The 867,617-nt window shown below is 71.9% G+C and carries 737 protein-coding genes, 1 tRNA gene, 40 pseudogenes and 4 riboswitches (1 of these 782 only partly in view); of the genes and pseudogenes, 389 read left to right on the top strand and 389 right to left on the bottom strand.

Features of this window, described 5'->3' with window-relative positions:
* Positions 1-134: 134 nt before the first annotated feature.
* Positions 135-2,834, bottom strand: coding sequence for an ATP-binding cassette domain-containing protein (locus ACFY6U_RS09790; RefSeq protein WP_390036385.1), 2,700 nt, complete (start codon positions 2,832-2,834; stop codon positions 135-137).
* 133 nt (positions 2,835-2,967) lie between these two features.
* Between ACFY6U_RS09790 and ACFY6U_RS09785 the strand changes: the two genes are divergently transcribed.
* From ACFY6U_RS09785 to ACFY6U_RS09770, 4 genes are read left to right on the top strand one after another with little or no spacing between them, the layout of a single operon-like run.
* The gene (locus ACFY6U_RS09785; RefSeq protein WP_390036383.1) at positions 2,968-4,209 is read left to right on the top strand and encodes an ABC transporter substrate-binding protein; all 1,242 of its coding nucleotides are present in this window, start codon (positions 2,968-2,970) and stop codon (positions 4,207-4,209) included.
* Positions 4,210-4,225: 16 nt separating this feature from the next.
* The gene (locus tag ACFY6U_RS09780; RefSeq protein ID WP_390036381.1) at positions 4,226-4,948 is read left to right on the top strand and encodes an ABC transporter ATP-binding protein; all 723 of its coding nucleotides are present in this window, start codon (positions 4,226-4,228) and stop codon (positions 4,946-4,948) included.
* Positions 4,949-4,958: 10 nt separating this feature from the next.
* Positions 4,959-6,302 (top strand): hypothetical protein, encoded by a 1,344-nt coding sequence (locus ACFY6U_RS09775; RefSeq protein ID WP_390036379.1) that lies wholly within the window; start codon positions 4,959-4,961, stop codon positions 6,300-6,302.
* Positions 6,299-7,699: an acyl-CoA reductase gene (locus tag ACFY6U_RS09770; RefSeq protein ID WP_390036377.1), complete on the top strand. Its 1,401-nt coding sequence runs from the start codon at positions 6,299-6,301 to the stop codon at positions 7,697-7,699. Before ACFY6U_RS09775 ends, ACFY6U_RS09770 begins: the two co-directional genes overlap by 4 nt.
* A gap of 503 nt (positions 7,700-8,202) precedes the next feature.
* Here ACFY6U_RS09770 and ACFY6U_RS09765 read toward each other — a convergent pair.
* On the bottom strand, positions 8,203-8,844 hold the full coding sequence (locus ACFY6U_RS09765) for a hypothetical protein (RefSeq protein WP_390036376.1): 642 nt from the start codon (positions 8,842-8,844) through the stop codon (positions 8,203-8,205).
* A 658-nt stretch (positions 8,845-9,502) separates the two neighbouring features.
* Between ACFY6U_RS09765 and tap the strand changes: the two are divergent.
* Positions 9,503-11,177 (top strand): annotated as a pseudogene (gene tap / locus ACFY6U_RS09760) (telomere-associated protein Tap); the annotation flags it as partial.
* A gap of 9 nt (positions 11,178-11,186) precedes the next feature.
* Entirely contained in the window at positions 11,187-11,744 is a 558-nt protein-coding gene (tpg, locus tag ACFY6U_RS09755) for a telomere-protecting terminal protein Tpg (protein WP_390036374.1), read from the top strand.
* A gap of 92 nt (positions 11,745-11,836) precedes the next feature.
* Here tpg and ACFY6U_RS09750 read toward each other — a convergent pair whose 3' ends face one another.
* From ACFY6U_RS09750 to ACFY6U_RS09740, 3 genes are all read right to left on the bottom strand, one after another.
* Positions 11,837-12,895 carry a hypothetical protein gene (locus ACFY6U_RS09750; protein ID WP_390036372.1) on the bottom strand — a complete coding sequence of 353 codons (1,059 nt, stop codon included), beginning with the start codon at positions 12,893-12,895 and terminating at the stop codon, positions 11,837-11,839.
* Positions 12,896-13,158: 263 nt separating this feature from the next.
* The gene (locus ACFY6U_RS09745; RefSeq protein ID WP_390036370.1) at positions 13,159-14,163 is read right to left on the bottom strand and encodes a hypothetical protein; all 1,005 of its coding nucleotides are present in this window, start codon (positions 14,161-14,163) and stop codon (positions 13,159-13,161) included.
* Positions 14,164-14,345: 182 nt separating this feature from the next.
* Positions 14,346-15,620, bottom strand: coding sequence for an endonuclease domain-containing protein (locus ACFY6U_RS09740; RefSeq protein WP_390036368.1), 1,275 nt, complete (start codon positions 15,618-15,620; stop codon positions 14,346-14,348).
* A 273-nt stretch (positions 15,621-15,893) separates the two neighbouring features.
* Between ACFY6U_RS09740 and ACFY6U_RS09735 the strand changes: the two genes are divergently transcribed.
* The 4 genes from ACFY6U_RS09735 to ACFY6U_RS09720 are packed head-to-tail and all read left to right on the top strand — an operon-like array spanning position 15,894 to position 21,357.
* Complete coding sequence (locus ACFY6U_RS09735) at positions 15,894-17,192, top strand: serine hydrolase domain-containing protein (RefSeq protein WP_390036367.1); 1,299 nt, start codon at positions 15,894-15,896, stop codon at positions 17,190-17,192.
* A 53-nt stretch (positions 17,193-17,245) separates the two neighbouring features.
* The gene (locus ACFY6U_RS09730) at positions 17,246-19,453 is read left to right on the top strand and encodes an MMPL family transporter (RefSeq protein WP_390036365.1); all 2,208 of its coding nucleotides are present in this window, start codon (positions 17,246-17,248) and stop codon (positions 19,451-19,453) included.
* Positions 19,454-19,463: 10 nt separating this feature from the next.
* Positions 19,464-20,696: a sensor histidine kinase gene (locus tag ACFY6U_RS09725; protein ID WP_390036363.1), complete on the top strand. Its 1,233-nt coding sequence runs from the start codon at positions 19,464-19,466 to the stop codon at positions 20,694-20,696.
* Positions 20,689-21,357: a response regulator gene (locus tag ACFY6U_RS09720; RefSeq protein WP_390036361.1), complete on the top strand. Its 669-nt coding sequence runs from the start codon at positions 20,689-20,691 to the stop codon at positions 21,355-21,357. Before ACFY6U_RS09725 ends, ACFY6U_RS09720 begins: the two co-directional genes overlap by 8 nt.
* 516 nt (positions 21,358-21,873) lie before the next feature.
* On the opposite strand, the gene ACFY6U_RS09715 is transcribed toward ACFY6U_RS09720, so the two are convergent.
* From ACFY6U_RS09715 to ACFY6U_RS09690, 6 genes and pseudogenes are all read right to left on the bottom strand, one after another.
* Positions 21,874-22,122 carry a recombinase family protein gene (locus tag ACFY6U_RS09715; RefSeq protein WP_390036359.1) on the bottom strand — a complete coding sequence of 83 codons (249 nt, stop codon included), beginning with the start codon at positions 22,120-22,122 and terminating at the stop codon, positions 21,874-21,876.
* Between the two features lie 44 nt (positions 22,123-22,166).
* Entirely contained in the window at positions 22,167-22,364 is a 198-nt protein-coding gene (locus ACFY6U_RS09710) for a hypothetical protein (protein ID WP_390036357.1), read from the bottom strand.
* Between the two features lie 319 nt (positions 22,365-22,683).
* Entirely contained in the window at positions 22,684-23,703 is a 1,020-nt protein-coding gene (locus ACFY6U_RS09705; protein WP_390036355.1) for an NADPH:quinone reductase, read from the bottom strand.
* Between the two features lie 107 nt (positions 23,704-23,810).
* Positions 23,811-24,704, bottom strand: coding sequence for an aldo/keto reductase (locus ACFY6U_RS09700; RefSeq protein ID WP_390036353.1), 894 nt, complete (start codon positions 24,702-24,704; stop codon positions 23,811-23,813).
* Positions 24,701-25,258 carry a TetR/AcrR family transcriptional regulator gene (locus ACFY6U_RS09695; protein WP_390036351.1) on the bottom strand — a complete coding sequence of 186 codons (558 nt, stop codon included), beginning with the start codon at positions 25,256-25,258 and terminating at the stop codon, positions 24,701-24,703. The genes ACFY6U_RS09700 and ACFY6U_RS09695 overlap by 4 nt, the downstream gene beginning before the upstream one ends.
* A 142-nt stretch (positions 25,259-25,400) precedes the next feature.
* Positions 25,401-25,909: pseudogene (locus ACFY6U_RS09690) on the bottom strand (IS5 family transposase); the annotation flags it as partial.
* A 177-nt stretch (positions 25,910-26,086) separates the two neighbouring features.
* Between ACFY6U_RS09690 and ACFY6U_RS09685 the strand changes: the two are divergent.
* Positions 26,087-26,507 (top strand): annotated as a pseudogene (locus ACFY6U_RS09685) (aldo/keto reductase); the annotation flags it as partial.
* 6 nt (positions 26,508-26,513) lie between these two features.
* On the opposite strand, the gene ACFY6U_RS09680 reads toward ACFY6U_RS09685, so the two are convergent.
* The 8 genes from ACFY6U_RS09680 to ACFY6U_RS09645 form a co-directional block, all read right to left on the bottom strand.
* Positions 26,514-26,717, bottom strand: a complete 204-nt coding sequence (locus ACFY6U_RS09680; protein ID WP_390036349.1) for a hypothetical protein — start codon at positions 26,715-26,717, stop codon at positions 26,514-26,516.
* A gap of 460 nt (positions 26,718-27,177) precedes the next feature.
* On the bottom strand, positions 27,178-28,143 hold the full coding sequence (locus ACFY6U_RS09675; RefSeq protein ID WP_390036347.1) for a pirin family protein: 966 nt from the start codon (positions 28,141-28,143) through the stop codon (positions 27,178-27,180).
* Positions 28,144-28,184: 41 nt separating this feature from the next.
* The gene (locus ACFY6U_RS09670) at positions 28,185-29,687 is read right to left on the bottom strand and encodes a serine/threonine-protein kinase (protein WP_390036345.1); all 1,503 of its coding nucleotides are present in this window, start codon (positions 29,685-29,687) and stop codon (positions 28,185-28,187) included.
* A gap of 223 nt (positions 29,688-29,910) precedes the next feature.
* Positions 29,911-31,641 (bottom strand): RICIN domain-containing protein, encoded by a 1,731-nt coding sequence (locus ACFY6U_RS09665; RefSeq protein ID WP_390036343.1) that lies wholly within the window; start codon positions 31,639-31,641, stop codon positions 29,911-29,913.
* Between the two features lie 30 nt (positions 31,642-31,671).
* The gene (locus tag ACFY6U_RS09660; protein ID WP_390036565.1) at positions 31,672-32,433 is read right to left on the bottom strand and encodes a carbohydrate ABC transporter permease; all 762 of its coding nucleotides are present in this window, start codon (positions 32,431-32,433) and stop codon (positions 31,672-31,674) included.
* A gap of 44 nt (positions 32,434-32,477) precedes the next feature.
* Positions 32,478-33,437: a carbohydrate ABC transporter permease gene (locus tag ACFY6U_RS09655; protein WP_390036341.1), complete on the bottom strand. Its 960-nt coding sequence runs from the start codon at positions 33,435-33,437 to the stop codon at positions 32,478-32,480.
* Positions 33,438-33,444: 7 nt separating this feature from the next.
* Entirely contained in the window at positions 33,445-34,659 is a 1,215-nt protein-coding gene (locus ACFY6U_RS09650) for an extracellular solute-binding protein (protein WP_390036339.1), read from the bottom strand.
* A gap of 58 nt (positions 34,660-34,717) precedes the next feature.
* The gene (locus ACFY6U_RS09645) at positions 34,718-36,637 is read right to left on the bottom strand and encodes a glycoside hydrolase family 127 protein (RefSeq protein WP_390036337.1); all 1,920 of its coding nucleotides are present in this window, start codon (positions 36,635-36,637) and stop codon (positions 34,718-34,720) included.
* A gap of 289 nt (positions 36,638-36,926) precedes the next feature.
* On the opposite strand from ACFY6U_RS09645, the gene ACFY6U_RS09640 reads away from it, so the two are divergent.
* Complete coding sequence (locus ACFY6U_RS09640) at positions 36,927-37,949, top strand: LacI family DNA-binding transcriptional regulator (RefSeq protein WP_390036335.1); 1,023 nt, start codon at positions 36,927-36,929, stop codon at positions 37,947-37,949.
* 123 nt (positions 37,950-38,072) lie between these two features.
* Positions 38,073-40,385 carry an MFS transporter gene (locus ACFY6U_RS09635; protein WP_390036333.1) on the top strand — a complete coding sequence of 771 codons (2,313 nt, stop codon included), beginning with the start codon at positions 38,073-38,075 and terminating at the stop codon, positions 40,383-40,385.
* A gap of 87 nt (positions 40,386-40,472) precedes the next feature.
* Here ACFY6U_RS09635 and ACFY6U_RS09630 read toward each other — a convergent pair whose 3' ends face one another.
* Genes ACFY6U_RS09630 through ACFY6U_RS09605 form a run of 6 tightly spaced genes read right to left on the bottom strand, consistent with a single transcriptional unit; the run spans position 40,473 to position 46,094 of the window.
* Positions 40,473-41,177 carry a GntR family transcriptional regulator gene (locus tag ACFY6U_RS09630; RefSeq protein ID WP_390036331.1) on the bottom strand — a complete coding sequence of 235 codons (705 nt, stop codon included), beginning with the start codon at positions 41,175-41,177 and terminating at the stop codon, positions 40,473-40,475.
* Positions 41,178-41,207: 30 nt separating this feature from the next.
* A complete protein-coding gene (locus tag ACFY6U_RS09625) occupies positions 41,208-42,209 on the bottom strand; it encodes a proline racemase family protein (RefSeq protein ID WP_390036329.1) in 1,002 nt (333 codons plus the stop codon).
* Positions 42,210-42,261: 52 nt separating this feature from the next.
* Positions 42,262-43,158, bottom strand: a complete 897-nt coding sequence (locus ACFY6U_RS09620; RefSeq protein WP_390036327.1) for a dihydrodipicolinate synthase family protein — start codon at positions 43,156-43,158, stop codon at positions 42,262-42,264.
* Positions 43,158-44,654, bottom strand: coding sequence for an FAD-dependent oxidoreductase (locus ACFY6U_RS09615; protein WP_390036325.1), 1,497 nt, complete (start codon positions 44,652-44,654; stop codon positions 43,158-43,160). Before ACFY6U_RS09615 ends, ACFY6U_RS09620 begins: the two co-directional genes overlap by 1 nt.
* Positions 44,647-44,946, bottom strand: coding sequence for a (2Fe-2S)-binding protein (locus ACFY6U_RS09610; RefSeq protein ID WP_390036323.1), 300 nt, complete (start codon positions 44,944-44,946; stop codon positions 44,647-44,649). The genes ACFY6U_RS09615 and ACFY6U_RS09610 overlap by 8 nt, the downstream gene beginning before the upstream one ends.
* Positions 44,943-46,094, bottom strand: a complete 1,152-nt coding sequence (locus tag ACFY6U_RS09605) for an NAD(P)/FAD-dependent oxidoreductase (RefSeq protein WP_390036321.1) — start codon at positions 46,092-46,094, stop codon at positions 44,943-44,945. The genes ACFY6U_RS09610 and ACFY6U_RS09605 overlap by 4 nt, the downstream gene beginning before the upstream one ends.
* A gap of 275 nt (positions 46,095-46,369) precedes the next feature.
* Between ACFY6U_RS09605 and ACFY6U_RS09600 the strand changes: the two genes are divergently transcribed.
* On the top strand, positions 46,370-46,735 hold the full coding sequence (locus ACFY6U_RS09600; protein WP_390036319.1) for a cupin domain-containing protein: 366 nt from the start codon (positions 46,370-46,372) through the stop codon (positions 46,733-46,735).
* Positions 46,736-46,784: 49 nt separating this feature from the next.
* On the opposite strand, the gene ACFY6U_RS09595 is transcribed toward ACFY6U_RS09600, so the two are convergent.
* The gene (locus ACFY6U_RS09595) at positions 46,785-48,188 is read right to left on the bottom strand and encodes a VWA domain-containing protein (RefSeq protein WP_390036317.1); all 1,404 of its coding nucleotides are present in this window, start codon (positions 48,186-48,188) and stop codon (positions 46,785-46,787) included.
* Positions 48,185-49,042, bottom strand: a complete 858-nt coding sequence (locus ACFY6U_RS09590; RefSeq protein ID WP_093506490.1) for a MoxR family ATPase — start codon at positions 49,040-49,042, stop codon at positions 48,185-48,187. Before ACFY6U_RS09590 ends, ACFY6U_RS09595 begins: the two co-directional genes overlap by 4 nt.
* A 140-nt stretch (positions 49,043-49,182) precedes the next feature.
* Here ACFY6U_RS09590 and ACFY6U_RS09585 point away from each other — a divergent pair, with 140 nt between their 5' ends.
* From ACFY6U_RS09585 to ACFY6U_RS09565, 5 genes are read left to right on the top strand one after another with little or no spacing between them, the layout of a single operon-like run.
* A complete protein-coding gene (locus ACFY6U_RS09585) occupies positions 49,183-49,755 on the top strand; it encodes a TetR/AcrR family transcriptional regulator (protein WP_390036315.1) in 573 nt (190 codons plus the stop codon).
* 59 nt (positions 49,756-49,814) lie between these two features.
* Entirely contained in the window at positions 49,815-50,495 is a 681-nt protein-coding gene (locus ACFY6U_RS09580) for an ABC transporter permease (RefSeq protein ID WP_390036313.1), read from the top strand.
* Entirely contained in the window at positions 50,492-51,163 is a 672-nt protein-coding gene (locus ACFY6U_RS09575; RefSeq protein WP_390036311.1) for an ABC transporter permease, read from the top strand. The genes ACFY6U_RS09580 and ACFY6U_RS09575 overlap by 4 nt, the downstream gene beginning before the upstream one ends.
* Positions 51,142-52,098: an ABC transporter substrate-binding protein gene (locus ACFY6U_RS09570; RefSeq protein WP_390036309.1), complete on the top strand. Its 957-nt coding sequence runs from the start codon at positions 51,142-51,144 to the stop codon at positions 52,096-52,098. Before ACFY6U_RS09575 ends, ACFY6U_RS09570 begins: the two co-directional genes overlap by 22 nt.
* Before the next feature lie 41 nt (positions 52,099-52,139).
* The gene (locus tag ACFY6U_RS09565) at positions 52,140-52,736 is read left to right on the top strand and encodes a hypothetical protein (RefSeq protein WP_390036307.1); all 597 of its coding nucleotides are present in this window, start codon (positions 52,140-52,142) and stop codon (positions 52,734-52,736) included.
* Between the two features lie 20 nt (positions 52,737-52,756).
* Here the strand turns inward: ACFY6U_RS09565 and ACFY6U_RS09560 are convergent, their stop codons facing one another.
* The 7 genes from ACFY6U_RS09560 to rhaI form a co-directional block, all read right to left on the bottom strand.
* Positions 52,757-53,911: an ABC transporter ATP-binding protein gene (locus tag ACFY6U_RS09560; RefSeq protein ID WP_390036305.1), complete on the bottom strand. Its 1,155-nt coding sequence runs from the start codon at positions 53,909-53,911 to the stop codon at positions 52,757-52,759.
* Between the two features lie 22 nt (positions 53,912-53,933).
* Entirely contained in the window at positions 53,934-54,602 is a 669-nt protein-coding gene (locus ACFY6U_RS09555; protein ID WP_390036303.1) for a lactate utilization protein C, read from the bottom strand.
* The gene (locus ACFY6U_RS09550; protein WP_390036301.1) at positions 54,599-56,077 is read right to left on the bottom strand and encodes a LutB/LldF family L-lactate oxidation iron-sulfur protein; all 1,479 of its coding nucleotides are present in this window, start codon (positions 56,075-56,077) and stop codon (positions 54,599-54,601) included. Before ACFY6U_RS09550 ends, ACFY6U_RS09555 begins: the two co-directional genes overlap by 4 nt.
* On the bottom strand, positions 56,074-56,829 hold the full coding sequence (locus ACFY6U_RS09545; RefSeq protein ID WP_390036297.1) for a (Fe-S)-binding protein: 756 nt from the start codon (positions 56,827-56,829) through the stop codon (positions 56,074-56,076). The genes ACFY6U_RS09550 and ACFY6U_RS09545 overlap by 4 nt, the downstream gene beginning before the upstream one ends.
* A 120-nt stretch (positions 56,830-56,949) precedes the next feature.
* Positions 56,950-58,395 (bottom strand): rhamnulokinase family protein, encoded by a 1,446-nt coding sequence (locus tag ACFY6U_RS09540; RefSeq protein WP_390036295.1) that lies wholly within the window; start codon positions 58,393-58,395, stop codon positions 56,950-56,952.
* Complete coding sequence (locus tag ACFY6U_RS09535) at positions 58,392-60,431, bottom strand: bifunctional aldolase/short-chain dehydrogenase (RefSeq protein ID WP_390036293.1); 2,040 nt, start codon at positions 60,429-60,431, stop codon at positions 58,392-58,394. The genes ACFY6U_RS09540 and ACFY6U_RS09535 overlap by 4 nt, the downstream gene beginning before the upstream one ends.
* A 138-nt stretch (positions 60,432-60,569) precedes the next feature.
* On the bottom strand, positions 60,570-61,730 hold the full coding sequence (rhaI, locus tag ACFY6U_RS09530; RefSeq protein ID WP_390036291.1) for an L-rhamnose isomerase: 1,161 nt from the start codon (positions 61,728-61,730) through the stop codon (positions 60,570-60,572).
* Positions 61,731-61,997: 267 nt separating this feature from the next.
* Between rhaI and ACFY6U_RS09525 the strand changes: the two genes are divergently transcribed.
* The 9 genes from ACFY6U_RS09525 to sigJ all read left to right on the top strand — a co-directional run bounded on the left by ACFY6U_RS09525 (position 61,998) and on the right by sigJ (position 71,997).
* Positions 61,998-63,515: a sugar ABC transporter ATP-binding protein gene (locus ACFY6U_RS09525; RefSeq protein ID WP_390036290.1), complete on the top strand. Its 1,518-nt coding sequence runs from the start codon at positions 61,998-62,000 to the stop codon at positions 63,513-63,515.
* A complete protein-coding gene (locus ACFY6U_RS09520) occupies positions 63,512-64,552 on the top strand; it encodes an ABC transporter permease (RefSeq protein WP_390036288.1) in 1,041 nt (346 codons plus the stop codon). The genes ACFY6U_RS09525 and ACFY6U_RS09520 overlap by 4 nt, the downstream gene beginning before the upstream one ends.
* On the top strand, positions 64,545-65,522 hold the full coding sequence (locus ACFY6U_RS09515) for an ABC transporter permease (RefSeq protein ID WP_390036286.1): 978 nt from the start codon (positions 64,545-64,547) through the stop codon (positions 65,520-65,522). The genes ACFY6U_RS09520 and ACFY6U_RS09515 overlap by 8 nt, the downstream gene beginning before the upstream one ends.
* A 115-nt stretch (positions 65,523-65,637) precedes the next feature.
* On the top strand, positions 65,638-66,720 hold the full coding sequence (gene rhaS, locus ACFY6U_RS09510) for a rhamnose ABC transporter substrate-binding protein (protein WP_351486650.1): 1,083 nt from the start codon (positions 65,638-65,640) through the stop codon (positions 66,718-66,720).
* A gap of 16 nt (positions 66,721-66,736) precedes the next feature.
* Positions 66,737-67,057 (top strand): L-rhamnose mutarotase, encoded by a 321-nt coding sequence (locus ACFY6U_RS09505; RefSeq protein ID WP_351486648.1) that lies wholly within the window; start codon positions 66,737-66,739, stop codon positions 67,055-67,057.
* A 19-nt stretch (positions 67,058-67,076) separates the two neighbouring features.
* A complete protein-coding gene (locus ACFY6U_RS09500) occupies positions 67,077-68,501 on the top strand; it encodes a BNR repeat-containing protein (RefSeq protein ID WP_390036283.1) in 1,425 nt (474 codons plus the stop codon).
* 100 nt (positions 68,502-68,601) lie between these two features.
* Complete coding sequence (locus tag ACFY6U_RS09495) at positions 68,602-69,627, top strand: LacI family DNA-binding transcriptional regulator (RefSeq protein ID WP_351486645.1); 1,026 nt, start codon at positions 68,602-68,604, stop codon at positions 69,625-69,627.
* A gap of 97 nt (positions 69,628-69,724) precedes the next feature.
* Positions 69,725-71,026, top strand: coding sequence for an alpha/beta fold hydrolase (locus tag ACFY6U_RS09490; RefSeq protein ID WP_390036281.1), 1,302 nt, complete (start codon positions 69,725-69,727; stop codon positions 71,024-71,026).
* A gap of 71 nt (positions 71,027-71,097) precedes the next feature.
* The gene (sigJ, locus tag ACFY6U_RS09485; protein ID WP_390036279.1) at positions 71,098-71,997 is read left to right on the top strand and encodes an RNA polymerase sigma factor SigJ; all 900 of its coding nucleotides are present in this window, start codon (positions 71,098-71,100) and stop codon (positions 71,995-71,997) included.
* Positions 71,998-72,004: 7 nt separating this feature from the next.
* Here the strand turns inward: sigJ and ACFY6U_RS09480 are convergent, their stop codons facing one another.
* Complete coding sequence (locus tag ACFY6U_RS09480; protein ID WP_390036277.1) at positions 72,005-72,199, bottom strand: DUF5999 family protein; 195 nt, start codon at positions 72,197-72,199, stop codon at positions 72,005-72,007.
* A gap of 128 nt (positions 72,200-72,327) precedes the next feature.
* Positions 72,328-73,410: an aldo/keto reductase gene (locus tag ACFY6U_RS09475; RefSeq protein ID WP_390036275.1), complete on the bottom strand. Its 1,083-nt coding sequence runs from the start codon at positions 73,408-73,410 to the stop codon at positions 72,328-72,330.
* 160 nt (positions 73,411-73,570) lie between these two features.
* Between ACFY6U_RS09475 and ACFY6U_RS09470 the strand changes: the two genes are divergently transcribed.
* Both ACFY6U_RS09470 and ACFY6U_RS09465 read left to right on the top strand, forming a co-directional pair.
* Positions 73,571-74,485 carry an AraC family transcriptional regulator N-terminal domain-containing protein gene (locus tag ACFY6U_RS09470; protein WP_390036273.1) on the top strand — a complete coding sequence of 305 codons (915 nt, stop codon included), beginning with the start codon at positions 73,571-73,573 and terminating at the stop codon, positions 74,483-74,485.
* 9 nt (positions 74,486-74,494) lie between these two features.
* Positions 74,495-75,331 carry a pentapeptide repeat-containing protein gene (locus ACFY6U_RS09465; RefSeq protein ID WP_390036271.1) on the top strand — a complete coding sequence of 279 codons (837 nt, stop codon included), beginning with the start codon at positions 74,495-74,497 and terminating at the stop codon, positions 75,329-75,331.
* Here ACFY6U_RS09465 and ACFY6U_RS09460 read toward each other — a convergent pair.
* Positions 75,287-76,822 (bottom strand): cytochrome P450, encoded by a 1,536-nt coding sequence (locus ACFY6U_RS09460; protein ID WP_390036269.1) that lies wholly within the window; start codon positions 76,820-76,822, stop codon positions 75,287-75,289. The two genes, ACFY6U_RS09465 and ACFY6U_RS09460, sit on opposite strands and share 45 nt — an antisense overlap.
* 107 nt (positions 76,823-76,929) lie before the next feature.
* Here ACFY6U_RS09460 and ACFY6U_RS09455 point away from each other — a divergent pair, with 107 nt between their 5' ends.
* Together ACFY6U_RS09455 and ACFY6U_RS09450 are read left to right on the top strand one after the other, a co-directional pair.
* Entirely contained in the window at positions 76,930-77,535 is a 606-nt protein-coding gene (locus ACFY6U_RS09455) for a TetR/AcrR family transcriptional regulator (RefSeq protein ID WP_390036267.1), read from the top strand.
* Between the two features lie 111 nt (positions 77,536-77,646).
* Entirely contained in the window at positions 77,647-78,378 is a 732-nt protein-coding gene (locus ACFY6U_RS09450; RefSeq protein WP_390036265.1) for a DUF2470 domain-containing protein, read from the top strand.
* Here the strand turns inward: ACFY6U_RS09450 and ACFY6U_RS09445 are convergent.
* The 3 genes from ACFY6U_RS09445 to ACFY6U_RS09435 all read right to left on the bottom strand — a co-directional run bounded on the left by ACFY6U_RS09445 (position 78,346) and on the right by ACFY6U_RS09435 (position 81,986).
* Positions 78,346-79,548: a lactonase family protein gene (locus ACFY6U_RS09445; RefSeq protein ID WP_390036263.1), complete on the bottom strand. Its 1,203-nt coding sequence runs from the start codon at positions 79,546-79,548 to the stop codon at positions 78,346-78,348. The genes ACFY6U_RS09450 and ACFY6U_RS09445 overlap by 33 nt on opposite strands.
* Before the next feature lie 105 nt (positions 79,549-79,653).
* Entirely contained in the window at positions 79,654-80,709 is a 1,056-nt protein-coding gene (locus ACFY6U_RS09440) for a hypothetical protein (RefSeq protein WP_390036261.1), read from the bottom strand.
* A complete protein-coding gene (locus tag ACFY6U_RS09435; protein WP_390036259.1) occupies positions 80,706-81,986 on the bottom strand; it encodes an aromatic acid exporter family protein in 1,281 nt (426 codons plus the stop codon). Before ACFY6U_RS09435 ends, ACFY6U_RS09440 begins: the two co-directional genes overlap by 4 nt.
* A gap of 197 nt (positions 81,987-82,183) precedes the next feature.
* On the opposite strand from ACFY6U_RS09435, the gene ACFY6U_RS09430 reads away from it, so the two are divergent.
* Complete coding sequence (locus ACFY6U_RS09430; RefSeq protein ID WP_390036257.1) at positions 82,184-82,582, top strand: DUF3592 domain-containing protein; 399 nt, start codon at positions 82,184-82,186, stop codon at positions 82,580-82,582.
* A gap of 83 nt (positions 82,583-82,665) precedes the next feature.
* Positions 82,666-83,574, top strand: coding sequence for a DUF3626 domain-containing protein (locus ACFY6U_RS09425; protein ID WP_390036255.1), 909 nt, complete (start codon positions 82,666-82,668; stop codon positions 83,572-83,574).
* Here the strand turns inward: ACFY6U_RS09425 and ACFY6U_RS09420 are convergent.
* Positions 83,529-83,678 (bottom strand): annotated as a pseudogene (locus ACFY6U_RS09420) (diguanylate cyclase); the annotation flags it as partial. The gene ACFY6U_RS09425 and the pseudogene ACFY6U_RS09420 sit on opposite strands and share 46 nt — an antisense overlap.
* A 188-nt stretch (positions 83,679-83,866) precedes the next feature.
* Here ACFY6U_RS09420 and ACFY6U_RS09415 point away from each other — a divergent pair.
* From ACFY6U_RS09415 to nrfD, 7 genes and pseudogenes are all read left to right on the top strand, one after another.
* A pseudogene (locus ACFY6U_RS09415) lies at positions 83,867-84,316 on the top strand (cytochrome P450); the annotation flags it as partial.
* An 82-nt stretch (positions 84,317-84,398) separates the two neighbouring features.
* Positions 84,399-85,472: pseudogene (locus ACFY6U_RS09410) on the top strand (reductase); the annotation flags it as partial.
* 226 nt (positions 85,473-85,698) lie between these two features.
* On the top strand, positions 85,699-86,988 hold the full coding sequence (locus ACFY6U_RS09405; RefSeq protein ID WP_390036253.1) for an ROK family protein: 1,290 nt from the start codon (positions 85,699-85,701) through the stop codon (positions 86,986-86,988).
* A gap of 112 nt (positions 86,989-87,100) precedes the next feature.
* A complete protein-coding gene (locus ACFY6U_RS09400; protein ID WP_390036251.1) occupies positions 87,101-87,322 on the top strand; it encodes a hypothetical protein in 222 nt (73 codons plus the stop codon).
* A 25-nt stretch (positions 87,323-87,347) separates the two neighbouring features.
* Positions 87,348-90,593 carry a formate dehydrogenase gene (fdh, locus tag ACFY6U_RS09395; protein WP_390036249.1) on the top strand — a complete coding sequence of 1,082 codons (3,246 nt, stop codon included), beginning with the start codon at positions 87,348-87,350 and terminating at the stop codon, positions 90,591-90,593.
* The gene (locus ACFY6U_RS09390) at positions 90,590-91,423 is read left to right on the top strand and encodes a 4Fe-4S dicluster domain-containing protein (protein ID WP_390036247.1); all 834 of its coding nucleotides are present in this window, start codon (positions 90,590-90,592) and stop codon (positions 91,421-91,423) included. The genes fdh and ACFY6U_RS09390 overlap by 4 nt, the downstream gene beginning before the upstream one ends.
* A complete protein-coding gene (gene nrfD, locus ACFY6U_RS09385; protein WP_390036245.1) occupies positions 91,420-92,394 on the top strand; it encodes an NrfD/PsrC family molybdoenzyme membrane anchor subunit in 975 nt (324 codons plus the stop codon). Before ACFY6U_RS09390 ends, nrfD begins: the two co-directional genes overlap by 4 nt.
* Positions 92,395-92,432: 38 nt before the next feature.
* On the opposite strand, the gene ACFY6U_RS09380 is transcribed toward nrfD, so the two are convergent.
* From ACFY6U_RS09380 to ACFY6U_RS09370, 3 genes are all read right to left on the bottom strand, one after another.
* On the bottom strand, positions 92,433-93,395 hold the full coding sequence (locus ACFY6U_RS09380) for an SDR family NAD(P)-dependent oxidoreductase (protein WP_390036243.1): 963 nt from the start codon (positions 93,393-93,395) through the stop codon (positions 92,433-92,435).
* 304 nt (positions 93,396-93,699) lie between these two features.
* The gene (locus ACFY6U_RS09375) at positions 93,700-94,362 is read right to left on the bottom strand and encodes an HAD family hydrolase (RefSeq protein WP_390036241.1); all 663 of its coding nucleotides are present in this window, start codon (positions 94,360-94,362) and stop codon (positions 93,700-93,702) included.
* A 48-nt stretch (positions 94,363-94,410) separates the two neighbouring features.
* Complete coding sequence (locus tag ACFY6U_RS09370; RefSeq protein ID WP_390036239.1) at positions 94,411-95,448, bottom strand: PHP domain-containing protein; 1,038 nt, start codon at positions 95,446-95,448, stop codon at positions 94,411-94,413.
* Between the two features lie 67 nt (positions 95,449-95,515).
* Between ACFY6U_RS09370 and ACFY6U_RS09365 the strand changes: the two genes are divergently transcribed.
* On the top strand, positions 95,516-95,773 hold the full coding sequence (locus ACFY6U_RS09365) for a hypothetical protein (RefSeq protein WP_351486610.1): 258 nt from the start codon (positions 95,516-95,518) through the stop codon (positions 95,771-95,773).
* A 16-nt stretch (positions 95,774-95,789) separates the two neighbouring features.
* On the opposite strand, the gene ACFY6U_RS09360 is transcribed toward ACFY6U_RS09365, so the two are convergent.
* Positions 95,790-97,034: a ricin-type beta-trefoil lectin domain protein gene (locus ACFY6U_RS09360; RefSeq protein WP_390036237.1), complete on the bottom strand. Its 1,245-nt coding sequence runs from the start codon at positions 97,032-97,034 to the stop codon at positions 95,790-95,792.
* A 167-nt stretch (positions 97,035-97,201) separates the two neighbouring features.
* A complete protein-coding gene (locus ACFY6U_RS09355) occupies positions 97,202-97,798 on the bottom strand; it encodes a VanZ family protein (protein ID WP_390036563.1) in 597 nt (198 codons plus the stop codon).
* A 537-nt stretch (positions 97,799-98,335) separates the two neighbouring features.
* On the opposite strand from ACFY6U_RS09355, the gene ACFY6U_RS09350 reads away from it, so the two are divergent.
* Genes ACFY6U_RS09350 through ACFY6U_RS09325 form a run of 6 tightly spaced genes read left to right on the top strand, consistent with a single transcriptional unit; the run spans position 98,336 to position 102,081 of the window.
* Positions 98,336-98,518 carry a hypothetical protein gene (locus ACFY6U_RS09350; protein ID WP_390036235.1) on the top strand — a complete coding sequence of 61 codons (183 nt, stop codon included), beginning with the start codon at positions 98,336-98,338 and terminating at the stop codon, positions 98,516-98,518.
* Positions 98,515-98,967, top strand: coding sequence for a monovalent cation/H+ antiporter complex subunit F (locus tag ACFY6U_RS09345; protein WP_390036233.1), 453 nt, complete (start codon positions 98,515-98,517; stop codon positions 98,965-98,967). The genes ACFY6U_RS09350 and ACFY6U_RS09345 overlap by 4 nt, the downstream gene beginning before the upstream one ends.
* Positions 98,960-99,214: a hydrogenase subunit MbhD domain-containing protein gene (locus ACFY6U_RS09340; protein WP_360241351.1), complete on the top strand. Its 255-nt coding sequence runs from the start codon at positions 98,960-98,962 to the stop codon at positions 99,212-99,214. Before ACFY6U_RS09345 ends, ACFY6U_RS09340 begins: the two co-directional genes overlap by 8 nt.
* Positions 99,211-99,951 carry an MnhB domain-containing protein gene (locus ACFY6U_RS09335; protein WP_390036231.1) on the top strand — a complete coding sequence of 247 codons (741 nt, stop codon included), beginning with the start codon at positions 99,211-99,213 and terminating at the stop codon, positions 99,949-99,951. Before ACFY6U_RS09340 ends, ACFY6U_RS09335 begins: the two co-directional genes overlap by 4 nt.
* 22 nt (positions 99,952-99,973) lie before the next feature.
* The gene (locus ACFY6U_RS09330; protein ID WP_390036561.1) at positions 99,974-100,321 is read left to right on the top strand and encodes a sodium:proton antiporter; all 348 of its coding nucleotides are present in this window, start codon (positions 99,974-99,976) and stop codon (positions 100,319-100,321) included.
* Entirely contained in the window at positions 100,321-102,081 is a 1,761-nt protein-coding gene (locus ACFY6U_RS09325) for a complex I subunit 5 family protein (RefSeq protein WP_390036229.1), read from the top strand. Before ACFY6U_RS09330 ends, ACFY6U_RS09325 begins: the two co-directional genes overlap by 1 nt.
* Before the next feature lie 14 nt (positions 102,082-102,095).
* On the opposite strand, the gene ACFY6U_RS09320 is transcribed toward ACFY6U_RS09325, so the two are convergent.
* Both ACFY6U_RS09320 and ACFY6U_RS09315 read right to left on the bottom strand, forming a co-directional pair.
* Complete coding sequence (locus ACFY6U_RS09320; protein WP_390036227.1) at positions 102,096-102,800, bottom strand: DUF4230 domain-containing protein; 705 nt, start codon at positions 102,798-102,800, stop codon at positions 102,096-102,098.
* Positions 102,801-102,985: 185 nt separating this feature from the next.
* On the bottom strand, positions 102,986-103,798 hold the full coding sequence (locus tag ACFY6U_RS09315) for a helix-turn-helix transcriptional regulator (protein WP_390036225.1): 813 nt from the start codon (positions 103,796-103,798) through the stop codon (positions 102,986-102,988).
* 77 nt (positions 103,799-103,875) lie between these two features.
* On the opposite strand from ACFY6U_RS09315, the gene ACFY6U_RS09310 reads away from it, so the two are divergent.
* The 3 genes from ACFY6U_RS09310 (at position 103,876) to tuf (ending at position 106,867) form a co-directional block, all read left to right on the top strand.
* On the top strand, positions 103,876-104,592 hold the full coding sequence (locus ACFY6U_RS09310) for an SDR family oxidoreductase (protein ID WP_390036223.1): 717 nt from the start codon (positions 103,876-103,878) through the stop codon (positions 104,590-104,592).
* A gap of 59 nt (positions 104,593-104,651) precedes the next feature.
* Positions 104,652-105,608: a ribose-phosphate diphosphokinase gene (locus ACFY6U_RS09305; RefSeq protein WP_390036221.1), complete on the top strand. Its 957-nt coding sequence runs from the start codon at positions 104,652-104,654 to the stop codon at positions 105,606-105,608.
* Positions 105,609-105,673: 65 nt separating this feature from the next.
* Positions 105,674-106,867: an elongation factor Tu gene (gene tuf / locus ACFY6U_RS09300; protein ID WP_390036219.1), complete on the top strand. Its 1,194-nt coding sequence runs from the start codon at positions 105,674-105,676 to the stop codon at positions 106,865-106,867.
* A gap of 20 nt (positions 106,868-106,887) precedes the next feature.
* Here tuf and ACFY6U_RS09295 read toward each other — a convergent pair whose 3' ends face one another.
* Together ACFY6U_RS09295 and ACFY6U_RS09290 are read right to left on the bottom strand one after the other, a co-directional pair.
* Complete coding sequence (locus ACFY6U_RS09295) at positions 106,888-107,280, bottom strand: anti-sigma factor antagonist (RefSeq protein ID WP_351486589.1); 393 nt, start codon at positions 107,278-107,280, stop codon at positions 106,888-106,890.
* Positions 107,281-107,504: 224 nt separating this feature from the next.
* On the bottom strand, positions 107,505-107,933 hold the full coding sequence (locus tag ACFY6U_RS09290) for a MarR family winged helix-turn-helix transcriptional regulator (protein WP_390036217.1): 429 nt from the start codon (positions 107,931-107,933) through the stop codon (positions 107,505-107,507).
* A 104-nt stretch (positions 107,934-108,037) separates the two neighbouring features.
* Here ACFY6U_RS09290 and ACFY6U_RS09285 point away from each other — a divergent pair, with 104 nt between their 5' ends.
* Together ACFY6U_RS09285 and ACFY6U_RS09280 are read left to right on the top strand one after the other, a co-directional pair.
* The gene (locus tag ACFY6U_RS09285) at positions 108,038-109,495 is read left to right on the top strand and encodes an aldehyde dehydrogenase family protein (RefSeq protein WP_390036215.1); all 1,458 of its coding nucleotides are present in this window, start codon (positions 108,038-108,040) and stop codon (positions 109,493-109,495) included.
* Between the two features lie 25 nt (positions 109,496-109,520).
* The gene (locus ACFY6U_RS09280) at positions 109,521-110,627 is read left to right on the top strand and encodes an NAD(P)-dependent alcohol dehydrogenase (protein WP_390036213.1); all 1,107 of its coding nucleotides are present in this window, start codon (positions 109,521-109,523) and stop codon (positions 110,625-110,627) included.
* A gap of 7 nt (positions 110,628-110,634) precedes the next feature.
* Here ACFY6U_RS09280 and ACFY6U_RS09275 read toward each other — a convergent pair whose 3' ends face one another.
* Positions 110,635-111,585: an NADP-dependent oxidoreductase gene (locus tag ACFY6U_RS09275; protein ID WP_390036211.1), complete on the bottom strand. Its 951-nt coding sequence runs from the start codon at positions 111,583-111,585 to the stop codon at positions 110,635-110,637.
* Between the two features lie 157 nt (positions 111,586-111,742).
* On the opposite strand from ACFY6U_RS09275, the gene ACFY6U_RS09270 reads away from it, so the two are divergent.
* Positions 111,743-112,591, top strand: a complete 849-nt coding sequence (locus ACFY6U_RS09270; RefSeq protein ID WP_390036209.1) for a hypothetical protein — start codon at positions 111,743-111,745, stop codon at positions 112,589-112,591.
* Positions 112,592-112,595: 4 nt separating this feature from the next.
* On the opposite strand, the gene ACFY6U_RS09265 is transcribed toward ACFY6U_RS09270, so the two are convergent.
* Both ACFY6U_RS09265 and ACFY6U_RS09260 read right to left on the bottom strand, forming a co-directional pair.
* Positions 112,596-113,162 carry a TetR family transcriptional regulator gene (locus tag ACFY6U_RS09265; protein ID WP_351486579.1) on the bottom strand — a complete coding sequence of 189 codons (567 nt, stop codon included), beginning with the start codon at positions 113,160-113,162 and terminating at the stop codon, positions 112,596-112,598.
* Complete coding sequence (locus ACFY6U_RS09260; RefSeq protein ID WP_390036207.1) at positions 113,159-113,521, bottom strand: DUF1304 domain-containing protein; 363 nt, start codon at positions 113,519-113,521, stop codon at positions 113,159-113,161. The genes ACFY6U_RS09265 and ACFY6U_RS09260 overlap by 4 nt, the downstream gene beginning before the upstream one ends.
* 348 nt (positions 113,522-113,869) lie before the next feature.
* Between ACFY6U_RS09260 and ACFY6U_RS09255 the strand changes: the two genes are divergently transcribed.
* Genes ACFY6U_RS09255 through ACFY6U_RS09235 form a run of 5 tightly spaced genes read left to right on the top strand, consistent with a single transcriptional unit; the run spans position 113,870 to position 118,307 of the window.
* Positions 113,870-115,690, top strand: a complete 1,821-nt coding sequence (locus tag ACFY6U_RS09255) for a sensor histidine kinase (RefSeq protein ID WP_390036205.1) — start codon at positions 113,870-113,872, stop codon at positions 115,688-115,690.
* Between the two features lie 5 nt (positions 115,691-115,695).
* A complete protein-coding gene (locus tag ACFY6U_RS09250; protein ID WP_046733906.1) occupies positions 115,696-116,106 on the top strand; it encodes a roadblock/LC7 domain-containing protein in 411 nt (136 codons plus the stop codon).
* Positions 116,103-116,474: a DUF742 domain-containing protein gene (locus tag ACFY6U_RS09245; RefSeq protein ID WP_089103419.1), complete on the top strand. Its 372-nt coding sequence runs from the start codon at positions 116,103-116,105 to the stop codon at positions 116,472-116,474. Before ACFY6U_RS09250 ends, ACFY6U_RS09245 begins: the two co-directional genes overlap by 4 nt.
* Complete coding sequence (locus ACFY6U_RS09240; RefSeq protein ID WP_351486576.1) at positions 116,455-117,060, top strand: ATP/GTP-binding protein; 606 nt, start codon at positions 116,455-116,457, stop codon at positions 117,058-117,060. Before ACFY6U_RS09245 ends, ACFY6U_RS09240 begins: the two co-directional genes overlap by 20 nt.
* Positions 117,057-118,307, top strand: coding sequence for a cytochrome P450 (locus tag ACFY6U_RS09235; protein ID WP_390036202.1), 1,251 nt, complete (start codon positions 117,057-117,059; stop codon positions 118,305-118,307). Before ACFY6U_RS09240 ends, ACFY6U_RS09235 begins: the two co-directional genes overlap by 4 nt.
* A 57-nt stretch (positions 118,308-118,364) precedes the next feature.
* Here the strand turns inward: ACFY6U_RS09235 and ACFY6U_RS09230 are convergent, their stop codons facing one another.
* The 3 genes from ACFY6U_RS09230 to ACFY6U_RS09220 form a co-directional block, all read right to left on the bottom strand.
* Positions 118,365-120,095 carry a hypothetical protein gene (locus ACFY6U_RS09230; protein WP_390036200.1) on the bottom strand — a complete coding sequence of 577 codons (1,731 nt, stop codon included), beginning with the start codon at positions 120,093-120,095 and terminating at the stop codon, positions 118,365-118,367.
* Positions 120,096-120,710: 615 nt separating this feature from the next.
* Positions 120,711-122,351, bottom strand: coding sequence for an amidohydrolase (locus tag ACFY6U_RS09225; protein ID WP_390036198.1), 1,641 nt, complete (start codon positions 122,349-122,351; stop codon positions 120,711-120,713).
* A 12-nt stretch (positions 122,352-122,363) separates the two neighbouring features.
* The gene (locus ACFY6U_RS09220; RefSeq protein ID WP_390036196.1) at positions 122,364-123,857 is read right to left on the bottom strand and encodes an APC family permease; all 1,494 of its coding nucleotides are present in this window, start codon (positions 123,855-123,857) and stop codon (positions 122,364-122,366) included.
* Positions 123,858-123,985: 128 nt separating this feature from the next.
* On the opposite strand from ACFY6U_RS09220, the gene ACFY6U_RS09215 reads away from it, so the two are divergent.
* Both ACFY6U_RS09215 and ACFY6U_RS09210 read left to right on the top strand, forming a co-directional pair.
* Complete coding sequence (locus tag ACFY6U_RS09215; protein WP_390036194.1) at positions 123,986-124,714, top strand: TetR/AcrR family transcriptional regulator; 729 nt, start codon at positions 123,986-123,988, stop codon at positions 124,712-124,714.
* Between the two features lie 53 nt (positions 124,715-124,767).
* A complete protein-coding gene (locus ACFY6U_RS09210) occupies positions 124,768-125,160 on the top strand; it encodes a VOC family protein (protein WP_390036192.1) in 393 nt (130 codons plus the stop codon).
* 5 nt (positions 125,161-125,165) lie between these two features.
* Here the strand turns inward: ACFY6U_RS09210 and ACFY6U_RS09205 are convergent, their stop codons facing one another.
* A complete protein-coding gene (locus ACFY6U_RS09205) occupies positions 125,166-125,471 on the bottom strand; it encodes a DUF4235 domain-containing protein (RefSeq protein ID WP_351486562.1) in 306 nt (101 codons plus the stop codon).
* A 16-nt stretch (positions 125,472-125,487) separates the two neighbouring features.
* Complete coding sequence (locus tag ACFY6U_RS09200) at positions 125,488-126,504, bottom strand: glutathione S-transferase family protein (RefSeq protein ID WP_390036190.1); 1,017 nt, start codon at positions 126,502-126,504, stop codon at positions 125,488-125,490.
* Positions 126,505-126,806: 302 nt separating this feature from the next.
* Between ACFY6U_RS09200 and ACFY6U_RS09195 the strand changes: the two genes are divergently transcribed.
* Complete coding sequence (locus ACFY6U_RS09195; RefSeq protein WP_390036188.1) at positions 126,807-127,724, top strand: cation diffusion facilitator family transporter; 918 nt, start codon at positions 126,807-126,809, stop codon at positions 127,722-127,724.
* A 164-nt stretch (positions 127,725-127,888) separates the two neighbouring features.
* On the opposite strand, the gene ACFY6U_RS09190 is transcribed toward ACFY6U_RS09195, so the two are convergent.
* Together ACFY6U_RS09190 and ACFY6U_RS09185 are read right to left on the bottom strand one after the other, a co-directional pair.
* Complete coding sequence (locus ACFY6U_RS09190; RefSeq protein ID WP_390036186.1) at positions 127,889-128,329, bottom strand: nitroreductase family deazaflavin-dependent oxidoreductase; 441 nt, start codon at positions 128,327-128,329, stop codon at positions 127,889-127,891.
* Positions 128,330-128,461: 132 nt separating this feature from the next.
* The gene (locus ACFY6U_RS09185; protein ID WP_390036184.1) at positions 128,462-129,085 is read right to left on the bottom strand and encodes a LysE family transporter; all 624 of its coding nucleotides are present in this window, start codon (positions 129,083-129,085) and stop codon (positions 128,462-128,464) included.
* 293 nt (positions 129,086-129,378) lie between these two features.
* On the opposite strand from ACFY6U_RS09185, the gene ACFY6U_RS09180 reads away from it, so the two are divergent.
* Positions 129,379-130,620: a cytochrome P450 gene (locus tag ACFY6U_RS09180; protein WP_390036182.1), complete on the top strand. Its 1,242-nt coding sequence runs from the start codon at positions 129,379-129,381 to the stop codon at positions 130,618-130,620.
* 12 nt (positions 130,621-130,632) lie between these two features.
* Entirely contained in the window at positions 130,633-130,833 is a 201-nt protein-coding gene (locus ACFY6U_RS09175; protein WP_390036180.1) for a ferredoxin, read from the top strand.
* On the opposite strand, the gene ACFY6U_RS09170 is transcribed toward ACFY6U_RS09175, so the two are convergent.
* Both ACFY6U_RS09170 and ACFY6U_RS09165 read right to left on the bottom strand, forming a co-directional pair.
* Positions 130,830-131,456 (bottom strand): sigma factor-like helix-turn-helix DNA-binding protein, encoded by a 627-nt coding sequence (locus ACFY6U_RS09170; protein WP_390036178.1) that lies wholly within the window; start codon positions 131,454-131,456, stop codon positions 130,830-130,832. The genes ACFY6U_RS09175 and ACFY6U_RS09170 overlap by 4 nt on opposite strands.
* Positions 131,457-131,528: 72 nt before the next feature.
* The gene (locus tag ACFY6U_RS09165; protein ID WP_390036176.1) at positions 131,529-132,080 is read right to left on the bottom strand and encodes a TetR/AcrR family transcriptional regulator; all 552 of its coding nucleotides are present in this window, start codon (positions 132,078-132,080) and stop codon (positions 131,529-131,531) included.
* An 88-nt stretch (positions 132,081-132,168) separates the two neighbouring features.
* Here ACFY6U_RS09165 and ACFY6U_RS09160 point away from each other — a divergent pair, with 88 nt between their 5' ends.
* The 3 genes from ACFY6U_RS09160 (at position 132,169) to ACFY6U_RS09150 (ending at position 134,246) form a co-directional block, all read left to right on the top strand.
* Positions 132,169-132,627 (top strand): DUF1348 family protein, encoded by a 459-nt coding sequence (locus ACFY6U_RS09160; protein WP_390036174.1) that lies wholly within the window; start codon positions 132,169-132,171, stop codon positions 132,625-132,627.
* A 21-nt stretch (positions 132,628-132,648) separates the two neighbouring features.
* On the top strand, positions 132,649-133,182 hold the full coding sequence (locus tag ACFY6U_RS09155; RefSeq protein ID WP_390036172.1) for a flavoprotein: 534 nt from the start codon (positions 132,649-132,651) through the stop codon (positions 133,180-133,182).
* Between the two features lie 95 nt (positions 133,183-133,277).
* Positions 133,278-134,246, top strand: coding sequence for an aldo/keto reductase (locus tag ACFY6U_RS09150; protein WP_390036170.1), 969 nt, complete (start codon positions 133,278-133,280; stop codon positions 134,244-134,246).
* A gap of 97 nt (positions 134,247-134,343) precedes the next feature.
* On the opposite strand, the gene ACFY6U_RS09145 is transcribed toward ACFY6U_RS09150, so the two are convergent.
* On the bottom strand, positions 134,344-135,126 hold the full coding sequence (locus ACFY6U_RS09145; protein WP_390036168.1) for a phytanoyl-CoA dioxygenase family protein: 783 nt from the start codon (positions 135,124-135,126) through the stop codon (positions 134,344-134,346).
* Between the two features lie 69 nt (positions 135,127-135,195).
* Here ACFY6U_RS09145 and ACFY6U_RS09140 point away from each other — a divergent pair, with 69 nt between their 5' ends.
* Together ACFY6U_RS09140 and ACFY6U_RS09135 are read left to right on the top strand one after the other, a co-directional pair.
* The gene (locus tag ACFY6U_RS09140) at positions 135,196-136,092 is read left to right on the top strand and encodes a helix-turn-helix domain-containing protein (protein WP_390036167.1); all 897 of its coding nucleotides are present in this window, start codon (positions 135,196-135,198) and stop codon (positions 136,090-136,092) included.
* 414 nt (positions 136,093-136,506) lie between these two features.
* Complete coding sequence (locus ACFY6U_RS09135) at positions 136,507-138,369, top strand: RICIN domain-containing protein (protein ID WP_390036165.1); 1,863 nt, start codon at positions 136,507-136,509, stop codon at positions 138,367-138,369.
* 12 nt (positions 138,370-138,381) lie between these two features.
* On the opposite strand, the gene ACFY6U_RS09130 is transcribed toward ACFY6U_RS09135, so the two are convergent.
* The 5 genes from ACFY6U_RS09130 to ACFY6U_RS09110 form a co-directional block, all read right to left on the bottom strand.
* Positions 138,382-138,870: a universal stress protein gene (locus tag ACFY6U_RS09130; protein WP_390036164.1), complete on the bottom strand. Its 489-nt coding sequence runs from the start codon at positions 138,868-138,870 to the stop codon at positions 138,382-138,384.
* Between the two features lie 173 nt (positions 138,871-139,043).
* A complete protein-coding gene (locus tag ACFY6U_RS09125) occupies positions 139,044-140,303 on the bottom strand; it encodes an arsenic transporter (protein ID WP_390036559.1) in 1,260 nt (419 codons plus the stop codon).
* Positions 140,304-140,372: 69 nt separating this feature from the next.
* Positions 140,373-141,629 carry a hypothetical protein gene (locus tag ACFY6U_RS09120; protein ID WP_390036162.1) on the bottom strand — a complete coding sequence of 419 codons (1,257 nt, stop codon included), beginning with the start codon at positions 141,627-141,629 and terminating at the stop codon, positions 140,373-140,375.
* A 191-nt stretch (positions 141,630-141,820) separates the two neighbouring features.
* The gene (locus ACFY6U_RS09115) at positions 141,821-142,525 is read right to left on the bottom strand and encodes a DUF4232 domain-containing protein (protein WP_390036161.1); all 705 of its coding nucleotides are present in this window, start codon (positions 142,523-142,525) and stop codon (positions 141,821-141,823) included.
* 127 nt (positions 142,526-142,652) lie between these two features.
* Positions 142,653-144,050 (bottom strand): serine/threonine-protein kinase, encoded by a 1,398-nt coding sequence (locus ACFY6U_RS09110; protein WP_390036159.1) that lies wholly within the window; start codon positions 144,048-144,050, stop codon positions 142,653-142,655.
* Positions 144,051-144,096: 46 nt separating this feature from the next.
* On the opposite strand from ACFY6U_RS09110, the gene ACFY6U_RS09105 reads away from it, so the two are divergent.
* The 3 genes from ACFY6U_RS09105 (at position 144,097) to helR (ending at position 148,473) form a co-directional block, all read left to right on the top strand.
* Positions 144,097-144,645, top strand: coding sequence for a sigma-70 family RNA polymerase sigma factor (locus ACFY6U_RS09105; RefSeq protein ID WP_351486530.1), 549 nt, complete (start codon positions 144,097-144,099; stop codon positions 144,643-144,645).
* Between the two features lie 168 nt (positions 144,646-144,813).
* Complete coding sequence (locus ACFY6U_RS09100) at positions 144,814-146,013, top strand: glycosyltransferase (protein ID WP_390036157.1); 1,200 nt, start codon at positions 144,814-144,816, stop codon at positions 146,011-146,013.
* Between the two features lie 288 nt (positions 146,014-146,301).
* A complete protein-coding gene (gene helR / locus ACFY6U_RS09095) occupies positions 146,302-148,473 on the top strand; it encodes an RNA polymerase recycling motor ATPase HelR (RefSeq protein ID WP_390036155.1) in 2,172 nt (723 codons plus the stop codon).
* Between the two features lie 104 nt (positions 148,474-148,577).
* Here helR and ACFY6U_RS09090 read toward each other — a convergent pair whose 3' ends face one another.
* Positions 148,578-150,053: a PucR family transcriptional regulator gene (locus ACFY6U_RS09090; RefSeq protein ID WP_390036154.1), complete on the bottom strand. Its 1,476-nt coding sequence runs from the start codon at positions 150,051-150,053 to the stop codon at positions 148,578-148,580.
* Between the two features lie 152 nt (positions 150,054-150,205).
* Here ACFY6U_RS09090 and speB point away from each other — a divergent pair, with 152 nt between their 5' ends.
* From speB to ACFY6U_RS09070, 4 genes are read left to right on the top strand one after another with little or no spacing between them, the layout of a single operon-like run.
* A complete protein-coding gene (gene speB / locus ACFY6U_RS09085) occupies positions 150,206-151,174 on the top strand; it encodes an agmatinase (RefSeq protein WP_351486526.1) in 969 nt (322 codons plus the stop codon).
* Entirely contained in the window at positions 151,171-152,739 is a 1,569-nt protein-coding gene (locus ACFY6U_RS09080; protein ID WP_390036151.1) for a purine-cytosine permease family protein, read from the top strand. The genes speB and ACFY6U_RS09080 overlap by 4 nt, the downstream gene beginning before the upstream one ends.
* A gap of 5 nt (positions 152,740-152,744) precedes the next feature.
* On the top strand, positions 152,745-153,398 hold the full coding sequence (locus tag ACFY6U_RS09075; RefSeq protein ID WP_390036149.1) for a cyclase family protein: 654 nt from the start codon (positions 152,745-152,747) through the stop codon (positions 153,396-153,398).
* Positions 153,395-153,790 carry a nuclear transport factor 2 family protein gene (locus tag ACFY6U_RS09070; protein WP_390036147.1) on the top strand — a complete coding sequence of 132 codons (396 nt, stop codon included), beginning with the start codon at positions 153,395-153,397 and terminating at the stop codon, positions 153,788-153,790. The genes ACFY6U_RS09075 and ACFY6U_RS09070 overlap by 4 nt, the downstream gene beginning before the upstream one ends.
* Positions 153,791-153,918: 128 nt before the next feature.
* On the opposite strand, the gene ACFY6U_RS09065 is transcribed toward ACFY6U_RS09070, so the two are convergent.
* Entirely contained in the window at positions 153,919-156,303 is a 2,385-nt protein-coding gene (locus tag ACFY6U_RS09065; RefSeq protein ID WP_390036145.1) for a SpoIIE family protein phosphatase, read from the bottom strand.
* 272 nt (positions 156,304-156,575) lie between these two features.
* On the opposite strand from ACFY6U_RS09065, the gene ACFY6U_RS09060 reads away from it, so the two are divergent.
* The 4 genes from ACFY6U_RS09060 (at position 156,576) to ACFY6U_RS09045 (ending at position 162,538) form a co-directional block, all read left to right on the top strand.
* A complete protein-coding gene (locus ACFY6U_RS09060) occupies positions 156,576-159,677 on the top strand; it encodes a glycoside hydrolase family 2 TIM barrel-domain containing protein (protein WP_390036143.1) in 3,102 nt (1,033 codons plus the stop codon).
* A gap of 122 nt (positions 159,678-159,799) precedes the next feature.
* Positions 159,800-160,042, top strand: coding sequence for a hypothetical protein (locus ACFY6U_RS09055; protein ID WP_351486516.1), 243 nt, complete (start codon positions 159,800-159,802; stop codon positions 160,040-160,042).
* A 3-nt stretch (positions 160,043-160,045) separates the two neighbouring features.
* On the top strand, positions 160,046-160,423 hold the full coding sequence (locus ACFY6U_RS09050; protein ID WP_390036141.1) for a toxin Doc: 378 nt from the start codon (positions 160,046-160,048) through the stop codon (positions 160,421-160,423).
* A gap of 477 nt (positions 160,424-160,900) precedes the next feature.
* Entirely contained in the window at positions 160,901-162,538 is a 1,638-nt protein-coding gene (locus ACFY6U_RS09045; RefSeq protein WP_390036139.1) for an RICIN domain-containing protein, read from the top strand.
* Between the two features lie 120 nt (positions 162,539-162,658).
* On the opposite strand, the gene ACFY6U_RS09040 is transcribed toward ACFY6U_RS09045, so the two are convergent.
* Complete coding sequence (locus ACFY6U_RS09040) at positions 162,659-163,189, bottom strand: hypothetical protein (RefSeq protein ID WP_351501985.1); 531 nt, start codon at positions 163,187-163,189, stop codon at positions 162,659-162,661.
* 323 nt (positions 163,190-163,512) lie between these two features.
* On the opposite strand from ACFY6U_RS09040, the gene ACFY6U_RS09035 reads away from it, so the two are divergent.
* Positions 163,513-163,935, top strand: a complete 423-nt coding sequence (locus tag ACFY6U_RS09035; protein ID WP_390036137.1) for a subtilase-type protease inhibitor — start codon at positions 163,513-163,515, stop codon at positions 163,933-163,935.
* A 134-nt stretch (positions 163,936-164,069) separates the two neighbouring features.
* Here ACFY6U_RS09035 and ACFY6U_RS09030 read toward each other — a convergent pair whose 3' ends face one another.
* A complete protein-coding gene (locus ACFY6U_RS09030) occupies positions 164,070-164,453 on the bottom strand; it encodes an STAS domain-containing protein (RefSeq protein WP_390036135.1) in 384 nt (127 codons plus the stop codon).
* Between the two features lie 286 nt (positions 164,454-164,739).
* Entirely contained in the window at positions 164,740-166,242 is a 1,503-nt protein-coding gene (locus ACFY6U_RS09025; protein ID WP_390036133.1) for an MFS transporter, read from the bottom strand.
* A 198-nt stretch (positions 166,243-166,440) separates the two neighbouring features.
* On the opposite strand from ACFY6U_RS09025, the gene ACFY6U_RS09020 reads away from it, so the two are divergent.
* A complete protein-coding gene (locus tag ACFY6U_RS09020) occupies positions 166,441-166,800 on the top strand; it encodes an ArsR/SmtB family transcription factor (RefSeq protein ID WP_390036131.1) in 360 nt (119 codons plus the stop codon).
* 5 nt (positions 166,801-166,805) lie between these two features.
* Positions 166,806-167,330 (top strand): SRPBCC family protein, encoded by a 525-nt coding sequence (locus ACFY6U_RS09015; RefSeq protein ID WP_390036129.1) that lies wholly within the window; start codon positions 166,806-166,808, stop codon positions 167,328-167,330.
* 4 nt (positions 167,331-167,334) lie between these two features.
* On the opposite strand, the gene ACFY6U_RS09010 is transcribed toward ACFY6U_RS09015, so the two are convergent.
* The 5 genes from ACFY6U_RS09010 to ACFY6U_RS08990 all read right to left on the bottom strand — a co-directional run bounded on the left by ACFY6U_RS09010 (position 167,335) and on the right by ACFY6U_RS08990 (position 174,445).
* Entirely contained in the window at positions 167,335-170,151 is a 2,817-nt protein-coding gene (locus tag ACFY6U_RS09010) for an NHLP bacteriocin export ABC transporter permease/ATPase subunit (RefSeq protein WP_390036127.1), read from the bottom strand.
* A gap of 1 nt (position 170,152) precedes the next feature.
* Positions 170,153-172,375, bottom strand: a complete 2,223-nt coding sequence (locus ACFY6U_RS09005; RefSeq protein WP_390036125.1) for an NHLP family bacteriocin export ABC transporter peptidase/permease/ATPase subunit — start codon at positions 172,373-172,375, stop codon at positions 170,153-170,155.
* Complete coding sequence (locus ACFY6U_RS09000) at positions 172,372-173,178, bottom strand: HlyD family efflux transporter periplasmic adaptor subunit (RefSeq protein ID WP_390036123.1); 807 nt, start codon at positions 173,176-173,178, stop codon at positions 172,372-172,374. The genes ACFY6U_RS09005 and ACFY6U_RS09000 overlap by 4 nt, the downstream gene beginning before the upstream one ends.
* Positions 173,179-173,303: 125 nt before the next feature.
* Positions 173,304-173,519 (bottom strand): type A2 lantipeptide, encoded by a 216-nt coding sequence (locus tag ACFY6U_RS08995; RefSeq protein ID WP_293991413.1) that lies wholly within the window; start codon positions 173,517-173,519, stop codon positions 173,304-173,306.
* A gap of 512 nt (positions 173,520-174,031) precedes the next feature.
* Positions 174,032-174,445: a PaaI family thioesterase gene (locus tag ACFY6U_RS08990; protein ID WP_390036121.1), complete on the bottom strand. Its 414-nt coding sequence runs from the start codon at positions 174,443-174,445 to the stop codon at positions 174,032-174,034.
* Positions 174,446-174,652: 207 nt separating this feature from the next.
* Between ACFY6U_RS08990 and ACFY6U_RS08985 the strand changes: the two genes are divergently transcribed.
* Entirely contained in the window at positions 174,653-176,059 is a 1,407-nt protein-coding gene (locus ACFY6U_RS08985; protein ID WP_390036119.1) for a S1 family peptidase, read from the top strand.
* Positions 176,060-176,162: 103 nt separating this feature from the next.
* Here the strand turns inward: ACFY6U_RS08985 and ACFY6U_RS08980 are convergent, their stop codons facing one another.
* Entirely contained in the window at positions 176,163-178,319 is a 2,157-nt protein-coding gene (locus ACFY6U_RS08980; protein ID WP_390036558.1) for a PP2C family protein-serine/threonine phosphatase, read from the bottom strand.
* 318 nt (positions 178,320-178,637) lie between these two features.
* Between ACFY6U_RS08980 and ACFY6U_RS08975 the strand changes: the two genes are divergently transcribed.
* Positions 178,638-179,246, top strand: a complete 609-nt coding sequence (locus ACFY6U_RS08975; RefSeq protein WP_390036118.1) for a LuxR C-terminal-related transcriptional regulator — start codon at positions 178,638-178,640, stop codon at positions 179,244-179,246.
* 46 nt (positions 179,247-179,292) lie between these two features.
* Here the strand turns inward: ACFY6U_RS08975 and ACFY6U_RS08970 are convergent, their stop codons facing one another.
* From ACFY6U_RS08970 to lanKC, 4 genes are all read right to left on the bottom strand, one after another.
* Positions 179,293-180,960: an ATP-binding cassette domain-containing protein gene (locus ACFY6U_RS08970; RefSeq protein WP_390036116.1), complete on the bottom strand. Its 1,668-nt coding sequence runs from the start codon at positions 180,958-180,960 to the stop codon at positions 179,293-179,295.
* Entirely contained in the window at positions 180,957-182,663 is a 1,707-nt protein-coding gene (locus ACFY6U_RS08965) for an ABC transporter ATP-binding protein (RefSeq protein ID WP_390036114.1), read from the bottom strand. The genes ACFY6U_RS08970 and ACFY6U_RS08965 overlap by 4 nt, the downstream gene beginning before the upstream one ends.
* A 99-nt stretch (positions 182,664-182,762) precedes the next feature.
* A complete protein-coding gene (locus ACFY6U_RS08960) occupies positions 182,763-182,879 on the bottom strand; it encodes a SapB/AmfS family lanthipeptide (RefSeq protein ID WP_093506696.1) in 117 nt (38 codons plus the stop codon).
* 88 nt (positions 182,880-182,967) lie between these two features.
* Positions 182,968-185,529 carry a class III lanthionine synthetase LanKC gene (gene lanKC, locus ACFY6U_RS08955; RefSeq protein ID WP_390036111.1) on the bottom strand — a complete coding sequence of 854 codons (2,562 nt, stop codon included), beginning with the start codon at positions 185,527-185,529 and terminating at the stop codon, positions 182,968-182,970.
* 197 nt (positions 185,530-185,726) lie between these two features.
* On the opposite strand from lanKC, the gene ACFY6U_RS08950 reads away from it, so the two are divergent.
* From ACFY6U_RS08950 to rfbD, 5 genes are all read left to right on the top strand, one after another.
* A complete protein-coding gene (locus tag ACFY6U_RS08950; RefSeq protein ID WP_390036109.1) occupies positions 185,727-188,174 on the top strand; it encodes a SpoIIE family protein phosphatase in 2,448 nt (815 codons plus the stop codon).
* 53 nt (positions 188,175-188,227) lie between these two features.
* Positions 188,228-188,506: a hypothetical protein gene (locus ACFY6U_RS08945; protein ID WP_390036107.1), complete on the top strand. Its 279-nt coding sequence runs from the start codon at positions 188,228-188,230 to the stop codon at positions 188,504-188,506.
* Positions 188,507-188,644: 138 nt separating this feature from the next.
* On the top strand, positions 188,645-189,712 hold the full coding sequence (locus tag ACFY6U_RS08940; protein ID WP_390036105.1) for a glucose-1-phosphate thymidylyltransferase: 1,068 nt from the start codon (positions 188,645-188,647) through the stop codon (positions 189,710-189,712).
* Positions 189,709-190,707 (top strand): dTDP-glucose 4,6-dehydratase, encoded by a 999-nt coding sequence (gene rfbB / locus ACFY6U_RS08935; RefSeq protein WP_390036103.1) that lies wholly within the window; start codon positions 189,709-189,711, stop codon positions 190,705-190,707. The genes ACFY6U_RS08940 and rfbB overlap by 4 nt, the downstream gene beginning before the upstream one ends.
* Positions 190,707-191,588, top strand: coding sequence for a dTDP-4-dehydrorhamnose reductase (gene rfbD / locus ACFY6U_RS08930; protein ID WP_390036101.1), 882 nt, complete (start codon positions 190,707-190,709; stop codon positions 191,586-191,588). The genes rfbB and rfbD overlap by 1 nt, the downstream gene beginning before the upstream one ends.
* Positions 191,589-191,722: 134 nt before the next feature.
* Here rfbD and ACFY6U_RS08925 read toward each other — a convergent pair whose 3' ends face one another.
* Genes ACFY6U_RS08925 through ACFY6U_RS08915 form a run of 3 tightly spaced genes read right to left on the bottom strand, consistent with a single transcriptional unit; the run spans position 191,723 to position 194,162 of the window.
* Positions 191,723-192,307: a hydrolase gene (locus ACFY6U_RS08925; RefSeq protein ID WP_390036099.1), complete on the bottom strand. Its 585-nt coding sequence runs from the start codon at positions 192,305-192,307 to the stop codon at positions 191,723-191,725.
* Between the two features lie 8 nt (positions 192,308-192,315).
* Positions 192,316-193,728, bottom strand: a complete 1,413-nt coding sequence (locus tag ACFY6U_RS08920; RefSeq protein WP_390036097.1) for an MFS transporter — start codon at positions 193,726-193,728, stop codon at positions 192,316-192,318.
* Positions 193,725-194,162: a MarR family transcriptional regulator gene (locus tag ACFY6U_RS08915; protein ID WP_351496810.1), complete on the bottom strand. Its 438-nt coding sequence runs from the start codon at positions 194,160-194,162 to the stop codon at positions 193,725-193,727. The genes ACFY6U_RS08920 and ACFY6U_RS08915 overlap by 4 nt, the downstream gene beginning before the upstream one ends.
* Positions 194,163-194,271: 109 nt before the next feature.
* On the opposite strand from ACFY6U_RS08915, the gene ACFY6U_RS08910 reads away from it, so the two are divergent.
* Entirely contained in the window at positions 194,272-194,772 is a 501-nt protein-coding gene (locus ACFY6U_RS08910; protein ID WP_390036095.1) for a metallophosphoesterase family protein, read from the top strand.
* Between the two features lie 165 nt (positions 194,773-194,937).
* On the top strand, positions 194,938-195,618 hold the full coding sequence (locus ACFY6U_RS08905; RefSeq protein ID WP_390036093.1) for an MFS transporter: 681 nt from the start codon (positions 194,938-194,940) through the stop codon (positions 195,616-195,618).
* Here ACFY6U_RS08905 and ACFY6U_RS08900 read toward each other — a convergent pair.
* The 7 genes from ACFY6U_RS08900 to ACFY6U_RS08870 are packed head-to-tail and all read right to left on the bottom strand — an operon-like array spanning position 195,583 to position 203,217.
* On the bottom strand, positions 195,583-196,200 hold the full coding sequence (locus tag ACFY6U_RS08900; RefSeq protein WP_390036091.1) for an SRPBCC family protein: 618 nt from the start codon (positions 196,198-196,200) through the stop codon (positions 195,583-195,585). The two genes, ACFY6U_RS08905 and ACFY6U_RS08900, sit on opposite strands and share 36 nt — an antisense overlap.
* Positions 196,201-196,219: 19 nt before the next feature.
* Positions 196,220-197,326 carry an XdhC family protein gene (locus ACFY6U_RS08895; protein WP_390036556.1) on the bottom strand — a complete coding sequence of 369 codons (1,107 nt, stop codon included), beginning with the start codon at positions 197,324-197,326 and terminating at the stop codon, positions 196,220-196,222.
* Entirely contained in the window at positions 197,319-198,503 is a 1,185-nt protein-coding gene (locus ACFY6U_RS08890; protein ID WP_390036089.1) for a VWA domain-containing protein, read from the bottom strand. Before ACFY6U_RS08890 ends, ACFY6U_RS08895 begins: the two co-directional genes overlap by 8 nt.
* A gap of 6 nt (positions 198,504-198,509) precedes the next feature.
* Positions 198,510-199,385 carry an AAA family ATPase gene (locus ACFY6U_RS08885; protein ID WP_390036087.1) on the bottom strand — a complete coding sequence of 292 codons (876 nt, stop codon included), beginning with the start codon at positions 199,383-199,385 and terminating at the stop codon, positions 198,510-198,512.
* Positions 199,386-199,400: 15 nt separating this feature from the next.
* Complete coding sequence (locus ACFY6U_RS08880) at positions 199,401-200,255, bottom strand: FAD binding domain-containing protein (RefSeq protein ID WP_390036085.1); 855 nt, start codon at positions 200,253-200,255, stop codon at positions 199,401-199,403.
* Positions 200,252-202,738 (bottom strand): xanthine dehydrogenase family protein molybdopterin-binding subunit, encoded by a 2,487-nt coding sequence (locus ACFY6U_RS08875; protein ID WP_390036083.1) that lies wholly within the window; start codon positions 202,736-202,738, stop codon positions 200,252-200,254. The genes ACFY6U_RS08880 and ACFY6U_RS08875 overlap by 4 nt, the downstream gene beginning before the upstream one ends.
* The gene (locus tag ACFY6U_RS08870) at positions 202,735-203,217 is read right to left on the bottom strand and encodes a (2Fe-2S)-binding protein (protein ID WP_390036081.1); all 483 of its coding nucleotides are present in this window, start codon (positions 203,215-203,217) and stop codon (positions 202,735-202,737) included. The genes ACFY6U_RS08875 and ACFY6U_RS08870 overlap by 4 nt, the downstream gene beginning before the upstream one ends.
* 253 nt (positions 203,218-203,470) lie before the next feature.
* Here ACFY6U_RS08870 and ACFY6U_RS08865 point away from each other — a divergent pair, with 253 nt between their 5' ends.
* Together ACFY6U_RS08865 and ACFY6U_RS08860 are read left to right on the top strand one after the other, a co-directional pair.
* Positions 203,471-205,456 (top strand): GTP-binding protein, encoded by a 1,986-nt coding sequence (locus ACFY6U_RS08865; RefSeq protein ID WP_390036079.1) that lies wholly within the window; start codon positions 203,471-203,473, stop codon positions 205,454-205,456.
* Positions 205,457-205,523: 67 nt separating this feature from the next.
* Entirely contained in the window at positions 205,524-207,380 is a 1,857-nt protein-coding gene (locus ACFY6U_RS08860; RefSeq protein ID WP_390036077.1) for a cellulase family glycosylhydrolase, read from the top strand.
* 57 nt (positions 207,381-207,437) lie between these two features.
* On the opposite strand, the gene ACFY6U_RS08855 is transcribed toward ACFY6U_RS08860, so the two are convergent.
* Complete coding sequence (locus ACFY6U_RS08855; protein ID WP_390036075.1) at positions 207,438-208,685, bottom strand: YncE family protein; 1,248 nt, start codon at positions 208,683-208,685, stop codon at positions 207,438-207,440.
* Positions 208,686-208,858: 173 nt separating this feature from the next.
* Between ACFY6U_RS08855 and ACFY6U_RS08850 the strand changes: the two genes are divergently transcribed.
* Entirely contained in the window at positions 208,859-209,518 is a 660-nt protein-coding gene (locus ACFY6U_RS08850; RefSeq protein ID WP_390036073.1) for a TetR/AcrR family transcriptional regulator, read from the top strand.
* Positions 209,519-209,902: 384 nt separating this feature from the next.
* Entirely contained in the window at positions 209,903-211,882 is a 1,980-nt protein-coding gene (locus ACFY6U_RS08845; protein WP_390036071.1) for a ricin-type beta-trefoil lectin domain protein, read from the top strand.
* 77 nt (positions 211,883-211,959) lie between these two features.
* On the opposite strand, the gene ACFY6U_RS08840 is transcribed toward ACFY6U_RS08845, so the two are convergent.
* Both ACFY6U_RS08840 and ctaD (ACFY6U_RS08835) read right to left on the bottom strand, forming a co-directional pair.
* Entirely contained in the window at positions 211,960-212,295 is a 336-nt protein-coding gene (locus ACFY6U_RS08840) for a hypothetical protein (protein WP_390036069.1), read from the bottom strand.
* Positions 212,292-213,890, bottom strand: coding sequence for a cytochrome c oxidase subunit I (ctaD, locus tag ACFY6U_RS08835; RefSeq protein WP_390036067.1), 1,599 nt, complete (start codon positions 213,888-213,890; stop codon positions 212,292-212,294). The genes ACFY6U_RS08840 and ctaD (ACFY6U_RS08835) overlap by 4 nt, the downstream gene beginning before the upstream one ends.
* Positions 213,891-213,995: 105 nt before the next feature.
* Between ctaD (ACFY6U_RS08835) and ACFY6U_RS08830 the strand changes: the two genes are divergently transcribed.
* Both ACFY6U_RS08830 and ACFY6U_RS08825 read left to right on the top strand, forming a co-directional pair.
* The gene (locus ACFY6U_RS08830) at positions 213,996-214,538 is read left to right on the top strand and encodes an RNA polymerase sigma factor (RefSeq protein WP_390036066.1); all 543 of its coding nucleotides are present in this window, start codon (positions 213,996-213,998) and stop codon (positions 214,536-214,538) included.
* A complete protein-coding gene (locus tag ACFY6U_RS08825; protein ID WP_390036064.1) occupies positions 214,531-215,499 on the top strand; it encodes a CU044_5270 family protein in 969 nt (322 codons plus the stop codon). Before ACFY6U_RS08830 ends, ACFY6U_RS08825 begins: the two co-directional genes overlap by 8 nt.
* A 3-nt stretch (positions 215,500-215,502) precedes the next feature.
* Here ACFY6U_RS08825 and ACFY6U_RS08820 read toward each other — a convergent pair whose 3' ends face one another.
* Positions 215,503-216,351 carry a bifunctional 5,10-methylenetetrahydrofolate dehydrogenase/5,10-methenyltetrahydrofolate cyclohydrolase gene (locus ACFY6U_RS08820; RefSeq protein WP_390036062.1) on the bottom strand — a complete coding sequence of 283 codons (849 nt, stop codon included), beginning with the start codon at positions 216,349-216,351 and terminating at the stop codon, positions 215,503-215,505.
* 24 nt (positions 216,352-216,375) lie between these two features.
* Positions 216,376-216,458, bottom strand: a riboswitch (ZMP/ZTP riboswitch).
* A 172-nt stretch (positions 216,459-216,630) separates the two neighbouring features.
* A complete protein-coding gene (locus ACFY6U_RS08815; protein ID WP_390036060.1) occupies positions 216,631-216,999 on the bottom strand; it encodes a nuclear transport factor 2 family protein in 369 nt (122 codons plus the stop codon).
* A gap of 172 nt (positions 217,000-217,171) precedes the next feature.
* On the opposite strand from ACFY6U_RS08815, the gene ACFY6U_RS08810 reads away from it, so the two are divergent.
* On the top strand, positions 217,172-217,468 hold the full coding sequence (locus tag ACFY6U_RS08810; RefSeq protein ID WP_390036059.1) for a hypothetical protein: 297 nt from the start codon (positions 217,172-217,174) through the stop codon (positions 217,466-217,468).
* 71 nt (positions 217,469-217,539) lie between these two features.
* Here the strand turns inward: ACFY6U_RS08810 and ACFY6U_RS08805 are convergent, their stop codons facing one another.
* Both ACFY6U_RS08805 and ACFY6U_RS08800 read right to left on the bottom strand, forming a co-directional pair.
* On the bottom strand, positions 217,540-219,261 hold the full coding sequence (locus ACFY6U_RS08805) for an ABC transporter ATP-binding protein (protein WP_390036057.1): 1,722 nt from the start codon (positions 219,259-219,261) through the stop codon (positions 217,540-217,542).
* A gap of 126 nt (positions 219,262-219,387) precedes the next feature.
* Positions 219,388-219,969, bottom strand: coding sequence for a rhodanese-like domain-containing protein (locus ACFY6U_RS08800; RefSeq protein WP_390036054.1), 582 nt, complete (start codon positions 219,967-219,969; stop codon positions 219,388-219,390).
* A 99-nt stretch (positions 219,970-220,068) separates the two neighbouring features.
* Between ACFY6U_RS08800 and ACFY6U_RS08795 the strand changes: the two genes are divergently transcribed.
* Positions 220,069-220,356 carry a metal-sensitive transcriptional regulator gene (locus tag ACFY6U_RS08795; RefSeq protein WP_293991319.1) on the top strand — a complete coding sequence of 96 codons (288 nt, stop codon included), beginning with the start codon at positions 220,069-220,071 and terminating at the stop codon, positions 220,354-220,356.
* 133 nt (positions 220,357-220,489) lie between these two features.
* Here the strand turns inward: ACFY6U_RS08795 and ACFY6U_RS08790 are convergent, their stop codons facing one another.
* Both ACFY6U_RS08790 and ACFY6U_RS08785 read right to left on the bottom strand, forming a co-directional pair.
* Positions 220,490-221,239, bottom strand: coding sequence for a sulfite exporter TauE/SafE family protein (locus ACFY6U_RS08790; RefSeq protein WP_390036052.1), 750 nt, complete (start codon positions 221,237-221,239; stop codon positions 220,490-220,492).
* The gene (locus ACFY6U_RS08785) at positions 221,236-222,903 is read right to left on the bottom strand and encodes a rhodanese-like domain-containing protein (protein ID WP_390036050.1); all 1,668 of its coding nucleotides are present in this window, start codon (positions 222,901-222,903) and stop codon (positions 221,236-221,238) included. The genes ACFY6U_RS08790 and ACFY6U_RS08785 overlap by 4 nt, the downstream gene beginning before the upstream one ends.
* A 218-nt stretch (positions 222,904-223,121) precedes the next feature.
* Between ACFY6U_RS08785 and ACFY6U_RS08780 the strand changes: the two genes are divergently transcribed.
* Together ACFY6U_RS08780 and ACFY6U_RS08775 are read left to right on the top strand one after the other, a co-directional pair.
* Entirely contained in the window at positions 223,122-224,210 is a 1,089-nt protein-coding gene (locus ACFY6U_RS08780; RefSeq protein WP_390036048.1) for an S-(hydroxymethyl)mycothiol dehydrogenase, read from the top strand.
* The gene (locus ACFY6U_RS08775) at positions 224,210-224,839 is read left to right on the top strand and encodes an MBL fold metallo-hydrolase (protein WP_351496758.1); all 630 of its coding nucleotides are present in this window, start codon (positions 224,210-224,212) and stop codon (positions 224,837-224,839) included. Before ACFY6U_RS08780 ends, ACFY6U_RS08775 begins: the two co-directional genes overlap by 1 nt.
* 79 nt (positions 224,840-224,918) lie before the next feature.
* Here the strand turns inward: ACFY6U_RS08775 and ACFY6U_RS08770 are convergent, their stop codons facing one another.
* Entirely contained in the window at positions 224,919-225,455 is a 537-nt protein-coding gene (locus tag ACFY6U_RS08770) for a hypothetical protein (RefSeq protein ID WP_390036046.1), read from the bottom strand.
* A gap of 50 nt (positions 225,456-225,505) precedes the next feature.
* On the opposite strand from ACFY6U_RS08770, the gene ACFY6U_RS08765 reads away from it, so the two are divergent.
* The gene (locus ACFY6U_RS08765) at positions 225,506-226,324 is read left to right on the top strand and encodes an SDR family NAD(P)-dependent oxidoreductase (protein WP_390036044.1); all 819 of its coding nucleotides are present in this window, start codon (positions 225,506-225,508) and stop codon (positions 226,322-226,324) included.
* Here ACFY6U_RS08765 and ACFY6U_RS08760 read toward each other — a convergent pair.
* The gene (locus ACFY6U_RS08760; protein WP_390036043.1) at positions 226,310-227,704 is read right to left on the bottom strand and encodes a pyridoxal phosphate-dependent decarboxylase family protein; all 1,395 of its coding nucleotides are present in this window, start codon (positions 227,702-227,704) and stop codon (positions 226,310-226,312) included. The two genes, ACFY6U_RS08765 and ACFY6U_RS08760, sit on opposite strands and share 15 nt — an antisense overlap.
* A gap of 194 nt (positions 227,705-227,898) precedes the next feature.
* Here ACFY6U_RS08760 and ACFY6U_RS08755 point away from each other — a divergent pair, with 194 nt between their 5' ends.
* Positions 227,899-228,594 (top strand): L,D-transpeptidase family protein, encoded by a 696-nt coding sequence (locus ACFY6U_RS08755; RefSeq protein ID WP_390036041.1) that lies wholly within the window; start codon positions 227,899-227,901, stop codon positions 228,592-228,594.
* 29 nt (positions 228,595-228,623) lie between these two features.
* Here the strand turns inward: ACFY6U_RS08755 and ACFY6U_RS08750 are convergent, their stop codons facing one another.
* Positions 228,624-229,823, bottom strand: a complete 1,200-nt coding sequence (locus ACFY6U_RS08750; protein WP_390036039.1) for a Gfo/Idh/MocA family protein — start codon at positions 229,821-229,823, stop codon at positions 228,624-228,626.
* A 140-nt stretch (positions 229,824-229,963) separates the two neighbouring features.
* Here ACFY6U_RS08750 and ACFY6U_RS08745 point away from each other — a divergent pair, with 140 nt between their 5' ends.
* Positions 229,964-231,112 carry an ROK family protein gene (locus ACFY6U_RS08745; protein ID WP_390036037.1) on the top strand — a complete coding sequence of 383 codons (1,149 nt, stop codon included), beginning with the start codon at positions 229,964-229,966 and terminating at the stop codon, positions 231,110-231,112.
* Between the two features lie 153 nt (positions 231,113-231,265).
* Complete coding sequence (locus ACFY6U_RS08740) at positions 231,266-231,421, top strand: hypothetical protein (RefSeq protein ID WP_351500593.1); 156 nt, start codon at positions 231,266-231,268, stop codon at positions 231,419-231,421.
* Between the two features lie 97 nt (positions 231,422-231,518).
* Here the strand turns inward: ACFY6U_RS08740 and ACFY6U_RS08735 are convergent, their stop codons facing one another.
* The gene (locus ACFY6U_RS08735) at positions 231,519-232,895 is read right to left on the bottom strand and encodes a S1 family peptidase (RefSeq protein ID WP_390036035.1); all 1,377 of its coding nucleotides are present in this window, start codon (positions 232,893-232,895) and stop codon (positions 231,519-231,521) included.
* A 189-nt stretch (positions 232,896-233,084) separates the two neighbouring features.
* Between ACFY6U_RS08735 and ACFY6U_RS08730 the strand changes: the two genes are divergently transcribed.
* From ACFY6U_RS08730 to ACFY6U_RS08720, 3 genes are all read left to right on the top strand, one after another.
* Positions 233,085-234,257: a MalY/PatB family protein gene (locus ACFY6U_RS08730; protein ID WP_390036033.1), complete on the top strand. Its 1,173-nt coding sequence runs from the start codon at positions 233,085-233,087 to the stop codon at positions 234,255-234,257.
* 31 nt (positions 234,258-234,288) lie between these two features.
* Positions 234,289-235,047: a type 1 glutamine amidotransferase domain-containing protein gene (locus ACFY6U_RS08725; RefSeq protein WP_390036031.1), complete on the top strand. Its 759-nt coding sequence runs from the start codon at positions 234,289-234,291 to the stop codon at positions 235,045-235,047.
* A 126-nt stretch (positions 235,048-235,173) separates the two neighbouring features.
* A complete protein-coding gene (locus ACFY6U_RS08720) occupies positions 235,174-235,569 on the top strand; it encodes a PPOX class F420-dependent oxidoreductase (protein ID WP_351500572.1) in 396 nt (131 codons plus the stop codon).
* Between the two features lie 33 nt (positions 235,570-235,602).
* Here ACFY6U_RS08720 and ACFY6U_RS08715 read toward each other — a convergent pair whose 3' ends face one another.
* The 4 genes from ACFY6U_RS08715 to ACFY6U_RS08700 all read right to left on the bottom strand — a co-directional run bounded on the left by ACFY6U_RS08715 (position 235,603) and on the right by ACFY6U_RS08700 (position 240,363).
* Positions 235,603-238,371 carry a hypothetical protein gene (locus tag ACFY6U_RS08715; protein WP_390036029.1) on the bottom strand — a complete coding sequence of 923 codons (2,769 nt, stop codon included), beginning with the start codon at positions 238,369-238,371 and terminating at the stop codon, positions 235,603-235,605.
* A 229-nt stretch (positions 238,372-238,600) separates the two neighbouring features.
* Positions 238,601-238,987 (bottom strand): DUF4440 domain-containing protein, encoded by a 387-nt coding sequence (locus ACFY6U_RS08710; RefSeq protein WP_390036027.1) that lies wholly within the window; start codon positions 238,985-238,987, stop codon positions 238,601-238,603.
* 52 nt (positions 238,988-239,039) lie between these two features.
* Entirely contained in the window at positions 239,040-239,459 is a 420-nt protein-coding gene (locus tag ACFY6U_RS08705) for a Zn-ribbon domain-containing OB-fold protein (RefSeq protein ID WP_390036554.1), read from the bottom strand.
* A gap of 160 nt (positions 239,460-239,619) precedes the next feature.
* A complete protein-coding gene (locus ACFY6U_RS08700) occupies positions 239,620-240,363 on the bottom strand; it encodes a TetR family transcriptional regulator (protein ID WP_390036025.1) in 744 nt (247 codons plus the stop codon).
* 186 nt (positions 240,364-240,549) lie between these two features.
* Between ACFY6U_RS08700 and ACFY6U_RS08695 the strand changes: the two genes are divergently transcribed.
* Positions 240,550-241,326, top strand: coding sequence for a peptidoglycan-binding protein (locus tag ACFY6U_RS08695; RefSeq protein WP_390036023.1), 777 nt, complete (start codon positions 240,550-240,552; stop codon positions 241,324-241,326).
* A 16-nt stretch (positions 241,327-241,342) separates the two neighbouring features.
* Here the strand turns inward: ACFY6U_RS08695 and ACFY6U_RS08690 are convergent, their stop codons facing one another.
* From ACFY6U_RS08690 to ACFY6U_RS08665, 6 genes are all read right to left on the bottom strand, one after another.
* Positions 241,343-243,700, bottom strand: coding sequence for a SpoIIE family protein phosphatase (locus ACFY6U_RS08690; RefSeq protein ID WP_390036021.1), 2,358 nt, complete (start codon positions 243,698-243,700; stop codon positions 241,343-241,345).
* 84 nt (positions 243,701-243,784) lie between these two features.
* The gene (locus ACFY6U_RS08685; protein WP_351500585.1) at positions 243,785-244,168 is read right to left on the bottom strand and encodes a hypothetical protein; all 384 of its coding nucleotides are present in this window, start codon (positions 244,166-244,168) and stop codon (positions 243,785-243,787) included.
* A 410-nt stretch (positions 244,169-244,578) separates the two neighbouring features.
* Positions 244,579-245,502: a MurR/RpiR family transcriptional regulator gene (locus tag ACFY6U_RS08680; RefSeq protein ID WP_093506790.1), complete on the bottom strand. Its 924-nt coding sequence runs from the start codon at positions 245,500-245,502 to the stop codon at positions 244,579-244,581.
* 178 nt (positions 245,503-245,680) lie between these two features.
* On the bottom strand, positions 245,681-247,378 hold the full coding sequence (locus ACFY6U_RS08675) for an ArnT family glycosyltransferase (protein ID WP_390036552.1): 1,698 nt from the start codon (positions 247,376-247,378) through the stop codon (positions 245,681-245,683).
* Between the two features lie 91 nt (positions 247,379-247,469).
* Positions 247,470-249,401 carry a phosphatase PAP2 family protein gene (locus ACFY6U_RS08670; protein ID WP_390036019.1) on the bottom strand — a complete coding sequence of 644 codons (1,932 nt, stop codon included), beginning with the start codon at positions 249,399-249,401 and terminating at the stop codon, positions 247,470-247,472.
* A gap of 276 nt (positions 249,402-249,677) precedes the next feature.
* Positions 249,678-250,556: a BadF/BadG/BcrA/BcrD ATPase family protein gene (locus ACFY6U_RS08665; protein ID WP_390036017.1), complete on the bottom strand. Its 879-nt coding sequence runs from the start codon at positions 250,554-250,556 to the stop codon at positions 249,678-249,680.
* 520 nt (positions 250,557-251,076) lie between these two features.
* Between ACFY6U_RS08665 and ACFY6U_RS08660 the strand changes: the two genes are divergently transcribed.
* From ACFY6U_RS08660 to ACFY6U_RS08630, 7 genes are all read left to right on the top strand, one after another.
* Positions 251,077-252,210, top strand: a complete 1,134-nt coding sequence (locus ACFY6U_RS08660) for an ROK family transcriptional regulator (protein ID WP_390036015.1) — start codon at positions 251,077-251,079, stop codon at positions 252,208-252,210.
* A gap of 276 nt (positions 252,211-252,486) precedes the next feature.
* Entirely contained in the window at positions 252,487-253,809 is a 1,323-nt protein-coding gene (locus ACFY6U_RS08655) for an extracellular solute-binding protein (RefSeq protein ID WP_390036013.1), read from the top strand.
* 123 nt (positions 253,810-253,932) lie between these two features.
* The gene (locus ACFY6U_RS08650) at positions 253,933-254,847 is read left to right on the top strand and encodes a carbohydrate ABC transporter permease (protein WP_390036011.1); all 915 of its coding nucleotides are present in this window, start codon (positions 253,933-253,935) and stop codon (positions 254,845-254,847) included.
* On the top strand, positions 254,844-255,746 hold the full coding sequence (locus tag ACFY6U_RS08645; RefSeq protein ID WP_390036009.1) for a carbohydrate ABC transporter permease: 903 nt from the start codon (positions 254,844-254,846) through the stop codon (positions 255,744-255,746). The genes ACFY6U_RS08650 and ACFY6U_RS08645 overlap by 4 nt, the downstream gene beginning before the upstream one ends.
* A gap of 2 nt (positions 255,747-255,748) precedes the next feature.
* A complete protein-coding gene (locus tag ACFY6U_RS08640; protein ID WP_390036007.1) occupies positions 255,749-257,455 on the top strand; it encodes a hypothetical protein in 1,707 nt (568 codons plus the stop codon).
* A gap of 66 nt (positions 257,456-257,521) precedes the next feature.
* Entirely contained in the window at positions 257,522-259,342 is a 1,821-nt protein-coding gene (locus ACFY6U_RS08635; RefSeq protein ID WP_390036005.1) for a hypothetical protein, read from the top strand.
* An 82-nt stretch (positions 259,343-259,424) separates the two neighbouring features.
* A complete protein-coding gene (locus ACFY6U_RS08630; protein WP_390036003.1) occupies positions 259,425-259,991 on the top strand; it encodes a dihydrofolate reductase family protein in 567 nt (188 codons plus the stop codon).
* A gap of 49 nt (positions 259,992-260,040) precedes the next feature.
* On the opposite strand, the gene ACFY6U_RS08625 is transcribed toward ACFY6U_RS08630, so the two are convergent.
* Positions 260,041-260,736 (bottom strand): nucleoside/nucleotide kinase family protein, encoded by a 696-nt coding sequence (locus ACFY6U_RS08625; RefSeq protein WP_390036001.1) that lies wholly within the window; start codon positions 260,734-260,736, stop codon positions 260,041-260,043.
* 77 nt (positions 260,737-260,813) lie between these two features.
* Here ACFY6U_RS08625 and ACFY6U_RS08620 point away from each other — a divergent pair, with 77 nt between their 5' ends.
* Together ACFY6U_RS08620 and ACFY6U_RS08615 are read left to right on the top strand one after the other, a co-directional pair.
* A complete protein-coding gene (locus ACFY6U_RS08620) occupies positions 260,814-261,548 on the top strand; it encodes a beta-phosphoglucomutase family hydrolase (protein WP_390035999.1) in 735 nt (244 codons plus the stop codon).
* Entirely contained in the window at positions 261,545-263,890 is a 2,346-nt protein-coding gene (locus ACFY6U_RS08615; protein WP_390035997.1) for a glycoside hydrolase family 65 protein, read from the top strand. The genes ACFY6U_RS08620 and ACFY6U_RS08615 overlap by 4 nt, the downstream gene beginning before the upstream one ends.
* Positions 263,891-264,046: 156 nt before the next feature.
* Here ACFY6U_RS08615 and ACFY6U_RS08610 read toward each other — a convergent pair whose 3' ends face one another.
* A complete protein-coding gene (locus ACFY6U_RS08610; RefSeq protein ID WP_390035995.1) occupies positions 264,047-264,931 on the bottom strand; it encodes a M56 family metallopeptidase in 885 nt (294 codons plus the stop codon).
* The gene (locus ACFY6U_RS08605) at positions 264,928-265,311 is read right to left on the bottom strand and encodes a BlaI/MecI/CopY family transcriptional regulator (RefSeq protein WP_294007099.1); all 384 of its coding nucleotides are present in this window, start codon (positions 265,309-265,311) and stop codon (positions 264,928-264,930) included. The genes ACFY6U_RS08610 and ACFY6U_RS08605 overlap by 4 nt, the downstream gene beginning before the upstream one ends.
* Before the next feature lie 145 nt (positions 265,312-265,456).
* Here ACFY6U_RS08605 and ACFY6U_RS08600 point away from each other — a divergent pair, with 145 nt between their 5' ends.
* A complete protein-coding gene (locus ACFY6U_RS08600; protein WP_390035993.1) occupies positions 265,457-266,404 on the top strand; it encodes a YbhN family protein in 948 nt (315 codons plus the stop codon).
* A gap of 73 nt (positions 266,405-266,477) precedes the next feature.
* Positions 266,478-267,332 carry a proteasome subunit beta gene (gene prcB, locus ACFY6U_RS08595; protein ID WP_390035991.1) on the top strand — a complete coding sequence of 285 codons (855 nt, stop codon included), beginning with the start codon at positions 266,478-266,480 and terminating at the stop codon, positions 267,330-267,332.
* A gap of 1 nt (position 267,333) precedes the next feature.
* Here the strand turns inward: prcB and ACFY6U_RS08590 are convergent, their stop codons facing one another.
* Positions 267,334-268,017: a phosphatase PAP2 family protein gene (locus tag ACFY6U_RS08590; RefSeq protein ID WP_390035989.1), complete on the bottom strand. Its 684-nt coding sequence runs from the start codon at positions 268,015-268,017 to the stop codon at positions 267,334-267,336.
* Positions 268,018-268,289: 272 nt separating this feature from the next.
* Here ACFY6U_RS08590 and efeU point away from each other — a divergent pair, with 272 nt between their 5' ends.
* The 3 genes from efeU (at position 268,290) to ACFY6U_RS08575 (ending at position 273,021) form a co-directional block, all read left to right on the top strand.
* Complete coding sequence (efeU, locus tag ACFY6U_RS08585; protein WP_390035987.1) at positions 268,290-270,398, top strand: iron uptake transporter permease EfeU; 2,109 nt, start codon at positions 268,290-268,292, stop codon at positions 270,396-270,398.
* Between the two features lie 47 nt (positions 270,399-270,445).
* Positions 270,446-271,717 (top strand): iron uptake transporter deferrochelatase/peroxidase subunit, encoded by a 1,272-nt coding sequence (efeB, locus tag ACFY6U_RS08580; RefSeq protein ID WP_390035985.1) that lies wholly within the window; start codon positions 270,446-270,448, stop codon positions 271,715-271,717.
* A 140-nt stretch (positions 271,718-271,857) separates the two neighbouring features.
* Positions 271,858-273,021, top strand: a complete 1,164-nt coding sequence (locus ACFY6U_RS08575) for a HoxN/HupN/NixA family nickel/cobalt transporter (protein ID WP_390035983.1) — start codon at positions 271,858-271,860, stop codon at positions 273,019-273,021.
* 99 nt (positions 273,022-273,120) lie between these two features.
* Here ACFY6U_RS08575 and ACFY6U_RS08570 read toward each other — a convergent pair whose 3' ends face one another.
* The 4 genes from ACFY6U_RS08570 to ACFY6U_RS08555 form a co-directional block, all read right to left on the bottom strand.
* Complete coding sequence (locus ACFY6U_RS08570; RefSeq protein WP_390035981.1) at positions 273,121-274,080, bottom strand: hypothetical protein; 960 nt, start codon at positions 274,078-274,080, stop codon at positions 273,121-273,123.
* Between the two features lie 12 nt (positions 274,081-274,092).
* Positions 274,093-275,565, bottom strand: coding sequence for an APC family permease (locus ACFY6U_RS08565; protein ID WP_390035979.1), 1,473 nt, complete (start codon positions 275,563-275,565; stop codon positions 274,093-274,095).
* 294 nt (positions 275,566-275,859) lie between these two features.
* Positions 275,860-277,263: a Si-specific NAD(P)(+) transhydrogenase gene (gene sthA, locus ACFY6U_RS08560; RefSeq protein WP_390035977.1), complete on the bottom strand. Its 1,404-nt coding sequence runs from the start codon at positions 277,261-277,263 to the stop codon at positions 275,860-275,862.
* 118 nt (positions 277,264-277,381) lie between these two features.
* Positions 277,382-277,588, bottom strand: coding sequence for a hypothetical protein (locus ACFY6U_RS08555; RefSeq protein ID WP_351498364.1), 207 nt, complete (start codon positions 277,586-277,588; stop codon positions 277,382-277,384).
* A 150-nt stretch (positions 277,589-277,738) separates the two neighbouring features.
* On the opposite strand from ACFY6U_RS08555, the gene ACFY6U_RS08550 reads away from it, so the two are divergent.
* Entirely contained in the window at positions 277,739-279,574 is a 1,836-nt protein-coding gene (locus ACFY6U_RS08550; protein ID WP_390035975.1) for a glycoside hydrolase family 15 protein, read from the top strand.
* 3 nt (positions 279,575-279,577) lie between these two features.
* Here ACFY6U_RS08550 and ACFY6U_RS08545 read toward each other — a convergent pair whose 3' ends face one another.
* The 6 genes from ACFY6U_RS08545 to ACFY6U_RS08520 all read right to left on the bottom strand — a co-directional run bounded on the left by ACFY6U_RS08545 (position 279,578) and on the right by ACFY6U_RS08520 (position 288,888).
* On the bottom strand, positions 279,578-282,325 hold the full coding sequence (locus tag ACFY6U_RS08545) for a SpoIIE family protein phosphatase (RefSeq protein WP_390035973.1): 2,748 nt from the start codon (positions 282,323-282,325) through the stop codon (positions 279,578-279,580).
* An 81-nt stretch (positions 282,326-282,406) separates the two neighbouring features.
* On the bottom strand, positions 282,407-284,914 hold the full coding sequence (locus ACFY6U_RS08540) for a SpoIIE family protein phosphatase (RefSeq protein ID WP_390035971.1): 2,508 nt from the start codon (positions 284,912-284,914) through the stop codon (positions 282,407-282,409).
* Between the two features lie 121 nt (positions 284,915-285,035).
* The gene (locus tag ACFY6U_RS08535; protein WP_390035969.1) at positions 285,036-285,722 is read right to left on the bottom strand and encodes a 2-phosphosulfolactate phosphatase; all 687 of its coding nucleotides are present in this window, start codon (positions 285,720-285,722) and stop codon (positions 285,036-285,038) included.
* A 21-nt stretch (positions 285,723-285,743) separates the two neighbouring features.
* The gene (locus ACFY6U_RS08530; RefSeq protein ID WP_390035967.1) at positions 285,744-286,028 is read right to left on the bottom strand and encodes a YkvA family protein; all 285 of its coding nucleotides are present in this window, start codon (positions 286,026-286,028) and stop codon (positions 285,744-285,746) included.
* 40 nt (positions 286,029-286,068) lie between these two features.
* Complete coding sequence (locus tag ACFY6U_RS08525) at positions 286,069-287,220, bottom strand: hypothetical protein (RefSeq protein ID WP_390035966.1); 1,152 nt, start codon at positions 287,218-287,220, stop codon at positions 286,069-286,071.
* Between the two features lie 303 nt (positions 287,221-287,523).
* Positions 287,524-288,888: an FAD-dependent oxidoreductase gene (locus tag ACFY6U_RS08520; RefSeq protein WP_390035964.1), complete on the bottom strand. Its 1,365-nt coding sequence runs from the start codon at positions 288,886-288,888 to the stop codon at positions 287,524-287,526.
* Between the two features lie 247 nt (positions 288,889-289,135).
* Between ACFY6U_RS08520 and ACFY6U_RS08515 the strand changes: the two genes are divergently transcribed.
* The gene (locus ACFY6U_RS08515; RefSeq protein WP_390035962.1) at positions 289,136-290,194 is read left to right on the top strand and encodes an NAD-dependent epimerase/dehydratase family protein; all 1,059 of its coding nucleotides are present in this window, start codon (positions 289,136-289,138) and stop codon (positions 290,192-290,194) included.
* A gap of 24 nt (positions 290,195-290,218) precedes the next feature.
* Here ACFY6U_RS08515 and ACFY6U_RS08510 read toward each other — a convergent pair whose 3' ends face one another.
* Positions 290,219-292,537, bottom strand: a complete 2,319-nt coding sequence (locus tag ACFY6U_RS08510; protein ID WP_390035960.1) for an NlpC/P60 family protein — start codon at positions 292,535-292,537, stop codon at positions 290,219-290,221.
* 10 nt (positions 292,538-292,547) lie between these two features.
* A riboswitch (cyclic di-AMP (ydaO/yuaA leader) is annotated at positions 292,548-292,723 on the bottom strand.
* Between the two features lie 405 nt (positions 292,724-293,128).
* Here ACFY6U_RS08510 and ACFY6U_RS08505 point away from each other — a divergent pair.
* From ACFY6U_RS08505 to ACFY6U_RS08485, 5 genes are all read left to right on the top strand, one after another.
* Positions 293,129-295,087 carry a DUF1996 domain-containing protein gene (locus tag ACFY6U_RS08505; RefSeq protein ID WP_390036550.1) on the top strand — a complete coding sequence of 653 codons (1,959 nt, stop codon included), beginning with the start codon at positions 293,129-293,131 and terminating at the stop codon, positions 295,085-295,087.
* Positions 295,088-295,337: 250 nt separating this feature from the next.
* A complete protein-coding gene (locus ACFY6U_RS08500; RefSeq protein WP_390035958.1) occupies positions 295,338-296,654 on the top strand; it encodes a lipase family protein in 1,317 nt (438 codons plus the stop codon).
* A gap of 95 nt (positions 296,655-296,749) precedes the next feature.
* A complete protein-coding gene (locus ACFY6U_RS08495; RefSeq protein ID WP_390035956.1) occupies positions 296,750-297,208 on the top strand; it encodes a flavodoxin family protein in 459 nt (152 codons plus the stop codon).
* A 101-nt stretch (positions 297,209-297,309) separates the two neighbouring features.
* Positions 297,310-299,445 (top strand): hypothetical protein, encoded by a 2,136-nt coding sequence (locus ACFY6U_RS08490; protein ID WP_390035954.1) that lies wholly within the window; start codon positions 297,310-297,312, stop codon positions 299,443-299,445.
* Between the two features lie 31 nt (positions 299,446-299,476).
* On the top strand, positions 299,477-299,728 hold the full coding sequence (locus tag ACFY6U_RS08485; RefSeq protein ID WP_390035952.1) for a hypothetical protein: 252 nt from the start codon (positions 299,477-299,479) through the stop codon (positions 299,726-299,728).
* 151 nt (positions 299,729-299,879) lie between these two features.
* Here ACFY6U_RS08485 and ACFY6U_RS08480 read toward each other — a convergent pair whose 3' ends face one another.
* A complete protein-coding gene (locus ACFY6U_RS08480; protein WP_390035950.1) occupies positions 299,880-300,554 on the bottom strand; it encodes an ATP-binding protein in 675 nt (224 codons plus the stop codon).
* 326 nt (positions 300,555-300,880) lie between these two features.
* On the opposite strand from ACFY6U_RS08480, the gene ACFY6U_RS08475 reads away from it, so the two are divergent.
* The 3 genes from ACFY6U_RS08475 to ACFY6U_RS08465 all read left to right on the top strand — a co-directional run bounded on the left by ACFY6U_RS08475 (position 300,881) and on the right by ACFY6U_RS08465 (position 302,930).
* Positions 300,881-301,756, top strand: coding sequence for a helix-turn-helix domain-containing protein (locus ACFY6U_RS08475; RefSeq protein ID WP_390035948.1), 876 nt, complete (start codon positions 300,881-300,883; stop codon positions 301,754-301,756).
* Position 301,757: 1 nt separating this feature from the next.
* Entirely contained in the window at positions 301,758-301,994 is a 237-nt protein-coding gene (locus ACFY6U_RS08470; RefSeq protein WP_177233215.1) for a DUF397 domain-containing protein, read from the top strand.
* A 120-nt stretch (positions 301,995-302,114) separates the two neighbouring features.
* A complete protein-coding gene (locus ACFY6U_RS08465; protein WP_390035946.1) occupies positions 302,115-302,930 on the top strand; it encodes an SAM-dependent methyltransferase in 816 nt (271 codons plus the stop codon).
* A 168-nt stretch (positions 302,931-303,098) separates the two neighbouring features.
* Here ACFY6U_RS08465 and ACFY6U_RS08460 read toward each other — a convergent pair whose 3' ends face one another.
* Complete coding sequence (locus ACFY6U_RS08460; RefSeq protein ID WP_390035944.1) at positions 303,099-303,884, bottom strand: NPP1 family protein; 786 nt, start codon at positions 303,882-303,884, stop codon at positions 303,099-303,101.
* Between the two features lie 233 nt (positions 303,885-304,117).
* Between ACFY6U_RS08460 and ACFY6U_RS08455 the strand changes: the two genes are divergently transcribed.
* Positions 304,118-305,767: a carboxylesterase/lipase family protein gene (locus ACFY6U_RS08455; protein WP_390035942.1), complete on the top strand. Its 1,650-nt coding sequence runs from the start codon at positions 304,118-304,120 to the stop codon at positions 305,765-305,767.
* Positions 305,768-305,773: 6 nt separating this feature from the next.
* On the opposite strand, the gene ACFY6U_RS08450 is transcribed toward ACFY6U_RS08455, so the two are convergent.
* Both ACFY6U_RS08450 and ACFY6U_RS08445 read right to left on the bottom strand, forming a co-directional pair.
* Positions 305,774-306,943 (bottom strand): PP2C family protein-serine/threonine phosphatase, encoded by a 1,170-nt coding sequence (locus ACFY6U_RS08450; protein ID WP_390035940.1) that lies wholly within the window; start codon positions 306,941-306,943, stop codon positions 305,774-305,776.
* A gap of 92 nt (positions 306,944-307,035) precedes the next feature.
* A complete protein-coding gene (locus ACFY6U_RS08445; RefSeq protein ID WP_390035938.1) occupies positions 307,036-308,025 on the bottom strand; it encodes an aldo/keto reductase in 990 nt (329 codons plus the stop codon).
* A gap of 148 nt (positions 308,026-308,173) precedes the next feature.
* On the opposite strand from ACFY6U_RS08445, the gene ACFY6U_RS08440 reads away from it, so the two are divergent.
* The gene (locus ACFY6U_RS08440) at positions 308,174-308,971 is read left to right on the top strand and encodes a LysR family transcriptional regulator (RefSeq protein ID WP_390035936.1); all 798 of its coding nucleotides are present in this window, start codon (positions 308,174-308,176) and stop codon (positions 308,969-308,971) included.
* A 101-nt stretch (positions 308,972-309,072) separates the two neighbouring features.
* Here ACFY6U_RS08440 and ACFY6U_RS08435 read toward each other — a convergent pair whose 3' ends face one another.
* The 7 genes from ACFY6U_RS08435 to bla form a co-directional block, all read right to left on the bottom strand.
* Positions 309,073-310,299 (bottom strand): cytochrome P450, encoded by a 1,227-nt coding sequence (locus ACFY6U_RS08435; RefSeq protein WP_390035934.1) that lies wholly within the window; start codon positions 310,297-310,299, stop codon positions 309,073-309,075.
* 80 nt (positions 310,300-310,379) lie between these two features.
* Positions 310,380-311,588, bottom strand: coding sequence for a cytochrome P450 (locus ACFY6U_RS08430; RefSeq protein ID WP_390035932.1), 1,209 nt, complete (start codon positions 311,586-311,588; stop codon positions 310,380-310,382).
* A complete protein-coding gene (locus ACFY6U_RS08425; protein ID WP_390035930.1) occupies positions 311,585-312,211 on the bottom strand; it encodes an ATP/GTP-binding protein in 627 nt (208 codons plus the stop codon). The genes ACFY6U_RS08430 and ACFY6U_RS08425 overlap by 4 nt, the downstream gene beginning before the upstream one ends.
* Complete coding sequence (locus ACFY6U_RS08420; protein ID WP_390035928.1) at positions 312,192-312,539, bottom strand: DUF742 domain-containing protein; 348 nt, start codon at positions 312,537-312,539, stop codon at positions 312,192-312,194. Before ACFY6U_RS08420 ends, ACFY6U_RS08425 begins: the two co-directional genes overlap by 20 nt.
* The gene (locus tag ACFY6U_RS08415) at positions 312,536-312,943 is read right to left on the bottom strand and encodes a roadblock/LC7 domain-containing protein (protein WP_093506900.1); all 408 of its coding nucleotides are present in this window, start codon (positions 312,941-312,943) and stop codon (positions 312,536-312,538) included. Before ACFY6U_RS08415 ends, ACFY6U_RS08420 begins: the two co-directional genes overlap by 4 nt.
* The gene (locus ACFY6U_RS08410; protein WP_390035926.1) at positions 312,940-314,511 is read right to left on the bottom strand and encodes an ATP-binding protein; all 1,572 of its coding nucleotides are present in this window, start codon (positions 314,509-314,511) and stop codon (positions 312,940-312,942) included. Before ACFY6U_RS08410 ends, ACFY6U_RS08415 begins: the two co-directional genes overlap by 4 nt.
* A 180-nt stretch (positions 314,512-314,691) precedes the next feature.
* A complete protein-coding gene (bla, locus tag ACFY6U_RS08405) occupies positions 314,692-315,567 on the bottom strand; it encodes a class A beta-lactamase (protein WP_390035924.1) in 876 nt (291 codons plus the stop codon).
* A 220-nt stretch (positions 315,568-315,787) separates the two neighbouring features.
* Here bla and ACFY6U_RS08400 point away from each other — a divergent pair, with 220 nt between their 5' ends.
* On the top strand, positions 315,788-316,597 hold the full coding sequence (locus ACFY6U_RS08400) for a hypothetical protein (protein WP_390035922.1): 810 nt from the start codon (positions 315,788-315,790) through the stop codon (positions 316,595-316,597).
* A 192-nt stretch (positions 316,598-316,789) separates the two neighbouring features.
* The gene (locus tag ACFY6U_RS08395) at positions 316,790-320,164 is read left to right on the top strand and encodes a pyruvate carboxylase (RefSeq protein WP_390035921.1); all 3,375 of its coding nucleotides are present in this window, start codon (positions 316,790-316,792) and stop codon (positions 320,162-320,164) included.
* Positions 320,165-320,218: 54 nt separating this feature from the next.
* Here the strand turns inward: ACFY6U_RS08395 and ACFY6U_RS08390 are convergent, their stop codons facing one another.
* The 6 genes from ACFY6U_RS08390 to ACFY6U_RS08365 all read right to left on the bottom strand — a co-directional run bounded on the left by ACFY6U_RS08390 (position 320,219) and on the right by ACFY6U_RS08365 (position 325,719).
* Positions 320,219-321,193, bottom strand: coding sequence for an SMP-30/gluconolactonase/LRE family protein (locus ACFY6U_RS08390; protein ID WP_390035919.1), 975 nt, complete (start codon positions 321,191-321,193; stop codon positions 320,219-320,221).
* A gap of 163 nt (positions 321,194-321,356) precedes the next feature.
* Positions 321,357-321,812 carry a hypothetical protein gene (locus tag ACFY6U_RS08385; RefSeq protein ID WP_390035917.1) on the bottom strand — a complete coding sequence of 152 codons (456 nt, stop codon included), beginning with the start codon at positions 321,810-321,812 and terminating at the stop codon, positions 321,357-321,359.
* A gap of 41 nt (positions 321,813-321,853) precedes the next feature.
* Positions 321,854-322,651, bottom strand: a complete 798-nt coding sequence (locus ACFY6U_RS08380; RefSeq protein WP_390035915.1) for a DUF4389 domain-containing protein — start codon at positions 322,649-322,651, stop codon at positions 321,854-321,856.
* Between the two features lie 85 nt (positions 322,652-322,736).
* The gene (locus tag ACFY6U_RS08375; protein WP_390035914.1) at positions 322,737-323,513 is read right to left on the bottom strand and encodes a polysaccharide lyase family 7 protein; all 777 of its coding nucleotides are present in this window, start codon (positions 323,511-323,513) and stop codon (positions 322,737-322,739) included.
* A gap of 131 nt (positions 323,514-323,644) precedes the next feature.
* A complete protein-coding gene (locus tag ACFY6U_RS08370) occupies positions 323,645-324,859 on the bottom strand; it encodes a carbohydrate-binding protein (RefSeq protein WP_390035912.1) in 1,215 nt (404 codons plus the stop codon).
* 116 nt (positions 324,860-324,975) lie between these two features.
* Complete coding sequence (locus ACFY6U_RS08365; RefSeq protein WP_390035910.1) at positions 324,976-325,719, bottom strand: YqjF family protein; 744 nt, start codon at positions 325,717-325,719, stop codon at positions 324,976-324,978.
* A gap of 616 nt (positions 325,720-326,335) precedes the next feature.
* On the opposite strand from ACFY6U_RS08365, the gene ACFY6U_RS08360 reads away from it, so the two are divergent.
* The 3 genes from ACFY6U_RS08360 to ACFY6U_RS08350 all read left to right on the top strand — a co-directional run bounded on the left by ACFY6U_RS08360 (position 326,336) and on the right by ACFY6U_RS08350 (position 329,496).
* The gene (locus tag ACFY6U_RS08360; protein ID WP_390035908.1) at positions 326,336-327,439 is read left to right on the top strand and encodes a GNAT family N-acetyltransferase; all 1,104 of its coding nucleotides are present in this window, start codon (positions 326,336-326,338) and stop codon (positions 327,437-327,439) included.
* Positions 327,440-327,580: 141 nt separating this feature from the next.
* Positions 327,581-328,408, top strand: coding sequence for a PP2C family protein-serine/threonine phosphatase (locus ACFY6U_RS08355; protein ID WP_390035906.1), 828 nt, complete (start codon positions 327,581-327,583; stop codon positions 328,406-328,408).
* Positions 328,409-328,494: 86 nt separating this feature from the next.
* Positions 328,495-329,496, top strand: a complete 1,002-nt coding sequence (locus ACFY6U_RS08350; RefSeq protein WP_390035904.1) for an MASE1 domain-containing protein — start codon at positions 328,495-328,497, stop codon at positions 329,494-329,496.
* A gap of 58 nt (positions 329,497-329,554) precedes the next feature.
* Here ACFY6U_RS08350 and ACFY6U_RS08345 read toward each other — a convergent pair whose 3' ends face one another.
* On the bottom strand, positions 329,555-330,046 hold the full coding sequence (locus ACFY6U_RS08345) for a peptidylprolyl isomerase (protein WP_390035902.1): 492 nt from the start codon (positions 330,044-330,046) through the stop codon (positions 329,555-329,557).
* 79 nt (positions 330,047-330,125) lie between these two features.
* Positions 330,126-330,671 carry an RBBP9/YdeN family alpha/beta hydrolase gene (locus ACFY6U_RS08340; protein WP_390035900.1) on the bottom strand — a complete coding sequence of 182 codons (546 nt, stop codon included), beginning with the start codon at positions 330,669-330,671 and terminating at the stop codon, positions 330,126-330,128.
* Between the two features lie 123 nt (positions 330,672-330,794).
* Here ACFY6U_RS08340 and ACFY6U_RS08335 point away from each other — a divergent pair, with 123 nt between their 5' ends.
* The gene (locus tag ACFY6U_RS08335; RefSeq protein ID WP_390035898.1) at positions 330,795-331,238 is read left to right on the top strand and encodes an Lrp/AsnC family transcriptional regulator; all 444 of its coding nucleotides are present in this window, start codon (positions 330,795-330,797) and stop codon (positions 331,236-331,238) included.
* A gap of 10 nt (positions 331,239-331,248) precedes the next feature.
* Here ACFY6U_RS08335 and ACFY6U_RS08330 read toward each other — a convergent pair whose 3' ends face one another.
* Positions 331,249-332,169 (bottom strand): SGNH/GDSL hydrolase family protein, encoded by a 921-nt coding sequence (locus tag ACFY6U_RS08330; protein ID WP_390035896.1) that lies wholly within the window; start codon positions 332,167-332,169, stop codon positions 331,249-331,251.
* 285 nt (positions 332,170-332,454) lie between these two features.
* Here ACFY6U_RS08330 and ACFY6U_RS08325 point away from each other — a divergent pair, with 285 nt between their 5' ends.
* Together ACFY6U_RS08325 and ACFY6U_RS08320 are read left to right on the top strand one after the other, a co-directional pair.
* Positions 332,455-333,156, top strand: a complete 702-nt coding sequence (locus ACFY6U_RS08325; RefSeq protein WP_390035894.1) for an SDR family oxidoreductase — start codon at positions 332,455-332,457, stop codon at positions 333,154-333,156.
* 178 nt (positions 333,157-333,334) lie between these two features.
* Positions 333,335-335,470, top strand: a complete 2,136-nt coding sequence (locus ACFY6U_RS08320; protein ID WP_390035892.1) for a discoidin domain-containing protein — start codon at positions 333,335-333,337, stop codon at positions 335,468-335,470.
* Positions 335,471-335,605: 135 nt separating this feature from the next.
* Here the strand turns inward: ACFY6U_RS08320 and ACFY6U_RS08315 are convergent, their stop codons facing one another.
* From ACFY6U_RS08315 to ACFY6U_RS08295, 5 genes are all read right to left on the bottom strand, one after another.
* Entirely contained in the window at positions 335,606-336,727 is a 1,122-nt protein-coding gene (locus ACFY6U_RS08315) for an acyltransferase family protein (RefSeq protein WP_390035890.1), read from the bottom strand.
* A 350-nt stretch (positions 336,728-337,077) separates the two neighbouring features.
* On the bottom strand, positions 337,078-337,551 hold the full coding sequence (locus tag ACFY6U_RS08310) for a hypothetical protein (protein WP_390035888.1): 474 nt from the start codon (positions 337,549-337,551) through the stop codon (positions 337,078-337,080).
* Positions 337,535-338,026 carry an RNA polymerase sigma factor gene (locus ACFY6U_RS08305; RefSeq protein WP_351499761.1) on the bottom strand — a complete coding sequence of 164 codons (492 nt, stop codon included), beginning with the start codon at positions 338,024-338,026 and terminating at the stop codon, positions 337,535-337,537. The genes ACFY6U_RS08310 and ACFY6U_RS08305 overlap by 17 nt, the downstream gene beginning before the upstream one ends.
* Positions 338,027-338,125: 99 nt before the next feature.
* Positions 338,126-338,758 (bottom strand): class F sortase, encoded by a 633-nt coding sequence (locus tag ACFY6U_RS08300; protein WP_390035886.1) that lies wholly within the window; start codon positions 338,756-338,758, stop codon positions 338,126-338,128.
* On the bottom strand, positions 338,755-339,117 hold the full coding sequence (locus ACFY6U_RS08295) for a sortase-dependent protein (protein ID WP_390035884.1): 363 nt from the start codon (positions 339,115-339,117) through the stop codon (positions 338,755-338,757). Before ACFY6U_RS08295 ends, ACFY6U_RS08300 begins: the two co-directional genes overlap by 4 nt.
* 220 nt (positions 339,118-339,337) lie before the next feature.
* Here ACFY6U_RS08295 and ACFY6U_RS08290 point away from each other — a divergent pair, with 220 nt between their 5' ends.
* From ACFY6U_RS08290 to ACFY6U_RS08270, 5 genes are all read left to right on the top strand, one after another.
* Positions 339,338-339,775: a Fur family transcriptional regulator gene (locus ACFY6U_RS08290; protein ID WP_351714790.1), complete on the top strand. Its 438-nt coding sequence runs from the start codon at positions 339,338-339,340 to the stop codon at positions 339,773-339,775.
* Positions 339,776-339,811: 36 nt separating this feature from the next.
* Complete coding sequence (katG, locus tag ACFY6U_RS08285; RefSeq protein WP_390035882.1) at positions 339,812-341,998, top strand: catalase/peroxidase HPI; 2,187 nt, start codon at positions 339,812-339,814, stop codon at positions 341,996-341,998.
* Positions 341,999-342,222: 224 nt separating this feature from the next.
* The gene (locus ACFY6U_RS08280; RefSeq protein WP_390035880.1) at positions 342,223-343,935 is read left to right on the top strand and encodes a PHP domain-containing protein; all 1,713 of its coding nucleotides are present in this window, start codon (positions 342,223-342,225) and stop codon (positions 343,933-343,935) included.
* A complete protein-coding gene (locus ACFY6U_RS08275) occupies positions 343,932-344,537 on the top strand; it encodes a hypothetical protein (RefSeq protein WP_390035878.1) in 606 nt (201 codons plus the stop codon). Before ACFY6U_RS08280 ends, ACFY6U_RS08275 begins: the two co-directional genes overlap by 4 nt.
* Positions 344,538-344,692: 155 nt before the next feature.
* Positions 344,693-346,531, top strand: a complete 1,839-nt coding sequence (locus tag ACFY6U_RS08270) for a M1 family aminopeptidase (protein WP_390035876.1) — start codon at positions 344,693-344,695, stop codon at positions 346,529-346,531.
* Between the two features lie 71 nt (positions 346,532-346,602).
* Here ACFY6U_RS08270 and ACFY6U_RS08265 read toward each other — a convergent pair whose 3' ends face one another.
* From ACFY6U_RS08265 to ACFY6U_RS08245, 5 genes and pseudogenes are all read right to left on the bottom strand, one after another.
* Positions 346,603-348,972 (bottom strand): SpoIIE family protein phosphatase, encoded by a 2,370-nt coding sequence (locus ACFY6U_RS08265; RefSeq protein WP_390036548.1) that lies wholly within the window; start codon positions 348,970-348,972, stop codon positions 346,603-346,605.
* 237 nt (positions 348,973-349,209) lie between these two features.
* A pseudogene (locus ACFY6U_RS08260) lies at positions 349,210-350,075 on the bottom strand (multicopper oxidase family protein); the annotation flags it as partial.
* A 216-nt stretch (positions 350,076-350,291) separates the two neighbouring features.
* Positions 350,292-352,097 carry a phospholipase C gene (locus ACFY6U_RS08255; protein WP_390035874.1) on the bottom strand — a complete coding sequence of 602 codons (1,806 nt, stop codon included), beginning with the start codon at positions 352,095-352,097 and terminating at the stop codon, positions 350,292-350,294.
* 213 nt (positions 352,098-352,310) lie between these two features.
* Positions 352,311-353,546: an iron uptake transporter deferrochelatase/peroxidase subunit gene (efeB, locus tag ACFY6U_RS08250; RefSeq protein WP_390035872.1), complete on the bottom strand. Its 1,236-nt coding sequence runs from the start codon at positions 353,544-353,546 to the stop codon at positions 352,311-352,313.
* Positions 353,543-354,739: an EfeM/EfeO family lipoprotein gene (locus ACFY6U_RS08245; RefSeq protein ID WP_390035870.1), complete on the bottom strand. Its 1,197-nt coding sequence runs from the start codon at positions 354,737-354,739 to the stop codon at positions 353,543-353,545. Before ACFY6U_RS08245 ends, efeB (ACFY6U_RS08250) begins: the two co-directional genes overlap by 4 nt.
* Before the next feature lie 84 nt (positions 354,740-354,823).
* Between ACFY6U_RS08245 and ACFY6U_RS08240 the strand changes: the two genes are divergently transcribed.
* From ACFY6U_RS08240 to pgm, 5 genes are all read left to right on the top strand, one after another.
* Positions 354,824-355,021: a hypothetical protein gene (locus ACFY6U_RS08240; protein ID WP_390035868.1), complete on the top strand. Its 198-nt coding sequence runs from the start codon at positions 354,824-354,826 to the stop codon at positions 355,019-355,021.
* 151 nt (positions 355,022-355,172) lie between these two features.
* On the top strand, positions 355,173-356,279 hold the full coding sequence (locus ACFY6U_RS08235) for an enoyl-CoA hydratase/isomerase family protein (RefSeq protein WP_390035866.1): 1,107 nt from the start codon (positions 355,173-355,175) through the stop codon (positions 356,277-356,279).
* Between the two features lie 16 nt (positions 356,280-356,295).
* Positions 356,296-356,437: riboswitch (cobalamin riboswitch) on the top strand.
* Between the two features lie 36 nt (positions 356,438-356,473).
* A complete protein-coding gene (locus ACFY6U_RS08230; protein WP_293990680.1) occupies positions 356,474-356,695 on the top strand; it encodes a CbtB-domain containing protein in 222 nt (73 codons plus the stop codon).
* Between the two features lie 22 nt (positions 356,696-356,717).
* Positions 356,718-357,473: a CbtA family protein gene (locus ACFY6U_RS08225; RefSeq protein ID WP_390035864.1), complete on the top strand. Its 756-nt coding sequence runs from the start codon at positions 356,718-356,720 to the stop codon at positions 357,471-357,473.
* Positions 357,474-357,744: 271 nt separating this feature from the next.
* A complete protein-coding gene (pgm, locus tag ACFY6U_RS08220) occupies positions 357,745-359,385 on the top strand; it encodes a phosphoglucomutase (alpha-D-glucose-1,6-bisphosphate-dependent) (protein ID WP_390035862.1) in 1,641 nt (546 codons plus the stop codon).
* A 27-nt stretch (positions 359,386-359,412) separates the two neighbouring features.
* On the opposite strand, the gene ACFY6U_RS08215 is transcribed toward pgm, so the two are convergent.
* Positions 359,413-362,739, bottom strand: coding sequence for a BTAD domain-containing putative transcriptional regulator (locus tag ACFY6U_RS08215; RefSeq protein ID WP_390035860.1), 3,327 nt, complete (start codon positions 362,737-362,739; stop codon positions 359,413-359,415).
* Between the two features lie 184 nt (positions 362,740-362,923).
* Between ACFY6U_RS08215 and ACFY6U_RS08210 the strand changes: the two genes are divergently transcribed.
* Together ACFY6U_RS08210 and ACFY6U_RS08205 are read left to right on the top strand one after the other, a co-directional pair.
* A complete protein-coding gene (locus ACFY6U_RS08210) occupies positions 362,924-363,616 on the top strand; it encodes a hemerythrin domain-containing protein (protein WP_390035858.1) in 693 nt (230 codons plus the stop codon).
* Between the two features lie 2 nt (positions 363,617-363,618).
* Complete coding sequence (locus tag ACFY6U_RS08205) at positions 363,619-364,533, top strand: pyridoxamine 5'-phosphate oxidase family protein (protein ID WP_390035857.1); 915 nt, start codon at positions 363,619-363,621, stop codon at positions 364,531-364,533.
* Here ACFY6U_RS08205 and ACFY6U_RS08200 read toward each other — a convergent pair.
* From ACFY6U_RS08200 to ACFY6U_RS08175, 6 genes are all read right to left on the bottom strand, one after another.
* A complete protein-coding gene (locus ACFY6U_RS08200; protein ID WP_390035855.1) occupies positions 364,499-366,031 on the bottom strand; it encodes an alpha/beta hydrolase in 1,533 nt (510 codons plus the stop codon). The genes ACFY6U_RS08205 and ACFY6U_RS08200 overlap by 35 nt on opposite strands.
* Entirely contained in the window at positions 366,028-367,194 is a 1,167-nt protein-coding gene (locus ACFY6U_RS08195) for a serine hydrolase domain-containing protein (RefSeq protein ID WP_390035854.1), read from the bottom strand. The genes ACFY6U_RS08200 and ACFY6U_RS08195 overlap by 4 nt, the downstream gene beginning before the upstream one ends.
* A 222-nt stretch (positions 367,195-367,416) precedes the next feature.
* A complete protein-coding gene (locus ACFY6U_RS08190) occupies positions 367,417-368,703 on the bottom strand; it encodes an RNA polymerase sigma factor (protein ID WP_390035852.1) in 1,287 nt (428 codons plus the stop codon).
* Positions 368,700-369,041, bottom strand: coding sequence for a YciI family protein (locus ACFY6U_RS08185; protein ID WP_390035850.1), 342 nt, complete (start codon positions 369,039-369,041; stop codon positions 368,700-368,702). Before ACFY6U_RS08185 ends, ACFY6U_RS08190 begins: the two co-directional genes overlap by 4 nt.
* Positions 369,038-369,772, bottom strand: coding sequence for a nuclear transport factor 2 family protein (locus tag ACFY6U_RS08180; protein ID WP_390035848.1), 735 nt, complete (start codon positions 369,770-369,772; stop codon positions 369,038-369,040). Before ACFY6U_RS08180 ends, ACFY6U_RS08185 begins: the two co-directional genes overlap by 4 nt.
* A gap of 95 nt (positions 369,773-369,867) precedes the next feature.
* A complete protein-coding gene (locus ACFY6U_RS08175; RefSeq protein WP_390035846.1) occupies positions 369,868-371,214 on the bottom strand; it encodes an FAD-binding protein in 1,347 nt (448 codons plus the stop codon).
* A 181-nt stretch (positions 371,215-371,395) separates the two neighbouring features.
* Between ACFY6U_RS08175 and ACFY6U_RS08170 the strand changes: the two are divergent.
* The 8 genes and pseudogenes from ACFY6U_RS08170 (at position 371,396) to hypE (ending at position 380,628) form a co-directional block, all read left to right on the top strand.
* A pseudogene (locus tag ACFY6U_RS08170) lies at positions 371,396-372,649 on the top strand (acyltransferase family protein).
* Positions 372,650-372,669: 20 nt separating this feature from the next.
* On the top strand, positions 372,670-374,340 hold the full coding sequence (locus tag ACFY6U_RS08165) for an enoyl-CoA hydratase-related protein (protein WP_390035844.1): 1,671 nt from the start codon (positions 372,670-372,672) through the stop codon (positions 374,338-374,340).
* On the top strand, positions 374,337-374,918 hold the full coding sequence (locus tag ACFY6U_RS08160) for a hydrogenase maturation protease (RefSeq protein ID WP_390035842.1): 582 nt from the start codon (positions 374,337-374,339) through the stop codon (positions 374,916-374,918). The genes ACFY6U_RS08165 and ACFY6U_RS08160 overlap by 4 nt, the downstream gene beginning before the upstream one ends.
* Positions 374,919-375,058: 140 nt before the next feature.
* A complete protein-coding gene (gene hypB / locus ACFY6U_RS08155; protein WP_390035840.1) occupies positions 375,059-375,781 on the top strand; it encodes a hydrogenase nickel incorporation protein HypB in 723 nt (240 codons plus the stop codon).
* Complete coding sequence (hypF, locus tag ACFY6U_RS08150) at positions 375,778-378,141, top strand: carbamoyltransferase HypF (protein ID WP_390035838.1); 2,364 nt, start codon at positions 375,778-375,780, stop codon at positions 378,139-378,141. The genes hypB and hypF overlap by 4 nt, the downstream gene beginning before the upstream one ends.
* A gap of 3 nt (positions 378,142-378,144) precedes the next feature.
* Positions 378,145-378,447, top strand: coding sequence for a HypC/HybG/HupF family hydrogenase formation chaperone (locus tag ACFY6U_RS08145; protein WP_390035836.1), 303 nt, complete (start codon positions 378,145-378,147; stop codon positions 378,445-378,447).
* Positions 378,444-379,571 (top strand): hydrogenase formation protein HypD, encoded by a 1,128-nt coding sequence (gene hypD, locus ACFY6U_RS08140; RefSeq protein WP_390035834.1) that lies wholly within the window; start codon positions 378,444-378,446, stop codon positions 379,569-379,571. The genes ACFY6U_RS08145 and hypD overlap by 4 nt, the downstream gene beginning before the upstream one ends.
* 67 nt (positions 379,572-379,638) lie before the next feature.
* Positions 379,639-380,628: a hydrogenase expression/formation protein HypE gene (gene hypE / locus ACFY6U_RS08135; RefSeq protein WP_390036546.1), complete on the top strand. Its 990-nt coding sequence runs from the start codon at positions 379,639-379,641 to the stop codon at positions 380,626-380,628.
* Positions 380,629-380,693: 65 nt separating this feature from the next.
* Here hypE and hypA read toward each other — a convergent pair whose 3' ends face one another.
* The 10 genes from hypA to ACFY6U_RS08085 form a co-directional block, all read right to left on the bottom strand.
* Complete coding sequence (gene hypA, locus ACFY6U_RS08130; RefSeq protein ID WP_390035833.1) at positions 380,694-381,032, bottom strand: hydrogenase maturation nickel metallochaperone HypA; 339 nt, start codon at positions 381,030-381,032, stop codon at positions 380,694-380,696.
* Positions 381,033-381,039: 7 nt separating this feature from the next.
* On the bottom strand, positions 381,040-381,216 hold the full coding sequence (locus tag ACFY6U_RS08125) for a hypothetical protein (protein ID WP_390035831.1): 177 nt from the start codon (positions 381,214-381,216) through the stop codon (positions 381,040-381,042).
* A gap of 34 nt (positions 381,217-381,250) precedes the next feature.
* Complete coding sequence (locus ACFY6U_RS08120; protein ID WP_093506980.1) at positions 381,251-381,457, bottom strand: hypothetical protein; 207 nt, start codon at positions 381,455-381,457, stop codon at positions 381,251-381,253.
* 53 nt (positions 381,458-381,510) lie between these two features.
* The gene (locus ACFY6U_RS08115) at positions 381,511-382,131 is read right to left on the bottom strand and encodes a DUF5947 family protein (RefSeq protein WP_390035829.1); all 621 of its coding nucleotides are present in this window, start codon (positions 382,129-382,131) and stop codon (positions 381,511-381,513) included.
* The gene (locus ACFY6U_RS08110) at positions 382,128-382,673 is read right to left on the bottom strand and encodes a NifU family protein (protein WP_390035827.1); all 546 of its coding nucleotides are present in this window, start codon (positions 382,671-382,673) and stop codon (positions 382,128-382,130) included. The genes ACFY6U_RS08115 and ACFY6U_RS08110 overlap by 4 nt, the downstream gene beginning before the upstream one ends.
* Positions 382,666-384,456 (bottom strand): nickel-dependent hydrogenase large subunit, encoded by a 1,791-nt coding sequence (locus ACFY6U_RS08105; RefSeq protein ID WP_390035825.1) that lies wholly within the window; start codon positions 384,454-384,456, stop codon positions 382,666-382,668. The genes ACFY6U_RS08110 and ACFY6U_RS08105 overlap by 8 nt, the downstream gene beginning before the upstream one ends.
* A 58-nt stretch (positions 384,457-384,514) precedes the next feature.
* On the bottom strand, positions 384,515-385,606 hold the full coding sequence (locus tag ACFY6U_RS08100; protein ID WP_390035823.1) for a hydrogenase expression protein HypE: 1,092 nt from the start codon (positions 385,604-385,606) through the stop codon (positions 384,515-384,517).
* Positions 385,607-385,609: 3 nt separating this feature from the next.
* Complete coding sequence (locus tag ACFY6U_RS08095) at positions 385,610-387,109, bottom strand: hypothetical protein (protein WP_390035821.1); 1,500 nt, start codon at positions 387,107-387,109, stop codon at positions 385,610-385,612.
* 355 nt (positions 387,110-387,464) lie between these two features.
* A complete protein-coding gene (locus ACFY6U_RS08090; RefSeq protein ID WP_390035820.1) occupies positions 387,465-388,289 on the bottom strand; it encodes a maleylpyruvate isomerase family mycothiol-dependent enzyme in 825 nt (274 codons plus the stop codon).
* Positions 388,290-388,359: 70 nt separating this feature from the next.
* Positions 388,360-388,848, bottom strand: coding sequence for a TetR/AcrR family transcriptional regulator (locus ACFY6U_RS08085; protein ID WP_390036544.1), 489 nt, complete (start codon positions 388,846-388,848; stop codon positions 388,360-388,362).
* 186 nt (positions 388,849-389,034) lie between these two features.
* Between ACFY6U_RS08085 and ACFY6U_RS08080 the strand changes: the two are divergent.
* Positions 389,035-389,503 (top strand): annotated as a pseudogene (locus ACFY6U_RS08080) (aldehyde dehydrogenase family protein); the annotation flags it as partial.
* Here the strand turns inward: ACFY6U_RS08080 and ACFY6U_RS08075 are convergent.
* Positions 389,503-389,757: pseudogene (locus ACFY6U_RS08075) on the bottom strand (alcohol dehydrogenase catalytic domain-containing protein); the annotation flags it as partial. The pseudogenes ACFY6U_RS08080 and ACFY6U_RS08075 sit on opposite strands and share 1 nt — an antisense overlap.
* A gap of 589 nt (positions 389,758-390,346) precedes the next feature.
* Here ACFY6U_RS08075 and ACFY6U_RS08070 point away from each other — a divergent pair.
* Positions 390,347-391,246, top strand: a complete 900-nt coding sequence (locus tag ACFY6U_RS08070) for a helix-turn-helix transcriptional regulator (RefSeq protein WP_390035818.1) — start codon at positions 390,347-390,349, stop codon at positions 391,244-391,246.
* A gap of 56 nt (positions 391,247-391,302) precedes the next feature.
* On the opposite strand, the gene ACFY6U_RS08065 is transcribed toward ACFY6U_RS08070, so the two are convergent.
* Positions 391,303-392,190 (bottom strand): helix-turn-helix transcriptional regulator, encoded by an 888-nt coding sequence (locus ACFY6U_RS08065; protein ID WP_390035816.1) that lies wholly within the window; start codon positions 392,188-392,190, stop codon positions 391,303-391,305.
* A gap of 236 nt (positions 392,191-392,426) precedes the next feature.
* Here ACFY6U_RS08065 and ACFY6U_RS08060 point away from each other — a divergent pair, with 236 nt between their 5' ends.
* The 8 genes and pseudogenes from ACFY6U_RS08060 to ACFY6U_RS08025 all read left to right on the top strand — a co-directional run bounded on the left by ACFY6U_RS08060 (position 392,427) and on the right by ACFY6U_RS08025 (position 398,616).
* Positions 392,427-393,443 carry a zinc-dependent alcohol dehydrogenase family protein gene (locus ACFY6U_RS08060; protein ID WP_390035814.1) on the top strand — a complete coding sequence of 339 codons (1,017 nt, stop codon included), beginning with the start codon at positions 392,427-392,429 and terminating at the stop codon, positions 393,441-393,443.
* Positions 393,444-393,461: 18 nt separating this feature from the next.
* Positions 393,462-393,782: a carboxymuconolactone decarboxylase family protein gene (locus tag ACFY6U_RS08055; protein WP_390035812.1), complete on the top strand. Its 321-nt coding sequence runs from the start codon at positions 393,462-393,464 to the stop codon at positions 393,780-393,782.
* 47 nt (positions 393,783-393,829) lie between these two features.
* Positions 393,830-394,243 (top strand): cupin domain-containing protein, encoded by a 414-nt coding sequence (locus ACFY6U_RS08050; protein WP_390035810.1) that lies wholly within the window; start codon positions 393,830-393,832, stop codon positions 394,241-394,243.
* A 299-nt stretch (positions 394,244-394,542) separates the two neighbouring features.
* On the top strand, positions 394,543-395,526 hold the full coding sequence (locus ACFY6U_RS08045; protein ID WP_390035808.1) for a helix-turn-helix transcriptional regulator: 984 nt from the start codon (positions 394,543-394,545) through the stop codon (positions 395,524-395,526).
* Between the two features lie 136 nt (positions 395,527-395,662).
* Positions 395,663-396,199 carry an EVE domain-containing protein gene (locus ACFY6U_RS08040; RefSeq protein WP_390035806.1) on the top strand — a complete coding sequence of 179 codons (537 nt, stop codon included), beginning with the start codon at positions 395,663-395,665 and terminating at the stop codon, positions 396,197-396,199.
* 176 nt (positions 396,200-396,375) lie between these two features.
* Positions 396,376-396,914, top strand: a pseudogene (locus tag ACFY6U_RS08035) (excinuclease ABC subunit A); the annotation flags it as partial.
* 225 nt (positions 396,915-397,139) lie between these two features.
* Positions 397,140-397,478 (top strand): annotated as a pseudogene (locus tag ACFY6U_RS08030) (sigma factor-like helix-turn-helix DNA-binding protein); the annotation flags it as partial.
* Between the two features lie 133 nt (positions 397,479-397,611).
* The gene (locus ACFY6U_RS08025) at positions 397,612-398,616 is read left to right on the top strand and encodes a 2-dehydropantoate 2-reductase (RefSeq protein WP_390035804.1); all 1,005 of its coding nucleotides are present in this window, start codon (positions 397,612-397,614) and stop codon (positions 398,614-398,616) included.
* Between the two features lie 32 nt (positions 398,617-398,648).
* Here ACFY6U_RS08025 and ACFY6U_RS08020 read toward each other — a convergent pair.
* Positions 398,649-398,974, bottom strand: a pseudogene (locus ACFY6U_RS08020) (molybdenum metabolism regulator); the annotation flags it as partial.
* Between the two features lie 217 nt (positions 398,975-399,191).
* Here ACFY6U_RS08020 and ACFY6U_RS08015 point away from each other — a divergent pair.
* The 4 genes from ACFY6U_RS08015 to ACFY6U_RS08000 all read left to right on the top strand — a co-directional run bounded on the left by ACFY6U_RS08015 (position 399,192) and on the right by ACFY6U_RS08000 (position 403,352).
* Entirely contained in the window at positions 399,192-400,358 is a 1,167-nt protein-coding gene (locus tag ACFY6U_RS08015) for a sensor histidine kinase (RefSeq protein ID WP_390035802.1), read from the top strand.
* On the top strand, positions 400,358-401,017 hold the full coding sequence (locus tag ACFY6U_RS08010) for a response regulator (RefSeq protein WP_390035800.1): 660 nt from the start codon (positions 400,358-400,360) through the stop codon (positions 401,015-401,017). Before ACFY6U_RS08015 ends, ACFY6U_RS08010 begins: the two co-directional genes overlap by 1 nt.
* A gap of 123 nt (positions 401,018-401,140) precedes the next feature.
* Entirely contained in the window at positions 401,141-401,779 is a 639-nt protein-coding gene (locus tag ACFY6U_RS08005; protein ID WP_390035799.1) for a GPP34 family phosphoprotein, read from the top strand.
* A 16-nt stretch (positions 401,780-401,795) separates the two neighbouring features.
* Positions 401,796-403,352, top strand: a complete 1,557-nt coding sequence (locus tag ACFY6U_RS08000; protein ID WP_390035797.1) for a carboxylesterase/lipase family protein — start codon at positions 401,796-401,798, stop codon at positions 403,350-403,352.
* Between the two features lie 79 nt (positions 403,353-403,431).
* On the opposite strand, the gene ACFY6U_RS07995 is transcribed toward ACFY6U_RS08000, so the two are convergent.
* From ACFY6U_RS07995 to ACFY6U_RS07975, 5 genes are all read right to left on the bottom strand, one after another.
* Positions 403,432-404,640, bottom strand: coding sequence for an ABC transporter substrate-binding protein (locus ACFY6U_RS07995; RefSeq protein WP_390035795.1), 1,209 nt, complete (start codon positions 404,638-404,640; stop codon positions 403,432-403,434).
* Between the two features lie 88 nt (positions 404,641-404,728).
* Positions 404,729-407,308, bottom strand: a complete 2,580-nt coding sequence (locus ACFY6U_RS07990) for an ATP-binding cassette domain-containing protein (RefSeq protein ID WP_390035793.1) — start codon at positions 407,306-407,308, stop codon at positions 404,729-404,731.
* A gap of 12 nt (positions 407,309-407,320) precedes the next feature.
* A complete protein-coding gene (locus ACFY6U_RS07985; RefSeq protein WP_390035791.1) occupies positions 407,321-408,190 on the bottom strand; it encodes a branched-chain amino acid ABC transporter permease in 870 nt (289 codons plus the stop codon).
* 166 nt (positions 408,191-408,356) lie between these two features.
* Complete coding sequence (locus ACFY6U_RS07980; RefSeq protein ID WP_390035789.1) at positions 408,357-409,727, bottom strand: FAD-dependent oxidoreductase; 1,371 nt, start codon at positions 409,725-409,727, stop codon at positions 408,357-408,359.
* Positions 409,728-409,882: 155 nt separating this feature from the next.
* A complete protein-coding gene (locus ACFY6U_RS07975; RefSeq protein WP_390035787.1) occupies positions 409,883-410,950 on the bottom strand; it encodes an alcohol dehydrogenase catalytic domain-containing protein in 1,068 nt (355 codons plus the stop codon).
* Between the two features lie 69 nt (positions 410,951-411,019).
* On the opposite strand from ACFY6U_RS07975, the gene ACFY6U_RS07970 reads away from it, so the two are divergent.
* From ACFY6U_RS07970 to ACFY6U_RS07890, 17 genes are all read left to right on the top strand, one after another.
* Positions 411,020-411,826 carry an SDR family NAD(P)-dependent oxidoreductase gene (locus ACFY6U_RS07970; RefSeq protein ID WP_390035785.1) on the top strand — a complete coding sequence of 269 codons (807 nt, stop codon included), beginning with the start codon at positions 411,020-411,022 and terminating at the stop codon, positions 411,824-411,826.
* 11 nt (positions 411,827-411,837) lie between these two features.
* Complete coding sequence (locus ACFY6U_RS07965) at positions 411,838-412,971, top strand: acyl-CoA dehydrogenase family protein (RefSeq protein ID WP_390035783.1); 1,134 nt, start codon at positions 411,838-411,840, stop codon at positions 412,969-412,971.
* Positions 412,972-413,062: 91 nt separating this feature from the next.
* Positions 413,063-413,851, top strand: coding sequence for an enoyl-CoA hydratase/isomerase family protein (locus ACFY6U_RS07960; protein ID WP_351492692.1), 789 nt, complete (start codon positions 413,063-413,065; stop codon positions 413,849-413,851).
* The gene (locus ACFY6U_RS07955; RefSeq protein WP_390035780.1) at positions 413,836-414,207 is read left to right on the top strand and encodes a Zn-ribbon domain-containing OB-fold protein; all 372 of its coding nucleotides are present in this window, start codon (positions 413,836-413,838) and stop codon (positions 414,205-414,207) included. Before ACFY6U_RS07960 ends, ACFY6U_RS07955 begins: the two co-directional genes overlap by 16 nt.
* Positions 414,204-415,352 carry a thiolase family protein gene (locus ACFY6U_RS07950; protein WP_390035778.1) on the top strand — a complete coding sequence of 383 codons (1,149 nt, stop codon included), beginning with the start codon at positions 414,204-414,206 and terminating at the stop codon, positions 415,350-415,352. Before ACFY6U_RS07955 ends, ACFY6U_RS07950 begins: the two co-directional genes overlap by 4 nt.
* A 31-nt stretch (positions 415,353-415,383) precedes the next feature.
* Entirely contained in the window at positions 415,384-416,595 is a 1,212-nt protein-coding gene (locus ACFY6U_RS07945; RefSeq protein ID WP_390035776.1) for an acyl-CoA dehydrogenase family protein, read from the top strand.
* Entirely contained in the window at positions 416,592-417,581 is a 990-nt protein-coding gene (locus tag ACFY6U_RS07940) for a phosphotransferase family protein (RefSeq protein WP_390035774.1), read from the top strand. The genes ACFY6U_RS07945 and ACFY6U_RS07940 overlap by 4 nt, the downstream gene beginning before the upstream one ends.
* A gap of 12 nt (positions 417,582-417,593) precedes the next feature.
* Positions 417,594-418,808, top strand: a complete 1,215-nt coding sequence (locus tag ACFY6U_RS07935; RefSeq protein ID WP_351492702.1) for an acyl-CoA dehydrogenase family protein — start codon at positions 417,594-417,596, stop codon at positions 418,806-418,808.
* A complete protein-coding gene (locus ACFY6U_RS07930) occupies positions 418,805-419,611 on the top strand; it encodes an SDR family oxidoreductase (protein ID WP_390035772.1) in 807 nt (268 codons plus the stop codon). Before ACFY6U_RS07935 ends, ACFY6U_RS07930 begins: the two co-directional genes overlap by 4 nt.
* Complete coding sequence (locus ACFY6U_RS07925) at positions 419,608-420,378, top strand: SDR family NAD(P)-dependent oxidoreductase (RefSeq protein ID WP_390035770.1); 771 nt, start codon at positions 419,608-419,610, stop codon at positions 420,376-420,378. The genes ACFY6U_RS07930 and ACFY6U_RS07925 overlap by 4 nt, the downstream gene beginning before the upstream one ends.
* A complete protein-coding gene (locus tag ACFY6U_RS07920) occupies positions 420,375-421,163 on the top strand; it encodes an enoyl-CoA hydratase/isomerase family protein (RefSeq protein WP_390035768.1) in 789 nt (262 codons plus the stop codon). Before ACFY6U_RS07925 ends, ACFY6U_RS07920 begins: the two co-directional genes overlap by 4 nt.
* A 116-nt stretch (positions 421,164-421,279) precedes the next feature.
* The gene (locus ACFY6U_RS07915; RefSeq protein WP_351492711.1) at positions 421,280-421,906 is read left to right on the top strand and encodes a TetR/AcrR family transcriptional regulator; all 627 of its coding nucleotides are present in this window, start codon (positions 421,280-421,282) and stop codon (positions 421,904-421,906) included.
* A 114-nt stretch (positions 421,907-422,020) separates the two neighbouring features.
* Positions 422,021-422,371 (top strand): nuclear transport factor 2 family protein, encoded by a 351-nt coding sequence (locus ACFY6U_RS07910; protein WP_390035766.1) that lies wholly within the window; start codon positions 422,021-422,023, stop codon positions 422,369-422,371.
* A complete protein-coding gene (locus ACFY6U_RS07905) occupies positions 422,368-422,751 on the top strand; it encodes a nuclear transport factor 2 family protein (RefSeq protein ID WP_390035764.1) in 384 nt (127 codons plus the stop codon). Before ACFY6U_RS07910 ends, ACFY6U_RS07905 begins: the two co-directional genes overlap by 4 nt.
* An 18-nt stretch (positions 422,752-422,769) precedes the next feature.
* Positions 422,770-423,090 carry an EthD family reductase gene (locus tag ACFY6U_RS07900; protein ID WP_390035762.1) on the top strand — a complete coding sequence of 107 codons (321 nt, stop codon included), beginning with the start codon at positions 422,770-422,772 and terminating at the stop codon, positions 423,088-423,090.
* Positions 423,091-423,153: 63 nt separating this feature from the next.
* Positions 423,154-424,704 (top strand): class I adenylate-forming enzyme family protein, encoded by a 1,551-nt coding sequence (locus tag ACFY6U_RS07895; protein ID WP_390035760.1) that lies wholly within the window; start codon positions 423,154-423,156, stop codon positions 424,702-424,704.
* A complete protein-coding gene (locus ACFY6U_RS07890; RefSeq protein WP_390035758.1) occupies positions 424,701-425,780 on the top strand; it encodes an MBL fold metallo-hydrolase in 1,080 nt (359 codons plus the stop codon). Before ACFY6U_RS07895 ends, ACFY6U_RS07890 begins: the two co-directional genes overlap by 4 nt.
* Positions 425,781-425,917: 137 nt before the next feature.
* Here the strand turns inward: ACFY6U_RS07890 and ACFY6U_RS07885 are convergent, their stop codons facing one another.
* The 9 genes from ACFY6U_RS07885 to ACFY6U_RS07845 form a co-directional block, all read right to left on the bottom strand.
* Complete coding sequence (locus ACFY6U_RS07885) at positions 425,918-426,667, bottom strand: SDR family NAD(P)-dependent oxidoreductase (RefSeq protein WP_390036542.1); 750 nt, start codon at positions 426,665-426,667, stop codon at positions 425,918-425,920.
* A 16-nt stretch (positions 426,668-426,683) separates the two neighbouring features.
* Positions 426,684-427,487, bottom strand: a complete 804-nt coding sequence (locus ACFY6U_RS07880) for an SDR family NAD(P)-dependent oxidoreductase (RefSeq protein WP_390035756.1) — start codon at positions 427,485-427,487, stop codon at positions 426,684-426,686.
* A 113-nt stretch (positions 427,488-427,600) separates the two neighbouring features.
* Positions 427,601-428,380 carry a polysaccharide deacetylase family protein gene (locus ACFY6U_RS07875; RefSeq protein ID WP_390035755.1) on the bottom strand — a complete coding sequence of 260 codons (780 nt, stop codon included), beginning with the start codon at positions 428,378-428,380 and terminating at the stop codon, positions 427,601-427,603.
* 30 nt (positions 428,381-428,410) lie between these two features.
* Positions 428,411-429,547: an acyltransferase family protein gene (locus tag ACFY6U_RS07870; RefSeq protein ID WP_390035753.1), complete on the bottom strand. Its 1,137-nt coding sequence runs from the start codon at positions 429,545-429,547 to the stop codon at positions 428,411-428,413.
* A 200-nt stretch (positions 429,548-429,747) separates the two neighbouring features.
* Positions 429,748-430,704: a transporter gene (locus ACFY6U_RS07865; RefSeq protein ID WP_390035751.1), complete on the bottom strand. Its 957-nt coding sequence runs from the start codon at positions 430,702-430,704 to the stop codon at positions 429,748-429,750.
* Positions 430,701-431,615 carry an ATP-binding cassette domain-containing protein gene (locus tag ACFY6U_RS07860; RefSeq protein ID WP_390035749.1) on the bottom strand — a complete coding sequence of 305 codons (915 nt, stop codon included), beginning with the start codon at positions 431,613-431,615 and terminating at the stop codon, positions 430,701-430,703. Before ACFY6U_RS07860 ends, ACFY6U_RS07865 begins: the two co-directional genes overlap by 4 nt.
* Positions 431,612-432,043, bottom strand: a complete 432-nt coding sequence (locus tag ACFY6U_RS07855; RefSeq protein ID WP_390035747.1) for a GntR family transcriptional regulator — start codon at positions 432,041-432,043, stop codon at positions 431,612-431,614. Before ACFY6U_RS07855 ends, ACFY6U_RS07860 begins: the two co-directional genes overlap by 4 nt.
* A gap of 147 nt (positions 432,044-432,190) precedes the next feature.
* Positions 432,191-432,799, bottom strand: coding sequence for a flavin reductase family protein (locus ACFY6U_RS07850; protein WP_390035745.1), 609 nt, complete (start codon positions 432,797-432,799; stop codon positions 432,191-432,193).
* 62 nt (positions 432,800-432,861) lie between these two features.
* Entirely contained in the window at positions 432,862-433,338 is a 477-nt protein-coding gene (locus tag ACFY6U_RS07845) for a MarR family winged helix-turn-helix transcriptional regulator (RefSeq protein WP_390035743.1), read from the bottom strand.
* A 197-nt stretch (positions 433,339-433,535) separates the two neighbouring features.
* On the opposite strand from ACFY6U_RS07845, the gene ACFY6U_RS07840 reads away from it, so the two are divergent.
* The 4 genes from ACFY6U_RS07840 (at position 433,536) to ACFY6U_RS07825 (ending at position 437,761) form a co-directional block, all read left to right on the top strand.
* Positions 433,536-434,501, top strand: a complete 966-nt coding sequence (locus ACFY6U_RS07840; protein WP_390035741.1) for an ABC transporter permease — start codon at positions 433,536-433,538, stop codon at positions 434,499-434,501.
* A 67-nt stretch (positions 434,502-434,568) separates the two neighbouring features.
* Positions 434,569-435,924 carry an NAD(P)/FAD-dependent oxidoreductase gene (locus ACFY6U_RS07835; protein ID WP_390035739.1) on the top strand — a complete coding sequence of 452 codons (1,356 nt, stop codon included), beginning with the start codon at positions 434,569-434,571 and terminating at the stop codon, positions 435,922-435,924.
* A gap of 14 nt (positions 435,925-435,938) precedes the next feature.
* Positions 435,939-436,280, top strand: a complete 342-nt coding sequence (locus ACFY6U_RS07830) for a hypothetical protein (protein ID WP_390035737.1) — start codon at positions 435,939-435,941, stop codon at positions 436,278-436,280.
* 545 nt (positions 436,281-436,825) lie between these two features.
* Entirely contained in the window at positions 436,826-437,761 is a 936-nt protein-coding gene (locus ACFY6U_RS07825; RefSeq protein WP_390035735.1) for an RNA polymerase sigma-70 factor, read from the top strand.
* A gap of 19 nt (positions 437,762-437,780) precedes the next feature.
* On the opposite strand, the gene ACFY6U_RS07820 is transcribed toward ACFY6U_RS07825, so the two are convergent.
* The 3 genes from ACFY6U_RS07820 to ACFY6U_RS07810 all read right to left on the bottom strand — a co-directional run bounded on the left by ACFY6U_RS07820 (position 437,781) and on the right by ACFY6U_RS07810 (position 441,739).
* The gene (locus tag ACFY6U_RS07820) at positions 437,781-438,662 is read right to left on the bottom strand and encodes an ABC transporter substrate-binding protein (protein ID WP_390035733.1); all 882 of its coding nucleotides are present in this window, start codon (positions 438,660-438,662) and stop codon (positions 437,781-437,783) included.
* A 65-nt stretch (positions 438,663-438,727) separates the two neighbouring features.
* Entirely contained in the window at positions 438,728-439,483 is a 756-nt protein-coding gene (locus ACFY6U_RS07815) for an SDR family NAD(P)-dependent oxidoreductase (protein ID WP_390035731.1), read from the bottom strand.
* Between the two features lie 72 nt (positions 439,484-439,555).
* On the bottom strand, positions 439,556-441,739 hold the full coding sequence (locus tag ACFY6U_RS07810) for a SpoIIE family protein phosphatase (RefSeq protein ID WP_390035729.1): 2,184 nt from the start codon (positions 441,737-441,739) through the stop codon (positions 439,556-439,558).
* A gap of 230 nt (positions 441,740-441,969) precedes the next feature.
* Between ACFY6U_RS07810 and ACFY6U_RS07805 the strand changes: the two genes are divergently transcribed.
* From ACFY6U_RS07805 to ACFY6U_RS07795, 3 genes are all read left to right on the top strand, one after another.
* A complete protein-coding gene (locus tag ACFY6U_RS07805) occupies positions 441,970-444,531 on the top strand; it encodes a SpoIIE family protein phosphatase (protein WP_390035727.1) in 2,562 nt (853 codons plus the stop codon).
* Between the two features lie 182 nt (positions 444,532-444,713).
* Positions 444,714-445,085, top strand: coding sequence for a cupin domain-containing protein (locus tag ACFY6U_RS07800; RefSeq protein ID WP_390036540.1), 372 nt, complete (start codon positions 444,714-444,716; stop codon positions 445,083-445,085).
* An 85-nt stretch (positions 445,086-445,170) separates the two neighbouring features.
* Positions 445,171-448,023 (top strand): AAA family ATPase, encoded by a 2,853-nt coding sequence (locus ACFY6U_RS07795; RefSeq protein WP_390035725.1) that lies wholly within the window; start codon positions 445,171-445,173, stop codon positions 448,021-448,023.
* A 49-nt stretch (positions 448,024-448,072) separates the two neighbouring features.
* Here the strand turns inward: ACFY6U_RS07795 and ACFY6U_RS07790 are convergent, their stop codons facing one another.
* The 9 genes from ACFY6U_RS07790 to ACFY6U_RS07750 all read right to left on the bottom strand — a co-directional run bounded on the left by ACFY6U_RS07790 (position 448,073) and on the right by ACFY6U_RS07750 (position 456,755).
* Positions 448,073-449,278, bottom strand: a complete 1,206-nt coding sequence (locus ACFY6U_RS07790) for an acyl-CoA dehydrogenase family protein (protein WP_390035723.1) — start codon at positions 449,276-449,278, stop codon at positions 448,073-448,075.
* A gap of 29 nt (positions 449,279-449,307) precedes the next feature.
* Positions 449,308-449,931 (bottom strand): DUF5134 domain-containing protein, encoded by a 624-nt coding sequence (locus ACFY6U_RS07785; protein WP_390035721.1) that lies wholly within the window; start codon positions 449,929-449,931, stop codon positions 449,308-449,310.
* A 70-nt stretch (positions 449,932-450,001) separates the two neighbouring features.
* Positions 450,002-450,412 (bottom strand): cupin domain-containing protein, encoded by a 411-nt coding sequence (locus tag ACFY6U_RS07780; RefSeq protein WP_390035719.1) that lies wholly within the window; start codon positions 450,410-450,412, stop codon positions 450,002-450,004.
* A gap of 178 nt (positions 450,413-450,590) precedes the next feature.
* Positions 450,591-451,220 carry an HAD family hydrolase gene (locus ACFY6U_RS07775; RefSeq protein WP_390035717.1) on the bottom strand — a complete coding sequence of 210 codons (630 nt, stop codon included), beginning with the start codon at positions 451,218-451,220 and terminating at the stop codon, positions 450,591-450,593.
* Positions 451,221-451,293: 73 nt separating this feature from the next.
* On the bottom strand, positions 451,294-452,919 hold the full coding sequence (locus ACFY6U_RS07770; protein WP_390035715.1) for a cytochrome bc complex cytochrome b subunit: 1,626 nt from the start codon (positions 452,917-452,919) through the stop codon (positions 451,294-451,296).
* A 160-nt stretch (positions 452,920-453,079) separates the two neighbouring features.
* Positions 453,080-453,409, bottom strand: coding sequence for a WhiB family transcriptional regulator (locus ACFY6U_RS07765; protein WP_390035713.1), 330 nt, complete (start codon positions 453,407-453,409; stop codon positions 453,080-453,082).
* A 77-nt stretch (positions 453,410-453,486) separates the two neighbouring features.
* Entirely contained in the window at positions 453,487-455,190 is a 1,704-nt protein-coding gene (locus tag ACFY6U_RS07760) for an FAD-binding oxidoreductase (protein ID WP_390035711.1), read from the bottom strand.
* On the bottom strand, positions 455,187-455,924 hold the full coding sequence (locus ACFY6U_RS07755; protein ID WP_390035709.1) for a lysophospholipid acyltransferase family protein: 738 nt from the start codon (positions 455,922-455,924) through the stop codon (positions 455,187-455,189). The genes ACFY6U_RS07760 and ACFY6U_RS07755 overlap by 4 nt, the downstream gene beginning before the upstream one ends.
* Before the next feature lie 39 nt (positions 455,925-455,963).
* Positions 455,964-456,755 (bottom strand): SDR family NAD(P)-dependent oxidoreductase, encoded by a 792-nt coding sequence (locus ACFY6U_RS07750; protein ID WP_390035707.1) that lies wholly within the window; start codon positions 456,753-456,755, stop codon positions 455,964-455,966.
* Positions 456,756-457,070: 315 nt separating this feature from the next.
* Here ACFY6U_RS07750 and ACFY6U_RS07745 point away from each other — a divergent pair, with 315 nt between their 5' ends.
* Genes ACFY6U_RS07745 through ACFY6U_RS07735 form a run of 3 tightly spaced genes read left to right on the top strand, consistent with a single transcriptional unit; the run spans position 457,071 to position 461,004 of the window.
* On the top strand, positions 457,071-457,898 hold the full coding sequence (locus ACFY6U_RS07745; RefSeq protein ID WP_390035705.1) for a hypothetical protein: 828 nt from the start codon (positions 457,071-457,073) through the stop codon (positions 457,896-457,898).
* Positions 457,895-460,210, top strand: coding sequence for an HAD-IB family phosphatase (locus ACFY6U_RS07740; protein ID WP_390035703.1), 2,316 nt, complete (start codon positions 457,895-457,897; stop codon positions 460,208-460,210). Before ACFY6U_RS07745 ends, ACFY6U_RS07740 begins: the two co-directional genes overlap by 4 nt.
* Positions 460,210-461,004, top strand: a complete 795-nt coding sequence (locus ACFY6U_RS07735) for a ferritin-like domain-containing protein (RefSeq protein ID WP_390035701.1) — start codon at positions 460,210-460,212, stop codon at positions 461,002-461,004. Before ACFY6U_RS07740 ends, ACFY6U_RS07735 begins: the two co-directional genes overlap by 1 nt.
* 37 nt (positions 461,005-461,041) lie before the next feature.
* On the opposite strand, the gene ACFY6U_RS07730 is transcribed toward ACFY6U_RS07735, so the two are convergent.
* From ACFY6U_RS07730 to ACFY6U_RS07720, 3 genes are all read right to left on the bottom strand, one after another.
* Positions 461,042-461,707, bottom strand: a complete 666-nt coding sequence (locus tag ACFY6U_RS07730) for a nitroreductase (RefSeq protein ID WP_390036538.1) — start codon at positions 461,705-461,707, stop codon at positions 461,042-461,044.
* A 142-nt stretch (positions 461,708-461,849) separates the two neighbouring features.
* Positions 461,850-462,248, bottom strand: a complete 399-nt coding sequence (locus tag ACFY6U_RS07725; RefSeq protein ID WP_390035699.1) for a winged helix-turn-helix transcriptional regulator — start codon at positions 462,246-462,248, stop codon at positions 461,850-461,852.
* 276 nt (positions 462,249-462,524) lie between these two features.
* On the bottom strand, positions 462,525-463,697 hold the full coding sequence (locus ACFY6U_RS07720; RefSeq protein WP_390035697.1) for an ABC transporter permease: 1,173 nt from the start codon (positions 463,695-463,697) through the stop codon (positions 462,525-462,527).
* Positions 463,698-463,861: 164 nt separating this feature from the next.
* On the opposite strand from ACFY6U_RS07720, the gene ACFY6U_RS07715 reads away from it, so the two are divergent.
* Positions 463,862-464,467 carry a TetR/AcrR family transcriptional regulator gene (locus ACFY6U_RS07715; protein ID WP_390035695.1) on the top strand — a complete coding sequence of 202 codons (606 nt, stop codon included), beginning with the start codon at positions 463,862-463,864 and terminating at the stop codon, positions 464,465-464,467.
* 177 nt (positions 464,468-464,644) lie between these two features.
* Here the strand turns inward: ACFY6U_RS07715 and ACFY6U_RS07710 are convergent, their stop codons facing one another.
* The 3 genes from ACFY6U_RS07710 to ACFY6U_RS07700 all read right to left on the bottom strand — a co-directional run bounded on the left by ACFY6U_RS07710 (position 464,645) and on the right by ACFY6U_RS07700 (position 467,822).
* Positions 464,645-465,169, bottom strand: a complete 525-nt coding sequence (locus tag ACFY6U_RS07710) for a YceI family protein (protein WP_390035693.1) — start codon at positions 465,167-465,169, stop codon at positions 464,645-464,647.
* A 98-nt stretch (positions 465,170-465,267) separates the two neighbouring features.
* Positions 465,268-466,014 carry an SDR family oxidoreductase gene (locus ACFY6U_RS07705; protein WP_390035691.1) on the bottom strand — a complete coding sequence of 249 codons (747 nt, stop codon included), beginning with the start codon at positions 466,012-466,014 and terminating at the stop codon, positions 465,268-465,270.
* A 77-nt stretch (positions 466,015-466,091) separates the two neighbouring features.
* A complete protein-coding gene (locus ACFY6U_RS07700) occupies positions 466,092-467,822 on the bottom strand; it encodes an L-aspartate oxidase (protein WP_390035689.1) in 1,731 nt (576 codons plus the stop codon).
* 244 nt (positions 467,823-468,066) lie between these two features.
* Here ACFY6U_RS07700 and ACFY6U_RS07695 point away from each other — a divergent pair, with 244 nt between their 5' ends.
* Complete coding sequence (locus ACFY6U_RS07695) at positions 468,067-468,597, top strand: DUF1003 domain-containing protein (protein WP_390035687.1); 531 nt, start codon at positions 468,067-468,069, stop codon at positions 468,595-468,597.
* A 140-nt stretch (positions 468,598-468,737) separates the two neighbouring features.
* Here ACFY6U_RS07695 and ACFY6U_RS07690 read toward each other — a convergent pair whose 3' ends face one another.
* Positions 468,738-469,235, bottom strand: coding sequence for an Ohr family peroxiredoxin (locus ACFY6U_RS07690; protein WP_390035685.1), 498 nt, complete (start codon positions 469,233-469,235; stop codon positions 468,738-468,740).
* Between the two features lie 400 nt (positions 469,236-469,635).
* Here ACFY6U_RS07690 and ACFY6U_RS07685 point away from each other — a divergent pair, with 400 nt between their 5' ends.
* Positions 469,636-470,364, top strand: a complete 729-nt coding sequence (locus ACFY6U_RS07685) for an SDR family oxidoreductase (protein ID WP_390035683.1) — start codon at positions 469,636-469,638, stop codon at positions 470,362-470,364.
* A 173-nt stretch (positions 470,365-470,537) separates the two neighbouring features.
* Here ACFY6U_RS07685 and ACFY6U_RS07680 read toward each other — a convergent pair whose 3' ends face one another.
* On the bottom strand, positions 470,538-470,948 hold the full coding sequence (locus tag ACFY6U_RS07680) for a cupin domain-containing protein (RefSeq protein ID WP_390035681.1): 411 nt from the start codon (positions 470,946-470,948) through the stop codon (positions 470,538-470,540).
* Positions 470,949-471,324: 376 nt separating this feature from the next.
* On the bottom strand, positions 471,325-471,798 hold the full coding sequence (locus ACFY6U_RS07675; protein WP_390035679.1) for a carboxymuconolactone decarboxylase family protein: 474 nt from the start codon (positions 471,796-471,798) through the stop codon (positions 471,325-471,327).
* Between the two features lie 277 nt (positions 471,799-472,075).
* Here ACFY6U_RS07675 and ACFY6U_RS07670 point away from each other — a divergent pair.
* Positions 472,076-472,381: pseudogene (locus ACFY6U_RS07670) on the top strand (hypothetical protein); the annotation flags it as partial.
* 145 nt (positions 472,382-472,526) lie between these two features.
* Positions 472,527-473,015 carry a MarR family winged helix-turn-helix transcriptional regulator gene (locus tag ACFY6U_RS07665; protein ID WP_390035677.1) on the top strand — a complete coding sequence of 163 codons (489 nt, stop codon included), beginning with the start codon at positions 472,527-472,529 and terminating at the stop codon, positions 473,013-473,015.
* A 60-nt stretch (positions 473,016-473,075) separates the two neighbouring features.
* Here ACFY6U_RS07665 and ACFY6U_RS07660 read toward each other — a convergent pair whose 3' ends face one another.
* On the bottom strand, positions 473,076-473,378 hold the full coding sequence (locus ACFY6U_RS07660; protein WP_390035675.1) for a DUF5133 domain-containing protein: 303 nt from the start codon (positions 473,376-473,378) through the stop codon (positions 473,076-473,078).
* A gap of 222 nt (positions 473,379-473,600) precedes the next feature.
* On the opposite strand from ACFY6U_RS07660, the gene ACFY6U_RS07655 reads away from it, so the two are divergent.
* Positions 473,601-474,536, top strand: coding sequence for a sigma factor-like helix-turn-helix DNA-binding protein (locus tag ACFY6U_RS07655; RefSeq protein ID WP_390035673.1), 936 nt, complete (start codon positions 473,601-473,603; stop codon positions 474,534-474,536).
* A gap of 17 nt (positions 474,537-474,553) precedes the next feature.
* Here the strand turns inward: ACFY6U_RS07655 and ACFY6U_RS07650 are convergent, their stop codons facing one another.
* Positions 474,554-475,222, bottom strand: coding sequence for a nitroreductase (locus ACFY6U_RS07650; protein WP_390035672.1), 669 nt, complete (start codon positions 475,220-475,222; stop codon positions 474,554-474,556).
* 110 nt (positions 475,223-475,332) lie between these two features.
* Entirely contained in the window at positions 475,333-475,830 is a 498-nt protein-coding gene (locus tag ACFY6U_RS07645) for a MarR family winged helix-turn-helix transcriptional regulator (RefSeq protein ID WP_390035670.1), read from the bottom strand.
* A 227-nt stretch (positions 475,831-476,057) separates the two neighbouring features.
* On the opposite strand from ACFY6U_RS07645, the gene ACFY6U_RS07640 reads away from it, so the two are divergent.
* From ACFY6U_RS07640 to ACFY6U_RS07630, 3 genes and pseudogenes are all read left to right on the top strand, one after another.
* Positions 476,058-476,552: an SsgA family sporulation/cell division regulator gene (locus tag ACFY6U_RS07640; protein ID WP_390035668.1), complete on the top strand. Its 495-nt coding sequence runs from the start codon at positions 476,058-476,060 to the stop codon at positions 476,550-476,552.
* 224 nt (positions 476,553-476,776) lie between these two features.
* On the top strand, positions 476,777-479,494 hold the full coding sequence (locus tag ACFY6U_RS07635; protein WP_390035666.1) for an AAA family ATPase: 2,718 nt from the start codon (positions 476,777-476,779) through the stop codon (positions 479,492-479,494).
* Between the two features lie 213 nt (positions 479,495-479,707).
* Positions 479,708-480,127: pseudogene (locus ACFY6U_RS07630) on the top strand (cupin domain-containing protein); the annotation flags it as partial.
* Here ACFY6U_RS07630 and ACFY6U_RS07625 read toward each other — a convergent pair.
* From ACFY6U_RS07625 to ACFY6U_RS07600, 6 genes are all read right to left on the bottom strand, one after another.
* A complete protein-coding gene (locus ACFY6U_RS07625) occupies positions 480,084-481,172 on the bottom strand; it encodes an LLM class flavin-dependent oxidoreductase (RefSeq protein WP_390035664.1) in 1,089 nt (362 codons plus the stop codon). The pseudogene ACFY6U_RS07630 and the gene ACFY6U_RS07625 overlap by 44 nt on opposite strands.
* The gene (locus ACFY6U_RS07620) at positions 481,169-482,899 is read right to left on the bottom strand and encodes a dipeptide ABC transporter ATP-binding protein (protein ID WP_390035662.1); all 1,731 of its coding nucleotides are present in this window, start codon (positions 482,897-482,899) and stop codon (positions 481,169-481,171) included. Before ACFY6U_RS07620 ends, ACFY6U_RS07625 begins: the two co-directional genes overlap by 4 nt.
* The gene (locus ACFY6U_RS07615) at positions 482,896-483,819 is read right to left on the bottom strand and encodes an ABC transporter permease (RefSeq protein ID WP_390035660.1); all 924 of its coding nucleotides are present in this window, start codon (positions 483,817-483,819) and stop codon (positions 482,896-482,898) included. Before ACFY6U_RS07615 ends, ACFY6U_RS07620 begins: the two co-directional genes overlap by 4 nt.
* Positions 483,816-484,775 (bottom strand): ABC transporter permease, encoded by a 960-nt coding sequence (locus ACFY6U_RS07610; RefSeq protein WP_390035658.1) that lies wholly within the window; start codon positions 484,773-484,775, stop codon positions 483,816-483,818. Before ACFY6U_RS07610 ends, ACFY6U_RS07615 begins: the two co-directional genes overlap by 4 nt.
* A gap of 3 nt (positions 484,776-484,778) precedes the next feature.
* Positions 484,779-486,398, bottom strand: coding sequence for an ABC transporter substrate-binding protein (locus ACFY6U_RS07605; protein WP_390035656.1), 1,620 nt, complete (start codon positions 486,396-486,398; stop codon positions 484,779-484,781).
* A gap of 220 nt (positions 486,399-486,618) precedes the next feature.
* Positions 486,619-486,735 carry a putative leader peptide gene (locus ACFY6U_RS07600; RefSeq protein WP_390035654.1) on the bottom strand — a complete coding sequence of 39 codons (117 nt, stop codon included), beginning with the start codon at positions 486,733-486,735 and terminating at the stop codon, positions 486,619-486,621.
* Positions 486,736-486,769: 34 nt separating this feature from the next.
* A riboswitch (SAM riboswitch) is annotated at positions 486,770-486,883 on the bottom strand.
* A gap of 697 nt (positions 486,884-487,580) precedes the next feature.
* On the opposite strand from ACFY6U_RS07600, the gene ACFY6U_RS07595 reads away from it, so the two are divergent.
* The 8 genes and pseudogenes from ACFY6U_RS07595 (at position 487,581) to ACFY6U_RS07560 (ending at position 494,500) form a co-directional block, all read left to right on the top strand.
* On the top strand, positions 487,581-488,171 hold the full coding sequence (locus ACFY6U_RS07595; protein WP_390035652.1) for a hypothetical protein: 591 nt from the start codon (positions 487,581-487,583) through the stop codon (positions 488,169-488,171).
* Positions 488,172-488,232: 61 nt separating this feature from the next.
* Positions 488,233-488,700 (top strand): annotated as a pseudogene (locus ACFY6U_RS07590) (2OG-Fe(II) oxygenase family protein); the annotation flags it as partial.
* Between the two features lie 224 nt (positions 488,701-488,924).
* Positions 488,925-489,740 (top strand): DUF427 domain-containing protein, encoded by an 816-nt coding sequence (locus ACFY6U_RS07585; protein ID WP_390035650.1) that lies wholly within the window; start codon positions 488,925-488,927, stop codon positions 489,738-489,740.
* A 631-nt stretch (positions 489,741-490,371) separates the two neighbouring features.
* Positions 490,372-491,268 carry a TauD/TfdA dioxygenase family protein gene (locus ACFY6U_RS07580; RefSeq protein ID WP_390035648.1) on the top strand — a complete coding sequence of 299 codons (897 nt, stop codon included), beginning with the start codon at positions 490,372-490,374 and terminating at the stop codon, positions 491,266-491,268.
* Positions 491,265-492,155 carry an ABC transporter permease gene (locus ACFY6U_RS07575; RefSeq protein WP_390035646.1) on the top strand — a complete coding sequence of 297 codons (891 nt, stop codon included), beginning with the start codon at positions 491,265-491,267 and terminating at the stop codon, positions 492,153-492,155. Before ACFY6U_RS07580 ends, ACFY6U_RS07575 begins: the two co-directional genes overlap by 4 nt.
* Positions 492,156-492,304: 149 nt before the next feature.
* A pseudogene (locus ACFY6U_RS07570) lies at positions 492,305-492,910 on the top strand (LLM class flavin-dependent oxidoreductase); the annotation flags it as partial.
* Positions 492,903-493,685 carry an ABC transporter ATP-binding protein gene (locus ACFY6U_RS07565; protein WP_390035644.1) on the top strand — a complete coding sequence of 261 codons (783 nt, stop codon included), beginning with the start codon at positions 492,903-492,905 and terminating at the stop codon, positions 493,683-493,685. The pseudogene ACFY6U_RS07570 and the gene ACFY6U_RS07565, both read left to right, overlap by 8 nt.
* Positions 493,682-494,500, top strand: coding sequence for an ABC transporter permease (locus ACFY6U_RS07560; RefSeq protein ID WP_390035642.1), 819 nt, complete (start codon positions 493,682-493,684; stop codon positions 494,498-494,500). The genes ACFY6U_RS07565 and ACFY6U_RS07560 overlap by 4 nt, the downstream gene beginning before the upstream one ends.
* 236 nt (positions 494,501-494,736) lie before the next feature.
* Here the strand turns inward: ACFY6U_RS07560 and ACFY6U_RS07555 are convergent, their stop codons facing one another.
* On the bottom strand, positions 494,737-495,108 hold the full coding sequence (locus ACFY6U_RS07555) for a MerR family transcriptional regulator (RefSeq protein WP_390035641.1): 372 nt from the start codon (positions 495,106-495,108) through the stop codon (positions 494,737-494,739).
* A gap of 49 nt (positions 495,109-495,157) precedes the next feature.
* Positions 495,158-496,192, bottom strand: coding sequence for an MDR family NADP-dependent oxidoreductase (locus tag ACFY6U_RS07550; RefSeq protein WP_390035639.1), 1,035 nt, complete (start codon positions 496,190-496,192; stop codon positions 495,158-495,160).
* Between the two features lie 481 nt (positions 496,193-496,673).
* Here ACFY6U_RS07550 and ACFY6U_RS07545 point away from each other — a divergent pair, with 481 nt between their 5' ends.
* Complete coding sequence (locus tag ACFY6U_RS07545) at positions 496,674-497,948, top strand: sulfite oxidase (RefSeq protein WP_390035637.1); 1,275 nt, start codon at positions 496,674-496,676, stop codon at positions 497,946-497,948.
* Between the two features lie 50 nt (positions 497,949-497,998).
* Here ACFY6U_RS07545 and ACFY6U_RS07540 read toward each other — a convergent pair whose 3' ends face one another.
* A complete protein-coding gene (locus ACFY6U_RS07540) occupies positions 497,999-498,487 on the bottom strand; it encodes a beta-class carbonic anhydrase (protein WP_390035635.1) in 489 nt (162 codons plus the stop codon).
* 367 nt (positions 498,488-498,854) lie between these two features.
* On the opposite strand from ACFY6U_RS07540, the gene ACFY6U_RS07535 reads away from it, so the two are divergent.
* The 6 genes from ACFY6U_RS07535 (at position 498,855) to ACFY6U_RS07510 (ending at position 504,195) form a co-directional block, all read left to right on the top strand.
* Positions 498,855-499,949 (top strand): LLM class flavin-dependent oxidoreductase, encoded by a 1,095-nt coding sequence (locus ACFY6U_RS07535; protein ID WP_390035633.1) that lies wholly within the window; start codon positions 498,855-498,857, stop codon positions 499,947-499,949.
* A complete protein-coding gene (locus ACFY6U_RS07530) occupies positions 499,946-500,833 on the top strand; it encodes a sulfurtransferase (RefSeq protein WP_390035632.1) in 888 nt (295 codons plus the stop codon). Before ACFY6U_RS07535 ends, ACFY6U_RS07530 begins: the two co-directional genes overlap by 4 nt.
* A gap of 77 nt (positions 500,834-500,910) precedes the next feature.
* Positions 500,911-501,567: a GntR family transcriptional regulator gene (locus ACFY6U_RS07525; protein WP_390035630.1), complete on the top strand. Its 657-nt coding sequence runs from the start codon at positions 500,911-500,913 to the stop codon at positions 501,565-501,567.
* A gap of 204 nt (positions 501,568-501,771) precedes the next feature.
* Positions 501,772-503,052, top strand: a complete 1,281-nt coding sequence (gene egtA, locus ACFY6U_RS07520; RefSeq protein ID WP_390035629.1) for an ergothioneine biosynthesis glutamate--cysteine ligase EgtA — start codon at positions 501,772-501,774, stop codon at positions 503,050-503,052.
* Positions 503,053-503,195: 143 nt separating this feature from the next.
* Positions 503,196-503,429 (top strand): alcohol dehydrogenase catalytic domain-containing protein, encoded by a 234-nt coding sequence (locus ACFY6U_RS07515; RefSeq protein ID WP_390035627.1) that lies wholly within the window; start codon positions 503,196-503,198, stop codon positions 503,427-503,429.
* Between the two features lie 112 nt (positions 503,430-503,541).
* Positions 503,542-504,195, top strand: coding sequence for a zinc-binding dehydrogenase (locus ACFY6U_RS07510; protein WP_390035625.1), 654 nt, complete (start codon positions 503,542-503,544; stop codon positions 504,193-504,195).
* A gap of 86 nt (positions 504,196-504,281) precedes the next feature.
* Here ACFY6U_RS07510 and ACFY6U_RS07505 read toward each other — a convergent pair whose 3' ends face one another.
* Together ACFY6U_RS07505 and ACFY6U_RS07500 are read right to left on the bottom strand one after the other, a co-directional pair.
* A complete protein-coding gene (locus ACFY6U_RS07505) occupies positions 504,282-505,682 on the bottom strand; it encodes an NtaA/DmoA family FMN-dependent monooxygenase (RefSeq protein ID WP_390035623.1) in 1,401 nt (466 codons plus the stop codon).
* Positions 505,679-506,779, bottom strand: coding sequence for an LLM class flavin-dependent oxidoreductase (locus ACFY6U_RS07500; protein ID WP_390035621.1), 1,101 nt, complete (start codon positions 506,777-506,779; stop codon positions 505,679-505,681). The genes ACFY6U_RS07505 and ACFY6U_RS07500 overlap by 4 nt, the downstream gene beginning before the upstream one ends.
* 505 nt (positions 506,780-507,284) lie before the next feature.
* Here ACFY6U_RS07500 and ACFY6U_RS07495 point away from each other — a divergent pair.
* Both ACFY6U_RS07495 and ACFY6U_RS07490 read left to right on the top strand, forming a co-directional pair.
* Positions 507,285-507,722 carry a glutaredoxin domain-containing protein gene (locus ACFY6U_RS07495; RefSeq protein ID WP_390035619.1) on the top strand — a complete coding sequence of 146 codons (438 nt, stop codon included), beginning with the start codon at positions 507,285-507,287 and terminating at the stop codon, positions 507,720-507,722.
* Between the two features lie 71 nt (positions 507,723-507,793).
* Positions 507,794-508,306: an AAA family ATPase gene (locus ACFY6U_RS07490; protein ID WP_390035617.1), complete on the top strand. Its 513-nt coding sequence runs from the start codon at positions 507,794-507,796 to the stop codon at positions 508,304-508,306.
* 30 nt (positions 508,307-508,336) lie between these two features.
* Here ACFY6U_RS07490 and ACFY6U_RS07485 read toward each other — a convergent pair whose 3' ends face one another.
* Complete coding sequence (locus tag ACFY6U_RS07485) at positions 508,337-509,008, bottom strand: class I SAM-dependent methyltransferase (protein ID WP_390035615.1); 672 nt, start codon at positions 509,006-509,008, stop codon at positions 508,337-508,339.
* 128 nt (positions 509,009-509,136) lie between these two features.
* On the bottom strand, positions 509,137-509,310 hold the full coding sequence (locus tag ACFY6U_RS07480; RefSeq protein WP_390035613.1) for a hypothetical protein: 174 nt from the start codon (positions 509,308-509,310) through the stop codon (positions 509,137-509,139).
* Between the two features lie 244 nt (positions 509,311-509,554).
* On the opposite strand from ACFY6U_RS07480, the gene ACFY6U_RS07475 reads away from it, so the two are divergent.
* From ACFY6U_RS07475 to ACFY6U_RS07460, 4 genes are all read left to right on the top strand, one after another.
* Complete coding sequence (locus ACFY6U_RS07475; RefSeq protein ID WP_390035611.1) at positions 509,555-512,794, top strand: alpha-L-rhamnosidase; 3,240 nt, start codon at positions 509,555-509,557, stop codon at positions 512,792-512,794.
* Positions 512,795-513,157: 363 nt separating this feature from the next.
* Positions 513,158-517,234, top strand: coding sequence for a beta-galactosidase (locus ACFY6U_RS07470; RefSeq protein ID WP_390035609.1), 4,077 nt, complete (start codon positions 513,158-513,160; stop codon positions 517,232-517,234).
* A 412-nt stretch (positions 517,235-517,646) separates the two neighbouring features.
* Positions 517,647-518,732, top strand: a complete 1,086-nt coding sequence (locus ACFY6U_RS07465; RefSeq protein ID WP_390035607.1) for an NlpC/P60 family protein — start codon at positions 517,647-517,649, stop codon at positions 518,730-518,732.
* 4 nt (positions 518,733-518,736) lie between these two features.
* Positions 518,737-519,657 (top strand): hypothetical protein, encoded by a 921-nt coding sequence (locus tag ACFY6U_RS07460; protein ID WP_390035605.1) that lies wholly within the window; start codon positions 518,737-518,739, stop codon positions 519,655-519,657.
* Between the two features lie 133 nt (positions 519,658-519,790).
* Here the strand turns inward: ACFY6U_RS07460 and ACFY6U_RS07455 are convergent, their stop codons facing one another.
* On the bottom strand, positions 519,791-520,669 hold the full coding sequence (locus ACFY6U_RS07455; protein WP_390035603.1) for a hypothetical protein: 879 nt from the start codon (positions 520,667-520,669) through the stop codon (positions 519,791-519,793).
* A gap of 289 nt (positions 520,670-520,958) precedes the next feature.
* On the opposite strand from ACFY6U_RS07455, the gene ACFY6U_RS07450 reads away from it, so the two are divergent.
* A complete protein-coding gene (locus ACFY6U_RS07450) occupies positions 520,959-527,912 on the top strand; it encodes a glycoside hydrolase domain-containing protein (protein ID WP_390035601.1) in 6,954 nt (2,317 codons plus the stop codon).
* 88 nt (positions 527,913-528,000) lie between these two features.
* Here the strand turns inward: ACFY6U_RS07450 and ACFY6U_RS07445 are convergent, their stop codons facing one another.
* Positions 528,001-528,663 (bottom strand): lytic transglycosylase domain-containing protein, encoded by a 663-nt coding sequence (locus tag ACFY6U_RS07445; RefSeq protein WP_390035599.1) that lies wholly within the window; start codon positions 528,661-528,663, stop codon positions 528,001-528,003.
* Positions 528,664-528,840: 177 nt separating this feature from the next.
* Here ACFY6U_RS07445 and ACFY6U_RS07440 point away from each other — a divergent pair, with 177 nt between their 5' ends.
* Positions 528,841-529,857 carry a BadF/BadG/BcrA/BcrD ATPase family protein gene (locus tag ACFY6U_RS07440; RefSeq protein WP_390035597.1) on the top strand — a complete coding sequence of 339 codons (1,017 nt, stop codon included), beginning with the start codon at positions 528,841-528,843 and terminating at the stop codon, positions 529,855-529,857.
* Here the strand turns inward: ACFY6U_RS07440 and ACFY6U_RS07435 are convergent.
* Both ACFY6U_RS07435 and ACFY6U_RS07430 read right to left on the bottom strand, forming a co-directional pair.
* Positions 529,845-530,204 (bottom strand): hypothetical protein, encoded by a 360-nt coding sequence (locus ACFY6U_RS07435; RefSeq protein WP_390035596.1) that lies wholly within the window; start codon positions 530,202-530,204, stop codon positions 529,845-529,847. The two genes, ACFY6U_RS07440 and ACFY6U_RS07435, sit on opposite strands and share 13 nt — an antisense overlap.
* A 108-nt stretch (positions 530,205-530,312) precedes the next feature.
* A complete protein-coding gene (locus ACFY6U_RS07430) occupies positions 530,313-531,197 on the bottom strand; it encodes a MurR/RpiR family transcriptional regulator (protein ID WP_390035594.1) in 885 nt (294 codons plus the stop codon).
* Between the two features lie 129 nt (positions 531,198-531,326).
* Between ACFY6U_RS07430 and ACFY6U_RS07425 the strand changes: the two genes are divergently transcribed.
* A complete protein-coding gene (locus ACFY6U_RS07425) occupies positions 531,327-532,115 on the top strand; it encodes a sugar isomerase domain-containing protein (RefSeq protein ID WP_390035592.1) in 789 nt (262 codons plus the stop codon).
* Between the two features lie 7 nt (positions 532,116-532,122).
* On the opposite strand, the gene ACFY6U_RS07420 is transcribed toward ACFY6U_RS07425, so the two are convergent.
* The 3 genes from ACFY6U_RS07420 to ACFY6U_RS07410 all read right to left on the bottom strand — a co-directional run bounded on the left by ACFY6U_RS07420 (position 532,123) and on the right by ACFY6U_RS07410 (position 535,748).
* The gene (locus ACFY6U_RS07420) at positions 532,123-532,347 is read right to left on the bottom strand and encodes a hypothetical protein (RefSeq protein ID WP_390035591.1); all 225 of its coding nucleotides are present in this window, start codon (positions 532,345-532,347) and stop codon (positions 532,123-532,125) included.
* A 101-nt stretch (positions 532,348-532,448) separates the two neighbouring features.
* Positions 532,449-534,776 (bottom strand): FUSC family protein, encoded by a 2,328-nt coding sequence (locus ACFY6U_RS07415; RefSeq protein WP_390035589.1) that lies wholly within the window; start codon positions 534,774-534,776, stop codon positions 532,449-532,451.
* Between the two features lie 195 nt (positions 534,777-534,971).
* Positions 534,972-535,748, bottom strand: a complete 777-nt coding sequence (locus tag ACFY6U_RS07410; protein WP_390035587.1) for a polysaccharide deacetylase family protein — start codon at positions 535,746-535,748, stop codon at positions 534,972-534,974.
* 14 nt (positions 535,749-535,762) lie between these two features.
* On the opposite strand from ACFY6U_RS07410, the gene ACFY6U_RS07405 reads away from it, so the two are divergent.
* Together ACFY6U_RS07405 and ACFY6U_RS07400 are read left to right on the top strand one after the other, a co-directional pair.
* The gene (locus ACFY6U_RS07405) at positions 535,763-536,182 is read left to right on the top strand and encodes a helix-turn-helix domain-containing protein (protein ID WP_390035585.1); all 420 of its coding nucleotides are present in this window, start codon (positions 535,763-535,765) and stop codon (positions 536,180-536,182) included.
* A 66-nt stretch (positions 536,183-536,248) separates the two neighbouring features.
* Positions 536,249-536,557 (top strand): hypothetical protein, encoded by a 309-nt coding sequence (locus tag ACFY6U_RS07400; protein ID WP_390035583.1) that lies wholly within the window; start codon positions 536,249-536,251, stop codon positions 536,555-536,557.
* Positions 536,558-536,588: 31 nt separating this feature from the next.
* Here the strand turns inward: ACFY6U_RS07400 and ACFY6U_RS07395 are convergent, their stop codons facing one another.
* Positions 536,589-537,563 carry an alpha/beta hydrolase gene (locus ACFY6U_RS07395; protein ID WP_390035581.1) on the bottom strand — a complete coding sequence of 325 codons (975 nt, stop codon included), beginning with the start codon at positions 537,561-537,563 and terminating at the stop codon, positions 536,589-536,591.
* A 441-nt stretch (positions 537,564-538,004) separates the two neighbouring features.
* Here ACFY6U_RS07395 and ACFY6U_RS07390 point away from each other — a divergent pair, with 441 nt between their 5' ends.
* A complete protein-coding gene (locus ACFY6U_RS07390; protein WP_390035579.1) occupies positions 538,005-538,292 on the top strand; it encodes a hypothetical protein in 288 nt (95 codons plus the stop codon).
* Between the two features lie 11 nt (positions 538,293-538,303).
* Here ACFY6U_RS07390 and ACFY6U_RS07385 read toward each other — a convergent pair whose 3' ends face one another.
* The 3 genes from ACFY6U_RS07385 to ACFY6U_RS07375 form a co-directional block, all read right to left on the bottom strand.
* Positions 538,304-539,362 (bottom strand): LLM class flavin-dependent oxidoreductase, encoded by a 1,059-nt coding sequence (locus ACFY6U_RS07385; protein WP_390035577.1) that lies wholly within the window; start codon positions 539,360-539,362, stop codon positions 538,304-538,306.
* Positions 539,362-539,868, bottom strand: coding sequence for an SRPBCC family protein (locus ACFY6U_RS07380; protein WP_390035576.1), 507 nt, complete (start codon positions 539,866-539,868; stop codon positions 539,362-539,364). Before ACFY6U_RS07380 ends, ACFY6U_RS07385 begins: the two co-directional genes overlap by 1 nt.
* 95 nt (positions 539,869-539,963) lie before the next feature.
* Entirely contained in the window at positions 539,964-540,464 is a 501-nt protein-coding gene (locus tag ACFY6U_RS07375) for a winged helix-turn-helix transcriptional regulator (RefSeq protein WP_390035574.1), read from the bottom strand.
* Between the two features lie 142 nt (positions 540,465-540,606).
* Here ACFY6U_RS07375 and ACFY6U_RS07370 point away from each other — a divergent pair, with 142 nt between their 5' ends.
* From ACFY6U_RS07370 to ACFY6U_RS07355, 4 genes are all read left to right on the top strand, one after another.
* Positions 540,607-541,305 carry an SDR family oxidoreductase gene (locus tag ACFY6U_RS07370; RefSeq protein ID WP_390035573.1) on the top strand — a complete coding sequence of 233 codons (699 nt, stop codon included), beginning with the start codon at positions 540,607-540,609 and terminating at the stop codon, positions 541,303-541,305.
* A 66-nt stretch (positions 541,306-541,371) separates the two neighbouring features.
* Entirely contained in the window at positions 541,372-542,769 is a 1,398-nt protein-coding gene (lpdA, locus tag ACFY6U_RS07365; RefSeq protein WP_390035572.1) for a dihydrolipoyl dehydrogenase, read from the top strand.
* 80 nt (positions 542,770-542,849) lie between these two features.
* Positions 542,850-543,212, top strand: a complete 363-nt coding sequence (locus ACFY6U_RS07360) for an ArsR/SmtB family transcription factor (protein WP_390035570.1) — start codon at positions 542,850-542,852, stop codon at positions 543,210-543,212.
* A gap of 271 nt (positions 543,213-543,483) precedes the next feature.
* Positions 543,484-544,290, top strand: coding sequence for a zinc-binding dehydrogenase (locus tag ACFY6U_RS07355; RefSeq protein ID WP_390035568.1), 807 nt, complete (start codon positions 543,484-543,486; stop codon positions 544,288-544,290).
* A gap of 37 nt (positions 544,291-544,327) precedes the next feature.
* On the opposite strand, the gene ACFY6U_RS07350 is transcribed toward ACFY6U_RS07355, so the two are convergent.
* From ACFY6U_RS07350 to ACFY6U_RS07335, 4 genes are all read right to left on the bottom strand, one after another.
* Positions 544,328-544,705 carry a hypothetical protein gene (locus ACFY6U_RS07350; RefSeq protein ID WP_390035566.1) on the bottom strand — a complete coding sequence of 126 codons (378 nt, stop codon included), beginning with the start codon at positions 544,703-544,705 and terminating at the stop codon, positions 544,328-544,330.
* Between the two features lie 514 nt (positions 544,706-545,219).
* Positions 545,220-546,596 carry a sensor histidine kinase gene (locus ACFY6U_RS07345; RefSeq protein ID WP_390035564.1) on the bottom strand — a complete coding sequence of 459 codons (1,377 nt, stop codon included), beginning with the start codon at positions 546,594-546,596 and terminating at the stop codon, positions 545,220-545,222.
* A complete protein-coding gene (locus ACFY6U_RS07340) occupies positions 546,593-547,255 on the bottom strand; it encodes a response regulator transcription factor (protein WP_390035562.1) in 663 nt (220 codons plus the stop codon). The genes ACFY6U_RS07345 and ACFY6U_RS07340 overlap by 4 nt, the downstream gene beginning before the upstream one ends.
* Before the next feature lie 47 nt (positions 547,256-547,302).
* On the bottom strand, positions 547,303-547,971 hold the full coding sequence (locus ACFY6U_RS07335; protein ID WP_390035560.1) for a DedA family protein: 669 nt from the start codon (positions 547,969-547,971) through the stop codon (positions 547,303-547,305).
* 299 nt (positions 547,972-548,270) lie between these two features.
* Here ACFY6U_RS07335 and ACFY6U_RS07330 point away from each other — a divergent pair, with 299 nt between their 5' ends.
* Together ACFY6U_RS07330 and ACFY6U_RS07325 are read left to right on the top strand one after the other, a co-directional pair.
* Entirely contained in the window at positions 548,271-549,062 is a 792-nt protein-coding gene (locus tag ACFY6U_RS07330) for a hypothetical protein (protein ID WP_390035558.1), read from the top strand.
* 174 nt (positions 549,063-549,236) lie between these two features.
* Positions 549,237-550,130, top strand: coding sequence for a DUF2236 domain-containing protein (locus ACFY6U_RS07325; RefSeq protein WP_390035556.1), 894 nt, complete (start codon positions 549,237-549,239; stop codon positions 550,128-550,130).
* Here ACFY6U_RS07325 and ACFY6U_RS07320 read toward each other — a convergent pair.
* Together ACFY6U_RS07320 and ACFY6U_RS07315 are read right to left on the bottom strand one after the other, a co-directional pair.
* Entirely contained in the window at positions 550,117-551,316 is a 1,200-nt protein-coding gene (locus ACFY6U_RS07320) for a glycoside hydrolase family 3 N-terminal domain-containing protein (RefSeq protein ID WP_390035554.1), read from the bottom strand. The two genes, ACFY6U_RS07325 and ACFY6U_RS07320, sit on opposite strands and share 14 nt — an antisense overlap.
* Before the next feature lie 211 nt (positions 551,317-551,527).
* Positions 551,528-553,798, bottom strand: a complete 2,271-nt coding sequence (locus tag ACFY6U_RS07315; protein WP_390035552.1) for a M4 family metallopeptidase — start codon at positions 553,796-553,798, stop codon at positions 551,528-551,530.
* A gap of 226 nt (positions 553,799-554,024) precedes the next feature.
* Between ACFY6U_RS07315 and ACFY6U_RS07310 the strand changes: the two genes are divergently transcribed.
* Positions 554,025-554,609, top strand: coding sequence for a hypothetical protein (locus ACFY6U_RS07310; protein ID WP_390035550.1), 585 nt, complete (start codon positions 554,025-554,027; stop codon positions 554,607-554,609).
* Between the two features lie 17 nt (positions 554,610-554,626).
* Here the strand turns inward: ACFY6U_RS07310 and ACFY6U_RS07305 are convergent, their stop codons facing one another.
* Entirely contained in the window at positions 554,627-555,031 is a 405-nt protein-coding gene (locus tag ACFY6U_RS07305; protein ID WP_390035548.1) for a winged helix-turn-helix transcriptional regulator, read from the bottom strand.
* 125 nt (positions 555,032-555,156) lie between these two features.
* On the opposite strand from ACFY6U_RS07305, the gene ACFY6U_RS07300 reads away from it, so the two are divergent.
* Positions 555,157-556,047 (top strand): NADP-dependent oxidoreductase, encoded by an 891-nt coding sequence (locus tag ACFY6U_RS07300; RefSeq protein WP_390035546.1) that lies wholly within the window; start codon positions 555,157-555,159, stop codon positions 556,045-556,047.
* A 132-nt stretch (positions 556,048-556,179) separates the two neighbouring features.
* On the opposite strand, the gene ACFY6U_RS07295 is transcribed toward ACFY6U_RS07300, so the two are convergent.
* Positions 556,180-556,794 (bottom strand): TetR/AcrR family transcriptional regulator, encoded by a 615-nt coding sequence (locus tag ACFY6U_RS07295; RefSeq protein WP_390035545.1) that lies wholly within the window; start codon positions 556,792-556,794, stop codon positions 556,180-556,182.
* 160 nt (positions 556,795-556,954) lie between these two features.
* Here ACFY6U_RS07295 and ACFY6U_RS07290 point away from each other — a divergent pair, with 160 nt between their 5' ends.
* Complete coding sequence (locus ACFY6U_RS07290; RefSeq protein ID WP_390035543.1) at positions 556,955-557,509, top strand: cysteine hydrolase family protein; 555 nt, start codon at positions 556,955-556,957, stop codon at positions 557,507-557,509.
* Positions 557,510-557,518: 9 nt separating this feature from the next.
* Here ACFY6U_RS07290 and ACFY6U_RS07285 read toward each other — a convergent pair whose 3' ends face one another.
* Both ACFY6U_RS07285 and ACFY6U_RS07280 read right to left on the bottom strand, forming a co-directional pair.
* Positions 557,519-558,793, bottom strand: coding sequence for a cytochrome P450 (locus ACFY6U_RS07285; protein WP_390035541.1), 1,275 nt, complete (start codon positions 558,791-558,793; stop codon positions 557,519-557,521).
* Between the two features lie 10 nt (positions 558,794-558,803).
* On the bottom strand, positions 558,804-560,162 hold the full coding sequence (locus ACFY6U_RS07280) for a glutamine synthetase family protein (RefSeq protein ID WP_390035539.1): 1,359 nt from the start codon (positions 560,160-560,162) through the stop codon (positions 558,804-558,806).
* Positions 560,163-560,525: 363 nt separating this feature from the next.
* On the opposite strand from ACFY6U_RS07280, the gene ACFY6U_RS07275 reads away from it, so the two are divergent.
* The 10 genes from ACFY6U_RS07275 (at position 560,526) to ACFY6U_RS07230 (ending at position 570,683) form a co-directional block, all read left to right on the top strand.
* On the top strand, positions 560,526-560,714 hold the full coding sequence (locus ACFY6U_RS07275) for a ferredoxin (RefSeq protein ID WP_390035537.1): 189 nt from the start codon (positions 560,526-560,528) through the stop codon (positions 560,712-560,714).
* Between the two features lie 2 nt (positions 560,715-560,716).
* On the top strand, positions 560,717-561,910 hold the full coding sequence (locus ACFY6U_RS07270) for an NAD(P)/FAD-dependent oxidoreductase (protein ID WP_390035535.1): 1,194 nt from the start codon (positions 560,717-560,719) through the stop codon (positions 561,908-561,910).
* Between the two features lie 10 nt (positions 561,911-561,920).
* Positions 561,921-562,733, top strand: a complete 813-nt coding sequence (locus ACFY6U_RS07265; protein ID WP_390035533.1) for an acetoacetate decarboxylase family protein — start codon at positions 561,921-561,923, stop codon at positions 562,731-562,733.
* Positions 562,734-562,859: 126 nt separating this feature from the next.
* The gene (locus ACFY6U_RS07260) at positions 562,860-564,320 is read left to right on the top strand and encodes an aldehyde dehydrogenase (protein WP_390035531.1); all 1,461 of its coding nucleotides are present in this window, start codon (positions 562,860-562,862) and stop codon (positions 564,318-564,320) included.
* Positions 564,313-565,356: a 3,4-dihydroxyphenylacetate 2,3-dioxygenase gene (locus ACFY6U_RS07255; protein WP_390035529.1), complete on the top strand. Its 1,044-nt coding sequence runs from the start codon at positions 564,313-564,315 to the stop codon at positions 565,354-565,356. The genes ACFY6U_RS07260 and ACFY6U_RS07255 overlap by 8 nt, the downstream gene beginning before the upstream one ends.
* Positions 565,263-566,108 carry a fumarylacetoacetate hydrolase family protein gene (locus ACFY6U_RS07250; RefSeq protein ID WP_390035528.1) on the top strand — a complete coding sequence of 282 codons (846 nt, stop codon included), beginning with the start codon at positions 565,263-565,265 and terminating at the stop codon, positions 566,106-566,108. Before ACFY6U_RS07255 ends, ACFY6U_RS07250 begins: the two co-directional genes overlap by 94 nt.
* 43 nt (positions 566,109-566,151) lie before the next feature.
* Positions 566,152-566,790, top strand: a complete 639-nt coding sequence (locus ACFY6U_RS07245; protein ID WP_390035526.1) for a TetR/AcrR family transcriptional regulator — start codon at positions 566,152-566,154, stop codon at positions 566,788-566,790.
* A 186-nt stretch (positions 566,791-566,976) separates the two neighbouring features.
* Positions 566,977-568,422, top strand: coding sequence for an APC family permease (locus ACFY6U_RS07240; protein WP_390035524.1), 1,446 nt, complete (start codon positions 566,977-566,979; stop codon positions 568,420-568,422).
* A gap of 60 nt (positions 568,423-568,482) precedes the next feature.
* Positions 568,483-569,973 (top strand): aldehyde dehydrogenase, encoded by a 1,491-nt coding sequence (locus ACFY6U_RS07235; RefSeq protein ID WP_390035522.1) that lies wholly within the window; start codon positions 568,483-568,485, stop codon positions 569,971-569,973.
* Entirely contained in the window at positions 569,970-570,683 is a 714-nt protein-coding gene (locus ACFY6U_RS07230) for a gamma-glutamyl-gamma-aminobutyrate hydrolase family protein (protein ID WP_390035520.1), read from the top strand. The genes ACFY6U_RS07235 and ACFY6U_RS07230 overlap by 4 nt, the downstream gene beginning before the upstream one ends.
* A gap of 23 nt (positions 570,684-570,706) precedes the next feature.
* On the opposite strand, the gene ACFY6U_RS07225 is transcribed toward ACFY6U_RS07230, so the two are convergent.
* From ACFY6U_RS07225 to ACFY6U_RS07215, 3 genes are read right to left on the bottom strand one after another with little or no spacing between them, the layout of a single operon-like run.
* Positions 570,707-571,279, bottom strand: coding sequence for a MarR family winged helix-turn-helix transcriptional regulator (locus ACFY6U_RS07225; protein WP_390035518.1), 573 nt, complete (start codon positions 571,277-571,279; stop codon positions 570,707-570,709).
* Positions 571,280-571,336: 57 nt separating this feature from the next.
* Positions 571,337-573,859, bottom strand: a complete 2,523-nt coding sequence (locus ACFY6U_RS07220) for a right-handed parallel beta-helix repeat-containing protein (RefSeq protein WP_390035516.1) — start codon at positions 573,857-573,859, stop codon at positions 571,337-571,339.
* A gap of 37 nt (positions 573,860-573,896) precedes the next feature.
* On the bottom strand, positions 573,897-587,831 hold the full coding sequence (locus tag ACFY6U_RS07215) for a hypothetical protein (RefSeq protein ID WP_390036578.1): 13,935 nt from the start codon (positions 587,829-587,831) through the stop codon (positions 573,897-573,899).
* Between the two features lie 171 nt (positions 587,832-588,002).
* On the opposite strand from ACFY6U_RS07215, the gene ACFY6U_RS07210 reads away from it, so the two are divergent.
* Together ACFY6U_RS07210 and ACFY6U_RS07205 are read left to right on the top strand one after the other, a co-directional pair.
* Positions 588,003-588,860, top strand: coding sequence for a hypothetical protein (locus ACFY6U_RS07210; RefSeq protein WP_390035514.1), 858 nt, complete (start codon positions 588,003-588,005; stop codon positions 588,858-588,860).
* A 46-nt stretch (positions 588,861-588,906) separates the two neighbouring features.
* A complete protein-coding gene (locus ACFY6U_RS07205; RefSeq protein WP_046730425.1) occupies positions 588,907-589,218 on the top strand; it encodes a hypothetical protein in 312 nt (103 codons plus the stop codon).
* A 69-nt stretch (positions 589,219-589,287) separates the two neighbouring features.
* Here ACFY6U_RS07205 and ACFY6U_RS07200 read toward each other — a convergent pair whose 3' ends face one another.
* Genes ACFY6U_RS07200 through ACFY6U_RS07190 form a run of 3 tightly spaced genes read right to left on the bottom strand, consistent with a single transcriptional unit; the run spans position 589,288 to position 595,639 of the window.
* Complete coding sequence (locus tag ACFY6U_RS07200) at positions 589,288-593,829, bottom strand: FtsK/SpoIIIE domain-containing protein (protein ID WP_390035512.1); 4,542 nt, start codon at positions 593,827-593,829, stop codon at positions 589,288-589,290.
* Positions 593,830-593,888: 59 nt separating this feature from the next.
* A complete protein-coding gene (locus ACFY6U_RS07195) occupies positions 593,889-595,067 on the bottom strand; it encodes a hypothetical protein (RefSeq protein WP_390035510.1) in 1,179 nt (392 codons plus the stop codon).
* Entirely contained in the window at positions 595,064-595,639 is a 576-nt protein-coding gene (locus ACFY6U_RS07190; protein WP_390035509.1) for a sigma-70 family RNA polymerase sigma factor, read from the bottom strand. The genes ACFY6U_RS07195 and ACFY6U_RS07190 overlap by 4 nt, the downstream gene beginning before the upstream one ends.
* A gap of 296 nt (positions 595,640-595,935) precedes the next feature.
* On the opposite strand from ACFY6U_RS07190, the gene ACFY6U_RS07185 reads away from it, so the two are divergent.
* On the top strand, positions 595,936-596,889 hold the full coding sequence (locus tag ACFY6U_RS07185) for a ricin-type beta-trefoil lectin domain protein (protein ID WP_390035508.1): 954 nt from the start codon (positions 595,936-595,938) through the stop codon (positions 596,887-596,889).
* A gap of 10 nt (positions 596,890-596,899) precedes the next feature.
* On the opposite strand, the gene ACFY6U_RS07180 is transcribed toward ACFY6U_RS07185, so the two are convergent.
* Positions 596,900-597,571 carry a polysaccharide lyase family 7 protein gene (locus tag ACFY6U_RS07180; protein ID WP_390035507.1) on the bottom strand — a complete coding sequence of 224 codons (672 nt, stop codon included), beginning with the start codon at positions 597,569-597,571 and terminating at the stop codon, positions 596,900-596,902.
* A gap of 240 nt (positions 597,572-597,811) precedes the next feature.
* Between ACFY6U_RS07180 and ACFY6U_RS07175 the strand changes: the two genes are divergently transcribed.
* Both ACFY6U_RS07175 and ACFY6U_RS07170 read left to right on the top strand, forming a co-directional pair.
* Positions 597,812-600,148, top strand: a complete 2,337-nt coding sequence (locus ACFY6U_RS07175; RefSeq protein ID WP_390036536.1) for a Tat pathway signal sequence domain protein — start codon at positions 597,812-597,814, stop codon at positions 600,146-600,148.
* 24 nt (positions 600,149-600,172) lie between these two features.
* Positions 600,173-602,074, top strand: a complete 1,902-nt coding sequence (locus tag ACFY6U_RS07170; RefSeq protein WP_390035506.1) for a glycoside hydrolase family 97 catalytic domain-containing protein — start codon at positions 600,173-600,175, stop codon at positions 602,072-602,074.
* Here ACFY6U_RS07170 and ACFY6U_RS07165 read toward each other — a convergent pair.
* The 11 genes from ACFY6U_RS07165 to ACFY6U_RS07115 all read right to left on the bottom strand — a co-directional run bounded on the left by ACFY6U_RS07165 (position 602,065) and on the right by ACFY6U_RS07115 (position 617,769).
* On the bottom strand, positions 602,065-602,979 hold the full coding sequence (locus tag ACFY6U_RS07165; RefSeq protein ID WP_390035505.1) for a squalene/phytoene synthase family protein: 915 nt from the start codon (positions 602,977-602,979) through the stop codon (positions 602,065-602,067). The genes ACFY6U_RS07170 and ACFY6U_RS07165 overlap by 10 nt on opposite strands.
* A gap of 56 nt (positions 602,980-603,035) precedes the next feature.
* Complete coding sequence (locus tag ACFY6U_RS07160) at positions 603,036-603,998, bottom strand: alpha/beta fold hydrolase (protein ID WP_390035504.1); 963 nt, start codon at positions 603,996-603,998, stop codon at positions 603,036-603,038.
* Between the two features lie 30 nt (positions 603,999-604,028).
* On the bottom strand, positions 604,029-605,666 hold the full coding sequence (locus tag ACFY6U_RS07155; RefSeq protein ID WP_390035503.1) for an MFS transporter: 1,638 nt from the start codon (positions 605,664-605,666) through the stop codon (positions 604,029-604,031).
* A 247-nt stretch (positions 605,667-605,913) separates the two neighbouring features.
* Positions 605,914-607,374, bottom strand: a complete 1,461-nt coding sequence (locus ACFY6U_RS07150; RefSeq protein ID WP_390035502.1) for an aldehyde dehydrogenase family protein — start codon at positions 607,372-607,374, stop codon at positions 605,914-605,916.
* A gap of 47 nt (positions 607,375-607,421) precedes the next feature.
* Positions 607,422-608,948 carry an APC family permease gene (locus tag ACFY6U_RS07145; RefSeq protein ID WP_390035501.1) on the bottom strand — a complete coding sequence of 509 codons (1,527 nt, stop codon included), beginning with the start codon at positions 608,946-608,948 and terminating at the stop codon, positions 607,422-607,424.
* Positions 608,949-609,091: 143 nt separating this feature from the next.
* A complete protein-coding gene (locus tag ACFY6U_RS07140) occupies positions 609,092-610,105 on the bottom strand; it encodes an SDR family oxidoreductase (RefSeq protein ID WP_390035500.1) in 1,014 nt (337 codons plus the stop codon).
* A 60-nt stretch (positions 610,106-610,165) separates the two neighbouring features.
* Positions 610,166-611,275, bottom strand: a complete 1,110-nt coding sequence (locus ACFY6U_RS07135) for an enolase C-terminal domain-like protein (protein ID WP_390035499.1) — start codon at positions 611,273-611,275, stop codon at positions 610,166-610,168.
* Complete coding sequence (locus tag ACFY6U_RS07130) at positions 611,272-613,074, bottom strand: thiamine pyrophosphate-requiring protein (protein WP_390035498.1); 1,803 nt, start codon at positions 613,072-613,074, stop codon at positions 611,272-611,274. Before ACFY6U_RS07130 ends, ACFY6U_RS07135 begins: the two co-directional genes overlap by 4 nt.
* 46 nt (positions 613,075-613,120) lie before the next feature.
* Positions 613,121-616,174 carry an FAD-binding and (Fe-S)-binding domain-containing protein gene (locus ACFY6U_RS07125; RefSeq protein ID WP_390035497.1) on the bottom strand — a complete coding sequence of 1,018 codons (3,054 nt, stop codon included), beginning with the start codon at positions 616,172-616,174 and terminating at the stop codon, positions 613,121-613,123.
* On the bottom strand, positions 616,171-616,734 hold the full coding sequence (locus ACFY6U_RS07120) for a cysteine hydrolase family protein (protein WP_390036534.1): 564 nt from the start codon (positions 616,732-616,734) through the stop codon (positions 616,171-616,173). Before ACFY6U_RS07120 ends, ACFY6U_RS07125 begins: the two co-directional genes overlap by 4 nt.
* A 78-nt stretch (positions 616,735-616,812) precedes the next feature.
* Positions 616,813-617,769, bottom strand: a complete 957-nt coding sequence (locus ACFY6U_RS07115; RefSeq protein ID WP_390035496.1) for a TIGR03557 family F420-dependent LLM class oxidoreductase — start codon at positions 617,767-617,769, stop codon at positions 616,813-616,815.
* Positions 617,770-618,050: 281 nt separating this feature from the next.
* On the opposite strand from ACFY6U_RS07115, the gene ACFY6U_RS07110 reads away from it, so the two are divergent.
* From ACFY6U_RS07110 to ACFY6U_RS07090, 5 genes are all read left to right on the top strand, one after another.
* The gene (locus ACFY6U_RS07110) at positions 618,051-618,695 is read left to right on the top strand and encodes a hypothetical protein (RefSeq protein WP_390035495.1); all 645 of its coding nucleotides are present in this window, start codon (positions 618,051-618,053) and stop codon (positions 618,693-618,695) included.
* Positions 618,695-618,937 (top strand): BON domain-containing protein, encoded by a 243-nt coding sequence (locus ACFY6U_RS07105; protein WP_351501186.1) that lies wholly within the window; start codon positions 618,695-618,697, stop codon positions 618,935-618,937. The genes ACFY6U_RS07110 and ACFY6U_RS07105 overlap by 1 nt, the downstream gene beginning before the upstream one ends.
* On the top strand, positions 618,934-619,659 hold the full coding sequence (locus ACFY6U_RS07100; protein WP_390035494.1) for a metallophosphoesterase: 726 nt from the start codon (positions 618,934-618,936) through the stop codon (positions 619,657-619,659). The genes ACFY6U_RS07105 and ACFY6U_RS07100 overlap by 4 nt, the downstream gene beginning before the upstream one ends.
* 84 nt (positions 619,660-619,743) lie before the next feature.
* Positions 619,744-620,163 carry a CBS domain-containing protein gene (locus ACFY6U_RS07095; protein ID WP_390035493.1) on the top strand — a complete coding sequence of 140 codons (420 nt, stop codon included), beginning with the start codon at positions 619,744-619,746 and terminating at the stop codon, positions 620,161-620,163.
* Positions 620,164-620,305: 142 nt separating this feature from the next.
* Entirely contained in the window at positions 620,306-621,823 is a 1,518-nt protein-coding gene (locus ACFY6U_RS07090; RefSeq protein WP_390035492.1) for a cytochrome bc complex cytochrome b subunit, read from the top strand.
* Here ACFY6U_RS07090 and ACFY6U_RS07085 read toward each other — a convergent pair.
* Both ACFY6U_RS07085 and ctaD (ACFY6U_RS07080) read right to left on the bottom strand, forming a co-directional pair.
* Positions 621,744-622,145: a cytochrome c oxidase subunit 4 gene (locus ACFY6U_RS07085; RefSeq protein ID WP_390035491.1), complete on the bottom strand. Its 402-nt coding sequence runs from the start codon at positions 622,143-622,145 to the stop codon at positions 621,744-621,746. The genes ACFY6U_RS07090 and ACFY6U_RS07085 overlap by 80 nt on opposite strands.
* Positions 622,142-623,815 carry a cytochrome c oxidase subunit I gene (ctaD, locus tag ACFY6U_RS07080; protein ID WP_390035490.1) on the bottom strand — a complete coding sequence of 558 codons (1,674 nt, stop codon included), beginning with the start codon at positions 623,813-623,815 and terminating at the stop codon, positions 622,142-622,144. The genes ACFY6U_RS07085 and ctaD (ACFY6U_RS07080) overlap by 4 nt, the downstream gene beginning before the upstream one ends.
* A 235-nt stretch (positions 623,816-624,050) precedes the next feature.
* Between ctaD (ACFY6U_RS07080) and ACFY6U_RS07075 the strand changes: the two genes are divergently transcribed.
* Positions 624,051-624,419, top strand: a complete 369-nt coding sequence (locus ACFY6U_RS07075) for a DUF6479 family protein (protein WP_390035489.1) — start codon at positions 624,051-624,053, stop codon at positions 624,417-624,419.
* Between the two features lie 69 nt (positions 624,420-624,488).
* On the opposite strand, the gene ACFY6U_RS07070 is transcribed toward ACFY6U_RS07075, so the two are convergent.
* Entirely contained in the window at positions 624,489-624,965 is a 477-nt protein-coding gene (locus tag ACFY6U_RS07070; protein ID WP_390035488.1) for an SRPBCC family protein, read from the bottom strand.
* A gap of 159 nt (positions 624,966-625,124) precedes the next feature.
* On the opposite strand from ACFY6U_RS07070, the gene ACFY6U_RS07065 reads away from it, so the two are divergent.
* On the top strand, positions 625,125-625,778 hold the full coding sequence (locus ACFY6U_RS07065) for a dienelactone hydrolase family protein (RefSeq protein ID WP_390035487.1): 654 nt from the start codon (positions 625,125-625,127) through the stop codon (positions 625,776-625,778).
* Here ACFY6U_RS07065 and ACFY6U_RS07060 read toward each other — a convergent pair.
* Entirely contained in the window at positions 625,756-626,952 is a 1,197-nt protein-coding gene (locus tag ACFY6U_RS07060; protein WP_390036532.1) for an MFS transporter, read from the bottom strand. The two genes, ACFY6U_RS07065 and ACFY6U_RS07060, sit on opposite strands and share 23 nt — an antisense overlap.
* A gap of 314 nt (positions 626,953-627,266) precedes the next feature.
* Between ACFY6U_RS07060 and ACFY6U_RS07055 the strand changes: the two genes are divergently transcribed.
* Positions 627,267-628,037, top strand: coding sequence for an alpha/beta hydrolase (locus ACFY6U_RS07055; protein WP_390035486.1), 771 nt, complete (start codon positions 627,267-627,269; stop codon positions 628,035-628,037).
* Between the two features lie 196 nt (positions 628,038-628,233).
* On the top strand, positions 628,234-629,463 hold the full coding sequence (locus ACFY6U_RS07050) for an alpha/beta hydrolase family protein (RefSeq protein WP_390035485.1): 1,230 nt from the start codon (positions 628,234-628,236) through the stop codon (positions 629,461-629,463).
* A 27-nt stretch (positions 629,464-629,490) separates the two neighbouring features.
* Here the strand turns inward: ACFY6U_RS07050 and ACFY6U_RS07045 are convergent, their stop codons facing one another.
* Together ACFY6U_RS07045 and ACFY6U_RS07040 are read right to left on the bottom strand one after the other, a co-directional pair.
* A complete protein-coding gene (locus ACFY6U_RS07045) occupies positions 629,491-631,011 on the bottom strand; it encodes a tryptophan 7-halogenase (protein ID WP_390035484.1) in 1,521 nt (506 codons plus the stop codon).
* A 33-nt stretch (positions 631,012-631,044) separates the two neighbouring features.
* Positions 631,045-638,058 (bottom strand): SDR family NAD(P)-dependent oxidoreductase, encoded by a 7,014-nt coding sequence (locus tag ACFY6U_RS07040; RefSeq protein WP_390035483.1) that lies wholly within the window; start codon positions 638,056-638,058, stop codon positions 631,045-631,047.
* A 316-nt stretch (positions 638,059-638,374) separates the two neighbouring features.
* Here ACFY6U_RS07040 and ACFY6U_RS07035 point away from each other — a divergent pair, with 316 nt between their 5' ends.
* Entirely contained in the window at positions 638,375-639,526 is a 1,152-nt protein-coding gene (locus tag ACFY6U_RS07035) for a glutathione-independent formaldehyde dehydrogenase (RefSeq protein ID WP_390035482.1), read from the top strand.
* A gap of 196 nt (positions 639,527-639,722) precedes the next feature.
* Here the strand turns inward: ACFY6U_RS07035 and ACFY6U_RS07030 are convergent, their stop codons facing one another.
* Complete coding sequence (locus ACFY6U_RS07030; protein WP_390035481.1) at positions 639,723-640,079, bottom strand: ANTAR domain-containing protein; 357 nt, start codon at positions 640,077-640,079, stop codon at positions 639,723-639,725.
* Positions 640,080-640,221: 142 nt separating this feature from the next.
* Positions 640,222-642,399, bottom strand: a complete 2,178-nt coding sequence (locus ACFY6U_RS07025; RefSeq protein WP_390035480.1) for an MMPL family transporter — start codon at positions 642,397-642,399, stop codon at positions 640,222-640,224.
* Between the two features lie 281 nt (positions 642,400-642,680).
* Here ACFY6U_RS07025 and ACFY6U_RS07020 point away from each other — a divergent pair, with 281 nt between their 5' ends.
* Positions 642,681-644,084, top strand: a complete 1,404-nt coding sequence (locus ACFY6U_RS07020) for a 2-oxoadipate dioxygenase/decarboxylase family protein (RefSeq protein ID WP_390035479.1) — start codon at positions 642,681-642,683, stop codon at positions 644,082-644,084.
* Between the two features lie 25 nt (positions 644,085-644,109).
* Positions 644,110-645,639, top strand: a complete 1,530-nt coding sequence (locus tag ACFY6U_RS07015) for an aldehyde dehydrogenase family protein (RefSeq protein WP_390035478.1) — start codon at positions 644,110-644,112, stop codon at positions 645,637-645,639.
* A gap of 34 nt (positions 645,640-645,673) precedes the next feature.
* On the opposite strand, the gene ACFY6U_RS07010 is transcribed toward ACFY6U_RS07015, so the two are convergent.
* The gene (locus ACFY6U_RS07010) at positions 645,674-646,810 is read right to left on the bottom strand and encodes a PP2C family protein-serine/threonine phosphatase (RefSeq protein ID WP_390036530.1); all 1,137 of its coding nucleotides are present in this window, start codon (positions 646,808-646,810) and stop codon (positions 645,674-645,676) included.
* A 397-nt stretch (positions 646,811-647,207) separates the two neighbouring features.
* On the opposite strand from ACFY6U_RS07010, the gene ACFY6U_RS07005 reads away from it, so the two are divergent.
* The 3 genes and pseudogenes from ACFY6U_RS07005 (at position 647,208) to ACFY6U_RS06995 (ending at position 650,332) form a co-directional block, all read left to right on the top strand.
* Positions 647,208-647,876, top strand: coding sequence for a glycoside hydrolase family 11 protein (locus ACFY6U_RS07005; RefSeq protein ID WP_390035477.1), 669 nt, complete (start codon positions 647,208-647,210; stop codon positions 647,874-647,876).
* Positions 647,876-648,562 (top strand): annotated as a pseudogene (locus ACFY6U_RS07000) (polysaccharide deacetylase family protein); the annotation flags it as partial. The gene ACFY6U_RS07005 and the pseudogene ACFY6U_RS07000, both read left to right, overlap by 1 nt.
* Positions 648,563-648,673: 111 nt before the next feature.
* Positions 648,674-650,332: a tetratricopeptide repeat protein gene (locus tag ACFY6U_RS06995; RefSeq protein ID WP_390035476.1), complete on the top strand. Its 1,659-nt coding sequence runs from the start codon at positions 648,674-648,676 to the stop codon at positions 650,330-650,332.
* 126 nt (positions 650,333-650,458) lie between these two features.
* Here ACFY6U_RS06995 and ACFY6U_RS06990 read toward each other — a convergent pair whose 3' ends face one another.
* Entirely contained in the window at positions 650,459-652,543 is a 2,085-nt protein-coding gene (locus ACFY6U_RS06990) for a SpoIIE family protein phosphatase (RefSeq protein ID WP_390035475.1), read from the bottom strand.
* A gap of 212 nt (positions 652,544-652,755) precedes the next feature.
* Between ACFY6U_RS06990 and ACFY6U_RS06985 the strand changes: the two genes are divergently transcribed.
* The 3 genes from ACFY6U_RS06985 (at position 652,756) to ACFY6U_RS06975 (ending at position 658,645) form a co-directional block, all read left to right on the top strand.
* Positions 652,756-655,224, top strand: a complete 2,469-nt coding sequence (locus ACFY6U_RS06985; RefSeq protein WP_390035474.1) for a SpoIIE family protein phosphatase — start codon at positions 652,756-652,758, stop codon at positions 655,222-655,224.
* Between the two features lie 252 nt (positions 655,225-655,476).
* Positions 655,477-656,994 (top strand): hypothetical protein, encoded by a 1,518-nt coding sequence (locus ACFY6U_RS06980; protein WP_390035473.1) that lies wholly within the window; start codon positions 655,477-655,479, stop codon positions 656,992-656,994.
* Between the two features lie 43 nt (positions 656,995-657,037).
* Complete coding sequence (locus ACFY6U_RS06975) at positions 657,038-658,645, top strand: serine/threonine-protein kinase (protein ID WP_390035472.1); 1,608 nt, start codon at positions 657,038-657,040, stop codon at positions 658,643-658,645.
* A 42-nt stretch (positions 658,646-658,687) separates the two neighbouring features.
* Here the strand turns inward: ACFY6U_RS06975 and ACFY6U_RS06970 are convergent, their stop codons facing one another.
* The 4 genes from ACFY6U_RS06970 to ACFY6U_RS06955 form a co-directional block, all read right to left on the bottom strand.
* The gene (locus ACFY6U_RS06970; RefSeq protein WP_390035471.1) at positions 658,688-659,632 is read right to left on the bottom strand and encodes a D-2-hydroxyacid dehydrogenase family protein; all 945 of its coding nucleotides are present in this window, start codon (positions 659,630-659,632) and stop codon (positions 658,688-658,690) included.
* 79 nt (positions 659,633-659,711) lie between these two features.
* On the bottom strand, positions 659,712-660,434 hold the full coding sequence (locus tag ACFY6U_RS06965; RefSeq protein ID WP_390035470.1) for a hypothetical protein: 723 nt from the start codon (positions 660,432-660,434) through the stop codon (positions 659,712-659,714).
* Entirely contained in the window at positions 660,431-660,655 is a 225-nt protein-coding gene (locus tag ACFY6U_RS06960) for a hypothetical protein (protein WP_390035469.1), read from the bottom strand. The genes ACFY6U_RS06965 and ACFY6U_RS06960 overlap by 4 nt, the downstream gene beginning before the upstream one ends.
* A 176-nt stretch (positions 660,656-660,831) precedes the next feature.
* Complete coding sequence (locus ACFY6U_RS06955; protein WP_390035468.1) at positions 660,832-661,443, bottom strand: antibiotic biosynthesis monooxygenase; 612 nt, start codon at positions 661,441-661,443, stop codon at positions 660,832-660,834.
* 195 nt (positions 661,444-661,638) lie between these two features.
* Here ACFY6U_RS06955 and ACFY6U_RS06950 point away from each other — a divergent pair, with 195 nt between their 5' ends.
* Entirely contained in the window at positions 661,639-662,883 is a 1,245-nt protein-coding gene (locus ACFY6U_RS06950; protein ID WP_390035467.1) for a ThuA domain-containing protein, read from the top strand.
* A 408-nt stretch (positions 662,884-663,291) separates the two neighbouring features.
* Positions 663,292-664,899, top strand: coding sequence for an MFS transporter (locus tag ACFY6U_RS06945; RefSeq protein WP_390035466.1), 1,608 nt, complete (start codon positions 663,292-663,294; stop codon positions 664,897-664,899).
* A 61-nt stretch (positions 664,900-664,960) separates the two neighbouring features.
* Here ACFY6U_RS06945 and gap read toward each other — a convergent pair whose 3' ends face one another.
* From gap to ACFY6U_RS06930, 3 genes are all read right to left on the bottom strand, one after another.
* Entirely contained in the window at positions 664,961-665,956 is a 996-nt protein-coding gene (gap, locus tag ACFY6U_RS06940; protein WP_390035465.1) for a type I glyceraldehyde-3-phosphate dehydrogenase, read from the bottom strand.
* 110 nt (positions 665,957-666,066) lie between these two features.
* A complete protein-coding gene (locus tag ACFY6U_RS06935) occupies positions 666,067-667,023 on the bottom strand; it encodes a GlxA family transcriptional regulator (RefSeq protein WP_390035464.1) in 957 nt (318 codons plus the stop codon).
* A 63-nt stretch (positions 667,024-667,086) separates the two neighbouring features.
* A complete protein-coding gene (locus ACFY6U_RS06930) occupies positions 667,087-667,452 on the bottom strand; it encodes a low affinity iron permease family protein (protein ID WP_390035463.1) in 366 nt (121 codons plus the stop codon).
* Between the two features lie 190 nt (positions 667,453-667,642).
* On the opposite strand from ACFY6U_RS06930, the gene ACFY6U_RS06925 reads away from it, so the two are divergent.
* Positions 667,643-669,232: an FAD-dependent monooxygenase gene (locus ACFY6U_RS06925; RefSeq protein WP_390035462.1), complete on the top strand. Its 1,590-nt coding sequence runs from the start codon at positions 667,643-667,645 to the stop codon at positions 669,230-669,232.
* On the opposite strand, the gene ACFY6U_RS06920 is transcribed toward ACFY6U_RS06925, so the two are convergent.
* Positions 669,198-670,292, bottom strand: coding sequence for a LacI family DNA-binding transcriptional regulator (locus tag ACFY6U_RS06920; protein ID WP_390035461.1), 1,095 nt, complete (start codon positions 670,290-670,292; stop codon positions 669,198-669,200). The two genes, ACFY6U_RS06925 and ACFY6U_RS06920, sit on opposite strands and share 35 nt — an antisense overlap.
* 256 nt (positions 670,293-670,548) lie before the next feature.
* Here ACFY6U_RS06920 and ACFY6U_RS06915 point away from each other — a divergent pair, with 256 nt between their 5' ends.
* The gene (locus ACFY6U_RS06915) at positions 670,549-671,613 is read left to right on the top strand and encodes a glycoside hydrolase family 5 protein (protein ID WP_390035460.1); all 1,065 of its coding nucleotides are present in this window, start codon (positions 670,549-670,551) and stop codon (positions 671,611-671,613) included.
* 247 nt (positions 671,614-671,860) lie between these two features.
* Here the strand turns inward: ACFY6U_RS06915 and ACFY6U_RS06910 are convergent, their stop codons facing one another.
* Genes ACFY6U_RS06910 through paaI form a run of 3 tightly spaced genes read right to left on the bottom strand, consistent with a single transcriptional unit; the run spans position 671,861 to position 674,199 of the window.
* Positions 671,861-672,382: a GNAT family N-acetyltransferase gene (locus tag ACFY6U_RS06910; RefSeq protein ID WP_390035459.1), complete on the bottom strand. Its 522-nt coding sequence runs from the start codon at positions 672,380-672,382 to the stop codon at positions 671,861-671,863.
* A gap of 42 nt (positions 672,383-672,424) precedes the next feature.
* Positions 672,425-673,771 (bottom strand): phenylacetate--CoA ligase PaaK, encoded by a 1,347-nt coding sequence (paaK, locus tag ACFY6U_RS06905; RefSeq protein WP_390035458.1) that lies wholly within the window; start codon positions 673,769-673,771, stop codon positions 672,425-672,427.
* The gene (paaI, locus tag ACFY6U_RS06900) at positions 673,768-674,199 is read right to left on the bottom strand and encodes a hydroxyphenylacetyl-CoA thioesterase PaaI (RefSeq protein ID WP_217555826.1); all 432 of its coding nucleotides are present in this window, start codon (positions 674,197-674,199) and stop codon (positions 673,768-673,770) included. Before paaI ends, paaK begins: the two co-directional genes overlap by 4 nt.
* Before the next feature lie 204 nt (positions 674,200-674,403).
* Here paaI and ACFY6U_RS06895 point away from each other — a divergent pair, with 204 nt between their 5' ends.
* The 7 genes and pseudogenes from ACFY6U_RS06895 (at position 674,404) to paaE (ending at position 679,659) form a co-directional block, all read left to right on the top strand.
* Entirely contained in the window at positions 674,404-675,624 is a 1,221-nt protein-coding gene (locus ACFY6U_RS06895; RefSeq protein WP_390035457.1) for a thiolase family protein, read from the top strand.
* Positions 675,625-675,707: 83 nt separating this feature from the next.
* Positions 675,708-675,797 (top strand): annotated as a pseudogene (locus ACFY6U_RS06890) (3-hydroxybutyryl-CoA dehydrogenase); the annotation flags it as partial.
* 139 nt (positions 675,798-675,936) lie between these two features.
* Positions 675,937-676,908: a 1,2-phenylacetyl-CoA epoxidase subunit PaaA gene (gene paaA / locus ACFY6U_RS06885; RefSeq protein ID WP_390035456.1), complete on the top strand. Its 972-nt coding sequence runs from the start codon at positions 675,937-675,939 to the stop codon at positions 676,906-676,908.
* Entirely contained in the window at positions 676,905-677,195 is a 291-nt protein-coding gene (paaB, locus tag ACFY6U_RS06880; RefSeq protein ID WP_093507257.1) for a 1,2-phenylacetyl-CoA epoxidase subunit PaaB, read from the top strand. Before paaA ends, paaB begins: the two co-directional genes overlap by 4 nt.
* Positions 677,196-677,204: 9 nt before the next feature.
* Positions 677,205-678,038 (top strand): 1,2-phenylacetyl-CoA epoxidase subunit PaaC, encoded by an 834-nt coding sequence (gene paaC / locus ACFY6U_RS06875; RefSeq protein WP_390035455.1) that lies wholly within the window; start codon positions 677,205-677,207, stop codon positions 678,036-678,038.
* A complete protein-coding gene (gene paaD / locus ACFY6U_RS06870; protein WP_390035454.1) occupies positions 678,032-678,547 on the top strand; it encodes a 1,2-phenylacetyl-CoA epoxidase subunit PaaD in 516 nt (171 codons plus the stop codon). Before paaC ends, paaD begins: the two co-directional genes overlap by 7 nt.
* Entirely contained in the window at positions 678,547-679,659 is a 1,113-nt protein-coding gene (gene paaE, locus ACFY6U_RS06865; protein ID WP_390035453.1) for a 1,2-phenylacetyl-CoA epoxidase subunit PaaE, read from the top strand. Before paaD ends, paaE begins: the two co-directional genes overlap by 1 nt.
* Before the next feature lie 185 nt (positions 679,660-679,844).
* Here paaE and ACFY6U_RS06860 read toward each other — a convergent pair whose 3' ends face one another.
* Positions 679,845-680,669: a DUF1684 domain-containing protein gene (locus ACFY6U_RS06860; RefSeq protein WP_390035452.1), complete on the bottom strand. Its 825-nt coding sequence runs from the start codon at positions 680,667-680,669 to the stop codon at positions 679,845-679,847.
* An 855-nt stretch (positions 680,670-681,524) separates the two neighbouring features.
* Between ACFY6U_RS06860 and ACFY6U_RS06855 the strand changes: the two genes are divergently transcribed.
* Positions 681,525-681,866: a hypothetical protein gene (locus ACFY6U_RS06855; protein ID WP_351501939.1), complete on the top strand. Its 342-nt coding sequence runs from the start codon at positions 681,525-681,527 to the stop codon at positions 681,864-681,866.
* A gap of 3 nt (positions 681,867-681,869) precedes the next feature.
* Here the strand turns inward: ACFY6U_RS06855 and ACFY6U_RS06850 are convergent, their stop codons facing one another.
* Complete coding sequence (locus tag ACFY6U_RS06850) at positions 681,870-682,616, bottom strand: SDR family oxidoreductase (RefSeq protein WP_390035451.1); 747 nt, start codon at positions 682,614-682,616, stop codon at positions 681,870-681,872.
* Positions 682,617-682,718: 102 nt separating this feature from the next.
* Positions 682,719-683,615 carry an RNA polymerase sigma-70 factor gene (locus tag ACFY6U_RS06845; RefSeq protein ID WP_390035450.1) on the bottom strand — a complete coding sequence of 299 codons (897 nt, stop codon included), beginning with the start codon at positions 683,613-683,615 and terminating at the stop codon, positions 682,719-682,721.
* 309 nt (positions 683,616-683,924) lie between these two features.
* On the opposite strand from ACFY6U_RS06845, the gene ACFY6U_RS06840 reads away from it, so the two are divergent.
* Together ACFY6U_RS06840 and ACFY6U_RS06835 are read left to right on the top strand one after the other, a co-directional pair.
* The gene (locus ACFY6U_RS06840; protein WP_390035449.1) at positions 683,925-685,538 is read left to right on the top strand and encodes a purple acid phosphatase family protein; all 1,614 of its coding nucleotides are present in this window, start codon (positions 683,925-683,927) and stop codon (positions 685,536-685,538) included.
* 382 nt (positions 685,539-685,920) lie between these two features.
* Positions 685,921-687,831, top strand: a complete 1,911-nt coding sequence (locus ACFY6U_RS06835; RefSeq protein ID WP_390035448.1) for an FHA domain-containing protein — start codon at positions 685,921-685,923, stop codon at positions 687,829-687,831.
* A 62-nt stretch (positions 687,832-687,893) separates the two neighbouring features.
* On the opposite strand, the gene ACFY6U_RS06830 is transcribed toward ACFY6U_RS06835, so the two are convergent.
* Positions 687,894-689,321, bottom strand: coding sequence for an alkaline phosphatase family protein (locus ACFY6U_RS06830; RefSeq protein ID WP_390035447.1), 1,428 nt, complete (start codon positions 689,319-689,321; stop codon positions 687,894-687,896).
* Between the two features lie 543 nt (positions 689,322-689,864).
* On the opposite strand from ACFY6U_RS06830, the gene ACFY6U_RS06825 reads away from it, so the two are divergent.
* On the top strand, positions 689,865-690,806 hold the full coding sequence (locus tag ACFY6U_RS06825) for an Ig-like domain-containing protein (RefSeq protein ID WP_390036528.1): 942 nt from the start codon (positions 689,865-689,867) through the stop codon (positions 690,804-690,806).
* On the opposite strand, the gene ACFY6U_RS06820 is transcribed toward ACFY6U_RS06825, so the two are convergent.
* Positions 690,777-691,700 (bottom strand): EamA family transporter, encoded by a 924-nt coding sequence (locus ACFY6U_RS06820; protein WP_390035446.1) that lies wholly within the window; start codon positions 691,698-691,700, stop codon positions 690,777-690,779. The genes ACFY6U_RS06825 and ACFY6U_RS06820 overlap by 30 nt on opposite strands.
* A 39-nt stretch (positions 691,701-691,739) precedes the next feature.
* Here ACFY6U_RS06820 and ACFY6U_RS06815 point away from each other — a divergent pair, with 39 nt between their 5' ends.
* Together ACFY6U_RS06815 and ACFY6U_RS06810 are read left to right on the top strand one after the other, a co-directional pair.
* The gene (locus ACFY6U_RS06815; protein WP_351491458.1) at positions 691,740-692,264 is read left to right on the top strand and encodes a MarR family transcriptional regulator; all 525 of its coding nucleotides are present in this window, start codon (positions 691,740-691,742) and stop codon (positions 692,262-692,264) included.
* 288 nt (positions 692,265-692,552) lie between these two features.
* Positions 692,553-692,768, top strand: coding sequence for a hypothetical protein (locus tag ACFY6U_RS06810; RefSeq protein WP_390035445.1), 216 nt, complete (start codon positions 692,553-692,555; stop codon positions 692,766-692,768).
* Between the two features lie 639 nt (positions 692,769-693,407).
* On the opposite strand, the gene ACFY6U_RS06805 is transcribed toward ACFY6U_RS06810, so the two are convergent.
* Entirely contained in the window at positions 693,408-694,877 is a 1,470-nt protein-coding gene (locus tag ACFY6U_RS06805; RefSeq protein WP_390035444.1) for an arabinofuranosidase catalytic domain-containing protein, read from the bottom strand.
* A gap of 255 nt (positions 694,878-695,132) precedes the next feature.
* Between ACFY6U_RS06805 and ACFY6U_RS06800 the strand changes: the two are divergent.
* Positions 695,133-695,915: pseudogene (locus tag ACFY6U_RS06800) on the top strand (MFS transporter); the annotation flags it as partial.
* Positions 695,916-696,056: 141 nt separating this feature from the next.
* Here the strand turns inward: ACFY6U_RS06800 and ACFY6U_RS06795 are convergent.
* Positions 696,057-697,640, bottom strand: coding sequence for a serine/threonine-protein kinase (locus ACFY6U_RS06795; RefSeq protein WP_390035443.1), 1,584 nt, complete (start codon positions 697,638-697,640; stop codon positions 696,057-696,059).
* A gap of 211 nt (positions 697,641-697,851) precedes the next feature.
* Complete coding sequence (locus tag ACFY6U_RS06790; protein ID WP_390035442.1) at positions 697,852-699,372, bottom strand: catalase; 1,521 nt, start codon at positions 699,370-699,372, stop codon at positions 697,852-697,854.
* A 311-nt stretch (positions 699,373-699,683) separates the two neighbouring features.
* Between ACFY6U_RS06790 and ACFY6U_RS06785 the strand changes: the two genes are divergently transcribed.
* On the top strand, positions 699,684-699,890 hold the full coding sequence (locus ACFY6U_RS06785) for a hypothetical protein (protein ID WP_390035441.1): 207 nt from the start codon (positions 699,684-699,686) through the stop codon (positions 699,888-699,890).
* 129 nt (positions 699,891-700,019) lie between these two features.
* Here ACFY6U_RS06785 and ACFY6U_RS06780 read toward each other — a convergent pair whose 3' ends face one another.
* Positions 700,020-701,636: a cation acetate symporter gene (locus tag ACFY6U_RS06780; protein WP_390035440.1), complete on the bottom strand. Its 1,617-nt coding sequence runs from the start codon at positions 701,634-701,636 to the stop codon at positions 700,020-700,022.
* The gene (locus tag ACFY6U_RS06775; RefSeq protein ID WP_390035439.1) at positions 701,633-702,052 is read right to left on the bottom strand and encodes a DUF485 domain-containing protein; all 420 of its coding nucleotides are present in this window, start codon (positions 702,050-702,052) and stop codon (positions 701,633-701,635) included. Before ACFY6U_RS06775 ends, ACFY6U_RS06780 begins: the two co-directional genes overlap by 4 nt.
* A 672-nt stretch (positions 702,053-702,724) precedes the next feature.
* Here ACFY6U_RS06775 and ACFY6U_RS06770 point away from each other — a divergent pair.
* Positions 702,725-703,909, top strand: coding sequence for a type III polyketide synthase (locus tag ACFY6U_RS06770; RefSeq protein WP_390035438.1), 1,185 nt, complete (start codon positions 702,725-702,727; stop codon positions 703,907-703,909).
* Positions 703,910-703,942: 33 nt separating this feature from the next.
* Here the strand turns inward: ACFY6U_RS06770 and ACFY6U_RS06765 are convergent, their stop codons facing one another.
* The gene (locus ACFY6U_RS06765) at positions 703,943-706,084 is read right to left on the bottom strand and encodes a SpoIIE family protein phosphatase (RefSeq protein WP_390035437.1); all 2,142 of its coding nucleotides are present in this window, start codon (positions 706,082-706,084) and stop codon (positions 703,943-703,945) included.
* A 390-nt stretch (positions 706,085-706,474) separates the two neighbouring features.
* Here ACFY6U_RS06765 and ACFY6U_RS06760 point away from each other — a divergent pair, with 390 nt between their 5' ends.
* The 3 genes from ACFY6U_RS06760 to ACFY6U_RS06750 all read left to right on the top strand — a co-directional run bounded on the left by ACFY6U_RS06760 (position 706,475) and on the right by ACFY6U_RS06750 (position 712,139).
* Positions 706,475-706,978, top strand: a complete 504-nt coding sequence (locus tag ACFY6U_RS06760; protein ID WP_390035436.1) for a DUF1203 domain-containing protein — start codon at positions 706,475-706,477, stop codon at positions 706,976-706,978.
* A 108-nt stretch (positions 706,979-707,086) separates the two neighbouring features.
* The gene (locus ACFY6U_RS06755; protein WP_181803446.1) at positions 707,087-707,302 is read left to right on the top strand and encodes a DUF4177 domain-containing protein; all 216 of its coding nucleotides are present in this window, start codon (positions 707,087-707,089) and stop codon (positions 707,300-707,302) included.
* Between the two features lie 562 nt (positions 707,303-707,864).
* Entirely contained in the window at positions 707,865-712,139 is a 4,275-nt protein-coding gene (locus ACFY6U_RS06750; protein WP_390035435.1) for a discoidin domain-containing protein, read from the top strand.
* 244 nt (positions 712,140-712,383) lie between these two features.
* Here ACFY6U_RS06750 and ACFY6U_RS06745 read toward each other — a convergent pair whose 3' ends face one another.
* Positions 712,384-714,027, bottom strand: coding sequence for a phosphodiester glycosidase family protein (locus ACFY6U_RS06745; RefSeq protein WP_390035434.1), 1,644 nt, complete (start codon positions 714,025-714,027; stop codon positions 712,384-712,386).
* A gap of 268 nt (positions 714,028-714,295) precedes the next feature.
* Between ACFY6U_RS06745 and ACFY6U_RS06740 the strand changes: the two genes are divergently transcribed.
* A complete protein-coding gene (locus tag ACFY6U_RS06740; protein WP_390035433.1) occupies positions 714,296-715,036 on the top strand; it encodes an SDR family oxidoreductase in 741 nt (246 codons plus the stop codon).
* A 60-nt stretch (positions 715,037-715,096) separates the two neighbouring features.
* Complete coding sequence (locus tag ACFY6U_RS06735) at positions 715,097-716,014, top strand: SDR family oxidoreductase (RefSeq protein ID WP_390035432.1); 918 nt, start codon at positions 715,097-715,099, stop codon at positions 716,012-716,014.
* Positions 716,015-716,136: 122 nt separating this feature from the next.
* On the opposite strand, the gene ACFY6U_RS06730 is transcribed toward ACFY6U_RS06735, so the two are convergent.
* Entirely contained in the window at positions 716,137-718,677 is a 2,541-nt protein-coding gene (locus tag ACFY6U_RS06730; protein ID WP_390035431.1) for a ricin-type beta-trefoil lectin domain protein, read from the bottom strand.
* Positions 718,678-718,947: 270 nt separating this feature from the next.
* Positions 718,948-721,572, bottom strand: a complete 2,625-nt coding sequence (locus tag ACFY6U_RS06725; RefSeq protein WP_390035430.1) for a PA14 domain-containing protein — start codon at positions 721,570-721,572, stop codon at positions 718,948-718,950.
* A 158-nt stretch (positions 721,573-721,730) separates the two neighbouring features.
* On the opposite strand from ACFY6U_RS06725, the gene ACFY6U_RS06720 reads away from it, so the two are divergent.
* The 6 genes from ACFY6U_RS06720 (at position 721,731) to ACFY6U_RS06695 (ending at position 730,776) form a co-directional block, all read left to right on the top strand.
* Positions 721,731-722,744, top strand: coding sequence for a LacI family DNA-binding transcriptional regulator (locus ACFY6U_RS06720; RefSeq protein ID WP_390035429.1), 1,014 nt, complete (start codon positions 721,731-721,733; stop codon positions 722,742-722,744).
* Between the two features lie 142 nt (positions 722,745-722,886).
* Positions 722,887-723,984 (top strand): ABC transporter substrate-binding protein, encoded by a 1,098-nt coding sequence (locus ACFY6U_RS06715; protein ID WP_390035428.1) that lies wholly within the window; start codon positions 722,887-722,889, stop codon positions 723,982-723,984.
* Position 723,985: 1 nt separating this feature from the next.
* Positions 723,986-725,503, top strand: a complete 1,518-nt coding sequence (locus ACFY6U_RS06710) for a sugar ABC transporter ATP-binding protein (RefSeq protein ID WP_390035427.1) — start codon at positions 723,986-723,988, stop codon at positions 725,501-725,503.
* Positions 725,496-726,458, top strand: coding sequence for an ABC transporter permease (locus ACFY6U_RS06705; RefSeq protein WP_390035426.1), 963 nt, complete (start codon positions 725,496-725,498; stop codon positions 726,456-726,458). The genes ACFY6U_RS06710 and ACFY6U_RS06705 overlap by 8 nt, the downstream gene beginning before the upstream one ends.
* Complete coding sequence (locus ACFY6U_RS06700; RefSeq protein WP_390035425.1) at positions 726,455-727,486, top strand: ABC transporter permease; 1,032 nt, start codon at positions 726,455-726,457, stop codon at positions 727,484-727,486. The genes ACFY6U_RS06705 and ACFY6U_RS06700 overlap by 4 nt, the downstream gene beginning before the upstream one ends.
* A 74-nt stretch (positions 727,487-727,560) precedes the next feature.
* Positions 727,561-730,776, top strand: coding sequence for a TIM-barrel domain-containing protein (locus ACFY6U_RS06695; protein ID WP_390036526.1), 3,216 nt, complete (start codon positions 727,561-727,563; stop codon positions 730,774-730,776).
* A gap of 54 nt (positions 730,777-730,830) precedes the next feature.
* Here the strand turns inward: ACFY6U_RS06695 and ACFY6U_RS06690 are convergent, their stop codons facing one another.
* Positions 730,831-731,139 carry a hypothetical protein gene (locus ACFY6U_RS06690; protein ID WP_390035424.1) on the bottom strand — a complete coding sequence of 103 codons (309 nt, stop codon included), beginning with the start codon at positions 731,137-731,139 and terminating at the stop codon, positions 730,831-730,833.
* A gap of 203 nt (positions 731,140-731,342) precedes the next feature.
* Between ACFY6U_RS06690 and ACFY6U_RS06685 the strand changes: the two genes are divergently transcribed.
* The gene (locus ACFY6U_RS06685) at positions 731,343-731,960 is read left to right on the top strand and encodes a carbohydrate ABC transporter permease (RefSeq protein ID WP_390035423.1); all 618 of its coding nucleotides are present in this window, start codon (positions 731,343-731,345) and stop codon (positions 731,958-731,960) included.
* 79 nt (positions 731,961-732,039) lie between these two features.
* On the opposite strand, the gene ACFY6U_RS06680 is transcribed toward ACFY6U_RS06685, so the two are convergent.
* Together ACFY6U_RS06680 and ACFY6U_RS06675 are read right to left on the bottom strand one after the other, a co-directional pair.
* Complete coding sequence (locus tag ACFY6U_RS06680; RefSeq protein ID WP_390036524.1) at positions 732,040-733,302, bottom strand: epoxide hydrolase family protein; 1,263 nt, start codon at positions 733,300-733,302, stop codon at positions 732,040-732,042.
* A gap of 425 nt (positions 733,303-733,727) precedes the next feature.
* Complete coding sequence (locus ACFY6U_RS06675) at positions 733,728-734,300, bottom strand: TetR family transcriptional regulator C-terminal domain-containing protein (protein ID WP_390035422.1); 573 nt, start codon at positions 734,298-734,300, stop codon at positions 733,728-733,730.
* A gap of 178 nt (positions 734,301-734,478) precedes the next feature.
* Here ACFY6U_RS06675 and ACFY6U_RS06670 point away from each other — a divergent pair, with 178 nt between their 5' ends.
* Entirely contained in the window at positions 734,479-735,498 is a 1,020-nt protein-coding gene (locus ACFY6U_RS06670; RefSeq protein ID WP_390035421.1) for an alcohol dehydrogenase catalytic domain-containing protein, read from the top strand.
* A gap of 163 nt (positions 735,499-735,661) precedes the next feature.
* Here the strand turns inward: ACFY6U_RS06670 and ACFY6U_RS06665 are convergent, their stop codons facing one another.
* The 3 genes from ACFY6U_RS06665 to ACFY6U_RS06655 all read right to left on the bottom strand — a co-directional run bounded on the left by ACFY6U_RS06665 (position 735,662) and on the right by ACFY6U_RS06655 (position 737,632).
* Positions 735,662-736,561 carry an NAD-dependent protein deacetylase gene (locus ACFY6U_RS06665; protein WP_390035420.1) on the bottom strand — a complete coding sequence of 300 codons (900 nt, stop codon included), beginning with the start codon at positions 736,559-736,561 and terminating at the stop codon, positions 735,662-735,664.
* 217 nt (positions 736,562-736,778) lie between these two features.
* A complete protein-coding gene (locus tag ACFY6U_RS06660; RefSeq protein WP_390035419.1) occupies positions 736,779-737,273 on the bottom strand; it encodes a hypothetical protein in 495 nt (164 codons plus the stop codon).
* Between the two features lie 197 nt (positions 737,274-737,470).
* Entirely contained in the window at positions 737,471-737,632 is a 162-nt protein-coding gene (locus ACFY6U_RS06655; protein ID WP_390035418.1) for a hypothetical protein, read from the bottom strand.
* A gap of 632 nt (positions 737,633-738,264) precedes the next feature.
* On the opposite strand from ACFY6U_RS06655, the gene ACFY6U_RS06650 reads away from it, so the two are divergent.
* Positions 738,265-740,337, top strand: coding sequence for a glycosyl hydrolase family 28-related protein (locus tag ACFY6U_RS06650; protein ID WP_390035417.1), 2,073 nt, complete (start codon positions 738,265-738,267; stop codon positions 740,335-740,337).
* Between the two features lie 292 nt (positions 740,338-740,629).
* The gene (locus ACFY6U_RS06645) at positions 740,630-741,160 is read left to right on the top strand and encodes a hypothetical protein (RefSeq protein WP_390035416.1); all 531 of its coding nucleotides are present in this window, start codon (positions 740,630-740,632) and stop codon (positions 741,158-741,160) included.
* 166 nt (positions 741,161-741,326) lie between these two features.
* Here ACFY6U_RS06645 and ACFY6U_RS06640 read toward each other — a convergent pair whose 3' ends face one another.
* Positions 741,327-741,977 carry a dihydrofolate reductase family protein gene (locus ACFY6U_RS06640; protein ID WP_390035415.1) on the bottom strand — a complete coding sequence of 217 codons (651 nt, stop codon included), beginning with the start codon at positions 741,975-741,977 and terminating at the stop codon, positions 741,327-741,329.
* A gap of 319 nt (positions 741,978-742,296) precedes the next feature.
* Here ACFY6U_RS06640 and ACFY6U_RS06635 point away from each other — a divergent pair, with 319 nt between their 5' ends.
* From ACFY6U_RS06635 to ACFY6U_RS06615, 5 genes are all read left to right on the top strand, one after another.
* Entirely contained in the window at positions 742,297-744,312 is a 2,016-nt protein-coding gene (locus tag ACFY6U_RS06635; RefSeq protein ID WP_390036522.1) for a discoidin domain-containing protein, read from the top strand.
* 15 nt (positions 744,313-744,327) lie between these two features.
* Entirely contained in the window at positions 744,328-744,918 is a 591-nt protein-coding gene (locus ACFY6U_RS06630; RefSeq protein ID WP_390035414.1) for a TetR/AcrR family transcriptional regulator, read from the top strand.
* A gap of 118 nt (positions 744,919-745,036) precedes the next feature.
* Complete coding sequence (locus ACFY6U_RS06625; protein WP_390035413.1) at positions 745,037-745,669, top strand: hypothetical protein; 633 nt, start codon at positions 745,037-745,039, stop codon at positions 745,667-745,669.
* Positions 745,670-745,853: 184 nt separating this feature from the next.
* Entirely contained in the window at positions 745,854-747,029 is a 1,176-nt protein-coding gene (locus ACFY6U_RS06620; RefSeq protein WP_390035412.1) for a cytochrome P450, read from the top strand.
* Positions 747,030-747,108: 79 nt separating this feature from the next.
* The gene (locus ACFY6U_RS06615; RefSeq protein WP_390035411.1) at positions 747,109-748,536 is read left to right on the top strand and encodes an MFS transporter; all 1,428 of its coding nucleotides are present in this window, start codon (positions 747,109-747,111) and stop codon (positions 748,534-748,536) included.
* A 12-nt stretch (positions 748,537-748,548) separates the two neighbouring features.
* Here the strand turns inward: ACFY6U_RS06615 and ACFY6U_RS06610 are convergent, their stop codons facing one another.
* Positions 748,549-749,967, bottom strand: a complete 1,419-nt coding sequence (locus ACFY6U_RS06610) for a glutamate decarboxylase (RefSeq protein ID WP_390035410.1) — start codon at positions 749,965-749,967, stop codon at positions 748,549-748,551.
* 187 nt (positions 749,968-750,154) lie between these two features.
* Positions 750,155-750,955, bottom strand: coding sequence for a DUF5995 family protein (locus ACFY6U_RS06605; RefSeq protein ID WP_390035409.1), 801 nt, complete (start codon positions 750,953-750,955; stop codon positions 750,155-750,157).
* 216 nt (positions 750,956-751,171) lie between these two features.
* Between ACFY6U_RS06605 and ACFY6U_RS06600 the strand changes: the two genes are divergently transcribed.
* Together ACFY6U_RS06600 and ACFY6U_RS06595 are read left to right on the top strand one after the other, a co-directional pair.
* The gene (locus ACFY6U_RS06600) at positions 751,172-751,816 is read left to right on the top strand and encodes a DsbA family protein (protein WP_390035408.1); all 645 of its coding nucleotides are present in this window, start codon (positions 751,172-751,174) and stop codon (positions 751,814-751,816) included.
* Positions 751,809-752,000: a hypothetical protein gene (locus ACFY6U_RS06595; protein ID WP_390035407.1), complete on the top strand. Its 192-nt coding sequence runs from the start codon at positions 751,809-751,811 to the stop codon at positions 751,998-752,000. The genes ACFY6U_RS06600 and ACFY6U_RS06595 overlap by 8 nt, the downstream gene beginning before the upstream one ends.
* Positions 752,001-752,098: 98 nt before the next feature.
* Here the strand turns inward: ACFY6U_RS06595 and ACFY6U_RS06590 are convergent, their stop codons facing one another.
* Positions 752,099-753,433, bottom strand: a complete 1,335-nt coding sequence (locus tag ACFY6U_RS06590) for an NAD-dependent succinate-semialdehyde dehydrogenase (RefSeq protein ID WP_390035406.1) — start codon at positions 753,431-753,433, stop codon at positions 752,099-752,101.
* A gap of 175 nt (positions 753,434-753,608) precedes the next feature.
* Between ACFY6U_RS06590 and ACFY6U_RS06585 the strand changes: the two genes are divergently transcribed.
* Positions 753,609-754,232, top strand: a complete 624-nt coding sequence (locus ACFY6U_RS06585; protein ID WP_390035405.1) for a TetR/AcrR family transcriptional regulator — start codon at positions 753,609-753,611, stop codon at positions 754,230-754,232.
* Positions 754,233-754,305: 73 nt separating this feature from the next.
* On the opposite strand, the gene ACFY6U_RS06580 is transcribed toward ACFY6U_RS06585, so the two are convergent.
* Together ACFY6U_RS06580 and ACFY6U_RS06575 are read right to left on the bottom strand one after the other, a co-directional pair.
* Positions 754,306-756,012: an MFS transporter gene (locus ACFY6U_RS06580; RefSeq protein WP_390035404.1), complete on the bottom strand. Its 1,707-nt coding sequence runs from the start codon at positions 756,010-756,012 to the stop codon at positions 754,306-754,308.
* Positions 756,013-756,191: 179 nt separating this feature from the next.
* Positions 756,192-757,247 (bottom strand): MBL fold metallo-hydrolase, encoded by a 1,056-nt coding sequence (locus ACFY6U_RS06575; RefSeq protein ID WP_390035403.1) that lies wholly within the window; start codon positions 757,245-757,247, stop codon positions 756,192-756,194.
* Positions 757,248-758,259: 1,012 nt separating this feature from the next.
* Here ACFY6U_RS06575 and ACFY6U_RS06570 point away from each other — a divergent pair.
* Positions 758,260-759,177 carry a class I SAM-dependent methyltransferase gene (locus ACFY6U_RS06570; RefSeq protein ID WP_390035402.1) on the top strand — a complete coding sequence of 306 codons (918 nt, stop codon included), beginning with the start codon at positions 758,260-758,262 and terminating at the stop codon, positions 759,175-759,177.
* 58 nt (positions 759,178-759,235) lie between these two features.
* Here the strand turns inward: ACFY6U_RS06570 and ACFY6U_RS06565 are convergent, their stop codons facing one another.
* Entirely contained in the window at positions 759,236-759,631 is a 396-nt protein-coding gene (locus ACFY6U_RS06565; protein WP_390036520.1) for a LysR substrate-binding domain-containing protein, read from the bottom strand.
* Between ACFY6U_RS06565 and ACFY6U_RS06560 the strand changes: the two are divergent.
* Positions 759,560-760,024: pseudogene (locus ACFY6U_RS06560) on the top strand (CoA-transferase); the annotation flags it as partial. The gene ACFY6U_RS06565 and the pseudogene ACFY6U_RS06560 sit on opposite strands and share 72 nt — an antisense overlap.
* A gap of 57 nt (positions 760,025-760,081) precedes the next feature.
* Here the strand turns inward: ACFY6U_RS06560 and ACFY6U_RS06555 are convergent.
* Entirely contained in the window at positions 760,082-760,489 is a 408-nt protein-coding gene (locus ACFY6U_RS06555) for a RidA family protein (protein WP_390035401.1), read from the bottom strand.
* Positions 760,490-760,737: 248 nt separating this feature from the next.
* On the opposite strand from ACFY6U_RS06555, the pseudogene ACFY6U_RS06550 reads away from it, so the two are divergent.
* Positions 760,738-761,484, top strand: a pseudogene (locus ACFY6U_RS06550) (transposase family protein); the annotation flags it as partial.
* A 330-nt stretch (positions 761,485-761,814) separates the two neighbouring features.
* On the opposite strand, the gene ACFY6U_RS06545 reads toward ACFY6U_RS06550, so the two are convergent.
* The gene (locus ACFY6U_RS06545) at positions 761,815-762,390 is read right to left on the bottom strand and encodes a TetR/AcrR family transcriptional regulator (RefSeq protein WP_390035400.1); all 576 of its coding nucleotides are present in this window, start codon (positions 762,388-762,390) and stop codon (positions 761,815-761,817) included.
* Positions 762,391-762,655: 265 nt separating this feature from the next.
* Between ACFY6U_RS06545 and ACFY6U_RS06540 the strand changes: the two genes are divergently transcribed.
* From ACFY6U_RS06540 to ACFY6U_RS06525, 4 genes and pseudogenes are all read left to right on the top strand, one after another.
* Positions 762,656-763,423 carry an NADPH-dependent F420 reductase gene (locus tag ACFY6U_RS06540; protein WP_390035399.1) on the top strand — a complete coding sequence of 256 codons (768 nt, stop codon included), beginning with the start codon at positions 762,656-762,658 and terminating at the stop codon, positions 763,421-763,423.
* A 21-nt stretch (positions 763,424-763,444) separates the two neighbouring features.
* Positions 763,445-763,591, top strand: a pseudogene (locus ACFY6U_RS06535) (IS5/IS1182 family transposase); the annotation flags it as partial.
* Positions 763,592-763,616: 25 nt separating this feature from the next.
* Positions 763,617-763,997 (top strand): winged helix-turn-helix transcriptional regulator, encoded by a 381-nt coding sequence (locus ACFY6U_RS06530; protein WP_390035398.1) that lies wholly within the window; start codon positions 763,617-763,619, stop codon positions 763,995-763,997.
* 268 nt (positions 763,998-764,265) lie between these two features.
* The gene (locus ACFY6U_RS06525; RefSeq protein WP_390035397.1) at positions 764,266-764,757 is read left to right on the top strand and encodes a GNAT family N-acetyltransferase; all 492 of its coding nucleotides are present in this window, start codon (positions 764,266-764,268) and stop codon (positions 764,755-764,757) included.
* Positions 764,758-764,930: 173 nt separating this feature from the next.
* Here the strand turns inward: ACFY6U_RS06525 and ACFY6U_RS06520 are convergent.
* A pseudogene (locus tag ACFY6U_RS06520) lies at positions 764,931-765,556 on the bottom strand (hypothetical protein).
* An 86-nt stretch (positions 765,557-765,642) separates the two neighbouring features.
* Between ACFY6U_RS06520 and ACFY6U_RS06515 the strand changes: the two are divergent.
* Positions 765,643-766,080, top strand: coding sequence for a hypothetical protein (locus ACFY6U_RS06515; protein ID WP_390035396.1), 438 nt, complete (start codon positions 765,643-765,645; stop codon positions 766,078-766,080).
* Entirely contained in the window at positions 766,077-767,162 is a 1,086-nt protein-coding gene (locus ACFY6U_RS06510) for an alpha-L-rhamnosidase C-terminal domain-containing protein (RefSeq protein WP_390035395.1), read from the top strand. Before ACFY6U_RS06515 ends, ACFY6U_RS06510 begins: the two co-directional genes overlap by 4 nt.
* A gap of 225 nt (positions 767,163-767,387) precedes the next feature.
* Here the strand turns inward: ACFY6U_RS06510 and ACFY6U_RS06505 are convergent.
* Both ACFY6U_RS06505 and ACFY6U_RS06500 read right to left on the bottom strand, forming a co-directional pair.
* Positions 767,388-767,461, bottom strand: a tRNA-Met gene (locus tag ACFY6U_RS06505).
* A gap of 215 nt (positions 767,462-767,676) precedes the next feature.
* Entirely contained in the window at positions 767,677-768,276 is a 600-nt protein-coding gene (locus ACFY6U_RS06500) for a TetR/AcrR family transcriptional regulator (RefSeq protein ID WP_390035394.1), read from the bottom strand.
* 62 nt (positions 768,277-768,338) lie between these two features.
* Between ACFY6U_RS06500 and ACFY6U_RS06495 the strand changes: the two genes are divergently transcribed.
* The gene (locus ACFY6U_RS06495) at positions 768,339-769,169 is read left to right on the top strand and encodes a class I SAM-dependent methyltransferase (protein WP_390035393.1); all 831 of its coding nucleotides are present in this window, start codon (positions 768,339-768,341) and stop codon (positions 769,167-769,169) included.
* On the opposite strand, the gene ACFY6U_RS06490 is transcribed toward ACFY6U_RS06495, so the two are convergent.
* The 5 genes from ACFY6U_RS06490 to ACFY6U_RS06470 all read right to left on the bottom strand — a co-directional run bounded on the left by ACFY6U_RS06490 (position 769,124) and on the right by ACFY6U_RS06470 (position 773,989).
* Positions 769,124-769,777 carry a hypothetical protein gene (locus tag ACFY6U_RS06490; protein WP_390035392.1) on the bottom strand — a complete coding sequence of 218 codons (654 nt, stop codon included), beginning with the start codon at positions 769,775-769,777 and terminating at the stop codon, positions 769,124-769,126. The genes ACFY6U_RS06495 and ACFY6U_RS06490 overlap by 46 nt on opposite strands.
* A gap of 547 nt (positions 769,778-770,324) precedes the next feature.
* Complete coding sequence (locus tag ACFY6U_RS06485) at positions 770,325-772,094, bottom strand: tannase/feruloyl esterase family alpha/beta hydrolase (RefSeq protein ID WP_390035391.1); 1,770 nt, start codon at positions 772,092-772,094, stop codon at positions 770,325-770,327.
* 316 nt (positions 772,095-772,410) lie between these two features.
* Positions 772,411-772,686 (bottom strand): hypothetical protein, encoded by a 276-nt coding sequence (locus ACFY6U_RS06480; protein ID WP_390035390.1) that lies wholly within the window; start codon positions 772,684-772,686, stop codon positions 772,411-772,413.
* A 57-nt stretch (positions 772,687-772,743) separates the two neighbouring features.
* Positions 772,744-773,499 carry a hypothetical protein gene (locus tag ACFY6U_RS06475; protein ID WP_390035389.1) on the bottom strand — a complete coding sequence of 252 codons (756 nt, stop codon included), beginning with the start codon at positions 773,497-773,499 and terminating at the stop codon, positions 772,744-772,746.
* Between the two features lie 79 nt (positions 773,500-773,578).
* Positions 773,579-773,989 carry a hypothetical protein gene (locus tag ACFY6U_RS06470; protein ID WP_390035388.1) on the bottom strand — a complete coding sequence of 137 codons (411 nt, stop codon included), beginning with the start codon at positions 773,987-773,989 and terminating at the stop codon, positions 773,579-773,581.
* Positions 773,990-774,041: 52 nt separating this feature from the next.
* On the opposite strand from ACFY6U_RS06470, the gene ACFY6U_RS06465 reads away from it, so the two are divergent.
* On the top strand, positions 774,042-774,581 hold the full coding sequence (locus tag ACFY6U_RS06465) for a hypothetical protein (protein WP_390035387.1): 540 nt from the start codon (positions 774,042-774,044) through the stop codon (positions 774,579-774,581).
* Positions 774,582-774,736: 155 nt separating this feature from the next.
* Here ACFY6U_RS06465 and ACFY6U_RS06460 read toward each other — a convergent pair whose 3' ends face one another.
* From ACFY6U_RS06460 to ACFY6U_RS06450, 3 genes and pseudogenes are all read right to left on the bottom strand, one after another.
* The gene (locus ACFY6U_RS06460; protein ID WP_390035386.1) at positions 774,737-775,051 is read right to left on the bottom strand and encodes a fibronectin type III-like domain-contianing protein; all 315 of its coding nucleotides are present in this window, start codon (positions 775,049-775,051) and stop codon (positions 774,737-774,739) included.
* Positions 775,052-775,064: 13 nt separating this feature from the next.
* Positions 775,065-775,282 (bottom strand): annotated as a pseudogene (locus ACFY6U_RS06455) (IS701 family transposase); the annotation flags it as partial.
* Positions 775,283-775,319: 37 nt separating this feature from the next.
* On the bottom strand, positions 775,320-775,799 hold the full coding sequence (locus tag ACFY6U_RS06450) for an SRPBCC domain-containing protein (protein WP_390035385.1): 480 nt from the start codon (positions 775,797-775,799) through the stop codon (positions 775,320-775,322).
* Positions 775,800-775,893: 94 nt separating this feature from the next.
* Here ACFY6U_RS06450 and ACFY6U_RS06445 point away from each other — a divergent pair, with 94 nt between their 5' ends.
* From ACFY6U_RS06445 to ACFY6U_RS06430, 4 genes are all read left to right on the top strand, one after another.
* Complete coding sequence (locus ACFY6U_RS06445) at positions 775,894-776,601, top strand: TetR/AcrR family transcriptional regulator (RefSeq protein WP_390035384.1); 708 nt, start codon at positions 775,894-775,896, stop codon at positions 776,599-776,601.
* Between the two features lie 262 nt (positions 776,602-776,863).
* Positions 776,864-777,727: an aminoglycoside phosphotransferase family protein gene (locus ACFY6U_RS06440; RefSeq protein WP_390035383.1), complete on the top strand. Its 864-nt coding sequence runs from the start codon at positions 776,864-776,866 to the stop codon at positions 777,725-777,727.
* Between the two features lie 923 nt (positions 777,728-778,650).
* On the top strand, positions 778,651-778,977 hold the full coding sequence (locus tag ACFY6U_RS06435) for a hypothetical protein (RefSeq protein ID WP_390035382.1): 327 nt from the start codon (positions 778,651-778,653) through the stop codon (positions 778,975-778,977).
* Positions 778,967-780,895 (top strand): caspase family protein, encoded by a 1,929-nt coding sequence (locus tag ACFY6U_RS06430; RefSeq protein WP_390035381.1) that lies wholly within the window; start codon positions 778,967-778,969, stop codon positions 780,893-780,895. The genes ACFY6U_RS06435 and ACFY6U_RS06430 overlap by 11 nt, the downstream gene beginning before the upstream one ends.
* A gap of 127 nt (positions 780,896-781,022) precedes the next feature.
* Here the strand turns inward: ACFY6U_RS06430 and ACFY6U_RS06425 are convergent, their stop codons facing one another.
* Positions 781,023-781,340 (bottom strand): hypothetical protein, encoded by a 318-nt coding sequence (locus ACFY6U_RS06425; RefSeq protein ID WP_390035380.1) that lies wholly within the window; start codon positions 781,338-781,340, stop codon positions 781,023-781,025.
* A gap of 46 nt (positions 781,341-781,386) precedes the next feature.
* The gene (locus tag ACFY6U_RS06420) at positions 781,387-782,154 is read right to left on the bottom strand and encodes a fibronectin type III-like domain-contianing protein (RefSeq protein WP_390035379.1); all 768 of its coding nucleotides are present in this window, start codon (positions 782,152-782,154) and stop codon (positions 781,387-781,389) included.
* 262 nt (positions 782,155-782,416) lie between these two features.
* Here ACFY6U_RS06420 and ACFY6U_RS06415 point away from each other — a divergent pair, with 262 nt between their 5' ends.
* A complete protein-coding gene (locus ACFY6U_RS06415; protein WP_390035378.1) occupies positions 782,417-783,355 on the top strand; it encodes an SDR family NAD(P)-dependent oxidoreductase in 939 nt (312 codons plus the stop codon).
* A gap of 20 nt (positions 783,356-783,375) precedes the next feature.
* Here ACFY6U_RS06415 and ACFY6U_RS06410 read toward each other — a convergent pair whose 3' ends face one another.
* Entirely contained in the window at positions 783,376-783,654 is a 279-nt protein-coding gene (locus tag ACFY6U_RS06410) for an alpha/beta fold hydrolase (protein WP_390035377.1), read from the bottom strand.
* A gap of 148 nt (positions 783,655-783,802) precedes the next feature.
* Positions 783,803-784,168, bottom strand: coding sequence for a VOC family protein (locus ACFY6U_RS06405; RefSeq protein ID WP_390035376.1), 366 nt, complete (start codon positions 784,166-784,168; stop codon positions 783,803-783,805).
* A gap of 93 nt (positions 784,169-784,261) precedes the next feature.
* Here ACFY6U_RS06405 and ACFY6U_RS06400 point away from each other — a divergent pair, with 93 nt between their 5' ends.
* Positions 784,262-785,227, top strand: a complete 966-nt coding sequence (locus ACFY6U_RS06400; RefSeq protein WP_390035375.1) for a helix-turn-helix transcriptional regulator — start codon at positions 784,262-784,264, stop codon at positions 785,225-785,227.
* Positions 785,228-785,233: 6 nt separating this feature from the next.
* Here the strand turns inward: ACFY6U_RS06400 and ACFY6U_RS06395 are convergent.
* Positions 785,234-785,729 (bottom strand): annotated as a pseudogene (locus tag ACFY6U_RS06395) (cytidine deaminase).
* Here ACFY6U_RS06395 and ACFY6U_RS06390 point away from each other — a divergent pair.
* Positions 785,716-786,180, top strand: a complete 465-nt coding sequence (locus ACFY6U_RS06390; protein WP_390035374.1) for a hypothetical protein — start codon at positions 785,716-785,718, stop codon at positions 786,178-786,180. The pseudogene ACFY6U_RS06395 and the gene ACFY6U_RS06390 overlap by 14 nt on opposite strands.
* Entirely contained in the window at positions 786,177-786,458 is a 282-nt protein-coding gene (locus ACFY6U_RS06385) for an HU family DNA-binding protein (RefSeq protein ID WP_390035373.1), read from the top strand. The genes ACFY6U_RS06390 and ACFY6U_RS06385 overlap by 4 nt, the downstream gene beginning before the upstream one ends.
* A 420-nt stretch (positions 786,459-786,878) precedes the next feature.
* Here the strand turns inward: ACFY6U_RS06385 and ACFY6U_RS06380 are convergent, their stop codons facing one another.
* The 3 genes from ACFY6U_RS06380 to ACFY6U_RS06370 all read right to left on the bottom strand — a co-directional run bounded on the left by ACFY6U_RS06380 (position 786,879) and on the right by ACFY6U_RS06370 (position 789,482).
* On the bottom strand, positions 786,879-787,568 hold the full coding sequence (locus tag ACFY6U_RS06380; protein WP_390035372.1) for a type 1 glutamine amidotransferase domain-containing protein: 690 nt from the start codon (positions 787,566-787,568) through the stop codon (positions 786,879-786,881).
* A 97-nt stretch (positions 787,569-787,665) separates the two neighbouring features.
* Positions 787,666-788,259: a TetR/AcrR family transcriptional regulator gene (locus ACFY6U_RS06375; protein WP_390035371.1), complete on the bottom strand. Its 594-nt coding sequence runs from the start codon at positions 788,257-788,259 to the stop codon at positions 787,666-787,668.
* A 323-nt stretch (positions 788,260-788,582) separates the two neighbouring features.
* Positions 788,583-789,482, bottom strand: coding sequence for a LysR family transcriptional regulator (locus tag ACFY6U_RS06370; protein ID WP_390035370.1), 900 nt, complete (start codon positions 789,480-789,482; stop codon positions 788,583-788,585).
* Positions 789,483-789,604: 122 nt separating this feature from the next.
* Between ACFY6U_RS06370 and ACFY6U_RS06365 the strand changes: the two genes are divergently transcribed.
* From ACFY6U_RS06365 to istB, 5 genes and pseudogenes are all read left to right on the top strand, one after another.
* Positions 789,605-790,603 (top strand): NADP-dependent oxidoreductase, encoded by a 999-nt coding sequence (locus tag ACFY6U_RS06365; RefSeq protein WP_390035369.1) that lies wholly within the window; start codon positions 789,605-789,607, stop codon positions 790,601-790,603.
* Positions 790,600-791,001: a nuclear transport factor 2 family protein gene (locus ACFY6U_RS06360; protein ID WP_390035368.1), complete on the top strand. Its 402-nt coding sequence runs from the start codon at positions 790,600-790,602 to the stop codon at positions 790,999-791,001. The genes ACFY6U_RS06365 and ACFY6U_RS06360 overlap by 4 nt, the downstream gene beginning before the upstream one ends.
* A 277-nt stretch (positions 791,002-791,278) precedes the next feature.
* Positions 791,279-791,407, top strand: a pseudogene (locus ACFY6U_RS06355) (maleylpyruvate isomerase N-terminal domain-containing protein); the annotation flags it as partial.
* Complete coding sequence (locus tag ACFY6U_RS06350; RefSeq protein ID WP_390036576.1) at positions 791,347-791,682, top strand: hypothetical protein; 336 nt, start codon at positions 791,347-791,349, stop codon at positions 791,680-791,682. The pseudogene ACFY6U_RS06355 and the gene ACFY6U_RS06350, both read left to right, overlap by 61 nt.
* Positions 791,679-792,467 (top strand): annotated as a pseudogene (gene istB, locus ACFY6U_RS06345) (IS21-like element helper ATPase IstB). The gene ACFY6U_RS06350 and the pseudogene istB overlap by 4 nt, the downstream one beginning before the upstream one ends.
* Positions 792,468-792,527: 60 nt before the next feature.
* Here the strand turns inward: istB and ACFY6U_RS06340 are convergent.
* Positions 792,528-793,124 (bottom strand): DinB family protein, encoded by a 597-nt coding sequence (locus ACFY6U_RS06340; protein ID WP_390035367.1) that lies wholly within the window; start codon positions 793,122-793,124, stop codon positions 792,528-792,530.
* Positions 793,125-793,223: 99 nt separating this feature from the next.
* Positions 793,224-794,027, bottom strand: a complete 804-nt coding sequence (locus tag ACFY6U_RS06335) for an N-acyl homoserine lactonase family protein (protein ID WP_390035366.1) — start codon at positions 794,025-794,027, stop codon at positions 793,224-793,226.
* Here ACFY6U_RS06335 and ACFY6U_RS06330 point away from each other — a divergent pair.
* Positions 793,950-794,786 (top strand): annotated as a pseudogene (locus ACFY6U_RS06330) (IS5 family transposase). The gene ACFY6U_RS06335 and the pseudogene ACFY6U_RS06330 sit on opposite strands and share 78 nt — an antisense overlap.
* A 6-nt stretch (positions 794,787-794,792) precedes the next feature.
* Here ACFY6U_RS06330 and ACFY6U_RS06325 read toward each other — a convergent pair.
* The 3 genes from ACFY6U_RS06325 to ACFY6U_RS06315 all read right to left on the bottom strand — a co-directional run bounded on the left by ACFY6U_RS06325 (position 794,793) and on the right by ACFY6U_RS06315 (position 796,871).
* Positions 794,793-795,521, bottom strand: a complete 729-nt coding sequence (locus ACFY6U_RS06325; protein ID WP_390035365.1) for a DUF2625 family protein — start codon at positions 795,519-795,521, stop codon at positions 794,793-794,795.
* Between the two features lie 391 nt (positions 795,522-795,912).
* Positions 795,913-796,449: a hypothetical protein gene (locus ACFY6U_RS06320; RefSeq protein ID WP_390036518.1), complete on the bottom strand. Its 537-nt coding sequence runs from the start codon at positions 796,447-796,449 to the stop codon at positions 795,913-795,915.
* Between the two features lie 14 nt (positions 796,450-796,463).
* Positions 796,464-796,871: an ATP-binding protein gene (locus ACFY6U_RS06315; RefSeq protein WP_390035364.1), complete on the bottom strand. Its 408-nt coding sequence runs from the start codon at positions 796,869-796,871 to the stop codon at positions 796,464-796,466.
* A gap of 373 nt (positions 796,872-797,244) precedes the next feature.
* Between ACFY6U_RS06315 and ACFY6U_RS06310 the strand changes: the two genes are divergently transcribed.
* Both ACFY6U_RS06310 and ACFY6U_RS06305 read left to right on the top strand, forming a co-directional pair.
* Entirely contained in the window at positions 797,245-797,475 is a 231-nt protein-coding gene (locus ACFY6U_RS06310; RefSeq protein WP_390035363.1) for a DUF397 domain-containing protein, read from the top strand.
* Positions 797,476-797,573: 98 nt separating this feature from the next.
* The gene (locus ACFY6U_RS06305; RefSeq protein ID WP_390035362.1) at positions 797,574-798,494 is read left to right on the top strand and encodes a helix-turn-helix domain-containing protein; all 921 of its coding nucleotides are present in this window, start codon (positions 797,574-797,576) and stop codon (positions 798,492-798,494) included.
* 58 nt (positions 798,495-798,552) lie between these two features.
* Here the strand turns inward: ACFY6U_RS06305 and ACFY6U_RS06300 are convergent, their stop codons facing one another.
* Positions 798,553-799,371: an SAM-dependent methyltransferase gene (locus ACFY6U_RS06300; RefSeq protein WP_390036516.1), complete on the bottom strand. Its 819-nt coding sequence runs from the start codon at positions 799,369-799,371 to the stop codon at positions 798,553-798,555.
* A gap of 219 nt (positions 799,372-799,590) precedes the next feature.
* Between ACFY6U_RS06300 and ACFY6U_RS06295 the strand changes: the two are divergent.
* A pseudogene (locus ACFY6U_RS06295) lies at positions 799,591-800,850 on the top strand (IS256 family transposase).
* A gap of 125 nt (positions 800,851-800,975) precedes the next feature.
* Here ACFY6U_RS06295 and ACFY6U_RS06290 read toward each other — a convergent pair.
* On the bottom strand, positions 800,976-801,911 hold the full coding sequence (locus tag ACFY6U_RS06290) for an SPFH domain-containing protein (RefSeq protein WP_390035361.1): 936 nt from the start codon (positions 801,909-801,911) through the stop codon (positions 800,976-800,978).
* 134 nt (positions 801,912-802,045) lie between these two features.
* Here ACFY6U_RS06290 and ACFY6U_RS06285 point away from each other — a divergent pair, with 134 nt between their 5' ends.
* Genes ACFY6U_RS06285 through ACFY6U_RS06275 form a run of 3 tightly spaced genes read left to right on the top strand, consistent with a single transcriptional unit; the run spans position 802,046 to position 803,325 of the window.
* The gene (locus tag ACFY6U_RS06285; RefSeq protein ID WP_390035360.1) at positions 802,046-802,591 is read left to right on the top strand and encodes a winged helix-turn-helix domain-containing protein; all 546 of its coding nucleotides are present in this window, start codon (positions 802,046-802,048) and stop codon (positions 802,589-802,591) included.
* 54 nt (positions 802,592-802,645) lie between these two features.
* The gene (locus ACFY6U_RS06280; protein ID WP_390035359.1) at positions 802,646-803,152 is read left to right on the top strand and encodes a transposase; all 507 of its coding nucleotides are present in this window, start codon (positions 802,646-802,648) and stop codon (positions 803,150-803,152) included.
* Positions 803,153-803,187: 35 nt separating this feature from the next.
* Positions 803,188-803,325 (top strand): hypothetical protein, encoded by a 138-nt coding sequence (locus ACFY6U_RS06275; protein WP_390035358.1) that lies wholly within the window; start codon positions 803,188-803,190, stop codon positions 803,323-803,325.
* A 269-nt stretch (positions 803,326-803,594) separates the two neighbouring features.
* Here ACFY6U_RS06275 and ACFY6U_RS06270 read toward each other — a convergent pair whose 3' ends face one another.
* Complete coding sequence (locus ACFY6U_RS06270; protein ID WP_390035357.1) at positions 803,595-803,984, bottom strand: hypothetical protein; 390 nt, start codon at positions 803,982-803,984, stop codon at positions 803,595-803,597.
* 108 nt (positions 803,985-804,092) lie between these two features.
* Between ACFY6U_RS06270 and ACFY6U_RS06265 the strand changes: the two are divergent.
* Positions 804,093-804,305 (top strand): annotated as a pseudogene (locus tag ACFY6U_RS06265) (IS982 family transposase); the annotation flags it as partial.
* A gap of 18 nt (positions 804,306-804,323) precedes the next feature.
* Here ACFY6U_RS06265 and ACFY6U_RS06260 read toward each other — a convergent pair.
* The 3 genes and pseudogenes from ACFY6U_RS06260 to ACFY6U_RS06250 form a co-directional block, all read right to left on the bottom strand.
* Complete coding sequence (locus ACFY6U_RS06260; protein WP_390036574.1) at positions 804,324-804,593, bottom strand: hypothetical protein; 270 nt, start codon at positions 804,591-804,593, stop codon at positions 804,324-804,326.
* A gap of 259 nt (positions 804,594-804,852) precedes the next feature.
* A pseudogene (locus ACFY6U_RS06255) lies at positions 804,853-805,284 on the bottom strand (site-specific integrase); the annotation flags it as partial.
* A gap of 991 nt (positions 805,285-806,275) precedes the next feature.
* Positions 806,276-806,869: a TetR/AcrR family transcriptional regulator gene (locus ACFY6U_RS06250; protein WP_390035356.1), complete on the bottom strand. Its 594-nt coding sequence runs from the start codon at positions 806,867-806,869 to the stop codon at positions 806,276-806,278.
* Between the two features lie 146 nt (positions 806,870-807,015).
* Between ACFY6U_RS06250 and ACFY6U_RS06245 the strand changes: the two genes are divergently transcribed.
* From ACFY6U_RS06245 to ACFY6U_RS06225, 5 genes are all read left to right on the top strand, one after another.
* Positions 807,016-808,065 (top strand): aldo/keto reductase, encoded by a 1,050-nt coding sequence (locus ACFY6U_RS06245; protein ID WP_390035355.1) that lies wholly within the window; start codon positions 807,016-807,018, stop codon positions 808,063-808,065.
* Positions 808,066-808,160: 95 nt separating this feature from the next.
* Positions 808,161-808,616, top strand: coding sequence for a hypothetical protein (locus ACFY6U_RS06240; RefSeq protein ID WP_390035354.1), 456 nt, complete (start codon positions 808,161-808,163; stop codon positions 808,614-808,616).
* 128 nt (positions 808,617-808,744) lie between these two features.
* On the top strand, positions 808,745-809,815 hold the full coding sequence (locus ACFY6U_RS06235) for a tyrosine-type recombinase/integrase (RefSeq protein ID WP_390035353.1): 1,071 nt from the start codon (positions 808,745-808,747) through the stop codon (positions 809,813-809,815).
* Positions 809,812-812,151, top strand: a complete 2,340-nt coding sequence (locus tag ACFY6U_RS06230; protein ID WP_390035352.1) for a tyrosine-type recombinase/integrase — start codon at positions 809,812-809,814, stop codon at positions 812,149-812,151. The genes ACFY6U_RS06235 and ACFY6U_RS06230 overlap by 4 nt, the downstream gene beginning before the upstream one ends.
* Before the next feature lie 44 nt (positions 812,152-812,195).
* Complete coding sequence (locus ACFY6U_RS06225) at positions 812,196-812,687, top strand: hypothetical protein (RefSeq protein WP_390035351.1); 492 nt, start codon at positions 812,196-812,198, stop codon at positions 812,685-812,687.
* Here the strand turns inward: ACFY6U_RS06225 and ACFY6U_RS06220 are convergent.
* Complete coding sequence (locus tag ACFY6U_RS06220) at positions 812,654-812,962, bottom strand: hypothetical protein (RefSeq protein ID WP_390035350.1); 309 nt, start codon at positions 812,960-812,962, stop codon at positions 812,654-812,656. The genes ACFY6U_RS06225 and ACFY6U_RS06220 overlap by 34 nt on opposite strands.
* Here ACFY6U_RS06220 and ACFY6U_RS06215 point away from each other — a divergent pair.
* Together ACFY6U_RS06215 and ACFY6U_RS06210 are read left to right on the top strand one after the other, a co-directional pair.
* Positions 812,947-814,272, top strand: a pseudogene (locus tag ACFY6U_RS06215) (dihydrolipoyl dehydrogenase family protein); the annotation flags it as partial. The gene ACFY6U_RS06220 and the pseudogene ACFY6U_RS06215 sit on opposite strands and share 16 nt — an antisense overlap.
* Complete coding sequence (locus ACFY6U_RS06210) at positions 814,269-814,865, top strand: GPP34 family phosphoprotein (protein WP_390035349.1); 597 nt, start codon at positions 814,269-814,271, stop codon at positions 814,863-814,865. The pseudogene ACFY6U_RS06215 and the gene ACFY6U_RS06210, both read left to right, overlap by 4 nt.
* Positions 814,866-815,534: 669 nt before the next feature.
* Here ACFY6U_RS06210 and ACFY6U_RS06205 read toward each other — a convergent pair.
* The 13 genes and pseudogenes from ACFY6U_RS06205 to ACFY6U_RS06145 all read right to left on the bottom strand — a co-directional run bounded on the left by ACFY6U_RS06205 (position 815,535) and on the right by ACFY6U_RS06145 (position 825,437).
* Positions 815,535-816,077, bottom strand: a complete 543-nt coding sequence (locus ACFY6U_RS06205) for a hypothetical protein (RefSeq protein ID WP_390035348.1) — start codon at positions 816,075-816,077, stop codon at positions 815,535-815,537.
* 325 nt (positions 816,078-816,402) lie between these two features.
* Positions 816,403-816,591: pseudogene (locus tag ACFY6U_RS06200) on the bottom strand (MBL fold metallo-hydrolase); the annotation flags it as partial.
* A 150-nt stretch (positions 816,592-816,741) separates the two neighbouring features.
* Positions 816,742-817,278, bottom strand: a complete 537-nt coding sequence (locus ACFY6U_RS06195) for a hypothetical protein (RefSeq protein WP_390036572.1) — start codon at positions 817,276-817,278, stop codon at positions 816,742-816,744.
* A gap of 37 nt (positions 817,279-817,315) precedes the next feature.
* Positions 817,316-817,706: pseudogene (locus ACFY6U_RS06190) on the bottom strand (glycoside hydrolase); the annotation flags it as partial.
* A gap of 2 nt (positions 817,707-817,708) precedes the next feature.
* Positions 817,709-817,795, bottom strand: a pseudogene (locus tag ACFY6U_RS06185) (deaminase); the annotation flags it as partial.
* A gap of 30 nt (positions 817,796-817,825) precedes the next feature.
* Positions 817,826-818,401 carry a transcriptional regulator gene (locus ACFY6U_RS06180; protein ID WP_390035347.1) on the bottom strand — a complete coding sequence of 192 codons (576 nt, stop codon included), beginning with the start codon at positions 818,399-818,401 and terminating at the stop codon, positions 817,826-817,828.
* A gap of 55 nt (positions 818,402-818,456) precedes the next feature.
* Positions 818,457-820,118, bottom strand: a complete 1,662-nt coding sequence (locus ACFY6U_RS06175; protein WP_390035346.1) for a helix-turn-helix domain-containing protein — start codon at positions 820,116-820,118, stop codon at positions 818,457-818,459.
* Entirely contained in the window at positions 820,115-820,408 is a 294-nt protein-coding gene (locus ACFY6U_RS06170; protein ID WP_390036514.1) for a helix-turn-helix domain-containing protein, read from the bottom strand. The genes ACFY6U_RS06175 and ACFY6U_RS06170 overlap by 4 nt, the downstream gene beginning before the upstream one ends.
* 87 nt (positions 820,409-820,495) lie before the next feature.
* Positions 820,496-820,690: a hypothetical protein gene (locus tag ACFY6U_RS06165; protein ID WP_390035345.1), complete on the bottom strand. Its 195-nt coding sequence runs from the start codon at positions 820,688-820,690 to the stop codon at positions 820,496-820,498.
* 145 nt (positions 820,691-820,835) lie between these two features.
* Entirely contained in the window at positions 820,836-821,468 is a 633-nt protein-coding gene (locus tag ACFY6U_RS06160; RefSeq protein ID WP_390035344.1) for a hypothetical protein, read from the bottom strand.
* Positions 821,381-821,944 carry a CGNR zinc finger domain-containing protein gene (locus tag ACFY6U_RS06155; protein WP_390035343.1) on the bottom strand — a complete coding sequence of 188 codons (564 nt, stop codon included), beginning with the start codon at positions 821,942-821,944 and terminating at the stop codon, positions 821,381-821,383. Before ACFY6U_RS06155 ends, ACFY6U_RS06160 begins: the two co-directional genes overlap by 88 nt.
* A 114-nt stretch (positions 821,945-822,058) precedes the next feature.
* On the bottom strand, positions 822,059-823,723 hold the full coding sequence (locus tag ACFY6U_RS06150) for an ABC-F family ATP-binding cassette domain-containing protein (protein WP_390035342.1): 1,665 nt from the start codon (positions 823,721-823,723) through the stop codon (positions 822,059-822,061).
* Between the two features lie 79 nt (positions 823,724-823,802).
* Positions 823,803-825,437, bottom strand: a complete 1,635-nt coding sequence (locus ACFY6U_RS06145; protein ID WP_390035341.1) for an ABC-F family ATP-binding cassette domain-containing protein — start codon at positions 825,435-825,437, stop codon at positions 823,803-823,805.
* A gap of 435 nt (positions 825,438-825,872) precedes the next feature.
* On the opposite strand from ACFY6U_RS06145, the gene ACFY6U_RS06140 reads away from it, so the two are divergent.
* The 7 genes from ACFY6U_RS06140 (at position 825,873) to ACFY6U_RS06110 (ending at position 830,890) form a co-directional block, all read left to right on the top strand.
* Entirely contained in the window at positions 825,873-826,595 is a 723-nt protein-coding gene (locus ACFY6U_RS06140) for a molybdopterin-dependent oxidoreductase (RefSeq protein ID WP_390035340.1), read from the top strand.
* Positions 826,543-827,256 carry a cytochrome b/b6 domain-containing protein gene (locus ACFY6U_RS06135; RefSeq protein ID WP_390035339.1) on the top strand — a complete coding sequence of 238 codons (714 nt, stop codon included), beginning with the start codon at positions 826,543-826,545 and terminating at the stop codon, positions 827,254-827,256. Before ACFY6U_RS06140 ends, ACFY6U_RS06135 begins: the two co-directional genes overlap by 53 nt.
* A gap of 27 nt (positions 827,257-827,283) precedes the next feature.
* Positions 827,284-827,736: a hypothetical protein gene (locus ACFY6U_RS06130; RefSeq protein ID WP_390035338.1), complete on the top strand. Its 453-nt coding sequence runs from the start codon at positions 827,284-827,286 to the stop codon at positions 827,734-827,736.
* Entirely contained in the window at positions 827,670-827,894 is a 225-nt protein-coding gene (locus ACFY6U_RS06125; protein WP_390035337.1) for a hypothetical protein, read from the top strand. The genes ACFY6U_RS06130 and ACFY6U_RS06125 overlap by 67 nt, the downstream gene beginning before the upstream one ends.
* Positions 827,881-828,273 carry an ATP-binding protein gene (locus tag ACFY6U_RS06120; protein WP_390035336.1) on the top strand — a complete coding sequence of 131 codons (393 nt, stop codon included), beginning with the start codon at positions 827,881-827,883 and terminating at the stop codon, positions 828,271-828,273. Before ACFY6U_RS06125 ends, ACFY6U_RS06120 begins: the two co-directional genes overlap by 14 nt.
* A 374-nt stretch (positions 828,274-828,647) precedes the next feature.
* Positions 828,648-830,261, top strand: coding sequence for a tannase/feruloyl esterase family alpha/beta hydrolase (locus ACFY6U_RS06115; protein ID WP_390035335.1), 1,614 nt, complete (start codon positions 828,648-828,650; stop codon positions 830,259-830,261).
* Positions 830,262-830,305: 44 nt separating this feature from the next.
* Positions 830,306-830,890 carry a DUF308 domain-containing protein gene (locus tag ACFY6U_RS06110; protein ID WP_390035334.1) on the top strand — a complete coding sequence of 195 codons (585 nt, stop codon included), beginning with the start codon at positions 830,306-830,308 and terminating at the stop codon, positions 830,888-830,890.
* 121 nt (positions 830,891-831,011) lie between these two features.
* On the opposite strand, the gene ACFY6U_RS06105 is transcribed toward ACFY6U_RS06110, so the two are convergent.
* The 5 genes from ACFY6U_RS06105 to ACFY6U_RS06085 form a co-directional block, all read right to left on the bottom strand.
* A complete protein-coding gene (locus ACFY6U_RS06105) occupies positions 831,012-832,244 on the bottom strand; it encodes a cytochrome P450 (protein ID WP_390035333.1) in 1,233 nt (410 codons plus the stop codon).
* 130 nt (positions 832,245-832,374) lie between these two features.
* Positions 832,375-832,938: a hypothetical protein gene (locus ACFY6U_RS06100; protein ID WP_390035332.1), complete on the bottom strand. Its 564-nt coding sequence runs from the start codon at positions 832,936-832,938 to the stop codon at positions 832,375-832,377.
* A complete protein-coding gene (locus ACFY6U_RS06095) occupies positions 832,935-833,198 on the bottom strand; it encodes a hypothetical protein (RefSeq protein ID WP_390035331.1) in 264 nt (87 codons plus the stop codon). The genes ACFY6U_RS06100 and ACFY6U_RS06095 overlap by 4 nt, the downstream gene beginning before the upstream one ends.
* 318 nt (positions 833,199-833,516) lie before the next feature.
* A complete protein-coding gene (locus tag ACFY6U_RS06090; RefSeq protein WP_390035330.1) occupies positions 833,517-833,873 on the bottom strand; it encodes a DUF2255 family protein in 357 nt (118 codons plus the stop codon).
* Positions 833,870-834,745 carry a helix-turn-helix domain-containing protein gene (locus ACFY6U_RS06085; RefSeq protein ID WP_390035329.1) on the bottom strand — a complete coding sequence of 292 codons (876 nt, stop codon included), beginning with the start codon at positions 834,743-834,745 and terminating at the stop codon, positions 833,870-833,872. Before ACFY6U_RS06085 ends, ACFY6U_RS06090 begins: the two co-directional genes overlap by 4 nt.
* Positions 834,746-834,947: 202 nt before the next feature.
* Between ACFY6U_RS06085 and ACFY6U_RS06080 the strand changes: the two genes are divergently transcribed.
* Complete coding sequence (locus tag ACFY6U_RS06080; RefSeq protein ID WP_390035328.1) at positions 834,948-835,871, top strand: alpha/beta hydrolase; 924 nt, start codon at positions 834,948-834,950, stop codon at positions 835,869-835,871.
* A 66-nt stretch (positions 835,872-835,937) separates the two neighbouring features.
* On the opposite strand, the gene ACFY6U_RS06075 is transcribed toward ACFY6U_RS06080, so the two are convergent.
* A complete protein-coding gene (locus ACFY6U_RS06075; RefSeq protein WP_390035327.1) occupies positions 835,938-836,366 on the bottom strand; it encodes a hypothetical protein in 429 nt (142 codons plus the stop codon).
* A gap of 121 nt (positions 836,367-836,487) precedes the next feature.
* On the opposite strand from ACFY6U_RS06075, the gene ACFY6U_RS06070 reads away from it, so the two are divergent.
* Positions 836,488-837,027 carry a CGNR zinc finger domain-containing protein gene (locus ACFY6U_RS06070; RefSeq protein ID WP_390035326.1) on the top strand — a complete coding sequence of 180 codons (540 nt, stop codon included), beginning with the start codon at positions 836,488-836,490 and terminating at the stop codon, positions 837,025-837,027.
* 212 nt (positions 837,028-837,239) lie between these two features.
* Here ACFY6U_RS06070 and ACFY6U_RS06065 read toward each other — a convergent pair whose 3' ends face one another.
* Together ACFY6U_RS06065 and ACFY6U_RS06060 are read right to left on the bottom strand one after the other, a co-directional pair.
* Positions 837,240-837,413 (bottom strand): hypothetical protein, encoded by a 174-nt coding sequence (locus ACFY6U_RS06065; protein ID WP_390036571.1) that lies wholly within the window; start codon positions 837,411-837,413, stop codon positions 837,240-837,242.
* A gap of 106 nt (positions 837,414-837,519) precedes the next feature.
* Positions 837,520-837,630 (bottom strand): annotated as a pseudogene (locus tag ACFY6U_RS06060) (TetR/AcrR family transcriptional regulator); the annotation flags it as partial.
* 1,278 nt (positions 837,631-838,908) lie between these two features.
* Between ACFY6U_RS06060 and ACFY6U_RS06055 the strand changes: the two are divergent.
* The 10 genes from ACFY6U_RS06055 to ACFY6U_RS06010 all read left to right on the top strand — a co-directional run bounded on the left by ACFY6U_RS06055 (position 838,909) and on the right by ACFY6U_RS06010 (position 847,822).
* Positions 838,909-840,315, top strand: a complete 1,407-nt coding sequence (locus tag ACFY6U_RS06055; protein WP_390035325.1) for a hypothetical protein — start codon at positions 838,909-838,911, stop codon at positions 840,313-840,315.
* Positions 840,239-841,057: a hypothetical protein gene (locus ACFY6U_RS06050; protein ID WP_390035324.1), complete on the top strand. Its 819-nt coding sequence runs from the start codon at positions 840,239-840,241 to the stop codon at positions 841,055-841,057. The genes ACFY6U_RS06055 and ACFY6U_RS06050 overlap by 77 nt, the downstream gene beginning before the upstream one ends.
* Positions 841,054-841,425, top strand: coding sequence for a hypothetical protein (locus tag ACFY6U_RS06045; protein ID WP_390035323.1), 372 nt, complete (start codon positions 841,054-841,056; stop codon positions 841,423-841,425). Before ACFY6U_RS06050 ends, ACFY6U_RS06045 begins: the two co-directional genes overlap by 4 nt.
* Positions 841,426-841,817: 392 nt before the next feature.
* Entirely contained in the window at positions 841,818-843,551 is a 1,734-nt protein-coding gene (gene poxB / locus ACFY6U_RS06040) for a ubiquinone-dependent pyruvate dehydrogenase (protein WP_390035322.1), read from the top strand.
* A 130-nt stretch (positions 843,552-843,681) separates the two neighbouring features.
* Entirely contained in the window at positions 843,682-843,873 is a 192-nt protein-coding gene (locus tag ACFY6U_RS06035; RefSeq protein ID WP_390035321.1) for a hypothetical protein, read from the top strand.
* Between the two features lie 267 nt (positions 843,874-844,140).
* On the top strand, positions 844,141-844,734 hold the full coding sequence (locus ACFY6U_RS06030) for a TetR/AcrR family transcriptional regulator (RefSeq protein WP_390035320.1): 594 nt from the start codon (positions 844,141-844,143) through the stop codon (positions 844,732-844,734).
* A 41-nt stretch (positions 844,735-844,775) separates the two neighbouring features.
* Positions 844,776-845,909, top strand: coding sequence for a glycosyltransferase (locus ACFY6U_RS06025; protein WP_390035319.1), 1,134 nt, complete (start codon positions 844,776-844,778; stop codon positions 845,907-845,909).
* 217 nt (positions 845,910-846,126) lie between these two features.
* Complete coding sequence (locus ACFY6U_RS06020; RefSeq protein WP_390035318.1) at positions 846,127-846,600, top strand: nuclear transport factor 2 family protein; 474 nt, start codon at positions 846,127-846,129, stop codon at positions 846,598-846,600.
* Between the two features lie 33 nt (positions 846,601-846,633).
* The gene (locus ACFY6U_RS06015) at positions 846,634-847,011 is read left to right on the top strand and encodes a hypothetical protein (protein WP_390035317.1); all 378 of its coding nucleotides are present in this window, start codon (positions 846,634-846,636) and stop codon (positions 847,009-847,011) included.
* Positions 846,986-847,822: a prephenate dehydratase gene (locus ACFY6U_RS06010; RefSeq protein WP_390035316.1), complete on the top strand. Its 837-nt coding sequence runs from the start codon at positions 846,986-846,988 to the stop codon at positions 847,820-847,822. The genes ACFY6U_RS06015 and ACFY6U_RS06010 overlap by 26 nt, the downstream gene beginning before the upstream one ends.
* A gap of 507 nt (positions 847,823-848,329) precedes the next feature.
* Here the strand turns inward: ACFY6U_RS06010 and ACFY6U_RS06005 are convergent.
* Positions 848,330-848,818 (bottom strand): TetR/AcrR family transcriptional regulator, encoded by a 489-nt coding sequence (locus ACFY6U_RS06005; protein WP_390036512.1) that lies wholly within the window; start codon positions 848,816-848,818, stop codon positions 848,330-848,332.
* Positions 848,819-849,088: 270 nt separating this feature from the next.
* On the opposite strand from ACFY6U_RS06005, the gene ACFY6U_RS06000 reads away from it, so the two are divergent.
* Positions 849,089-850,657 (top strand): MDR family MFS transporter, encoded by a 1,569-nt coding sequence (locus ACFY6U_RS06000; RefSeq protein WP_390035315.1) that lies wholly within the window; start codon positions 849,089-849,091, stop codon positions 850,655-850,657.
* Positions 850,658-850,716: 59 nt separating this feature from the next.
* On the opposite strand, the gene ACFY6U_RS05995 is transcribed toward ACFY6U_RS06000, so the two are convergent.
* From ACFY6U_RS05995 to ACFY6U_RS05950, 10 genes and pseudogenes are all read right to left on the bottom strand, one after another.
* On the bottom strand, positions 850,717-850,851 hold the full coding sequence (locus ACFY6U_RS05995; protein ID WP_390035314.1) for a hypothetical protein: 135 nt from the start codon (positions 850,849-850,851) through the stop codon (positions 850,717-850,719).
* Positions 850,852-850,890: 39 nt separating this feature from the next.
* Complete coding sequence (locus tag ACFY6U_RS05990) at positions 850,891-851,205, bottom strand: SRPBCC family protein (protein WP_390035313.1); 315 nt, start codon at positions 851,203-851,205, stop codon at positions 850,891-850,893.
* A gap of 140 nt (positions 851,206-851,345) precedes the next feature.
* A complete protein-coding gene (locus tag ACFY6U_RS05985) occupies positions 851,346-852,188 on the bottom strand; it encodes a LuxR C-terminal-related transcriptional regulator (protein WP_390035312.1) in 843 nt (280 codons plus the stop codon).
* Between the two features lie 178 nt (positions 852,189-852,366).
* Positions 852,367-853,251, bottom strand: a complete 885-nt coding sequence (locus ACFY6U_RS05980; RefSeq protein WP_390035311.1) for a helix-turn-helix domain-containing protein — start codon at positions 853,249-853,251, stop codon at positions 852,367-852,369.
* A gap of 105 nt (positions 853,252-853,356) precedes the next feature.
* Positions 853,357-854,208, bottom strand: a complete 852-nt coding sequence (locus ACFY6U_RS05975; protein WP_390035310.1) for an alpha/beta fold hydrolase — start codon at positions 854,206-854,208, stop codon at positions 853,357-853,359.
* A gap of 248 nt (positions 854,209-854,456) precedes the next feature.
* Positions 854,457-855,242, bottom strand: coding sequence for a creatininase family protein (locus tag ACFY6U_RS05970; RefSeq protein WP_390035309.1), 786 nt, complete (start codon positions 855,240-855,242; stop codon positions 854,457-854,459).
* An 18-nt stretch (positions 855,243-855,260) separates the two neighbouring features.
* A complete protein-coding gene (locus ACFY6U_RS05965) occupies positions 855,261-856,328 on the bottom strand; it encodes an alpha/beta fold hydrolase (RefSeq protein WP_390035308.1) in 1,068 nt (355 codons plus the stop codon).
* Between the two features lie 418 nt (positions 856,329-856,746).
* Entirely contained in the window at positions 856,747-857,217 is a 471-nt protein-coding gene (locus tag ACFY6U_RS05960; RefSeq protein ID WP_390035307.1) for a LuxR C-terminal-related transcriptional regulator, read from the bottom strand.
* Positions 857,214-858,650, bottom strand: coding sequence for an AAA family ATPase (locus ACFY6U_RS05955; protein WP_390035306.1), 1,437 nt, complete (start codon positions 858,648-858,650; stop codon positions 857,214-857,216). Before ACFY6U_RS05955 ends, ACFY6U_RS05960 begins: the two co-directional genes overlap by 4 nt.
* Before the next feature lie 949 nt (positions 858,651-859,599).
* Positions 859,600-860,082: pseudogene (locus ACFY6U_RS05950) on the bottom strand (TetR family transcriptional regulator); the annotation flags it as partial.
* 177 nt (positions 860,083-860,259) lie between these two features.
* On the opposite strand from ACFY6U_RS05950, the gene ACFY6U_RS05945 reads away from it, so the two are divergent.
* The 3 genes from ACFY6U_RS05945 (at position 860,260) to ACFY6U_RS05935 (ending at position 862,771) form a co-directional block, all read left to right on the top strand.
* Positions 860,260-861,702 (top strand): aldehyde dehydrogenase, encoded by a 1,443-nt coding sequence (locus ACFY6U_RS05945; protein ID WP_390035305.1) that lies wholly within the window; start codon positions 860,260-860,262, stop codon positions 861,700-861,702.
* Between the two features lie 423 nt (positions 861,703-862,125).
* Complete coding sequence (locus ACFY6U_RS05940) at positions 862,126-862,515, top strand: hypothetical protein (RefSeq protein ID WP_390035304.1); 390 nt, start codon at positions 862,126-862,128, stop codon at positions 862,513-862,515.
* 121 nt (positions 862,516-862,636) lie between these two features.
* Complete coding sequence (locus ACFY6U_RS05935; protein WP_390035303.1) at positions 862,637-862,771, top strand: hypothetical protein; 135 nt, start codon at positions 862,637-862,639, stop codon at positions 862,769-862,771.
* A 138-nt stretch (positions 862,772-862,909) separates the two neighbouring features.
* Here the strand turns inward: ACFY6U_RS05935 and ACFY6U_RS05930 are convergent, their stop codons facing one another.
* The 5 genes and pseudogenes from ACFY6U_RS05930 to ACFY6U_RS05910 all read right to left on the bottom strand — a co-directional run bounded on the left by ACFY6U_RS05930 (position 862,910) and on the right by ACFY6U_RS05910 (position 867,178).
* A complete protein-coding gene (locus tag ACFY6U_RS05930; protein WP_390035302.1) occupies positions 862,910-863,500 on the bottom strand; it encodes a tetratricopeptide repeat protein in 591 nt (196 codons plus the stop codon).
* A 199-nt stretch (positions 863,501-863,699) separates the two neighbouring features.
* A pseudogene (locus ACFY6U_RS05925) lies at positions 863,700-864,287 on the bottom strand (regulator); the annotation flags it as partial.
* A 115-nt stretch (positions 864,288-864,402) separates the two neighbouring features.
* Positions 864,403-865,191 (bottom strand): transposase family protein, encoded by a 789-nt coding sequence (locus ACFY6U_RS05920; protein WP_390035301.1) that lies wholly within the window; start codon positions 865,189-865,191, stop codon positions 864,403-864,405.
* A 268-nt stretch (positions 865,192-865,459) separates the two neighbouring features.
* Positions 865,460-866,098, bottom strand: coding sequence for a GNAT family N-acetyltransferase (locus ACFY6U_RS05915; RefSeq protein WP_390035300.1), 639 nt, complete (start codon positions 866,096-866,098; stop codon positions 865,460-865,462).
* Positions 866,099-866,268: 170 nt separating this feature from the next.
* Positions 866,269-867,178, bottom strand: a pseudogene (locus tag ACFY6U_RS05910) (transposase family protein).
* A gap of 90 nt (positions 867,179-867,268) precedes the next feature.
* Here ACFY6U_RS05910 and ACFY6U_RS05905 point away from each other — a divergent pair.
* On the top strand, positions 867,269-867,617 hold the 5' portion of the coding sequence (locus ACFY6U_RS05905) for a hypothetical protein (RefSeq protein WP_390035299.1). Its footprint extends 719 nt past the window's final position; the window shows 349 of its 1,068 coding nt (coding positions 1-349); it begins with the start codon at positions 867,269-867,271; its stop codon lies beyond the right edge, outside the window.

Below are 867,617 nucleotides of genomic sequence, written 5' to 3'. Positions count from 1 at the left end.
GCCACCCCCTGGCGCGTGCCCGCGCGCCTGCGGGCCCGCCCGGGGTCGGCCCCCTACGGGGGGCGCGCGACACGCCCCCCCCCCCCCCCCCCGGGGGGGGGGGGGGGGGGGCGGCCCCCCCCCGCGACGGCTTTTCAGGCGAGCGCCTCCGGTTCCAGGTCCCCCAGATAGGCCGCCCGCACCGCCGGATCGCGGCGCACCTGCGCCGGCGCGCCGGCACAGATCCGGTGGCCGAAGTCGAGGACGACGACCTCGTCGCAGACGCTCATCACCATGTCGACGTCGTGCTCGACGAGCAGCACGCCCATGCCCCAGTCCTCGGCCAGCCGCCGTACCAGACGGGCCAGTTCCCGGGTCTCGTCGTCCGACAGTCCCGCCGCCGGTTCGTCGAGGAGCAGCACGGACGGGGAGGCCGCCACCGCGCGGGCGATGGCCAGCAGTCGCCGCTCTCCGTACGACAGGTCGCCCACCGGCCGGTCCAGGCTGTCCTGGAGCCCGAACTCCCTGACCGCGAGCAGCGCTTGAGCCGGCAGCGGGCGGCTGCCGGGGCGGATCAGATCCGTGAGGTACGTCCACCGTCCGGGCCGGTCGCAGGCGGCGTACAGGTTGTCCAGGACCGTCATGTCCTCGAACAGCTCCAGCGACTGGAAGGACCGGCTCAGCCCCGCCCCGGCCCGCCGGTGCACCGGCATCCGGGTCACGTCCGCGTCGCCGAGGCGCACACTGCCGGACGCGGCCCGGGTGAAGCCGGTGACGGCGTCGATGGCGGAGGTCTTGCCGGCGCCGTTGGGGCCGATCAGCCCCACGACCCGGCCCGGCTCCACGTCCAGCGAGAGCCCGTCGACGGCGACGACCCCGCCGTAGCGCACGGTCAGGTCCCGTACCCGGAGGGGCAGCGGGGCGGCGCGCGGTACGTCGGGCACGGCGGCTTCCCGCTTCTCCCCCCGCGCCACGGCGGCACGGTTCGGGAACAGCCTGCGCTCCAGGCCCGCCGCCTGCCCGCCGAGCTCTTTCCCGATACCGTCCTGGTTGCCCACCAGGGTCAGCACCAGGATGACCCCGCCGATCAGCGGCATCCAGTCGCTCAGCCCGGGCAGCACCCAGTCCCCGAACCGGGCGCCGACCGTACCCGCGGCGAACGTGGCGCCGAACAGCGGCCCGACGAGGAAGCCGCACCCGCCGATGACGGCGAGCCCGAGCGCGGTGATGGAGTCGAAGCTCGCGAAGTCGGAGAAGACCACCGACGTCGAGCGGAAGCCGGTGAGTACGCCGGCGAGCGCGGCGATGGCGGCGGACAGGCCGAAGGCGTACAGCTTGGCCGCGCGGACGTCGATGCCGAGGGCGGCCGCCGCCCGCTCGTTGGCCCGTACGGCGACGAGCCGGCGCCCCGTGCGGCTGCGCCGGACGTTGGCGACCGCGAGGGTGGCGGCGACGAACAGCACGAGGACCACGGCGGCGTACCGCTGCGGATGGTCGACGCCGGAGATGCTGATGCCGAAGAGCGTCTGCCTGCCCACGGCGATGCCGTCGCTGCCGGCGGTCGTGGACAGGTCCGTGTTCTGGAAGACCATCGCCTCCAGCGTGGTGCCGAGCCCGAGGGTGATGATCGCGAGGTTGACCCCGCGCGTCCGGACGGCCGGGAGCGCGAACAGCAGGCCGATCGGAACCGTACCCAGCACGCCTGCGAGCAGCGCGAGTTCGAACGGCCAGCCCCAGTCGGCCGCCGCGTGCCCGGCGATGAAGGCCCCGGTACCGGCGAGGGCGTAGGCCGCGAGCGACACCTGGCCCGCGTATCCGGTCACCACGATGATCGACAGGATGATCAGCGAGAGTACGAAGGTGCTGGTGATGGCGTCGGCCCACAGGGGCGATGACACGCTCACCAGCGCCAGCCCGGCCACGACGGCGAGCGTCAGCGGCACCGGGCGCACCCGGCCCGTGCCCAGGGCGGGCAGCCGGTCGAGGAAGGTGCCGCGCAGTGGCAGCGCCCGGCCGCGCGCGACCAGCACCAGGGCGATGAAGAGGAACGGCACCGACGAGGCGAGCCCCGTGACGTCGGAGCCGAAGCGGGTCAGCTCCGACTGCACGATCCCGATCGCCAGGCCGCCCGCGAGAGTGACGGGGAACGACGAGAACCGGCCGACCAGGGCGGCGGCCAGCGCGCTCAGCAGGAGGGTCGTAAGCCCGGTCACCGACAGGCCGATCACCGGCACGATCAGGATGGCCGTCAGGCCCGCGAGGGCGGAGCCCAGTGCCCAGTTGCCGGCGGCGATCAGGTCGGGGGACCAGCCGAGCGAGGCGGCGGCGCTCTCGTTCTCCGCGACCGCCGTGGTGCCGAGGCCGAACAGGGTGCGCCGGTAGAGGAGATGGAGGACCGCGGTGACGGCGACCGCGATGCCGAGCAGCCAGACGCGGTCCTCGGAGACCGTCGCCCCGGCGATCGACAGCAGCCGGGTCGGCAGCCTGCCCGGCACCAACTGCAGGCTGTCTCCGTAGCGCTTGACAGCTACGGCGGTGAGCACGATGAACACCGCGAGGGTGCCGACGAGCCGGGCGAGCGTGGATGCCCGGCGCAGTGGCCGGATCACCAGCAGGTGGGTCAGCACGCCCAGCGCCGCGGAGGTGAGCACCCCACACCCGGCGGCCGGCCAGTACGGCACACCGTGGTTGGCGGCCAGCTCCCACTGCACGTAGGCGCCGGCCATCCCGATCGCGCCGTGCGCGAGGTTCAGGACGCCGGAGCCCCGGTAGACCAGCACGATGCCGTGAGCGGTGAGCGCGTAGAGCGCGCCGAGCCCCAGGCCGAGCAGGGCGAAACGCAGGATGTCGTCCATCGGGGTGAACCTCCCAGGGGACAGATCAGACAGCGTATTTATTTAAATAATTGTGCCGAGGGTACTTCACTAACCCAAAAACGCACCCCATGCTGTTCGCCATCTCGATGACGAGCCCCGCGGAGGAACGACCATGAACGACTCACGCCGACGCAGAGGTGCCGCAGCGACCTGTCTCGCGGTGACCGGAGCCCTGCTCGCCGCCGGCTGCGGGGGAGGGGCGTCCGGCAGCGCCGCCGAGACCTCGTCCCTGAAGGGGACGCCCGTGAAGGTGATGGTCTGGGCGCCGGAGAACACCCAGGGCAGCGCCCAGCCCGGAGTCCGGCTGACCGCCCAGGCCTACGAGAAGTGGATCAACGCCAACGGCGGCATCAAGGGCGGCCCGCTCAAGGTGCTGACCTGCAACGAGAAGAACGACCCCGACGAGGCCGAGAAGTGCGCCCAACAGGCGGTCGCCGAGAAGGTCGTCGCGGTGGTGGGGTCGTACAGCCTCGCCGGCGACCGCTACATGCCCATCCTCCAGAAGGCCGGCATCCCGTACCTCGGCGGGACCGGCGTCTCCGCGGCCGAGTTCTCCAACCCGCTGTCCTTCCCGGTCAACGGCGGCACCCCGGTGGTGTTCGCGGCTCACGGCCGGCAACTGGTCCAGGAGGGCTGCAAGAAGATCTCCGGCGTACGGTACGACCTCGCGGCCGCCGCGATCGTCTCGCAGTTCCTCACCCTCGGCGCGACCTCCGCCGGAGGATCGGCGCCCAAGGACCTCAAGGTGCCGGTCACCGCCACCGACCTCGCCCCGCAGGTCGCCGCCGCGACCAAGGGCAGCGACTGCGTCAGCGTCATCCTGGGCACGCACTCGGACCTGTTCGTGAAGGCGTACGTGCAGTCCGGCGCGAAGACCAGGCTCGGCAGTGTCGTCGGCAACCTCACCCCGGAGCTGGCCGCGAGCACCGGCGGCAGCAGTAGCCCGCTGGAGGGCGCCGCGATCACCGGCTACTACCCGCCCACCTCCGACGCCGCCTGGAAGGACTTCGTCGCGGCCACCCAGGACGACAAGGGCATCGACCCCACCAACGGCGCCGACACGACCACCTGGGTGGCGTTCAAGGTCTTCACCGAGGCGGTCGAGAAGCTGCCGACGATCACCGCCGAGGCCCTGGTGAAGGAGCTCGACACCACCTCGGGCATCAGCACCGGCGGTCTGACCCCGCCGCTGAACTGGAAGGCGTCCACGGCCCTGCCGATCAAGGGCCTGAACCGCATCCACAACACCACCGCCACCGAACTGACCATCCACGACGGGCAGATCGAGTGGGCCAAGTCGCAGTCGACCTTCGTCGACGTCCGCAAGGTGCTGACGGCGACGCCGGCCGGCTGACCGAAGGAGAACGTCCGTGCACGCCACCGAGCCGCTGGTCGAGGCCCGCGCCCTGTCCGCCGGATACGGCAACCGGCCCGTCGTACGCGACCTCGACCTGCAGGTCCGCCCCGGCGAGGTCGTCGCCCTGCTCGGCGCCAACGGCGCCGGCAAGACCACGACCCTGCGAGCCCTCTGCGGCGACCTCGCCCCGATGGCCGGCGAGGTGCGCTGGCTGGGCGACACCGCCCGCACGCCGCTGCACCGCCGCGCCCGCCAGGGCCTGGCCTACGTCGGTGAGCGGGCGGTGTTCACCCGCCTCGACACCGCGGAGAACCTGCGGGCCGGCCGGGTCACGGCCGACCGGGCCCTGGAACTCTTCCCCGAACTCGAAAAACGCCTCCACACCGGCGCCGGCATGCTGTCGGGCGGCGAGCAGCAGATGCTGTCCCTGGCCCGCGCCCTGTGCCGCGCCCCCAAGCTGCTCCTCGCCGACGAACTCTCCCTCGGGCTCGCACCGTTGGTGGTCGACCGGCTGCTGCGCGCGGTCCGCGAGGCGGCGGACCGCGGCCTGGGCGCGCTGCTGGTCGAACAGCACGTACGCAAGGTGCTGGACATCGCCGACCGTGTCTGTGTCCTGCACCGCGGCCGGGTCACCATGACCGGCACCCCGAAGGAACTGCGCGCAAACCTGGACGCGATCGAGTCGTCGTATCTCGCCGATCCCTCAGCAGAGAAGAAGACCTACGCAACCGATTGAGGTGGGAGTCGTGGCAACCGCACGCGAGCAGATCAGGGCCCAAGTCCTGTCCGGCGACACGTTCGACCAACCTTCCCGTGAAACAAGGGAGTTGCAGCTCGAAGCCGCGCGGGAGGCCTTCGCCGCCCACCGCGAGCGCATCCCGCTGCTGCGCACCCGCGCGGCGGAGACGGGCATCGACGAGGTCACGTCCTTCGCGGACCTCGTCCCGCTTCTCTTCTCGCACACCAGCTACAAGTCGTACCCCGTCTCCCTCATCACCGCCGGCCGCTGGGACCGGCTGCTGCGCTGGTACACGACCGTGTCGGTGGTCGAGACGGAGGACGTCGACGTGGACGGCGTACGCGACATCGACGAGTGGACGGACCGCATCACCGCCGCCGGACACCGCCCGTACATCACCAGCGGTACCTCCGGGAAGGTCTCCTTCCTCAACTGCGACGCGAGCGACCTGAGTTTCCTGCACGACATCCTGGAGCACCTCACCTGCTGGCCCGACCCGCTCCCGCCCGAGCCCACCCGCCGCGGTTACCTGCTCGCACCGGCGAGCGGCCCGATGCGCTCCGTCGACGGCTTCCGCTGGCACGCGGAGGTCTTCGCCCGGCCCGGCGAGACCCAGCTGCTCACCGAGGACCCGATGCGGGTGTCCGAGCTGATGAGCAGCGCGCTGCTGCGCCGCCGCATGGCCGAGGGCGTCGCGAGCCCGCAGGAGATCAGCTCCTTCGAGACCGCGTCCGGGGCCCGCGAGCGGGAGCTGGGCGCGGCCGTGGACCGGATCGTGGACGACATCGCCGCGCACCGCGACGAGCCGCTGCTGATCGCCGGGATGAACAACCAGCAGTTCGCCCTGATCGAGGCACTGCGCGCCCGGGGTGTCCCGGACGGCGGCCTGCACCCGGACACGCTGGTGCTCAGCGGCGGCGGCAACAAGGGCCGGACGCTGCCCGACGACTACCAGGCCCGGTTCGCCGCCTTCTACGACGGCGTACGGCGGGTACGCAGCTACGGCATGACGGAGCTTCAGGGCTCCTGCCTCGCCTGCGAGAAGGGCAACTATCACGTGCCGCCATGGGTGATCCCACTGGTGCTGGACGAGCCGGGCGAGACTCTGCTCAACCCCGAACAGGGCGTGGTGGAGGGCCGGTTCGCCTTCCTCGACGTGTCTCTGGAAGGCCGTTGGGGCGGCCTGATCAGCGGCGACCGGGTCTTCGTGGACTTCTCCCCGTGCGACTGCGGCAGGCCCGGACCGGCCGTCCTGCCGGACATCCAGCGCTACGGCGACCTCGGTGGCGACGACAAGATCACTTGCGCCGCGACACTCGACGCCTACGTGCGGGGGATGATCCACGGATGAGCGGTAGGACCGGCGACAGCACCGCGGCGGACCCGGTGGCCGTCGCCCATGTGATCCGCGGCGAGATCGACGAAGGCCCCCGCGTCGGCCACGGCCGTCCGGGAGCCGCCTTCACCGCACCCGCCCTCGACCTGGACCGCCTGGTGTGGCCCCGCACCGAACCCGGACCCGCCTTCGACGTGCCCGTGGCCGAGATCGTCGACCTGCTGGTGGAGACCGGCGAGGCCCTCAGGGCGGATCGCGAGGGCCTGCTCGCCGACGCCCTGGACCGCATGGTCCGGGTCAGCCCGCTACCGGCGGAGGTGCTCGAACGCGCCTACGCCGTGCTGTGGCGCAGCTTCCGGCGCCCGCACCTGTATGCCCAGATCGACCACGAACTCGGCGGCACGGACGTCCTCGACGGCTGGCGGGAGGTACGACTGCCCGAGGGCAGGGTGGCCGCCACCCGCGCGTTCCCGCCGCGCCTGGTGCACATCATCGCCGGCAACGCGCCCGGCGTCGCCGCCATGTCCGTCGTGCGAGGCGCCCTCACCAAGGGCGTCAACCTGCTGAAACTGCCCTCGAACGACCTCTTCACCGCCACCGCGATCCTACGCACGATGGCCGCGGCGGCTCCCGGTCACCCGGTGGTGCGCTCCTTCTCCGCCGTGTACTGGCGCGGCGGCGACGAGACCGTGGAAAGCGTGCTGTTCCGCCCGCAGTTCTTCGACAAACTGGTCGCCTGGGGCGGCGAGGCCACCATCCGCGGGGCGCTGCGGTACGTCGGCCCGGGATTCGAACTCGTCTCCTTCGACCCCAAGACCTCCATCTCGCTGATCGGCCACGAGGCCTTCGCGTCGCCCGAGGCCCTGGCCGAGGCCGCCGACACGGGCGCCGCCGACGCCACGTTCTTCAACCAGCAGGCCTGCGTCGCCAGCCGTTTCCAGTTCGTCGAGGGCTCCTGGGACGACGCCGACCGCTACGCGGAACTGCTCTGCGAACGCCTCGGCGTGGCACGGGAGTTCAGCTCTGCCGACGGTCCGCGAGTCGCCGCTGGACTCCGCGAGGAGATCGACGTACTGCGCTCCCTGGCCCCCGACTACCGGGTGTGGGGCGGCTACGACGGCCGGGGCCTGGTCATCCGCTCCCCGGAACCGGTGGACTTCCACCCCGACGGGAAGATGGTCAACGTCGTCCCGGTCCCCGGCCTCTCCGGCGCCGTCGCACACGCCGGAGTCGCCACTCAGACGGTCGGCGTCTATCCCGACGCCCGCAAGGCGGAACTGCGCGACGCCCTCGCCTGCGCCGGAGTGCAGCGCGTGGTGTCTCTCGGCAGAGCGGGCGGCATGCCACCGGGCCTCTCCCACGATGGCTTCTACCCACTGCAGCGCCTGATGCGCTGGGTGAACGACGAGTGACATCGACTCGTTGCCCAGGCCCGCGCCGACCGGACCAGGACGCCTGACGGGCATCTGCCCGACGCAGGCACCTTTTCGCCGCCTGAGCTTGACTCTGTCGGGGATCTTGGATGGTCGAGGTCAGGTGCCGAGGGTGCGCCGGGACTTTGACCGGTGGATCCCTGCTGGTCCAGGAAGGTCTGGAAGGCGGTCCGCGGTCTCGGTGAAGAGGTTTCCACGGTCGCCGGCGGGCCGCTGAGTCGTTCGTTGTTCACGGCGATGGCCGTGAGTACGTGTTGCAGGTGTGCTTTCGGCTGTGTCGAGGAACGCACCAGATCCACCGCGTCCCGCTTGAACTCTTCGGGATAGTTCTTCCGCTTCGCCACCATGGATCACTTCCCCTGGATGACGAAGCATCCAGCGTCCAGGTGTCGGAATATCGGGGGTCACTCCACTCCAACGGGGCCCCCGAGGTTCCTCCGAGTTGCCTGCCCGGCTCGGAATCCTCGTGCCGGGCAGGCATCTCAGTCATCTTCTCCGGTGTTCTCGCTCGGCAGGCAGATCCGGCGTGCCCAGAGCCCCAGCATCACCGTCCCGCCGGCCAACAGCGACACCGGGTCGTAGGACGGGGGAGCCAATGTGTATCCGAGCGCCGTGACGGTGCAGACGGTCAGGACGATGAACGCGCTCCCCGACCGCAGCGTCCGCCGACCTGCGACCAGTACGCTCCCCCCGCCGGGCACCCAGGGTCCGACAGCGATCACCAGCAGTCCCGCGGTGACGCAGCCGTCGCACGGGTGGAAAGACATCGCCTCGGGGCCATGTGGGCCGCCGGCCATTCGCAGTCGCAGGGTGTCGCCGACCAGCATGAGGAACAGTCCGACGATCGCTGCCCACACAGTGACCTGCTGGTCGCCCCGTACGAGACGGCGCAGGGCGAGCAGAAAACTGAGGGACACGACTTCCGAGGCCCAAAGGACGCCGATCATCCCCGTCTCCGGCCGCCAGACATCACCGGGTCTCCCCAGGAGTACCCAGCAGGCCATGAACACAGTCCCGGCCGTGACGGCCCCGTCAAGCACGCGCCGCAGCCACGCGTGCCGACCCGTACCGGCATCGGCAACGACCACCAGACCGGCCATCCCCAACCCGACCGCGATCGTCACTCCGGTGACCACTGCCCAACCGGCCAAGCCTCGTGAGTCGAGTCCCTGCGCCGGTGGGGCCCTCAGCGCGGTGATCGCGGCCCGGTAGACAGCCCCTGCGGTCGCCGATCCTGCCAACAGCAGCAGCCGCTTCCGCACCCGCCCACTCACGCCCCAGACACGGAGCAGCAGAGAGAGCGTCAACACCCAGCAGCCGACGGTCGGTCCGAGGGACATTATCCGCGCCGCCAGACCATCGCCCGCCCACCGTCCCGGGCAGTCGGCACTGTTCCGACAGGACATTCCACAGCGGCCGCGCTCGGGACACTTGCCCCGGTCCAACGGCAGCAACTCGCCCGGACCGTGAACACGTCCGGCTGTTTCCCCAACCTCAACATGCAGGTGCGCCTTTCGACCGGCGCCCGCCGTCGAGACCTCCCCTACGGCCGCCGGACCCATGGGCAGACCGTACGAGACTCACCACCAGCACCGAACGGAAAAGCCCACCGACTCACTCTTGCTGCGTAAAGGCGAGAGAACAGCCCTCGGCTCCTCAAGCCATCACCGACCATCTGTCGGCGTGGCCATGGCGTTCTCGTTCTTTCCCTCACGATTTTTCTCTCGCTATCTGAGCGAACCGGGCGGGGTGCGTTTCACCTTGCCCGGTGGTCTGCGTGCCGACGGCCAGGTCCTCGCGTACTGCGTCGGCGGCCTGGTCCTGGACGTGCCGCCAAGTCCCTCCCGTCTCTGATCGACTGGACCCTGATGGAGGCGCGGCTCGGGCAGCCGAAGCTGTCCGGCCCGGGCAAGGACGGCGACCCGCTGCTCGTCATGACCCAGTCCGCGCTGGAGCGCTACGGCCTGCCGGTCGCCCTCACCGATGAGGAAAAGCTCTCCGGGCGGATCCCGGAGGGCCACAAGGTCGTCAAGCAGCTGGTGCGCGCGGAGTGGAAGCTGACCAAACGCGGCTTCGGGCCGTGGGCGCGGATCTACCGCCCCGCGCAGGGCTCGGAGCGGGCCTGCGTGCAGCTGTGCATCCCGTCCTGGCACGCGCTCGACACCCGCCACTGGGGCGAGGCCGCGCAGCTGGAGCCGGCCGAACTCGCCCGGGTCCTCGGTGTGTACGCGTCGCGGGTGATGACGCCGCGCGGCTCCACCGCCGTGACCGGCCTGGAACTGATGACCGCGCTGCACCCGCCGACCCACGCCGTGCGTGACGAGGCCACCGGCGCCTTCCGGAAGTCGCCGACCAAGACCCCGGGTTCCCTGGGCGAGGACCCGGTCGACCCGGCGCCGTGCGAGGCCCCCGACGGCCACCCGCTGTTCAAGGACCTGCCCCGCTTCCACATCCGCGGCCCCGCGGAGAAGCTGTTCGAGGAGGCCTTCGACTGGGCGCGCCCGCTCACCGACGCCGAATGCATGCGCCGCAACCTGGTCGGCCTGGACGTCAACATGGCCTTCGCAGCCGGCGCCAACGGCCTGACCGTCGGCCTGGGCGAGCCCACGCACGTGACGGCGCCGGTGTTCGATCCGAAGCTGCCCGGCGCGTGGCTGGTCGACCTCTCGCCCGTGGACCTGTCGCGGGTGAAGCTCGGCAAGGAGTGGGTGGAGCTGGACGCGAGCCTGCTGCCCAGCCCGTTCACCCCGAAGGGCGAGCGGCCGACGGGTCCGGCCTGGTACGCGACGCCGACCGTGGCGTACGCGGTGGAGCTCGGCTACGACGTCACGCCGATCGAGGCGCACGTGCGCTACGACAACGGCCGCTACCTGGACGCCTGGTACCAGCGGCTGCGCGACGCGTTCCTCGCCACGATGGCCGACCTCGGCGTGCACGCCGACATGCCGCCGGCCGACTTCCTCGCCGCGATGGACGGCTGGCGCGAGCGGGACCCGGAGCTGGCGCGGTCAAGGCCACCGTCAAAGGCGGCCTGGGCAAACTGCGCGAACGCCCGCGCGGGGAGGGCTGGAAGCCCGGCGAGCCGTGGCGGGCGCTGTCCCGTCCCACCTGGCGGCCGGACATCCGCGCGGCCGTCATCTCCCGCACCCGCATCAACTTCCACCGCAAGATCGTCAAGCACGCGGCGTTCACCGGGCAGTACCCCGTGGCGATCCTCTCCGACTGCGTCGTGTACGCGGTCGACGGCGACAGCCCGCTGGACTTCCTGCCCTACCGGGACGGCAAGGCCCTGCCCGGCGGCTTCAAGCTTGGCATCAACCCCGGCCTGGTCAAGTGGGAGGGCACCCAGAGCGTGCTGTGGGCCGAAGAGGTCCGCGAGCGGTTCGAGGCCCCCGAACTCAACCTGGCCCGGTACATCAAGGACGGCACCATCACCAACGTCGACAGCGGAGAGTAGGGAAGGGCGATGAGCCTGTTCGGGGACGGCCTGGACGCCGCGGTGCAGAAGGCGTTCACCCGCCCGGCGCCCAAAAGCGCCGGCGCGCAGATGCGGTACCTGGTCAAGCAGCTCAAGGGCACCAAGGCCGTCGCCCAGATGCTGCGGATCTCCCAGCGGACCGTGGAGCGGTACGTGAAGGACCAGATCAAAAAGCCCCGCCCGGACCTCGCCGCGCGCCTGGAGCGCGAGGTGAAGGCCCGCTGGCAGCCGCAGATCCGGGCACAGGCACGCCAGAAGGCGGCGACCACCGGCGGCATCGTCATCGACACCCGGGCCCGCATGGGCTACACCGCGCCGATCGGGTCCACGGACCAGGACCGCATCCGGCACCTGACCGTCGCCCTGCCACCCCGCTACGCCGCCCGGCTGTTCGACGCCCAGGAAGCCGGCGCCACCGAGCAGCAGCTCAAGGAGATCGCGGCCGAGGCGCTCAAGGAGGTGTACTTCCAGGACGGCGGCCGCCGCGCCGGCCAGCTGGAGGAGGTCCGCTTCACCGACATCGAACACCTCGAGTTCGACCTCTAGCAGCCCGGCCCCGAACACCTCGCGAGCCCGGACTGTGACTGAGTGCTTCAGTTGGCGAGTGCGCTCACGAGTTGGCGACCGGTGAGACTGCTTCATCGCAGGAGGGCGGCCACCGCGAGCGGCACCAGTACGGCGGCAACCGAGACGAGCGTGGAAGCCACTGTCTGCCCGTCGATCACCCCTGCTGGGCTTTCCGAGACCTTTTCGAACAACTCTACGATCTGCGTTTCCTGCTCGGTCAAGGGGCGTGCTCCCGGCGGGTGCCTGGGGAGCCTGCGCGCCAGGACGTGCAGCACCGCGGTGCGCTTCTCCAGCACCGCCTGCGACAGTCGCCACTGCGAGTAGAAACCGAACAGCACGATCGCCAGCAGCATGGTGGCTGCGACAACCCACTTCGTCAATAAGTAGGCCCCGTTCCGTGCCACGAACGGCGACAGCCAAACCCACGGTGCGAACGCGAGCGCGGAACCGAACACCGACCACAGTGTCTCTATGCGGTACCAGCGTGAGAGCGCCTCAATGCCTGGCGTGCGTGCCGGAGCGGACCACGCCAGACGCAGATGCCCCGGCTTGGTGATGAGCCTCGAAAGCCGTGACGCCCGAAGCAGCCAGTACAGGCTGTTCGTCCCGGCCGCACCTGCCAACGTCACCGTCATGTATGACGCTGCGTCGATGTACATGTGTTGGACGACCTGATGAACGCGAGACAATGCCCAAAGCGACAGACATGACACAGCCGAGCCCACCAGTATCCACCGCTCCTGCCGCCACGGGCGTAGCCCACGGTCGATCCACTCATGCACCTCCTGCAACCCGCGATCGGTCAACATCCTGTCGACACTCGGCAGTGCCCTATGGAAGGCGCGACAGCCGGCCCACTGAGCCAGTACCACGAACAGGTCGAGGGGTATGTAGTAGCCGATCCAGAAGAAGTAGGCACTACGTCCCTGTGCGGTTGGGTGCCCCAACTCGTGGTGCATGTAGGCGACGACTAGAGGTGTAAGGATTATCGCCAGGAACGGCACGCTGTGCTTCGGATTCCAGGTGTTCCTCCGGGCCTGGTCGTCAGCACGGATCCCAAACCAGTGCAGCACGGTAACCCGAGCGAGGTCGCGATGGTAGCGGTCGTTGAGCGAGCGTGGCGGCGGCACAGGTCCTCCCCGAACTTACCTTCCTCGCACCACAGTTCCGGCACCTCGCCTTGCACCGCGATCCCGTTTCACCATGGTGACCACTTTGGTGCAGGACACTGAACTTCTACACCGAGTCGTAACAGCAGAAGTGGTCAAGGCCAACCAAAAGCTGTTGGTCGGCCAGTTTTGCTGTGCTCAGATCGCCAACTGAAATACTCAGTCACACGAACCAACTGGTCCCGGCTAGCGAGGTGTTCGGGACGGAGCCGGGGGCGGCCGCGTTACACCCCGGTGAGTCCGAGGCGGCGGGCCAGGTCGTCCACGGCGGCGCGGTCCTGGGCGGACAGGTTGTCGCGCACCCCCAAGGCGATGCCCACGTCGGGGTCGTCGAGTTTCGGGGTCATCACGGCGACACCCACGAACGGTGTGGTGGCGGGCAGTCGCATCGCCAGACGCTGCGCCCAGACCAGCTCAGAGCGGACCCACGCCATGCCGGTGCGGGCGGCGTCGAAGAGGAGGATGGTGGGCCTGATGCCGGCCTGCCGGACCTTCTGGTCGTCCTCCAGAACGGCCAACACGGCGTCCTCCACATCCATCATGTGCGGGCCCGGCTCTGCGCCCCAGAAGCCGCCGGTGACGATGATCCGCGATCCGCCCGTGGGATCGCCCGCCTGGTAGGCCCCGAGGTGGATCAGGAGACGATCGCGGGCCGACCAGGGCTGGTCCACGGTGGTCACGGCAGTGCCGTAGTTCTGGCTGCGAGCCCGCTGGATGGTCTCTTCGACCACCTTGTCCCGCACGGCCTTCTTGATCACAAGAGGCTGGGAGTCGGTCCGGATTTCCACGAGGACCGGCGGGGTGATGTCGGCGAGCGCGGTCTGGAGTTCGTCGCGCAGGTCCTGCAGGCCGTCCAGTCGGCGGGCCTTGACCTCGATGGCGAGGTTGATGTCGCGCAGCATCAGGCCGGGCTCGGTGGCGCCGTTGCGCCGGCCGAAGTCGAAGGGGATGCCGGCGCGGGCGAGCTTGGCGCCGGAGACCATCTCCGCCCGCACGATCAGCAGGTCGTCGGTGGTGGCGGCCTTGCGGAAGTCGTGGCGTACGCCGGCGAGCCGCTCGGGCTTCGCCTTCTCCAGGGCTTCGATGATGTCCTCGAAAGCCGTGGTGATGGCGGAGGCGACGCTGTCGGCGGCGCCGTTCCCGCTGGCCAGATCGAAGAAATCGCGCAGCGGGTGCTCCTGCAGGGCCTTGTCCATCCAGTCCTGCAGGAAGGGGAATGACGTGCTCACGTGAAGTCCTTCAGGGTTGTGCCGGGCGGGATGTCGTCACGCCTGCGGCTCGGCCAGCGTACGCGCGGGCCGAGCGGGGGGGGGCACCGGAGCTTCCCCATTTCCCGTCGGGGGCTCGCGACCCCGCAACGGGAGAGCCGTGCGGCCCATTGGACGTGGGTGCCTATAAAGGACCGGAGGGCCTACGCCGGTGCCGTCGTCTCCGATGCAGCACGCGCGGCCGGCACCACAGCGTTCGGCCGCGCGGCGGCGAGCGCCTGGTCGACGAAGTCCCGTACGAGCGCTGCGGTCTCGGGCACTGTGACGTTCTTCGTCCACATGTGGCTGTGCCGCCAGCACTCCAGGTCAAAACGGTGCGCCCCGTGGGCGAGTTCCATGTGTTGGGCCGATGGCCGGCGCTTGCATCGGCGGCTGCGGAGACGGTGGTGCTCGGTCGCCTCCAGGTGCTTCTGGACGATGGCGATGTGGTACCGGCCGGGCAGGGTCCGCCGTTCCAGGCAGCCACGGCACTTCAGCAGGTGCAGGACTGCTTCCTCCTTGTCTTCGAGGAAGTTGCGCGGGGAGGTTTTCCCCTCGAAGGTGTTGCAGCTGCCGCAGAGGGGCCCGCGTAGATAGTCGTGGTCGTGGCAGTGGTCCCAGGCAGCCGCTCGGGTCTCGGCGCACAGGAGGCACAGGTAGTCGGCGGCGCGGGTGCCTCGTACGCGGGGCGAGTCGTACAGCACGCCGTCTAGGCGGCCGGTGTACCGCTGGAAGGCGGCACCTGAGCACGGCGGGCACAGGGTGACGTAGCCGAGCCGGTCCTGTGTACGCCAGGCGCCCCAGCGTGGGCCCTGGGCAGCACAGTCCCTGCAGGTGCGGGCCCGGGTGACCAGGTCCTCCTCCACCTGCTCCCAGCGGTCCAGGAGTTCGGTGTAGGCCCTGGGCAGGAACAGGCTGCCGTCGGAGAAGGTCATCGGCTCGAGCGGCCGGGTGTTGGCGACTGTCCGCGGGAGCGGGGACTGGTCGCACGCCGTGATGAATTCGTCCCAGGTCAGATCGCCGGCCAGTCCGTTAGGGCCGATGCGTGTCCAGCTGTCGTTCCACTCTTCGTAGTGCCGGCCCTCTGCGTGCTTCTGGGCGGCCTGCCAGAACAGCCAGGATCCGATCTTCCGCCGCCAGTCGGCCCGGCTCCGTTCCTCCGCGTCCTGTTCGTCGTGGCGGCGGTGGGCGGGCAGTGGCACCTCCAGGAGGTCGTCGGCGTCCAGGCGGAAGTCCGCGAGCGCCTGGGCTGCGCGGCGGACATCGCGTTCGTCGTACGTCCACTTCGACTTGTTCTTGTAGCAGCGCAGCGCGATGTCGCCGATGACGACATGGTTGTGACAGCGCAGGTTCTTCATGTGCAGGAGGTCGTCCAGGTCCAGCGGGACGGCGGAGCCGGCGGAGAGCTCCGTGAAGGCGGACGCCGAGTTCGCCACCACCGCAGCCGGATACGCTGCGGCCCTGGCCTTCCTGAGCGCCCACGGCCGTGTGACCGACGGATGCACAAGCCGCCGCGTACGCGGCTTACGACGGGGCGCCGTCCCGTATGGGGTCATTCCTTGGAGTGACCCCGGGGCGGAGGGCTCCCTTCGGAGGAGCGATGGGCGGGGCGACAACCGCGCGACAACGAGTGACGATCTTGCGTCGCGCTCCTGGCTGAATGGTTCTCAGACGGCGTACACGCCGCAGGGGAAACCGACCCAGGAGGAACAATGGCTCGTCGACTCGTCTCGAAGCACCTGCTCACCCGCCGCGCCGGCATGGCGGTGGCCGCGGTCCTGGCCGCGACGGCCGGGCTCGCGGTCTGCGCCACACCGGGGGATGCCGCCGCGCTGAACACGGCGAACGCCGCCGACGCCGGGCGAGTCGGCCATGCCACCGCGGCCAAGCGGCTGGCCGCGCTGATGCGGCAGGATCTGGACGCGGGGGCGCCCGGGGTCGTGGTGCGGGTGAACGACGGGAGTGGCCGGACGATCTCGCTGGCGCAGCAGGCGACGTGGACGAAGCGGGACCACAAGCTGTCGGCGGACGACCAGTTCAGGATGGGGTCGAACACCAAGACGATGGTGGGTGTGCTGGTCCTGCAGCTGGCCGCCGAGCACAAGCTGTCGCTGCAGGACCCGGTGGACAAGTGGCTGCCGGGCCTGGTGCCGAACGGCCGGAACATCACGCTGAAGATGCTGCTGAACCACACCAGCGGGCTGTACGACTACATCAACGACCCGAGCGCCCTGGCCCGCGTGATCGGCGCGGACCAGTCCCCCGTGCGGCCGGAGGCGCTGCTGGCGGTCTCGGCGAAGTACCCGCCGCTGTTCAAGCCGGGCGCCGAATACTCCTACAGCAACACCAACTACATAGCCCTGGGCCGGGTGTTGGAGAAGGCGAGCGGCCAGAGCCTGGCGACTCTGCTGCAGCGGCGGATCATCGGGCCGCTTGGGCTGCGCGACACCTATCTGGCGGCCAACGGCACCTCGCGGGACGGGGCCAGGCTGGCCCCCGCGTATGAGCCGGACGCCGAGCACCTGGCGCCGCTGCTGCCGCCGGGCGTGCCCGAGGGCACCTCGTTCGCCGGGCCGGCGCGGGGCGAACACGTGCTGGTGACGTCGATCAGCCCCGCGTGGGCATGGGCGGCCGGCGCGATCGTGTCGACGCCGGCCGACGAGCAGCGGTTCCTGCGAGCGCTGGCGTCCGGCGGGCTGCTGCGGCCTGCGCAGCTCAAGCAGATGAAGACGACCGTGGTGGAGACGCCCGGGGACCCGCAGAGCTCGCGGTACGGGCTCGGGATTGAGGAGTACAACAGCCCGTGCGGGCCGGTCTGGGGGCACACCGGAGGGGTGCCCGGCTACTCCAGCCAGAACTACACGGACGCCACCGGCAAGCGCTCGGTCACCGTGGTGACCACGACGCTGTTCGGGCTGCACGACAAGAAGTCGGGCGCCGCGGACCAGAAGGTGGTCGACGCCGCGGTCTGCACGATGCTCGGTAAGTCCCTTCCGGCCGCATCCAAGTGACGTCCAGTCGCTCAGTGAGCCGAGGAGGCGACGTAGCGATGGTGGAACGCGGGATGACTGTGCGGATCGCGAGATGGAGCGCGACGCACCCGTGGCGGGCGATCTGCGGATGGGTGCTGTTCGTCGTGGTCTGTGTCGGGGTGGGCGCGGTGGCCGGTACGAAGTCGAGCGACTCGGCCATGTCGCCGGGCGAGTCGGGCCGGGCGGTCGAGATCGCGGACGGCGGCCGGTTCCATGACCCGGCGGTGGAGAACGTGCTGATCAGCGCCCGGTCGGGCGGGCTGGACGCGTCGGCCGCCCGGCGGGCCGCCGCCGATGTGGCCGCCCGGCTCAAGGCCCTGCCGGGGGTGGCGGAGGTGGAGTCGGCTGTGGTGGCGCCGAACCGGTCGGCGCTGCTGGTCCGGGCCGAGATGACGGGTGCGCGCAGCGACGCCGGGTCACGGGTCCGGCCGCTGCTGGAGGCGACGGCGGCCACCGCGAAGGCGTACCCGGGGCTGCGGGTTGAGGAGGTCGGGGACGCCTCGATGGACGAGGCGCTCGACGGCCGGATCAAGGGCGACTTCCATCAGGCGGAGCTGATCAGCGTCCCGGTCACCCTGCTGATCCTGCTGGTGGCCTTCGGCGCGGTGATCGCCGCCGGGGTTCCGGTGCTGCTGGCGCTGTCGTCGGTGGGGGCGGCGATCGGGCTGTCGGCGCTGGCCTCGCACCTGGTGCCGACGACCGATGTGCTGAACAGCGTCGTCCTGCTGGTCGGGATGGCGGTCGGGGTCGACTACTCGCTGTTCTATCTGAAGCGGGAGCGCGAGGAGCGGGCCAAAGGGCGCGGCAGCATCGACGCGGTCGAGATCGCGGCGGCCACCTCCGGGCACGCGGTCGTGGTCTCGGGCCTCGCCGTGGCGGTCGCCATGTCCGGCATGTACCTGGCGGATGATGCGACGTTCCACTCGCTGGCGACCGGCTCGATCCTGGTGGTGACCGTCGCGGTGCTCGGCTCGGTCACCGTGCTGCCCGCGCTGCTGGCCAAGCTCGGCCGCCGGCTCGACCGGCCGCGGGTCCCGCTGGTGTGGCGACTGACCACCCGCAAGGAGGGCGGGGGCCGGTTCTGGCCGACGGTGCTGCGACCCGCGCTGCGGGCCCCGAAGCCGACCCTCGTGGTCGCCGTCGTCGGCCTGCTGGCGCTCGCCGCCCCGGCGCTGGGCATGACGCTGCGGCTGACCGACGACGCCGACCTGCCCCGCTCGATCCCGATCATGCAGAGCTACGACCGGCTGACGGGGGCCTTCCCGAGCACCGGCTCGTCGTTGCGGATCGCGGTCCGCGCACCGGCGAAAGACGCGGCCCAGGTGCGGAAGGCGCTGACCGACCTCGGCCGGCGCACCCAGGCCGAGCCGCTGTTCGCCCACGACCAGCCGCCGCAGCGGCAGACCTCGGCGGACCGGACGGTGTCCGTGCTCGACGTCGGTGTGCCGTACCCGGTCGGCAGTGACAGGGCCGCCAAGGCGCTCGACGAACTACGGCAACGGCTTGTGCCGTCGGCGCTTTCCGGGCTGCCGGGCGCACGGTACGCGGTCGGCGGACCGATCGCGACGAACGCCGACTTCACCGCCGACGTGTCCGGCGCGATGCCGTGGACGATCGCCTTCGTCCTCGTGCTCACCTTCGTCGTCCTGCTCGCGACGTTCCGGGCACCGGTCATCGCGCTCACCGCGATCGTGCTCAACTCGCTTTCGGCGGGGGCCGCTTACGGGTTGCTCACGCTGGTCTTCCAACACCACTGGGCCGAGGGCCTGTTGGGCTTCCGGTCCAACGGCGGGATCGTGACCTGGCTGCCGCTGTTCTTGTTCGTGGTGCTCTTCGGGCTCTCGATGGACTACCACGTCTTCGTGGTGAGCCGGATCCAGGAGGCGGTCCGCGCCGGGGTGCCGACCAGGAAGGCGGTCGCGCGCGGCATCACCGGCTCGGCCTCCACCGTGACCAGCGCCGCCGTGGTCATGGTCGCCGTGTTCTCGATCTTCGGCACGCTGACCACGCTGGACCTCAAACAGCTCGGCGTCGGGCTCGCGACAGCGATCCTGCTGGACGCCACGATCATCCGGGCCGTGGTCCTGCCCGCGGCGATGATCCTGCTCGGCAGGTGGAACTGGTGGACGCCGCAGCCTCTGCGCCGCGAGCCGGACGCGACGGTGGAACAGTCCGGCACCGTCCCGGTCGGCGTCGATGTAGCTCCTAGGAATGACGATGACCGCGCTGAATCTCGCTAGGGTCGGTCGCGTGACGGAGTACTCGAACCGGTGGCGTGCGGGATGGCGCCCGCGGGGTGCCGATGCCGGACTGGTCCTACTGACCCTGTGCGCACCGTTGTTGATGCAGTCGAGTGCCGATCCCTCGGCGCGGGCTTGGTGGTTGCTGCTGGCCACCGAGGTGGTGGCCGCGGTAGCCCTGCCGCTGCGCCGCAAGCTGCCGGTGACGGTGTTCCTGGTGCTCCTCGCCACCCTGGTGGCGGCGCTCGTCGGGGGTGCGGCCTCAGGCATGAAACTGTCCCCGCTGATCTTCCTGTCGCTGGCCGTCGCCCTCTACAACGTGGGCAGTTACTGCACCAGCGCCGCCCGCATCTGGCTGGTTGTGCTCGGCGGCGGCGGTGCGGTGGTCGCCGCCGGAGTGTGGATCAACCAGCTGACCGCCGTCTCGGCGCAGTACCGGGGCAGTTCGGATGTGATCGCCGTCCTGGCCCCGATGCCGCTGGCCTGGGCCACCGGGTTCGCCGCCCGCACCCACCGTGCGAACCTCGCGGCGGCCGAGCGGCGCATGGCGGACGTACTGCGCGAACAGCAGTTGCGCGAACAGCAGGCCGCGCAGCAGGAGCGGGTGCGGATCGCCCGCGAGATGCACGATGTCGTCGCGCATTCCCTCACCCTGCTCGTGGTGCAGGCCGAAACCCTGCGCGCTCGCCGCGGCGAACTCCCGGCCTGGGCGCGTACCCAGATCGACGGACTCGCCATCGCGGGCCGCCAGGCCGGCGGCGAACTCCGCGACCTGCTGCGGGTGTTGCGCGGCCCCGAGGACGCGGCGCCGCTGGCCCCGATGCCGGGCCTGCGCGATCTGCCCGCACTACTGGACCGCAGCCGGGCCGCCGGCGCCCAGGTCGACGGGCGGATCGAGATCGAGGCCGACACGGGCGCGGGCGCGCTGCCACGGCCGGTGCAACTCACCGCCTACCGCATCGTCCAGGAGTCGCTCACCAACGCCCGCCGCCACGCCCCGGGGGCCCCGGTCCGGGTCGACATCGCCGAGGACGCAGGGCAGTTACGCTGCGAGGTGGTCAACTCCCGCCCCGCCGAGCCCGTGCCGGCCGGTTGGGGCACCGGCCTCGGACTGGTCAGCATGCGCGAACGAGTCGACGCGCTCGGCGGCGAACTGCGCACCGGCCCGACCGACGACGGCGGCTTCCAGGTGCTGGCCACCCTGCCCCTGCACACGGTCCCGCTGGACGCCATCGGTGTCTGAGCCGATCACCGTGGTCGTCGTGGACGACGAGCGAATCATCCGCGACGGCCTCGCCGCCATCCTGGGCGGTCAGGAAGGCATCACCATCGCCGGCACCGCCCAGGACGGCGAGGAGGCCGTCGGGGTGTGCGGCCGGCTCAAGCCCGACGTCGTCATGCTGGACATCCGCATGCCGCACCGCGACGGCCTCTGGGCACTGGCCGAACTCGGCCGACGCGCCCTGCTCGGCCCCGGCCGCACCCAAGCGCTCATGCTGACCACCTTCGACCTCGACGAATACGTCGACCAGGCGCTCGCCTCCGGCGCCACCGGCTTCCTGCTGAAGAACAGCTCCTACGAGGAGCTGACCACCGCCGTGCGGGCCACCGCCGCCGGGCACAGCGCGCTGAGCCCCGCCGTCACCCAGCGAATCATCGCAAGCCACCTCGCCGCCGCCAGACAGCAACCCGACAACGGAGACCTGGCCCGGCTCGCCGAACTCACTCCGCGAGAGCGCGACGTTCTCCGCCTGGTCGGGGACGGGCTCAGCAACGCCGAGATCGCCGGCCATCTCGTGGTCAGCCTGCACACGGTGAAGACCCACGTCAGCCGCATGCTGACGAAAACCGGCTGCCACAGCCGCGCCCAGGCCGCCGTGCTGGCCCGCCGCACCCTGAACTGACCGCCCGCCCAAGCCCCGGGGCCGACGCACGGCCCTCTGCGGGTCCACCACACGTCGGAATCCCCCTCACCGGATGTCACCGACTGCGCTCTCTGAGCCGTCGCGAGGGCTTCGGTAGGGGGCAGGCGGGCCGCGCGGAAGGCGGGGTACACGCCGACGAGCATGCCGATCACGACCGCGCCGCCGAACCCGGCCGTCACCGAGCTGAGCGGGACGGCTGGTGGCCAGTCCTGATGGGTGGCACAGCCGACGGTGGCCAGATCGCCGAGTACGGTACGGCCCTCGGGGAGTATCCGAACGGAAATCAGCGGTAGCCACTGACGTGGTTCGATGTCACCAAGCGGGCTCGGGCTTCGTACGTGGGCCAGGAACTCCACCGGGCCTGGAGGGCCGCAAAGCCGGCATGCGCGGCCTTGATGGCCTCGGGGTACGCCTCGCGCTTGGCGTGCTCGGCGAGTACCCGGTAGCCGCTGGCTACTGAGGGGTTCTGTCCCTTGCGCTTGCCGGTGAAGATGATCAGGTCGGGCTGGATCTGCTCGACGGACTCGCCGTTCGCGCGCGGCGCAGCACGATGTGCAGCATGTCGTCGGCGATGACCGGCGGCTGGCCGCCGTGCTTGCCCTTGCGGCCCGCGGTGTCGAGCCCTTCCAGCGTCGACTCGCAGATGTTCTCCCGCTCGGTCTCCGCCATCGCCGCGACGAACGCGAACAGCAGCTTCCCCGGCCCGGTGGGGTCGTAGATGCCGGGCAGGGGACCGGCGAGCATCTCCAGGACCAGACCGTGGGCGGTGAAGCGGTCGGCGAGCGCGGTCAGTCCGGCGGCGTCCGGCCCAGCCGCTTTATCTCACACACGGTGACGATCATCCGGCAGTGCAGGGCGTGCGCCTTGATCTTCCGCGCCGTACGCAGGGCCTGTTCGAACGGGGGGCGCACCCGGACCCGGGTGCTGATCTTCTCGCTGAACACCTTGCCGCGGGGGGATGCCGTGCGAGCGACGGGCGTAGCCAATACGGATGTCCGCCCCCGGAATGTCCGCCGCGGCCGGGGCCGGAGGCGGGGTGCCGGGCCGCCAGGGCTGCCCCGAGCTCCGGTCGGCAGGCGTCTGCACCCGCAGAGGCTTCGCGAGCCGGGGCACCTTCGTGGACCGGCCCGTGTGGCAGGCGCTGGCGACCGCGCCGCCGTACGGGGTCCTGAGTGTCCGTCACGGCCCCGGGTCCTCGCACGACACAAGTCTCAGAAGGGGGTGGTCGGGGTGACGGTAGCCCACCCGGCCGCCCATGCGGGGTCCCCGTGGGCGGCGGGTCGGTGCGCGGTAGCCGACTGGACGTCAGGAGGTGACGTCCACCAGGACTTTGCCGACCGCACGGCTCTCGACCGCTCGGTGCGCGTCGGCGGTGCGGTCGAGCGGAAAGCGGATCAGCGGCAGGCCGCGCTTCTCGCCGACCGGCAGCGCACCGTCGCGCACTGCGGCGGCGACGTCCTGGACGGCCGCGGCGCGTGCCTCCGGACCGGCCGTGTAGAGCACCAGGAATTGAAAGCGTGTGTTCAGCACCATGTTCTGCAGCACGTTCAGTTCGACTGGCTTGCCACCGTCGTTGGCGTAGGTCGAGATCGTGCCGCGGGTTCGCAGCACGGCCAGGTCCAGTGCGAGGTTCGCGCCCAGCGCCACCTCGGCGACGATGTCGACGCCGTCCGGGGCGATCTTGCGGATCTCTGCGGCCGGGTCACCCTCGCGATAGTTGATCACATGGTGGGCCCCGGCGGCGGTGGCCAGCCGGGCTTTCTCCGGGCTGCTCACCGTGCTGATCACGGTGGCGCCGGCCCATCGGGCGAGCTGGATCACCGCGTGCCCGACCGCTCCGGCCCCGCCCGCGGCGAGCACCACCCTCCCGCCGAGTGCCCCGGGCCGCAGCCGGCGCGGACCGTCCTCGGCGACGGTGAGCGCGCGGTGCGCGGTCAGCGCGGGGACGCCGAGTGAGGCGCCGACGTCGAAGCCGGCCTCGTCGGGCAGCTGCACGGCCTGTTCGGCGGGCACGACGGTGAACTCGGCGGCGGTGCCGGTGGGCCGCCCTGCGGCGGCCATGAACAGCCAGACCCGCTGACCGAGCCGGCTCTGGTCGACACCCTCACCGACAGCGTCGACCGTGCCGGCGCCGTCGAGGTGCGGGGTGACCTCCGAGAAGTGCTTGGGGTGGCCGATACCGGAGCGTGCCTGCCAGTCGGTCGGGTTGACTCCGGACACGGCGACCCGGACGCGAACCTCGCCGGGGCCGGGAGCAGGCAGGTCACGGTCGACGAACTGCAGAACGTCGGGGGCGCCGTTGTCGCGGTAGATGATGGCCTTCATGATCCGTCCTTGGAGCCTGGTGGAGCGGGGTTTCCCGGCGTGGCCTGGCGGTGCGTCAGGGTGTCCGGCGTGTGGTGCGGTCGCGAGCCGGGTCGCGTTGGTTCGGCTCAGCCGATGGAGACATCGCTGGAGCGGGACTCGATGGCATCGAGGGTGGCGAGGGTCGCGGCGTCGAGGGTGATCTCACTGACCGCGATGTTGGCCTCCAGGTGGGCGGCGTCGGCGGTGCCGGGGATGAGCAGCACGTTCGGGGCGTGGTGCAGCAGCCAGGCGAGGCCGACCTGGGAGGGCGTGGCGCCCAGGGACTCGGCCACGGCGTGCACCGCCGGCTCGTCGGTCGCTTTGGGCAGGCCGGGGAAGACCCCGCCGAGCGGGAAGAACGGGACCCAGGCGATGCCCTCGGCCGCGCACAACCGCAGCATGTCCTCGTCGTCGCGGGGGACGAGACTGTACGCGTTCTGCACGCAGACGATGCCGGCCGGCAGGGCGCGGCGCAGGCCGTCGAGGGTGACGCTGCTCAGGCCGATCGCACCGATCTTGCCCTCGTCGCGCAGGGCAGTCATCACCGCAAGCTGGTCGTCGAGGTCGACGACCTGATCGCCCTCAGGACGCAGCCCGGGGCCGGTGTCCAGGCGGCGGAGGTTGACGACCGCGAGCCGGTCGACACCGAGGCTGCGCAGGTTGTCCTCGACGCCGGCGCGCAGCTGCTCGGGCCGCTGCGCCAGACGCAACGGCACACGCCCGCCCGGGTTCGGGTCGGCCCCCACCTTAGTGACCACCAGGACGTCGTCCTCGGGGCGCAGTGCCTCGCGGATCACGGCGTTGGCGAAACCGAAGCCATAGAACTCGGCGGTGTCCACGTGGTCGACGCCCAACTCGACCGCGCGGCGCAGCAGCGCGACGGCCTCGCCGCGGCGGTCGTGCAGCCGCTCAAGCTGCAAGGCACCGTAGCCGACGCGGGAAACGATGCGGCCGGCGAACGAAGCGGTCGCGGTGGTCATGACGCTGTCTCCTCAGCCGGTGATTGCAAGGCGGTGTAGAGCAGTTCGGCCTGGTAAAGCGCCATGACCCGGTGGGCGATCGGAGTGGCGCGATCCCGGGCCCGGGCCGGCTCATGGTGCTCGACCTTGACGAGCCAGGCTGTGACGCAGTCGTGCAGCATCGCGCGCATCCGGTCGGTCATGTCGACGACGATGTCGCGGATGGCCGGGTCGGTGGTCGACTCTCCCCAGGTCTGCACGCCGACCCGAGCCTCGGCCGGGTCGATCGCGGCAATCAGGCGGGAGAGCAGTTCGTCGGGGCCGGGTGGGGCGTCGGCCGCGGCGTAATCGCCGAGGACATCGGCGCGCTTGGCGAGCACCTCGCGGGCGGCGACCCGGACCAGGTCGGCCTTGTTGCGGTAGTGCGCATAGATCGAGCCGGCCGAGAGGCCGGACTCGGCGGTGATGTCGGCGATCGAGGTCCGCTCCACGCCGTTGCGGCTGAAGCAGCGGACGGCGGCCTCGGCGATCTGAGTACGCCGAAGTTCCTTGCGCGCGTCGGTGAGCCGAGGCACAACACCCCCCACAAAAAGAATCGCCGTTCTGCTTATGGGGGACACTAGCAGAACAACGGTTCTGTTTGTGGTGGGTGCGTGTCATACGAACAGGCCCGGTCACAGCACGTCACCAGCCAGGCTTGACAACCTCATTGGGAATCGTTTGGTGACCCTCGACAATGGGCTTCGGCGCTTCGCTGTCGTGGGTGTTGGCGGCCGAGACGCCGACGACCAGAGGCAGTCCGTTCGCGTCCGACAGGACGTGCCTCTTGGAACCCGGCTTACCCCGGTCCACGGGGCCCGGACCTGTGAGTTCGCCCCTTTTCTAGCCCGAACGTGAGCGGAATCGAGGACCACGCGCGAGACGTCCATGAGGCCGGCGTCGTCGAGTCGGTGCAGCACCGCCTCGTGCAACCGGCCCCACACCCCGGCCCGTGACCAGATCAGCAACCGGCGGTGCGCGGTCGACTTCGATATCCCAAAACGCGGCGGCAGAGCCCGCCAGGCACAACCGCTGACCAGCACATAGATGATCGCCGCGAACAACGTCTCATCAGGCGTGTCCTGCGTCCCGCCGCCCTGTGGCCGCATCTTCGCCGGTGGGATCAGCGGCTCGGCGATCTCCCACAGCCCGTCCGGAACGATCCAACTCCACGTACCCCGCCCCATGCACAGACCAACGAGCGATCACCACATAGGACACCGTCTTAGTTGAGCCGCCACCAGGCGTCGATGAGCAGTTCACGCAGGTGCCTAACGGCTGCCCCTCCAGGCGTGCAAGGCCCCGCCTCCGCGCCGACCAGGATACGCAGCCGTACGAAGGCATGTTTCCAACTTCGACTCGACTACGATCGCGTCAGTCTTGAGGGCGAGGGCGAGCTGGCAGGCCGCACGGCCCCAGTCAGCCCGCTGGCGCGGGGCAGGCTGACGCGGGGCCCGGGACGCTGCCACGGCGCGTGCCGAGACCGACGAGGGCGGCAAGATCCTCTACCGCGACGGGGACCAGGCAGTGGCTGAGCGTGTCCACGAGATCGCGGGCGAGCGGGGTCTGTCGCCAGCCCAGGTCGCCCTGGCCTGGGTCATGCGCAACCCGGCGGTGACCTCGCCCATCGTCGGGGTCACCAAGCCGGCCCAGCTGGCCGACGCGGTGGACGTCGAACTCGACGAAGACGAGGCCGCCTACCTGGAGGAGCCCTACCAGCCGCACGAGGCCGCCTACCTGGAAGGCTCCTTCTACAAGCAGCGGCCTGTGGCGGGCTCCCGGTAGTCCGGGCTACCGCCGGGCCTTCGACGAGTCCTTGGCCCCGGCCTTCACAGCCCTGTGGCCGGCCCGGTGGTGCTTGCGGGCGGTCGCGCGCAACTGCATGATCCGCGCGCTGCCCGCAAACGCGGAGAGCAGGATGTCCGCCACCTCGGCCAGCAGCAGGGCCACGCGCAGCGGAACGTGCCCATAGGCACCGAAGTAGCTGACGTCCATTCGGCTGCTCCTGAGACGGCTGGCGAGAGCGGCGAGTGGTGCAAGGGTGGCGACTGGCGACAGGTCGGTTCTCCGGCGGCGTTCGTTACGGGCACCTGGATTTGTCGAACCTGCACAATGGATCGGGCAAGCGGCTTAACGAGGCGTGGTAGTAGCCGTAGTCCTCTCGTAGAGGGCGTCGTCCCATGGAGGGCCAGCCCGCTGGCACCCGTAGCCACACTCCAGTGAGGGCCGGGCTGACCGCTCGGCATAGTTCTGACTACTCGTCAGTAAAGTCAGTATTGGGTCAGCGTTCGTCCTGGCAAAGCTGCCCACAGATGCCCACACCCTGGAATCGAGAAGCCCCTCGGAGGTGCTGGTGCACCGGCCTCCGAGGGGACTGGCGTCAGTGAACGTCGTGGTGAGGCCGACGGGCGGCGGGCGCTGGCGGCCTGACGTCAGAAACTTGCATCTTTCCTGGTCAGCGGGCCCGTCCCCGTGCCTTCAGGGGGGTCTCGGGCAATGTCGGTGCGGGGAGCGGCGACCCGTCGTAGCCCTTCACCTCGCCGAAACGGGCCCCCTTCTCCCAGTCCTCCCGGGCCTGTACGATCTCGTCTTGGGAACGGGCGACGAAGTTCCACCACATGATCAGCTCCTCCTCGAACGGCTCGCCGCCCAGGAGCATGACCGCCGCGTCGGACTCCGCGCGCAGGGGGAGTTCGGTGCGGCCGCAGCCCAGGTAGAGCATCGAGCCCGGCAGCACCGGTACGCCGTCGACGTGCACCTCGCCGGACATCGCCAGGACGCCGTACTCGAAGTCGGGGTCGAGGGGCAGGCGGAGGTCGGCGCCCTGGGCGAGGGCCAGGTCCGCGCCGACGATGGGGGTGAACGTCGTACCGGGGGACGTCGCGCCGTCGAGGGAGCCGAGGATGACCGTGGCGGTCAGGCCGGGGGCCGTGACCGTCGGCAGGTCGGGGTGGTGTTCGAACCTCGGGTCCGTGTGCCGGTGGGTGTCCGGCAGAGCGACCCAGAGCTGGGCGCCGTGCAGGTACCGGGCGTGCGACCTGGGGCTCTCCTCGGAGTGGCTGATCGCCCGGCCCGAGGTCATCAGCCCCAGCTCGCGCGGGCGGATCGTCTGCAGGCTGCCGGTCGAGTCGCGGTGCAGCACCTCGCCCTGGTGCAGCCAGCTGACGGTCTGCAGCCCGATGTGCGGGTGCGGCGGGACCTGCATCCCCGGCTCGTCGGCGATGTCGTCGGGGCCGTAGTGGTCGACGAACGCCCAGGCACCGATCATGCGGCGGCCGAGGTTCGGCAGCAGCCGGCGCACCTCGGTCGACTCGCCGAGTTGTACGTGGCGGGGGCTCAGCAGCTCGCGGACGGGTTCGGCGACGACGAATCCGCGGCCGCCGCACACGCTCGGAACGGGCGCGCGGTCAAGGTTGCTCATGTCGGACAACTTAGCGGCCGAAGGTCCCCGTTGCCGAGCGGTCAGCCGGTCGTACGGAATCCGTCCCTCAGGTTGTCGAAGACCGGCCGGTAGGTGTTCCACCTGGCGTCCGGTGCGGACAGGTAGATGTCGTACTCCCGGCCGCCCGCGCCGCCGTAGCCGAGGTCGATGGCGCGGAAGACGCGGACCCGGCCTTGGAAGGTGAACTCCCAGACCGCGGCCGGCTGCCCGCGGAAGGTGGTCCGCTGCATCCGCAGCCTGCGGTAGGTCGGGTAGTTGACCTTGGTGTTGGCCTCGATGTCGGCGAAGTGCGTGATCGGGTTCGCGCCGGCCGGTTCCACCATGCCGATGGTGACGCCGGCCAGGCCCGTCGGGTCCTTGTAGGTGATCTCGTCGGTGGCGCGGGTGCCGGCCGTCCAGCCGTCGGGGACCGGGAAGGAGACTCCGAGCTCCTTGTCGGTGGCGAGGTGGTAGCCCTGGGGGAGGGGAGAGGGGGCCGAGCTCGCGGTCGTCGTCGCCGATGACGCCGGATGCTTGTCGGCGGGGGCGCGCGGGAGCGTGAGGGCGGCCGTGACCGCTGCGGCCGCCGCCAGGGTGATGGCCCCGGCCGCCAGGGCGAGCCGGCCGCGCCGGGCGCGCCGCCGACGGCGTCCGGCACCGGCGGCCGCCGCCCGGACCGTGGCCGGTGGCGGCTGCGTCGGCCGGCGCCGGGTCGCCTCCGTCACCGCTCCCGACCAGGTCGCCAGCAGCGCCCGCTCGGTCTGCTCGGCAGAGGGGCGGTCCGCCGGGTCCTTGGCGAGCAGCAGCTGGACGAGCGGCTCCAGCGGGCCCGCCTGCTTCAGCGGCTCGACGGGGTCGGTGACGATGGCGTACGCCGTCTCCATCGCCGTCTCGCGCCGGAACGGCGGCCTGCCCTCCACCGCCTGGTACAGCGTGGCCCCCAGTGACCACAGGTCCGAGGCCGGTCCGGGGGTCAGCCCGCGCAGCCGCTCCGGGGCCATGTAGGGGATCGAGCCGACCATCTGACCGGTCTGGGTGAGGGTGGAGGACCCGGCGGTGAGTGCGATGCCGAAGTCGGTGAGGACGACCCGGTCGTCCGGGCCGAGCAGTACGTTGCCGGGTTTGACGTCCCGGTGCAGGACCCCGGCGGTGTGTGCGGCACGCAGGGCGGCGACCATGCCGAGGCCGATCCGGGCGGCCTCCTCGGGCGGGAGGGTCCGGCCGCCGTCGAGGAGGTCGGCGAGGGTGGGCGCGGGGACGTACTCCATGACGATGCAGGGGCGGCCGTCGTCGTCCACGACGTCGTGGACGACGACCACGTTGGGATGGACGACCCGGGCGGCGCTGCGGGCCTCGCGACGGGTGCGCTCGTAGAGGGTGGCCAGCTCGTCGTCGGACAGGTGCGGACGGGGGTGCAGCTGTTTGAGCGCGACCTGCCGGGCCAGCACCTCGTCCTCGGCCCGCCATACGGTGCCCATGCCGCCGCGTCCGATCCGCTCGGCCAGCCGGTACCGCCCGGCGACCAGCCGCCCCTCGTCCGACACCGCCCGTCCTCCGCCAGCTCTGTCCGCGTTCGATGAGTTCCGACACGATAACCGCGCTTGGCTGGTCACATGTTCGGATCTGCCGGCTGCCCGACCTGTGTTCCTGGGATGATGAGGACCGGCTGGCGTTTTCGACTGCAAATCGGCCGGAAAAGGTTGCGCGGGGCAACGAATGCAGGTCGTCGCCCCGCGCGGGTGTGCTCGGGTTCACGCGCGGCTCACGTCAGCGGGCGGTCAGCTTCCACAGGTGGTCGGCGGTGCCGTTGTCGTCCCACTGGAGGACCTGGGCACCGGAGGAGGTGCTCATGTTGGTCACCCCGAGCAGCAGCCCGCTGTTGTAGTTGGCGATCTTGTAGTAGCCGTCGCCCGACGGGATCAGCTGCCAGAGGTGGTCGGCGGTGCCGTTGTCGCCCCAGATCAGGGCGGTGCCGCCGTCGGAGGTACCCGCGTTGGTGATGCCGAGGAGCAGGCCGCTCGCCTGCTGCTTGATCTTGTAGAGGCCGTTGCCGGCGGCCACCAGGGTCCAGTTCTGGTCGGTGCCCGTGGTGGCGGTGGCCTGGACGACGGCGGTGCCCTGGGCGGTGCCCGCGCCGCTGGTGTCCAGGGCGAGGCCGCTGTTCTTGTTGGTGATCTGGTAGCGGCCGGCCAGCGAGGTGGCGGTACCGCTCGGGGTGATGGTCAGGTGGTAGCCGTCGGAGGCGTTCATCGTCACGGGCACGGTGATCGAGCCGCCGCTGACCGTGTAGTCGGTGTCCGAGATCGTCACCGGCCCGGAGACGGCGGTCGTCCGGCCCTTGGACGGGGTGTACTCCAGCTTGACGTGCACGGTGCTGCCGAAGGCGGAGAGCGACGACAGCCCGTTGACGGTGACGGCACACGAACCGGTGCAGCCGCCGGTGACCACGCTGATCTGGTTGCCCGCGCCGTTGCGCGAGGCGAAGCCGTCGATGCCGGTCTGTGCCGGAGGCGTCGTGACGAGCATGTTCCCGGACATGTCGCCGTACCACTTGTAGAGCCAGTAGGCACCGTTGGGCGAGCCGCCGGTGTCGGTGAGGGTGTCGCCGAGGGTGCCGTAGTGGTTCCAGAAGGCCAGTTCGGCGTCGTGCACGCCGGCCCGCTCGAACTTGGCGACATAGCTCGCGAGCGGCCCGGGGACGCCGACCTCGCTCGTGGTGCCGTACTCCTCGATGGCGATCGGCCGGGCGCTGATGCCGAGGCTGCTCTCCAGGGCGCGGTAGGCGGCGACATGGGCGGCGATGTTCTGCGAGCCCTGCAACTCGTGCCAGGAGACGATGTCGGGCACGGTGCCGCTCGCCTTGGCGTCGGTGAGAAACGTGGTCATCCAGCTCTGGTTCCACGCCGAGTAACTCGGGCCCTGGATCGGGGTGGTGGAGTCCTTGGCACGGACCTCCTCGTACGTCGTCGCCCATCCGGAGTCGAAGCTGCCGGCCGACGAGGTGTTCCAGGTCCAGTCGGGTTCGTTCCACAGCTCGTAGGCGGCGATGTTGGTGGCGCCGGAGGACTTCACCGATGCGACCTGCTTGTCCACGGCCGACAGCCAGTCGCTCCAACTCACCCATTTGTAGGGGAAGTCGGGATACCAGTCCGGCATCCGTACGACCACCTTGGCACCGGCCCTGGCCGCCTCGGGGGCGACGACCAGGGCGTCACCGCCGGGGCTGGACTCGCCGTTGGGCAGCTGGCTGCCGCCGGGCGCCATCTGCACGAAGGTGTTCGGCTTGAGCGGCTCGACCAGGCTGTCGGCCGGGACGCTCGCGGTGTCCAGGCCGTACAGGCTGCCCGTGGCCACGTGCGTGACCGAGCGCAGGGTCTGGTTCGCGCTCACCACGAGGGTGGTCGACGAGGTGGGTGCCGCGTGGGCGGGCGCCGCGGTGCCGACGGCGGCCGTGAGTATCACGGCGCCGAGAGTGGCTCTGAGGGGTGTGCGGCTCATGGCATGCGTCTCCTCAAGGAGTTGGGGGTGTCAGTCCTTCACCGCGCCCGCGGTCACGCCCGCGGCCACATAGCGCTGGGCGAGGACCAGGAGGACGGCCGCGGGGACCGACGCGACGACGGCGGTGGCCATGATCGCGTTCCACTCCTGGTTGTTGTTGCCGATGTACTTGTAGATGCCGAGCGTGATCGGCTTCCAACTGCCGCCGCCGTCGAGGGTGTTGGCGAAGACGAAGTCGGACCAGGCCCACAGGAAGCCGAACAGCGAGACGGTGACGATCGCGTTGCGGCTCAGCGGGAGGACGACCGACCGGAAGGTGCGCCAGGTGCCGGCGCCGTCGATCCGGGCGGCCGAGACGAGTTCGCCGGGGATGCCCGACATGAACGCGGTGAAGATCATGACGCCGAAGGGCACGGCGATGGTGGAGTCCGCGACGATCAGACCCCACCAGGAGTTGAGCAGGCCGAGGTCCAGGAAGATGCCGTAGAAGCCCATCGCCATGACGATGCCCGGGATCATCTGGGCGATCAGCAGGGCCAGGCTCAGGGCCCCGCCTCCGTGCGGCCGGAGCTTCGCCAGTGCGTAGCCGGCCGGGGCGGCGATCAGGAGGGTGAGGGCGACCGTGCCGATGCCGATCAGCAGGCTGGTGCCGAGGTAGGGGAGCTGGTCGTCGAGGACGGCCCGGTAGCCCGCGAAGGTCGGGTGCAGCGGGAGCAGGTCCGGCGGGTCCTTGCGCATGTCCTGCTGCGGGGTGAGGGACACGTTGAGCATCCAGTACACCGGGAACAGCATCAGTGCGGTGAGGCAGAGACCGATCAGGGTGTAGCCGCGTGACTTCACGCCTCCTGCCTCCTCTGGACGCGGATGTGGAGGAGGCCGAAGACCAGCGCGATCAGGATCAGGATGTCGCCGACCGCGGCACCGGGGCCGAACTTGGGCAGCAGCGTGCCGAAGCCCAGCTGGTACGACCAGGTCGCCAGGGTGGAGGAGGCGTCGCCGGGACCGCCCTTGGTCATGATCCAGATCAGGTCGAACACCTTGAGGGTGTAGACGAGCCCCAGCAGCAGGGTGATCGCCGACACCGGACGCAGCAGCGGGAAGGTGATCCGGCGGAACTGCTGCCAGGCGCCCGCCCCGTCGAGCGCCGCCGCCTCGTACAGCTCACCGGGGATGTTCTGCAGGCCGCTGTAGAGGATGACCAGGTTGAAGGGGATGCCGATCCAGATGTTGGCGACGATCACCGAGACCAGCGCCCAGTCCGGCGAGGTCAGCCAGCCGACGGGGCCGACGCCGAGGAAGTGCAGGAAGTAGTTCACCACCCCCGACTCGCTGTTGAACATCCATGACCACGTCGACGCCGACACGATCAGCGGCAGCAGCCAGGGGATCAGGAACAGCGCCCGCAGCACGGTCGAGAGCCTGAAGTGCCGGTTGAAGAAGACCGCGAGGGCGAGCCCGATGACGTACTGGAAGGCGATCGACACGAAGGTGAAGACCATGGTGTGCCGCATCGCGGGACCGAACGTCGGATCGTCCAGCACGGTGCGGAAGTTGGCCCAGCCGGAGAACGGTGCGTCGCCCGCGACGAAGGAGCGCACGGTGTAGTCGCGCAGGCTGAGGTCGAGGTTGCGGTAGAGCGGATAGACGTAGAAGGCGGCGAGGTAGGCGATCAGCGGGGCCACGAAGGCGAGCGCGGTCAGCCGCCGCCTGCAGTGCAGGGAGCGGGCGCCGGTGCCGCTCGCCCGCGCCGCGGCGGCCGGTGCGCGCCGCGGCCGGTCGATCCGGGCGACGGTCATGCCGGTCCTAGCCCTTCTGCGCGCTGGACTGGGCGGTCGCCAGGGCGTCCCCGGGGGACTTGCTGCCGGAGAGCGCCGCCTGGACGGCCGTCCACAGGGGCTGCGAGATCGTCGGGTACTTGGTGCCGAGACCGCCGCTGGTCCGGCCCCGCGCCGCCGCGACGGCCGCCACCCACGGCTTCAACTCCGCGTTCTTCGCCACCTGTTCGGTCTGCACGGCGGAGGTCGGCGCCACGTACATGAGCGTGGTGTCGGTGGCCAGCAGGCTGGCGTCGCTGGTCAGACAGCTGACGATCTTCTTGCTGACGTCGTAGCGCGAGGTGTCCTTCTGCACGGGAACGGTGACGAACTCGCCGCCCGTCGGGACGGGCGCCGAACCGCCGTTCTGAGCGGGGATGTTGATGACGCCGTAGCCGAACCCGGCCTTGTCGGCGTTGCCGAGCTGCCAGGTGCCGTTCTCGCTGAACGCGTAGTCGCCGGTGGCGAACTCCTGCCAGCTGGTGGTCTGGGTGTTCTGCAGCACGTCCTTCGGCGCGTACCCCGCGTCCACCCACTGCTTCCACAGCGAGAGGGCCGCAACTCCCTTGCCGGAGTCGAGCTTGGTGAGGTCGCCGCCCGCGCCCCAGAACCACGGCAGGAACTGGAAGCTGCCCTCCTCGGTGTTGATCGCGGAGAAGGTGATCCCCTTCTTCCCGGCCGCCTTGACCTTCTTCAGCGCGGCCGTGAGCGACGCCCAGTCCTTGACGGAGGCCGGGTCGACACCGGCCGCGGAGAGGACCTTCTTGTTGTAGTAGAGCGCGAGGGTGTTGGCGCCGATCGGGACGCCGTAGGAGGAGCCGTCGATCGTGCCGGCGCCGATGATGTTCTTCTGGATCGAGGAGGTGTCGAGCCCGAGGTCGCTCGTCTTGCTGAGGATCCCCGCCTCCACCAGCGTGGAGACGACCGGGTTGTCGACCAGCATCACGTCCGGCGCGTTGCCCTGCTGCGCGGCCAGCAGCGCCTTGTTGCCCAGGTCGGTGGTGTCGTACGCGGTCCGCTTGAGCTTCACCCCGGCCGAGGTGCCGCACGAGGCCACCCGCTTGCCCCAGTCCGAGGAGGCGTCGAACTGCGGGTACGGGTCCCAGAAGGTGTAGGTCCCGCCGGCCGAGGACGACGATCCCGAGGAGCCGGAACCGCCACCGCAGGCGGTGAGAGGGAGCAGGGCGGCCGTGGTGAGGGCCATGAGAGTACGGCGGGTGGGTATCACGGGGTGACCTCGTTGTCGTAGGACGGGGGGTGTCTCAGGAAGTGGGGAGCCAGACGCGCATGCTGCCGTCCTCACGGTTGGCCCAGACGTGGTACGGGACCGCGGTCAACTCGACCGGCTCGCCGTCGGATTCGGCCGCGGGGCCGGTCGCGGGGGCGTACGGCCACCAGCCCCGGTCGGGGAGCGGGCGCCGCCGGCCGGCGGCCACCACGGTGGTGACCCCGCCGAGCAGGTCCGGGCGGTGCTTCACGGCGAGCGGACGGGACGGGTCGAGGACGACGTCGTCCAGACCGCCGCCCGGATGGTCGGCCTGCTCCAGGCAGTGGACGAGCGGTCCGCGCTCGATCGCCACGCAGCCGCGTACGGCGTCCACGCGCGGGTCGGCCGCGGTGAGCCGGGGCTCCAGAACGAGTTCCAGGACCACGCGGTCGCCCGGCGCCCAGGTCCGCGACAGCCGCAGCCAGCCGTCGTCCACGGGCGAGTCGTAGGTCTCCTCCCCGCACCGCACCCGGAACTCCCGGCACCACTGCGGGATGCGCAGCGACAGCGTCCAGGGGGCGTCGGCCGGGGTCTCCTCGACGGTGAAGGCGACGGTGCCGTGCCAGGGGTAGTCGGTCTCGGCACGTACCCGGACCCGGTCGGCCGTGTAGGTTCCGGTGACGAACTGGTGGATCTGCAGGCCCTGTTCGTCGCCCGACGCCAGGTAGTGCGGCAGGCTCGCCAGCAGCCGCATCACGTTGGGCGGGCAGCAGGCGCAGCGGAACCAGCGGGTGCGGCGGGCCGACTGGTCGCCGCCGGTGTCGGTGTGGCCGTCGCGGACCTGGAGCGGGTTGACGTACAGCCACCGCTCGCCGTCCAGCGAGACCCCGGCCAGGAAGCCGTTGTAGAGGGTGCGTTCGATCAGGTCGGAGTAGCGGGCCTCGCCGGTGAGCAGGGCCATCCGCCAGCTCCACTGCACCGATGCGATGGCGGCGCAGGTCTCGCAGTAGGCGCGCTCGTTGGGGAGTTCGTACGGGTCGCCGAAGTCCTCCTTGTCGTGGTGCGCGCCGAGACCGCCGGTGAGGTGGGTCTTGGTGGTGGTCATGGCGTGCCACAACCGTTCGCCCGCAGAGCGGAGTTCGGCCTCCCCGGTCTCCGTGGCCAGGTCCGCGGCCGCCGCGAGCAGGTACAACTGCCGTACGGCATGGCCCTCGACGTTCGTCGCCTCGCGCAGCGGTACCCGGTCCTGGGAGTAGGCGTCGCCGTCGAGCAGGCCATGGCCGTGCCGGTCCACGAAGTAACCGGCCAGATCCAGATAGCGGCGCTCGCCGGTCTCCCGGTACAGCTCCACCAGGGCCGTCTCGATCTCCGGATGGCCGTCGATGCCGTCGAGGGGTTTGCCGCTGCCGGGGAGGCCGAACACGGAGTCGATGTGGTCGGCGAACTTGCGTGCCACGTCGAGGAGTTCGGGACGACCGGTGGAGCGATGGTGGGCCACGGCGGCCTGGATCAGATGGCCCGCGCAGTACAACTCATGGCCCCAGCGCAGGTCCTGGTACCGCTCGCCGCCCTTGACCAGCTGGAACCAGGTGTTGAGATAGCCGTCGGGCTGCTGGGCGTCGGCCACCAGGGCCACGATCCGCTCCACCTCGGCGGCCAGCAGTTCGTCGTCCTCGTCGGCGAGTTGCCAGGCTGCCGCCTCCAGCCACTTGTAGACGTCGGTGTCGACGAACGGGTACGCGCCCCGGAACCCGCCCTCGGCCGTGCCGGCCGCAAGCCGCAGGTTGTGCAGGTTCCCGGCGGACTCCAGCAGGTCCGGGCCCTGCGGGAGGGAGACCCGGGCGTTGGTGGTGCGACGGTCGTGCCAGAAGCCCGCGTCGATGGTGACGGCCGCCGGGCGCAGCGCGGTACGGGCGTCGGGGGTGAGACGGACCGGGCCGAGGGGGGAGGGCAGGGCGGAGCGGGTGCGGGGCATGGCTCTCCGGGGTGAGGAGGGGGCTGGGCGCCTTGACGCCAGCGCTGTCGATATGTCGAACGCCGACTGGGGCGTCGGACGTGACGAGACGTGGAACCACTTTGAGCAACCGTTTTCTCGCCGAGAAGTACAGGGCAGTCGGAGGGAGGGGTCAAGACACCCGGCGCAGATTTCTCAAGTTGCCCGCTGGATCTGGTGCTTCACTCGACCGGCTGCGAGGATGGCGGGCAGCTCTGTCGCCGTGCGATGGGCGACGCGGTCGAGGAACCGTCAAGGAAAAGGTTTGCCCGTGACCTCTGCTCCAGACTCTCCGCCCGCCGGCCGGGCCAGGCTCGCCGATGTCGCCGCGCTCGCCGGTGTCAGTGTGGGCACGGCGTCCAAGGCGCTGAACGGCGCCGGCCGGATGCGCCCGGAGACCCGGCAACGGGTGCTGGACGCGGTGGAGGAGCTCGGGTTCCGGCCCAACCAGCACGCACAGAGCCTGCACAGCGGCCGCAGCTGGACGGTCGGCCTGATGACGACGGACGGCATCGGCCGCTTCAGCACACCGGTCCTGCTGGGCGCCGAGGACGCGCTCGGCGCCGGGAAGATCTCCGTCCTGCTCTGCGACACCCGTGGCGACGCCATCCGCGAGCAGCACCATCTGCGCAACCTCACCGCCCGGCGGGTGGACGGCATCATCGTCACCGGCCGCCGTACCGACCCCCGCCCGCCCCTCGCCGGCATCGACCCGTCGATCCCGGTCGTCTACGCCCTCTCCCCGTCCACCGACCCCGCCGACACCTCCGTCGTCACCGACGACCGCGGCGGCGCCCATCTCGCCGTGGAACACCTGCTGGCCACCGGTCGCACCCGGATCGCCCATGTCACCGGGCCCGAACACCACCAGGCCGCCCGCGACCGCGCCCGGCACACCGTCGAGCACCTGGCCGGGGCCGACCTCCGACTCGCCACCGGACGGGTGCACTTCGGGGAGTGGAGCGAGGCCTGGGGGCGGCGCGCGGCCGACGCGGTGCTGCGGACGGCGCCCGGCACGGACGCCGTCTTCTGCGGCAACGACCAGATCGCCCGGGGGGTCGCGGACGCCCTGCGCGAGCGGGGGAAGGACGTGCCGGGGGACATCGCCGTGGTCGGCTACGACAACTGGGACACCATGGCCCTCGCCTGCCGGCCGCCGCTGACCACCGTGGACATGAACCTGGCCGAGATCGGCCGGATCGCCGCGCTGCGGCTGCTCCAGGCCATTGACGCCGAGCCGGAGCCCGGGGTGCACACGGTGCCGTGCCGGCTGGTGGTGCGAGAGTCGAGCTGACGTGCGGCCGGACGTGCGGTGAATCTTCACTTCCCGCACGCACATCCTGGTTGCTTAAGTCAATCAATTGACTTACATTCGGGAGGGTCGTACAGACCCGAGCGGCCCTACGGAGGCCCGACCATGTCCCATGCACAGCCCCGGCCGGCAGTCTCCGGGGACTCCGCCGCGCCGCGGGCCAACGTCATCGTCGCGGTGCTGGCCTTCGGCGGGATCGTGGTCTCGCTGATGCAGACCCTGGTGATCCCCATCGTGCCCGAACTGCCGAAGCTGCTCGACGCCTCGGCGTCCAACGCGGCCTGGGCCGTCACCGCCACCCTCCTCGCGGCCGCCGTCGCCACCCCCGTGATGGGGCGGCTCGGCGACATGTACGGCAAGCGGCTGATGCTGCTGACCAGCGTGGTCATGCTGGTCGCCGGTTCGGTCACCGCCGCGCTGAGCGACACCCTCGTGCCGATGATCATCGGGCGGGCCCTGCAGGGGCTGGCGTCCGGCGTGATCCCGCTCGGCATCAGCATCATGCGCGACGAACTCCCCACCGAACGGCTCGGCTCCGCCACGGCGTTGATGAGCGCCTCACTCGGCGTCGGCGGCGCCCTCGGCCTGCCCGCCGCCGCGCTGATCGCCGACCACTTCGACTGGCACGTGCTGTTCTGGACCTCGGCCGCGCTCGGCGTCGTCGCCGCCCTGCTCGTTCTGTTTCTCGTCCCGGAGTCGAAGGTCCGCACCGGCGGCCGTTTCGACCTGCCCGGCGCCCTCGGTATGGCGGCCGGCCTGGTCTGCCTGCTGCTCGGCATCTCCAAGGGCGCCGACTGGGGCTGGTCCAGCAGCACCACGCTCGGCCTGTTCGGCGCCGCAGTGGTCGTCCTGCTCGCCTGGGGTCTCTACGAACTCCGTACCCGGGAGCCGCTGGTCGACCTGCGCACCACGGCCCGCCGACAGGTCCTCGTCACGAACCTCGCCTCGATCGCCTTCGGGTTCTCGATGTTCGCGATGTCCCTGGTGCTTCCGCAGCTCCTGCAGTTGCCTGAGGCGACCGGCTACGGTCTGGGCAAGTCGCTGCTCGACGCCGGTCTCGTGATGGCCCCGACCGGCCTGGTGATGATGGCGATGGCGCCCCTGTCCGCCCTCATCTCCAAGAACTTCGGTCCCAAGGTCACCCTGATGTGCGGCGCGGTGATCGTGGCCGCCGGGTACGGTCTCAACATCGTGCTGATGGACGCCGTCTGGCAGCTCGTGCTGGTCTCCTGCATCATCGGCGCCGGCATCGGCTTCGCCTACGGCGCGATGCCCGCGCTCATCATGGGCGCCGTCGACCCGCACGAGACGGCCGCCGCGAACAGCCTCAACACCCTGATGCGGTCCATCGGCACGTCTACCGCGAGCGCCGTCGCCGGGGTGATCCTGGCCCAGATGACCACCGTCTTCGGCTCGACGGCCGTACCCTCCGAGAACGGCTTCAAGGTGGTCATGGCGGCGGGCTCGGGCGCAGCGCTCCTCGCGCTGCTCGTGGCCGCGTTCATCCCGCGCCGGAAGCCGGCCGCGGCGACGGGCGGGGCGCCGCAGGCCACCCCCGCCCAGGCCGCGCCGGAGCCGGTCCCCGCGGCGCCGATGGCGACGGAAGAGGCTCCGGTGGGCACGGAAGAGGCTCCGCCGAACGTCCCCGTCGTCGAGGACGGGGTCCAGGTGCACGGCCGGGTGCGCGGCACCGACGGAACCGGCGTCGGCCGGGCCGCCGTCACCCTGATCTCCCCCGGCGGCCGCCAACTCGGCCGCGCGGTCGCGGACGCCGACGGCGCCTACGCGGTGGCGGCACCCGGCGAGGGGACGTACGTCCTGATCGCCTCCGCCGACGGCTGCCGGCCGCAGGCCACCACCCTCGTCGTGAGCTCCGGACCGGTCGCCCACGACCTGCTGCTCGCCGGCAGCAGTGGCCTGGGCGGAGTGGTGCGGGCCGCGGACAGCGGGGCGCCGGTCGCCGGGGCGACGGTGATCGTCACCGACGTGCGCGGGGACGTGCTCGCCACCCAGCAGACCGACGGGCTCGGCGAGTTCACGGTCGGCGACCTGGTGCCGGGCACGGTGACCCTCGCGGTCAGCTCACCCAAGCACCGGCCGCTCGCCCTGCCCGTCGAGATAGCCGGCACCGGGACCACCCGGGTCGACGTCGAGCTGCGGCCCGGCGCCCATGTACGGGGCACGGTCCGGGGAGCGGGGGGCCCGCTGTGCGACGCCCGGGTCACGCTGGTGGACGCCGCCGGCAACGTCGTCGGCACGACCACCACCGGTGACGACGGCGCGTACGCCTTCTCCGATCTGGACAGCGGCCAGTACACGGTCGTCGCGACCGGCTACCCGCCGCACGCCGCCGGGGTGGCCGTCTCCGGCGCCGACGTCCACGACCACGACATCGAACTCGCCCATCCCGGGGCGTAGTGCGCGGGAGCTGCGCAGCGGGTCCGGCGACGTGCAGTTGTGGTTCGGCAGTGCCCGAAGGGAGGGGCGGCACTTCCGGTGGAGCGCTCAGCCGTGCTCGGGCTGACGGGCCGCCCACAGGCCGCGGACGTGGCCCAGGTGGCGGGTCATGACCTCGCGCACGGCCCGCTCGTCACGGGCCAGCAGGGCGTCGAGGAGCTCCAGGTGCTCCTCGGCGGAGGCCTTCAGACGTCCGGCCGCCACCAGCGCCGTCAGCCCGTACAGCCGCGAACGGCGGCGCAGGTCCCGTACCACCTCGACGAGATGGCCGTTGCCCGCGAGCGCCAGGAGCCCCAGATGGAAGGCCAGGTCGGCCTCTACGTAGGCGATCAGGTCGCCCTTCACGGCCGAGGTGACGATCTCCAGGGCGACCGGGCGCAGCGCCTCCAGGTCGTCGGGGTCGGCAGTGGCCGCGAGGGCGACGGTCGTCGGGATCTCGATCAGGGACCGGACGTGCGTGTACTCGTCGAGCTGCTGCTCGGAGAGGGCGGTGACCCGGAACCCCTTGTTCGGGACGATCTCGACCATGCCCTCCTTCACCAGTTCCAGCATGGCCTCGCGCACCGGGGTCGCGGAGACGCCCAGGCGGGGAGCGAGCCCCGGCGCCGAGTACACCTCGCCGGGGCGCAGCTCACCGGCGATCAGCGCGGCCCGCAGCACGTCCACGACCCGCTCCCGGAAGTTCGGCTTCCGGCCGCCGAGCGACGGAATGGCGGGCTTGAGGCTGGGCGGGCTGCTGGGCCGGTCGGCCATGGCGGAACTCCTGGAGGGTCGTCGGGGGAATCAGAGTACGAAGCCGGCCGGGAACGGGTCGTCCGGGTCCAGCAGATACTGGGCGGTGCCGGTGATCCAGGCCCGGCCGGTGAAACTGGGCAGGACCGCGGGGAGACCCGCGACCTCGGTGGTGCCCAGGAGCCGGCCGGTGAACCGGGTGCCGATGAAGGACTCGTTCACGAACTCGGTGTCCAGCGGGAGTTCGCCGCGCGCGTGCAGCTGGGCCATCCGTGCGCTGGTGCCGGTGCCGCAGGGGGAGCGGTCGAACCAGCCGGGGTGGATGGCCATCGCGTGCCGGGAGTGGCGGGCCGTGGCACCGGGGGCGATCAGGTGGACGTGGTGGCAGCCGCGGATGGACGGGTCCTCGGGGTGGACGGGTTCCGCCTCGGCGTTGATCGCCGCCATGAGCGACAGGCCGGCCCGGAGGATGTCGTCCTTTCGGGTGCGGTCGAAGGGAAGGTCGAACTCGTCGAGGGGGAGGATGGCGTAGAAGTTGCCTCCGTATGCCATGTCATAGGTCACTGACCGCCCGTCGGCCAGCACGATCTTCCGGTCCAGCGCGACGGAGAACGACGGCACGTTCCGCAGCGTGACGTTCTTCGCCGCGCCGTCCTCCACCGCCACCTCGGCGACGACCAGGCCGGCCGGGGTGTCGAGCCGGATGGTGGTGACCGGCTCCACGACCTCCACCATCCCGGTCTCCACGAGCACCGTCGCCACGCCGATCGTGCCGTGCCCGCACATCGGCAGATAGCCGGAGACCTCGATGTAGACCACGCCCCAGTCGCAGTCGGGCCGGGTCGGCGGCTGCAGGATCGCCCCGCTCATCGCGGAGTGCCCGCGCGGCTCGTTCATCAGCAACTGCTTGATGTCGTCGCGGTGTTCACGGAAGTACAGCCGCCGCTCGTTCATGGTCGCGCCGGGAATGGTGCCGATCCCGCCGGTGATCACGCGGGTGGGCATGCCCTCGGTGTGCGAGTCGACGGCGTGCAGGACGAGTTTGCTGCGCATGACGCTCCTGGTGGTGAGTCAGGGCCGGTCGGGTCGGCTGGGGCGGGGTCGGTCACGCCAGTCCGGCGGCCATGGCCTTCTCGGTGGCCGCCCGGACCACGGCCTCCTGCCCGGGCAGCAGCGGTACGCGCGGCGGTCGGCAGGCGCCGCCGTGCCGGCCGACGATGTCCATGGACAACTTGATGGCCTGCACGAACTCGACCCTGGAGTCCCAGCGGAGCAGCGGATGCAGCTGCGCGTAGAGCCGCCCGGCGGTGTCCAGGTCCCCGCGCACCGCCGCGTGGTACAGCTCGACGGTCGCGGCCGGCAACGCATTGGGGTAGCCGGCCACCCAGCCCTTGGCTCCCGCGATCGCCAGCTCCAGCAGGACGTCGTCGGCGCCGATCAACAGGTCCAGGTCCGGGGCGAGTTCGGCCAGCTGGTAGGCGCGCCGGACATCCCCCGAGAACTCCTTGACGGCGTGGATGCACCCCTCGCCGTGCAGCTTCGCGAGGAGTTCCGGGACCAGGTCGACCTTGGTGTCGACGGGGTTGTTGTACGCCACGACCGGCACCCCGGCCTTCGCGACCTCGGCGTAGTGCGCCAGTACCGACCGCTCGTCGGCACGGTAGGCGTTGGGCGGCAGCAGCATCACGGCCGCGCAGCCGGCGTCCCGGGCCTGCTCGGCCCAGCGGCGGGCCTCGGCCGAGCCGTAGGCGGCGACGCCGGGCATGACCCGCGCCCCGCCGATCGCGGCCACGGCGGTCTCGACGACCTTCGCGCGCTCGTCGGGGGTGAGCACCTGGTACTCACCGAGAGAGCCGTTCGGTACGACGCCGTCGCAGCCGTTCTCGACCAGCCAGGCGCAGTGCTCGGCGTACTTGTCGTGGTCGACGGAGAGGTCGTCGCGGAGCGGGAGTGCGGTGGCTACGAGGACACCGCGCCAGGGGCGGGGGTGGGGGGTGGACATCAGGGTTCCTCCGGGGAGTCCGAGTGATCCGGGTGGTATGTGACATGGCACTGTTCGTCGTCGTCGTCGTCGTCGTCGTCGGCGGCGCCGCCCGCCCGCGCGAGCACCCCGAGCGGCACCGGCCGGGCGAACGGCCTGCGGGCCGCCGTCTCCGGGCAGCCGGCGAGCCCGGCGACCGCCGGCCCGCACATCCGGCCCTGGCACCAGCCCATCCCGGCCCGCGTGAGCAGTTTGACGGTCCGTAGGTCTCCGGCGCCCAGCTCGGTCACGGCCCGCCGGACCGTTCCGCCGGTGACCTCCTCGCAGCGGCAGACGACCGTGTCGTCCGTGACCTGCGCGGTCCAGTGCGCGGGCGGCGCGTACGCCTCGTCCAACGCCGTGGCGAACCGCCGCAGCCCGGCACGGGCCCGGGCGGCCCCCGCCAAGGCGCGCGAGTCCGGCTCCCGGCCGTACAGCCGTGCGGCGGCCGACCGGCCCGCGATGTGCCCCTCCGCGAGGGCGAGGACCGCGCCGCCGACGCCGGTGGCCTCGCCCGCCGCCCACACCCCCGGTACGTCGGTGCGCTGCTCGTCGTCCACGTGCACCGCGACCTCGTCGATCCGGCAGCCCAGGCCCTCGGCGAGGTCGGTGTGCGGGAGCATGCCGTGCCCGACGGCCAGGGTGTCGCAGTCGATGCGCCGCCGGGTGCCCGGCCGTACCCGGCCCGCGGCGTCCAGCGCGGCGACGGTGACGGCTTCCAGCCGCTGGTCGCGCCGGTCGCCGTGGGCCTCGACCACGGTGTGGTGGACCAGGGTTCGGACGCCGTGCCGGAGCAACCGGGCCGCGTAGTGGGCGCCTTCGGCGAGCTTGCCCGGCTGGGCGGCCAGTGCGGGGGAGCGCCGTACGAAGGCCCGCGGGTCCGCGGACTCCACCAGGGCCGCCACCCGTGCGCCCGCCGCCGCGAGGCCGGTCGCGACCGGCAGCAGCAGCGGTCCGGTGCCGGCGACGACCGCTGTACGCCCCGGCAGTACCAGTCCGCCCTTCAGCATGGCCTGTGCCCCGCCCGCCGTGACGACACCGGGGAGCGTCCAGCCGGGGAAGGGCAGCACCTTCTCGTAGCCGCCGGTGGCGAGCAGCACGGCGTCCGCGCGTACCTCGACGGGCTGCTCCTGCTCGGGGCCGAGCAGGGCGTGCACGGTGAAACCGGACCGGCGCCGCGTCACGCACCACACGTGATGGTCCCGCAGATGCGTCACCAGCCCTGCCGCGATGAGCCCGTCCAGGCCGGCCCGCAGCCGCTCCCAGCTGCGCCACTGATGGTGCAGCGCCTGCGGGCGGCGGGCGCCGAGCCCGGCGGCGGGCTGCCGGTAGAACTGGCCGCCCGCCTCGGGGGCCGCGTCGACCAGGGTGACCCGCAGGCCGCGCCGGGCGGCGGCCAGGGTGGCGGCGAGCCCGGCGGGGCCCGCGCCGATCACGGCGAGCCGGGGCGCCGACTCCCCCCGAGGCGCGTCAGTCATCGTGCCCTGTCCCCTCCTGCGTACGGATCTCGTCGCCCGGGTGCGCGGGCACCAGACAAGCCCGCTGATTGGGGCGGCCGTTGACGGTGACCAGGCAGTCGAAGCAGACACCGATCCCGCAGAAGACCCCGCGCGGACGGCCCTCGCGCCGGGTGGTCCGCCAGGAGGCGACACCGGACGCCCAGAGCGCGGCCGCGACCGTCTGGCCCGGCAGCGCCACGATCTCGCGCCCGTCGAAGGTGACGGTGAAGGCCGGGCCCGGCCGGGCCTGCACCAACTCCAGGGGATTCACGCGCTCTCCTCGCCGAAACGCTCGGGACGGAACGGGGTCAGGTCGAGCTCGGGTGCCTTGCCGCTCAGCACCTGGGCGATCAACTGCCCGGTACCGGTGGCCAGTCCGATGCCCGCGCCCTCATGGCCGCAGGCGTGGAAGAGGCCGGGCACCCGGGGGTCGGGGCCGATGGCGGGGAGGTGGTCGGGCAGGTACGGGCGGAAACCCAGGTAGGTGCGCATCGCCCGGATCCCGGAGAGGAAGGGGAACAGCCGGACGGCGCCGGCCGCCAGCGCCCGTACGGCCGGCAGCGAGAACGACCGGTCGAAGCCGACGCGTTCCCGGGTCGCGCCGATCAGGACGGGCCCGGCCGCCGTGCCCTCGACCACCGGCGAGGTCTGCAGGGCGGCCGAGTCGCTGGCCACGTCGGCCACGTAGTCGGCGGCGTACACCTTGTGCCGTACCCGGCGCGGCAGCGGCTCGGTGACCAGGACGAAGCCGCGCCGGGGAAGGACGGGCAGGTGCACGTCCGCGAGCGCGGCGACCTCACCGCCCCAGGTCCCGGCCGCGTTCACCACGGCCGGGGCGTGGATGTCGCCGCGGTCGGTACGGACACCGCGTACGGCACCCCCGGCACCGCGCAGCATTTCCGTCACCGTGTGGCCGGTCGACAGACGGGCGCCCGAGGCCCGTAGGAGATGTGCGGCGGCCAGGGTCGGCATGACCTGGGCGTCCTGGGGGTAGTGCACCCCGCCCGCCAGACCGGGCGCCAGGTGCGGCTCGAGGTCGTGCAGTTGATCCGCGTCGACGTGCTCCGCCGTCACCCCGGCGGCCCGCTGCCCGGCAGCGAACCCCGCCAGCGCGGCCAGCCCTTCGGGCTCCGCGGCCACGACCACCCCGCCCTTGGGCTCGTACTCGATCCGGTCACCGAGCTCCCCGGCCAGACCGGCCCACAACCGGCCGGACAGCAGGGCGAGTTCGAGCTCGGGCCCCGGTTCCTTGTCGGAGACGAGCAGATTGCCCTCACCCGCCCCGGTGGTCCCGCCGGCCACCGGGCCACGATCCACCACGATGACGTCCAGCCCCGCCCGGGCCGCGTACAGGGCACAGGCGGCGCCCGCCATGCCCGCCCCGATCACTACGACGTCGCAGGTCAGTCGCATGCTCACGGCAGTAATATGTCACATGGCACAGGGTGGGGGAAGACCGCCTGCGGACAGGACGCCCGCTGGATCAACCTGGCCCGGTTCGCCTTCGACCTCGCCGTCGGCTGCAGGGCGGTCCGCTACGGACGGGACGAATTCCCGTACCTGCCAAGGCGGTTGCACCTGCGAGCCGGCGCCGGTGACCGCCCTGCGGGGCTGACCGGCACCCCGAATGGCGCTCCCGAGTTGACAGGAAGACGATGGAGTGGTGGACGGGAGTTCGAAGGGAGGACACCGTCATGCTGGAGATCAAGACGGTCGACAAGCCGGACGAGCGGCGTGACTTCCCCCGCGGCCACCTGGAGGCCGTGCACCTGACCGGCCTCGACTTCGCCATCGGCACCTTCGAGCCGGGCTGGCGCTGGTCGGAGTCGGTGGCGCCGATCGCGGGCACCGAGAGCTGCATGGTCCACCACAACGGCTATGTGGTGCAGGGCAGGATGCACCTCGTCATGGACGACGGCGGCGAGGGCGAGATCGGCCCCGGGGACGTCTTCGTCCTTCCGGCGGGACACGACGCCTGGGTCGTGGGGGACGAGCAGGTCATCGTGTACGACTTCGCCGGCGGCATGGCAGCGGACTACGCGAAGGCCAAGGAGGGCTGAGAGCGGCCGACGGTGCCGTCACCTTCCGTAGGCGACGGCACCCGGTGTGTCATACCGGCAGCAGCCGCGCGATCAGCCCGCCGAGCTGGCGGGCGGTGCGGCACTCGTGCATCTCCACCAGCTCCGCGTAGTCCGGCGCGGCCGAGTCCCCGGTGCCCCACAGGGAGTGCGGTTCGGGGTTCAGCCAGTAGACACGCCGCGCCTGTCCGGCGATCCGGCGGACGGCGGCGAGGTTCGGGTCGAGGTTGTTGGTGCGGGCGTCGCCGAGCACGAAGACCGTGGTCCGCGGGCCCACCGCGGCTCCGTACCGCTCCGCGAACTCGCCGAGCGCGACGCCGTAGTCGCTGCTGCCGTGCCAGCCGGTGAGCGTCGCCTCGGCACGGATCCGGGCGCCCAGTCCCTCCGGATCGGCCCGGCCGTGCTCCAGGAGGCCGGTCACCTCGTCGATCCGGTTGACGAACGCGAACACCCGGACCTTGCTGAACTGGTCGTGCAGCGCCTGTACCAGCAGCATCGTGAAGTCGGAGAACCCCGACACCGAGCCCGAGACGTCGCACAGCAGCACCAGCTCGGGGCGGACCGGCCGACGCCGGCGCAGTACCGGCCGCATCGGCACCCCGCCCGTCGACAGCGAGCCGCGCAGGGTGCGCCGCAGGTCGATGGTGCCGCGCGCGGCCCGGCGGCGGCGTGCGGCCAGCCGGGTGGCCAGCTTCCGCGCCAGCGGCTGCACGGTCCTGCGCAGCTCGGTGAGCTGCTCCCGCCCGGCGGACAGGAAGTCCACCCGGTCGGCGGACGGCGCCACCGCGCGCCGGGCGATCTGATCCCGGCCGCGCCGCTCGGCCACCCGGCGCCGGGCCTCCGCCGCGACCATGCCCCGGAAGGCCTCGATCCGCCGCCGGATCTCGTCGTCGAGCAGCCGGTCCGCGAACCCCGTGCCGGCGCCCCGTGCCCGGACGTCCGCCCGCACCCGCGCGAGCAGCGTCTGCGGCCGCAGCCGGTCCAGGGTCTGGTACGACGACCAGCCGTCCGAGCCCGGCGAACTCCCGTATCCGCCCAGGCCGTCCACGGCTTCGGCCGCCAACTGCCGCAGCAGCGCGCCGTCGTCGTCCGCGAGCGCGGCGGCGAGCCGCTCCCGCAGCTCCTCCCGGTCGCCGGACGGGTCGCCGGAACCGCCGGGGACGCCCACCGCGCGCGGGAAGTAGAGGTCGAAGACCTGGTCGAACACGGTCCGTTGCCCGGTGCCGTGCAGCAGCGTCGCGGCCAGCCCCTCGCGCAGCAGCTGCCGGTCCGCCAGGCCCAGCACCGCCACCGCCCGGCCCGCGTCCACGGTCTCCCCGGTGCCGATCCGCACCCCGTGCGCGCGCAGCGCGCCGACCAGCCCCGTCAGCCGCTCGGCGAGATCGGCCGGAGTGCCGGGCGGCGAGTCGGCAGGTGCGTCGGCCGGGGTGCTCACAGCGCGTCCAGGTCCAGCTTGGCGGCCGCCTTCTGGATGTCGTCCTGGTGCTTGAGGATCACGCCCAGGGAGTCCCGTACCACCTGCTCGTCCAGCGTGTCGGCGCCCAGGGCCAGCAGGGTGCGCGCCCAGTCGATCGTCTCCGCGACCGAGGGGACCTTGCGCAGGTCCATCGCCCGCAGGGCCCCGACCACCCGGACCACGGACTCGGTGAGCGCCTCGGTGAGCCCCGGCACCTTCAGCCGTACGATCCGGCGCTCCAGCTCCTCGTCCGGGAAGCCGATGTGCAGGAACAGGCAGCGGCGGCGCAGCGCCTCGGACAGCTCGCGGCTCGCGTTGGAGGTGAGCACGACGAAGGGGCGGCGGGTCGCGGTGACCGTGCCCAGCTCGGGCACCGTCACCTGGAAGTCGCTGAGCACCTCCAGCAGCAGGCCCTCCACCTCGACGTCGGCCTTGTCGGTCTCGTCGATCAGCAGCACCTTCGGGTCGTCGCCCCGGATAGCGGTGAGCAGCGGGCGGGGGAGCAGGAATTCCTCGCTGAAGATGTCGGTGCGGGCCTCGTCCCAGGTCTCGTCCCGGCCGGCGCTGATCCGCAGCAGCTGCTTGGCGTGGTTCCACTCGTACAGCGCCCGGGACTCGTCCACGCCCTCGTAGCACTGCAGCCGCACCAGCCGGGCCCCGGCGACCTGGGCCACGGCCTTCGCCAGCTCGGTCTTGCCGACCCCGGCGGGGCCCTCGACGAGGAGCGGTTTGCCCAGCCGGTCGGCCAGGAAGACGGTGGTGGCGACGGCGGGGGAGGCGAGGTAGCCGGTCTCGGCGAGGCGCGCGGAGACGTCGTCGACGGAAGTGAACAACGGGGCCTCCGGCTGATCAGGGTCGTGCAACGCACAGGGCGAACAGGTCCAGGTACCTATCTAAGCGCTTGTTCACCTCCTGGGCCACCCTGTATACCGATCGGTTTCCTCACGGCGTCCCGCGCGGTAACCTCGGCCCTATGGCCACCACAGACAAGGCGTCTCCCCGCGACCGGCTCCTCGATGCCGCAGCCGAGCTCTTCTACCGCGACGGCGTCTCCATCGGCGTCGAGGCGCTGTGCAGGTCGGCAGGGGTCTCCAAGCGTTCCATGTACCAGCTCTTCGACAGCAAGGACGAGGTGCTGGCCGCCAGCCTGGAGCGGCGCGGGCCATGGTACGAGGCCCAGCTCAGGTCCCCGGACACCGAGGCGGCCGGCCCGCGCGAACGGATCGGTTACGTGTTCCGGCGGGTGGAGGCGAACGCGGCGGCCCCCGGCTACTGCGGCTGCCCGTACCTCGCCGTCCTGGTCGAGCTGAAGGACAGCGAGCATCCCGCGAGCGTGGTGGCCCGGGCGGCCAAGGAACTGCTGCAGGGCTACTTCGAGGAGCAGGCCGCACAGGGCGGTGCGGCCGATCCGGCCCTGCTCGCCCGGCAGCTCATGCTGATCTTCGACGGGGCCAGCGCGCGGGCCGGCGCCCGGATCGAGCACCTCGACGACGGGCTGGTCACGGCGACCGTGACCACGCTGCTGGACGCGGCCGGCATGAAGTAGCCGCCCGGACGGATCACCACAACGCGCCGGGCCGGCCACCCACCCGATGCAATGGAGGCGTGACCGCGCCCCCGAACGACTGCCTCGCGCGCAACGAGTGGATCTGCGGCGCCTATCTGACCAGCCGCCGCCAGATCCTCCTCGACGCGGTCGGCCAGCACCTCCGGCTCACCGCGGTCTCGGTGCTCCTCGGACTCGCCATCGCCGTTCCCCTGGCCGTGCTGGCCCGCCGCTGGCGCTGGTCGGCCGGACCGGTCCTCGGCGTCACGACCATCCTCTACACCATCCCGTCCCTGGCGATGTTCTCCCTGCTCCTGCCGGTGTACGGCCTCTCGGCCACCCTCGTCGTCGCCGGCCTGGTGCTCTACTCGCTCACCCTGCTCGTCCGCAACATCCTCGCGGGACTGCGCGCCGTCCCCGAAGAGACCCGGCAGGCCGCCCGCGGCCTGGGCTACGGCCCGGTCCGCCTCCTGCTCGCCGTCGAACTGCCCCTCGCCCTGCCCGCCGCGATGGCCGGCCTGCGCATCGCCACCGTCTCCGCGGTCTCCCTGGTCACCGTCGGCGCGATCGTCGGCTTCGGCGGACTCGGCAACCTGATCTACGCCGGCATGAACACCTACTTCAAAGCCCAGGTGCTCACCGCCTCCGTGCTCTGCGTGCTGATCGCCGTCGCCGCCGACCTGCTGCTGCTCGGCGTGCAGCGGCTGCTCACCCCGTGGACGCGGGCGGCCCGCGCGTGAACACCCTCGCCGACGCCTGGGCCTGGCTCACCGACTCCGCACACTGGGCCGGCGACGACGGCATCGGGCACCGGCTGCTCCAGCACCTCGTCCTCACCGTCGTCTGCCTCGTCATCAGCTGCCTGATCGCACTCCCGGTCGCGCTGGTCCTCGGCCACCTCGGCAAGGGCGGCGCGCTCGCCGTGAACATCTCCAACGTCGGCCGGGCCGTCCCCACCTTCGCCGTCCTGGTACTGCTCCTCCTCACCCCGATCGGCAGCTGGGGCGAAGGCCCCACCGTGGTCGCCCTGGTGCTCTTCGCCGTACCGCCCCTGCTCACCAACGCCTACGTCGGCATGCGAGAGGTCGACCGAGGCATCGTGCAGGCCGCGCGGGGGATGGGGATGACCGGGCGACAGATGTTGTTTCACGTGGAACTGCCCCTTTCGCTCCCCATGGTCCTCACCGGGGTACGGATCGCCGCCGTCCAGCTCGTCGCCACCGCCACCATCGCCGCGCTCGCCGGCGGCGGCGGACTCGGCCGGATCATCACCGCCGGATTCAACCTGGCCAGCACGCCCATGGTGGTCGCCGGAGCGATCCTGGTCGCCGTGTTCGCCCTGCTCGTGGAGGGCGTCTTCGAACTCGTGGAGCGGCTCGCCCCGACATGGATGCGGGGCTCGCGATGAGACGCCGTACGGCAGCCGTCGCCGTACTGCTCACCCTCACCGCCTGCACCACCGGCCCCTCCCTGGAGACCCGCGGCGAGGTCACCGCACCCCCGGGCGACAGCAGGCACCTGACCATCGGCTCCGCCGGCTTCACCGAGAGCGACCTGCTCGCCCAGCTGTACGCGCAGCTGCTGAACCAGGCCGGCTACCAGACCTCGCTCATCACGGTCGCCAACCGCGAACTCTACGAACCCGCCCTGGAGTCCGGGCAGATCGACGTGGTGCCCGAATACGCGGCCACCTTCGCCGACTGGCTCAACGCCCGGACGAACGGAGCCGACGCGCCGCCCGTGGGCTCGCCCGACCTCGCCGCCACGATGAAGGCACTGCGCCGCCTCACCACACCCCGCGGCCTGACCGTCCTCGACCCCGGCCGGGCCGTCGACCAGAACGCCTTCGCGGTCACCGCCGCCTACGCCCGCCGACACCACCTCAGGACCCTCAGCGACCTCGGCGCCTCGGGACTGAAGGTGCGGCTCGCGGCGGGCGACGAGTGCGTACAACGGCCGTACTGCGAACCGGGGCTGAAGAAGGTCTACGGCATCGACATCACCGGCGTCGACCCCAAGGGCGTCGGGACCACCCAGGCCAAGCTGGCCGTGCAGCACGGCCAGGACCAGATGGTGCTGACCACGACCACCGACGCGACCCTCGACCGGTTCGGCCTGGTACTCCTCGCCGACGACAGGCATCTGCAGAACGCCGACTACGTCGTCCCGGTCGTCAACCGCTCCCGGGCGGGCAGCGAGCGCGTCACGAAGGCGCTCGGGAGGCTCAACGACGTCCTCACCACGGCCGACCTGGCCGCCATGAACCAACAGGTGGACAGCTGGCGGCGGCTGCCCCAGGACGTTGCCCGGACCTATCTGCGGGACAGGGGCCTGCTGAAGTGACGGCAGTGCCCGTTGTCAGTGGCGGGCGGTACGTTCGGGGCATGGGGATCTATCTGGTGAGCGTCGGTGCGCAGGAGTGGCTCGACGGCGACGAGGACGAGGGTGGCAGGGGCGTCCTCGCCGCGGCCCTCGACGAGGAGCTGCGACGGCGCGGGCTGGCGCCGTACGAGTCGGTGCCCGAGGCGGCCGCCTTCGTGCGCGGCTCGGGGCTGTCGTTCGAGGAGAAGCTGGTGCCGTCCATGGCCGGGTTCGCCGCGCTGTGCCGGGAGCATCTCGCGCCGCGCGAGACGGAGCTGCTGCTGGGCTGGTCGGTACTGGTGCCGCTCTCCCTCGACGAGGAGATCCGGCTGCCGCTGAGCTCCGCCTACGACGACGAGACGGTGGTCGCCGGCGCCCCCGAGGTCCTGGCCCTGGCACAACGGCTGGCGACGGCGATCGGGCTTCCCCTCGACGTGATACCGGAGGCCTGCGACAACCTCGATCTGGCCATGTGGTTCCTGGAGGGTGCGGCGGAGGAAGCGGCCGCCGCCCGCCCCGGCCCCTGGGGCGGGGACCTGGACGCCGCCTTCTATGCCGCGCTGTACCTGCGGGCCGCCCAGCACTCGCTGCGACGCGGCTGCCCGATGACGTACTGCTGACGAACACCGGGCTCTGCGGCTCAGGCGTCGGAGACCGAGTCGAACGGCACCTGGCCTCGCGAGACGCCGCGCGCCTCCGCGTCCACCGAGCGGCGCAGCGCCTCGTGCAGCCTGGCCGGGGTGAGCACGCCGAGGAAGCGCGAACCGTCCAGCACCGCGACCCACCCGGCGTCGTACTGGAGCATCACACCGAACGCCTGCTTCAGCGGGGCGCCCACCGGTACCCACGCGGTCATCCGGTGGGCGAGCGCGTCGATCGTGCCGCCCGCCGCCAGTTCGTCCCGGCCCACCCAGCCGTGCAGGTCGCCGTGCGTGTCCAGGACCACCGCCCACCGGGCGCCCTCGGCCCGCAACCGCGCGGCGGCGCTCTCGGCGGACTCGCCCAGGCGGGCGACCGGCGGCTGCTCCAGGTCGTCCGGCTCGATGTCGGTCACCGACAGCCGCTTCAGCCCACGGTCCGCACCCACGAACCCGGCGACGTACGGCGTGGCCGGCCTGCCCAGCACGGCACCCGGAGTGTCGAACTGCTCGATCCGCCCCTGCCCGTACACCGCGATCCGGTCGCCCAGCCGTACCGCCTCCTCGATGTCGTGCGTGACCAGCAGCACCGTCTTGCGCACCGCGGCCTGCATCCGGAGGAACTCGTCCTGCAACTGCTCCCGCACCACCGGGTCGACCGCGCCGAACGGCTCGTCCATCAGCAGCACCGGGGGATCGGCGGCGAGCGCCCGGGCCACGCCGACGCGCTGCCGCTGGCCGCCGGAGAGCTGGTCCGGGTAGCGCGGCCCGTACGTCTTCGGGTCCAGGCCGACGAGGTCGAGCAGTTCGGCGGCGCGGGCCCGGGCCCTGGCCCGTTTCCAGCCGAGCAGGGCCGGGACGGTCGCGGTGTTGTCGAGGACGGTGCGGTGCGGGAACAGGCCCACCTGCTGGATGACATAGCCGATCCGCCGCCGCAGCCGCACCGGGTCGACCCCCGCGACGTCCTCGCCGTCGACGAAGATCCGGCCCGAGGTCGGTTCGACGAGCCGGTTGACCATCATCATCGTCGTGGTCTTGCCGCAGCCGGACGGGCCGACGAGCGTGACGAGTTCCCCCTCTGGCACCTCGAAGGAGAGCCCGTCCACCGCGGTCGTCCCGTCCGCGTACCGCTTGGTGACCTGCTCGAACCGGATCATTCCCTCACGTTAACCGCGACGGTTACGAATCGCCCGCGTTGACCTCGGGGCTCTGCGGGGCGCCGCCGACGAGCACCACCTCCAGGGTGCGCGGTCCGTGCACGCCCTCGACCCGGTCCAGCTCGATGTCACTGGTCGCGGAGGGGCCGGAGATCCAGGTCAACGGGCGGGCCGGGTCGAGTCGTTCGAGGGCCTGGGGCACGGACGACACGACCTGGTCCGGGACCCGTACGACGCAGATGTGGTGATCCGGGACCAGGGTGATCCGGCGGCGGCCCTGGTCCGGGCCGCCGTCCAGCACGATCGTTCCGGTCTCGGCGATCGCCACCGCGCAGCCGGTGACCACGCTGGCGACCCGGTCGAGTTCGTGCGGGGTGCTGTCGGCCCGGTCCGCAACCTGCTCGGCCTCGGTCGCCGCGAGCCACTCCGGGGGGAGCCCGGTGGGCACGGCCACTGTTCCCGAACCGCGCAGGGCGATCAACCGTCCGATCGTGGCGGTCAGTTCGGCCTCCGTGCACCGGTGCACGAGCGCCCGGTAGTCCGCCAGGTTCTCGGCGAGCAGATCCACCGTCTCCGCGACGCTCCGCGTCCCGTGCTCTCGCAGATACGCCCGCTCGACGGGCGTGTCCTCGTCCCGTACCTCGGCCAGCGCCCGCCGCACCCGGCCCAGGATCCGTTCCCTGCTGCTCACTTCGCCCCGTCCTTTCCGCCGCCGGTCCGCTGCCACCAGTCCCGGAACGGCGCCGCCGGTACGGCGGGCAGGTCCCGGGTCCCGGTCCACGCCTTGCCGGGGCCCGGCAGCGTACGGGGATGCAGGCGGCGGCTGCGGGAGGCGAGCCGCTGGCCGGTGCGCAGGGCGGCCGGGTGCGAGAACGCCCAGCGGGCCGCGCGCATCGCCGCCCGCTCGGCCGCGTGTCCCTTGGCCGGTTTGAGCAGCACCTTGTTGCCGTTCCGGGTCGCCTCGCCACCCTCCACGACCCGTTCGCGCAGGTGCACGAGTACCTCGGGGATGTCGATGGCGACCGGGCAGACCTCGTAGCAGGCCCCGCACAGCGAGGAGGCGTACGGCAGGGAGGCGTCGATCTCGCTCTGCGTGCCGCGGAGTTGCGGGCTGAGGATGGCGCCGATCGGGCCCGGGTAGACCGAGCCGTAGGCGTGGCCGCCGGCCCGCTCGTAGACCGGGCAGACGTTGAGGCAGGCCGAGCAGCGGATGCAGCGCAGGGCCTGGCGGCCGACCTCGTCGGCGAGGGTGTCGGTGCGGCCGTTGTCCAGCAGTACCAGGTGGAAGGTGCTCGGGCCGTCGCCGTCCGTGGTGCCGGTCCACGTCGAGGTGTACGGGTTCATCCGCTCGGCGGTGGAGGAGCGGGGGAGGGTCTGCAGGAAGACCTCCAGGTCCTGCCAGGTCGGCACGGTCTTCTCGATGCCGACGACCGAGATCAGCGTCTCGGGGAGGGTGAGGCACATCCGCCCGTTGCCCTCGGACTCGACGACGACCAGGGTGCCGGTCTCGGCGACCATGAAGTTGGCGCCTGAGATGCCGACCTTGGCGCGCAGGAACTTCTCGCGCAGGTGGAGCCGGGCCGCCTCGGCGAGTTCGGCGGGGGTGTCGGTCAGGCCCTCGGGTGCGGGGCGCCCCCACTCGCCCATCTCCCTGCGGAAGATGTCCCTGATCTCGCCCCGGTTGCGATGGATGGCCGGGACGAGGATGTGCGAGGGCCGGTCCTTGCCCAACTGCACGATCAGTTCGGCGAGATCGGTCTCGTACGCCCGGATGCCCGCGGCCTCCAGCGCCTCGTTCAGCCCGATCTCCTGGGTGGCCATCGACTTGACCTTCACGACCTCCGACTCGCCGGTCTGCCTGACCAGTTCGGCGACGATCCGGTTCGCCTCGTCGGCGTCGGCGGCCCAGTGGACCGTACCGCCCGCCGCGGTCACCGCTTCCTCCAACTGGACCAGATAGCGGTCCAGGTGAAGGAGCGTGTGGTCCTTGATCCGCTTGCCCGCCTCGCGCAGCGCGGCCCAGTCGGACACCTCGGCGACCGCCTTGGCCCGCTTGGCACGGATGGTGTGCGTGGCGTGCCGCAGGTTCCCGCGCAGCGTCTCGTTTCGTACGGCCTCGTGTGCGGCTTCCGGGAAGGCCGGCATTCCTACGAACGTCCCGCTCATGCGGCCGGGTCCTCCTCGGTGCTCGCCAGGATCTCCGCGATGTGCACCGGCCGCATGCCGGTGCCGAGCCGGGTCATGGTGCCGCCGATGTGCATCAGGCAGGAGTTGTCGGCCGCGCACAGCACCTCCGCGCCGGTCGACTCGGCGTTGCGCACCTTGTCCGTGCCCATCGCCGCGGAGACATCGGGGTTCTTGACCGCGAACGTGCCGCCGAACCCGCAGCACTCCTCCGCGCCCGGCAGCTCCACCAACTCCAGGCCCTTGACGGCCTGGAGGAGACGGCGGGGGCGGTCGCCGAGCCCCAGGCTCCGCAGCCCGTGGCAGGTCGGGTGGTATGTGACATAGTGCGGATAATATGCCCCGACGTCCGTCACACCCAGGACGTCCACCAGGAACTCGGTCAGCTCGAACGTCTTCGGCACCACCGGTGCCAGCGCCGCCGCCAGCCCGCTCCCGCGCCCTTCCGCCCGCGCCCGCTCACCCATCCGCGGATACAGCTCACGCACCATCGCCCCGCAGGACCCGGACGGGGTCACGATCGCCTCGTACTCGCCGAATACATCGGAGAAATGCCGGGCCAGCGGCTCCGCCTCATGGCGGTATCCGGTGTTGTAGTGGGCCTGCCCGCAGCAGGTCTGGCCCATCGGGAAATCGACGTCAACGCCAAGCCTGGTCAGGAGTTTCACCACGGCGCGGCCGGTGTCCGGATAGAGCGTGTCGTTGACGCAGGTCAGGAAGAGAGCGACACGCATCGCGGCTCCTAGAGGTCGATCATCGGATGAGTGCAGGGTAATGGTCCGCTGGGATCAGCGGGAGACCCGGTCGCGGTGCGGCGCGTCGGGAGCCGTCACCGGGCGACCGGTGACGCCGGGTCACCGCGGGGCCAGCCGCGCCTCGGCGGCCTCCCAGCGGGCGGTGCCGCCGCGCGGCGTGTACCGGGTCAGCGGCTGGGTGCGGGTGAGCAGCCCCCGCATGTCGGCGAGGTCGCCGACGAGACCGTGCGTACGGGCCTGGACCAGCACGTTCCCGAGGGCCGCCGCCTCCGTCGGACCCGTCACCACCGGCAGCCCGCAGGCATCGGCGGTGAGCTGGCAGAGCAGTGCGTTGCGGGTGCCGCCGCCCACCACGTACACCGTGTCCACCGGATGGTCGGCGAGCCGCTGCGCCTGGGCGACGGCCCGCCGGTGGGCGAGCGCCAGCGAGTCGAGAATGCACCGGGTGATCTCACCGGGCGTCCGCGGCACCGGCTGCCCGGAGGCACGGCACGCCTCGGCGATCCGCTCCGGCATCCGCCCGGGTGCCAGGAACCCTGCATCCCCCGCGTCCACCACCGACCGCAGCGCCGGCACGTCGGCCGCCGCCCGCAGCAACCCGCCCAGTTCCGGGTCGCCCCAGGCGCGTACGCACTCCTGGAGCAGCCACAGCCCCATGATGTTGCGCAAATAGCGGACCGTGCCGTCGAGCCCCAGTTCGTTGGTGAAGTTGGCGGCCCGGCTCTCCTCGGTCAGCACGGGCGCCGTCAGCTCAAGGCCGGCCAGCGACCAGGTGCCGGTGCAGATGTAGGCGAACCGTTCGCCGACCGCCGGTACGGCGGCCACCGCCGACGCGGTGTCGTGCGAGCCGACGGCGGTCACCCGCACCGGTCCGGTCAGCCCCGTCTCCTCCAGCACCTCGGGGCGCAGCACCCCGGCGGGATCCCCGGGCCGCCGCAGCGGTGCGAACAGGCCGAGGTCGATCCCCAGCCGGTCCGCGACCTCGTACGACCAGTCGCGCGTCCGGGGGTCGATCAGCTGGGTGGTGGAGGCGTTGGTCAGCTCGGTGCCCTGCTCGCCGGTCAGCCAGTACGACAGCAGGTCCGGGACGAGCAGCAGCCGCTCGGCGTGCGCGAACCGGGCAGTGGACCGCGCGGCCACCAGCTGGTAGACGGTGTTGAAGGGCGCGTACTGGAGCCCGGTGCGGGCGTACAGCTCCGCGGCCGGCAGGGTGGCCCACACCTTCTCGGCGACACCCTCGGTCCGCGCGTCCCGGTAGTGCACCGGGTTGCCGAGCAGCGCCCCGTCGGCGTCCAGCAGGCCGTAGTCCACGGCCCAGCTGTCGATGCCGACGGAGTCCACCTGCCCTGCCACACGGAGCCCCTCCAGCACCCCGGCGTACAGGGCGAGTACGTCCCACCGCAGTCCCTCCGGAACGCGCACCGGCCGGTTCACGAACCGGTGCGCCTCGGTCAGCTCCAGCGAGTCCGGGCCCACCCGGCCGACCATGACCCGCCCACTGGACGCGCCGAGGTCGACCGCGGCGTAGGACTTGGGCGCGGTCATCGCAGGAACGCGGCCGCCACACCCGCGTCGACGGGCACGTGCAGCCCGGTGGTGTGGGTCAGCTCCCCACCCGTCAGGGCGAACACCGCGTTCGCCACATGCTCGGGCAGCACCTCACGCTTGAGGATGGTCCGCTGCGCGTAGAACTCGCCCAGCTTCGACTCCTCCACCCCGTAGACGGCGGCCCGCTGAGCCCCCCAGCCGCCGGCGAAGATCCCGGACCCCCGGACCACCCCGTCCGGGTTGACCCCGTTGACCCGGATCCCGTGTTCCCCCAGCTCGGCGGCGAGCAGCCGCACCTGGTGCGCCTGGTCGGCCTTGGTCGCGGAGTAGGCGATGTTGTTGGGCCCGGCGAACACGGCGTTCTTGGAGGCGATGTAGACGATGTCACCGCCCAGACCCTGGGCGGTCATCACCCGCGCGGCCTCCCGCGACACGAGGAAGGACCCGCGGGCCATGATGTCGTGCTGGAGGTCCCAGTCCTTGGCGGAGGTCTCCAGGAGCGGCTTGGAGATCGAGATCCCCGCGTTGTTGACGACGAGATCCACCCCGCCGAAGGCGAGCGCGGCGGCCCGGAACGCCTCCGCGATCTGCTCCTCGGACGTCACGTCCACGGTGACCGCGACGGCCTTGTCGGCCCCGCCGAGCTCCCGCGCCACCGCGGCCGCGCCCTCGGCGTTGAGGTCGGCGACGACGACACACGCCCCCTCGGCCGCCAGCCGGTGCGCGATGGCCCTGCCGATCCCGCTGCCGGCCCCGGTCACCAGCGCCACCCGCGTGGCCAGTGCCTTCGGCTTCGGCATCCGCTGGAGCTTGGCCTCCTCAAGGGCCCAGTACTCGATCCGGAACTTCTCCGACTCCTCGATCGGCGCGTAGGACGACACCGCCTCGGCCCCGCGCATCACATTGATCGCGTTGACGTAGAACTCACCCGCCACCCGGGCGGTCTGCTTGTCCTTGCCGAAGCTGAACATGCCGACGCCCGGCACGAGCACGATCGCCGGGTCCGCGCCGCGCATGGCGGGGGAGTCCGGCAGGGCGTGCCGCCGGTAGTAGGCGGCGTACTCCTCGCGGTACTCGGCGTGCAGCTCGCGCAGCCGGGCCACGGCTTCCTCCACCGGCGCGGTCGGCGGCAGGTCGAGCACCAGCGGCCGGACCTTCGTCCGCAGGAAGTGGTCGGGGCAGGAGGTGCCCAGCGCGGCGAGCCGCGGATGCTCCGCCCGCGCCAGGAAGTCGAGGACGACGTCGGAGTCGGTGAAGTGTCCGACCTGCGCCTTGTCCTGGGAGGCGACCGCCCGGACGTACGGCGCGAGGGCCGCGGCCCGCTCCCGCCGTTCGGCCTCCGGCAGCGCGCCGTACCCCTCGACGACGGGCCCGAAGGGCTCAGCTTTCCCGCGCTCCGCGAGGAAGGCCTCGGCGGTGCGGATGATGTGCAGCGAGTTGGCCTCGCACTCCTCGGAGCTGTCGCCCCAGGCGGTGATCCCGTGCCCGCCGAGCACACACCCGATCGCCTGCGGGTTGGCGGCCTTGATCGCGGCGATGTCCAGCCCGAGCTGGAACCCGGGCCGCCGCCACGGCACCCACACCACGCTGTCCCCGAAGCACTCGGCGGTCAGCTTCTCCCCGTCGGCGGCACACGCCAGCGCGATCCCGGAGTCCGGGTGCAGATGATCGACGTGCGGGGCGTCGACGAGCCCGTGCATGGCGGTGTCGATGGAGGGAGCGGCCCCGCCCTTGCCGTGCAGGCAGTAGTCGAAGGCGGCGACCATCTCGTCCTCGCGGTCGACCCCCGGGTACACCCCGGCCAGCGCCCGCAACCGGTCCAGGCGCAACACGGCGAGCCCGCCCTCGGTGAGCGTGCCGAGGTCACCACCGGACCCCTTCACCCACATCAGCTCGACATCACCACCGGTGACGGGGTCGGCGGCGGTGCCCTTGGCGGACGTGTTCCCGCCGGCGTAGTTCGTGTTGCGGGGATCGGCACCGAGCCGATGGGACCGGGCGAGGAGAGCGGCGGCTTCGGGATGGGTGGACATGAGGTTCCTTACTTGTCGACAGAGGGTCACTGCATTCCCTGGGGGCGCGGGGCTGCATTTGATACGCGGCTACCGCCGCGCGGGCGCGACCAGCCACAACCGGCCCGCACCCGCGACGAAACAGCTCAGGGCAGACGCTTACGCACCCCACCCCGCCTGTTCCCCTCCGACCCGCTCGGCGACGATCTTCTCGGCCCATCCCGACCGCCGGTACGCCGCGATCGGGTCGGGGTCCAACCCCGTCTCGTCCCGCACCTCCCGCAGCAACGGCCGTACATCCGTGTTGTAGGCATCCATCAGTACCGCGTTCGCCTCCAGCACGTCCCCGGCCCGCTGGGCCGCGGCCAGCGCGTCACGGTCGACGAGGAGCGCCTTGGCGGTGGCTTCCTGCACGTTCATCACCGACCGGATGATCGCCGGGATCTTCGCCTCGATGTTGTGGCACTGGTCGAGCATGAAGGCCACCTCGGCCGTGAGCCCGCCGCCACGCACCACCTCGTACATGATCCGGAACAGCTGGAACGGATCCGCGGCCCCCACCATGAGGTCGTCGTCCGCGTAGAACCGCGAGTTGAAGTCGAACCCGCCGAGCTTCCCCTCCCGCAGCAGCGTCGCGACGATGAACTCGATGTTGGTGCCCGGCGCGTGGTGACCGGTGTCGACCACGACCTGCGCCTTCGGCCCCAGCTTCAGACAGTGGGCGTAGGCCGTGCCCCAGTCCGGCACGTCGGTCGTGTAGAAGGACGGCTCGAAGAGCTTGTACTCCAGCAGCATCCGCTGCCCGTCACCCAGCCGCGCGTACACCTCGGCGAGCCCCTCGGCCAGCCGGTCCTGCCGCGCCCGGATGTCGTCCTGACCGGGGTAGTTCGTGCCGTCGGCGAACCACAGCTTGAGATCCTGCGACCCCGTCGCGTCCATGATGTCGACGCACTCCAGCAGGTGATCGACGGCCTTGCGGCGCACCGCCGCGTCCGGGTGGCAGATGCTGCCCAGCTTGTAGTCGTCGTCCTGGAAGGTGTTGGAGTTGATCGCCCCCAGCCGCAGCCCGCGCTCCTCGGCGTGCTTGGCCAGGTCCGCATAGTCGTCCACCTTGTCCCAGGGGATGTGCAGGGCGACCGTCGGCGCCACCCCGGTCACGGCGTGGACCTGCGCGGCGTCGTCCAGCTTCTCCTTCGGCGAGCGTGGCACGCCCTGCTGGGCGAACACCTTGAAGCGGGTTCCCGAGTTTCCGTACGCCCACGACGGCGTTTCGACGGCCTGGGTCTTCAGCGCGGCCTTCACCGCGGCGAGGTCGGTCACTTCGGGGCTCCTGAGGGATCGGAACAACTGAGTGGTGAAACGATTCAGAACGGCAAAGTATGAGGCCCTCGCGGGGGTGTCAAGCATTCCGACCAACCATGTTCTCCGTGACTCCGCCGTGACCTTTGGCTATCGAAATTTTTTCGACACGGACCCATTGACGTGACATGCCCGTGGTGCCTACGGTCCCGGCAATCCAGTTGAAACCTTTCACGACGCCGTGAGAGCCGGTGCCCACCGTCTCGCCGGTGTCGTCGAGGAGCCCTCATGACCCACCCGTCCGACACGGGACCGGCCCCGGTGCTGGCGCTGAAGGACGTCTCCAAGTCCTTCGGTGCCGTGCGCGCCCTGCGGGACGTCTCCCTGGAGCTGTTCCCCGGCGAGGTGCACGCCCTCGCCGGGGAGAACGGCGCGGGCAAGTCGACGCTGATCAAGACCCTCGCCGGAGTGCACCGACCGGACGCCGGCCAGGTGCTGCTCGACGGCGAGCCCGTCGTCTTCCACGGCCCCGGCGACGCCCGCGACGCCGGAATCGCCGTGATCTACCAGGAACCCACGCTCTTCCCCGACCTGTCGATCGCCGAGAACATCTTCATGGGCCGCCAGCCCCGGCGCGCCCTCGGCCGCATCGACCACAAGGCCACCCGCGCGGCCACCGCCGCCCTGATGAAGCGGCTCGGCGTCGCCCTCGACCCCGACCGCCCCGCCCGCGGCCTGTCCATCGCCGACCAGCAGATCGTCGAGATCGCCAAGGCGCTCTCCTTCGACGCCCGGGTCCTGATCATGGACGAGCCGACGGCCGCCCTCACCGGCAGCGAGGTCGCCCGCCTCTTCGGCGTCGTCCGCACCCTGCGCGACCAGGGCGCCGCCGTGCTGTTCATCTCGCACCGGCTCGAGGAGATCTTCCAGATCTGCCGGCGGGTCACCACCCTCCGGGACGGCGCCTGGATCGCCAGCGAACTCGTCGACGGCATGACCGAGGACGACCTCGTCCGCCGGATGGTCGGCCGGGACCTGGACGAGCTCTACCCCAAGCAGGACGTCAGCCCCGGCGAAGTCGCCCTGAGTGTACGGCGGCTGACCCGCGAGGGCGTCTTCACCGACGTCTCCTTCGAGGTGCGGTCCGGCGAGATCGTCGGCCTCGCCGGACTGGTCGGCGCCGGCCGAACCGAGGTCGCCCGCGCCGTGTTCGGCGTCGATCGCTGGGACGCCGGTGAAGTCGAGGTCAGGGGACGGAAACTGACCAACGGCGCACCCTCCGTCGCGATGTCCGCCGGCCTCGCCCTCGTCCCCGAGGACCGGCGCGCCCAAGGCCTCGTGATGGACATGTCCATCGAGCGGAACATCGGCCTGACCGGACTGCGCACGACCGTGAAGGCGGGCCTCGTCGACCGGGGCGCCGAACGCAGCCGCTCCCTCGACTGGGCTGTCAGGCTCCAGGTGAAGTACGCCCGGATCGCCGACACCGTCTCCACCCTCTCCGGCGGCAACCAGCAGAAGGTCGTCCTCGCCAAATGGCTCGCGACCGGCCCGAAGGTACTGATCGTCGACGAGCCGACCCGCGGTATCGACGTCGGTACGAAGGCCGAAGTCCACCGGCTCCTCGGCGAGTTGGCCGCCGACGGGGTCGCCGTCCTGATGATCTCCTCCGACCTGCCCGAGATCCTCGGCATGGCCGACCGCGTGCTGGTGATGCACGAGGGCCGGATCACCGCCGAGATCCCGCGCTCCGAAGCCAGCGAGGAAACCGTGATGGCCGCAGCCACCGGGAGGGCCGCCGCATGACGGTGACCACCTCCGAACCGACCCCCGTCGCCGAGGCACCCGGGTCCGCCGGGACCCGGCTCGTCGACCGCGTCTTCAAGATGCGCGAACTCGCCATCCTGATCGTCTTCCTGGTGATGATCGCCGTCACCCAGGCCGGCAACAGCGAGTTCCTCTCCGAGCAGGGCATCAAGGACCTGCTGCTCAACGCCACCATCCTGGTGCTGGTCGCCACCGGCCAGTCCCTGGTGGTGATCACCCGCAACGTCGACCTGTCCGTCGGCTCCACCCTCGGCATCACCGCCTTCGCCGCCGGCGACTACCTGCACGGCGGCGGCAACCCGGTCGTCGCGATCCTGCTCGCCGTGCTGCTCGGCATCGGCTGCGGACTGCTCAACGGCCTGCTGGTGAGCCTCGGCCAGGTACCCGCCCTCGTGGTCACCCTCGGCACGCTGTACATCATCCGGGGTGTCGACTCCATCTGGGTCGGCTCCCGGCAGATCACGGCCGCCGACCTCCCCGGCTCCTTCGTCGACTTCGGCTCCGGCGGTCTGTCGGCGGTCCCCTGGCTGGCCCTCATCGCCCTCGCGGTGCTGGTCGCCACCGCCTACTACCTCAAACACTTCGGCAGCGGGCGGGAGTTGTACGCACTCGGTTCCAACCCCGAGGCCGCCCGGCTGGCCGGCATCCCGGTCCGCAAGCGGATCCTCACCGCGTACACCTTCTGCGGCGCCCTCGCGGGACTCGCCGGCGCGATGTACCTGGCCCGGTTCGGGAACGTCGACTCCGGCACCGGCACCGGCTACGAACTCACCGTTGTGAGCGCCGTGGTGGTCGGCGGCGTGGTCTTCACCGGCGGCTCCGGGAGCGTGTATGGCGCCGCGCTCGGCGCACTGCTGCTCACCTCCATCAACAGCGTGCTGCCGGCCCTCGGGGTCAGCTCCGTGTGGGTGCTCGCCATCAACGGCTTCCTGCTGCTGCTCGCCATCGCCGTCGACCGGGTCGTGGCGCTGCGGGTGGCCTCCGCACTGAAGAAGAGGAGCGCCCGCCATGCCTGACTCCCTGACCCGCGCGGTCCGCTGGGACACGGTCGTCGGCACCCTGCTGATCGTCCTCCTGCTGCTGTCGTTCGGCTTCGTCGACGGCTTCGGCAACTCGCTCAACCTGTCGTTCCTGATCGGCAACACGCTTCCCATCGCGCTGATCGCCCTGCCGATGACACTGCTGGTCGTCGCCGGCGAGATCGACCTCTCGGTCGCGTCGACCGCCGGGCTCTCGGGCGCCGTCATGGGCAAGCTGTGGAACGAGGGCATGGCGATCGAGACGATCATCCCGCTGTGCCTGCTGCTCGGTGTGGTGTGCGGGCTGGTCAACGGCCTGCTGGTGACACGGCTGGGCCTGCCGTCGCTGGCCGTCACCATCGGCACGCTCGCCGCCTACCGGGGCATCGCGCAGATCGTCCTCGGCTCCGACGCGGTGACCGACTTCCCCACGCAGTACCTGGACTTCGCGGCGGGGCGGCTCGGTGACACGTTCCTGCCGAGGGCTTTCCTGCCGTTCCTGGTGCTGCTGGCGATCGCGGTGGTGGTGCTGCATGCCACGCCGTTCGGGCGGTCGCTGTTCGCCGTCGGGGCGAGCGAGGAGGCGGCGCGGTTCGCCGGGATCCGCGTCAAGCGCCACAAACTGATCCTGTTCGTCGCCACCGGCTTCATGGCCTCGCTCACCGGGATCTTCTGGGCCCTGCACTACGCGAGTGCGCGGTACGACAACGCGACGGGGCTCGAACTGAGCGTCGTGGCGGCGGTGTTGCTCGGTGGCATCGACTTCGACGGGGGTCGCGGAACGCTCGGTGGGGCGATCGCCGGGGTGTTCCTGCTCGGGGCGTTGCAGAACGTGATGAGTCTGCTGAACGTGTCGGCGCAGTCGCAGATCGTCGTGACCGGTGTGTTGCTTGTCGTCTCGGTGCTTGGGCCGAGGGTTGCCCGGCAGGTCTCGCTCGCCAGGCACAGGGGTGCGAAGGCCGTCTGAATGCTGCGGGTTGTGTGTGGTTGACCGCGCAGTTCCTCCCCCAGCCTCGGCCGGGGGTACTCCCAGCGCCCCCAGGAGGGGCGCTTCCAGAGCCGTTACTGAAAAAGGAACCGTCATGCGTAAGTCGTCCCTCCGGCGTGTCTGTGTCGCCGTTGCCGCCGTCTCCTCCCTCGCTCTCGCCGCCACCGCGTGCGGCGGCACCACCAAGAACAACTCCAGCAGTGACGAGTCGTCCGCCGCGACCTCCACCGCCAAGGCCGACCCGAACGCGGCGCTGAAGAAGGGCCTGACCGTCGGGTTCCTGCCCAAGCAGGTCAACAACCCCTACTTCACCTCCGCCGACAAGGGCGGCGAGAAGGCGCTCACCGAGCTGGGCAGCAAGTACAAGGAGGTCGGGCCGTCCAGCGCGACCGACACCTCCGGGCAGGTCAGCTACGTCAACACCCTGACCCAGCAGCAGGTCAACGCCATGGCCGTGTCCGCCCAGGACCCGGGCGCCCTGTGCACCGCGCTCAAGCAGGCCATGAGCAGCGGTATCAAGGTCGTCACCTACGACTCCGACACCAACGCCGGCTGCCGCAACGCCTTCGTCTCGCAGGCCAGCGCCGAGGACCTCGGCCGCACCGAGGTGCAGCTGCTCGCCGAGCAGATCGGGTACAAGGGCGAGATCGCGATCCTGAGCGCCGCGCAGACCGCGACCAACCAGAACACCTGGATCGGGTTCATGAAGGACGAGCTGAAGGACCCGAAGTACAAGAACGTCAAGCTGGTCAAGATCGCCTACGGCAACGACGACGCCCAGGCGTCCTTCCAGCAGACCCAGGGCCTGCTCCAGCAGTACCCGAACCTGAAGGGGATCATCTCCCCGACCACGGTCGGCATCAAGGCCGCGGCCCAGTACCTGTCCGGCTCCAAGTACAAGGGCAAGGTCAAGCTGACCGGCCTCGGCACGCCCAACGACATGCGCCAGTACGTCAAGAACGGCACCGTCGACGCCTTCGAGCTGTGGGACCCGGCCAAGCTCGGCGACCTCGCCGCCCGTACCGCCGTCGCGCTGGTCTCCGGGCAGATCACCGGCAAGGAGGGCGAGACCTTCAAGGCCGGCGACACCACCTACACCATCGGCAAGGACGGCGTGATCAACCTCGGCAAGCCGACCGTGTTCGACGCGAAGAACATCGACCAGTTCAACTTCTAGCGCGGGAGCGGTACTTATGCAGCGCGTCTGTTTCCTCCTCAAGGTCCGGCAGGACCGCCTTGCCGAGTACCGCGAACGCCACGCCGCCGTGTGGCCGGAGATGCGCGCGGCGCTCTCCGCCACCGGCTGGCACAACTACTCGCTCTTTCTGCGCGACGACGGCCTGCTGGTCGGCTATCTGGAGACCGAGGACTTCGAGGCCGCCCGCGCCGGCATGGAGGCCACCGAGGTCAACGCCCGCTGGCAGGCCGAGATGGGCCCCTTCTTCGAAGCCCTCGACGGCGCCCGTCCCGACGAGGCGATGAAACCGCTCACCGAAGTTTTCCACCTCGCCTGAACCACGACAGGAGCCGCTCGTGAGAAGACGTACCGTACTGGGGGCCGCCCTCCTCGGCGCCGTGGCCACCCCCGCCCTCGCCGCCGGCACCGCCCGCGCGGCCGACCCCGGACCGTCGGTGAACAAGCAGCAGAGCACCCAACTGGACGCCCAGGCCATCTTCTTCGTCTCCTACGACGGCCTGGTCAACAACAACTCCTTCCAGAAGAACGGTCTGTTCACGTACAAGGGCTACCAGTACGCCGGCTGGTACACCTCGACCGGCTCCGCGGTGATCGGGCGCCGGGTGCTCGGCGGGGCGTCCTGGTCGACCGTCACCCTCGCCCACCAGCTCAAGTCCAGCGACTCGCACAACGTCATCTCCATGGGCGTCTCGAAGGCCGACGGCCGCCTCCACATCAACATGGACTCGCACAGCGACGGCTTCTTCTACGTGAAGTCGGTCGCCGGGCTGCTCGACAACCCCGGCACCACCGCCTGGACATCGGCCGTCTTCGGCGCCGTACAGACCTCGCTGGACGGGCTGTCGCTCACCTCGCAGTTCACCTACCCGCAGTTCATCTCCACCCCCGAGGGGAAGCTCCAGCTCAGCTACCGGGTGGGGATCTCCGGCAACGGCCGTAACGCCCTTGCGGAGTACGACGGTTCGAGCTGGACCGCGCTGGGGGAGTGGAGCAGCTCCACCGGGACGTACACGAGCACGCACGGTTCGTCGACCGCCCGCAACATGTACCTGCACGGGATCGACTACGACGTCGACGGGCGGCTGCACGCCTTCTTCACCTGGCGTGAGCAGTCGGCGTCCGTCATGTGCAACAGCGGCGGCATCACCAATCACGACACCGGCTACGTCTACTCCACCGACCGCGGCCGCACCTGGCGCAACGACGCCGGCACCCTGGTCGCGACCACCGGCACCTCGGACACCGTCGCCGTCACCGACTCCGGGCTGGTCGTCGACTCCCTCAACCCCGACCACTCCCTGATGAACCAGGAGAGCCAGTGGGCCGACTCCGCCGGCCTCCCGCACGCGATCATCAGCTACGTCCCCGGCCGCTTCGGCCAGTGCACCACGAACTACGTCAGCGACCGCACCGCCAACGGCCGCGCCTTCCACCTCCGCAAGAACTCGGCCGGCACCTGGCAGAAGACCGAGATACCCGTCGTACTGAACTCCAGCCAGCGCACCAAGCTGGTCCTGGACACGTACGACAACGCCTACGCGGTCTTCCCCTACGGCCGGATCGCCGGCGCGTCGAAGGCCTCCGGCTACACCGACTGGGCGCTGCTCCACGACGGCAGCGGCCTGAACGCCTTCGGCGAGGTCGTCATCGACGAGTTGCGGGTCAAGGCCGACAACGTGCTGTCGTTCATGTACCAGGAGACGTCGAGCGGTACGACACCCTCCGCGCTCCATGTCGTCGACTTCGCCCTGCCCGCTTGACCCGGACCGGTGCGCGAGTCATGTCGTAATGTGAAGCCCTTCCCGATGTGCCCTTCCGTGCCGTGAAGGCGCCGTCCATGTTTTCTGGAGGTCTCGACCGATGGCCCAGTCGGTGGGTATCAAGGACGTCGCCCGCGCCGCCGGAGTCTCGGTGGGCACGGTCTCGAACGTCATCAACCGCCCGGACACCGTCGCCGGCGAGACCCGGGCGCGGGTGCAGTCGGCGATCGACCGGCTCGGCTACGTCCGCAGCGAGTCCGCGCGCCAGTTGCGCGCGGGCCGCAGCCGGATCATGGGCCTGCTCGTCCTCGACATGGGCAACCCCTTCTTCGTGGACGTGGCCCGGGGCGCCGAGCGGGCGGCCCGGGACGCCGGACTCGGCGTGATGGTCTGCAACAGCGCGCAGAACGCCGGCGAGGAGGCCGAGTACCTCTCGCTCTTCGCCGAACAGCGGGTGCGGGGCGTCCTGCTCACCCCGGCGGACGCCACCGGCCGCAACATCGAGACCTTCCGCCGGCACGGCATCCCCTTCGTGCTGGTCGACCGGGTCGCCGAGGGCACCACCGAGTGCTCGGTCAGCGTCGACGACGTGGCGGGCGGCGCGCTGGCCGTCCGCCACCTCGTCGACGCCGGTCACCGGTCCATCGCCTACGTCAGCGGACCGCCCGGCTTCAACCAGGTCCGCGACCGCCGCACCGGCGCCCTGAACGCCCTCGCCGAGGCCGGACTCGGCCCCGACGCGCTGCGCGAGCTGCCGACCGAGCGGCTCGACGTGGCCGCCGGACGGGACGCAGGCGCCCGCCTGCTCGGTCTCGCCGACCGGCCCACCGCCGTGTTCTGCGCCAACGACCTCCTTGCCCTCGGCGTCCTCCAGGCCATGTACGCGGCCGGGGTGGTCGTCCCGGACGACCTCGCGATCGTCGGCTACGACGACATCGAGTTCGCCGCGGCTGCCGCCGTACCGCTGACCTCCGTCCGCCAGCCCGCCGTCACCATGGGGGCGATGGCCGCGGACCTCCTCCTGGAGGAGACCGAGGAGCGGGAGGGACAGGCCGCGCACGAACACCGCCGGGTGGTGCTCCAGCCGGAACTGGTGGTGCGGCGCTCCAGCCTCGCCGCCCGCTGACCTGTTGTTCAGTAACGATTTCATGATCCCGGGGGCGGATCCGCCCGGGACATGTGCTGAACTGGGACGCGACCGTCCGTCCGTCCCGGGAGAAACGTTGAGCCTCAGCTACCGCCAGCCCGGCGTCGTCCTCACCGACCGCCGCTTCACCGTCCCCCTCGACCACGCGGACCCGGACGGTGAGACCGTCGAGCTGTACGCCCGGGAAGCGGTCGCGAGCGACAAGGCGGACCAGGAGCTGCCCTGGCTGCTGTACCTCCAGGGCGGCCCGGGCTTCGGAGCGAATCGTTTCGTCGGACGGCAGGCCTGGCTCGACCGGGCCCTGGCGGACTACCGCGTCCTGCTCCTCGACCAGCGCGGCACCGGCCGCTCCACCCCGGTCAACCGGCAGACCCTCCCGCTCCGCGGCGGTCCCGCCGCCCAGGCCGACTACCTCGCCCGCTTCCGCGCCGACGCGATCGTCCGGGACTGCGAGGCGATCCGCCCGCAGGTCACCGGCGGTGCCCCGTGGACGACCCTCGGGCAGAGCTTCGGCGGCTTCTGTACGGTCACGTACCTGTCGTTCTTCCCGGCGGGCCTCAAGGCCTCCGTGATCACCGGCGGCCTGCCCTCACTGGACGCGCACGCCGACGACGTCTACCGCGCCGCCTACCCGCGCATCGAGCGCAAGGTCACCGCGCACTACGACCGCTACCCGCAGGACGTCGAGCGGGCCCGGCGGATCGCCGAGCACCTCCTGGAGCACGAGACCCTGCTGCCGAACGGCTACCGGCTCACCGTGGAGGCCTTCCAGTCCCTCGGCCTGATGCTGGGCATGAGCGACGGCAGCCACCGCCTGCACTTCCTCCTGGAGGACGCCTTCGTCCGCACCCCGTCCGGTCCCGAACTCTCCGACGCCTTCCAGGAACAGGTCCAGGGCCTGCTGTCGTACGCGAGCAACCCGCTGTACGCCCTGGTCCACGAGCCGGTCTACGGCCAGGACGCCCGCCCCACCGACTGGGCGGCCGAGCGGGTCCGCGCCGAGTTCCCGCAGTTCGACGCGGCCAAGGCGCTCGCCGGCGACGCCCCGGTGCTGTTCACCGGGGAGACCGTGCACCCCTGGATGTTCGAGACCGACCCGGCCCTGCGGCCCCTGAAGGCGGCGGCCGACCTGCTCGCCGCCCGCACCGACTGGCAGCCGCTGTACGACCCGGCCCGGCTGGCCGCCAACGAGGTCCCGGTCGCCGCCGCCGTCTACCACGACGACATGTACGTCGACGCCGGGCACTCGCTGGCGACCGCCCGGGCCGTCCGCGGCCTGCGCACCTGGGTGACCGACGAGTTCGAGCACGACGGACTGCGCGTCGGCGCCCCCCGGGTCCTGGACCGGCTCCTCGCGCTCGCCCGCGACGAGGTGTGAGCCCCTGCCGGTAAAAGAGGTTGCGGGCGTGGCGGGTCCGCATAGTCTGCGGCCGTGGAGGAACGGGGGACATGACCATGGACACGGAACTGCTGGCCGACCGCTTCCAGGAACACCGCGGTCAACTGCGCGCGGTGGCCTACCGGATGCTCGGCTCGCTCGCCGAGGCCGACGACGCCGTCCAGGAGGCGTGGCTCAGGCTGGGGCGCGCGGACGCGGACGAGATCAGGAACCTGGGCGGCTGGCTGACCACGGTGGTCGGCCGGGTCTGCCTCGACATGCTGCGCTCCCGTACGGCGCGCCGCGAGCAGCCCATCGACGAGACCTTCGTCCCGGACCCGGTGATCAGGCCGTTGTCGAGCATCGACCCCGAACAGGAGGTGCTGGAGGCGGACTCCGTCGGGCTCGCCCTCCTCATCGTCCTGGAGACGCTGGAGCCCGCCGAGCGGCTGGCGTTCGTCCTGCACGACCTGTTCTCGGTCCCCTTCGACGACATCGCGCCGATCGTGGAGCGCAGTTCGGCGGCCACCCGGCAACTGGCCAGCCGGGCCCGCCGCCGGGTCCAGGGGGCCTCCCCGTCGGCCGACCCGGACCTGGGCAGGCAGCGCCAGGTCCTCGACGCCTTCCTGAAGGCCTCCCGCGGCGGCGACTTCGAGGCGCTGGTCGCGCTGCTCCACCCGGACGTGGTGCTGCGCGTCGACTCGGGCGCGCTGGTGCGCGGCGCCGCCGCCTCCAAGGTGCTGCGCGGGGCGCGGACGGTGGCCGAGCAGGCCCTCACCTTCCGGCAGTTCGCCGACGCGGCACACCTCGCGCTGGTCAACGGCACCGTCGGCATGGTCACCGCGCCCGAGGGACGCCAGCTCTCCGTCATGGCGGTCACCGTCGCCGACGGCCGGATCACCGAGATGTACATCCTGGCCGACCCCGAGCGGCTGGACCGCCTGGACTTCACCGCCGGGGACGACGACTGACGGCCACTCAGCCGGCGGCGGCCGGGGGCCGACGGGGGCTCACGGTCCGTCCGTCGGGGAGGAGTTCACCGGTGTCGTCGAAGACGATCGTGCCGTCGCACAGCAGGCTCCAGCCCTGTTCGGGATGGGCCGAGACGATGACGGCCGGGTGGTCGTCGGGGTGGTCGGCGGCACCGGGGCACGGGGGTTGATGCCTGCGCATGGTCGGTCTCCTGTCCTGCGGGTGGTTCCTCTCTCCGTGGTAGCCGAGTTTGTTTTCGGCCGGATGAAGAGGACCCCCACAGGGCCGGAAACCCAGCGGTGAGTTCGTGGTGCGCGGCAGACTCCTGATCAGTAGCGGGCGGTACTCGCCAGCAGCGGCGGGTACACCGCGCTCGGCACCCCGTCGACCGTGGCGCCCGCGTACTTGAGCATGGTGCCGACCCGGTGGTTGAGGTCGTGCGGGAAGTTGAGGGCCGGGGCCGACACCTCGTCCAGCCGGGCCGTCTGTTCCGGTGCCAGGCGGAGGTCGAGGGCGGCGACGTTGGCCTCCAGGTGGGCGAGGGTGCGCGGGCCGATGAGGGTGGAGGTGACGCCGGGGCGGTTCTGTACCCAGGACAGGGCCACGGCGGCCGGGCTCGCGCCGGTCTCCTCGGCGACCGCGGCGAGCGCCTCGATCACGGCGAACTGCTCGTCCGAGGGCTGCCCGAGGAGGGCTGCCCGCTTCGCGTCGGCGGGTGCGGACCGGTCCCTGCGGTACTTCCCGGAGAGGTAGCCGTTCTTGAGCGGGGACCAGGGCAACAGCCCCATCCCGGCGTCCTGCGCCAGCGGGACCAGCTCGCCCTCGATGGTGCGCTCCAGCAGCGAGTACTCCATCTGCAGCGCCGTCACCGGTGTCCAGCCGCGCAGCAGGGCCGTGGTGTGGGCCTTGGCGGTGAACCAGGCCGGGGTGTCGGAGAAGCCGACGTACCGGATCTTGCCGGCCGTCACCAGGTCGTCGAGCGTCCGCAGGGTCTCCTCGACCGGGGTGGACCGGTCGTGGTTGTGCAGCCAGTACAGGTCGACGTAGTCGGTGCGCAGCCGGCGCAGCGAGTCCTCCAGCTGGCCGACGATCGCCTTGCGGCCGGCGCCGCCGCCGTTGGGGTCGCCGAGGTGCAGGTTGCCGAAGAACTTGGTGGCCAGCACCAGGCGGTCGCGGCGACCGGGGCGGGCGGCGAGGAAGTCGCCGAGGATCGCCTCGGAGTGGCCGTTGGTGTAGAAGTTCGCGGTGTCGACGAAGTTGCCGCCGAGGTCGAGGTAGGTCTGGAGGATCTTCTCCGACTCCTCGACCGAGCAGCCGAAGCCGCCGTCCTCGCCGAAGTTCATCGCGCCGAGGCAGAAGGGGCTCACCTTGAGCCCGGACCGGCCGAGACCGACGTACGAGTCGAGTGCCATGAAATGCTCCGTGGAAGATGCGTGGGGAATGCGACTCCTCGAGCAAACCAGGCTGAGCTGCGGGAACGTTAGAGTGATCGCACCGCCGGCTTGCACGATCCTGTCGCGTTTCCGGGGGAGGGCGTTGCGGCCGTTCCCGGCCGGCGTTTGAATCGGGAGCGTGTCCCTCGACGAACTGTGCTCCCTGATCGACCGGCACGCCCCGCGCGACGCCGACGCCGTCCCCGCGATCGACGGCCTCATGCTGACCCGCGCCGAACGGCCCACCGGGCCCCGCTCGGGCATCGTGGACCCCGTCCTCGCCCTGGTCGCCCAGGGCGCCAAACGGCTGACGCTGGGTGGCCGGATCTACGACTACGAGGTGGGCCAGTACCTGGTCGTCTCGGTCGACCTGCCGGTCAGCGGGCAGTGCACCCGGGCCACCGCCGAGCGGCCGTTCCTCGGGTTCGGCTTCCGGCTGCGGCCCGCGCGCATCGCCGCGCTGCTCCTCGAGTCCGGCACCGACCCGTACGCGGCCGGGATGCGCCGCCGCACCGATCTGCCCGCGCTCGCGGTCGGCGAGGCGCCCGCCGACCTGGTCGACGCCGCCGTCCGGATGGTCCGGCTCCTCGACCGGCCCACCGACATCGCGGTGCTCGCCCCGATGATCGAGCGGGAGATCCTGTGGCGGCTGATCACCGGCGAGCAGGGCGCACTGGTCCGGCAGATCGGGCTCGCCGACGGCAGGCTCACCCAGATCAGCAGGGCCGTCCGCTTCATCCGTGATCACTACAGCGACCCGCTGCGCATCGAGGACCTCGCCCGGCTCTCCGGAATGAGCGCCTCCCCGTTCCACCGGTACTTCCGCGCGGTCACCGCGATGACCCCGATCCAGTACCAGAAGCACATCCGCCTCCAGGAGGCCCGGCTGCGCCTGATGAGCAGCACCGACGACGTGGCGGACGTGGGGTACGCGGTCGGCTACGACAGCGCCTCCCAGTTCAGCCGCGAGTACCGGCGGCAGTTCGGCCGGCCGCCGGGGGCGGACGCGGTACGGCTGCGAAACGCGGAGGACGAGGTCCGCACCGGTCAGTAAGCTGCTCGGATGCCAGAACAGATATCCGAACGTGGTGCGCTGAGCGGGGACTGCGCCCGCTGTTTCGGGCTCTGCTGTGTCGCCCTGCCGTTCGCTGCCTCGGCGGACTTCGCGGTCGACAAGCCCGCCGGAAAACCCTGCGCGAACCTCGGCGGCGACCACCGCTGCGGGATCCACGCCGAGTTGCGGCAGAAGGGGTTCAACGGCTGCACGGTCTACGACTGCTTCGGCGCCGGGCAGAAGGTCTCACAGGTCACCTTCGGCGGCCGGGACTGGCGGAGCGGGTCCCGGGAGGACGCCCGCCGGATGTTCGACGCGTTCCCGGTCGTCCGGCAGCTGCACGAACTGCTCTGGTATCTGGCGGAGGCCCTGGGCCTGGCCGCCGCCCGCCCCGTCCACGCCGATCTGCGCGCCGCGCTGCGGAAGACCGAGCTACTGAGTCTCGGGACGCCCGGAGAGCTGGCCGCCCTGGATGTGGCCGCGCACCGGCAGGAGGTCAATGTGCTGCTGCTGCGGACCAGCGAGCTGGCCCGGGCCGGGGTGCGCGGGAAGAAGAAGGACCGGCGCGGCGCCGACCTGATGGGCGCCCGCCTCAGGGGCGCCGACCTGCGCGGGGCGAGTCTGCGCGGCGCCTGCCTCATCGCCGCCGACCTGACCGGGGCCGACCTGCGGGACGCCGACCTGATCGGCGCCGACCTGCGGGACACCGACCTCCGCGACGCGGACCTCACCGGCGCCTTCTTCCTGACCCGGCCCCAGCTCGACGCGGCCCGGGGCAACGCGGGGACGCGCCTGCCGGCGTCAGTCACCCGCCCCGTGCACTGGGCAGCCGCCGCCGGTCTCTGACCCGGGCGCGTCCGGCACGGTCACCGGCGCCGGGGCGGGGGTGCGCCGCTCCAGCCGCAGCCGCAGCCCCTCCGGCATCAGCGTCAGCCGCTCGGTCACCCGCAGCCGGTAGTCCGGGTCGGCCCCGAGGCCGTAGCGGCGCAGCAGCAGGCCGAGGACGAGGGTGGCCTCGTGCAGGGCGAACTGGCGGCCGATACAGGCGCGGGCGCCGGTGCCGAACGGCTTGAAGGTGTGCGGGGCCCGGCCCCGTGCCGCCTTCGCCTCGAACCGGTCCGGGTCGAAGCTCTCGGCGTCAGGGCCCCACACCTCGGGGTCCCGGTGCAGCATCGGCGTCAGGACCAGCGCCCAGCCGCCCCGCCGCATCGGATGCCGCCCGGCCAGCACGGTGTCCTCGCGGGCCTCGCGGGCGAACGCGGGAGCCGTCGGCCACAGCCGCAGCGACTCGTCGAGGACCCGGCGGACATAGCGGAGCTTGGCCACCTGGTCGTAGCCCGGCGTGGGCGTGTCACCCCAGACGCGGTCCACCTCGGCGGCGGCCCGGGCGGCGATCCCGGGGTGCAGGGCGAGGTAGTGCAGGGCGAAGGAGAGCGCGCCCGAGGTGGTCTCGTGTCCGGCCACCAGGAAGGTGATCACCTGCCGTCGTACGTTCTCGGCGGACAGCCGCTCACCGGTCTGCGGATGGGCCGTCTCCAGCATCCGGTCGAGCAGGTCGCCCTCCCCGCGGCCGGTCCGGCGCCGCTCGGCGACGAGATCGTCGACGGTGCGGTTGAGGAAGTCGATGTCGGCCGCGTTGCGCCGGGCGGCCTGCCGCAGCATCAGCGGGGCCAGCGGCCCGGGCACGCTGTTCAGGCGCTGCGCGTAGGTGAGCGTGCCGATCATCGCGGTGACGAAGGGATGCGGCCGGTCCCGCTCGAAGGAGCCGAAGTCGTGCCCGAACCCGGTGCGGGCGATCGTCTCCAGGGTCAGCTTGGTCATGTCGCCGGGCACGTCCACCCAGCGGCCGGCCGCCAGCACCCGGTCCCAGTGGTCGGTCAGCCGCCCGGCCACCGCCAGCATCATCGCGTGGTAGCCCTCCATGGCCTCCCGGCTGAAGCCCGGCGCCAGCACGTCGTGCGCCAGCTGCCAGTTCGGCTCGTGGTTGTACGCCGTGAACAGGCCGTCCCCGGCGACCGGACGCAGGTTGGCCACCCCGAGCCCCACGTGCTTGGCGAACCGCGACTCGTCGGCCATGTCGGCGGCCAGTTCGGCACCCCACACGAAGACGAACTCGTTGCCGAACGCCTTGCGGCGGAAGATCGGGCCGAGCTGGGCGCCCAGGCGCATCGAGTCCTGCAGGGGGGTGCGCCTGTCGACGCCCAGGACGTCGCCGAGCAGGGGCACCCGGCGCGGCGGACGGGGGATGCGGCTCAGCTCGGGCCAGCCCTGTTCGGCGCCCCGGAACCCCTTGGGCAGCGGGGCGTCCGCCTCCGTCCGCGTGACCGTCTCCGCCATGACGCGATCTCCCTCGATGCTGCGGCAGGTGAGGTAGTTGTACATGGGTTCAATAAGCGGTTTCAGTCTCGTCCCGTTGCTGAACCCACGTCAAGTAAGGTGCGGGTATGGCCGCGAACCCGAGTGAGCGCACCCGCCGCAGGCTCAGTACCGCGGAACGCCGTGAGCAGCTCCTCTCGGTCGGGGCCAGGCTCTTCTCCGAGAGCCCCTACGGCGACGTGTGGATCGAGCAGGTCGCCGAGATCGCCGGGGTCTCCCGGGGCCTGCTGTACCACTATTTCCCGACCAAGCGCGACTTCTTCGCCGCGGTGGTGGAGCGGGAGAGCGAGCGGATGCTGCGGATGACGGCGGCCGAGCCCGGTGTGCCCGCCCGTGAGCAGCTGACCGCGAGCCTGGACATCTACCTCGACTACGTCCACACCCACGCGCACGGCTTCCGGGCGTTCCACCGCGCCGAGGCCTCCGGCGACCAGGCCGTGCGGCGCGTCTACCGGCAGGCGCAGGCGGCCCAGGAGCGCCAGATCCTCGCCGCCCTGGCCGCCGACCCCGAGTTCGGCCCCGCCCTCGACCGGCGCCCGGACGCCCGCCTCGCGGTGCGTGGCTGGCTCGCCTTCACCACGCATGTCTGCCTGGAGTGGCTGCGCACCGAGGAGCTGACGCGGGAACAGGTGCGGGACCTGTGCGCGCGGGCCCTGCTGGGCGTCATCTCCTGACCGTCCCGGTCTCTTTCCGTGCCCTGTTCTCCGCGTGCGTGACGCACGCCGTGCTTGGCGTACTCCCCGATCTTCGCTAGGTTAGGTGAGGCTTACCTAAGGAGGTTCGGGATGGGTGACGAACAGGCAGCCTGGGCGGCCGGGCCCGGTGCGGCGGAGCAGGCCCGGTCCCTGCTGGCCGTCGCGTGGTCGTGCATGGTGACCGCGGACGGCGGACGCGAGGAGTACGTCGGCGCGCACGCCGTCGCCGGCGACGGCCGGGTGCTGCTGCGCGTGCCCGAGGACGGCGCCCTGCGCACGGCCGCGATCTGCGCCCCGCGCGGTGAGCCGTCCGCGATGCTGGAGTTCGCCGACGTCGCACCCGTCCCGGTGCGCAGCCGGATCCGGGCCCGGCTCTGGATGGCCGGCTGGTTCACGCCCGCCGACGAGCACCTCGTCTTCCGGCCCACCCGCATGGTGCTGCGCCGGCCCTCCGGTGCGGTGGTCGTCGACCTCGACGAGTTCGCCGCCGCGAACCCCGATCCGCTGGCCGGCGCCGAGGCCGGACTGCTCACCCATCTCGCCGACGCCCACCCGGACGCCGTCGAGCGGCTCACCCGGCTCGTCGAACCCGAGAGCCTGCAGGCCGCGACCCGCGTCCAGCCCCTCGCCGTGGACCGGCACGGACTGACGCTGCGCATCGAACGCACCCGAGCCCACGGCGACGTACGGCTCGCCTTCCACGCGCCGGCCGACGACGTCACCCAGCTCACCGAGCGCATGCACGTCCTGCTGGCCCAGGCCGGCGCGGCCGCCTCCTGCCCGCGGACGCTACAGCGGCAGCGCGCAGACCGCGACCGGTGACGCGAACGGCTCGCCCGCGAGCCGGAGTCCGCCGCTGTGCGGATCGACGGTGAAGACGCTCACGGTGCCGGACCGCTGGTTGGCGGTGAACAGCAGCCGGCCGTCGGGGGAGAAGGCGATCTGGCGGGGGAAGTCCCCGTGCACCGGCACCGTGTCCAGCAGCCGCAGCCGGGCCCCGGCGGCCTCGACCGCGTACCTCGCGAGCGTGTTGTCGCCCCGGTTGGCCAGGTAGGCGTAGGCGCCGTCCGCGGTGACCAGGAACTGGGCCGGGTAGTTGGTGGTGCCGGCGGCGCTGCCGGTGGACTGAGGCTCGCCGATCGTCAGCCGGCCGGTTGCCGGGTCGTAGCCGCAGACCGCGACCGTGTTTCCCACCTCGTTCGCCAGGTACGCGTACCGCCCGCCCGGGTGGAAGGTCAGATGGCGCGGTCCCGCCCCCGGCCCCGTGTGCGCCCGGGCGGCCTCGGTGAGCGTGCCCCGCGCGGGGTCCAGGCGGTAGCTGTAGACCGTGTCGGTGCCGAGGTCCACGGCGAGGACGTGGCCGCCGTCCGGACTGGTGATGAACTGGTGGGCGTGCGGTCCCTGCTGTCCGGGCCCCGGCGCCGGGCTGGAGTGCGTCACCAGGTCCGTGCGCTCGCCGAGGGCGCCCGAGACGTCGACCGGGTGCACGGCCACGCTGCCCGAGGTGTAGTTGGCGCTCAGTAGCCAGCGGCCGGTCGGATGGACCGAGACGTGACACGGGCCGGCCCCGCCCGTGCTCCGGCTGCCCAGGATTTTCCGGTCCGGCAGGCGTACGGCGGTCACGCTCCCGTCCGTGCGCTCGTCCGCCGCGTACAGCGTGCGGCCGTCCGGGTGGACGGCCAGGTACGACGGGTCGGCGACCCCCGTGAGCGTGCCGGCGCCGGTGATCCCGCCGGTCGCCGGATCGTAGGTGGCGAGGCCGATGCCGGTGCCGCCGCCGTCCACGGAGGTGTACGTGCCGAGGTAGAGCGGGCGGGGCGCCGAGGAGGTCTTCGCCGGGCTGTCGGCCGCCGGGTGGGCCGCCCGGCGCGGCCGTTCCGCGGGTGGTGCCGCGGGCGCCGGGACCGCGACCACCGCGGCCGCGCCCCCGAGCGCGCCGACGAACCGGCGCCTGCTCCAGCCGCCGCGCGTCCCTTCCGTACCGCTGCCCATGCCACGCACCTCAGGTCGTGATTCACCCCGGACCTGACACACCTTGACGTGGACCGAGGGGGCAGCGCAAGAACAGCAACGCCCGTTGCGTCCAGTGCAATGGAGTCACCAGTCGCCGTCCTCCACCGGCTTGCCCTGCGCGTCCTTCAGGGGAACCACCTGCCCCGGGGACGGCTGTTGCCAGGGCTCCAGGTCGTCGCCGAGCCAGTCGCCGACCGGCTTGACCGCCTCCAGGGTGTCCGTGGGGGCGAGGTCCCGGGCGTCCTGGTCGTAGTAGTCGTACCAGGGCAGGCCCGCGCGGGTGTACGCCGCCCGGTCCACCGGCGAGGGCGGGGGTGCCTCGCCCGTGATGCGGTGCCACTGCGGGGGCGTGACCAGGTGCACGAAGACGCGCCCGGCCGGGTTCTCGGCCCAGTCCCGCAGCGGACGCTCGTCCAGGTACACCTCCTGGCGCATCGAGCCGCCGACACCCAGCCCCATCGCCGCCGGGGCCGACCTCCGCCCCCGGGCCGCCGGGGCCGCTCCCGGCGCGGCCGCCGCCATGGGCGGTGCCGCACCGAAGGCGCCGGCCGACCGCCTGCTGCGCGTCCGCTCCCGGCCCAGCCGCTCCTGCCGCAGCCGCTCCTGACGGTGGTACTCGGCGAGCGCCTCCTCGGACAGCGGGAAGGACTGCAGTTGCACCCCGCCCCACACCTCCTCGCCGGTGACCTGCCCCTCCACCGTCGCACCCAGACCGAGCGGAACCGCCACGAACTGGCGCACCGTGCCCTTACCGGTGTTGATCCCGTCGAGCCACGGCTGCCGGGGGAGCGCCAGATAGTTCTGCGGCTGCTGCGAGAGCCGGTCGCTCCACGGCTTGCCGGACACCGCGCACACCTTGCCCACGCCGACCTGGAGAGCCGCCGGCCGTGCCGTGCCCGCGAAGCTCAGCCACATCGCCTCGCGCAGGTACACCGGCAGCATCACCCCGCCCCGTGCCCGCCACTCGTCCGGAACCGTGTCCGGGAAGTCGCCCACCCGCCGGACCGGAAACTCGCCGAGCCCCGGCGGCAGCGGATGCGTGCCCGTCTCCGGCAGCCGCAGCGTGCGCACGAACCGCACCGCCACCCCGCCCGGCAGCCGCAGTGTGTTCCCGTCGATCCGTACCGCCGTGTCCGTCATCGGCGTACCCCCTTCCCCGTCCGTGACGGAGAACGCCCCGGACCGCCGTCCTGGTTCCGCCACAGCCGCTCCGGTACGCCCACCCGCTCCCGCAGCCAGGTCAGCCACGGCCGCTTGGCGCGCTGCTCACCGGAGACCCGGTCCAGTTCCTCCAGCAGGCGGCGGGTGCGGTGCTCGGTGTCCAACTCGTCGAGGAGCCGGTTGACCTCGGTCAGGACCGCGCCGAGCAGCTGCCAGTTCCGGTCGTCGCGGCGGACCTCGTCCTGGAGCAGTTCGGCGAGCTTGTCGCGGGTGCCGGTCGCGGTGTGCAGTTCGGCGGCGAGCCGGGCCTCGGCCGACTCCGCGTTCTCGCTGATGCTGGTGGTCACCAGCACCGCGAAGCTGACCACGGCGTCGGCGATCTGGGACAGCAGCTGCTCCAGGGCCGTGCCCGCGTCCGACGCGAACAGCGGTTCGGGTTCGCGGGCCTTTGCCAGGTCGGTGAAGGTGCGGGCCAGTACGCGCAGCACGACCGTGCAGATCTCCAGCGTGTCCAGGCCGGTGCGCAGCACCACCCGGTGCAGCAGGCCCTCCCGCACCCGTGGGTTGAGCCGCAGGCTGTCCTCCGCCTGCCGCAGCGCCGCGTCCACCTCGACGATGGCGTGGTCCAGGCGGCGGGCCTCGTGCAGCCGTGCGGCGGCCTGCTGCCAGGGCATGATCTCGGCGGCCTCCTCGCCCATCCGCAGCATCAGCTGCCGCAGCCGGCGGGCGAGGCCCTCGATCGACTCCCCGGCCTCGTCCACCCACACCGGGGGCGGCAGGAGGAGGTTGCAGCCCATGCCGACGACCGCGCCGATCAGGGTCTCCACGATCCGCGCCCACGCGGTACTGCTGATGGTGGTGACCCCCAGCACCAGCATGGCGCTGATCGCCACCTCGGGGATGTACTCGTCGACGCGCACCAGATGCCCCACCGCGAGCGAGGCCACGATCAGCAGGGCCAGGCTCCACCAGGTCAGCCCCACCAGCTGGCTGAAGGCGATGGCCACCAGCACCCCGGCCACCACCGCGTTGACCCGGCGGAAGCCGTTGGTCAGGGTGGCGTACAGGGTCACCTGGACGACGAGCAGCGCGGTCAGCGGGGCGGTGAGCGGGGCCGGCTCAGGGCTCAGGTGGAGCGCGACGACGTAGGCGATCGTGGCCGCGGTGGCCGACCGCAGCGTCTGGACGACCACCGGGTCCCGGTGCCGCCGCAGGAGTCGCGACAGCCCCTCGGTCCACTTCCCTACGTTTTGCATCCCTTGGCCTGTTCCCACTCGGGTGTCACGGCGAACGTGTTTTCCACAGATCATGCGCGTGCAGATGGCTGGTTGACCAGAGCCGATTACGGAGGGTGCCCGGCCCCGCGCACCCGCCTCGGAAACCGAACGCCCGGCCGACGCGTCTTCTGCACCCGAGGTGCCGAACGGTCGGGCGGGGCGGAAGGGTTGGGGCGTTGAACTTCGGGGCGGTGCTGTGCACGGTGGCCGGCCTGGGGCTGCTCGTGGCCGCGGTGCACGAGGGCACGGTGGTGCACCGCCTGCGGCGGCACGGGGTGCACACCTGGGGATCCGTCGTGGACAACGTGCGCACCAGGGACGGCGACGGACCGAAGTGGGTCCCGGTCATCGCCTTCACGGACCGCCTGGGCTACCGGGTGGAGTTCTCGCCGCGGGTGCAGGGGTCCGGCATGGGACTGGCGACGGGACGGCAGGTGGAGGTCGTCTACCTGGCGCAGAACCCGCAGATCGCCCGGGTACGCATGCGGCGGCACGTCGTGGGGCCGGTGGTGTTCCTGACCTTCGGCGCGGCGGCCTTCCTGGGGGCCGGGGTGCTCATCGCCATGACGAGCTGACACCCACGGCAGAAAGGCCGCGACCGGGGGGACCGCGACCGGCTAGGGTCGGCCGGCATCGGACCGGCCACAGGGGGAAACCGATGGAACTCACGGACGTCGGCACTGCGCGGGGCGCGGCGGCGCTGCGCCATGTGGCCGCGCTGTCCTCCGGACCGCCCCTCGACCCCGGCCTGCGCATCACCCTGAACTTCCACCCCGACCGGCTCTCGGCCGGTCTGCCGATCCTGGAGGCGCTCGCCCGGGACGGCGCCTACCACTCCCAGTTCGTCACCGGCACCAGCAACGGCGGGCTCACCGCGCACCCCGGCGGCGACCGGTGGCGCTGGGAGAGCCGGATCTTCGGCGGGACCTACGACGACGCCCACCCGGCCGAGCGGCCGGTGTACGGCGCGCTGGACTTCCGCCGCCAAGTGGTCGGCGCGGCCCCCCGGTTCGGTTCCTCGCACCTGCGTCTGACCGGACCGGCACTCCACCGTGCCACCTTCTGCTACCCCGACAGCGCGGCCGAGCCCACGGACTTCGGGGTGGCCGCCGGTACCCACCTGCCCGCCCTGGCCGAGGCCGACGAACAGGACGCCCTCAACGACTACATCGAGGCACAGGTGCACGGCGGGGTACGGCTCGACCGGGACGTCGAGGCACTGGTGCTGGACGCCTGCTACCGGAACACGCCCGTGGCCGCGGCCGCCCGCCGGCTGCCCTTCCCGGTCGAATGGCACCCCGGCTACCGGCTCACCGTGCCCGACCTGCGCCGGCACGCCGACTACCGCGGCCCGGAGTACGCCGAACTCGGCGCCGCGATCGCGGAGAAGGGCGTGGTCGACCCCGGGATCATCGGTGCCGCGGCCCGCGCCGGCCGGTACGCCGTCCAGGACCTGAAAATGGTCTGGCACACCCTGGCCCGCTTCGGCGCCCCGGAAGGCGCGGGTACGGCCCACCGGGCCGGGGCGGGCGGCCAGGCGTCCGGGGTGAGGACGCCCAAGGCGTAGGCGCGGGCGACCAGTTCGGTGCGGTTGGCCGCGTCCCAGCGGGCCGACGGCCGGCGCAGGCGGTAGGTGACGCCGTCCCTGGTGAGGCCCGCCCGCCTCCATGCCCACCTCAGCTCCCTTCGCCCTCATCGAAGGCGACCACCGAGGTCAGAGGCAACCTGACTGCCCGGCGCAAGAGTCCGCGGGCACTTTCGACTGCACGATCGTGTAGGACGACGGCACCGCGCCCCACCCGTGCGGGACCACGCTGGACCGCAGGACTTTCCGTACCGCGAAAGGCAGTTGTCGCGCCATGCCCCCCACCGCGCCGCACCCCGACCCCGCACCCGTCCTGCCCGGCGTCCCCGTCGTCGACATCACCGCCACCGGCCCCGGCCGCACCCCGATCCAGCAGGTCATGGACCTGATGCGGGAGCACGGGCCGGTGCTCGTACGACGGCTGCACGGGCGGGACACCCTGTTCGTCGCCGACGCCGACCTGGTCGCCGACCTCGCCGACGAGGAGCGGTTCGCCAAGCACGTCGGACCCGCCCTGGAGAACGTCCGCGCCTTCGCCGCCGACGGGCTGTTCACCGCGTACAACGACGAGCCCAACTGGGCCAAGGCACACGACATCCTGATGCCCGCCTTCGCCCTCGGCTCGATGCGCACCTATCACCCGGTGATGGTGAAGGCCGCCCGTCGACTCATCGCGTCCTGGGACCGGGCCGCCCGCGACGGCCGCCCGGTCGACGTCCCGGACGACACGACCTGGATGACCCTCGACACGATCGGCCTGGCCGGGTTCGGCTACGACTTCGGCCGAGGGCTTCACCCTGACCCTCGGCGACCTGACGGGCACGGTCCGCGCCTTCACCGCCGCGCTGCGCACCGCCCTGCTGGAGCGGTACGGCGACCCCGACGCCACCCCCGCCGGACCCGGGCCCACCGCCGTGTACGAGGTCCGCACCCTGACCGGCGGCCCCTCGACGCCCTCGCCGAGCGCCACGGACTCGTCCCCATGACGGTCACCGAGGCGTACGACCTCACCGCCCCCGGCCACCCCCGCACCAAGCGTTTCCTGCGCGTGGCACTGCCCGACGGCGTCACCTACCGCACCGCCGACCACCTCACCGTGCTCCCCGCCAACGCCCCGAATCTCCCTGCGCGACGACCCGCGCACCCTCGTCGAGATCATCGAGGACCACCCCGCCCTGCGCGGCGCCCTCGACTGGCCCCGCCTCCTGGACCTCCTGACCCCGCTGAAGCCCCGGCACTACTCGATCTCCTCGTCCCCGGCCACCGCCCCCCGCCACGCCGACCTGATGATCTCCCTCCTCGAGGCCCCCGCCAGGTCCGGCAAGGGCACCTACCGGGGCACCGGCTCCGGCCACCTGGCCGCCCTGCGCCCGGGCGACACGGTGTACGCCCGCGTCCGGCCCTGCCGGGAGGCCTTCCGTATCGACGGCAGCGCACCGGTCGTCATGATCGCCGCGGGCACCGGCCTGGCCCCCTTCCGCGGCGCCGTCGCGGACCGCACCGCAACCCTCGCGGCAGGTGCCGAACTCCCGCCCGCCCTCTGCTACGTCGGCTGCGACGCCGCCGACGCCGACTACCTGCACGCAGACGAACTGCACGCCGCGCAGACCGCCGGCGCCGTCTCCCTGCGCCCGGCCTTCAGCACCGCGGGCACCTTCGTCCGGCACCGCATCGCGGCCGAGGCCGACGAGGTGTGGCGGCTGCTGGAAGCGGGCGCCCGGGTGTACGTCTGCGGAGACGGCAGCAGGATGGCACCGGGGGTACGGGAGGCGTTCCGCACGATGTTCCGCGACCGCGTACCCGGGGGAAATCCCGACGAATGGCTGAACTCCCTGGTGGTGGAAGGCCGTTATGTGGAGGATGTATACGCGTCGAGCTGATCGACGCCGCCGCCTGCAGCGGCCCCGTCAGGGGCGCGGGGAACTGCGCGAGCAACCACGACCGACCTTTCGCCCGCGTACGACCTCCACCTCCATGGCGCGACCCGGCACCGACCGCATCACCCCCTCCTTAGCTCACATCGTGAACTAAGGGTTGGGAAAATATCGCTTCCCGCTGCCCGAAGGAGTATGTTGCAGGTCGGGCAGGGTTCGTGAAGGGAGCCACATGGCGGGGCGGAACGGGCGCACGGTACGCGACCTCAGAAGGGCCAACCGCACGGCCGTACTGCAGCGGCTCTACTTCGACGGCCCCCTCAGCCGCTTCGAGCTGGGCCCGGCCACGGGCCTGAGCTCCGGCTCGGTGAGCAACGTGGTCGCCGACCTGGTCGCCGACGGCCTGGTCGAGGAGGCCGGCAGCGTCGACTCCGACGGTGGCCGCCCCCGCACCCTGCTGCGCGTCGCCCCGCACAGCGGTCACATGATCGGTGTGGACGTCGGCGAGACCCGGGTCCGCGTCGAGCTGTTCGACCTCAACCTCACCGAACTGGCCCGCGTCGAGCGCCCCTTGGAGCAGCAGGGCTACGACGTCGAGGTGATCGTCGGCCACATCCGGGACGGCATCGACGAGGTCCTCGCCACCGAGGGCTCCTCGCCCGAACTGCTCCTCGGCGTCGGCGTCGGCGTCCCCGGCATCATCGAGCACACCGACGACCGGGGCGCCGTCGTGCACGGCCAGACCATCGGCTGGGACGCCGTCCCCCTGGAGGAGCTGCTCCGCAGGGGCTGCCGGCTCCCGGACTCCGTGCGGTACTTCATCGACAACGGCGCCAAGACGCTGGGCCAGGCCGAGATGTGGTTCGGCGCCGGGCGTGGCGCGGACAACGCGGTCGTGGTGCTCTTCGGCTCCGGCGTCGGCGCCTGTCTGGTCACCGCCGACGTGGAGAACGGCCGGGCGGTCGAATGGGGACATCTGACCGTACGGGTACGGGGCCGCCGCTGCCGCTGCGGCGCGCTCGGCTGCCTGGAGGCGTACGCCGGCGCCGAGTCGCTGCTCGCCCGCTGGCGCGAGGAGGGCGGCCGTCCGGCCGAGGGCCTCGACGAGGAGAGCGCGCTCACCGCGATGCTCGCCGCCGCCTACCCGGCCGAGGGCACCGATGCCGACCCCGTGGCACTCGCCGTCCTGGAGGAGACCGCCGAGTACCTGGGCGCCGGCCTCTCCGACCTGATCAACCTCTTCCAGCCCGAGCGGATCCTGATCGGCGGCTGGGCCGGCCTCCAGCTCGGCGCCCGCTTCCTGCCCGCCGTACGCCGGTACGCGACCACGTACGCGCTGCGCCACCCCGCCGAGCAGGTCACCATCGACCTCGGCCGGCTCGGCCCGGACGCGGTCACCGTCGGCGCCGCGATCCTGCCCCTCGCCGACTTCTTCAGCCGCGGCGGCCGCCGCGCGGAACCGGCGACCGAGGACCGGCTCCCCGCCTGGCGCGCGGCCCTGGAGGAACGCAGCCCGCGCTGACCCGGGCGCTGCCCCGCCCGTCCCACGCCGACCCCGCGTTTCGCGCCGTTCCGCCGAGGTACTCGCCGGACGCCCGTAACGAGGCCTCGGAACGACGCGAGGGGAGTACGCCGTGGGCGACAAGCAGGACGGCAAGCCGGTACCCCGGGACCTGCCGGACCAGCAGGCCGGGTCCGGTCAGGACCCGTGGGAGGCGGCGGAGAGCGGACAGCCCGAGGGCCGCGGCGACGAGGACCTCCCTGACCCCGACGAGGCCGGCGCCGGCCCCGGTGGCACCCCGCGCTCGGGGTCCGTGCATCCGGAGGACCCCGTGCCCGACGAGCCGTCGGCCTAGTGCCGGAGTACCTGGGAGGAACGCCATGACCCTCGCCGACCGGCTCCGCTCCTGGCCTGTCTACCGCCAGCTCACCGGCCCCGACCGCACCGGCCGGGGCGCGGCCGCCAAGTCGTCGTACACCGAGAACCTGCACCCCCGCACGGAGAGCGCCGAGCGTGTCGTGAAGTCGGTGTGCCCGTACTGCGCGGTCGGCTGCGGCCAGCAGGTCTACGTCCGGGACGAGAAGGTCGTCCAGATCGAGGGCGATCCGGCCTCCCCGGTCAGCCGCGGCCGCCTCTGCCCCAAGGGCTCGGCCACCCTCCAGCTCACCACCGGCCCCGCCCGGGAACACCAGGTCCTCCATCGGCGCCCGGGCGCCACCGACTGGGAGCCCCTCGGCCTGGACACGGCCATGGACATGGTCGCCGACCGCGTGATCCGCACCCGGCGCGAGACCTGGGAGTGGGAGTACGAGGGCATGCGCACCGCCCGCACCATGGGCATCGCCAGTCTCGGCGGCGCGACCCTCGACAACGAGGAGAACTACCTCATCAAGAAGCTGCTGACCGGCCTCGGCGTGGTCCAGGTGGAGAACCAGGCCCGGGTCTGCCACAGCGCCACCGTAGCCGGGCTCGGCACCTCCTTCGGGCGCGGCGGCGCCACCACCTTCATGCAGGACCTCCAGCACGCCGACTGCATCGTCATCGAGGGCTCCAACTTCGCCGAGTGCCACCCGGTCGGCTTCCAGTGGGTGATGGAGGCCAAGCTGCGCGGCGCCACGATCATCGACGTCGACCCGCGCTTCAACCGCACCAGCGCCCTCGCCGACCTGTACGTCCCGATCCGCGCGGGCACCGACATCGCCTTCCTCGGCGGGATCATCAACCACGTCCTGACCGAGGAGAAGGACTTCCGCGAGTACGTCCTGAAGTACACCAACGCGGCCACCCTGGTCGGCGAGGACTTCCGGGACACCGAGGACCTGGACGGCGTCTTCTCCGGCCTCGACGAGGAGAAGGCCCACTACGACCCCCACAGCTGGCAGTACGAGGGTGTCGAGGTCCAGCAGCCGACGGGCGAGGCCGACGAGCTGTACGAGGACCGCACCAGCAAGTCCGCGGGCGCCGAGGCACACGGCTCCGGCGGTGCCCGGACGGGCCACCGCGCCCCCACCGACGAGACGCTCCGGCACCCGCGCTGCGTCTACCAGGTCCTCAAGCGCCATTACGCCCGCTACACCCCCGAGATGGTCGAGAACGTCTGCGGCATCCCCCGCGAGACCTTCCGGAAGGTCTGCGACGCCCTCACCGCGAACTCCGGCCGGGACCGCACCAGCGCCTTCTGCTACGCCGTCGGCTGGACCCAGCACTCCACCGGCAGCCAGTTCATCCGCGCCGCGTGCGTCCTCCAGCTGCTGCTCGGCAACATCGGCCGCACCGGCGGCGGCATCCTGGCACTGCGCGGCCACGCCTCCATCCAGGGCTCCAGCGACATCCCCACCCTGTTCAACCTGCTGCCGGGCTACATCCCGATGCCGCACGCCCACGAGGACATGAACCTGGACAACTTCATCGAGGCGAGCAAGACGGTGAAGGGCTTCTGGTCGAACATGCGGGCGTACGCGGTGAGTCTCCTCAAGGCGTACTACGGCGACGCGGCCACCCCCGAGAACGACTTCTGCTTCGACCACATCCCGCGCCTGACCGGCTCGCACTCCACCTACGACACGGTGATGGCCCAGCTCGACGGCGACTGCAAGGGCTACTTCCTGCTCGGCGAGAACCCGGCCGTGGGCTCCGCCAACACCCGTCTCCAGCGGCTCGGCATGGCCAACCTGGAGTGGCTGGTGGTCCGGGACTTCTCCCTGATCGAGTCGGCGACCTGGTGGAAGGACGGCCCCGAGATCGAGACCGGCGAACTGCGCACCGAGGACATCGGCACCGAGGTGTTCTTCTTCCCGGCCGCCGCCCACACCGAGAAGTCCGGCTCCTTCACCAACACCAACCGCTGGGTGCAGTGGCACCACACGGCCGTCGAACCCGAGGGCGACGCCCGCAGCGACCTGTGGTTCATGTACCACCTCGGCCGCCGCATCCAGGAGAAGCTGGCCGGCTCCACCGACCCCATGGACCGGCCGGTCCTCGACCTGACCTGGGACTACCCGGTCAGCGGCGAGCTGGACGAACCGGTCGCCGACGCCGTGCTCGCCGAGATAAACGGCCACGGCCCCGACGGCGCACCGCTGAGCGCCTACACCGAGCTCAAGGAGGACGGCTCCACCCGCTGCGGCTGCTGGATCTACTGCGGTGTCTACGCGGACGGCGTCAACCAGGCCGCCCGCAAGAAGCCCGAGTGGGAGCAGGACTGGGTGGCCGCCGAATGGGCCTGGGCCTGGCCGGCCAACCGCCGCATCCTCTACAACCGCGCCTCCGCCGCCCCCGACGGCACCCCGTGGAGCGAACGCAAGAAGTACGTCTGGTGGGACCCGGAGGAGGGCAGGTGGACCGGCCGGGACGTCCCGGACTTCGTGCCCGACCGCGCGCCCGGCTACGAGCCCGACGCGGACGCCGAGGGCGTGGCCGCGCTGCGCGGCGACGACCCGTTCATCATGCAGGCCGACGGCAAGGGCTGGCTCTACACCCCGGCAGGTCTGGAGGACGGCCCGCTGCCCACCCACTACGAGCCCCAGGACTCCCCGTTCCCCAATGCCCTGTACCCCTCCACCCCGCGCAGCCCGGTGCGTCGGCTGCTGCCGCGGGAGGGCAACCGCTATCACCCGAGCGGGGACGAGAAGGGCGCCGAGGTCTTCCCGTACGTCGTGACCACGCACCGGCTCACCGAGCACTTCACGGCGGGCGGCATGAGCCGGTGGTCGGAGTACCTCTCCGAGCTGCAGCCGGAGTTCTTCTGCGAGGTCTCGCCCGCACTGGCCCGCGAACGCGGCCTGGAGAACGGCGGCTGGGCCACCATCGTCACCGCCCGCAACGCCGTCGAGGCCCGGGTCCTGGTCACGGACCGCATCCGGCCGCTGCGCGTCCAGGGCCGCACCGTCCATCAGATCGGCCTGCCCTTCCACTGGGGGCCCAACGGAGTGGCGCGCGGCGACGCGGCCAACGAGCTGGTGGCCATCGCCCTCGACCCCAACGCCCACATCCAGGAGGACAAGGCGCTCTCAGCCGACATCCTGGCCGGCCGCCGCCCCCGCGGTCCCGGCCTGCCGAAGCTGGTCGCCGAGTACCGCAGGCGGGCCGGCATCACCGCGGCCACCGGAACGGAGGTGCGCAAGTGACCGAGGGCCGTGTCGGATTCTTCACCGACACCTCCGTCTGCATCGGCTGCAAGGCCTGCGAGGTCGCCTGCAAGGAGTGGAACGCCATCCCCGAGGACGGCCTCTCCCTGACCGGCATGTCGTACGACAACACGGGTGCGCTCGGCGCCTCCACCTGGCGGCACGTGGCCTTCATCGAACAGCCGTGCCCGGACGGCCGAACCGAACTCCCGCTGGTGGACGGCGGGTCCGGGGGCGGCGACGGCGGCGGTGACCTGCGCTGGCTGATGTCCTCCGACGTCTGCAAGCACTGCACCAGCGCCGCCTGCCTCGACGTCTGCCCCACCGGCTCGCTGTTCCGCACCGAGTTCGGGACCGTCGTCGTCCAGGAGGACATCTGCAACGGCTGCGGCTACTGCGTGCCCGCCTGCCCGTACGGTGTCATCGAGCAACGACCCGCCGACGGACGGGTGTTCAAGTGCACCCTGTGCTACGACCGGCTCGGCGCGGGACAGGAACCGGCCTGTGCCAAGGCCTGCCCGACCGAGTCCATCCAGTTCGGCCCTCTCGACGAACTGCGCGAACGGGCCGCCCTGCGCGTCGACCAGCTGCACGAACAGGGCGTCGCCGACGCCCGGCTGTACGGCCACGACCCGGACGACGGGGTCGGCGGCGACGGCGCGTTCTTCCTGCTGCTGGACGAACCCGAGGTGTACGGGCTGCCCCCGGCTCCCGTGGTCACCACCCGCGATCTGCCCGCCATGTGGAAGCACGCGGGCGTCGCCGCCCTGTCCCTGCTGGGCGGCGTGGCCGCCTGCTTCGCGGCCACGGCAGGAGGGAGCAGGCGATGAGCGTGCCGGAGCGCGGCGGGCGCAAGCGGCGTGGCCGGGGTGAGCGACCGGTGGTGCCCCGCGCCGAATTCGGGTCCTACTACGGCCGCCCGGTCATCAAGCCGCCGTCCTGGGCCGCCCCCGACATCGCCGGGTACTTCTTCCTCGGCGGGCTGGCGGGCGCCGGGTCGGTCCTCGCGGCCGGCGCGCACCTGACCGGCCGTACGGCGACCGCCACGGCGCTGAAGGTGTCGTCGCTGGCCGCCGTCTCCCTGTCGGCGGCCGCACTGATCCACGACCTGGGCAGGCCGGGCCGGTTCGCGAATATGCTGCGGGTGTTCAAGCCCACCTCACCGATGAGCATGGGCTCCTGGCTGCTCGGGGCCTACGGGCCCGCGGCGGGTGCGGCCGCCGCGAGCGCCGTCACCGGCCGGCTGCCGCGGCTCGGGGGCGCCGCAACCGGCGCGGCGGGGCTGCTCGGACCGGCCGTCGCCACGTACACCGGGGTGCTGGCCGCCGACACCGCCGTACCGGCCTGGCACGACGCCCACCGTGAACTGCCGTACCTCTTCGCCGCCTCCGCCACGGCCGCGGCGGCCGGTATGGCCCTGGTGACCGGGCCCACCCGGGAGAACGCGCCCGCGCGCTGTGCCGCCGGGCTGGCGGCGCTGGCGGACGCGGCGGCGGAGCGGGCCGCGGAGCGGCGGCTGGGCCTGGTCGCCGAGACCTGGCAGGCAGGGCGTGCCGGGACCCTGCTGCGGGCCGCGCGGTACCTCACCGCGGGCGGCGCGCTGGGAGCCGTCGTGCTCGGCGGCCGCCGGGTGCCCGCGGCCGCCTCGGGGCTCGCCCTGCTGGCCGGTTCGGTGTGCACGCGGTTCGGCGTGTTCGCGGCGGGCGTGGCGTCCGCCGAGGACCCGAAGTACACGGTGGTCCCGCAGCGGCAGCGGCAGCGGGAGCACGCCGAGGCCGTACAGCCGGCCACCGGCTCCTGAGGCTCCGCCGGGGCGGCGTTTCGAACCCCCTCGGTCCCTCAGGCGAACGCGTTCACGCCCGTCAGCTCCGCCGACAGGTCCCACAGCCGGGCGGCCTGCTCCGGGTCGACGGCCCAGGCCTTCACTCCGGTCTGCTCGCCCTCCGCGGCGGGCTCGGCGATGTCGCAGTCCTCCAGGTACACCCCGCCCAGGTCCGCCAGCTGCGCGGAGGTGGCCGCCCAGGTCTGGGTGGCCGCGCCCTGCTCGGGTGTCTTCATGCCCGCGACCTCCAGCAGGTTGCCCTGCTCGTCCACCCAGCCGCGCTCGATCTTCTCCGCGAGGGGGATGTGCCGCTGGAGCGGGGTCATGATGCCGCCGGGGTGCAGGGCGAAGGCCCGCACGCCCGAGTCCCGGCCCAGCCGGTCGAGGTGCACGGCGAACAGTACGTTGGCGGTCTTGGCCTGGCCGTACGCCTCCCACTTGTCGTAGCCGTGCCGCCACTGGACGTCGTCCCAGCGCATGCCGGAGAAGTGGTGGGCGCGCGAGGAGACCGACACGACCCGGGCGCCGCCGGGCTCCAGGGCGGGCCAGAGCCGGTTGACGAGGGCGAAGTGCCCGAGGTGGTTGGTGGCGAACTGGGCTTCCCAGCCGGGCCCGACGCGGGTCTCCGGGCAGGCCATGATCCCCGCACTGTCGATCATGAAGTCGACGGTCCGCCCGGAGGCCAGGAACCGCTCCGCGAAGCCGCGCACGCTCTCCAGGTCGCCGAGGTCCAGTTCGTCCACCTCGACCCCGTCGAGGCCGGCCAGCGCCTCGCGTCCGGCCTCGACGCGCCGTGCGGGGACGACGACGTGGGCGCCGGCCTTGGTGAGGGCCCTGGTGGTTTCCAGTCCGATCCCGGAGTAACCGCCGGTGACGATCGCGAGCCGGCCGCCGAGGTCGAGTCCGGCCAGGACCTCGTCGGCGGTGCTGTCCGCGCCGAAGCCGGAACCGATCTTGTGCTGAGGTGTCGTAGCGCTCATGACCCGAACGCTACGAATGGGAGTGCGCTCGAAGTCAAGCGGGTGATCCCGGGGTGTCCGGAGCCGCCCCGAACAGGGGAAAGCCCCGGCCGCGACGGGGGATTCGCGGCCGGGGCGGCCAGGTGGTGGGCACGGATGGCGGTCGCCTCTCGGCGAAACGCTCCACAGGGCTTCAGCCGAACGATCGTCCCTGTGGGCAAAAGGTGAGGCCCGGGGACACTGTCCCATCCGCACCCACGGCTGGTTCAACGGACAACCACCCCAGGCTGTTCCGGCCCGGTACGTGATGCGCGTCACCCGGCCGTCACCCGGCGGAGAACGGGCTCTCCGCCAGCGAACCGAGCAGGTCGGCGGGGTCGGCGTAGATCTCCTCCGCCCCGGCGGCCACCAGGTCCGAGCGCGGGATCCCGCCGCACAGCACCCCCACACAGCGCACCCCGGCCTTGGTGCCCGCCCGCATGTCCCACACCGTGTCCCCGACGAACACCGCCCGGTCCGCCGGCACCCCGGCCAGCTCCAGGGCGTGTTCCACCGGCTCCGGCGCCGGTTTGCCCCGGGCCACGTCGTCAGCGCTCGCGGTGCCGGCGATCACGTCGTCGGCGTCGATCGCGCGGCGCAGCGCGGCCAGCTCGGGGCCGCTCGCCGAGGTGGCGAGCACCACCCGCCAGCCGTCCCGGTGCAGGCGCCGCAGCAGCTCGCCGGCGCCCGGCAGCGGTGCCAGCCGGTCGAAGAACTGCCCGTACAGCGCGGTGTGCGTGGCGTTGAGCTCGTCGTCCTGGCTCCGGTCGCGGTCCTCGCCGAGGAGATGGGCGATCAGGTCGCCGGAGCCGAGCCCGACGGAGTGGTGCACGGCGTTCATGGTGACCCGGTGACCGGCCTGCCTGAAGGCCTCCCACCAGGTGGTGACGTGCAGGTGGTTGGTGTCGACGAGCGTCCCGTCGACGTCGAACACGGCAGCCCGGTCCATCGCTCGGCGCCCCTTCCTGTCGTTCGGCCCCAGGCACCGGGTACCTCGTCAGACGCCGGTCACGCGCGCCGGAACCCGTCCCTCCCGGGTCCAGGCCAGCAGCTCCTGCGCGGACCAGGTGGTCACCACCCGGTCGGCGGGCACCGCGCACTCCTCGGCCCGGGCGCAGCCGAGGATCTGCCAGTCCAGCTGGCCGGGGGCGTGGGCGTCGGTGTCGATCGAGAACAGCACCCCGGCGGCGACGGCCCGGCGCAGCAGTCGGCGGGGCGGGTCGAGCCGCTCCGGGCGGCTGTTGATCTCCACGGCCGTGCCGGACTCGGCGCAGGCGGCGAACACCTCGTCCGCGTCGAACTCGGACTCCGGCCGCCCCCGCCCGGTGACCAGGCGGCCCGTGCAGTGGCCGAGGACGTCGGCGTGCGGATCGCGGACGGCCCTCACCATGCGCCGGGTCATCGAGCGGGCGTCCATCCGCAGCTTGGAGTGGACCGAGACGACGACCACGTCGAGCCGCTCCAGCAGCTCCGGATCCTGGTCCAGCGAGCCGTCCTCCAGGATGTCGCACTCGATGCCGGTGAGCAGCCGGAACGGCGCCCAGGAGGCGTTGAGCCGGGCCACCACGGCCAGCTGCTCGCGCAGCCGCTCCGGGGACAGCCCGCGCGCCACGGTGAGCCTGGGGGAGTGGTCGGTGAGCACCGCCCACTCGTGCCCGAGGGCCGCCGCCGTGCGGCCCATCTCCTCGATCGGGCTGCCCCCGTCGGACCAGTCCGAGTGCAGATGGCAGTCCCCGCGCAGCAGCTCCCGCAGCCCGGACCCGGGACCGGTCGCCGGTTCGGCCGTCTCCTCCTCAAGACCGCGCAAATATCCGGGCAAATCTCCGGCCAGCGATTCGAGGACCACCCGGGCCGTCTTCGGGCCCACACCGCGCAGCGATTCCAGGGTTCCGGCCCGGGCCCGCGCGGCGACCTCGTCGGCGGGCAGGGCGGCCAGGACCCTTGCGGCGGTGCGGAACGCACGCACCCGGTAGGTGGGTGCCCGCGACCGTTCCAGCAGGAAGGCGATGCGTTCCAGCGCCTCGACGGGGTCCATGGCCACCTCCACCGTCAGGGTGACTCAGGCCGGTCACTTCCGCCCGGGGAGATCTACCCTCGATTGCATGACCGAGATAGCGAGCCCGTACATCTCCCAGCCGCGGATCCTGGTGCTCGGGGTCATGACCGGCAAGCCCGGCACCCCGCCCTTCCGCATCGTGGAGATCGACGGAGAGGTGGTCTGCCAGGCGCGCACCGTCACGGACGTGCTGGAGGTTGCCGCGTCCTGCGGGATCCGGGTCCACGACCTGGACGACCCGGACGTGGTCCGCTGGGTGGGCGGGGACAAGTTCACCTGGACGCCCCGCCCGTCCCGCCGCTAGCGGGAGAGCGCTGCTCTCAGCCGACCGTCCACTTCTGGTTGGCGCCGCCCGAGCAGGTCCAGATCTGCAGCCGGGTGCCGTTGGCCGAGTTGTTGCCGGTGACGTCCAGGCACTTGTTCGCCTGGGGGTTCACGATGTCGTGCGCGGAGGAGACGGCCCACTTCTGGGCGGCGGTGCCGTTGCAGTCGTAGAGCTGGACGGCCGTGCCGTCCGCCGTGCCGCCGCCGGTGACGTCCAGGCACTTGCCGAGCGCGCGGACGGTGCCGTCGCTGCCGACGGTCCACTGCTGGGCGGCGGTGCCGTTGCAGTCGTAGAGCTGCACGGGCGTGCCGTTGGCGGTGTTCGCCCCGGCCACGTCCACGCACTTGCCGGCCAGGCCCTTGATCGCGACGCCGGTCGCGCTGTCGCTGGTCGTCACCGACACCGAGTCCACGACCAGCTGTGCCGGGAAGGCGGTGGAGCCGTCCGGGTCGCCCGGCCAGTAGCCGCCCACGGCCAGGTTCAGGATCAGGAAGAACGGCTTGTTGAACGCCCAGGTGTTGCCGCCCACGTCGGAGGGGGTGCGGGTCTCGTAGACGGTGCCGTCCACCGACCACTTGACCGAGTTGGGTGCCCAGTCGACCGCGAAGGTGTGGAAGCCGTCCGCGAAGGCCTGGCCGTTCGGCAGCGAGTAGGCCGCGCCTATCCCGTTGGAGCCGGAGTAGCCGGGGCCGTGGATGGTGCCGTGCACGGTCGACGGCTCGTAGCCGACGTTCTCCATCACGTCGATCTCACCGGAGTTCGGCCAGCCGACCGACCCGATGTCGGTGCCGAGCATCCAGAAGGCCGGCCACATGCCCTGCCCGCGCGGGATCTTCATCCGGGCCTCGACGTGCCCGTACTGGGCGCTGAACTTCCCGGAGGTGTTCATCCGGGCCGAGGTGTACTGGCAGGTGCCGTACCAGCACTGGTAGTTGGCGGGGTTCTCCTTCCTGGCCGTGATGACCAGGTGCCCCTGGCCGTCGAGGGCGGCGTTGCCGGTGCCCGAGGTGTAGTACTCGCGCTCGTGGTTGTTGACGTTGTCGCCGGTCTCCAGCGTCCACTTCGAGGAGTCGACGGGCGAACCGGCGGCCCCGTCGAAGGTGTCGGAGAAGGTCACGGCGGCCGCGCTCGCGTCGGCGGACGCGGACGCTGCCCGCGCGGGACCGACGGCGGCCGTCGCCACCAACGCGGCGGAGAGCGCTGCGAAGAGGCATCTGCGGAGCAATCGTGGGGAGGCCACGGCTCTTCCTTCCGTACGGCGGCCGGGCGCGGGGAGGCGGCCGGCCGGGGTGGGGGGGTGAAGGCGTCGCCTCTTGATTTAAGAGATGAGATAAGTAACCCGTCAATACCTTGGTACGGACCAGTATCGGACGGCGGGGCGGCCTCCCCGGGAGGCCGCCCCGCGGGTTACGCCTTGCGCTTGCGGGCGTGCACCGCGCGACCGAGCCGGCGGCCCAGCAGCAGCCAACCGACCAGCGCTCCCGTGGTGTTGAGGATGACGTCGTCCACGTCGAACGCCCGGCCCGTGACCAGCGCGCCCTGTGCCATCTCCACCAGCAGCATCACGACCGCGGTGAGCAGCAGCACCCGCAGCACGCCCCGGGCACCGGGCGCGAGGACCGGCACGAGGATCCCGAACGGGACGCCGAGCAGGACGTTCCCGCCGATCTGCTTCACGGCGTCACGGAACGCGGGCTGATCCAGATAGATCTTGAGGGTGGCGCCGGGATGCAGGTTGGTGTGGGCGATCGACACGGAGGCCGGGGACGGATCCAGGGTCAGATCGGCCAGCACGACGGCGAAGGCCACCATCGCGGCGAAGGCGCAGGCCATGGCCAGCAACCGCAGGGGGAGGGGGAGCGGGCGACGCTCGGTGCCGGTCCTGGCCGCGGACGTGCCCGCCTTGCCTGCGGAGCCCCCCGTTCCCGCTGCGCCCTCCCTGCCGGTCCCGGACTTCCTGGCGGCCGGCCCTGTCGCGCCGCCCGCCGCGCCGGAGCCGCGCAACCTGCCGAGGAAGCCCTTCTTCCCGGCAGCCGCAGGCTCGGCCGTGCCGCCCGGACCGGCGGCGCCGCCCGCAGCGCGGGAACCGCGCAACCTGCCGATGACGCCCTTCCTTCCGGCGTTCGCCGGCCCGGTGGAGCCGTCCCCCTTCGCGGCGGCGCCCGGCTGGTCGCCGCGGATGCCGACGACGCGTGCGGCCCTGCTCAACAGCCTCGCCCTCGTGCCGGTGTCCCCGTTCTTCTTCGTCTCCTCGGTGCTCTCGCCTTTGGTGATGCGCAGGCGCGAGGCGGCGCTGGCCATTGAGTCCTCCACTCTCCAACCTTGCGGCGTGGTAAGCCAGTTACCCCCGAAACGCGGGGCGATGCCGGAGCCCGGACGGCGACCGGAGCAGACCGCTGGTTTCCGGGTGCGCCCCCTGGGCACTCCGGGTGCGTTCCCGCGTGCCGCCGCTCCCGGCGACGGTCGCGATGCTTGGATGCACAAGCGGCGAAGAAGCGGCGAATCGGACATCGTGCCGCGCGACGACCGAGGAGGCGGCGTATGACCAGGCGTACGGCGCTCGGCGCCGCGGCCGAACTGCTGGCGTGGTGGGCCGTACTCGCCCTGCTCTGGCTGGTGTTCATCAGTACCGTCGACACCCTGGAGCGGATCGTCGGCGCGAGCGTGGCGGCGATCGGTGCGCTGGTGGCGCGGGCCGGCCGGCGGGCGGTGAACTGGCGGTGAACGGCTGGATCCTGGCGGCGACCGTGCTGCTGGCGGGGGGCGCGGGCACCGCGCTGTGGGGCGTGGCCACCGGCCCGCTGAGCCGCCGCGTGGTCGCCCAGAACCTCTCCACCTCGGTGGTCTGTGCGAGCCTGCTGCTGCTCGCCCAGGGCTACGACCGTACGTCCTACGTCGACCTCGGCCTGCTGCTGGCCGTGCTGGGCCCGGTCGGCACCCTCGTCTTCGCCCGGCTGCTCGCCGACGACCTGACGGACGACCAAGCTGCCGCCTGGGGCCTGACCTGGACGACGGTCGGGGTGGACGCGGCCGTCGTGGTCGCCCTGTGCGTGGCGGCCGGGCCGGGCCGGGCGATGGTGAAACTCCTGGTCGTCGGGGCGTTGCTGACCGGCGGGAACGTGGTCGCCTCCCGGGCGCTGTCCGGCGGCTTCCGGGGGGTGCGCGGTGGCTGACGCGGTGATCGTCGTGGCCCTGCTGCTCACCGCGGGAGCGGCGACCGCGGCCGTGGCGGTCCGGGACCCGGCCCGCCAGGCCCTGGTGCTGTCGCTGCTCGGCCTGTTCCTCGGCGTCGTCTTCACCGTGCTCCAGGCCCCCGACGTCGGCCTCTCCCAGCTCGCCGTCGGCTCCGCCCTGACCCCGCTGCTGATCATGCTGTCGGTGCGCAAGGTGCGACGACGCGGGAAGGAAGGCGAGAAGTGAGCCGCTCCTTCAGGCTCCGGGTGCTGGCGATCGGCGGTGCGGGCGTGGCGGCGCTGCTGGTCGCGGCCTGCTTCGACCTGCCCGGCTTCGGCGGCACCCGCCACCCCTACGGCGACCGTGCCGTGCGCGCCTCCCTCGCCCGGCACACCGCCAACGTCATCTCCTCCGTCAACTTCGACCAGCGTGCCTACGACACCCTGGGCGAGATGAGCATCCTCTTCGCCGCCGTCCTCGGCTGCGTGGTCCTGCTCCGCCAGAACCGGGACGAACACCGGGATCGCCCGCAGCCCACCGAAGTGGCGCTGCCGGTCCGCCGATATGCCCTGCTGGTGCTCCCCGTCGCCCTGGTCACCGGCCTGTACGTCATCGCGCACGGCCAGCTCAGCCCCGGCGGCGGCTTCCAGGGCGGGGTCGTCGCCGCGACCGCCCTGCACCTGCTGTACCTCGGCGCCGACTACGGCGCCCTCGAACGCGTCCGCCCGATCGGCGTCTTCGAGGTCACCGACTCCCTCGCGGCCTGCTCCTACCTGGTCCTCGGCCTCGCCGGGGTGCTGGCCGGCACCGCCTTCCTCGCCAACACCCTGCTGCCGTACGGCACCTTCAACACGCTGTCCTCCGGCGGCCTGGTCCCCCTGCTGAACGCGGCCATCGGTATGGAGGTGGCGAGCGCGGTCGTGGTCCTGCTCGCCCGCTTCCTCGACCAGGCCGTCGAGATCGAGGAGGAGAACGGGAGTTGAGCCCGCAGTGACGCACTCCGTGATGCACGTCTTCCCCTATCTGGTCGCCGTCTGGATCTTCCTGACGGGCTGTTACGGCCTGGCCACCAGCCGGAACCTGATCCACGCCGTCGGCTGTCTGGCCGTCGTCCAGTCGTCGACGTACGTCCTGCTGCTCGCCGTCGGTTATCGCGACGGCGGCACCGCACCTGTCTTCTCCGACCTGAAGCCGGGCACCCGGCCGCTGGTCGACCCGGTCGTGCAGGCTCTCGCCCTCACCGACGTGGTCGTGGGGGCGACCGTCACCGCGCTGCTGCTCGCGCTCGTCCTCCAGGTCGCCAAGCGGCACGGCACGGTCGACCCCGACGAACTGACGGAGCTGCGCGGCTGATGCACCACCTGCTTCCGCTGCTCGCGGCCGGCCCCCTGCTCGCCGCCACCCTGCTGGTGGCCGCCGGCCGCCGGCTGCCCAGGGTCGTCGCCGAGAGCTTCGCCTGCGCGGTCAGCGCGGGCACCTGCGCCCTCGCCCTGGTCCTGCTGCTGAACTGCTCGCCCCCGATGACCGAGTGGGTGGGCGGCTGGCGGCCGGTCCACGGGGAGAGCGTCGGGATCCTGGTCATCGGGGACGGACCGGCCCTCGGCATGGCCGCCCTGGTCTCCCTGCTGACGCTGGCCGCCCTGGCCTACTCCTGGCGCTACTTCGCGGAGCCGCCGAGTCGGCACGCGGGTTCGTACCCGGCGTTGATGCTGGTCTTCCAGGCCGGGATGTGCGGGTTCGCGATCGCGGGCGACCTGTTCAACGCCTTCGTGTTCTTCGAGCTGATGAGCGTCGTCGCCTACGCGCTGACCGGCTACCGCATCGACGAGGCGAAGGCCGTGCAGGGCGCGCTCACCTTCGGCGTGGTCAACTCCCTGGGCGCGTACGCCATGCTGCTGGGGATCGGCCTGCTGTACGCCCGCACCGGCGAACTGTCCATGTCGGAGATCGGCCGTGGTCTGGACGCCCACGGCCGCCCGGACGCCCTGGTCCTCGCCGCCTTCGTGCTGGTCCTCACCGCGCTGCTGGTCAAGGCCGCCGCCGCCCCCTTCCACTTCTGGCTCCCCGACGCCCACGCGGTGGCGCCCACCCCGGTCTGCATGCTGCTGTCCGGGGTCATGGTCGAACTCGGCGCCTACGGCGTCTGGCGGGTGTACGGCACGGTCTTCGCCGGACCCGGCGGCATCCCGGCGGCGGGCCTGGAGCGGGCGCTGGTCGTCCTCGGGGTGTGCACCGCCGCGCTCGGCGCGTTCATGTGCTGGCACCAGCGGCACATCAAGCGGCTGCTCGCCTTCTCCACCATCGCGCACACCGGCCTGTTCCTCGTCGGCCTGGGTGTCCTCACCCCGGAGGGCGACGCCGGGGTCGCCCTGTACCTCCTCGGGCACGCCGGGGTGAAGGCGGCCCTGTTCGCCTGTGCGGGCATTCTCCTGGACCGCTACGGCAACGTCGACGAACGCGCGCTGCACGGCCGGGCCAGGGAACTGCGCACGGTGGGTGTGCTGTTCGGGCTCGGCGGGCTGGCGCTCGCGGGACTGCCGCCGTTCGGCACCGGGCTCGGCAAGTCGGTCGCCGAGGAGGCGGTGGGCTCCCCGCTGACCGTGCTCTACGTCGTCGTGTCGGCGGTGACGGCGGGGGCGGTGCTGCGTGTCGCGGCCCGGGTGTTCCTCGGCCTCGGTGCCAGGCCGCCGCGGGGTGACACCTATGAGACCACCGGGTCCGGGGAGGAGCCCGAGACCGAGGGCCGGCTCGGCCGGATCCCGGACACGATGACCGTCGTCCCCGCGGTGCTGCTGGCCGGGGCCCTCGCCGTCGGCCTCGCCCCGGGCTTCGCCGGGGTGGTGGCCCGTGCCGTGACCCGGGCCGGTTCCGGCGGTGCCCCGGCCGCCGCGCACTGGACGGCGACCGGGGTCCTGCTGGGCTGCCTCTCCACCCTCCTGGCCCTCGGCCTGGCCGCGCTCGCGGTCACCCGGCCCGGCCTGCTCGTGGCGAAGGGCCTGGCGCTGCCGGTACGCCGCCTGCAGTCCGGGCACGTCGGGGACTACGTGGCCTGGCTGCTGGTCGGCGCCGCCGCGCTCGGGGCACTGGCGGCGCCGGGGGTGCTGGGCGGTTGATCACCCGGCGTGGGTCAGACCGTCCCGTAGGACACGTGCACCTCCGTGAAACCGAGGGAGTGCAGCAGCCCCTCCAGCATGTCGGTGGTGTTGGTCTCGGCCCGGGTGGTCAGCCCGCTGTCCTTGGCCGCGGTGTCGATGTGCTTCACGGCCAGCTTCTGCACCGCCTGCTCGCTGTTGGGGTTGTCGGAGAACAGGTCGCCGAGCCGGTCGAGCAGGCCGCGCTGCTTGGACACGGCGTAGGAGTGGTCGGGGTCCAGCGTCGCCTTGCCGAGCTGGGCGTGCGGCAGCCGGATGGTGGCCTCGGTGCGGTCGGCGTTGACCGTCACGTCCTTCTGGGCGATCTTGCCGAGGTCGACGTAGGAGTCGACGGTGCCCGCGCCGACGTACAGGGTGCGGGTGCCGCGGATCGCGCTGGGCAGGTACTTGGCGTCCTTCTCCAGGTCCACGACGACCTGGAAGTTGCCGGAGGCCGCGTCGTAACGGCTCATGTCCTGGATGGACTTGAGCAGCGCCGGGCCGGTGTTGTCGCGGGTCTCCGTGCCGAACAGGTCCTTGATCCCGGGCAGCACCGCCAGTTTGATCCCGGCGAACAGCACCACGAGCACCAGCACCAGCGCGGTGACCAGTTTCGCCCAGCCGGGTATGCGCCGGGGCCGGGCCGTGACGGGAGCCTCCTGAGTGGAGCTCGCCTTGCTCTCCTTGGTGGAACTCGCCATGTGACGGTCCTCCTTTCCAAGGACACGAATGCCCGCCAACAGCCCTGCCAGACCGCGTTGTCGGCCGATTGAGACAGCTGAGGCAGGACTGATACACGCGGTGCCGAAACGTGGCCGACGGCCGCCCGCGACCAGCGAGCCCGAAGGCGGGTCAGGCGCCCGCGACCAGCGAGCCCGAAGGCGGGTCAGGCGCCCGCGGCCAGCTCCGCGATCCGGCGTGCCGACGCCGAACCCGGGTCCGCGGTGACCAGGACGACCTCCTGGTCGTCCTCCGGCACCAGCAGGACGTCGCAGTTCAGCCGCAGCCGCCCCAGCTCCGGATGGTCGAGGACCTTGGTGCGGTGTCCGGGGGCGTGTACCGGATGGGTCGCCCAGATCCGCCGGAAGTCCTTGCTTCCCGCGCGCAACTCACCCAGCAGCACGCCGAGTTGAGCGTCGTGCGGATAGCGTTCGGCGGCCCGCCGCAGCCGGGCCACCACGATGTGCCCGGTCTCCTCGGCACTGGAGCTCTCGTGCATCCGCCCCTGGTCGAGGAAGCGCCGCCGCGCCAGGTTGGTCGTGCCGTGGCCGAGATCGCCGCCGAACAGCAGCTGGGCGAGGGGGTTCCAGGCCACCAGACCGTAGGCCGCGTCGGTGACGATCGCGGCGGTGTCGGGAAGCCGCTCCAGCAGGCGGGCCACGTGCGGTCGTACCCGCCGTACCGCCGCGCTGCCGGGCGGCGGCGCGGCCGAGCTGGCCAGCCGGAAGAGGTGGCTGCGCTCGGCGGGGGCCAGCCGCAGCGCCCCGGCCAGGGCGTCCAGGACGCGCGGGGAGGGGCGGGGGCCGCGGGCCTGCTCGAGCCGGATGTAGTAGTCGACCGACATGTGGGCGAGCTCGGCGACCTCCTCGCGGCGCAGCCCGGGGGTGCGGCGGTCGGTGCCCGGCGGCAGGCCCACCGTCTGCGGGCGCAGTCCTGCCCGGCGCTCGCGCAGGAAGCGGGCCAGTTCCTGCCTCGCCATGCCGCCGTCCTCTCCTCGGTCCGCCTGGTACAGGTGGTCCCTGGCAGGGCGGACGCGGCCGGGGGACCGTGGCTGACATGAACGATCGCACAGCACTCGTCACCGGTGCCAACAAAGGCATCGGCTTCCACATCGCCAGGCTGCTGGCCGAGGAGGGCTGCCAGGTCCACGTCGGGTCCCGGGATGCCGAGCGCGGCGCGCGGGCCGTGGCGGAGATCGGCGCGAACGCACGGCTCCTGGTGCTCGACGTCACGGACCCCGGCAGCGTCGAGCGGGCGGCTACCGACGTGGACCGCCTCGACGTCCTGGTCAACAACGCGGGTGTCCAGCCGGTGACCGGCACCCCCTCGGAGACCGGCGTCGAGGACTTCCGGCGGACGTACGAGGCCAACGTCTTCGGCGTCGTCGCCGTCACCAACGCCTTCCTCCCCGCCCTGCGCCGCTCCGCCCACCCGCGCGTCGTGAACGTCACCAGCGGTACCGCGTCCCTCGCCTGGAGTACTCGGCCCAACCCGCAGTTCGCCGAGGGCGTCCCCAGGTCCGCCGCCTACCGCTCGTCCAAGACCGCGCTGAACGCGCTGACCGTCCTGTACGCCCAGGAGCTGGCCGAGGCCGGATTCAAGGTGAACGCCCTGGCCCCGGGGCGGCGGGCCACCGACCTGGTGCCCGGCGCGGCCGTCGGCGGCGGCGATCCGGCCGAGGGCGCGCGGGGTGCCGTACGGCTGGCGCTGCTGCCCGACGACGGCCCCACCGGCCGGTTCTTCTCCTGGGACGGCACACCCGTGCCGTGGTGAGAGCGGCACGGTCCGTAGCATGAGCCCGTAGCCCGTATTGATCATGCGAGGAGCGGATCGTGCGAGACATCGCCGTCTTCAGCGGCAGCGCCCACCCCGAGCTGGCCGAGGAGGTCTGCGCGCACCTCGGGGTGCCGCTCAGCCCGACGCGGGTCAGCCGGTTCGCCAACGACTGCCTGGAGGTGCAGCTCCAGGCCAACTGCCGGGAGCGGGACGTCTTCCTGATCCAGCCGCTGGTCCGGCCGGTGCAGGAGCACCTGGTGGAACTGCTGCTGATGTGCGACGCGGCCCGCGGTGCCTCCGCGGGCCGGATCACCGTCGTCATGCCGCACTACTCCTACGCCCGCTCCGACAAGAAGGACGCCCCGCGCATCTCGCTCGGCGGCCGCCTGGTCGCCGACCTCCTGGTGGCCGCCGGTGCGAGCCGGGTCCTCGCCATGACCCTGCACGCCCCGCAGGTGCACGGCTTCTTCTCGGTGCCGGTCGACCACCTGCACGCGCTGCGCGAGCTGGCGGCGCACTTCCGGCGGTACGACCTGTCGCGCACCACCGTCGTCTCGCCCGACCTCGGCAACGCCAAGGAGGCCGCCGCCTTCGCCCGGCTGATCGGCGCCCAGGTGGCGGCCGGCGCCAAGCAGCGCTACCCGGACGACCGGGTCACCATCAGCTCGGTGATCGGCGAGGTGGCCGACCGGGACGTCATCGTGCTCGACGACGAGATCGCCAAGGGCAGCACCGTCGTCGAACTGCTCGAGAAGATCCGGGAGTTGGGTCCGCCGCGGTCGATCCGGATCGCCTGCACCCACGGCCTGTTCGCGGCCGGGGCGCTCAAGCGGCTGAGCGAGCAGCCCGACGTGCTGGAGATCGTCTGCACCAACACCGTGCCGGTGCCCGCCGAGGAGCACACCGACAAGCTGCGGATCCTGTCCATCGCCCCGGCGCTGGCGGAGGCCGTACGCCGTATTCACAACGGTGAGTCCGTGAGCGCCCTGTTCGACGAGCCGCGCAACCTCTAGACAGGAAGGAGGAGTTGTAGCGCTGAACCGCGCTCGGCGGCACCGACGCGATCAGGAGGCCCCCAGTGGCGAAGGCCAGGTTCGAGCGGACGAAACCACATGTGAACATCGGCACCATCGGGCACATCGACCACGGCAAGACGACACTCACCGCGGCCATCACCAAGGTGCTGCACGACAAGTTCCCCCAGCTCAACCCCTTCACGCCGTTCGACCAGATCGACAAGGCGCCCGAGGAGCGCCAGCGCGGCATCACCATCTCCATCGCGCACGTCGAGTACCAGACCGAACGCCGGCACTACGCGCACGTCGACTGCCCCGGCCACGCCGACTACATCAAGAACATGATCACCGGGGCCGCCCAGATGGACGGGGCGATCCTGGTGGTGGCCGCCACCGACGGGCCGATGCCGCAGACCAAGGAACACGTGCTGCTGGCCCGTCAGGTGGGCGTGCCGTACATCGTCGTCGCCCTCAACAAGACCGACATGGTCGACGACGAGGAGATCCTGGAACTGGTGGAGCTGGAGGTGCGCGAGCTGCTCACCGAGTACGAGTTCCCCGGCGACGACGTCCCGGTGGTCAAGGTCTCCGCGCTCAGGGCCCTGGAGGGCGACCCGCAGTGGACCGCGGCGCTCCTCGAACTCCTCGACGCCGTCGACGAGTTCGTGCCCGAGCCGGTGCGGGACGTGGACCGGCCGTTCCTGATGCCCGTCGAGGACGTCTTCACCATCACCGGCCGCGGGACCGTCGTCACCGGCCGGATCGAGCGCGGTGTGCTGCGGGTCAACAGCGAGGTCGAGATCATCGGCATCCACCCGCAGAAGACGCGGACCACGGTCACCGGCGTCGAGATGTTCAGGAAGCTGCTCGACGAGGGCCGGGCCGGGGAGAACGTCGGCCTGCTGCTGCGCGGGATCAAGCGCGACGACGTCGAGCGCGGCCAGGCCGTCATCAAACCCGGATCGGTCACCCCGCACGTGGAGTTCGAGGCCCGCGCCTACATCCTCTCCAAGGACGAGGGCGGCCGGCACACCCCGTTCTTCGAGAACTACCGTCCCCAGTTCTACTTCCGCACCACCGACGTGACCGGCGTCGTCACCCTGCCTCCGGGCACCGAGATGGTGATGCCGGGCGACAACACCACCGTGCACGTCCGGCTGATCCAGCCGATCGCGATGGAGGAGGGCCTGAAGTTCGCGATCCGCGAGGGCGGGCGGACCGTCGGCGCCGGTCAGGTCACGAGGATCCTCAAGTAGCCGTTGCCGCAGGGCGGCTGTCACAAGGTGCCGGACGTGGCCTCGGGCTGGCCCAGGGCCGCGTCCAGCGTCGCCCGCGGCGGCAGCAGACGCGACAGCCCGGTCACCTTCAGCACCCGCAGGGTCAGCGGGTGGGTGCAGACCAGCTGAAGCTGTCCGCCGCGCTCCAGCACCCGGCCGCGTGCCCGGTACAGCAGCCGCAGCCCCGAGCAGTCGAAGAACTCGACGGGCAGCAGGTCGATCACCACCCGGGCGTTCTCCTGGGCGGTCACCCGGTCCAGGTGGGGCGCGATCTCCGTCGCCGCCGCGATGTCGATCTCGCCCCGCAGCTCCAGCACCGTGTGGCCCCGGTCCTGGTGGACGCGCAGGTGCCGGGAGAGCGGCGCGGGATCCTGCCGGGGTTCCTGGCGCACGACGACATCACCTCCCACCCCTGCCGGTTCAATTCCGTTCCCCGCACTGCAAGTTACCCTCGATGGAGGGAATTTGAGCATGTTCGATTGACATATGTCTGCTGCTTCGGCTCGCCATTTTCTGTGGCGTGCGCGACAGTCGGCGAACGGGCACGTGGCAGCGGTGCCACGCGACGGGCGGAGCGAGCCGGGAGCGGGGGCGGGGAGAGGGCGGGGACGGCGGGCTAGGAGAGCGCGTGCCACGCCTTGCTCAGTGCCTGGCGGAACTGCTCCTCCTGGTGCGCGGTGAGCTCGCGGACCATCCGCTCCTCCAGCTCCCGTACCGGCCCGGCGACCCCGGTGAGCAGTGAGCGCCCGGCGTCGGTCAGCAGGATCAGCAGCTCGCGCCGGTTGCGCGGATTGCGCTCCCGCCGGATCAGCCCACGCGTCTCCAGGGACCGCACGAGGTCGGCCATCGACTGCGCGGTGACGAACGAGTCCCGTGCCAACTGGGCCGCCGACAGGCCGTCGTGGCGCTCCAGGACGGTCAGGGCCGTGTACTGCAGCGCGGTGATCCCGGCGGGCTTCACCAGCTCGTCGAGGTGTGAGCGCACCACCAGCTCCACCTGCTTGACCATGTACAGCAGCGAGGGGCGTGTCTTTGTACCGACCATGCGTTCACCCTAGACCATTGACAGGAATCCTGTCTGTAATGAGACTGCGGACCAACAGGAATCCTGTTTGTTGAAGGCTTAGCGATCGACGCTGGGAGTGGGCAATGACGACCACCTTCGAGACCGGACCGGGGCAGCTGTTCATCGGCGGACAGTGGCGGGAGGCCGCCGACGGGGCCCGGACGGAGGTGACCGACCCGGCCACCGGCCAGGTGATCACCACCGTCGCGGAGGCCGGCGCCGCCGACGTCGACGCCGCCGTCCGCGCCGCCCGCGAGACCTTCGACGCGGGGGAGTGGGCGGGACTCAGCGGCCGGGAGCGCGGCCGCGTGCTGCACCGCGTCGCCGAGCTGATCCGGGAGAACGCCGAGGAGATATCCGCCCTGGAGAGTCTGGACGTCGGCAAGCCCATCACTCTCGCCCGGGCCGTCGACGTCACCAACGCGGCCAACGACTACGAGCACGTCGCGGCCCTCGCCCACTCGCTGGACGGCGCCGTCCGCGACGTACCGATGAACGCCCTCGCCTACACCCGGCGCGAGGCGATCGGCGTGGTCGCCGCCATCACCCCCTTCAACTTCCCTCTCATCCTCGCCGGTTCGAAGCTCGGCCCGGCTCTCGCCGCCGGCAACACGGTCGTCCACAAGCCCGCCGACGAGACCCCGCTCAGCGCCCTGTACATGGCCCGCCTGTTCAAGGAGGCGGGCGTCCCCGACGGGGTGGTGAACGTCGTCACCGGCGCCGGACCGGTCGCGGGCGAGGCCCTGCTGCGCCACCCGGGCGTCGACAAGGTCGCCTTCACCGGCTCCACCGCCGTCGGCCGGCACGTCGCGAGCGCGGCGGGGGAGGCGCTCAAGCCCGTCACCATGGAACTCGGCGGCAACGCGGCCCACCTGGTCTTCGAGGACGCCGACCTGGAGAAGGCCGTCGGCGCGGTCATCAAGGCCTTCGTCTTCAACACCGGCCAGTTCTGCATGGGCGGCCCCCGCCTCCTGGTCGCCCGCCCCGTCTACGCCACCCTGCTCGGCATCCTCGCCGAGGCCGTCCCCGGCGTCCCGGTCGGCGACCCGCGCGACCCGGCCGTCGTGGTCGGGCCGATGGCGGGGGAGAAGCACCTGCGCAAGGTCGAGGAGTACGTCGACCTCGCCCGCAAGGAGGGCGGCCGCATCGTCTGCGGCGGCGAACGCCTCGACCTGAACGGCGGCTACTACTACCGGCCGACCGTCCTCGCCGACCTGCCGAACGACTCCCGGGTGATCCAGGACGAGATCTTCGGCCCGGTCCTCACCGTGCAGCCCTTCGACTCCGAGGACGAGGCCGTCGCGCTCGCCAACTCCACCCCGTACGGCCTCGCCTCGGGCATCCAGACCGGCAGCCTGGCCCGCGCGCACCGCGTCGCAGCCCGCCTCCAGGCCGGGATCGTCTGGGTCAACGACTGGGCGATGCTCGACCCCGCCGTCCCCTTCGGCGGCGTCAAGGCCTCCGGATTCGGCCGCGAGTACGGCCCCGAGGCGCTCGCCGCGTACACCAAGGTCAAGTCCGTCGTCGTCTCGCTCGACTGAGCCCCGCAGACCAGGAGTTCCTACGATGTCCCTCACCACCCGAGCCGCCGTGGTCGAGTCCGGCGGCGCCCCCTTCACCCTCGGCGACGTCCAGCTCGACGCGCCGGGGCCGTACGAGGCGCTCGTCCGCATGGTCGCCACCGGTCTGTGTCACACCGACCTCAGCGTGGCGAGCGGCGGACTTCCCTTCCCGCTGCCCGGGGTTCTTGGCCACGAGGGCGCCGGCGTCGTCGAGGCCGTGGGCTCCGCCGTCACCGGCGTGGCCCCCGGCGACCACGTCGTGCTGTCCTTCACCTCCTGCGGTGGCTGCCGCAACTGCCACGGCGGCCACCCCGCCTACTGCACCACCTGGCTGCCGCTCAACCTGATCGGCGGCCGGCGCGCCGACGGCACCGCCACCGTCAGCCGGGACGGCGAGCCGCTCGGCGGCCACTTCTTCGGCCAGTCCTCGTTCGCCGAACGGGCGTTGGTGGACGAGCGCAGCCTCGTCACGGTCGACCCGGACGTCCCGCTGGAGTCGATCGCCCCGCTCGGCTGCGGGGTGCAGACCGGGGTCGGCGCCGTGTGGAACGTCCTGGAACCGGCCACCGGCAGCACGGTCGTCGTCCTCGGCGCCGGAGCGGTCGGCCTGTCGGCCGTCATGGCCGCCGCGCTCACCCCCGCCACCACGATCGTCGCCGTCGACCGGGTGGCCGAACGCCTCGAGCTGGCACGGGAGGTGGGCGCCACCCACACCGTCGACGCGACCCGGGAGGACGTGCCCGAGGCCCTGCGGCGCATCACCGGCGGAGCGGGCGCCGACGGGATCGTGGAGACGACCGGCAACGTCGGCGTCCTCCGCCAGGGCGTCGACGCGCTGGCCGCCCGCGGCACCCTGGTCGTGGTCGGCGCCCCGCCCTTCGGCACCGAAGTCCCCCTGGACGTCAACGGGTTGCTCTCAGGCAAACGGATCGTCGGCCTCACCCTCGGCGACAGCGAGACCCAGGCCTTCATCCCGGCCCTGGTCCGGCTGGTCCGCGAGGGGCGGCTGCCACTGCACCGGCTGATCAGCACCTACCCGTTCGCCGAGATCGACCGGGCGGTGCGGGACATGAGCACGGGCAAGGCGATCAAGCCCGTGCTCACCTTCTGACCCGCGGTCAGTCCACGACCAGGACCAGCTTCCCGGTGGTCCGGCCGGTGCCGCCCAGCTCGTGCGCCTTGGCGGCATCGGCCAGCGGGAAGGTCCCCGCGACGGTCGCGCGCAGCTTCCCCGCCTCCACCAGCTCCGCGACCGCCTGCATCCCCGCCCGGTCCGCGTCCACCAGCATCCGCACCGCCCGCACGCCCAGCCGCTCGGCCTCCTCGTACAGCTGAGGGGTGCCCACCGGCAGGATCGACACCAGGGTCCCGCCGGGCCGCAGTGTCCGCAGCGAGGCCGTCGAGGTGTCACCGCCGACCGTGTCCAGGACGACGTCCACGTCCCGTACCGCCTGCGTCACGTCCACGGACCGGTAGTCCACCGGCTCGTCCACGCCGATCTCGCGCAGGAAGTCGTGCTTGCCGGCGCTCGCCGTGCCGATCACGTACGCCCCGCGCGCCTTGGCGATCTGCACCGCCACATGCCCGACCCCGCCGGCCGCCGCGTGGATCAGCACCCGCTGTCCCGGCTCCACGCCGGCGTTCTCCACCAGGGCCTGCCAGGCGGTCAGCGACACCAGCGGCAGTGCGCCCGCCTGCACGTGGTCGATCCCGGCCGGCTTCGGCACCAGGGCGCGGGCGGGGGCGATCACGTACTCGGCGTGCGTACCGTGGCCGAACGGGTAGGGCACCATGCCGAAGACCTCGTCACCGGGCCCGAAGGCGGCGACGCCGATCCCGGTCTCCTCGACGGTGCCGGAGACGTCCCAGCCGAGGACGAAGGGCGGCTCGCCCAGGAAGCCGCCGGTCTCCCGGTGCTTCCAGTCGGTCGGGTTCAGCCCGGCGGCCCGTACCCGGACCAGTACCTCGTTGGGGCGCGGCTTCGGCCGGGCCACCTCGATCACCTTCAGCACCTCGGGACCGCCGAGGACGTCCTGGCTGACCACACGCATCGTGTTCACATTGCTCATGGTCACCCAGCCTGCCGGGACGCGCCCGGCAAGGAAATGGCACGATGGCCAACCTTCGATGGAATCGTGCCAGCCCCGCACGCGCCCGGCGAGTGTGAACGTTCCGGCCCGCCCCGGCGTCGAAGGACGGCAACGGTGGCGAGCGGCAGGGGTGGGCATGCGCAGAGGTCTGGCGGCGGCGACGGTACTGGTGGCGGCCGCGGCGATGGGCTGCGACGGCGCGAGCGGGCCGGACGTCGTGGTCGAGGGGACGCCGCCGGCGACGCCGTACCGCGGGCCGCTGGACATCCCCACGAAGGAGGTCGACGCGACCACCGCACAGGCCATGCGCACCGCCTCCGGCGCGGCCGGCCGCGCGCTGGAGTGCGACGGGGAGATCTACTGGGGCACCGGGCCCGACGGCTGGAGCGACAGTGACGGCGGCGACTCGCCCGAGGACGGTCTTCGGCTCTTCTTCGACATGTTCGACCCGGAGGTGCCGCGCGACGGCTACCGCGTGGAGCGGCGGGACGCGGACCGGGTGCTGTACTCCTACGACGTCGGCGGGCGCACGAAGGTGGCCGTCGTGGTCGCCAGGGACCAGCAGGGCAGGCCCGGTTGGGGGCCGGAGACCAACGCCTCCTGCGATCCCTCGGAACTCCCGGCGAGCGTGACGTCGGGCCCGGAATGGCCCGAGATCTGGACCGACGCCCACGGCCGCCGGGTACCGGTCTCGAAGATCACCAGCTCCGCCGGCGACGGGCACTGCGGCTGGCAGTCCGCGCACTTCCTGACGGTCGGCGGCAGGACCTACGTCCGCGATCCCCACGGCGTGTTCGCCCACGACTCCGTACTCGCCGGGCGTTACGACGGTGCCACCACGATGCCCGCCGACGCGCACGACACCGGATACCGCTTCCGTGCCTGGCGGCTCTGGCTGACGGACGACGGCGGCACGGCGTACGTCCGCACCCCGCACGGCGTGGAGGCCTGGCCGAAGGAGCGGCGCGGTTTCGCCTGCGACTGACCGCTCAGCGGCTCATGTGCAGGGCGACCAGCAACTGCCAGACCTGGTCCGCCACGTCGTCGGCGCCCGCGTCCAGCAGGCCGTGCAGCCAGTCGGCCAGCACCCCGGCGAAGGTGGCGGCCACCGCCGACGCCACCAGCGGGGCGTCCGCCGCGCCCACCAGCTCCCGCTCGGCCAGGCTGCGCGCCCGCAGGTCGCGGTGCAGGACCCGGCCCAGCGGACCCCCACCGCCGGGCGCGAGCAGCTCCCGGTACAGCGCGGCGTGCGGGACCAGCCCGGCGAAGAACTCCCGCAGCGCCGGCGGTGCGTGCACCGGGTCCGGCCGGCCGCGCCAGGCGTGCAGCGCGTCGACGGCTTCCCGTACGACGTCCGCACAGGCGTCGACCGCCAGTGCCTCCAGGCCGTCGTAGTGGACGTAGAACGTGGCCCGGCCCACCCCGGCCCGGCGCGCCACCGCGGCCACGGCGGCCTCGGCGAGCGGTCGTTCGGCGCACTCCTCCAGGAGGGCCGCCCGCAGCCGAGCCCGGGTGCGGGCGGCCCGCGGGTCCGCCACGGCCGGTCGGCCGGTCATCCGGCGGCGAGGACGGCGGCCAGGGCGAGCGCGCCGGGCAGCGCCTGCGCGAACAGGATCCGCCGGTTGGCGGTGACCGCGCCGTACACCCCCGCCACCACCACGCACGACAGGAAGAACACCTGGGCCCGGAAGCCGGTCGGGTCGGCGGCCACCAGTCCCCACACCAGGCCGGCCGCCAGGAACCCGTTGTAGAGGCCCTGGTTGGCGGCGAGCGGCGCGGTCCGCCGGGCCAGGTCCGCATCGAAGCCGTGGAAGCGCATCCCGGGGCTCTTCTGCCACAGGAACATCTCCAGCACCAGGATGTACGCGTGCAGCGCGGCGACCAGGCCGACCAGCACGTTCGCCAGGATTTCCATGATCGACGGACCCTCCCCATCTCTTGAACAGGTGTCCACTATAGCTGGACAGGTGTCCAGGAGGCCAAGGGGCCTCAAGGCTCGGGGTATGGGGGCGCATGTCCTGAAGTCGTGGACTGGAATGGGTATGTGTTGATTTGCCGCCAACTGGCGGAGCGTGACGGAACCCTCACTTCCTCTGCTCGCCGAGGTTGATCCTTTGGGGTTCAAACCCGATAAGCTCCCTTCCGTCACGGCGAGTTGACGTACCCCAGGGTGGGTCCGTCCCGCCGTGCGTACTCGTGAGTGCGGTCTTCGCACACTGCCCCTGTTCGCTGTTGTTCGATCGTGTTGCTTCGAGGGATGCAGATGGAACTCGCCTCTCCGCCGCCGGCGGCGCGGGCCCCTGTCGCCTGGTACAGCTGGTGGCTGATGCCGCTGGCCTTAGGGGGAGGGACGGTCGCCGCCACGTTCATGAGCTCGGAGCGAATAACGGCGGCCGTCGCCGGCGCCGCGGCCACCGCCGCGAGCTCGGTGTGCGTGCGCCTGCTGATCCGCACGCAGCGCCAACTGCGCAACGCCGAAGGGTCGTTCCGCAGCTCGCAGGCCGAGCACTCCCAGCAGTGGCAGCAGCATGTCTCGGGTCTGGAGCGCAAGTTCTCCGCCGAGCGCGCCACCCTGGAGGGCCGGCTCGACGAGCAGGCGGCCGCGTTCGACGCCCAGGCGGCGGAGCAGACGGCCGCCTTCGAGGCCCGGCTTGCCGACCGGACCGCCCACTACGACGCCCAACTGGCCGAGCAGGCCCGGGCGTACGAGGAGCGGCTCGCCGACCAGCTGAAGTCCTCCGACGCACAGCTCGCCGACCAGGCCGAGGTCTGGCAGGACCAGGTCACGCACCAGCGGGCCGCGATCTCCCGGCTCGCCGGCGAGCAGCTGCCCGAGGCGCTGAAGCGGCTGCGTGACGGCGAGGCCATCGACGACCTGCTGCCCGTCACCGAGCAGTGCGCCAAGGTCGACAAGGACGTCCAGGCCGATCTGCGTCGCATCCTGCGGACCTCGCTGATCGGTGTGGAGGAGGAGTTCAACCGCTCCACCTCCGCCGAGCAGGCCGTGATCAGCATCGGCAACCGCATCCATGTCCTGACCAGCAAGCTGCGCGGTCGGCTGCACGAGATGCAGGGCGAGCACGGCCGGCTGCCCGCCGTGGCCCGCGGTCTGATGGAGCTCGACCAGGAACTCGGCCCCGCCGACTCGCTCGCCGCCAGTATCGGCGTGCTGGGCGGCTCGGACCGCCCCGGCCGCCAGTGGCAGGAGCCCCAGCGCCTGCTCAGCGTGGTGCGAGGCGGCATCGGCCGGATCAAGGACTTCCACCGCGTCGAGGTCCGGCATCTGCCCGAACTCGGCGTCGACGGCGGTCTGGTGGACCACCTCACCCTGATCTTCTCCCACCTGCTCGACAACGCGGCCCGCTACTCGCCGCCCACCGAGCCGGTCGTCGTCTCCGGCAAGGAGGTGCCGAACGGCGTCGGCATCGAGATCCAGGACTCCGGCAAGGGCCTGAGCGAGGAGAAGAAGCGCGAGGCCGAGCACTCCCTGGCGGGCACCGACGCCGGACCCGGTATCGGGGGCATCTCCGAGGACGCCAACATCGGCCTGCGGGTGGTCGGCATCCTCGCCCGCCGCTACGGCATCCGGGTCACCTTCGCGGACTCGCCCTGGCTCGGCACCTCGGTGGTCGTCGTGGTCCCGCACAAGTTCTTCAGCCCGCTGCCCGCGGCCCCCGCCGCCCCGGCCCCCGCGACGGCCGCCCCCGCCGCCGCGTCCCCGGTGCAGGCGCACGGCCCGGTCGCCGTCGAAACCGTCACTCAGCCGGAGTCCGGCGAGGCCCTGGACACCACCCCGGGCGGACTGCCCCGACGGCGCAGCCGGCGCCGCGACGAGGAGCAGCCCGAGGAGCGCGCCCCGCGCACGGAGGGCACCGCGTTCCCCGCGGTGCCGCCCGAGGAGTCCTTCGCGGGCCTGGCCGCCTTCGCCACCGCGGGCCGCGCGCCCGCGGCGGACGAAGCCCCGGACAGCGAGGCCGAGTTGACCGGAGACGAAGACGACCCGGCACCCGCGAGCCCGGCCGGCGCCGATGACGCCGCCGCCGGACGCGAGTCCGCCGAGCACCGCACTGAAGAGAGCGACTAGTCCACATGACGCAACAGGGAACCGACGTGAGCTGGGCGCTCCGTGATCTGGTGGAGAGCATCCCGGAGATCCGTTTCGCCCTCGTGGCCTCCAGCGACGGCAAGGCCATCACCTCCTTTGGTGCCGAGGACCCCGACGACGTGGACCGCTTCGCGGCCGTGGTGGCAGGGCTCCAGGCCCTGGCCCAGCCGGTCGCCGAGCAGTTCCCCAAGTACGCGGGGCAGCTGCGACTGGCGATGATCGAGGTCGACGGCGGTCACCTCTTCGTCGTACGGGCCGGTGTGGAGACGTATCTCGGGGTCCTCGCCCGCGAAGGACTCGACCAGGGGCTGCTCGGCCATCAGATGAGGGATCTTTCCCGGCGGATGGGCGAGCTGCTCGGCACCTCTCCGCGCCTGGAGGAGCACTCTGGATGAGTGCTCCCCGCCGACCGTCGGATCCGTCCGGTCTCGAACGTTATTACGTCCTCACCGGGGGACGCAGCGGACCGGGCGGGTCGGCGTCGAGCCTCGACGTGGCCACCCTCGTCGTCTCCCGCACCGCCCCCGTCCCGGGGATGCAGCACGAGTACGAGGAGATAGTCCGGCGCTGCCGTGATCCGCTGTCGGTGGCCGAACTCACCGCCCATCTCGGATTGCCCTTCAACATTCTCGCGGTGCTGTTGGCGGATCTGCTGGACGCAGGCCGTATTGAAGCCCGTGATCCCATTCCGGCGCACCACGCCGGACGCGGGCCTGACCTCGCGCTCCTCCAGGAGGTACTCAGTGGACTTGAAAGGCTTTGACCATCCCGGCGACCCCGGTGCCGGGGGGACCCGCTCGGTCAAGGTGATGATCGCCGGGGGGTTCGGCACCGGGAAGACCACCATGGTCCGCTCCGTCAGCGACATCAAGCCGCTCACCACCGAGGAGACACTCACCCAGGCCACCGTCGGCGTCGACAACCTCATCGGCGTCGCCGACAAGGCCGAGACCACGGTCAGCCTCGACTTCGGCAAGATCAGCATCAACGAGAACCTGATGCTGTACCTGTTCGGCACCCCCGGACAGGAACGGTTCTGGTTCCTGTGGAACGGCCTGTTCAAGGGTGCGCTCGGTGCGATCGTCCTGGTGGACACGCGTCGGCTGGCCTCCAGCTTCCGGGCGATCGAGGAGATGGAGCGGCAGAACGTGCCGTTCGTCATCGCCCTGAACGTCTTCCCGGACTGCAAGGAACACCCCATCGAGGAGATCCGGGACGCCCTCGACATCTCCCCGCACACCCCGATCGTGGCCTGTGACGCCCGTGACCGGGCCTCCAGCCGTGACGTACTGATCGCCCTGATACGTCATTTGAAGGAACGCTCCGCCGTCGCACTGGAGCCCCGATGAACGAGCAGAACGCCGACAGCCCCGACGTCCCGCGCGGCTGCCCGGTCGCACACGGTTCGGCCGAACTGACCCGGCTGTACGGGTCCGAGGCGGCGACCGACCCGTTCGGCATCTACGAGCGGCTGCGCAAGGAGCACGGCTCCGTCGCGCCGGTGCTGCTGGAGGGCGACATCCACGCCTGGCTGGTGCTGGGCTACCGGGACGGCCGGCGGGTGCTCGACAATCCCCGCCAGTTCGCCCGGGACGCGCGGATCTGGCGGGACTGGCGGGAGGGCCGGGTCGCGGAGAACCATCCGCTGGTCCCGATGGTCGCCTGGCGCCCCGACTGCGTGTCGCAGGACGGCGAGGCGCACCGCCGGCTGCGCGGTGCCGTCAACGACGGCCTCCAGGCCGCCGTGGGCCGCGGTATCCGGCGCCATGCCACCTACTTCGCCAACAAGCAGATCGACGCGTTCGCGGCCGACGGTCGCGCCGACCTGGTCGCGGACTACGCCGGCTACCTGCCGATGCTGATCCTCACCCGCATCCTGGGCCTCACCGAGGCGGAGGGGCGCCGGCTCGTCGAGTCCAGCGCCCGGCTGTTCCAGGGCGGCGAGGACGCGATCCTGCACGACGGCATCATCAAGGAGATCCTCGGCGGACTCGTCGACCGCAAGCGGGCCGAGCCCGGCTCCGACTTCACCACCGGTCTGCTGGAGCATCACGCGGCCCTCGACCACGACGAGGTCGTGAGCCATCTGCGCCTGGTGCTGGTGGCCGGGCACAGCACCACCAGCAATCTGCTGGCCCGGGTGCTGCAGCTCGTCCTCACGGACGCCTCGCGGCTCGCCGGCCTGACCAGCGGTCAGGTGACCATCACCGCGCTGGTGGAGGAGGTCATGTGGAACTCTCCTCCGCTGTCCGTCCTGCCGGGGCGCTTCGCCGTCAGCGACGTGGAGCTGGGCGGGCACCGCATCGAGGAGGGCGACCTGCTCGTCCTCGGTCTCGCACCGGGCAACCTCGACCCCGAGGTCCGGCCCGACCCGGACATCTCGGTGCAGGGCAACGAATCGCACCTGGCCTTCAGCGCCGGCCCGCACGAGTGCCCCGGGCAGAGCATCGGGATGTCCATCATCCAGATCGCGGTGGACGTCCTGCTGCACCGGCTGCCGGGCCTGCGCCTGGCCGTGCCGGCGGAGGAGCTCACCTCGACCGCGTCCACATGGATGTCCGTGCTGGACAGCCTGCCGGTCGAGTTCGCAGCGTAGGCCCGGACACACCGTTGCCCGGTCGGGTCACCCGACCGGGCAACGCGCGTTGGGGTGTCAGCCGTCGAGCCAGTCGCCCGCGACGCCCGTGGGCCAGTAGCCCGTGGCGTTCCAGAGGAAATGCGGGTGCGCGCAACCGAACATGTAGGCGAGCAGTGTGGTGTCCTCCCGCCCGGTCAGCGGGTCGTGCAGGGCGTGAAACCTTTCGGATCCCACCACACCGGCGTCCTGCTGGACCTGACGAGCGAGGTCCGGGGACGGCGCAGCACTGGACGCCTCCACGGCGGCGATGTAGGTGCGGCGCAGGATCTCCCAGGTGCTGTCGGTGTCGCCGTACCAGGGGCCGTGCACAGCCTCGAAGGCATGGAGCTCGGCGTCGAAGAGGGGCCATGCCCCGGGGTGCTCGGACCGGCAGCGTGCGGACAGCTCGGCGGTCCTGGGGCTCAGTGCCGGTGCGGTGGGCCGTGGCGCGATGGTGAGGGTCGTGCCGTGGGTGAGGATGCCGGTGCACGCGTTGGGCTGCAGGTCGCACAGCGGGCACCCCTCGGCCGGGGGGAGACCCTCGGTGATGCCGTCGAACCACAGGGCGTGCCGTCCCGTGAGCCCCATCCAGACGATGGTGGTGGTCAGCAGCCAGGTGTTCCACATCGGGCGATGCGCCTCGGGCGTGCAGCCGTACTTGACGAGGGCTATCGCGCAGGCAGCGTAGAAGGCCTTGGTGTGGGTGGGCATCTCGGCGAGCCAGAAGTTGCTGATCTCGCCGGTGAGGGCGTCGGCCCGGACGTCGGCCATGTCGTCGATGACGCGGCACAGCAGCAGGGAGGCGAGGTTCTCCTCCTGCCAGAGTTCCGTGTCGGGTGCGACGTGCCAGAACAGGCAGTCCAGCATCTGCAGGGCCGAGTAGGAGCTGTGGCCGAGCGGGTTGGCCTGGGGGAGCGTGACGCTGCCCGCCTCGTGCTGCTGGAGCCAGTACTCGTCGACGGATCGCTTGTGCGCCGCGAAGAGTCCGGAGACCAGGGCCCGTGCGCTGTTGGTGCTGAAACTCTCGGCCAGGCGGCCTTGGACGTGCTGGGTGAGGCGCGTGGTGTCGATGGTGTCGATCACGCGCTTGTACTCGTGGAAGACCAGGATGTCGTCCTCGAAGCGGTGGCGGTGGCCGAGGTCTCGTTCGAGGTCGTTCATCTGGCGGGTCCAGGACCATCCACCGGTCAGGACGCTGTCGAGTTCCCGGCGGTACGGCCAGGTCTTGACGGTGAGGGGGCGGCCCGCGCTCTGCCGCCAGCGGTAGTCGTCCAGTGTGCGGGCGGGGGGCGTGGGCAGGTGACGGCAGAGCGGGCAGGCGCAGTCGGTCGCCTGCTCCTCCGCGCGCGGCGGGGTGAGTGCCCGGCTCCGCCAGGCCCCTTCCAGCATCGTGCAGGTCAGCCGGCAGACCTCGACATCGGTGCTGACCTCGGGGAAGGCCGCCTCGATCATGCGCAGCCTGGTGTCGAGGTGCCTCAACCTGGCGTAGCCCTCCTCGTCGGGCGGGAGGAACTCGCGCGGCGCCTGGTGGAGGGCTCCCGCCAGATGCAGCGTGGTGCCGGAGCGGCGGGATCCGAGCGCGTCCAGTCGCTGCTGAGCGGCGTTCTGGAAGGTCCGGTACTGATCCGTGCTCCCGTGTATGCGTTTCACGAGGAGGCCGGCCAGGGTGTTCCCCGCCTCCGCGGGCCGGAACTGGGCGCTTGGCTGCGCCGGGAGCAGGCTGTCGGCGGACGCCTCCGGAACAGCACCTGCGCCTAGGGAATTCACACCGGTCTCCTTCAAGTTGTGGTCATGACAACGGAATCGGTCGGCTGCGGTCGCCGGCGGTCGTGTCCGGGCAAGGCGGCCCCATCCGCGGCGGCCTCGCAGGGCAGCCGGACGCGTGCGACCGGATTCGGCTCATGCCGCGAACGACCGCGAGGGGTACCACTGCTGCGTCGACGGCCGGGAAAGGGGCGCGGGTCGCCCAGGGGGCGCTGGTCCACGGCTGATGCATCCTCGACACCGCCGGCGATCCGTGGACGGCCCGCCCTCGCCGAAGCGCTCCTGCTACAGGACGAGGACCTGGGGCGCCGCCTCAGCTGTGCCGATGAGGCTGCGCACCAGGTCCATGTCCCGGATCCGGCGCGGATGACGGGCGCGCGGACTCCGGATGCTCACTGACGGGGAACTCGAAGGGCAGGTCGGAGGTGACGTCCTGAGGCATGTGTTTCCTTTCGGGCGACAGTGCGCAGAGCCCCCGTCCCTGCGAACGGGTGGCCTGTCGGCCACCCGTGCACTCGAACTGGCCTTCGTGGCTCGAAAGTTGAGCCGTGAAGCGCTACGAGGCTGCCCAGAGCGTAAATGATCTACGCGTGACCTGGCCGTGATGTGTGTTACTGCTCACGCCTCCTGAGCTGAGTACACTCGCGCGCCCCCCACGTATGTGTGCGCGACGCGTGTGTCCGCGATGCGCTCCGGGGGGCCGGCGAACGGGTCGCGGTCCAGGACCACCAGATCCGCGAGCGCGCCGACCGCCACCCGCCCGGTGTCGTCGAGGTGGTTCACGTACGCCGAACCGGCTGTGTACGCCCTGATCGCGGCCGCGAGTCCCAGTCGTTCCTCCGGCAGGAACACCGGCGCGTCGCCGCCCGGTTCGACCCGGTTCACCGCCACATGGATGCCCCGGAGCGGGTCGGGACTGCTCACCGGCCAGTCGCTGCCGCCGGCGAGCCGCGCCCCGGAGCGCAGCAGCGACCCGAACGGGTACTGCCGTCCGGCCCGTTCCGAGCCCAGGAAGGGGATGGTCAGCTCGTCCATCTGCGGCTCGTGCGCGGCCCACAGCGCCTGGATGTTCGCGGTGGCGCCCAGCCGGGCGAACCGTGGTACGTCGGTGGGGTGCACGACCTGAAGATGTGCCAGGTGGGGCCGCGTGTCGCTCATCCCGTTGGCGGCCCGCGCCGCCTCGACGGCGTCCAGGGCGTCCCGTACCGCCCGGTCGCCGAGCGCGTGGAAGTGGCACTGGAAGCCGAGGGCGTCCAGCTCGGTCACGTACGTCGGGAGTTGCCCAGGATCGATGAAACTCTTGCCCCGGTTGCGCGTCGCGCAGCCGCACTTGTCCAGGTAGGGGTCGAGCAGCGCCGCCGTGCCGTTCTCCGCGACCCCGTCCAGCATCAGCTTCACCGTGCCGGCCCGGAACCTGCCATGGCTCAACGCGGCCCGCTTCTCGACGAGTTCGGGGATCTGTTCGGCCCCGCGCTCCCGGTCCCACCACAGCGCCCCGACCACCCGCGCGGTCAGCGAGCCGTCCCGCGCCGCCGTGAGGTACGCCTCGGCGGGGTTGTCCATGCCGAGGAACTCCCCGACCAGTGCGTCCTGCCAGGCCGTGACGCCCAGCGCGTGCAGATGGCGCTGCGCGTGCAGCAGCGCCGCCAGCCGGTCCGCCGGGCCGGCCGGCGGGGCGAGCCGGCCGACCAGCTGCATCGCGCCCTCCTGGAGCGTCCCGCTCGGCACGCCGGAGGCGTCCCGCTCGATCCGCCCGTCGGCCGGGTCGGGCGTGTCGCGGCCGATTCCGGCCAGCTCCAGGGCCCGGCTGTTGACCCACGCCCCGTGATGGTCCCGGTTGGGCAGGTACACCGGCCGGTCCGGTACGACGGCGTCCAGCAGCTCCTTCGTCGGTGTGCCGCCCTCGAACGCCTCCATGGACCAGCCGCCGCCCAGGATCCAGGCCCGCTCCGGATGCGCGTCGGCGTAGGCGCGCACGGCGGCCACGGTCTCCCCGGCGGTCCGCAGCCCGGTCAGGTCGCACTGGGTCAGTTCGAGGCCCGCCGGGACCGGATGGACGTGCGCGTCCTGGAAACCGGGCAGCAGCAGCCGCCCGGCGAGGTCGACCACCTCGGTGCGCGGCCCGGCGAGCTCCCGCAGCTCCCCGGCGGAGCCGACGGCGGTGATGCGCTCACCGGTGACGGCGACGGCAGTGGCCGTGGCCGTGGGGCCCTCGTCGGTGAGGACGCGGCCACCGGTGAAGAGCAGATCTGCGTGCATGTTTCCTGTTCCTCAGTTGGGGGTCGTGAGCAGCTGGGGTGCGTCGGCGTCGGTGCCCCGGCCGGTGCGGAAGTACGGCGAGCGGCGCACGTACTTCGCCCAGCCGGCCGCGACGAACCCGGAGACGATCATCGCCAGCGGGGTGGCCAGCAGGAACCACCCGTTGTCCGCGCTGACCTCGAAGTGGTCGGCGGAGGTGTAGAAGGACCAGCCGAGGTAGCCGCCGAGACCCAGCAGGGCGAGGGCGCTCAGCGCCGGGAGCACCACGGCCGCCACCCCCTGCCGCCAGTCCTCGCGCAGCAGGGAGCGGAAGCGCGCGGCGGCGGCGAGCGCGGTGAGCGCGTACGACAGGGCGACCACGATGCCGACGGCGTTCACCGTCGCCATGATCATGTCGGCGAGCCGCGGGATCACCAGGGCGAGCCCGGCGGCCGCCGCGGCCAGCGCGCCGATCAGCAGCGTGCCGGCCGCCGGGGTCCCGTACCGGGCACTGACCCTGGACCACACCGGCCCGAGAGTACGGTCCCGGCTCATCGCGAACATGCCCCGCGCCGTCGGGATCACCCCGGCCTGCAGTGAGGCCACCGCCGAGAACATCAGCGCCACCAGAGGCAGCGCGGCCCACGGCTGCGCGGCCAGTCGGTCGCCGAAGAACGCCAGACCCTCGGCCCCGTGCCCGGCCAGCTCCTGCTCCGACAGCACCCGCTGGAAGGCCACCGAGCCGAGCAGGAACAGTCCCAGCATGGTCACCAGGGTGATCAGCCCGGCCCGGGAGGCGTCCCGGGGGTCGCGGACCTCCTCGTTGACGCTGAACGCGGCCTCGAAACCCCAGTAGCAGAACACCGAGAGAAGCAGGCCCTGGGCGAGCGCGGTGGCCGACGGGATCGCGAACGGGTCGAACCAGCTCAGGCTGAAGGGGTGCGGCCCGGTGACGATGCCGTAGCCGCAGAACCCGAGCAGGACCACGTACTCGAAGACCAGCAGCCCGGTCTGCAGCCGGGCGGCGGTGCGGATGCCGGTGACGGCGGTGAGGGTGACGGCGACCAGGACCACGATCCCGAGGGCCGTGGTCTGCGCCGTCGAACCGGGGTCGAGGGCGAGCGAGCCGATCCGGTGCACCCCGGCCTCTCCCGCCAGTTGCAGCAGCGCGGATCCCGTGACCGCCGTGGTGTAGGCGAGGAAGGCCACCGTCGCCACGATGTTCACCCAGCCGACCAGGAAGCCGAGCCACGGATTGAGTGAACGTCCCACCCACACGTAGCCGTTGCCCGCGTTCGGCTCCACCCGGTTCAGCCGGGAGTAGGCGCCCGCGATGCCGAGGACCGGCAGGAACGCCAGCAGCATGATGGCCGGCAGATGGAGCCCGACCACCCCGGCCGTCACCCCCAGGCCGATGCCGATGCTGGTGGTGGCCGCCGTACTGGACGCGGCGACCGCGATGCCGTCGAGGACGCCGAGGGATCTGCGCAACTCGGGGGGGTCTGCTGTGTAGGGCTGGTCGGTCATGGCCGGCACACTCCGCTCGCACCTGGGGGCCGGACGGGTCGGCCCCGGTGACGGGACATGAAACTGCCGGCGCCCTTCACAGGTCAACGGTGTTGTCATAAGGTGCCCACACGTCATGAGGAGGTCCGTTGAGCGAACGTGTCGTCCCGGCCGCCGCCCGGCAGCGACGGCGCCCCACCAAACAGGGCGTGGTCCTCTCCGAGGCCCTGATCGTGGAGACCGCGCTGCGGCTGATCGAGGAGCACGGCGCCGACGCCCTCTCTGTGCGCCGCCTCGGCCGCGCCCTGGGCGCCGACCCCACCTCCCTCTACCGCTACTTCCGGCACACCGACGACCTGATGCTCGCCATCGCCGACGAGCTGATCGGCCGTACCCTGCGCGTCTGGCGGCCCACCGGCGACTGGCGCGCCGACCTGCGCGACCTCGGCCTGCGGATGCACGCCGGCGCCCTCGCCCATCCCCGGGCGGCGGTGCTCAGCGCCCACCGGGTGACGGGGCGGACGTACGAGATCCAGGCCGTCGAGACCATCCTCGGGATACTCCGCGACGCCGGTTTCCCGGATGCCGAGGCGGTCCGCGTCTACCACGCCTTCGTCGACCAGGCCCTCGCGTACGGCGCCCTCGACTCCGCCAACACCGCACTGCCGAGGCCTGCCCGGGAGGCCGAGGCGGACGTGTGGCGGGCGACCTACGCCCGGCTGCCCGCCACCAGCCACCCGAACATCGCGGCCACCGCCGGCCACCTCGTGGCCTCGATGCGCGGCAGTTCCTATCCGGCCGCCCTCGACCTGCTGCTGACCGCGGCCGAGGCGCGGCTGGCCCGACTGGGTGCCGGGAAGCGGCTGGTGGGCGACTGAATCCGCTGATCGGGGACAGACGTGTGCCGGGAGAACCTGCCGAGGGAGGAAGCATGGCACTGGTGACCGCGGCCGTCGTGGTGCTCGACTGCGCAGAACCCGAGAAACTGGCCCAGTTCTACCGGGAGTTCCTGGAAGGCGAGGAGGGCGAGGCCTCGGCCAACCTGGTCGAGATCCGGGCCACCGGCGGCTTTCGGATCGCCTTCCGGCGCGACGTCAACGCCACCCCGCCGAGCTGGCCGCGGCCCGAGAACTCGCTCCAGGCCCATCTCGACTTCCTGGTCGAGGACCTCGACGAGGCCGAGCGCCGGTTGGTCGGCCTCGGCGGACGGCCGATCGAGACGAAGGACCCGGCCGGGCCCTACGAGGAACGTGGGTACGCCGACCCGGCCGGACACTCCTTCACCCTGCGCCTGGTGCCGCCCTCGGCACCCAAGCAGGGCTGAGACACTCAGTCCCGGCCGCCCTTGCCGGCCGTCGGCCACACCCCGGTGGAGCGCTCTATCGCCGTCGCGCCGGTCCGGTCCACGGCGCTGCGCACCACCGCGAAGACCGCGCCCTGGACCGCCGCGGCCAGCAGCACCTCGCCCCAGCCGCGGTCCCGGTCCAGGGCGTCCGGCGCGTCCTCCTCGCCCCGCAGCGCCTTCCAGGTGCGGCGGAAGGCCAGTGCGCCCAGTGCCCCGCCGGCCCAGCTCAGCACGAAACCGACGGGCGCGTAGACGAGGGGGAGCTTCAGCTTCTTCCTGCTCTTGGCCATGCCTGCCTCCGCCTTCTCAGGGCCGCCCCGTGACCGCGACCTCCTCGGCCGCCCGCACCGGGCCGGGCGGCGTCCCGTCCCCGAAGGGCCGGCCGCCGAGCTCCTCCCGGTGATGGGGCGTCAGCCACCCGGCGAGATCCGGGCCGAGGGGCACGATACGGGTCGGGTTGATCCCGGAGTGGACCTGGTAGTAGTGCCGCTTGATGTGGTCGAAGTCGACGGTGTCACCGAATCCCGGCGTCTGGTAGAGGTCCCTGGCGTACGCCCACAGCACCGGGTGCTCAGCGAGCTTGAAGCGGTTGCACTTGAAGTGGCCGTGGTAGACGGCGTCGAACCGCACCAGCGTGGTGAACAGCCGGATGTCGGCCTCCGTGATCGTGTCCCCGACCAGGTAGCGCTGCCCGGCCAGCCGCTCGCCGAGCAGTTCCAGCCGCCGGAACACTCCGGCGCACGCCTCCTCGTACTTCTTCTGCTCGTGCGCGAAACCCGCCCGGTAGACCCCGTTGTTGACGTCCTCGTACACCCCCGCCATCACCGCGTCGATCTCGTCCCGGTGCCGTTCCGGGTACAGGTCCGGCGCCCCGTCCCGGTGCAGTGCCGTCCATTCGGTGGCCAGGTCCAGGGTCAGCCGCTGGTAGTCGTTGGTGACCAGCTTCCCGCTCGGCACGTCCACGACGGCGGGCACGCTCACCCCGCCCGGGTAGCCGGTCTCCCGGCGGTCGTACGCCTCGCTGAGGTACCGGATGCCGAGCACCGGGTCGTGGCCGCCGGGGTCGAGGGTGAAACGCCAGCTGCGGTCGTCCTGGATCGGGTCGGTGACGGCGAGCGACAGGGCGTCCTCCAGACCGAGCAGCCGTCGCGAGACCACCGCCCGGCTCGCCCACGGGCAGGCCCGGCTGACCACCAGCCGGTAGCGTCCGGCCGCCACCGGCCAGCCGTCCCGCCCGTCCGCGGTGATCCGGTCCGTGAAGTGGCTGGGGGACCGGTTGAATGCCTTGTGTCCCAGCGCGCTGTTGCCGTCGCCGCCGCTCATGCGTCCTCCTTGCCCGGGGGCCGCCCTACGGTCGATCGGGAGCCCTGAGGGAATGCGTTCCCCTATTTCCGCCTCTCGCACGGAGTGATCAGTGCGCGTCGGGGCAGTCGGCGGGCGTGAGCAGGACACCTACCCAGAAGCAGCCGAGGCAGAAGCATCCCAAACAGAAGCAGTCGGACCGGAAACAGAAGTATCTGAAACGGAAACGGTCGGAGCAGAAACAGCCAGAGGAAGAGCGCTCGGAGCAGGAAGGTTCGGGGCAGGAGGGTTCGGGGCAGCCGAAGGCCGACCGCCGGACCCGCGTGACCGTGTTCGTGGCGCTCGCCGCCAATCTCGTGATCGCGGTCGCCAAGGCCGTCGGCGGAGTCGTGGCCGGCTCGCCGGCGTTGCTGTCGGAGGCCGCGCACTCCGTCGCCGACAGCCTGAACGAGGTCTTCCTGCTGGCCGCCCTCCGCCGCAGCCGCCGCCCGCCCGACGCCCGGCACCCCTTCGGCTACGGCAAGGAGCGCTTCTTCTGGGCGCTGCTCGCGGCCGTCGGGATCTTCGTCATGGGCGGCTGCTTCTCCTTCTTCCAGGGGATCGAGGCACTGCGCGACGGCGCGGACGAGCAGCTCAGCGGCTACGTGGCCGGACTGGTCGTGCTGGGCATCGCCCTGCTCGCCGAGGGCGCGTCCCTGATCCGGGCGCTGCACCAGGCCCGCGGGGAGGACCGGGGGCTGCGCGACCCGGCGCTGCGTACGGTGATCGCCGAGGACGGCACCGCGGTGCTCGGCGTCTGCCTCGCGATCGTCGGCATGGTCCTGCACATGGTGACCGGCCAGGTCGCCTGGGAGGCGTCGGCCTCGCTGGCGATCGGCGCCCTGCTGGTGTTCGTCGCCTACCGGCTGGGCGCCGACGCCCGTGACCAGCTGATCGGGGAGGCCGCGGATCCGGAGCTCAGCGGCAGGATCCGCGAGCAACTGGAGGCGGAGTCCGAGATCGACAGTGTGGAGGCGCTCTTCACGATGCAGATGGGCCTCGAATCGACCCTGGTCGCGGCCAGGGTCGACCTGGTGCCCGGCCTCGACAGCGAGGAGGTGGAGGAGGTCCTGGTGCGCATCAAGGGGGCGCTCACCGAGACGTTCCACCAGACCGACCAGGTCTTCCTGGACGTCACCGACCGCTCCGCGCAGGAGGCACGTGAAAGCCCCGCCGCGACGGGGGAACGCGGCGGGGCCTGATGTTCGGCTGCCCGGCCCGAAGCCGGTTCATGCCTCCCGGAAACAGATTTTTCTAAATTCCGACGGTCCCCGGCCGGAATGAATTCCCGGAACCGTCAATTCCCCTGATCCGGTTCCTGCTGCTTCGGGTCCGGCCACTCCGGTTCCGACTACTCCGGTTTCGACTACTTCGGTTCCAGCACGAACACCGGGATCTCCCGGCTCGTCTTCTCCTGGTAGTCGGCGTACGGCGGGTACGCCGCGACGGCCCGCTCCCACCACGCGGCCTTCTCTGCGCCGGTGACCTCACGAGCGGTCATGTCCTGCTTGACCGGCCCGTCCTGGAGCTCGACGACCGGGTGTGACTTGATGTTGAAGTACCAGACCGGATGCTTGGGCGCCCCGCCCTGCGAGGCGACCACGGCGTACGCGCCGTCGTGCTCCACCCGCATCAGCGGCGTCTTGCGGATCTTCCCGCTCTTCGCACCCAGGGTGGTGAGCAGGATGACGGGCATCCCCGTGTCCATCAGGGTCGTGCCCTCCTTCCCGCCCGAGCTCTCGTACAACTCGACCTGCTCGCGCACCCAGGCGGTCGGGCTGGGCTCGTACTCGCCCTCAAGAGGCATGAGGTCCGTCCCCTCGTCGATTCCAAGACTGACGTCACGATTCAACACGCGAAGTGCCCCGGATCATCCGTACGACACCGGTCCCGTCCCGGGATCCCGCCCGCGTCCCGGACGCACCGGACGCCGGCCCGGTCACAGCACCATCCGGGCCGCCAGCCCCAGCATCACGCAGCTCGACAGCAGCGCCGTGACCAGGCGGCCCCGGTGGCCGGTCAGGCCGCGGCCGAGGAGCGCCCCGCCGCCCGCCAGCAGGAGCTGCCAGCTCGCGGACGCGGCGAAGGCCGCGAGGACGAAGACACCCTGCTCCAGCGGTCGTACCGCCTCGGCGGAACGCGTGCCGACCACCAGGGCGGCGAAGTAGATCACCGTCGTGGGGTTGAGCAGCGTGATCCCGAGGAGGCCGAGATACGCCCGGCCGGGGCCGGGTACCGGCCGCTCCGCCCGGGTCGCGAGCCGCCGCTCCCGGTACTGGCGCAGCGCGACCGCCGCACCGCGCACGGCGAGCGCCACCAGCACCAGGGCCGAGGCCCACCGCAGCGGCGCCAGCACCGGCAGCAGCGCCGCCGCCAGCGCGGAGCCGCCGATCGCGGCGAGCAGGGCGTACAGGCCGTCGGCGCTCGCCACGCCCAGCGCGGCGCAGGCGCCGGTCCGCAGTGACGTGCGAGCCGTGAGGGACACTAGATACGTGCCGACCGCGCCGACCGGGACGGCGATCCCGTACCCGGCGAGCAGGCCGGCGACGAGCGCGGCCGTCACGCGCGTGCGGGCTCGGGCCTCCAGGGACGCCCCGGCTGCTGCTGGACCCGCACCCGACGGACGGTCGCGGTGGTCAGCGGCACGATGGCGTCAGGAGAGTTCATGCGCAGATCCTGGGGCCCACGTCGCCGCACCGGCAAGCGAATTTCGGCGCGGAACCGTCCCCCGACCGAACGTGGTTCGGCCAGATCACCGGGTGCATCGATCTGGCTGAACTTCCGGTCGCCCCATAGGTGCCCCGAGCATCTAATGAAGATCGGCACGACGTACGACACTCGTCTGCGAGGTCTTCCATGAACGAACTTACGGACCTGACGGAACCCATCCCTCCCACCGGCCGGGCCGAACCCGTGGCCTGGCCGCAGGACCGCACGTGCCCCTACCACCCGCCCACCGGCTACGACCCGCTGCGGGACGGAACCCCGCTGTCCCGTATCCGTCTCTACGACGGCCGCACCGCCTGGGCGGTCACCGGCCACGGCGCGGCCCGGGCGCTGCTCTCCGACCCCCGGCTCTCCAGCGACCGCCGGCGCGAGGACTTCCCGATGCCGAACGCCCGGTTCGCGGTGGCCCGGGAGCGCCGCCAGGTCGCCCTGCTCGGACTCGACGATCCCGAGCACCAGACCCAGCGCCGCATGCTGATCCCGGACTTCACCCTCAAACGCGCGACCGGGATGCGGCCCGCCATCCAGCGGATCGTCGACGAGCTGCTCGACCGGATGATCGCCGCGGGACCGCCCGCCGACCTGGTGAGCTCCTTCGCGCTGCCCGTGCCGTCCATGGTCATCTGCGACCTGCTCGGTGTGCCCTACGCCGACCACGAGTTCTTCGAGGCACAGTCCCGGCGGCTGCTGCGCGGTCCGGCGCCCGCCGACTCCCTGGACGCGCGCGAAAAACTGGAGGCCTACCTGGGCGACCTGGCCGACCGCAAGAGCCGGGACGAGGTGCCCGGCGAAGGCGTCCTCGACGACCTCGTCCACGAGCGGCTGCGCGAGGGCGCCCTGGACCGCCAGGAGGTCGTCTCGCTCGCGCTCATCCTGCTGGTCGCCGGGCACGAGACCACCGCCAACATGATCTCGCTCGGCACCTTCACCCTGCTCCAGCAGCCCGAGCGGCTCGCCGAGCTGCGCGCAGACCCCGCGCTGGTGCCGGCCGCCGTCGAGGAACTGATGCGGATGCTGTCCATCGCCGACGGGCTGCTGCGCGTCGCCCTGGAGGACATCGAGCTGGACGGCACCACCATCCGCAAGGGCGACGGGGTCCTCTTCGCGACCTCGGTCATCAACCGCGACGAGTCCGTGTACGACGACCCCGACACCCTCGACTGGCACCGCCCGGCCCGCCACCACGTGGCCTTCGGCTTCGGCATCCACCAGTGCCTGGGCCAGAACCTGGCCCGCACCGAGCTGGAGATCGCCCTGCGCACCCTGTGGGAGCGGCTCCCGGACCTGCGGCTCGCCGCACCGCCGGAGGAGATTCCGTTCAAACCCGGCGACACGATCCAGGGGATGCTGGAACTCCCCGTGACCTGGTAAGAGGCTCCTGCCATGCACATCGAGATCGACAGGGACGTCTGCATCGGCGCGGGGCAGTGCGCCCTGACCGCCCCTGACGTCTTCACCCAGGACGACGACGGCTTCAGCGCCCTGCTCCCGGGCAAGGCGGACGGCGGCGGCGACCCGCTGGTCAAGGAGGCGGCCCGAGCCTGCCCGGTGCACGCCATCACGGTCGGGGAACCGACGGGTTAGGCAGCCGCCGGCGCGTCGAGCACCGCCGCCTCCAGCCCGCGCAGCCGCACCGGGTCGGCGACCACCTCGTACGCCGCCGCCCGGTCGCCCTCGACGGTGACCCGCAGGACGTACCGCAGCCGTCCGCGCGGGACGACGACGAGGCCGACCCGGCCGTCCACCAGGGCCGGTACGGCGAACCGGGCGCGTTCGCGCAGCAGCACCGTGCCCTCCGCGACCGCCCGTGCGCCCCGCAGCTCCGTCGCCATGCCCGGCGGCAGGGTCGCGGGGTCGGCGTGCCGGACCACGTCAGGGGCGAGCAGGCCGAGCGGTGCGCCCAGGTCACCGCCCCGGGCGGCGGCCAGGAACGCCTCCACGACCCCCCGGTGCCGGTCCTGCTCGGCGGCCGGCAGCGCGGGCGTGCCCCGGACCTTGCGCCGGGCCCGGCTGGCGAGCTTCTTCGCGGCCGGCAGCGAGCGGTCGGTGATCGCCGCGATCCGCTCGAACGGCGCTCCGAACAAATCGTGCAGCACGAACGCCACCCGCTCGGCCGGGCATGGGGGTCCCCCGGTTCGAGCGAAGCCGAGAACCGGGGGAGTCTCCAGCACCACCAGCAGGGCGAGCCCCACCGACTCGGCCAGCACGGCCTCCTCCGGCCCGTCACCGGCCGCCTGCTCCGGGAGGTCCTCGCCGTACGGCGCCGCCGTGCGCCGACCTCACCCGGCGCGCAGCAGCACCCGGGCCGCCGCGCGGGCCTCCGCCGCGGGCTCCGCGCTCCCGGTGACGCCCGCGGTGACCATCGCCCCCTCGGCGAGCAGGAACAGCGGCCCGGTGAGCGCGGAGTCCAGCCCGGCGTCGGCCACCAGCTCCGCGAGGTAGTCCCGGAACGCCCGCTTGTGGCCCCGCACCTGGGTCACTACGCGGGGCGAGGTGGCGCCGAGCTCGCCGTACGCGTTGATCCAGGCGCACCCCCGGAAGTCCGCCTCCCCGAACCACCCCTCCAGCCAGTCGAAGACCGCGAGCAACCGCTCCCGGGGATCCTCGTGCCGCCGGACGTGCTCGGCGAGCCGCTGCCGCCAGCGCACGTCCCGCCGCTCCAGATAGGCCTCCACGAGCTGGTCCTTCGCGGGGAAGAGCTGGTAGAGCCGTTTGAGGGAGACGCCGGAGGCGCCGCGTATGTCGTCCATGCCGACGGACTGCACCCCGCGCCCGTAGAACAGCCGTTCGGCGGCGTCCAGGGCCTGCTCACGCGCGACCGCGCTGTCCATGGGGCACTCCTTGACGAGAGAACGTGCGTTCTCCTACGGTAGCAGCGACCCGGAGAACGTGCGTTCTCCGTTCGACCAGGAGGAGACCATGGCCGACCGACCGCCCCTGCCGCCCTTCACCCGGGAGTCCGCCGTCCAGAAGGTCCAGGCCGCCGAGGACGCCTGGAACACCCGCGATCCCGGGCGGGTGGCGCTCGCCTACTCCGAGGACTCGGTATGGCGCAACCGCGGCATTTTCGTGACCGGCCGCGCCGCGATCGTCGAGTTCCTCACCGCGAAATGGGCCCGCGAACTCGACTACGCGCTCCGCAAGGACCTGTGGGCCTTCGACGGCGACCGCATCGCGGTCCGCTTCCAGTACGAGTGCCACGACGCGGACGGCCAGTGGTGGCGCTCGTACGGCAACGAGCTGTGGGAGTTCGACGGGCACGGACTCATGACCCGGCGCGAGGCCAGCATCAACGACGTCCGGATCGAGGAGCACGAGCGCCGGATCCACGGTCCGCGCCCGGAGTCCGAGCGGGGCCTGTCCTTCCCGCTCCGGTAGCCCCCCGCATAGGGTTCCCGGATGACCGATGAGCCCCGCAAGCCCTTCCTCTACCTGGTCGTCTGCGCCGCCGGTATCGCCGCGGGCGTCGGCAGGCTCATTCCCGCGGCCCAGGAACGCGGCTGGGAGGTCGGGGTCATCGCCACACCCGTGGCCATGAACGGCTTCTTCGACACCGCGGAGGCGGAGGCGCGCACCGGCCGTCCGGTCCGGTCGGCCTGGCGCCGCCCCTCCGATCCGCGCCCCTTCCCCGCGCCGGACGCCGTCGTCGTCGCCCCCGCCACCTTCAACACCGTCAACAAGTGGGCCGCCGGGCTCGCCGACACCCTCGCCGTCGGCACCCTGTGCGAGGCCCTGGGGCTCGACGTCCCGATCGCGGTCCTGCCCTGCGTCGCCGGCGCGCTGGCCGCACACCCCGCCTACCAGGAGAGCCTGGCCCGGCTGGGCGCGCTGGGCGTCCGCTTCGGCGACCCCTACGCCGGCGAGGCCGAAGCGGACGGCGGGCGCCCCGAGTTCGCCTGGGAACGGGCGCTCGACCTGCTGGAGCGGCCCTGACGCCGGCCGACAACCGCCGCCACGACAGGAGACCGGCCGGCCGGGCGACGTACGCTCGCCTCTGTACGACGTGATCTCGACGGTGGGAGACAACGATGGAGTACGTGAAGCTCGGCCGCACCGGTATGGACGTGTCCCGGATCTGCCTCGGCTGCATGACCTACGGCCTGCCCGACCGCGGCACCCACGAGTGGACCCTCGACGAGGAGGCGACCCGCCCGCTGATCAGGCAGGCGCTGGAGGCGGGCATCAACTTCTTCGACACCGCCAACGTCTACTCGGACGGCACCAGCGAGGAGATCGTCGGCAAGGCGCTGCGCGACTTCGCCCGGCGCGACGAGATCGTCCTCGCCACCAAGGTGCACGGCCGGATGCGCCCCGGCCCCAACGGCGGCGGGCTGTCCCGCAAGGCGATCCTCACCGAGATCGACCACAGCCTCAGCCGCCTCGGCACCGACTACGTAGACCTCTACCAGATCCACCGCTACGATCACGCCACGCCGGTCGAGGAGACGATGGAGGCGCTGCACGACGTCGTCAAGGCGGGCAAGGCGCGCTACATCGGGGCGAGTTCGATGTACGCCTGGGAGTTCTCCAAGGCCCAGTACACGGCCGAGCTGGGCGGCTGGACCAAGTTCGTTTCCATGCAGAACCACTACAACCTCCTCTACCGCGAGGAGGAGCGCGAGATGCTGCCGCTCTGCGCCGACCAGGGCGTGGGCGTGCTGCCGTGGAGCCCGCTGGCCCGGGGCCGCCTCACCCGCGACTGGGGCACGGTCACCGAGCGCAGCGCGAACGACAACTTCGGCAACCGCCTCTACCAGGAGGGCGACCGCGCCATCGTCGAGGCGGTCACCCGCATCGCCGGCGACCGGGGCGTCCCACGCGCCCAGGTGGCCCTGTCCTGGCTCCTCCACCGGAACACGGTGACCGCCCCGATCATCGGCGCGTCAAAACCGAACCACCTCGAGGACGCCGTTGCAGCAGTGCAACTGGAGCTCAGCGACAAGGAACTGGAAGAGCTGGAGCAGCCCTACGGCCCCCATCCCATCTCCGGCCACTGAGGCGCGCCCCTGCTTTTTGCTTTCAGGGGCGCGGGGCTGTGTCAATTTGCGGCTCCGCCGCGTGGGCGCGACCAGCCCCCACTCACCGGCACCCGCATCACGACCGCTCGGTCCCGCACGGACCACCCCCTTCGCTCTTCAGCAACGGAACAGGTTCCCCACCCATGGACAACGTCCGGTAATACCCCCCGATCCGCTCCGCCGACCGCCCCACGTAGTGCCCGATGAACGACCGTCGGCTGCGCCCGGCGGAGCGATTGGGCTGGGACCCGTGCACCAGACTCCCGTTGAAGAACAGCACATCCCCCGGCCCCATATCGACCGGCACCGCCGCGAGCCCCTCCGGGGGTGCCACGTACTCCCGCGCGAACGACAGCTCCGCATCCGACTCCTCCGGGCAGAACAGGTCCATCCGGTGCGTCCCGGGCACCACCTCGAGGCCGCCGTTCTCCCGGTCGATCGCCTCACAGGCGACCCACGCCGCGACACACGTCCCCGGCTCCACCCGCAGATAGAAGTTGTCCTGATGCAGCGCCTGCCCCCGGGCCCCCGGTGGCTTGAAGTAGAACATGCTCTGCGCGGCCAGCACCTCCTCCCCGAACAGCGCCTCCAGGACCACCCGCAACCGCGCGTCCAGCAGGAACCGCCGCGCGAGCGCACTGATCTCGTGGGGCTGCATCACCCGCGGATACCGCTGCAGCGGATCTCCCGTCGGCTTCGGCTCGAAGTGCCCCGGCACGACCCGCCCCGCCGCGTGCAGCGCCTCGAACTCCGCGCACAGCCGCTCGATCTCGTCGTACCCGAACAACCCCCGTACGACGGTGAACCCGTCCTCCTCGAACTGCCGCACGACGGTGCTGTCGATGCCCGTGGCTGTCATGGCCGCCCTCCTCGCTCCGGTGCCCTGGACCTGTCACGCTAGGCCGACGCCACCGCGGAGAGGATGCCCATGAGCGCTGCGGAGTTGCCCGGCACTGCTGTCCCGGCCCCGCCGCCGGGCATGGTCGTCACCGGCCGCTACGACGAGGGACCCGGCTACCGGATCAACCGCCCCGAGGGGGCGAGCAGCTGGCTGCTCACCTGGACGACGGACGGCTGCGGCCTGCTCCGTCAGGGGGCCGTGGAGACGCCCGCGCGCGCCGGCGACCTCGTCGTCCTCGCCCCCGGCGTCCCGCACAGCTACGCCGTCGGGCCGGGCGCGCGCCGCTGGCGGTTCTGGTGGACCCACTGCCAGGTCCGCCCCCACTGGACCCCGTGGCTGGCTCCGCGCGCCCTCGGCGACGGCGTGTACGCCGTCGGCGCCCCGGACGGTACCCACGCCCGGATCGAGGCGGCCTTCCACCGCGTGCTCGCCGACTCCCGGTGGACCGGCACCGGCGCGCCGCCCGCCCCCGCACCCGGCGACGCCCCCGTCGCCGTCGCGCACGGCAGCGCGGCACGCGAACTCGCCCTGTGCGCGCTGGAGGAGGTCGTCCTGCTCGCCACCGCCGGCGCGCACCCGGCGGCGCCCGGCCCGGCCGCCGAGGACGCGCGGGTGCGCCGCGCCGAGGAACTGATCGCCGCCGACCCGGGCGCCCCGCACACGGTCCGCTCGCTCGCCGCGCGTGTCGCGTTGTCGCCGTCCCGGTTCGCCCACCTTTTCACCGGTCAGACCGGCGTGCCGCCCATGCGCGCACTGCGCGAGGCCCGGCTGCGACACGCCGCCCGGCTGCTGGAGAGCACCGACCTGACCGTCGAGCGGGTCGCCGCCGCGTCCGGATTTCCCAGCCCGTTCCACTTCAACCGGGTTTTCCGAGAAAGATACGGTGTCCCGCCCGGCGCCTACCGGTCCGGTGAACGCCTGTAATGCGTGCGGCTATTGGTTCCCGGGCGCCGGTGGCCCGGCGGATCGTGCAGGTCGGGGCGCGGTTCAATGGTTGGGGTCGATACCAGGGCGGTCGGCCCTGAATCCCCGCGCAAATTACGATGTCGATACGGCGACAATGTGCCGGGACTGTCATTGACGTTTCGTCAAATTACCGCAGCCGCCGGGCAATGCGCAAAACCCTGGGATCTCTTGTTCTGCCCTGCTGGCCTGTGCAAAGGTGTGGCGTGTCGGCATGCGGGCGATTATTTTCGACCGCCGCGTGCGCGAGGCCGCTCCCCGCGTGCCGAACCCCCCAACAAGCCCATCCGGCCTCGGCGTCGGCCGGGCCGCATATCGGTCGCATACCAGACGGTATGGACCGAATCCCGCGTTGCGTCTGGAAGGAATGCAGCCGTGAATGACGCAGGCCTGGGGAATTCCCCTACCCCCGCCCGGCCGTTCGGCGTCACCGACGAGCAGCTCAGCGCCGAGCTCAAGCAGTGGACGGGCACGGCGCCCGCCCTGCACCCCGTCGGTGAACTCCTCGACCGGCACTGGGAAGCGGCCTTCGCCTACGCCCGTCTGTGCACCGACGGGACGCGCGGCGCGGGAATGCTCACCACCGCCGCCTTCACCCGGCTCTTCGGTGAATCCCTCCGCCAGGCCGGGCCGACCGCTGCCTGGCGCCCTCAACTCCTCGTCACCGTCCGCCGCATAGCCGCCGAGTGGGACCACGACGGCCGCGGCGAACTGCTCCACCCCCAGCTGCGCGTCGGCAAGGGCGAACGGGCCGCCGCCCGGCTGCTCCCGCCCGCGAACCGGCGGCTGCTCTCCCGCGCCTTCCAGCGGCTCACCCCGTCCTCGCGGACCGTGCTGTGGCACACCGAGGTCGAGTCGGAGCCCCTGGCGGCACCCGCCGCACTGCTGGGCCTGGACGAGCAGGACGCGCAGGTCGAACTGCGCCGGGCCCGCGAGCGGATGCGCGAGGAGTGCCTCCAGGTGCACCGCGAACTCGCCCACGAGGACGAGTGCCAGCGCTACGTCCGGATGATCGACGTGACCTTCCGGCGTGGCGGGATCGACATCGACCGGGACCTCCAGCAGCACCTGAACGGCTGCAAGCACTGCCGGTACACCGCCGACCAGCTCCACCAGTTCAACGGCGGCGGCCTCGGCGTCGCCCTCGCCGAGGCCGTGCTCGGCTGGGGCGCCCGCGCCTACATGGAGTCCCGGGCCGGCCTGGCCCGGGAGCCCGCCGAGCCCGAGGTCACTCCCGTCGGGGGGCTCGCCGGCGGCGAGGCGTTCGCGCCGCCCGCCGCCCCCGGCAAGGACCTGGTCGTGCACCCCGCCGCCTCCCGGCGTGCCAAGCAGCGGGCAGCCCGCCGGGTCCGCCGCCGCAACCTCACCGTGGCCGTGGGCACGGTGAGCGGCCTGGTCGTGCTGCCGCTGGTGCTGTGGTCGGTGCTCGGCTCGGGCGACGACAGCACCTCGGCCGCCGCCAGGCCGTCCGCCACGCCGGCCGGCTCCGCCACCTCGGGCCCGTCCTGGGTCGGCACCAGCCGCACCACCCAGGGCACCCTGCGCGGCCGGCTGCACAACATCGCCTCCGGCCTGTGCATCGGCGTGGTCGGCAAGAAGGCCGTCAAGGGCGCCGAGACCGAGCTCGCCGAGTGCTCCTCGGTCGCCAGCCAGCAGTGGACGTACGAAGGCGACGGACTGCTGCGCAACGCCGCGGCCCCCGACCTGTGCCTCGACTCGCACCTCGGCTACTCCGTCCAGCTCGCCCCGTGTACCGCGGCGGCCGGGACCAAGGCCAAGAGCGTCCACTACGACTTCACCCTCCAGGGCGCGCTGGTGCCCCGCTGGGACCAGGACCTGGCCCTCGCCCCGGCCGCCACCGATGGCGGTGGCGCGCTGGTGGTCAAGAACCGGACGAACGCCGGCGCGCAGCGCTGGGTGATGGACACCTCGCAGCCCGACCTGCAGATGCAGATCGTCAACTGGGACGCCGACAGTACGCCGACGCCGGCAGCGACCGCGTCCGCCACCCCGACCACCAAGGCCGCGAAGCCCGCCACGCCGACGCCCGCCCCGTCCGCGTCCAGGACGACCGCGCAGCCGACCCCGTCGAGCACTCCGAGCTACGACCCGTGTGCCGAGTACCCGGGGTACTGCTACGGATCCGGGGACGGCCAGTACGGCGGGGGCTGGGGCGGCGGCGGATATGGCGGCGGCTACGGCGGCGGTTATGGCGGCGGGGGCTACCCCGGGCACTGAGTCCGTGCGGTCTCAGGGGTGCGGCGGCGGGGGCGGCATCGTCGTCAGGTCCGGCGCACCCTCCGGCCACACCAGCAGCACCGGGCAGGGCGCGTGGTCGACGACGAACCGCGCCGCCTTGCCCAGGCTGTGCGGCCCGAGCCGGGACCGGTCGCCGTCCCGGGCCAGGACCAGCAGCCCGGCGTCGCCGGCGGCGGCCACCACCTCCCGCTCGACCCGGCCGACCCGCTCCAGCCGGGTGCACGGCCGCCCCAGCCGGGCCTCGGCCGCGTCCAGCAGCTCCGCCGCCGACCTCCCGCCGAGCTCCACCAGCCGCCGCTCCGGGTCCGGTTCCGAGCCGGCCCGGCCCAGCAGCCCCGCGAAGGCGCCGTGCGCGAGCCCGGCCACCCCCGGTTCGTCCACATGCAGCAGCACCACCTCGGACGCGTCCGGCGCGTAGCCGCGCGCCGCGTCCACACAGGCGGGCCAGGTGCCCTCGACCAGCCAGACGATCACCCGCATGTCCTTGGCCTCCCAGCTGTTTCCCGACTGATACCCGACTACGCGCTCCGCTTGAAGTGCCGCGATCTGCCGCGAGCCGACTGCGGCGCCGTCGTGGCTGGTCGCGCCCACGCGGCGGAGCCGCACATGGATACAGCCCCGCGCCCGTTACGGAGCGCTTTCGCCGGACTCGGTTACACCCCGACCACCTGGAGCGCCCCCCACAGTGCCACCACCGCCGAGCACAGCGCGGCCGGCACGGCGAGCAGCCCCAGGCGGGTGAACTCGCCGAGGTCCACGCCGTGGTCGTGCTGGTGCACGATCCTGCGCCACAGCAGCGTCGCGAGCGACCCGGCGTAGGTGAGGTTCGGGCCGATGTTCACCCCCAGCAGCACGGCCAGCACCGCGCCCGGCCCGGCCGGGGCGGCCAGCGGCAGCAGCACCAGCACCGCCGGCAGGTTGTTGACGACGTTCGCGAGGACGGCGGCGAGCGCGGCGATGCCGAGCAGCGCCGGCAGCCCGGTCCCGTCCGGCAGCACGTGGCCGAGCGCGTCCGCGAGCCCGTTGTCGACGACCGCCCGCACCACGATCCCGAGCGCCAGCACGAACGCCAGGAACGCGGGCGCGGCAGCCTTCACCACCGTCAGCGGCGTCGCCCGCCGCCGCAGCAGGGCCCGACCGGCCAACACCAGCGCACCCGCGCACGCCGCCCACGCCGGGTCGACGCCGACCGCGGAGGTGAGCACGAACCCGGCGAGCGTGCAGGCCACCGTCACCAGCGCGAACACCGGCAGCCGGGGCGGCTCGCCGGGGTCGGCGGAGCCCGGCGCCGCCGAGGAGAGGTCACGGGCGAAGAACCGCCGGAACACCAGGTACTCGGCGCCGATCGCCACCAGCCAGGGCAGCACCATCAGCGCCGCGAACCGGGTGAAGCTCAGCCCGCTCGCCGCGAACGCCAGCAGGTTCGTCAGGTTGGACACCGGCAGCAGCAGCGAGGCGGTGTTCGACAGGTGCGTACAGGCATAGACGTGCGGTTTCGCCCGCACCCCGGACCGGGCTGCCGTCGCGAACACCACCGGCGTCAGCAGCACCACCGTCGCGTCCAGGCTGAGCACGGCCGTGATCACCGACGCCAGCGCGAACACCGCCGTCAGCAGCCGCACCGGCCGCCCGCCCGACCACCGGGCCATCCACGCCCCGCAGGCCTGGAAGAGGCCCTCCACGTCACAGAAGTGGGCCAGTACCAGGACCGCGGCGAGGAAACCGACCACCGGCCCCAGCTGCGCGGCCTCCGCGCGCGCGTGGTCGAGGGAGATCGCCCCGGTGGCGACGACGATGCCCGCCGCCGGTACGGCGAGCACCGCCTCCGGCCAGCCGCGCGGCCGGATCACGGCCCAGGCCAGGACGGCGGCGAGCAGGAGGACGGACAGGGTCTCGGCGAGCGGGGTGTTCAGGGCGCGTCCCTCGGAGGCGTGATCAAGTACGGCCCGACCATGAAAGCAGATGAAAGCAGACGGACCAGGTTACGACGACGGGGTACCCGCCGCGCCCAGGAACTCCCCCCAGCCGCCCGTGGGCTCCTGCCCCGGGTTCAGTGTGCGCAGCGTCCGCAGCACCGCCGGGTCCTGGGCCTCCAGCCACGCCACCAGCTGCTTGAAGGACACGAAGCGCACGTCGTCGTACTGGGCCATCCGGCCGATCGCCTCCTCGACGGCGTCCATGTAGATGCCGCCGTTCCAGCGCTCGAAGTGGTTGCCGATGAAGAACGGCGCCCGGTTGGTGGTGTACGCCCGCTCGAAGCCCGCCACGTAGCTGTCGCGGGCCTGGGTGCGCCAGGCGTCGTACTGGGTCTTGTCGCCCAGCGGATTGCCGGCGGACTGGTTGTACATCATGTTGTAGTCCATCGACAGGACCTGGAAGGAGTGCCCGGGGAACGGTATGGACTGCAGGGGGAAGTCCCAGATGCGGTTGCCCTGCACCTTGCCCGGCCAGATCTGCAGGCCGCCGGGCGAGGAGGCGTCGTACTTCCAGCCGAGCGCGGCGGCCGTGGGCAGCAGGTTGGCCTGGCCCTCCAGGCACGGGGTGCGGCCGCCGATCAGTTCCTTGCTGTAGTCGAAGGGCAGCGGCTCCAGGTCGGTGAAGCCGGTGTTCGTCTTCCACTTGGTGACGAAGTCCATGGCCTGGTCGATCTCGCTGCGCCACTCGGCGGGGGACCAGTTGCGCACGCCGTCGGAGCCGCAGAAGTGCCCGTTGAAGTGGGTGCCGATCTCGTGGCCCTCCAGCCAGGCGGCGCGCACCTGCTGGAGCGTGTTGTGGATGTGCCCATCGGAGAGGTAGCCGATCGCGGAGGCGCCGACCGGGTGCTGCGGGGGACGGTAGAGGTCCTTCTTCGACTCGGGCAGGGTGTAGATGCCGGAGAGGAAGAACGTCATCTTCGCGCCGTGGTCCGCGGCCACCTTGCGGAAGCGGGAGAACAGCTTGTTGCTGAGCTCGCCCGCGCCGTCCCAGGAGAACACCACGAACTGCGGCGGCTTGGTGCCGGGCGCCATCCGCGTCGCCTTCGGCTGGTGCGGCTGCGCGCCGGTGTCGGCGGTGGAGCCGTCGCCGATGAGCTTCAGCGGCCTCGCCGACGCGTTCCCGTTCGCGCCGCCGTCCTTGACGCCGGCGGCCGAACTGCTGCCGCCCAGCGTCCAGTTGCCGTTCGAGCATGCCGAGAGGGCGCCGAGGGCCCCGGCCGTCGCGCCCGCCGTCAGCACCCGCCTGCGGGAGATGCCGCTCATGTCCGTCCCCGATTCCGTCGTCCCGGCCCCTCGCGGAGCCCCGTTGCTGTGTGGTCGACGGGTTCGATGGGCGGTCCGGCGGAAAAGATCGGAGCCGGCTGTGCGTGTTGCACGTCTGTGACACTCGTGGCCCGGACATGACGAACCCCGCTGCCCCGGGGAGTGGGCAGCGGGGTCCGGTCAGGGGGCGGTCAGGCGCCGGTACCGGCGCTGAACACGCCCAGCCGCACCGAGGAGGCGTTCCCGGAGACCGGGACCGCGCCGTTCTTCCAGGCGACCTTCAGCGAGTCCTTCTCGTCCGGCGGGGTGACGAGGAGCGCGGCCGGTGTCGCCGTCTTGGCGCCGCTGATCTCCGGGTTGGAGAAGGTCAGCCCTGCCCAGGCGCTCTGGCCCGGCTTGAGCGTGACCGTCGCGGCGGTGCTGCCGGACTCGCGCTGCGGGTCGGGGCCGAGCTGGGTGCCGGCGGCGTTCACGAAGGCGGCGCCCGGGTAGCCGCGCACGGTGCAGGTGCGGCCCGAAGTGTTGGTGAGCACGATCGGGAAGTTCTCCTGACCGGCCCCCGGGTTGTTGCCGCCCACCGAGGCGGTCAGCTCGGAGGTGTGGCAGCGGGGCGAGGCGGCGCTGCTCGTCGTGGTGCTGCCGGTCGACGAACCGCCGCCGGTCGCCGAGCCGCCGGTCTGGGACGCCGACGAGGATCCGGTGCCGGACGGGACGGCGGAGGTGTTCGAGGTGTCCGTGCTCGACGCGTTGCCGGTCGCGGGCGCCGCCGTGCCCGACACCGACTCCGGGGACTTGCCCTGACCGCCGTTGCCGCAGGCGGTCAGCAGGCCCAGGGCGGCGACCGTGCTCGCGAGCAGGGCCGCCCCGCGCCGCAAGGACTGGGACGTGTGCGCCATGTGTCTTCACCACTCCTGGATGTCGGGGCACACCTGCGCGGCGTGCCCTGGGCGCTCCGTGCGCCGTCACTCCCATCCGATGCGAGGAAGGGCGGAAAAGTTCGGGGGCACGCCGAAACTCACCGGGTCAGGTGACCCGAAGGGACCGGAGTATGCCGTCGGTGACGCTCCTGTCGACGGCACCCTTCTGCCGAACCTGCACATACACCTGGGGCCGGCTGTCCCCGTCGGCCGGGCTCAGGGCCGCCTCCTGGATCGAGCCGCCCGCGCCGGAACAGGCGCTCCAGCTGCGGATGCTGCCCTGCCAGTCGGTGCCGGTGAAGGCGCGGCTGCCGTCGTAGTGGCAGCCGGAGTGGGAGAGGGCCTTCACCTCGGCCGCGACGTCGCCGCGTTCGCTCACGCCGATGAACACGCCGTTCACCGCGGTCGTCAGGTCCTGCCACTCGGACACGTCGTCGGCGACCTCCAGACCCGGCTCGTGCCCGGAGGCCAGCCCCAGGGCCTGCGGGTTCCAGCCGGAGTTCCGCAGCTCGCCCGCCCACCCGGACGGCACCTGGGCCACCACCCGCCCGGTGGAGTCGGCGACCCGCGTCTCGTCCCCCGCCGACCCGTTCCGGTCGATCATCGTGACCGCGAGGGCCGTGCCCCCGGCCGCGAGCACCGCGGCGACGGTCAGTGTGACCGCGTTGAGCCGCCTGCGGACACCGTCCAGGCGCCGTGGCCGGTGCGCCGCCGTGGCCGCCGCCAGCCGGTCCAGCTCGTCCGCGAAGACCTGCGCGGACGGCCAGCGCCGCTGCCGGTCCGGCTCCAGGGCCCGCATCAGCGCCCGCTGCACGTCCTCCCCGAGGTCCGGCCGCAGCCGCTCCGGCCGGACCACCCTCCCGGGCGCCGCCGGCACCGTCCCGGTGACCAGCTCGTAGCCGACCGCACCCAGCGCGTAGACGTCGGCGCGGGCGTCGATGCCCTCGCCGGGCTCGGCCTGCTCCGGCGGCTGGTACCCCGCCGAACCGGCGGCCAGGGTCAGCCCCGACGCCTGTGCCAGGCTCTTCGCCAGCCCCAGGTCGGCGAGCAGCACCCGCCGGGTGCCGTCCTGCGCGGTGCGCAGCAGCACGTTGGTCGGCTTGATGTCCCGGTGCACGATCCCCGCCCCGTGCAGGTCCGCCGCGCCGCGCGCCGCCAGCGCGGTCAGCCGCAGCGCGTCGGGGATCGGGAGCGGGCCGCCGCCGAGCAGGTCGGCGAGGGTGCCCGCGTCGGCGTACTCCATCACGAAGTACGGCCGCCCGTCCGGGAGTTCGCCGATGTCGTAGACCTGAACCACGCGCTTGGAGTCGGCCCGCCGAAGCAGCCGCGCCTCGGAGAGGAAGCGGTCGTGGATGTCGAGGCGGTGGGACCAGTTGTCGGCGAGCACCTTCACCGCGACCGGGGCGTCCAGCTGGTCGTCGTGGGCGAGCCAGACCGTCCCGAAGGCACCGGTGCCCAGGCGCTGTTCGAGGCGATAGCGGCCGATCCGCTCCAGGGGTTGCATACGACTATCATGCCTGTCCTGAGATCGACTTCGAGGGGGACCTCCCGTGCCGGACGCCGCGCTGACCGAAGACCTCGCCCGGCGGGCCTCCGCCGGCGACCAGGTGGCCCTGAACCAGCTGCTCTCCGAGGTCTGGCCGGACGTCGTACGGCGCTGCGGGCGGTTCCTGCCGTGCCGGGAGGACGCCGAGGAGGCGGCCCAGGACGTGCTGCTCCAGATCTCCCGGAAGATCTCGACGTTCGAGGGCCGCAGCCGCTTCAGCACCTGGCTGTACACGGTCGTCGCCAACTGCTCCCGGCAGAAGTACCGGGACCTCAAGCGGCGGGCGGCGGAGCAGCCGGCGACCATCGAACCCACCGAGCACGTCGACCCGCGTACGACGAGCGTGATCGCCGGGTCCCGGATCGATCTGCTGGAGGCGCTGGACCGGCTGGAGCGTGAGCACCCGCAGCTGGTCGCGCCGCTCGTCTACCGGGACATCTGCCAGCTGGACTACGCGGAGGTCGCCGAGCGGGTGGGTATCCCGCTGGGCACCCTGAAGTCCCGGCTGCACGAGGCCCGCAAGCAGGTCCGGCCCTGGCTGAGCGCGCGGTGACAGCAGAAAGGGCCGCACATCGGCGGCCCGGAAGAAACACAGGGCGACGAGTTCTTCTCCTCGCCCTTCTTAACGTATAGCGCACGGGGGGCCTTGCGGCAAGGCCCCCCTCGTCCCGCAGAATCGCAGGCCGAAGCCAGGAACCGCGGTATTTGGGGGATGCGCGACATGCGTGTGCTGTTGATGGGATATGGGTCGCGCGGCGACGTCGAACCGCTGGCGGGACTCGCCGTGGCGCTGCGCGAGCTCGGCGCCGAGGCACGGGTGTGCGCCCCGCCGGACGAGGAGTTCGCGGAGCTGCTGGCCCGTGCGGGCGTGCCGCACGTGCCGTTCGGGCCGTCGGTGCGCGCGCTGGTGACCCGGCCGAATCCGGCACCGGAGGACGCGTTCAAGCTCGCGCCCGAGCTGGTGGCCGCGCACTTCGAGACGGTCGGCCCGGCGGCCGAGGGATGTGACGCGCTGGTGGCGAGCGGCCTGATGCCGGCCGGCGCGCGGTCGGTGGCCGAGAACCTGGGCATCCGCTACGTGCTGGCCTGCTACCACACCGCCGGACTGCCGTCCTCGCGCTTCCCGCCGGCGGGCAGGCCGGGCCGCCCGGCCCCTGCCGACGCCGACCTGCCGACGCTGTGGAAGGTGGACGCCGAGCGGGTGAACGCCCTGTACGGCGAGGCGCTCAACACCCACCGGGCCGCGCTCGGCCTGCCCCCGGTGGACAACGTCCGCGACCACGTCCTCACCGACCGGCCGTGGCTGGCGGCCGATCCGGGGCTGGGCGCGTGGCAGGAGATGACGGATCTCCAACTGGTGCAGACCGGCGCCTGGCTGCTGCCGGACCACCGCCCGCTGGCGGACGACCTGGTGGCGTTCCTGGAGGCCGGTGCGCCGCCGGTGTACGTCGGCTTCGGGAGCATGGCCATGCGCGGCGCGCCGGACGCCGCCGAAGTCGCCGTCGAGGCGGTACGCGCCCAGGGCCGCCGCGTGCTGGTCGGCCGAGGCTGGGCGGACCTCGCCCCGAGCGACGGCGCCGACTGCTTCGCCGTCGGCGAGGTCAACCACCAGGCGCTCTTCCGCCGGGTCGCCGCCGTCGTCCACCACGGGGGCGCGGGTACCACGACGACGGCCGCCGTGGCCGGGGTGCCCCAGGTGGTCGTCCCCCAGCTCGTGGACCAGCCGCACTGGGCCGCCCGGGTGGCCGCACTGGGCATCGGCGCGGCCCACGACGGCCCGACCCCGACCTTCGAGTCCCTTTCGGCCGCGCTCGCGACCGCCCTCACCCCCGAGACCCGGGCCCGCGCGGCCGCCGTGGCCGGCACGCTGCGCACCGACGGAGCGACCGTGGCCGCGCGGCTGCTCCTCGACGGCGCCTGAGCACGGCGTGACGCACCGTCCGACGGCCACTGTGGTGCCCCTCAGGGGGCCGGGGGTGGAACCGCGCGACCAGCCACGGCGGCCCCGCAGTTTCCCGCGCACCGCAACCTGCCATGAACTCCGGACGACGGTCGCCGTCCCAGCCCCCACGGTCCGACCCCCTTCACGGGTCACGACCGCCGGCCCGCCTCTCGCGCCGCCCTCCCTGTCCGTCCCACCCTTCCGGACCTTCCGGACGTCCTGCCGTACGCGCCCTGGGCCGCACGGCCTCCCCACGGAGCTGATGCATTGCACCCCCTGACCACCAGCGCCTTCGACCTCCCCGAGCGCCTCTCAGCCAAGGCCGACCCGGCTCTGATCGCCGACGACGAGCGGCACCTGGCCGCCATCGCCGCGTGCCTCGCCCAGACGATCGCCGAACTTTCCGACCGCCTCGACGCCGAGCTCAGGGCACCGGGCGGCACCGGCCGGGCCGCGATGGACCGGGACATCGAGGTCCACCGGCTGACCGGACGGCTGCGCACCCTGCGCCGCTTCGGCCTCGACCTGTGCCTCGGCCGCATCGTCGGCGCGGACGACCCCGAGCCCGTGTACATCGGCCGCCTCGGTCTCACCGACAGCACGGGCCGCCGGCTGCTGATCGACTGGCGGTCGCCCGCCGCCGAGCCGTTCTTCGCGGCGACCCACGCCGACCCGGCGGGGCTGCGCAGCAGACGCAGGTACCGCTGGACGGACGGCCGGATCAGCGACTACTGGGACGAGGTGTTCACCGCCGACGGGCTCGACGGGCACGCCGCACTCGACGACCAGTCCGCGTTCATCGCCAGCCTGGGCGCCGACCGCTCGGAGCGGATGCGGGACGTGCTCGCCACCATCCAGGCCGACCAGGACGCGATCATCCGCGCGGGATCCCGCGGCGCCCTCGTCGTCGACGGCGGCCCGGGCACCGGCAAGACGGTCGTCGCCCTGCACCGCACCGCCCACCTCCTGTACTCCGACCCGCGTCTCGGCCACCGCCGGGGCGGGGTGCTGTTCGTCGGCCCGCACCGGCCCTACCTGAACTACGTCTCCGACGTCCTCCCGAGCCTCGGTGAGGAGGGCGTGCAGACCTGCGTCCTGCGGGACCTGGTCGAAGAGGGGGCCTCCGCTGCCGTCGAGACCGACCCGGAGGCGGCCCGGCTGAAGTCGTCCGCGGACATGGTGAGGGCGATCGAGACGGCCGTCCGGTTCTACGAGGAGCCGCCGGCCCAGGGGATGACGGTCACCACCGACTGGGGCGACCTCCGGCTGACCGCCGACGACTGGGCCGACGCCTTCCGGGCACCGGCTCCCGGCACCCCGCACAACGAGGCACGCGACCAGATCTGGGAGGAGCTGGCCGCCATCCTGCTGGACAGGTACCGCGGCGCCGACGTGGCGCCCGAGGAGTTCCGCAGGTCCCTGCAGCAGGACCGGGAGCTGGTCGACACCCTCGGCCGCGCCTGGCCGCTGCTGGAGCCGACCGACCTGGTCGGGGACCTCTGGTCGGTCCCCGCCTACCTGCGGCTGTGCGCCCCCTGGCTCGGCCGCGACGACGTGCGCAGGCTCCAGCGCGCCGACGCCCAGGCCTGGACGGTGTCCGACCTGCCGCTCCTGGACGCGGCCCGGCAGCGGCTCGGCGACCCGGAGGCGGCCCGGCGCAAACGGCGGCAGGAGGCCGTGCTCGCCGCCCAGCGCGAGCGGATGACCCAGGTCGTCGACAACCTGATCGGGGCCGTTGCCGACTCCGGCGCCGACGGTGACGACGGCGAGGGCCTGGTGAGGATGCTCCGGGGCGCGGACGCCAAGGTCAGCCTGGTCGACGAGTCCGAACTCTTCGTCCTCGCCCCTGACCTGCTGGCCGGCCCGTTCGCGCACATCGTCGTCGACGAGGCCCAGGAGCTCACCGACGCGGAGTGGCAGATGCTGTTGCTGCGCTGCCCGTCCCGGAGCTTCACCATCGTCGGAGACCGCGCCCAGGCACGGCACGGGTTCACGGAGACCTGGCAGGAACGCCTGGCACGGGTCGGGTTCGACCGGATCGAACTGGCCTCGCTCGCCATCAACTACCGCACCCCGGAAGAGGTCATGGCGGAGGCCGAGCCGGTCATCCGGGCCGTGCTCCCGGACGCCAACGTGCCGACCTCGATCCGCGGCGGCGGCCTGCCCGTGGTCCACGGATCCGTCTCCGAGCGGGACGAGATCCTCCGCACCTGGCTCGCCACCCACGCCGAGGGCGTCGCCTGCGTGATCGGCGACCCCCGCTTCACACCGACGCCCCGGGTCGCCTCGCTCACTCCCGAACTGTCGAAGGGGCTCGAATTCGACCTTGTCGTCCTGGTCGACCCGGAGGAGTTCGGCACGGGCGTGACCGGCGGCGTCGACCGCTACGTCGCGATGACCCGCGCGACCCGGCAGCTGGTCGTCCTGACGACCGACTGAGCGCTCCGCTGGAAGGGCCGCGACCTGCCGTCGGCCGACTGCGGCGCCGTGGTGGCCGGTCGCGCAGTTCCTCCCCCGGCCTTCGGCCGGTGGTACCCCCGGAGTCAGGCCACGCCGAGTTCGGTCGCCGCGCGCACGGCGAACCAGACCTCGGTGAAGGCGGCCGTCGTCGACAGGTCCCGGCCGGTCACCTCGCCGAAGCGGCGCAGCCGGTAGGCGAGGGTGTTGGGGTGGACGTGCAGGGCCGCGGCGGCGTCCTCGGTGCGGCGGTCGCGTTCCATCCAGGTGCGGACGGAGACCAGCAGCTGCGACCCGTGTGCCTCGTCGTAGCGCAGGGCCGGGCCGAGGACCTGCTCGACGAGCGCCGACAGCAGCCGGCGGTCCTCGGGCAGCCACCGTCCGGTGGCGTCCTCGCCGTAGTGGAGGAGCGGCTTGCCCGCCTCCTCCGCGCGGCCCGCCGCCCATTCCGCCTCCTGCTGGGCGACCCGCAGCGGCTCGCCGACGGTGAAGGGGCGGCTCACCCCGCACACCGCGCCGGGCAGCTCGGCCAGGGCCTCGGTGAAGCCGGGTTCGGCGAGGACCAGCCGGTCCTCGCCGCGGCGCAGGGTGAGGTGCGGGTGGCCGGACAGGGCGCCGTCCAGCTGCTCGTCCGGGGTGCGCCGGAGCACCGCGAGAACGACGGGCCGCTGTGCGTCCAGACCGTGGTGGGCCAGCCGGCGCTGGGCACCGGCCGGGTCGAGGGTGTCCTGGAGCATCTCGGCGAGGGTCTCCGCCCCCTCTCGCCGCAGCACCTCGCGTTCCCCGCGCACCATCGCGAGCCGCAGCGCGGCGACGGTGGCCAGGTGCTGGACGACGGCCAGCCCGGCCGGGCGGGCGCCCGCCTGTTCCAGCGCGACCAGGTAGCCGGCCGCGCCGCCCGGACCGAGGACCGGGAGCACGAAGCCGCCGGGCACGGTCGGCGGGGCGTCCGGGTGCGCCGGCAGCACCGAGAGGTCCTGCGGCGCCGGGACGCCGGGCAGCAGCGGGCGCCCCTGGGGGGTGCACAGGAAGAGGCGGTAGCCGCTGAGCTGCTCCAGGCGGTCGAAGAGCGCGGGGATGTCCAGGTTCTCCTCGGCCATCCAGCGCAGCGCGCCGAAGACCTGGAGCTGCGCGCCGAGCCGTTCGGCGGACTTCTCGCTGACCGCGGCGGCGACCTCCTGGGCGATGGTGACGAAGGGAACGGTGAGCGGCACCTCGAGGACCGGGAAGCCGCGCTCCTCGGCCGCGGTGAGGAAGGCCTGGCGCAGCGGCGGGGTCCGCAGCTGGGTGCTGAGCACCAGCGCCGCGACACCCGCGTCGTCGAGCCGCTCCAGGTAGCGCCGCTGCGCCTCGCCGCCGCGGGGCACCGCGAGGCCCACGGTCATGAGGACCTCCGAGCCCTGGAGCCACGGGGTCGGGTCCTCCAGTTCGCTGACGTGCGCCCAGGAGACCGTGCGGCGCAGGCCGCCGCCGCCCGCGAGCAGGCGTATCTGCAGGGCCGGGAAGGACAGCAGGTCGCCGACGGTGAGGACGGAACGCGGCGTGACTTTGTGGTCAGACACAAGACCACTGTAGTTCTTCGTGCCGTCACCAATTGACCCTCTCGGCCGGCCGTCCGCACACTGAGGCATCCCCCGTTACCGGAACCACCAGCTCCGGTCCAGGGTCCGCCCACCCGGCGGTGTACACCCCAGGCCGTACAGGAAGGTGCCCCATGACGACCGAGCCCCGTGGACCCGTGGACTCCTCCCGGATCCCCCGCTACGCGGGACCCGCGACCTTCGCCCGGCTGCCGCGCCTCGACGAGGTGCCCCGCGCGGACATCGCCGTCGTCGGCGTGCCCTTCGACACCGGTGTCTCCTACCGGCCCGGTGCCCGGTTCGCCCCGGCCGCCGTGCGCGAGGCGTCCCGGCTGCTGCGCCCGTACCACCCGGCACTGGACGTGTCCCCGTTCGCGTCGGCACAGGTCGCCGACGCCGGTGACATCCCGGTGAACCCCTTCGACATCAACGAGGCGATCGAGACCGTCGAGCACGAGGCCTCCCGCCTCCAGGCCGACGGCACGAAGCTGGTGACCATCGGCGGCGACCACACCATCGCGCTGCCCCTGCTGCGCGCGGTCGCCAAACGGCACGGACCGGTCGCCGTCCTCCACTTCGACGCCCACCTCGACACCTGGGACACCTACTTCGGCGCCGAGTACACCCACGGCACCCCGTTCCGGCGCGCCGTCGAGGAGGGCATCGTCGACACCGAGGCGCTCAGCCACGTCGGAACCCGCGGCCCCCTGTACGGCAAGCGGGACCTGGAGGAGGACCGTCGGCTCGGCTTCGGCATCGTCACCTCCTCCGACGTGCTGCGCCGAGGCGTCGACGAGACCGTGGACGCGCTGCGGCAGCGCATCGGCGACCGGCCGCTGTACGTGTCCGTCGACATCGACGTCCTCGACCCCGCACACGCCCCCGGCACCGGCACCCCGGAAGCCGGCGGCATGACCTCGCGTGAGCTGCTGGAGATCCTGCGCGGCCTCGCCGGGCTCAACCTCGTCGGCGGCGACGTCGTCGAGGTCGCCCCCGCCTACGACCACGCCGACATCACCTCCGTCGCCGCGTCGCACGTCGCCTACGACCTGATCAGCCTGTTCACCCTGGACTCCGCCGGCCCTCGCGAGGAGCAGACATGACCACCAGCCCCCAAGCGGAGCAGCACGACGCCCCGTCGCTGACCGAGATCGAGACGTACGGCGTCGAGCGCATCCCGGACGCCGACCGCACCGCCCGGCCGCTCGACCTGTTCCGGGTCGCCTTCGGCGGCGCGAACACCTTCGCCACCTGCGTCCTCGGCGCCTTCCCGATCCTGTTCGGGCTCTCCTTCTGGCAGGGCCTGGCCGCCACCGGCCTCGGGCTCGCCGTCGGCGCGCTGATCCTCGCGCCGCTGGCCGTGTTCGGCCCGCTGAACGGCACCAACAACTCGGTGTCCTCCTCCGCCCACCTGGGCGTGCACGGCCGGGTCGTCGGTTCCTTCCTCTCCCTGCTGACCGCGGTCGCCTTCTTCTCCATCTCCGTGTGGTCCTCCGGCGACGCCCTCGTCGGCGGCGCGCACCGGATGTTCCACCTGCCGACCAACGACGGCGTGTACGCCCTGGCGTACGGGCTGTTCGCCGCGCTGGTGCTGACGGTGTGCATCTACGGCTTCCGGTTCATGCTCTTCGTGAACAAGATCGCGGTCGCCGCCGCCTCCCTGCTCTTCGTCCTCGGCCTCTTCGCCTTCGGCGGCGACTTCGACCCCGGCTACCAGGGCAGCTTCCACTCGCTGAGCACCCCCGGCTTCTGGCCGGCGTTCATCGGCTCCGCGCTGATCGTGCTCTCCAACCCGGTCTCGTTCGGCGCCTTCCTCGGCGACTGGGCCCGCTACATCCCCGCCGACACCCCGCGCCGCCGGGTCATGGGCGCGGCCTTCCTCTCCCAGATCGCGACGATCCTGCCCTTCTTCTTCGGACTGGCGACCGCCTCGATCATCGCCGCGAAGGCCGGCAGCTTCCTCGACCCGAACGCCCCGGACTACGTCGGCGGTCTGCTCGCCGTCTCGCCGTCCTGGTACTTCCTGCCGGTCTGCCTGCTCGCGCTGATCGGCGGCATGTCCACCGGCACCACCTCGCTCTACGGCACCGGCCTCGATTTCGCCAGCGTCTTCCCGAAGTTCAGCCGGGTGCAGGCCACCGTGTTCATCGGCGTCCTGTCGATCTCCTTCATCTTCGTCGGCCGGTTCGCCGCCAACCTGACCCAGTCCATCTCCACCTTCGCGACGCTGATCATCGTCTGCACCGCGCCGTGGATGGTCATCATGACCCTGGGCTTCCTCACCCGCCGCGGCTGGTACGACCCGGACTCGCTCCAGGTCTTCAACCGCCGACAGCGGGGCGGGCGTTACTGGTTCACGCACGGCTGGAACTGGCGCGGCATGGCCGCCTGGCTGGCCGCCGCCCTGCTCGCGGTGCAGTTCGTCAACCTCCCCGGCCAGTTCGTCGGCGCCCTCGGCGACCTCGCGGGCGGCGTGGACATCTCGCTGCCCGTCGGCCTGGGCCTGGCCGCGATCCTCTACCTGGCCCTGCTGTGGCTCTTCCCCGAGCCCCGCGCCGTCTTCGGTCCCGAGGGCCCGCGGCTGGTGCGCGCCGTCGACACCCCGGTGCCGCCGATCACCGCCGCCGACGGACTCCCCGTCGCCGCCCCCGAGCCCGCGGAGGTGTGAGCCCGATGCGCCTGATCGACCTGTCCGTGCCGCTGCGCACCGGCATGCCGGTCTACCCCGGCGACCCGGAGGTGGACATCCGGCCCGCGCTCACCGCGGCCCAGGACGGCGTCAACGTCCTTCAGGTGCACATGGGTTCGCAGTCCGGCACGCACGTGGACGCCCCCTCCCACATCGAGGACGGCCTGCCCGCGTTGAACCAGCTGCCGCTGGACCGGTTCGACGGTCCGGCCCACGTCGTCGACGCCCGGGGCCTCCCGCCCCGGGCGGCCATCGGGACCGACCTGCTCGCCGGTGTCCCGGCGGGCCGGATCGTGCTGATCGCCACCGGCTGGTCCGCGCACTGGGGCACCGACGCCTACCACGACCACCCCTACCTGACCGAGGAGGCGGCCACCCTCCTCGTCGCCCGCGGCGTGTACACCGTCGGCATCGACGCCCTCAGCGTCGACCCGACCCCCGGCGAGACCCTTCCCGCCCACCGCATCCTGTGCGGCGCCGACGCCGTCATCGCCGAGAACCTCACCAACCTCGCCGAGGTCCTCGACGCCCAGCACACCGGCCATGACGTCCACGTGAGCCTCTTCCCCCTGCACCTGCCCGGCGCCGACGGCGCACCCGTCCGCGCCGTGGCCCGGATCTCGGAGCCGAAACCTTGAGCAACGACCACGACACCGCCCTCGCCGCGGCGGACGCCCTGATCGCCGCGTTCGCCGAGGGCCGTACCGACGACTACTTCGACGCCTTCGCGGCCGACGCCACCTTCGTCTTCCACACCACCGGCCGGCGGCTGGACTCCACCCAGGAGTACCGCGAGCTGTGGCAGCGATGGAGCGAGGAGGACGGCTTCCGCGTCCTCGCCTGCGACTCGGACGACCGCCGCCTCCAGCTCTTCGGCGACACGGCCGTGTTCACCCACGCGGTGACCACCTGCGTCTCCACCACCGCCGGAGAGGAAGTCCTGCACGAACGCGAGACCATCGTCCTCCACCGCACCGCCGGCGACGCCTGGCAAGCGGTCCACGAGCACCTTTCCGCCGCGACCGAATGAAGTCTGCGGTTCTGCAGCGCGCCCCCTAAGGGGCGCTGGGGTACCTCCGGCCGAAGGCTGGGGGAGGAACTGCGCGACCAGCCACCACGGCGCCGCAGACGACCACGACACGGCACCCAGCGGAGCGCTCAGCCGAACTCGTCCTCGAAGAGGGAAAGCTCCGCCCAGATCGTCTTGCCCTCCGCCGTGTGCCTGGTGCCCCACCGCTGCGTCAGCTGGGCCACCAGCAGCAGGCCCCGGCCGCCCTCGTCCCAGGTCTTGGCCCGGCGCAGGTGCGGAGCCGTGTGGCTGGTGTCGGAGACCTCGCAGATCAGGGTGGTCGTGTCGTGGATGAGCCGGAGCCCGATGGGGTGGGCGCCGTAGCGGATGGCGTTGGTGACCAGTTCGCTGACCACCAGCTCCGTCGTGAAGGCGGCCATGCTCAGGTCCCACACGTCGAGCTGCTCCACGACCTGCTTGCGGATCGGCGCGACCAGCGCCGGGTCGGCGGGGATGTCCCAGGACGCCACCCGGGTCGGCGGCAGGCCCTGGGTGCGGGCCAGCAGCAGCGCCACGTCGTCGGCCGCGCCGCCGGACGGCAGCAGGGCGTACAGGATCCGGTCGCAGGTCTCGTCCAGCGAGTCGCTGTCCGCCGCCAGCGCCTCGTGGAGGAGCCGGCGGCCGGTGTCCGGGTCCCGGTGCCGTGAGGTGATCAGCCCGTCCGTGAACATCGCCAGGACCGTGCCCTCGGGCAGCGTCACCTCGGCCGACTCGAACGGCAGCCCGCCCAGGCCCAGCGGGGGACCGGCGGGCAGGTCCAGCAGGTAGGGGTGGTGGCCGGGGCGCAGCAGGACGGGCGGCGGGTGCCCGGCGCGGGCCAGCGTGCAGCGCCGGGACACCGGGTCGTAGACGGCGTACAGGCAGGTCGCGCCGACCTCGCCGGGGCTGCCCTCGCCGCCCTGCTCCTCCGAGAGCCGGAGCACCAGGTCGTCGAGGTGGGTGAGCAACTCGTCCGGGGCCAGGTCGATGTCGGCCAGGGTGCGCACGGCGGTCCGCAGCCGGCCCATGGTCGCCGAGGCCTGCACGCCGTGGCCGACGACGTCCCCGACGACCATGGCGACCCGCAGCCCGGACAGCGGGATCACGTCGAACCAGTCGCCGCCCACCCCGGCCCGCGCCGCCGGCAGGTAGCGGGAGGCGGCCTGCAGGGCCGCGGTGCGCGGCAGTGTCCGGGGCAGCAGACTGCGCTGCAGGGCCAGGGCGGTCTCGCGCTCCCGCGAGTACCGGCGGGCGTTGTCGATGCAGACGGCGGCCCGGGCCGTGATCTCCTCGGCGAGCAGCACGTCGTCCGGGCTGAACGGGTCGAGCCGCCGGTGCCGCCGGAACACCGCGACCCCCAGGGTGGTGCCGCGGGCCTGGATCGGCACCGACATCGAGGAGTGCACGCCGAACTCGCGCACCCGCTCTCCGCGGCGCTTGTTCCAGGACAGCCACTGGTCCAGCTCGCCGGAGGTCACCGAGGCCACGATCGTGTGCCCCGCGGTCAGCGAGTCCGCCTGCGGTGAGGAGGCCGGGTAGACCTCGGTCTGCCCGGGCTTGAGGACCGCCTCGGGGACGCCGGGGAGCACGGACTGGTGTGCGATGCGGCGCAGGGTGACCGGCGCGCTCAGCCGGGCCGGGAGGTCGCCGCCGTGGTCCGGCGGGTCCAGCAGGTCGACGGTGACGAGGTCGGCGAGTGCCGGGACGCAGACGTCCGCCAGCTCCTGGGCCGTCTGGACGACGTCGAGGGTGCTGCCGATCTGCACGCTCGCCGCGTTGACCAGCTGGAGCCGCTCCCTGGCCAGGTAGTTCTCGGTGAAGTCGTGGGCGGCCAGGCTCACGCCCCACACCCGCCCGGCGGCGTCGGTGACCGGCGCCATCCGGGCCAGCCACGCGTGCGCCCGGTCCTCGCCGCCGGTCCGCATGAACGTCTGCACGTCCAGCGGCCGGCCCGAGGCCAGCACCCGGAGCATGTTCCGCTCCAGGTCCCCGCTCTCCGGCTTGCCGCCGATCTCGGTGACCCTGAGCCCCTGGACCCGCTCCTCGGCAAGCCCGATGACGTGGGCCATCGCGTCGTTCATCCGGCGCAGCCTGAGCTGGTCGTCGTAGACCGCGATGGCGCACGGCGACTGCGTCAGCGCGGCCGTCGCCAGCGGATCGTCCGGGGTGCGCGGTCCGCCGCCGTCGAGCGGGGAGACCACCAGCCAGTGGCCGGGCCGCTGGTCGTGGGCCGGGGTGTGGTGGGCGAGCAGCCAGACCGGGATCGTGCGGCCGTCCCGGTGGCGGAGCCCGAGGGTGCCGTCCCAGCGGGCGCCGACGGGCGCGCGCGGTGTCACCTCCCCGGCGAGCAGCAGCGCCGCCGGCCGGCCCACGACGTCTTCGGCCGGGTGGCCGAGGAGCCGCCGCGCGCCCTCGCTCCACTCGGTCAGTGTGCCGTCCTCGCCGATGACAGCCCGGGCCGTCGCCGCATCGTCGAAGGGATAGACCCGGCTCATCTCGCCACTCCCAAGCGCACACTCACAGTCAACAGGTGCACCACTCGTGTTCAGGGTAGTGCTTCGGACCCTCCCGCGACCGGCAAGCGGCGGCGGCCGGTCGGTCGGGACCGGGCCCTGTCCGGGGTGCCGAACGAGGGCCGGTCGACAGGACGAAAGGGGTGGGCGGAGGCTTCCGGACCCTTGACGGACACAAGTGCCACTCCGTCAGAATCTGTTTGTTCGCGATCAGTTGTGAGTAGTTCTGGGCCCTGATGAGGGAGAGCCGCACCATGACGGTCACACGCAGATCGGTTCTGGCAGCCGCCACGGCAGCCCCGACGGCCGGCGCCCTGCTGGGCGCCCCGGGCGCCTGGGCGGCCCCGGACGCGGGTACGTCGTCGCAGGTCACCGGCCGCCGCACGGTCGCCCTGCGGGACGGCTGGCGGTTCGCGCTGGTCAACCCGGGCGGGATCACCGACCCGACCGGCGCCTACGCGGACGCCGCCGATCCCGGGTTCGACGACTCGGCCTGGCGGCAGGTCGCCGTACCGCACGACTGGAGCATCGAGCAGACCCCCACCACCGACCACGGCACCACCAGCGGCACCGGCTTCTTCCCGGGCGGCCTCGGCTGGTACCGGCTCGCCTTCACCCTGCCGCCCGGCTACGCCGGCAAGCGGATCTCGGTGGAGTTCGACGGCGTCTACATGGACTCGTACGTCTACTGCAACGGCACCCAGGTCGGCCGCCACCCCTACGGCTACACCGGCTTCGCCTTCGACCTCACCGACCTCCTGCACACCGACGGCAGTACCGTGAACGTCCTCGCGGTCAAGGTGCAGAACCAGCTGCCCAGCAGCCGCTGGTACTCGGGCAGCGGCATCTACCGTGAGGCCCGCCTGGTGGTGACCGACCCCGTGCACGTGGCGCGCTGGGGAACGTACGTCACCACGCCGGACGTCAGCGCCGGGCGGGCCGTGGTGCGGGTGCGCACGGCCGTCGTCGACGAGTTGGGTGCGGGCGCGGACGTGGCGGTCCTCTCCCGGATCGCCGGCCCCGACGGCCGCACGGTGGCCCGCACCTCCTCCACGGTCACCGTCACCGGTTCCGGCGGGACCACGGCGAGCCACGAACTGACCGTCGAGAGACCGAAGTTGTGGGACATCGACGCCCCGCACCGGTACACCCTGCACACCGAACTGCGGGTCGGCGGCACCACCACCGACACCTACCGCACGGTCTTCGGCATCCGCAGCTGCCGCTTCGACCCCGACGAGGGCTTCTCCCTCAACGGCGTCCCCACCAAGATCAGGGGCGTCGACCTCCACCACGACCAGGGCGCCCTCGGCGCGGCGATCAGCGCCGATGCGGTGCGCAGACAGATGACCATCATGAAGTCGATGGGCGTCAACGCCTTCCGCACCTCGCACAACCCGCCCTCGCCGCAGATGATCGAGGTCTGCGAGGAACTGGGCATCGTGATGATGGTGGAGGCCTTCGACTGCTGGAAGACCGGCAAGACCAAGTACGACTACGGCCGGTTCTTCGACGAGTGGTGCGAGGCCGACGCCACCGAGATGGTCCTCGCCGCCCGCAACTCGCCCGCCGTCGTCCTGTGGTCCATCGGCAACGAGATCCCCGACTCCACCTCGACGGCCGGTCTCGCCATGGCCGACCGGATCATCGCCGCCGTCAAGGCCGCCGATGACACCCGCCCGGTCGTCATCGGTTCGAACAAGTACCACGGCGTACCGGCCAAGGGTTCCGCCGCCGACCTCATGCTCGCCAGACTCGACGGACTGGGCCTGAACTACAACACGGCCAAGTCGGTGGACGCCCTGCACGCCGTCTACCCGCACCTCTTCCTCTTCGAGTCGGAGTCCTCCTCGGAGACCTCGACCCGCGGCACGTACCAGGAGCCGGAACACCTCAACACCGGGGAGAACCACACCCCCGGCCGCCGCGCGACCTCGTCCTACGACAACAACCTCGCCTCCTGGACGATGAGCGGCGAGTACGGCCACAAGAAGGACCGGGACCGGAAGTGGTTCGCCGGCCAGTTCCTGTGGTCGGGCATCGACTACATCGGTGAGCCGACGCCGTACGACGTGTTCCCGGTGAAGTCGTCCTTCTTCGGCGCGGTCGACACGGCCGGCTTCCCGAAGGACATGTACCACCTCTTCCGTAGCCAGTGGACCGGCGAGCCGATGGTGCACCTGCTGCCGATGAGCTGGAACCACGAGGAGGGGGAGACGGTCGAGGTGTGGGCGTACGCCAACGTGCCCTCCGTCGAACTGTTCCTCAACGGAACGTCCCTGGGGGTACGGGAGTTCGACACCAAGCAGACCACCGACGGCCGCACCTACCTGGAGACCACCGAGGCCACCGGCGACGACAAGACCTTCACCACCGGCCCCTACCCGGGCAGTTACACCAGCCCCAACGGCAGCGCGGGCAAACTGCACCTGACCTGGAAAGTGCCCTACCGGCCGGGCGAGTTGAAGGCGGTGGCCCGGCGCGACGGCAGGGTGGTCGCGACGGACGTCCTGCGCACCGCCGGCGCCGCGCACGCCGTCCGTCTCACCCCCGACCGCACCTCCCTGGCTGCCGACGGGCGTTCACTGGTCTTCGTCACCGCCGAGATCGTCGACGCGCACGGCGTGGTGGTGCCCGACGCCGAGCACCTCATCTCCTTCACCGTGACCGGCGGTTCGCTCGCCGGGCTCGACAACGGCCGTGAGGAGAGCGCCGAGCGCTACCAGGCAAGCACCCGGACCGCCTTCCACGGCAAGGCGCTCGCCGTCGTGCGCTCCGGTACGAAGCCCGGCGGACTCAAGGTGACCGCCCGGGTGGACGGCCTGCGCAAGGACACCGTCACCATGCCCACCACCCCCGCCCGCACCGTGGCGAGCACCCCCGCCCCCGACTTCGGCCCGGACCACCCGTCCCCGCCGGACCTCCCCCACGCGGACGCCAGTTACTCCGGCCGTCCGGACACCCTCCCGGCGGCCATGCTCGACGGCGACCCGGCCACCGGCTGGTCCAACGCCTTCGCCAAGTCGGCCACCGCCCTGCTGCCCGCGTTCGGCGGCGCCCGGACCGCGGACTGGGTGTCGGTCGACCACGGGCGCACCCGTACCTACGACCGGGTGGACGTCTCCTTCACCGTGGACGCCACCCACGCCCTCCCCGCCTCGGTCGAGGTGGCCGTCTGGGACGGCACCGCGTACCGGGCGGTCGAGGACACGGCGGTGGCCTGGGCGACCGCCTCGGACGCCCCGACCGTCATCACGTTCACCGCGGTGCGCGGCTCCCGGATCCGGCTCACCCTGACCAGCGCCCACCCGGGACAGACCTCGGGCGCGGTAAGGATCAGCCGCCTCGACACCTGAGGCGGCCGAGACGGCGGGCGGTCCTGGCGGGCCGCCCGCGAGGGGCCCCGCAGGTACCGTGGTGAGTCGGTCTTGACCTGCGGGTATTTACGGTGGAGTACCCTCGCGGTACCGTGAAGGGCATGCCAGCTCTCAACGTGGAGTTCAGCGACCGCGAACTTGAGGACCTCAGGCAGATAGCCAAGGAGCGCGGTACGTCGATGAAGGCCCTCGTCCGTGAGGCGGCCGCCGCCGACATCGCCCGGCACCGGGCCCTGCAGGAGGGGGCGGAGGAGTTCCGCCGTTTCTTCGCGGCCCACGCCGCCGAGTTCGCCGCCGCGTTCCCGGACGACGAACAGCCGCCCGCGAAGGGCGAGGCCGCCTGACCCATGCCGCCGGTCATCCACATCGACGTGCCCTGGCTGCTCCAGCGCCATGAGGAAGTCATGCCGGAGCAGCCCACCATCACCGATTTCTCTGCGCTGGTCGCCGCCGTCGCCCGGCACCGGGTCGACCCGCCGCGGCTCGGGGTGGACTCCGACGCTGCCTGGCGGGCCGCGGCCCTGCTGCACACCCTCGCCCTGCTGAAGCCGCTGCCCTCGGCCAACGCCAGGTTCGCCTGCGCGACCGCCGTGGCCTACATGTACGTCAGCGATGTCGGCATCGACCCGCCCTACGGCGCCCTCGTCGACCTCGCCCGCGACCTGATGAACGGCAAGGCCGACGTCTACGCCGCGGCGGACCGGCTCCGTTCCTGGCAGCTCTGACACCTGCCCGGACGTGCAGGGAGAGCTGCCCCCGCGGCCCTCGGGGCCGCCGGCCGAGGGCGGGAGGAACGGGGCCGGCGGCCTGTTTCGCGCGGAAGAGCCGCCGTTCCGCGCGGGGCCTCGTGAGGAGGGCCGGTCATCAGTGGACCACCCGTGCGGGCGGGGCGGGAGCGTGCGCGCGGGACCGGTGCGTGCGCACGGTTCACACGGGGCGCGCGGAATGGTGAATGCGGCCATGAAGGGGCAATAGCCACCGGCGCCTTTCTGACTTCCTGTCAATGCTGTCGATGTTGTACGGGCGCCTTGTTGCTTGTGTGAGACTTGTGCGAGGGTGAATACCCGCGCGGGGTAATGGCCTGGTCCAATTCGGCAGTTGAGGAACGCGACCGACACCGTACCGACACCGTGGCGGCGAATTCCCGCTCCCCGCAGGCGCACCGAAGAGGTACGCACCACCGCACCAAAGGAATCCGCTCCGTGCCCACCCCCCACCCGCCTCGCCCTTCCTACCCGCCGCCGGGCGGTGGTGCGGGGGAGTCCGACGAGTCCCTCGCCGCCCCGCTGCGAGCCGGATCGGACGTCGAGGCCTCCCGGTCCGCCGCGCTGCTCATGGCCCGGCACTGGCGGCCCGTCCAGGAATACGCGGTCATCTGCCTGGCCGCCTCCGGGCCCGTCGCGCACATGGTCGCGGCGGCCGCCTTCCACCAGGTCCTCGACCGGGTGGCCCTTGGCGAGACGGCCGACGCGATCCGGCCGCGCCTGCTGGTCTCCGTCCGCGACACGGTCGCCAACTGGGCCGTGGAGGACCGAATAGCGGAGGTTCTACCGGACCTCGGGAAACCGGCCGGCGGTCGCGGTATGCGCGCCACGAAGTCCATGACCCCGGAAAACCGCACCCTCGCGGAGCGTTCATTCCTGGGCCTTCCGGCGCTCGCCCAGAGCCTGCTGTGGCATGCCGAGGTGGAGGCCGAACCGATAACCGTACCGGCTGGTCTGTTGGGCATGGACACGGCAACCGCATCGGCGGCTCTCGAAGACGCCCGGGAGAAATTCCGCGAGGGCTGTGTCCGCGCCCACCGGGAACTCGCGCCGTCCCAGGAGTGCCGCTACTACAACCGGCTCCTGGACGTGCCGATCCGGCGCGGGGGTGCCCTGCTGCCGGACGTCCAGGAGCATCTGGCGCAGTGCCCCTACTGCAGGGCCGCCGCCGAACAACTCGGCCATGTCGAGGGCGGACTGGGCGTGCTGCTGGTGGAAGCGGTGCTCGGCTGGGGAGCCCGCCGCTATCTCGACTCGCGCCCGGGACGCAAGGGCGGCGAGGAGGCTCCCCGGACCCGCGCCGCCGCCCGGCGCGCCGGAGGGGGCGGGCGACGGCGTGCGGCTGCCCGGACCCGGATCCTCGCCCGCATCCCCGTGCAGGTGCGCCGCCCGCCCGGCTCCTGGTCGTCGAAGACGCTGCTGACCAGTGTCGGCGTGGCCGGCGCGGGACTGCTCGCCTCCGTCCTCGCCGTCAGCACGCTGTCCGGCGGCGGTGACGGCAAGGACGCCGTCGCCACCGCGGGCCTGGTCCCCGGCGACTCCGAGGCCGAGACCACGCCCTCGCCCACCTCCGGCACGGCCGGGCTGCCGCCCGCCGACCACACGACGCGGCTGCGCAATGCCGCCGCCCAGCTCTGCCTGGACATCGACGGCGAGCCGAAGGCCGGGGCGAGTGTCGTGCTCGCCGTGTGCTCCACGGCCTCGACCCAGCAGTGGACGTACGAGAGTGACGGCGAGCTGCGCAGCGCGGCGGGGCCGGACCTGTGCCTGGACTCGCACGCGGACGCCGGGGTGGTCATCCTCGGCACCTGTGCGGCGGAGGACGCCGGGCGCGGCAAGGACGTGCGCTACGACCTCACAGTCCAGGGCGAGTTGCTGCCCAGCTGGGACGAGACCCTCGCCCTCGCGACGGGCGGGGTGGACTCCGGCTCCGACATCGTGGTCAAGGTCCGCGACCACACCAGCGGCCAGCACTGGCTGACCGACGCCCCGCTGCCGTCCCAGAGCCGCGGCTCGCTCTCCATCGCCGGGACCGGGGGGCCGTCGGCGCAGCCGGCCGAACTGGCCGGCCACTAGGCGCTCCGCTGGAATGGCCGCGATGCGCCGTGGGTCGTCCGCGGCGCCGTCGTGGCTGGTCGCGCAGTTCCTCCCCCAGCCTTCGGCCGGGGGGACCCCCAGCGCCCCTTCGGGGCGCGTTCAGTTCTGGTCGGCGTCCGGGCCCTGGGCCCGGACCTTCTCGACGTGCTCCAGCGATTCGCGCAGTTCCGTCAGCCAGTCGTCGGTGTGTCGCTGGACCAGCCGTACGCACCAGGCCAGCGCCTCGCTGCGGCTGCGTGCCACGCCGCCGGCGATCAGGGTGTCCAGCACCTCGCGCTCGGGCTGGCGCAGCCGGGTCATCACCGGCGCGGCGACATGCGTGAACAGCGCCCGCTGCCCGGCGCACTCCACGCCCCAGGAGACCTTGCGCCGGAACTGGTGCTCCGCCTCCCTGGCCACGGCCATCCGGCTCTCCCGGGTGCGCTCCCGGAACTCCTGGATCCGGCCCTGTACGGCCGCCTCCCGTTCGGCGTCCGACGCGCCGTCCGCCAGGGCGGGGCCGGGGATGCGCCCGATGACGGTGACCTCCTCGCGGTCGACCGTCACCTCGACCAGTTCCTCGAAGAGGTCGTCGGGCAGGCGGCCGGTGAACCAGCCGCGGAGCTTGTCGCGTTGCTCTTGAGTAATCATGTAATGACGATTACTCCGTTGCAGCACAAAGGCAAGGGCTTGCCCGGAAGTCCGCCGACAGCGGAAGCGGAATGTTTCAGGACGATTAACGAGGCGATGGGATCAGGCCATTTGGCCGCTTCGAGCGATCAAGAACCGCTCCGTTGAGCGGTCGATGCGTTCGAATTCCGTGACTTCACGCCACTGATTCAATACGCAAGGTTACCGAAACCTGTGGGTTCGATGTGTGTTTCGGCGGCGGACTCGGCAGAGTGGCGCCCGCCGCCCCGGCACCCACCGGGCCGGGGGCGGCACCCGTCGAATCGAGCGGAAGGATGCACACAATGCGAACCACCGCGCGCTGGGCAGCGACCCTCGGCCTTACGGCCGCCGCCGTCTGCGGACCCCTGACGGGGGCCGCCGTCGCCGCCCCGAGCTCGCTCTACGCCCCGTCGGCCCTGGTGCTCACCACCGGCCACGGCACTGACGCGGCCACCGCCACGCCCGAGCGCGCCGTCACCCTGAACTGCGCCCCGAGCGCTTCCGGGACCCACCCGGCGGCCGCCGATGCCTGCGCCGAACTGCGCGGCGCCGGCGGTGACCTGGACGCCCTCGTGCCCAAAGCCGACGTGTGGTGCACCAAGCTCTACGACCCCGTCGTGGTCACGGTGGAAGGCGTCTGGCAGGGCAAGCGCGTCTCTTACGAGCACACCTTCGGCAACCAGTGCATGAGGGACGCCTACGGGGCGCACGTCTTCGCCTTCTGAGCCCGGGATCGCACGGTCCTCGCGACTGCCGGACAGGTCCGCAACTGGGGAGTGCGGCCCCTGGAGCGGGGAACCTGCGATCCCGCACCGGGGGGCGGACGGGTGGTGTGGGGCTGCCCGTCCGACCCCCGGCATCACCGCCGCTCTTCGGCGTTCCCGTCCCGGGGAACGCCGGGGAGCGGCGGAAAACGCCCCAGGAGTCCCGAGGCCCGTAACAGCCGTGGAATCCGGGGCCCTTCGCACACCAGCCGCAGCCGGCCGCCCCGCTCCCTGGCCCGCGCCTCGGCCCGGCACAGCACTCGCAGCCCCGAACAGTCGAGAAAGTCCAGCCGCCGCAGATCGACGAGCACATCGGGCCCGGCTCCGGCGGTCGCCGCGAGCAGGTGCTCGGCGAGCAGCTCCTCGGTGGCGATGTCGACCTCGCCGTAGACCTCGACGACGAGGTACGACCCGCTGTGACGGGTGCGCGCACAGGAGTTGGCGGCGGGCAGCCCGAGGTCGTCGGCTTCCGGCGTCATCTCAGAGCCCCCCTCGCCGGGGCGGACATGGGCCGAGTTGTTACCCGCTGGGAGCGCCTGGCATCCCTGATGGCGGCGGCGCAAGATCAGATCCACTCAACCAGGTGAATTTCTCTGAAGTGGCTTGACTAGACGCGCCCCATAGGGACGCTGGGGGTACCCCCAGCCGGAGGCTGGGGGAGGAACTGCGCGACCAGCCACAACGCACCCGCGGGCGACGATGGCGAGGGGCCACCGTCTCCCTGCTGACGGCGACCCCTGAGTCCCTGTAGCGGCTCTGCGGACGTTACATGTGCACAACCGGCGCCGCGTCCGGGTCCTGCTGCGGCACCCCCTTGCGGAACAGCAGGAAGGCGATGACCGCGCCGGCCGCGAACATCCCGGCCGACCACCAGAACGCGGTCGTGTAGCTCTCGATCGTGGCCTGTGCCTGCACCATCTTGCTGGTCGCGTCCTTCCCGGCCAGGTAGTCCGTCGCCGCGCTCGCCGCGAGCGTGTTGAGCAGCGCCGTACCGATCGAACCGCCCACCTGCTGCATGGCGTTGACCGTCGCCGACGCGACACCCGCCTCGTCGGCCGTCACCCCGCCCGTGCCCAGCTGCATGGCCGCCGGCATGACCAGGCCGAGGCCGAGGCCGGTGATGATCAGCTGCGGGAGCACCGCGCTGACGTAGCTGGAGCCGACGCCGATCCCGGTCAGCCAGGCCATGCCGGCCGCGGAGACCGCGAAGCCCAGCGGGATCACCACCTTCGGGCCGAGCCGCGGAACCAGGGCCTGGGTACCGATCTGCGCCGTCACCATCAGGCCGCCGATCATCGGCAGGAACGCCACGCCGGTCTTCGTCGGGCTGAAGCCGAGGTTCAGCTGCAGGTAGTAGGTGAGGAAGAGGAACACGCCGAACATGCCGCCGGCGGAGATCAGCACGGTGAGGAGCGAGGCCGCCCGGTTGCGGTCCATCAGGATGCCCAGCGGCAGCAGCGGGTGCTCGGCCTTGGTCTGCCACCAGGCGAAGGCCGCGAGGAGCACGACGCCGGCGACCAGGAAGCCCCAGGTCAGCGGCGAGCCCCAGTCGTGGGTCTCGGCGTTGGAGAAGCCGTAGACCAGCGAGAACAGGCCGGCCGCGACCAGGACCGTGCCCAGCACGTCCAGCTTGGAGTTACCGGCGTCCCGGTGGTTGTGCAGCAGGGCCATGCCGCCCGCGAAGGCGACGAAGGCGATCGCGACGTTCACGTACAGGGTCGAGCGCCAGTCGAACGTGTCGGTGAGGACACCGCCGAGGAGCAGGCCCACCGCGCCGCCGGCACCGGCGATGGCACCGTAGACACTGAACGCCCGGGCCCGCTCACGGGCGTCGGTGAACGTGGTGTTGAGCAGCGAGAGCGCGGTCGGGGCGAGCAGTGCGCCGAAGGCACCCTGCAGGGCGCGCGCGGTGACCAGCATCCCGAAGCCGTTCGCGGCACCGCCCAGCGCCGACACGGCGGCGAAGCCGACGACGCCTATGAGGAAGGCGGTCTTGCGGCCGAACAGGTCGGCGATCCGGCCGCCGAGCAGCAGCAGGGACGCGAAGCTGAGGGCGTACGCGGTGACGATCCACTGCCGGTTGCCGTCGGAGAACCCGAGGTCGGCCTGGGCGGAGGGGAGGGCGATGTTCACGATGGTGGCGTCGAGCACCACCATCAACTGGGCGACGGCGATGACCGCGAGGATCCACCACCGCTTGGAGGAGGCGGCCGGCGGCGCCTCCTCGGTACCGACGCTGACGTCGTCGGTCAGGGTCTTCTCAGACATGCGGGAACCACTCCAGGGAAGTCGTTCGGGATTTACCAAGAATCCGCTTCACTGCCACGGCACCTACAGCTCCACGAACGAAACGGTTTCGTACACATCAAGCCTAGACCACTTTCAGCGAAACGGCAACGTTTCGCTGGGCCGGGCCCCCTCGTCCATTCCTTGACGGGAATATAACCGTGCAGGCATATTGAAACCATGTCCGCCGACACCCTCTGGACCGCCCTGGCCGACCCTCACCGACGCGCCATGGTCGGCCTCCTCCTCACCCGCCCACGCCCCGTCGGCGAGATCGTGGAGGCATGCGGCCTCAGCCAGCCGAGCACCTCCAAGCACCTCAAGGTGCTGCGGGAGGCAGGCCTGGTCCGGGTACGGCAGGACGCGCAGCGCCGCGTCTACGCCCTCGACCCGGCCCCGATCGCCGAGCTCGACGCCTGGCTGGCTCCGTACCGCCGGTTGTGGAACCGCAGCCTGGACCAGCTGGGCCGCCGCCTGGACGAGACGGCGGACGACCCAGAACCGGCGGACGACCCGGAACCCCCCTGCCCGAAGGACTGATCCCGATGCCCGCCGAACTCACCGGCACCTACGTCACCCTCGACGACGGCCGCCCCGCGGTCCGGTTCACCCGCCTCTACGGCCACCCCGTCGACCGCGTCTGGCACTTCGTCACCGACCCCGACGAACTCGCCGCGTGGTTCCCCTCCCGCGCCGAGTTCGACCTGCGCCCCGGCGGCGCCGTCACGTTCACCGGCGACCCGAACATGCCCGAGTCGCAAGGCACCGTGCTCGCCGTCGACCCGCCCCGGAACCTGACCTTCGACTGGGGCGGCGACGAGATCCGCTTCGACCTGGAGGACGCCGGGCCCGACCGGACCCGCTTCACCCTCACCCACGTCCTGGGCGAGGAGAACACCGCCGCCCGCAACAGCGCCGGCTGGGAGGTCTGCCTCGCCGCCCTCGACGCCAAGGCCGGCGGAGAGCGTTTCCAGGGCCCGCACGCCGGTGTCACCGCGCCCTGGAAGGAGTACTACCAGGGCTATCTCGACGCCGGCCTGCCCTCCGGCGCCCCCATCCCCGGGGCCTGACCCGTCAGGCGAGCTGCCGCCGCACCAGCTCGTGCAGCCGCCCACCCGTGTCGGCGAGCAACTGGGCCGGCGGGCCCTGCTGGGCGACCTTGCCGTCCTCCATCACGATCACCCGGTCGGCGTCCAGAACCGTGGACAGCCGGTGGGCGATGACGATCCGGGTGGCGTTCAGCGCGCGGGTGCTCTCGATGACCGTGCGCTGGGTGTCGTTGTCCAGGGCGCTGGTCGCCTCGTCGAAGAACAGGATGCGGGGCCGCCGGATCAGCGCCTGGGCGATCATCAGCCGCTGCCGCTGGCCGCCCGAGATCGCGCCGCTCCCGGCGACGATCGTGTGCAGCCCCATCGGCATCCGCTTGATGTCCTCCGCGAGCCCCGCCATCTCGGCCGCCGCCATCGCCTCCTCGGGGGTGTACGGCTCGGTGCCGCAGATGACGTCCAGGATCGAGCCGCTGAACGGCTGGGCGTGCTGGAGCACCACCCCGCACTGGCGGCGGACCGCCGACTGGTCGAGGGCGCCCAGGTCCTGTCCGTCGTACAGCACGCTTCCCGAGACCGGCTTGTCGAAGCCGATGAGCAGCCGCAGCAGCGTCGACTTTCCGCAGCCGCTGGGGCCGACGACCGCCACGAACTCGCCCGGGCGGATGGCGAAGGAGACGTCGTCCAGGACCAGGGGACCGTCGTCCGTGTACCGGAAGGAGAGGCGGCGGGCCTCGACGGCGCCGGACAGCGGGCCCGGGCGGGTGCTGGCGGTGCGGACCTCGGGGGCGGCCTCCAGGACCGGCTTGATCTCCTCGAAGAGGGGGAGCGCGGCCACCGCCGACACGAAGGAACCGGTCAGCTGGGTGACCGAGGTGAGCAGCATCGTCACCGACGTGTTGAAGGTGAGGAAGGCCGCTGCGTCCATCGCCCCCCGCGCCGGGCCCGCGAGGAGCATGAACATCAGCAGGGTGCAGACCGGGAGGTAGACCGAGCCCAGCACCGTGGTGAGGTTCTTGATCCGGCCCACCTTCTGCTGGAGCTCCCGGCTGCGCGCGAACTCGCCCGCCCAGGCCGCGTACGCGTAGTTCTCGGCCGCCGCCACCCGCAGCTTCGGCAGGCCCCGCAGCGTCTGGAAGGCCTGGTTGTTCAGCTTGTTGCCGAGCACCACGAGCCGGCGCTGCCAGCGCACCTGCCACAGTCCGAGCCCGAGGAACAGCGCGGCGATGACCACCAGCATGGCAAGGGCCGCCAGCGCCATCGGCACGCTGTACCAGAACAGCAGACCCAGGTTCATCACCCCGACGGTCACCGACTGGGCGACCACCGGACCGATGCCCGCCAGCAGCCGGCGCATCGCGCTCACGCCCATCGCCGCGCTGGCCAGCTCCCCGGTCGAGCGCTGGGTGAAGAACTTGGTCGGCAGCCGCAGCAGGCGGTCCCAGACGGCCGGTTGGAGGGTCGCCTCGATACGGCCCTCCAGGCGGAGGATGGTGAGGTTCTCCAGGAGCGTGAACGCGGCGGACACCACGGCGCTGACGATCACCGCCAGGCAGACCTGCACGATCAGGTTCGTCTGGGCCTTGGGAACGTAGTCGCCGAGCACCTTTCCGGTGGCGATCGGCACCAGGGCGCCGATGGCCACCGTGACCAGACCGGCGAGGAGCAGGCTGCCGAGGTCGCCGCGGGTGCCGTGCAGGCTGAAGCGGAGCAGGCCGAGCGGGCTGAGCGCCTTGTCGGGCAGCGGCCGGTAGAACATCACCGCGCGCGGCTCGAACTCCGCCGCGTTCGCCTTTTCGATCGGGGTCTCGCGGCCGGTCGCCGGATGGACGGCCACATAGCCGCCCCGCCGCCACAGCAGCGCGACCGGCGCGCCGGACAGGGCGCGGTGTCCGACCAGCGGGCCGACGTTGTCGTGCCACCAGCGGCCGTCCAGACGTACCGCCCGGGTACGGACCCGGGAGGCGAGGGCCACCCGTTCGACGGGGTCGATGCGGTCGCTCTCGGTGCCGCTCTGCGCGGGCTCCGCGAGGGTGATGCCCGCGGCCTCGGCGACCAGTCTGCAGGCCGCGTAGGAGGCGTCGGCGTCGGCGGCCGTGGTGCGCTTGGCCGCCTTGCCGATGGAGGCGAGGAGGGTGTGGTCGGCCTGGGCGCGGACCGCCTCACCGGCCTTGATACCGGCCGCCGTACGCGTCTCGTGGGTGCGCTCCAGCTGCTCGATCCACCGGTCGAGGGTGGTCAGCAGCCGGTACTGCTGGTCGACCATGCTCTGCCACAGTGCGGGGTCCGTCAGCAGGTCGGCGGCCGCCTCCGCACCGTACAGCGAGCCGTACTGCACGCTGCCCGGCGGCACCTGCATCCAGAAGACGTCGTCGTCGGTGGGGGCCGCGGCGCGCTCGCTGGCGGTCATCGGGGCCTGGAAGAGGATGGACAGGCCGCGGCCGACGCCGAGCGCGAGGGCGTACTCCAGGGGGCTGGTGGCCGGCGGGACGTACTGGGGGTTGCCGTACTCGTCGTAGGACCAGGTCTGGGTGTCGGAGGGCTGGTACAGCTCGCGCAGGCCGATGCGGTGCACGACGCAGTCGCGCAACGGGCGGGCCACCAGGGTGTGCTGGGGCCCCGCGACCGGGCCGAGCAGGAGCGAGCCCGCCTCCAGGCGGCCCAGGTGGTGCCAGTGGCCCTGCTGTCCGGCGTCCACCGCGAACAGGTCCAGGGCGCCGGACGCCACCAGCCACAGCACCTGTGGGCCTTCGAGGTCGAGGCGGTTGAAGCCGGCGCAGTCGATCCGGGCGCCCAGTGATCCGAACGCGCCGAGCACGAGGTCGCCTTGGTCCACGGTCGTCATCTCATCGCTCCCTGACCAGCGCGGCGTACGCCCCGCCGTGTGCCACCAGCTCGTCGTGCCGCCCGCGCTCCACGACCGTGCCGTGCTGGAGCACGACGATCTCGTCGCTGTCGCGGACCGTGCTCAGCCGGTGCGCGATGACGACACAGGCACAGCCGCGGCGGCGCAGGTTGTCCATGACGATCAGCTCGGTCTCGGCGTCCAGGGCGCTGGTCACCTCGTCGAGGACGAGGATGCTCGGCCGGCGCACCAACGCCCGGGCGATCTCCAGACGTTGGCGCTGGCCGCCGGAGAAGTTGCGGCCGTCCTGCTCGACCCTGCTGTGGATGCCGCCGGGCCGGCGCGTCACCACGTCGTACAGCGCCGCGTCCCGCAGCGCCTCCTCCACGGCCTCGTCCGGGATCGACGGGTCCCACAGCGCCACGTTGTCGCGCACCGAGCCCTCGAAGAGGAAGACGTCCTGGTCGACGAAGGAGACGGAGGCGGCCAGGGCACCGCGCGGGATGTCCTCCAGGCGCTGCCCGTCGATGCGGATCACGCCTTCCCAGGGGGCGTACAGGCCCGAGATCAGCCGGGAGACGGTGGACTTGCCGCTGCCCGAGCCGCCCACCAGGGCCACCTGGCGGCCGGGGCCGACGGTCAGGTCGAAGCCGGTGAGCAGGGGCTTGTCCAGCGGGCTGTAGCCGAAGCTGATGTTCTCCAGCTCGACATGGCCCTGCAGCCGCCGGGTGGAGTCGGCGGCGCTGGGGCGGGCGTACACCGGGTCCGCCTGGAAGTTCTCCACGTCCTTGAGGCGGGCCACGTCGGCCGCGAAGTCCTGGATGCGGCCCGCCACGCCGTTGAGCCGGGTCAGCGGGGCGGTGAACCGGGTGACCAGGGACTGGAAGGCGACAAGGAGGCCGACCGAGATCCCCCCTTCGACCGCCCGCATGCCGCCGATCCACAGGATCAGCGCGCTGTTGACGGTGGCGAGCGTCGGGGCCACCACCCCGAGCCAGGCGCTCGGCACCCCGAGCCGCTGCTGCTCCTCCAGCGTGCTCGCGTGCTGCCCGGCCCACCTGCGGAAGTAGCCGTCCTCGCCGCCGGTCGCCTTCATCGTCTCGATCAGCTGGAGGCCGGTGTACGAGGTGTTGGTGAGCCGGGCGGTGTCCGCGCGCAGCTTCGCGGTCCGGGTCGCGCGCAGCCGTACGACGAGCCGCATCGCCACGATGTTCAGCAGGGCCACGCCGACGCCGAGGAAGGTGAGCTGGACGTCGTAGGTGTAGAGGAGCACGGCGTAGAGGACCACGACCACGGCGTCCACGCCGGCCGCAGCGAGGTCGCGGGCCAGTGTCTCGGCCACCTGGTCGTTGGACTGGAGCCGCTGCACCAGGTCGGCCGGGCTGCGCTGGGCGAAGAAGGTCACCGGGAGGCGCAGCAGGTGGCGCAGGAAGCGGGCGCTGGTCAGGGTGGAGGAGACGATCCGGCCGTGCAGCAGGTTCGCCTGTTGCAGCCAGGTCAGGACCAGGGTGAGCAGGACGCAGGTGCCCATCGCGGCGAACAGCACGGTGAGCAGCGAGGTCTGGCCGCCGATGAGGAACAGGTCGATGTACTGGCGGCTGAGCGCGGGCACCGCCGCGCCCACGACCACCAGGAGCAGGCTGGCCAGGACCGCGGCCGGCATGGTGCCGGCGGTGCCGCGCAGCCGGGCCGGCATCGCGCCGAGGACGCCGGGACGCCGGCCGCCCTTCTCGAAGCCGTCGCCCGGCTCCACCACCAGCACGACACCGGTGAAGCTGCCGTCGAACTCCTCCATGGGCACGAACCGGCGGCCCTTGGCGGGGTCGTTGATGTAGACGCCCCGGCGGCCGAAGCGGCGGCCCATGCCGTCGTAGACGACGTAGTGGTTGAACTCCCAGAACAGGATCGCCGGCCCCTGCACGTCGGCGAGGGCGGCCAGGTCCATCTGCATGCCCTTGGCGGTGAGGCCGTAACTGCGGGCCGCCTTCAGCAGGTTGCTGGCGCGCGAACCGTCGCGGGAGACACCGCAGGCGATGCGCAGTTCCTCCAGCGGGACGTGCCGGCCGTAGTGGCCGAGGACCATGGAGAGGGAGGCGGCGCCGCACTCGACGGCCTCCATCTGGAGCACGGTGGGCGTGCGGACCGTCCGGCCGCGGCCCTTGGGAACCGGGCGCTTGGGCGGCGCGGCGCGCCGGCGGCCGCGGGTCTCCTGGGCGGTGGTCACGGGAGCAGCCAATCGACGGGATGCTGGTCGGCCAGCCGGATCGAGCCCGAGGCCAGGGTCATGGAGTCGAGCCGGAACGGCGGCCCGTCGGCCGAGGACCACTTGTAGCCGCTCTTCGTCCTCCGCGACGGGTCCAGCCGGACCAGTACGGCCACCGGGCGGCCCTTCTTGGTGAACTGGTCGCCGAGCTGGCTGTCGCCGAGGAACGCCGCGATCGACTGCGCCGACTGGGCGGCGCGGTCCACCGACTTCACGTGGCCGCGCAGCACGCCGTACTCCTGTGTCGACACCGACGACACGGTCAGGTCGACCGGGGCGTTCGCGGGGATGGAGGAGGCGTTCTCGGCGGGGACGTAGACCGTGGCGTACAGCGGGTCCGAGGCGTGGGCGACCTTCTCCACGGCGGCGACGTTCGCACCGGTCTGGATGATCTGCCCGATGGTCGCGGCGAGCGCGCTGATCCGGCCCGCGGCGACCGTGCGCACGACCGAGTCGCCCTGGCTCGTGTGCACCTTCAGGACGGGGGAGTTCGCCGGCAGCCGCTCGCCCTGCTCGGCGAGGACCGCCGTGACCTGCCCGGCGACCGGGCTCTGCAGGATGTAACTGCCCTGCCCGTGGGTGAGGATGGCCTGCGCGCTCACCGTGGAGGCGACCGAACCGGTCACCGCCCACACCGAGGCCGCCGCCATCACGACGACCGAGACGGACAGCGCGAGCCAGCCCTGCGGGCGGGCGAAACGCACCGGGAGATCGAGCTCCTCCGGTGACTGGAGCTTGGCGAGGGCCTGTTGGCGGAACTGCACGGAACTTCCCTCACCTAGGGGAGAGGCACTGGTGAAGAGGGTGTTTCGGAACGGGGGTGTTTCGGGACACCCGAGAGCCCCGGGGCCGGGATCCGGCTCCGGGACTCAGCGGCAACGAGGTGCGATCAGAGACCGGCGACCAGGTTGGTGACCGGCTGCGTGTTCAGGCCGGTGACGCCCTCGACGGTGCCGACGACCGTGTTGACCAGGCCGGAAACCGGGGCAACGCTGTCCACCAGGCCGGTGACGGTGCCGACGGCGTTCAGGGACAGGCCGCCGGAGACGTTGTCGAGCTCGGCGTCGGAGATCTCGACGGTCTCAACCTGGGGGGTGGAGTTCATGATGGAACTTCCCTTCATATGGATATTCACAAGGGGGAGAGCGGCCCCCCGACGCCCTTCAGGGACGAACACGGCCCTTGGGGGGACGAGCGGACGGCCGCGACCGCGAGCGCCGGGCGCCCGTTTCCGGAAGCCCTTCGCGGCTCCCGCGGTGCGATGGATCAAAGCACGCCCGCGGTCCGGGCTTCCAATCAACCAGGCTCCTCACCTGGGAACTTGAGCTCCACAAGGGCGCAACCGTGCAGGCTCGCGCACCGCTTGTCGGCGACTCCTTCACAAGGCGCACGACTTCGCCCCGGCCGCACGGCTTGCCCACCCGGCGGCGAATCCGGCACTCCGGGCCAAGGGCGCGGCAGGGGGCGTGCGGTTGTGCAGATCCGCCGCTTCCCGTGACCCGCTTGGGTGGTGGATGTGCAGATTCCCTGAAGCAAGGATTCCGGTCCGTGATCGCAACAGAACGTTGGTGACCGGTTGCTGACGGTGTCGGTTCGTCGCTGCGGAGACGCGCGGGGTCAGCCCAGAAGCGCGTAGACCGTGCTGGCCCGGGCCGCGAGCGCCCCCGACCTCTGATCGCTCATCGTGATGTCGGCGAACGCCATCCGGCGGCCCAGTCTGGTCAGCACCGCTTCGATCAGGACATCCGAACCGGTCACCGCACGCTGGAACGAGGTCGACTGCTGCACCGTCGTCATCGGCACGAAGCCGCCCCGGGCCGCCGAGACCGCGATCACCGTCGCCGTGTCGGCCGCCGCCATCAGCGCCTGCCCCGACAGCCCGCCGCCCTCCCGGGACAACCGGTCCGACCAGGGCAGACGCAGCGTCGCCCGGTCCTCGCCAAGCGCCTCGACGGCCAGCCCGAGGTCGAGCACCCAGGGGGCGAAGTTGGCGGAGAGGATCTTGTCGGCTTCGGCGGTGGTGATCGTCATATGGGGGATTGTTCCCGGCCCGGCGGCCCGGTACGCGGACCTGGTTCACCACGGGCGCGCCATGGCCGATTCAGCACCGGGTCAAGGAAGTTGGGAAACGGAATTGAACGCACCACGTGACCCGCCCGTACCTATGGCCATCCAGGCGCCGCTCACGAACGACTGCCCCGCAACGGCAGACACTCCGTCCCTTGGAGGTCGAGAAGTTTGAGTCACAAGCGAATTCCGAAGCGCAAGGCCGCGATCGCGGTGGGCGGTGTCGCGGCGCTCGGAGCCGCGGCGTTCCTGCTGCCGATGGCCAACGCGTCCCAGGACAACGCCTCCGGCGCCACGGCCACCGCTCCCAAGACGCTCAAGTCGGCGTCCGACGCCTCCGACCTTGCCTCACAGCTCCAGGACCTGCTCGGCCAGGCCTTCGCCGGGTCCTACTACGACAGCGGCAAGCAGCAGCTCGTCGTCAACGTCATCAGCGGCGACAACAACATCGTCGTCCAGGCCGAGAAGGCCGGCGCGGTCGTCCGCCAGGTGCAGAACAGCAACTCCGAACTGGCGGCCGTCGCCCAGACCCTGAAGACCAAGGCGACCATCCCGGGCACCGCCTGGGCCGTCGACCCGAAGACCAACAAGGTCGTGGTCACGGCCGACTCCACCGTCACCGGGTCCAAGTGGGACACGCTGCAGTCGACGGTCCAGAGCCTCGGCTCGAACATGGCGACCCTCAAGAAGTCGTCGGGCACCTTCAAGACCCTCGTCTCCGGCGGCGACGCGATCTTCTCTCAGGTGCAGGACGGCACCGTCCGCTGCTCCCTCGGCTTCAACGTCACCGCCTCGGACGGCAGCCCCGCCTTCCTGACGGCCGGTCACTGCGGGGTCGCGGCCAAGGACTGGTCCGACTCCGAGACGGGCCAGCCCATCGCCACCGTGGACCAGGCCCAGTTCCCCGGCAACGGCGACTTCTCGCTCGTCAAGTACAACGACGCCACCACCCAGGCGCCGAGCGAGGTCAACATAGGCAACGGCCAGACCGTCGCCATCAACCAGGCCGTCGACGCCACCGTCGGCGAGACCGTGTTCCGGATGGGCTCCACCACCGGGCTGCACGACGGTCAGGTCACCGGCCTCGACGCCACCGTCAACTTCCAGAGCGAGACCGACCCCAACGGTGTCGACACCGTCACCGGTCTCATCCAGACCAACGTCTGCGCCGAGGCCGGCGACAGCGGCGGCTCGCTGTTCACCCAGGACGGCGGCGCGGTCGGCATGACCTCCGGCGGCAGCGGCGACTGCACCTCCGGCGGCGAGACGTTCTTCCAGCCGGTGACCGCCGCCCTCCAGGCGACCGGCGCGACCCTAGGCGACGGGGGCGCGGGCGCGGGTGCCGGCGACGCCAGTGCCACGGCCGACCCGTCCGCCACCGCCGGTGACCAGAACGGCGCCGGCGACCAGGCCGGCGGCGACCAGATCGGCGGCACCGCCGACCCGTCCGCGACGGCCGGCGACCAGAGCGGCACCGGCGACGCGACCGGTACCGGCGACCAGTCCGGCACGGGTGACGAGACGGGCACCGGCGACCAGTCCGGCACCGGCGCGGACAACACCTCGTCGTCCAACTGATCCGTTGCACTGAACCGTCGCACGGCCGGCCGGCGGTTCCCCGCCGACGGTGGACGATCCGGCCCTCCGGCGGGAGGGCCGGATCGTCCACCGTCGTCAGGTGTCAGCCGTCGGGCTCGGCCCGCAGCAACAGCACCGCGACATCGTCGACACGCTCCTGCGCCGCCGCACTGTGCCGCACGAGCGTGTCGGCGAGCTTGTCCAGGGGCTGGTCGCCGTTCTCAGAGAGCAGTTCCCCCAGGTCGACCAGGGCGTCCTCGATGTCCACGCCGGGGGATTCGACCAGCCCGTCGGTGTAGAGGGCGAGCACCGAGCCCGGCGCGAGCGACACCTCGGTCGTCGGGTACGTCGCCTCCGCGTCGATGCCCAGCAGCGGACCCCCGGCCAGGTCGAGGACCCGTACCCGCCCGTCCGGACGTCTCAGCAGGGGCGGCGGATGCCCCGCCCGGGCCATCACCGCGCGCCCGCGCTCCGGGTCCAGCCGCAGGTACAGACAGCTCGCGAACAGCTCGGCGCCGGAGTCGATCAGCAGCCGGTTGGTGCTGCACATCACCTCCTCCGGTGCCTGTCCGACGCTCGTGAAGGCCCGTACGCCGGTGCGGATCTGGCCCATCAGCCCGGCCGCCGTCACGTTGTGCCCCTGCACGTCCCCGATCACCGCCGCCGCCAGCGGGCGGGTGGGCACCAGGTCGTAGAAGTCGCCGCCGATCTCCATGCCGTGCATGGCCGGCAGATAGCGGGCGGCCGCCTCGATGCCGGCCGGCGGGGCCAGCGAGCGCGGCAGCAGGGCCGCCTGCAGACCGTGCGCCAGCTGGTTCTTCGCGTCGTAGAGCAGGGCCCGCTCCAACGCCTGCGCGATCATCCCGCCGAGGCTGGTGAGCACGGCACGCTCGTCGGCCGGGAAGGCGTGCGGCTCGGCGTAGGCGAGAACGCAGGTGCCCACCGGGCGGCCCGAAGCGATCAGCGGCAGATACGCCCAGGCGGCGAACCCCTCCGGGGACTCCTCCAGGTCCGGATACAGCCGTTCCAGCTGCTGCCTCGACTCGAAGAACGCCGGTACGCCGCTGTTCAGGGCATGGGTGCCGGGCGTGCGTTCTGCCAGCGGGAGGCCGTCGAAGCGCTCCACGGTCCGCGGGTCCTCGTACCCGCGGTGCCCCAGCACGTGCAGCCGCCCGCCCCGCGGGCCGAGGACCACCACGGCCTGGCTGCCCACGGACGGGGCGACCTCGTCCGCCACCAGCTGCACCACGTCCTGCACCCCGACCGCTTCGGTCAGCGCCCCGGCCAGGCTCAGCACCTGCGAGATGGTGACCAGCCGGTGCGCGGGCGTCGCGTCCGCGCGCGGAGCCGCCCCCACCATCTCGGCGACCGCCCGCGCCCGGCTGATCCGGGTGGTCAGCCCGGTCGTGCTCGGATACATCCGGAACGACAGCCAGTCGCCCGGCGGCCGCAGCGCCACGAACGACGTCACATGCTGGCTGATCAGCGCCGCCCGGTAGCGGTCCTCGTACATCGGGTCGTTCAGCCACGGCACCGACACCCACGGCTGGGTGCCCAGCAGATCGTCGACCGGCACACCGAGCAGTTCGGCCGCCGCCGCGTTGGCGAAGGCCACCCGCCCGTGCAGGTCGAGCGAGGCGAGTCCGTACGGCAGCCGCCCCACCATCCGCGCCGCCTCCACCGTGCCCAGCGTGCCCGCCACCCCCGACGGCGGTGCCGCCAGCAGATCCGGTTCGGCGCGCAGCGGACGGTTCTTCCGGGCGACCCGCTCCAGCCGTACCGCCAGCCGGTCGCACGCCGAGGTCAGCGACTCCCGCTCCCGGTCGGACAGCACCGTCGGATGGGCGCCGGGCCAGGTCACGTACACCGCCCCGTACACGGTGTCCGGCGTCGCCACGGGCAGCGCGGCCAGCGCGAACGGGTACGGCAGCACCATCGCGATGCGCGGGTACCGACGGGCCATGTCCTCCTCGCCGCCCACCCACACCAGCCGCCGTTCGCGCGCCGCGTCCGCGACCGGGATCGGCGCGCTCAGCCCGACCCGCTCCCAGGGCGCCGCGAAGGCCCGGGGCAGCCCCGCCGTCACCGCCATCTCCAGAACCGGCTCGTCGGAGGCGAGCAGATAGACCGCGCCGGAGTGCGCCTGGACCTCCTCCATCATCGAGGCCAGCGCCAGCGACAACAGCGGCAGGCCGGACCGGGTGCCGTCGGGCGCCGGCACCCGGACGTCCGGCTCCGCCCCCGCCGGAGGCGCCCCCATCCCGTCGGACACGCCCGACCACCTCCTCGTCCGGCCGCGCGTCGCGTCCTCGGGATCAAGGCTCCCTCCTGGCGGCGACCGGCGCACGGCGAGAGCGGCGTGGACCCCCGCACCGGGGCGGCCCGGCGTACCCCGTTCGCCCCCGCACATTCCCCCGCAGTCGAAGCGCGCGGCGGGGTACGAGCGCCGGGCGTGCGCCCCCGCGCACCCTGATGGCCGGATCTTCGCGCCCATGAAGGGTGGACGGCGCCAACAATGGGGCACGCGTTCCACACCTTGAACGGAAGAACCGACGTATGTCTGGCTGAGGGGGCGGCGGTGATCCGGGTACTTCTGGTGCACGACGTGTCTCTGGTGAGATCGGTCCTGGCGGAGTGGTTACGCCGGGATCCGGGTCTCCGCGTGGACGACACGCCGTGGCACAGCGCGCGGGGGCGGGTTCGGACGGTGCGGCCGGACGTGTGCGCGGCGGACCTCGACAGCTCCGGCACCCACGGCGTGCCGCCGCTGGCCGACCTGCGCCCGGCCGAGCCCGGTGCGCCCGCGCCGAGGCTGGTCGTACTTGCCGGTGCGAACCGGCCGGGGCTGCTGAAACGGGCGGCCGAGGCGGGGGCGCTCGGCTATGTCGACAAGGCGGGCGCGCCGGAACGGCTGGTGCAGGCGATCCGGCGCGCCGCCGAGGGGGAACGTTTCGCCGACGATTCGCTGGGCTTCGGCTTCCTGCGGGCCGCGGAGATCCCGCTCACCAGGCGTGAGCTGAGCGTGCTGGAGCTGGCGGCCGGCGGGGCCTCCATCGCGGAGATCGCCGGCAGCCTGCACCTGTCGCACGGGACCGTGCGCAACTACATGGCGGCGATCACCCGCAAGACCGGAGCCCGCAACCGCGTCGACGCGATCCGGATCTCGCAGGGCGAGGGATGGCTGTGACGGCGCCGGCCGGCCCCGTCGGGCGCGGACGGTGGCGGCGCCGGTCTCACCGGGGGACGGACGGGTGTGACGAGGCAGCCAGGTCCCGGTACAGCGCGCAGGAGCGCAGCAGGTCCTCGTGGGTGCCGAAGGCCGTGCGGGGCCCGTCCAGCACCAGGATCCGCCCGGCGCGGCGGGCCGAGTCGATGCGGTGTGCGACGACCACCAGGGTGCCGCCGGGCCGCGTGGCGAACGCGTGCTCGGCGCGGGCCTCGGCCTCCGCGTCGAGATGGCAGGTGGCCTCGTCGAGGAGGGCGAGCGGCGCGGGGGAGAGGTAGGCGCGGGTCAGCGCGATCAGCTGCCGCTCGCCGGCGGACAGCGCCGCAGGACGCACCGGGGCGTCCGGACCGCCCAGTCGTTCGAGGAGCGGGCTGAGTCCGACCGCCTCGGCGGCGGCCAGCAGTTCCGGTCCCGGTACGGGGGCCGGGCGCAGCAGCCCGAGGTTCTCGGCGAGGGTGCCCGTGCAGACGTACGCCTCCTGCGGGATCAGCACCCGCAGCGCCGCCGCCCGCGCCCCCGGCACGGGGTGGCCGCACACCCGGACCGTGCCGTGTTCCGGGTTCAGCAGCCCGGCGGCCACCGCGGCCAGCGTCGATTTGCCGATCCCGCTCGGACCCACGACGGCGAGGTGACCGCCGTGCGGGACCTCGAGGTCGAGTGCGTCGAGGACGGGGGTGCTCGCCGGGCCGTAGGCGAAGGTGACGGCGGAGAGGGCGAGAGCGGGGGCGCCGGCGTCCGCTTCGCCTGCGGGCATCGGGGGCGCTTCGGTGTCCGCGGGCGGACGCAGTCTGCGCAGGACGACGGTGAGGCGCGCCCCGCCGGTGCCCAGGCCGTGCACGAGGTTCTGCAGGGCGGGGAGCAGGGACTGGGTGACGTAGGCGAGCGCGCCGACCAGGGCACCCGCGGTCACACCGTGGGCGAGCAGCCAGGGCGCGGCGGCGAGCAGCAGCACCAGGGGCAGCTGGCCGCCGACCGCGAGCGCCGCCACCCGTGCGGCGCTCCAGCGGGCCAGCGCCCGGGCGGCCCGGAACTCCGCGTCCACCCGCTCCCCGACCCGGGCGGCGACCTCCTCCTCGGCCCCCGCCGCCGTGATGTCCCGCAACCCCGGGCCCACCTCCCCCAGTTCCACCGCGAGCGCCTCGTCGGCGACCAGGAAGGCCTCCTGCCGGCGGGCCAGCGGCCGCAGGGTCGCCGCGAACAGTCCCAGTCCGGCCAGCAGCGGGGGCAGCACGACCAGCAGCAGCGGCGGCGCGAGCGCGGACAGCCCGGCGAGCGCGCCGGCGACCGTGAAGACGAACGACCGGGACACCAGCACCAGTCCGGCGAGGGTGTCCCGGGCGATCTCCACCTGCTGGGTCAGCCGGGACAGTGATCCCCGGTCCGCCTCCCGCACCCCGCGCGCGACCACCCCCGCCACCAGCCGGTCCCGCACCGGCTCGACGAGGTCGGCGACCACGCCGTACACCCGCCGCGTCCCGTACGCCCCGGCCGCCACCCCGGCAGCGGCCACGGCGAGCCACCACAGCCCGGTCCGGGTGTTCCCGGCCAGGAACCCGGTGTCGAGCGCGCGGGCCAGGGCGTATCCGAGGAGAAAGGTCTGCCCGGCCTCCAGCAGCGACCAGCACACCAGGCGCGCCCATGCGGCCCGGCGCACCCGGAGCGGCGAGGCGGTCACCGTGCCGCTCCCTCGGCCGCCCGCGCACCGAACACCGCCCGGTACTCCGGATCACGCCACAGCTCCGCATGGGGACCCACCGCCCGCACCCGGCCGCCGTCCAGCCAGGCCACCGTGTCCGCACGGGCCGCGGTCGAGACCCGGTGCGCCACGATCAGCCGGGTCGGCCCCGGGCCCGGCGCCAGCAGGGCCGCGGCGACGCGGTGTTCGGTCACGGTGTCCAGCCCGGAGAGGGCGTCGTCCAGGATCAGCAGCCGGCCGGGGTGCGCGAACGCGCGGGCGAGGCCGAGGCGCTGGGCCTCGCCGCCGGAGCGCGGGGCGTCGGCCAGCCGGGTCGCCCAGCCGTCGGGGAGCCGGCGGATGTAGGCGTCCGCCTGCGCCTTGCGGGCGGCGGAGCGGAGGTCGGCGGGGGAGGGGGTGGTGAGACCGAAGGCGATGGTGTCCCCGACGGTCGTACCGAGGAGGGCCGGGCGGGCGAAGGCATGGGTGACGGCGCGGCGCAGCTCGTCGTGGCGGAGGGCGGCCAGCGGGACGCCGTCCAGCAGGACCTCCCCCGCGTCCGGGTCGGCCAGCCGCCCGGCGAGTGCGGCCAGCAGGGACTTGCCGGTGCCGGAGCGGCCGACGACGGCTAGGGCGGTGCCGCCGGGGACGGTCAGGTCCACGCCGTCCAGCACCGTGCGGCCGCCCCGGTGGACGGTGGCTCCGCGCAGTTCCAGGCGGCCGGGGCCGGGCGGGAGCCGGTCGCTGCCGTGGGCCGGTGCGGGGTGGGTCAGCACCTCGGCGAGGCGGCGCGCGGAGGCGTGCGCCCGGGTGGCGGCGGCGAGCCGGCCGACCAGCACGCCGACGCCGGTCGCGAGGACGGCGTAGCGGGAGGCGGCGAGCAGTTCGCCGACGGAGATCCGGTGGCGGGAGAGCAGGAGGCCCGCCACCGCCACGACGGCGAGCTGGAGGAGGGGACCCACGGTGACCGCCTGGGCGGCGGCCCGGCCCTGCACCCGCCACATGCGGTGCCCGGCGCGGGCGAGATCCGGCAGCGGGCGCAGCACGCGCTCCGCCTCCCGGGTCTGGAGCCCGGCCGCCACGATCGTCCGGTGGCCCTCGACCGCCTCCGCCAGCGCCGTCGCGATCCGGCCCTGCTCCCGCTGGTACTCGGTGACGCACGCCGAGGTGTCCCGGGTGAACGCCCGCAGCAGCAGGGCGAGGACGGGTGCCCCGGCCAGGAACACGGCCGCGAGCCACGGGTCGACGAGACCGAGCGCGACCACCCCGCCGACCGGACCGGCCAGCGCGGCGAACAGCGCGGCGAGGGCGGCGGGCCCGGTCCCGGCCTGCGCCGCGTTCCCGACCAGCCGGCCGACCAGGTCCCCGGCGCCGAACCGGGCCGACGCACGCGGTCCCAGCGCCAGCACCTGCCCGGTGACCCGCTTGCGCAGCCCGGCCGTCACCCGTGCGTCGACGGTCCCGGCGAGCACGCCCGCACAGCCGTCCAGCAGCGCCAGCAGCAGCACGAGTCCGGCGGCCCGGGCCACCCACGCGGTCGCCGGGGCGCCCGCCAGCAGCAGGTCGAGGGCGTGGCCCAGCACCGCGGGCAGCAGCAGCCCCGCCGCCGTGGCCGCCGTGCTCACCAGGCCCAGGGCGGCGCAGCGCGCCCCGGCGTGGCGCAGGGCGGTGCGTATCGGATCGCGGTGCGGGGGTCGGGTCATCGCGGCAGTCCTCGTAGCGGCGAAGGCCCCGGACGACCCCCTCCCGAAGGAGAGGGCCGCCCGGAGCCGGTTTCGTGGTGCCGGTCAGAGACGGAGCAGTCAGAGACAGAGCAGAACGCTCGCCGCCGAGACGCACGACAGCAGGCTCACCGTGCTGGCGCCGCCGCCGTCGTGACCTTCCTCGGACTCCATCGTCTGCAGGTCGAGCAGTGCCATAACGTGTCCTTTCCGGGGACCGAGCGGCCCCCCGGGTGTGATCGGGGACGGGGTTGTGTCACGACTCCGCCGAAGCGCGGAGCCGCGTTCAGGGGGCCGCCGGTGGCGGCGGGAGGAACGGCAGGTGGGCGGCGCGGTCGCCGTCGAGGGCGGCGGTGAGCGCCAGCAGACACCCGGCGGTTCCGGTCGCGAGGTCCATGGAGAGCCGCATCATCTGGTGGCCGGGAAAGGCGAGCTGGCCCTGGTAGGCCATCGCGAGCCAGCCGAGTCCGTCGATCTGCGCGGCGAGCCGCTGCGGGTCGGCGCCGGTGCGGGCGAGGTGCAGGATCATGCCCGCGCGGCCCTGGAAGAGGCCCGGCTGGGCGTAGAAACGCGAGGTGGCGGCGGTGCGGATCGCGTCCCGGGCGCGCTCGAAGTCACCGGTCCCGTCCGTCCCGTGGGCGAGCCAGTCGTCGAGCACCATGCCGATCCCCACGCTGCCGTCGCCGAGGTAGGGCAGCGTGCGCCACCCCTCGTCGACCTCCAGGCCCCCGCCCTTCTGCACCACACAGCGGTCCAGGTCCCGGCGCAGTGCCCGGCCGGCCGCAGCCAGCAGGGCGGCGTCGCCGGTCCGTTCGTGGCGCCGCAGCAGGAACAGCGCGGGCCCGGACGCGCCTCGCAGCAGTCCCGCGCGGCGCCGGGGCGTGTCCGGGAGCGGTTCGGCGAGCTGTCGTACGAGGATCTCCGCGGCCTCGGCGGCGCGGGCGCGCAGCTCCCGCTCGCCGGTCGCGTCGGCGAGGGAGTCCAGGACCAGGCCCAGGCCGGCCAGGCCGCCGTGCAGGTCGGAGGAGAGGCTGCGCCAGTTCTCCCGGAGAACGCCGTCGACGAGGTCCAGGGCGCGTTGCCGGTGGCCGAGCAGGTCCAGGACGTGGGCGACGCCCGCGAGACCGTCGTACAGGCCGAGCGGGGTGCCGGGCGGCGGGGGCGCGGTGTGGTCGAGCAGCCAGCGCTCGCCCTCCTCGTACCGTCCGGCGCCGGCCCGGTCCAGGGCGTACAGCACCCCGGCGGCACCGTGCGCGAGGCCGAGGCCGCCGCCGTCCCCGAACTGGGCGATGTCACCGGGGAAGAGCCGGTCGTCGCGCCCGGGGGTCGCGGAGGCGAGGATCGCCTTGGCCATCGAGTCCCGGCTGTGCGGCCACTCCGCCGGTACGACCGGACGCGCGGCCGGGGCGCCCCGGGTGATCTCCGCGACCGCCTCGTCCAGGAACCCGCGCGGCACGTCCGGGAACTGACCGGCGATCACGTCCGCGAGATGGGCCGCCTTGCCGCGGTCCACGACGAACAGCGTGGTCACGGGCAGGAAGAGGGCCAGGCGCAGACAGGCCAGCGCGTACCTGTCCACCTCGGCGCCCCGGCGGTCCGGCGGGGCGAAGAAGCCGGGATGGGCGACGACCTGACGGCCGTTCTCCCCGGCCGGGGCGGCCGCCTCGAAGTCGATGAGGAACACCGACTCCTCGTCGGGCCCGACCATGATGTTGAAGACGTGCAGGTCGTTGAAGACGATGCCGCGCGCGTGCACCGCCGCCACGGCCTCCTCCACCTTCCGGTGGATGCGCAGCGCCCAGGCCGTGTAGTCCCGTACCGCCCCGGGATCCGGATCCGCGGTGAGCAGCGGATGCCGTTCGGCGAAGAAGGCGTTGAGCGGGCGGCCTTCGAGGAGGTCCATCACCAGGAACCGGTGCTCGCCCAGCGTGAACCAGTCCCGGACCTCGGGCACCACCCCGGTGCCGGCCACCGCCTCGAGAGCGGCCTTCTCCCTGCCCAGCCGGGTGACGGCGTCGGCGCCGTCGGCCGCCAGCCCCGCGTGCGGCCGCCCCTCCTTCAGCACCACCCGCCGCCCGTCCCGGGTGTCGGTCCCGGCGTACACCCCGCCGCCGTTGGAGAAGTGCAGCGCCTTCTCGAGCCGGTACGGCAGCTCGCCCACCGTCGTGGCCTCCCGTGCCGCCAGCTGCGGCCGCAGGAACTCCGGCAGCGTCACCCACTCCGGCACCTGGAAGGCCGGCGTCCGCCGGTCCGGCACCGGCTTGCCGGCGCCGTCCCGCACCGCCGTCACCAGCGCACCGCGCTCGTCGACGACGTACGTGCGCGCGAACGCGCCGTAGCGGACGTACAGCGGTCCGTCGTTCCAGCGCAGGTCGGTCAGTATGTACGGTCCCTCGAAACCCTCCAGGAGGGCGCCCAGCTCCCGCAGCACCTCCTGCAGACGGTCCTCGTCGGGCGGGTACACCGTGACGAACTTCCCACTGGTGTCGCGGGCCGCGTACTTGGCGTTGCGCAGGTGCAGCAGGTGCGGTCCCGGGACGAACTTGAACGGGATGCGGCGCGGTACGCAGTAGTCCCACACGATCTCCGCGATCCGCTCCGCGTTCGCCCGGGTGGCCGATGAGTGGATCTTCCAGCCCTGGGCAGGCGAGGGCAGCGGCGCGTCGTCCGCGCCGAGCGGGGTCATGGTCAGCCAGTCCCCGGAGCGCGCCGCGTGCCAGCCCTCGGGCACCGCGCGACGCGCCGTGGCGAACAGCCGCTCCGCCCGCGGCCCGTTGGTACCGAGCCGGTCCGGCGTGTCGTAGAAGTGTCCGTCGGTCAGCGCGTACACCTCGTACCGTCCGTCCATCTGCGTCCCCCTCCGTGGGCCGGCCTCGACACTTCCAGGCGTCGCACGGTCGCGGACAGTCACGTCCGTCACGACATCCCTGTGCGGAACGCACGGGTCAAGACATGTTCGGTGGGTTTCGAGCGCGTCGGCGCCCCGCCCTCCACGGAACGGTCACAGGGGCTGCGCAGACGCCTCATAAGCGCTGTAATGGCGGCGTGGTCAGTGAGGGTGCTGCGATACGCGGAACGAGAACGGATCGCGCCGAAATCGCCCTCGAAACACTCACTGGCGATCCCGGCGCACCCGATCGGCTCCGCCGCGTGCTCGAACAGGCGCTGGTGTTCGCGGGCGCGGCCTTCGCCGGGGTGTACACCCCGGGCGACGACGGGGCCGTGCTGCGCCTCGCCGAGTCGGCGGGCCTGCCCCGCACCCTGTACGGGCTGCGCGACGCCTACCCGGCGATCGGACGGTCCCCGGCGGCGGAGGCGTACGGCACCGGGCGGCCCCTCTGGCTGGCCCCCGACGAGCTGGCCGGCTGCCCCGAGGCACGGCGGACCCCGTCCCAGGAGTTCTGGCTGGCCGCCCTGCCGGTGCCCGGCGGCGCCGGGCTCCTCGTGGCCGTCAGCGAGCGCGACGACGGGTTCGGCCCCGAGGACCGCGCCTGCCTGGACCTGGTGGCCCGGGCGATCGCCCTCCCCGCCCCGCTGCCGGCGGCGGCGGACACCGGCGAACTGCCCGCAGGCGCCTTCAGCCTCGCCATGGATACCGGCCGGATCGCGGTCGGCGACGGCATCCTCGACCTCTTCCGGATGGGCCGGGACGAGTTCGACGGCAAGGTCGAGACGCTGCTGGGCCGCACCCTGCCCGAGGACCTGCCCGCCCTGATGTCCGTCGTCGAGGCCGACCACATGTCCATCGGCGACCGCGAGCTGGAGTTCCGGATCCTCCAGCCGTCCGGCCCGCCCAAGTGGCTGCGGCTGCGCGGCCGGCTGGTGCCCGGCGGCGAAGGACGCCCGGCCCGGCTGGCCGGCACCGTCGCCGACGCCTCCACGCTCCGCTCGGACGCCACCGACGTGACCCGCGTGCAGCAGCTCGCCGCCGCCCTGGCCACCGCCCGCACGGTCAGGGACGTCGGCCAGGCCGTCGTCAACGCCCTGCGCGAGCCGCTCAAGGCCGACCGGATCGCCCTGGCCGAACTGGAGAACGACCGCCTGGTCGTCACCGTCCTCGACCCGCCCGAGGCCGAGTCCTGGCCCGAGCTGTGGCGCAGCGAGTGGCGCAGCGAGTGGCCCGACGCCCCGGTGCGGGCCATGCCCACCCTCGCCGCCGCCCTGCGCGAGGGCCGCGCCCAGATCTGGCCCGCCCGGGCCGCGCTGGAGCCCGCCCTCGCCGAGGTCGGTCCCGGCGGCCTCGCCGTCCTTCCGCTGCCCGCCGGCGGCCGGATGGCCGGCGCCTGCCTGATCGGCTGGGACGCCCCGCACGACTTCGGATCAGACGAACGCGCCCTGCTCACCGCCTCCGCGGGGCTCGCCGGCGAGGCCCTGATGCGCGCCCACGCCTTCGACGCCGAGCACGAACTCGTCGGGATGCTCCAGCGCGCCCTGCTGCCGCGCCGGCTGCCCGGGCTGCCCGGCGCCGAGGCCGTCGCCCGCTACCTGCCCACCAGCGAGGGCGGCCTGGAGGTCGGCGGCGACTGGTACGACGTGATCCCGCTGACCGACAACCACGTCGCCCTCGTCATCGGCGACGTCCAGGGCCACAACGCGAGCGCCGCCGCCCTCATGGGCCAGATGCGCACCGCCCTGCGCGCCTACGCCGCCGAGGGGCACACCCCCGACGTGGTCGTCTCGCACGCCAACCGGCTGCTCCTGGACATGGAGAGCGACCTCTTCGCCACCTGCTGCTACGTCGACGTCGACATGGAGGACGGCACCGCCTGGTGCGTGCGCGCCGGACACCTGCCGCCCGTGCTGCGTCACCCGGACGGCACCACGCGGATCACCGAGACCGAGGGCGGCCCGCCGCTCGGCGTGCTCGGCCGGACCGAGTTCCCGATGACCCAGCTGAGCCTGCGCCCCGGCACCGTGCTCGCACTCACCACCGACGGCCTGGTCGAGTCCCCCGACGCCGACATCGACGACGGCATGGAGCGCTTCGCCCGCGACCTCGCCGGCTCCGACCCGGCCCACCTCGGTCTGGTCGCCGACGCCCTGCTCGGCAACGCCCACCGTGCCGACGACGTCGCCCTGCTGCTGATGCGCTACGACGGCATGGCCGTCCGCCCGCTGCGGGAGAGCTGGACCGTGTGGCGGGTCCCCGAGGCGGCCCGGCACGCTCGCCGCTTCAGCAGGCGCACCCTGCGCTCCTGGGGCGTGACCGACGAGGGCATGGACGTGGCCCTGCTGGTCGTCTCCGAGCTGGTCACCAACGCCCTCATCCACACCGACGGACCCGTCCGGCTCGACCTGACCCTGGTCGACCACCGGCTGCGGGTCGCCGTCGCCGACGCCTCGCCGCGCAGCCCGGTGAAGCCCACCAACATCGGCTGGGAGGCCACCGGCGGGCGCGGCATCCTCCTGGTGGAGGCGGTGTCCACCGCCTGGGGGACCGTGCCGGCCAGCGGCGGCAAGCAGGTATGGGCGGATCTCGTCCTGGCGGACTGACCTCCACCGCTCTCGACAGGCGGCCTGGCCCGACTCTCCTTAATGTCCTTGACGTGGCACACACCTTCGAAGAGCTCGTGGCGAAGCACCGCGCGGCCGACGCGGCCCACGAGAAGGTCCTCGAACTGCGGGACGCCTACGGGCCACCGGCCCGGCAGCAGTCGGGCGGAGCCCAGTCGGAGACCTACGAGACGGCCCTGCGCGCCTGGCGCGACCTGGCCCGGGACGAACTGACCGCGGTGAACGAGTACGCCCGCGACGAGGGCCGCTCCAGGGCCGAGATCGAGGCCGAGGTGGAACGGGCGGCAGCCTGGCCGGCGGAGGGCTCCTGACCAGTGGACAAACAGGGCGGGATGCCGTTACGGGGCACCTCGTGGTCACATGACGTCCGCACCGAGGCCATACTGTCGTAACCAGTCAGGAAAACAGAAGAACGTCTCAATCAGATGTTCACCTATAAGGTGTAGCGAATGAAGGCTTTGGTGCTCTCCGGCGGTGCCGGAACCCGGCTGCGGCCGATCACCCACACATCGGCGAAACAGCTCGTACCGGTGGCGAACAAACCCGTGCTCTTCTACGGGCTCGAATCCCTGGCCGCCGCGGGCGTCACCGAGGTCGGGATGATCGTCGGCGACACCGCCGCCGAGATCGAGGAGGCGGTGGGCGACGGGTCGAAGTTCGGCCTGGACGTCACCTACATCCCCCAGGACCAGCCGCTGGGCCTGGCCCACGCGGTGCTGATCGCCCGCGAGTTCCTCGGCGACGACGACTTCGTCATGTACCTGGGCGACAACTTCATCGTCGGCGGCATCAGCGGACTGGTCGACGAGTTCCGCGAGACCCGCCCGGACGCCCAGATCCTCCTCACCCACGTGCCCAACCCGCGCGCCTTCGGCGTCGCCGAGCTGGACGCCGACGGCCAGGTGGTCGGGCTGGAGGAGAAGCCGCAGGAGCCCAAGAGCGACCTCGCCCTGGTCGGTGTGTACCTCTTCACGCCGGCCATCCACGACGCCGTCCGCGCCATCAAGCCGTCCTGGCGCGGCGAGCTGGAGATCACCCACGCCATCCAGCACCTCATCGACCAGCGTGCCGACGTGCGCTCCACGGTGATCAAGGGCTACTGGAAGGACACCGGCAACGTCGTCGACATGCTGGAGGTCAACCGGACCGTCCTGGAGTCCCAGGAGCCGCGCATCGACGGCGAGGTCGACGAGGCCAGCCAGATCGTCGGCCGCGTGGTCGTCGAGGCGGGCGCGCGGGTCACCGGCTCCCGGATCGTCGGCCCGGTCGTGATCGGCGCCGGGACCGTCGTCAGCGACTCGTACGTGGGCCCTTTCACGTCGGTCGCCGAGAACTGCCGGATCACCGAGAGTGAGCTGGAGTTCTCCATAGTGCTGCGGGACTCCTCCATCGACGGGGTGGGCAGGATCGAGTCCTCGCTGATCGGCCGGCACGTCGAGGTCACCCCGGCACCCGGCACCCCCAGCGCCCACCGCCTCGTTCTCGGAGACCACAGCAAGGTGCAGATCCGTTCATGAATCTCCTCGTCACCGGCGCCGCCGGCTTCATCGGCTCCACGTACGTCCGCGGCCTGCTCGCCGCCGACGCGCCCGACGCGCCGCACATCACCGTGCTGGACAAGCTCACCTACGCGGGCACCCTGACGAACCTGCCCGAGTCGCACCCCCGGCTGACCTTCGTGCAGGGCGACATCTGCGACGCCGAGCTGGTCGACAAGCTCATGGCCGAGGCCGACCAGGTCGTGCACTTCGCGGCCGAGTCGCACGTCGACCGCTCCATCGACGGGGCCGGCGCGTTCGTCCGCACCAACGTGGTCGGCACCCAGACCCTCCTGGACGCGGCCCTGCGCCACGGCGTCGGCCCGTTCGTGCACGTCTCCACCGACGAGGTCTACGGCTCCATCGAGACCGGCTCCTGGCCCGAGAGCCACCCGCTCCAGCCGAACTCGCCGTACTCCGCCTCCAAGGCCTCCTCGGACCTGCTCGCGCTGGCCTTCCACCGCACCCACGGCCTGGACGTCCGCGTCACCCGCTGCTCCAACAACTACGGGCCGCACCAGTTCCCCGAGAAGGTCATCCCGCTCTTCGTGAGCAACCTGCTCGACGGCAAGAACGTGCCCCTGTACGGCGACGGCAGCAACGTCCGCGACTGGCTGCACGTCGAGGACCACTGCCAGGGCATCGACCTGGTCCGCACCGGCGGCCGGGCCGGCGAGGTCTACAACATCGGCGGCGGCACCGAGCTCAGCAACAAGGAGCTCACCGGTCTGCTGCTGGAAGCCTGCGGCGCCGGCTGGGAGCGCGTGGACCGGGTCGCCGACCGCAAGGGCCACGACCGGCGCTACTCCGTCGACTGGAGCAAGATCCACGACGAGCTGGGCTACACCCCCAAGCACGACTTCACCTCCGGCCTCGCCGACACCGTCGCCTGGTACCGCGACAACCGGGACTGGTGGGAGCCGCTCAAGGAGCGCGCCGCCCTGGAGTCCCGCAAGGAGCAGGAGAAGCGCTGATGAAGTGGCTCGTCGCCGGAGCGGGCGGCATGCTCGGCCACGACGTGACCGAGGAACTCGCCCGCCGGGGTGAGGAGGCCGTGGCCCTCGGCCGGGCCGACCTCGACATCACCAGTGCCGGCTCGGTGGACTCGGCGCTCGCCGCGCACCGGCCCGACCTGGTGGTCAACTGCGCCGCGTACACGGCCGTCGACGACGCCGAGACCGACGAGGAGCGGGCGCTGCTGATCAACGGCGAGGGCCCGCGCCTGCTGGCCCGCGCCGCCGCCCGGCACGGCGCCCGCCTCGTCCACGTCTCGACGGACTACGTCTTCGACGGCGAGGCCCGCACCGCCCCGTACCCCGAGGACCATCCGACGGCCCCGCGCACCGTCTACGGGCGCACCAAGCTCGCGGGCGAGCGGGCCGTCCTGGCGGAACTCCCGGGCGCCAGCGCGGTCGTCCGCACCGCCTGGCTGTACGGCACGCACGGGAAGAACTTCGTGCGCACCATGATCGAGCTGGAGTCCCGCCGGGACACCCTCGACGTCGTCGACGACCAGCGCGGCCAGCCCACCTGGAGCGCCGACCTGGCCGCCCGGATCGCCGACCTCGGCCCCCGCCTGGGCCGGGACGACCGGGCGCACGGCGTCTTCCACGGCACCAACTCCGGTGCGGCCACCTGGTGCGAGCTGGCCCGGGAGGTGTTCCGCCTGCTCGGTGCCGACCCGGAGCGGGTGCGCCCCACCACCAGCGAGGCGTTCGTCCGCCCGGCACCCCGCCCGGCCTACAGCGCCCTCGGGCACGACCGGTGGGCCGAGGTGGGTCTGGAACCGCTGCGGGACTGGCGGCAGGCCCTGGCGGAGGGGCTGCCGCTCATCCGCAAGGAGCTGTCCGCGTAGGACGCTTCAGCACCAGCGCACCGCAGGGCGGCCGACGGCTCATCGAGCGCATCGGCCGCCCTGCGGCGCATCAGAACGCTTCCCGGGCACCTTCCGCGGCGGCCCCGGCAGCCGGTCCCGGCGATGGGGCCGGTTCAGCCGTGGGTCTTGGCGAGCAGCTCCAGGACCTCGGCCGTGCTGCCGGACTCGCCGAGCCGGGGGAAGATCCGCTCGACGCTGCCCCGGTGCGCCTCGCCGTCGCCGTCGGCCATGGCGTCCGTGGCGAGCGTCACGTGGTAGCCGTGCGCGTAGGCGTCGCGGGCGGTGGACTCCACGCCGATGCTGGTGGCGATGCCGGCCAGCACGATCTGGGTGACGCCCCGGCGGCGCAGCTGGACGTCGAGGTCGGTGCCGTGGAAGGCGCTCCAGTTGTGCTTGGTGACCCGGATGTCGCCGGGGTGGCCGGAGAGTTCGTCGACGACGGCGTCCCAGCCCTCCGGGAAGGCGAGGCCGCGCGCCTGGCGCTCGGTGCGGCCCGGGACGGCGTCGGCGAAGTCGGCCGCGAAGGAGACCCGGACCAGGACGACGGGCAGGCCCTGGGCGCGGAAGGCGTCGGCGAGCTCCACCGTGCGGGCCACCACCTCGGGGCCGGTGTGCGGCTGGGTGGGCATGCCCACGATGCCCTGCTGGAGGTCGATGACGACAAGGGCGGTGCGCGGGTCGAGCGTGCTCAGAGACATGGGGTGGCTCAGGCCTTTCGGGGGGCTTGACGGGGTTCGGGGGTGAGCCGGGCCAGGGAGCGGTCCGGCAGGGTGATCGCCAGCAGCAGTGCCGAGCCGGCGAGCATGAACAGGGCCAGGCCGTGCAGCCCGCCCGTGTCGGCGCGGTGCGGGTAGAACGCCGCGGTGGCGGCGGAGGCCCCCAGCGCGCCGAGGTACATGAAGGTGCGCAGCAGTCCGGCGGCGGAACCGATCCGCTCCGGGTCGGCCTGCCGGTACAGCGCGGTCTGCCCGGCGAGTCCGAGCAGGCCCTGCGGGATGCCGAGCAGCGCGCCGACCGCGAGCAGCAGCCAGACCGGGCTGCCGGAGCCGACCGGCAGCAGGGCCGCACAGCCCGCGATCTGCAGCACGGAGCCGACGACCAGCTTGCCGCGGACGGCCTCCCGGCGTCCGGTGAGCGTGGCGGTGACGAGCGCGGCGGCCGACAGCGGGAGCAGGGCGAGTCCGGCGGTGGAGGCGTCGAGTCCGCGGCCCTGCTCCAGCCACTGCGTGTAGCCGTACAGGAAGGCGTACGAGGTGGTGTACGCGAGCAACTGGCGCGCGTAGGTGACGACGAGCGGGACGTTGCCGCCGAGGACGCGCAGGTCGACGAACGGGTCGGGCACCCGCAGCTCCCGGGCCGCGAAGACGGCGGCCGTGACCACGGCCAGCGCCGGCAGGTACCAGCGGCCGGGCCGCGGGCTCATCAGGAACAGCATCAGCGAGACCAGCAGGACGGCGAACAGGGCCATGCCGGGCAGGTCCATGCGCTGCCGGTGCGCGGCGGCCGCGGTCCTCGGCAGCCACTTCACGCCGAGCACCAGACAGGCCGCGGAGAGCGGCACGTTGACGGTGAACACCAGGTGCCAGCCGCCGGCGCCGATCAGAATCCCGCCCAGCGTCGGACCGATCACGGCCACCGTCTGGGCGGACACCGCGAGCGCGGTCAGCACCCCGGCCGGGCTGTCCTGCCCGGTGCGCTCGGCCTCGCTGCGGGTCAGCCGCATCGCCGCCGGGTACGCCGCCGACGTACCGAAGCCGAGCAGCACCCGCGCCGCGATCAGCACGCCCAGCGTGGGTGCCAGCGCGCCCATCAGCCCGGCGACGCCCACCAGGCCGGTACCGACGAGGTAGAGCCGGCGCGGCCCGTACACGTCCACGAGCCGGCCGATCACCGGCTGGCCCACGGCGGTCGCCAGGTACAGCGCGGTGACCAGCCATGCCGTCTCGGCGGGCGGGGCCCCGAAGGCGATGCCGATCGGCACCAGGGCCACCGCGATCATCGAGGAGTTGATCGGGTTCAGTACGGACCCGAGGACCATCGGCGCGATCAGCCGCCGGTCGAATCCGGCGGGGGCCGGGCGGGTGTCCTTGCGGGTTCCTGCGGCGAGCCTCGGTATCACGGGCGCGACAGCCGTTCGAGCAGCTCGATCGCGGTGAGCAGGGTCCGGCGCTCGTCGTCCGTGTACCGGTCCTGGAAGGCGCGGGCCAGCCACTCGTCACGCGCCTGCCGGTTGCCCTCGACGCGGGCCTGGCCGGCCTCGGTCAGGGTGACCAGCTGGCGGCGGCCGTCGCTCGGGTCGGGGCTGCGGCGGATCAGCCCCTGCTGGTCGAGCGCGGCCAGGGTGGCGGCCATCGACTGGGGGCGCACCCCTTCGGCGGAGGCCAGCGCACTGGCCGTGGCCGCGCCGTGCTTCGACACCAGGGTGAGGGCCGACTCCTGCGACGGGGTGAGGTCCGCGTCCTGGGCGACCTCCCGGATGCGGCGGCGCAGCCGGCTGAACATCACGCGCAGGTCGCGTGCCGCACGGGTCGCGGAATCGGAGATCTCTGCCATGCGTCCACCGTAGAACCGGCAGCCGGAACTGTCCAGTCGGAACTGTCCAGTCGAAACTGTTAAGTCTTGACTGAAGATCTTCCCGGGTCCCGTGACCTAGGCTGGCCCGGTGCGCCTGCTCCTGACCTCCGACACCCACCTCCCCCTGCGCGCCAGGCGGCTCCCGGACCAGCTCCTCGCCGAACTCCCGCGCGCGGACGTCGTCCTGCACGCCGGCGACTGGGTCGACGAGGCCACCCTCGACCTGCTGGAGAGCCGCAGCCGCCGGCTCGTCGGGGTGTACGGCAACAACGACGGCCCGGGCCTGCGCGCCCGGCTCCCCGAGGTGGCCTACGCCGACCTGGGCGGCCTGCGCTTCGGGGTGATCCACGAGACCGGTCCCGCGCAGGGCCGCGAGGCCCGCTGCGCCGCCCGCTTCCCGGACCTGGACGTCCTGGTCTTCGGCCACAGCCACATCCCCTGGGACACCACGGCCCCGGGCGGCCTGCGCCTGCTCAACCCCGGCTCCCCGACCGACCGCCGCCGCCAGCCGCACTGCACCTACCTGACGGCGACCGTCACCGGCGGCGCCCTCACCGAGGTGACCCTCCACCGGCTGCCGCCCCGCTGACGACCGGCTTGCGGCGGGGGAGGCAGGAGACGGCCGATCAGAGGGGCGTGTCGGTGCGGGGTGGCAACCCGCAACGCATGGCAGACACACCGGCAACGCCGCTCCGGCGCGCGATGAGCCCGGCGCGGGTGTCGGCGGACCTGGGGGCACCCCCTCTGGGGGAGGGTGGTCGATGGCTGGGCGCTGGCGCTCGCCTCGCTGATGCTCACCAGCGGCACCGCCGGGGACCGGTACGGGCATCGCAGAGTCGTGCCGGCAGGGCTCGCCGGGTTCGGAGCCGGCTCGCCGGCGTGCGGGCTCGCCCCGGACGTGGCGGTGCTGGTCGCCGCGCGGGTGGCGCAGGGCGTCGGTGCCGCGCTGCTGCTGCCGGGCACGCTGGCCATCATCGGCCGGGCCTTTCGGGAACCGGCCGCGCGCCCGGGCGATCGGGGTGTGGGCGGGCATCGGGAGCCTGGCGCTGCCGGCCGGGCCGCTGCTCGGTGGCGCGCTGACGGAGGCGCTCGGCTGGCGGGCCGTCTTCTCCTGGTCGATGTGCCGATCGTGCTCCTCGCCCTGGCCTGGTCGGCGGCCGTGGTGACGGAGAGCGTCGACGAACGGGCGCCGCGGCTCGACCTCCCCGGCATGGTCTTCGGCGGCCTTGCGCTGCCGGCGGTGACGTACGCGTTCATCGAACACGCCCGCCCGGCCGAGGCGGTGACCGCCACCCTGCTCGCCGTCGCGGCCCTGGTGGCGCCGGCCGTGGCCGGGCATCGGTTGGTCGTGTTTCTGGGGTCGCGGTGGCGCGGTGTGGGGGAGGGGCGGGCGGTGTCGTTATCGGTGTGGGGAAGGGCGGCGCCTCCGCCGTAGCCTTGTCAGTGCCCAGGCGAGCAGGGCGGCCGCCGCTGCTGTCGCCGCCACGCGCTTGGCCACGGGCAGGCCCGCCGTGCGCAGCAGGTTGAGCGGCTCCGGTTCCTGCTCGTCGGCCGGTTCCGGGGTGTCGTCCCGCCGTTCGGCCAGACGCTCCGCCAGGCAGGCCGCGAACTGGCCCACCAGGCGGTCGCCCACCTCGGACAGCACCCCGCGCCCGAACTGGGCCGGGCGGCCTGTCACCGTCAGGTCCGTGCGCACCGAGACCGCCGTGCCGTCGCCGTGTTCGGTGAGGGTGCCGGTGACCGTGGCCCTGGCCGTGCCCTGCCCGCGGGTCTCCCGGCCGCTGGCCGCAAGAACCATCCGGTGCGCCGACTCGTCCTGTTCCTCGAACACCGCCGTACCCCGGTAGGTCACCGTGACCGGGCCGACCTTGACCTTCACCGAGCCGGTCACGGTCTTCCCGTCGTAGTCCTCGACGGTGGCGCCCGGCAGGCACGGCGCGACCCGCTCGATGTCGAGGAGCGCCGGCCAGGCCTCGTCGACCGGCACGGGGACGGTGAACTCGTGGTGCAGTTCCATGACTCACTCCTCCTGGCAGTCAGCGGACGGCGGATGCGTGGATGGCGCCGGTGGTCGTGGCCAGCGGCGCGCCGCTGCCGCCCCAGCGCAGGGCCACGATCTCGGCCGCGACGGACACGGCGACCTCCTCCGGGGTACGCGCGCCGAGGTCGAGGCCGAGCGGTGAGCGCAGCCGGGCCAGTTCGGCCTCGGTCAGACCGGCCTCGGCCAGCCGCGCACGCCGTTCGTCGTGGGTCCGGCGGCTGCCCATCGCCCCGATGTAGGCGGCCGGCCGGCGCAGCGCCTCCTCCAGCAGCGGCACGTCGAACTTCGGGTCGTGGGTGAGGACGCAGATCACCGTGCGGTCGTCGGTGGCGGTGCCGCGGAGATAGCGGTGCGGCCAGTCGACGACGACCTCGACGGCGGCCGGGAAACGCTTCGGGGTGGCGAAGACCGGGCGGGCGTCGCAGACGGTGACCCGGTAGCCGAGGAAGTCGCCGATGCGGGCCACCGCGGCCGCGTAGTCGATCGCGCCGAAGACCAGCATCCGGGGCGGCGGCGCGAACGACTGGAGGAACACGGTGACCGCGTCCTCGCGGCGTTCGCCGTGCGGGCCGTAGTGCCGCAGGACGGAGGCACCGAGCGCGAGTTCGCCGCGTGCGTCGGCGGTGACGGCGACGTCGAGGCCGGTCGTGCCGAGGGTCCCGGCCGTCCGGTCCGGCCAGACGGCGAGCGTGGCGCCCTGCGGTGCGGGTCCGTCCACCACCGTCGCCACCGTCACCGGCTCGCCGGCGGCGACCGACCCGGCCACCGCGCCGAACGCCGGGTCGGAGCCGGCGGTCACCGGCCGGACCAGCAGGGTGATCTCTCCGCCGCAGGTCAGCCCGACCGCGAACGCGTCCTCGTCGCTGTAGCCGAAGGTCCGCAGCGACGGCTCGCCGCTCGCGACGACCTCCTGGGCCAGCTCGAAGACGGCGCCCTCGACACAGCCGCCCGACACACTGCCCACCACCTCGTCGTCAGGACCCACGGCCATGGCCGCACCGGGCCCGCGCGGCGCGCTGCGGCTGACCGCGACCACCGTGGCGAGACCGAACGGGATCCCGGCCGCATGCCAGCCGGCCAGCGTCGGCAGAATCTCACGCACCATCCGCTCCCTTCCCCGGTCCGCTCCCCGGCGCGCCGCCGGCCCGTGCCCCGCGCACCACGGCGGCGAGCCGCTCCAGCGCAGCCAGGCTGTGCCCCGCCACGAAGGCGTCCACGCTGGGCAGCGCCGCCGCCATCCCGGCCGCCAGCGGCGCGTAACCGGGCCGTGCCTTGCGCGGGTTCGCCCAGACCACCTGGTGGGCCAGGGCGTGCAGTCGGCGCATCTGCTGCCCGAGCAGCTCCGGGTCGCCGCGTTCCCAGCCGTCCGAGAGCAGGACGACGATCGCGCCCCGTGCCATGCCACGCTGCCCCCACCGGATGAGGAACTCGCGCAGCAGTTCGCCGAGCCGGGTCCCCCCACGCCAGTCGGGCACGGCCGCCGCGACCTCCGCCATCGCCAGGTCCGGGTCCCGGTGCGACAGTTCGCGGGTCACCCGGGTCAGCCGGGTGCCGACGGTGAACACCTCGGTGCGGCCCGCGCGCACCGCCGCGTGCGCGAACCGCAGCAGCGCGTCGGCGTACGGCCCCATCGAACCGCTCACGTCGACGAGCAGCACCACCCGGCGCGGCCGCGCCACCCGTGCGTGCCGCCGCAGCAGGGCCGGTTCCCCGCCGCGCCGCAGCAACTCCCGTACCGTACGGCGCGGATCGACCTCCCCGCGCCGGGCCGGCCGGCGCCGCGCCGAGCGCCGGGTCTGCCCCTGCAAGGTGAACGCGGCCAGCAGGCGCCGCAGTTGGTCGCGTTCGGCGGGGTCCAGCTCGGTGACGTCGCGGTGCCGGAGCACTTCGGCGGAGCTGGCGAGGACGGCGGTGGGCGGGCCCGGCGGCTCGCTCTCACCGCGGGTCCGGGGTGCCGTGGCCGTCTCGCGGGCGACCAGCCGCAGCCGGGGCGGGGGAGCGGTGCGCACCGGCTGCCGGGCGGGGGCGGCGGACGGGCCGAAGTACGCGGCGAACACTCTGTCGTACCGCTCCAGGTCGTCATGGCCGCCGCAGAGCGTCGCCCGTCCCGCCCAGTACACGTCCGGGCGCATTCCCGGCCGCAGGGCGGCCACGGCGCGCAGGAACGCGTACCCGCGCTCCGCGCTCGCGTCCACCCCCGCCGCCCGCAACGCCCGTACGAATCCGAGCAGTACGGCATCCGCCGGCACGCCGGCCGTCCTCGACAGCGCCGCGTCCATGTCCGGTCACCCGCCCCGGGCCGCGAGGACCGCCGAGAGATCGAGCCCGCGCGCCCGCTCCGTGTCCTCCCGGTACTTCAGCACCGAACCCAGCGTCGCCACCGCCAGTTCGGCGTCCACCTCGCTCGCCCCGAGCGCGTCCAGCGCCTCCGCCCAGTCCAGCGTCTCCGCCACTCCCGGCGGTTTGACCAGGTCCGCGCCGCGCAGCGCCTGCACCAGGGCCGTGACCTGCTCGGCCAGCCGGGCCGACACCTGGGGCAACCGGCTGCGCACGATGGCCAGTTCGCGGGCGAAGGAGGGATGGTCGAACCAGTGGTAGAGGCACCGCCGCTTCAGCGCGTCGTGCACCTCGCGGGTCCGGTTCGAGGTCAGGACCACCACCGGCGGCACCTCGGCCCGCAGCGTGCCCAGTTCGGGGATCGTGACCGAGTACTCGGACAGCAGCTCGAGGAGGAACGCCTCGAACTCGTCGTCGGCACGGTCGATCTCGTCGACCAGCAGCACCGAGGGATGCTGCTGGAGGGCGAGCAGCAGGGGCCGGGCGATCAGGAAGCGCCGGTCGTAGAGCTCGCTCTCCAGTCGGTCCGCGTCCTGGACGCCCGCCGCCTCGGCGGCCCGCAGGTGCAGCAGCTGGCGCGGGAAGTCCCAGTCGTACAGGGCCTGGGAGGCGTCGATGCCCTCGTGGCACTGCAGCCGGATCAGCGGTGCGCCCAGCGCCTCCGCGAGGGCGGCGGCGAGCGCGGTCTTCCCCACGCCGGCGTCACCCTCGCAGAACAGCGGCCGGTGCAGTCTGAGGGCCAGGAAGCAGGTGACGGCCAGCCCTTCGTCGGCGAGGTACCCCGTCTCCGCCAGGCGTCCCCCCACCTGCTCCGGGTCGTCCATCGGGGGAATCGGCGCTCACCCCATTCCGGCGGCGGTCAGCACGGCCCGCCTGGTCAGCACCCGGGCGAGGTGCTCCCGGTACTCGGGCGAGGCCGACAGGTCCTGGGAAGGCCGGGTGCCTTCTGCGGCGGCCTCGGCGGCACGCGCCACGGCCTGCGGGCCGTCTGCACCGGACAGGGCCTGCTCGGCCGCCGCGGCCCGCAGCGGGGTGGAGCCCATGTTGGTGAGCCCGATGCGTGCCTCGGCGATGTGCCCGTCCTCACGGCGCACCAGCGCGGCGACCGCGACGATGGCCCAGGACTGGGCGACCGCGTGGAACTTCTCGTAGTGGAAGCCCCAGCCGTCCGTCTTCGGGATCCGCACCTCCAGCAGGAGTTCGTCGGGCGCGAGCGCCGACTGGAGGTAGTCGACGAAGAACTCCCGGGCCGGGACCGTGCGCCGGCCGCCCGGCCCGGCGACGACCAGTTCGGCGTCGAGGGCGAGCGCCACGGCGGGCAGGTCCCCGGCCGGGTCGGCGTGCGCGAGGGAGCCGCCGAGGGTGCCGCGGTGCCGTACGGCGGGATCGGCGACGGTGGCCGTGGCCGCCGCCAGCAGCCCGGCGTGCCGCCGCACCAGCGGGTCGTGGACGACGTCGTGGTGCGTGGTCAGCGCGCCGATGGCCAGCATCCCGCCGTCCTCGCGGACCCCGCGCAGCTCCGGGATCCGGCCGACGTCCACCACCAGCTCCGGGAAGGCGAGCCGCAGGCGCAGCAGCGGCAGCAGGCTCTGCCCGCCGGCCAGCACCTTGGCCTCCTCGCCGGCGTCGGCGAGGGCGCCCACCGCCTCGTCGACGGTGGCCGGGCGGGTGTAGTCGAACGTCGGGGGAATCATGCGGAACCCTCCTCACCGTACTGGCCCAGGTCGCCCGAGCGGGCGGCCTGCCCGGACTGGCCCGACTGCGCCGGACCGGTCCCGCCGGTCTCCTCGCCGGCACCGCCCCGGCCGGCGCGGGCGGCCCGCACGGCCTGCCACACCCGGTGCGGCGAGCACGGCATCCGTACGTCGGTGACGCCCAGCGGACGCAGCGCGTCCACCACGGCGTTGACCACCGCGGGCGTCGACGCGATCGCCCCGGCCTCGCCGACTCCCTTGACCCCCATGGCGTTCGAGGCCGCCGGGGTCTCCGTCCGGTCGGTGACGAAGTCCGGCAGGTCCGCCGCCGACGGCACCAGATAGTCGGCCATGGTCCCGGAGACGAGGTTGCCCTCGTCGTCGTAGACGGCCTCCTCGTACAGCGCCTGCGCGATGCCCTGTGCGAGACCGCCGTGTACCTGGCCCTCGACGATCATCGGGTTGACGACATGGCCGACGTCGTCCACGCAGACGTACGACCTGATCGTCGTCTTCCCGGTCTCCGTGTCGACCTCGACCGCGCACAGGTGGGTGCCGTGCGGGTAGGAGAAGTTCTCCGGGTCGACCACCGTCTCGGCGTTGATGGACGGTTCGACGCCGTCGGGCAGGTCGTGGCTGGTGAACGCCTCGAAGGCGATCTCCTGGATGGTCTTGCGCGCCTCCGGCGAGCCCTTCACGGCGAACACGCCGTCCGTGAACTCCAGGTCCTGCTCGCTGGCCTCCAGCAGGTGCGCGGCCACCTTCCGCGCCTTCTCGACCACCTTCGTCGCCGCCCGGTGCACGGCCTCGCCGCCGACGGCGAGCGACCGCGAGCCGTAGGTGTCCATGCCCTGCGGGGAGGACTGGGTGTCGCCGTGCACCACCTCGACGTCCTCGAACGGCACGCCCAGCACGTCGGCCGCGATCTGGCTCCAGCAGGTCTCGTGCCCCTGCCCGTGCGGACTGGTGCCGGTCACCACCTCGACCTTGCCGGTGGGCAGCATGCGGATGCTCGCCGCCTCCCAGCCGCCGGCCGCGTACCGGAGATCGCGCAGCACCCGGCTCGGTGCCAGCCCGCACATCTCGGTGTACGTCGACACACCGATGCCGAGGCGTACCGGGTCGCCGCGTTCGTTGCGTCTGCGCTGCTCGGCACGGAGGTCGTCGTACCCGAACAGCGCGAGCGCCTTCTCGGTGGCCGCCTCGTAGTTGCCGCTGTCGTAGGTCAGCCCGGCGATCGAGGTGTACGGGAACTCCTCGTGCCGGATCCAGTTCCGGCGCCGCAACTCCACGGGATCCAGGCCGAGTTCGGCGGCCAGCTCGTCCATGATCCGCTCGATGGCGAAGGTCGCCTCCGGGCGCCCGGCGCCGCGGTAGGCGTCGGTGGGCGTCCGGGTGGTGAAGACGCCGGTGCAGGTGAAGTCGTAGGCGTCCATCTTGTAGATCGCCGGGTACATGAAGGCGCCGAGGATCGGGATGCCCGGGGTGACCAGCATCAGGTAGGCGCCCATGTCGGCGGTCAGGTCCACCTTCAGGCCGAGCAGCCGGCCCTCGCGGGTGGCGGCGACCTCGACGTCCTGGATCATGCCGCGGCCGTGGTGGGTGGCGAGGTAGCCCTCGGAGCGGGACTCCGTCCACTTCACGGGACGGCCCAGCCTGCGGGCGACGGCGAGTGCGACGGCCTCTTCGCCGTACACCTGGAGCTTGGAGCCGAAGCCGCCGCCCACGTCCGGGGCGATCACCCGGAGCTTGTGCTCGGGGACGCCGGTGACGGTGGCCAGCATGATCCGCAGGATGTGCGGGATCTGCGTCGCCGAGTAGACCGTGTACTCGCCGGAGGCGGCGATCGGGGTGACCACGACCGCGCGCGGCTCCATGGCGTTCGGGATCAGCCGTTGCTGGTGGTAGCGGCGCTTGAGCGTCACGTCGGCGCGCTGCCGTACGGAGTCGAAGCTCTCGCCGGTGGCGAGCGGCCAGGTGTAGCAGCGGTTGGTGCCCTTGTCGGCGTGGACCAGCGGGGCGTCGTCGGCGAGGGCGGCCTCCAGGTCGAGCACCGGGGGCAGCGGGTCGTAGTCGACCTCGACGGCCTCCAGGGCGTCTGCTGCGGCGTACCGGTCGCGGGCCACCACGACGGCCACCGGGTCGCCGGCGTGGCGGACCTCGTCGACGGCGATCGGCGGGTGGTCGGGCAGCACGATGTCCTCGGTCACCGGCCAGGCGCAGGGGAGCGAACCCAGGCCCTCGGCGAGGTCGGCGCCGGCGAACGCGGCGACGACACCGGGGCGTTCGAGGGCGGGGGAGACGTCGACGCGGGTGATGCGGGCGTGCGCCATCGGGCTGCGCAGGACGGCCATGTGGAGCAGTCCGGCGACCTGGATGTTGTCGGTCCAGTTGGTCTGGCCGGTGATCAGCCGGGCGTCCTCCTTGCGCAGCCGGGCGCGGCCGATCTCGTGTGCTGCGGCTTCTACGGCCTGGCCGGTCATGCCGTGGCCTCCTCGGGTACCTGTTGCCCGGAGGCGGCGAGCACCGCGCGGACGATGTTCTGGTAGCCGGTGCACCGGCACAGGTTGCCCTCCAGGGCCTGCCTGACCTCGTCGGAGGACGGGTGCGGGTTCTCGTTCAGCAGATCGCGGGCCGCCATGATCATCCCTGGGGTGCAGTAGCCGCACTGCAGGCCGTGCCGTTCGTGGAACGCCCGCTGCAGCGCCGTCCACTCCCCGTCCGTGGCCAGCCCCTGGACGGTGGTCACCGTGCAGCCGTCCGCCTGGACGGCCAGCACCGAGCAGCTCTTGGCGGTCGCCCCGTCCAGGTCGACCGTGCACGCGCCGCAGTTCGAGGTGTCGCAGCCGATCGGGGTGCCGGTCAGGCCGAGACGGTCGCGCAGGTAGTGGGCCAGCAGCAGGCGGGGTTCCACCTCGTCCTCGTAGGGCGTGCCGTCCACCGTCACCTTGATGTGGGTCATGTGGCCTCCAGACCGTGCGGCGGAAACGAGGGATTTCAGCCAGGCGACGTGATGTAGGTCACTCTAGAGCCGTGCCGGGAGGGCGGCGAGTGCTGCGGCGGGGCTTTTGTTGAGCGTTAATCCATTGCTGCGGACGGGTCCGTCCTGCTGCACTGCTCCTCACACGACGTCACAGAGAGAGGGCCACCGATGCGCGCTGCGTGCATGTCCACCGAGGAAGGAATCCCCCCCATGCCGAAGGACATCACGCTCAGTGCACATGCTCAGTCTCGGAATTCTCGCGCACGTCGACGCAGGTAAGACCACTCTGACGGAACGGCTGCTGCACACGGCCGGCGTCACCGACGAGCTCGGCAGCGTCGACGACGGCAGTACCCGCACCGACACCCTCGCCCTGGAGCGGCAGCGCGGCATCACCATCAAGTCGGCCGTCGTGTCGTTCCCGCTCGACGGCGTGACCGTCAACCTCATCGACACCCCGGGCCACCCGGACTTCATCGCCGAGGTGGAGCGGGTTCTCGGGGTTCTGGACGGCGCGGTCCTCGTCGTGTCGGCCGTGGAGGGCGTCCAGGCGCAGACCCGGGTCCTGATGCGGACCCTGCGGCGGCTGCGCATCCCCACGCTGGTCTTCGTCAACAAGATCGACCGGCGGGGCGCCCGCGACGACGCCGTCCTCGGCCAGCTGGCCCGCAGGCTCGCCGTGCCGCTCGTCCCGATGGGCCGTGCCGCCGGGCTCGGCACGCGGGCCGCCCGCTTCCTGCCCGGCCTCGGCCCGGCCGCGCTGGACGTGCTCGCCGACCATGACGACGCGTTGCTCGCCGCCTACCTCGACGGCGGTGCCCCGGAGCCCCGGCTGCACGCGGCCCTCGCCGAGCAGACCCGGCGGGCCGTGGTCCATCCGGTGTACTTCGGCTCCGCCGTCACCGGCGCCGGCGTGCCCGACCTGATCGCCGGCATCGAGCGGCTGCTCCCGGCCGCCGACGGCGACCCGGCCGGCCCGTTCTCCGGCACGGTCTTCAAGGTGGAGCGGGGCCCGGCGGGGGAGAAGGTCGCCTACGCGCGCCTCTTCTCCGGAACCCTGGGAGTCCGGGACCGGATCCCGTTCGGGAACCGCGCCGCCGCCGGCCACCGGCCGGAGGGCCGGGTCACCGGGCTCAGCGTCTTCGAGGGCGGTACGGACCTCCGGCGGGACCGCGCCGGTGCCGGGCGGATCGTCAAGGTGTGGGGGCTGGCCGGCATCCGCATCGGCGACGCCCTCGGGCTGCCGGGACGGGCGTACGAGCACCACTTCGCGCCCCCGACCCTGGAGACCGTGGTGGTCCCCGGCCCCGGCACCGACCGCCGCTCCCTGCATGTCGCCCTCACCCAGCTCGCCGAGCAGGACCCGCTGATCGACGTCCGGCACGACGAGGCGCGGCAGGAGACCTCCGTCTCCCTCTACGGCGAGGTGCAGAAGGAGGTGATCCAGGCGACCCTCGCCGACGAGTACGGCCTCGACGTCGCGTTCCGGGAGACGACCACCATCTGCGTCGAACGCCTCACCGGTACCGGAGCCGCCGTCGAGTTCAACAAGAAGGACGACAACCCCTTCCTGGCCACGGTCGGCCTGCGGGTGGAGCCGGCCCCTCCGGGGGCGGGCGTCGGCTTCCGCCTGGAGGTGGAGCTGGGCTCGATGCCGTACGCCTTCTTCAAGGCCGTCGAGGACACCGTGCGCGAGACCCTCGGCCAGGGGCTGCACGGCTGGCGGATCCCGGACTGCACGGTGACCATGACCCACTCCGGCTACTCGCCCCGGCAGAGCCATGCCCACCAGGGCTTCGACAAGAGCATGTCGAGCACCGGCCACGACTTCCGCGGACTGACCCCGCTGGTGCTCACCGAGGCGCTGCGGCGGGCCGGCACCCTGGTGCACGAGCCGATGCACCGCTTCCGCCTGGAGGCCCCCGCGGACACGCTGGGCGCACTGCTGCCGGTGCTCGCCGGACTCGGCGCGGTGCCGCAGCGGACCGGGACCGAGGGCACGCTCGCGGTCCTGGAGGGCGCGGTGCCCGCGGCCCGGGTGCACGGACTGGGGCAACGGCTGCCGGGGCTGACCCGCGGCGAGGGCGAGCTGGAGACCGCCTTCGACCACTACGCGCCGGTGGTGCGGGGGCCGGTCCCGGAGCGGTCGCGGACCGACCACAACCCGCTGAGCCGCAAGGAGTACCTGTTGAACGTGACCGGCCGAGTGACCGGCTGAGGGAACCGGTACTCAACTTACTCGTGAGTCAGAAGTATTGACTGTGTCCGGAAATCACCGGACTGTAATGGACATGACGAATATCCGGGCACGACTGATCGTTGTCCTGGTTGTCCTCTGCGGATTCCTCGCGGTGGCGGGCACCCCGTCCGCCACCGCAGCCACCCCGTCCGACTCCCTCTCGTTCGACGGCACCGCGCTCACCGTGCAGAACGGCCGCTTCGTCGACGGCCAGGGCCGTGAGGTCGTGCTGCGCGGCTACAACGTCTCCGGCGAGACCAAGCTGGAGGAGAACAGCGGCCTGCCCTTCGCCTCGGTCGCCGACGCGAGGAAGTCCGCCACCGCGCTGCGCGCCCTCGGCGGCGGCAACGCCGTACGCTTCCTGCTCTCCTGGGCGCACGCCGAACCCGTCCAGGGCCAGGTCGACACCACCTATCTCGCCAACGTGACCGCGCAGATGCAGGCGTTCCTCGACGCCGGCATCCGCGTCTTCCCCGACTTCCACCAGGACCTGTACTCCCGCTACCTGTTCAACTCGGGCAGCTGGTACACCGGCGACGGCGCTCCCAAGTGGGCGGTCGCGCTCGGCGGTTACCCGGCCGAGTCCTGCGGCATCTGCCTCTTCTGGGGCCAGAACATCACCCAGAACGCGGCCGTCCAGAAGGCCCAGTACGACTTCTGGCACAACAACTACGGCCTCCAGGACTACTTCCTGGCCACCGCCCAGACCACCATGACCTACCTGGCCGGGCACCTGACGTCCGACGAGTTCGCGGGCGTCGTCGGCTTCGACCCCTACAACGAGCCGTACGCCGGCTCCTACGACTCCGGTGAGACCTCCCGCACCTGGGAGCAGAACCGGCTGTGGCCCTTCTACCAGAAGTTCCGGGCCCGGATGGACGCGGCCGGCTGGACCTCCAAGCCCGCCCTCGTCGAGCCCAACCTCTACTGGAACGGCAACGTCACCAACCAGGAAGGCGGACTGCTCGACGCGGGCACGCTCGGCTCGCGGTACGTCTTCAACACCCACTTCTACGACCAGAAGGCCATCTCCGGCATCCTGATGTGGGGCAACGCCTCCGACGGCCAGTACAGCACCGACTTCGGGACCATCCGGGACCGTGCCTCGGCCGCCGGGACGACGGCGGTCGTCAGCGAGTTCGGGCACCCGCTGTCCGGCACCACCTCCGGCAAGGCGCCGACCGTCGACAAGGCGATGTACCAGGCACTCGACTCCCGCCTCTCCGGGGCGAACTGGTGGTCCACCCCGGCCTCCTCCGGACCGGTCCTCTCCGGCACCCAGTGGCAGTGGGACATCTACAACGGCCGCCATCACGAGCTGATGAACGACAACCCGGACAAGGTCCTCACCTCCGGCGACGCCTGGAACGACGAGGACCTCTCGGCCGTGAACATGACCGACTCGGGCACCGTGACGCTCCGTCAGGACGCCCGGCTGCTCGACCGGATCTACCCGTCCGCCACCTCGGGCTCCACCCTCGCCTTCACCTACGAGGACCGCTCCCGGGACGGCTCCACGACCCTGACCTGGAACCCGGTGCCCAGCTCGCTGCCGAACGTGGCCGCGCTGGTCGGCTCCGGACAGTACGCCGTCCAGGTCTGGCGTTCCGGCAGCGCCACCGCACCCACCGAACTCCACCTCCCGGCCTCCTTCCCGACCGCCTCCACGACGGTCGTCTCCGACCTGGGCACGGCCTATGCGCCCCCGTCCTACACGTCCGCGACCCCGGTCGGCGTGGCCGCGGAACCGGGTGGGACGGGCAGCCGCCGACTGCTGCTCACCGACTCGGACTCCGGCGTGCTGCACTTCGCGCTGGTGACCAACGGGGCGACCTCGCCCGGCTCCACCCTGCTGAACGCGGCCAAGGCGGAGCTGACCGCCTGGGTGGCGGCGAAGTTCTGAGCACGGCTTCGGCCTCCGGGTGCCGCGCACCCGGAGGCCGAAGGTCCTGACGGCCTCTCAACTGCCGGACGCACCAGCCCAGCCGGCCTGCACATGGCCGAGCCGGACGCGCTGCGGGTGGTCGCCCACGGGCACTGACGTCACCTTCTGACCGGTGCCGAAGTCGATCGCGGTCACCTGGTCGGCGCCGCTCTCCGAGATGACGCAGTCCTTGCCGTCACCGCTGACCGTGGCCCAGTACGGCGTGGACGCCGTGATGAGCGGCCCCTCCTGCAGGGTGGCCCGGTCGACGATCGTTGCGTAGTTGTCCATCGTCCCGGCGACGCACAGCTTGGTGCCGTCCGGCTTCATCGAGATGCCGTGGTGGCGCGAGTCCAGCAGCCAGGTGGTGCGGTCGGTGCTGGTCGCCGGGTTCGCCGGCAGGGTCTTCACCCGGGTGATCTTGTCGCTGGCGATGTCGTACTCCAGGAAGCCGTTGAAGAACGACACCTGGAAGTACATCTTCGACCAGTCGGGCGTGAAGGCCGCGGGCCGTACCGCGTCCGAGAAGTCCGTCAGGCCGATCGCGTCCAGCCGGGCGCGCATGTCGATGGTCTTGACCTGCTTGTAGGTGGTGGCGTCCGCGACGGTGATGTGGCGGTCGCCCTTGGTCCAGTCCCAGATCGGGTCGTCGAGCGAGGTGGTGACCTCGCCGATCGACATGTTCCAGATGTACTTGCCGTCGGGGCTGAAGACGTTCTCGTGCGGCTTGTCGCCGGTGGCGAACTCGCCCAGCTCCTTACCGGTGTCGATGTCCAGCACCTGGACCTTGTTCGCGGTGGACGCCGACACCGCGACCTTCGTGCCGTCGGGCGAGACGGCCATGTGGTCGGCGCGGTAACCGGCCACCGGGAACCGCCAGTTGATCGTGTCGGTGGCGAGGTCGATGGAGACGACGTCGGCGAAGCTCGGCCGGGAGACGACCACGGACTTCCCGTCCGGCGTGGAGTACATGTCGTCCACGTACTGGTCGTGGCCCTGGCCGACCTCGTTGCGGATCGACGTGTAGTAGATCCACTTGATGGGGTCGGCGTTGATCTCGGCGATCCGCGCGTCCTTGTCGGGGATGACGTTGATCTGGCCGACCTTCGCGAAGTCGCCGGACGAGTTCAGGACGGTCGCGGTGCCGTCCCAGTTATTGCCGACGAACAGCACCTCGCGCAGGGAGGCGTCGGCCGCGGCGGTGGCGGCGGTCGCGGGCGCGGCGACGGTCAGGACGAGGGCGGCGGCTACGGAGCAAAGGTGCCTGGGTCTGAAAGCAGGCATGACTGCTCTCTCCTCTGGGGGGTGGGGACGCGCGCGTGCGGGCACAGGGTCACGAAATCTGAACACGGGCGCGTTCAAAATGAACTTACTGAAAAGTAAGGAAGGGGTGGAGGACTCCACAAGAGGCGTACGCGAGAAAATTGGCCAACGGGCGGTCGACGGAGGGGGCAGTCTTGGCGGGCAGGATCAAGGCACCGACAGGTCGCTACGGCGGCCGGTCCGCCGAGGAGCGCAAGGCCGACCGGCGCCGGCGCTTCCTGGAGGCGGCGCTCCAACTCTTCGGCGAGTCACCGGGGTTCCGCGCCACGACCGTCGCGGCACTGAGCCAGGCGGCGGGCTTGTCGACCCGTCAGTTCTACGAGGAGTTCCAGACCCTGGAGGATGTGCTCGCCGCGTTGCACCTGGAGGTCAACGGGTGGGCGGAGCGGGCGGTGGCCGATGCGTTCGCCGAGGCGGAACCGTTGCCGTTGGTGGAGCGGGTGACGGTGCTGTTCCGGGCGTACGCCCGTGACGTCACGTCGGACCCGCGGCGCATCCGCATCGCCTTCGTGGAGATCATCGGGGTCAGCCCGCGGCTGGAGGAGCAGCGGCTGGCGCGGCGGGCGCGCTGGGTGGAGCTGATATGCACCGAGGCGAACGCGGCGGTCGCACGGGGGGATGCGGCGCCGCGGGACTACCGGTTGGCCGCGACGGCGTTCATCGGCAGCGTGAACGGGTTGCTGCACGACTGGAGTGCGGGGTGGGTGGAGGCGAGCCTGGACGAGGTCGTGGAGGAACTGGTGCGGCTGCTGGTGGGGATCCTGCGGCCGGAGGGGTGGACGCCCAAGGGGTGAGGCGCGTGGGGGTCGTTCTACGGCGGCGTTGCGGCTGGTCGCGCAGTTCCTCCCCCCGGCCTTCGGCCGGAGGTGCCCCGCGCCTCCCGGCGCCTGGTAGGCCGGCTCGTCCAGCGCCCCGGCCGCTTGGGCTAAGGGGGTCACGTCGCCCCGTGAGCCCGCCGTCGTGATGCTGCGCGCACGACCGGAAGTATGGCGGCGCGTGCGTCCTCGTGGGGTGAACGACGCGAAGGGGAGGGCGACTTAACGCCTGTCCCAGCCGTTGACTTCACCCTCCGGCGGCTCTACGGTCGGCGCGCTGACATGTTCGGGTCACCGATCTGCGTTCGATACTCCGAACATGCGTGAGCCGTATCCCCTCGTGCACCCCCGTGGAGGAGCCGCATGTACCCCCCGCCCAGATCGACCGGCAGCGGTCTCGTACGACACCTGTGGGCCGCTGCCGTACGCACCCTCGCCCTGACCCTGACGGCCGCGGCCGCGCTCCTCTTCGCCACCCCGGGGCCGGCCCAGGCGGCGACGGTCGCGCAGGTCTCGGTGCCCACCGCCCCGATGGGCTGGGCCTCCTGGAACAGCTTCGCGGCGAAGATCGACTACGACGTCATCAAGGCGCAGGTCGACGCCTTCGTCGCGGCCGGGCTCCCGGCCGCCGGCTACAAGTACATCAACATCGACGAGGGCTGGTGGCAGGGTACCCGGGACAGCGCCGGCAACATCACCGTCGACACCAGTGAGTGGCCCGGCGGCATGAGCGCCATCGCCGACTACATCCACAGCAAGGGCCTGAAGGCCGGCATCTACACCGACGCGGGCGCCAACGGCTGCGGCTACTACTACCCGACCGGCCGCCCCGCCGCCGCCAACACCGGCAGCGAGGGGCACTACGCCCAGGACATGCTCCAGTTCTCGACATGGGGCTTCGACTTCGTGAAGGTCGACTGGTGCGGTGGCGACGCCGAGGGGCTGGACGCGGCCACCACGTACAAGTCGATCAGCTCGGCCGTCGCCACGGCCGCGGCCACCACCGGCCGCCCGCTGACCCTCTCCATCTGCAACTGGGGCTACCAGAACACCTGGAACTGGGCGACGGGCCTCGCCCCCATGTGGCGGACCAGCACGGACATCTACTACTACGGCGGCACGGCGTCGCAGTCGGCGGTGCTGTCCAACTTCGACCAGACCCTGCACCCGGCCGCCCAGCACACCGGCTACTACAACGACCCCGACATGCTCACCGTCGGCATGTCCGGCCTCACGGCAGCCCAGAACCGCACCCACATGGCCCTGTGGGCGATCTCCGGAGCCCCGCTGCTCGCGGGCAACGACCTCACCACCATGACCAGCGAGACGGCCGCCATACTCAAGAACTCGGACGTCGTCGCCGTCGACCAGGACCCGCGCGGCCTCCAGGGCGTCAAGGTCGCCGAGGACACCACCGGTCTGCAGGTCTACAGCAAGGTCCTGGCCGGCACCGGCAACCGCGCGGTCGTGCTGCTCAACCGCACCTCCTCCGCCGCGAACATCACCGCCCGCTGGTCCGACCTCGGCCTGACCAGCGCCTCGGCGACCGTCCGGGACCTGTGGGCGCAGTCGAACCTCGGCTCGTACGCGACGAGTTACACCGCCGTCGTCCCGGCCGGCGGCTCGGTCATGCTGAAGGTGAGCGGCGGTACGGAGGCGGCGGGTACGAGCTACAGCGCGTCCGCCACCGGCAAGTACACCGGCGTCAGCGCCGCGAGCACCGGCCTGGACGTCGTCGACGTCGCCTACACCAACACCGGCTCGACCGCCGTCACCGGCACCCTCCAGGTCAACGGCCAGACGGCCACGACGGTGTCGTTCCCGCCGACCGGGTCCTCGCAGGGGACCGTGTCCGTACAGGTCGACCTGAGCAAGGGGTCGGCCAACTCACTCACCTTCACGGGGAGTTCGCTGCCCGCGCTCGGCTCGATCGCGGTCAGTCCGATCCCCGGCACCAACGGCAGCCTTCTCGTGGGCGGGCAGTCCGGCCGCTGCGCCGACATCTACAACAACACCATCACCAACGGCACCCAGGCGGAGATCTGGGACTGCAACGGCGGCCAGAACCAGGCCTGGACGTACACCTCCCGCAAGGAGTTCGTGGTGTACGGCAACAAGTGCCTGGACGCGTACAACCAGGGCACCACCAACGGCACCAAGGCCGTGATCTGGGACTGCAACGGGCAGGACAACCAGAAGTGGAACGTGAACTCGGACGGGACGATCACGAACGTGAACGCCGGGTTGTGCCTGGATGTGTACGGGGCGGCCACCGGCAACGGGTCGTCGCTGGTGCTGTGGTCCTGCAATGGCGGGAGCAACCAGCAGTGGAGCAGGAGTTGAGCCGGTAGTCCGTCGGGCGCGGGTGGGCTGTGGCTGGTCGCGCAGTTCCCCGCGCCCCTGCGGGGGCGCGTCATCCCTCAGGCCGACAGTGAGATCAGGGCCGTTGACGCAAAGAGAGCACAGGCGAGGACGGAGCCGACGACGAGTCGCAGGCGTAGCGCCCGGTATCTCTGCTCGTACTCCTGCCTCAGTGTCTCCGCGCGTTGCGCCGTGCGCTGCCAGGATCTGCGGGCCATGGCCACGTACGCGGTCTCGAAATGCCGCTCAAGGTCGGCTCGCTGGGTGTCCGTGAGCCATCCGAAGCGGTCCGCGAGCCGAGCCGCCGCCCTCCGGGCCTCCTCCCTGGTCGCCGCCAGCAGCAGATGGCCCTCCACCTGGGCGACCAGTGCCCGTTCCTCCTCCCGTGCCGTCATCGCGTGGTCAGCTCCCGCTCCACGGCGGCATGGTGCAGGTCGAACGCCGGGGACTCGCTGCGGATCGGGGGCAGGGAGACGAAGTTGTGGCGCGGCGGCGGGCACGACGTCGCCCACTCCAGGGAGCGGCCGTAGCCCCACGGGTCGTCCGACTCGACCTTCTCCCCGTACTTGGCCGTCTTCCAGACGTTGTAGAAGAACGGGAGCAGCGACGAGCCCAGCAGGAACGAGAAGATCGTCGAGACCGTGTTGAGGGTGGCGAACCCCTCCACCGCCAGGTAGTCGGGGATCCGGCGCTGCATACCCTCGGCGCCCAGCCAGTGCTGGACCAGGAACGTGCCGTGGAAGCCGACGAACAGGGTCCAGAAAGTGATCTTGCCGAGGCGTTCGTCCAGCATCTTGCCGGTGAACTTGGGCCACCAGAAGTGGAATCCGGCGAACATCGCGAAGACGACCGTACCGAAGACCACGTAGTGGAAGTGGGCGACGACGAAGTACGAGTCGGAGATGTGGAAGTCGATCGGCGGGGACGCGAGCATCACGCCGGTCAGGCCGCCGAAGACGAATGTCACGAGGAAGCCCGTGGCCCAGAGCATGGGCGTCTCGAAGGACAGCGAGCCCTGCCACATCGTGCCGATCCAGTTGAAGAACTTCACTCCCGTCGGGACGGCGATCAGGAAGGTCATGAAGGAGAAGAAGGGCAGGAGGACCCCGCCCGTGACGTACATGTGGTGGGCCCAGACGGTCACCGAGAGGCCGGCGATCGAGATGGTCGCCGCGACCAGGCCCATGTAACCGAACATCGGCTTGCGCGAGAAGACCGGGATCACCTCGCTGATGATGCCGAAGAACGGCAGCGCGATGATGTAGACCTCCGGGTGGCCGAAGAACCAGAACAGGTGCTGCCAGAGCAGTGCTCCGCCGTTGGCCGCGTCGAAGACGTGGGCCCCGAACTTGCGGTCTGCCTCCAGGGCGAACAAGGCCGCCGCCAGGACCGGGAAGGCGAGCAGGACCAGTACGGCGGTCAGCAGCACGTTCCATACGAAGATCGGCATGCGGAACATGGTCATGCCCGGCGCACGCATGCAGATGATCGTGGTGATGAAGTTGACCGCACCGAGGATGGTCCCGAAGCCGGAGAAGGCCAGGCCCATGATCCACATGTCGGCGCCGGCCCCCGGGGTGCGCACCGCGTCCGAGAGCGGGGCGTAGGCGAACCAGCCGAAGTCGGCCGCCCCCTGCGGGGTGAGGAAGCCGCCGACCGCGATGGTGGAGCCCAGCAGGTAGAGCCAGTAGGCCAGCATGTTAAGGCGGGGGAAGGCCACGTCCGGCGCGCCGATCTGGAGCGGCATGATCCAGTTCGCGAAACCCGCGAAGAGCGGGGTCGCGAACATCAGCAGCATGATCGTGCCGTGCATCGTGAACGCCTGGTTGAACTGCTCGTTCGACATGATCTGCAGACCGGGGCGGGCCAGCTCGGCGCGCATCAGCAGGGCCGTCACCCCGCCCACGCAGAAGAACGAGAACGCCGTGACCAGGTACAACGTCCCGATCGTCTTGTGATCCGTGGTCGTCAGCCACTTGAGGTTCCTCATGCCCCGCCTGTGTCCGGGCTGTCCGCACCGGTCACACTGGACGGATGCGACGAGCGTCACGGAGACGGGTGTGACGATCGGGGAGGTGCCGGACAAGAACGGGACATGAGCAACGACGAGATCTTCGCCGCTGCCTATCGCGAGCACTACTGGGCGGTCAGCCGCTATGTCGCGCGGCGACTGGACGGGCGGACCGGCGAGGTGGAGGAAGTGGTGGCGGAGGTGTTCACGGTGGCCTGGCGCCGCCGCGCCGACCTGCCGGCGGCCCCGCTGCCCTGGCTGTACGGCGTGGCACGCAACTGCCTCGCCAACACGGTACGCGGATACGGGCGCCGGCGCCGGCTGGTGGACCGGCTGGGCAACGACGACACCGCGCACGGCCGGCACCTCGCGGCCGGCCCCGACAGCGAGCGGCCCGGCTCCTGGGTGCACGACGCACTCGCCCGGCTGTCCCCGGCCGACCAGGAGGTGCTGCGGCTGACGGCGTGGGAGGAGCTCGGCGTCGACGAGGTCGCCGTCGTCCTGGGCTGCGGGCAACGGGCGGCGGCGATGCGGCTGCACCGCGCCCGCCGCCGCCTCAGAGCCGAGATCGGCCGACTGCGCCCGCCCACCGCCGAGGCCCTTTCCGAGGAACACCGCCATGGCTGACGAACTCGACCTGCTGCGCGCCGCCGACCCGGTGCCCGCCGACGGCCCCCGCTTCGGCGACGGACCCCTCGACCACACCGCCGAGCGGCACCTCAACCGGCTGCTGCACAGCCCCCGCCCCGGCCGCCCGGCCTGGGCCCGTCCGCGCCTGCTGTGGGGGCTGACCGCGGCCGCCGTCGTGACGGCCACCACGCTGACCGTGCTGCTCGGCGGCTCCTCGGGCGCCCCGGCCGTCGCCGCGCCCCGGCCGCTGACCGTCCGCGCCCACTCCACCGCCGTACCGCTCGCCCAGGTCGCCAGACTCGCCGCGGTGGCCGCCACGGACGGCTCCCCGGCGCTGCGCCAGGGCACCCATGTTCAGTCCTGGAGCCTGGCCATGAGCGACGACGGGCCGCCGGTCACCCTGCCCGAGGAACGCGTGGTGCGGTGGCGGGCGGACGGCACGCACACCGAGGTGGTCGTGGCGACCGACCCGGACCACGCGGGCCGTCCCGTCCTGACCGACACGGGCCGGGTCGAGGACGGCAAGGTGCTCAGCCGGCAGACCTTCCCGCCGATGTGGGGCGACGCACCGCCCCTGTCCACACCTCCGCACGACCCCGCGAAGCTGCGCGCCTACCTCACCGACCTGATCCACAGCGACACCCTCACCACGTCCGAACTCCTCGACGCCACCACGGAGTTGCTGGACAACTGGACGCTCGGGGCAGGCGAGACGGCGGCCCTGGCCGACCTGCTCGCCGACGCGAAGGGCCTACGGGCCGCCGGCCAGGTCACCGACCGGCTGGGCCGCACCGGGCAGGCCTACGTCCTCGACGAGGGCACCGGCGGGCGGCGGATGCTGATCCTGGACCCGGCCACCGGTGCCGTACTCGGTCTGGAGACCACGTTCACCCGGGACGACCCCGAGTACGGGGTGCGGGCCGGGGACGTCATGGAGTACCGCGCCTGGCTGCGCTGACCCTCATGCCCCGAGCTGCCGGGCGGCGGCCGCCACCGTCTGCTCCAGCAGCACGGCGATGGTCATCGGGCCGACCCCGCCCGGCACCGGCGTGATCAGCGAGGCGCGCTCGACGGCGGTGCCGAAGTCGACGTCACCGACGTTGCCCTCGTTGTAGCCGGCGTCGAGCACGACCGCGCCCGGCTTGATGTCCCGGCCCCGGATCAGCCGGGGCCGGCCTACGGCGGCGACCACGATGTCCGCCTCGCGGACGGCCGCGGACAGGTCCCGGGTGCGGGAGTGGCAGTAGGTGACGGTGGCGTCGCGCGCGAGCAGCAGCATCCCGGCCGGCTTGCCCAGGATCGCGCTGCGGCCGACGACCACCGCACGCTTCCCTGCCGGGTCGACGTCGTACGCGTCCAGCAGGCGCAGCATGCCGCCGGGGGTGCAGGAGACGAAGCCCGGCAGGCCGAAGCTCATCGTCGCGAACGACGCGAAGGTCACGCCGTCCACGTCCTTCTCCGGCGCGATCGCCTCGAACGCGGCCCGCTCGTCGATGTGTTCGCCGACCGGATGCTGGAGCAGGATGCCGTGCACCGCCGGGTCGGCGGACAACCCTCGCAGGGTGGACACGAGTTCGGCGGTGGTCGTGGTGGCGGGCAGGGCCACGTGCCGGGAGGCGATGCCTGCCTTGCGGCTGCGGTTCTGCTTCATCCGGACGTAGGTGACGGAGGCGGGGTCCTCGCCGACCAGCACGGTCGCCAGACACGGCGTGACGCCGGTCCGTGTGGTGAGGTCGGCGGCCTTCTCCGCGGTCTCCTCGACGGTTCGGCGGGCGACGGCGGTTCCGTCGATGAGGCGAGCCTGGGTCATGCGGCGCTCCTGAGCTGGTTCGACCTTGATCGCCCAGGCGCACGGCAGCGACAGTGCGGACCGCTCCCCGGTGGTGCTCCACCTCAGCGCCAGTCACGGCCCGCGTTCAGGGTAACCGAGACGCTCGGCGTCTCCGGCGACAGTGCGCGGTCCGCAGCAGCGCCCGCAGCAGCGCGGTGCACGCGCGGGGCCGCGGGCGGTGGGCGTGTCCCAGCGTCGCCCGCGCCGAGAAGGTCCAGGTCAAGCGTGAGCTGACCTGGACCCTTCCGGTCCTTGCGACTACTCGTCGTCCCATGCCTGGATCATGATCTGTTCGGCGATCTTGCCGTCGCGGAGCGTGATCATCGACTCGGCGAGCACCCGGACCCCGTCCCCGTACTCGCAGGACTCGCTGAAGGCGGCCTTGTCGCCCTGGACGATGCACTGGTCCAGCCTGTGCGTCATGTCGCGGCTGTAGACGTCGTCCAGCAGCGCGGCGATGTCCTGGCGGCCGTGCAGGACCTTGGGGTGGCTGGGCTGGGTGTTGCGGTCGATGATGCGGATCTCGGCGTCGTCCGCGTAGAGCGCCAGAAGGCTGTTCCCGGTGTTCCCCTCTATGGCCCGGCGCAGCGTGTCGGTGTCGAACGTGGAACCCGTCGCGGTGCCCATGGTGACCTCCTGCGGGAGCCCGCGACCCGATGCGGAGCGGACCGCGCGAGCCCCTCACATCGAGCGTCCCCCGCACCGCCGGGCTCGGCAAGCGCAGGCGCACGCTCCGCCTTGCGGGTGAGGCGGACCGGCTGCCCGTGTCCGGCCCGGCGCCGGGGCCGTTGCTGAGGGCATGATCTCAACACGACGTATCGTCGCCGCCGTCGGCCTTGCCGTCGGGGTCACCGGCCTCGCCGCGCCGCTGGCGAACGCGGCCGACGCGAGCGCGCAGCACCCCGGGAAGCTCACCGCGCTCGGCGTGCTCGACTCGGTCTCCCGCAGCGACGTCCCGGCGGAGTACCGGGGAAGGATGCCGAAGGTCTCGGAGCAGGTACAGGGGCTGAACGGACTCCACAAGCTCGGCGAACTGCACCAGGTCACCGACCTGGCCGCGCCCGCCATGGGGCTGCTGCCGGGCATCGAAGCCTGACCGCGCCGCACACCGAGGGCCGTCCCGGCAGGGGGCGGCCCTCCTCGTTGCCCGCTCTCGGTGCTCCGCTCTCAGTGCTCCGAGGCCAGGAACTGCGTCGCCGCCAGCTCCGCGTACAGCGGGTCCGCCGCCACCAGCTCCCGGTGCGTGCCCACCGCGCGGACCCGGCCCGCGTCCATGACGACGATCCGGTCTGCCATGGTCACCGTCGACAGCCGGTGGGCGACCACCAGCACCGTCGTCGACCGTGCGACATCGGCGACGGTGTCCCGGAGCGCCGCCTCGTTCACCGCGTCCAGCTGCGAGGTGGCCTCGTCCAGCAGCAGCAGCCGGGGCCGGCGCAGCAACGCCCTTGCGATCGCGACCCGTTGGCGCTCCCCGCCCGACAGCTTGGTGCCGCGATGCCCGACCAGGGTCTCCAGCCCCTGCGGCAGCCGGGCGACCAGGCCGTCGAGCCGCGTCGTCTTCACCACCCGCGCGACCGCGTCCTCGTCCGCCTCCGGGTTGCCGAGGAGCAGGTTGTCCCTCAGCGACCCCGACAGCACCGGAGCGTCCTGCTCGACATACCCGATGGCCGAACGGAGCAGCGGCAGTTCCCAGTCGGCGACCGGACGGCCGTCGACGGCGATCGTGCCGGACTCCGGGTCGTAGAACCGCTCGATCAGTGAGAAGACGGTGGTCTTGCCCGCGCCGGACGGCCCGACGAACGCCGTCATGCCCCGCGCGGGCACGTCGAAGGTGACACCGTGGTGGACGTACGGCAGGTCGTCGGCGTAACGGAAGCGCACGTCGGTGAAGGCGACGGCGGCCGGTTCGGCGCCGGCGGACGGCAACTCGGCGCGCCGGGAGGGAGGTTCGGCGGGCAGCCGGAGCGCCTCCTGGATGCGGGCGAGCGCGCCGGCGCCGGTCTGGTACTGGGTGATCGCCCCGACGACCTGCTGGATCGGCTGCATCAGGTAGAAGACGTAGAGCAGGAACGCCACCAGCGTGCCCACCCCGATCGCACCGGTCGCCACCCGCGCCCCGCCCACCGCGAGCACGGTGATGAACGCCAGCTGCATCGCCAGCCCCGCCGTGTTGCCCGCCGCGGCCGACCACTTGGCGGCCCGCACGCTCTGCCGCCAGGACTCCTCGGCGGCCTCGTGCAGGGCGAGTTCCTCCCGGTGTTCGGCGCCGGACGCCTTCACCGTGCGCAGGGCGCCCAGCACCCGCTCCAGCGAGGCCCCCATCACCCCGACCGCGTCCTGCGCCCGGCGGCTCGCCCGGTTGATGCGCGGCACGATCGTGCCCACCACCGTGCCCGCCGCGCCGATCACGACGAGGGTGACGGCAAGGAGCACCGGATCGACCACCCCCATCATCACCACGGTGGCGAGCAGGGTGAGTCCCTCGGTGCCGAGTGCGACCAGCGAGTCCGTGGTGACCTCGCGCAGCAGGGTGGTGTCCGAAGTGATCCGCGCCATCAGGTCACCGGGTTCGGTGCGGTCCACCGCGCTGATCCGCAGCCTGAGCAGATACGACGACAGGGTGCGCCGCGCCCCGAGCACCACCGACTCTCCGGCGCGCCGCAGGACGTACGAACCCAGCGCGCCCACCCCGGCGTTGGCGACCACCAGACCCGCCATCGCGAGCAACTTGGCCGTGATGGAACGGTCGTGGGACAGGTCGTCGATCAACCCCCGGGCCACCAGCGGAAGCAGCAGCCCGGTCGCACCCGTCACCAGCGAGAGCGCCGCGCCGGCCAGCAGGGCCCAGCGGTGCGGCCGTACATAGGAGAGGAGCAGCCGGAGCACGGCGGGCTCCTTCCCCGGTGTCGTCGGAACTGCGTCTGGGGCGGTCACGGTGCTCCTCGTCCGGCGGCGGGCGGCGCCCTCCGACGTGCCCAGGCTACGACGGCCGCTCCCGGCACCGGGGCCCGGTCAGCTCCGGGCGGAACCGAGCTTCGCCAGGGTCGCGTCGAGGTCGGCCGGACGCGGCCGGTTGTGGGGCAGCTTCGAGAGGACCGCGGCCATCCCGCAGGTGTCGGTGAGCGCCGAGAACACCAGGCCGCCCGCGACCCCCGCCGACAGCAGGAGCCAGGCCGGGTGCAGCAGGCCGAGGCCCAGGCCCGCGAGGACGGCCGCCCCGGCGGTGAACCGCACCTGGCGCTCCATGGCCCAGGTCGCGCGGGACGCGCCGCGCGGCCGGTGCAGTTCGTGACCGCGCTCGGCCCAGCCGTGCGTGCCGCCGGTGAGGGTGGCCGCCGGGATGCCGTGTTCGGCGAGGAGTGCCCGGGCGCGCTCGGCCCGCGCGCCGGAGGCACACACCAGGAGCATCCCGCCGTCCGCGGCCCGGAGCGCGGGCAGGGCCCGGTGCAGCGCGTCCAGGGGGATGTTGTGGGCGCCGGGCACATGGCCGGCGGCGTACTCGCCGGGTGTGCGGACGTCGACGACGGTCAGCTCCGGGAGGCGGGCGAGGGCCTGGTCCGGGGTGAGACCAGGGTTCGGGGGAGTAGTGGTCATGGCGGATGCGATCCTTCCTTGCAGTGATGAAGTGATGAGCGGCGGGTTCGCCCGAGGGGCGGGTAAAATACCCCTACGGGTATGTGAGGAGTGGTGGTCGTGGAGCTTCAGTTCGAGGGCGACGAGCTCAAGTCGGTGCTGAACCGGCTGCGCCGGGCGCAGGGGCAGATCTCCGGCGTGATCAAGATGATCGAGGAGGGCCGCGACTGCGAGGACGTGGTCACCCAGCTCGCCGCCGCCTCGCGCGCCCTGGACCGGGCGGGCTTCGCGATCATCGCGACCGGGCTGCAGCAGTGCATCATCGACCCCGCCCGGAGCGGGGCGGACGGTGAGACGACCGAGCAGATGAAGGCACGGCTGGAGAAGCTGTTCCTGTCGCTTGCCTGAGCGGTAGCGCCCCGAAAGGGGCGCTGGGGGCACCCCCGGCCGAAGGCTGGGGGAGGAACTGCGGGACCAGCCACAACGGCGCCGCAGCCGACCGACGGCATATCGCGGCCCTTCCCGCGGAGCGCTCGGCGCGTCAGCTGACCGCGTCGGCCAGCATGAACGCGGCCACCGCGAGCAGCGCGTAGGCGAAGAGCCGCTGGAGGGTGCCCGCGGAGAGGCGGGCCGCGAGCCGTCTGCCGTCCCAGGCGCCGAGGATCGCGGCCCCGGCGAAGGGCCCCACGGCCGACCAGTCGACGCCCGCTGCCGCACCGGCGCGCGCCGCCAGCGCGGTGAGCGAGTTGACCGTGATGACCAGCAGGCTCGTGCCGATCGCGGCACGCATCCGCAGCCCCACGACGTTCACCAGGGACGGCACGGCGAGGAACCCGCCGCCCACCCCGAGCACCCCGGTCACCGCGCCGAGCCCGGCCCCGGCCCCGGCGACCCGGGACGCCCGTACGGGGCCCGGCCCGGTGACCGCGGTCGCCGCGGGCCGCAGCATACGCACCGCCGCCACGGCGGCCAGCAGCGCGAACGCCCCGGTCAGCAGCGCCGCCGGAAGATGCCGGGACAACACCCCGCCGACCGCCGCCGGCCCGAGGCCCGCCGCCGCGAACACCGCACCGGCCCGCCAGCGCACCGCGCCCTCGCGGGCGTGCGCGACGAGTGCGGTGGCCGAGGTGACCGTGACGACGACCAGGCTCGCGGTGGTGGCCGCGGCCGGGCTGAAGCCGAGCAGATAGATCAACGCCGGTACGGCCAGCACGCTGCCGCCGCCGCCCAGGGCCCCGAGCGCCAGCCCGGTGACGGCCCCGGCGCCGAGGGCGAGCAGGAGCGCGCTCATCCGGCGGTGCCCTCGGCGGTCACCGCGAGGCCTGCCGCGCGCCAGGCGGTCATCCCGCCCACGACGTCCACCGCGTCGAGCCCGCGGGCGGTCAGCAGCGCCGCCGCCTCCCGCGAGCGCCGGCCCGAGTGGCAGATCACGACGAGCGGGCGGTCCGCGGCGGCCGGCGGCAGCGGAGCCCCGGCCGCCAGCCCGGACAGCGGGGCGTGCACCGCCCGCGGCGCGTGTCCGGCCGCCCATTCGCCGGCCTCGCGGACATCCAGCAGGACGGCATCCGCGTCCGTGCGCTCCCGCGCCTCGGCCGGGGTGAGCCGGGCCATCGGCAACCCGGCCGCGCCCGCCGCCGCGAACCCGTCGTCCACGGCCACCACATCGCGCCCGGCCGCGTCGAGGAGGGAGGCGGCGACGGCGGCCCGCATCCCGCCCGCGCAGTGCACCCACACCGTGCCGCCGGGTATCTCGCCCAGCCGCTCCCGCACCTGGTGCAGGGGTATGTGGACCGAACCCCGTATGTGGCCGCCGGCCCGCTCGGTGTCGCGGCGCACGTCCAGGACGACGACGTCCTCCGTGCCGCGTGCGGCCAGGTCCGCGAAGGTGGCACGGGGGAAGGAACGGGGCCGCTCGCCCGCGCGCAGCCAGGCCTCGGGTGCGCCGGTGGCGGCCGCGGCCGGGCGGTCGATGCCCACGCGGATCAGCTCCCGCTGAGCGGCGGCGAGCTGGGCCGCCGACTCGGCGAGCAGCGTGACCGGCCGGCCCCAGGGCAGCAGCCAGGCCAGATAGGTGGCGAGCTGCCCGTCGGCCTCGAAGTTCAGGGTGCCCGAGACGTGTCCCTCGGCGAACGCCACCCGGTTGCGCAGGTCCACCACCCACTCCCCGGCGGCCAGCCGCGCCGCGATCTCCGCCGCGTCCGCCCGGCCCGGCGGCGTGAGGTCGACGGGGGCCGGGCCACCGGAGTTCAACGGGCCCATGTGGGCGTAGTAGGCGGGTACGTCGTCCAGTCCCGCCAGCAGCTCCGCGACGAACGTGTCGACGTCCTTGACCAGTGCCTCGTTCACCGCGCGCTCCCGGCCGATGGTGGTGTCCGGACCGGCGGCGTCCCCGGCCGAGCAGAAGCTGCCGAAGCCGTGCGTCGGCAGCACCGCCGTCGCGTCCGGAAGCTCGGCGGCCAGCCGGTGCGCCGAGGCGTGCTGCGCCCGCGCCAGCTCGCCGGTCAGCCGGGGCTCCACCAGGTCGGGCCTGCCGACCGTGCCGATCAGCAGCGAGCCGCCGGTGAAGACGGCCACCGCGCGGCCGGTCTCCTCCAGGACGTACGACGTGTGGTGCGGGGTGTGCCCGGGGGTGGCCAGGGCCCGCAGCGCGAGGCCGGCCTCGATCTCCAGCACGTCCCCGTCGGCCACCGGCACCCGCTCGTACGCCACCCGCGCCCCGGCCGGCACCACGTACGCGGCCCCGGTCAGCCGGGCCAGCTCGAGGCCGCCGGAGACGTAGTCGTTGTGCACGTGCGTCTCCACGACCTGCGTGAGCCTGACCCCGCGCCGGGCGACGGCCGCCAGCACCCGGTCGACGTCGCGGGGCGGATCGACCGCGACGGCGCCGTGCGCCCCGCCCGCCAGATAACTGCGGTTGCCCAGTCCGGGCACCTCGATGGTGTCGACGAAGGACACGGCAGCACACTCCTCTCCTCGATCCCCCTCGTGAATTACCCCCGGGGGTATGTGGGCCACCGTAGCAGAGGTACCCCCGGGGGTATATGACAGAGGTGGTGGCAACACGAACGGCGGTGGCAGGGGAAGATCCGCGGCGGTCGATGCGTGCCGTCGCTGATCGTTCCCGCGTAGGGTCGGAGGCCAGCACGTCAGCAGAGCGACGAAAGGGCAGGCCCATGGCGCAGGAAGTACGCGGCGTGATCGCACCGGGCAAGGACGAGCCCGTGCGGGTCGAGACGATCGTGGTGCCCGACCCGGGGCCGGGCGAAGCCGTCGTACAGGTGCAGGCCTGCGGGGTCTGTCACACCGATCTGCACTACAAACAGGGCGGCATCACCGACGAGTTCCCCTTCCTGCTCGGCCACGAGGCCGCCGGGGTGGTGGAGTCGGTCGGCGCGGGCGTCACGGACGTCGCGCCCGGTGACTTCGTGATCCTCAACTGGCGTGCCGTGTGCGGGGCCTGCCGGGCCTGTCTGCGCGGGCGGCCCTGGTACTGCTTCAACACCCACAACGCGAAGCAGAAGATGACCCTCGCCTCGACCGGCCAGGAACTCGCCCCGGCCCTCGGCATCGGCGCCTTCGCCGAGAAGACGCTGGTCGCCGCCGGGCAGTGCACCAAGGTCGACCCGGCCGTCTCCCCGGCGGTCGCCGGGCTGCTCGGCTGCGGGGTGATGGCCGGCATCGGTGCCGCGATCAACACCGGCAACGTCGGCCGGGGCGACTCGGTCGCCGTGATCGGCTGCGGCGGGGTCGGCGACGCGGCGGTCGCCGGGTCGAACCTGGCGGGCGCCGCGAAGATCATCGCCGTCGACATCGACGACCGGAAGCTGGAGAAGGCCCGTTCCCTGGGCGCCACCCACACGATCAACTCGCGCGAGAGCGACCCCGTCGAGGCCATCCGCGGCCTGACCGGCGGCTTCGGCGCCGACGTCGTCATCGAGGCGGTCGGCCGCCCGGAGACCTACCGGCAGGCCTTCTACGCCCGCGACCTCGCGGGCACCGTCGTCCTGGTCGGCGTACCCACCCCCGAGATGAAGCTGGAACTGCCGCTCCTCGACGTCTTCGGCCGCGGCGGCGCCCTCAAGTCGTCCTGGTACGGCGACTGCCTGCCCTCCCGGGACTTCCCCATGCTGATCGACCTGCACCTCCAGGGACGGCTGCCGCTGGACGCGTTCGTCACCGAGACGATCCAGCTCGACGAGGTCGAGAAGGCGTTCGATCGGATGCACGGCGGCGACGTGCTGCGTTCGGTGGTGGTGCTCTGATGACCACGCGCATCGAACGCCTCGTCACCTCCGGCCAGTTCACCCTCGACGGCGGCACCTGGGACGTCGAGAACAACGTCTGGATCGTCGGCGACGAACGCGAAGTGATCGTCATCGACGCCGCGCACGACGCCCGGGCCATCGCCGAGGCGGTCGACGACCGCGTACTGAAGGCGATCGTCTGCACCCACGCCCACAACGACCACATCGACGCGGCGCCCGCCCTCGCGGACCTCACCGGCGCCAAGATCTGGCTGCACCCCGACGACCTGCCGCTGTGGAAGCTCACCCACCCCGACCGCGATCCCGACAACCACCTGTCCGACGGGCTGGTCATCGAGGCCGCCGGCGCCGACCTGACCGTGCTGCACACGCCAGGCCACGCCCCCGGTGCCGTCTGCCTCCACGACCCCGGCCTGGGCGTCGTCTTCACCGGCGACACCCTCTTCCAGGGCGGCCCCGGCGCGACCGGGCGGTCCTACTCGCACTTCCCGACGATCATCGACTCCATCCGGGACAAGCTCCTCACCCTCCCGCCGGAGACGAAGGTCCTGACCGGACACGGCGACCCGACCACCATCGGCGCCGAGGCACCCCAGCTCGCGGAGTGGATCGCCCGGGGACACTGACCCGCACGTGATGCCGGCTTCCGCGGAAGGCCCGCCATCGGCCACCGCGGAACCGGCCACCGCGGAACCGGCACGCCCCTCAGTCGTCGGACGCCGGCCGGGTCGGCCAGAGCGCCGGATGCCCCGGAGGCAGTGCGAGATCCTCGCGTACGGCGGTGTAGTAGCGCTCCCGGCAGGCCCGCTGCCGTGCCAGCAGGTCCTGCCAGGCGTCCGGGGCGACCGTCCCGGAACGCATGAACCGCTCCATGGCCATCACCGCCGTCACCCACTCCCGCGCCTGCTCCACCACCTCCCGGCTGCCCAGCATGATCAGCGCCTCCCCGGCCGGATCGCGGCCGTCGGTGGCCGCCGCCAGCTGCGGCTCGGCCTCGGCCGGGGAGATCGGGTGCGGATGCGGGTCGTTGCCGAGATGGGCCGCGACGCGGTAGGTGAGGTTCACCGTTTTCTTCAGCGCCCGCGCGTACTCGCTGTACACCGCCAGCCGCCGCTCCTCCCAGCGCGCCTCCTGCTCTCGCCGGAACCGCGCCCGGTCACCCCGCACCACCGCGAGGTACGAACCGAGCGCGCCGATCACGACGCCTATCAGGGCCGGGAGTTGCTGCAGGAACGCGGTCATGTGCGCACGGTATCTGTCCTGTTGATCGTCCGGCCCGTACGGTCGTCGCCATGACCGGACTGACTCGCTTTGCCGGACACGGAGTTCTCGTCACGGGCGCGGCCCGCGGCATCGGCGCGGCCGTCGCCCGTCGGCTGGCCGAGGAGGGCGCACAGGTGCTGGCGACCGACCGGGACCTGCCCGAGGCGGAGCGGACGGCGGTCGCGCTGCGCGAACAGGGCCTGGCGGTAACGGCGTTCGCCTGTGACGTCGCCGACCGGGACTCGGTGGCGGCGGCCGTCGAGCGGGCCGTCGGCGCCTTCGGCACGCTCGACGTCCTGGTGAACTGCGCCGCGCACTGCACCCCGGACGTCCCCCTCTTCGAGGACCAGCCGGACGACGGGTGGGCGCTGGACCTCGACATCACACTCACCGGCGTCCACCGCTGCTGCCGTGCCGCCCTCCCGTATCTCGCCGCCTCCGGACGGGGCGCGATCGTCAGCATCGGCTCCGTCAACGCCCGGGCGGACTTCGGCAACCACGCCTACAGCGCCGCCAAGGCCGGTCTCGCCTCGCTGACCCGCACCCTCGCCGGGCACGCGGCCGCGCGCGGGGTGCGGGTCAACCTGGTGGAGCCGGGGACGGTCCGCACCTCGGCCTGGGCGGGCCGGGAGGACGAACTCGACGCCGTCCGGCCGCTGTACCCGCTCGGCCGGGTCGGCGAACCCGAGGACATCGCCGCGGCCGTCGCCTTCCTCGCCTCCCGCGACGCCGCCTGGATCACCGGCACCACCCTGAGCGTCGACGGCGGACTCACCGCCGTCCACAGCGGATTCCACGCCGCGCTGCGGCCGCACCGGGAGGCCCGGAGCGGCTCAGAGAGCGGCTGACGCGGTCGCGAGCACCGCCAGCACGCGCCGGGTGTCGTCCTCGGCGGTCCGCCAGTTGCTGAACGCGGCCCGCAGCGCCGGAACCCCGCCGTACACCGTCGGCGTCAGGAACGCCTCCCCGGACGCGGCGACCGCCCGGGCCAGCGCGGCCACCCGTTCCTGCGTGGGCTGTTCGGAGAGGGTGAAGCAGACGACGTTGAGCCGGACCGGGGCGAGCAGACGCAGGGCGGGCAGCTCCTCGATGCCGGAACCGAGGCGGCGGGCCTCGACGACGTTGCGCTCGACGATCTCGCGGTGCCCGTCCCGGCCGTACGCCGTCAGCGCGAACCAGGCCGGCAGCGCCCGCATCCGGCGGGAGTTCTCCGGGGTCAGGTGCAGGAAGTCCGGGGTGCCGGCGGGCGGGCCCAGGTAGGGGGACTCGTTCTGGAAGACGGCCACCTGGAGGTCGCGGCGGCGGGTGAACTGCACGGCCGCGTCGTAGGGGACGTTGAGCCACTTGTGCAGGTCCACGCAGACCGAGTCGGCCGCGTCGAGCCCGGCGACGAGCGGGGCGTGGGCGGGGGAGAGGGCGGCGAAGGCGCCGAACGCGGCGTCCACGTGCAGCCAGAAGCCGTACCGCTCCTTGAGGGCGGCGATCGCCCGCAGGTCGTCGAAGTCGACGGTGTTCACGGTGCCCGCGTTGGCGACGACGATGGCCGGCCGTCCGTCCCGCGCGGCCAGCGCCGCGTCGAGCGCGGTCACGTCCACCGCCTCCCGGTTGCCGGGCAGCAGCGCCACCCGGTGCAGTCGGTCCCGGCCGATGCCGAGCACCGAGAGCGCCTTGCCGACGCTGGAGTGCGGGCTGCCGGAGAACACGTCGACCGGGCCGAGCGCGGCGGCGCCCGCCCGGGAGACGTCCACCCCGAGCCGCTCCCCGAGCCAGGCGCGGGCGATCGCCAGACCGACCGTGTTCGACATCGTGGCCCCGGACACAAAGGCGCCGCTGTGCGCGTCGCCGAGCCCGAACAGCTCGGCCAGCCAGGCCACGGTCTCGCGCTCCAGGGCGGCGCCCCAGGAACCGGCGTCCCCGGACAGGTTCTGGTCGTAGGCCGAGGTCAGCCAGTCGCCGGTGAGGGAGGCGGGGGTCACCCCGCCGGTGACGAAACCGAGGTAACGTGGCCCGGCCGAGGCGGACATACCCGGCGCCCACCGCTCGGTGAACCGGGCCAGTGCGCCGGCCCCGCCCTCCCCCCGCCCGGGCAGCGGCGCCCGCGCGGGCGCGGGCCCGAGCACGGCCACCGGCCGCTCGGGCGATCCGGCCGCCGCACGGGCGGCCACGTCGCGGGCGGACTGGAGGAGTTCGGGAAGCCGGGCGAGATCGTCGGCGAGTGCGGGGTGCATGACCCGCACACTAGGTCGGCCACGACGCTGTGGCGCGGGCCACTTCCGGGTAAGTGGACCCATGCCGGCCGGGGCAGCCACGGCGGGTAAGTTAACCGTTTCGTCACAGTGCGCCCCGGGCTACAACCAATGCCGCGCATCGGGCGGTCCAGTACGACGAGACCACAGCACAGGAAAAAGGAGACAGACGCCATATGGGGGACATACGCAGACGAAGTGCCGTAGTGCTCGGTGTCACTGGCCTTGTGGCGCCGCTCACGCTCGCCCTCACCTCCGCTCCGGCGCAGGCGGCGAGCTGCACCACGCAGGCCGGGCCGTACCAGAAGCAGGTGGAGAAGTTCCTCGGGCGGCCGGTCGACGGCAAGCAGTCCACCGCCGACTGCAAGGCGATCCAGGCCTTCCAGAACAAGCACGGCATCACGCCCGCCGTCGGGTACGCGGGTCCCGTCACCTGGGGCGTGATGGACCTGATGAACAAGCAGAAGGCCGTCGGGAACAAGCCCAACAAGGACGGCAAGTGCCCGACGAACAAGGGGCGCATCGCCTGCGTCAACCTCACGCTCCAGCTGAGCTGGATCCAGGACGGCAGCAGGCTGGTCTACGGCCCGGTGCCGGTCCGCACCGGCCGGGACGGGTTCGAGACCCGAACCGGCCTGAAGAAGATCTACTGGCGTGACATCGACCACGTCTCGTCCGTCTACAACGTGCCGATGCCCTACAGCCAGTTCTTCGACGGGGGTCAGGCCTTCCACTCGGTGAATCTCAGCATGTGGAACCCGCCGGGCTCGCACGGCTGCGTCAACATGACCCCCACCACCGCCAAGAAGTACTGGTCGCTGCTGAAGACCGGTGACGACGTCTACGTGTACGGCCGCAAGCCGGGCACCTGACGGCACCCGGCCCCGGCCGGCGCCCCGGCTCAGCTCGCCGGGGCGTCCCCGAAGTCCGGGATCTCCAGCCTGGCCCCGCCCTGCCGCGCGGACTCGTGCGCGATGATGCCCGGCAGGGTGTAGCGGGCCGCGACCCACGCGTTGACCGACGGCAGACTGCGCGTGTTGACGGCGGTCACGAAGTCGTCCACCAGGAAGTGGTGGCTGCCCTCGTGCCCGTTGTGGAGCGCGTCGAACTCCCGCGGCAGCCGCGCCCGGTCGTGGACCGGTGCCGACCCGGAGGTGAAGGCGGCCCGCAGTTCCGGCGCGATGTGCTGGAGCGACGGGTCGTCGGGCGACATGGTGGGCTTGGGCTCGAGGAGCTCGCTGATGTCCTGGACGCCCTTCTTGTCCTGCCACAGCGCCACCGTCGCCAGCTGCTCCATGCTCGCCTCCGTGCCGAAGAACCGGAAGCGGGACTCACGGATGTGCGACGGGTAGCCCACCCGCCGGAACTCGTTGGTGCGGAACGAACCGCCGCCCGCCACCTCGAACAGAGCGGTGGCGTTGGACACGTCGTTGCCGAACTGGCTGACCTCCTTGTCGAAGACGCCGTCACCCCGGTCGTCCACGACCCCGATCGCCGACACGCTCACCGCGTGGGTCTGCCAGGCGCCGAGCACCCCGCCCACCGCGTGCGTCGGGTAGAGCAGCGGGGGATAGCTGGCGGTCGCCTTCCAGTTCTCGCCGCCGCTGTAGCGGTAGGCGTCGTAGAAGCCGAGGTCCATGTCGTGGACGTAGTCGCCCTCGGCGTAGAAGAGCCGCCCGAAGGCGCCCTCGGCGATCTGGTTGCGGGCGTGCACGGTCGCCGGGTTGTACTGGCTGGTCTCGCCCATCATGTACGTCAGCCCGGTCGCCTTGACCGTGTCGATGATCGCGGCGATCTCCTCGGTCGTGATCGCCATCGGAACCGCGGAGTACACGTGCTTGCCGGCGTTCAGGCCCTGGAGGACCAGCGGGCCGTGCGTCCAGCGCTGGGTGAAGATCGCGACCGCGTCGACGCCGGACTCCAGCATGGCCTCGTACGACGGGAAGGTGCCCGCCAGACCCTGGTCGGCGGCGAGCTTCTCCGCCCGCTCGGGCAGCAGGTCGGTGACGTACACGTCGCCGACGCCTGGATGGGCCTGGAACAGCGTGGCGAACTGGCCGGAGAACTGTCCGGCGCCGACGATGCCGAGTGAGAAAGTCATGGGGTTACTTTTGCTGCGGAAGAATCTTGCCGTCAAGGGGCGGAAGGAAGTCGGAAAGGTGCGAGGAGGGCGCTTATGCGGCGCACCCGGCGCACAGTAGGGTGGCTTGGTTGCTTCAGCTCCGGAAGAAAAGGGATACCGTGACCGACTGGCTGCCGCTGAGCCCCGCGGAGCGCTCCGTGGCGATCGAGGTGCTCGTCAACGGTCCGCTGTCACGCACCGCGCTGGCCCGCAGGCTGAACCTGTCCCAGGGCAGCCTCACCCGCCTCACCAAGCCGCTCATCGAATCCGGGCTGCTCGTCGAGGCACCCTGGACGGGCGTCCCGGCGGAGGCGCGCCAGGGCCGTCCCTCGCAGCCGCTCGACGTGGTCGCCGAGTCCCGGTCCTTCCTCGGCTTCAAGATCACCGACGAGATGGTCTACGCCGTGGTCACCAGCCTCAGGAGCGACATCGTCGCCCGCCTCGACCGACCCCTCGCCGGCCATGACCCCGAGTACGTCGCCGACCTGCTGGCCGACATGACCGCCGAGCTCGCCGGCCGCCACCCGGCGATCGCGGGCATCGGCATCGGCGTCGGCGGGTTCGTGCGCGAGTTCGCGGTGGTCGGCGAGTCGCCCTACCTGTCCTGGCGTGACGTTCCGCTGGCCGGCCTGGTCCGCGAGCGCACCGGGCTGCCGGTCGTCGTGGAGAACGACGTGGCCGCCCTGGTCGAGGCCGAGACCTGGTTCGGCGCCGGCCGCGGACTCGACCGGTTCGTCGTCCTGACCATCGGCGCCGGCATCGGCTACGGCCTGGTGCTCGGCGGCAGGCGGGTCCCGTGCGCCGAGGAGGACCGCGGCTTCGGGCGGCACTGGATCATCGACCCGCTGGGCCCGCTCACCCCGCAGGGAGAGCGCGGCAGCGCCGTGTCGCTGCTCACCATCCCCAGCATCCGCTACCAGGTCCGGGCCGCCACCGGCCGCGACGCGTCGTACGAGGAGATCCTCGCCGGCGCCGCAGCGGGCGAGCCGATGGCCGCGCGGGTGATCGGCGAGGCCGGCCGGGCGCTGGGCTCGCTGCTCGCGCAGATCGCGAACTTCGTCATGCCGCAGAAGATCCTGCTGGCCGGGGAGGGGGTCGGCCTGATGGAGGTGGCCGGGGACACGGTGCGGGAGACGGTCCGCGCCCACCGGCATCCGCTCGCCGCCCCGATCGGCCTGGAGACCAAGGTCTCCGACTTCCACGACTGGGCGCGGGGTGCGGCCGTCCTGGCGATCCAGGTTCTGGTGCTCGGCCGGGCCGGCGGCTGAACCGCCGTTTCCGCAGGTACGGCCGTTGCCGGACCACGGCGAACTCCCGCCTGTCCTTGACACATTGACGTGATGAGTAACACGGTCCGATATGTCCGTATCGGTCGTACTTACTCACGGCGCCTTCACGTCGAGCGGCATATGCTTCACACCATGTCCACCACTGTTGAAACCGTCACCGAGCGATCGGCCGACGAGGTCAACGAGGAGATCCGGGCCCTGTGGCTCCGGTCGGGCGGGACACTGAGCACCGAGCAGCGCGAGGAGTACCAGCGGCTCGTCCTCGAATGGGCGGCAGCGACCCCGTAGCAGCCGGGCCAGACGGCCTGACCGCCCGTCCCGGGCACCCGCAGCGGGCGGGTGCCCTTCTCGTAGGACCTCGCGCGGCAGACCTCGCGCCGCCCCGTCAGCCCCAAGTGGCCGAGTAGTAGCGCTGGTACGCCTTGCGGTCCTGTTCCGCGCGGATGAAGCGCGTGCCCACCAGCGCGATCAGACTGCCCCCGATCACCAGCAGGCCCGGCCCGATATTGCGGGTGTCCGTGAGCCGGGCGACCAGGCTGGTGTCGTCCCCGGTGACCGGCGCCGTCGAACCCGGCGTGGCCGTGCTCGGCGCGATGGCGCTGTGGTTGGCCGACGCGGACGGCGCGGGCGTGGCGGCCTGCCCCCCGGCGGCCTGCTTCGCCACGATCAGCTGCACGTTCAGCGCCGCCATCGCCCGCGTCACCGGCTGGAAGAACGTCACCCCGCCCGTGGTGCAGTCACCGCTGCCGCCCGAGGTCATCCCGAGCGCGATGCCGTTGGAGAACAACGGACCCCCGCTGTCGCCCGGTTCGGCACACACGTTGGTCTGGATGAGCCCGGTGACGGTGCCCTCGGGGTAGTTGACGGTCGCGTTCAGCGCGGTCACCGTGCCGTCGTGCAGCCCGCTGGTGGAGCCGCTGCGGAACACCTTCTCGCCGACCGTCGGATCCGCCGCCCCCGTGATCCGCACGCCCTGGCCGTTGCCGATCGCGACCACGTCCGCGTTGTCACCGGCCTTCCCGTTCGCGTACTGGATCAGCGAGAAGTCGTTGCCCGGGAACTGCGTGTCGATCGTGGTGCCCACCTGCTGGTCGTTGCCCTGTCCCTCGTCGAACCAGATGGTGTTGGCGGGACCGCAGTGACCGGCGGTGAGGATGAAATCGGTGGTCCCGTTGGTGACGTTGAACCCCGCCGAACAGCGGCCGCCCGTCGACAGGATGGGCTGCGCCCCGTTCAGCCGGGTGGTGAACTTGCCCTCGGAGCGCTGCATCTGCACGAAACCGCCGATGCCCGCGGCGACCCGGCTCAGGTCCGACCAGTCCGACGCGGAGACCGTGCTGTCGGCCTCCACCATCACCCGGTTGGTCTTGTAGTCCACCGCCCACGCGGTGCCGGCCACCCGAGGTGCCGCCTTCAGCGTCGCGGTCGCCGCCTTCAGCTCGTTCATGCTGTGCGACACCATCTTGGGCTCGGCGCCCGCCCGCTTCACCGTCGCCGCGGCCTGCTCGTCGGTCACCGCGACCACCGGCTTGCCGTCGGCGCCGATCCAGCTGCCCGCGGTGCGGGCCGTGCCGAGCTCCGCCACCAGCGCGGCCCCGGTGTCACCGGCCTCGGTCGCGGAGCCCGAACTGAACGGGACGGCGGACGTGCCGGGAGTCTCGCTCGCCATGGCCGTGGTGACCATCGCGCCTCCCAGAAGGAGTCCGCCGACCGCCGCCAGCTGTGTCCCCCGCCGGACGACCCGTCGTCGTGCGTGCCTCATCAATGGCTCCCGAACCCCGAACGCGCGGTGCCTGCACCGCGGGGCCCTCCGGTCGTCGAGCGCCCTGCTCTCCATACGTGGGCGGCCCGCGGGGTGTTCACGGCGGTAGTGATCTTTACGATCCCGTGGCAGTGCGGCACGGCCCCACGCCTCGTTCCCGGGCCCGCCCCAGCCGCCTATCTTGAGCCCATGACCAGCATCCCGCAGGAGAATCCGGGCGGACCGAACCCGTTGCGCGCCCTCACCCTCGACCGGCTGCGATGTCGTACCAGCATGAAATGGCGCACCTATCCCGAGGACGTGCTCCCGCTGTGGGTGGCCGAGATGGACGTGCCGCTCGCGCCGGCCGTGGTCCGCGCGGTCACGGACGCGATGGAACTCGGCGACACCGGCTACCCGGCGGGCACCGCCTACGCCGAGGCGCTCGCCGCGTTCGCCGCGAAACGCTGGGACTGGGACGGGCTCGACACGGCCCGCACCGCGATCGTCCCCGACGTGATGCTCGGCGTGGTCGAGATGCTGAAGCTCGTGACCGGGCCCGGCGACCCGGTGGTCGTCAACTCGCCGGTGTACCCGCCGTTCTACCAGTTCGTCGAACACATGGACCGGCGGGTGGTGGAGGCCCCGCTCGGGGCCGACGGGAGGATCGACCTCGGCGTCCTGGAGGCGGCGTTCCGCGGGCTCGGCGGCGGGCGGGCCGGCTATCTGCTCTGCAGCCCCCACAACCCGACCGGCACCGTCCACACCGCCGACGAGCTCACCGCCGTCACCGCCCTCGCCGAGCGGTACGGCGTCCGGGTCGTCGCCGACGAGATCCACGCCCCGCTCACCGCCCCGGGCGTCGGCTTCGTGCCGTACCTGAGCGTGCCGGGCGCCGAGCGCGGGCTGTCCCTGATGTCGGCGTCCAAGGCCTGGAACCTCGCCGGTCTCAAGGCCGCGCTCGCCGTGGCCGGACCCGGGGCAGCCGCCGACCTCGCCCGGCTGCCGGAGGAGGTGAGCCACGGCCCGAGCCACGTCGGCGTCATCGCCCACACGACCGCGCTGACCGACGGCACCGCCTGGCTGGACGCGCTGCTCGCGGGCCTGGACGAGAACCGGCGCCTGCTGGCCGGGCTGCTCGACCGCCACCTGCCCGGCATCCGGTACCGGCCCGCCGAGGCCACCTTCCTCGCCTGGCTCGACTGCCGCGCTCTCGGCCTCGGCGACGATCCGGCCGAGGTCTTCCTGGACCGGGGCCGGGTCGCCGTCAACTCCGGCATCCCCTTCGGGACCGGTGGTGCCGGGCACGTACGGCTCAACCTGGCCACCTCGCCCGAGGTGATCACGGAGGCGGTGGAGCGGATGGCGTCGGCGCTCGCGTGAGGCGTGGCCGCGCGGCTGACATCATGGCCGTATGCGCGTGCTGATACCGCTTCCCGACCGGGACTTCGACGTGACCGAGGTGGCCGTGCCCTGGTGGGAGCTGACCCGGGCCGGCCACGAGGTGGTCTTCGCCACCGAACGCGCCGGCACCCGGCCCGCCGCCGACCCCCGGCTGCTCACCGGCGTGTTGTTCGGGCAGCTCGGCGCGGCGGAGGAACCCAAGCGGTGCTACGAACAGCTCACCGCCGCACCTGAGTTCACCGCCACGCTCGCCTGGGCCGACCTCGATGTCACCGGCTTCGACGGGCTGCTGCTGCCCGGCGGCCACGCGCCCGGCATGCGCCAGTACCTCGGTTCGTCCGAACTGCGCGACCAGGTAGGGAAGTTCTGGGCGCTCGGCCGCCCGGTCGGCGCGATCTGCCACGGTGTCCTCGTCCTCGCCCGCACCGGGGACCCGGCCACCGGGCACAGCGTCCTGTCCGGCCGCCGTACCACCTGCCTGCCCAAGTACATGGAACGCACGGCCTACTTGACCACCGCCTGGCGCCTGGGCCGCTACTACCGGACCTACCCCGCCTACGTCGAGGACGAGGTGCGCGCTGCCCTCGCCGACCCGGACGCCCAGTTCGAGCGCGGCCCCCGCGAGCTCACCCGGCGCGGCACCGCGACCGACGACACCCACGCCTTCGTCGTCGAGGACGGCACGTATCTGTCGGCCCGCTGGCCCGGTGACGCGTATCTGTTCGCGCGGAGGTACCTCGACCTGCTCGACAGGCATTCGGAAGCGTGAGCGCTGCGCCGGCCGCGCGGTTCGTCGACCGCGGGCCGGTGGGGGCTGGTCGCGCCCACGCGGCGGAGCCGCACATCGATACGGCCCCGCGCCGCTGCGGGGCGCGGGGCCGCCTAGACTCCGGTCATGGACGACACCACCGGTACGGCCCTCGACCGGCTCGGCGCCGGCAAGTACCTCCTGGTCACCAGCTACCGCAAGGACGGCACCCCCGTGCCCACGCCGGTGTGGGTGGTGCGGGACGGGGACGCGCTCGGCGTCTGGACGGTCGCCGACTCCTTCAAGGTCAAGCGCATCCGCCGCCGTGCCGACGTCACGGTCGGCCCCTGCGACCTGCGTGGCAACCCGACCGGCGACCCCGTCCCGGCCACCGCCGAGATCACCGACGCGGCCACCACCGCCCGCTACCGCGGCCTCATCGCCCGCAAGTACGGCATCACCGGCCGCCTCACCCTCCTCGGCAGCAGGCTGCGCCGGGGCGTCGACGGCACGCTCGGCATCCGCGTGACCCTGGCGCCCTGAGGAGGCCGGGACCCCCTCAGGGCGCGCGGGGCGCTACGAGGCGTCCAGCACCGTGCCGGTGAGCGTCAGACCGCCGGGCAGCGGCTTGCCCTCGTCGTCCGCCTGCTGGAAGGTCACCGACTCGGCCGGTTCCGCGACCTGGTCCCGTACGGTGGGCACGGTCACGTCGAGGCGGGTCTGCCCGGCGGGCACGTCCAGCCACAGGTACAGGCCGTCGACCTGGGACAGCGGCCGCTCCGGGTCCGGATCGGCGCCGGAGACGTCGGCCAGCCAGCGGGGGGCGACGTCCTTGGTGGACAGCTCCGTGCCGCCGCTGCCGGCCGGCACCGGCACGAACAGCGCGCCGATGTCCGTGTCCGCGGCCTCCGACAGCGAGATCCGCCACTTCAGGGCCGAGCCCTCGGTCACCCGGTCCGCGAGCGGGGTCACGGTGACGGTGGGTGCCGGGTCGTCGTTGTGTACGGTCAGCCCGCCCAGGTAGGAGCCGACGACCGCCCCGTGGACGGCCTTGACCAGCACGTCGTACGGCACGTCGGCGCCGTAGCGGGTGTTGCCCCGCACCTTGACCGGCACGTCGATGCCGTGGCCGCCGGGCCGCACGGTGACCAGGCGGTCCTTCGCGGTACCGGTCGCCGGGTCGACGACGTACACCCGGACCTGGCCGCTGCCCCGCCCGGACACCCGCACCGGGACGTGGTAGGTGCGGACGCCCGAGTCGCCCTCGTCGACCGTGAGCCGGCCGACGTCGACGCGCGGCAGCCCGGCCGCGCGGACCGCCGGGGTGCCCGGCCGCCAGCCCCAGGCGTCCATCAGCCAGGCCCGTCCGGACCCCGAACGCGGCGTCAGCTCCAGGGATGTCACGGACCGCAGGTCGAGGCCGGCCCGGCGGGCGGCGGTGAGCGGTACGCGCAGTTCGCGCGCCCAGTAGGACGCGGTGCGGTCGCTGCCGGGCAGTCCGTCGGCCCGGACCCGGCCCAGTACGGCCCGCCGGCCGTGGCTGTCGGTGACGGACACGTCGAGGCCGGTGCCCCTGGTGTTCGGCGGCACGAAGACCCGCAGCGCGAGCGCCTCGGCGCCGGAGAGCGAGACCGGCCGCGCCACCCGGATGCGGGCCGGCGTTCCGGCGGACGTCCAGTGCAGCGCGATCGCGTGCCGGCCGGCCTCCCGTGCCGTCTCCCACTGCGCGAAGTGGGGCGAGGCGCCCGTGGTGCCCTCGCCCAGGCAGGCCACCGCCGGGTCGGGATCGACCGCCGAGCACAGCCGGCCGCCGGTCACCGTCACCTCTCCGTCCGGCAGGAACCCGGCACCGCGGTTCGCGCCGACCGCGTGGCCGAGCACCCGCGCCGGATCCGCCGACGGCGCCCGCCGCCCCGAACCGTCCAGCAGCGGACGGACCTTGTCGTCCCCCGCGACGAACAGCCGGGCCGCCGCCGCGATGTACGCCGAGCCCGCCCGGTGCTGCTGGTCGGCCGTCAGCCGGGTCGCGGCGCCCGGGGAGCAGACCGGGTCCGGGTGGTCCGGGTCGTCGAAGAAGTCGTCCTCCGCGGGGGCCTGCGCCTGCCCCGGCGTCCACTCCGTGTTGAAGAAGTTGTGGTCGGCGCCGATCACGTACACCGCGCTGTGCAGGGCCTTGCCCTTGCTGACCGCGCGGGTGCCGTCGACGTACACCTCGCCCTGGAGGTCGGAGACGTCGCCGTCGCAGCCCGGCAGGATCGTGAGCGACGGCACGTCCGGCACCGGGTTCTGGCCGAAGACGGTCGGCCCGATCAGCACGGTCCCGCTGATGTGCCAGCGCACCTTGCCGTGGTAGCCGTCCTGGTCGGCCGGCGGCGGGTACAGGCTGTCCAGCGCCGCCCGGTTGACGCCCTCGCCGCCGCGCGAGTGGCCGATCAGCAGCACGCGGGAGAGGTCGGCGCGGGGTGCCTCGCGCACGATCGGGGGCGCGTGCCCCGGGTCGCGCGCCCAGTCGGCCCAGTGCGCGAGGTGCAGCCGGATCAGGGACGAACGGGCCTGCGCGCCGCCGTCCTCGGCCTGCCAGTCCTGGCCGTTGATCCCGTTGGCCGAGATCGACACCGTCACATAGCCCTGGGAGGCCAGCAGTTGCTGGTCGCGCAGATAACCCCGGTGACTCGGTATGGGGAGCGTCCCGGCCGGGCACGGCCAGGCGCCGGAGGCGTCGTCGGAGCCGCCGTGCGGGGCGTAGCAGGTGGCGTGGCGGCCGTGCAGGAACAGCGCGAGCGGGCGGGCCCCGGAGACCCCGGTGGGCGCGACCACCACGGCCTGCATCTCGACCGGTACGGAGAACCCGGGCAGCCGCACCGACTTGAGACGGTACGAGCCCGTCTCCGTGCGGTACTGGCCGGGCCTGCCCGGGTCCACCGGATTGGCGGGCAGCGGTGCGGGCGGCCGGACCGCCGCCGCATGCCCGGAGGCGTCCGCGCCCGGACGGGCGTCCAACCTTCGTCCGCCGGACCAGACCTGAAGGTCCTTCAGCGCGCCCGCCCGTGCCCCGTCCAGGCCGAGCCGGAAGGTGTGCCCGTCCCGCTCCGGCTTCGGCACCCCCAACAGCCGCCCGCCCGCACGGAATTCCACCCGCGCGTCTCCCATCGGCACCCGCCTGCCGGACCGCCACACCAGCTGGGGCGCCTGCCGTCCCCGGTCGATGTGCCAGCCGGGCGGCAGCTTCCCGTCGGATGCGGCTGCGGCTGGGCCCTGTTGAGCGTGTGCGGTGGTGCCGGACACTCCTCCCGCGAGCGCGAGCACCGCCGCAGCGGTGACCCATATGCGCCGGGTACGGACCAATGTTCCTCCTCCTCGCAAGGCGAGCACGGGCCGCCCCGGCCGTCCCGGGGAAGCCCCTCGCCCTCCGGAGGACGGGGAGTGGAGTCTGTGGGTTGCCTGTGCGACTGGAGTGAACGGATCACGTGCGGGATACCGGAGTGAACCGGTCAGGTGCGGGAGGGGGCGGCACCTGTCGAGTTCGGGGGCGGTCTGCCCGCGGGCGAACTCGACGGGTGCCGCCCCTCGCGTGCTACTCGACGCCGCGCGGTACGACCGTGGCGTGGTGGTAGTACATGCGCCAGCCGCTGCGCTCGTCGTGCCGGCGCCAGAGTGAGCTGTGGCGGGAGCGGCGGTCGCCGAGGCGGGTCTCGAAGGTCACCTGTACCAGCCCGGGAGCGAGGACGACAGCGGTCATGCCGGACGGCTCGTACCGGGGGCCGTTCGCCGACGCCCCCGGCTTGTCGGGCAGTTCGGCGAGCAGCTGCTGGTACGTGGACCTGCGGCCGGACGCGCCCACCTCCACGAACTCCGGGTCCAGCAGCTCGGCCGCCCGGTCCCGGGAGGCGCGCACCGCGGGATCCATCAGCCGCAGCTCGCCCGCGATCACGGCCGCCGCCTGGGCCTGTTCGTCGTCCATGGGCACATCCTCGCCCAGCGGCCCGGTCGCCGGGCAACCGGATTTCCGACCGTCAGCTCCAGGCCCGGTACGGCTCGTCCAGCAGCTGGAAGACCGGCTCACCCCGCACGGGGTCCTTGGCCGTGGAGAGCCTGACCCGGTCACCGCTGTGGATGCCGATCGGCGGGCCCATGACCCGGCCCCGGACCACGAACCCCTCGGCCATCTCGATCAGGGACACGTTGCGCGCGGCGGGGGTGTTGCGGTGCACCACCGTCGAGTGGCGGACCGTGCCGGTGCCCTCGCTGCGCTCCGTCCGCAGCTCGCTGCACTGGCACACCGGACACAGCAGCCGGTGGTACATCGCGGTGCCGCACCAGGTGCAGCGCTGGTAGACGATGGCGTCCTTGCCCCATTCCGCGGGCGCGGGGTCGAGAACGCCCGTCGCGAATCCGACCGCCGACTGCGCGGCGCTCGTCGAGTGGTGGTACACGCTGGTCAACTCCCTGCGCTCGCCCGGAATCCCGCGTGTCCGGACCCGGCCGGGCACGCCTGTGCCCGGTTGGCCGTGCCACCGTGCACGTCGACAGAGTATGGCACTCAGTGCCAGTCGTAAAGGCACTGCGTACCCCGAATATGAGCTCTTCCGGATCTCAGGCGCGGCCGAACGCGGTCTCGATCTCCTGGACCACCCGCCACAGCGGGGCGTCCCGCCGCGAGACGAGGACGACCACGTCGTCCGGGTGTTCCGCCGGGCCGCCGAACAGCGCGGCCGACGCCCCGCCCTCGGCGGCCCCGGCGGCCCCGGTGCCGAACGCGGCCTGCACGTACCCGAGGGCGTGGTCGACCGTCTCGTCCGCGTCGACCCGCCCCTCCGAACGCAGCCAGGAGCGGAGCGCGTTGTTGTGCGCCGCGACCACGGCCGCCGCGACGACATCCGCCCGCAGCGTCCCGTCGGGGCGGCCGGCGTACCGGCCGCGCAGGTACTCGGCGAGGGCGCGCTCGTAGCGCCACACCACCGACAGCTCGTACGCGCGCAGCCCCGGGACCTGTTTGGTGAGCCGGTAGCGCTGTACGGAGAACGTGGGGTTCTCCGCGTACATCCGCAGCACCAGCCGGGCCGCGTCGCACACCCGCCGCACCGGCTCGCACTCCGGGTCGTCCGCCGCCAGGAAGGCGGTCATGTCGGCCAGGCACCCCTCGTGGTCGGGGAAGACCACGTCCTCCTTGGACGGGAAGTAGCGGAAGAACGACCGGCGCCCGACCCCCGCGAGGGCAACGATGTCGTCGACGGTCGTCTGCTCGTACCCGCGCTCCACGAAGAGCCGGAAGGCCGCCGCGACCAGGGCGTCCCGCATGGGCGGCTTGGCGGGCGGTGCCACGCTGCTGGAGCTCATGGACGCGAACGTAGCATTCCGCCGACCCGTGTGGCACTCAGTGCACCAGGTTGGGGGACTGAGTGCTCTGCCGGCCGCCCCGGACCCGCTCGCGCTCCCGGTCTGAACCGGTGGGGCGGTCCTCCCGTATGTGTTCTCGGGGATCGCGGAACTCCCCGTGCGCACGGGGAGTGGAAGGAGAGCAGTGTGTCGACACCGCCCGACCCTGAACAGCCGCACCGCGGGCCGGTCCTGGAACCGGTCCGGGTCCTGCGCCCGCGCCGGCTCGACACCCTTGCGGAGCTGATGCGCGAGTTCCACGCGGACGCGGAGGCCGCGGAGCGGACGCGGGAGGCGAAGGAGAAGAAGGAGGCGAAGGAGGCGCGGAGCCGGGGGCCCGCCGACTTCGAGGCCTTCGAACCGGCCGTCGGTTCCGGCACCGGGTCCTTCGGCTCCGGCATGGAGGACGAGACCCAGGAACTGCCGCCCGTCACCGACGGCCCGCGTACCATGCCCGGCCGCCGTGGCCACGGCGCCGACCCCTCCCGTTCCTTCGGCTTCGGGCCGGGACTGCGCAGGGCCGCCGTCGTGGTGGCCGTCGGCGCGGCGGCCCTGGTCGGCTTCGGCTGCGCCCTGCTGCTGCCCGGCCGGGAGGGTACCGCCGAGGCGGCCCAGCCGTCCGAGTCGGCCACCACGGCACCGGCCTCCACCCCGCCGGCCTCGGACACCTCCACCGACCCCGACGGCGCCGGAACCCTCCGCCAGGGCGACACCGGCCCCGAGGTCGTCGAGCTGGAGCAGCGCCTGCTGCGCATCCCGGACGTCTACCGCGACGGCTCCACCGGCGGCACTTACGACGCGGCCCTGACCGCCGCCGTGGAACGCTTCCAGATCTGGTATGGCATCAGCGGGGACGAACGCGGTGTCTACGGCGACGACACCCGCCGCGCCCTGGAGTCCCGCACCAGCCTCACCGACGGCTGACGGCCCGCGGGTGCGACTACTCCTCGTCCTCGACCGGCACCCGGATGTCCAGCACGCACACGTCGTCCCGGCGTTCGCCCGCCAGCATCGCGGTGAGGAGCGCGTCCAGGGTGGCCGGTCCGGCGGCGAGCGCGGCCGCGGCCAGGCGGTCCAGGCCCGCGTCGATGTCCTCGCCGGGCCGCTCGACCAGGCCGTCCGTGTACAGCAGCAGCCGGTCGCCGGGCTCCAGCTGGAACTCGGCGGACTCGTAGACCGGGTTCGCCGACGCGCCGAGCAGCATGCCGGCCGGGCGGTCGAGCAGGTAGGCCTTGCCCCCGCGCACGAGGAGGGGCGGCGGGTGACCCGCCTGGGCCCAGGCGAGTCGCCGCTCGGCCGGGTCGTAGCGGGCGAGGACGAGCGTCGCGGTGGACTGGGCGTCGCGCGAGTGCAGGAGCAGGAAGTTGAGCCGGGCCAGCGCACCCGTGAGGGAGGAACCGGTGCTCACCATGCCCTTGGCGGTGAACCGCAGCTGGGCCATCGTGGCGACGGCGTCGACGCCGTGGCCCGCCACGTCGCCCACCACGAACAGCCCGGACTCGTCGGGCAGTTCGATCGCGCTGAACCAGTCACCGCCGACGTGCACCCCCGCCTGGGCGGGAAGATAGGCGACCTCGACGCGCAGTCCGTGCAGCCGCACCGGATTGCTGGGCAGCGGCAGCAGGGCGTGCTGGAGCCGGGCGGCGAGCGCACGCTCGGCATCGATGACGCCGCGCTGCACGAGGATCGCGCGCTCGCTGTCCACCAGGGCGAGTTCGGCGCTGCGCTGCGCGGTGAGGTCCTGAACGAAGCCGTGCACCTCGACGACCGTGCCGTCCGCGGCGCTCACCGCCTCCGCGACGGCCCGCAGGTGCCGTACCGCGTTCCCGGTCCTGATCCGGAACGGCACGTCGAACGGCCGACCGGTGCGGGCGAGTTCGGAGACGGCGCGGGCCAACGCGTGGGCATCCTCGGGCAGCACCAGGTCCGGCAGCAGGTCGAGCGGAACCGCACCGCGCCCCGGATCGCGGCCCAGGATGGTGTACACCTGGGAGGACCAGTTGACCTGATGGGTAATCAGATTCCAGTTCGCCCAGCCCAGGTTGCCCAGTCGTTGCATGTCCGCCAGCCGCTGCTCCTGCCGCTCCTCGGTGTCGTGCCGCAGCCAGGTCACCAGCAGCCCGTCGCCGAGCCGGGCCGCGCGCACCGAGTAGGTGGCGGTCACGGTCACCCCCGCGACGATCTCCTCGTAGACGAACGGCTCGCCCTCGTACGGCTCGCCTCCACCGAGCGTCTTCAGATACCCCTGCCACAGCGACTCGCCGGCGACGGAGGGATAGCTCTCCAGGATGTGCGAGCCGATCAGCTCGCGGCCGGTGCGGCCGAGGATGTCGACGGCGCCCGGAGTGGCCGCCGCGATGCGGTAGTCCTCCACCTCCCCGGCGGCGGTGCGCAGCGGGATCAGCAGGACCGTGGCTCCCGGCAGCGCGTCGAGCACCGACTGCACCGCCGTGGAGAGGTCCGAGCTCACCGGCTCGGCGGGGGCGCCCAGGGCGCTGAGGCGGCCGGCGCCGAGCCGGGCGACGGACTGCAGCAGCTCACGGTCCGCGCGCCCGAAGGCGGCCTCGCGGCGGCGCAGCACACCGAGGACCGTGTCCGCCGAGACCGGCAGCCAGGCCCGGGACAGCCAGCGCCCGGACGGCTCGTCGATGAGCTGGAACGCCTGCCGGTCCTCGGTGAAGTGCTCCAGCCACAGCGGCTCGCCCGCCTTCAGCGCCTCCAGCGGGGCGAAGCCATGCAGCGGCGGCACCTGGTGCCACTGGGCGGCGAGCGTCGCGTCGAGTCCCGCGTGCCCGACGAGTTCGAGCCCGTCGCCGGGCAGCCGCCGGTACAGCAGCACCGCGTCGGCGTCGATCCGGGGTGCCAGCTGCTCGCGGAGCGTTCCGGCCAGTTCCTGCGGGGAGCTGACGTGCAGCAGAGCCTTGCCCAGACGGCCGAGGATCTCGGCGGTGCCCGGCCCGGCGGGCGTCTCCCGGGCCGCGGCCGAAACGAGCGGTTCGGCCGCGGGGGCCGCGGCGGCGGGCAAGGTGGGCATCAGGGCGCCGAGGGTGAGCCAGCACTCCTCGAGCAGCGTGCGGTTACCGGCCTCGGCCCGCTGGACCAGCGCCTCGTGTGCGGCGTCGGGGGAGCAGCCCGTGGTGGCCATCAGCGCACCCTTGGCACGCTCCACCACCGCGGAAGCGGCCACCGATTCCCGCAGTCGGTCCAGCTCGGCGCGCTGCCTGGACACGATCCTGGCCAGGGCTGCCAGCTCGGCGACGGCACCGGTGTCCGCGGCAGGCACGTACTCGCTCGTCACGGGTCGAGCATGGCACAAGAGGATGCCTCCGATCACACTCGTACCCGATCCGTGAAGGATATGGGCATCCGTGGACGGATATGGTCAGCGACCGGTGCTGTGCCCGACGAGCGCCTCGGTGACCGCGCGGACGCTGCGGGCGATGTGCTGCAGTTGCATGACCTCCGCCGCGTACAGCTTGATGGTGTGCTCGATGACCGACTCCGGCAGGCCCAGCAGGGGCAGCTCGGCGCGCGCCGTCTGCAGCGCCGTGCGCGCCACCCGGACCTCGTGCTGGACCTGGATCTGCGCGTGCCGGGCGAGCAGCACCGGGTGCCGGATCAGCGCCGGGTAGCTCGCGTAGCGGGCCGGGACCAGCTCGCGCAGCCACTTGGCGGCGGAGCGCTCCCAGTCGTAGCTGCCCGGTGCCTTGACCTGGCAGGGCCAGTCGGGGCTGATGCGCGCGGTCGTCGTCAGAGTCATGATCATCGCTTCCGGGTGTGCGGCGTCGTGAGGGTGGCCGACGGAGGTCTGGGCGGCTCCGGCCTAGGGGATGGCCGGAGCCGCCGCGGGCGAATCGCACAGGCGATGCCCGTTCGAACATCCCCGGCGCCGACGCGGGTAGGAGACGGCGGCTGGGGATGTCCGTGCGAGGCCCCGGGCGCCGGCCGCCGGCGCTGCGGGTGGTGCTGCGTGCGCATGGGCGGTCCGTCGGCTTTCTGGGGGCGGGTGCGAGCGGTGCGTCCTCGGGTGCGGAACGTGCCCGGAGTGGGCCGGGGGTGATCCGTGAGCAGTATTTATATATGCCGTCCGGTTTGCAAGACGTATGAAAACATTCATGCGTGAAATGAGGTGAATGCTCCCCTTACGAGGTCACGCGTGGGACGTCGGATCCGGGGTCAGTCCTTCAGGAAGAACTGGTGCTCCTCGGCGACCTGCTCGTACTCCTCGAGGCGCGCCTGGGTGCGCTCGGGATCGGCGTCGGTCATGGCCTGGAGCAGGGCGGCGGCCATCAGACCGGGCGCCGCGTAGGTGTCGAAGACCAGGCGGGACCCGATGCCGGTGCTGAAGGTGACATCGGCCTCGTCGGCCAGCGCGCCGAGCGCCAGGTCGGTCACCAGCGCGACCCGCAGCCCCGCCGTGCGCGCCACCCGGATCGCGGTCAGCGTCTCCTGCGCGTGCCGCGGCATGCCGAACGCCAGCACCCAGGTGCCGCCCGCCTCGCGCGACTGCAGCAGCGCGTCGTAGGCCACGCTGCCGCCCCGGGTCACCAGCCGTACGTCGGGGTGGATACGGCGCGCGGCGTAGGCGAAGTACTCCGCCAGCGAGACGGAGATGCGCAGGCCCAGCACGGTCAGCGGGGACGACTGGGACAGCTCGCGGCCGATCCAGATCACCCGGTCCGGGTCGGCGAAGTCCCGGCGCAGGTTCTCCAGGTTCTCGATCTCGGCGTCCACGGCGGCCTGGAGCTCGTTGCTGCGCTGCTCGGTGGCGGCCCCGGTGCCGCCGGCCAGGGTGCGCAGCGCGATCGACTGCAGCCGCTCGCGCAGCGCGGGGTAGCCGCTGAAGCCGACCGCGCCCGCGAACCTGGTCACCGACGGCTGGCTGACCCCGACCCGCTCGGCGAGGTCGGTGATCGACAGGAAGGCCGCCTCGGTGATGTGGTCGATCAGGTACTGGGCGATGCGGCGCTGGCCGGGGGAGAGCCTGGGGCCGTCGAAGAGTTCGCGGAGCTGGGAGGTGGGCGCGGCCTCCGCCTCCGGCACGGTTTTGCCCGAGGTGATCGCGGATGCCTGTGCACGTGCCTGCTGCGGCGATGGCACCGAAGCGCCTCCTTTGTCTCCCACGAGGACTCAACATAGCTCACGGACCGTGGTGACCAGGGCTTGTGCGGTACGCCGGACCGTCCCGGCGGCCGAACGCCCAGGATGCGCAGCCGGCACCGGAATTCCGGCGCTCACCGGCGACGGATGCGGTGGCCGTCGTCGGCGGACCGTGCGGTCAGCGCCGGTAGATGGTGATCGAATGACCGACATCATCGACCGGACGGCTGGTGTCGATCAATTCGGCCAGCCTGCCCCGTGCCTTGGCGGCCGACGAGTCCGAGACGACCAGCAGCCCGTGCACCTTCCCGGGCGGCACCTCGCGGGGGTCGGCGGCGTGGATCCCGTAGTACTCCGGGACGCCACTGCCCTTGTAGACAAGCCAGATCCGCTCGCCCGGGTAGCGCTCCCGCAGCCGGTCGGCGAGCCGGCCCAGGTCCTGCCCCCAGTCCACGTTGGAGTCGTGCAGCCACCGATGCGTCTTCGCCGGACCCCCGAACGCCTCGTTGGCGTACGGCAGATAGAACGGGAACGTCCGCAGCGAGCTCACCGCGACGAACAGCACCAGCGCCCCGCCCAAGGGCCGTGCCCAGCGCCGACGCACCGTCAGGGCCGAGGCCCCGGCCACGGCGAGGAACATCGGCATGAAGACCGCGTACCGCGTCCCGAAGTCCCGTGACCCGGTCATCGCCGAGGCCAGCAGCACGGCCGGCGGCAGCAGCAGGTAGGGCGCCGCCCGCCGCAGCCGCCGTAGCGCCACCAGCGCGACGGCACCGGCCGCCCACAGCGCCAGCATGCCGAGCGGCGTCTTCACCAGCAGGGCGGCCGGCAGGTAGTACCAGCGGGAGCCGGTGTAGAGGTGCCCGAACAGATAGCCCTGCCAGGGGTGGTCCTCCAGGGCGAACTGCATCCGCATGCCGTCCCGGTAGGACTCCGGGAAGGGCATCAGGCCGACCAGGAGGCCCCGCAGGCCGTGCACCGCCGGCACCGGCTCGGCGGACAGCGCACGCAGCCGGGGATCGACCGCCAGGTAGGAGAGCCAGACGACGGCGACCGCCGTCACCGTCACCACGGCGGCGGCCGCGAGGGCGCGCAGCGCACGGCCGGGGCGTGCGCCCCACACCGACAGCACCGCCAGTGCGACGAGCACCGGGATCGCGGGCAGCGCGCTCATCTTCGTCGCCACCGAGGCCCCCAGGGCGGCCCCCGCCAGGGGCAGGTACAGCCGGGGCCGGCGCCGGGCCCGCCACACCAGCCAGGCCGACGTCAGCACGCACCCGGCCGACGGCACGTCCAGGGTGGCCAGTGAGCCGTGCGCGATGACGTCCGGCGAGAAGCAGTACAGGGCGAGTGCCAGCAGCCCCGCGGCCGTACCGAGAACCTCGCGGGCGAAGGCGAGGACGACCAGGCCGAACAGCAGCGTCAGCACGATCACCGGCAGCCGTGCCCACAGCATCACCCGCCAGGGGTCGTTGCCGGACGAGTACAGCAGGTGCCGGCCCACCTGCCCCTGGTCGCCGCGGTACGACGGGTCGTAGTGCGGGTCGGCGACGGCGATGCCGGCCATGACGAGGAGCTTGCCGAGCGGCGGGTGCTCGGTGTTGTAGCGCAGCCGGTGCTCGTGGAGGTAGTCGGTGGCCGTGGCCACGTAGACCGGCTCGTCGATGGTGGGCGTCTGCTGGACCGCGGTGGTCACCATCGCCGCCGCCATCTGCGCGAGCAGCAGCACCGCGAGGACCGGCACCAGCCACCGCCGGCGGGCGCGCAGGGCGGCGGCCGACCGGGCCGCGGCGCTGCGCCGGGGGAGCGGCCCGGGGCCGGCGGGGAGGTCGGGGACGCCGGGTTCGAGGACCGACTGCTGTTCGCTTGCCATCATCCGCCCCGCGGGGACACCGGGCCCGCGGTGACGGGAGCGATCACGAGCAGTCATGGGCCCTACTGTCGCATCGCTCCCGCCACCGGGCGCGTCACCGCTTCACGAGTCGTACCGACAGACCGTCTGCCGTGTAGACGGGTACGGCCCGCAGCCCGGCGGAGTTCAGTTCCACCTTGTCGAACTGGCCGCGCAGCCGCGGAGCGTCGACGACCGGCAGGATGCTGCCCGCGGCCGGCGGGTGCTCGGTGTCGAGGTCCAGGGACAAGGTGGTGCCACTGCCCAGGACGGCCAGGTGCTTCACGGTCAGCGGCGCCTTGCGGCCCTTGGCCAGGGTGACCTCCAGGGTGCCCGCGTCCTGCGTGTAGGTGCCGCGCACGAACAGCTCCCCGGTGACCCGCAGGGTGCCGGCCGAGACCCGGACGTCACCGCGGCCCAGCGCGTCCCCGGAGGCGGCGACCAGGGTGCCGCCGGCCAGCACGGTGCCGCCCCGGTATCGGTTGTCGCCGGTCAGGGTCAGCGTGCCGGTGCCCTTCTTGGTCAGACCGCCGTGGCCGTCGATGTCGTTGCGCCAGGCGTCGGCCGCCGCGAAGCCGCCGGCCGCCGCGTCCAGGGTGACCGTGACGTCCGCGTCGAAGGCGCCGTAACCGTCCGCGGCGGCGAACAGGTTGAGGCGGCCCCACTGCTCCGGGCCGTCCAGCAGCACGTACCCGGAGGGCAGGCCGGTGGTCCGCAGCACCTCGCGGCGCTGGTCGGCGGTGAGGTACGGCTGGCGGGTCTCCAGCAGCACCTCAGCGCCCTTGGGCACGTCGAACGGCAGCTCGCGGCCCTCCCGGTCCAGGATGTACGTCAGCCGGGGCGTGGCCGCGCGCTCGTTGGCCTCGCGGTCGGCGTACGGGTCGGTCGCGGCGTCGGCCGAGTGGGCGTAGGCGTACAGGGCGTCGGCGGTGGAGCCGGTCTGCGCCTCGAAGTAGGCGAGGGCCTGGGCGCGGGCGGCCGCCTTCAGGTCGGCGTTGGCCGGGTCGGCGAGCGTGGCGGCGGCCAGGGCGGTGGCCATGATGCGGCCGCCGATCACGTCGACCGTGTTGTGCATACCGGCGACGATCCGGGTGTCGCTCAGCTCCAGGGCGCGGGTGACCAGCTCCTGGAAGCGCTCCGGCACCGCGTACGCGTAGGCCAGGCCCGCCAGGTGGAAGGCGTTGGTGTGGCCGGAGGGGAAGCCGCCGTCGTCGGTGGGGGAGGTGCTGCGCTGGCGCAGCAGCTGCGGGGCGACGGCCACCTCGGAGTCGTACACCGGGAAGCCGTACGCGTCGGTCCTTCCGGTGTCGACGACCTCGCTGTCCTCGTTCATCCGCCACGGACGCGGGTACTGGTAGGCGTACTTGGACGGGTTGCCGGACGCGTAGTTGCCGCGCAGGGTGTCCACCAGGGTGGCCACCTTGCCCAGCGCCGAGTCGTGCGAGCCCGCGCCGAGCGCCGAGCCCGCCGGGGCGCCGGCCGGGACGGCGTCGCTGACGGTGGTGGCGGGGGTGGTGTCCGGCGCGCTGGTGATCGAGGTGACCGCGAGGGAACCGGCCTTGTAGAGGTCGGCGAGCGGGCCGAGGCCGGCGATCATCGCGTAACTCTGGTGCTGGCGGTCGTAGATGAACGCCTTCTTGGCGTCGGCGGCGCTGCGCTTCCTGGTGATCTTGGCGCAGTAGCGCATGTTGTCGCGCAGGATGTCGGCGCGCAGCACGCTGCCGGTGTTCCAGGCGGAACCGGTCTTCCAGATCCGGGCGAAGCCGCCGAGGATGCGGACCACCGCGTTGGTGTCGGCGGTGAGGTTGGTGCTGATGTTCGTCTTGTAGTCGTCGACGAACGCCAGGGCCGTGGCGGCCTTGGCGTCGGCGGCCGCGAGCCAGCCGACGAAGGTCGGGGCCGCCAGCACACCCGCCGACGCGCCGAGCGAGGTCTTCAGGAAGCCCCGTCGGCCGACGGCGAGTCCACGGGCCGGAGAAGCGGGGTGGTGCCCGGCAGATGACGGCATGGATGTGCCTCTCTTGAGTTCTGTGAAGAGTTCACGCGGACGGCCGGTGCTCCAGATGCGCGTGAGCGTGTGGGTTCGCGTGGGAAAAGTGTTGAACGAGCGAAGTTCTAGGGCCAGTTCGTGTCCCGGCGGTCATCGTCGGGCGACCGCCACGTGACCCGGAGTTGAACGACAGCCCTGTGGTTCACCGGAAGAACCGGCCTGGACCTGCGCGTTCGCAGCGTCGAACGGCCCGTGGTCCAGGTGTGCGGGACGGACGGGCTGCGGACAGGTTCCTCACAGGATCGAACGCGCCAGCGCCACCGCTCCCTCGACCGGCGGGAGCCGCAACGGCTGGGGCCGCGCCCCGGGTACGGCTTCGGCGAGCGCGGCGGCGAAGGCGTCGTACAGGCGTGGCTGGGAGAGGATCGTGCCGCCCGCGACCACCACGTCGTCCACGGCGAGACCGCGGCCGGCGAGCCGGGCCACCAGGCCGGCCAGGGCGCGCCCGCCGTCGGCTATCACGTCCGCGGCGAGCCGGGAGCCCGCGTCCGCCGCGGCGAAGAGCACCGGGGCGTGCCGGCCCCACTCGGCGGAGACGTCGGTGGCGCTCTCCAGCGCGGCGCCGAGCGCGGGCACCTCCGCCACCCCGAAGGCGGCGACGAGTCCGGTCGCGAGCGCGTCGGGCGCCTCGCCGCGGTCGTGCACGGCCCAGACGGCGCGGGCGGCCTCCCGGACGAGTCCGGCGGCGCCGCCCTCGTCCCCGAGGACCGCGCCCCAGCCGCCCACCTGTACGGGGCTGCCGTCGGCCAGTCGGCCGACGGCCACCGAGCCGGTGCCGGCGACCAGGCCGACGCCCCTGTCCAGGCCGGCGGCGGGGACGAGGAGCTCGGCGTCGCCCACCACCCGGACGGGCACGTCGAGGAGGTCGCGCAGGGCGGCGGCGATGCCGGCGCACTGGCGGGGGGTCTCACAGGCGTGCCCGCCGACGGCCAGGGCGGCCGGGCGGGTGCCGGGAGGCAGGGCGTCGTGGACCAGCGCGGTCAGCCAGCGGGCCGCGGCGGTCGCGTCGTGCGGCCGCCAGCCGCTGCTCGTCCGGACGTGGTCGGCGACCCGGTCCCGGCCGGCCAGGGCGCGGAGCTGGGTCTTGGTGCCGCCCACGTCGATGCCGACCACGAGAGGAGAAGGCGGGGAGGGAGGAGAAGAAGCGTCCTGCACGGATCCTCTTTCGTCGTCTGGGCGAAGAGCACCGAAGAGCTTGGCCCGGAGCGGGTCCGGCGAAGTCCGCTGCGGTCCGGCGGCGCCCCTGAGGGGCGCGGGGCCGTATCCGATATGCGGCTACCGGCGCGTGGGCGCGAACAGCCACGACGGCGCCGCGGGTGAGCGACGGCGCGTCGGGGCACTTCCAGCGGAGCGCTTGGCTGCGACGGCGGGCGAACCGCGCCTGGCCGAACAGGAGTCGAGCAAGTCGGGAAGCCCCGGGACGGGCTTCTTGCGGAGCACGGCAGGCGAGTACCGTGTACTTCGTTAGGAAGTTAACTAACGAAGTACAGTGCGTCAAGAGTTGCCGCGGACTCGATCGACGGGACGCTGTCGAGGCCAGAACCGAGCGGCACAACGGCACCGCATATCGCCGCATCCCGCCACACCCGGGGGAGCGCGGCCCCTGACCCATGGGGGAACTGTGGAACACGTCGTGGCTGAGGCCTCCCGGCTCACCGAGAGCGCCGGCGCGGTCTTCGCCGTGCTGGCCCAGGCCGGCAGCGCCACCCGGCCGCAGCTCGCGAGTCTCGCGGGCCTGTCCAAGCCGACGGTCTCCGCCGCCGTCGCGGAGCTGGAGGGGGCCGGGCTGGCCACCCACTCCGGCACCGCTTCCAGCGGCACCGGGCGCTCCGCCGCCGTCTACGGCCTCGGACCGGCCTCCGGCTCGGTCCTCGCGGTCGACCTGGGCCCGGCCCGCACCCGGGTCCGTGCCTGCGCCCTGGACGGCACCCTGCTCGCCGAGGCGGACACGCCCCGCACCCGGGCCGCCGACGCCGTCCGCGAGGCGCTGGCCGCGCTGCCTGCGGGCGCCCCGCTGCGGGCCATCGTCGTCGCCATCGGTGACGTCAGTGCCCCCGACCGGGCGGGCACCGGCATGCGCCCGGCGACCGCCAAGGCCGGGCCCGTCTTCGACGCGGTCTCCGTCGCCCTGCCGCCGGGAGTCCCCGTCCACCTGGAGAACAACGTGAACTGCGCGGCCCTCGCCGAACTCCACGAGGGCGCCGCCCGGGGCCGCCGTACCTTCGGCTACCTGCGGATCGGCGTCGGTATCGGTCTGGGCATCGTCATCGGCGGCCACGTGCTGCGCGGCGCCAACGGCGCGGCCGGTGAGCTCGCCCGGCTGCCCTACCCCTGGGACGACGACCGGGAGCCCCGGCAGGAGGCCCTGGAGGCCTACGTCGGCTCGCACGCCCTGCTGCGCCGCGCCGCCGAGGCCTGGCCGGAGGCCGACGGCCCGCCCCCGCGCACCGCCGACCGGCTCTTCGCGCTGGCGGCCCAGGGCCGGGAGCCCGCCCGTGCCGTGGTCGCCCGGCACGCCGCCGACGTGGGCAGGCTGGCCGCCGCGGTGGCCGCCGTACTGGACCCGGGGCTGATCGTGCTGGGCGGCAGCACGGGCGCGGACCCGCAGGTCCTGCCCGGCGTGCGGGCCGAGCTGGGGCGGCTGAGCTGGCCCACCGAGGTGGTCAGCAGCCAGATCGGCGATCTCGGTACCGTGGCGGGTGCCGCCCGGCTCGCCGTGGCCAAGGGAGTCCAAACCGTGACCGAAGGCGCGCAGGTGAAGGATTGACGGCTTCCTGATCGGTCTGCCAATGTCCGGACAAGCGCTTTCTAAGTCGGCCGGGACGCCGGCTTGGGGCGAGCCTCCCAGCCCGTACACGACGTACGGCAACCGCACGAGGGCGTGCCCGTGCGGTGACGGCCAGGACGGCCGGGGATCTCGCCCCGCGTGGACGATGCGGCCGGGCGAGGCCGCGCCCCCCGGAAAGCGACTTTTCCTTCAAAATGCACCCGTGCCGCCTCAGCCGGCGCCGTGCTCAGTCCCTCCGAAGAAATGGGATCGAAGATGACCACTGTGGGTGTGCGGCGTTCCAGCCGACTCGGCCGCGGCGGTATGCGCCGCCTTGTTCCCCTCGCTGCCGCGACCGCGGCAGGAGCCCTGCTGCTCTCCGCCTGCGGCTCGGGCTCCGGCTCCGGCGGGACCTCCAAGTCGCTGACGTTCTGGATCTCCACGGTTCCGGGGCAGGACGCGGGCTGGAAGAAGCTGGTGGCGCAGTACAAGAAGGAAGCCGGCGTCAACGTCAAGCTTGTCAACATCCCCTACGACGGCTACACGACGAAGCTGCACAACGCCGCGCAGGCGAACTCCCTGCCCGACGTCGCGGACGTGCCGGCGCTGGACCCGATCTGGTCGAACAAGCTGATCGACCTCAGCTCCATCGCCAACAACAAGAGCTACAACATCAACGGCAACTTCCTCGCCAAGGACTCGTCCGGCAAGGTGCTGTCCATCCCCTCGGACGTCACCGCGTCCGGCCTGTTCATCAACAAGACGCTGTTCAAGAAGGCCGGCGTCGCCGTCCCGGCCTCGCCGTCGGACACCTGGACCTGGACCGAGTTCATCGCCGCGGCCAACAAGGTCCGCGAGAAGACCGGCGCCAAGTACTCCCTGACCTTCGACCAGTCTCCGTCCCGGCTGCGCGCCATGGTCTACGAGATGGGCGGCACGTACGTCCACGCGGATTCCTCCGGCAAGTTCTCGGTGGACGCCGCGACCAAGAAGGCCGTGAACACCTTCGTCGGATGGAACGACGACAAGACCATGCCGAAGTCGGTGTGGACCAGCGGCGCCGACCCGTCCGCCATGTTCCAGAGCGGTGACGTGGTCGCCTACTGGTCCGGCGTGTGGCAGGTCGCCTCCTTCGCGGACAGCATCAAGAAGTTCGACTGGGCGAGCGTCCCGACCCCCGCCCAGCCGGTGCAGGCCAGTGACGTCAACAGTGGCGGCATGATGGTGGGCTTCAACAACAACGGCGCCGCCGCCACCGCCGCGAAGAAGTTCATGTCCTGGGTGTACGACCCGAAGCAGTACACCGAGCTGGTCGAGACCTCCGGCTTCCTCCCGGTCGAGAGCGGTCTGAGCCCGAAGTACCCCTTCACCTCGGACGCGGCGCAGGCGGCCTTCAAGCTGTACAACGAGGAGATCCCGCTCTACGCCCCGATCTCGGGCTACTTCAACAACGCCCAGACGGCGTGGGTGCTGAAGGGCAAGAGCCTCACCGAGGACCCGACCAAGACGGAGCTCGGCAAGGCGATCAACGGCCAGCAGTCGGCCGACAAGGCCCTGGAGAACATCGTGGCCGGCTACAACCAGCAGGTCGGCGGCTGATCGCAGGCCCCAGGGCCGGGCGGCGGGTTCGAGCCCCCGCCGCCCCGCCCTGGTCCTCCACGTGACGCCGGGCTCATGCCGTGAGCCCACCGCAACCCATCCCCACAGCACGGAGTCAGGAAGATGACAAAACGCGCCTCGGACGTGTCCGGGAGCCCGCCCAGGCGACGCCGCAGCAAGTACACCCTCGCGCCGCTCGTCCTCATCGCGGCGAACGTCGTGCTCTTCGCACTGTTCTTCGTGTGGCCTGCGGTGATCGGGCTCGTCTACTCCTTCACGAACTACACGGGCGTGGGGGCGTTCCAGTTCGTCGGACTGGACAACTACACGAACCTGTTCGGCGACTCCACCTTCTACGACGCGCTGTTCCGGACGCTGCTGTACACCGTGCTGGTCGTGCCGCTGAACTTCGTGCTCTCGCTCCTCATCGCCAACCTGGTGGTGAGCAAGCAGGCCAAGGGCGCGTCGATCGCCCGTGTCGTCTTCTTCATCCCGTGGCTCATCTCGCCCATCGTCGTCGGTGTCCTGTGGCGGTGGCTGTTCGGCGAGAACTTCGGACTGATCAACTACGTCATCGAGAAGCTCGGCGGGCACGCGATCGCGTGGCAGTCGAACGCGGACCTGTCCCTGGGCGTGGTCGTGATGGCGGGCGCCTGGTGGGGAACGGCCTTCTCGATGCTGCTGTTCATCGCGGCGATCAAGAACGTGCCCACCTCGTACTACGAGGCGGCCTCGCTCGACGGCGCGGGCCCCTGGCGCCAGTTCATCAGCATCACGCTGCCGAGTATCGCGCCGACGTCGTTCATCGTCATCCTCCTCAACACGATCAACGCGATGAAGGAATACCCGCTGTTCGTCTCCCTCAACAACGGCGGACCGGGTACGTCGAACAACCTGCTTGTCCAGTACATCTACCAGACCGGATTCAACCGGGGCCAGATCGGCTACGCGAGCGCCGCGTCGTTCGTGCTCATGCTCATCCTGATGGCCGTCGCGATCGTCCAGCTGATCGCCAACCGGCGGATGGAGAACCGATGACCACCACAGACACGCCGCGTCCGGTCGACGCCGGTTCCGCGAAGGCCCTCTCCAGGAAGCGGCCCCGCGGCGGGCGCGACGGCGGGCTCCGGCGCGCGGTACCCGCGACGACACTGCTGTGGATCCTGGCCGCCCTCTACGGGCTGCCGGTGCTGTGGTTCGTCCTCAGCTCCTTCAAGCCGGCGGGAGACCTCTTCTCCCTTCCGCTGACGGTGCTTCCGCACCACCCCACCCTCTCGGGTTACAAGGCGGCCTGGGACAGCGCCAACTTCTCCCAGTACTTCATCAACACGGCCATCGTGTGCGTGATCACGACGATCCTCACCGTGGGGGTCAGCTGCTGCACCGGGTACGCGCTGGCCAAGTACGACAACAAATGGCTCAAGGCCTTCTTCATCTGCATCCTGGCCACCACGATGCTGCCGTCCGAGGTCATGCTCGCCCCGGAGTTCCTGGTCGTCCGCGACCTCGGCCTCTACAACACCTTCGGCGGCATCATCCTCCCGGCCGTGCTCACCGCGACCGGATGCTTCATGTTCCGCCAGTTCTTCCTGACGGTCCCCGACGAACTCGTCGAGGCCGCCCGCATCGACGGCGCGCGTGAGCTGTCGATCTTCCTGCGGATCATGGTGCCGATCTCCCGGCCCATCATGCTGACCCTCGCCATCCTGTCCTTCCAGTGGCGGTGGAACGACTACATCTGGCCGCTGCTGATGCTCAACGACCCCAACAAGTTCACCGTGCAGATCGGCATCCAGAGTCTCGTCGGGGCGCAGAACATCAACTGGTCGGTGCTGCTGGGCGGATCGGTCATCTCCATGATTCCGCTGATCCTCGTCTTCCTGGTGTTCCAGCGGTACGTCATGAGCGCCGACATCAACGCCGGACTGAAGGACTGACCGTGCCCACCCCGCTCGACCACGAGTTCCTCCGCGCGGTGGCCGGCGCCGCCGACCGGTCGGCCGCCCCGCTGGCGGCCGGCCCCGGGGAGGAACCAGCCGGTGTGACCCACCGCGTCCTGGCCCGCCGGGTGAAGACCCTGGTCGCTGCGTACCGGTCCCCGGAGTCGGCCCTGCACGGAAGCGGGCAGGCCGTCGCCGCCGCGACGACCCACCTCCGCGCCCTGCTGGCCGCACAGACCGCCACCGGCCTCTTCGCCGGCGGCGACAACGTGCAGTCGCCGCCGGACTCCGCGTTCACCGTCAACGACGTCTGCGACGCACACGTCCTCGCCGCGGGCGCGGGACCGGAACTGCGCGACGTCACGGCCGCGCTCGCCGAGATCGCCGGCGCCGCCTCCGCCGCTCTCCTGACCGGCGGGGTGCACACCCCGAACCACCGCTGGGAGCTCTGCGCGGCGCTGGCCCGGCTGCACCGCTCGTTCCCGGACGGCCGGCTGCTCGACCGCATCGACGCGTGGCTCGCCGAGGGCGTCGACATCGACGTGGAGGGCCTGTACTCGGAGCGCAGCGCCGTCTACGCGTCCCACGTGTCCAACCCGTCGCTGCTGCTCCTGGCCGACGTCCTCGGCCGCGACGACCTGCGGGACGCCGTCGAACGCAACCTCACCGCGACCCTGGACCTCATCAGGCCGGACGGCACGGTGGAGACCGTCCACTCGCGACGGCAGGACCAGAAGCACCCGTTCCCGCTGGCGCCCTACCTGCCGCACTACCGGCTGCTCGCGATCCGCACCGGCCGGGGCGACTTCGCCCGGGCGGCGCGCCGGGCAGCGGCCGGCGGGGTCGACGACCCCGGCCTGCTCGCCGAGACCCTCCTCACCCCCGACCTGTGCCGCGCGCTGCCGGCCCCGGCGCCGGAACCCCTGCCCCGCGACCGGTACCTCACCACGGCACGCCTTGCCTCACGCGCCTCCGCCACCGCGCACAGCGTCCTGTACGGCGGCTCCGACGTGCCCGAGCACCGGCGCATCCGCTCCGGCCTCGCCTGCAACCCCACCTTCCTGCGCCTGTTCGCCGGCGACGCCGTCCTCGACGCGGTCCGGCTGTCCCGGGGATTCTTCGATCTGGGCCCGTTCCGCGCCGCCGGAATGGAACAGCTCGCCGGCAACCGGTACCGGCTCACCGAGACCCTGACGGCCGCCTACTACCAGCCGCTCCCGCCGGACCGGCGACGGGACGACGGCGCCTACCGCGTGGCGGACGAGGGACGCTTCTCGGCCGCCATGGCCTTCCCGGACCGGCCTCGGGACGAGGTCTCCCACACGACCCGCGTCGAAGCGGAGCTGCGGGACGACGGTGCCGACCTGCGGATCGACATCAGCGGACCACGGGTGCCCTGGGCCCTCGAACTGACTTTCCGGCCGGGGGGCGTGCCGGAGGGCGCCGTACCGATCGGTGACGGACGCTGGTGCCTGACGACCGGGCCGATGACCTACCGGGCCGGTGCCGACGAGATCCGGGTCGAGGCCGCCGTCGAGGCGGGCGAACCGCTCGCCGGTCCGGGCCGGAGCGAGGTACTGCGCTACGACCCGGGCCAGGACCACACTGTGGTGGGCGGCACCGACGCGACGACCGGGAACCGCGTCTACCTCGGTGGGAACGGCCCGCAGACACTGACCGTCACCCTGCGCGCCCGGCGTCCCTGACCCGCCGTCCGACCCTGCCCCCCCCACGCCACGGCCACCTCCGCAACGAAGGGCTGACCTCCCCCGATGCACCTGCCGCGCCAGCTCGGCCCGCTGCACGACCTGCCGTCCACCCCCGAGGCGTACGACGCGGTCCTCGCCGACGTCGTCGAACAGGCCCTGGCCCGCCTCACCCCCGAGGGCAACCTCGAACACCCCGACGCGGACGACGACATCGGCGACACCTCCCTCGGCGTCACCTCCCTGCTGGCGCTGGCCTGGCAGCGGTCCAAGGACCCGCGACTGCCCGAGGCGGTGCGCCACAGCCTCGCCTTCCACCTGCGCGAACGGGTCTACACCGAGGACAACCCCGGCTACCCGAACCTCACGGTCCGCGACTCCGGTCTGCCGTACGCCCGTTACGTCCTTGAGGCGGGCGCGCATCCGATCGGGGACTGGCCCAGCACGGTGTGGGCGCTGCTCCAGGCCGTGAACCTCCTCGACCTCGCGGACGGCCTGGTCGACGACGAACAGCGCGCGGAGCTCGTCGAGGTGAGCCGCGGCTACTGGCGCTGGCTGACCGAGGCCACCTTCTTCAACCCGCAGGAGGCCGGCAACCAGGCGATCGGATGCGTGGTCGGCGGGCTGATGCTGGCGCGCCATCTGCCGCCGGAGGAGGCGGCGCCGCTCCGCGAGCGGGCGCTGGCCCTGTACGCCGAGAAGATCCGGGCCCACCGGGTCCTCGACCGGGGTGCCCTGCTCCCGCCCGAGCACGGCGGCGCCTACGACAACAACTACGGCCCGATCTCCCTGTCCTTCCTCGCCCAGGCCCACCGGGTCAGCGGGGCGGAGATGTTCGCCGAGGACGGTGACGCGCTCGCCCGGTACATCGACGCACGGCTGCCCAACGGCGGCTTCGACAACGGCGGTCCCCGCTACAGCGAACAGCACTCCGCCTTCGAGTCGGTGCTCGGCCTGCGCTACTTCGGGGCTCGGATCGGCTCCGACCTGGGCCGCTACCGGGGCGACACCAACTGGGGCCGGCACGCGGTCAAGCCGGACGGCGGGGTCGACGGGCACTTCGCCTGGATGCTGGTCTGGCAGATCCAGGACACCACCCCCTGGCACCGTGAACCGTCGACGGTCCCCGCCCGCCACCAACTCCGCGCCGGATCGGTCTCGGTGGCCTTCGACCACCGCATGACCCCGGCCCTGATCGAGGCGGCCGGCACGTACTACCTCCCGGCCGCGGTGAACCGGCAGCACGGCTTCGGCCCCGTCCTGGACGGCTTCCTGTACTGCCGGCCCATGGGCGAGATCCGGGTCCGGGACGTCCACGCCGACGGCCTGACCGCCAAGCTGGTCAGCAAGCCGGTCGTGGGGCGCGACCATGTGCTGCGCCATGTGCGCTCGCTCTACGTCACGGACGGCACCAGCCTGTGGGTGACGGTGGCCGTGGAGCGCTTCGACGGGACGCCGTACCTGCTGTCCGGGCTGCCCTACGCGGTGGACGACGGCGACCGGGTACGCCGGGTCGCGGAGGGCCGGGTCGCCTCGGCGGGCGCGCTGCGGCTCACGCATCCCGCGCCGCAGGGTCCCGACCACTTCGACGCCCGCGCCGAACTCACCCAGGAGCAGGCCGCGTTCGCGCTCGCCGCCGATCCGCGCGGCTACGGCAACCCGGACGAGGGCTGGCGCCACCTGGTCTCCAGCACCGCCTACGAGGCCGAACCGGCGCCGGGCGCACCGGAGCACCTGCACGTGTTCGCCGTACGGTACGGACCCGGCGGGGACCGCTTCACTCCGTCCTTCGAAGGCGATCTGACCGTGCACACCGAGGAGTTCACGGCCGCCATCGGGGCCGAGGACGCCCACGGGGTGCCCGAACTGGTCCTGACCGCCTGCTAGGGGCCGTCCCGCGCGCGTCGATGAGTTCTGCGGTCTCCGGCGGTCGTACTGTCGAACCCGTTCCCGAGCAGGAGGACTCCCGATGCGCAGCGTGACCTATTCGATGAGCATGTCACTCGACGGCTACATCGTCGGGCCGGACGGCACGTTCGACTGGACGGCGCCCGACAAGGAGGTATTCCGCTTCTGGATCGACGAGATCCGGGAGGTCGACGTCCACCTGATGGGACGGCGTCTCTACGAGACGATGCTGTACTGGGAGACCGCCGACCAGGACCCCGCGCTCGACGCCGCCGAACGCGAATGGACCGCGCTCTGGAAGCCGCTCCCGAAGGTCGTGTTCTCCACCACCTTGTCGGAGGTGCAGGGCCAGGCCGCCCGGCCGGCCTCCGGCAGCGTGGCGGAGGAGATCGAGCGGTTGCGGGCCGAGCCGGGAGAGGGCGCCATCGCGATCGGCGGCGCGACACTCGCCGCCGAGGCGGCCGAACACGGTCTGATCGACGAGTACCGGACCATGGTCTACCCGGTGCTGGTCGGCGGCGGCATTCCGTACTTCCCCCGCCACGAGCGCCGCGTGGATCTCGAACGCGTCGAGACCCGCACCTTCGACTCGGGCGTCGTCTACCTCCGCCACCGCGTGGTGCGCTAGGCGGAGGCGGCGGCCACCAGGAACGGCTCGTGCGGCGGGATGCCGCACATCATGACGTCGCACGGGAGGCGGCCGGATCGACAGCGGCCCGCGACGTCTTCCGCACGGGCAGCGCCGTCTCCGGGACCACCAGGTCCGCCCGGTCCCGGGTGGCCGCGACCAGATCGGCGTTGAGCTGGTCGGTGCCCGCCACCCAGGCCACCGCCTGCTCGTGCCCCTTGCCGAACTCCTCGTGCCGGGCGACCAGCCGCCGTACCCGCTCGCCCTCGTCGACCTCGCAGAACCACACCTCGTCCAGGGCCGGCCGCACCCGCGCCCACGAACCGTCCGCCAGCAGCAGGTAGTTGCCCTCCGTCACCACCAGCCGGGCGGTCGGCAGGACGGGGATCGCCCCCGCGATCGGCTGCTCCAGGACCCGCTCGAAGCCCGGCGCGTACACCACGACGTCCGTCTCCTCGCGCAACCGCCGCAGCAGCGCCGCGTATCCGGCCGCGTCGAAGGTCGCGGGCGCCCCCTTGCGGTCCCTGAGGCCCAGCCGGTCCAGCTCGACGTCGGCCAGGTGGAAACCGTCCATCGGCACGTGCGCGGCCCACGGCTCGCCGGGGCCGTTCAGCTCCCGCACCAGATGCTCGGCGAGGGTCGTCTTGCCGGCACCGGGGCTGCCCGCGATGCCGAGGATCGCGCGCGGAGCCCGTCCGGCCAGTGAACGGGCGCGGTCGAGGAGGTCGTCGAAAGTCAGCGGCACGCAAAAAGTGTGGCACCCGGCCCGGAATGTGGCGGGCGCCACCCCCTCGAACCCGTCCGGTGGGGAAGATGCGGGACATGACTGCACTCGGTCTGCCCGACACCATCCAGGCCTGTCTCTTCGACCTCGACGGGGTCGTCACCAAGACGGCCGTCGTGCACGCGGCCGCCTGGAAGGAGACCTTCGACGCCTTCCTGCGCGGCCACGACGGACAGCGGCCCTTCGACGAGGTCGCCGACTACGACGAGTACGTCGACGGACGCCCCCGCGCCGACGGGGTCCGCGCCTTCCTCGACTCCCGCGGCATCCACCTGCCCGAGGGCACCCCGGACGACCCCCCGGACGCCCCGACCGTGCACGGCCTCGGCAACCGCAAGAACGAACTGCTGCTGGAGAAGATCCGCACCCAGGGGGTCGAGGCCTACGACGGCACCCTGCGCTATCTGGAGGCGGTCCGCGCGCACGGGCTGCGCACCGCGATCGTCTCCTCCAGCGCCAACTGCCGTGACGTACTGCGCTCGATCGGTGCCGAGCACTTCTTCGACGTCCGCATCGACGGCGTCGTGGCCGCCGAGCGCCGTCTGCCCGGCAAGCCGCACCCGGACACCTTCCTGGCCGCCGCCCACGACCTGGGGGTCGAACCAGCAGCTGCCGCGGTCTTCGAGGACGCCCTGGCGGGCATGGACGCGGGCCGGGCGGGCCGTTTCGGGTACGTCGTCGGCGTGGACCGCGTCGGGCAGACGGACGCCCTGTACGCACACGGCGCGGACACGGTCGTCAAGGACCTCGCGGAGCTGGGAGGCAAGGAGTGATCACCCAACGGGCGTACGCCGTCGAACCCTGGACGGTCCGCGAGACCGCGCTCAACCTGGACGTGCTCGCACAGAGCGAGTCGGTGTTCGCGCTGTCCAACGGGCATGTGGGCTGGCGCGGCAACCTCGACGAGGGCGAACCGCACGGCCTGCCGGGCAGCTACCTCAACGGCGTGCACGAAGTACACCCGCTGCCGTACGCCGAGGCCGGCTACGGCTACCCGGAGTCCGGGCAGACCGTCATCAACATCACCAACGGCAAGATCCTGCGGCTCCTGGTCGACGACGAGCCCTTCGACCTGCGCTACGGCCGGCTCGTCGCCCACGAGCGGGTGCTGGACCTGCGCCGGGGCGTCCTGGAGCGGACCTGCGAGTGGACCTCGCCGGCCGGGTCCACCGTGCGGGTGCGCTCGACCCGGCTGGTGTCGCTGACCCAGCGGGCGATCGCCGCCGTCGCCTACGAGGTGGAGGCCGTCGACCGCCGCTGCCGGATCGTGGTCCAGTCCGAGCTGGTCGCCAACGAGCAACTGCCCGAGTCGAACGGCGATCCCCGTGCCGCGCTCGCGCTGCAGTCGCCGCTGGAGCAGGAGGACGACTTCGCCTCCGGCCACCGGCTGCGCCTGGTCCACCGCACCCGGCGCAGCGGACTGCGGGTCGCGGTCGCCGCCGACCACACCGTCTCCGGTCCCGAGCGGACCTCGGCGCACGCCGAGAGCGGCGTGGACGTGGCCCGGCTGACGGTCACCTCCGTCCTGGAGCCGGGGCAGCGGCTGCGGGTGGAGAAGTTCGTCGCGCACGGCTGGTCCGGGGTGCGTTCGCTGCCCGCCATGGCCGACCAGGTGGACGCGGCGCTCGCGGCCGCCGCCCACGAGGGCTGGCAGGGACTCGCCGATGAGCAGCGCGGTTACCTGGACGACTTCTGGTCCCGCGCCGACGTGGAGGTGGACGGCGACGAGGAGGTCCAGCAGGCCGTCCGCTTCGCCCTCTTCCACGTCCTGCAGGCCGGGGCCCGCGCCGAACAGCGGGCGATACCCGCCAAGGGCCTCACCGGCTCCGGGTACGACGGGCACGCCTTCTGGGACACCGAGATGTTCGTGCTGCCCGTCCTCACCCACACTGCCCCCGGCGCCGTCGCCGAGGCGCTGCGCTGGCGGCACAACACCCTGCCCGCCGCCCGCGAACGCGCCGCCCAGCTCGGTCTGGACGGGGCCGCGTTCCCCTGGCGGACCATCGCGGGACCGGAGGGCTCGGCCTACTGGCCGGCCGGCACCGCCGCCTTCCACGTCAACGCCGACGTCGCCGACGCCGTGGTCCGCTACGTCGCCGCCACCGGGGACACCGACTTCGAACGGGACACCGGCGTCGAGCTGCTCGTGGAGACCGCCCGCCTGTGGCGCTCGCTCGGGCACCACGACAACCGCGGCGCCTTCCACATCGACGGCGTCACCGGCCCCGACGAGTACAGCGCGGTCGCCGACGACAACACGTACACCAACCTGATGGCCCGGGCGAACCTGCTGGCCGCCGCCGACGCCGTCGAACGCCACCCGCGGCAGGCGGCGGAACTGGACGTCGACGCGGAGGAGAGCGCCGCCTGGCGGGACGCCGCCGAGTCCGTGCACATCCCGTACAACCACGAGCTCGGCGTCCACGAACAGCACGCCGGGTTCACCCGCTACCAGCGCTGGGACTTCGAGAACACCCGCCCCGAGCAGTACCCGCTGCTGCTGAACTTCCCCTACTTCGACCTCTACCGCAAACAGGTCGTCAAACAGGCCGACCTGGTGCTGGCGATGTACACCTGCGAGGCGTACTTCGACGAGGAGCACATCGCCCGGAACTTCGCCTACTACGAGCCGCTGACCGTCCGCGACTCCTCGCTCTCGGCCTGCTGCCAGGCCGTCGTCGCCGCCCAGGCCGGGCACCTCACGCTCGCCCACGCCTACACGGCGGAAGCCGCGCTGATGGACCTTGACGACCTGGAGCACAACACCCGCGACGGACTGCACATCGCCTCCCTCGCCGGCACCTGGATGGCCCTGGTGGCCGGCTTCGGCGGGCTGCGCCACTACGACGACGGGGCCCGCTTCGCCCCCCGGCTGCCGGAACGGCTGCGCCGCCTCGCCTTCAGCCTGCAACTGCGCGGCAGCAGGCTCCGCGTGGAGATCGGCGCCGACAAGGCGACGTACACCCTCCTGGACGGTCCACCGCTCACCGTCTACCACCACGGCGAGCCGGTGACGGTCGGTACGGACAGCCCCGCGGTGCGCGCGGTACCGCCGGTCAGGCCGGGCCCGACACCGGCCCAGCCGCCGCACAGGGCACCTAATCGACCGAGTTGATCTGCAGCGCCCTTTCTTGTGGGGGCGCGGGGAACTGCGCGATCAGACACAGTCGACCGGCACTTCGCAATGCATCCGAACCCCTAGGGCGAAATCGGTCGTCTGCACCACCGTCGTGGCTGGTCGCGCAGTTCCCCGCGCCCCCAAAAGGGGCGCTCACGTGAGGGCGTTGAAAAGGAGCCGTACCAGATCGCCCGTCGCGTCGGCGGCGAACAGGGCGGCTCCGACGCCGAGCGCGAGGACGGCCACGGCGGCCGGCCACAGCGAAGGCGGTGGTGCCGTCTGCAGCGCAGCGATCCGGCGGGTCACCGCGCGGTCGGCGAAGTTCAGGGCGCAGCCCGGCCGCGCGCTGAGCGCCGCCCGGGCCAGCGCCCGGGCGGTGGTGCCGCGGTCGCCGACCTCGGTCGCCGCCTGCTCGTCCGCCCACCGTTCCACCAGGAAGGTCACGGCCGAACGGACCGGCCCGAGCGCCGGGTTGGCCGCCGCGGCGAGCGTCACCGCCGTCACCAGGCGGCCGTGCCGGTGGCGCAGGTGGGCGCGTTCGTGGGCCAGCAGCACCCGCCGCTCCGCCGGTGCCAGCGCGCCCAGCATCGCCGAGGTGACCAGGATGCGGCCCGGCCGCCCCGGGATCGCGAACGCCTGCGGCACCTCGCAGGCCGCCACCACCAGCTCGGTGTCCCGCGGATGCCCCTCGCACAGCCGCCGCAGCGCCCGCCGGGTGTGCCGCTCGGCGCGCACCGCCCGCTGCACCCGCCAGACCACCACGACCAGCGCCAGGCACGCGGCGACGCCGATCACCTCGGGCACCGGGTCGGCCAGCGGGCGTCCGTCCTCGTGGGCCTCCCGGACCACCGGCGGGGCGTCGCCGAGCAGGGCCGTCGCCAGCAGGACCAGGGACCAGGTGGCCGCGGTGGCGGTCAGCACGGCGGCGGACGCGAGGACGCGCGCGGCCAGCGCCGGCGCGACCCGGCGGCCGATCACCGGACTGACCAGGGGCAGCAGCAGGGAGACCAGCAGCGGGGTGTAGACGTCGAAGCTCATGCGCCGCCCCCGGCGAACAGGTTCCGCAGCGCCCGCTCCTCCTCAGGGCTGAGCCCGGACACGAACTGCTGGAGCGCCGCGATCGGGTCCGGGCCCCGGTCCAGGGCCTCGTGCATCGCCTCGGCGGTCAGCTCGGCCGCGTTCTTCGCCGGCCGGTACGCACCGCGCCGCCCGTCGGCGTCCCGCAGCACCAGGCCCTTGTCGTACAGCCGCTTCAGGATCGTGTGCACGGTGTTGTACGCGAGTCCGCCGCCGATCTCGGTCTGGATCTCGGCCGGGGTCAACGGGCGTTCGGTCGCCCACAGGGCCGCCAGGACCTCGCTCTCCAGCTCTCCGGCGCTGCGCCGCTCCGTCCTGCCGCGGGACCCTGTGCCAGCCATGGCACAACCTTACAGCGCGTAGTGCCGCCGTTCGTATGGACGTACCCGCGCTGCCTCCACCGCTAAGTCCGGTTAATTTGTCAGTGTTTGTCCCTGAGCCCGTGGAGGGTCCTGCGCGCCGCAGGGGAACAGGGGGGGTGCCTCGATGGTCCCGAACGTGAATGTCACGCCCGTCCTGGGCCGTCGGGGACTCTACTGGCAGAGCGGTGTCTGCCTGGTACTGCTGCTCGGCGCGGGCTGGCTGGTCCGGCGGCACTGGCCGGTCGTGGCGCACGGGGCGGTCCGGCTCGCCGGCGCCGACCAGGAGTGGCTGCTGGTGGCGGCCGTGGCGGCGGTCGGGACCTGGGCGTCCTCCGCCCTCGCCCAGCAGGGCGCGGTCACGCGCCGGCTGCCCGGCGGGCGGCTGGTCGCCGCGCAGTTCGCCGCGTCGGCCGCCAACCATGTGCTGCCCGCCGGGCTCGGCGCGGGCGCGGTGAACCTGCGGTTCCTGATGCGCTGCGGAATCACGGCGGGCCGTGGTGCGTCGGCCCTCGCGGTCAAGGCGGCCTCCGGCGCCGCGGTCCGGCTGGCGTTGATCGCCGTGCTCGCTCCCGCGTGCCCTGGGCTGCTGCGCGTCCCGCACGTGTCCGGGGCCGCGATCCTCGCCGTGACGGCCGCGGCCGCCCTGGGCGTGGTGCTGCTCCGGGCCCGGGTGTGGCCCCGCTGCCGGGACGCGGTGGCCGCGGTGGCCGCCGACATCCGGGCCCTGCACGCCCGCCCCGCCCGCGCGGCCGCGCTGTGGGGCGGCTCGCTGGCCTTCGCCGGGCTGCACGCGCTGGTGCTCTTCGCCGTCACCCGGGCGGTCGGACTGCCGCTGCCCCCGGCCCGGGTGGCGCTGCTCTACCTCGTCGCCAGCGGCGCCGCCGCGCTGCTGCCCACCCCGGGCGGCCTCGGCTCCCTCGACGCGGCCCTCGCGTTCGCCCTCACCGCATCCGGGACCCCGGCCGCCGCGGCCGCCTCCGCCGTGCTCGGCTACCGGCTGCTGACCATGTGGCTGCCGCTGCTGCCCGGCGTGCTGGTGCTCGGGTTGCTGGTCCGGCGCCGGGCGCTGTGACCGGGCGGGCGTTTCCCGGCGGCCCGCATCAGGTAGGAGTCCGGTGTCGTCGGCCGACAGGAGGGGGACCGGTATGACAGCGAACGACACGGAGGGCCGGCTGGGGGAGGAGTTCTTCACGCCGGGGACCTCGTCCTTCGCCCGGTTCCTCGCCGTCCACCGGCCCGAACTGCTGCCCACCCGCAGCCCGCTGCCGCCCGGCACGGTCGCCGCGCCCGGCGCCTTCCCGCACGGCACCACCGTCCTCGCCCTCGCCTACCGCGACGGCGTACTCATCGCCGGCGACCGCCGGGCCACCATGGGCAACCTCATCGCCCAGCGCGACCTGGAGAAGGTGCACCCCGCGGACGACCACACGGCGGTCGCCTTCGCCGGCACCGTCGGGCTCGCCCTCGACATGGTCAAGCTCTACCAGGTCGAGCTGACCCACTTCGAGAAGATCGAGGGCATCCCCATGACCCTCGACGGCAAGGCCCGCCGGCTCGCCTCGATGATCCGCGAGAACCTCGGCCAGGCCATGCAGGGTCTCGCCGTCGTCCCGCTGCTCGCCGGTTACGACCCCAGGGCGCCGGAGGGGGAGCGCGGCCGCATCTTCAGCTTCGACGTCGCCGGCGGCCTCTACGAGAAGCGCGCCTTCCACGCCGAGGGCAGCGGCTCGCCGTACGCCGGGGGCGCCCTGAAGAAGCTGTACCGTCCCGGCCTCACCCGCCGCGAGGCCGCCCTGGCCGCGCTCCAGGCGCTGTACGACGCGGCCGACGACGACTCGGCGACCGGCGGCCCCGACCTCAACCGCCGTATCTTCCCGCTGGTCTCGGTCATCACCGAGGACGGCTTCGACCGGCTGCCGGAGACCGAGACGGCGGACCTGACCCGGGAGATGGTCGACCAGCGCCGCACCCGCCCGGACGGGCCGGGCATCACGCCCTGACTCAGGGCGCGGCCACCGGTCTCTCCGGCAGGTCGTCGGGCGTCCCCGCATCCGGAGCCCACCGGGCCGCCACGCACGCGCAGACCCCGAGCCAGCCGGCCGCGAAGAGCCAGCCGCCGATCACGTCGGTGCACCAGTGCACGCCGAGGTACACCCGGGTGACCCCCACGGCGAGCCCCCAGCAGGCGACGGCCGCACACCACGGCGTACGGCCGTGCGAGGCCCTCGTCCAGATCGCGAGGATCACCAGGCCGGCGGTGAGCGCGGCGGTGGTGGTGTGGCCGGACGGGAACGACCAGCCGGAGGCCGGTGTCTGCCAGTCGGCCTGCGGCGGCCGGGGCCGGGTGACCAGCTCCATCACGGCCCGCCGTACCGTCTGGCCCAGGGCGAGGCAGCCCGCGCCGAGCAGCGCGGCGACCAGGCGCTGCCGCCGGGTGCGGCCCACGGCCAGACCGGCCGCCACGACCAGGACGTACGGCACGATCCCGGTGCCGGTGGCGGTGACCCCCCGGGCCACGGCCACCGCCACGTCGGTCCGATGGCCGAGGGACCAGGCCAGCAGCGTGCGGTCCGGGGCGAGCGGGGCGCCATGCCGGCCCGTCACGACCAGGGCCAGCACCGCGAACGCCGCCCAGGCCCCGAACGCGATACTCCCCGCGAACTCCGCGGTCCTCTTGCGGTCCATGACGCCGACGACGGCCCTTTCGGTGCGATGCGGTGCAACGGCGGGTGGTGACTACGAACCTGTAGACGGTCTACCCGAATGTAGACGATTGCCGTACCGCCGGTGTTTGCGGGGTGCGCGGCCGGGTCCGGGCGTGGCTTTTGCCGCACCATTGCCAGTTCATGACCGGCTGACTACATGGGTGTAGTCATCATGGTCGGCGGAGTAAGGCATGCCTTCACTAAGTTCGAGCCAAGGGGCGGGGACGGGCCTGCCGGGGAGGGCTGCGGCGGATGTGGGACGACGCGTTTCCTAGTTTCCTGATCGGGCTGAGGGAGGGTCTCGAGGCAGGGCTGATCGTCTCGATCCTCGTCGCCACGCTGGTGCGGGCCGGAGCCAGGAACCGGCTGCTGCAGGTGTGGACGGGCGTCCTTGCCGCGATCGCACTGGCGATGAGCTTCGGCGCGGTCCTCACCTTCACCGCGGCCTCCCTCTCCGCGACCGCCCAGGAGGCCTTCGGCGGCAGCCTCAGCGTGGTCGCGGTCGCCTTCGTCACCGCGATGGTCTTCTGGATGCGCCGCTCGGCCCGCAGCCTCGCGGGGGAGATCAAGGAGAAGGTCACCGGTGCCCTGGCCATGGGCTCGGGCGTGCTGATCCTGACCTCGTTCCTCGCGGTCGGCCGGGAGGGCCTGGAGACGGCGCTGTTCCTGTGGACCACCGCCCGGGCGGCCGGCGAGTCCGCCGGACCCCTGGCCGGCGCCGGGATCGGCCTGGTCCTGGCGGCCGGCATCTGCTGGGGCCTCTACCGGCGCGTCCTGAAGATCAACCTCTCACGGTTCTTCACCTACACGGGCGCCGTCCTGATCGTGATCGCCGCCGGTGTCCTCGGCTACGGGCTGCGCGACCTCCAGGAGGGCGGCGTCCTCCCGGGCAACACCGTGTACGCCTTCGATCTCAGCGCCCACATCGACGCGGGCTCCTGGTACAGCACCCTCCTCCAGGGCGTCCTCAACATCACCCCGGCGATGACCTGGCTCCAGGTGACCGGATACGCCGTCTATCTCGCCGTGGTGCTGACCCTGTTCGTGCGCGGAGTGCGTGTCACCGCACCGCAGCCGGCCGAGCCGGAACCCGAGTCCGAACCGGTGGCCGGCGCGCCCGCGGACACGCCTGCCACCGAGCTGCCGGAGCCGGCGCCCGCCGCCCGAGAGCCCGAGCCGCAGCCCGTCGGCAACGCGCTGCGCCGCCCCGCCTGGGTGGTGCCCGTCGCCGTGGTAGCCGTTCCGGCCGTCGTCGCGGGGCTCGTCGTCGCCTTCGCCGGGCCCAGGTCCACGAGCGGCGAGACCGTCGCCGTCTCCGAGACCGAGTGCGGCAAGGGCTTCACCACGCCCAAGCCGGGCCGGCAGACCTTCCGGATGCAGAACACCGGCAGCAAGACCGCGGAGGTGTACCTGATCGACCCGAGCAGCAACGCGGTCTTCGGCGAGGTCGAGGGCCTCGCCCCCGGCACTACCCGAGATCTGGTCGCCACCGTGACCGGCGGCACCTACGCCTGGCGCTGTGTCCCCTCCAGCGGCAAGGCCGTCACCTCCGCGTCGGTCACCGTCAGCGGTGGCACGGGCAGTACCAAGGCGGTCGTACCGGTCTCCGAGAACGACCTCGCCGCACCGCTCAAGGCCTACAAGGCCTACGTCGAACAGGGCCTGGCCACCCTCGTCGCCCAGACCCGCACCCTCGACGCCGACATCGCGGGCAACCACCTCGACCAGGCCCGCACCGACTGGCTGACCGCCCACCTCACCTACTCCTCTCTCGGCGCCGCCTACGGCACCTTCGAGGACTACGACAAGAGGATCAACGGCCGCGCCGACGGCCTGGCGGGCGGGGTTGCCGACCAGGACTTCGCCGGGTTCCACCGGGTCGAGTACGGGCTGTGGCACGGGCAGTCTGCCGACCAGCTGAAGGCTCCGGCGCAGGCGCTCGCGGACGCCGCGGCCGGGCTCCAGAAGGCGTTCCCGTCCCAGGACTTCGACCCGGGCGACCTGCCGCTGCGCGCCCACGAGATCCTGGAGAACACCCTCCAGTTCGAGCTGACCGCCGACACCGACGAGGGCAGCGGCACCAACCTCGCGACCGCGAACGCCAACCTCGCCGGCACCGGCGAGCTGCTCACCGTACTGCGGCCGCTGCTGACCACCCGGGCGCCGAAGCTGGTGCCGGCCGTCGACGCGGACATCGCCCGGCTGCAGAAGCTCCTGGACGCCGAGCACCGGGGCGCGACCTGGACCCCGGTCGAGCAGCTCGACACCGTCACCCGGCAGCGGATCGCCGGCGCCACCGGACAGCTCCTGGAGGACCTCGCCCCGGTGCCGGACCTCCTGGAGATCAGGAAGTCCGCCTGATGAACCCCGCACCGCACCTGCACCCGTACGACGAAGGGAACCCTCCGATGTCCGCTGCCGACACCCCGTCCTGTCCGATGGGCACGGGCCGCCGCTCCTTCGTGCGGACGGCGCTGGGCGCCGGCGCCGCGGGCGCGGTCCTGGCCGGCGGCGGCTTCGCGCTGAGCCAGGCCGGCGGCACCGCCGAGGCTCAGGCCGCCGACGCGAGCGGCACCGCGAAGATCCCCTTCCACGGCACCCACCAGGCCGGCATCCTCACCCCGGCCCCGGCCGCCGCCACGTTCGTCTCCCTCGACGTCATCGCCGACAACCGGCAGGAGCTCGCCGACCTGCTGCGGACGATCACCGAGCGGGCCCGCTTCCTCACCTCCGGCGGCACCCCCGACGACCTCGGGGTCGGCGCCCCGCCCGCCGACAACGGCATCCTCGGCCCCGAGGTCCCCTCCGACGCGCTCACCGTCACCGTCGGCGTCGGCGCCTCCCTGTTCGACGACCGGTACGGCCTGGCGAAGGCGAAGCCGGCCCGGCTGACGCCGATGCGGACCTTCCCCAACGACAACCTGAAGGCCGCCGAATGCCACGGCGACCTCTCGCTCCAGATCTGCGCCGACAGCACCGACACCGTGCTCCACGCCCTGCGCGACATCGCCAGGCACACCCGTGGCGCCATGCAGATCAAGTGGCGGATCGACGGTTTCCAGAACGCCCCGCGGCCCACCGGCGCCCAGCGCAACCTGCTCGGCTTCAAGGACGGCATCGCCAATCCGGACGTCACCTCGGCCCGCGAGACCGACCGGCTGATCTGGGTCGGCGAGGGGCAGGGCGAGCCGGCCTGGACGGCGGGCGGCAGCTATCAGGTCGTCCGGATCATCCGCATGCTCGTCGAGTTCTGGGACCGGGTCTCGCTCAGCGAGCAGGAGCTGATGTTCGGCCGCCGCAAGGACACCGGCGCTCCGCTGGACGGCGCCAAGGAGACCGACATCCCGAACTACGCCAGGGACCCGAAGGGCAACGCCATCCCGCTGGACGCCCACATCCGGCTCGCCAACCCCCGCACCGCGAAGACCGACAGCACCCGCATCCTGCGCCGCGGCTACAACTACGACCGCGGGATAGACAGCGTCGGCAACCTCGACATGGGCCTGGTCTTCTGCTGCTACAACCAGGACGTCCAGCGCCAGTTCGAGGCCACCCAGACCCGGCTCATCGACGAGCCGCTCGTCGACTACATCTCCCCGACCGGAGGCGGCTACTTCTTCGCCCTGCCGGGCGTGAAGAACGCCAAGGACTGGCTGGGAAGCGGACTGCTGTCGGCCTGACCGTTCTTTACCGTCCCATGACGTTCTCTTGGTGAAGGCCTGCCACGGGCCTTGCTGCGAACAATATGCAAGTACGGGAGGATGGCACAAGGCTGCCCATGGCAGCTGCCCATCGCTCGACCGAAGGATGTCACCTCCCGATGACGGCCGCCCCTGGTTCCGCTCCGTCCCTCCCCGCCCAGGCCGAGACCAAGCGCTCGGCCTGGCACCGTGTCCGGGGCTCCATGACACGGCAGGAGTGGCTCAGGGTCGGCGGGATGGCCGGCTTCGTGCTGGCCCTGCACGTCATCGGCTGGGGCACCCTGGTCGGGATCATCGCGCCGCGGCACTTCAGCGTGGGTACCGAGTCCTTCGGCATAGGCATCGGCGTGACGGCGTACACGCTGGGCATGCGGCACGCCTTCGACGCCGACCACATCGCCGCGATCGACAACACCACCCGCAAGCTGATGGGCGAGGGGCAGCGGCCGCTGTCGGTCGGCTTCTGGTTCTCCCTCGGCCACTCCAGCATCGTCTTCGGCCTCGCCCTGCTGCTCTCGCTCGGCATGAAGACCCTGGCCGGACCGGTCCAGGACGACAACTCGCACCTGCACGACGTCACCAGCCTGATCGGTACGACCGTCTCCGGCACCTTCCTCTACCTGATCGCCGGCATCAACCTGGTCATTCTGGCCGGCATCTGGAAGGTCTTCCGGCAGATGCGCTCCGGCGCCTACGACGAGGCCGCCCTGGAGACCCGGCTCAACAACCGCGGCTTCATGAACCGCTTCCTCGGCCGGGTCACCGGCTCGATCCGCAAGCCCTGGCAGATGTACCCGCTCGGGCTGCTGTTCGGCCTCGGCTTCGACACCGCCACCGAGATCGCCCTGCTGGTCCTCGCCGGCTCCGGCGCCGCCTCCGGCCTGCCCTGGTACGCCATCCTCACCCTGCCGGTGCTCTTCGCGGCCGGGATGTCGCTCCTGGACACCATCGACGGTTCGTTCATGAACTTCGCCTACGAGTGGGCGTTCTCCAAGCCGGTCCGGAAGGTCTACTACAACCTCACCATCACCGGCCTGTCCGTGGCCGTCGCCCTGATCATCGGCACCGTGGAACTCCTCGGCCTGCTCGCCGACAAGATGGACCTGCACGGCGCCTTCTGGGACTGGGTGGCGGGCCTCGACCTCAACACCGTCGGTTTCGTCATCGTCGGCCTCTTCTTCGCCACGTGGGCCATCGCCCTGCTGATCTGGAAGGCGGGGCGCATCGAGGAGAAGTGGACGGCGGGGTTGAGCCCCCGGACCGTCGAACAGACTGAGGGCTGAGCAGCGCCCCGTAAGGGGCGCTGGGGGTACCCCCGGCCGAAGGCCGGGGGAGGAACTGTGCGACCAGCCACGACGGCGCCGCAGTCGACACACGGCGTATCAACCACGCAATTTCAGATCCGCCCGCCACTTGACGATCTGCTTCTCCGCGTCGCCGGTGTACGACCACGGCGTGCGGGTCGCCCGCCGCCCCTGGAGCCGCAGCAGCTCCGCGGCGACGTCCGTGACGCCCGCCTGACAGGCCGCGTGCGTCAGGTGGTTGAGGTCACGCAGCTCGCCCGGGGCGACCGGGCCCTCGCCGCGCTGGGCGATCCAGCGCTCCCAGGTGCGCCGTACGTCGCTGACCGCACCGTCGTGCTTCCAGTGCTGGCTGAGCGCGACCGTGTTCTGCTGTCCCTGCGCCGTGTCCAGGGCGTACCGGAACTCCTCGACGCGGGCGTACTGCACCAGGACGGGCAGCGCGCAGCCCGGCGGGGCGACCCCGGCCGCGTCCCGGGCGAAGTCGTACATCAGGCCGTGCGTGCCGTGCCAGCGCGCGGAGTAGTAGTGGAGCACCTGGAGGTGGCCCTCCACGTTGTACGGGTCGCGCCGGTGCAACTCGTCCCACCAGCGGGCGAGTTCCTGCCGGCGCACCCCGGCCGGATACAGCCGGGCCACCGAGATCAGGGAGACCCAGGGGGTCGGGTCCTGCGGGTACGCCTCGGCGGCGGCCAGGCAGGCCAGCACGGCGGTGTCGATCCTGGCCCGGTCGATGGGTACACCCCGGCCCGCCGAGATGGCCAGGGTGAACGCCCGGGCCGTCTCGGTCGCCGCCCGCAGCACCAGCGCGTCGGCGCCGTGCGGCTCGGCGGCCAGCCAGGACTCGGCCGTCGAGTTGCCCGCGCAGGCCTGCGCCAGCAGCCGGACCCGGTGTCCCCGGGCCAGCCAGTGCGGGCCGGTGGCCCGGAGCAGTTCCCGCAGGCCCTGCCAGCGGCCGATGACGATGTCCTGACGGGCCGAGGTGAGGGATTCGTCCCCGCAGTCCGGGTCGAAGTCGGGGGCGAAACGGTCACGCGCCATCGGACTCGTACCTCAGAAGTCGGTGGGGAGGCCTTCGTAAGCCTGGGCCTGCACGGTGGCTGGGTCGTCGGGCACGTAGTCGGCCTCGACCGTGCGGGTGGCGTCCAGCTTGGCCGGCCGGTAGTAGTCGCTGCCCTGCTTCCAGTACCAGAGCATCGGGACCAGGCCGACGGCCAGACCGCCGATGCCGATCGCGATCGCCGCTGTGCTCAGTTCGCCGAGCGACTCGACGAAGATCCAGAACATGAACACCGCGCCGAGCAGCGGCCACAGCCCGCCGAGCAGGAAGTTGCCCGCCGACTTGAACAGCATCTTGCGGTAGGCCACGACCACCGCGAGGCCGGCGAGACCGTAGTAGACGGCGATCTGGAGGCCGATCGCCGAAATGGCGTCGGAGAGGATCTCGCCCACCGAGCCCAGCGCGTTGGAGGCGATGAACATCACCAGCGCCACCGCGCCGACCACACCGATCGCCACGTGCGGGGTGTTCCAGGTGCGGTGCACCCTGCCCAGCGCGGTCGGCATCGTGCGGTCGCGGCCCATCGCGAACAGCGAGCGGGTGACCTGGATGAGGGTGGTCTCCAGGGTGGCGATGGTGGACAGCATCACGGCGACGATCAGTACCTTGCCGCCCCAGCCCGGCGCGACCTGGTCGCCCAGCACGGCCAGTACGTTGGCGTCGTTCGCGGCGATCTGGTCCGAGGACAGGATGATGTTCACGGCGATGGTGAACACCTCGAACAGGGCGAAGACGATGCCGACGCCGATCAGGCCCGCGAGGCCCGTGGTACGGCGGGAGTTGCGGGTCTCCTCGCTGAGGTTGCTGGTGACGTCCCAGCCCCAGTAGTAGAACGCGGCGATCAGCGCGCCCGAGGCGAAGCCGGAGACGCCGTCGAAGTGGGAGAAGCCGAGCCAGGACCAGTCGAAGGTGCGGGCGTTGCCGGTGTGGAAGAGGGCCAGCACCGCGAAGAGCAGCAGGATCGCCAGCTCGATGCCGGACATCAGCAGCTGGGCGCGCACGGTGAGGCGGGCGCCGCCGAGCACCACCGCCAGCATGACCAGGAACCAGGCGGCGCCGACCACCGTGGACAGGGCCACGTTGTCGGCGAGGTCCGCGTCGAACAGGGACAGGGTCATCGACCCGGCGGGCAGCGAGCCGGCCACCATGAAGATGGTCGCGGACACCACCAGCGCCCAGCCGCTGACGAAGCCGAGGAAGGGGTGCAGCGTGCGGCCCACCCAGGAGTAGCTCGCGCCCGCGTTCACGTCGATGCGGCCCAGGTAGCTGAAGGCGAGCGCGATGCCCAGCATCGGTATCGCACACCACAGCAGGGCGGCCGGACTGGCCAGCCCCACCGCCCCGACCAGCACCGCGGTGGTCGCGGCCAGCGAGTACGCCGGTGCGCTGCCCGCGACGGCCATGACCACGGTGTCGAACGTGCCGAGGGCGTTGGCCTGGAGCCCTCTGCCCCTGTTGTTGCTCATGGTTGTGCTGCTTTCCGGTCGAGCAGGGCGCACGGGAGTGCAGACCCGCGGCGGTACGGGTGGGGGGTGCACGACCCGCCCCACGCCCGCTGAGGGGTGGCCTCGGGCAGGGGACCGGTCGGAAGGGAAAGGGATGGTGAAGGCCGCATGCCCAGAGTCGGCGAACGGTCACACCGCGTGTGTGGGTGTGACTATAGCGGCACTCTTTGACCTTTCAAGCTGACCGACCGGTAATCACATATGCCACCTGAGGCTGACAACTCTCACGCCGGAAGCAGCGGTTCCGTCGGCCTCTCAGTCCTCCAGCCGGTCGAGCTGCCGCAGCTTGTTGGTGGCGTCGAGGGCCGCGACCTTGTACGACTCCGCGAGCGTCGGGTAGTTGAACACCGCATCCACGAGGTAGTCGACCGTGCCACCGCAGCCCATCACCGACTGACCGATATGGATCAGTTCTGTCGCTCCGGTACCGAAGCAGTGCACACCGAGCAGCCGACGGTCCTCGGGAGAGACCAGGAGCTTGAGCATGCCGTGCGAGTCGCCGATGATCTGGCCCCGGGCCAGCTCCCGGTAGCGGGCCACCCCGACCTCGAACGGGACGCTGTCCCCGGTGAGTTGGTCCTCGGTCCGGCCGACGAAGCTGATCTCCGGAATCGTGTAGATGCCGATGGGCTGGAGGTTGTCCATCTGCCCGACCGGTTCCCCGCAGGCGTGGTACGCGGCGACCCGGCCCTGCTCCATCGAGGTCGCGGCGAGTGCCGGGAAGCCGATGACGTCGCCGACGGCGTAGATGTGCGGAACCCCGGTGCGGAAGTGCTCGTCCACCGTGATCCGGCCGCGCCGGTCCGCGGACAGGCCCGCCTTGTCGAGGTCGAGTCCGTCGGTGAGGCCCTGGCGGCCCGCCGAGTACATCACCGTGTCCGCCGGTATCTTCTTGCCGCTCTCGAGCACGGTCAGCGTGCCCCGCGGATGCCGTTCGACGGCGGCCACGGTCTCCCCGAACCGGAAGGTGACGGCCAGGTCCCGCAGGTGGTACTTGAGCGACTCGACGACCTCGACGTCGCACATGTCGAGCATGGCCGCGCGCTTCTCGACCACCGTGACCTTGCTGCCCAGCGCGGCGAACATGCTGGCGTACTCCATGCCGATGACACCGGCACCGACGATGACCATGGAGCGCGGCACCCGCTCCAGCGACAGCACGTTGTCGGAGTCCATGATGGTGCGGCCGTCGAACTCGACGCTGTCCGGGCGGGCCGGCCGGGTGCCGGTGGCGATGATGATGTGCTCGGCGCTCAACAGCCTTTCGTTGCCGGTCGGTTCGCGCAGGGCCACGGTGTGCGGGTCGACGAACCGGCCGACGCCGGAGCAGAGGGTGACGTGGTTGCGGGAGAGCTGGTTGCGGATGACGTCCACCTCACGGCCGACCACGTGCTGGGTGCGCGCGGTCAGGTCGGCGACGGTGATGTCCTCCTTCAGCCGGTAGCTCTGGCCGTACAGGTCGCGCTGGGTCAGGCCGGTCAGGTAGAGGACCGCCTCGCGCAGGGTCTTGGAGGGGATGGTGCCGGTGTGGATGGACACGCCGCCGACCATGTCGGGGCTGTCCACGACGGCGACCCGGCGGCCGAGTTTGGCCGCGGCGATGGCGGCCTTCTGGCCGCCGGGTCCGGAACCGATGACGAGCATGTCGAAGTCGGGCACCCTGCGAAGTCTGTCAGCAGCCGCCCTCGCTTCGAAAGGGTGAACGGGCAACCTTCGCGTGAAATCCGGTACGGACCAGGCCCGTTGCGCGCGTCACGGGCCCCGCGGGTCGCCGGTGTCAGGGCAGGAGCCGCTCGATGCAGTTAGGCCCCTCGCGCTCCATCTTCTTCCTGGCCCATTCCAGCGTCTCCGGGGTGACGTCCCGGCCCGACGCCATCACCAGGTCCTCGGGCGCCACCCCGGTGCCGGGGGCGCTGTGCAGCAGGGAGTCCGGGGTGGCGCGGTCCTCGGGCGACCGGGACGCTTCGGGTTCTGAGGTCGACATGGTCCCTCCTTCACGGAGCGGGGTGCACACTCTCACGATTGCCCGCCCGGCCGTACCCCGCATCCCGAGCGGCCCGGGCCTGTCCGGAAAGCAGTTCGCCCCATTTAGGCTGTATGGTGACCGTACATCCGTTCTGGGGAGGCCGTCACGATGGCCGAGCAGCCGTTCTTCCAGGATGTGCCCGGGAGCCACCGCTACCTGCCGATCGCCGAGCACGGACTGATCGGTGACCTGCGCAGCGTGGCCCTGGTCGGCAGCGACGGCACGATCGACTGGTACTGCATCCCGTCCTTCGACGCCCCCAGCGTCTTCGCCGCCGTCCTGGACGCCGAGCGCGGCGGTTTCTTCGCGCTGGCCGCCACCGTACCGGCGCGGACCAAGCAGTTCTACTTCCCCGACACCAACGTCCTGATCACCCGGTTCTACACCGACGAGGGCGTCGGCGAGGTCCAGGACTTCATGCCGGTCACGGGGGAGTCGGCCGAGTGCGCGCGGCACCGGCTGATCCGCCGGGTGCTCTGCGTGCGCGGCACCGTGCCCTTCCGCGTCCGGGTGGCCCCCCGCTTCAACTACGGCGCCGACCCGCACACCCTGCGCACGCTCGGTGACACCGCGCTGTTCGAGTCGGAGGCCATGTCCCTGCAGCTCACCTCCACGGTGGCCCTGGAGAGCGACGGCCCGGACGCCTGTGCCGACTTCAAGCTCTCCGAGGGCGAGACCGCCGTCTTCGCCCTCGACCAGGCCGGCGAGGACATCGCCCCCCGCGGCTGCGCCCGCGCCGAGGCCGAGCAGCAGTTCGAGACCACCGTCTGCTACTGGCGGCGCTGGCTCCACCAGTCCCGCTACCGGGGCCGCTGGCGCGAGATGGTGCACCGCTCGGCGCTCACCCTGAAGCTGCTCACCTACGCCCCCACCGGAGCCATCGTGGCGGCCCCCACCACCAGCCTCCCCGAGCAGGTCGGCGGCGAACGCAACTGGGACTACCGCTATGTCTGGATCCGCGACGCCGCCTTCGCCGTCTACGCCCTGCTGCGGCTCGGCTTCAGCAGCGAGGCCGCGGCCTTCATGAAGTTCGTGACCACCTACATCAGCCCCGGCGACGGCTTCGCCTCCGGCCCGCTGCAGATCATGTACGGCATCGACGGCCGCTCCGACCTGCCCGAACGCGAGCTCACCCACCTGGAGGGCCACTGCGGCTCCGCCCCGGTCCGGGTCGGCAACGGCGCCGCGGGCCAGCTCCAGCTCGACATCTACGGCGCCCTCATCGACTCGATCTACCTCTACGACAAGTGGGCCGAGCCCATCTCCAGCGACCAGTGGGACGACGTCACCCGCCTCGTGGGCTGGGTCTGCGACCACTGGGACCAGCCCGACGAGGGCGTCTGGGAGACCCGCGGCGGCCGCAAGAACTTCCTCTACTCGCGTCTGATGTGCTGGGTCGCCGTCGAGCGGGCGATCCGCCTCGCCAACCGGCGCGGCCTCCCCGCCGACCTGCCCCGCTGGCGGCAGTCCCGCGACGCCATCTACCGGTGGATCATGGACCGCGGCTGGTCCGAGCGGCGCGGCGCCTTCGTCCAGCACGAGGGCGGCGACGTCCTCGACGCCTCGCTCCTGATGATGCCCCTGGCCAAGTTCATCGCCCCGACCGACCCCAAGTGGCTGTCCACCCTGGACGCCCTCACCGAGGACCTGGTCTCCGACTCCCTCGTCTACCGCTACGACCCGCAGGCCAGCCCCGACGGCCTCCGCGGCGACGAGGGCACCTTCTCCATCTGCTCCTTCTGGTACGTGGAGGCCCTGGTGCGCGCCGGGCGCGTGGACGAGGCCCGGCTCGCCTTCGAGAAGATGCTCACCTACGCCAACCATCTCGGCCTGTACGCCGAGGAAATCGGCCGCACCGGCGAGCAACAGGGCAACTTCCCGCAGGCGTTCACCCATCTCTCCCTCATCAGCGCCGCCTTCAACCTGGACCGCGCGCTCGGCTGAGGGTCACGGCAGCGGCTGCTCCGCCCAGATGACCTTCCCGGCGGGTGTGTAGCGGGTGCCCCACCGCTCGGCCAGCTGCGCGACCAGGAACAGGCCCCGGCCGCCCTCGTCGGTGCTCGCCGCGTACCGCAGGTGCGGGGAGGTGGTGCTGCCGTCGGAGACCTCGCAGATCAGCGTCCGGTCGCGCAGCAGCCGTACCCCGATGGGCGCCCGGCCGTGCCGGATGGCGTTGGTGACCAGCTCGCTGAGGATCAGCTCGGTGGTGAACGACAGCTCGTCCAGGTCCCAGTCCGCCAGCTGCCGGGTCACCCTGGACCGCACCTCGGAGACGGCCGCCGGATCGGACGGCACCTGCCATGCGGCGATCCGGTCCGCGCCGAGCGCCCGGGTCCGGGCGACGATCAGCGCCACGTCGTCGCTGGGGCGGGCCGGCAGCCGCTCCAGGACGGCCGCACAGGTCTCCTCCGGGGTGCCGCCGGCCGCCGACTCCAGGGCGCCGGCGAGCAGTTCGAGCCCCTCGTCGATGTCCCGCTGCCGGTCCTCCACCAGCCCGTCGGTGTACAGGACCAGGCTGCTGCCCGCGGGCAGCTCCAGCTCGGCCGTCTCGAAGGGCAGCCCGCCCAGGCCCAGGGGCGGACCGGCCGGGACGTCCGCGAACTCCACGCTGCCGTCCGGCCTGACCAGCGCGGGCGGCGGATGACCGGCCCGGGCCACCGTGCAGCGCCGGGACACCGGGTCGTAGATCGCGTACAGACAGGTCGCCCCGGTGATCGTGGCCGCGGTGTCCGCTTCGTCCGCGGGGATCTCGTCCTGGTCGATACGGGCCACCAACTCGTCCAGCAGGCCCAGCAGTTCGTCGGGCTGCAGGTCCAGCGCCGTGAAGTTGTGCACCGCGGTGCGCAGCCGCCCCATGGTCGCCGCCGCGTGCAGCCCGTGCCCCACCACGTCGCCGACCACCAGTGCCACCCGGGCCCCGGACAGCGGCAGCACGTCGAACCAGTCCCCGCCCACACCGGACTGGGCCGGCAGATAGCGGTAGGCGATGTCCAGGGCGCTCTGCGCGGGCAGGTTCCGCGGCAGCAGACTGCGCTGCAGGGTCACCGCCATGCTGTGCTCGCGCGTGTAGCGGCGGGCGTTGTCGATGGAGACGGCGGCGCGGGCCACCAGCTCCTCCGCGAGGGCCAGCTCCTCGGTGTCGAACGGGGCGGGCTTCTCCGAGCGGCAGAAGTTGGCCAGGCCCAGCACCATGTTCCCGGCCCGCAGCGGCACCGTGATCAGCGAGTGGATGCCGAACTCCAGGATCCGGCCGGTCAGCTCCACGTCCTGGGCCCGCCAGCCGGGCGAGTCCCGCAGCCGCGGCTCGACGACCGACTCGCCGGCCTGCAGACTCCGGCCCTGCGGCGAGGACGGCACGAACAGGAACCGCTCACCGACCGGGTACAGCGGGGCGTCCTTGCGGATGCCGGTGCACGCCACCCGGCGCAGCGCGTCCCCGGGCTTCGGCTCCTCGCCCTTGAGGACCGCTTCGTACAGGTCGACGGTGGCGTAGTCCGCGAACCGCGGCACGGCCAGCTCCGCGAGTTCCTCGGCGGTACGGGTGACGTCCAGGCTGGTGCCGATGCCCACCCCGGCGTCGTACAGCATGTTCAGGCGCTCGCGGGCCACCTCGGCGCGGCCGGAGAGGGCGCGCAGCTCGGTGGAGTCGCGCAGGGTGACGACGCTGCCGGGCGGTCCGCCGCGCACCTCGATGGGGCGCTGGTTGACGGCCAGCAGCCGGTCCTTGACCAGGTGCACCTCGTCGGTGGCGACCCGCCCGGAGGCGATCAGCGTCGCCGTCTCCGCGTCCAGGCCGAGGTCCAGGACCCGGCGGCGCTCGGCGTCCGCCGGCAGGTCCAGCAGGCGCTGCGCCTCGTCGTTGGCGAGCATCAGCCTGCCGTCGCCGCCGACGATCAGCACACCCTCCCGCACGGAGTGCAGCACCGCGTCGTGGTGCTCGTACATCCGGGTCATCTCGTCCGGGCCGAGACCGTGCGTCTGGCGCAGCAGCCGCCGGCTGACCAGCGCGGTGCCCGCCGTCGCCAGGGCCAGCGCCGCGGCGGCCGCCGTCAGCAGCAGCGGCAGCTGCTGGTCGGCCGTGCCGCCCACGTGCGCGGTGGTGATGCCGGCCGACACCAGGCCCACCACCGTGCCGTTCGCGTCCCGGACCGGCACCACGGCCTGCACCAGCTCCCCGATGGTGCCGTGGACCTCCTCGGTGACGATCCCGCCGGCCAGCGCGGGCCCGATGTTCCCGACGAACTTCTTGCCGATGCGGTTCGGCTTGGGGTGGGTGTACCGGATCCCGTCGGTGTTCATGACGACGATGAAGTCCACACCCGTCGCCTTGCGGGCCGCCTCCGCCCGCGGCTGGAGCACCGTCGTCGGGTCGGGCAGCCGCAGCGCCGCCGCCGTGCCGGGGGCGTCGGCGAAGGTCTGGGCGACGGCCAGGGAGCGGTTACGGGCCTCCCTGCTGCTGTCGTGCCGTTCCTGCAGCACCAGGGCCGCCAGCGCCGACACGACGAGCAGCAGCACGATCACCACTTGCAGGACGAACACCTGTCCGGCCACGCTGCGTCCGCTCAGCGCCTTCCACAGCCGCCCGGACCGGAGCCGCCCCGGCCCGCTCGGCTCCCGCTCCCCCTGGGCGAGCGGCGCGCGCGGAGTCCCGGATGGGGACGGCCGAGTGTCGGACCGGCCGGGGTGACGGACCATGAGCCCATGTCTACACTGCCGGGCCGCGCGAGGCGAGAGCGTCCCCGGAGGTAACCGGGTCGATACCCCGTTCTGTACCGATCATCCCCGGTCCGCGGGCCCCGGACGGCGGGTGGCGAGCAGCAGCGCGACGTCGTCGGGGCGGTCGGTGGCGTGCCGGGCCATGGCGGTGAGCCGGTCGGCCACCCCGGTGAGGGTACGCGCGCCACGCCGCCCCGGTGCCGCCCCGGCCTCGGCCAGGGCCGCCCCCAGCGCGGCGATGCCGTCGTCGATGTCCGCGCCCGGCCGCTCGACCAGCCCGTCCGTGTAGAGGGCCAGGATCGCGTCCGGCGCGAGCTCCAGTTCGGTCACCGGATACCGGGCCCGCGGGTCCACGCCCAGGACGACACCACCGGGGATCTCCAGGACGCGGGTGCGGCCGTCCGGGGCGCGCAGCAGGGGCGGCGGATGACCGGCCCGGGCGATCCGGGCACGCCCGGTGGCGGGGTCCAGGCGCAGGTAGCAACAGCTCGCGAACTGGCCCGGATCGAGGTCGATGAGCAGCCGGTTGGTGCCGCCCATGACCTCGTCGGGCGGCCGGTCGCTGAGCGCGAAGGCCCGGACCGCGCTGCGCAGTTGCCCCATGGTGGCGGCCGCCTGCACGCCGTGCCCCTGGACGTCGCCGATGACCAGCGCGAGTCCGTCGCCCGCCCCGACGACGTCGTACCAGTCGCCGCCCACGTCCATGCCCTGGGTGCCCGGCAGATACCGTCCGGCGGTCTCCACCTGCGGGTGCGCCGACAGCCGGCGGGGCAGCAGCGCCTGCTGGAGACCGCGGGCGAGGGCGGCCTCGCTGTCGTAGCGCCGGGCCTTCTCCATCGCGTGCGCGATCAGGCCCGCGAGCGCCATGAGGACGGTGCGCTCCTCGGTGCTGAAGCCGCGCTCGGCCTCGAAGCCGAGGATGCAGGTGCCGACCGGGCGCCCCGAGGCGATCAGCGGCAGGAAGGCGCGGGCGCCCACGGCGGCGTCCAGGGCGAGACCCGGGTAGGTGTCGCCCAGTCGCCGCATCGACTCGAAGAACAGCGGCCTGCCGGTGGTGAGGGCCTCGACACCGGGGATGTGGGCGTCCAGACCGACGCCGTCGAACGGGGCGAGGAAGCCCGGCGGGAAGCCGTTCTCCCAGGCCAGGTAGAGATGCCGGTCCTGGAGCAGGTAGATGGCCAGCCGACGGCCGCCGAACGCGGGGAGCAGCTCCTGCATCACCACCGCGGACACCTGCCGGGCGGTCACCGCGTCGGTCAGTGCGATGGCCAGGGCGATCGGCCGGTACAACGGGGTCATCGAGGGGCCGGGGCCGCCGGCCTGCCCGAGGGCGCGCGCCGTGCCCGGCTCGGTCGCGGGCGGCAGGTGCACGGGCGGCTCCATCCGGCTGGCGGGGACGACCGTGCAGGTGACCAGGTCCTGGCCCGGATACACGGACAGGGCGAGGAAGTCGCCCTCGGCGGCGTCCCCGCGGCGGGCCTGGAAGTGCACCGGGCCGCTGGCGAGCAGCGCACTGCGCCAGTGGTCGTCGTACGGCGGCCCGCTCAGCCACGGCATCGCCTCCCACACGGGCCGGCCGAGCAGCTCGGAGCGCGGCCGGCCGGCCAGCCGGACGACCGCCGGGTTGGCGTAGCGGACGACCCCGGCGCGGTCCAGGCAGAAGACGCCCTCGGGGAGTAGATCGGCCGCTCCGTCGGCGGCGGACGGGCCCGGGTCGACGACGATCCCGGAGACCAGCGACGGGTCGACGGCGTCGGGCGGCGGCCACAGCTCCAGCAGCAGCGGGGCGCCGTCCGCGGCCCGCACCCGCAGCGGGGCGTGCGGCGGCTTGCCGGCCGCGGTCTCGTGCAGCGCGGTCAGCACGTCGTCGGCGTCGTCGGGCGCGACGGCAACGGCCAGCTCGGCGCCGGTGCCGGGGAAATCCTCGGGCGTCATGCCGAGCAGGGCGTGCAGCCGGTCGTCCGCGTGCACCGCGGAGGTGGCCGGATCCCAGGTGAAACGGCCCACGCGGGCCGCCCCGGGCCGGGGCGCGGGCGGCCGTACGCACACCGGCTCGCCCTCCCAGGCGACCGCCGCGTCGCCCTCCTCGGCCACCAGCTCGCGCAGCCCGGCCCCCAGGCGCTCGGCCAGCCCGCACAACCGGTCCAGGTCCGGCAGCTCGTCCACGGTGTCCGCGGTACCGGGAAGGAGCACGGTGAGCACCCCGAAGGACGGCTCCGCCCCGGGCACGGGCGTGTAGATCGAACCGAACTGGAACGGCAGGCCCGCCGCGAACTGCGGATAGCGGCGCACCATCTCCGTGGCGTTGGGCAGCACCACCCGCGTCCCGAGCCGGTAGGCGTCCGCGACCGGGAACGGCCGGTCCACGTGCAGCCGCCACCAGGGTTTGAAGAGCGGGCCGGGGAGCCCCACCAGCGTGGACAGCCGCAGCAGTCCGGGGGTGCCGGAGCGCAGGTACACCCCGGCGACGTGGGCACCCGCCGCGCCCAGGGCGCCGGTCGAGGCCTCGACCAGCAGCGCGGTCAGCCGCTCACGCGCCCGGCCCACGTGCTCGCCGCTCCCATTCATCGGGTCCTGCCTCGTCCGCGCACCGCCGGGTGGGTGACACAGCAAGAATGCGTCACGACGGCCCGGATACGCACCCCCGGCGGCACGGATCACGGGGCGGTCCCGGCCGGCGCCGGCCCGCTCAGCCCCCGGCCACCGGCCGCAGCACCAGGTGGCCGTCCTCCCGGGCGGCCGCCATGGCGAACGGGAAGGTGTCCGTCGCCAGGCACATCGGTACGTCCTCGGGGTGCACGCCCTCCCAGCCGAGCCGCACGCCCTCGGCGAGCCGCGCCGCCCCGCCGGAGTTCCGGGCCCGCTCGACGAACGGACCCGGGGCGACGGAGCCGTCGGTCACCAGCCCGGCGATGTACTCGGCGCAGGCCAGGTCCTCCTCGGCCCGCCCGCCGTCCCCGGTGACCACGAAGGTGACCGCGGCGGGCCGCTCGCGCCGCAGCACGGCCGCGGTGGCCCCGGCGACCACGAAGCTCGCGCACAGCAGCAGCCGGGCTCCGGCGACGGCGAGCGCCCCGGTCGTCCCGGCGGTGGTCTTCTGGACGACCGTGCGGCCCGCGACGTCCAGCGCACGCAGCTCGGCCGGTGAGTTGGCCAGGTCGAAGCCCGGCACCACCGGACCGTCCTGGAAGGCCAGCCAGCCGGGGTGACGGGCTTTCAGCTCCAGCGCCTCGTCGAGGGTCTCGGCGAACACGATCCGCTCGGCGCCCTTCCGGAACGCCCAGGCCGCCACCGTGAACGCGCGCATCACGTCGACGACCACGGCGACTTCGGGGGGCGAGGACAGACCGGGGACACCGGTGAACGTGGCGCGCACGATCCCATCATGCCCCGTCGGTCAGAGCTCCGGGTCCTCCGTCGCCGGCAGCGCCGCGCGCATCGAGCGCAGGGCCAGCAGCAGGACGCCGATGTCGTCCAGGTAGATCGGGTCGGGCAGCAGGTCGGTGGGGAGCACCAGATACAGGACGGCGCCCCAGAACACCCAGCGCGAGCCGGTCGGCAGCCCGGCCCGGCGCAGGGTGCGCCGGGTGCGGACCAGCCGTACGAGTACGGCGACGGCGCCGGCCAGCAGGGCCGCGGCGACGATCGCGCAGATCACGAGCACGGTCGTGGTGGTGTCCATGGCTGTCCTGTCGTCCGGCCCCGATCCGGCCCGGGGTCCCTCACTGGTCCGTCTTCCCGGTTTCGTCCTCGGGCATGGCCACCGGCCCGGCGCTCTCCTTGGGGGCCCGCAGTCCCTTGAAGGCGCGGGTCAGCTGCTGGAAGGGGGAGGCGGGTTGGGGCGCCGGTGCGGCCGGGGCGGGGGTGTCGCGGAGGGCGGCGAGCGCCTCGTCGGCCCGCTCGGCGGCCTCCCGGTACAGGTCGCGGGACCTGGTCATGGCCTCCAGCGCCTCGGCGTACTGCGCGACGCGCTTGCGCTCGCGCGCCAGCTCCTCCTCCAGCGTCATCAGGGTCCAGTTGTCCCGCAGATCGGCCAGCGCCTCCTCGGCGCCCTGCGGGGCGGGCTTCGGCAGCGCGGCGAACCGGCGGACGGCGGCGATCAGTTCGGTGGGCTCCGAGCCGTCCAGGAAGACGCTGCGCACCGCGTACTCCTGAGCGTCGTAGCCCGACGGCGCCGGGTCCGGGGGCAGCAGTACGGCGCCGCCGCGCGGGATCTCGACCCCGAGGTCGCGCAGCGCCCAGTTGACGGCGCGGAACTGCTGGGGCGCGGCCCGGTGTTCCACGACGCGGTGCGCGAGGCCGGGCGGCAGCTGCCGGACCAGCGGCAGCCGGCCGAGTGCGTCGGGGGTCATCGCCTCGTGCACGACGAGGTTGACGCACCAGGCGTCCTTCGCCGCGTCCCGCAGCACCCGGCGCATGTCCTTGTCGTCGGCGGGCAGCGGGTTGACCGTGCGGAGCCTGACGCCCGCCACGGCCGGGTGGTAGTCCCAGGCGGCCTCGCCGCCGTCACCGGCCTCCTCGCCGTCGGGCCAGAACATCGCCGCCGGGGAGGGCCAGGTCTCGTCCCAGGGGCGGTCGGCCTCGGCGATCAGCTGCCACTCCCGCCCCGCCTGCCGGCCTTGCGAGTCGACGGCGAGGGCCAGCCGGGCGCGCACCGTCACGGTGCCGTCGTCGACGCGCCAGCGGGCCTCGAAGACCCGTGGGGCGGAGCCCTCGGGCGAGGGGGGTTCCGCGAAGTCGTCGAGGACGCCGGTCTCCTTGCGGCTGCGCAGGATCCTGCGGATCACCTCCTCGGAGTCCGGACCCGTGTGGCGGCCGCGGGCGGCCCAGACGGTCGGCGGAAGGACGGCACGGTCGGCGGCGGTGTTCGACATGGGCCAATCTGCTGGTGGGAGGGGAGTGCGTCCTCCAGTATCACCGCCCGGGAGCGTGTCTCATAGGGCGGGGGCCGCCCGCGCGCGGCGAGTGCGCCCCGCACCCGGGGTGCGAACCGAGTGCGCCATACGACGCCCGTTCACCCGTGCCCCGGATCCGGCCGGCCCCGGACAATGGTGCGGCGAACGGGGCCCGCCCGCCCATCCGCTTCGGGGCGGGCCCCGTTCACACCGCCGGGAAGCACGAGAGGGGGGCCGACGGCGGTGCGTCGGCCCCCCTCTCACCCGTCACGTCTCAGTGCCTCACGCGCCACTCTCGCGGAGCATGTCCTCGCGCTCGACGAGCTTGACGCGCTCGCGGCCCTGCGGCTCGCCCAGCGCCTTCTCGGCGGCGTCCAGCCGGTACCAGCCCTCCCAGGTGGTGAAGCGGACGTCGCGCTCGGCGAGGAAGGCCTCCACGGCCTCCGGCGCGGGCGCCTCGGGGGTGTGCAGGCGGCCGTTCGCGTAGTCGTCCAGCAGGTTGGACACCGTCTCGTTGGCGTCGCCCTTGGTGTGGCCGATGAGGCCGACCGGGCCGCGCCTGATCCAGCCGGTGACGTACGTCGACTGCAGGTGGCCGCCGCTCTCCTCGATGACCCGGCCGCCCTCGTCCGGGACGGTGCCCGACTCGATGTCCCAGGGCAGCTTGGGGAGCTTGTCGGAGAGGTAGCCGACCGCGCGGTAGACGGCGGTGACGTCCCAGTCCTTGAACTCGCCGGTGCCCTTGACGTTGCCGGTGCCGTCCAGGGCGGTGCGCTCGGTGCGCAGCCCGGTGACCTTGCCGTCCTCGCCGAGGATCTCGGTCGGCGACTCGAAGAAGTGCAGGAACAGCTTGTGCGGGCGGTCGCCGACGTCGCGGATCGCCCAGTTCTCCAGGGTCTTGGCGACCATGTCGGCCTGCTTGTTGCCGCGCCGGGTCTCGATCGAGCCCTCGTCGTAGTCGATGTCCTCGGGATCGACGATGACCTCGATGTTCGGGGAGTGGTCGAGCTCGCGCAGCTCCATCGGGGAGAACTTCGCCTGCGCCGGGCCGCGGCGGCCGAAGACGTGCACTTCGAGGGCCTTGTTGGCCTTGAGGCCGTCGTGGACGTTCGGCGGGATCTCGGTCGGCAGCAGCTCGTCGGCGGTCTTGGCGAGGATGCGGGCCACGTCCAGGGCCACGTTGCCGACGCCGAGGACCGCGACCTTCTCCGCCTCCAGGGGCCAGGTGCGGGGCACGTCCGGGTGGCCGTCGTACCAGGAGACGAAGTCGGCGGCGCCGTACGAGCCGTCCAGCTCGATCCCGGGTATCCGCAGCTCGCGGTCGGCGGTCGCGCCGGTCGAGAAGACCACCGCGTCGTAGAAGGAGCGCAGGTCGTCGAGGCTGATGTCGGTCGGGTAGTCCACGTTGCCGAAGAGGCGGATCTGCGGCTTGTCGAGCACCTGGTGCAGGGCCGTGATGATGCCCTTGATGCGCGGGTGGTCGGGCGCGACGCCGTAGCGGATCAGGCCGAACGGGGCGGGCATCCGCTCGAAGAGGTCGATGGACACGCCGGGCTCGGCGGCCACCCCGGACTTGAGCAGGGCGTCGGCGGCGTAGATCCCGGCGGGGCCGGCTCCGACGATGGCTACCCGCAGGGGGCGCGGCATGATCAGGTTCCCTTCGAGTGAGGACAATCGATCTCGAACGGGAAGCCTAAACTAAGGCAGTCCTAAGTTAGTACGCGGGTCCGCTCTATGACCTCATAAGCCGATCTTATGACGTGTGTCGGGTCCGGCTTATGGCGTCCCGGACGTCATCGCGGCCTCCCGGCGCTTGGCGGGTGCCCGGCGCATGCACCACCCTGTCCTCTGCGGCGCACCGAGGCGCGGTGGCCGGAGGGCGAGGGGTGAGGGCGTGCAGGCACGCGGGGAGACGACCGTCGCGGTGACCGGCGGCAGCGGGTTCGTCGGGAGCCATCTGGTACGGCGGCTGCTGGAGCGCGGGTACCGGGTGCGCGCGACCGTCCGCCGCGCGTCCCACGCGGCGAAGGTACGGCCCCTGTGGGAGCTTCAGGAGGCCTTCCCCGGCAGGCTCACCCTGTTCGAGGCCGACCTGCTCACGGACGGCTCCTTCGACACGGCCTTCCACGGCTGCGCGACCGTCTTCCACGTCGCCTCGCCGTTCCTGATGCCGGAGCGGATCACGGACGGCCAACGGGACGTGGTGGACCCGGCGTTGCTCGGCACCCGCAACGTGCTCGGCAGCGTCGAGCGCACGCCGGAGGTGGAGACCCTGGTCTTCACCTCCACCGTGGGCGCGATCTTCGGCGACTACGCCGACGTCCGCGGGATGGCCGGCGAGGTCCTGACGGAGAAGTACTTCAACACCACCAGCACGGTGGTGGACAACCCCTACCACTACGCCAAGACGGTCGCCGAGCGCGCCGCCTGGGACGCCGAAGCCGCCCAGGACCGCTGGCGCATGGTCTCGATCAACCCCGGCTTGATCCTGGGCCCCTCCCTCACCCCCGCCTCCGAGTCCGGCAGCCTCTTCCTGCTCGACGAGCTGTTCAAGGGCTACTTCTGCTACGGGGCCCCGGACTTCAGCTTCACCACCGCGGACGTCCGCGACGTGGCCGACGCGCACATCGCGGCGGCGGAGAACCCGGCGGCCAGGGGCCGTTACATCGTGGCCAACGAGACGATGACGTCGTTCCACGAGATGTCCCGGATCATCCGCACCCGCCACCCCTGGGACCCGCGCCTGCCGCGCACCGCGCTCCCGCACGGCCCGGTACGGGTCCTCGGCCCGCTCTTCGGCCTCACCCAGGACTACATACGCAAGCACCTCGGCATCCGCTTCCGCGTCGACAACGGCCGCAGCGTCCATGAACTGGGTCTTGCCTACCGGCCCGTCGAGGAGACCCTCCTGGACCACCACGAGAGCTGGCGCAGGCGGCGGCGGAGGGTCTGAGCCCGACGGCCGGGGGGCAGGGGGTCAGGCCGGGCGGATCACGCGGTGGATCGCCGACTCCCCGGCGTTGTAGATCGACTCCTCGCGGATGAGCGCCCCAGGGCTCGGCGCGTGCACCATCGTGCCGCCGCCCGCGTAGATCCCGACGTGGCTGTCGTCGTCGAAGAAGAAGACCAGGTCACCGGGTTCGACGGCGGCCAGCGTGATCGGCGTGCCGGCCAGCGTCTGCTCCTGCGCGGTACGCGGCAGCGTGACACCGGCGGCGCGCCAGGCGGCCTGGGTCAGGCTGGAGGCGTCGTACGCCCCCGGCCCGGTGGCTCCCCAGACACACGGCCGGCCGATCTGCTCCCGGGCGAACGCCAGCGCCTTCATGGCCTTGCCCGGCTCGGCCCCGACGCCCGGCTGGACGAAGGCACCGGGTTCGGCGTAGGCGCCGGGCGCGGGCACGGCTGCGGTGGGCGCCGGGGCGGGGACCTGCGGGGGTGCGGTCGGCAGGGGCGTGGTGGGGAGCGGGGCGGTGAAGACCGGGGCCGGGGCGGCGGCGGTCATCGCCATGGCGGGCGCGGGCGCCGCCATCGCCTCGGGCGCCGCGGTCATGGCCATCGGCGCCGCGGCCATCGCCGGGGCCGGGGGTGCCGCCATCGGCGCTGCCATGGGGGCAGCCATCGGTGCCGCCGCGGGTGCTGCCATGGGGGCCGCCACCGGTGCCCCCGCCGGCGTGGGCATCGCGGCGGCGGGCGCTGCCATCGCCGTGGGCATGGCCATGGTGGCCGCGTAGGCGTAGGCACCGTCGGCGGGCTGCATGCCTGCCGCGTAGGCGTAGGCACCGTCGGCGGGCTGCATGCCTGCCGCGTAGGCGTAGGCACCGTCGGCGGGCTGCAGGCCAGCCGCGTAGGCGCCGGACATGTCGGCGGCGGGGGCCGCGGCGAAGGGGGCGGCCGGTGGCATGGCGGCCATGGGCGCCGCGGGGGCCGCCGCGGTGTACGCGCCGATGCCGTAGGCGGTGTCGGCCGTGACCGGCGGTACGTCCGGGTAGGCGGCGGCCGCGTTCGGCGACATGACCCGGAAGCCGCCGGGGTCCATCGGGCCGGGGGCCGCGGCGGGAGCGGCCGCGGGAACGGCGGGCGCCGCCGTCGGGAAGGCGCCGCTGTTCGTGGGGGCGGTGGTCGGGAACGCGCCGGTGTCCGCGGGAGCCGCCGTCGGGAAGAAGCTCGTGCTCGCCATGGGGTCCACGGTCGTCAGGACGCTCGTGCTCGCCATGGGGTCGGCAGTCGGGAAGGCGCCCGCGTCGGCCGGGGTCGGCATCGGGAACGAACCCGTGGCACCCGGCGTCATGATGCGGAAGGAGCCGGTGTCCCCCGGGGACGGTGCCGGGGCCTGGGCGGCGCCCGCGTCCATGGCGGCCGCGCTCTGGTAGGTACCGCCGCCCGAGCCGCCCGGGGTCATGACGCGGAAGCCGCCCGAGTCCGCCGAGGCCCGGGTCGGGGCGCTGTCGGCACCCCCCGGGGTCATGATGCGGAAGGTCCCGGTGTCCGACGGGGACACGATCGGGATGCCGCCCGTCTCGGTCACCGCCGGGAGCGCGCGGGTGGCGGCGGGGGAGTCGGTCCGGAAGGAGCCGCTGCCGGAGCGCTGGTTCGGTATGCCGGCGGCGGGAGCCTGCCACGGCTGCGCCGGGGCCTGGCGCTCGGGCGCCGGCCAGGGGCTGGGCGCCGGTGGAGCGGCCTGGGCGGCGGGGGCCGGGGCCGCGTCGAGGGCGGCGAACGCGCGCTGCCCGGTGCGCTGGGACAGCACCTCGCGCGCCTTGGCGAGCTTGAGCTGGTTCTTGGTCTTCGAGGTACCCGGCGTGGGCCGCTGCGGCCCGGCGGCGGGCAGCGCCCGCGGCGCACCCGAAGACCCCGCGGGCAGCGCCGCGGTGGGCCCCGCCGTCAGCTCCAGCTTCGGGCGCGCCGGCAGTTCACGGACGACCTCGATCTCGCTCTGCGCGGACGGTCCCGCGGTCAGCTCCAGCCGGGCCGGGCCGGAGTCCTCCAGCTGGCCGAGCAGGTCGGCGGCCATGGCGCTGACGGGCCGGCGCGGGCCGGGGCGGGCGGGCTGCCGGTCGGTGGGCAGCGCGGCCGGAACGCTCGGCCCCAGCTTCGAACGTGCTCCCTCGAACCACTCACGGGCGATGTTGTCCAGGCCCGGGTCGTCGCGCCGGGGCCGCTTGAACAGCGGGACACCGCGTGAGCGCGAGCCCCCGCTCAACGCACGCGTGGCGTTGTAGTTCCCGGTGGCGTTCTCGGCCTGGTCGTAGAGGCTGTCGATCCGCTGTCGAACCTCGTCACGGCTCTCGGGCGCCATTGAGGGGTCGTGCTCCTTCCGTACTCCGCCTACCGGGTTAGCTGTCGGGTTCGGGCGGTGGAATCCGGAAGGCATGCCCTACGGCCCTTGTCCTCGCGGACGGCGGCCGATTCACCCCAGTGGTTCGGTTGGGTCCCCGGCTCCGGATCCGCCCCTGAGGGGCACCGGACTCGGCGGAGGCCGCGCGGCCCGACGGGATTCGCCGGGGGGAGCCGAGCGGCTTGCCCGTCAACTTAGCCAACTTGTGTCACTCGTGTGAAGGTTGAAGTGGCTAATGTCCGATACGTATTTGTGATGTTCGTCGTAGCGTTCGGAACTCGACCGTACGGAACGGCATTTCGCGCGCATCCATTGCATTCGCAGGGTCACCGGGGCGTTGCCGTCGGTCGCGTTCCTCCTGTTCCGGGACACCCGCTTCCTGTGAGGTCACCGTGAATTCGCGAGTCTGTTGAACACGGTGGTGCCGTGAGCCGTATAGGGCGGGGGATTTCCATGCCCGGCCGCCCACGACACAGGGGAACGACCTTGAGACGCAACAGGCGCAGACGCCCGACCGGCGCACGGCGCGCGACCTTCGCAGCGGTCGCCCTGATGCTCGGCGGCGCAGGACTGGTGGCGGTGAACGTCTATGCCTCGGCCACCGAGGGCGGCGGGGACCAGCAGGGGCAGGTCGCCACCGGCCAGGTGCTGTCCGCGCCCACGGTCTACTGCCCCGACGTCGGCAGCCGGCTGACCTCGGTACCGGACGGGGCCCGGGCCGACGTCGACGGTGAACTCGCCCGGATGGACCAGCAGATCGCCGCCGCCTACCAGCAACTCACCGAGCACGCCGCCGAGATCGAGCAGAACCCGGGCTTCGCCGACCAGGCGATCATCGGCCCGCTGAAGGAGCAGCGGTCCGCGTCGCTCCAGCGCATCGCCGACGCCATCGGCCGCGAGGGCGACCGTCCGCAGGGCCTGGACGACCTCGCCGCCTGCACCCTGCGCTCGTCGAACCAGGGTGACGGGCAGTCAGCGGCACCGCAGGGCGGTGCCACGCCGAGCCGGAGCGGCCAGGGCAGCGCCGCACCGAGCGAGGGCACCGGCGTCGGCGGCCAGGGCGGCAACGGCCCGGTCGCCGCCGACTACGCGGACATCACCTCCGTCCAGCCCAACGTCACCACCCCGGCCGAGCGGCCCGGCGGCTCCAGCGGCACCTTCAGCTCCAGCTGCGGCGTCAACGCGAACGGACTGTTCAACTCGGACAACGTGATCGTCGCGCCCGGGGTCTCCAACGGCGCCCACCACTTCCACGACTACATCGGCAACCAGTCCAACAACGCCTTCGCCAGCGACCAGGACCTCGCGAACGCCGACACCAGCTGCGCGGACCAGGGGGACAAGTCCACGTACTACTGGCCCGTGCTGCGGCTGCAGAACGGCAAGCAGGAGCGGGACGCCGACAAGCCGGGCGGCGGCACCGAGGGCAACGCCGGGCAGATCGTCACGGCGAAGGAGGTCACGCTGACCTTCGAGGGCAACCCGACCTCCAAGGTCACCGAGATGCCGCGGCTGCTGCGCATCATCACCGGCGACGCCAAGGCGTTCGTCAACGGCCCGGCCAACGCCAACGCCTCCTGGAGCTGCACCGGTTACGAGAACCGGCAGCTCAAGGACAAGTACCCGCTCTGCCCCTCGGGCAGCGACGTCGTGCGCACGTTCAGGTTCCAGAGCTGCTGGGACGGCCGGAACATCGACAGCGCCAACCACCGCACCCACGTGGCGTTCGAGGCCCCCGACGGCAGCTGCCCGGCCGGATTCCAGGCCATCCCGCAGCTGGTGCAGCGCATCGTCTACGCCGTGGACGCGCCGAGCCTCCAGGACGGCGGCCGTACGGTCCCGCTGTTCGCGGTCGATTCGTTCCCCGAGCAGCTGCACAAGCCGGTCACCGACCACGGCGACTTCATCAACGTCTTCGACGAGGGCCTGATGCGGAAGATGGTCGACTGCATCAACTCCGGCCGGACCTGCGGGGCCGGGGCCGACGAGCAGCCGCCGTCGCAGAGCGCGGAGCCGTCCGAGCCGTCCGAGCCGAGCGGGACCGCGAGCCCGGTCACGCCGCCGGCCGAGTCGCAGAGCGCCGAGCCGTCCGAGCCGGCGACCGAGCAGCCGTCGTCCGAGCCACCGGCCGGCACCCCGGCCACGCAGACCGCCACCGCTCCGGGCTCCGGCGGCACCGGGCTGCCGAGGGTCTACGCGACCGCGTCGCCGAAGAAGACGTCGACCACCAAGTCGTCGGGCGGCGGTGTGATCAGCGAGCCGACGCAGCGGCCCGACACCGAGGCACCGACCGCCGGTGACTCCGCCGCGCCGACCGGCACCGCGGTCGCCGCCCCGGCCGGCCAGGAGACCCCGGCCACCGGTTCCGGGACGGAGCCCCAGACCGAACCCCAGGCCGTCCAGGGCGGTCTCGCCGAGACCGGCGCCCACCTGTGGCCCGCCGTCTTCGGCGGCCTGCTGCTGGCCGGCGGGGCCGCGTTGCTCTGGCGCACCAGGCGGAACTCGGTCTGACCCCTCTCACCTACCGGTCAGCGTGTCCTGGGCGGGCTCGAACGTGGGGAGCACCTCGTCGTGCTCCGCGCTGCCGAGCCCGCCCAGCGCTTTTTGTTGACCTACCGTCATATTACTGAACCGTAATCTACCGACTGCTACCGCCGGTAATGCACGGCTCGTTACCGTCGGGTAAACCGCACCCGCCCCGTCGGCCGCTCCGGGGACGTCCGTTGCACCTCCCACGTCCAGCACGTCCAGGAGGTTCCCCATGCCTGTCCGCGTCCGTCTGGTGGCCACCGCCGTCGCCGCTGCCGCCTGCCTCTGTCTCCAGACCCTGCAGGCCACGGCCTCCCAGGCGGAGGTCTCCCGGGGCGTCACCATCCCCGCCTTCTACGACCCGCCTGCCACCCTCCCCACGGCCGACGGCTCCCTCCTACGCACCGAACCCCTCCCGCTGGCCCTGAGCCTGCCGAGCCTGTCCGGCCCGCTGCCTGGCACCGCGACCCGCCTGATGTACAGGTCCACCGACTCGGCGGGCGACCCCGTCGCCGTCACCGGCGCCTACATCGAGCCCACCGCCCCCTGGCTCGGCCCCGGCGCCCGCCCGCTGGTCGCGCTGGCCCCCGGCACCATGGGACAGGGCGACCAGTGCGCCGCCTCCATGGGCCTGCAGTACCCGCTGCTCCTCAACGGCCGGACCGTGTCCGTCGGGTACGAGGACCTGTCGATCTACCGGCTGCTCGCCGAGGGCGTCGCGGTCGTCGTCACCGACTACGTAGGACTCGGCGCCACGGACCGGCTCCACACCTACGTCAACCGGCTCGACGGCGCCCACGCCGTCCTGGACGCCGTACGCGCCGCCCGGAACCTGCCCGGCGCCTCGGTCACCGCCGCCTCGCGCGTGGGCCTGTTCGGCTACAGCCAGGGCGGCGGCGCCACCGCCGCGGCCGCCGAGCTGCAGCCCGCCTACGCCCCGGACATCACCCTCTCCGGCACCTACGCCGGGGCGCCGCCCGCCGACCTCACCGCCGTCACCGCGGCCATCGACGGCAGCGACCTGGCGGGCGCCCTCGGCTGGGCGGTCAACGGCTTCGTCCAGGCCGACCCGGCGCTCGAACCGATCGTCGACGCCCATCTCGGCACGGCGGGCCGGGCCGCCCTCGCCGACCTGTCGACCATGTGCGTCGGCGACGCGCTGCTCGCCTACGGTTCCCAGCACAGCACCGCCTGGACGAACGACGGCAGCTCCATCTCCGACGTCATCGGCGAGGAACCCGCCCTCCAGGCCTTCCTGGACGAACAGCGCATCGGCCGGACCGCGCCCGCGAGCCCGGTCCGGCTGGCCACCGGCGTCAGCGACGACCTCGTCCCGCACGCGCAGGCCCGGCAGCTCGCCGTCGACTGGTGTGACAAGGGCGCGAACGTCACCTACGTGCCGGTCCTTCTGCCGGACGCGGGCCGGGCTCTGCTGAACCACCTCGAACCCCTGCTCACCGACCAGGGCGACGCCGTCGCCTGGCTCACCGCCCGCCTCTCCGGCGTACCGGCCGGCTCCAACTGCCGGAGCCTGCCGGTACAGCCCTGAACGTGCGGCCTCCTACGCGCAGTCCTGCCCGTACAGCCCTGAGCGCCGCCCGCCGCCGTTTGCCGTCGGCGGGCACCGCACGGCAGGGTGCCGGTGTGCCCACCTTGCTGATCGTCCACCACACCCCCTCACCGCACTGCCAGGCCATGTTCGAGGCCGTGGTCTCCGGGGCGACCACCCCGGAGATCGAGGGCGTGCGGGTCGTGCGCCGCGCGGCGCTGTCCGCCACCGCCGCCGACGTGCTCGCGGCCGACGGATACCTCCTCGGCACCCCGGCCAACCTCGGCTACGTCTCCGGCGCCCTCAAGCACTTCTTCGACCAGGTCTACTACCCGTGCCTGGACGAGACGCGCGGCCGCCCCTTCGGCGCCTACGTCCACGGCGGCAACGACGTCACCGGAGCCCTGCGCGCCCTCGACTCCATCACCACAGGCCTCGGCTGGCGCCGGGCGGCCGAACCGGTCACGGTGACCGGAGAGCCCGGTAAGGCCGACCTCGAGGCCTGCTGGGAACTGGGCGCGACGGTCGCCGCCGGCCTCGCCGGGGACGCCTGACCCGGCTCCGCTCGCCGTCACCCGGACGGACGAAGGTGCGGGTGCCGGAGCCAGGGCACACGATGAGAGCAGGCCCTGTCGTCGATCCGAGGGAGCGCCGGATGGCAGCGCAGCGCCGTGCCTGCGGGCCGCCCGCGCAGGAGATGTTGCGGGAGTGCGCCCGTGACGTGGTGGCCGTCGCCGAGGGCATCCGCGAGGTCTCCGCCCGGACCAGCTCCGTCCTCTTCGCCCCGGCGCTGACGGGTTCCGCGCGCCGCCGCCCGCGCACCGGCCTGGCCGCCCGCTGGGCGCTGCTGCGGACGCTCACCAACAGGCAGGGTCTCGGCGGCTCGGCGATCGTCGCGCCCGACGGCGTCGGCCATCTGCTCGGCGCCGCGGGGGAGGCGCTGGGCCGGGAGAGCCTGGCCGCGCTGGTGGCGGTCACCTCGCTGCGGCTGAGGATCGCCGCCGTACTCCTCGACCACCCCGAGTTCGGGCACGACCCGGGCATGCGCCGGCTGACGGACGCCGTCACCGCCGACCACGACCCGGAGGCCGCCGTCCGTGCACTGCGGGCCCTCCTCAAGGACCGGGGCGCCCAGCGCTCGCTGTCCGCCCTCGCCCCGGTCCTGGCGGAACTCCCGGCCGTCCGGGGCCTGCTGGACGAGGACCCGCTGAGCGACGAGACCGCCTGGGCACTGGCCGCGGGAAGGGCGCTGACCGCCGGACCGGTCACGGGCTTCGACGCCTCCCCCCTCTCCGTCTCGGACCATGGCGAGGGCGCCGCCCAGGCCGTCGAACTGTCCGCCCAGGAGGCCCGGTCCATCGCCACCGAGGGCTCCTTCCTCGGCTTCCTGCGCAACATCGACGTGCTCGCGGGCGACGCCCGCCTCCTCGTCCAGGAGGTGCGCGGCCCCGACGGCGTGCTCCGGTACGTCGTCCAGGCACCGGGCACGGCCCCCGGCCGCCCCTGCGACGACTCCCCGCGGGACTTCGCGGGCGCCTGGCGCGACCTGTTCCTGACCGACTCGCCGTACACCCGCTCGATCCTGCTGGCGATCCGGGACCAGGGCATCCCGCGCGGCGCCGACCTCGCGCTGGTCGGGCACGGCGAGGGCGCGATCGCGCTGCTGAACCTCGCGCAGGACGACGAGTTCTGCCGCGCCTACCGGGTCACCCACGTGGTCGCCGTCGGCGCGCAGGTCGACGACCGCAGGCCCGCCGACCCGCGCACCTGGGTCGCCGGTATCACCAACCGGTACGACATCGTGCCGGTCCCGGACGGCCCCGGCGCCCCGCACCCCAACCGGTACCGGGTCGACTACACCGGCCCCAACCGGGAGTTCCCGCGCTGCCACCTGCTGCGCGTGTACATCGACCACCTGGAGACGGTGATCCCGCAGGCCCGGGCCGACGTCGACCGCGCCCTCGCCCCCTACCGGGGCCCGGTCGAACGCACCCGTGTCTACCGGCTCAGGGACCGCGGCCGCCCGCCCGAGGGCTACCCGTTCCTGGCCGTCCCCACCGCCAGCCTCGCCACCTCGGCGGGCCCGGTCGACGTGCCGGTGCGCTACTACGACTCCTCCGCCGCTCACCTGTGCTTCCCGGTCGACACCGACGTGGCCCGCAGCCTGCTGCCCGACGTCGCCTGGATGGTCCCCACCCGGCTCGGCCGCCGCGCCCTCGCCGTGCTCTCCCTCTACGAGCACCGCTGCACCACCATCGGCCCCTACACGGAGCTCGGCCTGTCGGTGCTGGTCGACGACCTGTGGCGGCCGCACGCCTACGACCTCGCCGCGGACCTGCTGCGCCGTGCCGACCTGCGCCGCACCGGGCGTTACGTGGTCGCGCTCGCCGTCGGGACGGAGGAGGCGCGGGCGGCGGCCGAGGAGGTCTGGGCCCAGCCGGCCGTACGCGGATCCGCCGACGTGGAGCTCCAGGGGCGTGAACTGCGCGTGCACGCACCCGAGTTGGGTGTCTCGGTGGAGGGCCGCCCGGGGCCCGGGGCGCGCTGTCCCGAGGCGGACTGGGTGTTCTACGGGCGCCGGGGCGAGAGCACCGTACGCACCCTGGTCCGCGCCCACGGCAGACCGCGCATCCATGCCCGACCCCGGCTGCGGCTGCGGCTGGACGGCGCCCACGGGCCGCTCGCCCGCCACCTCCAGATCCTCGAACTCGACGCCGTACGGCCCGGGTTCGTCCTGACCAGCCCCTGGTTCGTGGCCCGCAGAAGCGCCGGTGCGGTGCTGCCGCGCTAGGCATCCCTCCGAGTACAGGTGAGTGAGCCCCATGGCGACCGAATCCCGTCCCGCCACCGCCGCCCCGGAACTCCTCGCGTACGTGGACGGCCTGAGGGTCGACGCGGACCGGATGGACGGCTATGCCGAGCGGTTGCGCGGAGCCGCCGAGAGGCTGGGCGACTGCGCCGGGGCACCGGAGTGGAGCGGCGCCGCCCTGGAGCGGCAGGCGACGGCCTGCGTCACCGCCGCGATACAACTGCGGGCGGCCGCGACCGCGTTGCTGGCCCACGCGGCGGAGTGAACGGCGGGCCTCGACCGGAGACGCGGCGCGGCCGGGACGCGTCCGTCCCGGCCGCGCCGTGGTGTCGGCGGCTCAGCAGGCCGGAGCGGCGTGGGGTTGTTCCGGGCCGGGCTTGGGGCGGGTGCGGGTCCAGGACGGGTCGGCGGCGGGGTCAGGAGTGGGGGGACGGTCCATGGGGCGGGGGGCCTCCTGGGGCGTGGGGGGAGGTGAGCGGTGTGTCCGGTGCCGTCGACAGCTCGGCCCAGACGACGCGGGCGGTGGGCCGCCCTTCCGGCGCGGCCGTGACGCCCCAGTCGAGACTGAGCGCGTCGACCAGGAACAGGCCGCGCCCGTTCTGCTCGTCGGGTCTGGCCCGCCGGGGTGCCGGCAGCGTGATGCTGCCGTTCTGGTCCTCGACCTCGATGCGGATCCGGTCGGCGCCGGCGTGCACCCGGCAGACGATCCGCCGGCCGGCCGAGTGCACGATCGCGTTGGTGACCAGTTCCGAGGTCACCAGGACCGCGTTGTCGCGGGCCTCCTCGCCCACGCCCCACGAGCCGAGCAGCTCGCCCACGCTCCGGCGGGCGTTGCCCACCGCGCGCGGCGTCGGCGCCAGGTCGAAGACCCGGCTGCGCGGGGCGGGCCGGTCCCCGGAGGCGAACCGGTCGAGGCCTTGCGGCCCAGGGAGTCGACCGAGGCGTTCGCCTCCGGGTGGTCTGGGGATGCCCGTCGCGTCCGACGGGCGGTACGGGCCCTCGGCGGCGGCCGCCAGGGCCGGCCGGGGCAGGCCGGGTATGTGGTCCTCGGGCAGTCGGTCGAGCGGCTGGGGGAGAGAGGGCGGGGCCATCGCCGTGCGCCTTTCGTCCGGCTTCGCAGCGTGGGGGCTGAGCTGTCGCGTCCGCTCCGGGCCACGCGGGGCAGACGACGACCCGTGCCTGGGCGGCGCCGGGCCGCAGCTCAGTCTCCCCCAACTGGACTGCTTCGCCTGCTCCTTGGTCGGTCGGAGCAGTGAGTCCACTCTGGCATCTGCCAACATCGCCTCGCAACCAGCAAGTTGAAAATTGCAAGAAGTGAAGTGCATGCTGCTCCCGACAAGAAGTGATCGAACCCGTGCGTGAACGATCACGAGTACGTGAGACGGTGACCCTGAAACCTGGTGCGAGGGGGTAGGGCGTGACCTCGGAGACCGACTGGGGCGGAGCCCCTTCCGTCCTGCGGATGATCCTCGGCCGGCAGCTGGAGGAGATGCGCACCCGGGCCGGCCTGAGCTACGAGCAGGCGGCCGCCGCGATCGGGGTCAGCCACTCCACGATCCGCCGGATGGAGGCCGCCAAGGTGGCCCGGCTCCGGCTGGCCGACGCCGAGAAGCTCCTGCAGGTCTACGGCGTGACGGACCGCCAGGAGGTCGACACCTTCCTGCAGTCGGTGCGCGAGGCCAACAAGCGCGGCTGGTGGCACACCTACCGCGACGTGATGCCGGACTGGTTCGCCGCGTATCTGAGCCTGGAGCAGGCGGCGTTGCAGATCCGCGCCTACGAGAACGAGTTCGTGCACGGCCTGTTGCAGACCCGCGAGTACGCGGCCGCCCTGCTCGGCGCCGGCAACCCGCACGCGCCGACCGAGGCCACCGAGCGCATGGTCGCGCTCCGCATGCGCCGCCAGGAGCTGATCACCCGGGAGGCGCCGCCGCGGCTGTGGGTCGTGATGGACGAGACGGTGCTGCGCTGGCCGGTCGGCGGCTCCGGGGTCATGCGGGCCCAGGTCGACCACCTGATCGAGATCAACCGGCTGCCCAACGTCACCTTGCAGATCATGCCGTTCGCCAACGGCCCGCACCCCGCCATGCGCGCGGGTGCTTACCACCTCTTCCGGTTCAAGGCTCCGGAGCTGCCCGACATCGTCTATCTCAACGGCCTGGTGGGCGCCGTCTACCTGGACAAGAGCGACGACGTCGTGGTCTATCGCGAGGCCCTGGACCGGCTGGGCGCCCAGGCGGCGCCCGCCAGAAAGACCGAGGCCCTCCTCGGTGCGATTCGCAAGGAGCTCTGACGTGCACCACCCCATACGCAACGGCATCCCGTCCCGGCAACTCGGCGCTCGCGGCTGGTCCAAGCCGTGGAGCGACGACGCCGGCGGCGCCTGCGTCGAAGTGAAGAAGCTCGCCGACGGCCGGGTCGCGGTACGCCAGTCGACCGACCCCGACGGACCGGCGCTGGTCTTCACGCCCCGTGAGATGACGAGTTTCCTGTCCGGAGTGAAGGCGGGTGACGCCGACTTCCTGATGTGATCGGATCTCCCGGAACTTCCTTGCTATGGCTGATCGTTCAACCAACCCCCCACCCCCGACGCACCACAGCGCAGCCCCCCGAACACCCCCGCATCCCTCACCTGAATGGGAGACACGGCGTTGCCCGACAACGGATGGCCGGCCGACCGCATCGACACCGAGAACGCGCACTCCGCACGGATCTACGACTACATCCTGGGCGGCAAGGACTACTACCCCGCCGACCAGGAGGCGGGCGACGCGATGTCCCGGGAGTGGCCCGCGCTCCCGATCCACATGCGCGCCAACCGCGACTGGATGAACCGCGCCGTACGCTGGCTCGCCGAAGAGGCGGGGATGCGCCAGTTCCTGGACGTCGGGACCGGCATCCCCACCTCCCCGAACCTCCACGAGATAGCCCAGTCGGTGTCCCCGGACTCCCGGGTCGTCTACGTGGACAACGACCCCATTGTCCTCACCCTGTCCCAGGGCCTGCTCTCCAGCACGCCCGAGGGCCGGACGGCGTACATCGAGGCCGACTTCCGGGACCTGGCGGACCTCTTCGACGCTCCCGAGCTCCGCGAGACCCTGGACCTGGACAAGCCGGTCGCCCTCACGGTGATCGCCATCGTCCACTTCATGCTCGACGCGGACGACGCCGTGGGTGTCGTACGGCGGCTGCTCGAACCGCTGCCGTCCGGCAGCTACCTGGCGATGTCCATCGGCACCGCCGAGTTCGCGCCCGAGGAGGTGGGCCGGGTCGCCCGCGAGTACGCGGCCCGCAACATGCCGATGCGGCTGCGCACCATCGACGAGGCCCACGAGTTCTTCGAGGGCCTGGAGCTGGTCGAGCCGGGCATCGTCCAGGTCCACAAGTGGCACCCGGACGGCACCGGCGAACAGGGCATCCGCGACGAGGACATCGCGATGTACGGAGCGGTCGCCCGCAAGCCGTAGCACGGGTTCCGTGCCGGGGCCCGGCTCACCTTCCGGGCCCCGGCACGGTCGTTCCACGGGGTACCGGTGACGGTCACCCGTACCGGGGCGGACGGCGCCACGGAGGTCGGGGTCCCGCACGAGGACCTTCCCGAAGGCATCCGCCCCGAGGGCCGGGCCCCGCCCTGCTCAGGCGTTCGGGTCGAACGAGATCCCGGACGGCATGGAGTACCCCAGGTTGGCGTTGAACGAGCCGTCCTTGATCTTGATGGTGGCGTCGCCGAAGTCCGCGTTCATCAGCTTGTCGCGGTAGCCCGCCGGGTAGCCGTCCCAGCCCACCAGGCGCGGGAAGAACCAGCCGCCGGTCACGTTCTCCGGCGGGTCGTCGTCGGAGTTGGCGAACCGGAAGTCGTGGGTGGACAGGCCGTCCTTGTGGTAAACGATCTTCGGGTGGGTGCCGTCGAACCGGATCGCCGAGGCCGCCTGCACCAGGTAGCTGCTGTGCTGGGACACCGAGACGTACTGCACCTGGTTGTTCTGGATCCACACGATCACGTGTTCCCAGTCGTGCCGGTGCCCGATGGCCAACGGCCCGTACGTCGCCTGGTCCTTCTCGAAGTAGCTGGCGTACATCACCGCGCACCAGCCGTTGTTGCACTTCTCGCGCGAGTAGGTGTTGGCGTTGGCGAGCTGCGCGTAGTCGTGGCAGTGGCCGTTGACGTCGCCGCCGAGCTTCAGACCGGGGTTGATGGTGCCGTCGGCGCCGATGGCCGCGGTGGCGTAGCAGCCGTCGCCGTCGTAGTCGTAGGCCGGGGAGAACGTCTGCTCCAAACCGTCGGCGTTCTGCGGCAGCAGCGTCAGGACGTCGGCGTGCGCGGTGGCGGGCACGGCGACGACCAGCGCGAGCGCGCCGAAAGCTGCGGCGAGGGCCTTGCGGAGCGGCCGTCTGCGGGTGGGGGACTGCAGTTCGGTCATGGGGACTCCCTGTCGGTGGAAGGCGCAGCGGAGTCTCGCAGCCGGCTCCTGCCGACGACCACCCTTACGACTTAACTTTGACCCAAAGACAATTGAACAGCTCACCCAACTCGGTTGCTGTCAGACGCTGTTGACCTGCTGTGAGTCCCCCGGATGCGGTTGCCGCGGGGCGTGGCCGGGGCCAGGCTGCTCGTCGGTTCGTCCGCCCCCCCCACCACCCGAGAGGCAACCCCGTGAGCGACACAGACATGCCTTCGGCCCCGTTGAACCGGCGCGGCTTCCTCGGCGCCGCCGCCGCGGCCGGGCTGCTCGGCACGCTGCCCACACCAGCGGAAGCGAAGACCGTGGCCGCCACAGTGATATCCACGGAGTCCGGCCAGGTCACCGGAGTCCAGGGCGGCCTGCGCGGCGTCACCGTCTACAAGGGCATCCCGTACGCCGACACCACCGCCGGCGCCAACCGCTGGCGCCCGCCGCAGCCGGCCCCCGCCTGGGACGGCGTCCGCGCCGCCGACTCCTGGGGCCCCGCCTGCCCGCAGCCGGTCACGGGCGTCCCCGCCGACCAGGTGCCCGCGTTCGGTGAGGACTGTCTGAACCTCAACATCTGGACGGCGGCCACGGGTTCGGGAGACAGCCGCCCCGTCCTGGTCTGGCTGTACGGCGGCGATCGGGCCCTGTGGTCGGGCCAGGAGATCTACAACGGCTCCCTGCTCGCGTCCAAGGGCCTGGTCGTCGTCACCCTCGACTACCGCGTCGGCCCGCTCGGCGGGCTGTCCCACCCCGAGCTCACCGCCGAGTCCGCGTACGGCGGCTCCGGCAACTGGGGGATCCTGGACGTCGTGGCGGCGCTGGAGTGGGTCCGGCGGAACATCGCCGCGTTCGGCGGCGACCCGGACCGGGTCACCCTGGCGGGCTGGGCACTCGGCGCGTCCATCGTGCACATCCTGCTCGCGTCCCGGCAGGCCAGGGGCCTCTACCACCGCGCGCTGCTCTCCTCGGGCGTCCGGTACACGAAGGACCCGGCCCTCGCCCGGGGGCCCGGCCGCTACCGGACCCTCGCCGCCGCCGAGGCCCACGGCGCCGACTTCGCCGCCCGGTTGGGCGCCGCCGATCTCGCCGGCCTGCGCGCGCTGGACGCCGACGACATCGTCGGCGGAGCCGCCGCCGACACCGCCGCCGACTTCGGCCACGTCCTCGACGGACACGTCCTGCCCGACACCTACACCGCCGTCCTGGAGGCCCGCGCCGAGACCGACGTGCCCGTGCTGACCGGCGTCTGCAAGGACGCGAACGGCGCCTCGCCCGACCTGAAGCTGACCCTCGACGCGTTCCAGGCCTACGCCCGCTCCGAATTCGGCCCGCTGGGGCTCGCGGACACCTTCCTGGACCTGTATCCGGCGGACGGCGACACGGCGGCCGCCCAGCAGTTCAGCGCCTACGCCCGGGACGAGGAACGCGTCTCGGCCTTCCTGTGGGCGACCCAGTTCAAGGACACGGCCGCCGACTCCAGTGCCGTGCACACCTACTTCTGGACCCGGGTCCCGCCCGGGTACGACGACACCAACCCGGTCATCGGCACCGCCGCGACCGGCGCCTTCGAGGGCTCGGACGTCTACTACCTGCTCGGCTACCTCTACAACACCGGCCGCCCCTGGACCGCCAAGGACTACGACACCGCCGACACCACCGCCGCCTACGTCGCCCGCTTCGCCGCCACCGGCGACCCGAACGGCAACTCCCTGCCCACCTGGCCCGCCCTCGCCACCGACACCCCGCAGACCATGGAACTCGGCGGCAACCCCGGCACGCTCGCGCTGGCCGACAGCGACGCGAAGCTCACCTTCCTGAAGAGGTATCTGGAGTCGCAGGCCACGGAGTTCTGACGCCCGTCACGCCTGCTGGGCCCGCGCCGAACCGTGGCCGAGGACGCTGCGGTGGTGACGGCGGTGCGCGGCCAGGTTGCGGTGCAGGGCGATCAGGGCCGCGTCGTCGCCGAGGCGGCCGCCCGCGTGCGCCAGCAGATCCCGCCGGATGTGGTGCATCAGCGCCTCCGGAGCGGCGTCCGTCCACTGCGCGACCCGCTCCGCGAGCGGGTAGAAGCGGCCCTGCGCGTCCCGGGCCTCGACGACACCGTCGGTGTACAGCAGCAGGGTGTCACCGGGCTCGAACGAGAACACGTCCAGGGTGCGCTCGGTGCTGCCCGCCCCGGGCACACCGAGCGGCGGCGACGGGTGCAGGCTCGGCACGGTGACCACGTGCCCCGGGCTCAGCAGCAGCGGCGGCGGATGGCCGGAGCTGGTCATCCGGGTGACCGGGTCGTCGTCGGGGATCTCGACCAGCAGCGCGGTGGCGAACCGCTCGCCCGCCTCCTCCGGCGGCTCCAGGTCCGCCGCGTACCGCTGCACGCTCTGCTCCAGGGCGGCGGCGAGGTCCGGCAGGGTGACATGCCGGTGGGCGGACTCCCGGAAGGCGCTCAGCAGCAGTGCCGCCTCGCCGATCGCGGACAGGCCCTTGCCCCGGACGTCGCCGATGAGAACCCGGACCTCGTCGTTGCAGCGGGTGGCCGCGTACAGGTCACCGCCGATCTGCGCCTCGTCCTCGGCGGCCAGGTACAGCGAGGCGATCCGCAGCGGGCCGATGTGCTCGGGCAGCGGCCACATCAGGACGTGCTGCGCGGCCTCGGCGACCGTGCGGACCTGGGCCAGCTGGGCGCGGCGCCGCTCGCGGACCGCGCTGTAGACCACCACGATCACCGAGAGCACCGCCAGTGTGACGATCTGCACGATGTGGTTGGCGGTGGCCAGCCCGCCCTGGAACACGGCGATCACCAACTGGGCGGCCACCGCCAGCGCCCCGACCAGCGCGGTCGCCCGGGGTCCCGCGAAGGACGGGGTGAGCGCCGGTGCGATGACCAGGGCGGGGCCCAGATGGATGTCCTCCGGCGTGCGGAGGTCCGCCACCGTGATCACCACGATGAGCAGGACAGGGAGCAACAGCAGCGCGTGCGACGACTGCCAGGACCGCCGCAGCCCCGTCGCACAGTCCTGCAGCTTGCTCATGCCACCAGCGTGCGCCACCGCCTGGCGACCGGCCACCGCGAGCCGGAGGGCTCCCCGGAGGCCGCACGGCACCCGGGGAGGTTTCCCGCTCCCTAGAGGTTCACGGACCGCATCCCGGCCTCGTCGTAGCGCTCGCCCGCCGCCCGGGGCACCTCGGCCTCGATCCGGGCCAGGTCCTCCTTGGTGAGCTCCACGTCGACCGCGCCCGCGTTCTGCTCCAGGTAGCCGACGCGCTTGGTGCCCGGGATCGGCACGATGCCGTCGCCCTGGGCCAGCACCCAGGCGAGGGCCAACTGGGCCGGGGTCACGTCCTTCTCGGCGGCGATCTCCTTCACCTTGGCGGCCAGCCGCTGGTTCGCCTCCAGGTTGTCGCCGGTGAAGCGGGGACCGGTGCGGCGCCAGTCGTTCGCGTCGAGGTCGTCCGGGGAGGTGAACCGGCCGGCGAGGAAGCCGCGGCCCAGCGGCGAGTACGGCACGAAACCGATGCCCAGCTCCCGGCAGGCGGGCAGCACCTCGTCCTCCGGGTCCCGGGTCCACAGCGAGTACTCGGTCTGCACGGCCGCGATCGGGTGCACGGCGTTGGCGCGCCGGATCGTCTCGGCGCTCGCCTCGCTCAGCCCGATGTGCCGCACCTTGCCCTCGGCGACCAGCTCGGCCAGGGCGCCCACGGTCTCCTCGATGGGCACGTTCGGGTCGACGCGGTGCTGGTAGTACAGGTCGATGTGGTCGGTGCCCAGACGCTGCAGCGAGCCGTGGATCGAGCTGCGGACGTGCTCGGCCGAGCCGTCCTGCGGGCCGATGCTGCTCATGTCACCGGGGACGGCGTCGTCCATCCGGTAGTTGAACTTCGTGGCGATCACGTACTCGTCCCGGTGTCCCCGGATCGCCTCGCCGACCAGCGACTCGTTGGTGAGCGGTCCGTAGAGCTGCGCGGTGTCGAGGAAGGTGACGCCGAGTTCCCGCGCGCGGTGGATGGTCCGCACGCCCTCGTCCTGGTCTGCGGTGCCGTAGAAGGCGGACATGCCCATGCAGCCGAGGCCGATGCTGCTCACCCGAAGATCCCGCAGATTGCGCTGTCGCATGTGACTCCCAGCCTTTCCCGCTGACTCGTTCTCGTCATGGACGCTACGACTTGAAGAGCACTCGAAGTCAAACGGGCGCCGCCCATCCGGTACACCTGGACCCGGAGCCGTACGCCGGACCGTCGCCGAGACCTCCCGCGGAGGCCGCATGCTGCTGCGCCAGCTCGAATACCTCGTCGCGCTCGCCCGGGAGCGGCACTTCGCCCGGGCGGCCGCCGCCTGCCACGTCTCGCAGCCTTCCCTGTCCGCCGCGATCCGGCGACTCGAACACGAACTCGACCTACCGATCGTGCGCCGGGGCCGCCGCTACGAGGGCCTCACCCCCGAGGGCGAGGTCGTGCTGGCGTGGGCGCACCGCATCCTCGCCGAGGGGGACGCGCTCCGCCAGGAACTGTCGGCGCTGCGCGACGGCCTCACCGGTACCCTGCGCCTCGGCATCGTCCCCACCGCCGTCCCCGTCGCCTCCCTGCTCACCGGACCCTTCTGCGACCGGCATCCGCACGCGCGGGTGGCCCTGGAGGCCCTGTCGTCCGCCGACATCCGGCGCGGCCTCGCCGAGTTCGAGCTGGACGCCGCCATGACCTACCTGGACGACGACGAACTCCGCCAGGTCCGCCGCTTCCCGCTCTACGAGGAGCGGCGGATCGTCGACCGGGACGCCGTCGACCGCGCGCTGCGCAGCGGGCAGCTGGCCGGGTACGCGGGCGACGTCTGGTACCCGCAGCCCGCACCCGCCGACCACCCCTGGCGCACCATGACGCACCAGGGGATGACCACGCACATCTCCGGCTCCAGCCTCTCGGCGCAGGCCCGTTACGCGGCCGGCACCCGGGAGATCCTGGAGTCCTGGCCGGCCGGCCGGCCGATCCGCGACGAGTACCTGATCGTCGACGGCGGCCGGCTGGCCGGCACGGGAGCCAGGTCGTACTCGGTGCACACCCGCTGAGCAAACGCCCCTGAAGGGGCGCTGGGGGTACCCCCGGCCGAAGGCTGGGGGAGGAACTGCGCGACCAGCCACGACGGCGCAGCAGCCGACCGACGGCACACTCAGGGATTCAGCCGGACCGGCAGCTCGAAGAGGTCGTTCTGGGTGACCACCGGCTTGTTGCGGAGCTCGGACGCCGGTACCGCGAGGTCCAGGCCGGGGAAGCGGTCGTACAGCGCGGGCAGCGCCACGCCCGCTTCCAGCCGGGAGAGCGCCGCACCCGGGCACACGTGCGGGCCGTGCCCGAAGGAGATGTGCCGGTTCGGCGACTCCCGGGTGATGTCGAACTCCCCGGCGCTCGGCCCGTGCGCCTCCTCGTCACGGCCGATCGCGGCGTACGACACGATCAGCGCGTCGCCCGCCGGGAGCACCTTGTCGCCGACCGGCACGTCCTCGGTGGCGAACCGGATCAGCACGTGCGAGGTCGGGGTGGACCAGCGCAGGGTCTCCTCGACCACCGCCGACCAGTCCACCTCGCCGGAGAGCACCTTGGCCCGCTGCTCGGGGTGGGTGGAGAGGTTGACCACCGCGTTGACGATGAGGGAGATCGTCGTCTCGTGGCCGGCCGCCACCATCAGCTGGAGGGTGGAGACGATCTCCTCGTCGGTGAGGTGGTCGCCGTCCTCGGAGGCCAGGATCAGCGCGCTGGTGAGGTCGTCGCCGGGCTCGGCCCGCTTGGCGGCGACCGTCGCCGCCATGATCCCCGCCAGCTCGGTGAGGGTCGCGACGACCTCCGCCGGCGGCGTCTGGGTCGAGAAGAACTTCTCGAACAGCACCTTCAGACGCGGCAGTTCGGCCTCGTCGATGCCCATCAGGTCGGCGACCACGTACATGGGCAGCGGGTAGGCGAAGGCCGCCTTGAGGTCGACGGTCCCGTCGTCCGCGGGCAGCGCGTCCAGCAAATCCTGGGTGAGCTTCTGGATCCGCTCCCGCATCTGCTCCACCCGGCGCGGGGTGAGCGCCTGCGCGACCAGCGTGCGCATCCTGCGGTGGTCGGCTCCGTCGACGGTCAGCATCGAACGGCCGGGGTTGGCAAGGCCGATCAGCGGCCAGTCCGGCGCGATCTCCCCGCGCTGCCAGGCACCCCACACGTTGATGTCCTTGACCAGGCGGGGGTCGGTGAGCAGCGCCTTGGCCTCGGCGTGCCGGGTGACCGCCCAGACGGGCACCCCGCCGGGCAGCTCCACGGCGGCGAGCGGACCGGCGGCGCGCAGCCGCGCGCTCTCGCCGTCGAGGTCGGTGACGAAGGGGTCGAGGGCGATCCGGGCTTGTTCGGTACCGGTCGTCATCGTGACGTGCCTCCCAGGGCAGGGTCGGGTAACTGCGCCATTCGGTGTGCTGCGCCGGTCTGTCGATGCGGAGGTGCGGATCAGAGGGCGGGTACGGGCGTGAACCTGACGGGCAGTTCGGTCAGCCCCCGCAGCCACGGCGAGGGCCTGCGGGTGAGGGAGTCGGCGGGCACCGCGAGGTCGATGTCCGGGAGCCGGTCGAGGACGACCTCGATACCGGTCCGCGCGACCACCTCGGCGACCTCCTGGGCGGGGAACGGGCAGCGGTGCTCGCCGTGCCCGAAGGAGAAGTGCGCGTTGTTGCCGCCGGTCAGCGCGGAGGCGTCGGTGCGCACCTGCGGATCGGAGTTGGCGCCCTGCAGACCGAGGATCAGCAGGTCACCGGCGCGGATCCGGCGGCCGCCCAGCTGGGTGTCGCGGGACGCCCAGCGGCCGGCGATGTTCTGGCTGGGGGTGTCCTCCCACAGCACCTCGTTCATCGCCTCGGCGACACTGTTGCGGCCGCCGAACAGGGAGGCGGCGAAGCGGTCGTCGGTGAGCATCAGCCGCAGCGAGTTGCCGATCCAGTCGGCGGTCGGCTGGTGCCCGGCCGCCATCATGACCATCAGGTCCTGCATGATCTCTTCGCCGGTGAAGCCGCTCTTGTCCTGGAGCATCCGCGACACGACGTCGTCGGCCGGGTCCGCCTTCCGGTCGGCCAGCAACTGCGCCATGGACGAACCCAGATGCTGCTGCCCGGCGATCGCCCGCTCGCGCCCGTCGATCATGTCGTTGAGCGCGGTGACCAGACCGGGGCCCTCCTCGTCGGAGAAGCCGTACAGCCGCGCCAGCACCCGTACCGGCAGCAGCATCGCGTACTGGCCGATCAGGTCCGCCTCGCCGCTCGTGCACAGCCCGTCGATCAGCTCGTCCGCGAACCGCTCGGCGTGCCCGCGCAGTTCGAACGGGTCGACGGCCTCCAGCGCGTCGCTGATCATCCCGGCCCGCTCGCGGTGCCGCTCGCCGACCGTGTAGAGGATCGACGGCTGCTTGCGGCCGATCATCGGCAGCAGCGGCCAGTCTTCGGGGATCATGTCCCACTGGTTCCACAGGTCCGAGTCCCGGCTGAACAGCACCGGGTCCCCGGTCACCTGGTGCAGCTCGCGGTAGCCGACCACCAGCCAGGCCGGCACGTCCCCGTCGAGCACGACGGGGGTGACGGCACCGTGGTCGCGCCGCATCTCGCGGTACAGACGCGCCGGTTCGGTCTGGAACCGGGGGCCGCCGAGCGGCACTGCATCGGGGGTCACACGAACTCCTGTCGGGGCAGGTCGGCCGGTGCGGACGGGCCGGCGTACCGGTTCTTGACGTGCTGGACGAGCGTGATCAGCACCTGCTTGCCGGACTCCCGGGAGCGGGCGTCGCAGTTGACCAGCGGGACGTGCGGGTCCAGGTCGAGGGCGTGCCGGACGTCCCCGGGGGTGTGCACGGGGCCGCCGAAGTCGTTGCAGGCCACGATGAACGGGGTGCCGTGCTTCTCCAGCCGGTCGATGGCGTACCAGGAGTCGCCGATCCGCCGGGTGTCGACGAGCACCACCGCGCCGAGGGTGCCGGAGAACAGCCGGTCCCACAGGAACCAGAACCGCTCCTGGCCCGGCGCCCCGAACAGGTACAGCACGTTGCGCGCGTCCAGGGTGATCCGGCCGAAGTCGAAGGCGACGGTGGTCGCGGACTTGCCGCGCACCTCCCGGATGTCGTCGACTCCCTCGCCGGCCTGGGTCATCGTCTCCTCGGTGTTGAGGGGACGTATCTCGCTGACCGAGCGGACCAGAGTGGTCTTGCCGACGCCGAAGCCGCCCACGACAACGATCTTGAAACCGTTGTCGGCGGAGGCACCCAACGGGGTGCGCGCGTCAGAGGTTGCGGAGTCCAACGAGCACCTGCTCCAGGATGTCGGGGTCGGTGATGGCCGGCCGGTAGGGGTGGCGGGCGCTGACCCGGCCGGCCGCCTGCAGGTCGCCCAGCAGGACCTTGGTGATGCTCACCGGCAGCTTCAGCTCCGCGGCGAGCTCCACCACCGAGGTCGGGAACTCGGCCAGGCGCAGGATCGCCGCGTGCTCCGACTGCATGCCGGGTGTCGGCTCCGACTCGGCGACGACCAGGGTGACCAGGTCGAAGGGGCTGTCGGGGCCGGTGCCGCTGCGGCCGCCGGTGATGGTGTACAGGCGGTCGGGCGCGTCGTCCCTGCCCGGGCGGCTCATGACGTACGGGGCTGGGCGGTCAGGTGCTCGCCGAGCTGCTCGACCAGTTCGCTCATGTTGTGCCCGACCAGCCCGGGATCGGCGTCCTCGCTGGTCACCACGGCCAGATGGGCGCCCTCGCCGGCCTCCACGATGAACAGCACGCCCCCGTAGAACTCGGTCATCGCCGACCGCACGCCGCCGCTGCCGTCGCCGAACTCGACGGAGGCCCCGTGCGACAGCGACTGGATGCCGGCGGCGATCGCCGCGAGCTGGTCGGCCTGGTCGACGGAGAGCTCCGGGGTACGGCAGAGTTTCAGCCCGTCACGGGAGAGCACCAGGGCGTGCCGCGCCCCGGGGGTGCGCTCCAGGAGGCCCTCGATGAGCCAGGTGAGCTTGGAGTCGGCGGTGGTCCTGCCGGTCATGAAGTGGGGTCGCCTTCCGGGTACGCATGCGGGTGGGACGTGGGCTCTGGACCGGACTCCGGGTGGGGCGCGGGGGCCGGGTCGTGCGCGGGGGTGGGGGCGTACGGGGCGGTCGGCTCGTCGGCCGCGCCTGCGGAGTCCGAGTCGTGTGCGGCCGGGCGGACGGCCTGCCGGAAGCTGTTGAAGCGGGCGGCACGGACCTGGGCGTCCGCGGCGGCGGGCGCGGGGCGCGGCTCCGCAGGCTGGGGCGCCGACCGGCGCTCGGCCTCGGCGAGGGTCCGGCCTCGGCGCCGCCTGGGCAGCCCGGTGGGCCCTTCCTCGTCCTCGTCCGGCTCGGCGGCGGACTCGTGCACGGGTACGGGGTCCGCCGCGACCGGCACCGGCTGGGCCGGCTCCGCCGCCGACCCCGTGGCGGCCGCGGGTTCGTCGGCGACGGGGCGGGTCAGCAGGTCCTGCGGGACCAGCATCAGCACCCCGGTGCCGCCGCGCGCCGACGGCCGGAACGACACCTTCAGACCGTGCTTGCGGGCCAGCCGGCCCACCACCGCGAGCCCCAGCCGGGTGCCGGTGAGACCGCCCAGCTCGGTGCTGTCACCGGCGACCGCCCGCTCGGCGCGGCGCAGCTGCACGTCGCCCATCACCAGCCCGCTGTCCTCCACGGACACGATGACCCCGGCCGGCACCTCCTCCACGTACACGTGGACCTCGGCCGTGGGGGGCGAGAAGTTGGCCGCGTTGTCGAGGAGTTCGGCAAGCGCGTGCATGACACCCTCGGCGGCGTGTCCGGCGACGGCCGTCCCGCTCACCGAGTGCACCCGCACCCGGCGGTAGCCGCTGATGCGGCCCATCGCGCCGCGCAGGATCGACTCCATGCTGATCGGACGTGCCCAGCGGCGGCCGGAACGCGCCCCCGTGAGCACGGCGATGGAGTCGGCGAGCCGGCCCGCCTGGGCGGTGCGGTGGTCGAGTTGGAGCAGGTCGGCGAGCACGTCCTCGTCGGTGTGCCGGTCCTCCATGGCCCGCAGGTCGGCGAGGGTGGCGGTGGCCAGGGCCTGCATCCGTCCGGCCGCGTTGCCGGCGGCGGCGATCGCGGCGGCGCGTTCCCGCAGGGCGCGCTCCAGTTCGTCGGTGAGCCGGGTGTTCTCCTGCCGGTACCAGTCCAGTTCCTGGCCGCTGTCCTGGTGGATCCGCGCCCGCTCCTGCTCGAAGGAGTCGGCGAACTCGCTGCGCTGCTGGGCCAGTTCGTCGATCAGCCGCTGCTGCTCCTGGCGGGCCTCCTCGGTGGTCCGGGCCTGCTGCTGGAGGAGCCGCCCGATGTCCTGGCTCACCGCCTCCAGCCGGCGCCGGGCGGCGCGGGCGGCCCGCGCCGCGTGCACGGCCCAGGTCACCGCCGCGCACAGCAGCAGGGCGGCCGCGCTCGCGCCGAGGGCGAGGGGCGTGCGTACCGAGTCCGGCGCGGCGGCCGCCGCGGCGACGACCGCGAGGGCCGACACCACCGCGGTCAGCGCGAAGGTCGGAACGAGCGTACGCAGGGAAGGTCGTTCGCCGGGATGCGTGGGCGCGGTCATCGGTCCGGTCTGGTCCTCGGAGCAGGTAGGGATGTGAGTCCGGTGAAGGAGTTGTGACGCTCGGTGCTGAACTGGGCGTCACTATACGAGAGTTCGTGATCGAAACAGAACGGTTCCGGTCTCATCGCAGAAAACCCGCTACCGGGAAGGTGACTTGCTGTGCTCCGGCTGTGAACGATCTTATGCGCTGCCCCGCCCGAATGCGTCCGCCACGATCGCTGCGGCCTCCCTGACCAGCGGAGAGTCGGCCTCGGCAGCGGCATCGGCGTGGGGGGAGAGGGCGGCGACGACGAGCGTCGCGCGGCCCGGGGGCCAGGTGATCATGACATCGTTGGCGGTCCCATGGCCGCCCGTTCCGGGTTTGTCGCCGACCGTCCAGTCGCCGGGCAGCCCGGCGCGGATCCGTTCGCCGCCGGTGGCGTTGGCGAGCAGCCAGCCGGTGAGCCGCCGCCGGTCGGCGCCGTCCAGGGCGTGACTGACCGTCAGCCGTGCGTAGGTCGTGGCGATGGCCAGGGGAGTGGTGGTGTCGGTGACCCGCCCCGGCTCGGCCGAGTTCAGCTCCGGCTCCCACCGGTCCAGGCGCGTCACCCCGTCCCCGAGCGAACGGCGCAGCCTCGTCCCCGCCACCGGCCCGCCCAGTTGCTCCAGCAACAGGTTTGCCGCGGTGTTGTCGCTGTACGAGACCGACGCTCCGCACAACTCCGCGACGGTCATTCCCGCGGCGAGATTCTCCGGCTTTCCGGTGACCGGGCCGCCGCCCGCCCGCTCGACATCGCCCTCGTCGTAGTGCACGACCTTGCCGAGCACGTCCTCGCCGAGGTCGCGCAGGACGGCGGCGACCGCGAGCGGCTTGTGCACCGAACACATCGGAAAGCGTTCACCGGACCGGTGGCCGAGGCGCGTCCCCGAGCCGGTGTCCCGGGCGAACACCCCCAGCCGGGCCCCGTGTTCGCGCTCCAGGGCGCGCAGTCTCGTGGTCGCCTCCGGGGCCGGCGCGGTGGTCACCGCCGCCCCCGGAGCCGAGGCCGGCAGGGTGCGACGGGACGGTTCGCGCATTACTGCTCCTTTACCGGGACGACGCTCAGGGGGACGCGATTGCGGCCGTGCGGGTTCAGCCGTGGACGGGTGATAAATCCGACGTCGATATCCGACCGGTCGTAGCTCCCGCATCGTCGCAAATGATCCAAACGTCTATACGATGACGCGTGGAACGGCCCGGGCGCGGAGAACCTCTTGAGGGGCGCAGGCCGACGACGGGGACGGTGTCGAGGGGGCGATGCCTTTCATGAAAGGCGACTGGAGCCGGGTGGCCGGGCGGGCGGTCCGTTTCGTGCGGCGCACGCTGCGCGACGAATGGCATGCCATCGTGATGGAGCCGGTACGGCAGCTGGTGCGGCGCGGGCTCTCCGGTCTCGTGCTGGCGTTCGTGGCCGCGTTAGGCGTCATCTTCTTCCACGGCATCGCCCAGCACCCCTTCGGCCGGAGGCTGGTGTGGCACCTCGGCGGCGTCACCGCCGACCTGCCCCTGTGGCTCTCCCTGCTGCGCACCCCGGTGTCGCTCTACGTCCCGGCGCTCGACCTGCCGGTCTGGGCGGGCATCACCCAGCTCTTCCTCGCCTTCGCGCTCGCCGAACTCGCCCTCGGCCGCGGCCGCACCCTCGCCGTCGCGTACGTCACCACCCTGGCCGGCACGATGACCGCCCGGGTGATGGTCGCGCTGGGACCCGGCTGGGAGGGTTTCGGCCTGCCGCCGGAGGTCGGCCGGATCCTCGACACGGGCCCGTCCGCCGCCGTGGTGGGCCTTTTCACCTACCTCGCGGTGGTCCGCCGCGCGCCCGTCGTCTTCACACTGACCGGCGGCTCGATGGTGTGGGAGTCCGTCGCCGTACCGAACCTCGCCGGCCGCGAACACCTGATCGCCGTGGCCGCCGCGATCGTCCTCGGCCTGCTGCACGGACGCCGGCTGCCGTTCCCCGTCCGCCTGGTGGAACGCCTCGACACCACACCGTCGCCGCCCCGGTCGGACCCGCCGATACCCCGACCGGGCCCACCGCGCCACCCCGTACCGTCCTTCCGCCTGCCCTGAAGACTCCCCAACCCTCCCGGCTTCCCCGAGAACCCATATGTCACGAGGCTGACCCGCCGGAATGCTCAACAACGTCAATGTGATGGTTTTCGCACTTCAGCCGGTCAGGCCAACCCCTAATGTTGCGCGGGCTACGGCAGGGCGCGGCTGACACCATGGTGTTCGTCGCCGGCAGGCTGAAGGGATCCAGGGATGTTCCGCAAGGTGCTGGTCGCCAACCGTGGAGAGATCGCCATCCGCGCATTCCGCGCGGGCTATGAATTGGGTGCGCGCACGGTCGCCGTCTTCCCCTACGAGGACCGCAACTCGCTGCACCGGCTGAAGGCCGACGAGGCCTACGAGATCGGGGAACCGGGACATCCGGTTCGCGCCTACCTCTCCGTCGAGGAGATCGTGGGCGCGGCCCGGCGGGCCGGGGCCGATGCCGTCTACCCCGGCTACGGCTTCCTCTCCGAGAACCCCGAACTCGCCCGCGCCTGCGAGGAGGCGGGCATCACCTTCGTCGGACCCAGCGCCCAGACACTGGAGCTGACCGGCAACAAGGCCCGCGCGGTCGCCGCCGCCCGTGCCGCCGGTGTACCGGTGCTCGGCTCCTCCCAACCCTCCAACGACATCGACGAACTGGTCCGCGCCGCCGACGAGATCGGCTTCCCGGTCTTCGTGAAGGCCGTCGCCGGCGGCGGCGGCCGCGGCATGCGCCGGGTGGAGGACCCGGCCGCGCTGCGCGAGTCCATCGAGCAGGCCTCCCGGGAGGCGGCCTCCGCGTTCGGCGACCCGACCGTCTTCCTGGAGAAGGCCGTCGTCGACCCCCGCCACATCGAGGTGCAGATCCTCGCCGACGGCGAGGGCAACGTCATCCACCTCTTCGAGCGGGACTGCTCGCTTCAGCGCCGCCACCAGAAGGTCATCGAGCTGGCCCCCGCGCCGAACCTCGACCCCGGACTGCGCGACCGCATCTGCGCCGACGCCGTCCGCTTCGCCCGCGAGATCGGCTACCGCAACGCCGGCACCGTCGAGTTCCTCCTCGACCGCGACGGCAACCACGTCTTCATCGAGATGAACCCCCGCATCCAGGTCGAGCACACGGTCACCGAGGAGGTGACCGACGTCGACCTGGTCCAGGCCCAGATGCGCATCGCCTCCGGCGAGACCCTCGCCGACCTCGGGCTCTCCCAGGAGACGGTGAAGCTGCACGGCGCCGCCCTCCAGTGCCGCATCACCACCGAGGACCCCGCCAACGGCTTCCGCCCCGACACCGGCCGCATCAGCGCCTACCGCTCCCCGGGCGGCTCCGGCATCCGGCTCGACGGCGGAACCACCCACGCGGGTACGGAGATCAGCGCGCACTTCGACTCCATGCTGGTGAAGCTCACCTGCCGGGGCCGGGACTTCAGGGCCGCCATCGGCCGCGCCCGGCGTGCCGTCGCCGAGTTCCGCATCCGCGGCGTGGCCACCAACATCCCCTTCCTCCAGGCCGTCCTGGACGACCCGGACTTCCAGGCGGGCCGGATCACCACCTCGTTCATCGAGCAGCGTCCGCACCTGCTCACCGCCCGCTCCTCGGCCGACCGCGGCACCAAGCTGCTCACCTACCTGGCCGACGTCACCGTCAACAAGCCGCACGGCGAGCGCCCCCACCTGATCGAGTCGACCACCAAGCTGCCCCCGCTGCCCGCCGGCGAGCCCCCGGCCGGGTCCCGGCAGCGGCTGGTCGAGGCCGGCCCGGAGGGCTTCGCCCGCTGGCTGCGCGAGTCGCCCACCATCGGCATCACCGACACCACCTTCCGCGACGCCCACCAGTCCCTGCTCGCCACCCGCGTGCGCACCAAGGACCTCCTCGCCGTCGCCCCGGTCGTCGCCCGCACCCTGCCCGAACTGCTCTCCCTGGAGTGCTGGGGCGGCGCCACCTACGACGTCGCGCTCCGCTTCCTCGCCGAGGACCCCTGGGAGCGCCTGGCCGCCCTGCGCGAGGCCGTCCCCAACATCTGCCTCCAGATGCTGCTGCGCGGCCGCAACACCGTCGGCTACACCCCGTACCCGACCGAGGTGACCGACGCCTTCGTCCAGGAGGCCGCCGCCACCGGCATCGACATCTTCCGCATCTTCGACGCCCTCAACGACGTCGGCCAGATGCGCCCCGCCATCCAGGCCGTACGCGAGACGGGCACCGCGGTCGCCGAGGTCGCCCTCTGCTACACCGCCGACCTGTCCAACCCGGACGAGCGGCTCTACACCCTCGACTACTACCTCCGCCTCGCCGAGCAGATCGTCGAGGCGGGCGCGCACGTCCTCGCCGTCAAGGACATGGCCGGCCTGCTGCGCGCCCCGGCCGCCGCGAAGCTCGTCTCGGCGCTGCGCAGCGAGTTCGACCTCCCGGTCCACCTGCACACCCACGACACCGCGGGCGGTCAGCTGGCCACCTACCTCGCCGCGATCCAGGCGGGCGCGGACGCGGTGGACGGCGCGGTGGCCTCCATGGCCGGTACCACCTCGCAGCCCTCGCTGTCGGCGATCGTGGCCGCGACCGACTACTCGGAGCGTCCCACCGGGCTCGACCTGCGGGCGATCGAGGACCTGGAGCCGTACTGGGAGAGCGTCCGCAGGGTCTACGCCCCCTTCGAGGCGGGCCTCGCCTCCCCGACCGGCCGCGTCTACCACCACGAGATCCCCGGCGGCCAGCTCTCCAACCTGCGCACCCAGGCCGTGGCGCTCGGTCTCGGTGACCGCTTCGAGGACATCGAGGCGATGTACGAGGCCGCCGACCGCATCCTCGGCCGGCTGGTCAAGGTCACCCCGTCCTCCAAGGTGGTCGGCGACCTCGCCCTGCACCTGGTCGGCGCCGGGGTGCAGCCGGAGGACTTCGAGGCGACCCCCGACCGGTTCGACATCCCCGACTCGGTCATCGGCTTCCTCCGCGGCGAGCTGGGCACCCCGCCCGGCGGTTGGCCCGAGCCGTTCCGCACCAAGGCCCTCCAGGGCCGTGCCGCCGCCAAGCCGGCGCCCGAGCTGACCGCCGAGGACCGCGACGGCCTGGCCAAGGAACCCCGTACCACCCTCAACCGGCTGCTGTTCCCGGCGCCGACCCGCGAGTTCGAGGCCCACCGCCAGACCTATGGCGACACCAGCGTCCTCGACAGCAAGGACTTCTTCTACGGGCTGCGCCCGGGCAAGGAGTACGCGGTCGACCTGGAGCCCGGCGTCCGGCTGCTGATCGAGCTCCAGGCCGTGGGCGAGGCCGACGAGCGCGGCATGCGCACCGTGATGTCGAGCCTCAACGGGCAGCTGCGGCCGATCCAGATCCGCGACCGGGCTGCGGCGTCCGACATCCCGGTCACCGAGAAGGCCGACCGCGCCAACCCCGGCCATGTCGCGGCCCCGTTCGCGGGCGTGGTCACTCTCGCGGTGGAGGAGGGCGCGGAGGTCGAGGCGGGCGCCACGGTGGCCACCATCGAGGCCATGAAGATGGAGGCCACCATCACCGCCCCGAAGGCCGGCCGGATCTCGCGCCTCGCCATCAACCGCATCCAGCAGGTGGAGGGCGGCGACCTGCTGGTCGAGATCGCCTGAGGCCGGACAGCCCCGGAGAGCGGGGGAGGGCCGGGTCCGCCCGGCCCTGCCGGGCTACGAGCGGGAGAAGTGCGTGCTCAGCAGGGCCTTCAGCAGGTTCGGGTCGCGCTGGGTGTAGTAGGCGGCGCTCGCCACGAACACGTCACGGCCGCGTACCGCCAGCGAGGTCGGGTTGGACAGACCCTCCTGCACCGTCAGCACGCCGGCGTGGCTGCCGTCCGGGGCGACCAGCGCGACCTCGTTGGACGGGCTCAGCGCGGCGAGCACGAGGTCCGAGTGCCCGGGGAAGACGAAGTCGTCGACCCCGGTGAGGCCGGTCGCCCTCGTCCGGACCGCTCCCGCCGCGCCGTCCGCGCCGATCGGGATGCGCAGCAGGGTGCCCCGGTCGGTGTTGGTCACCCACACCGCGTCCTTGTGGACCTTGATCCCGTTGGCGCCGAAGCCGGTGGCCGACGGGAGCCCGGAGAGCGCGGTGCCCGTGGCCCAGGCCGTGGGCGTGCCGCCGGACCGGGGGATGCGCCAGACCGTGCCCAGTGCCGAGTCCGCCGCGTAGAGCATGCCGTGCTTCTCGTCGAGGGCCAGCCCGTTGGGCAGGCCGGCCACCGGCAGCTGGGCGATCTGTTCGGGCGTGCCGCCGCCTGCCGGGATGCGCCAGACGCCGGTCCTGTCGGTGCCGGTGGCGTAGTTGACGTACAGCGTGCCGTCGTGCGCGCGGGCGAGGCCGTGTGTGACCGCGCTGTTCACGAGCGGTGTCCGGGGGTTTCGCTCGTCGGGCAGGGTGGCGAGGACACGGACCCGGCGCTCCCGGGTGACCTTGACCACCTGTCGGGCGAACGCGAAGGACATGTCGACCGCGCCGCCCTGCTCGGCGACGATGCTCTCGGGTGTCTGTCCCCGGGCCAGATCGAAATGGGCGACGGTGTGGGGGCGGGAGAGGACCGGCTCGTCGCTCGCGGCCGGAACCGCCGCGAGCAGGCCGATCGCGACCACGGCCGGGGCGACGCCGGCCCGGCGGGGGAATCGGGGCATGTGACCTCTTTCGACGGGAGCGCAAGGATCCGGCGTACCGGTCACACCAACATGACGCTTCCCCGTCCCCGGGCAGCGGCAGCCGGGGCCGCTACGTCGCCCGCCCGGCGCACGGCGTGGCCCCGCATGCCGCGCAGCCGGGTGACGGCCCCGGCGGCCCCGCTCAGTTCCACATGGGGTAGTTCATGACCTGCGTGTATCCCTCCGGCCTGGCACCGGCGTAGGTCAGGTTCAGCCGCGTGAAGTGCTGCACGTCGGGGTGCTTCGTCCAGGCCGTCGGGCGGTCGAGCCGTACGGTCACCGGGTACTTGTGGAACTTGCCGGCCGCGCAGTACGGCTTGCAGTCGTTCACCAGGTTCACGCCCTGGGCGACCGCCGTGCTGTCGTTCCACTGGGTCCAGTGCATGCCGGTCAGGAGGCTGTTGCCGTCGCCGCAGGCCAGTATGAAGTCGGTCGGCCGGTACCGCTGGTGCCAGAGGCAGTCGACGAGCACCGGGTGCTGGGCCGACGCCCGCGACGCGGAGGGTGTCGGCGGCGTCGCCGAGGCCGTCGTCATGCCCGCCGTGAGCAGCAGGGCCGCCCCGAGTCCGATCGCCGTTCCCACCACTGGTCTGCGCATGGTCGCTCCCGCCCGTTCCGCCGTACACGTTCCCTTCGACGCTACGACCGTCCTGCGGGATGTACCACTTGCGGCGTATTCGCCAGTCCGTTCATGTCGTGGTCCCCGGTGGAGCGGGAGGCGATCTGGGTGATCAGGCCGAGCACCAGGAAGACCCAGATCAGGACCTTGGCGGCGGTGTCCAGGACCAGGGGCCGGGTGGCGGAGCGCACCTCCTCCCCGGCGGCCGGCCGGTCGCCGAGGAGTCCCTTCGGGTAGACGGGGGTCAGCATGCTGGTGTACGCGCCGAACCGCATCCGGTAGCGGGCGACCGCGGCCGTCGCCCCGAAGACGGGCCCGGGCAGCCGCCCCAGCACGATCCCGGTGATCCAGAAGATCCAGCCGACCGCGAACCAGCCGGTCGCCGCGAGGTTCGCGACGATCGCCGCCGGGATCATCAGGATCAGCCGGAACAGCACCGCCAGCCGGTTCAGGGTGGTGGGCCGCAGCTCGATCTGCACCGGGTGGTCGGGGGCGGTGAGGGCGAACGGCGGATACCGGTCCACCAGGAGCATGGAGCCGGCCGCGATCCGGGTCTCGTAGGCGAGGTACTTGCCGAGGAACGAGGCGATCGGGTCGGGCAGCCGGCCCAGCACGAGCGCCGCGAACCAGCCGGCCACCGTGGCGAAGAACGCCGCGATGCCGAGGACGACGAGCACGACGTACTGCGGGATCAGCAGCAGCCAGCGCAGCAGCACCGTCCAGCGGCGCTGCCGCGCCGGCGCGGGGAGGTCGAGCGCGGGCCGCCATTCGGGGCCGTCCGCCGTGGCGGGAGGGCGCGGTCCCCAGCTCTGCGTCATGAGTCCTCCCGGCGTCCGGCCGCGGCGGATGGCCTCTCCATCGTGCGGCGGAGCGACGGCCCCCGCCAGGGTGGACCGGGCGAACTCAGCCGTGTTTGACGGTCAGGCCGTAGAACGCGACCCGGGCGCCGTTGGTCGTGCTGTCGGAGGACGACTGGTTGTACGAGCCCGCCTTGAAGTACTGCTTGTACTGGTTGAAGGAGGACGGGATGGCGTAGTGCGTCGTAGTGCCGTTGACGGTCAGGTCGATGGTGTTCCCGCCGGAGACCGCGATGGTGTACGTCCAGGTCTTGCCGATCGACACGTGGCCCACGCTGTGCGGGGTCTGGCCGCCGTCCGGGGAGTTCTCGGTGCCGAGGACGATGTCGCCGTCGGAGTGGTAGTACAGCTCCAGCAGCGGCTTGGTGGAGGAGCCGCCGGTGCCGAGGTGGATCTGGCCCACGCACACGTTCTTGGTCACCGAGACCACCCGCAGCGTCGCGCTCATCCGGTGGCTGCCGCCCAGCGACCAGTTGGCGGCGCTGCCGTCCCGGTTCATCTCGCGCAGTTCGGAGCGGGCGTAGTTGGAGTTCGGGGTGGTGACGCCTTTCTCGGGCGCCCAGAAGGTCATCGCCCCGTCGCGGGTGTCGGTGTAGAAGTACGCGTCCTGGTAGCCGTTCGCGCCCTGCAGCCGGGACGAGGGGATGGTGGTCGGCGAGCCGGGGGAGCCGACCGGTTCCTGGAGCTGCCATACGGACAGGTCGAAGTTGCCGCCGGGCGCGACGTCCGGGTTCGCCGCGTCCGCGCTGCCGCCGGACAGGACGGTGAGGGCGAGGGCGAGGCCCGCGGCGGTGGGCGCCGCGAGCAGCCGGGGACGGTTCACGTGGGGGGTCCTTTCGTCAGATGGCTGCGCCCGGAGCTCACCCAACGCCGTTCATGTGTGTGAACTCTGGACGCATCCGTAACCGCCGATGACCCGTGAAACTAAAGGTCCGGACCAGTCCCGTCAAGGGTTCAACAGGCGCCCTCGTCCTGCCAGGGGCCCCACTCGGAGGCGCCGGGCACCTCGTTCTGGGTCCACCACTTGGCCTTCCAGTTGTGGCTGTTGTAGGAGACCTCGTTCCCGGCCGTGTACACGGCTGTCGAGCTCCAGGCGGTCTTGCAGGAGGTGGGCGTGGGTGTCGGCGTGGGGGTGGGGGTGGGTGTGGTGGTCGGCGGGGTGACTCCGGCGAACTTCACCGAGTACGTGGCGAAGTCCCAGGCGCCCTGTGCCACGCTGGAGCAGGTCCCGGACGTGGTGCCGTTGTTGTCGACCGGGGTGCACTGGCGGTCGCGGTTCAGGGACCAGAACGTGAAGCGGTCCATGTTGTGGCTCGTCGCGTAGTCGAGCACGGTCTGGAAGTCGGCCTGGGTGAAGTACTCGCCGGTGTCGCTGCGGCCGTTCATCCCGGAGAAGCCCTCGTGGGCGTAGGCGGTCGCCTGGTCCCAGCCGAAGGTGGACTGCAGGATCGAGTTGAAGTTGGTGAGCGCGCTGGTCTGCGAGGCCGCCCCGCTGAACCCGCCGTCGAACGGCATGATGGAGAAGTTGTTGGGCGTGAACCCCTGCGACTTCGCCTCCAGCAGCATCTGCTTGCCGAACCAGCCGGTGCCGTCCGCCGTACCGGCCGTCGTCACCGACACGTACAGACCCGGGTTGTTCTGCTGGAGGATCTTCGCGGCGCCGATCTCGTTCTTGATCGCGGCGGTGTTCTCGTACTCCGGCTCCTCCAGGTCGAAGTCGATGGCGTGCAGTCCGTACTTGGTGACGACCTGCTGGTAGGCCGCCGCGGTGGAGGCCGCGTCCGCGCAGGTCTGCCCCAGCTTGGTGCCGCCGTAGCCGCCGATGGAGACGGAGACGTCGCCGCCCTTGGCCCGGATCGTGTTGATCACCGACTGGACGGCGGTGTCCGAGGAGACCGCCGCCGTGCCGCCCCAGGTGGGCGAGCAGCCGCCGCCGTTGGGGGCCAGTACGAACGCCAGCTGGAAGGCCTTGAGGCCGGTGGCGTCCATGACGGCGGCCGCGTCCGGCGGGTTGTTGTCCAGTGGCATCAGGTAGGGGGCGGCCGCGTACCACCGGTTGCTCAGTGCGGTGGTCGCGCCCGAGGCGTTGCTCGCGACGAGCGCGGTGGTGCCGGCGGCGGCGAGGGTGACGGCGGCAGCCGCGCCCAGACATGCGCGAAGGGGTCTCACTGGTGCCTCCAGGGGGCCGGGGAGGTGGGGTGGGTCCCAGCTTCCGGAGGTGTCGCGGTCACGTCAATGAATTGGACTGGACCAAAGCTCACTTTGGACTAGACCATACGATTTCTTTACTCGGCGGGGCGGAGCAGTTCCAGCCTCCCGAACCGCACCTTCACGCCGGGTGACCAGAGCACGCTGACCGGCGGTCCCGGCATCGCCGGCAGGCCTGCTGCCTCCATCAACTCGTCGTCCAGGCCGAGGAGTTCCGCCCGGTGCAGCGGCCAGGGCGCATGCTCGTTCGGCAGGTGCGCGGTACGGCCGTGCCAGGTCGCGTGCAGCCCCCAGCGCGCGGTCAGGAAGTGCTCCAGCGGCGAGGGCTCGGCGATCGGCGCCCCGATCCGCACGACCGCCCGGCTCGCGGCCGCCGGGCGCCGCCGGCGGCAGGTATAGGTGACGACATCGCCCTCGCGGTGCAGCCGCATCGCTGACCAGAGGTACGGCAGCCGGAACCCCAGCCGCCCCACCAGTACCGGGAGCAGCCGGGTCGCGTCGAGCGACCTGAACACCACCCCACGGCGGCCGTGCCCGTCCACCGAGTACAGCCGTACGTTCGTCTCGCAGAAGGTGCCCAGATACGGCAGCCCCGGCCCCGGCCCGAAGCCCGTGCCCCGCATCAGGAACGGGACGAGCCCGACGTAGGTGACCCCGTCCAGGGTGTCCGGCCGGGTGCCGGCGGGCAGCAGTCCCGCCACCTTCTCCGGCTCCACCGGCCAGTGCAGAAAGGTCAGCTGGTGCCACCCCTGCACCATCGTCGGCCACCGTACGGGCCGCGGGGTGGACGGGGTTGTGGGCTCGGTCGCCACGGTCTCCATGGCACCGGTGATAGCACGCCAGTGCGATCCGATGGGAGCGTTCCGGGAGGGCGCGGCGGAGCCGGTCCGGTCGCCGCACCACTCTTCCGCGGCGGGCCGGCCCGCCGGATCCGGCTCGCGACCGGCCCGCGGTCCGGTCGCCGCTCCCGCCTTGGGCTCACCCGCAAGACCTTCGGCGGCCTCCCGACCGGCCTCTCCGGACGCGTCCTGGACAGCGGCGGCTCAATCCGTCCCCGGCCTGTACGCGGCGGGTGAGGTCGCCGGCTCCGGCGGCGGCGACCTGACGGCGTCCGGCGGCGGTCCGACGGAAAGGGCCGGGAAAGTACGGGTCTCTCCACCCCCAACCTGCCCCGGCAGTGGCACCCTTGACAGCGTGCGTACTGTTTCGCGACGTTTGAGCGACACCTCCGGACCGGCGACCCCGTCGCCGGTTCCGGAACGAAGGTGTACAGCGGGGAACAGGAGCTGTTCGTAGAAACGGCAGAACGCGGAATACGCGTTATGGGGGGGGGAGCGGTCGCCATGCGATCCAGAGGCCAGTGCAGAGGTCCTTCCGGGAGCCGGCCCGGAAGCCATGCGTCAGACACCTCGTCAGCCGAAGGGCGGTTGATCTGAGGTGGACATCACGATCCACAGACCCGGCGAGCTGACCGAGTCGCTCCGCCGGGCCTGGCACGGCGCGATGGACGAGTCGCCGGAGTACGCCAACCCCTTTCTGGCCCCGGAGTTCACCATCGGCGTCGGCAGACACCGGGCCGGCGTACGGGTGGCGGTCCTGCGCGCGGACGGGGAGCCCGTCGGCTTCCTCCCGTACGAGCGCAACGCCCTCGGCGTCGGCCGGGCCGTCGGCCTCGGCCTCTCCGACTGCCAGGCGCTCGTGCACCGGCCCGGAGTCACCTGGGACGCCCAGGAACTGCTGAGCGCCTGCGGGATGTCCATCTTCGAGTTCGACCACCTGGTCGCCGAGCAGAGACCTTTCGCTCCCCATGTGACCGGCACCTTCGCCTCGCCGGTGATCGACGTGAAGCCCGGCGACGGCGGATACCCCGAGTGGCTGCGCGCCACCTACCCGGGCCTGGCGAAGACGACGCTGAAGAAGGAACGGCGCCTCGGCCGCGACATCGGCGACCTGCGCTTCGAGTTCGACGAGCGCGACCCGGCGGCCCTGCGCACCCTGATGCGCTGGAAGTCCGCCCAGTACCGGCGGACCGGCCGCATGGACCGCTTCGCCCGCCCCTGGATCGTCGACCTCGTGGACCACCTCTTCCACGTCCGCGAGGAGCACTTCACCGGCGTGCTGTCCGTGCTCTACGCCGGCGACCGGCCGGTGGCCGCGCACTTCGGCCCGCGCTCGGCCACCGTACTCGCCGCCTGGTTCACCGCCTACGACCCCGAACTGCACTACTACTCACCGGGGTTGATGATGCATCTGCGTACCGCCGAATCGGCTGCGCGCGGCGGTGTCACCCTTGTCGACCTCGGACGCGGCGACAAGGAGTACAAGGACTGGCTCAAGACCCGCGAACTGCGGGTGGGGGAGGGGTTCGCCACCCGCACCCACCCGGTGGCCGCGGCGCACCGCCTGTGGCGCCGGCCGGTCCGCGGGCTGCGCAACACCGTCCTCGCCCATCCCCGGCTGCGCGAACCGGCGGACCGGCTGCTCAGGACGGTCGGCACACTGCGCGCGTCCCGCCGCCCGGACGGCCTGCGCAAGGGGTGAACCGACCCGCGCGGCGGCGGCCGGCGATGCCCGGCCGTCGCCGCGCTGCGGACCGCTCGCCCGCCGTTCGCACTATGATCCTGTAAAGGTGAGAACCAGGGGTTTGCCCTGCTAAGGATGGAGCCTCGGCCGGAGTGATCCATGCCCCGCAAGCGTTCAACGGACGACGACGAGCTGCTGGCCAGACTGAGGTCGCTCACCGCCCAGGCACGCGAGCGGGCCGAGTACCAGCGTTCCCAGGTCGAGCTGGCCGTCGCCCTCCAGCGTGGCATGCTGCCCCGGGTCCTGCCCGACACCCCCCGCTTCCATCTGGCCGTCCGGTACGCGCCCGCCTGCTACGGGCTGAACGTGGGCGGTGACTGGTACGACGCCTTCACGCTGCCCGACGGCCACATCGGCCTGACCATAGGCGACGTCCAGGGGCACAACATCGAGGCGGCCGCCTTCATGGGCCAGGTCCGGGCGGCCCTGCGGGCGCTGGCCTCGGTGACCGGCGAGCCCGGCGAACTGCTCGCCCGCACCAACGACCTGCTGGTGTCCCTGGGCACCGACCTCTTCGCGACCTGCACCTTCATGCGGCTCGACCCGGAGACCGGGGTCCTGGAGAGCGCCCGGGCCGGCCACGTCCCGTTCGTGTGGGCCACCGCCGACGGGAAGTCCGGGCTGGGGGAGGACGAGGGCGGACCGCCGCTGGGCATCGAGCCGGGCATCGAGTACCCCGTGGCCCGCCACCGGCTCACCACCGGCGGCATGGTCGTGCTGCTCACGGACGGGGTGGTGGAGGGGCCGTCGATGCCCATCGAGGAGGGCCTCGACCAGGTGGTACGGCTCGCGGGTGTCGCCGCCGTCGCCGGTCTCGAGGCGCAGTCCCTGGCCGCGGCCGTGATCAAGGGCGCGGAACGGGTGGGCCACGAGGACGACGCGGCCGTGCTGGTCATGGGCCACGACGACCTGGACCCCACGCCGTAGCCTCCGGGACCGGCGCGCACCCGCCGGGGCGGCCGCGGACGGCTCCCGCCTCGCCGGGACGGCCGTCGCGGTGTGTGATGGCTGGTGTGGTGGGTAACCAGGAGCTGCGCCGGGCGGCCGTCTTCGCCCTGCGGACGCTGGCCGTCGCCACCTGCTACTTCGCGGCGGGACGGCTCGGCCTGCTGTGCCGGCTCACCGTCGAGGGCGCCGTCTTCACCCCCATCTATCCGCCGACCGGCGTGGCGCTGGCCTGTCTGCTGGTCCTCGGCCTGGGCTGCTGGCCGGGCGTCACGCTCGGCGCCCTCCTCCTCGTGCTGTCGATCGGCCCGCCCGGGCCCGACCTCCTGGGCATCCTCGTCGGCAACACGGCCGGCCCGGTCTGCGCCTTCGTGCTGCTGCGCCGGGTCGGCTTCCGCACCGACCTGAGCCGATTGCGCGACGGCCTCGCCCTGGTGTTCCTCGGCGCGCTCGCCGCCATGCTGGTCAGCTCCACCGTCGACGTGGTCACGCTGATCCTCGCAGGCAAGCTCGACGCGACCCACTTCTGGCCCATCTGGCTGGCGTGGTGGGTGGGCGACGCGATGGGTGTCCTGCTCGTCACCCCGGTCCTGCTGGTGCTGTTCGAAACCCGTCGGCCCTCGTCCACGGCCCGCTGGAAGGAGGCCCTGGCCCTCGTGGTCGTCGCGGCCGGCCTGGTCCCGCTGGCCACGCTCAGCTCCTTGAGCGCGCTGTTCCTCGCCTATCCGCTGCTGATCTGGGCCGCGCTGCGGTTCCGGCTGGCGGGGAGCGTGCTGTGCGCCCTGTTCACGTCGGTCGTGGCCGCGGTCGCCGCGACGGACGGGGTCGGCGCGTTCGCGCACCTGTCCCCCGTCGAGGTGATGCTGAAGCTGCAGCTGTTCAACGGCTCGCTGGCCCTGACCGCACTGCTGCTGTCGGTCGTCATCACCGAGCAGCACAACACCCGGCGCTCCGTCGCGGAGGCCTGCAAGGAGCTGGCCGAGGCCCTGGAACACCTCACCGCGCACGAGTCCCCGGCCGGGCGCGCCCCGCCGCGGGCGGAACGACGGCGCGAGCGCGGCGCGCGGTGACCGAGCACGGGGGACCGGGCGAGCATCCCGGTCCCCCGTGGAAAACGCCGGTCCGGGATCAGACGGTGCCGCTCGCCGTGATCTCGACCTTGGCCTTGGGGGCGCCGCTCTGCGAGCCGTAGCTCTCGATCCTGTCGACGATGTCCTGACCCTCGACGACCTCACCGAAGACCACGTGCTTGCCGTCCAGCCAGGACGTCACGACGGTGGTGACGAAGAACTGCGAGCCGTTGGTGTTCCTGCCCGCGTTGGCCATGCTGAGCAGGTACGGACGGTCGTGCTTGAGCTCGAAGTTCTCGTCCTTGAACTTCTCGCCGTAGATGCTCTTGCCGCCGGTGCCGTCACCCCGGGTGAAGTCACCGCCCTGGAGCATGAACTGGGGGATGATCCGGTGGAAGCCGGAACCGGCGTACCCGAAGCCGTGCTGCCCGGTGGCGAGCTCACGGAAGTTGCGGGCCGTGTCGGGCACCACCTTGTCGAACAGGCTGAACACGATCCGGCCGACCGGCTCGTTGTTGATCGAGATGTCGAAATAAACGTTGTCGCTCATGCAGGTCAACCTATCGCGAACCGTCCCCCGGTCCCCCCATGGGGCCGCACAGCCCGGGGTGTCGGGGTGCGGGGGCCGCTCAGGGGCCCACCAGGGTGTCCAGGAGCTCCCGGCCGGCGGGCCAGTCGCCGAGCCCGCTCGCGGAGTTGAGGTGTCCGTGCGTCCCGACGGAGTGCCTGCGCGCACCCCATCCCGCGGCCAGCGCGGCGGAGGCCGCGGCGCCGCCGTACGGGTCGTCGTCGCTCGCCACCACCAAGGCCGGGCCGGGCAGCGGGCGGGCGGTCAGCTCCAGGAAGGTCGGCGCGGCCGCACCCGGGAACGCCGGTCCCCGTGGGTCGGGCGGCGCGGCCAGGAACGCCGGGACCCGGCCGGGCCGGGCCCGCGCCAGCCACTCGGCGGCCGCCCAGCAGCCGAGGCTGTGCGCCACCAGCGCCACCCGGCCGTCCCGTGCGACGGCGACGTCATGGGCGGCCTGCACCGCGGCGACCCAGTCCCGCAGGTCGGGCCGCGTCCACGAGCCCGGGGCGATGCGCACCGCCGCGTCGCCCCACGCCTGCTCCCACCGGCTCTGCCAGTGCCTGTCGTCCGACCCGTCGATCCCGGGGATGATGACGTACGCGACCACCGCCGACCGCCCTTTCCGTCGTGACCCGGCGCTGCCCGGGTCCGTCCTGGGGGCGATTCTGCACGGACCAGTGGCGGCGGCACGGCCCGGCAAGTGATCCAGAGGAAAGTGGGGACGACGACGATGGAATCACTCGACGACATCGACCGGGCCATCCTGGAACTGCTCCAGACCGACGGCCGGCTCACCGGAGCCGAGGTCGGACGGCGGGTCGGGCTCTCCCAGCCGGCGGCGGGCGCCCGGATCCAGCGGCTGGAGAAGAGCGGTGTCATCACCGGCTACCGGGCCGTCGTCGCCCCCGCCGCGCTCGGGCTCAACATCCACGCCGTGGTCCGGCTGCGCACCACGCACGCGCAACTGCCGATGGCGCTCGCCCTCGCCGCCCGGACCCCGGAGGTCGTCTCGACGCTCCGGGTGACCGGCGAGGACTGCCTGCTCTTCGACGTGCACTGCACCCACGCAGAACGCCTGGAGGAGGTCGTGGACTCCCTGGCTCGCCACGGTCCGGTCACCACGTCCCTCGTGCTGCGCGGCTACCCGTCCAAGACGCTGCCCACGAACCGCTAGGCGCGAACTCTCAGTAGCGCCGCTCCAGCCGGTCGAGCACCGCCTGTGCCATGGCCGCCTCGCCCTTGGCGTTGGGGTGGGCGGGGGCGGCCGGGGAGGTCGGCTGGAGGGGCTCGATCCAGCGGTCGGCGGGGGCCTTGCACATGTCGTGGCCGACGGTCGGGCCGTAGGTGTCCACGTACCGGGCGCCGTTCCAGGCGGCGACCAAGCGCAGCATGAGGTTCAGCCGCTTGCCGGTGTCCCGGAGGTACGGGAAGTCCTTGGCCGCGAACGGCGCCGTCGGGTAGCAGCCGCTGCCGTCGTCGGGCAGCAGGTCGGGGTAGCCGACGACCAGGATCCGGGCGTGCGGGGCCCGGGCGCGGATCGCCCGCAGCACCTTGTCGACCTTGGGCGCGGTCTGCGCGACGGCGACCGTCAGCCGGTCGGTGCCGGAGGCGTTGTAGTACTGCTGGCAGGGATTGCCCGTCAGGTCCTTGGAGCTCAGGGCCGCGCAGGTGCCGATGATCGAGCTGAACCCGATGTCGTTGCCGCCGATCTGGACGGTCACCAGGTCGGTGCTCCGCTGGACGGCGTCGAGCTGGGGGCCGTTGGTGCCCTGGGCCTTCCACATCTCGGCGGTCGTCGCGCCCGCACAGCTCACGTCCTTGAACGCGCTCACATGCCGGGCCGCCGCCACCAGCGAGGGGTAGTTGTGGTCGGAGCGGGCACAGTCCGCGTCGACCTGCGTCGGGATGACCGGGCCCGAGGTGTAGGAGTCGCCGAGCGCCACGTAGCTGGTGCCGCGGTCGTGGCCGGGGCCGTGGCCGCCGCCGTGCGCCGCGGCCGGTGTCGTGGACGCGGCCACCAGGGCGCAGCCGCCCAGCGCCGCCGCCACGGTGGCCTTCCGCCGGTGCCGTCTGGCCGGACCGTCGGACGGGATGCCGTACGCCATGGAGTTCCCCCCTGGAACCGGGACGCGCACGGAACCGGTCCCGACGGGCGGCCCGCACGCGTGTGTCGGTGGTCTGTATACCGCCCGGTAGGAGTCCGTAGCCAGAGGTCGGACGCAAGGAACTGGATCGAGTAACCCGCCCTGCCCGTAAGGGCGTCCGGTCCGGGCGGCGGCCCGGCGGCCTCCCCTGCGATTGAAGTGGGAAACCGATCGGTTTACGATGGGCGGCACCGGAGGAAACCGATCGGTTTCCGATCTCTGTGCACGTCTGGGAGTGTGAGTGTCATGACCGCGATCAAGGACTCCGTCGTCCTCGTCACCGGCGGCAGCCGAGGCGTCGGAAAGGCGCTGGTGGAGGAGTTGTACGCGCGCGGTGCCGGCAAGGTCTACGCCACCGCCCGCGACCCGCGCTCCGTCACCCACCCCGACGCGGTGGCGCTGCCCCTGGAGGTCACCGACCCCGCTTCCGTGGCTGCCGTCGTCGAGCAGGCGCAGGACGTCACGGTCCTGGTCAACAACGCCGGGATCGCCCTCGGCACCGAATTCCTGACCTCGCCGCTCGACGACATCCGCCGCGAGTTCGAGATCAACTTCTACGGCCCGCTGCTGCTCGCCCGAGCCTTCGTCCCCGTCATCGAGCGCAACGGCGGCGGCCACCTCCTGAACGTCCACTCGGTGCTGTCCTGGGTCGCCGAGGGCGGCGCCTACAGTGCCTCGAAGGCGGCGTTCTGGTCGCAGACCAACAGCCTGCGCCTCGCGCTCAAGCCGCGCGGCATCGGCGTCACCGGCCTGCACATGGGCTACGTGGACACCGACATGGCCGCGCATGCCGACGGGCCGAAGGCGAAGCCCGAGGACATCGCGGCGGCGGCGCTCGACGGCGTCGAGTCGGGTGCCTACGAGGTACTGGCCGACGATGTCACCCGCTGGGCCAAGGGCGCCCTGTCGGGCGACCTCAGCGCCATGTACGCGCAGCGCGGCCTGTGACGGGGGCCGGTGTCGGTCCCGTGGCGGTCGCCGTGACCTGCCGCGGGACCGCGGCGGCCGAAAAACCCCCGTCCGAAGGCTTGTCGCCCAGTTGCCTCACCACTTAAATCAAAACCTGAACTAAGCCGTGCGATGCGGTCGTTGTCCGCACCGTCACGTCCACCTCAGGGAGCCGCTGATGAGACGACTGAGATCCTTGGGCGTAGTGCTCGCCGCCATGGCCGCGCTGCTCGCCCTGCCCACCGCCCACGCGCCGGCCGCCCGAGCCGCCGACGCCCCGCTGTCGCAAGGGAAGACGGCCACCGCCTCCTCCGAGGAGAACGCCGGGACCACCGCCGCGAACGCGGTCGACGGCAACACCGGCACCCGCTGGTCGTCCGCGTTCACCGACGACCAGTGGCTCCAGGTCGACCTCGGCGCCACCGCCCAGGTCAACCAGGTGGTCCTCGACTGGGAGACCGCCTACGGCAAGGACTACAAGGTCCAGATCTCCTCGGACGGCAACAACTGGACCGACCTGCAGTCCGTGACCGGCGGCGACGGCGGCACCGACACCCTCACCGTCTCCGGGCAGGGCCGCTACGTCCGGATGCTCGGCGTGCACCGCGCCACCCAGTGGGGCTACTCGCTCTGGGAGTTCCAGGTCTACGGGACCACCACCGGCACGCCCCCGGTCCAGGGCGGCGGCGACCTCGGCCCCAACGTGATCGTCGTCGACCCGTCCACGCCGAACCTCCAGGCGAAGTTCGACTCCGTCTTCGCCCAGCAGGAGTCGGCCCAGTTCGGCACCGGCCGCTACCAGTTCCTGCTCAAGCCGCGCACCTACAACGGCATCAACGCCCAGATCGGCTTCTACACCTCGATCTCCGGGCTCGGCCTCAACCCCGACGACACCCAGATCAACGGTGACGTCACGGTCGACGCCGGCTGGTTCAACGGCAACGCCACCCAGAACTTCTGGCGTTCGGCGGAGAACCTCGCCATCACGCCGTCCAACGGCACCGACCGGTGGGCCGTGGCTCAGGCGGCCCCCTTCCGCCGTATCCACGTCAAGGGCGGCCTCAACCTCGCGCCGAACGGCTACGGCTGGGCCTCCGGCGGCTACATCGCCGACTCGAAGATCGACGGCACGGTCGGCCCGTACTCCCAGCAGCAGTGGTACACCCGCGACAGCTCGGTCGGCGGCTGGACCAACGGCGTCTGGAACATGACCTTCTCCGGAGTCCAGGGCGCACCCGCGACCGACTTCGCGACCGGCTCCTACACCACGCTGGACAACACCCCGGTCTCGCGTGAGAAGCCCTTCCTGTACCTGGACGGCAGCACCTACAAGGTCTTCGTCCCTGCCAAGCGCACGAACGCCCGGGGCGTCTCCTGGCCGGCGAACGCGGGCACCTCCCTCCCGCTGGACCAGTTCTACGTCGTCAAGCCCGGCGCCACGGCCGCCACCATCAACCAGGCTCTCTCCCAGGGCCTCAACCTCCTGTTCACTCCGGGCATCTACCACCTCGACCGGACCATCGACGTCACCCGCGCCGACACGGTGGTCCTCGGCCTCGGCCTCGCCACCCTCGTCCCGGACAACGGGGTCGACGCCATGCACGTCGCCGACGTCGACGGCGTCAGGCTCGCCGGGTTCCTCATCGACGCGGGCACCGTCAACTCCGACACCCTGTTGCGGATCGGCGACCCCGGCTCCACCGCCGACCACTCCGCCAACCCCACCACCATGCAGGACGTGTTCGTCCGCATCGGCGGCGCCGGACCCGGCCTCGCCACCAACTCGGTCGTGGTCAACAGCAACAACGTGATCATCGACCACACCTGGCTGTGGCGCGCCGACCACGGCAGCGGAGTCGGCTGGACCACCAACCGCGCCGACTACGGCCTGCGCGTCAACGGCAACGACGTCCTCGCCACCGGCCTGTTCGTCGAGCACTTCAACAAGTACGACGTCTACTGGAACGGCGAACGCGGCCGCACGATCTTCTTCCAGAACGAGAAGGCGTACGACGCCCCGAACGCCGCCGCCATCACCCACGACGGCGTCGTCGGCTACGCGGCCTACAAGGTCGCCGACACCGTGACCACCCACGAGGCCTGGGGCCTGGGAAGCTACTGCAACTACACGGCCGATCCCACGATCGTGCAGTCCAACGGCTTCCAGGTGCCGACCGGTTCGGGGATCAGGATGCACGACCTGCTGGTGATCTCCCTGGGCGGCATGGGCCAGTACGCCCACGTCGTCAACACCACCGGATCGCCGACCTCGGGGACCGGTACCACCCCGTCCAAGGTGGTCCAGTTCCCGTAGCCGGGCCGGGTTCCCCAGCGCCCCGTAAGGGGCGCTGGGGAACCCCCGGCCGAAGGCTGGGGGAGGAACTGCGCGGCCGGCCACGACGGCGCCGCAGTCGGCAAACGGCATGTCGCGGCCCTTCCGGCGGAGCGTCTAGGCCGTCCGCCGCGGTGCCGGCCGCCGTAGCAGCAGCCGTCGTGCGGGCCGTTCCACGCCCTCGTACAGGAGCCAGGACAGGCCCAGCGCCACGGTGAACGCGGCGGCGGCGACGGCGGTGCCGGTGAGCAGGTGGAAACGCGGGCGGGTGCCGAGCAGATGGGTGCCCGCCCGCAGCACCAGCAGATGGACCATGTAGAACGCGAACGACAGTTCGCCGAGGCGGACCAGCCACCGGCGCCGCCACAGCGAGGGCAGGCCGTGCAGGTCCGCGACGGCCGCTGCCGGGATGAGCAGCGCGAAGCCCGTGAGGGTGCAGGCGGTGGCCGCGTACTCGGCGGTGACCTGCGGGACCAGGAAGTAGCCGATGATCGCCAGAGCCAGCGAGGCCTCCAGGCCCGGGCCGCGCCACCGGCCGAGCAGCACCAGCCGCGCGGTGGCCGCGCCCAGCACGAACTCGGGCAGCCGGGCGGCCGGGAAGGAACTGATCGGCTGTGCCCACCAGTGGTGTGCGTCCGTCCAGGCCAGCGCCAGCACGGTCAGGGCGGCCAGTGCGGCCAGCGCCGTGGCACCCCGTCCGCCCAGGCGGCGCAGCAGCAGCGCCAGCAGCGGGAACGCGGCGTAGAAGAAGGCCTCGCACGCGAGCGACCAGCTGACCGGGTCCAGGGTCTGCCACCACGGCCGCCACCAGGAGTGCACCAGGAACACGTCGGCCAGGCCCTGCAGCAGGGTCGGCCTCGGCTGGCGGGGCAGCGTGCACACCATGACCAGCGCGACGGCGACGGTGACCAGGTGGACCGGGTAGACCCGGGCGACCCGCCGCCACCAGAAGCGCGCTGCCCGGTCGCCCGGCCGCGCGGACCACATCAGGACGAACCCGGAGAGGAGGAAGAAGAACGACACCCCCGAGGCACCGGCCTCGAACCCCCAGGACATGATGCGGCCGCCGGTGCCGCCGAAGTAGCGGAAGTTGTGCACGTGCAGGCCGAAGACCAGCAGTGCGGCCATCCATCTCAGTCCGGTCAGGGAGGGCAGCGGAGGGGAGGCGGCGGACGGCAGGGTGCGGGCGGGTGGCGCGGCGGCCGGAGCGGTCGGAGGGGCCTGGGTCGCCGTCGTCATCGAGTCACCTGCCGGAGGGTTCGCGCGTGGAGCATGAAACGGAACGTTGCCCGTTCCACGCCTTTCATTCCGGCCTCGTACGAAACATCACACCAACGCCGAGGCGCAGCCTCGGCCATCCGGGCCGTCGCCCGCGCCGCGCCCCGCACCCGCCGGAGTGGCGCCTTGACCCGCGCCTTTGGGGCCCGGACGGTGCGTCGGAAGACGACGGCACGGACGGATGACACCGGCGGCCGCAGTGTTGACGTCCCAAGCAGGGCAGGCAGGCTCGACTGCGGTTCGGCAGCGCCCCTTTCGACGGCGCCGCAGACGACCGACGACATGACGCGGCACGTCCAGCAGCTGAGCGCTCAGCGGGTGGGCGCCGTGGCGACGGCGCTCGGCCGGTTCTCGGACGGGATGTCGCGGACCGCGGCGGACGGGGTGGCCGACGGGGCCGCTGACGCCCCCCGGGCGGGAGCCTGTGTGGTCCCTTGTCGTGTGGGCGCGAGACTGGGGCTCGGACGGGGCGCAACCGGGGTCGGGGATCCCGACGCGCGGTGCGGGGCGGTGGGACTGACGATCGGTGGTGCGAGGGGGACCTGGGGGGAGTGCGGCGCGGCAGGTGCCGTCAGATGCAGCGACAGGGCCACGCAGACGGCGACGGCGCAGGTCACCCCGGCTCCGGCCACCGTGCGGACCAGGCGGCGGCGGCCCGCGGCACGCCGGATCTCCTCGTAGCGGCCGGGCGGCGGACCGAGGTGGGCGGCCGGCGGCCGCAGGATGACCGCCAGGGGATCGTCGGGTCCGTCGAACTCCGGCTCGTCGTCAAAGCGTGTGGTCAAGGCTTCTCCTCAGATGACCGCGCAGCAGTTCTCGGGCCGCGTGCAGATCGGCCTTGACGGTTCCTTCCTTGCGCCCGGTCAGCTCGGACACCTCCCGGATCGGCATGTCAGCGTAGTAGTGCAGCAGGATCGGCACCCGCAGCCGCTCGGGCAGCGACTGCACCAGCAGCCGTACCGAGGGGTCCGCCGGCTCGGTGTGCGGGCGGATCGCGGCCTCCGAACCCACCCGGCGCACCGCCCGGCGCTCGCGCTCCAGCTTGCGCCAGTGGTCCCGGACGAGGTTGGCCGCGGTGACGTAGAGGAAGCCGCGCGGCTCCTCCACCTTCGTCCACCGGGCCCACAGCCGGGTGAAGGCCTCCGAGGCGATCTCGTGCGCCGTCTCGTCGTCGTCGACCAGACGGCGGCACCAGCCGGCCAGGCGCGGGTACAGGGCGGCGAACAGCTCGGAGGCCGCCGTGTCACGGGACCGTTTCAACGTTCTCCAGGGTCGTGGGGGATTCGCTCGTCGGACTCGTCGGGGAGGATGCGGGACCGGTGGCGTACGTTCCACCGGTCCCGCATCCGTTCCGGCGGGTCAGGGTGTCGTGCCGGTCAGCGTGGCGAAGACGATCACGTTGTCGAGGTAGCCGTCGCCGCCCCGCGGACCGCCGCAGGTGATCAGCCGCAGCTCCGGGCGGGCCACGTCCCCGTACACCTCCTGTGTCGGGAACGCGGCCTTGGCGACCGTACGCACCTTGTCCACGGTGAACACCGCCGACCTGCCGTTCTCCAGGCGCGCCACGGCCTGCTCGCCCCGGCGCAGCTCCGCGAGCCGGCGGAACACCCCGTCCCCGTACGCGCCGACCGTGACATGGCCGAGGATCACCGACGGACCGGTCTGCCCCGGGGTGGGGGAGTAGCGGTACCAGCCCGCCCGGTCGTGCGCGGTGACCGGCGGCACCTGCACCGTGCCGTCGGCGGCGAGGCCGAGCCGCAGCAGCGGGGTGTCGACCCCGATCGCCGGGATGCGCAGCCGGACCGGCGTGGACCGGCCGAGCGCGGTGTGCGCGGCGGACCCGGTCGTGGCCGTGCCCGTGGACGGCGGCGGCGAGGACGCCGGACGCCGGTGGGCGGCCGGGGCCGTCCGGTCCGGTGCCCGGCCCGCGCAGCCCGCCAGCAGCGAGGCCGCCGCGGCGGTGACCAAGGCGCGCCTGGAGAGGGGGGTCATGCCCCGGTCGCCCGGCGGCGACGGACGGCGAACACCGTCGCGCCCGCGGCGAGCACGGCCGCCGCACCGCCGCCGATGAGCGCGCCCTCGGAGCCGGAGTCCTTGGACGGCTCCGTCACCCCGGTGTCGGGCGCGCCCTGCGGCACCGCCGCGACCTGGTGCGAGTCCCGCGTCGGCGCGGGGGTCGAGGCCCGGGTGGGCTCGGCGGACGGCGCCTCGGACGGGACGGCGGACGGCTCGGCGGACTGCGCCACGGTGGGGACCGGGCTCGGGGTGGTGCTGTCGGCGAACGCGGGCACGGTGCCGGCCAGCACGGCGGTGCAGGCGAGTGCCGTGGCGCTCAGGACGGTTCGGCGCATGAGGACGCTCTCTTTCGTCGGCCCGCCGTGGTCGGGGCGGGCTGAGTTACGGATCGAGCGGAGAGACGACCCGGCACCGGGGCGGGTTGTAAAGAGATGGCAAAGTCGTGCGGCGGAAGTCGGCCGGAGAGGCGGCCGGGCGGGCGTCGGCCGGTTCGTCACCAGACTTGAGTGGTTTGTTTTCTTGAATCACTCGTGTTTAAGGGGATAGGTTGGTGCCATGACCGCATCCCAGCCCCCGACGACCGCCGACGAGCTGCGCGGTGCCGGCCTGCGGGTGACGGCCGCCCGCGTCGCGCTGCTGGAGACCGTCCGCCACGGCGACCACCTGGACGTCGAGGCGATCGCCTCGGGCGTCCGCGAGCGGGTGGGCCACATATCGCTTCAAGCCGTGTACGACGCGCTGCACGCGCTCACCACGGCACGACTCATACGCCGTATCGAACCGGCCGGCAGCCCGGCCCGGTTCGAGGGGCGCGTCGGCGACAACCACCACCACGTCCTGTGCCGGTCGTGCGGTGCCGTCGCCGACGTCGACTGTGCGGTCGGCGACGCCCCGTGCCTGACCGCTTCGGACGACCACGGCTTCGCGATCGACGAGGCCGAGGTCATCTACTGGGGCCTGTGCCCCGCCTGTTCCACCGTCAGCAGTTCCTGAGTACGTCGATCCGCCCCTTCCGGAAGGATTTCCCCCATGTCTGAGGCCCAGGAGAACGCGGGCAAGTGCCCGGTCGCGCACGACCGCGCACCGCACCCCACCCAGGGCGGCGGCAACCGCCAGTGGTGGCCCGAGGGGCTCAACCTGAAGATCCTTGCCAAGAACCCCGCCGTCTCGAACCCCCTCGACGAGGGTTTCGACTACGCCGAGGCCTTCCAGAACCTCGACCTCGCGGCCGTGAAACGTGACATCGCGGAGGTGCTCACCACCTCGCAGGACTGGTGGCCGGCCGACTTCGGCAACTACGGCCCGCTGATGATCCGTATGGCCTGGCACAGCGCGGGCACCTACCGCATCTCCGACGGCCGTGGCGGCGCCGGCGCCGGCCAGCAGCGCTTCGCCCCGCTCAACAGCTGGCCGGACAACGGCAACCTCGACAAGGCGCGCCGTCTGCTGTGGCCGGTCAAGAAGAAGTACGGCCAGGCCATCTCCTGGGCCGACCTCATGATCCTCACCGGCAACGTGGCCCTGGAGTCGATGGGCTTCGAGACCTTCGGCTTCGGCGGCGGCCGCGAGGACGTCTGGGAGCCGGAGGACGACGTCTACTGGGGCCCCGAGAAGGTCTGGCTCGACGACCAGCGCTACACCGGTGACCGCGACCTGGAGAGCCCGCTCGGCGCCGTCCAGATGGGTCTCATCTACGTCAACCCGGAGGGCCCCAACGGCAACCCGGACCCGATCGCCGCGGCCCGCGACATCCGCGAGACCTTCCGCCGGATGGCGATGAACGACGAGGAGACCGTCGCCCTCATCGCCGGGGGCCACACCTTCGGCAAGACCCACGGCGCCGGCCCCGCGGAGAACGTGGGAGCCGAGCCCGAGGGCGCGCCGATCGAGCAGCAGGGCCTCGGCTGGAAGAGCACCTACGGCACGGGCAAGGCCGGCGACGCGATCACCAGTGGTCTGGAGGTCACCTGGACCACCAAGCCCACCCAGTGGAGCAACGATTTCTTCGACATCCTCTTCGGCTACGAGTGGGAGCTGACCGAGTCCCCGGCCGGCGCCAAGCAGTGGGTCGCCAAGGACGCCGAGGCGATCATCCCCGACGCGCACGACGCGTCGAAGAAGAAGCTCCCGACGATGCTCACCACCGACCTGTCGCTGCGCTTCGACCCGATCTACGAGCCGATCTCGCGCCGCTTCCACGAGAACCCCGACCAGTTCGCGGACGCGTTCGCCCGTGCCTGGTTCAAGCTGACCCACCGTGACATGGGGCCGAAGTCCCTGTACCTCGGCCCGGAGGTCCCGGCGGAGACGCTGATCTGGCAGGACCCGCTGCCCGAGGCCGAGGGCGAGGCCATCGACGCGGCCGACGTCACGGCGCTCAAGGCCAAGCTCCTCGCCTCCGGCCTCACGGTCTCGCAGCTCGTCTCCACCGCCTGGGCGTCGGCCTCGACGTACCGCGGCAGCGACAAGCGCGGCGGCGCCAACGGCGCCCGCATCCGCCTGGAGCCGCAGCGCGGCTGGGAGGCCAACGACCCCGACCAGCTCGCCCAGGTCCTGCGCGTCCTGGAGGGCGTCCAGCGCGACTTCAACACCGGAGCCAAGAAGGTCTCCCTGGCCGACCTGATCGTCCTCGGCGGTGCCGCCGCGGTGGAGAAGGCCGCCAAGGACGCCGGTGTCGACATCGAGGTGCCCTTCGCCCCGGGCCGGGTCGACGCGACCGACGAGCACACGGACGCCGAGTCCTTCGCGGCCCTGGAGCCGACCTCGGACGGCTTCCGCAACTACCTCGGCAAGGGTAACCGCCTGCCCGCCGAGTACCTGCTCCTCGACCGTGCCAACCTGCTCGGCCTCAGCGCCCCCGAGCTGACCGTCCTCGTCGGCGGCCTGCGCGTCCTCGGCGCCAACCAGGGCGGCTCGAAGCACGGCGTCCTCACCGAGACGCCGGGCGTGCTGACCAACGACTTCTTCGTCAACCTGCTCGACATGGGCACGACCTGGAAGTCCACCTCCGAGGACCAGTCCACCTTCGAGGGCCGCGACGCCTCCGGCGCGGTCAAGTGGACCGGCACCCGTGCCGACCTGGTCTTCGGCTCCAACTCCGAGCTGCGCGCCGTCGCCGAGGTCTACGCGAGCGACGACGCCAAGGAGAAGTTCGTGAAGGACTTCGTCGCCGCCTGGACGAAGGTCGCGAACGCGGACCGGTTCGACCTGGTCTGACCGACCGGGATCCGATGCCCGGGCCGGCTCCCCGTGAGCCGGTCCGGGCATCGCCGTCTTTACGGCTCCTTGGTCAACTCCCCACCGGTACGCGTGCGTAGCGCGCTGCACATGAGTCGTTCTTTACCCCACCATGACCTCGACTCCCGTTGTTCATGCGACCTTCGCAGACTCTGCACGTCCTGAGCCATCCCCCGTACCGGTCGCCCGCGGGAGTTCCGAACATGAGCCACGGTCACAGCCACGACCACGGTCACGGTCACCACCACCATCACCACCACGGGGACGGCGACGCCGCCTCGTCGCTGCCGCCCGCCCTCGATCTGTCGGTCCCCGACGCGGAGCTGACGCCCGGCCAGCTCTCCCGCCGCTCGATGCTGCGCCGCACCGGCCTGCTCGGCGCCGGCCTCGCGGCGGGCAGTGTCCTCGCCGGCGCGGGTCAGGCCGCCGCCTCGGTCTCCTCCGCCCACTCCCAGAACGGCCGTTCCGGCGGCTACCTGTGGCTGGCCGGCGACCACCACATCCACACCCAGTACAGCTCCGACGCCAAGTACCGGGTCATCGACCACGTCCGGCAGGCCAACGCGCACGGCCTGGACTGGATGGTCATCACCGACCACGGCAGCGAGACCCACGCCAAGATCGGTGTCGAGAAGGTCAACCCGGACATCGTCGCCGCCCGCGACCAGATCGACGACACGCTGGTCTTCCAGGGCCTGGAGTGGAACATCCCGGCCGCCGAGCACGGCACGGTCTTCGTCCACCCCGGCAAGAACGAGGTCGCCGTCCTCAAGGAGTTCGAGAACTCCTTCGACGGCTCGGTGAAGGGCGCCTCCTCGAGCAGCCCCGCCAACGAGGCGCTGGCCATCTCCGGGCTCAACTTCCTCGCCGAGCAGGTACAGCGCCGCAACGTCAGGGACGCGCTGTTCCTCGCCAACCACCCGGCCCGCAAGGGCATCGACTCGCCGCACGAGATCCGCGCCTGGCGCGACGCCCAGCCATCGATCGCCGTCGGCTTCGAGGGTGCCCCCGGCCATCAGGCGGGCGGCCTGCCCAAGCCGAACGGCCCCGGCTCGGCCCGCGGCATCTACGACAACAGCCCGAGCGCCGACTCCTTCGCCGGCTACCCGCTGGAGAGCTACCGCACCTGGGGCGGCTTCGACTGGATGACCGCCACCGTCGGCGGCCTGTGGGACAGCCTGCTCGCCGAGGGCAAGCCCTGGTGGATCACCGCCAACTCCGACTCCCACAACGTCTACGCCGACACCGCGGTGCGCGGCCCGAACAGCGACTTCAACGCCAACGGCCGCTACGAGGACCCGGTCTACGGCACCGGCATCAGCCTCACCGACACCGACTTCTGGCCCGGCCAGTACTCCCGCACCCACGTCGGCGCCTCCTCCTTCTCCTACAAGTCGGTCATGGACGGCATCCGGGCCGGCCGCGTCTGGGTGGACCACGGCGGCCTGATCAGCGGCCTCGACGCCCAGCTCCGCTCCGGCTCCCAGGCGGTGACCCTCGGCGACGTGCTGCACGTCCGCAAGGGCAGCAGGGTCGACCTGGTCATCGAGATCAGCCTCGCCAACGGCCCCAACTGGGCGCAGTTCGTGCCGTCGCTGGCCCGCGTCGACGTCATCCAGGGCGATGTCACAGGCAAGGTGAGCGACAAGGACACCTTCGCCACGCCCGCCACCAAGGTCGTGAAGTCCTTCGAGGTCAACAAGGCGACCGGCACGGTCAAGCTGACGTACTCCCTCGGTCGCCTCGACAAGCCGGTCTACGTCCGGCTGCGCGGCACCGACGGCAACCGCTCCGCGGTCGGCTTCAACGGTGCCGCCGTGGACCCGGCCGGCCCGGCCATCGACGTCCTCGGCGACGCCGACCCGTGGAAGGACCTGTGGTTCTACTCCAACCCGATGTGGGTCCTGCCCGCATGACCTCCCCGCACCACGCGTCCGGCGTCCGCTCCGTCATCGGGGTGGACGCCGGTACGGCGACCCTGCGCGAGGCCGACCACCTGATCCACCGGCTGCTGGACCAACTGTCCCTCGCGGACGGCGTGTTCGCCTGCACCCACCTGTTCCGCACCGACGAGCGACGGGGTACGACGGTCTCGCTGGCCGTCCCCGGCCCGGACGCGGACGCGGTCTGGCAGGAGTTGGTCCACGTGCTCCCGAAGGGCACCGGCCTCGCCCTGGCCGACCGCTCCCACGGCCCCGGCGACGCGGTGGACACCGCCCGGCTGGCCGCCGCCGCACCACCCGCCTCCGGCCGGGCCGTGGCCTACCCCGGCGTGGCGCACCTGACCGGCACCGTCACCGTCGCGGACCTGCTCGACCGCACCGTCATCGAGCACCTCGTCGTACTCGGCGCACCCGGCGTCCGACTCCCGCCCACCGCCGAGGTGCTGACCCAGGACCATGTACGCCCGGAGTGGCGCGACGGCGTGCTCACCCTCACCCTGGTCCCGGCCGCGGGCGGCCTGCTGGCCCCCTTCGAGGTCCCCAACCCGACCCCGTGCTGTGCGGACCACATCTGACGCGAGGGTAACCCCTTAGTGACATGGCCTGGTCAAATCTGTCAGGCTTCCGACTCGCACCACTTCGTCATGCGTGAGGCCGCCACCGGCGCACCCCAGCCGGACCGGCGGCCACCGAGCAGGCCGGGATCCCGGCCTCCGCAAAGGAGTTTCGTGTGAGATCGACCCCCCACAAGGCCCTCGCCACCAGCGCGTTGGCCATCGCGGCGCTCGCCGCGGCCCTGCTCCCCGGCAGTACGGCGTCGGCCGCCGACCAGGCGGCCTGCACCCCCGCCCAGGTCGTCACCAACGGCGGCTTCGAGAGCGGCACGTCACCCTGGACCCAGTCCTCGACCGGTGTGATCACCAACCGCTCCGGCCAGTCCGCCCACGGCGGCTCCAGTTTCGCCTGGCTGGACGGCACCGGCTCCACCCACACCGACACGCTCTCGCAGAGCGTCAGCATCCCCTCCGGGTGCGCCGCGACGCTCACCTTCTGGCTGCACGTCGACACCGCCGAGACGACCTCGTCCACGGCGTACGACAAACTCACGGCGAAGATCGGCAGCACCACGCTGGCGACTTACTCGAACCTGGACAAGAACACCGGGTACGTGAAGAAGTCCTTCGACGTGTCCGCGTTCGCGGGGCAGACCGTGACCGTCGCCTTCACCGGTGCCGAGGACTCCAGCCTCCAGACCAGCTTCGTCCTGGACGACGTCGCCCTCGACACCTCGGCCGCCACCACCCCCGGCGACACCACCCGCACCCCGGCGTCGCCGTCGTACACCGTGAGCCTGACCAGCAACTCCACCGGCACCGGCTGGACCGGGCACGAGAGCGTGACCTTCACCAACGCCTCCTCGACCGCTCTCAGCGAGGTCTACCTCAGGCTGTGGGACAACTACCACGGCACCTGCTCGGCCCCGCCGATCACCGTCAGCAACGTCACCGGCGGCACCGCGGGCGCGCTCTCGGTCGCCTGCACGGCGCTGGAGGTCGCCCTGCCGACACCGCTGGCGCAGGGCCAGAGCACCACGATCGGCTTCGACCTGGGCATCACCGTCCCCAGCGGCGCCGACCGCTTCGGCTACGACGGCGCCTTCAGCATGATCGGCAACGCCCTGCCCGTCCTCGCGGTCCGGGACGGCTCCGGCTGGCACCTCGACCCGTACACCAACAACGGCGAGTCCTTCTACTCCCTCGCCGCCGACTTCAAGGTGACCCTGGACCACCCCACCAGCCTCCTGGTCCCGGCGACCGGGACCTCCGTGGACACCCCCGGCACCAGCGGCCGTACCGTCACCACCGCGACCGCCTCCAAGGTCCGTGACTTCGCCTGGGCGGCCGGGCCGTTCAGCAAGATCTCCGGCACCTCACCCGGCGGAGTCCCGGTCAACATCTACTCCGTGTCGGGCATCAGCTCCTCCAGCGCCCAGTCGATGCTCACCACCGCCAAGTCGGCCGTCGACGCCCACGCCGGCCGCTTCGGGGCCTACCCGTACGGCGAGCTGGACGCGGTCATCGACAACAACTTCTGGTTCGGCGGCATGGAGTACCCGGGCTTCGTCCTCGACCTGGTCAGCACCACCGCGCTCACCCACGAGATCGGCCACCAGTGGTGGTACGGCATCGTCGGCGACGACGAGTACAACAGCCCCTGGCTGGACGAAGCGTTCACCGACTACGCCACGGACCTCGCGCAGGGACTGTCCGGCACCAACTGCTGGAACAGCGTGTCCTGGGCCTCGTCGGCGGAGAAGATCACCAACTCGATGGCGTACTGGGACGCCCACTCGTCCCGCTACTCCACCGTCGTCTACGGCTACGGCAAGTGCGCCCTGCACGACCTGCGCCGCCTGATCGGCGACACCGCGATGACCAACCTCCTGAAGAGCTACGCCAGTTCGCACTGGTACGGCGTCTCGACCACCGCCGAGTTCAAGGCGGCGGCCCAGGCGGCCACCAGCACGGACCTGACGTCGTTCTGGACCACCCACCGCATCGACGGCTGACCCCTCCGGCCCGCGGGGCCGGCGAGGCGCGCGGGACGGCCGCAGACACCGGCCGTTCCGCGCTGCTCAGGTCAGGGGATGGCCAGTTCGGCCCAGATGGTCTTCCCGGAAGCGGTGTAGCGCGTGCCCCAGCGCTGCGACACCTGGGCGACGAGGAACAGGCCGCGGCCGCCCTCGTCGTCCCGGCGGGCCCGCCGCAGGTGCGGTGCCGTGTGGGCGTTGTCGGAGACCTCGCACAGCAGGCTGCGGTCCCTGATCAGCCTCAGCATCACGGGCCCGGTGGCGTACCGGATGCTGTTGGTGACCAGCTCGCTCACCACCAGCTCCGCGGTGAACGCCAGGTCGGACAGGCCCCAGGTCTCCAGCTGGCGCTCGGTGTCGGTGCGCGCCTGCGCCACCATCGCCGGGTCGGGCGGCAGCTCCAGGTCCGCCACCTGGCCCGCGCCCAGCCGCCGGGTGCGGACCAGCAGCAGCGTGGCGTCGTCCGCCTGCGGCCCGGGCGGCAGCGTCGACAGCGCCCGGTCGCACAGCTCCTCCAGCGGGCACCGCTGCCAGGTGAGCACATGGGCGAGACGGTCGATGCCGCTGTCGATGTCGGTGCGCCGGTCCTCCACCACCCCGTCGGTGAAGAACGCCACCACACTGCCGTTGGACAGGCTCAGCTCCACGTTCTCGTAGGGCAGGCTGCCCAGCCCCAGGGGCGGCCCCGGCGCGAGCGCGGACAGCGCCACCGAGCCGTTCGCGTCGGCCACGATCGGCGGGGGATGACCCGCGCTCGCCCAGACACAGCGGCCGCTCACCGGGTCGTAGATCGCGTACAGGCAGGTCACCCCGAGCGCCTCGTCGCCCAGCCCGTCGTCCGCGTGGGGTTCGGAGTCCTGCGCGACCAGGCCGTCGAGGCGGGTCAGCAGCTCCGCCGGATCGAGGTCCAGCAGGGCCAGGGTCCGTACGGTGGCGCGCAGCCTGCCCATGGTCGCGGCCGCGTGCACACCGTGGCCGACCACGTCGCCGACGGTCAGCCCCACCCGGGCACCGGAGAGCGGGATCAGGTCGAACCAGTCGCCGCCCACGCCCACCCGGCTGTCGGCGGGCAGGTAGCGGTACGCCACGTCGACCGCGCTCTGCTCGGGCAGATGCTGCGGCAGCAGGCTCCGCTGGAGCACCAGGGCCGCGGCGTGCTGGCTGGTGTAGCGGCGGGCGTTGTCGATGCCGACGGCGGCCCGCTCGGTCAGCTCCACCGCAAGGGTCTGCTCCTCGGGCCCGAAGGGGTCGGGGTTGCTGCTGCGCAGGAACGTGGCGAGGCCGAGGACCGCGTCCCGGGCGAGCAGCGGGACGAACAGGCTGGAGCGCCGGTCGGCCGGTGCACCGTCCGGTGACCCGGGCGGAGCGGCGTCGACGACGGGGCGGTTGGTGGCCAGGCTCAGTGCCTGCGGCGACGACGGCGGATAGGAGACGGGACTGGTCCGGAACTCCTCCGGGGTCCGGCCGTGCATCCGCAGCAGGCTGTGCCCCGGCGCCGACCCGGTCGGCGGCTGCCGGCCCTCGATGACCGCCGGCGGGAGGTCCACCAGCACCTCGTCGGCCAGCTGCGGCACCGCCACGTCGGCGAGCTCCGCGGCCGTACGGCGCACGTCCAGCGAGGCGCCGATGCGCTTGCCCGCCCGGACGAGCAGCGACAGCCGTTCCTGGGCGCGGTAGCGGTCGGTGATGTCGAGGGACTCCTCGAACAGCCCCAGCGGCTCGCCCCGGGCGTCCACCAGCCGGTGGTACGAGCAGGACCAGACGTGCTCGCGCCCCGGGTCGGCGGGGGCCCGGCCCCGATAGTGCATGCCCATGATCGGTTCACCCGTCGTGAGCACGTGCTCCATGATCTGGTCCTCGTCCGGAGGGTGGTGGCGGGAGATGAACTCGCCCTCCGGAAAGAGGGCCGCGGCCGGACGGCCCACGTACTGGGCGACCCCCGCGAGCTCCAGATCGGTGGACACGTTCCCCCAGACGACCCGCATGTCGGTGTCGAAGATCGTCAGCCCCACGGAGGACTCGGTGGCCAGCCCCTGCAACATGGCCAGCTGCGCCTCCCAGCAGCGCAGCGCCTCCAGCTCCGCCGCGACCACGACGGTCGCGGCCACCCCCTGGGACACCAGGGGGCTGAAGGCCACAGCCGCGCGCAGGGTGCGCCCGTCCCGGCAGGACAGGTCCAGGACCGTGCTGCGGGGCCGGTGCGCCGTGCAGAGCGAGGAGGGCCGCCGGCCGGGAGCCGTCGCCAGCAGCAGGGCCGCCGGCCGGCCGAGCACGTCCTCGGCCGGGTGTCCGAGGAGGCGCTGGGCCGAGGGGCCCCAGCCCGAGATGCGGCCGTCGGCGTCCAGCACCGCGGCCGCGGCCTTGGTGAGGTCCAGAGGACTGTGGAAATCGACGTCGGCCGCGTTCGGAAAACGATCCATGGGCACCGCTTCCCTCCGTGCCCCCTCAGCATCCCGTGCCGCACGACGGACGACAACCGCACGGACCGTCGCCGCCCCCTGGTACCCGGAGGCGGACCCGACGGACCTCACCGCAGGACGTCGCTCGCCGGCTCCCACAGCCGCCCGACGGTCCCGGGACGCGGCGCGTACGGCGCCACGCCGGGGGCCGGCACCGTCATGACCGGTTCCCCGCGGCTCCGCGCCGGCGCTCCGCCCCTCGGGCACCGGCGCGAGCCGCGTCGGCAGCGCGGCGTCGAAGTCGACCGGGACCGGGCGGGGCAGCAGCCCGCCGTCGCTGCCGATCTGGTGCAGCACGCCCGGGACCGGGTTGCCGTCCTCGTCGACGAGGACGAGCTCGTAGATGCGCGCGTCGGAGGCGTTGACGAGCCGGAAGCGGTACCAGCCGTCGGCCACCTCGGCGTACGGCCAGATGCGGCCGTCGACCGTGGTGTACGGGCCGGTGAACGGGGTGGTGACCGGCTTGCCCGTCTCCGGGTTCTGCTGCTGGACGATCACCGTCTTGTGCAGCAGCCGGCCGTCCTCGTCGGTGTCCAGGTTCCGGTCGGCGAGCAGCAGCGGGATCTCCCGCTCCCCGCACGGCAGCCCGAGGGCGTCCTCCTCGTCCTCACGGACCAGGTAGGTGCCGTACAGGCCGGTGTGCACGTTCCACCGGGTGATGTTCATGGCGTGGTCGTGGTACCACCACTGCACCGCCTGGTGGTCGTTCGGGCAGGGCGGCGACGTCCTTGTCGGGTTCGACGCCCTCGCGGCCGGGCTCGGTGTTCGGCTGCGGACGGCCGTCCGTGCGCAGCGGCACCTGCACGGAAGTGACCGGATAGTCGCTGCCCTCGGGGATCCGGTTGGTCCAGGCGATGCGGACGCGCTGTCCGCGGCGGACCTCGATGGTCGGACCCGGCACCTGCCCGTCGTACCCCCACATCAGGGTCGGCGGGAGCTGCGGGTGCAGCCGGACCCAGGTCGGGCGGAACCGGCAACGGCGCCACATAGGGCGCCAGTTCCTCGGGCGTCGGCGCCGCTTCCCCCGCGCCGCTCTCGGTGATCCTGTCGATGATGTCGGTCAAGATCGAACACCCCCGTGTGTTCTGTGGTTCGTTCCTTTCACCCCACAGGACTCCCGAGGCAGGGCCGACGTTCCAGGAATGCCCCGTTCCGCCCGAAAGGGTGAATATTTCCGACCAGTTCCCGGTCGGGGACACGGGTGCGGACACGGGCGCGAAAACGCCGCTCGGCACGGTCCGGGGAGGAGGACCGTGCCGAGCGGGCCGGAGCGGGGGGCGTCAGCCGGCGGTGCGCTGCCTGCGGCGGAGCGTCAGGTACGTGCCCGTGGCGCCGGCGGCCACCAGGGCGCCCGCACCGAGGCTGACCGGAAGGGCCGGGAACCGGCCGGAGTCGGTCGTCGCGGCCGTGTTCACCATCGCCGGGCCCGGGGTGATGCGGGTGGTCACCGCGGCGACGTGGCGGATCGGGCCGATGCGTTTGACGGAGCCGTCCGAGTTCAGCAGCACCTGCTTGCCGTTCGGGTGCCGGAAGTCGAACATGTTGGCCAGCGAGCCCGCGGTGGCGTCGAAGGAGTGGTCCCCGACGCGGCCGGTGTGCCAGTTGTCCTCGATGAAGCGGGTGATCGAGGACTGGTCGGTCCGGGTGTGGTCGACCTTGTTCACCTTGCTGTACGGCGAGATGACCAGCAGCGGCTGCCGGGTGCCGGGGCCGCAGCGGTCGGCGTAGCCGCCGGACGCGGCCGGACCGGACTGGCAGGCGGCACTGTCGAGGGCCTTGCCGTTGGAGCCGACCGTGGTGTCCTCGGAGCCGTTGCGGGGCTTGGCGTACGCGTGGTCGTACCAGCCGTCGGAGTCGTCGTAGGCGACGACGATCGCGGTGGACTTCCACTGCGGCGAGCTCTGGATGGTGTTGATCTCGTTGACGAGGAAGTGCTGCTCGTCGATCGGGTCGGAGTAGCCGGCGTGGCCGTCCTGGTACTCACCGGCCTTGAGGAAGCTGACGGCCGGGAGCTTGCCCGCCTTGGCGACCGCGGTGAAGTCGGTCAGGTCGTAGTTGTGGTTCGCCCGGCCGTTGTGACCGATCTCGTTCACGTTCTTCGGCGCCACGTGGTGCGGGTTGGACGTCGACTTGTAGTACGAGAACGGGTTGTGGTGCGGGCTGTAGTCGACCACCGAGGCGCCGCCGACGTTGGTGTGCGTGGTGTCGCACTTGGCGTAGGAGCCGGAGGTGCCGTTGTAGGCCGTGGACGGACGGAAGCCGCCCTGGAACCAGCCCCAGGTCACCTTCTTGGAGTTGAGCAGGTCACCGATGTTCTTGCCCTGCAGCGACGCCAGCGCGCTGGTGCTGGTGTGGTCCTTGTCGGAGCAGTCGTCGTAGGCCGGGTCGGGGTCGTTGACGACCGTGCCGACGCCCTTCGCGTTCGGGGAGGCGATGGCGTACGAGTCCGGCGTCGACGTCTGCTTGCCGGTGACCGAGTCCACCGAGATCGCGCCGTGCGTCTGACCCGAGACCAGGTTGAGCGCGCCGGGCGTGGACGGGCCGTAGACCGAGCTGTAGGAGCGGTCGTTGAGGGCGTACTGCTGGGCGTAGTTCCACAGACCGGTGACGGTGTTGCCGTCGTAGTAGTCCATGACCAGGCCCGGCTCGCCGAACAGGCCGCCGGAGCACTTGTCGACCTCGGTGTTCTGCACGAACTGGTCGGCCTTGCCGCCGTCGTAGGCCAGCTGCTCGGGCCCGTAGGAGTGGTTCTGGTCGCAGGTCATCGCCTGCGACGAGGAGAGCCGCTTGGGCGCGTACTGGTTCGGGTTCTTCGTCAGCAGCCCGGCGTGCGCGACGGTGTCGATGTCCTTCGGGGTCTTCTTGGACGCCGTGAACTTCGTGCCGTCGGTGTTCGCGGCCTTCGGGTAGGTCGCGAAGTAGTGGTCGAAGGAGATGTTCTCGTCGAACAGCACGACCACGTGCTTGATCGGGGTCGCGGTCGACGAGCCGCCGCTGTGCCCGGCGGGTACGGCGGCCCAGCTGGGCGCGGTGCCTCCGAGGACCGTGAGCGCGGCGGCCCCCGCGAGAGCGCCGAGGCTCCTCATCGCCGTTCGTCTTCCTGTGCTGGCCATGCTGGTTCCCCTCCGGGCATGAACGTCACTGCGTCGTACAACCAGGGATGCTTCGCCCGCTTCCCGGCGCTCCGGCGGAGCCATGATGGCGGGTGAATGAACACCGGGTCAGGGATGCTGGGGCAAACCTTGACGGTGTATTGACCGTTTGGGCTACGGAATTGCCGCGGAGTTGTTCGAACAAGCTCAGGCGAGCAGAGCGCGGCCGTACCAGTCGTCGCGGTCCCGCACCCCGGGCAGGGCGAAGAAGTAGCCGCCGCCGAACGGCGAGATGTAGTCGGCCAGCGGCTCCCCGACCAGCCGCTTCTGCACGGTCTCGAACTGCCGGGCCAGGTCCTGCTGGTAGCAGCAGAACAGCAGGCCCATGTCGAGGTTGCCGTTGCTGTCCATGCCCCGGTCGTAGTTGTAGGCACGGCGCAGGAGCCGCTGGTCGGCGGTGGCCGGGGTGCGCGGGTTGGCCAGCCGGATGTGCGAGTCCAGCGGGATGACGTCCCCCTTGGGGTCGTCGGCGTAATCAGGCGTGTCGTGCTCGGCGTCGCCGTCCAGGGGTGCCCCGGACTCACGGGAACGGCCGAACATCCGCTCCTGCTCGCTGAGCGAGACCCGGTCCCAGAACTCCACCAGCATGCGGATCAGCCGGACCACCTGGTAGCTGCCGCCCACCGCCCACTCCGGTTCCCCGGAGTCCTTGCCTACCCACACCAGCTGGTTCATCTCCCGGGCGCTGCCGGTCTCCGGGTTGGCGGTGCCGTCCTTGAAGCCCAGCAGGTTGCGCGGGGTGCCGGACGGGCGGGGCGGGCTGGTGAAGCCGTCCAGCCGCCAGCGGACCTGCATGCCGCCCCGGGTGTGCCGGGCGATGTCGCGCAGTGCGTGCAGCACGGTGTCGGTGTCGTCCGCGTGCAACTGCAAACTGAGGTCGCCGTGGCACCACTCGGGCCGGAGGTCGTCGTCCGGGAACGCCGGCATCGCCGTCAGCCGACGCGGTCTCAGTTTCCCGAGCCCGAACCGGTCGTCGAAGAGCGAGCCGCCGACGCCGACGGTCACCGCCAGCGCACCGGACGGCAGTCGCTCACCGAGGACTCCCGAGTCGGCGGGCGGCGCGGTGACACCCACCGGGTCCGGGGTGCCGCCCGAGGCCAGGAAGCGGGCGCGGTCGGTGAGCGTGTGCAGCAGTTCGGTCAGCTCGGCGCGGCTCCCGGCGGTGACGTCGAAGGAGGTGAACACGGTCGTCCGGCGGGGCGGGGCGATCGCGGACTGCTGGCGGGCGCCGTGGAAGGGAGCGATCGTGCCGGGGGCGGTGGTGTCCGTGCTGCTGGGGGCGGCCGCGCCGCCCGCGGCCAGCCCGGCCCCCGCGAGGGCCGCGCCGCGCAGGAACCCGCGGCGGCCCACTCCGCCCTTGCCGCCCGTCTGGTTCGCGCTCATACCGTCCTCCGCGGGTCGCACAGGGTCGCCACCGGCGCCAGCCGCTCCACCAGGTCGCCGAGGACCGCGTCGACGTCCTCCCGCTGCCGGTGGCCGAGCTTCCCCAGCGCTGTCCAGGTGCCGCCGCGATCGAAGCCGTCGAGCACCGTGCCCGCCTGCTTCAGCTCGCTCTCCAGACCGGCCAGATCCGCGTACCGGGTGGCCAGCAGCGGGTGCAGCCGGGACATGACCTCCACCGTGCCGTCCAGGTTGGCGCGGGCGGTGGCGAGGTTGCTGCCGCTGCCGTAGTCGGTACGGCCGGTCAGCTCGAACTGCACCGTGTTCTCCAGGATCTCGTGCGCCCGCAGCCCCAGCTGGGCGGGGTCCATCCGGGTCTGTGCCCAGTCGTCGCGCAGCGCGGTGACCGCCTTCACCAGGCCGGCGGCCGGGCCGCGCAGGCCGGCGGCGGACTCGCCGTGCCACAGTCCGTACTCGATCCGGTGGAAGCCGGTGAAGTCCTTGTCGTGCACCCCGCCGGGCAGTCCCGCGTCCGTGCCGTTGATCGCGCCGTCGGCGTCGCCGAAGGCGTCGTACGCGGCGCCCAGCCGCTCGTACTCCAGGTGCGCCGGCAGCCAGGCGGTGCGGGCGGCGGCGAGATCACCGCGGTCGATCGCGTCCCGCAGGGCGGCCGTCAGCCGTACGACGTCGGACAGGCCGCTGCCGACCCACTTCTGGTAGGCGAGGGCCGGCGGGATCAGATCGTGCTCGGTGACCGGGGCCGCGGCCGGCCCGCTGCTGCCCCTGGCGATCCGGACGGTCGGCCCGGTGACGGCGTCGGCGTCGTCGGGCACGCACTTGAACGCGTACGCGCCCTTGCCGAGCCGGACGGTGAGCTCGCGGGTCGTTCCGGGCCCGATGTCCTCCACCTCGCCGTACACGGCCCGGCTCTTCGGGTCCTCCAGCAGCACCTCGGCGGCCCCGTCGGTCGGATTGTGCAGGTCGAAGACCTGGACACCGGAGACCGGCGCGCTCCACCCCCGGCCGCAGCGGCTGGCGGACACCTCCACGGTGGTGTGCGGCAGCGCGGCCGGGTCGGCGTGCGCGGGGCGTGAGTCGTGCGTGAGCGCCAGAACTCCGGCCACCAGGCACACGACGGCGACACCGACGACCGCCCAGGGACGCAACGACCTCCAGCTGAGGCCGGACAACACCATCCCGAGCTCCCGGGGGTTCGTACCGTTCGTGATCGCCTCATGTTAGGCAGCCCTTTGTACTCGAACGGCCGTCCAGGGAAACCCATGACCAAGAGTTCCCTGCCGGTTCACCGGACCTCCAGCGGAGCCGCCCGTTCGGTACCGGGCCGGACCGGCCTGAAGAGGACACGGGCACCGCCAGTCACCGAAGGCCCCGTCACCGCCTTCTGGAAGGCCGAGGCCGACACCGGCCGACTCCGCTTCTTCGGCGCCCCCTTCGTCGCCGCCGGCCGCCGCCCCTGACCACCGAGCGGCACGCCCTTCGACGGGTCGGCGTGCTGGGGACGCGACGGACACGAGAAGATCGTCCGTGACCCACGCGTCCACCCGTCCCGGAAGGAACCGACGAGATCATGCGCCTCATCGTGGCCCGCGGCCCGGCGGAGGTGTCCGGATGACCGGCGCCGAGGAACACGTCCTGCTGCACGTCGACGGACGGGCCGCGCACCTCACGCTGAACCGGCCGAAGGCCATCAACGCGCTGACCCACGCCATGGTGCGCCGCATCGACGAGGCGCTCACGGAGTGGGAGCACGACCCCGCCGTCGAGACCGTCGTCATCAGCGGCGCGGGGGAGCGCGGCCTGTGCGCGGGCGGGGACATCCGTGCCGTCCACGACGACGCCCGGGACGGCGACGGGTCGGCCGCGGCCGCGTTCTGGCGGGACGAGTACCGGCTCAACGCCCGCATCGCCCGGTACCCGAAGCCGTACGTCGCGGTCATGGACGGCATCGTGATGGGCGGCGGGGTCGGTGTCTCGGCGCACGGCAGCGTCCGGATCGCCACCGAGCGGTCACGGATCGCCATGCCGGAGACCGGGATCGGCTTCGTGCCCGACGTCGGCGGCACGTATCTGCTCGGCCGTGCGCCCGGCGAACTCGGCACCCATCTCGCTCTGACCGGCGGCCGGATCGGGGCCGCCGACGCCGTGCTCTGCGGCCTCGCCGACCACTGCATGCCGTCCGGCTCGATCCCCGCGTTCGTCGCCGACCTCGCCGGCCTGCCCGTACCCGAGGCGCTCGCCCGGCAGGTACGACAGGCGCCCGACGGGGAGTTGGCCGGGCACCGGGCGTGGATCGACGCCTGCTACGTGGCCGACACCGTCGAGGAGATCGTCCAGCGGCTGTTCGCGCACGGCGACCCGGCGGCGAAGGAGACGGCGGACACCCTGCTCACCAGGTCGCCCACCGCCCTGAAGGTCACGCTGGCGGCGCTGCGCCGGGCCCGGCGACTCGGCTCGCTGGAGCGGGTCCTGGACCAGGAGTACCGCGTCTCCTGCGCAACCCTGGCGACCCACGACCTGGTGGAGGGCATCCGGGCCCAGGTCGTCGACAAGGACCGCACCCCGCACTGGTCCCCGGCCACCCTCGCCGAGGTCGCCGACGCCGACGTCGACCGCTTCTTCGCCCCGCTCGGCGAACGCGAACTCGGCCTCGCCCCACCCGCCCGATCCGCCCCACCGGCCGCCCACCAGGCGCGAGACGAAGATCACGCCTGGTGACGCGGTCTTGGCCGTGCCCCTGACACGCGGTACGGTCTGTCCGATATCGACGACGGCGAGACGGAAGCCGGTGGGAATCCGGAACGGTCGCGCCACTGTATGCGAGAGCCCCCGGGCTGCTCGTGAGTCAGACCCGTGGCCGTCGTCCTGTGCACCACCGAGTTGGGACGCGAACTCCCAGAGGAGGTCCTGCCATGGCGCAGACCGTCGCTCCGCCGACAGCCAACACCCCCGCCGTTCCCGCCAAGCTGCCGCTGTCCGCGATAGCTCCCTGGGCGGTCTTCTTCGGCATCCTGATGCTGATCCTGCTCTACTTCGTCGGCGCCGAGCAGGGCGCCACCTCCGTGTTCAGCGGCACGGACGTCCACGAGTGGGTGCACGACGCCCGCCACCTGCTCGGCTTCCCCTGCCACTGACGCGAGGGACGCCGTACCCCCCATGAACTCCGCAACGGTCCGGAACCTCCTGGTGCGGGGCATGCTCGCCGGCCTGGCCGCCGGCCTGCTCGCCCTCGTCGTCGCCTACCTGCTCGGTGAGCCGAACGTCGACAAGGCGATCAGCTTCGAGGACGCCCACGCGCACGAGCACGAGATGGAGGTCGTCTCCCGCTCCCTGCAGTCCACCGCAGGCCTGGCCACCGGTGTCCTCGTCTACGGGGTCGCCTTCGGCGGCATCGCTGCCCTGGCCTACTGCTTCGCCCTCGGCCGCGTCGGCCGTTTCTCGGCGCGGGGGACGGCGCTGCTGCTGTCCGGCTGCGCCCTGGCCGCCGTGTACGTGGTGCCGTTCCTGAAGTACCCGGCCAACCCGCCGTCGGTGGGCGACCCGGACACCATCGGCAAGCGGACCACGCTGTACTTCCTGATGATGCTGCTCAGCGTGCTCCTCGCGGTCGCCGCCGCCATCCTCGGCAAGCGGCTCCAGCCGCGGCTGGGCACCTGGTGGGCGACCGTGCTCGCGGTGGCCGCGTTCGCGGTCGTCATCGGGCTGGCCTACCAGTTCCTCCCCGTCGTCAACGAGGTGCCGAAGGACTTCCCGGCCACCCTGCTGTGGCGGTTCCGGCTCTCGGCGCTCGCCATCCAGGCAGTGCTGTGGGGCGGATTCGGCCTGCTGTTCGGCGAGTTGGCCGAGCGCGTCCTCAACCCGAAGCCGGCGAAGGCGCCGGCCGCCGCGCGCACGGTGGCCGCTCCGCACTGACCGGCACCGCGCCACACCACGGCGACACCGAACGACACGAGAGGGCCCACCGGAACCGTCCGGGGGCCCTCCCGCGTTCGCTCACCTCGGCTACGAGCCGTGGACGGACGTCTTCGAACAGCGCCCGCCCGCCGCGGTACCCCTGCTGTGAACCGGTCGTGAACCCGCCGTGTCTTCGGCGCGCGGCCGGTGCCGTACTCGCGTTCGTGGCCGCTGACAAGGAAAGATGGGCGGCCAGCGATCGATCAACGACTGCGGAGGAAGTGGACTCATGCCGCATGAGCGAGCGGGCCGGCCGGCGGCTCCGGAGGACCTCGTCGACGTGGCCCGGCTGGTCACGGCCTACTACGCGCTGCACCCCGACCCGTCCGACCCGGGCCAGCGGGTGGCGTTCGGCACCTCGGGACACCGCGGATCGTCGCTGACGACCGCGTTCAACGAGGACCACATCGCCGCCACCAGCCAGGCCATCTGCGAGTACCGGAGCGGCCAGGGCACCGACGGCCCCCTCTTCCTGGGCGCGGACACCCACGCCCTGTCAGAGCCCGCCAAGGTCACCGCGCTGGAGGTCTTCGCCGCCAACGGCGTCACCGTCCTCGTCGACAGCGCCGACGGCTACACCCCCACCCCCGCCGTCTCGCACGCCGTCCTCACCCACAACCGGGGCCGCACCACCGGTCTCGCGGACGGCGTCGTGGTCACCCCCTCGCACAACCCGCCCGCCGACGGCGGCTTCAAGTACAACCCGCCCAGCGGCGGCCCCGCCGCCTCCGACGCCACCTCCTGGATCCAGGACCGCGCCAACCAGATCATCGCGGGCGGGATGAAGGACGTACGGCGCATCCCGTACGAGCGCGCGCTCGCCGCACCCACCACCGGCCGCTACGACTTCATGGGCGTCTACGTCGACGACCTGCCCAGCGTCCTCGACCTCGACGCGGTCCGGGCCTCCGGGCTGCGCATCGGAGCCGACCCGCTCGGCGGCGCCTCCGTCGCCTACTGGGGCCGGATCGCCGAACGGCACGGCCTGGACCTCACCGTGGTCAACCCGTACACCGACCCCACCTGGCGGTTCATGACGCTGGACTGGGACGGCAAGATCCGTATGGACTGCTCGTCGCCGTACGCGATGGCCTCGCTGATCGAGAAGCGGGACGAGTTCCGCGTCGCCACCGGCAACGACGCCGACGCGGACCGGCACGGCATCGTCACCCGCGACGCCGGCCTGATGAACCCCAACCACTACCTCGCCGTCGCCATCTCCTACCTCTACCGCCACCGCGAGCAGTGGGCGGCGGACGCCGGCGTCGGCAAGACCCTGGTCTCCTCCTCGATGATCGACCGGGTCGCCGCCGACCTCGGCCGTCAACTGGTCGAGGTCCCGGTCGGGTTCAAGTGGTTCGTCGACGGACTCGTCAGCGGTGCCATCGGGTTCGGCGGCGAGGAGTCGGCCGGCGCCTCCTTCCTGCGCCGGGACGGCTCGGTCTGGACGACCGACAAGGACGGCATCCTGCTCGCCCTGCTCGCCTCCGAGATCACGGCCGTGACGGACAAGACCCCGTCCGAGCACTACGCCGACCTCTCCGCCCGCTTCGGCGAACCCGCCTACGCCCGCATCGACGCCCCCGCCACCCGCGAGGAGAAGGCCCTCCTCGCCAAGCTCTCCCCGGCCCAGGTCACCGCCGAGACCCTGGCGGGCGAGCCGGTCACCGCCGTCCTCACGGAGGCTCCGGGCAACGGCGCGGCGATCGGCGGCATCAAGGTGACCACGGAGAACGCCTGGTTCGCCGCCCGCCCGTCCGGCACCGAGGACGTCTACAAGATCTACGCCGAGTCCTTCCAGGGTCCCGGCCACCTGGCCCGGGTGCAGGAGGAGGCCAAGGCGGTGGTGGACACCGCGCTCGGCGGCTGACGACGGGGGTGGCCCGGTGCCGGGTCGTCAGGTCGCGAAGGTGCGGCGGCGCGCCCGGGTCTCGGCCAGGTCCGCCGCGGCCCGGCGGGTGTCGGCCGCGAGGTGGGCCGAACCCCAGGCGAGCGCGGTGCGTTCGGCCAGCGCGTAGCCCTCGGCCGCCGCCCGGTCCTCGCCGAGCAGCCGGTGCAGGTCGGCGAGGGCGTGCGCGAGCGGTCGGCTCGCGTACGCCGCGCCCGCGGCGCCGGCCAGCTGCTCCCGCAGCGGCCGCAGGTGCCCGAGGAGGGCGGCCGCCGCGCCGTGGTCTTCGTGGAGTACGGCGAGCTGGGCGCGGAAGTCGAGCTCCAGGCCGTAGAGATGGTCCCGTGGCGGTTCCGCGGAGACGGGTACGGCCAGGGCCTCGTCGAGTCTGCCCTGGCGCGCCAGGACCAGCGCCCACGCCACCGCGACCTGGCCGGGCGCCGACTCGTACACCGCCCGGACCAGCGGCTCGACGTCGGCCGCACGCTCCTGGACCAGCCGCACGGTGATCAGCCCGAGCGTGCGCAGACCCGTGGCGTGGTGGGCGCCCACCCGCTGCAGCAGGGTGTCCGCCTCGGCATAGGCGGCCTCCGCCGCCTCGAAGCGCCCCGTCACGCAGGCCAGCATCGCCGAGGTCGCCGCGCTGAGCCCCTGCGCCCACACCAGCCGGTAGCGGCGGGCGAGGACCAGGCCCTCCACGGTGTGCCGGTGCACGGCGGCCGGGTCGTTGCGGGCGGCGGCCGTCATCGCGTCCAGGTTCTCGCAGACCCAGCGATAGGCGGGCAGGTCGTGGGCCTGGGCGAGGCCCCGCAGCTCGGCGGTGAGCGCCGGCCGGGTGCCGGTCCGGTTCTCGTGCGGCAGCAGCCGTGCCGAGGTCATCAACGCGGCGGCCATCAGCCGGGGTTCGCCGTCGGCACGGGCGAGGTCCAGCTGGGCGCGGGCCGCCTCCAGGGCCCGGGGCTGGTCCTCGGCGGCGACCGCGTCCACGAGGACCTGGAGGACCCGGGCCCGGGTCGGCCCGTCCAGCCCCGGATCGGCCGCGAGCCGTTCGAGGCGGGCCAGAGCGGTCCGGTCGTACGGCCCTTCGAGCCGGCTGCGCCAGGCCGCGGGCTCGGTCCAGGCCCCGTACACGGCCGCGACCAGGTCGCCGCGGTCGGCCTGCTCGGCGAGCTCCACCGCGCGCTGCCGGGTGCGCCGGGCCGCGTCGGTCGCACCGGTGCGCACCTGCGCGCCCAGCAGCCGTACCAGCAGCTCGATCAGCCGGTCGGGCGGAGTGTCGTCGCCCGTGGTCGCGGTACGGGTGTCGATCGCCTGCTGGATCAGGGCGACGGCGACGTCGTGGGCGTAGCGCCGCTCGGCGGCCTCGGCGGCGCGCAGCGCGTAGTCGATGGCGAGCGGGGCGTCGGCCGTGCTGCCGGAACGGGCGAAGTGGTGGGCCAGGGCGGTGAGTTCACCGGGCCGGTGGTGGCGCAGCAGGCGCGCGACGCGGGCGTGCAGCCGGGAGCGCCGGGCGCCGGACAGGTCCGCGTAGACGGTGTCGCGGACCAGGGCGTGCACGAACCGGACGCGGCCGGGCCCGGGTTCGGCGAGCAGGTCGGCGGCGAGCGCCGCGTCGAGACCCTCCAGCACCTGCTCCTCGTCCGCCTCGGCGGCATCGACGAGCAGGGCGACCTCGGCCTCCAGACCCAGCACGGCGGTGAGCTGTACCACGGACCGGGCTGCGGCGGGCAGCAGGGCGAGGCGCCTGCGCAGCACGTCGCGCACCCCCTGGGGGACCTCGGAGACCGCGACGAGGGCGCCCTCGTCGGCGAGCAGCCGGGCGCTCTCCAGGACGTAGAACGGATTGCCGCCGGTGCGTTCGGCGAGCGCCGCCACGGTCGCCGGATCCACGGGCGCGCCGCAGACGGCGTCCACCAGGGTGGCGGTGTCCTGGAGCGGCAGGCCGCCGAGCGCGATCCGGTGCGGGGCGTCCGGGGCGAGGTGGGCGAGGGTCTTGAGGAGGTGTTCGCCGACCTCGGCGGGCCGGTAACCGGCGACCGTGAGCAGGGGAACCCCGGTGACGGCGGCCGCCGCCTCGACCAGGGCGAGGGTCTCGGCGTCCGCCCGGTGCAGGTCCTCCAGGAGGACGGCGAGGGGCGCCTGGGAGGCCGCGGCGCGCAGCCAGTCGGCGAAGGCGCGGTGCATGCGGAAGCGGCCGGCGCTGGCCTCGTCGTCCCGGCTCGGGGCCGCCGTGCCCTGCGGCTCCCGCAGCAGCACCGCCAGCTCCTCGGGGCCGGTCGGCGGCACCTCGCGGGCGAGCGCGCCGAGCGCCTCCACCCAGGCCCAGGCGGGCGGTGCGCCCTCGTACTCGGGGCAGCGCCCGACCACCACCCGCCAGCCGGCCTCGCGCAGCCGGGCCGCGGCCCGGTCGAGGAACGCGGACTTGCCGGCGCCGGCCGCGCCCGTGACCAGCACCAGTCCGCCGCCCTCGCGGGCGGCCCGGGCCGCCCCGGCCAGGGCCCGCAACTCCCGGCCCCTGCCGACGAACAGACCGGGGCCGGTGCGCGCGGGGGGCTCGGCTACGGGCTCGGGCACGGCCGCGCGCAGCACGTCGAGCCGCCCGTTGAGCACCGCGTGCTCCAACTCCCGCAGGGCGGGCCCCGGATCGCAGCCGAGTTCGTCGCGCAGGACGGCTCCGGCCCGGCGCACCGCGGCGAGGGCGTCGGCCTGCCGGTCGCAGGCCCACTGGGCGAGCGCGAGCAGCCGCCAGCCCTCCTCGCGCAGGGGGCTGTCCCGGACCAGCGACTCGGCGTCGGCCGCGGCCTGTGCCGCCCGGCCGGTCCGCAGATCCGCGGCCACGGCCAGTTCCCGGGCCTCCGCGTGCAGCCCGGTCAGCCGGGCCACCTCGGCGGCGGCCCACTCCTCGTCCGCGTGCTCGGCGAAGGCAGGCCCCCGCCACCAGCCCAGCGCCTCGGCCAGCAGCTGCCGGGCCTCCTCGGCCGGGGCGGTACGGGCCCGCCCGACCCAGGTCTCGAACCGCCAGGCGTCCACCGCGTCCGCGGCCAGCCGCAGGGCGTACCCGGGCGCCACGGTGACCAGGACGGTGGCCGGCGCCCGCGGCGGCCGTCCCGGTTCCAGCGACCGGCGCAGGTTCGACAGATAGGCGTGCAGCGACACACCGGCCTTGGCCGGCGGCTCACCCCGCCACAGCGCGTCCGTCATCCGGTCCACCGGTACGACACCGCCCCGGGCCGCGATCAGCAGGGCCAGCACGGCGCGCTGCCGCGGGGCACCCAACTCGACCGGTGTCCCGGCGACTTCGGCACCCAGCGGACCCAGGACTCGCAAACGCAGCACGCCGCCGGAATCTACCCGAGCGCCGCGTCGATCCCGTCAACAGACGTTAAACGCGGGCTGGACGCGGCCGTGCCGCCGGGCCGGCCGCCGCACCCACCGCCAAGCCGGCCGCCAAGCGGACGCCAAGAGGGGTGGGCCACGGTGGGCGGCCGACGCAGACATCAGATCGTTGGAGCAAGCAAGCGTGTCCCTCAACAGCAGCCACGGCGCCCCCACCACCGCCGATCGTCCTCACACCCACGAAATGATCGTGGTCCACCGGGTGTTCCGCCGCGAGTCGGCGCTGCTGCCCCGGCTGGTGCGCGCCGTGCCCGACGGCGACCGGGCCCGTGCGGCGCGGGTCGCCGCCGCACTGCGCGACTACACCCTCGGCCTGCACCACCATCACCACGCCGAGGACGAACTGATCTGGCCGCTGCTGCGGGACCGGGCCGCCCACGACGAGGCGCTGGTGGACCGGATGACCGAGCAGCACGAGGCGATCGACCGCACCCTGACCGCCGTCGCCGAGTGGACGCCCGTGTGGGAGGGGTCCGGAGACCGGATACCCGCCGAGGAACTGGCGCTGGCCCTGGACGCGCACCGGATCGCGCTCCTTGAGCACCTCGACGAGGAGGAGCAGTCGCTGCTCCCGCTGGTCGCCGAGCACCTCACCGTCCCGGAGTGGGAACTGGTGGGACAACGCGGCCTGGAAGGGCTGCCCAAGAACAAGCGCATGCTGGCCCTCGGCGCGATCCTGGAGGAGGCCACCCCCGAGGAGAGCGCCTACTTCCTGGGCAAGGTCCCGCTCATCGGCCGGCTGCTGTGGCGGGCCGTCGGCCGCCGCCAGTACGCAGCCTACCGCCGCAGCATGCGTGCCCCGCTGGACGGAGAGTAGACATGGCCCTCCTCGACTCCGCCCCGCTCGACGTCCTCGACGCCTACCGGACCTGCGAGTTCGCCACCCTGGGCCGGGACGGCACCCCGCTCGCCTGGCCGACGGCCGTGCGCCGCCGCCCGGACGGGACGCTGCTGCTCAGCACCTCCCTGGCGTTCGCGCAGAAGGCCCTGAACATCCGCCGGGACGGCCGTGTCGCGCTGCTCTTCTCCGACCCCACCGGCAGCGGCCTGGAGAGGGCCCCGCAGATTTTCGTCGGCGGCCACGCCGAGTGCCCCGACGAGATCATGACCGGGCCGGAGGGCGCCGAGGACTACTGGCGGATGCTGTTCGAGCGGCAGCCGCACAGCAGGGCGTACGTCACCGCGCCGATGCGGCTGGTGATGGACTGGTACTACCTGCGCCTGCTGATCACCGTCACGCCGCAACAGGTCGTCGTACGGCCGCCGTTGCCGTTGTCCGCCGCGCCCGCGGCGCCGGCCGGTGAACTGGTCGGCGCCGAGCAGCTCGCCCGCTTCCCGACGGCGGTGCTCGCCGCACGCGACGCCTCCGGCGCGCCGGTACTGGCCCGGACCCGGCCGGTGCCCACGGGCGAGGGATTCGCCGTGGACGTACCGGCCGACTGCCCGGCCGCCGCGGGGCCCGCCGCCCTGCTGGTGCACCGGCACGACGAGCGCCTCAACCACATGCACAACGCGCTCGTGCGCGGCGAACTGCGGGCGGTCGGCACCGGATGGGTGCTGGCCCCGGGCAAGGTGGTGGAGCCGATGGGGTCGGGCCGCGTGAGTGACGCGGTGAGCGTGCTCCGCAGCACGAGGCGGGCCACCGACCGCTACCTGCGCCGGCGCGGCCTGCCCCGGCCCCGGGTGCGATGGGAGGAGTTCAGGGCGCTGGCACAGGACGCGCGGCGCAGGTGACGTCCGCCGCCGGCAGCCTGCCGGAGGCGAGGTACGCGTCGACCGCCGCGTCGGCGCAGGCACTGCCGTAGACCCCGAACACCGCGTGCTGGTCCGCGCCGTAGAGCGTCACCAGGCGGGAGCCGGGCCAGTCCCGGTGCACCGCCTGCGCGCCCGCGTAGACGGTACGCGGGTCGCCGGTCGCGTTGACGAGGAGGGCCGGCAGGTCGTCCCTGATCGTGGTCGGGCGCTCGCGCGGCGGGTCCCAGAAGGCGCACGGCCCGATGTTGTTGGTCACGGGACCGAACAACGGGTCCTGTGCGCGGGCCCGTCGGACGTCACGCCAGTACGTCTCCGGGTCGCGGGGCGCGGCGACGTCCCCGCACAGGATGGCCGTCTGCACACTGCCGTACGCCGACTCGGAACCGGTCAGCGTGAAGCCGAGCGTGTCGGCGAGCCACGGACTCGGGTCGACCGTCCCGCCGCGGGCCGCGTCCCGCAGGTCGCGGACGGCCGCCGCGAGGTCGCCGTACGCCGCGTCGTCGTCCTGCGAGAGGCCGCTGAAGACGACCATCGGAGCGACGCTCTCGTCCACCCGGTAGCCGCCCACCCGGAGCGGCGCGCGCCCGGCGGCGGCCTGGATCCGGTCCACGACGGCCAGCACCGCGTCCCGGCTGCGGCCCAGGCCGTACGTCGTGTCGCGGGCGGCGGCCCAGGCGGCCCAGTCCCGCAGCGCGTGCCGGTTGGCGGGCTCCGAACCGCGCAGCAGGCGGGGGCCGTAGCGGGCGGGGTCGACCACGCCGTCCAGCACGACCCGGTCCGTGCGGGCCGGGAACATGGTGGCGTACACCTCGCCCAGGTAGGTGCCGTACGAGTAACCGAGGTAGGAGATCCGCCGCTCACCGAGCGCCGCGCGGATCACGTCCATGTCCCGCGCGGTGTTCCGGGTGGTGACGTACGGCAGCACGTCGCCCTCGTACTTCCGGCAGTCGCGGGCGAGTTCCCGGGCGAAGGCGGTGGAGCGGTCGAAGCCCGCCCGGTCGTGCCCCGGGCCGCGGATCGCCGACCCCGTGGGCCAGTGGCAGTCCATGGCCGTGCTGCGGCCGACGAAACGGGGGTCCACGCCGACCACGTCGTACCGCTTGCCGGTGTCCTTCATCGCCTCGCGCACCCATGGCGGGTCACCGAGCGTCTGCCCGCCCGGGCCACCGCTGTTGAGCAGCAGCGCGCCGACGCGGTGGGCTTTGTCGGTGGCCCTGATCCGGGAGACGGCGACCGTGATCGTACGGCCGCCCGGGTCGTCGTAGTCCAACGGCACGGTGACGTCGGCGCATCGGGCGCCCGCCTTCTCGAGGTCCTTGCCGGTGTCGTCGTCGGGGCCGAGCACGCAGCTCTTCCAGGTGAGGTGCTGGTGGTGGTAGCGGGCCAGCGGGTCCGGGGCGCTGGTGGCGGCCGGTGCGGTGCCGAGGGCGAGAGCGCTCGCCAGGGCCAGGGCGGCGGTGGCCGCGAAGCCGGTCATGCGGGGGTCCTTTCGCTGTCGCAGAGGGACGTGTCGACGAGGTCCTGGAAGTCCAGTTCGGCCTGGAGGCTGTCCGGGACCTGGTTCAGGGCGACGGCCACGCTTCGGCCACCGGGGCCGACGGCGACCAGCACACGATGCCCGCCGGGCACGGTCCCGGCGTGCCCCCACCACACCCCGCCGCAGGACAGCGGCGACGAGATCAGCCCCAGGCCGTACCGGGCACCGGGCCACAGCCGGTCCGGATCGGCGGCCACCGTCCGCTCCATCTCGGCGAGTTGCGCCGCGGGCAGCAGCCGTCCGCCGAGCAGCGCGGCGGCGAACCGGGTGAGATCGCCCTGCGTGGAGACGAGGGCACCGCCGACCCCGCCGAAGGACATGTTCCAGTCGGTGCCGTCGGCGCGCCGTCCGTCGCCGGACGTGAAGTAGCTGTGGGAGTGAGGCCCTCGGAGACGGGTCGCGTCCCCCGGCCAGGAGGTGTCGTGCAGCCCGAGCGGCCGGATCACCCGGCGGCTGATCTCGTCCTCGGGAGCGTGCCCGGTGACCTTCTGGACGATCAGGCCCAGGACCAGGTAGTTGGTGGTGGCGTAGTGCCAGGACCCCTCCGGGCGGGGGAGTTGCAGCGCCCGCGCGATCAACTCGGCCGCCTCGAAGTGGCGGTACCGCAGCCGCTCGGGGTGCTCCCACTCCGGTGCGTCGAGATAGTCGGCCAACCCGCTGGTGTGGCACAGGAGTTGGCGTACGGTGATGCGCCGGCCGTCGTAGCCGTGGGCGTCGATCAGGCCGGGCAGGTAGCGGTCGACGGTGGCGTCGAGCGTGAGCCGGTGCTCGGCGGCGAGCTGCAGGACGACCGTCGCGGTGAACGTCTTGGTGACGCTTCCGACGCGCAGCCGGTCGGTGGCGTTCATCGGGCGGCCGGTGCGCAGATCGGCCGTACCGGCGGCCTCGGTCCAGCGCCCGCACGGGCCGTGGGCGAGCACCGAGGCTCCTGCGATGCGGTCGTCGGCGGTCAGCCGGGTCAGCGCCTCGCGGACGCCGTCCCGCGGACCGCAGCGCTCGGCCGCCGCCGGAGGCAACGACCGTGCGAGGGCCGCCGGGGCGGAGGCCAGCACGAGCGCCGCCACCGATGACGCCAGGGTGGATTTCAGGGAGAACCTTGCCATGGGTCATCACGCTAGGCACGGCCCGCCCCGCGATCACTCCGGTGGGCTGCCGCATCCACCGTGGGGGCAACCCCCGGCCTGGGCCTCGGGCGAACCCCCGGGCGCCCAAGCGGGTTTGGCGAAGTCCGCGGCGGTTCGGCAGCGCCCGAAGGGGCCCAGGAACTGCGCGACCAGCCACGACGGCGCGGCAGACGGCATGTCGCGGCAAACCCGGCGGAGCGCTCAGGCCGACCGGCACTCCGCGAGCCGCTTCGCCAGGAACCGGCGCTCCGCCGCGTTCTCCGCCAACTCCAGCGCACGCGCGTACGATTCGGCCGCCTCCCGGGTACGCCCCAGGCGGCGCAGCAGGTCGGCACGGGTCGCGGGCAGCAGGTGATAGCCCCTCAGGTCGTCCTCCGCCTCCAGCTCCGCCACCAGGGCGAGCCCCGCCTCCCCGCCCTCGGCCATGCCCACGGCGACCGCGCGGTTCAGCCGGACCACGGGCGAGGGAACGTACCGCTGGAGTTCGCCGTAGAGGCCGGCGATGTCGGCCCAGTCCGTGTCGGCGGCGGCCGGCGCGGTGGTGTGGCAGGCGGCGATGGCAGCCTGGATCTGGTACGGGCCGGGGCGGCCCCTGCGCAGCGCGCCGTCCAGGAGCGCGGTGCCCTCGTCGATCTCGGCGCGGTCCCAGGCCGTGCGGTCCTGGTCCTCCAGGGTGACCAGGTCGCCCGCCGCGTCCACCCGGGTGGCCCGGCGGGCGTCGTGCAGCAGCAGAAGCGCGAGCAGCCCGACGACCTCCGGTTCGTCGGGCATCAGACGGGCGAGCAGCCGGGCCAGCCGGATCGCCTCGGCGCACAGGCCGGTGCGCAGCAGGTCGGCGCCGGCCGTGGCCGCGTACCCCTCGTTGAACAGCAGGTACAGCACGCCGAGTACGCCCGTCGTGCGCTCGGGCAGCAGGTGCGCCGGCGGCACCCGGTACGGGATGCCGGCGTTGCGGATCTTCCGCTTGGCCCGCACCAGCCGCTGCGCCATCGTCGCCTCGGGGACGAGGAAGGCGCGCGCGATCTCGGGCGTGGTCAGCCCGGCGAGGGTGCGCAGGGTCAGCGCGACCCGGGCCTCGATCGGCAGCGCCGGGTGGCAGCAGGTGAAGACCAGCCGCAGCCGGTCGTCCGCCACGCCGCTGCCGTCCCCTCCGCCGAACGGGCCGTACGGATCGTATGGATCGAACGGGTCGTACGGCTCCTCGTCCCGTGCCAGCACCGCCGCCTCCCGCAGCTTCCTGGCCCCCACCGCCTCCCGGCGCAGCACGTCCAGGGCGCGGTTGCGGGCGGTCGTGGTCAGCCAGGCGCCGGGGCGGCCCGGCACTCCGTCGCCCCGCCACCGTTCCAGCGCCTGGGCGAAGGCGTCCTGCGCGCACTCCTCGGCGAGGTCCCAGTCGCCGGTCACCCGGATCAGGGTGGCGACGACCTGGGCCCACTCCTCACGGAACGCGGCGGCGACGGCCGCCTCGACCTCGTCCGTGGTGCTCACTCCCAGACCGGCCGGACCTCTACCGAGCCGCCGGCGAGCGCCGCGGGGTGCCGTGCGGCCAGCGCGATCGCCTCGTCGAGGTCGGCGACCTCGACGACGTCGAAGCCCGCGATGTACTCCTTGGTCTCGGCGAACGGCCCGTCGCTCAGCAGTACCTCGTCGCCCTGGACCCGCACGGTGGTCGCGTCGGCGCCGGGCCGCAGCCGGGCACCGCCCCTGACGACGTCACGGCCGCGCACCTCCTGGACGTACGAGGTGAAGCGCGGGTCCTCGGCGATCTCGGCGGGGCTCAGCTCCTCGCCGCCGACGGGCGTGCAGATGAACATGACGTACTTCATGACCGCTTCGCCTCCAGGGGCACCGAGACGTGTTCATGGGCGATCAGCCAGCTGAAACCGGTGTCCCGGTAGCCGGTGGTCGCACGCACCACCCGGTCCAGGGGCTCCCCGGTCACCCGGGTGCCGTGGATCCGGACCAGGGCGTGGCTGAAGGTGCTGCCCTCCCCGGGCCGCACGCGGAGTTCGAGCACCTCGCGGTGGACCGGCCCGGCCAGCCTCGCGAACCACGCCTCGACCGCCTTGCGCAGCGCGCCGATCCCCGACTGCACCTCCGCACCGGCCGGCCCGAAGACCTCCGCGTCGGGCGCGTAGCAGGCCACCATCCGGTCGACGTCCCGGTCGTGGGCGGCCGCGGTCAGTTCGGCGTCGAGACGGCGGACGGCCGTCTCCGCGTCCTCCATGAGCCCCTCGTCCCAGAACGGGCGCACCTCCATGGCCCCGATGGTGGCCACGGGGTGTGCGGCGGCGATCCGCACGGCCTCCTCCAGGCTGTCGCAGTCGACGACGTCGAACCCGGCCACGTACTCCTTGGTCTCCGCGAACGGTCCGTCGGTCCGCAGCACCTCGCCGTCCCGCACCCGCACGGTGACGGCCCGGTCCGGCAGCTGCAGCCGGTGGCCGTACAGCCGCGCCCCGCTCCGGACGCCGTGCTCCTCCACCCAGGGTTCGACCGGCGCCATCCCGGACGCGTCGGCGGTGTCGTCGCCGCAGACCAGCAGCATGTACTTCATCGTTCCTCCCGGTCCTCAAGAGCTTCCTACACCCCACCGACGAACGGCACCCCGCGCAATCGACACCCCGGGGCACGGAATTTCGGCGACGCCGTTCACCAGCCCATGCCGTGCCCCCGGCCCAGGACGTCCTGCGGGTCGTGGCGGCGCTTCGCCTCGGCCAGGGCACTCCACCGGCTGCCGTAGTGCTCCCGCCAGTCACCGGGGGACATCGGCAGCGCGTTGGCCGGATAGGCGACCGCGCCCTTCGCCCGCGCGTGCTCGTACGCCGTGCGGTTGGCGGCCACCATCGGGTCGGCCGTGCCCGGGGCGGCGGTGCGCAGCAGGGCGAGGAGATGGACGACCTCGCCGCGCGGGCGGCGGAACAGCGGGGCCCGCAGGGTGCGGGTGAGCAGGGGGTAGAGCAGGACCAGGCCGTTGTCGCGCAGGTCCCGGAAGCCCGGGGCGGCGAGGACGTCGGTCACGACGGACGCCGCGGTGTCCTCGGCGAGCAGGAGGTTCAGCCACGGGTGCGGGTGCAGCCACTCGCCGGTCGCGCGCAGGACCTCCTCGTCGGTGGCGACCCGGTTCGCGAACTCGGCGTATCCGAGGTCCTCGACCTCGGAGGCGACGAAGGAGAGGCCACCGAGGAGGGTCCGGTCGTCGGGCGGGGTCGCTCCTTCGTGGGCGGCCACCGCCTCCACCATGTACGTCCAGTCGTCGGCGGTGTCCTCGGTCGGGCGGGCCTGGCCTTCGAGGTGGGCGAAGCGCCGGTCCGTCGCCAGCAGGCGCTGGTCGGCCAGGTAGGCGTCGAGGACGGGGTAGTACAGGCAGTAGCGGCGGACCAGGGCGGGCGCGGGCACCAGGCGCAGGGTGGCCCGGACGATGACGGCCACCTGCCCCAGGCCGGCCAGGACCGCGTGGAAGAGGGCGCCGTGCCGTTCCGGCGAACAGACCAGGTGCTCGCCGGCGCCGGTCACCACCTCCAGCTCCAGCACGGAGTCCGCGACCAGGCCGTGCCGGTGACTCGCGCCACCCAGCCCGCCGACGCTCAGCACACCGCCGACACCGGCACCGAGGTAGTCGGTGAGGACGGGGGGCGCGAGCCCGTACGGCAGGGTCGCCGCGAGCACGTCCCGCCACAGCGCACCCGCCTGCACCTCCACCCGGTCCCCGGTCACCGGACCCACCGTGCCCAGCTCGCGCAGGTCGAGGACGATCCCGCCGCGCGCCTGCCCCTGGCCGTACATCGAATGACCGCCGGCCCGCGCCGCCACCGGGATCCCGCGCGGCCCGGCATACGCCAGCGCCTCCCCGACCCCGGCCGCCGACCGGGGCCGCAGCACGCCCAGCGGCGGTGCGCACACCAGGTGGCCGAAGTCCTCCGCGGCCTCCCGCAGGATCTCCGGGCGGGTGTCCAGCAGTTCCCGGAATCGTTCGGAGACACGGTCCGACGACGTCACGCGGCACGCTCCAAAGAGGGATCGGTCGGCACGGGCGCCCCCCATCCTCGCGTCACGTGCCCGGCGGACGGTCTCTGTTTCCCGCTCCGACGTCTGAACATCACGACGGGTTTACCCCGGGCGGATTCCGGAGAGCAGCGTGACCGGAGTACCGCCCCGTTCCCGCCGCTCCCCGAAGCACATGCCCCATGAGAGGTGTTCCGGTCTGTCCGGCTCCCGCGCCACAGCAACCACGGCCGTCACGTCGTCGCCCGTCGACACGGCCCCCGAGTCCACCGCGGACCGCACATCGGTCCCGCCGCCCCGCCCGGAGCCGCCCCGCCCGGCCCCGGCCATCCGCAGCGGCCCCCCGGCGGCCCGCCGGGACGCCTACTTCGACAACGCGAAGTACCTGGCGATCGTGCTGGTGGCCGTCGGGCACGCCTGGGAGCCGCTGCGCTAGGACAGCCGTACCGTCACCGCGCTCTACACGTTCGTGTACGCCTTCCACATGCCGGTGTTCATCGTCATCGCCGGGTACTTCTCCCGCAGCTTCGACGCGAGCCCGGCCCGGATCAGGCGGCTGGTCACCTCGGTCGCCGTGCCCTACGTGGTGTTCGAGGTCGCCTACACCCTCTTCACCCGCTGGAGCGACCACGCCCCGGACCGCGAGATCAGCCTGCTGAACCCGCTGTACCTGACCTGGTTTTTGGCGGCCCTGTTCATCTGGCGGCTGACCACGCCGATCTGGCGGCAGCTGCGGTGGCCGCTGCCCGTCGCGCTCGCCACAGCGATGCTCGCGAGCCTGTCGTCGTCCATCGGCACCGACCTCGACCTGCAGCGGGTCCTGCAGTTCCTGCCGTACTTCGTGCTCGGCCTGTACCTGCGGCCGGAGCACTTCAGCCTGGTGCGCCGCTGGAGCGTGCGGCTGTGCGCCGTGCCCGTCGTCTGCTGCGCCCTCGCCGTGGCGTACTGGTCGGTGTCGCACCTGGGCTACCGCTGGTTCTTCCACCGCGACAGCGCCGAGCAGCTCGGCGTGCCCGCCTGGTACGGGCCCGTCATGACCCTCGCCACCTTCGGCTGCTCCCTGGTGCTGGCCGCCTGCTTCCTCGCCTGGGTCCCGGGCCGCCGCACCTGGTTCACCGCCCTCGGCGCCGGCACCCTCTACGGCTACCTGCTGCACGGCTTCGTCGCGCAGAGCGCCAAGCCCGCCCACTGGTACGACCCGGACTGGATGCGCGGCCCGCTGGGCGCGGTGACCGCCGCCGTCGTCGCCGCCGTGGTGGTGACCCTGCTGTGCACGCCGCCCGTGCGCCGGGTCTTCCGGTGGGTGAGGGAGCCCGGGATGGAGTGGGCGTTCCGGACGCGGGAAGGGCGCCCGGAACAGGCGGGGAAGCACCGCGCGGCGCAGGACGGCCGGCGAAACGCCGCGCGGGTCCTTCCCGGGAGCCGCTGAAGCGGCGAATATGCCGCACCATGGACATTCTGCTCGTCGCAAGCGCGTTCAACAGCCTGTCCCAACGGGTCCACGCCGAACTCTCCGACCTCGGCCACCGGGTGGACGTCGTCCTGGCCGGCCAGGGCCCCGACGCCGTCCGCCGCGCCGTACGGGACCGGTGCCCGGACCTGATCGTCGCGCCGATGCTCAGGACGGCACTCCCGGAGGACGTCTGGCAGCTGCACACCTGCCTGATCGTCCATCCGGGACCGCTCGGCGACCGGGGCCCCTCCTCCCTCGACTGGGCCGTCGCCGAACAGGCTGCCGAGTGGGGGGTGACCGTCCTCCAGGCCGAGGCGGCCATGGACGCGGGCGCGGTCTGGGCGAGCGAGACCTTCTCGGTGGCGCCGGTCGGCAAGAGCGACCTCTACCGCAACGAGGCCGCCGACGCCGCCCTCACCGCCGTCCACCGGGCCGTACGACGGTACGCGGACGGCTCGTACAAGCCGCGCCCGCAGAGCGATCCCGCGATCCACGCCAAGGTCGTCTGGCGGGACGTCTTCCGGCAGGAGCGGCGGCGGATCGACTGGGCGGCCGACGACACCGCGACGGTGCTGCGCAAGCTGCGCGGGGCCGACTCGCAGCCGGGGGTGCTGGACGAACTCCGCGGCCGTGAGGTGTTCCTGCACGGCGGCCACCCGGAGGACGAACTGCGCGGAGAACCCGGCGAGTTGCTGGCGGCGCGGGCGGGCGCGGTCTGCCGGGCCACCCGCGACGGCGCCGTCTGGATCCCCGAGCTGCGCCCGCGCAGGAACTCCGGCGACCCGGCCCCCTTCCGCCGCCCCGCCACCGACGTCCTCGCCGCCCCGGACCTCCCCGAGAGCCCCGCCCCGCTGGAACTGCCCCCGCACCGCCGCACCTGGACCGACATCCGCTACCGGCAGCACGGCGACGTCGGCCTCGTCAGCTTCTCCTTCCCCGGCGGCGCGATGAGCACCGACCACTGCCGGCGCCTGCTCACCGCCTACCGGTACGCCCTCGCCCGGCCCACCCGGGTCCTGGTGCTCGGCGGCCGGCGCGACTTCTTCTCCAACGGCATCCACCTCAACGTCATCGAGGCCGCCCCGGACCCCGCCGAGGAGTCCTGGACCAACCTCGACGCCATGGACGACCTGGTCGAGGCCGTGCTGCGGACCACCGACCGGCTCGTCGTGGCCGCGCTCGGCGGCAACGCGGCGGCCGGCGGCGTCATGCTCGCCCTCGCCGCCGACGAGGTCTGGTGCAGGGCCGGTGCGGTCCTCAACCCGCACTACCGGCGGATGGGCCTGTACGGCTCGGAGTTCTGGACGTACTCGCTGCCCCGCCGCGTCGGCGCCGGCACCGCCCGGCGGCTGACGGAGGAGGCCCGGCCGGTCAGCGCCGCGGCCGCCGCCCGGACCGGGCTCGTCGACCGGCTGCTGCCGGTCCCCGCGCAGGGCTTCAGCGCCGAGGTCGAGCGGCTGGCGGCCGAGCTCGCCGGCACCGCGGATCTCGACCGCCGGATCGCAGCCAAGGCCGCGGCGCGCCGGGCCGACGAGGACGAACGGCCGCTCGCCGCGTACCGGAGGGACGAACTCGCCCGGATGCACGCCCTGTTCTTCGACCCGGACGCCGCCTACCACTCGCTGCGCTCCGACTTCGTGCGCAAGGTCCCGGGCGGTGTCCGGTGACGCGGCTGCTGGTGGCGGGCGTCGGTAACATCTTCCTCGGCGACGACGCGTTCGGCCCGGAGGTGATCCGCGCCCTGGAGCAGCGCCCGCTGCCGCCCGAGGCGCAGGTCCGGGACTACGGCATCCGGGGCATGGACCTCGCCTACGCGCTGCTCGACGGCTGGCCGGTGGTCGTGCTCGTGGACGCGGCGGCCCGCGGCGAGCGCCCCGGCACCCTCACCCTCGTCGAGCCCGAACTCCCCGACGGCCGCCCCGCGGCCCCGCCCGAGGCGCACGGCATGGACCCGGCGAAGGTCCTCGCCCTCGCCGCACACCTCGGCGAGGAGGCCCTGCCCCGTGTCCTGGTGCTCGCCTGTGAGCCCGGGGAGCTGCCGCGCGGCGACGAGGACATCGCCCCCGGGCTGAGCGCACCCGTCCGGGACGCGGTCGGCCGGGCCGTCACGGCGCTGCACACCCTGGTCCCGGCGCTGCTCGCGGACCCCCTGGCGACGCCCGCGTTGGACCGCCCGGAGGAATCCGCGGCCCCCGCCGCGGCCGGTCGCCCGCCGACAACCGCCACCGGCGCGGAGGATCGCTGAGCGGACCCGGTGAAGCCGGCTGCGGAACCGCGCCCCGTCGGGGGTGCGGGGCCGAACCGATGTGCGGCTACCGCCGCGCGGGCGCGTCCAGCCCGCACCGGCCCGCGGCAGACGAACGGCATCACCAGAGCGGAGTCCCCATGTGTCAGTCCGAGGAGGTCACCCGGGCCGTCCTGGCCAGGAACGACGGCCTGGCCGCGAGCCTGCGCAGCGACCTGGCCGCGCGCGGCGTCGGGGTGGTGAACCTGCTCTCCAGCCCCGGCAGCGGCAAGACCGAACTGCTCGCCCGGGTGCTGGCCCGGGCGGGGGAGCGGGGCGTGTCCGTCGCCGCCTTCACCGCCGACCTCGCCACCGAGAACGACGCGAAGCGCCTGGCCCGTTCGGGAGCGCCGGTGAAACAACTGCTCACCGACGGGCTGTGTCACCTGGAGGCCCGGCAGGTCCGCGGCCACCTGGAGGGCTGGCTGCCGCCGGACACCGCGCTGCTGTTCGTGGAGAACGTCGGCAACCTGGTCTGCCCGGCCTCCTACGACCTCGGCGAGCACCTGCGGATCGTGCTGATGGCGGTGACCGAGGGCGAGGACAAGCCCGCCAAGTACCCCACCGCCTTCGGCTCCGCGCACCTGGTCGTGCTCACCAAGACCGACCTCGCCGGACCGGCCGGCTTCGACGGGACCGCCTTCGCCGAGCAGGTGCGGCGGGTCAACCCCGGGGTGGAGATCGTGCGCTCCTGCGCCCGCACCGGGGAAGGCGTCGACACGATCCTGGAGCGGGTGCTCGCCGCACGGGACGGCGCCCCGGCGCACCGGCCGCCGCTCGCCCCGCACCCGCACGGCCACGTCCACGCCCCGACCGCCTCGTGACGGCGCCCACGACGACGGCGGCGGTCCGCCGACGCGTCACGGTGCGCGGGACCGTACAGGGCGTGGGTTTCCGCCCGTACGTCCACCGGCTGGCCGCCGACCTGGCGCTCACCGGGTTCGTCAGCAACACGGCCGGCGGGGTGCTCATCGAGGTCGAGGGCGCGGCGGCCGGCGTCGAGCGGTTCTGCGCGCGGCTCGCCGGTGAGCCGCCGCCGCTGGCCACCGTGACGGCCGTGGCCGTCGAGGAGGTACCGGCCACCGGGGCCGAGGACGGTTTCACCATCTGCGCCACCGAGCAGTCCGCGCCGGGCCGCACCCTCCTCCCGCCCGACACCGCGACCTGCGCCGACTGCCTGCGTGAACTGGCCGATCCGGCCGACCGCCGGCACCGCCACCCCTTCATCACCTGCACCCACTGCGGCCCCCGCTTCACCATCGCCACCGGCATGCCGTACGACCGCGCGGTCACCACCATGTCCGGCTTCCCCATGTGCCCGGCCTGCACCCGGGAGTACGACGCCCCGGCCGACCGCCGCTTCCACGCCCAGCCGGTGGCCTGCCCGGAGTGCGGCCCCCGGCTGCGGCTGGTGCCCGCCGCCGGCAGCGGGGTGAGAGCCGCCCGCGACGGTGACGCCCTCTCACGGGCGCGAGAACTGCTCGCCGACGGACGGGTCGTCGCCGTGAAGGGCGTCGGCGGCTACCACCTGGCCTGCGACGCCTCCGACGCCCGGGCCGTGGACACGCTGCGCACCCGCAAGGCGCGCGGCGACAAGCCGTTCGCGGTGATGTGCGCGGACCTCGCCGAGGCGGAGCGGATCGCCGAGGTCGGGACGGCCGAGCGGGCCGCGCTCACCAGCCCCCGGCGCCCCATCGTCCTGCTCCGCCCCCGCCCCGCCGCCGGGCTCGCCCCCGGCGTCTGCCCCGGCAGCCCGCACCTCGGCGTCATGCTGCCGTACACGCCGGTACACACCCTCCTCTTCGGCCTCCCCGGCGACCCGCCCGGCCCCCGCGTCCTGGTCATGACCAGCGGCAACCGCTCGGGGGAGCCCATCGTCACGGACGACGACGAGGCGCTGACCCGGCTGTTCGGACTGACCGACGCCTGGCTCGCCCACGACCGGCCCATCGCCTCGCCGTGCGACGACTCGCTGCTGCGGGTCCGCGCCGACGGCACCGAGCAGGTCCTGCGCCGCTCCCGCGGATACGCGCCCCGCCCGCTGCGCCTGCCGGTCCCGGTGCGGCCCGCACTCGCGGTCGGCGGCGACCTCAAGAACGCGCTGTGCGTCGGCGAGGGCGACCTGGCCTGGTTCGGGCCGCACATCGGCGACATGGGCGACCTGGCCACCCTGGAGGCGGCCGTCCGGGCGGAACGGCACGTGCGCCGGCTGACCGGGATCCGCCCCGAAACCGTCGCCGCGGACCGCCACCCCGGCTACCACTCGACCGCCTGGGCCCGCCGCCGAGCCACCCGACTGGCGCTCGGCAGACCGGTGCTCGTCCAGCACCACCACGCCCACATCGCCTCCGCCATGGCCGAGGCGGGTCTCGACGGCACCACACCCGTCATCGGCGTCGCCTTCGACGGCACCGGCTACGGCGAGGACGGTACCGTCTGGGGCGGTGAGGTGCTCCTCGCCGACTACACCGGCTTCCGGCGCCTCGCCCACCTCGCCCCGGCACCGCTGCCCGGCGGGGACGCGGGCGTCGCCAACCCGTGCCGGACGGCACTGGCCCGGCTGTGGGCGGCAGGCCTGCCCTGGGACGCCGACCTGCCCAGTGTCGCCGCCTGCTCCCTCGACGAACTCCGTTTGCTGGAGAGGCAGTTGCCGAGCCAGGTCGGCTGCGTGGCCACCTCCAGCATGGGGCGCCTCTTCGACGCCGTGTCCTCCCTCGCGGGCGTGTGCCACCGCGCCGGGTACGAGGCCCAGGCCGCCCTGGAGCTGGAGGCGCAGGCCTGCGCGGCCTGGGGCACGGAGCCGGCCGCGTACCCCTTCGGCGACCGCTTCGACCCGGCCCCGGCGCTGCGCGCGATCGTCGCCGACCTGCGGCGCGGCACTCCGGTGCCGGTGATCGCGGCCCGCTTCCACCGCGGGGTGGCCCGCGCCGTCCTGGACCTGTGCCGCGGGGCGCGCCGGGCCACCGGGCTGACCACTGTCGCCCTCACCGGAGGCGTGTTCGCCAACGCGCTCCTCGAAGACGCGAGCGCGGACCTGCTGCACGGCGCCGGATTCACGGTCCTGCGGCACGGCGAAGTCCCGCCGAACGACGGCGGACTGGCGCTCGGGCAACTGGTGGTCGCGGCCCACGGGCAGCGACCCGACGACGACCGACGCAAGGCAGTCAGCGACGAGACGGAGTGACCCATGTGTTTGGCAGTGCCCGGCAGAGTCGTGAGCATCGACGACACCGCCGATCCGCTCACCGGCCTGATCGACTTCGGCGGGGTGCAGAAGCAGGCGTGTCTGGAGTACGTGTCGGACGTCAAGGTCGGCGAGTACGTCATCGTCCACGTGGGCTTCGCCCTGCAGCGCCTCGACGAGGAGTCGGCCCTGGCCTCCCTCCGGCTCTTCGAGGAACTGGGGCTCCTGGAGGAGGAGTTCGGCGACGCCTGGCAGCAGGCGGCCCGTCAGGCGGCCGAGGAGACCGAGGGGAGCGAGGCCCGGTGAAGTACCTCGACGAGTTCAACGACCCCAAGCTGGCCCGCCGGCTGCTGGACGAGATCCGGGCCACCGCCACCCGGCCCTGGGCCCTGATGGAGGTGTGCGGAGGCCAGACGCACTCCATCATCCGGCACGGCATCGACCAACTCCTCCCGGAACAGGTCGAGCTGATCCACGGGCCGGGCTGCCCGGTCTGCGTGACCCCGCTGGAGTGCATCGACAAGGCACTGGAGATCGCCGCCCGCCCCGACGTGATCTTCTGCTCCTTCGGCGACATGCTCCGCGTCCCCGGCACCGACCGGGACCTGTTCCGGGTCAAGGGCGAGGGCGGTGACGTCCGCGTGGTCTACTCGCCGCTCGACGCGCTCCAGCTCGCCCGCCGCCACCCGGACAGGCAGGTGGTGTTCTTCGCCATCGGCTTCGAGACCACCGCCCCCGCCAACGCCATGGCCGTCCACCAGGCCAAGCGCCTCGGCCTGGCCAACTTCACCCTCCTGGTCTCCCATGTCCGGGTCCCCCCGGCCATCGAGGCCATCATGACCGCCCCCGCCTGCCGGGTGCAGGGCTTCCTGGCCGCCGGACACGTGTGCAGCGTGATGGGCATGGCCGAGTACCCCGAACTCGCCGAACGGCACCGGGTCCCCATCGTCGTCACCGGGTTCGAACCCCTCGACATCCTGGAGGGCATCCGCCGCACGGTGGGCCAGCTGGAGCGCGGTGAGCACCGGGTGGAGAACGCCTACGCCCGTGCCGTGCGCGCCGACGGCAACCAGGCCGCCGTCCGCATGATCGAGGAGGTCTTCGAGGTCACCGACCGCTCCTGGCGCGGCATCGGCCGCATCCCCGCCAGCGGCTGGCGGCTGAGCGAGGCCTACCGCGACTTCGACGCCGAGCACCGCTTCGACGTCACCGGCATCCGCACCGAGGAACCCGCCGAGTGCCGGGCCGGCGAAGTCCTGCAGGGGCTCATCAAACCCACCGACTGCGCGGCCTTCGGCACCACCTGCACCCCGCGCACCCCGCTCGGCGCCACCATGGTCTCCAGCGAGGGCGCCTGCGCCGCCTACTACCTCTACCGCCGGATGAACGAACCGGCGCTCCCGCGCGAGGAGATGAACCCCGTTGGCTGAGCAGACCGTCGTCGACCCCGCGAACTGGAGCTGCCCGGCGCCGATCCGCGACCAGCCGGTCGTGGTGATGGGCCACGGCGGAGGCGGCGCCCTCTCCGCCGAACTGATCGAGCAGATCTTCGCCCCCGCCTACGGCAACGCCCTGCTCGCCGGGATGACCGACTCCGCCGTCCTCCACCTCGGCGGCGCCCGCCTCGCGCTCTCCACCGACTCCTACGTCGTACGGCCGCTGTTCTTCCCAGGCGGCTGCCTCGGCGACCTCGCCGTCAACGGCACCGTCAACGACCTGGCGATGAGCGGCGCCCGGCCCGCCTACCTCTCCGCCGCCTTCGTCCTGGAGGAGGGCGTCGAGCTGGCCGTCGTCGAACGCATCGCGCGCGCCATGGGCGCGGCCGCCGAGACGGCCGGAGTCACCATCGCCACCGGCGACACCAAGGTCGTAGAGAGCGGCCACGGGGACGGGGTGTACGTCACCACCGCCGGCGTCGGCCTCGTCCCCGAGCGGGTCGACATCCGGCCGCAGCGGGCCCGGCCCGGCGACGCCGTCATCGTCAGCGGACCGATCGGCCTGCACGGCGTCGCCGTGCTCAGCGTGCGCGAGGGGCTGGAGTTCGGCGTCGAGATCGCCAGCGACACCGCGCCGCTGGCCGACCTGGTCGCGACCATGCTGGACGTCACCCCCGACGTCCACGTCCTGCGCGACCCGACCCGCGGCGGCCTGGCCGCCTCCCTGAACGAGATCGCCCGTGCCTCGGGAACCGGCGTACGGCTCACCGAGCGCGCCCTGCCGGTACCGGAGGCGGTCGCGAACGCCTGCGGGTTCCTCGGCCTGGACCCGCTCTACGTCGCCAACGAGGGCAGGCTCGTGGCCTTCGTCCCGCCGACGGACGCCGACGCGGTGCTGGAGGCGATGCGCTCCCATCCGCAGGGGGCCGGCGCGACCCGGATCGGGGAGTGCGTGACCGAGCACCCCGGCATGGTCGTGGTGGCGACCGGACTCGGCGGCACCCGGGTCGTCGATCTCCCGCTCGGGGAGCAGCTCCCGCGCATCTGCTGAAGACATCTCCCGAAGACAGGGCGACGACTCCGCCGGTGCCCGGGGTGTCCCGGACACCGGCAGGGTCATTCGACCGCGGTGATCTCCAGCTCCCGGCCGCTGCGCAGCTCGGTGGAGGGACGGTCGCAGTGCGGGCACCAGAAGAACGGCGGCATGCCCACGGCGAACTCCTCGGCGCACGGCTCGCACCAGGCCCGCGCGGTCACCTGCTCGACCACCAGCCGGGCCCCGGCGAGCGCGGTGCCGTCGCGGGCCACCTCGAAGGCGAAGTCCAGGGCGTCGGGGACGACCCCGGACAGTTCGCCGACCCGGACGGTCACCGCACAGACGTGGTCCGCGCCGTCCGCCCGGGCCCACTCGTCGGCCTGCTCCACGATCGCGGTCGCGATCGACAGCTCGTGCACGTCCGGCTCACGGATACCGGTGACCGGCGCGCAGCCCGCCGGCGATCCGCCAGATCCTCATCTCACGCATCATGCTGGGGATCTCGGTGACGAACAGCGCCACCAGCAGCGCGCCCACCACGGCGACCTCGGCGGTCAGCACGCGCTGGGCCGCCGTACCTGTTCTCTTGCGTTGCATCTTCATGCGGGAACTCCCTGTCGTTCTGGGTCGCTCTGGGTCATCCGGGCGGGATGTTCGGCATCACGTCCAGCAGCACGTCGTGCCGCTTCCAGTGGATGTTGGTCGAGCGCCGCGCGTCGGCGGTGCCGTCCGGGTGGTGTCCTGTCTGCTTCGTGTAGGGGCCCCTGTTGCCCTGGTGCATGCCGGGCACGTGGGACGGCGTGTCGGGCCTCGCCTGGGCGCGGCCGACTCTGATGCTGCCCATGGGGTTCTCCTTCCTGAGCCTTCCTGTGCTGCCGTTCCTCGAGGCCGTTCGGCTCAGGGCCGCTCGGTGAGCTCCTCGAAGAAACGCTCCACGGCCGGCCACATCCGGCCACCGCCGGACAGGCCGCGCCACTCCCGGCGGACGACCGCGAGCATGCGGAAGCAGTCGTCGACCGGGACGATCCAGTGGTGGTCGAGGCCGTGCACCGTGTTGACCAGCAGCGCCTCGACATCGGGGGTCATGCCGGCCAGCGGAGGACAGCCGGCCACCGCCCGCTGCCAGGCCGCCGCCGCCACCTCCCAGCGCATGGCCCCGGCCGGGCTCGGCCCCTCCGCGGTGACCGAGCCGTCGGCGCGCGGCACGAAGAAGACCAGGCCGACCGGGACCCCGAGGGCCGCGGTGTCGACCTTCGGGAGGCGGACCCGGCGGGTCGGGATCAGCCGGAACTGGCCGTCGCCCGCGCCGGTGCCCTGCCGGGCGTCGGCGAACAGCACCGAGCAGGCGCGGCACGCGCAGCGGACCTCGGCCTGCCCGGTGTCGTAGAGATGCGGGTGGTCCTCGGACAGCGGTTCGGCGCACAGGTCGCACACCTCCGCCCCGGCCGCCGGCTGCCGGTCGGCCGAGGAACGGATGAGGCGGGCCAGGGCTCCGCCGGTCGGTGTCCGGGTGGTCACCGGGCCTCCTGCGGCCGGCGCAGGGAGTCCAGGGGGACGAAGGCGGGCGCCGGGGTCTCGGGCACCGGCTGCACGTCGGCGAGCTCGGGGGCCGCGGCGAGCACCGCCTCCCGGACGGCGTCGGTCACCTCCGTGGTACCTCCGCCGCACCCCGAGCCGCAACCGCCGCCCGTGGCCAGCCGCACCCGGCCCACCGCGCCCTCCACCCCGGCCCACTCGACGTCACCGCCGCGCTCCCGCACGGCGGGACGCAGCCGCTCGACCGCGCGGGCGGCCCGGCGCTCGGGCGAGTCCGGGTGGATGTCGTGCAGGACCATGAGGTGGTCGAGCAGCTCGTCGTCGGCGAGCCGCTCGGCCAGGGGCGCGTCCGCGTGGTCGAGGACGCGGGCGAGCGCCTCGCCGTAGACCTCGGTCAGCAGCCGTACCGCCTCCACGGCCGAGCCGCCGGTCGGCCCCGGAGCGGACTCCAGGCTCTCCAGCAGCCCGTCGAGCCGGGCCAGCCGGGACTCGACCGCCGGGCCGTCGAGCCGTCCGTCAGCCATGGTTCGCCCCGTACACCGGCGAGTGGGTGACGCTCAGCGTCTTGCCCTTGCCCGTGTACATGTGGACACCGCACGGCAGGCAGGGGTCGAAGCTGCGGACCGTGCGCATGATGTCGACGCCCTTGAAGTCGTCCGGGCCGTTCTCCTCGAAGATCGGCTGGCCCATGACGGCGTCCTCGTACGGGCCCGGGGTGCCGAACTTGTCCCGCGGGCTGGCGTTCCACGGGGTCGGTGGGTACGGGTGGTAGTTGGCGATCTTCTTGTCCTTGATCACCAGGTGGTGCGAGAGGACCCCGCGCACGGCCTCGTGGAAGCCGCAGCCGATCGCCTCGTCCGGCACCTCGAAGTCCTCGAACACCTTGGTGTCGCCGGACCGGACCAGGCCCATCGCCTCGTCCAGGAACTGCAGGGCCATGGCGGCCGCGTACGCGACGAAGTACGGCCGGGCACGGTCGCGTTCGAGGGTGTTCGACCACTTCGGGATCTTCCACTCCAGCGTGGTCTCCGGCAGGCTCGCCCCCTTGGGCAGGGAGATCCGGACGCTGGTGCCGGTGGCCTTGATGTACGGCGTGTCGACGATGCCGCTCAGCGCGGTCGACCAGAGCCGGGCCAGCGGGCCGCCGCCGGTGTCCAGGGCCAGGTGGTCCCCGGTGCGCTGGTCGTACCAGCGGGGGCTCATCACCCAGCTGTAGTTGCCCTCGAAGTCCCGCTTCTGCGGCACCGGGAGCGTCGTCTGGTTCCACGGGTGCCGCATGTCGACGGGGTTGCCGAGCGGGTCGTGGGTGACGAAGGGGTCCTCGTTCACCCAGTCCTCGTAGAAGGAGCTGCCCAGCATGATCCTCAGGCCCAGGTTGATGTCGACCAGGCTGTTGGTGACCAGCTCGCCGTCGACCACGATGCCCGGGGTGACGTACATCGCCCGTCCCCAGCGCTCCATGTTCTCGTAGCGGTAGTCGACGACCTTCGGGTCCTGCCAGGCGCCCCAGCAGCCCAGGAGGATACGGCGCTTGCCGACCTCCTCGTAGCCGGGCAGCGCCTCGTAGAAGAAGTCGAAGACGTCGTCGTTCATGGCGACGGCCTTCTTCACGAAGTCGATGACGTGCATCAGCCGGCTCAGGTAGTCGGTGAACGCGGTCGGCGACGGCATGGTGCCGACACCGCCCGGATAGAGGGTGGAGGGGTGGACGTGCCGGCCCTCCATCAGGCAGAACATCTCGCGAGTGGTACGGGAGACCTTCAGGGCCTCCTTGTAGACCTCGCCCTCGAAGGGGTTGAAGGCCTTCATGATGTCGGCGATGGTCCGGTAGCCGTGGATGTCACCGCGCGGCGCGTTGGTCTTCTGCGCGCGGGCCAGGACGCTCGGGTTGGTGGCCTTGACCATCTGCTCGCAGAAGTCCACGAAGACCAGGTTGTCCTGGAAGATCGTGTGGTCGAACATGTACTCGGCCGCTTCGCCGAGGTTGACGATGTGCTCGGCGAGCGGCGGCGGCTTCACGCCGTACGCCATCTGCTGGGCGTAGTCGGAGCACGTCGTGTGGTTGTCGCCGCAGATGCCGCAGATACGGGAGGTGATGAACCCTGCGTCGCGCGGGTCCTTCCCCTTCATGAAGACGGAGTAGCCGCGGAAGAGGGAGGAGGTGCTGTGACACTCCACCACCTCCCGGTTGGCGAAGTCGATCTTCGTGTAGATGCCCAGGTTTCCGATGATCCGAGTGATCGGATCCCAGGACATGTCCACGATCTGCGCGGGCTTGCGCCCCTTTTGCCGGGCCTCGGTTGTCATCGGCGTTCGCTGACCTTTGCTGTGGGGGGACGGGGGTGGGGGGACTGGCCGTGGTGCGTCAGGGGCGCCAGCGCGGGGCGTAGCCGCTGGTGAGCTTGCGCTTGTTGTGGCGCCACTTCGGCTCGTGGTTGACCAGGTCGTTGGTGAAGCCGCGCAGCCTGCGGATGACCGCCCCGTACGGCTTGATCGCAAGCGAGGAGAGGGTGCCGCCGGGCGGCTCGTCCATGAACGGCATGAACGCGTCCGGGAAGCCCGGCATGGTGCAGCCGATGCAGATACCGCCGACGTTCGGGCAGCCGCCGATGCCGGCCATCCAGCCCCGCTTGGGCACGTTGCAGTTCACGACCGGACCCCAGCAGCCCGTCTTGACCAGGCACTTGGGCGAGTTGTAGTCCGTCGCGAAGGACGCCTGCTCGTAGTACGAGCCTCGGTCGCAGCCCTCGTGCACCGTGCGCCCGAACAGCCACTGCGGCCGCAGCATGTGGTCCAGCGGCGGCGGGGGCGCGGTGCCGGCGGCGTGGTAGAGCACCCAGACCAGGGTCTCCATGAAGTTCTCCGGCTGTACCGGGCAGCCCGGGATGTTCACCACCGGCAGCCCGGCCTGCGACTTGAAGTCCCAGCCGAGGTAGTCCGCGAGGCCCATGGCGCCGGTCGGGTTGCCGGCCATCGCGTGGATGCCGCCGAAGGTGGCGCAGGTGCCGACGGCCACCACCGCCCAGGCCCGGGGCGCCAGTTCGTCGATCCAGTCGTTGAGGGTCTGCGGCTGACCCGTCTCCGGGTCGTTGCCGAAGGACGTCCAGTAGCCCTCGCCCTCGATGATGTTCTGGTTCGGGATGGAGCCCTCGATGACGAGGATGAACGGCTCCAGCTCGCCCCGCGCCGCCTTCCGGTAGGGAGCGAGGAAGTCCTCGCCGCCCAGGCTCGGCGAGAGCACCTTGTTCACCAGGTTGACCTTCGGGATCCCCGGGATCAGGCCCAGGACCAGGTCCTCGATGGAGGGCTGGTCGGCGGCCGTCACGGAGACGGTGTCGCCGTCGCAGCTCATGCCTTCGGAGATCCAGAGGATGGTGATCTCGTCGAACCCCTGGTGTTCGCCGGCTCGGCCGGCCTCGCCGGCGACGGCCGTGGTGCCGTTCTTGCTGGTGCTCATGTGCTAGGCCTCCGATGGAGTGGGTCCCGGGGACGGCTCTTCAGCCGCCGCTGGGTCCGGGACGTCGGTGCCCCCGAGCGGCTCGACTTCGTCGGGCCGGAAGTAGTGGAAACGCCCGTACCAGCCGTGCAGTTCGGCCGCCGGGTCGTCGTCCACGGTGACGGCGAGATGGGTGCTGCCGTCCACGTCGTGGAAGACGGCGGCCACGGTCGCGGTCCGGCCGGCCAGGAACATGTCCTGGGCGTCGGCACCCCTGCCGCGCGGGCGCAGCCGCACGGGGCTGCCGCCACCGACCCGCACGCCGTCGACGAGGACCGTGTCGGTGGCCGGGGAGAGCCCGTCGTCGCCGCCTTCCTGCCACCAGGCGGGACGCGCGTCGGGGGAGGACTCGCCGGCCGGGCCGAGCGAGCGGATGGCACCGTGCAGGCGTTCGAAGACCTCAGGCGGCATGGTGTCGACCCGGTCGAGGATCTCGGCGGCCCGCGGGTCGGTGGCCCGGGCCTCCCGCTTCTCCTCGTCCGTCAGCAGCATGGTCCGCAGGGTGAGGATCTCGTCGATCTCACCGGCGTCGTGCAGGTCACCGGGGCTCTCCGGTGCCACCTGCGGATGGTCGGGGAGGATGATCGGCGACGAGAGCAGCAGGGCAGAGGCCGAGCCGTCCTCGGGGGCGGTGGCAGGTGGAGCACCGCCGAGCACCGGGAAGGTGAAGTCGTTGCGGCAGCTCCGGGTGGCCTTCTGGAGGGCCCGGCCCGGGTCGATCAGGGAGACGAACTCCGCGCCCTCGACGCCGAGGAGGGTGTGGGTGGCGATGAGCGCGTGCCGCAGGGCCAGGTCGCGCGGGGCGTGCGGATCCTCCACGTGCCCGTCGTTCGTGGTGCGCACCCGGAGCCGGAAGAGGTCCTCGCCGAGCCGCTCGGCCTCCAGGACGGCGCTCGCCCGCACCTCCGTCCGGCGACGTACGATCCGCCCGGCGCCGGAGGGCAGTTCCTCGGTGTCGGTCGCGGCCGGGGAGCCCACCGCGAACCTGTGCTCGCCCTCGTCCAGCGTGACCGTGAAGTCGGCCGCGCGGGCCACCGCCTCCGCGAAGGTCAGCTGCACGGTTCCGTCGTCACAGGTCAGCGACTCGACGGGCCGCCCGTCGGCGTCCTCGACCTGTTTGTGCTGCAGGTGCAGATACCGCACCCGTACCCGCAGCCGCACGGCCGCATCCGGCCGGCGCACCCGCAGCAGACACTCCGTCCGCTGGTACCAGGAGTCCGCCGCACCCGACATGCCCGCTCCGACCGGACCGTCGGCCTCCACCCAGTCGCGGGGGAAGAGGACCCCGAACTGCCAGCGGGCACGATTCTTCGGCGAGGACCGCCGATAGGGGTACAGGAGATAACCCTCGTAGAGCACGGCATCGGCGACGGCACTCATCGCTTCGAAGGTCGGCGCGGGGCGGCCGGAGCCGTCCACCAGGGCAGTGCGGGGCGCTCTGCCGTCGACCAGTCCCTCGGCCATGCAGCCTCCTCGGATCCGCGGGCGCGCCCATACCTTCCACCACGGTCACACCGGTCACGCCCGCGCGCCTCTTCTGGCCGAGCGGGGTTGGGCCGGACGGGGGGTGCCCGGGGGCGCGCCGGATCGGTGGGCGGAGGCGGCCCTGGCGGGACGGCCCTGGCGGGACGGCCCTGTCGGACGGAGTGCGGTCCGGGCGGACGGAGGCGGTCCGGGGGCGGACGGAGGCGGTCCTGGCGGCCGGACGGCTTGGGCCGACCGGGACCGTCTGGGCGGACCGTCTGCGCGGACCGAGAAGTCGATGCCGCAGGCCTGGGCAGACGGACGCGAGGTCGCAGTGGCGGCGGCCGGGGCGGTGTCAGGGGGCGACGAAAAGGGCGGGGAAGCGGGGCCCGAGCCAGGGCTTGCGTCCGTAGGCGAGCACCTGGCCCCGGGCCATGGCGAGCCACGGGTTGCGGCGGCCGAGGGCGATGAGCAGGAAGGCGACCGGATCGATGAGGATCGTGCAGTCCGCGTGGTCCGACGGCTCCGGGGCCACCTGCACGGCACCGTCGGACAGGGTGACGCCGAAGGCGCCGCCGCCACCGCGCAGCCGGATCGTGTAGCGGGCGGTCAGACCGGCGGTGGCCGTGCCGTCCGCCACGGCCGGCATCACCGAGAGCAGGAACGGCACGCACCACGCGACCCGTTCGGCGTCGATCATGTGCGGCCGGCGCACCGCACGGGCGAGGTCGTAGCCGTGGCCGAGCATGTGGGTGAGCAGATAGGAGGCGAGTACGGACCGGTCCATCGGGCCGAGCGGGGTCACCGGCGCCGGACCGTCGGCCGCCGCGGTCAGCGCGTCGGCGCAACGCTCCGCCTGCTCGGTGATCATGGCCGCGAGCGGCGCCGCCCGGCGCTCCCCGAACACGGCCAGCGACTCGGAGTTGGCCGCCGCCAGGCTCTGTGCTGTGCCGTCCCCGTACGGCCGTTCCCGCCCCACGGCGAGGTCGGCCATCAGCTCGTTGGCGAGCGCGAGGTGGGCCGCCGCCTCGCCGACCGTCCACAGCGATCCCGGTACGGCGGTATCCGTGTCGGCGACGCCGTCGAGGACGGCCGTGATGTCGGCGGCGGTCTGCCGTATCGCCTGCCCGAGCCCCGCGGGCAGCGCCCCGTGGACGTCCTGCCGTGCCGCCTGATCCACGCCGGTCACCCCCTGTTCTGTCGCGCGGTACCCAATCAGACGCACGGGCGCGCCACAACCCCCGCGGCGATCACCGTGCCCCGAGCCCTCGCAGGAAGGTGTCGACGACCGTGTCGGCGGCCTGGGCCGCGCCGAGTTCGGGCAGCTGCTGCGACGCCAGGTGCATGAGCTGCGGCAGCAGTGAACTCGCCCAGGCGGGCGGCAGGTCGTCGCGGAGCAGCCCCTCCTCGGTGGCCCGCCGCAGGAAGTCGTCCACCTCCCGGACCAGGGCGTCGCGCCGCTCCCGGATCGCGTCGTCGGCCTTCAGCCGGGTGAGTTCCACGGGCCACTTGCGATTGACGGCGATGATCTCCTCGACGTACCTGTGCAGCGCCACGGCGACCGGGGCCTCGCGCAGCCTGGCGTGCTCGACAGCCCGCTCGACCGCGTCGTACCGAGCCTCGTAGATGGCCGCCAGCAGCTCCTCGCGGGACGCGAACCGCCGGTAGACGGTGCGCCGGTCGACACCGGCCTCGGCGGCGATCGCGGCGATGCTCGCGCCCGGATCGGCGGCGAGCATACGGGCCCCGGTGGTCAGAACGGCTTCCAGATTGCGTGCTGCGTCGGCTCTCACGGGCCAGAGCATATCCGGAACTGTGGAACCTGTCCCACCTTCCGCGACTCACGCGAGGCCCCAGTGACAGTAAGTGCTACATTGGAGTGACAGATAACCGAGTAGGTTCTTCGAATCCTCCGGAGAGAGCACATGATCACTTACGGCCGTCTCTACGTCGCGGGCTCGTGGACGGCGCCCAGCGACCCGGCGCTCCTCGACATCCGTTCGCCGCACGACCAGGAGGTCATCGGCCGTGCCGCCCAGGCCCGGCCCGCCGACGTCGACCGCGCTCATCCCCGCGCTGCTGGCCGGCAACACCGTCGTGCTGAAGGTGTCCCCGGAGAACTCGCTGAGCATGGGGCTGCTCGCCGAACTGCTGGAGCGGGCCGGGCTGCCGGAAGGCGTGATCAGCGTCCTCCCCGCCGACCGGGAGACCAGCGAGTACCTCGTCTCGCACCGTGACATCGACAAGATCGCGTTCACCGGCTCGACCCGGGCCGGCCGCAGGATCGCCGCCATCGCCGGCGAGCAGCTGAAGCGGGTCAGCCTGGAGCTGGGCGGCAAGTCGGCCGCGATCATCCTGCCGGACGCGGATCTCGACCGGGCGGTGCCGGGACTGCCGTCCGGGCAGGAGGTCTGCAGGCCCTCGCTGCAGTACACGCAGGTGTTGTCGGCCCAGACGAAGGGCGCCACGACGACGTCGCCGGGCTTGAGGGTGCGTACCTGGGAGCCGACTTCCTCGACGACGCCGAGGAACTCGTGGCCCATGTGGCGCGGATTGTCGGTGGGCGCCAGGGACTTGTAGGGCCACAGGTCGCTGCCGCAGACGCAGGACAGCACGATCCGCACGACGGCGTCGGTCGGCCGCTGGATCTTGCAGTCCGCCGAGGACCAGGACGTGGGCGTTGGTGATCCAGGACGGCCCGGTCTCGGAGAACCCGATGTCGGAGCGGATCTGCGGCAGCCCCGTGAAGACGATCGAGTTGTCGAGGATGACCATGAAGTAGCTGACGCAGATGATCGCAAGGATGAGCGTCGCGTGGACCGGGAGTCCCGTCGGGCCGCGCCGCCGCGGGTCCCGGCGCGCGCTGTGCGGCGGTGGTCATCGCGTCACCGGCCCCGTCGTCGGCGTCGTGCCTTGACGGCCTCGCGCTTCCTCGCGGCACGGGTCGACGCCGTGCCCGGCACGGACGTCGCCGGCTTTGTACATGAGTGCTGCGCGCACGGTGTTCCCTGAGGTCGGTTCCATCGGGCCCGTCGAGGACGTGCAGCCCTCGGCCTCCTCCAGCCAACCGCGGACGGACGCGCAGGTGGGAGTCACTCCTGTTCCAGGTAATGGCAGTACCTCGCAGGCGTTCACCGACGCACCTACCGTGAGGGGGCGGGCCAGGCCCACACGACGCCGACCGGTCCGAGGACCCGCCCGCCGAGGCGCTGCCGATCAACCTCCCGAGGCCTGACCATGACTGAGAGTGACAAGAAGAAGGACCTGGCCGGCGAGGTGCGTGAGTTCCTGAGCACCCGGCGGGGGCGTATCACCCCGGAGCAGGCCGGGCTGCCGGTCTACGGCGGGAACCGCCGGGTGGCGGGGCTGCGCCGGGAGGAGGTCGCTCTGCTGGCGGGCATGAGCGTGGACTACTACGTCCGGCTGGAGCGCGGAAACCTCAGCGGTGCCTCCGACTCCGTGCTCGAAGCCCTCGCCCGCGCCCTGCAGCTCGACGAGGCCGAGCGCGCCCACCTCTACGACCTGGCCCGCGCGGCGGCCCCGTCGGGCCGCCGGTCCGCGGTGACCGCGTCCCGGGTGCGGCCCACGATCCTGCGGCTGCTCGATTCCATGACCGACGTGCCGGCGTACGTGCGCAACGCCCGGTTCGACATCCTGGCCGCCAACACGCTGGGCCGGGCCCTGTACGCGCCGCTTTTCGACTCGCCCCTGTTCGCCCGGCGCGGGCCGGTCAACACCGCCCGATTCATGTTCCTGGACCCGGCGAGCCGTGAGTTCTGGACCGACTGGGACAAGGGCGCCGACGACGCGGTGGCCTTCCTGCGTGCCGAGACGGGACGGGCGCCGCACGACAGGGTGCTGACCGACCTGGTCGGCGAGCTGACGACGAGGAGCGACGACTTCGCCCGCCGGTGGGCACGCCACGACGTGAAGTTCCACCGCTCGGGCGTGAAGTACCTGCACCATCCGCTGGTCGGCGATCTCGCCCTTCCCTACGAGGCGATGGACCTGCCCTCCGACCCTGGCCTCCGCCTCAACTTCTACACGCCCGAACCGGACTCCCGGGAGCGGGAGGCACTCGCCCTCCTCGCCGGCTGGGTGGGCACCGGAACCGGCGTCCCCTCCCGGAACGACTGACCACCAAGAGGCGCCGCAGCCATCCGGGACCGCGGATGCGCCGCGGGGGAGGGAGCTCAGTTCTCCCGCGGCCGCCCGGCGAGGGCTTCCCGTGTCGCGGCCCAGGAGGCGAGCAGGCGCAGGCCCTCTTCGGAGGGCGAGCCGGGTTCGGCGGTGTAGACGGTGACGGTGAGGCCGGGTTCGGCCGTCATCTCCAGGCCCTCGTAGGCGAGGGTGATGTCTCCGACGGCCTCGTGGTGGAAGTTCTTGGTGCCGGTGCCGTGGTGGCGGACGTTGTGGGCGCCCCAGCGGGTCCGGAAGTCGTCACTGCGGGTGGAGAGCTCCCCGACGAGGTCGTGCAGCTCCTTGTCGTGGGGGTTGCGGCCGGCCTCGGTGCGCAGGATCGCGACGGTGATGTCGGCGGCGGGGCCCCAGTCGGGGTAGAAACGACGGGCAGCGGGGTCCAGGAAGGCGAAGCGCGCGAGGTTCGCCTGGTTGTGGGGGTTCGCGTAGACATCGCTGTAGAACGCGCGGGCGAGCGTGTTGGTGCCGAGGATGTCCATGCGGCCGTTGCGGACGAAGGCGGGGCCTGCGGTGATCGCGTCGAGTGTCCACTGCAGGCTCGGGTGCGGGGTCCACTGCCGGGCCGGGCGTCGGCGCCGCGGGCGGGTGAGCGCGTCGGAGCCGTCGGCGGCCTGGGCCAGATGGACGAGATGGGCGCGTTCGGCGTCGTCGAGGCGAAGGGCACGGGCGACGGATTCCAGGACGGCGGGGGAGGCACCGGCGAGACTGCCGCGTTCGAGCTTGGCGTAGTACTCCACGCTCATGTCGGCGAGGGCCGCGACTTCACTGCGGCGCAGCCCGGGGACGCGGCGCCGGGTCCCGGACGGCAGTCCGGCCTGCTCAGGGGTGATCTTGGCGCGCCGCGAGGTGAGGAACTCGCGGACCTCCTGTTGGTTGTCCACCCTTCGACCGTACGTGCAGCGGGCCGCAGGAGGGATGTACTGCCGGTACACCCATCGACGGTGACTGGCCGGCCGCCATCGGGGGCGGTTACCTGGAGCACGTGGCGCTGTCCCCGGCCGTCCGTCGGCGGGGACGGGGCCGCCCGCCCCCGGCGCGCGGACACCTCGCGGCCCAGGGCCGGGCCTACGCGGACCGCCCTCAGCGGTCCCCGTTCCACGTGAGCAAAGGAACCCTCATGCGCGGCGCAGTGATCCATGCCCCCGGCGACGTCCGCTTCGAGACGCTGGACGACCCGAAGATCCTCCACCCCACCGACGCGGTCATCCGCACGGCCGTCACCTGTGTGTGCGGCTCCGACCTGTGGCCCTGGCGCGGCCTGGAGCCGATCGGCGGCGCCCACCCGATGGGCCACGAGTACGTCGGCTTCGTCGAGGAGGTCGGCTCCGAGGTCACGGCCGTGAAGCCGGGCCAGTTCGTCGTCGGCTCGTTCGCCACCTCCGACAACACCTGCGCCAACTGCCGCAACGGCTTCCCGTCGAACTGCCTGCACCGCGAGTTCATGAGCACCTGCCAGGCCGACTATGTCCGTATTCCCAACGCCCAGGGCACCCTGGTCGCCATGGACGAGGTGCCGGGCGAAGAGCTCTGGCCCGGTCTGCTGGCCGTCTCCGACGTCATGGGCACCGGCTGGTGGGCCGCCGAAGCCGCCGAGGTCAAGCCCGGCTCCACCGCCGTGGTCGTGGGCGACGGCGCGGTCGGACTGTGCGCGGTGATCGCCGCCAAGGAGATGGGCGCCGAGCGGATCATCGCCATGAGCCGCCACGAGTCCCGGCAGAAACTGGCCCGCGAGTTCGGCGCCACCGACATCGTCACCGAGCGCGGCGACGAGGGCATCGCCCGGATCAAGGACCTCACCGGCGGCATCGGCGCCGACAGCGTCCTGGAGTGCGTGGGCACCGCCGAGGCCATGCAGCAGGCGCTGCGCTCCACCCGCCCCGGCGGCAACGTCGGCTTCGTCGGCGTTCCGCACGACGTCGCCGTCGACGGGCAGGAGCTCTTCTTCTCCCACGTCGGCCTGCGCGGCGGCCCCGCCCCCGTGCGCCGCTGCCTGCCCGACCTCATCGAACGCGTCGTGACCGGCCGGATCGACCCGGGCAGGGTCTTCGACCTCACCCTGCCCCTCGACCAGGTCGCCGAGGGCTACCGGGCCATGGACGAGCGCCGAGCCGTCAAGGCACTCCTCAAGCCCTGACGACGAAGGAGCGACAGCATGCCCAAGCAGTCCGCACCCAAGGAGCTGGAGGCGATCGCGCCCAAGCTCGTCGAGGTCACCGACGAGGTGCTCTTCGGTGACGTATGGGAGCGCCCCGGTCTCTCACCACGCGATCGCAGCCTGGTGACCGTCAGTGTCCTCGCCGCGCTCTACCGCGGCGAACAGCTGCCCTACCACCTGGGCGTGGCACTGGAGAACGGCCTGAGCGTCGAGGAGCTCTCCGAGGCCATCACCCACCTGGCCTTCTACGCCGGCTGGCCCAACGCCATGACTGCGATCAACCAGCTCAAGGCGCTCACCGAAGAGCGCGACGCCTGACCCTCGCACACCACTTCCCCGCAACCGCACAGCAAGGAACGCCCTCCGTGGAACTCGTCACGCAGACCCCGACCGCCAAGGCCCCGGCCGAGCGCTTCACCGGCGACGTCTACCTCAACATGATCGAGACCCCCGCCGAGCCGGCCCGGCTGGCGATCGCCCTGGTCCGCTTCACCCCCGGTGCCCGCACCCACTGGCACTCCCACGCCAACGGCCAGATCCTCTACATCACCGACGGCGTCGGCCTCGTCGGCACCCGCGACGGCGACGTCGTACGCGTCAGCGCCGGCCAGACCGTCAAGTGCCCGCCCGGTGAGGAGCACTGGCACGGCGGCACCGACACCACCCTCATGGCGCACCTCGCCATGGTGGCCGGCGAGGCCGGCGGTGACGGCACCACCTGGCTGGAACCGGTGACCGACGAGCAGTACGCCGAAGCGCTCGCCACCGTCACCCGCTGAGGGCCGCTGGCCTGATGCGGTGCCAGGAGGCGTTGCAGGCGGACGGTCATCGCGTCCCGGGCGCCGAGCCACACGGCCGTGCTGAGTTCGGCCAGTGGCCGGGCGACAGCCCGGCCGACGCCCTTGTCGGCGGTTGCCTTACTCGGTGGGGGTGTTCAGGCGGCACCAGGAGGTGGTCCGGCAATCACCAGGCTTCCGTGCGATACATGTCACGCATCGTCATGTATGGAAGGTCACATCTGACCTGGACGGGGCTATACATGTCAGCGCGTGGCAGGTATTCCGAGGATCCTGGAAGCATGAAGTCCGACCGCCTGCTGGCCTTCCTCCTGCTGCTCCAGACGCACGGCCGGCTGCCGGCCCCCGATCTGGCCGGTCGCCTGGAGGTCTCGGTCCGCACCGTGTTCCGTGACGTGGAGGCCCTCTCCGCGGCCGGTGTACCCGTGTACGCGGAGCGCGGGCGCAACGGCGGCATCGCGCTCGTGCCCGGCTACCGCACCGACGTCACCGGACTCACCGCCGACGAGGCCCGCGCCCTTTTCGTCCTGCTGGCCGACCGCACCCACGCCGACCTGGGCCTGAGGCAGGCCATCGGCTCGGCTCTGCGGAAGGTCATGGCCGCCTTGCCGGAGGCGCACCGTGGCGCTGCCGAACTCGTCAGCAGGCGCATCCTGGTCGATCCCGTACGGTGGCGCACCGGCCCGGCCCCGGCGGTCGACCTCGGCGGCATGCAGGCGGCGGTCTTCGACGACCGGCGGCTGCGACTGCGGTACCGGAGTGGCGAGGACGGCCGGGTCCGGATGTACACGCTCGATCCGTACGGCCTGGTCGACAAGGCCGGCGTCTGGTACCTGGTGGCCGACCATCGGGGCGTGCCGAGGTTGTTCCGCGCCGACCGCGTCCTCTCCGCGCAGGTGACCGACGAGCCCGTCCGGCGGCGCAAGGGGGTGGAACTGGCCGACGTCTGGGACGAACTCCGCCGTCAGATCGACGAGGCGCCCGCGGACGTGCGCGCGGTGGTGCGGGTCCGCCGCGCCGTCCTGGGCCGGTTCCTGCGCCTGCATCAGGCGGACCTGGCGGGCCTGCCGCCGGCCTTCGGTGCCGCCGAAGCCGAATCCGACGCCGGGGAGTGGACGGAACTGGAGCTGCGCTTCCGTGCGCTCGGGGCGGCCCGGCCACTGCTGGCCTTCGGCACCGACGTCGAAGTCCTCTCACCGCCGGAACTGCGCGCGGAACTCGCCCGGGTCGCCGCGGACATCGCCGGCCTCTACCGAGGCGGGTGACACAGCGGGCAGGCCTGACCGGAACACATCGCCGGCACCTGGCGCGGTGCTCCCACGCGCTGCGACGACGAGCCCGCGGGATGTCGGGGATCCGTCCCGAATACATGACGCGGGATGACATGTATGGCCCTGCAAGATGGGCATCACAGTGGTGGTCCGCGATTTCGGAGGGCTTATGAAAGGCCAGCTTTCCTTCATTTCCTCAGCGAATGAAGGAACGGAGGAAAAGCCGTCCGTCCGGCCTCGACGGGCCTGGCTCGGAGTGGTGTCGGCCGAGCATGCCCGGTACGCCGCCCGGTACGGCTGGATCCAGCTCAACCACGGCTACCGCCGCAATCTCGCCCGGCTGGGACGCGGCGACGGGTTCGTCATCTACTCGCCCACCGAGCGCCTGGGGGAGAAGGCGAAACTCCGCGCATTCACGGCGCTGGGAGTCGTCGCCGACGACGAGCCGTACCTCGCGGACGAGGTCATGGACATGGGTGCCAGGGGCACGTTTCGGCCCTGGCGCCGGGTGGTCGACTTCGCGCCGGTGCACGCCGTCGAGCTGGGCGCCGTCGCCCCCGACCTGATCCTCACCCAGCAGCCGAACTGGGGCTACGGACTGCGCTTCGGCCTGGTGCCGCTGGCCGTCGAGGACTTCGAACTGCTCCGCGACGCGATGGCGCGCTGAGCACACGGCGCGGCGCTGTGGAGCAGCGCTGATTGTCCCGATCATTCCGGGCATTTGGCCGCGGGCCGTTCTTTGCGCACATCGCGGGAATGCCTGTCAAGCGCGAGGTTCAGCACGCGAGAAAAGGGCTTTCGGGCGGCCTTATCCGGCGGTTTCACGGTGGTAGCCTCGAATGAGTGAGCAATCGACTCGTCGTCAAAGGCGGCCGTCAGCACAGTCTCCGTGACGTGTGCGTGGAATTTCCGAGGGGCTCGCTCGTCGTCTTCACGGGTGTTTCCGGTTCAGGTAAGTCGAGCCTGGCGTTCGACACCATATTCGCGGAAGGGCGGCGACGTGATGTGGAATCGCTGTCCGCGTACGCACGGCAATTCCTGGGGCAGCTGGGCAAGCCCGATGCCGACGCCGTCGAGGGACTGTCCCCCGCGATCGCCGTCGACCAGAGGACAACCGGACACAACCCGCGCTCCACGGTCGGCACCCTCACCGAGGTGTACGACCACCTGCGTCTGCTCTACGCCCGGACCGGCCGCCCGCACTGCCCCGAGTGCGGTGAGCCGGTCAGCCGCCAGACCCCGCGGCGCATCGTCGACCAGCTGCTGAGCAGGGCACCCGTTTCCGGCTCCTCGCCCCCGTCGTCCGCGACCGTAAAGGCGAACACGCCGAGGTGTTCCGGCAGTTGAGCTCGGACGGGTTCAGCCGCGTGCACGTCGACGGCACCGTGTTCGCCGGCCCCGAGGGCGGCCGGCGCGGCGGACAGGTGATCGCCGAGGGCACCCCGGAGCAGATCGCGGCCCACCCCGGGTCGCACACCGGCAGGTTCCTCGGCCCATTGCTGAAGGAGGCGGTCGCATGAGTGCCGTACTGCGGAGCGCGCCGGACCTCCTGCCGTCCGACGTGGCCAAGCGCTTCACCGGCCGAGGGCTGGACCTGCTCGACCTCGGAACCCGTCTCCCTGCACGCAAGCCTCAGCGAGGACGGCTACGGCGAGTTCGGCGACCTCGTCGAGGACACCGACACGCCCGCCCCCTGGCAGGCCGTCACCCACCACCTCCTCCAGGACACCATCAGGAGCCTGCTCACCGGCATGACCGCCCGCGAGGCCGGCATCGTCTCCCTGCGCTACGGACTCACCGACGGCCGCCCCCGGACCCTGGAGGAGACCGGACACGTCCACGGCGTCACCCGGGAACGCATCCGCCAGATCGAGGCCAAGACCATGACCAAGCTCCGTCACCCGTCCCGCTCACAGGTACCGCAGGACTACCTCGACGGCTCCTGAGCCCGCCGGCCCCGGGGCCGGATCTGATGTGCTGTCGCCTGTGACAACATCGAGCAGGGAGCGTGTCTGACCAGCAGGACTCGGACAACCCGGCCCCCACCCCGGCCCACCGCCGATTCACCGGAGGTCACCCGTGTCGCAGCCCCGTTTCGCCGTCCTCGGCGCCGGCAGCATCGGCTGCCATCTCGGCGGCCACCTCGTCGCCGCCGGGTACGAGGTGGTGTTCATCGGCCGGCCGTCCGGCATGCGGGTACTGCGGGAACGAGGGCTCACACTCACCGGCTCAACCCGTCCGCCCGTCCACCTCACGCCCGACCGGCTGACCCTCGCCACCGGGACCGAGGCCGCTGCCGACGCCGACTACGTACTGGTCACCGTGAAGACCGCGGGAACCGGGGCCGCCGCCAGGGACCTCGCCGCCCACCTCGCCCCCGGCGCCGTCGTGGTCAGCTTCCAGAACGGACTGCACAACCCCGCCACCCTGCGCCCCGCCCTGCCGGCACACACCGTGCTCGCCGGCATGGTGCCCTACAACGTGGTCCAGTCCGAACCCGGCACCGTCCACCAGGGCATGCCGGGCACGCTCCTGACCGAGCCCGACGACACCCTCCACGCGGCCCTGCGCAGCGCGAACCTGGCGGTCGAGGCTCGCAGCGACATGACCGCCGTACAGCACGCCAAACTGCTGATGAACCTGAACAACGCGATCAACGCCCTGTCCGGGCTGCCGCTGCGCGACCAACTCGGCCAACGCGCCTACCGCCGCTGCCTGGCCCTGTGCCAGCGCGAAGCCCTCGCCGCCTACCGCGCCGCCGGAATCACCCCCGCCCGTCTCGGGCCGACCTCGTCGCGCCTGACCCCGTACATACTCGAACTGCCCGACGCCGCGTTCCGCCGGGTGGCCGCGGCTTCCCTCCGGATCGACGCCCACGCGCGCTCCTCGATGTGGGAGGACCTGCAGCGCGGCCGCCCGACAGAGATCGATTCACTGCAGGGCGAGATCGTCGCCGTCGCCCGCAGCCACGGACACAGGGCCGCCGCCAACGCCCGGCTCGCGGCCCTGGTGCACGAGGCGGAGACCACCCCGCGCACATGGACCGGAGCGGAGCTGTACGCCGAGCTTCGTGCCGCGGCCTGAACCCCGCTCCCCAGGGTGTTGTCTCCGGCTCGGACGAGTCGCCGGATGTCACCGCGCACCCGGTAGAAGCCGCCGGCCGCCGTGTGGAGGGAGTCCACGACAGAGCGGGCCCCGGGCTCGCGTATCGCGCGGGGGAACTGGACGTTCAGCGACTGGTCGTAGCCGTGCGACACGACGTGCACCCGGACCCGGCCCGCCTCCTGGACGCACTCCACGACAATCGCCCCGGTGGGCGCCTGCGCGACGGTGGTCACCGCACCCACGGTCGTGGCCGGCGCGTAGGCCGGCATCGCCGCGGCCGGCTTGACGTCCGCGCCACCGGCACCGAGCCCTGCAGGGCCGCCGGAGCGCGGGCTTGCCGTCGCCGGGATCACGCCGGTCTGGGCGCGGTGTTCAACTGGTCCGTCAGGTCACTGAGTGTGGTCGGCACCGTGGGCTGTCCGGGCGGAACCGGTGCCGTGATCCGGCCACGGAGCGCCCCGGGCGGGCGCGGCCGGCACGACAGGCGTCGCAACGCTCGTGCGGGTGGCGGTCGTCGGAGTGGCTCTGTCCGCGCCTCTGGATAGGGTCGAGACGTGGACCGCAGCAGCAGGCAGCCGTACGACGTACTCGTCGGGGAAGCGGTGGACGAGCCGTCGCCCCGGGCGGCCCGGGCCCTGTGGTGGGGGTCGGCCGGTCTGGTGCTCACCGTCCTCGGCACCTCGGTGGTGGTCGCCGGCGCGGAACACGCAGGCCGGCTGTCCGCGGCCGTGGCGCTGGTCCTCGTACAGGTCGGCGCCCTGAGGTGGGTGGTGCGGGCCCCGGTCGCCGTGCTGGCCGCGACCGCGGCGGCGGGGCTCGCGGTGTGGGCGCTGTTGCCGACGGTGACCTTGACCGGGGCCCTGCTCGCGGCGCAGGTCGCCTTGTGCGTGCTGTCGGCGGTCAGGCCGCGGCGGGTGTCGGTGTCGGCACTCGTGGCGATGTGCCTGGTGACGCCGCCGGCCTTCGGCGCGGGCGGTCCCGCGGGCCTGGCGGTCCTTCTGCTGACAGTGGTCCTGGCGTGGACCGCGGGACAGTGGCGCAGGGCGCAGCGGGCCCGGACGAGGTCGGAGTCGCGCCGGGCCGTGGTGGAGGAGCGGGCGCGGATCGCGCGCGAGGTGCACGACGTCGTGGCGCACACCCTGTCGGTGATGGTCGTCCAGGCGGGTGCCGCCGACGACGTGTTCACCCGGCAGCCCGAACGGGCTCGTGAGGCGTTGCGGGCCATCGAGTCCGGCGCCCGGTCGGCGCTCGGCGAACTGCGCCTGCTGCTCCGGGCGTTCGGGACCGAAGCGGCTGAGGAGGGGACGGGGGAGCCGCGGCAGCCGGGGCCCTCGCTGGCGCGTCTGGACGAACTGGCCGACAGCGTGCGGGCGACCGGGATGACCGTGCACGTGGACCGCGACGGCACCACCGAGGGGGTGCCGGCCACGGTGGACCTGGCGGCGTACCGGATCGTGCAGGAATCCCTGACCAACACCCTGCGCCACGCGGCGGGCGCCGACGAGGTGAGCGTACGGGTGCGGGTGGAAAGGAAGTGCGTGGAGGTCACCGTGGTCGACAACGGCCGTACGGCACAAGGCCGTTCGGGTATGGCGGGATCGGGGCGCGGGCTCGTGGGGATGCGGGAGCGAGCGCGGCTCGTGGGCGGCAGTCTCCGTGCGGGCCCGTTGCCCGGCGGCGGGTTCGAGGTGGCGGCGCGGCTGCCGGTGGAGCGTGTGTGATGACGTTGCGTGTGGTCTTGGCCGACGACCAGGCCCTGGTCCGTACCGGATTCCGCATGATCATCGACGCTCGGGACGACCTGCAGGTGGTCGGTGAGGCGGCCGACGGCGGCGAAGCGGTGCGGCTGACCCGGGAACTGGCGCCCGACGTGGTGCTGATGGACGTACGCATGCCCGTCGTGGACGGCATCGAGGCGACCCGGCGGATCGTGGCGGACGGCAGCCGGGCCCGGGTGCTCGTGCTGACCACCTGGGACGTGGACGTGCACGTGGTCGCCGCGCTGCGGGCCGGAGCCAGCGGTTTCCTGCTGAAGGACATCGGTGCCCCCGACCTCGTCGACGCGATCCGTGTCACCGCGCGCGGTGACGCACTGCTGGCGCCCACCGTGCTGAGCCGCGTCCTCGACCGGTTCCTGCGCACCACGCCCGACCCGGCGCCCCCGCCCTCGCTGCGGGACCTCTCCGGCCGCGAGCGGGAGGTGCTCACCCTGATCGGGCAGGCCCTGTCGAACGCGGAGATCGCCGAGCGGCTGCGACTGTCGGAGGCCACCGTCAAGAACCACGTCACCGCGGTGCTGCGCAAACTGGGCCTGCGCGACCGCGTCCAGGCCGTCGTCGCCGCCTACGACCACGGCCTCGTACGACCGCGCCGCCCCTGACGGCACCGGCACCGGGCCCTCCTCCTCAGGGAGGAGACCGGGCCGCGGTCCTCCCGTGCTCCCAGCGGCGCTCCGTCCCCGCGGCCGATCCGCGGCCCGGGTGACCGGTCCTAGCGTCGACATGTGACCGATGACCTGGCCTGCCTCATGTACCTGCTCGCCCACGACGACGCGGCCGACGGCCCGTACGACCGCTCCCGGACCGAACTCCTGGTCCGTGCCGCCGCCCTCGCCGACCTCGCACTGCGCGGCCGGCTGGGGGAGGACCGCGGCACGGTCACCGTGTCCGGCGCGGAACCGACCGGCGACCCCGTCCTGGACGGAGTGCTGCGCGACGCCGTCGGCGGGCACGGCTGGAAACAGCTCGTGCGCCGGCATCGCAGGCGGACCCTGACGGAGGTCGAGGACCGGCTCGCCACGGCGGGACTCCTCACCCTGCGGGCGCCCCGCCTCCGCCTCGGCACCCGCCGGTCGACCGTGACGGACCACGCCCGGTCCGCGGCACTCCGCGCCAGGGTGTCCGCGGCGCTGCACGGGGACGGCCCCGTGCGGGAGGTCCCCGCCGCCGACGCCGTGCTGCTGGCACTGGCCGCGGCGGGCCGGGTCCGCGCGGTCGTGTCACGACAGGACCAGAAGGCCCACCGGGCCCGTATCGACGCCTGCACAGGGCGCCTCGGCGACCTCGCGCCCGGCCTGGAGCACGCCGTACGCGCGCTGCCGACGACCATGATCGCCGCGCAGGGCGGCATGGGCGGCAGCTGACCACAAGGGGGAGACGATGACAAAGCACCGCACCTCGACCGCCCTGGCCTGCGCCCTGACCGCCCTGCTCGCGACGGCCCGGTCGCCGGCGCCACCCACCGGGCCCGCCGTCGCCACCACGGTGCACACCCGCGAAGGGCTGGTGCGGGGAGCCGCACACGACGGGTACCGCACCTTCGAGGGCATCCCCTACGCGGCACCGCCGGTCGGCCCGCTGCGCTGGGCGGCGCCGCGCCGCCCGGTCGCCTGGACCGGCGAACGGGACGCGACCCGGCCCGCGAGCGCCTGCCCGCAGCCGGCCGGCGAGGTGCCCGGCGGCAGCACCGACGAGGACTGCCTCCGTCTGAACGTCACGACACCCGACGGCGCGGCACCGGCGCGCCCCCGGCCGGTGGTCGTGTGGCTGCACGGCGGCGGTTTCACCACCGGCGCGGGCAGCTCGTACGACGCCCACCGCATGGCCACCCGGGGCGACGTCGTGGTCGTCACCGTCAACTACCGCCTGGGCGCGCTCGGTTTCCTCGCGCACGCGGGGCTGCCCGGCTCGGGTACCTTCGGTCTGGCCGACCAGCAGGCGGCGCTGCGCTGGGTCCGCACCGGCATCCGTGCCTTCGGCGGCGACCCGCACAACGTGACGCTGGCCGGCGAGTCGGCGGGCGGTTACAGCGTCTGTGCCCAACTCGCCTCGCCCGCGGCCGCCGGGCTCTTCGATCGCGCGATCATCGAGAGCGGCCCCTGCACCGGCAGCCCCGACCGTCCCTTCGCACCGTCCGCCGTCCCGCTGTCCACGGCACGTGGCGCGGGCGCGGACCTCGCGGCGAAGGTCGGCTGCGGCTCCTCGCGTGACGTCCTCGCCTGTCTGCGGCGCGTGCGCGTCTCCCGGCTGCTCGCCGCCCAGGGCACGGACCGACAGCCCGCCTACGGCAGCCCGTTGCTGCCCGGTGATCCCGCGGCGGCGATCACCGGCGGCCGCTTCCACCATGTCCCCGTGCTCATCGGGAACAACCACGACGAGGGCAACGGCTGGGCCGCCGGCATCGTCCAGGCCGGCCACCCCGTCACCCCCGCCACCTGGCCCGACGTCGTGGCCGCCTTCTTCCCCTCCCCGGGGCAGGCGAAGGCGATCGTCGACGAGTACCCCGTGCACGGCGCCGACGGCGGCCCGGTGTTCGGCGCGGTCATCGGCGACGCGAACTTCGCCTGTCCGACGGCGCGCACCGGCGGCCTCCTCGCGGCCCGGGTGCCGGTCTGGCGTTACGAGTTCGCCGACGAGCACACGCCACCCCTCACCCCGGGCACCCCGCCGTTCCCGCTCGGCGCACCGCACGCGAGTGAACTTCCCTACCTGTTCGACCTGGGCGGCCGCCCCCGCGAGCTGACCGCGGCCCAGCACCGGCTGGCCGACACGATGATCGACTACTGGGCCCGCTTCGCCCGCACCGCCGACCCGAACGGCCCGTCGTCGCCGCGGTGGTCCCGGCGGACGGTGCTGTCCCTGGCTCCGGACCGCATCGTCCCCACGCGCACGGCGCAGTCCCGCCACCACTGCGCGTTCTGGAACGCGCTCGAGTAGCCGGGGCGAAGACCATCGCGCGGTCCGCCCGCCCGGACGGCCGGCCCACGGCACGGGGGTGTGGGCCGGCCCTCGTCGGTCAGTCGCGTGCCGGGGGAGTGTAGAAGTCGCCCACGGACGTCCAGACGCCGTTCTTGACCTCCACCTTCTGCACGCTGCGCGTACCCAGGTGGTTGCTCGCGCCGAAGCTCATGACCGGCGACACCCCCGGGTCCACCTTGGCCGCCTTCTGGTAGGCGGCGGTGAGGGACTGGGCCGTGACGGGCCCCTTGACGGTCTTCGCGATCTCGGCGAACACCTTGGCGTTGCTCCAGCCCCACAGGGCGAGGAAGCCCGCGGTCTGGCCGGGCTCGTACGTGGCCATCGCGGTCCGGAACTCCTTCACCGCGGGGTCGTCGTCCGAGGGCGCCTTGACCAGCTGGACGGCCTTGAGACCCTCGGCGGCATCCTTGGCCAGGGCGATCGTCGACTCGGCCGCCACCGGGGCGTAGGCGTACGTGGGCAGCGAAAGGCCCTGCAGCTTGGCCTCCTTGAGGAAGGCCGCCGCCTCGGGAGAGGTGAGGATCAGGATGACCGCCTGCGGCTTCGCCGACTTCACCTTGCTGATGACCGGTGTGTAGTCGGTGGTCTGGTACTTGACCGGCAGCCGCTCGACGTCGACCGAGGGGTCCAGCTTCTTCGCGACGGGCGCCACCTGCTCGGCCACGTTCACGAACGCGGCCGGGTCGCTGTGCACGACGAGGATCTTCTTCGCACCGTCCTGTACCGCCCACGCGGCGACCGCCGCGGCCTGGTCCTCGTAGAGGGTCTGGGTGCCGAACAGACCGGCGCGCGGCGGCTTGTACCAGTTCTCGGCGCCGCCCACCTCATTGAGGACCGGCACCTTGGACTGGGTGAGGACGAACGGGAAGGCCGCCTCCGCCTGGGAGGTGCCGTTCGCGTTGACGATGGCCACGACCTTGTCCTGGCCGACCAGTTCACGCGCGATCTGCACGGTCTGCTGCGGATCGGCCGCGTTGTCCTTCACGGTCCACTCGATCTTGCGGCCGTTGACGCCGCCCTGGGCGTTGAGCATCTTGAAGTACGCGTCGGCGCCCGCCTTCTCGGCCACGCCGTACGTGGCGGTGGAGCCCGTGAGGGGCAGCCACGCGCCGATGTGGATCTCGGAGGAGCTGCTGCCCGCCGACGCCGAGTCCTGACCGGCGCATGCGCTTGCGGTCAGTGCCAGCACGGCGAGAACGGCGGTCGCTCCCGCCGCACGGCGGGATCTGCTGATTGTCCGGAACACGGTCCACCTCGTTCACAACGATCACAACGGTTACTACGGGCGCAGGGGGCGCAAAGGGCGCGAGGGGTGCAGGGGGTGCAACGGGACGTCACTGCACCGGGGAGGTCCGGGCGGTGGCCGCCGCGGTCGTGGCGGGCCCAGGGCCGCCGCTGAAGTACGCCGATTCCGCCAGGGCGGCGAACTCCGCCTCGCCCGGCCGTCCTCGGGCGGCGACGACGCCCTCGTGCAGGACGGCCACCTCGTGGCAGACGGACATGGCCCGGCTGAGCGACTGCTCCAGCAGCACCACCGTCAGGCCGTCGTGAGTCAGCCCGACCAGCCGGTCGTAGACCTCGTCCACCAGGGCGGGGGCCAGTCCCAGGGCCGGTTCGTCGACGATCAGGACGTCCGGCCGGGCGATCAGCGCGCGGGCGATGGCGAGCATCTGCTGCTCGCCGCCGGACAACCCGGCGGCCGGGGCGGACATCCGGTCCCGCAGCCGTGCCGGCAGCCACTGGACGGTATCCGCCAGCCGCTCGCGCAGCTCCGAGCCGGTGATGCCGGAGGCGTACGCCGCGACCTCCAGGTTCTCGCGCAGCGACAGTGTCCTGAACAGCCCGCGGCCCTCGGGAACCAGGCTCGTGCGTACGGAGCCGCCCGATTCCCGCATGCCATCGGTAGGTCGGAGCGAGCCGTGCAGGATGCCGGCGAGGGTGCTCTTGCCCGCGCCGTTGGCCCCCGCGACACCGAGCACGCTTCCTTCGCGGACGTCGAGGTCGACGTCCCGCAGGGCGGCCACACCGCCGTACGAGTGACCTGTCCCGCGCAGCCGGATCAGGCTCCGTTTGCCCACGGAGTCCGGCAGTTGGGCCCGGTTGCCCACGGTGCCCAGGTAGGACGACCGCACCTTCGGATCCTGGAGCACGGTGTCCGGGGTGCCGTCGCCGATGGTGCGGCCGAAGTCGAAGGCGAGCACCCGGTGGGCGACGGAGAAGAGGTCGTCGAGGACGTGGTCGATGACGACCACGGCGGTGCCCTCGGCGTTGAGCCGTCTGATGTGCTGGGCCAGCAAGGCCCGTTCGCCGGTGTCGAGGCCGCCGAAGGGCTCGTCCAGGATCAGCAGCCGCGGCCGCTCGGCCATCGCCCGCGCGAGGTCGAGGCGCTTCTGCAGGCCGAAGGGCAGCTCCGTGGGGCGACGGTCCGCCACGTCCGCGAGGCCCACGGAGTGCAGCAGTCGGGTGACGGCGTCCCGGTCGCGGGATGTGACGCGGCGGCGGGTGCACAACACGTTCTCGGCGACGGTGAGTTCGGAGAACACCTCCGCGTGCTGGAAGGTACGGCCGATCCCCAGCCGCCGGCGTGCGGTGGCCCTGGCCGTCAGCAGCGGCCGTCCCGCGAAGTCGGCCGTGCCGCTGACGCGTCCGTTGCCGGTCAGCCCGGACAGCACGTTCAACAGGGTTGTCTTGCCAGCTCCGTTGGGTCCGATGACGGCCAGGATCTCGTCCTGCCGCACGGACAGCGAGGCGTCCTCCAGGGCCTTGAGTCCGCCGTACGCGACGGACACGTGCTCCAGGTGGAGGAGGGTGGGGGCCTCGCCGCCCGTCCCCGACGAGCGACCGGCGGGCGGGGGTGGTGCGGAGGACCCGGCGGACGGCGCCGGCCCGGTCTCCGGCCGTCCGGCGGAAGGCTCGGGGGACGGCGGGCGCCCGGTGGCCGGCCGTCGACGTACGCGCCGCAGGACGCCTCGCGCGGGCGCGGTGAGGGACGGTACGACTCCCGCGGGCAGGAAGAGGAGGATCGCGATGAGGACGACACCCTGCACCACCGGCTGGGGCATCCCCACGGTGGACGAGAGCGAGGGGCTCCAGGTCAGATAGATGCCGCCGGCCACGGCGCCGAGGACCGAGCCGACCCCGCCGAGCACGCACGCCGCGATCAGTGAGATGCCGAAGGCGAGCGAGAACGGGTCCGGGCTGACGAACCCGGTGATCAGGCCGAGCAGCACGCCCGCGAAGCTCGTGCACGCTCCGCTCACCGCGAACGACAGCGACGACTGGGCCTCCGGCGCGATCCCGACCGTACGGGCGGCCATCGGATGCGACTTGGCGGCCACCAGGCGCATCCGCAGCGCCGAGGCGCGGGCGGGCACGGCCAGGGCGAGGACCACGGCCGCCGCGCCCACCGCGAGGTACTGGGCCTGGGTGCCACCGCCCGGAAACGTGCCGAGGCCCAGGGCGCTGCGCAACTGGAGCACCGGTACGCCCTGGTCGCCCCCGGTCACGCTGCTCCACCTGTTGACCAGTTCCAGCGTCACGGTGGTGAAGGCGAGGGTCAGCAGGGCGATGTAGAGCACCGAGAACCGGGCGCCCGCGTATCCGAGAAAGGCCCCCAGGGCGGCACCGACGGCGACCGCCCCCAGCACCACCGCCTCCAGCGCCCAGCCGTGCGCGCTGCCGTACGCCGCGAAGTAGGCGCCGATGGCGAAGAACGCGGGGTGGCCGACCGACCAGATGCCGGACCAGCCGGCGAGCAGGCCGACCGACAGGACGACGATCGTGTACACGGCCGCCAGCGCCACCGAGTACATCTGGTACGCCGGGATCGCACCGGCCGCCATGAACACCATGAGCACCGTGCCGGCGGCCGGTCCCAGGGCGGCCCTCGCCAGGACCGAACGGTTGAAGACCATGGATGCGACCCCTCAGACGCGCTGGAAGGTGCGGGTGCCGAACAGGCCCTGGGGGCGGATCAGCAGCACCAGCACGGTGAACGAGAACACGAACGTGTCGCGGAAGCTGGCGGAGACGTAGTTCGCCGCCAGGTTGTCCAGGACACCGATGGCCAGCCCGCCGACGACGGCGCCGTACATGCTGGTCAGGCCGCCCAGGAAGATCCCGGCGAAGGCCCGGAACAGCGGTGCGGTGAGCGCCGTGGTGGCAAGTCCCGAGCGCGGCGCGTACAGGCACGCGGCCAGCGCGGCGAGGCCGAGGCCCAGGGCCCAGGAGATGCGGGCGAGTCGCTGGGCGCCGAGGCCGACGACCCGGGCCGTCTCGGCCGACTCGGCCACGGCACGCATGGCCGAGCCGAGCGTGGTGCGCGAGAACAGAAAGCCCACCAGAGCCATCGCCACCGCGGCGACCCCGACGGTCACCAGACTCTGCACCGGCAGCGCCGCGCCCGACCAGCGCACGGTGCCGTCCACCAGGTTGGGGAAGGCCCTGGGCTGCTCGCCCCAGACCGACCCGGCCAGGTTCTCGGCGATCAGCGAGACCCCCATGGTTACGACGAGCGCGGAGAACAGCTGTCCCTGGCCCAGCGGCCGGATCACGGTCTCGCGCACCAGCAGGCCCGCCGCGACCGTGACCGCGACGGCGGCGAGGAGACCGAGCACCGTCGCCACGCCGCGGTCGTGGAGCGAGACCGCCACGTACAGGCCCAGGGTCGCGAGCGACGCCATCGCGAAGTTCACGACGTCCGTGGCCCGGTAGATGATGACCAGCCCGAGGCCCATGAGGCCGTACACGGCTCCACTCGCCACACCGCTGACCAGGACAAGCAGGAACTGACTCACAGTCCCTCCCTCGGGGAAGAGCGCGTTTCACGCCACGTGTGCAGGACGTACCGGCACCGCGGCCGTCGCCAAATCAAAGTGAACTCACTTCAGTAAGCTAGGCACTGCGGTGCCGGGCGGGCAAGACTCGTGCACGGGATTTGTGCGGGCCGCCCTGGGGGCGGTCTCAGTGGTCGTCGGCCGTGGGCTGCCCGGCGAGCGCGGTGCGGGCCGCCGCCAGCCCGAAGACCAGGGCGGGGGCGAGGCCGCCCGCGTAGGCACGCCGGTACAGCCCGCCCGCGTCCGCGCCGGCCGCGAGCAGCCCGGGGACCGGCCGGCATCCGTCGGCGCCCGCGCTGCCGGGCCCGGACAGGACGCGGGCCGCCGGGTCGATCGGCAGGCCGCCGAAGGTGAACGTGACCGCGGGGGCGGCCTCGATGACGTAGAAGGGGGGTTCGTCCAGCGGACGGGAGTCCAGCAGGCGCCCGGGCACCGGGGACCCGCCCGATGCCGCGGCGGCGTTGAACTCCCTGATGCGGTCGCGGATCACGGCGCCGGGATAGCCCCACTCCTCGGGCATCGACGCGAAGTCCTCCAGATCCTCCGCCACTGCGCAGCGGGCCCCCGCGCGATGGCACAGCTGGAACTTGTCGACGCCCGGGATGCCCTGGACGTACGAGGCGCTGATCCACTCCCGGTGCACGCGCGCGTCGGCGACCAGCAGGCCGCGGGCCTGCGGCCGGTCGAGCAGGGCCATGGCGGTGAGATGGTCGCCGGCCGTCTCGTCGGCGAAGCGCTCACCCGTGGTGTCGAACAGCAGGGCGTGCTCGCTGTAGTAGAGCGCGAGGTCGACGAAGCGCGCGGGGTCGGCGAGGGAGACGCCCGCCGGCATCAGATGGCCGTAGAAACCGGCGTCCTTCGCGCCGAACCCCGCTCCCGCGGTCCGGCCGAGCGCGAGTCCGTCGCCGCGGCTGTGCGGGTTGGCCCGCAGCGCGACGTCCGCGGCCTGCGGGTGGAGGTGCTGGGCGCGCAGCTCGGGGTCGCCCTGGAAGCCGCCGGTCGCGAGCAGGGTCCAGGTGCCCTCGATACGGCGTGCCGAGCCGTCCGGCAGGAGGCACTCGGCCCCCGTCACCCGGCCGTTCTCCGTCAGGAGGGTGCGGGTCCAGGTGCCGGTCAGCACCTCCTGGCCCCGGTCCCGGACGAGTCGTTCGCAGGTGTCGAGGTAGTGGTTGGTGTCGACCTGGTGCCCGCGGCCGAAGCCGAGAACGGGCACCGGCGGCCTGCATTCCACGCCGAGCGACCGCACCCAGGCCACTCCGTCGGCGAATCCGTCGACCAGGGCCGCGGCCAGCTCCGGATCGCCGTCCGGATTGACCCGGCGCAACTCCTCGACCGTCGGGGCGGTCCAGAGGAAGCCGGCGAAGCGGGCGGAACCGCCCACGCGTTCCGCCTTCTCCACCAGCACCACCGAGCCGCCCCCGGCCGCCACCCGGGCGGCGGCCGAAAGCCCCGCCATGCCGCCCCCGATCACCAGCAGATCCACCGTGTCCGCGCCCATGGGCAGTCCTCCGCCTCCGTGTCACCGAGTGGGACACGACGCTAATTGAACTCACTTCTGTAGTCGATAGGTCGGTACCGGTGCGCTGCGGCGGTGCTGTTTCGGCCGGGGTCGGTGCCGCGGCCGGGAGCTCGGCCCGGGAGTCGGCCGTCGGCTCAGTCGGGAACGACGACCGCGCGCCCCCGGACCGCGCCCGCGCGCAGCCTTTCGAACGCTTCCGGGGCGCTGGACAGCGGGTACCGCTCGACCTCCACGTGCAGGGCGCCCTCGCGGGCCAGGGCGACCACCCGTTCGAGCTCGGGCACGGTTCCCCAGAAGGGCAGCGAGATCCGCGTTCCGGGAGGGAGTGCGCCGGGCTTGCGGACCGTCAGTTCACCGCCCCCGCTGCCGACGACGACCAGCTCCCCGCCGGCCCGCAGTACGGCGACGGCGAGTTCCAGGCTGGAGCGGCTGCCGACGAAGTCGAGCACGGCCGCCGCGCCGGTCCCGCTCGTCCGGTCCCGCAGGATCCGGGCGGTGTCGGGCCGCAACAGCGTCGCGAAGTGCGCGCCGCAGGCGTCGGCCAGGGCCAGCGCCTCCTCCCGTACGTCCACGGCCAGCACCTGTGCGGTCGTCGTGGCCCGCAGGATCTGGACCGCGAGGTGGCCCAGCCCGCCGACGCCGAGAACGACCACGCTCACGCCGTCGGTGAGGGGGTGCCCTGCGGCGGTGACGGCGTGGTACGCGGTGAGCCCGGCGTCGGTCAGCGGCGCCGCCTGGACCGCGTCCAGCTCGCCCACCGGGACCAGTTGCCGCCCGGACGGCACGAGCACCGTGTCGGCCATCCCTCCGTCGCGGCCCAGACCCGCCCCGGTGCCGGCCAGCTCCCGGTCGAGCTCCGGTCGCCGGTCGCAGTAGTTCTCCGCGCCCGTGACGCAGTTCGCGCACCGCCCGCAGCCCCACGGCCCGTACACGACGACGCGCTCGCCGACGGCCGGGCCCACGGCCCGCGGGCCCCGCTCCAGTACCCGGCCGGCGACCTCGTGACCGAGGGTGAACGGAATCCGGTAGGGGAGGCCGCCCGGAGCCGCGTCGACGACATGAAGGTCCGACCGGCACAGCCCGGCCGCCTCGACCCGCACCAGCACTTCCTCGCCCGCGGGCGTCGGCCGCGCCAGTTCGGTGAGGACGGGTGGCCCGCCCCAGTGCGTCAGCCGGACCGCTCTTGTTCTGCCTGTTGACATGGCCGAGACGGTAACAAAAATGAAGTCAGTTCAGTAGGGTCGAAGAGGGTGGAGGGAGAGGTGGCCGCCATGGGTGACGAACGCGGTGACGGGAGGGCGGGCCGTTTCGGCGGACGCGTCGCTCTGGTCACCGGTGCGGGTTCCGGTATCGGAGCGGCGGTCGCCCGGCGACTCGCTCACCAGGGCGCGGAGGTCTTCGTCGCCGACCTCGACGGCGCCGCCGTCGCGGCCGTGGCCGGAGCACTGCCCGGCGCCCACGCGCTGACCATGGACGTCGCGGACCCCGCACAGGTCGACCGGGCGTTCGCGGACGCGACCGCGGCGCACGGGGGCCTGGACGTGGTGGTGCACGCGGCCGGTGTGGACGACCCCGCCGTCAAGGAGTGGATCGCCGAGGCGCTGCTAGACGACCGGCCGCCCGAGGTGACCACGCGGCTGGGCGACGACGCGTGGCGGCGCGTGCTGAGGGTCAACCTCGACGGCACCTTCCACGTGCTGCGCGCCGCACTGCGCGTCATGGTGCCCCGCAGGTCCGGTGCGGTCGTCACCGTCGGTTCCTCCTCGGCCTTCGACACCTTGGCCGGCTATCCGCACTACGCGGCGTCGAAGGCCGGCGCGCACGCGCTGAGCCAGGCCGCCGCCAAGGAGGCGATCGCGTTCGGCGTCCGCGTCAACACGGTGGCGCCGGGGCCGACGGAGACGGGCATGGCGGCGCGCACTCCCGCGGCGCTTCGGCAAGGCTTCGCCGATCCACGGGTCCGGCCCTACGCCAAGCCCGAGGAGATCGCCGACATCGCCCTGTTCCTGGCGAGTGAGGACGCGGCGAATCTCGTGGGCGCGGTCCTGCTGGCCAACGGCGGACGGTTCACGGTGTGAAGGAGGTTCGGATGGTCCGGCTCGATGCCGATCCCGCGCTGCTGCTGGAGACCGAGGAGCGGCGTCAACTACGCATGGTGCTACGGGATGTGCTCACCGATTCCTGCGGACCCGGGCAGGTGCGCGACCAGGCCGCGAGCCCGCGCGGATTCGACCGGGCGCTGTGGGACAGGCTCGCCGGCGAGATCGGCGTGCACGGCCTCGCCGTTCCCGAGGCGTACGGCGGCGCCGGCTACACCCACGCCGAACTCGCCGTCGCCCTGGAGGAGACGGGGCGCGTGCTGTGTCCCGCGCCGCTGCTGCCGACCGTCGTGCTGGCCGGGGAGGCCCTGCTGGCCGGCGGGGACCCGAGGGCCAGCGAACGCTGGCTGCCGGGCATCGCCTCGGGAGCCCGCACGGCCACCGTCGCGGGAATCCTGCACCCGGCTGACGTCACGGCCGAGCGCGGCCCCGACGGCTGGGTGCTGCGGGGCGAGGCGGACTTCGTGCCCGACGGCGAGGGCGCCGATGTGCTGCTGGTCGCCGCCCGCGCCCCGGACGGGGAGCGGCTGTTCGCCTGCGCACCCGACGCCGCGACCTGCCGTCGTACGGCGCGCCGCGTCCTCGACCCCACCCGGCGCCAGGCACAGGTCCGCTTCACGGGAGCCGCGGCCGATCCGGTCGGCGAGCCGGGGCAGGTTCCGGTGATCGCCGCCGCGGTGCTGGACGCCGGACGGGTGGCACTGGCCGCCGAGCATGTGGGAGGCAGCGCCCACGCGCTGGACGCGACCCTGGACTACGTGTCCCACCGAACTCAGTTCGGTCGAGCCATCGGATCCTTCCAGGCGGTCAAGCACCGGCTGGCCGACCTCCTCGTCGCGGTCGAGGGTGCCCGCTCGGTGTCGTCGTACGCGAGTGCCTGCCTGGCCGCGCGGCGGCCGGACCTACCCGTGGCCGCGGCTGCCGCGGCGGTCGCCTGCACCCGCGCCTATCGCCTGGCCACCACCGAATACGTCCAGCTCCACGGCGGAATCGGCTTCACCTGGGAGCATCCGGCCCACCTCTACGTGCGCCGCGCCAGAGCCGACGAGGCACTGTTCGGCACGGGTGACGACCACGGCCTGCGCCTGGCCGGGCTGCTCGGCCTCGCCGGCCGGGGCGACTGACCACTCGTCGGCCGCCGATCTTCCGGACCATTGACAGGGGCATCTACCGCCCCCAGAATCGAACTCAATTCAGTTCAGTTTGGAGGGGCTCATGGCAGTCGAAGACGAGATCCAGTTCGAGCGGGATGGGCAGGTGGCGCGGGTCTGGCTGAACCGCCCGCACAAGAAGAACTGCGTGACCGTGCCGATCCTCAACCGCCTCGACGAGATCATCACCGAGGTCGACGCGGACCCGGAACTGCGGGTGCTGGTGCTGCGCGGGCGCGGCAACACCTTCTGCTCCGGGTTCGACCTGGACAGCCTCAAGGCCGACTTCGTCGGCAGGTCCAACGCGATCGACGTCGCCGTGCTGTCGGCCAAGGTCTGCGACCGGCTGTACTCGATGAAGACCCCGTCGATCGCCGTCCTCGAAGGGCATGTCACCGCCGGCGGCTTCGAGCTGATGATCTCCTGCGACTTCGCGATCGCCGCGGACGACGCCCTGATCGGCGACTTCCACATCCGCCGCGCCCTGTTCGGCGGAGCGGGGCCGATCTACCGGGTGCCCCGCATGATCGGCGTCCGCAAGACCAAGGAGCTCATGCTCACCGGCAAGCTGCTCACCGGGGTCGAGGCCGCCGAGTTCGGCCTCATCAACTCCTCGGCACCCGCCGACAAACTCGACGCCACCGTCGAGGAGTTCGCCGACCAGCTCGTCGACAAGAGCCCCTTCACCATGTGGATCACCAAGATGACCATCGACCGGAGTCTCGACGCGGACATCCAGTCCCTGATGGTCATGGAACACCTCGCCGTCGGCGTGATGCTCAACTCCGAGGACGCGGCGGAGGGCGTGGCGGCCTTCCTGGAGAAGCGGGAACCGCAGTGGAAGGGCCGCTGAGCGCCCCGGCGGGGACCGGGAGCCGGCTGCGCGGTTCCCGGTGCGCCGACTGCGCGGTGGCCGCCTACCCGGCCCGCCCCGGGTGCCCCCGCTGCGGGGGCCCCGCCGAGCCGGTGGTGCTCTCCGCCACCGGCACGCTGTGGACCTGGACCGTGCAGCGGTACGCGCCCAAGTCGCCGCCGTACGTCCCGCCCGCCGCCGGGTTCACGCCGTTCACCGTCGGATACGTCGAACTCCCGGAGGGCGTGAGGGTACTGGCCGCCCTGGACATCCGGCCCGAGGACGCGGAGATCGGCATGCCGGTCACCGTCACCGCGGGGGACGGTGTGCCGAGGGCCACGGGAGCCGTCGTATGACCGCCGAGGACGTGCTCGTCTGCGGCGCCGGGATCACCTCCTTCGCCCGGACGGAGGCGAGCGGCCGGGAACTGGCCGTGCAGGCCGTACATGCCGCTCTCCAGGACGCCGGACTCCCGTGGTCGCGGGTGCGGGCCGCGTACGGCGGCAGCGACGCCGCCGGCAACGCCGACACGCTGGTCTCCGAACTCGGCCTGACCGGCGTGCCGTTCACCAACGTCCGCAACGGCTGCGCCACCGGCGGCAGCGCGCTGGTGTCGGCGGTCCACGCGATCCGGTCGGGGGCGGCGGACGTCGCCCTCGCGGTCGGCTTCGACAAGCACCCGCGCGGCGCCTTCGCCCCACGGCCCGCCGACTGGGGGCTGGACGAGGCCTACGGCCGCGACGGGCTGATGGTCACCACGCAGTTCTTCGCGATGAAGATCCAGCGGTACATGCACGACCACGGCATCAGCCCCCGCACCCTCGCACTGGTCGCCGAGAAGGCGTACGCGAACGGCGCGCTCAACCCGCTCGCCTGGCGGCGCAAGCCGCTCGACGCCGACGAGATCCTCGCGTCCGGCATGGTCAACGACCCGCTGACCCGGTACATGTTCTGCTCGCCCGGCCAGGGCGCGGTCGCGCTGGTCCTGTGCAGCCGCGCCGTGGCCCGTGAGCTCGGCGGTACCCCGGTCACGCTGCGGGCGGCCGTCGTACGGACCCGCCGGTTCGGCTCCTTCGAGGTGTTCAGCCCCTGGGCACCGCCAGGGACCCCGACCAGCGTGAGCGCGGACGCCGCGCAACACGCCTTCGAGGAGGCCGGGCTGGGCCCCGGGGACGTCGACGTGTGCCAGCTCCAGGACACCGAGAGCGGCGCCGAGGTGATGCACCTGGCCGAGTGCGGCTTCTGCGCACACGGCGAACAGGAGTCGCTCATCCCCTTCGGGGCGACCGGGATCGGCGGCTCGCTGCCCGTCAACACCGACGGCGGCTGCATCGCCAACGGAGAACCCATAGGAGCCTCCGGGCTGCGCCAAGTACACGAGGTCGTCCAGCAGTTGCGCGGCCGTGCGGGCGAGCGCCAGGTGCCCGGTGCTCCGATGGCCGGCTTCACCCACGTGTACGGGGCGCCGGGCGTCAGCGCCTGCACCGTGCTGACCCGCTGAGCGCATCGAGAAGAAGGGAGGTCGGAGAACCATGAGCGGCATTCCCGAGCCGGCGGAGTTCCGCGCCGAGGCCCGGAACTGGCTGGCCGGCGTGGCGAAAGAGCGCGTCGCCCACCAGGACTGGGGGCACGGCGACGACTCGGTGGCGGTCTTCGAGAACCGGACCGAGGCGGAAGAGCGTGCCCACACCGACCTGATACGGCGGTGGGAGCGCACCCGGTACGACCAGGGCTGGGGTGCCCTCGACTGGCCGGCGGAGTACGGAGGCCGCGAACTTCCCTCGTACTACGAACAGTTGTACCGAGCCGAGGAAGCGGCGTTCGACGTGCCGCGGCGCACCGAAATCTTCCCGGTCACCCGGCAACTCGTCGCGCCTGCCATCCGTATCTGGGGCACGGACGAACAGCAGCGGCGCTGGCTGCGCCCCATGCTCCGCACCGACGAACTCGCCTGCCAGCTCTTCTCGGAGACCGAGGCCGGTTCCGACCTGGCCGGCGTCCGTACCCGGGCCGTGCGGGAGGGCGACGGCTGGGTGGTGCGCGGACACAAGGTCTGGACGTCCGGCGCCCGGGTCGCCACCTGGGGCGTCGCCGTCTGCCGCACCGACCCCGACGCCCCCAGGCACGCGGGCATCACGGTCCTCCTGGTCCGGATGGACGCGCCGGGCGTGACCGTGCGGCCGATCCGGCAGATGACCGGCGGCTCCAGCTTCAACGAGGTCTACCTGGACGACGTCTTCGTGCCCGACACCGACCGGCTCGGCCCGGTCGGCGAGGGCTGGCGGGTCACCCTCACCGTGCTCGCCGCCGAGCGCCTCGACTCCGGCGGCCTCGGCCTGGACAACGCCGAGCGCGCCCTGGACCTCGCCCGGCGGCTGCCCCGCCCGCTCACCGGCGGCGAACAGCTGCAGGCGGCCGACCTCTACGTCCGCACGCTCGTCCAGCGGCTCACCGGACTGCGGGTGACGGCCGCTCTGGCCGCCGGCAGGGAACCGGGCGCCGAGGCATCGGTCGGCAAGCTGCACGCCACCGCGACCATGCGCGCCACCACCGACCTCGTCCAGCAGCTCCTCGGACCACGGCTGGCCGCCGACACGGGGGAGTGGGGCACCTTCGCCTGGACCGAGCACCTGCTCGGCGCCCCCGGCTACCGCATCGCCGGCGGCAGCGACGAGATCCAGCGCAACATCCTGGCCGAGCGCGTGCTCCGGCTGCCCAAAGAGCCGAAGGGGACCAGCAGGTGAGTACGACGACCGAAGTTGCCGAACTCGGACGGCGGGTCCGCGCAGGGCTCTCCGCCCGGCACCCGCACGAGCCGCCCGGTCACCTGCAGACCCTGCCCGGAGGGCACTCGGGCCTCACCTACTCCGTCACGGCGGGAGAGGTGCCGTACGTCGTGAAGGCGGTGCCACCGGGACAGCGCGCCGTCGGCCGCAACGACGTACTGCGGCAGGCCCGGATCCTGCGCGCGCTCGCCGGGTCGCCGGTCCCCGTCCCGGCCGTCGTGGCCGTGGACGAGACCGAACCGGCCTGGTTCGCCATGGAGTTCGTGGACGGCGAGGCCGTCGAACCGGTCCTCGACGAGCACCGCCTGGATCCCGGACTGTGCCGGACCCGCATGCTCGCCCTGGCCGGCGTGCTCAGGGACCTGCACGGGACGCCGTGTCCCGAGGTTGCCGAACCCCTCGACGCGGCAGGAGAGTTGGAACGGTGGAGCCGCACCATGCGAGCGGTTCCGGACGGACTCCGCCCCGGCTCCGAGGAAGTCCTGGGCGCACTGGCCGCGGGCATCCCCGACAGCACGGCCCCCACCCTCACCCACGGCGACTTCCGTCTCGGCAACGTCCTGTGCCGGGGCGAACGGCCGGCGGCCGTCGTCGACTGGGAGATCTGGGGGTACGGCGATCCGCGCATCGACCTCGCGTGGTTCCTGCTCTTCACCGACCACCGCAACTTCCCCCGCCTCGGCCGCGCGGTCCCCGGTCTGCCCACCGAGGAAGAACTGCTCACCGCCTACCTCGACGGCCGTCCCGAACCACCCGCCCTCGACTGGTTCCGCGCCCTGGCCCGCACCAAGATGGCGGCGATCATGGGACACAACCTGCGCAGGCACCGCGAGGGCAAGCACCACGACCCGGACCAGGAGCGGCTGCCCCCGACCATCGCGGCGATGATCCGCACGGCCGCCGACCTGCTCGCCGGAACCACCCGGCGAACCCGACGGCCCTGAAGGAGCCACCCCATGGATTTCGGACTCTCGCCCAGGGCCGACGAACTCCGTTCCCGCATGGCCGCGTTCATGGCGGAGTACGTCCTGCCCGCGGAACCCGTCCACGACCGTCAGCTCGCCGAAGCGGACGACCCGCACCGGCTCCCGCCGATCATGCGGGAGTTGCAGGAGAAGGCGCGCGCCGAGGGGCTGTGGAACCTCTTCCTCGCCCACGGCGACTGGGGCGCGGGCCTCACCAACCTCGAATACGCCCCGCTCGCCGAACTGGCCGGACGCTCCGTCATCGGACCCGAGGTGTTCAACTGCTCGGCCCCCGACACCGGCAACATGGAACTGCTCGCTCTGTACGGCACCCCCGAACAGCAGGACCGCTGGCTGCGACCGCTGCTGGCCGCCCGGATCCGTTCCTGCTTCGCCATGACCGAGCCCGAGGTGGCCAGCTCCGACGCACGCAACATCCGCACCCGGATCACCCGGGACGGCGACGAGTACGTCGTCAACGGCCACAAGTGGTACACCTCCGGGATCCTGGACCCGGACTGCCGGCTGATCGTCCTGATGGGGGTCACCGATCCGGACGCACCCACCTACCGGCAGCAGAGCATGCTGCTGATCCCGCGCGACACCCCGGGCATCACCGTCCTGCGCGATCTGCCCATGTTCGGCTACACCGACCGCTGCGGCCACGGAGACGTGCTCTTCGAGGACGTACGGGTGCCGGTGTCCGCGCTGCTCGGCGGCGAGGGCGAGGGATTCGCGCTGGCCCAGGGGCGGCTGGGGCCCGGCCGTATGCACTACGCCATGCGGGCGGTCGGATTCGCCGAACGCGCCCTGGAGCTGATGTGCCGCCGGACCCTGACCCGTACCGCCTTCGGCGGTCCGCTCGCCGAACAGGGTGTCGTACGTGAGTGGATCGCGCGCAGCCGGATCGAGATCGAGCAACTGCGCCTGCTGGTACTGAAGTCGGCCTGGCTGATGGACACCTCGGGCAACGCGGCCGCCCGCACCGAGGTCGCCGCGATCAAGGTGGCCGCGCTGGAGGTGGCCCACCGGGTGGTCGACCGGGCGGTCCAGGCGCACGGGGCGGCCGGGGTCAGCGACGACACCGTGCTGGCCCGGTTGTACGCCATCACCCGGGCGCTGCGGATCGCGGACGGCCCGGACGAGGTGCACCTGCGCACCGTCGCCCGGCGCGAACTGGCCCGGTATCCCGAGGAGTCGGCATGAACACACAGGCACCGAACGCACAGGCATTGGACGGGCGGGCGCTGGACGGGCGGGTGGCCCTGATCACCGGCGGCTCCCGGGGGATCGGCCTGGGCATCGCGAAGGCGTACCGGGAGGCGGGCGCCCATGTGGTGATCGCCGCCCGCAAGCCGGACGGACTGGCGGCCGCCCGCGAGGAGTTGCTGCGGGTCAAGGGCGACGGCGAGGTGCACGAGGTGGTCGCCCACGCGGGCCGGCCGGAGGACGCCGAGCGGTGCGTCGAGGAGACCATGGGCCGGTTCGGCCGGCTCGACGTGCTGGTCAACAACGCGGCCACCAACCCCTACATGGGCCCCCTCCTCGATCTCGACCCACCGCGCGCGCAGAAGACCGTGGAGGTCAACCAGTACGGCATGGTCGTCTGGACCCGGCACGCCTGGCAGGCCTGGATGCGCGAACACGGGGGAGCCGTCGTCAACATCGCCTCCGTCGGCGGACTGGTCGTCGATCCGCACATCGGCTGGTACAACGCCACCAAGGCGGCGATGCTCCACCTGACCCGGCAGCTCGCCTACGAACTCGGGCCGTACGCCAGGGTCAACGCGATCGCGCCCGGCCTGATCAAGACCGAACTGGCGCGGGCCGTATGGGAGCCGAGGGAGCCGATCCTCACCGCGAAGCTGCCCCTGCGCAGGCTGGGAACGGTCGAGGACGTGGCGAACGCCGCGGTGTTCCTCGCGTCCGGGGCCTCGTCCTGGATGACCGGCCAGACACTCGTCCTGGACGGCGGGGCGACCGCACTGCCGATCGGGGTGGAAGGGTGACCGGCGCGGGCGTGGACCTGTTCTCGCTGGAAGGCCGGACGGCCGTGGTCACCGGGGCCTCGTCGGGGCTGGGCGCGCGCTTCGCCACGGTGCTGGCCGCCGCCGGGGCCACGGTGTTCGCGGCGGCCAGGCGGCCGGACCGGCTGAAGGAACTGGCCGACGGCGACCCGCGCATCCACCCGGTCGTCTGCGACGTGGCGAGCGAGGCGGACCGCGTCCGGCTGGCGGAGACCGCCTTCGAGCACGGCGGCCGGCTCGACGTCCTGGTCAACAACGCGGGCGCACCCGGGGCCGTTCGCGCCGAGGACGAGAGCCCCGGCGATTTCGCGGACGTCCTGGCCGTCAACCTCGTGGCACCGTTCCACCTCGCCCGGCTGCTCGCCGAGGCACGGAGAGATCATGACCTTACGGGATCGGTCGTCAACGTCTCCTCCGTCCTCGGGCTGGTGGCCGGTGCCCCGCTCGGCGGGGCCGCCTACGCCGCCTCCAAGGCGGGGCTCCTCGGGCTGACGCGCGAACTGGCCGGGCAGTGGGGACAGGCGGGGGTGCGGGTGAACGCCCTCGCACCCGGATGGTTCCGCTCCGAGATGACCGACGGACTCTTCGCCGACGAACGCTCCCGGCGCTGGGTCGAGCGCGGCACGATGCTCGGGCGCGGCGGCGCAGCGGGCGAGCTGGACGGAGCGCTGCTGTACCTGGCCTCGGACGCGTCCTCGTACTGCACGGGCCAGGTGCTCACCGTGGACGGCGGGTGGACGGCGCGATGAGGGTCACCGTCGAGATCGACGACGCCGGGGTGGCGCACGTCGAGATGTGCCGGGGTTCGGGCAACGCGATCGACCTCGCGACGGCCCGGGGACTGCTGGAGGCGGCACGGGAGTGCGAGGCGGCCCGGGTGCGGGCGGTGCTGCTCACCGGGCGGGGGTCCTCTTTCTGTGTGGGCGGCGACCTGAAGGAGTTCGCCGCCGTGTCCGGGGAGGGGCTGGCCGGGCACCTCACCGACGTCACCGGCGCACTGCACGGGGCGCTGCGGATCTTCGCCGGCCTCGACGCTCCGCTGGTGGCGGCCGTGCAGGGGGCGGTCGCCGGGGCCGGTCTCGGGCTGGCCATGGCCGCCGACCTCGGGTTCGCCGCCGCGGACGCCCACTTCACGGCGGCGTACACCGCGATCGGGTTCTCGCCGGACGCCGGGGTGAGCTGGCTGCTGCCCCGGCTCGTCGGCCCCAAGCGGGCGCTGGACCTCCTGCTGACCAACCGGAGGGTGTCCGCCGCGGAGGCCCTGGAGATCGGGCTCGTGAGCAGGGTGGTCGCGCCGGAGCGGCTCCGGCAGGAAGCCGAGGGTGCCGCGAGGACACTGGCGCGCGGGGCCACCGAGGCCTACGGCGTGACCCGGCGGCTGGTCGCCGGCGCGTTCTCGGCCGGGCTGGACGAACAGCTCGACGCGGAGGCCCGGCGGCTGGCCGCGGCCGCCGTGTCCGGGGAGGGGCGGGAGGGCATGGCCGCGTTCCTCGGCCGGCGGCGGCCGGACTTCACGCGTGCGGCAGCGCGGTGACGGGCGGGGCCGCCCGCACCCTTGCGTCCCGTCGATTCGAAGCCAACCTGAACTTGGGTCTACTCTCGGACGACCGGACGGTGATCGGAACCGGCCGTGGAGCAGAGGGAGAGACGATGGCAAGGGCGCGGATCGTGGATCCGGAGGAGGGGCCCAGGTCGAAGCGGGCGGCCATCCTGGTGGCCGCCGTGGAGCGGTTCGGGGAGGACGGCTACGAGAGCACCAAGTGGTCCGAGGTCGCCGACCGGGTCGGCATCGGGCAGACGGCGCTCTACCACTACTTCGAGTCGAAGGCCCACTGCCTGCTCACCATCATGCGCCTGGAGCTCCAGCGCTCCCACGACCAGTTCGTCGAGGCCACGAAGGACGTGACGGAGCCGGTCGAGGAGGTACGCGCGGCGGTGCGCTCCGCCTTCGCGGTCACCGAACAGGAGATCCGCCAGATGCGCATCCTGCAGGCGAACATGTCCCTGCTGGCCAATCCGCGCAAGTCGAAGCGGGAGGAGACCGAGCGGGTCGCGGCCCGCCAGCTCGTGCAGATGGTCGAGCGGGACTGGACCAACCTGCTGATGCGGGGCATGTCCAAGGGGGCCTTCCCGCTGCGTGACGCCCACACCCTCGGCCTGGCCGTGCTCGGCATGATCGTCAGCGTCTGGCGCTGGTACCGCCCGACCGGGGCGATCCCGCTCTCCGAGATCAGCGAGCTGATCGAGGGATGCGTGGTGCGCATGGTCGCCGAATAACCTCCGGGTCCGTCCCGCCTCTTGCCGGGGCGGCCGTCCTGGGATCAAACTGAACTGAACTCAAGTTGCTACAGGATTTCGGTAGCGAGATGTCCGTAGGGAGAGCGATCGGCAATGGTGCTTCGCGAATACATGGCCCGAATGGACGGCCAGGATCCGGAGAAGGCCCTGGAGCTGGTGGAGCCCGGATTCCGCTTCCTCATCGCCCTGCCCGGAGGTGAGCGCAGCGGAACCTCGCGCGAGGAGTTCGCCGTGTACATAGCCGGGCGCCGGGCCGTGGAACGTACCCATGAGATCAAGAGGTACGCGGTGGACGGCGACGTCGAGACCGCGTACGGCTTCGTCGTCGAGAAGGGCGTGACCACGGGGGCGTTCCTCTCCGCCGCGCGGGTCTCGCCCGCCGGGCTGATGGCGCGCTACCAGTCCTTCTTCACCACCGAGTTCGACCTGGTGGACCGGCCGTGACCGCCCCGGCCGCGCAGTCCACCGCAGCGTTTCTGACCCGCTGGTTCGCCATCCTCGACAGTGCGGACGCGGACCGCATCCTGGATCTGATCAGCGACGACTTCTCGTTCTCCATCCTCTTCTCGACCGGTGACGGCGGTGCGACCGACTTCCACGGCGGCCGGGCCGAGCTGACCGGCTACCTCGCCCAGCGCGAGGTGGGCGTCCGCACCCATCACCTGCTCACGGCGGGCACCGTCGGCCGGGACGAGCTGTTCCTCGGCGAGGTGCGGCGCTCCGGAGTGCCGGAGGCGACCTTCGTGGCCGGCGCGCGGCTGGACGAGACCGGCCGGCTGCGGCGGCTGATGATCGGGCGCTCGCCCGAGGTGCTGTTCACCTGAGAAGCCCGAGGAGGCGCGATGTACAACCTGATCCTGCTGGCCGCCCGGCCGCCCGAGTGGACGCACGAGCGGTTCATCGGCTGGTGGCGCGGCGAACACGCCGAACTCACCCGCGCCCTGCCCGGCCTGCGCTCCTGGCGGCACACCGACATCGACGCGGCCCTCGAACCGCGCTCCGAGGGCTGGGACGGGGTCTCCGTCCTGGGCTTCGACACCGCCGAGGACCTGCACAAGGCACTGGGCAGCCCCGAGTGGGCGGCCGCGGTCGCCCAGGTCGGGGACATGCGGGGCCGAAGGATCGCCGTCCTGGGCGGCGAGATGGAGATGTTCCCGGGCTGAGCACGCCCGCCGGAGCCGGACAGCCACCACCACCTTTCGCGCGAAGAGGCGAGGAAGCAGCGGATGCGACAGACAGTGCGGGAGTTCCAGCGACGCGCGGAAAGGGCCGACTTCACAGCCGTCGTCGACGACACGGGCCGGCACGGCGCGCACGACCTGCTGGCGCGCGCGGCCGATCTGGCCGGCGTCATGGCACCGGACGGCTCGCCCGGCGGGACCGTCCTGCTCCAGGCCGACAACTCCTGGCGCACCGTCGCCGCCACCCTCGCCGTGGGGATGACCGGCGGCGTCCTGGCGCTGGTCAACCGCCACACGACCCGGGCCGAGTTCGCGGCGGCTCTGGAGGACATACGCCCCGACGCGATCATCGCCGAGCCGTCCGCGGTCGAGGGATGGCGGGCGCGGGAGGGCGTCGCGGGCGCGCGGACGGCCGAGGCCCTCGACGGCTGGACGGTCCTCCCCGGTCACGGCCCGCGCGATGTCTCCCGCTGGTCCGGCGGCGCGCTCATCGGCCTCACCTCCGGCTCCACCGGACGGCCCAAGGGAGTGGTCCAGTCCGAGAGCGCCCTGCGCTACGCGTGCGCCCGCACCGCGGAGACCAACGGGCTGCGCGACGGCGACGCGGTGGCCGCCCTCGTGCCCCTCTCCTCCACCGCCGCGTACTGCTTCGGGGTGGGCATGGCGCTGATGCTCGGCGGCCCGCTGGTCCTGAGCGGCCGTTGGGACCGCGAGGAGGCACTGGCGCGGATGTCCGCGAACGACGTCCGGTGGACCATGTGCGTGCCGACCATGGCACTGCAGATGGGCTCGGCGGCCGCCGGATCGCGGGTCCTCGAAGGCGTCCGCTCCATCACCGTCGGCGGTGGCCCCATGGACCGCGGCGCCCTCGCCCGTGCCGAACGCTCGCTCGGCACCCGGATCCTGCGCGTCTTCGGCATGTCCGAATGCCTGGGGCACACCTCCCCTCGTCCCGACGACCCCGAGGAGATCCGGCTGGGCCGGGACGGACGCCCCTTCCCCGGTACCGAGTTGCGCGCGGTCGCCGCCGACGGCACCGTCCTCGGCCCGGGAACGACCGGCCGGGCCGAGGTCCGCGGCCCCTCGCTGTTCCTGGGGTACGCCCGCGACGGCAAGACGGAGCCGCCCGCCCTCACCCCGGACGGCTTCTTCCCCACCGGGGACCTGCTGGTGACCGGTGACGACGGGACGGTCACCATCATGGGCCGGGAGAAGGACGTCATCATCCGAGGCGGCCGCAACCTCGACATCACCGAGATCGAACGCGCCGTCGCCGCCCACCCGGGTGTCGCCCGGGCGTGCGTGGTGCCGGTGCCGGACCCGCTGCTCGGTGAACGCGCGGCCGTGCTCGTGGTCACTGAGGACGGCCATGACGACCTCGACCTCGGCGACCTCACCGCACACCTCGACCGCACCGGCCTGTCCAAGGCCAAGTGGCCCGAGTTCGCCTTCACCGTGGCGGAGTTGCCGCAGACCACGGTGGGCAAGCTCGACCGCCCCGGAGCCCGCAGGCTGGCACACGACCTCCACACCCGGCTCGTCCCCGAGCCGGCCCCGCACCCCCACCGCCCGTCGCACCGGCAAGGAGACGCATGACCTCCCCCACGACCCGCACCCCTCGCTTCGACCGCGGCCGGTGGGCGGAAGCGGGCGCCGAGACCGTACGGCCCGGCGTCCACCGCATCCCGCTGCCGCTGCCGGACGACGGGCTGCGCGCGGTCAACGTGTACGCGCTGGAAGGCCTGGCGGAGGGGCTGGTCCTGATCGACGGAGGCTGGTCGGTTCCCGAGTCCCACAAGGCGCTGGAGGACGCGCTCGCCGGCCTCGGCCACGACCTCGGCGACATCAGCCACATCCTGGTCACCCACATCCACCGCGACCACTACACCCAGGCCGTGGCGCTGCGCCGGCTGCTCGGCTCCCGGGTCTACCTGGGCGCCGGCGAACGCGCGGGCCTGGAGCTGCTCGGAGCACTCCGTACGACGCAGCCGGCCGGTTCGCTGGAGACGCTGACGCGGTCCGGTGCGGGCGAACTCGCCGAGCAGGTGGCCGCGATGGACCACGGCGACTTCGACCCGGACGTGTGGGAGGCCCCCGACCGCTGGCTGGAGGCGGAGGAACTCCGGTTCGGCGACGCGAGGCTGCAGGTCGTCCCGACCCCGGGCCACACCCGGGGGCACGTCGTCTACCTCGACCACGCCCGCGGCCTGCTGTTCTCCGGTGACCACGTCCTGCCGCACATCACCCCCTCCATCGGCTTCGAACTCGGCCCGGCAGGGCTGCCGTTGGGGGACTACCTCGACTCGCTGCGCAGGATGACGACGCTCGCGGACGCCCGGCTGCTGCCCGCGCACGGCCCGGTGGGCGACAGCGTGCACGCCCGGGTCGGCGAGTTGCTGGCCCATCATGACGACCGGCTCGCGCAGACCCTGGCGGTCCTCGCCGACCGTACGCTCAACGCCCACGACGTGGCGGGGGAGTTGGGGTGGACGCGGCGCAAGGTCGCCTTCGCCGAGCTGAACGCCTTCAACCAGATGCTCGCGGTCAACGAGACCGCGGCCCACCTCGACGTGCTGGCGGCCCGCGGTCACGTCCGGCGCACCCGGTCCGGCGACGGCGTCGACCACTACACCGCGCACCCTCGCATCAACGCCGAAAAACAGGCCGGGTGAAGTCAACTGCGGTTCGGCGGCGCCGCAGCAGGGCGCTGGGGGTACCCCCAGCCGAAGGCTGGGGGAGGAACTGCGCGACCAGCTGCTACGGCGCCGCGGCCGCCGGACGACCCGATGAGGCACTGCCGGCGGAGCGCCTAGCGCGCCGTCCAGCCTCCGTCGACGTACAGCTCCGAGCCGGTCATGAAGCTCGCGTCGTCGGAGGCCAGGAACGCCACGGCCGCCGCGACCTCCTCGGGCGTGCCGAGCCGGCCGAGGGGCGTGCCGTCGAGCATCGCGGCCAACCGCGGTGTGCCCCGCCACAGTTCACGGGACCGGGGCGTCTCGATGAAACCGGGATGCAGGGAGTTGACCCGGACGCCGCGCCGCGCCCAGTGCAGCGCGGCGTTCTTCGTCATGAGTCGTACGGCGCCCTTGGCCGCGTGGTACGAGAACTGGGAGCCGAAGCCGCCGACCGTACCGAAGATCGACGCGACGTTGACGACCGAGCCGCCGCCCGACCGTTCGACGGCCGCGCCGGCGTGCTTCATGCCCAGCCAGACACCGGTCTGGGTGACCGCGATCACCTGGTCCCAGGACTCCCGGGTCTCCGTCTCGACGGTGCGCATCGCGGCGATCCCGGCGTTGTTCACCAGCACGGACAGGGAGCCGAGCCGGCCGGTCACCCGGTCCACGACGGCCTCCCAGGCCGACTCGTCGGTCACGTCCAGCGCGAGTCCGACGGCACCGCCCCCGACCTCCTCGGCGAGCTTCTCGCAGCACTCCGCGTCGACGTCCGTCACCACCACGGTGGCGCCTTCGGCCGCGAACCGCCGTACGACGGCGTCGCCGATGCCGCCGGTCGCGCCGGTCACCAGGGCCACCCGGCCGCCCAGCCTCGTCTCCATCACGCCCGTCCCTCCCTCAGTCCTTGACACCGCGCCAGGCCAGCGCGCCGCCGTCGATCACATAGGCGGCGCCCGTGATGAACGCCGCGCTCTCCGAGGCCAGGAAGCAGGCGAGCCGGGCCACTTCCCCCGGCCGCCCCAGCCGGTCAACCAACTGCGGGGCCAGCAGCGCCCGTTCCGTCGCCTCGCGATCCCCGGCGGCTGCGAAGTGGTCCTGTGTCAGCCGTGTGTCGATGACGCCGGGACAGAGGCAGTTGCAGCGCACCGGGGCCAGATCGACCGCGGTGACCTTGGTCAGGTGGATGACACCGGCCTTGGTGACGCCGTATGCGGGGCAGTTGGGGAAGCCGACGAGGCCCGAGACGGAGGCGGTGTTGACGATGGCCGGGCCGCGCGCGGACCGCCGCAGATGGGGCGCCGCGAACTTGGTCGTCAGCCAGACGGCCTTGAGATTGACCTCGTAGACGACGTCCCAGACCTCCTCGGGGAGCGAGGCGACACCGTGGTCCTGGCCGGTCGTGAACGCGGTGTCGATCACTCCGGCGTTGTTGGCCAGCACGTCGAGGCCCCCGAAGCGCTCGGCACACCGCGCCACCATGGCCTCGATGTCGTCGCGCACCCGCAGATCGCACACGATCGTCTCGGCCTTCGCCCCCTCGCCACGCACCATCGCGGCAGTCTCGCCGACGGCCGTCTCGTCGATGTCGGCGACGGCCACGGCCGACGCGCCCTGCCGGGCCAGCTCCACCGCGACGGCCCGGCCGATGCCCTGGCCCGCACCGGTGACGAGAGCGACCCTGTCCAAGAGGGCGCCATCCATCGTCCGCTCCCTTCCGCCCGCGGCGGATCCTGAACTGAACCAACTTCAGTTCACTCCGAGTGTAGGTTCCTGCGGGGGAGAGCGACAAGGGGTGGGACCGCCGTCGAGGTGCCTCAGGGCCGGTAGACCATCCCGGGCTCGGGCTTGGCGGGGGCGAGCAGTTGCGAGACCGTGACGACGGTGTAGCCCCGCTCCTTGAGTGCGTTGAGAATCCCGGGGACGGCGGGCACGGTCCCCTTGTGCAGGTCGTGCAGCAGGATGATGCCGTCGCGGTGGGTCTGGTCGAGCACCCGCTGGGTGATCAGGGCGGAGTCGGTCGTCTCGTAGTCCTTGGCGGTGACGCTCCACAGCACCTGAGCAAGGCCCAGCTCCCGGCAGATCTTGGCCACCTTGCGGTTGGTGCGGCCCTCCGGCGGACGCATCAGGACGGGCCTGGTGCCGGTGATCTTCTCGATGGCGTCCTGGGTCCGGGTCAGCTCCGCACGGGCGTCGGCCTCGTCGAGATCCGTCAGCCTCGGGTGAGTCCAGGTGTGGTTGCCGATTTCGTCCCCCTCCTGCGCGATCCGGCGCAGGATGTCGGGGTACTTCGAGATGTGGCCCCTGCCCTGCACGAAGAACGTGGCGTGCAGATGGCGCTGCTTGAGGATGTCCAGCAGCTTGGGAGTCGTCGGGCTGGGACCGCCGTCGAAGCTGAGGGCCACGCACTTCGCCTTGCGGCAGTCGACGTCTCCGGCCACCGATCCCGATGCCTTGGCCCGGGCGGCGCGCGGCGAGGTGTGGTCGTAGGTCGTCACCGTCAGAGCCAGGGTGACGGCGACGGCCACGACGGCGGCCGCCGCGGTCGCGACGGCGATGAGTATGCGAGACCGTCTGGTACGTGTGTTGAAGAGCATGCGAGACCTTTCTTCGGTGGAGTCGCGGGGTTATCGCGTGCGGGTGAGGGCGGGCCGCGCGGAGAGGTCCCGCGGCCGCATGTCGAGCGTCAGGCGGTGTCTCAGGCGGCGTCCGAGCCGACGCTCCACCAGCCTGTGGACCAGCAGGGAGAGCCCCAGCATGCAGACGACGGACAGCGTCGTCGCGGGCAGCGGCCCCAGCCACGGGAACGCCCGGACCAAGCCCTTGGCCAGGGGGATTCCGAGGCTCTGGTGGACGAGGTAGAAGGGGTAGGTGAGCGCCCCCGCGGTGACCGGCCAGCGCCATCGCAGTCCGGTGAGCGGGCCGATTCCGGCGAGGGCCAGCAGCCCGAGGCAGCCGGTGAGCACGACCGCGCAGACGGCCCAGGAGGGCCGGCTCTCGCCGGGAGGTACGGCGGCGTGGTCGGCCACCCTCAGTTCGAGCACGGTGAGTTGGTAGCACCAGGCGAAACCGAGCAGCAGCCAGAGCAGAAGACTCCGTCCGAATCTGTGCATGAGGTGGAGCACGATCCCGGCGACGAACAGGCCGGTGTACCGGGTCAGGACGAATTCGTCGAGCAGGGGTGAGTGGAGTTCACGGGCGATGACACCGGCCAGGAGCCAGGCTCCGCAGAAGGCCACCACCCGCCGGTAGGACAGACCGAAGACGAGGAGCGCGGCCATCAGCAGGTAGAAGCGTGCCTCCACCCAGAGGGTCCAGCTGACCCCGTCGACCGGATCGAGTCCCAGCGGCCCGGGGGCCATGGTCAGGTTCCCCAGGACCGTACGCGGGTCGATGCGCGTGGCGGCGGGCCACCGGCCCAGCCGTGAGACCAGGACGAGCAGGACGACCAGGAGTACCGCGCACCAGTAGGCCGGGAAGAGCCGTGAGACGCGGGAGACGGTGAACTGCGCCGGGGTCCGTCCCCAGCAGCTCATGCAGATCACGAAGCCGCTGATGAGGAAGAAGAACTCGACGCCGAGCCAGCCGTAGGCACTGATCCCGTGCAGGAGCGGGGCGGAGTCCCGGAGCTCGGTTCTGCCCCAGAAGTGCGGGGTGGGCGTGCCCAGGAAGTGGTACGCGGCGACCATCAGCGCTGCCACCAGGCGCAGCCCGTCGATCGCGACGAGGCGCGACTGCCCGCTGTGGGGTTCGGGGGACGGCATGTCGGAACCGGGGCCGGGTCAGCAGACGGCCGGCAGCGAGCGGCTGACGCATATCTCGGACCGGCCGTGCGGGCGCGGTTTCTTCGGCGAGTCGGTGTCGGCGGGCATGACGAAGCGACCTCCGTAGGGAAGAAAGAGAAGAGCGGAATCCAGGTGAGGGGTGAAGGGTGAGGGGTGAGCGAGACGGTAGGGCGACGACGTCAGACGCGGCGGCGCAGGAGCAGCACCGTGACGATCGTGAGCAGGGCGGCGAGGCCGCCGAGGACCGCGGTGTCGGTCCACTGGAAGGTCCAGTAGTCACCGGCCGGGTTGGCCTCGTAGAAGCGGGCCACGTACCCGTGGGCCGTCATGCACTCCTTGAGCTGGGTACCTGACGGGTAGGCGCAGTTGAACACGGAGTCGTGGCGGCCGGAGGCCGTGATGAGGCCGTAGTTGCCGGTCGACCACTTCTCGCCCATCGGCGCCTTGGGGGTGCTGCCGGCGCTGACGTAGGTGTGCGGCGGCACCAGGAGCCGGGTCCAGTGCGTCCACTCCAGCAGGAGTGCCGTCGTCCCCGTCACCAGCAGGGTCAGGCCCATCGCTGCCAGGACCCGGCGGGCCAGCAGGCCCAGCAGGGTGCCGGCTGCCAGGCCGAACAGGGCGGCCGCGACGACACGGGGGCCCGAGCCGCTCAGGGCCGTGGTGTCGTACCAGAACAGGCCGTAGCTGCGGTCGGCGGCCGGCCGCCACCACCAGGCGAACACGCCCGCGAGCAGGCCGGAGAGGGCGGTCGTGGTCGCCGCGGCCAGGGCGAACCGGGAAGCGAACCACTGACCGCGGCTCAGCCCCTGGGAGAGGACCAGGCGATGGGTGCCCAGTTCCCGGTCGCGGCCCAGCAGCGGGGCTCCCCAGAAGACGCCGATGACGACGGGCAGGACGATGTTCAGCGCCCCGAGGTACTTCAGCGGCTCGACGTCGAGCAGGAGCGGCAGGCCGGTGTCTGACCGTGTGCAGTACAGCGGCCCGGTGGCGCAGTGGTCGAACAGCCCGCTGTGCAGGGCGTCCAGCATGCCCGAACGGTAGTACGCGGCGATCGCCGCGGTGAGCAGCAGGGCGGCCGCGCCGACGCCGGCGGCGACGCGCTGCTGGCGCCAGGCGAGCCAGAGGGAGCCTTTCACGCCGCCGCCTCCGTCCGCTCGGCCGCGGCGGGGAGGCCCGGCGCCTCCTCGGCCTGGAGATGGCCGATCAGGATGTCCTCCAGCCGGGGCCGTGCCGCGTGCCAGTCGCCGCGCAGCGGTCCGCGTTGCCGCACCAGGGCGGTCAGCTGTCTGCCGGCGGTACGGCGGTGTACGACGGTGTGCTGTGCGGCCAGGGCGTCGGCCCGGTCGGCGGGTCCGGTCAGTACGGCGTGACTCTCGCGCAGTGCCTCGGCGTCCTCGCTCAGTTCGGCGCGGCCGTCGCGCAGCATCAGCACCCAGTCGCAGGTCTCCTCCAGCTCGGGCAGCACGTGCGAGGAGAGCACGATGCTCGTGCCGCGCTCGGCGGCCTCGGCCATCAGCGCCGCCATGATCTCGCCTCGTGCCACGGGGTCGAGGTCGGCCAACGGCTCGTCGAGCAGCAGGAGTTCGGGCCGTTTGCCGAGGGCCAGGGCGAGCGCGACGCGGGTGCGCCGGCCGGGCGAGAGTTCGCCGACGCGGGCGTGGAGCGGGATGCCGCCCTCGTGGACGATCCGCTCGGCGGCCCGCCGGTCCCACGAGGAGTTCAGCTTCTCGCCCATCAGCAGGGTGTCCGCCACGGTGAAACGGGGGTAGAGCGGCTTGTCCTGGGTGAGCAGGGCGACCCGGGTGCGGGCCTCGGTGGTGCCGGGCGCGGCGCCCAGCACCCGCAGGTCCCCGGAGCCGGCTCGCAGGAGGCCGCCGGCCAGGTGCAACAGGGTGCTCTTGCCGGCACCGTTGCGTCCGACGAGGGCGGCTATACGACCGCCGGGTACGGTGAACTCGCAGTCCCGCAGGGCCCAGTCGCCCCGCCTTCGGTACCGGAATCCGAGTCCCGTGGCGCGCAGCGCGGCCGGCGCGTCAGGCCCGGTCATGCGTCCTCCTTCCTGCGTTCCCGGTCGCCCGGGGGGTGGCTGTCGTGTTCGTTGTCGTGGGCGTCCAGGGCCGCTGTGACCATGGCGAGGACATCGGCCCGTTCCAGGCCTCCGGCCCGGGCGCGTGCCACCCAGCCGGTCACCTCCCGGCGCAGCGGCGAGTCGTCCTCCGCGCCGGGCCGGGCGAGTGATCGCGTCACGAAGGTTCCGAGGCCGCGGCGCAGTTCGACCAGGCCGGCCTGCTCCAGGTCGCGGTAGGCCCGGAGCACGGTGTTGGGGTTGATGGCGGTCGCCGCCACCACCTCCTTGGCCGTGGGCAGCTTGTCCCCGACCTTGAGGAAGCCCATCCGGAGCGCTCGTTCGGTCTGCTCGACGATCTGCACATAGGCCGGTACGCCGCTGCCACGGTCGATCCGGTAGTCGATCACGTCGTCTTCCTCGGTTCCACCACGCTTGTGCTAATGAATTAATGGAAGCATGGTGGATCTCCGGTCGCGCTGTCAAACGCCTGTGAGCGCGTGAACGGGGACGGGGTGCCGCCGGGGCCCTGCCGCCCGGGTGGGACACGAGGGGAATCAGGCGGTGCCGGGTTCCTCGTACGGGATGCGGTTCAGGTGCAGCACCTCGCCGAGAGTGCCCCATTCGTCGCCGCCGAGCTTGGTCAGGGGGCGCAGCAGCTCGCTGCTGGGGCGGCCGTCGGCGAGGTAGTTCTCGTCGGCCGCGGCATGGAGCACCCGTCCGAAGACCAGGGTGCAGTTCCCCATGCGCAGGGTTGTGTGGGAACGGCACTCCAGAGCCACATGGGCGGCCGCCACCCTGGGCGGACGCACGCTTCGGCTGGCCTCCCGCTCGATGCCCGCGGTGTCGAACTCGCTCACCGAGCGCGGGAAGTCGACGGCCGTGGCGTTGATGAGCTGCAGGAGCGGTTCGGACGAGAAGTTGACGACGAACTCCCCGGTCTCCTCGACGTTCCGCAGCGAGTCCTTACGGCCGATCGAGGTGAACTGGACGATCGGGGGATCGGTGCTGGCGATGCTGAAGAAGGAGTGCGGGGCCAGGTTCTCGGTCCTTCCGTCGGGTGTGATCGTGGAGACCCATGCGATCGGCCGGGGAATGACGACCGACGTCAGAAACCTGTAGAAGTCCGTGCTGCTCATCGCCTCGGGGGCGTATTCCACACGCATGGACCGAGTATCGGACCGGCACGCCTGGGCCTCCCGCAGCCCGCCGGGTGTGTCGTGCCGGCTCACGCACCGTGCGTCTCGTCGGGTGGCCCGGCGGCTCCGAGCGCCCGTGGGTTGAGGGTGCCGAGCATGCGCTGGAGGTGTTCGCGCACCTGTTCCTGCTCCTCGGGCAGAAAGGCCTGGAGGGCTTCCCGCTCGCACGGTTCCAGTACGCCCTCGCCCTGCAGTGCCAGCTCCACCCCGGCGGCGGTGACGGACATCTCGACGATCTTCCCGTGGGTGGGGTGGGCCTGCCGCCGGACCAGCCCACGCTCCACCAGGTCGCGCAGCGCCGTGCCCATCGACTGGGCGGTGACGCCGCAGCGGCGGGCGAGTTCGGCGCTGGACATGGTGCCGTCCCGGGTCAGCCGCACCAGCGCGCTGTACTGCGCCTGGGTCAGCCTGAGCGGGCGCAGCGCCTGTTCGATGCGCTGCGCGTAGGCCTGCGAGAGCTGCCAGAGCAGATAGCCGATGCGCTCGCTGGGATCCCACACTGTCACTGCATACTCCACGTATCTGTTAACTTATATCAGGTACCTTACATCATGAGGATCGGGGAACCGTGCCCAGCACCACCACCTCCACAAGCCAAGATCATCTCCCCGGTGCGGACCCAGGGCCGGCGCGACACCGTCACCGTCCCGGTCCGCAGACCGACGCTCCCCCCGAGCGTTCGGGGCTGACCGGCCGGCAGGCGGTGCTCAAGCCCGTCATCACCGTGCTCACCATCGGTCTGGTCTTCGTCAGCGTTTTTCTCGCCGCCTTCCATACGCCCAAGGCGCACCGCCTGCCGATCGCCGTGGCCGCGTCCGACAAGACCGCGGCGCTCTTCGACGTCCGGCTCCAGCGCGTCTCGCCGGACGCCTTCCAGGTGGACCGCTACCAGGACGACGCCTCGGCCCGCTCGGCGGTCGAGCACCGCCGCGCGTACGCCGCGCTGCTGGCCGACGACGGCACGCCCAGGATCGTCTACGCCGGCGCGAACGGTCCCGCCGTGTCCGCGCTGGTGGCACCCCTCGGCACGCTGTGCGGCTCCGGCTGCCAGGCGGCGGGTCACAGGATGCCCGTGACCGACATCCTCCCCCTTTCGTCCGGGGACAGCCGCGGCCTGTCGGTCTTCTACGCGTCGTTCGGCCTGGTGCTCTCGGGCTTCCTCTTCGGCCAGATGACCTATCAGGTGGCACCGCGCCTGTCCTTCGGGCAGCGCGTGTCCAGTCTGGCGCTGTTCGCGGTCGTCGGCGGGCTGGGGGCGACCCTCATCGCGAGTACGGCCTTCGGCGCCATATCCGGCCCCTTCCTGGGCATCGCGGGACTCGTGACGCTGATGGCGGGGGCCGTTGCGGCGGCCACCGTGCTCCTGATCCGCATCTTCGGTCCGGTCGGGGTTCCGCTGGCGTCGATCTTCATGCTGGTCATGGGGAACGCCACCAGCGGTGGAGTGCTGCCTCCCGAATTCCTGCCCGGCTGGCTGAAGCCGCTCGCCTCGGTCATGCCCGCGGGCGTCGGCGTCCGCGCGCTGGACGGGATCGCCTACTTCCACCACGACGGACTGACCAGCGGCATAGTGGTGCTGTCGACATGGATCGCGCTCTGCGTGGCGGGGCTTTTCCTGCTGGACCGGATCGCCGCATCGGCCGGGATCGTGCACGCCGCGAGGTCATGAGACCGCCCTGTCACACCTTCTGGCCCTGTCTTGTCTAAGGGGTGTCGAACAACAAACAGAGGGTCTGATGCGCGAAATTGTGATCGTCGGTGGCGGCTATGCAGGCTTCTACGCCGCATGGGGCCTGGAGAAGAGGCTCAGTGCGGCAGAGGCGCGGGTCACGGTTGTCGACCCCCGCCCGTACATGACGTACCAACCGTTTCTGCCGGAGGTGACGGCGGGATCGGTCGAGGCCCGGCACGCCGCCGTGTCGCTGCGGCGGCACCTGCGCCGCGCCCGGCTGATCGCGGGAACCGTGACGGCGATCCGCCACGCGGACCGGACGGTCACGGTACGACCCGCCGACGGAGCGGAGTACGAACTGCGTTACGACACCCTCGTCGTGACCGCCGGTGCCGTGACCCGCACCTTTCCCATCCCGGGGCTCGCCCGGCACGCGATCGGTCTGAAGCACGTCGAAGAGGCGGTGGCCATCCGCGACCGGCTGATGACCGCGTTCGACCAGGCGGCCTCCCTGCCTCCCGGCGCCGAGCGGCGGCGGCTGTTGACCGTCACGTTCGTGGGCGGCGGGTTCTCCGGGGTCGAGGGCTTCGGGGAACTCCTGTCGCTCGCGACGGCGATGCTCAAGTCGTACCCGGAGCTGAGCGCTGACGAACTCTCCTTCCACCTGGTCGAGGCCCGGGGCCGGATCCTCCCCGAGGTGGGGGACAAGCCGGGCGCCTGGGTGGTGCGCTCCCTGGAGCGTCGTGGCGCGCACGTTCACCTCGACACACAGATCCGCTCCCTCGCCGACGGCCGTGTAGTGCTCTCCGACGGGGAGGAGTTCGATTCCGCGCTGGTCGTGTGGACCGCCGGCAACGCCTCCAATCCGGTCGTGCACAACCACTCGGATCTTCCGATCGACGAACGGGGCCTGCTCGTGGTCCGCCCCGACCTGCGCGTGGGCACCGGCAGCGAACCCGTCCCGGACGCATGGGCGGCCGGGGACGACGCGGCCGTGCCCGACCTGGCCTCCACGGTGCCGGGGGCTCACACGGTGCCGAACGCCCAGCACGCCGTACGGCAGGGCAGGCGCCTCGCGAAGAACATCGTGGCCGACCTGCGCGGGAGGCGCATCAAGAACTACCGTCACAGCAGCCTGGGGGTGGTGGCCACGCTCGGGCTGGGGCGGGGCATCTTCCAGTACAAGAGGATCGTCATCAAGGGACTTCCTGCCTGGCTGATGCACCGGGGCTACCACGTCCTGGCCGTGCCCTCATGGGAACGCAAGATCCGCGTCCTCACGGTCTGGCTCACGGCCGCGGTCTTCGGCCGGGATCTCGTCTCTCTCGCCTCCGTCCAGCATCCACGCGACGCGTTCGTCACGAGCGGCGATCCGCAGCACGCCGGCGAGAGCCCGACGAGCGGTCGTACGGCCGCATGACCGTGGAGCACACCATGAACACGAGCAAGGAGGCCGCGCGCGGCCTGACCGACATCGAGACCTTCCTGTACCGGCACGCCCATCTGGCAGCGGCACGGCAGCGCGTCACGGTCTTCACCACACGGGTACCGGGGCTGACCCGGGAGCAGAAGGTGGACATCGAGAGCTGGTACCTGAAGGAACAGACATACGTCGCGCGCATCGTGACGGAACACATCGCGGCACACGTCACCGAGGTGCAGGAGCGGCACCGGGTCCGCTTCACGCGCTGGCTGCGAGGAACGCTCACCGCGATGATCCTGACCAGCGTGGCCATGGCCCTGTGCTTCGCCGTGCTCCTGAAATCGTTGAGCTGAACGCCGGCTGCGAACCGCGTTGACGCTTCCGCTGCCGGAGCCGCGGCCCGGAGCGGCGGCCGCGTCACGGGCCCGTACCTCGACGCCGTCGGCCGGCCGCGTCGAATCACCAGATCATGCGATGCGCCCCGGGAGTGCACCGAGCCACTCCGGCCGTTCGGACCTGCCCTGACGCGGTGCCCGCGGGCCGCGCGATCCACCGCCCGTCCCGGGGCCGGCCGAATCACTCGATCATGCGATGCGCCCGGACACCGCTATGACCCAGTCTGGCCTGGTTGGCGAAGAATGCATGTACTACCTGAACAGAGTCCTGAGGTCAGCCGAGGGGCGGGCCGCGAGACCACGATGTCTCCGCCTGACCGCCGTTGCTCCGACAGAGGAGCGGGGCCGATCCGGATCTCTGGTTCAGCTGCGACGGGACCAGTCGTGACTTCCAGTTGCCGCTTGTCCCCTGGACCGCTTGCCGAAGCCGTCCGCGTGTCCGCGGTAGCGATGTGATCCCGCCACGCGACTGCCGTATCCGGAGGAACGAGGACCACAGGACCATGTATCTCAAGTCGTCCCCTGCGACGAGTGACCTTGACGAGGCTGTCTCTGCCTTCGTGCAGTACCGGGCGCGCCTCTTCGGGATCGCCTACCGTGTGCTCGGCAGTGTGGCCGAGGCCGAGGACGTGGTCCAGGAGGTGTGGCTGCGCTGGCAGAAGACCGACCGCTCCGTGGTGCTGAGCCCCGTGGCCTTCCTGTCCAGCGCGACGACCCGCCTGGCCATCAACGTGGCGCAGTCGGCGCGGGTGCGCCGGGAGACCTACATCGGGCCGTGGTTGCCCGAGCCCGTCGACACCGGTTGTGATCCGGAGGTGGGCGCGCAGCGGGCGGAGGCTCTGGAGCTGGCCCTGTTGCTCGTGCTGGAGAAGCTGAGCCCCACCGAGCGGGCCGCGTACGTCCTGCGCGAGGCGTTCGACTACTCCTATCCGGAGATCGCCGAGATCCTGCAGCTCAGCGTCGTCAACGTCCGCCAGATCGTGAGCCGTTCGCGCAAACGCCTTGCGGGCGAGCCGCGCTCGAGTGTGGACGCGCTGGAGCATCGGCGCCTGCTGGACGCCTTCGTCTCAGCGGCTCGCACCGGCGATGTGGCCTCCCTGGAAGCCGTCCTCGCCCCTGACGTCGTCAGCCTGTCCGACGGCAACGGTCTGCGGGGGGCCGCCCGGGTACCTGTGGTGGGGCCTGCGCGTGTGGCCAACCTGGCCACCGCGACCCGCCGGTTCTGGCAGGGCACGGACCTGCGGCTGGTCGAGGCCAACGGCCGTACGGGCGTGATGATCTACCGCGACGGTTCCCCCACCACGATCCTGACGATCGCCGCTTCCCGGGAAGGCATCCGCAGGGTGATGTGGGTGTTCGACCCCGGCAAGATCGCCGCGTTTCTGGACTCCGGCGCCCGAGGCGCAACTGCGCCCGGCCTTGCGGCGGTTGACGGATGAGCCGCACTCCCCGGCTTCCTCAACCGGGCTCGAACGCCGCGGTGCGGTACATCTCGGCTGCGGTGACGGAGGCGGGCACGCCGAGTTCGGCCGCGACCGCCCTGATCGCGCTCTCGCCGACCTCGAGATCGGCTCGGCCGTCGTCGGTGAAGTACGGCTCGATGAACGTCTCGTAGTGTGCTCGGACCTCTTCCGCGGTCTGTCCGCCGAGGAATGTCCGGATGTGCCGCAGCGTGGTCCCGGGGTCGTCGTGGATCACCTGCAGGGCACGGCGGTGCGCACGTACGACGGCCTGGACCGCGGGGTCGTCGGGCGGGATGTGGGTGGGGTCCACGGCCACGCCCACGGTGGGGATCTGGAAGTGGTCGCCCACCCAGGCCAGCAACTGCCAGCCGTGCTCGGCGGCCACCGCCTCCGGCGCCATGGTGCTGCCCACGTAGGCGGCGTCGATGCTGCCCTCGTGCAGCCCGCGCAGGTCCAGGCCGTAGTCGCCGGGCGCACGGACGACGGTGTGCAGGTCGCGGTCGGGATCGAGACCGGCCCGGCGCAGCACGATCCGGGCGAAGCATCCGGGTGCGGTGCGGGGGGCGTGCACGGCCAGCCGCCGGCCGGCCAGATCGGCCAGGGAGGTCAGGCCGGGGCGGGCGAGGAACCAGAACAGCGGACGGTGTGTGTTGACGTTGAGGGCGACCCAGGGAGTCCCGTCGGCCAGCCGTGACAGCAGTGCCCTGCCGAGCCCGATGGTGGCGCAGCGGCGCAGCCGCTCCTCGTCCCACGTGCAGCCGTCGCGCAGTGCGACGTGCACTCCCTCGTCGGCGTAGTAGTCCTGCTGGTCGGCGACATAGGCGGCCAGTTCCTCGTGCAGGCCACGGCCGACGTAGGCGAGATCGATGGTGTGCATGACGGCCTTTCTCGGTCGTGCGGTCCGGGAGGTCGGCGCTCCGTGCGCGCCGGACGGCGGGTGCGTCAGTACATCGTCATTCCGCCGTTGACCGCGGCGGTGGTGCCGGTCATGAAGGTGTTGTCCTCGCCGGTGTAGAAGGCGATCGCCTGGGCGACGTCGGCCGGGCGCGCCAGGCGGCCCAGCGGGGTGGCGGCCACCTGCCGCTCCCTGACCGCGTCGCCGGTCACGCCGGCCATCCGGGTGTCCTCCACCGCACCGGGCGCGACCACGTTGACCGTGATTCCGTGCGGACCCAGTTCCTGGGCGAGATAGCGGGCCAGCCCTTCCAGCGCGGCCTTGGCCGTCCCCAGCGCGACCATGCCCGCCCGGGGGCGGCGGCTCAGGCCGGTACCGAGGTAGACGATGCGTCCCCAGCCCTGCTCGGTCATGTGGGGCAGGACGGCCTTGGTGACCGCGAACGCCGCGTGCAACTCGGCGTCGAGCTTGCCGCCCAGCTCCCCCCACGTCATCTCCTGGAACGACTTGACCGCGTACGGGATGAGCGCGTTGTGCACGAGTACGTCGATGCCGCCCCACGCGGCCCGGACCCGCCCGACCATGTCCTCGATCGCCGCTGCCTCACGCACGTCGGCCTGGACGGCCATGGCCCGGCCGCCGGCGGCCCCGATGCCGGCCACGACCTCCTCGGCCGCTTCGGCGCTGCTGAGGTAGTTGACCACCACGCCCGTCCCCCGTGCGGCGAGGAGCCGCGCGGTGGCCGCCCCGATTCCGCTGCTGGCGCCCGTCACCAACGCCACTCTGCCGGGTGTCCCGGTCATGAGATCACCTCCTTCTCGTCGTCGCGGCCCGTCGGAAGGGCCGCGCGCGGTTGTCCTTCGCATCGCACCGACCTAGCCGGTGGCGGTGAGCCCGATGAGCAGCAGGGCGATGTCGTCCGTCATGGGGGCGGTACGCCGTGCGTGGTCGATCAGGGCTGTGGCGAGCCGGTCCACGGGCTGGAACCGGGTCCGGGCGAGCTGGGTGGCGAGCGCGGCCATGGCGTCGTCCAGGTCGACCCCGGGAGTTTCGACGAGTCCGTCGGTGTACAGGGCGAGGACGGTGCCGGGCGTCAGCGGGATCTCGGCGGCCGGATAGTCCGTGTCGGGGTCGATGCCGAGCAGCAGTCCGGGCGGCAGGGAAAGGACCTCGGCGTGTCCGTCGGGGTGGCGCAGGATCGGCGGGGGATGCCCGGCGGTGGCCAGGACGGCCCGGCGGCGTGCGAGGTCGAGATGCGCGTAGAGGCAGCTGGCGAAGCGGCCCGGGTCCAGGTCGACCAGCTGGCGGTTGGCGTGTGTGAGGGCCTGCGCCGGCGTGGTTCCGGTGGCGGCGTAGGAGCGGAGGAAGGGACGGATCCGGCCCATGACCGCGGCGGCGGTGACGTTGTGGCCCTGGACGTCGCCGATGAACGCGGCCGCGGTGGTGTCGTCCACCCGGACCAGATCGTAGAAGTCGCCGCCGATGTCCATGCCACGGGCGGCGGGCAGGTAACGGGCGGCCGCGTCCAGGCCCGGGACGTCGGGCAGCGAGTCGGGGAGCAGGGCGGCCTGCAGGGTCTGCGCGAGCTCCTTGCTGGCGTCGTACAGGCGGGCCCGTTCCAGTGCCTGGGCGACGAGTCCCGCGAGTGCGGTGAAGACGACCCGTTCCTGCTCGGAGAAGGTGTGGGGGCGGTCGAAGGCGAACACGCACGAGCCCACCGGGCGCCCGGAGGTGACCAGCGGCAGAAAGACCCAGGCGTGCAGGTCTTCCTGGCGGACGGCGGCCGGGTAGGCGCGGGACAGTTCCTCGAACGTGGCGAAGAAGGCGGGCCGACGGGTGGCGAGGACCCGAACCGGGGGTGCCTGGCAGGTCAGCGGTGCTCCGTCGAAGAGTTCCAGGAGTCCGGGGTCGTATCCACGACGGCCGATGACGCGCATTCTGCCGTCCTCTTCCGTGAGCAGGGCCACGGTCCGGGCGCCGAAGGCCGGCAGCATCTCCTCGGTGAGCAGATCGACCACGTCGCGCACGCCCACGGCCTCCGAGAGGGCGGCGGCCAGGTGGAGCACCTGGTAGACCTCGCCCAGGGGGATCTGCTCGCCCAGGAACGTCCCCGTCCGTGCGGGCCCGGCCGGTGGGGCCGGGCCCGGAACGGTCGGCGAGATGCGGACGCTCACCCCGGACGCGTCGGGGTAGAGCTCGAAGGCGAGCCAGTGGTCCGGCGGATGCAGGGCGGTGAAGCAGGCGGGGCCGCCACTGACCAGGGCGTCGCGGAAGCGGTCCTCGACGGGTGAGCCGGCGCACCAGGGCAAGGACTGCCAGGGACGTGTGCCGGTCAGCTCGGGGACGCTGCCGCCCAGCAGAGTCGCGGCGGTGGCGCTGACGTAGGTGAACGTGCCCTTGAGGTCGAGCGAGCAGTTGCCCTCCGGCAGCCGTTCGACGAGGCCCGCCGCGGCCAGCGCCTCGGCCGGGTCCCGGCTGCGGGCCGGCGGCTGCAACAGGGTGCGCGGTGCAGGTCCCGGACGTACGGCGTCGCCGGTGTCGGCGGCCTCGCGCAGGAACCGCCCCAGGCGGCGGCAGGCGGCGGCAACCCGGTCGGGTCCCGGACCGGCGGCCCCGGCGGCCCTGGCGGTGTCGGCCCCGGGCCACAGGAGCAGCAGCGTGCCCCAGGCCGTGGTGCCGGTGACGATCGGTGCCGCGGCCGCCGCGCAGTGGTGGCGAAGTGCGATCGCCGTACGCGGATAGCGCCGGGCGAACTCCTCGGGATCGCTCAGCCAGACCAGCCGTCGCAGGCGGAGCGCCTCCGCCACCGCGACAGGGCTCGACAGCGCCACCCGGGACCAGGGCGTCAGGTACTCCGCCGGCAGCCCCGTGGTCACCTCCAGCCGCAGCGTCTGCCCGTCGGACGCCAGCAGGAAGACCGCACCCGCGAGCACCCCCGTGTCGCGCACGGCGAACTCCAGCAGCCGGTCCAGCTCCGCCCGGCGTGTCGGCCCGGAGGCGGCGGAGGACGGACGAGGCCCGTAGGGCGGTACCGCGCCGTCTTTCCACGTGGCGCACATACCAGCACCGTACGTCCGCACCGGCCGGCCCCGCGCGGGAGAGCCGCCGGGACCGCCGTCGCGGCAGTGGCCGCTGTCACAGATCAAAGCGCCGTCCGGTCAATGCCCTGAAAAGGGACAAGTAGGGGCGCAATCGCGCTCATGTCCGACAGCGGAATCGAGCACGGTGACGAAGCACGGCGTGCCACAGGTGCCTGCCTCGCCGCCACCTATCCGAGGACGACGATTCGATGATCAGCACAGACACAGCGACACCCCGCAGGCAGCCGAACATCCGCGAGCCCTCGGAGTCGGCGATCGCGATGCTCGACGAGCAGGGGACGGTGGTCGGATGGACGCGGGCCGCCGAGCGGCTGGTCGGGTACTCCGCCGGCGACGTGGTGGGCCGGTCGGCCTCGGCCGTGCTGCCGTACTCCGAAGAAGCGCCTGCGACCGCGGAGTTCGTCGACCGGTGCCGGGCCCGGCGCGGCTGGTCGGGCACGACGACGGTACGGCACCGGGACGGGCACGGGCTCGACGTGAGCCTGCGGGTCTCGATGCTGTGGGGGCACGGCGAAACGGTCCGGTGGCTCGTCTCCGTGACCGACATCGGTGAGGCCTCAGGGGAAGCGACGAACGAACTGGTGCGGGAATCGCTGCTCGCCCGCGTCCCCATGGGCGTCGTCGTGCGGGACCCGCAACTGCGGTGCACCTGGGTGAACGACACGATGGAGAGCCACGACGGCATCTCCCGCGACCGTCGGCTCGGACGGCGGTTCAGCGACGTGCGGCCGGGTGCCGAGGCCGAAACACTCGAGGCGGCGATGCGTGAGGTGATGCGGGGCGGGCCCGTGAAGGTCCACGACCACCGGACGTGGCTGCCGTCGAGCCCGCGCCGGGAGCACACGTACGCGGCTTCGGTCTTCTGCCTCCAGGACGCCGACGGTCAGGTGCTGGGGGTGTGCGTCATCAGCGTCGACCTCACCGAGAGCCGGCGGGCGCGCGATCGCCTGGCCATCCTCAGCGAGGGCAGTACCCGCCTCGGCGGCAGCCTGGACGTGATGCGGACCAGCCAGGAACTGGCCGACCTGGCCGTGCCGCTGCTCGCCGACTACGTCGCCGTGGACCTCGAACAGTCGGTCCCGTTCGGCGAAGGGCCCCCGGTCTGCATCGGGGCCACGGGCCGGCGCCTCCCCGTTTTCCGGCGCGCCGGTCTGGCATCGATCCACGACGGGGTCCCGGAGTCCCCGTGGGCGCACGGCGAGGTGGTCCCCTGGCCGCCCGCCTCACCCTTCACCGACGTCCTGCGCACCGGGATGCCCCACCTGGAGCCGGTCCTGGACGCCGCTCCGGGCACCTGGATCGACGAGGACCCGGAGCGGGCGCGGACGATCCACGAGAACGGCATCCACTCCCTGATGCTCATACCCATCCGTGCGCGGCGCGTCCTGCTGGGCATGGTGCTGTTCATCCGCACCTCGGACCCGGGGCCGTTCCAGGAGGTCGACGTGCTCCTCGCCGAGGAACTCGTCGGCCGCGCCGCGCTGGCGTTGGACAACGCGCGCCAGTACGCCCGCGAGCACACCGCCGCCCTCGCCCTCCAGCGGAACCTGCTCCCGCACCGTCTGAAGGGCGGCGCGGCGGTCGACACGGCGTCGCGCTACCTCCCCGCCGACATGGATCACGGCGTCGGGGGCGACTGGTTCGACGTGATTCCGCTGTCCGGCGCGCGGGTGGCCCTCGTCGTAGGCGACGTGGTCGGACACGGGATCGACGCCGCCGCGACCATGGGCCGGCTCCGCACCGCCGTACGCACCCTCGCCGACATGGAGCTGCCCCCCGACGAACTGCTCACCCACCTCGACGACACGGTCCAGCGGCTGGCCGAGGACGATGCCGACGCTCCGGAGCAGTACTCCCCGGCCGTCGGCGCCACCTGTCTGTACGCGGTCTACGACCCGGTCACCCGCTGGTGTGCCATGGCGAGGGCCGGGCACCCGCCGCCCGCGATCATCGACCCGCAGGGGCGGGTCGCCTTCCCCGACCTGCCCCCCGGAACCCCGCTGGGCATGGGCCTGGGCGTCCCCTTCGAGGCCGCGGAGCTGGAACTGCCCGAGGGAAGTCTCCTCGGCCTGTACACCGACGGACTGGTCGAGACCCGCGACCACGACATCGACGTGGGAATGCACCGCCTCGGCAGCGCCCTGGCCCAACCGGGCCGCCCCCTCGAAGAACTCTGCGGCAGCGCGATGGAGACCTTCCCGGGGCAGGCGCCCTCCGACGACGCCACGCTGCTCCTCGTCCGCACCCGTACGCTCAGCCCCGCCCAGGTGGCTACCTGGACGCTGCCCGGCGACCAGACCGCTGCCCGCAGCGCCCGGCACATGGCGGCCCGTCAGCTGACCGAATGGGGCCTGGACGGTGTTGCGGACGCCACGAAGCTGATCGTCAGTGAACTGGTCACCAACGCCGTCCGCCACGGCAGCGGCCGGATCACCCTGCGGCTGATCCGGCACCAGGTCCTGACCTGCGAAGTGTTCGACTCGAGCGCCTGCGCCCCACGTCTGCGCAGCGCATGCACCCATGACGAGAACGGCCGCGGCCTCTTTCTGGTCGCCCAGTTGTCCCGCAGATGGGGCTTCCGCACCGTGCCGGGCGGCAAAGTGGTCTGGGCCGAAGAGGATCTGGCCCCCGCAGCGGCAGACCCACTGGCCTCCGGGGTTCGGCCCGCGCCCGCGGAACGACCCGTCCTCGTCTCCGCGACGGCCGCGGACTCCGGTGTCGTCGCGGGACGCGGGCCCTTGCCCTGGTAGCGGGTTCGCCATGCCGCGCGCTCCTGGTTTGTGAGGGCCGCCGTCCGGATGCAGGGTGGTTCCTGGAGCAGCAGTGCCGGACCATCCGCTCCGGGCAGCCCTACGGAGGTGCAGCAGTGTCGGCAGAGGACCCGGCGGCCGGGACCGCCGGACAGGACAACGGGTCGGCGTTCGGCCCCAGGATGCTGGCGGACGTCAAGCCGCCCTTCGTTCCCGAGGGTGCTTCGGGCATGACCGTTCTCGTCGAGTGGCCGCCCGGGGACCCCGGGACTCCACCGCACCGTCACTCGGGGCCGTGTTTCGGCTACGTCCTCGAAGGAGCGGTCCGGTGGGAGCTCGAGGGCGAGCCGGAACGTGTGATCAAGGCCGGTGACACGTTCTGGGAGCCGGGCGGTGAGGTGATCCACTACCAGAACGGCAACGCCTCGTCGGAGGTGCCGGCCAAGTACATCGTGTTCATGATGTGCGCGCCGGGCCAGCCGATGCTCACCCTGGTCGACGACGAGGAACTGGAGAAACGGGCCCACTTGCGCGCCCCACGCCCCAGCGAGTGATCCGCCGGCTCGCAAGGAGGGCCCCGGCCGACATGGCAGGGGGACCGGCGTTGAGGGCGCATATGGCCTGCGGCATGCTTGCCCCATGCGCAGCACAGACCCCACGGGCCACCTGGACCCCGGGCGCGAAGACCAGGCCGGGACCGGGCTGCGCCTCCGAGGACGGGACCGTGAGATCGCGGCCGTCCGCGAGGCTCTGGTGGCGGTGCGTGGCGGACGAGGCGCCTGCGTCGTCGTGGAAGGCGCGCCCGGCGTCGGCAAGAGCCGGCTCCTCGCGGAGCTGGACGACCGCGCGCGGCGGTGCGGGTTCGACGTGGTCTCCGTACGGGCCGACGAGTTCGATCAATATGCGGCAGGAGCCGCCCTGCAGTCCGTCCTGCAGGCCCACGACGGTTCCGCCCGAGCCGCCGCGGGCCTGGACGACCAGCGGCTCCGGTTGCTGGACAGCATCGCGGACGCGCTGGAGGACCGGGCTCAGCGCGCGCCGGTACTCGTGCTCGTGGACGACGCACAATGGTCGGATCCGGCCACGCTCTTCGCGCTGCGCACGCTGCCCGGACGACTGGCCACCTCGCGGATCCTGTGGGTGCTGGCGGTACGGTCGGAGACCGAGCGCCCGACCGTGGCCAGGGTGCGGGAGGACCTCGAACGCCTCGGCGCCCGATGGCTGACCCTCGGCCCGCTGCCCCAGCGGGAACTGGAGCACATCGCGGCCGACGTGCTCGGGGCGCAACCCTCACCCGGTCTGGCCAGGATGCTGCGCGGCGTCGCGGGCAACCCGTTCCTGGCGATCGAACTGGTGCGCTCTTTCCCTGACACGGAGGCCGTCGAAGCAGGGACGGGCGCGGCAGGCCGCCTGTACCGCGACATACCCGTCGGCTTCCGGCAGGGTGTCGCCGCGCGTCTGCACCAGCTCCCGGAGGACGCCGCACGTCTCCTCCAGATCGGCTCCGTCCTCGGCCGCGAATTCGACCTCGGCACGGCGGCCCGCATGCTCGGGAGGCAGGTCGGCAGCCTGCTGTCCGGCGTGGAAGCCGCCCTGAACAGCGATCTGCTCTCGGCGGACGGCCCGCGGCTCGCCTTCCGCCACGACCTCCTGCGCCAGGCCGTCCACGAGAACCTGCCGCCGGCCGTACGGACCGCGCTGCACCGGGAGGCCGCCGAGAGCCTGCGCGCCGACGGGGCACGGTCGGCGGAGGTGGCCTGGCATGTGGTCATGGCGGGCGGCCCGCTCGAGGACGACGCCGTGACCATGCTGCACACCGCCGTACGGGAACTGTCGTCGACGGCCCCCGACGCGGCCGCGGACCTGGCCCAGCGGATCGCCGGCCTGCTGCCCCCGCGCGACCGGCGCCGCGTCGGACTGCTGACCGACGCCGCCGAGTACCTCGGCCGGACCCGCCGGGTTCACGAGGCGCTCGACCTGGTCGACGCGACCCTGTCGGACGGTCTGGAGCCGCCGCAGGAGGCGAACCTGCGCCTGGTGGCCGCCGAGATTCACCAGGCCGCGGGGGACGACGACGCGGCCATGACCCACCTGCAGCAGGCCCTGGACCTCCCCGCGCTGCCGCACGACCTGCGGGTCCTGCTGCTGAAGACCCAGGGGACGGGCCACGTGTACCTCGGGAACATCGCCGCCGCCGAGCAGACGGACACCGGCCTGGTCGCGGACGCCTACCGAAGCCACGATCCAGCCGTCGTCGTCAGCGTCATGGTGTTCCAGTCGCAGACGTCCTTCTACCGTGGCCGCCTCGGCCGAGCGCTGGAGCTCGCCGAGGCCGCCACCGCCCGCGCCTACGCCGAGCCCACCGTGCCCTACCTGCGGCCCCCTAGAATTCCGGCGCTGTGGCTGGCCACGGTACTGACCAGCACCGACCGGCTCGGGGACACCGAGCGGGTGCTGCGTGAGGGCCGGCGCGAAGCGGAGGCGCTGGGCCTCGGCTGGTCACTGCCGCACTGGCATGCCCGCCGTGCCTGCGCCCTGCTCGAACAGGGCGCGCTGGACGACGCGGCCGTGGAGGCCGAGGCCGGCCTGGCGGTGGCGGACGAACTCGAGATCACCCAGCCGAATCCGCAGGCCCGCGCCGTGCTGGCACTGGTGGAGACCAGGCGCGGTGACCTCGCCGGGGCGAGGGACCATCTCCGCGCGGCCGAAGCCGGTTCCGGCACGAACGCGCGGCGGTACGCCCTGTGGGTGTCGCTCGCGCGCGCCTGCCTGGCGGACGCGGAGGGCAGGCACCAGGCAGCGGCGGCGGCACTCACGGGCAGCTTCGAGGGCAGCGAGCCGACGCGGCTGCTCACCCTTCCGCCGTCCCACTGGCCCTCGATCGTGCGTATCGCGCTGCGCGGCGCCGAGCAGTCGGTCGCGCAGGCCGTGTCCGGTGCACTGGGCACCCTGACCGCGCGGGACGACAGCCAGCGGATCGGCGCGGCCGTCCGTGCCCATGTGGACGGCCTGCTCAACAGCGACCCGCGTGCCCTCATGTCCGCCGTCGCCGGCTACCGGAGCACCGGCAGGCGACTGGCTCTGGCCGCGGCGTGCGAGGACCTCGGCGAGCTCATGGCCGCCTCGGCCGAGACGGCGCAGGCGATCGCGTACTTCGAAGAAGCGGGTGAGCTGGTGTCGGCCTCGGGTGCCCGGGGCGACGGCGAACGGCTGAAGCGGCGGCTACGGCAGCTGGGCGTGCGCGCGGGCGCCCCCCGGCTCGACACGGTCGGCTCCCCGGGGTGGGGGAGTCTGACCGAATCCGAGCGGAAACTGATCCCGCTCGTCGTGGCCGGGCTCACCAACCGGGCGATCGCCGACCGGCTCCACGTGTCCGTGCACACCGTCAACACCCACATGAGACACATCTTCACCAAGCTCGACATCAACACCCGTGTCGAACTGACCCGGCTGGCCGTCGAACGGGGCGATGTCGCCGACGGGACCGGGTGAGGGGTGCCCCGGCTCCGGAGGCGCGGGCTGCGGCGCCGAAGGCCGCACCTCAGACGAAGGCGCTCTGCCCGGTTATGGACTTGCCGACGATGAGGGTCTGCATCTGGCGGGTGCCCTCGTAGGAGTAGAGGGCCTCGGCGTCGGCGAAGAACCGTGCGACGTCGTAGTCGAGGACGATGCCGTTGCCGCCGAAGATCTCGCGGCCGGCCGCGACGACCTCGCGCATCCGGGACGTGGTGAACCCCTTGGCCAGCGCCGAGTGGTCGTCGCGGAAGATGCCCTGGTCCTGCAGCCGGGCGAGCTGCACCAGCATGCCCCAGGACGCGGTGATGTCGCCCAGGCTCTTCACCAGCAGGTCCTGCACCATCTGGAATCCGGCGATCGGACGCCCGAACTGCCGCCGCTCCTTGGCGTAGCCGAGGGCGAGCTCGTAGGCGCCGATCATGACGCCCAGAGCCTGCCAGGCGACACCGCTGCGGGTGAAGCGCAGGATCTCCGCGACGTCCCTGAAGGAGTTGATGTTCTGGAGGCGGTCGGCCTCCGGGACCCGTACGTCGGTCAGGGTGATCTCGGCGTTCTCTACGATCCGGAGCGCGATCTTGCCCTCGATCTTCACCGGCACGAACCCGGGGGTGCCCTTCTCGACGACGAAGCCCTTGACCTGGTTGTCATCCACGTCCCGCGCCCACACCACGACGTGGTCGGCGAAGGTGGCGTTGCCGATCCACCTCTTCGCGCCGTTGAGCACCCAAGTGCCGCCCCGGCGCTCGGCGGTGGTGCGCATGCCGCCGGAGACGTCGGAGCCACCCAGCGGTTCGGTCATGGCGAAGGCGCCGATCTTCTCCATCGAGGCCATGGCGGGCAGCCACCTCTTCCGCTGCTCCTGGTCGCCACCGGTGAGGATGGAGTAGAAGCTGAGGCCGTTGTGGACACCGAAGAAGGTGGCGACCGAGGCGTCGACGCGACTCATCTCCATCGCGAGCATGCCGCCGAGCAGATGGCTGGCGGCGGGCAGGTGGTCACCGTACCCCTCGTACGACAGGGCGGTCAGGCCGCTCCCGCGGAACCTCTCGATCAGTTCCACGGGGAACTCGCCCTTGTCCCAGTACCCGTTGACCAACGGTTTCACCTCGTCACGAAGGAAGGTGCGGGCCTTGCGCAATATCGTGCGTTCCTCGTCCGGGAGAAGCGCCTCGTAGAGGTAGAAGTCGGCGGCGAGCAGGTCGTCCGACAGCGCAGGGGGAGTGGTGGTCATGTCGTTCTCCTGGAAGGTCTTCGTTTCGGTCAATGGGGCATCAGAAGCATGACCAGCGTTCCCATGGCCGTCGCTCCGTCCCAGAAGCGGTTGCACACACTGCTCAGGCTGGTCGAGTCGGCCACCGTGCCGGTGGTTGCGCGCAGCGCGGGCATGTCGCGGGTCAGCGCCTGCAGAGCACAGGTGAGCAGGTACAGCGCCAACACTCCGGTGACGACGCTGCCGGCCCTCGACTCGCCCATGGAGTGGCTGACCTGCATGGCCTGGTGTGCCGTCGGAACGCCGTCGGCCATGGTCTGGTGCCCATGCCCCGCCGCGCGGTACGACATCCAGGTCATCGCCGCCATGCCCACCGCGTAGGGCAGTCTCCGCACCATTGCCGACAGCTGTCCCTCCTGACCCCTCCTGACGGCGGTCAGCGGGAACCACAGTGCGGCGGCGGCGAAGAAGACCGACTGCGGCAGCGCGGGCAGGGCGCCGCCCCAGCCCCACGGCATCACGGCCATGGTCAGCGCCATGGCGGCGTGCAGCAGATGGTCCACGCGGCTGCGGCAGCCACCGGTCCGGGCCACGACACTCTGCCGGAGCGCTCGGACAGCGGCCGCCGTGAACAAGGCGGTCAGCATGTAGTGGACAACGTCGGAGGCACTCATGCCGAGTCGCACCCTCCCACGGAGCTGTCGGGATCCGTGTCGGAATTGGCGTGTGTGAGCGGGTGGGTGGTCAGCCGGTGGGGCGCGGGGCGCGCAGATGGGCCCGTTCGGCCAGTTCCTTCTCACCGACGAGTTCGAGCATCGGCCTGCCCGGCGCGCACATCATGGTCACGACGAACCGGGTCCGCGCATGCGTCAGCGCGTTGCCGTCCTGGTAATGGATCACATCACCACCCGGCTCCCAGAACGTCCCACCGGCTTCGACGACGCGCTCGGGCTCGCCCTCCAGCTCGAAACGGACCGCTCCCTCGATGACGTACCCGAAGGCCGGTCCCGAGTGGCGGTGCGGCGGCGTTCCCGGGTCGCCGGGCTCCCACTCGACCTGAATGGTCATCGCCGACGCACCCTCGGGAATGGCGAGCGGTGCGGCGTCCTGAAGCACCGTCACCGCCGTCTTCCAGCCTTCCGACTTCTCCGGCATCGTGTTGCACCTCCATAGATCCACTGCGTCCTGGGCCAGACATACCGCGCGACCGGAACATCTCCGGACAGACATGCCGCCGGCCGGCCGGGTGTTCCCACGTCCTGGTCCCACGCACGTACGGCAGTGATGACCGGACGCACGGTGAATCCGTGACACAGCAGGCTGCGCCTCGATGTCACAACACCGGCGCGAACGCCGGACGGGGCTCCGGCATGAGGGCGACGCCCAGCAGTTCCCCTAGCCGCGTCGTGGAGTGCTCTGCGCTGCGATGCAGAACAGTGGCCATTCCCAGGGCCTCGGCGGGCGGCAGGTTCTCCGCGTTGTCGTCGACGAAGACGCAGTCCCCACCGGGCACTTCGAGCATCGTGAGGAGCAGCCGATACGCAGCCGGGTCCGGTTTGCGCAGTCCGTGCTGCCCGGAGACGAACGCCGCGTCGAAGGCCGTGTCGATGTCGAAGCCCCGATACATGTTCCACGGCGCCAAGCCCATGCTGTTGGACAGCAGACCCGTCTTCAGTCCGCAGGCGCGGGCCCGGGTCAGCACCGACACCATGGAATCGTCGAGACGGGAGTCCGCGAAGATCCGGCCCAGCAGGTCGGTGCTGTCGATGCCCAGCGCCCGGCCCATGCGCCGGTTCCAGTCGGACTGAGTGGCCGTGCCGCGTTCGAGGTCGTGAGTGAGCGCGACCATCGCCGGGTTCCGGTACCAGCCGTGCTCCACCGCCCCCTCGGGCAGGCCTTCGCGGGCTTCGAAGCCGCGCACCGCATCGTCGAGCGATGTCGTGAGCACACCGCCGAAGTCCACTATGAGACATGTTCTCGGCACAGTCTTCCGAACCTCTCTCCCACACCGTCTGCCGGCACCCGGGGCCGCACTGTCACGCACGGTGCTTGTCGGTGATCTCCCGGTACTCCGGCAAGGTCGGCTTGGGGATCTGCGAGCCTTCGCCGTAGAGGGCACGGCTGACCCCGACCCGCAGGCGCCGGGCGAGGCGGGCGCCCGCGGGTCGGTCGCCCGTGTCGCCGTTCGCGCAGGGGGCGATCGGTGTGTACTGCTCATGCTGTGTCAGGAGGTGGAGCTCCGCCTGACCGAGAGGCTCGTGCACCTCGACGAACTCGCCGTGCGGCAGGCGCTTGACGATGCCCGTCTCGCGACCGTGCAGCACCTTGTCGCGATCCCTGCGTTGCAGACCGAGAGCCCACCGCTTCGCCACGGCGTAGGCCGCGACAGGCACGACGAACAGGCCGATGCGGACCGCCCACGTGACTGATTCGACCGAGAGGTGGAACCGGGTGGCGATGATGTCGTTCGCGGCGCCGATGAGCGACACCAGATAGAAGCCGATCCATGCGACACCGAGTGCCGTGCGCACGGGGCGGTTGCGCGGTCTGTCGAGAAGGTGCTGCTCACGATCGTCCCCGGTCACCCAGGACTCGATGAACGGATACGCGCCCATGGCCAGGAAGAAGCCGACGCCCGCCACCAGCGGAATCAGGTTGTCCAGAGCCAGGGTGTGGCCCCACAGGGCGATCTCCCAGCCCGGCATGACGCGCAGCAGTCCGTCCGCCACGCCCATGTACCAGTCGGGCTGCGAGCCGGCCGAGACCTGGTCGACGCGGTAGGGGCCGTACAGCCAGATGGGATTGATCTGCGCGAGGGCCGCGATCGCGAAGATGACACCGCCGACCAGGAAGAAGACACCCGCGGACTTCACCGCCCGCACCTTGAGCGGCAGGCCCACCAGGTTCCTGTTGCTCCGGCCCGGGCCCGGATACTGCGTGTGCCTGTGGTGGAGCAGCAGGATCAGATGGGCCACGAGCAGTCCCACCATGATGGCCGGGATGACCAGGACATGGACCGCGTTGAAGCGCGCCACCAGTTCACCGCCCGGGAACCCGCCTCCGAAGAGAAACATCGAAAGGTAGGTTCCGACGACCGGTATGGAAAGGATCGTCCCGTTCACGACGGCGAGCCCGGTGCCGGAAAGAAGGTCGTCCGGCAGGTCGTATCCGGTCAGTCCTCCGAACATTCCGAGGACCAGCAGCAGGAAGCCGAACAGCCACTGGAATTCACGGGGTTTGCGGAAGGCCCCGGTGAAGAACACGCGCAGCATGTGGACGAGCATGGCCCCGATGAACACCAGGGCCGCCCAGTGATGCGCCTGCCGGATCAACAGGCCGCCCCGGACGTCGAAGGAGACGTGCATGGTGGAGTTGTACGCCTCCGACACCGTCTGCCCCCGCAACGGCAGGTAACTGCCGTTGTACTGCACCTCTTTCATCGACGGATGGAAGTACAGGCTCAGATAGACCCCGGTCACGACAATGACGAGGAAACTGTAGAGACAGATCTCCCCCAACAAGAAGGACCAGTGGTCGGGGAAAGCCTTGCGTGCATTGGCCCGCAGCAGGCTGTACGGGCCCAGGCGTCCGTCCGCCCAGCGGGCGATGCGCTCCCCATCGCCTCCTTCGGCCACTTCTTCCTTCTGGCTCGGATCATCCATGCCCCGGCAACCATTCCTCACCCGGCCCGAAAAGGGACGCTCGCGATGCCATGAGCCCGTCTTGCTGCCCGACAGGGAACGGATACGGCAGGTCAGTCGCTTGTCGTGGGCGGAACCGAGTCAGCGGGCCGCCTGGTCCGCACTCCCTGGGCGAGCAGGCTCATGACTGCTTCCACCCATATGACCGAGCAGGACGCGTGGATGTGACACGCCTGGCCCCGAGGCGGTCGTCAGCGTCGTCGCGCCGCCTCATCAGGCGGCGCTCGCCTTCCGTCGTACCGCCCCAGATGCCTTCCACCCGCTCGACCCGCATGGCCCAGCCGAGACACTGCTCCATGACCGGACATCGACGGCAGACGGCCTTGGCCTCGGTGATCTGAACCTGCGTCAGGCCGCCGTCGCCGATGGGGAAGAACAGATCGGGGTCGACGCGCAGGCAGGCTCCCCGTTCACGCCAGTGCGTTGCGTGGTCGCGTTGTGCTGTAGCCATGACAGAGAAAACCTCCAGTGGGTTGTCATCTGAGACGGGGCACCCGGCCGGTGTGTGACAAGGCGGCGCGCACCCGCTCAGAGCACGATCTTGCGGGGGTTGAAGTTGCCGCCCGGGTCGGCGGCGCCGAAGAGGCCCGACATGATCGCGACACCCTGGGGGGAGATGTCCTCCGCCAGCCAGGGCGCGTGCTCCAGGCCCACCCCGTGGTGGTGCGAGATCGTGCCGCCGGCGTCGATGAACGCCTGCTGGATCGCGCGCTTGACGGTGTCGTACTCGCCGAGCGGGTCGTCGCCGAAGACGAAGGCGAACGTGAAGTAGAGACAGGCTCCGGAGTGGTAGGAGTGCGACATGTGCGACATGGTCCAGCCGGTGCGGCCGATCCTCTCGTAGGCGAGGTCGGCCGCCTCGTAGACCGCCGCGTGGATGCCGCGGAGCTTCGACCACGGGCCGGCGGTCTCGCTCACGTCGCCGGCGGCACCGCGGTCGAGCAGGAAGTCGCGGATGTAGGGCGTGTCGAACTTCTTCTGGTCGTAGAGCGCACCGGGTCCCGTGCCGACGCCGATGCCGTGATGCCTGCGCACGATCCGGTCGACGATCGACTTCTGCCGTTTCACGTGTGCCTTGTCGCCCTCGAAGCCGATGAAGGAGAGGCACATCTCGTCCAGGTTCCAGCCACGCCTCCTGAGGTAGGCCATGAGGCCGGCCTGCGCCGTCTTCCGAATGCCCTTCGACTCCTTGCTCGTCGCCAGGGAGAAGCCCGTCTCGTGCGCGTCCGAGACACGGGTGACCGAGGGCGACACGTCGCTCTCCGCGATCTCCTGCATCGCCGCGAGGCCGTGGTCGAGATTCCTGAAGAAGTAAGCGTGGATCGCCCGCTTCGCGGGGAGCCGGTGCACCTGCACCGTGACCTCGGTGATGACGCCGAGCCGCCCCTCGGAGCCCACCACCATCTCCCGGACGCTCGGCCCGGTCGACGCGCTCGGCACGGCACGGATCACGAGGACCCCGTCGGCCCGCACGACACGCAGCCCCTTGACGATGTCCGCTATGTCGCCGTACTTGTCCGACTGCATGCCGGACGAGCGCGTGGCGACCCACCCGCCCAGCGTCGAGTGGGTGAACGAGTCGGGGAAGTGCCCCATCGTCCAGCCCTCCTGGTTGAGCCGGGCCTCGAGATCAGGCCCCTGCGCCCCGGCCTGGACCCGTGCCAGGCCGGAGCCGGGGTCGATCTCCAGTACCCGGTCGAGGCGGCCGAGGTCGAGTGAGACGACCACCCGGTCCTCGTCCACGTGCGGCTCCAGGCTGCCCGCGATATTGCTGCCGCCCCCGAAGGGAATGATCACGGCGTCCGCTTCGACAGCCGCGTCGACGACCCTCCGCACCTCCGCCTCGTCGGCCGGGTAGACGACCACATCGGGACTGCGCCCCATCTCGCCGGCCCGGATGCGGACCAGGTCACGCAGGCTCTTGCCGTAGGTGTGGACGACGCGGGACAGGTCGTCCACGACCGCGTTCCCGGCTCCGACGATGTCCGTCAGCAGCGTGACGAATCCCTCCGGCGCCGTCGAGGGCGGCACCTTCAACTGCGCGAAGTCCGGCCCTTCGGCGGTGCGTTCGGCCGCCCGGAGATCGAGGCCGATGGCCCGCTGTACGAACGGCGCGAAACCAGGCTTGTCCTCGTGTCGGAAGCCGACACCTTCCACGCCCCAGCCCCACCACTTCATGTGTTTCACATCAGCGGTGCGCGTCGCGTCGGTGCGGCCGGCAGGTTCGGTCACGAGCGGTCTCCTTCGGGAATACGACGTGAGGTCGCACTCACGCCGAGGATGCGTTCGGAGTTCTCCTCGGTGAGGGTGAGGATCGCCGAGCGGATACGTTCGGTGAACTCGCTCCTCAACTCCCCGGGAAAGGCAGTGAGCGGTTCGCCGAAGACGACCCCGACCGGCAGCCGGCCGGGCTTCGGCCAGTTCGAGCCGCGAGGATGCGCCGCATGCGCGCCGATGACCGCGACGGGGAGCACCGGCACCTCGGCCGACGAGGCGAGTGCCGCCGCCCCCGGCTTGAACGTTCCGAGCGAACCGTCGCGCGACCGGGTCCCCTCCGGAAAGATCAGGAGCGGCACTCCCCGGTTCAGCAGTGCCTTGGCGCTCACGGCGCGGGTGCCCACTCCGCGCGCGTTCGCTCCGGTGCGGTCGACCGGGAAGGCGTTGAAGAAGAGGGCCGTCAGGCCGCGCCGCCGCCACACGTCGAAGAAGTAGTCAGCGGCGGCTCCCACCGCGAGGTAGCGCGCCAGCCGGCGCGGCAGCGCGCCCATGATGAGTGGCGTGTCCAGATGCGAGGTGTGATTGGCGACGACGACATACGAGTCCTCGACGTTCGCCAACCGCTCGCGCCCGAGCACCGTGACGCTGGTCACGCTCCAGACGAGGGGCTTCAGCAGCCCCCGCTGTGCGATGAAACGCGCCGCGGCGTGTGAGCGTGAGGTGAAACGGTCGCGTACCGTCGCCGGCATCCGCTTCCTTCCCGTGCGGGTTCGCCCGCACTGATTCCTTCAGTCAGTGAGAATGTCCGTGCGGCTGGACGAGATCCGTCGCGAGATCCACCGCACCGTGTGGCGTGGCAGATGACGTGCGCACCAGATGAGCAACCGGTACCGGAAGCTCGGCACGGAGATCACCCGTCCGCGGCGGACGTCGCGCAGAGTCGTCTCGACGACTCGCCGGGCGTCGAGCCAGAGGAAGTCCGGAATGCTCGACGAGCGGATTCCGGCCCGCGTGTGGAATTCGGTGCGGACCCAGCCCGGGCAGAGTGCCGTCACGGTGACGCCCGTTCCGTGGAGCTCGTTCGCCAGTCCCTCCGAGAGCGAGGTCACGAAGGCCTTGACCGCCGAATAACTTCCCATCGTGACGAAGCCGGCCGTGCTCGACACATTGACGACCGCACCGTGCCCGCGTTCGCGCATGGCCCGCCCGGCGGCGCCGGCGAGCACCAGCACCGCACGCCCCATGACCTCGATCGCCCGGTCGTGCGGAGCGTTGTCGGCCGAGGTCATCGGTGCGTGCACGCCGAAACCGGCGTTGTTCACGAGCATGTCCACCGGACGGGCGGGGTCCGCCAGCCGGGCGGCGACACGTGCGACGTCGGCACGCTCGGCCAGGTCGGCGGGCAGCACCTCGACGGCACGGCCCCGGGATTCGAGCTGGGCGGCCACCCGGCCGAGCCGCTCCTTGTCGCGCGCCACCAGGACCAGGTCCCATCCGCGGTTTGCCAGGGCGCGCGCGAACGCCGCCCCGATCCCGGAGGTGGCACCGGTGACAAGTGCGACCCGGGTACGGCTCAGCACGGTCTCACCCGCCCTCTGCTCGACATCCGAGATCCCCGCTCGGCCGACGACCGGCTCCGACGAGCCGCACCGGGTGACTTGCCTCGTACAACGGCAGAGGGCTGAGTCCACGCGCCTGACACACCTTTCGTTTCCGGGGTCATCGCGTTAGACCGGGCACGCCCCCGCCTTGTGACACGAGCTTCCACACATGACCGAGGCGAGTGCTGTCACACATGTGCCGGTTGCGCGGTCTCACGTGACGGTCCCGGCGGCTTCTCGCAGGCTTCGGGACTGCCGCAGAGTTTCCCCCGCTCCCGCCCAGAAAGCCCGTGCATGAACTCGAACAACGAGACGACGACCCTGCCGCCCGAGACAGCGGGCTTCGACGTGCGTGAGTTCGCCCGCACGGCACATGGCAGCCACCGTGGAACGCTCGACCTCGGGCCGCTCGCCGAAGAGCCGCTCGACGCCGACTCCGTCCGACTCGTCCGCGCGCTGCGCGACATGGAACGTACGACGCTTCACCGCGTACGCGACCTCCTCGTCACGGCGACACACAAGGACGCCCGGGTCACCGCGTTCCTCACCACGTGGATGTTCGAGAGGTTCTGGACAGCCGACGCTCTCGACGCCGTCCTCGATGCCTCTCCCGCCGCCCGCGACCTGCCTTCGAGCGCCGGTCCCGCACGGCGGGTACCTGCGGAGCGCCGCGCACGCCGTGGCCCGATCCGTCGCTCTCTCGTCGCCGGCATCACCGGTACGCAGATCGTCGCCGAACATGTGACGACGGGCCTCGTGGACGAATGGATCACGCAGGCGGCCTACCGGCGCCTGGCCGGCGTGTCCTCCGCCACGGCGTCGATCATCAGCCCCGTGGTGGAGATCAAGAACCGTCACATCCGCTTCCTCGCCGAGGAGGCCGAGCGCCGGCTACGCGACTCCGCCCGCGCCCAGCGCATCACCTGCCGCGCTCTCCGGCACGCCGCCTGGCCGCTCGGCTCGGTCGACCGCTCCGGGCACGAACGCGCCTTCTTCGAACGCCATGTCTTCGGCGACCAGCGCGGACGGGCCGAGGCGCGCCGTATCCGCGGGATGGTCGCCGCGCTCCCCGGCATCCGTCCCGGTGTCGCATCCACCGTGGAATCGAGGCTCCTTCCGTGACACCGCACCACGCGAACACCGAACTCGGCGACGCGCACGTCCTGCTGACCGGCGCCACCGGCTTCGTCGGGCAGGCCGTGCTGGAGCGGCTGCTCAGCGACCACCCCGCCACCCGTATCTCACTCCTCGTGCGCCGCAAGGGCAGTCAGACCGGGCAGGACCGGCTCCGACAGCTGCTCCGCAAACCCGTCTTCCGGCGCTGGCGGGACACCGTGGGCGCCGAAGAGGCCGAGCGCATCGTCCGGGCACGGATCACCGTGCTCGACGGCAGCATGACCAGCGTCCCCGAGCTGCCCGCCGACCTCGACGTCGTCATCCACTCGGCGTCGACCGTCTCGTTCGACCCGCCCATCCACGAGGCGTTCGACACGAACGTCAACGGCGCCGTGGGCCTCTACGAGGCCCTGCTCGCCTCCGGATCCGACCCGCACGTCGTCCACGTGTCGACCTGTTACGTCGGAGGGCTCCGCCGTGGTGTGGTGCCCGAGGCCAGGCTCGAACACGATGTCCTCTGGCACACCGAGTGGACCCTGGCGACCCGGACCCACGAGCAGACCGAACTCACCTCGCGGGAACCGGCGATGCTCGAGCGGTTCATGTCCCGCGCCCGCGGCGACCACGGGAAGGAGGGCCCGATCGCGGCGGCCCGCGCGAGCGAGAACGCGCGGCGCGAGTGGGTGCGTTCCCAGCTCGTCGCCGCCGGCCGGCGGCGCGCCCAGAGCCTGGGGTGGACCGACGTCTACACGCTGACGAAGGCACTCGCCGAACGTGCCGCGGAAGACCTCTGGGGGGAGGCCGGACACCGGCTTTCGGTGGTCCGGCCCGCGATCATCGAGAGCGCGCTCCGGCACCCGTTCCCCGGCTGGATCGACGGCTTCAAGGTCGCCGATCCGCTGATCTTCGCCTACGGCCGCGGCCAGCTGCCCGACTTCCCCGGGCTGCCCGACTCGATCCTCGATGTCATCCCCGTCGACCTCGTCGTCAACGCCATCCTGGCCGTGGCGGCCAACCCGGTCCCCGTCGACGAGCCGCGGTACTACCACATCGCCTCGGGCGCGTCGAATCCGCTGCCCTTCCACCGCATGTACGAGAACGTACGCGACTACTACACGCAGCACCCGCTTCCGAAGGACGGCGGATTCGTCGAAGTGCCGGACTGGAAGTTCTCAGGCGAGCGCAGGTTCAACCGCGCACTCCGGCTGGCGAGGACGAAGGCCGACCTGTGGGACGCCGCCCTGCGACTGATGCCGAACAACGACCGCAAGCGCGCACTCGCGACCGGGAACGCCAAGGTGCGCGCCGGTATCGCCACCCTCGGCAACTTCGTCGACCTCTACCGCGCCTATGCGCAGACCGAGATCGTCTTCGACGACCGCAACGCCCGCGCGCTGAACAACGCCCTTCCGGCCGGGGTGCGCGAGGACCGTGGCTTCGGTGTGGAACGGATCGACTGGGAGGAGTACCTGCAGAAGGTGCACCTCCCCGCCATCACCGAACTGACGGCGGCCCACCGTCGTCGGAGAGCCGCGGCCGTCCGGCCGTCGGGCGCCCGTCCGAGACGCGAACTGCCGCGGCGTACCGACGTACTGGCCGTCTTCGACCTCGAACGCACCGTCGTCGACTCCAACATCGTCGAGCAGTACCTCTGGGTGCGCACCGCGGGCTTCCGCAAGGCGGCCTGGCCGAAGGAGGTGGCGGACCTGCTCGTCTCCCTGCCCGGCTACCTCCGCGCCGAGCGACGTGACCGCGGTGAGTTCATCCGCGCCTTCCTGCGCCGCTACCGCGGCATGCCCGTCGCCCGCCTGGAAGAGGTGGTGCGGCGCGGCTACGCCGACACGATGCTGCGGCACACGAGCGCGGACGCCCTGGCGCGTATCCGCGAGCACCGCGCGGCAGGTCACCGCACCGTCCTGGTCACCGGCTCGGCCGGCCTTCTCGCCGCTCCGCTCGCCGACCTGTTCGACGAGGTCGTCGGGAGCTCCATGCACGTGAGGGACGGGGTGCTCACCGGCTACCTGGCGAAGCCGCCGCTGGTGGACGAGGCGCGGGCCGCGTGGCTTCTGCGGTACGCCGAGGAGGGCGGCTACGACCTCGCCGCCTCCTACGGCTACGGCGACAGCCACTCCGACCTGCCGTGGCTGTCCCTGCTGGGCAAGCCCTCGGCGATCAACCCCGACGCGGAACTGGCGCGCGAGTCGCACCGGAGGAACTGGGACATCCACCGCTGGAAGAGCGGCGGTTCGGGTGTGCGCCGCGAGGTCATCGCGGCCCGGGCGACGAATCCGACGCGCACCGACGGGAAGAGCGACTGATGGCCTTCGACATGGACAAGTACACGAAGAACTCCACCGGCGTGCAGTGGGCCGACCTCGACTTCGACGAGTTCGAGCGCAACCCGCTGCCCGAGGAGACGCTGCGCACACTGCGCTACATGTGTGACATCGAATACCACACGGTGTGCTACCTGCGTGATCTGCTGACGACCCCGTCTCACGACGAGCCGGCGGTGGGCGCTTTCATGACGATGTGGAACCGCGAGGAGTTCTGGCACGGCGAAGCCCTCGCGGCCGTGCTGGAGCGCCACGGCCTCCGAGTCGACTTCGACGAGCTCAAGGCGACCCGCCTGAAGCTCGGCTGGCGGGACCGCCTGGGGACGGTGAAGCAGACGGTCATAGGTCGGCTGGTCGGAAACGACTTCGTCGCCGTGCACATGGCGTGGGGAGCGGCGAACGAGTGGTCGGCGACCGCGGCGTACCACCGACTGGCCGCGCTGGAGAGCCACCCCGTGCTGCTGCCGCTGCTCAAGCGGATCGCACAGCAGGAGACGAAGCATGTCGCGTTCTACGCGTCGCAGGCACGCGACCGGCTCGCGGCGAGCAAGAAGGCCCGCGTGGTCGCCCGCCTGGCGCTCGAAAGGGCCTGGGGCCCGGTCGGCTCGGGCGTCATGCCCGAGACCGAGGTCACGCATGTCATGACCCACCTCTTCGGGGGCTCCGAGGGCCGCAAACTCATCCGCGACATCGACGCGCACATCGCGAAGCTGCCGGACCTGGACGGGCTGCGCATAGTCGAGGACGCCATGGACAGCCGCGGCATCGCTGCCTGACACTGCCACGCCCGAGGGTCACCTTCTCGTACGGGACTTATTCGTCGACGAAGGTGACCGTCTGTTCGAGCGGTGCCCGGCCTGTACGGGTGTAGGGCACTGCGATGTCCTCGAATCCGATCGACATACCGCAGAACAGGATGAGGTCGTCGGGGGGCGAGAGGACCTCCGCGACGGTCTTGCGGTAGACCGACCACGCCATCTGCGGGCAGCTGTGCAGGCCTTCGGCGCGGAGCAGCAGCATCACCGTCTGCAGGTACATGCCCAGGTCGGACCACTGGGGCCGGCCCAGACCGCGGTCGATGTAGCAGAACAGGGCGGCCGGTGCGCCGAAACACTCCCAGTTCGCGGAAGCGGCCCGCTGGCGCGCCTCCCAGTCCTCGCGCCCGATGCCCAGTGAGCTGTAGCGCTCGGCACCGAAGGCGGATCGGCGCTCGCGGTAGGGGGACCTCAGTGTCTGCGGGTACATCTCGTATTCGCGCTCGTCCCAGGAATCGCGCGCGGTCACACGCCCGCCGGCGAGCTCCTTGAGTTCGTCCAGCGGCCGGCCGGTCAGCACGTAGACATGCCAGGGCTGGAGGTTCGACCCGGAGGGCGCCCAGGCCGCGGTGGAGAGCACCCGCTCGAGCACCTCCCTCGGGACGGGCCGGTCGATGAATCCACGTACGGCTCGTCGGCTCGTCACCGCCTCGTAGACGTCCAAGATCACCAGGCTCCTCGTCTGCCCTACATGCCACCCTTGCCAGTCGGAAGACTATGAAATGTAACAATATGCATGAAATGCCATGGATCGTAGCCCCGCCGACTCGCGCCTTCCACGGCGGTCGCGTCTGGACGGGAAGTCGTCAGGGGTCAGTCGTGGCCGGTCGGTCGGCCGGTGAGCTGCTCGCAGGAAGGTGATCTTCCGCCCACAGGAACAGAACGGCCAGGGGGACGAGGAACGCCTTGCCGTGCGGAGAGAGTGCGTAACGGGGCCGCGACGACAGCCCGGGCCGGACATCCCGGGTGACCAGGTCGATCGCGGTCAGCTCCTGGAGCCGCTGGGTGAGCATGCGGCTGCTGATGCCGGGGACGCGCTCGCGAATCTGCGCGGAATCGGCCGGCCCTTTGGCCAAGGCCATGAGGATCAGGCCGTTCCAGTCGTTGCTGAGCAGGGCGAAGGCCCGGGCGATGGCCGGAGAGGTGTCGGCGGACCGCGGATGCTCGGTTCGGTCTGCCGGGTGAGGGTCTTGTGGGGTGGGCATGGTGCGTGTCCGTTCCGGTACGGCGCGAGCCGTCGCGGTGCGACAACTCGCGCTGTATTCGGTGGTCGTGGGTGTGGTCGTAGCCGTAGCTGTGTCGGAAGTCGGCCGGGCCGCTTCCCCGGTTGGTGGTGCGTCCCCGCCAACGGGGTTGTCGGCTCCTGCGGGCGGCCGTGCGCTCGGGGAGTTGCCGGCGCGCGTCAGCGCCTCATCGGTCTTCGGTATCGGCCTTAAGTTCCCGGCGGCCACGTCGTGATCGCGCACATGAAGTGCTCGGTATCAGTCCTCCCCGTCATGGCGACGGGCGTGCGCGTGGCGCCGCACCGTCAGGGCGGTGCCGGACCCGGGCAGTGCCGGGAGCAGCTCTCCGGAAGCCGGCGCACCGCTCTTCGTGCCGCGGCCTTCCCTGATGACCCAGTGGCCGCACATGACCGCCGTGAGCCCGCAGACGGTCCACAGGACGAGGACGGCAAGGTGACCGGCGTCGGCGTTGCCGTCGAAGTACGTGATGTCGCGCAGCAGGCCGGCACCGGCGCCTGGGGGCAGCCACTGGCCGACGTAGTCCACGCCCTTGGGAAGCATCTCCGGAGCGGAGGTGGCGCCGGAGAAGGCGTTTCCGACGAAAACCATGAGCGCGGCGCTGAGCCCGAGGCCTGCCGGCCCCAGGAGCCGGATCACACCGGCGGCGGTGGCGCTGACGGAGAGCAGGTCGAGGGTCAGGATCGCCCACGTGGCCACGTGGTTGTGGGGCAGCGCCCCGAGGAAACCCTGGGCCACGACATAGACGCCGAGGGCCGCGACGGCGCATGCGACGAGAAGCGTCAGCACCCGGTGCCGCGGGCGTGCCAGGCCGCGAGCCATCGTGACGAACGCCCCGATCAGGATGCCGCAGATCGTGAGCGGGAAGACCGATGAGCTGAACACCACACCCCGAGGGTCGTCCGCGGCGACGGGCACCACGTCGACCGACTTCGCGAGGATCCTCACCGGGGCATCAGCGCCGGCGGCTCCCTGCTGGGCGGCTGCCTGCTTGTGGGCCTTCGCCGGCGAACGCGCGCCGCCGGCCTGCTGCTCGGCAGCTTTCTGCTCGGCCGCCTTCTGCCGGGCGGTCGCCTGCTCGGTGGCCTTGTCCGCCAGCTGCTGTCCGACATCGGTCAGGAGCTGGGCCACGGAGGGGCTTGCGGCGGTGGCCTTCAGCACGGTGATGCCGTGGCCGGAGATGGCGAAGGCTCCGTAGACATCCCGGTTCCTGATCGCCGACCGCGCCGCGCGCTGGTCGGGGTAGAGGCGGAAGTCGAAGGCGCCGGGCTTCTGCTGAGTCAGTTTCTCCACCGCGTGCTGACTGGCCGGCCCCGTGCCCACGATCCCGACCGGGACGTCGCGCGGCGAGATCCGCCCCGCCGGCCAGGCGAACGTCATCACCGCCAGAGTGATCACTATGGGCAGCACCACGGCGGCAATGGCTACTTCCCGCCATGTCTGGTGTCCTGACAAGGGGTTCCTCACGGCCCGCCCTCTCATAAAAAGGAATGATCGTTTTTCTTGAGGGTTCAGTCTGGCCCGTGGGGTCGGCAAGCGTCAACACGAACGTTCGTTTTCTTTGGTAGCCTTGTCTCATGCCCAAGGTCACTCAGCAGCACATGGATGCCCGCCGCAAGCAGATCCTGGACGCGGCGCGCCGTTGCTTCCTGCGTGACGGGTTCCACTCCACGTCCATGCAGGACCTGTTCGCGGAGTCGGGGCTGTCCGCGGGCGCGGTGTATCGGCACTTCACCAGCAAGGACGAGATGATCCTCGCGATCGCCGAGGAGAACATGCGCGATGTCCTGGACATCACGGTCGCCGTCGCGGCGAACCGGCGGGGCCAGTCCATGGGGGCGGTCATGGCGGAACTGCTCGACGTGATTCGGGTCAAGTCCGCCGAGGAGGACGTGGCCGGCCTCGCGGTTCTGGTCTGGGGAGAAGCCATGCGCAACCGCTCGCTGGCGCGCAAGCTCGACGACCTCATGGGCGGCATGCGCGCCAATCTCGTCACTCTGGTCCGCGACCACCAGGAGCGGGGCGGTTTGCCGACGAACGCGACCGCAGAGGGGATCGCTTCGACGATGCTCTCCGTCCTCCCCGGCTACATCCTGCAAGTGGCTCTGCTCGATCCGGCCGTGGTGGCCGAGGTGCCTGACGCGGTGCGGGCGCTGTGGCCGGGACCGGCCGGTGAGCGCTGAGCGGTCTCCGGAACATCGGGCAGCCGCCCTCGACGGTGTCGTCGAGGGCGGCGTTCGTGATGACCATGCCGCCGTACTAGTGGCCTAACAGGACGATCGGGCTCTTGAGCGTCTTGAGGTAGCCGGCCAGGCAAGCGGCATCGGCATGGGTGGTTCGGGCGCGGCCTGTGCGCCCTGTCACTGGTCCAGTCGCACGGCGCGGATGTCTGAGGTCAGCCGCACCTTGTCGCTGATGAGAACTCCGCCCGTGGCCAGGGCCCTGTTGCCGCCGAGCCCCCAGCCGGAACGCTGCACCGTGGCCCTGCCCGTGAAACCGACACCGTTGTGACGGCCGGTGTCCCGGCGCCCCGCGGAGAACCCGAGGTCGACGTGAACGGGCAGTTCGATGCCCTTCATCAGGAGGTGTCCCGACATGCGGAACCGGTCGTCACCGGCATGGCGGACTCCGTACGAGCGGAAGCTCATCAGAGGGAAAGTCGCTGCATCGAGGAAATCCGGGCCGGCGACATGCACATCGCGCTCCGGATATCCCGTGTCGACACTGCAGGCTTGGACACTGAGGTAGGCCTCGGACCGAGTGGGGCATCCCCCGTCGAGCTTGAGAATCCCCTCGAAGGCGGTGAATATTCCACGCACGTTCGTGACCATGCCGTACCGCACGGAGAATGCGACTGTGCTGTGGACCGGGGTTGTGGCGTACACGCCGGTCAGCCCTCCGAGGGGGTGGCGCGAAAGGGGGTGGGTTTCACGCGGTCGGGTCCGGCCTGCCCCTGACTGCCGCCAGGGGCCGCTCGCAGGACTTATCGCTGCTGCCCGAGCCAGTCGGTGAACCGGGTCTCGGCGATGTGCGCGTCAGGACCCGGCACGAGCGTGGTCTCCTCCAGCCCGGCACCGGAGTACGGGGCGCTCGGGTCCGTGACGACCGTGCGTGTGTCGTCCTTGTCGGCGAGCAGCTGACGGATGAGTTCGTCGAGCTGGAAGACGTCCGGGCCGGCGACCTCCACCACGCCGTTGACCGGGGCGCCGACCGCGGTGCGGCCGACGGCCGCGGCCACGTCGTCGGAGTGGACGGGCTGGAACTTGACGGGGGCCAGGCGCACGGTGTCGCCCTCCGTCGAGATGTCCGCGATCCCGTTCACGAACTCGAAGAACTGAGTGGCGTGGACGATGGAGTACGGGATGCCGGAGGCCTTGATCAGCTCTTCCTGCGCCTGCTTGGCGCGGAAGTAGCCGCTCTCCTGAAGGCGGTCGGTACCGACCACGGACAACGCGACGTGGTGTGTCACACCGGCGTCCGCCTCGGCACGCAGAAGGTTGGCGGTCGAGGTGCGGAAGAAGTTCATGACGTCTTCGTCGACCCACGAGGGGGAGTTCGACACATCGACCACGACCGACGCGCCCCGCAGTGCCTCGGGCAGCCCTTCGCCGGTCACGGTGTTGACGCCGGTGTTGGGCGAGGCCGCGACCGCCTCGTGCCCGTACTCGCCGAGCTTGCCCACCAGCTTCGAGCCGATGAGGCCGGTTCCACCGATCACTACGACCTTCATAGCGGTGTCCTTTCGTAGGTATTCTTCGTGGGCATTCATTGCAAGAATCGAGAAAGTTCCCGGACCGGACCCCGGCGTTATTCGGCGAGCTTTCCGTCGGCCGAGACCTCTGCCATCAGGGAGGAAATCTCGTCGGGGATGGCAGGAATGCTCTCCCGGGTGATACCGGTCGTGGGCGACCACACGAGGTTGACCTGCTGAGCGGGGTCCAGGTGGGGGTAGTCGCTGCGGTTGTGGCAGCCGCGGGTCTCCCGGCGCTCAAGTGCCGCTTCGAGGGTGGCCCGGGCCGCCAGCGCCGCGGACTTGAGATCAAAGGCGTGTGCGAGGTCCTGGAAGCCGGCGATGTCCGGGTGGACGCCGACGTCCTCCATCCGCTTCTCGATCGCCGCGAGCTCCGTGAGCCCGGCGCGCAGGCCTTCTTCGTCGCGTACGACTCCGGCGTGCTCGGTCATGGTGTTGCGGATGGCGCGCTGCAGGGCGCGGACGTTCTCCGGTCCGTCGGCCACCAGCAGCTCGTCGATCTCCGCGCGGGCCTGTGCGACAGCCGACGCCGACCGCGGCTGGGCGGTCAGGGACCGAGAGTAGGCGGCGGCCGCCTGGCCCGTGATACGGCCGAACACCAGCAGTTCGATGAGACTGTTCCCACCGAGGCGGTTGGCACCGTGCAGGCCGCTCGACGCCTCACCGATGGCGTACAGGCCGCGCACGTCGGTGCTGTGGTCCTCGGGGCGTACCCACACCCCGCCCATCGAGTAGTGCGCGGTGGGCGCGATCTCGATCGGATCGCGGGTGATGTCCAGCATCTGCAGATCGAGCAGGGTCTGGTAGACACGGGGGAGACGCGTCATGATCGTCTGCCGTGGCAGATGGGAGACGTCGAGCCACACTCCGCCCTTGGGCGTGCCCCGCCCTTCCTTGATCTCCGTGTAGGAGGCCAGGGCCACGCGGTCACGGGTCGACAGCTCCATGCGGGCGGGGTCGTAGCGGTTCATGAACCGCTCGCCGAGCGCGTTGCGCAGGATGCCGCCCTCACCGCGCGCGGCCTCGCTGACGAGGGTGCCGGCCGCGTTCTCGGGCTCGATGATCCCGGAAGGATGGAACTGCACCAGCTCGGGGTCGCGAAGCCGGGCGCCGGCCTCCACGGCCAGGCGGAACGAGTCGCCTGTGTTCTCGTCGCGCCGGGAGGACGTCCGCCGCCAGATGCGGGTGTGACCACCCGCGGCGAGGATGACCGCGTCGGCGTGGATCAGGTACCGCGTGCCATGGGTGAGATCGAAGCCGTAGGCACCGAAGACGGCGCCGTCGTGGACCAGCAGCCGGGTGATGTAGACACCGTCGAGCACCGGAATGTTCAGCTGCTCCGCGCGCCGGATGAGCGTGCGCTGGATCTCCAGACCGGTGTAGTCGCCGGCGAACGCGGTCCGCCGGAACGTGTGAGCGCCGAAGAAGCGCTGGGAGATCCGTCCGTCCTCCTCGCGGGCGAAGGCCATGCCGTAGCGCTCCAGGTCGCCGATGCCCCGGGCGGCACCCTGGGTGACGATCTCCACGGTGCGGGGATCGGCGAGCAGGTAGCTCTCCTTGAGCGTGTCGGCCGCGTGCTGCTGCCAGCTGTCCTCGGGATCCATGGTGCCGAGCGCGGCATTGATTCCTCCGGCGGCAAGCGCCGTGTGCGCGTCCTCCTTGGGGCGCTTGCCGACCGCAAGGACGTCGACACCGGCCTCGGCCAGTTCGATCGCCGCGCGCAGCCCGGCACCTCCGGTTCCGATCACCAGCACCGTGGCGGAAATACGTTGTTCGGTGAGAGTCACGACCTACTCCGATCGCCGTGGGATTGTCACCCACTAGGACCGCGCCGTCCCGGAACCTGTGACAGCGCCCGGATCAGGCGTCGGCCGTCACAATCTCGTGGGCTCCACGGTCATACCTCCGGTCGTACTCCCAGGTGTCCTCCGGGCATGAGGGCGTTCCGGGCGTCCCCACCTGGTCGTGCCGAGGCCATGGGCGGCCGGTGGCGATGGCGTCCGCGGCGAGGGAATGAGGGTGTAGGTGCGAATGACCGTTCGATCCGAAGGCCGGGCCTCCCGGCTGCGCTCCGCTTCCGGCGGCACTGACCGCCTCGACCTCCGTGCGCGCCACGAGCGGCTGGTGTTCGCCAGGGTGCGTACGTCGCAGGACCGGTTCGCGGACGCGATCACGGCCTTCGCGGGCACGATGGGCTTCGTCTACGTGCATGCCGTCTGGTTCGCGGTGTGGATCGCCCTCAACCTCAGGCTGTTCGGCGCCGCAGCGGTCTTCGACCCCTACCCGTTCGGGCTGCTCACCATGATCGTGAGCCTTGAGGCCATCTTCCTGTCCACCTTCGTCATGGTGAGCCAGAACCGGCAAGCCGTACGGGAGAACGTCCGGGCCGATCTGGATTTCGAGACCAATCTTCGTGCCGAGATCTGGGCGGTGCACACAGGCAAGGCGCTCGGCCTGAATCCGCAGGAGATCGAGCAGCACGTCCAGGAGATCATCAAGCAGAGCAGGAGCGCGCTGGAATCGGGCTCCGACGTTCCGCCCGTGGCCCCGGATGCGCTGTGAACGTGGTCTTCGGGTGGCCGGTATCGGTGGTGGTGGGGAGTGGTGGGCGGCACTCTCTTCCGACGGCTGTCGTGCGCAAGCGCGAGACACACGACAGCCGTCGAAGCGAATACGGCCGGGCAAGCAGCCGACGCCGTCGGCTATGGGGCCAGCCTGATGCTTGTCGGTGTTCCCCGCAGGGCCATCTTCGTGTAGGGGCAGAGCGAATCGGCCTTCTCCACGAGCGGGGCGGCGACGGCAAGGTCGATGTCCGGCCACTTGACCTCAAGGTCGACGTGCAACAGGTAGCCGCCGTCTTCCGGGTCCCGTCCAAAAGCCACGGTCGCTTCCACGGAGATCGCTGCGGGGTCCAGTGCGGCCTGCCGCGCGACCAGACTCAGCGCTCCGTGGAAACAGGCGGCAATACCGGCGGCGAACAACTGCTCGGGATTCGTCCCCCGGCCGTCTCCGCCCAGTTCCGCGGGCATGCGCAGGTCGAGATCCAGGACGCCGTCGCCCGAGCGGGCCCTTCCCGAGGCCCGCCCGTGATGCGCCATCCCCCCGTTCACCGTCACGGTGGTGGTGTAGATCGGCGCGAAGGCCTCTCCGTCGAAGTCCTTGTCGGTGGACAGTTCGGGCAACCGGGTCGGCTCGTTCACGGCATGTCTCCGTCGGCGTCGCAGTACACAGCCGGGCGCTGAGCCGAAAACGACGCGGTAGGGCTCACGTTCGTCGGCCTGTGTGCACGCCGCGGCCTGTTTGTACCGAGCCGCCGTGCGCTGCGGGATTCCGGGCGGCCATGGGCAGAACCCGACGGACCGGTGATGTCGAATGCCATAGGGGCACCTTCGCGTATGGAGGGTTTCCAGATGCGGACAGTCAGTTGACCGACAGATCCCCGCCGTTGTGACAGTCGCCGTCGAGGCGGGTGCGGGTGGGTCGCCTCGCGGCTGACGGAGGCTGCCGCGCACCCTGACATGTGTCCGAGCCGAACCCGTGGCGCCCACATATAGTGACTTACGTAACTTTCCGGACACGCTACCGGCGGAAGGGCATGTCATGAAGTTCGCGGTCATCGGCGGGACGGGACTGATCGGGTCGCAGGTCGTCAAGGAGTTGAACGCCGCCGGGCACGAGGCGGTGCCGCACTCGCAGTCCACAGGAGTCGACATCCTCAGCGGTCAGGGCCTGGACGAGGCGGTCATGGGAGCCGACGTCGTCATCAACCTGACGAACTCCCCGACCTTCGACGACGCCTCCCTCGCGTTCTTCCAGACCTCGATGGACAACCTCCTGGCGGCGGCCGACAAGGGCGGCGTCGGCCACTTCGTCATCCTCTCGATCGTCGGCACGGACCAGGTGCCCGAGCTGGACTACTACCGCGCCAAGGCGCTTCAGGAGAAGATCCTCGCGGACGGTCCGATCCCCTATTCGATCGTCCGGGCCACGCAGTTCATGGACTTCATGGATGCGGTGCTGTCCTGGACCGCCGACGCGGACACCGTCCGGCTTCCCGCCACGCCCATTCAGCCCATCGCCTCCCAGGACGTGGCGCACGCGGTGGCGGAGGTGGCCGCCGGCGCCCCGCTGAACGGGATCCGCAACATCGCCGGCCCCGAGATCTTCCCCCTGGACGAACTGGGCCGGATCACTCTGTCCCACAAGGGCGACCCCCGTACCGTCGTCACCGACCCCACCGCCGGTATGTTCGCCGTGGTCAAGGGCGACGTCCTCACCGACAAGAACGCGCATCTCGCGCCCACCCGCTACACCGACTGGCTTTCCTGACCAAGGCGCGGTCGGGGCGTCCGGGGGCGCCGTGCGTCCGTCCGGGGCCGCCCGCTTCAAACGACGGCACCGCCATGGCGAGATCCATGGCGGTGCGCAGGGGAGGGGCTGCTCGCTGTCGTCGGCCAAGGTCCCGTGACTCCGTCGGGAACCGGCCTGTGCGCAGGCGGAGCTCAGTCGGTGGGGCGGGGGGCCCGCAGGTGGGCCCGCTTCTCCAGCTCCTCGTCGTCGACCAGGGTGAGCATCGGCTGGTTCGGCGCGCACATCATGAACACGATGTACTTGGCCGGGACCTCCGAGGAGGCGTTGCCGTTCTGGTAGTGGATCACCTCACCGCCCGGCTCCCAGAACGTCTCACCGGCCTTGATCACGTGCTCCGGCTCGCCCTCGAGCTCCCACCGGACCGCTCCTTCGATGACGTAGCCGAAACACGGCCCCGAGTGGCGGTGCGGGGGAGTCCCGGGGTCACCTGGAGCCCACTCGACGAGGACGGTCATTCCCGAAGCGCCCTCGGGAATGAAAGGCGGCTTGACGTCCGCCAGCATCTTCGGTCCGAATCCGTCCTCTGAGTGCATTTCGTGCATGGTGCTACCTCCGTGTACCGGCCCGGAACGGACGAGCTCGCGTCAGCGGTTCCAGGCTCACAACGACTTGTTCTACAGCGAAGACAGAACGCGGCCCACTTCTGTGACACGCCGCGAGCCTCCCGCGTCACGCGCGGCGGGCCGGTGTTCGCCCGCCGCCGTTCGGCCGGCTGCGGTACCGGGAGCGGCGACGTCGGCGCAGCGGTGCCCGGCTCCGAGGAAACCGGCTCGGCCGACCACCTGCTCGAGCGCAGTCGGCCGGCGCCCGAACGTCGTTCTCCGCGCCGAAGGCATCGATGACGGGACAAGGGTTGTCCCTGCCCGGCTGCCTCCCGGCCCCGGCATCCGGCCCCGGCATCCGGCCCCGGCTTCCAGCTCAGCCGAACATGCCGACCTGGTAGCCGCCGGCCGGCTGCTGGGTGATGATGTTGATGCGGTTGTAGGCGTTGATGACGGCAATCAGGCTGGTCAGCGCCGCGAGTTGGTCCTCGTCGAAGTGCTTCGCGGCGTTCGCCCAGGCCTCGTCGGTGACACCACCGGCCGCGTCCGCGACGCGGGTGCCCTGCTCGGCCAGCTCCAGCGCGGCGCGCTCGGCCTCGGTGAAGACCGTCGCCTCCCGCCAGGCGGCGATCAGGTTGAGCCGCACCGAGGTCTCCCCGGCGTGGGTGGCCTCCTTGGTGTGCATGTCGGTGCAGAAGCCGCAGCCGTTGATCTGGCTGGCGCGGACCTCCACCAGATGCTGGACGGTGGCCGGCAGCGACGAGTCCGACAGCGCCTTGCTGGCCGAGACGAGGTGCTTGAGCACCTTGCCCGCGAGCGGATTGCCGTAGTAGTTGAGACGCGCGTCCATGGGTCCTCCTTGCGGAAATGCTGGTACGCACTACTGACCGGGCAGCCCGCCGAGGTGTGACACCGAAGCATGATGTGACCCGGGTCTCAGTCGTCATGTCGTCACCGCGCCCGGTTCGAGGGTTCGCGAGTTGTGCGCCCACCTTGATCGCGAGATGCCCGTCACCGCACGGGGCCGGCGGACACGTCGTCCATGTGCCGAAGACGGTCACAAGAACGGCATTCACTGCGGTCCCAGGTGTCGTGACCGGCTGGCCTCCCCCGCGGCAAGAGCCGGTCCCTCACCCACCCGCGCTGTGACAGAAAGGCGCGCCCCGGGGCCCGTTCTGGCGGTCAGCGACTGGATGCGGCAGGTGCCCGACCAGATCAGCCAGTGGGTCGAGCAGGACTACACGTCGCTGGGCACGGACGGCTTCGGGCTGTCGGACACCCGTGATGCCGTACGCCGCTATTTTCACGTCGACGCCGAGTCGATCGTCATCGCCGCCCTGGACAGGTTGGCGCGCCAGGACGCGATCGCCCCGGAGACGGTTGTCGAGGCTCGTGATCGCTACGACCGCCCGGGGCGCCCTGACATCGTGTGAGCAGTGACCGGGAGTGCGGCCGCACGCGCGTGGCGAGCGGCCCGGAACCGGGAGCTGGTGCCCAGGTGCACCGAAGGCGGGACCGCTCTCCTTTCGTGTCATTCGCTACCGTATCGGGTGAGTGGACAGCTGATAGCGTGGAGCTGTGACAGCCGACACTCCGCACCCCTCGGCCGCCTCGCGTGCCACGGACCGCCCCGGGGACGCCTCGCCTTTCGCTCTCGGCCTGCTGTTGCGGCGGGCGCACTGGCGGGTGGCCGGGGTGATGACGGAGGCGCTGCGCCCGCTGGGTATCGAGTTGCGGCATTTCGCGGTGCTGCTGGTGCTGGTCGACCGGGGGCCGACGGTGCAGCGGGACCTGGGTCCGGCGACGGGGTCGGACAAGGCGGGTGTCATGAGGGTCGTGGACGATCTGGAGCGGATGGGACTGGCCGTCCGCAAGGCGGTTCCGGGGGACCGGCGGGTGCGGGCGGTGGAGATCACGCCACGGGGGGTCGAGCTGTTCGATGCGGCGCATGTGGCGGCTGAGCCGCTGGCCGAGCGCCTGGTGGCCGGTCTGGAGCCGGGCGAACGCGAACAGCTGACAGGACTGCTGACCCGGTTCGCCCACCCCACCGAGCACGGCAAGGCATGAACACGCCCGGACGGGGACCGGTTCGCACACGGCCGTATGGAAACGGGTGAGGACGGTTTTCTACGGAGCGACGGAGGGGATGCCACCGGGCGCTGAGCAGTCGGACGGGGTCGTCGGCAGACCGTCCTCGCCGGCCGGCTCCTGGACATCGCCCCGCCCGGCGGCCTGGGCCACCAGCAGTGTGTCCGCGGCCGCTATGGCCTCGTCGACGGTCCGGGTGCCCATCGTGATGCACAGCGTGTAACTCACGTCCTCGAGCTCGCGTGCCCTCTCCCGTCCCTCGTGCTCGGCGAGCGCGATCCGCAGGCACGCGTACCGGGTCAGCAGTCCTCTGACGACCTTCGGATCCGGAACAACGAGCACAGCCAGGCCCTCCCCTTCGACGTTCGAGTCACACCGGCGTGAGGGAAGACCGGTTGTCCCCGGCTTGTGTGACGAGATGGGCTCCGGCCCGATGCATTGCTGAGATGCGCGGCCGCGGGAGACAGCCGGTGTCACACGACGCGTGCATGCCCGGTCAGAGGATTGAGCCGAGGAACGTACATGTCTGTGCTGCGCTGTGCCTGGTGAGGGGGAGAAAGCCATATGGACGACGCTGACGCGGTGCCGGTCGCGGAGTTGCTCGACGAGCGGCGGCACCTGCTGGAAGTCACCTACTGGATGCTGGGCGACTCCCGCGAGGCGGAGAACGTGGTCGGTGAGAGCTACCGTCGGTGGTACGGCCTGTCCGACGCGGAGCGTGGCCGGATCACGGCTCCCCGGTACTGGCTCACGAAGACCGCGGGCGGGATCTGCCTGGGCCTGCTCGCCCGCCCCCGTCGTGGCGTGACCGGTCGGCGTGACCGGACATCGGAGCGCTCCACGGAACCACCAGACGTCGGCGCTCAGGCGGTCCTGGCGGAGGAGGTCAGCCGGGTTCTGCTGAACGCCCTGGACTCCCTGTCGCCGGCCGAGCGGGCGGCGTTCGTGCTCAACGACGTCTTCGGGATGGCCTCCGACACGGTGGCCGACATCGTGGGACGTCCGGAGCCCGAGTGCGCCGAGCTCGCCGACCGTGCCCGCCGCAGCCTTCGGATGCAGCGCTCGCGCTCCACCCCTCCTGATGAACAGGATCTCCTCGCCCGCACCGTCCGCCAGGCCTGCGTGGACGAGGATGCCGAACTGCTCGAGTCGCTGCTGTGTCCGGACGCCACGGCGTTCTTCGACGGCGGCGGCAAGGTCCGCGCACTGAGCAGGCCGGTGCACGGCAGCCGTCAGGTCGCCCACAGCCTGCTGACGCTCCTGGCCCGCCACCCTCGCACCACCCTGACCACCCACTCCGTCAACGGGCGTACCGGCCTCGTCGTCCGTTACGACCGCCAGGTCGCCGCCGTCATCAGCCTCGACATCGCTGAACACCATGTCGCGCAGGTGTGGGTTGTCCTCAATCCCGACAAGCTGCGGTCCTGGAACCAGCCCCCCACCATCCCGGACTCCGGCTCGCACGGGGGCCCGTCACGGCAGGGCGACGGCTCGCTCTGATCGCCGGTGCCGCCGGGTCAGCAGCCGCCGACGAACGTGACTGTCTCCTCGAGCGGCGCCCGGCCGGTACGAGGTTGGCTTGCCGTGACGTCCTCGTGCCCGATCGACATGCCGCAGAAGAGAAGGAGTTCATCCGGCGGCGACAGGACCTCCGCGACGGTCTTGTGGTACTTCGCCCAGGCCATCTGCGTGCAGCTGTGCAGCCCTTCGACGCGGAGCAGCAGCATCACGGACTGCAGATACATGCCCAGGTCCGACCACTGGGGCCGGCCCATGCAGCGGTCGACGTAGCAGAACAGGGCGGCGGGTGCCCCGAAGCATTCCCAGTTCGCGGCAGCGGCCCTCTGCCGCGCCTCCAGGTCCTCGCGCGGAATGCCGAGGGCGCCGTAGCGCTGCTCGCCGAAGGCGGATCGGCGCTCCTGGTAAGGGCTCTTGAGGGCTGGGGGGTACTGCTCGTACTCGGGCTCGTCCCAGGGGTCGCTTGCGGCTATGCGTTCGCCGGCACGCTTCTTGAGCTCAGCCAGCGGTCGGCCGGTCAGTACGTAGACGTGCCACGGCTGGAGGTTCGATGCGGATGGTGCCCAGGCCGCGGCGGACAGCACGCGCTCCAGCACCTCCCGCGGTACCTGCTGGTCGGTGAATCCCCGCACGGCTCGCCGACTCGCGACAGCCTCGTAGACATTCATGATCGCCTGCACCCCTTTCTACTTGACACCCCACAATCGTCTCACTCGAAATAGTATCGGTCAATACCATCTCGGACGAGCGGGATGGTGGGTGGAGAGAGTGGGCGTGTTCATGCCTTGCCGTGCTCGGTGGGGTGGGCGAACCGGGTCAGCAGTCCTGTCAGCTGTTCGCGTTCGCCCGGCTCCAGACCGGCCACCAGGCGCTCGGCCAGCGGCCCAGCCGCCACATGCGCCGCATCGAACAGCTCGACCCCCCGTGGCGTGATCTCCACCGCCCGCACCCGCCGGTCCCCCGGAACCGCCTTGCGGACGGCCAGTCCCATCCGCTCCAGATCGTCCACGACCCTCATGACACCCGCCTTGTCCGACCCCGTCGCCGGACCCAGGTCCCGCTGCACCGTCGGCCCCCGGTCGACCAGCACCAGCAGCACCGCGAAATGCCGCAACTCGATACCCAGCGGGCGCAGTGCCTCGGTCATCACCCCGGCCACCCGCCAGTGCGCCCGCCGCAACAGCAGGGCGAGAGCGAAAGGCGAGGCGTCTCCGGGGCGGTCGGTGGCGCGTGAGGCGGCCGACGGGGCGGCTTCGTGAGGTGCGTGGGTGGTCACGAGGTCACATTACAGCCATAGGTGCATTCGAGACGGTTTCACATGAGCCGGTCGCAGATGGACTGAGGAGCCGTGCTCCGGCCTGAGCCGCGCCCTCGTAGTCACTTGACTGATGCATCGGGTTCTCAGCCCGTTCCAGGCTCGTGGTAGCGGGCCCATGCCCTGGGCACGGCTCCGTGGACGCCGATCCACAGCCGTCGCGACGGGAAGACGAGAGAGGGCGAATCATGAGCGGCAAGGTCTTCGACACCGATGACGAGCCGGGGTGTGCTCGCAAAGCCGGGTCGGACGGCCACGCGAGGTGGGGTGTCGCGCCGGAGCCGGTGACCTGTCGGACGGTCGTGGCTCTTCTCGAAGAGGGGACGCCGCTGCCGGTCATGACAGATCTCCGTTACGACAGCGCGGAGCCGTACTCCGTGACCATGGCGTTCAACGCGGGCAGTGATCCGGTCATCGAGTGGGAGTTCGGCCGCGAGCTCCTGGCCTCCGGCAGGCGGCGGCTCGACGGTTTCGGTGATGTGCAGGTCTGGCCCGACGAAATCCGTGGCCATGGGTTGGTGTACCTGTCGTTCCGGTCGGGTCGGGAAACGTTCGTCGTAGCCGCGTCCGCGGTAGTGATCGATGAATTCCTGACCTCCACCTTCGACGTTGTGCCCCTCGGGGAGGAGAGGAGCTTTCTGGGGCCGGAGGGTTTTGCCAGTCAGTTGTGGGACGAGACGTGACGTCAGAGAGTCGTTCGACTGATGGTCCACCCTCACCGACAGGAGGGTCGCACCCGACGAGTAGCATGCTGAGCGGACCACCCCCCTGGCGGAGAGAAGCTTCACGTGCTGTGCCCCCTGCTTGTCGTGCCGATGCATGGACGTCCGGCGCCTGAGCATCCCGCGGACGCACGTGTCGGGACGCGGTTGCCGCGAACCCCGCAGAAGGCGGGATCCGCACGCGTGTGAGGGGGCGGGACGAGGAACTGCGCACCCTGCGGGGTCTGCTCGCGGACGCCGCGGCCGGGCACGGTGGTGCACTGCTGGTCCACGGCACCGCCGGTGTCGGCAAGTCGGCTCTGCTGCGCACGGTCGGGGCCGAGGCCGCGGAAAGCGGCTTCAAGGTGCTCCGCACCTCCGGGGTGGAGCCCGAGCAGTGGCTGCCGTTCGCCGCACTGCAGATGCTGCTGCAGCCGGTCGCCCGCGGCATGAAGGACCTGTCGGATCCGCACCGGTCGGCGCTGAGCGCCGCGTTCGGTGCCGGGGACACCGAGCCCGAGATATACCGGGTCGGACTGGCCGTGCTTGAACTGCTCGCCGACGAGGCCAGCCTCCAGCCGCTCCTGCTGCTGGTGGACGACCTGCAGTGGATCGACTCCTCAAGCCGGGACGTGCTCAAGTTCGTCGCCCGGCGCACCCATGACCTCGCCATACAGGTGATCGCCGGCGCCCGGGTCCAGTACTCCGAGTCGTACGGACACCTGGACCTTCCGCTGCTACCGCTCAGCCGGCCGGCCGCCGCCGAGCTGCTCGATGCCGGCGCGCCCGACCTGCCTCCGTCGTTGCGGGCGCTCATCCTGGAGCGTGCCGCGGGCAATCCGCTGGCCCTGGTGGAGCTGCCCAAGGCCGTCCAGGGCGTGACCGCGCAGCTGGACGACCTGCCGCTGACCCAGCGGCTGGAGGACGCGTTCTCCGCACGTACCGATTCCGTGAGCCGGGAGTGCCGCACGTTGCTTCTGGTCCTGGCCGCCGAGCCGGCCGCGCCCCTGAACCTCCTGCTGGATCTGGCGAGCCGCCTCTCCGGCTCGGCGGTCTCCGTCGACGCGGTGCAGGAGGCGGTCGACGCGGATCTGGTCACCCTGGTCGGTTTCACCGCCGAGTTCCGCCATCCGCTGATGCGCACGGCGATCTACACCCATGCGACACTCGCCGACCGGCTGGCCACCCACCGTGCCCTCGCAGCGGTGATGGAAGGGACCCCCGAGCGCCAACTCGCTCACGAGGCAGCGGCCACGATCGGGCCGGACGAGGAGCTGGCCGCTCGGCTCGAGCGTTTCGCCGACGCGTCGCAGGCCGCAGGGAAGGCGGCCGCAGCCGTCCCGGCGCTGCGTCAGGCGGCCGACCTCGTCCTCGATGCTCAGCGCCGCACCGGCATCCTGGTCCGGGCGGCCGGGTTGTCCAGCGAGATCAACCACCACATCAGCGTCCAGGCGCTGCTGGACCGCATGGACATGAGCGTGCTGGACCCGGTCGACCGGGCTCGCCTGATGGTGGTGTCGGACAGTTCTGCTTTCGAACCGGGCGAGCCGGAGCGACGGATCCAGGACATGGTCACCGCGGCGGCCGGAGCCTTCGACGCGGGAGCCGGAGACGTCGCGGAGAACCTGTTGTGGCGAGCCAGCGCGCGGTGCTTCTTCCAGGACGGCGACGCGCAGGTGCGGGCCCGGGCCGCAGCGGAACTCGATCGATGGAATCCCGATCCGAACGCCCCCCACGTACTCGCGGTGCGGGCGTATACCGAGCCGTACCGGCACGGGGCCGACGTGATCGCGCGGCTCGGCGGTATCGGAGCAGACCATCAGGACGGCCGGATCCTGCATTTCCTCGGCAGCGGTGCGATGGTGACGGGCGACGTCAGCCGCGCCGTCCAGTACCTCGCGGCGGCGGCCGCGGCATGGCGTTCGCAGGGCCGGCTCGGGCTGCTCGCCCGTTCACTGGCCGCCGCCTGGCCGCAGGTGTACCTCGGTCAGCTCGAGCGGGCTCGCGAGGAGTCCGCCGAAGGACTGGCCCTGGCCGAGGAGACCGGGGAGTGGATCGTCTGGCTGGGGTTGAAGGCTACGGCCGGCCTGGTGGCGGCGCTGCGCGGGGAAACCGAGCAGGCGACGCGTACGACCGGCGAACTGCGCACGCACAGCCTGTTCCTGGAGATGCCGTTCGTCACCGTGATGGCACAGCAGACCGACGGCCTGCTCGCGCTCTTCGAAGGCCGCGCAACGGAGGCGTACGACGTACTGGCGCGCGCCTTCGATCCCGCGGATCCGCACTACCACTCGGTGAGCCGCTGGCTGCTCGCACCGGACCTGGCGGACGCCGCGGTCGCCGCGGGCACCGTACGGCAGGCCCGGGACCTACTGGCCGGTCTTCCGGAGCTGGCCGGACGGCTGCCCTCGGAAATGATGGTGGTGGCGCACGCCTACACCGACGCGGTGCTGGCTCCGGACGACACCGCGGAGGAGCGTTACGCCGCGGCCCTGACCGCACTGCCGGGCGCCTGGACGCTGTCGCGTGCCCGGCTCCGTCTGCACCACGGCCGGTGGCTGCGCCGCCGACGCCGCAACGTCGACGCCCGGCACCCGCTGCGGCTCGCCCGCGCCGAGTTCGACCGGGTCGGCGCGCAGCCCTGGGCCGAGATGGCCCGCGAACAGCTGCGTGCCACCGGCGAGTCGAGCGGTCGACGGCACGCGAACACCGGCGATCAGCTGTCCGCCCAGGAGATGCAGATAGCCGTGCTGGCGTCGCGGGGGCTGAGCAACCGGGAGATCGGCCAGCGCCTGTTCATCTCGCACCGCACCGTCGGAGCGCACCTCTACCGCATCTACCCGCGCCTGGGCATCACCGGCCGCGGCAGGCTGGCGGCCGCCCTCGCCGCGCTGCAGGACGAACAGTCCACGTCCGGCGTCTGAGGGCCTGGGCGCCGGGCCGTGCGAGGGGGGAGTGGCCAGGGACCAGGTGCTGCATGATCCCTGCAGGCCGTGACTGCGGACCCGAGCCCCGCACCGCCGCGTGGTCCGGGCCCCTGGAACGGCGTTGCCCTTCTCGCCGGTGCGGGTCAACGACACTTACGCCAGGGCAAGTTCACGGAACTGGGCGCCGCTGTCGGAGACCACCGGGTCCCAGTGCGCGGAGACGCAGGAGGAGGCCCACTTCAGGGTGGCGTTCCCGCCGGGCGCGCCGGACGACCCGCCCGCGCGGGCGCTGGACGGACCGTCGGCTCCGAGAAGCCCTGAATGGGCCAGACCCACGTAGCGCCGGCGACCGCGGGCTCGGACCACCACCACGGTGAGTCCGGGACCGCGATCCACATCGTGGGCGGGCACCCCGAGTTCGTCCTCCTGGACGACAGGGGCGAGCAGCCCGAGGAGGTACGGTTGGGCACCTCGCCGGGCGACTACATCTTCGTCCCCCCGTTCGTACCGCACCGCGAGGAGAACCCGGACCCCGCCGAGGGGGCCGTGCTCGTCATCGCCCGCAGCACCCAGGAGGCGATCGTGGTCAACCTGCCCGGCCTGTACGCACCTCCGGCCCCCGACGCGTGACCTCCGGGGCTCGCCCTGTTCCTGCCTGAGCAGCCTCGGGGTGCCGGCCCAGCTCGGGCGCGACGAGGTGCCGGACGTCGTGCAGGATCTGCTCGTACTCCTCCCGGTGGAACTCGTACGGCAGCTCCAGGCGCAGCTCGGACACTTCGGCGAGCACCGGATCGGTCGTGAGTGCTTCCAGGATCTGCTCCGCGGTCCCGACGACGTCCGGGGCGAACAGGATGCGCTTCGGGCCCTGCGGCGCGAGGGTCCGCTCGTGGCGGCTCGCCGCGTAGGCCCGGTAGCGGGCGCGGGTGGCGGCGTCGGCGCTGTCGAGGGGGACGATCACCCGGCCCACGGCAACGCGCGGCGTTCGGTCCGGCGGCAGCGCGCGCCGGTACTCCGACAACAGGTTCAGCTGGGCCGTGGTGAAGTCGTCGGTGTCCTCGCCGGTGACGATGTTCCCGGACAGCAGACCGAGGCCCTGCCCGGCGGCCCAGCGGACCGAGCGCAGGCTTCCGCCGCCGTACCAGATACGGCGCGCCAGGCCGGGGTTGTGCGGTTGCAGCCGGGGGCGCTGGACGTTGCCCGGTGAGTGGATGACGGTGTCCGGGCCGCCGAGGTAGTCGCCGCGCAGGTTCTCCACGACCCGGGCGATCCTGCCGTACGACAGGTCGAAGCCGCGCCAGTCCCCGTCGTACACGAGGTCGCCGAGCAGGTCGGCGTGGGGCATGCCGGTGCTGAAACCGATCTGGAGCCGGCCCCGGGACAGGACGTCGGCCAGCGCCAGGTCCTCGGCGAGCCGGAAGGGGCTCTCGTAGCCGATCGGGATGACCGCGGTGCCCAGTTCGATGCGCTCGGTGCGCTGCCCGGCCGCCGCGAGGAAGACGGCCGCCGAGCCGACGCCGTGTTCGAGGTGGCGCTGCCGGATCCAGGCGCCGTCGTAGCCGAGGCGCTCGCCGTACTCGAACAGCCGGAGGGTCTCCTCCAGGCCGGGGTAGGGGTCGTCGTCCGCGAAGTTGCCGGGTGTCAGGAAGGACAGGGAGGTGAGGGTGGGAGTGCTCATGCTGGTCCTTGACCGGTGCGGGTTGCCGAGGCGGGGGACGGGACACGGCTGCCGGGGATCGCCGCCAGCAGCTCGCGGGTGTACGCGTGGCGGGGCGCGGAGAACAGGTCCTCGGGCGGGCCCGTCTCGACGATCCGGCCGGCCCGCATGACGGCGACCCGGTGCGCGATCTGCCGTACGACGGCCAGGTCGTGGGAGATGAACAGGTACGCCACGCCGGTGTTCGCCTGCAACTCGGCCAGCAGTTCCAGGACCTGGGCCTGCACGGACACGTCGAGCGCGGAGACGGGTTCGTCGCACACCACCAGGTCGGGGGAGAGCGCGAGGGCACGCGCGATGGCCACCCGCTGGCGCTGTCCGCCGGACAGTTCGGCCGGGCGGCGCTCCAGCGTCGCGGCGGGCAGCGCGACCCGGTCGAGCAGTTCGCGGGCGCGGTCGAGCCGGGTGGCGCGGTCGCCGACCTTGAACGCCCGCAGCGGCTCGGTGATCACCTCGCCGATGGAGAAGCGCGGGTCGAGCGAGGCGTACGGGTTCTGGTAGACCAGCTGGGCACGCCGGCGCAGCTCCCTGACCCCGGCGCCCTTGGCGGTGGTGACGTCGGTGCCGTCGAACAGCACCTGTCCGGAGGTCGCCTCGGCCAGGCGCAGCACCAGCCGGGCGGTGGTGGACTTGCCCGAGCCCGACTCCCCGACCAGGGCGAGGGTCTGCCCGCGCCGCAGGGTGAGGCTGACGTTGTCGACCGCGCGCAGGGTCCGGGCCTCGCCGCCGGCCCGCGGCAGCCTGAACTCCTTGACCAGGTTGCGTGCCTCGACCAGGGGAGGCGCCGTTTCGGGCGGGGCGGTGGAGACCGCGGTACGGGGGCGGGCCGTGGTCAGGCTCGGGGCGGCGGCCAGCAGCCGTCGGGTGTACTCGTGCTGCGGGTCGGCGAGGACGGCCCGGGTCTCGCCCGCCTCGACGACCTTGCCCTGCTCCATGACCACCAGGCGCCGGGCCCGGTCGGCGGCCACGCCGAGGTCGTGGGTGACCAGCAGGATCGCGGTGCCCGACTCCTCGGTGAGGTGCTGGAGATGGTCGAGGATGACCCGCTGCACGGTGACGTCCAGCGCGCTGGTCGGCTCGTCGGCGATGATCAGCCTGGGCTTCGCCGCGATCGCGACCGCGATCAGGGCCCGTTGCCGCATGCCGCCGGACAGCTCGTGCGGGTACTGCCGGGCCCGGACGGCCGCGTCGGGCAGCCCCGCCCGGTCGAGGACGGCGACCGCCTCGGCCGCCGCCGCACGCCGGGTCGCCAGGCCGTGGATGCGCAGCACCTCGGCGACCTGCTCGCCGATCCGCTTCACCGGGTTGAGCGAGACCGTCGGATCCTGCGGGACCAGCCCGATCTGCGCGCCGCGCACGGTACGCAGCTCCGCCTCGGAGAGGGTGGCCAGGTCGTGCCGGCCGAAGCGGACGGTGCCCGCGTCGATGGTGCCGTTCGCCGCCAGCAGCCGGGTGACGGCGTGTGCGGTGGTGCTCTTGCCGGAGCCGGACTCGCCGACCACGGCGGTCACCTGCCCTGGCCATACGTCGAGGTCCACGCCCCGTACGGCCGACACCGTGCCGCCCCGGGTGCGGTACGACACGGACAGGCCGCGGATCTCCAGGACTGGTGTGGTCACGTCCTCACCGTTCTCGCGTGCGTCGCCGTTCTTGTGTGCGTCATCGTTCTCGTGTGCGTCGTCGGTCATCGCTGCCGCGCCCATTCGCCGTCCAGGGCCCTCGCGACGCGGTTGGCGGCCAGCACGGTCGCGGCGATCGCCAGACCGGGCAGCGCGGTCAGCCACCAGGCGTTGGCCAGGTAGTTGCGGCCGTCGGAGATCAACGTCCCCCACTCCGGGGCGGGCGGCGGCGCGCCGTAGCCGAGGAAGCTCAGCGCCGAGACGGCCAGGATCGAGGAACCGAAGTCCAGGGTGGCCAGCACGATCACCGGCCCTGCGGCGTTGGGCAGCACGTGCCGGCCGAGCACCGAGTACCAGCGGGCGCCGCAGGACCGGGACGCCTCGACGAACACCGCCTGCCGCACCCGCAGCACCTCCGCCCGCGCCACCCGGGCGAAGGAGGCGACACTGGCGATACCGACCGCGACGGCCACCTTCACCGTCCCGTACCCGAGCGCGGTGACCAGCGCCAGCGACAGGAACAGTGCGGGGATGGCGAGGAGGACGTCCACGAAGCGCATCAGCACGTCGTCCACCCAGCGGCCCACGAATCCCGCGACCACCCCGAGCAGACCGCCGACCACGAACGCGACCAGGACCGCGATCAGGGTGGCCTTGAGGGAGAGCTGGGCGCCGTGGACCACCCGGGAGAAGACGTCGCGGCCGAGTTCGTCGGTGCCGAACCAGTGACTGCCGCTCGGGCCGCGGAAGTTCTGGGACGGCACCCCCTTCAGCGGGTCCTGCGAGGTGAACAGGTCCGGCCAGAAGGCGGCCAGCACCACCAGCACGAGGACGACGACGGACAACAGCAGACCGGGGCGGCGCAGCAGGAAACGGAGCACCCGGCGGATCCCGGCGGGGCGGCCGGGTTCCGCGGGGGTTCCGTCCCCGATCGGCCGGGGGAGGCCGAGGGCGGCCCCGGCCCGGTCGTCGACAAGGCTCTGACTCATGCGAAGCTCGCCCTTCTGTCCGAGGCCACCACGATCCGCGGGTCCAGCAGCGGATAGACGAGGTCCACGAGCAGGTTCGTCGCCACGAAGATCAGTGCGCCGAACACCACCACCCCCTGGACCAGCGGGATGTCCTGGGTGGTGACCGCCCCTGCGGTCACCCGGCCCAGACCGTCGCGGGAGAACACCGTCTCGACCACCACCGAACCGGCGATCAGCTGCCCGACCAGCAGGCCCACGACCGTCAGCGCCGGCAGTGACGCGTTGCGCAGCGCGTGCCGCAGATGCACCCGCCACCTGCCCGCGCCCTTGGCCCGCGCGGTCTCCACATAGGCCTGGTCCAGCGCGGTCAGCAGGCTCTTCGCCAGCACCTGGGCGACCTGTGCGCCGGTCGGGACCGCCAGCGTGAGCGCCGGCAGCACCAGCCCCTTCAGCCCGTCGTTGCCGAAGGCCGGGAACCAGTGGAGCTTGAAGGAGAACGCCTCGACGAGCAGCAGCCCCACCCAGAACGTCGGGACTGACACCCCCAGCGGGGGCAGCGACAGCAGCAGTTGCCGCAGCCACCGCCGCGAGGTGTACGTCGCCACCACCGCGAGGCCGCCGCCGAGGACCACCGCCAGCAGCAGCGCGGCACCGGTCAGCTGGAGTGTCTGCGGCAGCGCGTCGGCGAGCGTGGAGGTCACCGGGCGGCCGGTGGAGACCGCGTCGCCGAAGTCCCCGCGCACCGCCCGGCCCAGATACTCCGCGTACTGCACCAGCACCGGCTTGTCGAAGCCGTACTCGTGCCGCAGCCTGGCGAGTTGGACCGGGTCGACCTCCCCCGTGTCCATCCCGGCCCCGGCCATCGCCGAGACCGGGTCACCGGGCAGGAAGTCCAGTACCAGGAACGACACCGTGTAGGCCGCCCACAGCACCCCGACCGCCTGCGCCAGCCGTTTGATCACATAGCGGCGCATCGGCTACCCGATCCAGGTGTCGTGCAGCTGGACGCGGCTGCCGGAGTCGAATTCGAGATCGTGCACCTTCTTCGAGACGCCGAGCTGGGTCTGGAGCTCCACCACCGGCACGTTGTACGCGTTCTGCACGATCAGCTGCTGCGCCTCCGCCACCAGCTGCTCGCGCTTCGCGGGGTCCGTGGTCGCGGCCTGCGCGGACAGTGCCGTGTCCAGCGAACTGGCGGGCAGGTGGTAGAAGTTGCCCAGCTGGGAGGAGAAGGAGCTGCGCAGGATGTCCGGGTCGGCGCGGGTCACGTTCCCCCACACCACGTCGAAGTCACCCGACTGGAGCGTGGTGGCGAACTGGGTGACCGGGAGCTGCTTGAGCACCACGTCGATCCCGACGGCCTTGAGCTGCTGCTGGACGAGTTCCAGCGCGGGCTGGTTGGTGGCCGCGTTGGGGAACCAGCTGATGGTCAGGGTCAGCTTCTTGCCGTCCTTGGCGCGGATGCCGTCGCCGGCCGCCTTCCAACCGGCGGCATCCAGCAGCGACTTCGCCTTGGCCGTGTCGAGTGCGAGGTCCGAGGAGAGATCGGTGTAGTCGGGCGTGGTGTGCGCCAGGATGCTGGTCGCCGGCCGGGTGCCGGTCGGGAAGACCGTGTCGGCGATCTGATTCCGGTCGATGGCGGCCGAGATCGCCTGACGGACCTTCGCGTCCTTCAGCAGGGGCCGGGAGTTGTTCAGCCCGAGACCGAACACCACACCGGGGTTGGCCCGGCTCTGGAGGGTGACCTGGCCGCCCTTGAGGGCCGCCTCGTTGGCCTTGCCGACGCTGCTGATCGCGTCCACCTGCCCGGACTGGAGACTGCCGGCCCGCACCCCTGCCTCGGGCACGACCTTGAACACCAGCTTGTCCAGGTAGGCCTCGCCCTTCTTCGACCACAGCGAGGAACCCCAGTCGTACCCGGTGCGCCTGTCCAGGGTGATCGACTGGTTCTGCACGTACTGCTTGAGCACGAACGGCCCGGACCCGACCACCCCGTCGCTGCACTTCTGCTGCGGGCTCTTCTTGACGCTCGCCGAGGACTCGATCCCCAGCGAGTGGGTCGAAGTCGCCTGGAGGAACTGGGCGTTGGGCTGCTTGAAGGACACCTTGACGGTGAGCGGGGCGACCACCGTGGTGCTCTTGACGCCGCTGAGATAGCCCTCGGCGAGGGTGCCCAGGGCGCCGAGGTTCGGCACCGCGTCGAAGTTGTCCTTGACCACCTGCGCGGTCAGCTTCGAGCCGTCGCTGAAGGTGACGCCCGACCGCAGGTGGAACGTGAACGTCGTCGCGTCGGCGCTGATGTCCCAGCTCTTGGCGAGCCATGGCACGATCTTGCCGGTCTTCGGGTCCTGGTCGGTGAGGGAGTCCACGATCTGGCGCACCGAGTAGATGGTGTCGTTGCTGCCGACCTGCTGCGGGTCCACGCAGCCGGCGTCGGATCCCACCGCGAAGGTCAGGGTGCCGCCGGACTTCGCCTGGCCGCTTCCGCCGCCGGAGCCGTCGTCGCCCGAACCGCACGCGGTCAGCAGGACGCTGGTGGTCAGGAGCGCGGCCAGGGGCGCCCATCGGGAAGGTCTGAAATCCGGAAGTGCAGTCACGGAGGGCTTTCTCCTACTCGTGTCACCGGGGCACGACCGCGCACGGATGTGCGCAGGCATGACGGTGTGTGCGGCCCGGGCGGATCGACTCCGGCCGGGGATGCGCTGTGCAGACAGGGAGTTGGCATGCGGACGACACCGGGAACCGGTGGCGAGCGGGAAGGGCGGCGCGCAGGGGCCGGGGCCGGTGACGGACGTCAGCCGGCGGCGGCCGGGCCGGTCAGGCCCGACAGAGGCAGCTGGTCGAGCGCTTCAGATCGATGTGGCGCCGGCGCGAGAGCCGGGAGTACGCCGTGGCGTCGGTGAGGGAGGCAGCAGAGTCGTCGCTGTGCCGCATGCCGAACCTCCCCGTCTCCGGCCCCGGTCACGGGGCCACGCGCTTGCGGGAGTCATCGGTGACCCCGCCGGGCTTTCACCTGGAGCACCCCACCGCGCGGGAGGGTTGCCGGTCAGCGAGCCAGGGCTTGACGCTGACACTCAATGCCGTTGGTGATGCTACGGATCGATTTTGTCGTACGTCAATGCCGCAATGTGACGCCCTGTTCGGGAGAACGGGGTCGTCTCACGTGCCGGGACGGATGGTGGACGCACCTTGTTCCGTGTGCTTTGATCCGGCCATGGAGACCGCAGGTCAGGCACGCACGCTGCTGCTCGACCCGTTCTGGTCGGGCCTCCGCGCCGACCAGTTCGACCAGACCTGTCGCTGACCACTCGCTCCCCGTCGCATCCGCCTCCGCCGCGCCGCGCCCTCACCTGGCTCCGGACCGGCGTCGCAGGCATCCCCCGACGCGCCCGCGTCCAGCCCCCGCCCGCTCGGAAAGAGCCGCATGGTCGTCAACAGCACTGCCACCGGGAGATCACGGACGTCGTCGACACCGCCCGCGCGCTGTGGGACTCCTGGGAGGACGACGCGGTCGTCAAGGACGTCGCCACCGGCCGCTTCCCGGACCCGGTCCGCGTGCACCACATCGATTTCGAGGGCGCCGGCTTCTCGGTGAAGGGCCCCCTGATCACCCCCCGCCCACCGCAGGGACAGCTCGTCGTCCTCGCTCCGGACGCGCTGGACATCGACGAGCGCGCCGACGTGGTCCTGGTGGCCCGCCCACGCCCGCCGACATCGCCGCCCGCGCCGCCACCGCCCGGGAGGCCGGTGCACCCCTGGTCTTCGCGGAGGCGGAGGTGGTGCTCGACACGGCAGTCCCGGCCGCCGACCGGCTGGCCGGACTGGACAGCCTGGCCGCCTGGCCTCGGACCGGCCGGCTGCGCCACGTCGGCTCCCCGGAGGCGCTGACCGAGCTCCTGGCCGAACTCGTGCGGTTCGTCGACGGCGTACGGCTGCACCCGGCCGTCCTCGCCGACGACCTGCCGGTGCTGACCGACCGGGTGCTGCCCGCCCTGGTCACCGCGGGACTCCACCGACCGTCCCGCCCCGGCGACACCCTGCGCACCACGCTCGGCCTGCCCCGCCCCGCCAACCGTTTCGCCGCCACGACGGTGTCGATCAGGCAGTTGGTGCTGGAGGTGGCACCGGGACACCCCGCGTTCGTCGGCACGCCGTCGGCCGTCGCCGACGAGTGGACCCGCTACGTCACCACCCGTGCCGTCGACGGTTTCAACCTCCTGCCGCACCTGCTCCCGTCATCGGTCACCGACGTCGTCGACAAGCTCGTTCCGGAGCTGCAGGCCCGCGGGGTCTACCGCACCGAGTACCGGGGCACGACCCTGCGCGAACACCTGGACCTGCCTCCGCTCACCGGGGCCCAGGCCGACTGAGCGAACGGAGGAGACGGGCCGGGGCCGAGGCGCCACCCCCGGCCGCCGCTGTCCAGCCGCAGTGGCCGTGCCCCGCGCCGTCAGCCGCTCTCGGCCGGTGCCGGTGCCGCGCGCAGCCGGAAGCCGGCTTCGTACCGTCGGAGAAGGTGACACCCTTGCACAGGGTGACCACCCAGGGCGACGCAACGGTCTCTTCCCGGAACACGCCACCCGCTACGCCCACGTCAACGTGTGGCCGCCGCGGGAACCCGGCCTGCGCGCCGCGACCCGGCGCGTGCTGGACGTACCCGCGGAGACCTTCCCGCTCGGCGACGACGTCCACACGACCACGTCGTCAACAACTACCCCAAGTGGCCGTACGACGACGCGTCCGACGACGAGAAGCTCCTCCTGGACCTCCGTACCGATCCGGCCCGACGCCCTCCAGGTGTTCACCGGCACCCTGCTGACCAACTGGACGGTGGGCAGGCTGCGCCCCGGACGGCACCGCGTGGTGGCCGGCGGCACGGCGACGCGCTATTCCTCCGCGGTGTTCGTCCACTCGAGCCTGGACACGGTCGTGGCACCCCTGTCGGCCTTCGCAGACCCGGACGGCTCCGACTTCGAACCCGTGTCGGTGTGGGAGCGTGCCCCGTGGCAACGTCGAGGAGTACCTGCGGATCGTCGGCCGCCCCGAGCAGCTCGCGGCCTGGCGGGAGAGCCGCCCCTACGTCGCCGAAGTCACCGCGTGAACCAGCCGAAGGAGAGCCGCCCATGACCACGTTCCCGACCGCACAGGCCGTGCGGACCACCCCCGAGGGGCTCCTGTGGGAGCCGAGCGAGCGCTGGGTGCGCGGCCGCAAGGGTGACGTCACGGTGGTCGACAGCCGCCACCCCGTCCTCGTCTGGGAGCCGGGTGTTCCCGTACCGCTGTATGCGTTCCCGCGCGCGGAGGTACGCGAGGAGCTCCTCCGGCCCGCCAAGAACCCGCCGACGGGTACGCACACCGGCTCGAGGATCTTCTACGACGTCGAGGTCGACGGCGAGCTGCTGGAGAACGCGGCCTGGACCTTCCCGGCCGCCGACCTGGCCGGCCACATCGCCTTCGAGTGGTTCCGGCGCGTCGGGCGGGGCCTGGACCACTGGTACGAGGAGGAGGAAGAGATCTTCGTCCACCCCCGTGACCCGCACAAGCGGGTGGACGCCATCCCCAGCAGCCGTCACCTCGTGGTCGAGATCGACGGCACGGTCGTCGCCGACACCCGTCGGCCGGTCCTGCTCTTCGAGACCGGCCTGCCCACCCGCTACTACATCCCGCGCGAGGACGTCCGCCTCGACCTGCTCGAAGCCACCGACCACCACACGGGCTGCCCGTACAAGGGCACCGCCGAGTACTGGTCGTGGCGCGCAGAGGCCGCCGTCCCGCCCAACGTCGTCTGGAGCTACCCGGACCCGCTGCCCGCGGTGGGCGCCGTCCAGGGGCTCCTCGCCTTCTACAACGAGGCCGTCGACATCACCCTCGACGGGGAGCGGGTGGCGCGCCCCGTCACCCACTTCACCAAGGCGCTCTCGGAGCAGCAGCACACCTGACGAGCAACGACCGCCGCGTCCGGCCCGACGGACCGCGCCGGTCCGCGGTCGGGCACACCGCGACGGGGCCTGGCGTGTCGCCCGACAGCCAGGCCCCGTCGGCCGTTGCGCGACGACCTCTCCGGAGCGGCCGATGTTTCCGCAATGTGAGGGCTGTCCGGAACATATTGACCGACGGCGCGGACCTCTGCACAACTCACCTTCCATGACCCCGCGCGTGGATTTGACCCGGAGGCGCCACATCGACCTGGCGCACGTCTCCAGCGCGTTCTGTTGGCGTTGATCCGGAAGGCGAGTCGCTGATCCGCTGAGCGCCGGCATCGGCCGGTGTGCGCCCCTGGCGTACGTCCGGAAGGGGCGGTGCGCGGCGTCCGCCTCGGCGGTGCCCTGCTCACGGGCGCGCGGCGACCGCCGCGCGCCCGCTTCTCCCTTCCGGCTCCCCGGCTCCCTCGGGGGCAGTGCGCAGAGCCCGAGCCCGGCCTCCCTCCGGCATCCCACGCGAGGTCGCAGGGCTCTCTCGCCGCGACCGGACCGAGCACCCGCCTCGGCGCCGTCCACCGTCGCTCGTCACCCCTTCACTCCGACTCCCAGCATCCGGCCCTGCGCCCCCTTCCTGGAGAGGGACCCCCTCATGCCTCCGACCATCCGCAAGCTGACGGCCCGTATCGGCGCGCTCGTCGACGGCGTCGACCTCGCCGCGCCCACCGATCCCTCGACCGTCACGGCGCTCCGCCGTGCACTCGACGAGCACAAGGCGATCGTCTTCGCCGACGCGACCCTCGACAACGCCGGCCAGGAGCGGGTGGCCGGCTGGTTCGGCGACCTGACGACCGCCCACCCGAACGTGCCGGCCGCCGACGGGACCACGAACGTGCTCGCCGTCGAAAGCGAGACGTCGAAGGCGAACGAATGGCACACGGACGTCAGCTTCGTGCTCAACCCGCCGCAGCTCACGACGCTCCGGTCCGTCGTGACCACGCCCTACGGCGGCGAGACGCTCATCGCGAACGCCGCCGCGGCCTACCGCGACCTGCCCGAACCGCTGCGGGCCCTCGCCGACACGCTGCGGGTCGTGCACACCAACCAGTACGACTACGCGCGCCCCGCCCCCGCTACGCCCGAACGGCAGGAGTACGACCGGGCCTTCGTCTCGACGCCGTACGAGACGGAGCATCCCCTCGTACGGGTACATCCGCTGACGGGCGAACGCGGGCTGTTCATCGGCGGGTTCGCCAAGCGCATCGCCGGCCTGCCGAACAGCGACTCGGCCGATCTGCTGCGCGTCTTCCAGTCGTACGTGACCCGCCCCGAGAACATCCTGCGCTGGTCCTGGGCCCCCGGCCAGCTGCTGATCTTCGACAACAGGATCACCCAGCACTACGGGGTCGACAACTACGACGACCACCCGCGCCGCCTCAACCGTGTGACGGTCGCCGGCGACGTGCCGGTCGGCGTCGACGGCCGGCGCAGCGAGCAACTCGTCGGCGACGCCTCGCACTACAGCAAGGTGCTGGAGGTGGCGGCATGACCGAGGTCGGTCTCAAGGCGCCGGCGGTCGTCCCGGCGGCGGCCGGGTCGCCGAGTGCGTCCGGCCGCGAGGTGTTCCTGCCGAGCGACGCCCGCCGCCGGACCCCGCTGCGCACGCTCCGCGGCCGGCTGCGCTGGCCGCTGGGCATCTACACCACGCCGGTCGTGGTCCTCGTCGCCTGGGAGATCCTCGCCAGGGCCGGAGTGCTGCAGAAGACCTACGCTCCGGCGCCGACCTCCATCGTCAAGTCCGCCGTCGACCTGTGGCAACAGGGCGTCCTCGGACCCGACCTGGCCGTCTCGCTGCAACGCGCCGGCATCGGCCTGGCCGTCGGACTGACGGTGGGCATCGTCAGCGGGGTACTGGGCGGGCTGCTGCGCAGCGGCGAGTACCTGTTCAACGGGGTCGTGCAGATCCTGAACACGATCCCGCTGCTGGCGGTGCTGCCGCTGATGATCGTGTGGTTCGGCATCGACGAGCTCACCAAGGTGCTGCTGATCTCCTTCGGAGCCGGCGTCCCCATGTACGTAAACCTCTTCGCCGCGATCCGCGGTGTCGACCAGCGCCTCATCGAGATGGCCCGGACGACGGGGGCGGGCACCTGGCGGCTGGTGACGCGGGTGCTGGTGCCGGGGGCGCTGCCGGGATTCCTGGTGGGCCTGCGGTTCTCGCTCGCCTACAGCGTCCTGGGCCTCGTCGCGGCCGAGACGGTCAACGCCGACAAGGGCCTCGGCTTCCTCATCACGCAAGGGCAGACGTACCTGCAGACCGACCAGGTCTTCGTGGGGCTGGTGATCTACTCGCTCCTCGGTCTGCTCGCCGACCAGTTCGTCCGGGTTCTCGAGCGGGTGCTGCTGCGGTGGCGTCCCAGTTATGAGGCGTCATGAGCACCACCGTCGAGACACAGCTCCGGCAGCAGACCGGCGCCGTCGTGGAGAAGGTCGTCCGGCGGTTCGGCGACCGGGTCGTCCTGGACCGGCTGGACCTCACCATCGCCGACGAGGAACTGGTGGTCCTGCTGGGCCCCTCCGGCTGCGCCGACATCAAGGCCAGGACCCGCGCCGCCGGACGTGACCCGGACGGCGTGATCGTGCTGCCGGGGATCGTCCCCTACATCGGGTCGACCGAGGAGGAAGCGCGGGCGCTGGCGAAGGAGTTCGACGACCTGCGGGTACCGGAGTACGGGCTGCGCCAGCTGGCTTCGATCTTCGAGACCGAGCCGTCGGTGTTCGAACTCGACGCCCCGCTGCCGGACTTCGTCCTCGCCCGGCCGAAACTGGAGGGCTCGCAGAGCCGCTCCGACCTCATCATCGAGCTCGCCGTACGCGAGAAGCTGACGGTCCGCCAGATCATCTCGCGGCTCGGGGGCGGCCGCGGCCACTTCGAGTTCGTCGGCACGCCCGAGCAGGTGGCGGACACGATCATCGCCTGGTTCGAGGGCGGTGCCGCCGACGGCTTCAACATCATGGCACCGGCCCTGCCGTCCGGCCTGGCGGCCTTCGTCGAACACGTGCTGCCGATCCTGCGCGCCAAGGGCCTGTTCCGGGAGGAGTACGAGGGCACGACACTGCGCGAGCACTACGGGCTGCCGGTGCCGCCCAACCAGTTCCATCGGGCGCGGACGCGTGGGTCCGGTGGCTGACACCGGACCGCCGGCCCTGCGCGTCCAGGGGCTCAGCAAGACGTACGAGGACGGTTTCACCGCGGTGGCCGGGCTGGACCTGGAGATCCCCGACGGGGCCTTCTTCGGTCTGCTCGGCCCGAACGGCGCCGGCAAGACCACGCTGATCGGCTCGGTGTGCAACATCGTCCGTCCCAGTACCGGCACGCTCACCGTCTTCGGCCACGACCACCGGACGCGCGAGGCCCGGCGGCTGCTGGGCCTCGCCGAGCAGGAGATCAACGTCGACCGGTTCCTGTCGATCCGTCAGATGCTGATCTACCACGCCGGTTACCACGGTATCGGGCGGAGAACGGCGGTCCGGCGTGCGGACGAACTGCTCGGGGTGTTCCGCCTCGACGGCAAGGCCGACGCCCGCGCCTACGAACTGTCCGGGGGCATGCAGCGCCGGCTGGTCATCGCCCGGGCTCTCATGCACCGCCCCCGCCTGCTCATCCTCGACGAGCCGACGGCCGGTGTCGACGTGGAGCTGCGATCGGAGATCTGGCGGCTGGTCGAGGGGCTCAACGCGGCCGGCACCACCGTCCTGCTCACCACCCTCCCCCACTCTCGGCTTCGCCCGAGCGGGGGGACCCCCATCCTGGAGGAGGCCGAGACGTTGTGCGACGAGATCGCGCTGCTGCGGGCCGGCCGGATCGTCGACCGCGGCTCCGCGGCCTCCCTGCGCAGCCGGTACGCGGCGCGGGACATCTCGGAGGTCTACGACCGGGTGATCACGGGAGAGGGGGCGGCGTGACGAGCACCCCGGCGGACGCGGCTGCGCTCCCGTCGTACGACGAGCCCTTCGAGCCCGAACGCTCCCCGTTCATCTGGCTGTTGGAGCGGGAGGTCCTCCGCTTCCTGACCATCTGGCGCTACAGCGTCGTCGGCCCGGTGCTGTCGACCGTGCTGTTCGTCGTCGTCTTCGGCTCCGCCGTCGGCGGGCACGTCGACACGATCGACGGTGTCTCCTACGGCCGTTTCATCGTGCCCGGCCTCCTCGCGCAGGCGATCGTCAACGTCGGCTACTTCAACGGGACGACGAGCCTCTTCGAGGCCCGGCGCGACCGGTACATCCACGACGTGTTCGCCAGCCCGCTGCGCTGGTGGGAGATCAACGCGGCACTGGTGAGCGGCGGCATCGCCCGAGGCGCGGTCGTGGGCGGCGGAGTCCTGGCGGTGGCTCTGCCCCTGACCGGAAGCGGCAGCGTGGCCCGGCCCCTCGTGCTGCTGCCCGGCACCCTCGGCGTCCTCCTGGTGGCCGCGCAGGTGGGCGTGATCGCGGGCAGCCTCGCCAAGTCACTCGACCACGTCTACTCCATGGAGTCGATCATCCTGCTGCCGCTGGGCTTCCTCGGCGGCGTCTTCTACTCGGTCCGCCGGCTCCCGCCCGTCTGGGACGTCCTGAGCCACCTCGACCCGGTCTTCTGGCTGGTCCAGGTCGAGCGGATCGGCTTCCTCGGCCGGGGCGACGTCGGCGCGGGCTGGGCGCTGCTCGTGGTCTGGGCCCTCGCCGCCGCACTCTCGGCATGGTCCGCCGCCATGTTCGCCACGGGCCGCCTCAAGCCCTGAACCCCGCCGTCCTCGCGCAGGGAAGGAAGGAGGACCCGGCCCCGCACTACCGGCTGCGCGGCCGCTCCCGCTTCGCGTTTCCGTGATGTGCGGGAGCTGGAGGAGTCCGGACTGCTCGGTGGGTATCGCCGCGAACTCGGCTGGGGCAAGGGCAGAGCACTCGGTGCGCGTACGGCCGTAGGGCCCCTGAACCCCGACTGAGAACCGGCGTCGGTCCCGCCACCGGCGACGTGTCGTCACGCCTGACCGAAGGTGCGCAGGGCCAGTCCTTGGCGCAGCCGGGTCAGCCGGTCGATCTCGGCGTCGAGGGCCGCGAGCCTGCGGGCGATCACCCCGGAGCCGGGTCGGTCGCTGTCGGGGTGCCTGCATCGCCCCGGAGGGAGCTCGCCGAGCAGGGCGAGCCGGTCGGCGAGACCGCGCAGGTCCTCGACGGTGAGACCGAGCGCCAGCAGCTCACGGATGACCCGGACCCTGGCCACCTCGTCCGGTCCGTACTCACGCTGCCCGGCGGCCGTGCGCCGCGGTGGCGGCAGCAGTCCCCGTTCCTCGTAGAACCGCAGTGCCCGCGGGGTGGTCCCCGCCGCTGCCGCCGCGTCCCCGATCCGCATGTCCACCCCCGAGCCTCAGCCTCCGTCGCCGCGACCGCGCGCCGACGTGTCACCGCGGCGGCAACTCCACGACGACGGTTCCGAAGTGCCGCCCCTCGAACAGTTCCTGCAACGCCCATGGGGCCCTGTCCATGCCCGGGATCCGTGCCTGAGGGAAGGTGATCTCGCCGGAGCGCAGCCAGTTCCCGAAGCGCTTGGTCCACTCCGCCCCGACGTCGGGATGGTCCTGTCCGCTGTAGCCGTGCAGCGAGATGCCCTGGCCGACGAGGCGGAAGGTGTCGATCTCCGTGGGTGAACTGCCCCCGCCGCGGCTCGGCGACAGCTGTCCCGACAGCGCGCCCACCAGGGCGAAGCGGGCGCCCCGGCGCGCGATGCGCACGGCCGCGGTGAGCTGCTCACCGCCGACGTTGTCCAGGAGCACGTCGATGCCGTCGGGTGCCGCCGAGGCCAGTTGCTCGTCGAGGGGCCGGGTCCCGGGCACCACGACCGCGTCGTAGCCCAGTTCGGTCCGCAGCCGCTCGGCCTTGGCCGGCGACCGGGTGCTCCCGATGATCCTCCCGGCGCCCAGCAGCCGGGCGATCTGGCCCGCCAGCGTTCCCACGGCTCCGGCCGCTCCCGTGACGAACACCGTGTCGACGGGGCGGACTTCGGCGAGCCGGGTCAACGCCCCGTAGGCGGCCGACCCGGACGAGAGGTGGGCCACCGGGTCGGGCAGGAGGTCACCGAGCGGAGTGCAGTCCGTCGTCGCGACGAGCGCGTACTCGCGCCACCCGAGCAGATGCGTGACCGTGTCCCCCGGACGCAACGGACCGCCGGGCCCGGCCGCGACGACCTCACCCACCGCGGGACCGTACAGCGTGTCGCCGGGGTGGATGCGGGGGAGCGGCATGCCGTCGGCCTCGTCCCCGATCAGTGTGCGCAGCCCGGGGAAGACGAGGAAGTACTGGTTCCTGACGAGGACTTGCCCCGGCCCGGGGTGGGGGACCGACCTCGGCGTGATCGTGAGGTGTGCGGGCCCGGGCAGCCCGCCGGGTGTGTCGGACAGCAGGATCTCGCGGGATGTGGAGGGCAGGTCGGCGGCCATGTCGGGGCTCCTGAACGGGTTCGGGGGTGGGGGTGCGAGGACTGCGGCAGCCGGTCCGGTCGGGCTGCCGGAGCGCAGAACCTAACCCCTGACGCGTACGTCAAGGGCAAGTCGGTCCTGATGCCTCTCTACGGCGCCACGGAACAACTCCGCTACGACAGAGGCACGTTTGGTGAGTCAGGCCCTCGGTCGTGCCGACTCGGACGCTCCGTTGACACCCTGCGCCCCACGTGCTTGCATCCCGCCATGCCGTCGCCGGAGCCTCTGACTCGCCGCCGCGCCGTGGACCTCGTCCGGGTCGCCGCCGCGCTGTGTCGGACGAGCGGCTGACCGCCCCCTCCCCTCGCTGACGGCTCGCTGACAGCTCGTTCAACCGCCAGTCGGGCACGCCCAGTTGTGTCGGCTTCCGCCGGATGCCCGGGCCCCCGGCCCGCGCCGCCCCCTGCCGTGCTCCTTCGCCCCCTCATGACGAGGACCCGCCATGTCTGCTGCCAACCCCTCCGGTCACCGCCACGAAACCGACTACGATCGCCGGAGGCTGCGCCAGTGGCTCGCCGGTGAGGCCAGGGCCGACGGGGTCACCCGCCGCCGGCTGCTCACCCTGCTCGCCGCCACCGTCGCCGGGACCGCACTCGGGAGCCCCCGCTCCGCCCGCGCCGCCGTCGCCGGAATCGTCAAGCCGCTGCCGCCCGAGTGGTTCATCGAGCGCGGCACCAACGCCGAGACCCGCTGGGAGGCACTGCGCGGGACCGGCCACCACACCCCCAACGAGCTGTTCTTCGTGCGCAACCACACCGCCACCCCCGTCCTGGAGGCCGACGACTGGCGGCTGAGACTGTGGGGGAGCGGACTGCGCGGCGGCCCGGGCGAGGACCGGCCGGTGGAGTTCGGGTACGACGACCTGCGCGCCCTGCCGGCCGTCACCCGGACCGCCTTCGTCGAGTGCGCCGGCAACGGCCGCTCCCACTACACGACACAGCAGGGCGAGACCGTCACCGGCACCGCGTGGACCCTCGGCGCGATCGGGGTCGCACGCTGGCGCGGGGTGCGCCTCGCCGACGTGCTGCGCAGGGCCGGGCTCTCCCATGACGCCGTGGACGTGCAGCCGCGCGGCCTGGACGCCGAGTACGTCAGCGGCGGCGAGAGCCTCGGCCGGGTACGCCGTCCGCTGCCGTTGGCCAAGGCACTGGACGACGTACTGCTCGCGTACGAGATGAACGGTGAGCGGCTCCCGTACGACCACGGGTATCCCGTGCGGGTGCTGGTGCCCTCCTGGGTGGGGATCGCGTCGATCAAGTGGGTCGGTGACATCGAGGTGTCCGCCGAGCCGCTCTACTCGCCCTGGAACACCACCTTCTACCGCCTGTTCGGCCCCGCCTACCCGGAGGGCGGCAGCGCACCGCTCACCCGGCAGGCGACGAAGAGCGCCTTCGAGCTCGCCGACGGTGCCACGTTCACGGCGGGGCACCGGCACGTACTGCACGGACGGTCGTGGTCGGGTGCGGGCGCCGTCGACCGGGTCGACATCAGCACCGACGGCGGGACGAGCTGGCGGCGTGCCCACCTGCGCGACCGGCCCCGCGCCGGTACCTGGACCCGCTGGACCCTCGACTGGCAGCCGGAGGAACCCGGCGCCACCCACCTGCTGGCCCGGGCCACCGACACCGCCGGCCGCACTCAGCCGGACGTCGCCGTGCCCAACACACAGGGCTACCTGTTCGACGCGGTGGTACGGCATCCGGTGAGCGTGGTGTGACGGTTCGCCGACCCACCTTCTGATCCGGGGACGTCCTCGGACCGCGACGCTCAGCGGACTTCGGAGAGCCTGCCCGTGGCCACGTCGAAGACGAAACCGCGGACGCGGTCCTTGTGCACGACGAAGGGGTCCGCCTTGATGCGCGCGACGGACTGCCGCACGTCCGTGTCCAGGTCGGCGAAGGCCTCCGCCGCCCAGGGCGGACGGATTCCGGTGTCCTTCTGGATCGTGTCCTTGAACCCGTCGTCGGTGAAGGTCAGCATGCCGCAGTCGGTGTGGTGGATGAGGATGATCTCCTCGGTGCCGAGCAGCCGCTGGCTGATGGCGAGCGAGCGGATCTCGTCCTGGGTGACCACACCGCCCGCGTTGCGGATGACGTGGGCCTCGCCGTCGTTCAGGCCGAGGAGCGCGTAGACGTTCAGCCGGGCGTCCATGCAGGCCACGACGGCGAGCTGCCGGGAGGGCGGCAGGGGAAGCGGGCCGGAGAAGGACTCCGCGTAGCGGGCGTTGTTGGCCAGCAGTTCATCGGTCACGGACATGGGGGCCTCGGCTCTCTGGTGCGACGGGTGACGGGCGACACGGGGTGGGCGATGGCACGGTGCGGCCCCGGACCTCCCGGGCCGCGGAGCACTGTCACGCGGCCCGGCTACAGAACCCGTCGAAGAGATGGACGCGACGCGAGGGCCAGAAGCCCGTCAGCGTGGCGGCGAAGGTCGCCATTTCTCCAGTGAACCGGCGGACGCACCCGTCGGCAAGAGAATGGATGTTCGGTCACCTCCTGACGGCCGCGAGTATTGCGGCTCCGTGAAATGAAGCTGTGCGGGCGGCGGAATCGCCCCCTGTGCTGCATACAGTTGCATGCACTTGACCGCCGACCGCGTCCGAGAGCCACGGAGACACCCCGCCATGGAAGAACTCACCTGGGAGAGCCCCGAGATCACCGACGGCATCGCCGCCATCCGGTCGGCGTCGCCCTTCGTCTACGGCCTGACCAACTACGTCGCCGCCAACCTGAGCGCGAACGTGCTCCTGGCCGTCGGCGCCGGACCCGCCATCGGTGCCGCGGCCGACTTCCCGACCGTCTTCCCGGCCGGTGCCGGCGGGGTGTGGATCAACACCGCGGCGCTGATCGGCAACCCGGCCGAGCCCCTGGTCGACGCGGCCCGCACCGCACACGCGGCCGGCACGCCCTGGGTGCTGGACCCGGTCGCGGCCGGCGCGGGCGCCACCGAGTACGACGCCTTCGTGAAGGCCCTGCTCGACCACCGGCCCACGGTGATCCGCGGCAACGCCAGCGAACTCGTCGCGCTCGCCGGCCGCGACTTCGCCGCCCGCTGGGCCGACGTCGTCTTCTGCAGCCACGAGTCACTGGAGTCGGCCGTCGCCTTCTACGCCGACGTCAAGGCCCGCGCCGCCGCCCGGGGCCGCGACCCCGACCAGCTCAAGATCCTGCCGGCCGCGACCACCGTGGTGGGCACCGATCTGCGCGACGCCCTCGCCAAGCACGAGGCGTTCACCGAACTCGTCCACCCCGAGGCGGGGTTGTCCCGGCTCGCGTACCACGTCGACGTCGATCTCACCCGCTACGACCTCGACGGCCCCCTGCCCGCCCTCGACGAGGTCGGCGTCGAGGGCCACTACCGCGAGGTCGTCGAGTTCGCCGAGCGGGAGAAGCTGAGCGTGCGCGAGATCGGCCGCTGGTACGGGGCCCGTACCGAGGGCAACATGATCGGCTCCGCGTCGGACATCGCCGACACGATGGAGCTGTGGCTGGACAGCGGCGCGGCGGACGGCTTCATGATCCAGGCCACCCATGTGCCCACCGCCTTCGAGGAGTTCGCCGCCCACGTGGTACCCGAACTGCGTCGGCGCGGCCTCGTGCGCACCGACTACGCGGGCGCCACCCTGCGCGAGAACCTGGGCCTCGCCCGGCCGGAACGCGGCGAGTGGCGCAACCGCGCCGCGTCGACAGCGACGCCGCCGGCGGGGGAGCGGCCATGACATCCGGCACGAGCGCCCTCGTTGACGCCGCCTGGCTGCGCGACCGGCTCGGCGAGGTGGTCCTCCTCGACGCCACCGTGGACCGGCACACCGGCCCCGACGGCGGCAAGATCTTCGTCAGCGGGCTCGGCCTCCACACCGAACGCCGCATCCCCGGCGCCCACTTCGCCGACCTGATCGCGGGCTTCTCCGACCCTGAGGCCCCCTTCAACTTCACCTGCCCGTCCCCGTCCCGGATCGCCTCCCACGCCCGCGACCTCGGCATCCGTGAGGACTCCACCGTGGTCGTCTACGACCGGCTCACCGGTGCCTGGGCGGCCCGTGTGTGGTGGGTGCTGCGCACCGCCGGGATCACCCGCGTCCGCGTCCTCAACGGCGGCCTCACCGCCTGGGAGGCGGCCGGACTACCGGTCACCGACGGCCGCGAACCCGCCCCCGCCCGCGGAGACGTCGTCGCGCGCCCGGCCGGTGACGGCTTCGTGGGGCTGGAGCGCATGAAGCGGATCGCCGACGGAAGCGACCCCACCCCGGCGGTCTGCGCCCTGCGCCGTACCGAGTACCTCGGCACGCCCGGGCGGCCGCGTTCCGGCCACATACCGCGCACGACCAGCCTGCCGTACGCCGACCTGCTCGGCCCCGACAACACCCTCGCCCACGAGCGGACCGCACGCCTCGCCGGTGCCCACGGGATCCGGGCCGGCGACGGCACCGTGCTCTACTGCGGTGGGGCGATCAACGCGGCCGGGCTCGCCCTGGCCCTGCACGAGATCGGCATCGACGACGTGCTGCTGTACGACGGCTCGCTCTCGGAGTGGCGGGCCGACCCGGCGCTGCCGCTGGTCGTCGGCCCGGAGGCGGACGACGCCGCCGAGGGCCGGGACTGACCACAGCCCCGGGCATCGGGCATGATCCGGGTCAGCCCGCGAACCGTTTCGCGGGCCGCCCCGCGACGAGGACACGGATGAAGAGCACAAGGGACACGATCTACGACGAGCTACGGCACCGGCTCACCGCCGGCCGGTACCCGCAGGACGCCTCCCTGGTCCCGCTGGCACTGAGCGAGGAGTTCGCGGTGTCGCGCACGCCGGTCCGCGAGGCCCTGGCGCTGCTGGAGCGCGACGGACTCCTGGTGAGCACCCGGCGCGGTTTCGCCGTACGGCAACGGTCCGACGAGGAGATGCTCGAACTCTTCGAGCTGCGCGCCGTGCTGGACGCCCTGCTCGCCTCCTCGGCGGCGGTCCGGCGCAGCCCGGTGGACCTGGCCCGGCTCGACGCCCTGCTGGAGCACGCCGGGACCCTGGACGACCCGGGGCAGATCCGCCGCAGCCTCAACGAGTGGCACGACACGGTACGCGCCGCCGCCCACAACGCCACCGTCTCGTCGCTGCTGCACACTGTCGACGCGCAGGTGAAGACCAGCGCGCCGTGGCAGACCCGCACGGTCGAGGACACCTTCGACGCGACGCTCGCCGAGCACCGGGCGATCACGGAGGCGATCCGGGAGGGGGACGGCGAGACGGCCCGGCTGCGCATGCTGGAGCACCACGAGCACGACCGGGACACGCGCATCCGGCAGAAGGTGCGCCGGGACACCGGCGGGGGCCTGCCCGCCGGCTGACGGTGGCCCCGGACCACCGGGGACCGCCGGGGACCGCCAGGGACCGCCGGGACCGCCCGTTGCGGGGTGCCGCATGCCCAGTCGTCTGGAAAGTGCGCTCTTGTCATGACAGGGCGGGACGGCGGACTCTGGCAGCAGGCACGGCGGTACGCGTACCGGACGTCGGATCCCCGACGGCCCTGAGGCGGCTCAGGAGGCTCCCGGATGTCGGTTTCACCGGAGTGCGGCGTTGACGGCCCTGCCGTCACCGAACAACAGGCGGAGGCGCTGGTCGAGGGGGTCTGTTTCAAGACGGGCCCGCCGCGCAGCGTGGGCGTCGAGGTGGAATGGCTCGTCCACCGGGAGCGTGCGCCGCACGAGTCCGTCGGCCGGGAGGAGCTGGCAGCGGCCCACGCCGACCTGCGAACCCTGCCGCTGACGTCCGGGCTGAGTATCGAGCCCGGCGGTCAGGTGGAACTGAGCTCCCGGCCGGCCCCGTCGCTGGCCGCGTGTGTCTCGGAGGTCTCCGCCGATCTGGATGCCGTACGCGCCGCACTGCGCCGGCACGGCCTGGCCCTGGCCGGGATGGGCGTCGACCCCTGGCAGGCCCCGCGCAGGTTCCTGCGGGAGCGGCGCTACGACGCGATGGAGGCCTGCCTCGACCGTACGGGCCCGGCGGGGCGCACCCTGATGTGCACGTCGGCCTCCGTCCAGGTGTGCCTCGACGCCGGACGGGAGGAGCCCGGGGTCATGGGGTTCGCGCGCCGCTGGTGGCTGGCGCACCACCTGGGTGCGGTCCTGGTCGCGGTGTTCGCGAACTCGCCGATGGCCGAAGGACGCGCCACGGGCTGGCTGTCCACCCGGCAGCTGAAGTGGACGGAGCTCGATCCGGGACGCGCCGGCGGGCCCTCCCCGGCCCACGACCCACGCCACGCCTGGGTCCGGCGGGTCCTCGACGCGCCGGTGATGTGTGTGCGCCGGGACGGCCCCTGGGAGGTTCCGGACGGAGTGAGCTTCCGCGAGTGGACCCGCTCGCGCACCATGCGCCCGCCGACCCACGCGGACCTCGACTATCACATCAGCACTCTGTTTCCGCCGGTCAGGCCGCGCGGGCACCTCGAACTGCGCATGATCGACGCACAGCCCGGCGACGACGGGTGGATCGTCCCGCTCGCGGTGGTCACGGCCCTGTTCGACGACCCGGAGGCCGCCGCTGTCGCGCACCGGGCCGTGGCGCCCCTGGCCGAGCGGGCCGCCGGTGCGCCGGCGCCGCACAATCCGCTGTGGACCGCGGCGGCACGCCACGGACTGGCCGACCCCGGACTGCGGCGCGCCGCCGTGACCTGCTTCGCCGCGGCGCTGGAGGCCCTGCCCCGGCTGGGTGCGAGCACCAGGGTCATGGACACGGTCGCGGCCTACGCCGACCGCTACGTCCGCCGCGGCCGCTGCCCGGCCGACGACGTACTCGACCGCGAGGCGTCCGCGCGGCTCCGAGCGGAATGGTGAGCTGCGCCGCTCTGTTGCTCCACGAGAGTTCGGGGACGTCAAGTCGCCTGTGGAGCCGGAGAGTTCGGGCCGCGTTGTGCTCCAAGGCGATGCCGTGAGACGTCCTCCGGACAGTGCATCGATCGAACAGGGGAGGACGCTGCGTGCGTGCCTACGGATTCAAGTCGAACGGCGGACCGGAAGTCCTGGAAGAGATCCGGGTGCCGACTCCGCGGCCGGGCCCGGGCCAGGTGCTGATCGAGGTCGCGTACGCCGGGGTGAACTTCGCCGAGGTGCAGCACCGCCGAGGCGAGTTCGGCGAGCCCGACGGCCCCGGCGGCTACGACGTGCCCGGGCTCGAGGTCTCCGGCTCGGTGGCGACGCTCGCAGCGGGGTGACGGAACGGGCTGTCGGCGAGCAGGTCGCCGCCTACCTTCCGGCCTTCGGCGGATACGCGGAGTTCGCCGTGGCCGACACGGACTTCGTCCAGCCGGTGGGGGCCGGCTCCCGATGGCGCTCGCGGCCGGGGTGCCCTGCGTCCATCCGACGGCCTACGGGGTGCTGACGGACGCGGGACGGCTGCGCGAGGGCGAGACGGTCCTGATCCACGCGGCGGCCGGCGGAGTCGGCTCGGCCGCGGCACGGATCGCACGAGGGCTTGGCGCCGCCAGGGTTCTCGGTACGGTCGGATCGGCGGCGAAGACACAGGTGGCCGACGAGCTGGGCTACGACGCGCTGTTCCACAGGGAGGACTTCGAGCACGCGGTCCGGGAGGCCACCGCGGGGCGTGGGGTGGACCTGGTGCTGGACCCCGTCGGCGGGCCGGTGCGGCGCGCGAGCCTGGGGGTGCCGGCGCCCTTCGGCCGGGTGGTCGTCTACGGGGATCTCGGACGTGACGCCGACTGGACGGCGGACGTCTGGGACCTGTGGAAGAACAACGGGACGGTCGCCGGGTACAACATCGGTGACGTCGCCCGTCGTTCCCCCGCCGCCATCGGCCGGTACCTGTCCACGGCCCTGTCCGCGCTCGCCTCCGGAGAGCTGGCCTCCGTCCCCCCGGCCGTCGTTCCGGCGGCGGAGGTTGTCGAGGTCCACCGTCGCCACGAGGCCGGGCGGACCCACGGGAAGACCGTGCTCGCGTTCGCGGGGCCCGAGGCCGGCTGATCAGGGCGGAGCGTTCCGCCCCGCCGCGCCGACGGACCGGCACCCGGTGCCGGTCCGTCGGCGGCGCGGTCCAGTCGCCGAAGTGCTCAGCCCGCCTGCTGCCGCTCGGGTGCGGAGCGGTGGGTGAGGGGGGCGCGCAGGCCGAGGTGTTCGCGGAGCGTGGTGCCGGTGTACTCGGTGCGGTAGATGCCGCGTTCCTGGAGTTCCGGGACGAGCAGGTCGACGATGTCGTCGAGGCCGTCGGGGATGAGGTACGGCGTGACGTTGAAGCCGTCGACCGCGCCGTGCCGCACGAAGTGGGCGAACTTGTCGGCCAGGCCGGACGGAGTGCCGACGTGCCCGCGCTGCGGGCCGAGCGCGATGACGGTCTCGCGCAGCGACCAGCCGTGCGCCTCCGCCTTCGCCCGCCACTCGGCCACCACCGCGCGCGGGTCGGCGATCCGCCGGGCGCCGAAGGAGCCGTCGTTCTCGGCGACGACCGGGTCCTCCTTCGGCAGTGGCCCGTCGGCGTCGCGGTCGGACAGGTCGATGCCCCACAACAGCCCGGCGATCCCCAGGGCCGTGGCGGGGGTGACCTGCTGGAGCCGGATCCAGCGCTTCTTCTCCTCGGCCTCCTCTTCGGTGGCGCCGATGATGATCTCGGTACCGGGCAGGATCCGCAGGTCGTCGTCGGGTCGGCCGACGGCGCGCAGGCGGTTGCGGATGTCCTCGGCGAAGGCCAGTGCGTCGGCGAAGTCGTTGCCGTGCGCGGAGAAGACGACGTCGGCGTTGCGGGCGGCGAAGTCGCGCCCCTCGCCGGAGTCGCCGGCCTGGAAGATCACCGGGTGGCCCTGGGCGCTGCGCGGCAGGGTGGGGGCGAGGTCGACGTCGAACTGCGGTCCCCGGTGGCGGACTTGGCTCACGGCACCGGGCGTCGACCAGGTGGGCGCGGCCACGGACGTGGCGACCGCTGTGTCGTCCCAGCCGTCCCACAGGGCGCGGGCCACGGTGAGGAACTCCTCGGCGCGCCGGTAGCGGTCGGCGTGGTCGAGGTAGCCGCCGCGGCGGAAGTTGGCGCCGGTCCAGGCGTTGTCGGTGGTGACCACGTTCCAGCCGGCGCGGCCTTCGGAGAGGAGGTCGAGGCCGGAGAGGCGGCGTGCGAGGTCCGTGGGCTCGTTGAAGGTGGAGTTGGAGGTGGAGACCAGGCCGATGCGGCGGGTGACCGCGGCCAGCGCCGCGAGCTGGGTGATGGCGTCCGGCCGTCCGGCCACGTCGAGGTCGTGGATCCTGCCGTCGACCTCGCGCAGCCGCAGTCCCTCGCCGAGGAAGAACGCGTCGAACAGGCCCCGTTCGGCGGTCTGGGCGACGTGCCGGAAGGAGGCGGGGTCGATCTGCGAGCCGCTGTCGGGGGCGGACCAGATCGTCCAGTGGTTGACGCCCTGGAAGAACACCCCGAAGTGCAGCTGGGCGTGCGGCCGGGGGACGTCGAGGGGGTCGGTGCGGGTCATCGGGTCTCCTCCTGGACGGCAGCGGCCGCGAAACGGTTGGCGGGGCGCTCCAGACCGAGGGCCGAGCGCAGCGACGTGCCGGGGAGCGGGCGGGCGGTGAGCCGCCGTGCGGACAGGGTCGGCAGGACGAGGCGGGAGAGGACGGGCAGATCCTCGTCCAGAACGAGGGGATGCAGCCGCACCCCGTCCACGTGACGGCGCAACTCGACGAGGACTGCCACCAGTTGCTCTGCGGAGCCGATGTGCCGCAGCCGTCCGCGGTCGGTCCAGGGCGCGTACCGTTCCAGGTCGGCGACGCGCTCGGCGCCGGTCGCGTCCGGTGTGTCCAACGCGACCTCGACCTCGGCGAAGACGCGGGGCGTCCCGGCGCCGGCCGCGGCCGTGGCGACCGACGCCGGGTCGTGGCCCTCGACCAGGGCGACGTCGAGCTGTGCGGCGGGCACCCGGTCCGGGCGGCCCAGGACGACGAGCTGCCCCTGCGGCGGGCGCGGCACGATCGCCGGGCCCTTGACGGCGTAGGTCTCCCCGGTGAAGTCGATGTAGTGCAGCCGGTCGCGGTCGAGGTAGCGGCTCGTGGCCACGGACCGGATGACCGCGTCGTCCTCCCACGAGTCCCACAGGGCCCGGGCGACCTCGATCCCGTCCCGGGACTCCCGGGCCCGCGCGGCCGCGTCGGCGACCAGGGGGCGCCCCCAGACCCGGGCCGCCTCGGGGTGGTCCTCCTCCGTCACCACCCATCCGGCGCGGCCGGCGGAGACGTGGTCCAGGGACGCCAACTGGCTGGAGACATGGAAGGGTTCGGCGTACGTGACCGGGACGACGGGCGCGATCCCGATCGTGCTCGTGGACGCCGCGACGAAGGCCGCCCGCTCCACCGCGCCGATACGGCCGACGGGATCGGGCCCGGTACCGGGCGGCAGCACTCCGTCGTCCAGGGTGATCAGGGTGAACCCGGCGTTCTCGGCCACGGCGGCGAGCCCGGCCGCACGGCGCGGGGTGAGCAACTGGTCGGGTGCGTGGGCTGCGCGGCGCCAGGCCGCGGGGTGGGAGCCGTCACCGTCGAGCTCGACGGCGAGGTGCAGGGCGGGGCCGGACAATGGATGGTCCTTCCGGGAAACACGGGGACTCGGAGCCACGGGGCACGGGGCCACCGGGCCACGGTGGAAGAGCCGGGCGAGGCCACGGCGTGAGGGGACCGACGCGACGGGTCGGCAGAGATCAGCGGCGCGCGGAAGGACAGACGGCGGAGCAGGTCCGGCAGTAGTCGACATGCCGACGCACGATCAGTCGCACGCCACAGCGCTCACCTCGCGGTGCCGCGCCGGCTACGTGCATCAAGGGCCTCCACCCATCAGAAACCGATCGGTTCACCGTACGTCGCCCGCCCCCACCGGTGTCAAGAACAAGCGATGAGGCCCGCACCGCTGTCACCGTTCCCTCGGCTCGTGACCCGTCTGGTCGTCTTACCGGCGCCACAGCGGTTCGCGGGACGGCGACGGCCGGAGCGCGCGATCGGACAAAGGCCGCCTCGGCGTCCGGCGAACACCCGGCTGAGCGGCCTGGTTCGAGGAGCATTCCGACTCATCGATAACCTGCGCCACCATGATGCGTGCCTGGATCCTGCCGATACTGTTCGTGCTCTGCGGCGCAGCCCTCGCGACCGGGCTGATCTCCAAGGGGAGCCCCGGCACAGCCGCAGCACTCCTGCTGATGTTCCTGGCCCTCGCCGGCGTGAACTCGCCCCTGGTCTTCCCGAGGTCGATCGGCGCACTGGAGGCGCGGCGACGCAGTGCGGTCGACGGCCGGCCGGTCGTCTTCTGGCGGCCGGGCTGCACGTACTGCATGCGACTGCGCATCCGGCTGGGCCGCAGCGCCCGCCAGGCGCACTGGGTCAACATCTGGCGAGACCCGGCAGGAGCGGCGGCCGTGCGGGCGGCCAACGACGGCAACGAGACCGTGCCGACCGTCGTCGTGGTGGGCCGGCCTCACACCAACCCCGATCCCGAATGGGTGCGTGGACAGCTCTCTGCGTCCCCGTGATCAGAAACCGCGCAGCACGGTTCGCGGCCACCGGTTCGCACGCAACTGAACGGCTCCGGCAGGATGAGCACATGCTCATCGTGATCGGCGGACTGCCCGGCACGGGCAAGACCACCCTGGCGCGACTGCTGGCCGCACGCATCGACGCGGTTCACCTACGCGTCGACACCATCGAACAGGCCATAGTCCGCTCCGGCCTGGCACAGCACCCGGTCGGACCGGTCGGCTACGTCATCGGATACGCCCTGGCCGAGGAACATCTGCGGCAAGGACTCACCGTGATCGCGGAATCGGTGAATCCCCTGGCCGTCACCCGCGACAGCTGGCAGAGCGTGGGGATCCGGGCGGCCGCTGACGTCGTCGAGGTCGAGGTCATCTGCTCGGACCCGGCCGAACACCGGGACCGCGTGACCACTCGATCGATCGACATACCTGACCTGCCACTGCCCGACTGGCAGCAGGTTCTCCACCGCGACTACGAGCCGTGGAACCGGGATCACATCGTCATCGACACCGCCGGCCAGGACCCGCAAGAGTCACTCGCCTTGCTCCTCAATCGTCTTGAGCACCCCGGCGGACGCTGAGCAGAGCCCGCGCGGACCGACGAAACCGTACTATGTCAGGGCCTGATCGGAACCAGGCACTGACGACCGCAGCTTGTCGTACCCCACGAAGGTGAAGAGCCGTGTGCCCCTCTGGAGAGACCGGGGCCGAGCAGTGGAACGGTGCACTCCCACGGCCTGGAGCTCGTCCGGGGCGGTGACCCACTCGCGTTCGAAGCCGCGCTCCTCGAACCAGTCGCAGATCAACGGCACACGATCGGGCGCCTTGCGGTTCCTTGTCCAGATGACCCGGCCCCCGGCCTTGCACAACTGCGTGCACGCGTTGATCGTGCGCTCGATGTCCCGGTCCACGATGTTGCCGAAGACCCCGCAGATCAGCACCACGTCGGCCGGCACCATGCCGGCGTAGTGATCGAGCAGCGCGGCGTCCGCGGTCATGGCCTCGATACCGTGCAGCCCAGCAGACCTGGCCGCCTCGGCCGCCACATCCACGTTCCGCGGATCGAGCTCCACCAGACGCGCACGCACGTCATGCGCACGAGGGTGACCGGGAAGCACTCCCAGCAAGTCGCGCCCCTGACCCGCGCAGAGACTGACCACCTGCAGGGGACCGGGCGGACAGTCCTCCAGCGCCAGACGAATGCGCTCCTGCACGGTGACCAGACGGCGAGCGAGGGCCGAGTCAGCGGTGTCGTACCGGTCCTGCCACTTGTGCCAGTCCATGCGCGGACCCTACGAGAACCCCGCGAACCCCGCGAACCCCTCCAACGCCTTTTCGGCCGCGGGTACTCACCACGACGACGCGTCCGCTCACCGGGTGCTGGGGCTCCCGGCGCACAGTGCGTGGTCGATCAGGGCACTGGCCGCACCTTGCCCTGCACCACTCCCGGCAGCCATTGGTCTCCCGTGTCGCCCAGCGACAGCCTGCCCTCGGCCTCCGGTTGGAGGACCACGGTGGCGATCAGCGTCCTGGACGTGCTGGCCATGCGGAAGTAGCCGCCGGACGAGTCCGAGGCTCCGGCCACGGACCGCGGCCCGCGCGGACCCGCTGATCGCGGCCTCGTGGTCCGTCGATTGAAACCGTTCAATCACCCTGGGGCGCATTGTGTGTGCCGCTCGTCTCCATGGCGACCGCGGATCGGTGGCGTCAACAAATCGCCTGCACGACGATTGACCCCCGCCTCACCCGGCTTTACGTTACCCACGCCCCTCCGTATTGAATCGATTCAAGCAACGCTTCGTTCCATCCGTGTGAGTGAGGAGTCGCAGATGATCAGCAGGAGGAACATGCTCGCGGGCGCGGCCGCCACGGTCGCGGCGGCCGCCGTCGACGGCGTGTCCGCATCGACGGCGTCGGCTTCCGGGCGGCCTCAGGCGCAGGCGCAGGCTCAGACGCAGTCGGGCAAGGCGGGTGCCGGGCTGAGCGTCGCCGCGCCGACCGTCGAGTACGTCCGGCACCCTCTGGGTCTCGACGTCCAACGCCCGCGGCTGAGCTGGCCGTTGGTCTCCGACCGGGTGGACGTGTGGCAGAGTGCCTACCAGGTGCGGGTCGCCACCACGGCCTCGGGACTTTCCCGCCCGGACGTCTGGGACAGCGGGAAGGTCGCCTCCGGTGAGTCCGTCCTCGTGCCGTACTCCGGTCCCGCGCTGAAGTCCCGGACCCGCTACCACTGGTCCGTGCGGGTGTGGGACGGCGAGGGCAGGGTCTCCGGCTGGAGCGCGCCCTCGTGGTGGGAGACCGGGCTGATGGGGACCGGGCAGTGGACCGCCGACTGGATCTCGGCACCGGCGAACCTCACCGACGCACCCTCGTTCGACGGCGGTTCGTGGATCTGGTTCCCCGAGGGCGACCCGACGAGCAGCGTCCCGGCGGCCACCCGCTGGTTCCGCCGCACCACCCAACTGCCCACCGGGATCACGGCGGCGACGCTCGCCATCACCGCGGACAACGTGTACTCCATCTCCGTGAACGGTGTCGAGGTGGCGCACACCGACCTCGACACCGACAACGAGGACTGGCGCCGCCCGGCCGTGATCGACGTACTGGACCGCGTTCAGGCCGGCGACAACGTTATCGCCGTCTCGGCCACCAACGCGACCGTGGGCCCGGCGGGGCTCGTCGCCGTCCTCGTGGTGCGTACCGCCTCCGGCGAGCAGAAGGTGTTCACCGACGCCACCTGGAAGGCCACGGACACGGAACCGGCCGACGGCTGGCGGGGGCCGGGGTTCGACGACGGGGGCTGGCCCGCCGCCAGGGTGGCGGCCGCCTGGGGCGGCGGGCCGTGGGGGAGGGTCGTCCCGGTGTCGTACGCCGTCACCCAGCTGCGGCACGAGTTCCGGCTCCCGCGCAAGAAGGTGTCCCGGGCCCGCCTGTACGCCACGGCGCTCGGCCTGTACGAGGCGCACCTCAACGGCAGCCGCGTGGGCGACGACCAGCTCGCGCCCGGCTGGACGGACTACCGCACGCGCGTCCAGTACCAGACGTACGACGTCACCGACCTCCTGCGGCCGGGCACCAACGCCATCGGGGCGTACCTGGCACCCGGCTGGTACGCGGGCAACGTGGGCATGTTCGGGCCCGGCCAGTACGGCCAACACCCGGCCCTGCGAGCGCAGTTGGAGGTGGAATACGCGGACGGTACGAGCGAGCGCGTCACGTCGTCCACCGACTGGCGGGCCGCCGCCGGGCCGATCGTCGCGGCCGACCTGCTGAACGGCGAGACGTACGACGCCCGCAAGGAGACCCCCGGCTGGGCCTCACCCGGCTTCGACGACGCGAACTGGCCCGGCGCGCGCGGTGAGGGCGACATCGGCCCCGGGCTGATCGTCGCGCAGGTGGACGGGCCGGTGCGCGTGGAACGGGAGTTGACCCCGAAGGGGGTGACCCAGCCCAGGCCCGGGGTCTACGTGTTCGACCTGGGACAGAACATGGTCGGCTCGGTACGGCTGCGGGTGTCGGGGGATGAGGGCACGACCGTGCGGCTCAGACACGCCGAGGTGCTCAACCCCGACGGCACGGTCTACACCGCGAACCTGCGGAGCGCGGCGGCGACGGACACGTACACCCTCAGGGGCGGCGGGGAGGAGGTCTACGAGCCGCGCTTCACCTTCCACGGGTTCCGCTACGTCGAGGTGACCGGATTCCCGGGTACCCCCACGGCCAAGGCCGTCACCGGGCGCGTCATGCACACGGACGCCCCCTTCACCCTGGGCTTCGAGACCGACGTGCCGATGCTGAACCAGCTGCACCACAACATCACGTGGGGTCAACGCGGCAACTTCCTCTCCGTGCCGACCGACACTCCCGCGCGCGACGAGCGGCTGGGCTGGACCGGCGACATCAACGTCTTCTCGCCCACCGCCGCCTACACCATGGAGTCGGCCCGGTTCCTGTCCAAGTGGCTCGTCGACCTGCGGGACTCGCGGACCGCGGCGGGTGCGTTCACGGACGTGGCGCCGGTGGTCGGCACCCTCGGCAACGGCACCGCGGGCTGGGGCGACGCGGGCGTCACCGTGCCCTGGGCCCTCTACCAGGCCTACGGTGACCGCCAGGTCATCGCGGACGCCCTGCCGTCCGTGCGCGACTGGCTGACGTACCTGGAGCAGCACAGCGACGGACTGCTGCGCCCGGCCGAGGGGTACGGCGACTGGCTGAACGTCGACGACGAGACTCCCAAGGACGTCATCGCCACCGCGTACTTCGCGCACAGCGCCGACCTCGCGGCCCGGATGGCGGCGGAACTCGGCGCGGACGCCGACGCCACGACGTACCGCGGCCTCTTCGGCCGGATACGGGCCGCCTTCCAGGGCGCCTACGTCACCGCCGACGGGAAGGTGAAGGGAGACACGCAGACGGCGTACGTCCTGGCCCTGTCCATGGACCTGCTGCCGGACGCCTCGCGCCAGGCCGCGGCCGACCGTCTCGTCGCCCTGATCGAGGCCCGGGACTGGCACCTGTCCACGGGCTTCCTCGGCACGCCCCGGCTGCTGCCCGTCCTGACCGACACCGGGCACACCGACGTCGCCTACCGGCTGCTGCAGCAGCGCACCTTCCCCAGCTGGGGCTACCAGATCGACCGGGGCTCCACCACCATGTGGGAGCGCTGGGACTCCATCCGGCCCGACGGCAGCTTCCAGGACCCGGCCATGAACTCCTTCAACCACTACGCCTACGGCTCGGTGGGGGAGTGGATGTACACGAACATCGCCGGCATCGCGGCGGGCCGGCCCGGCTACCGTGAGATGGTCATCCGGCCCCGCCCGGGCGGCGCCGTCACCACCGCCGACGCCCGCTTCGTCTCGGTCCACGGCCCCGTCGCCACCAAGTGGCGGCAGCGGTCCGGCCGCTTCACCCTGACCTGCACGCTGCCGCCCAACACGACCGCGGAGGTCTGGATCCCGACGGACACGCCGAAGAAGGTCACCCACACGCACGGGACCTTCCTGCGCCAGGAGGACGGCTGCGCGGTCTACCAAGTCGGCTCCGGCACCCATCACTTCACCGCCTGACACCGGCTCCATCGGCCCCGCGAGGCGGACACCGCACCGGCACGTCCGCCTCGCGACGGCCCCCCCGGCCGAACGGTGCGGGCCCGCCACCCGTCGGCCTGACGGCCCGCCAGGGGCCGTACCGCCCGGTGGGGTGGGGTGCCGTCGCTGTCGTCTCGACCGTGTTCTCCCGCCCCATTGTGTTGAGCTGTGTGCCCCCTTAGTGTTCGACTTTGCCCGAGTCTGTTTGGTGTTGATTGCTCAGTCGGTCTGGAGGCCGTGGTGCGGAGTGATCGGATCGGTTCAGAGCCCGCGAGACCCGGTTGGCGCAGATGGTGGCGGCCCGTCCTCGCGGCGGCCGCGACCATTGCTTTGGCCGCGGGCATGACCGCGCCCGCGGCGGCGGCGCAGGACGTCGGCAAGCAGGCGCCCGCCGCCGACACAGGGGCCGCCCCGCAGGCGCACACCGTGAGTCTGGACGGCTACTCGTTCCTCGTCGACGGCAAGCGAACCTACCTGTGGTCCGGCGAGTTCCACTACTTCCGGCTCCCGAGCCCGGACCTGTGGCGCGACATCTTCCAGAAGATGAAGGCCGCGGGCTTCAACTCCACGTCGCTGTACTTCGACTGGGGATACCACTCGCCGCAGCCGGGCGTGTACGACTTCAGCGGGGTCCGGGACGTCGACAAGCTGCTCGACATGGCGCAGGAGGCCGGGCTCTACGTCATCGCCCGCCCGGCGCCGTACATCAACGCGGAGGTCGACAGCGGCGGCCTGCCCGGCTGGCTGACCACCAAGGCCGGGAACAACCGCAGCGACGACCCGCGGTTCCTGAAGTACGCGGACGAATGGCTGACCCAGATCGACCGGATCATCGCCCGCCACCAACTGACCAACGGCACCGGGTCGGTCATCGCCTACCAGGTCGAGAACGAGTACTACAACGGCTCGGCCGCCGGCCGCTCCTACATGCAGCACCTGGAGGACAAGGCCCGCGCCGACGGCATCACGGTCCCGCTGACCGGCAACAACAACGGCACCTTCAACTCCGGTACCGGCGCCCTGGACGTCGACGGCCCCGACTCCTACCCGCAGGGCTTCGACTGCTCCAACCCCGCGAAGTGGAACGGCGTCCCCGACATCAGCTACGACCACCCGGCCGGAAAACCGCTGTACTCCCCGGAGTTCCAGGGCGGCGCCTTCGACCCCTGGGGCGGCCCGGGCTACGACAAGTGCGCCCAGCTGATCAACGACCAGTTCGCCGACGTGTTCTACAAGCAGAACATCGCCGTCGGCACGACCGCGCAGAGCTTCTACATGACCTACGGCGGCACCAACTGGGGCTGGCTGGGCATGCCGGAGAACTACACGTCGTACGACTACGGGGCCGCGATCCGCGAGACCCGCCAGCTCGACCCGAAGTACTACGAGGACAAGCTGATCGGGTACTTCACCCAGTCGGTCGCCCCGCTGACCAAGACCGAGGCGATCAGGGCCACCCCGCCGGACGACTCCGCCGTCGTCGACACCGCCCGGATGAACCCCGACACCAAGACGCAGTTCCACGTCCTGCGGCACGGCAACTCCACGTCCACCGCGGTCGACAAGACCCACATCTCGCTGGACTTCAACGCCCAGCCGGCCGCGGACACCACCTACACCTGGGACGACCCCGACTCGGCGCTCCAGTACGCCGGTTCGTGGTCGCACGTCGCCAACACCAGCTACACCGGCGGCGACTACAAGCACACCGAGTCGTTCTCGAACAAGGCCGGTGACTCGCTCACCGTCCCCTTCGACGGCACCGCGATCCGCTGGATCGGCTCGAAGACCAATAACCACGGCTACGCCGACGTCTACCTCGACGGCACCAAGACGGCGACGGTCGACGACTCCGGCGGCGAGAACCAGGCCGTGCTCTTCCAGAAGACCGGCCTCGCGCCGGGTGCGCACACCCTCAAGATCGTCGTCGACGGGACCCACAGCTCCGGGTCGACCGACAACTACGTGGCCGTCGACGCCATCGACGTGCCGACGGGCGACTCCGCCGCCGAGCCGACCTACCCGGTCGTGCCCCAGCAGCCCGGCACCGCGATCACCCTCGACGGCCGCGACTCGCACGTGATCGTGGCGAACTACCGGCTCGGGGACGCCCAGTTGCAGTACTCGACGTCGGAGATCATGACCAGCGAGACGATCGGGGACCGGGACGTCGCCGTGCTCTACGGCGACCAGGGCAGCGACGGCGAGACCGTCCTGCGCTACGCCACCGAGCCCACCGTCACCGCCACCGGCGGCACGGTCACCACCACCTGGGACGCGGCCACCGGCGACCTGCGCCTCAACTACACCCACAAGGGCCTGATCCGCATCAGTATCAGCGGCGACGGGAAGCGCCCGCTCCTGCTGCTCGTCGGCGACAAGGCGACGGCGGAGACCTTCTGGCGCCAGGACACGGCGACCGGCCCGGTACTCGTGCGCGGCACCCACCTGCTGCGCACGGCGACCAGCCTGGACGGCGGCCGCACGGTGGCCCTCACCGGCGACAACGCCGACGACAAGAACATCGAGGTGTTCACCTCCGCCGACCGGGTCACCTGGAACGGCAGGACGGTGCGCGGCGGGGCCACCGACACGGCGAGCCGCACCGGGACCATCCCGACGGCCGCCCCGGTCCACCTCCCGGACCTGACGAACTGGAAGCACGCCGAGGAGTCGCCCGAATCAGCCCCCGGTTTCGACGACTCCGGCTGGCAGGTGGCCGACAAGGCGACCACCGACAGCGTCTCCGGCAGCGACGCCCAGCCGGTGCTCTACGCCGACGACTACGGCTTCCACACCGGCAACACCTGGTACCGCGGCCGCTTCCGCGCCGTCGGCAAGGAGACCGGCGTCCACCTGGTCTCGGACTCCGGCGGCGGCGCGCAGGCGTTCTCCGCCTGGCTCAACGGCACCTTCCTGGGCAGCTCCACCACCGGGAGCGCCGACTTCGCCTTCCCGTCCGGCTCGTTGAAGTCGTCGGGCGACAACGTCCTCTCCGTGCTCACCGTGAACATGGGACACGAGGAGGACTACAACTCGACCAACGGCAACAAGACCGCCCGCGGCCTGACCAGCGCCTCCCTCACCGGGGCGCCGCTGACCTCCGTCACCTGGCGGGTGCAGGGCGTACGCGGCGGCGAGGACCTGCAGGACACCGTGCGCGGCCCGCTCTCGACGGGCGGCCTGTACGGAGAGCGGGCCGGCTGGTCGCTGCCGGGCTACCCGGACAAGAAATGGGACCAGGTGTCCCTGCCGACGACCGACACCCGTCCCGGCGTCTCCTGGTACCGCACCGACGCCGACCTGGACCTGCCGCACGGCCAGGACACCTCGATCGGGCTGACGTTCACCGACGACCCGTCCCGCAAGTACCGTGCCACGGTCTTCGTGAACGGCTGGCAGCTCGGCAACTACGTCAACTACCTCGGCCCGCAGCACACCTTCCCCGTGCCCAACGGCATCCTCAACCCCAACGGCCACAACAGCATCGCCATCGCCGTGTGGAACCTGGACGGAAGCACCGGCGGCCTCGGCAAGGTCTCCCTCACCGACTACGGCAGCTATGCCTCGTCCCTGCGTGTCGCGCAGAACGACAGTCCGCGCTACGACGCCGAGAAGTACGCGATGCCGAAGCGCCCGGGCGCGGACGTCACCCTGGACGTGCCGGACACCGCGCAGTCCGCCCAGGCCTTCACGGCCGAGGAAACGGTACGGGTGCCCGAGGACCAGCCGTCCGCCTCGCACCTGACGGCCGCGCTCTCCGCCCCCGACGGCTGGAGCGTGACCGAAACGAGCCCGGGCTCGGTCGATCGGGTACGACCGGGCGGTTCGGCCACCTTCACCTGGACGGTGAAGCCGCCGGACGGGACCCTGCCGGCCGCCTCGGCACTCACCGCCACGGTGGACTACGTGCAGGGCGGCCGGCAGGCCACGGGCAGTGACGAGCGCATCGTCGGCGGGATCCCGCCGGCCCCGCCGGCCGGGAAGAGCGCGGTGAGCGACCTGCCGTTCCTGTCGTCGACCAACGGGTGGGGCCCGGTGGAGCGCGACACCAGCGTCGGCGAACAGGCGGCCGGCGACGGCCGTCCGATCACCGTCGCCGGCGTCGGCTACGCCAAGGGCCTGGGCACCAACTCGGTCAGCGACGTCCAGCTCTACCTCGCCGGACAGTGTTCCCGGCTGACGGCGCAGGTCGGTGTCGACGACGAGACCGGCGGCGCGGGAACGGTGACGTTCTCCGTGATCGCCGACGGCAAGACGCTGGCGACCACGCCGACGGTCCGCGGAAAGCAGACCGCGATGCCGATCGACGTCGACGTAACCGGCGCCCAGGTGCTCGACCTCAGGGTCGGCGACGCCGGCGACGGCAACGGCAACGACCACGGCGACTGGGCGATGCCGACGCTGACGTGCGGCTAGCCGGACGACACACCGGGCCCGGCTACCAGGGCAACGGAGTTGGTCCCACGGGCACTTCGCGGTGTCCGTTCTCCTGGCCGACCAGACCGTTTCGGAACGGACTGGTCGGCCAGGCGGTTGCGTGCTGCGAGGGCGCGACCTGGACCGGGCGGTTGAGAAGGGGACAAGTGGCAGCTAGCGCCGAGGAGTTCTGTTCCGCTGGTGCCGTGCCGGGGCGCACCCGCCGTGTCCGGCCGCGGTGGAGAAGGTGCGTGCGGGCAGCTTGACGCGCCCGGGGGTACAGGGGCGGGCCGTTCGTGTCGGGGTAATGTGTTCAGGAATCGAACAGTTCTCCGTGGGAACCGTGATGACGGCTGAGACGGGAGAGCAGGCCGTCCGGGCCACCCGCATGTGACCTCTGAAGATGGAGCCGATGAACGTGTCGACTCGTGGCGGACGGCTGCGGAGCCGAGCCGTCACAGCAGCCTTCGTCTGCGCGATCGCCCTGTTACCCGGCCCGAGTTACGCAACCCCGGGCGAACCCGATCCGCGCAGCGAGAAGTCGATCGAGGACATCCAGGACGAGTTGAACGGCCTCTACCGCCAGGCGGAGGTGGCGACCGAGGCGTACGACACCGCCGACGTGAAGGCGGCCGAGCAGGAGAAGCGGCTGGCGTCGCTCCACCAGGACCTGGCCCGTACCGAGGACAGGCTGGCCAGTCTGCACGACCTCGCGGGCGCGGCCGCCCGCACGCAGTACCGCGGGGGCAGTCTCGACTCCACGGGCCTCCAACTGCTCCTCGGCGACCACCCCGACCACGCCCTGGACGACGCGGCCCAGGCCCGCCAGGCCCTGCGTGACGTGGTGACCGTGTCCGAGAGCCAGGCGAACGCCCGCGCGGAGCTGAGCCGGCAGACGGACGCCGCCGCCGAGAAGCTGCGGGAGCTGAAGAACACCCGCGCCGACAAGGCCGAGGCGAAGCAGAAGATCGAGAAGAAGATCGCCGAGGCCGAGCAGATCGAGGCGGGGCTCAAGAAGGAACAGACCCGCAAACTGGCCCAGTTGGAGAAGGAGGAGGCGAAGGAGGCCGAGGCCAGGTGGACGGGACCCGGTTCCGGCGGCAGCACCTCGACCGGTACCGGTTCGGTCGGCGGCCATACGAAGGCGAGCGGAGCGGCCGCGAAGGCCGTCGCCTTCGCGCTGGCACAGATCGGCAAGCCGTACGTGTGGGGCGCGGTCGGCCCCTCGTCGTACGACTGCTCGGGACTGACCTCCACCGCGTGGGCCGCGGCCGGCCACCCCATACCCCGCACCTCGCAGGCGCAGTGGCAGGGACTGACCCGGGTCAGCCTGGCCTCCGTGCAGCCCGGCGACCTGATCATCTACTACGACGCCACCCACGTGGGCATGTACATAGGCGACGGACAGATCGTCCACGCCCCGCGGCCCGGACGCACGGTCACGACCGCCCCGGCCGCCTCCATGCCCATCCTCGGTGTCGTCCGACCCGGAGTCTGAGCGGATGACCTACTCACTCACCCCCCGCAACGAGGGAAACCTGCCCGCGCTCAGCGCACCGCCGCTGATCCGGCTCGACGCCTACGTGGCCGAGGACGGGTCGACGGTGGTCAACGGCCACCTGCTGGAGATGGGCGGCACTCGGCCTCCCAACGAGGCGATCCTCGACGCGATCGCCATGTTCGCCCGCACCCTGGGCGCCCCGGTGGCGGCCACCGTCATCGACCGCAGCGTGCTGCAGGTGGCGCGCCTGCGGGTCCACCCCGACGGCTCCAGCCGGACCATCGCCGACGAGGAGGACCTGCCGCCCGGGCGCGAGCGCACCGCCGCGGAGGAGGAGGCCTTCCCTCCGCTCGCCCGCGTCGAGCGCATCATCGAGCACGCGCAGCGCGGGGAGCTGCACGCCGCGTCCGTCCTCGCCAGCGCCCTGCGGGAGCACCTCACGCTGCGCAGGGGAGCGGAGGACGAACTCTCGCTGGAGGCACGGGCGATCGAGGCGTACCTCGCGTACCAGCGCGGCGACTACATGCTCTCCACCGTCCTCGCGCTGACCGTCGCGCGCATCCGCTGCCGTACCGACCTGAACCGCGCGGCACCCGAGGTGGCCCGCGCCACCGCGGCGTGGCAACGGCTGACGGACGACGGCCAGGTGGCCACCCGAGGGCAGGAACTGCTGCACATGTGGGAACACCTGGCCGGGCAGGGCATCCAGCTGGAACCGGCCCACCAGGCCATGGCGCGGGCGGTCCGGAGCCGGCTCGAACGGGGCAACCGCTCACTGCCAGCCCCGGCTCCGGCCTCCGCACCGGCCGTGACGGCGGGCCAGGGGCCGGTCGCCCCCGAAGACACGCCCCTCAACCCCACGCGCCGGGGACTGCGACGCTTCACCCGGCGCGCCGGCCGCTCCGCCGAGTCGCAGTCCTGAGTGGGTCAGGTGCACGCGCCCCGAAGGGCGCTGGGGGTACCCCCGGCCGAGGGCTCGGGGAGGAACTGCGCGACCAGCCATGACGGCGTTGCAGGCGAACGACGGGGTACAACGGCACTTCCTGGGGCCGATCTCAGCCGTCCGCGGACGTCACAGGCCGACCGGTGAACGCGTCGAGGAGCACGCGGTCCCCGAGCGGCCTGCGCAGCCCGACCTCGACGTCCTGCTCGATCAGCTGGGCGGTGCAGGCGCCGTCCCGCGCTCCCGTGACGGAGGCGTACAGGACGACGCTCGCGTCCGTCTCCAGCGCACCGACGACGGGGCCGTCGTCGCACGCCCCGTGCGTGGCCCGCACCGTGACGGACCGGCCGTCCGGCGCCGTCCCCGTGAGCCGGGGGATGATCCTGAGGCCGCCCGCGGCCCCCTCCCGGGCGGGAGCGACGGGTGCCCCGGGAACCTTCGACGCGCTGACCGCGACCCGCTTGAGCGGGCTGTCGTAGCCGTCGAGCGTGAACAGCCAAGCGGGGACGGTGGCCGTGCCGCGGCTCGTGGTGATGGCCGTCGTGCCGAGCCTCGCTCCCGTCACGGTCAGCCGGGACCCCGCACTGTCGTTGCGGGCGAAGGACCCGTACGCCTTCCGCGCTCCCCAGAGCGGACGGGTGAGAGTGCCCCCGCTCGCCCACTCGACCTTCCCCTGACCGGTGGTGGCGGCGGGCAGATCGCCCCGCAGCGCGAAGTTCCCGGTCTCGTAGGCCTGTTCGTCCGCCCTGCTGTGCCAGCCCGACGCCGGAACCTGCACCTCGTCCGCCATGGGGTAGAAACCCCGGCTCCAGGCGGTGGCCGCCGCGGATCCCCGCCAGGCGTCGGCCACTTGCCGGGCCCGCTGCACCTGCGCCGACCGGGCCTGCCCGTCGTCGCCGGCTCGCGAGCCGGCGACGCAGCCCGCGAGGAGGCAGCCGCCCAGCACGGGCGCGACAAGCAGGCCGACCAGACGTTTCGCTCGTACGTGCATGACATCCCCCGGAGTTCGTTTCCCGGCGCGGCGGCTCAGGGTCCACGTCTTCGACGCACGGGACGGCGTTGACGTTCGCCCGCAACTCTGGTGCCGTGTACGAATCTTGTTTGCCCGCCGTACGCCTTCCCCGTGTGTGATGTGGGGCGGTTGTGAACGAGGTGGGAGCGATTCCATCCGTCCACCGCCGTCTCGCCCTGAGTGGGCACGCTCCGGGCCGTTCCGGGTCGACAACGTTGTCCCGGTGGGGACCGGACGTGCGTGTGAACCGCGACGATGGAGAGGTTCCGTGCCTGTCAGACCCGATGCCTCCGTGCCCCGCACCCTTCGTACGACAACCGCACGCCGGCGCGGCCGGCCGCTGCGCGCGACGATCGCCGTACTGCTGGCCGGGGCGCTCGGCCTCGTCGCACTGGCGGGCGGGGGCACAGCCGTGGCAGTGCCCGCCGCGCCCGCCTCGGCGGGGACCGCGGGGACATCCGCCGGCACGGACTACACCAAGCTCGTCGACCCGTTCGTGTCGACCGGCGGCGACGACGGCAACGACCTGCCGGGCGCCGAGGCACCCCACAGTCTGGCCAAGGTCAACCCGCTGACCACGCCGAACCGCAACCACTCCGGGTACGACCACGACGAGGACCACATCGCCGGGTTCACCGCCACGGACCTGGACGGCGTCGGCGGCTCGGGAGGCGGCGGCGACCTGCTGGTCGTCCCGACCTCGGTGCGGTACGACAGCCGCCCCGCCACCGGCACGTACGCGCACGCGTACAGCCACGCCGACGAGACCGCGACCCCCGGCTACTACCAGGTGGGGCTCGGCGCCCTCTCCGGAACCGGTTCGTCGGTGACGCAGGACGCCGGCACCATCGACGCCGAGACGACCGCGACGACCCGCACCGCGCTCGAACGCTACAGCTTCCCCGCCGGGTCGAGCCCCGAACTCGTCCTCGACCTCGCCAACAACTTCACCAGCCGCACCCGCGCGACCATGAAGGCGACGACGCTCCCGGACGGGACCACCTCGATCACCGGCCTCGTCGCGGGCTCGTTCAACGGCGCCGCCTACCGTCTGTACTACGACGCCACCACCAACGTCCCCGTGACCTCCCTGCGGAGTTGGGGCGACGATGGCAAGCTCAGCGACGCGACCGCGCAGGACGGCGCCGACACCGGCGCGATCCTCGGGTTCGACAAGTCCGCGGGGGACGACATCGAACTCCGCATCACCCTCTCGCCGATCAGCGCGGAACAGGCCGCGACCGACCAGCACAACGAGGTGGGCGACCTCACCTTCGACCAGGCACGCGCACAGACGAAGGCGGACTGGAACAGCACGCTCGGCGCCGTCGCCGTGAAGTCCTCGGCCACCTCCGACCCCGACTCCACGCTCACCAAGGAGTTCTACACGCACCTGTACCGCATGTACGCGCTGCCGGTGAACGCCACCAGCACCAGCGGCACGTACCGGGGCGTCGACGGAGCGGTGCACAAGACGAACGGCTTCACCTACTACGACGGATGGTCCACCTGGGACGACTTCCGCAAGTACTCCGTCGAGGCCTACATCGACCCGGCCGGCTACCGGGACCTGGTGCAGTCGCTCATCGAACTCTTCGCCGACGCGCACACCTCCGGCAAGAGCCTCGGCAGCCTCACCCACTCCGTGCCCACCGTGCGCTGGGAACGCTCGCCCGTGGTGATCGCCGACGCACTGTCGAAGGGCTACAAGAACTTCGACCGGCTCGACGAGGCCTACCCGGAGCTGCTGTCGTACACCGGCTACTACACGGGCGCGCAGTTGCGGCAGGGATACGTCTCCGGTGATCCCGGTACGACCGTCCAGCGCGGTTACGACCAGTGGGCGCTCTCCGCCATCGCCGGCGCGCTGGGCAAGGACGCGGAGGCGAAGCAGCTGCGCACCCGGTCGACCATGGCGATCGGCAACCTCGTGAAGTCCGGCGCCTGGACCGCGGCCGACGGCACCGAGGTCGGTCTGCTCACCCCGCGCGCCTCCGGCGGCGACTGGCAGAGCGCCGACTACGAGAAGTTCGAGGCGGCCGGCCTCTACCAGGGCACGCTCTGGCAGTACAACTGGTACGACGCCTACGACATGGGCGGCCTCATCCAGGCCATGGGCGGCGCGAAGGCAGGCAGGGCCGCGATGGAGCACATGTTCGGCGAGGACGCCGCCGCCGACGACGGCTCGACCATGCTCCACTCCAACGCGAACGAGATCGACCTCCAGGCGCCGTACCTGTTCAACTACGTCGGCGAGCCGAGCCTGACCCAGAAGTGGGTGCGTGCCATCTACACCGGCACGACCTGGAACCGCTACATCGCCACCGGTTCCACCAACGAGGCCCCCAGCTCCGGCGGCGAGTTCACCCCGCCGGTCGACACCCGGGTCTACAAGCTCTCCCCGCACGGCTTCCTGCCGACCATGGACAACGACGCCGGCACCATGTCGACCATGTTCGTCGCCGCCGCCCTGGGACTGTTCCCGGTGACCGCGGGCTCCAGCCAGTTCCAGATCGGCAGCCCGTTCTTCGACTCCACGACGATCACCTACGCCAACGGCAGCACGTTCACCGTGAAGGCCGACGGCGTCTCGCCGAGCGACTACTACGTGCAGAGCGCGACCCTGAACGGCCGCCGTTTCACGAACACCTGGCTCGACTACGCGCAGATCATCTCCGGCGGCACCCTGGACTTCACGATGGGTGCCGAGCCGTCCGCATGGGGCACCCGCACGGCGCCCGCGTACTCGTCGAACACCGACTCGGGCGACGCGGGTGCCGGAGACACCGAAACGGGCCAGGACAGCACTGTCGTCTCCGCCCGGCCGGGCACCGTCACCACCGACGCGGACGGCACCGCCGACGGAAGCGTGCGGCTCACCCTGACCGGTCCCGCGACCTTCGCCGCCCGCAAGGGAACCAGCCTCACCGCAACCGGATCGGCGACCGTGACCGGCCTCCCCGACGGCGTCACGGCCGACCTCCGCGTCACGGGCTCGCACACCGCGAGCCTGGCACTCACCGGCACCACCGACGTCGACGCGCGCTTCGGCATCACCTTCCGCGACGCGGCCTTCGCCCACGGCGTGCCGGCCGCCACGGTCACCGGCACCGGGATCTCTGCCACCGACCCGCTCCTCCTCTCCGCCGCCGCGGTCCAGCGCAAGGCCCTGAGCGCACTCGTCGGCCAGGCCTCCCTGGTGCGCAGCGGCCACTACTCCGACGGGTCCTGGACGCTGTTCCGCTCGGCACTCGACCACGCCCGGACCGTCCTCGCGGACACCGCCTCGACCACCGGCACGCTCATGGCCGCGGACGACGCGCTCCGGTCGGCCGTCGACGCGCTCACCATCGACGAGGGCGGCTACGCCGTCCTCCAGGCCGAGGACCCCGACCAGAAGGAGGGCCCCAGCCTCAAGAGCGAGGCGTACTACTCGGACGGCGACCTCGGCGGCGTCACCGAGGGATCGTGGGAACGGTTCACCAAGCTCGACTTCGGCGGGGTCGCCCCGCGGAGCATCTCGGTCCGCTACGCCAACCCGCAGGCCACGACCGCGCAGCCGAGCAGCGTCGACATCCATGCCGGCACCGCCGACGGCCCCCTCGTCGCCACCGTCCCGCTCCCCGGCACCGGCGGCTGGCAGAACTACACCAGGGTGCAGGCGGCCGTCACCGACCCGGACGCCCTGTCGGCCGCATCCGGCGCGACGTTCGTGTTCCACGCCCCCTCCGGCCGGCAGTGGGTGGCGAACTTCGACTGGTACCAGTTCTCGCCCGACGAGGTCTCCTCGTCCTCCCCGACCACCCTCGCCACCCTGACCGCGGCCGACTCCACCACGACCGGCGGCGGTTCGCTCCCGCTCGACCTCGCGAACGGCATCTTCGAGAACGTCACGAACGGCGCGTGGGCCGAATGGCAGGGCACCCACCTCGGTGCGGGCGCCGACACCGTCACCGTCAGCTACGACAAGCCCCAGTCCCGGGCGGCGTCCGACTCGCACATCGAACTGCACCTCGGATCGAAGGACGGCACCAGGACCGTCGACATCCCCCTCGGCTACACCGGATCGGGCTGGGGAACCGTCGCCACCACCACCGTGCAGCTCGACCGGGACGTCTTCACCGGCGTCCAGGACGTGTACGCCGACTTCGTCTCAAGCACGCAGACCAGCTCCCAGCCGTACGTGGGCAACGTCCACTCACTGACGCTGACCCGGGACGCCGACTCCCCGGTGGCCTTCGACGCCACGGCGTTCACGTCGAACAGCGGCGGCGGCCTCAAGAGCGAGACCGCCACCTGGAGCGACGCGGGCTCCGCCACCGACCTCGGCGGCACCTACAACGGAGCCTGGCTCGGCTACGGGGACGTCGACTTCGGCGCCGCCCCGAAGAACACCGTCACCCTCACCTACGTCAACAACTCCGCCCGCTGCGGCACCGGTTCCGCGGTCCAGCTCTACCTGGACTCCTTCGACCCCTCGAACCCCGGAACGCCGTACGCGACCGTCCCGCTGCCCGTCACGGGAGCCGCGTGGTCGTCCGGCGGGACCACGAGCCTCACCCTTCGCCAGGCGGTCACCGGCACCCACACCGTCCACCTGCGGCTGACGACGACCCCCGACTCCTCGCACCCGTACGTCGCGAACCTCGGCCGGATCACCTTCGGTCACGCCGGCACACCCGCAACCGCCGACAAGTCCGCGCTGCGCAAGGCGATCGACCAGTACGGGGTACTCTCCGGCGACGCGCGGCGCTACGACAGCATCGACTTCGGAGTCTTCCAGCGCGAACTCGCCGCCGCCCAGGCCCTCGTCGTCGCCGCCGACGCGACCCAGCTCGAGGTCGACACCGGCACCCGGAGCCTCACCCTCGCCGCCGGGCAGCTGACCCCGCTGCCGAGACTGAGACTGGAGGACCTGGTCGCGACCGCGTCCGCCCTCGACGACGCCCGCTACACGGACGCCTCCTGGCAGGCGTTCACCGGGGCACTCACCGCGGCGAAGACCGCACTCGCGGACGGCACGGCCACCGACGCTACCCTCACCGCACGGTACGACGCCCTCGACCACGCCGTCTCCGCACTCACCACGAAGCCCAGGACGGTCCCGACGGCACCTGGCGCGGTGTCGGCGACCTCGTCCGGCACCGGCGTGACCGTCGCCTGGTCCGCACCCGACGACGACGGCGGCTCACCGGTCACCGGCTACGAGATCACCCTCGACGACGGCCACCAGGTCCAGATCCACGATCCGGACAGCCGCAGCACGACGTTCACCCGGCTGCGGACCGGCACGTCGTACACCGCGCGCGTCCGGGCGGTGAACGCCGTCGGTGCCTCACGGCCGAGCCCCGCCACGGCACCCGTGGTCACCGGCGGCGGCAAGCCGCAGGCGCCGACCGTCACGGGTGTGCTCACCGACGGCAGGCAGGTCCGTGTGACCTGGCGGGCCGCCGCGGACGGCGGATTCCCGCTCATCGGGTACACCGTGGCCCTGGACGACGGAACCACCGCGCACGTCCCCGCCACGACGGACACGGCACTGCTCACGGCCACGAGCAGGGCGAAGGCGCACACCGCCACCGTGACCGCGGTCACCCTGGCCGGAACCTCGGCGGACACCGACGCGACGGGGACGGGCGCCTCCGCCACCTCCGATCCGACGACGTACGTCCCGTCCCCCTTCCCGGCCGACACGCTGAACGCGGCCTACTCCTCGGACAAGTGGCCGACGACCGCCGACGGCACCGACTACTTCGACGACCTGCTCAGCGGTATCGACGACCTGGGCTCCGGCACCCTCGGCGCCGACACAGCGGTACCCCACGGCACCGCGCTCACCGCGGAGAACGACGAGACCGCCGTCGCCGTCAACAACGCGGCGACCCAGCAGCAGGTCGACCGGGCCGAGGTGGACGCGACGAACAGCGCCACCGTCACGATGGCCGACGGCCTCGGTTCCCGCCTCGGCCGGGTCTACCTCGACGCCCTCGACGGCGGCGGACTCCCGAAGACCAGCGCCCTGTTCTCCCGCGTGACGCAGGGCCTGGACACCCACGACGCGGCGAAGGACCACTACGGCTACCTGCGCCCGTACGTGCGGCTCGGGTTCGTCGGCGACGGCGGTGACGTGTACGAGTCGCAGGACGGTTCGTACAGCAACCTCGCCACCACCGGTTCGTACCCGAGCGGCCACACCTACGGCGGCTACGAGGCCGGCACCGTCCTGGCCACGCTGCTGCCGGAGCTGGCCCCGTCGATCCTCGCGCGCACCTCGGAGTACGGCAACAACCGCATCGTCCTCGGATTCCACTACCCCCTCGACGTCATGGGCGGCCGCATCACCGGCCAGGCCACCGTGGCGCACCGGTGGGCGGACCCGGACTTCCAGAAGCTGCTGATGCAGGCCCACACCGAGATCGAGAACGTGCTGCTCGCGCAGTGCGAGAAGGAGGGGTACGGCGACACCCTCGCCGCCTGCGCGGGCGACCCGTACGACGGGCTCAGCACGGCACAGGACGTCGACCTCTACACCCAGCGCCTGACCTACGGCTTCTCCCGGGTCGGCAAGGCCGGCCAGGCTCTGCGCACGCCCTCCGACGCGGCGGCACTGCTGATCACGGCCTTCCCGGACCTCACCACCGAACAGCGCACCGAGATCCTGGAGCAGACCGCGGCCGACTCCGGGTACCCGCTCGACCTCACCGCGGACGGCGAGGCGAGCTGGCAGCGGATCAACCTGGCGGCGGCGATGGCGGCGGACGTGGTCGTCGGCACCGACGGGTCGGTCACGGTGACCAACTTCTCGGACGCCACGAAGGCGAGTGTCGCCGACGCCCGCGCCATCACGGTGGGCGGCGCCGCGATCGACGGATTCGCCCCGGACGTGACGACCTACGTCGTCGACTGGCCCAAGGACGCGAGGATCCCGGCCGTCTCCGCCGTGGCGGCCGAGCCGGGAGCCCGGGTGAAGGTCACCGACGGCAGCCCGGTCCTGTCGTCGACCGGAGCCCGTCTCACCACCCGCACCATCGCCGTGACCTCGCCGAACGGTTCGGTCACCCGGACCTACGCGGTCGGCTTCCAGCACACCTCGCACGCGCAGCGGCCGGTCGCGTCCGGCGACGGCCACGGACCGGGCTCCGCCGGTGGCACGGGGCTCTGGTCGCCGGCGACGGAGTGGACGGAGACACGGGGACTCCCGTGGGCACTGATCACGAGGTGACCGCCTGACCTGCCGCGCCCGGAGAGGGGCGCGGCAGGTCAGGCCGCTGCCGGGGTGCGCGTGCGGCGGTCCGTTCGCAGACCGAGCCTCAGTACGCGTGGTGCACTTGCCAGAACGCCCAGGCCTGGCAGGGGCTGCCGTACGTGGTGTTCATGTAGTTGAGGCCCCACTTGATCTGCGTGGCCGGATTGGTCTGCCAGTCGGCGGCGACGGAGGCCATCTTGTTGCCGGGCAGGGCCTGGACGAGGCCGTAGGCGCCGGAGGAGGGGTTGACCGCGAGGTAGTTCCAGGTGGACTCGTGGTCCACGATGTTGCTGAAGCACTGGAACTGGCCGCTGCCCACGATCTGCGCGGCCATCGCCTTGATCTGCGCCACGGTGTAGGAGCTCTGCACCTGGAAGCTGGCGGTGGGGTCGCCGGACGCGGCCTTGGCCGCCGCCCGTTCCTCGGCCGCGGACTTCTTGGCCTTCGCGGCCCTGGCGGCCGCGGCCCGGGCGGCCTGCTCGGCGTCCTTGCGGGCACTCGCGTCCGCCTGCACCGCCACGGTGTCGGCCTGCTGCGTCAGCGACGCGGTCTGCACCTGGGCCTGCTGCCCCGTGGGCAGGTCCGCGAGGAGGGTGGCGTCGGCCGCCGGCGCCTCCGCGTCGTTGTTCTGCGCGCTGCTGCCCGAGGCGACACCGACGACACTTCCGACAGCGGTGACCGCGGTGGCCGACGCCACCGCGATTCCCCGGACCGATATGCGGCTCACGCGCTTCTCTTCCTCTTCGCCCGGGCCACCGTGTGCGGCGGTCGACGGAAGTGTTTCGCTTGCTGGGTAAGGCAGTTGGAACACTCTTGCGTGCCGGCGCGGCCGACGCAATGCCGGAGGACGTGCGGATGCTCACACCGTCGCCGGAGCGGGGTACAGGGGCCACCATGAGCCTCGATGAACAGTGAGGGGAACCAGGGCGCGGGGTGGGTCGTCGGGATCGATGCCGGCGGCACCCGGACCCGTGCGGTCCTCGCGGACGCGCGGGACGGGCGGGTCCTCCGGGAAGGCGAGGCCGGGCCGGGCAACGCGCTGACCGTGCCGGGCCCGCAACTCGCCGCGCATCTGGCGGAGGCGGTCGCGGCGGCCGTGCCGGAGGCGATGCGGGCGCGGGTCCGCGCGGTGGCCGGCGGTTTCGCGGGGGCCGCCCGGGCGCCGGAGGAGGAGCGGGGCCGGGTACGGGCGTTGGCCGGCCTCACCGCCGCTCTGTCGCGGCTGGGGATCACCACCGGAGCCGTCGAGATCCACAGCGACATCGAGGCGGCCTTCGCCGGGGCGCCCGGGCATCCGGCCGACGGGCTCGCCCTGGTGGCCGGCACCGGAGTGGTCGCCGCGCGGATCGAGGGGCGCGCACTGGTCGCCACGTCCGGCGGGGACGGCTGGCTGCTCGGTGACGACGGCGGCGGGTTCTGGATCGGCCGCGAGGCGGCACGGGCGGCGCTGCGGGCTGCGGACGGGCGGGGCGGACCGACGGCGCTGACCGGCACCGTGGGCCGGGCCCTGGGAATCGCGGCGGGCGTACTGCCGCCGGCCGGCGGCGGGTGCTGGGCGCCCGCCCGGCGGGCCGCCTACCGGGCACAGCTGCTGCCCGCCGTGCTGGACCGCCCGCCCGTGCGGCTGGCCGACCTCGCGCCACTGGTGCCGGACGCGGCGGCGGACGAGGACGAGGTCGCCGGGGCGATCCTCCGGGAGGCGGTCGCCCATCTCGCCCGCACCGTGGCCGCGTTGCGGCCACGCCCGGGTGAGGCACTGGTCGTCACGGGCGGTCTGACCGCCCCGGACGGTCCGCTGCTCGCCCCGCTCGCGCAACGGCTCGGCGGCCTCACGCTCGTCCCGGTGGCGGACGGCCGTGCGGGGGCCGTGGCCCTGGCGAGGCTGCTCACCACCGGCCACCGGCCCCCTCAGGATCCGTGACCACCCGCACCCACTGCCTGCCTCGGGTACGGTCCGGCCGCGTCGGCCGCCGTGAACTCCGCGGAGTGGATCAGGAGTCGGCCCATGCCCGCGTCCTCCACCGTCACCGTGATCCTGCGCCGCTCGCCGGGCGCGAGCCGCTCGGCGGCCACGGGGACCTCCGCGTGTACGGTTCCGTCCTCGCCGACGGTGGCGCGGTTCTCGCCGACGCTGCGAACCCCCGGTCCCTCGACGGCGAGCAGTACCGGTCGGCCCGGGATGTGCTCGGCCCGAACGAGGACCACCTGCAGCGGTTTCTCAGGGGTGCCGGTGAAGAGCTCGGTCGACTCGACAGAGGTCACACGCATGGGGCTCCTACGAGTGCTGGTGGAGCCCCATCCTGGCATCGTGGGGTGGTTCAATCAACCAGCCGCAGTGGTCTGTTGTTGGTTCATTCATGCAGGCCGGAGGCGGGCTCAGTGCGATCGCCGGGCCTTCACCGCGTGCTGCCCGGCGATGTGGTCGGTCAACGCCAGTGCCGCGCTGGCCCGTTGGTAGGTGAGCTGGGCGACCCGGACGTACAGGCAGTCGATGAGGAGCAGCACCGAGTGACGGGCGCCGATGATACCGGTGGGGAAACTGGTCTCCGGGGTGGACGAGATGAGCCGGATGCCGGCGGCGCGGGCGAGCGGGGAACGCGGGTCGGAGGTCAGGGCGATCGTCGTCGCGCCGCGCTCCCTGGCCGTCTCGAACGGCTCGGTCGTCTCGCGGGTCGACCCGGAGTGGGAGATGCCGAGCGCGACGTCGGCGGGGGTGAGCAGCGCGGCGGAGGTGACCGCGGCGTGCACCTCGGTCCAGCCGCGTACCGAACAGCCGATCCGGAACAGCCGGGTCTCGGTCTCCTGCGCCACCGCGCCGCTGCCGCCCACGCCGTAGACGTCGATCCTGCGGGCCCGGGCCATGGCCTGCGCGGCCCGCTCGACCGCATCCAGGTCGATCCGGTCCAGGGTCTGCTGGACGGCCCGCAGGTCCGCGGTGCCGACCACCTTCACCACGCGCTCCAGGCTGTCGTCCGGGGAGATGTCCGGACCGATCTCGGCCGTGCCCCAGTCGGAGACCTCGCCGCGGCCCCGCTCCTGCGCGAGCGCGATCAGCAGGTGCTGGTAGGAGTCGAGACCGACGGCCCGGCAGAAACGGGTCACGGTCGCCTGGGAGGTGCCGGTGCGGCGGCCCAGCTCCGCGGCCGAACAGTGCGTGACGGCGGTCGGATCCGCCAGGATCAGCTCGCCCACCTTCCGCAGGGAGCCGGCCAGGCGCGGCAGCTCGGTTCGGATCAGTGCGGTGACGTCGGTCGAGGGCATGCAGAGACGGTACCTGCCACCTTATGAGTCGTCAGTTGAATACCGGGCCCGGAACGGCACGCCGTTGCCCCGCACACCGAGAGCGTGATTAATTGATTCGTCGATCGGGGTAGCTCGGGGGGTGTGCGCGTGTCCGTCGAGTCCGCCGGCGGGTCCGGGACCGGACCGGTGAACGCCGAACGCTTCGCCCGCGAGGGCCTCGCCGCCCTCCACCGCCTCACCGAGTCCGCGCGCGCCGACGTCGTCCGGGCCGCCGGACTGATCGCCGACTGCGTCCGCGCCGACGGGGTCGTCCAGGCCTTCGGCACCGGCCACTCCCAGGCGCTGGTCCTCGAAGTCGCCGGCCGCGCGGGCGGACTGGTCCCCACCAACCGGATCGGCATCGCCGACCTCGTCCTCTACGGCGGTGAGCACCCGAGCGTCCTCGACGACCCGCTCCTGGAGCGCGAGCCCGGCGTCGCCGCCCGCCTCTACGCCCTCGCCGCCCCGCATCCCCGGGACCTCTTCGTCATCGTCTCCAACTCCGGGGTGAACAACGTGATCGTGGAGATGGCCCTGCACGCCAAGGAACGCGGACACCGTCTCCTCGCCCTCACCTCCCTCGCGCACACCAGGGCGGTCCCGGCCGTCCATCCCAGCGGCAGGAAACTCGCCGACCTCGCCGACGTGGTCCTCGACAACGCGGCCCCGCGCGGCGACGCGCTTCTCGAACTCCCGGGCGGCGGCGCGGTCTCGGCGCTGTCCACGCTGACCGGGGTGATGCTGGTGCAGATGGCGGTGGCCGAGGCGGCCGGCCTGCTCCTCGCCTCCGGCGACCGCCCGCCCGTCTACGTCTCGGCCAACGTGCCCGGCGGCTTCGAGGGCAACCTGGAACTGGAGAAGCGGTACGCCGGACGGATCCGGCGCACCGCGAGCTGAGAGCGCGTCAACCGAGGGGCGGGCGCCGCCCGTGCCACGGGAGCGCGAGTTCCGGGGAGCGGGACACCTGGAGCGGCAGGTCCTCCCGCCAGGGCGCCGCGACGAGCCGGACGCGCACCGGCAGCCCGGTCACGTTGAACACCCAAGGGAACACCCCCATCGCCTCGCCGCCGGGCACAGCGCCGCTCGGGTCGCGGCGGAGATCGGCTGCGTCGATCAGTCCCACCTGCACCGGTACGGCACGGCCTCCGCCGGGGGGACGCCCGCGGTGGTGTCGACCGCGCCGTGGCCGGCGGTCGACGACGTCGCCTGGGCCACGCCTGTCTGTCGGGATCACCGCTCAGGGCCGCGCGGCGACGACGGGGTACCTGGACCCGGTGCCGCGTCCGGGCCGGCGGGCGCCTTCCGCGCACGGCGGTGCTGTGTCCTCGCCTGGGCCCTGGCGGCCTCGGCGAGGGCCGGCTGGAGGCGGCGGGCGGCGTCGACGTGGTCGCCGGTCCAGATGATCCGCACCGCGACGGGCGTGGCCCGGCCCTGACCGTCGCTGAGTTCGGTCCGGACGGACTCCACGAGCCGCGCCGCGCCCTCGGGCTGGAGCGGGACGGCGTCGGGGACGGACGAGCGGCCCCCGAGGCTCGCGGCGAAGCCGTGGTACCAGTCGGTGACCCGGGCCGCCGAACCGAGGACGGCACAGTGGGCGTCGGCCCGGACGGCCTGGACACGCGCCAGGCCCTCGCCCTTCCACAGGGAGACGACGGCGTCGGCGGCCAGCCGGAGCCCGACGACCCCGGTGACGAGAGTGGTCGCGCAGGACAGCGACAGCGGCTTGGCGCCGCGTTCGGCGAGGTAGGTGCGGAACGCGTCGTCGAGGCGACGGGCGGCGGCCGCCGCCACCCGGCTCTGCGGATCGGGGGCGGCGGGACTTCGGTGGCCCAGGGCGTAGTCCACCGCGTCTGCGAGGTAACGGGCGCTGTCGTCGTACGCCTCGGCGAGCGCCCTGTGCACGGCGCCCCGGGCGCCGCGCGGCCAGAAGAACACGGCCACCAGCACGCTGACCAGGCACCCCAGCACGATGTCCTGGACGCGCAGCAGGGCGATGTGCCAGTTCGGGTCCTGGCCGACGTTGAACAGCACCACCAGGGTGACGGTGAACGCGGCCTGCCCGGCGGCGAAGGAGATGGCGGCGGGCGCGATCCCTGCGCACAGGATGGCCACGGGGAGCACGAACCACAGCGCCGTCCCGTGGTGGCCGATCAGATGCAGCAGCGCGGCACCCACCACGGACCCGGCCACCGTGCCGAGAACGGCGCGGACGGCGTTCTGCCCGGTGCTGAGCGCGTTGGAGCGGAGCACGGACAGGGTGCCCAGCAACACCCAGAAGGAGTGCCCCACACCGGCCACCCCGGCCAGGAACACGGCGATGCCGAGGCCGACGGCGCCGCGCAGGCTGTTGTGCAGCCACACCGAGTCGGGCCTGAGATGGGCGAAGGCGCGTTCCCGCGCGGCCGCGAGGGGTGCGCTCAGGGCGCCCGGCTCACGGCCGAGGAGCCGCTCGGGCCAGCTGCGCTGCCAGGCGGTGGCCGCCATGTCGACGTTGTCGGCGATCTGCAGCACGGCGAAACCGAGCTCCTGGGCGCGGAAGGACACGTCGAGCGTGGCGATGAACCCGTAGACCTCCGCCATGCTGGTGCCGCCCGGGTGTTCGGCGGGCACCTGGACGGTGGAGCTGTGCTCCATCGCGGCCAGGGCCGCGCGCAGGTCGTTCCCGCGGGTCCGCAGCGGACCGGTGTCCCTGTTCAGGTCCGTGAGCAGGTCGCAGGCCGCCTCCAGGACGTGGGCGGCGGCGCGGCGCACGGTGTGCGCGGCCGGGTCGCAGGCCGGGGGCTCGTCGGTGTACTCGGACCGGTCGACGAGGACGGCGCACAGCCAGGTGAGCTGGTCCACCAGCCGGACGAGAGCACGTGAGGTCGCGGACAGGCCGGTCGGGCGGGACGTCGTGGCGTCGAAGACTCCGCGCAGGTCCGCGCCGGTACGGGCGGTGTGCTCGGCCCCGGCCCGGCACCGCTCGGCGTCGGACCCCGGCCCGTCCGGCCCCGGCAGGGCCGCGCGGATCCGCAGATACCCGGCGGCGGCACGGCAGACGGCCGCCGCCGGGGCGCTGAGCAGGTCGGCGACGGGACGCGGCCACAGCAGGGCGACGGCCGGCAGGGCCACCGCCCCCGCCAGGCCCGCGCCGGCGAGGCGCGCGGGCAGCTGCGACAGGGGCACCGGGGCGCTGACCGGCAGCACGAAGGCCAGCAGCAGCGCCGTCGAGCTGCCGGCCAGGACCGAGCTGACCACGCCGGCGAAGAGGACCGCGAACCCGACCACGACCGTGGCCGCCACGGCGAGCCAGAGCCATGGCGCGGCCAGGGTGCCGAGGCAGATCAGCACCAGCCACGCCACCGCGAGTGCCGCCTGCGCCCGCAGCCGCTCCACCATCGGCCCGGAGTAGTCCACCAGCAACAGCATCGAGAAGGAGCCGAACGCGGCGTAGCTCGCCATCGTCGGGGAGTGCAGCACCTGGGTGCACAGGGCGAACAGGGCGGGCATCACCAGCGCCGTACGCCCGGCCCGCCGGGTCGCCGCGAGATCCGGGTCCTTGCCGCGCAACCACGTCACCCACCGTGGCGCCCGCCCCGACATGTCCACCTCCCGCCGGCCCCGGAGTGGCCGGCCCCGTCGCCGCACCGCTCACACCACCCATATGCGGTCACCGCCGGGCCGTCCGCAACATTTGCCGGGGCGGCCGGTGGACCGCTCGCCGGGGCGCCCTCGAAACGCTGCCTCGCCTCCACGGCCGAGGCGGTCCCGTCCTCAGCGCACCGGGAAGCCGAACGAGTACCCCTCTTCCTTCAGCCAGGGCAGCACCTCACGCAGGGCGGCGACCGTCTCGGAGCGGTCGCCGCCGGCGTCGTGGAAGAGGATGGTCGGCCCGTTCGGCAGCTCCTCCTTGACGGTGGCGACGATGACGGCCGTGCCGGGACGCTCGAAGTCCTTCGAGTCGACGTTCCAGCCCAGCGGGCGCATGCCGCGGGAGGCGGCGACCTTGCGGCTGTAGGGAGTGAAGGCGCCGCCGGGGGCGCGGTAGTAGAGCGGCCGTACACCCCCGGACGCCTCGGTGATCATGCGCTCGGCTTCGAGGATCTGCTGGGACTGGTAGGCCTCGGACTTGGTGTCCATGGTGACGTCGTGGGAGACCGTGTGGTCGCAGAGCCGGTGCCCGGCCGCCACCACCGCCCTGACCAGGTCGGGGTGTGCCTTCGCCTGCGGCCCGATCATGCAGAACGTGGCCTTCACGCCGTACTCCTCGAGCACCTGGAGCACCTTGGGGGTCCAGACCGGGTCCGGTCCGTCGTCGATGGTGATGTTGACGCCCCTGGCGCCCCGGTCCGAGGCGTGCGCGATCTCCACCGACACCGGCGCCGGAGCCGCCTTCGGCGCGGGGTGGTGCACCGAAGTCCCGGGTTCCGCGGTCCCGTTGACGGGACCGGCCTGCGCGGTCCACAGCGAGGCGGCCACGGTCACGGCCGTGACCCCGAGCGCCGCCGCGACCATCTGGCCGTACCATCCCCGTCCGCCGTGCCGCGCCATGTCCGCCCCGATCCTTGTCGTTCAGTCGATCTCGTGCACCCGTCAGGACGGAAGACGGGGGGCCCCGGATCCCTCCGTTACCGATCACGGACAATTCCGCGAGAGTTCTGCGACAGGCGCTCTGCGAGACCTTTAACGCCGGGCGGCGCGATCGGTGTTGGCGGTCCGCGCAGAACGGGGCACGGGGCGGGGCGCGGAGCCGGGAGCACCGGGATTCCGGATCGGGGAGCGGTGCCCCCGCGGCGGCCAGGCAGCAGTGCGAGCGGGAGAGCCTCGACGCGGCTCGATCGCTCGGCACCGAGCGCGGCGTCCGTGAGGTGACGCCGACGGACATCGCCGCCGCCGTCGGCATGCACGAGTCCGCGATGCTGGGGTACTTCGGGACACGGGAGCAGATCTTCCCGAGCCGCACCGCGGAAGGCCGGCGGGACTGATCGGCGGCGCTGCGGGCGCGGCAGGCCGAGACGGTCGCGCTCGGCGAAGTCGCCTCACGGGCAACGGTGTTGCAAGGGCAAAGGCTCCTGGGGATCACCGAGAGCGCTGCCGCGGACGTGGTCGTCACGGCAACGAGCACGGCCGGCGCGCTCTGGCAGACGGCCGCGCCCGGCACCCGGCTCCGTGAACGCTACGAGTCGCGCCCCGAGCCGGCACAGGCCGTCGTCGATGTCGAGCCCCGGCTCACGCGCACCCCGAGGTCCCTGCTGAACGGAGTGGGCGTGACGGCGACGGCGTCCCCGGCGGCCGGTCCGGCGCAGCGGTGGACGGCACCGCGCAGGGAGACGCAGGCCCGCCACGCCACCATGCGGTGACGCGGCGGGCCGGCGGTCCGGTCGGATCCGGCTAGGCGGCGCGCAGGGCCTCCCTGATGGAGTCGACGGCGAGGTGCCGGGCGACGTTCGTGGCTCTCGTGTCGCGCAGGCTGTCGAGCATCATGAAGTCGTGCACCATGCCCTGGACCCGCACGGCGGTGACCGGGACATCGGCCTCCCGCAGATGCGCCGCGTAGGCCTCGCCCTCGTCACGCAGCACGTCGGCCTCGTCGGTGATCACCAGGGCCGGCGGCAGGCCTCTGAGGTCGTCGACGGAAGCCTGCAGGGGGGCCGCGTAGCGCTCCCGGCGCTGGGCCTCGTCGCTCGTGTACTGGTCCCAGAACCAGATCATGCCTTCCCGCGTGAGGTAGTAGCCGTCGGCGAACTGCTGGTAGGACGGCGTGTCGAAGTCGGCGTCCGTCACCGGGTAGAGCAGGATCTGCGCGGCGAGTTCTATGTCGCCACGGTCCTTGGCCATCTGGGCGAGGACCGCCGACATGTTGCCGCCGACGGAGTCCCCGCACACGACCATCCGGGACGGGTCGAGGCCGTACTCGCTGCCGTGCTTCACCACCCACTGGGCGACGGCGTAGTTCTGCTCGATCTGGGTCGGGTACTTGGCCTCGGGGGCCCGGTCGTAGACGGGGAACACGACCGCCGCCCGTGCCCCGGCGGCCAGCTCCCGCACGAGGCGGTCGTGGGTGTTCTCGTCGCCGAAGACCCAGCCGGCGCCATGGATGTAGAAGATCACCGGCAACGTCCCGTTGACGCCTTCGGGCTTGACGAGGTGGGCGCGTACGGTGCCCCACTCACCGGCGTCGATGTCGATCCAGCTCTCGTCGGCGGCGGGTTTGGCCACCCCCTCGCCCGTCTGCAGACCGGCGAGAATCTCACGCCCCTGCGGGGGCGGTACCTCGTAGATCCGCGGGTGCGGTGCGGTGGCGTCGGCGAGTTCGCGGGCCGCGGGCTCCAGGTACGGGGTGGGCGGCGGGGGCAGATCCTTCATGACGAACCTCCAGAAAGGGCCGATGCCGCGGCGGCGGGGTCCGGCCGGCCGCTCGCCTCCGCCGGTCACCGCCGGTCGAGGGCGGCACCGCGGGTGTGTCGGCGGCAGGGCCGGGCAGGCGGCATCGTTCTCCAGCCTGACACCGGACCGCGCGGGCGGCATCACGTGGCCGACTCCGAACGGTGGGCCCGGCGCTACGGGCTGTGGGGGAGGGCGACCGGACAAGGGTCCCGGCCGGACGGTTCGCCGCGGGCGGTGCCGGGACCGGCTCACCTCGGCGCAGGCCGGAGCACATGCCTCCGTTCGCGACGGTCGCATGGAGATATGCCGAAGTCCTCGGGCGGTCCTGGCTCCGGGCCGCACCCGCCCTGAAACTGTCAACTGACGGTCGGCGGCGGCCTGTTCGAGCAGCGTGAGCGCCCAGAACCCGAGGGAGCAGTCATGAAAACGCGCCTCCAGTGGACCCACGGCCGCGGCGAGCACGCAGTCGTCGCACGCAAGCAGGCGTACGCGGCCGAGATCCTGGTCAAGTTCCTCGTCCTGGCCGGACTGGTGTACATGCCGGTCCTGCTCTTCCACTGGGGCGAGTGGATCCCGTTCGCCGTGGCCGGCGGCTACCTGCTCTGGGAACTGGGCCGCCTCAACAGCGCCCTCGGCGAGTTGGCCGACCTCTGGAACGAGCAGCACCGGCAGCGGCAGGAGCCGGCTCGCAGCGACGCCCTCGACTGACGCGGCCGGGCTCAGGCGGCCCCGCCGACCTCGTGGACCAGCTCGATCGCCCGCCCGAGCGTGGTGAGCCGGTCCTCCAGGCTCTCGCCCGCCGGGTAGAGGCGTACGGTGTCGACGCCGGCGTCGCGCCAGACCGCGAGGCGCTCGCGCACCATGGACTCCGTGCCGATCAGCGTCGTACCGAGCACCATCTCGTCGGTCACCAGAGCCGCCGCGCCGTCCCGGTCGCCTGCCTGCCAGCGCTCACGCACCTCGGCGGCGACCTCGGCCCAGCCCTGGCGGCTGTAGGCGCTGTTGTAGAAGTTGGTGGATGCCGACCCCATCCCGCCGAGGCTGAACGCGAGTTCCTTCCTGCGTCCGGCGACCATCGCGCCGAGCGCCTCCTCGTCGGCGGCGAAGGCGACCTCCGCGCCCTGGCAGACGTCCAGGTCCGCACGGGTACGACCGCTCCGGGCCAGGCCCTCGTCGAGGTGGGCGAAGTAGGCGTCGGCGGCGCCCTCGGGCACGAAGCTGGTGCCGAGCCAGCCGTCGGCGGCCTCGCCGGTCAGCCGCAGCATGGCGGGGGAGAGGGCGGCGAGGTAGACGGGGATGTCGTGCTCGGCACGCATGGACAGGCGCATCGGGACGGCCTCGCCGCCGGGCAGCGGCAGCGTGAACTCCTCGCCGGAGTACGAGATCCGGCCGCCGTCGACCACCCGCCGGACGATCTCCACCGTCTCCCGCATGCGGCGCAGCGGCCGGGCGAAGGGGATGCCGTGCAGTCCCTCGATCACCTGCGGGCCGGAGGCGCCGAGACCGAGCAGGAAACGTCCGCCGGACAGGTTGGAGAGGGTGATGGCCGTCTGGGCCACCGCCGTCGGTGTCCGGGTGCCGAGTTGCATGATGCCGGAGCCGAGCAGCATCCGGTCGGTGAGCGCCGCGTAGTAGCCGAGAGCGGAGGGCGCGTCGGAGCCCCAGGCCTCGGCCACCCAGCAGACGTCCAGGCCCAGCTTCTCGGCCTCGACGACGAAGTCGCTCGTCCGGGACCGGTGTTCGCCGCCCGAGGCCTCGATCGTGGTCGCCGTCCGCATCACGCCTCCGCCCGCTTCTTGATCTGCGCGAGGGTGGCGGTGATGCCACGCTCGAACTCCCGCAGCCGTACGAACACGATCTTCTGCTCCTTGTCGGGCATCCGGTCGATGGCGACCGACAGTCCGGAACGTCCCGGACCCAGCTGCATCCACTGCGACAGCTCCGTTCCGCCGTCCTTCGGACGGAGCCGGAACCGCCAGACCGCGGAGGGCTCGGACGGATCCTGCACCGCCCAGGCGAACACCGACTCCCGCTCGCACTCGATCACGTGGGAGGTGGTCTCCCACTTCCCGAACGCCTCGTGTTCGCTGCGGCCGACGAACCGTGCCCCCACCGCCGGAGCTACGGCCCCGTCCAGCCAGGCGACGGACCGCAGCTCCTCGCTCATGTCCGGCATCAGGCCGATGTCGCTGACCAGGGCCCACACCGTGGCCGGTGGGGCGTCGATCCAGGTCCGCACCTCGACCGTGGGTCTGTCCGCGTAGCGCGCGCCCGTCCACTCCACGACCGGCCTCCTTGCCGTCCGGGTGTCCGCCCTCAGAGTTGCTAAATAAGACTCAGCCTGTCAAGACGTCAATGGGTCAAGGCGCCACGGGATGCTCAGTCGACACCGAACCGCCGGCGGATGTCCGGCCGCTGCCCGAGCCGCTCGGGATAGCCCGGCCCCATCCGCATCGAGGTCTCCTCGGACCTGAGCGGCGTCCGGCACCGGGAGCAGACGACCTCGGCGGTGGTGTCGTGGCCGCACGCCCCGTGGTGGAACACCACGGGCACGCCTCGTTCCCCGGCCAGCCACCGGTCGCCCCACGCGGACATCGCGGCCAGCACCGCGAACAGGTCCCGGCCCTTCTCCGTGAGGACGTAGTCGTAGCGCGGCGGCTCGGCCTCGTACAGCCGCTTCTCCAGGATCCGCTCGTCCACCAGATGACGCAGCCGGTCGGTCAACGTGTTGCGGGCGATGCCCAGTTCCTGCTGGAACTCGTCGAAGCGGCGGATCCCGTAGAAGGCCTCCCGCACCACCAGCGGCGTCCAGTGGTCACCCAGCAGATCGACGGTCCGTGCGATGGAGCACGGCCACGTGGCGAACGACGTCCGTTTCATGGCCCCACGATAGCGAGTCTTGTGAAGAAACCCTGCTGACAGTCGCGGTCACGGATGTGAGCGGCCCGCGCAGGCCGCAGCATGAAGCGGGGGGCCTGGCCGTCCGCCGGCGGCCGTCGACCGTGGATCGAGGTGTCCGACCATGAAGATCGAGGGATCGGTCGCGCTGGTGACCGGAGCGAACCGCGGGATCGGGCTGGCGTTCTGCCGCGCCCTGCTGGCCCGGGGCGCGGCCAGAGTGTACGCGGGCGTACGGCGGCCGGAAGACCTCACCGAGCCGGGCCTGGAGCCGCTCCGCCTCGACGTCACCGACCCCGAGCAGATCGCGGCCGCCGCGCGCACGGTCTCCGACGCGACCATCGTGATCAACAACGCGGGCATCCAGGCCGGACCGGGCCTGCTGGAGGGCTCCCTGGACGGCGCGCGGCGGGAGCTGGAGGTGAACTACCTGGGCACCTGGGCCGTCTCCCGGGCCTTCGCGCCGGTACTCGCGGCCAACGGCGGCGGCGCCCTCGTGAACATGCTGTCCGTGGCCTCGTGGCGCTCGACCTGGCGGTTCCCCAGCTATGCCGCGTCGAAGGCGGCGCAGTGGTCGGTGACCAACGCACTGCGGGTCGCCCTGCGGGAGCAGGGGACGCTGGTCGTCGGCGTGCACGTCGGCTGGGTGGACACCGACGCCACCGCGGCGGTCGACGAGCCCAAGACGGATGCGGCCGAGGTGGCCGCGCAGACGATGGAGGCGATAGCCCGCGACGAGCCCGAGGTCCTGGTCGACGAGACCGCCCGCCGGGTGCGCGCCGCGCTGTCCGGGCCGCTCGATCTCCTCTACCCGACCGGCTGATCGCGCGACCTGATCGTGCGACCGTGGAGTCAGCAGACCGACTCGACACAACGGTGAGGTGGAGCCATGCAGACCGACTTCGACGTCGTCGTCCTGGGAGCCGGGCCGGGCGGCTACGTGGCCGCGATCCGCGCCGCCCAGCTGGGCCTGCGCACGGCCATCGTGGAGGGCCGCTTCTGGGGTGGCGTGTGTCTGAACATCGGCTGCATCCCGGCGAAGGCGCTGCTGCGCAACGCCGAGGTCGCCCAGCTGATCCTGCACGACGCGGAGAAGTTCGGCGTGAAGATCAGCGGGGAGGTGGGCCTGGACTACCGCGCCGCCTACGAGCGCAGCCGGGTGGTGGCCGACGGGCGCGTCAAGGGCGTCGGCTACCTCATGCGCAAGAACAAGATCGAGCAGTTCGAGGGGCAGGGCACCTTCCTCGACCCGTACACCCTTCAGGTGCGCATGCAGGACGGCGAGACCACGCTCTCCTTCCGCTCCTGCATCATCGCGACCGGCTCGACCGTGAAGCTGCTGCCCGGTACGACGCTGGGGCGGCGCGTCGTCACCTACGAGGAGCAGATCCTCTCCGACAGCCTCCCGTCCAGCATCGTCATCGCGGGTGCCGGGGCCATCGGCGTCGAGTTCGCCTACCTGCTGCGGTCGTACGGTGTCGAGGTCACGCTGGTGGAGTTCCTGGACCGGATCGCCCCGCTGGAGGACGAGGAGGTCTCGGCCGAGCTGACCAGGCGCTTCAAGCGGCAGGGGATCCGGGTCCTGACCTCCACCGCCGTGCAGTCCATCGAGGAGACCGAGGACGAGGTCCGCGTGACCGTCCGTTCCGGCGACTCGGAGCAGGTCCTGGAGGCGGAGAAGGTGCTGCAGGCCACCGGCTTCCAGCCGCGGACGGCCGGCTACGGGCTGAGCAGCACGGGGGTACGGCTCACCGAGCGCGGTGCCATCGACATCGACGGGTACTGCCGTACCAGCCGGCCGCACATCTACGCGATCGGCGACGTCACGGCGAAGCTGATGCTCGCGCACACCGCGGAGGCGATGGGCATCGTCGCCGCCGAGAGCATCGCCGGCGCGGAGACCATGGAGCTGGACTACCGCATGATCCCGCGGGCGACGTTCTGCCAGCCGCAGATCGCCAGCTTCGGCTGGACCGAGGCAGAGGCCCGTGCCCAGGGTTTCGACGTGCGGGTGGCGAAGTTCCCCTTCACGGCCAACGCCAAGGCGCACGGCTTCGGCGACACGGTCGGGTTCGTGAAGCTCGTGAGCGATGCCCGCTACGGCGAACTGATCGGCGGCCACCTGATCGGACCGGACGTGACGGAGCTCCTGCCCGAGCTGACGCTCGCTCAGAAGTGGGACCTCACGGTGCACGAACTCGCCCGGAACGTGCACGCCCACCCGACGCTGAGCGAGGCGGTCCAGGACGCCCTGCACGGCCTCGCCGGACACATGATCAACCTCTGACGGGCCTCGGGACCGGAGGTGGTTGAGACGTGCGGTCGTACCATGACGTGACCGCTCAGCAGCCGCCCCGAGGAGTCACCGTGGCCCGCCCCCGTACCGCCGCCCGCACCGTGGAGCACCCCGAGCTGTCCGAGGTCTCGCTCCAGCAGGTGCTGGAGGCGCTGGTGGACCCGGTGCGGCGCATGGTGGTGTCGCAACTGGCCCGTGCGGGGGAGGACCTGAGCTGCGGGACGTTCGTCGCGCCCGTCTCGCTGTCGACGCTGACGCACCACTTCACCGTGCTGCGCGAGGCCGGCGTGATCCGCCAGTACTACGTCGGCACCGCGAAGATGAACACGCTGCGCGCCGACGAGATGGAGCTGCGGTTCCCCGGGCTGCTCTCCGCGGTGCTGGCCGCCGCGGCGCTGGAGGCGGAAGCGGGTGCGGGCCGGGACGGCCGGTGACCTTATTTCGATCGAGCTCAAAATTTGACGGTCATGAAACCTTGGGGCAGGGTGAATGGAGGCGCCGGGCCGGCCCGGCGCGTCTCCGTCCCGGACCCTGCCCCCAGGACGGATGCACCATGGCAAGACTCGTTCAGTTCGACCGGATCGGCGGACCCGAGGTCCTCACCCTCCGCGATGTCGAGGTCGGCGCACCGGGCGCGGGAGAGGTCCGCATCCGCGTCGACGCGATCGGCCTGAACCGCGCCGGGTCGAGGCGGTCGGCGAGGGCGTGGCCGGCCTCTCCGAAGGCGACCCGGTGGCGGTCGTACCGCAGTTCCTGCAGACCGACTACGGCACCTACGGCGACCACGTCGTCGTCCCGGCGTCGGCGGTCGCGCCCCGCCCCGCCGAGGTCGACCCGGTCCGGGCGGCGGCCGTGTGGATGGCGTACATCACCGCCTACGGCCCCCTCGTCGAGAGCCGCCGGGTGCGCCCCGGTGGCCACGTCCTGATCACGGCGGCCTCCAGCAGCGTCGGACTCGCCGCCATCCAGATCGCCCGTCATGTCGGCGCGATCCCGATCGCCACCACGCGCGGCCCCGGCAAGCGGCAGCGCCTGCTGGAGGCGGGAGCGGCCCATGTGATCGTCACCGACGAGGAGGACCTGCCCGCCCGGATCGAGGAGTTCACCGGCGGCGAGGGTGTCCGCCCTGCCTTCGACCCGGTCGCGGGACCCGGCGTGGAGACCCTCGCGCAGGGGATCGCCCCCGGCGGCTTCCTGGTGGTCTACGGCGCCCTCGACCCGCGTCCCACTCCGCTGCCCAAGGCCCGGTCCTTCCCGGCGCTGAACAGCAGCACGTACACGCTCTTCGAGACACCACGAACCCCGAGCGCCTGCGCCGCGCGGTCGCGTTCGTCGACGCGGGCCTCGGCTCCGGCGCCTTCGACCCCGTCGTCGACCGCACCTTCGACCTCGCGGACACGCCGAGGCGCACCGTTACATGGCCGCGAACGAGCAGGTCGGCAAGATCGTCGTCACCGTCACCCACGAGGGTGGGGCCTCCTGAGCCCCCTGGCACCTCCCGCCGGCCGCTGACGGCGGACCCGCGGGCGGGGCGCCGGCGCGGAGACCGTCAGTGTCCCGCCTGTGCCGTCATCCGGGCGGCCGCGTCGTGGATGAGCCGGGCGTGCAGCTCGAACAGGGCCACCAGGTCGACGGAGTCGCCCTGGATCTCCCGGTGCGCGAACAGGCCGTCGGCGCCGGCCACGGCGTAGGTGGTGAGGGTGTGCACCTCGTCCTCGGTCACCCACTCGCGGTCCTCGCCCAGGCCGTCCAGCAGTCCGATCCCGACGGAGAGCTGCCGCGGGAAGAGCTCGTCGACCGCCTGCGCGCCGGCCTCCGTGATGGTGACCAGCGCGGCACGCCGGTCGGCGGGGTTGGGGGTGCGGGCGATGAAACCGCGCTGTTCGCCTACATCAGCGGCTCCAGCTTCGTCTTCGAGAACCTGCACGGCGTCTCCTCGACCACCTACTCCCTCATCTTCGCCACCAACGCCGTCGCCATGCTGGCCGCCGGGGCGTGTTTCGCCCGCCTCGCCGGGCGCGGCACCCGCCTGAACACCCTGCTCTCGGCCGGGGTCGGCATCGCCCTGCTGGGCGCGCTGGCACAAGTCCTGCTGGTGGTGACCGTGGGCGAGACCCTCGCAGGTACCTGGACCACCCTGTTCGTGACCGCCGGCGGCATCGGCCCGGTCTTCCCGGGCGCCATGAGCATCGGCCAGGCGGTCGGCCGTACGGCCCCGGGCGCGGCCTCCGCGCTCCTGGGCGGCTTCCAGTTCCTCCTCGGCGCCCTGGCCGCTCCGCTGGCGGGCGTGTTCGGGGAGGGCAGCTCCCGGCCGACGGCGATCGTCATGCTGGGCGCGCTGGTGGCGGCGGGACTGGCGCCGGCGACGCCGGCCCGGCCCCGGGAGGGGCACGGGAGCCGGTGCCCGCGGCGTAGCCGGCGAGGTTCCTTGAGCCCGCGACTCAGCCGGCGGGCAGGTCGGCGAGGAAGCGGGCCCCGGAGGTGTACGCGGGATCGTGGGACACCTCGCCGCCCACGGAGCGGGCCAGGCGCCGCGCGAGCGGCAGTCCGAGGCCCGCGCCGTCGTGCCCGTCGCCGGGATCGGCCCGGCGGCCGGGCTGGAAGAGGTCGCCCACGAACGCCTCCGGTACGCCGGGACCGTCGTCGGTGACACTGATCCGGACCCCGCCGGGCACCCGGCGCGCGGACACGGTCACCGTCGAGTGCGCGTACCGGAGCGCGTTCGCCAGCACGGGGCTGACGATGCGTTCGAGAAGCGCGGGCCGGACGCCCGCCGTCGGCTCCGGATCGGCCGTGTCGACGACGGCTTTCACCCGCTCCGGCGTCCCGAGACGGTCGACCAGCCGGTGCAGGACGGGCCCGACGGCCGTGGCGCCGGGGGCCGTGCCGGCGGTGCGCGCCTCCTCACGGGCGTCGTCCAGCAGGGTGTCGCAGATGGTGCGCATGGCCTGGGCCGCCTCGGCGATCACCTCGTGCGTCGCCCGGGTCTCGGCATCGGAGCGCGGCCGGGCCCGCCACCAGTCCAGCTCGACGACGATGCGGGTGAGCGGGGTGCGCAGCTCGTGGGAGAGCTCCCCGGTCAGCTGCCGCTCGTGCCGAAGCACGGTCCGGACGCGGTCCAGCAGCGCGTCGAGCGAGGCGCCCAGGCGGGCGAGTTCGGCCGGCTGGTCGGCGGCGCCGAAGCGCTCGTCGGAGCCCGCCGCGCTCCACTCGGTGGCCTGGTCCGTCATGGTGCGCACCGGGCGCAGCGCCCGCCCGACGGCGAGGCGGGTCAGCGCGTAGGTGCACGCGAGCATGACCGAATCCAGGACCAGGGACCCCAGCAGCACGGTGTCCGCCGAGTTGCGGTACGGGGCGAGGTCCAGGGCGGTGACGACCGTCGCCGTGCTGCGACGCCCTGCCACGGAGTGGGCGCACAGGCGCACGGACCGGGGATGCCCGGCCGTCACGGTCTCACAGCCGCCGTGTCCCCGTACGACCAGCCGCGCGGCGGCCGCGGTCAGGGTGCCGCCGGCGGTGGCGGACGGGGGTTTCTCCAGCAGGCGCGTCCCGGTGTAGATCCAGACGTTGGCGTCGAGGAGCCGGTCGTTGACGGTCTCCAGGATCCGTACCCGCGAGCCGCTGGTGTCCACCGTGGTGGCGACGGCGGCCGCACGGTTGCCCAGTTCGACGTCCGCCTGGTGCTGCAGGTGCCGGTCCATGACGGTGTTGAACGCCACGGTCAGGACGGTCATCAGGAGGGCCGCGGTGGTCACCGCCACGAGCGAGAGCCGACCGCGCAGCGTGCGCGGGGCCGGCAGCCGCAGGAGGCCGTTCATGACAGCCGGTGGCCGATCCCGCGCGCCGTCCCGAGGTTCAGGCCGCTGCCCGCCTCGCGCAGCTTGCGGCGCAGCCGGCTCAGGTACTGGTCCAGCGTGTTGTCGCTGACCTGAGCCCCGTCCGGCCACGCGGTCCGCACCAGGTCCCGGCGGCTCACGATGCCCCCTCCCGCGGCCACGAGCGTGGCCAGCAGCCGGAACTCCGTCGGGGACAGCTCGACCAGAGCCTCGCCGACGTGCGCGCTGTGCCGGGTCGCGTCCAGGACCAGGTCCCCGGCCGTGGACACCGCGGGCGGGGCGGACCGCTTGAGCGAGGCCCGCAGCCGGGCGACGAGTTCGGCGAGGTGGAACGGCTTGGGAAGGTAGTCGTCGCCCCCCGCGGAGAACCCGGACAGCCGGTCGGTGAGGTGGTGGTGGGCCGTGAGGAAGATGATCGGGGCCGCGAATCCGTTGGCGCGCATCGCCTGGCACACGTCCCGGCCGTCCGCGTCCGGCAGTCCGACGTCCAGGACGACCGCGCCGATGCCGTCGCCGGTCAGCCGCAGGGCGGTGGCGCCGTCGGCGGCGGGCACGGGCTCGAAGCCCTCGTCGGCCAGCCCGCGGCGCAGCACGTCCCGCAGGGCGTGATCGTCCTCCACGACCAGGATCTTCTGAGGCATGGTCCTCCGTCGGAGCTACGGCCGTACCGCGGCCGGGGCCGGGACGGTCACCCGCGTCCCTCCTCGGACCCGGCGGTCCGCCGCCCCCGGTACACCTCGGAGAGAACGGGGATCAGGGACACGACCACGATCAGCGCCACCAGCGGCAGCAGGTACCGGTCGACGTTCGGGATCGACGAGCCCAGCGCGTATCCCGCGAGGGTGAGGCCGACGCTCCACGCGAGTCCGCCGACGACCTGCCACTGGGTGAACGTCCGTACCGGCACCTCCAGAGCCCCCGCCATCGGATTGAGGACCGTGCGCACCACCGGCACGAAGCGCGCCAGGACGATGGCCTTCGCGTGGCCGTACCGGTCGAGGAAGTCCTCGGCGCGCTGCACGCCTTCGTGCAGGCGCTTGGAGCGGCTGCGTGCCAGCAGGGCTCCGCCCGCCTTCCGGCCGAGCAGGTATCCGAACTGTGCCCCGGCGAGCGCACCTGCGGCCGCCGCCACGAGCAGGGGGCCCAGGGACAGGTGCAGACTTCCCTGCGCCGAGCCGGTGCACAGCAGGCCGGCGGTGAACAGCAGGGAGTCGCCCGGCAGGAAGAACCCGACCAGCAGCCCCGTCTCGGCGAACATCACCACCCCGACGCCCAGCACGCCGAAGGCCGACAGCAGCGAATGAGCGTCGAGCACGTTCACGGCCAGCTGTGACGCCGCGAGGATCGGTGTGGTCATGAACGGGGGCCCTTTCCGGCGGACGGTCTCACATGAACACCTGAACGACTACATCTTTGTAGACGCCATGGGGAACTCTAGACGATCGCGGGTGCGCGACGAGCGGCCCACGGCCGTGGCACCCACCCGTGCCCGCACCCCCGTACCACCCACCCAAACGGCATGACCAGGGAGTTCGCCGTGTCGTTCAGGTTGCGTTCAGGTCCGGTGAGCGGACCTGAAACTCATGCACCAGAGGCGCCAAAACATTGGCAAAGACATCTGTGGCACCGGGAGTCCCGCATGTCATCGTGCCGACCATGACCACAGAGCACCTCCTCGACGACCGCTCCCGCGTTCCCCTCCGCACCATGGCGAACAAGGTGCCGGAAGTCACCGTCTACTTCTGGATCATCAAGGTGCTCACCACCGGGATGGGCGAGACCGCGTCGGACCTGCTGGCCCGGGTCCTCGGCCCGATACCGGCCGTCGGCCTCGGCGGTCTCGCCCTGGCGGTCTCCCTGGCCGTGCAGTTCGCGGTCCGCCGGTACATCGCCTGGGTGTACTGGACCGCGGTCGTCATGGTCAGCGTGTTCGGCACGATGGCCGCCGACGTCCTGCACGTCGGTCTCGGCGTGCCCTACACGCTGTCCACCCCGTTCTTCATCGTCGTGCTGGCCGCGGTCTTCGCCCTCTGGTATGCGGTCGAGCGGACGCTGTCCATCCACGGCATCCGCACCCGCCGCCGTGAGACCTTCTACTGGGCGACCGTCCTCGCCACCTTCGCCCTCGGTACCGCCGCCGGCGACCTGACCGCCACCGCCGGCCTCGGCTACCTCGGCTCGGTGGTCCTCTTCGCCGTCGCGATCTGCCTCCCCGCCATCGCCCACCGCGGCGGTGCCCTGAACGCCGTGACCGCCTTCTGGACGGCCTACGTCATCACCCGTCCCCTCGGCGCCTCGCTCGCCGACTGGATGGCGGTCGGCCACGGCCGGGGCGGCCTCGGCCTGGGACTGGCACCGGTGACCCTCGCCTGGACGGTCGCCATCGCCTGTTTCGTCGGCTACCTCGCAGTCTCCCGCCGGGACACCTCGGGCCTCGATCCGGCCTGAGCGGCTCGGCCCGCACGGCAGGTCCACCGGCCGGGGTACCGACGTCACGCCGGGCGGAGCCGTGAACGCGTGTTCTGCGTCTTGCTCTCCGGGGAGCCTCCGCCCGCGCGGCGCCACATTCCCGGCGCGGACGCGGCGGCGGAGCGCGTGGCTTCGACGTGAGGGGAACGGACGTTGCGCCGTGGGTACAAGTGGGTGGACCGTGAACTCGCGCGGATGGATCCGGAGACCGACTGGGAGCGGATGATTGCGCTCTATGTCGGTTACAGGGTCCCGGAGTTCGCCCTGGCGACGGCGCTCTACCCGGGCACCATGCGCATGATGCAGCCCGGCGCCACGGCCGCGACCCTCGCGCACACCGCGAAGCTGACGGCGAGACCCGAGCGGCGCTACCGGGACGCCAACCATTTCCTGATGGCCTGGATGGTGGACGGCCTGTCCAGCGGAGCGGGGCGCGCGGCCGCCGACCGGCTCAACCGCATCCACCTGGCGGTCGCCCGGGCCACCCCGCACCTGCCCGGCAACTTCGACGACACCGACGACTTCGTCTACCCGCTCGTCCTGCTCGCCACCTACGGCGACCGCCTGCAGACCTCGCTCGGACTGCCCGGCACGAGTGAACCCATGAAGACCGCCTGGCACCGCTGGGCGCAGACCCTCTTCCGCGTCCTGGAACGCGAGTCCGGCCCCCTGGCCGACGAGCACTTTCCCGAGGACTGGGACGCGATGTGCGAGTTCGCCGTGAAGTTCGACGCACGGCCGTACGAACCGACCGAAGCCGGCCACATCGTGGCGACCGCCATGATGGACCACTTCGCCCACCGATGGTTCCGCGCGCCCTTCCGGGCGTTCGGCAGGGACCTGACCCGCTACCTCGCGGGCGACCGGGTCTGCCGGCTGCACCGGATCGGCCGGCTGAGCCCCCGCCGCGAACGCGTCGTACGGCTCTTCCTGAAGTCCGCGTTCCGCGCCCTGAGTCTGCTGCCCGACTACCGGACACCGCTGCCCGAGCGCGTCCGGCGCGGCGCACGCACCCGGGCAACGGCAACCGGTCTCAGCTGCAGGTGAGGCGGCCCGCGGTCGCCTTGGCCGCGAGGATGCGGTGTACGGAGGCGGCGACCTTGGTGCGGAACGACGCGTCCTTCGCCATCTGGGCCTGCACCCCCTGGACCATCGCCGGGACGGTCGACGCCTTGACCGTGAGGACCATGTCGCCCCCGGCGCCGATGAACTGCACCGCCCGCTGCGCCGGGGTGTAGGCGCGCACCGCGACCGCCTGGCCGAGGTCGTCGGAGATGACGACTCCCTTGAAGCCGAACTTGGTGCGCAGCAGTGAGTTGATGACGGTCGGTGAGAACGCGGCGAGGTGCCTCGAGTCGATCTTCGTGTACTTCGCCGACGAGATCATCACGAACGGCGCCCCTGCCTTGATCCCGCTCTGGAACGGCTGGAGGCTCGAACTGGAGGCGGTCGTCACCGAGTCCACGACGTTCGCGGTGGTGTCGGTGTTGCCGGTCACCTGGCCCAGTCCGGGGAAGTGCTTGAACGTGGTCATCACCCCGGCCGCGCGGAAGCCCGCGGCGAAGGCGCCGGTGTGTGAGGTCACGACGGCGGGGGTGTGGCCGTACTCGCGGTAGAAGTGGCCGATGGGGGCGTTGCGGGTGCCGAGACTCGCGGGCACCACATCGGCGACCGGGGCGAGGTTGAGGTCCAGGCCCGCCGCCTTGAGCTGCCCCGCCCAGGTCGTGGCGCGACTGCGCAGGGTGGTGGTGCTCCACGTGCCCTGGGTCAGGGCGTTGGGAATGACCGAGAAACCGGGTCCGCTGAGCACCTGGACCTGGCCGCCCTCCTGGTCGGTGGAGACGAGCAGCCCGACCCGGTGCCCGCCGACCGTGTCGGCCTGCGGGCGGAAGGCGTCGACCACCTTCCTCGTCGCGGCGGTCCCGGCGGTGCTGCGTCCGGTGAGCATCACGGACCCGACGTGGTAGGTGCGCAGCGTCTGCAGGTCCGCGGTGCTCGGGCGGGTGGCGTTGACCCCGCCCATGAACAGCTGGCCGACGCGCTGTGCCTGGGTCATCTTCGCGTAGACCGTGTCGGCGCAGCTCGCGGCCGAGACGGCGGACGCGGGCCGGGCGGCCGCGTCCGCGGCCGGCACGGTGCACACACCGGCGGCGAGCGCGGCGGTGACGAGTCCAACAGAGGTGCGCCGGGCGGCGGAGCCGCCACGCGCGCGTCGACGAACAGGTGTCCCCACGATGCGCTCCTGACTGATGCGGGTGCACGTCACGGAGACCAACGGGCCGACGGACGACATCGGACCGCATGGCCCGCGACCGGTTCATTCCCACAACACGTTACGCCGAACGGGTGCCGACAGCACCCGGGCGGAGCCGTTGCCGCGGGCCACGGGGACGGCCTGCGACAACGGCTCCGCGAATCCTGTCGGGGACAGGGGCAGGCGAGGCTCAGGGGATGAGCCGCCACTGCTCGATGTAGCCGACGTCGATCGCGGCGTGGTCCTGGACCCGGAGCTTCCAGGTGCCGCTCAGGGGCTGTGCGGAGGCGTCGACGGTGAACGTCTGGTCGACGTTGTCGGCGGAGCCGCCGCTGCGGTTCAGCAGCGAGTAGACCGTTCCGTTCGGGCCGACCAGGTCGACCGTCAGGTCACCCCGGTAGGTGTGGATGATCTTCACGTAGACCTGGGTGGTCGCCGAGGCGTTCCCGGTGCGGTCGGTTACGGTGACCGGGGACTCGACCGCCGTGCTGTTGTCGGGAATGTCGACGCGGGTGGCGTTGGCGTAGACGTAGGCCACCTCCCAGGAGAAGCTCACCGTGCTGCTCGCCCCGGTGGCGTCGGTGACCGTGATGGTGACGTCGCTGGTGCCGAGGGTGGCCGGGGTGCCTGAGATCAGGCCCGTGTCACTCATCGTCAGGCCGTCCGGCAGGCCGGTCGCCGTGTACGTCAGGGCCGCACCGGAGTTGGTGGTGTACGCGTCCGTCTGGAGGGACACGGCCTGCCCGATGCCGCTGATCTGGTCGGCGACCGGCGCCACGTTGACGCCCAGCGCGACGCGATGGCCCACGTTGATCGCCGCCCACGCGTCGGCCACGGCGAGGTAGGAGGGGCTGTAGGCGCCGAACAGGTCGGCCGCGGCCTGGAGGGTGGCGGTACGGGCGCCCGCGTAGTCCGTGCTGGACGTCATGTAGGTGGTGAGCGCCCGGTACCAGACGCGTTGGGCGTTGTCGATGCCGATGCCCGTCACCGGTTGGCCGTCGTAGGTGGGGCTGTCGTAGGCGACCCCGTTCACGGTCTTCGCTCCGCTGCCCTCGGAGAGCAGGTAGAAGAAGTGGTTGGCCGGCCCCGAGGAGTAGTGGACGTCGAGGCCGCCCAGTGAGGAGCTCCAGTAGTCGCTGGACGCACCGTCCTTGGAGGGCTTGTCCATGTAACGCAGGGGGGTGCCGTCGCCGTTGATGTCGATCTTCTCGCCGACCAGGTAGTCCGGGACGTCGGCCGGCAGGTTCTCGTAGAACTCGACGGCGGCGGCGAAGATGTCGGAGGTCGCCTCGTTGAGACCGCCCGACTCGCCGGAGTAGGTGAGGCCCGCGGTGGCCGCGGTGACGCCGTGGCTCATCTCGTGGGCGGCCACGTCGAGCGCGGTGAGCGGGTGGGTGTTGCCCGAACCGTCGCCGTACGTCATGCAGAAGCAGCTGTCCTGCCAGAAGGCGTTGACGTAGTTGTTGCCGTAGTGGGCGCGGCTGTAGGCGGCGACGCCGTCGTTGCGTATGCCGTTGCGGCCGAAGACGTTCTTGTAGTAGTCCCAGGTGGCCGCCGCGCCGAAGGCGACGTCCACGCCCGCGGTCTGACGGTTGGCCGGGGTGCCGTCCCCCCAGACATCGTTGTCGTCGGTGAAGAGCGTGCCGGTGCCGGAGGTGCCCTGGTTCAGGTCGTAGGTGCGGTGTCCGGCGCGGTCGCCGTCGACGAGCTGGTACGTCGTACCGGAGAGCGTGGTGCTGAGGGGCACGGTCCCGTTGAACTGGCCGGTGCCGGTGCCGGTTTCGACGCCCTGGTACCGGAAGAGCTGCTTTCCGGTGTCCGCGTCGGTGATCACGTGGAGTTCGTTGGGGGTGCCGTCGTCCTGGAAGCCGCCGACCACGGACTCCCAGGCCAGGGCGGGTTTGCCCGAGGCGGCCCAGACGACCCGACGCGGGTTGCCGTCCAGCGCGGGACGTTCGGCGCCGGCCTTCGCCGCCGTGGTGAGTGCCTGGGCCTTCGCGGTGGCCGAGGAGACCTTCGCCTGGGTGGAGGGCAGCGCGAGGGCCGCCTTCGTGGCGCGCGACACCGTGAGGCGGCCGCCGCTGTCGTGCACGATCAGGTCGCCGCCCAGGACGGGCAGGCCCGCGTACGTGCGCTCGTAACGGGTGTGCGTCGTGCCGTCGGCGTCCTGGGTCACGTCCTTGACGAGCAGTTTCTCGCGGGCGCCGAGGCCGAGGGTCCTCGCGGTGCCCGGGGCGTCGGTGGCGGCGGCCTTGAGCAGCGCCCTGTGCCTGGCCGGCGAGAGCGGGGCGGGGGTCGCGCCGGCGTCGGGGGTGGCCAGGATCCTGGCGGGGGCGTGGCCGCCGGACGCGGCCACGGCGGTGCCGTGCTGGATCCCGGCCACGAGCATGGCGCTCGCGGCTGTCAGCGCCAGGGCCACGCTGTGTCTGGTGCGACGGTGATGACGGTCCTGCCGGAGCATGCGTTCTCCTTCTGTGGGGTGATCGGGCCCTGGTGGGGCCCGGGAGAGCGGGTCGGCCTGGTGAGGCCGTCCGGCGGCGCGGGTGGGTGGCACGGCTCGAAGCGGGTCAGGTCCTCGCGGCCGTGCGGGGTGAAGTCAGGGAATGGACAAGGGAGTTGTGTGAGACACCTGTGAGCAGGCGGTGAACTTTCGCAGAGCAGATTGACATCCGGGAGTCGCGAATGTCATGACCGCATCAGAACAACGGCTTGAACTGGCGGTTGCGAGCGGCGGGTTCGAACGCCTGAACACCGCTTTTCGGCCGCCGGGCCGACGCGGATCCCGGAGCGCGACGGCGCGCGAGAACGGGTCGCGCAACGAGCCATCGCACACGGCGACTTGGGAGCGGGTCTTGGTGTTCAGGGGGATCGGAGAGCCGGGCAGTGATCAACAACCGGGCATCAGCCTGGAGTCGGAGATGCGCCGCGCAAGACGCAATCTGCGCGTCGGCACGTTCAGCTACGGCATCACCTATTTCGTGACCCGCTTCACCCTGATCGTCACGTCGGCGATCGTCGCAGCGGACCAGAACCTCGGCGGTGGTGCCGTGAGCCGGCTCGTCGACTGGGTTCCGGCCCTGTCGCTCCTGGTCGCGATCGGGACGGCGTTCGACACCTGGTACAAGCCTCAGCAGAAGTGGAAGGGGTTCATGGAGTCACGTGATGCCCTCGCGGACCTGCTGATCCAGGTCAACCAGGGACTCCCGGAGGAAGAGGCCCGCACCAGGTTCGCCGAGCTGCGCAGACAGCACCGCCGGAACAACGTCTTCTGAGCAGTGCCGGGAGGCGCCTAGCCCTCGGCCTCCCCGTCATAGTGCTCGCGCGCCTCGTGGACCTCTTCGATGTGGGTCTCCGCCCACTCCTTCACGCCCGCCAGCAGCAGGGAGAGACTGAGGCCGAGCGGGGTGAGTTCGTAGTCCACGCGGACGGGGACGGACGGGGTCACCGTGCGGGCGAGGATTCCGTCGCGTTCCAGGGAGCGCAGGGTCTGGGTCAGCATCTTGGGGCTGACGCCCGCGATCTTGCGGCCGAGTTCGCTGTAGCGCATGGGGCCGGGGGCCAGTGCGCAGACGACCAGGCTGACCCACTTGTCGCTGATCCGGTCGAGCAACTGGTTGGTGGGGCAGGCCCGGATGAACGCGTCGTACTCCACGCGCGCCTGCTCGCGCCGCTGGGCCGCCGTCGTCGTCGGCATCGCTCACCTCTGGGAGACCTAGGCACCTTCAGGTAACTAGTTACCAATCGATAGTAGCTCTTCCTAGGGTTGCGGACAGCTGAGGAGAGACCGAAGCAGGAAAGTCGTAGAGGGGGCAACGCGTCATGCGCGCAGCAGTGGTGAACACGTTCGGCGGACCCGAGGCCGTGGAGGTCGTGGAGACGGAGCGGCCTGAGCCGAGCCCGACCCAGGTGCGGATCAAGGTCGCGGCGGCCGCGCTGAACCCCGTGGACGCAGGAGTGCGGGCCGGTTTCTTCGGCGGTGCGGGCAAGCGGATCGGGCTCGGCTGGGACGTCGCCGGAACCGTGGACGCGGCCGGCGTCGCGACCGCCTGGAGCGTCGGCGACCAGGTGGTGGCGCTGGCCCCCGGCATCGTGCGGCCCCTCGGCTCGCACGCCGAGTACGTCGTGGTCGAGGCGGGCGCGGCGGCCACGGCACCGGCCACGGTGGACGCCGTGCACGCGGCGACGCTGCCGCTGAACGGGCTGACCGCCGTACAGGCCCTGGACCTGCTGGAGCTGACCGAGGGGCAGTCCCTCCTGGTGACCGGTGCGGCGGGCGCGGTCGGCGGTTTCGCCGTCCAACTCGCCGCCCACCGGGGGATGTCGGTGACCGCGCTGGCCCGCGAGGCCGACGAGGAGCTCGTACGGTCCCTGGGGGCCGCGCACTTCGCGGCGGGCGCCGCCGAGGCCGGCGGCTTCGACGCCGTGCTGGACGCGGCGGTGCTCGGTGAGCCGGCCCTGGAGTGGGTGCGTGACGGGGGCGGCTACGTCGGTGTCCGGCCCGGCGGCGAGCCGGCGCCGGTACGCGGGGTGCGGACGACCGCCGTCGCCGTGACCTCGGACGGGACACGCCTGGCGGAGCTGGCGCGGCTCGTGGACGAGGGCGTGCTGACGCTCCGGGTGGCCGAGACGTTCGCCCTGGACGATGCCGCCAAGGCCCACGCCCGCCTCGCGGCGGGCGGGGTGCGCGGACGGCTGGTGCTGGTTCCCTGAGGGGGGCGCCGGGGAACCGGCGCCCCAAAGGGGCGCGGGGAACTGCGCGACTGGCCGCGACGGCGCAGCAGCCGGCTGACGGCACAGCGCGGCACTTCGAGCGCGAGCGCTTGTCCGGTCCGGGAAGGCCGGTCAGTCCGGACGCGGGCCGAACAGCCCCTCCACGATGTCGTGGAGGGGGCCCAGGAGGTCCTCGGGCGTCGCGTCGGCCAGGGGGCGCAGGCCCACGGCGGAGCGTACGACGGCGACCCCGACGCCGAGGGCGACCAGGAGCTCCGCCCGCAGCTGGGCGTCGGGTGCCGACGGGGCACCCGACGCTTCGAGCACCTGCCGGCCGAACTCCGCCAGGGCCCGCCGGCGCAGCACCGCCACCTGCTCGTCCCCGGAGTCCCGCAGCAGCATCAGCACCGGGTGCTCGCCGAACTCCGCCCACGCCCCGGCCGCCAGCTGCCGGCTCAGCGCCTCGGCCAGCGCGGCCCGGTCGCGCGGGAACTCCCCCTCCCCGCCCAGGAACCGGGGCGTAGACGCCAGCGCCGCCTTGAACAGGCCCTCCTTGGAGCCGAAGTACCGCTTGATGAGCGCCAGGTTGACCCCGGCGTCCGCGGCGACGTCCCGCAGCGTCGTGCGGTCGTAGCCCAGCTGCGTGAACCGGGCACGGGCGGCCAGCAGCAGGGCCTGCCGGGTCGCCGCGGCGTCCCGGCGACGGGTCCCGTCGGCGACCTGATCGGTCACGTCGTCCGAAGACACAGCGGCTCCTCTCCTCAACGCCACCCCAGACCCTGCGGCGGACCGGGGCTCCGCGAGTCCGCCACGAGGTAATCATGCGTTGACATGGTCCCGCAGCGGGGTCTACGTTGCCAAGTAATCGCTTGATGACTAACGGGGCCGCGTGGAAGGAACAGAGACGGTGCCTCAGCAAGCCCTCCTCGTCATGGATGTCCAGCAGGTCGTCGCCGACCGCTTTCCCGCCCCCGATTACCTCCCACGACTCAGCAAGGCGGTCGACGCAGCCCGCGCGGGCGGCGTCCCGGTGATCTACGTGGTCGTCGGCTTCCGTCCGGGATACCCGGAGGTCAGCTCCCGTAACAAGATGTTCCGCGGCCTCGTGGGCGCCGCCACCAGGCCGTCCGCAGACGACCGGGCCACGCAGGTCCATCCGGAGGTGGCGCCCGCGCCCGGCGAGACCGTCGTCACCAAGCGCCGCGTCAGCGCCTTCGCCGGGAGCGACCTCGACATGGTGCTGAGGGCGGGCGGGATCGACCACCTCGTCCTCACCGGCATCGCCACCAGCGGCGTCGTGCTGTCCACCCTGCGTCAGGCCGCCGACCTCGACTTCGAGCTCACCGTCCTGTCCGACGGCTGCCTCGACTCCGACCCGGAGGTGCACCGGGTGCTCACGGAGAAGGTGTTCCCGATGCAGGCGGAGGTCACGACCGTCGACGAGTGGGTGGCAGCACTCTGACGCCCGCCGTCAGGCGAGGGTGACCTCGACCGGCAGCTTCTTGATCCCGTTGACGAAGTTGGAGCGCACCCGCGGCACCTCGCCGACCAGGCGGATGCCGGCCAGCCGGGGGATCAGCTCCTCGAACATGATCCGGATCTCGGTGCGCGCGAGCAGGTTCCCCAGGCACAGGTGCGGGCTGCCCTTGCCGAAGGTGACATGGTCGTTGTCGGTGCGGGTGACGTCGAAGTCGTACGGGTTCCCGAAGACCTCCTCGTCCCGGTTGCCCGAGGCGTACCACATGACGACCTTGTCGCCCTCCTTGATGTTCTTGCCGCCGAGCTCGACGTCGCGGGTCGCCGTGCGCCGGAAGTGGTAGACCGGGGACGCCCAGCGCAGGAACTCCTCCACCGCCGTCGGGATCAGCGACGGGTCGTCCCTGAGCCGGGCCAGCTGCTCGGGGTGCTGGAGGAGGGCCAGCATCGAGTGGGTGATGGTGTGCCGGGTGGTCTCGTTGCCGGCCACCACCAGGAGCAGGAAGTAGTTGTCGAAGTCCTGCGCGGAGAGCGGGACTCCGTCGCGCGGGGTGGTGTTGACCAGCTTGGAGACCAGGTCCGTCCCCGCGCCGCCGCGTCGCTGCCGGGCCAGCTCCCGTCCGTACTCGAAGACTTCCAGCGAGGCGGGGGAGCGGAACGGCAGGTCGCGGTACTTCTCGCTCTCCGCGCTGTGCAGCAGCACGTCCGCGTAGTCGGGGTCGGTGTTGCCGATGATGCGGTTGCCCCAGTCGATGAGCTGCTGGTTGTCCTCCGGCGGCACGTCGAGGAGCCGGGCCAGGACGTTGATGGGGAAGTCCGCGGAGACCTCCTGCACGAAGTCGAAGCTCCCCTTGGCGAGCGCCGCGTCCAGCGTCTTCGCCGTCAGCCCGCGCAGGAAGTCGGTGTAGCTGTTGATGACCCCGGCCCCGAACTGCCGCTGGATGACACTGCGCAGGGCGCGGTGGCGCACCCCGTCCAGCTCCAGGATCGAGGCGCGTTTGCGGATCTGGTCCTCGTCGAGCTCCTCCAGGTTCACGAACCGCGTGGAGGTGAACGTCTCGGCGTCCCGGTCCACCCGCGCGATGTCGGCGTGCCGGGTGACCGCCCAGAAACCGGAGTTGGGCGCCTCCTCCGGCTGCCAGTGCACCGGGTCCTCGTGCCGCAGGGTGTGGAACATCCGCCAGGGCGTGACCCCGTCGGTGAAGTTGTCGAGGTTCGCGAGGTCGACGTCGGCGAGGCGCATCGCCTCGACGCCGGTGGTCGTGGTCATTGGTGATCCTTCACAGGTGGTAGGCGTACTCGGTGAACTCCCAGTCGGTGACATGCCGTTGGAAACGTTCCACCTCGTTGCGCTTGTAGGAGAGGTACGACGTGGTGAAGTCCTTGCCGAGCAGCTCGGCCAGGGCGGTGTCCGCCTCCAGCGCGTCCAGGGCGGCGGACAGGTCCATCGGGAGCACGGCCGCCTTCGTGGTGTCGTACCCGTAGCCCTCCAGCGGGGCGGGCGGCTCCTCGCCGGCCAGGACGCCGAGGAGTGCGGCGGCCGTGGTCGCGGCGATCGCCAGGTACGGGTTGGCGCTCGCGTCGCCGAGGCGCAGTTCGAGCCGGGCGCCGGTGCCCCGCTCGGGCGGTACCCGGACCATCGCGCTGCGGTTGTCCAGGCCCCAGTCGATCAGCCAGGGGGCGAGGGTGTCCGGCCCGAAGCGCTTGTACGAGTTGACGGTCGGGTTGAGCAGCGCGGCCAGGGCGGGCGCGTGGGCGAGGAGGCCGGCGATCGCGTGCCGGGCGGGGGCGGATAGGCCGTACGCGCCGGACGGGTCGTCGAAGGCGTTGCGGCCCTCGGCGTCGGCGCCGTCGGTGCAGGAGAGGTGCAGATGGAAGCCGGAGCCGCCCGCGTCGTTGAAGGGCTTCGCCATGAAGGTGGCGAGCCGCCCCTCGCGCCGGGCCAGTTCCTTCACGGCGGCCTTGAAGCGGAACGCCCGGTCGGCGGCGGACAGGGCCGGTGAGTGCAGCAGGTTGATCTCGAACTGCCCGCCGTCGAACTCGTGGTTCCCGCTCAGCACCCCGATGCGCAGGTCGCGCACCTGCCGCAGGGTGCGCAGGAGATGGTTGCCGGGGTCGGCGCGCAGTCCGGCCGTGTAGACGGCGCCGGGGGTGCTGCCGTAGCGCCGCCAGCCGCCGCCCGGGTCCGGCTCGCACAGGAAGTACTCCAGCTCGGGACCGACGACCGGGCTCAGTCCGTGTTCCCGGCACCGCTCCAGGACCGACCGCAACAGGTCGCGCGGTGACTCGGGGGCGGGCGCTCCGGTGGCCGGATCGGTGACGTCGGCGAGGCAGGCCGCCACGCCCGGCTCCCAGGGCAGTGCGACCAGGGTGCTGAGGTCCGGTCGTACGCAGACGTCCGGCAGCCCGGCGTCCAGACCGCCGCCGACCGGGACCACGTCCCCTTGCGGACTGGTGTGGTACACCGCCCGGCAGAAGGCCAGCCCGTGCTCCAGGACCCGGGGCAGCTCCTCCACGAGCACGTCACGCGCCCGGTCCGTGCCGATGAGGTCGGGATAGGTCACCCGGACCACATCGATGCCGTCGGCGGCGAGCCGGTCCAGGTGCCGGCGGACTTCTTCATGGTCGTGATCGCTCACCGTTGTCTCCTTGGGCGGACGGACGTCGGGACAGCACCTGCGGTACCGGTACCGGGTGGCAGGTGATGCGGGAGGTGAGGAGGTGTGGCCGGTGTGATGCCGTGGGCGGTCCTCCCGGCCTGCTGTTTGAAGCCAAACGGTAGGCAGGGGTGCACCTTGCCGCAAGAGGTCGGCCCGAAGAATTTATCCATGCGGATAGGTATTGACCAGGGGGTGACGACTGCCTACCTTGTTTGAAGCCAAACGAGTCCGGACCGCGGTCCGCCGCAGTCCGTTGGCGGGGCCCGGTCGGCAGGACCGGCCGGGCCCACTTCTGCTCCCACTCCCTCTCCCTTCGCTTCCGCTCCCTCAGGAGGACCGGCCATGAAGGTCGTCGTCGACATGAACAAGTGCCAGGACCACGGCCAGTGCGTCTTCGCGGCTCCCGACGTCTTCTCCCTGGACGACGCCGGCCACCTCGCCTACGTCTCCGGCCCGGACGACGCCCTGCGCGACGACGTCGAGGAAGCGGCCGACGTCTGCCCGCTCCAGGCCATCCGGATCGAGGCCTGACCGTGAGCGCGCGCATCGTGGTGGCCGGCGCCTCCATGGCCGGCCTGCGCGCCGCCGAGCAGCTGCGCGCGGCGGGCTGGAGCGGCGCGATCACCCTCGTCGGCGACGAACCGCACATGCCCTACAACCGGCCGCCCCTGTCCAAGGAGGTCCTGGCCGGCAAGGCGTCCTTCGAGTCCCTCGCCTTCCGGCCGCGTGCCGGCGTGGCCGACGTCGAGTGGCGGCTGGGCAGCACGGTGGTCGCCGCGGAACTGGACGAGCGGACCGTGGGGCTCGACGACGGCACCCAGCTGGCGTACGACGGACTGGTCATCGCCACCGGGATGCGGCCCCGGCGCCTGAACTGCCCGGGACCGCGGGCCGGACGCCACACGGTCCGCACGCTGGACGACGCCCGGGGGCTGCGCGCGGCGCTGACCCGGCCCGGTGCCCGGGTGGTCGTGGTGGGGGCCGGGTTCATCGGCTGCGAGGTCGCCGCGACCGCGGTCGGGCTCGGCGTCGCCGAGGTGACGGTCGTCGATCCGCTGCCGCTGCCGATGGCCGGGCCGCTCGGAGAGCTGCTGGGTCGGGCGCTGCTGAAGCGGCACGAGGAACGCGGGGTGCGCTTCGCGCTGGGGACCGGAGTGGCCGGGTTCGTGGGTGACGAGCGGGTGACCGGCGTGGAGTTGAGCGACGGTTCCGTGCTGCCTGCCGACGTGGTGGTCGAGTCGGTCGGTTCGGTCGCCAACACCGAGTGGCTCGACGGCAACGGGCTCGACCTGACCGACGGAGTGCTCACCGACGCCTGCCTGCGGGCCGGCGGCCGGCCCGACGTGGTCGCGGTCGGAGACGTGGCCCGGTTCCCCAACGCCCGCTACGACGGCGTACCGCGCCGGGTCGAGCACTGGTCCATCCCGACCGACACCGCCAAGCACGCGGCGAAGACGTTGGTCGCCGACGTCGCGCCGGCGCCCTTCGCGCCGCTGCCCACGTTCTGGAGCGACCAGCACGGCTTCCGGCTCCAGTCCTTCGGGGCGCCGGTGCTCGGCAAGGAGGACGTCCGCGTCCTCGACGGCGACCCGGAGGGGGACGTGCTCGTCGGCTACCACCACGACGGCCGGCTCGTCGGTGTCGTCGCGCTCGGCGGCCAGGCCGTGGCCGCGTCCGCCGCCCGTTACCGCGCCGAGCTGCTGAAGCAGCCCGCCCTCACTGTTTAAGGAGCCCCGAGTGGCCAGTCTCCGTGGTTACTTCCATCCGAAGACGGCGAGCGGTGCCTCGTCGCTGATTCCCTCGCCGCCGTGGCGGTACTCCGGTGATCTGCTGACCGTCGAGTACCGGACGGATCCCGCGCGGGTGCGTGAACTGCTGCCCGAGCCGCTGGAGTTGGCCGACGAGGATCCGGGCGCGGTCGCCCTGATCTGGGCCGACTGGCAGTCCTGCTCGGCGTCGGGGGAGGAACTGCTGGATCCGGTGCTCGCCCAGTACAAGGAGGCCTTCGCGGTCGTGCGCTGCACGTACCGCGGGCAGACGTACTCGCGGTGCGTCCACATCTGGGTCGACAAGGACTTCGCGATCGCCCGCGGGCTGCACCAGGGGTATCCGAAGAAGCTCGGGTCGATTCACCAGACGCGGCCGCACCCCTACGGGCCGGCTCCCCGGATCGAGGCCGGGGCGCGGATCGGGGCGACGCTGGCCGCGGCCGACCGGCGGCTGGCGCAGGCGGTGGTGACGCTGCGGGAGCCGTCCGGGACGAACGGGTTCGTCAACGGGCATCCGATGGCTCATCACCGGTGGCTGCCGTCGATCGAGAAGGGGAAGGGGCTGGCCCTGGACGAGCTGATCGAGTCGGGGGCGGCGGAGTTCGAGGGGGGACAGCCGTGGGTGGGCGATGCGGAGTTGGAACTGTTCGAGGCGCCTACGGAGGAGCTGGCCCGGCTGGAGGTGCGTGAGCCGATCGCCGCGTATTTCCGGCAGGTCGGGGTGGTCTGGGACGGGGGGCGGCTTCTCGAGTCCGGAACGTCGGGAGCCACCGTCGGGTGAGGCCGGTGGGTCGCTGTGGGTGCGTTGTGGCTGGTCGCGCAGTTCCTCCCCCCAGCCTTCGGCCGGGGGCGCCCCCAGCGCCCCTGGGCGGGGGCAGTTCCCCTCTTTCGAAAAGGAGCCCATGTCATGATCGACAAAATCGTCGTCGCCGGTGTTCCGGTCGACACCCGGCACTGGATCGGCGGTCAACGCGTCGCCTCCGCTGAGACGTTCACCGACAGCTCGCCCATCGACGGGCAGCCGATCGGTGAGATCGCTCGCGGCGGTCCCGCCGAGGCGGAGGCCGCCGTCGCCGCCGCCCGCGAGGCCTTTCCCTCCTGGGCGGCCACCACCCGTGCCGAGCGCGCCCGTATCCTCCACGCCATCGCTGACGGAGTCGAGAAGCGGATCGAAGAGCTTGCGATCGTCGAGACCACGGACAACGGCGCGCTCCTGCGCTCGCACCGCCGTGGCGTCATGCCCCGCGTCGCCCACAACTTCCGGTTCTTCGCGGACTGGCTGCTGACGCTGGAGCACGACGACTTCGAGACCCGCGGGCACACCAACCACGTCAGCTGGGACCCCGCCGGGCCCTGCGTGCTGATCACCCCGTGGAACGCCCCGCTCATGCTGGCCACCTGGAAGGTCGCCCCGGCCCTCGCCGCCGGGAACACCGTCGTCCTCAAGCCGGCCGAGTGGTCCCCGCTCACCGCCTCCCTTCTCGCCGACATCGCGGCCGAGGCCGGGCTGCCGGCCGGTGTGCTCAACGTCGTGCAGGGGTACGGCGCCGAGATCGGCGATGCGCTCACGTCCCATCCGGACGTGCGCCGGATCAGCTTCACCGGATCCGTGCCGACAGCCAGGCGCATCGCCGCCTCGGCCGCCGCCAACCTGACCCCACTGAGCCTCGAACTCGGTGGAAAATCACCCCTGTTGGTCTTCGCAGACGCCGATCTCGACCTGGCCGTCGACCTTGCGTTGGAGCAGTACGACAACGCCGGGCAGGTCTGCCTGGCGGGTACTCGGCTGCTGGTGGAGGAGCCGGTCGTCGAGGAGTTCACCCGGCGGTTCGTGGCGAAGGCCACCGCGCTGCGGCAGGGCGATCCGCGCGACGAGGCCACCGGCATCGGGCCCAACATCCATCCCCGCCAGCTGGAGAAGATCGACGGGTTCGTGCGGCGGGCGATCGGCGCAGGGGCGCGTGCGGTGATCGGCGGGCACCGCCAGGACGGGCAGTTCTATGCGCCGACGCTCCTCACCGATGTCGCACAGGACAGCGAGGTCGTGCAGGAGGAGGTCTTCGGGCCGGTCCTGACCCTGCAGACCTTCGCCGACGAGGAGGAGGCCGTCCGGCTGGCCAACGACACCCGGTTCGGGCTGGCCGCCACCCTCGCCACCGGCGACCCCGAGCGTGCCGAGAGGGTCACCGCACAGCTCGTCGCGGGCACGGTCTGGGTCAACTGCTTCTTCGTCCGCGACCTCCAGGCACCCTTCGGCGGCTCCCGGCTCTCCGGGGTCGGGCGCGAGGGCGGCACCTGGAGCTTCGACTTCTACTGCGACCTGAAGAACACCGTCACCGCACCGAAGGGCTGGAAGGACCATGGGTGAGATCGTCGGGGCGGGGCTCCTCGCCCACGTCCCCACCATCGTGCTGCCGGAGGCCGACCGGCTGGAGCTGAACGAGGGCAAGGAGATCACCCTTGTCACCGGTCTGCGCGAGCTGCGCCGGGAGGTCTTCGAGCGGGACGACTACGACACCGTCGTCGTACTCGATTCACACTGGGCGACCACCGTCGAGTTCGTGGTCACGGCCCAGCAGCGCAGGGCGGGACTGTTCACCTCCGAGGAACTGCCGCGCGGGATGTGCCGGATGCCGTACGACTTCCCCGGTGATCCCGAACTCGCCCGCAACCTGGAGAAGTTCGCGGACAAGCACGGCACCTGGATCACCGCGATCGAGGACGAGTACCTGCCGATCTACTACGCCACCATCAACCTCTGGAAGTACCTGGGCGAGGGCCTGCCCGACAAACGGTGGGTGACCATCGGGGTGTGCCAGACCGGGGACATGGAGGACCATCTGCGGCTCGGGCGGGCGCTCGCCGACGGGATCGCCGCCACGCCGGGGCGGCGGGTGCTGCTCATCGCCTCCGGCGCCCTCTCGCACACCTTCTGGCCGCTGCGTGAACTGCGTGACCACGAGGCCAGTGACCCGGTGCACATCCGTACGCCCGAGGCTCGCGAGGCGGACCACGAACGCATCGCGTGGTTCAAGGAGGGCCGGCACGACAAGGTCCTCGACACCATGGACGCGTTCTGGAAGTTCAGGCCCGAGGCGAAGTTCTTCCACTACCTGATGATGGCCGGCGCCCTAGGCGAACAGGCCTGTGTGGCCAAGGCCCGGCAGTACGGCGAGTACGAGAACTCCGTCGGCACCGGACAGGTCCACCTCTGGTTCGACCGGCCCGCCGACGGCTGGACCGGCACGGGTGAGCCCATGACGGCCACCGCACCCCACCACCCGCACCGCCGCGCCCAGGAGGCCCGCCCATGCCCGAATACCGCCGCATCCTCCTCGACGGTGCCGCCGTCCAGGTCACCGTCGACGGGGACGAACTCGTCGCCGGGGACGGGCGTCGAGTGAAGACCGAGGACGCCCGGCACCTGCCGCCGGTCGTGCCGTCCAAGGTGATCGCCGTTCATCTCAACCACCGCAGCCGCGTCGACGAGTTCCGGATCGAACTGCCCGACACGCCGACCTACTTCCACAAGCCGACCTCCGCCCTCAACTCCCACAAGGGCGCGATCGTCCGGCCCGAGGGCTGCAAGTGGCTCAACTACGAGGGCGAGGTCGCCATCGTGATCGGGAAGACCGCGCGGAACGTATCGCCGGCCGAGGCGGGCGAGTACATCGCCGGGTACACCATCGCCAACGACTACGGGCTGCACGACTTCCGGGACACCGACGCCGGGTCCATGCTGCGGGTGAAGGGGGCGGACACGCTCTGCCCGTTGGGTCCAGGCCTGGTCACCGACTGGAACTTCCACGGCAAGCGGCTGCGCACGTACGTCAACGGCGAGGTCGTCCAGGACGGGTCCACCGACGAGATGAAGTGGGACATGCACTATCTCGTCGCCGACATCGCCCGCACGATCACCCTGTACCCGGGCGACGTGCTGCTCTCCGGCACCCCGGCCAACTCACGGCCCGTGCAGCCCGGCGATGTCGTCGAGGTCGAGGTGGAGGGGCTCGGGCGGCTCACCAACCACGTCGTCACCGGCCCCACCCCCATCCGCACCGACGTCGGCGCGCAGCCCACCGAGTCCGAGGAAGTGCTGTCCACCGCGCTCGGCGGGGACTGGGAGTTCCGTGGCATCCGCGCGCCCCGCAGGTAGACGCCACGGCGGTCGCCGGGGACCGGCGGGTAGGGTCGCGACCATGACCGAATCCGCCGGCACCCCGCACCAGCCCGACGACCGGCCGGAGGACCGGTCGCGCAGGCGGCTCGGCTACGGCGAGGGGCGCGAGGCGCTGCTCAAGGCCGCCGTCCGGGTCGTCGGCGCGCGGGGGCTGCGGCACCTCACCTACCGTGCCGTGGCGGAGGAGGCCGGGGTCACCCACGGCCTGGTCGTCCACCACTTCGGCTCCCGGGACGCGCTGATCGAGGAGTCCCTCGCCTACGCCGTGCGCCTCAGCCTCAGCAGCAGCCTGCTCGAGCCCGGCACCGGGAAGCCCGAGGACTTCGTGGCCGGTCTGACGGACATGGTCGAGGACGACGCGGACGGCCAGGCGTACCAGTACGAGCTGCTCCTGGAGGCCCGCCGCCGGCCCGAGCTGCTCCCGCAGGTCCGCGCCCTGTACGACGAGTACTTCGGCGCTTCCCGGCGTGAACTGGCCCGCATCCTGCCCGGTGACGCGAGCCCCGCCTTCAACCGGCTGGTCTTCGCCGCGCTGGACGGCTTGGTGCTGCACCAGCTCACGGGCATCGGCGACCGTGCGGACACCGAGGCGGCCCTGGCCGAGCTGCGTTCCCTCCTGCGCACGCTGGGTGAGCGGCCACCCGAGAAGCACGACTGAGCGTACCCGGCCCGGAACCCCCCGTCGCGGCCGCGCCGGGGGGTTCGCCATGCCCTGGGCACGGTGGTTTCCCTGGCGTAAATTCCCCTTCCGACCCCCTTGTCAGATGGATAGTTCCGGCCCACCATGAGGCAACTCGTTTGGCTCAAAACGAAAACTCTCCCTTCCCCTCAGCAGGTGATCCGAGTGGACAGTCAGACGGTCGACGCCTCTCCACAGTCCGGAGCGGGCGACCAGCCCGCGGCCGCCCTCAAACGAAACGCCCTGGGTGTCCTGGGCATCCTCTTCTTCGTCCTGTCCGCCCAGGCGCCGCTCACCGGCATCGCGGGCGCCGTACCGATCGCGGTCGCGGTCGGCAACGGAGCCGGCGCCCCGGCCGCCTACGCCGTCTCCGGAGCGGTGATCCTGCTGTTCTCGGTGGGCTTCGTGGCCATGGGCCGGCACGTCGTCAACGCCGGCGCCTTCTACACGTACATCGGCAAGGGGCTGGGCCGGACGACCGGCAGCGGCAGCGCCGCCGTGGCGCTGTTCGCCTACTGCACGGTCCAGGCCGCGATGTACGGCCTGTACGGGGCCACCGTCAGCGGGCTCGTTGAGCACTACTCCGGCGCGCACATCGCCTGGTGGGTCTGGGCCCTGGTGACCATGGCCGTGGTCCAGGTGCTGGGCGCCGCCGGGATCGAGCTGGGCGCCAAGGTCCTCGCCGTGTTCGTGCTGGCCGAGTTCAGCATCCTGCTCGCCTTCGCCCTGGTGACCTTCTTCACGGGCGGCGGACCCGAAGGGCTCGACTTCGGCGGTACGTTCTCGCCGCACGCGGTGCTCCAGGGCGCTCCGGGCGTGGCCCTGATGTTCGCCGTCGCCTCGATGTTCGGCTTCGAGGCCACCGCCATCTACGGCGAGGAGGCCCGCGAACCCCGCAGGACCGTCCCCCGGGCCACCTACCTCTCGGTCGCCGTGGTCACCGGCTTCTTCGCCTTCGTGTCGTGGATGCTGGTCTCCTCGTACGGCCCCTCGAAGGTCACCGCGGCCGCGGGCAAGGCGCTGGCGGGCGGCGACTCCACCGTCTTCGTCTTCGCGCCGATCGCCGACCGGTTCGGCGGCTGGGTCGGCGACGTGCTGCCGATCCTGCTGGCCACCTCCCTCTTCGCCGGCATCCTCGCCTTCCACAACTCCGCCAACCGATACCTGTTCTCCCTCAGCCGCGAGGGCCTGCTGCCGGGTCGCCTGCGCACCCTCAACCACCGGCACTCGCCGTGGGCCGCGGGCCTGGTGCAGACGGCGATCGCGGTGCTCCTGGTGATGCCCTTCGCCCTCGCCGGCAAGGACCCGGTGCTCACCCTCTTCTCCTGGTTCAGCGGGGTCGGGGTCCTGGCCTGCATGCTGCTGTACTTCCTGACCTCGGTCTCGGTGATCGTCTTCTTCCGCCGCGAGCGCCTCGACACCCGGCCCTGGAACACGCGGATCGCGCCGGCGCTCGGCGCCCTCGGCATCGCCGCCATGATCTGGGTGATCCTGGCCAACTTCACGACCCTCATCGGCGGCGCCACCACCACGGCCGTCTGGCTCGTCCTGGCCGTCCCCGCCGTCCTGCTCCTCGGGGCGGGCACCGCACGCCTCGTCCACGGCCGCTGACGCGCCCCGCCGGGCCCGGCCCCGCACGGCCGGGCCCCCACCCCCCCGATTGGGAACACCATGCTGGACCTCACCCCCGACGAACTGCTCGGCCGGGCCAAGGCCCTCGACCTGCCCGCACACCACCACATCGACGGCACCGACGAGCCCGGGGGAGGAGCGGCCTTCGCCGTCGTCTCGCCCCGGGACGGACAGCTCCTCACCCGGGTCGCCGACGCCGGCCAGGCCGAGGTCGACCACGCCGTGGCCGCTGCCCGCCGCGCCTTCGACTCCGGGCCCTGGCCCCGGATGGCGCCCGCCGAGCGCGGCCGGATCCTGCTGCGGCTGGCCGAACTCCTCGAAGAGCGGCGCGAGGAGCTCGCCCTCACCATCACCCTGGAGATGGGCAAGCCGATCACCGAGGCGTACGCCATCGAACTGCGCGCCGCGATCACCACCTTCCGCTGGTACGGGCAGCTGGCCGACAAGCTGACCGACGAGTCCCCGCACACCGCCTCGGACGCCCTCGCCCTGGTCACCCGCGAGCCGACCGGGGTCGTCGGCGCCGTGGTCCCCTGGAACTTCCCTCTCACCCTGGCGAGTTGGAAGGTGGCCCCGGCGCTCGCGGCCGGCTGCACGGTCGTCCTGAAGCCGTCCGAATCCTCCCCGCTCTCCGCCCTCCTCCTCGGCCGCATCGGCACCGAGGCCGGACTCCCGCCGGGCGTCCTCAACGTCGTCACCGGCGACGGCCCGACCACCGGGCGGGCCATCGGTCTCCACCCAGGCGTCGACGTCCTGGCCTTCACCGGCTCCACGGCCGTCGGCCGCCACTTCCTGCGCTACTCCGCCGACTCCAACCTCAAGCGGGTCTGGCTGGAGCTGGGCGGCAAGTCGCCCAACATCATCCTCCCGGACGCCCCCGACCTGGACCGGGCCGCCGCCACCGCCGCCTGGGGCATCTTCTTCAACCAGGGCGAGATGTGCACCGCGCCCTCCCGGCTCCTGGTCCACTCCTCGATCGCCGAGCGGGTGACGGACGCCGTCGTACGCCGCGCCGAGGAACTGAGGACGGGCGACCCGCTCGACCCGGCGACCGAGATGGGCGCGCTGGTCGGGGAGGCACATCTGGAGCGCGTGCGGGGGCATGTCGCCACCGGGTGCGAGCAGGGTGCCCGGCTGCGCACCGGCGGCGAACGCACCCTGGTGGAGAGCGGCGGCAGCTACCTGCGGCCCACCGTCTTCGACCGCGTCGATCCCGGGATGCGGCTGGCTCGTGAGGAGATCTTCGGGCCCGTCCTGTCCGTCCTCGCCTTCGACGACCTGGACGAGGCGGTCCGGCTCGCCAACGCCACCGAGTACGGGCTCGCGGCCGGCCTGTGGACCTCCGGCCTCTCCACCGCGCACCGGGTCTCCCGCGCCCTGAAGGCCGGCACGGTCTGGGTGAACTGCTACGAGGAGGGCGACCTGACCGTGCCCTTCGGCGGGATGAAGCAGTCCGGCAACGGGCGGGACAAGTCCGCGCACGCGATCGACAAGTACACCGAACTCAAGACGACCTGGATCCAGCTGTGACCCGCCCGCACCGACAGCTCCGCCCGCTGATCGCCGTACCCGCCCGGTTCTCCGCCACCACCTCGGCCCTGCGCTTCGCCGCCGAGGTCAACGCCCGGGCCCTGATCGAGGCCGTCTGGCGGGCCGGCGGCGAACCCGTGAGCATCCACCCCGCCGACACCGACGTGCCCGGCCGGCTCGCCCGCTTCGACGGCGTGCTGCTTCCCGGCGGCGGCGACCTCGCCCCGTACCGCTACGGGGCGACGCAGACCCACGACACCGTGTACGACGTCGACGACCTCCAGGACGCCTTCGATCTTCACGTCGCCCGGCACGCACTGGAGTCGGGCCTGCCGCTGCTGGCGATCTGCCGGGGGCTGCAGGCCGTGAACGTGGCGCTGGGCGGCACGCTGGAGCAGGACATGGGCGGCCCGGACCGCACCCACCGGCACCTGCGCCACCCCGTCACCGTCCGTCCCGGCTCGCGGGTCGAGCAGGCGCTGGGGGAGGAGAAGCCGGACGCCTCCTGCTACCACCACCAGCGCGTGGACCGCCTCGGCACCGGCCTCACCGTCACCGCGACCGCGGCGGACGGCACCGTCGAGGGCCTCGAACTGGCCGATCCCCGGGGCTGGTTCACCGCCGTGCAGTGGCATCCCGAGGACACCGCTCACGAAGACCCCGTCCAGCAGCGCCTGTTCGACGCGTTCGTGCGGGCTACGGCGGAGTGAAGGTGCCTGATCAGGCGCCCTGATCAGGCCTTGGGGCGCCGTCCGCTGCGGCGCGGCGCGGGCTCGGCGCCGCCGAGCAGCTCCCGCCGCCGCCTCTCGCCGTGGTCCTCGACCTGGAGCACGACCCGCCGCAGCAGTTCCGCGAGGGTCCGGCACTCGGCGTCGCTGAGCCCGGAGGTCACGAAGGCCTCCTCCGCGTTGAACTCCGGGAACACCCGCTGCATCAGCTCCTCGCCCTTCCCGGTCAGGCTGAGCAGCACCAGGCGGCCGTCGTCCGGATGCCCGGAACGGCCGAGCAGGCCACGCGACTCCAGGGTGCGGGCCACGCCGGTGAGGGTGCCCTTGGAGATCCCGGCCTCCTCCGCCACGTGCCGGGTCTCCGACTCGCCCCACACCCAGACGACCCACAGCACCACGAACGCGGTCCAGGTGAGGTCCGAGCCGCGCAGCACGGAGTTCTCCAGGTGCTGGCGCACGGCGGAGGCGGCCCGGTGGATGTTCGCCACGGCCGCCATCTGGTCCCGGCGGACCGGGATCCCGCCGAGTTTCGCCGAGGCGAGCTTCTCCGCTTCGGTGATGGACCGGTGACCGGGCACGGGTGACTCCTTCTCGACTTTCGTTCGGCCTCAAATTGTACGGAACGAAGCGTGCCGTCAGCGGGCGGCAGGGTGGGGCAGGTCGTGGGCCTCCAGGCTGATCAGCTGCTCCGCCGTCGGGGCGGTGAGCTCGGCGACGCGCTGGGCCTGGCGTTCGGTCATCTCCTGGAAGATCTGGCGGGCCGAGCGGCCGTTGCCGAACCCCTCGCCCCGGGGCATCGCCTGGAAGAGGGAGAACAGTTCGGTACGGGCCGTGGGAGTCAGCTCGTAGCGGTGCTGCCCCGCCTGGAACTCGACGATCGACACCAGCTCCCCCGGCTCGTAGTCCTCGAAGAGGAGGGTGCGGCCGAAACGGGAGGCGAGACCGGGGTTGGAGCCGATGAAGCGGTGCATGTCACCGGGGTAGCCGGCGGCGATGACCACCACGTCGTCGCGGTGGTCCTCCATCAGCTTCACCAGGGTCGCGACGGCCTCGGTGCCGAAGTCGTTGCCGGCGAAGGCCGGGGCCAGGGAGTAGGCCTCGTCGATGAAGAGCACACCGCCGAGCGCCCGGTTGAAGGCGGCGGTGGTCTTCGGACCGGTGTGGCCGACGTACTCGCCGACGAGCGCGGTCCGGTCGACCTCGACGAGATGACCCCGGCGGAGCAGGCCGAGGGCCTTGAGGAGGCGGCCGTAGAGGCGGGCGACCGTGGTCTTTCCGGTGCCGGGGTTGCCGGCGAACACCAGGTGGCGGCTGAGCGGCGGGGCCGGCAGCCCGGCCTCCTCGCGGCGGCGGACCGTCTGCATGAGCTTGACCAGGGAGCCGACGTCCTGTTTCACGCGGTCCAGGCCCACCAGCTCGTGGAGTTCGCCGAGCAGGTCCTCCAGGTTCTCCTCCTCCGGCTCCTCGGAGTCGTCGGCGGCTTTGGTGGCGGAAGCGGAGGAGGAGGTGGCACCGGGTCTGCCGTTCGCCGGGGCCGCGGCCGGGGTGCCGAAGGTCAGCGGGGTGCCGTCGGCCGTGCAGTCCTCCAGGACCGGCTCGGCGCCCTCGTCGGTGCCCAGCGCCTCCGCGCAGTCCCGGATCCGGCAGTGCCGGAAGACCGGGTCGGCGCCCTTGGCGACGTGCAGGGCCGGGAAGCCCGCCCGGGTGACCTCGAGCGAGGTGAACGTGCCGCCCGCGCCCTCGGCCAGGAACACTCCGTTCTTGCCCGGCCGGTCGATGTGCAGCCCGGTCACCTCCGGCCTGGCGCCGGTCCACACGACGGCGCCGGAGCCCGCGCAGTCCTCGACCCGGCCGCCCGTCACCGTCGCCTCGGCGCCCTCGTCGACCACCAGACCGGCGGCTCCCGCGCCGCTGATCCGGATCCCGGCGAGGGAGACGGTGGCGCCCTTGGCGACCTGCACGCCGATCTCCTTCGTCCCGGTCACCGTGGTGTCCGCGACCGTGCTGCCGGCGGGGGAGCCGATGCCGATCCCGGCGGCGGACCCGGCGACCCGGCAGCCGGTGAGCGTGGCCACCGCCCGCTCCAGGACGCTGACGCCGGTCATGGCGACGTCGGATATCCCGCAGTCGGTCAGCTCGATCCGGGCCTCGCCCGTGGCGTGCACCCCGTGCTCGGAGCCGCCCCGCACCCGGCAGTCGGCGAGCCGCCCGACGGCCGTGCCGGCCAGGTGGACCGCGCTGAAGGTACTCCGGTCGATCCGGCAGTCGGCCAGCTCCGCCTCGCCCGAACCCGTGACCAGGAGCCCGTTGGCCCCCGCGTCGGCCACGGAACACCCCGAGGCGCTCAGCCGCGCGGTCTCCTGCACGACCAGCCCGCTGGCGGCGGCGCCCCGGATCCGGCAGTCGGTCAGCTCGGCCCGCGCCGAACCGGTCAGATGCACCCCCGCCGCCCCGGGCGTCTCGATCCGCGACTCCCCGGCCGTGGCCTCGGTCGAGTCCTCCAGGAGCAGCCCCGCCCGGCCACTGCCCGCCAGCACCGAGTCGGTCAGCCGCAGCCGGGACCGGCCGCGCAGCCGCACCCCGGACCCGGTGGTGCGTTCGAGCCGCAGCCGTACGGCGTCCAGGCTCGCGGTGCCGGAGAGCACCACACCCGTGCCGTCGACGCCGGTCATCGCGGTGTCCTCCAGGCGGCCCCGGACACCGCCCGCCAGGTGCAGACCGGCCAGCCTGGCCCCCTCCAGACGGCAGCGGCGCAGGACGACGGCCGTCGTACCGCCCTCCTCGTCGTCCGGGCCCTTCACCTGGACCCGGCCGCCTTCCACCGAGCACTCCTCCAGGACCAGCCCGGCGCCCGGCGACACGCTCACGGCGGGCAGGCCCGCGTCCGAACCCCACACCGTGATGTTGTGCAGGGCGCAGTCCGGCCCGTCCACGGTCACCGCGGGCGCCTCACCGGGCGGCGCCGCGATCACCACGCTGCCCCGGCCGTGCTCCGCCGTGAGCACCACCGCGCGGTCCAGGACCAGGTTCTCCGTCCAGGTGCCCGGGGCGATCACCACCAGGTCGCCGGGTGAGGCCGCGCGTATCGCCTCGCCGATGGTCCGGTACGCGCCCCGGCCGCCCTGCCCCTTGGGCGCCACGGTGTGACGGGTGGTCATCTGCGTTCCTCAGTCCTCGGTGCTCGCCGCTGCCCGGTCACGGTGCCTGGTAGTACGTCGGATTGATGCTCGCACGATACGTACTGGTCAGGTACAGCGACTGGATCGTCTTCTCGAAGATCTTGAAGGGTAGCTGGATCCAGAAGTCGGCGAAGCCCTGGCGGTGGAAGAGCCGGCTGCCGGCACTCATCACGAAGACGTTCTTGACGAGTCCGGTGGTGGCGGCCGTGGTGACCGAGGCGGCGGCGTTGATCCCGCCCTCCCACACCGCGTCCCCGCCGTGCAGCTTCACGGTCTGCCCGTTCGCGTCGGTCACGCCCCACACGGCCGCGTTCATGCTGCCGTTGACCCAGCCGGACAGCGCACTGCTCAGGACACCGAACGAGAAGTCGTACATACCGCCACGCCAGCGGGTCGGCGTCTCGTTGCCCGCCCACTCGTTGACCCAGGTCTTGTCGTGGTTGAGCGGACGGCGGGTCCACGGCTTGCCGCCGTCGACGTTGGCGATGCCCGTCTTGAACTGGCCGAGCCTCTCGAACCCGAGGGCCCGGTTCTCGTGCACCGCGGTGCTCAGCCCGGTCTTGATGGTCGCGCCGACCGCCGCGTTGGCGAACGACTTGAGTGCGTCCTTGCCTGTGAAGGGCTTGTTCTGGACGGCGGCCACGATCCCGTTGACGGCGAGGTTCGCGCCGAACTCCAGGATGAACTCCTGACCGAACTCCAGCGCCGCCTTCTTGGCCACGGACTGCCAGTACGGCTCGTAACGTGCCTCGCGCAGCGCCGCGTTGCCGTCCGGCAGGAGCGTGCCGGACCACGGCATGCGCTGGGCCTCACGGGTGGTACGGCCCCAGCCGCGGATCTCGGTGAGCGCGCCGCGGAAGTCGTACTCGTTGCCGACCAGCCGCCAGGTGTTGAACGTGTCCCGCTCGAACACCAGCCCGCTGTCGGTACGTTGACCGATCAGATCGCCGTTCCTGCTGTAACGGTTCCACTGGCCGCGCCAGGCGTCGGTCTCCAGGAACCCGCCGCCGTCCGCCTTGCGCTCCCGCACCACGCTGCCGTGGTCGAACTCCTTCCAGACCGAACCGGCCGGGGTGTTCTGCGTGACGGTCGTGCTGTACGCCCGCACCCGCAGCGGTCCGCCGTTGTGCAACGGGGTCTCGCGCAGGACGGTCGGCGCGGCTTGGCCCGGCACGCGCAGCTCGTCACGGAAGTGGCGGGCGCCGTCCGTCCATTGGTCCTGCCACGCACGGCCGTTCCACCAGCGGCGGACCTGCTCGCCGTTGCCCACGGCGATGGGCGTGCCGTTGCGTTCATGGGTGCTGGCGCGCCAGTTGCCCTGGTCGTCCCGCCAGGCGTCGACGTACCGGCCGGAGTCCAGCATCCGGCGCTCGCGGACCAGGTTCCCGTTGCCGTCGTAGTCCCGGTAGGAGTCGTCCCAGGGCAGCCGCGAGTCGTTCGAGCCACGGAAGAACTCCCGTCGGCCGCGGCCGAGTTCGGTGCCCTGGGCGTCCAGCTCACGCCAGGCCCAGCGGCCGGAGTCGGCGCGGCCGGAGCCCTGGATCACGTGTCCGGCGGTGCCGTCCGGGTTGGCGTGGCTCTGCCCGACGAGGTTGCCGTGCGGGTCCCGGTCCACCCAGGTGCGGTCACCGGTGAACTCCCGCACGACCCCGTTCGGGCGGCCCTCGCGGGCGGTCCGGGTGACGCCGCCGGCGTCCTGGTGGACGTCCTGCCAGAGCCTGCCCTGCGGGTCGTTCGCGAGCGGTTCGCGGTAGCCCCTGAGGTCGCCGGCCTGCCAGGGGTGGGCGGCCGGATCGGCCGGGGCGTGGCCGGGGCGCGCCGCGTGATCGCCGACCTTCAGGGACGTGCCGTCGTGCAGCTTGCCGCTGAAGCGCGCGAAGGTGCCGTCGGCCGCCAGGTCGAGAGCGCTGCCGTCCATGCCGACGTAACGCACCCCGGAGGTGGTGGCGCCGTCGCGCGCCTCCTTCGTCCAGGTGAACAACTGGTAGGTGTCGTCGCCCCGGACGTGGGCGTACGGCGGCCGGGTGTGCTCGGCGCCGGCCAGCCAGCGGGTGCGGACCCAGGTGGGCGGACGCTGCTCGCGCCAGCGGTCGGTGGTCAGGAAGCCGTCGCCGAAGGCCTCGCGCTTGCCCACCTCCTTGCCGTGCGGGGAATGCCGCTCCCAGGTGGCGCGGAGGGTCCCGTCGCCCGGGTTCATGGCGTGTTCCTGGTACTGCCCGGCCCGCTCGGGCCACTCGGCCATGCCCCACTGCCGCTGGGCGATCCGGCCGTCCGCGGTGCGGTCGGTCCAGCCGCTGCCGACGCGCTCCCGGGTCCGCGGGCCCGAGGCGATCACCCTGCCGTCGCCGTCGTAACGGTGCCAGGTCCAGGCCCCGTTGCCGTCGTCGACGCCCAGGGTGTGGCCGGTCCGGCCGTTGAACTTCTGCAGCCCGTCGCGGTACTCGCGCACCGTGCGGCCACGGCCGTCGGTGTCGCGCCAGCCGGTGCCCGCCGTGTCGTAGTGCCGGCTGCCCGTGCCGACCGGAGTGCCGGTGTCGTCCCACCGCACCCAGTGGGTACGGGGGTTGGTGCGGGCGAAGTCGATCGTGTCGGTCCGCCGGAAGGAGTCGACCACACCCCCGGAGCCACCCGGCAGCACCCGGCGTTCGAAGACCGGCACCTGCTTCTTGGTCGAGCTGAGCAGCTGGATGTGACCGCCCGCCGCGCCGGACAGGTCGGCGGTGCCGCGGTGGAAGGCCCCGGACGCCACCGGTGCACCGGACCTGGTGGTCCGCTCCCAGGTGTTCGTGGTGTGGTCGACGACGTACCGGTAGTCCGTCCGCCGCCCGTTGTCCAGCACGTTGAAGCCCTGCCGGGCGACGCTCCCGTCGGCCGCCAGGTGCACGAACTCGCCGTGCCGCGGGCTGGTCCGGTCGTTGAAGGCGATCCGGGTGGTGCCGTCGGGCCGCCGGGCGGCGTCCCAGTGCGCGAGCCGGCCGCCCGCCGCGTCCTCCAGCCAGGCGGTGGGGTGCGCCGCGGTCGGCGGATCCGTGACGAGAAGGCGTCCGCCGTGGCCCGCAGGCAGCGGGGTGCCGGTGGCCGTGACGGCGCCCTGGGCGTCGTACCGGGTGAAGGTCCCGTCGGCCAGGGTGGTTTGGTGACCTCCGCCGGGCAGCGGGACCGTCTCCTGGACGAACCGGCCGGTGTGCTGGTCGAAGACCTGGTGGCCGCCGCCGGGGCGGGGGATCTCGATGCGGCCGGCCGGGTCGAAGGTGACCGCCCGCGCCGGGTTGGGCGCGAAGGCGTCGTCCAGCCAGTGCGGAGCCGCGCCGAGCGGCCGGTCGAGATGCCCGGCCGGTACGCCGTCCCGTCCGGTCAGTCGCAGCCCGTCGCCCGCGAAGTCGCCGTCGGGCGCGAAGGTGCGGTGACCGGTGTCGTGGACGGTGCGGAAACCGCCGTTGTCCGCCAGCGCGGTGACGGTGTCGGGCAGCCGGTTGCCGTCGGCGTCGGTGAGACGGTGGCCGCCGGCGCCGTCGGGCTCGGCGAACCGGGCGCCGCGCTGCCCGCTGAGCGGGTCGGCCAGCGCGGTCGAGGTGGTCACCGGGCGGCCCTCGGCGTCGTACAGCACGGACTCGCCGGTGACGTCGTCGATCGTGCGCGGCCGGTTGCCGCCGACCGCGACCACCCGTTGGGGCAGCGGCTGCCCCGCCGCGTCGGTGAGACGGTGACCGCCCGCGCCGTCCGGTACGACGATCCGGCCGCCGCGTGCGTTCGCCGCCGGGTCGAACAGCGCGAGACCGACGTCCTGGTAACGGCCGTCGGCCGTGAACCTGCTGGTCGCGCCGCTCGTCTCGTCGGTCACCCGGAAGCCGGAGCCGCCGGGCAGCGTGGTGACCGTCTGGGGCTGCCGGGCACCGGACTCGTCGGTCAGCGTGAAGCGGCCCGCGCCGTCGTCGGCCAGGAACCGCTGCCCGCGATCGCCCCGCGGGCCGGTCAGCGAGACACCGGTCTCCTGGAGGCGACCCCCGCCGTCGTGGCGTACGGACACCCCGGTCGTCCCGTCGGTGACCCTGATGCCGTTCCCGTCACCCAGGTCCTGCACCCGCAGGTCCAGCCGGTTGCCCGCGAGATCGGTGACATGGACGTCGGCGCCGTCGGTGACCCACACCCGGTCGGCCTCGGCGGGGACACCGTCCCGGCCGGTGAGCTGGACGCCCTCGTCGAGACGGAGGCCCAGGGAGTCCACGCGCTGGGTGACGCCGGTGTCGAGATGGGTGATCCGCGTGGCGTCGTCGGGCAGCGGGAAGGCGGTCAGCCGGTCCGCTCCGGGGCCCTGCACCGTCAGGGTCTGGCGGGCGCCGTGGCCGTTGATGTCAGTGTGCAGGCGCAGTCCTGTCGGTCCGCCGTCGGCCCCGCGCAGCGGCATGTCGTAGGCGATCCGGTCGCCGTTCGCGGTGTAGGTGTCGACGGTGTCCGACTGAGTGTGCCGGACGTCGAAACCGCCGTCCGTCCGGGCGACGACCGTGCGCGTCGGGTCCGGGTGGAAGTGCTGGTCGACCATCCGCAGCGTCACCGCGCCGTCCTGGCCCACGCTCCGCTCGATGTTCAGGCCGTTCGGCCCGCTCACGCCCGAGTTGTTCAGAGCGACGTGGTTGACCACGGGCGGGGCGGTGTCGGGCAGCGTTTCGTGCTTGCCCGCGCCGAGCGTCGCGCCGCGCCGGGTGGCCCCGATCTGGATCTCCTGGATCCGGGCCTCGATCTCGGTCGGAGGGATTCCGAGGTCCTCCAGGTTCGTGTACGCGGTGCGGAAACGGTCCTGAGCGGCTATCAGTTCGTGGTTGAGCTGCACGTCGTACTCACTGACACCCCGTGAGGTGCTGGCTCCGCCCGGCGCGGTGCGCAGATCCTCGACCCGGTTCAGTTCGACCCGGGCGGACGACAGCTCGACCCAGGCCTCGCGGAACGGCCGGCCGTCGCCGCCCAGCAGCTCGTCGAACCGCGCCGAATCCTCCGCCCACGGCGTCTCCCCGGGCTGCCGTGAGGGCACGGCCGGACCCTTGCCACGGTCCGGCCGGGCAGGTGCGGCGGGGGTGCTGTCGATGTCGGGACGGACCGGTGCCGCGGGGCTGGTGTCGCCATCGAGGCGGGCGGGTGCCGCCGGGGTCGTGTCGCCGTCCAGCCGGGGCGGTGCCGCGAGGGTGGTGTCACCGGTGTTCCGGAGCGGCCGGGTGCCGTCCAGCAGGCTCAGGGCGTCAATCTGCCGCCGGGCCTGCGCGGACCTGTCCATGCCGTCGAGCACCGTCTGGAGTCTGGTCTGCGTGTGCGGGGTCGTGCCGCCGTCGGCGAGCGCGGTACGGACGCGGCCGGCCAGTCCGTCCCCGTCGCCGCCGAGCCGCCGGAAGTCGTCGAGCAGCCGGTGGGCGTTCGCCTCGGCCCGCACCTGGTGCAGCAGTTGTTCCACTCCGGCGCGGCGGACGGAGTCCGGGCGGTCCCGCAGGAAGCGCTGGGCCGCGTCGGCCAGGTTGTCGAGGGCCTGGGCCCGCTGCGCCAACTGGTCGGCGGGGACGCGGTGGAAGGCGTCGAGGGCGCGGTCGACGTACCGGATCTGCGAGCGGGCGCGGATGCCGTTCTCCCGGTACGTGTTACGGCGGAAGGCGGCCCGGTCGAGGAGGTCGGGCGCGGCCGGGCGAGCGGTGCCGGGCGCCGTCGTCGCAGTGGTGTCGCCGGTCCGCCGGGGCGGCCCGAGCATGTCGTCGAGGACGGCGTCACCGAGCGGCCGTGTGGACCGGCCGCCGCCGAGCCGTGTGTCGTCTCGCGGGGGCATCGAGGCGAAGTCGCCGTCGCCGGTGCGGTGCGGGGCGGCCGAGTGGACGTCGTCGAGATGCGTTGCGGCCGTGTCGGATTCGGTGGGGTGGGGCGGGGTGGTGTCGGTCTCGTCGGGGTGCGGCGGGGTGGTGTCGGTCTCGTCGGGGTGCGGCGGGGTGGTGTCGGTGTCTGCGAGACGGGGTGTGCGTGTCTCGGTGTCGGCGAGGTGCGGTGTGGTCGTGTCCGTCTCCGTGAGCCGGGACGGAGGCGTGCCGGTGTCGAGCGGGTGGGGCTGGAAGGTCTCCGTCTCGGTCTCGGCGGGACGGTGCGGTGTGATGGTGTCGGAGAGGCGCTGCGGCGTGGTCTCCGCGTCGAGGGGGTGCGTGGCGGCGCCGTGATTCGTCGAGTGCGAAACGGTGGTGTCGCTCTCCTTGATCAGCGGCGGCGCCGTCTCGGAGTCGATGCGGTGCGGTGCGGGCGACTGCGTGTCGGTGTCGTGCGGCGTCGGGGACTTGGTGTCGAGGTCGTGGGGTGCCGGAGACACGGTGTGCGTGCCGGCGTGGTGCGGTGCCGGTGATCCGGTGCCGAGGTCGTGCGGCGCCGGGGCGGTGGTGTCCGGGCTGTGGGACGCGAGGCCGTCGCCGGTGACCGCGGGGGCCTTGGTGTCGGGGCCCAACTGGGTGTGGGGGAGCTCGTGTTGGGCGTGGGCCGGGGTCGTGTGGACGTCGGTCGCACCGGACCCGGACGGCGCCGCTGTCTTGGTGTCGGCGCTCGGCGGCAGGAACAGCCGGCGGCCGTCGTCCGTGAAGTGGAGGCCCGCGCCGTCGCCGTAGACCAGTTTCGCCTTGGACAGGTGCTTGAACGCCTTGTCGAAGGCGGTCCTGCCCAGGTCGACGGCCGCAGTGGTCTGCGCGCCGACCTTGGAGTCCGGCAGGGACCGGAAGCCGTCCGAGTTGGCGAGTGCCCGGACCATCTTCTTCATCTGCTCGGTGATGCCCGGCACGGCCTTGAGCGCGTCCTCGGCCGCTTGCGGGAGCGTGTTCAGGTTGGGTCCGTTCGGCGCGACGGCCGACGAGGAGGTCCCGGCGCCCTGGTTCCTGCCCGGCCTGGGCTGCGTCTTCACTGCGTCCGGGTCGGGCTGCTGCTTCAGGGCGTCGATACGTCCGTTGATGTCGTCGAGAAGCTTCGTCCGCTCGTCGAGCAGCCCCTTCGCCATGTCCTTGCGGGCGCCCTGGGCGATGTCGTGGAACTGCTGCGTCAGCTCGACCGCCTGCTTGGCGAGGGGCTGTGCCTTGTTGAGGTTGTAGCGCTGCGCCTTCCTGTTGCCGCTGACGACGGCGTTGTCGGCCTGGCGCACCTTGTCGGACGCCTCGTCGAACGCCTTGCCCGCGGCCCGCGCGGCCGGGTCCACCGTGCCGTCGGCGAGATAGCGTCCGTCGCCCTCCATGTCGTGGACCTTGAGCGGCTTCGGCCACCGCGATTCGACCTGGCTGGAGAACGGGTTGATCGGCAGCCCGGAACCGAACTTGGCCTCGGGCCGGTACAGCTTGGAGACGACCGCGCCCATCTTCTCCACATCGACCGGACCCTGGACGAGCTTGAGGACATCGTCCTTGAACCCGCCGCCGATCCGGTGCACCTCGCGCACCACGGACAGGGCGAGCGCCTCCTGGACGTGCGCGCCGTGGAAGACCTCCTGGTCGAAGGAGACCGTGCGGGACTCGCCGCCGCCGGGATACTCGTACGTCCAGCGGGCCCGCTTGCCCATCTCGTCGAAGCCGTCGTCGTACTTGGCGCTGCGGACCGTGTCGTCGCCGAACTTCAGGTCGCGCATCGTCTCGCGGTCCAGCGGGTGCAGCTGGTCGTGCAGCGAAACCCAACCGCCCCGCTCCTTGAGGACCTTGGCGTCGAAGACGAGTGTGGTCGGCCCGTACCGGGTCGCCATCGGCTTGTCGCCGGCCTCCATCCGGAAGAAGACGAAGTCGTCGTTGCCGAGGTTGGAGGTGTTCTTCCCCGAACTTTTGCCGGACGCGAGGAACCTGATGCCCCGTCGGGTCAGGTCGCCCTGTGAGGACATCACACCGCTGTTGGCGATGGCGTGGTAGGCGGGAGTCGCGTGCTTGATGCGGTAGGGCAGGTTCTCCAGGCTGGTCAGCAGCTTCTCGAACTGTGCGCGCTCCGCCTGCGGCAGGCTGTTCAGCAGCTCGTCGACGTCCCGGCGCAACTGCGTGATGTTGCGTTCGGACAGCTTCTCCACGAAATGCGTCTTCTGCGCGTCGGAGAGTTTCTCGAAGTCCTCGAACTTGGGGAAGATCTTCTTCCACTGCTCCTGCGAGCCGGGCAGTTCGGCCTTCCACTGCTTTCCGGTGTGCACCTCGGCGTACGCCTTGTTGCTGCGGAGGTGGCGGGCGATCTCCGGCATGTCGCGCTGGAGGCGGGAGATCGAGAACTCCGTGCCGTGGAAGCCCTTCAGGGCGATGGAGTCGCCGGGCCTCGCGGCCTTGACGGCGTCGTCGACCTTCCTGGCGAGCTCGTGGGCCACGGTGGAGACGGGGGCGTGTTCGTTGCGGAGGGTGTAGACACCGCCCAGCTCGGCGGCGTCCTTGACGAAACCCTTGAGGGAGGCGTCGAGGTTGTCGGCCGCCTTGTCGAGGGTCTGGGCGAGGCCCTGGAGTTCCAGCGGGGTCTTCTTGCCCGACTTGACCAGGTTCTCCAGCCGCTGGGTGAGCCCACGCAGTTCGAGCGACTGCTCCTCGATCTCCTTGCCGGTCTTGATGAAATGGTCCGCGCCGGCGGCCTCGGGCGCGTGCCGGGCCTGGGCGTCCAGACTCAGGGCGTGTTCCTGGAACCGCAGGGCCCGCTGGATCTCGCCGGCGCCGGCGAACTGGTCGACCAGCAGGTTGAGGTCGCGCTGGGAGAGCCGGCCGTCGCTCAACGCCTGCGTCATGTCCTCGTCCAGGCGGATCGCGATCTGGGACGCCTCGTCGTTCGCCTTGTCCAGGGCCGCCTGCATGGCCGGGCGCTGGTTGTCGCCGGCGTTGGCGAGGTTGCTCTCGGCCTGCTGCACGCCGCGCTGGGCCTCGGTGTGCTCGCCGAGGGACTTGGCCAGCTGTTGCGGAGGCGTCAGCGGGGCGGCCGCCTCCGTCTCACTGTGGAGGGCCGGAGCGGAGTGGGCGGGCGGGGGAGTGGCGTCGTCGGCGGGCAGGGCCGTGCCGCCGAGCGCGCGGGGCCGCTCCTTCAGACTGAGCTGCCGCAGGGCGGAGAGGTCGGCCTCCATCCGCACCGGGTTGACGTCGAGGTCGGTCAGGCGGGTGCGGGTGGCGTCGTACTGCTGCCGGGCGGTGTCGACCCTGTCGCGGGCGCGGATCTCGGCGACGGTGGGGCCGTTGGAGCCGCCCGCGTGGCCGTTGTGCGGCAGCAGGTCCTCGGCCCGGCCCAGGTCGTAACGCGCCTGGACGTAGTCCCGCCAGGCGTCGCGACGGGCCTGCCGCAGCGGGTCGTCCGCGTGGCCGAACAACGCGTCGACGCGCTGCCCGTCCCGGAACCAGGCCTCCTCGATCTGGGCCGGCGTGAGCCGCGGTCCCCGCCCCGGCAGCTCCTGGCCACCGCCCGCACGCGGGGTGTCCGGCCGCGGTGCGGGCGCCGTGTCGGGGGTCCCGTGCGCAGTGCCCGGTACGGCCGTTTCCGTGTCGGGACCGGTGTGGGTGGCCCCGGGCAGGGCCGTCTCCGTGTCGGGCGTGCCCCGGGTCGGGCTGGGGACGGGCGTCTCCGTGTGCGCCGCGGTGGGGTGGGCGGGGCTCGGCAGCTCCTTGCCCCAGGACGTCGGCGTCGGCAGGGAGCTGAGCAGTTCGTTGTTGTGGAGGACGTGGCCGCGCAGGTCGGCGGCGAGGTCGTTGAAGCCGGTGCCGCTCCACTCCCTGGTGAAGGTGCGGTCGCCGCCGGTGATCGTGACGGACACCGCGTTGTCGTCCACCTTGTGGGTGACCGTGATGGTCATCTCGTCCGTGTAGCCTGGCCGGCCGACGGTGAACGTCTTCACGTTCGGGCCGTCCCCGCCCTCCCGCACGACCGCGTCGCCGAGGCCTTCCCAGCGGCGCATCGCGTCCTGCCCGAAGGCGCGGCCGAAGTCCTCGAACGCCTCGCCCGAGTGCAGCCCGGACCACTTCGCGTTGATGAGGTCGCCGAGCTGGGCCTCCGGGATCTGTTCGGCCCGTACCGGGATGACGGTGATGTCGCCCTCGACACGGGCCGGGCCGGTGCGCTTGAGCCGGGTCGGCGAGAGGGTGATCTCCCACTGGTCCTGGTTGAGCGCGAGGGCGTCGTCGGCGGCCTTCTCGTATCCCGGCGGGTAGGCCATGGCGAGCTTGCCGTGGTCGGCGGGAACGTCGATCTCGAAGACGACGCGGTTGCTGTTGACGCCGTTCTTCGCCCACTCCGCCTGGAAGGCGCGGTTGTTGGAGGTCGAGGCGGGCAGCCGCTCCACGAACACGTCGGCCTGGGCGGCCCGCGGGTCCATGGACACGCCCCGCCACACCGTCATGCGCTGGTTGGGACCCTCGAACATGAGGTCGCCGGCGACCTTGTTGAACTGCTTGACCTTGCCCACCAGGCCCGGATTGGCCTCCAGGGCACTGGGGTTGACGAAGCCGCCGTATCCCTTCTTCGAGGTGAAGGCGCCGCCGATGACGCCCTGCATGAAGAGCTTGGTCTCGTTGTCGGTGGCGGCCTTGCCCATGTGCCCGCGGGCCGCGTGGGCGGCGGCGTCCCAGCTGTCCGCGGCCGGGCCGGTGAGTCCGGCCGGGCGCGGGGGCAGGGCGACGTCCGGGGTGGACGTGCGCAGCAGGTCGCCGGTGGACCGGCTGTAGACGTGGTTGCCGGAGGTGGAGGCGACGACGATCTCGTCCTCGCCGCTCAGCCTCGCCGGCCAGGTACCGGCGCCGTCGCTCACGGAGTCCACGGACTTGCCCGCGACCTTGACGCTCACCCCGCTGAACGGGCCGTCGCCGAACCGCACGGTCTCCTCGGCGAGGCGGAGGCCGCCCAGCCGCTTGAACGTCCAGCTGTGCGCCACCGTGCCGCCGACGGCGTCCAGCTGCCGTACGACGATGGCGGTGCCCTGCTTCTCCACGGTGTACAGGCCCGACTCGACCGCGCCGCCGTGGAGTTCGGGCGTGCCGGTGCGCGGTGCCTTGAGCGCCAGCTGATGGTCGCCGGGCACCCTGACGACGTTGGGGTCCTCCAGGAGCTTGTCGAAGCCGTCGGAGTGGGCTGCGGCCGGCGCGGAGTCGAAGGCGTCGCCGCCGTGGCCGGCGGAGCCGGACGGCATGTCGATCGTGAAGCCCTGCTTCTCGACCGTGTTCACGAAGTCGACGCTCGCCCCGCCGAGGTAGGGGGCGCTCGTCCTGTCGGTGACGACCTTGACCCCGTCGAAGTCCTTCACGGTATGACCGAGGGCGGACTCGTCGAACTGCAGCTTGTACTTGTCGCCCGAGGCCGAGGCCGAGGCCGAGGATGCGGCGCCCTGCTCCGGCAGGTGCTCCGGGGCATGCCCGGACGTTCCGGTGGCCGATCCGGCCAGGCCCTTGTCGGCGTCCGTGTGGGCGGGAGTGCCGGCGAAGGCGGGGCTGTCGGTGGTGCGGGCGCTGCGGCCGGTGTCGACAAGGTCGAGGGCCGAACGGCTGTGGTCGCCGCCGGGACCCGGGTGCCCGGAGCCGCCGACGGGGGTCGGAGCCGCCTCGTGCGTCCCGGCGTTGACCGTGAACCGGTCGCCAGTGATGGGGTTCGCCGGGCTCGTCGTCAGCCGGTCCGGGGTGGCCGGGGTGATCGTGAGCCGGTCCGGCGTCCCGGGCGCCGGGGACGGCGATCCGTGCGGCAGCCGCTCCGCCGGGGTGCCGGGGCGTGGCGAGCCCGGCTGGTGGACGAGTTCGTCGAGGTGGAGACGGGTCTGGTGGGCGTTGAGGGCGCTGGTGGTGCGGTCGGCGAGGGCGTCGCCGGTGCCGGGCGCCACGGGGGAGTGCGGGGTGTTGTGGCGGGTGCCGGCGAGCAGGTCGAAGGCCGAGACCCCGGCGTCGACGCTGCCCGGTCCGCCGTGCCCGATGCCGGTCGGGGAGGGGTGGGCGACGGTCGTGGGGCCGGTGAGCAGGCTGTGCGGCGCCGCCACGTCGTGCGGGGCGCCGGGTGCCGGTGCCGAGTCGAGGGCGGTGTGGGCGATGTTCGTGCCCGGCGTACCGGTCAGCGTGGTGTGGGCGGCGCCGATGCCGGGGGTGCCCGGCGCGTGCACGGTGCCCACGCCCGGGGTGCCGGTGAACGCGGAGTGCAGGGTGCCCGCGGTCGGGTCGGCGGTCGGGAGGTCGCCGAGCGTGGCCGCGACCGGCGGCGGTGTGGCGTGGGTGCCGGTGAGGACGGTGCTGCCCGGTGTGTGGGTGGTGTTGTGCGCGCCGCCCGGCAGCAGCACGTCGGCGTGGGAGGTGAGGTTCGCCGGCGTCGGAGGCAGCCCGGTGAGCGTGGTGTGGGCGCCCCCGGAGACGGCCGCCACCGGCGTGTCGGTGATGCCGTGGGTGGCGCCGGGGACCCCGGCCGAGGCGGGCACGTGCAGGCCGGACGCGGTGGTGACGGTCGGCGTGGCGACGGCGCTCACCCCGAGCTCCGCATGCCCGCCCAGCGCGCCGAAGTTCTCCACGCGCACGTTGCCCAGCTGTACATGGGGCATGTCGACCAGCGCGTCCACCGTGCGCGCCGCGTGGACACCGAAGTTGCCGCGGTGCGCGATCGCGCCGACGTCACCCAGGTTCAGGGACGGCGGCCGCAGCGTCGAGGTGACGTCCAGATGCGTGCTCGGGATGTCGAGGTCCAGGTTGCGGATGCTGCTCTGCCCCGAACCCGCCCCGAACCGCACCTCGTTCAGCTGGATGCGGGGCATGTCGACCAGGGCGTCGACGGTGCGCGGGTCGACCGGGACCGAGCTGATCGTACGGCCGATGCTGCTGGTGATCGGGGCGCCGAAGACGTGCTGCCCGAGCACACCGCGGTCGAAGAGACCGATCCGCAGGGCGCGCGCGAAGCCGTACTCGCCGATCTCCGCCGCGTCCACCGGCAGGAAGATCCGCAGCCACCTGGTGCCGCCGAACTCGTTGCCCAGCCAGGTCTTGGTCGTCTCCCAGCCCTTGGAGAGCGTCTCGGGCAGCCCGCGGACGAACGCGGGGATCCCCTTGAAGCCCTGCACGATCGTCAGACCGACCGAGTTGACCCCACGGCCGATGATGCCGGGCAGGTTGTGGATGCCGTCCAGCACCCACAGGCCGCCCTTGTAGACCCAGGTGCTGCCCAGCCGCACCAGGTCCTTCAGGCCGAGCAGCAGGGTCGTGGGGCGGAAGCCGTTGGTGAACAGGTTGCGCAGGGCCTGGAAGGTGCCCCGTGCGATGTTGGCGAACCCCTTGGCGAACGCGCTCGTCGCGACGTTCTTGATGATCTGGAAGATCGGCAGCGCCTTGGTGGTGGGCGCCAGGATGCCGAGGCCGGCGAGGAAGAGGTCGAGGAAGCTCGCGTTGCCGTTGGCGAAGTCGACGATCGTCTTGATGAAGAGGGTCAGGTTGACGCCGAGGGCGAGCAGCGCGATCGGACCGCCGAAGATCAGCGCCGGCACGATCAGGATGATCGCCAGCCACTGGAACGCCTCCCAGAAGATCTGGCACTTGGAGATCGGCAGCTGGATGTTGGAGACACCCGAGATGCTGCTCGCCGCTGCGGCGGCACCCTCGCCGTGCTCGGTGCCGGCCTGCCGGGCCGTCGAGGCGTACGTCTCCCGGTCGGGATCGTCCTCGGACAGTCCGCGGCCCGAGTTGAGCGCGCCGTCGGCCCGGGACTGGAGGTCGACGAGTTTGTCCGCCCAGGTGGTCAGCGCGGTCGCCGCGCTCTCGAAGGACTGCGCCACGTCCTCGATGTGCCCGCGCAGCCGGTCGTTGACCTTGCCGCGCAGGGCGTCGGCGGCCTCGCCGACGAAGACGCTGTCACCGGCGGTGTTCATGACCGCGTCGATCGCCGTGCTGATGCGGCGGGCCTCGGAACCCAGGTGGTTGAGCTCCGTGGACAGCGTCCGGATCTGGTCGGGATCACCGGGCGTGGGGTCACTGTCCAGCCCGATCGCGTTCCAGTCGGTCGGGCGCGGCATACGGGTTCCTCCCGGAAGCTGACGGGCTCGGGGCGGTCACTCCCCAACTGACCACGCCCCAGCGGCCGCTGCGGTTCACGTGATCTGGGTTACAGCCGTCGTCCGCGGTGAACCGGCGGGGCGCGTGCGGCGTGGTCCAACTGACCGGAGTCGCGACTGGGAGGACCGCTCATGGCCGACAGCCTGAAAATCGAATACAACGTCCTCAACGACGCCAAACGGGACCTGGAGAACCTGGCCGGCGACATCGGTCCGCTCCTGGACAACAGCACCTTCTCGCGGCTGGGCCAGACGGACTACGACGGATACACCTCCAGCGAGGCCCTGACGGTCCTGGGCGACCAGACCCTGGCCGACGCGCTCTCGGGCTTCTACTCCAACGCCAGCAGCACGATGTCCCACGCGGACAAGGGCCTCAAGGAGCTGGCGGGCGCCTTCGGTTCGGTGGGCGAGGCGTTCCTGTCGTTCGACTCCGAACTCGCCCAGGGCATGGGCATCACGGGCAGCAACCTGGGCCTGCAGAACTACTTCCGGGACAAGGACCTGTGGGACTACAAGCAGTCCCACCTCGACCAGTGCGTGCCCGGCCCGGACGGCACGATGCCGGACTTCTGCTCCGCCACCGACCCCGGCGACCCGCCGCTGGACCAGACGATCACCACCGACCGCGGCAGCGTCCACACGCATCTCACGCTCGACGACCAGCGCCACGTGATCAAGGAGGAGTCCACCGTCACCTACGACGGCAAGACGTACACCTCGGTCACCAACTACTCCAGCGACGGCAACCACTACACCACGGACACCTCGTACCCGGACGGCAGCACCGTGCACTCGGAGACCAACCTCAACTCCGACGGCAGCGGCACGATGGTGACCACCGGCAGTGACGGCGACCGCACCGAGTACACCCGCGGCCCCAAGGACGCCAACGGCAACCAGCCGGACTGGCAGCAGGTGGGCGGCAACACCGACGACGACGGCGGCGGCGGGGACGACGACTACAACTCCACGCCCGCCGCCTGGTGACCACCCGACAACCGCATCGAGACCGACAGGAACGGACAGGAACCCCATGGCCAGCTACAACGGCATCAACCTCGACTACCACAAGATCGAGGAGGTCGTGAGCCTGCTGCACGACGCCCACGAGAACCTGCTGCCGGTGCTCAGCAACCTGCGCAACCGGGTCAACACCCTCGTCGACGACGGCATGGTCTTCCAGCAGTCCAGCGAGGTCATCCGCACGACCTACAACAACTTCGACACCAGCCTGCTGGCCGCCGTGAAGGGCATCAACGACTTCTCCGAGATGTTCAACGGCATCAAGGAGAACGCGATCCAGTTCGACCAGGGCATCAGCAGCAGCCTGCAGAACAACTCGTAACACCCGTACGCGAGAAGGGGCCTTCCCGGGAAGTCCGGGAAGGCCCCTTCTCGTGCCGTGCGGCGGGGGTCAGGCGCGCAGCGGGGTGAGCGGCACCTGAAGGGCGAGCAGCCCGCCCCCGGGACCGGCCGTCCACGCCCGGCCCGGGTGCGTCGTCGCCCGGACCACGCTGGGCATCAGCCGTACGCCGACCAGGTCGCCCTCGGTGAGGTTCTTCGGCGAGAGGAGCAGACCGCGCCGCGCCCGGCGGGCCGCGAGCGTCCAGCCGCTCATCCCGCTCTGGAACCCCTCCGCCGAAGCCGCGTAGACCAGTCCCAGCCCCCGGTCGCGGCCCGAGACTGCGATCTCCTTGAGGAGCTTGTCCGCCGCCGAACTGGTGAGCAGATCGGCGTCGTCGATCATCACCACCTTCGGCCCCGGCAGCGCGTCGAGCGCCGCCCGCACGGTGTCCGCCGACGGGTCGTTCTCGGTGAGCACGGTGGCCGTGGCGTGCCGCTCCAGGGCACGCAGCGGCGACTCGCGCGGGGTGAGGACGACCAGCGAGGTGCCGCCGGCCAGCAGGGACACCGCGATCGAGGCGAGGGCGTTGCTGCGGCCGGACCCGGCCGGGCCGAACACCCCGAACGCCGAGGCGGAACCCGCCAGGTCCGTACCGACCGGGCCGCCCTCGTCGCCGCCGACGCCGAGCAGCCCCCACATCGGACGCCGGTCGGTCTGGGCGACCTTCCCGTAGGCCTCGGCGAACTCCACCGAGCGCGGCAGCACCGCGACCTGGAACGGCCGCCGGGCGTCCGGCACCTGCGCGTCCCGCTTGCGCGCGGCCTCGCCGATGGTGCGCAGCGCCTCCGCCTGTTCGGTGCCGCCGCCGGCCGCCAGCTGCGCCACCTGGGTCTCGGTGCCGCTGAGCACGTGCCAGCCACGGCCCGGCGGGATGTCGGCCGGGATCTTGTTCGGCATCATGCCGACCGCCTGGTAGTCACTGCGGTCGCCCTGCCGCAGCAGCAGCTTGTGGTCGTTGTGCGCGGCCATCCGCCCGCCCAGCAGGGAGCGTTCGGAGGTGGCGATGACATGGATGCCGGCGGCGGCACCCTCGCGGATGAGCCGGGTGACCTCCTGCACCAGCTGGCCGTGGTCGTGCTCGTCGATGATGACCGAGAGCGAGTCCCAGCCGTCGATGAACAGCAGGATGTGCGCGGGCCGTTCGGCCTTCGGCAGCAGCTTGCGCAGTTCGGCGATGCCGGTCGCGCTGTGCGTCTGCGCCAGGTCCTGGCGCTCGGTCAGTTCCCGGTTCAGGCGGTGCAGCATCCGGCCCAGCCGCTCCAGGTCGTGCCGGGAGACCACGCCACCGCAGTGCGGCAGCGCACCGAGCGCGGTGAGTCCGCCGCCGCCCGCGTCGATGCCGTAGATGTGCACGTCGGCGGTGCTCGCCGCCCGCGCCGCCGACCCGGCGATGGTCCGCAGCACCTGGGTACGGCCCGAGCGCGGGGCGCCGATGACGTACAGGTGCCCGAAGGTGGCCAGGTCGGCCACGGCCACCCGGCGCTGCTGGAGCTGCGGCACGTCCTCCAGGGCGTACGGGATCACCAGCCGGCCCTCGCGGGTGGCGCCGAGCTCGTCCAGGTCGTCCAGGACCAGCTCGCGCTGGAGCGGGGGCAGCCAGGGGCTGGGCTGCGGGGTGAAGTCGTCGAGCAGGTCGGCCGCGGTGCGGATCTCCTCGACGAGCGCCTGGAGGTCGGTCGGGGCCGGCCCCTGTGCGGAGGCGACCGTCACCGTCCGCGTCTCGGCGGGCAGTTCGGCGGGGCGGCCGAGCGCGTCCCAGCCCACATCCACCGAGCGCACCGGCTTGCGGGGACCGGCCTCCGGCTCGGCCGCGGCGGCCGGGATCTGCCGGGGCCGAGCCGCGCCCACCCACGCGGTCTGGAACGGGTCCGCCTGCTTCGGACCGCGCCGGACCAGGGCCCGCCCGGGGGTGCCGGAGGAGATGTCGACGGCGTCCTTGACGTCGATGATGTCCTGGCTCTCGGTCATGTCGGTGACCCGCAGCGCGATCCGCAGGTTGGTGTTGGCGCGGATGTCACCGGTGACCACACCGGCGGGGCGCTGGGTGGCCAGGATCAGGTGGATGCCGAGCGAGCGGCCGCGCTGCGCGATGCTGATCAACCCGGGCACGAAGTCGGGGACCTCGCGGACCAGGGTGGCGAACTCGTCGATGACCAGCAGCAGCCGGGGCAGCGGGGCCAGCGAGGGGTCGGCGGCCCGCTTGGCCCGGTACTCGGGGTGGTCCTTGGCGTCGGCGGCGGCCAGTACCTGTTCCCGGCGCCGCAGTTCGGCACCGAGCGACTCCAGGGCCCGCTCCACGAGGTGGGCGTCGAGGTCGGTGACCATGCCGAGGGTGTGCGGCAGGTTGGCGCACTCCTTGAACGCGCTGCCGCCCTTGTAGTCGACCAGCACGAAGGTGAGTTCGTCGGGCCGGTTGGCGGCGGCCAGCGAGGCCACGAACGTCTGCAGCAGTTCCGACTTGCCGGAACCCGTCGTACCCGCGACCAGGCCGTGCGGTCCGTCCTGCACCAGGTCCAGGGAGAGCGGACCGTCGAAGCCGGTGCCGATCAGGAAGGACGTGGAGGCGGGATCGGTCTGCCAGCGGTCCAGCAGGGCCTGCGCGTTGGGTGGCTCCTGGTCCAGCAGGTCGAGCAGCCGGACCCGCTGGGGCAGTCCGGCGTCGTGCTCGGGGCTGACGTCCCGGACCGGGGCCAGCGCGCGGGCCAGCTGCTCGCACCACTCGGGGGAGACCCGGTCGGCGCGCACCGCCGGCAGGTCGGGCGCGCCCGGCCGCCGTACGGTCAGCCGCCCGTCGGCGGCGAGCACGACACCCGTGCTCTCCTCGGGCAGCAGCCGCTCCTGCTCGTCCAGGCAGACGCTGAATATCCGCACCCGCGGGCCGTCGGTCAGCACCTGCACCATGCCGGGCACGTCGCGCAGCCGCCGCGCACCGTCCGCGATCACCAGCACGTCCGGGTCGGTGAAGACCACGTCACGCTCGTTGCCGGCCTGCCGGCGGCGCGACTGCACCTGGGAGACCAGCTCGCTGATCCGGGCGGCGGTGGACTCCGGGTCGTTGCCGATCAGGACGACGGGACCACCGGCCGTACCGGGCTTGAGATGCGGCAGCCAGCGCGTCCACGCCCAGTCCGCCACCCGGTCGGGCTCGGTCAGGACGACGATCCTCAGGTCGCGCGGGCTGTGCAGCACAGTGGCCTGCGCCACCAGCCAGCGGGCCAGCGGCTGCACCTCGGCGGCCGGACCCGCGACGCCCACCACGCCGTGCGCGGTGATGTCGACACCGATCGGCGTGTCGGGGATGTTCCAGCGGATCGAGCGGTGGTTCTCGTCCCGCGCCGGGTCCTCCAGCTCCCGGACCGACGGCTGGTCCACCGTGCCCAGGCGCAGCACCAGATGGTCGGGGTCGCGGCGGCGCCGCTCCCAGAGCCGGCCACCGGGTCCGGTCGCGATCAGGGCCACCGACGCCGGGTCCGGGCCGGTCTTGTCCCGCACCCGCCGCTCGCCCACCACCGCGTCCCGGACCTGCTCCTCCAGGACGTCACGGCGCCGCTCGTAGGCCGCCTCCGACTCCAGGAACTGCTTGCGGGCCGCACGGCGTCCGGTCGCCCAGTTCGACAGCATCATCATCGGGCTGAGGAACAGGAACACCAGGAAGTAGTACGACTTGAAGATGCTGACCATGAACAGGCCGAGGACGATCGGGGAGATCATCATCACGGTCGGGAACGGCCGCTTCTGCGGCGGCGACGGCGGCTGCGGCAGCCGGACCCGCTCGGCGTCCAGGTGCGGGGCGATGCGCGGCGGCCGGTTGTAGTCCACGCCGTAGCCGTCGGCGGACGGTGTGACGGCCGCGTCCGCCTCGACCGGGGAGCTCATCCGCAGCAGTACCGGACCCACCGTCAGGTCCTCACCGGCCGGCCAGGGCACCGGGCCGGGCCCCGTGGGGCGTTCGCGGGGCGGCTGCGGGCGGGGACGGCGCAGCTGGGTGATGGCGTCGTCGGGCGGCGGCGAGGCGAGCCGGGCCCGCACGGCGGCCTCGGGATCGTCGTCGATGCGCTGCCAGGCCGCGGTGCCGTCCGCGCCGACGGTCACCCACAGTCCGTGCTCGGGTACCCCGTCCGCCGCGTCGAGGCGCAGGGCGCACAGCGGGTCGGTGCCGATCTCGTGGCTGCCGGGACCGAGCCGCCAGGTGCGCCCGGCGCCGGGCCCGGAGACGAGGTGCACCTCGGCGAGGACCCCGTCCGGGTCGGCGTCGTCCTGGACCCGGACCAGGTCGGCCGGGCGGGCCGGGCCGCCGAGTCCGACCAGGCCGCCGTCCCGGATCCCGCTGCCGGACACCGGCGCTGCGGGATCCAGCCGGTGGTCGCCGGTGTAGAGGTTCCGGGCCCGCGGCGCGCCGGCCGCCGCCCAGTCCGCACCGCCGGTGGCGGCGGCCTCGTCCTGGGTCAGGGCGGCGGCGAGATCGCCGACGGTGGCGTTCGAGGGCAGCCGGACCTGGTGGTCGCGGCGCTGTCCGTCCGTGGCGTCCACGGTGGTGATGGTGAGGTTCACGGCTCCCAGCCGGGCGTTCGTTCGTACGGGATCGGGGGACGGGTACGGCGGTCAGGCCGTCACGGTGCCTGCGGTGCGGTCGCGGAGACACCGGCCGCCTCTGCGGCGCTCGGTTCCGCGAAGTCGTCGTCGCTCTCGACGGCCGAGGCCGGGGCGGGGACCGGCGCGTGGGCCGGCTCGGGCGCGGGGGCCGGCCGGGTCGCGGAGACCCCGGTCGGCCCGGCGGCGGGGGCCGCGCCGGCGTCGAGGTCCGGCTCGTCCGGCAGCAGGTCGGGGTCGGCCGTGGACACGGCGTCCGCCGGAACCGCGGCATCGTCGTGCGGGAGGTCCGGGCCCGGCGGGAGCGCGGCCAGCGTCCGGGCCACGGCCCGCGCCAGCGGCAGCGCGTCGACGCGGGCGGCGGCGGGCGCGCCGTGCACCGTGAGCACCGCGTCCGGGGCGATCTCCAGCAGCCGGGTCCGGCCCCGGGCGACGCCCAGGCTCAGCAGCCGGACACCGGACGGCAGCGGCCGTTCCAGGGGATCGGCGCACACCGCGACCTCGATGCCGGGCTGCCCGACGGCCGCCGCGGCCGGCATCCCCGGATGCCGCGGGTGCACCCCGGCGGCGATGACGACCCGGCCCTCCGGCAGCCGGGCGTCCAGCTGCGCGGCCAGTGCCTGGAGCACCGCGCGAGCCGAGCGGGCGGCGCGCGACGGGCCGTACACGGACAGCGCGGGCGGACCGGAACGAACGTCCAGCAGCACGGCGTGGCCCATGTCGTGCCCCACGCACACCAGCAGCGGTACGGCGGACTCCACGCCGTCGTCCGTCAGATCGGCACGGTCGATCCACCACAGCCGCGGGTCGCTCTCGTCCGCCGCCCAGGGCTCCGGCGGCTCGCGCAGCGCGTCGCCGTCGGCCGCGACCAGCACGGCCATCCACTCCGGGCCGGCCAGCACGCCGTAGGGCCGCACCCCGGGCCGGACGGCCGCGGCCAGCGCCGTGGCCCGCTCGGCGTCGGACCACACGGCCGGGTCGCGCAGCAGCCGCACCAGCAGGCGCAGACCGCGCCGGTAGCGCAGCTCCGTGCGGACCGGACTCGTGAACGCCTTCGCGGTCAGGCTGATCTCACGCCCGAGCCGGCGCCACAGGGCCTTCCAGCCGCCGCCGCGCCGGACCAGCCAGTGCGTGACGGCGAGGACCAGCACCAGGACGCCTACGAGGCCGAGCAGGGTGGTGATGGTGTCGGAGGTCATGAGGTCGTCTCTCCCCGGAGGTGCTCGGTCCCGGCCGGGCGGCAGCCGTGGGATTCGAGGGTGGCGCGCAGCGCGCGGATGCCGTGGTGGGTACGGGACTTGACCGTGCCCGGGGGCAGCCCGAGCTGGCGGGCCACGTCGGCGGCGGGCTGGCCCAGCAGATGGACCCGGGCGACGGCCTCCCGGTGGGCGGGAGCGAGGGTGCGCAGGGCGGAGACCAGCACCCGGCGGTCACCGACCTGTTCGGCGTGGTCGGGAACCGGCGCGGGGGCGGCACCGCCGAAGTCCGCCGCCGTGATCCCCACCGGGATGCTCCGGTCCCGGCGCCGGCCGTCGACCACGAGGTTGCGGGCCACCCGGAACAGCCACATCCGGATGGGCCGGTCCCGCCAGTCCAGCCGGCCGGCCGACTGCCAGGCCCGCAACAGGGTTTCCTGGACGACGTCCTCCGCGCCGTGGGGGTCGCGCCCCATCATGCCGGTCACGAAGCGGCGCAGGCTGTCGCGCTCCGCGAGAAGGAGGCCGAGCGTCCGGTCCGCGCCGTCGGCGCGGTCATGGTCGATGAGGCTCACGGCCTCCGCCTTCCGGTGTCGGTGGTGCAGTTGTGCTGTCGTGCGGGGTTGCTCTGTGTCACTGTGAAACGTGTCAGGCACGAACGCTAGCGCGAATAACGCCAGTTCCCGAAGCCGCCCTCGTCCCGGACTTCAACAGGTTCGTCACAGGCAACTCCGCATAGGTGGACGGAAGGTGACGTTCGGCCGGATCTTCGTGGACGGGCGGGCGGATCGGCGCCGAGCCTTGGTTACTGTTCCTGTGCCCCGCATGTTCCGGGCGTTCCGAGACCTTCACGAGACCCTCAGGAGACGACGTGCCGCCCCTTCGCAAACCCCGGCCCTCGGCGGAACGGCCCGGCACCCCGGCGGGACGTTTCAGCGACACCTTCGCCCGCCGTCCCGCCGTGCCCCGCCGCGGGCTGGTGCCGGGCGTGCGGGTGTGGGGGACCGTCGGCGCGGCGGCCGGGCTCACCGTCGTCGCCGCCCTGGCCGTACCGCTGCTGAGCCGGGTGGACCTCTTCCCGGACCCGGACACCACACCGGCCGCCGTGGTGGCGGCGGGGGAGCCGACGACGCTCTCCGGCACCGGCGAATCCGCGTCCCCGTCCTCGTCGCCGACGCCCTCGCACACCGCCTCCCACAAGCCCGAGAAGACCACCTCCGGCGACTCCGGGTCGGCCGGCGGCGCGGGCACCGGCTCGACCGGGCAGCAGTCCGGAGGCGGCTCCGTCGGCTCCGGTTCGAACTCGACCCCGAACTCCGGCTCCACGTCCTCCGGTTCGAAGTCCGGCGGCTCCAAGTCCTCCTCGTCGGGCGACTCCTCGTCCGGCGGTTCCTCCTCCGGCAGTTCCTCGTCGGGAGGCAGCGGTACGAAGACCACCACCGTGCCCGGTGTGAAGCTCGTCGGGACCGGATCCGGCCGGTGCATCGACGTCACCAACGCCGGCGGGGACGGCACCCGGCTGGAGATCCTGGACTGCTCGGGCGCCGCCAAGCAGAAGTGGGTCTTCCAGTCGGACGGCACCATCCGCTCGCTCGGCCTGTGCATGGACCTGGCCTGGGCCAACACCGCGAACGGCACCGCGATCCAGGTCGCCAAGTGCAGCGGCAACCGTGCCCAGCTGTTCTACCTCAGCGCACAGGGCGACCTGGTCAGCGCACTGGCCGACAAGTGCGTGGACGCCACCGACAACGGCACGGCCAACGGCACCAAGCTCCAGCTGTGGACCTGCTCGGGCACGCCCAACCAGAAGTGGCACAAGGGCTGACCACGGCCCGTCATCTGGTCCAGTAGCGGAGGTTGCGGAAACGGGCCTCCGCGCGGCCGGAACCGTGGTTGTAGACGCCGTTCTTGAAGTACCGGGTGGCCGGGCCCCGGTCGTCGACGGTCAGCACGAGGGAGTCGTCCAGGTAGACCTTGACGGTCCCGGTCCCGGTGCTCGCCTCATGGGCGAGCTTGACGTTGAACCAGGTGTCGTACGCGTCCGTCCTGAGCACCGTGCCGTCGTAGCGCCGCACGGTGCCGCCGCCGGTGTCGTAGACGTCGAGCATGATGTCCGTCGCCGGGGTGCCCGAGGGGTGGACGCTCCGCAGGATCTGCACGAAGGTCGCCCCGTCGGTGCCGGACGGCAGGTAGACGTCGGCGTCCCACATGTGGCCGCCCGTGCTGTAGTCGACCTTCCAGCGCATCTCCGTGCGCGGGTCGGTGCCGCTGCCCTCCTCGAACGGCTCGTCGGTGGCGTACACCCACATGCGCTCGACGCCCCCGCCGGAGCTGTGCCGGTCGCTGAGGGCGAGGTTCCAGGGCTTCTGCCAGCTGTAGGTGAACGACGTCTGCGTCCACCCGTCGGTCGGGGTGGCGGCCGCGGTGGCGACGCCGTCGGTCAAGCCGGTCAGGGGGAGGGCCAACAGCGCTCCTGTGCCGGCCCGTAAGAGGGATCTCCGGTTCATCGACTGTCCTTTCCGGTGGGGAGTCGCGAACGAAATCGCGAACGCAGGCAACCCCAATACATCGGAGGAGTCAACTACTTGAGTCAAGGTTATTGATGTGAACGCGATGCTCAAGTGCGTTTGATGGCTCAAGTAAGCGCGATCTCTGCTGCGTTGCGGCTGTTGACAGGTGTACGTGAGGTCCCTAGGTTCGCCGATACACCCGATGTATCGATGATCCGTCAGGTATGGAGGACGATGATGACCTCGCACCCGGACAGCCGTTCACCGGTCCCCCGCAGAGCCGTACTCGGCACCGCCCTCGGCGGCGCGGCGGTCGCCGCCCTGCCTGGGGCCGCCCACGCGGCGTCGACGGAACCGGCCCTCGCCGCCCACGGGGAGTCGGAGAAGCCCGCCGGAGCCCGACACCCCTGGAAACTCCGCAACACCATGACCACCGACGGTGCCTGGGACCGGTTCCTGCGCGCACAGGACCTGCTGTGGAGCAGGCTGCCGACCCTCTGGTACGAGGGGCCGTTCCTCGGCGACGGGCTGCTCGGCAGCATGATCTACCAGGAACCGGGCGCCAACCAGATCCGCCTGACCGTCCAGCACGGCCGGGTCCAGGACCACCGCCCGCAGTTCGGCAGCGGCTGGGGCACCGCCCGCCTCCCCGTCGGGCACCTCACCCTGGAACCGGTCGGCACCATCACCGCCGTCGACTGGCGCCTCAGCCTGTGGAACGCCGAACTCACCGGCACCGTCACCACCACCGCCGGCACCCTCACCCTCGCCGCCCTCATCCACGACGAGGTCCTCGCCGTCCGCGCCACGGCCGTCGGCGGCGAGCACGTCACGTGGACCTTCCACCCCGAGGAGGCCATCAGCCCCCGCAAGATCCAGGAGGCACCGCCCGCCGGCTACACCGCCAACCCGCCCTGGACCACCCGGACCACGGCCGACGGCACCGAGCAGGTCCTCCAACCCCTGACCGGCGGCGGCCAGACGGCCACCTCCTACCGCCGTACCGGCGACGAACTCCTGCTCAGCGTCGGGCACAGCTTCCCCTCGGACAGCGCCGCCGAGGCGGACTCCAGGCGTCACCTGCGGAGTGCTGTGTCATACAGCACACTCAGGCGACGCCACACCCGCTGGTGGCACGCCTTCTACCAGAAGAGCTTCGTCTCGTTCCCCGACCAGCGGCTGCAGAGCTTCCACTGGATCCAGCTCTACAAGGTCGCCTCCGCCAGCCGTGCCGACGGCCCGGTCATGGCCACCCCCGGACCCTGGCTGGAACCCACCCCCTGGCCGGCGGTCTGGTGGAACCTCAACGTCCAGCTCGAATACTGGCTGATCCACGCCTTCAACCACCCGGAACTGGACTCCCTCGCCACCACCCTGCGCCAGAGCCAGGAACAGCTCACCGCCAACGTGCCCGCCGCCTACCGCTCGGACAGCTCCGGCATCGGCCGCAGCTCCGACATGTTCGCCAACCGGGAGGTGGGGCAACCGGGAACCGGCGCCGAGACCGGGGACCTCACCTGGGCGTTGCACAACGTCTGGCTGTCGTACCGCCACTCCATGGACAAGTCCCTCCTGCGCGACACGATCTACCCGCTGCTGCGCCGCACGATCACCTACTACTGGCACTTCCTCACCCCGGGCAGCGACGGCAGGCTGCACCTGCCGAGCACGCTCTCGCCCGAGTACCCGGTCGTCCCGCCGCAGGACACCAACTACGACCTCGCCCTGATCCGCTGGGGCTGCCAGACCCTCCTCGACTCCGCCGAACTGCTGGGTGTCGACGACGAGCTGAAGCCGCGCTGGCAGGAGATGCTGACCCGGCTCACCCCGTACCCGGTCGACGACAACGGTTTCATGATCGGCGCCGACACGCCGTACGACCAGTCCCACCGGCACTACTCGCACCTGCTGATGGTGTACCCGCTGTACCTCGTCAACTGGGACCAGCCCGAGAACCGCGACCTGATCACGAAGTCCGTCGTGCGCTGGCACGCGCTGACCGGCGCCCACCGCGGCTACAGCTACACCGGGGCCGCCTCGATGTACGCGATGACCGGCGACGGCGACACCGCCATCGGCTACCTGCGGAAGTTCTTCGACCCCACGACCCGCTACCCCTGCCGGGCCAACACCCACTACACCGAGGCCGGTCCGGTCATCGAGACCCCGCTGTCCGCCTCGCAGTCCCTGCACGACATGTTCTGCCAGAGCTGGGGCGGGATCGTCCGCGTCTTCCCGGCCGTCCCGACCGCCTGGGCGGACCTCACCCTGCACGACTTCCGCACCCAGGGCGCCTTCCTGGTCAGCGCGGTGCGCGAGGCCGGCAGCACCCGGTTCATCCGGATCCGCAGCCTCGCCGGCGAGCCCCTCAAGCTCCGGCACGGCCTGACCGGGCGGCTCACCGTCCTGCTCGACGACGGCACCCCGGCCCGCACCCACGACCTCGGCGACGGCACCCTCGCCATCGACCTGCCCCGCGGCCGCGAGGTCCTCGTGTACTCCGGCTCCCGCCCCGATCTCGTCATCGCCCCCGTCGCCGTCAGCGAACCGGGCGCGGCGTGGGGACTGCCGTAACCACCGACCCCAAGGGGAGTTCACATGGCCGTTCCACTCCCGAGAACGATGGTCGCCGCGCTCTGTGCCGGGCTGGCGGCCACTCTCCTCACCACCGCGCCCGCACGGGCCGAGCAGCAGCGGCAGCAGCCGCACGCCTGGACCGTGACCGAGGCGGCCCACGCACCCCGAGCCCGGATAGCCCTCGACGACACCACCGGCACCCTCAGCCTCGCGGTCTCCCGTGCCGGTCGTACGGTCATCGAACCGTCGCCCGTCGGCATCGTCACCCAACAGGCCGACCTCTCGCAGGGGTTGCGCTTCGTGCACCGCAGGGACCGTACGGTCGAGGAGCGTTACCGGGCGAAGTCCGGCAAGCGACTGGACCGCCGGGTGCGCATGAACGAGACCCGGCTGTCCTTCGCCACCGCCGCCGGCGCCCGCCTCGACCTCGTCGTCCGCGCCTCCGCCGACGGCATCGCCTACCGCTACGTCCTGCCCACCGGGTACGGCGACGTCCTCGGCGAGACCTCCGCGTTCAACCTGCCGGCCGACGCGGGCGCCTGGCTCAGCACCTACCGGGTCGACAACGAGGGCCAGTTCAACCAGTACACCGCCGCGACCGCGCCGACCGGCGAGTACTCGGACCAGGCCCTGTTCGCCACCGACGGCGGCTACACCCTGCTCGCCGAGTCCGACCTCACCGGCACCTACTCGGGCGCCCGGCTCGCCCACACCCAGGGCACCGGCACGTACCGCGCCAGGCTGGCCGACAGCCAGGTGCACACCGACGGCGCCCTCAGCACCCCCTGGCGTGCCGTGATCACCGGCGACCTCGCCACCGTCACCCGGTCGACCTTCACCGACGACCTCGCGCCCGCCTCCAAGGTCGCCGACCCCTCCTGGATCCGGCAGGGCACCGTGCTGTGGACCTGGCTGGCCGGCGGCCGCACCGCGGGGCAGAGCCTCGACGCGCAGAAGGCGTACGTCGACTACGCGGCCGCACACCACTGGCCCTACGAGGCCGTCGACTCCGGCTGGTACTTCAAGAAGGACGAGTGGGACGTCACCGACCCCGACTGGCAGACCGACAGCTGGATGCCCCAACTTGTCGACTACGCACGGGCCAAGGGCGTCGGGATCATCGTCTGGATCCACCAGCGTGACCTCGACACCCCCGAGGAACGCGCCCAGTGGCTGCCCACCCTGGAACGCTGGGGCGTCAAGGGAGTCAAGATCGACTTCATGAACTCCGAGGCGCAGTCCATGTTCCAGTGGTACGACTCCGTCCTGGCGGAGACCGCCGCCCACCACCTCATGGTCGACTTCCACGGCGCCACCCTGCCCAAGGGCATCCAGCGCACCTGGCCCCAGGTGATGACCATGGAGGCCGTCGGCGGCGAGGAGAAGCGCACCAACACCGCCGCCCACCTCACCACCCTGCCCTTCACCCGCAACGTCATCGGCTCCATGGACTTCACCCCCGGCGGCTTCCAGCGCGTCGGCCTGCGCCCCAACTCCGACGCGGCCGAGGTCGGACTCACCGTCGCCTACGAGTCGGGCCTCCAGATGTTCGCCGGCACCCCCGAGTCGTACGACCAACGGCCCCTCGCCCGGGACTTCCTCGACCAGGAGCCCGCCGCCTGGGACGACACCCGGCTGCTGGCCGGCAGCCCCGGGCAGGAAGCCGTGCTCGCCCGCCGCAGCGGGGACCGCTGGTTCCTCGGCGGGGTCTATGCCGGTGCCGCCCACACCGCCACCGTGCCCCTGACCGTCGGCCGGGGCCGGTGGCTGGTGCAGACGATCCGGGACGGCGCCGACGGCCTCGTCCAGGACAGCCGAGTCCTGAGCGGCGGGGACGAGTTGAGTGTCGATGTGGTCGCCAACGGCGGCTTCGCCGGGATCGCCTGCCGCTGGCACCCGGGCATCACCACCTGCTACCGCTGAGCGCGCACCGCCGCCCGGCGGGCACCGAACAACAGCTTGAGGGTGCCCGCCGTGGACGGTGACGCCGAACCCCGCAGTATCCCCGTACCGCGGGCCAGTACCGCCTCGGCGGTCATCAGTTCGATCTCGATGAGGGCGCTCACCATCGGCCGGTGGGCGGCCGGCATCAGTGCCAGCACCTCCCGCCCCGACCGCAGATCGGTCCGGGCCCTCTCGACCTCGTGCTCCACGAGGGAACGCAGGCCGTCGGAGGCCCGGCCCGCCTCGAGGTCCGCCACCGTGACCGAGAAGCGCTGCAGAGTCTCCGCCGGGATCCCCGGATGCCCCTCCCGCAGGTCCTCGGCCAGGTCGTTGACGAAGTCCAGCCGCTGGCTGCCGTCGATGAGCGTGCGGCAGCCCGCTCGGTAGCGCCCGTCGGTGTCGCTCCCGGGCCCCAGCAGTCCGGCGATCGGCATGAAGGCGGGCAGCGAGTAGGCGTCCACATAGGCCTGGTAGTCGGCCTCCGTCGCGAAGCCGTCGAACTCCAACTCGGCCGCGGCGGTGGGCAGATACGACTCCACCGCCGCCCGGTGCCGCGGGTGTGCGGTGACGGTGTGCAGTAGGGTGCGGATCAGCGGATCGTCACTGGTCCCGGTCTCCAGTGCGGTGCGCACCCGCTTCTCCCAGGCGTCCCAGGCCGCCGCCCGCTCCGGCTTCGGGCCCGAGTCCAGGAGTGTGTCCCCGTGGTGCATCACGGCCGTCGCGGCCACCACGTGGGGCAGCACGGCGGGCGGCAGCAGCACCCTGCAGGCCAGGTAGGCGCTGCGCCGGTACCGCCGCACCAGCCGACGCTGGCTGCTGTAGTCCCGGCGCAGTTCCGGGTCCGTGATGCCTGCCGCGGTCAGGGTCTTGTTCCACGCGCTCACGCAATGATCGTAGAGGCTGCCGCGGATCGCCCGGCCGGGGGCCGCGAACCGTGCTGTCAGGAAAGGGAGTCGAGGAATCCGAGCAGCGCCGCGTTCACCTCGTCCGGCCGCTCCTGCTGGGTCCAGTGCCCGCAGCCCGCCAGCTTCAGGGGCTCGCGCACCAGGTTCGGCATCAACTCGGGCAGGCGGGCGATGAGTTCGGGCGTGCCGGGGAACGCCGGCACCAGGTCACGGTCGCCGTAGACGTAGAGGGCGGGCGGGGTGACGACGGCGCCCTGCCAGGGGGCGGTCAGTTCCCAGTTGCGGTCGAGGTTGCGGTACCAGTTGAGGGCGCCGGTGAAGCCGTGGGAGAAGCTCTCGGAGAGCGCGTCGAGGTCCGCCTCGGTGAACCACCGCGGCAGGGTCTCCGGATCCGGCATGTCCGCGAGCCAGCCGCGTTCGGAGTCGACCAGCGGCTGCCGGATCTCACCGGTGCCGGCGCCCTCGCCGGACGCCATGGTGAAGAACTTCCGCAAAGTGCTGCGCGGGTCGCGGCCGAACTCGGCGTCGGCGACACCCGGGCGGTTGAAGTAGTTCCAGTAGAAGCGCCCGCCGAACCTCCGGTCCATCGTCTCCAGCGGCGGCTGCGCCCCGCGGAACGGTGGCGGCACGCTCAGCCCGGCCACTCCGCGCACCAGGTCGGGGCGGAACAGCGCGGTGTGCCAGGCGACCGGTGCGCCCCAGTCGTGCCCGACGACGACCGCCCTCTCCTCGCCCAGCTCCCGGATCAGCCCGACGACATCGCCGACCAGATGGAAGATGCTGTACGCCTCGACGTCCGCGGGGTGGTCGCTGCTTCCGTACCCGCGCTGGTCGGGGGCGACCACGTGGAAGCCGGCCTCGGCCAGCGGGCCGAACTGGTGCTGCCAGGAGTGCCAGGACTCCGGAAAGCCGTGCAGCAGCACGACCAGCGGGCCGGAACCCTCCTCGGCGATGTGCAGCCGGATCCCGTTCACGGCGACCATTCGATGCTGAACCATGTGCACGAGCGTACGCGCAATGATCTTCGGCTACCCGTCCCGGCCTGCTCCGGAGGCGGCGTCGAAGGCGTGCGTGGCCTCCGGAGCGGTGCCGGGCAGCAGGAAGGACCGGGCGTGCTCCTCGAAGCGCCGGTCGGTCACGGTCTGGCGGGTGTGGTGCTGGGCGAGGTGCTCCGCCCACGAGCCGACGAGGTAGTTCTCGATGAACCGGCCGGGTTCGGTGCCGTCCTCGTACAGGCCCCAGGTGAGCGCCCCGGTGCGGCGGCGGGAGCGGGCGACGTTCGCCATGGCCCGGGCGAAGGCCGCCCCGTCGTCGGGGGAGACGTGGTAGACGATCGAGACGAGGACCGGGCCGTCGGCCGGGCCGGGCTCGTGGACCAGGGGCGGGGTCGGCCAGTGGTCGGACGGGGTCGGGTCGATCCGCGCGGCGTCGTACAGCGGCCACAGCGGGACGGTGCCGGCGGTGAGCGCGAGCAGCCCCGCCGCCACGAGCAGGGCGGTGGCGAGACCCGCGCCCTGGGCCAGCGCGCCCCACAGCGGGGCGGCGAGGGCCTGGCCGCCCTGGAAGACCAGCAGGTACACGGCGAGTCCACGGGCGCGCACCCAGCCGGGCAGCCGGGTCTGGGTCGCGGCGTTCAGCGTGGACAGGACCGCGATCCAGGCCACCCCGGCGGGCAGCAGCGCCACCGCGGCCACCCAGGTGACGTGGACCGTCGCCAGGACGGCCAGGACCGCGCCGAAGACGAGGGCCCCGGCGGCCAGCACGCCGTTGGCACCGAGCAAGTGCTGCAGCCGGGGCAGCAGGAACGCACCGCCCACGGCGCCGAACCCGACGGCGGCCAGCAGCAGACCGTATCCGCCGGAGCCGAGGTGCAGCGAGTCACCGGCGACCAGCGGCAGCAGCGACCACACGGCGGCAGCCCCCGGGATGAACAGCGCGGTGCGCAGCAGCACACGCCGGACGCCGGGCGCGTTCCACACGTAACGGCGGGCCGCGTGGAGGGCGGTGAAGAACCCCTCGCCCTCGGTGGCCGGGACGGACGCGCCGGCGGGACGCTTCCACAGCAGCAGCACGGCCACGATGCCCAGGTAGGACACCGCGTTGAAGGCGAACGTCCACCCCGCGCCCGCCGCCGCGACCAGGACACCGCCGACGGCCGGTCCGATGGCGCGGGCCAGGTTCATGTTGACCGCGCCCAGCGCGGAGGCCTGGCCGAGCTGGGCGCGGCCCACGAGTTCGGGCTGGATCGCCTGCCAGGCCGGACCCATCAGGGCGGTGCCGCAGCCCAGCAGGAACGTCAGGGCGAGCAGCGCACCCGGGGCGAGTGCGTCGGCGAAGGCCAGTACGGCAAGGACCGCCGCCACCGCGCACATGGCGACCTGGGCGACGACGAGCAGCCCGCGCCGGTCGAACCGGTCGGCGAGCACCCCCGACGGCAGCGCCAGCAGGACGACGGGCAGGCTGGACGCGGTCTGCACGAGCGTGACCAGGGTGGCCCCGTGGCCGAGCAGCAGCCACTGCGCGCCGACCGTCTGCATCCAGGTGCCGAAGTTCGACACGAACTGGGCGATCCACAGCGCCCGGAACACCGGCAGCGCCAGCGGCGCCCAGGCCGAACCTGGGGCCGGGGAGACACCGCTGCCGCCGTCCTTCGTGGTGACTGCCATGTCGCCGCCGCTCCGCGAGAGTTGCATGCCGGGCCGGGGCGCCCCCGGTCCCCGCCTTCCCAGTTGTCCTACGCGGCCTTCTTACGCGCCGAAGCCGCGCCCCCGCAAGCGGAGACGCCCTCCCAGCTCGCTCTTTGCCCGAACGGGCAGCCGCGGGGGCGGGGCCGCGTCGCCCCCGCTCCGCGGGGCACCGCCGGCTCGGCCGGGGCCGAGCCGTGGGGCCTGTGACACGTCGCGGGCGCGGCGCTCAGAACGGGAAGTGCGCCTGCTGGGTCGTGAGGGTCACCCAGCGGGTGTTGGAGAACGCCTCGATGCCCCACCGGCCGCCGAACCGGCCGTACCCGGAGGCCTTGACCCCGCCGAAGGGCGCGTGCGGTTCGTCGGCCACGGACTGGTCGTTGATGTGGACGATCCCGGTGCGGATCCGGCGCGCGACCGCCAGCCCGTGCGTCGCGTTCTCGGTGATGATGCCGCAGGTCAGACCGTTGTCCGTGTCGTTGGCGAGGGCAATCGCGGCCGCGTCGTCGGCGAACGTCTCGACGACGCCGAGCGGTCCGAAGGCCTCCGCGTAGTACAGCTCGGCGTCCTTGGGGACGTCGGCGAGGACGGTCGCCGGGTGCACCGCGCCCTCCGGCCGGCCGCCCCCGGTGAGCACGGTGGCGCCCTTGCCGACGGCGTCCGCCACCAGCCCGGCCACGCGCTCCGCGGCGGACGCGGTGACCAGCGGGCCCACCACCGTGTGCGGGTCGCCCGGATCACCGGACGGAAGGGCGGCGACCTTGGCGCTGAGCTTCTGGACGAACTCCTCGGCGAGGGACTCGTGGACGAGGATGCGGTCGCCCGACATGCAGATCTGCCCGGAGTTCATGAACATGCTGAAGGTGACGGCGTCCACCGCGTAGTCCACGTCGGCGTCCGCGAGGACGAGCACCGCGTTCTTGCCGCCCAGTTCCAGCACCGCCGGCTTGAGGTGCCGTGCCGCGTGGGTGCCGATGATCCGGCCGACGCCGGTGGAGCCGGTGAAGTTCACCGCCCGTACCCGCGGGTCGGCGATCAGCGCCTCCGCGATCTCGGCCGCGTCCTCGCGGGCGTTGGTGACCACGTTCAGCACGCCGTCGGGCAGGCCGGCCTCGCGGAGCACGTCCGCGACGAGCAGCCCGCAGGCGATCGGCGCGTCCTCGCTGGGCTTGACGACGACCGTGTTGCCGGCGGCGAGCGGCGCCGCCACCGCCCGGACACCGAGGATGACCGGGGCGTTCCACGGCGCGAACGCCGCCACCACCCCGAGCGGCTCCCGTACCGCGAGCCCCAGGGCGCCCTCCTCCTGGGCGCTCAGCACCTCGCCCCGCGGCGCGGTGATCGCGGCCCCGGCCTCGCGCAGGATGTTCGCGGCGAGCCCCACGTTGAAGCCGGCCCACGGCCGGGTGCCGCCGACCTCCTGGGCCATGAGGTCGGCGACCTGCTCCGCGCGTGACTCCAGCAGGTCGGCGGCCCTGAGGAAGATCGCGCGGCGGGCGAAGGGGGCGAGCGCGGCCCACGCCTCGAAGGCCGCGTCGGCGGCGTCCACGGCGCGGGTCACGTCCTCGGGCCCGGCCGCGGCGACCGTGGCGTAGACCTCGCCGGTGTAGGGGGCGATGTCCTCGGTGGTGCGGCCGGACAGGGCGGGGACGTCCTTGCCGCCGATCAGAAGTTCGCGAATGAGGGGCATGTGCGCAACCGTAGGCACCACATGTTTACGGTTCAAGCATTCGCGCCCTACTTCTCGACGGCCGCCACCCGGGTGGGCCGCCCCAGCGCCCAGAACAGGACACCGAGGAGCATGAACCCGACGAGCGGGACCAGCTCCGTCAGCAGGTACTTCCCGCGCTCGGCGTGGGTCCAGCCGTCCGGTGCGTAGTCGGTGCCGAACCAGTGGTCGCCGGCCCCGGGCGCGACCAGCTGCACGCTGGCGAAGACGATGAGCAGGGTGAGCACCACGCTGATGACCCAGGGGACGGGCGCCCGGTACGGGCGGGGCGTGTCCGGGTACTTGCGGCGCAGGAACGGCAGCGCCGGGAAGATGCCCAGGTAGCTGACGAGGGTGGTCGACACGGCGAGGCCGAGGACCGCGCCGAACAGCTTGGCCGCGCTGCCGTTGGTCAGCTGGTGGGCCAGGATCAGGACCGCGGTGGAGACCAGGCCGCTGAGGATGTTCACCCGGACCGGGGTGCCGAACCGGCTGGAGATCACGCCGAGGAAGCGGGGCGCGGCGCCGTCGTAGCCGGAGACGGCCAGGGCGCGGTCCGAGCCCATGATCCAGGTGACGCCGGAGGACAGCACCGTGAGGATGAACATGATCGCGGCCAGGTCGCCGAGCACGGTGCCGAACCCGCTGAGCGTGGGTGTGCCGTCGGCGGCGACGTGACCGCCGTAGACCGTGAAGACCTGCCGGATCGCGTCGACGAACCCCCCGAGGCCGGTGATCGCCTTGACCGGGAGGACGAGCAGGATGCCGAGGATCGGCAGCGCGTAGAGGAGGACGGAGAGGACGGCGCTGCGGAAGATGCCGTAGGGGATGTCCTTCTGCGGGTCCGTCATCTCGTCGCCGGCCGTGTTGGGCAGCTCGAAGCCGACGTAGTTGAACATCAGGACCGGCACCAGGCCGACGAATCCCGCGTAGGTCGGCGAGAAGTCACCGATGCCGAAGCCGTGCAGCCCGTGCTGGATCCCGTACACCACGACCGTGACGGTGAACAGGCCGAGCAGCACGAACCGGCTCCAGGCGCCGATGGTCGGGATCCACTTGCCGATGTCGAAGGAGAGGATCGCCGCCAGCACGCCCACCCAGACGAAGACGAGGGTGAAGACGTAGAAGGCGGCGGTGCTCAGGTCCTTCCCGTCGTTGAAGAAGGTGGTGTACGCCGTGACGGCGGAGACGGCGAGGGTGCCGCCCAGCCACACCGGGTTGGTGATCCAGTACAGGAAGTTGTTGACGGCGCCGGCCAGCCGCCCGAAGGCCCGGCTGGTCCAGATGTAGGGGCCGCCCTCGTCGGGGAAGGCCGTCCCGAGCTCGGCGATCAGCAGCGCGGACGGCACGAAGAACACCACGGCCAGCACGATCAGCCAGGTGAACGCCTCGGCACCGTTCTTGGCCACGGCACCGATGGTGTCCACGCCGACGATGGTGCACAGCAGGAAGAACAGGATGTCGAAGCGGCCGAAGTGCTTGCGCAGCTTCTGCCGTTCCACCTGGGCGGCGGCCGGCGCGTCGACCGGCTCGGGTGCGATGGGGGCAGCGGTCACCGGGAGCTCCAGCGTGCTCAGGAGGGGCGCGATTCGGCCATGGTCCACTGTGTCGCACAAGCGCACAAGCTTTCGGACCCAAGTCGTGACCATCGCCCCGGCCCCTCACAGCTGCCGGAAATCTGCCGGAAACCGGGGGCCCGTTACCTGCCCCTGGTCCCCAGCAACCGCCGCGCACCGCCGACCGCCGCGACGGTGAGGGCGGTCGTGGTCGCGGCCGTCACCGCCGGGTGCCGAGCCAGCGCGGCCTGCACGGAGTGCCCGTGCGACCGGTCGTCGAACGCACCGTGGGCGCCGTGGTCGGTGCCGGGCACGGAGTCGGCCGGCGCGTACAGGTTGCCGGGACCGGCGGGTGCGGGTGCGTCCGTCTGCTGGGAGTCGAAGCCCGTCCGCGCCAGGTAGCGGTCGAGCAGCGCCGGGGCGAGCCGGTTGGCCCAGATCGTCGCCGCGGTCGTGGCTCCTACGTAGCGCTGCTTGCGCTTCGGGTGATCGGCCGCGTACAGGACTCCGCGGGCGGCCACCTCGGGCTGGTAGATCGGCGGCACCGGCTGCGGATGCCGGGGGAGCCGGGAGCGCACCCAGGAGAACTGCGGGGTGTTGACGGCCGGCATCTGGGCGACGGTGACGTTCACGTTGCTGCCCTGGTGCAGCAGTTCCACGCGGACCGACGAGGTGAAGCCGTTGACGGCGTGTTTGGCCGCGCAGTAGGCCGACTGGAGCGGGATCGCCCGTTCGCCGAGCGCGGAGCCGACCTGCACGACGGTGCCCCGGTCGCGGGGGACCATCCGGGCGAGGGCGGCCCGGGTGCCGTTCACGAAGCCGAGATAGGTCACCTCGGTCACTCGCCGGTACTCCTCCGGGGCGATCTCGGTGAAGGGCGCGAACACACTGGTGAAGGCGCAGTTGACCCAGACGTCGATGGGGCCGAGGAGCCGTTCGACGGCGTCGGCGACGGCCTCCGTCTGGCCGGGGTCCGCGGTGTCGGCCTGCTGGATCAGCGGATGGCCGCCGCGTTCGGCGACCTCCTCGGCGGTTGCCTCCAGCCCGGCCTCGCCCCGGGCCACGAGGGCGACGCGCGCACCGCGCTCGGCGAAGAGCCGGGCCGTGGCACGGCCGATACCGGCGCTTGCTCCGGTGATGACGACGACTTGCGACATGGTCCTTTCCTTTGGTTGGTGAGCTTCGGTTCCTCAGCTTCGATTCCTCGGCCTGGTTCGTCAGCCGACGCGGTAGGGGCGGGCCCGTTCGGCGGCGAGGCTCAGTCCCAGGCCGGGGGACCCGTCCCGGCCCGGGACCAGGGCGCCGCCCCGCGGGCTCGGCGCGCCGTCGAAGAGCAGCCGTTCGATGCGGACGTGGTCGTGGAACCACTCCAGGTGCCGCAGGTTCGGCACCGAGGCCGCCGCGTGCGCGTGGGCGGCGGGCGCGCAGTGCCCCGAGATCTCCAGGCCGTGGCCCAGAGCCAGCGCCGCGACCCGCAGCCAGACGGTGATCCCACCGCAGCGGGTGACGTCCGCCTGGAGACAGTCGACGGCGCCGGCGGCGAGCATGTGCCGGAAGTACGGCAGTGTGTAGCCGTACTCCCCGGCCGTCACGTCGGCCATGACCCGGCCGCGGACGGCGGCGAGCGCGTCGAGACGGTCGGAGGAGACCGGCTCCTCGAACCAGGTCACGCCCTCCGCGTCCAGCCCCGCCGCCATCCGCACGGCCTGCTTGGCGCCGTAGCCGCCGTTGGCGTCCACGTACAGCTCGGCCGCGTCGCCGATGCTCTTCCGGGCCCGGGACACCCGCGCCAGGTCGCGTGCCTCGCGGCTGCCCCAGGACTCCCCGATCTTGATCTTGACCCGGGGGATGCCCTCCTCGGCCACCCAGCCCCGCAGCTCCCGGTCCTGGCGCTCCGCGTCGTACGTGGTGAAGCCGCCGCTGCCGTACACCGGCACGTCGTCCCGGGCGGCGCCGAGCAGATCCACCAGCGGGAGCCCGAGCAGCCGTGCCTTGGCGTCCCACAGGGCGATGTCCACGGCGGAGATCGCCTCGGCGGCGATCCCCGGCAGCCCGGCGTTGCGCACGGCCCGCTGCATCGCCTCGTTGGCGCGCGGCACGTCGAGGGCGGGCAGGCCGGTGACCACCCCCGCGAGCAGGTCGTCGACGACCCGCGCGGCCGCGGCCGGGGCGTAGGTGTACCCGAGCCCGGTGACCTCCCCGCAGCGGACGGTGACCAGGACGAGCGTGGTGCTGTCCCAGGCCACGGTCCCGTCCGCCTCGGGGGCGTCCGCCGGAACGGTGTAGACGGCGCTGTCCACCCGTTCGACGGCCGGCAGGTCGCTCACCGCCGTCCCGCTTCGTGCCGGTGCGGCAGGAACTCCTGCACCTTGGCCTTGAAGCCCTGCCGGACCATCGCCACCCGGTCGCTGTCGCCCTTGAGGACGGCGGCCGCCGCGGCCTCGATCTGGTCGAGGGTGGCGTGCGGCGGGATCGGCGGTACGGCGGGGTCGGTCACGAAGTCGAGGACGCACGGCCGGTCGGCGGCGAGCGCGGCCTCCCAGGCACCGGTCACCCCGCCCGGCTCGTCGATGCGCATGCCGGTCAGGCCCAGCGAGCGGGCGAAGTCGGCGTACCCGACGTCGGGGATGGACTGCGAGGGAAGGAACTGCGGGGCGCCCTCCATGGCCCGCATCTCCCAGGTGACCTGGTTCAGGTCCCGGTTGTTGAAGACGGCGACGATCAGCCGCGGATCCGCCCAGTCCTGCCAGTACTTGGCGATGGTGATCAGCTCGGCCATGCCGTTCATCTGCATCGCCCCGTCACCGACCAGGGCGATCGCCGGCCGGTCGCCGTGCGCGAACTTGGCGCCGATGGCGTACGGCACCCCCGGCCCCATCGTCGCCAGCGTCCCCGACAGCGAACCCCGCATCGCCCCGCCCAGCTTCAGGTGCCGGGCATACCAGTTGGCGGCCGAACCGGAGTCGGAGGAGAGGATGACGTCGTCCGGGAGCAGTCCGCTGAGGGCGTGGGCGACGTACTCGGGGTTGATCGGGTCGGCCGAGACGGCGGCCCGCCGTTCCATCACCTCCCACCAGTCCCTGACGTTGTTCTCGATCTTCTGCCGCCAGGACGGGTCCTCCATCTGGTCCAGCAGCGGCAGCAGCCTGCGCAGCGTCCGGGCGGCGTCGCCGACGAGGTTGACCTCGAAGGGGTAGCGCATCCCGACCATGTGCGGATCGATGTCGATCTGCACCGCCCGCGCGTGCCCGAACGCCGGCAGGAACTGCGTGTACGGGAAGGAGGAACCGATCACCAGCAGCGTGTCGCAGTCACGCATCATCTCGTACGACGGCCGGGTGCCGAGGAGCCCGATGGCGCCGGTGACGTAGGGCAGGTCGTCGTCGAGGGCGTCCTTGCCCAGCAGCGCCTTCGCGACCCCCGCACCGAGCCGGTCGGCGACCTCCTTGACCTCGGCGCGGGCGCCGCGCGCGCCCTGGCCGATCAGGATGGCCGTCTTGCCACCGGAGTTGAGCACGTCGGCGGCCCGCTGGAGGTCGCCGTCGTCGGGCACCGGCGCGTAGTGCGACATGCCGAGGCTGGACGGCACCATCTTGAACGCGTGCTCGGGCGGCGAGTAGTCGAGTTCCTGCACGTCGGCCGGGATGATCAGAGCGGTCACCGAGCGGCGCGCCACGGCGGTGCGCATGGCCCGGTCCAGGACGTTGGGGAGCTGCTCGGGGACGGTGACCATCTCGCAGAAGTCCGAGGCCACGTCCTTGTACAGGCTGAGCAGGTCGATCTCCTGCTGGTAGGAGCCGCCCATGGCACTGCGGTTGGTCTGGCCGACGATCGCCACCAACGGGACATGGTCCAGCTTGGCGTCGTACAGGCCGTTGAGGAGATGGATGGCACCGGGTCCCGAGGTGGCGGCGCAGACGCCGACCTTGCCGGAGAACTTGGCGTAGCCGCAGGCCTCGAAGGCGGACATCTCCTCGTGCCGGGACTGGATGAACCGGGGGTTGTTCTCCGCGCGTCCCCAGGCCGCGAGCAGGGCGTTGATGCCGTCGCCGGGGTAGGCGAAGACATGGTCCACGTCCCACTCGCGCAGCCGCTGGAGGATGTAGTCGGAGACCTTCGTCGACATGTTCGACAACCTTTCCTGAAGTTGACGTGCGTGCGTCTGCGTGCGTCTACGGGCGGCGCAACTGCCGTACGGCGCCCAGCGCGGCCGCGGCCGCGAGGGTCCCGGCGGCCGCGGTGGTCGCCCACCGGGCCGTGCTCGAGGGTTCGGCGGGCCGTCGGGCCAGCCGCTCGGGGCGGTCACTGGGCACGGGACCGTCCAGGGCGAGGGCCAGCGCCTCCGCCAGGTGCAGGGCCCGGCGCCCGGTGCCGCCCTGTTCGATCTGGGTGCGGCAGCTGAACCCGTCGGCCAGCACGAGGCTGTCCGGGGCGGCCCCGCGCACCGCGGGCAGCACTCCCAGCTCGCCGACCGCCATGGAGACGTCGTGGTGCCCGCGCTCGAAGCCGAAGTTGCCGGCCAGGCCGCAGCAGCCCTCGTCGAGGACGTCCGCGTCCAGGTGGGCACGGCGCATGAGTTCGCGGTCGGCGTCGAACTTCATGATCGCGTGCTGGTGGCAGTGGGTCTGCACGGTCGCCTGCCGGGCCAGGAACGGCGGCTGCCAGCCGGCGGGCGCGTGGTGGACGAGCTGCTCGGCGAAGGTACGGGTCTGCCCGGCGAGCCGCCGCACGTCCTGGTCGTCGGGCAGCAGTTCGGGGACGTCGGAGCGGAACACGGCCGTACAGGACGGCTCCAGGCCGATGACGGGCGTGCCCGCCTCCAGATAAGGTGCCAGCGCCCGCAGAGAGCGGCGCAACACCTTCTTGGCGACGGTCAGTTGACCGGTCGAGATCCAGGTCAGGCCGCAGCACACCGGTGTGTCGGGCACGGCCACCCGGAACCCGGCGTCCTCCAGGACCCGTACCGCCGACATCGCGACCGAGGGATGGAAGTGGTTGCTGAAGGTGTCCGGCCACAGGACCACGGTCGCCGGGTCCGCCGGGTCCGGCTGCTCGGTGCCGAGGGCGCGCCACCACCGGACGAAGGACCGCTCGGCGAAGAGCGGGGGCCGCCGCTCCCCGGCCACCCCGGCGAGGGCCTTGCCGACCCGGCCGAGCAGCGGGGCGTGCAGCGCGCTGTTCACCAACCCGGGCGCGTGTTCCGCCAGTTGGGCCCACAGCGGCAGCCAGCCCATCGAGTAGTGGGCGGCCGGGCGGGGCCGGCCCGCGTAGTGGTGGGCGAGGAACTCCGCCTTGTACGTGGCCATGTCGACGCCCGTCGGGCAGTCCGACTTGCAGCCCTTGCAGGCCAGACAGAGATCCAGGGCGTCCCGGACCTCTGTGGACCGCCAGCCGTCCTTGACCGCCGAGTCGGCATGCCCGTCGAGCATCTCGAACAGCAGCCGCGACCGCCCGCGCGTGGAGTGCTCCTCCTCGCGGGTGGCCCGGTACGAGGGGCACATCACGTCGCCCGCCAGGCTCCGGCAGTTGCCGATGCCGACACAGCGCAGCACCGCCCGGGTGAAGGAGTGGTCGTCCTCCGGATACCCGAAGTGGGTGTCGTGGCTGTCCGGCCGCCAGGCGGCCCCGAGCCGCAGCTGCCCGTCCACCGGATGCGGGTCGACGACCTTGCCGGGGTTCATCCGGTTGCCCGGGTCGAACAGCGCCTTCAGCTCGCCGAAGGCACCGACCAGCCGCTCCCCGAACATCCGGGTCAGCAGCTCGCCCCGGGACTGGCCGTCGCCGTGCTCGCCCGACAGCGAACCGCCGTAGGAGGCCACCAGGTCGGCGGCCCGCTCAACGAAGCGCCGGAAGTCGGCGACACCCTCGGCGGTCTTCAGCCCGAACGGGATCCGGGTGTGCACACACCCCTGCCCGAAGTGCCCGTACAGCGAGGGGTGGTCGTAGTCGAACTCCTCGAACAGCCCCTTGAGGTCGCGCAGGTAGTCGCCGAGCCGCTCGGGCGGCACCGCGGAGTCCTCCCAGCCCTCCCAGGTCTCCCGGTCGTCCGGCGGCCGCGCGGTCACCCCGAGCCCCGCCTCCCGCGCCTTGAGCATCTTCTGCTCGCGCTGCGGATTGTCCGAGAAGGCCGCCGAGGGGTCCTTCTCCGACCGGCCGATCGCCTTCAGCAGCGCGTGCGCCTGTTCGTCGACCTCGTCCTGGCTGTCCCCGGTGAACTGCACCAGCAGCCAGCTGTCCGCCTCCGGCAGCACGCGCAGCGACTCCAGATAGGCCTGCTCCTCGCGCATCAGCTCCGCCATCCGCCCGTCCAGCGCCTCCAGCTGGCCGGGGGAGCAGTGCTCCAGCAGCTGTGACACGTGATCGGCGGCCTGGCAGATGTCGTCGTACCCCAGCACCAGCAGCGACTCGTACGCCGGTACCGGCACCAGCTCCAGTTCGGCGCGCACCACGGTCACCAGGGTCCCCTCGCTGCCGACCAGGGCCCTGGCCACGTCGAAGCCGTTCTCCGGGAGCAGCGAGTCCAGGTTGTAGCCGGAGACCCGGCGCGGGATCTTCGGGTAGCCGCGCCGGATGTCCCCCAGGTACTCGGTGACGATCCGGTCGAGGCCGTCGTACAGCTCGGCCCGCCGGCCGCCCCCGGCGGCGATCCGGGCCCGCTCCGCCTTCGAGGTGGGTCCCACCCACATCCGCAGCCCGTCGTACGTCAGCACTTCGAGCCGGCGCACGTTGTCGACCGTCTTCCCGTAGGCCTGTGCGGACGCCCCGCACGAGTTGTTGCCGATCATCCCGCCGAGCGCGCAGTGGCTGTGCGTGGACGGCTTGGGGCCGAACTTGAGTTTGTGGTCGGCCAGCCGCCGGTTGAGTTCGTCCAGGACGATGCCGGGCTCCACCACGCAGGTGCGGGCCTCGGGGTCGACGGAGACCAGCGCGTTGCAGTACTTGCTCCAGTCGATCACCACGGCCTCGTTCGTGGTCTGCCCGGCGAGACTGGTGCCGCCGCCGCGTGACAGCACCGGGACGTCGAAGCGGGCGCACAGCTCCACCGCGTGGGCACCGGCCTCCACGGTGCGGGGCACGACCACGCCGAGCGGGACCTGCCGGTAGTTGGAGCCGTCCGTCGAGTAGGCGCCCCGGCTCCCGGTATCGAAACGGACCTCCGCGTCGGTCCCGTCGCGCAGCGCCGTGACCAGTCCGTCCAGTGACTCTCCGGGAACGCGTGTGCTCATCGCCGACCTCCGGGCTGACGTGGAGTCTCCTCCGGTGCGGCCCCCCGGGTACCCAGGAAGTCGACTTCTTTCGCCAGGACGATCCGGGCCCCCATGTTGCGCTCCATCATGTCCAGCGCCGCCGACGCCAGGTGCGCGTGGATCGAGGCGACGGCGTCCCTCGGCACCGTGACCTCCAGATGGCGGATGTGGGCGTCCAGGGCCGAGTAGAGGACGCACTGCTCGGTGACCTGGCCGCTCAGCACCACCGTCCCGACGCCCAGCTCCCACAGCAGATAGGCCAGGGGGGTGTCGTAGAAGATCGAGTGCCGGGCCTTGACGACGAACAGGGAGTCGTCGTCCGGGCGGATCGGCTCGACCAGGTCCGCGTGCGGGCGGGACAGTGCGGACTCGACGAGTTCGCCGTGGTGGGAGCGCCAGAGCCCGAAGTTGTCGTTCGCGTAGATCACCGGCGCGCCCGCCTCCCGGGCCCTGCCGATGAGGTCCGCCAGCACGGGCACCACCTGCTCCGCGGCGGGCAGCAGCAGCTCCGCGTCCTCGTGGTCGTACGTGTTGATCATGTCGATGACGACGAGCGCGCGGCCGTCGGTCGCTCCGGGCCCGGTCACGGCGTTCACCACCTTCCGCTGCCTGCGCGGTCAGTCCCGCAGCCGCGGCAGGACCTTGGTGCGGTAGAAGTCGAAGAAGCCCTGCTGGTCCGGGCCGATCTGGTTCACGTAGACGGTGTCGAACCCCGCCTCGACGAACGCGGACACCGCCTTGACGTGGTCGTCCGGATCGTCGCCGCACGGCACGGCCTCGGCCACCTGCTCCTCGGTGACCAGTTGCATGGCCTGCTCGAAGTGGCGCGGGGTCGGCAGGACCTGCGGGAGTTCACCGGGCAGCTGCTCGTTGGCCCACAGCCGGTGCGCGGTGCGCACCGCCTCCTGCCGGTCGGTGCCCCAGCACACCTTCATTCCGCCGTACACCGGGTCGGCGCCGCCGCCCCCGCGCCGGAACCGCTCCACCACGGACTCCTCGGGCATCATCGTGATCAGCCCGTCCCCGATCCGTGCGGCCACCTCGGCGGCCTGCGGTCCGAACGCCGACACGTCGATCGGCACCGGCTCGTCCGGCACCGTGTACAGCCGGGCGTTCTCCACCGTGTAGTGCTTGCCGCGGTGGCTGACCTGCTCCCCGGTGAACAGCCGCCGGATGATCTGCAGGGCCTCCTCCAGCATTTCCAGCCGCACCGGCGCCTCGGGCCAGACCGTGCCGAGGATGTGCTCGTTCAGCGCCTCACCGGTACCCACCCCCAGCCGGAACCGGCCGTCCAGCTGCACCGCGGCGGTCGCCGCCGCCTGGGCGACCACCGCGGGGTGGGTCCGCACCAGCGGGCAGGTCACCGCCGTCTCCACGGGCAGCGAGACCGCCTGGGAGAGAGCGCCGATCACCGACCACACGAACGGGCTCTGGCCCTGCCCGTCGTGCCACGGGTGGTAGTGGTCCGAGATCCACAGCGACTCGAACCCGGCCTGCTCGGCCATCCGCGCCTGCTCGACCAGGTCCGCGGGGCTGTGCTCCTCGCACGAGAGGAAGTATCCGAAGCCCGCCATCGTCTCTCCTGATCCGCGTGTGTGACTGGGGACCGCAGCCGAGTACCCGGTGACCACCGGGTTGTGCACGGCGTGTCGCCCGGATGAGGAGGGGTACCGGGGAGGCGGGTCATCGACAGACCGGCCACGGAGGTGTTCATGGCACCGCGCGTGCTGCCCCGGAAGGCCTGGCGGAACCGGCGGCGCTCGCCGGGGCCGCCGTCTGCGGTGTCGTCGTGCCGTACGCCGAGGAGCTGTGGCGCTGCCGGCGCGCCGCGTCGGCAGTCCGAAGGGAGCCGTCGATGAGAAACGGACAGGGCGCGGCGCCCGCCCCCGAGCTCCGGGTGGCCGGGCCGGAGCCGGCCGCGGCGGAGCAGCTCCCGCCCGACCGCACCCAGGCCATTCTGGAGGCGGCCAAGCAGATCGGCGCCATCCTCAAACGCGCCGGACACAGGTTCGCGCTGGCCGGCAGCGTCGCCGTCTACGCCCACGGCGGCAGCGGCAGGCTCCAGCACGACGCCGACTTCTGCGTACTGCCCGAGGACGCCGAGGCGGTGGCCGGGTCCCTGCGGGCGGCCGGTCTGACGGTGCGCGTCCCGCCGGAGGACTGGCTGCTGAAGACCTCCTGCTTCGACCAGGACGTCGACATCATCTTCGAACTCGCCCACCAGCCGGTCACCGTGGACCTGCTGGCCCGCGCCGAGGAACTCCCCGTCGACTCCGTGCACATGCCGGTCCTGTCGGCGACCGACCTGGTGGTGAACCTGAACACCGCCTTCTCCGAGCACCACTGCGACTTCGGGGCTGTCCTCCCGGTGGCCCGCACGCTCCGCGAGAAGATCGACTGGGCGGAGGTGCGGCGCCGCTGCGGGGACGAGCCGATGCCCGCCGCGTTCCTGTTCCTCCTGGAGCGGCTGAACGTCATCGAACCCCGGCAGGAGCAGTGATGAACCTCGAATACCGCGTGGCCCATGTCGCCGAGCACCTCGCCGCCGGACCCTGCGGCGAGCTGGGGGTACGGGCCGAGCTCCGGGGCGGGACGGTCCTGCTGACCGGGACGGTCCCGTCCGCCGGCTGCCGCGAGGCCGTCCTTCGCCTCGTCCACGACGAGCTGGCGGGCGTGCCGGTGCACTGCGACCTCGTCGTCGCCGAGACCGCGCCGCCCGACCACTCGGAGGAGCTGACATGATCCGGGTAGCGGCCGTGGGCGACATCCACATGGGCCCCGACAGCCAGGGCACCCTCCGCCCGGCCTTCGAGACCCTGCCGCGCTGCGCCGACGTCCTCCTGCTCGCCGGTGACCTCACCCGGCACGGCACCCCCGAGGAGGCGCGGGTGGTCGCCCGGGAGATCAAGGACCTGGGCGTCCCGGTCGTCGCCGTCCTCGGCAACCACGACCACCACGACGACCACCCCGACGAGGTCACGAACATCCTGCGGGACGCCGGAGCGCATGTCCTGGAGGGCGAGGCGACCGTCGTGACCCACGGGGGCCTGCGGATCGGCGTGGCCGGTACCAAGGGGTTCGGCGGCGGGTTCGTCGGCCGGTGCGCCGGCGAGTTCGGCGAGCCCGTGATGAAGGAGTTCGTACGCTACGCACGCCGCCGCGCCGACGGCCTGCGCGCCGCCCTCGAGGAGCTGCGCCGGCACGAGTGCGACGCGCGGATCGCCCTGACCCACTTCGCCCCCGTACCGGACACCCTGGCCGGCGAACCCCCGGAGATCTACCCCTTCCTCGGCAGCTACCTCCTCGCCGAGGCCATCGACACCGTGGGCGCCGACCTCGCCGTCCACGGACACGCGCACGCCGGCACCGAGCACGGCATGACCGGCGGGGGAGTGCGGGTGCGCAACGTGGCCCAGCCCGTCATCGGACGGGCCTTCCACGTCTATTCGCTCTCTGGTCACTGACGTCGCGGTGGTCCCGGGAGGGGCCCGGTACGAGGGGTACCCGGTCGCCGGCAGCACCCTCGAGGAGTGGGAAGGGGGCCGGTCATGGCCCAGCACGTACGCGACATCATGACCAGCGACCTGGTGAGCGTCGAGCCGCAGGCATCGGTGGCCTTCGTGGCCCGCGTGATGCGGGACGAGGACGTCGGCGCGGTCCTGGTGACCGAGGACGGACACCTGCGGTGCCTGGTGAGCGACCGCGACCTGGTGGTGCGGGCCTTCGCCGAAGGCGTCGACCCGGAGCGGACGACCGTGATGCAGGCGGCCAGCGAGGACCTGGTCACCGTCACGCCCGACGACAGCCTGGACCGGGCGGTCCGGCTGATGCGCGAGCATGCCGTACGGCGGCTCCCGGTCGTCGACGGCGACCGGCCGGTGGGCATCGTCGCCATCGGCGACCTCGGGATCGAACGCGACGAGCAGTCCGCTCTCGGCGACATCAGCGCCGCCCGCCCCAACACCTGAGGCCACGGAGCCGCGGAAACACCGGCGTGCTCGCGCTCTCAGCCGATCGGGTGCCTCGGCCCAGCCGCGCGAGTGTTTCGCGAGCGCCGGGTACTCGCCCCGCGCCTCCCGGGCAAGGGATGGCGGGAGGTGAGGAGGGCGTGTGGTGAATCCCGAGCACGGTGTGGCGGGGGAGCGGTTCGCGAACGCGGTCGACGCCCGGCTGCCCGTCCACGACGGGGCCGGTCAGCTGCTGCGCAAGTCCTTCCCCGACCACTGGTCGTTCCTGCTGGGCGAGATCGCCCTCTACAGCCTGATCGTCCTGGTCCTCACGGGCGTGTGGCTGACGTTCTTCTTCAAACCCGAGATGCAGGACGTCGTCTACCAGGGGTCGTACGTCCCCCTCCTCGGACAGCCCGTGTCCGGAGCCTTCGACTCGACCCTGCACATCAGCTTCGACGTCCGCGGCGGCCTGCTGATGCGGCAGGCCCACCACTGGGCCGCGCTGGTCTTCGTCGCCGCGATCGGCGTGCACCTGCTGCGGATCTTCTTCACCGGCGCCTTCCGGCGCCCCCGGGAGATGAACTGGGCCATCGGCGTCACGCTCTTCGTGCTCGCCCTGGCCGAGGGCTTCGCCGGCTACTCACTGCCCGACGACCTCCTGTCCGGCACCGGACTGCGCATCGCCCAGGGCATCATGCTCTCCATCCCCGTGGTGGGCACCTACGTGGGCATGTTCCTGTTCGGCTCCGAGTTCCCCGGCCACGACATCGTCCCCCGGCTGTACAGCCTGCACATCCTGCTGCTGCCGGGTGCGCTCATCGCCCTCGTCACCGTCCACCTGATCCTGGTCTTCCATCTGAAGCACACCCACTGGCGCGGACCCGGCCACAAGAACTCCAACGCCGTCGGAAAGCCGCTCTACCCCCAGTTCACGGCCTCCTCCCTCGGCCTGTCCCTCGGCGTCTCCGGACTGCTGGTGGCGCTCGCCGGGGTCGCCCAGATCAACCCGGTGTGGAAATACGGCCCCTACCGCCCCGACCAGGCGTCGACCGGGTCCCAGCCGGACTGGTACGTCGGCTTCCTGGAAGGCTCGCTGCGCCTCGTGCCGCCCTGGGAGACGAACCTCGCCGGACACACCCTCATGTGGAACGTGCTGCTGCCGGCCGTGGTCCTGCCCGCGCTGCTGTTCCTCGTGCTGTACGCCTACCCCTTCGTGGAGCAGCGGCTGACCGGGGAGTGGCGACAGGAGCAGCACCTCTGCGACCGCCCCCGCGAACGGCCCGTCCGTACCGGCCTCGGCGTGGCCGGGATCACCTTCTACGGCGTACTGCTGCTGGCCGGCGGCAACGACGTCGTGGCGCAGACCTTCCGGATCTCGGTGAACGCCCTGACCTGGATCTTCCGCATCTCCCTGATCGTCGCCCCGGTCCTCGCGTTCTTCCTCACCCGCGCCCTGTGCCACGCCCTGCTGCACGCGGAACAGGAGCGGCTGACCGAGGGCGAGGAGACCGGTGACGTGCGGCAGACCCTTGCCGGCGGCTACGTGAGCGGCCACCGCCCGGTGACCTCGTTCCGGCCGGGCGCCCCCCGCCGGCCGGTCAGTCCTGGTCGGCCCCCCGGTTCACGTACTGGAACACCAGCCCGGCAACACCCCGGGCCAGAACACCGAAGCCGATGAGGAGCAGCCACAGCCCGAACACCACCCCGGTCGCCGCGAGCGCGAACCCGAGCGCGGTGACGACCGGCCAGGAGCTGTGCGGCGGGAAGAACTCCACCGGCCCGGCCGATTCCGCCACCTCCGCGTCCGTACGGTCCTGCGGGCGCGGGCCGTGCCGGACGTAGCTGACCGCGCAGAAGAACGAGACCAGCGCGGCCATCCCGAACGCCACGATCAGCGCCGCCGTCCCGGTCGGGTCGGCCCGTGACCACACGCCGTAGAGCGCGGCGGCGGCGCCGAAGAAGACGGCCACCCCGCCGAAGAGCAGTGCCTCGACCTTCACCGCAGCCCCTTCTTCTCCGCCAGCCGCAGGATCTCCGGATGGTGCAGGTCGAACGCCGGCGACTCCGACCGCACCCGGGGCAGCGCCACGAAGTTGTGCCGCGGCGGCGGGCAGCTCGTCGCCCACTCCAGGCCGCGTCCGTACCCCCACGGGTCGTCCTCCTCGACCTGCCGTCCCCTGTGGGCCGTGAGCCAGACGTTGTAGAGGAACGGCAGCGTGGAGACGCCCAGCAGGAACGCGCCCGCCGACGAGAGGGTGTTGAGGAGGGTGAACCCGTCCGCCGGCAGATAGTCGGCGTACCGGCGGGGCATGCCCTCGGCCCCGAGCCAGTGCTGGACCAGGAACGTCAGCTGGAACCCCGGGAAGAGCAGCCAGAAATGCACCTTCCCCCACCGCTCGTCGAGCATCTTCCCGGTGAACTTGGGCCACCAGAAGTAGAACCCCGCGAACGTCGCGAAGACCACCGTACCGAAGAGCACGTAGTGCAGATGGGCCACGATGAAGTAGGAGTCGGTGACGTGGAAGTCGAGCGGGGGCGACGCGACGAGCACCCCGCTCAACCCGCCGAGCAGGAACGTCACCAGGAAGCCCATCGACCACAGCATCGGCGTCTCGAAGGAGAGCGACCCTCCGCGCATCGTCCCGATCCACGCGAAGAACTTGATCCCGGTCGGGACGGCGATCAGGAACGACATGATCGAGAAGAACGGCAGCAGCACCGCCCCGGTCGCGAACATGTGGTGCGCCCAGACGACCGCGGACAGCATGGTGATGGAGATGGTGGCACCGATCATCGGTAGATAGCCGAAGAGGGGCTTGCGCGAGAACACCGGGATGATCTCGGAGACGATGCCGAAGAACGGCAGCGCCACGATGTACACCTCCGGATGCCCGAAGAACCAGAACAGGTGCTGCCACAGCAGCGCCCCGCCGTTGTGCGCGTCGAAGACGTGCGAGCCGAACTTGCGGTCCGACTCCAGGGCGAGCAGCGCGGCCGTGAGGACCGGGAACGCGGGCAGCACCAGGATCGACGTGAACAGCACGTTCCAGGTGAACATCGGCATCCGGAACATGGTCATGCCCGGGGCACGCAGGCATAGCACGGTGGCGAGGAAGTTCACCGCGGTCAGCGTCGTCGACACACCCGACACCACCAGCCCCATCACCCACAGGTCACCGCCCGCGCCGGGGGAGAAGTAGGCACTGTTCAGCGGCGCGTAGGCGAACCAGCCGAAGGCCGCGGCGCCGCCCGGCACCAGGAACCCGGAGACCACGATCAGCCCGCCGAACAGGTACATCCAGTACGACAGCGCGTTGAGCCGCGGGAAGGCCAGGTCCGGGGCGCCGATCTGGAGCGGCATGATCGCGTTCGCGAAACCGGCGAACATCGGGGTCGCGAACAGCAGCATCATGATCGTGCCGTGGATGGTGACGAACTGGTTGTAGGTCTGGTCGCTGAGGAACTGCAGCCCGGGCCGGGCCAGTTCGGCCCGCATGCCCAGCGCCAGCAGCCCGGCGAACAGGAAGAAGCAGAACGCCGTCACCATGTACAGGCGGCCGATCACCTTGTGGTCGGTCGTGGAGACCCAGCCCAGCAGCCGGCGCCCCAGCGGTGCGGGCGGCGCGGGAGGCGCGGTCTCTTCGCCGACGCGTTGGGAGAGTTCGCTCATGGTCCTCCTCAGCCGTGCCGGGCGCGGGAAGCGCCTCGCGGGTGCCCTGCCCGCCGTACGCGGAAACCGCCGGCTCCCGCCCGGGCCGCGACCGCCGCCCGCGACGATGAAACCGGCATAGCGGACGGATGGGATGTGTCGGCTGTGGGCGACGCTACCGGTGACCCGCCGAAGACCGGCTCCGCCACGCCTCGCCGCCGGGCATTCGATGCCGGGTGGCGGGTACCCGGCGCTGATGGACACAGCACTGGAGCAACTGGCCGCCGCCGGCTCGGTGGCGGGAATGGTCGTCATCGTCGTCTGCGGTGTGCTCGTCACGGCCGCGCTGATGGGCGCCGTACGCCTCGGCATCGGGGTGCGGCGGCGCGAGTCGGCACCGCCCCGGCGCTCGGAGCAGCCGAGGCTGCCCGACTCCGGGCCGGTGCGCGAGGAGCGGAGCATGCGCGAGCCGAACGAGGTGCCCCGGGCGGCGGACGGCGGCGAGCGTCTCACCCCGTACCAGCTCGGGAGCGCGCCCAGCAGGCCCAGTGCCGGCAAGGCCCGCCCGCGCTGGCAGCCCGGCTCCAGCGGATCCTTCGGCGGCGGGGGCGGCGGCGCGAAGTGACCGACGGGAAACCCCGGGCCCGCCGCGCGGGTCCGGGGTTCCTGGGTGTACCGCCGTCCTCGGTCGTCGTCAGTGGAGGCCGCCGGGGTCGCCGGGCCGGATGCGGCCGCGCCAGGCGCCGCTCTCGGCTCCGCGCTGCTCGATGAAGTCCTTGAAGCGGTGCAGGTCCCCCTTGACCCGCCGGTCGATCATGCCGAGCGCGTCCGCGCCCTTCTCGGCGATCCCGGAGGGCTCGATGTCCATCGTCAGCTCGACCCTGGTGTGGGTCGGGTCCAGGGGCTCGAAGCGGACGGACCCGCGCTGGCGGGTGTCGCCGTCGATGGTCCGCCAGGTGATCCGGTCGTCCGGCAGCTGGTCGACGATCTCGGTGTCGAACTCGCGCCGCACGCCGCCGATGCTGGTGGTCCAGTGGTTGTGCCGGTCGTCGAGCTGCGTGACCTCGTCGACGCCCTCCATGAAGCTCGGGAAGTCCCCGAACTGGGTCCATTGGTCGTAGGCCGTGTGGATCGGGACGCCGACGTCCACGGATTCCTTGACCGTGCTCATCTGTTCCTCCCTTGTCCGCGAGGGTATGAACCGTTCAGGCATGCTTCATGCGTTTGGTTCGCATTCGCACCGCCGACGGGTACCCGCATCCGTCGGGGGAATCACCCGAGGGGGTCCCGGACCCGGGCCGGTGGGCGAACCCGCAGGTGAGGAGGGACCGTGAACGCGGTCATGGAGAGCGTGCGGATACCCGCCGCAGGGGTGTGGCTCGACGCCGACACGGCCGTCCCCGCGGCGGCCAAGGGGATCGTGCTGTTCGCGCACGGCAGCGGCAGCAGCCGGCACAGCCCCCGCAACCGCTTCGTCGCCGGCGAGCTGTACACGGCCGGGATCGGCACCGTGCTCGCCGACCTGCTCACTCGCGAGGAGGAGAGAACCGACGCGGTCACGGCGGCACTGCGCTTCGACATCGGCCTGCTCGCCGCCCGCCTGACCGACCTGGCCGACTGGCTCCGGGAGTACGAGCCCGCCGCGGGCCTGGGATGCGGGCTGTTCGGCGCCAGCACGGGCGCCGCGGCCGCCCTCGTCGCCGCCTCCGGGCGTCCGGACACGGTCCGCGCGGTCGTCAGCCGGGGCGGTCGGCCGGATCTGGCCGCGGACGCGCTGGCGTCGGTCCGCCGGCCGACCCTCCTGATCGTCGGCGAACGGGACCCGGAGGTCCTGCGGCTGAACCAGGCGGCGGCGCGGCAGATCCCGGGCGAGACCCGGCTCGAGGTCGTCCCCGGCGCGACCCACCTGTTCGAGGAGCCCGGCACCCTGGAGCGCGCCGCCCACCTTGCCCGCGACTGGTTCACCCGCCATCTGCCGGTTTGACACCGTCGCGCCGCTCGGCGGGGGACACGCCCCGGCGCGCGGCGGCGACCATGACGATCAGGGCGGCCAGGGTGAGCGCGGCGCCGGTGTACAGGGGCGCCGTGTAGCCGAGGCCGGCGGTGATGGCCAGGCCGCCGAGCCACGCGCCGAGGGCGTTGCCGACGTTGGACGCGGACACGTTGGCGCTCGCGGCCAGCGCCGCGCCCCCTGCGGCATCGGTCACCCGAGTGATCATGCCGGGTACGGCGGCGAACCCGGTCACCCCCATCAGGAACACCAGCACCACCGACGCCGGGGCACTGCCGGCCAGCAGACCGAACACGGCCAGGGTGACAGTCAGTCCGAGCAGCGCGAGAACCAGCGCGCGGTCCCGGTCCCGGTCCGCCGCCCGGCCGCCGACCACGTTCCCGACGACCAGGCCGACGCCGTACACCATCAGCAGCCAGGCGACGTCGGCCGAGGAGAACCCGCCGGCCTCGGTGAAGGTGTAGGCGATGTAGCTGAACGCCCCGAACATCCCGCCGTAGCCGAGCCCGGTGGCGGTGAGGGTGAGCCACACCTGCGCGGACCGGAACGCGCGCAGCTGCTCCCGCAGTCCGCCGCCCGCCGCGTTCCCGGGCACCGCACCCGCTCCGGCGGGGACGAGGGCGACGATGCCGGCCAGCGCGAGCACGCCGATCGCGGTGACGGCCCAGAACGCCGCCCGCCATCCCCAGCGCTCACCCACCAACGCCCCGAACGGCACACCCAGCACGTTCGCGAACGTCAGCCCGGCGAACATGACGGCCACCGCCCGGGACTTCCGCTCCGGAGCGACCAGACCGCGGGCAACGAGCGAGCCGACGCCGAAGAACGAGCCGTGGCACAGGGCGGCGACGATCCGCCCGAGCAGCAGCACGGCGTACGTGGGCGCGGCCGCGGACAGCAGGTTGCCGACGACGAACAACCCCACCAGCCCGACCAGGACCCGCTTGCGGGACAGCCGTGCCGTCGCGGCGGTGAGGACGATCGCGCCGACGGCGACACTCAGCGCGTACCCGGAGACCAGCCGGCCCGCGGCCGCCTCCGACACCGCGAAACCGGATGCCACCTGCGGCAGCAGCCCGGCGATCAGGAACTCGGTCAGCCCGATGCCGAACCCGCCCAACGCCAGCGCGACCAGCCCGCCCGGCATTCGTCCCCGCACCGGCGGGTGCCTGTCCTCGACCGCGGATTCACCCATGCACCGACCCTCGCCGCCGACGGATGCTCCGTCCATGGACAAAGATCGGCGACCCTTGGACGAACGGACGAGGGGCGGGAGAAATCCGGTGGACGCGCGTGCCCCCGATGCGTAGCGTCGGGGGGACCGTGACGCCGGACGAGGAGGTGAGACCCATGAACGCTGTATCCGAGTGGGTGCTCCCTCGCTCCGTCACGGTCGGGCGATTGACGTAGGTGTCGCCGGGAGCGCCTGAACGACAAGGCCGTCCCGAAAGGCAGCACCCCATGGATTCTCTTCAGTTCACCGCCGAGACGTCGTCGAACGGCGTCGTGGAACGCGACTTCACCGTGGCCGGGATCTCCGGCGTGCTCTGGTCGCCCGCATCCGCCCCTGACCGAGCGCCCCTGGTCCTGATGGGTCACGGCGGCGGCACCCACAAGAAGTGGCCGGCGATGCCCGGCCGCGCCCACCGGATCGTGAACGGCTGCGGGTTCCACGTCGCCTGCATCGACGCGCCCGGCCATGGCGACCGGCCGCGCACGGCGCACGACGAGCAGGAGATCGCCGCGCTCTTCCGGGCCCGGGAGGCGGGCGAGCCGGAAGGCCCTGTCGTCGTCCGCTACAACGCCCACCTCGCCGAACGTGCCGTGCCCGACTGGCAGGCGACCCTGGACGCCCTCCAGGAGCTTCCGCAGATCGGCGCCGACGGTCCGGTGGGCTACTACGGCCTCAACATGGCCACCGCGATCGGGGTACCGCTGACGGCGGCCGATCCGAGGATCACCGCCGCCGTCTTCGGCCTCCACTGGCCCGACGCCCTGGCCGCGACGGCACGGCGGATCACCGTCCCGGTCCAGTTCCATCTCCAGTGGGACGACGAACACATCCCGCGCGAGGCCGGTCTCGCACTGTTCGACGCCTTCGCCTCCGAGGAGAAGACCCTGCACGCCAACGCGGGCAGGCACAAGGAACACCCGCGGTTCGAGGCCGACAGCGCGGCGCGCTTCTTCGCCCGCCACCTCACCCGGTCCCTGCCGGTACCGGCCATGAGCTGACGGCCCGTCGGCGCCCGGCAGCCCGCCGGGCGCTCCCGTCTCCCGGTGGCGGGGCCGGGCGTAGGGCTAACCCCCCGGGGTGACAGCAGGCCTGCCGGATGGTGACGGCCCGGCCCGTCCGCGAAGCTGGCAGAAGTCGCCGACCACGCACGGTCCGCACGGTCACGCGCCGTCCGTGCAGCCCAGGAGGCCTGCCTTGCTCACCCGCCGTACCGCCCTGCTGTCGGCCGTCGCCGCCACCGCCCTGTCCGCCGTCTCCGCGCGCACCGCGTCGGCCGCGCCGCGCACGGCAGGGCCGGTGCGGCTGAACCTGCCCGCGCCCGGCGGCCCGTGTCCGGTGGGGACGGTCTCCCTGCGCCTCGTCGACACGGCACGCGCCGATCCCTGGATCACCGCACAGCCGTACCGGGAGCTGATGATCAGCATCCGCTACCCGGCGCGGGGCCTCGGCGGCCACCCCCGGGCACCGCAGATGCTGCCGGGAGAGGCGGCCGGCTTCGCCGCCGTCAACAACCTCGCCGACGTGCCCGCCGACCAGGTCGACTGGGCGGCCACCCCAACCCACGCCCACGAAGCCGCCCCGGCCGACCGGGACCGCGGCCCGTACCCGGTCGTCTGCTACTCACCCGGTACCGGCGACCCGCGCTCCCTCGGCACCACCCTCTGCGACGACCTCGCCTCCCGCGGCTACGTCGTGGTGATGCTCGACCACACCTACGACGCCACGGCCGTGCAGTTCCCCGGCGGCCGCGTCGAGCGCACCGTGCTGCCCGCCGAGTACGACAAGGCCTACCCGGACAAGAAGCGCATCAGGGCGCTCCTGAAGAAGACGATCGACGTACGGGTGGCCGACACCCGCTTCCTGCTCGGCGCGTTGCCGCGAGCGCTGCCCCGCGAGCTGCGCGGCACGCTGGACCTGGACCGCATCGGCATGTTCGGCCACTCGGCAGGAGGCTTCACCGCCCTGCAGACGATGCACGACGACCGGCGCATCGCGGCCGGGGCCAACCTGGACGGCGTGGTCGCCTACGTCCAGGACGACGGCGACTCGGGCCATCTCTCCACCGTCGCCGCCGAGGGCCTCGACCGGCCCTTCCTGCTGGTCGGCAAGGACGGCAACGACCTGAGCACCGTCCCGTCCTGGAACTCCCTGTGGCGGCACAGCCACGGCCCGCGCGAGGGCCTGACCCTGCGCGGCGCCGAACACGCCACGTTCACCGACGAGGAGGCGATGATCCCGCAGATCGCCCGCCGGCTCGGGCTGCCCCGGAAGACGGTCGTGAAGAACATCGGCACCATCGCCCCGGCCCGCGCGATCCCCGTCGAACGGCTCTGCCTCGCCTCCTTCTTCGACCGCCGGCTGCGCGGCCGGGGGGCAGCAGGCCCGTCGGTTCCTGCGCCGGAGGTGCGTCCCTTCGACCGGTGAGCGCCCGTCCGCCCGGGCCTGCCGGTGTCAGGAGGGGAGCCAGGACAGACCGTCCTCGGTGACCCCGAGCCGGCCGGGTCCGGACGGCGACGGGCCCGGGCCGTCCAGCGGGGCGCCGTACAGGGCCTGCTCCTGGAGGTCGTTGCCGGTGCGGAAGGTCTCGGCGACGACCCGGGTGCTCAGCAGCGGGTTCGAGCGGTCGTCGGCGGCAGCCAACCGGCCCACCGCGCCGTCCAGTTCGGCCGCCGAAGCGCTCCACCGCACGCCGAGCCCGCCCGCGGCGGGAATCCCGGTGTCACCCGACGCCACGCCGCCGGCCAGCTCGGCGAAGGCGGCGGCCTCCCCGACGTCCACCCGGGTGATCTTCTTCGCCGACCAGAAGTACGAGTCCTCGTCCCGCTCCATGTCGTAGAACGCGACGAGGAACTCGTAGAACACCCCGTACTCCCGGCGGTAGCGCGCCTCGAACTCGGCGAAGCCGCGCTCCTCCGGCACGGTGCCCTCCAGGGCGGCGTTCACCGCGCGGGCCGCCAGCAGGGCGCCGTAGGTGGCCAGATGGACACCCGACGAGAGCACCGGGTCCACGAAGCAGGCGGCGTCGCCGACCAGCGCCATGCCCGGGGTCCACAGGGACGTCTTCCAGTAGGAGTAGTCCTTGCGCACCCGGACCCGGTCGTACGGCGGCTCCGTCGCGACCGGTACGTCCGTGAGCAGCCGGCCCACCTCGGGACAGGCCTTGATCATGTCCTGCCACGCGGCACGCGGGTCGTTCTGGACGGCCGCGTAGTGCTCCGGCGAGATGACGGCACCGACGCTGGTCAGGTCGTCGCGCAGCGGGATGTACCAGAGCCAGCCGGCGTCGAACGCGGCACAGAAGATGTTGCCGTCGTTCGGCGCCGGCAGGCGCCGGCCGCCCGCGTAGTAGCCGAACACGGCGAGGTTGCGGAAGAAGTCCGAGTACACCCGTGCCCCGCCCACCCGGCCGTGGATCCGGCTGGTGTTGCCGGACGCGTCGATGACGAAGCGGGCGTGCGCGGTGCGCGGGGTGCCGTCCCGGTCGGCGTACTCGACACCCCGCACCCGCTCGCCCACGGTGAGCGCCCGGCGTACCGGACTGCCCTCCCGTACCTCGGCGCCGGCGCGTTCGGCGTTGCGCAGCAGGATCTCGTCGAACCGGGAGCGCTCCACCTGGAAGGCGGTCGCGGTCGGCTCCGGCAGTCGCGGTGTCGTCGCGAAGGAGAACTGCCAGGGCTCCGGATCCCGGCCCCAGCGCAGCGTCCCGCCACGCTTGAGGGTGAACCCGGCCGCCGCGACCTCGTCGGCGACACCGAGGAGGCGGCACAGACCGTGGACGGTGGCGGGCAGCAGCGACTCGCCGATCTGGTAGCGGGGGAAGGTCTCCCGCTCCAGTACGAGCACCCGGTGCCCGCGCCGGGCCACGGCCGTCGCCGCGGTCGACCCGGCCGGCCCGCCGCCGACGACGATCAGGTCGTACTCCCCGCACCCCCCGTACTCGTCGTCCTCGCGCCTCTCGTCTCGCGACGTCATCAGGCAACTCCTCTTCGGAACGGACCGGCATGGTCACTGGGACGGGCGGGCACGGCGGGCCGCCGTCGCGGCGGCCTCCGTTCCCGGCAGGGCGTCCGCGTCGAGCAGCACCCCGTGGACGTGGGCCGTCAGCTCGGGCAGCGTCGGGTACTCCAGCACGACGGTGGGTGACAGGCGGATCCGGATGAACGCGCTGAGCCGGTTGCGGACCTGCACGGCGGACAGGGAGTCGAAGCCCAGCTCGTCGAAGGAACGTTCTACGGGGAGGGCGGACGGGTCCGTGAAGCCCAGGACCGCCGCGATCTCCGCGCGGATCAATTCGGCCAGCAGGGGCTCGCGTCGGGGCGGCGCGACGGCGGCGAGCCGCTCCCGCCAGGCACCGGGCGTCCGTGCCGCGCCGTCCGGGGGTGCCGCGTCGGCCGCGGCCGGGCCGCGCGGCACCAGGTCGGCGAGGACGGGTGGCGCGCCCGGTCCCGCCGCGGCCCGCAGGTCCAGCGGTACCGGCACCAAGACCGGTTCCGGGGTACGCAGCGCGGCATCGAGGAGGGCGACGCCCTCCCGCTCGTCGACGGGCAGCACACCGCCCTCCCGCAGCCGGTCCGGCGCCACCCGGCCCGCCATGCCCCGCGCGCCGTCCGTGGTCCACGGCCCCCAGGCCAGCGACTGCGCGGGCAGGCCGCGGGCCACCCGGTACCGGGCGAGCGCGTCGAGGAACCCGTTCGCGGCGGCGTAGTTCGACTGCCCCGGCCTGCCCAGCACGCCCGCGGCCGAGGAGTAGAGCACGAAGGCGGCCAGGCCGAGGCCCTTCGTCGCCTCGTGCAGATGCCAGGCACCGTCCGCCTTCGGCGCGAGCACGGTCGCGAGCCGCTCGGGCGTCATCGCGTCGGTCACGCCGTCGTCCACCACCCCGGCCAGGTGGAAGACCGCGGTGAGCGGCGGCCGGCAGGACGCGACCAGCGCCTCCACCGACGCCCGGTCGCTCACGTCGCACGCCACCACGCGTACGTCGGCGGCGAGTCCGCCCGCCCAGTCCGGGACCTTCCCGCCGCGGCCGGCCAGCAGCAGATGCCGGACCCCGCGGTCGGCGACCAGGTAGCGGGCCAGACTCGCCCCGAGCGCGCCGGTGCCGCCGGTGACGAGCACGGTCCCTTCGGGATCCAGGCGGGCGGCCCCGGCGGCCGGCGGATCGGCGAGGGTCAGCCGGGGCGCCAGGGCGGCACCGTCGCGCAGGGCGAGTTCCGGCTCGCCGGTGCGCAGTGCCGCCGCCAGGGCCGTGGGCGTGGCCGCGGCGCCCTGCCGGTCGATCAGTACGATCCGGCCGGGATGCTCCGACCCGGCGCTGCGGACGAGCCCGGCGACGGCGGCCTCGGCCAGGTCGGGGGCGTCTCCGGTGGCGTTCCCGGTGAGCACCAGCAGCCTGCCCGGCCGTGCGCCGGCGGTCCAGCCCCGCACCCGCTCCAGCACGGCGTCGAGCAGCCCGCGCAACCGGTCGGGCTGGGCAGCGTCCGGGGGCAGGGCGGCGGCCAGTTCCGCCACGTCGAGCAACTCGTGCTCCGGGCTCGCGGTGCCGACCGGGGGCACCGGCCGCCAGGCGAGACGGTAGATCTCGGCCGGCGGTCGCGCGGTCGCCGGAAGCGCCCGGGTGACCACGGACTCCACGGTGGCCAACGGCAGTCCGGCCGCGTCGGTGAGGGTGACCTGGAACTCGTCCGGGCCCAGCCGCCGTACGGCCGCGCGCGCCGCGGCGGCACCGGTCGCGTACACCGTCACCCCGGAACAGGTGACCGGCGCCCTCGGCTCACCCGGCTCCTCGGCCAGCAGCGCGGCGTGCAGCGCTGCGTCGAACAGGGCCGGGTGCAGGGTGTACGACCGCGCGGCCGCCGCTTCCCCGGGCGGCAGCGCCAGTTCGGCGAAGGTCTCGCCGTCGCGGTGCCACAGCGCGGTCACCGCACGGAAGGCGGGGCCGTACCGGTGGCCGTGTCCGGCGAGGCGCTCGTAGCCGACGCCGATCCGTTCGGCGCCCACCGGTGGCCAGGCGCCGGTGGCGTCCCCGGCCGGTGCCTCGGCCGGGGCGGTCGTCGCGGTGGCGTGCCGGGTCCAGGGGCCCGGCGTGTCGGCCGCCCGGCCCCAGACGGTGACCGGCCGCCCGCCCGCCCCGTCCGGGGCCCCGGCCACCACCTGCACCTGCGCCCCCGGAGCGAGGACGAGCGGGGCGTGGAGGGCCAGCTCGGCCAGCCGGACCGGCCCGGCGGAGCCGTCGGCCCGGGCCGCCAGCTCGGCGAAGACGGTCGCGGGCACCACCACCCGGCCGCCGATCACGTGGTCGGCCAGCCAGGGATGGCGGTCCAGGGACAGTACGGAGGTGTGCCGGGTCGCGGGCCCATCGGCATCGGGCACCGGCTCGCCGAGGAGGGGATGGCCGGAACCGCTCCCGTGCCGGGCGGCGTCCAGCCAGTAGCGCTGCCGCCGGAAGGGATGGGTGGGCAGCGGACGCCGCCGGGCACCGGAGCCGGCGTACACCGACCGCCAGTCCACCCCGGCCCCGTGCACATGCAGCGCGGCCAGCGCCTCGACCGTCGTCCGGGCGTCACCGCACGACGCGAACACGGCACCCCCGTCAGGCCCGACGCACTCCTCGGCCGCCGCGCCGAGCGCGGCGGACGGCCCGGCCTCGACGAAGGCCGTGACGCCGTCGTCGGCGAGCACGCCCACCGCGTCGGCGAACCGGACCGTCTCCCGTGCCTGCCGCACCCAGTGCCCGGCGGTCGCGAGCGCATCCGTCTCCGCGCGTCCGGTGAGCGTGGACACGACCGGCACGGACGGCCGCCGGTAGGTCACCGACTCGGCGACCGCACGGTATTCGGCCAGCACCGGGTCCAGCAGCGGCGAGTGGAAGGCGTGGCTGACCCGCAGCCGGCGCTGCGGCCGTCCGACGGCGGCGGCCAGCGCCGTCACCGCGTCCTCGGGCCCCGAGAGCACGACCGACTCCGGCCCGTTGACCGCCGCGACCGAGACGGCCCGGCCGGGCACCCCGTCGAGCAGCGGTGTGACCTCGGCCAGCGGCGCCCGGACCGCGATCATCGCGCCGCCGGCGGGCAGGGCCGCCATCAGCCGGCCCCGCGCGGCGACCAGCCGTACCGCGTCGGGACGGGAGAACACCCCGGCGACATGCGCGGCGGCCAGTTCGCCGACCGAGTGCCCGACCAGCCGGTCCGGCCGTACACCGAAGCCGTCGAGGAGGGTGTGCAGGGCCACCGCGTAGGCGAACAGCGCGGGTTGGGCGTAGTCGGTACGGTCCAGCAGGCCCGGGTCGTCGACCGCCGCCAGCAGGGGGCGGTCCAGCCACGGGGTGAACTCCTCGCACAGACCGGTGAACGCCGCGTCGAAGGCGGGGAAGACCGTCCGCAGGTCGCGGCCCATCCCGGCACGCTGGGCTCCCTGGCCGGGGAAGAGGAGGGCCACCTTCGGGCGGGGGCGTGCGGTGCCCCGCAGCAGTGCCGGACCGTCGGCGCCGGCCGCCAGGTCACGCAACCCGCTGAGCAGCCCTTCGGCGTCCGGGGCCAGGACGGCCGCCCGGTGCGTCAGCGGCGCCCGGGTCGTGGCCAGCGAGAACGCGACGTCCAAGGCGGCCGCGTCCTCCCGTACGTCGGCCAGTTCGGCCGCCAGCCTCGCGGCATGCGCGCGCAGCCCGGCCTCGTCACGCCCGCCGACCAGCCAGGGCATGACCGGGAGCCGACTGGGCGGCGACGCGGTGGGAGCCTCGCCGACAGACGCCGTCCCGGCCTCCGCATCGGCCTCCGCCGGCTCCTCGATGATCACGTGGGCGTTGGTGCCGCCGATACCGAACGAGGAGACCGCCGCCCGGCGCGGACGGTCGCGGCGCGGCCACGGGCGGGGCCGGTCGAGCAGCCGTACCGCACCGCCGGACCAGTCGACGTGCGGCGAGGGCTGCTCCGCGTACAGCGAGGCGGGCAGTTCGGCGTGGCGCATCGCCTCGATCATCTTGATCAGGCCCGCCACCCCCGACGCCGCCTGGGTGTGCCCCAGGTTCGACTTCACCGAGCCCAGCCAGACCGGGTCGGCGGGGCCACGGCGCCGTCCGTAGGTCGCGAGCAGGGCGCCGGCCTCGATCGGGTCGCCGAGCGCGGTGCCCGTGCCGTGCCCCTCGACCGCGTCGACGTCGGATGCATCCAGCCCCGCGTCGGCCAGCGCCCGCCGGATCAGGTCCCGCTGTGCCGCGCCGTTGGGGGCGGTCAGACCGTTCGACGCGCCGTCCGAGTTGACGGCGGAACCGCGCAGCACCGCCAGCACCGGATGGCCGTTGCGGCGGGCGTCCGACAGTCGTTCCAGCAGCACCAGCCCGACGCCCTCGGCCCAGGCGGTGCCGTCCGCGCCCGCGGCGAACGACCGGCAGCGCCCGTGCGGCGACAGCCCGCGCAGCCGGCTGAACACGACGAACGGCTGCGGATTCGACAGCACCGTCACCCCGCCAGCCAGCGCCAGCGCACACTCCCCGGCGCGCAGCGACCGGGCCGCCAGGTCCAGCGCCACCAGCGAGGACGAACACGCCGTGTCCAGGGTCAGCGCCGGGCCGCGCAGCCCCAGGGTGTAGGCGATCCGGCCGGACGCCACGCTCGGCGACGAGCCGATGCCGAGCTGGGCCTCCAGCTCGCTGGGCGCCGCTCCGCGGCCGTACCCCCCGGCGTGCATCAGGCCGACGAACACGCCGGTGTCGGTGCCGCGCAGCTCCGGCGCCGGGACACCGGCCCGTTCGAAGGTCTCCCAGGCGACCTCCAGCAGCAGCCGCTGCTGGGGATCGGTGGCCAGCGCCTCGCGGGGCGACATGCCGAAGAACAGCGGGTCGAAGTCGGCGATCGAGTCGAGGAACCCGCCGCGGCGCGTGTACGTCGTCCCGGGCCGGTCGGGGTCGGGATGGTGCAGCGACGCCAGGTCCCAGCCCCGGTCGGCCGGGAACTCGCGGGTGGCGTCGCGCCCTTCGGCCACCAGCCGCCAGAGGTCCTCGGGGGAGCTCACTCCGCCGGGGAAGCGGCAGCCGGCCGCCACGATCGCCACGGCCTCAGCGTCGGTCCCGGCCCCGGTTTCAGCGTCGGTCTCGGCCAAGGCCTGGGCTCCGGCCTCCGGAGCACCCCGTGGCGCGGTGCTGGCCGTCGCGTTCCGCGCGGTGCGGGTTGTGCCGTCGCGCGCGGTGTCGGCCGTCGCGTTCCGCGCGGTGCGGGCCGTCTCGTCGCGCGCGGTGTCGGCCGTGCCGTCCGGTGCGGCCCCCGCCGTCCCGTGCAGCAGCGCGTCCAGGTGGGCGGCGACCGCGGCCGGGTTCGGGTGGTCCCACACCAGCGTCGCCGGCAGCCGCAGCCCGGTGCGGGTGCCGAGCCGGTGCCACAGGTTCATGGCGTCCATCGACGTCAGGCCGAGATCGGCGAACGCCGCGCCCGGATCGGCGGCGCCGCCCCGGACCGCCGCCGTCTCCGCGCACACCAGGTCGGTCAGCGCGGTCCGCCGCTCACCGGGCGTGCGCCCGGCCAGTTCGTCGAGTCCCGGATCGGCCGGGCGGTCGGCGAGCGCCCGCCGCAGCAGGGCCCGGCGCGGCTTGCCGCCGGAGGTGCGCGGTACCGCCGGGATCGGCAGCACCTCCTCGGGCACCTTGTGCGCCGAGAGCACCGCGGCACAGGCACGCAGCAACGGCGCCGGATCGAGGCCCGGGCGGTCCGGCACCACGAACGCCACCGGAACCTCACCGAGCAGGGGATGGGCCCGCCCGACCACGGCCGCGTCCCGCACGCCGGGCAGCCCGCACAGCACCCGCTCCACCTCGGCCGGGTCGACGTTCTCGCCGCCGCGCACGATACGGTCGCCCGCCCGGCCGGTGACGGTCAGAAAACCGCGCCCGTCCAGCCGGCCCAGGTCACCGGTGCGGTACCAGCCGTCGCGCAGGGCGGCGGCGGTCTCCTCGGGCCGGTCGTGGTAGCCGAGCATGACGCCTGGGCCGCGGACCCAGATCTCGCCGTCCTCGCCGGCCCCCTCCGCCGGGACGATCCGTACCTCCATGCCGGGCAGCGGCAGCCCGCTGCTGCCGCGCACCCGTGGCCCGGCGGGCGACTCCACGGCGATCTTGCCGCAGGTCTCGGTACTGCCGTAGCCGTCCAGCAGCGGGGCACCGAACCGTGCTTCGGCCTCCTCCCGCAGCTCCGGGTCGCTGGGCGCGCCGGCCGTGACGCACAGCCGCAGCGAGGGCACGGCCCCCAGACCGGCGTCCAGCAACCGCCGGTAGGTGAGGGGGACCCCGGCCAGGACGGTCGGTGCGTACTCCTCGACCAGCCGGACCAGGGCGGCCGGTTCCGGGGTCGCGGTGATCCGGGCGCTCGCCCCGGCCATGGTGGTGCCGAGGACGCAGAGCGAGTGGGCGTAGGTGTGCGAGAGGGGCAGCGGCCACAGGACGCGGTCCGCCGCCGACAGCCCGAGCCGCGGCAGATAGCAGGCCGCCGAGGACCACAGTGCCGACCGCTGGCTGGAGACCGCGGCCCTGCCGGTACCGGAGGTCCCGGACGTGTAGAGCAGCCAGGCCGGCTCGTCCAGACCGAGGTCGTCGGCGGGAGCGGACGACGGCCGGGCGGCCAGCGCCTCCCATGCGGCCACCCCGTCGGGCACCGGTCCCTCGCCGGTGACCAGCAGCCGGACGGGCTGTCCGGCCGTCAGCCGCGTGATCCGTGGCAGATTGTGCCGGTCGGTGACCAGCACGCCCGGACCGCAGTCGGCCAGCAGTTCGGCGAGTTCGGCGTCGGTGGCACGGGAGCTCAGCGGCACCCCGACGGCACCGGCCCGCACCGTGGCGAGCAGCCCCTCGACCAGCTCCACGCCGTCGCCCAGGCAGAAGGCCACCCGGGCCGTGCGGCCCACCTCCAGCCCGGCCGCCAACCGACCGGTTCTGCGCTCCAGCTCGGCCCAGCCCACCGCCCGCCGGTCATCGGCGAAGGCGACCTTCCCGCCGTAGCGCACGGAGTTCTCGACGAGCAACTCCGCAACGGGCCGCACGGCAAACGTCCGCTCCACTCCCACCAGGCCCCCTCGGTGCAACAACCTTGCCCACCATCCCTGTTGGCGACCCTACGGACGGCCGCACCGCAGACGTACGCGGCTCGCTGGGCCGGGCGCTTTCCCAGTAGGAGGGCGCTGCCGGGGCCGGGGTTGCAGCGCCCGCGCGACCGGCGTTTTCTGGAAGTACCCGATGGTGAAGCAAGAGCGCCCAGGGTTGTGGCACGGACCGGGGGCTCTGTCCCGGCTGTTTCCCATGGCCAGGCCTCGGTCCGTGGTCCGCCGTAGCCCGGTGTTCGACGCGGAGGTGAGCCTGGTGAAAGCAGTTGTCTACGAGAAGCCCTTCAGTGTCACGATCAGGGACGTCGACGATCCGCAGATACAGCACCCCAACGACGTGCTGGTACGGGTCACGTCGACGGCCATCTGCGGGTCGGACCTGCACATGTACGAGGGGCGTACGGCCGCCGAGGCGGGCATCGTCTTCGGTCACGAGAACCTCGGCATCGTCGAGGAGACCGGCCCCGGCGTGACCTCGTTGTCCGAGGGCGACCGTGTGGTCATGCCCTTCAACGTCGCCTGCGGTTTCTGCAAGAACTGCCTGGCCGGCAAGACCGGCTTCTGCCTCACGGTGAATCCGGGCTTCGCCGGCGGAGCCTACGGCTATGTGGCCATGGGCCCCTACAAGGGCGGCCAGGCGGAGCTGCTGCGGGTACCGTTCGCCGACTTCAACTGCCTGAAGCTGCCGCCGGGCAACGAGTTCGAGACCGACTTCGTGCTGCTCGCGGACATCTTCCCGACCGGCTATCACGGCTGTGAGCTGGCCCGGGTGTCCCCGGGTGAGAGCGTCGCCGTCTTCGGAGCCGGCCCGGTCGGGCTGATGGCCGCGTACTCCGCGCTGCTGCGGGGTGCGGCCAAGGTGTTCTCGGTCGACCGCGTGCCCGAGCGGCTCGCCAAGGCCGAGCAGATCGGAGCGATACCGATCGACTTCACCAAGGGCGACCCGGCGGAACAGATCAAGGAACAGACCCGGGGCGAGGGTACGGACAAGGGCGTCGACGCCGTCGGCTACCAGGCCCAGGCGCACGACGCGAGCCACGAGGAACCCGCCGTCGTCCTGAACTCCCTCGTCGAGACGGTACGGCCGACCGGCATGCTCGGCGTACCGGGCCTGTACGTCCCGTCCGACCCGGGCGGTCCCGACGAGCACGCGAAGCACGGCCAGCTCCTGGTGTCCATCGGCAGGATGTTCGAGAAGGGGCAGCAGATGGGCACCGGCCAGTGCAACGTCAAGCAGTACAACCGGCAGTTGCGTGACCTGATCATCGCGGGGCGGGCCAAGCCCAGCTTCGTGGTCTCCCACGAACTGCCGCTCGAGGACGCACCGGGCGCCTACGAGAAGTTCGACCAGCGGATCGAGGGCTACACCAAGGTCGTTTTGCACCCCGGGCACGCTCTCGCGGCGTAGCAGCGGCGACGGCACGCGCGGCGGCACAGCGCGGCGCCACAAGCGCGGCGGGCCGGTCACGGCAGGCGGGAGCCGTCCCCTCCTGCCCCGGCTCACCCCGGCCTGAGCCGGGGTGAGGGCGGTGATCCACTCGGCGGGCCGGGGAGCACTCTCCCGGTCCGCCCGAACAGTGACGCGAACCTCGCGTGCTGCCGAGTCAGGGGGCCCGCACGGCGTCCCCGCAGGCCAGGTAACGGTCGATCGATCGCCGCAGCTCGGCCGGGTCGAAGTCCGGGACGGGCTCGCCCTGCGCGTGCCTCAGGACGAGCCCGGCGAGGGTGCGCAGCTTGGTGTTGGTGCGCTGGGACATGTCCCGCAAGACCCTCCAGGCCTCCTCCGGAGGGATCCGGCCGTAGGCGACGACGGCACCGATGGCCTGGTCGATGACGGCATGGGAGGTGACGGCCTGCTGCAGCTGGGCGGTCTCGGCCGCGAGCCGTTCGTGCTCGGCGGCCAGCTCGGTGGCCGACAGCAGCCGCAGCGGCTCCGTGCGGGAGATCGCGAAGAACGCCATGAATCGCCTCGTCTGGGTGGGAACCGGGGTCAGCCCTACAGCTTCCCCCGGAGCCCACCCGTACGCGACCCGAATCGCGCCGCCAAGGCTCCGCGCCCCTGACGGGGCGCTGCCGAACCGGAGCGGACTTCGCCGGACCCGCTCAGCCGCGGCGCCCCGCCGGAGCGTTCCGGTCCTCGCCGGTCGCCGGCGTGGCATCGCCGTCTGCCTGACCCGGGACCGCCGCCGGTTCCGCCCGGTCGGCGTGGCCCGGCCACCAGGCGGCGTGGCCGATCAGCGCCGTGAGGCTCGGGGTGAAGAACATCGCCATGACGAAGGCGGCCACCGCGATGCCGAAGGAGACCGCGAAACCCATCTCCGTGAGCAGCGCGTTGCCCGCCAGCATCATCGTGGCGAAGGTCGCCGCCAGGATGAAGCCCGCCGCGGCCACCGTCGGCCCGGCGTACCGCAGGGCCATGCCGGCCGCCTCGCGCGGCTCCCGGCCCTCGCGGGCCTCCTCACGGAGCCGGGCGATCATGAGGATGTTGTAGTCCGTGCCGATGGCGACCACGAAGAGATACATGATCACCGGGAGCATGAACATCAGACCCGGCTTGTTCTGCGCCTCCTGGAAGATCCAGACCGTGGCGCCGAGCGTCGCGCCGAAGCCGAGCCCGACCGAGGCGATCAGGTACCAGGGGGCGACCACACTGCGCAGCAGCAGCCCCAGGATCACCATGATCAGCAGAGCGGCGACGGGGAACACCGTCCGGTAGTCGTGGTTGACCGCGGAGTCGATGTCCTTGTAGATCGAGGACATGCCGCCGACGAGCGCCTCGGTCCCCTCGGGAGCATCGGCGTGCGCGACGTCCCGCACCCGGCCCACGGCCTCTATGGCCTTGTCCGTGGACGCCTCGTACTTGAGGGTGACGGTGAAGTCCGCCGTGGTACCGGCCTTGTTCACCTGGGCCATCCGGGCGCTCGCGACACCGTCCACGGCCCCCAGCTTCCGCGCGTACGCGTCGAAGGAGGACGCGTCCAGCGGCTTGCCGTCGGTGCTGGAGAGGTAGACGTCGGTGGGTGCGGCGGCACCGGCCGAGTACGCCTTCTGCATCTGGTCCTGGACGACCATGGACTCCTTGGTCTTGGGCATCGAGCCCGAGGCCAGGTCGAACGTGGCGTGGTAGCCCAGCGTGCCCAGCGACAGCACGACCAGGACCAGGCCGGAGACCGCCGCGGTCAGCCCCGGACGGCGCTGAACACCACGGCCCAGGGCCGCGAAACGGGCGTTCGCCGGCTCCTGCTGCCAGGACTTGGACGGCCAGAACACCTTCGGGCCGATGAGCGAGACCACGGCCGGGATCAGCGTCAGCCCCGCGATCAGGGTGACGGAGACCGCGATGGCCAGCGCCGGACCCATCTGCTTCAGGAAGCCCAGCGTGGAGAGCACCAGTGCGAGGAAGGCGATGATGACCGCACCGGCCGCGGAGGCGATCGCCTCACCGACCCGGCCGACCGCGTTGATCATGGCCTCCTTGGGTTCGTCGCCCGCGCGCAGGCGTTCGCGGTACCGGAACATCAGGAACAGGAAGTAGTCCGTGCCCACGCCGAACAGCACGACGATCAGGATCGACGACACGGAACTGTTGGCCTGCAGGTCGAACAGCTTGGTGGCGTACGCGATCAGCCCGTTGGCGATGGCGGACACCACGCCGATCACCACCAGGGGCAGGAACGCCAGGATCGGCGCCCGGAAGATGATCAGCAGGGTCACCAGGATGATCACGAAGGTGCCGATGCCGATCAGCGCCTGACCGCGCTTGGACGAGTCCTGCTGGTCGAGGGCCTGCGCGGCCGAACCGCCCAGCTTGACCTCCAGGTGCGTACCCTTGGCCAGTTGCTTGACGTCGTCGCGCAACACCTTGGCCGCGTCCGCCTGTACGGGCTGGCCGGCCTTCTTGCTGTCCATCTGCACCAGGATCAGGTCGTACCTGCCGTCCTTCGACGGCTGGCCGGGGACGACCTTCTGGACCTGGTCGATGTGCTTGCCGCCCAGCTCGGTGGCGAACCGGGCGACGTCCTTCTTGTCGTCGGCGGTGAGCTTGCCGCCGTCGGTGCGCTGGTACAGCGCGATCGCGGAGGGGGTGAAGGCGCTGGGGAACGCCGTCGCCTGGAGATCGGCCGCTTTGATGGACTCGTAACTCTTGGGCAGGAAGCTGCTCTCGTCGCTGTTCGAGGGCAGGCTCGGGGCGGTGGCGACGATCGCAACCGCCGCGATCAGCCATGCCACGATCGTCCAGACTGGATGTCGGACGACGGCACTGCCAATTCGTCGGAACATGCGGAAGGTCCTCCTGGGTAGGAAGATCACCGCAGCCCGGGGAGCGGACCCTGGCATCGGCGACCCCGACCGGCCCGCATGCGACGAGCCGGTCGCTTGGTTGTCTTGACGCCATATGTTAGGGACCGGCTGTGAAGATCGGTCCAATGGGTTTTCCGCTCCGCGTGTATCTGCGCTTTTCCCCGCGCCCGCGGGCGGCCCCGTCATCTGTACGGCGGCGGTCCGGTCGGCGACGATCGAAGACGTGATCGCCGCCCCGTCGCCGACCGAAGGGCCCCACCATGCCGACGATCGGTCAATGGCAGCTGCGGGCCGCGTTCGCGGCGCGGCTGTCGGAGATGTACGGGCGGGAGGTCCCCGCCTACACCACGCTGGTGGACGTCTCCCGCGAGGTCAACGAGGACGTGCTGCGCACCCGGGGCGCCGACGCCGAACGCCTCGGCTCCATCGGCAGGGTCACCGCCGAACGGCACGGCGCCATCCGCGTCGGCACCCCGCGCGAACTGCACCAGGTCGCCCGCGTCTTCGGCGCCCTCGGCATGCACCCGGTCGGCTTCTACGACCTGCGGGACGCCGCGGCCGGCGCCGTCCCCGTCCCCGTCGTCTCCACCGCCTTCCGGCCGGTCGACGGCGAGGAGCTCGCCCGCAACCCCTTCCGGGTGTTCACCTCCCTGCTCACCCCCGCCGACCCCCGCTTCTTCGACGCGGACCTGCGCGCCCGCCTGGAGGCCTTCCTCGCCGCCCGCGAACTCTTCCCGCCGGAGCTGCTCACGCTGGCCGACCGTGCCGCGGCCGACCGCGGACTGCCTGTGGACGACGCCGAACGCTTCCTCGGACTGGCCGTGCGCGCCTTCGAGTTGTCGGCCGAACCGGTGGACCGCGCCTGGTACCGCACCCTGGAGCGGGTCTCCGCCGTCGCCGCCGACATCGGCGGCGTCCGCAGCACCCACATCAACCACCTCACCCCCCGCGTCCTGGACATCGACGACCTGTACCGCCGGATGACCGACCGCGGAATCGAGATGATCGACACCATCCAGGGCCCGCCGGCCTGGAAGGGCCCCGACATCCTGCTGCGCCAGACCTCCTTCCGCGCCCTGGCCGAACCGCGCGCGATGCGCACCGGGGACGGCAGCGTCGTCAGCGGCGCCCTGCGGGTGCGCTTCGGCGAGGTCGAGGCCCGCGGCATCGCCCTCACCCGGGCGGGGCGCGCCCTGTACGACGAACTCCTCGACCGTGTCGACGAACAGACGGCCCGTCACCCCACGTCGGCGCGCGCCGACATCGCGCGCGCCGTCTGGGAGCGGCACCTGCCCGGCAGCGAGGCGGAGCTGGCGGCCCAGGGGCTGGCGTACTTCACCTACCGGGTCGCCGACGACCGGCCGCACGACGGCCGCACACCGCCCACCGGCATCGCCGAACTCCTGCGGCAGGGCTGGGTGCACGCCGAACCCGTCGTCTACGAGGACTTCCTGCCCCGCTCCGCCGCCGGCATCTTCCAGTCCAACCTCAGCGGCGAGGGCACCCGCGACGACGACCGGCAGGGCATCGCCTACGACGCCGACCGGCTCTCCGGCGCCATCGGCCGCGAGGTCCTCGACCCCTTCGCCCTCTACGAGCAGCAGCAGAACCGCTCCCTCGCCCGGGCCGCCCGGACCCTCGGCCTCGCCGACCCCATCCGCTGACCCCTCACACCCCCGGAGGACCAGGATGAAAAGCACCACGCTGCCCACCACGGACGAGCTGCGCGCCCGCGCCCGGGCCTGCCTGCGGAACGTCGGTGCACAGGCCGCCGAGGGAGACGACCTCGCGGCCCGCACCCCCGTCACCGGCGAACACCTCTTCGGACTGCGGGCAGCCACCGCCCCCGACGTCGAAGAGGCCCTGTCGGCCGCCCGTGCCGCCTTCCTGACCTGGCGCACCACCCCCGCCCCGCGCCGCGGTGACCTGGTCCGCCGCCTCGGCGAGCTGCTGCGCGAGCACAAGAGCGACCTGGCCGACCTGGTCACCGTCGAGGCGGGCAAGATCCGCTCCGAGGCGCTCGGCGAGGTCCAGGAGATGATCGACATCTGCGACTTCGCGGTCGGCCTGTCCCGCCAGCTGTACGGCCGTACCATCGCCTCCGAACGCCCCGGCCACCGTCTCGCCGAGACCTGGCATCCGCTCGGCGTGGTCGGCGTCATCTCCGCCTTCAACTTCCCCGTCGCCGTCTGGTCCTGGAACACCGCCGTCGCCCTGGTCTGCGGCGACACCGTGGTCTGGAAGCCGTCGGAACTCACCCCGCTCACCGCTCTGGCGTGTCACCACCTGCTGGCCCGGGCTGCCGACGAGACCGGCGCCCCGCGCGACGTCCACCGCCTGCTGCTCGGCGACCGCACGGTCGCCGAGCAGCTCGTCGACGATCCCCGGGTGGCCCTCGTCAGCGCCACGGGCTCCACCCGCATGGGCCGCGCGGTCGGCCCGCGCGTCGCCGCCCGCTTCGGCCGCAGCCTGCTGGAGCTCGGTGGGAACAACGCCGCGATCGTCGCCCCCTCCGCCGACCTCGACCTCGCCGTCCAGAGCATCGTCTTCGCCGCGGCCGGCACGGCGGGGCAGCGCTGCACCACACTGCGCCGGCTCATCGTCCACCGCGACATCGCCGACACCCTCGCCGAGCGCCTGACCGCCGTCTACGGCAGGCTAACCGTCGGCAACCCGTTCGACGCCGCGACCCTGGTCGGCCCGCTCATCACCTCCGGCGCCCTCGACCGCATGCAGCACGCCCTCGCCCGCGTCCAGGCCGAGGGCGGCAAGCTCCTGGCCGGCGGCAACCGACGCCTGGCCGAGGCGGCACCCGCGGCGGCCTACACCGAGCCGGTCCTGGTCCGCGTCGACGAACAGACCGACGTCGTACGGGAGGAGACCTTCGCACCGATCCTGTACGTCCTCGCCTACGACACCCTCGACGAGGCGATCGCGCTCCACAACGACGTCCCGCAGGGCCTGTCCTCCAGCATCTTCACCCGCGACCAGCGGGAGGCCGAGCTCTTCCTGTCCGCGGCCGGCTCCGACTGCGGCATCGCCAACGTCAACATCGGCACCTCCGGGGCCGAGATCGGCGGCGCCTTCGGCGGCGAGAAGGACACCGGCGGCGGCCGGGAGTCCGGCTCCGACGCCTGGAAGGCGTACATGCGCTCCGCCACCAACACGGTCAACTACTCCGGCGAACTCACCCTGGCCCAGGGCGTCAGCTTCCTCTGACCACGGGCCGCCCGCCCGGAGCTCCCGCCCCGCGTCACGGCAGCGGCTCGCCGAACTCCCCGGTGACCGTGTCGTCCCGGCCGCCGCCGGCTGCCTCGGCCGCCCCCTCGGGCAGCAGGAAGGCGGTGAGCGCGGCCGTGTCGTCCTGCAACTGGTCGTGGCTGTAGTGCAGCAGGTCCTGGTGGAGCCGCTCCAGCAGCTCCGGGGGCGGCATGGGGCCCCATGAACGGAGCCGCTGGAGCAGCGGGTAGAAGGTGCCGGACGGATCCCGGGTCTCCGTGACCCCGTCCGTGTACAGGAGCAGTTGGTCGCCCGGGCCGAAGGAGTAGGTCTCGACGCGGTAGGGATCCCCGACGAGCATGCCGAGGTTCAGCGGCGGACCCGGCCGCCCCCGGTCCAGTTCGGTCACCTCGCCGGGCCGGATGAGCAGCGGCGGCGGATGGCCGCAGTTGAGGATGCGTACGATCCTCTCGTCCCCGGGGATCTCGGCGAAGACGGCGGTGACGAACCGCTCGCCGAGTTCGGTCCCGCCCAGCCCGTCGGCCCGGCGGGTCATGCTGGTGTCCACCCGCTCCACCAGGGTGCGCAGGTCGGGTTCGTCGTGCGCAGCCTCGCGGAAGGCGCCCAGCATCGCCGCCGCGGTCTCCACCGCGAGCAGCCCCTTGCCGCGCACGTCCCCGATGAGCAGCCGCACCCCGTACGCGGTGGGGACCGCCTCGAAGAGGTCGCCGCCGATGCGCGCCTCCGCGGCGGCGGACAGGTAGAAGCTCTCCAGCAGCAGGTTCCCGATCCGGTGCGGAACCGGTCTGAGCAGGACGCGCTGTGCGATCTCGGCCACGAACCGGACGTCGGCCAGGGTGCGTTCCCGGCGGATCCGGTGGGCCGCCAGGATCGCGCCCAGGGCGCCCACCAGGGCCGTGCACGCGTAGGCGGCCACGTAGTGCCGCTCCCAGAGGTAGCCGACGGTGCGCCCGGCACAGCACGCGGTTCCGGCCAGTAAAAGTTCGAGGCCGATGCCGAAGGCGGTGGCGACGGCGACGACGGCGGGCGGGTGTGCGAAGGCGGTCACCAGGGGCAGGGCGATCAGTACGAAACTCACCGGCCACTCCACCGGGGTGACCGGTTCGATCAGCAGTACGACGGCGACGTACAGGACCGGTAGCCAGCGCATCCACGCGGGGGGCGCGGGCAGTGGTGGGTTGGGACCGTCGTGCCTCACCCGGGACTCCTGGCATACGAATCTAGACAAGACACCCAGCCTCCCGGCCCGCCGCCCGGCACGCCGGTGATTGCTCCACCCAGCGGCATGTTCCGGTGCCCGCGACAGCAGCATTCGAGCCATGCGTCGAAACATTCGGAAATGGTGGACGCGGCGAATGGATCTTATCTCCGCCTCTCCTCGGTCATTTCGATCTTCAGTTCGCTCGTCATGTGCACGAGCTGGGAAAACAGGAGGCCAGTCAGACCGAAGGTTTCGAAATAACTACCGAAACTGTTGACAGGTGACATGGGCAGACCAAAACTCCCCACCAGGCCACACCCGCACAGGCCACACGAGGAGGCATCCCATGAACCCGCTCGACCACGCCTTGAGCCGCAGGAGCGCCGGTGCCCTGCTGCTGGGCGCCGCCGCCGGACTGGCCCTGCCCGGCACCGCCCATGCCGCCACCGTCGTCACCACGAACCAGACCGGCACCAACAACGGCTACTACTACTCGTTCTGGACCGACGCGCAGGGCACGGTCTCCATGACCCTCGGCTCCGGCGGCAACTACAGCACCAGCTGGCGCAACACCGGCAACTTCGTCTGCGGCAAGGGCTGGAGCACCGGTGCCCGCCGCAACGTGACCTACTCCGGCAGCTTCAGCCCCTCCGGCAACGGCTACCTGTCCCTCTACGGCTGGACCTCGAACCCGCTCGTCGAGTACTACATCGTCGACAACTGGGGCACCTACCGGCCCACCGGAACGTACAAGGGCAGCGTCACCAGCGACGGCGGCACCTACGACATCTACCTGACGACGCGGTACAACGCCCCGTCCGTCGAGGGCACCAAGACCTTCAACCAGTACTGGAGCGTCCGCCAGTCCAAGCGGACCGGCGGCACCATCACCACCGGCAACCACTTCGACGCCTGGGCCAGGGCCGGCATGCCCCTCGGCAGCTTCAGCTACTACCAGATCCTCGCGACCGAGGGCTACCAGAGCAGCGGCAGCTCGAACATCACGGTGGCGTGATGAGCACCGTTGCCGAACGCTCCTTACGACCCCTGGTCGCGACCGCCGCCGCCGTCGCGCTGGCCGCCGCGGGCACCCTCGCCGTCGGTGCGGCCCCGGCCCACTCCGCCACCTGCGCGGGCTACGTCGGCCTCACCTTCGACGACGGACCGTCCACCGCCCACACCCCGGGCCTGCTCAGCGCCCTGAAGGCGAACGGGCTGCGGGCCACCATGTTCAACGAGGGCCAGTACGCGGCCGCCTACCCGGCCCAGGTCAAGGCCGAGGTCGGCGCGGGCATGTGGGTCGGCAACCACAGCTACACCCACCCGCACCTGACCCAGCAGACCCAGGCGCAGATCGACTCGGAGATCTCCCGCACCCAGTCGGCCGTCGCGGCTGCCGGCGGCGGGACACCGGTCCTGTTCCGGCCGCCGTACGGCGAGACCAACGCCACCGTGCGGGCGGTCGAGGCCAAGTACGGGCTCACCGAGATCATCTGGGACGTCGACTCGCAGGACTGGAACGGCGCGAGCACCGACGCGATCGTGCAGGCCGTCTCCCGGCTCACCGGCGGTCAGATCATCCTCATGCACGAGTGGCCGGCCAACACCCTGGCCGCGATCCCGCGCATCGCGCAGACCCTCGCGGCCAAGGGGCTGTGCCCGGGGCGGATCTCCCCGCAGACCGGCCGCGCGGTCGCGCCCTGAGAGAGCGTTGGCACCAGTGGCGCGGCGGCCCGTCAACCGCCGCGCCACCCTCATGACTTCGGATGAACGGGGATCGCCCGCCCGCCTCGCGTCGATAGGTTCGTCACCGTGGACTACTACGACCTGGGCGGTCACGGCCGACGCGTGACGACGTCGTCCGCCGCAGCGCAGACCTGGTTCGACCGGGGGCTGATGTGGACCTACGCCTTCAACCACGAGGAGGCCGTCCGCTGTTTCGAGGCGGCCGGCGCGGCGGATCCGGACTGCGCCATGGCCGACTGGGGCGTCGCCTACGCCCTCGGCCCCAACTACAACAAACCCTGGGAGTTCTTCGACCCGGACGACCTGGCGCACACGGTGCAGCGGACGCACGCCGCAGTGGAACGCGCCCACGCCAAGGCCGTGCACGCGACCCCCGTCGAACGCGCCCTGATCGAGGCGCTGCGCGCCCGCTACCCGCAGGCCGCTGCCCCGGACGCCGCCGCCTGCTCGGTGTGGAACACCGCCTACGCCGACAGCCTGCGCACCGCCTACGAACTGGCGCCCGACGACCTCGACGTCGCGACCGTCTACGCCGACGCCCTCATGAACCTCACCCCCTGGCAGCTCTGGGACATCCGCAGCGGCCGGCCGGCCGACGGGGCCCGCACGGAGGAGGCGAAGGCCGTGCTGGAGCGGGCCCTCGGGACCGAGACCGGCGCCGGCCACCCCGGACTGCTGCACCTCTACATCCACCTCATGGAGATGTCGCCCACGCCCGAGACCGCCCTGCCGGTCGCCGACCGGCTGCGCGACCTCGTGCCCGACGCCGGGCACCTCCAGCACATGCCCTCGCACCTGGAAGTCCTCTGCGGCGACTACCGGCGCGTCGTCTCCGACAACGCCGCGGCCGTCGCCGCCGACGAGAAGTACCACGCCCGCGCCGGCGCGATGAACTTCTACACCCTCTACCGCTGCCACAACCTGCACTTCGGGATCTACGGCGCGATGTTCCTGGGCCGCCTCCAGGACGCCCTCGCCACGGCGGAACGGCTCGAAGCCGCCGTACCGGAGGAGCTGCTGCGGGTGCAGAGCCCGCCGATGGCGGACTGGCTGGAGGGTTTCCTGGCGATGCGGGTGCACGTCCTGGTCCGCTTCGGCCGCTGGGGCGACATCCTGCGCCTGCCGCTGCCCGCCGACCCCGGGCTGTACTGCGTGACCACCGCGATGCTGCACTACGCCCGCGGTGTCGCACACGCGGCCACCGGCCGGATCGCCGAGGCCGAGACCGACCGGACCCGCTTCCGGGACGCGGTCGCCGCCGTCCCGGAGACCCGCATGCTGTTCAACAACACCTGCGTCGACATCCTGGCGATCGCCTCCGCCATGCTCGACGGCGAACTCGCCTACCGCAAGGGCGACTTCGACACGGCCTTCACCGAGCTGCGGCGCTCGGTCGAGCTGGACGACAACCTCCCCTACGACGAACCGTGGGGCTGGATGCAGCCCACCCGGCACGCCTACGGCGCCCTGCTGCTCGAACGCGGCCGCATCGCCGAGGCCGAGGCGGTCTACCGCGCCGACCTCGGCCTCGACGGCACCCTGCCCCGGCCGTTGCAGCACCCGGGCAACGTCTGGGCGCTGCACGGCTTCCACGAGTGCCTCCGGCGGCTCGGCCGGGAGGGTGAGGCGCGGATCGTGGGCCAGCAGCTGCGGCTGGCGGCGGCTGTGGCGGACGTGCCGATCACGGCGTCGTGCTTCTGTCGGACGGAGTGCTGCGGGGCGTAGCAGGCGGCGCGATGGGCCGGTGGGTGGCCGCGGCGCCGTCGTGGCTGGTCGCGCAGTTCCTCCCCCAGCCTTCGGCCGGGGGGACCCCCAGCGCCCCTTTGGGGCGCGCTGTACTTCGGGGCGTTGTCAGAGGGCTCGGGCCACCAGCAGTGCCACGTCGTCGTGGTCGTCGGGGTGGCGCAGGCCGTGCAGGAGGAGGTCGCAGGTTTCTTCCAGGGGGCGGTGGGGCTCGTCGAGGAAGCCGAGGAGGACGTCGAGGCGGTCGTCGATGGGGTGGCGTCGGGTCTCGACCAGGCCGTCGGTGTACAGCACCAGCAGGTCACCCGGGTCGAAGCTGACGGTCGTCGTCTCGAAGGGGATGCCGCCGACCCCGAGCGGGGCGGCCGCCGGCAGTTCCAGGAGGGCCGGCGGCCGGTCGGAGTGCACCAGCGCGGGCGGCATGTGGCCCGCGTTGGCGATCTCGCAGCTCCTGGTGTGCGGGTCGTACACCGCGTACAGGCAGGTGACGATGTAGTGCTCCAGATCGCAGGTGATCCGGTCGAGGTGCCGGAGCACCGCGTCCGGGGGCAGCTCCAGGTCCGCGTAGGCGCAGGTGGCGGTGCGCAGCCGGCCCATGGTGGCGGCCGCGTCGATGCCGTTGCCCATCACGTCGCCGACGACCAGGGCGGTCCTGTCCTGCGACAGCGGGATCACGTCGTACCAGTCGCCGCCCACCTCGCTCGTCGCCTGCGCCGGTTCGTAGCGGGAGGCCAGTTCCAGGCCGGTGTGCTCGGGCGGGTGGTCCGGCAGGAGGCTGCGCTGGAGGGTGAGGGCGGTGTTGCGGACGCTCTGGAACCAGCGGGCGTTGTCGATGGCCACGGCGGCCCGCCCGGCCAGTTCGGTGGCGAGGACGACGTCGTCCTCGTCGAAGGGGAGCGGATTGCGGGTCCGCTTGAGGTCCAGGGCGCCGAGCACCTCGCCGTGCGCGATCAGCGGCACCGCCAGATACGAGTGCACGCCCGCCTCCTCCAGCAGGACCCCGGCCTCCGGGCTGCGGGCGATACGCGGCAGGTCCTGCGTGCCGACCCGCGGGACCAGCACCGGACGGGCGGTGTGCACGCACAGCGTGACCAGCCGGTCGCCGTCGTAGGAGGCGAGGTCACCGGGCGTGTCGGCGGCCTGCAGGGCGACCGTGGGATGGGCGGCTTCGAGGGCGAGGGCCCGGAACAGCTCCGGGCCGTTGTCGGGGCGGCGCGAGCGGCGCAGGGCCAGCGCCGCGTCCAGCACGTCCACCGCGACCACGTCCGCGAGCACCGGGGTGGCGATCTCGGCCAGCTCGTGCGCCGTGCGCTCCACCTCCAGCGAGGTGCCCACCCGGACCGAGGCGTCGGCGATCAGGGCGAGGCGGCGCCGGGCCCGGTCGGCCTCGGCGGCCGCACGGTGCCGTTCGGTCACGTCGACCACCGAGATCGCGGCACCCAGGACCCGGCCACCGTGGTCCTCGAGCCGGTAGAACGACAGCGACCAGGCGTGCTCGTGCTGGGGATCCGCCGGCGGACGGCCCACGTGGTACTGGTCGAGCAGCGGCGTGCCCGTGGTGAGCACCTGGCGCAGCGCCGACTCCACGGTGTCGATGTCGGGCAGCGGCAGCGTCTCCCGCAGATGCCGGCCGATGTGCTCCTCGGCGGGGACGCCGTCGATCCGCTCCAGCGCCGGGTTCACCAGGAGATAGCGCAGATCGGGGTCGAGCAGGGCCAGCCCGATCGGGGACTGGCTGATCAGCCGCTCGCACAGCGCCAGGTCGGTCTCCAGCCGCTGGAGCAGGATGTGGTCGGCGACGATGCCCAGGGCGTAGACGTCGCCGAGGTCGTCCAGGAGCCGCATGGTGCGGAACTCCATCAGGCGGCTGCTGCCGTCCTTGTGCCGGACCGGGAAGGCACCGGCCCAGCTGTGCCCGGTCTCCAGCACGTCCGTGAAGACCTTCACCGCGGCCTTCAGATGCTCAGGCTGCATGAGCAGCCGCGCCGCGTTCTTGCAGAGGGCCTCCTCGGAGGTGTAGCCGAAGAGTTCCTCGGCCTGCGGGGTCCAGAACACGATCCGGCCCTGCGAGTCCAGCGCCACCGCGGCCACGCTGAGCACGTCCAGCAGACCGGTCGGACGCGGTCCGCCGGAGCCGTACTCCTCACCGCCGGAGCCGTCGGCGTCACCGGACCGCAGTGAACCCACAGCCATCCCTCAACCACCTCCACCGGCCGCCGGGCCGATGCCGCTGCTACGGCCCTTCCATGCTGCCCCCGGTTCGCGGCCCGCCCCAACTCCAGGCCGGGTACCCCGGCCGCGCCCGGTCTCACGCACCGTGTCCAGCCGCCCGTACGGCGGCCGTCAAGGGCCGCGCGCAACGGGTGGACAAGCAGGAACATTGGGGTACGTACAGGATGTAGCCAATGGATTCTCCGCGAGAAGACTTCGACGTGCCGACCACCGCGGGGCCGCACGACCTCCTGGACGCCTCCAGCGACGCTGCGGCGGTGCTGTCGGCAGAGGGCGACGTGATCGGCTGGACCCGTGGCGCCGAGGCCCTGCTCGGCCGTCCGGCCGACGCGGTGCTGGGCAGCCCCGCCGCGCGGCTGCTCGCCGTGCGCGTCGACCCGGCCCGTGCCGCCGGCGTCGCCGAGCGCTGCCGCTCGGGCATGGGCTGGAGCGGCCTCGTCGCGGTACGGCACCTCGACGGCCGCAGCGTCGTCGTCGACCTGCGGGTCTCCGCGTCCTTCCGGATCGACGGCGCCGAGTGCTTCCTGGTCTCGGCGCGGGAGCAGCGCCCGCAGTGGACGGTGGGCCAGTCCGTCCTCGACGGGTTCCTCACCCGGTCGCCGATCGGCATGGCCGTGATGGACCTGGAGCTGCGGTACGTCTGGCTGAACGACACCCTGGAGCAGTTCGGCGGGGTCCCCCGCGAGCAGCGTCTGGGCCGCCGGCTGAGCGAACTGCTGCCCGGTCTGCAGGGGACCACCATCGAAGGCCTGATGCGCAAGGTGCTGGCGACCCGGGAGCCGGTCACCGACTACGAGTACCTCGGCTGGAGCTGGTCGGATCCGCACCGGCAGCGCGCCTACTCGACGTCGTTCTTCCCCCTCGTCGCCCCCGACGACTCGGTGACCGGCGTCTGCTACATGGTCTCCGACGTCACCGAACGCTGGAACACCCGGCAGCTGCTGTCGATGGTCAACGAGGCCGGCACCCGCATCGGCACCACCCTCGACGTGCTGCGCACCGCCCAGGAACTCGCCGACTTCGCCGTCCCGCGCTTCGCCGACTTCGTCATCGTCGATCTCCTGGAGACCGTCCTCAGCACCGAGGGACACGGCACCTGGCTGCCCGACGCGGGCCCGGCGCCCGCCCGGGCGGTGATGCGGCGCGCCGCGCTGAGGACGGTCCGCGAGGGCAGCCCCGAGGCCGTGGCGCGGATCGGCGACCAGGTCGACTTCCTGCCGCCGCCGCACGGCTTCGACCTGCTCGTCAACGGCGAGCCGGTCCTCATCCCCGAACTCGAACCGGACGACCATCTGTGGATCACCGAACAGCCCGCGCGGGCCGCCCGCATCCGGGAGTTCGGACTGCACACCCTGATCTCGGTCCCGATGCGGGCACGCAACACCGTCCTGGGCCTCACCACCTTCGCCCGCTCGCTCAACCCGCTCTCCTTCGAACCCGACGACGTCCTGCTCGCCCAGGAACTGGTCGCGCGCGCCGCCGTCTGCGTCGACAACGCCCGCCGCTACACCAGGGAGCACACGGCGGCCGTCACCCTCCAGCGCAGCCTGCTGCCCCAGGCCCTGACCGGCGGCACGGCCCTGGACGTGGCCTCCGCCTACCTGCCGGCCGACGCGACGGACGGCGTCGGCGGCGACTGGTTCGACGTGATCCCGCTCTCCGGTGCCCGGGTCGGGCTGGTCGTCGGCGACGTGGTCGGGCACGGCCTCACGGCGGCGGCGAGCATGGGCAGGCTGCGTACCGCCGTGCAGACCCTCGCCGACATGGACATGCCCCCGGACGAGCTCCTCGCCCACCTCGACGACCTCGTGCTGCGGCTGGGGGAGGAGGAGAACGCGGGAGCGGTGCTGGAGGGCAGCGCGGACACGTTCGTCGGGGCGACCTGCCTGTACGCCGTCTACGACCCGGTGACCCGGCGGTGCGCGATGGCCCGCGCCGGACACCCGCCGCCGGTCGTCGTCTCACCCGACGGGCACGTCCACTTCCCCGAAATCCCCGCCGGACCGCCGCTCGGGCTCGGCGGCATGGCCTTCGAGGCCACCGAGATCGAACTCGCCGAGGGCAGCCTGTTCGGCCTCTACACCGACGGCCTCATCGAAGGCGCCGACCAGGACGTCGAACTGGGCATGGCCCGCCTCCGCGGTGCCCTGGCCGGTCCCGGCGCCGATCTCGCCACGCTGTGCACGTCGGCCGTGCAGCAACTCGTCCCCGTTCCCCGGCCCGACGACATCGCCCTGCTGCTGGCGCGCACCCACGCCCTGGGCCCCGGCCACGTCGTCTCCTGGGACGTGCCCGTCGACCCGGCCGCCGTCGCCGACGTCCGCCTGGAGGCGGTCCGCCAGGTGGTCGCATGGGGTTACGGCGAACTGGCGACGACCACCGAACTCATCGTCAGCGAACTGGTCACCAACGCCATCCGCTACGCCGAACCGCCCATCCGGCTACGGCTGTTGCGCGACGCCCGGCTGATCTGCGAGGTCGCCGACGCCAGCAGTACCGCCCCCCGGCTGCGGCACGCCCGCAGCACCGACGAGGGCGGCCGCGGCCTCTTCCTGGTGGCCCAGCTCGCCCACCGCTGGGGCGCCCGCTACACCGGAGAGGGAAAGATCATCTGGGCCGAGCAGGAGATCCCGGAGGCGTGACCGGGAGGCATCCGGACCGTCCCCGCGCTCTGTCGAATTCGCACGTATGGCCGTACGCTGTCAATTCATAGGGATTCGGCAGCAATTGGGGGAGCCGCCATGTCCGGGGACACGTACGGTCCGTACCAGGAACCACCGAACCAGGAACCACCGAACCAGGAACCGCCGAACCACGGCATCCCGAATGACGGTCGCCCGAACCAAGGCTTTCCGGGTCCCGGTCTGCCGAATCCGGGCCCCTTCGTGCCGCCCATGCCGTCGGCTCCGCCGCCCGCCCCGCCGGACGCCCTGCGCGCCACCGCCGTCGCCCTGCTCAACCTGAGCGGCCTCGGCCTCGGCTACCTGCTCCTGCGAAGATGGATCCCGATGGCCGCGTGTCTGGCGGCCACCGTCGTCCTGCTGCTCGTGGCCCTGCCCGCGGACGCCGACGGGGTGCCCGCAACCGCGCTCGTCCTGTACGCCGTTCTCCTCCTGGCGGCCGCCGTCCACGGCTGGTTCGCCGGCCTGCGCAGCCGCCTGGTGTGGCCGGGACGTCGTCCCGTCGCGCTCGTGCTGGGCGTCGTCCTGCTCGCCGTCCCGGTGGGCGGCGCGCTCTGGTACGACAGCGCGCACAAGGAAGCCGTCGAACGCGCCCTCCTCGACCGTCTCGACCGCGCCGACCGGCAGGTCAGCGCGGCCTCCGGACAGGATTTCGGCACCGCCAGGACGGGTTACCGGGATGCCCTGGCCGTCTACCGCGACCTCGCCGTCCACCACTCCGGCTCGCGGGCCGCCGCCCAGGTCCCCGACCGGCTGAAGACCTACTACACGACGGTCGCGGCGGCCTACAGCCACCGCGACTACTGCTCGGCCGTCGAACCGCTCGAATACCTGCGGACGGTGCCCGACTCCATGCCGAAGGACCAGCTCGGCACCCTCGCCCACTGGCCCGACGACCGGCTGGCCACCTCGCTGTACGAGTGCGGGGCGAAGGGCCTCGCCGACGGCGGGACCGACTGGGTCACCCGGTTCGGCTCCCTGCTGAGCACCTTCCCCGACTCCGGCCAGGCCGCCAAGGTCGTACCCGCAGTGGACGCCGCCGAGAAGAAGGCGGCGAAGGCGGTCTCCGGGAAGGACCCCTGCGGCGCCGTCAAGCAGTTGGACACGCTGAACACGCAGATCGTCCAGCTGTCGAACGGGTCGGGCGCCGAGGCCGACGGCCTGGTCAAGGTCGCCGGCCGGGCCGACCGGAGCGGGAACGCGGGGGAGTACCAGTGCGGCGTCAAGCAGTACCAGGACGGTGACTACGAGCAGGCGCAGCAGACCATGCAGCAGTTCGTCACCGACAGCCCGCACGACGGCAACCGCGACCGTGCCCGCAAGATCGCCATCGGCGCCGAGGTCGCCCAGACCCTCCCGGCCGCCGGGAAGAAGCTGCCCACCACGGCCTCCGGCGGAGGCATCTCCGTGACCGTCAAGAACGACAGCCCCGACGACATCACCGTCCTGTACACGGGCCCGGTCACCGGCAGCTTCACCCTGAAGGCGTGCGGCAGTTGCAAGGCGTACTCGTTCGCCAGCCCGCTCATCAGCGGCTGGGAGCCGTGCAGCGACAGCGGCAAGAACTACCCGCAGCGCACGATCAGCCTCCCGCCCGGCACCACGTACTTCGTGCACAAGCCGAAGAACGACAGCACCGCCACCCCCGGCTCCGACACCGCCAAGCTGCGCTACGGCTACGTCTACACGGAGTGCGCGTACACGACGCAGACGCTGGGGTCCACCTACTGAGCGGGGCGAGAGGCTGTCACACCGGCCAACTAAGCTCCCGCGCATGAACGACGAGGGCAGGGACGACCCCGCGAGACGGGTCGTCGACGGGCGGTTCGAGCTGGTGGCACGGCTCGGTGGCGGCGGCATGGGCACGGTGTGGCGGGCCACCGACCTGGTGCTGCGGCGCAGCGTGGCCGTGAAGGAGGTGCGGCCGGCCGACCCCGGGCTCGCCGAGTGGGACCCGGAGGCCGCGCGGCTGCTGCGGGAACGGGTACTGCGGGAGGCCCGCGCGCTGGCCCGGGTCGACCACCCGAACGTGGTGACGATCCATCACATCGTCGACGGCGGCCCGGGGACCTACCCGTGGATCGTCATGGAACTCGTGACCGGCGGCTCGCTGGCCGACCGCCTCGCCGCCGGCCCGATGAACCCGGTCGAGGCCGCCCGCATCGGCCGCGAGGTGCTGGCCGCGCTCCGCGCCGCCCACGAGGCGGGCATCGAACACCGCGACGTGAAACCGGCCAACGTCCTGCTGCGCCCCGACGGGCGGCCCGTGCTCACCGACTTCGGCATCGCCGCCGTCCGCGAGTCGACCGCTCTCACCGCCACCGGGTCGGTCATCGGCACCCCCGACTACATGGCACCGGAACGCGTCTCCGGCAAGGACGGCGGGCCGGCCGCGGACCTGTGGTCGCTCGCGATGATGCTGTACGTCGCCGTCGAGGGCCACCATCCGCTGCGCCGCGGCACGACCCTTGCCACGCTCGCCGCGGTCCTCGCCGAGGACGTCCCGCCGCCGGTCCGGGCCGGGCCCCTCACCGACGTCCTCACCCGCGTCCTCGTCCGCGACCCGGCCGCCCGCCCCGACGCCGCCGCACTGGAGCGGATGCTGGCCCGCGCCGCCCGGCAGACCGAGTCCCCCACGTCCTTCCCGCTGCAACCGCCGGCCGCGCCACCGCGGGAACCCGAGCCGCAGGACGCGCGGCCGCGGACCACGGCGCCCATGTCTCCCGGGCCCGCCCCGCGGCGCCGCCGGACACTGCTCCTGCTGCCCGTGGCCGCGGTGGCCGTGGCCGGCGCGCTCACGTGGACGCTGCTGCCGGACTCGGGCAACCAAGCCTCCGGGGCCACGGACTCCGGCACCGCGCACGCCACGACCTCGTCCTCGGCCGGGAGCACCGCCTCGCCCACGGCCGCGCGGCAGACCGCCGGCACCGACCTGCTGACCCCGCAGGGCATCCGCACCGCCGTCGCGGCCTTCGAGAAGCAGACCGGCCGGGACCGCTTCGGCAAGCTCACGGTGTACCCCGAGTACGTCATCGCCTACATGATGGTGAAGGGCAGCGACACCGCATACGACTCGTACACCTACCGCCCGGGCCAGGGCGTGCAGAAGGACATCATCTCGGGCAGCCTGAGCGGCGACGACAGGCCCGTCCGCCTCGACGGCTTCGCATGGGACAAGGTCCCCTCGCTGCTGACCCAGGCCCGCAGACAGCTGAAGGTGCCCGATCCGACCACCCGCTACCTGGTCGTCGTCCTGCCGGGCAATGCCTTCGGCGACCCCGCCGGGATGTCCGTCTACCTCAGCAACAAGTACAGCCAGACCGGATACTTCCAGACGGACAGCCAGGGCAAGGTCGTCAAGGTGATGCCGTACGACGGCTGAGAGGTTCGCGGCCGGCGACCGTGAGGAAAGAGACGGGACGGCTCACCCCGTGAGGGTCCTGACCGGCGTTCCGGCCTGCCATGCCGCGATGTCCTCGACCGCGTCCCGGTAGAACACCTCGTACAGATCCCGGCTGACATAGCCGATGTGGGGCGTCACCACGGCGTTCGGCAGGGAACGCAGCGGGTGGTCCGCCGGCAGCGGCTCGCGGTCGAAGACATCCAGCGCCGCGGAGGCGATACGGCCCGCGGTCAGCGCCCCGATCAGCGCCGCCTCGTCCACCACGGGCCCGCGTGAGGTGTTCACCAGGATCGCCGTCGGCTTCATGAGGCCGAGTTCGCGCGCCCCGACCACACCCCGGGTGCGCTTGCTGAGCACGACGTGGACGCTCAGCACGTCGGAGCGCTCGAACAGCTCGTCCCGGGCCACGTAGGTCACCCCCTTCGCCTGCGCCTCCGCCGGCGTCAGATGCTGGCTCCAGGCGATGCACCGCATGCCGAAAGCGCGCCCCACCTCCGTCACCGCAGTCCCCAGCCGGCCCAGACCCAGCACCCCCAGCGTGGCGCCCCGCAGACTCGTCCCCAGGCCCTCCTGCCAACCGCCCCGCCGCACCGAGTCGACCTGCTGCGGGATCAGCCGCGCCGCGGACAGGATGAGCCCCCAGGTGAGTTCGGCCGTCGGGTACGAGAAGTACCCGGTCCCGCAGACCGTGATCCCCAGCCGGCGTGCGGCGTCCACGTCGATCGCCGCGTTGACCGGCCCGGTGGTGACCAGCAGTTGCAGACGCGGCAGCCTGCCCAGGACCGACGACGGGAAAGGAGTCCGCTCGCGCATGGCCACGACCACCTCGAAGCCGGCGAGCGCCGCCACGGACTCGTCCTCGCCGCCGAAGGCGTCGGAGAAGACGTGCACGTCGGCGCCGAGCGATTCCCAGTCCGCCAGCCCCAGCGCCACGCCCTGATAGTCGTCCAGGATCGCGATCCGCATCCGCATTCCTCTCGCTCTCGGCCCCAGCCGCGCCGGAGGCGCCGTCTTCGGCACGCTGCCCATCCTCCGTCTCCGTCGTTCAGACGTAACGGAGGTCGCTCAGGTCGATGGCGACCATGACGTGGTCGTGGTCGGGCCGTCCGTCCGGCCGCCGCCGATACGCGCGGCGCCTGGTGGGGAACTTGATCCCGTCCGCCTCGCGGATGTCGTGGACGTACTGCGCGGCCGCGAAGCCCCCGGCGATGTCGACGTGGTAGTCGTGGCGCCTGAGCAGGCGGTCGTCCCCGAAGTAGAAGTCCTGGACCGTGCTGTGGCTGGCGATGTCCTCGGGAAAGGTGACCCGCAGACAGCGCCACCGCTCGGTCGGCGACTCGTCCCAGGGCTCGGCCTCCGCCACCCGCATGCCGCGCATCACGGTGAAGAACGGCGTGGTCAGATACGTCCACAGGGCGTATCCGTTGAAGTAGGCGCGGTCCAGCGGATCCCAGGGAGTCTCCAGCGTGTGTCCGGCGAACGCCTTGCGGGGGTCGAGGCGTTCGGCCACGACCGTGCCGTCCGCGCGTTCGATCGCGATGCGGCCGGGGGTGAAGTCCGAACGCCGGCCGGGAGCCCCGAAGGGACACACCGAAGCGTGTTCGTCGTGCAGGCTGACGGTCATCCGCCGCGGCTGGAGGTCCTGGGGCAGGCCCTTGGCCGCGAAGAGCTCCCCGTCACTGACGATCGTGGCGGTCCCGGTCGTCAGCCGCGCCCACCGCTCGGTGCCGCCGTGGGCCTCCAGAACCTCTGAGAGCAGGTCGGTCATGTCTCCTCCACCTGAGCCACCTCGTCCGCGTGGGTGAGCGCGATGGCGTGCCTGCCGTGGGCGATCGCGTGCTCGGCGTCGGCGGCGGCGAACCGGCCCGGCGGCGGCGAACCGGCCCGGCAGCCGCTTCCGGCCCGGTTCGACGGCCGGGGCGGTGCGCGGGCGTTGGTCGGGCGGTGGGCGGGCGCACCGGCCACGAGAACGCCGGGGGGCGCCGTCATGACCATGGTCCTGCACCCGGTGACCCGCGGCATCCCGTGCGGTTCGCGGTCCGCGGCCGGTGACCGTGAGCCCCGCCGGGCGTTCACATACGCATACTGCGGCCAGCCGCTCGAACCCGCCGCACGCTGTGCCGGCTGACGGGAGCCGCCTGGGAGTCCCGGCGTGGCCGATGGACTCAGTCCGCGGACGCGGAGTCGTACGGCGGTGCCGTTCCCCTGGTCCGTGCCGGGTGTGCTCCCCGCAGCAGCCAGGGGCGTGCCCGGCGGTTGACCCGCGGCTGGATCACCCAGGTGAGCAGGGCGGTCAGGACGAACGAGTTGACGGCCAGGGCGGCGGACTGCGGCAGACCGGGAGAGAGCAGCTTCAGCAGCGTGGCGATGGTCAGCAGGCAGGGACAGGCGGCCGCCCACGTGGTCATGAAGCGCTTCCACCTGGGCGGGACGTCCCGCCGTTGGAGGGTGAACCAGGGCGCCAGGTCGGCGCTGCGGCTGCTTCGCGGATCCGAGATCCGGTTGCCGCGCCGGAGCAGCTCGTTGCGCGTGTCCGACCGCTCCCAGGCGTCGAGGTGCTCGGCGGAGTCGAAGCGGTGGACGAGGTGGTGCAGCCCCTGGCCGTCATGGAGCCGTACGGCGCCGAGGTGACCGGCGAAACCGGCGGCGGCCCGGTCGACGTCGTCGGCCCACTGTGCGAACTCCTCCTCCTTGCCCGCGGCGACCACCCGGGTCACCACGACGGTCACCGCCCGGTCGGTGCCTGTCGGGCCGGGGCGCATCGGGCCGGGGCGCATGGCGGCCTCCTTCCACCGTCGAGACTGTGACGCCGTCCGGCCGAGTACCCCAGGGCCCGGCCCGGCCCGGCCCGGACACGGCGGCCACCCGCTGCCCGCACTTGGTCTGCACCATTGACATGTACGCGCGCCGGGGCCTTCAATGCGGCTCACCCGCATATGTATCCGACGGTCACGTATGAGGAAGGCCCCCGCATGGTCACCCCCCACCCGCACCTCGTCCGGCCCCGCACCCTGTTGAGACTGCTCGCCCTGGTCGCCGTCGTGCTCGGCATCCAGGCCGGCCCCGCCCACCACGCCGACGCCGCCACCACCGTCAACGTGATCGCCTTCTACGACGGCACGTACGACGCGGCACACATCAGCTTCGACCACGAGGCCAACAGCTGGTTCCCGCAGGCCGGCGCGGAGAACGGCTTCACCTACACCGCGACCACGGACTGGAGCCGGCTCAACGCCTCCACCCTGGCCGGCTACCAGGTCGTCATGTTCCTCGACGACTATCCCCACACCGCGTCCCAGCAGGCCGCCTTCCAGACCTACATGGCGAACGGCGGCGGGTTCATCGGCTTCCACGTCTCGGCGTACAACGACGACACCGGCGACTGGCCGTGGTACCACAACACCTTCCTCGGCACCGGCACCTTCAGGAGCAACTCCTGGGGACCGACCCAGGAGACCCTGCAGATCGACGACCCCTCGCACCCGGCGACGGCGAACCTCCCGTCCACCATCACGTCCTCGGTGAGCGAGTGGTACAGCTGGCAGAACGACCTGCGGCAGAACCCGGCCATCGACATCCTCGCCTCGATGGCCCCGTCCACGTTCCCGGTCGGCACCGACCCCGACCAGACCTGGTACAGCGGCTACTACCCGATCGTCTGGTCCAACCGCAACTACAAGATGGTCTACAACAACTTCGGCCACAACGCGATGGACTACTCGACCGACACCACCCTGTCGTCGACGTTCGCGAGCGACCGGCAGAACCAGCTCCTGCTCCAGGAGATCAAGTGGGCGGCAGGCCAGTCCGGTCCGGTCACCCCGCCGACGAGCACCACCGGCCCGATCCACGGGTACGGCGGCAAGTGCGTGGACGTCGCGGGCGCGGCCGCCGCCAACGGCACCGCCGTACAGCTCTACGACTGCAACGGCACCGGCGCCCAGAACTGGACGGTCGGCAGCGCCGGTACCCTCGGCGCCCTCGGCAAGTGCATGGACGTGACCGGTGCCGGTACCGCGGACGGCACCAAGGTGCAGCTTTACGACTGCAACGGCACGGGCTCGCAGGTCTGGCGGGCGGGTTCCAACGGCTCCCTGGTCAACCCGCAGTCGGGCAAGTGCCTCGACGCCACCGGCCCGAGCTCGGCCAACGGCACCCGGCTCCAGATCTGGTCCTGCTCGGGAGCCGCCAATCAGAACTGGACGCTTCCGTCCTGACCCACCCGTCACCCCGATGGGACGCGGGCATGCCGGCATCCGGCGTGCCCGCGTCCCACGTGTTCCTCGGGAACGGCACTCCGTGGCAGCCGGAGGGCGGGAACCGGGGGCAGGCGTCAGCGCCGTTCACCTTAGGTTGCAGGTCCAAGGGCATCTCCGCAGGCGGCACGTCGGTATACCGTCCGAAGCGCTTGCCCCGACAGAAGTGGCTCACGTCAACGGAGATTCCGGCCGAACCCGCCGCGCAGGCGCCGCGCGGACGGCAGCCGGGACCGACCTGACGCGGCTCCCGCTGTCGGCCCGGCGGCAGAGCCGCGGTGCACCCGTCGATCGGGAGTCGACAGGTCACCCAGCGCCGCCCCCCGTACGTCGCCCTGTCACTCCACTGCTCCGAGGTGCCCCGTGGCCATGCCTTCTCCTGCCTCGTCCCCGTCGTCCGCGCCGCCCGACACCGGCACCCGGCACATCACGGCCACCATCGTGCTGGCCTGCCTCGGGGTGTTCGTCTCCTACCTGCCCGTCGTCGGTGTCTCCGTCGCCCTCCCGGTCATGCAACAGGCCCTCGACGCCTCCACCGAGGGCCTGCAGTGGATCACCGACGCCTTCATCCTGCCGACCGCGGCGCTCCTGCTGACCTGCGGCATGGTGGGTGACCTGTACGGCCGTAAGAAGACCTACCTCGCCGGGCTGGCGCTGTTCTGCCTCGGCTGCCTGGTCTGCCTGACCGCCGGCAGCGTCGTACAGGTCTGCGTGGGCCAGGCCCTCACCGGCGTCGGCACCGCCGCTCTGCTGCCGTCCACGCTCGCCCTGATCGGCCACGTCATCCCGGACCCCCGCAAACGCGCTCGCGCGATAGCCCTGTGGACGGCCGCCCTCGGCCTCGGACTGACCCTCGGCCCGGTGGTCAACGGCGTCATCGTGGCGCACACGAGCTGGCGGTGGATCTTCCTGCCCTCGCTCGTCCTCGCCGTGGTCACGGCCGTGATCGGCGCCGTCGTCCTCACCGACTCCCGCGCCGAGCGCGAGCGCCACCTGGACATCCCGGGCCAGCTGCTGGCCGTCGTCGCCGTCACCGGCCTCGTCTACGGCGTCATCGAGGGCGGCAGCGCCGGCTGGTCCTCGGCCCAGGTCGTGATCGCGTTCGTGGCCGCGGCCCTCGGCGCGGCCGGCTTCGTCCTCGTGGAACTCCGCTCGTCCTGCCCGATGCTCGACATGCGCCTGTTCAAGTCGGCGGCGTTCTCCGGAGCCGCACTCGTCATGGCCGTCACCCTGTTCGCCCAGGTCGGCCTGGTCTTCGCGCTGAGCGAGTACTTCGGACTCGTCCACCACGCCTCGACGCTGGACATCGGCATCCGCCTCATCGCCATCAACGGCTTCACGGTGGTGCTCGGCCCGCTGGTCGGGCGGCTGATGAACCGGGCCACGCCCGGCCTGCTCCTGGTCACCGGCCTGGTCATCGGCGGAATCGGCGCGCTGCTCATGAACGCCTTCCAGGCCGACACCGGCACCGGCGAGGCCGCCCTGATCATCGGAGTCCTCGGCATCGGCATCGCGCTCGCCATGGCGCCGATCACCACCATCGCCATGGACGCCCTGCCGCACCGGCTCGGGGGCACCGCCGCCGCGGCCAACAGCGCGCTCCGCCAGATCGGCAGCGCCCTCGGCCCTGCCGTCTTCGGCGTCATCCTCACCCACCGCACCCTGGCCACCCTGCCCGGACACCTCGCCTCGTCCGGGCTGAGCCCCGCCGACCAGGGCCAGGTGAGCGGGCTGGTGTCCAACGTCGGCATCCAGGCGGGCGCCTTCCTGCACCTGAAGACCCCGGCGAGCACCGGACAGGCGCAGGCCGCCTACGGTGCGAGCTTCACCGACGCCCTGCACACCTGCGCCCTCGTCGGCGGCATCGGGATGCTGGTGGCCGCGGTGATCGCCGTGGCACTCATCGGGATCCGCCCGGCGCGCGCCCCGCAGGCGGCGCCGGAGGCGGCGGTGCACCCGGCCGGCGCCGCCGGCTGAGACACAGCGCGAAGTGGTCGGCCACCGCACGGTGGCCGACCATTCCGTCCGTCAACAGGCGTCAGCGCGCGAGCAGTTCGAGCGTGTCGATCACACGGTTCGAGAAGCCCCACTCGTTGTCGTACCAGGCGACCACCTTGACGTGGCGGCCGTCGACGCGGGTCAGGGCCGAGTCGAAGATCGACGAGGCGGGGTTGCCCGTGATGTCCGACGACACCAGCGCGTCCTCCGAGTACTCGAGGACGCCCGCGAGCGGCCCCTCGGCCGCCGCGCGGTACGCGGCCAGCACCTCGTCGCGTGTCACGTCACGCGACACGGTCGTGTTGAGCTCGACGATCGAGCCCACCGGCACCGGCACCCGGATCGAGTCGCCCGACAGCTTTCCGTCGAGGTTCGGCAGCACCAGACCGATCGCCTTGGCGGCGCCCGTCGTGGTCGGCACGATGTTGACACCGGCGGCACGGGCGCGCCGGGGATCGCGGTGCGGGCCGTCCTGCAGGTTCTGCTCCTGCGTGTAGGCGTGCACCGTGGTCATGAACCCGTGCTCGATACCGGCGAGTTCGTCGAGGACGGCGGCCAGTGGAGCGAGCGCGTTGGTCGTGCACGAGGCGTTGGAGACGATCGTGTGCAGCTCCGCGTCGTACGCGTCGGTGTTCACGCCGTACGCCAGCGTGACGTCGGCACCGTCCGACGGCGCGCTGACCAGCACCTTGCGGGCGCCCGCGTCGAGGTGGGCGCGGGCCGCCTTCGCCGAGGTGAAGCGGCCGGTCGACTCCAGCACGATGTCCACGCCGAGGTCGGCCCACGGCAGCTGCGCCGGCTCGCGCTCCGCGAGGACCTTGATGCGCCGGCCGTCGACGACGAGGACGTCTCCGTCGACGCTCACCGGGCGCCCGAGGCGGCCTGCCGTGGAGTCGAAGGCGAGCAGCCGCGCGAGGGCGGTCGGCTCCGTGAGGTCGTTGACGGCGACGACTTCCAGGCTGCTGTCCCGCTCCAGCAGGGCGCGCAGCACATTGCGTCCGATGCGGCCGAATCCGTTGACGGCGATACGAGTCATAAGTGGTGTCCCTTCGCTACGCCACCAGGTTCGCGGGCCGCCCGCAGCCCGGACAGCGGCGAGAACGCCACGGTTCGAAAGGATCCCGCCAGGGTGTCACCCGGGCAGCCCTACTCGCCCTTCGTGAAGGTGCGGCGGTAGTCGCTCGGCGTCGTGCCGAGGATCCGCTGGAAGTGCAGCCGCAGGTTCGCCCCGGTGCCCAGGCCGACGTCGGCCGCGATCTGCTCGACGCTCCGCTCCGACCGTTCGAGGAGTTCACGGGCCAGGTCGATCCGGGCGCGCATCACCCACTGCATCGGCGTGTACCCGGTGTCCTCCGCGAACCGCCGCGAGAACGTCCGCGCCGACACCCCCGCGTGCCGGGCCAGCACGTCGAGGGTGAGCGGTTCGCCGAGCCGGTGCAGCGCCCACTCGCGGGTCGCCGCGAACCGCTCACCGAGCGGCTCGGGCACGCTGCGCGGCACGTACTGCGCCTGGCCGCCGCTGCGGTAGGGGGCCGCCACCAGCCGCCGGGCCGCGTGGTTGGAGGCGGCCACGCCGAGGTCGCCGCGGAGGATGTGCAGGCACAGGTCGATCCCGGAGGCCGCGCCGGCCGACGTCAGCACGCTGCCCTCGTCGACGAACAGCACGTTCTCGTCCACCTTGACCAGCGGGTGCTTCTCGGCGAGGGCGCGCGTGTAGTGCCAGTGCGTGGTGGCGCGCCTGCCGTCGAGCAGCCCGGTCGCGGCGAGCGCGAAGGCCCCCGTCGAGATGGCGGCCAGCCGCGTGCCCCGCCGGTGCGCGCCGAGCAGCGCGTCGACGACGGCCTGCGGCGGGTCCTCCCGGTCCGGGAACCGGTACCCGGGCACGAACACGATCTCCGCCCACTCCAGCGCGTCGAGACCGTCGGCGACGTGGTACGACAGCCCGTCGCCGCCGGTGACCAGACCGGGCGCCGCGCCGCACACCCGTACCTCGTACGGCATGCTCGCCCGGGTCGTGAACACCTGTGCCGGGATACCGACGTCGAGGGGTTTCGCCCCCTCCAGCACAAGGACGGCGACGCGATGCAGAGGGACGGGATCCACATCGAACAGGGTACGAGGCCCCGGCCCGCCCCCGATGCCGCCCGCCCACCGGCCGCGGGCGGGTCAGAGCTCCTCCTCCATCCGGATCGTCTTGCGCAGCTCCTCGGCCGCTTCCTCCGGGTGGTCGCCCTCCCGCTGGTCGAGCAGCGCGGCGGCGATGCTGTCGAGCTTGCGCTGGATGGCGTGTTCCGCGCGGCGCTCGGAGTTCTTCAGCAGGGCGAGCAGCAGCAGGTTCACGGAGGTCATGACGTCCCCGACGAGCAGCTGCCAGCTGATCGCGAGACCCGAGAGGTGCACGGCGACGAAGACGGCGACCAGGAGCAGGCAGAAGCACAGGAACGCCAGGGAGCTGGTCAGGTTCGAGGCCGCCTCGGCCAGCCGCTCGAACCAGCCCCGTCCGTTCCGGGAGCGCTCGGCAGGATGCGTCATGGACACAGGAGGACTCCCACCACGCCCGCGCGGTGCCCTTCACCACGGTCCCGGGCCGGGTACCCGCCACCGCCCCCTTCATCCGCAGCCGTGCCGCCGAGGCCCCACCCCCTGCGCGGGCGGGAACCCGTTCGGGTGCATGCCCGCGGTCGGTGACGGCGGGCGGCCGCCGACGCCCGATGATGGAGCCATGCCTGGAGCGGACGCAGAGGTGCCGGTGCTGATCGTCGGCGGAGGGCCGGTCGGGCTCACCGCACGGGCGCTGCTGGACCGCTGGGGTGTGCCGTCCCTGCTGGTCGACAAGCACCGCGAGCTGTCCCCGTTCCCCCGGTCCCGCCTGGTCAACGTGCGGTCCATGGAGATCTTCCGGCGGCTCGGGGTCGCCGACAGGATCACGGCGGACGCGTTCGCACCCACGTACGGGCGGGTGCGCTTCCGGGACACCCTGTGCGACCCCGACTTCGCCAGTGCCGCGATGGTCGGGGTGCGCGCCGCGGTCCCCGAGAGCCCGGTCGTCGGCGTGGTCACCTCGCAGGACCGGCTGGAGCCCGTCCTGCTCGCCGCCGCCGGGGGAGAGGTGAGGTTCGGCACCGAGCTGGTCGACCTGGAGGAGGACACGGAGGGTGTCGTCGCCGTGCTCCTCGACGGCGAGCGCGGTGCGGAGACCCGCGTCCGGGCCCGGTACCTGGTAGCCGCCGACGGCGCGAACTCCACCGTCCGCGAGCGCCTGGGCATCGCCACCACCGGTCCCGGAGCGCTCGGCGACTACGCCACCGTCGTCTTCGACGCCGACCTGGCCCGCTGGTGCGCAGACCAGCCCGCCGGGGTCTACTTCACCGCGTTCGGCACCTTCACCCCGCTCTACCCGGACGGCGGCTGGGCCTGGTTCGGTGCCACCCCCGACGGCACCGGGCCGGCCGACTGGTCCGCCCGCGTCTCGCACGCGCTCCGTCCCGCCGCTGGTGTACGGGCCGACGTGGTGCGGGTCCAGCACTGGTCGATGACCGCGTACGTCGCCGAGGGCTTCCGGCGCGGCCGGGTCCTGCTGGCCGGCGACGCCGCGCACGCGGTCCCGCCGATCGGCGGCCTGGGCATGAACGCCGGCGTCGCGGACGCGCACAACCTGTCCTGGAAACTGGCCGGCGTGCTGCAAGGCTGGGCCGAACCCGCCCTGCTGGACACGTACGAGGCCGAGCGCCGGCCGGTGGCCCGCGAGACCCTCCGCCAGGCGGTCGCCAACACCCACCTCCTGCTCCAGGTGCAGGACCTGCGCAAGGAGCAGTTGCGCAGCGGCTCCTCGGCGCCGGTCGAACTTCCCTGGTCGGAACGGTACTTCGCACAGCTCGGCCTGGTGCTCGGCACCGCGTACGACTCCGCGGCCGTCCTCGGCGACGGCGACGGCGGTGGCCATCGCGACGGTCGGTCGGAGGCCCCCGGCACCGAGTACGTGCCCACCGCACAGCCGGGCCACCGCATGCCCCACCACTGGCTCACCCCGGACCGCTCCACGCTCGACGCGCTGGGCGAGTGGTTCACGGTGCTCACCCCGGACCCCGGCCGCTGGCGGCGGCACGGCACCGCCCGCCGGCCGTTGCGCGTCGAGCCGCTGTCCGGCGATCACGCCGACCGGTACGGCCTGAGCCCGCACGGCGGTGCGCTGCTCGTCCGCCCCGACGGCCACATCGCCGCCCGCTGGGACGAACCCCCGCCGGCAGGCTCGGCCCTGCGCGACGCCCTGACCGCCGTCACGTCGTGCGCGGCGGGGCGGTGCTCTCCCTGACCACCAGGCGGGCCGGGACGAGATCGGTGCCGGGGCGGGAGTCGTCGCCGGTGCGGAGCCGGCGCAGCACGCCCTCCACACAGCGGCGGCCGACCTCGGCGAAGTCCTGGTGGACGGTGGTGAGGGGCGGGATGAAGAAGGCCGCGTCCGGGGTGTCGTCGAATCCGACCACACTGATCTCCGCGGGCACGGACCGGCCCCGTTCGTGGAAGGCGCGCAGCAGGCCCAGGGCCATCTGGTCGTTGGCCGCGAACACGGCGGTGCAGTCCGGCTCCTCGGCGAGCGCGAGCCCCGCCGCGTAACCGGACTCGGCCGACCAGTCGCCGCGCAGGGGCGCCGGAACCGGGCACCCCGCCTGCGCCAGCACCGCCCGCCAGGCCTGGGCACGGCGCTCGGCCGCGTACGAGGACTCGGGACCCGCCACGTGCCACACCGTCCGGTGGCCCAGGCCCAGCAGGTGCCGTACGGCCCCCCGCGCGCCGTCGGCCTGGTCCGTGTCGACCACGCTGTAGCGGTCCCCGGCGTCCGAGTCCACGACCACCACATGGACCCCGGGCGGCAGTTGCACGGTGGCGGTGTCCAGCAGATGGATCTCCATGATGACGATGACGGCGTCCACCGCCAGCTCGCCCATCCGCGTGAAGGCGCCCAGCACGTTGTCCTGCGTGGCCACGTCGATGGGGATGAGGGTGATCGCGTAGCCCTCGGCCGCGGCTTGCGTGGCGATCGCCTCGACGGTACGGCTGCTGCCCGTGGAGGAGAGGCTGAACAGGATCACGCCGATGGTGTTGAACCGGCCGTAACGCAGGGCACGGGCGGCGCTGTTGGGCCGGTAGCCGAGCTCCCGCATCGCGGCCAGCACCTGTTCGCGGGTGGAACTGACCACCCCGGGGTGTCCGTTGGAGACCCGTGAGACCGTCTGCGAGGAGACACCGGCGAGTTCGGCGACGTCCGCCATGGAGACACGCTGCTTGCGGCGCCCGCCGGGCACCCCGGAACCGCTCCGCCGCGCACCGCCCGCGGCCGGCGCGACCGGCTGCTCCGGCTCGTTCAGGACCATCGCCCCACCCCTCAAATCTCCTTCATGCGCGGGAAGTCGGGACCGGGAATCTTGACGGCCCGAGGAGCGGGTGCCACGATTCCGACGCTTTCGAGTTTACGTAAACATCGCCCCGTGACCAGCCCCGGCGGAGATCCCGCGGGCACGGCCGCGGAGGAGATGTTCACGTGAACATGCCGCGTCGATGTTTACGTAAACACGCGGTCGGGCCCGCGGGCCCCTGCGTCGAGCCGCCGTCTTCCGAAAGGGCACGTTGATGCGCAAGACCCCCGCCAGAACCCGGATCGCCCCCCGCACCCGCGCCGCCCTCGCGGCGGTCGCGATCGCCGCGGTCGGCGCCACGACCCTCACCGGCAGCCCCGCCGCCGCCTCCGCCGCCGCACCGGGCCACGGCACCAGCCAGTTCAAGGGCGTCAACTGGGCCGACCCGCGCGACAACTACGCCGACGACCCCGTGGTCCTCTCCGGCCTGTCGCTGTCCGACAGCTACGCCCAGACCTATGCCAAGGCCACCAGGGTCATCGCGGCCTTCCGCGCCAACCTCGGCGCCAACACCGTACGGCTGCCCATCAACCCGTACACGGTCAACGGCTCGTACTGGAAGTCGTACCGAGGGGTCATCGACGCGGCCTCGGCGCAGGGCTTCAAGGTGATCGTCTCCTACTGGGAGGGCACCGGCGCCAACAAGGACGGCTTCATCGACGACGAGGCCACCTACTGGCCCATGTGGAACACCGTCGTGAAGGCCTACCGGCACGACCCGCACGTCTACTTCGAGCCGATGAACGAGCCGCACGGCTACACCGACGCCGAATGGGCCGACATCGCCGCCAAGTGGCTGGCGACCTACCCGTCGGTCCCGCACGACCGCGTCTTCGTCAGCGGCGCCGGCTACAACGACCACGTCACCACCGTCTGCGCCGACCCGCGCCTGAAGGGCACCTACCTCTCCCTCCACCACTACGGCTTCTGGAAGAGCTACGCCACCTACGACCAGTGGGTGGCCGACCTGAAGGAGCGGCTCGGCGACTGCGCCGACCGCACGGTCGCCGACGAGTTCGGCGCCCCGATGACGACGGGCCTCGACTACGACAAGCCCGCTCCCGACGACAACTCCGTCAACTTCATCCAGGCCGACACGGACACCTTCCGCGAGCTCGGCATGGGCTCGGTGTACTGGCCCGGTCTGCGCACCGACGACACGTACTCGATCCAGAAGCTGATCGGCGACGCGTCCCGCCCCTGGCTGGCCACCACCAACCAGTCCGGCGCCGACCGCCTCGCCTGGGCCTGGGGCCGCGGCAGGCCCGTCGCCGGCTGACCCACCGGACGACGGCCGCGGCACCCACGGGCACCGCGGCCGCCGTCCGCTTCGAGTTGCTGCGGTAGGCAGGTCGGGGTCTGCCGAAGCGAGGGGAGCAAGGTCGTGACCGAGTTCCAGGACCGGGGCGAGGACGGCGAACTGCGCATGCGCCATTGCGACGTTCAGACCGTCGACGGCGAATGCCAGGCCTGGAGCGACCCGTTGCCCGGGTAGGGGTCCCGGTGGCGGGAGGGAGCCGTCCGGCTCACGACGACGGCGGTGCGCCTGCGGGTCGGTCGGTGGTGGCGTCGACGGTGCGCAGGTAGGTCAGGGCGGGGCGGCCGGAGAGCACGGTCTCGCCGGTGACGGTGAATCCGGTCCTGGCCAGCACGGCCCGGGACGCCGTGTTGCGCACGGCGGCGGCGGCCCGCAGGGTGGTCAGCCCGTAGGTGCCGGCGGCGCGTCGGCACACCTCCCGTACGCCCCAGGTGGCGAGTCCCCGCCCGGTGACCCGCTCCGCGATCCGGTACCCCAGGTCGGCGCCGCCGTCCGCGACGTCCACCAGATTGACCCGCCCCAGCACCTCGCCCGCCGCGTCGACCAGCACATGGAAGTAGCAGGTCCCGGCCTCCTGCTCGGCCAGCAGCGCCTGGTGCCGCTCGCCGAACCGGGCGAAGTACTCGTCGCCGCGGTCAGGGATGGACGCCGCGAAATAGGCGCGGTTCTCCAGTTCGAAGGCGAGCAGTGCCGGGGCGTGGTCCGCGCGGAGCGACTGGAGTTCGGGCATGGGGAGGACGGTAGGCACTCCGGCCGTTCGCCCGCCAGCGCATTATTCCTTGCGCAGGTCCTTCACCCGGCGGAGTTTGCCGAGCGAGCGCTCCAGCGTCTCCGGTTCGACGACCGCGACCTCCACGGTGACCCCGACACCGTCCTTGACGCCCTGGGCGATGATCCGCGCCGCGGCCTCGCGGTCGGCGGGGCCGGCGTCGGGCCGTGCCTCCACCCGGACCGTCATGTGGTCCATGCGTCCGCGCCGGCTGATCTGGATCTGGAAGTGCGGGGCCACCCCCGGCGTCCGCAGCACGATCTCCTCCACCTGGCTGGGGAAGACGTTGACCCCCCGAAGGATGATCATGTCGTCTGACCGGCCGGTGATCTTCTCGATCCGGCGGAACCCGGGACGCGCCGTGCCGGGCAGCAGCCGGGTCAGGTCCCGGGTGCGGTAACGGATGATGGGCAGCGCCTCCTTCGTGAGCGAGGTGAAGACCAGTTCGCCGCTCTCGCCCTCCGCCAGCACTTCGTCGGTCAGCGGATCCACGACCTCCGGGTAGAAGTGGTCCTCCCAGACGTGCAGCCCGTCCTTGGTCTCCACGCACTCCTGCGCGACCCCGGGGCCGATGACCTCGGACAGCCCGTAGATGTCGACCGCGTGGATGTCCATGCGCTCCTCGATCTCGCGGCGCATCTCCTCAGTCCACGGCTCCGCGCCGAAGATGCCGATCTCCAGCGAGGTGGAGCGCGGGTCGACGCCCTGGCGCTCGAACTCGTCGAGCAGGGTCAGCATGTAGGACGGCGTGACCATGATGATCTCGGGCCGGAAGTCCTGGATGATCTGCACCTGGCGGGCGGTCATGCCGCCGGAGGCCGGGATCACCGTGCAGCCGGCGCGTTCGGCGCCGTAGTGGGCGCCCAGGCCGCCGGTGAACAGGCCGTAGCCGTAGGAGACATGGACCTTGTGCCCCGGACGCCCACCGGCGGCCCGGATGGAACGGGCGACGACGTCCGCCCACATGGACAGGTCGTTGTCGGTGTAGCCGACCACGGTGGGACGGCCGGTGGTGCCGCTGGAGGCGTGCACGCGGCGCACCTCGGACATCGGCACGGCGAACATGCCGAAGGGGTAGGTGTCCCGCAGGTCCGCCTTGGTCGTGAAGGGGAAGCGGGCGAGGTCCGCGAGGGTGTGGCAGTCGTCCGGGCGCACGCCGGCCGCGTCGAACTTCTTGCGGTACAGCTCCACGTTGTCGTACGCGTGCCGCAGTGTCGTGCGCAGCCGGGTGATCTGGAGGGCCTCGACCTCCTCGCGGGACATCCGCTCGGCCTCGTCCAGCAGGGCCTCGGGGAGCGGCTCTCCCCGGCGGGTGCCCCCGGGCCCGGGCGCGATCACTTCGCTGCTCATTGCGGCTCCTCGTTCTGTGTGCGGAGGGTGCGACTGCGGCCGCGGAACTCCGCGATCACCTCGTCGCCGCGCACGACACTCACGTCGTAGACACCGCTGCGGCCGAACCGGACCCGCTCCCGCGCGGTGGCGACGAGCACATCGCCCTCGTAGGCGGGCGCGACGAAGTCGATGTCGGCGCCGGCGGCGACCGTCACCGGCCCGTGGCTGTTGCAGGCACAGGCGAACGCCGTGTCCGCGAGCAGGAACACATGCCCGCCGTGGGCGATCCGGTGCCCGTTGACCTGCGAGGCCGTGACGGTCATCCGCAGCACGGCCGTCCCTTCGCCGTGCTCCAGCAACTCGATCCCCAGCCGCCGGGACGCCTCGTCCGCGGCGAACATCGTCTCGACGGGGCCAGGCGTCGTGCCGGGTACCTGGGTCGTCATCTCCACCACCTTGTGAACCGACCGAACATTCGGTTAGCGTGCGGCGTGGTCAAGTAATCCAGCAACACACCTGCATGTCAAGAGAGGGACCGCGGGCCACACACGTGCCCGCGCCACCCCGTCCGTCGCCCTCTTCGCCACCGGCCGCCGCGCCGTCCCGCGGCCGCGGCGCCCCGTGCACCCCGAAGCCGAGGAGACCGCCCGATGCCCGACGTCTACCTGATCGACGGGGCCCGCACCCCGCAGGGCCGCTACGGCGGCGCCCTGGCCTCCGTTCGCCCCGACGACCTCGCCGCCCTCGTCGTCGGCGAGGCCGTCCGGCGCTCCGGCGCCCCCGGCGAGGCGGTGGACGAGGTCGTCCTGGGAGCCGCCAACCAGGCGGGCGAGGACAACCGGGACGTGGCCCGGATGGCGGTGCTGCTCGCCGGGCTGCCGCACACCGTGCCCGGCTACACCGTCAACCGCCTCTGCGCCTCGGGCCTCACTGCCGTGGCCTCGGCCGCCCAGACGATCCGCGCCGGCGAGGCGGACCTCGTGGTCGCCGGGGGAGTGGAGTCCATGACCCGGGCGCCCTGGGTGACGGAGAAGCCGGGCACCCCGTGGGCCAAGCCGGGGCAGGTGCACGACACCGCCCTGGGCTGGCGGTTCACCAACCCGCGCTTCACCGCCGCCGACCGGGAAGTGCCCGCGGACGCCGGACCCGAGGCGGTCAGGGTCACGCTGTCCATGGGCGAGACCGCGGAGGAGGTCGCCGCGCTCGACGGCATCACCCGCGCCGACTCCGACGCCTTCGCGCTGCGCAGCCACCAGCGGGCGGTGGCCGCCCAGGAGGCGGGCCGCTTCGACCGCGAGATCGTGCCGGTACCGGTGCGCGACGGCGAGGTCACCCGGGACGAGGGCCCCCGCCCCTCGACCACCCTGGAGAAGCTGGGCTCCCTGCGCACCGTCTTCCGCGCGGACGGCATCGTCACGGCGGGCTCCTCCTCACCGCTGTCCGACGGCGCGGCCGCCCTGGTGGTCGCCGGCGCCGAGGCGGTCGAGCGGTACGGCCTCACCCCGCGGGCCCGGATCGTCGCCTCGGCCTCCGCCGGTGTGCAGCCCAACCTCATGGGCCTCGGCCCGGTCCCCGCCACCGAGAAGGCCCTGGCCCGGGCCGGCTGGCAGACCGGCGACCTGGACGCCGTGGAACTCAACGAGGCGTTCGCCGCCCAGGCACTGGCGGTGATCCGCCGCCTCAAGCTCGACGGGGACAAGGTCAACGCCGACGGCGGCGCCATCGCCCTCGGCCATCCGCTCGGCTGCTCCGGCGCCCGCATCCTGCTCACCCTGCTCGGTCGCCTCGAGCGCGAGAACGGCCGCCGCGGCCTGGCCACGCTGTGCGTAGGAGTTGGCCAGGGCGTCGCACTCCTTGTGGAGCGGGTGTGATCACTTCACCGCCTTCACTGTCGAAGGCCGAACGAACCGGGCGAGTGGCCGGCGGCCCGTGCTGCCGGGCTTGACCCCAACTTCTCGACGTGCGGCTCGCCGTCGCCGAGTACCTGCACGCGACCCTCGGCGAACTCGGACACAGGACGGGACAGGGCTTCTGCACGCGGTGACCGCGGCGGGCCGCGGTGCCTGTCCTCGGCACCCGGCACCCGCGCTGCTGACTGCGCCGATCGGCCCAGACCCTTGCCAGACCGGGTAGGGCGCACCTTATGATGAACCGAACGAATGGTCGGTTGGGAGTTGGTGGAGATGACGGAAGCGGCCGGAAGGGGCGCCGAGCACGATCTGGAGTCCCATTTCGAGACGACGATCTCGCGGGACCAGCGGATCGAGCCGCGCGACTGGATGCCGGAGGGCTACCGCAGGACGTTGATCCGGCAGATCGCCCAGCACGCGCACTCGGAGATCATCGGGATGCAGCCGGAGGGCGAGTGGATCACCAGGGCGCCCTCGCTGCGCCGCAAGGCCATCCTGTTCGCCAAGGTCCAGGACGAGGCCGGCCACGGCCTGTACCTGTACTCGGCCGCCGAGACCCTGGGCATCGACCGCGCGGACCTCACCGAGCGTCTCCTCGAAGGCCGCCAGAAGTACTCTTCGATCTTCAACTACCCGACGCTCAGCTACGCGGACGTCGGCGTCATCGGCTGGTTCGTGGACGGCGCGGCCATCTGCAACCAGGTGCCGCTGTGCCGCAGCTCCTACGGCCCCTACGCGCGCGCGATGGTGCGGATCTGCAAGGAGGAGTCCTTCCACCAGCGGCAGGGCTACGAACTGCTGATGACCATGATGCGCGGCACCGACGCCCAGCGGGAGATGGTGCAGGACGCCGTGGACCGCTGGTGGTGGCCGTCCCTGATGATGTTCGGCCCGCCCGACGACGACTCGCCCAACTCCGCCCAGTCGATGGCCTGGAAGATCAAGCGGCACAGCAACGACGAACTGCGGCGCCGCTTCGTCGACATGACCGTCCCGCAGGCGGCCAGGCTCGGCGTGACCCTGCCCGACCCCGAGCTGCGCTGGAACGAGGAGCGCGGCCACCACGACTTCGGCACCCCCGACTTCTCCGAGCTGAAGGAAGTCATCAGCGGCAACGGCCCGTGCAACGCGCAGCGCATGGAGCGCCGGCGGACCGCCCACGAGGAAGGTGCCTGGGTGCGTGCGGCCGCCAGTGCCCACGCCGCCAAGCAGGCCGCCCGAGCCCGCGAGGAGGCAGTGGCATGAGCGACACCGGGAACTGGCCCCTGTACGAGATCTTCATCCGGGGCAAGCGCGGCCTCAACCACGTCCACGTCGGCTCGCTGCACGCCGCAGACGACCAGATGGCCCTCACCCACGCCCGCGACCTGTACACCCGCCGCAACGAGGGCGTCAGCATCTGGGCCGTGCGCTCCGAGCACATCGCCGCCTCCACCCGGGACGAGAAGGACCCCTTCTTCGACCCGAGCGCCGACAAGGTCTACCGCCACCCGACCTTCTACGACATCCCCGACGATGTCCCGCACATCTAGGAGCCGGTGATGAGCGACGACGACCACGTCTACCTGAGCCTGGCCGAGGGCCACGACGACAGTGACGCCCGCTGGGCCTTCGGCACCGGCTTCGAGGACCCGCTGTACGGCGTCGACACCGCCGTACCCGAGGGCGTCGACGCGGCCGCACTGGCCGACCTGTGCCTGGCGCTCGGCGACGACGCGCTGGTCCTGGCCCAGCGGCTCGCCGAATGGGTCACCCGCGCTCCCGAGCTGGAGGAGGAGGTGGCACTGGCCAACATCGGGCTCGACCTGCTGGGCCAGGCCCGCCTGCTCTACTCCCGCACCGGCCAGACCGACGGCACCGGCCGCGCGGAGGACGCCTACGCGTACTTCCGCGACGCCGCCGACTTCCGCAACGTGACCCTCACCGAACTCCCCAACGGCGACTTCGCCTTCTCCGTCCTGCGGCTCCTGGTGTTCGCCAGCTGGCGACTCGCCCACTTCACCGAACTGGCCTCCGCGCCCGACCCGGTGCTCGCGGCGATCGCGGCCAAGGGCGTGAAGGAGCTCACCTACCACCGGCAGTACGCCGCCGAGTGGGTCGTACGCCTGGGCGACGGCACCGAGGAGTCGCACGCGCGGATGCTGACGGCCCTCGAGGCGCAGGCCCCGTACTGGGAGGAGCTGTTCGCCGCCCACGACGTGCGCGACGCGGTGCTGGCCGATCTCCACCAGGTCCTCGACGCGGCCGGACTCCCCACGCCGAGCGTCCCGCCGCTGCCCGGCCAGGGCCGCGACGGCGCGCACACCGGCCATCTCGCCCCGCTCCTCGCCGAGTTGCAGAGCGTGGCCCGCGCCCACCCGGAGGCGACATGGTGACCGTCCTGGCCGACGCCCGGCGGGCCCGGCACATCGCCGAACAGGTGCCCGACCCGGAGCTTCCCATGCTCACCCTCGCCGACCTCGGCGTGCTGCGGGACGTCACCGTCGAGCCGGACGGCACGGTGGTGGCCGACCTCACCCCGACCTACTCGGGCTGCCCCGCCATGGCCGAGATGCGGGCCGGCGTCGCCGCCCGCCTCCGGGACGCCGGCTTCGGCCGTGTGGAGATCCGCACGGTCCTCGACCCGCCGTGGACCAGTGACTGGATCACCCCCGAAGGGCGCCGCAAACTCGCCGACCACGGCATCGCACCGCCCACCACCGCGCCCCGGCGCCCCGCGGGTCCCGTCCCGCTGGACCTGTCGCCGACCCGGCGCACGGTTCCGTGTCCCCGCTGCGGATCGGTCGCCACCGAGGAGACCTCCCGGTTCGCGGCCACCTCCTGCAAGGCGCTGTGGCGCTGCCTCAGCTGCAGGGAGCCGTTCGAGTACGTCAAGGAGATCTGATGGCAGAGCTGACGGCACCGACCGCCGGTGCCCCCGCGACGACAGCACGCCGGCGCCGCCCTGCCTTCCACCCCCTGCGCGTCGCCGCGGTCCAGCCCCTGTGCGAGGACGCCGTCGCGGTCACCTTCGACATCCCCGCGGACCTCACCGAGGAGTTCGCCTTCGGCCCCGGCCAGTCGCTCACCCTCCGCCGCGAGGTCGCCGGGCGCGACGAGCGGCGCTCCTACTCGATCTGCTCGCCGGCCGGCACCGCGCCCCGCATCGGCGTCCGCGAGGTGCCCGGCGGACTCTTCTCCTCCTGGCTGGTCCACGAGGTGCGTCCGGGCGACACCGTCGAGGTGATGGCCCCCACCGGAGCCTTCACCCCCGACCTCACGGTCCCCGGCCACCACGTGCTCGTCGCGGCCGGCTCGGGCATCACTCCCATGATGTCCATCGCCGAGTCGGTCCTCGCCGCCGACGACCTCTCCACGGTGACGCTGTTCTACGGCAACCGCCGCACCGACACCGTGATGTTCGCCGACGAACTCGCCGACCTGAAGGACGAGTACCGCACCCGCTTCCACCTCGCCCACGTCCTCTCCCGCGAACCCCGCGAAGCCGAACTCCTCTCCGGCCGCCTCGACGGCGACCGCCTCGGCGCGCTCGTCGCGGGCCTGGTCGACATCGAGGGCGCCGACCACTGGTGGCTGTGCGGCCCGCACGGCCTGGTCCTCGACGCGCAGAAGGTCCTCGCCGGACTGGGCGTCCCGGCGGGCCGGATCCACCAGGAGCTCTTCTTCGCCGACGAGCCGATCGAGCCCGTCCGCCACGAGGACGCGGTGGCGACCGGCCCGGCCAGCGAGGTCACCGTCACCCTGGACGGCCGCTCCACCACCGCCCGCCTCCCGCGCGAGCGCACCATCCTCGACTCCGCCGCCCGCATCCGCCCGGACCTCCCCTTCGCCTGCAAGGGAGGCGTCTGCGGGACCTGCCGCGCCCGCATCACGGACGGCGAGGCCGACATGCGCCGCAACTACGCCCTGGAACCCGCCGAGGTGGCCGCCGGCTACGTCCTGACCTGCCAGTCCTACCCGGTCTCCGAGTCGTTGACGGTCGACTACGACAGCTGACGGCCCCGGGCCTCCTCCCTCGCGACCTGCGGCAGGTCCGCCGGCAGGAGCCGTTCCCGGTTGCGCGCGACGTGGCGCCGCGGAGGGCCCGGCGCTCGCCGTCCGTCGACGTGCTCCCGGGGAACGCGCGGCCATGCGTACACGGTCGTCCCGTGGGTCATGCGCGCATGACCCTGCCGCCCGGGTCAGGAACCGCCGCGCTCGCGCGGGATCTTCTGCCCGGCCTCGACCGCCACCGGCAGCCGGTTCTCGGCCGGCGGCAGCGGGCAGGTGGCCAGGTCCGTGTAGGCGCACGGCAGGTTCGCGGCACGGTTGAAGTCCAGGACCACCGTGCCGTCGGCGGCGGGCGGGCCGACGGCCAGGGACCGGTTGGCGGCGTAGGTGGTGACCCCGGAGGTCGCGTCGGTGAACAGCACCATCAGCCCGCCCGGACCGTGCCCGGGGAACGCGGTCAGGGACAGGTGCCGCCCCGCCAGCTCGAACTCGATCCGGCCCGGGGCGTCGTAGACGTGCTCGAGGCCCTCCACCGCGGCGCCCACCGTGGTCGGCCGCGGCTCGTCGAAGGGGACGTACCGGCCTGCCACGGCCCAGCGCGGGTCGGGGGCGTAGGCGGGGGTTCCGGTGAAGGCGGTGCGCAGCGGCGCGTCCGGGTGCCGGGGACGCACGATGTCGTTCCCGCCGCGCTTGGCGATCTCGATGACCGCGTCGCCCCAGACCGCTTCGACACCGCTGCGCTCGGCAAGCACGCCGAAGCGGTGCTCGCCCCGCACCGGCGTCCCGTCGACGACCAGTTCCTCGCCGTCGTCCAGGGCGACGACGACCCCGTCCGGGCCGGTGCGCCAGGCACCCGGGGCGTCGGGGAAGCGCTGCGGTCGGTCGTCGAGCCAGTGCAGACCGGTGATGGCCAGGAACCCGTGCGGGGCGGAGATCCGGGCCTCCTGCGCGCGGTGCCAGTCCTGCCAGCTCTCGATGAAGACCTGGAGATCCGTCGTGGTGGCCTCAGTCGTCATGCGTCCTCTTTCGTCGGGCGAGGCTCTGCAACAGCCGTACCAGTCAGAACGGGGGCGAACGAACTCGCATTCCGGTCCATGTGTGACAGCTTCTTGTCAGTCATGTGTCACGGTCGCCCATGACGCCGGCCCCCAGGAGCTGCCGCCGGGGTGCGCCGTGGCGCGAAAGGTCAACGGCAGGTTGACGGACGATCCTCGTGAGGCTGCCGCACCCGGTGCTCTCCTCAGTGGCCTCCGCCCATAGGTCCACCGGGGTCCCCCCACTTCGAGAGCAAGTACCGGATCGGGCAGGCCCCGCAGCGGGAGAGCGACGGCCGGACGATCGTCGCCCGACATACCTCTACGCCAACATGCTCGGGGATGCCGAGAATCTGCGGGCCGATCGAATGGTCCCGCCGTATGCCGTCGACCGCCCGCTGCGGCAGGTGGCCCGCCAGGGCCTCGCGGCCGTGGTCGCCGCAGCAGTCGACGACCGAGGCGGGCACCCGAAGCGGCGGGTCGATGGAAGCCGTCCCGCGGCGGCAGGCGGGCGGCACCGGAGCGCCGGTCGGTGGGTCGGCGACGGGCGAGCTCGCCGCGGCCTTCGGGATTCCGCCAGCTGACGTAGTGCGCAGAACACGCCGTATCCCCACGGTGCCGACACCCTTGCGACCGCGAGCGGAAGTTGTCACGCTGGACGTCAGCACCGCTTGCTCCTGCTCTCACCACGGCGTTCGCGAGACCGCCGGCCCCGACCAGTCCCGGCTCGATACGTTCGTGCGCGCAGCTCTCCCTCCCGGCGCTGATGCGCGTACACCGCGCCCGAGCACCACGGCGACCGGCCGGTCAGCCGCCGCCTCACCTGTGGAGCACACCATGGACACGAGCGAGGAGGCCGCCCGCGGCCTGACCGACATCCAGGACTTCCTGTACCAGCAGGCCCATCTGCGAGCGGCGCGCCGACGCGTCTCGGCCTTCGTCGCACGGGAGCCGGGGCTGACCCAGGAGCAGAAGTCGGACATCGAGCGCTGGTATCTGCAGGAACAGGCCTACGTGGCCCACATGGTGACGGAGCACATCGCCGCCAGCGTCAGCGCGGTGGAACAGCGGCACCACGCCCGCTTCGGACGGTGGCTGCGCGGCACACTGACCGCGATGCTCCTGGTCACCGCGGCGATGGCTCTGTGCGTCACCGTGGTGCTGGTCGGCGCGTCGTAGGCGCTACTTCTGTCCGGCGAGCCAGTCGGCGAACCTGACCTCGCCGAGGTCCGCGTCCGGGCCCGGCAGGAGCGTGTCCTGCTGGAGCTCGGCGCCCCAGTACGTCGCCCGCGGGTCCGTGACGATCTTGCGGGGGTCGTCCTGGGCGGCGAGACCCATCCGGATGAACTCCTCCAGTTCGAAGCTCTCCGGGCCGCCGGTCTCCAGCACGCCGTTCACCGGGGCGCCCACCGCGGCGCGGCCCACGGCCGCGGCCACGTCGTCGGAGACCATCGGCTGGATCCGGCCCGCGGGCAGCCGCACGGTGTCACCCTCGGTGACCCCGTCGGCGAGCCCCTTCGCGAACTCGAAGAACTGGGTCGCGTGGACGATGGAGTAGGGGATGCCGGACGTCTTGATCAGTTCCTCCTGGGCCTGCTTGGCCCGGAAGTACCCGCTGCCCTGGAGCCGGTCGGTGCCCACCACGGACAGCGCCACATGGTGCCGCACGCCGGCCTCGGCCTCCGCCCTCAGGAGGTTGGCGGTGGAGGCGCGGAAGAAGTCCATGACGGCCTGGTCCTCGAACGAAGGGGAGTTGGACACGTCGACCACGACCGACGCGCCCTCCAAGGCCTCGGCCAGGCCCTCGCCGGTAAGGGTGTCGACGCCGGTGCTCGGCGCGGCGGCGACCGCCTCGTGGCCCTGCTCGCCGAGCCCGCGGACCAGCTTCGAGCCGATGAGTCCGGTGCCACCGATCACTACGACCTTCATGACGGAATTCCTCTCGGGATCTCTCCGGTGCTTCCGTCAGAAGAGACCGGACAGCCCTCTCACGTGTGACACGCGGTCCGGGAAACCGGGGGAACGGGTGCCTCACCCGTCCAGCGACGCCACGTAGGGAGCCAGCTTGGCGGGGTTCATCACCCACAGGAGGCGTTCGATGCCGCGCTCGGACACGTCGGCGGTCAGCAGGGCCACCGCGGTCCCCGAGGCGGAGACCAGGACGGCCGGCCTGCCGTTGGCCTCGACCCAGCGCACCTGGGCCTGCGGCCAGAAGCGCGGGGCGAAGGCGACGAGGTACCGGGAGACGTGCGGCAGCCCGGACACCGGGATCCGCGACGCCCCGCGCACGCCGCCCCCGTCGGCGTAGCTGACCACGTCCTCGGTGAGGATCTCCTCCAGCACCGACAGATCACCGTTCTGCGCGGCGGCGAGGAACACCTCGAGGAAGCGCCGGTGCTCGGCGGAGCCGACCGGCTCCCTGCGCTCCGCCGCCATCCGCTTGCGGGCCCGGCTCACCAGCTGCCGGGCATTGGCCTCGCTGGTCTCCACGATGTCCGCGATCCGCCGGTACGTGTAGTCGAACGCCTCCCGCAGCACGTACGCGGCCCGCTCCACCGGATTCAGCTTCTCCAGCAGGAAGAGCACCGCCATCTCCAGCGCCTCCGCGCGCTCGGCGCCCAGCTGCGGATCGAGGCTCGTGTTCACGGGCTCGGGCAGCCAGGGCCCGACGTACGACTCCCGGCGCACCCGGGCCGACTGGGTGAAGTTGATCGCCAGCCGGGTGGTCACCGTGGCCAGGAAGGCGGTCGGCTCGTGGACACCGGAACGGTCGGTGCTCTGCCACCGCAGCCACGCCTCCTGGAGGATGTCCTCGGCCTCCACGGCGCTGCCGGTCACGCGGTAGGCGATACCGAAGAGCTGCGGACGCGCCGCGACGAAATCCTTCGTCGCCCGGTCGAGGGAGTCGGCGTGGTCACCGGCGCGCATCCATGTCCTCCAGGGTCGGACCAGCATGCTACAAGCCGGTCCGGCTTCGGCCGGTGCAGGGCCGGCCGGGTGTCGCCGGCCCTGGAAGGCTCCGGAAGGCCCTGGCCTTCACAGGGCCTCGGAGGCCCTCGAAGGCCCTCGAAGGTCAAGGACAGGGCGGCAGCCGGTAAAGGCGCGGGCAGGTACCGGTGATGTCGGACTGATGCCTGACATGTGATGGCCAGGTGGTCATGTGGTGTTCATGTGGCAGCAGTTGGGCTGGGCAAGGGTGCGGTCGTTGTCTGCTCAGCTGCTCGTCGGGAGGGCGTCATGACCACACACACAGAGTCGACAGAGGACAGATCGGCGGAGGGCCAGGAAGGGCTCAGCCGTCGTCACGCGCTGGGCCTGCTGGGGACCGCCGGGGCGGGCGCGGCCGCCACCGGTCTGCTGGGAGCGGGTACGGCTCAGGCCGCCCCGCTCGCCGCCCCGGCCTTCCACCTCACCGCGGACTCCTCCGGCGCGCCCCCCGTCCAGGGCCTGCACCTGACCTTCGGGGCGGACCCCCGCACCCAGATGACGGTGTCGTGGATCACGGACCGTCCGGTGACCAAGCCCGTCGTGCGCTACGGCACCCTGGAGCACGGCTTCGGCTCCAGCAAGAAGGCCCAGACCGTCACCTACGTCGACGGCACCTCGAACCGCACCGTCTACGTCCACCACGCCCTGCTGAAGGGGCTCACCCCGGACACGGACTACCTCTACCTCGCCACGCACGAGGGGGCGACCCCCGACAGCGGCACGTTCCGCACGGCCCCCCAGGGACGCCGGCCGGTCACCTTCACCAGCTTCGGCGACCAGTCCGCCCCGCAGGTCACCTGGGCGGCCGACGGATCCGTCGGCCTGGACGCCAACTCCACGCCCGCGACGAAGGACATCGTCACCGGCATCGAGCAGGTCGCCCCGCTGTTCCACCTCCTCAACGGAGACCTCTGCTACGCCAACCTGGACGTCGACCGGGTGCGCACCTGGAACAACTTCTTCACCAACAACACCCGTTCGGCGCGTTTCCGGCCCTGGATGCCGGCGGCCGGCAACCACGAGATCGAGAAGGCCAACGGACCGCTCGGCCTCGGCGCCTACCAGGCGTACTTCTCGCTGCCCTCCACCGAGACCGACGCCGAACTCGCCGGCCTGTGGTACGCGTTCACGGCCGGTTCGGTGCGGGTCATCGTGCTGCAGAACGACGACAACTGCCTGCAGGACGGCGGCGACATCTACATCAGCGGCTACTCCGGCGGCCGCCAGCTCGCCTTCCTGGAGAAGGAACTGAAAGCGGCGCGTTCCTCGAAGGACGTCGACTGGGTGGTCGTGGCCATGCACCAGGTCATGGTCAGCTCCTCGGACGCCAACGGCGCCGACCTCGGCCTGCGCGAGAAGTACGGCCCGCTGTTCGACCGGTACGGCGTCGACCTGGTGCTCTGCGGTCACGAGCACAACTACGAGCGCTCGCTGGCCGTGCGCGGCGTGGTGAACGGGAGTGAGACGCTGACGCCCAACCCGGTCTCCCAGGCCACCGACGACATCGACGCCGACCTGGGCACCGTGCACATGATCCTCGGCGGCGGCGGTGTCTCGGGCACCACGAACCAGAAGTTCTTCAACGACGGCACCGGCAAGGTGATCACCGCCGTGTCGTCGACCGCCGGGTCCAACGGCAAGCGCACCTCCACCTACGTGAAGGAGCAGGCGGTCTGGGTGGGCGTCCGGGACGTCGAACACCCCTACGGCTTCGCCGCCTTCACCGTCGACCCCGGCCGGCACCCCGGTGACACCACCCGGATGCACGTCACGTACTACAACGTGAACAAGCCGAACGGCGACCTGTCGGTCTTCGAGACCTTCAGCCTGCACCGCAAGCGCTCGGACGGCCACGCCGGCTGATCGGCGACCAGCGGAAACGCGGGCCGGGCGGCAACCGCCCGGCCCGCGCCGCGTTCCGGTTCGGTCGGGACGGAGGATTCCGCCGCCGGCGTGGCCGAAAACCCCGAACTCCCGTCGCCCCGGCACGAGATCGCGGCGCGGCGCCCACTGGAAATACTTGGCTGAGCACAGATAAGCTCCCGGATGGGGGCGAATGGGTGAAGAAGGCCGGACGCCGCCGCCGGAACCGTGGCGCCGTCACATCCGATCGATCCCACGGTCCGGCAACATGTCAAGCGTGTCGCTGTTCCGCCGGTTGACTGCCGCCCGGCGTGGACGTGCGTGGCAGTGTCCGGTGGTGCCGCAGTGATGTCGAGGTCAATCACTCCTGGAAGGAAGTGCCGTGGCACCGGTGCTGGTCGGACTCGAAGGTCTGCTGGCGGGGGAGCGCATCCCGGTCCTGGACACCCGCGTCACCTTTGGGCGCAACTCGGAGAACACCGTCGTCATCTCCAGCCTCAGCGTCTCCCGCTTCCACGCGGAGATCGTCTTCGACGAGGACAAGGGTTACGTACTGCGCGACCTGGAGAGCAGCAACGGCACGCTGGTCAACGGGGAGGAGGTGGAGTCGCGGCTGCTGCAGCCCGGTGACGAGATCACCCTGGGCGACCAGGAGTTCCGCTTCGAGGTGGCGGACGCCATGGAGACGCTGATGGCGCTCTCCCTGCCCCGCTCCGTCACGCACGCCGGGCAGCAGAGCGAACAGGGTCCCGTGCTCAAGGTCACCGTCGCCGGCGGCGGCCCTGTCGGGCTGTCCCTGGCCCTGCTCCTCGAGCATTTCCTCGGGCCCCAGGTGAAGATCACCGTCTACGAGGGCAGGTGGCGCAAGCAGGGCCGTACCGTCGTCTGGAAGGGACAGGACGAGGGCAACGTACGGCGCCAGCAGGTGGTCACCGTGCAGAGCCGCCAGTACCTCGCCTGGCCCGAGGAGGTACAGGCGCGCCTCTTCGACCCGGAGCACTACACGGAGATGTGGCCCTCCGGCCCGGACTCGGTCGGCGACCACAGCCCGCGCAACATGCGCATCGCCTACATCGAGGACCGGCTGCTGGAGCTGGCCAACGAGAAGCGGGACCGGATACGCCTCATACCCGCCCGGTTCGACGCGGCGCAGGAGCAGGAGGCGCTCGCCTCCCAGCACGTGCTCGCGATCTGCGACGGCGGCCGGTCGCGCACCCGGGACCACTTCGCCGCCCGGTTCGGCAAGGCCGACGAGTCGATCTACTCCCTCGACGGCCGCCACCTCCAGGACGTCGTCCTCGGCCTGCGCGTGAAGTCCGGCCTGACCGACCCCATGGCGGTCCTGCTGACGGTCGCCCAGAACCGCTTCCTGCTCAACTCGCTGCGCGGCGAGGGCTTCCTCAACATGCGGCTGACCGACGCCGAGGCGGCCGAGGTGATCGGCCTGGACCCGGTCCGGCGCGTCTTCGAGGAGTGCATCGCCTCCCGGCCGTGCCTGATGGACCGCGACCAGTACGGCGACTTCCAGTGCTCGACCCACGGCACGCTGTTCCTGCCCGCCCTGGTCAAGGGCTCGGCCCTGTGGCGGCGGGTGCAGGAGGGGCTGCTGCTGTACGGCGTCGAGGCCGACGACCTGTCGGCGGTCACCAGCTTCCGCCTGGACATGGTGCAACGCCCTCGTTTCTCGGCCGAGTTGCTGCCCCCCACCACCACCTCGCCGGGTACGTACGGCTTCCTCCTGGGCGATGCCGCCAACGCGATCCACTTCTGGCCGGGCCGCGGCCTCAACAGCGGCCTCGCCTCGGCCATCTCACTGGCTCGTTCCCTCAACGGGGCGTGGAACGGCAGGTCGTTCCGGGACGCGGACTTCCTCCGCCACGAGGCGGCGATGTCGATGCTGCAGTACCGGCACAAGAGCCGGGCCTGGAAGGCGATGGTCACCACCGACGACCGGGGCGTCACCTGGGCGATCAAGGACATCATCGGTCACGGCATCGACGGGATCCCCGAGGAGCCCGACCGCGAGGCCGACACCAAGACGCTGCTGGAGCGCATGCAGGCCATCCGCGACCGGCTGGCGCCCCGCCTGCCCGGAATGCCGGACGACGAGGCGATCCTGGAACGCCTGCGCACCCTGCAGCCCGCCACCCTGCGGATGCTCGTCCTCAGCGGTGCCTGGGACACGCTGACGATGGGCGGCGAGGAGGTCGACATCGACATCTTCTACGGCCAGGACTCGTCCGCGGCCGCCGCGGCCGTGGAGGCACTGGAACCGGCCGCCCAGGCCCAGTAGGCACCTCCGGCATCCCGCCCGCCGGACTGCCCGCCGGCGGGCGGTGCCGGCCTCCGCCCTTGTCAGGTGTGCGGGCGGTGGCCCTTCTCCTGACGGGGGTAGGTCTGGTCGTTCTGCGGGAGCGTCGGCCTGGGGAGGGTGGCGACCTCCTCCTGCGCCTTCGCCAGCTGCTCGGCGGTGTTGTGGGGGAGCCGCGGCGGGCGCGGGCGGGCGTCGCGGAAGCGGAAGGCCGTGGTGAGGTCGCCGAAGGTCCGCCGGCGCCAGTCGCTGACGTTGGGTTCCTCGACGCCGGTGAAGCGTTCGAGGAACTGGAGGGCGGAGGTGTGGTCGAAAGCCTCGGAGGCGACCCAGCCGCCGACGGTCCACGGGGAGACGATGATCGCGGGGACGCGGAAGCCACCGCCGATCGGCAGGCCCCCGACGAACTCGTCCCGCGTGCCGGCCGGCGGGGTCGGCGGCGCCACGTGGTCGAACAGGCCGTCGTTCTCGTCGTAGTTGAGGATGAAGACGGTCTTCCGCCACACCTTCGGGTTCGACGCGATGGCCTCGATCTTCGACGCCACGTAGTCGGCGCCCGCGGCCGGCAGGTGGTCCGGGTGCTCCGACTGGTAGCTGGTCGGGCAGATCCACGACACGGACGGGAGCCGGTCGCCCCGTGCGTCGTCCTCGAACGTGCCGTGCGCCTGCGGCCGTACCCCCCGCTCGTACAGGTCGGAGCCGGGCCGCGCGTTCCTGAACGACGCGAACTGCTCCAGCAGGTTCGTGCCGTAGTCGTCCTCCTCCTGGTACACCTTCCAGCTGATCCCTGCGGCCTGGAGGCGCTCGGCGTACGTCGTCCAGCGGTACGGCGTGGGCGCGGTGTTGCTGATGACCGGGCCGCCCAGCGTGCCGCCCGGGTCGATCGAGCCGGTCATCCACATCAGCCGGTTGGGCCAGGTCGGGCCGAACACCGAGCAGAAGTAGTTGTCGCAGATGGTGAAGGTCTCCGCGAGGGCGAACTGGAAGGGGATGTCCTCGCGGGTGTAGTAGCCCATCACGTAGGGGCCGTTGACGCCGTCGGCCTTGCGGTGGGCGGGCAGCCACTGGTCCATCTTGCCGTTGTTCCAGGCCTGGTGCTGCACGGACCAGGCATGGCTGGTGGAGGGGATGGCCTGGGCGCTCGACCTGTGCGTGTCGAGGTGGAAGGGCAGCAGGTAGCCCTTGGGGTTGACGGCGTCGGGCTGGTAGAAGACGGACCGCCCGTCGGCCAGCTTCAGCGCGTGCGGGTCGGCGAAGCCGCGGACGCCGGAGAGAGTGCCGAAGTAGTGGTCGAAGGACCGGTTCTCCTGCATCAGCATCACGACATGCTCGATGTCGTGCAGGGAGCCGGTCCTCGGCGGCCCGGCGGCGACGGCCTTCTGGACGCTGGGCGGCAGGAGGGAGAGGGCCGCGGCGCCGCCGATCGCGCCGGCGGCGGAGCCCAGGAGTCTGCGACGGGTCAGTTCGGCCATGGCTGCTCCTTTCGCGGGCCCTCCGGCAGGAAGGCCTTTGCGGGAGTGACGGCAGGCCGGCCACGAGGACGGGCCGTCGTTCACTGTGGGCCCCGGGCGGTGCGGTGCGTCAGGTGCGGCTGGTGAACTCCGGGCCAACGCCCGGAAGGAATTTACCGAGTCGTGACGTCCAAAATCCGCTGGACGCACGGGTGTTGCCGAACGTTGAAGAACGATGGCTGCTTCAGGGACCAACGGCCTCCGGACGGCGCGCAGCGCAGTGCGGATACGGCCGGTGACGGCGGACCCCTTGACGGGCGCTCAGTACTCCCGGTTCGCTGCCGCGCATCTCCCCGCGGGTCCGGCGCGGCGTCGGCTGCCCCGCGCCGGTCGTCGGCCACCGATTCTTGATCCATGTTTTACGTGCCCCGGGGAACTGGAACCCGTGCTGGAGGAGTCTGACGGACAGTGGGGCCTGTCGAGGCCGCGGAGCGAGACGAGTGAGTGGGGCAGGGCGTGGGACGGCGCAAGGGCGGCATAGGCATCGCAGTCGGTACGGTCGCAATGCTGGTGGGTGTGACCGCCTGTGGCGGCGGGGGCGGCAGCGACAAGGCGAGCGGGGGCGACGCGAAGGCGTCCGGGAAGCCGAGCGCGAGCGCCTCGCCCAGTCCCACGAAGCCCGCGGGTCCGCCGATGCTGCTGGACACGATCACCCCGCAGACGGGCACCACGGTCGGTGTGGCCATGCCGATCTCGGTGATCTTCACGAACCCGGTGGCGGCGAAGGCCCGGGCCGACGTCGAGAAGCACATGAAGGTCAGCACCTCGCAGCCGGTGGTCGGCGCCTGGCACTGGATGGGCGACCGGCGCGCCGACTGGCGGCCGAAGACTTACTGGCCCTCCGGTACGAAGGTGAAGATCGACGCCGACATGACGGGCGTCAGCAACGGCAACGGACGCTACGGCGTGCACGGCTACACGCACACCTTCACGATCGGCGACGACGTGCGGGCGGACGTCTCGGTGACCGGCCACACCATGAAGGTGACCCGCAACGGCCAGACGGTACGCACCCTGTCGATCAACGCGGGCAGTGCCCAGTATCCGACGTGGGACGGCACGATGGCCGTCATCGACAAGCAGGAGAAGGTCCACATGACCTCCTGCAGCGTCGGCATCAGCTGCGACAAGGGCAGCCCCAACTTCTACGACCTGACGCTGCCGTGGGACGTCCACCTCACCCAGTCGGGCACCTACGTGCACTACTCGACCGGCGACCCCAACCCGGGCAGCGGCAGTGCCCGCGGTTCGCACGGCTGCGTCCACCTGTCCCTGTCGGACGCCAAGTGGTTCTACGGCCAGGTCAAGCAGGGCGACCCCGTCACCATCACCGGCTCGCCCCGGGGCAAGGCCCCGGCCGACAACGGCTACGCCGACTTCAACCTGGGCTGGGACCAGTGGCTCACGGGCAGCGCGTCAGGAGAGCAGACGTCCACGGCGCTCTGACCCGCGGGGGGAGGGCAGCCGGTTCTCCTGCGGGAGGGGCGGCGGGCCCTCCCGCCTGGGCCGGCCGAGGACGACCCCGGCCAGGACCAGGACGAGTCCGCACAGTTGCTGAACGGTCAGCACCTCTCCCGCGACGGCTGTGCCGAGCAGGACGCCCGTGACGGGGTTGAGCAGTCCTATCAGCCCGACCGTTCCGGCGGGCAGGTGCCGCAGCCCGGTGAACCAGGCGACGAACGCCAGCGCGGTGGCGATCAGCGAGACGTAGCCGAACGCGAGAAGCGCCGGTGCGGACAGTGCGGGCGGCGGGCCCTCGATCACCGCGGCGACCGGGAGCAGGAAGAGGCCTCCCGCCGTGAGCTGCCAGGCGGTCGAGGCCAGCACGTCGGTTCCGGCGCTCCACCGCTTGGTCAGGACGTGCCCGAAGGCCGACACCAGCATGGCGGCGGCGGAGGCCAGGACTCCCGGGAGGCTCGTGCCCTCCACTCCGGTGAGCAGCATGAGGCAGACCCCGCCGAGTCCGAGCACGGCACAGGCCAGTTGGGCGACCCGGGGCCGCTCGGACACCAGGGGCCAGGCCATGAGCATCATCGTCAGCGGGGACACGGCCATGACGGTCGAGGCGACGCTCGTCGGAAGCAGCTGGGAAGCCGCGTAGACAAGGACGAAGAACACGCTCATGTTGAGCAGCCCGAGCACCGCGGACCGCCACCACCACGCGCCGCGCGGCCGCTGCCTGCGCAGGGCCAGCAGGACGAGCCCTGCGGGCAGCGCCCGCAGGGCGGCCCCGTAGAGGGGGAGGTCGGCCGGCAGGAACTCGTGTGTCACGTAGTAGTTGGCACCCCAGGCCACCGGCGCGACCGCGGTGACCGCCACCCAACGCGAATTAGCTTCCATGGAAGCCAATATAACTTCCCGGGAAGGTATTGTGGATGCATGAAGCACGGTGAACCCATCGACCGCGTGGCCCGCATCCAGGCCGACTGGCGCCGCGAGCGGCCCGACGTCGACATCGGCCCGCAAGGGGTGATCGGCCGGCTGCACCGTCTGGCCGGCCGGCTCACCGAGGAGCTCTGTCTCGTCTACGGCCGCTACGGCCTCGGCGAGGGGGAGTTCGACGTCCTGTGCGCCCTGCGCCGTGCGGGGGAGCCCTACGAGCGGGCACCGGGCGAGCTCGCCGCGCACACCATGGTCACCACCGGCGCGATGACGAAGAGGATCGACCGCCTCGAACGGGCCGGACTGGTCACCCGCCGCCGCTCCGACGACGACCAGCGCGGCCGCATCGTCGCCCTCACCGCACCGGGGCGCGAACTGGTCGACCGGGCCTTCACCGACCACATGCGCAACGAACGCCGGCTGGTGGACCTGCTGACCCCCGCCGAGGCCGAGTCGCTCGAAACGCTGCTCACCACCTGGCTGGCCCGCCTGGAGGATCCGCACACGCCCGGCGGCGAGTGACCGGCCCCGGACATGCGGTCACGGTCACCGGTTCACTCGGAGGGGTGAACCTCCCGCGCGCACGGCAGGGCTCGTTCCACAGTAGAGGCCGGGGAGCGGGGGACGCGGCAAAGCCGTGATCGGCTCGTCGTCCCCCAGCGCGCCAGGCACTCCGACATCCGGCTGGCGGCCGATCACCTCCTGGCGACCGACCCGGCCGCGGCCCTGGAGCTGATCCGCAATGTCACCTTCTTCTGGGTCTGCTCCGGCTACCTGTACGAGGCCCGCCGGTACCTGGAGACGGCGACCGTGCCGGCCGCCCGGGACCAGGACGAGACGTGGGTGCAGGGACTGTGGAGCCTCGGGCTGACCCTCACCCTCCAGGGCGAGCAGGCCGCGGCGCACGAGACGGCCGCCGCCTGCCGGCGCGCCGCCGAGGCGGGCCTCGACGCCGAAGGGCTCGGGCGGGCCGCCTACCTGGACGGCCTGCTGCACCTGCTGGAAGGGCGCCCCTCGCCGCGGTGAACGGCGTCGAGACGACGGAACCCGGCACCACCGTCACAGCTGACCGCACCGACGGTCCTGTGCCGCCTGGTCCACGCACGCCTTCGGGCTCACCGGCTCCGGCCGACTGGACCAGGCCCGGCACGAGGCCCTCGAACTCCGCGACCTCTGCGCGGCGCTCGACGAGCACTGGACCCGCTCCTACGCGGAACACCAAATGGCCCTCATCGCCTTCCTCACGCCAACCGCACGACTCCGTAGGGCATGCGCGGGCCGCCCTCGACGCCAAGCAGCACATCGGGGACGCCCTCGGGATCGCCATGGTCATGGATCTCCTCGCCATCAGCCCTGGCCGACGCGGGGGAGGGCACCGCCGCCGCTTACGCCTTCGGCGCGGCGACGCGCTTCTGGGAGACGGTCGGACACCCGCAGCGCGGCACACCGGAGATGGCGGCGCTGCGCAGCGAGTGCGAGGACAGGCTCGTACAGCGCATGGGACTGAAGCGCTACGGCCAGACCTTCCGCCGGGCGGTCGCCGCTGACGCACGCTCACTCGTGTCCTGGGGAGCGTACGGCGGACGTGCCCGAGGAGTGACGGCGCCGACGAAGTCGCCCGCCCCGACGGGCCCCGCCGTCGGCAGGGCGCGCCGGGGCCGGTGCTCAGCTCAGGGCGAAGGCCTGTGCACCGGAACCGTTGCAGTCCCAGATCTGCAGGCGGGTGCCGTTGGCGGTGGCGCCGCTGGGGGAGTCGAGGCAGCGTCCGGACTGGGGGTTGAGGAGGGAGCCGTCGGCCTGCTGGACCCATTTCTGGCCCCCGACCCCGTTGCAGTCCCACAGCTCCAGCTTCGCCCCGCCGGCCGTGCCGTTGCCCTCGATGTCGAGGCACCGCCCGAGGGTGGACAGCGAACCGTCGGGGTTGTGCGTCCAGTGCTGGTCCTCGGCGTAGGTCTGGCAGTCCCACAGCTGTACGGCGGCCCCGTTCGTGCCGGTGTCGTCGGCGGCGACGTCCACGCACTTGCCGCCCGGACCCGTGATCGTCCCCTGCGGGCCGTTCGGCACGTCCGTCTCGCCGCTGTAGCCGACGGAGACGATGTTCGCCTGCACGGCGTTCTCGGCGGCGTCGGTGGGATAGCCGGAGACCATCACGCCCTCGAAGAAGGTCCCCCGGTTCCAGTTGCTGTTGTCGCCCCCGATGCCCAGGATGATGCCGCCCTCCTGCTGCATCGGCTGGTACCCGCCCCGGGGCGGCAGCGCCCCGTCCCACCAGGTGGACAGCGCGCCGGACCGGGAGTCACCGCCCTTGAGGGCGTACCGGGTCTGCCCGTTGTTCTTCAGGACGGCGGTGACGAAGGTGGAGCTGTTGCCCCGGTTCGCGGTGTTGGAGCCGTTGTCGCCCTGGAACATGCCGTTCTCCAGGTCGGCCTCCACCCACGGGCCGTTCCCGGTGCACGGCGCGAAGTAGCAGGTGGTGGCGATGGACACGGCGTCCATGTGCCCGTTGCCGGTGTCGGCAGGGGTGCGCTCGGCGTTGCCGTAGTCGAAGCAGCAGGCGGATCCGACATGGGTGCCGCTCGCCACCATGTAGGCGCCCTCGGGCCGGCCGCCGACGGCGACACCCGAGGCGACACCGGTGTAGCGGTAGCCCACTCCGGGCGAGATCCAGAGTCCGTACACCTTGTGGCCGCCCGCGGTGACGGCGATCTCGGACGCGTCGGCACCCCGGTCGGCACCCATGCCGGAGGTGCCGGCGGGCCCGGGCGTGAGGTCGTTGTGCCGGCCGCTCTGGTCGTAGATCTTCGTGACCCGGCAGCCGCCGTCGGCAGCGCAGAAGGTGTCCTGGGCCGCCGCGTCGGCGTACCCGCCCTGCGTCAGCGGCCCGATGTCGGCGGTGGCCCCGTCCGAGACGCGGGTCACCTGGTACAGCGGACCGTCGTAGGAGGAGAGCAGCGCGCGGGTGACGCTGTGCGCGGCCACGCACGGGGTACCCGCCGCGGCGTAGATGTCGCACGGCAGCGAGCCGGCGGCCTGTGAGGCGGCCGGGAACCCGAGCAGCAGCCCGAGAGCGAGTCCGAGGGAGGCCAGGACGGCCCCCACCCGCGGCCTCCGCGTCCAGGTACTTGGCGAGTTCATGACATTACGGGACAGGGATCCAGGCATGCACGTCCCTTCGAGGCTGGAGTGGGGGAGGCCGCACCGGGGTGCGGCGGCACAGCTCTCAGATCGGCTCGGCCCGGAACTTACGCACGCTGTTCGAGTGCGTCAATATTTGTTTCCTTTTTGGTTCAGACCAAGCCTGCGGGGTGGCGGTTGCAGGAGCACAGAACGCCCGTGTGACAGCACCGTTCCGGGGCAGCCGGTTGTCGTGGGAGGTGGTCACGTCCAGGAATTCGCTTCGGTGAATATCCGAGGGTGGATCCTCTGATTGCGGAATGGGGAGGCAGCGTGTCCGGAGCCGCACCTGACGGTCTCTGTGAACCCGCCCCGGCCACCCCGCCGGCGCCGGTCATCGAACTGCCCCGGCAGGTCCGCGAGGAGCTCGTCAAGGTCTTCTTCCCCGGCGCCTCCCCCGCGGCCCAGGTGATCTCCTCGTTCGCCACCTTCGCGGCCGCCTTCGTCGTACGGCCCCTCGGTGGACTCTTCTTCGGGCCGCTCGGCGACCGGGTCGGCCGGCAGAAGGTGCTCGCCACCACCGTGATCATGATGGCGCTGGGCACCTTCGCCATCGGACTGATCCCCGGCTACGCCACGATCGGCATCGCCGCGCCGGTCCTGCTCCTCGTCGCCCGCACGGTCCAGGGGTTCTCCACCGGCGGCGAGTACGGCGGCGCGACCAGGTTCGTCGCGGAGTACTCACCGGACCGGCGCCGTGGCTTCCTGTCCAGCTGGCTCGACTTCGGCACGTTCGTCGGCTACGCCCTCGGCTCGGCCCTGGTCACCGTGCTGAACGTGCTCCTCACCGACCAGCAGATGCTCAGCCGGGGCTGGCGCCTGCCGTTCCTGATCGCCGGTCCGCTGGGCGTGATCGGCCTCTACATGCGGCTCAGGCTGGAGGAGTCCCCGGCCTTCCAGCAGCAGCTCGACGCACACGAGAAGAACCTCGCCCAGGAGTCGGCGCACGGCGAACTGCGGACCATCGTCACGCGGCACTGGCGCGGGCTGCTCGTCTGCCCCCGAGGTCGGCCTTGAGCCGGTCGACGACGGTCTCGAACTCGCGAGCGTCGGCGCGGGCGACGCACGTACGGTCGACCCGCCGCGCTCGCCTTCCTGCTGCTGCTCTGCACGGCCCTGTGAACAAGCTGCGGCAGTCGGTCAGGTGACGCGCTCGAGGCGGGCCGGTGATCCCGCCGTCTGACTGCCTTCGTCTCCGAGCGCCAGGGTGTCCGCCCCGTCCATGGACAGGGTGTAGACGTTGCCGGGCCTGCACACCACACCCAGCGAAGAATCCGTGGGGGTACTGGTGACCGCCTGGAACACCATCGACGTCCCGTGTGTCTCCTGCAGCCGCAGCGTCTCGGTGCAGCCGATGTCGTCCCCGCTGCCCGCCTCGGTCACATGGCTGACCTGCCGGCCCACCAGATCTCCCCGCTCGGCGGCATGCAGGGTGAGGGTCACGGACACCTTCGTCGTACGTGCGTTGAACACGCCGTCGCCCGCGGTGCTGCCGGGGCCGGTGCCCTGCCAGGTCCCCACCCAGGACGCGGGCAGCGCGTTCGCCGCGGCAGGGCCGGACGAGGACGCGGACGGAGAAGCCGTTGTCGGCGGAGACGTACCGTCAGCGGCCTTACCGTCCCCGGATCCGCCCCACCAGACAGCCACGGCGACGGCCGCCGCGACGACCGGCACCCCGACGGCCACGATCGCCGTCCGGGAGCGCCCCGACCCGCTCCGGGGGGCACGGGGAAGGGTGCCGGTCCCGGCCGGAGGACCGTAGGCCGGCGGCGGACCGAACCCCGGCGGCGCGGGCGCGATCCGCGGCGGGACGGCGGCGGTCGACGCCTCCAGCAGGGCCCGCAGCTCGGCCTCCCGCGCGGCGAGGTCCTCGGCCAGACCCGGCGGCGGGACGGTGACCCACTCCGGGGAGCCGGTTCCGAGCCGCTCCAGCAACTCCTGCGCGGTGGGCCGGGACTGCGGTGCCTTGTGAAGACAGGCCGCCAGGACCGGCAGCAGGGACGGCGGCACGCCGTCGAGCCGGGGTTCCTCGTGCACGATCCGGTAGAGCAGCTGCGCCGCCGAGGGTTCCTCTCCACGGCGCAGGAAGGGCCCTGCACCCGTGGCCGCGTACACCAGGACCGCCGCCAGCGCGAAGACGTCGCCGGGCTCCGCCGCGGCCCCGCCCGTGACCTGCTCGGGAGCCATGTACCCGGGCGAGCCGATGACGCCGCCCGTGCGGGTGTGGCGGGTGTCGTCGGCGGCCCGGGCGATACCGAAGTCGATGAGCAGCGGACGGCGGCGCCCGAGCAGCACGTTGGACGGCTTCACGTCCCGGTGCGCGAGCCCCGCCCGGTGCACGGCCAGCAGACCCTCGGCGAGTTCGGCTCCCAGGGCCAGGACCGAGGCCTCGGGCAACGGTCCGTGCCGGTGCACCCGGTCGGCGAGGGTCGGCGCCGCGACGTACTCCGTGGCCAGCCACTGCGGCCGCTGCCCCGGCGCGCTGTAGTCGACGACCGCGACCGTCCACGGCGAACGGACCTGGTCGCTGCTGGCGATCTCACGCGCGAACCGCTCCTCGAACCCCGGATCCAGGCCGAGTTCGCTCCGCACGGTCTTCAGCGCCAGCGGCCGGCCGGAGGAGGTACGGGAGAGGAAGACCTGGCCCATGCCCCCTTCCCCGAGCCGCGCCAGCAGCGGGTAGCCGCCGACGGCGGGCGGATCCGTGGGATCGAGACTTCTCATGAACGTCTCCGGGCGGTGAGCGCGTCGTGACCGGGCGGCCCACCACCTGCGCACGGAGCCCCCCTTGGCACCGCGTGGACATGGCCTGCGGTGAGGTATTCATATCAGTCGGTGCGGTGCGTACGGGGAAGCCGGGCACGCGGAGGTGCCGTGCGAGCCCTGGGCCCGCACGGCACCCTTCCCGTGCGCCGTCCGCTGCTCGCGGACGGGGTCAGGCCTTGTCCTGCATGGAGCGTCGTGCCGGACTGCCCTGTTCGGCGGCCTTGGGGTCCTTCTCGTCACCCTTGGCGCGGACGCCGTCGGCGATGCGCTTGCCGATCGTCTCGTCGATGTTCGACCAGTACGTGAACGCGCGCTGGAGGACCGGGTCGGTGACGCCGTTGAGCAGATGCCCCACGACGTTGTCGACCAGACGGTCGCGGGCGGCGTCGTCCAGCACCTCCCGGACCATGGTGCCGGGCTGGCCCCAGTCGTCGTCCTCGGGGTGGGAGACGTACGCGGCGCGGACGATCTCGCCGTCCGCCTCCCAGCTGGGCGGCGGGCCGAAGCGGGCGGGGTCGGCGACGGGGCCGCCCTTGGAGTTCGGGGCGTACACCGGGTCGGACGTCTTGCGGTAGGCCATCGCGCCGTCCTTGGAGTACGTGTGGACGTCGACGACGGGGGCGTTCACCGGGAGCTGCTGGTAGTTGGCGCCGATCCGGTGCCGGTGGGCGTCCGCGTAGGAGAACAGCCGGGCCAGCAGCATGCGGTCCGGGCTGGGGCCGATCCCGGGAACGAAGTTGTTCGGCTGGAACGCCGCCTGCTCGATCTCGGCGTGGTTGTCGGTCGGATTGCGGTCCAGGGTCATCCGTCCGACCGGGACGAGCGGATAGTCACCGTGCGGCCACACCTTGGTGAGGTCGAACGGGTTGAAGCGGTAACCCGCGGCATCCGCGTACGGCATGAGCTGCACGTACAGGGTCCAGCTGGGGAACTGGCCGTCACGGATGTGCTCGAACAGGTCGCGCATGTGGTAGTCCGTGTCGACGGCGGCCATCTGGTCCGCCTCGTGCTGGGTGAAGAACTCGATGCCCTGGTCGGTCTTGAAGTGGTACTTCACCCAGAACCGCTCGCCCTTGGCGTTGATCCACATGTACGTGTGCGAGGTGTAGCCGTTCATGTGGCGCCAGGTCCGGGGGATGCCTCGGTCGCCCATCAGCCAGGTCACCTGGTGGGCCGACTCCGGGGAGAGCGTCCAGAAGTCCCACTGCATGTCGTGGTCGCGCAGGTTGCTGTCCGCACGGCGTTTCTGGGACCGGATGAAGTGCTGGAATTTCATCGGGTCCTTCACGAAGAACACCGGCGTGTTGTTGCCGACCATGTCGTAGTTGCCCTGGCTGGTGTAGAACTTCACCGCGAAGCCGCGGGGGTCGCGCCAGGTGTCCGGACTGCCGCGCTCACCGGCGACCGTCGAGAAGCGAATGACCAGGTCGGTGCGGGTGCCGGGCTGGAAGAGGCCTGCCATGGTGTAGGCGCTGACGTCCTCGGTCACCTCGAAGTGACCGAAAGCGCCGCTCCCCTTGGCGTGCGGCTGGCGCTCGGGGATCCGCTCCCGGTTGAACTGTGCCATCTGCTCGATCAGATAGGCGTCCTGCAGCAGGATCGGTCCCCCGGGCCCCACGGTCAGCGAGTGCTCGTCGCTCTCGACGGGGGCACCGGAGTCGGTCGTGGTGAGGGGTGGCTTCTGCGTCATGACTCTGCCTTTCTCCGCACGGAGCAGTGGGTGCCGGTCCTTGCGGGGCCTGGGGTCCTTGCGGGGGCCGCCGACCGGTCGGGACACCCGTGGCCGTGCCCCTGAGTGGCGGGTGACCCGGCGTGAGCGAGACAAACACCGAGCGCCCCGCGCCCGGTGACCGAGCCGTGTGCCGAGGACCGCCCGGCCCGGCTCTTCGGCATCCAGCCTGGTCCCGGCGGGCCGGAGCCGCCACTCGGGGCCGGGGACGCTTTTTCGGGGAGAGCGGCAGCCGGTCGTGTCCCCGGCTGGGGACGGTCGTTCCTCAGGGCATGAAGAGCATCGTCACTGCTGCCGCGCTCGCCCTGACGGGCGTGGCTCTCGCCGCCCCTGCCCACGCGGACGGAACCGCCCCCGGTCCCTCCCGTGACCTCGCCACCAAGGTCGCCGGGGCGCTGCCCAAGGCCGCGGTGGCGGGTCTCAACGCGGCTGCCGCGTCCATGACCACCGGCCTCCAGGACCGGTCCCCGGCCAAATAGGTCCGTCCGTCGAACGGGTCTGTCCCGTGGAACAGGCCCGTCCGTCCGGCCCCGGCCCGGTCGGTCTTTCTCGGCGGCCCGGGTCGGGGGGCGACCTCCCGCGCCCCTCCGGCCGTGCCTGACGACTCCCTACCGGGGCGAATGGCCCGGGGGTGCACCGGTGAGCAGGTGGCGCTCGTGGGACGCGTAGCGGCTGCGTTCACGGTCGGCGGACCGCTGGCCCGCCAGGACGGTGGTGAGCCAGCCGGTGAGGAATCCCGCCGGCACGGAGACGAGGGCGGGTGTGTTGTAGGGGAACCAGGCGAAATCGGCCTCCGGGAAGGCGGACAGCGGTGTCCCGGAGACCAGGGTGGTGCCCGGGGCCAGGGCGAGCACGGTCAGCGAGCCCACGACGAGGGTGGCCAGGAGCGCCGTGCGCGTGTAACGGCGCCAGAAGAGGGTGTAGAGGAGCGCGGGCGCGATGGCGGAGGCGCCCAGGGTGAAGGACACCGTCGCCAGGGGCTGGAGACTGCGGTGCTGGGCGAGGACGGCCAGGAGGATGGTCGGGATGCCCACGGCGAGGGCACTGCACCGGGCGAGGGCGAGTTCCCGGGCCGGTGCCGGGGGAGTGGCGCGGGACGCCGTCAGGTCGTGGGCGAGGGTGTTGGCGCAGGCCAGCGTCATGCTCGCGACGGAGGCGAGCAGGGTGAGGAAGACTGCGGTGGTGACGGTGGCGAAGAGCAGGCTCTCCGGCCGGGACAGAGCGGCTCCGAACGCGGCGCGGGCACCCAGCAGGTAGGCGGTCGTCCCGTGTGCGTCGGCGGCGGCGATGCGGTCGTGACCGACCAGCGCGGTCGCGCCGGCGCAGATCACCGTGAGCATCAGGATGAAGAGGGTCACCGAGGAGACCGCCCAGGACATCGCCCGGCGGACCTGGCGCGGCGTGCCCGCCGTGTACATCCGCATGGTGACGTGCGGCAGACAGGCGCCGCCCAGCACGATGGCGGCCTGGGTACTGGCCATGTCCAGGGCCGGATGCGGGCTGCTGGAGTACTGCAGACCCCAGGTCAGGTAGGCGTCACCCGCCCCGCTCCGTCCGGCCGCCGCGTGGAACAGCGCCTGGGGCTGCCAGTCGAACGCGCGCAGGATCAGCACGCTCACGACCAGCCCCGAGCCGAGCAGCGCCACGGTCTTGATGATCTGGACCAGCGCGGTGCCGGGCATCCCGCCGAGCGCCGCGTAACTGATCATGAGGACACCGGCCCCGGCCACGCACCCGTTCTTCATGCCGGTGTCGGCGAACCCGAGGACGTACGCCAGGAGTTCGCCGACCCCGGCGAGCTGGACGACCATCATCGGGACGAGTGCGGCGAGGGTGACCAGGCAGGCCGTGACGCGGACCGACCGGGCCGGGTGACGGCGGGCCAGCGCGTCGCCCATGGTGTAGCGGCCGGTGTTGTGGAGGGGTTCGGCCAGCAGGAACATCAGCAACAGCAGGGACAGCAGGGCGCTGAGGGCGAGGACAATGCCGTCGTAGCCGCACAGGGCGATGATCCCCCCGATGGTGAGGACGGTGGCGGCGGAGATGTAGTCACCGGCGACGGCCAGCCCGTTGCGCAGCGGCGACAGGGACCGGTAGCCGGTGTAGAACTCGGCGAGGTCGTCCGCCTCCGGGCCGGTGAGCACGCACAGCAGCAGGGTGAGGGCGACCACCGAGCAGAACGCGACGAGGGACCAGGACTGGGCGGAGCCGCCCAACCCGGTCACGGCGCCTGCTCCCGGTCCGCGACGGCCACGCCCGTCTGACGTCGGGCGCGTCGCGCCAGGGGGTCCACGAAGCGGTGCGCGGCGGCTTCGTAGAGCAGGACCGCCAGCCAGGTCACGGGGATCTGGACGAGGGCCAGGAGCAGTCCGGTGGGCAGGCCGCCGGGGCCGGGGCGGGCCATCAGCGAAGGCGCCTTGACGGTCAGGGTCAGGAAGGCGGCGAAGTAGCCGAGTGCGGTGATGGTCGCCACCCGCCGCTGCCAGCGGTACGCCCGCCGCAACAGGCGCAGGGTGCGGTGGGCACCGGAGCGGGGGCTCGCGGGGAGGGTGTCGTACGGCACCTCGCCGGTCGACCAGGTCGGGGACGGGCGGTCGTACGGGGACCGGTCCGAGGGTAAATCGGGCACATCATAGGACATTTCGGCAACTCCTCGGTGGGGACCGGGTCCGGTCGTGACGGGCCGCGAGCGGGGAGGGCGGTTCGGCCGGCCGCACGCCGTGCGGCCGGGAGCTGATGGGAAGCCGTGTGCGCCGGTCGTCCAGGACGTCGTCTCATGGGGGAGCGGTCGGGTGAACAGGGCGCCATGGTCTCCGGCGTGGGCGCCGTCCGCCAGAGGTGCGGTCGGAGTCGATGGGAGCGGTCCGCGGTGCGCGGGGCTGACGTCGGGATCTCCGCCAGGAGGTGCTGAAGCATGGGCGGAGTGCGCGGTGGCGCGATTGCTTCGAAAAGTGCGCCGTCGCACACCTCATGAGCCCTGGGGCGCCCGCCGGTTGACCCGCCCGTGCGCGGCGCGGCTGTGACGCACTTCATGGGTGGCGTAGGTCTCGAACGCGGGCCCCGACCAGTGCGTCGTTCAACTTCCTGAAGCGGCAAGGAGTTTGCTCGGCAACGATCTCGCCCGGGCGGCCTCGCGTCTCCGCCGGACAGTCTCCGTAAGGAACCGCTATGGCTCCGTTGGTACATGGAGCAGCTCGGAAGTTGTCGAATGCGAAGTACATTGCAATTACAGCGTCTTGGCCTCGCTCTGGATAACGGGGCAGATATCGGACACTTCGCACGATTTACCAGCTTTCTGCGAAAGATGCTTGCTATGAGCGCCTATCTGACTCCTCCAGCCGTAGTACAAGGTGAACATGCCGTGACGACCGGCGAGATCCTCGCGGAGGTCCGCGGCCGGCAGCCACAGGCTCCGTGGCTGCCGCGGATGGACGGCATCGCCGCGAGCACGGGGATCGACTCCCGCGGCTGGATGCTGCCGCTGGAGACGGCCGCCGCGCCCGGCAGCGGCACGGGCCTGCGAACTCCGGGCGCAGGCCCGGCCCGTGCGGCACTGGCCGGCAACGGGTTCACCGAGCACGAGGTCGACCGCGCGATCGCCGCCCTGGAGGCGATACCGGCGCCGCAGACCATCCAGGAGCGCACCGCGCCGGCCTGGGCGGCCGTGCAGACGTACGGGGAACGCGCGGCCCGCGACGCCCTCCGGGCCGCCGGACTGGACACCGCCGACGTCGACTGCCTGATCACCAGTCACTCCACGACCCCGGCCCTGCCAGGGCTGGACCTCTCCCTCCTCAACCGCCTCGAACTGCGCGACGACGTACTGCTGCTGCCGGCCACCCAGTGGGCCTGCATCGCCGGCACCCGCTCGCTGGCCCTGGCGGCCGACCTGGTCGCCGCGGACCCCGACCGGGTCGTGCTGGTCGTGATATCGGAGGCGCTGAGCACCACCTACCAGCCCGCCGACGACACGCTGGAGTCACTGATCGTGCGGCTGCTCTTCGCGGACACCGCCGTCGCCGTGGCGGTCACCGGCCGCCCCCGGCCGGAGTCGGTCCTGCGGCTGGACGCGGCCTGGCACCACACCCTGCCCGGCACCACCGACCTGCACCGGCTGGAGACCCGGGAGGACGGCACGCATTTCGTGATGGACCGCCGGGGGCCACGCGCCGTGCAGGAGACGGTGGCCGCGATGTGGGAGTGGCTGCGCGCACGTCACGAGGGCGACGGGCACTCCTGGCATCCCGACCTGCTGCTCGCGCATCCCGGTGGGACGCGGGTGCTGGAGTACATGGAACAGACGATGCCCGACGGATGGCCGGAGGGGCTGCTGGCCTACAGCAGGGACAGCTACACCACGGGCAACCGTGGCGGTGCCGCCGTCCTCGACATCCTGCGCCGTGCGCACGACGCCGGCCAGAAGTCGGGCAGCCGTACGGTGCTGTACGCGGCCGCGCCCGGGCTGACGGCCACGGCGGTGGAAGGGGAGTGGCTGTAGCGGAAGCCCGCCGCTCTCAGCGCGCCGCCGGCGCTATCCCTCCAGTTCCGCCCAGACGGCTTTGCCGGTTTCCGTCCACCGCACCCCCCAGCGCGTGGTCAGCTTGTGGACGACGTACAGACCCCGCCCGTCGTCGTCGAGCGGGTCACCGCGGCGCAGGCGCGGCCGGCCGTTGCCGGTGTCGCCGACCTCGCAGGTCAGCCGGCTTCCGGCCCGCACCAGCCGCACCGTGACGGGCCCGGTGCCGAACCGGACGGCGTTGGTGACCAGTTCGCTCAGCACCAGCAGCGCGCTGCCCCTGGCCTGATCGCCGAGGTGCCAGCGCCGCAGGAGGGGCGCGGCCAGGGCGCGGACGCGGGCCGCGGTGTCGTCCCGGGCGGGCAGCCGCCAGGTGACGGTGTCCCGGCTGCGCCGCCCGGCCATCCGGGCCAGCAGCAGGGTGACGTCGTCGCGCAGCGGCTCCTGCGGGCCCAGCCGGGCGACCACGCGACGCGCGGCCTGCTGCAGATCGTCCCAGGGATGCACCTCGCGCACCACGTCCGTCAGCCGGCCGATGCCGTCGTCGATCGAGGCCGCCGGATCCTCCACCAGGCCGTCGGTGTACAGGACGAGAAGCGAACCGGGCGGCGCGCGGAACTCGTGCACCTCGAACGGCTCCCGTACGACGAACTCCGCGCCGAGGGCCGGGTGCGGCTGTGCCGCGACGGTCTCGGCGGAACCGTCGGGATGCACCAGGACCGGTGGCAGGTGGCCGGCGTTGGAGATCAGCACCCGGTGGTCGACCGGGTCGTAGACCGCGATGCAGCACGTCGAGCCCAGCGCGCTGTATCCGGCGGCGAGGCCGGCGTCCGTGTCGTCCAGCAGGGTGACGGTCTCGTCCAGACGCTCCAGGACCTCCCCGGGGCCCAGCCCCGCCGACAGCAGCGCGCGTGCCTCCATGCTCAGCTGGCCCATGGCCGCAGCGGCCCCGAGACCGTGGCCCACGACGTCACCGACCACCAGCGCGGTGCGGTCCCCCGGCAGCGGAAAGCTGTTCACCCAGTCACCGCCGACGCCCGCACTGTCCGGCGTGGTGGGCTCGTAGACACTGGCGACCTCGATGGTGTCGCTGCCGGTCCGCGGCAGCAGCCGGCGCTGCAGCGCCAGGACCTGGGCGTGCTCACGCTGGTGCTGGCGGGCCAGGTCGACGTGCCGGGCGGTCTTGGCCACGAGCTCCTGCAGGTCGAGCAGTTCGCCGTCGCCGAAGAGGCACTCCGGCCGCCGCCAGACCTCCGTCACGCCCAGCACGATGGGCCCCGGCGTGCCCTCCGGTCCTTCCACCACCAGCGGTATGCAGGCGACACTCACCGGCCGGTTGCCGGGCACCAGGGCGCGCACCAGCCGCGGATCGTCCAGCGCCTGCTCGATCGCCGCGCGGTCCGGAATGACGACGGCCTGCGGAACGTCGTCGCGCATGACCGCACCGGCCAGCAGGCGGCTCGCCTCGAGGGGGAGGTTGTCCCCGGGCGTCAGGTATCCCTCGGGCCAGGCCCGGTCCGGCACCAGGGCCGCCCGCCGGAGCCGGATGCGCTCCTGCGCCTGCTCGGTGACCGCCTCGCCCGTCCACACGGCGTAGTCGAGGTTGACGGCGGCCACGTCCCCCCAGGCCAGCAGGGACTGGGCCAGGGACTGCGCGGTCTCCCCGATGTCCAGGGAGGTCCCGATCGCGGTGGCCGAGGCGTACAGGTGCAGCCGCTTGGCCATGGCGATCAGCGAGACCGTCAGGCCCTCCTGTGGTGGGGCGGCCGGCAGGATGCTCATCGAGACCACCAGCTCCGACCCGTCGGCCCGCCGCAGGCGCTGGACCCGGGCGACATGCGCCTCCCGCGTCTCGAGGACCCGCTGCAGCCGCTTCGTGACCGTCGGTACGTCCCCCGGCGGCAGCAGGTCGGCGAAGGCGGCCCCCGGCGCGGCACTGACCCCCGCGAACGGGGCGGCGTCCAGATTGGCGCCGCTGATCCGCAGATCCCGGCCGAGACTGACCACCCCGAGGATCCGTTCCCCGCCCTCGGCCCCGCCGCCGGCCCCCGAGACGCGCTTCCCGCCCACCGCCGTCGCGCCGCCCTTCGGGATGTAGTCCCCGAGGGCGCCGCTGACCGTGTCGAACGGCGAAGCAGAGGAGGGTGTGGGGTCCATGCAGCTCACACAACTCGCTGACTCCGGCACGTACCGGCAGATCGTCCCGAGTCCATGCGGGCAGGTCCCGAGAACCCTCTCCCGCACATCTCATGAGTAACACAAATACCCTGCTCATCGAAGGGGTAAAAGTGATCAAAAGAACACAAACCGGGAGTGGCGTGGATGACGCTCCCGTGTAACCGACCCGCGCGCTCCGGGCGTACGCCCATCCTTTTCGCCCGACGCTCGTCGGGCCGCTGCGCGGGGAGGGCGCGATGACCGCCACCAGGGCGGCCGAGCTGACGGGCGCATCCGTGGTCGGCTGCTCGTATCACCTGCGGATCCCGGCCGAGTACGGGGTCCGATACCCGCCAGCGACCCGCGTCGTACCGCGCCACGCTGGACGGCATGACCACCGCCTTCCCGCCCCTCCCCATCTCCTCCGTCGCCCTCAAGGAGCTCCGGGTCCGTGACGACGCCGGGAATCCGCCGCGCCCGTACACGGACGGCGAAGGCGGCGCGCCCCTGCGCTGCTGCCTGCGGTCCAGTACCTCGGGCGAGCGGATCGCCCTGCTCTCCTACGCCCCGCTGCGCCGCTGGGCGTCACGGACCGGCGTCGACCCCGGGGCCTACGACGAGCAGGGGCCGGTCTTCGTCCACGCCGAGGACTGCGGCGGCCCGGCCGGCGAGCACCTCGGCTATCCGTGGGCCCGCCCCGGCGCGCTGCGCGTCCTGCGCCGCTACGACAGCCGAGGGCACATCACGGGCGGCCGCCTCCTGGAGCTTCCCGACGACGCCCAGGCGGCGTTCGCGCATGCGCTGGCCGAGGCCTTCGCCGACCCCGGGACCGCCCAAGTACACGTGCGTGCCGTCGAATACGGCTGCTACCACTTCCGCGTGGACCGCCCCTGAAGCAGAAAAACGGAGGCCCGGCGGTGCGCCACGGCACCCGGGGATGATTGGCTGGCCCCGGCCGATTCCACACCGACCCGGCTCTGCCGGCAGGAGGACCCCGCAGTCATGAGCAGTGCCTACGCCTACGAATACAAGGTCGTCACTTTCCGGGAGTCGCTGATCGGCGACGCGCTGGACAGCGACAAGCTGGAGAAGGTCCTCAACGAGCACGCCGAGGACGGCTGGGCCCTCAAGGCCATCACCTCCGCCGACGTCAAGGGCCGCATAGGTCCCGGAGCCGTCGAGGGCCTGCTCCTGACCTTCGAGCGTCCCCGCGGCTGACCGGAACGCAGCCGGCAGCAACCGAACGCCCCCGACCCGCCGAGGTCCGGGGGCGTTCGCCGTCCTCCCGACGTGGACTCGCGCGCAAGCGGCCGAAAGGCGACGTGATGATCGTCCAGACCCGGTGGGCCGCGGTCGGCCACCGGGCCCCCACCGGCAGGAACACGAGCGTGCCGGCGCTTTGCGCGTCGGGTGGCGTGGCATCCGAGGCGGCCCGACCTTCGCTCTGAGCCGTTCTTGACTGTCGGACCGAGGTGTGCGGGAGCGCAATAGATTGCGCTCCTTGCGTTCACTTGCGCTGAGCGATGCACGTACAGCATGCACAGTCTCTTGGTCTCGGGCGCGGCGCGTACGTCGTCTCCCCCGATGCATGCGTGCTTCTGGTGAAATTTGTGCAGTTCTGGTAGTGGACGGGTCCGCATTGCTCTGCAATATTTCGATGAAACAATGCAAAAGCCTGCGCGGAACTGTTCCGCGCCGCACCTTTCTGCACCACTCCGCCAGGAACGAGCCGCCCTCGCCGCCCCATCGGCGTGCGAGCCTCCGCAGGAAGTGACCCCGCATGACTCGACACAAGCCGAGATCCTGGAGACGGCGCGCGGCGACCGCTGTGCTCGCCTCCGCCGTCATGGTTCTGGGCATGCCGGCCGTCGGCGCACACGCGGCCGGCGGCCCGAACGCCGCCGCGGACACCGCGAGCACGGCAGGCAGCGCCCGTTCCGCACACGCGGCCGCCAACGTCACCGACGGCGACACCGACACCTACTGGCAGGCCGGAAAGAAGTCGGCCCAGTGGGTCCAGACCGACCTCGGGCGGACCAGGCGCGTCCGCGAGGTCGTGCTGCGGCTGCCCGAGCAGTGGCAGACCCGCAGGCAGACGCTGGCGCTCCAGGGCAGCGCCGACGGCAAGAGCTTCGCCACGCTCAAGTCGACGGCGCAGTACGTCTTCGGCCCGGGCAACGACAACACGGTCAAGGTCTCCTTCCCCGCCACCCTCGCCCGGTACGTACGGGCCGACTTCAGCGCCAACTCGGCCGCCGGCACCGCCCAGCTCGCCGAGATGCAGGTCCTCACGACCGCCGCCGCGACCCCGAACCTCGCCCTGGGCAAGCCCTTCAGTGAGAGCGGCCACGCCGACGTCTACGGCGCGGCCAACGCCGGTGACGGCAACCGCAACACCTACTGGGAGAGCACCAACAACGCCTTCCCGCAGTGGCTCAAGGTCGACCTCGGCTCCTCGGTCCAGGTGAACCAGGTGACGCTGCGCCTGCCCAGCGGCTGGCCGAGCCGCAACCAGACGCTCAAGATCCAGGGCTCCACCGACAACCAGAACTTCACCGACCTGACGGCGTCGAAGGCGTACGCCTTCAACAGCTCCGACGACCAGTCGGCGACCATCACCTTCGACACGACCACCACGCGGTACGTACGGGCGCTGTTCACCGCCAACGACGGCTGGCCCGCCGGGCAGGCGTCCGAGCTGGAGGTCTACGGACCGGCCACCGGCGACACCCAGGCGCCCACCGCGCCCGCCGACCTGACCTGCAGCGAGCCGACCACCGGGCAGATCAAGCTGACCTGGAGCGCGGCGACCGACGACACGGGCGTGACCGGCTACGACGTCTACGCCAACGGCCAGTTGCGGGCGAGCGTCGCCGGGAACGTCCTGACCTACACCGACACCCAGCCGGCCGGCGCCGACATCACGTACTTCGTGCGGGCCAAGGACGCCGCGGGCAACGTCTCCGCCAACAGCAACAGCGTCACCCGCAAGGGCGCGAGCGGCGACACCCAGGCCCCCACGGCGCCCGGCAACCTCGCCTACACGCAGTCCGGCAGCGACGTGAAGCTCACCTGGCAGGCGTCCAGCGACAACGTGGCGGTCACCGGGTACGACGTCTATGCCAACGACCAGCTCGTGAAGACCCTGGCGGGCGACGTGACGACGTACACCGACACCCCGTCCGCGACGGCCACCGTCACCTACCACGTGAAGGCGAAGGACGCCGCCGGAAACGTGTCGGTGGCGAGCAACAGCGTCACCCGGCCCGGCTCCGGTGCAGGCTCCGACCTCGCCCAGGGCAAGCCCGTCGAGGCCTCCTCGTACACCTTCACCTACGTCGCCGCGAACGCCAACGACGGCCAGATCGGCACCTATTGGGAGAGCGCGGGCGGCGCCTACCCGGCCACCCTCACCACCGAGCTGGGCGCCAACGCCGACCTCGGCCAGGTCGTCGTCAAGCTCAACCCGGACCCGGCCTGGTCCACCCGCACCCAGAACATCCAGGTGCTCGGCCGCGACCAGGACGCGACCACCTTCACCAGCCTCGTCGCGGCGAAGGACTACACGTTCAACCCGGCCACCGGCAACACCGTGACCATCCCGGTCTCCGGCGCCGCCGCCGACATCCAGCTCAAGTTCGCCTCCAACACCGGCGCCCCCGGCGGACAGGTCGGCGAGCTCCAGGTGATCGGCACCCCGGCCGCCAACCCGGACCTCAAGGTCGCCGGCATCACCAACTCGCCCGCCGCGCCCGTCGAGTCGGACGCCATCAGCCTCTCCGCGACCGTCACCAACAGCGGCAGCAAGGCGTCCAAGGCCACCGACCTGAACTTCACCCTCGGCGGTACCAAGGCGGCCACGGCCGACGTCCCCGCCCTCGCGGCCGGCGCCTCGGCGACGGTCACCGCGAGCATCGGCACCCGGGACGCGGGCAGTTACCCGCTCGGCGCCGAGGTGGACCCGTCCAACAAGGTCATCGAGCAGAACGAGGGCAACAACACCTTCACCCGCTCCGACGCCCTCGTCGTCAAGCCCGTCTCCAGCTCCGACCTGGTCTCCGCGCCGGTCGCCTGGACACCCTCCAGCGCCTCCGCCGGTGACACCGTCGCGTTCACGGTCGCCCTGAAGAACCAGGGTACGTCGGCCTCGGCCTCCGGTGCCCACGGCGTCACCCTGACGGTCCAGGACGCCAACGGCGCCACCGTCAAGACGCTTTCGGGCTCCTACAACGGCACCATCGCCTCCGGCCAGACGACCGCACCGGTCAGCCTCGGCTCCTGGACGGCCGTCAACGGCAAGTACACCGTCAAGACGGTCATCTCCGACGACGCCAACGAACTCCCGGTCAAGCGCACCAACAACACCACCACACAGAACCTGTTCGTCGGCCGCGGCGCCGACATGCCGTACGACATGTACGAGGCCGAGGACGGCACGGTCGGCGGCGGCGCCAAGGTCGTCGGCCCCAACCGCACCATCGGCGACTTCGCGGGCGAGGCGAGCGGCCGCAAGGCGGTCACGCTCGACGCCACCGGCCAGTACGTCGAGTGGACCACCCGCGCCGCCACCAACACCCTGGTCACCCGCTTCGCGATCCCCGACGGCACCGACGCCACCCTCGACGTCTACGTGGACGGCCAGTTCCTCAAGGCGATCGACCTCACCTCGAAGTACGCCTGGCTCTACGGCAGCGAGACCGCACCCGGCAACTCACCCGGCTCCGGCGCCCCGCGCCACATCTACGACGAGGCGAACCTGCTGCTCGGTAAGACCGTGCCCGCCGGTTCCAGGATTCGCCTCCAGAAGGACGCGGCGAACACGGCCGGTTACTACGCCGTCGACTTCATCAACACCGAACAGGCGACGGCGAACCCCAACCCCGACCCGGCCGCCTACACGGTCCCGGCCGGCTTCACCCAGCAGGACGTGCAGAACGCCCTCGACAAGGTCCGCATGGACACCACGGGCAAGCTCGTCGGCGTCTACCTGCCCGCCGGTGACTACGACACCTCCAGCAAGTTCCAGGTGTACGGCAAGGCGGTCAAGGTCGTCGGAGCCGGGCCGTGGTTCACCCGCTTCCACGCCCCCGCCTCGCAGGAGAACACCGACGTGGGCTTCCGCGCCGAGGCCACGGCCAACGGCTCGACGTTCGCCGGCTTCGCCTACTTCGGCAACTACACGTCCCGGATCGACGGCCCGGGCAAGGTGTTCGACTTCTCCAACGTCTCGAACATCACCATCGACAACATCTGGGCCGAGCACATGGTGTGCCTCTACTGGGGCGCCAACACCGACAACATGACCATTTCCAACTCCCGTATCCGTGACACGTTCGCCGACGGCATCAACATGACGAACGGCTCCACGGACAACCACGTCGTCAACAACGACGCCCGCGCCACGGGCGACGACAGCTTCGCGCTCTTCTCGGCCATCGACGCCGGCGGCGCCGACGAGAAGAACAATCTCTACGAGAACCTGACCTCCACCCTCACCTGGCGGGCGGCCGGCATCGCCGTCTACGGCGGCTACGACAACACCTTCCGCAACATCCGCGTCGCCGACACTCTCGTCTACTCCGGCATCACGATCTCCTCGCTGGACTTCGGCTACCCGATGAACGGCTTCGGCACCGATCCCACGACGATCGAGAACGTCTCCCTGGACCGGACGGGCGGCCACTTCTGGGGCTCCCAGGTCTTCCCCGCCATCTGGGCGTTCTCCGCCTCGAAGGTCTTCCAGGGCATCCGGGTCAACGACGTCGACATCGACGACTCCACCTACGGAGGCGTCATGTTCCAGACCAACTACGTCGGCGGTCAGCCGCAGTTCCCGGTGAAGGACACCATCTTCACCGACATCTCCATCACCAACTCCAAGAAGAGCGGAGACACCTTCGACGCCAAGTCCGGCTTCGGCATCTGGGCCAACGAACTGCCCGAGCCCGGCCAGGGTCCTGCCGTCGGCGAGGCCACCTTCCGCAACCTGCGGATGAGCGGGAACGCCCAGGACATCAGGAACACGACCAGCACCTTCAAGATCAACATCGAGTAGGTCCCGAAGGGCGGTGAAGGGAAGGGGCGCCCCGGCGGGGAGGCCCCCTCCTGCCGTGTCCGGCACTACCCGATCGTCTGGCAGAAGCGGGCGTCGGGGTCGGGGGCGTGCAGCGTGCCGCCGTCGAAGGACCACGAGCAGCCAGGTTGCGCGAGGTCGTCCGCGGCCGTACCGGAGCGCCCGATCTCCGGTGAGACCGGGCCGTCGACGGGCCCTTGACGAAGAAGGCGCCGCGCTCGGGTGGTCAGTCCTGTCCGGCGCGCGGCAGGACCTGGACCGTGTCGCCGACGGCACGCTCGCCGGTGGCGTCGGACGTGGTGTTGACGAGGCTGCCGTCGACGGCCATGGCGGTGGAGCCGCCGCCGTCCAGGTTGAGTGCCTGTACCGCGCCGAGTGAGCGCATGAACCGGGCGGCCTCGGCAAGCGTGAAGCCCTCGCTGACACCGGGCTGCCGGCCGTCGACGGTCACGAGCAGCAGGCGCCCGCGACCGTCGACGCCGGCCAGGGTGCGCGGTTGGCGCACGTTGGACCAGGCGAACCCGAAGGAGAGGTCGAGCGGGTCGAGTGTGCCCTCGGCGGCGGCGTCGATGTGGACGCGGCCGTCCTCGACCAGGGTCGGGGCCGCGCTGACGATGCTGTCGTCGGGGCCGAGCGGGACCTGCCTGCCCGAGGTGTCCCGGACCGTCTCCCGCAGCTCCAGCCGGCGGCCCGTCGCGGCGTGTTCGGCGAGCCAGGCGGCTGAGGTCCCGGTGCCCTGGAGGACCGAGCCGCCGGCGGGCACGGAGCCGCCGCGGTCGCCCTCGGAGAGGACGACGCCGTGCCGGTCGAGGACGACCTGGACACCAGGGCCGGTCGGCAGGGGCGCCCCGAACTCGGAGGTGAACCTCACCAGGTCGTCCGGGAGCGAGCAGGTGAGGTCCTGGCGGGGGAGTTCGGTGGGTACGGCGCCGGGGCGGCCGCAGTTGCGCACCTTGCCCGGGACCCGGTTGACGCCCTGCACCGCGTGGACGGCGGAGCCGGAACGGACGGTCACGGTGGTGGACAGGTCGGCGACCCGGATGTGCCGTCCGCCGTCGGCGAGGATCAGCGCGGCACGGGAACCGGCCGCCATGGACTGCAGCTCGCCGCGCACCGCGGACAGCCCGGCCGAGGTGCCCTGGACGCCGTCCGCGTCGGAGGTGACGAAGAATCCGCCGTTGACGCCGACCAGGGAGCCCAGGCGGGCGGCCACGGTCGAGGTCTTCTCGCGGTCGGCGGCGTCCCCGCCGTCACTCACCTCGACCGTGCCGCGCAGCCGGGCCGGATCGACGACGGCGACGTGGACGCGCTCCGCGTCGGCGGGGCGGCGTCCGTCGTAGCCCGTCCACTCGACGGAGGTACGGAAACCGGCTGCCGACATCGCCGAACCCAGCGTCCCCGCCTCGGCCTGCGTGGCGTACTCGCCGACCCTGACCTGCCAGCCCATCGTGCCGTGCGGCGTGTCGGCGTACTGGTCCCAGGTCACCCGCTCGACGCGTGGCGCGAACCCGGCGGCCCGCAACTGCCCGGCGGTGGTGTCGGCCCACCCGCGGTCACCCAGCGGGGCCCAGGTGGCGGCCCCCGTGAGGCGGTTGACGGCCGGGGCCTGGACGGTGACCGTCCACACACCGGCGGCCCGCGGGTCACTGAGCACCCCGGTACGGACCTCGACCCCGGGCGTCACGTGCCGAGTGGTCCACGCGACGGTGTTCGTGGCGGTGTTCGCGGCGGCGTTCCCGGTCAGGGTGCTCGCGCCGGCCGGCGGAACGAACGCGACCAGGGCCAGCACGGTCGCCGGCACGAGACCCCGTCCCGCCCTCCGGCGCCCACCCCGTACCGCGTGCCCGAACGTCTCGGCTCTGACAGACATGCCTCTCCCGACGTACGACTCGACGTGTGCGGCGCCACCCGTCATACCTGCACCGCCCCGCCATCCCAGGCCGGCTCCAAGACCCCTGCGTGAAGCGGCGGACACCTGGCGGAGAAGCCTGTACGACATTCGGCGGGGTGGGTCCGGGTGGCGCGCCGCCGTGCGTCCGTGGCCCTGGAGAGACTCGCCCAAAGATATGGACGGCACGTTCATTTCATGGTTATATGAACGTGTCGTTCATTTAGACGCGCTTGAAAAGGAGACCCCCATGAGCACCCCCACCACCGTCCGTGTCGCGCTGGTCACCGGAGGCTCGGGCGGCATCGGCCGCGTCGCGGCCGAACGGCTCGCCGAGGACGGTTTCGCGGTCGCCGTGCAGTACGCGGGAAACAAGGCCAGGGCCGAGGACACCGTGGCCGCGATCACCGCCGCCGGCGGCAGGGCCCTGGCGGTGGGCGGCGACGTCGCCGACGAGAGTGCGATGAGCGCGGCCTTCGACGCCGTCGAGTCGGCCTTCGGCGGCATCGACGTGGTCGTGAACACCGCCGGCATCATGATCCTTTCCCCCGTCGCGGAGCTCGACCTCGCCGACCTGGACCGGATGCACCGCGCGAACATCCGCGGCACCTTCGTCGTCTCCCAGCAGGCGGCACGCAGGGTCCGCCCGGGTGGCGCGATCGTCAACGTCTCGACCTCGGTGGTCCGCACCCAGCTGCCGGGCTACGGCGCCTACGTCGCCAGCAAGGCCGCGGTCGAGGGTCTGACCCTCATCCTGGCCCGGGAGCTGCGCGGCCGGGACGTCACCGTCAACGCCGTCGCGCCCGGCCCCACCGCCACACCGCTGTTCCTGGACGGCAAGGACGACGCCACCATCGCGAAGTTCGCCCAGGCGACCCCGCTGGAGCGGCTCGGCGGGCCCGAGGACATCGCCGAGGTCGTCTCGTTCCTGGCCGGTCCCGCGCGCTGGGTCAACGGACAGGTCCTCTACGCCAACGGAGGACTCGCCTGACCCCCGCCGCACACGCACCACCCCGCCCCTGCACCGTCATCGCGAAAAGGAACCACGTCCATGTCCACCACCGGCACCCCCGGCACCACCGGCACCATCGTCGTCATCACCGGCGCCTCCAGCGGTTTCGGAGCACTCACCGCCCGTGCGCTGGCGGATGCCGGCCACACCGTCTACGCCGGCATGCGCCGGACCACCGGCCGCAACGCGCCCCAGGTCCGGACCGCCGCCCACTACGCCGACGAGCACCACGTCGACCTGCGGTCCATCGAGCTCGACGTGAACTCCCAGCTCTCGGTCGACACCGCCGTCGCGCAGATCGAAGCCGAGCACGGCCGCGTCGACGTGCTGATCCACAACGCCGGGCACATGGTGACCGGGCCGGCCGAAGCCTTCACTCCCGACCAGCTCGCCGAGCTCTACGACGTGAACGTCCTGTCCACCCAGCGCGTCAACCGCGCCGTGCTGCCGGGCATGCGCCGGCGCCGGCGAGGACTGGTGCTCTGGGTGTCCAGCACCAGCGTCAAAGGCGGTACGCCGCCCTACCTCGCCCCCTACTTCGCGGCCAAGGCCGCCATGGACTCCCTCGCGGTGTCCTACGCCGGTGAACTCGCCCGCTGGGGCGTGGAGACCTCGATCGTCGTCCCCGGCTCGTTCACCAGCGGCACCAACCACTTCGCGTACTCCGGCCACCCCGAGGACACCGCCGTCGAGGCCGAGTACGAGAGCCGGTACCCCGGCCTGATGGACCAGATGGCGACCAAGCTCGCCGCCCTCGCCCCCGAGGAGGCGCCCGCGTCGCTCGTCTCCGACGAGATCGCCCGCATCGTCGCCCTGCCCGCCGGAAAGCGCCCGTACCGCGTACACGTCGACCCCGCCGACGACGGATCCGAGGAGGTCTCCAAGACCGCCGACCGCATCCGCCGCGGCTTCCTCACCCGCATCGGCCTTGCCGACCTGCTCACCGTCCAGAGCTGAGACATCCACCATGAGCTGGACGGAGTCCGCCGGAAGCAGTCCGGTGGTGTCGGTCGGCGGTGTCCAGGATGGGGCGGGCAGGTGCGGGACCCCCGCCGGCTGCGGGGGTCCCGCACCTTCGGTCATGCCAGGGCGAAGTTCTGGGCGCCGGAGCCGTTGCAGTCCCAGATCTGGAGGCGGGTGCCGTTCGCGGTGGCGCCCGAGGGGGAGTCGATGCACCGGCCGCTGGTCGGGTTGTACATCGAGCCGTCGGCGTTGACGACCCAGTTCTGGTACCCCCCGCCGTTGCACGTGGCGAGTTGCAGCTTCGTGCCGGCCACGCTGACACCGCCCGCTATGTCCAGGCACCTGCCCAGCGTGCGGAGGGTCTGGCCGTTCCAGGTCCACTTCTGGTCGAGCGACGTCGCCTGCTGGCAGTCCCACAGCTGGACCGCGGTGCCGTCGCCGCCGGTGTCGTCACCGGCCACGTCCACGCACTTGCCGCCGGGACCGTAGATCGGGGTGCCGATGGCGAAGTTCTGGGCGCCGGAGCCGTTGCAGTCCCAGATCTGGAGGCGGGTGCCGTTCGCGGTGGCGCCCGAGGGCGAGTCGATGCACCGGCCGCTCGTCGGGTTCCGCAGCGAATCGTCGGTCTGCCGCACCCATGACTGGTAGCCGCCGCTGTTGCACGTGGCGAGCTGCAACTCGGTCCCCGCGGCGCTGTTGCCGCCGGCGATGTCCAGGCACTTGCCGAGGGTCTGCAGGGTCTGGCCGCTCCAGGTCCAGTGCTGGTCCCTGGCCGCCGACTGGCAGTCCCACAGCTGGACCGCGGTGCCGTCGCCGCCGGTGTCGTCACCGGCCACGTCCACGCACTTGCCGCCCGGTCCGGTGATCGTCTGGCCGGTCACCGAACCGCCACCGCCGCCGGAGCCGGGACCCTTGTTGTACACGGCCACCGAGTCGACGACCAGCTTGCCGCCGGAGACCGTGGCCGCGTTCGGGCCCCCGCCGAACGCGTCCGGGAATCCGCCGCCGATCGCGAGGTCGTAGATGATGAAGAAGGGGTGGTCGATCGCGTCGGACCAGGTCGTCGCGTCCACCTGGTTGGCGTTGACCGTGAAGAAGTTGTTCCCGTCCAGGTAGAACCGGATCTGTTCCGGCGACACCGAGCGGTCGATCTCCACCGCGTAGTCGTGGAAGCCGGTCTGGCAGCCTGCGCACGCGCGCTCACCCGAACCGATACCGGCCGACTCGTTGCACGGCCCGCCCGGGTTCACGCCGCAGTGGATGGTGCTGAAGTCGGAGCTGCGGCCGTTGATGTCCTCCATGACGTCGATCTCGCCCGACTTCGGCCAGACCACACCGTCGCGCAGCGGTGCGCCGAGCATCCAGAACGCCGGCCAGTAGCCCGCGCCGTTGGCGGTGGTGACGTTGGGCTGCTGCAGGACGGACTCGATGCGGACGACGCCGCCGGCCGGTGCGCCGAAGGAGGCCGACTGGGTCTCCACGCGCCCCGAGGTCCATCCGCTGCGCGGGTCGGAACCGGAGTGCAGGGCCTGGAGCACCAGATGGCCCTGGCCGTCGTAGTAGACGTTCGAGGTGCTGCTGGTCATGGTCTCGATCTCACCGGTGCCGAAGCTGCTGCCCGGCCCGGTGTCGTACTTCCACAGGCTCTGGTCGATGCCGGTGCCGGACGCACCGTTGAAGTCGTCGCTCCAGGTGAGCGAGAAGCCCGCCGGCGTCGGAGACACGGCCGCCCGGGCGGTGAGCGACGCGCTGAGGGTGGCCGCCACCGTCGGCGCGACGACGGCAATCAGGTTGAGGGTTCTTCGCCATCCGCCGCGCAGTGGTCTTGTGGGACTCAATGACATGTACCTGACCTCCGGGTGAGGGGAATGACGGCAGCGGAACCGGGCGAGTACTCGGCCCTGGATCTTGTCGGCGAGGGCGAGAAGGAACGAGTCGCCGGTGCGGTTGTAGAGCCAGAAGACGCTGTCCAAGCCGTCGCCCCAGCGCACCGACACCCAGCTCTGGTTGAACGCCGAGGGGCCCTGCGCGTTCATGAAGCGGAAGAAGCCGGTGAGCAAGGGAATGATCCGGCTGTCCCCGCTGTATTCCTGCCAGTTGCGCAGTGCCCAGGTGAGCGGCAGGAAGGGCCGTGAGTCCGGGCCCGAGCCGAGCGAGGTGCGCAGCGCGGTCGGACCGAACCAGCCGTCGGCCTGCCGGGCGGCCACGATCGCGTCGATCCACTGGCGGACGGCGGCGAGCGCTGTGGCGTCCTGGGTGAGGATCGCCAGGTCCACGTAACCGCGCAGCCAGTAGGGGACCTCCTGCCAGCCGGTGCGCTCGGGGTGCGCCCAGCCGGAGTCGGACATCACCAGGAAATGCGAGATCGCCGCGTACTGGCCGCACAGACCGGCCAGTTGCTGCCGCAGCCGGTTGTCGAGCCGGCCGCGTGCGGTGACCGCGCCGGGTGGCAGGCGCAGAAAGGCGGTGGGGGAGAGGGGCGCCGCGTTGGGCGAGTAGAGGCCGCCGGGGGCAGGCGCCACGCGCGACGATGCCGCGGTGTGTGCGAGGCGGGTGCCGCGCGCCGCCCGGGCGGGACCGGCCATGGCGAGGGGGAGACCGCTCGCCCCGGCCACGGTGCGGGCGCCGGCGACGAAGTGTCCGCGGTTCAGGGGCATGGGGGAGCCTCCTGGCACGATCCGGGGCGTGCGGGAACCAGGGCGCGCGAGCTGGTCACTGGGGCGCCTGGGGCATTTCAACGTTGGAAGGTACGGACCAATCGGCATGACAGCACGGTTCGGGGGCCGTGTCCAGGGGGTGTGCAGGAGCCGGGGCGGTCCGTGCGGTCCGCCGCCGTCACTTGTTCGGCGGCGGACCGCATCCTTTTCAGGGCCGGCGCAGGAGACTCGGCGTGGCGCGGGGAGGCGTTCACCGGCTCCGGGCGGGCGTCAGGGAGTGCACCCGGCAGGCGTGGCCCGAGAGGCGTCCGAGATCAGCGCCTGCTGGGCCGTCCTGAGCCGCTGGACGTCGGGCTTGACGACCCTGCGGTCATACGTCAGCAGGCCGTTGAGCTCACCCTCGACGTCCGTGATCTGGGTGTACACCGCTCCGTTGCCACCCTGGCAGGCCAGCGCGTGGACCTCGGCGAGCTTGGCCAGGTAGTCGTCGGTGTAGGTCGCGGGGTCGACGTCGACGTACGACTGCTGCACCGACCAGGCGTGTCCCGGTACGGCCAGGCCGAGGCCGCCGTACTCACCGCTGACCAGGGCACGTCGGCCGTCGGGGTGGGGCGGCAGGGCCGGACTGGGATAGCCGTGCTCGTCCATGATGTCGCCGGTGCCGCCGTCCTCGCCGAGGTTGAGCCCGGACATGGAGTCGACCAGCCGGGTCGGGTCCCAGGACTTGGCCTGGTCGGCGATGCGGGCCATGTCGTACTGGCCCCAGCCCTCGTTGAAGGTGACCCACATGACGACCGACGGGCTGCTGTAGTGCTCGTCGATCATCTGCTTCATCTCGCGCTCGTACTCGGCGCGCGCCTGTGCGGACGGGTTCACCCCGGCCGTCATCGCGGGCATGTCCTGCCACACCATCAGCCCGAGCCGGTCGGCCCAGTAGAACCAGCGGTCGGGCTCGACCTTGATGTGCTTGCGCACCGCGTTGAAGCCCATGCTCTTGTGCATCTTCAGGTCGTGGGCGAGCGCCTCGTCCGTCGGGGCGGTGTACAGACCGTCCGGCCAGAACCCCTGGTCCAGCGTGGCCATCATGAAGACCGGCTTGCCGTTGAGGAGGGTGCGCGGAACGCCGTTCACCTTCTCCACCCTGACCGACCGCATCCCGAAGTAGCTGCCGACGCGGTCGGCTCCGACGCTCACCTTCAGGTCGTAGAGGTACGGGTCGTCGGGCGACCACAGCCGCGGGTTCCGGATGTGCAGGGTCAGGGGCCCGCCGCTGCGCCCGGTGACGGTGGTCACCTTGCGCTTGCCCTCGTAGGCGGTCGCCGTGACCGGCAGGCCGTCGCGGACTCCCTGCGGCTCGACGGTGAGCGTGCCGGCGTCGACGTCCGGGGTGAGCTTGAGCCGGTCGACGTGGTCGGCGGCCACCGGCTCCATCCACACCGTCTGCCAGATCCCGGAGGTCGGCGTGTACCAGATGCCGCTCGGGTCCAGGCGCTGCTTGCCGACCGGCGGGTTCTCGCCGTCGGCCGCGTCGGTGGGGTCGTAGACGCCGACGATCAGCTCCTGGGTGCGGCCGGGCTTCAGCGCGTCGGTGACGTCGGCGCTGAACGTGTCGTACCCGCCCTGGTGTTCGGCCACCTTGGTGCCGTTGACGTACACCTCGGCCCGCCAGTCGACCGCGCCGAAGTTCAGCTGCAGCCGCTTGCCGGAGCCGATCTTCCAGCCGGCCGGGACGGTGAAGGTACGCCGGTACCACATGCGGTCCTCGTGCCGTTCGAGCCCGGACAGCTGCGACTCCACGGGGTACGGGACGAGGATCTTCTCGCCCAGCTTCTTGCCCACCGGCGGTTGTTCGCCCGCCGTGGCGGCGGCGAACTGCCAGGTGCCGTTGAGGTTCTGCCAGTCACCGCGCGTGAGCTGGGGGCGCGGGTACTCGGGGTGGGCGTTGTCCGGCCCGACCTGGTCGGCCCACTTGGTGCGCAACTCGTACGTCGATTTGTTGGCACCGCTGCTCCAGAAGGGGCTGACAACGTTGCCATCGGTTCCGGCCAGGCCGCCTTGACCGTCGTAGCGCACGTCGGCGAGACCCGACGCGGTGCCGGTCTTGTTGCCGACGACGGGCTCCTTCAGTGCGATCAGCAGCTTCCGGGGGTCGGCGGGGTCCAGCCGGGCATCCGCCAGGGGCCAGGCGGCGCCCCCGATCACGGCGTCGAGATGCTCGCCGAGACCGGCCGGCGGCGCGCTGAGCGGCTGTGCGAACTCCAGGGCGAGGGTACGGCCGCTCGCCTGGACGGCGGTGGAGACGGCGCCGTCGTAGTCGAAGCCGTCGGGCAGGCGGAACGCGGACTGCGGTACGGCTGTCTTGGTGCCGCCGGGCGGGGTCCAGCGCAGGTGGAGGTTGGAGCCGCCGTAGTGCTCGAAGTACTCGACCTTGATGTCGTAGGCCGTGTTCGCCGTCAACTCGACGGGCTGGCCCGTCTGTTCGATGTCCCAGTCGTCCACCCAGTGGTCGATGACCAGCCGGCCGTCCACCCACAGCCGGAAGCCGTTGTCGCCGATGATCGAGAAGGTGGTGGGGCCGGTCTTCTCCGGGACGATCTTCCCGGTCCAGCGGACGCTGACGTCGTCCGACTGGCCGGTGGCGAAGTTCAGGCGCGGCTCCAGGGTGTCGAAGTCGAGGTTCGGGTCGAACCCGGTGGCCTTGAGCTCGTGGAAGTCGAAGGCGCCGGGGGCGGACTGGGTGTAGTAGTCGCCCTTGAGGCCGTGGACTTCGACGGGGCCGTCGGTCGCGGAGGCCGCGGTGGCCGCGGTGGCGGCGGGTGGAGCGGTGAGGCCGGCCAGGCCCAGGGCCGCGGCGAGCAGCAGGACGAGGCGTTGCCCGAGAGGTCTGATGCGCACGAATCCTCCTTGGGTGAGGAAGGGTGGCGGCTCGTTGCTTCTGTCTGTACAACGTTGGAAGGAACGGCAGTTGGCATGAGAGCACGGCTCTCGGCCTGTGTCCAGGGACATGACAAATCCCCGGGGCGCGGGGCACTCATCGACGCTGAGGAGATCCCTTGCGGGTCAGCCTGAGGGATGTGGCGGAACGCGCGGGCGTTTCGATCAAGACCGTGTCCAACGTGGTGAACAACTATCCGCACGTCACCCCGGCCATGCGCGCCCGGGTGCAGGCCGCGATCGACGAGCTCGGCTACCGGCCCAACCTGACCGCGCGACATCTGCGCAAGGGCCGGACGGGGATCATCGCGCTCGCCGTTCCCGAGCTCGGCAACCCGTACTTCGCGGAGCTGGCCGGCGCGGTGATCGACGCGGCCGCGGAGCACGAGTTCACCGTCCTACTCGACCACACGCGGGGCGAGCGCGAACAGGAGATCCTGGTCAGCCAGGGCTTCCGCGGCGGGGTGATCGACGGACTGATCCTCAGCCCACTGACCCTGGAGGCTTCGGACCTGCGGGGCCGGCCGGGAGATGTGCCGCTGGTGCTGCTCGGGGAGCGCGAGTACGGCCTGCCCTGCGACCACATCGCGATCGACAACGTGGCGGCGGCGCGGTGCGCGGTGCGTCATCTGCTGGGCCGCGGCCGGACCCGGATCGCCTACCTCGGCGTGCGCACCGACTCCGTCAACCAGCCCGCCCACCTGCGACTGGACGGATGGCGCGCGGAGCTGGCGGCGGCCGGGGTCCCCGCGCCGGACAGCCTGGTGGTGCCGGTCGGCGGCTGGGACCGGGACGACGGCGCGCGTGCCATGGCCGAGCTGCTGGACTCCGGCGTGCGTCCGGACGCCGTCTTCGCCTTCAACGACCTGATCGCGATCGGCGCGATGCGGGTGCTGCACGAGCGGGGTCTGCGGGTGCCCTGGGACGTGGCGGTGGTGGGTTTCGACGACATCGCGGAGGGGCGCTTCGGTGCCGTCACCCTGACGACGGTGTCACCGGACAAGCAGGCCATCGCGAAGATGGCCGTGGCCTCGCTGCTGCGCAGCCTGTCGGGCCGCGCGGAGCCCGGCGGTCGCGAACTGACCGCGGAATTCGAGCTGGTGGAGCGGGAGAGCACCTTGGGCCGACGGTGACGAGATTTCGGACGGAAGGCTTTACACGACCCTTCCAACGATGTAAAAACCTCCCCTGAACGACGAGCACGCCGAGTTGACGCAAGAGCAAGCCTCCCCGAGAGCGCTCTCAGCTCCGGGGCCGTGCCGTTTGGGGACACTCATGAAGCCCATCGCACTTGCCCGTCGCACCTCCGCTCGAACACTTCTCGCCGCCGGCCTCGTGACGAGCCTCGCGCTCGCGACCGGATGCACCAAGTCCGAGGACGACTCCGACACGAAGCCCTCCGCCTCGCAGCAGGACGACGCCGGCCAGGTGGTCGCCTCGCCCGGCACCGCCTCCGGCCCGACCTGCACCATCGACGCCTACGGCGGCAGGGAACTCGACCTGAAGACCGCCACCGTCGGCTTCTCCCAGTCCGAGAAGGAAGCCAACCCCTTCCGGATCGCGGAGACCGCCTCCATCAAGGCCGAAGCCAAGACACAGGGCGTCAGACTGCTCACCGCCAACGCCCAGTCGCAGTTCTCCAAGCAGATCAGCGACGTCCAGGACCTCATCGCCAAGGGCGCGAACCTGCTGGTCATCGCACCGCTCAACTCCGACGGCTGGGAGCCGGTGCTGCGCACCGCGGCCGCCAGGCACATCCCGATCGTGACCGTCGACCGCAAGATCAACGCGACGGCCTGCAAGGACTACGTGAGCTTCATCGGCTCCGACTTCACCGAGCAGGGCAGACGGGCCGCCGACCAGATGATCGCGGCGACCGGCGGCAAGGGCGAGATCGCCGTCCTCCTCGGTGCCGCCGGCAACAACGTGACGACCGAGCGCACCAAGGGCTTCGAGGACCGCATCAGGGAGAAGGCACCCGGCCTGAAGATCGTGTTCCGCCAGACCGGCGAATTCGCCCGCGAGAAGGGCCAGTCGGTCACCGAGAACCTCATCCAGGCCAAGCCCGGCATCACCGGGATCTACGCCGAGAACGACGAGATGGGCCTCGGCGCCGTCAACGCCCTCAAGGGCGCGGGCAAGAAGCCCGGCGACGTCAAGATCGTCACCATCGACGGGACCCGCAACGCCGTACAGAGCATCGTGGACGGCTGGATCTACGCGGTGATCGAGTCCAATCCGCGCTTCGGGCCGCTCGCCTTCCAGACCCTCGACACCTTCACCAAGGGCGGAAAGGTCGGGCAGGACATCGTTATCAAGGACAGCGCCTACGACAGGGGCAACGCCCGGTCGGACCTCGGCAAGGCCTACTGACGTGCTCTCGGTCACCCGGCTGTCCAAGACTTTTCCCGGCGTGCGCGCGCTGTCCGACGTGGACTTCACCGCGCGCGCCGGACAGGTGCACGCGCTCGTCGGCGAGAACGGCGCCGGCAAGTCGACGCTCGTCAAGGTGCTCACCGGCGTGTACCGGCCCGACCACGGCGAGGTGACGTACGGCGGGGAACCGGTCCGCTTCACCACGCCGCTCCAGGCCCAGCAGGCGGGCATCTCCACCATCTACCAGGAGGTCAACCTCGTCCCGCTGCTGAGCGTGGCCCGCAACCTGTTCCTCGGCCGCGAACCGCTCGGGCGGCTGGGCCTGATCGACTTCCGGCGCATGCACCGCGAGGCCGACGAGGCGCTCCGCGGACTCGGCATCCGGGTCGACGTCCACCGGCCGCTGCGCGAACTCGGCGTCGGCGCACAGCAGATGGTCGCGCTCGCCCGCGCCGTCGCGGTGGACTCCCGCGTCGTCATCATGGACGAGCCGACCTCCTCCCTCGAACCACGCGAGGTGCGGACCCTGTTCGAGGTGATCCGCATGCTGCGCGAGCGGGGTGTCGCGGTCGTCTTCGTCAGCCACCGCATGGACGAGCTGTACGAGATCTGCGACACGATCACCGTCCTGCGCGACGGCCGCGTCGTGCACACCGGCCCGCTCGCCGACCTCGACCGCCTGCGGCTGGTGGCCATGATGCTCGGCCGGGAGATCGGCGAGGTACGCGCGGAAGGGCTGACCAAGTTCTCCGGCTCGCACGACACCGACGCCGAAGCGGTCCTGACCGCAACCGGTCTGACGGCTCGTCACCACCTGCGGAACGTGTCGCTGTCGGTCCGCCCCGGCGAGGTCGTCGGCCTGGGCGGGCTGCTCGGCTCCGGCCGCAGCGAGACCGCGAAGGCCATCGCCGGGGCCCTGCCCACCGACACCGGCCGGGTCGTCGTCGACGGCGTCCCGGTACGTCCGGGCTCGACCGCCGCAGCCATCCGCGCCGGCATCAGCCTGCTGCCGGAGGACCGCAAGAGCGAGGGCATCCTGCCGGGTCTGTCGGTCCGCGAGAACATCGCGCTCGCCGCACTGCCCGGGCTGTCCCGCTTCGGCCTCGTCGACGACGCCCGCGTCGACCGGATCGTGGAGACGTTCACGAAACGGCTCCGCATCAAGGCGGCGGGCCCGCACCAGAAGGTCGGCGAACTCTCCGGTGGCAACCAGCAGAAGGTCCTGCTGGCCCGCTGGCTCGCCCTGCACCCCAAGGTCATGCTGCTGGACGAGCCGACCCGCGGCATCGACGTCGGTGCCAAGGCCGAGGTGCAGGCGCTCATCGACGAACTCGCCGGTGACGGCCTCGCCGTACTGCTGATCTCCTCCGACACCGAGGAACTGATCGAGGGCAGCGACCGGGTGGTCGTCCTCAAGGACGGGGCCGTGGTCCGCGAGCTGACCGGTGACGCCGTCACCGAGGGCGAACTGATGCGTGCCGTCGCCGCCGTACCCACTGGAGGGAGCGATGACTGAACTCACCCTAGCCCGGGGCACACTGGACCGCGCCCGGATGCTGCGCCTGCTGCAGGAGTACGGCGTGTACAGCGGCGTGCTGGTGCTGCTGCTGTTCAACTTCGCCTTCACCCCCCACTTCGTCTCCGCGGAGAACTTCCGTACCCAGGCCGTCCAGGTGGCCCCGGTGCTGATCGTCGCGCTGGGCATGGCACTGGCGATCGGCACCGAAGGCGTCGACCTGTCGGTGGGTTCGGTGATGGCACTGGCCACCTCCCTGCTCTCGCTCTACCTCGGCTACGGGCCCTGGATCGCCACGTTGACCGCGGTGATCGCGGGTGCCGCGGTCGGTGTCGCGAACGGCGCGCTGATCGCGTTCGTCGGCGTCCAGCCCATCGTCGCCACCCTCGCCCTGATGGTCGCCGGACGCGGCCTTGCCCTGGTCCTGCTGCCCCAGCTCAAGGACGTACGCGATCCGGGCCTTGCGGCACTCGGCTCCGGTGACGTCCTCGGCGTGCCCTACCTGGTCCTCATCGCCGCGGCGCTCGCGATGCTGGTCGCGGTCGTGATGCGCCGCACCACCTTCGGACGGCAGGTCCTGGCCGTCGGCGACAGCCGCCCGGCGGCCCGGCTCGCCGGACTCCCGGTCCGCCGGGTGCTGGTCGTGGTCCACGTCTGCTCCGGCGCGCTCGCCGCGATCGCGGGCGTGCTGGCCACCGCCCGCCTCGCCGCGAGCGACCCCACCTCCCTCGGCACCCTGATGGAACTGTCCGCCATCACCGCGGTGGTCGTCGGCGGCACCCCGCTCAGCGGCGGGCGGGTGCGCATCGGCGGCACCGTCGCGGGTGCCGTCCTCATCCAGCTGCTCACCACCACGCTCATCAAGCACGATCTGCCGCCGTCGTGGACCCAGATCGCCCAGGCCGTGGTGATCGTCCTCGCCGTCTACGCGGCCCGGGAACGAGGCAGGCGATGACCACGCAGACCGAAGAGGCCGGAACGCCGGCCGACGTCGCGAGCCGCAAGAGCGCCGGTGCCGGGCGCACGAACCGCTCCGAGCGGCTGAGCGGGCTCGCGCAGCAACACGGTGCCCTGGTCACTCTCGTGATCGCCATGGCCTTGGCGTCGTTGAGCTTCGACACCTTCCTGACGGGCGACAACCTGGAGAACATGGCGCTGTCCTCGGCGTTCCTCGCCGTGGTCGCCCTGGGCATGACGTTCGTGATCGTCACCGGCGGCATCGATCTGTCGGTGGGCTCGCTGTTCGCCCTCGGCGGTGTCCTCGCCGCCTGGGACTCGCGGTACGGCACGGCGGTGGCCCTGCTGCTGCCGCTCGCCGTCTGCGGACTGATCGGCCTGGTCAACGGCGTGCTGATCGCACGGGTCCGGCTCGCGCCGTTCATCGTCACCCTGGCGGCAATGCTGGGCGCCCGGGGCCTCCTGCTGGCCGTCACCGACGAGGGCTCGACGACGTATCTGGTCGACAGGGACTCCTTCTTCGCCACCCTCGGACAAGGCTCCCTGCTCGGCATCGGTGTGCCCGTGTGGATCACCGTGGCGCTGTTCGTGCTCGGGGCCGTCGTGCTGCGCCGGACCCGATTCGGACAGTACGTGTACGCGGTCGGCGGGAACGAGGACGCGGGGGCCCTGATGGGCGCGCCGGTGGCCCGTACGAAGATCTCCGTGTACACGCTCTCGGGCCTGTGCGCCGGGCTCGCCGGCGCGCTCAACGCGGCCTGGCTGCTGTCCGGGGTGACGATCCTCGGCAGCGGCATGGAGCTGGAGGCCATCTCGGCCGTGGTCATCGGCGGCACCCTGCTCAGCGGCGGTTCCGGCGTCCTCAGCGGCTCCCTCGTCGGGGTGCTGCTCCTGAAGGTCATCCAGAACGTGATCAATCAGATCGGCTCGCTCGACTCCGCCTACCAGCAGGTGGTCAGCGGGGCGTTCCTGGCCGTGGTGGTGGTCGCCCAGACGTGGCTGGGCCGGAGACGGAGAGTGCTGTGAAACCTTACGTGCCGAGATCCCGCCGCAGGCTGGGCACTCTCGCCGTGGTCCACCTGGCGGCTGTGGGGCTCTGCGTGGCCGGCCCTCGCACGGCAGCGGCGGACACCGGGAGCCGGCCGGCCCGCCACTCCGCCGTGACCGTGGGGGACGCCCGCTTCGAAGTCCTGTCCCCGACCCTGATCCGGACGGAATACGCGGGAGACGGCCACTTCGAGGACAGCCCCACCTTCAACGCCGTCGGCCGTGACTCCTTCACCCCGTCCCCCTACACCTCGTCCGTCAGCGGCGGCGTCCTGACCATCACCACCAGCGCCATGAGCCTGCGCTACCGCATCGGCTCCGGCCCCTTCGACGCCGACAACCTGGCGACGTCCTTCAAGGCGGGGCCGACGCCGGTGCTCGCGGCTCCCTGGCGCCACGACGTGTGCACCGTCGGCGCCCTGTGCGAGGCGGAGGACCAGCAGTACGACGGTCCCGGCCTGGCCACGGACCACAAAGACTTCACCGGCAAGGGCTTCCTCGCCGGGTTCGAGGTGGACGGCAACTCCCTCGCCGCGGACGTGCGGGCACCATCCGCCGGCACCTACGACCTCGCCGTGCGCTACGCCAACGCGGTGGGCAGCGACGGCCACCACGAGGCACGCACCCTGAGCCTCGGCGTGGACGGCGGCAGCGACCGGACGTTCACGCTTCCGGCGACCCCGGACTGGAACACCTGGGGTGTGGCCCGCCTGCCGCTGACGCTCGGCGCCGGCCCTCACACCGTCAGGCTCCATCGCGCCGCCCCCGACTCCGGAAGCGTCAACATCGACAGCCTCGCCCTCCTCGATTCCGGTGCCGCTTATCCCGACAGGGCCGCGACCATGGTCAACGGCTGCCGTTTCGGCACCGGTTGCGAGGCCGAGGACGCCCTCCTGTCGGGCTCCGCCGTCATTGCCACGGATCACCGGGGCCATGCCGGCTACGGCTTCACCGCCGAACTCAACCAGGGGTCCGGTGTCTCGGACCGCATCGCCGGCGTGCCCGCCGACGGTACCTACCTGCTGAACCTGCGCTACGCCAACGGTACCGGCGGCGACGGCCTGCACCGGCCCCGCACGATCGACGTCGGCACCGGCGACGGGACCTCCCACACCACCCTCACGCTCCCGGCCACCGACAACTGGGACACCTGGCAGACGGCCTCCGTGCCCGTCGAGCTGAAGGCGGGCACCGACCAGGTCACCCTGGCCTGCCCGGAGTCGGTCAGCTGCCACGTCAACCTGGACACCCTGGCCGTGAGCCGTCCTGGAGAGCCCGCCCCCGCACCCCACCTCGCCCTCGGCGGCTACCGCCGCAGCCTCGACGGACTCAACGGGGACAACGACCCCACCCCCTGGACCACGCCCGGTCTCCTGCACCGCGACGGCTGGTACCTCCTCGACGACACCCCCTCCGCGGTCTACGACCCCAGCACCGAGAAGGCCACTCCACGCCCCACCCACGGCGGCCGGGCCTACCAGGACGGCTACCTCTTCGCCTTCGGACACGACTACCGGCAGGGCCTGTCCGACCTCGCCACCCTGACCGGCCCGTCACAGCTGCTGCCCCGCTGGGCCTACGGCGTCTGGTACTCCGAATACATCGACCGCACCGCGAGCGACTACGAGAACACCATCCTGCCCGCGTTCCGCGCCGCGGACGTCCCCCTGGACGTGCTGGTGACGGACACCGACTTCAAGTCGCCCAACACCTGGAGCGGCTGGAACTTCGACCCGGCCAAGTTCCCCGACCCCAAAGCCTTCTTCGACTGGTCCACCGGACAGGGGCTGCACAACACCCTGAACGTGCACCCGAGCATCCTCGGCACCGACCCGCAGTTCGCGCAGGCCCAGAGCACGGCCAAGGGCAAGCTGCGCAAGGGCGGTTGCGCGGGCAGTGCCGGCTCGGACTGCTACACCTTCGACTTCGGCGACCCCGACCAGCTCAAGGCCTACCTCGACCTGCACCGGCCGATGGACCGGGCCGGCAACGACTTCTGGTGGCTCGACTGGTGCTGCGACGCCTCCCGATCCTCCCGGTCCGGAACCACCCCGGACGCATGGATCAACCAGCAGTACGCCGACCTCACCTCCTCCGAGACCGGCGACCGTGGCTTCGTCCTGTCCCGGGCCTACGGCTCCCTCCAGGCCGGCGGCTACAGCGGCGGCGTGGGCCTGCCCACCGGGCCCTGGGCCGACAAGCGCAGCACCCTCCACTTCACCGGTGACACCACCTCGAACTGGGGCACCCTGCGCGCCGAGGTCGGCTACACGCCGGGGGAGTCGGCCGCCACCGGCCTCGCCGCCGTCAGCCATGACATCGGCGGTCACAACGACGGGTACGGCATCCCCGGAGCCGAGACATACACCTCGAACGGCGAGACCCACCGCACCACCAGACTGCCCGACGACCTGTACGCACGGTGGGTGCAGTTCGGCACCTTCCAGCCCGTCGACCGGCTGCACAGCAACCACAGCGACCGCCTGCCGTGGCAGTACGGCCCAGAAGCACAGAGGTCCGCCGAGCAGTTCCTCCGGCTCCGCGAGGCGCTCGTGCCGTACACGTACACCCTGGCGCACGAGGCCGAGACCACCGGCACCCCGATCGTCCGCCCGCTGTACCTCCAGTACCCGGAGGAGGAGAACGCCTACACCGAGGCGGACAGCGAGTACCTCTACGGCCCCGGCATGCTGGTCGCCCCCGTCACCACCCCCGGTACCGACACGACCACGCGGGTGTGGTTCCCCCAGGGCCGGTGGACGGACTACTTCACCGGCCGCACCTACACCGCACCCGTCGGCGGAGCCACGTACGACATCACGACCACCCTGGACACCATGCCGGTCTTCGTCCGGGCGGGCGGCATCGTCACCACCCGGTCGGGCAACGTGCCGAACGACAGCCGGAGCCCGCTCGACAAGGTCACCGTCACCGTGGCCCCCGGAGCATCCGGCGCGTTCTCCCTCTACGAGGACGACGGCACGACCGCGCACCCTGGACGTACGGCAACCACCCGGATCCGCTACGCCGAGCACAAGGGCACCCGTCTGCTGAAGATCGCACCCGCCAGGGGAACCTTCCCCGGACAGGCGAGCCGCCGCACCTGGACCGTGTCCTTCCTCGGCGTCGGCGCAGAACCGAGCCGAGTGAGCGCGGGCGGTGCCCGGTTGGCGGCCTCGGCCTGGCACTGGGACGCCGACACCCACGTACTGCGGATCACCATGCCCCCGCAGAGCATCCGCACCGCCACGGCCATCTCGTACAGATAGGCGGGCTGGCCCGGCAGACCTCGGCACGGCCGGCGTGCCGAGGTCTGCCGCCGGTCACTGCTCCTCGTCGGCCGGGGCCGGGGACTCGGGCTTCTCCTCGGGGGCGGCCGCGGTGCCGGTGACGATACGGCGGATCGTCTCCAGCGGCAGCTTCGGCGAACCGTCCGCGTAGAGGAGGCCGTTGGTCTCCTGGGCGGTGTCCATGAAGTGCGTGTAGCAGAAGCCGGCGACGACCGGGCTCCGGTGCAGCACCCCGAAGACGTCGTCGAGCAGGGCGGCGTACTGCGTGTCCGAGCTGGTCCGTGTGTAGGAGAACTCGTCCTCCTCGGCGCCCGCGGACAGTCCGCCGAACTCGGTGACCATCAGGGGGACTTCACCGGCGCGGTAGCGCTCCGTCTGCCGTGCGTTCAGGGAGAGGGTCCGCCCGGCCGGGCCCGGCGAGGCCAGCAGCGCCTCGAACCCCGCGGCGTGGCCGTAGCGGTGGTCGAGCAGTCCGGGGTCGGAGGAGTAGTCGTGCGACCGCCTGGGACAACCATCCGATCGGCACCTGGTACCTCAACAGCCTGGTGATCTCGGCACTCGACGTGATCTTCACGGTGGCCTTCTGCTCGATGGCCGCATTCGCCCTGGCCTTCCTGCGCTTCCGTGGCCGAGCCCTGGTCATGGCCGTCGTCACGGCCGGCCTGATGCTGCCGACCGAGGCGCCGGTGCTGCCCCAGTTCATCGAGTACCGGTCGTTCCACCTGCTCGGCACGTTCTGGGCGCTGGTCCTGCCGTCGGTCGCGGCACCGATCTCGGTGTTCGTCTTCCGCTCCTTCTTCCGCCGCATCCCCACGGCGCCGATCGAGGCGGCCCGCATCGACGGCGCGAGCTGGTGGCGCGTCTTGAGCTGGTGGCGCGTCTACGCCACCGTCTGCATGCCGATGTGCCGCCCGGCGGTGTCCACGGTCGCGATCCTCACCTTCATCGGCTCCTGGAACTCCTTCCTGTGGCCGCTGCTGGTCCTCAGCCAGACCAGGTCCCAGACCATCCCGGTCGGCCTCGACTCACTGGTGGACCCCACCAGCCCCCAGTACGCCGAGATCATGGCCTCCTCGGTCCTCGGCTTCATCCCGCTCATCGCGGTCTTCCTGGTCTTCCAGCGCCAGATCGTCCAGGGAATCGCCACGACGGGCATCAAGTGACCCACCCCCGGGGGCGCCGCGGGCAGCTGCCTCGTCCGGCGGTCCGCAAGGCGGTGTCCGCTCTGTGCCCGGCGGGCGCCTACTTGCCGGCGGACTGCCGCGAGGCACGCAGCGGTGAGAACGCGGCCCGTAGTTCGTCCGTGAAGATGCCCGGGACTTCCCAGGCCGCGAAGTGGCCCCCGCTGCGGGCACGGTGGTAGTAGCAGAGGTCGTGGTAAGCGCGTGACGCCCAGCTGCGTGGGGCTTGGTAGATCTCGCCGGGGAACACCGTGACGGCGGCCGGGACGGACACGGACACGGCGTTGAAGTTGTTGGCGTTGTTCTCCCAGTAGAGACGCGACGAGGAGACCGCGGTGTTCGTCACCCAGTAGAGGGTGATGTCGTCGAGCAACTCGTCCCTGGTGAGGACGCGCTCGGGGTGGCCGCCGCTGTATGTCCATGCCGCGAATTTGTCGTACATCCAGGCGGCCAGTCCGACGGGCGAGTCCGTCAGTCCGTATCCCTCGGTCTGCGGACCGGTGACCATCATGGCCGAGTAGCCGGATCCCGTCTTGTAGAAGGTGGCCAGTTGGCCGTAGGCCGCCTTCTCGTCCGGGCTGAGGCCGGCGGGTACCGGGTCACCGCAGGCGAGCTTCTTCGCGATGTCCGGCGGGACGGTGGCCGGGAAGTTGACGTGGATTCCGAGCAGTCCGGGGGGCTTCTGCACGGCCATCCTGTCGGAAATCACAGCACCCCAGTCCCCGCCTTGGGAGACGTAGTGCCGGTATCCCAGGCGCTCCATCAGCACGGCCCAGGCACGCGCGATCCGGTCGGGATTCCAGCCGGCGGCCGTCGGCCGTTCCGAGAAGCCGTATCCGGGCATCGACGGTATGACGAGGTGAAACGCGTCCTCCGCACGCCCCCCGTGGGCGGTGGGGTCACTGAGTGGCCCGATGACCTTCAGGAACTCCAGAATGGAGCCCGGCCAGCCGTGGGTCAGGATGACCGGGAGGGCGTCGCTGTGGCGAGAGCGGACATGGATGAACTGTATGTCGAGTCCGTCGATCTCTGTTATGTACATCGGAAGGGAGTTGAGCGTCTTCTCGATCTTCCGCCAGTCGTATGCCGTTTCCCAGTAGTGGGCGAGTTCCTTCATCGTGGCCAGCTGGACACCCTGGGACTGATCATGGACGGTTTCGCGGTCGGGCCATCGTGTCGCCTTGATGCGCCGACGGAGATCGGCCAGATCCTGCTCCGGGACGTTCACGTGAAAGGGGCGGATGCTCTGCCTCTCGCTCGGCGACTCGGGCTTTGCGGAATTGCTCCAGGCTCGCAGACCGAAAGCCCCTGTCGCGGCGGTCACCGCGGTCGCGGATGTGGAGATGAACTTCCTGCGGGAGTACGAACGAAGAAATTCGGACACAGTGGATCTCCCTGAAGAATTTCCTGGGCGGGTCCGTAGTCGCGAGCGTGCGACGGGAGTTCTGCTTCAGTGAGTGAGCCGTCGGCACGGAGATGAAATGCGCGCGTCCGGGATAGTGCGTCGCAGGTGGAGCGAAGCGACTCCGGGGCTCTCGAACGACATCGCGCGCCGCCCGGGCCGTGGGGCGTCGGCGGCATTTCACTGCCAGAAACGCTATCTACCTGTGTGTGACCGCGCAACTCGGGAGAGTGACGACGCGTACGCCGTATGCAGCGCTGCGGCCGCTTTTCTCGAACGCAGGTCTCGGCCGGGTGCGGGCGACCTTGTCGCCCCCCCGACGGGCGGCCGTACCGGTCACGGGTGGCTCAGCGCAGCACGACGTCGAACACCGTGCGGAAGAACGCGTCGATGGGGGCGGAGGACTTGTCGGCGCGGGCTGCGATCAGGGCGCCTTCCCAGGCGCTGAGGATGAAGAGCGCTGTCGCCGACATGTCGAGCGAGGCGCCTACTTCGCCCGATTCCTGGGCTTCGGTGAGTACGCGCTCGATGTGCGAGGCCCACTGCCGGAAGCCGCGCTGGACTGCCGAGCGGATCTCCTCGGAGTGATCGGCCACCTCGGCGCCGAAATTGCCGACCAGGCAGCCGCGGGCGAAGCCGCTGTCCACCGTGTCCGAGCCCATGAACTCGAAGTGCGCCCTGAGGCGTTCCAGCGGAGGACGCCCGGCCGCGTCGAGCATGTCGAAGCGCAGGCCGGCGGCATAGCGGTCGAGCGCCTCCAGGGCGCTGTCCTCCTTGCTGGCGAAGTGGTTGTAGAAAGAACCCTTCGGGGCGCCGGCGGCCGAGGTGATGTCGCTTATGCCGGTGGCGTTGAAGCCCCGGGCGCGGAACTGCTCCAGTGCCGCCTGCGCGATCTCCTCGCGCTTCGACGCACGTGCCATTCGGATCACCTCTCCGTCAATATGTCCGGTCGTCTTGGATGCTGTCAAGCCTGGGACGCGGGCCCGGGCACCCTCGGCGGCCGCGCTTGACGCCAATTAAGACGACTGGTCATATTGATTACATCGTCACACCGAACCCCGTCGGCGCACACGCGACGGGCGGTACCTAGGAGCCACCATGTCCACCACCTACCGAGCCTTCGAAGCCACCGGAGTCCGCAACCTGCGGCTGGTCGAGCGCGAGCTGGCCGACCCGGCGCCCGGACACGTCCGCCTCCGGGTGGAGACCTGCGGCGTCTGCCACTCCGACGTCCTCGCCGTGGAGGGCCTGCGCGCCGACCCGTCGAGTCCGATCGTGCCCGGCCACGAGATCGTCGGAGTCATCGACGCCGTGGGGCCGGGCGTCACCGCCTGGCACCCCGGCGACCGCGTCGGTGTCGGCTTCCTGAACGGGCACTGTGGGGAGTGTGAGCCGTGCCGCCGGGGCGACTTCGTCAACTGCCTCGACCAGGGGCAGACCGGCACGGACGTCGACGGCGGCTACGCCGAGGTGACCTATGCGCGCGCCAGCGGACTGGTCCGCATCCCCGACGGCATGTCCGCGGCCGAGGCCGCCCCGCTGCTGTGTGCCGGACTGACCACCTTCTCCGCCCTCCAGCAGGACTCCGTCAGGGCGGGCAGCCTGGTGGCCGTGCAGGGCATCGGCGGGCTGGGACACCTCGCCCTCCAGTACGCGCGCAGCCTCGGCTACCGGGTCGCCGCCGTCGCCCGCGGCAAGGACAAGGAGCCGCTCGCCCGTGAGCTGGGCGCTCACGAGTACATCGACAGCTCGGAGACGGACCCCGGCACGGCGCTGGCCGGCCTCGGCGGCGCCTCGCTCGTCGTCGCCACGGCATCGAGCGGAGCGTCCATGAACCCGCTGCTGCGCGGCCTGGCGCCCGGCGGGAAGCTCGTCGTCGTGGGTGCGGCGCCCGACCCGTTGTCGGTGGCCACCGCCGACCTGATCTTCGGCACCCGGAGCATCGTCGGCAGCCTGACCGGTTCGTCGATCGAGAACGAGGACAGCCTCGGCTTCAGCCTGGCCCACGGCATCCGCCCCTCCATCGAGACGATGCCCTTCGAGCGGGCCATGGACGCCTACGAGCGGATGCTCTCCGGCAAGGCGCGGTTCCGCGTCGTCCTCGACGTCGCCGCCTGATCGTCTGCGCTCTCGCCACCCCTTCGCCGGCCGGACACCGGCCTCGCGGCGCGTGGCCGTGAGAAGACGGGACCCGCGGCAGGCGTGTCCGGACACCGCAAGGTGCGCAACTTCGCCTTCCTTCCACGGCAAACGGCTGTGGCGCCCGGCGGCGGGCGCCGCCTCAGTCCGCGGACCCGCCGCCCACCGCAATGCCCAACCGGTGGGCCACGGTGGTCAGGGCCGACCCGAGGGGGAGCGCGACCCGGGTGAGGGCGAGTGGGTCGCCCCGGGTCGGGTCCTGGTTGACGATCAGCACCGGCTTGCCCTCCTGGTGCGCCTGGCGGACGAACCGGAGCCCGGACATCACCGTCAGCGAGGAGCCCAGGACCAGCAGAGAGGACGCTTCACGGACCAGCCGCCGGCAGTGCTCGACGCGCTGCGACGGAACCGCCTCGCCGAAGAACACCACGTCCGGTTTGAGGACGCCGCCGCAGTGGGCGCAGGGCACGACGCGGAAATCCCCGACCTGCGCGTCGGTGAGGTCGGCGTCACCGTCCGGGTTGATCCCCGCGGCCACCGGGTCGAAGCCCGGGTTCTCGGCCTCCAGCCGCCGGGCGAGTTCGCTGCGCGGGCTGAAGACACCGCAGGAGAGGCAGACGACCCGGTCGAGGCTGCCGTGGAGTTCCACGACACCCTCGCTGCCGGCGGCCTGGTGCAGGCCGTCGACGTTCTGGGTGATCACAGCCGAGACGTGGGCGTGCCGCGCGTAGGCAGCCACGGCCAGGTGCCCGGCGTTGGGGGTGGCGCGGCCGAAGGTACGCCACCCGAGGTGGCTGCGCGCCCAGTAGCGGCGCCGCGCGTGGGCGCTGCCGGTGAAGTCCTGGTAGGTCATCGGGGTGTGCCGGCTCAGACTCCCGCCCTTGCCCCGGTAGTCCGGGATACCCGACTCCGTGGAGATTCCCGCGCCGCTGAGCACCAGCACACCGCCGGTGCTCAGCGCGTGGACGACCGGTTCCAGGTCGGTGGTGCCCGGCGGCAGATCCGCGGCAGGGGTCCAGCTCAGGGTGGGGCGCATGCGCATGCCGCCAGGGTACGGAGTCGACGGCGCTCCACGGCGTCGGTGTACGTCGGCTGCTCACAAAAGACGCCGCGGTCTTCCAGACGGGGCACCACCCAGGAGCGCGGACGTTACGCCTTGGGCCCGGCCCAGGAACGTGCGGAATGCGGCGGCAGCCGATTGGCCGTCTGGGCGGTTTCGAAGTCGGCGCGGTGCGCCGGGACTTTCGCAGAGCGCATCGTCAGCAGTGTCTGCTGGTGAGCCAGAAGCAGGTGCCGGCCCCCAGGCCGAACACGAGGTGTGCGCTCAGGTCTTCGGCCAATGTCTTCGGGCTGTACTTCCAGATCGGCTGATAGAGCCCGGCCTGCGGCAGGGTCAGATACGCACTGGCCCACACGGCCGCGCCGAAGGGAATGCCGAGCAACGGGTTCGGGCGCCGGACCGATCCGGCAGCGATTCCGTACAGCGCACCCCAGGCGGAGCCGTACGACCAGTGCATCGCGGTGCTCGTGAGCCACGCCCACCGGTCAGGGATCTCGCGCTGGGTGAACCCCTCCAGCACCCGCTTCGCCACCTTGCCCGGATCCGGGGCCTCGTCCCAGCCTTCGACCGGTGCGAACTCCCACTCCTTGGGGTTTTCGGTGCCTCCCGTGCGGCGATATCGCAGGTAGCGCGTGGCATCCATGCAAACCGTCCCCGCGGCGCCGGCGACGATGCCGTCGATGACGGCAGCCACCGGCGTGAGAGGCCGTCGTCGTGGACGTCCAGTTCTCATGATGCCCATCACCTCGACCACCTCGGGCAGCTGCCGGTGCCTAGGGTCGCGCTGTCGCGTGTTGGCTTCCAGGAAGTACAGAATCCCACTCGCCACCTGCGCCCGCACCCCAGGAACGACTACCGCGGCGCCTCGGCCCCGGGCAGCCAGGCCCGACGTCAGATGTCGTCCATGCTCGCCGGGCCTGCGACACACGTCCCGGTTCTGTCCACTACGTAGATGACGTCCCGGGTGCCGAGTGCGCCGTCTGCTGTGACGGGCTCCGGGTCGATGACCGGGCAGACCGACTCGACTCCGCGGACGATCACCTTGTACGTCACAGGCCATGCGCGTTCTTCGGTCCACCCGACGTAGGCACCGCCGCCCCCGTCCGACGTTCGGTCAGGGTCGCCCTGGACCGTGACACCGCGCTCTCCGCATGACGGACAGCCGAGCACGTGAGCACCCCAGGCCGACTCGTTGACCAACCGCACCGGCAGTCCTTCATCGCCGGAACGTCCGCACCCCGTAAGGAAGATGGTGATGATGCCCAGTGCCGCCAGGAGCGCGATACGTGGTCGTCCCACGCTCCGACAGGACACGGAGTTGTGAGTGGCCGGTCTCAAAGGTCGCATGCTCGGACTCCCCCGTGATCACGACTGGCGGTTGGATCATCGCAGGTCACAGGCCGATGAGCAATGTTCCGGGGCCGCCTGCTGCTTCTGCCGCCGACGGGGGGAGGGGAGCGCTGACCGGCGACCTCTGGACGTGCTCCGGACGTGGATCGCCTGCAAGTAATCGACGATCTATTGCAGAATCCGTACTGGAAGGTGAAAAGAAGCGTCCACTGTCTTGTCCGGCTGTGCTGTCGCGCCCTAATGTCCCGGTACGCAGCAACACGGCCCGCTCCCGTCGTGCTGCCGCGCGCCGAGCTGCCCTCGGTGACCTCCGCTCCCAGAGAAACGAGAATCCGATGGCGCGGTACACCGACCACGTGACTGCGGAGCGGCTGAGAGGCCGCGCGCGAAGGCCGGCTCGGACCCTGGTGGCGCTGACCGCGGTCACCGCCGGACTCGTGCTCGGCCTCGGGGCCCCCGCCCCGGCGGCAGCGTGGCACGGTGGCCGTGCGGGCTCCCCGGCGGTGACCCGGGCCGGGCTCGACCCCGCCCTCGTCGCGGGGCGGGGCGCCGCGGTGGACTTCGACGAACAGGAGGCGGAGAACGCGGCGACGGACGGCACCGTCATCGGCCCCGACCGCACCGCCTACACGCTGCCCTCGGAGGCGTCCGGCCGCACGGCGGTGCGCCTGAAGCCGGGCCAGTACGTCGAGTTCACCCTGCCGCGCGCGGCCAACGCTCTCACTGTGCGGTACAGCATCCCCGACGCTCCCGGAGGCGGCGGCATCACGGCCCCCCTCGATGTCTCCGTGGACGGCCGGCACCGCACCACGATGACCCTCACCTCGCGGTACTCCTGGCTCTACAACCAGTACCCGTTCAGCAACGACCCTCAAGGCGACCTGCTGCACCCCGACTGGTGGATCACCGAATGCGGTTGCGTTCCCGCCGCCACCACGCCGGTGCCCACCATCGACAAGCCGTTCAGGCCGAGCCACTTCTACGACGAGCAGAGACTGCTGCTCGGCAAGCGGTACGCGGCCGGTGACACCGTCCGCCTCACCGCGCCCGGGAACACCACGGCCGCCTGGACCGTCATCGACCTGCTCGACACGCAACTCGTCGGCGCGCCCCACGTCGAGACGCATGCCGTGAACGTCATCGCGTTCGGCGCCGACCCCACCGGCCGGCGTGACGCGGGCGACGCCTTCAACCGGGCCATCGCCTACGCCGAGAAGCGGCATCTCAAGGTGTACCTGCAGCCGGGAACGTACCAGGTGAACCGTCACATCACCGTCGACGACGTGAGGATCGTCGGGGCCGGCAGCTGGTACACGATCGTCAAGGGCCACGAGGTCACCCTCGCCACCCCTGCCCCCGACGGCTCGGTCCACACCGGGGTGGGCTTCTACGGCAAGGACGCGGCGGACGGCGGCAGCCACGACGTCCACCTGTCGGGCTTCGCCGTCGAGGGCGACGTACGCGAACGCATCGACACCGACCAGGTCAACGCCCTCGGCGGGGCGCTCAGCGACTCGACGATCGACGGCCTCTACCTCCACCACACCAAGGTCGGCATGTGGTTCGACGGCCCGATGACCCGTCTGCGCCTCACCCGTACCCAGATCGCCGACCAGATCGCCGACGGCCTCAACTTCCATACCGGTGTGACAGATTCGAGTGTCTCCGACACCTTCGTCCGCAACACCGGCGACGACGGTCTGGCCATGTGGTCGGAGAAGACGGGCGACGCACGCAACGTCTTCGCCCACAACACCGTGCAGACCCCGGTCCTCGCCAACGGCATCGCCCTGTACGGCGGCACCGACAACACGGTCACCGGCAACCTCATCGCCGACCCGATCAGAGAGGGCAGCGCCATCCAGGTCGGCTCCCGGTTCGGCGCGCAGCCGTTCACCGGACATCTGAGGATCTCGGACAACACCACAGTGCGTTCAGGGCCGTTCGAGCTCAACTGGAAGATCGGCCTGGGAGCCATCTGGTTCTACGCCCTGGAACGGGACATCGACGCCGACATCCAGGTCACCGGCGACCACTTCCTCGACAACACCTACAACGCGATCATGCTGGTCTCGGACTTCCCGGTGAAGGACAAGTACGCGATCCGGGGCGTCCGTTTCAAGGACATCCGCGTGGACGGCACCGGCACGTCCGTGCTCAGCGCCCGCTCCGCCGGATCGGCGTCCTTCGAGAACGTGGACGCCCGTAACGTCGGCGCGGTCGGCATCGACAACTGCGGATCCTTCAACTTTCCCCCCTCCGGCTCCGAGTTCGCGGTCGACGACCTCGGCGGCAACGACGGAGGGGGCACGACCGGCCCCTGGCTGGCGTCCTGGGAACTGCCGAACACCATCACCTGCGAGGACCGGCCCCCGGTGGTCCCGCCACCCGCCCCGGCACCTTGGTGAGGCACGACGGATGAACTGGCCGTGCCGTCGTGGCGCCCGCGCACGGGGGAGCGGCCCCGTCTCCCTGCGGGACATCTGCTGTACAACCCTCTGAGCGTCCAACGGGTCTCACCTTGCGTCCGAAGTGCTCCGGGAAGTCCGGAGGTGGCCGCTTCGCACTACGGGGAACTGCGCTGACCACGCACGCCTCTTGGGGGTCCCCTGCTTCGGAGCACGTCTCAGCACGTCTCAGCACGTGTCAGCACGTGTCGTGACACATGGCTCAACCACGACGATCAGGGGGAAACGTCAGATGAGGCATCTCAAGACCGCCACTGCGGCGCTGGCCTGCGCCTTCGCTCTCGTCCCGACCGGAGTGGCGACCGCCGGGACCGGCCCGGCGCCCGCGCCGGCCGCACGCACGGCCACTGCGGCGGCCTCCACCGCGCCGTCCGCCGACGGTAACCCGGCGAGCCTGCGGGCTCAGGCGGCCGGGGTGTGCGCGGACGCCTACCAGATCGGAACCACCGGGTACATCACGCGCGCAGGCAGGACCGCCGCCTCCGTCAAGCAGTTCTACTCGCCGTCCTGCGGCAGGAACTACGGCTACGTCTGGGTGTGGCAGAGCTTCCGAGACGCCGTCGGAGACTACGACGTGACGTCGGCCGTCTACAGCTACTCCCAGGACGAGGTCCTCGGCAAGCGCTCCTGGACCAACACCACCGCCCAGGAGTTCTGGTCCAACGGCACCAGCACCGTGAGCGAATGCACGGCCGGGTCGGGCACCGTACGGGCCGCCGGTGACCCCGCGCCGGTGGGGGGCTACTCCGGCAAGCGCTGCTGAACCCATGCCCACGGTGGGGGAGGTGACCAACGGATCCTCCCCCACCGAAGGGGAAGCACCGCCTCGGAGCGCGGCGGCCGTTGCAGTGCACATACTCATCACCCCCTGAGTCACACTCTGAGCACTCCGCCTGGTGCCGCACGACGCACTCGATCGGGTGCTTGCCTCACCTCCGCCAGAACAGGTGGTGGGTGACGCCGCTCGGGCTGGGGATCACCTCCAGGTGGAACCGGTCGAGGAGTTCGTCGGGGGAGTCCCAGAGCCGTAGTCCGGACCCGAACTTCACCGGCGAGACCGCCACGTGCAGGGTGTCGACGAGGTCGGCGTCGAGGAACTGCCGGACGGTGGTGACTCCGCCGCCGAGCCGGACGTCCTTGCCCTGCGCGGCTTCCCGCGCCTGGGCGAGGACCGTGGCCGGGTCGCCGTCGACGAAGTGGAAGGTGGTGTCGGAGAGCGTGAACGACGGACGTTCGTGGTGGGTCATGACGAACACCGGGGTGCGGAAAGGGGGCTCCTCGCCCCACCAGCCGCGCCACTCGTGGCCCTGCCAGGGCCCGCGCTGGGGCCCGAACTTGTTGCGGCCCATGATCTCGGCACCGATGTTGCGCGGGAAGTCCCGGGTGAAGTAGTCGTCGAGGCCCCGGCTCCCGCCGGGATCCGTGCGGTTGGGCCAGCTCGCCGTGGCCCCGGCCCAGGCGAACAGCCGCTCGGCACGGTCGAGGCCGAACGGATTCTCGAGACTCTGGTCCGCACTGGCACCGGCGGCGACGCCGTCGCTCGAGATGACGAAGTTCATGACTCTCAGTAGTTGATCCACTGTTTCTCACCACATACTGTCGCGTCCTCGTGGAGCCGGGCGCCCCACATCATGACGTCGAACGGGATATGGCCAGATCGACAGCGGGGCAGAAGATTCTTTCGCGGCGCACCAGGGACCGGCCCCTTCACCGGGCGCGGGCACTCCAGGTCAAGCGTCCCGGACACTTGACTCGATAGGTGCGCGGCCCGATCCTCGTCCCAGGTATTGCGCGGTTCATGACAATCTCATGGGTTCGTCAACCGCGCCCTCCCGCCGACCGAGGGACGTGGCCGTGACGCCGACTCGACGCTCGTACCGCAGACGCAAGAACGTCACCATGCTGTCGCTGCTGCTCCTGGTACTGGCCATGGCCCTCGGGCCCACCCCGAGTTCGGCGGCCGGCGACGAGTGGTGGATCCCGACCGCACGCCCAGCCCCGGACGTCCAGATCGACGTCACCGGCGAGCCGTTCACCGGCACCAACTCGGCAGGAGAGGTGCAGGGGTTCGTCGACGCGCACAACCACCTCTTCGGCAACGAGGCCTTCGGCGGCCGGCTCATCTGCGGCAAGGTCTTCTCCGACGCCGGTGTGGCCGACGCCCTGAAGGACTGCCCCGAGCACTACCCCGACGGCACCCTCGCGATCTTCGACTACATCACCCACGGCGGCGACGGCAAGCACGACCCGGTCGGCTGGCCGACCTTCAAGGACTGGCCCGCGTACGACTCGATGACCCACCAGGCCGACTACTACGCCTGGGTGGAGCGGGCCTGGCGCGGCGGACAGCGCGTGCTCGTCAACGACCTCGTCACCAACGGCATGATCTGCTCCATCTACCCCTTCAAGGACCGCAGTTGCGACGAGATGACGTCGATCCGGCTGCAGGCGAGGATGACCTACGCGCTCCAGGCGTACATCGACACGATGTACGGCGGCACCGGCAAGGGCTGGTTCCGCATCGTCACCGACAGCGCACAGGCGCGGCGGGTCGTCGAGGAGGGCAAACTCGCCGTCGTCCTCGGGGTGGAGACCTCCGAACCCTTCGGCTGCAAGCAGATCCTCGACATCCCGCAGTGCAGCAAGGAGGACATCGACAAGGGCCTCGACGAGCTCTACGCGCTCGGCGTCCGCTCCATGTTCCTCTGCCACAAGTTCGACAACGCCCTGTGCGGCGTCCGCTTCGACTCCGGCGGCCTCGGAACGGCCATCAACGTCGGCCAGTTCCTGTCCACCGGTACCTTCTGGCAGACCGAGAAGTGCACCGGCCCGCAACACGACAACCCCATCGGGAGCGCGTCATCGGAGGCGGAGTCGGACCTGCCGGCGGGTGTGGACGTCCCCGCGTACGACTCGGACGCGCAGTGCAACAAGCGCGGCCTCACCGATCTCGGTGAGTACGCGGTGCGCGGCATGATGAAACGCAAGATGATGCTGGAGATCGACCACATGAGCGTCAAGGCCGTCGGCCAGGCGCTGGACATCCTGGAGTCGGCGTCCTACCCCGGCGTGATCTCCTCGCACAGCTGGATGGACCTGAACTGGACCGAGCGGGTCTACTCGCTCGGCGGCTTCGTCGCCCAGTACATGCACGGCTCCGAGGGCTTCGTCGCGGAAGCCGCCCGGACCAAGGCGCTGCGCGACAAGTACGGCGTGGGCTACGGCTACGGCACCGACTTCAACGGCATCGGCGACCATCCCGCCCCGCGCGGTGCGGACGCCGCGAACAAGGTGACGTACCCCTTCAGGAGCGTCGACGGCGGCTCCGTCATCGACAGGCAGACCTCCGGCGAGCGCACCTTCGACATCAACACCGACGGCGCGGCCCACGCCGGCATGATCCCCGACTGGATCGAGGACATCCGGAAGGTCGGCGGGCAGGACGTGGTGAAAGACCTGTTCCGGGGCGCCGAGTCCTACCTCGGCACCTGGAGGGCCACCGAACAGCACCAGGCCTCGGTCAACCTCGCCAAGGGGCAGCCGGCGACGGCCGGTTCGTCCGAGTCGAACCCGTTCACCAGCTACCAGCCGGGCCGTGCCGTCGACGGCGACGACGGCACCCGCTGGGCCAGTGACTGGAGCGACGACCAGTGGTGGCAGGTCGACCTGGGCTCCACCCACCTGGTCTCCCGGGTGACGCTGGACTGGGAGCGCGCGTACGGCAAGTCGTACCGCATCGAACTCTCCACCGACGGTACCGACTGGCGGACCGCCTGGTCCACCACGAGCGGCGACGGCGGCCTGGACACGGCCAGGTTCACCGGCACTCCGGCCCGCTACGTCCGGGTCCACGGCCTCGACCGCGGCACGGACTGGGGATACTCGCTCTACGAGGTCGGGGTCCACAGCGCCTGAGGCGGAGGTTCACGGATGGCACGCATGCCGTCGGCACAGCGGCGCGAACAGCTGACGGAAGCGGCGATCAGGACGATGGCCCGGGACGGCGTCGCCAAGGCGACGACCCGGGCCATCGCCGCCGAGGCCGGCGTGTCGCTGAGCGTCTTCCACTACTGCTTCGACTCCAAGCAGGCCCTGATCGAGTCCGTCATCACCACCCTCACCGATCACTCGGTGAGGGTGGTGCGGGAAGCATTGCGGCCCAGGGCCACACTGGAGGAGACCGTCCGGGCCGGCTTCGCGGCGTACTGGGACCACGTCCGCGACCGCCCCGACGAACACATGCTCACCTACGAACTGACTCAGTACGCGCTGCGCGAGCCGGGATTCGAGCACCTCGCCCGCCGTCAGTACGAGCTGTACGGCACCGCCTACACCGAGCTGATCGAGCAGCTGCACCGCAGCCGCGACCTGCAACTCCGCGTCCCCGTCTCCGTGCTGGCCCGCTATCTCGCCGCCGTGACCGACGGCCTGACCCTCAACTACCTCGTCCTGGGCGACGAGTCGGCCTGGAACGACATCCTCGACACGGTCACCGCCCACATCGCGGGACTCGTGGCCTGACGGCCACTCGGCGCGGCGGCTTCACGTGCGCACACCATGTGCGGTCAGACTGACCCCACCACCACCGAGGTCCGGCCGTGTGCCACCTCCACCGGGATGACGAGGGACAGGCGGACGTATGAGGCAGGTGTTCCGGCCGGGCGCCCGACGTCCCCGGCTGCGCTTCGACGGCTGGATCGCGGGCCTCGGCACCACCTCCGGCACCCGCGTCGTACTGGGCCACTGGCCTCGCTCGCCGTTCGGCCCGTTCAGCGACGTGATGCTGGAGCGAAGCGACGGGGAACGGCTGTTGCTCGCTCCGACCCGGCGGACAGCGGAATTCGTCGGCGGCACCTACCACTTCGACGCCGTACGAGTCGTACCGGTCGACGTCGCCGTCGTCGCGGACACCTGGACCGTCACGGCAGGATCGCTCCGCCTGCACTTCACCACCGGCCGCCGTACCCCCCTCGGCCGCCTGCTGCACGCCGTCCCGGGCCCGCTCGCCCGCCGCCCGGCCTGGGCCGTCGTCACGGACGGCGTCGCCCGCGTGCTGCTGCCCGGCGTGCGGACCCGGGGCAGCGCGGGCGGCGGCCGCAGGGAGTGGTACGGCGCGCGGGATCTGGTCGCGATCCGTGAACTGTCCGGCGCCTTCGACGGTGAGAACCTGGGTGCGCTCGCCCCGGTCGAACCTCCCGTGCGCTTCGGGTTCGGCTCGGTACCGCGCAGCCCCGCTCTCACCCGGGTCACCACGACGGTCGAGGCGGAGTGACCCCTCGGCGGAGGAGTGCCACGTGGCCCTGCCCTCCGCGCCCACGGCCAGGCGACGGGAACGGGACGCGGACCGGTCACCCGGAGGCGGCGGATCCGCGCGCCGGAGCCGGTGAACGGGCGGTCGGCGCGCCGTGGTTACGATGACGCGTGAACCGTTTCCCTCCGCCCGGCCGGACCCCGTGATGAGCACCGCCGTGTCGTTCCCTCTCGGCGCCTCGACCACGCTCGCCGAACTCGCCCGGGATCCGCACCCGCGCCTCGCACTGCTGCGCGCCCACGAGCCGGTGTCGTGGCTGCCCGAGCTGAACGGCTGGCTGGTCACGCGTCGCGATCTCGCGCTGGACGTGATGCGGGACGCCACCACCTTCACCGTCGACGACCCCCGCTTCACCACCGCCCAGGTCGTCGGGCCGAGCATGCTGTCCCTGGACGGCGCCGCGCACACCCGCCACCGGGACCCCTTCGCGGCACCCTTCCGGCCCCGAAGGGTGCACGAAGGCTTCGCCGCGTTCATAGAGCAGGAGACCGACCGTCTCCTCACCGCCCTGGAACCGGCGGGCGCCGCCGAACTGCGCCGGTCCTTCGCCGGACCGCTCGCCGTGGCCGTCGTGACCGAGGCTCTCGGGCTGGTCGGGACCACCACCGACACCGTGCTGTCCTGGTACGACGCCATCGTACGGTCGGTCTCGGACATCACCGCGGGCCTGGAGGCGGGCCCGGCGGGCCCCGCCGCGTACGCACAGCTGCGAGCCGCCGTCGCGGCCACCGTCACCGACCGGGACGCCTCCTCGCTCCTCGTCTCTGCCGCGGAGCAACTGGAACTGCCCGAAGTCGCCTCCAACGCGGCGGTCCTGATGTTCGGCGGGATCGAGACGACCGAGGCGATGATCACCAACGCGCTGCTCCACCTGCTCGACAACCCCGGCCAACTCGCCCTCGTGCAGGCCGATTCCAGCCTGCTGGACGGCGCCGTCGAGGAGTCGCTGCGCCTGGAGCCCGGTGCGGCGGTGGTGGACCGTTACGCCACCCGCGACACCGTCCTCGGCCCGGCCACCATCCACCGAGGCGACCTGGTCAGCGTCTCCCTGACGGGCGCCAACCGTGACCCGGCCGTCTTCGCCGACCCGGACCGCTTCGACGTCCGCCGCGCCGAGGCCCGCCTGCAGCTGGCCTTCGCCCACGGCCCGCACCACTGCCTGGCCGCCCACCTCGCCCGACTGGAGACCCGTATCGCCCTCCAGCGCCTGCTCGAACGCCTCCCCGGCCTCCGTCCCGACCCGCAGCGCCCTGCCACACCGTACGGCCTGGTCTTCCGCAAGCCGGACGCCCTGCACGTGCTGTGGAACGCCCCGGCCTGACAGCTCCCCGTAGTTCCGCATATCTACCCTATTGTGGCTTTTGGTGGCGTGTCTCGGCGGATGGGATGGAGTTGGGGCCGTGGCGTTCGCGGAGTCGGCCGACGGTGGTGAGGCGAAGCCCTCTTCCGATGCGGCCGCGGCGCCCGGACAGCGGTCCTGGGCGCCGCTGCTGGCGGTGTGCGCCGGGTATTTCATGGTGATCCTGGACGTGACGGCCATCAACGTCGCCGTGCCGGTGATCGGCGGGGAACTGTCGGCCTCGCTCACCGGCATCCAGTGGATCACCGACGGGTACACCCTGGTTTTCGCCGGGTTCCTGCTGACCGGCGGCGCGCTGGGTGACCGGCTGGGCAACCGGCGGGTCTTCTGCGCGGGCGTGGCGGTGTTCACGCTGTCCTCGGCCGCCTGCGCGCTCGCGGCGAGCGCCCCGTTCCTGGTCGTGGCCCGGCTGGTGGAGGGGCTCGGTGCGGCCCTGATCGTGCCCGGCTCCCTGGCCCTGCTCCAACAGGCCTACCCGGCGACGGCCGCCCGCTCACGGGCCTTCGGACTGTGGGGTTCGATGGCGGGTGTCGCGGCCGCCGCCGGCCCGCTCCTGGGCGGACTGCTCGTCTCCACGTTGGGCTGGCGCTGGGTGTTCCTCATCAACCTGCCCGTCGGCGTGGCCTGCCTGGTACTGACGCTGCGGCACGTGGCACGCTCGCCCCGGCGCGCCGACCGGGCCCTGGACTGGCCGGCGCAGTGCGCGGTGATCGCGACGGCGGCGCTGCTCACCGCGGCGCTCAACGAGGCCGGACGGCGAGGCTGGTCCGATCCCGCCGTACTCGCCGGGGTGGGCCTGGCCGCCCTGGCCGCCGCGGCGTTCGCCGTGCGCGAGCGGCTCGCCCGCTCTCCGGTCCTGCCCCCGAGCCTGCTGCGCTCTCGGGCCATGAGCGGAGGAGCCGTCATCGGCCTGCTGTTCAACTTCGGCTTCTACGGCATGGTGTTCACCGCCAGCCTGGAATTCCAGCACCAGCGCCACTTCAGCGCCCTCGGCACGGGCCTGGCGCTGTTCCCCGCGGTGGCGATGACCATGTTCGCCTCCGTCCTGTCCGGGCGGCTGGTCCGCAGAACCGGCGATCGTCCACTGGTGATCTCCGGCATGCTCCTGGCCGCCCTGGGCCTGGCCGGCTGGGCCGCCGCGGGCGCCGACCCCGCCTACCCGCTGCTGGTGGCCCCGATGATGGCCGCGGGATTCGGTACCTCCTTCGCCCTCACCGGCTCCACGGCCACCGTGATGGGTGCCGCGCCCTCGGCGTACTCGGGCGCCGCCTCCGCCCTGTTCAACACCACCCGCCAGATCGGCAGCGCCACCGGCGTCGCGCTCGGCGGCAGCCTGCTCGCCACGGCCGCCGACTACAACACCGGCCTGCGCACCAGCATGGCCGTCGGCGCCCTGGCCTACCTGACCGCCGCGGGCCTCGCGTGGCTGTGCGTACCGGCGCTGTCGACCAGACCCACGACGTCCTGAGGAGTTCCGGGGCTATGCGGTGGTCCCGGCGTGGGCCGGCTCCGGGGTGCCGGCCGGTGGCTTGACGGTCGGTGCGGGCATGGACCGGCGGGGCTGGAGTTGCCGGGTGACTTCCGTCAGGTCGGCGATGAACGAGCTCGCGAGCTCGGCGGTGAACCCGGTGCGGACGACGAGGCGCAGGACGGAGACGTCCTGGCAGGGGGCGGGGAAGGTGTAGGCGGGCAGATGCCAGCCGCGTGCGTGCATGGCGTGCGAGACGTCGAAGACGGAGAAGCCGTGCGTTCCCTGCGCGAGGCGGAAGGCGAGGGCGGGGAGTTCGGATCCGTCGGTGAGGAGTTCATAGGGCGGGGTGGCCCGGATGCGGGTCGCGAGGGCACGGGCCGTCGTACGGCTCTGGACCGCGAGGTGGCGCAGACCCTCGTAGCCGTACCGCAGGAAGCTGTAGTACTGCGCGACGACGTGGGCGCCCGGACGGGAGAAGTTGAGGGTGAAGCTGGGGGAGCGGCCGCCGAGGTAGTCCACCTCGAAGACCAGGTCGTCCGGAAGGGCCTCGGCGTCGCGCCACAGGGCCCAGCCGAGACCGGGGAAGACGTGCCCGTACTTGTGCCCCGAGGTGTTGATGGAGGCGACGCGTTCGAGCTGGAAGTCCCACATCAGACCCGGGTCGAGGAACGGCGCCACCATCGCGCCGGAGGCGCCGTCGACGTGCACGGGGATGTCGGTGCCGGTGGCGGCCTGGTAGCCGTCCAGGGCCATGCAGATGTCGGCGACGGGCTCGTAGGAACCGTCGTAGGTGGAGCCGAGGACGGTGACGACGCCGATGGTGTTGTCGTCGCAGTACGCGGTCAGGGTGTCGGGCGTGAGGTGGAAGCGGCCGGGCTCCATCGGGACGTACCGCGGCTCGACCTCGAAGTAGTTGGCGAACTTCTTCCAGCACACCTGGACGTTCGCGCCCATCACCAGGTTGGGGCGGGCGGTGTCCTTCCCCTGGGCGCGCCGGCGCTGCTGCCAACGGCGCTTGAGTGCCAGGCCGCCCAGCATCCCCGCCTCGCTGGAGCCGGTGGTGGAGCAGCCGCGGACCTGCTCCGGGTGCGGTGCGTGCCACAGCCGGGCGAGCATCCGCACACAGCGCTCCTCCATGGCGGTGATCTTCGGGTACTCGGCGCGGTCCGCGAGGTTCTTCTCCGCGGTGTCGGCCATCAGCTGCCGTGCCTGCGGTTCCATCCAGGTGGTCACGAAGGTGGCGAGGTTTCGCTGCGCGTCGCCGTCGAGCGCGAGTTCGTCGCGCACCTGCTGCAGTACGAGGTCGGGCGGGGACGCGGCCGGCGGCAGTTCGTCGGCGGGTCCGTGAAGGTGGGTGGCGGCGGGCGGGGTGAGGGTGTCGAGGTCGGTCGTGGAGAGGGAGATGACGTCGGTATCCGGGATGGGCATGTGCGTCTCGGTGCTTTCTGGTCCGTGTGGCCCCCGTGCACTTTCGACGCTAGATCGCTGCGCGGCGCGGCATCTGTGCGGATTACACCGATCCAGCGACCGGTTTGCGGACCGATGAACTGAATTTTCCCTCGCGTATACGGGCGGGCGGCTGCGCATGGGGTGCCCATGGGAGGGGTGGCGAGGGTCAGTTTCCCGGTTGGCGTCCGGTGTCCTGCTGGGCGAGCGGCTGGTGCATGGCGTTGTCGAGGTGGGTGATGACGGCGGGTATGTCGTTGTTCTCGGTGTGCCGGATGAGTTCCAGGGCGGGGCGAAGGAGGCCGCCCGGCCGTGCGATGAGCCGTGCGAGTACGGCGGCACGGATGTCGAGCCGTTCGATGGTGGCGGCGCGCTCGGTGTCGTTCTGGCCGGCGAGGAGCAGGGCGTTGCACCAGGCTTCCTGGCGGGACTGGCGGATGCTGAAGTCGAGGATCTGTTCGTCGGTGCGGCCTCCGATCCTGTCCAGCAGGGACATGAGAGGGGACAGGTCGTCGAGGGAGTCCTGCACGCCCAGCACCACTCGCGCGAGGATGTCGTTGATCAGCTCGAAGTCGTGCTGGAGGGCGTGGATCTCGCCGCCCGGGCTGGTGCGGGCTGCGGCGACGGCCAGGTCGAGGTTGATGTGCGCGTTCACGCCGAGAAGCAGGTGCTGGACGATGACGGTGTCGGCGTCGTCCAGGAGCCCGAAGGCCTCGCGCCAGCAGCGGGGCCCGCTCCGGTCGTGGCGCCAGGCGTCGTGCGCCTCGAAGTAGCGGTTGCCGAAGTGGGTGTCGAAGCGGTCCATCCGGGGGCCGTCGTCGAACAGTCCGCTGTGGATGGCGGTGCGGATCTCGACGGTCACCTGCCGGTACAGCGCCGCGAAGTATCCGGCCCGGTCACGGGTGCGGCCGGCTTCCTGCACGATCCGGGCAAGCCCGTCCACGACATCGTCGATGTTCCCTGCGGTCATGTCCCGTCCCCCTCCACGGTGTTGTGTCCGCCCCGCGTGCGTTCCGCGCTCCGCGGTCCGTGTGCGGGTGGTTGTCATGTCCTACCACCGCGCGCCGGGCGGAGGGTGTCGCTCCGGGGGAAAAGGGGACGCGGGCCGTGGTCTGCCCGCTGCTGCCGTGCCCAGACTCGGGATCACCCCACCGCGACCGGCGCTTGACCGCTCCGGCATAACGTGATGGTGCCCTCGACGGTCGACGTCTGGGCGGACGTGCTCTGTCCCTGGTGCTACCTGGGCGAACAGCGGCTGAGCCGGGTGATCGAGATGTCCCCGCACGCCGAGCACATCGAGCTGAGGGTGCACACCTTCCAGCTGGACCCACAGGCCCCGACCACCGTCATGCCGACGCTGAGGTACCTCGCGGAGAAGTACGGCGCGGCTCCCGCGCAGGCCCGTGCGATGGAAGAGGGCATGGCACAGTGGGCCGCGGCCGAAGGCCTGCGCTACGGGGTCGACCGCCCGGCGAGCAACACCTCCGACATGCTGCGCCTGGTCGACCTCGGGGCCGAGCACGACGTCGCCTTCGACTACCTGCGCGCCATGCAGAGTGAGGTCTTCGGCGGCAACGACGCCGCCTTCGCCCCGGACACCCTCGTCCGTCTCGGTGAAGAGCTCGGCATCCCCGCCCGCGCCGTCCGAGAGGTGCTGGCCACCGACCGCTACGCCGAGGCGGTGCGCGCCGACCACGACCAGGCCGTGCGGCTGGGCGCCACCGGCGTCGCCTTCACCGTCCTCGGCGAGCGGCTCGGCATCCCCGGTGCCGTCAGCACCGCTCAGTACGCCACCGCCCTCGACCAGGCATGGGAGCAGATCCATGGATGACCCCGGACTCCGCACAGCTGGGCCGCTGCGGTTCCTGGACGGCGACGCCGACGGCCTGTGCGACCCGGCCACCGGCGTCTTTGCCGTCCCCGTGGCCCCGTCGCCGGGCACTGCCCCCACCAGCAGCACCGGCCCCACCGCCCGATCCGACGGCGAGACGGCCATCACCACGACCGGCTGCTGACCAGCCGCAGCGCCACCCGGGGAGGTGGCGAGGCCCCCGTGCGCCGTGCCGTCCGGCACCGCCCGCCCGGGGCCCGTCCGCGGATTCCGCCGTGTCGCTCAGGCCACCGTGCGGATCAGCTTCTTGTTGGTGAACTCCTCCATGCCGAGCCGGCCGAGTTCCCGGCCGAAGCCGGAGCGCTTCACCCCGCCGAACGGCAGCTCGGCACCCTCCGCGCCGACACCGTTCACGAAGACCATGCCGGCCTCGATGCGGTCGGCGACCCGGGCGGCCTGCTCGGGGTCGGTGGTGAAGACGTAGGAACCGAGGCCGTACGGGGTGTCGTTGGCGATCCGTACGGCCTCGTCCTCGTCGGCGGCCGGGAAGACCATCGCGACCGGTCCGAACAGCTCCTGGCGGGCCGCCGTGTGCTCGGTGGTCAGGCCGGTGAGCACGCCCGCCGGGAAGAAGGCACCCTGCCGCTCCGTGGAGCCGTGCAGGGTGGCGCCCTCCGCCACCGCCTCGCCGACCTGCCGCGCCAGGGTCTCGGCGGCGGCCGCCGAGGAGAGCGGTGCGCCGGTGGCGGAGTCGAGCAGCCGGGCCGTGAACTTCTCGACGAACGCGTCGTACAGGTCCGCCACGACCACGAACCGCTTGGCGGCGTTGCACGCCTGGCCGGTGTTGTCGAGACGGGCGGCGACCGCGGCCTCGACGACGGCGTCCAGGTCGTCGGTGGACAGCACCAGGAACGGGTCCGAGCCGCCGAGTTCCAGGACGACCTTCTTCAGGTGCCGTCCGGCGATCTCGGCGACGGCGGCCCCGGCCCGCTCGGAGCCGGTGAGGGAGACGCCGTGCACCCGGGGGTCGGCGATCACGTCGGCGATCTGCTCGTTGGTGGCGTACACGTTGACGTACGCGCCCGCCGGAAAGCCCGCCTCGGCGAACAGCCGCTCCAGCAGCGCCGCCGTACCGGGACACTGCGGGGCGTGCTTGAGGACGATGGTGTTGCCGACGGCCAGGTTGGGGGCCGCGAACCTGGCGACCTGGTAGGCCGGGAAGTTCCACGGCATGATGCCGAGCAGGACGCCCACCGGACCGCGCCGTACGACCGCGGTTCCGGGGCCGGAGGTGACGTCGAGGGGCTCGTCGGCGAGGAACTCCTCGGCGTGGTCGGCGTAGTAGTGGTAGATGTCGACGCAGAAGCCGATCTCGCCCTCCGCCTCGGCGAGGGGCTTGCCCATCTCCCGCACGATGCTCGCGGCGAGTTCGGCGCTGTGCTCGGCGTGCAGGTCGCCCAGGCGGCGCAGCAGCGCGGCGCGTTCGGCCACGGAGCCGGACCGGGCCCAGCCGCCGGCGGCGTGCGCGGCGTCGACGGCCGCGGCGACCTCGGCGTCGGTGGCGGTCGGGTAGGTCTCCACGACCTCGCCGGTGGTCGGGTCGGTGACGGCGTACATGGTGCCTCCAGGCGGCAGTGGACAAACGGCGGTGAGCCCGTGGCGACCGCCGATACCGGACGGATGTCGGCCGCGGCGTCCCCGCACCGCTGTGAGCTGCGACTTCCTGCCGATCCAGCTTATTGGTCGCGCAACCAATTGCTTTATTGGCTGCCCACTCAATAGCATTCGGCGTATGACGTCAAGAGCGACGGGCAAGCGCGTCCGCAAGGCGCCCGGTGAACGCCGCAGCGAGCTCGTCGCCACGGCGGCACGGATCGGGCTCACCGAAGGCCTGGAGTGCGTCACCCTGCGCCGGGTCGCCGACGAGCTGAGTGTTCAGCCCGGACTCGTGGGCCACTACTTCCCCGCCGCGGACGAACTGGTCGCCGAGGCGTTCACCCATGCCACGATGAAGGAACTCGACGGCCTGCTGCCGTCGGAGCCGGACGACCCCCTGCACACCTTCCGGAGGTTCTTCGGTCTGACGACGAGTGCCGAGTTCGACGACGTCAGCAAGCTCTGGCTCAACGCGCGGCACCTGTCGCGCTACCGTCCGGTGCTGCGCGAGCACGTCATCAAGCAGGAACTGCTGTGGTGCCGGCGCCTGGAGGAGCTGATCACCGCAGGGACGGCGGCCGGGCTCTTCGCCTGCGCGGATCCCTGGGGCGCCGCCACCCGTATCCTCGTCGCGATCGACGGCGCCAGCGCGTACGTCAACACCACCGCCGACCACCGCAGGACGCCCACGGCGGACATGCCGCGCACCGTGGCCGAATCAGAACTGGGCCTGCGGCGCGGCATGTTGCTCGCCGACTGAACTGTTCGCGGGCACGGGGTGCAGCGCCCGGCTGTGCGGTGCACCCCGCCTGGTGGCGCATCCGATCGCCTGGTCACTCCTTGGCGGCGGCGAGAGCGGCCAGCTCGCGGTTGACCGCGGCCTGGTGCGCCTCGGCGTCCGAGCGCGCCCTCTTCGGGCTCCAACGCCCCGCCATCACGAAGACGAAGGGCAGGAAGAGCACTTGGCCGCCGACGCAGATCCACCACCACGTGCGCCACTCGCCGGGCCCGTCCTTCGACGCCCTCTGGACCCGGGCGCCGTACTCCTGCAACACCTTCAGCTGTGGCCCCGCCTTCTGGACGACGGCGAGGTCCGCCACGCCGACTTCCCGGACGGCGCGGGCGTTGAGCGCGGGCGGCACGGTGGTCGGGGTGTACTTGTTCAGCTCGGCGAAGAGCTCGGGGTGCGCGTTGACGACGGCCAGCGCGGGCGCCGCCTGCGCGGAGGCGGCCTTGACCTCGGCGCCGTGCTCCACGAGCGGGGTCACGGAGGTGACCAGTACGGGGATGAAGGCCGCGGAGACGGCGACCACGATGCGTACCGTCCAGCCCCACACGGCCAGACCTGCCGCGGTCGCCGCCGGGTTGTGCTTCTCCACCGTCTCGGTGAAGCTCGCCATCCAGGGCGCGTAGGCGATGCCACTGAAGACGCCGATGCCGACGAAAAGCCAGGCGAAGGTGTAGTAGCCGGTCGTCAGGTGGGTGGCGCGGGTGGCGAAGACCGCGGTCACCACGACGGAGCCGACCGCGCCGACGATCATGAAGGGCTTGCGTACCTTGAGCCGGTCCGAGAGCAGGCCGACCAGTACCAGGGCGATGGCGTTCGCCCCCCAGTACCAGTTGGCCAGCGCGTTGGTGCGCTGCTCGCTGTAGCCGAAGACGGTCGAGAAGTAGACGACGAAGTTGCCGACCGCCGCGTAGTACAGCAGCAGGAACACGGCGATGGCGAAGGCCGAGCCCAGCACGTCCAGGCGCATCATCTGCCGCCACTCGCCGCGGCGCAGTGCCTCGGTGTCGAGCCCCTTGGCACGCGCCTCGACCAGCGCCCGGTCGCGCAGCGTCACCATGATCTGGTCGCGCAGCGCCGGGGACAGCTCGCGCAGCGCGAAGACCGCGGCGATGAAGACGACGAACCCGGCGATCGCCGAATAGCGCAGTTCGTCCTGCCAGGTGGCGGTGTCGAGGGTGTTGCTGGTGACGGTGGTGACCACCAGGGAGCCGATGACCGGGCCCATCGTCCAGTACCCCATCGCGGTGGCCCGGCCTAGCTGCGGGGAGAAGTCCCTGATCAGCGCCGGGGTGGCGACCAGAACGATGCCCTCGATGAAGCTGACGAGCGCGAAGAGCACCAGGTAGGTGGTCTTGTTCGCCGCGTTCGGCAGCCCGAAGAAGACCAGCAGCGCGGCGATCAGCAGCCCGTAGACCACCAGATTCGCCCGGCCCCAGCGGTCCGCCAGGCCGGCCACGAGCGAGGCGAAGGCCCCGATCGCGTTGCCGATCACCGAGACCCAGATGAAGTAGCGGTACGTCATGCCGAAGTGCGTGATGATCGACGTCGCCACCGCGTACTGGATGTACAGCATGTAGTACAGGACGACCGTGGTGACGACCACGATCGCGAGGTACGCCATACGGCGACCCGTGGGCGGATAGACCGCCAGTTCGCGGCAGTACAGCCGGGCCAGCGGGGAGCGGGTGTCCGTGGTGGGCGCATCGGGGGCGGGTCTGTCGGCGTCGAACGGCGTCGTACTGGCGGACATACGGCTCCTCCCAGGGATACCCGGAATCAGGATGCTCGCGCCGGTGTGACGAGGGTGCGCGGAGCCCCGGCTCCGAGAGCGTGGCCAGAGGCTAGTACCGACCAGTCGGTACGCCTAGGGGGTCTGCACAAGGTCGTTCACCGGACGCAGCGCCGCAGGAGGTCGTCGGTCTCGCGATCTCACCTTCTGCGCTTCACGGGGAGCCGCATCAGGTCGGCGCCGAGGATCATGCGGCCGCCGTAACCGGCGCTTGTGGCGCTGGCGCGCAACAGGCGGCGCCAGGTCGCGGCGGGGACGACTGCGGGGTCGCCGGGGCCGAGGTGGGTGGCGACCAGTGTCCCGGCGCCGGCCTCGGCGGCTATTTCCCCGAGTTTCGCGACGTCGGTGTGGGTGGTGAGGATGTGGTCGATGAGGGTCTGCGGCAGCCCCAGGCCGGCCAGCCCGGCGGGGTAGACGGCCTCGTGGACCAGTACGTCCGCGTCCCGTGCCAGCGTGACGATGTTGGGGGTGGGGGCGGTGTCGCCGGAGAAGACGACGCTGCCGTGGTCGGTGTCGAAGCGGTAGGCGTAGGCGGGGAACACCGCGCCGTGCGGTACGAGGACGGCCGTGACCTTGACGTCGTCGTTCTCCATGACGGTGAACGGCTGCATGGCGGGTGCGGTGTTCGCCGCGGAGGCACCAGTCGCAGCCGGCGGCAGCACGTCGTGGACGTCCAGCATGGTGGCCGGGTCGATGCCTGCGTGCTCGGTCATGAAGAAGGTGGACGAGGCGGCGTAGGCCTGCCCGGCCTGTTTCGTCATCTCGACGGTGCCCGGCACGGGGCCCGGCGCGCCGGCCACCGTGGAGGACATCCCGGCGGGGCCCGGGCCGTGGACGGACACCGCCTTCTGGAATCCCTGGTCCCCGGCCGCTCCCGCCGCCAGCAGGGGGAAGGCGTAGTAGTCGACGATGTGGTCGGCGTGCAGGTGCGTCAGGAAGATCCCGGTCAGTGACGGCATCGACAGGCCCGCACGCATGTACTGGGTCACCGCACCACGGCCGCAGTCGACCAGGTATGTCCTGCCGTTCACGACCAGGGCGGAGGCGATGCCGTACCGGTCCGCCAACGGCGGTGGTCCCGCGTTCGTACCGAGCAGCACCAGGGACAGGTCCGCGTAAGGGGCGCTCGACGATGTCGCGGCGGCGGCCCGTGAGGCGGAGACCAGCGGCGTGGCTGCCAGAGCCGAAGCCGTCACGGCACCCAGCAGGGCCCGGCGGGAGGTGTGTTGTGACTGCCCATCCGTCGGTGAACATGTCGTCAGGTCCGGGACGGACTGTTCGTTCGCTTCAGTTCTGCACATGGTGGGCGACTCCTCTGTGGTCCTGCCGCAACCGCGATCAGTCCGCGGAATGCTGCCCACGCTCCTGGGGCGAGGAGAAGCGCACGGTGCGCAATCTATGGTGTTGATCTGTGGCCGTGTCCCCGGTCCGGAGCGCCGCCCAGCAGGGACGACTTGTGTGTCCGACCAGCCCCGGGTGACTGACGGCAGGCACGTCTCCGGTGGTCGGGGAGAGCCGCAGCGGATTCGATCGCTCCTGATCCGGCAGGCCGCACCGGCGACGTCGGCATCCGAAGGCCTCGGCGGTTGTAGGGTGCTGGCGAGGCAGTTACTAGATCGATATACCTGACTTATACTCACATATTCTTCGCAAGCTGAAGCATCTCGCCCCGTCGAGCGGACCGTAACGCGTCCGTCACTCCGAGCACGCTGGGGACATCCGTGGCAGTGCATGCACGCGCGTCGAAGAGGCAGAGTCGTACTGACGGCGGTCGACCGGCGGACGTCCTCGCAACACACGTTGCCACGTTCCTGTACCACTCAGAAGTGGAACTCGACCTGGATAGGCTTCAATGTCCGGCTGAGCTCGGCTCTGGGCGCTACCGCCCTCACCGGATGGCTGCGAAGGCCGACCGTCATCCTTGGTCCTGCACGACTGGGGCCCTTCTCGTGTGCGACGGCTGGTTCGACTTCATGACCAGCACGGCTCCCGGAGATCACCCGGGAGCGATCGCGTCACTGTGCATCGAACTCCCGTTGGCGGCCATGCTCTTCTGGAACGCCCATCATGTGCTTTCACGCAAACTTTTCGGGCTTACTCGCCACAAGGGTGCTTGACGGCCATGACGTCCGGCGGCTCGGTGCTGCTCCTGCCCGTCGACACCTCGGCGATACCCCGGGCCTGGCAGGCTGCTGTTGAATCGGTCCTATGAACCAGAGCGGACGTGCGGCGAGTCAGACGGCGGTGTTGGTCTGCCAGGGGCGAGCGGCTGCGGACGGCAGGGCTGCTCCAGGTGGGTTCTCCGATCCTGTGGCGGTACGACTGCTGCGTGCCTCCGAGCGTCTGCCCGTCGACGAGGTGCGCGCGAGCACTCCGCCGGAAGGCTGGCGGGCGCGCACCACGTACGAGAGCGTACGGGCGTGTGCTGAATTGGTCGTGCCGCGGACGGTCGCGATCGACGAGGCCCTGCGCGCCCGTGTCACCGCCCAGTTGGTGATCCTCGGAGCCGGTCTCGACACGCGCGCGTGGCGTCTGCCCGAGCTCGCGCAGACGGATGTGTGGGAGGTCGACCATCCAGCTTCCCAGCAGGACAAGCGCGCTCGTCTCGCCGACGCCGCGCAGGCGGTACGGGGGTCGGGCGAGAGCGGTCGCACCGCTGCTGAACTGCCGGCCATGGCCCGTCGCGTCCGGTTCACACCCGTGGATTTCGCTGTCGACGATCTCGGTACGGCATTGGAAGCCGCCGGGCACGACCCGTCCGCGCCCACGACCTGGCTGTGGGAAGGCGTCGTTCCATATCTGACCCGCGACCAGGTGAGCGCCACCGTGGCCGCGCTCGCCGCCCGGACGGTCCCGGGCAGTGCACTCGTCGTCAACTATCAGACGCCGTCGGTGAAGGCGGCAGCGGGGCGACTACTGACCCGCGCGCTCGGGAGCTCGGTCACGTCGGGCGAGCCGTGGCGGTCGCTGTGGAAGCCGCAGCGGATGGCGGAACTGCTTGCGGGGCACGGGATGCGGGTGGTGTCGGACGATCCACTCCTCGCCTTCGCACACACCCTCGGCAGCCCGGTACGAGGGCGGACCTCACTGCGATCGGGGCGCGTGGCTGTCGCGGAGAGCCACTGACACGAAGATGCGCATCAGAGAGGGGAACGGGCTGTCGTCCGCGGCGCCGGCTGCTGCTTCATGCACTGCTCGACGATCGCCGCGACCTGTTCCACGGCCCGCGACTCGGCACGTGCTCGGCGGGCGAGCCGAGGTCGACGGTTTCGGTCTCGGCGAGTGGGACGCAGCCGACACCGTCGAGGCAGAGGCTCTGCACCGATTCCGGGACGAGGGCGACGCCGTGGCCTGCCGCGACGAAGACGACGAGGGTCGAGGTCTCGCCCACCTCGATCATGGGCGAGGTTTCGAATCCGGCGCGGGCGCAGGCGGCGAGCACGCGGCCGTGCATACTCGACCGTTCCTGCGAGGGACGGACGATGAACGGCTCACCGGCCAGGAGGGCGAGGTCGACCCGGACCTCACCAACGCGGGGAAGATCCCCGTCACCGAACTGCCCGGAGCCGCCTACTTCCACCACGCCGACCCCTTCGCCGTGACGCGCGGCAGACACCTCGACATCTGTGTGCTGGGCGCCTACCAGGTGTCGGCCGCCGGCGACCTGGCCAACTGGCACACCGACGCCCCCGACGCCCGAGACGCCCCCGACGCCATCCCCGCCGTCGGCGGAGCGATGGATCTGGCGATCGGCGCCAAGCGGGTGTTCGTGATGACGACGCTGTTCACCGAGGACGGCGTCTCCAAGCTGGTGGCGGAGGGCACCTAACCGGTCACGGGACTCGGCTGCGTCGACCGGGTGTACACGGACCTCGCGACCTTTAAGACGGGTCCTGGCGGCGTGACGGTGCTGGAGACCTTCGGCATCACCTACGACCGCCTGACCGAGCGACTCGAAGTACCGCTGGCCTGACCGCACTCACGCACAACGCCAAGCCATTTTCGTGCGCGGCGGCCCCAGAGCATCTGTTCAGTCGAGGATCGCGGTGGCTTCGATCTCGACCAGGTGGTCGCGGATGTCCAGTGCCGCGACGCCGATCAGCGTGGTCGGCGGGACCGGGGTGACCCCCAGCTTCACGGCGGCCCGGGAGATGCCCTCCAGGAGCGGGGGCATCTTGTCGGGGGTCCAGTCGACGACGTAGAAGGTCAGTTTCGCAACGTCGTCGAAGGAGCCGCCGGCCTCGGCCAGGGCGGTGGCGATGTTGAGGTAGCACTGCTCGACCTGAGCGGCGAGGTCGCCTTCGCCAACCGTGACCCCGTCGGCGTCCCAGGCGACCTGCCCGGCGACGAAGACCAGCTTCGACCCGGATGCGATCGACACCTGCCGGTAGACATCGATCTTGGGCAGTCCGCTGGGGTTCACCAGGGTGATGGCCATGTTGCCTGTCTCCTTGTCATGAATGCCCATGGCTCGCGTCCACGCGATCCGATCAGGGCGCTCTCACTCTCTTGTGGTTACTCGGGAACCGTAGGAGAGTGAACGCTGACGTGGAAGAACGCACTTTTCAGTGAGGCCTTTCAACGGGGCCACTGATCGGGTGACGGAGTCGATGCCCGCAACGCACGAGGCTCCCGTGCCGTTGGGGGAGGTGTTCGAAGTCTCAACCCACAGGCACAGGAGCCGCGTTGGTTCCATATTCTGCCGCGCTCGACCTGCCCCACGCCCTGGTCGAGTGGGTAACCATGCTCATCGTCACCCGCGAGGGTGACCGCCGCTGCAAGCTCCCACCGCACCAGCGCGCCCTGGTCGGCCTGGTATACCTGCGCCGACACGACACCCTCGCCCAGCTTGCTGCCGGGTTCGGCATCTCCGTCGGCACCGCCCACGCCTACACGACAGCCGTCGTCGACCTGCTCGCCGACCGCGCACCCGGCCTGCTGCGCGCCCTGCGCGAGGCGGAACCGGACTACGTCCTGCTCGACGGCACCCTGGCGGAGTGCGACCGGGTCGGCGACAGCCGGGCCGACTTCTCCCACAAACACAGACGGCACGGGGTGAACGTGCAGGTGGTGACCGACCCGGCCGGGCAGCTGCTGTGGGTTTCGCCGACGCTGCCCGGTCGCGCGCACGATCTCACTGCGGCCCGCACCCACCGGATCATCCGGATCTGCGAACGCCAGGGCGTTCCCATCCTTGCCGACCGTGCCTACATGGGAGCCGGTCGCTGGGTGACAACACCCCTCAGACGCCCGCCGGGCCGTGACCTCACGCCGACCCAGCAAAGCGTCAACCGCGCGCTGTCCGCGGCACGGGCACCGGTCGAGCGGGGCGTCGCGCGCTTGAAGTCCTGGCGCATCTTCCGCCGATCCCGGTGCAGCCCGAATCGAATGTCGTCAATCTCCGCGGCCGTCCTCACTCTGGAGCGGCAGCGCTGGAGACTTCAGTGTCTCTTGCGCCCGTGCGCTCGTGCTAGCCATCCGTCCAGCGGATTAGGCGCAAAGGTGATGCTGACCTCGTCCAGTGGCACTTCGTGACCATCGTCGCATGGGACTGACGTGTGCAACGGAGACCCCCGGCGACCCGGGCAGAACGATGAACGACCGCATGATGAAGGCAGTGCTCTACGACCGCTACGGCGGCCCTGACGTGCTCTGCGCGGGCTGCGTGCCAGGCCCTCCGGCGATCATGCCGAGGAAGGTCATGGTGGTGGCGGGCCGAGTTGAGGTGGAGAGGCATGCCGGGCCGCCGAGGATCCCGTCCGGTCAGCGAGTGCTGTACCCGGTTTCGAGGAGGTTGCGCAGGGTGGGGAGGGCGTCGTCCCCGATCGGGGCGTTGCGGGTCCAGGCGAGGAGGAGGGTGGCCAAGAAGAGGTCCCTGCCGCGTACGGTGGGACGGGCTGTGCCGTGCCGCTGAGCGGCGTCGACGAAGTCGTCCGTGATCGCGACCAGCTTCTCGCAGTTGGCGGCGAGTGGAGAGTCGTAGGAGGCGAGTGCCGTGAGGACGGGTTCGGGCAGGCCGCTGAAGGTGCTGAGGTAGTCCTCCAGGGCCCGCATCCAGCGGCGCAGGGCCTGGTCGGCATTGGCCGCGTCTTTCAGGGACGGCAACTGTTCCAGGAGTGCCTCGCCGTGCACGTCGAGGGCAGCGGCCAGCAGTGCTTCCCGGGTCGGGAAGTGCCGGTAGAGCGTGGCGGGACCGACGCCGGCGTCCTTGGCGATGGCCTCCAGTGAGGTGCCGACGCCATGCTCGGTGAAGTGCCGTAGCGCTGTGTCGAGGACGCGGGCCCGGTTGCGAACGACGTCCGCCCGGGGTTTGCGCGCCACCGGCTGCGGGGCGCTCACGGCTGTTCCTGCGGGGTAGGGCGGGTGATGAGCAGCACTCCGAACATGAAGAGGATGCTACCTCCGTTTTTTCGTGATAGAAAACGGATGCGGCCTCCGGATTATCAGCCGGAGCCTGTCGACCGCCGGGCGCAGCCGTGCTCGCCGTCGCCTCATGGGCGGTGCGGTGACACACCGAGGTGTCCCCCCGTCCTCCAGCGCCGAGAGGCGCCCGCAGGGCTGCGCCGGCTCGCGGCCGCCTCCCACCGCAGAAGGAGAAATCGCAGTGCCTCGAACGCTCGGCCTCATCGGTAGCGGACTGATCGGAACCTCCCTGGCACGCCTTGCTGTGGCGGCCGGAATGAATGTCGTCCTCAGCAATTCCCGCGGGCCCGACACACTGGCTGACCTGGTGACCTCGCTGGGCGAGGGGGCTCGTGCGGCGACCCCGGACGAGGCCGCCCGTGCCGGTGACCTCGTCGTCGTCACCATCCCGCTCAAGGCCTATGACCGGCTGCCCGTCGCGGCGCTGCGCGGCAAGACGGTCCTGGACACGATGAACTACTACCCGCAGCGCGACGGCCGCCTGGCGGAGCTGGACTCGATCGAGCTCACCTCCAGCAGCCTCGTGCAACGCCACCTCGCGGGCTCGCGCCTGGTGAAGGCGTTCAACAGCATCGGCTCTAACCAGCTGTTCACCCTCGCTCGCCCCACCGGAGCGCCGGACCGCAGCGCCCTGCCCGTCGCGGGCGACGACGAGACGGCGAAACAGGAAGCGGCACAGCTCCTGGACACCCTCGGCTACGACACCGTGGACACGGGCAGGCTGGCCGAGAGCTGGCGCAGCGAGCCGGGCACGCCCGTGTACACCAAGCCGTACCTCGGCGAACCGCCCGCCGGTCTCACCCCCGCCGACTACTTCCCGTGGTTCCTGAGCACTCCCGGCGTGCCCGTTCCCGCGGCACGGGTCCGCGAACTGGTCGCCGAGGCGGAACGGGGGCGTGCGGGCGGGGTACTGCCGCAGGGCGCGGGAGGCAGCCAGGCCAGCCCCTGACCGGTCCCCTCAGCGCCCTTTAACCGGGCCCTGGCCGAGGCACGGGCACCGGTCGATCGCAGCGTCGCCCGCCTGAAGTCCTGGCGGATCTTTCGCGGATCCCGGTGTAGTCCAAACCGCATGACGTCAATCGCCAAGGCGATCCTCACCCTGGAGCGGCAACGCTGAAGAAGCTCAGTGACTGGGGAACCTGATGGTGACCAAGCAGTTCAGGAGCTCACCCGAGGAGGCGGACCTCCGGCGCGCGGATTCCCTGGCGCGGGAGATCTTCTCCGACGTCGCCAACAAGTGGGCGCTCCTGATCATCGAGACCCTCGGTGAGCACACCCTCCGCTTCAGCGAACTGCGGAACGAGATCGAGGGCATCAGCCACAAGATGCTCACCCAGAACCTGCGCATGCTGGAGCGCAACGGCCTGGTCGAGCGCACCGTGCACCCCACGGTGCCACCCCGGGTCGAGTACACCCTCACCGAACCGGGCCAGGGCCTGCGCGCAACCGTCGATGGAATGTGCGACTGGACCCACACCTACCTCGGCCACATCGAGACCGCCCGCCGCCGCTTCGATGCCTGACGCCTGCAGTGCGCACCGACGGAGCCATCTGCTGCTTCGACGAGCCGGCCGAGTTCGAAGCGGGGTCCGGCGCGGACGAGGGCGACGAGGCGGGGCGCGTTCACAGCCCGCCACCGCTGCTGGTGCGGCCCCTGGGTGCGCTGGCCCTGAGTTGCATTCTCCTCCGAACCCCATGCGGCACAGTGCCGTCCGTCATGTCTCCCGTGGGTGATGGGCGGCCATGGAAATCCGGTAGCGGCCGCGCAGGGCTGTGGTTACCGTCCCATGGATGGAAATTCAGGTCAGGGAAGTCCCGGGCGGCCACGTCGAGGACGACCCGGTGTGGGCACTGATCGATGAACTCGGGCAGAGCGACTGGGTACGGTTCACCGCGGGATTCCACCTGAGCTCCCATGTGCTCGCCGCGTACTCGGCGGGCCCACTGCCACTGGGCTTCTGCCGCTACGTCGTCCAGCCCGTAGGCCCTGACACCGGCTGCCCGCCCTTCACCCTCCAAGGACAGGCGGTGCACGAGGCGAAAATCCTCGCCTTCGGAGTTCCCGAGCGATGGCGTCGACGGGGTGTGGGCACCGCCCTGCAGCGGGCGGCCATCGCGGCCGCCGGCACGAAGGGCTGCCACCAGATCAGGTCGCACAGTTCGGGTGAGAACGTCGAGAACCACCAGCTCAAACTGCGGCTCGGCTTCGCCGTTCACCCGATCGTGCGGGACGACGACGTCAGGGGCTGCTACTTCATCCTCCCGTTGCCCCCGCGCGGTTAGCGGTGCTTCGTTTCGTCGAGTGATCGGTGGCCGAGCGCCGGCATACAGGCCCTGCAGCAGTCAAGGCGGTCCGCCGGTACCGCGGAGTGCTGGGCAAGCGGGACTGCCAGGCCGCGGTCAGCGTACGCATGCGGCCACCGACATGGCCTCCTGCCGGGGGAGAGGGCGGACGATCAGGCCGGGCGGACGAGTCCGAAGTCGTAGGCGGAGATCACGGCTTGGACCCGGTCACGGGCGCCTCTCTCACCGTCCCTTTGTCCCTGGAGCGGGTCGTGCTGAAGACGCCGGGCGGGACAGTCGTGGCCGTGCCGTCGGGGAAGACGACGCGGCCGGTCGAGGGCGTGGGTGTGCACGAAGCGGACCACCGCGCCCTTGCTGTAGTGGTTCAGGGAGTCGTGGGCTGTGCCGTGTTCGTCGACGCCCTCCCAGTCCTCCCAGATCGTGGTGGCACACGGTCGAGCATGCACCGCCAGGACGGGGCGGTGCGCTGGAAGAGCAGTTCGTAGGCGACGGTGGCGTGGCCGGTGTCGGCCAGGACCGGGAGCAGGTCGCCGGTGGAGAGGAAGCCGGTGCCCAGGTGGGTGCCGGCGAGGCGGATCAGTTCGACGAGCCGGGCGGCGGCGGCCGCACGCAACGCGTCGGGGACGAGACCGAGAGCCAGCGCTCGCACATAGCCCGCCTGGGTGTCCTCGCTGGTACGGCCGTCGAGGGAGAGGAACTCGGTGCGCCAGGCGTCGCGGACGCGCTCGGCGAGCACGGTGTAGCGGGCGGCGTCCTCGGCGCGGTCCAGGACGCGCACGACGCGGGCGAGCGTGGTCGTCGAGCGGTACAGGTAGGCCGTGCCGACCTCGCCCTTGTCGGCCGTGAACCAGGCGACGGGGTCAGGTGCAGAGTCTTGAGGCCGTGCTCGGCCGGGCCCCCGACCTCGAGCGGGACGCCGACCTCCTGACCGTTGCCGTCGCCCGCACCGGCTTCACCCGCACCGGCACCTTCACCACGGACAACGCCCTGATCAACCGCATCCAGCGCAACCTGGAGTGGGCCGAGCAGAACAACCTCGTCCAGAAGCCCACCGACACCCCGTCACGGGAGAAGAACGGCTGGACCGGCGACGCCATGGCCAGCTCCGAGTCCGAGTCCCTGACCTGGGAGGTCAACGGCGTCCTCACCACCTACCTGCGCCACTTCCCCGACACCCAGATCTCCACCGGCCAGCTGCCCATGTTCGTCCCCGTCGCCAAGGGCGGCTACGGCGACGACCGCACCCCGGCTGGAACGCGACCTGGAAGGCCGTCCCGGCCTGGGACACGGCGTACTTCGTGATCCCGAGGGAGCTGCACCGGTACTACGGCAACAGCGGCCTGTTCGCCGAGCTCTACGACCGCCAGGACGCCCTCCTCGCCTCCTACGAGACGCTGTTCACCGCCGCCGACGACTACAAGTTCGAGGCGTCCCTGGGCGCCTACTCCGGCGCCGAGGCCCCCGGCAGCAACGCCGTCATCAGCCTCGCCTTCTCCATTCACTTCGGCGACTACATGGACGAGATCGGCCGCGCTCTCGGCCGCAGCGAACGCGCCGCGCACTACGCGCGGCTGGCGGGCACCCTGCGCAGGGCGTTCATCGCCGACTACTGGGACGCCGCACAGGGCAGCTTCACCCAGGGCAGCGTCTCCAGCGAGAACACCCTCGTCCTCGCCCTCGACCTGGTCTCCGGCGATCCACGTCACCTCTCCGGCGCGAAGACCCTCGCGGAGAACCGCAAGGCCCTCGTGGAACTCCTCGCCGACCGCATCACGGCCGCCGACCATCACATCCAGAACGACATGTACGGCTCGCGCTGCGAGTTCAACATCCTCAGCGAGTACGGCTACACGGACGTCGCGTTGCGGGCCGTCACCCAGACGGGCGTGCCCGGCTACGTCTACCAGATCGCCAAGGGCGCGACCTCGCTGTGGGAGCAGTGGACGGACCGGCTCTCGGTCGACCACCACTACCGCTCCAACGTGGCCACCTGGTTCTACCAGAGCCTGGCCGGCATCAAGCCCACCTCGACCGCCTACCGGACGCTGCGGATCCGCCCATACATCCCCGCGGCCGCGGTCAACAGCCGGGTGCCGGAGAACACCGACGACACGGTTCTGTCGCCGGCGACCCTGGACCACGTCAGCGCCTCGATCGACACCGTGCGCCGCAGGGTCGCCTCGGAGTGGCGGCGCCGCCCGGGCGGCGGGATCGACCTCGCGGTGACCGTCCCGTACAACACCGAGGCCGAGATCTGGGTACCCACCCAGGGCCGGCCCGTCACCGTGCCCGGGGGCGCCTCCTTCGTCCGGGACGACACCTCGGGCGGGGCCGTCCACAAGGTCTACCGGGCTCGTGCGGGCTCGTACCGCTTCCACGCATGACCGGGTGAACCGTCGTACCGTGCCGGGCCGTTGGCGCCGAGCACGGTGCGACGACGCGCTCATGCCCGGAGGCCCGACGCCTCCCATGCGGAGTACGGCCCCCGGTCGGCGACGGGAGAGTCAATCACCGCAACGGCTGTCGCCCGCGCGAGTGTGACACCCGCGCCGGCACCGTGGAACACGGCTCCGGCCCCTCCGCAGGTTCACGGAGGGGCCGGATGGTCGTAGCGGGGGCGGGATTTGAACCTGCGACCTCTGGGTTATGAGCCCAGCGAGCTACCGAGCTGCTCCACCCCGCGTCGGCGTCTCCACCGTACGTCATCCGCGCGGCCCCGGCAGGGATTTATGCGATCGGGGTCGAAGCACCATCTGACGTCGTCCCACAGCAGTTCAGCCACCGCCCGGTTCTGCCTCCCCGGCGCACCCTGCCCCACCGGTTTTCCCGTCCGCTCCCGCTCCGGAGGCCTATCGGCTCCAGGGGGCGGCGGGGAGACGTGCGGCCTGGGCGCTCAGGTCATGACTGCGGTGGTCGCAGGGCACCGGCGATGACGGTGGTCACCATCTTGCGGACGGCGGCGGTCTGCGGTGGGGCGCTTGTCCGGTCGGCGAACAGCAGGTGCCCGGCCCCGACGAGGGTCGGGGCGAGAGTGTCGATGTCGGCGTCGCCGGCCAGGCGCCCCGCCTCCCGCTCGGCGGTGAGGTATGCGGCGATCATGGCGGTGCCGTGCACGGCCAGCGGGATGCCGGCCTGACCGGCATCCCGCAGCCGGGCGCGCAGGCCGTCGCGGAAGGTGATGAGCGCGACGACTGCGACGGTGACCGGCCCGAACAGGTCCTGCAGTGCGTCGGTGAGGTTGTCCACCACGTTGCCGGTGCCGACGGCCGCGCGCAGTGTCGTGGTCCGGTCCTCGACGCCGCGGACGCGGTCGAGGACCAGTTCCGCCAGGAAGGCGTCGAAATCGGTGAAGTGCCGGTGCAGCACACCCTTGGCACAGTTCGCCTCCTCCGTGACCGCCCGGCTGGTCAGCGCGTCGGGCCCGTCCCGAAGCAGGACGCGCTCGGCGGCTTCGAACAACTGGCCGCGCACGTTGTGGATGTGCACCCCTGACGGCATCGTCTCCCTTTCAACGCCACCTGCGCCTTAACAAGTGGGCATGTGCCCATTAGTGTGGGCGCATGCCCACTTTAGCGCAGGGACAGCCGGACAGGTCCGGGCCCGAGCCCCACCGCCACCGGCAGACGGCCGAGTCGTTCGGCGTGGACGCCGAACGCTACGACCGCACCCGACCGCCGTATCCCCAGGCCCTGGTGGACAGGATCGTCGCCGCGAGCCCCGGTCGGCACGTCCTCGACGTCGGAGCCGGGACCGGCATCGAGGCCCGGCAATTCCAGGCGGTCGGCTGCACGGTGCTCGGTGTCGAGCCCGACGAGCGGATGGCCGCCTTCGCGCGACGCTGCCGTGTCGAGGTCGAGGTCGCCAGGTTCGAGGACTGGCAGCCGGCCGGGCGGCAGTTCGACGCGGTCGTCGCCGGCACGGCCTGGCACTGGGTGGACCCCGTCACCGGCGCGGCCAAAGCGGCCCAAGTGCTCCGGCCCGGCGGCCGCCTCGCCCCCTTCCACCACGTCCCCCAGCTCCCGGCCGAGGTGATCGACGCCCTCGCCGAAGCTCTCCAACGGGTCGCCCCCGGTTCCCCGTTCAACCCCGGCCTGCTGAGAGGATCGGCCGTGGACGCATACCAGCCCCTGTTCGAGAAGATCGCCGACGGCATCCGCCGGACCGGCAGCTTCAGCGAGCCGGAGCAGTGGCGTTTCGCCTGGGAGCGCACCTACTCCCGACAGGAGTGGCTCGACCAGCTCCCCACCTTCGGCGGCCTCACCCAACTCCCCGCAGACAAAATGGCGGAGGTCCTGGACAGCGCCGGGACTGCCATCGACCTGCTCGGCGGCCACGTCACCATGCCCTACACGTCCGTCGTGATCATCTCGACCCGCTCCCATATGACCTGACGTGAGAACACGTGTGGCTGCTGGACGTAGCGCACCGTGGCCATCGCCGCGTTGATGAACGCGATCACGCAATGGGATGCCTGCTGGCGTGCCTGCTGCGACAGCAACGCCCCGGCCGGCCGGTCCCGCTTGCTGCCGCCCACCACCGCCGGCTCCCTTACCGCCGCCGGCAACTGGACGCTCTCCCGTCCGGTCAGTCCCGGCGCGGTGTCGCCGAGAGGGCGGTTCGTGAGCCTAACCTTCGTCCGTAAACGGCTGCGGCCCCGCTCCACCGGATGACGCACGGCGAGGTGGGCGCCGTACTCGTGATCGGTGGCGACGGATTCCGCCGCTCCGCTGTCGAGCCTCACGCGACGTTCGGTGAGGACGACGGGGAGCGGGAGCCCTCTGAGCCACGCCTCGGTGTCGGGGGAGGTGCGCGGATCCTCCGCCGTAGTCACGAGCAGCCCGTCCGCTTCGGCGCGCACCATGTCGGCGACCAGCGCGCGTTCCTCGGCGAAGGCGTTGCGGGAGACACCCAGGGTCAGCTTCACCCCGAGGGCGTCGGCCGCCTCGCGGGCGCCCGCGACGACTTCGGGGTAGTAGTACGAGGAGTGCGGGACCACCATGCCCACCCTGTAGACGTGTCCTGACGCCGCGTGTGGGACCACGGGCCGCGCACGCGGCGGCGTCCGCCCTTCTGCGACGGGCGGCGCGGCGCCGCCGCAGGCGGTTCGGCCGGGACATCGGGCTCCCCCGGTCCTCCTCGGGCCGGACCACACCGCCGTGCACCCGGGTCACCGTTGGGCGGTACCAGGCCCAGAGACACCTCTTTGATCGCGACCGTCCGATCGAGGCGGGTGCCGTACCCCCTGCCAGATCGTCCCCATGCCGCCGGAAGCGACCTGCCGGATCAGCAGGTACCGTCCGCCGCCGATCGTTTCTCGCGCCGCGCCGTCCGTCACCTCAGTCTTCTCCCCCTCGTAACCGCCGTCGTCGCCCAGCGGTGTGCAGCCCGAGCGGGGGCGATGCCCCGAGCTGGTCCATCGTCCTTGGGCCCGCGCGGCAGATCAGGGCGCCAGGATGAGTGTCGGCGACGGCCGGCCGCCGAAGACAGGTGCCGGCGGTCTGGCCGCGTTCGGGTCTGGGTGCGTGGGCCGCGGCGGCGGGATCAGGTCAGGCCCTGCCCTTGCTGATCACCCACTTGCCGTGGATCCAGTTGCCGACCTGCTCGTAGCCGGAGCGGAAGGAGCCGAGCCAGTTCAGGGTCAGGTTCGCCTCGGCCGTGGACTTGACCGCGGTGTAGCTGGAGGGGTCGTCGGCCGAGCCGCCCGTGGTGTTCTCGGCGAAGGACGGGAAGGGGTACGTGGGCCGGGACGAGGCGACCTTTCCGGTGCTGTCGACCGTCGAAGTCAGCAGGCTGGCGGGGGCCTTGCCCTGGGTGACCCAGGCGGTGATCGCGGTCAGGGCGTCCAGCTTGTCCGGGCCCTGGCCGCCGCCGCAGTGGGCGACACCGGGGAGCAGGAACAGCCGGGCGAAGCTCGTGGTGGCCGCCTCGCCGCCCATGACCTTCTCAACTGCCTTGTAGTAGGCCATCGTTCCGACCGCCGGGATGTGCTGGTCGCCGAGGCCGTGCCAGAGGATCAGCTTGCCGCCGGCCTTCTTGAAGGCGGTGAGGTCCGGGTCCGTGGCGTCGTAGATGCCCGCGTTGGGCTCCATGACCTTCTTGTAGTAGGCGGCCGTGAACTTGATGTCCTTGTAGGTGAGGGCCGGCTGCGGGCTGTCGAAGATCTGGTAGCGCAGGGTCTCGCGCACGAAGTTCTGGTCGCCGGTGGTGCCGGTCGCCGTCGTGGGCACGATGATCCCGGCCCAGTTCAGTTCCGAGCCCCGCAACTGGTAGCCCGGGTAGAGGAGTTGACCGTGCTCGTCGGTCGGGCCGGAGTAGACGCGGCGCAGCGTGGTGACTTGGTCGGCGGTCAGGCAGTAGTCGGCGGACGTCGGGGTCTGCCCGGCCTTGCACTGGATGCTCGCCGGGTCCCAGGTGCAGGCCAGCGGGTCGGCGATGATGCCGTCGGCCGGTGCGTCGCAGCCCTTGAGGACGGCCGCGTGGATCGGGGCGAGGTCGGCCGTGGTGATGGTGGCCGGGCCGCCGTCGAGGTACACGGACTGGGCGGTCCAGGCGTGCGAGAAGGTGTTCAGAGCCGTGAAGTCGTTGGCGGGGGCGCCGGCGACGATGCCGTCGAAGTCGGTCGGGTAGCGCTGGGCCTCGGTCAGGGCCTGGTGGCCGCCCTGCGAGCAGCCGTCGAAGTAGGAGTGCGTGGCCGCCTGACCGTAGTACTGCTTGACCAGGATCTTGGCGACCTGGGCGAGCAGGTGGTCGGACTTGTAGCCGAAGTCGACGCGCAGGCTCGGGTCGGTGGAGAACAGCCCGCCGCCCTGGGAGTGGCCCTCGTCGCTGGAGCCCACCACGAAGGCGCCGTCCGTCAGCGGGACACAGCCGTAGGACGCGGCGGCGTTACCAGTGTTGACGCTGCCGCACAGGCCGCCGCAGCCCAGCTGAAGGTAGTTCGCCTGCCAGCCCGTGTCGGGCAGCCGAAGCTCGAAGTGGATCTGCGGGGCGATCACACCCTGCACATCGCAGTAGCCCCAGTTGCCGAGGGCGTTGCTGCTCGCTGCGACCTCCGTGGCCGAACCGACCTCGAACGGCACCCCGGGCACGGCGGCGGCCAGGTCGAGGGACGCCACGCCCGAACACGTCATCGCCGGTGCGATGCCGGAGGCGGTCGTGGCCGCGTTGACCGCCGTGGCGGAACCGGAGGTGGACGCGCTGCCGGGCGTCGCACCGGCGAGGGCGATGCTCACCCCGGTCACGAGCGCGAGGGCGGCGGCCAGGGTGGCCATGAAGGCGGTGGACTTCCACCGGCACCGTCTGGGGAGCATACGCATACTCGGTCTCCGTTCGATCGCTGAGCCGAGGTGAGTGACCGTCGCAGCGGTGCGCGGGGCGGCCCGTTCGGCCCGCCTGTCCCGGAGCACACCGCCATAGCTCGCGGTCCACACCTGGCCCCTGGCAACTGCGGCTTCACAGGGGCGGTACGGCGAGGACCGTAGCCCCGCGATCTACCGGAACGCAAGGTTGGTCAACGAAATTGTTGACGATTCTTGCCGGTGAAGCAGGACGCTCCGCCGACGCCGGACAGACCCCACGCTGTCAACCCGCACGCTACCTGCGCAGGGAGCCCCGGGAGCTCCCGGTGAGCTTTCAAGCGACGATGAGGCGCCGCAGGTCGGCGCGGTGCTCGCCGGGCACCTGTTGCCAGACCGGCTCGCCCTGGTGCGCACCGAAGCCGATACGGCGGTCGGGCGTGGGCTCGGCCAGGAAGATGCCCCAGCGGTAGTCGGGCACGTCGACATGGCCGAAGGGGGCCCAGCTGTCCCGGCCGACGGAGACAGCGGTACGCAGATACACCCCGTGGTTCTCCAGGGTGGGGCCCATCTCGCCCCACCAGTGCAGGAACTTGGGCTGCCGGCCTTCCAACGCCCTTTGCAGGCGGCGGTCGTCGGCGAGGGAGACGTTGTCCGGGATGCGGGAGTCCTAATCGATCGTGGTCGGCATCGGCCACACTCGCTTCCGGTCGTAGACCGCCTTCTGGCCGGTGCCGTAGCGGCGCAACGCGCCTTCGGGACCGGATGCGTTGGGGCGGACGAAGATCCAGTTCTGCCAGGCGGTGAGCCGGCCGAAGATCTTGGTCTCGATGGTCTCCGGGCCGACGAACCGGTGGTTGGCCTCCATCCCCGTCAGCGCGTCCGGGCTCAGGGCCGCTCGCGCCTCCAGGACGAGACGGATCTCGTCGTCCCAGTCGAGGTCGTCGGGTGCGTCGGTGACCAGACCCAGTTCACGGGCCCGTACGGCGCTCAGCGGCCGACCGGTCTCCTGGCGTAGCCAGTCGAGATGGTCGTCCTCCTGGTAGAAGCGCGACTCCAGGCGGGTCAGGCCGTTGCCCATGGGGAACGCGCCGAAGATCACCTCGGAGAGTGCGAGGACCGCCCGCTCGGGGCTTTCGGGATCCTTGGGCGGCGGGCCGTCCAGCATGTACTGGAGGTCGCAGGCGAGGGCTAGTTCCAGGAGCAGCCCGGCGAAGCAGCCGCCCGGCTCGATGAGGGCGATCAGGCTGCGGCTGGTGACGTCCAGCCGCTTCAGGGTGCGTTCGTAGTAGTGCAGGATCTCGTGCGCGAGCCAGTCGTCGGCGGCGGCCGCGTCCAGCACGGCCCGCTCATGGGCGAGGACCAGCTCGGGGACGCCCTCGGTGCGCAGCAACCAGGCGCCCAGCTCAATCTCGTTGGTGCGCAACCGCAGGATCAGGTCGTCGAGTTCGCGGGTGACGGCCAGCAGCCAGCTGTCGGCGCCCTGGGCGTGCAGGGCGCCGGCGTCAGCGGGCGGGGCCCGGGCCCGGCGGGGCCGCGTACGGTGATGCGGACCAGGCCGAGCGGACGGTCGTACTCGGCGCGCACGTGACGGTGGGCGAGGCCGTCGTCGCCGATGTCCCGCTCCAGCGGGGTGAGCGGGATGCCCCGCACGTCCGCCGGACGGGTGCCGCGCGCGGCCGCTGCACGGCGTCGTACAGCACGATGTCCACGCCCAGGTCGTAGGAGTTGAGCTTGAGCTCGTAGCCGGGAACCAGGCCGCCCCGCTCGTCGACGTCCAGCTCCAGCCAGGCGAGCGGCCCGTCCGTGCTCAGCCGCCAGTGACGGTACGTCTGCGGGCTCCGGTCGAAGGACACCATCACCATGCCGAGCGCCTCGTCGGACGAGCACGGGTACCAGTGAGAGAGATCCTCCACATGAATCCTCAACTACGTCAAGCTTCTGTAGAACATCAATCGCCGGGCAGCCATGGGGCACACCTGGTGCCGCGCCGCGGTATGGCGCAAGCTGGCCCGCATGGTTTGGTTGCCGCTGCTCTCCACCCTCGCCGGGGCCGCGATCGGTATCGTCGCCACGCTCATCGCGGATCGGAATCGCTGGAAGAGGGAGGATGCGAAGGACGCTCTTCGGCTGCGGCTCGACGTCTACACGCAATACACCACCGCCGTGAAGGCCCTCGGTGACACCCTCCGGGCCCTGGCGGCGCGCGAGCACCCATCCGACGACGAGCGGGCGTTCGCGCTGCGCGAAGCCTTCCGGGAATCAGGCATCGCCACGGCATCCGAACGCATGTGGCTCATCGCACCCGACCCCGTCGTCAGCGCCTCCAACAGCGTCTTCCACTGTCTGCGGCGCATCTGCGACGGCTATGTCGACGGCGATGCGGTCAGCAGTCCGGAGGATCGCGCGCGTTGGGAGGCACGCGGCAAAGCAGCCGCCGGTATGCGCAAGTTGATGCGCGAAGACCTCGGTGTCGGACCGCTCACCGAACGCCACGGAACCTCGTAGTGCCTCGTTGGCCGAGCAAGGCTCTTCAGCGTTGCCGCTCCAAGGTGCGGTCGACTTCGACGATTGACGTCATGCGAACGCTTCGTCAGGCATCCATGGGCGGGAGCAGGCGGCGAAGTGCCATCGCGGCTTGCCGCACCTCAGGTGACTGTTGATCATTGCAGAGCTTGGTCAAGCCGGGCGGAGAACGCACGTGCCTCGCTTTGAGAGGAGTCCGCCTGCCCTGCGTACGGCGTGTCAACTGGGGTGTCACTGGCCTTGGAGACCGTGAAACGTGATCCGCCGCCGCTCGCCCCCGCGAGCACGATCCGCTCGAACCCGGCGAGCTGCTGGGCCGGCCGGATCAGGCCCGGCGTGCGCAGCCCCACGTACAGCTGGACGACCGTCGCGGCCGCCCGCGCACCGGAGTTGGCGGCGACGGCCGACACGGTGAGCCGTCCGTCCGTGGCCACCTCCGTGTCGTACGACACCCCGCTCAGGTCGAAGGACGTGTAAAGACACCGGAGCCGGAGACCAGCAGTGGTAGTAAGCCAGTTCACCGGTGGCGCGGTTGCGGCGGATCAGCAGCCAATGGCTGCCGGGGCGGGGCTTGACCAGGCCGATGACGGCCCGGTCACGGCCCAGTCGCAGAAGCGGTGACCCTTGGCGCCGGCCCCTGCCGACAGGTTCTGCCGGGGCCGCTTCGGCACCTTGACGGCCAGCCCTCGTCCTCACCTGACGGCAGGCTCGACGAGAGAGTCAGGTCTTGGGCTTGAGAGTGCTTCCGGGGCGCAGTTCGCCGTCGTTGTTCAGGTCGTTCAGTACGGCGGGCAGACCGACGCTCAGCATCTTCCTCCGGACGTGACCCAGGATCTGGGTCATCAGAAGCCCGCCCACACCCGTGAAGCCCGTGTGGTCGTAGGTGAATCGCGTTCCTTTGCCATGGGGTTCGATGCGGTAGGCGACCTCGGTGGTCTCGCTACTGCCGGGGTCGGTCCACGAGTAGCGCAGCAGCCGTGGCTCGTCCACCTCCAGCACGACGCAGTCGACGATGCCGCTCCAGCCGGGCTTGGGCTTGGCGATGAACTGGAACCGGGCGCCGACGGTGGTGGTGAATCCTTCCGGGTGCGCCCCGGCTCCGGTCGCGGTCCATAGCGGTATGAGGCCGGGGTCGGTGACGGCGTGCCAGACCTTGGCGGGGGAATGTGGGTAGTCGCGGACGATGCGGATGGCGCTCATGGTGCTCCTGTAGCGGTCACGAAGAAGCAGAAATTACAGCCACTGAAAATTTACAGTAGCAGTAAATATTCTGCTGCTGTACTACTCTGACGGCATGAGCACGGTGGACTGGACGGCATGGCATCCGGAGGTCGCGGAGCCCGGGACGGAAGGCTTGCGGGAGCAGAAGAAGCGCCGGTTGCGGCAACGCCTGTCCGACACCGCGACCGAAATGTTCCTGGAGCGCGGCTTCGACGCTGTCCGCGTGTCAGAGATCGCCCAGGCATGCGGAGTCTCGGAGAAGACGGTATTCAACTACTTCCCCACCAAGGAATCGCTCATCCTGGACCGAGGCGAGACCACCATGGCCGCCCTGCGTGCCGGCCTGGGCGACACGGACCACTCTCCGGTCGAGGCTGTACTGCGGATCCTCTCCGACGAGTTGCGCGCCATGACGTCCTGGATCGCCGCGCAGGACGACCCCGGCCACGCCGCCGCCATGATCAGGCGCTTCGGCACGCTGACCAGGTCCACGCCCTCGCTGAGGGCCTACCACCGAGACATGACCGACCGCCTCGTCACCGCCGCGGCCGAGGCACTGGCCCAGCGAACCAGCAGCAACCCGGCCGATCCGGAACCTCAGATCGCGGCAACAGCCCTGCTCGGACTGTGGTCCATCCAGTTCCAAAGCCTCGGGAAACACCTGGACGGCGCCCGCACGCCGACACAGATCCATGAGGCAGTCACCGCCGACGTCCGCCGCGCAGCCACCCTCATCGACACCGGCCTGACCTCTTTCGAAGGCACAGCACCGACCCGCTGACGTGCTCAGCCATGGATCGCATGGGCAGGGGGAACGGGTGTGCTCGCGCACATCCGGGAACCCCCAGGCACGGGCAAGGTTCTCCACAACCCGGCCGACAACTCCTCCCCACGCGGGACTCGCGTGGTCGCCCTTCGATGGTGCGACCAGGGTCTGTCCGGCGGATCATGTGATCGCCCTGCGCAGCCAAGCCACTTTCCTTTCCGGCCCCCCAAGCGCGCCGGGCCGCCGCCGTAGAGTTCTGGCTGTGACAATTCACCGCATGCCCGCCGCGGAGGTTTCAGTCTCTGTCGACCTGGTCCGCCGTCTACTCGACGAGCAGCACCCCGACCTGGCGCACCTGCCCGTCGAGGTGCTGGCCAACGGCTGGGACAACCTTGTGTGTCGGCTGGGCGAGGAGTTCCTCGTCCGGTTGCCGCGGCGCGCCCTGGCCGCTGAGCTCGTCGCGCACGAGCAACGGTGGTTGCCGGAGTTGGCCGGCCGCCTGCCGTTGCCTGTGCCGGCGCCGGTGCGTGTCGGGCGGCCGACGGCTGAGTACCCGTGGGCCTGGAGCGTCGTGCCGTTCTTCCCGGGCCTGGTCGCGGCGCGGTCGGAACCCGAGGACCCCTGGTCGGCCGCGGCGGCGCTGGGCGGTTTTCTTGATGCGCTGCACGTCCCGGCTCCCTCGCAGGCGCCCGTCAACTCGTTTCGCGGGATTCCGCTGGCCGGCCGCACCGAGGGCGTCCTGAACGGGCTGGCGCACGTCGACCGGGCCGACCGCGCCACCGCACTGCAGATCTGGGAAGCGGCTGCCGCTGCACGTGCTTGGGACGGGCCGCCGGTGTGGCTGCACGGGGACCTGCACCCGGCCAACATCCTGGTCGACCGCGGCCGGATCAGCGCTGTGATCGACTTCGGTGACATCACCTCCGGCGATCCCGCCGCTGACCTGTCCGTGGCCTGGATGCTGTTCACGGCGGAGCAGCGTGCCGCCCTGCGCCAGGCGTACGGCCGCGCGGACGACGCCACCTGGGAGCGGGCCCGCGGGTGGGCGCTCGCCCTGTCCCTGGTCTTCTTGTCGCACTCGGCGGACAACCCACTGATGCGCGGCATCGGCGAGCGCGCCTTCCGATCGGTGCTGGAGTAGCGGACGGCTTCCAGGTTCGGCCTGGCAGAGCCTGGCGCGGTGCGCTCCGGGGCGCCTGACTTGAAGTAGTGGCCGTGGTCTCGACGGTGCGATGAACAGGACTTGATCCAGAGGCGGACCGAGAGGAACGGCACGAACTCGGCCCGGTGATGGTGGAGACGGTCTGCTTGGACACCTCGGCGCCGTAGACCTCGCTACTCGGACACGGCCGCGCCACCTGCCGAAGATCACGAGCCGTCACGGGGCGTTACCGAGAAGAGTTCACTGCCTGACGCGGTAGAGGCCCCAACTGTCCGGGCAACTGCGGACGACGGCAGCGGGCCCTCAAGGGCCGCAACAACTTGGGGGCGTTGAGGCCTCGGCGCCGTCTTGCGGCCAGCCGGGTCCGTGCCGACTCCAGAGGGAAAACTGCACGTCGGGACAGATCTGGCCGCTCTTCACAAGCCATCGGTAGACGGCGGCAATAGCGTCTTCGCCGGCAGTGTCACCCCGCGGGCGCCGCCGGTGGCGTCGAATGCGCCGGTCAGGCAGGAGCCGTAAACGCGGCCTTCGGTGCGGTCTGCCCGCTGGACAACCTGACGCGGACGGCAGGTGATCTGTGCGGCTTCACGAGGGGGGCCAGGCCAGCCGAAGCCTCACGCATCGAGTCCCCCATAGCAAAAACAAGCCGCTGCCTCGCATGTACGACTGGATCCCGGTCATGTGCGGGCAGTTCCTGCATGGTTCCGCTCTTGTGCAGGTACAACGGTCACGACGGTTCTACAGTCGGTTCGACTCGTCCGCGCAATGTCGCAGACCTCGCTGGACGCGCACGAACCGCCGGTGAAGACGTCGGCTTTGTGCACCACAACACGGCCGGTATCCGTCAGCCGCGGTTACCGGCCTTCCGCAATCAGGCACAGGCCAGCACGAAGGGGGCGCGGGTGGGCACGGTCGGGGTCTCGACCGAGGATCCGGACGACTTCGATGTCTTGTACGGCGAGTTGCAAGGCCTCAGCGGGGTCGTGGTGAAGGCAGTTCCCGCGTTGTTGGAGCCCGGATACCAGGGCTCGGTCGTGGATCTGCTGACCGTGGCCTGCGCTTCGGGCGGCGCTGTCGCGGTGTTCATGGAGATCGTCAAATCGCTGCTGGAGTCCAGGAGACCGGGTTTCGTCCTGAAGATCCAGCAGGGAAACGTCCGGCTGGAGATCACCGCCGACACCTTCGAAGAGGCACGGCCGGTCCTGGAGGATTTGCTGGGTGGACCGTGACCTGACGTGGGCCCGCGCCATCCTGATCGGCAACGGCGTATACGAGGACTCCGGCATCCCGAATCTGCCCGCGGCCGAGTGTGTCAACGCGATGGCAAAGCTCCTCACCAGCAAGCGGTGCGGATGGCCGACCGAATGCGTCACGTCTCTGGTGGACGTGGCGTCCCCGGACGACCTGGCCCGCAAGGTGCTCGATGCGGTCCGTAACACCCGGGAAGTGCTGCTGGTGTATTACGTCGGCCACGGAGTGCGCACCCACGAGGGCCAACTCGCCCTGACACTCGGCAAAACCGACTCGGACTGGGATGCGTTGCCGCACACCGCAATGCTCTACGAGAACCTCGCCAAGATCCTCCGCCGTCACCAGCCGCCCACCACACTGATCATCCTGGACTGCTGCCACGCCGAACTCGCCAACAGGTCCAACGGCACGTTCCAGGCACTGGACTTCGTCGGCGTCGATGAAACCGACCCGGACGAAGACGCCGACGCAGACGACGGCCTGTATGTCATCGGGGCCAGCGGCAGTACCAAGAAGGCCAGGACGACCGAGACCCTGACCTGTTTCACCGACGCGTTCTTGCGGGTCGTACGCAACGGCGTCCGTACCGTTGCCAAGCCGGATCTGAGCATGGAGCAGGTCTTCTTCGCGGTGCGGGCCCAGTTGCGAAGGGCCGGTCTGCCCGAGCCGGTGGACAGTGGAACCCGCGGAGCACGCCGGTTCCTCTTCTGTCTCAATGCTGCCCACCCGAGCAATGCCAAGGTGCTCTGCGAGGATGTCCTGGAAACCGCCGTTCCCGGACAACTGCCGATGCTGGACCGGCGCATGTTGCTGACCGCCGCGGGTGCCGTCGGGCTGACCGTTGCCGACAGCTTCATGACCCTCAAAAGCCGTTTCAGCGGCCCTGGGACAGCTGGGGAAGCCGATGCGCCGGGCAGCGGGGCCTCGAACGCGGTGACGGCGGCGATGACCTCGCTGGGGCAGCCGATCCTCGGCCACACGGATGCCGTCTACTCGGTGGCCTTCCAACGAGGCGGGCGTTTCCTGGCCAGCGGCAGCGCCGACCAGACGGTCAGGTTCTGGGACCTCGCCGATCCCACGCATCCCAAACCCATCGGTGCGCCCTTGTCCGGTCATACGGACACGGTCTATTCCGTGGTCTTCAGCCCCGACGGAAGCCTTCTGGCCGACGCCAGCGCCGACCAGAAGGCACGGCTGCTGAAAGTGACCGACCCCGCGAAACCGGTACTTCTCAGCCGGCCGGCCACCGGCCACACGGACGCCGTCTTCTCGGTCGCCTTCAGCCCCAGTGGAGAACTGCTGGCCGGCGGCAGCGGCGACCGTACGATCCGCCTGTGGAAGGTCACCGACCCCACGCACCCCGAACTCGTCGGCAAACCCGTCTTCGGACATACCGATGCCGTCCTGTCGGTAGCGTTCAGCCACGACGAGAGCGTCATGGGCAGCGGCGGCTCCGACCACGCCGTCCGGCTGTGGAACGTAGCCGACCCCCTGGCGGCCATCGGCGCGGCCCTGCCCGGCCACACCGACCGGGTCTACTGTGTGACGTTCAGCCCGAATGGGCACCTGCTGGCCAGCGGCAGCGGTGACCGGACCATCCGCCTGTGGAAGGTGACCGACCCCGCGAACCCGGTGCTCCTCGGAACCGCCACCGGCCACAAGGACGCCGTCAACTCCGTCGCGTTCAGCCCCGACGGACGGGTCCTGGCCAGCGGCAGCAGCGATCACACCATCCGCCTCTGGCATGTGACCCAATCCGCGCGCCCGGTACCCCTCGGCCGCACCCTCGCCGGTCACCGCGGCGCCGTCTACTCGGTGGCCTTCAGCCCGGACGGCAACCTGCTGGCCAGCGGCAGCGCCGACCAGACCGTCCGCCTGTGGAAGCCGACCCGCTGAACGGCTGCCGACCTCCTGCTTCGCACACGGCAAGATCCTGAAGCGAACCAGGCAGCTCGCCTCGGCGACCCAGGCAGGCTGCCGGCACGCTCACGGGGCGCTGGTTTGGGAAGCAATGGCCAGCCGATTATGCGCCTGGGGCTCCGGGGCAGCTGCGGATACTGCTGCCGTCGAGGAGGCTTAAGCACATACCGGCCGTGTCGCGGCTGAACCGGGCGGTTACGGGGTGCTGTTCGAGGATGTCCTGGATGTGGACGGTGGCCTTGGCCCAGTCGCGGACGTGGCCGTGGCAGGCGGCGTCGTTGATGCATATCAGGTCGTCCGGGGCGACGTTCAGCCACGAGGCGCAATACGTCGGCATCAGGGCCAGGGCTCCGTCGGGGGTGGGCGGCGCGAGGCCGTCAAGGGCGGTGACGCGGGCGGATGTTGGCGTGACTGAGGGCATCGTGCGACTCCTGTGATGGCGAGGGTGGGTAAGTAACGGGATGGGCTCAGCCGGGGAGAGGCGTGACGGTGGTCGCCATGGTCCGGGTGTGGCCGACGAAGCGTGTGTCACCGAGCAGTTCCACCTCCACGGACCGGCCGGGGTCGCCGGCCGACTGGGCGACGGTCAGCACGATGCGGCCGGGTTCGACGCGGCGGCGCAGGTCCCGCCCGGTGAAGCTGGTCAGGTCGGCGTGGACCTCGAATTCCACGGTGCGGCTCTCACCGGCGGCCAGTTCGACCCGGGTGAAGCCGATCAGCCGGCGGACAGGCCGGGTGACCGAGGCGACCAGGTCGGTGAGATACAGCTGCGGGACCGAAGTCCCGCCGCGCAAACTGGTGTTGGCGATCGCGGTGCGGACGGCCACCGACCCGTCGACCGCAATGGTCTCCGCGTCCGCATCGATGTCCTCGATGGCGAAGGTGGAGTAGGACAGGCCGTGTCCGAACGGGAAGGCCGGCGTGGGGTCGATGTTGCTCACGCCGTCGCTCTCGAGTGCGAGCGGGGGTGCGAGGTAGGTGCCCGGCTGGCCGGCCGTGTCCCCCGGGATCTGTACGGGCAGGCGTCCGGCGGGGTTGACGCGGCCGGAGAGGACACCGGCGAGCGCTGCAGCGCCCTCCTCGCCGGTGAAAAAGGCCTGAAGGGTCGCGTCCGCCGTCCCGGCATGCCGGCCGATGGCGTACGGCCGACCCGAGACGGCGACTAGGACGCTACGACGAGTTGCGCCGAGGACGGCCTCCACCAGTTCCTCTGGGAAGCGTGAGCGTGCCGACATCGCAGCCTTCGCCGGAGGTGCCCTCTCCGAACATGCCGGAACGGTCGCCGACGACCAGGATCGTCAGGTCGGCCGCCGAGGCTGCCGTCACCGCTCCCTGGATGCCTTCGCGGTCGTCTCCGGTGGAAGCCGCATCATCTCCAGGACGCGATCGGCTCACTCAGCCTACGCCTGACGGATGCGGAGGCGGCACGCCTCGAAGCCCCTTGCACGCCGCAGCCCCTGGCCGGTTTCTGAGCCCTCTTGACCACAGGAGGACGACATGACGCACGATCTCATCACCAGCTCCTTCAACGCAGTCTCCACCGCAGCCGAAGTGGTCGACGGGAACCACCTCCACGGCAAACGGTTGATCGTCACCGGCGGTTCCTCCGGCTTCGGCATCGAGACCGCACGCGCACGGGCCGGTGCCGGTGCCGACGTCCTCATCGCCGTGCGCAACCCGCAGGCCGGCCACAGCGTGGCCGAGGACATCAACACCGGACTCAACTCCCCCCGGGTCACGGTCGCGCAGCTCGACCTCGCAGACCTTTCCTCGGTGCGACGCTTCGCCGCCGAGTGGGACACGAGGCCTCTGCACGCTCTGATCCACAGCGCCGGCATCATGGCGACCCGGTTGACGCGGACCGTGTCCGGCTGGGAGCTCCAGTTCGCCACCAACCACCTCGGCCATTTCGCACGCGCCAACGCCCTCCACGACGCCCTGGCGGCCGCGAACGGTGCCCGGATCGTCTCGATCAGTTCCCGCGGCCATCTGCGCTCGCCCGTCGTGTTCGACGACATCAGCTTCCTCGAGCGCGACTACGATCCGTGGCTGGCCTACGGACAGTCCAAAACCGCCAATGTGCTCTTCGCCGTTGAGGCGAACCGGCACTGGGCCGACGACGGGATCACCGCGAACGCCCTGCACCCGGGAGGGATCACGACAAACCTGGTTCGCCACCTGCCCGAGAACGTGATCGAGGGCTTTCGCACGGACCCGACGGCTGTGTACGAAACACCTGCACAAGGAGCCGCTACCTCTGTGTTCGTGGCCACGTCACCCCGGCTCGACGGAATTGGCGGGCGTTACTTCGAGGACTGCAACCAGGCTCTGCCCTACGACGGCGGCCCGGAGCCTGTCGGCGTGGTCGACCATGCCCTCGACCCCGAGGCGGCACTGCGCCTCTGGGACGTCTCGGAGCACGCCATCAGCAGGTGAGGCGCTCGGCCGGCGAGATCTCACATGCGGTCAGCGTCCAGGACCGCGCGGATGTACGCCTCGGGCGCCTCGCGCGGCACGTTGTGGCCGATGCCCTGCAGCGTGCGGTGGAAGCAGGGACCGGTGAACCTGCTGCGGTAGGCGGCTCCGTTTCCGGGAGGGGGGAAGGGGTCCAGCGCGCCGTCGAGGGTGACGGTGGGCACATGAACGGGCCGCCCTTCGGCGAGCTTCGCGTCGAGGCCGTCATAGCGCGGGTCGCCCGGTGCGAGGCCGGGACGCCGGCGGTAGGTGTGGAACACGATGGGAACATGTCCGGGTCGTCGAAGGCCTGGGCGGTACGGCCCTCGACGCTCAGCGGCGCATTCGCGCGGGGCACTCGTCGTCCTCTCGAAGTCGGACGACGGCAGGCGCGACACCTGTCGTGCGCGCCTGCCGCATTGCGGCCTTTCAGCCCCGCGGTGCGACGCGGATACGGTTCCCGTCAGGATCGGCTGCGAGGAAGGTCAGCCCGAACCCCATGTCATGAGGCTCGCGCAGGATCGTGACCCCCTTGGACTTCCACTGCTCAAAGGTCGCGTTGAGCTCGTCGGGTCCACCGTCGATGGCCAGGCAGACCTCACTGGTGCGCGGGACGTCCGGTGACAGATCCTCGAACTGGCCAGACCACACAGCGAGGTCAGCGCCTGGCCCGAGGCCGAAGGTGATGTATCCCGGGGTCTCGAACGAGGGGCTCATGCCGAGGAGGTCGCCGTAGAAGTGAGCTGCGGCGGGAGCGTCGTTCACGTAGACGATGGACACGACGGATGCGGTCATGATCTTTCCTTCTCACAGGTCGTAGATACGCATTCACCAGCCTGACCGGAATATGCGCCGCATCGTGTCGCATATTCCTGAAAAAATTGGTGTGTGACCTCAGATCGCTTCTTCACCCTGATGCTGCTCCTCACATCGAGGGATGCCGTGACCACACAGGAACTTGCCTCAGCGCTCGGGGTGTCCCTTCGAACCATCACCCGAGACCTGAACTGGCTCCGCGACGCCGGTTTGCCGGTGACCGCACAACGGGGCCGCCTCGGAGGCGTGACCATGCTGCCCGGGTCCGGGCCCGACCTCACGCGACTCACACCGGGCGAGCGTGATCATCTGTCGCTCACCGGGCTGGATGAGAAGCAACGTGCGGAGCTCAACGCATCGGCCGAAAGCCGGCGCGCGCTCTCCAAGATCCTCGCTACACAGCCACGTCGAGTTCATGAGCTCCTGCCGCTCACCGACGTAGTGCACGTGGACAGCCGTCCCTGGCATCAGGCACGAACTTCCGGCACGACTCCGGCTTCGCTGATCGGGGCAGTGCGGCGAGGTCGCCGGCTACGGATCGAGTACGACAGCCCACGCGAGTCATGCCCACGCGACGTGGTCGTGGATCCCTACGGGCTGTTCGCCAAGGCCGGCACCTGGTACCTCGTCGCCGACTGTGCCCGAGTGCCACGGATGTACCGACTCGAACGGATCACGACGTGCAAAGAAGTCGACCAGCCACGACGGATCCGCGAGAGCCAGACCCTGGCCACCGTCGCTGCTGCGCTCATTGATCAGTGGGAACACAACCATGCGATAGAGGTCAGCGCCACCCTCGACCAGACCCAGATCGAGCGAGCGCAACGGATCTTTGGCCTACGACTCGTCTCGGATGACCATGAAGAATCCGCCACCGGCCACAAGGTAACGATCCGCTTCACGCATCTGGAGGACGTGCGAGCACTACTGCCGTTCGGGAGCGCCATCACTGTGCACGGCCCCATCGAAGCCAGGGCTCACCTCCGCGACCTCGCCACCAATCTTGCCCACCACTATGCGCCGTCACCAACGTCCTGACCCGCATCACACTAGTGCCGTATCGAACAACGTTCGCCCTGTTGCCGGCCGACGGTGCCAGCTCGTGCCGAGTGGCGCGGTCGACTCGGCGTCGAGCCGGTCATCGGCCCAGACGTGGCCTTCAGGCAGCAAGTCGGCGACAAGGACGGTTCGGAGGCGGTCGTCGTCGCCGACGATGACCTGGAGGGCGGGAAAGTAGTCGAGAAGGTCCTGACGGCACCGGACGCACGGAGAAACAACCCCCCGGTCGCGGTCGCCCACAGCGACAATCGTGTCCGGCTCGTACGCGCCCTGGGCGGCTGCCGCGCCAATGACGACCAGCTCGGCGCAGGGGGCCTCCCGTGAAGTGGTGGGCGTTCACCGCCGTGACGATCCGGCCGTCCCGGGCACGGGCCGCGGCCGCCATGGCGTGGTTGTCGCCGCGGCAGCGAGTGCGCGCGACGTGCACCGCGGCCTGGATGAGTTCGTGGTCGACGGGGTGGGTCTTCGTGGTCGTCTTCAAGGCCGGAAAGTCCCCCGCTGCGGCAGCCGCCGCAGCAACCCTCGCACCTGCGGTCGAGCTGGTCGACTGGTGCTACGACAAACCCGCTGGCAAGGACTGCAAGACCCGCACCGATGCGTGCCTGAAGAACATCGGATCGGGGAAGCTGGTGTTCGTCGACACGGACGAGGCGGAGATCGGCCTCGCCACCTGCGACTTCGAGCAGCGGATCAAGGCCTACCCGAACAAGGGCGCATCCGGCCCGAGCGTCCGCGGGCGCTCGGGCCGAGCGCGCAGGGCTACCGCACCCCGCGAAATCCCCGGCGGGGCCTCCCAGATCCCGCCCCGCTGCCAAGATCCGGTCCCCGGCACCACGGCGCTGTCAGACCCCGGTGGCAGGATGTCGAGGACGTGCCCTGGGCGGTTCGCACATGGCCAGGGTGATCCACAGAACTGGAGAGCAGGATCATGAATCGCAGTGAGCTGGTGGCCGCGCTGGCCGACCGTGCCGAGGTGACTCGCAAGGACGCCGACGCCGTGCTGGCCGCTTTCGCCGATGTCGTCGGCGACATCGTCTCCAAGGGCGACGAGAAGGTCACCATCCCCGGCTTCCTGACCTTCGAGCGCACCCACCGTGCCGCTCGCACCGCGCGCAACCCGCAGACCGGCGAGCCGATCGACATCCCCGCCGGCTACAGCGTGAAGGTCTCCGCGGGCTCGAAGCTCAAGGAATCCGCCAAGGGCAAGTAGGCCCACCGGTGGCAGCCCCGGGCCGCCGCCCGAGTGCGGCGGCCCGCCGGCAGACCCCCGGCGGGCCCCTGCAGTGGTGCAGATCCGTATGGGGAAGCCATCGCTGCGACCCGGCGCCGCGATCCCATCGGACCCGGGTGTCGTCGACTCCTTCGACGATGAACACGCGGCGGTCCGCACCGGGCCGGCGGTGGAGCAGCGCTGCCTGGTAGGCCGGGCTCTCATATCAGGCCCGCGCGTCCGCAATGCTGGGGAAGCCATGAATCAGCACATCGTTGAACGGCCCACCCTCCAGGGTTTCGATCGCCCCCGTATCCGACGAGGGGTGTCACGTAGTGGCCTGCCCGGGCCGAGCCAGGGTAGAGGGCCGGCTCGGCCGGGGGGCGGTCAAGCGCTCGCGGAACATGACGACGCAGGCATTCACACGCCGCCCTTGTTGACCAGCTCGATCAGGGCGTCGGCCGCGGGAGCCGAGGACGCCGGGTTCTGCCCGGTGATCAGCAGACCGTCCTGCAGGACATAGGGCTGCCAGTCGTCGGTCTTGGAGTAGAAGCCTCCGAGGTTGGTGAGTTCGTCCTCGACCAGGAAGGGGACGATGTCGGTGAGCTGGACGGCCGCCTCCTCGGAGTTGGCGAATCCGGTGACCTTCTTACCCGTGACCAACGGGGTGCCGTCCTCGTTGACGGTGTGCCGCAGGACGCCGGGGGCGTGGCACACCAGTCCCACCGGCCTGCCGGAGCGGAGGGTGGTTTCGATCAGCCGCGCGGAGACGGTGTCCTCGGCCAGGTCCCACAGCGGCCCGTGCCCGCCGGGGTAGAAGACCGCGTCGAAGTCGCCGGCCGAGACCACGTCGAGGCGCAGGGTGTTCGCCAGTGCGTAGGTCGCCTCCGGGTCGGCCTCGAAGCGCCGGGTGTCCTCGGTCTGGAAGCCGGGCTCGTTGCTCTTCGGGTCCAGCGGCGGCTGACCGCCCTTCGGCGAGGCGAGGGTGATCTCCCAACCGGCCTCCTTGAAGCGGTAGTACGGCGCCGCCAGCTCCTCCAGCCAGAACCCGGTCTTGACGCCGGTGCTCCCCAGCTCGTCGTGCGAGGTGAGAACGATCAGAACCTTCATGACACACTCCTTGTGTAAGTAGACCAGTCTACTAATAGAGATCAAAGGGGCCCCCACGACCGGATCGGGTATGGGGCCTTTTCTGTACGTGAGGCTGTTACAGGTTCAGCAGCTTGCGGGTCACCGCTGTGGCGGTGTCGAGCGGGGCCAGGCTGCGATGGATCTTGGCCATGACGCTCGCGCCGAGCCACATGTCGTACAGGGCCTGCGCGGTCTCGCAGGCCTCACCGTCGAGCGAGAGGGAGCCGTCCTCCAGGCCGCTGGTGATCGTGCGCTCGATACGGTCGACGACCGCGCTCGTACCTTCCTTCAGAGCCAGACGCATCGGCTCGGACAAGTCCGCGACCTCGGCGCCGAGTTTCACGGCCAGGCACTTGCCCTGGCACTCCTCGATGCTCTGCGTCTCCCGCCACTGCTGCCAGTAGGCCATCAGCCGCTCGGCTGCCGACTGGCCGGAGTGAGCGAGAACACCGTCCATGTCCGTGAGGTAGTCCGCGAAGTAGCTCTTCAGGATCGCCTCACCGAAGGCGTCCTTCGAGGCGAAGTAGTGATAGAAGGACCCTTTCGGTACGCCGGCCTCCGCGAGCACCTCATTGATGCCGACAGCCGAGTAACCCTTGCGGGCCATGATCCGCTGGGCGGTATCGAGGATGATCCGACGGGTGTCCGTGGTGCGCGTGGCGGCTGGCATGGAGAAAACGTAGCACCGGAGTAGACCAGTCGTCTAGGCGTCGACAGTCGGACGTGCGATCCGACAGGTGTCCACGTACGGGTCTGAGTGCACCGACAGGCAGGCGGGCACCGGGGCGCGCTTCGGCATCGGCAGCGGTCGCGCCTCGCTTGTCGGGCCATGATGCCGCACCGACCGTGGCCGGGTCGGGCAGCCCGCGACCCGGCCGTGGTCGCGTCCTGCTCGCGCGGCCAGGCGACGTCGACGCCGCGCTTTTGGTCGTCCCCGGGCTGGACGAACGCCCTGGTAGACCTGCCACCCGTGGCCATCGCACCTGGTCCCGGTCAGGCGGCCGGGGCGGTCAGGACTGTCTTGGCGGCCAGGCCGAGATTCCTGATCATCGGATTCGGGTCGCCCTTGCGGTTGACCAGGACGACCTGGCTGGGGGGAGCGCCCTCGATCGGGACGGTGACGAGGTCGGGACGCAGTGAGCTGCGCCGGTCGCCGGCCGGGAGCACGGCGATCGCGCTGCCGCTCGCGACGAGTTCGAGCTTGTCCTCGTAGCTCTCGATGTAGCTCTCGGAGTAGCTCTCGGTCGGCGGCACGCCGGCCCCGAGGATCCGGTAGGAGGTCCACTCCGCGGTCTCGAACGCGCACGGCGCGGCCTCGTGGCCGGCCAGCTCTTGTGCGGTCACCGAGGCGCGGCCGGCCAGGGGATGGCCGTGCGGGACCACGAGCATCCGGGGTTCCTGGTACAGCGGGGTGGTGGACACGTCGTCGGCGGCGAGCGGCAGCGGGGCCCGTGCGATCAGGGCGTCGACGCGCTTGTCGGACAGCGCCCCGACGTCGCGGCAGCTCAGATGCCGGGTGCTGATCTCCGCGGCAGGGTAACGGCGGCGCAGTTCTCGTACGGCGGCGGTGACCACCAGGTCTTCGACGTAGCCGATGGTGATCCGCTGGGTCTGGGCTTGTTCCCGCACGGCCAGCTCGGCCTGGCGGGCGGCCTGCAGCAGGGCGTGGGCCCGGGGGAGGAATGCCTGGCCGGCCGGAGTGAGGCGGGTGCCCTGGGGGGTGCGGTCCAGCAGGCGTGTGCCGAGATATTTCTCGAGCCGTTGGATCTGGCGGCTCAGCGCCGGCTGGGCCACGTGCAGTTCGGCGCCGGCACGGCCGAAGTGCTGGTGAGCGGCCACCACGGTGAAGTAGCGCACCAGCCGCAGTTCCAGGTCCTGTCCGAGATCGTTCACTCCTGCAGCGTACGTGTCATGCCGTTTCGGGATGACCAGGTTGCCGAACCGGTCTTGGACGGCCGTGCCGACCTGCGCCTTGACTGAAGGAGCAACGTTTCCCCGAGAAAGCGACAGGTGCGATGAAGGCGATCCAGTTCCACGAAGCGGGCGGCCCGGAGGTTCTGCGCTACGACGAGGTGCCGGTTCCCGAGATCGGCCCCGGCGAGGTGCTCGTCCGCGTGCACGCGGTGGGCATCAACCCGCCGGACTGGTACCTGCGCGAGGGGATGAAGGTCATGCCGGCCGAGATGAGGCCGGCGCTCGAGTTCCCCCTGATCCCCGGAACGGACATGTCGGGCGTGGTCCAGGCTGTCGCTCCCGACGTGCTGGGGTTCACGGTCGGTGACGAGGTCTTCGGCATGCTGCGGTTCCCCGGATTCGACGGCCGGGCGTACGCCGAGTACGTGGCCGCGCCGGCTTCCGACCTGGCGCTCAAGCCGGACGGTATCGACCACGTGCAGGCGGCCGGGGCGCCGATGGCCGCGCTGACGGCCTGGCAGTACCTGGTCGATCTCGGCCACGACGTGCCGTCTCCGTTCAACGGCCGGGTGCACCGGCCGGTGCCGCTCACGCCGGGGACGACCGTCCTGGTCAACGGGGCCGCTGGTGGGGTGGGCCACTTCGCGGTGCAGCTGGCCAAATGGAAGGGGGCACGCGTCATCGCGGTGGCCTCGGGCCGGCACGAGCAGTTCCTGCACAAGCTCGGAGCCGATGAGTTCATCGACTACACCACCACGCGGGCCGCGGACGTGGTCGGCGGCGTCGACCTGGTGATCGACACCGTCGGTGGCCCGGACAGCTCGCGCTTCCTGAGCGTGCTCAGGCGCGGCGGCACCATGCTTCCGGTGTTCTTCGCCCAGTACGACCCGCAGGAGACGGCGCGTCTGGGCGTCAGCGTCTCCAACATTCAGGTGCGTTCCAACGGCCCCCAGCTCGCCGGGATCGGGCGCCTGTTCGATGAGGGCAAGCTCCAGGTCGGGGTGGACAGCACCTACCCGCTGTCCGAGGCGGGCCGCGCACACACGCGAGCCGCACAGGGCCACATCCAAGGCAAGATCGTGCTGACGGTGGCCGCGTGATCGCCGAACTCCAGCAAGCGGTGGCGCACTACGCCCACGCCCTGGACGAGCTGAACGTGCCCGCGCTGGAAGCGGTCCTGACCGAAGACACCACCTGGACCTTCACGATGCCCGGACAGGGAGTGCTCGGCCCGGTCGCCGGACGCGCGGCGGTGCTCGACTTCATCCGTGACGGACACACGGCCCAGGCCGGAAGGGTGCGGCACCACCTGGGCAATGTCGTCGTCACGGCGACGGACGGCGCCACTGCCCAGGTGCGCGCCTATCTGCTGCAGACGAGGAACACCGGCGAGAGCATCCAGATGATCGCGACCGGGCTCTACACGTTCGGCCTGCGCCGATCCGACGGTAGGTGGCGGATCGCCGAGCTCATCCTGACGCTGGAGAACGTCCTTTAGGCCGAGGCCGGGCAGTGGGTCCGGCGGTCATGGGATGCCTGCCGTCCGTACCCGGGTATCGATTGGGCCGACGACGAACAGCACGGCCCTGTGCAGGGAGATGATCAGCCGGTCGACGCGTTGTCGAACGCCGGCAGGCCCGGCTGCCCCGCGGCAGATCGGGCGGGCTGTCAGGGACGGCCGGAGCGGTGATGGCCCTTCCGGCGGCCGCGGGGTCGGTTATGGCGGACCGGCACCGAGTGGGTGTTGGTGCGTTCGGAGATGCGGCTGTGCCGGGTCCACCGCCTTCCGCACCGCGGTCGCCTCCGCCCCCACCCTCGACGCGCCCGTACCGACCTGCCCCCAATGGACACTCCTCGACCTGGTGCAGTACCTGGGCGAGGGACGCCGCTCCTGGGCCGCCACCTCGCCGCGGCCCACCGGGCCGACGCCCTGATCGCGGACGCGGTCGCGCTGGAGGCGCGCAAGGCCGCCGAGGGCGAGACGTTCACCGAGCCCGTGAAGCCCACCCGGGCCCATCCCGTCCAGCCGCAGGAGGAGACCGGCGGCACGGTCACCTTCTTGTCTGACTGGAAGCTGTCCCACCTCCCGCCCGACACCCGGCCGCTGCCGTCGGTGGCCCGCTACGACCAGCTCCTGAAACGGCACGGCCGCAGGGCCGGCGAGAAAGAGGGATCATGACACGCAGGCGTGGACTGACCGAAGAAGCCGCCACCGCCTCGATCGACCAGGCATGCCGCATGCTCAGGCTGCCGTCCATCCGCCAGCAGTTCGCCGACCGCGCCGAAGGCGCCGCACACGATTGGATGTCGTATCGGGCGTTCCTTGCCGAGCTGCTGATGACCGAGTGCGACGACCGGGCCCGCTCGGCGTTCCGAACGCCGGATCAAGGCGGCCTCCTTCCCGCGCGACAAGAGCCTGCGGGCGTTCGGCTTCGACGCCAACCCCACCATCGGGCCGGCTACCGTCAACACCCTCGCCACCTGCGAATGGGTCAAGAAGGGGGAGCCGTTCTGCCTGATCGGCGACTCCGGCACCGGCAAGTCCCACCCGCTGATAGCCCTGGGCACCGAGGCCGCCATGCACGGCTTCCGCGTCCGCTACGTGCGGGCCACCAAACTCGTCAACGAGCTCGTCGAAGCCGCCGACGAGAAGCAGCTGTCCAAGACGATCGCCCGCTTCGGCCGTGTCGATCTTTTATGCATTGATGAACTCGGCTACATGGAGCTTGACCGCAGGGGTGCTGAACTGCTGTTTCAGGTTCTGACCGAGCGCGAGGAGAAGAAGGCGTCGCGATCGCCTCGAACGAGAGTTTCAGCGGGCGGACGAAAACGTTCACAGATCCGCGGCTCTGCGCGGCCATCGTCGACCGCCTGACCTTCAACGGCGCCATCATCCAGACCGGCACCGAGTCCTGCCGCGTCGCCCACACCGAAGCCCTGGCCGAACAGACCCACGCCAGCTGACCGGGAGCCGCCGAGCCGACCGCGGATACAGCGGCCAGCGGGGTCGGCAGTCGGGCGAGATCAGCCGTTGGCTTCCCGAGCCACGCGCTCCAGCCGGTTCCGGTGACCCTCCCACCACGCCTGATCCCCTGGCGGCATGTTGTCCTTGCCCTGCAGATACCCGACGGATCCGTCGATGAGCTCTCGCACGATGTCCGCGTGGCCGGCATGCCGCTGGGTATCGGAGATCACGCGCACCAGGATGTGGTGCAGTGTCACCTCTCGGCGTTCCTCCGGCCACCACGGGACACGGCCGATCGCGTCCAGCGTCAGCGCCGCGATCGTGCTGTCGGAGTGCTCCCACGCCTGCCGATAGAGCCCGACGATGTCTTCGCGCGACTCGTCTGCAGTGGCCCACATGTCCGAGTTGGGCTCTGTGTCCTCGGTATACCACCAGGGCGGCGGCTCTTCGTCGAAGAACGACCGCCCGAACGTATCGCCGAAGTAGCCCAGTTCCACGCCGGCGACGTGCTTGACCAGTCCCAAAAGGTTCGTGCCCGTGGGGGTCAGCGGGCGGCGGATGTGGTACTCCGAGAGCCCATCGAGCTTCCACACCAGGGCGTCACGCGCCTCTTGCAGGTATCGGAGAAGGTCCGCTTTCGGGTTCGCTTCGATCATGCCGGGCAGTCTTCCACCCGGCACTGACAGCCGGGATCGACATCAAAAGCCACTGACCTTGATCTTGCCTGACGCAGTGAAACGACTCGGCTCTGCCGGTCAGACCTGGCCGCCCGTCAGCCGTCGGATCAGCTCCGGCCAGACGACCGGATCGTGGCCCGGGACCAGTTCGTAGCCCTTGTCCGCCGCCAGTCGTTTGAGGTGCCGGATGGGCGCCAGGGTCGCCTCCGGGGGTACGCCGATCGACGTTCCGGCGGGGCGCTCCTCGTCGATGTTCTCCGTCAGGTCGGCCGCGTCGCAGGTGAACACAGAGCCGCCGCCTTCGGCGAGGTCGACCACGAAGCTCTGGTGGCCCGGGGTGTGCCCGGCGGACAGGACGGCCGTGACGCCGGGCACGATCTCCTGGTCGCCGTCGGTGAGACGCCAGTCGATGCGGGGGTCGTCGAAGTCCACCCGGAAGATCGTCTCGCGCTCCACCTCGGGCCGTCCCGGCAGCCCGAACTCAAGCTCGGTGCGCTGGATGTGCACCGGTACCCGGCCCGCGAAGTGCTTGAGACCGCCGGCATGGTCGGCGTGCAGAAGGCTGACGGCGACGGCCGTGATCTCCTCCAGCCCCACGCCGACGGCGGCCAGCGCCGCCGGCAGGGGCTCGCCGGGGCCGGGGAGCTCCGGCTGGTAGGAGGGGGACGGGCAGTACCGTCGGCGCAGCTTGCGGTCGCGCGGCAGGGCCGTGTTGAAGCCAGTGTCCAGCAGCAGCCATCCCTCCTCGGTCTCCAGCAGCACGCCCGGCACGGGTTCCCGCACCCGTTCCCTGCACCGGGCGCCGTGCACCGACACCGATCTGGGCAGCTCCTCCCAGCCGAGGATGGGAGGCAGAGCGCGCCGTACGCCGCGTCGGGTCATGGTGCTCCGTCCGTTGTCAGGGGTTCAGAGGTCCAGTTCGAGGACCGTCGAGGCGGCGCGGCTGACACACGTGAAGTGCTGACGGCGATCCTGTTCGTGGCCACTGCGGGCTGTGCCTGGCGGCAACTGCCGCCGGTCTTCGGTCCGTCCGGGCCGACCGCGCACCGCCGGTTCACCGAGTGGAGCAGGGCCAGGTGTGGGGCAAGCTTCACCGCCTGGTCCTGGACGAACTCGGTGCCCGCGGGGAGTTGGGCTGGTCGCGGTGTGCGATCGAATCGGTGAACATGCGGGCCCTGAAAGGGGGATCTGACGGGTCCGAATCCTGTAGATCGCGGCAAGAAGGGATCAAAGATCCACTTGATCACCGAGCGGTCCGGTCCACCCTTCTCAATCGGGATCTCCGCCGCGAACACTTACGACAGCCAGGGCCTGGAACCTCTCGTGCGTGGCATACCGCCCGTCCGCTCCCGCCGCGGACCGCGTCGGCGACGCCCCGCCAAACTCCATGGCGACACGGGATACGACTACGGCCACGGGCGCCACTGGCTGCGTTTTCGGAACATCACCCAGCGCATCGCCCGCAAGGGGCTCGAGTCCTCGCAGCGCCAGGGCCGTCACCGCAGGACCGTGGAGAGGACGGTGGCCTGGCTTGCCGGCTGCCGCCGTCTGCACCGGCGCTACGAGCGCAAGGCCGGACACTTCCTTGCCTTCGCCGGCATCGCCGCCACCCTCATCTGCTACCGGTGTCTGAGTGGGTGAACCAGGTCAAGCGACTCCGAGAAACCCCGGATCGGCTCCGCCGAACTGAAGGGACGAGGTGCGGCTCAGGCTCAGGAGTTCCGCCATGGGCACCGCGCGACGGCTGGCGGTCGGCAGAGCCTGGCGGGCCTCGGCCGACCACAACGGGGGGAAGAACGACAGCCCCTGCCGGCCATTGAGCACAGAGACTTCGTCGCGCCAGCCGTCCCACCGCAGGTCCTCAGAGAACTCCTGGAGCCCTCCGGAGAGAATCCAGGAGAGCCATGCCGAGTGGCCGGCGCCCAGGGCCTGCCAGCCAAGGGCATCGGGGGCGAAGTAGAGGATTTCACCCGGCTCGCCGGGCCGACCGGCCTGACGGGGGTTGCCCCCGTTGAGGGTGAAAACCCCGCCCAGCACGTCGTGAGCGACCACGAGTCCTGCACCCGACGGCCATGCGGGATCGAACGTCGCGGGCATCGCGTTGATCTCGGCCAGGCCGGGCAGTCCCTCGGCGTCGGCACCACTCGGGCTTCCGAAGATCCGCAACCACCCGCTGTCCACGAGCATGCCGCCGCAGTTCAGTACGATGCCGCCCAGATTTGATCGGGCCGAGACCTGGAGTTGAAGCAGCGAGACACGGCCCTGCTCGGGATCGCCGGGCAGCACCTCAACTGGTACGCCGGTGCCGGACAGCTCCTGGAGGAGGAGCGGCCAGGCTGGATCGTCGACGTTGATCAGCTCATCGACCTCGCGCATCCCCGCATCGTCGCACCAGCACCCAATGGCTCGGTCCGCCGGGTCACCCGCGCCTCGATCCACCGATCGAGATGACCTCTTGAAGGCGTTCACGCGGTGCCCGCGCGACCGCCACCACCGTGAATACCAGGACCGCGCACACGATCTACGCTGACGCGTTGACTGCCCGGACGGTCATAGATGTCACGGCCTGGTACTCGGACGCCCCGAACGACAACCGTTCCTCGGAGCGTCCTTTCAATTAGGGATTAGGGCCTCTTGCCGCTCGTGGGACTCGACATCCGCGAGCTACCAAGAGGCCCTTCTTCCATGCCTCCGCGCCGGCAGACTCACCCGGACCAGGCCCCTGTGCGAACCCCACCGACCACCTGAGCGGAAAGAGAACAGTCAGTCAGTCGGTGAGTGCGGAGGCGAGTTCTGCGGTGACCCGGACGAGTTCGGTGTCCGGTTCGATGAGTAGTCGCTGGATGGTGCCGCGGTTGGCGCGCACGGCTTGGCGGGCTTCGCGTTCCCACCCCACGTAGTCGTCGCGACGGTGCAGCAGTTTTGGGTAGGCGGCGGCCGTCTTCTCCCACTGTCGGGCGTCCGCGATGTTCTTCAGCAGCCGGACGATCTCCACGCGGCAGGTGACGTGGGGGAGCCGGGCGAGTTCCCACAGGAACGGGACCGTGGCGGCGGTTGCCTGTTCCACGACGAAGCCATACTGGCAGATACGCTCGCGCAATTCGCTGATCGCGGTCCGTGCCGTAGTCGTGTCACCCCAGGCGATGCTGTTGAGCAGCAAGGGGATGGCTGTGGCAGGGCCGCGGGAGTCTTTGATCTCGTGCCACGGCACCTGCCCCACGTTCCTGAGCGGCGTTGCCATTTGCGCTCCCGATACAGGCGTCGGATGCTGGGGGCTTGTCGGTTCCATAGAAGCGGCGCGCATCATGCCGGGACTTTTCACGGCAGTCGTGTCAGGGCCGCGGGGGAGGTCGGCAGCGGGGCCCAGAAGGTCCTGCCCGCCGGGGAATGCCGGACCCGTCCCCGGTCCTCGGACACGGCTTCGACGATGCACAGGCCACGGCCGTTCTCCTCCGAGGAGTCGGTGACACGGGGGTATACGGGCGGGCGGCCACTCGGGTCCGTGACGGCGCACATCAGGTGGTCGGCTTCGAGTCGGAGTGCCAGCCACGCAACGGCCTCGCCGTCCGGGGCCTGCGGTACGGCGTGCGTCACCGCGTTGGCGGCCAGCTCGGTGACGACGGTGGCGGCGCCGTTGCTCAAGTGGTCGAGCGACCAGCGGCACGCGGTGCGGTGGGTGAAGGTCCGCGCCTGCGTGTGGCCCTGCCTGCTGCCGGTGATGCGCACGTCAGCGGAGCTGGACGTACCGCTCAGCGGCTCAGGCTCCCGACGGGCCTCGTGACTCAGGGAGCAGGCCGACGCTGTGGTGGCGAGCGCACCGGTCTCAGCGGTCCGACCTGCCCGTGGCGCAGACCTGCTGGGAATGCGAGGCGCTTGGTGCACAGGTAATGACACGGCGTCTCCCTGATGTGACGTCAGGACGCGGCGTCGACACCGCGGTTGACGCCACGGCTATTATCCACTCCGGCAGCGTCGTCGTGCAATTTCACGGGAAATTGCACGAGGTGTGGCCGAACGCAGGAGTGTGGGGCGCGGTGCCGCCTCGGCCCGAGCCTGCGGTCGCGTACACGCGCGGCAGAACGTCAGCAAGGAGAGTTCGGTGACTTCAGTGTCCAACGGAGTGCAGGCGAGTTCATTGGCGGCCTGCTGGATCAAAAGCCGGCACAGCAACGCCGAGGGCAACTGCGTCGAGGTGGCCGCCCTGGGTGACGGAGGTATCGCCATCCGCAACTCCCGTGACCCCCACGGGCCCGCCCTTGTCTACACACCGGCGGAACTGGCCGCCTTCCTCGCCGGCGTGAAGGAGGGGGAGTTCGACCACCTCGTGTGAAGCGGAGGCGGGCATCTCCACTTCGGCCAACGCATCCGGCAGGCGTTGACGGGATGCGATAATGCCGTGTGTCTTCTGCCGCTCGACAGGGAGTCAGGATGTCCGCCGAGTCACCTCGCGCCTCCCGCCTCGAACCCTATCTGAGCCGGACTGAGCCCGCCCCCACTCTGCTGAAGATGCTGGTGGGCGTGCAACTGGCGGGCATCCGCGAGGACGCCGGCTTCGCGCAGGAACAGGCGGCGCGCGCCCTGGGGTTCAGTCCGGCGAAGCTGTCGCGCATCGAGGCGGGCAGGGGCCGCAGGCCACCTACGGAAAACGACGTCCGTGCGCTGCTCGAGCTGTACAAGGCTGACGACTACGAGGCGTCGGTCCTGCTGAAGCTGCTGAAGCGTGCCGGTGAACCGGGATGGTGGCAGCGCTACGACAAGCGGCTGATGCCCGAGTGGTTCGACCGGCTGGTGGGATTGCAGGAGGCGGCCGCAGCCATCCGTACCTTCGAAATCCAGTACGTGCCGGGTCTGCTGCAGACGCCGGCCTACACCCGGGCGGTGGTGGAGCGCGGGCTACCGACGGCGCTGGCCGGCGAGGTGAAGCGCCGTGTGGAGCTGCGCATGCGCCGACGAGAGCTACTGCATCGCGCGGACGCGCCTCAACTGTGGGCGATCATAGACGAGTCGGTCCTGCTGCGCGTCTTGGGCAGCCGTGGGGTGATGCGCGAACAGCTGGAGTACCTCGTCGAGATGGCCGAACGGCCCCATGTGACCGTGCAGATCGTGCCGCTCGACCTGACGAACGCCTCCGCGCCGGCCATCCCGGTCACCTACCTGCGCTTCGGCGGACTTGACCTGCCCGACGTCGTCTACCTGGAGCACATCAAGAGCGCGAACTTCCTGGAGGACCGCGACGAGACGGAGGAATACCGGGTGGCCCTGGACCGGCTGGCCGACGAGGCCCTCAACCCTCGCGAGTCCCTGGTCCTGCTGCGTGACACGCTGGAACAGCGCTACCCCGCCACGTGACTTTGCGTCAGGTCCGGCGACAGCGGCCGGCGATCCTGACGCGAAGTCGCGCTCTTCGCTACCGGATGCGCCCGACGCCGCCGAACTCGATCCACTCATGGGTGAGCTGACGGGGCATCACTTCGGAATCCGGTCGCCAAGTGGACACCTCTACGAGCCCCGGCTCGAGGATGTCCATGCCCTCGAACCACTCCGCGACGTCGCTTTCCTGGCGTACGCGGCCCCAGTGCCCCTGGGTCGCCTGATCCATGAAGCCGGTGACGAAATCCCGTACCTCGACGTCCTCGCTGACCAGCTGGCACATCACCATGAAGCTGCCAGGCACGAGCGGTTGAGCCACCCGGCGGGCCACGGCGAGCGGCCCGTCACTGTCACTGTCCGGGATGCAGTGGAACACCGAGTTGAACAGCACGGCCGCCGGCTGCGAGAAGTCGATCAGGCGCTTGGTGTCGGGGTGGGAGAAGATCGCCTCGGTGTCCCGCATGTCGGCGTGGATGACGGCGGTGCGCTCGTTCTGCTCCAGCAGGGCGCGGCCGTGCACCAGGACCATCGGGTCGTTGTCGACGTACACGACCCGCGAAGACGGGTCGACCTGCTGCGCCACCTGGTGCACGTTGTCCTGGGTGGGCAGCCCGGATCCGTGGTCGAGGAACTGCCGGATGCCGTATTCGGCCGCCAGCGTTCTGACCACCCGCTGCAAAAAGCGCCGGTTGTTCAGCGCCAGAGCGCGGGTGCTTGGTACGACCTTGTCCAGCTCCTCACAGGCTGCCCGGTCGGCCGCGTAGTTGTCCTTGCCGCCCAGGTAGTGGTCGTACATGCGTGCGGCCGTCGGCACCGTGGCATCGATCGACGTGGACAGTTGCTTTCCAGGCTGCATCATTCCCCCAGCTCCCAGCCGCGCCATCCGGACTGGCCCGACAGTCAACCCATCCTAGGGAAAGGGCATTTGGCGATGCCAGCCCCGAACGAGGGATACGAAGCCGCCCGAGGCACCACCGCGCACCGCCCACCTGGCCGGGGACTGTCCTGAAGTTTGTGTATACCCCGGTATGACCTGTCTGGCATGAGATGTGGTCTCTGCCGGGAAGGATCACGGATGGGCGGCAAGGACGAGCGTCCCCACGAGAGTTCGAACACCGTACGCACGGGGGCCGAGTTGGCGAGACTGACTGAGCTGGACCGGGAGCTGGCCGAGCAGCTGGTGAACCGGGCCCGCAGCGAGGGACCCAACCTGGTCGGGGAGAACGGCCTGCTCAAGGGGTTGGTGAAGCTGGTCCTGGAAGGGGCGTTGGAGGCCGAGATGACCGAGCATCTCCACGTCTCGCAAGCGAGTGCTGACCGACGTCGGCGCGGTGGAGATCGACGTTCCCCGGGACCGGTCGGGCAGCTTCAGTCCGGCCATCGTGCCCAAGCATCAGCGGCGGGTGGAGGGTTTCGACAAGGCGATCCTCTCGCCCTATGCGAAGGGGCTGACCACGGGTGAGATCCAGGCCCATCTCGCAGAGATCTACGACGTGGACGTCTCCCGTGACCTGATCTCCCGCGCGACCGACAAGATCACAGAGGAACTCGAAGCCTGGCGCCGGCGGCCGCTCGACCGTGTCTACGCGGTCGTGATGATCGACGCGATCGTTCTGAAGATCCGCGACGGAGCGGTCGCCAACCGGCCCGTCTACATCGCCGTCGGGATCAACCTCGAAGGCGAGCGTGACGTGCTGGGCATGTGGGTAGGCTCCGGCGGCGAGGGCGCCAAGACCTGGATGGCATGGCTCGCGGAGCTGAAGAACCGCGGCATCGAGGGCGTCCTGATCGCCTGCTGCGACGGACTGAAGGGCCTGCCGGACTCGATCCAGAACATCTGGCCACTTGCGGACATCCAGCTCTGTGTGGTTCACATGGTCCGCAACCGCCTCAAGTACGCCTCGACCAAGCACTGGTCGCACATCGCCAAGGAACTCCGCCAGGTCTACACGGCGGCCACCGTCGACGCTGCCGAGCAGCGATTCGCCGAGTTCGAGGAGATCTGGGGAGCTCGCTACCCGGCCCTGATCGGGGTCTGGCGCCGCAGCTGGGAACACTTCGTGATGTTCCTGCGCTTCCCGCCGGAGATCCGCAAGATCGTCTGCACGACGAACACATGATCGAGTCCCTCAACTCCCGCTTCCGGCAGGCCTCCCGCCGCCGGGGACACTTCCCGAACGAGGAAGCCGCCCTGAAGGTCCTCTACCTCGTCATCCGGGGCCGCCAGCCCAACCGGCGCAACCCCACCGGCCGCACCTACAACTGGAAGGAAGCGATCAACACCCTCGCCGGCTTCTACGGCGACCGCGTCATCGGCAACCAGTACTCAGGTTGAACTCGCGGTGTCCGTCGGCCTGTGACGGGTCTTGATCGCTGCGTGAGCCGGAGCACGACAGTTGCCGTAAAGGCAGGCTTGTTGTCACTGCCGGAACGGGCTGATTCTGGTCTGGCAGGTGGGTTCTATAGTCCGAGAAGGTGTCGTAGCTGGCCGATCAACGTCTCGATCTGCCCTCCCAGAGCTGTCGTCGTTGCCAGTCCCGCGGTGATCTGGGTGGCAGCATGGCGCAGGCGGCCCGTGTTGGGTGCCCGGTTCTCGGTTTGGGCGTTTTGAACTTCCTGTTCGAAGGCTTCCGCCCAGGTGACGAGGGCAGGGTCGGAGTTGGCAGAAGAGGCAGCTTCCGCGCGTACCAGGCTCACCAGAGCGGCTGCCAGGTTCAGCACCTGGTCCGGGGGCAAGCCGTGGACGCTGCGCGCGTCCAGGCTGTTGTGGTCTCCCAGCTGGGCGTTGCCGGTGATGTGGGTGTCGCCGAATCGGCTCATGTGGACCTCCGTGGCGTTGATGACGATTTCAGGCCGGGGTTGTTGGGCCCCACGGTCGGACAGGATGGGCACATCACCGAATGTCAGTCCGAACCAGTAGACGGTCAGTCCCCAGTCGACAGCGGCTTCTTTCAGGTGCTGTTCGATCCGGACGCGGAGCTCTTCGACTGCGGCTGTGGCGAAGTTGCCGTTCAGGCCGCGTAGGCCGTGCACGATGTCGTGCCGCATCACCTGGTCGAGGGCTTGGATGTAGCTGGCGATGCCGTAGGTCGCTGTGTGGGGATCGGTTACTTGGTAGTGCACCATCGCGTTGAGATGAAGCTCGGTGCCGTCGTCCGAGCCGGTCTCAATGAACACAGGAATCGGCACGGTCTGGCGCCGCAGGTCGATGCGGTTGCGGATGGTGTCGATGTACGGATGGATGGTGTGCAGTCCGGATCCCAGCGTCCTCGAGTAGCGTCCGAACCGCTCGACAACTGCTGCTGAGCCTTCGGGGATGACTTGTACGGAGTAGAGTGTGTACGTCCCGCCCCCCACGCCGGCAGCAGCCAATCCCACCAGCAATCGTCGTCTCACGAGTCCCCCTCACGGTGTGCCCACAATGCTGGCTCAGCTGCACAAGCCTGACCACAACACCGTCCGGATTACCGCTGATCAAGCTGTATCGGTGACAACTACTGTGCTCCGACGCACTGCGGTACGACGTCTTCATGAGGTACGCGCATGGGGGCGGGCTGACGCCCAAAGAGCAGCAGAAGCGGGAGCGGGTGAGGCGCGCGGCGGCCGAGCGGTTCGCGTGCGGGGAGAAGACCGAGGTCATCGCGCGGGAGTTACGGGTGACGACACGGTCGGTACGGCGCTGGCGGCGGGCGTGGGAGAAGGGCGGCGAGGACGCGCTGCGCTCGAAGGGGCCAGTCTCAGTGGAGCGGTTGAGCCCCAGGCAGTGGGAGCGGCTGGAGCGGGAGCTCGGACGAGGTCCGCTCGCGCACGGATGGGACGATGAGTTCCAGGGCTGGACGCTGAAGCGGGTGAAGCTGCTGATCGGGCGGATGTTCCACGTCGGCTACACGATCCAGGGCGTGTGGAAGCTGCTGCGTCGGCACGGCTGGTCCGCACAGGTCCCGGTGCGTCGGGCCATCGAGCGGGACGAGGAGGCGATCGAGGTGTGGAAGACGGAGGTGTGGCCCAGGGTAAAAGGACTGCGGAGGACCTGGGCGCCCACATCTGCTTCGAGGACGAGGCAGGCCAGGGGCTGAGGCCGCCGAAGGGGACACACCTGGGCACCACGCGGACAGCGGCCCGTCGTGCGGGTGCGCGGCCGCAACCAGGGACGGGGCAACGTCGCCGGGGTGGTCTGCTACCGCGCCGGCCACCGCTCTCGCTTCTTCTTCACCCTGCACATCTGGCACGGACGCCGCAGCGAGCCGAAGGCGTCCTCCTGGCGCCAGCGCCGCGACCTGATCGTCATGACCCACCTGCAGCTCGGCACCCCAGTGGTGTGGTGCTGGGACAATCTGAATGTGCACTTGGTCAGGGAACTGGCCGACTTCGCCGAGGAGCACAAGAACTGGCTGCGGATCTTCCAGATGCCGTCCTACGCACCCGAGTTGAACCCGGCAGAAGGCATCTGGTCCCTGCTCAAACGGCACCTGGCCGACTTCACTGCCGCCGACCTCGCCCACCTCACCCGTGTGATCAAGCGGAAGCTCAAGAAGATCCAATACCGTCCCCACCTGATCGACGGCTGCCTGCCGCCCACCGGCCTGATCATGGACTGCGACGCGATCAGACCACCGGACTCCACGAATTCAACCTGAGCAGCCGGACCGTCTACCCAGAGGTGCCGCCCCACGTGGAGTATGAGCTGACTGCGCTCGGCCAGACGCTGCAGGAACCGCTGAAGGCGCTCACGGAATGGTCCGTGCTGCACATCGAAGAAGTCATCACCGCCCGCGAAGAGTACGACGACCGCACTGAGCGCACCCGGTAATCGGCAGCGGCCGGCGGTCTGGTCATAGACGGCTGCCTCGCCGAAGCCGGCCCGACAATAAGACTCACCTGAGCAACCCGGCGACATCACGAGTTCAACCTCAGTAGCCACCGCAGCTGGAACCCAAACCGTGGGGCACGTCACTGGTGTCACCCAAACCTGCAGCAGACCCTGCCTGCGGAGGGTGTGGGATGGGCGGCGGCCGAAGCCACCGCGAGACGGTCAGGCGGCGGGCTGCCGACCCTGGTTGTCGAGGTGGCAGCGGGCGGTCAGGCGTCAGGGTCGACTTCGGGGTCCGTGAACCGCACGGGCTTGCCCAGCGACCGGGCGTAGGCGATTTCGGCTCGGGTGCTGTCTCCGATGTAGTCGCCGACTACGAGCACCTCATCAGCGAGCCGGATCTTCGCCCGGTGCAGATCGTCGAGTTGAGCCTTCAACGCCTCGGCCTCGACAGGATCGGACCAAAGTTCGTGCGGCGACTTCATGTCACAGCCTGGTTTGACGACAATCTTTCCGGCTTTGGTCTCCCGCAGATCGGCCTCGTTCATCTCGGTCATGAAGCGGGTGGAGCCGCAGATCACGACGATACGCGGGAGGCTCAGCTGCTTCTTCGCGTCGGCTAGCTTCTCCTCGGGGGTGAGCAGTCGCGGGTATGACACTGGTTCCTCCTGGTGGTGCGGTCCAAGGGGCGCCTGCGGAGACGAGAACGAGGGTGCCCAGGATCGTTTTGTGGCGAACGACGTGGACATCCTCGCGACAGCACTCTAGGCGCAGCCCTGTTCAAGCCGCTGCGACAGGTCATCGACTCGATCAACGAGACCTTCAAGGGACAGCTTGACCTCGAACGGCACTGAGGGCGCACACCCGGAGGTGTCATAGCCCGCGTCATGCAACGCATCCTCGCGCTGACCGCCGCGATCTGGCACAACGACGCCACCGGACAAACCGTCCTACGCTCACTGATCGCCTACGCTCACTGACCCCATGGACTCGATCATCTAGTGCGTTGAGGATCGTGGAGTGAGATTGGCCGTGGATGTGCGTCCGGCGAGGTTGGCAAAGGGGGGCATCCCCAGATCGACGGTCCGCCGTGCGCGGGCTCGCTCTGCATCGAGCAAGGCGAGTTTGTCCTGGGCGCCGGCGAGGCTGACTTTGAGTCCCTCCATCTCGCCTAGCCATCCTTCGCGTTCGGCTTCGAGGATGCGGGCCAGGAGGTTGTCGCGGATTTCGGTCAGGCGGGGGCGTTGGGCGGGGTCGAGGCGGAGCATGGAGCAGCGGATGCAGGCGTGTTCGTGGATGCATGCGGTGCCGAAGTCGCGGGCGCAGATGCCGACGGAGAGCTTGCGTCGTTCGAAGTGGCCTAGGAAGGCGTCCCATTCCTCGGATGTGGGGGTGCGGTATTCCTCGCTGGGGCGCAGGGCTCGGCGGCGGGCGATGAACGCGCTGGGCCTCGATGGCTTCGGCCGGGTAGATCGCGTTGTAGCCCATGGTGGTGTTGATGTCGGAGTGTCCGGCGATGACTTGGGCGATGTGTGGGGGAAGTCCGCTGCGGATGGTGTCGGTGATGAAGATGCGCCGGAAGTCGTGCGGGTCGAAGTCCAGGGGGCAGCCGTCGGCGTCGGTCAGGCCGGTGGCGTCGAGGACGTCGTTGAGGCATTTGCGGAGGAACTCGCCGTTCCTGGCGGAGATTTCGCCGCTGCGGTCGTACTGGAACAGCAGTGGCATGGGCGGATTCCATACGCGTTCGTTGTATTCGTAGGCGGAGACTTGCGGGACGGCGCCGGTCCGCGGGTCTCGGACGCGGGTGATGATGGTGCTCAGGACGTCGGCGAGTTCGGGGCTGACCAGCAGGACGCGCTCCTGGTCGGTCTTCGAGGGGGCGATCTGCAGCAGGGGCACGACCTCGCCCGTCGTGGGCAGCCGGTACTGGATCAGGCTGTGATGACTGGCCTCCGGCATCTCCTCGATCCGGGCTCCGGTGTGCTGCAGGAATTCGACCATGGCCCCCAGGAGGCCCGGCGCTCGCGCTGGGCCAGGTCTCGGCGTCGCGCGCAATCGTCGTAGACCCAGGTGGAGCCTGGCCTTTTGGCGCGGGTGAAGGTCTCGCCGAGGACCTCAACCGGCCGCCGACCGGAGCGACCTGGACGGCCTGCAGACGGGCCTGCGCATCGTCCAGCAGTTCTTTGGCGGCGCGGACGACCGTCGGCAGGGCCGGCAGGCGTTGCCGGGTGCGCTGGTCCATGCGGGCCCTGACCCGCTGGCCGTGCCTTTTGACGTTGAGGTCGGCCTCCCCGATCGGGCAGGGCGCGACCCACGGGCCCCAGCGGGCCGGCTCCTCCCCGGCCCAGCGGGCGAGATCCAGGCAGAGGGCCCGGACCGCGATCAGCAGGGTGGAGCCGTCCAGGCGGGGGGACACGGGCTCGTCGTAGGTGCCGTCGGCCCGGCGTCGCCGCACGACCTTTGTCTGGGCCCGCTGCTTCCACTGCATCGCCACCTGCGCCGGCAGGTGCAGCGAGTCGATCCCAGGATGATTCGCTTCCAGCATGCCCGCAGCATCCCGGGGAGCCCGTCCGGAAAGGGCGCCAGATGATGAGCCCGCACAGGGTGGTTGTGTACGTCACTGTGGGAGCCGTTTCGATGTGACTGCGGGAGTCGGCATCTGACCCAGTTTGCGATGTCGGATTGTTTTGATGCCGCTTGGGGGCTTGCGGTGGGACTGCGAGGTGCGCTTCTCCCGCTGGGGGCCTCATGAGTGGCTTGCAGGCGAGGAGCGAGTTGTGTGCGGCAATCTGCCGGGATTGCTGTACGGGCATGTTGCTGCGGGCGCTTCAGCGCACGCGCAACGTGACGTGACGTGACGTGGAGGACGGTCCGCCCGAGCAGCGATACACCGCCGACCGATCAGCCGTGGATGAAGAAGTTCTTCGAGGGGCGGCCGGGTACGTCCAGATCACGCAGTTGTCCCGCGCCATCCGTCCGGGCGGGTGATGCCGTCCATCAGCAGGTCGAGCAGCCGCTCGGCTTGAGCGCGCTGGTGGGCAGCCCCGGCTGCGAGGGTGACGCCCGCCAGGGCCATGAGGATGTCGGGTGAGGGCACGTTCCCCCGGATCACCCCCTGGGCGATCCCGGCGAGACGGAATTCCTCGATCGCGCCGGTCAGTTGCTCGCGCGTCTGCGAGCTCAGCTGCTCGTCGTTCTGCAGGAGGGTCTTGAGCGTGTCCGCCATGCCGTGCTTGGCGGCCAGGTAGTCCAGCACCTGGGACATCCACGTCCGCAGGGCCCGGTCGGCGGGCAGTTCGCGCAAGAGGTCCATGGTTCGGGCGGCCAGACGGGCCGTCTCGTAGCGGTAGGTGGCGTCGACGAGCTGCTCGCGGGCCGGGAAGCGCCGGTACAAGGTGCCGATCCCGACGCCCGCGTCCTTCGCGATCTGCTTCAGGGTCGCGCCCGCGCCGTCCCGGGCGAAGGCCGCGGCGGCCGCGGCGAGCAGCTTGTCCTCGTTGGCCCGTGCGTCGGCCCGGATCGGTCGGACGGACGGATCAGACATGGGGCTCTTCCTCTCGACTTGCCATGCGGAGTCGGCTCCGCTTAGCGTGGCGACGAAGCGGACCCTGCTCCGCTTACTGTGGGACGGTATCAGGCTGCGGCCGGCCGTCCCGCGCACCGCCGCGCTCGCAGAAGGGCCAACGCGCCATGCAGTACCGCACGCTGGGTAGTACAGGAGTCCAGGTCAGCTCGCTGTGCCTGGGGGCGATGATGTTCGGGCAGTGGGGAAACCCCGACCATGACGACTCGATCGGCATCATCCGCACCGCGCTCGACGCGGGCGTCAACATCATCGACACGGCCGATGTGTATTCGGGCGGCGAGTCCGAGGTCATCGTCGGGAAGGCGATCGCCAAACGGCGCGACGACGTCGTCCTGGCGACCAAGGTGTCGAGCCCCATGGGTCCCGGCGCCAATGAGCGCGGCGCCTCGCGGCGCTGGATCGTCCGGGCCTGCGAGGAGAGCCTGCGCCGCCTCGGCACCGATCACATCGACCTCTACCAGGTACATCGGCCCGATGCCGAGACCGACCTCGACGAGACCCTGGGCGCCCTCTCCGATCTCGTCCGCGCAGGCAAGATCCTCTATGCGGGATCGTCGACCTTCGCCCCCTCGGTGATCGTGCAGGCGCAGTGGACCGCCGAGCGGCGGCAGCGCGAGCGCTTCGTCTGCGAACAGCCGCCGTACTCCCTCCTGGCCCGGGGCGTCGAAGCCGACGTCCTGCCCACCTGCGAGACGTACCGGATGGGGGTCCTCGCCTGGAGTCCGCTGGCCGGGGGCTGGCTGTCCGGCCGCTGGCGCCGCGACGCGGCCGACCTGTCCAGCCACCGCACCCAGACGATGCCTTTCCGCACCACGCTCTCCCACTACGACATGGATATACCGGGCAACCAGGCCAAGCTCGACGCCGCCACCGAACTCGCCGGCATCGCCGACGAAGCGGGCCTCACCCTGATCCAGCTCGCGCTGGCGTTCGTCACCACGCACCCCGCCGTGACCGCGGCGATCATCGGCCCCCGCACCGCCGAGCATCTGCACGACCAGCTCAACGCCGCGGACATCAGCCTGGAACGCGCCGTGCTGGACCGTATCGATCGCATCGTGGCGCCGGGCACCAACCTCAACCCGGACGACGCCGGCTACAGCGCGGACGTCCTGGCCGACCCGAAACGCCGCCGCCGCGCCGCCGTTCAGTGAAACCGGGCAGTTCGTCTAGGGCTCTGTCCGCAGTTCCGTGAACAGGCGTACCGGCAAGTGGGTGGAGTCCCTCACTCTGTCAGTAGGCTCGCGATGTGACGGATCACGGCATTGAGTTCCCGGTCTTCCGACTTCATGTTGTGCCAGCGGTTCTCGCCCTTGCGAGTCCGTCGTGGCAGCGCGATGTCTGGCTGCGGACGGAGGAGTTCGAGGACCTGGACTACGTGGTCACTGTTCTGTCCGACGACTTCTGCAACGCAGACGATCCCGCGCCGTGGTTGGGCAAGAGCTTGCGGACGGAGGAGGAAGTCGCGCTCATGAAGGAGCTGGGCGAGGTCTACTCGTCCGTGCAGGAAGAAGTGGGCCGTGGTGCCCCGGACGAGGTCTATCTAGACGCTCCAGCCTGGGGCAACGTGATCGCAGTCGCGGGCAGGTTGGCTCAGGTGATGGTCACCAATGACCTCCAGGCTGCGGCTCTCCTGCATGAACAGCTCAACCTTCCTCGCCACCAGAGGCCCACTGAAGGGGCATCGGCATCGACGGCTGAGTGAGGATGCGAGTGCGGAGGAGCTCGAACGAGGCTCGGCCATACATAGACCTCTTGAGCGTTTTAAAAGTTACGTGGAATCTGCCGGGGTGATCATGTCTCTCCGGTGCAACCACGGACTTGGGAGATGTGTTGAGCGGCACGACGGTGCTGATGGAGAAGTGGCCGGTGCTCGGCAGGCATGAGCAGGCGGCGACCTGGCTGACGATCTGGACGGATCTCGGACGTGCGCCCCGCACGATCGATGCCTATGCCCGCGGGCTGGCCGAGTACTTGGTGATGCGCGAGCGGGAGGACGTAGACCCGGTCACCGCGAACCGCGCCCACGTCGCCCTGTTCGTAAGTGAGTTGACGTCGCGGCCGCACCGTCGGGGTGCGAACGTGGTGGCGATCGACTCGGGCGCCGGGCTGGCGAACGCCACGATCCAGCAGCGCCTGGTGCCGGTCCGCTTGTTCTACGACTTCCTCATGGAGGAGGGTCTGCGGGAGTCGAACCCGGTGGGCCGGGGCCGCTACACCCCTGGGCGACAGCGGGGCGGGCGGCAGCGCGGACTGGTACCGCGGCTCACGAAGCTGCCGTGGATCCCCAGCGAACAGCAGTGGCTGGGGATCCAGCAGGTCGCGCGGGCGGAGCCGGTCCGCAACCGGGTGATGCTGGCTCTGGCCTACGATGCCGCGCTGCGGCGGGAGGAGCTGTGCTCGCTGCGGACCGACGACCTCGATCCGGCCCATCGGACGCTGAGGGTGCGGGCGGAGACGACGAAGAACCGGCTGGAGCGGGTGGTGCCGTACTCGGCGTCGACCGGCGTGCTGATGTCGGCCTACCTCGCCCACCGGGCCACGATCAGCAGGGCCAGGGGACCGCTGTTCCTGTCGGAGTCCCGGCGCAACCACGGGCAGCCGCTGACCCTGTGGACCTGGTCGAAGGTGGTCCGCCGGATCGCCCTGGAGGCCGGTGTCCCGCGGTTCTCGACCCACACCACCCGTCACCTGTGTCTGACCGATCTGGCCAGGATGGGCTGGGAGTTGCACGCGATCGCGTCCTTCGCCGGCCACCGCAACACCGATTCCACGCTCCAGTACATCCACCTGTCCGGCCGGGACCTGGCCGACAAGCTGGCCCGCGGCATGGAGCACATCCATGCCTGGCGAATACAGATGCTCACCTCTGCGGACGGCGCGACGGCGGAGGTGCCGCGGTGACCGCACCACTGCCGGCCGTCGCCGCCGAGGGCGGGGCCGGACGCTGGTCCTGGCCGATCTCCCCGCCCCGGGACAACGCCCCGGTGGCGGTGCGACCTGCCGAGGCCAGGGCGGTGGCCGACCTGGGCGTGCACAATCTGCGGCGACTGCAGTACCACGACCCGTCCGCGCCGGGCTGGCGCGTGATCGCGCGGCTGCTGGCTCCGCTGGAGGCGGTCAACGCCGCACTGGACTCCCCGCCCACCCCGCACCGCCGACGAGCCATGCTCGACGTGGTCGCGCTGCTGCTGACGCGGAGCGCGGAGACCGGCCGGACCTTCTGGGGCTGGACCGAGGAGGAATGGTTGCACCTGCTCGGCCGCACCCAGGCCGAGTTCCGCCAGCACGCGCCCGCCTGGGCAGGCGACGAGGTCCGCCCCTACCTCGCAGCACACGCCTACCTGCTCGGTGGCTTCAACGAGTTCCACCGGCTCGGCAGCTTCCAGCGGCTCACCCTGGCCTGGCGGATCTTCGGACGCGGCCGCGTCAACGGCGAGGTCGCACGAATTCGTACGGTCCTGGGCGCCTGGGGCTACCGGCTCGGCCGGGACGAGGACACCCTGCTGCCGATGGTGGCCTGCCAGCTGTTCCTGCTCAACCGCAGCCCGCACCTTGAGGATCTGGACACCGCACTGTTCGGCCGGATCCGCCGCGACGGGCTGCTGGAGGGCAGCCGGCTGAACACCCTGCACGCGATGCAGCGGGCGGTCGCCGAGCTCGGATTCTGTGATCCTCCCCGTCCCGGCACCGGCCGCCACTCAGCCCGAGCCAGTGGCGGCGCGCCGATCTGGGAACAGTGGGCCGACCGCTGGCACGCCACCTCGACGCTGACCCCGCGCGTTCGCGGCGGCGTCCGCTCGAACCTGCTCAAGGCCGGCCGGTGGATCGCCGCCGAACAGCCCGACGCCGCCGATCCGGCCGACTGGACCCGGCAGACCTGCGCTTCGTGGATTGCCGCACTGGACCGGATGCAGGTCGGCGACTACGTCCAGCGCACGACCGGGCTGGGCGACCGTCTCGGCAAGCCGCTGGAAGCGCCCAGCAAGGCCGCACAGATCACCGCGCTGCGGACGTTCTTCCGCGACTGCCAGGAATGGGAGTGGCTGCCCCGCCGCTTCGACCCCCTTCGCGCGTTGGCGATCCCCCGCAGCATCACCGCCCTCCTCGGACCCGACCCCAGGGTGATCGCCGACGAGGTCTGGGCGAAGCTGTTGTGGGCGGGCCTGAATCTGGAGCCCGCAGACCTGCCCCAGACCCGCTCCGGGCACTTCTACCCTTTCGAACTGGTCCGCGCTGTCACACTGACCTGGCTGTTCTCCGGACAACGCAGCAACGAGATCACCCGGCTGAGGGCGGGCTGCATCCGCTGGCAGCACGACGGGGCACCGATCGCTGGCGACTCGCAGCAGGTCCTGGCCCGCGACGCGGTTTGCCTGCTCGACGTCCCCACCCACAAGACCGGCACCGCCTTCACCAAGCCGGTCGACCCGATCCTCGGCCAGGCTGTCGACGCCTGGCAGGCTGCCCGTCCCGTCCAGCCGAAGTTCACCGACCGCCGCACCGGCGAGCTCGTCGACCTGCTGTTCGCCGTCCGGGCCCGCCGCGTTTCCACCAGCTACATCAACAACACGATCATCCCCATGCTCTGCCGCAAGGCCGGAGTCCCGGCCGCCGACATCCGCGGCAACATCACCAGCCACCGCGCCCGGTCCACCATCGCCAGCCAGCTCTACAACGCCAAAGAACCGATGACCCTGTTCGAGCTGCAGGCCTGGCTCGGACACCGCTCTCCGCAGTCCACCCAGTACTACGCGAAGATCACGCCCAACACCCTGTCCAAGGCCTACTCCGAAGCCGGCTACTTCGAGCGCAACGTGCGCACCATCGAGGTCCTGGTCGACCGTGACGCCGTCGCCTCCGGCGCCGCCGCGGCCGGCGAACCCTGGCAGCACTACGACCTCGGACACGGCTACTGCAGCTACACCTTCTTCGAGCAGTGCCAGCACCGCATGGCTTGCGCACGCTGCGACTTCTACACGCCGAAGGACTCCACGAAGGCCCAACTCCTGGAAGCCAAAAGCAACTTGCAGAAGATGGCCGTGTCCATCCCGCTGACCGACGACGAGCAGGCGGCTGTCGAGGACGGCCAGGCGGCCCTGGACCGGCTGCTCGAGCGCCTCGCCGACACGCCCACTCCGGCTGGCCCGACACCACGCGAACTGGACGTGCCAGCGACGGCCCGCCTCCTGCCGCTCGTCAACATCCGACAGGGCGGGACGGGCTCCGCATCGCGCTGATATCGGAGTGCGCAATGGCCCGGGAGAGTGTCACAGTCACTGCCGTGACCTTGATGAACGTGCTCGTCGACTTCGCCCGAACCGGCCGGATCGGCCCACTTCACTGCGGAATGCCCCTGACCGAGGCCGAGGACCTCCTCGGTCAAGGGCGCCCGCACCCCGCCATCCTCATGAAGGGTCCCGACATCGACGGCTATCCCTATGCGTGGGGAGGCCTTCGACTGGTCGTCACCCAGAGGGCCGTCAGCGGCATCTGGATCAACCTCTGGCCCGGATCAACGACGAGTCTCCCACCGCTCGTCCTGCCTGATTCCGAGTCGTTCGAGGCGACCGTTCTCCGCGAGGAACTGATCACGGCCCTCGACACCGCAGGCTGCCACCACGAGGTCAACCCCGTCCTCACCTTCGGCAAGCAGTCGAGCATCCTCACCGAGCCCGCCGAGGTCTGCGCTGTCTTCAGTCTGCCCGGCCGGGACAACCATGTGCCGCACCGTGATCGGCACTACCTCGACGTGATGCACCAGCACACGACTTGACATCGCTGATTCCACAGAATCACCCGATTCACATGTCCTTCGACGACCCCGAAGCTCCAGGGCAGGGTGAGTCCGGCGGTGACGGCGTCGAGGTCCTGGCGGAGGAAGCCGGCGAAGCCTTCCATGGGCTTCGGTGCGTCCTGCTCGGCCTGGCGGATCCACTCCAGCAGGAGGTGTCCGCGCTGGTGGCGGACCAGGTCGGCGAAGGCACGGGCGAGGTCGCAGGCCCTGGTGATGTCTGGGCAGGCGAGCCGGACCTGAACCCAGCAAGGCACTGCTCCGCCCCGTCCTGCTCCGTGCGGACGCCGTGCACGTGCCCGGTCTCGGGCCGGCCGTCGGCGGCCCGTTGGACACGAAGGCCGTCCTGGCGCACCGCGACCGCATGTCCGCCGACTGGAAGGACGACGGGCAGGTCGAGTGGCTCAGGTCGGCGGGCATCGAGCTGGTGCGCGGCCACGGACGGCTGGCGGGGGAGCGCGAGGCGACCGTACGGACCCCCGAGGGCGACACGGTCCGGCTGCGCGCCCGGCACGCCGTCGCCGTCTGCACCGGCAGCCGGGCGGCCCTGCCCGCGCTGCCCGGCATCGACACCGTGCGGCCCTGGACCAGCCGGGAGGCGACCAGCGCCCAGGAGGTGCCCGGGCGCCTGGTGGTCGTCGGGGCCGGAGTGGTCGGGGTCGAGATGGCCACCGCCTGGCAGGCCCTGGGCACCCAGGTGACCCTGCTCGCCCGTGAGGGCGGTCTGCTGCCCCGTCTTGAACCCTTCGCCGGCGAACTCGTCACCGAGCGCCTGCGGGAGGCTGGCGCCGACGTACGCTTCGGCACCGAGCCCGTCGCCGTGCGCCGCGAAGGCGAGGGGCCCGGTGGCGAGCGGCGGGACGGCGAGGTGCGGGACGGCGAGGTGCGGGTCACGCTGTCGGACGGCGGTGAACTCGCCGCCGACGAGATCCTGTTCGCCACCGGCCGCGTGCCCAACTCCACGGATGTCGGGCTCGACACCGTCGGACTCACCCCGGGGGAGTGGCTCACCACCGACGACAGCCTGACCGTCACCGCCGTACCGGGCCAATGGCTGTACGCCGTCGGCGACGTCAACCGCCGGGCGCTCTTCACCCACCAGGGCAAGTACCAGGCCCGGACAGCCGGTGCCGTCATCGCCGCCCGCGCCCGGGGTGAGGAACTCGACACCGGCCGCTGGGCCCGGCACAGCACCACGGCCGACATCGAGGCCGTCCCCGGCGTCGTCTTCACCGACCCCGAGGTCGCCACCGTGGGTCTGACCACCGCCGAGGCCGAGCGCACCGGCCGTGCCGTCGAGGTCGTCGACTACGAGATCGGCCAACTCGCGGGGGCTCTCCAGTACCGCCCCGACTACCGCGGACGGGCCCGCATCCTGATCGACCGGGACCGCCAGGTCGTCGTCGGCGCGACCTTCGCCGGACCGGGCGTCGGTGAACTGCTGTACTCGGCCACCGTCGCCATCACCGGCGAGGTGCCCGTCGAGCGGCTGTGGCACGCCGTACCCGCCTTCCCCACCATCAGCGAGGTGTGGCTGCGCCTGCTGGAGACGAGGCGGGACGCATGAGCACCGCACGCGACCTCGTGCTCGTCGTCCTCGGCCTGCCGTCCGGACGGACCGTGGAACAGGGCGACCTGTCCCTGGCGCCGGCCGGCGCCGAGGCCGTCGACCTCCTGGAGAGCGGGGCGCTGACCCTGGACGGTGAGCCCATGGTGCCCGGCGTGCGCACGGCGGCGGGCGATCCACTGCTGGACGAGGCGGCCGCCGCGCTGGTCCGGCGCGAGCCGTACGAGACGGTGACCGACTGGCTGTGGCGCCGCGGGGACGGACTCACCGCCGCTTACGTCGAGGACCTGACGCGGGCCGGGCTCGTCGTACGCCCCCGGCGCCGTGGACTGTCCGTGCGCGGCACCGACACCGTGCCCGCCGACACGCCGGAGCGCCGTCGCGCCGAGGAACGCCTGGCCTCCGGCGATCCCGTCCTCGCCGCCCTGACGGCAGCGCTGGAGGCCGGGGACCCGCCCCCGGACGCCGGGGAGCCGGGGGAGGCGGTCACGACGGTACTGGCCGCCGTCGGGAACGCGGTGACGGAACGGGAGGCGGCCCGACTGCGCCGGGACGTGGAACACGCGGCCTTCGACAACATGTGGCGGGCCTAGGGGGCAGCGGTTCGCGCCGGCGATCCCTGGTCCGCCCCCCACCGGGTGGGACGGTGTGAACACCGGCCGCCGGACGTGTCGTTCCGGGCGGGTAGGATCAAAACACATGTGAGTCAACCACTCACACCTACCTCGCGGAGAAGGACGGATGGCCGGACCGGGTGTTCGGCACCGGGCGGACATCGCCCTGCGCAGTGGTGCGCCCGCAGTCCGTCCTGGACGTGGCGGTGGCCGCGTACGAGGCGAGCGCCGGCGACCTGCTGACTGTGTGGGGCGGGATGGTGCAGTACCAGTACCTGGGTGGCATCCCGCCGGGACCCGCGAGGCCGTGCTGGGGGCGCTCCCGGGTCGTTACCGGCAGGTGCTCCCGGATCGGGGCTCCGGCTGGGCGGCCCTCGCCGCGCGGCTGACCCAGCGGTTGCTCAACGTGGGGGAGCGGTGGGCGGACGCGGCACTGGCCGATCTCGCCGTGCGCGGCACCGACGACTGGTACGCCGCGGCGGTGGCCTGGGAACGGACGGCCCGCGCACTGCTCGGCCGGGTCGGCGAGGGGGAGGCCCGCGGGAGCATCCTGTCCTGGCTGCCCCTGGTGGGAGGTGGCGCGACTGGCGGACGCGGTTCTGTAGGCGGCCCCGCCCGGTACACCGTTCTCAGGTGTCTCGCCGCAGCCTACTTGATCACGGTGTACATGACGGAGCGCTTCTGCTTGTGGCGCCGGATACGTCCCTTCGCGACCAGGGACTCGAGGGTGTTGCGCACCACCTGCGGGGTGGGGTTGCGGTCCGGGAACTTCTCCATGAGCTCCTCCCGCAACTCCTTCGCCAGCCGCGGCTCCTTGTACTGGCCGAGCAGGTCGGCCAGCAGGTCACCGAGCAGAGGCTGACGCGACTTCCCCTTCGCGCCGGCCTTCGCCGAGGTGCCCGCCGGTGCGTTCCCGGCCGTCGCCGAGCGACGCGAAGAGGCCGTGCCGGAAACCTTCTTCGCCTTCGCGACGACGGGCTCCTCCTGCAACTGCTCGGGCAGGCGGGACGTGTCGGCGAAGCCCTCGTACCGCTCGGCGAGGCTCAGGATGTCCGTCAGGAGGGACTCCTCCTGCTTCAACACCGTGATCCTGTCCGCCAGCTCCTGCTGTCGTCGGCGGTTCTCCTCCAGGTCCGACGCGGCTTGTTCCACGTACCGCGACCGGAGCGTGGCGGCTGACTGGCTGGTCACAACCGTTCACTCCCTCGATATGGATGACGTTGCGCATGGTACCCACGCCGAGGGTCCCGTGCAGATAAGTGTCGACGCCAGACGGTTCGTCGGGCATGTTCACTCTTCACGATAAGCGTTGACGTGCCTGCGCACGTAGGGTGCGCTGACCTTTCTTCAGGCTTTCGGGTCCGGCGACGTCACCCGCACGGGGTTCTCCCCTCGAACATACTGCCCGGTAAGTGTGTCGGCGAGCCGTTCGGCCCGGACCTTATGGACCGATACGCACGAGTGTGGTCAGTCCCCGTCCGGCACCAGGTCCCACCAGGCGTACGGAAGCCGGTGGTCACCCGGCGGCGTTCTCGCGGGCCGTCCGCACGGCTTCCTTCGCCGAGTCCTGGTGCACGGGGCCGTGGCCAGGCAGCAGCTGCGGTCCCCGGCTCCGGGACGTGGGATGTGCGGTCACCAGCGCGTCGCCGGTGACCAGAACGCCGCCTCCGGGCAGGAGGCAGGCGCAGTGGCCGTCGTAGATGCCTTCATCCAATAAGATCACACGTGTTCAGGATCTTGGGGGTGTGCCGTTGCCGGCCCCGGAGCACACCTGACGGCCACCCGGCCGCAGGGCGCCCCCGGTCGCCTCCGCGTCCCGCCCCGGCCGTTCCACCGCGCCCAGGTACCCGCACGCCTACGGAAGACAGGAGTTGCCCACGGCCCCGCACACGGATTCCCGCAGCGCCACGACGGCGTCCCGCAGCTCCGGCGACTGGGGAGCGTGCGCCGGGGCGGACCGCGCACCCGGACGGCTGCGGCCCCAGAGCGGACCCTGCGGCCGTGACCTCGACGCATCCAGGACCTCCGCCGCCGGGTCCCACCTACCTGCCACACCCTCGGCCCGCACTCCGCCGGACTCCCGCGCGGCCACCGGGCCGGAGGCCACCGCGCGGGCTTCGCGCACCAGCCGGCGCCAGCGCACCGACGAGGTGTCCCGGATCATCGTGTGGAACATGGCCGATTCGTCGCGGTGTGCGTGGTTCGTCGACGGCGGCAGTCGGAGGTTCGCGGCCATCATCACGGCGGTGGCGCGGGCCGCGACCTCCGCACGGGCCGTCGTCAGGGCCTCCAGAACGCTGTCCCCGAGCCGCGGAGCCCGCGTCTCGCGAAACCGCCCGTCGACGAAGCTGATGCCGGCGGCGCGCCCGTCGGCATCCACGGTGACGTCCACGACGCCGTTCCTGGAGCGCGCCGTCACCGACAGGGCCGGTGTGGAACCCGAAGCCCTTGCTTCCGCACGTCGACGGGTCGAAGTAGCGCTCCGGCTCCACCCAGCCGTAGGGGCCGCCGCCGGTGACGATCCCGCCCGCCGAGTTGTTCTGGTAGAGCACCCCCGGCACCTGGCTCGCCACGGCCTTGCGCATCCCTGCGTCGACCGCGGCCGGCGGGTTGCCCTCGCTGGCCCCGCACCACACCGCCACGCTCGGGTGGATGCGGTAGCGCAGTACGGTGTCACGGGCGACGGAGAGGAACGCCTCGTGATCCGGCGGGTCCATGCCCCAGGCGTTGGGGAAGTCGTTCCACACCAGGATGCCGTGCTCGTCGCAGGCGGCGTAGAAACTCCTCGCGGTTGCTACTGCCCACCCAGTTGCGGATCATCGGGTGGAGACCCCGCCGCCGAGCCGGACGTCCTTGCCCCGCGCCGTCTCCCTCGCCCGTGCCAGGGCCATGGCCGGCTCGCCGTCGACGGTGCCGTGGGGGTGGTCCGGTGGTGGGGGTCAGGCCGCGAAGCCGACGTTGGTGACGTATTCGTACTGGCCCCACTCCGAGCCGAGGTCCACCGTCGCGTCGTTGATCCAGGCATCGTCGAGGGCGTCCTCGTCGTCGTTGGCCCAGGCCTCCACGATCCGGTCCCAGTGGCGCACGTTGAGGGTGCGGAAGGAGACCACGCGCTGGTGCGGGCGGGTCACCTGGGACTGGTTGAGGGGATGGAACTCGACGCGGGTGCCGCGGCCCTCGCGGTTGAGGCGGGCGGTCAGGTAGCGGGCCACGTTGTGGCGGCGGACCGTGCGGTAGGCGGTCTCGATGGCCTGGAGGTTCTTCCTGGAGGGGCTGCGTCTGCCGTCCAGCCAGGCCTTCAGGGTGCGGTCGGTGACGGTGAGGCCGGCCTCGCGGGCCGCCCGGCGGGCGTGGTCGGTGCGGGCCAGGTAGTGCAGCCGGGCTAGCAGACCGCGGCGCTGCGTGATCGGGGTGGTGACGAAGCCGGCGAGTGCGTCGAGCTGGCGGGCCGCCGCCTCGTGCCCCTTGACGCCGCGGGCTCCGAACTTGCCGAAGTCGATGTTCCTCTCCGGCATCTCTCCACTCCTCGCTGCGCGGCCGGGTGACGGGTGCTCATGAGGGTACAGCGGTTCACGTGTCGCCGTCGGACGGCCCGGTGGCCACCGTGTACACGTCCTTGACCTTCACCTCGGCGACGCCCCGGCCCTCGGAGAACACCGCCCGCCAGTCGCCGGTGACGTGCAGTTCGTCGGTGCCCATGGCGCGTACGACCATCAGGCCCTCGTCGTAGGCGCGGTGGGCCTTCCACCACAGGTTGGCGAAGGCCTGGGAGCGGATGAGGTGCATCCAGTCGGTGCGGTACAGCTCGCGGTTGTAGTTGGACTCCCCCAGCGTGGAGACGAACTTCGAGTACATGGCCTTGACGTACTCCAGCGTCACCTCGTCGTCCTCGGTGATCGCCCGGTCCCGGGCGTCCTTCAGGGCGACGCGGAACTTCTCCAGTAGGCCCTCCGTCGCGCCGGACGTCCACGACTCGTGGATCCGCGGCGGTTCGCACAGCCCGTACTTCGGGCCCGACACCCGCAGCAGCAGGCGCAGGGTGGGTTCGGTGACCCACAGCGGGCCGGATTCGTCACGGCTGCCGATCGGGTTGGGCAGGAAGGCGTCGTGCTCCCAGGCGGGCGGGGTGATCAGGTGGACGCCGGCGCGGCGGCGGTCGTGCTGGTCGCCGGTGGAGTGTTCGAGCTGACCGAGCGGGAGGTGGGTCTTGAGCGCGCTGAGGTAGGCGCCGTTGACGTCCAGGGCCGTGATCTCGTGCTCGCCGGGCGGGAGTTCGGGCCTCGTCCACTTGGGGCGGGCCTCCCAGATCTGGTCGGCGCCGCGGGAGGACTGCTTGCGCAGCACGTCGGGCAGCCAGGGGTGGGCGACCAGTTCGTAGCGGCCGCCCTTGCGGCTGTGGTCCAGCAGGGCCATCGCGTCCGGGATCGCCCGTTTCACCAGTGCCGCGGTCGCCGCCTCGACGTCTCCGGAGTGCTCGGCGAGGGCGGCGGCGACGGCGGAGCCGATCAGGTCCGGGGCGTCGGCGGACTTCAGGCGTCGGCCAACGGGCACGACCTTGACGCCGCGCCGCGGGGGCACGGGCGCGGATGTGGGTGTGGGTGTGGATGCGGGGGTGGATGCGAATGCGGTTCTGCCGCCGTGGTCCGGGAACCGGGGGCGGTCGGCCGCGTCGGCCGCGTCGGGCCGTCGGGTCTCGGGTGTGCCGCGCCGAGTGGGGGTCGAGGGGGATGGTGCGCCCTGCGCGGACGGGGCCGAGGGGGATGATGCGTCCTGCCCGGACGGGGCCGAGGGGGACGGTGTGTTGCAGTCTGCCGGGTCCAGGTGCTGGGCGAAGCCCGCTACCTGGTGGTGGGCCGGCTGTCCGCACAGGACACAGGGCTGGGGAGTGGTGAGCACCTCCCCGTCGTCACCACCATGGACGACCGCCCGCGTGTCCTCGGGTTCCTCGGGGTCGCCGTCCGCTTCGGCGCCGCCGGACCCGGCGGCGACGGCGGCGAGCTTGGTGCGTGCCCCTTCGAGGAAGTACGCGTACTTCTCCCGGGTCTCACCGCTCGGGTCGCGGCCGGTCTCCCAGCCTGCGACCGCGGACGAACTGACCCCCAGGGCCTGGGCGAGCTGGGGGCGGGAGAGGTTCAGCTCTTCGCGCAGCCTGCGCCGTTCCCCGGCGGCCGGCAGCGGGACCTCTTTCCTCGCCCCGGCGAGCAGGGCGTCGATCGCTCCGAAGTCCGTCATCGCACCGTCCCCTCGACGGCGGTGGTACGTGCGCCGCCGGGTGCGCGGCGGCGGGCGACGGGCAGCGCCTCGACGGCCCGGGTCGGTCCCGCGAGGAGATCGAGCCCGTCGATGCCGTAGTGCGCGGCGACCGCCTCGCAGTCGCTCAGACTCCACGCGGCGGTGCCGGACTGACGGCGGCTCACCTGGGCCTGGGTGACCCCCAGCGCCTGGGCGAGCCTGGTCTGCGATTCGCCGGTGGCGTGCAGAAGCGCAGCCACCGCCGACCGGACCCGCTCCTCGAGGTTCATGCTCACGCCGCCGACCCTATCGCGCGAAGCGCACCCGCCATACGGATAGCGCATCGCCGTTCGCCGGTACGGCGGTCGGCCGTTGGGCTACAGGCCCAGGTCGAGGGCCAGGCACGAGTAGTACTTCCAGCTGCCTTCGGGGGTGTACGAGTCCTTGGCGCCGCCGGGGGCGGCCTCCACCTCCTGGGTCATCTGGTCGAAGCGGATGCGCTCGGGGAGCCGGCCGAACCGGGCGTGACGCAGTTCCGCCGCGGCGGCGTCCGTGGTGAGTTCCTTCTTCATGACCATTCTCCACTTCGTGGATCGCGTCCCTGCTCGTCGCCTGGACGGATATCAGCATGCCCCTTCGAGCGTCACCAGTCAAGGCGGTGACGGAGGCGTGAGATCCAGACCCGCGCGACCTCTCCACGTTTGATCAGGTCGGCAGTCAGTACATCCGCGAGTGGCAATGTTCGAAGGGGCCATGTGAAGGTCCGCGGATGCCTCTGGTGCGTCCGCGCCCCCGCCCCCGAGAGGACGGAAGCGGGGCTGGGGCAGGATCATCGACATCGGGGTCCGCTCCGTCCGGCGTGACCGTGGGTACGGTGATCCTGGGATGGCCCAGCAGCCTGTTCTCCGGGTCCGCGTACCGGGGGTCGTCGGGCGCGGCGGGCAGTCGGTGCCGGTAGCTGTGGATCACCACGTTGACGTTGTCCGGGTTGGTCCACGGCGCTGCCGCCTGTGCGAACTCGGCCTCGGTGAACTGCTGTCGGGGCGAGTCGCGGTGCCAGACGACGCGCGCCAGGCCCTCCCGGTCGCGCTGTAGCCCCTGCCGGCCACGCCCGGTCAGGAAGTAGAAGAAGTACCGGTAGTCCTCCTCCAGCGAGGGGGTCGGCGGGTTCTGGGCGGCGGCCGGGTTCTGGATGAGGTAGCCGTTGACGGAGATCGGACCGGTGCGGCGCCCGGGCCGCAGCGCGGCGGGGAGTTGAACGGTCAGTGTGCGGCCGCGGCGGGTTCCGTCTTCTTGCGGGCGCGGTAGGCGGCGGCCTTGATCCTGTTGCCGCAGGACTCCATGCCGCACCACTGGCGCCGCATGCCCCGGGAGCGGTCGATGTAGACGCGCGTGCACTCGGGGTTGCCGCACTCCTTCATCAGGGGGACGTCCGGGCCGCTGAGCAGTTCGACGGCCTGCCGGGCGACGGTCGCCAGCGCCTGTTCGGGGGTCGCCTCGGTGAGCCGGCCGTTCTCGGTGAGCTGGGGCGTCACCGGGGTCTTGCGGGCGGCGGCGTTGACCGTCTCGAGTGCCTCGGGATCGAAGCCCTCGCCGAGGCGGCGGTCGGTGACGAGCTGGTAGACCGCCTCGCGCACGGCGGTCGCCTCCCGGACGTCGTCCTCGCCGCCCGGCGTGATCGTGTCCACCAGCCCGGACTCCAGGTACCAGGCATTCAGCCGCTCCGGGGTCACGAACATCTCGAACCGGGTCGAGCGCCGGGCCCGGAGCGTGGCTGCGAAGTCGAGAGCCGGGTGGCCGCATACGAACACATGGTTAAGATTCACATCACCATCTTGACAGGTGACTCCAGGCGAAGCAAGGGTTCGTCACCGCTCCAGGTGGTGCGCGGTCGTGGGGCGTGCACGGAATCGTACGGCAGTGCGGGTGTTTTGCAGAGGTCAGGGCCCGGTCCGGGAGGGTTTCCTGGTCCCCTTGCCCGCCGCTCCCGGCGCCAGCCGCAGTTCGCGGCCCTGCCACCGCCGGCGCAGCCAGCGGTCGTGGCTCGCCACGACGATCGCGCCGGGGCCGGGGCCCAGCGCGGCCTCCAGTTCGTCGCACAGGGCAGGGGAGAGGTGGTTGGTGGGCTCGTCGAGCAGCAGCAGCTGGGGCGGGCGGGCCACCAGCAGGGCCAGCGCCAGGCGCCTGCGCTGCCCCACGGAGAGTTGCCCGACCGGCTTGCCGAGGTCCGCGTCGTGCAGCAGGCCGAGGGAGTTCAACGGCACCTTCTCGGCCCGCTGCACTCCCAGTGACAGCTCGTAGGTGTCCCGGACCGTACGGTCGGGCCTTTCGAACACGGTGTCCTGGCTGAGCAGCCCCACCGTCAGCCTGCGCCGCCGGTGCACCTCGCCCTCGGCGGGGAGCCGCCCGGCGAGCACGGCGAGCAGCGTCGACTTGCCCGCCCCGTTGCCGCCCGTGACCAGCAGCCGGTCGGTCGGCGACACCTCCAGCGCGTCCAGCGCCAGCCGGCCGGGCACCCGCACCCCGTGCAGCGCCATCAGCGGCTGCGGGCCCTCCTCGGCGTGTGCCGCGAGTTCGCCGCCAGTGAAGCGCAGCGGCCCCGGCGGTTCGGCGACCCGGGTCCGCTCCAGTTCCTCCAGCCGCCGCGTGGCGTTGCGTACCCGCCGGGAGACCGAGTTCTGCACCCGGCCCGCCCGGTGGCCGTAGCCCATCTTCTCGTTGTCGGTACGGCCCCGGTCCGGTGCGACCCGGTGCGCGGTCACGCCCGCCGCCTCGCGCAGCGCCTCCAGTTCCTCCTGCTCCTCGGCGAACCGCCGTTCCCAGCGCTCCCGTTCGGCGCGCTTCGCGGACAGGTAGGCGCTGTAGTTGCCGCCGTAGCGGACCGGGCCGTCCACCGCCGGGTCGAGGTCGACCAGGTCGGTGCAGACCGCGTCGAGGAACGCCCGGTCGTGGCTGGCGATCACCACGGTGCCGGGCAGGCTGCGGACCTGCTCCTCCAGGAAGGCGGCGGCGCCGTCGTCCAGGTGGTTGGTCGGTTCGTCCAGGAGCAGTGCGGACGGGCGCCGTACCAGCAGTGCGGCCAGGGCGAGACGGCCGCGCTGGCCACCGGAGAGCGATCCGAAGGCGCGCTCGTGCCCGAAGGCGCCGAGGCCCAGGCCGTCCAGGACCAGGGCGGCGCGGTGGTCGGCGTCCCAGGACTCCCGGTCCTGGGCCAGTTCCAGGCGGCGGCCGTAGGCGTCGAGGAGTTCCCGGTGGCCGGGGTCGGCCTCCGGGACGAGCGCCAGCTGCTCGCCGAGCCGGTCCAGCTCGGCGAGGTCCTCGCGGGCCTCCCTCAGGGCCTCGGCCAGCACCGTGGCGATGGTCGACGACGCGTCGAACCGCATCTCCTGGTGCAGGAAACCGAGGCCGGCGAGGCGGGTGACGCTGCCCGCGTCGGGTTCGTCGACGCCGGCGAGCACCCGCAGCAGGGTGGACTTGCCGACGCCGTTCTCCCCGATCAGGCCGATGCGATGGCCGGGGGAGGCGGTCAGGGAGACGCCGTCGATGACACGACGACCGCCCAGGCTGCGGACGAGGTCATGGGCGAGCAGAGCGGGCTGGGGCACGGAAAACCGTCCAAGGTGATCGGTGGTCGGCCCGCCGGGCACGGGGCCTCGGACGCGGGCCACGTCACACACCGGCGGCTCACACCGCGGGAGCCCCCGCATCCTTGAGCGCCCCGTCGGCCAGGCGCAGCCGGCGGTTCACGCCGATCTCCGTGAGGAACCGCTCCTCGTGGCTGACCACGAGGAAGGCGCCCTGGTAGGAGTTGAGCGCGCTCTCCAGCTGGCCCGCGCCGACCAGGTCGAGGTTGTTGGTGGGCTCGTCGAGCAGCAGCAGGTGCGGGGCCGGTTCGGCGCACAGCACACACGCCAGGGTGGCGCGCAGCCGCTCCCCGCCGGAGAGCACCCTGGCGGGCAGATGTGCCCGCACGCCCCGGAAGAGGAAGCGGGCGAGCAGATTCATCCGCTCCGCCTCGGACCGCTCGGGTGCGAACGCGGCGAAGTTCTGTGCGACCGTGCGGTCCAGGTCCAGCAGGTCCAGGCGCTGTGAGAGATAGGCGATCCGGCCGTCGTTGCGCTTGATCTCCCCGCTGTCCGGGGCGAGTTCGCCGGTGATCAGCCGCATCAGGGTGGTCTTGCCCGCGCCGTTGGGTCCGGTGAGCGCGATCCGCTCGGGGCCGCGGACGGTCAGGTCGACCCCGCCCGCCGCGAACACGTCCCGGTCTCCGAGGCGGACCTGCATGCCCTCGCCGAGGAAGAGGTTGCGGCCGGCCGGTACCTGGGTGTCGGGCAGTTCCAGGGTGAGGCGCTGCTCGTCGCGCAGTGCGCGGCCGGCCTCGTCGAGGCGGGCCTTGGCATCGCTGACCCGGGAGGCGTGCACGGTGCCGGACCTGCCCGCGGCCTCCGGCGCGCCGCGCTTCATGTTGCCGGCGAAGATCTTCGGCAGACCGGCGTTCTTGAGGTTCTTGGCGGCGTTGCTCGCGCGGCGCTCGGCGCGTTCGCGGGCCTGCTGCATCTCCCGCTTCTCGCGCTGGAGTTCCGCCTCGGCGTTGCGGACGTTCTTCTCGGCGGCCTCCTGCTCGGCGCGCACCGTCTCCTCGTACTCGGTGAAGTTGCCGCCGTACAGGCGCAGTTCGTCGCTGCCGAGTTCGGCGATGCGTTCCATGCGGTCGAGCAGCGCGCGGTCGTGGCTGACCAGCAGCAGGCAGTCGGAGAACTCGGAGAGCACGTCGTAGAGCTTGTGCCGGGCCTCGAGGTCGAGGTTGTTGGTGGGCTCGTCGAGCAGCAGGACGTCGGGACGCCTCAGCAGCTGGGCGGCGAGGCCGAGGGAGACGACCTGGCCGCCGCTGAGGGTGCTCAGGCTGCGGTCCAGGGCGAGGCCGGCGAGGCCGAGGCGGTCGAGCTGGGCGCGGGTGCGCTCCTCGATGTCCCAGTCGTCGCCGATGGTGGTGAAGTGCTCCTCGTCGACGTCGCCGGACTCCACGGCGTCGATGGCGCGGATCACCGCGTCGACGCCGAGTACCTCGGCGACGGTGAGGCCGCCGGTCAGCGGCAGGCTCTGTGGGAGGTGGCCGAGGGTGCCGCCGACCGACACCGAGCCGGTGGCGGGCCTGAGCTCACCGGCGATCAGCTTGAGCAGGGTGCTCTTGCCGGAGCCGTTGGGGGCGACCAGGCCGGTGCGGCCGGGGGTCACGGTGAAGGACAGGCCGTGGAAGACGGGGGTGTCGTCGGGCCAGGCGAAGGACAGGTTCGAGCAGACGATGGAAGCGTCGGACACGGCGATGACCTCGAACGGTGTGAGGGCAGGGAAGAGACCTCTGCCCAGGGCAGACGTGGGAAAAGGGGTACGACGAGACGGGCCACGTCAGCGGCGCTCCTGTGCGCCTGCCGGTGGCCGTCAGAACCGGGTCTCACCCGGAGATGTCGTCTTCACCCGCCACGTCTGTCACTCCTCGATACACGGTCAACGTCTTCCTGAGCCTAGCAGCCGATGCCCCGCGCCCGTTCCGTACGGGACTCGTACGTGTGTGCTCTGCGACATATGCCGTCGGGCTGGTCCCGTCTGCCGCGTTGTTGACAGGCCGAGGAAGGCCGTGTCACGATCGTCACCTGTTTGACAGGTGACGACGTCGTACGGGAGTCCGACAGTGTTCACACGTGTGGGTACATCCGGCAGCGCCGGATCGTCGCCGCCTCGAAGGAGCACACTGGCATGACAGAAAGGCCGAAGCAGGGGTCCGAGGGCGCGCCGGTGGGCCGGCGGGCGATGCTGGGCATGCTCGGGGCGGGTGCGGCGGGGCTCGCCGCGGCGCCCTTTCTCCAGCGCGGCTGGGAGAGCTTCCTCGCCACGGCCTCCCAGGTCGACGCCACGGGCCTGACCGGACTCCTGCCCGACCCGGGCGGCTTCCGGTACTACAGCGTCGTGGGCTCGGTGCCGCGCAAGGACGAGACGAACTACGCGCTGCGGGTCACCGGACTGGTGGAGCGGGCCAGGAGCTACACCCTCGACCAGCTGCGCGCGATGCCGCAGACCCGGGTGGTGCACGACGTTGTGTGCACCGACGGATGGCGGGTGGAGAAGACACCTTTCGACGGGGTGCGGCTGGCGGACATCCTCGACGACGCCGGGGTGCGCTCGCCGGGCGCGGCGGTCCGCTTCACCTGCTTCGACGGCGCCTACAGCGAGAGCCTCACCCTGGAGCAGGCCCGCCGTTCGGACGTCCTGGTGGCGCTGAACATGCAGGAAAGACCCATCACCCACGAGCACGGCGGGCCGGTGCGCCTCTACGTGGCCCCCATGTACTTCTACAAGTCGGCCAAGTGGCTGTCCGGTATCTCGGTCACCGACAAGGTCGTCCCCGGCTACTGGGAGGAGCGCGGTTATGCGGTCGACGGCTGGCTCGACGACGCCGACCGGCACGGTGACGCGGCCTGAGGCGGCCGAGCGGGTCCGCCGCTTCACCGCCGCCGAACGCTGGGTCCACCGGACCACCGGCCTGCTGATGCTGGTGTGCCTGGTCACCGCCGCCTGCCTGTACCTCGGGCCGCTGGCCCTGCTCGTCGGACGGCGGCACCTGATGGTCACGCTCCACGAGTGGTCCGGCATCCTTCTGCCGCTGCCCGTCCTGCTGGGACTCCTGTCGCCCGCGTTCCGCGCGGACCTGCGCAGGCTCAACCGCTTCGCGGTGTACGACCGGCAGTGGCTGCGCGCCGTCCGCAGGCGACGCCACGGGCCCGGAGCCCGCCCGGCCGGCAAGTTCAACGCGGGGCAGAAGCTCTACGCGGGCTGGATCGCCGGTGCGGTGCTGGTGATGATGTCCACCGGCCTGCTGATGTGGTTCATGGGCCTGCTGCCCTTCGTCTCCCGCACCAGCGCCATCTTCGTCCACGACATTCTGGCCTGGGCGATCGTCCTCGTCGTCCTCGGCCATCTGCGCAAGGCCTTCGAGGACCCGGAGGCCAGACTCGGAATGCGAACCGGATACGTCAGCCGGTCCTGGGCCGAGCGGCACCACTCACGGTGGCTGGCGGAGGACCGCACGGGTACCGAAGCCGGGAAAGCCGGGAAAGCCGACAAGGTGCGACATGTCCCATGAGCGGGGACGGGTCGTGCCGGAGGGCTCATGGACGGCCGCAGCGTGCCGGACGCGGAAGAACCGGTGCCGTACGGCCGGGGACAGGCGTCCGCCGGGGTGCCCGGCGGCGAGCTGACCGCCGTCCTGTACCGGGCCGTGCACCAGAACGCCCACCGCCTGAATGCGGCGGCGGCCGTCTACCTGCTGGCTCCCGACGGCGGCGAACTGCGTGCCGCCATGATCGGCGGCAGCCCGCCGTCCGTCCCCACCCTGCCCGGCCGGATGACCCTGGACTCCCCGTACGCCTCCGCACGCGCCCTGGCCTCGGGAGCTCCGGCGGTCCTGGCGGACCCCGATCCCCTCGCCGACCCGCGCCACGACGCCCTCGCCTACCCCTGCACCGTCGCCTCGGTGCCGCTGGAGCGGGAAGGCTCGTGCTCTACTCCGACGGACTGTACGAACGGGACCGCGACGACGTCCGGGAACGGCTCGACGCCGTAGGCGCACCCGCGGACACCGGCCTGGAACACCTCGCGGACCGGTTCCTCCAGGGTGCGTCCGGCACCTGTGACGACGCCGCGCTGCTGCTGGCCCGGTACGAGGGGACGGACGGGCGGCCGGGCCACGCGCGTGGCCGGGATGCACGTGCACCGGCGTGATCTGCGGGCGGTCCGGGAGGCCCGTGGCTTCGTGCCCGAGCACCTGGACGACTGGGGCCTGGCGGACATGTCGGACGACCTCACGCTCATCACGTCGGAGCTCGTGACGAACGCGCTCGTCCACGCGGGCAGCGATGTGGACGTGCGGCTGCGGGTGACCGGTGACCGGCTCCGGCTGGAGGTGCGGGACGCGGACGCCGACCCGTCGGTGCCGGCCGCCTACTCGCTCACCGAGGAGGGCAGCGCACGGGCCGAGCACGGGCGCGGCCTGTACCCGGTCGACGCGCCGGCGCACACCTGGAACACCTCGCCGAGCGGCCGGGGCAAGACCGGGTGGCTGGAGATGGGCATCCCCGGTGCGGACGGCGAAACCGGCTGACGGCAGTGCGGGGGCCGTCGTCTGACCTCACATGTTTTTCACCGGGCGGGCCGGTGCCGTCGGTGTACAGACCGTCAACTGACTGATGTGGCGGGGTGGGCTGTACAGCCAGGTGGAGCCGGGTTCGAGACAGCCCGCACAACCCGCACCTTCGATTCGGCACACCCCCTTTCGTCACCGGCTTAACCGGTGATAAAGTCTGGCTCAGTCTTCGGCGAGCCCGAGCCTGTCCCGGGGCGCATACCGAGGTCACGGAGGTACCCGCGGACGCCGTCCGCGGTGAGTCCCGTCGGCCCGCCCACTGTCGTTCTCGATGTGACGTGCACATGTGTCGCCGCAGCCGGGCGCACACCTACTTCTCTGATGGGAATGCGATGAAGAAAGTTCTCACTGTCCTCGCGGCCGGCGTGCCGCTGGCTGCGGCGGTGTACCTGCCGACCGCCTCGGCGGAGCCCCTCACCTCCGTCGCCGCACCGCCGGCCTGTGCGGCGCCGTCGGTGAAGGCCCCGTCCGGCACCGAGGTGGAGTCCGTGACGGCGGTCCGCCAGGAGGGCGGCACCATCCACGGCACCGGCCTGCTCGGCGGCGACGTCTCCGGCGTCCCCGCCTTCTGCCAGGTCACGGTGACCATCACCCACCCGGGCGACAACGAGCACGCCAAGGTGCAGACGTGGCTGCCCCTGACCAAGTGGAACGGCCGCTTTCAGGCCATCGGCGGCAGTGCCTACAGCGCCGGTGACAACGGCGTCGGACTGGGCACCGCCGTCAAGAACGGCTACGCGGCCACCACCACGGACGCCGGCATCGGCGACGTCCTCGACACCAGCTGGGTGCTGAACAGCAAGAACCAGGTCAACGCCGCGCTGCTGAAGAACTTCGCCTCCCGCTCCCAGCACGAGGCCGCGGTCGTCGGCAAGGAGGTCGTGAACGGGGTCTACGGCAAGCGTGCCGCCTTCTCCTACTTCACCGGCTGCTCCACCGGCGGGCGCGAGGGCTACATGGAGGCCCAGCGCTACCCCGACGACTACGACGGCATCCTCGCGGACGCGCCCGCCGTCAGCTGGGACGAGTTCGAGGTCGCCACCCTGTGGCCGCAGGTCGTCATGAACAACGAGAAGACCTACCCGACCGACTGCGAGTTCAAGGCCTTCACCAACGCCGCAGTCAAGGCCTGCGACAAGCTCGACGGCGTCCGGGACGGCCTGGTCGACGACGCGTCCCGCTGCGACTTCGACCCCCGCCGTCTGATCGGCACCAAGGTCGTGTGCGACGGCAGGGAGCTGACCATCACGGCGGCCGACGCGAACGTGGTCCGCAAGATCTGGGACGGTCCGCGCACCGCCTCGGGCAAGAAGCTGTGGTCCGGTGTCCCGGTCGGCGCCGACCTGAGCGGTCTGGCCGGCACCACGACGGACACCGACGGCACGGTCAAGGGCGCGCCCTTCCAGGTGCCCGCCCTCTGGACGCAGCTCTTCCTGGAGAAGGACCCGTCCTTCGACGTCTCGAAGATCACCTACAGCGACTTCACCCGGCTGTTCAAGCAGTCCGAGGCCGAGTACGACAAGGTCATCGGCACCGACGACCCGGACCTGTCCGCCTTCCGCAAGTCCGGCGGCAAGCTGCTCACCTGGCACGGCGGCGCCGACCAGTTCATCCCGACCGACGGCACGGTGCAGTACCACGACCAGGTCGTGCGGGAGATCGGGAGCGCCAGCAGGACCGCAGACTTCTACCGTCTGTTCATCGCCCCGAACACCGGCCACTGCGGTCTCAACGGCCTCGACGGCTCGGCCGACGGCCTGGCCGCGCTGACCTCCTGGGTCGAGCACGGCAAGGCGCCTCGGACGCTGCCCGCCACGCTGATCAACGCCGACGGCAGACAGGTCGAGCACGACCTGTGCAGCTACCCCGCGGTGTCCCGCTACAAGGGCCACGGGGACCCGGCCCTCGCGTCCAGCTTCCGGTGCGTCTCCCCGTCCCGGCACTGACCGGCCCCGCGACCACCCTCTGACCTGAGAAAGGCCGAACCGACATGAGCACGCAGACAGCCACGCCGGCGAACGCGGCGGGCGAACGCTCCTCCCTGCTGAGGCTTTACCTGACCCGCGGTGTCCTGGCGGTGGTGTGGGCCCTGGCGTTCGCCAAGGCGCACGAGGACGTCGACGCCGTGGCGATCACCCTGCTGGTCGTCTACCCGCTGATCGACGCGGTGTCCTCGCTGATCGACCACCGTGCCACCCCCGAGGGGTCCGAGCGCCGCGTCATCGCGTTCAACGGAGTGCTCAGCACAGTGGCCGCCATCGCGCTCGGTGCCGCCGGCGCCGGCGGTGTGGCACCGGTGCTCCATGTCTTCGGTGCCTGGGCCCTCGTCTCCGGTGCCGCCCAGGTGGTCGTCGGGATACGGCGGCGCGGTCCCGAACTGGGCAGGCAGTGGCCGACCCTGATCTCGGGCGGTCTGTCCTTCCTGGTCGGCATCACCTACAACATCCAGGCCGCGGGCGACAACCCCTCGCTCGACGTGCTCTCGGTGTACGCCACGGGCGGCGGGGTGTGGTTCATCCTCCAGGCCCTGCTGCTGGGCTGGAAGTCCCGCCAGCTGCGTACCCGTACCGTCTGACGGCCGTACCCCTCCGGGGCCCGTCCCGGCCCGCGCCTCCCCCGGCGCGGGCCGGGACGTTTCCGTGTGCGGGCCTGGCCGTTCTCGTACGAGAGCCTGGGCGTTGCCGTACGGGGCCCCGTCAGCCGACGCGGTAGCGCACCGGGAGGGACAGCACGCCGCGGATGATGCCGGAGCCGATCCACTCCAACGACTCCACCGGAGCGGCCAGTTCGAGTTCGGGCACGCGGGAGAGCAGGACCCGCAGGGCGGTCGTGGCCTCCAGACGGGCCAGCGGGGCGCCCAGGCAGTAGTGGATGCCGTGCCCGAAGGCGAGGTGGCGGGCGCCCGGCCGGGCCACATCCAGCGCGGCGGGGTCACCGCCCCCCGGCTGCGGGGCGTCGCGTCCCGCCGCGCCCAGGGCCACGACGACCATGCTGCCCCGGGGGACGGGCACCCCGCCCAGCTCGATGTCCTCGGCCGCGTAGCGGCTGGTGGAGCGCTCGACGGAGGTGTCGTAGCGCAGGAACTCCTCCACCGCGCCGGGCATCAGCTCGGGGTGCTCCCGCAACAGCCGCAGCTGCCCCGGGTGTTGCAGCAGGGCGAGCACGGCGTTGCCCAGCAGGTTGACGGTGCTCTCGTGGCCCGCGACCACCAGCATCATGGCCGTGCCCACGAGTTCCTCCTCCGTGAGCCGGCCGTCCTCCTCGTCGCGTACGGCGACCAGGGCGGACAACAGGTCGTCCCGGGGACGGCGCCGCTTGTCCGCGACGAGATCCGCCAGCAGGCCGTGCAGCCCGGCCAGGGCCGCGCGGTGACCGGGCGAGGCCACCTGGAGCGCCTGGCCCGCCCAACGGCGGAAATCCTGGCGATGCTCCTCGGGGATGCCGAGGAGTTCGGCGATGACGGTGGCCGGCAGCGGGGCGTTGAACGCCGAGACGAGGTCCGTCTCGCCCGCGGGTGGCAGCGCGTCGACGAGACCGTGGGCGATCTGCTCGACGCGCGGCGCGAGTTCGGCGGTACGGCGCGGGGTGAAGGCGGCCGCGGCCAGTCGGCGCAGCCGGGTGTGCTCGGGCGGGTCGGCCTCCATCATCTGCGCGCCGAGCCCGACCGAGGGCCTGTGCAGGACGTAACCCGCGGCGGCCAGTGCCTCCGCCGCGGGCGTGGCGTCCTTGAGCAGGGCGGGGTGGACCAGTGCCTCCCGGGCCAGGTCGTGACCGACCACCACCCACCCCTTCAGGCCCAGGTGGAACTCGGCCGGGTGGATGGGGCCGAGCTCCCGCAGCCGGTCGTACCGGGCGGGGGCATCGGCCTTGAAGGCGGGATCGATGACCACCCGGCCGTCGCGGTACGGGCACTCCTCGTCGAGGCTCATGGCGCATCTCTCCCGTTCTCGCCGTCGGACCGTCGTCATCAGAACGAGCCGGGGGCCGGGGAAGTTCAGGGTGCGGACCCGCGCACGAAAGCGCCGAAGGGGCACGCGCGGTGCGCGTGCCCCTTCGGCGCTACTCCTGTTTCGTCGCGTCCAGCAGGTCCGGCTGCTCGATCAGGTCCACCGCGGCCGCAGCCAGGTAGCGGGCGGCCGACAGCAGCGCCTGGTGGCCGATGTTGGTGGCCGCCGTCGCCGTGACACCCCAGTTGTGGTTCGGGATGCCGGGCGGGTAGGCCGCGGACAGCAGCACGGCGGTGGGCACCTGCCAGCTGATGTCGGCGGTGTCGGTCGCCCGCCCGCCGGTAGAGGCGGCGGCCGGGGGAGCGAGCGGGGTCAGCGTGGTCGGCATGCCCACCTCGGGCTTGCCCAGCGACTTCTGCACGGCCTTCGCCAGGGCGTGGTCGGCGTCGGTGAACCGTGGGGCGCCGATCTGCTGCATGTTGTCGTTGAGCAGCTCCGCGCCGGCCTTGTTCGCGAGGAGGTTCCAGGTCGCGGAGTGGAACTTGTGCACCAGGCGGGTCTGGCTGGCCTGCGCGGCGGCCTTCCCGCACTCCACGATCTTGTCGTACAGCACCTGGGCGCGGGCCGGGCTGCCCTCGCGGACGAAGAACCAGATGGAGCACATGTCCGGGGTCACGTTGCGCGCCGCCGCCGCACCGCGGCGATCACGGCATGCCTGGCCTCTGCGTCGGCCTGCCCGGCGAACCGGTGCACGGCATCGAGGGCCCCCTCGTGACCCCGGAACACCGCGAGGTCGGGCGGGAGCTGCCGGGGGACCTGGTGGGTGCGCGGGGTGGCGGCCTGCACGAGACGCCGTCGCTCGGACTCGTCCAGCTCGAGCGAGTCCAGCAGTTCGCTCAGCGTGGAGCGGCGCGGCAGGCTCCGGCCCCTTTCCATGTCGCTGATGGCCCGGACACTCCCCCCGAGGCCTCCGCGAGACCCTCAAGTGTGAGTACCGACCGCTGCCGCACCTCCCGCAACAGGCCGCCGAACATCTCCTTGCTCATCCCACTCCCGCTGTCGTGCCCTGGGATGCCTGCCGTGAGCTCGGCGTCATACTCCGCGGCGCTGAGCAACGCAGCAGTTGTGGAATGAGTGTTCAGCTCGGATATCACATGTTGGTCCCACACCGGTTCCACACCGGTTCCGCGTCGGTCGAGGTGTCGGCGGGAGGGGTGTCGCCGTCCCGAGTCTCGGACGACAGTGGCTCAGTTCTCACACCGGATCGATCCGGATCGTGGCGGCACGGGCCTTCGGGGCGGCGACCAGGGCGTCCGCCACCGGGCCGTACTTGTCGCGGAAGGCGGCGTCGAGTCCGGCGGGCGGCCGGAGGCCGTCCGCCGTCAGGCGGACGTCGCGGGTCACGGAGCCCAGCCGGATCCTGCCGCGCCCGTGTTCCCGGGCCGCGCGGTACCAGCGGGAGCCAACGCCCCGGTAGGCCCGGATGTACAGTTCGCCGTCCACGAGCGCCATGCCGATCTCCACTCCGGGGCCCTCCCCGTCACCGGCGGTCAGGACCAGGGAGTAGGTATCGGTGAGCAGGGTCCGCTCCTCGGGTGTCCAGGTGTTCATCGGGTCAGGTCCTCGGTTCGTGGTGTGCCGGGTCTGCGCGCGGTCCACGAGTTGAGGATGCGCAGGGTGTCGTGGGAGGTGGTGCCGGTCTCGGCGGTGAGGGTCATCAGGCGCTGCCCTGAGCCGTCCGGGCTGGTCCAGGTGTCGCAGTCGAGGGTGAGGTCGCCGACCAGCCGGTGGCGGTAGTGCTTGGTGCCGTCTCCGGCGCCGGTCACGTGGTGTTCGGCCCACCAGGTGCGGAAGTCCGCGTCCTGGATGGTCAGGGTGCCGACCAGACGGGTGAGTTCCGGGTCGTCGGGTTCGGCGGCGGCCGCCATGCGCAGGGCGGCGACGGCGTCCCGGGCGTCGTGCTCCCAGGAGAGGTGCAGTTCACGGACGACCGGGTCGGTGAACAGCAGGTACACGTAGTTGCGCCGGTCGGCCGGTACGGCGGCGAAGTCGGTGTAGAGGGCGACGGCGGCCTGGTTCCAGGCCAGGATGTCCAGGCGCCGGCCGAGGACCAGCGCGGGCGTCCCGGTGAGCTGGTCGAGCAGGCGGCGCACGGCGGGCCGCACCTGCTGGGCGGGCCGGCGGCGGCGCGGGCGGGCGCCGCTCCGGCCGGCGAGTTCGTAGAGGTAGGTCTTCTGGTCGTCGTCGAGGCGCAGGGCGCGGACCAGGGTGGCGAGCACGGGCCCGGAGGCGCGGACCCGGCCCTGTTCGAGCCGGGTGTAGTAGTCCACGCTGATCGCGGCGAGCCGGGCGACCTCCTCGCGGCGCAGCCCGGCGACCCGGCGCGGGGTGTCCGCCTCGGGCAGACCGCACTCCCGTGGCGTCAGCTGCGCCCGACGTGCCCGGAGAAAGGCACCGAGAGGGGAGTCGGGTGTCTGTTTCATGTCCCCAGTGTCATGCGGCCGGGGCCGGCGCGACACAGGTGTGAGGGGGCAGGATCTTTCCCAGGCAGAAACCTGGCTCTCCCGGCCGGGGCCGGCCGGACGCATGGTGGATGTGTGCCCGGCACGGACGGTGCGGACACCGAGCCCACCGACCGGTGCGGCGGCCACCGGACTTCAGCGTCACCCACAGGAGAGTTCCCCCATGACCAGGACCCGTGTCACCTTCGACAGCGCCGGCATCGAGATCGCCGGTCACCTCTACACCCCCGGCACCGCGGCACCGGGTCCGCGGCCCGCGATCGTGGTCGGTCACCCCGGCAGCGGGGTCAAGGAGCAGACGGCCGGTCTGTACGCCGGCCGGCTGGCCGAACAGGGCTTCGTGGCGCTCGCCTTCGACTCCGCCTTCCAGGGCGAGTCCGGCGGTCTGCCGCGCGGTCTGGAGGACCCCGCGCACCGGGTCGAGGACCTCAAGGCCGCCGTCTCCTTCCTCACCACGCGCGACGAGGTCGACGCCGACCGCATCGGCGCCCTGGGCATCTGCGCCTCCGGCGGCTACGTGCTCACCGCCACCGGAGGCGACCACCGGATCAAGGCGGTGGCCACCGTCAGCGGCGTCGACATCGCCCGCCAGTTCCGCCTCGGTGCCGACGGTACCCAGGACCCCGCCGTCTTCCAGGGCATGCTGGACGCCGCCGCCCAGGCCCGTACCGCCGCCGCCCGCGGCGCGGAGCCGGCGGTCCTGCCGATCTTCCCGGAGACGGCCGAGCAGGCCGCGCTCGGCGGCGAGCACGGTGCCGACGGCTTCGACTACTACTGCACGCCCCGCGGGGCGCACGAGCGGTCCGCGAAGTTCTTCGTCTGGGAGAGCGTCGACAAGATGGCCGCCTTCGACGCCTTCCAGGCCGTCCCGCTGATCGGCGACCGTCCGCTGTTGCAGATCGTAGGCACCCGTGCCATCACCTCGTGGATGGCCGTCGACGTCCACCAGCGTGCCACCGGCCTGAAGGAACTGCACTGGATCGAGGGGGCGAGCCACGTCGACCTCTACGACAAGAAGGAGTACGTCGACCCGGCCGTCGCGAAGCTCACCGACTTCTTCACCGCGGGCCTCGGCGCCGGGAAGTGACCCCGCCCACGACGGCATGACGAAGGGGCCGGCGGCTGGTGCCGCCGGCCCCTTCGTGCCGGGGGGTCACTTGGCCTGGAGGGGACCCGCGAAGGACTTGCGCAGGGAGCCGGGGGCGGCGAGGGGGAGCAGGGAGGCGAGCATCTTGCCCTTGAGGGTGGCCGGCTGCCGGGTGAGCTCGACGTCGACGCGGGTGCCGTCGCCCTCGGGGGTCATCCTGAACACCCAGCCGCCGCTGGCGCCGAAGAGCTTGGAGTCGAGGGTGGTGACGGTGACGGTGTCGCCGCCGGGCTGCCATTCGTAGCGGGCCCGCTCCCAGGCGGCGGCGGTGCCCTCGGTGACCTCGGCCCAGGTGTCGCCGAGGTCGTGGACCTCGAAGTGGTCCGCGTCGATGGTGGGCCAGGACTCGGCGCGGGAAGGACCGAAGTCGGTCAGCACCCCCAGCACGTCCCTGGGAGCGAGCGTGGAGACGAGGTGGAAGCGTACGACTGCCATGGGATGTGTCCTCACCGAGAAGTAACTGGTCTGGCCGGTGACGAAAGGCTCGCACGCATTTCCGTCACCTGTCAAGCCGGTTACTCTTGAAAGGTGTTCAGCCACCTGTCAGGAGGGTCTCGTGAGACATGTGTTTCCGTGCGGGACGCCCGCGCTCGACTTCGTGGGCACCCTTCAGGCGCGGCGCGCGCCCGCTCCGATCGAGCGGCTCACCACCCCCGGACTGCTCGACTCCTGGTTCGTCGAGTCCGGCCTGCTCTCTCGGGAACCCGGCTCCGGTCAGGCGGACCTGCGCGCGGCGACAGCGCTGCGCGAGGCGATCTACGCCCTGGTCGGGGCGCGTCTCGCCGGTCGGCCGCTGCCCGCCGTGGCGGTCGCCGCGGTGAACCGGCAGGCCGCCTCCGTGCCGGTGACGATGTGCCTGGGTGCCACGGGCACCAGTCGCTACGGTACGGCCGGCCAGGCCCCGGCCGACCTGGCCCGCGCGACGGTGGAGATGGTCGCGGGCGCCGAGGCGGACCTCCTGCGTGAGTGCGGGCACCCCGACTGCACACACGTCTACCTCGACCGCTCGCGAGGCCGCCGACGTGAATGGTGCGCGTTGCGGACCTGCGGGAACCGTGCCAAGGCGGCTGCCCTGCGAGCCCGCCGCCGAGGATGAACGCGGGCCGGATCCGGCCGGTTGAGCGCGGCCTCGGGTTCGTCTCCGGAACGTGCCCGCGGGCCCGACGCGTGCTCAGTCCAGGGCCCGCAGGGCTCCGCTGACCGCGGATTCCAGGAACGTGCGGTCCACGCGTGCCTGGCCCACCACACGCATGCCCTGGACGAACGTGGTGAGGAATCGGGCCAGTTCCACCGGACTGCGCTCGCCGTTCAGCTCTCCCGCTCCCGGGCCCGCTCCAGCGCCTCGGTCAGCACGGACTCCAGGGCGGTCATCGTCAGCCGCACCTGCTCCACCGTCACGTCGTGCGCTGCGCGTTCGGTGGCCGCGTTCACCAGCAGACAGGCGCGCTCGGGGTCGGCCACGTCGGCCGCGACCATCGCCACCAGCAGCGCGTGCAGAGCCGTACGGATGCCGGCCGCCGGCCCGCACGTCCCGGTCGAGGGCCGCCACCATGACGTCGCAGTAGCCGGCCAGGGCGCGGGCGTACAGGCCGTCCTTCGAACCGAACGCCGCGTACAGGCTGCCGGTGCCGATCCCCAGCAGGGCCGTGAGCTGCGGCATCGCCGTGGCCTGGTAGCCCTGCCGCCAGAACAGGCCCATGGCCTGCTCCACAGCCACGTCGGTGTCGAACTCACGAGGGCGTGCCACCCCGGGCTCCTTTCCTCGGCGGGGCCGTCGGGCCGGTGTGCGCCGGCGGGGTCTCCGCGGCAGCACGAGGGCGTCGATCGGCGTATGGCGGGGGTACCCGGTCCGGGGCCTTGGACATGGAGAAGCGGAACACGGGCCCGCCACTTGCAGGACGGCCACCCACCGGCATGAGTCGATCGACTGCAAACATGGAATCGGGGGGTGTTGCCGTCCTTGCCCCGGTGCGACTCCGCGTGCGGCCGGGTTCCATGTCGATACGGGGAGGGGCATGCTCGGCCGGGCATTGTGCGATGAGCCTCGTCCACATTGACGGCAACAGCCCGAGGACCAACATGCAGGTGTACCTGACCCCCCCGCTTGAGCCCGGCAGCGCGTCCCGGCACGCCGCCGCCATCGTCGCGACCGCGGCCGACATCAGCGGTGCGGACCTGGGCTACAGTCCGGAGAGCATCGTGCTGGTGGAGGACATCGTCGACGGGTTCCGGGCCGAGGGTGTCACCGGTGAGGACATGGCGGAGTCCCTCGTCGCCTTCGGCTGCTACGTCGGTGAGACCTCACCCGGCACGCCGGCGGAGTCTGGCGGTACGCGCAGGCCCCGCAGTCGGCGGACCTTCCGCTGGTGGTGGAGCTGCCCGACGCACGGGAGTGCCACCCGATCGACTGGGTCCTTTGCCGTCTCCGGTTCGGAACCGATGTCAGCATCCGCGACCTCTACGCTGCCGCCGGCACCGGGCACGGGCCCTCGGACGAGCCGGCGTCCGGATGACCACGTATGCGGCGGCACGCCACGCACATGCGACAGAGGTGAACGCACATGGGCATGGGTACGCAGACGGGCGGTAGGGGCGCATACCGGTGCTGAACGCACACCCGCTAGTACGTACGCGAACGGAGTCTGCCGGGGACGGCGCACGGAAGGAACTTTCGTCGTTCCGGGAGATGTTCCGGGAGATGTTCCGGGAGATGTGGGAGGGCGTGGAGTGAGGACGCACATCGGCCGGAACAGCACGGACCGCGACAGCTTGGGTCCCGGCAGTGCGGGGCCGGGGGAGACCGGTCCGGACGATGCCGGTCTGGTGGGCCGTGACCACGAGAAGCAGCTGATCACCGAACTGCCGGCAGAACTTCCCCGGGGCGGACGGGTGCTGCGCGTCCGCGGCGCCGCGGGGACGGGCCGGTCCGCGGTCGTACGCTTCGCGCCCGGCGGCCGCCGGGCGCCGGGGCATCCGGGTGCTGTCGACGGCATGGGCGTCCGCCGAGCGGACCCTGCCGTACGCCGCGCTGCACGGCCTGCTCCGTCCCGAACTGGCACGGCTGGGCGAGCTTCCGGCCCCGGAACGCGCCGTGTTGGACGCCGCCTTCGGCGGTGGACCCGCCACGCCGGACCCGGCCGGTCCGGCAGCAGCCGCACTGTGCCTGCTGGCCGGGGCACCGGAGCCGGTGCTGCTGTGCGTCGACGACCTCGACCGGCTCGACTCCGCGAGCCGCGACACCCTGAACGCCCTGGCGCGGCTCTGCGGTGACACACATGTGGGCATGATCGTCGCCGAGCGCGCGGCCCCCGGGACCCCGTCCGCGCCGTCGGACCCGCTCACCGCCACGCTCGAAGGCCTGCCCGCCGCCGAGGCCCGGAGCCTCCTCCACCGCGCGGGACGGGTCGTCGGGTACCCCGAGGAGCAACTCGTCCTGGCCGTCGCCGGGGGGAACCCGCTGGCCCTCACGGAACTCTCGCTCGGGGCAGGCCCGCTCGGCGACACCGCGGGCTTCGGCATGCTGCCGGCCACGGCGCGGCTGGCCGAGGCGCACCGGGAGGATCTGAAGGGGCTGTCGGTGCCGGCCCGGAGTGTACTGCTCGTCGCCGCGCTGAGCGCGGCACCGCTCGCACGGGACGTCCTGGCGGCGAGCACCCTGCTGCTGGGCAGCACCGACGCGGCCCGAGCCGGACTCGCCGAGCTCACCGGTCACGGCCTCCTCACCGAGACGAAGTCGACCGCCCGGGAGGCGGGGACGTGCGAGACCGCCGGAGCCGCGAAGTGCGGAGCGGCCGAAGGGGCCGTGGGGGCCGGCGGTGTCGTGGGGGCAGCGGAAGTCGTCGCAGCGGCGGGGAGCGCGGAGGCCGACGGGGGAGTGGAGTCGGTCGAGGCCGACGGGGCCGGCGGAGACGGAGGGGCTGCCGGTGTGGCAGGGGACGGAGAGGCCGGCGGTGTCGCGGGGGACATGGAGGGCGTGGACGTCTTCGGTGGTGCCGGGGGTGCTGCGGGTCCCGGAGCCGGGGAGGTCGCCGGCGCCGCCGGAGCCGCCGGAGGCGTGGACGTCTTCGGCGCGGTCCCGGCGGGTGCCGGTGCCTTCGCCACGGAGGAGTCCTCGTTGCGCTTCCCGCAGCCGTTGCACCGGTCCGCCGTACTGCGGCTGGAGTGGGCGGCCCGGCGGATGGCCGCCCACGCGGCGCTGGGGCAGTGCCTGACCAGTCCGCCGCACGCCGCCTGGCACACGGCGCGCGGTCCGGCGGGCGTTCGAGGACCTGTGGTCCGGTCCCCGGGACGCGCGCGATCTCGCCGTGATGGCGCTGATCGACCCGCTCGCGACACCCCGGCCGGCAAACCCGCGTCCCGCGTCCGCGCTGTCCGAGGGCGATGAGCAGGCCCTGCTCGGCCAGATCGCCCATCTCGCCACCGACGTCGACCGGGCGGCGGCGCACTTCGAGAGGGCGGAGGCGGCCCTGCGCGCGGGTGGCCGCTACGGACGGCTGCCGTATCTCCTCGTACCGAGGGCGATGGGCCAGGTCTGGCGCGGCGCCCGCTGGCGCACCGCCCGCGCGCTCGCCGAGGAGGGCCGTACGATCGCCGACCGGACCGGGCAGCCCGAATGGGTGGCGCGGGCCACGGTGACCCTCGGCATCCTCGACGCCCTCCAGGGGTGCCACGAACGGGCACTGGAAAGCGCGGCGCAGGTCGAGGAGGCATCCCTGCGGCTCGGCCAGAACCGGCAGTTGAGCCTGGCCGCCCTGGCCCGCGCGCTCACCGCGTCCGGCGCGGGCCGGTACGCCGAGGCCTACGCGAGGCTGCGCTCGCTGTTCGCCGAGCCGTCGGCGGCGATGTCGGCGCCGGCATCGCCGCCGTACGCCTATGAGGAGTTCTGGGCGCTCGCGTTCCTGGCCGAGGCCGCGCCGGCCGCCGGGGAGGCGGCCGACGCCAGGGCCGTCGTCGGGCACATCGCGGCACCGGCGACGACCCCGTGCAGGTGCTGCGGGAGGCCTGGGACCTGCACATCTCCTTCGGCCTCGAACACCCGGCGTACTACACGCTCGTCTACGGACAGGTCCGCCGAGGGCACGTGCCGCAGACCGGCCGACGTGCCGCCGCCGACCTGCGCCGCATGATCACCAGGGTCGCCGCCGCCGGGCGGCTGCGGATGAGCGTCGAGCGCGCGACCGAGGTCATGCACTCCACCGGTGTGGGGACGATCCTCAACCTGATCGGCCACCCGGAGCAGGAACGCGATCTGCGTAACGCCCGGGAGGCCCGCGAGATGGTGATCAACACCCTCACGCTCCCGTCCGCGACCCCGGACGAAGGCGGCCCCGCCGCCACCGGCCCCGCCGCCACCGGCGCCGCCGTGGCGAGCCCCGCCACGGCCCTGCTCGCCGCCCTCGGCGAGGACGGGACCGCGCCCCTCAGCACCGGCGAGCGGACCCTGCTCCTGGAGTGGCTCAACCGACTGGCGGACGGGGCGGACGCGGACGCCTGACCAGGAGCGCCCCGCCACGGGCGCCGCCCCGGACATGCTGACCGCGACGGTCGCGGCCGCCGACTTCCCCGTGGTGTTCTTCCCGGTGATGACCAGGACGGCACCGGCACGCCGGTCGGCATCGGCAGCTGCGCCCGCTCTCCCGCGGGCCGGCCGTAACGGCGGCCGGCCCGCCCCGGCACGCCCGTACCGGCGTCGGGCAGCAGTCCGGCCCAGGTGCCGGGACGGGCCGGAGGCGAGGAAGCAGTCATCCGACGGATGCGTGCGCAATGTCGGCTCCCCGAGACTGACGGCGGCTCGTCCACCCGGCAGGCCCCGGTGCCGTCGGCCCCGCCCCGCGCGGCCCCGCCCCGCGCACCGGACGCGCTCACGACCGACGAAAGGCAACCCGTATGCGCACCTTCGCCGAACACGTCATCGCCTCCCTCAAGGCCTCCGGCGTGCGCCGCCTGTACGGCCTGCCCGGCGATTCGCTCAACGGCCTGACGGACGCCATACGCCGGGAGGAGGACGTCGACTGGGTGCACGTGCGGCACGAGGAGAGCGCCGCCCTCGCCGCGGCCGCCGAGGCCGGGCTGACCGGAGAGCTCAACGTCTGCGTCGGCAGCTGCGGTCCGGGCAACCTGCACCTGATCAACGGCCTCTTCGACGCCCAGCGCAGCCGGGTTCCGGTGCTCGCCGTCGCCGCGCAGATCCCGGGCGCCGAGATCGGCTCCGGCTACTTCCAGGAGACCCGCCCGCAGGAGCTGTTCGCCGACTGCAGCGTCTACGCGGAGACCGTCACCAGCCCCGAACACGGGCCGCGCATCCTGGAGACGGCGATGCGGGCCGCCGTGGAGCGCAGGGGAGTGGCGGTGGTCGTCGTACCCGGCGAGATCTTCCTCGGCAGGGTCGGCCGCGACCTGGCCCCCACCGTCGTCCGCCCGGCCCGCAGCGTCGTCCGCCCGGACGACGAGGCCCTGCGCGAGGCCGCCGCCCTGCTGAACGACGGCGAGCGGGTGACGATCCTGGCGGGTGCCGGCGCCGCCGGTGCCCACGACGATCTGGTCCGGCTCGCCGAGACCCTCAAGGCCCCGGTGGTGCACGCGCTGCGCGGCAAGGAGTACGTCGAGTACGACAACCCGTACGACGTCGGCATGACCGGCCTGCTCGGCTTCGCCTCCGGCTACAAGGCGATCGAGGAGGCCGACACCCTGCTGATGCTGGGCACCGACTTTCCCTACCGGCAGTTCTACCCGCAGGGCGCGAAGGTCGTGCAGCTCGACATCCGCGGCGAGCAGATCGGCCGCCGCACCCACGTCGACCTGCCCCTGGTGGGCAGTGTCCGCGACACCCTGCCCGCGCTGCTGCCGCTGCTGACCGTCAAGACCGGCCGGAAGCACCTCGACGACGCCCTCGCCCACTACGCCCGCACCCGCAGGTCGCTCGACGCGCTCGCAGTCAACGACCACGAACGCACCCCGATCCACCCGCAGTTCGTGGCGAGCGCCATCGACCGGCTCGCCGACGAGGACGCGGTGTTCACCGTCGACGTCGGCTCCCCGGTGGTGTGGGCTGCCCGCTACCTGACCTTCAACGGGCGGCGCCGGCTGCTCGGTTCGTTCAACCACGGCACCATGGCCAACGCCCTGCCGCACGCCGTGGGCGCGCAGGCGGCGTACCCGGGCCGGCAGGTGGTCTCGCTGTCCGGCGACGGCGGTCTCACCATGCTCCTGGGCGAGCTGTTCACGCTCCGGCAGAACCGGCTGCCCGCCAAGATCGTCGTCTTCAACAACGGCTCGCTGAACTTCGTGGAGCTGGAGATGAAGGCGGCGGGGATCGTCAACTACGCCACCGAACTGGACAACCCGCAGCTCGCCGAGGTCGCCGCCGCCGTCGGGCTGTGGGCCCGCCGGGTCGAGCGGCCCGGCGATCTGGAGGACGCGCTCAAGGGCGCCTTCGCCCACGAGGGACCCGCACTGGTCGAGGTCATGACGGCCCGCCAGGAACTGTCTGTACCGCCGGCGGTCACGGTGGAACAGGCCAAGGGGTTCACCCTCTACGCGATCCGCACCGTCCTGTCCGGCCGGGGCGAGGAACTCCTCGACCTGGTCACCACCAACGTCGCCCGCCGGCTCCTGCGCTGACCGGCACGGACCGACGGACCCGTGCGAAAAACGTATCAACCCTGAGGTGTGCGTCAGCGCACACCTCAGGTGTTTGCCGAAGGCGACTGACCGACGTCATAGTCGCCTTGGGCAATGACAATGGAGGTACATGTGGCCGAGAAGGCCGAGTACGGGGAACTGGTGCGCCAGCTGGGCGCCGTCGGCTCCGCTGCACGCGCCGGGGGACGGACGGTACGTCCTCACCACGGCCGCCGACGGCTACCGGCCGCAGGAGTCCGCCAACGTGGTGGCCGGGCACCCGGTCGTCCACGACGTCCGGCTGACGGAACAGGCGGGCTGACCCGCTGTCCTGCGCGGGTGTGAACCTCGCTGTCCCCGGCGCTCGTCGAAGGGGCGGAGCCGACTCCGGTGCCATCGGGCGGCGTTGCGTCCGAAGCACGTCGAAACAGGGGGAACCGGAGCCCGCCCGGACGGCATCAGGCGCCTGAAAACGGTGGTGGCGGCTGCCGGACGACAGCCTCCCGGCGGCGACCGGGCAGGGACGACCACCGGGCACGGCGCCTTTCCTGGACTGGGTCCCATGACGTCCCGCACCTACCGTTCCACCGTGCGTGAACGCGCAGCCGCCGCGACGCGGGCGGCCATTCTGGACACGGCCGGGGCGCTGTTCGCCGAGCACGGGTACGCCCGGGTCACCATCAGGCGCATCGCCGAGGAGGCCGAGGTCGCCCAGGGCACCGTCTACGCGGCCATCGGCAGCAAGGCGGCCCTGGTCGCCGCGTTGACCGAGCGCGCCGCCAGTGACGCGGGCATCGGCGAGGTCCTGGCGGCCGTCGAGAGCGCCACCACCGGCGACGAGGTGGTACGGCTGGTGGTGCACAGCATCCACGACATGGTCCGCCACCACCGGCACACCATGACCGCGCTCTTCGACGCGGCGACCGTGGACGAGGGCGTCGCCGTCCTGCTGGACCGGATCCGCCGGCTGGAACGGGAGCGCTTCGCGCTGGTGACCGGCCGGCTGGAGCGGCTCGGCGCGCTCCGTCCGGGGGTCACGGCGGGCGACGCGGTCCGGGTCCTGGAGTACTTCGTGACACCGCCGTCCTGGTTCCGGCTGCTGGAGATCGGCTGGGACTGGGACGGCGCACGTGTCTTCCTCACGGACGCCGTGTGTTCCGCCCCGTTGCTCAGGTGTGACTGAATTCGTTGAAGTGTGACTACATCGGAGTTCTAACTGCCGGTATGCGTATCCTCTTCTCCAGCACCCCGGCGCACGGCCACCTCATGCCGCTGCTCCCGCTCGCCCGTGCCTTCCGCGACCGCGGGGACGACGTGGCCGTACTCACCTCGGCCGCATTCGGGCCGATGCTCGAGGCGGAGCACCTGCCGCTGCTGGCTGTCGGCCCCGAGATGCCCGAGCTGCTCGCGGAGGGCGCGCGCCGGGCCGGTGTGGACGATCCGACCGTGCCCAGCCCCGCCGTCGCCGCCGAGGTGTTCGCCGGTGCGCGGATCGAGCTGGGGGCGGACGCGGCGATCGCCGCGGCACGCGAGTTCCGGCCCGATGTGATCGTCGCCGAGGCCACCGACTACGTGGGACCGTTCGTCGCCGCCGCGCTGCAAGTCCCGTACGCCAAGCATGCGTTCGGGCCCCTGATCCCCGCCGAGTTCACCGACGTCTTCGACGCGGTCGCCGAGCCCGCCTACAAGGAACGCGGTCTGGCCGTGCCGACGCCCGCCTGGTACGTGGACCCCTGCCCCGAAGTCCTCCAGGGGCCTGGCTGGCAGCCGCCGCAGGGCCGCCTGCCGCTGCGGACCGAGGCCTATCGCGGCCCCGCCGCGACGGACGGCCCGGTCACGCCTGCCGCTCTCGCCGTCCGGAGCCGGCCGAAGGTGCTGCTCTCCTTCGGTACCGACTTCGGGGCGCCCGCGCTGCTGCGCCCGATCGTCGACGCCCTCGCGCCGCTGGCCGACCTCGTGGTCACCCTCGGTCTGACCGCCACCGCCGCCGACTACGGCGACGGGCTCGACCACGTCGAGTTCGTCGGGTTCACCCCGCTCGCCGAACTGCTCGACGGCGTCGACCTCGTCGTCACCCACGGCGGTGCGGGCACGACGCTGGGCACCCTCTCGCGCGGCCTGCCCATGGTGGTCGCTCCGCAGGGCGCCGACCAGTTCCTCCAGGCCGGAGCCGTCGCGGCGGCGCGTCTCGGGTCCGCCGTACTGCCGCCCGCCGGACCGGAGGCCGTGGCACAGGCCGTGACCGAGGTGCTCAGCGGCGCCGAGTACCGGGACAACGCCCGCCGCGCCGCCGAGCAGATCGCCGCGATGCCCGCCGCGAGCGAGGTCGCGGACCGGCTGGCCGCCGCCCTGGCCTGAGCCCGGCGTCCGTCGTCGGCCGGGTGCCCCGCCGGGCACGCACATGTGTCGGTGCCCGGCGGCCGGGGCCCCGGCCGCCGCCCGGCCCCAGGTGTGACCCCGAGCCTCCGACCAGGTGTCTACGGCGTGGCAAGCTGGGTGTCGTCACCGGCCGACGCGCAGCTCCGGGTACCGGAGGCGGCGCGCGACCCCCGGCCCGTCCCGCCTGGAGGCGATCATGTCCACATCCCCCCGTACGCCCGGAGACCGGACGCCGAGCCACCGTGCCGTCGAGAACCTGATCGCCCGGTACGCCGAGCTGGTGGACGACGGGGACTTCGGCGGACTCGGCGAACTCCTCGCCGACGCCGTCTTCACGGGCAGCGGCGAGCCGGTGAGCGGACGCGACGCGATCGAGAAGATGTTCCACGACTCACTGATCGTCTACGCCGACGGCACCCCGCGGACCCAGCACGTCACCACCAACGTCGCCGTCGAGGTCGACGAGGAGGCGGGCACGGCGGCGGCACGCTCGTACGTCACCGTGCTTCAGGCCCTCCCCGGACTGCCCCTTCAGACCATCGCCGGCGGCCGGTACCACGACCGCTTCGAGCGCCGGGACGGTCAGTGGCGTTTCGTGGAGCGGCGGGTCCGCATCAACCTGGTCGGCGACGTGAGCAGGCACCTTCGTCAGGCGGCCGGGCGGGATTAGGACAACGGCAGGGCGAGCGGACGCCCCGCGCCCGTGCCGCTGCCAGGCAGGGAGCCGCGCGAGGCGGTGGTCCCCGCCGAGCTGGCCGCCGTACTCCACGACGAGCGGCAGAGCCTGGCCGCCGTGCTGCACGCCGCTCCTTCGGCCCGCCACGGTCTGGCGCCGTCCGTGGAGGAACGGCTCGCCCACCACGTCGAGCAGGCGGGCAACGCCGTCCGGTACGTGGTCGCGGCCGCATACGAGGTCCTCGCGTCGGACCGCGACGCCGGCGGACACCCCCTGGTGCCGTTGGTCGAGGCGAGTTCACCGATACTTCAACAGGTGCGGTTCGCAAGGGAGCTTCTGCCGCGCGACGACAGGACCTCCTTCGGAAAGGGCTCAAACGGTGACAACCGTCGCATATCAGGGTGAACCAGGCTCGAACTCGGCGACGGCCGCCAAAGAGCTCTATCCCGACGGCCGCGAACTGCCCTGCACGGGCTTCGAGCAGGCCCTGGACGCCGTTACCCTCGGCAGCGCCGACGTGGCCGTGATCCCGGTGGACAACTCCGCGGCCGGCCGCGTCGCCGACGTCCACCACCTGCTGCCCGAGTCGGGGCTGGTCATCGTCGCGGAGTACTTCCTCGCCATCCGTTTCGACCTGATGGGGGCGCCCGGCGCGACCCTGGACCAGGTGGAGTGCGTGCGCAGCCACGTGCACGCCCTCGGGCAGTGCCGCAAGGTGCTGCGGGACGGCGGGTGGCGCACCCTCGTCAGCGACGACACCGCCGGGGCGGCGCGCGAGGTGGCCGAACTCGGCGACCCGCGGCACGCGGCGCTCGCGCCGCCCGCCGCGGCCGCGCTCCACGGTCTGGAGGTGCTGCGGCCCGAGGTCGAGGACGACCCGGACAACACCACCCGGTTCGTCGTCCTGTCCCGGGACGCCGCACCGGCCCCGGAGCGGGGCGAGCCGACCATGACGAGCCTGTTCTTCAGCGTGCGCAACATCCCGAGCGCGCTGTACAAGGCGCTCGGCGGGTTCGCCACCAGCGGGGTGAACCTCACGAAGATCGAGAGCTATCAGATGGGCGCGGGGCTCAACGCCAGCCGCTTCTATGTCGAGATCGAGGGACACCCCGACGACCCGGGTGTCGCACTCGCCCTGCACGAGCTGCGCTTCTTCTCCTCCGAGGTACGCATCCTGGGTGTGTACGCGGCACACCCGCACCGCCTGAAGGGCTGACCGCGCCCCGGCCCGGTCGGTTCCGGGACCGGCCGCGCCCGCCGGGGTGGTCGGCGGTCCCGCCGCCTCCGTCGGTGTCGGGGCGGGACCGCCGCCGCTCCGGCACCCGAGGCACAGGGGTGTGTGAAGCGGTCCGGAAAAGGGGACGCGCTCCCCTCCGGTACCAGGTCGCCCGCGACCGTGACCGTCGTGACCAGTCCCACGGCACGGGCCGGGCCCCGGCCACCGTCGCCGGGGCGGCCCAGAACCCTTCCACCCGGGGAACGTAACCACCCGCCCCGCGGGTTCACACGCATCACACGTTCCGCCGTCCACCGCTGCCCGCCGCACATGTTGCTGCCCACCGAGACACATCGGCTGACGGCCGCCTGTCGCCCGCGGAGCGCGTGACCCCGGCCCATACCGCCCCCGGGTCCACAGGGCCCTGCGCACAGCCGTACCGGCCCCCGCAGCACACCCGACGTGTGCTGCGGGGGCCGTCGGTGTGTCGGGGGGGCCGAGGCCGTGTCAGGGGGTTCCGAGGCCGTTCAGCAGGGTGTCCACGACGACGTCCGCGGCCTGCCCGGGGGTCAGCTCCGGCAGTTGCCGGTTCACCAGGTGCATCAGCTGCGGCAGCAGCGCGCTCGCCCAGCCCCGCGGCAGATCCCGGCGCAGCAGGCCCTCGCCGGTGGCCCGTTCGAGGAAGGTGTCGACCTCGCGTACCGAGGCGTCACGGCGGGCGCGGACGGTGTCGTCGGCGAGCATCCGGCTCAGGTCGACCGGCCAGGTGCGGTTCACGCCGATGACGTTCTCCACGTAGCGATGCAGTGCGACGGCCACGGGTGCCTCGCGCAGCCGGGCGTCCTCGATGGCGTCCTCGACCGCCTTCAGCCTGGCTTCGTAGATCGAGGCGAGGAGGTCCTCGCGGGAGGCGAAGCGCCGGTAGACCGTGCGCCGGTCCACTCCCGCCTCGGCGGCGATGCTCGCGATGCTCGCGCCCGGGTCGGCTGCGAGCATGCGCGCCCCGGTGGTCAGGACGGCTTCCAGATTGCGTGCTGCGTCGGCTCTCACCGTCCCGAGTCTAGTGGCCGGATGTGCAACCTGAGGCAGTTAGCGCCTCTCCAAGGTGAAGTACCGCCAATCAAGTGCTACATTGAAGTGACAGTTAAGGTGGATACGGTCAATCGGATGAGGCGTCGGTGTCTGTCGCGCACTCCGTCACCTCCGTCACCTCCGTCACCTCCGTCACCTCTGGCACCTTTGACCCTTTACAGAAAGGCAGTCCCGATGCCGACGACACAGCAGGCGGCCCGGCCCAGGGCCGGCGGGGTCGCCGCCGCCATGAGCGCGCTGATCCTCGCGGTCCTCCTGGCAGCCCTCGACCAGACGATCGTCTCGACCGCGCTGCCGCGCATAGCGCAGGACCTGAACGGGTTCGACGACATCGCGTGGGTCAGCGCCGCATACCTGCTCGCCTCCACGGCGGTCACACCGCTGTGGGGCAAGCTCGGCGACATGTTCGGCCGCAAGCGGCTCTACCTGGCCTCGACCTCCGTCTTCCTGATCGCCTCGGTGGCCTGCGGACTCGCGCAGAACCTCCCCGAGCTGATCGGCGCCCGAGTGCTCCAGGGCGTGGGCGGCGGCGGCATGATCGTGCTCACCTTCGCGCTCGTCGGCGACATCGTCGCCCCCGACCGACGCGGCCGCTACCAGGGCATGTTCGGTTCGGTCTACGGCGTCGCCAGCATCGTCGGACCGCTGCTCGGCGGAGTCTTCACCGACCAGCTCTCCTGGCGCTGGGCCTTCCTCGTCAACCTGCCCGTCGGCATCGTCGCCCTGGCCGTCGCCGCCCGCGCGCTGCCCGCGGCCGCCCGGGGCGCCAGGGCCCGCATCGACTACCTCGGCGCCACCGTCCTGGCCGCCATCGCCACCGGCCTGGTCCTGGTCACGTCCTTCGGGGAGCGCTGGGGCTGGGGCTCGCCCGCCATCGTCGGACTGATCGCCGCCACCGTCGTTCTGGCCCTGCTGCTGGTGCCCGTCGAGCACCGCGCCGCCGCGCCTGTCCTGCCGCCGGCCATGCTCGGCTCACGGACCGTGGTCCTCTCCTCGCTGATCGGTTTCCTCGCCAACGCCGCGATGTTCGCCGTCCTGGTCTACCTGCCGACCTACCTCCAGATCGTCGACGGCGTCTCCGCCACGCTCTCCGGCGTCCACATGCTGCCCCTGGTCGCAGGCCTCGTCATCAGCCAGTCCCTCGCCGGACGCCGGTCCGCGCACACCGGGCGGCTGCGGATGATCCTGCTCGCCGGGCTGGCCGCGAACCTCGCCGGACTGCTCCTGCTCGGCACCATCGGCGCCGGCACCGGGACCCTGGTGCTAAGCGGCTACTTCCTGCTGACCGGTGTCGGCATCGGCATGGTCCCCATGGTGGTGCTGACCACCGTCCAGAACACCGTCCCCGCGTCCGACCTCGGCGCCGCCAGCGCCGTCGTCACCTTCGCCCGCTCCATCGGCGCGGCCTTCGGGGTCGCCGTCTTCGGCACCCTCCTCAACACTGGTTTCGCCCACCGCACCCGGGCCCTGCCGACCACCGGCGGATTCGACGCGGGCCGCCCCGACACCATCGGCCGGCTCCCCGCCGCCCTGCGCGACACCGCGCTGGACGCCTTCGCCCACGCCACGGCCACCGGCTACCTCTGGATCGCCCCCGCCCTGGCCATGGGGATCGGACTCGCCCTCTTCCTCCGGCCGGCCCGCGCTGGCGAGGGCAGGACCGCCGATGCCGCCCGCCCCGGCGCGGGCAACGCCGTCACCGCCGCCCGCGCCACCGGTGAGGGATCCGTCCCGGCCGCCTGACCCGCCGGACGGCACGACCGCGACCGGCCGACGCCCGCGACGGGCGCCGGCCAGCGGTGTCATACGTCGCCCGGCGCGGTCTCCGAAAGCCTCTTGAGCTGGGCGAGCCACAGGGCGTTCAGGCGCTGGGTCCACAACGGTGCCAGTGCGCCGAGGGACCCGGCGGCGGGGCCGCGGACCACGTTCTCGGTCACCACATGGGTGCCGCCCGCGACCGCGGTCAGCAGCCAGGCCTAGGCCTGGTACAGCTGCACACCGGCGCCGATGCCCGACCAGCCGAGCCGGCTGTGCGGCACCCGTTCTCCGAGGCAGATCTCGAACCGGTGTCCGTGGAACCGCACCAGGAAGCCGCCGGACAGGGCCCCGGCGCGCACCTCACCGACTTCCGGCACCCATTCCGGCCACCGCTCCACACCGCTGAGCAGTGAGAAGGCCGTGGCGGGCGGAGCGTGGACGACGGCCTGTGCCTGACAGAAACCGTGCGCCTGGTCGGGTGCGAAGCCCGACGGCCAGCGGATGTCCGGATGGCTGTCCGAGGCGCCGAACATCCGGTTCCCCTCTCGTGGTGCCGGGTGGCGCACCACCCGGCCACCGGGGGACGGTCCGCGGGGACGTCCCGCCTCCACTGTGCGCGGTGGCCGGGACCCCGGCATACGTCGAATGACTGGTCGAAGCCGGAGCCGCCGGCTCAGCCCTCGTCGCCCCTGTCGAGCCGGGAGAGGGCGTCGCGCAGTGCGGCCCGCGAGGTGATGCCCAGCTTGGGATAGATCTGGTACAGGTGCGTGCCGAAGGTCCGGTGGGAGAGGAACATCCGTTCCGCGATCTGCTTGTTGGTCAGTCCGGTGGCGGCCAGCGTGGCGATCTGCAACTCCTGCGCGGTCAGTGCCACGGTCCCGGGGCGGGTCGCGGCGGGCGCGGACTGGCCGCCGGCCCGCAACTCGGCGGCGGTACGGGTCACCCAGGGCTTGGCCCCCAGCCGCTGGAACGCGTCGAGGGCCCGCGTCAGTTGCTCCCGGGCCTCCGTCGTGACCCGCAGCCGACGCAGCCGCTCGCCGTGGAAGAGCCGCACGCGCGCGACGTCGAGAGGCCGGCGTTCCGCGTCGGGCGGGGACAGGGCCCGTTCGAAGAGCGGAACAGCCGCCTCCGCGGCCGTGGTCAGGGCCTCGCAGGCGAGCACCAGCAGCTCCAGCCGGGGCGACAGCCCGGCCATCCCGGTCGCGCGCATGGCCGCCGCGTGAGCCGCGGCCTCCTTCTCCCGGCCGGTCCGGATGGCCGCCTCGACCAGGTCCATCGTGCCCCACATGGCGATCGGCACGTAGGGCGCGACGGTTCCGGGCGGGCTGAGCGTGCTGCCGTGCTGGTAGGCGGTCTCGAAGTCGCCGCCGCCGAGGGCGGCCAGAGCCCGCGCGTGGCAGGCGAAGAAACGCGCGCCGTGGGTCCCGCGGGGTGTCGCCCAGCGGACGATCTCCTCGGTCAGCGCGGCACTGGTCTCGCCGTCGCCCTGCACCCCGGCCACCGCCGCCCGGCTCACCGAGGACGGTGCGGGTGGCCGCGAGGCCGGCGGTCAGCGCCTTCCAGGTGTCGCCCGCCGAACCCCCGATGCCGGGCAGGAGGATGAGCCGGGGCCCGCTGCCCGGGATGTCGTACGCCGGCATGTGCCGCTCCTTCTCGGACCTCTCCAGGGGGACGAGAGGAGAAGGTGTGGGGGTTCAGCCGCGCGGTGCGGTGTCCGCTGCCCGGCGCGGGTCCGCCCGCTCGGGGGCCCAGGAGGTGAGGATGCGCAGGGCGTCGTGGGAGGGGGTGCCGGTCTCGGCGGTGAGGACCATCAGCCGCTGTCCGGAGCCGTCGGCACCGTTCCAGGTGTCGCAGTCGAGGGTGAGGTCGCCGACCACGGGGTGCCGGTACTGCTTGGTCCCGTAGGTCGCGCTGTTGACGCGGTGCTCGGCCCACCAGGTGCGGAAGTCCGCGTCCCGCGCGGACAGTTCGGCGACCAGGCCGTCCAGCTCCGGGTCGTCGGGTTCGGCGGCGGCGGCCATGCGCAGGGCGGCGACGGCGTCCCGGGCGTCGTGGCTCCACTCCCGGTGCATCTCCCGGATCGCCGGGTCGGTGAACAGCAGGCGCAGGTAGTTGCGCCGGTCGGCCGGTACGGCGGCGAAGTCGGTGTAGAGGGCGACGGCGGCCTGGTTCCAGGCCAGGATGTCCAGGCGCCGGCCGAGGACCAGCGCGGGCGTCCCGGTGAGCTGGTCGAGCAGGCGGCGCATGGCGGGCCGCACCTGCTGGCGGGGCCGGCGGCGGCGCGGGCGGTCGTCCGTGCGTCCCGCGAGTTCGTAGAGGTAGGTCTTCTGGTCGTCGTCGAGGCGCAGGGCGCGGACCAGGGTGGCGAGCACGGGCGCGGAGGCGCGGACCCGGCCCTGTTCGAGCCGGGTGTAGTAGTCCACGCTGATCGCGGCGAGATGGGCGACCTCCTCGCGGCGCAGCCCGGCGACCCGGCGCTGGGTGTCCGCCTCGGGCAGACCGCAGTCCCCGGGATCCAGCTGGGCCCGGCGGGCCCTGAGGAACTTCCCGAGCGCACGGGGGTCGGTGTGTGAGGTCATGGCGTCCATTCTCCCGTGCTCCGCGCACCCGTGAGGTGTGCCGTGCGGTGTCCGTGGCAGCTCCCGGGGCGGCGGGGCCGTCCGCCCCGCCGCCCTCCGGGCGGGTCAGCGGACGGTGGCGTGGGCGGCCCGCTCGATCACGCCCGCCACCAGGTGGGGGTGGGAGACGGCGACCGAGTGGGACGCGGCGACCTCGGTGGTGCGGGCGTGGGCCCGCTTGGCCATGAAGCGCTGCACGGCCGCGGGGATGTTGAGGTCGCGGGTGGTGACGATGTCCCAGCTGGGGATGGTCTTCCAGGCGGCGCTGGTGGCCTTCTCCTCCAGGGCGGACTGGGCGATGGGCCGTTGCTCGGCGGCCATCAGCGCGGCCTGGCCGGCGGGCACGTCGGCGGCGAACTGGTGGCGGAACTTGTCCTGCCGGATGTACAGGTCGGTGGCGGTGGAGCCGTCGGCCTGCCGGTAGGTGACCGGGTCGAGGGCGTCCGGGAGGGTGGAGCCGGGGTACTTGCCGGTGAGCTCCAGGGCGCTCTCCCCGGGGGCCGGCAGGAAGGCCGCGACGTAGACCAGGGCCTTGACGTCGGGGTCGCCGGTGGCGGCCTCGCTGATGACGTTGCCGCCGTAGGAGTGGCCGACGAGGACCTTCGGGCCCTTGACGTGGTCGAGGACCGTGCGCAGGGCGGCCGCGTCGGAGGACGGGCCGCGCAGCGGGTTGGCGGCGGCGACGACCGGGTATCCGTCGGCGCGCAGTGCGGTGATGACGCCGTTCCAGCTGGAGCCGTCGGCGAAGGCGCCGTGCTCCAGGACGATCGTGGGCTTGGCGTGGCTGTTCCCCCGGGCGCTGTTCGTCGCGCCGCTGGCGGTCCCGCTGACGGCGAACGCGCCCAGGGCCAGACCCGCCGTGACCGTGGCGACCGCGCCGGTCACCAGCCGCTTGCGCCCACCCTTGATGCTGACCATGACAAAACCCTCACATGTTCCGTGAATACGTTCGAAAAGTCCTGGAGGAGGACGGGTCGGCCCGACCGGGCCAGCGTCACCGCCCTGACTGGTGACTAACCTGTCATGCCTCTCGTCACCTGTCAAGGTGGTGACGAAGGGTGGGGGTGGGTGCCGAACGCCGACGCGGCCGGGAGGGGCGGTGCCCTCCCGGCCGCATGCCGTGGAGCCGGAGACATGTGTGCCCGGGGCCCCGCCCCCGCGCCTTCTCAGGGCGTCGGCAAGGGCTCTGGCCGCAGCCGTGCCCACGGGTCCTCGAGGATGATCTCCGCCAGTGCCGACGCGCAGCCGGACAGCATCCGTTCGCCCTTCTCCGGGCTCGCCGCCCGGGCGTCGCCCGCCACCCCGGTCGGGGTGATCCGGTCGAAGGGGACCGCCATGTACACCGGCTCGGTGGACTCCGCGGGCACCGTGATACGGGGACCGTGTGCCTTGCCGAGGTGCTCACCGCGGATCAGCCCGGGGTGGGCGGCCGTCATCATGGACGTCTCGCCCTCGCAGGTGTGCATGAGGCCGTCCTGCGTCTCCAGGGTGTCCCGCACCACCTCCCGCCCCACGCCGAAGTAGCTGGCGAACGCGATCGGCGTCGACAGTTCCGCGGTCAGTTCCGTCGTGAGGGCGTTGAGGGCGGTCATGTTGCCGCCGTGCCCGTTGACGATCAGGATGCGGAAGAAACCCGCCCGGACCAGGGAACGGCACAGGTCGCGCAGGAGCGCGTGCAGGGTGGGCAGGCTGATCGAGAGGGTGCCGCCGAAGGCCATGTGGTGCTCGGAGAGCCCCGTGGCGATCGACGGGGCCACCACCACACCGGTCTGCTCGGCGGCGAGCAGCGCCGCCCGGTGGCACACCTCCGCGGCCAGCAGGTCGTCGACACCGGTGGGCAGGTGCGGACCGTGCTGTTCGGTGGCTCCGACGGGCAGCAGCACCACCGCGTCGCGTGCCGCCAGGGCGCGCAGTTCGGCCGCTGCCAGCCGGCTCCACAGGACTTCGCTCATCCGGGTCTCCACCGGGTCTCAGAGGCGGTCGGCGTCGACCACGGCCTGGGCGAAGGTGGTGGGCGCCTCCTGCGGCAGGTTGTGGCCGATGTTCGCGACGGTCCGGTGCTGGTACGGGCCGGTGAAGTGGTCGCGGTAGGCGGCGCCGTCGCCGGGCGGGGTGAAGGGGTCGAGGGCCGCGTCGAGGGTGACCGTGGGAACGTTGATCGAGGGCTGGGCCGCGAGCCGCTTCTCGTAGCGGTCGTAGCGGCGGTCGCCCTCGATCAGGCCGATACGCCAGCGGTAGTTGTAGAGGACGATGGCGGCGTAGTCGGGGTTCTTGAAGGCCTGGGCGGTGCGCGCGAAGGTGGCGTCGTCGAAGTTCCAGTTCGGCGAGACGAGTGTCCACACGTAGCGGCACAGCGCGATGCGCTGGTCCTCGTTCTCCATCGCCTTCCTGCCGCGGTCGCTGGCGAAGTACCACTGGTACCACCAGTTGTGCTCCACGGCCGGGGCGGCGGGTTCCAGCTGGGCCTTCACGTTGGTGATCAGGTAGCCGCTGGTGGAGGCGAGCGCCTTGACGCGCTCCGGCCACAGGGCGGCGATGATGTCCGCGGTGCGCGAGCCCCAGTCGAAGCCGGCGAGGACCGCCTGGTGGATCTTGAGTGCGTCCATGAAGGCGATGATGTCCAGCGCGATGGCCGACTGCTCGGCGGTGCGCGGGGTGTGCCCGGACAGGAAGCGGGTGCTGCCGTGGCCGCGCAGATACGGGACGAGGACGCGGTAGCCCTGGTCGGCGAGGAGCGGCGCGACGTCGACGAAGCTGTGGATGTCGTAGGGCCAGCCGTGCAGCAGGAGGACCACCGGGCCGTGCGCGGGGCCCGCCTCGGCGTACCCGATGTCCAGGACGCCGGCCTTCACGTGCTTGAGCGAGCTGAACTCCGTGTGGGTGCCCGGTGTGATGGTGGGCACCGTGGGAGCGGGAGAACCGCCCGCCGTGGGCTTCGGGGCCGCGGCCGACGCGCTGGTCTGGAGGCCGGACAGCGAGACCGCGGCGGCGCCGGTGCCCAGGCCGACGGCCTTGCTGAAGGTGCGCCTGTTGATCATGTGAATCCCTCTCGTGCGTTTCCGGTGACCGGCCCGCGCCCGGGACGTCTCCCGCTCGCTTCGGCGTGTGGGATCACCGCGCGGCTCATTGGCGCGACGACCCTCGCACAACGTCCGTCACCTGTCAAACAGGTGACGATAGGCGGTTCCGCTGTGCGGCCGGCTGATCCGAGGTCGCTCTCCTTTACGGGAACGCGATCGGTGATACGCACTCTTGTCGGTAGGAAACCGGACACATCAGTCATATGACGGTCGGCCGCGGACGGCCACACGAGGGCCTGCGGGATGGCCCGTGTCCCGCCGGGTGCCGCAGGTGAGCACATGTGCCGCCGGGACCGGTCCGTCGGAACGAGCCCAGGGGCGCGGCCGGGTGTGCGGGCTCCTCGGTCATTCGACTGAGGAGGGCGCCCCGGCGCCTTCAGCCACCGTGCCCGTCCTCCAGCCTGCCCAGCGCGTCGCGCAGGGCGGCGCGGGAGGTGATGCCCGGTTTGGGGAAGGCGCGGTAGAGGTGTGAGCTGACGGTGCGCGGGGACAGGTGCATCCGCTCGCCGATCTCCTTGTTGGTCAGACCGCCGGCCGCGAGATCGGCGATCCGGCGCTCCTGCCAGGTGAGCGCGGCCAGGTGGGCCGAGGAAGTGAGGCTCGCCGTACCGGCAGCCCGCAGTTCGGCCCGGGCCCGCTCGGCCCAGGTGCGCGCGCCCAGCCGCTCGAACGCCTCCGCGGCGAGGGTGAGGGTGTGCCGGGCCGCCTTGCGTCCCTGGGTGTGTCGGAGGCGGGTGCCGTGGGCGAGGCGGATGCGGGCGAGTTCGTAGGGGAAGTGGGTGGCGTGGGGGTGGTTTTCGGCTTGGTGGTAGCGGTGGTCGGCCTGGGTGGGGTCGGTGGTGGTCATGGCGAGGACGCCGTGGGTGAGGAGGGCGAGGCGGGGGGAGATGTGGGGGAGGTGTGCGTGGTGGGCGGCGAGGGCGTGGGTGCGGGCTTGTTCGGTGCGGCCGGGGACTCGTCCGTGCCCGGCACCCGGTCGGAACGGACGAGCCGCCGGGCCCGGTCGAAGAGCCCCGCGTGTCCGGCGGCGAAGGCCGCGTCGGCGATCCGGCGGGAGCGGTCCTCGCGGCTCTCGCTGAGTTCCGCCGCGCGGGTCAGCCAGGCGACGGCGGCCAGTGCCCCGCCGCGCCGGGTCGCGGACTGCGCCGCCCGCTCCAGCGTGGCCGCCACCTCCTTGTCCGGGTCCACCGTGGGGGCCGCCAGATGAGTGGCCCGCCGCTCCACGTCGTCCCGGTGCACCCCCGCCAGCGCCGCGTGCGCCGCCCGCCGCTGGTTGGGCGTGGCCGTCCGCACCACGGCGGAGCGCACCAGCGGGTGCCGGAAGACGTAGTCGCCGCTGGCCGGGTCGCCCCCCAGCAGACCGGCCGCCACCGCCTCGTCGGCGTCGCGCATCCGGTAGCGCCCCGGTGCGGCACCGGGCGGCGGTGCCGCTCCGACACCGTCGAGGGCTCCGCGCAGCAGCTCCTCGCGAACCCCGGTACCGAGTTTCCCGATACGTGTGCCGAAGACATGCTGAAGGCGCCGGGGCAGCGGCAGCGAGGCGTCGTACGGTCCTGCGATCCCGGAGACCGCCGGGTCCGCGTGCGCGGTCGTGACGTGGGCGGGCAGTTCCAGCAGCGCCGGCGGATTGCCCCGGGCCTGGTCCAGCACCAGACGACGGACGGACCCGTCCAGATCCGGGTGACGCAGGTCCAGCAGCCGTCGTGCGGCCGTGCCGCCGAGGGGCCCGACCGGCAGCTCCGGCAGGGCGGCGGTGTCGAAACCCGACGCGATGTCCGAACGCGGACCGACCACGAGCTTCACCGAACCACCGGTCAGCCGGCGCCCCACGAAACCGATCACCGCGACTCTGGCCGGGTCCGGCCACTGGCCGTCGTCGACGACCAGGAGCAGCGGACCCACCGACGAGGAGAGGGACAGCAGGTCCCGGACGGTGATGCCGAGCGACATGACGGACGGTGGCGGCCCGTCGCCGCGACCGAAGACGGTGTCGAACACAGTCCGGTGCACCAGGTCCAGCCCCTCGGCGAGGGACAGCAGGGGGTGCAGCAGCTGGTGCAGGCCGGCGAACGGCAGCCCGGACTCCGCCTCCGCCCCGGCGGCCCGGATCACCTCGTGACCCGCCCGCTCCGTCAGCCGGGCGACATGGCCGAGCAGGGCGCTCTTGCCCACCCCCGGCTCCCCTCTGAGGACGAGCGCCCGGCCCTCGCCGGCCGCCACGAGCGCGGACAACCGCCTCCGTTCGCCGTCCCGGCCGATCACCGTCCCGAGCGATTCCACGGCCCCCAACTCCCTTCACCACCGAAGAACGCCGCATCGACACGTGTTTCTCGCACCGGGTCGGTGGCACATGCCGCACCACGCCCCTGGGAACACACCTCTGGAGCAGAGTAAAAGCGGATGTGCTCATTCGTCATCAGAAGTCCCGACGGTCATCCGGCCGAAACGGCCAGTCCCGCCCGAGCGGACCCAAAGACCGACAGCACACCCGACAACGGACCGCCGGCTCTCCGGCAGACGAAGCGGTGATCACATGTGAGTTTGAAACACACACCTCGATTGGATCACATGTGACAGGGTGCACGGTGGCAAGTACGACGGCGGCGGGTTCAGCTCCTGCGCCCAGACGCTGGCCGCCCAGGGCCTGGGCGCCGGGCAGTCCTTCACCCAGGACGGCCCGACCTGCCAGTGACCGGACGCCGGGGGCACAGCCGACGCCGTCGACACCAGGGGACAGGTGGTCCTGATCTCCGGGACCGGCAGCGAACTGGGCTTCGGCAGCGGTACCAGCGGCCCCCACCAGGGCATCGGCACCATCGTCTACACCGACGGCAGCACCACCCGGCAGTACGGCCCGCGCTTCTCCGACCGGTGGGACAACGACAGCGTCGCCCACGGCGGCGACCGGCTGGGCACCTACGCCTACACCACTCCCACGACGGAAAGGTCGACCAGAAGGTCAGCCGCTTCACCACCAAGGTGGAGCCGGCGGCGGGCAAGACCTTCCAGGCCGTCATCCTGCTCAAGTCCGACGACGCCGTCGGCACCCAGCAGGGCCACGTCTGCTCGGCCAACGGCACGAAGCTCCAGATCTGGACCTGCGCCGCCGGCGCCAACCGGCGTCTGGACCCTCTCCGCCCGATCGGCGTCGCGCGGCACACTCCGGGCCCGGTGGGACGAGATCCCACGGGGCCCGGAGCTGTTCGGCCGCCCGCACCGGTGTCCAGGGCGCACCGAGACCGGTGAGGAACGCGTCCCCCACCACGTCGGCCGCCTGCGCCGGCCTCAGGTGTGACTGCGTGCGCGGAGCGAGGGTCACCAGCGCGACGAGCAGCGCCCCCGCCCAGCCCGTCGGCCCGTCCCTGCGCAGCAGCGCCTCGGCGGCGGCCCGTTCCAGGAAGGCGTCCACCTCGGCGACACACGCGTCCCGCCGCCGCCGGATGGCGTCGTCGGTGAGCATGCGGGCGGGGTCGACCGGCCGGCTGCGGTTGACGGCGACCACGTTCTCGACGTACCGGTGCAACGCGACGGCCACCGGTGCCTCCCGCGGCCGCGCGTCCGCGATGGCCCGCTCGACGGCCGTGACACGGGACTCGTGGACGGCCGCGAGGAGGTCCTCGCGGGAGGCGAAGCGCCGGTAGGCGGTGCGCCGGTCCACACCAGCCGCGGCGGCGATGCTCGCGACGCTCGCGCCCGGATCGGCGGCGAGCATGCGCGCGCCGGTCGTCAGGACGGTGGCCAGGTTGCGTGCAGCGTCGACTCTCCTGACAAAAGAGTAGCTTCAGTGAGGCCTATGAGCATTGGAGCGCTGCGCTTATGTGCATCTAACATCTGTAAGTGCTACATTGAAGTGTCACTTGAACTCCGCGGGACAGAAAGAAGAACGCACATGATCACCTACGACCGGCTTTTCATCGGAGGTTCCTGGGTCGAGCCGAGCGCCCCGGAGCTGCTCGACATCACCTCGCCGCACGACAGGTCGGTGGTCGGCCGCGTCGCCCAGGCCCGGCCCGCGGACATCGACCGCGCGGTGGCCGCGGCACGGGCCTCTTTCGAGAGCGGTGAGTGGCGTCTCACCCCGCCCGCACAGCGGATCGCGGCCCTGCGCAGGTTCAACGCGCTCCGTGAGGAGAACGCCGAGAAGATCGGGCATCTGATCTCCCTGGAGAACGGCTCGGCCGGCTGGTTCACCCGCGCCGGGCAGCCCGGCCTGACCCGGCAGGCCAACGCCTATCTCAAGGCGGCGGAGGAGTTCGGCTGGGAGGAGACCCTGGCGCCCTCCGACCCGGCGTCCCCGGTGCGCAGCGTGGTGCGCCGGGAGGCGGTCGGCGTCGTGGCCGCGGTGATCCCGTGGAACTCGCCGTTCTCCTCCGCCACCTCGAAGATCATCCCCGCCCTGGTCGCGGGCAACTCCGTGGTCCTCAAGGTGTCCCCGGAGAACTCGCTGAGCATGGGCTTCCTGGCCGAGCTGCTGGAGCGGGTCGGCCTGCCCGAGGGTGTGATCAGCGTGCTGCCCGCCGACCGGGAGACCAGCGAGCACCTGATCTCGCACCCACAGGTCGACAAGATCGCCTTCACCGGGTCGACGCGGGCCGGCCGCCGTATCGCCGCCATCGCGGGCGAGCAGCTGAAGCGGGTCAGTCTGGAGCTGGGCGGCAAGTCCGCCGCGATCATCCTGCCGGACGCCGACATCGAGAAGGCGGTCACGGGCCTGAAGTTCGGCTCCCTGCTCAACAACGGCGAGTCCTGCATCGCGCAGACCCGCATCCTGGCCCCGCGCGAGCAGTACGAGGAGGTCGTGACGGCGCTGAAGGAACTGGTCGAGTCGCTGAAGGTGGGCGACCCGAACGACGTCGACACCTTCATCGGCCCGATGATCCGCCCCGACCAGCAGCAGCGCGTACGCGACTACATCCAGCTCGGCATCGACGAGGGCGCCCGCCTCGTCACCGGCGGCCCGCAGGTCCCCGAGGGGCTGGAGAAGGGCAACTACGTCACGCCCACCGTCTTCGCCGATGTCGACAACTCCATGCGGATCGCCCAGGAGGAGATCTTCGGCCCGGTCCTGGTCGTCATCGCGTACGACGACGAGGACGACGCCGTCCGCATCGCCAACGACTCCGAGTACGGCCTCTCCGGCGGCGTCTGGTCCGCCGACGAGGAACACGCCCTGGCCGTCGCCCGCCGCGTCCGCACCGGCACCATCACCGTCAACGGCGCCTCCGTCGCCTTCGACGGTCCCTTCGGCGGCTTCAAGGCCAGCGGCGTGGGCCGCGAGTACGGAGCGGTCGGCCTCGGCACCTACACCGAGTACAAGACCATCACCGTCTGAACGGGCCGGACGGCGCGGCCGGCCGGGCGCACGGAGGAGAAGCCGTTCGTGCGGCCCGGGTGGGAGCCGGACGCCGACGGCGCCCGGCAGGGCAGCCCGCGCACTTCCCGGCCCTGCGCGTCGCCGGCGGACGGCCGTACCGCCCTGCCGGGGATCCGGCCGTCCGGGCCGGACCGACGCCTGGACGAGTCACCGCCGCTCGTGTTCGCCCGGTTCGCGCCGCCGGGCCGGCCGCCGCGATGCCGCCAGGGGCCCGGAACGAGGGCGGCACAGGAACCACAGGGACCGGGTTCTGGAACATGGGTTCGGGAACCGGCGCCCCATGGGACGCCACGGCAGACGCCGGCCGTATCCCGTGACGCGCAAGCACGGCCGGGCACCGGCACGACCGACACCGATGTCCGGCGCCGGGACTCCGCGACCGTGCGGCTCCGCCGGGACTCCGCGACCGCCGGCGCGGGACCCGCCTTCGCCGCAGCCCTGGGAGACAGCAGCCCGACGACCGGCCTCGACCGCCCGTCCCGTCCGGCCCCGGCACTGCTGATCGGGCCGGAGCGCGACCTGGAGTTCGTACGGACCCACCTCACCGGCTCCGCGATCCAGGGCACGGCCCTGCTGCTGACCGGCGAGGCGGGCATCGGCAAGACCGCCCTCCTCGACGTGGTCGCGGCGCAGGCCAGGCCCGAGGACACCCGCGTGCTGCGGGTGAACGGCGTGCAGTTCGAGACGGACGGGCCGCCCTGCCCGACGCCCCGGACGCTCTCCGGCTGGAGGACGCCGGCCCGCGGCGTCCCTGAGCGCCCAGTCAGATGACGTATGCGTTCGCCCGCCCCCAACCGCACACTGGCGGGGGGAAACGCCCTGGGACCGTCGTGCCGCCGGCACCGTCGCCTGCCGCACCCGATGCCGAAGAGCAGCGCGAAAGAGAACTCGGATGTACGACACCTCAGACAGCCACCCGGACATCCACTGGCCGTCCGGTTTCTCCCCCGCCGACGCCCACAGCTTCCACCGGGCGCAGGCCGTCGTGCCCGGCCCGCCCGAGCGGCAGGTCCGTGCGTGTTCCTGAACGATCGAGACCCACGCAGGGTTCACACTTCTCTCACAGGACGTGTGTCGCGGACGTGTGCGGCCAGCGCACGGCCGTGGGCTACTGCACGGCCGGAGCCGACTCGCCGTCGGGCTCCGTCCCGCCGCGCGGCCCCGTTCACCCGCCGTCGTGTGCGGCGGACCCGTCCTCCGGCTCCGCAAGGTCGTCCAGTCGAGCGCGGATGTGGACGGCGTGTGCGACCTGAAGGCTGTCGAAGAGGTCCGCCGCCCGGTGCCGGCAACCGCGGGCCCGTTCCGTGTCGCGGGCGCGCAGGTGCGCGGAGGCCGGCTGATCCCACACCCCGGCCTGGCCGTAGGTGTCGAGGACCTCTTCGTACAGGCGCAGCGCGCTCTCGTAGTCGCGGACGGCCGCGCCGAGATCGCCCAGGTTCTGCCGTGCGAGACCGATGTTGGCCAGGGCGAGGCCCTCGGTGCGGCGGTCACCGGCCGCACGCAGCATGGGAAGCGCCTCCTCCCCGGTGGCTATGGCCCCCAGGTGGTCGCCCGCCGCGTCGAGAATGGCCCCGAGTCCGACCAGCGCGATCGGGATCTTGTCCTGCAATCCGTGTGTCTGGTAGAGCGCGAGGGCGTCGCGCTGGTGCTGGAGGGCCTCGTCGGTACGTTTCTGCTCTAAACGGAGCCAGGTGAGGTTCTGTTCCGCGCGGGCCCGACGGGCCGGTGGCAGGCGGTGCAGGTGCCGGAGCATCATGTCGGCCGGTCGGTCGGCCTCCTGGTGGTGGCCGTCTCGACGAGGGCCCGTGCGACGTTCGCGCTGCTCTGCACGATGGCGACCGGGTCGTCGAGGACGAGGGCGGTGTCGAGGGCGATGCGTCCGGGGTGAGCGCCCGGTAGGACCAGGAGAAGACGGCGCGCACGTCGGTCCGCGGGTCGCCGGCCGACAGGACGTCCAGCCGGGCCTCCTCCAGCTCACGCACGGCGACCCGCAAGGACATCCCGGGCACCGCGCTCAGCTGGGCCCCGACCACGGCGACGGCCAGCGGCAGACAACCGCGCAGACGGACCAGAGCGGCGGCGGCCTCGGGCTCGGCCCGGCACCGCTCCTGCCCGATGCGGACCGCCGGCGCGGACACGGCCTCCTCCTCGTTCCACACGTCCAGGCCGACGAGGAAGGACCCGTCGGCCGCCGCGAGGCCCGCGAGCCGGTTGCGGGAGGTGACGATGGTCAGACACCCGGGCGAGGCGGGCAGCAGGAGTCTGACGTGTTCCTCGTCGCGCGCGTTGTCGAGGACGACGGCGAGCCGCCGGGACGCGACCCGCTCCCGGAACGACGCCGAGCGCTCCGCGGTGCTGCGCGGCAGGTCGGCAATGGGCACACCCAGCGCGGTGAGGAACCCGCCGAGCGCCTCCCCCGGATCCAGGGGCCGTTCGGACGCCTCGAACCCGCGCAGGTTCACATACAGCTGTCCGTCCGGGAACCGGTCGGCGACCTCGTGTGCCCAGTGCACCGCGAGGGTCGTCTTGCCGACGCCCGCCATGCCCCCGACGGCGGAGACCACGACGTGTCCGCCCCGCTCGGCGACCTGCGAGGTAACGACGATGTTCGCAGTTGAGGTTGGGACGTGTTGGCCTGGCGGGTTGTGGGGTGGGTGATCAGCGGCGGGCCGCCCGATCGGAGGCCAGGGACGCGACGGCATCGATGGTCTGGGCCAGGTGCTCCCGCTTGCCGTGGTAGCGCTTGAGGACTCTCCAGGTTTTGATCTCGGCGATGGCGTGCTCGACGCAGATACGTTCGGACGACTGATGCCGGCGCGCACACTGATAGACGGTGATCTCGTCCGCAGAGGCGGCTTGGCTAGGCTCGGGCGGCGGGACCATGATCCGCTTCGGGTCGAGCTTGGCCAGGCCCTGGTAGCCGGAGTCCAGAGACAGTTCGACTTGGGGGAACTGGCCGAGCAGGTCCTCAATGCCTTCGGTCTTGAGCGCGGTCTGGTCGTGCATCCTGCCTGACCGGTGGACGTCGACCCACAGCAAACGGCCCTCGCCGTCGGAAGCGACGGTGCACTTGTGGGTGTTCTGCCGCCGCTTGCCTGAGACGAACCGGCGCCCTAGGGCCCGGTGGGCCGCGGGTCGGCGGACCTGGATTTCGGTGCCGTCCAACCGCAGGCGCACGCCCTCGGCCTGCGCATAGGCGAAGACGTCGGCCAGGGTGCGCAGGCGGAACCCGGTAGGGGTAGCGAAGCCGCGGGCGGCCAGCAGCGGCCTGATCTCTCCGATGGCCTTGGTCACGGTGCACCGGTCGACGTCGAACAACTCGGCCAGGGCCGCGTGGGTGAGGTCCAGCCGCAGGTGCGCGAGGGTGACCAGGACCCGGTCTACGAAGACCAGCCCGTGCCGGCGGCCCGTGCCGGCGGCCCGCGCCTGCGGCCCGAAGGCGTTCACCGTGGCGTCGCTCGTGCAGTCGGCTCTCGCGTTGAACTGACCAAGGCCCGGCCAACTCCTCGATCAAGTTGCCGAGATGTGCACGCGACAGGCCCGTGAAGGCAGAATGAGACAGGGCCGTACGGGCCCATTGCGACGACACATCCAATGAACCCTACGGCCCTGTTCACGTTACGGCCTGACGCCTCGCTGATCGCACGCAACCGACGACGAGCTGGACATCGCCACCGTGACAGTCCTGAAGATCAGGTCTAGTCGGGTAGCGCCCTCAGTCCTCGGGGTCGCGCAGCCCGACGCAGTCAAAGGCCCAAAAGACCTCTGAGTAGACGAAGGTGCCCGTCATCCACGCCTCGTGAGCCGACAACCGGGCGACCTGAAACGCGGCTTCAGGGATACGCAGCGACGGCGAACGGAAGCCCACCGCGCTGGCACCTTCGAAGCCGCGCGTGCCGTAGTAGCGCGGCGAACCCTCCAGGAATACCAACGGCACACCCTGGCTGTCGGCCGCCTCGAGGGCGTGGGCGATGAGCTGCGTACCGATGCCCTGACGCTGGAACTCCGGGACCACGCCCAGCGGTGACAGCGACAGGACGTCCACGATCCGACGCGGAGCATCCAACCGCGTCGCGCTCAGCAGGACATGCCCGACGACCCGGTCATCAACAACAGCGACAAAGGACATCGGCGCCAATGCAGCCTCCGCAACGCGAAGTGCCTCCACGAGCCCGGGAACCCGATCGCTGTCACCGAAGGCGCGCGTATGAACCTCGCGCACATCTCGGTGATCGTCAGCGGTCTCTTGCCGGATCACCAGCCCGGCACCACCGGGAGCGATACGGGAGCCTTCCGGCGCATCGTGTGAAGTCGCCTCACGCAGCAGGCGACCGAACGTCTCCTCGCCAGCCATTCCGTCCCCGGTGTGCCCGTCAGACCTCCCGGGGACGCAGCTGTGTTCCCCGGACCGCGGAGAAACCTAACAGTTCTGGAATGACGTCGCGGTAACGGTCGCGGATGCCGAACTGACGAGTTGGTGCGTGATAGCGGGTGAGGCGTGTTTGGCCTGGTCGTGGTCTGCTTTCAGGCGGTGACGGTGCGGTCGGAGACGAGGCTGGCGATGGCGCGGTAGGTGTCGGGCAGGCGGTCGCGGCGGTGGGTCCAGCGCGTCAGTTGCTTCCAGCGTTCGTGGTCGGCGAGGGCGTGTTCGACGGTGATGTGGTCGGAGGAGTGTTCGTGGCGGTCACGTTCCCACTGTTCGACCCTGTCGGGCAGTGCTCCAGGCCGGGGTTTTCCGGGGGCGTGATGGCTTGCCCGCGGTGGTCACGGCTCAGGCCGAGGCAGCCGTCGTCCAGGAGGACCTCGACGTCGGGGAAGCGCTGGAAGCAGACGGCGATGCCCTCGGTGCGGGCGGCCGTGGCGTCGTGCATACGACCAGGCCGCAGGGTGTCGGTCCATGACGTGCGACCCCGCCAGTCAGCGATGACGGTGGCCTTCATGGTGTTCTGTTTCTTCCCGGAAACGAATGCGCGCCGTCCACCGCGGCCGGCCGGTGGCCGGCGGACCTGGATCTCGGTGGCATCCAACCGCAGCTCGATGCCCTCGGCCTGGGCATAGGCGAACACCTCAGCCAGCGTTCGTCATCGCAGGCCGGGGCGGTCGGGGACCGCGCACCCCCGCTCGGCCAGGAGCGTTTGTACCTCTCCGATCGCACGGGTGATAGTGGATCTGTCGACGCCGAACAGCAGGCCCAGCACCGAGTGCGGCAGGTCGTGCCGCAGATGGATCAGCGTGGCCACCAGCCGGTCGACGAAGACCAGCCGGTGACGGGCGCCGGCTCCCGCGGCCCGCTTCCGGACCCCACCGCGTACAGCATGGCGACGACCCTCAACCCCGGCCTGCCACGCACCGCCAACTCCTCCACCCGGAGCGCGAGATGACGCCGAGAGATCCACGTGAACAGCCGATGCGCCAGCACTGCCCGATTGACCATGATCGCCACCTCACGAGTCGTGCGAAATCCGGTGGCACCTCTGCTGCGAGCGAGGCACAATCCGCACAACGGGGGCCAGGAGGAGCTTGTTTGGACGTGTTCGCGTGTGCCGGGTGCGGGGCGGAGCTGACGGCGCCGGTGTCCCAGGTCGCCCTCCCCGTCCATACCCACCACGGCGCGTGGGAGGAACTGCACCCTCCGCTGATGGAGCCCGCGACGTACGCCGTCGACCCCGACCCCACCGGGCCGCCCTGGCGGCCGTGGAAGGAGGTCGGCGCGGAAGCGGCTGCCCGGCAGGGTGTGTTCGCGCCGGTGCACTCCGTCTCGTTCGGGGCGCGGAACAGGATCGTCATCGCCCCGGGAGACTCCCGTTCCATGGCCCTGATCCCCGACAAGTGCGAAGGCTACTGCCGGGGTCTGGACGGCCGGGCCGGGCCCA

The organism is Streptomyces sp. NPDC013157 (genome assembly GCF_042899865.1).
GTDB lineage: Bacteria > Actinomycetota > Actinomycetes > Streptomycetales > Streptomycetaceae > Streptomyces.
This window is presented reverse-complemented; position numbering and strand designations above follow the sequence as displayed.

What these genes read in the sequence shown, in the direction of transcription:
- ACFY6U_RS09790 (WP_390036385.1), bottom strand. Translation starts at nt 2,834, where the DNA reads ATGGACGACATCCTGCGTTTCGCCCTGCTCGGCCTGGGGCTCGGCGCG.
- ACFY6U_RS09785 (WP_390036383.1), top strand. Translation starts at nt 2,968, where the DNA reads ATGAACGACTCACGCCGACGCAGAGGTGCCGCAGCGACCTGTCTCGCG.
- ACFY6U_RS09770 (WP_390036377.1), top strand. Translation starts at nt 6,299, where the DNA reads ATGAGCGGTAGGACCGGCGACAGCACCGCGGCGGACCCGGTGGCCGTC.
- tpg (WP_390036374.1), top strand. Translation starts at nt 11,187, where the DNA reads ATGAGCCTGTTCGGGGACGGCCTGGACGCCGCGGTGCAGAAGGCGTTC.
- ACFY6U_RS09735 (WP_390036367.1), top strand. Translation starts at nt 15,894, where the DNA reads ATGGCTCGTCGACTCGTCTCGAAGCACCTGCTCACCCGCCGCGCCGGC.
- ACFY6U_RS09730 (WP_390036365.1), top strand. Translation starts at nt 17,246, where the DNA reads ATGACTGTGCGGATCGCGAGATGGAGCGCGACGCACCCGTGGCGGGCG.
- ACFY6U_RS09715 (WP_390036359.1), bottom strand. Translation starts at nt 22,122, where the DNA reads ATGCTCGCCGGTCCCCTGCCCGGCATCTACGACCCCACCGGGCCGGGG.
- ACFY6U_RS09705 (WP_390036355.1), bottom strand. Translation starts at nt 23,703, where the DNA reads ATGAAGGCCATCATCTACCGCGACAACGGCGCCCCCGACGTTCTGCAG.
- ACFY6U_RS09700 (WP_390036353.1), bottom strand. Translation starts at nt 24,704, where the DNA reads ATGACCACCGCGACCGCTTCGTTCGCCGGCCGCATCGTTTCCCGCGTC.
- ACFY6U_RS09680 (WP_390036349.1), bottom strand. Translation starts at nt 26,717, where the DNA reads ATGGACGTCAGCTACTTCGGTGCCTATGGGCACGTTCCGCTGCGCGTG.
- ACFY6U_RS09675 (WP_390036347.1), bottom strand. Translation starts at nt 28,143, where the DNA reads ATGAGCAACCTTGACCGCGCGCCCGTTCCGAGCGTGTGCGGCGGCCGC.
- ACFY6U_RS09665 (WP_390036343.1), bottom strand. Translation starts at nt 31,641, where the DNA reads ATGAGCCGCACACCCCTCAGAGCCACTCTCGGCGCCGTGATACTCACG.
- ACFY6U_RS09660 (WP_390036565.1), bottom strand. Translation starts at nt 32,433, where the DNA reads ATGCTGTTCCCGGTGTACTGGATGCTCAACGTGTCCCTCACCCCGCAG.
- ACFY6U_RS09655 (WP_390036341.1), bottom strand. Translation starts at nt 33,437, where the DNA reads ATGACCGTCGCCCGGATCGACCGGCCGCGGCGCGCACCGGCCGCCGCG.
- ACFY6U_RS09650 (WP_390036339.1), bottom strand. Translation starts at nt 34,659, where the DNA reads ATGGCCCTCACCACGGCCGCCCTGCTCCCTCTCACCGCCTGCGGTGGC.
- ACFY6U_RS09645 (WP_390036337.1), bottom strand. Translation starts at nt 36,637, where the DNA reads ATGCCCCGCACCCGCTCCGCCCTGCCCTCCCCCCTCGGCCCGGTCCGT.
- ACFY6U_RS09635 (WP_390036333.1), top strand. Translation starts at nt 38,073, where the DNA reads ATGTCCCATGCACAGCCCCGGCCGGCAGTCTCCGGGGACTCCGCCGCG.
- ACFY6U_RS09630 (WP_390036331.1), bottom strand. Translation starts at nt 41,177, where the DNA reads ATGGCCGACCGGCCCAGCAGCCCGCCCAGCCTCAAGCCCGCCATTCCG.
- ACFY6U_RS09625 (WP_390036329.1), bottom strand. Translation starts at nt 42,209, where the DNA reads ATGCGCAGCAAACTCGTCCTGCACGCCGTCGACTCGCACACCGAGGGC.
- ACFY6U_RS09620 (WP_390036327.1), bottom strand. Translation starts at nt 43,158, where the DNA reads ATGTCCACCCCCCACCCCCGCCCCTGGCGCGGTGTCCTCGTAGCCACC.
- ACFY6U_RS09615 (WP_390036325.1), bottom strand. Translation starts at nt 44,654, where the DNA reads ATGACTGACGCGCCTCGGGGGGAGTCGGCGCCCCGGCTCGCCGTGATC.
- ACFY6U_RS09600 (WP_390036319.1), top strand. Translation starts at nt 46,370, where the DNA reads ATGCTGGAGATCAAGACGGTCGACAAGCCGGACGAGCGGCGTGACTTC.
- ACFY6U_RS09585 (WP_390036315.1), top strand. Translation starts at nt 49,183, where the DNA reads ATGGCCACCACAGACAAGGCGTCTCCCCGCGACCGGCTCCTCGATGCC.
- ACFY6U_RS09570 (WP_390036309.1), top strand. Translation starts at nt 51,142, where the DNA reads ATGGATGCGGGGCTCGCGATGAGACGCCGTACGGCAGCCGTCGCCGTA.
- ACFY6U_RS09565 (WP_390036307.1), top strand. Translation starts at nt 52,140, where the DNA reads ATGGGGATCTATCTGGTGAGCGTCGGTGCGCAGGAGTGGCTCGACGGC.
- ACFY6U_RS09560 (WP_390036305.1), bottom strand. Translation starts at nt 53,911, where the DNA reads ATGATCCGGTTCGAGCAGGTCACCAAGCGGTACGCGGACGGGACGACC.
- ACFY6U_RS09550 (WP_390036301.1), bottom strand. Translation starts at nt 56,077, where the DNA reads ATGAGCGGGACGTTCGTAGGAATGCCGGCCTTCCCGGAAGCCGCACAC.
- ACFY6U_RS09545 (WP_390036297.1), bottom strand. Translation starts at nt 56,829, where the DNA reads ATGCGTGTCGCTCTCTTCCTGACCTGCGTCAACGACACGCTCTATCCG.
- ACFY6U_RS09540 (WP_390036295.1), bottom strand. Translation starts at nt 58,395, where the DNA reads ATGACCGCGCCCAAGTCCTACGCCGCGGTCGACCTCGGCGCGTCCAGT.
- ACFY6U_RS09535 (WP_390036293.1), bottom strand. Translation starts at nt 60,431, where the DNA reads ATGTCCACCCATCCCGAAGCCGCCGCTCTCCTCGCCCGGTCCCATCGG.
- ACFY6U_RS09525 (WP_390036290.1), top strand. Translation starts at nt 61,998, where the DNA reads ATGACCCACCCGTCCGACACGGGACCGGCCCCGGTGCTGGCGCTGAAG.
- ACFY6U_RS09520 (WP_390036288.1), top strand. Translation starts at nt 63,512, where the DNA reads ATGACGGTGACCACCTCCGAACCGACCCCCGTCGCCGAGGCACCCGGG.
- ACFY6U_RS09515 (WP_390036286.1), top strand. Translation starts at nt 64,545, where the DNA reads ATGCCTGACTCCCTGACCCGCGCGGTCCGCTGGGACACGGTCGTCGGC.
- rhaS (WP_351486650.1), top strand. Translation starts at nt 65,638, where the DNA reads ATGCGTAAGTCGTCCCTCCGGCGTGTCTGTGTCGCCGTTGCCGCCGTC.
- ACFY6U_RS09505 (WP_351486648.1), top strand. Translation starts at nt 66,737, where the DNA reads ATGCAGCGCGTCTGTTTCCTCCTCAAGGTCCGGCAGGACCGCCTTGCC.
- ACFY6U_RS09495 (WP_351486645.1), top strand. Translation starts at nt 68,602, where the DNA reads ATGGCCCAGTCGGTGGGTATCAAGGACGTCGCCCGCGCCGCCGGAGTC.
- sigJ (WP_390036279.1), top strand. Translation starts at nt 71,098, where the DNA reads ATGACCATGGACACGGAACTGCTGGCCGACCGCTTCCAGGAACACCGC.
- ACFY6U_RS09480 (WP_390036277.1), bottom strand. Translation starts at nt 72,199, where the DNA reads ATGCGCAGGCATCAACCCCCGTGCCCCGGTGCCGCCGACCACCCCGAC.
- ACFY6U_RS09475 (WP_390036275.1), bottom strand. Translation starts at nt 73,410, where the DNA reads ATGGCACTCGACTCGTACGTCGGTCTCGGCCGGTCCGGGCTCAAGGTG.
- ACFY6U_RS09465 (WP_390036271.1), top strand. Translation starts at nt 74,495, where the DNA reads ATGCCAGAACAGATATCCGAACGTGGTGCGCTGAGCGGGGACTGCGCC.
- ACFY6U_RS09460 (WP_390036269.1), bottom strand. Translation starts at nt 76,822, where the DNA reads ATGGCGGAGACGGTCACGCGGACGGAGGCGGACGCCCCGCTGCCCAAG.
- ACFY6U_RS09455 (WP_390036267.1), top strand. Translation starts at nt 76,930, where the DNA reads ATGGCCGCGAACCCGAGTGAGCGCACCCGCCGCAGGCTCAGTACCGCG.
- ACFY6U_RS09450 (WP_390036265.1), top strand. Translation starts at nt 77,647, where the DNA reads ATGGGTGACGAACAGGCAGCCTGGGCGGCCGGGCCCGGTGCGGCGGAG.
- ACFY6U_RS09445 (WP_390036263.1), bottom strand. Translation starts at nt 79,548, where the DNA reads ATGGGCAGCGGTACGGAAGGGACGCGCGGCGGCTGGAGCAGGCGCCGG.
- ACFY6U_RS09440 (WP_390036261.1), bottom strand. Translation starts at nt 80,709, where the DNA reads ATGACGGACACGGCGGTACGGATCGACGGGAACACACTGCGGCTGCCG.
- ACFY6U_RS09435 (WP_390036259.1), bottom strand. Translation starts at nt 81,986, where the DNA reads ATGCAAAACGTAGGGAAGTGGACCGAGGGGCTGTCGCGACTCCTGCGG.
- ACFY6U_RS09425 (WP_390036255.1), top strand. Translation starts at nt 82,666, where the DNA reads ATGGAACTCACGGACGTCGGCACTGCGCGGGGCGCGGCGGCGCTGCGC.
- ACFY6U_RS09405 (WP_390036253.1), top strand. Translation starts at nt 85,699, where the DNA reads ATGGCGGGGCGGAACGGGCGCACGGTACGCGACCTCAGAAGGGCCAAC.
- fdh (WP_390036249.1), top strand. Translation starts at nt 87,348, where the DNA reads ATGACCCTCGCCGACCGGCTCCGCTCCTGGCCTGTCTACCGCCAGCTC.
- nrfD (WP_390036245.1), top strand. Translation starts at nt 91,420, where the DNA reads ATGAGCGTGCCGGAGCGCGGCGGGCGCAAGCGGCGTGGCCGGGGTGAG.
- ACFY6U_RS09380 (WP_390036243.1), bottom strand. Translation starts at nt 93,395, where the DNA reads ATGAGCGCTACGACACCTCAGCACAAGATCGGTTCCGGCTTCGGCGCG.
- ACFY6U_RS09375 (WP_390036241.1), bottom strand. Translation starts at nt 94,362, where the DNA reads ATGGACCGGGCTGCCGTGTTCGACGTCGACGGGACGCTCGTCGACACC.
- ACFY6U_RS09370 (WP_390036239.1), bottom strand. Translation starts at nt 95,448, where the DNA reads ATGGACCCCGTCGAGGCGCTGGAACGCATCGCCTTCCTGCTGGAACGG.
- ACFY6U_RS09365 (WP_351486610.1), top strand. Translation starts at nt 95,516, where the DNA reads ATGACCGAGATAGCGAGCCCGTACATCTCCCAGCCGCGGATCCTGGTG.
- ACFY6U_RS09350 (WP_390036235.1), top strand. Translation starts at nt 98,336, where the DNA reads ATGACCAGGCGTACGGCGCTCGGCGCCGCGGCCGAACTGCTGGCGTGG.
- ACFY6U_RS09330 (WP_390036561.1), top strand. Translation starts at nt 99,974, where the DNA reads ATGCACGTCTTCCCCTATCTGGTCGCCGTCTGGATCTTCCTGACGGGC.
- ACFY6U_RS09325 (WP_390036229.1), top strand. Translation starts at nt 100,321, where the DNA reads ATGCACCACCTGCTTCCGCTGCTCGCGGCCGGCCCCCTGCTCGCCGCC.
- ACFY6U_RS09320 (WP_390036227.1), bottom strand. Translation starts at nt 102,800, where the DNA reads ATGGCGAGTTCCACCAAGGAGAGCAAGGCGAGCTCCACTCAGGAGGCT.
- ACFY6U_RS09315 (WP_390036225.1), bottom strand. Translation starts at nt 103,798, where the DNA reads ATGGCGAGGCAGGAACTGGCCCGCTTCCTGCGCGAGCGCCGGGCAGGA.
- ACFY6U_RS09310 (WP_390036223.1), top strand. Translation starts at nt 103,876, where the DNA reads ATGAACGATCGCACAGCACTCGTCACCGGTGCCAACAAAGGCATCGGC.
- ACFY6U_RS09290 (WP_390036217.1), bottom strand. Translation starts at nt 107,933, where the DNA reads ATGGTCGGTACAAAGACACGCCCCTCGCTGCTGTACATGGTCAAGCAG.
- ACFY6U_RS09285 (WP_390036215.1), top strand. Translation starts at nt 108,038, where the DNA reads ATGACGACCACCTTCGAGACCGGACCGGGGCAGCTGTTCATCGGCGGA.
- ACFY6U_RS09280 (WP_390036213.1), top strand. Translation starts at nt 109,521, where the DNA reads ATGTCCCTCACCACCCGAGCCGCCGTGGTCGAGTCCGGCGGCGCCCCC.
- ACFY6U_RS09275 (WP_390036211.1), bottom strand. Translation starts at nt 111,585, where the DNA reads ATGAGCAATGTGAACACGATGCGTGTGGTCAGCCAGGACGTCCTCGGC.
- ACFY6U_RS09270 (WP_390036209.1), top strand. Translation starts at nt 111,743, where the DNA reads ATGCGCAGAGGTCTGGCGGCGGCGACGGTACTGGTGGCGGCCGCGGCG.
- ACFY6U_RS09265 (WP_351486579.1), bottom strand. Translation starts at nt 113,162, where the DNA reads ATGACCGGCCGACCGGCCGTGGCGGACCCGCGGGCCGCCCGCACCCGG.
- ACFY6U_RS09260 (WP_390036207.1), bottom strand. Translation starts at nt 113,521, where the DNA reads ATGGAAATCCTGGCGAACGTGCTGGTCGGCCTGGTCGCCGCGCTGCAC.
- ACFY6U_RS09255 (WP_390036205.1), top strand. Translation starts at nt 113,870, where the DNA reads ATGGAACTCGCCTCTCCGCCGCCGGCGGCGCGGGCCCCTGTCGCCTGG.
- ACFY6U_RS09250 (WP_046733906.1), top strand. Translation starts at nt 115,696, where the DNA reads ATGACGCAACAGGGAACCGACGTGAGCTGGGCGCTCCGTGATCTGGTG.
- ACFY6U_RS09245 (WP_089103419.1), top strand. Translation starts at nt 116,103, where the DNA reads ATGAGTGCTCCCCGCCGACCGTCGGATCCGTCCGGTCTCGAACGTTAT.
- ACFY6U_RS09235 (WP_390036202.1), top strand. Translation starts at nt 117,057, where the DNA reads ATGAACGAGCAGAACGCCGACAGCCCCGACGTCCCGCGCGGCTGCCCG.
- ACFY6U_RS09225 (WP_390036198.1), bottom strand. Translation starts at nt 122,351, where the DNA reads ATGCACGCAGATCTGCTCTTCACCGGTGGCCGCGTCCTCACCGACGAG.
- ACFY6U_RS09220 (WP_390036196.1), bottom strand. Translation starts at nt 123,857, where the DNA reads ATGACCGACCAGCCCTACACAGCAGACCCCCCCGAGTTGCGCAGATCC.
- ACFY6U_RS09210 (WP_390036192.1), top strand. Translation starts at nt 124,768, where the DNA reads ATGGCACTGGTGACCGCGGCCGTCGTGGTGCTCGACTGCGCAGAACCC.
- ACFY6U_RS09205 (WP_351486562.1), bottom strand. Translation starts at nt 125,471, where the DNA reads ATGGCCAAGAGCAGGAAGAAGCTGAAGCTCCCCCTCGTCTACGCGCCC.
- ACFY6U_RS09200 (WP_390036190.1), bottom strand. Translation starts at nt 126,504, where the DNA reads ATGAGCGGCGGCGACGGCAACAGCGCGCTGGGACACAAGGCATTCAAC.
- ACFY6U_RS09190 (WP_390036186.1), bottom strand. Translation starts at nt 128,329, where the DNA reads ATGCCTCTTGAGGGCGAGTACGAGCCCAGCCCGACCGCCTGGGTGCGC.
- ACFY6U_RS09180 (WP_390036182.1), top strand. Translation starts at nt 129,379, where the DNA reads ATGAACGAACTTACGGACCTGACGGAACCCATCCCTCCCACCGGCCGG.
- ACFY6U_RS09175 (WP_390036180.1), top strand. Translation starts at nt 130,633, where the DNA reads ATGCACATCGAGATCGACAGGGACGTCTGCATCGGCGCGGGGCAGTGC.
- ACFY6U_RS09165 (WP_390036176.1), bottom strand. Translation starts at nt 132,080, where the DNA reads ATGGACAGCGCGGTCGCGCGTGAGCAGGCCCTGGACGCCGCCGAACGG.
- ACFY6U_RS09160 (WP_390036174.1), top strand. Translation starts at nt 132,169, where the DNA reads ATGGCCGACCGACCGCCCCTGCCGCCCTTCACCCGGGAGTCCGCCGTC.
- ACFY6U_RS09155 (WP_390036172.1), top strand. Translation starts at nt 132,649, where the DNA reads ATGACCGATGAGCCCCGCAAGCCCTTCCTCTACCTGGTCGTCTGCGCC.
- ACFY6U_RS09150 (WP_390036170.1), top strand. Translation starts at nt 133,278, where the DNA reads ATGGAGTACGTGAAGCTCGGCCGCACCGGTATGGACGTGTCCCGGATC.
- ACFY6U_RS09145 (WP_390036168.1), bottom strand. Translation starts at nt 135,126, where the DNA reads ATGACAGCCACGGGCATCGACAGCACCGTCGTGCGGCAGTTCGAGGAG.
- ACFY6U_RS09140 (WP_390036167.1), top strand. Translation starts at nt 135,196, where the DNA reads ATGAGCGCTGCGGAGTTGCCCGGCACTGCTGTCCCGGCCCCGCCGCCG.
- ACFY6U_RS09130 (WP_390036164.1), bottom strand. Translation starts at nt 138,870, where the DNA reads ATGCGGGTGATCGTCTGGCTGGTCGAGGGCACCTGGCCCGCCTGTGTG.
- ACFY6U_RS09120 (WP_390036162.1), bottom strand. Translation starts at nt 141,629, where the DNA reads ATGAGCGGCATCTCCCGCAGGCGGGTGCTGACGGCGGGCGCGACGGCC.
- ACFY6U_RS09115 (WP_390036161.1), bottom strand. Translation starts at nt 142,525, where the DNA reads ATGGCGCACACGTCCCAGTCCTTGCGGCGCGGGGCGGCCCTGCTCGCG.
- ACFY6U_RS09110 (WP_390036159.1), bottom strand. Translation starts at nt 144,050, where the DNA reads ATGCAACCCCTGGAGCGGATCGGCCGCTATCGCCTCGAACAGCGCCTG.
- ACFY6U_RS09100 (WP_390036157.1), top strand. Translation starts at nt 144,814, where the DNA reads ATGCGTGTGCTGTTGATGGGATATGGGTCGCGCGGCGACGTCGAACCG.
- speB (WP_351486526.1), top strand. Translation starts at nt 150,206, where the DNA reads ATGACGACCGAGCCCCGTGGACCCGTGGACTCCTCCCGGATCCCCCGC.
- ACFY6U_RS09080 (WP_390036151.1), top strand. Translation starts at nt 151,171, where the DNA reads ATGACCACCAGCCCCCAAGCGGAGCAGCACGACGCCCCGTCGCTGACC.
- ACFY6U_RS09075 (WP_390036149.1), top strand. Translation starts at nt 152,745, where the DNA reads ATGCGCCTGATCGACCTGTCCGTGCCGCTGCGCACCGGCATGCCGGTC.
- ACFY6U_RS09065 (WP_390036145.1), bottom strand. Translation starts at nt 156,303, where the DNA reads ATGAGCCGGGTCTATCCCTTCGACGATGCGGCGACGGCCCGGGCTGTC.
- ACFY6U_RS09060 (WP_390036143.1), top strand. Translation starts at nt 156,576, where the DNA reads ATGACGGTCACACGCAGATCGGTTCTGGCAGCCGCCACGGCAGCCCCG.
- ACFY6U_RS09055 (WP_351486516.1), top strand. Translation starts at nt 159,800, where the DNA reads ATGCCAGCTCTCAACGTGGAGTTCAGCGACCGCGAACTTGAGGACCTC.
- ACFY6U_RS09050 (WP_390036141.1), top strand. Translation starts at nt 160,046, where the DNA reads ATGCCGCCGGTCATCCACATCGACGTGCCCTGGCTGCTCCAGCGCCAT.
- ACFY6U_RS09040 (WP_351501985.1), bottom strand. Translation starts at nt 163,189, where the DNA reads ATGATTACTCAAGAGCAACGCGACAAGCTCCGCGGCTGGTTCACCGGC.
- ACFY6U_RS09035 (WP_390036137.1), top strand. Translation starts at nt 163,513, where the DNA reads ATGCGAACCACCGCGCGCTGGGCAGCGACCCTCGGCCTTACGGCCGCC.
- ACFY6U_RS09030 (WP_390036135.1), bottom strand. Translation starts at nt 164,453, where the DNA reads ATGACGCCGGAAGCCGACGACCTCGGGCTGCCCGCCGCCAACTCCTGT.
- ACFY6U_RS09025 (WP_390036133.1), bottom strand. Translation starts at nt 166,242, where the DNA reads ATGTCTGAGAAGACCCTGACCGACGACGTCAGCGTCGGTACCGAGGAG.
- ACFY6U_RS09020 (WP_390036131.1), top strand. Translation starts at nt 166,441, where the DNA reads ATGTCCGCCGACACCCTCTGGACCGCCCTGGCCGACCCTCACCGACGC.
- ACFY6U_RS09015 (WP_390036129.1), top strand. Translation starts at nt 166,806, where the DNA reads ATGCCCGCCGAACTCACCGGCACCTACGTCACCCTCGACGACGGCCGC.
- ACFY6U_RS09010 (WP_390036127.1), bottom strand. Translation starts at nt 170,151, where the DNA reads ATGACGACCGTGGACCAAGGCGACCTCGTGCTCGGCGCGTTCGGATCA.
- ACFY6U_RS08995 (WP_293991413.1), bottom strand. Translation starts at nt 173,519, where the DNA reads ATGAACTCCACCCCCCAGGTTGAGACCGTCGAGATCTCCGACGCCGAG.
- ACFY6U_RS08990 (WP_390036121.1), bottom strand. Translation starts at nt 174,445, where the DNA reads ATGACGATCACCACCGCCGAAGCCGACAAGATCCTCTCCGCCAACTTC.
- ACFY6U_RS08980 (WP_390036558.1), bottom strand. Translation starts at nt 178,319, where the DNA reads ATGGGGGCGCCTCCGGCGGGGGCGGAGCCGGACGTCCGGGTGCCGGCG.
- ACFY6U_RS08965 (WP_390036114.1), bottom strand. Translation starts at nt 182,663, where the DNA reads ATGACCCGACCCCCGCACCGCGATCCGATACGCACCGCCCTGCGCCAC.
- ACFY6U_RS08960 (WP_093506696.1), bottom strand. Translation starts at nt 182,879, where the DNA reads ATGGCACTGCTCGACCTGCAGACGATGGAGTCCGAGGAAGGTCACGAC.
- lanKC (WP_390036111.1), bottom strand. Translation starts at nt 185,529, where the DNA reads ATGGACGGACGGTACGAGGTGTACGCGCTGACCGACGGACACTTCTAC.
- ACFY6U_RS08940 (WP_390036105.1), top strand. Translation starts at nt 188,645, where the DNA reads ATGAAGGCTTTGGTGCTCTCCGGCGGTGCCGGAACCCGGCTGCGGCCG.
- rfbB (WP_390036103.1), top strand. Translation starts at nt 189,709, where the DNA reads ATGAATCTCCTCGTCACCGGCGCCGCCGGCTTCATCGGCTCCACGTAC.
- rfbD (WP_390036101.1), top strand. Translation starts at nt 190,707, where the DNA reads ATGAAGTGGCTCGTCGCCGGAGCGGGCGGCATGCTCGGCCACGACGTG.
- ACFY6U_RS08925 (WP_390036099.1), bottom strand. Translation starts at nt 192,307, where the DNA reads ATGTCTCTGAGCACGCTCGACCCGCGCACCGCCCTTGTCGTCATCGAC.
- ACFY6U_RS08915 (WP_351496810.1), bottom strand. Translation starts at nt 194,162, where the DNA reads ATGGCAGAGATCTCCGATTCCGCGACCCGTGCGGCACGCGACCTGCGC.
- ACFY6U_RS08900 (WP_390036091.1), bottom strand. Translation starts at nt 196,200, where the DNA reads ATGGAACTGCACCACGAGTTCACCGTCCCCGTGCCGGTCGACGAGGCC.
- ACFY6U_RS08890 (WP_390036089.1), bottom strand. Translation starts at nt 198,503, where the DNA reads ATGGACGCGGCGCTGTCGAGGACGGCCGGCGTGCCGGCGGATGCCGTA.
- ACFY6U_RS08885 (WP_390036087.1), bottom strand. Translation starts at nt 199,385, where the DNA reads ATGGACGACCCGGAGCAGGTGGGGGGACGCCTGGCGGAGACGGGGTAC.
- ACFY6U_RS08880 (WP_390036085.1), bottom strand. Translation starts at nt 200,255, where the DNA reads ATGATTCCCCCGACGTTCGACTACACCCGCCCGGCCACCGTCGACGAG.
- ACFY6U_RS08875 (WP_390036083.1), bottom strand. Translation starts at nt 202,738, where the DNA reads ATGACCGGCCAGGCCGTAGAAGCCGCAGCACACGAGATCGGCCGCGCC.
- ACFY6U_RS08870 (WP_390036081.1), bottom strand. Translation starts at nt 203,217, where the DNA reads ATGACCCACATCAAGGTGACGGTGGACGGCACGCCCTACGAGGACGAG.
- ACFY6U_RS08860 (WP_390036077.1), top strand. Translation starts at nt 205,524, where the DNA reads ATGGACATGACGAATATCCGGGCACGACTGATCGTTGTCCTGGTTGTC.
- ACFY6U_RS08855 (WP_390036075.1), bottom strand. Translation starts at nt 208,685, where the DNA reads ATGCCTGCTTTCAGACCCAGGCACCTTTGCTCCGTAGCCGCCGCCCTC.
- ACFY6U_RS08845 (WP_390036071.1), top strand. Translation starts at nt 209,903, where the DNA reads ATGTACCCCCCGCCCAGATCGACCGGCAGCGGTCTCGTACGACACCTG.
- ACFY6U_RS08840 (WP_390036069.1), bottom strand. Translation starts at nt 212,295, where the DNA reads ATGACGGCACGGGAGGAGGAACGGGCACTGGTCGCCCAGGTGGAGGGC.
- ctaD (WP_390036067.1), bottom strand. Translation starts at nt 213,890, where the DNA reads ATGAGGAACCTCAAGTGGCTGACGACCACGGATCACAAGACGATCGGG.
- ACFY6U_RS08830 (WP_390036066.1), top strand. Translation starts at nt 213,996, where the DNA reads ATGAGCAACGACGAGATCTTCGCCGCTGCCTATCGCGAGCACTACTGG.
- ACFY6U_RS08825 (WP_390036064.1), top strand. Translation starts at nt 214,531, where the DNA reads ATGGCTGACGAACTCGACCTGCTGCGCGCCGCCGACCCGGTGCCCGCC.
- ACFY6U_RS08820 (WP_390036062.1), bottom strand. Translation starts at nt 216,351, where the DNA reads ATGACCCAGGCTCGCCTCATCGACGGAACCGCCGTCGCCCGCCGAACC.
- ACFY6U_RS08815 (WP_390036060.1), bottom strand. Translation starts at nt 216,999, where the DNA reads ATGGGCACCGCGACGGGTTCCACGTTCGACACCGACACGCTGCGCCGG.
- ACFY6U_RS08810 (WP_390036059.1), top strand. Translation starts at nt 217,172, where the DNA reads ATGATCTCAACACGACGTATCGTCGCCGCCGTCGGCCTTGCCGTCGGG.
- ACFY6U_RS08800 (WP_390036054.1), bottom strand. Translation starts at nt 219,969, where the DNA reads ATGACCACTACTCCCCCGAACCCTGGTCTCACCCCGGACCAGGCCCTC.
- ACFY6U_RS08790 (WP_390036052.1), bottom strand. Translation starts at nt 221,239, where the DNA reads ATGAGCGCGCTCCTGCTCGCCCTCGGCGCCGGGGCCGTCACCGGGCTG.
- ACFY6U_RS08780 (WP_390036048.1), top strand. Translation starts at nt 223,122, where the DNA reads ATGGCGCAGGAAGTACGCGGCGTGATCGCACCGGGCAAGGACGAGCCC.
- ACFY6U_RS08775 (WP_351496758.1), top strand. Translation starts at nt 224,210, where the DNA reads ATGACCACGCGCATCGAACGCCTCGTCACCTCCGGCCAGTTCACCCTC.
- ACFY6U_RS08770 (WP_390036046.1), bottom strand. Translation starts at nt 225,455, where the DNA reads ATGACCGCGTTCCTGCAGCAACTCCCGGCCCTGATAGGCGTCGTGATC.
- ACFY6U_RS08765 (WP_390036044.1), top strand. Translation starts at nt 225,506, where the DNA reads ATGACCGGACTGACTCGCTTTGCCGGACACGGAGTTCTCGTCACGGGC.
- ACFY6U_RS08760 (WP_390036043.1), bottom strand. Translation starts at nt 227,704, where the DNA reads ATGCACCCCGCACTCGCCGACGATCTCGCCCGGCTTCCCGAACTCCTC.
- ACFY6U_RS08755 (WP_390036041.1), top strand. Translation starts at nt 227,899, where the DNA reads ATGGGGGACATACGCAGACGAAGTGCCGTAGTGCTCGGTGTCACTGGC.
- ACFY6U_RS08750 (WP_390036039.1), bottom strand. Translation starts at nt 229,823, where the DNA reads ATGACTTTCTCACTCGGCATCGTCGGCGCCGGACAGTTCTCCGGCCAG.
- ACFY6U_RS08740 (WP_351500593.1), top strand. Translation starts at nt 231,266, where the DNA reads ATGTCCACCACTGTTGAAACCGTCACCGAGCGATCGGCCGACGAGGTC.
- ACFY6U_RS08735 (WP_390036035.1), bottom strand. Translation starts at nt 232,895, where the DNA reads ATGAGGCACGCACGACGACGGGTCGTCCGGCGGGGGACACAGCTGGCG.
- ACFY6U_RS08730 (WP_390036033.1), top strand. Translation starts at nt 233,085, where the DNA reads ATGACCAGCATCCCGCAGGAGAATCCGGGCGGACCGAACCCGTTGCGC.
- ACFY6U_RS08725 (WP_390036031.1), top strand. Translation starts at nt 234,289, where the DNA reads ATGCGCGTGCTGATACCGCTTCCCGACCGGGACTTCGACGTGACCGAG.
- ACFY6U_RS08720 (WP_351500572.1), top strand. Translation starts at nt 235,174, where the DNA reads ATGGACGACACCACCGGTACGGCCCTCGACCGGCTCGGCGCCGGCAAG.
- ACFY6U_RS08710 (WP_390036027.1), bottom strand. Translation starts at nt 238,987, where the DNA reads ATGGACGACGAACAGGCCCAGGCGGCGGCCGTGATCGCGGGCGAGCTG.
- ACFY6U_RS08700 (WP_390036025.1), bottom strand. Translation starts at nt 240,363, where the DNA reads ATGAGCTCCAGCAGCGTGGCACCGCCCGCCAAGCCGCCCATGCGGGAC.
- ACFY6U_RS08685 (WP_351500585.1), bottom strand. Translation starts at nt 244,168, where the DNA reads ATGATCATGACTCTGACGACGACCGCGCGCATCAGCCCCGACTGGCCC.
- ACFY6U_RS08675 (WP_390036552.1), bottom strand. Translation starts at nt 247,378, where the DNA reads ATGATGGCAAGCGAACAGCAGTCGGTCCTCGAACCCGGCGTCCCCGAC.
- ACFY6U_RS08670 (WP_390036019.1), bottom strand. Translation starts at nt 249,401, where the DNA reads ATGCCGTCATCTGCCGGGCACCACCCCGCTTCTCCGGCCCGTGGACTC.
- ACFY6U_RS08655 (WP_390036013.1), top strand. Translation starts at nt 252,487, where the DNA reads ATGACCACTGTGGGTGTGCGGCGTTCCAGCCGACTCGGCCGCGGCGGT.
- ACFY6U_RS08650 (WP_390036011.1), top strand. Translation starts at nt 253,933, where the DNA reads ATGACAAAACGCGCCTCGGACGTGTCCGGGAGCCCGCCCAGGCGACGC.
- ACFY6U_RS08645 (WP_390036009.1), top strand. Translation starts at nt 254,844, where the DNA reads ATGACCACCACAGACACGCCGCGTCCGGTCGACGCCGGTTCCGCGAAG.
- ACFY6U_RS08635 (WP_390036005.1), top strand. Translation starts at nt 257,522, where the DNA reads ATGCACCTGCCGCGCCAGCTCGGCCCGCTGCACGACCTGCCGTCCACC.
- ACFY6U_RS08630 (WP_390036003.1), top strand. Translation starts at nt 259,425, where the DNA reads ATGCGCAGCGTGACCTATTCGATGAGCATGTCACTCGACGGCTACATC.
- ACFY6U_RS08620 (WP_390035999.1), top strand. Translation starts at nt 260,814, where the DNA reads ATGACTGCACTCGGTCTGCCCGACACCATCCAGGCCTGTCTCTTCGAC.
- ACFY6U_RS08610 (WP_390035995.1), bottom strand. Translation starts at nt 264,931, where the DNA reads ATGAGCTTCGACGTCTACACCCCGCTGCTGGTCTCCCTGCTGCTGCCC.
- ACFY6U_RS08605 (WP_294007099.1), bottom strand. Translation starts at nt 265,311, where the DNA reads ATGGCTGGCACAGGGTCCCGCGGCAGGACGGAGCGGCGCAGCGCCGGA.
- ACFY6U_RS08600 (WP_390035993.1), top strand. Translation starts at nt 265,457, where the DNA reads ATGGTCCCGAACGTGAATGTCACGCCCGTCCTGGGCCGTCGGGGACTC.
- prcB (WP_390035991.1), top strand. Translation starts at nt 266,478, where the DNA reads ATGACAGCGAACGACACGGAGGGCCGGCTGGGGGAGGAGTTCTTCACG.
- ACFY6U_RS08590 (WP_390035989.1), bottom strand. Translation starts at nt 268,017, where the DNA reads ATGGACCGCAAGAGGACCGCGGAGTTCGCGGGGAGTATCGCGTTCGGG.
- efeU (WP_390035987.1), top strand. Translation starts at nt 268,290, where the DNA reads ATGTGGGACGACGCGTTTCCTAGTTTCCTGATCGGGCTGAGGGAGGGT.
- efeB (WP_390035985.1), top strand. Translation starts at nt 270,446, where the DNA reads ATGTCCGCTGCCGACACCCCGTCCTGTCCGATGGGCACGGGCCGCCGC.
- ACFY6U_RS08575 (WP_390035983.1), top strand. Translation starts at nt 271,858, where the DNA reads ATGACGGCCGCCCCTGGTTCCGCTCCGTCCCTCCCCGCCCAGGCCGAG.
- ACFY6U_RS08570 (WP_390035981.1), bottom strand. Translation starts at nt 274,080, where the DNA reads ATGGCGCGTGACCGTTTCGCCCCCGACTTCGACCCGGACTGCGGGGAC.
- ACFY6U_RS08565 (WP_390035979.1), bottom strand. Translation starts at nt 275,565, where the DNA reads ATGAGCAACAACAGGGGCAGAGGGCTCCAGGCCAACGCCCTCGGCACG.
- ACFY6U_RS08555 (WP_351498364.1), bottom strand. Translation starts at nt 277,588, where the DNA reads ATGTCGACCTCAGAACCCGAAGCGTCCCGGTCGCCCGAGGACCGCGCC.
- ACFY6U_RS08550 (WP_390035975.1), top strand. Translation starts at nt 277,739, where the DNA reads ATGGCCGAGCAGCCGTTCTTCCAGGATGTGCCCGGGAGCCACCGCTAC.
- ACFY6U_RS08545 (WP_390035973.1), bottom strand. Translation starts at nt 282,325, where the DNA reads ATGGTCCGTCACCCCGGCCGGTCCGACACTCGGCCGTCCCCATCCGGG.
- ACFY6U_RS08540 (WP_390035971.1), bottom strand. Translation starts at nt 284,914, where the DNA reads ATGAATGGGAGCGGCGAGCACGTGGGCCGGGCGCGTGAGCGGCTGACC.
- ACFY6U_RS08530 (WP_390035967.1), bottom strand. Translation starts at nt 286,028, where the DNA reads ATGGACACCACCACGACCGTGCTCGTGATCTGCGCGATCGTCGCCGCG.
- ACFY6U_RS08525 (WP_390035966.1), bottom strand. Translation starts at nt 287,220, where the DNA reads ATGTCGAACACCGCCGCCGACCGTGCCGTCCTTCCGCCGACCGTCTGG.
- ACFY6U_RS08520 (WP_390035964.1), bottom strand. Translation starts at nt 288,888, where the DNA reads ATGCCGCGCCCCCTGCGGGTAGCCATCGTCGGAGCCGGCCCCGCCGGG.
- ACFY6U_RS08510 (WP_390035960.1), bottom strand. Translation starts at nt 292,537, where the DNA reads ATGGCGCCCGAGAGCCGTGACGAGGTTCGACAGCGGATCGACAGCCTC.
- ACFY6U_RS08505 (WP_390036550.1), top strand. Translation starts at nt 293,129, where the DNA reads ATGCTCGGCGGCGCAGGACTGGTGGCGGTGAACGTCTATGCCTCGGCC.
- ACFY6U_RS08500 (WP_390035958.1), top strand. Translation starts at nt 295,338, where the DNA reads ATGCCTGTCCGCGTCCGTCTGGTGGCCACCGCCGTCGCCGCTGCCGCC.
- ACFY6U_RS08490 (WP_390035954.1), top strand. Translation starts at nt 297,310, where the DNA reads ATGGCAGCGCAGCGCCGTGCCTGCGGGCCGCCCGCGCAGGAGATGTTG.
- ACFY6U_RS08485 (WP_390035952.1), top strand. Translation starts at nt 299,477, where the DNA reads ATGGCGACCGAATCCCGTCCCGCCACCGCCGCCCCGGAACTCCTCGCG.
- ACFY6U_RS08480 (WP_390035950.1), bottom strand. Translation starts at nt 300,554, where the DNA reads ATGGCCCCGCCCTCTCTCCCCCAGCCGCTCGACCGACTGCCCGAGGAC.
- ACFY6U_RS08460 (WP_390035944.1), bottom strand. Translation starts at nt 303,884, where the DNA reads ATGACCGAACTGCAGTCCCCCACCCGCAGACGGCCGCTCCGCAAGGCC.
- ACFY6U_RS08450 (WP_390035940.1), bottom strand. Translation starts at nt 306,943, where the DNA reads ATGAGCAAGCTGCAGGACTGTGCGACGGGGCTGCGGCGGTCCTGGCAG.
- ACFY6U_RS08445 (WP_390035938.1), bottom strand. Translation starts at nt 308,025, where the DNA reads ATGCGACAGCGCAATCTGCGGGATCTTCGGGTGAGCAGCATCGGCCTC.
- ACFY6U_RS08440 (WP_390035936.1), top strand. Translation starts at nt 308,174, where the DNA reads ATGCTGCTGCGCCAGCTCGAATACCTCGTCGCGCTCGCCCGGGAGCGG.
- ACFY6U_RS08435 (WP_390035934.1), bottom strand. Translation starts at nt 310,299, where the DNA reads ATGACGACCGGTACCGAACAAGCCCGGATCGCCCTCGACCCCTTCGTC.
- ACFY6U_RS08420 (WP_390035928.1), bottom strand. Translation starts at nt 312,539, where the DNA reads ATGAGCCGCCCGGGCAGGGACGACGCGCCCGACCGCCTGTACACCATC.
- ACFY6U_RS08415 (WP_093506900.1), bottom strand. Translation starts at nt 312,943, where the DNA reads ATGACCGGCAGGACCACCGCCGACTCCAAGCTCACCTGGCTCATCGAG.
- ACFY6U_RS08410 (WP_390035926.1), bottom strand. Translation starts at nt 314,511, where the DNA reads ATGACCGCGCCCACGCATCCCGGCGAACGACCTTCCCTGCGTACGCTC.
- bla (WP_390035924.1), bottom strand. Translation starts at nt 315,567, where the DNA reads ATGCGCGAACCGTCCCGTCGCACCCTGCCGGCCTCGGCTCCGGGGGCG.
- ACFY6U_RS08400 (WP_390035922.1), top strand. Translation starts at nt 315,788, where the DNA reads ATGCCTTTCATGAAAGGCGACTGGAGCCGGGTGGCCGGGCGGGCGGTC.
- ACFY6U_RS08395 (WP_390035921.1), top strand. Translation starts at nt 316,790, where the DNA reads ATGTTCCGCAAGGTGCTGGTCGCCAACCGTGGAGAGATCGCCATCCGC.
- ACFY6U_RS08390 (WP_390035919.1), bottom strand. Translation starts at nt 321,193, where the DNA reads ATGCCCCGATTCCCCCGCCGGGCCGGCGTCGCCCCGGCCGTGGTCGCG.
- ACFY6U_RS08385 (WP_390035917.1), bottom strand. Translation starts at nt 321,812, where the DNA reads ATGCGCAGACCAGTGGTGGGAACGGCGATCGGACTCGGGGCGGCCCTG.
- ACFY6U_RS08380 (WP_390035915.1), bottom strand. Translation starts at nt 322,651, where the DNA reads ATGACGCAGAGCTGGGGACCGCGCCCTCCCGCCACGGCGGACGGCCCC.
- ACFY6U_RS08365 (WP_390035910.1), bottom strand. Translation starts at nt 325,719, where the DNA reads ATGGAGACCGTGGCGACCGAGCCCACAACCCCGTCCACCCCGCGGCCC.
- ACFY6U_RS08355 (WP_390035906.1), top strand. Translation starts at nt 327,581, where the DNA reads ATGCCCCGCAAGCGTTCAACGGACGACGACGAGCTGCTGGCCAGACTG.
- ACFY6U_RS08345 (WP_390035902.1), bottom strand. Translation starts at nt 330,046, where the DNA reads ATGAGCGACAACGTTTATTTCGACATCTCGATCAACAACGAGCCGGTC.
- ACFY6U_RS08335 (WP_390035898.1), top strand. Translation starts at nt 330,795, where the DNA reads ATGGAATCACTCGACGACATCGACCGGGCCATCCTGGAACTGCTCCAG.
- ACFY6U_RS08330 (WP_390035896.1), bottom strand. Translation starts at nt 332,169, where the DNA reads ATGGCGTACGGCATCCCGTCCGACGGTCCGGCCAGACGGCACCGGCGG.
- ACFY6U_RS08325 (WP_390035894.1), top strand. Translation starts at nt 332,455, where the DNA reads ATGACCGCGATCAAGGACTCCGTCGTCCTCGTCACCGGCGGCAGCCGA.
- ACFY6U_RS08320 (WP_390035892.1), top strand. Translation starts at nt 333,335, where the DNA reads ATGAGACGACTGAGATCCTTGGGCGTAGTGCTCGCCGCCATGGCCGCG.
- ACFY6U_RS08315 (WP_390035890.1), bottom strand. Translation starts at nt 336,727, where the DNA reads ATGACGACGGCGACCCAGGCCCCTCCGACCGCTCCGGCCGCCGCGCCA.
- ACFY6U_RS08300 (WP_390035886.1), bottom strand. Translation starts at nt 338,758, where the DNA reads ATGACCCCCCTCTCCAGGCGCGCCTTGGTCACCGCCGCGGCGGCCTCG.
- ACFY6U_RS08295 (WP_390035884.1), bottom strand. Translation starts at nt 339,117, where the DNA reads ATGCGCCGAACCGTCCTGAGCGCCACGGCACTCGCCTGCACCGCCGTG.
- ACFY6U_RS08290 (WP_351714790.1), top strand. Translation starts at nt 339,338, where the DNA reads ATGACCGCATCCCAGCCCCCGACGACCGCCGACGAGCTGCGCGGTGCC.
- katG (WP_390035882.1), top strand. Translation starts at nt 339,812, where the DNA reads ATGTCTGAGGCCCAGGAGAACGCGGGCAAGTGCCCGGTCGCGCACGAC.
- ACFY6U_RS08280 (WP_390035880.1), top strand. Translation starts at nt 342,223, where the DNA reads ATGAGCCACGGTCACAGCCACGACCACGGTCACGGTCACCACCACCAT.
- ACFY6U_RS08275 (WP_390035878.1), top strand. Translation starts at nt 343,932, where the DNA reads ATGACCTCCCCGCACCACGCGTCCGGCGTCCGCTCCGTCATCGGGGTG.
- ACFY6U_RS08265 (WP_390036548.1), bottom strand. Translation starts at nt 348,972, where the DNA reads ATGGATCGTTTTCCGAACGCGGCCGACGTCGATTTCCACAGTCCTCTG.
- ACFY6U_RS08255 (WP_390035874.1), bottom strand. Translation starts at nt 352,097, where the DNA reads ATGAGGAGCCTCGGCGCTCTCGCGGGGGCCGCCGCGCTCACGGTCCTC.
- efeB (WP_390035872.1), bottom strand. Translation starts at nt 353,546, where the DNA reads ATGAGCGCGAACCAGACGGGCGGCAAGGGCGGAGTGGGCCGCCGCGGG.
- ACFY6U_RS08245 (WP_390035870.1), bottom strand. Translation starts at nt 354,739, where the DNA reads ATGGTGTTGTCCGGCCTCAGCTGGAGGTCGTTGCGTCCCTGGGCGGTC.
- ACFY6U_RS08240 (WP_390035868.1), top strand. Translation starts at nt 354,824, where the DNA reads ATGACCAAGAGTTCCCTGCCGGTTCACCGGACCTCCAGCGGAGCCGCC.
- ACFY6U_RS08235 (WP_390035866.1), top strand. Translation starts at nt 355,173, where the DNA reads ATGACCGGCGCCGAGGAACACGTCCTGCTGCACGTCGACGGACGGGCC.
- ACFY6U_RS08230 (WP_293990680.1), top strand. Translation starts at nt 356,474, where the DNA reads ATGGCGCAGACCGTCGCTCCGCCGACAGCCAACACCCCCGCCGTTCCC.
- ACFY6U_RS08225 (WP_390035864.1), top strand. Translation starts at nt 356,718, where the DNA reads ATGAACTCCGCAACGGTCCGGAACCTCCTGGTGCGGGGCATGCTCGCC.
- pgm (WP_390035862.1), top strand. Translation starts at nt 357,745, where the DNA reads ATGCCGCATGAGCGAGCGGGCCGGCCGGCGGCTCCGGAGGACCTCGTC.
- ACFY6U_RS08205 (WP_390035857.1), top strand. Translation starts at nt 363,619, where the DNA reads ATGGCCCTCCTCGACTCCGCCCCGCTCGACGTCCTCGACGCCTACCGG.
- ACFY6U_RS08200 (WP_390035855.1), bottom strand. Translation starts at nt 366,031, where the DNA reads ATGACCGGCTTCGCGGCCACCGCCGCCCTGGCCCTGGCGAGCGCTCTC.
- ACFY6U_RS08195 (WP_390035854.1), bottom strand. Translation starts at nt 367,194, where the DNA reads ATGGCAAGGTTCTCCCTGAAATCCACCCTGGCGTCATCGGTGGCGGCG.
- ACFY6U_RS08185 (WP_390035850.1), bottom strand. Translation starts at nt 369,041, where the DNA reads ATGAAGTACGTCATGTTCATCTGCACGCCCGTCGGCGGCGAGGAGCTG.
- ACFY6U_RS08180 (WP_390035848.1), bottom strand. Translation starts at nt 369,772, where the DNA reads ATGAAGTACATGCTGCTGGTCTGCGGCGACGACACCGCCGACGCGTCC.
- ACFY6U_RS08165 (WP_390035844.1), top strand. Translation starts at nt 372,670, where the DNA reads ATGGACATTCTGCTCGTCGCAAGCGCGTTCAACAGCCTGTCCCAACGG.
- hypB (WP_390035840.1), top strand. Translation starts at nt 375,059, where the DNA reads ATGTGTCAGTCCGAGGAGGTCACCCGGGCCGTCCTGGCCAGGAACGAC.
- ACFY6U_RS08145 (WP_390035836.1), top strand. Translation starts at nt 378,145, where the DNA reads ATGTGTTTGGCAGTGCCCGGCAGAGTCGTGAGCATCGACGACACCGCC.
- hypE (WP_390036546.1), top strand. Translation starts at nt 379,639, where the DNA reads ATGGGCCACGGCGGAGGCGGCGCCCTCTCCGCCGAACTGATCGAGCAG.
- ACFY6U_RS08125 (WP_390035831.1), bottom strand. Translation starts at nt 381,216, where the DNA reads ATGAAGATGCAACGCAAGAGAACAGGTACGGCGGCCCAGCGCGTGCTG.
- ACFY6U_RS08120 (WP_093506980.1), bottom strand. Translation starts at nt 381,457, where the DNA reads ATGGGCAGCATCAGAGTCGGCCGCGCCCAGGCGAGGCCCGACACGCCG.
- ACFY6U_RS08110 (WP_390035827.1), bottom strand. Translation starts at nt 382,673, where the DNA reads ATGGCTGACGGACGGCTCGACGGCCCGGCGGTCGAGTCCCGGCTGGCC.
- ACFY6U_RS08105 (WP_390035825.1), bottom strand. Translation starts at nt 384,456, where the DNA reads ATGACAACCGAGGCCCGGCAAAAGGGGCGCAAGCCCGCGCAGATCGTG.
- ACFY6U_RS08100 (WP_390035823.1), bottom strand. Translation starts at nt 385,606, where the DNA reads ATGAGCACCAGCAAGAACGGCACCACGGCCGTCGCCGGCGAGGCCGGC.
- ACFY6U_RS08095 (WP_390035821.1), bottom strand. Translation starts at nt 387,109, where the DNA reads ATGGCCGAGGGACTGGTCGACGGCAGAGCGCCCCGCACTGCCCTGGTG.
- ACFY6U_RS08085 (WP_390036544.1), bottom strand. Translation starts at nt 388,848, where the DNA reads ATGCTCGCCGCCGATCCGGGCGCGAGCATCGCCGCGATCGCCGCCGAG.
- ACFY6U_RS08070 (WP_390035818.1), top strand. Translation starts at nt 390,347, where the DNA reads ATGACTGAGAGTGACAAGAAGAAGGACCTGGCCGGCGAGGTGCGTGAG.
- ACFY6U_RS08060 (WP_390035814.1), top strand. Translation starts at nt 392,427, where the DNA reads ATGCGCGGCGCAGTGATCCATGCCCCCGGCGACGTCCGCTTCGAGACG.
- ACFY6U_RS08055 (WP_390035812.1), top strand. Translation starts at nt 393,462, where the DNA reads ATGCCCAAGCAGTCCGCACCCAAGGAGCTGGAGGCGATCGCGCCCAAG.
- ACFY6U_RS08045 (WP_390035808.1), top strand. Translation starts at nt 394,543, where the DNA reads ATGAAGTCCGACCGCCTGCTGGCCTTCCTCCTGCTGCTCCAGACGCAC.
- ACFY6U_RS08040 (WP_390035806.1), top strand. Translation starts at nt 395,663, where the DNA reads ATGGGCATCACAGTGGTGGTCCGCGATTTCGGAGGGCTTATGAAAGGC.
- ACFY6U_RS08010 (WP_390035800.1), top strand. Translation starts at nt 400,358, where the DNA reads ATGACGTTGCGTGTGGTCTTGGCCGACGACCAGGCCCTGGTCCGTACC.
- ACFY6U_RS08000 (WP_390035797.1), top strand. Translation starts at nt 401,796, where the DNA reads ATGACAAAGCACCGCACCTCGACCGCCCTGGCCTGCGCCCTGACCGCC.
- ACFY6U_RS07990 (WP_390035793.1), bottom strand. Translation starts at nt 407,308, where the DNA reads ATGGTCTTCAACCGTTCGGTCCTGGCGAGGGCCGCCCTGGGACCGGCC.
- ACFY6U_RS07980 (WP_390035789.1), bottom strand. Translation starts at nt 409,727, where the DNA reads ATGGGCGCGGACACGGTGGATCTGCTGGTGATCGGGGGCGGCATGGCG.
- ACFY6U_RS07975 (WP_390035787.1), bottom strand. Translation starts at nt 410,950, where the DNA reads ATGTCAACAGGCAGAACAAGAGCGGTCCGGCTGACGCACTGGGGCGGG.
- ACFY6U_RS07970 (WP_390035785.1), top strand. Translation starts at nt 411,020, where the DNA reads ATGGGTGACGAACGCGGTGACGGGAGGGCGGGCCGTTTCGGCGGACGC.
- ACFY6U_RS07965 (WP_390035783.1), top strand. Translation starts at nt 411,838, where the DNA reads ATGGTCCGGCTCGATGCCGATCCCGCGCTGCTGCTGGAGACCGAGGAG.
- ACFY6U_RS07960 (WP_351492692.1), top strand. Translation starts at nt 413,063, where the DNA reads ATGGCAGTCGAAGACGAGATCCAGTTCGAGCGGGATGGGCAGGTGGCG.
- ACFY6U_RS07950 (WP_390035778.1), top strand. Translation starts at nt 414,204, where the DNA reads ATGACCGCCGAGGACGTGCTCGTCTGCGGCGCCGGGATCACCTCCTTC.
- ACFY6U_RS07945 (WP_390035776.1), top strand. Translation starts at nt 415,384, where the DNA reads ATGAGCGGCATTCCCGAGCCGGCGGAGTTCCGCGCCGAGGCCCGGAAC.
- ACFY6U_RS07935 (WP_351492702.1), top strand. Translation starts at nt 417,594, where the DNA reads ATGGATTTCGGACTCTCGCCCAGGGCCGACGAACTCCGTTCCCGCATG.
- ACFY6U_RS07930 (WP_390035772.1), top strand. Translation starts at nt 418,805, where the DNA reads ATGAACACACAGGCACCGAACGCACAGGCATTGGACGGGCGGGCGCTG.
- ACFY6U_RS07920 (WP_390035768.1), top strand. Translation starts at nt 420,375, where the DNA reads ATGAGGGTCACCGTCGAGATCGACGACGCCGGGGTGGCGCACGTCGAG.
- ACFY6U_RS07915 (WP_351492711.1), top strand. Translation starts at nt 421,280, where the DNA reads ATGGCAAGGGCGCGGATCGTGGATCCGGAGGAGGGGCCCAGGTCGAAG.
- ACFY6U_RS07910 (WP_390035766.1), top strand. Translation starts at nt 422,021, where the DNA reads ATGGTGCTTCGCGAATACATGGCCCGAATGGACGGCCAGGATCCGGAG.
- ACFY6U_RS07900 (WP_390035762.1), top strand. Translation starts at nt 422,770, where the DNA reads ATGTACAACCTGATCCTGCTGGCCGCCCGGCCGCCCGAGTGGACGCAC.
- ACFY6U_RS07895 (WP_390035760.1), top strand. Translation starts at nt 423,154, where the DNA reads ATGCGACAGACAGTGCGGGAGTTCCAGCGACGCGCGGAAAGGGCCGAC.
- ACFY6U_RS07890 (WP_390035758.1), top strand. Translation starts at nt 424,701, where the DNA reads ATGACCTCCCCCACGACCCGCACCCCTCGCTTCGACCGCGGCCGGTGG.
- ACFY6U_RS07885 (WP_390036542.1), bottom strand. Translation starts at nt 426,667, where the DNA reads ATGGAGACGAGGCTGGGCGGCCGGGTGGCCCTGGTGACCGGCGCGACC.
- ACFY6U_RS07880 (WP_390035756.1), bottom strand. Translation starts at nt 427,487, where the DNA reads ATGGATGGCGCCCTCTTGGACAGGGTCGCTCTCGTCACCGGTGCGGGC.
- ACFY6U_RS07875 (WP_390035755.1), bottom strand. Translation starts at nt 428,380, where the DNA reads ATGCTCTTCAACACACGTACCAGACGGTCTCGCATACTCATCGCCGTC.
- ACFY6U_RS07870 (WP_390035753.1), bottom strand. Translation starts at nt 429,547, where the DNA reads ATGCCGTCCCCCGAACCCCACAGCGGGCAGTCGCGCCTCGTCGCGATC.
- ACFY6U_RS07860 (WP_390035749.1), bottom strand. Translation starts at nt 431,615, where the DNA reads ATGACCGGGCCTGACGCGCCGGCCGCGCTGCGCGCCACGGGACTCGGA.
- ACFY6U_RS07850 (WP_390035745.1), bottom strand. Translation starts at nt 432,799, where the DNA reads ATGCGTGTGGAATACGCCCCCGAGGCGATGAGCAGCACGGACTTCTAC.
- ACFY6U_RS07835 (WP_390035739.1), top strand. Translation starts at nt 434,569, where the DNA reads ATGCGCGAAATTGTGATCGTCGGTGGCGGCTATGCAGGCTTCTACGCC.
- ACFY6U_RS07830 (WP_390035737.1), top strand. Translation starts at nt 435,939, where the DNA reads ATGAACACGAGCAAGGAGGCCGCGCGCGGCCTGACCGACATCGAGACC.
- ACFY6U_RS07825 (WP_390035735.1), top strand. Translation starts at nt 436,826, where the DNA reads ATGTATCTCAAGTCGTCCCCTGCGACGAGTGACCTTGACGAGGCTGTC.
- ACFY6U_RS07820 (WP_390035733.1), bottom strand. Translation starts at nt 438,662, where the DNA reads ATGCACACCATCGATCTCGCCTACGTCGGCCGTGGCCTGCACGAGGAA.
- ACFY6U_RS07815 (WP_390035731.1), bottom strand. Translation starts at nt 439,483, where the DNA reads ATGACCGGGACACCCGGCAGAGTGGCGTTGGTGACGGGCGCCAGCAGC.
- ACFY6U_RS07810 (WP_390035729.1), bottom strand. Translation starts at nt 441,739, where the DNA reads ATGTGCGCCACGTGGAAAGACGGCGCGGTACCGCCCTACGGGCCTCGT.
- ACFY6U_RS07805 (WP_390035727.1), top strand. Translation starts at nt 441,970, where the DNA reads ATGATCAGCACAGACACAGCGACACCCCGCAGGCAGCCGAACATCCGC.
- ACFY6U_RS07800 (WP_390036540.1), top strand. Translation starts at nt 444,714, where the DNA reads ATGCTGGCGGACGTCAAGCCGCCCTTCGTTCCCGAGGGTGCTTCGGGC.
- ACFY6U_RS07795 (WP_390035725.1), top strand. Translation starts at nt 445,171, where the DNA reads ATGCGCAGCACAGACCCCACGGGCCACCTGGACCCCGGGCGCGAAGAC.
- ACFY6U_RS07790 (WP_390035723.1), bottom strand. Translation starts at nt 449,278, where the DNA reads ATGACCACCACTCCCCCTGCGCTGTCGGACGACCTGCTCGCCGCCGAC.
- ACFY6U_RS07785 (WP_390035721.1), bottom strand. Translation starts at nt 449,931, where the DNA reads ATGAGTGCCTCCGACGTTGTCCACTACATGCTGACCGCCTTGTTCACG.
- ACFY6U_RS07780 (WP_390035719.1), bottom strand. Translation starts at nt 450,412, where the DNA reads ATGCCGGAGAAGTCGGAAGGCTGGAAGACGGCGGTGACGGTGCTTCAG.
- ACFY6U_RS07770 (WP_390035715.1), bottom strand. Translation starts at nt 452,919, where the DNA reads ATGGATGATCCGAGCCAGAAGGAAGAAGTGGCCGAAGGAGGCGATGGG.
- ACFY6U_RS07765 (WP_390035713.1), bottom strand. Translation starts at nt 453,409, where the DNA reads ATGGCTACAGCACAACGCGACCACGCAACGCACTGGCGTGAACGGGGA.
- ACFY6U_RS07755 (WP_390035709.1), bottom strand. Translation starts at nt 455,924, where the DNA reads ATGCCGGCGACGGTACGCGACCGTTTCACCTCACGCTCACACGCCGCG.
- ACFY6U_RS07745 (WP_390035705.1), top strand. Translation starts at nt 457,071, where the DNA reads ATGAACTCGAACAACGAGACGACGACCCTGCCGCCCGAGACAGCGGGC.
- ACFY6U_RS07735 (WP_390035701.1), top strand. Translation starts at nt 460,210, where the DNA reads ATGGCCTTCGACATGGACAAGTACACGAAGAACTCCACCGGCGTGCAG.
- ACFY6U_RS07725 (WP_390035699.1), bottom strand. Translation starts at nt 462,248, where the DNA reads ATGCCCACCCCACAAGACCCTCACCCGGCAGACCGAACCGAGCATCCG.
- ACFY6U_RS07715 (WP_390035695.1), top strand. Translation starts at nt 463,862, where the DNA reads ATGCCCAAGGTCACTCAGCAGCACATGGATGCCCGCCGCAAGCAGATC.
- ACFY6U_RS07705 (WP_390035691.1), bottom strand. Translation starts at nt 466,014, where the DNA reads ATGAAGGTCGTAGTGATCGGTGGAACCGGCCTCATCGGCTCGAAGCTG.
- ACFY6U_RS07695 (WP_390035687.1), top strand. Translation starts at nt 468,067, where the DNA reads ATGACCGTTCGATCCGAAGGCCGGGCCTCCCGGCTGCGCTCCGCTTCC.
- ACFY6U_RS07685 (WP_390035683.1), top strand. Translation starts at nt 469,636, where the DNA reads ATGAAGTTCGCGGTCATCGGCGGGACGGGACTGATCGGGTCGCAGGTC.
- ACFY6U_RS07680 (WP_390035681.1), bottom strand. Translation starts at nt 470,948, where the DNA reads ATGCACGAAATGCACTCAGAGGACGGATTCGGACCGAAGATGCTGGCG.
- ACFY6U_RS07675 (WP_390035679.1), bottom strand. Translation starts at nt 471,798, where the DNA reads ATGGACGCGCGTCTCAACTACTACGGCAATCCGCTCGCGGGCAAGGTG.
- ACFY6U_RS07655 (WP_390035673.1), top strand. Translation starts at nt 473,601, where the DNA reads ATGGACGACGCTGACGCGGTGCCGGTCGCGGAGTTGCTCGACGAGCGG.
- ACFY6U_RS07650 (WP_390035672.1), bottom strand. Translation starts at nt 475,222, where the DNA reads ATGAATGTCTACGAGGCTGTCGCGAGTCGGCGAGCCGTGCGGGGATTC.
- ACFY6U_RS07640 (WP_390035668.1), top strand. Translation starts at nt 476,058, where the DNA reads ATGAGCGGCAAGGTCTTCGACACCGATGACGAGCCGGGGTGTGCTCGC.
- ACFY6U_RS07625 (WP_390035664.1), bottom strand. Translation starts at nt 481,172, where the DNA reads ATGAGCACTCCCACCCTCACCTCCCTGTCCTTCCTGACACCCGGCAAC.
- ACFY6U_RS07620 (WP_390035662.1), bottom strand. Translation starts at nt 482,899, where the DNA reads ATGACCGACGACGCACACGAGAACGATGACGCACACAAGAACGGCGAC.
- ACFY6U_RS07615 (WP_390035660.1), bottom strand. Translation starts at nt 483,819, where the DNA reads ATGAGTCAGAGCCTTGTCGACGACCGGGCCGGGGCCGCCCTCGGCCTC.
- ACFY6U_RS07610 (WP_390035658.1), bottom strand. Translation starts at nt 484,775, where the DNA reads ATGCGCCGCTATGTGATCAAACGGCTGGCGCAGGCGGTCGGGGTGCTG.
- ACFY6U_RS07600 (WP_390035654.1), bottom strand. Translation starts at nt 486,735, where the DNA reads ATGCGGCACAGCGACGACTCTGCTGCCTCCCTCACCGACGCCACGGCG.
- ACFY6U_RS07585 (WP_390035650.1), top strand. Translation starts at nt 488,925, where the DNA reads ATGACCACGTTCCCGACCGCACAGGCCGTGCGGACCACCCCCGAGGGG.
- ACFY6U_RS07580 (WP_390035648.1), top strand. Translation starts at nt 490,372, where the DNA reads ATGCCTCCGACCATCCGCAAGCTGACGGCCCGTATCGGCGCGCTCGTC.
- ACFY6U_RS07575 (WP_390035646.1), top strand. Translation starts at nt 491,265, where the DNA reads ATGACCGAGGTCGGTCTCAAGGCGCCGGCGGTCGTCCCGGCGGCGGCC.
- ACFY6U_RS07555 (WP_390035641.1), bottom strand. Translation starts at nt 495,108, where the DNA reads ATGCGGATCGGGGACGCGGCGGCAGCGGCGGGGACCACCCCGCGGGCA.
- ACFY6U_RS07550 (WP_390035639.1), bottom strand. Translation starts at nt 496,192, where the DNA reads ATGGCCGCCGACCTGCCCTCCACATCCCGCGAGATCCTGCTGTCCGAC.
- ACFY6U_RS07545 (WP_390035637.1), top strand. Translation starts at nt 496,674, where the DNA reads ATGTCTGCTGCCAACCCCTCCGGTCACCGCCACGAAACCGACTACGAT.
- ACFY6U_RS07540 (WP_390035635.1), bottom strand. Translation starts at nt 498,487, where the DNA reads ATGTCCGTGACCGATGAACTGCTGGCCAACAACGCCCGCTACGCGGAG.
- ACFY6U_RS07535 (WP_390035633.1), top strand. Translation starts at nt 498,855, where the DNA reads ATGGAAGAACTCACCTGGGAGAGCCCCGAGATCACCGACGGCATCGCC.
- ACFY6U_RS07530 (WP_390035632.1), top strand. Translation starts at nt 499,946, where the DNA reads ATGACATCCGGCACGAGCGCCCTCGTTGACGCCGCCTGGCTGCGCGAC.
- ACFY6U_RS07525 (WP_390035630.1), top strand. Translation starts at nt 500,911, where the DNA reads ATGAAGAGCACAAGGGACACGATCTACGACGAGCTACGGCACCGGCTC.
- egtA (WP_390035629.1), top strand. Translation starts at nt 501,772, where the DNA reads ATGTCGGTTTCACCGGAGTGCGGCGTTGACGGCCCTGCCGTCACCGAA.
- ACFY6U_RS07510 (WP_390035625.1), top strand. Translation starts at nt 503,542, where the DNA reads ATGGCGCTCGCGGCCGGGGTGCCCTGCGTCCATCCGACGGCCTACGGG.
- ACFY6U_RS07505 (WP_390035623.1), bottom strand. Translation starts at nt 505,682, where the DNA reads ATGACCCGCACCGACCCCCTCGACGTCCCCCGGCCGCACGCCCAGCTG.
- ACFY6U_RS07495 (WP_390035619.1), top strand. Translation starts at nt 507,285, where the DNA reads ATGATGCGTGCCTGGATCCTGCCGATACTGTTCGTGCTCTGCGGCGCA.
- ACFY6U_RS07490 (WP_390035617.1), top strand. Translation starts at nt 507,794, where the DNA reads ATGCTCATCGTGATCGGCGGACTGCCCGGCACGGGCAAGACCACCCTG.
- ACFY6U_RS07485 (WP_390035615.1), bottom strand. Translation starts at nt 509,008, where the DNA reads ATGGACTGGCACAAGTGGCAGGACCGGTACGACACCGCTGACTCGGCC.
- ACFY6U_RS07475 (WP_390035611.1), top strand. Translation starts at nt 509,555, where the DNA reads ATGATCAGCAGGAGGAACATGCTCGCGGGCGCGGCCGCCACGGTCGCG.
- ACFY6U_RS07470 (WP_390035609.1), top strand. Translation starts at nt 513,158, where the DNA reads ATGACCGCGCCCGCGGCGGCGGCGCAGGACGTCGGCAAGCAGGCGCCC.
- ACFY6U_RS07465 (WP_390035607.1), top strand. Translation starts at nt 517,647, where the DNA reads ATGAACGTGTCGACTCGTGGCGGACGGCTGCGGAGCCGAGCCGTCACA.
- ACFY6U_RS07460 (WP_390035605.1), top strand. Translation starts at nt 518,737, where the DNA reads ATGACCTACTCACTCACCCCCCGCAACGAGGGAAACCTGCCCGCGCTC.
- ACFY6U_RS07455 (WP_390035603.1), bottom strand. Translation starts at nt 520,669, where the DNA reads ATGCACGTACGAGCGAAACGTCTGGTCGGCCTGCTTGTCGCGCCCGTG.
- ACFY6U_RS07440 (WP_390035597.1), top strand. Translation starts at nt 528,841, where the DNA reads ATGAACAGTGAGGGGAACCAGGGCGCGGGGTGGGTCGTCGGGATCGAT.
- ACFY6U_RS07435 (WP_390035596.1), bottom strand. Translation starts at nt 530,204, where the DNA reads ATGCGTGTGACCTCTGTCGAGTCGACCGAGCTCTTCACCGGCACCCCT.
- ACFY6U_RS07430 (WP_390035594.1), bottom strand. Translation starts at nt 531,197, where the DNA reads ATGCCCTCGACCGACGTCACCGCACTGATCCGAACCGAGCTGCCGCGC.
- ACFY6U_RS07410 (WP_390035587.1), bottom strand. Translation starts at nt 535,748, where the DNA reads ATGGCGCGGCACGGCGGACGGGGATGGTACGGCCAGATGGTCGCGGCG.
- ACFY6U_RS07395 (WP_390035581.1), bottom strand. Translation starts at nt 537,563, where the DNA reads ATGAAGGATCTGCCCCCGCCGCCCACCCCGTACCTGGAGCCCGCGGCC.
- ACFY6U_RS07390 (WP_390035579.1), top strand. Translation starts at nt 538,005, where the DNA reads ATGAAAACGCGCCTCCAGTGGACCCACGGCCGCGGCGAGCACGCAGTC.
- ACFY6U_RS07385 (WP_390035577.1), bottom strand. Translation starts at nt 539,362, where the DNA reads ATGCGGACGGCGACCACGATCGAGGCCTCGGGCGGCGAACACCGGTCC.
- ACFY6U_RS07375 (WP_390035574.1), bottom strand. Translation starts at nt 540,464, where the DNA reads ATGAAACGGACGTCGTTCGCCACGTGGCCGTGCTCCATCGCACGGACC.
- ACFY6U_RS07370 (WP_390035573.1), top strand. Translation starts at nt 540,607, where the DNA reads ATGAAGATCGAGGGATCGGTCGCGCTGGTGACCGGAGCGAACCGCGGG.
- lpdA (WP_390035572.1), top strand. Translation starts at nt 541,372, where the DNA reads ATGCAGACCGACTTCGACGTCGTCGTCCTGGGAGCCGGGCCGGGCGGC.
- ACFY6U_RS07345 (WP_390035564.1), bottom strand. Translation starts at nt 546,596, where the DNA reads ATGAACGGCCTCCTGCGGCTGCCGGCCCCGCGCACGCTGCGCGGTCGG.
- ACFY6U_RS07340 (WP_390035562.1), bottom strand. Translation starts at nt 547,255, where the DNA reads ATGCCTCAGAAGATCCTGGTCGTGGAGGACGATCACGCCCTGCGGGAC.
- ACFY6U_RS07335 (WP_390035560.1), bottom strand. Translation starts at nt 547,971, where the DNA reads ATGACCACACCGATCCTCGCGGCGTCACAGCTGGCCGTGAACGTGCTC.
- ACFY6U_RS07330 (WP_390035558.1), top strand. Translation starts at nt 548,271, where the DNA reads ATGACCACAGAGCACCTCCTCGACGACCGCTCCCGCGTTCCCCTCCGC.
- ACFY6U_RS07315 (WP_390035552.1), bottom strand. Translation starts at nt 553,798, where the DNA reads ATGCTCCGGCAGGACCGTCATCACCGTCGCACCAGACACAGCGTGGCC.
- ACFY6U_RS07310 (WP_390035550.1), top strand. Translation starts at nt 554,025, where the DNA reads ATGACCGCATCAGAACAACGGCTTGAACTGGCGGTTGCGAGCGGCGGG.
- ACFY6U_RS07305 (WP_390035548.1), bottom strand. Translation starts at nt 555,031, where the DNA reads ATGCCGACGACGACGGCGGCCCAGCGGCGCGAGCAGGCGCGCGTGGAG.
- ACFY6U_RS07300 (WP_390035546.1), top strand. Translation starts at nt 555,157, where the DNA reads ATGCGCGCAGCAGTGGTGAACACGTTCGGCGGACCCGAGGCCGTGGAG.
- ACFY6U_RS07285 (WP_390035541.1), bottom strand. Translation starts at nt 558,793, where the DNA reads ATGACCACGACCACCGGCGTCGAGGCGATGCGCCTCGCCGACGTCGAC.
- ACFY6U_RS07275 (WP_390035537.1), top strand. Translation starts at nt 560,526, where the DNA reads ATGAAGGTCGTCGTCGACATGAACAAGTGCCAGGACCACGGCCAGTGC.
- ACFY6U_RS07260 (WP_390035531.1), top strand. Translation starts at nt 562,860, where the DNA reads ATGATCGACAAAATCGTCGTCGCCGGTGTTCCGGTCGACACCCGGCAC.
- ACFY6U_RS07255 (WP_390035529.1), top strand. Translation starts at nt 564,313, where the DNA reads ATGGGTGAGATCGTCGGGGCGGGGCTCCTCGCCCACGTCCCCACCATC.
- ACFY6U_RS07250 (WP_390035528.1), top strand. Translation starts at nt 565,263, where the DNA reads ATGCCCGAATACCGCCGCATCCTCCTCGACGGTGCCGCCGTCCAGGTC.
- ACFY6U_RS07245 (WP_390035526.1), top strand. Translation starts at nt 566,152, where the DNA reads ATGACCGAATCCGCCGGCACCCCGCACCAGCCCGACGACCGGCCGGAG.
- ACFY6U_RS07235 (WP_390035522.1), top strand. Translation starts at nt 568,483, where the DNA reads ATGCTGGACCTCACCCCCGACGAACTGCTCGGCCGGGCCAAGGCCCTC.
- ACFY6U_RS07220 (WP_390035516.1), bottom strand. Translation starts at nt 573,859, where the DNA reads ATGACCACCCGTCACACCGTGGCGCCCAAGGGGCAGGGCGGCCGGGGC.
- ACFY6U_RS07215 (WP_390036578.1), bottom strand. Translation starts at nt 587,831, where the DNA reads ATGCCGCGCCCGACCGACTGGAACGCGATCGGGCTGGACAGTGACCCC.
- ACFY6U_RS07210 (WP_390035514.1), top strand. Translation starts at nt 588,003, where the DNA reads ATGGCCGACAGCCTGAAAATCGAATACAACGTCCTCAACGACGCCAAA.
- ACFY6U_RS07205 (WP_046730425.1), top strand. Translation starts at nt 588,907, where the DNA reads ATGGCCAGCTACAACGGCATCAACCTCGACTACCACAAGATCGAGGAG.
- ACFY6U_RS07195 (WP_390035510.1), bottom strand. Translation starts at nt 595,067, where the DNA reads ATGACCTCCGACACCATCACCACCCTGCTCGGCCTCGTAGGCGTCCTG.
- ACFY6U_RS07180 (WP_390035507.1), bottom strand. Translation starts at nt 597,571, where the DNA reads ATGAACCGGAGATCCCTCTTACGGGCCGGCACAGGAGCGCTGTTGGCC.
- ACFY6U_RS07175 (WP_390036536.1), top strand. Translation starts at nt 597,812, where the DNA reads ATGACCTCGCACCCGGACAGCCGTTCACCGGTCCCCCGCAGAGCCGTA.
- ACFY6U_RS07170 (WP_390035506.1), top strand. Translation starts at nt 600,173, where the DNA reads ATGGCCGTTCCACTCCCGAGAACGATGGTCGCCGCGCTCTGTGCCGGG.
- ACFY6U_RS07160 (WP_390035504.1), bottom strand. Translation starts at nt 603,998, where the DNA reads ATGGTTCAGCATCGAATGGTCGCCGTGAACGGGATCCGGCTGCACATC.
- ACFY6U_RS07155 (WP_390035503.1), bottom strand. Translation starts at nt 605,666, where the DNA reads ATGGCAGTCACCACGAAGGACGGCGGCAGCGGTGTCTCCCCGGCCCCA.
- ACFY6U_RS07150 (WP_390035502.1), bottom strand. Translation starts at nt 607,374, where the DNA reads ATGCCCCTCATTCGCGAACTTCTGATCGGCGGCAAGGACGTCCCCGCC.
- ACFY6U_RS07140 (WP_390035500.1), bottom strand. Translation starts at nt 610,105, where the DNA reads ATGTCGCAAGTCGTCGTCATCACCGGAGCAAGCGCCGGTATCGGCCGT.
- ACFY6U_RS07130 (WP_390035498.1), bottom strand. Translation starts at nt 613,074, where the DNA reads ATGTCGACGAAGGTCTCCGACTACATCCTCCAGCGGCTGCGCGAGTGG.
- ACFY6U_RS07125 (WP_390035497.1), bottom strand. Translation starts at nt 616,174, where the DNA reads ATGAGCACACGCGTTCCCGGAGAGTCACTGGACGGACTGGTCACGGCG.
- ACFY6U_RS07120 (WP_390036534.1), bottom strand. Translation starts at nt 616,734, where the DNA reads ATGATCAACACGTACGACCACGAGGACGCGGAGCTGCTGCTGCCCGCC.
- ACFY6U_RS07115 (WP_390035496.1), bottom strand. Translation starts at nt 617,769, where the DNA reads ATGGCGGGCTTCGGATACTTCCTCTCGTGCGAGGAGCACAGCCCCGCG.
- ACFY6U_RS07110 (WP_390035495.1), top strand. Translation starts at nt 618,051, where the DNA reads ATGAGAAACGGACAGGGCGCGGCGCCCGCCCCCGAGCTCCGGGTGGCC.
- ACFY6U_RS07105 (WP_351501186.1), top strand. Translation starts at nt 618,695, where the DNA reads ATGAACCTCGAATACCGCGTGGCCCATGTCGCCGAGCACCTCGCCGCC.
- ACFY6U_RS07100 (WP_390035494.1), top strand. Translation starts at nt 618,934, where the DNA reads ATGATCCGGGTAGCGGCCGTGGGCGACATCCACATGGGCCCCGACAGC.
- ACFY6U_RS07095 (WP_390035493.1), top strand. Translation starts at nt 619,744, where the DNA reads ATGGCCCAGCACGTACGCGACATCATGACCAGCGACCTGGTGAGCGTC.
- ctaD (WP_390035490.1), bottom strand. Translation starts at nt 623,815, where the DNA reads ATGAGCGAACTCTCCCAACGCGTCGGCGAAGAGACCGCGCCTCCCGCG.
- ACFY6U_RS07075 (WP_390035489.1), top strand. Translation starts at nt 624,051, where the DNA reads ATGGACACAGCACTGGAGCAACTGGCCGCCGCCGGCTCGGTGGCGGGA.
- ACFY6U_RS07070 (WP_390035488.1), bottom strand. Translation starts at nt 624,965, where the DNA reads ATGAGCACGGTCAAGGAATCCGTGGACGTCGGCGTCCCGATCCACACG.
- ACFY6U_RS07060 (WP_390036532.1), bottom strand. Translation starts at nt 626,952, where the DNA reads ATGCCGGGCGGGCTGGTCGCGCTGGCGTTGGGCGGGTTCGGCATCGGG.
- ACFY6U_RS07055 (WP_390035486.1), top strand. Translation starts at nt 627,267, where the DNA reads ATGGATTCTCTTCAGTTCACCGCCGAGACGTCGTCGAACGGCGTCGTG.
- ACFY6U_RS07045 (WP_390035484.1), bottom strand. Translation starts at nt 631,011, where the DNA reads ATGACGTCGCGAGACGAGAGGCGCGAGGACGACGAGTACGGGGGGTGC.
- ACFY6U_RS07030 (WP_390035481.1), bottom strand. Translation starts at nt 640,079, where the DNA reads ATGGCGTTCTTCGCGATCTCCCGCACGGAGCCGCTGCGGCTGCTGTCG.
- ACFY6U_RS07025 (WP_390035480.1), bottom strand. Translation starts at nt 642,399, where the DNA reads ATGTTCCGACGAATTGGCAGTGCCGTCGTCCGACATCCAGTCTGGACG.
- ACFY6U_RS07020 (WP_390035479.1), top strand. Translation starts at nt 642,681, where the DNA reads ATGCCGACGATCGGTCAATGGCAGCTGCGGGCCGCGTTCGCGGCGCGG.
- ACFY6U_RS07015 (WP_390035478.1), top strand. Translation starts at nt 644,110, where the DNA reads ATGAAAAGCACCACGCTGCCCACCACGGACGAGCTGCGCGCCCGCGCC.
- ACFY6U_RS07010 (WP_390036530.1), bottom strand. Translation starts at nt 646,810, where the DNA reads ATGCGCTGGCTACCGGTCCTGTACGTCGCCGTCGTACTGCTGATCGAA.
- ACFY6U_RS07005 (WP_390035477.1), top strand. Translation starts at nt 647,208, where the DNA reads ATGAACCCGCTCGACCACGCCTTGAGCCGCAGGAGCGCCGGTGCCCTG.
- ACFY6U_RS06990 (WP_390035475.1), bottom strand. Translation starts at nt 652,543, where the DNA reads ATGGCTGTGGGTTCACTGCGGTCCGGTGACGCCGACGGCTCCGGCGGT.
- ACFY6U_RS06985 (WP_390035474.1), top strand. Translation starts at nt 652,756, where the DNA reads ATGGATTCTCCGCGAGAAGACTTCGACGTGCCGACCACCGCGGGGCCG.
- ACFY6U_RS06980 (WP_390035473.1), top strand. Translation starts at nt 655,477, where the DNA reads ATGCCGTCGGCTCCGCCGCCCGCCCCGCCGGACGCCCTGCGCGCCACC.
- ACFY6U_RS06975 (WP_390035472.1), top strand. Translation starts at nt 657,038, where the DNA reads ATGAACGACGAGGGCAGGGACGACCCCGCGAGACGGGTCGTCGACGGG.
- ACFY6U_RS06970 (WP_390035471.1), bottom strand. Translation starts at nt 659,632, where the DNA reads ATGCGGATCGCGATCCTGGACGACTATCAGGGCGTGGCGCTGGGGCTG.
- ACFY6U_RS06965 (WP_390035470.1), bottom strand. Translation starts at nt 660,434, where the DNA reads ATGACCGACCTGCTCTCAGAGGTTCTGGAGGCCCACGGCGGCACCGAG.
- ACFY6U_RS06960 (WP_390035469.1), bottom strand. Translation starts at nt 660,655, where the DNA reads ATGACGGCGCCCCCCGGCGTTCTCGTGGCCGGTGCGCCCGCCCACCGC.
- ACFY6U_RS06955 (WP_390035468.1), bottom strand. Translation starts at nt 661,443, where the DNA reads ATGCGCCCCGGCCCGATGCGCCCCGGCCCGACAGGCACCGACCGGGCG.
- ACFY6U_RS06950 (WP_390035467.1), top strand. Translation starts at nt 661,639, where the DNA reads ATGGTCACCCCCCACCCGCACCTCGTCCGGCCCCGCACCCTGTTGAGA.
- ACFY6U_RS06945 (WP_390035466.1), top strand. Translation starts at nt 663,292, where the DNA reads ATGCCTTCTCCTGCCTCGTCCCCGTCGTCCGCGCCGCCCGACACCGGC.
- gap (WP_390035465.1), bottom strand. Translation starts at nt 665,956, where the DNA reads ATGACTCGTATCGCCGTCAACGGATTCGGCCGCATCGGACGCAATGTG.
- ACFY6U_RS06930 (WP_390035463.1), bottom strand. Translation starts at nt 667,452, where the DNA reads ATGACGCATCCTGCCGAGCGCTCCCGGAACGGACGGGGCTGGTTCGAG.
- ACFY6U_RS06925 (WP_390035462.1), top strand. Translation starts at nt 667,643, where the DNA reads ATGCCTGGAGCGGACGCAGAGGTGCCGGTGCTGATCGTCGGCGGAGGG.
- ACFY6U_RS06920 (WP_390035461.1), bottom strand. Translation starts at nt 670,292, where the DNA reads ATGGTCCTGAACGAGCCGGAGCAGCCGGTCGCGCCGGCCGCGGGCGGT.
- ACFY6U_RS06915 (WP_390035460.1), top strand. Translation starts at nt 670,549, where the DNA reads ATGCGCAAGACCCCCGCCAGAACCCGGATCGCCCCCCGCACCCGCGCC.
- ACFY6U_RS06910 (WP_390035459.1), bottom strand. Translation starts at nt 672,382, where the DNA reads ATGCCCGAACTCCAGTCGCTCCGCGCGGACCACGCCCCGGCACTGCTC.
- paaK (WP_390035458.1), bottom strand. Translation starts at nt 673,771, where the DNA reads ATGAGCAGCGAAGTGATCGCGCCCGGGCCCGGGGGCACCCGCCGGGGA.
- paaI (WP_217555826.1), bottom strand. Translation starts at nt 674,199, where the DNA reads ATGACGACCCAGGTACCCGGCACGACGCCTGGCCCCGTCGAGACGATG.
- ACFY6U_RS06895 (WP_390035457.1), top strand. Translation starts at nt 674,404, where the DNA reads ATGCCCGACGTCTACCTGATCGACGGGGCCCGCACCCCGCAGGGCCGC.
- paaA (WP_390035456.1), top strand. Translation starts at nt 675,937, where the DNA reads ATGACGGAAGCGGCCGGAAGGGGCGCCGAGCACGATCTGGAGTCCCAT.
- paaB (WP_093507257.1), top strand. Translation starts at nt 676,905, where the DNA reads ATGAGCGACACCGGGAACTGGCCCCTGTACGAGATCTTCATCCGGGGC.
- paaC (WP_390035455.1), top strand. Translation starts at nt 677,205, where the DNA reads ATGAGCGACGACGACCACGTCTACCTGAGCCTGGCCGAGGGCCACGAC.
- paaD (WP_390035454.1), top strand. Translation starts at nt 678,032, where the DNA reads ATGGTGACCGTCCTGGCCGACGCCCGGCGGGCCCGGCACATCGCCGAA.
- paaE (WP_390035453.1), top strand. Translation starts at nt 678,547, where the DNA reads ATGGCAGAGCTGACGGCACCGACCGCCGGTGCCCCCGCGACGACAGCA.
- ACFY6U_RS06860 (WP_390035452.1), bottom strand. Translation starts at nt 680,669, where the DNA reads ATGACGACTGAGGCCACCACGACGGATCTCCAGGTCTTCATCGAGAGC.
- ACFY6U_RS06855 (WP_351501939.1), top strand. Translation starts at nt 681,525, where the DNA reads ATGGACACGAGCGAGGAGGCCGCCCGCGGCCTGACCGACATCCAGGAC.
- ACFY6U_RS06850 (WP_390035451.1), bottom strand. Translation starts at nt 682,616, where the DNA reads ATGAAGGTCGTAGTGATCGGTGGCACCGGACTCATCGGCTCGAAGCTG.
- ACFY6U_RS06845 (WP_390035450.1), bottom strand. Translation starts at nt 683,615, where the DNA reads ATGCGCGCCGGTGACCACGCCGACTCCCTCGACCGGGCGACGAAGGAT.
- ACFY6U_RS06840 (WP_390035449.1), top strand. Translation starts at nt 683,925, where the DNA reads ATGACCACACACACAGAGTCGACAGAGGACAGATCGGCGGAGGGCCAG.
- ACFY6U_RS06830 (WP_390035447.1), bottom strand. Translation starts at nt 689,321, where the DNA reads ATGGCCGAACTGACCCGTCGCAGACTCCTGGGCTCCGCCGCCGGCGCG.
- ACFY6U_RS06825 (WP_390036528.1), top strand. Translation starts at nt 689,865, where the DNA reads ATGCTGGTGGGTGTGACCGCCTGTGGCGGCGGGGGCGGCAGCGACAAG.
- ACFY6U_RS06820 (WP_390035446.1), bottom strand. Translation starts at nt 691,700, where the DNA reads ATGGAAGCTAATTCGCGTTGGGTGGCGGTCACCGCGGTCGCGCCGGTG.
- ACFY6U_RS06815 (WP_351491458.1), top strand. Translation starts at nt 691,740, where the DNA reads ATGAAGCACGGTGAACCCATCGACCGCGTGGCCCGCATCCAGGCCGAC.
- ACFY6U_RS06805 (WP_390035444.1), bottom strand. Translation starts at nt 694,877, where the DNA reads ATGAACTCGCCAAGTACCTGGACGCGGAGGCCGCGGGTGGGGGCCGTC.
- ACFY6U_RS06795 (WP_390035443.1), bottom strand. Translation starts at nt 697,640, where the DNA reads ATGAGAAGTCTCGATCCCACGGATCCGCCCGCCGTCGGCGGCTACCCG.
- ACFY6U_RS06790 (WP_390035442.1), bottom strand. Translation starts at nt 699,372, where the DNA reads ATGACGCAGAAGCCACCCCTCACCACGACCGACTCCGGTGCCCCCGTC.
- ACFY6U_RS06785 (WP_390035441.1), top strand. Translation starts at nt 699,684, where the DNA reads ATGAAGAGCATCGTCACTGCTGCCGCGCTCGCCCTGACGGGCGTGGCT.
- ACFY6U_RS06775 (WP_390035439.1), bottom strand. Translation starts at nt 702,052, where the DNA reads ATGTCCTATGATGTGCCCGATTTACCCTCGGACCGGTCCCCGTACGAC.
- ACFY6U_RS06770 (WP_390035438.1), top strand. Translation starts at nt 702,725, where the DNA reads ATGAGCGCCTATCTGACTCCTCCAGCCGTAGTACAAGGTGAACATGCC.
- ACFY6U_RS06765 (WP_390035437.1), bottom strand. Translation starts at nt 706,084, where the DNA reads ATGGACCCCACACCCTCCTCTGCTTCGCCGTTCGACACGGTCAGCGGC.
- ACFY6U_RS06760 (WP_390035436.1), top strand. Translation starts at nt 706,475, where the DNA reads ATGACCACCGCCTTCCCGCCCCTCCCCATCTCCTCCGTCGCCCTCAAG.
- ACFY6U_RS06755 (WP_181803446.1), top strand. Translation starts at nt 707,087, where the DNA reads ATGAGCAGTGCCTACGCCTACGAATACAAGGTCGTCACTTTCCGGGAG.
- ACFY6U_RS06750 (WP_390035435.1), top strand. Translation starts at nt 707,865, where the DNA reads ATGACTCGACACAAGCCGAGATCCTGGAGACGGCGCGCGGCGACCGCT.
- ACFY6U_RS06745 (WP_390035434.1), bottom strand. Translation starts at nt 714,027, where the DNA reads ATGTCTGTCAGAGCCGAGACGTTCGGGCACGCGGTACGGGGTGGGCGC.
- ACFY6U_RS06740 (WP_390035433.1), top strand. Translation starts at nt 714,296, where the DNA reads ATGAGCACCCCCACCACCGTCCGTGTCGCGCTGGTCACCGGAGGCTCG.
- ACFY6U_RS06735 (WP_390035432.1), top strand. Translation starts at nt 715,097, where the DNA reads ATGTCCACCACCGGCACCCCCGGCACCACCGGCACCATCGTCGTCATC.
- ACFY6U_RS06730 (WP_390035431.1), bottom strand. Translation starts at nt 718,677, where the DNA reads ATGCCCCTGAACCGCGGACACTTCGTCGCCGGCGCCCGCACCGTGGCC.
- ACFY6U_RS06715 (WP_390035428.1), top strand. Translation starts at nt 722,887, where the DNA reads ATGAAGCCCATCGCACTTGCCCGTCGCACCTCCGCTCGAACACTTCTC.
- ACFY6U_RS06705 (WP_390035426.1), top strand. Translation starts at nt 725,496, where the DNA reads ATGACTGAACTCACCCTAGCCCGGGGCACACTGGACCGCGCCCGGATG.
- ACFY6U_RS06700 (WP_390035425.1), top strand. Translation starts at nt 726,455, where the DNA reads ATGACCACGCAGACCGAAGAGGCCGGAACGCCGGCCGACGTCGCGAGC.
- ACFY6U_RS06690 (WP_390035424.1), bottom strand. Translation starts at nt 731,139, where the DNA reads ATGGTCACCGAGTTCGGCGGACTGTCCGCGGGCGCCGAGGAGGACGAG.
- ACFY6U_RS06675 (WP_390035422.1), bottom strand. Translation starts at nt 734,300, where the DNA reads ATGGCACGTGCGTCGAAGCGCGAGGAGATCGCGCAGGCGGCACTGGAG.
- ACFY6U_RS06670 (WP_390035421.1), top strand. Translation starts at nt 734,479, where the DNA reads ATGTCCACCACCTACCGAGCCTTCGAAGCCACCGGAGTCCGCAACCTG.
- ACFY6U_RS06665 (WP_390035420.1), bottom strand. Translation starts at nt 736,561, where the DNA reads ATGCGCATGCGCCCCACCCTGAGCTGGACCCCTGCCGCGGATCTGCCG.
- ACFY6U_RS06650 (WP_390035417.1), top strand. Translation starts at nt 738,265, where the DNA reads ATGGCGCGGTACACCGACCACGTGACTGCGGAGCGGCTGAGAGGCCGC.
- ACFY6U_RS06645 (WP_390035416.1), top strand. Translation starts at nt 740,630, where the DNA reads ATGAGGCATCTCAAGACCGCCACTGCGGCGCTGGCCTGCGCCTTCGCT.
- ACFY6U_RS06635 (WP_390036522.1), top strand. Translation starts at nt 742,297, where the DNA reads ATGCTGTCGCTGCTGCTCCTGGTACTGGCCATGGCCCTCGGGCCCACC.
- ACFY6U_RS06630 (WP_390035414.1), top strand. Translation starts at nt 744,328, where the DNA reads ATGGCACGCATGCCGTCGGCACAGCGGCGCGAACAGCTGACGGAAGCG.
- ACFY6U_RS06625 (WP_390035413.1), top strand. Translation starts at nt 745,037, where the DNA reads ATGAGGCAGGTGTTCCGGCCGGGCGCCCGACGTCCCCGGCTGCGCTTC.
- ACFY6U_RS06620 (WP_390035412.1), top strand. Translation starts at nt 745,854, where the DNA reads ATGAGCACCGCCGTGTCGTTCCCTCTCGGCGCCTCGACCACGCTCGCC.
- ACFY6U_RS06610 (WP_390035410.1), bottom strand. Translation starts at nt 749,967, where the DNA reads ATGCCCATCCCGGATACCGACGTCATCTCCCTCTCCACGACCGACCTC.
- ACFY6U_RS06605 (WP_390035409.1), bottom strand. Translation starts at nt 750,955, where the DNA reads ATGACCGCAGGGAACATCGACGATGTCGTGGACGGGCTTGCCCGGATC.
- ACFY6U_RS06600 (WP_390035408.1), top strand. Translation starts at nt 751,172, where the DNA reads ATGGTGCCCTCGACGGTCGACGTCTGGGCGGACGTGCTCTGTCCCTGG.
- ACFY6U_RS06595 (WP_390035407.1), top strand. Translation starts at nt 751,809, where the DNA reads ATGGATGACCCCGGACTCCGCACAGCTGGGCCGCTGCGGTTCCTGGAC.
- ACFY6U_RS06590 (WP_390035406.1), bottom strand. Translation starts at nt 753,433, where the DNA reads ATGTACGCCGTCACCGACCCGACCACCGGCGAGGTCGTGGAGACCTAC.
- ACFY6U_RS06585 (WP_390035405.1), top strand. Translation starts at nt 753,609, where the DNA reads ATGACGTCAAGAGCGACGGGCAAGCGCGTCCGCAAGGCGCCCGGTGAA.
- ACFY6U_RS06580 (WP_390035404.1), bottom strand. Translation starts at nt 756,012, where the DNA reads ATGTCCGCCAGTACGACGCCGTTCGACGCCGACAGACCCGCCCCCGAT.
- ACFY6U_RS06570 (WP_390035402.1), top strand. Translation starts at nt 758,260, where the DNA reads ATGAACCAGAGCGGACGTGCGGCGAGTCAGACGGCGGTGTTGGTCTGC.
- ACFY6U_RS06555 (WP_390035401.1), bottom strand. Translation starts at nt 760,489, where the DNA reads ATGGCCATCACCCTGGTGAACCCCAGCGGACTGCCCAAGATCGATGTC.
- ACFY6U_RS06530 (WP_390035398.1), top strand. Translation starts at nt 763,617, where the DNA reads ATGGTGACCAAGCAGTTCAGGAGCTCACCCGAGGAGGCGGACCTCCGG.
- ACFY6U_RS06525 (WP_390035397.1), top strand. Translation starts at nt 764,266, where the DNA reads ATGGAAATTCAGGTCAGGGAAGTCCCGGGCGGCCACGTCGAGGACGAC.
- ACFY6U_RS06500 (WP_390035394.1), bottom strand. Translation starts at nt 768,276, where the DNA reads ATGCCGTCAGGGGTGCACATCCACAACGTGCGCGGCCAGTTGTTCGAA.
- ACFY6U_RS06495 (WP_390035393.1), top strand. Translation starts at nt 768,339, where the DNA reads ATGCCCACTTTAGCGCAGGGACAGCCGGACAGGTCCGGGCCCGAGCCC.
- ACFY6U_RS06490 (WP_390035392.1), bottom strand. Translation starts at nt 769,777, where the DNA reads ATGGTGGTCCCGCACTCCTCGTACTACTACCCCGAAGTCGTCGCGGGC.
- ACFY6U_RS06485 (WP_390035391.1), bottom strand. Translation starts at nt 772,094, where the DNA reads ATGCGTATGCTCCCCAGACGGTGCCGGTGGAAGTCCACCGCCTTCATG.
- ACFY6U_RS06465 (WP_390035387.1), top strand. Translation starts at nt 774,042, where the DNA reads ATGGGGCACACCTGGTGCCGCGCCGCGGTATGGCGCAAGCTGGCCCGC.
- ACFY6U_RS06450 (WP_390035385.1), bottom strand. Translation starts at nt 775,799, where the DNA reads ATGAGCGCCATCCGCATCGTCCGCGACTACCCACATTCCCCCGCCAAG.
- ACFY6U_RS06445 (WP_390035384.1), top strand. Translation starts at nt 775,894, where the DNA reads ATGAGCACGGTGGACTGGACGGCATGGCATCCGGAGGTCGCGGAGCCC.
- ACFY6U_RS06440 (WP_390035383.1), top strand. Translation starts at nt 776,864, where the DNA reads ATGCCCGCCGCGGAGGTTTCAGTCTCTGTCGACCTGGTCCGCCGTCTA.
- ACFY6U_RS06425 (WP_390035380.1), bottom strand. Translation starts at nt 781,340, where the DNA reads ATGCCCTCAGTCACGCCAACATCCGCCCGCGTCACCGCCCTTGACGGC.
- ACFY6U_RS06420 (WP_390035379.1), bottom strand. Translation starts at nt 782,154, where the DNA reads ATGTCGGCACGCTCACGCTTCCCAGAGGAACTGGTGGAGGCCGTCCTC.
- ACFY6U_RS06415 (WP_390035378.1), top strand. Translation starts at nt 782,417, where the DNA reads ATGACGCACGATCTCATCACCAGCTCCTTCAACGCAGTCTCCACCGCA.
- ACFY6U_RS06405 (WP_390035376.1), bottom strand. Translation starts at nt 784,168, where the DNA reads ATGACCGCATCCGTCGTGTCCATCGTCTACGTGAACGACGCTCCCGCC.
- ACFY6U_RS06385 (WP_390035373.1), top strand. Translation starts at nt 786,177, where the DNA reads ATGAATCGCAGTGAGCTGGTGGCCGCGCTGGCCGACCGTGCCGAGGTG.
- ACFY6U_RS06380 (WP_390035372.1), bottom strand. Translation starts at nt 787,568, where the DNA reads ATGAAGGTTCTGATCGTTCTCACCTCGCACGACGAGCTGGGGAGCACC.
- ACFY6U_RS06375 (WP_390035371.1), bottom strand. Translation starts at nt 788,259, where the DNA reads ATGCCAGCCGCCACGCGCACCACGGACACCCGTCGGATCATCCTCGAT.
- ACFY6U_RS06365 (WP_390035369.1), top strand. Translation starts at nt 789,605, where the DNA reads ATGAAGGCGATCCAGTTCCACGAAGCGGGCGGCCCGGAGGTTCTGCGC.
- ACFY6U_RS06350 (WP_390036576.1), top strand. Translation starts at nt 791,347, where the DNA reads ATGGACACTCCTCGACCTGGTGCAGTACCTGGGCGAGGGACGCCGCTC.
- ACFY6U_RS06340 (WP_390035367.1), bottom strand. Translation starts at nt 793,124, where the DNA reads ATGATCGAAGCGAACCCGAAAGCGGACCTTCTCCGATACCTGCAAGAG.
- ACFY6U_RS06335 (WP_390035366.1), bottom strand. Translation starts at nt 794,027, where the DNA reads ATGACCCGACGCGGCGTACGGCGCGCTCTGCCTCCCATCCTCGGCTGG.
- ACFY6U_RS06325 (WP_390035365.1), bottom strand. Translation starts at nt 795,521, where the DNA reads ATGCGCGAGGTCGATGAGCTGATCAACGTCGACGATCCAGCCTGGCCG.
- ACFY6U_RS06320 (WP_390036518.1), bottom strand. Translation starts at nt 796,449, where the DNA reads ATGCGCGCCGCTTCTATGGAACCGACAAGCCCCCAGCATCCGACGCCT.
- ACFY6U_RS06305 (WP_390035362.1), top strand. Translation starts at nt 797,574, where the DNA reads ATGTCCGCCGAGTCACCTCGCGCCTCCCGCCTCGAACCCTATCTGAGC.
- ACFY6U_RS06300 (WP_390036516.1), bottom strand. Translation starts at nt 799,371, where the DNA reads ATGCAGCCTGGAAAGCAACTGTCCACGTCGATCGATGCCACGGTGCCG.
- ACFY6U_RS06285 (WP_390035360.1), top strand. Translation starts at nt 802,046, where the DNA reads ATGAGGTACGCGCATGGGGGCGGGCTGACGCCCAAAGAGCAGCAGAAG.
- ACFY6U_RS06260 (WP_390036574.1), bottom strand. Translation starts at nt 804,593, where the DNA reads ATGCTCCGCCTCGACCCCGCCCAACGCCCCCGCCTGACCGAAATCCGC.
- ACFY6U_RS06250 (WP_390035356.1), bottom strand. Translation starts at nt 806,869, where the DNA reads ATGTCTGATCCGTCCGTCCGACCGATCCGGGCCGACGCACGGGCCAAC.
- ACFY6U_RS06245 (WP_390035355.1), top strand. Translation starts at nt 807,016, where the DNA reads ATGCAGTACCGCACGCTGGGTAGTACAGGAGTCCAGGTCAGCTCGCTG.
- ACFY6U_RS06210 (WP_390035349.1), top strand. Translation starts at nt 814,269, where the DNA reads ATGAGCACCGCACGCGACCTCGTGCTCGTCGTCCTCGGCCTGCCGTCC.
- ACFY6U_RS06180 (WP_390035347.1), bottom strand. Translation starts at nt 818,401, where the DNA reads ATGCCGGAGAGGAACATCGACTTCGGCAAGTTCGGAGCCCGCGGCGTC.
- ACFY6U_RS06175 (WP_390035346.1), bottom strand. Translation starts at nt 820,118, where the DNA reads ATGACGGACTTCGGAGCGATCGACGCCCTGCTCGCCGGGGCGAGGAAA.
- ACFY6U_RS06170 (WP_390036514.1), bottom strand. Translation starts at nt 820,408, where the DNA reads ATGAACCTCGAGGAGCGGGTCCGGTCGGCGGTGGCTGCGCTTCTGCAC.
- ACFY6U_RS06165 (WP_390035345.1), bottom strand. Translation starts at nt 820,690, where the DNA reads ATGAAGAAGGAACTCACCACGGACGCCGCCGCGGCGGAACTGCGTCAC.
- ACFY6U_RS06140 (WP_390035340.1), top strand. Translation starts at nt 825,873, where the DNA reads ATGACAGAAAGGCCGAAGCAGGGGTCCGAGGGCGCGCCGGTGGGCCGG.
- ACFY6U_RS06135 (WP_390035339.1), top strand. Translation starts at nt 826,543, where the DNA reads ATGCGGTCGACGGCTGGCTCGACGACGCCGACCGGCACGGTGACGCGG.
- ACFY6U_RS06130 (WP_390035338.1), top strand. Translation starts at nt 827,284, where the DNA reads ATGGACGGCCGCAGCGTGCCGGACGCGGAAGAACCGGTGCCGTACGGC.
- ACFY6U_RS06115 (WP_390035335.1), top strand. Translation starts at nt 828,648, where the DNA reads ATGAAGAAAGTTCTCACTGTCCTCGCGGCCGGCGTGCCGCTGGCTGCG.
- ACFY6U_RS06110 (WP_390035334.1), top strand. Translation starts at nt 830,306, where the DNA reads ATGAGCACGCAGACAGCCACGCCGGCGAACGCGGCGGGCGAACGCTCC.
- ACFY6U_RS06105 (WP_390035333.1), bottom strand. Translation starts at nt 832,244, where the DNA reads ATGAGCCTCGACGAGGAGTGCCCGTACCGCGACGGCCGGGTGGTCATC.
- ACFY6U_RS06095 (WP_390035331.1), bottom strand. Translation starts at nt 833,198, where the DNA reads ATGGAAAGGGGCCGGAGCCTGCCGCGCCGCTCCACGCTGAGCGAACTG.
- ACFY6U_RS06090 (WP_390035330.1), bottom strand. Translation starts at nt 833,873, where the DNA reads ATGAACACCTGGACACCCGAGGAGCGGACCCTGCTCACCGATACCTAC.
- ACFY6U_RS06085 (WP_390035329.1), bottom strand. Translation starts at nt 834,745, where the DNA reads ATGAAACAGACACCCGACTCCCCTCTCGGTGCCTTTCTCCGGGCACGT.
- ACFY6U_RS06080 (WP_390035328.1), top strand. Translation starts at nt 834,948, where the DNA reads ATGACCAGGACCCGTGTCACCTTCGACAGCGCCGGCATCGAGATCGCC.
- ACFY6U_RS06075 (WP_390035327.1), bottom strand. Translation starts at nt 836,366, where the DNA reads ATGGCAGTCGTACGCTTCCACCTCGTCTCCACGCTCGCTCCCAGGGAC.
- ACFY6U_RS06050 (WP_390035324.1), top strand. Translation starts at nt 840,239, where the DNA reads ATGGCGCTGATCGACCCGCTCGCGACACCCCGGCCGGCAAACCCGCGT.
- ACFY6U_RS06045 (WP_390035323.1), top strand. Translation starts at nt 841,054, where the DNA reads ATGATCACCAGGGTCGCCGCCGCCGGGCGGCTGCGGATGAGCGTCGAG.
- poxB (WP_390035322.1), top strand. Translation starts at nt 841,818, where the DNA reads ATGCGCACCTTCGCCGAACACGTCATCGCCTCCCTCAAGGCCTCCGGC.
- ACFY6U_RS06035 (WP_390035321.1), top strand. Translation starts at nt 843,682, where the DNA reads ATGTGGCCGAGAAGGCCGAGTACGGGGAACTGGTGCGCCAGCTGGGCG.
- ACFY6U_RS06025 (WP_390035319.1), top strand. Translation starts at nt 844,776, where the DNA reads ATGCGTATCCTCTTCTCCAGCACCCCGGCGCACGGCCACCTCATGCCG.
- ACFY6U_RS06020 (WP_390035318.1), top strand. Translation starts at nt 846,127, where the DNA reads ATGTCCACATCCCCCCGTACGCCCGGAGACCGGACGCCGAGCCACCGT.
- ACFY6U_RS06005 (WP_390036512.1), bottom strand. Translation starts at nt 848,818, where the DNA reads ATGCTCGCAGCCGACCCGGGCGCGAGCATCGCGAGCATCGCCGCCGAG.
- ACFY6U_RS06000 (WP_390035315.1), top strand. Translation starts at nt 849,089, where the DNA reads ATGCCGACGACACAGCAGGCGGCCCGGCCCAGGGCCGGCGGGGTCGCC.
- ACFY6U_RS05990 (WP_390035313.1), bottom strand. Translation starts at nt 851,205, where the DNA reads ATGTTCGGCGCCTCGGACAGCCATCCGGACATCCGCTGGCCGTCGGGC.
- ACFY6U_RS05980 (WP_390035311.1), bottom strand. Translation starts at nt 853,251, where the DNA reads ATGACCTCACACACCGACCCCCGTGCGCTCGGGAAGTTCCTCAGGGCC.
- ACFY6U_RS05975 (WP_390035310.1), bottom strand. Translation starts at nt 854,208, where the DNA reads ATGGTCAGCATCAAGGGTGGGCGCAAGCGGCTGGTGACCGGCGCGGTC.
- ACFY6U_RS05970 (WP_390035309.1), bottom strand. Translation starts at nt 855,242, where the DNA reads ATGAGCGAAGTCCTGTGGAGCCGGCTGGCAGCGGCCGAACTGCGCGCC.
- ACFY6U_RS05965 (WP_390035308.1), bottom strand. Translation starts at nt 856,328, where the DNA reads ATGATCAACAGGCGCACCTTCAGCAAGGCCGTCGGCCTGGGCACCGGC.
- ACFY6U_RS05960 (WP_390035307.1), bottom strand. Translation starts at nt 857,217, where the DNA reads ATGACCACCACCGACCCCACCCAGGCCGACCACCGCTACCACCAAGCC.
- ACFY6U_RS05945 (WP_390035305.1), top strand. Translation starts at nt 860,260, where the DNA reads ATGATCACCTACGACCGGCTTTTCATCGGAGGTTCCTGGGTCGAGCCG.
- ACFY6U_RS05935 (WP_390035303.1), top strand. Translation starts at nt 862,637, where the DNA reads ATGTACGACACCTCAGACAGCCACCCGGACATCCACTGGCCGTCCGGT.
- ACFY6U_RS05930 (WP_390035302.1), bottom strand. Translation starts at nt 863,500, where the DNA reads ATGATGCTCCGGCACCTGCACCGCCTGCCACCGGCCCGTCGGGCCCGC.
- ACFY6U_RS05915 (WP_390035300.1), bottom strand. Translation starts at nt 866,098, where the DNA reads ATGGCTGGCGAGGAGACGTTCGGTCGCCTGCTGCGTGAGGCGACTTCA.